The organism is Glutamicibacter endophyticus, from assembly GCF_048457885.1.
GTDB lineage: Bacteria > Actinomycetota > Actinomycetes > Actinomycetales > Micrococcaceae > Glutamicibacter > Glutamicibacter endophyticus.
In genome coordinates, this window is the sequence record NZ_CP174200.1 from 1 (window position 1) to 913,116 (window position 913,116).

At 61.6% G+C, this 913,116-nt stretch carries 825 protein-coding genes, 23 tRNA genes, 13 rRNA genes, 1 other RNA gene, 5 pseudogenes, 9 riboswitches and 2 other annotated features; of the genes and pseudogenes, 480 read left to right on the plus strand and 387 right to left on the minus strand.

The genetic code is table 11. From position 1 onward, the window contains the following. The 10 genes from dnaA to ACJD00_RS00050 all read left to right on the plus strand — a co-directional run bounded on the left by dnaA (position 1) and on the right by ACJD00_RS00050 (position 10,853). Positions 1-1,446, plus strand: a complete 1,446-nt coding sequence (gene dnaA, locus ACJD00_RS00005; protein WP_418907939.1) for a chromosomal replication initiator protein DnaA — start codon at positions 1-3, stop codon at positions 1,444-1,446. A 529-nt stretch (positions 1,447-1,975) separates the two neighbouring features. Next, positions 1,976-3,103, plus strand: a complete 1,128-nt coding sequence (gene dnaN / locus ACJD00_RS00010; RefSeq protein WP_418907940.1) for a DNA polymerase III subunit beta — start codon at positions 1,976-1,978, stop codon at positions 3,101-3,103. A gap of 52 nt (positions 3,104-3,155) precedes the next feature. Then, entirely contained in the window at positions 3,156-4,313 is a 1,158-nt protein-coding gene (gene recF / locus ACJD00_RS00015; protein WP_418907941.1) for a DNA replication/repair protein RecF, read from the plus strand. After that, positions 4,306-4,833 carry a DUF721 domain-containing protein gene (locus tag ACJD00_RS00020; protein ID WP_418907942.1) on the plus strand — a complete coding sequence of 176 codons (528 nt, stop codon included), beginning with the start codon at positions 4,306-4,308 and terminating at the stop codon, positions 4,831-4,833. Before recF ends, ACJD00_RS00020 begins: the two co-directional genes overlap by 8 nt. 345 nt (positions 4,834-5,178) lie before the next feature. Continuing rightward, on the plus strand, positions 5,179-7,173 hold the full coding sequence (gyrB, locus tag ACJD00_RS00025) for a DNA topoisomerase (ATP-hydrolyzing) subunit B (protein ID WP_418909350.1): 1,995 nt from the start codon (positions 5,179-5,181) through the stop codon (positions 7,171-7,173). Positions 7,174-7,191: 18 nt separating this feature from the next. Next, positions 7,192-9,819, plus strand: coding sequence for a DNA gyrase subunit A (gyrA, locus tag ACJD00_RS00030; RefSeq protein ID WP_418907943.1), 2,628 nt, complete (start codon positions 7,192-7,194; stop codon positions 9,817-9,819). Beyond that, on the plus strand, positions 9,816-10,430 hold the full coding sequence (locus tag ACJD00_RS00035) for a DUF3566 domain-containing protein (RefSeq protein ID WP_418907944.1): 615 nt from the start codon (positions 9,816-9,818) through the stop codon (positions 10,428-10,430). The genes gyrA and ACJD00_RS00035 overlap by 4 nt, the downstream gene beginning before the upstream one ends. A 117-nt stretch (positions 10,431-10,547) precedes the next feature. Continuing rightward, a tRNA-Ile gene (locus ACJD00_RS00040) sits at positions 10,548-10,621 on the plus strand. Between the two features lie 32 nt (positions 10,622-10,653). Further along, positions 10,654-10,773, plus strand: a complete 120-nt coding sequence (locus ACJD00_RS00045) for a DLW-39 family protein (protein WP_309410328.1) — start codon at positions 10,654-10,656, stop codon at positions 10,771-10,773. Positions 10,774-10,780: 7 nt separating this feature from the next. Then, positions 10,781-10,853: transfer RNA gene (locus ACJD00_RS00050), tRNA-Ala, on the plus strand. A 66-nt stretch (positions 10,854-10,919) separates the two neighbouring features. Here ACJD00_RS00050 and ACJD00_RS00055 read toward each other — a convergent pair. Next, positions 10,920-11,516: a dihydrofolate reductase family protein gene (locus tag ACJD00_RS00055; RefSeq protein ID WP_418907945.1), complete on the minus strand. Its 597-nt coding sequence runs from the start codon at positions 11,514-11,516 to the stop codon at positions 10,920-10,922. A gap of 231 nt (positions 11,517-11,747) precedes the next feature. Here ACJD00_RS00055 and ACJD00_RS00060 point away from each other — a divergent pair, with 231 nt between their 5' ends. Beyond that, complete coding sequence (locus ACJD00_RS00060) at positions 11,748-12,353, plus strand: GNAT family N-acetyltransferase (protein ID WP_418907946.1); 606 nt, start codon at positions 11,748-11,750, stop codon at positions 12,351-12,353. A 27-nt stretch (positions 12,354-12,380) separates the two neighbouring features. After that, a complete protein-coding gene (locus ACJD00_RS00065; RefSeq protein ID WP_418907947.1) occupies positions 12,381-13,001 on the plus strand; it encodes a dihydrofolate reductase family protein in 621 nt (206 codons plus the stop codon). Positions 13,002-13,010: 9 nt separating this feature from the next. Here the strand turns inward: ACJD00_RS00065 and ACJD00_RS00070 are convergent, their stop codons facing one another. Beyond that, positions 13,011-14,153 carry a glycosyltransferase family 4 protein gene (locus ACJD00_RS00070; protein ID WP_418907948.1) on the minus strand — a complete coding sequence of 381 codons (1,143 nt, stop codon included), beginning with the start codon at positions 14,151-14,153 and terminating at the stop codon, positions 13,011-13,013. Between the two features lie 132 nt (positions 14,154-14,285). On the opposite strand from ACJD00_RS00070, the gene ACJD00_RS00075 reads away from it, so the two are divergent. Both ACJD00_RS00075 and ACJD00_RS00080 read left to right on the plus strand, forming a co-directional pair. Then, positions 14,286-15,227, plus strand: coding sequence for a bile acid:sodium symporter family protein (locus tag ACJD00_RS00075; protein WP_418907949.1), 942 nt, complete (start codon positions 14,286-14,288; stop codon positions 15,225-15,227). Between the two features lie 110 nt (positions 15,228-15,337). Beyond that, positions 15,338-16,204 carry a DMT family transporter gene (locus ACJD00_RS00080; RefSeq protein WP_418907950.1) on the plus strand — a complete coding sequence of 289 codons (867 nt, stop codon included), beginning with the start codon at positions 15,338-15,340 and terminating at the stop codon, positions 16,202-16,204. Here the strand turns inward: ACJD00_RS00080 and ACJD00_RS00085 are convergent. Next, positions 16,201-16,416 carry a hypothetical protein gene (locus ACJD00_RS00085; protein ID WP_418907951.1) on the minus strand — a complete coding sequence of 72 codons (216 nt, stop codon included), beginning with the start codon at positions 16,414-16,416 and terminating at the stop codon, positions 16,201-16,203. The two genes, ACJD00_RS00080 and ACJD00_RS00085, sit on opposite strands and share 4 nt — an antisense overlap. 152 nt (positions 16,417-16,568) lie before the next feature. Here ACJD00_RS00085 and ACJD00_RS00090 point away from each other — a divergent pair, with 152 nt between their 5' ends. Both ACJD00_RS00090 and ACJD00_RS00095 read left to right on the plus strand, forming a co-directional pair. Further along, positions 16,569-17,114 (plus strand): peptidylprolyl isomerase, encoded by a 546-nt coding sequence (locus ACJD00_RS00090; protein ID WP_418907952.1) that lies wholly within the window; start codon positions 16,569-16,571, stop codon positions 17,112-17,114. A gap of 287 nt (positions 17,115-17,401) precedes the next feature. Next, the gene (locus ACJD00_RS00095) at positions 17,402-18,076 is read left to right on the plus strand and encodes a rhomboid family intramembrane serine protease (protein WP_418907953.1); all 675 of its coding nucleotides are present in this window, start codon (positions 17,402-17,404) and stop codon (positions 18,074-18,076) included. Positions 18,077-18,547: 471 nt separating this feature from the next. Here the strand turns inward: ACJD00_RS00095 and ACJD00_RS00100 are convergent, their stop codons facing one another. Beyond that, positions 18,548-19,183 (minus strand): LysE/ArgO family amino acid transporter, encoded by a 636-nt coding sequence (locus ACJD00_RS00100; RefSeq protein WP_418907954.1) that lies wholly within the window; start codon positions 19,181-19,183, stop codon positions 18,548-18,550. A gap of 71 nt (positions 19,184-19,254) precedes the next feature. Here ACJD00_RS00100 and ACJD00_RS00105 point away from each other — a divergent pair, with 71 nt between their 5' ends. Continuing rightward, positions 19,255-20,151: an ArgP/LysG family DNA-binding transcriptional regulator gene (locus ACJD00_RS00105; RefSeq protein ID WP_418907955.1), complete on the plus strand. Its 897-nt coding sequence runs from the start codon at positions 19,255-19,257 to the stop codon at positions 20,149-20,151. Continuing rightward, positions 20,152-20,222: riboswitch (guanidine-III (ykkC-III) riboswitch) on the plus strand. It begins immediately after the preceding gene. A gap of 11 nt (positions 20,223-20,233) precedes the next feature. Then, a complete protein-coding gene (locus ACJD00_RS00110) occupies positions 20,234-20,551 on the plus strand; it encodes a DMT family transporter (RefSeq protein ID WP_418907956.1) in 318 nt (105 codons plus the stop codon). Between the two features lie 12 nt (positions 20,552-20,563). Here ACJD00_RS00110 and ACJD00_RS00115 read toward each other — a convergent pair whose 3' ends face one another. Continuing rightward, complete coding sequence (locus tag ACJD00_RS00115; RefSeq protein WP_309410315.1) at positions 20,564-20,818, minus strand: cell division protein CrgA; 255 nt, start codon at positions 20,816-20,818, stop codon at positions 20,564-20,566. A 216-nt stretch (positions 20,819-21,034) separates the two neighbouring features. Between ACJD00_RS00115 and ACJD00_RS00120 the strand changes: the two genes are divergently transcribed. Continuing rightward, positions 21,035-21,769: a class E sortase gene (locus ACJD00_RS00120; RefSeq protein ID WP_418907957.1), complete on the plus strand. Its 735-nt coding sequence runs from the start codon at positions 21,035-21,037 to the stop codon at positions 21,767-21,769. Between the two features lie 173 nt (positions 21,770-21,942). Next, entirely contained in the window at positions 21,943-22,587 is a 645-nt protein-coding gene (locus ACJD00_RS00125; RefSeq protein WP_418907958.1) for an anthranilate synthase component II, read from the plus strand. Positions 22,588-22,608: 21 nt separating this feature from the next. Here ACJD00_RS00125 and pknB read toward each other — a convergent pair whose 3' ends face one another. From pknB to ACJD00_RS00160, 7 genes are read right to left on the minus strand one after another with little or no spacing between them, the layout of a single operon-like run. Beyond that, on the minus strand, positions 22,609-24,462 hold the full coding sequence (pknB, locus tag ACJD00_RS00130; protein ID WP_418907959.1) for a Stk1 family PASTA domain-containing Ser/Thr kinase: 1,854 nt from the start codon (positions 24,460-24,462) through the stop codon (positions 22,609-22,611). After that, entirely contained in the window at positions 24,455-26,275 is a 1,821-nt protein-coding gene (locus ACJD00_RS00135) for a protein kinase domain-containing protein (RefSeq protein WP_418907960.1), read from the minus strand. Before ACJD00_RS00135 ends, pknB begins: the two co-directional genes overlap by 8 nt. Next, on the minus strand, positions 26,272-27,723 hold the full coding sequence (locus tag ACJD00_RS00140; RefSeq protein ID WP_418907961.1) for a penicillin-binding transpeptidase domain-containing protein: 1,452 nt from the start codon (positions 27,721-27,723) through the stop codon (positions 26,272-26,274). The genes ACJD00_RS00135 and ACJD00_RS00140 overlap by 4 nt, the downstream gene beginning before the upstream one ends. Then, positions 27,720-29,105, minus strand: a complete 1,386-nt coding sequence (locus ACJD00_RS00145) for an FtsW/RodA/SpoVE family cell cycle protein (RefSeq protein ID WP_418907962.1) — start codon at positions 29,103-29,105, stop codon at positions 27,720-27,722. Before ACJD00_RS00145 ends, ACJD00_RS00140 begins: the two co-directional genes overlap by 4 nt. Continuing rightward, complete coding sequence (locus ACJD00_RS00150) at positions 29,102-30,502, minus strand: PP2C family protein-serine/threonine phosphatase (RefSeq protein WP_418907963.1); 1,401 nt, start codon at positions 30,500-30,502, stop codon at positions 29,102-29,104. Before ACJD00_RS00150 ends, ACJD00_RS00145 begins: the two co-directional genes overlap by 4 nt. A gap of 3 nt (positions 30,503-30,505) precedes the next feature. Next, positions 30,506-30,985, minus strand: a complete 480-nt coding sequence (locus ACJD00_RS00155) for an FHA domain-containing protein FhaB/FipA (RefSeq protein ID WP_309410307.1) — start codon at positions 30,983-30,985, stop codon at positions 30,506-30,508. Then, positions 30,982-31,794 (minus strand): FhaA domain-containing protein, encoded by an 813-nt coding sequence (locus ACJD00_RS00160; RefSeq protein ID WP_418907964.1) that lies wholly within the window; start codon positions 31,792-31,794, stop codon positions 30,982-30,984. Before ACJD00_RS00160 ends, ACJD00_RS00155 begins: the two co-directional genes overlap by 4 nt. A gap of 282 nt (positions 31,795-32,076) precedes the next feature. Between ACJD00_RS00160 and ACJD00_RS00165 the strand changes: the two genes are divergently transcribed. The 5 genes from ACJD00_RS00165 (at position 32,077) to ACJD00_RS00185 (ending at position 34,998) form a co-directional block, all read left to right on the plus strand. Continuing rightward, positions 32,077-32,160, plus strand: a tRNA-Leu gene (locus ACJD00_RS00165). A 197-nt stretch (positions 32,161-32,357) separates the two neighbouring features. Next, entirely contained in the window at positions 32,358-32,747 is a 390-nt protein-coding gene (locus ACJD00_RS00170) for a hypothetical protein (protein WP_418907965.1), read from the plus strand. Positions 32,748-32,775: 28 nt separating this feature from the next. Further along, positions 32,776-33,306, plus strand: coding sequence for a YdeI/OmpD-associated family protein (locus tag ACJD00_RS00175; protein ID WP_418907966.1), 531 nt, complete (start codon positions 32,776-32,778; stop codon positions 33,304-33,306). 61 nt (positions 33,307-33,367) lie between these two features. Continuing rightward, positions 33,368-33,724, plus strand: a complete 357-nt coding sequence (locus tag ACJD00_RS00180; RefSeq protein WP_418907967.1) for an ArsR/SmtB family transcription factor — start codon at positions 33,368-33,370, stop codon at positions 33,722-33,724. A gap of 11 nt (positions 33,725-33,735) precedes the next feature. After that, positions 33,736-34,998, plus strand: coding sequence for an MFS transporter (locus ACJD00_RS00185; protein WP_418907968.1), 1,263 nt, complete (start codon positions 33,736-33,738; stop codon positions 34,996-34,998). On the opposite strand, the gene ACJD00_RS00190 is transcribed toward ACJD00_RS00185, so the two are convergent. After that, positions 34,931-35,395 (minus strand): GyrI-like domain-containing protein, encoded by a 465-nt coding sequence (locus ACJD00_RS00190; RefSeq protein WP_418907969.1) that lies wholly within the window; start codon positions 35,393-35,395, stop codon positions 34,931-34,933. The two genes, ACJD00_RS00185 and ACJD00_RS00190, sit on opposite strands and share 68 nt — an antisense overlap. An 87-nt stretch (positions 35,396-35,482) precedes the next feature. After that, positions 35,483-36,523, minus strand: coding sequence for a LacI family DNA-binding transcriptional regulator (locus tag ACJD00_RS00195; protein ID WP_418907970.1), 1,041 nt, complete (start codon positions 36,521-36,523; stop codon positions 35,483-35,485). 125 nt (positions 36,524-36,648) lie between these two features. Here ACJD00_RS00195 and ACJD00_RS00200 point away from each other — a divergent pair, with 125 nt between their 5' ends. The 8 genes from ACJD00_RS00200 to ACJD00_RS00235 all read left to right on the plus strand — a co-directional run bounded on the left by ACJD00_RS00200 (position 36,649) and on the right by ACJD00_RS00235 (position 42,549). Continuing rightward, a complete protein-coding gene (locus ACJD00_RS00200) occupies positions 36,649-37,347 on the plus strand; it encodes a dienelactone hydrolase family protein (protein WP_418907971.1) in 699 nt (232 codons plus the stop codon). A gap of 73 nt (positions 37,348-37,420) precedes the next feature. Beyond that, the gene (locus tag ACJD00_RS00205) at positions 37,421-37,852 is read left to right on the plus strand and encodes a universal stress protein (RefSeq protein WP_418907972.1); all 432 of its coding nucleotides are present in this window, start codon (positions 37,421-37,423) and stop codon (positions 37,850-37,852) included. A 79-nt stretch (positions 37,853-37,931) separates the two neighbouring features. Beyond that, complete coding sequence (locus ACJD00_RS00210) at positions 37,932-38,627, plus strand: LysR family transcriptional regulator substrate-binding protein (protein WP_418907973.1); 696 nt, start codon at positions 37,932-37,934, stop codon at positions 38,625-38,627. Positions 38,628-38,670: 43 nt separating this feature from the next. Beyond that, positions 38,671-39,459, plus strand: a complete 789-nt coding sequence (locus tag ACJD00_RS00215) for an enoyl-CoA hydratase/isomerase family protein (protein WP_418907974.1) — start codon at positions 38,671-38,673, stop codon at positions 39,457-39,459. After that, positions 39,456-40,130 (plus strand): alpha/beta fold hydrolase, encoded by a 675-nt coding sequence (locus ACJD00_RS00220; protein WP_418907975.1) that lies wholly within the window; start codon positions 39,456-39,458, stop codon positions 40,128-40,130. The genes ACJD00_RS00215 and ACJD00_RS00220 overlap by 4 nt, the downstream gene beginning before the upstream one ends. Positions 40,131-40,136: 6 nt before the next feature. Continuing rightward, positions 40,137-41,042 carry a carbohydrate kinase family protein gene (locus ACJD00_RS00225; RefSeq protein ID WP_418907976.1) on the plus strand — a complete coding sequence of 302 codons (906 nt, stop codon included), beginning with the start codon at positions 40,137-40,139 and terminating at the stop codon, positions 41,040-41,042. Next, positions 41,039-41,833 (plus strand): HAD family hydrolase, encoded by a 795-nt coding sequence (locus ACJD00_RS00230; RefSeq protein ID WP_418907977.1) that lies wholly within the window; start codon positions 41,039-41,041, stop codon positions 41,831-41,833. Before ACJD00_RS00225 ends, ACJD00_RS00230 begins: the two co-directional genes overlap by 4 nt. Further along, positions 41,830-42,549: a glycerophosphodiester phosphodiesterase family protein gene (locus tag ACJD00_RS00235; protein WP_418907978.1), complete on the plus strand. Its 720-nt coding sequence runs from the start codon at positions 41,830-41,832 to the stop codon at positions 42,547-42,549. The genes ACJD00_RS00230 and ACJD00_RS00235 overlap by 4 nt, the downstream gene beginning before the upstream one ends. Here the strand turns inward: ACJD00_RS00235 and ACJD00_RS00240 are convergent. After that, positions 42,527-43,492, minus strand: coding sequence for a GlxA family transcriptional regulator (locus ACJD00_RS00240; RefSeq protein ID WP_418907979.1), 966 nt, complete (start codon positions 43,490-43,492; stop codon positions 42,527-42,529). The two genes, ACJD00_RS00235 and ACJD00_RS00240, sit on opposite strands and share 23 nt — an antisense overlap. Here ACJD00_RS00240 and ACJD00_RS00245 point away from each other — a divergent pair. After that, positions 43,491-44,186, plus strand: a complete 696-nt coding sequence (locus tag ACJD00_RS00245; RefSeq protein ID WP_418907980.1) for an isochorismatase family protein — start codon at positions 43,491-43,493, stop codon at positions 44,184-44,186. The genes ACJD00_RS00240 and ACJD00_RS00245 overlap by 2 nt on opposite strands. Here the strand turns inward: ACJD00_RS00245 and ACJD00_RS00250 are convergent. Further along, complete coding sequence (locus ACJD00_RS00250; protein ID WP_418907981.1) at positions 44,183-45,160, minus strand: hypothetical protein; 978 nt, start codon at positions 45,158-45,160, stop codon at positions 44,183-44,185. The genes ACJD00_RS00245 and ACJD00_RS00250 overlap by 4 nt on opposite strands. Before the next feature lie 81 nt (positions 45,161-45,241). Between ACJD00_RS00250 and ACJD00_RS00255 the strand changes: the two genes are divergently transcribed. The 4 genes from ACJD00_RS00255 (at position 45,242) to ACJD00_RS00270 (ending at position 51,754) form a co-directional block, all read left to right on the plus strand. Continuing rightward, complete coding sequence (locus tag ACJD00_RS00255) at positions 45,242-48,439, plus strand: beta-phosphoglucomutase family hydrolase (RefSeq protein ID WP_418907982.1); 3,198 nt, start codon at positions 45,242-45,244, stop codon at positions 48,437-48,439. A gap of 137 nt (positions 48,440-48,576) precedes the next feature. Then, positions 48,577-49,974: an extracellular solute-binding protein gene (locus tag ACJD00_RS00260; RefSeq protein WP_418907983.1), complete on the plus strand. Its 1,398-nt coding sequence runs from the start codon at positions 48,577-48,579 to the stop codon at positions 49,972-49,974. Between the two features lie 26 nt (positions 49,975-50,000). Further along, positions 50,001-50,891: a carbohydrate ABC transporter permease gene (locus ACJD00_RS00265; RefSeq protein ID WP_418909351.1), complete on the plus strand. Its 891-nt coding sequence runs from the start codon at positions 50,001-50,003 to the stop codon at positions 50,889-50,891. A gap of 8 nt (positions 50,892-50,899) precedes the next feature. Continuing rightward, a complete protein-coding gene (locus tag ACJD00_RS00270; RefSeq protein ID WP_418907984.1) occupies positions 50,900-51,754 on the plus strand; it encodes a carbohydrate ABC transporter permease in 855 nt (284 codons plus the stop codon). Positions 51,755-51,879: 125 nt separating this feature from the next. Here the strand turns inward: ACJD00_RS00270 and ACJD00_RS00275 are convergent, their stop codons facing one another. The 7 genes from ACJD00_RS00275 to ACJD00_RS00305 all read right to left on the minus strand — a co-directional run bounded on the left by ACJD00_RS00275 (position 51,880) and on the right by ACJD00_RS00305 (position 59,186). Next, positions 51,880-52,929 (minus strand): LacI family DNA-binding transcriptional regulator, encoded by a 1,050-nt coding sequence (locus ACJD00_RS00275; RefSeq protein ID WP_418907985.1) that lies wholly within the window; start codon positions 52,927-52,929, stop codon positions 51,880-51,882. A 9-nt stretch (positions 52,930-52,938) separates the two neighbouring features. Then, the gene (locus ACJD00_RS00280; RefSeq protein ID WP_418907986.1) at positions 52,939-54,198 is read right to left on the minus strand and encodes a uracil-xanthine permease family protein; all 1,260 of its coding nucleotides are present in this window, start codon (positions 54,196-54,198) and stop codon (positions 52,939-52,941) included. A gap of 36 nt (positions 54,199-54,234) precedes the next feature. Next, complete coding sequence (gene thiD, locus ACJD00_RS00285; protein WP_418907987.1) at positions 54,235-55,671, minus strand: bifunctional hydroxymethylpyrimidine kinase/phosphomethylpyrimidine kinase; 1,437 nt, start codon at positions 55,669-55,671, stop codon at positions 54,235-54,237. Beyond that, positions 55,668-56,309, minus strand: coding sequence for a thiamine phosphate synthase (gene thiE / locus ACJD00_RS00290; RefSeq protein ID WP_418907988.1), 642 nt, complete (start codon positions 56,307-56,309; stop codon positions 55,668-55,670). Before thiE ends, thiD (ACJD00_RS00285) begins: the two co-directional genes overlap by 4 nt. Positions 56,310-56,320: 11 nt before the next feature. After that, positions 56,321-57,106: a hydroxyethylthiazole kinase gene (thiM, locus tag ACJD00_RS00295; RefSeq protein ID WP_418907989.1), complete on the minus strand. Its 786-nt coding sequence runs from the start codon at positions 57,104-57,106 to the stop codon at positions 56,321-56,323. Next, positions 57,096-57,190: riboswitch (TPP riboswitch) on the minus strand. It overlaps the preceding gene by 11 nt. Positions 57,191-57,225: 35 nt before the next feature. Further along, positions 57,226-57,588 (minus strand): GntR family transcriptional regulator, encoded by a 363-nt coding sequence (locus ACJD00_RS00300; RefSeq protein WP_418907990.1) that lies wholly within the window; start codon positions 57,586-57,588, stop codon positions 57,226-57,228. Next, positions 57,585-59,186: a hypothetical protein gene (locus tag ACJD00_RS00305; RefSeq protein ID WP_418907991.1), complete on the minus strand. Its 1,602-nt coding sequence runs from the start codon at positions 59,184-59,186 to the stop codon at positions 57,585-57,587. The genes ACJD00_RS00300 and ACJD00_RS00305 overlap by 4 nt, the downstream gene beginning before the upstream one ends. Before the next feature lie 95 nt (positions 59,187-59,281). Here ACJD00_RS00305 and ACJD00_RS00310 point away from each other — a divergent pair, with 95 nt between their 5' ends. After that, positions 59,282-60,715 (plus strand): aldehyde dehydrogenase family protein, encoded by a 1,434-nt coding sequence (locus tag ACJD00_RS00310; RefSeq protein ID WP_418907992.1) that lies wholly within the window; start codon positions 59,282-59,284, stop codon positions 60,713-60,715. 69 nt (positions 60,716-60,784) lie between these two features. Then, entirely contained in the window at positions 60,785-62,233 is a 1,449-nt protein-coding gene (locus ACJD00_RS00315) for an amino acid permease (protein ID WP_418907993.1), read from the plus strand. Positions 62,234-62,236: 3 nt separating this feature from the next. On the opposite strand, the gene pgm is transcribed toward ACJD00_RS00315, so the two are convergent. After that, positions 62,237-63,838 carry a phosphoglucomutase (alpha-D-glucose-1,6-bisphosphate-dependent) gene (gene pgm / locus ACJD00_RS00320; RefSeq protein ID WP_418907994.1) on the minus strand — a complete coding sequence of 534 codons (1,602 nt, stop codon included), beginning with the start codon at positions 63,836-63,838 and terminating at the stop codon, positions 62,237-62,239. Positions 63,839-63,892: 54 nt separating this feature from the next. On the opposite strand from pgm, the gene ACJD00_RS00325 reads away from it, so the two are divergent. The 3 genes from ACJD00_RS00325 to ACJD00_RS00335 all read left to right on the plus strand — a co-directional run bounded on the left by ACJD00_RS00325 (position 63,893) and on the right by ACJD00_RS00335 (position 65,289). Then, positions 63,893-64,258 carry a DUF4190 domain-containing protein gene (locus ACJD00_RS00325; RefSeq protein WP_418907995.1) on the plus strand — a complete coding sequence of 122 codons (366 nt, stop codon included), beginning with the start codon at positions 63,893-63,895 and terminating at the stop codon, positions 64,256-64,258. A gap of 76 nt (positions 64,259-64,334) precedes the next feature. Beyond that, positions 64,335-65,078 (plus strand): hypothetical protein, encoded by a 744-nt coding sequence (locus ACJD00_RS00330; protein ID WP_418907996.1) that lies wholly within the window; start codon positions 64,335-64,337, stop codon positions 65,076-65,078. Position 65,079: 1 nt separating this feature from the next. Beyond that, on the plus strand, positions 65,080-65,289 hold the full coding sequence (locus tag ACJD00_RS00335) for a helix-turn-helix domain-containing protein (protein ID WP_418907997.1): 210 nt from the start codon (positions 65,080-65,082) through the stop codon (positions 65,287-65,289). Between the two features lie 62 nt (positions 65,290-65,351). Here the strand turns inward: ACJD00_RS00335 and ACJD00_RS00340 are convergent, their stop codons facing one another. Both ACJD00_RS00340 and ACJD00_RS00345 read right to left on the minus strand, forming a co-directional pair. Beyond that, positions 65,352-66,809 carry a peptide MFS transporter gene (locus tag ACJD00_RS00340; protein ID WP_418907998.1) on the minus strand — a complete coding sequence of 486 codons (1,458 nt, stop codon included), beginning with the start codon at positions 66,807-66,809 and terminating at the stop codon, positions 65,352-65,354. Between the two features lie 52 nt (positions 66,810-66,861). Further along, positions 66,862-68,211 carry an amidase gene (locus ACJD00_RS00345; RefSeq protein WP_418907999.1) on the minus strand — a complete coding sequence of 450 codons (1,350 nt, stop codon included), beginning with the start codon at positions 68,209-68,211 and terminating at the stop codon, positions 66,862-66,864. Between the two features lie 66 nt (positions 68,212-68,277). Here ACJD00_RS00345 and ACJD00_RS00350 point away from each other — a divergent pair, with 66 nt between their 5' ends. After that, positions 68,278-68,604: a rhodanese-like domain-containing protein gene (locus ACJD00_RS00350; RefSeq protein WP_309410270.1), complete on the plus strand. Its 327-nt coding sequence runs from the start codon at positions 68,278-68,280 to the stop codon at positions 68,602-68,604. Then, positions 68,601-69,524 (plus strand): prephenate dehydratase, encoded by a 924-nt coding sequence (pheA, locus tag ACJD00_RS00355; protein ID WP_418908000.1) that lies wholly within the window; start codon positions 68,601-68,603, stop codon positions 69,522-69,524. The genes ACJD00_RS00350 and pheA overlap by 4 nt, the downstream gene beginning before the upstream one ends. Here the strand turns inward: pheA and ACJD00_RS00360 are convergent, their stop codons facing one another. Next, positions 69,525-70,568, minus strand: a complete 1,044-nt coding sequence (locus ACJD00_RS00360) for a diacylglycerol/lipid kinase family protein (protein WP_418908001.1) — start codon at positions 70,566-70,568, stop codon at positions 69,525-69,527. Between the two features lie 38 nt (positions 70,569-70,606). Here ACJD00_RS00360 and serS point away from each other — a divergent pair, with 38 nt between their 5' ends. Continuing rightward, positions 70,607-71,884 carry a serine--tRNA ligase gene (gene serS, locus ACJD00_RS00365; protein WP_309410267.1) on the plus strand — a complete coding sequence of 426 codons (1,278 nt, stop codon included), beginning with the start codon at positions 70,607-70,609 and terminating at the stop codon, positions 71,882-71,884. Positions 71,885-72,033: 149 nt separating this feature from the next. Continuing rightward, positions 72,034-72,858, plus strand: a complete 825-nt coding sequence (locus ACJD00_RS00370; protein WP_418908002.1) for an HAD family hydrolase — start codon at positions 72,034-72,036, stop codon at positions 72,856-72,858. Here ACJD00_RS00370 and ACJD00_RS00375 read toward each other — a convergent pair. Genes ACJD00_RS00375 through ACJD00_RS00385 form a run of 3 tightly spaced genes read right to left on the minus strand, consistent with a single transcriptional unit; the run spans position 72,835 to position 75,604 of the window. Further along, positions 72,835-74,280 (minus strand): DUF222 domain-containing protein, encoded by a 1,446-nt coding sequence (locus ACJD00_RS00375; RefSeq protein WP_418908003.1) that lies wholly within the window; start codon positions 74,278-74,280, stop codon positions 72,835-72,837. The two genes, ACJD00_RS00370 and ACJD00_RS00375, sit on opposite strands and share 24 nt — an antisense overlap. Before the next feature lie 47 nt (positions 74,281-74,327). Then, positions 74,328-74,930, minus strand: coding sequence for a hypothetical protein (locus ACJD00_RS00380; protein ID WP_309410264.1), 603 nt, complete (start codon positions 74,928-74,930; stop codon positions 74,328-74,330). A 44-nt stretch (positions 74,931-74,974) separates the two neighbouring features. Beyond that, complete coding sequence (locus ACJD00_RS00385) at positions 74,975-75,604, minus strand: YczE/YyaS/YitT family protein (protein WP_418908004.1); 630 nt, start codon at positions 75,602-75,604, stop codon at positions 74,975-74,977. A 61-nt stretch (positions 75,605-75,665) separates the two neighbouring features. On the opposite strand from ACJD00_RS00385, the gene ACJD00_RS00390 reads away from it, so the two are divergent. Further along, the gene (locus ACJD00_RS00390; RefSeq protein ID WP_418908005.1) at positions 75,666-77,051 is read left to right on the plus strand and encodes a PLP-dependent aminotransferase family protein; all 1,386 of its coding nucleotides are present in this window, start codon (positions 75,666-75,668) and stop codon (positions 77,049-77,051) included. A gap of 9 nt (positions 77,052-77,060) precedes the next feature. Here the strand turns inward: ACJD00_RS00390 and ACJD00_RS00395 are convergent, their stop codons facing one another. Further along, positions 77,061-77,663, minus strand: coding sequence for a pyroglutamyl-peptidase I (locus ACJD00_RS00395; RefSeq protein ID WP_418908006.1), 603 nt, complete (start codon positions 77,661-77,663; stop codon positions 77,061-77,063). Positions 77,664-77,731: 68 nt separating this feature from the next. On the opposite strand from ACJD00_RS00395, the gene rmuC reads away from it, so the two are divergent. Then, complete coding sequence (gene rmuC, locus ACJD00_RS00400; RefSeq protein ID WP_418908007.1) at positions 77,732-78,955, plus strand: DNA recombination protein RmuC; 1,224 nt, start codon at positions 77,732-77,734, stop codon at positions 78,953-78,955. On the opposite strand, the gene ACJD00_RS00405 is transcribed toward rmuC, so the two are convergent. From ACJD00_RS00405 to ACJD00_RS00415, 3 genes are all read right to left on the minus strand, one after another. After that, a complete protein-coding gene (locus ACJD00_RS00405) occupies positions 78,952-79,506 on the minus strand; it encodes a GNAT family N-acetyltransferase (protein ID WP_418908008.1) in 555 nt (184 codons plus the stop codon). The genes rmuC and ACJD00_RS00405 overlap by 4 nt on opposite strands. Before the next feature lie 42 nt (positions 79,507-79,548). Continuing rightward, positions 79,549-81,729, minus strand: coding sequence for an Orn/Lys/Arg decarboxylase N-terminal domain-containing protein (locus tag ACJD00_RS00410; protein WP_418908009.1), 2,181 nt, complete (start codon positions 81,727-81,729; stop codon positions 79,549-79,551). Positions 81,730-81,853: 124 nt separating this feature from the next. After that, a complete protein-coding gene (locus tag ACJD00_RS00415; protein ID WP_418908010.1) occupies positions 81,854-83,482 on the minus strand; it encodes a PucR family transcriptional regulator in 1,629 nt (542 codons plus the stop codon). A gap of 112 nt (positions 83,483-83,594) precedes the next feature. On the opposite strand from ACJD00_RS00415, the gene ACJD00_RS00420 reads away from it, so the two are divergent. Continuing rightward, positions 83,595-85,091, plus strand: a complete 1,497-nt coding sequence (locus ACJD00_RS00420) for an amino acid permease (protein WP_418908011.1) — start codon at positions 83,595-83,597, stop codon at positions 85,089-85,091. Between the two features lie 63 nt (positions 85,092-85,154). Here ACJD00_RS00420 and ACJD00_RS00425 read toward each other — a convergent pair whose 3' ends face one another. Continuing rightward, positions 85,155-85,634 carry an inorganic diphosphatase gene (locus ACJD00_RS00425; RefSeq protein WP_309410252.1) on the minus strand — a complete coding sequence of 160 codons (480 nt, stop codon included), beginning with the start codon at positions 85,632-85,634 and terminating at the stop codon, positions 85,155-85,157. 95 nt (positions 85,635-85,729) lie between these two features. Between ACJD00_RS00425 and ACJD00_RS00430 the strand changes: the two genes are divergently transcribed. From ACJD00_RS00430 to panC, 13 genes are all read left to right on the plus strand, one after another. Then, positions 85,730-87,088, plus strand: a complete 1,359-nt coding sequence (locus ACJD00_RS00430) for a D-alanyl-D-alanine carboxypeptidase/D-alanyl-D-alanine-endopeptidase (protein ID WP_418908012.1) — start codon at positions 85,730-85,732, stop codon at positions 87,086-87,088. A gap of 9 nt (positions 87,089-87,097) precedes the next feature. Continuing rightward, entirely contained in the window at positions 87,098-88,021 is a 924-nt protein-coding gene (locus ACJD00_RS00435; RefSeq protein ID WP_418908013.1) for a zinc-dependent metalloprotease, read from the plus strand. Then, positions 88,018-88,968, plus strand: coding sequence for a tRNA lysidine(34) synthetase TilS (gene tilS / locus ACJD00_RS00440; RefSeq protein ID WP_418908014.1), 951 nt, complete (start codon positions 88,018-88,020; stop codon positions 88,966-88,968). Before ACJD00_RS00435 ends, tilS begins: the two co-directional genes overlap by 4 nt. A 66-nt stretch (positions 88,969-89,034) precedes the next feature. Further along, complete coding sequence (gene hpt / locus ACJD00_RS00445; RefSeq protein ID WP_309410248.1) at positions 89,035-89,586, plus strand: hypoxanthine phosphoribosyltransferase; 552 nt, start codon at positions 89,035-89,037, stop codon at positions 89,584-89,586. A gap of 106 nt (positions 89,587-89,692) precedes the next feature. Beyond that, complete coding sequence (ftsH, locus tag ACJD00_RS00450) at positions 89,693-91,621, plus strand: ATP-dependent zinc metalloprotease FtsH (RefSeq protein ID WP_309410247.1); 1,929 nt, start codon at positions 89,693-89,695, stop codon at positions 91,619-91,621. A 28-nt stretch (positions 91,622-91,649) separates the two neighbouring features. After that, positions 91,650-92,216 (plus strand): GTP cyclohydrolase I FolE, encoded by a 567-nt coding sequence (gene folE / locus ACJD00_RS00455; RefSeq protein WP_309410493.1) that lies wholly within the window; start codon positions 91,650-91,652, stop codon positions 92,214-92,216. Positions 92,217-92,220: 4 nt separating this feature from the next. Beyond that, complete coding sequence (folP, locus tag ACJD00_RS00460; RefSeq protein ID WP_418908015.1) at positions 92,221-93,123, plus strand: dihydropteroate synthase; 903 nt, start codon at positions 92,221-92,223, stop codon at positions 93,121-93,123. Next, positions 93,110-93,943 carry a 2-amino-4-hydroxy-6-hydroxymethyldihydropteridine diphosphokinase gene (gene folK / locus ACJD00_RS00465; protein ID WP_418908016.1) on the plus strand — a complete coding sequence of 278 codons (834 nt, stop codon included), beginning with the start codon at positions 93,110-93,112 and terminating at the stop codon, positions 93,941-93,943. The genes folP and folK overlap by 14 nt, the downstream gene beginning before the upstream one ends. After that, positions 93,940-94,401 (plus strand): DUF3180 domain-containing protein, encoded by a 462-nt coding sequence (locus ACJD00_RS00470; RefSeq protein ID WP_418908017.1) that lies wholly within the window; start codon positions 93,940-93,942, stop codon positions 94,399-94,401. The genes folK and ACJD00_RS00470 overlap by 4 nt, the downstream gene beginning before the upstream one ends. Further along, complete coding sequence (locus ACJD00_RS00475) at positions 94,382-94,867, plus strand: PH domain-containing protein (RefSeq protein WP_418908018.1); 486 nt, start codon at positions 94,382-94,384, stop codon at positions 94,865-94,867. Before ACJD00_RS00470 ends, ACJD00_RS00475 begins: the two co-directional genes overlap by 20 nt. Continuing rightward, complete coding sequence (locus ACJD00_RS00480; RefSeq protein WP_418908019.1) at positions 94,864-96,234, plus strand: PH domain-containing protein; 1,371 nt, start codon at positions 94,864-94,866, stop codon at positions 96,232-96,234. Before ACJD00_RS00475 ends, ACJD00_RS00480 begins: the two co-directional genes overlap by 4 nt. 2 nt (positions 96,235-96,236) lie before the next feature. Continuing rightward, a complete protein-coding gene (locus ACJD00_RS00485) occupies positions 96,237-97,103 on the plus strand; it encodes a Rossmann-like and DUF2520 domain-containing protein (RefSeq protein ID WP_418908020.1) in 867 nt (288 codons plus the stop codon). A 5-nt stretch (positions 97,104-97,108) separates the two neighbouring features. Beyond that, the gene (panC, locus tag ACJD00_RS00490; RefSeq protein WP_418908021.1) at positions 97,109-97,975 is read left to right on the plus strand and encodes a pantoate--beta-alanine ligase; all 867 of its coding nucleotides are present in this window, start codon (positions 97,109-97,111) and stop codon (positions 97,973-97,975) included. Here the strand turns inward: panC and ACJD00_RS00495 are convergent. Together ACJD00_RS00495 and ACJD00_RS00500 are read right to left on the minus strand one after the other, a co-directional pair. After that, complete coding sequence (locus ACJD00_RS00495) at positions 97,972-98,727, minus strand: NAD(P)H-dependent flavin oxidoreductase (protein ID WP_418908022.1); 756 nt, start codon at positions 98,725-98,727, stop codon at positions 97,972-97,974. The two genes, panC and ACJD00_RS00495, sit on opposite strands and share 4 nt — an antisense overlap. A gap of 12 nt (positions 98,728-98,739) precedes the next feature. Next, the gene (locus ACJD00_RS00500; protein ID WP_418908023.1) at positions 98,740-98,934 is read right to left on the minus strand and encodes a hypothetical protein; all 195 of its coding nucleotides are present in this window, start codon (positions 98,932-98,934) and stop codon (positions 98,740-98,742) included. Positions 98,935-99,384: 450 nt separating this feature from the next. On the opposite strand from ACJD00_RS00500, the gene ACJD00_RS00505 reads away from it, so the two are divergent. The 6 genes from ACJD00_RS00505 (at position 99,385) to ACJD00_RS00530 (ending at position 108,110) form a co-directional block, all read left to right on the plus strand. Then, positions 99,385-100,912, plus strand: a 16S ribosomal RNA gene (locus ACJD00_RS00505). 540 nt (positions 100,913-101,452) lie between these two features. Further along, positions 101,453-104,582: ribosomal RNA gene (locus tag ACJD00_RS00510) — 23S ribosomal RNA — on the plus strand. A gap of 136 nt (positions 104,583-104,718) precedes the next feature. Next, positions 104,719-104,835: ribosomal RNA gene (gene rrf, locus ACJD00_RS00515) — 5S ribosomal RNA — on the plus strand. Together the 16S, 23S and 5S rRNA genes form the textbook arrangement of a ribosomal RNA operon. Before the next feature lie 356 nt (positions 104,836-105,191). Further along, the gene (locus ACJD00_RS00520) at positions 105,192-106,388 is read left to right on the plus strand and encodes an IS110 family transposase (protein ID WP_418908024.1); all 1,197 of its coding nucleotides are present in this window, start codon (positions 105,192-105,194) and stop codon (positions 106,386-106,388) included. 322 nt (positions 106,389-106,710) lie between these two features. Beyond that, positions 106,711-106,911, plus strand: a complete 201-nt coding sequence (locus tag ACJD00_RS00525) for a helix-turn-helix transcriptional regulator (RefSeq protein ID WP_418908025.1) — start codon at positions 106,711-106,713, stop codon at positions 106,909-106,911. Continuing rightward, the gene (locus ACJD00_RS00530) at positions 106,908-108,110 is read left to right on the plus strand and encodes a type II toxin-antitoxin system HipA family toxin (RefSeq protein ID WP_418908026.1); all 1,203 of its coding nucleotides are present in this window, start codon (positions 106,908-106,910) and stop codon (positions 108,108-108,110) included. Before ACJD00_RS00525 ends, ACJD00_RS00530 begins: the two co-directional genes overlap by 4 nt. A 136-nt stretch (positions 108,111-108,246) precedes the next feature. Here the strand turns inward: ACJD00_RS00530 and ACJD00_RS00535 are convergent, their stop codons facing one another. Then, a complete protein-coding gene (locus tag ACJD00_RS00535; protein WP_418908027.1) occupies positions 108,247-109,212 on the minus strand; it encodes a proline dehydrogenase family protein in 966 nt (321 codons plus the stop codon). A 49-nt stretch (positions 109,213-109,261) separates the two neighbouring features. After that, entirely contained in the window at positions 109,262-110,014 is a 753-nt protein-coding gene (locus ACJD00_RS00540) for an AraC family transcriptional regulator (protein WP_418909282.1), read from the minus strand. A gap of 910 nt (positions 110,015-110,924) precedes the next feature. On the opposite strand from ACJD00_RS00540, the gene ACJD00_RS00545 reads away from it, so the two are divergent. The 8 genes from ACJD00_RS00545 to ACJD00_RS00580 all read left to right on the plus strand — a co-directional run bounded on the left by ACJD00_RS00545 (position 110,925) and on the right by ACJD00_RS00580 (position 123,472). Continuing rightward, positions 110,925-112,452, plus strand: a 16S ribosomal RNA gene (locus ACJD00_RS00545). Positions 112,453-112,992: 540 nt separating this feature from the next. Beyond that, positions 112,993-116,122, plus strand: a 23S ribosomal RNA gene (locus tag ACJD00_RS00550). A gap of 131 nt (positions 116,123-116,253) precedes the next feature. Then, a 5S ribosomal RNA gene (rrf, locus tag ACJD00_RS00555) occupies positions 116,254-116,370 on the plus strand. 147 nt (positions 116,371-116,517) lie between these two features. Continuing rightward, a complete protein-coding gene (locus ACJD00_RS00560) occupies positions 116,518-118,479 on the plus strand; it encodes a M13 family metallopeptidase (RefSeq protein WP_418908028.1) in 1,962 nt (653 codons plus the stop codon). A gap of 52 nt (positions 118,480-118,531) precedes the next feature. Further along, entirely contained in the window at positions 118,532-120,091 is a 1,560-nt protein-coding gene (gene lysS, locus ACJD00_RS00565; RefSeq protein WP_418908029.1) for a lysine--tRNA ligase, read from the plus strand. 3 nt (positions 120,092-120,094) lie between these two features. Then, a complete protein-coding gene (locus ACJD00_RS00570) occupies positions 120,095-120,280 on the plus strand; it encodes a hypothetical protein (protein WP_418908030.1) in 186 nt (61 codons plus the stop codon). A 102-nt stretch (positions 120,281-120,382) separates the two neighbouring features. Then, entirely contained in the window at positions 120,383-120,700 is a 318-nt protein-coding gene (locus tag ACJD00_RS00575) for an Lsr2 family protein (protein WP_309410235.1), read from the plus strand. Positions 120,701-120,955: 255 nt separating this feature from the next. Then, positions 120,956-123,472, plus strand: a complete 2,517-nt coding sequence (locus ACJD00_RS00580; RefSeq protein ID WP_309410234.1) for an ATP-dependent Clp protease ATP-binding subunit — start codon at positions 120,956-120,958, stop codon at positions 123,470-123,472. 88 nt (positions 123,473-123,560) lie between these two features. Here ACJD00_RS00580 and ACJD00_RS00585 read toward each other — a convergent pair whose 3' ends face one another. Genes ACJD00_RS00585 through ACJD00_RS00595 form a run of 3 tightly spaced genes read right to left on the minus strand, consistent with a single transcriptional unit; the run spans position 123,561 to position 124,841 of the window. After that, the gene (locus tag ACJD00_RS00585; protein WP_418908031.1) at positions 123,561-124,016 is read right to left on the minus strand and encodes an iron chaperone; all 456 of its coding nucleotides are present in this window, start codon (positions 124,014-124,016) and stop codon (positions 123,561-123,563) included. Positions 124,017-124,026: 10 nt separating this feature from the next. Further along, a complete protein-coding gene (locus ACJD00_RS00590; protein WP_418908032.1) occupies positions 124,027-124,434 on the minus strand; it encodes a VOC family protein in 408 nt (135 codons plus the stop codon). A 38-nt stretch (positions 124,435-124,472) separates the two neighbouring features. Next, positions 124,473-124,841: a helix-turn-helix transcriptional regulator gene (locus ACJD00_RS00595; RefSeq protein WP_309410491.1), complete on the minus strand. Its 369-nt coding sequence runs from the start codon at positions 124,839-124,841 to the stop codon at positions 124,473-124,475. Positions 124,842-124,964: 123 nt separating this feature from the next. Between ACJD00_RS00595 and ACJD00_RS00600 the strand changes: the two genes are divergently transcribed. Next, positions 124,965-125,471 carry an amino-acid N-acetyltransferase gene (locus ACJD00_RS00600; RefSeq protein WP_309410231.1) on the plus strand — a complete coding sequence of 169 codons (507 nt, stop codon included), beginning with the start codon at positions 124,965-124,967 and terminating at the stop codon, positions 125,469-125,471. Here ACJD00_RS00600 and ACJD00_RS00605 read toward each other — a convergent pair. After that, positions 125,468-126,376 (minus strand): A/G-specific adenine glycosylase, encoded by a 909-nt coding sequence (locus tag ACJD00_RS00605; RefSeq protein ID WP_418908033.1) that lies wholly within the window; start codon positions 126,374-126,376, stop codon positions 125,468-125,470. The genes ACJD00_RS00600 and ACJD00_RS00605 overlap by 4 nt on opposite strands. 42 nt (positions 126,377-126,418) lie before the next feature. On the opposite strand from ACJD00_RS00605, the gene ACJD00_RS00610 reads away from it, so the two are divergent. Continuing rightward, entirely contained in the window at positions 126,419-127,033 is a 615-nt protein-coding gene (locus ACJD00_RS00610) for a hypothetical protein (protein WP_418908034.1), read from the plus strand. Here ACJD00_RS00610 and disA read toward each other — a convergent pair. The 3 genes from disA to ACJD00_RS00625 form a co-directional block, all read right to left on the minus strand. Next, positions 127,030-128,103 carry a DNA integrity scanning diadenylate cyclase DisA gene (gene disA, locus ACJD00_RS00615; protein ID WP_418908035.1) on the minus strand — a complete coding sequence of 358 codons (1,074 nt, stop codon included), beginning with the start codon at positions 128,101-128,103 and terminating at the stop codon, positions 127,030-127,032. The genes ACJD00_RS00610 and disA overlap by 4 nt on opposite strands. A gap of 62 nt (positions 128,104-128,165) precedes the next feature. Then, positions 128,166-129,554, minus strand: a complete 1,389-nt coding sequence (gene radA / locus ACJD00_RS00620) for a DNA repair protein RadA (RefSeq protein ID WP_418908036.1) — start codon at positions 129,552-129,554, stop codon at positions 128,166-128,168. A gap of 41 nt (positions 129,555-129,595) precedes the next feature. Beyond that, a complete protein-coding gene (locus ACJD00_RS00625; RefSeq protein ID WP_418908037.1) occupies positions 129,596-130,720 on the minus strand; it encodes an FUSC family protein in 1,125 nt (374 codons plus the stop codon). A gap of 197 nt (positions 130,721-130,917) precedes the next feature. Between ACJD00_RS00625 and pstS the strand changes: the two genes are divergently transcribed. The 4 genes from pstS (at position 130,918) to pstB (ending at position 135,048) form a co-directional block, all read left to right on the plus strand. After that, complete coding sequence (pstS, locus tag ACJD00_RS00630) at positions 130,918-132,036, plus strand: phosphate ABC transporter substrate-binding protein PstS (protein WP_418908038.1); 1,119 nt, start codon at positions 130,918-130,920, stop codon at positions 132,034-132,036. Between the two features lie 115 nt (positions 132,037-132,151). After that, positions 132,152-133,087, plus strand: coding sequence for a phosphate ABC transporter permease subunit PstC (gene pstC / locus ACJD00_RS00635; RefSeq protein ID WP_309410224.1), 936 nt, complete (start codon positions 132,152-132,154; stop codon positions 133,085-133,087). A 14-nt stretch (positions 133,088-133,101) separates the two neighbouring features. Further along, entirely contained in the window at positions 133,102-134,232 is a 1,131-nt protein-coding gene (pstA, locus tag ACJD00_RS00640; protein WP_418908039.1) for a phosphate ABC transporter permease PstA, read from the plus strand. Between the two features lie 36 nt (positions 134,233-134,268). After that, a complete protein-coding gene (gene pstB / locus ACJD00_RS00645; protein ID WP_418908040.1) occupies positions 134,269-135,048 on the plus strand; it encodes a phosphate ABC transporter ATP-binding protein PstB in 780 nt (259 codons plus the stop codon). 172 nt (positions 135,049-135,220) lie between these two features. Here pstB and ACJD00_RS00650 read toward each other — a convergent pair whose 3' ends face one another. Genes ACJD00_RS00650 through arsB form a run of 3 tightly spaced genes read right to left on the minus strand, consistent with a single transcriptional unit; the run spans position 135,221 to position 138,157 of the window. After that, positions 135,221-136,624 (minus strand): NAD(P)-binding domain-containing protein, encoded by a 1,404-nt coding sequence (locus ACJD00_RS00650; protein ID WP_418908041.1) that lies wholly within the window; start codon positions 136,622-136,624, stop codon positions 135,221-135,223. A 31-nt stretch (positions 136,625-136,655) separates the two neighbouring features. Further along, positions 136,656-137,069, minus strand: a complete 414-nt coding sequence (locus ACJD00_RS00655; RefSeq protein WP_418908042.1) for an arsenate reductase ArsC — start codon at positions 137,067-137,069, stop codon at positions 136,656-136,658. After that, entirely contained in the window at positions 137,066-138,157 is a 1,092-nt protein-coding gene (gene arsB, locus ACJD00_RS00660) for an ACR3 family arsenite efflux transporter (protein ID WP_418908043.1), read from the minus strand. The genes ACJD00_RS00655 and arsB overlap by 4 nt, the downstream gene beginning before the upstream one ends. 115 nt (positions 138,158-138,272) lie before the next feature. On the opposite strand from arsB, the gene ACJD00_RS00665 reads away from it, so the two are divergent. The 4 genes from ACJD00_RS00665 (at position 138,273) to ACJD00_RS00680 (ending at position 139,930) form a co-directional block, all read left to right on the plus strand. Continuing rightward, positions 138,273-138,665: an ArsR/SmtB family transcription factor gene (locus ACJD00_RS00665; RefSeq protein WP_418908044.1), complete on the plus strand. Its 393-nt coding sequence runs from the start codon at positions 138,273-138,275 to the stop codon at positions 138,663-138,665. Continuing rightward, complete coding sequence (locus ACJD00_RS00670) at positions 138,662-139,093, plus strand: low molecular weight phosphatase family protein (protein ID WP_418908045.1); 432 nt, start codon at positions 138,662-138,664, stop codon at positions 139,091-139,093. Before ACJD00_RS00665 ends, ACJD00_RS00670 begins: the two co-directional genes overlap by 4 nt. A gap of 283 nt (positions 139,094-139,376) precedes the next feature. Further along, positions 139,377-139,736 carry a hypothetical protein gene (locus ACJD00_RS00675; protein WP_418908046.1) on the plus strand — a complete coding sequence of 120 codons (360 nt, stop codon included), beginning with the start codon at positions 139,377-139,379 and terminating at the stop codon, positions 139,734-139,736. Next, positions 139,712-139,930: a helix-turn-helix transcriptional regulator gene (locus ACJD00_RS00680; RefSeq protein WP_418908047.1), complete on the plus strand. Its 219-nt coding sequence runs from the start codon at positions 139,712-139,714 to the stop codon at positions 139,928-139,930. Before ACJD00_RS00675 ends, ACJD00_RS00680 begins: the two co-directional genes overlap by 25 nt. Positions 139,931-139,936: 6 nt before the next feature. Here ACJD00_RS00680 and ACJD00_RS00685 read toward each other — a convergent pair whose 3' ends face one another. From ACJD00_RS00685 to ACJD00_RS00700, 4 genes are all read right to left on the minus strand, one after another. After that, positions 139,937-140,962 carry an inorganic phosphate transporter gene (locus tag ACJD00_RS00685; RefSeq protein WP_418908048.1) on the minus strand — a complete coding sequence of 342 codons (1,026 nt, stop codon included), beginning with the start codon at positions 140,960-140,962 and terminating at the stop codon, positions 139,937-139,939. Further along, the gene (locus ACJD00_RS00690) at positions 140,963-141,577 is read right to left on the minus strand and encodes a hypothetical protein (protein ID WP_418908049.1); all 615 of its coding nucleotides are present in this window, start codon (positions 141,575-141,577) and stop codon (positions 140,963-140,965) included. Positions 141,578-141,805: 228 nt separating this feature from the next. Beyond that, positions 141,806-143,017 carry an MFS transporter gene (locus ACJD00_RS00695; RefSeq protein ID WP_418908050.1) on the minus strand — a complete coding sequence of 404 codons (1,212 nt, stop codon included), beginning with the start codon at positions 143,015-143,017 and terminating at the stop codon, positions 141,806-141,808. A gap of 54 nt (positions 143,018-143,071) precedes the next feature. After that, positions 143,072-143,737, minus strand: coding sequence for a hypothetical protein (locus ACJD00_RS00700; RefSeq protein ID WP_418908051.1), 666 nt, complete (start codon positions 143,735-143,737; stop codon positions 143,072-143,074). 87 nt (positions 143,738-143,824) lie between these two features. On the opposite strand from ACJD00_RS00700, the gene ACJD00_RS00705 reads away from it, so the two are divergent. Then, a tRNA-Lys gene (locus tag ACJD00_RS00705) sits at positions 143,825-143,897 on the plus strand. Positions 143,898-144,243: 346 nt separating this feature from the next. Here the strand turns inward: ACJD00_RS00705 and ACJD00_RS00710 are convergent. The 5 genes from ACJD00_RS00710 to ACJD00_RS00730 form a co-directional block, all read right to left on the minus strand. Continuing rightward, a complete protein-coding gene (locus ACJD00_RS00710) occupies positions 144,244-144,513 on the minus strand; it encodes a hypothetical protein (protein ID WP_418908052.1) in 270 nt (89 codons plus the stop codon). 180 nt (positions 144,514-144,693) lie between these two features. Next, positions 144,694-145,737 (minus strand): glycerophosphodiester phosphodiesterase family protein, encoded by a 1,044-nt coding sequence (locus ACJD00_RS00715; RefSeq protein WP_418908053.1) that lies wholly within the window; start codon positions 145,735-145,737, stop codon positions 144,694-144,696. Between the two features lie 114 nt (positions 145,738-145,851). Further along, complete coding sequence (locus tag ACJD00_RS00720) at positions 145,852-146,085, minus strand: hypothetical protein (RefSeq protein ID WP_418908054.1); 234 nt, start codon at positions 146,083-146,085, stop codon at positions 145,852-145,854. A 13-nt stretch (positions 146,086-146,098) separates the two neighbouring features. Next, a complete protein-coding gene (locus tag ACJD00_RS00725; RefSeq protein ID WP_418908055.1) occupies positions 146,099-147,835 on the minus strand; it encodes an MOSC domain-containing protein in 1,737 nt (578 codons plus the stop codon). A gap of 9 nt (positions 147,836-147,844) precedes the next feature. Then, positions 147,845-148,222, minus strand: a complete 378-nt coding sequence (locus ACJD00_RS00730; RefSeq protein ID WP_418908056.1) for a DUF6176 family protein — start codon at positions 148,220-148,222, stop codon at positions 147,845-147,847. Positions 148,223-148,281: 59 nt separating this feature from the next. On the opposite strand from ACJD00_RS00730, the gene ACJD00_RS00735 reads away from it, so the two are divergent. Next, positions 148,282-148,728: a MepB family protein gene (locus ACJD00_RS00735; protein ID WP_418908057.1), complete on the plus strand. Its 447-nt coding sequence runs from the start codon at positions 148,282-148,284 to the stop codon at positions 148,726-148,728. A 4-nt stretch (positions 148,729-148,732) separates the two neighbouring features. Here ACJD00_RS00735 and ACJD00_RS00740 read toward each other — a convergent pair whose 3' ends face one another. The 4 genes from ACJD00_RS00740 to lysA all read right to left on the minus strand — a co-directional run bounded on the left by ACJD00_RS00740 (position 148,733) and on the right by lysA (position 151,567). After that, positions 148,733-149,230 (minus strand): DUF2087 domain-containing protein, encoded by a 498-nt coding sequence (locus tag ACJD00_RS00740; protein ID WP_418908058.1) that lies wholly within the window; start codon positions 149,228-149,230, stop codon positions 148,733-148,735. Positions 149,231-149,280: 50 nt separating this feature from the next. Next, entirely contained in the window at positions 149,281-149,865 is a 585-nt protein-coding gene (locus ACJD00_RS00745; RefSeq protein WP_418908059.1) for a dienelactone hydrolase family protein, read from the minus strand. Positions 149,866-149,916: 51 nt separating this feature from the next. Next, positions 149,917-150,168, minus strand: coding sequence for a hypothetical protein (locus ACJD00_RS00750; RefSeq protein WP_418908060.1), 252 nt, complete (start codon positions 150,166-150,168; stop codon positions 149,917-149,919). Between the two features lie 85 nt (positions 150,169-150,253). Continuing rightward, complete coding sequence (gene lysA, locus ACJD00_RS00755) at positions 150,254-151,567, minus strand: diaminopimelate decarboxylase (RefSeq protein ID WP_418908061.1); 1,314 nt, start codon at positions 151,565-151,567, stop codon at positions 150,254-150,256. A 147-nt stretch (positions 151,568-151,714) separates the two neighbouring features. On the opposite strand from lysA, the gene ACJD00_RS00760 reads away from it, so the two are divergent. Then, positions 151,715-152,620 carry a LysR family transcriptional regulator gene (locus tag ACJD00_RS00760; protein ID WP_418908062.1) on the plus strand — a complete coding sequence of 302 codons (906 nt, stop codon included), beginning with the start codon at positions 151,715-151,717 and terminating at the stop codon, positions 152,618-152,620. An 11-nt stretch (positions 152,621-152,631) separates the two neighbouring features. Here the strand turns inward: ACJD00_RS00760 and ACJD00_RS00765 are convergent, their stop codons facing one another. From ACJD00_RS00765 to ACJD00_RS00775, 3 genes are read right to left on the minus strand one after another with little or no spacing between them, the layout of a single operon-like run. Then, positions 152,632-153,336, minus strand: coding sequence for a demethylmenaquinone methyltransferase (locus tag ACJD00_RS00765; protein ID WP_309410199.1), 705 nt, complete (start codon positions 153,334-153,336; stop codon positions 152,632-152,634). Positions 153,337-153,386: 50 nt separating this feature from the next. Then, the gene (locus ACJD00_RS00770; protein ID WP_418908063.1) at positions 153,387-154,361 is read right to left on the minus strand and encodes an SRPBCC family protein; all 975 of its coding nucleotides are present in this window, start codon (positions 154,359-154,361) and stop codon (positions 153,387-153,389) included. A gap of 11 nt (positions 154,362-154,372) precedes the next feature. Next, positions 154,373-154,714: an ArsR/SmtB family transcription factor gene (locus tag ACJD00_RS00775; protein WP_418908064.1), complete on the minus strand. Its 342-nt coding sequence runs from the start codon at positions 154,712-154,714 to the stop codon at positions 154,373-154,375. 187 nt (positions 154,715-154,901) lie between these two features. Between ACJD00_RS00775 and ACJD00_RS00780 the strand changes: the two genes are divergently transcribed. From ACJD00_RS00780 to ACJD00_RS00795, 4 genes are all read left to right on the plus strand, one after another. Continuing rightward, on the plus strand, positions 154,902-156,131 hold the full coding sequence (locus ACJD00_RS00780) for a hypothetical protein (RefSeq protein ID WP_418908065.1): 1,230 nt from the start codon (positions 154,902-154,904) through the stop codon (positions 156,129-156,131). 110 nt (positions 156,132-156,241) lie between these two features. Beyond that, the gene (adh, locus tag ACJD00_RS00785; RefSeq protein WP_418908066.1) at positions 156,242-157,765 is read left to right on the plus strand and encodes an aldehyde dehydrogenase; all 1,524 of its coding nucleotides are present in this window, start codon (positions 156,242-156,244) and stop codon (positions 157,763-157,765) included. 81 nt (positions 157,766-157,846) lie between these two features. Next, positions 157,847-158,263, plus strand: a complete 417-nt coding sequence (locus ACJD00_RS00790; protein ID WP_418908067.1) for a DUF779 domain-containing protein — start codon at positions 157,847-157,849, stop codon at positions 158,261-158,263. Between the two features lie 20 nt (positions 158,264-158,283). After that, positions 158,284-158,730, plus strand: coding sequence for a pyrimidine dimer DNA glycosylase/endonuclease V (locus ACJD00_RS00795; RefSeq protein ID WP_418908068.1), 447 nt, complete (start codon positions 158,284-158,286; stop codon positions 158,728-158,730). Here ACJD00_RS00795 and ACJD00_RS00800 read toward each other — a convergent pair. Continuing rightward, complete coding sequence (locus ACJD00_RS00800) at positions 158,727-159,380, minus strand: AmiS/UreI family transporter (protein WP_418908069.1); 654 nt, start codon at positions 159,378-159,380, stop codon at positions 158,727-158,729. The genes ACJD00_RS00795 and ACJD00_RS00800 overlap by 4 nt on opposite strands. 253 nt (positions 159,381-159,633) lie before the next feature. Between ACJD00_RS00800 and ACJD00_RS00805 the strand changes: the two genes are divergently transcribed. Together ACJD00_RS00805 and ACJD00_RS00810 are read left to right on the plus strand one after the other, a co-directional pair. Then, positions 159,634-160,971, plus strand: a complete 1,338-nt coding sequence (locus tag ACJD00_RS00805; RefSeq protein WP_418908070.1) for a TIGR01777 family oxidoreductase — start codon at positions 159,634-159,636, stop codon at positions 160,969-160,971. 38 nt (positions 160,972-161,009) lie between these two features. Then, complete coding sequence (locus ACJD00_RS00810) at positions 161,010-161,408, plus strand: DUF4259 domain-containing protein (protein WP_418908071.1); 399 nt, start codon at positions 161,010-161,012, stop codon at positions 161,406-161,408. On the opposite strand, the gene ACJD00_RS00815 is transcribed toward ACJD00_RS00810, so the two are convergent. Then, positions 161,388-161,684 carry a GNAT family N-acetyltransferase gene (locus ACJD00_RS00815; protein ID WP_418908072.1) on the minus strand — a complete coding sequence of 99 codons (297 nt, stop codon included), beginning with the start codon at positions 161,682-161,684 and terminating at the stop codon, positions 161,388-161,390. The genes ACJD00_RS00810 and ACJD00_RS00815 overlap by 21 nt on opposite strands. Positions 161,685-161,906: 222 nt before the next feature. Between ACJD00_RS00815 and ACJD00_RS00820 the strand changes: the two genes are divergently transcribed. The 4 genes from ACJD00_RS00820 to ACJD00_RS00835 all read left to right on the plus strand — a co-directional run bounded on the left by ACJD00_RS00820 (position 161,907) and on the right by ACJD00_RS00835 (position 166,252). Beyond that, positions 161,907-163,556 carry a thiamine pyrophosphate-binding protein gene (locus tag ACJD00_RS00820; RefSeq protein WP_418908073.1) on the plus strand — a complete coding sequence of 550 codons (1,650 nt, stop codon included), beginning with the start codon at positions 161,907-161,909 and terminating at the stop codon, positions 163,554-163,556. Between the two features lie 120 nt (positions 163,557-163,676). Next, a complete protein-coding gene (locus ACJD00_RS00825) occupies positions 163,677-164,768 on the plus strand; it encodes an endonuclease/exonuclease/phosphatase family protein (RefSeq protein WP_418908074.1) in 1,092 nt (363 codons plus the stop codon). A 20-nt stretch (positions 164,769-164,788) separates the two neighbouring features. Next, entirely contained in the window at positions 164,789-165,427 is a 639-nt protein-coding gene (locus ACJD00_RS00830) for an alpha/beta hydrolase (RefSeq protein ID WP_418908075.1), read from the plus strand. Positions 165,428-165,487: 60 nt separating this feature from the next. Further along, positions 165,488-166,252, plus strand: a complete 765-nt coding sequence (locus ACJD00_RS00835) for a hypothetical protein (RefSeq protein WP_418908076.1) — start codon at positions 165,488-165,490, stop codon at positions 166,250-166,252. On the opposite strand, the gene ACJD00_RS00840 is transcribed toward ACJD00_RS00835, so the two are convergent. Further along, the gene (locus ACJD00_RS00840; protein ID WP_418908077.1) at positions 166,249-167,502 is read right to left on the minus strand and encodes a DUF445 domain-containing protein; all 1,254 of its coding nucleotides are present in this window, start codon (positions 167,500-167,502) and stop codon (positions 166,249-166,251) included. The two genes, ACJD00_RS00835 and ACJD00_RS00840, sit on opposite strands and share 4 nt — an antisense overlap. 77 nt (positions 167,503-167,579) lie before the next feature. On the opposite strand from ACJD00_RS00840, the gene ACJD00_RS00845 reads away from it, so the two are divergent. From ACJD00_RS00845 to ACJD00_RS00865, 5 genes are read left to right on the plus strand one after another with little or no spacing between them, the layout of a single operon-like run. Continuing rightward, positions 167,580-168,458, plus strand: a complete 879-nt coding sequence (locus tag ACJD00_RS00845) for a glycerophosphodiester phosphodiesterase (RefSeq protein ID WP_418908078.1) — start codon at positions 167,580-167,582, stop codon at positions 168,456-168,458. 10 nt (positions 168,459-168,468) lie between these two features. Next, positions 168,469-169,149: a hypothetical protein gene (locus ACJD00_RS00850; RefSeq protein WP_418908079.1), complete on the plus strand. Its 681-nt coding sequence runs from the start codon at positions 168,469-168,471 to the stop codon at positions 169,147-169,149. Beyond that, positions 169,139-169,852: an AzlC family ABC transporter permease gene (locus ACJD00_RS00855; RefSeq protein ID WP_418908080.1), complete on the plus strand. Its 714-nt coding sequence runs from the start codon at positions 169,139-169,141 to the stop codon at positions 169,850-169,852. The genes ACJD00_RS00850 and ACJD00_RS00855 overlap by 11 nt, the downstream gene beginning before the upstream one ends. Then, the gene (locus ACJD00_RS00860) at positions 169,849-170,166 is read left to right on the plus strand and encodes an AzlD domain-containing protein (RefSeq protein ID WP_418908081.1); all 318 of its coding nucleotides are present in this window, start codon (positions 169,849-169,851) and stop codon (positions 170,164-170,166) included. Before ACJD00_RS00855 ends, ACJD00_RS00860 begins: the two co-directional genes overlap by 4 nt. A 42-nt stretch (positions 170,167-170,208) precedes the next feature. Then, positions 170,209-170,517 (plus strand): thiamine-binding protein, encoded by a 309-nt coding sequence (locus tag ACJD00_RS00865; RefSeq protein WP_418908082.1) that lies wholly within the window; start codon positions 170,209-170,211, stop codon positions 170,515-170,517. 13 nt (positions 170,518-170,530) lie between these two features. Here ACJD00_RS00865 and ACJD00_RS00870 read toward each other — a convergent pair whose 3' ends face one another. Continuing rightward, positions 170,531-171,088, minus strand: coding sequence for a hypothetical protein (locus tag ACJD00_RS00870; protein WP_418908083.1), 558 nt, complete (start codon positions 171,086-171,088; stop codon positions 170,531-170,533). Positions 171,089-171,348: 260 nt separating this feature from the next. Then, positions 171,349-171,744 (minus strand): nitrite reductase (NAD(P)H) small subunit, encoded by a 396-nt coding sequence (locus ACJD00_RS00875; protein WP_418908084.1) that lies wholly within the window; start codon positions 171,742-171,744, stop codon positions 171,349-171,351. Positions 171,745-172,200: 456 nt separating this feature from the next. Here ACJD00_RS00875 and ACJD00_RS00880 point away from each other — a divergent pair, with 456 nt between their 5' ends. Continuing rightward, positions 172,201-172,368 (plus strand): zinc-binding dehydrogenase, encoded by a 168-nt coding sequence (locus tag ACJD00_RS00880; RefSeq protein ID WP_418908085.1) that lies wholly within the window; start codon positions 172,201-172,203, stop codon positions 172,366-172,368. 102 nt (positions 172,369-172,470) lie between these two features. Here ACJD00_RS00880 and ACJD00_RS00885 read toward each other — a convergent pair whose 3' ends face one another. Continuing rightward, the gene (locus ACJD00_RS00885) at positions 172,471-173,319 is read right to left on the minus strand and encodes a 5'-nucleotidase, lipoprotein e(P4) family (RefSeq protein ID WP_418908086.1); all 849 of its coding nucleotides are present in this window, start codon (positions 173,317-173,319) and stop codon (positions 172,471-172,473) included. 149 nt (positions 173,320-173,468) lie between these two features. Further along, positions 173,469-173,762, minus strand: coding sequence for a helix-turn-helix domain-containing protein (locus ACJD00_RS00890; RefSeq protein WP_418908087.1), 294 nt, complete (start codon positions 173,760-173,762; stop codon positions 173,469-173,471). A 66-nt stretch (positions 173,763-173,828) separates the two neighbouring features. Here ACJD00_RS00890 and map point away from each other — a divergent pair, with 66 nt between their 5' ends. The 3 genes from map (at position 173,829) to ACJD00_RS00905 (ending at position 176,020) form a co-directional block, all read left to right on the plus strand. After that, positions 173,829-174,608, plus strand: coding sequence for a type I methionyl aminopeptidase (gene map, locus ACJD00_RS00895; protein ID WP_418908088.1), 780 nt, complete (start codon positions 173,829-173,831; stop codon positions 174,606-174,608). Positions 174,609-174,640: 32 nt separating this feature from the next. Next, positions 174,641-175,249 (plus strand): GNAT family N-acetyltransferase, encoded by a 609-nt coding sequence (locus ACJD00_RS00900; protein ID WP_418908089.1) that lies wholly within the window; start codon positions 174,641-174,643, stop codon positions 175,247-175,249. 216 nt (positions 175,250-175,465) lie between these two features. After that, complete coding sequence (locus ACJD00_RS00905; RefSeq protein WP_418908090.1) at positions 175,466-176,020, plus strand: LURP-one-related/scramblase family protein; 555 nt, start codon at positions 175,466-175,468, stop codon at positions 176,018-176,020. Positions 176,021-176,216: 196 nt separating this feature from the next. On the opposite strand, the gene ACJD00_RS00910 is transcribed toward ACJD00_RS00905, so the two are convergent. From ACJD00_RS00910 to ACJD00_RS00930, 5 genes and pseudogenes are all read right to left on the minus strand, one after another. Further along, positions 176,217-177,065 (minus strand): 3-hydroxyacyl-CoA dehydrogenase, encoded by an 849-nt coding sequence (locus ACJD00_RS00910; protein ID WP_418908091.1) that lies wholly within the window; start codon positions 177,063-177,065, stop codon positions 176,217-176,219. Positions 177,066-177,918: 853 nt separating this feature from the next. Then, a pseudogene (locus ACJD00_RS00915) lies at positions 177,919-178,203 on the minus strand (transposase); the annotation flags it as partial. Between the two features lie 708 nt (positions 178,204-178,911). Then, positions 178,912-179,139 (minus strand): hypothetical protein, encoded by a 228-nt coding sequence (locus ACJD00_RS00920; protein ID WP_418908092.1) that lies wholly within the window; start codon positions 179,137-179,139, stop codon positions 178,912-178,914. 345 nt (positions 179,140-179,484) lie between these two features. Further along, a pseudogene (locus ACJD00_RS00925) lies at positions 179,485-180,400 on the minus strand (integrase core domain-containing protein); the annotation flags it as partial. Positions 180,401-180,667: 267 nt separating this feature from the next. Next, positions 180,668-181,522 (minus strand): carbohydrate kinase family protein, encoded by an 855-nt coding sequence (locus ACJD00_RS00930; protein WP_418908093.1) that lies wholly within the window; start codon positions 181,520-181,522, stop codon positions 180,668-180,670. A 139-nt stretch (positions 181,523-181,661) separates the two neighbouring features. On the opposite strand from ACJD00_RS00930, the gene ACJD00_RS00935 reads away from it, so the two are divergent. The 3 genes from ACJD00_RS00935 to ACJD00_RS00945 are packed head-to-tail and all read left to right on the plus strand — an operon-like array spanning position 181,662 to position 183,719. Continuing rightward, positions 181,662-182,354 carry an O-methyltransferase gene (locus ACJD00_RS00935; RefSeq protein WP_418908094.1) on the plus strand — a complete coding sequence of 231 codons (693 nt, stop codon included), beginning with the start codon at positions 181,662-181,664 and terminating at the stop codon, positions 182,352-182,354. Between the two features lie 29 nt (positions 182,355-182,383). Further along, the gene (locus ACJD00_RS00940; RefSeq protein ID WP_418908095.1) at positions 182,384-182,899 is read left to right on the plus strand and encodes an N-acetyltransferase family protein; all 516 of its coding nucleotides are present in this window, start codon (positions 182,384-182,386) and stop codon (positions 182,897-182,899) included. After that, on the plus strand, positions 182,826-183,719 hold the full coding sequence (locus ACJD00_RS00945) for a spermidine synthase (protein ID WP_418908096.1): 894 nt from the start codon (positions 182,826-182,828) through the stop codon (positions 183,717-183,719). Before ACJD00_RS00940 ends, ACJD00_RS00945 begins: the two co-directional genes overlap by 74 nt. Here ACJD00_RS00945 and ACJD00_RS00950 read toward each other — a convergent pair. Both ACJD00_RS00950 and ACJD00_RS00955 read right to left on the minus strand, forming a co-directional pair. Continuing rightward, on the minus strand, positions 183,716-183,955 hold the full coding sequence (locus ACJD00_RS00950) for a lipopolysaccharide assembly protein LapA domain-containing protein (protein WP_418908097.1): 240 nt from the start codon (positions 183,953-183,955) through the stop codon (positions 183,716-183,718). The two genes, ACJD00_RS00945 and ACJD00_RS00950, sit on opposite strands and share 4 nt — an antisense overlap. Before the next feature lie 135 nt (positions 183,956-184,090). Beyond that, the gene (locus ACJD00_RS00955) at positions 184,091-185,548 is read right to left on the minus strand and encodes an NCS2 family permease (protein ID WP_418908098.1); all 1,458 of its coding nucleotides are present in this window, start codon (positions 185,546-185,548) and stop codon (positions 184,091-184,093) included. 168 nt (positions 185,549-185,716) lie between these two features. Here ACJD00_RS00955 and ACJD00_RS00960 point away from each other — a divergent pair, with 168 nt between their 5' ends. Next, positions 185,717-186,691 (plus strand): universal stress protein, encoded by a 975-nt coding sequence (locus tag ACJD00_RS00960; protein WP_418908099.1) that lies wholly within the window; start codon positions 185,717-185,719, stop codon positions 186,689-186,691. An 85-nt stretch (positions 186,692-186,776) separates the two neighbouring features. Here ACJD00_RS00960 and ACJD00_RS00965 read toward each other — a convergent pair whose 3' ends face one another. Together ACJD00_RS00965 and ACJD00_RS00970 are read right to left on the minus strand one after the other, a co-directional pair. Beyond that, positions 186,777-188,513: an NlpC/P60 family protein gene (locus ACJD00_RS00965; RefSeq protein ID WP_418908100.1), complete on the minus strand. Its 1,737-nt coding sequence runs from the start codon at positions 188,511-188,513 to the stop codon at positions 186,777-186,779. 419 nt (positions 188,514-188,932) lie between these two features. Continuing rightward, positions 188,933-189,304: a metallopeptidase family protein gene (locus ACJD00_RS00970; RefSeq protein WP_309410156.1), complete on the minus strand. Its 372-nt coding sequence runs from the start codon at positions 189,302-189,304 to the stop codon at positions 188,933-188,935. A 134-nt stretch (positions 189,305-189,438) separates the two neighbouring features. Here ACJD00_RS00970 and ACJD00_RS00975 point away from each other — a divergent pair. From ACJD00_RS00975 to ACJD00_RS01015, 9 genes are all read left to right on the plus strand, one after another. Next, a tRNA-Glu gene (locus ACJD00_RS00975) sits at positions 189,439-189,511 on the plus strand. A 54-nt stretch (positions 189,512-189,565) separates the two neighbouring features. Continuing rightward, a tRNA-Asp gene (locus ACJD00_RS00980) sits at positions 189,566-189,639 on the plus strand. Between the two features lie 53 nt (positions 189,640-189,692). Further along, positions 189,693-189,765 (plus strand) — tRNA-Phe (locus ACJD00_RS00985). A 61-nt stretch (positions 189,766-189,826) separates the two neighbouring features. After that, positions 189,827-189,903, plus strand: a tRNA-Asp gene (locus tag ACJD00_RS00990). Between the two features lie 131 nt (positions 189,904-190,034). Then, on the plus strand, positions 190,035-190,430 hold the full coding sequence (locus ACJD00_RS00995) for an Asp23/Gls24 family envelope stress response protein (protein ID WP_418908101.1): 396 nt from the start codon (positions 190,035-190,037) through the stop codon (positions 190,428-190,430). Beyond that, entirely contained in the window at positions 190,427-190,618 is a 192-nt protein-coding gene (locus ACJD00_RS01000) for a DUF2273 domain-containing protein (RefSeq protein ID WP_309410154.1), read from the plus strand. The genes ACJD00_RS00995 and ACJD00_RS01000 overlap by 4 nt, the downstream gene beginning before the upstream one ends. After that, entirely contained in the window at positions 190,615-190,917 is a 303-nt protein-coding gene (locus ACJD00_RS01005) for a hypothetical protein (RefSeq protein ID WP_418908102.1), read from the plus strand. Before ACJD00_RS01000 ends, ACJD00_RS01005 begins: the two co-directional genes overlap by 4 nt. Positions 190,918-190,932: 15 nt before the next feature. Further along, entirely contained in the window at positions 190,933-191,505 is a 573-nt protein-coding gene (locus ACJD00_RS01010) for a hypothetical protein (RefSeq protein ID WP_418908103.1), read from the plus strand. Beyond that, a complete protein-coding gene (locus ACJD00_RS01015) occupies positions 191,502-192,080 on the plus strand; it encodes a hypothetical protein (RefSeq protein ID WP_418908104.1) in 579 nt (192 codons plus the stop codon). Before ACJD00_RS01010 ends, ACJD00_RS01015 begins: the two co-directional genes overlap by 4 nt. Before the next feature lie 15 nt (positions 192,081-192,095). Here ACJD00_RS01015 and ACJD00_RS01020 read toward each other — a convergent pair whose 3' ends face one another. After that, the gene (locus ACJD00_RS01020; protein WP_309410150.1) at positions 192,096-192,950 is read right to left on the minus strand and encodes a hypothetical protein; all 855 of its coding nucleotides are present in this window, start codon (positions 192,948-192,950) and stop codon (positions 192,096-192,098) included. Positions 192,951-192,957: 7 nt separating this feature from the next. Next, positions 192,958-193,758 carry an exodeoxyribonuclease III gene (locus tag ACJD00_RS01025; RefSeq protein WP_418908105.1) on the minus strand — a complete coding sequence of 267 codons (801 nt, stop codon included), beginning with the start codon at positions 193,756-193,758 and terminating at the stop codon, positions 192,958-192,960. Between the two features lie 105 nt (positions 193,759-193,863). Here ACJD00_RS01025 and ACJD00_RS01030 point away from each other — a divergent pair, with 105 nt between their 5' ends. Together ACJD00_RS01030 and mmsB (ACJD00_RS01035) are read left to right on the plus strand one after the other, a co-directional pair. Further along, entirely contained in the window at positions 193,864-194,916 is a 1,053-nt protein-coding gene (locus ACJD00_RS01030) for a 3-hydroxyisobutyryl-CoA hydrolase (protein WP_418908106.1), read from the plus strand. Beyond that, entirely contained in the window at positions 194,913-195,806 is an 894-nt protein-coding gene (mmsB, locus tag ACJD00_RS01035; RefSeq protein ID WP_418908107.1) for a 3-hydroxyisobutyrate dehydrogenase, read from the plus strand. The genes ACJD00_RS01030 and mmsB (ACJD00_RS01035) overlap by 4 nt, the downstream gene beginning before the upstream one ends. On the opposite strand, the gene ACJD00_RS01040 is transcribed toward mmsB (ACJD00_RS01035), so the two are convergent. Then, the gene (locus ACJD00_RS01040) at positions 195,801-196,304 is read right to left on the minus strand and encodes a MarR family winged helix-turn-helix transcriptional regulator (protein ID WP_418908108.1); all 504 of its coding nucleotides are present in this window, start codon (positions 196,302-196,304) and stop codon (positions 195,801-195,803) included. The two genes, mmsB (ACJD00_RS01035) and ACJD00_RS01040, sit on opposite strands and share 6 nt — an antisense overlap. Before the next feature lie 70 nt (positions 196,305-196,374). On the opposite strand from ACJD00_RS01040, the gene ACJD00_RS01045 reads away from it, so the two are divergent. The 6 genes from ACJD00_RS01045 (at position 196,375) to ACJD00_RS01070 (ending at position 200,616) form a co-directional block, all read left to right on the plus strand. Then, positions 196,375-197,517, plus strand: a complete 1,143-nt coding sequence (locus tag ACJD00_RS01045) for an acyl-CoA dehydrogenase family protein (RefSeq protein WP_418908109.1) — start codon at positions 196,375-196,377, stop codon at positions 197,515-197,517. Between the two features lie 169 nt (positions 197,518-197,686). Then, positions 197,687-197,890: a hypothetical protein gene (locus tag ACJD00_RS01050; protein WP_418908110.1), complete on the plus strand. Its 204-nt coding sequence runs from the start codon at positions 197,687-197,689 to the stop codon at positions 197,888-197,890. Further along, positions 197,887-198,327, plus strand: coding sequence for a hypothetical protein (locus ACJD00_RS01055; RefSeq protein WP_418908111.1), 441 nt, complete (start codon positions 197,887-197,889; stop codon positions 198,325-198,327). The genes ACJD00_RS01050 and ACJD00_RS01055 overlap by 4 nt, the downstream gene beginning before the upstream one ends. Beyond that, positions 198,324-198,623: a winged helix-turn-helix domain-containing protein gene (locus ACJD00_RS01060; protein WP_418908112.1), complete on the plus strand. Its 300-nt coding sequence runs from the start codon at positions 198,324-198,326 to the stop codon at positions 198,621-198,623. Before ACJD00_RS01055 ends, ACJD00_RS01060 begins: the two co-directional genes overlap by 4 nt. 336 nt (positions 198,624-198,959) lie before the next feature. Continuing rightward, positions 198,960-199,307, plus strand: coding sequence for a YciI family protein (locus ACJD00_RS01065; RefSeq protein WP_418908113.1), 348 nt, complete (start codon positions 198,960-198,962; stop codon positions 199,305-199,307). Between the two features lie 4 nt (positions 199,308-199,311). Further along, on the plus strand, positions 199,312-200,616 hold the full coding sequence (locus tag ACJD00_RS01070) for an RNA polymerase sigma factor (protein WP_418908114.1): 1,305 nt from the start codon (positions 199,312-199,314) through the stop codon (positions 200,614-200,616). Between the two features lie 73 nt (positions 200,617-200,689). Here ACJD00_RS01070 and nadE read toward each other — a convergent pair whose 3' ends face one another. Further along, positions 200,690-201,514 carry an ammonia-dependent NAD(+) synthetase gene (gene nadE / locus ACJD00_RS01075; protein ID WP_309410139.1) on the minus strand — a complete coding sequence of 275 codons (825 nt, stop codon included), beginning with the start codon at positions 201,512-201,514 and terminating at the stop codon, positions 200,690-200,692. Between the two features lie 41 nt (positions 201,515-201,555). After that, positions 201,556-201,996 carry a MarR family winged helix-turn-helix transcriptional regulator gene (locus ACJD00_RS01080; protein WP_418908115.1) on the minus strand — a complete coding sequence of 147 codons (441 nt, stop codon included), beginning with the start codon at positions 201,994-201,996 and terminating at the stop codon, positions 201,556-201,558. Positions 201,997-202,035: 39 nt separating this feature from the next. Between ACJD00_RS01080 and pyrE the strand changes: the two genes are divergently transcribed. Together pyrE and ACJD00_RS01090 are read left to right on the plus strand one after the other, a co-directional pair. Then, positions 202,036-202,593, plus strand: coding sequence for an orotate phosphoribosyltransferase (gene pyrE / locus ACJD00_RS01085; RefSeq protein ID WP_418908116.1), 558 nt, complete (start codon positions 202,036-202,038; stop codon positions 202,591-202,593). Positions 202,594-202,771: 178 nt separating this feature from the next. Then, positions 202,772-203,047 (plus strand): hypothetical protein, encoded by a 276-nt coding sequence (locus tag ACJD00_RS01090; protein WP_309410136.1) that lies wholly within the window; start codon positions 202,772-202,774, stop codon positions 203,045-203,047. On the opposite strand, the gene ACJD00_RS01095 is transcribed toward ACJD00_RS01090, so the two are convergent. Continuing rightward, the gene (locus ACJD00_RS01095; RefSeq protein WP_418908117.1) at positions 203,044-203,856 is read right to left on the minus strand and encodes a DUF1266 domain-containing protein; all 813 of its coding nucleotides are present in this window, start codon (positions 203,854-203,856) and stop codon (positions 203,044-203,046) included. The genes ACJD00_RS01090 and ACJD00_RS01095 overlap by 4 nt on opposite strands. 376 nt (positions 203,857-204,232) lie before the next feature. On the opposite strand from ACJD00_RS01095, the gene ACJD00_RS01100 reads away from it, so the two are divergent. From ACJD00_RS01100 to ACJD00_RS01125, 6 genes are all read left to right on the plus strand, one after another. Further along, complete coding sequence (locus ACJD00_RS01100) at positions 204,233-204,394, plus strand: hypothetical protein (RefSeq protein WP_418908118.1); 162 nt, start codon at positions 204,233-204,235, stop codon at positions 204,392-204,394. A gap of 153 nt (positions 204,395-204,547) precedes the next feature. Next, complete coding sequence (locus ACJD00_RS01105) at positions 204,548-204,859, plus strand: IS3 family transposase (protein ID WP_418908119.1); 312 nt, start codon at positions 204,548-204,550, stop codon at positions 204,857-204,859. Beyond that, entirely contained in the window at positions 204,860-205,114 is a 255-nt protein-coding gene (locus ACJD00_RS01110) for a DDE-type integrase/transposase/recombinase (protein WP_418908120.1), read from the plus strand. It begins immediately after the preceding gene. A 15-nt stretch (positions 205,115-205,129) separates the two neighbouring features. Then, entirely contained in the window at positions 205,130-205,339 is a 210-nt protein-coding gene (locus ACJD00_RS01115; RefSeq protein ID WP_418908121.1) for a hypothetical protein, read from the plus strand. Positions 205,340-206,230: 891 nt separating this feature from the next. Continuing rightward, complete coding sequence (locus ACJD00_RS01120; protein WP_418908122.1) at positions 206,231-206,632, plus strand: hypothetical protein; 402 nt, start codon at positions 206,231-206,233, stop codon at positions 206,630-206,632. An 88-nt stretch (positions 206,633-206,720) separates the two neighbouring features. Then, positions 206,721-207,143 (plus strand): LapA family protein, encoded by a 423-nt coding sequence (locus ACJD00_RS01125; RefSeq protein ID WP_418908123.1) that lies wholly within the window; start codon positions 206,721-206,723, stop codon positions 207,141-207,143. Positions 207,144-207,186: 43 nt separating this feature from the next. Here the strand turns inward: ACJD00_RS01125 and ACJD00_RS01130 are convergent, their stop codons facing one another. Beyond that, positions 207,187-207,633: a PGPGW domain-containing protein gene (locus ACJD00_RS01130; RefSeq protein WP_418908124.1), complete on the minus strand. Its 447-nt coding sequence runs from the start codon at positions 207,631-207,633 to the stop codon at positions 207,187-207,189. 279 nt (positions 207,634-207,912) lie between these two features. Between ACJD00_RS01130 and ACJD00_RS01135 the strand changes: the two genes are divergently transcribed. Continuing rightward, positions 207,913-208,878 carry a diacylglycerol/lipid kinase family protein gene (locus tag ACJD00_RS01135; RefSeq protein WP_418908125.1) on the plus strand — a complete coding sequence of 322 codons (966 nt, stop codon included), beginning with the start codon at positions 207,913-207,915 and terminating at the stop codon, positions 208,876-208,878. Between the two features lie 569 nt (positions 208,879-209,447). On the opposite strand, the gene ACJD00_RS01140 is transcribed toward ACJD00_RS01135, so the two are convergent. From ACJD00_RS01140 to ACJD00_RS01150, 3 genes are all read right to left on the minus strand, one after another. Next, complete coding sequence (locus ACJD00_RS01140) at positions 209,448-210,491, minus strand: fatty acid desaturase family protein (RefSeq protein ID WP_418908126.1); 1,044 nt, start codon at positions 210,489-210,491, stop codon at positions 209,448-209,450. Positions 210,492-211,104: 613 nt separating this feature from the next. Next, positions 211,105-211,767 carry a potassium channel family protein gene (locus ACJD00_RS01145; RefSeq protein WP_418908127.1) on the minus strand — a complete coding sequence of 221 codons (663 nt, stop codon included), beginning with the start codon at positions 211,765-211,767 and terminating at the stop codon, positions 211,105-211,107. Positions 211,768-211,804: 37 nt separating this feature from the next. Continuing rightward, positions 211,805-212,632, minus strand: a complete 828-nt coding sequence (locus tag ACJD00_RS01150; protein ID WP_309410490.1) for an HAD-IIA family hydrolase — start codon at positions 212,630-212,632, stop codon at positions 211,805-211,807. Positions 212,633-212,766: 134 nt separating this feature from the next. Between ACJD00_RS01150 and ACJD00_RS01155 the strand changes: the two genes are divergently transcribed. From ACJD00_RS01155 to ACJD00_RS01175, 5 genes are all read left to right on the plus strand, one after another. Then, entirely contained in the window at positions 212,767-213,423 is a 657-nt protein-coding gene (locus ACJD00_RS01155; protein ID WP_309410133.1) for an RNA methyltransferase, read from the plus strand. 177 nt (positions 213,424-213,600) lie between these two features. Beyond that, the gene (locus tag ACJD00_RS01160) at positions 213,601-215,049 is read left to right on the plus strand and encodes a peptidoglycan DD-metalloendopeptidase family protein (protein ID WP_418908128.1); all 1,449 of its coding nucleotides are present in this window, start codon (positions 213,601-213,603) and stop codon (positions 215,047-215,049) included. 116 nt (positions 215,050-215,165) lie between these two features. Continuing rightward, positions 215,166-216,188 carry a class II fructose-bisphosphate aldolase gene (fbaA, locus tag ACJD00_RS01165; RefSeq protein ID WP_309410131.1) on the plus strand — a complete coding sequence of 341 codons (1,023 nt, stop codon included), beginning with the start codon at positions 215,166-215,168 and terminating at the stop codon, positions 216,186-216,188. 2 nt (positions 216,189-216,190) lie between these two features. Then, positions 216,191-216,604, plus strand: coding sequence for a DUF3151 domain-containing protein (locus tag ACJD00_RS01170; RefSeq protein WP_418908129.1), 414 nt, complete (start codon positions 216,191-216,193; stop codon positions 216,602-216,604). A gap of 118 nt (positions 216,605-216,722) precedes the next feature. Further along, entirely contained in the window at positions 216,723-218,138 is a 1,416-nt protein-coding gene (locus tag ACJD00_RS01175) for a serine hydrolase (protein ID WP_418908130.1), read from the plus strand. A gap of 39 nt (positions 218,139-218,177) precedes the next feature. Here ACJD00_RS01175 and ACJD00_RS01180 read toward each other — a convergent pair whose 3' ends face one another. Further along, positions 218,178-218,663, minus strand: coding sequence for an Lrp/AsnC family transcriptional regulator (locus tag ACJD00_RS01180; protein ID WP_309410128.1), 486 nt, complete (start codon positions 218,661-218,663; stop codon positions 218,178-218,180). 105 nt (positions 218,664-218,768) lie between these two features. Here ACJD00_RS01180 and kynU point away from each other — a divergent pair, with 105 nt between their 5' ends. The 3 genes from kynU (at position 218,769) to ACJD00_RS01195 (ending at position 222,203) form a co-directional block, all read left to right on the plus strand. Continuing rightward, entirely contained in the window at positions 218,769-220,043 is a 1,275-nt protein-coding gene (kynU, locus tag ACJD00_RS01185; protein ID WP_418908131.1) for a kynureninase, read from the plus strand. An 85-nt stretch (positions 220,044-220,128) separates the two neighbouring features. Next, positions 220,129-221,532 (plus strand): amino acid permease, encoded by a 1,404-nt coding sequence (locus ACJD00_RS01190; protein WP_418908132.1) that lies wholly within the window; start codon positions 220,129-220,131, stop codon positions 221,530-221,532. 47 nt (positions 221,533-221,579) lie between these two features. Continuing rightward, positions 221,580-222,203 (plus strand): thymidine kinase, encoded by a 624-nt coding sequence (locus tag ACJD00_RS01195; RefSeq protein ID WP_309410125.1) that lies wholly within the window; start codon positions 221,580-221,582, stop codon positions 222,201-222,203. Here the strand turns inward: ACJD00_RS01195 and ACJD00_RS01200 are convergent. Then, positions 222,200-222,733, minus strand: coding sequence for a TetR family transcriptional regulator (locus ACJD00_RS01200; RefSeq protein ID WP_418908133.1), 534 nt, complete (start codon positions 222,731-222,733; stop codon positions 222,200-222,202). The genes ACJD00_RS01195 and ACJD00_RS01200 overlap by 4 nt on opposite strands. Before the next feature lie 98 nt (positions 222,734-222,831). Here ACJD00_RS01200 and ACJD00_RS01205 point away from each other — a divergent pair, with 98 nt between their 5' ends. Further along, positions 222,832-223,395 carry a TetR/AcrR family transcriptional regulator gene (locus ACJD00_RS01205; protein WP_418908134.1) on the plus strand — a complete coding sequence of 188 codons (564 nt, stop codon included), beginning with the start codon at positions 222,832-222,834 and terminating at the stop codon, positions 223,393-223,395. Beyond that, positions 223,392-224,348 (plus strand): DMT family transporter, encoded by a 957-nt coding sequence (locus ACJD00_RS01210; protein ID WP_418908135.1) that lies wholly within the window; start codon positions 223,392-223,394, stop codon positions 224,346-224,348. The genes ACJD00_RS01205 and ACJD00_RS01210 overlap by 4 nt, the downstream gene beginning before the upstream one ends. Here ACJD00_RS01210 and ACJD00_RS01215 read toward each other — a convergent pair. Genes ACJD00_RS01215 through ACJD00_RS01225 form a run of 3 tightly spaced genes read right to left on the minus strand, consistent with a single transcriptional unit; the run spans position 224,284 to position 227,975 of the window. Further along, positions 224,284-225,567, minus strand: coding sequence for an MFS transporter (locus ACJD00_RS01215; RefSeq protein WP_418908136.1), 1,284 nt, complete (start codon positions 225,565-225,567; stop codon positions 224,284-224,286). The genes ACJD00_RS01210 and ACJD00_RS01215 overlap by 65 nt on opposite strands. Before the next feature lie 33 nt (positions 225,568-225,600). Next, on the minus strand, positions 225,601-226,503 hold the full coding sequence (locus ACJD00_RS01220) for a carbohydrate kinase family protein (protein WP_418908137.1): 903 nt from the start codon (positions 226,501-226,503) through the stop codon (positions 225,601-225,603). Beyond that, on the minus strand, positions 226,500-227,975 hold the full coding sequence (locus ACJD00_RS01225; protein ID WP_418908138.1) for a glycoside hydrolase family 32 protein: 1,476 nt from the start codon (positions 227,973-227,975) through the stop codon (positions 226,500-226,502). Before ACJD00_RS01225 ends, ACJD00_RS01220 begins: the two co-directional genes overlap by 4 nt. 118 nt (positions 227,976-228,093) lie before the next feature. On the opposite strand from ACJD00_RS01225, the gene ACJD00_RS01230 reads away from it, so the two are divergent. Beyond that, on the plus strand, positions 228,094-229,119 hold the full coding sequence (locus ACJD00_RS01230) for a LacI family DNA-binding transcriptional regulator (protein ID WP_418908139.1): 1,026 nt from the start codon (positions 228,094-228,096) through the stop codon (positions 229,117-229,119). On the opposite strand, the gene ACJD00_RS01235 is transcribed toward ACJD00_RS01230, so the two are convergent. The 3 genes from ACJD00_RS01235 to ACJD00_RS01245 are packed head-to-tail and all read right to left on the minus strand — an operon-like array spanning position 229,116 to position 231,030. Continuing rightward, positions 229,116-229,676 (minus strand): histidine phosphatase family protein, encoded by a 561-nt coding sequence (locus tag ACJD00_RS01235; RefSeq protein ID WP_418908140.1) that lies wholly within the window; start codon positions 229,674-229,676, stop codon positions 229,116-229,118. The genes ACJD00_RS01230 and ACJD00_RS01235 overlap by 4 nt on opposite strands. Beyond that, entirely contained in the window at positions 229,673-230,485 is an 813-nt protein-coding gene (locus ACJD00_RS01240) for a MerR family transcriptional regulator (RefSeq protein ID WP_418908141.1), read from the minus strand. The genes ACJD00_RS01235 and ACJD00_RS01240 overlap by 4 nt, the downstream gene beginning before the upstream one ends. Before the next feature lie 53 nt (positions 230,486-230,538). Then, positions 230,539-231,030: a hypothetical protein gene (locus ACJD00_RS01245; RefSeq protein ID WP_418908142.1), complete on the minus strand. Its 492-nt coding sequence runs from the start codon at positions 231,028-231,030 to the stop codon at positions 230,539-230,541. A gap of 583 nt (positions 231,031-231,613) precedes the next feature. Here ACJD00_RS01245 and ACJD00_RS01250 point away from each other — a divergent pair. The 3 genes from ACJD00_RS01250 to ACJD00_RS01260 all read left to right on the plus strand — a co-directional run bounded on the left by ACJD00_RS01250 (position 231,614) and on the right by ACJD00_RS01260 (position 234,203). Next, the gene (locus tag ACJD00_RS01250) at positions 231,614-232,903 is read left to right on the plus strand and encodes an adenylosuccinate synthase (protein ID WP_309410114.1); all 1,290 of its coding nucleotides are present in this window, start codon (positions 231,614-231,616) and stop codon (positions 232,901-232,903) included. A 92-nt stretch (positions 232,904-232,995) separates the two neighbouring features. Beyond that, positions 232,996-233,538: a GNAT family N-acetyltransferase gene (locus tag ACJD00_RS01255; RefSeq protein WP_418908143.1), complete on the plus strand. Its 543-nt coding sequence runs from the start codon at positions 232,996-232,998 to the stop codon at positions 233,536-233,538. Between the two features lie 257 nt (positions 233,539-233,795). Next, positions 233,796-234,203 (plus strand): hypothetical protein, encoded by a 408-nt coding sequence (locus tag ACJD00_RS01260; RefSeq protein WP_418908144.1) that lies wholly within the window; start codon positions 233,796-233,798, stop codon positions 234,201-234,203. A 71-nt stretch (positions 234,204-234,274) separates the two neighbouring features. Here the strand turns inward: ACJD00_RS01260 and ACJD00_RS01265 are convergent, their stop codons facing one another. From ACJD00_RS01265 to ACJD00_RS01290, 6 genes are all read right to left on the minus strand, one after another. Continuing rightward, positions 234,275-234,664 (minus strand): hypothetical protein, encoded by a 390-nt coding sequence (locus tag ACJD00_RS01265; protein WP_418908145.1) that lies wholly within the window; start codon positions 234,662-234,664, stop codon positions 234,275-234,277. Between the two features lie 9 nt (positions 234,665-234,673). Then, a complete protein-coding gene (locus ACJD00_RS01270; RefSeq protein ID WP_418908146.1) occupies positions 234,674-234,976 on the minus strand; it encodes a PadR family transcriptional regulator in 303 nt (100 codons plus the stop codon). Positions 234,977-235,067: 91 nt separating this feature from the next. After that, complete coding sequence (locus ACJD00_RS01275) at positions 235,068-235,907, minus strand: PhzF family phenazine biosynthesis protein (protein ID WP_418908147.1); 840 nt, start codon at positions 235,905-235,907, stop codon at positions 235,068-235,070. 130 nt (positions 235,908-236,037) lie between these two features. Then, complete coding sequence (locus ACJD00_RS01280; RefSeq protein ID WP_418908148.1) at positions 236,038-237,399, minus strand: DUF3100 domain-containing protein; 1,362 nt, start codon at positions 237,397-237,399, stop codon at positions 236,038-236,040. Positions 237,400-237,428: 29 nt separating this feature from the next. Next, positions 237,429-238,625 carry a M20 family metallopeptidase gene (locus ACJD00_RS01285; protein ID WP_418908149.1) on the minus strand — a complete coding sequence of 399 codons (1,197 nt, stop codon included), beginning with the start codon at positions 238,623-238,625 and terminating at the stop codon, positions 237,429-237,431. Positions 238,626-238,639: 14 nt separating this feature from the next. Beyond that, complete coding sequence (locus ACJD00_RS01290; protein WP_418908150.1) at positions 238,640-239,503, minus strand: MurR/RpiR family transcriptional regulator; 864 nt, start codon at positions 239,501-239,503, stop codon at positions 238,640-238,642. 206 nt (positions 239,504-239,709) lie between these two features. On the opposite strand from ACJD00_RS01290, the gene ACJD00_RS01295 reads away from it, so the two are divergent. Together ACJD00_RS01295 and ACJD00_RS01300 are read left to right on the plus strand one after the other, a co-directional pair. Beyond that, on the plus strand, positions 239,710-240,972 hold the full coding sequence (locus ACJD00_RS01295) for an AAA family ATPase (protein WP_418908151.1): 1,263 nt from the start codon (positions 239,710-239,712) through the stop codon (positions 240,970-240,972). A 3-nt stretch (positions 240,973-240,975) separates the two neighbouring features. After that, a complete protein-coding gene (locus tag ACJD00_RS01300; RefSeq protein ID WP_418908152.1) occupies positions 240,976-242,436 on the plus strand; it encodes a tetratricopeptide repeat protein in 1,461 nt (486 codons plus the stop codon). A 19-nt stretch (positions 242,437-242,455) separates the two neighbouring features. Here the strand turns inward: ACJD00_RS01300 and ACJD00_RS01305 are convergent, their stop codons facing one another. Next, positions 242,456-243,223, minus strand: a complete 768-nt coding sequence (locus ACJD00_RS01305) for a polysaccharide deacetylase family protein (protein ID WP_418908153.1) — start codon at positions 243,221-243,223, stop codon at positions 242,456-242,458. A 197-nt stretch (positions 243,224-243,420) separates the two neighbouring features. On the opposite strand from ACJD00_RS01305, the gene ACJD00_RS01310 reads away from it, so the two are divergent. Further along, the gene (locus tag ACJD00_RS01310) at positions 243,421-243,780 is read left to right on the plus strand and encodes a hypothetical protein (protein WP_309410102.1); all 360 of its coding nucleotides are present in this window, start codon (positions 243,421-243,423) and stop codon (positions 243,778-243,780) included. Positions 243,781-243,783: 3 nt separating this feature from the next. On the opposite strand, the gene ACJD00_RS01315 is transcribed toward ACJD00_RS01310, so the two are convergent. Further along, the gene (locus tag ACJD00_RS01315) at positions 243,784-244,545 is read right to left on the minus strand and encodes a polysaccharide deacetylase family protein (RefSeq protein WP_418908154.1); all 762 of its coding nucleotides are present in this window, start codon (positions 244,543-244,545) and stop codon (positions 243,784-243,786) included. An 85-nt stretch (positions 244,546-244,630) separates the two neighbouring features. Between ACJD00_RS01315 and ACJD00_RS01320 the strand changes: the two genes are divergently transcribed. Next, positions 244,631-245,005: a hypothetical protein gene (locus ACJD00_RS01320; protein WP_418908155.1), complete on the plus strand. Its 375-nt coding sequence runs from the start codon at positions 244,631-244,633 to the stop codon at positions 245,003-245,005. 73 nt (positions 245,006-245,078) lie between these two features. Next, positions 245,079-245,474 (plus strand): hypothetical protein, encoded by a 396-nt coding sequence (locus ACJD00_RS01325; protein ID WP_418908156.1) that lies wholly within the window; start codon positions 245,079-245,081, stop codon positions 245,472-245,474. On the opposite strand, the gene ACJD00_RS01330 is transcribed toward ACJD00_RS01325, so the two are convergent. The 4 genes from ACJD00_RS01330 to ACJD00_RS01345 form a co-directional block, all read right to left on the minus strand. Further along, entirely contained in the window at positions 245,471-246,769 is a 1,299-nt protein-coding gene (locus tag ACJD00_RS01330) for an MFS transporter (RefSeq protein WP_418908157.1), read from the minus strand. The two genes, ACJD00_RS01325 and ACJD00_RS01330, sit on opposite strands and share 4 nt — an antisense overlap. 113 nt (positions 246,770-246,882) lie before the next feature. Further along, positions 246,883-247,557, minus strand: coding sequence for a cation diffusion facilitator family transporter (locus ACJD00_RS01335; RefSeq protein ID WP_418908158.1), 675 nt, complete (start codon positions 247,555-247,557; stop codon positions 246,883-246,885). Further along, on the minus strand, positions 247,551-247,883 hold the full coding sequence (locus ACJD00_RS01340; protein ID WP_418908159.1) for an ArsR/SmtB family transcription factor: 333 nt from the start codon (positions 247,881-247,883) through the stop codon (positions 247,551-247,553). Before ACJD00_RS01340 ends, ACJD00_RS01335 begins: the two co-directional genes overlap by 7 nt. 65 nt (positions 247,884-247,948) lie before the next feature. Next, positions 247,949-249,517 carry a SulP family inorganic anion transporter gene (locus ACJD00_RS01345; RefSeq protein WP_418908160.1) on the minus strand — a complete coding sequence of 523 codons (1,569 nt, stop codon included), beginning with the start codon at positions 249,515-249,517 and terminating at the stop codon, positions 247,949-247,951. Between the two features lie 193 nt (positions 249,518-249,710). Here ACJD00_RS01345 and ACJD00_RS01350 point away from each other — a divergent pair, with 193 nt between their 5' ends. Further along, entirely contained in the window at positions 249,711-250,064 is a 354-nt protein-coding gene (locus tag ACJD00_RS01350) for a MerR family transcriptional regulator (protein ID WP_418908161.1), read from the plus strand. Here ACJD00_RS01350 and ACJD00_RS01355 read toward each other — a convergent pair whose 3' ends face one another. Then, complete coding sequence (locus ACJD00_RS01355) at positions 250,065-250,643, minus strand: N-acetyltransferase family protein (RefSeq protein ID WP_418908162.1); 579 nt, start codon at positions 250,641-250,643, stop codon at positions 250,065-250,067. It lies immediately after the preceding gene. A 116-nt stretch (positions 250,644-250,759) separates the two neighbouring features. On the opposite strand from ACJD00_RS01355, the gene ACJD00_RS01360 reads away from it, so the two are divergent. Further along, entirely contained in the window at positions 250,760-251,191 is a 432-nt protein-coding gene (locus tag ACJD00_RS01360) for an SRPBCC family protein (protein WP_418908163.1), read from the plus strand. 93 nt (positions 251,192-251,284) lie between these two features. Here ACJD00_RS01360 and ACJD00_RS01365 read toward each other — a convergent pair whose 3' ends face one another. Genes ACJD00_RS01365 through ACJD00_RS01385 form a run of 5 tightly spaced genes read right to left on the minus strand, consistent with a single transcriptional unit; the run spans position 251,285 to position 257,046 of the window. Further along, complete coding sequence (locus ACJD00_RS01365; protein ID WP_309410091.1) at positions 251,285-251,563, minus strand: HPr family phosphocarrier protein; 279 nt, start codon at positions 251,561-251,563, stop codon at positions 251,285-251,287. A 32-nt stretch (positions 251,564-251,595) separates the two neighbouring features. Then, positions 251,596-253,290 carry a phosphoenolpyruvate--protein phosphotransferase gene (gene ptsP, locus ACJD00_RS01370; protein ID WP_418908164.1) on the minus strand — a complete coding sequence of 565 codons (1,695 nt, stop codon included), beginning with the start codon at positions 253,288-253,290 and terminating at the stop codon, positions 251,596-251,598. Continuing rightward, a complete protein-coding gene (locus ACJD00_RS01375; protein ID WP_418908165.1) occupies positions 253,287-255,305 on the minus strand; it encodes a PTS fructose transporter subunit IIABC in 2,019 nt (672 codons plus the stop codon). Before ACJD00_RS01375 ends, ptsP begins: the two co-directional genes overlap by 4 nt. Positions 255,306-255,307: 2 nt before the next feature. Beyond that, positions 255,308-256,273 (minus strand): 1-phosphofructokinase family hexose kinase, encoded by a 966-nt coding sequence (locus ACJD00_RS01380; RefSeq protein ID WP_418908166.1) that lies wholly within the window; start codon positions 256,271-256,273, stop codon positions 255,308-255,310. Beyond that, on the minus strand, positions 256,270-257,046 hold the full coding sequence (locus ACJD00_RS01385) for a DeoR/GlpR family DNA-binding transcription regulator (RefSeq protein ID WP_418908167.1): 777 nt from the start codon (positions 257,044-257,046) through the stop codon (positions 256,270-256,272). The genes ACJD00_RS01380 and ACJD00_RS01385 overlap by 4 nt, the downstream gene beginning before the upstream one ends. 202 nt (positions 257,047-257,248) lie before the next feature. Between ACJD00_RS01385 and ACJD00_RS01390 the strand changes: the two genes are divergently transcribed. From ACJD00_RS01390 to ACJD00_RS01415, 6 genes are all read left to right on the plus strand, one after another. Continuing rightward, entirely contained in the window at positions 257,249-257,857 is a 609-nt protein-coding gene (locus tag ACJD00_RS01390; protein ID WP_418908168.1) for a class I SAM-dependent methyltransferase, read from the plus strand. 65 nt (positions 257,858-257,922) lie between these two features. Continuing rightward, entirely contained in the window at positions 257,923-258,339 is a 417-nt protein-coding gene (locus ACJD00_RS01395) for a YkvA family protein (protein ID WP_418908169.1), read from the plus strand. A gap of 106 nt (positions 258,340-258,445) precedes the next feature. Then, the gene (locus ACJD00_RS01400) at positions 258,446-258,694 is read left to right on the plus strand and encodes a hypothetical protein (RefSeq protein WP_418908170.1); all 249 of its coding nucleotides are present in this window, start codon (positions 258,446-258,448) and stop codon (positions 258,692-258,694) included. A 75-nt stretch (positions 258,695-258,769) separates the two neighbouring features. Next, a complete protein-coding gene (locus tag ACJD00_RS01405) occupies positions 258,770-259,309 on the plus strand; it encodes a DUF421 domain-containing protein (protein ID WP_418908171.1) in 540 nt (179 codons plus the stop codon). 127 nt (positions 259,310-259,436) lie between these two features. After that, on the plus strand, positions 259,437-259,574 hold the full coding sequence (locus ACJD00_RS01410) for a hypothetical protein (RefSeq protein ID WP_309410083.1): 138 nt from the start codon (positions 259,437-259,439) through the stop codon (positions 259,572-259,574). 123 nt (positions 259,575-259,697) lie between these two features. After that, positions 259,698-260,465 carry an isocitrate lyase/phosphoenolpyruvate mutase family protein gene (locus ACJD00_RS01415; protein ID WP_309410082.1) on the plus strand — a complete coding sequence of 256 codons (768 nt, stop codon included), beginning with the start codon at positions 259,698-259,700 and terminating at the stop codon, positions 260,463-260,465. Positions 260,466-260,495: 30 nt separating this feature from the next. Here the strand turns inward: ACJD00_RS01415 and arfB are convergent, their stop codons facing one another. The 5 genes from arfB to ACJD00_RS01440 all read right to left on the minus strand — a co-directional run bounded on the left by arfB (position 260,496) and on the right by ACJD00_RS01440 (position 264,490). Next, a complete protein-coding gene (gene arfB / locus ACJD00_RS01420) occupies positions 260,496-260,936 on the minus strand; it encodes an alternative ribosome rescue aminoacyl-tRNA hydrolase ArfB (RefSeq protein WP_309410081.1) in 441 nt (146 codons plus the stop codon). Positions 260,937-261,015: 79 nt separating this feature from the next. Then, entirely contained in the window at positions 261,016-261,933 is a 918-nt protein-coding gene (locus tag ACJD00_RS01425) for an SDR family oxidoreductase (protein WP_418908172.1), read from the minus strand. A gap of 104 nt (positions 261,934-262,037) precedes the next feature. Beyond that, positions 262,038-262,463: an NAD(+)--rifampin ADP-ribosyltransferase gene (gene arr, locus ACJD00_RS01430; protein ID WP_418908173.1), complete on the minus strand. Its 426-nt coding sequence runs from the start codon at positions 262,461-262,463 to the stop codon at positions 262,038-262,040. A gap of 171 nt (positions 262,464-262,634) precedes the next feature. Beyond that, the gene (locus tag ACJD00_RS01435) at positions 262,635-263,126 is read right to left on the minus strand and encodes a CoA-binding protein (protein WP_418908174.1); all 492 of its coding nucleotides are present in this window, start codon (positions 263,124-263,126) and stop codon (positions 262,635-262,637) included. A 2-nt stretch (positions 263,127-263,128) separates the two neighbouring features. Beyond that, a complete protein-coding gene (locus ACJD00_RS01440) occupies positions 263,129-264,490 on the minus strand; it encodes an O-acetylhomoserine aminocarboxypropyltransferase/cysteine synthase family protein (protein WP_418908175.1) in 1,362 nt (453 codons plus the stop codon). Positions 264,491-264,585: 95 nt separating this feature from the next. After that, positions 264,586-264,680, minus strand: a riboswitch (SAM riboswitch). A gap of 80 nt (positions 264,681-264,760) precedes the next feature. On the opposite strand from ACJD00_RS01440, the gene ACJD00_RS01445 reads away from it, so the two are divergent. Further along, entirely contained in the window at positions 264,761-265,333 is a 573-nt protein-coding gene (locus ACJD00_RS01445) for a histidine phosphatase family protein (RefSeq protein WP_418908176.1), read from the plus strand. 176 nt (positions 265,334-265,509) lie between these two features. On the opposite strand, the gene pntB is transcribed toward ACJD00_RS01445, so the two are convergent. The 6 genes from pntB to ACJD00_RS01475 all read right to left on the minus strand — a co-directional run bounded on the left by pntB (position 265,510) and on the right by ACJD00_RS01475 (position 276,528). Then, positions 265,510-266,934 carry a Re/Si-specific NAD(P)(+) transhydrogenase subunit beta gene (pntB, locus tag ACJD00_RS01450; protein WP_418908177.1) on the minus strand — a complete coding sequence of 475 codons (1,425 nt, stop codon included), beginning with the start codon at positions 266,932-266,934 and terminating at the stop codon, positions 265,510-265,512. Between the two features lie 42 nt (positions 266,935-266,976). Beyond that, a complete protein-coding gene (locus ACJD00_RS01455; protein WP_418909283.1) occupies positions 266,977-268,530 on the minus strand; it encodes a Re/Si-specific NAD(P)(+) transhydrogenase subunit alpha in 1,554 nt (517 codons plus the stop codon). A 265-nt stretch (positions 268,531-268,795) separates the two neighbouring features. Beyond that, positions 268,796-271,117 carry an FdhF/YdeP family oxidoreductase gene (locus ACJD00_RS01460; protein ID WP_418908178.1) on the minus strand — a complete coding sequence of 774 codons (2,322 nt, stop codon included), beginning with the start codon at positions 271,115-271,117 and terminating at the stop codon, positions 268,796-268,798. Positions 271,118-271,238: 121 nt separating this feature from the next. Then, a complete protein-coding gene (locus ACJD00_RS01465) occupies positions 271,239-273,758 on the minus strand; it encodes a GcvT family protein (protein ID WP_418908179.1) in 2,520 nt (839 codons plus the stop codon). 50 nt (positions 273,759-273,808) lie between these two features. After that, a complete protein-coding gene (locus tag ACJD00_RS01470) occupies positions 273,809-275,227 on the minus strand; it encodes a ferredoxin reductase (protein ID WP_309410072.1) in 1,419 nt (472 codons plus the stop codon). After that, positions 275,224-276,528 carry an aromatic ring-hydroxylating oxygenase subunit alpha gene (locus ACJD00_RS01475; RefSeq protein WP_418908180.1) on the minus strand — a complete coding sequence of 435 codons (1,305 nt, stop codon included), beginning with the start codon at positions 276,526-276,528 and terminating at the stop codon, positions 275,224-275,226. The genes ACJD00_RS01470 and ACJD00_RS01475 overlap by 4 nt, the downstream gene beginning before the upstream one ends. Before the next feature lie 153 nt (positions 276,529-276,681). Here ACJD00_RS01475 and ACJD00_RS01480 point away from each other — a divergent pair, with 153 nt between their 5' ends. Together ACJD00_RS01480 and fdhA are read left to right on the plus strand one after the other, a co-directional pair. Next, positions 276,682-277,668 carry a LysR substrate-binding domain-containing protein gene (locus ACJD00_RS01480; RefSeq protein WP_418908181.1) on the plus strand — a complete coding sequence of 329 codons (987 nt, stop codon included), beginning with the start codon at positions 276,682-276,684 and terminating at the stop codon, positions 277,666-277,668. A 106-nt stretch (positions 277,669-277,774) separates the two neighbouring features. Continuing rightward, positions 277,775-278,989, plus strand: coding sequence for a formaldehyde dehydrogenase, glutathione-independent (gene fdhA, locus ACJD00_RS01485; RefSeq protein WP_309410069.1), 1,215 nt, complete (start codon positions 277,775-277,777; stop codon positions 278,987-278,989). 171 nt (positions 278,990-279,160) lie between these two features. Here the strand turns inward: fdhA and ACJD00_RS01490 are convergent, their stop codons facing one another. Then, positions 279,161-279,781 (minus strand): GntR family transcriptional regulator, encoded by a 621-nt coding sequence (locus tag ACJD00_RS01490; RefSeq protein ID WP_309410487.1) that lies wholly within the window; start codon positions 279,779-279,781, stop codon positions 279,161-279,163. Positions 279,782-279,946: 165 nt separating this feature from the next. After that, positions 279,947-280,609: a GntR family transcriptional regulator gene (locus tag ACJD00_RS01495; protein ID WP_418909284.1), complete on the minus strand. Its 663-nt coding sequence runs from the start codon at positions 280,607-280,609 to the stop codon at positions 279,947-279,949. 143 nt (positions 280,610-280,752) lie between these two features. Here ACJD00_RS01495 and purU (ACJD00_RS01500) point away from each other — a divergent pair, with 143 nt between their 5' ends. The 14 genes from purU (ACJD00_RS01500) to purU (ACJD00_RS01565) all read left to right on the plus strand — a co-directional run bounded on the left by purU (ACJD00_RS01500) (position 280,753) and on the right by purU (ACJD00_RS01565) (position 298,819). Next, positions 280,753-281,655 carry a formyltetrahydrofolate deformylase gene (gene purU, locus ACJD00_RS01500; RefSeq protein ID WP_309410068.1) on the plus strand — a complete coding sequence of 301 codons (903 nt, stop codon included), beginning with the start codon at positions 280,753-280,755 and terminating at the stop codon, positions 281,653-281,655. A gap of 31 nt (positions 281,656-281,686) precedes the next feature. Beyond that, positions 281,687-282,310 carry a cyclodeaminase/cyclohydrolase family protein gene (locus tag ACJD00_RS01505; RefSeq protein ID WP_418908182.1) on the plus strand — a complete coding sequence of 208 codons (624 nt, stop codon included), beginning with the start codon at positions 281,687-281,689 and terminating at the stop codon, positions 282,308-282,310. Further along, the gene (locus ACJD00_RS01510) at positions 282,307-283,221 is read left to right on the plus strand and encodes a bifunctional 5,10-methylenetetrahydrofolate dehydrogenase/5,10-methenyltetrahydrofolate cyclohydrolase (protein WP_418908183.1); all 915 of its coding nucleotides are present in this window, start codon (positions 282,307-282,309) and stop codon (positions 283,219-283,221) included. Before ACJD00_RS01505 ends, ACJD00_RS01510 begins: the two co-directional genes overlap by 4 nt. A gap of 252 nt (positions 283,222-283,473) precedes the next feature. Further along, positions 283,474-284,799, plus strand: coding sequence for a serine hydroxymethyltransferase (gene glyA / locus ACJD00_RS01515; RefSeq protein ID WP_418908184.1), 1,326 nt, complete (start codon positions 283,474-283,476; stop codon positions 284,797-284,799). Between the two features lie 2 nt (positions 284,800-284,801). Next, positions 284,802-286,019: a sarcosine oxidase subunit beta family protein gene (locus tag ACJD00_RS01520; protein WP_309409210.1), complete on the plus strand. Its 1,218-nt coding sequence runs from the start codon at positions 284,802-284,804 to the stop codon at positions 286,017-286,019. Positions 286,020-286,033: 14 nt separating this feature from the next. Further along, positions 286,034-286,327 (plus strand): sarcosine oxidase subunit delta, encoded by a 294-nt coding sequence (locus tag ACJD00_RS01525; RefSeq protein WP_309409208.1) that lies wholly within the window; start codon positions 286,034-286,036, stop codon positions 286,325-286,327. Further along, positions 286,324-289,233: a sarcosine oxidase subunit alpha family protein gene (locus ACJD00_RS01530; RefSeq protein ID WP_418908185.1), complete on the plus strand. Its 2,910-nt coding sequence runs from the start codon at positions 286,324-286,326 to the stop codon at positions 289,231-289,233. The genes ACJD00_RS01525 and ACJD00_RS01530 overlap by 4 nt, the downstream gene beginning before the upstream one ends. After that, positions 289,226-289,879, plus strand: a complete 654-nt coding sequence (locus tag ACJD00_RS01535) for a sarcosine oxidase subunit gamma (RefSeq protein ID WP_418908186.1) — start codon at positions 289,226-289,228, stop codon at positions 289,877-289,879. Before ACJD00_RS01530 ends, ACJD00_RS01535 begins: the two co-directional genes overlap by 8 nt. 129 nt (positions 289,880-290,008) lie before the next feature. Further along, a complete protein-coding gene (gene purU / locus ACJD00_RS01540; protein WP_418908187.1) occupies positions 290,009-290,881 on the plus strand; it encodes a formyltetrahydrofolate deformylase in 873 nt (290 codons plus the stop codon). A 435-nt stretch (positions 290,882-291,316) separates the two neighbouring features. Then, positions 291,317-292,774, plus strand: a complete 1,458-nt coding sequence (locus ACJD00_RS01545; RefSeq protein ID WP_418908188.1) for an MFS transporter — start codon at positions 291,317-291,319, stop codon at positions 292,772-292,774. Between the two features lie 453 nt (positions 292,775-293,227). Further along, complete coding sequence (locus ACJD00_RS01550) at positions 293,228-294,427, plus strand: pyridoxal phosphate-dependent aminotransferase (protein ID WP_418908189.1); 1,200 nt, start codon at positions 293,228-293,230, stop codon at positions 294,425-294,427. Beyond that, positions 294,424-295,383, plus strand: a complete 960-nt coding sequence (locus ACJD00_RS01555; RefSeq protein ID WP_418908190.1) for a 2-hydroxyacid dehydrogenase — start codon at positions 294,424-294,426, stop codon at positions 295,381-295,383. The genes ACJD00_RS01550 and ACJD00_RS01555 overlap by 4 nt, the downstream gene beginning before the upstream one ends. A gap of 521 nt (positions 295,384-295,904) precedes the next feature. Beyond that, a complete protein-coding gene (locus ACJD00_RS01560) occupies positions 295,905-297,878 on the plus strand; it encodes a BCCT family transporter (protein WP_418908191.1) in 1,974 nt (657 codons plus the stop codon). Positions 297,879-297,946: 68 nt separating this feature from the next. Continuing rightward, positions 297,947-298,819 carry a formyltetrahydrofolate deformylase gene (purU, locus tag ACJD00_RS01565; RefSeq protein WP_418908192.1) on the plus strand — a complete coding sequence of 291 codons (873 nt, stop codon included), beginning with the start codon at positions 297,947-297,949 and terminating at the stop codon, positions 298,817-298,819. A gap of 123 nt (positions 298,820-298,942) precedes the next feature. Here the strand turns inward: purU (ACJD00_RS01565) and ACJD00_RS01570 are convergent, their stop codons facing one another. The 10 genes from ACJD00_RS01570 to ACJD00_RS01615 form a co-directional block, all read right to left on the minus strand. Further along, a complete protein-coding gene (locus ACJD00_RS01570; RefSeq protein ID WP_418908193.1) occupies positions 298,943-299,236 on the minus strand; it encodes a hypothetical protein in 294 nt (97 codons plus the stop codon). Positions 299,237-299,370: 134 nt separating this feature from the next. Next, entirely contained in the window at positions 299,371-300,501 is a 1,131-nt protein-coding gene (locus ACJD00_RS01575; RefSeq protein ID WP_418908194.1) for an FAD-dependent oxidoreductase, read from the minus strand. 162 nt (positions 300,502-300,663) lie between these two features. Beyond that, the gene (locus ACJD00_RS01580) at positions 300,664-301,140 is read right to left on the minus strand and encodes a hypothetical protein (RefSeq protein ID WP_418908195.1); all 477 of its coding nucleotides are present in this window, start codon (positions 301,138-301,140) and stop codon (positions 300,664-300,666) included. A gap of 15 nt (positions 301,141-301,155) precedes the next feature. Next, positions 301,156-301,629: a hypothetical protein gene (locus tag ACJD00_RS01585; RefSeq protein WP_418908196.1), complete on the minus strand. Its 474-nt coding sequence runs from the start codon at positions 301,627-301,629 to the stop codon at positions 301,156-301,158. Positions 301,630-301,644: 15 nt separating this feature from the next. After that, positions 301,645-302,118 (minus strand): hypothetical protein, encoded by a 474-nt coding sequence (locus ACJD00_RS01590; RefSeq protein WP_418908197.1) that lies wholly within the window; start codon positions 302,116-302,118, stop codon positions 301,645-301,647. Positions 302,119-302,312: 194 nt separating this feature from the next. Then, positions 302,313-303,590, minus strand: coding sequence for an MFS transporter (locus tag ACJD00_RS01595; RefSeq protein ID WP_418908198.1), 1,278 nt, complete (start codon positions 303,588-303,590; stop codon positions 302,313-302,315). Between the two features lie 19 nt (positions 303,591-303,609). Next, entirely contained in the window at positions 303,610-304,782 is a 1,173-nt protein-coding gene (gene argE, locus ACJD00_RS01600; protein ID WP_418908199.1) for an acetylornithine deacetylase, read from the minus strand. A 394-nt stretch (positions 304,783-305,176) separates the two neighbouring features. Next, positions 305,177-307,378, minus strand: a complete 2,202-nt coding sequence (gene katG, locus ACJD00_RS01605) for a catalase/peroxidase HPI (RefSeq protein WP_309409179.1) — start codon at positions 307,376-307,378, stop codon at positions 305,177-305,179. A gap of 78 nt (positions 307,379-307,456) precedes the next feature. After that, positions 307,457-307,882: a Fur family transcriptional regulator gene (locus tag ACJD00_RS01610; RefSeq protein WP_309410473.1), complete on the minus strand. Its 426-nt coding sequence runs from the start codon at positions 307,880-307,882 to the stop codon at positions 307,457-307,459. A 431-nt stretch (positions 307,883-308,313) separates the two neighbouring features. Next, entirely contained in the window at positions 308,314-309,123 is an 810-nt protein-coding gene (locus ACJD00_RS01615) for an ABC transporter ATP-binding protein (RefSeq protein WP_418908200.1), read from the minus strand. Between the two features lie 5 nt (positions 309,124-309,128). Further along, positions 309,129-309,230: riboswitch (SAM riboswitch) on the minus strand. Between the two features lie 265 nt (positions 309,231-309,495). Further along, positions 309,496-309,587, plus strand: a riboswitch (SAM riboswitch). Between the two features lie 18 nt (positions 309,588-309,605). Between ACJD00_RS01615 and ACJD00_RS01620 the strand changes: the two genes are divergently transcribed. Next, entirely contained in the window at positions 309,606-310,946 is a 1,341-nt protein-coding gene (locus ACJD00_RS01620; protein WP_418908201.1) for an acyl-CoA dehydrogenase family protein, read from the plus strand. A gap of 186 nt (positions 310,947-311,132) precedes the next feature. Here the strand turns inward: ACJD00_RS01620 and ACJD00_RS01625 are convergent, their stop codons facing one another. The 4 genes from ACJD00_RS01625 to ACJD00_RS01640 are packed head-to-tail and all read right to left on the minus strand — an operon-like array spanning position 311,133 to position 316,294. Continuing rightward, positions 311,133-312,203, minus strand: coding sequence for a substrate-binding domain-containing protein (locus ACJD00_RS01625; protein ID WP_418908202.1), 1,071 nt, complete (start codon positions 312,201-312,203; stop codon positions 311,133-311,135). 48 nt (positions 312,204-312,251) lie between these two features. After that, entirely contained in the window at positions 312,252-313,502 is a 1,251-nt protein-coding gene (gene mmsB / locus ACJD00_RS01630) for a multiple monosaccharide ABC transporter permease (RefSeq protein WP_418908203.1), read from the minus strand. A gap of 39 nt (positions 313,503-313,541) precedes the next feature. Next, entirely contained in the window at positions 313,542-315,107 is a 1,566-nt protein-coding gene (gene mmsA / locus ACJD00_RS01635) for a multiple monosaccharide ABC transporter ATP-binding protein (RefSeq protein ID WP_418908204.1), read from the minus strand. Continuing rightward, entirely contained in the window at positions 315,104-316,294 is a 1,191-nt protein-coding gene (locus ACJD00_RS01640; protein WP_418908205.1) for an ROK family transcriptional regulator, read from the minus strand. The genes mmsA and ACJD00_RS01640 overlap by 4 nt, the downstream gene beginning before the upstream one ends. A 429-nt stretch (positions 316,295-316,723) precedes the next feature. Between ACJD00_RS01640 and ACJD00_RS01645 the strand changes: the two genes are divergently transcribed. The 3 genes from ACJD00_RS01645 (at position 316,724) to ACJD00_RS01655 (ending at position 318,494) form a co-directional block, all read left to right on the plus strand. Beyond that, positions 316,724-317,230, plus strand: a complete 507-nt coding sequence (locus ACJD00_RS01645) for a sigma-70 family RNA polymerase sigma factor (protein ID WP_418908206.1) — start codon at positions 316,724-316,726, stop codon at positions 317,228-317,230. After that, on the plus strand, positions 317,227-317,919 hold the full coding sequence (locus ACJD00_RS01650; protein ID WP_418908207.1) for an anti-sigma factor family protein: 693 nt from the start codon (positions 317,227-317,229) through the stop codon (positions 317,917-317,919). Before ACJD00_RS01645 ends, ACJD00_RS01650 begins: the two co-directional genes overlap by 4 nt. A 65-nt stretch (positions 317,920-317,984) precedes the next feature. Next, complete coding sequence (locus tag ACJD00_RS01655) at positions 317,985-318,494, plus strand: hypothetical protein (protein WP_418908208.1); 510 nt, start codon at positions 317,985-317,987, stop codon at positions 318,492-318,494. On the opposite strand, the gene ACJD00_RS01660 is transcribed toward ACJD00_RS01655, so the two are convergent. The 10 genes from ACJD00_RS01660 to ACJD00_RS01705 all read right to left on the minus strand — a co-directional run bounded on the left by ACJD00_RS01660 (position 318,442) and on the right by ACJD00_RS01705 (position 330,301). Next, positions 318,442-319,173, minus strand: coding sequence for a heme oxygenase (biliverdin-producing) (locus ACJD00_RS01660; RefSeq protein WP_418908209.1), 732 nt, complete (start codon positions 319,171-319,173; stop codon positions 318,442-318,444). The genes ACJD00_RS01655 and ACJD00_RS01660 overlap by 53 nt on opposite strands. Positions 319,174-319,338: 165 nt before the next feature. After that, entirely contained in the window at positions 319,339-321,162 is a 1,824-nt protein-coding gene (gene ggt / locus ACJD00_RS01665) for a gamma-glutamyltransferase (protein ID WP_418908210.1), read from the minus strand. A gap of 122 nt (positions 321,163-321,284) precedes the next feature. Beyond that, positions 321,285-322,922: an ABC transporter permease gene (locus ACJD00_RS01670; RefSeq protein ID WP_418908211.1), complete on the minus strand. Its 1,638-nt coding sequence runs from the start codon at positions 322,920-322,922 to the stop codon at positions 321,285-321,287. Further along, on the minus strand, positions 322,919-323,842 hold the full coding sequence (locus tag ACJD00_RS01675) for an ABC transporter ATP-binding protein (RefSeq protein WP_418908212.1): 924 nt from the start codon (positions 323,840-323,842) through the stop codon (positions 322,919-322,921). Before ACJD00_RS01675 ends, ACJD00_RS01670 begins: the two co-directional genes overlap by 4 nt. A gap of 150 nt (positions 323,843-323,992) precedes the next feature. Then, complete coding sequence (locus ACJD00_RS01680) at positions 323,993-324,214, minus strand: integrase core domain-containing protein (protein ID WP_418909285.1); 222 nt, start codon at positions 324,212-324,214, stop codon at positions 323,993-323,995. Positions 324,215-325,201: 987 nt separating this feature from the next. Continuing rightward, positions 325,202-326,149, minus strand: a complete 948-nt coding sequence (locus ACJD00_RS01685) for a carbohydrate ABC transporter permease (protein ID WP_309409159.1) — start codon at positions 326,147-326,149, stop codon at positions 325,202-325,204. Next, a complete protein-coding gene (locus ACJD00_RS01690; RefSeq protein WP_418908213.1) occupies positions 326,146-327,285 on the minus strand; it encodes a carbohydrate ABC transporter permease in 1,140 nt (379 codons plus the stop codon). Before ACJD00_RS01690 ends, ACJD00_RS01685 begins: the two co-directional genes overlap by 4 nt. A gap of 69 nt (positions 327,286-327,354) precedes the next feature. Beyond that, positions 327,355-328,707: an ABC transporter substrate-binding protein gene (locus tag ACJD00_RS01695; RefSeq protein ID WP_418908214.1), complete on the minus strand. Its 1,353-nt coding sequence runs from the start codon at positions 328,705-328,707 to the stop codon at positions 327,355-327,357. 132 nt (positions 328,708-328,839) lie between these two features. Continuing rightward, entirely contained in the window at positions 328,840-329,865 is a 1,026-nt protein-coding gene (locus ACJD00_RS01700; protein ID WP_418908215.1) for a LacI family DNA-binding transcriptional regulator, read from the minus strand. Between the two features lie 76 nt (positions 329,866-329,941). Further along, a complete protein-coding gene (locus ACJD00_RS01705) occupies positions 329,942-330,301 on the minus strand; it encodes a VOC family protein (protein ID WP_418908216.1) in 360 nt (119 codons plus the stop codon). Positions 330,302-330,403: 102 nt separating this feature from the next. Between ACJD00_RS01705 and ACJD00_RS01710 the strand changes: the two genes are divergently transcribed. The 3 genes from ACJD00_RS01710 to ACJD00_RS01720 all read left to right on the plus strand — a co-directional run bounded on the left by ACJD00_RS01710 (position 330,404) and on the right by ACJD00_RS01720 (position 331,566). Then, a complete protein-coding gene (locus ACJD00_RS01710) occupies positions 330,404-330,817 on the plus strand; it encodes an MmcQ/YjbR family DNA-binding protein (protein WP_418908217.1) in 414 nt (137 codons plus the stop codon). Between the two features lie 5 nt (positions 330,818-330,822). Next, positions 330,823-331,146 (plus strand): putative quinol monooxygenase, encoded by a 324-nt coding sequence (locus tag ACJD00_RS01715; protein WP_309409149.1) that lies wholly within the window; start codon positions 330,823-330,825, stop codon positions 331,144-331,146. Between the two features lie 69 nt (positions 331,147-331,215). Then, a complete protein-coding gene (locus ACJD00_RS01720) occupies positions 331,216-331,566 on the plus strand; it encodes a zinc ribbon domain-containing protein YjdM (RefSeq protein WP_418908218.1) in 351 nt (116 codons plus the stop codon). An 80-nt stretch (positions 331,567-331,646) separates the two neighbouring features. Here the strand turns inward: ACJD00_RS01720 and ACJD00_RS01725 are convergent, their stop codons facing one another. The 3 genes from ACJD00_RS01725 to ACJD00_RS01735 all read right to left on the minus strand — a co-directional run bounded on the left by ACJD00_RS01725 (position 331,647) and on the right by ACJD00_RS01735 (position 335,006). Beyond that, positions 331,647-333,893, minus strand: coding sequence for a 5'-nucleotidase C-terminal domain-containing protein (locus ACJD00_RS01725; RefSeq protein ID WP_418908219.1), 2,247 nt, complete (start codon positions 333,891-333,893; stop codon positions 331,647-331,649). A gap of 93 nt (positions 333,894-333,986) precedes the next feature. Beyond that, the gene (locus ACJD00_RS01730) at positions 333,987-334,187 is read right to left on the minus strand and encodes a hypothetical protein (protein WP_418908220.1); all 201 of its coding nucleotides are present in this window, start codon (positions 334,185-334,187) and stop codon (positions 333,987-333,989) included. Positions 334,188-334,313: 126 nt separating this feature from the next. Further along, positions 334,314-335,006 carry an HNH endonuclease family protein gene (locus ACJD00_RS01735; RefSeq protein ID WP_418908221.1) on the minus strand — a complete coding sequence of 231 codons (693 nt, stop codon included), beginning with the start codon at positions 335,004-335,006 and terminating at the stop codon, positions 334,314-334,316. Between the two features lie 778 nt (positions 335,007-335,784). On the opposite strand from ACJD00_RS01735, the gene ACJD00_RS01740 reads away from it, so the two are divergent. The 5 genes from ACJD00_RS01740 (at position 335,785) to bioD (ending at position 346,651) form a co-directional block, all read left to right on the plus strand. Further along, the gene (locus ACJD00_RS01740; RefSeq protein WP_418908222.1) at positions 335,785-342,147 is read left to right on the plus strand and encodes a hypothetical protein; all 6,363 of its coding nucleotides are present in this window, start codon (positions 335,785-335,787) and stop codon (positions 342,145-342,147) included. 244 nt (positions 342,148-342,391) lie between these two features. Then, a complete protein-coding gene (gene bioA, locus ACJD00_RS01745; RefSeq protein ID WP_418908223.1) occupies positions 342,392-343,714 on the plus strand; it encodes an adenosylmethionine--8-amino-7-oxononanoate transaminase in 1,323 nt (440 codons plus the stop codon). Then, positions 343,711-344,865 (plus strand): aminotransferase class I/II-fold pyridoxal phosphate-dependent enzyme, encoded by a 1,155-nt coding sequence (locus ACJD00_RS01750; RefSeq protein WP_418908224.1) that lies wholly within the window; start codon positions 343,711-343,713, stop codon positions 344,863-344,865. The genes bioA and ACJD00_RS01750 overlap by 4 nt, the downstream gene beginning before the upstream one ends. After that, positions 344,862-345,944 (plus strand): cytochrome P450, encoded by a 1,083-nt coding sequence (locus tag ACJD00_RS01755; RefSeq protein WP_418908225.1) that lies wholly within the window; start codon positions 344,862-344,864, stop codon positions 345,942-345,944. The genes ACJD00_RS01750 and ACJD00_RS01755 overlap by 4 nt, the downstream gene beginning before the upstream one ends. Positions 345,945-345,952: 8 nt before the next feature. Then, positions 345,953-346,651 carry a dethiobiotin synthase gene (bioD, locus tag ACJD00_RS01760; RefSeq protein ID WP_418908226.1) on the plus strand — a complete coding sequence of 233 codons (699 nt, stop codon included), beginning with the start codon at positions 345,953-345,955 and terminating at the stop codon, positions 346,649-346,651. 124 nt (positions 346,652-346,775) lie between these two features. Here bioD and purL read toward each other — a convergent pair whose 3' ends face one another. The 3 genes from purL to purS are packed head-to-tail and all read right to left on the minus strand — an operon-like array spanning position 346,776 to position 350,079. Beyond that, entirely contained in the window at positions 346,776-349,079 is a 2,304-nt protein-coding gene (gene purL / locus ACJD00_RS01765) for a phosphoribosylformylglycinamidine synthase subunit PurL (protein WP_418908227.1), read from the minus strand. Beyond that, positions 349,076-349,828: a phosphoribosylformylglycinamidine synthase subunit PurQ gene (gene purQ, locus ACJD00_RS01770; protein ID WP_418908228.1), complete on the minus strand. Its 753-nt coding sequence runs from the start codon at positions 349,826-349,828 to the stop codon at positions 349,076-349,078. Before purQ ends, purL begins: the two co-directional genes overlap by 4 nt. Further along, complete coding sequence (purS, locus tag ACJD00_RS01775) at positions 349,828-350,079, minus strand: phosphoribosylformylglycinamidine synthase subunit PurS (protein ID WP_309409109.1); 252 nt, start codon at positions 350,077-350,079, stop codon at positions 349,828-349,830. Before purS ends, purQ begins: the two co-directional genes overlap by 1 nt. A 167-nt stretch (positions 350,080-350,246) precedes the next feature. Here purS and ACJD00_RS01780 point away from each other — a divergent pair, with 167 nt between their 5' ends. After that, a complete protein-coding gene (locus ACJD00_RS01780) occupies positions 350,247-350,651 on the plus strand; it encodes a YchJ family protein (RefSeq protein WP_418908229.1) in 405 nt (134 codons plus the stop codon). Here the strand turns inward: ACJD00_RS01780 and ACJD00_RS01785 are convergent. Then, positions 350,648-351,556 carry an ankyrin repeat domain-containing protein gene (locus ACJD00_RS01785; protein WP_418908230.1) on the minus strand — a complete coding sequence of 303 codons (909 nt, stop codon included), beginning with the start codon at positions 351,554-351,556 and terminating at the stop codon, positions 350,648-350,650. The genes ACJD00_RS01780 and ACJD00_RS01785 overlap by 4 nt on opposite strands. Before the next feature lie 208 nt (positions 351,557-351,764). On the opposite strand from ACJD00_RS01785, the gene rlmC reads away from it, so the two are divergent. Beyond that, on the plus strand, positions 351,765-352,889 hold the full coding sequence (gene rlmC / locus ACJD00_RS01790) for a 23S rRNA (uracil(747)-C(5))-methyltransferase RlmC (RefSeq protein ID WP_418908231.1): 1,125 nt from the start codon (positions 351,765-351,767) through the stop codon (positions 352,887-352,889). Between the two features lie 158 nt (positions 352,890-353,047). Beyond that, the gene (locus ACJD00_RS01795) at positions 353,048-354,436 is read left to right on the plus strand and encodes a sugar porter family MFS transporter (RefSeq protein WP_418908232.1); all 1,389 of its coding nucleotides are present in this window, start codon (positions 353,048-353,050) and stop codon (positions 354,434-354,436) included. 117 nt (positions 354,437-354,553) lie between these two features. On the opposite strand, the gene ACJD00_RS01800 is transcribed toward ACJD00_RS01795, so the two are convergent. The 5 genes from ACJD00_RS01800 to ACJD00_RS01820 form a co-directional block, all read right to left on the minus strand. Further along, a complete protein-coding gene (locus ACJD00_RS01800) occupies positions 354,554-356,134 on the minus strand; it encodes a cation:proton antiporter (RefSeq protein WP_418908233.1) in 1,581 nt (526 codons plus the stop codon). A 35-nt stretch (positions 356,135-356,169) separates the two neighbouring features. After that, a complete protein-coding gene (locus ACJD00_RS01805) occupies positions 356,170-356,625 on the minus strand; it encodes a hypothetical protein (RefSeq protein ID WP_418908234.1) in 456 nt (151 codons plus the stop codon). 33 nt (positions 356,626-356,658) lie between these two features. Next, positions 356,659-357,555, minus strand: a complete 897-nt coding sequence (locus ACJD00_RS01810) for a 3-methyladenine DNA glycosylase (RefSeq protein WP_418908235.1) — start codon at positions 357,553-357,555, stop codon at positions 356,659-356,661. 143 nt (positions 357,556-357,698) lie between these two features. After that, positions 357,699-359,072 (minus strand): LCP family protein, encoded by a 1,374-nt coding sequence (locus ACJD00_RS01815; protein ID WP_418908236.1) that lies wholly within the window; start codon positions 359,070-359,072, stop codon positions 357,699-357,701. Between the two features lie 173 nt (positions 359,073-359,245). Continuing rightward, complete coding sequence (locus tag ACJD00_RS01820) at positions 359,246-359,950, minus strand: substrate-binding domain-containing protein (RefSeq protein ID WP_418908237.1); 705 nt, start codon at positions 359,948-359,950, stop codon at positions 359,246-359,248. A 166-nt stretch (positions 359,951-360,116) separates the two neighbouring features. On the opposite strand from ACJD00_RS01820, the gene ACJD00_RS01825 reads away from it, so the two are divergent. Continuing rightward, positions 360,117-361,553: an IS1380 family transposase gene (locus tag ACJD00_RS01825; protein WP_418908238.1), complete on the plus strand. Its 1,437-nt coding sequence runs from the start codon at positions 360,117-360,119 to the stop codon at positions 361,551-361,553. Between the two features lie 84 nt (positions 361,554-361,637). Here the strand turns inward: ACJD00_RS01825 and ACJD00_RS01830 are convergent, their stop codons facing one another. The 4 genes from ACJD00_RS01830 to ACJD00_RS01845 form a co-directional block, all read right to left on the minus strand. Then, positions 361,638-361,880 (minus strand): helix-turn-helix domain-containing protein, encoded by a 243-nt coding sequence (locus tag ACJD00_RS01830; protein WP_418908239.1) that lies wholly within the window; start codon positions 361,878-361,880, stop codon positions 361,638-361,640. Between the two features lie 376 nt (positions 361,881-362,256). Next, positions 362,257-362,784 carry a GNAT family N-acetyltransferase gene (locus ACJD00_RS01835; protein ID WP_418908240.1) on the minus strand — a complete coding sequence of 176 codons (528 nt, stop codon included), beginning with the start codon at positions 362,782-362,784 and terminating at the stop codon, positions 362,257-362,259. Then, positions 362,784-363,245 (minus strand): DUF4870 domain-containing protein, encoded by a 462-nt coding sequence (locus ACJD00_RS01840; RefSeq protein WP_418908241.1) that lies wholly within the window; start codon positions 363,243-363,245, stop codon positions 362,784-362,786. Before ACJD00_RS01840 ends, ACJD00_RS01835 begins: the two co-directional genes overlap by 1 nt. Before the next feature lie 104 nt (positions 363,246-363,349). Beyond that, a complete protein-coding gene (locus tag ACJD00_RS01845; protein WP_418908242.1) occupies positions 363,350-364,762 on the minus strand; it encodes a CitMHS family transporter in 1,413 nt (470 codons plus the stop codon). 146 nt (positions 364,763-364,908) lie between these two features. Between ACJD00_RS01845 and ACJD00_RS01850 the strand changes: the two genes are divergently transcribed. From ACJD00_RS01850 to ACJD00_RS01860, 3 genes are all read left to right on the plus strand, one after another. Continuing rightward, positions 364,909-366,576 carry an ATP-binding protein gene (locus tag ACJD00_RS01850; RefSeq protein ID WP_418908243.1) on the plus strand — a complete coding sequence of 556 codons (1,668 nt, stop codon included), beginning with the start codon at positions 364,909-364,911 and terminating at the stop codon, positions 366,574-366,576. Between the two features lie 41 nt (positions 366,577-366,617). Further along, complete coding sequence (locus ACJD00_RS01855) at positions 366,618-367,295, plus strand: response regulator (protein ID WP_418908244.1); 678 nt, start codon at positions 366,618-366,620, stop codon at positions 367,293-367,295. 70 nt (positions 367,296-367,365) lie between these two features. Beyond that, entirely contained in the window at positions 367,366-368,967 is a 1,602-nt protein-coding gene (locus ACJD00_RS01860; RefSeq protein ID WP_418908245.1) for an alkaline phosphatase D family protein, read from the plus strand. A gap of 12 nt (positions 368,968-368,979) precedes the next feature. Here the strand turns inward: ACJD00_RS01860 and ACJD00_RS01865 are convergent, their stop codons facing one another. From ACJD00_RS01865 to ACJD00_RS01895, 7 genes are all read right to left on the minus strand, one after another. Then, on the minus strand, positions 368,980-369,732 hold the full coding sequence (locus ACJD00_RS01865) for a phosphotransferase (RefSeq protein ID WP_418908246.1): 753 nt from the start codon (positions 369,730-369,732) through the stop codon (positions 368,980-368,982). 72 nt (positions 369,733-369,804) lie between these two features. Beyond that, positions 369,805-371,091 (minus strand): aspartate kinase, encoded by a 1,287-nt coding sequence (locus ACJD00_RS01870; RefSeq protein ID WP_309409081.1) that lies wholly within the window; start codon positions 371,089-371,091, stop codon positions 369,805-369,807. Between the two features lie 202 nt (positions 371,092-371,293). Beyond that, the gene (locus ACJD00_RS01875; protein WP_418908247.1) at positions 371,294-371,845 is read right to left on the minus strand and encodes a hypothetical protein; all 552 of its coding nucleotides are present in this window, start codon (positions 371,843-371,845) and stop codon (positions 371,294-371,296) included. A 68-nt stretch (positions 371,846-371,913) separates the two neighbouring features. Then, positions 371,914-372,375, minus strand: a complete 462-nt coding sequence (locus tag ACJD00_RS01880) for a MarR family winged helix-turn-helix transcriptional regulator (RefSeq protein WP_418908248.1) — start codon at positions 372,373-372,375, stop codon at positions 371,914-371,916. A gap of 9 nt (positions 372,376-372,384) precedes the next feature. Next, positions 372,385-373,992, minus strand: a complete 1,608-nt coding sequence (locus tag ACJD00_RS01885; RefSeq protein WP_418908249.1) for a DHA2 family efflux MFS transporter permease subunit — start codon at positions 373,990-373,992, stop codon at positions 372,385-372,387. 223 nt (positions 373,993-374,215) lie between these two features. Next, positions 374,216-375,535 carry an MFS transporter gene (locus ACJD00_RS01890; protein ID WP_418908250.1) on the minus strand — a complete coding sequence of 440 codons (1,320 nt, stop codon included), beginning with the start codon at positions 375,533-375,535 and terminating at the stop codon, positions 374,216-374,218. A gap of 14 nt (positions 375,536-375,549) precedes the next feature. Continuing rightward, positions 375,550-376,620 (minus strand): C45 family autoproteolytic acyltransferase/hydolase, encoded by a 1,071-nt coding sequence (locus ACJD00_RS01895; RefSeq protein ID WP_418908251.1) that lies wholly within the window; start codon positions 376,618-376,620, stop codon positions 375,550-375,552. A gap of 151 nt (positions 376,621-376,771) precedes the next feature. Here ACJD00_RS01895 and ACJD00_RS01900 point away from each other — a divergent pair, with 151 nt between their 5' ends. Further along, the gene (locus tag ACJD00_RS01900) at positions 376,772-377,788 is read left to right on the plus strand and encodes a LacI family DNA-binding transcriptional regulator (protein WP_418908252.1); all 1,017 of its coding nucleotides are present in this window, start codon (positions 376,772-376,774) and stop codon (positions 377,786-377,788) included. 8 nt (positions 377,789-377,796) lie between these two features. Here the strand turns inward: ACJD00_RS01900 and recR are convergent, their stop codons facing one another. The 5 genes from recR to ACJD00_RS01925 all read right to left on the minus strand — a co-directional run bounded on the left by recR (position 377,797) and on the right by ACJD00_RS01925 (position 384,907). After that, complete coding sequence (gene recR / locus ACJD00_RS01905) at positions 377,797-378,459, minus strand: recombination mediator RecR (protein ID WP_418909286.1); 663 nt, start codon at positions 378,457-378,459, stop codon at positions 377,797-377,799. 96 nt (positions 378,460-378,555) lie between these two features. Beyond that, on the minus strand, positions 378,556-382,248 hold the full coding sequence (locus ACJD00_RS01910; protein WP_418908253.1) for a DNA polymerase III subunit gamma and tau: 3,693 nt from the start codon (positions 382,246-382,248) through the stop codon (positions 378,556-378,558). A gap of 9 nt (positions 382,249-382,257) precedes the next feature. After that, positions 382,258-383,178 carry a tRNA glutamyl-Q(34) synthetase GluQRS gene (gluQRS, locus tag ACJD00_RS01915; RefSeq protein ID WP_418908254.1) on the minus strand — a complete coding sequence of 307 codons (921 nt, stop codon included), beginning with the start codon at positions 383,176-383,178 and terminating at the stop codon, positions 382,258-382,260. Positions 383,179-383,205: 27 nt separating this feature from the next. Then, positions 383,206-383,302: signal recognition particle sRNA small type (ffs, locus tag ACJD00_RS01920), an RNA gene on the minus strand. Positions 383,303-383,383: 81 nt separating this feature from the next. Further along, positions 383,384-384,907 (minus strand): DUF222 domain-containing protein, encoded by a 1,524-nt coding sequence (locus ACJD00_RS01925; RefSeq protein ID WP_418908255.1) that lies wholly within the window; start codon positions 384,905-384,907, stop codon positions 383,384-383,386. Positions 384,908-385,092: 185 nt separating this feature from the next. Between ACJD00_RS01925 and ACJD00_RS01930 the strand changes: the two genes are divergently transcribed. Next, positions 385,093-385,177, plus strand: a tRNA-Ser gene (locus ACJD00_RS01930). Positions 385,178-385,338: 161 nt separating this feature from the next. Here ACJD00_RS01930 and ACJD00_RS01935 read toward each other — a convergent pair. Then, positions 385,339-386,538: an IS1249 family transposase gene (locus tag ACJD00_RS01935; RefSeq protein ID WP_418908256.1), complete on the minus strand. Its 1,200-nt coding sequence runs from the start codon at positions 386,536-386,538 to the stop codon at positions 385,339-385,341. A gap of 128 nt (positions 386,539-386,666) precedes the next feature. Between ACJD00_RS01935 and ACJD00_RS01940 the strand changes: the two genes are divergently transcribed. Then, complete coding sequence (locus ACJD00_RS01940) at positions 386,667-387,053, plus strand: VOC family protein (protein WP_418908257.1); 387 nt, start codon at positions 386,667-386,669, stop codon at positions 387,051-387,053. Here ACJD00_RS01940 and ACJD00_RS01945 read toward each other — a convergent pair. The 3 genes from ACJD00_RS01945 to ACJD00_RS01955 form a co-directional block, all read right to left on the minus strand. Beyond that, positions 387,050-387,277 carry a helix-turn-helix domain-containing protein gene (locus ACJD00_RS01945; RefSeq protein ID WP_418908258.1) on the minus strand — a complete coding sequence of 76 codons (228 nt, stop codon included), beginning with the start codon at positions 387,275-387,277 and terminating at the stop codon, positions 387,050-387,052. The two genes, ACJD00_RS01940 and ACJD00_RS01945, sit on opposite strands and share 4 nt — an antisense overlap. Further along, positions 387,278-387,775 carry a DUF2975 domain-containing protein gene (locus tag ACJD00_RS01950; RefSeq protein WP_418908259.1) on the minus strand — a complete coding sequence of 166 codons (498 nt, stop codon included), beginning with the start codon at positions 387,773-387,775 and terminating at the stop codon, positions 387,278-387,280. It lies immediately after the preceding gene. Between the two features lie 155 nt (positions 387,776-387,930). After that, on the minus strand, positions 387,931-388,971 hold the full coding sequence (locus ACJD00_RS01955; protein WP_418908260.1) for an isopenicillin N synthase family dioxygenase: 1,041 nt from the start codon (positions 388,969-388,971) through the stop codon (positions 387,931-387,933). A 197-nt stretch (positions 388,972-389,168) separates the two neighbouring features. Between ACJD00_RS01955 and ACJD00_RS01960 the strand changes: the two genes are divergently transcribed. Further along, positions 389,169-389,480, plus strand: a complete 312-nt coding sequence (locus ACJD00_RS01960) for a type II toxin-antitoxin system VapB family antitoxin (protein WP_418908261.1) — start codon at positions 389,169-389,171, stop codon at positions 389,478-389,480. A gap of 54 nt (positions 389,481-389,534) precedes the next feature. Beyond that, positions 389,535-390,155: a LytR C-terminal domain-containing protein gene (locus ACJD00_RS01965; RefSeq protein ID WP_418908262.1), complete on the plus strand. Its 621-nt coding sequence runs from the start codon at positions 389,535-389,537 to the stop codon at positions 390,153-390,155. Here the strand turns inward: ACJD00_RS01965 and ACJD00_RS01970 are convergent, their stop codons facing one another. From ACJD00_RS01970 to ACJD00_RS02000, 7 genes are all read right to left on the minus strand, one after another. Further along, positions 390,156-390,821: a DsbA family oxidoreductase gene (locus ACJD00_RS01970; protein WP_418908263.1), complete on the minus strand. Its 666-nt coding sequence runs from the start codon at positions 390,819-390,821 to the stop codon at positions 390,156-390,158. 88 nt (positions 390,822-390,909) lie between these two features. Continuing rightward, positions 390,910-392,316, minus strand: a complete 1,407-nt coding sequence (locus tag ACJD00_RS01975; protein ID WP_418908264.1) for an amino acid permease — start codon at positions 392,314-392,316, stop codon at positions 390,910-390,912. A gap of 110 nt (positions 392,317-392,426) precedes the next feature. Beyond that, positions 392,427-393,497, minus strand: a complete 1,071-nt coding sequence (locus ACJD00_RS01980; protein ID WP_418908265.1) for an alpha/beta hydrolase — start codon at positions 393,495-393,497, stop codon at positions 392,427-392,429. 108 nt (positions 393,498-393,605) lie between these two features. Beyond that, positions 393,606-395,243: a malate synthase A gene (aceB, locus tag ACJD00_RS01985; protein WP_418908266.1), complete on the minus strand. Its 1,638-nt coding sequence runs from the start codon at positions 395,241-395,243 to the stop codon at positions 393,606-393,608. A gap of 119 nt (positions 395,244-395,362) precedes the next feature. Then, a complete protein-coding gene (aceA, locus tag ACJD00_RS01990; protein WP_418908267.1) occupies positions 395,363-396,664 on the minus strand; it encodes an isocitrate lyase in 1,302 nt (433 codons plus the stop codon). 225 nt (positions 396,665-396,889) lie between these two features. After that, positions 396,890-397,504 carry a HutD family protein gene (locus ACJD00_RS01995; RefSeq protein ID WP_418908268.1) on the minus strand — a complete coding sequence of 205 codons (615 nt, stop codon included), beginning with the start codon at positions 397,502-397,504 and terminating at the stop codon, positions 396,890-396,892. Between the two features lie 10 nt (positions 397,505-397,514). Next, the gene (locus ACJD00_RS02000; protein ID WP_418908269.1) at positions 397,515-398,135 is read right to left on the minus strand and encodes an AAA family ATPase; all 621 of its coding nucleotides are present in this window, start codon (positions 398,133-398,135) and stop codon (positions 397,515-397,517) included. 235 nt (positions 398,136-398,370) lie between these two features. Here ACJD00_RS02000 and ACJD00_RS02005 point away from each other — a divergent pair, with 235 nt between their 5' ends. Both ACJD00_RS02005 and ACJD00_RS02010 read left to right on the plus strand, forming a co-directional pair. After that, positions 398,371-399,858: a helix-turn-helix domain-containing protein gene (locus ACJD00_RS02005; protein WP_418908270.1), complete on the plus strand. Its 1,488-nt coding sequence runs from the start codon at positions 398,371-398,373 to the stop codon at positions 399,856-399,858. Between the two features lie 4 nt (positions 399,859-399,862). Beyond that, entirely contained in the window at positions 399,863-400,585 is a 723-nt protein-coding gene (locus ACJD00_RS02010) for an AAA family ATPase (protein ID WP_418908271.1), read from the plus strand. On the opposite strand, the gene ACJD00_RS02015 is transcribed toward ACJD00_RS02010, so the two are convergent. Together ACJD00_RS02015 and ACJD00_RS02020 are read right to left on the minus strand one after the other, a co-directional pair. Beyond that, complete coding sequence (locus ACJD00_RS02015) at positions 400,572-401,594, minus strand: YeiH family protein (protein WP_418908272.1); 1,023 nt, start codon at positions 401,592-401,594, stop codon at positions 400,572-400,574. The genes ACJD00_RS02010 and ACJD00_RS02015 overlap by 14 nt on opposite strands. Before the next feature lie 86 nt (positions 401,595-401,680). After that, a complete protein-coding gene (locus ACJD00_RS02020) occupies positions 401,681-402,331 on the minus strand; it encodes an alpha/beta family hydrolase (protein ID WP_418908273.1) in 651 nt (216 codons plus the stop codon). Positions 402,332-402,362: 31 nt separating this feature from the next. On the opposite strand from ACJD00_RS02020, the gene ACJD00_RS02025 reads away from it, so the two are divergent. Then, complete coding sequence (locus ACJD00_RS02025; RefSeq protein ID WP_418908274.1) at positions 402,363-403,271, plus strand: LysR family transcriptional regulator; 909 nt, start codon at positions 402,363-402,365, stop codon at positions 403,269-403,271. 69 nt (positions 403,272-403,340) lie between these two features. Here the strand turns inward: ACJD00_RS02025 and ACJD00_RS02030 are convergent, their stop codons facing one another. Beyond that, the gene (locus ACJD00_RS02030; protein ID WP_418908275.1) at positions 403,341-404,012 is read right to left on the minus strand and encodes a GntR family transcriptional regulator; all 672 of its coding nucleotides are present in this window, start codon (positions 404,010-404,012) and stop codon (positions 403,341-403,343) included. Between the two features lie 250 nt (positions 404,013-404,262). Here ACJD00_RS02030 and ACJD00_RS02035 point away from each other — a divergent pair, with 250 nt between their 5' ends. The 5 genes from ACJD00_RS02035 to ACJD00_RS02055 all read left to right on the plus strand — a co-directional run bounded on the left by ACJD00_RS02035 (position 404,263) and on the right by ACJD00_RS02055 (position 410,686). Beyond that, entirely contained in the window at positions 404,263-406,449 is a 2,187-nt protein-coding gene (locus ACJD00_RS02035; RefSeq protein WP_418908276.1) for an alpha-ketoacid dehydrogenase subunit alpha/beta, read from the plus strand. Positions 406,450-406,466: 17 nt separating this feature from the next. Beyond that, entirely contained in the window at positions 406,467-407,645 is a 1,179-nt protein-coding gene (locus ACJD00_RS02040) for a dihydrolipoamide acetyltransferase family protein (protein WP_418908277.1), read from the plus strand. A 37-nt stretch (positions 407,646-407,682) separates the two neighbouring features. Then, the gene (locus ACJD00_RS02045; RefSeq protein WP_418908278.1) at positions 407,683-408,438 is read left to right on the plus strand and encodes an SDR family oxidoreductase; all 756 of its coding nucleotides are present in this window, start codon (positions 407,683-407,685) and stop codon (positions 408,436-408,438) included. Positions 408,439-408,519: 81 nt separating this feature from the next. Next, positions 408,520-409,860 (plus strand): MFS transporter, encoded by a 1,341-nt coding sequence (locus ACJD00_RS02050; protein ID WP_309409025.1) that lies wholly within the window; start codon positions 408,520-408,522, stop codon positions 409,858-409,860. A gap of 73 nt (positions 409,861-409,933) precedes the next feature. Then, positions 409,934-410,686 carry an SDR family NAD(P)-dependent oxidoreductase gene (locus ACJD00_RS02055; RefSeq protein ID WP_418908279.1) on the plus strand — a complete coding sequence of 251 codons (753 nt, stop codon included), beginning with the start codon at positions 409,934-409,936 and terminating at the stop codon, positions 410,684-410,686. Between the two features lie 25 nt (positions 410,687-410,711). Here the strand turns inward: ACJD00_RS02055 and ACJD00_RS02060 are convergent, their stop codons facing one another. From ACJD00_RS02060 to ACJD00_RS02080, 5 genes are all read right to left on the minus strand, one after another. After that, positions 410,712-411,230, minus strand: a complete 519-nt coding sequence (locus ACJD00_RS02060; RefSeq protein ID WP_418908280.1) for a VOC family protein — start codon at positions 411,228-411,230, stop codon at positions 410,712-410,714. Between the two features lie 172 nt (positions 411,231-411,402). Beyond that, positions 411,403-412,251, minus strand: a complete 849-nt coding sequence (locus ACJD00_RS02065; RefSeq protein ID WP_418908281.1) for a hypothetical protein — start codon at positions 412,249-412,251, stop codon at positions 411,403-411,405. A 6-nt stretch (positions 412,252-412,257) separates the two neighbouring features. Then, positions 412,258-412,611: a VOC family protein gene (locus tag ACJD00_RS02070; RefSeq protein WP_418908282.1), complete on the minus strand. Its 354-nt coding sequence runs from the start codon at positions 412,609-412,611 to the stop codon at positions 412,258-412,260. A gap of 65 nt (positions 412,612-412,676) precedes the next feature. After that, positions 412,677-415,217: an ATP-dependent Clp protease ATP-binding subunit gene (locus tag ACJD00_RS02075; protein ID WP_418908283.1), complete on the minus strand. Its 2,541-nt coding sequence runs from the start codon at positions 415,215-415,217 to the stop codon at positions 412,677-412,679. Between the two features lie 81 nt (positions 415,218-415,298). Beyond that, positions 415,299-415,943, minus strand: coding sequence for a response regulator (locus tag ACJD00_RS02080; RefSeq protein WP_418908284.1), 645 nt, complete (start codon positions 415,941-415,943; stop codon positions 415,299-415,301). Between the two features lie 102 nt (positions 415,944-416,045). Between ACJD00_RS02080 and ACJD00_RS02085 the strand changes: the two genes are divergently transcribed. Both ACJD00_RS02085 and ACJD00_RS02090 read left to right on the plus strand, forming a co-directional pair. After that, complete coding sequence (locus ACJD00_RS02085; protein ID WP_418908285.1) at positions 416,046-416,225, plus strand: hypothetical protein; 180 nt, start codon at positions 416,046-416,048, stop codon at positions 416,223-416,225. A gap of 164 nt (positions 416,226-416,389) precedes the next feature. After that, on the plus strand, positions 416,390-417,469 hold the full coding sequence (locus ACJD00_RS02090) for a sensor histidine kinase (protein ID WP_418908286.1): 1,080 nt from the start codon (positions 416,390-416,392) through the stop codon (positions 417,467-417,469). Positions 417,470-417,801: 332 nt separating this feature from the next. Here ACJD00_RS02090 and ACJD00_RS02095 read toward each other — a convergent pair whose 3' ends face one another. Further along, entirely contained in the window at positions 417,802-419,013 is a 1,212-nt protein-coding gene (locus tag ACJD00_RS02095) for a hypothetical protein (protein WP_418908287.1), read from the minus strand. Positions 419,014-419,186: 173 nt separating this feature from the next. On the opposite strand from ACJD00_RS02095, the gene ACJD00_RS02100 reads away from it, so the two are divergent. Further along, positions 419,187-420,467, plus strand: a complete 1,281-nt coding sequence (locus ACJD00_RS02100) for an NAD(P)/FAD-dependent oxidoreductase (RefSeq protein WP_418908288.1) — start codon at positions 419,187-419,189, stop codon at positions 420,465-420,467. Positions 420,468-420,487: 20 nt separating this feature from the next. Here the strand turns inward: ACJD00_RS02100 and ACJD00_RS02105 are convergent, their stop codons facing one another. Beyond that, positions 420,488-421,342: an SDR family oxidoreductase gene (locus ACJD00_RS02105; RefSeq protein ID WP_418908289.1), complete on the minus strand. Its 855-nt coding sequence runs from the start codon at positions 421,340-421,342 to the stop codon at positions 420,488-420,490. Positions 421,343-421,450: 108 nt separating this feature from the next. On the opposite strand from ACJD00_RS02105, the gene ACJD00_RS02110 reads away from it, so the two are divergent. The 6 genes from ACJD00_RS02110 (at position 421,451) to ACJD00_RS02135 (ending at position 429,006) form a co-directional block, all read left to right on the plus strand. Further along, positions 421,451-421,867 carry a LexA family protein gene (locus tag ACJD00_RS02110; protein ID WP_418909287.1) on the plus strand — a complete coding sequence of 139 codons (417 nt, stop codon included), beginning with the start codon at positions 421,451-421,453 and terminating at the stop codon, positions 421,865-421,867. Between the two features lie 233 nt (positions 421,868-422,100). Continuing rightward, complete coding sequence (locus tag ACJD00_RS02115; RefSeq protein WP_418908290.1) at positions 422,101-423,495, plus strand: TrkH family potassium uptake protein; 1,395 nt, start codon at positions 422,101-422,103, stop codon at positions 423,493-423,495. A gap of 31 nt (positions 423,496-423,526) precedes the next feature. Then, positions 423,527-425,407, plus strand: coding sequence for an ATP-binding protein (locus ACJD00_RS02120; protein WP_418908291.1), 1,881 nt, complete (start codon positions 423,527-423,529; stop codon positions 425,405-425,407). Between the two features lie 8 nt (positions 425,408-425,415). Next, complete coding sequence (locus tag ACJD00_RS02125; protein ID WP_418908292.1) at positions 425,416-426,087, plus strand: response regulator; 672 nt, start codon at positions 425,416-425,418, stop codon at positions 426,085-426,087. 256 nt (positions 426,088-426,343) lie between these two features. Continuing rightward, positions 426,344-427,657 carry a Y-family DNA polymerase gene (locus ACJD00_RS02130; protein ID WP_418908293.1) on the plus strand — a complete coding sequence of 438 codons (1,314 nt, stop codon included), beginning with the start codon at positions 426,344-426,346 and terminating at the stop codon, positions 427,655-427,657. Positions 427,658-427,725: 68 nt separating this feature from the next. Beyond that, positions 427,726-429,006 carry a glycoside hydrolase family 3 N-terminal domain-containing protein gene (locus ACJD00_RS02135; RefSeq protein WP_418908294.1) on the plus strand — a complete coding sequence of 427 codons (1,281 nt, stop codon included), beginning with the start codon at positions 427,726-427,728 and terminating at the stop codon, positions 429,004-429,006. Between the two features lie 80 nt (positions 429,007-429,086). Here ACJD00_RS02135 and ACJD00_RS02140 read toward each other — a convergent pair whose 3' ends face one another. From ACJD00_RS02140 to ACJD00_RS02160, 5 genes are all read right to left on the minus strand, one after another. Continuing rightward, entirely contained in the window at positions 429,087-432,353 is a 3,267-nt protein-coding gene (locus tag ACJD00_RS02140; protein ID WP_418908295.1) for a S8 family serine peptidase, read from the minus strand. 297 nt (positions 432,354-432,650) lie between these two features. Continuing rightward, positions 432,651-433,160, minus strand: coding sequence for an FBP domain-containing protein (locus tag ACJD00_RS02145; protein WP_418908296.1), 510 nt, complete (start codon positions 433,158-433,160; stop codon positions 432,651-432,653). Positions 433,161-434,080: 920 nt separating this feature from the next. Then, positions 434,081-434,908, minus strand: coding sequence for a bifunctional hydroxymethylpyrimidine kinase/phosphomethylpyrimidine kinase (thiD, locus tag ACJD00_RS02150; RefSeq protein WP_418908297.1), 828 nt, complete (start codon positions 434,906-434,908; stop codon positions 434,081-434,083). A 33-nt stretch (positions 434,909-434,941) separates the two neighbouring features. After that, a complete protein-coding gene (locus ACJD00_RS02155; protein ID WP_418908298.1) occupies positions 434,942-435,556 on the minus strand; it encodes a hypothetical protein in 615 nt (204 codons plus the stop codon). 96 nt (positions 435,557-435,652) lie between these two features. Next, positions 435,653-436,348, minus strand: coding sequence for a TetR/AcrR family transcriptional regulator (locus tag ACJD00_RS02160; protein ID WP_418908299.1), 696 nt, complete (start codon positions 436,346-436,348; stop codon positions 435,653-435,655). A 331-nt stretch (positions 436,349-436,679) separates the two neighbouring features. Between ACJD00_RS02160 and ACJD00_RS02165 the strand changes: the two genes are divergently transcribed. From ACJD00_RS02165 to ACJD00_RS02175, 3 genes are all read left to right on the plus strand, one after another. Beyond that, positions 436,680-437,387 carry a queuosine precursor transporter gene (locus ACJD00_RS02165; protein ID WP_418908300.1) on the plus strand — a complete coding sequence of 236 codons (708 nt, stop codon included), beginning with the start codon at positions 436,680-436,682 and terminating at the stop codon, positions 437,385-437,387. 66 nt (positions 437,388-437,453) lie between these two features. Further along, the gene (locus tag ACJD00_RS02170) at positions 437,454-438,152 is read left to right on the plus strand and encodes an ABC transporter ATP-binding protein (RefSeq protein WP_418908301.1); all 699 of its coding nucleotides are present in this window, start codon (positions 437,454-437,456) and stop codon (positions 438,150-438,152) included. Beyond that, complete coding sequence (locus ACJD00_RS02175) at positions 438,149-439,717, plus strand: DUF6297 family protein (protein ID WP_418908302.1); 1,569 nt, start codon at positions 438,149-438,151, stop codon at positions 439,715-439,717. The genes ACJD00_RS02170 and ACJD00_RS02175 overlap by 4 nt, the downstream gene beginning before the upstream one ends. Here ACJD00_RS02175 and tgt read toward each other — a convergent pair. Further along, the gene (tgt, locus tag ACJD00_RS02180; protein ID WP_418908303.1) at positions 439,714-441,009 is read right to left on the minus strand and encodes a tRNA guanosine(34) transglycosylase Tgt; all 1,296 of its coding nucleotides are present in this window, start codon (positions 441,007-441,009) and stop codon (positions 439,714-439,716) included. The genes ACJD00_RS02175 and tgt overlap by 4 nt on opposite strands. Before the next feature lie 129 nt (positions 441,010-441,138). Between tgt and ACJD00_RS02185 the strand changes: the two genes are divergently transcribed. Next, on the plus strand, positions 441,139-442,215 hold the full coding sequence (locus tag ACJD00_RS02185; RefSeq protein ID WP_418909288.1) for an FUSC family protein: 1,077 nt from the start codon (positions 441,139-441,141) through the stop codon (positions 442,213-442,215). 18 nt (positions 442,216-442,233) lie between these two features. Here ACJD00_RS02185 and ACJD00_RS02190 read toward each other — a convergent pair whose 3' ends face one another. Continuing rightward, positions 442,234-442,773 carry an NUDIX hydrolase family protein gene (locus ACJD00_RS02190; protein WP_309408979.1) on the minus strand — a complete coding sequence of 180 codons (540 nt, stop codon included), beginning with the start codon at positions 442,771-442,773 and terminating at the stop codon, positions 442,234-442,236. Positions 442,774-442,967: 194 nt separating this feature from the next. On the opposite strand from ACJD00_RS02190, the gene ACJD00_RS02195 reads away from it, so the two are divergent. Then, positions 442,968-444,422: a DHA2 family efflux MFS transporter permease subunit gene (locus ACJD00_RS02195; protein ID WP_418908304.1), complete on the plus strand. Its 1,455-nt coding sequence runs from the start codon at positions 442,968-442,970 to the stop codon at positions 444,420-444,422. Positions 444,423-444,501: 79 nt separating this feature from the next. Here ACJD00_RS02195 and ACJD00_RS02200 read toward each other — a convergent pair whose 3' ends face one another. Further along, a complete protein-coding gene (locus tag ACJD00_RS02200) occupies positions 444,502-445,218 on the minus strand; it encodes an SDR family NAD(P)-dependent oxidoreductase (RefSeq protein ID WP_418908305.1) in 717 nt (238 codons plus the stop codon). Between the two features lie 134 nt (positions 445,219-445,352). On the opposite strand from ACJD00_RS02200, the gene ACJD00_RS02205 reads away from it, so the two are divergent. After that, positions 445,353-446,129: a 3-hydroxyacyl-CoA dehydrogenase gene (locus tag ACJD00_RS02205; protein ID WP_418908306.1), complete on the plus strand. Its 777-nt coding sequence runs from the start codon at positions 445,353-445,355 to the stop codon at positions 446,127-446,129. Here the strand turns inward: ACJD00_RS02205 and ACJD00_RS02210 are convergent, their stop codons facing one another. Together ACJD00_RS02210 and ACJD00_RS02215 are read right to left on the minus strand one after the other, a co-directional pair. Further along, complete coding sequence (locus ACJD00_RS02210; protein WP_418908307.1) at positions 446,130-447,038, minus strand: hypothetical protein; 909 nt, start codon at positions 447,036-447,038, stop codon at positions 446,130-446,132. 77 nt (positions 447,039-447,115) lie between these two features. After that, entirely contained in the window at positions 447,116-448,126 is a 1,011-nt protein-coding gene (locus ACJD00_RS02215; RefSeq protein WP_418908308.1) for a pseudouridine synthase, read from the minus strand. A gap of 104 nt (positions 448,127-448,230) precedes the next feature. On the opposite strand from ACJD00_RS02215, the gene ACJD00_RS02220 reads away from it, so the two are divergent. After that, complete coding sequence (locus ACJD00_RS02220; RefSeq protein WP_418908309.1) at positions 448,231-448,749, plus strand: GNAT family N-acetyltransferase; 519 nt, start codon at positions 448,231-448,233, stop codon at positions 448,747-448,749. A gap of 3 nt (positions 448,750-448,752) precedes the next feature. Here ACJD00_RS02220 and ACJD00_RS02225 read toward each other — a convergent pair whose 3' ends face one another. The 5 genes from ACJD00_RS02225 to ACJD00_RS02245 form a co-directional block, all read right to left on the minus strand. Next, positions 448,753-449,559 carry a DNA-formamidopyrimidine glycosylase family protein gene (locus ACJD00_RS02225; protein ID WP_418908310.1) on the minus strand — a complete coding sequence of 269 codons (807 nt, stop codon included), beginning with the start codon at positions 449,557-449,559 and terminating at the stop codon, positions 448,753-448,755. A 27-nt stretch (positions 449,560-449,586) separates the two neighbouring features. Next, a complete protein-coding gene (locus ACJD00_RS02230; RefSeq protein WP_418908311.1) occupies positions 449,587-454,236 on the minus strand; it encodes an ATP-dependent helicase in 4,650 nt (1,549 codons plus the stop codon). 47 nt (positions 454,237-454,283) lie between these two features. Further along, positions 454,284-454,586, minus strand: a complete 303-nt coding sequence (locus tag ACJD00_RS02235; protein WP_418908312.1) for a transcriptional regulator — start codon at positions 454,584-454,586, stop codon at positions 454,284-454,286. Next, positions 454,570-455,031 (minus strand): hypothetical protein, encoded by a 462-nt coding sequence (locus tag ACJD00_RS02240; protein ID WP_418908313.1) that lies wholly within the window; start codon positions 455,029-455,031, stop codon positions 454,570-454,572. The genes ACJD00_RS02235 and ACJD00_RS02240 overlap by 17 nt, the downstream gene beginning before the upstream one ends. A 67-nt stretch (positions 455,032-455,098) precedes the next feature. Beyond that, positions 455,099-455,557 (minus strand): 23S rRNA (pseudouridine(1915)-N(3))-methyltransferase RlmH, encoded by a 459-nt coding sequence (locus tag ACJD00_RS02245; RefSeq protein ID WP_418908314.1) that lies wholly within the window; start codon positions 455,555-455,557, stop codon positions 455,099-455,101. 102 nt (positions 455,558-455,659) lie between these two features. Between ACJD00_RS02245 and ACJD00_RS02250 the strand changes: the two genes are divergently transcribed. Genes ACJD00_RS02250 through ACJD00_RS02260 form a run of 3 tightly spaced genes read left to right on the plus strand, consistent with a single transcriptional unit; the run spans position 455,660 to position 457,013 of the window. Further along, entirely contained in the window at positions 455,660-456,091 is a 432-nt protein-coding gene (locus ACJD00_RS02250) for a hypothetical protein (protein WP_418908315.1), read from the plus strand. Next, positions 456,072-456,284 carry a hypothetical protein gene (locus tag ACJD00_RS02255; protein WP_309408958.1) on the plus strand — a complete coding sequence of 71 codons (213 nt, stop codon included), beginning with the start codon at positions 456,072-456,074 and terminating at the stop codon, positions 456,282-456,284. Before ACJD00_RS02250 ends, ACJD00_RS02255 begins: the two co-directional genes overlap by 20 nt. A 15-nt stretch (positions 456,285-456,299) precedes the next feature. Beyond that, positions 456,300-457,013 carry a phosphatase PAP2 family protein gene (locus ACJD00_RS02260; RefSeq protein ID WP_418908316.1) on the plus strand — a complete coding sequence of 238 codons (714 nt, stop codon included), beginning with the start codon at positions 456,300-456,302 and terminating at the stop codon, positions 457,011-457,013. A gap of 22 nt (positions 457,014-457,035) precedes the next feature. Here the strand turns inward: ACJD00_RS02260 and ACJD00_RS02265 are convergent, their stop codons facing one another. Further along, positions 457,036-457,410, minus strand: coding sequence for a winged helix-turn-helix transcriptional regulator (locus ACJD00_RS02265; RefSeq protein ID WP_418908317.1), 375 nt, complete (start codon positions 457,408-457,410; stop codon positions 457,036-457,038). A 90-nt stretch (positions 457,411-457,500) separates the two neighbouring features. Here ACJD00_RS02265 and ACJD00_RS02270 point away from each other — a divergent pair, with 90 nt between their 5' ends. Continuing rightward, entirely contained in the window at positions 457,501-458,433 is a 933-nt protein-coding gene (locus ACJD00_RS02270; RefSeq protein WP_418908318.1) for an NAD(P)-dependent oxidoreductase, read from the plus strand. A gap of 33 nt (positions 458,434-458,466) precedes the next feature. Here the strand turns inward: ACJD00_RS02270 and ACJD00_RS02275 are convergent, their stop codons facing one another. The 3 genes from ACJD00_RS02275 to ACJD00_RS02285 all read right to left on the minus strand — a co-directional run bounded on the left by ACJD00_RS02275 (position 458,467) and on the right by ACJD00_RS02285 (position 460,890). Beyond that, complete coding sequence (locus tag ACJD00_RS02275) at positions 458,467-459,438, minus strand: D-2-hydroxyacid dehydrogenase family protein (RefSeq protein WP_418908319.1); 972 nt, start codon at positions 459,436-459,438, stop codon at positions 458,467-458,469. 20 nt (positions 459,439-459,458) lie between these two features. Further along, on the minus strand, positions 459,459-459,671 hold the full coding sequence (locus tag ACJD00_RS02280; RefSeq protein WP_418908320.1) for a hypothetical protein: 213 nt from the start codon (positions 459,669-459,671) through the stop codon (positions 459,459-459,461). Positions 459,672-459,981: 310 nt separating this feature from the next. Beyond that, positions 459,982-460,890 (minus strand): hypothetical protein, encoded by a 909-nt coding sequence (locus ACJD00_RS02285; RefSeq protein ID WP_418908321.1) that lies wholly within the window; start codon positions 460,888-460,890, stop codon positions 459,982-459,984. Positions 460,891-461,112: 222 nt separating this feature from the next. Between ACJD00_RS02285 and ACJD00_RS02290 the strand changes: the two genes are divergently transcribed. Beyond that, positions 461,113-461,655 (plus strand): YaeQ family protein, encoded by a 543-nt coding sequence (locus ACJD00_RS02290; RefSeq protein WP_418908322.1) that lies wholly within the window; start codon positions 461,113-461,115, stop codon positions 461,653-461,655. Positions 461,656-461,673: 18 nt separating this feature from the next. Here the strand turns inward: ACJD00_RS02290 and ACJD00_RS02295 are convergent, their stop codons facing one another. Then, the gene (locus ACJD00_RS02295) at positions 461,674-461,883 is read right to left on the minus strand and encodes a DUF1653 domain-containing protein (protein ID WP_309408947.1); all 210 of its coding nucleotides are present in this window, start codon (positions 461,881-461,883) and stop codon (positions 461,674-461,676) included. Positions 461,884-462,339: 456 nt separating this feature from the next. Here ACJD00_RS02295 and ACJD00_RS02300 point away from each other — a divergent pair, with 456 nt between their 5' ends. Both ACJD00_RS02300 and ACJD00_RS02305 read left to right on the plus strand, forming a co-directional pair. After that, positions 462,340-464,019 (plus strand): formate--tetrahydrofolate ligase, encoded by a 1,680-nt coding sequence (locus tag ACJD00_RS02300; RefSeq protein ID WP_418909289.1) that lies wholly within the window; start codon positions 462,340-462,342, stop codon positions 464,017-464,019. A 279-nt stretch (positions 464,020-464,298) separates the two neighbouring features. After that, a complete protein-coding gene (locus ACJD00_RS02305; protein WP_418908323.1) occupies positions 464,299-464,682 on the plus strand; it encodes a VOC family protein in 384 nt (127 codons plus the stop codon). A 213-nt stretch (positions 464,683-464,895) separates the two neighbouring features. Here the strand turns inward: ACJD00_RS02305 and ACJD00_RS02310 are convergent. Then, positions 464,896-464,986: transfer RNA gene (locus tag ACJD00_RS02310), tRNA-Ser, on the minus strand. 66 nt (positions 464,987-465,052) lie between these two features. Next, positions 465,053-465,529 carry a nucleoside deaminase gene (locus tag ACJD00_RS02315; RefSeq protein WP_309408943.1) on the minus strand — a complete coding sequence of 159 codons (477 nt, stop codon included), beginning with the start codon at positions 465,527-465,529 and terminating at the stop codon, positions 465,053-465,055. A 135-nt stretch (positions 465,530-465,664) separates the two neighbouring features. Between ACJD00_RS02315 and upp the strand changes: the two genes are divergently transcribed. Beyond that, positions 465,665-466,312, plus strand: a complete 648-nt coding sequence (upp, locus tag ACJD00_RS02320; protein WP_309408941.1) for a uracil phosphoribosyltransferase — start codon at positions 465,665-465,667, stop codon at positions 466,310-466,312. Positions 466,313-466,320: 8 nt separating this feature from the next. On the opposite strand, the gene ACJD00_RS02325 is transcribed toward upp, so the two are convergent. Beyond that, on the minus strand, positions 466,321-467,823 hold the full coding sequence (locus ACJD00_RS02325; protein WP_418908324.1) for a sensor histidine kinase: 1,503 nt from the start codon (positions 467,821-467,823) through the stop codon (positions 466,321-466,323). Then, positions 467,820-468,560: a response regulator transcription factor gene (locus ACJD00_RS02330; RefSeq protein ID WP_309408938.1), complete on the minus strand. Its 741-nt coding sequence runs from the start codon at positions 468,558-468,560 to the stop codon at positions 467,820-467,822. The genes ACJD00_RS02325 and ACJD00_RS02330 overlap by 4 nt, the downstream gene beginning before the upstream one ends. Positions 468,561-469,153: 593 nt before the next feature. Between ACJD00_RS02330 and ACJD00_RS02335 the strand changes: the two genes are divergently transcribed. Both ACJD00_RS02335 and ACJD00_RS02340 read left to right on the plus strand, forming a co-directional pair. Further along, complete coding sequence (locus ACJD00_RS02335) at positions 469,154-469,939, plus strand: winged helix-turn-helix domain-containing protein (RefSeq protein ID WP_418908325.1); 786 nt, start codon at positions 469,154-469,156, stop codon at positions 469,937-469,939. A 99-nt stretch (positions 469,940-470,038) separates the two neighbouring features. Then, the gene (locus ACJD00_RS02340) at positions 470,039-470,560 is read left to right on the plus strand and encodes a SixA phosphatase family protein (RefSeq protein WP_418908326.1); all 522 of its coding nucleotides are present in this window, start codon (positions 470,039-470,041) and stop codon (positions 470,558-470,560) included. Positions 470,561-470,635: 75 nt separating this feature from the next. On the opposite strand, the gene ACJD00_RS02345 is transcribed toward ACJD00_RS02340, so the two are convergent. From ACJD00_RS02345 to ACJD00_RS02355, 3 genes are read right to left on the minus strand one after another with little or no spacing between them, the layout of a single operon-like run. Beyond that, the gene (locus ACJD00_RS02345; RefSeq protein ID WP_418908327.1) at positions 470,636-471,238 is read right to left on the minus strand and encodes a TetR/AcrR family transcriptional regulator; all 603 of its coding nucleotides are present in this window, start codon (positions 471,236-471,238) and stop codon (positions 470,636-470,638) included. A 2-nt stretch (positions 471,239-471,240) separates the two neighbouring features. Then, the gene (locus ACJD00_RS02350) at positions 471,241-473,613 is read right to left on the minus strand and encodes a YhgE/Pip family protein (protein WP_418908328.1); all 2,373 of its coding nucleotides are present in this window, start codon (positions 473,611-473,613) and stop codon (positions 471,241-471,243) included. After that, entirely contained in the window at positions 473,610-474,494 is an 885-nt protein-coding gene (locus ACJD00_RS02355) for an ABC transporter ATP-binding protein (protein ID WP_418908329.1), read from the minus strand. The genes ACJD00_RS02350 and ACJD00_RS02355 overlap by 4 nt, the downstream gene beginning before the upstream one ends. Before the next feature lie 146 nt (positions 474,495-474,640). On the opposite strand from ACJD00_RS02355, the gene ACJD00_RS02360 reads away from it, so the two are divergent. Next, a complete protein-coding gene (locus ACJD00_RS02360) occupies positions 474,641-476,596 on the plus strand; it encodes an ExeM/NucH family extracellular endonuclease (protein WP_418908330.1) in 1,956 nt (651 codons plus the stop codon). A gap of 68 nt (positions 476,597-476,664) precedes the next feature. On the opposite strand, the gene ACJD00_RS02365 is transcribed toward ACJD00_RS02360, so the two are convergent. Next, positions 476,665-476,738 (minus strand) — tRNA-Arg (locus tag ACJD00_RS02365). A 138-nt stretch (positions 476,739-476,876) separates the two neighbouring features. Between ACJD00_RS02365 and ACJD00_RS02370 the strand changes: the two genes are divergently transcribed. Continuing rightward, positions 476,877-478,142 carry an MFS transporter gene (locus tag ACJD00_RS02370; RefSeq protein ID WP_418908331.1) on the plus strand — a complete coding sequence of 422 codons (1,266 nt, stop codon included), beginning with the start codon at positions 476,877-476,879 and terminating at the stop codon, positions 478,140-478,142. 79 nt (positions 478,143-478,221) lie between these two features. Here ACJD00_RS02370 and ACJD00_RS02375 read toward each other — a convergent pair. Beyond that, positions 478,222-478,298 (minus strand) — tRNA-Arg (locus ACJD00_RS02375). Between the two features lie 303 nt (positions 478,299-478,601). On the opposite strand from ACJD00_RS02375, the gene ACJD00_RS02380 reads away from it, so the two are divergent. Beyond that, positions 478,602-480,434, plus strand: coding sequence for a phosphoenolpyruvate carboxykinase (GTP) (locus tag ACJD00_RS02380; protein WP_418908332.1), 1,833 nt, complete (start codon positions 478,602-478,604; stop codon positions 480,432-480,434). A 73-nt stretch (positions 480,435-480,507) separates the two neighbouring features. On the opposite strand, the gene ACJD00_RS02385 is transcribed toward ACJD00_RS02380, so the two are convergent. Further along, on the minus strand, positions 480,508-481,731 hold the full coding sequence (locus tag ACJD00_RS02385) for a multidrug effflux MFS transporter (protein WP_418908333.1): 1,224 nt from the start codon (positions 481,729-481,731) through the stop codon (positions 480,508-480,510). A 120-nt stretch (positions 481,732-481,851) separates the two neighbouring features. On the opposite strand from ACJD00_RS02385, the gene ACJD00_RS02390 reads away from it, so the two are divergent. Then, complete coding sequence (locus tag ACJD00_RS02390) at positions 481,852-482,379, plus strand: PadR family transcriptional regulator (protein WP_309408920.1); 528 nt, start codon at positions 481,852-481,854, stop codon at positions 482,377-482,379. Beyond that, a complete protein-coding gene (locus ACJD00_RS02395; RefSeq protein WP_418908334.1) occupies positions 482,376-483,296 on the plus strand; it encodes an alpha/beta fold hydrolase in 921 nt (306 codons plus the stop codon). Before ACJD00_RS02390 ends, ACJD00_RS02395 begins: the two co-directional genes overlap by 4 nt. Here ACJD00_RS02395 and ACJD00_RS02400 read toward each other — a convergent pair. The 4 genes from ACJD00_RS02400 to ACJD00_RS02415 form a co-directional block, all read right to left on the minus strand. Continuing rightward, positions 483,293-484,465 (minus strand): FAD-binding oxidoreductase, encoded by a 1,173-nt coding sequence (locus ACJD00_RS02400; protein ID WP_418908335.1) that lies wholly within the window; start codon positions 484,463-484,465, stop codon positions 483,293-483,295. The two genes, ACJD00_RS02395 and ACJD00_RS02400, sit on opposite strands and share 4 nt — an antisense overlap. A gap of 128 nt (positions 484,466-484,593) precedes the next feature. After that, the gene (locus tag ACJD00_RS02405) at positions 484,594-485,043 is read right to left on the minus strand and encodes an RrF2 family transcriptional regulator (protein WP_418908336.1); all 450 of its coding nucleotides are present in this window, start codon (positions 485,041-485,043) and stop codon (positions 484,594-484,596) included. A 3-nt stretch (positions 485,044-485,046) separates the two neighbouring features. Next, entirely contained in the window at positions 485,047-485,526 is a 480-nt protein-coding gene (locus tag ACJD00_RS02410; RefSeq protein ID WP_418908337.1) for a hypothetical protein, read from the minus strand. Positions 485,527-485,532: 6 nt separating this feature from the next. After that, complete coding sequence (locus ACJD00_RS02415; protein WP_418908338.1) at positions 485,533-486,963, minus strand: phosphomannomutase/phosphoglucomutase; 1,431 nt, start codon at positions 486,961-486,963, stop codon at positions 485,533-485,535. A 145-nt stretch (positions 486,964-487,108) separates the two neighbouring features. Here ACJD00_RS02415 and ACJD00_RS02420 point away from each other — a divergent pair, with 145 nt between their 5' ends. Both ACJD00_RS02420 and ACJD00_RS02425 read left to right on the plus strand, forming a co-directional pair. Then, positions 487,109-489,229 (plus strand): RecQ family ATP-dependent DNA helicase, encoded by a 2,121-nt coding sequence (locus tag ACJD00_RS02420; protein ID WP_418908339.1) that lies wholly within the window; start codon positions 487,109-487,111, stop codon positions 489,227-489,229. Positions 489,230-489,259: 30 nt separating this feature from the next. Further along, entirely contained in the window at positions 489,260-490,231 is a 972-nt protein-coding gene (locus tag ACJD00_RS02425) for a hypothetical protein (protein ID WP_418908340.1), read from the plus strand. Positions 490,232-490,656: 425 nt separating this feature from the next. Here the strand turns inward: ACJD00_RS02425 and ACJD00_RS02430 are convergent. After that, a tRNA-Ser gene (locus tag ACJD00_RS02430) sits at positions 490,657-490,748 on the minus strand. Between the two features lie 64 nt (positions 490,749-490,812). Then, positions 490,813-492,903, minus strand: a complete 2,091-nt coding sequence (locus tag ACJD00_RS02435; RefSeq protein ID WP_418908341.1) for a prolyl oligopeptidase family serine peptidase — start codon at positions 492,901-492,903, stop codon at positions 490,813-490,815. A gap of 38 nt (positions 492,904-492,941) precedes the next feature. On the opposite strand from ACJD00_RS02435, the gene ACJD00_RS02440 reads away from it, so the two are divergent. Continuing rightward, positions 492,942-494,987 carry an FAD/NAD(P)-binding protein gene (locus ACJD00_RS02440; RefSeq protein ID WP_418908342.1) on the plus strand — a complete coding sequence of 682 codons (2,046 nt, stop codon included), beginning with the start codon at positions 492,942-492,944 and terminating at the stop codon, positions 494,985-494,987. 57 nt (positions 494,988-495,044) lie between these two features. On the opposite strand, the gene ACJD00_RS02445 is transcribed toward ACJD00_RS02440, so the two are convergent. Further along, a tRNA-Ser gene (locus ACJD00_RS02445) sits at positions 495,045-495,132 on the minus strand. A gap of 62 nt (positions 495,133-495,194) precedes the next feature. Between ACJD00_RS02445 and ACJD00_RS02450 the strand changes: the two genes are divergently transcribed. The 3 genes from ACJD00_RS02450 (at position 495,195) to ACJD00_RS02460 (ending at position 497,644) form a co-directional block, all read left to right on the plus strand. Further along, positions 495,195-496,178, plus strand: a complete 984-nt coding sequence (locus ACJD00_RS02450) for an NAD(P)H-quinone oxidoreductase (protein ID WP_418909290.1) — start codon at positions 495,195-495,197, stop codon at positions 496,176-496,178. Positions 496,179-496,275: 97 nt separating this feature from the next. Next, complete coding sequence (locus ACJD00_RS02455) at positions 496,276-496,728, plus strand: hypothetical protein (RefSeq protein ID WP_309408902.1); 453 nt, start codon at positions 496,276-496,278, stop codon at positions 496,726-496,728. Between the two features lie 73 nt (positions 496,729-496,801). Next, positions 496,802-497,644, plus strand: a complete 843-nt coding sequence (locus tag ACJD00_RS02460; protein WP_418908343.1) for an aldo/keto reductase — start codon at positions 496,802-496,804, stop codon at positions 497,642-497,644. 77 nt (positions 497,645-497,721) lie between these two features. On the opposite strand, the gene ACJD00_RS02465 is transcribed toward ACJD00_RS02460, so the two are convergent. The 4 genes from ACJD00_RS02465 to tmk all read right to left on the minus strand — a co-directional run bounded on the left by ACJD00_RS02465 (position 497,722) and on the right by tmk (position 501,256). Continuing rightward, positions 497,722-497,793 (minus strand) — tRNA-Thr (locus ACJD00_RS02465). An 84-nt stretch (positions 497,794-497,877) separates the two neighbouring features. Next, positions 497,878-499,416 carry an alpha/beta hydrolase gene (locus tag ACJD00_RS02470; protein ID WP_418908344.1) on the minus strand — a complete coding sequence of 513 codons (1,539 nt, stop codon included), beginning with the start codon at positions 499,414-499,416 and terminating at the stop codon, positions 497,878-497,880. A 35-nt stretch (positions 499,417-499,451) separates the two neighbouring features. Further along, positions 499,452-500,603 carry a DNA polymerase III subunit delta' gene (locus ACJD00_RS02475; RefSeq protein ID WP_418908345.1) on the minus strand — a complete coding sequence of 384 codons (1,152 nt, stop codon included), beginning with the start codon at positions 500,601-500,603 and terminating at the stop codon, positions 499,452-499,454. Next, positions 500,603-501,256 (minus strand): dTMP kinase, encoded by a 654-nt coding sequence (gene tmk, locus ACJD00_RS02480; protein WP_418908346.1) that lies wholly within the window; start codon positions 501,254-501,256, stop codon positions 500,603-500,605. The genes ACJD00_RS02475 and tmk overlap by 1 nt, the downstream gene beginning before the upstream one ends. Positions 501,257-501,373: 117 nt before the next feature. On the opposite strand from tmk, the gene ACJD00_RS02485 reads away from it, so the two are divergent. From ACJD00_RS02485 to ACJD00_RS02500, 4 genes are all read left to right on the plus strand, one after another. Continuing rightward, positions 501,374-502,537 (plus strand): trans-sulfuration enzyme family protein, encoded by a 1,164-nt coding sequence (locus ACJD00_RS02485; protein WP_418908347.1) that lies wholly within the window; start codon positions 501,374-501,376, stop codon positions 502,535-502,537. Positions 502,538-502,554: 17 nt separating this feature from the next. Beyond that, the gene (locus tag ACJD00_RS02490) at positions 502,555-502,866 is read left to right on the plus strand and encodes a DUF2516 family protein (RefSeq protein WP_309408892.1); all 312 of its coding nucleotides are present in this window, start codon (positions 502,555-502,557) and stop codon (positions 502,864-502,866) included. A 66-nt stretch (positions 502,867-502,932) separates the two neighbouring features. Beyond that, on the plus strand, positions 502,933-503,679 hold the full coding sequence (locus tag ACJD00_RS02495) for a phosphoglyceromutase (protein ID WP_309408889.1): 747 nt from the start codon (positions 502,933-502,935) through the stop codon (positions 503,677-503,679). Between the two features lie 190 nt (positions 503,680-503,869). Beyond that, positions 503,870-504,172: a DUF4193 domain-containing protein gene (locus ACJD00_RS02500; RefSeq protein ID WP_309408888.1), complete on the plus strand. Its 303-nt coding sequence runs from the start codon at positions 503,870-503,872 to the stop codon at positions 504,170-504,172. Between the two features lie 115 nt (positions 504,173-504,287). On the opposite strand, the gene ACJD00_RS02505 is transcribed toward ACJD00_RS02500, so the two are convergent. Both ACJD00_RS02505 and phoU read right to left on the minus strand, forming a co-directional pair. Beyond that, the gene (locus ACJD00_RS02505) at positions 504,288-506,855 is read right to left on the minus strand and encodes a hypothetical protein (protein WP_418908348.1); all 2,568 of its coding nucleotides are present in this window, start codon (positions 506,853-506,855) and stop codon (positions 504,288-504,290) included. 183 nt (positions 506,856-507,038) lie between these two features. Beyond that, the gene (gene phoU, locus ACJD00_RS02510; RefSeq protein WP_418908349.1) at positions 507,039-507,692 is read right to left on the minus strand and encodes a phosphate signaling complex protein PhoU; all 654 of its coding nucleotides are present in this window, start codon (positions 507,690-507,692) and stop codon (positions 507,039-507,041) included. A gap of 195 nt (positions 507,693-507,887) precedes the next feature. Between phoU and ACJD00_RS02515 the strand changes: the two genes are divergently transcribed. Together ACJD00_RS02515 and ACJD00_RS02520 are read left to right on the plus strand one after the other, a co-directional pair. After that, positions 507,888-509,102 (plus strand): sensor histidine kinase, encoded by a 1,215-nt coding sequence (locus ACJD00_RS02515; RefSeq protein ID WP_309408882.1) that lies wholly within the window; start codon positions 507,888-507,890, stop codon positions 509,100-509,102. Next, complete coding sequence (locus ACJD00_RS02520; protein WP_418908350.1) at positions 509,099-509,779, plus strand: winged helix-turn-helix domain-containing protein; 681 nt, start codon at positions 509,099-509,101, stop codon at positions 509,777-509,779. Before ACJD00_RS02515 ends, ACJD00_RS02520 begins: the two co-directional genes overlap by 4 nt. A gap of 148 nt (positions 509,780-509,927) precedes the next feature. Here ACJD00_RS02520 and ACJD00_RS02525 read toward each other — a convergent pair whose 3' ends face one another. Further along, entirely contained in the window at positions 509,928-510,467 is a 540-nt protein-coding gene (locus tag ACJD00_RS02525; protein WP_418908351.1) for a hypothetical protein, read from the minus strand. A 352-nt stretch (positions 510,468-510,819) separates the two neighbouring features. Here ACJD00_RS02525 and ACJD00_RS02530 point away from each other — a divergent pair, with 352 nt between their 5' ends. The 16 genes from ACJD00_RS02530 to rrf (ACJD00_RS02605) all read left to right on the plus strand — a co-directional run bounded on the left by ACJD00_RS02530 (position 510,820) and on the right by rrf (ACJD00_RS02605) (position 533,562). Beyond that, positions 510,820-511,305: a CarD family transcriptional regulator gene (locus tag ACJD00_RS02530; RefSeq protein WP_309408876.1), complete on the plus strand. Its 486-nt coding sequence runs from the start codon at positions 510,820-510,822 to the stop codon at positions 511,303-511,305. 83 nt (positions 511,306-511,388) lie between these two features. Next, positions 511,389-512,615: a 2-C-methyl-D-erythritol 4-phosphate cytidylyltransferase gene (gene ispD, locus ACJD00_RS02535; RefSeq protein ID WP_418908352.1), complete on the plus strand. Its 1,227-nt coding sequence runs from the start codon at positions 511,389-511,391 to the stop codon at positions 512,613-512,615. A 39-nt stretch (positions 512,616-512,654) separates the two neighbouring features. Then, on the plus strand, positions 512,655-514,109 hold the full coding sequence (cysS, locus tag ACJD00_RS02540) for a cysteine--tRNA ligase (RefSeq protein ID WP_418908353.1): 1,455 nt from the start codon (positions 512,655-512,657) through the stop codon (positions 514,107-514,109). 42 nt (positions 514,110-514,151) lie between these two features. Next, a complete protein-coding gene (rlmB, locus tag ACJD00_RS02545) occupies positions 514,152-515,141 on the plus strand; it encodes a 23S rRNA (guanosine(2251)-2'-O)-methyltransferase RlmB (protein ID WP_418908354.1) in 990 nt (329 codons plus the stop codon). Positions 515,142-515,705: 564 nt separating this feature from the next. Beyond that, positions 515,706-517,233, plus strand: a 16S ribosomal RNA gene (locus ACJD00_RS02550). A gap of 540 nt (positions 517,234-517,773) precedes the next feature. Next, a 23S ribosomal RNA gene (locus ACJD00_RS02555) occupies positions 517,774-520,903 on the plus strand. A gap of 135 nt (positions 520,904-521,038) precedes the next feature. Then, positions 521,039-521,155: ribosomal RNA gene (rrf, locus tag ACJD00_RS02560) — 5S ribosomal RNA — on the plus strand. A gap of 1,420 nt (positions 521,156-522,575) precedes the next feature. Then, positions 522,576-523,973 (plus strand): FAD-binding oxidoreductase, encoded by a 1,398-nt coding sequence (locus ACJD00_RS02565; RefSeq protein ID WP_418908355.1) that lies wholly within the window; start codon positions 522,576-522,578, stop codon positions 523,971-523,973. Between the two features lie 115 nt (positions 523,974-524,088). Next, a tRNA-Pro gene (locus ACJD00_RS02570) sits at positions 524,089-524,162 on the plus strand. A gap of 198 nt (positions 524,163-524,360) precedes the next feature. Beyond that, a tRNA-Gln gene (locus tag ACJD00_RS02575) sits at positions 524,361-524,432 on the plus strand. A 43-nt stretch (positions 524,433-524,475) separates the two neighbouring features. Then, positions 524,476-524,548, plus strand: a tRNA-Glu gene (locus tag ACJD00_RS02580). Between the two features lie 911 nt (positions 524,549-525,459). Then, a 16S ribosomal RNA gene (locus ACJD00_RS02585) occupies positions 525,460-526,987 on the plus strand. A gap of 540 nt (positions 526,988-527,527) precedes the next feature. Further along, a 23S ribosomal RNA gene (locus tag ACJD00_RS02590) occupies positions 527,528-530,657 on the plus strand. A gap of 135 nt (positions 530,658-530,792) precedes the next feature. Next, positions 530,793-530,909: ribosomal RNA gene (gene rrf / locus ACJD00_RS02595) — 5S ribosomal RNA — on the plus strand. A gap of 664 nt (positions 530,910-531,573) precedes the next feature. After that, a complete protein-coding gene (locus ACJD00_RS02600) occupies positions 531,574-533,304 on the plus strand; it encodes an ABC1 kinase family protein (RefSeq protein WP_418908356.1) in 1,731 nt (576 codons plus the stop codon). Between the two features lie 141 nt (positions 533,305-533,445). After that, a 5S ribosomal RNA gene (rrf, locus tag ACJD00_RS02605) occupies positions 533,446-533,562 on the plus strand. 138 nt (positions 533,563-533,700) lie between these two features. On the opposite strand, the gene ACJD00_RS02610 is transcribed toward rrf (ACJD00_RS02605), so the two are convergent. From ACJD00_RS02610 to ACJD00_RS02620, 3 genes are all read right to left on the minus strand, one after another. Further along, entirely contained in the window at positions 533,701-534,768 is a 1,068-nt protein-coding gene (locus ACJD00_RS02610) for an ABC transporter ATP-binding protein (protein WP_418908357.1), read from the minus strand. A gap of 66 nt (positions 534,769-534,834) precedes the next feature. Then, a complete protein-coding gene (gene otsB / locus ACJD00_RS02615) occupies positions 534,835-535,614 on the minus strand; it encodes a trehalose-phosphatase (RefSeq protein ID WP_418908358.1) in 780 nt (259 codons plus the stop codon). Beyond that, positions 535,611-537,092: an alpha,alpha-trehalose-phosphate synthase (UDP-forming) gene (locus ACJD00_RS02620; protein WP_418908359.1), complete on the minus strand. Its 1,482-nt coding sequence runs from the start codon at positions 537,090-537,092 to the stop codon at positions 535,611-535,613. The genes otsB and ACJD00_RS02620 overlap by 4 nt, the downstream gene beginning before the upstream one ends. A gap of 332 nt (positions 537,093-537,424) precedes the next feature. On the opposite strand from ACJD00_RS02620, the gene ACJD00_RS02625 reads away from it, so the two are divergent. From ACJD00_RS02625 to ACJD00_RS02635, 3 genes are all read left to right on the plus strand, one after another. Beyond that, positions 537,425-538,288, plus strand: a complete 864-nt coding sequence (locus ACJD00_RS02625) for a DsbA family protein (RefSeq protein ID WP_418908360.1) — start codon at positions 537,425-537,427, stop codon at positions 538,286-538,288. A gap of 168 nt (positions 538,289-538,456) precedes the next feature. Continuing rightward, positions 538,457-538,530, plus strand: a tRNA-Thr gene (locus ACJD00_RS02630). 206 nt (positions 538,531-538,736) lie between these two features. Then, a complete protein-coding gene (locus tag ACJD00_RS02635; protein ID WP_418908361.1) occupies positions 538,737-539,681 on the plus strand; it encodes a DUF808 domain-containing protein in 945 nt (314 codons plus the stop codon). Position 539,682: 1 nt separating this feature from the next. Here the strand turns inward: ACJD00_RS02635 and ACJD00_RS02640 are convergent, their stop codons facing one another. Further along, positions 539,683-540,219: a GNAT family N-acetyltransferase gene (locus ACJD00_RS02640; protein WP_418908362.1), complete on the minus strand. Its 537-nt coding sequence runs from the start codon at positions 540,217-540,219 to the stop codon at positions 539,683-539,685. Between the two features lie 342 nt (positions 540,220-540,561). Here ACJD00_RS02640 and ACJD00_RS02645 point away from each other — a divergent pair. After that, positions 540,562-540,635, plus strand: a tRNA-Val gene (locus tag ACJD00_RS02645). Between the two features lie 217 nt (positions 540,636-540,852). Here the strand turns inward: ACJD00_RS02645 and ACJD00_RS02650 are convergent. Continuing rightward, the gene (locus ACJD00_RS02650; protein ID WP_418908363.1) at positions 540,853-541,233 is read right to left on the minus strand and encodes a hypothetical protein; all 381 of its coding nucleotides are present in this window, start codon (positions 541,231-541,233) and stop codon (positions 540,853-540,855) included. Between the two features lie 328 nt (positions 541,234-541,561). Between ACJD00_RS02650 and ACJD00_RS02655 the strand changes: the two genes are divergently transcribed. Beyond that, positions 541,562-543,247 (plus strand): threonine/serine exporter family protein, encoded by a 1,686-nt coding sequence (locus tag ACJD00_RS02655; protein WP_309408859.1) that lies wholly within the window; start codon positions 541,562-541,564, stop codon positions 543,245-543,247. On the opposite strand, the gene ACJD00_RS02660 is transcribed toward ACJD00_RS02655, so the two are convergent. After that, entirely contained in the window at positions 543,244-544,014 is a 771-nt protein-coding gene (locus ACJD00_RS02660; protein WP_418908364.1) for a uracil-DNA glycosylase, read from the minus strand. The two genes, ACJD00_RS02655 and ACJD00_RS02660, sit on opposite strands and share 4 nt — an antisense overlap. 189 nt (positions 544,015-544,203) lie before the next feature. Here ACJD00_RS02660 and ACJD00_RS02665 point away from each other — a divergent pair, with 189 nt between their 5' ends. From ACJD00_RS02665 to groL, 3 genes are all read left to right on the plus strand, one after another. Further along, positions 544,204-544,461 carry a DUF3263 domain-containing protein gene (locus ACJD00_RS02665; protein ID WP_309410470.1) on the plus strand — a complete coding sequence of 86 codons (258 nt, stop codon included), beginning with the start codon at positions 544,204-544,206 and terminating at the stop codon, positions 544,459-544,461. A 51-nt stretch (positions 544,462-544,512) separates the two neighbouring features. Then, positions 544,513-545,109: a LytR C-terminal domain-containing protein gene (locus ACJD00_RS02670; RefSeq protein WP_418908365.1), complete on the plus strand. Its 597-nt coding sequence runs from the start codon at positions 544,513-544,515 to the stop codon at positions 545,107-545,109. A 283-nt stretch (positions 545,110-545,392) separates the two neighbouring features. Further along, positions 545,393-547,030, plus strand: a complete 1,638-nt coding sequence (gene groL, locus ACJD00_RS02675; RefSeq protein ID WP_418908366.1) for a chaperonin GroEL — start codon at positions 545,393-545,395, stop codon at positions 547,028-547,030. Between the two features lie 77 nt (positions 547,031-547,107). Here the strand turns inward: groL and ACJD00_RS02680 are convergent, their stop codons facing one another. The 5 genes from ACJD00_RS02680 to ACJD00_RS02700 form a co-directional block, all read right to left on the minus strand. Continuing rightward, on the minus strand, positions 547,108-548,013 hold the full coding sequence (locus tag ACJD00_RS02680) for a DUF4031 domain-containing protein (RefSeq protein WP_418908367.1): 906 nt from the start codon (positions 548,011-548,013) through the stop codon (positions 547,108-547,110). A gap of 37 nt (positions 548,014-548,050) precedes the next feature. Further along, positions 548,051-548,341: a WXG100 family type VII secretion target gene (locus ACJD00_RS02685; RefSeq protein WP_309408850.1), complete on the minus strand. Its 291-nt coding sequence runs from the start codon at positions 548,339-548,341 to the stop codon at positions 548,051-548,053. A 105-nt stretch (positions 548,342-548,446) separates the two neighbouring features. Beyond that, complete coding sequence (locus tag ACJD00_RS02690; RefSeq protein WP_418908368.1) at positions 548,447-549,943, minus strand: ATP-binding protein; 1,497 nt, start codon at positions 549,941-549,943, stop codon at positions 548,447-548,449. A 42-nt stretch (positions 549,944-549,985) separates the two neighbouring features. Continuing rightward, the gene (locus ACJD00_RS02695; RefSeq protein WP_309408848.1) at positions 549,986-550,693 is read right to left on the minus strand and encodes a response regulator transcription factor; all 708 of its coding nucleotides are present in this window, start codon (positions 550,691-550,693) and stop codon (positions 549,986-549,988) included. A gap of 89 nt (positions 550,694-550,782) precedes the next feature. Next, entirely contained in the window at positions 550,783-551,001 is a 219-nt protein-coding gene (locus tag ACJD00_RS02700; RefSeq protein WP_418908369.1) for a hypothetical protein, read from the minus strand. A 248-nt stretch (positions 551,002-551,249) separates the two neighbouring features. On the opposite strand from ACJD00_RS02700, the gene ACJD00_RS02705 reads away from it, so the two are divergent. Then, on the plus strand, positions 551,250-551,633 hold the full coding sequence (locus ACJD00_RS02705; protein ID WP_309408846.1) for a cold-shock protein: 384 nt from the start codon (positions 551,250-551,252) through the stop codon (positions 551,631-551,633). Between the two features lie 3 nt (positions 551,634-551,636). Then, positions 551,637-552,281: a DUF3027 domain-containing protein gene (locus ACJD00_RS02710; protein WP_418908370.1), complete on the plus strand. Its 645-nt coding sequence runs from the start codon at positions 551,637-551,639 to the stop codon at positions 552,279-552,281. 76 nt (positions 552,282-552,357) lie between these two features. On the opposite strand, the gene serC is transcribed toward ACJD00_RS02710, so the two are convergent. Next, positions 552,358-553,479, minus strand: coding sequence for a phosphoserine transaminase (gene serC / locus ACJD00_RS02715; RefSeq protein ID WP_418908371.1), 1,122 nt, complete (start codon positions 553,477-553,479; stop codon positions 552,358-552,360). Between the two features lie 274 nt (positions 553,480-553,753). On the opposite strand from serC, the gene ACJD00_RS02720 reads away from it, so the two are divergent. The 5 genes from ACJD00_RS02720 (at position 553,754) to ACJD00_RS02740 (ending at position 559,544) form a co-directional block, all read left to right on the plus strand. Next, positions 553,754-554,452: a metal-dependent transcriptional regulator gene (locus ACJD00_RS02720; protein ID WP_309408842.1), complete on the plus strand. Its 699-nt coding sequence runs from the start codon at positions 553,754-553,756 to the stop codon at positions 554,450-554,452. 104 nt (positions 554,453-554,556) lie between these two features. Beyond that, a riboswitch (cyclic di-AMP (ydaO/yuaA leader) is annotated at positions 554,557-554,713 on the plus strand. A gap of 5 nt (positions 554,714-554,718) precedes the next feature. Then, positions 554,719-555,726, plus strand: a complete 1,008-nt coding sequence (locus ACJD00_RS02725; RefSeq protein ID WP_418908372.1) for a M23 family metallopeptidase — start codon at positions 554,719-554,721, stop codon at positions 555,724-555,726. A gap of 122 nt (positions 555,727-555,848) precedes the next feature. Next, positions 555,849-556,017, plus strand: a riboswitch (cyclic di-AMP (ydaO/yuaA leader). Between the two features lie 3 nt (positions 556,018-556,020). Next, entirely contained in the window at positions 556,021-556,887 is an 867-nt protein-coding gene (locus ACJD00_RS02730) for a C40 family peptidase (protein WP_418908373.1), read from the plus strand. 421 nt (positions 556,888-557,308) lie between these two features. Further along, positions 557,309-557,605 carry an HNH endonuclease gene (locus ACJD00_RS02735; RefSeq protein WP_418908374.1) on the plus strand — a complete coding sequence of 99 codons (297 nt, stop codon included), beginning with the start codon at positions 557,309-557,311 and terminating at the stop codon, positions 557,603-557,605. Positions 557,606-557,675: 70 nt separating this feature from the next. Continuing rightward, positions 557,676-559,544, plus strand: a complete 1,869-nt coding sequence (locus ACJD00_RS02740; RefSeq protein WP_418908375.1) for an ABC transporter ATP-binding protein — start codon at positions 557,676-557,678, stop codon at positions 559,542-559,544. A 68-nt stretch (positions 559,545-559,612) separates the two neighbouring features. Here ACJD00_RS02740 and ACJD00_RS02745 read toward each other — a convergent pair whose 3' ends face one another. After that, entirely contained in the window at positions 559,613-560,038 is a 426-nt protein-coding gene (locus ACJD00_RS02745; RefSeq protein ID WP_418908376.1) for an NUDIX hydrolase, read from the minus strand. Between the two features lie 189 nt (positions 560,039-560,227). On the opposite strand from ACJD00_RS02745, the gene ACJD00_RS02750 reads away from it, so the two are divergent. Beyond that, positions 560,228-561,457 (plus strand): ROK family protein, encoded by a 1,230-nt coding sequence (locus ACJD00_RS02750; RefSeq protein WP_418908377.1) that lies wholly within the window; start codon positions 560,228-560,230, stop codon positions 561,455-561,457. Positions 561,458-561,598: 141 nt separating this feature from the next. On the opposite strand, the gene ACJD00_RS02755 is transcribed toward ACJD00_RS02750, so the two are convergent. Together ACJD00_RS02755 and ACJD00_RS02760 are read right to left on the minus strand one after the other, a co-directional pair. Further along, a tRNA-Arg gene (locus tag ACJD00_RS02755) sits at positions 561,599-561,672 on the minus strand. A 66-nt stretch (positions 561,673-561,738) separates the two neighbouring features. Continuing rightward, positions 561,739-562,371, minus strand: a complete 633-nt coding sequence (locus ACJD00_RS02760) for a hypothetical protein (RefSeq protein WP_418908378.1) — start codon at positions 562,369-562,371, stop codon at positions 561,739-561,741. 61 nt (positions 562,372-562,432) lie between these two features. Between ACJD00_RS02760 and pcrA the strand changes: the two genes are divergently transcribed. The 3 genes from pcrA to sucD all read left to right on the plus strand — a co-directional run bounded on the left by pcrA (position 562,433) and on the right by sucD (position 567,133). Continuing rightward, on the plus strand, positions 562,433-564,802 hold the full coding sequence (pcrA, locus tag ACJD00_RS02765) for a DNA helicase PcrA (RefSeq protein WP_418908379.1): 2,370 nt from the start codon (positions 562,433-562,435) through the stop codon (positions 564,800-564,802). Between the two features lie 235 nt (positions 564,803-565,037). Further along, positions 565,038-566,210, plus strand: coding sequence for an ADP-forming succinate--CoA ligase subunit beta (gene sucC, locus ACJD00_RS02770; protein ID WP_309408831.1), 1,173 nt, complete (start codon positions 565,038-565,040; stop codon positions 566,208-566,210). Positions 566,211-566,224: 14 nt separating this feature from the next. After that, positions 566,225-567,133 (plus strand): succinate--CoA ligase subunit alpha, encoded by a 909-nt coding sequence (gene sucD, locus ACJD00_RS02775; RefSeq protein ID WP_309408829.1) that lies wholly within the window; start codon positions 566,225-566,227, stop codon positions 567,131-567,133. 232 nt (positions 567,134-567,365) lie between these two features. Here the strand turns inward: sucD and ACJD00_RS02780 are convergent, their stop codons facing one another. Both ACJD00_RS02780 and ACJD00_RS02785 read right to left on the minus strand, forming a co-directional pair. Further along, positions 567,366-567,650, minus strand: a complete 285-nt coding sequence (locus ACJD00_RS02780) for a hypothetical protein (RefSeq protein ID WP_309408828.1) — start codon at positions 567,648-567,650, stop codon at positions 567,366-567,368. Between the two features lie 161 nt (positions 567,651-567,811). Continuing rightward, on the minus strand, positions 567,812-571,183 hold the full coding sequence (locus tag ACJD00_RS02785) for an SNF2-related protein (RefSeq protein ID WP_418908380.1): 3,372 nt from the start codon (positions 571,181-571,183) through the stop codon (positions 567,812-567,814). 87 nt (positions 571,184-571,270) lie between these two features. On the opposite strand from ACJD00_RS02785, the gene ACJD00_RS02790 reads away from it, so the two are divergent. Beyond that, on the plus strand, positions 571,271-572,464 hold the full coding sequence (locus tag ACJD00_RS02790) for an LOG family protein (RefSeq protein WP_418908381.1): 1,194 nt from the start codon (positions 571,271-571,273) through the stop codon (positions 572,462-572,464). A 108-nt stretch (positions 572,465-572,572) separates the two neighbouring features. Further along, complete coding sequence (locus ACJD00_RS02795; protein ID WP_418908382.1) at positions 572,573-573,370, plus strand: 5'-nucleotidase, lipoprotein e(P4) family; 798 nt, start codon at positions 572,573-572,575, stop codon at positions 573,368-573,370. A gap of 2 nt (positions 573,371-573,372) precedes the next feature. On the opposite strand, the gene ACJD00_RS02800 is transcribed toward ACJD00_RS02795, so the two are convergent. From ACJD00_RS02800 to ACJD00_RS02815, 4 genes are all read right to left on the minus strand, one after another. Beyond that, complete coding sequence (locus tag ACJD00_RS02800; protein ID WP_418908383.1) at positions 573,373-574,479, minus strand: VIT1/CCC1 transporter family protein; 1,107 nt, start codon at positions 574,477-574,479, stop codon at positions 573,373-573,375. 55 nt (positions 574,480-574,534) lie between these two features. Then, complete coding sequence (locus ACJD00_RS02805; protein ID WP_418908384.1) at positions 574,535-574,801, minus strand: hypothetical protein; 267 nt, start codon at positions 574,799-574,801, stop codon at positions 574,535-574,537. Positions 574,802-574,816: 15 nt separating this feature from the next. Beyond that, positions 574,817-574,927, minus strand: a riboswitch (SAM riboswitch). A gap of 44 nt (positions 574,928-574,971) precedes the next feature. Next, positions 574,972-575,496: a DinB family protein gene (locus ACJD00_RS02810; protein ID WP_418908385.1), complete on the minus strand. Its 525-nt coding sequence runs from the start codon at positions 575,494-575,496 to the stop codon at positions 574,972-574,974. A gap of 89 nt (positions 575,497-575,585) precedes the next feature. After that, the gene (locus ACJD00_RS02815; protein ID WP_418909291.1) at positions 575,586-577,100 is read right to left on the minus strand and encodes a sodium:solute symporter; all 1,515 of its coding nucleotides are present in this window, start codon (positions 577,098-577,100) and stop codon (positions 575,586-575,588) included. Between the two features lie 175 nt (positions 577,101-577,275). Here ACJD00_RS02815 and ACJD00_RS02820 point away from each other — a divergent pair, with 175 nt between their 5' ends. The 4 genes from ACJD00_RS02820 to ACJD00_RS02835 all read left to right on the plus strand — a co-directional run bounded on the left by ACJD00_RS02820 (position 577,276) and on the right by ACJD00_RS02835 (position 581,158). After that, positions 577,276-577,839 (plus strand): helix-turn-helix domain-containing protein, encoded by a 564-nt coding sequence (locus tag ACJD00_RS02820; protein WP_309408817.1) that lies wholly within the window; start codon positions 577,276-577,278, stop codon positions 577,837-577,839. A gap of 86 nt (positions 577,840-577,925) precedes the next feature. Then, positions 577,926-578,351, plus strand: coding sequence for a hypothetical protein (locus ACJD00_RS02825; RefSeq protein WP_418908386.1), 426 nt, complete (start codon positions 577,926-577,928; stop codon positions 578,349-578,351). Between the two features lie 150 nt (positions 578,352-578,501). After that, on the plus strand, positions 578,502-579,491 hold the full coding sequence (speB, locus tag ACJD00_RS02830; RefSeq protein ID WP_309408814.1) for an agmatinase: 990 nt from the start codon (positions 578,502-578,504) through the stop codon (positions 579,489-579,491). A 5-nt stretch (positions 579,492-579,496) separates the two neighbouring features. Then, positions 579,497-581,158, plus strand: coding sequence for a thiamine pyrophosphate-binding protein (locus ACJD00_RS02835; protein ID WP_418908387.1), 1,662 nt, complete (start codon positions 579,497-579,499; stop codon positions 581,156-581,158). A 100-nt stretch (positions 581,159-581,258) separates the two neighbouring features. Here ACJD00_RS02835 and ACJD00_RS02840 read toward each other — a convergent pair whose 3' ends face one another. Both ACJD00_RS02840 and ACJD00_RS02845 read right to left on the minus strand, forming a co-directional pair. Next, a complete protein-coding gene (locus tag ACJD00_RS02840) occupies positions 581,259-581,471 on the minus strand; it encodes a hypothetical protein (RefSeq protein WP_309408810.1) in 213 nt (70 codons plus the stop codon). A 388-nt stretch (positions 581,472-581,859) separates the two neighbouring features. Then, positions 581,860-582,717: an inositol monophosphatase family protein gene (locus tag ACJD00_RS02845; protein WP_418908388.1), complete on the minus strand. Its 858-nt coding sequence runs from the start codon at positions 582,715-582,717 to the stop codon at positions 581,860-581,862. 96 nt (positions 582,718-582,813) lie between these two features. Between ACJD00_RS02845 and ACJD00_RS02850 the strand changes: the two genes are divergently transcribed. From ACJD00_RS02850 to ACJD00_RS02860, 3 genes are all read left to right on the plus strand, one after another. Further along, on the plus strand, positions 582,814-583,293 hold the full coding sequence (locus ACJD00_RS02850) for a MarR family winged helix-turn-helix transcriptional regulator (RefSeq protein ID WP_418908389.1): 480 nt from the start codon (positions 582,814-582,816) through the stop codon (positions 583,291-583,293). Then, positions 583,294-584,841 (plus strand): MFS transporter, encoded by a 1,548-nt coding sequence (locus tag ACJD00_RS02855; RefSeq protein ID WP_418908390.1) that lies wholly within the window; start codon positions 583,294-583,296, stop codon positions 584,839-584,841. It abuts the gene before it with no gap. A gap of 110 nt (positions 584,842-584,951) precedes the next feature. Continuing rightward, the gene (locus tag ACJD00_RS02860; RefSeq protein ID WP_418908391.1) at positions 584,952-586,127 is read left to right on the plus strand and encodes a CaiB/BaiF CoA transferase family protein; all 1,176 of its coding nucleotides are present in this window, start codon (positions 584,952-584,954) and stop codon (positions 586,125-586,127) included. Here the strand turns inward: ACJD00_RS02860 and ACJD00_RS02865 are convergent. Then, positions 586,124-587,662 (minus strand): PucR family transcriptional regulator ligand-binding domain-containing protein, encoded by a 1,539-nt coding sequence (locus tag ACJD00_RS02865; RefSeq protein WP_418908392.1) that lies wholly within the window; start codon positions 587,660-587,662, stop codon positions 586,124-586,126. The genes ACJD00_RS02860 and ACJD00_RS02865 overlap by 4 nt on opposite strands. Before the next feature lie 115 nt (positions 587,663-587,777). On the opposite strand from ACJD00_RS02865, the gene ACJD00_RS02870 reads away from it, so the two are divergent. Continuing rightward, a complete protein-coding gene (locus ACJD00_RS02870; RefSeq protein WP_418908393.1) occupies positions 587,778-588,950 on the plus strand; it encodes an acyl-CoA dehydrogenase family protein in 1,173 nt (390 codons plus the stop codon). Between the two features lie 24 nt (positions 588,951-588,974). After that, complete coding sequence (locus tag ACJD00_RS02875; RefSeq protein WP_418908394.1) at positions 588,975-590,432, plus strand: aldehyde dehydrogenase family protein; 1,458 nt, start codon at positions 588,975-588,977, stop codon at positions 590,430-590,432. 13 nt (positions 590,433-590,445) lie between these two features. Here ACJD00_RS02875 and ACJD00_RS02880 read toward each other — a convergent pair whose 3' ends face one another. After that, positions 590,446-590,880, minus strand: a complete 435-nt coding sequence (locus ACJD00_RS02880) for a pyridoxamine 5'-phosphate oxidase family protein (RefSeq protein ID WP_418908395.1) — start codon at positions 590,878-590,880, stop codon at positions 590,446-590,448. 95 nt (positions 590,881-590,975) lie between these two features. Between ACJD00_RS02880 and ACJD00_RS02885 the strand changes: the two genes are divergently transcribed. From ACJD00_RS02885 to ACJD00_RS02895, 3 genes are all read left to right on the plus strand, one after another. Next, entirely contained in the window at positions 590,976-592,061 is a 1,086-nt protein-coding gene (locus tag ACJD00_RS02885; protein WP_418908396.1) for an App1 family protein, read from the plus strand. A 29-nt stretch (positions 592,062-592,090) separates the two neighbouring features. Further along, positions 592,091-592,525 carry an acyl-CoA thioesterase gene (locus tag ACJD00_RS02890; protein ID WP_418909292.1) on the plus strand — a complete coding sequence of 145 codons (435 nt, stop codon included), beginning with the start codon at positions 592,091-592,093 and terminating at the stop codon, positions 592,523-592,525. A 61-nt stretch (positions 592,526-592,586) separates the two neighbouring features. Next, a complete protein-coding gene (locus ACJD00_RS02895; RefSeq protein ID WP_418908397.1) occupies positions 592,587-593,435 on the plus strand; it encodes a siderophore-interacting protein in 849 nt (282 codons plus the stop codon). Between the two features lie 324 nt (positions 593,436-593,759). Here the strand turns inward: ACJD00_RS02895 and ACJD00_RS02900 are convergent, their stop codons facing one another. Then, positions 593,760-594,368: a DNA-3-methyladenine glycosylase I gene (locus tag ACJD00_RS02900; protein ID WP_418908398.1), complete on the minus strand. Its 609-nt coding sequence runs from the start codon at positions 594,366-594,368 to the stop codon at positions 593,760-593,762. A 57-nt stretch (positions 594,369-594,425) separates the two neighbouring features. Between ACJD00_RS02900 and ACJD00_RS02905 the strand changes: the two genes are divergently transcribed. The 4 genes from ACJD00_RS02905 to ACJD00_RS02920 all read left to right on the plus strand — a co-directional run bounded on the left by ACJD00_RS02905 (position 594,426) and on the right by ACJD00_RS02920 (position 599,074). After that, entirely contained in the window at positions 594,426-594,779 is a 354-nt protein-coding gene (locus ACJD00_RS02905; protein WP_418908399.1) for an ArsR/SmtB family transcription factor, read from the plus strand. Between the two features lie 2 nt (positions 594,780-594,781). Next, positions 594,782-595,705 (plus strand): cation diffusion facilitator family transporter, encoded by a 924-nt coding sequence (locus tag ACJD00_RS02910; protein ID WP_309408784.1) that lies wholly within the window; start codon positions 594,782-594,784, stop codon positions 595,703-595,705. 127 nt (positions 595,706-595,832) lie between these two features. After that, a complete protein-coding gene (locus ACJD00_RS02915) occupies positions 595,833-596,582 on the plus strand; it encodes an ABC transporter ATP-binding protein (protein WP_309408783.1) in 750 nt (249 codons plus the stop codon). A 5-nt stretch (positions 596,583-596,587) separates the two neighbouring features. Continuing rightward, complete coding sequence (locus tag ACJD00_RS02920; RefSeq protein ID WP_418908400.1) at positions 596,588-599,074, plus strand: ABC transporter permease; 2,487 nt, start codon at positions 596,588-596,590, stop codon at positions 599,072-599,074. Between the two features lie 281 nt (positions 599,075-599,355). Here the strand turns inward: ACJD00_RS02920 and ACJD00_RS02925 are convergent, their stop codons facing one another. From ACJD00_RS02925 to ACJD00_RS02935, 3 genes are read right to left on the minus strand one after another with little or no spacing between them, the layout of a single operon-like run. Further along, a complete protein-coding gene (locus ACJD00_RS02925) occupies positions 599,356-602,685 on the minus strand; it encodes an ATP-binding protein (protein ID WP_418908401.1) in 3,330 nt (1,109 codons plus the stop codon). Between the two features lie 3 nt (positions 602,686-602,688). Beyond that, entirely contained in the window at positions 602,689-603,354 is a 666-nt protein-coding gene (locus tag ACJD00_RS02930) for a DUF4194 domain-containing protein (RefSeq protein WP_418908402.1), read from the minus strand. Further along, complete coding sequence (locus tag ACJD00_RS02935; RefSeq protein WP_418908403.1) at positions 603,351-604,808, minus strand: DUF3375 domain-containing protein; 1,458 nt, start codon at positions 604,806-604,808, stop codon at positions 603,351-603,353. Before ACJD00_RS02935 ends, ACJD00_RS02930 begins: the two co-directional genes overlap by 4 nt. A 293-nt stretch (positions 604,809-605,101) precedes the next feature. Between ACJD00_RS02935 and ACJD00_RS02940 the strand changes: the two genes are divergently transcribed. Then, positions 605,102-606,370, plus strand: a complete 1,269-nt coding sequence (locus tag ACJD00_RS02940; protein ID WP_418908404.1) for a polysaccharide deacetylase — start codon at positions 605,102-605,104, stop codon at positions 606,368-606,370. A gap of 10 nt (positions 606,371-606,380) precedes the next feature. Here ACJD00_RS02940 and ACJD00_RS02945 read toward each other — a convergent pair whose 3' ends face one another. Further along, positions 606,381-609,842, minus strand: coding sequence for a TM0106 family RecB-like putative nuclease (locus tag ACJD00_RS02945; protein ID WP_418908405.1), 3,462 nt, complete (start codon positions 609,840-609,842; stop codon positions 606,381-606,383). Between the two features lie 84 nt (positions 609,843-609,926). Beyond that, positions 609,927-610,238 (minus strand): hypothetical protein, encoded by a 312-nt coding sequence (locus tag ACJD00_RS02950; RefSeq protein ID WP_309408773.1) that lies wholly within the window; start codon positions 610,236-610,238, stop codon positions 609,927-609,929. A 116-nt stretch (positions 610,239-610,354) separates the two neighbouring features. Here ACJD00_RS02950 and ACJD00_RS02955 point away from each other — a divergent pair, with 116 nt between their 5' ends. Then, complete coding sequence (locus ACJD00_RS02955; RefSeq protein WP_418908406.1) at positions 610,355-611,086, plus strand: M50 family metallopeptidase; 732 nt, start codon at positions 610,355-610,357, stop codon at positions 611,084-611,086. Here ACJD00_RS02955 and ACJD00_RS02960 read toward each other — a convergent pair. Next, positions 611,066-612,250 carry a YihY/virulence factor BrkB family protein gene (locus tag ACJD00_RS02960; RefSeq protein ID WP_418908407.1) on the minus strand — a complete coding sequence of 395 codons (1,185 nt, stop codon included), beginning with the start codon at positions 612,248-612,250 and terminating at the stop codon, positions 611,066-611,068. The two genes, ACJD00_RS02955 and ACJD00_RS02960, sit on opposite strands and share 21 nt — an antisense overlap. Positions 612,251-613,161: 911 nt before the next feature. Here ACJD00_RS02960 and ACJD00_RS02965 point away from each other — a divergent pair. Further along, complete coding sequence (locus ACJD00_RS02965; protein WP_418908408.1) at positions 613,162-613,893, plus strand: transglycosylase family protein; 732 nt, start codon at positions 613,162-613,164, stop codon at positions 613,891-613,893. Positions 613,894-613,946: 53 nt separating this feature from the next. On the opposite strand, the gene ACJD00_RS02970 is transcribed toward ACJD00_RS02965, so the two are convergent. Continuing rightward, entirely contained in the window at positions 613,947-614,792 is an 846-nt protein-coding gene (locus ACJD00_RS02970) for a PaaX family transcriptional regulator C-terminal domain-containing protein (RefSeq protein ID WP_418908409.1), read from the minus strand. Further along, positions 614,779-615,648 carry a tryptophan 2,3-dioxygenase gene (kynA, locus tag ACJD00_RS02975; protein ID WP_418908410.1) on the minus strand — a complete coding sequence of 290 codons (870 nt, stop codon included), beginning with the start codon at positions 615,646-615,648 and terminating at the stop codon, positions 614,779-614,781. The genes ACJD00_RS02970 and kynA overlap by 14 nt, the downstream gene beginning before the upstream one ends. A 120-nt stretch (positions 615,649-615,768) precedes the next feature. Here kynA and ACJD00_RS02980 point away from each other — a divergent pair, with 120 nt between their 5' ends. From ACJD00_RS02980 to ACJD00_RS03000, 5 genes are all read left to right on the plus strand, one after another. Next, positions 615,769-616,452 (plus strand): CE1759 family FMN reductase, encoded by a 684-nt coding sequence (locus tag ACJD00_RS02980; protein WP_418908411.1) that lies wholly within the window; start codon positions 615,769-615,771, stop codon positions 616,450-616,452. A 90-nt stretch (positions 616,453-616,542) separates the two neighbouring features. Continuing rightward, positions 616,543-616,755 carry a hypothetical protein gene (locus tag ACJD00_RS02985; RefSeq protein ID WP_418908412.1) on the plus strand — a complete coding sequence of 71 codons (213 nt, stop codon included), beginning with the start codon at positions 616,543-616,545 and terminating at the stop codon, positions 616,753-616,755. Positions 616,756-617,379: 624 nt separating this feature from the next. Beyond that, positions 617,380-618,165 (plus strand): 2-oxo-hept-4-ene-1,7-dioate hydratase, encoded by a 786-nt coding sequence (hpaH, locus tag ACJD00_RS02990; RefSeq protein ID WP_418908413.1) that lies wholly within the window; start codon positions 617,380-617,382, stop codon positions 618,163-618,165. Then, positions 618,150-618,959 (plus strand): HpcH/HpaI aldolase family protein, encoded by an 810-nt coding sequence (locus ACJD00_RS02995; RefSeq protein ID WP_418908414.1) that lies wholly within the window; start codon positions 618,150-618,152, stop codon positions 618,957-618,959. The genes hpaH and ACJD00_RS02995 overlap by 16 nt, the downstream gene beginning before the upstream one ends. A gap of 77 nt (positions 618,960-619,036) precedes the next feature. Next, entirely contained in the window at positions 619,037-620,335 is a 1,299-nt protein-coding gene (locus tag ACJD00_RS03000) for a DUF6350 family protein (protein WP_418908415.1), read from the plus strand. 99 nt (positions 620,336-620,434) lie between these two features. Here the strand turns inward: ACJD00_RS03000 and ACJD00_RS03005 are convergent, their stop codons facing one another. Further along, positions 620,435-620,959, minus strand: coding sequence for a DinB family protein (locus tag ACJD00_RS03005; RefSeq protein WP_418908416.1), 525 nt, complete (start codon positions 620,957-620,959; stop codon positions 620,435-620,437). 71 nt (positions 620,960-621,030) lie between these two features. On the opposite strand from ACJD00_RS03005, the gene purN reads away from it, so the two are divergent. After that, a complete protein-coding gene (gene purN, locus ACJD00_RS03010) occupies positions 621,031-621,612 on the plus strand; it encodes a phosphoribosylglycinamide formyltransferase (RefSeq protein ID WP_418908417.1) in 582 nt (193 codons plus the stop codon). Positions 621,613-621,686: 74 nt separating this feature from the next. Here the strand turns inward: purN and ACJD00_RS03015 are convergent, their stop codons facing one another. After that, positions 621,687-623,195, minus strand: a complete 1,509-nt coding sequence (locus ACJD00_RS03015; RefSeq protein ID WP_418908418.1) for a nucleobase:cation symporter-2 family protein — start codon at positions 623,193-623,195, stop codon at positions 621,687-621,689. Between the two features lie 270 nt (positions 623,196-623,465). Here ACJD00_RS03015 and ACJD00_RS03020 point away from each other — a divergent pair, with 270 nt between their 5' ends. Continuing rightward, the gene (locus tag ACJD00_RS03020) at positions 623,466-624,824 is read left to right on the plus strand and encodes an 8-oxoguanine deaminase (RefSeq protein ID WP_418908419.1); all 1,359 of its coding nucleotides are present in this window, start codon (positions 623,466-623,468) and stop codon (positions 624,822-624,824) included. Here ACJD00_RS03020 and ACJD00_RS03025 read toward each other — a convergent pair. The 4 genes from ACJD00_RS03025 to ACJD00_RS03040 all read right to left on the minus strand — a co-directional run bounded on the left by ACJD00_RS03025 (position 624,821) and on the right by ACJD00_RS03040 (position 631,288). After that, positions 624,821-625,903, minus strand: a complete 1,083-nt coding sequence (locus ACJD00_RS03025) for a lysylphosphatidylglycerol synthase transmembrane domain-containing protein (RefSeq protein WP_418908420.1) — start codon at positions 625,901-625,903, stop codon at positions 624,821-624,823. The two genes, ACJD00_RS03020 and ACJD00_RS03025, sit on opposite strands and share 4 nt — an antisense overlap. Continuing rightward, positions 625,900-626,736 (minus strand): glycosyltransferase, encoded by an 837-nt coding sequence (locus tag ACJD00_RS03030; protein ID WP_418908421.1) that lies wholly within the window; start codon positions 626,734-626,736, stop codon positions 625,900-625,902. The genes ACJD00_RS03025 and ACJD00_RS03030 overlap by 4 nt, the downstream gene beginning before the upstream one ends. A gap of 83 nt (positions 626,737-626,819) precedes the next feature. After that, positions 626,820-629,819, minus strand: a complete 3,000-nt coding sequence (locus ACJD00_RS03035) for an alpha-mannosidase (protein WP_418908422.1) — start codon at positions 629,817-629,819, stop codon at positions 626,820-626,822. A gap of 131 nt (positions 629,820-629,950) precedes the next feature. After that, positions 629,951-631,288 (minus strand): MFS transporter, encoded by a 1,338-nt coding sequence (locus tag ACJD00_RS03040; RefSeq protein WP_418908423.1) that lies wholly within the window; start codon positions 631,286-631,288, stop codon positions 629,951-629,953. A 129-nt stretch (positions 631,289-631,417) separates the two neighbouring features. Between ACJD00_RS03040 and ACJD00_RS03045 the strand changes: the two genes are divergently transcribed. Together ACJD00_RS03045 and purH are read left to right on the plus strand one after the other, a co-directional pair. Next, positions 631,418-632,161, plus strand: coding sequence for a hypothetical protein (locus ACJD00_RS03045; protein WP_418908424.1), 744 nt, complete (start codon positions 631,418-631,420; stop codon positions 632,159-632,161). A 161-nt stretch (positions 632,162-632,322) separates the two neighbouring features. Further along, positions 632,323-633,993: a bifunctional phosphoribosylaminoimidazolecarboxamide formyltransferase/IMP cyclohydrolase gene (gene purH / locus ACJD00_RS03050; protein WP_418908425.1), complete on the plus strand. Its 1,671-nt coding sequence runs from the start codon at positions 632,323-632,325 to the stop codon at positions 633,991-633,993. Positions 633,994-634,066: 73 nt separating this feature from the next. On the opposite strand, the gene ACJD00_RS03055 is transcribed toward purH, so the two are convergent. After that, entirely contained in the window at positions 634,067-634,678 is a 612-nt protein-coding gene (locus tag ACJD00_RS03055; RefSeq protein WP_418908426.1) for a TetR family transcriptional regulator, read from the minus strand. 101 nt (positions 634,679-634,779) lie between these two features. On the opposite strand from ACJD00_RS03055, the gene ACJD00_RS03060 reads away from it, so the two are divergent. From ACJD00_RS03060 to ACJD00_RS03085, 6 genes are all read left to right on the plus strand, one after another. After that, positions 634,780-635,565, plus strand: coding sequence for an SDR family NAD(P)-dependent oxidoreductase (locus ACJD00_RS03060; RefSeq protein WP_418908427.1), 786 nt, complete (start codon positions 634,780-634,782; stop codon positions 635,563-635,565). A 146-nt stretch (positions 635,566-635,711) separates the two neighbouring features. Then, positions 635,712-636,194: a universal stress protein gene (locus ACJD00_RS03065; protein ID WP_418908428.1), complete on the plus strand. Its 483-nt coding sequence runs from the start codon at positions 635,712-635,714 to the stop codon at positions 636,192-636,194. Next, complete coding sequence (locus ACJD00_RS03070) at positions 636,191-636,625, plus strand: fluoride efflux transporter FluC (protein ID WP_418908429.1); 435 nt, start codon at positions 636,191-636,193, stop codon at positions 636,623-636,625. The genes ACJD00_RS03065 and ACJD00_RS03070 overlap by 4 nt, the downstream gene beginning before the upstream one ends. After that, positions 636,622-636,999, plus strand: coding sequence for a fluoride efflux transporter FluC (locus tag ACJD00_RS03075; protein WP_418908430.1), 378 nt, complete (start codon positions 636,622-636,624; stop codon positions 636,997-636,999). Before ACJD00_RS03070 ends, ACJD00_RS03075 begins: the two co-directional genes overlap by 4 nt. Before the next feature lie 131 nt (positions 637,000-637,130). Next, positions 637,131-638,351, plus strand: coding sequence for an NRAMP family divalent metal transporter (locus ACJD00_RS03080; protein WP_418908431.1), 1,221 nt, complete (start codon positions 637,131-637,133; stop codon positions 638,349-638,351). Positions 638,352-638,378: 27 nt separating this feature from the next. After that, positions 638,379-639,188, plus strand: a complete 810-nt coding sequence (locus tag ACJD00_RS03085) for a putative hydro-lyase (RefSeq protein WP_418908432.1) — start codon at positions 638,379-638,381, stop codon at positions 639,186-639,188. 47 nt (positions 639,189-639,235) lie between these two features. Here ACJD00_RS03085 and ACJD00_RS03090 read toward each other — a convergent pair whose 3' ends face one another. The 5 genes from ACJD00_RS03090 to ACJD00_RS03110 form a co-directional block, all read right to left on the minus strand. Beyond that, complete coding sequence (locus ACJD00_RS03090) at positions 639,236-639,910, minus strand: GntR family transcriptional regulator (protein WP_418908433.1); 675 nt, start codon at positions 639,908-639,910, stop codon at positions 639,236-639,238. Between the two features lie 55 nt (positions 639,911-639,965). Then, entirely contained in the window at positions 639,966-641,705 is a 1,740-nt protein-coding gene (locus ACJD00_RS03095) for an acetyl/propionyl/methylcrotonyl-CoA carboxylase subunit alpha (RefSeq protein WP_418908434.1), read from the minus strand. A gap of 11 nt (positions 641,706-641,716) precedes the next feature. After that, complete coding sequence (locus ACJD00_RS03100; RefSeq protein WP_418908435.1) at positions 641,717-643,342, minus strand: carboxyltransferase domain-containing protein; 1,626 nt, start codon at positions 643,340-643,342, stop codon at positions 641,717-641,719. Then, entirely contained in the window at positions 643,339-644,097 is a 759-nt protein-coding gene (locus ACJD00_RS03105) for a LamB/YcsF family protein (protein ID WP_418908436.1), read from the minus strand. Before ACJD00_RS03105 ends, ACJD00_RS03100 begins: the two co-directional genes overlap by 4 nt. Before the next feature lie 129 nt (positions 644,098-644,226). Then, positions 644,227-645,021 (minus strand): class I SAM-dependent methyltransferase, encoded by a 795-nt coding sequence (locus ACJD00_RS03110; RefSeq protein ID WP_418908437.1) that lies wholly within the window; start codon positions 645,019-645,021, stop codon positions 644,227-644,229. A gap of 185 nt (positions 645,022-645,206) precedes the next feature. Here ACJD00_RS03110 and ACJD00_RS03115 point away from each other — a divergent pair, with 185 nt between their 5' ends. Then, positions 645,207-645,986 carry a helix-turn-helix domain-containing protein gene (locus ACJD00_RS03115; protein WP_418908438.1) on the plus strand — a complete coding sequence of 260 codons (780 nt, stop codon included), beginning with the start codon at positions 645,207-645,209 and terminating at the stop codon, positions 645,984-645,986. A 96-nt stretch (positions 645,987-646,082) separates the two neighbouring features. Here the strand turns inward: ACJD00_RS03115 and ACJD00_RS03120 are convergent, their stop codons facing one another. After that, positions 646,083-647,513 carry an MDR family MFS transporter gene (locus tag ACJD00_RS03120; RefSeq protein ID WP_418908439.1) on the minus strand — a complete coding sequence of 477 codons (1,431 nt, stop codon included), beginning with the start codon at positions 647,511-647,513 and terminating at the stop codon, positions 646,083-646,085. A 107-nt stretch (positions 647,514-647,620) separates the two neighbouring features. Here ACJD00_RS03120 and ACJD00_RS03125 point away from each other — a divergent pair, with 107 nt between their 5' ends. Together ACJD00_RS03125 and ACJD00_RS03130 are read left to right on the plus strand one after the other, a co-directional pair. After that, entirely contained in the window at positions 647,621-648,238 is a 618-nt protein-coding gene (locus ACJD00_RS03125) for a TetR/AcrR family transcriptional regulator (RefSeq protein WP_418908440.1), read from the plus strand. Between the two features lie 197 nt (positions 648,239-648,435). Next, the gene (locus ACJD00_RS03130) at positions 648,436-650,658 is read left to right on the plus strand and encodes an NADP-dependent isocitrate dehydrogenase (RefSeq protein WP_418908441.1); all 2,223 of its coding nucleotides are present in this window, start codon (positions 648,436-648,438) and stop codon (positions 650,656-650,658) included. Between the two features lie 75 nt (positions 650,659-650,733). Here the strand turns inward: ACJD00_RS03130 and ACJD00_RS03135 are convergent, their stop codons facing one another. Continuing rightward, positions 650,734-651,312: a hypothetical protein gene (locus tag ACJD00_RS03135; RefSeq protein ID WP_418908442.1), complete on the minus strand. Its 579-nt coding sequence runs from the start codon at positions 651,310-651,312 to the stop codon at positions 650,734-650,736. A 122-nt stretch (positions 651,313-651,434) separates the two neighbouring features. Between ACJD00_RS03135 and ACJD00_RS03140 the strand changes: the two genes are divergently transcribed. The 5 genes from ACJD00_RS03140 to ACJD00_RS03160 all read left to right on the plus strand — a co-directional run bounded on the left by ACJD00_RS03140 (position 651,435) and on the right by ACJD00_RS03160 (position 655,278). Further along, on the plus strand, positions 651,435-652,037 hold the full coding sequence (locus ACJD00_RS03140) for a hypothetical protein (RefSeq protein WP_418908443.1): 603 nt from the start codon (positions 651,435-651,437) through the stop codon (positions 652,035-652,037). A gap of 34 nt (positions 652,038-652,071) precedes the next feature. Beyond that, positions 652,072-652,551: an N-acetyltransferase family protein gene (locus ACJD00_RS03145; RefSeq protein ID WP_418908444.1), complete on the plus strand. Its 480-nt coding sequence runs from the start codon at positions 652,072-652,074 to the stop codon at positions 652,549-652,551. Positions 652,552-652,641: 90 nt separating this feature from the next. After that, positions 652,642-652,968, plus strand: coding sequence for a hypothetical protein (locus ACJD00_RS03150; protein WP_418908445.1), 327 nt, complete (start codon positions 652,642-652,644; stop codon positions 652,966-652,968). A 140-nt stretch (positions 652,969-653,108) separates the two neighbouring features. After that, complete coding sequence (locus tag ACJD00_RS03155) at positions 653,109-654,539, plus strand: APC family permease (RefSeq protein ID WP_418908446.1); 1,431 nt, start codon at positions 653,109-653,111, stop codon at positions 654,537-654,539. A 160-nt stretch (positions 654,540-654,699) separates the two neighbouring features. Further along, the gene (locus tag ACJD00_RS03160) at positions 654,700-655,278 is read left to right on the plus strand and encodes a TIGR00730 family Rossman fold protein (RefSeq protein ID WP_418908447.1); all 579 of its coding nucleotides are present in this window, start codon (positions 654,700-654,702) and stop codon (positions 655,276-655,278) included. A gap of 24 nt (positions 655,279-655,302) precedes the next feature. On the opposite strand, the gene ACJD00_RS03165 is transcribed toward ACJD00_RS03160, so the two are convergent. Continuing rightward, positions 655,303-656,016, minus strand: a complete 714-nt coding sequence (locus tag ACJD00_RS03165) for an ArsR/SmtB family transcription factor (protein WP_418908448.1) — start codon at positions 656,014-656,016, stop codon at positions 655,303-655,305. 67 nt (positions 656,017-656,083) lie between these two features. Here ACJD00_RS03165 and ACJD00_RS03170 point away from each other — a divergent pair, with 67 nt between their 5' ends. Continuing rightward, complete coding sequence (locus tag ACJD00_RS03170; protein WP_418908449.1) at positions 656,084-656,755, plus strand: flavin reductase family protein; 672 nt, start codon at positions 656,084-656,086, stop codon at positions 656,753-656,755. Here the strand turns inward: ACJD00_RS03170 and ACJD00_RS03175 are convergent. Then, complete coding sequence (locus ACJD00_RS03175) at positions 656,752-658,284, minus strand: deoxyguanosinetriphosphate triphosphohydrolase family protein (protein WP_418908450.1); 1,533 nt, start codon at positions 658,282-658,284, stop codon at positions 656,752-656,754. The genes ACJD00_RS03170 and ACJD00_RS03175 overlap by 4 nt on opposite strands. Positions 658,285-658,351: 67 nt before the next feature. Next, positions 658,352-658,927 carry a YdeI/OmpD-associated family protein gene (locus ACJD00_RS03180; RefSeq protein WP_418908451.1) on the minus strand — a complete coding sequence of 192 codons (576 nt, stop codon included), beginning with the start codon at positions 658,925-658,927 and terminating at the stop codon, positions 658,352-658,354. A 124-nt stretch (positions 658,928-659,051) separates the two neighbouring features. On the opposite strand from ACJD00_RS03180, the gene ACJD00_RS03185 reads away from it, so the two are divergent. Together ACJD00_RS03185 and ACJD00_RS03190 are read left to right on the plus strand one after the other, a co-directional pair. Next, positions 659,052-659,201, plus strand: a complete 150-nt coding sequence (locus tag ACJD00_RS03185) for a hypothetical protein (protein WP_418908452.1) — start codon at positions 659,052-659,054, stop codon at positions 659,199-659,201. 408 nt (positions 659,202-659,609) lie between these two features. Beyond that, complete coding sequence (locus ACJD00_RS03190) at positions 659,610-660,104, plus strand: hypothetical protein (RefSeq protein ID WP_418908453.1); 495 nt, start codon at positions 659,610-659,612, stop codon at positions 660,102-660,104. Between the two features lie 512 nt (positions 660,105-660,616). Here ACJD00_RS03190 and ACJD00_RS03195 read toward each other — a convergent pair. Then, the gene (locus tag ACJD00_RS03195; protein WP_418908454.1) at positions 660,617-661,594 is read right to left on the minus strand and encodes an SMP-30/gluconolactonase/LRE family protein; all 978 of its coding nucleotides are present in this window, start codon (positions 661,592-661,594) and stop codon (positions 660,617-660,619) included. Positions 661,595-661,732: 138 nt separating this feature from the next. On the opposite strand from ACJD00_RS03195, the gene ACJD00_RS03200 reads away from it, so the two are divergent. The 4 genes from ACJD00_RS03200 (at position 661,733) to ACJD00_RS03215 (ending at position 664,304) form a co-directional block, all read left to right on the plus strand. Beyond that, entirely contained in the window at positions 661,733-662,923 is a 1,191-nt protein-coding gene (locus ACJD00_RS03200; protein ID WP_418908455.1) for a sensor histidine kinase, read from the plus strand. Beyond that, positions 662,920-663,543, plus strand: coding sequence for a response regulator (locus ACJD00_RS03205; RefSeq protein WP_418908456.1), 624 nt, complete (start codon positions 662,920-662,922; stop codon positions 663,541-663,543). The genes ACJD00_RS03200 and ACJD00_RS03205 overlap by 4 nt, the downstream gene beginning before the upstream one ends. A 46-nt stretch (positions 663,544-663,589) precedes the next feature. After that, a complete protein-coding gene (locus ACJD00_RS03210; protein ID WP_418908457.1) occupies positions 663,590-663,886 on the plus strand; it encodes a hypothetical protein in 297 nt (98 codons plus the stop codon). Positions 663,887-664,046: 160 nt separating this feature from the next. After that, the gene (locus tag ACJD00_RS03215) at positions 664,047-664,304 is read left to right on the plus strand and encodes a hypothetical protein (protein ID WP_418908458.1); all 258 of its coding nucleotides are present in this window, start codon (positions 664,047-664,049) and stop codon (positions 664,302-664,304) included. 302 nt (positions 664,305-664,606) lie between these two features. Here ACJD00_RS03215 and ACJD00_RS03220 read toward each other — a convergent pair whose 3' ends face one another. Next, entirely contained in the window at positions 664,607-664,984 is a 378-nt protein-coding gene (locus ACJD00_RS03220; RefSeq protein WP_418908459.1) for an ArsR/SmtB family transcription factor, read from the minus strand. 86 nt (positions 664,985-665,070) lie between these two features. On the opposite strand from ACJD00_RS03220, the gene ACJD00_RS03225 reads away from it, so the two are divergent. Both ACJD00_RS03225 and ACJD00_RS03230 read left to right on the plus strand, forming a co-directional pair. Further along, on the plus strand, positions 665,071-666,309 hold the full coding sequence (locus ACJD00_RS03225) for an MFS transporter (protein ID WP_418908460.1): 1,239 nt from the start codon (positions 665,071-665,073) through the stop codon (positions 666,307-666,309). A 204-nt stretch (positions 666,310-666,513) separates the two neighbouring features. Next, positions 666,514-667,035 carry a hypothetical protein gene (locus ACJD00_RS03230; protein ID WP_418908461.1) on the plus strand — a complete coding sequence of 174 codons (522 nt, stop codon included), beginning with the start codon at positions 666,514-666,516 and terminating at the stop codon, positions 667,033-667,035. A gap of 263 nt (positions 667,036-667,298) precedes the next feature. On the opposite strand, the gene ACJD00_RS03235 is transcribed toward ACJD00_RS03230, so the two are convergent. From ACJD00_RS03235 to ACJD00_RS03265, 7 genes are all read right to left on the minus strand, one after another. Beyond that, positions 667,299-668,168: an ABC transporter permease gene (locus tag ACJD00_RS03235; protein WP_418908462.1), complete on the minus strand. Its 870-nt coding sequence runs from the start codon at positions 668,166-668,168 to the stop codon at positions 667,299-667,301. A 230-nt stretch (positions 668,169-668,398) separates the two neighbouring features. Next, positions 668,399-669,043: an ABC transporter ATP-binding protein gene (locus tag ACJD00_RS03240; RefSeq protein WP_418908463.1), complete on the minus strand. Its 645-nt coding sequence runs from the start codon at positions 669,041-669,043 to the stop codon at positions 668,399-668,401. Beyond that, on the minus strand, positions 669,040-669,819 hold the full coding sequence (locus ACJD00_RS03245; RefSeq protein WP_418908464.1) for a peptidoglycan-binding protein: 780 nt from the start codon (positions 669,817-669,819) through the stop codon (positions 669,040-669,042). Before ACJD00_RS03245 ends, ACJD00_RS03240 begins: the two co-directional genes overlap by 4 nt. Before the next feature lie 289 nt (positions 669,820-670,108). Then, the gene (locus ACJD00_RS03250; protein ID WP_418908465.1) at positions 670,109-670,813 is read right to left on the minus strand and encodes a hypothetical protein; all 705 of its coding nucleotides are present in this window, start codon (positions 670,811-670,813) and stop codon (positions 670,109-670,111) included. A 1,086-nt stretch (positions 670,814-671,899) separates the two neighbouring features. Next, positions 671,900-672,430 carry a flavin reductase family protein gene (locus ACJD00_RS03255; RefSeq protein ID WP_418909293.1) on the minus strand — a complete coding sequence of 177 codons (531 nt, stop codon included), beginning with the start codon at positions 672,428-672,430 and terminating at the stop codon, positions 671,900-671,902. Positions 672,431-672,464: 34 nt separating this feature from the next. Next, the gene (locus ACJD00_RS03260; protein ID WP_418908466.1) at positions 672,465-673,505 is read right to left on the minus strand and encodes a methionine synthase; all 1,041 of its coding nucleotides are present in this window, start codon (positions 673,503-673,505) and stop codon (positions 672,465-672,467) included. A gap of 17 nt (positions 673,506-673,522) precedes the next feature. Then, positions 673,523-674,515 carry a DUF1852 domain-containing protein gene (locus ACJD00_RS03265; RefSeq protein WP_418908467.1) on the minus strand — a complete coding sequence of 331 codons (993 nt, stop codon included), beginning with the start codon at positions 674,513-674,515 and terminating at the stop codon, positions 673,523-673,525. Positions 674,516-674,638: 123 nt separating this feature from the next. On the opposite strand from ACJD00_RS03265, the gene ACJD00_RS03270 reads away from it, so the two are divergent. From ACJD00_RS03270 to ACJD00_RS03285, 4 genes are all read left to right on the plus strand, one after another. Then, positions 674,639-675,580, plus strand: a complete 942-nt coding sequence (locus ACJD00_RS03270; RefSeq protein WP_418908468.1) for a LysR family transcriptional regulator — start codon at positions 674,639-674,641, stop codon at positions 675,578-675,580. A 239-nt stretch (positions 675,581-675,819) separates the two neighbouring features. Further along, positions 675,820-675,910: riboswitch (SAM riboswitch) on the plus strand. Between the two features lie 283 nt (positions 675,911-676,193). Continuing rightward, a complete protein-coding gene (locus ACJD00_RS03275) occupies positions 676,194-677,519 on the plus strand; it encodes an O-acetylhomoserine aminocarboxypropyltransferase/cysteine synthase family protein (protein WP_418908469.1) in 1,326 nt (441 codons plus the stop codon). Further along, positions 677,516-678,718, plus strand: a complete 1,203-nt coding sequence (locus ACJD00_RS03280) for a cystathionine gamma-synthase (protein WP_418908470.1) — start codon at positions 677,516-677,518, stop codon at positions 678,716-678,718. Before ACJD00_RS03275 ends, ACJD00_RS03280 begins: the two co-directional genes overlap by 4 nt. 89 nt (positions 678,719-678,807) lie before the next feature. Continuing rightward, on the plus strand, positions 678,808-680,475 hold the full coding sequence (locus tag ACJD00_RS03285; RefSeq protein ID WP_418908471.1) for a hypothetical protein: 1,668 nt from the start codon (positions 678,808-678,810) through the stop codon (positions 680,473-680,475). 21 nt (positions 680,476-680,496) lie between these two features. On the opposite strand, the gene ACJD00_RS03290 is transcribed toward ACJD00_RS03285, so the two are convergent. Next, entirely contained in the window at positions 680,497-681,015 is a 519-nt protein-coding gene (locus ACJD00_RS03290) for a gamma carbonic anhydrase family protein (protein WP_418908472.1), read from the minus strand. Between the two features lie 129 nt (positions 681,016-681,144). On the opposite strand from ACJD00_RS03290, the gene ACJD00_RS03295 reads away from it, so the two are divergent. Then, positions 681,145-681,627: a GtrA family protein gene (locus ACJD00_RS03295; protein WP_418908473.1), complete on the plus strand. Its 483-nt coding sequence runs from the start codon at positions 681,145-681,147 to the stop codon at positions 681,625-681,627. A 6-nt stretch (positions 681,628-681,633) separates the two neighbouring features. On the opposite strand, the gene ACJD00_RS03300 is transcribed toward ACJD00_RS03295, so the two are convergent. Continuing rightward, positions 681,634-681,921: a hypothetical protein gene (locus ACJD00_RS03300; RefSeq protein WP_418908474.1), complete on the minus strand. Its 288-nt coding sequence runs from the start codon at positions 681,919-681,921 to the stop codon at positions 681,634-681,636. Between the two features lie 30 nt (positions 681,922-681,951). Here ACJD00_RS03300 and ACJD00_RS03305 point away from each other — a divergent pair, with 30 nt between their 5' ends. After that, positions 681,952-682,731 (plus strand): hypothetical protein, encoded by a 780-nt coding sequence (locus ACJD00_RS03305; protein ID WP_418908475.1) that lies wholly within the window; start codon positions 681,952-681,954, stop codon positions 682,729-682,731. On the opposite strand, the gene purU (ACJD00_RS03310) is transcribed toward ACJD00_RS03305, so the two are convergent. Next, positions 682,728-683,573 carry a formyltetrahydrofolate deformylase gene (purU, locus tag ACJD00_RS03310; RefSeq protein ID WP_418908476.1) on the minus strand — a complete coding sequence of 282 codons (846 nt, stop codon included), beginning with the start codon at positions 683,571-683,573 and terminating at the stop codon, positions 682,728-682,730. The genes ACJD00_RS03305 and purU (ACJD00_RS03310) overlap by 4 nt on opposite strands. Before the next feature lie 96 nt (positions 683,574-683,669). After that, positions 683,670-684,782 carry an NAD(P)-binding domain-containing protein gene (locus tag ACJD00_RS03315; RefSeq protein ID WP_418908477.1) on the minus strand — a complete coding sequence of 371 codons (1,113 nt, stop codon included), beginning with the start codon at positions 684,780-684,782 and terminating at the stop codon, positions 683,670-683,672. Between the two features lie 150 nt (positions 684,783-684,932). Between ACJD00_RS03315 and ACJD00_RS03320 the strand changes: the two genes are divergently transcribed. The 5 genes from ACJD00_RS03320 (at position 684,933) to ACJD00_RS03340 (ending at position 688,706) form a co-directional block, all read left to right on the plus strand. Next, positions 684,933-685,811 (plus strand): bifunctional methylenetetrahydrofolate dehydrogenase/methenyltetrahydrofolate cyclohydrolase, encoded by an 879-nt coding sequence (locus ACJD00_RS03320; RefSeq protein ID WP_418908478.1) that lies wholly within the window; start codon positions 684,933-684,935, stop codon positions 685,809-685,811. 133 nt (positions 685,812-685,944) lie between these two features. Then, the gene (locus tag ACJD00_RS03325) at positions 685,945-687,075 is read left to right on the plus strand and encodes a sensor histidine kinase (protein WP_418908479.1); all 1,131 of its coding nucleotides are present in this window, start codon (positions 685,945-685,947) and stop codon (positions 687,073-687,075) included. Continuing rightward, positions 687,068-687,772 (plus strand): response regulator, encoded by a 705-nt coding sequence (locus ACJD00_RS03330; RefSeq protein ID WP_418908480.1) that lies wholly within the window; start codon positions 687,068-687,070, stop codon positions 687,770-687,772. Before ACJD00_RS03325 ends, ACJD00_RS03330 begins: the two co-directional genes overlap by 8 nt. A 158-nt stretch (positions 687,773-687,930) precedes the next feature. Then, positions 687,931-688,215, plus strand: a complete 285-nt coding sequence (locus ACJD00_RS03335; RefSeq protein ID WP_418908481.1) for an SHOCT domain-containing protein — start codon at positions 687,931-687,933, stop codon at positions 688,213-688,215. Between the two features lie 89 nt (positions 688,216-688,304). Further along, positions 688,305-688,706, plus strand: a complete 402-nt coding sequence (locus tag ACJD00_RS03340; RefSeq protein WP_309408638.1) for a VOC family protein — start codon at positions 688,305-688,307, stop codon at positions 688,704-688,706. A 59-nt stretch (positions 688,707-688,765) separates the two neighbouring features. Here ACJD00_RS03340 and ACJD00_RS03345 read toward each other — a convergent pair whose 3' ends face one another. Next, entirely contained in the window at positions 688,766-689,419 is a 654-nt protein-coding gene (locus tag ACJD00_RS03345) for a response regulator (RefSeq protein WP_418908482.1), read from the minus strand. Further along, positions 689,416-690,696 carry a sensor histidine kinase gene (locus tag ACJD00_RS03350; RefSeq protein ID WP_418908483.1) on the minus strand — a complete coding sequence of 427 codons (1,281 nt, stop codon included), beginning with the start codon at positions 690,694-690,696 and terminating at the stop codon, positions 689,416-689,418. The genes ACJD00_RS03345 and ACJD00_RS03350 overlap by 4 nt, the downstream gene beginning before the upstream one ends. Positions 690,697-690,804: 108 nt before the next feature. Between ACJD00_RS03350 and ACJD00_RS03355 the strand changes: the two genes are divergently transcribed. The 6 genes from ACJD00_RS03355 (at position 690,805) to ACJD00_RS03380 (ending at position 695,995) form a co-directional block, all read left to right on the plus strand. Further along, a complete protein-coding gene (locus ACJD00_RS03355; RefSeq protein ID WP_418908484.1) occupies positions 690,805-691,656 on the plus strand; it encodes a GAP family protein in 852 nt (283 codons plus the stop codon). Between the two features lie 109 nt (positions 691,657-691,765). Continuing rightward, a complete protein-coding gene (locus ACJD00_RS03360) occupies positions 691,766-692,269 on the plus strand; it encodes a hypothetical protein (RefSeq protein ID WP_309408630.1) in 504 nt (167 codons plus the stop codon). A 69-nt stretch (positions 692,270-692,338) separates the two neighbouring features. Continuing rightward, on the plus strand, positions 692,339-693,181 hold the full coding sequence (locus ACJD00_RS03365) for an exodeoxyribonuclease III (RefSeq protein ID WP_418908485.1): 843 nt from the start codon (positions 692,339-692,341) through the stop codon (positions 693,179-693,181). A 9-nt stretch (positions 693,182-693,190) separates the two neighbouring features. Further along, positions 693,191-694,207, plus strand: coding sequence for a tryptophan--tRNA ligase (gene trpS / locus ACJD00_RS03370; protein ID WP_418908486.1), 1,017 nt, complete (start codon positions 693,191-693,193; stop codon positions 694,205-694,207). Between the two features lie 23 nt (positions 694,208-694,230). After that, on the plus strand, positions 694,231-694,752 hold the full coding sequence (locus ACJD00_RS03375) for a 2'-5' RNA ligase family protein (RefSeq protein ID WP_418908487.1): 522 nt from the start codon (positions 694,231-694,233) through the stop codon (positions 694,750-694,752). A gap of 112 nt (positions 694,753-694,864) precedes the next feature. Further along, complete coding sequence (locus tag ACJD00_RS03380; RefSeq protein ID WP_418908488.1) at positions 694,865-695,995, plus strand: alanine--glyoxylate aminotransferase family protein; 1,131 nt, start codon at positions 694,865-694,867, stop codon at positions 695,993-695,995. A 2-nt stretch (positions 695,996-695,997) separates the two neighbouring features. On the opposite strand, the gene ACJD00_RS03385 is transcribed toward ACJD00_RS03380, so the two are convergent. The 5 genes from ACJD00_RS03385 to sdhC form a co-directional block, all read right to left on the minus strand. Further along, positions 695,998-696,543 carry a DUF664 domain-containing protein gene (locus tag ACJD00_RS03385; protein WP_418909294.1) on the minus strand — a complete coding sequence of 182 codons (546 nt, stop codon included), beginning with the start codon at positions 696,541-696,543 and terminating at the stop codon, positions 695,998-696,000. 175 nt (positions 696,544-696,718) lie between these two features. Further along, on the minus strand, positions 696,719-697,501 hold the full coding sequence (locus ACJD00_RS03390; RefSeq protein ID WP_309408623.1) for a succinate dehydrogenase iron-sulfur subunit: 783 nt from the start codon (positions 697,499-697,501) through the stop codon (positions 696,719-696,721). Then, a complete protein-coding gene (sdhA, locus tag ACJD00_RS03395; RefSeq protein ID WP_418908489.1) occupies positions 697,501-699,288 on the minus strand; it encodes a succinate dehydrogenase flavoprotein subunit in 1,788 nt (595 codons plus the stop codon). Before sdhA ends, ACJD00_RS03390 begins: the two co-directional genes overlap by 1 nt. A 35-nt stretch (positions 699,289-699,323) precedes the next feature. Continuing rightward, positions 699,324-699,770 (minus strand): succinate dehydrogenase hydrophobic membrane anchor subunit, encoded by a 447-nt coding sequence (locus tag ACJD00_RS03400; RefSeq protein ID WP_309408620.1) that lies wholly within the window; start codon positions 699,768-699,770, stop codon positions 699,324-699,326. A 3-nt stretch (positions 699,771-699,773) separates the two neighbouring features. Next, positions 699,774-700,187, minus strand: a complete 414-nt coding sequence (sdhC, locus tag ACJD00_RS03405) for a succinate dehydrogenase, cytochrome b556 subunit (RefSeq protein ID WP_396275320.1) — start codon at positions 700,185-700,187, stop codon at positions 699,774-699,776. A 257-nt stretch (positions 700,188-700,444) separates the two neighbouring features. Here sdhC and ACJD00_RS03410 point away from each other — a divergent pair, with 257 nt between their 5' ends. From ACJD00_RS03410 to ACJD00_RS03425, 4 genes are all read left to right on the plus strand, one after another. Then, the gene (locus ACJD00_RS03410) at positions 700,445-701,557 is read left to right on the plus strand and encodes a mannose-1-phosphate guanylyltransferase (protein ID WP_309408618.1); all 1,113 of its coding nucleotides are present in this window, start codon (positions 700,445-700,447) and stop codon (positions 701,555-701,557) included. 161 nt (positions 701,558-701,718) lie between these two features. After that, positions 701,719-703,938 (plus strand): choline BCCT transporter BetT, encoded by a 2,220-nt coding sequence (gene betT, locus ACJD00_RS03415; protein ID WP_418908490.1) that lies wholly within the window; start codon positions 701,719-701,721, stop codon positions 703,936-703,938. Next, positions 703,935-705,458: an aldehyde dehydrogenase family protein gene (locus tag ACJD00_RS03420; protein ID WP_418908491.1), complete on the plus strand. Its 1,524-nt coding sequence runs from the start codon at positions 703,935-703,937 to the stop codon at positions 705,456-705,458. The genes betT and ACJD00_RS03420 overlap by 4 nt, the downstream gene beginning before the upstream one ends. 18 nt (positions 705,459-705,476) lie before the next feature. After that, positions 705,477-707,051 (plus strand): GMC family oxidoreductase, encoded by a 1,575-nt coding sequence (locus ACJD00_RS03425; protein ID WP_418908492.1) that lies wholly within the window; start codon positions 705,477-705,479, stop codon positions 707,049-707,051. A 120-nt stretch (positions 707,052-707,171) separates the two neighbouring features. Here the strand turns inward: ACJD00_RS03425 and ACJD00_RS03430 are convergent, their stop codons facing one another. Beyond that, positions 707,172-708,122: an intradiol ring-cleavage dioxygenase gene (locus ACJD00_RS03430; RefSeq protein WP_418908493.1), complete on the minus strand. Its 951-nt coding sequence runs from the start codon at positions 708,120-708,122 to the stop codon at positions 707,172-707,174. A 206-nt stretch (positions 708,123-708,328) separates the two neighbouring features. On the opposite strand from ACJD00_RS03430, the gene ACJD00_RS03435 reads away from it, so the two are divergent. The 18 genes from ACJD00_RS03435 (at position 708,329) to ACJD00_RS03520 (ending at position 727,567) form a co-directional block, all read left to right on the plus strand. Further along, entirely contained in the window at positions 708,329-709,528 is a 1,200-nt protein-coding gene (locus ACJD00_RS03435; RefSeq protein ID WP_418908494.1) for an amidohydrolase, read from the plus strand. 260 nt (positions 709,529-709,788) lie between these two features. After that, positions 709,789-710,880, plus strand: coding sequence for a BMP family lipoprotein (locus ACJD00_RS03440; protein WP_418908495.1), 1,092 nt, complete (start codon positions 709,789-709,791; stop codon positions 710,878-710,880). A gap of 109 nt (positions 710,881-710,989) precedes the next feature. Beyond that, complete coding sequence (locus ACJD00_RS03445) at positions 710,990-712,531, plus strand: ABC transporter ATP-binding protein (RefSeq protein ID WP_418908496.1); 1,542 nt, start codon at positions 710,990-710,992, stop codon at positions 712,529-712,531. Beyond that, positions 712,528-713,727 carry an ABC transporter permease gene (locus ACJD00_RS03450; protein WP_418908497.1) on the plus strand — a complete coding sequence of 400 codons (1,200 nt, stop codon included), beginning with the start codon at positions 712,528-712,530 and terminating at the stop codon, positions 713,725-713,727. Before ACJD00_RS03445 ends, ACJD00_RS03450 begins: the two co-directional genes overlap by 4 nt. After that, on the plus strand, positions 713,727-715,004 hold the full coding sequence (locus tag ACJD00_RS03455; protein WP_418908498.1) for an ABC transporter permease: 1,278 nt from the start codon (positions 713,727-713,729) through the stop codon (positions 715,002-715,004). Before ACJD00_RS03450 ends, ACJD00_RS03455 begins: the two co-directional genes overlap by 1 nt. A gap of 7 nt (positions 715,005-715,011) precedes the next feature. Beyond that, positions 715,012-715,422, plus strand: coding sequence for a cytidine deaminase (locus tag ACJD00_RS03460; RefSeq protein WP_418908499.1), 411 nt, complete (start codon positions 715,012-715,014; stop codon positions 715,420-715,422). A 5-nt stretch (positions 715,423-715,427) separates the two neighbouring features. Continuing rightward, entirely contained in the window at positions 715,428-716,741 is a 1,314-nt protein-coding gene (locus tag ACJD00_RS03465) for a thymidine phosphorylase (RefSeq protein WP_418908500.1), read from the plus strand. A gap of 262 nt (positions 716,742-717,003) precedes the next feature. After that, positions 717,004-717,684, plus strand: coding sequence for a DedA family protein (locus tag ACJD00_RS03470; RefSeq protein ID WP_418908501.1), 681 nt, complete (start codon positions 717,004-717,006; stop codon positions 717,682-717,684). 68 nt (positions 717,685-717,752) lie between these two features. Further along, positions 717,753-718,946, plus strand: coding sequence for an adenosine deaminase (locus tag ACJD00_RS03475; RefSeq protein WP_418908502.1), 1,194 nt, complete (start codon positions 717,753-717,755; stop codon positions 718,944-718,946). A gap of 96 nt (positions 718,947-719,042) precedes the next feature. Further along, entirely contained in the window at positions 719,043-719,594 is a 552-nt protein-coding gene (locus ACJD00_RS03480; protein ID WP_418908503.1) for a pyridoxamine 5'-phosphate oxidase family protein, read from the plus strand. After that, positions 719,591-720,271 (plus strand): MazG nucleotide pyrophosphohydrolase domain-containing protein, encoded by a 681-nt coding sequence (locus ACJD00_RS03485; RefSeq protein WP_418908504.1) that lies wholly within the window; start codon positions 719,591-719,593, stop codon positions 720,269-720,271. Before ACJD00_RS03480 ends, ACJD00_RS03485 begins: the two co-directional genes overlap by 4 nt. 128 nt (positions 720,272-720,399) lie before the next feature. Next, a complete protein-coding gene (eno, locus tag ACJD00_RS03490; protein WP_418908505.1) occupies positions 720,400-721,680 on the plus strand; it encodes a phosphopyruvate hydratase in 1,281 nt (426 codons plus the stop codon). 100 nt (positions 721,681-721,780) lie between these two features. Beyond that, positions 721,781-722,644 (plus strand): septum formation initiator family protein, encoded by an 864-nt coding sequence (locus ACJD00_RS03495; RefSeq protein WP_418908506.1) that lies wholly within the window; start codon positions 721,781-721,783, stop codon positions 722,642-722,644. Between the two features lie 32 nt (positions 722,645-722,676). After that, a complete protein-coding gene (locus ACJD00_RS03500; RefSeq protein ID WP_418908507.1) occupies positions 722,677-723,381 on the plus strand; it encodes a DUF501 domain-containing protein in 705 nt (234 codons plus the stop codon). Continuing rightward, positions 723,381-724,325, plus strand: a complete 945-nt coding sequence (locus tag ACJD00_RS03505; protein ID WP_418908508.1) for an exopolyphosphatase — start codon at positions 723,381-723,383, stop codon at positions 724,323-724,325. Before ACJD00_RS03500 ends, ACJD00_RS03505 begins: the two co-directional genes overlap by 1 nt. A 66-nt stretch (positions 724,326-724,391) precedes the next feature. Then, positions 724,392-725,912: a S8 family serine peptidase gene (locus tag ACJD00_RS03510; RefSeq protein ID WP_418908509.1), complete on the plus strand. Its 1,521-nt coding sequence runs from the start codon at positions 724,392-724,394 to the stop codon at positions 725,910-725,912. 80 nt (positions 725,913-725,992) lie between these two features. Further along, positions 725,993-727,360 carry an NAD(P)/FAD-dependent oxidoreductase gene (locus ACJD00_RS03515; RefSeq protein ID WP_309408588.1) on the plus strand — a complete coding sequence of 456 codons (1,368 nt, stop codon included), beginning with the start codon at positions 725,993-725,995 and terminating at the stop codon, positions 727,358-727,360. 125 nt (positions 727,361-727,485) lie between these two features. Next, positions 727,486-727,567, plus strand: a tRNA-Leu gene (locus ACJD00_RS03520). Positions 727,568-727,633: 66 nt separating this feature from the next. Here the strand turns inward: ACJD00_RS03520 and ACJD00_RS03525 are convergent. Further along, the gene (locus ACJD00_RS03525) at positions 727,634-728,131 is read right to left on the minus strand and encodes a hypothetical protein (RefSeq protein ID WP_418908510.1); all 498 of its coding nucleotides are present in this window, start codon (positions 728,129-728,131) and stop codon (positions 727,634-727,636) included. A gap of 175 nt (positions 728,132-728,306) precedes the next feature. On the opposite strand from ACJD00_RS03525, the gene ACJD00_RS03530 reads away from it, so the two are divergent. Then, on the plus strand, positions 728,307-729,248 hold the full coding sequence (locus ACJD00_RS03530; protein ID WP_418908511.1) for a ketopantoate reductase family protein: 942 nt from the start codon (positions 728,307-728,309) through the stop codon (positions 729,246-729,248). On the opposite strand, the gene ACJD00_RS03535 is transcribed toward ACJD00_RS03530, so the two are convergent. Next, positions 729,235-730,584: a CoA transferase gene (locus ACJD00_RS03535; RefSeq protein ID WP_418908512.1), complete on the minus strand. Its 1,350-nt coding sequence runs from the start codon at positions 730,582-730,584 to the stop codon at positions 729,235-729,237. The two genes, ACJD00_RS03530 and ACJD00_RS03535, sit on opposite strands and share 14 nt — an antisense overlap. Positions 730,585-730,771: 187 nt before the next feature. Here ACJD00_RS03535 and ACJD00_RS03540 point away from each other — a divergent pair, with 187 nt between their 5' ends. The 3 genes from ACJD00_RS03540 to ilvA all read left to right on the plus strand — a co-directional run bounded on the left by ACJD00_RS03540 (position 730,772) and on the right by ilvA (position 734,284). Next, complete coding sequence (locus ACJD00_RS03540; protein WP_418908513.1) at positions 730,772-731,590, plus strand: Bax inhibitor-1/YccA family membrane protein; 819 nt, start codon at positions 730,772-730,774, stop codon at positions 731,588-731,590. Positions 731,591-731,709: 119 nt separating this feature from the next. Next, positions 731,710-733,011: an AI-2E family transporter gene (locus ACJD00_RS03545; RefSeq protein ID WP_418908514.1), complete on the plus strand. Its 1,302-nt coding sequence runs from the start codon at positions 731,710-731,712 to the stop codon at positions 733,009-733,011. Continuing rightward, positions 733,001-734,284 (plus strand): threonine ammonia-lyase, encoded by a 1,284-nt coding sequence (ilvA, locus tag ACJD00_RS03550; RefSeq protein ID WP_396275259.1) that lies wholly within the window; start codon positions 733,001-733,003, stop codon positions 734,282-734,284. Before ACJD00_RS03545 ends, ilvA begins: the two co-directional genes overlap by 11 nt. Positions 734,285-734,359: 75 nt before the next feature. On the opposite strand, the gene greA is transcribed toward ilvA, so the two are convergent. Beyond that, on the minus strand, positions 734,360-734,854 hold the full coding sequence (gene greA / locus ACJD00_RS03555) for a transcription elongation factor GreA (RefSeq protein WP_418908515.1): 495 nt from the start codon (positions 734,852-734,854) through the stop codon (positions 734,360-734,362). Between the two features lie 292 nt (positions 734,855-735,146). Next, positions 735,147-735,569 carry a DUF4307 domain-containing protein gene (locus ACJD00_RS03560; protein WP_418908516.1) on the minus strand — a complete coding sequence of 141 codons (423 nt, stop codon included), beginning with the start codon at positions 735,567-735,569 and terminating at the stop codon, positions 735,147-735,149. Between the two features lie 215 nt (positions 735,570-735,784). On the opposite strand from ACJD00_RS03560, the gene mca reads away from it, so the two are divergent. The 5 genes from mca to ACJD00_RS03585 all read left to right on the plus strand — a co-directional run bounded on the left by mca (position 735,785) and on the right by ACJD00_RS03585 (position 741,434). Next, positions 735,785-736,651 carry a mycothiol conjugate amidase Mca gene (mca, locus tag ACJD00_RS03565; RefSeq protein ID WP_418909295.1) on the plus strand — a complete coding sequence of 289 codons (867 nt, stop codon included), beginning with the start codon at positions 735,785-735,787 and terminating at the stop codon, positions 736,649-736,651. A gap of 43 nt (positions 736,652-736,694) precedes the next feature. Continuing rightward, a complete protein-coding gene (locus tag ACJD00_RS03570) occupies positions 736,695-736,976 on the plus strand; it encodes a hypothetical protein (RefSeq protein WP_309408576.1) in 282 nt (93 codons plus the stop codon). Between the two features lie 25 nt (positions 736,977-737,001). After that, positions 737,002-739,110 carry a thioredoxin domain-containing protein gene (locus tag ACJD00_RS03575; protein WP_418908517.1) on the plus strand — a complete coding sequence of 703 codons (2,109 nt, stop codon included), beginning with the start codon at positions 737,002-737,004 and terminating at the stop codon, positions 739,108-739,110. Positions 739,111-739,148: 38 nt separating this feature from the next. Further along, positions 739,149-739,910, plus strand: coding sequence for an isoprenyl transferase (locus ACJD00_RS03580; RefSeq protein ID WP_418908518.1), 762 nt, complete (start codon positions 739,149-739,151; stop codon positions 739,908-739,910). Positions 739,911-740,117: 207 nt separating this feature from the next. Then, complete coding sequence (locus ACJD00_RS03585) at positions 740,118-741,434, plus strand: PhoH family protein (RefSeq protein ID WP_418908519.1); 1,317 nt, start codon at positions 740,118-740,120, stop codon at positions 741,432-741,434. On the opposite strand, the gene ACJD00_RS03590 is transcribed toward ACJD00_RS03585, so the two are convergent. Then, entirely contained in the window at positions 741,385-742,230 is an 846-nt protein-coding gene (locus tag ACJD00_RS03590; RefSeq protein WP_418908520.1) for a hypothetical protein, read from the minus strand. The genes ACJD00_RS03585 and ACJD00_RS03590 overlap by 50 nt on opposite strands. 72 nt (positions 742,231-742,302) lie before the next feature. Next, entirely contained in the window at positions 742,303-742,821 is a 519-nt protein-coding gene (locus ACJD00_RS03595) for an N-acetyltransferase family protein (RefSeq protein WP_418908521.1), read from the minus strand. A gap of 140 nt (positions 742,822-742,961) precedes the next feature. Here ACJD00_RS03595 and ACJD00_RS03600 point away from each other — a divergent pair, with 140 nt between their 5' ends. Genes ACJD00_RS03600 through ACJD00_RS03610 form a run of 3 tightly spaced genes read left to right on the plus strand, consistent with a single transcriptional unit; the run spans position 742,962 to position 744,816 of the window. Continuing rightward, positions 742,962-743,456, plus strand: a complete 495-nt coding sequence (locus ACJD00_RS03600) for a prepilin peptidase (RefSeq protein WP_418908522.1) — start codon at positions 742,962-742,964, stop codon at positions 743,454-743,456. Between the two features lie 10 nt (positions 743,457-743,466). Beyond that, a complete protein-coding gene (locus ACJD00_RS03605) occupies positions 743,467-743,922 on the plus strand; it encodes an NUDIX hydrolase (RefSeq protein WP_418908523.1) in 456 nt (151 codons plus the stop codon). Between the two features lie 57 nt (positions 743,923-743,979). After that, positions 743,980-744,816 (plus strand): SGNH/GDSL hydrolase family protein, encoded by an 837-nt coding sequence (locus ACJD00_RS03610; protein WP_418908524.1) that lies wholly within the window; start codon positions 743,980-743,982, stop codon positions 744,814-744,816. On the opposite strand, the gene ACJD00_RS03615 is transcribed toward ACJD00_RS03610, so the two are convergent. The 4 genes from ACJD00_RS03615 to ACJD00_RS03630 all read right to left on the minus strand — a co-directional run bounded on the left by ACJD00_RS03615 (position 744,813) and on the right by ACJD00_RS03630 (position 748,302). After that, the gene (locus tag ACJD00_RS03615) at positions 744,813-745,394 is read right to left on the minus strand and encodes a GNAT family N-acetyltransferase (protein ID WP_418908525.1); all 582 of its coding nucleotides are present in this window, start codon (positions 745,392-745,394) and stop codon (positions 744,813-744,815) included. The two genes, ACJD00_RS03610 and ACJD00_RS03615, sit on opposite strands and share 4 nt — an antisense overlap. A 65-nt stretch (positions 745,395-745,459) precedes the next feature. Then, positions 745,460-746,872 (minus strand): class II fumarate hydratase, encoded by a 1,413-nt coding sequence (locus tag ACJD00_RS03620; RefSeq protein WP_418908526.1) that lies wholly within the window; start codon positions 746,870-746,872, stop codon positions 745,460-745,462. A 76-nt stretch (positions 746,873-746,948) separates the two neighbouring features. Next, complete coding sequence (locus ACJD00_RS03625; protein ID WP_418908527.1) at positions 746,949-747,593, minus strand: carbonic anhydrase; 645 nt, start codon at positions 747,591-747,593, stop codon at positions 746,949-746,951. 64 nt (positions 747,594-747,657) lie between these two features. After that, a complete protein-coding gene (locus tag ACJD00_RS03630; RefSeq protein ID WP_418908528.1) occupies positions 747,658-748,302 on the minus strand; it encodes a DUF4245 domain-containing protein in 645 nt (214 codons plus the stop codon). A gap of 148 nt (positions 748,303-748,450) precedes the next feature. Here ACJD00_RS03630 and glpX point away from each other — a divergent pair, with 148 nt between their 5' ends. Next, positions 748,451-749,485 carry a class II fructose-bisphosphatase gene (gene glpX / locus ACJD00_RS03635; RefSeq protein WP_418909296.1) on the plus strand — a complete coding sequence of 345 codons (1,035 nt, stop codon included), beginning with the start codon at positions 748,451-748,453 and terminating at the stop codon, positions 749,483-749,485. Positions 749,486-749,556: 71 nt separating this feature from the next. Here glpX and ACJD00_RS03640 read toward each other — a convergent pair whose 3' ends face one another. The 6 genes from ACJD00_RS03640 to ACJD00_RS03665 all read right to left on the minus strand — a co-directional run bounded on the left by ACJD00_RS03640 (position 749,557) and on the right by ACJD00_RS03665 (position 756,745). Beyond that, positions 749,557-750,537 (minus strand): aldose 1-epimerase family protein, encoded by a 981-nt coding sequence (locus ACJD00_RS03640; RefSeq protein ID WP_418908529.1) that lies wholly within the window; start codon positions 750,535-750,537, stop codon positions 749,557-749,559. A 95-nt stretch (positions 750,538-750,632) separates the two neighbouring features. Then, on the minus strand, positions 750,633-751,904 hold the full coding sequence (locus tag ACJD00_RS03645) for a glycosyltransferase 87 family protein (protein ID WP_418908530.1): 1,272 nt from the start codon (positions 751,902-751,904) through the stop codon (positions 750,633-750,635). Between the two features lie 205 nt (positions 751,905-752,109). After that, positions 752,110-753,315 carry a mannose-6-phosphate isomerase, class I gene (manA, locus tag ACJD00_RS03650; protein ID WP_418908531.1) on the minus strand — a complete coding sequence of 402 codons (1,206 nt, stop codon included), beginning with the start codon at positions 753,313-753,315 and terminating at the stop codon, positions 752,110-752,112. 39 nt (positions 753,316-753,354) lie between these two features. Continuing rightward, positions 753,355-754,875, minus strand: a complete 1,521-nt coding sequence (locus ACJD00_RS03655) for an LCP family protein (RefSeq protein WP_418908532.1) — start codon at positions 754,873-754,875, stop codon at positions 753,355-753,357. A gap of 115 nt (positions 754,876-754,990) precedes the next feature. After that, positions 754,991-755,524: a 5-(carboxyamino)imidazole ribonucleotide mutase gene (gene purE, locus ACJD00_RS03660; protein ID WP_418908533.1), complete on the minus strand. Its 534-nt coding sequence runs from the start codon at positions 755,522-755,524 to the stop codon at positions 754,991-754,993. 60 nt (positions 755,525-755,584) lie between these two features. Further along, on the minus strand, positions 755,585-756,745 hold the full coding sequence (locus tag ACJD00_RS03665) for a 5-(carboxyamino)imidazole ribonucleotide synthase (RefSeq protein WP_418908534.1): 1,161 nt from the start codon (positions 756,743-756,745) through the stop codon (positions 755,585-755,587). 237 nt (positions 756,746-756,982) lie between these two features. Here ACJD00_RS03665 and ACJD00_RS03670 point away from each other — a divergent pair, with 237 nt between their 5' ends. Continuing rightward, on the plus strand, positions 756,983-757,540 hold the full coding sequence (locus ACJD00_RS03670; RefSeq protein ID WP_418908535.1) for a GtrA family protein: 558 nt from the start codon (positions 756,983-756,985) through the stop codon (positions 757,538-757,540). 3 nt (positions 757,541-757,543) lie between these two features. Here the strand turns inward: ACJD00_RS03670 and ACJD00_RS03675 are convergent, their stop codons facing one another. Beyond that, positions 757,544-758,275, minus strand: a complete 732-nt coding sequence (locus ACJD00_RS03675) for a TIGR03089 family protein (RefSeq protein ID WP_418908536.1) — start codon at positions 758,273-758,275, stop codon at positions 757,544-757,546. A 274-nt stretch (positions 758,276-758,549) separates the two neighbouring features. Between ACJD00_RS03675 and ACJD00_RS03680 the strand changes: the two genes are divergently transcribed. From ACJD00_RS03680 to ACJD00_RS03690, 3 genes are read left to right on the plus strand one after another with little or no spacing between them, the layout of a single operon-like run. Beyond that, positions 758,550-759,080 (plus strand): WhiB family transcriptional regulator, encoded by a 531-nt coding sequence (locus ACJD00_RS03680; RefSeq protein WP_418908537.1) that lies wholly within the window; start codon positions 758,550-758,552, stop codon positions 759,078-759,080. A gap of 11 nt (positions 759,081-759,091) precedes the next feature. Next, positions 759,092-762,559, plus strand: coding sequence for a glycosyltransferase (locus ACJD00_RS03685; protein ID WP_418909297.1), 3,468 nt, complete (start codon positions 759,092-759,094; stop codon positions 762,557-762,559). After that, entirely contained in the window at positions 762,559-764,397 is a 1,839-nt protein-coding gene (locus ACJD00_RS03690) for a DUF5719 family protein (protein WP_418908538.1), read from the plus strand. Before ACJD00_RS03685 ends, ACJD00_RS03690 begins: the two co-directional genes overlap by 1 nt. Positions 764,398-764,400: 3 nt before the next feature. Here the strand turns inward: ACJD00_RS03690 and ACJD00_RS03695 are convergent, their stop codons facing one another. Then, positions 764,401-764,850 (minus strand): metallopeptidase family protein, encoded by a 450-nt coding sequence (locus ACJD00_RS03695; RefSeq protein ID WP_309408540.1) that lies wholly within the window; start codon positions 764,848-764,850, stop codon positions 764,401-764,403. 102 nt (positions 764,851-764,952) lie between these two features. Between ACJD00_RS03695 and ACJD00_RS03700 the strand changes: the two genes are divergently transcribed. Together ACJD00_RS03700 and ACJD00_RS03705 are read left to right on the plus strand one after the other, a co-directional pair. Continuing rightward, positions 764,953-765,345, plus strand: coding sequence for a DUF3499 domain-containing protein (locus tag ACJD00_RS03700; protein ID WP_418908539.1), 393 nt, complete (start codon positions 764,953-764,955; stop codon positions 765,343-765,345). Between the two features lie 179 nt (positions 765,346-765,524). After that, positions 765,525-767,000, plus strand: coding sequence for a TIGR01906 family membrane protein (locus ACJD00_RS03705; RefSeq protein WP_418908540.1), 1,476 nt, complete (start codon positions 765,525-765,527; stop codon positions 766,998-767,000). Between the two features lie 81 nt (positions 767,001-767,081). Here the strand turns inward: ACJD00_RS03705 and ACJD00_RS03710 are convergent, their stop codons facing one another. Continuing rightward, complete coding sequence (locus ACJD00_RS03710; RefSeq protein ID WP_418908541.1) at positions 767,082-768,923, minus strand: AMP-dependent synthetase/ligase; 1,842 nt, start codon at positions 768,921-768,923, stop codon at positions 767,082-767,084. A gap of 61 nt (positions 768,924-768,984) precedes the next feature. Then, positions 768,985-770,595, minus strand: coding sequence for a dolichyl-phosphate-mannose--protein mannosyltransferase (locus ACJD00_RS03715; RefSeq protein ID WP_418908542.1), 1,611 nt, complete (start codon positions 770,593-770,595; stop codon positions 768,985-768,987). A gap of 66 nt (positions 770,596-770,661) precedes the next feature. On the opposite strand from ACJD00_RS03715, the gene rsmI reads away from it, so the two are divergent. Both rsmI and ACJD00_RS03725 read left to right on the plus strand, forming a co-directional pair. Continuing rightward, positions 770,662-771,513, plus strand: a complete 852-nt coding sequence (gene rsmI, locus ACJD00_RS03720) for a 16S rRNA (cytidine(1402)-2'-O)-methyltransferase (protein WP_418908543.1) — start codon at positions 770,662-770,664, stop codon at positions 771,511-771,513. Positions 771,514-771,655: 142 nt separating this feature from the next. Then, entirely contained in the window at positions 771,656-773,140 is a 1,485-nt protein-coding gene (locus ACJD00_RS03725) for an NAD-dependent succinate-semialdehyde dehydrogenase (protein ID WP_418908544.1), read from the plus strand. Positions 773,141-773,224: 84 nt separating this feature from the next. Here the strand turns inward: ACJD00_RS03725 and ACJD00_RS03730 are convergent, their stop codons facing one another. Genes ACJD00_RS03730 through ACJD00_RS03740 form a run of 3 tightly spaced genes read right to left on the minus strand, consistent with a single transcriptional unit; the run spans position 773,225 to position 777,901 of the window. After that, a complete protein-coding gene (locus ACJD00_RS03730; protein WP_418908545.1) occupies positions 773,225-775,624 on the minus strand; it encodes a transglutaminaseTgpA domain-containing protein in 2,400 nt (799 codons plus the stop codon). Then, positions 775,621-776,925 carry a DUF58 domain-containing protein gene (locus tag ACJD00_RS03735; RefSeq protein WP_418908546.1) on the minus strand — a complete coding sequence of 435 codons (1,305 nt, stop codon included), beginning with the start codon at positions 776,923-776,925 and terminating at the stop codon, positions 775,621-775,623. Before ACJD00_RS03735 ends, ACJD00_RS03730 begins: the two co-directional genes overlap by 4 nt. 7 nt (positions 776,926-776,932) lie before the next feature. Further along, positions 776,933-777,901: an AAA family ATPase gene (locus ACJD00_RS03740; RefSeq protein ID WP_418908547.1), complete on the minus strand. Its 969-nt coding sequence runs from the start codon at positions 777,899-777,901 to the stop codon at positions 776,933-776,935. Between the two features lie 197 nt (positions 777,902-778,098). Between ACJD00_RS03740 and ACJD00_RS03745 the strand changes: the two genes are divergently transcribed. From ACJD00_RS03745 to ACJD00_RS03775, 7 genes are all read left to right on the plus strand, one after another. Beyond that, positions 778,099-779,016, plus strand: coding sequence for a TatD family hydrolase (locus ACJD00_RS03745; protein WP_418908548.1), 918 nt, complete (start codon positions 778,099-778,101; stop codon positions 779,014-779,016). A 209-nt stretch (positions 779,017-779,225) separates the two neighbouring features. Then, entirely contained in the window at positions 779,226-780,407 is a 1,182-nt protein-coding gene (locus tag ACJD00_RS03750; protein WP_418908549.1) for a transglycosylase family protein, read from the plus strand. Between the two features lie 105 nt (positions 780,408-780,512). Beyond that, positions 780,513-781,376, plus strand: coding sequence for a 16S rRNA (adenine(1518)-N(6)/adenine(1519)-N(6))-dimethyltransferase RsmA (rsmA, locus tag ACJD00_RS03755; RefSeq protein ID WP_418908550.1), 864 nt, complete (start codon positions 780,513-780,515; stop codon positions 781,374-781,376). Then, positions 781,373-782,305, plus strand: coding sequence for a 4-(cytidine 5'-diphospho)-2-C-methyl-D-erythritol kinase (locus ACJD00_RS03760; RefSeq protein WP_418908551.1), 933 nt, complete (start codon positions 781,373-781,375; stop codon positions 782,303-782,305). The genes rsmA and ACJD00_RS03760 overlap by 4 nt, the downstream gene beginning before the upstream one ends. Before the next feature lie 114 nt (positions 782,306-782,419). Continuing rightward, on the plus strand, positions 782,420-783,796 hold the full coding sequence (locus tag ACJD00_RS03765; protein ID WP_418908552.1) for an NAD(P)/FAD-dependent oxidoreductase: 1,377 nt from the start codon (positions 782,420-782,422) through the stop codon (positions 783,794-783,796). Between the two features lie 223 nt (positions 783,797-784,019). Beyond that, positions 784,020-785,441: a sugar porter family MFS transporter gene (locus ACJD00_RS03770; RefSeq protein WP_418908553.1), complete on the plus strand. Its 1,422-nt coding sequence runs from the start codon at positions 784,020-784,022 to the stop codon at positions 785,439-785,441. A gap of 83 nt (positions 785,442-785,524) precedes the next feature. Continuing rightward, positions 785,525-786,373, plus strand: a complete 849-nt coding sequence (locus ACJD00_RS03775) for a Cof-type HAD-IIB family hydrolase (RefSeq protein ID WP_418908554.1) — start codon at positions 785,525-785,527, stop codon at positions 786,371-786,373. 40 nt (positions 786,374-786,413) lie between these two features. On the opposite strand, the gene ACJD00_RS03780 is transcribed toward ACJD00_RS03775, so the two are convergent. Together ACJD00_RS03780 and ACJD00_RS03785 are read right to left on the minus strand one after the other, a co-directional pair. After that, a complete protein-coding gene (locus ACJD00_RS03780) occupies positions 786,414-787,316 on the minus strand; it encodes an EamA family transporter (protein ID WP_418909298.1) in 903 nt (300 codons plus the stop codon). Positions 787,317-787,403: 87 nt separating this feature from the next. Continuing rightward, positions 787,404-788,009, minus strand: coding sequence for a helix-turn-helix domain-containing protein (locus tag ACJD00_RS03785; RefSeq protein WP_418908555.1), 606 nt, complete (start codon positions 788,007-788,009; stop codon positions 787,404-787,406). 191 nt (positions 788,010-788,200) lie between these two features. Here ACJD00_RS03785 and ACJD00_RS03790 point away from each other — a divergent pair, with 191 nt between their 5' ends. The 12 genes from ACJD00_RS03790 to ACJD00_RS03845 all read left to right on the plus strand — a co-directional run bounded on the left by ACJD00_RS03790 (position 788,201) and on the right by ACJD00_RS03845 (position 797,104). Then, on the plus strand, positions 788,201-789,172 hold the full coding sequence (locus ACJD00_RS03790; protein ID WP_418908556.1) for an ABC transporter ATP-binding protein: 972 nt from the start codon (positions 788,201-788,203) through the stop codon (positions 789,170-789,172). A 2-nt stretch (positions 789,173-789,174) separates the two neighbouring features. Further along, on the plus strand, positions 789,175-790,083 hold the full coding sequence (locus ACJD00_RS03795) for an ABC transporter permease (protein ID WP_418908557.1): 909 nt from the start codon (positions 789,175-789,177) through the stop codon (positions 790,081-790,083). A gap of 170 nt (positions 790,084-790,253) precedes the next feature. Then, complete coding sequence (gene lxmK, locus ACJD00_RS03800) at positions 790,254-791,351, plus strand: class V lanthionine synthetase subunit LxmK (protein WP_418908558.1); 1,098 nt, start codon at positions 790,254-790,256, stop codon at positions 791,349-791,351. A gap of 13 nt (positions 791,352-791,364) precedes the next feature. Next, entirely contained in the window at positions 791,365-792,303 is a 939-nt protein-coding gene (locus ACJD00_RS03805; protein WP_418908559.1) for a T3SS effector HopA1 family protein, read from the plus strand. Positions 792,304-792,381: 78 nt separating this feature from the next. Further along, positions 792,382-792,558, plus strand: coding sequence for an LxmA leader domain family RiPP (locus tag ACJD00_RS03810; RefSeq protein WP_309408503.1), 177 nt, complete (start codon positions 792,382-792,384; stop codon positions 792,556-792,558). 75 nt (positions 792,559-792,633) lie between these two features. Then, a complete protein-coding gene (locus ACJD00_RS03815; RefSeq protein ID WP_309408501.1) occupies positions 792,634-792,801 on the plus strand; it encodes an LxmA leader domain family RiPP in 168 nt (55 codons plus the stop codon). 92 nt (positions 792,802-792,893) lie between these two features. Continuing rightward, positions 792,894-793,061 (plus strand): LxmA leader domain family RiPP, encoded by a 168-nt coding sequence (locus tag ACJD00_RS03820; protein ID WP_418908560.1) that lies wholly within the window; start codon positions 792,894-792,896, stop codon positions 793,059-793,061. A gap of 95 nt (positions 793,062-793,156) precedes the next feature. Next, positions 793,157-793,327: an LxmA leader domain family RiPP gene (locus tag ACJD00_RS03825; protein ID WP_418908561.1), complete on the plus strand. Its 171-nt coding sequence runs from the start codon at positions 793,157-793,159 to the stop codon at positions 793,325-793,327. A 93-nt stretch (positions 793,328-793,420) separates the two neighbouring features. Beyond that, complete coding sequence (locus ACJD00_RS03830; protein WP_418908562.1) at positions 793,421-794,056, plus strand: flavoprotein; 636 nt, start codon at positions 793,421-793,423, stop codon at positions 794,054-794,056. After that, entirely contained in the window at positions 794,053-794,907 is an 855-nt protein-coding gene (locus ACJD00_RS03835) for a hypothetical protein (protein WP_418908563.1), read from the plus strand. The genes ACJD00_RS03830 and ACJD00_RS03835 overlap by 4 nt, the downstream gene beginning before the upstream one ends. Then, positions 794,904-796,154, plus strand: a complete 1,251-nt coding sequence (locus tag ACJD00_RS03840) for a M16 family metallopeptidase (protein ID WP_418908564.1) — start codon at positions 794,904-794,906, stop codon at positions 796,152-796,154. The genes ACJD00_RS03835 and ACJD00_RS03840 overlap by 4 nt, the downstream gene beginning before the upstream one ends. An 11-nt stretch (positions 796,155-796,165) precedes the next feature. Then, the gene (locus ACJD00_RS03845) at positions 796,166-797,104 is read left to right on the plus strand and encodes a hypothetical protein (protein ID WP_418908565.1); all 939 of its coding nucleotides are present in this window, start codon (positions 796,166-796,168) and stop codon (positions 797,102-797,104) included. Between the two features lie 18 nt (positions 797,105-797,122). Here ACJD00_RS03845 and ACJD00_RS03850 read toward each other — a convergent pair whose 3' ends face one another. Both ACJD00_RS03850 and ACJD00_RS03855 read right to left on the minus strand, forming a co-directional pair. After that, entirely contained in the window at positions 797,123-797,800 is a 678-nt protein-coding gene (locus ACJD00_RS03850) for a response regulator (RefSeq protein WP_418908566.1), read from the minus strand. Next, positions 797,797-799,035 (minus strand): sensor histidine kinase, encoded by a 1,239-nt coding sequence (locus ACJD00_RS03855; RefSeq protein WP_418908567.1) that lies wholly within the window; start codon positions 799,033-799,035, stop codon positions 797,797-797,799. The genes ACJD00_RS03850 and ACJD00_RS03855 overlap by 4 nt, the downstream gene beginning before the upstream one ends. Positions 799,036-799,208: 173 nt before the next feature. Between ACJD00_RS03855 and ACJD00_RS03860 the strand changes: the two genes are divergently transcribed. The 8 genes from ACJD00_RS03860 to ACJD00_RS03895 all read left to right on the plus strand — a co-directional run bounded on the left by ACJD00_RS03860 (position 799,209) and on the right by ACJD00_RS03895 (position 806,265). After that, positions 799,209-799,397: a hypothetical protein gene (locus tag ACJD00_RS03860; RefSeq protein ID WP_418908568.1), complete on the plus strand. Its 189-nt coding sequence runs from the start codon at positions 799,209-799,211 to the stop codon at positions 799,395-799,397. Positions 799,398-799,752: 355 nt separating this feature from the next. Then, the gene (locus ACJD00_RS03865; RefSeq protein WP_418908569.1) at positions 799,753-800,808 is read left to right on the plus strand and encodes a LacI family DNA-binding transcriptional regulator; all 1,056 of its coding nucleotides are present in this window, start codon (positions 799,753-799,755) and stop codon (positions 800,806-800,808) included. After that, a complete protein-coding gene (locus ACJD00_RS03870) occupies positions 800,805-802,319 on the plus strand; it encodes a sugar ABC transporter ATP-binding protein (RefSeq protein WP_418908570.1) in 1,515 nt (504 codons plus the stop codon). The genes ACJD00_RS03865 and ACJD00_RS03870 overlap by 4 nt, the downstream gene beginning before the upstream one ends. Further along, entirely contained in the window at positions 802,319-803,287 is a 969-nt protein-coding gene (locus ACJD00_RS03875; RefSeq protein WP_418908571.1) for an ABC transporter permease, read from the plus strand. The genes ACJD00_RS03870 and ACJD00_RS03875 overlap by 1 nt, the downstream gene beginning before the upstream one ends. A gap of 49 nt (positions 803,288-803,336) precedes the next feature. Beyond that, on the plus strand, positions 803,337-804,275 hold the full coding sequence (locus ACJD00_RS03880; protein WP_418908572.1) for a substrate-binding domain-containing protein: 939 nt from the start codon (positions 803,337-803,339) through the stop codon (positions 804,273-804,275). Between the two features lie 54 nt (positions 804,276-804,329). Next, positions 804,330-805,226, plus strand: coding sequence for a ribokinase (locus ACJD00_RS03885; RefSeq protein WP_418908573.1), 897 nt, complete (start codon positions 804,330-804,332; stop codon positions 805,224-805,226). A gap of 18 nt (positions 805,227-805,244) precedes the next feature. After that, positions 805,245-805,628 carry a D-ribose pyranase gene (gene rbsD, locus ACJD00_RS03890; protein WP_418908574.1) on the plus strand — a complete coding sequence of 128 codons (384 nt, stop codon included), beginning with the start codon at positions 805,245-805,247 and terminating at the stop codon, positions 805,626-805,628. 142 nt (positions 805,629-805,770) lie between these two features. Then, positions 805,771-806,265 (plus strand): hypothetical protein, encoded by a 495-nt coding sequence (locus tag ACJD00_RS03895; RefSeq protein WP_418908575.1) that lies wholly within the window; start codon positions 805,771-805,773, stop codon positions 806,263-806,265. Between the two features lie 72 nt (positions 806,266-806,337). On the opposite strand, the gene ACJD00_RS03900 is transcribed toward ACJD00_RS03895, so the two are convergent. Continuing rightward, positions 806,338-808,122: an ABC-F family ATP-binding cassette domain-containing protein gene (locus ACJD00_RS03900; protein ID WP_418908576.1), complete on the minus strand. Its 1,785-nt coding sequence runs from the start codon at positions 808,120-808,122 to the stop codon at positions 806,338-806,340. Between the two features lie 122 nt (positions 808,123-808,244). Between ACJD00_RS03900 and ACJD00_RS03905 the strand changes: the two genes are divergently transcribed. The 7 genes and pseudogenes from ACJD00_RS03905 (at position 808,245) to sufU (ending at position 813,959) form a co-directional block, all read left to right on the plus strand. Then, positions 808,245-808,316, plus strand: a tRNA-Gln gene (locus tag ACJD00_RS03905). Positions 808,317-808,452: 136 nt separating this feature from the next. Continuing rightward, positions 808,453-809,904, plus strand: a complete 1,452-nt coding sequence (glmU, locus tag ACJD00_RS03910; protein WP_418908577.1) for a bifunctional UDP-N-acetylglucosamine diphosphorylase/glucosamine-1-phosphate N-acetyltransferase GlmU — start codon at positions 808,453-808,455, stop codon at positions 809,902-809,904. Positions 809,905-809,974: 70 nt separating this feature from the next. Continuing rightward, the gene (locus ACJD00_RS03915) at positions 809,975-810,955 is read left to right on the plus strand and encodes a ribose-phosphate diphosphokinase (protein ID WP_309408472.1); all 981 of its coding nucleotides are present in this window, start codon (positions 809,975-809,977) and stop codon (positions 810,953-810,955) included. A gap of 235 nt (positions 810,956-811,190) precedes the next feature. Then, positions 811,191-811,463 (plus strand): annotated as a pseudogene (locus ACJD00_RS03920) (50S ribosomal protein L25); the annotation flags it as partial. 40 nt (positions 811,464-811,503) lie between these two features. Next, entirely contained in the window at positions 811,504-812,088 is a 585-nt protein-coding gene (pth, locus tag ACJD00_RS03925) for an aminoacyl-tRNA hydrolase (RefSeq protein WP_418908578.1), read from the plus strand. A gap of 104 nt (positions 812,089-812,192) precedes the next feature. Further along, positions 812,193-813,509, plus strand: a complete 1,317-nt coding sequence (locus ACJD00_RS03930; RefSeq protein WP_396275257.1) for an aminotransferase class V-fold PLP-dependent enzyme — start codon at positions 812,193-812,195, stop codon at positions 813,507-813,509. Continuing rightward, positions 813,510-813,959: a Fe-S cluster assembly sulfur transfer protein SufU gene (gene sufU / locus ACJD00_RS03935; protein WP_418908579.1), complete on the plus strand. Its 450-nt coding sequence runs from the start codon at positions 813,510-813,512 to the stop codon at positions 813,957-813,959. It begins immediately after the preceding gene. 88 nt (positions 813,960-814,047) lie between these two features. Here the strand turns inward: sufU and ACJD00_RS03940 are convergent, their stop codons facing one another. Together ACJD00_RS03940 and ACJD00_RS03945 are read right to left on the minus strand one after the other, a co-directional pair. Continuing rightward, positions 814,048-815,529: an APC family permease gene (locus tag ACJD00_RS03940; protein ID WP_418908580.1), complete on the minus strand. Its 1,482-nt coding sequence runs from the start codon at positions 815,527-815,529 to the stop codon at positions 814,048-814,050. 281 nt (positions 815,530-815,810) lie between these two features. Beyond that, a complete protein-coding gene (locus tag ACJD00_RS03945) occupies positions 815,811-816,152 on the minus strand; it encodes a hypothetical protein (RefSeq protein ID WP_418908581.1) in 342 nt (113 codons plus the stop codon). Between the two features lie 241 nt (positions 816,153-816,393). On the opposite strand from ACJD00_RS03945, the gene ACJD00_RS03950 reads away from it, so the two are divergent. Further along, entirely contained in the window at positions 816,394-818,346 is a 1,953-nt protein-coding gene (locus ACJD00_RS03950) for a primary-amine oxidase (protein ID WP_418908582.1), read from the plus strand. A gap of 144 nt (positions 818,347-818,490) precedes the next feature. Further along, positions 818,491-819,087 (plus strand): TetR/AcrR family transcriptional regulator, encoded by a 597-nt coding sequence (locus ACJD00_RS03955; RefSeq protein WP_418908583.1) that lies wholly within the window; start codon positions 818,491-818,493, stop codon positions 819,085-819,087. Here ACJD00_RS03955 and ACJD00_RS03960 read toward each other — a convergent pair. The 5 genes from ACJD00_RS03960 to ACJD00_RS03980 all read right to left on the minus strand — a co-directional run bounded on the left by ACJD00_RS03960 (position 819,084) and on the right by ACJD00_RS03980 (position 823,882). Next, a complete protein-coding gene (locus ACJD00_RS03960; protein ID WP_418908584.1) occupies positions 819,084-820,013 on the minus strand; it encodes a LysR family transcriptional regulator in 930 nt (309 codons plus the stop codon). The genes ACJD00_RS03955 and ACJD00_RS03960 overlap by 4 nt on opposite strands. A gap of 129 nt (positions 820,014-820,142) precedes the next feature. Continuing rightward, positions 820,143-821,603: an aldehyde dehydrogenase family protein gene (locus ACJD00_RS03965; protein ID WP_418908585.1), complete on the minus strand. Its 1,461-nt coding sequence runs from the start codon at positions 821,601-821,603 to the stop codon at positions 820,143-820,145. Beyond that, on the minus strand, positions 821,600-822,778 hold the full coding sequence (locus tag ACJD00_RS03970) for a M20 family metallopeptidase (RefSeq protein ID WP_309408452.1): 1,179 nt from the start codon (positions 822,776-822,778) through the stop codon (positions 821,600-821,602). The genes ACJD00_RS03965 and ACJD00_RS03970 overlap by 4 nt, the downstream gene beginning before the upstream one ends. After that, positions 822,771-823,451 (minus strand): DUF1028 domain-containing protein, encoded by a 681-nt coding sequence (locus tag ACJD00_RS03975; RefSeq protein ID WP_309408451.1) that lies wholly within the window; start codon positions 823,449-823,451, stop codon positions 822,771-822,773. Before ACJD00_RS03975 ends, ACJD00_RS03970 begins: the two co-directional genes overlap by 8 nt. 2 nt (positions 823,452-823,453) lie before the next feature. Continuing rightward, entirely contained in the window at positions 823,454-823,882 is a 429-nt protein-coding gene (locus tag ACJD00_RS03980) for a RidA family protein (protein ID WP_309408449.1), read from the minus strand. A gap of 384 nt (positions 823,883-824,266) precedes the next feature. Here ACJD00_RS03980 and ACJD00_RS03985 point away from each other — a divergent pair, with 384 nt between their 5' ends. Both ACJD00_RS03985 and ACJD00_RS03990 read left to right on the plus strand, forming a co-directional pair. Next, a complete protein-coding gene (locus ACJD00_RS03985) occupies positions 824,267-825,541 on the plus strand; it encodes a flavin-containing monooxygenase (protein ID WP_418908586.1) in 1,275 nt (424 codons plus the stop codon). A gap of 75 nt (positions 825,542-825,616) precedes the next feature. Then, on the plus strand, positions 825,617-827,038 hold the full coding sequence (locus tag ACJD00_RS03990) for an aspartate ammonia-lyase (RefSeq protein WP_309408446.1): 1,422 nt from the start codon (positions 825,617-825,619) through the stop codon (positions 827,036-827,038). Between the two features lie 49 nt (positions 827,039-827,087). On the opposite strand, the gene ACJD00_RS03995 is transcribed toward ACJD00_RS03990, so the two are convergent. Further along, on the minus strand, positions 827,088-828,098 hold the full coding sequence (locus tag ACJD00_RS03995) for an NADP-dependent oxidoreductase (RefSeq protein WP_418908587.1): 1,011 nt from the start codon (positions 828,096-828,098) through the stop codon (positions 827,088-827,090). Between the two features lie 69 nt (positions 828,099-828,167). Here ACJD00_RS03995 and ACJD00_RS04000 point away from each other — a divergent pair, with 69 nt between their 5' ends. Then, positions 828,168-828,758 (plus strand): TetR/AcrR family transcriptional regulator, encoded by a 591-nt coding sequence (locus tag ACJD00_RS04000; protein WP_418908588.1) that lies wholly within the window; start codon positions 828,168-828,170, stop codon positions 828,756-828,758. Here the strand turns inward: ACJD00_RS04000 and nhaA are convergent. Both nhaA and ACJD00_RS04010 read right to left on the minus strand, forming a co-directional pair. Beyond that, a complete protein-coding gene (nhaA, locus tag ACJD00_RS04005) occupies positions 828,755-830,107 on the minus strand; it encodes a Na+/H+ antiporter NhaA (RefSeq protein WP_418908589.1) in 1,353 nt (450 codons plus the stop codon). The genes ACJD00_RS04000 and nhaA overlap by 4 nt on opposite strands. A gap of 164 nt (positions 830,108-830,271) precedes the next feature. Further along, on the minus strand, positions 830,272-830,766 hold the full coding sequence (locus ACJD00_RS04010; RefSeq protein WP_309408438.1) for a DUF2505 domain-containing protein: 495 nt from the start codon (positions 830,764-830,766) through the stop codon (positions 830,272-830,274). A 224-nt stretch (positions 830,767-830,990) separates the two neighbouring features. On the opposite strand from ACJD00_RS04010, the gene mfd reads away from it, so the two are divergent. Further along, the gene (gene mfd / locus ACJD00_RS04015) at positions 830,991-834,614 is read left to right on the plus strand and encodes a transcription-repair coupling factor (protein WP_418908590.1); all 3,624 of its coding nucleotides are present in this window, start codon (positions 830,991-830,993) and stop codon (positions 834,612-834,614) included. On the opposite strand, the gene ACJD00_RS04020 is transcribed toward mfd, so the two are convergent. The 6 genes from ACJD00_RS04020 to ACJD00_RS04045 all read right to left on the minus strand — a co-directional run bounded on the left by ACJD00_RS04020 (position 834,611) and on the right by ACJD00_RS04045 (position 839,847). Further along, positions 834,611-835,090, minus strand: coding sequence for a tetratricopeptide repeat protein (locus tag ACJD00_RS04020; protein WP_418908591.1), 480 nt, complete (start codon positions 835,088-835,090; stop codon positions 834,611-834,613). The genes mfd and ACJD00_RS04020 overlap by 4 nt on opposite strands. A gap of 9 nt (positions 835,091-835,099) precedes the next feature. Then, positions 835,100-836,173: a PQQ-dependent sugar dehydrogenase gene (locus tag ACJD00_RS04025; protein WP_418908592.1), complete on the minus strand. Its 1,074-nt coding sequence runs from the start codon at positions 836,171-836,173 to the stop codon at positions 835,100-835,102. A gap of 97 nt (positions 836,174-836,270) precedes the next feature. Next, on the minus strand, positions 836,271-836,510 hold the full coding sequence (locus ACJD00_RS04030) for a hypothetical protein (RefSeq protein WP_418908593.1): 240 nt from the start codon (positions 836,508-836,510) through the stop codon (positions 836,271-836,273). 35 nt (positions 836,511-836,545) lie between these two features. Then, positions 836,546-837,232: a deoxyribose-phosphate aldolase gene (deoC, locus tag ACJD00_RS04035; protein WP_309408428.1), complete on the minus strand. Its 687-nt coding sequence runs from the start codon at positions 837,230-837,232 to the stop codon at positions 836,546-836,548. A 46-nt stretch (positions 837,233-837,278) separates the two neighbouring features. Then, positions 837,279-838,991, minus strand: a complete 1,713-nt coding sequence (locus tag ACJD00_RS04040; RefSeq protein ID WP_418908594.1) for a phospho-sugar mutase — start codon at positions 838,989-838,991, stop codon at positions 837,279-837,281. 46 nt (positions 838,992-839,037) lie between these two features. After that, positions 839,038-839,847: a purine-nucleoside phosphorylase gene (locus ACJD00_RS04045; RefSeq protein WP_309408424.1), complete on the minus strand. Its 810-nt coding sequence runs from the start codon at positions 839,845-839,847 to the stop codon at positions 839,038-839,040. Between the two features lie 94 nt (positions 839,848-839,941). On the opposite strand from ACJD00_RS04045, the gene ACJD00_RS04050 reads away from it, so the two are divergent. Together ACJD00_RS04050 and ACJD00_RS04055 are read left to right on the plus strand one after the other, a co-directional pair. Then, complete coding sequence (locus tag ACJD00_RS04050) at positions 839,942-841,363, plus strand: NAD(P)H-quinone dehydrogenase (protein ID WP_396275254.1); 1,422 nt, start codon at positions 839,942-839,944, stop codon at positions 841,361-841,363. Positions 841,364-841,614: 251 nt separating this feature from the next. Then, positions 841,615-843,003, plus strand: coding sequence for an MFS transporter (locus ACJD00_RS04055; protein WP_418908595.1), 1,389 nt, complete (start codon positions 841,615-841,617; stop codon positions 843,001-843,003). A 257-nt stretch (positions 843,004-843,260) separates the two neighbouring features. Here the strand turns inward: ACJD00_RS04055 and ACJD00_RS04060 are convergent, their stop codons facing one another. From ACJD00_RS04060 to ACJD00_RS04070, 3 genes are all read right to left on the minus strand, one after another. Then, positions 843,261-844,268 (minus strand): NAD-dependent epimerase/dehydratase family protein, encoded by a 1,008-nt coding sequence (locus ACJD00_RS04060; protein WP_418908596.1) that lies wholly within the window; start codon positions 844,266-844,268, stop codon positions 843,261-843,263. Between the two features lie 129 nt (positions 844,269-844,397). Beyond that, positions 844,398-846,173: an acetyl/propionyl/methylcrotonyl-CoA carboxylase subunit alpha gene (locus ACJD00_RS04065; protein WP_418908597.1), complete on the minus strand. Its 1,776-nt coding sequence runs from the start codon at positions 846,171-846,173 to the stop codon at positions 844,398-844,400. 170 nt (positions 846,174-846,343) lie between these two features. Further along, entirely contained in the window at positions 846,344-846,859 is a 516-nt protein-coding gene (locus tag ACJD00_RS04070) for a CGNR zinc finger domain-containing protein (RefSeq protein WP_418908598.1), read from the minus strand. 565 nt (positions 846,860-847,424) lie between these two features. Here ACJD00_RS04070 and ACJD00_RS04075 point away from each other — a divergent pair. The 6 genes and pseudogenes from ACJD00_RS04075 (at position 847,425) to ACJD00_RS04100 (ending at position 857,437) form a co-directional block, all read left to right on the plus strand. Continuing rightward, positions 847,425-854,387: a DNRLRE domain-containing protein gene (locus ACJD00_RS04075; RefSeq protein ID WP_418908599.1), complete on the plus strand. Its 6,963-nt coding sequence runs from the start codon at positions 847,425-847,427 to the stop codon at positions 854,385-854,387. Positions 854,388-855,033: 646 nt separating this feature from the next. Beyond that, a pseudogene (locus ACJD00_RS04080) lies at positions 855,034-855,664 on the plus strand (IS3 family transposase); the annotation flags it as partial. 56 nt (positions 855,665-855,720) lie between these two features. Next, positions 855,721-856,032 carry a transposase gene (locus ACJD00_RS04085; RefSeq protein ID WP_418908600.1) on the plus strand — a complete coding sequence of 104 codons (312 nt, stop codon included), beginning with the start codon at positions 855,721-855,723 and terminating at the stop codon, positions 856,030-856,032. Then, positions 855,990-856,121, plus strand: a sequence feature (AL1L pseudoknot). Its footprint overlaps the gene before it by 43 nt. After that, a complete protein-coding gene (locus ACJD00_RS04090) occupies positions 856,119-856,454 on the plus strand; it encodes an IS3 family transposase (protein ID WP_418909299.1) in 336 nt (111 codons plus the stop codon). It overlaps the preceding feature by 3 nt. Further along, the gene (locus ACJD00_RS04095; protein WP_418909300.1) at positions 856,441-856,953 is read left to right on the plus strand and encodes an IS3 family transposase; all 513 of its coding nucleotides are present in this window, start codon (positions 856,441-856,443) and stop codon (positions 856,951-856,953) included. Before ACJD00_RS04090 ends, ACJD00_RS04095 begins: the two co-directional genes overlap by 14 nt. 58 nt (positions 856,954-857,011) lie before the next feature. Then, positions 857,012-857,437 (plus strand): DDE-type integrase/transposase/recombinase, encoded by a 426-nt coding sequence (locus tag ACJD00_RS04100; RefSeq protein ID WP_418908601.1) that lies wholly within the window; start codon positions 857,012-857,014, stop codon positions 857,435-857,437. Between the two features lie 187 nt (positions 857,438-857,624). Here ACJD00_RS04100 and ACJD00_RS04105 read toward each other — a convergent pair whose 3' ends face one another. The 5 genes and pseudogenes from ACJD00_RS04105 to ACJD00_RS04125 form a co-directional block, all read right to left on the minus strand. Continuing rightward, positions 857,625-857,837: a hypothetical protein gene (locus ACJD00_RS04105; RefSeq protein ID WP_418908602.1), complete on the minus strand. Its 213-nt coding sequence runs from the start codon at positions 857,835-857,837 to the stop codon at positions 857,625-857,627. Positions 857,838-857,910: 73 nt separating this feature from the next. Then, a pseudogene (locus ACJD00_RS04110) lies at positions 857,911-858,552 on the minus strand (RHS repeat-associated core domain-containing protein); the annotation flags it as partial. 55 nt (positions 858,553-858,607) lie between these two features. After that, complete coding sequence (locus tag ACJD00_RS04115; RefSeq protein WP_418909301.1) at positions 858,608-859,183, minus strand: IS3 family transposase; 576 nt, start codon at positions 859,181-859,183, stop codon at positions 858,608-858,610. Beyond that, the gene (locus ACJD00_RS04120; RefSeq protein ID WP_418909299.1) at positions 859,107-859,442 is read right to left on the minus strand and encodes an IS3 family transposase; all 336 of its coding nucleotides are present in this window, start codon (positions 859,440-859,442) and stop codon (positions 859,107-859,109) included. Before ACJD00_RS04120 ends, ACJD00_RS04115 begins: the two co-directional genes overlap by 77 nt. After that, positions 859,440-859,571: a sequence feature (AL1L pseudoknot), on the minus strand. Its footprint overlaps the gene before it by 3 nt. Further along, positions 859,529-859,840 carry a transposase gene (locus ACJD00_RS04125; RefSeq protein ID WP_418908600.1) on the minus strand — a complete coding sequence of 104 codons (312 nt, stop codon included), beginning with the start codon at positions 859,838-859,840 and terminating at the stop codon, positions 859,529-859,531. (Overlaps the previous feature by 43 nt.) Positions 859,841-859,947: 107 nt before the next feature. Here ACJD00_RS04125 and ACJD00_RS04130 point away from each other — a divergent pair, with 107 nt between their 5' ends. Together ACJD00_RS04130 and ACJD00_RS04135 are read left to right on the plus strand one after the other, a co-directional pair. Then, positions 859,948-861,699, plus strand: a complete 1,752-nt coding sequence (locus ACJD00_RS04130; protein ID WP_418908603.1) for an RHS repeat-associated core domain-containing protein — start codon at positions 859,948-859,950, stop codon at positions 861,697-861,699. A 17-nt stretch (positions 861,700-861,716) separates the two neighbouring features. After that, complete coding sequence (locus ACJD00_RS04135; protein WP_418908604.1) at positions 861,717-862,247, plus strand: hypothetical protein; 531 nt, start codon at positions 861,717-861,719, stop codon at positions 862,245-862,247. Positions 862,248-862,873: 626 nt separating this feature from the next. Here the strand turns inward: ACJD00_RS04135 and ACJD00_RS04140 are convergent. From ACJD00_RS04140 to ACJD00_RS04160, 5 genes are all read right to left on the minus strand, one after another. Beyond that, entirely contained in the window at positions 862,874-863,503 is a 630-nt protein-coding gene (locus tag ACJD00_RS04140) for a Maf family protein (protein ID WP_418908605.1), read from the minus strand. A gap of 4 nt (positions 863,504-863,507) precedes the next feature. After that, positions 863,508-866,960, minus strand: coding sequence for an MMPL family transporter (locus tag ACJD00_RS04145; protein WP_418908606.1), 3,453 nt, complete (start codon positions 866,958-866,960; stop codon positions 863,508-863,510). 3 nt (positions 866,961-866,963) lie between these two features. Beyond that, positions 866,964-867,641, minus strand: coding sequence for a TetR family transcriptional regulator (locus ACJD00_RS04150; protein ID WP_418908607.1), 678 nt, complete (start codon positions 867,639-867,641; stop codon positions 866,964-866,966). Positions 867,642-867,804: 163 nt separating this feature from the next. Continuing rightward, a complete protein-coding gene (locus ACJD00_RS04155; protein WP_418908608.1) occupies positions 867,805-869,184 on the minus strand; it encodes a dicarboxylate/amino acid:cation symporter in 1,380 nt (459 codons plus the stop codon). Between the two features lie 216 nt (positions 869,185-869,400). Further along, positions 869,401-871,068, minus strand: a complete 1,668-nt coding sequence (locus ACJD00_RS04160; RefSeq protein ID WP_418908609.1) for a DUF885 domain-containing protein — start codon at positions 871,066-871,068, stop codon at positions 869,401-869,403. Positions 871,069-871,336: 268 nt separating this feature from the next. On the opposite strand from ACJD00_RS04160, the gene ACJD00_RS04165 reads away from it, so the two are divergent. The 9 genes from ACJD00_RS04165 to ACJD00_RS04205 are packed head-to-tail and all read left to right on the plus strand — an operon-like array spanning position 871,337 to position 887,930. Next, positions 871,337-877,540 carry an Ig-like domain-containing protein gene (locus ACJD00_RS04165; protein WP_418908610.1) on the plus strand — a complete coding sequence of 2,068 codons (6,204 nt, stop codon included), beginning with the start codon at positions 871,337-871,339 and terminating at the stop codon, positions 877,538-877,540. Positions 877,541-877,581: 41 nt separating this feature from the next. Continuing rightward, the gene (locus tag ACJD00_RS04170) at positions 877,582-878,562 is read left to right on the plus strand and encodes an AAA family ATPase (RefSeq protein ID WP_418908611.1); all 981 of its coding nucleotides are present in this window, start codon (positions 877,582-877,584) and stop codon (positions 878,560-878,562) included. 8 nt (positions 878,563-878,570) lie between these two features. Then, a complete protein-coding gene (locus ACJD00_RS04175) occupies positions 878,571-879,875 on the plus strand; it encodes a DUF58 domain-containing protein (protein WP_418908612.1) in 1,305 nt (434 codons plus the stop codon). Continuing rightward, on the plus strand, positions 879,872-882,235 hold the full coding sequence (locus tag ACJD00_RS04180; RefSeq protein ID WP_418908613.1) for a transglutaminaseTgpA domain-containing protein: 2,364 nt from the start codon (positions 879,872-879,874) through the stop codon (positions 882,233-882,235). The genes ACJD00_RS04175 and ACJD00_RS04180 overlap by 4 nt, the downstream gene beginning before the upstream one ends. 3 nt (positions 882,236-882,238) lie before the next feature. Next, positions 882,239-883,363, plus strand: coding sequence for an RDD family protein (locus ACJD00_RS04185; RefSeq protein ID WP_418908614.1), 1,125 nt, complete (start codon positions 882,239-882,241; stop codon positions 883,361-883,363). After that, positions 883,360-884,166 carry a PP2C family protein-serine/threonine phosphatase gene (locus ACJD00_RS04190; RefSeq protein ID WP_418908615.1) on the plus strand — a complete coding sequence of 269 codons (807 nt, stop codon included), beginning with the start codon at positions 883,360-883,362 and terminating at the stop codon, positions 884,164-884,166. The genes ACJD00_RS04185 and ACJD00_RS04190 overlap by 4 nt, the downstream gene beginning before the upstream one ends. After that, the gene (locus ACJD00_RS04195; protein WP_418908616.1) at positions 884,163-885,638 is read left to right on the plus strand and encodes an FHA domain-containing protein; all 1,476 of its coding nucleotides are present in this window, start codon (positions 884,163-884,165) and stop codon (positions 885,636-885,638) included. The genes ACJD00_RS04190 and ACJD00_RS04195 overlap by 4 nt, the downstream gene beginning before the upstream one ends. After that, a complete protein-coding gene (locus ACJD00_RS04200) occupies positions 885,635-887,209 on the plus strand; it encodes a serine/threonine-protein kinase (RefSeq protein ID WP_418908617.1) in 1,575 nt (524 codons plus the stop codon). Before ACJD00_RS04195 ends, ACJD00_RS04200 begins: the two co-directional genes overlap by 4 nt. Then, a complete protein-coding gene (locus ACJD00_RS04205) occupies positions 887,202-887,930 on the plus strand; it encodes a hypothetical protein (RefSeq protein WP_418908618.1) in 729 nt (242 codons plus the stop codon). The genes ACJD00_RS04200 and ACJD00_RS04205 overlap by 8 nt, the downstream gene beginning before the upstream one ends. Before the next feature lie 160 nt (positions 887,931-888,090). Here ACJD00_RS04205 and ACJD00_RS04210 read toward each other — a convergent pair whose 3' ends face one another. From ACJD00_RS04210 to ACJD00_RS04235, 6 genes are all read right to left on the minus strand, one after another. Next, positions 888,091-888,669: a hypothetical protein gene (locus ACJD00_RS04210; RefSeq protein WP_418908619.1), complete on the minus strand. Its 579-nt coding sequence runs from the start codon at positions 888,667-888,669 to the stop codon at positions 888,091-888,093. Next, positions 888,666-889,196: a hypothetical protein gene (locus ACJD00_RS04215; RefSeq protein ID WP_418908620.1), complete on the minus strand. Its 531-nt coding sequence runs from the start codon at positions 889,194-889,196 to the stop codon at positions 888,666-888,668. Before ACJD00_RS04215 ends, ACJD00_RS04210 begins: the two co-directional genes overlap by 4 nt. A gap of 70 nt (positions 889,197-889,266) precedes the next feature. Further along, positions 889,267-889,773 (minus strand): hypothetical protein, encoded by a 507-nt coding sequence (locus ACJD00_RS04220; protein WP_418908621.1) that lies wholly within the window; start codon positions 889,771-889,773, stop codon positions 889,267-889,269. Between the two features lie 125 nt (positions 889,774-889,898). Beyond that, positions 889,899-890,420 carry a GNAT family N-acetyltransferase gene (locus ACJD00_RS04225; protein ID WP_418908622.1) on the minus strand — a complete coding sequence of 174 codons (522 nt, stop codon included), beginning with the start codon at positions 890,418-890,420 and terminating at the stop codon, positions 889,899-889,901. 28 nt (positions 890,421-890,448) lie between these two features. Next, positions 890,449-890,670: an acyl-CoA carboxylase subunit epsilon gene (locus ACJD00_RS04230; RefSeq protein WP_309408386.1), complete on the minus strand. Its 222-nt coding sequence runs from the start codon at positions 890,668-890,670 to the stop codon at positions 890,449-890,451. A gap of 28 nt (positions 890,671-890,698) precedes the next feature. Further along, positions 890,699-892,309, minus strand: coding sequence for an acyl-CoA carboxylase subunit beta (locus ACJD00_RS04235; RefSeq protein WP_418908623.1), 1,611 nt, complete (start codon positions 892,307-892,309; stop codon positions 890,699-890,701). 198 nt (positions 892,310-892,507) lie between these two features. Between ACJD00_RS04235 and ACJD00_RS04240 the strand changes: the two genes are divergently transcribed. The 8 genes from ACJD00_RS04240 (at position 892,508) to ACJD00_RS04275 (ending at position 900,765) form a co-directional block, all read left to right on the plus strand. Further along, a complete protein-coding gene (locus ACJD00_RS04240; RefSeq protein ID WP_418908624.1) occupies positions 892,508-893,368 on the plus strand; it encodes an SDR family oxidoreductase in 861 nt (286 codons plus the stop codon). Between the two features lie 42 nt (positions 893,369-893,410). Further along, complete coding sequence (locus ACJD00_RS04245; RefSeq protein ID WP_418908625.1) at positions 893,411-894,277, plus strand: biotin--[acetyl-CoA-carboxylase] ligase; 867 nt, start codon at positions 893,411-893,413, stop codon at positions 894,275-894,277. Positions 894,278-894,361: 84 nt separating this feature from the next. Beyond that, complete coding sequence (locus ACJD00_RS04250; RefSeq protein WP_418908626.1) at positions 894,362-894,910, plus strand: hypothetical protein; 549 nt, start codon at positions 894,362-894,364, stop codon at positions 894,908-894,910. Continuing rightward, on the plus strand, positions 894,907-896,121 hold the full coding sequence (locus ACJD00_RS04255; protein WP_418908627.1) for an adenylate/guanylate cyclase domain-containing protein: 1,215 nt from the start codon (positions 894,907-894,909) through the stop codon (positions 896,119-896,121). The genes ACJD00_RS04250 and ACJD00_RS04255 overlap by 4 nt, the downstream gene beginning before the upstream one ends. Beyond that, on the plus strand, positions 896,121-897,038 hold the full coding sequence (locus ACJD00_RS04260) for a PP2C family protein-serine/threonine phosphatase (protein WP_418908628.1): 918 nt from the start codon (positions 896,121-896,123) through the stop codon (positions 897,036-897,038). The genes ACJD00_RS04255 and ACJD00_RS04260 overlap by 1 nt, the downstream gene beginning before the upstream one ends. Next, positions 897,001-899,361 (plus strand): NAD-dependent DNA ligase LigA, encoded by a 2,361-nt coding sequence (ligA, locus tag ACJD00_RS04265; protein WP_418908629.1) that lies wholly within the window; start codon positions 897,001-897,003, stop codon positions 899,359-899,361. Before ACJD00_RS04260 ends, ligA begins: the two co-directional genes overlap by 38 nt. Before the next feature lie 2 nt (positions 899,362-899,363). Then, positions 899,364-900,158, plus strand: a complete 795-nt coding sequence (locus ACJD00_RS04270; RefSeq protein WP_418908630.1) for an inositol monophosphatase family protein — start codon at positions 899,364-899,366, stop codon at positions 900,156-900,158. Further along, entirely contained in the window at positions 900,148-900,765 is a 618-nt protein-coding gene (locus tag ACJD00_RS04275; RefSeq protein ID WP_418908631.1) for a nucleotidyltransferase family protein, read from the plus strand. The genes ACJD00_RS04270 and ACJD00_RS04275 overlap by 11 nt, the downstream gene beginning before the upstream one ends. On the opposite strand, the gene ACJD00_RS04280 is transcribed toward ACJD00_RS04275, so the two are convergent. The 3 genes from ACJD00_RS04280 to ACJD00_RS04290 form a co-directional block, all read right to left on the minus strand. After that, positions 900,762-901,568 carry a glucosamine-6-phosphate deaminase gene (locus ACJD00_RS04280; RefSeq protein ID WP_418908632.1) on the minus strand — a complete coding sequence of 269 codons (807 nt, stop codon included), beginning with the start codon at positions 901,566-901,568 and terminating at the stop codon, positions 900,762-900,764. The two genes, ACJD00_RS04275 and ACJD00_RS04280, sit on opposite strands and share 4 nt — an antisense overlap. A 156-nt stretch (positions 901,569-901,724) precedes the next feature. Continuing rightward, positions 901,725-903,131: a glycoside hydrolase family 3 protein gene (locus tag ACJD00_RS04285; protein WP_418908633.1), complete on the minus strand. Its 1,407-nt coding sequence runs from the start codon at positions 903,129-903,131 to the stop codon at positions 901,725-901,727. A 68-nt stretch (positions 903,132-903,199) separates the two neighbouring features. Then, complete coding sequence (locus ACJD00_RS04290) at positions 903,200-904,351, minus strand: ROK family transcriptional regulator (protein WP_418908634.1); 1,152 nt, start codon at positions 904,349-904,351, stop codon at positions 903,200-903,202. A 206-nt stretch (positions 904,352-904,557) separates the two neighbouring features. Between ACJD00_RS04290 and ACJD00_RS04295 the strand changes: the two genes are divergently transcribed. The 3 genes from ACJD00_RS04295 to ACJD00_RS04305 all read left to right on the plus strand — a co-directional run bounded on the left by ACJD00_RS04295 (position 904,558) and on the right by ACJD00_RS04305 (position 907,661). After that, positions 904,558-905,088 (plus strand): GNAT family N-acetyltransferase, encoded by a 531-nt coding sequence (locus ACJD00_RS04295; RefSeq protein WP_418908635.1) that lies wholly within the window; start codon positions 904,558-904,560, stop codon positions 905,086-905,088. 90 nt (positions 905,089-905,178) lie between these two features. Beyond that, positions 905,179-907,092, plus strand: a complete 1,914-nt coding sequence (locus ACJD00_RS04300) for a penicillin-binding transpeptidase domain-containing protein (RefSeq protein WP_418908636.1) — start codon at positions 905,179-905,181, stop codon at positions 907,090-907,092. Between the two features lie 14 nt (positions 907,093-907,106). Then, positions 907,107-907,661 carry a maltokinase N-terminal cap-like domain-containing protein gene (locus tag ACJD00_RS04305; RefSeq protein ID WP_418908637.1) on the plus strand — a complete coding sequence of 185 codons (555 nt, stop codon included), beginning with the start codon at positions 907,107-907,109 and terminating at the stop codon, positions 907,659-907,661. Here the strand turns inward: ACJD00_RS04305 and ACJD00_RS04310 are convergent. Beyond that, entirely contained in the window at positions 907,644-908,249 is a 606-nt protein-coding gene (locus ACJD00_RS04310; protein ID WP_309408362.1) for a GNAT family protein, read from the minus strand. The genes ACJD00_RS04305 and ACJD00_RS04310 overlap by 18 nt on opposite strands. A 205-nt stretch (positions 908,250-908,454) precedes the next feature. Here ACJD00_RS04310 and gatC point away from each other — a divergent pair, with 205 nt between their 5' ends. From gatC to ACJD00_RS04330, 4 genes are all read left to right on the plus strand, one after another. Continuing rightward, the gene (gene gatC / locus ACJD00_RS04315) at positions 908,455-908,751 is read left to right on the plus strand and encodes an Asp-tRNA(Asn)/Glu-tRNA(Gln) amidotransferase subunit GatC (RefSeq protein ID WP_309408360.1); all 297 of its coding nucleotides are present in this window, start codon (positions 908,455-908,457) and stop codon (positions 908,749-908,751) included. Between the two features lie 3 nt (positions 908,752-908,754). Continuing rightward, complete coding sequence (gene gatA / locus ACJD00_RS04320; RefSeq protein ID WP_418908638.1) at positions 908,755-910,293, plus strand: Asp-tRNA(Asn)/Glu-tRNA(Gln) amidotransferase subunit GatA; 1,539 nt, start codon at positions 908,755-908,757, stop codon at positions 910,291-910,293. An 11-nt stretch (positions 910,294-910,304) separates the two neighbouring features. Next, positions 910,305-911,813, plus strand: a complete 1,509-nt coding sequence (gene gatB / locus ACJD00_RS04325) for an Asp-tRNA(Asn)/Glu-tRNA(Gln) amidotransferase subunit GatB (RefSeq protein ID WP_418908639.1) — start codon at positions 910,305-910,307, stop codon at positions 911,811-911,813. Between the two features lie 388 nt (positions 911,814-912,201). Next, positions 912,202-912,432 (plus strand): hypothetical protein, encoded by a 231-nt coding sequence (locus tag ACJD00_RS04330; protein ID WP_418908640.1) that lies wholly within the window; start codon positions 912,202-912,204, stop codon positions 912,430-912,432. Positions 912,433-912,445: 13 nt separating this feature from the next. Here ACJD00_RS04330 and ACJD00_RS04335 read toward each other — a convergent pair whose 3' ends face one another. Next, positions 912,446-912,988, minus strand: a complete 543-nt coding sequence (locus ACJD00_RS04335; protein ID WP_418908641.1) for a HutD family protein — start codon at positions 912,986-912,988, stop codon at positions 912,446-912,448. Positions 912,989-913,116: the final 128 nt, after the last annotated feature.

The window sequence follows — 913,116 nt, forward strand, 5'->3', positions numbered from 1 at the left end:
GTGAGCAGCGATGAGACCAACAGCATCGGTAGCTCATGGCGCCAGGTGATTCGGCGCATCGAAGACAACGACCGGGTTTCGGCACGAAACCGGCCCTTTGTGTCCCTGGCTAAGCCCCAGGGGCTCATCGGAAAGACGCTCCTAGTTGCCGTTCCGAACGAGTTCACCCGAGACATTCTGCAAGGTCAGCTGCGCGAGCCTCTTGATGAAGCACTCCGTGAAGTGTTCCAGGATGAGATCTCCTGCGCAGTCAGCGTGGACTTGTCGTTAGCTTCCTCTGAGGACGAGCGAACTATCGAAGCGGCTCAGCCAAAGCAAAGTGCAGCTGAGGAAGAAATTGCCGAACCTGCACCCGGGCCGCGACTTCAGCCGGCACCTCAGCCGACTCCCCCGTCGAATTCACAAGAGTTCGGGCGTCTAAATCCGAAATACATCTTCGATACGTTCGTTATCGGCTCGTCGAACCGTTTTGCACATGCAGCAGCCGTAGCCGTTGCCGAAGCGCCGGCAAAGGCCTATAACCCTCTCTTCATTTATGGCGACTCCGGTCTCGGAAAAACTCACTTGTTGCATGCCATCGGCCACTACGCCCGCCACCTCTACAAGGGCATCCGTGTCCGATACGTCAACTCGGAAGAGTTCACCAACGACTTCATCAACTCAATTCGAGATGACGAAGGTGCGAGCTTCAAGCAGACCTATCGAAACGTTGACATCCTGCTCATTGACGATATTCAGTTCTTGGCTAACAAGGATGCGACGCAGGAAGAGTTCTTCCACACTTTCAATGCGTTGCACAACCACAACAAGCAAGTAGTCATCACCTCGGATCTGCCCCCGAAGCAATTGCAAGGATTTGAGGATCGTATGCGATCCCGCTTCGAATGGGGCCTGCTAACGGATATTCAGCCTCCCGAGCTCGAGACCCGCATTGCGATTTTGCGTAAGAAAGCTGATGCGGAGAATTTGTCCGCACCTAGCGACGTGATGGAGTACATCGCTTCCCGCATCTCAACGAATATTCGCGAGTTGGAGGGGGCGCTCATTCGTGTCACCGCTTTTGCGTCCCTCAATAATCAAAGCGTCGATCTCGCCCTAGCTGAGACTGTCCTCAAGGACCTGATCAGTGAGGATGGCGCCCAGGAAATCACCCCGTCGACCATCATCAAGCAAACCGCGGAATACTTTGGGCTGTCTATCGACGAACTGAATAGCAAGTCACGCACGCGCACGCTTGTTACTGCTCGGCAAATTGCGATGTATCTCCTGCGCGAGCTGACCGATATGTCACTGCCGAAAATTGGTGCCGAGCTCGGCGGACGTGATCACACCACGGTCATCCATGCAGATCGAAAGATTCGCGAGCTCATGGCAGAACGACGTGCGATCTTCAATCAGGTCACCGAGCTTACCAATCGCATCAAACAGAGCCAGCGCGAACTTTAATGCGATAACCACACCTGTGGATAATTTTGTGGATGATCTGGTGAGTACCTGCGGATAAACCTCAAACTCCGTGTGGATGGTCGTTAGGGTGAAACTGAGTATCAACACGCTCGTGAGACTCAGTCCCACTTTCGATCACAGATTGTTCACATGCACAATCGAGCTCGGATATGGGCTTTAACCGCTTCTCCACAGATTCCACAGGGGTTATTAACACTCCCACCTTTTAACCTTTTGCCTGCCAAATAACGAGACCACCACCTCGCGTGCCCGTTTCGAACGCCTCATGAGCTAACAACTCGTTAGCAAAACCACGTCTCGGCCACTTGCTGGAGCCATCAGGACAAAACACGAATCATCCAATGAGCCAATTGGCACACAGTTTGGGAACCAGAAGGATCAGCTACTCAACGCCCATGGCAAGATTGGATGAGTGGAGTCATTCGTATCTGCTCTATGCTTAAGAACTTGCCGGTGTGCTACTTATCGGCATTGACAACGACCAAAGGTTCCGAAAGGCGGATTGTTCGTGAAGTTCAGCGTTGAAAAGGATGTACTGGCCGATGCCGTATCCTGGACCGCTAAATCATTGGCACAGCGTCCGCCATCGCCCGTACTTGCTGGAATTCTGATTACGACCCATAACGGAGTCGTTCAGCTCGAAGGCTTTGATTACGAGATCTCATCTCATATTGAATTTGCAGCTGACATTGCCGAACAAGGTTCCATCTTGGTTTCGGGCAAGCTACTTGCAGAGATCACCCGCAGCTTGCCAAACTCCACAGTTACGTTGGAAACCGAAGGTGCCAAAGTCTTTCTGAGCTGTGGACGTTCACGCTTCAACTTGGCCACCATGCCCGTTGATGAATATCCTTCGCTACCTTCATTGCCCGAAGTATCTGGACGTGTCGATGGGCAAGTCTTTGCCGAGGCTGTAAGCCAAGTTATCGTTGCTGCGTCCAAGGATGACACGCTGCCCGTTCTCACCGGTATCAAGGTAGAGATCGAGAATGACCTCATTACCTTCCTGGCAACTGACCGCTATCGGCTAGCTATGCGCGAACTTCACTGGACTCCGAATAATCCAGAAATTTCTACCAGCTTCCTGATTAAAGCCAAGACGCTAAATGATGTTGCCAAGTCCTTGTCCAGCGCCGGTGATCTGGAGATCGCCATCAGCCAGAACGGTGAACTTGTCGGCTTCCAAAGCGCCAACCGCCGCACTACTTCCCTGTTGGTCAACGGAGATTACCCCAAGATCCGATCGTTGTTCCCCGATTCAACCCCAATCCACGCAACCGTTCGTACAAGCGAACTAATTGAAGCGGTCCGACGCGTTTCTGTTGTCGCTGAACGAAACACTCCAGTTCGATTGGCATTTGTCGACGGTCAAGTAACCCTCGATGCTGGCACCGGTGATGATGCCCAAGCTGAAGAGTCGATTGTTGCTGCCCTCCGCGGTGAAGACATCACTGTTGCTTTCAATCCGACCTACCTCAGCGAGGGTTTGGGAACCTTCAACACCGATTACGTTCGGTTCTCGTTCACTAGTGCACCGAAGCCTGCGATGTTGACCGGCCAGAAACAGATCGATGAAGACGATCAAAGCGAGTACCGCTATCTGGTCATGCCAGTTCGACTTCCAAACTCCAACTAACTAGTGGCCGCGGCAGTAATTGCGTACTGCCGCGGCACTTCAGGAATCTAAGGTGTTCATTTCTCAGCTGTCCTTGACGAGCTTCCGCTCTTATCAGCACGCCGAAGTGCAGCTAGTCGATGGCACAAACATTCTGATCGGGCCTAATGGAGTCGGTAAAACTAATATCGTCGAAGCCATTGGATATCTGGCGAATCTCTCTTCTCATCGCGTCAGCAATGATGCCCCACTGCTAAATTTCGGGGCACAGCGAGCACTTGTCCGCGGTACGGTTCACCGTGGTTCTCAACAAACGACGCTCGAGGTTGAGATCACCACAGGCAAGATCAATCGCGCACGGATCAACCGTGGTAACCCGGTCCGAGCCCGTGAAATTCTAGGGATTGTTCGCACAGTTCTGTTCGCACCCGAAGACCTAGCATTGGTTAAAGGAGACCCAGGTAATCGTCGACGCTTCCTTGACGAACTCTTAGTTTCTCTTCGCCCTGTCGAAGCAACAACCCGAAATGACTACGAGCGAATCGTGAAGCAGCGAAACGCCTTGCTCAAATCAGTTCGTGGGAAGTCGAAGCTCACTGCCTCGCAAGAAAATACCCTCACGGCTTGGGATCTGCAGCTAGCCTCCTGTGGCGCTCGGCTGATCCGAGGGAGGCTTGATGTTTTAGACAAGCTACAACCGTATCTCCAGGCGGCATATGCCGATCTTGCTGATGGCTCGAAACTAGCCAGCGCAAGCTATCGCAGTTCCTTGGTCGAGGAGAATTCAGAGAACTTGGCGCAAGATCTCAACACTCTCGATCAAAATCAGATCGAAGAGTTACTTCTTGAGGCACTCGAATCGAATCGATCCCGCGAACTGGACCGAGGCATCACCCTGTTCGGCCCACACCGTGATGATTTAGGTTTGCAGCTAGGGCTCACACCAGCCAAAGGTTATGCCTCACACGGCGAAACCTGGTCATTCGCTCTCGCCTTGCGTCTAGCTGCTTATCGGGTTTTCTGTGACGATGATCCGCGTCCCGGCTCGGGTCCAATTCTGATTCTCGACGACGTTTTTGCCGAACTCGATGCCACACGTCGAGCTCGACTGGCCCGAATCGTAGCCGGTGCTGAGCAGGTGATCGTCACCGCCGCGGTTCCCGAAGATGTTCCCGAAACACTTCAGGGACACTATTTCCAGGTCAGTCCGGGACAGGTCGCCGATGTTTGAGCAGGAACTTGATCCCGCGCAGGCATTGCTGAACCGGATGCGGAAACTAGCCGAAGAACGTGGTGAAACCCGTATGGACGCGGCGCGTTTAGCCCGGGTTCAAGCGCGGAAAAAACAGCGCGGCGGCCAACAATCAGGTTCGAGCAAAGATTCAAATGCTCCGGACCGGGATCCGCGAGCCATCGGTGATGTGGTGTCCCGCCTGTCCAAGTCTCGCGGGTGGAATACTCAGGTCGCGGTCGGATCCGTATTGGGTCGCTGGGCGGAACTTGTCGGAACCAACGTGGCCGAGCACTGCAAACCCGAATCCTTTGAGGATACGGTGGTTGTTGTCCGTTGTGATTCAACTTCGTGGGCTACGCAAATGCGCCTACTCAGCCACGAAATTCTCAAGAAATTTGATGCCGAGTTGGGACCGGGGATCGTGACGGTAATCCGGGTGCTTGGACCTAACGCTCCATCGTGGCGCCACGGTGGTCGTTCGGTTGCTGGCCGCGGCCCCCGCGATACCTACGGGTAGAAATCGCTGACGCTGCCTACGCCGCGTGAACGCCCCTGTCGGGTGCATCCCCCCTCAGCGACCAAGCGAGAAGCTCTCAGATCATGGTTTCTGTGCGTTCTATCCGGTGTTTTAGCTCGCCAGATCCGTGAAAAATACACATGACACGGTAGACTTAAGGTTACGTGTATTGTCGCAGCCTGAGCTCCGCTCGGGCGCATAGCACCCGATATTGGCAATCCTTAGGGGCCGCACTCTGGCACCGCGGGGATGTCGCGCGCAAATTTTGAGGAGTTCGTAGCACCAGTGTCTACTGAAAACACTTCGCCGCAGGAACCCGGGCAGCCCACAGAAACGGCCGACTCGATGACTTCAAAGGTCGAACATACCTATGGAGCCGAAGACATCACGGTGCTGGAAGGGCTCGAAGCCGTTCGCAAGCGTCCTGGCATGTACATCGGCTCTACCGGGCCGCGTGGTTTGCACCATCTGGTCTACGAGGTCGTAGATAACTCGGTTGACGAGGCGCTGGCAGGATACTGCGACACCATCGATGTGACCCTACAGGCCGACGGCGGCGTTCGCGTCGAAGATAACGGCCGAGGAATCCCCACCGATATGCACGCAACCGAAGGCAAGCCCGCGGTAGAGGTCGTGATGACGATCCTGCACGCCGGTGGTAAATTCGGCGGCGGCGGTTACGCCGTCTCCGGTGGCCTGCACGGCGTGGGTATTTCCGTGGTGAACGCGTTGTCGCGCCGTGTCGATACCGTGGTCCGACAAAAGGGGCATGCCTGGCGCATCTCGTTCGCCGACGGTGGCCGCACCACGATGCCGCTGACCAAGGGCGAGGAAACTCAGGCCACCGGCACCACGCAGACCTTCTATCCGGATCCGGAAATTTTCGAGACCGTCGAGTTCGATTTTGAGACGCTACGCGCGCGCTTCCAGCAGATGGCCTTCCTGAACAAGGGCCTACGCATTCGCCTGACCGATGAGCGTACTCATGAGCAGCCCGAGGTCGAGGTAGAGGACCAGGACGAGAAGGCAATTAAGCCTCGCGTTGTGGACTACCTCTACAAGGACGGTCTGCTCGACTACGTCAAGCACCTGAATGCTGCCAAGAAGGTCGAACTCGTCCACCCCGAGGTCATCGCGTTCGAATCCGAAGATAACGACCGCGGGATCAGCGTGGAAATCGCCATGCAGTGGACCACCGCTTACGCAGAGTCCGTGCATACCTACGCGAACACCATTAACACCCATGAGGGCGGTACCCACGAAGAAGGGTTCCGTGCCGCACTGACCGGCCTGCTCAACCGCTATGCCCGTGAGAACAAAATCCTGCGCGACAAGGACGATAACCTCACCGGCGACGACGTGCGCGAGGGTCTCACCGCCGTCATCTCGGTTAAGCTTTCCGAGCCGCAGTTCGAGGGCCAGACCAAGACCAAGCTTGGTAACTCCGTGGCGCGTGGCTTCGTGCAGGGCGTGGTCAACGACGAACTCGGTGACTGGCTCGGGCGTAATCCGATTCACGCCAAGGACATCATCCGCAAGGCACAGTTGGCCTCACAGGCACGCATGGCCGCGCGCAAGGCGCGAGACAACGCCCGCCGCAAGTCGCCGATGGAGTCCTTCGGCATGCCGGGCAAGCTCTCGGACTGCTCCTCGAAGAACCCCATCGAGTGCGAAATCTTCATGGTGGAGGGTGACTCCGCAGGTGGTTCGGCAAAGCGCGGACGCGATCCGCGCACCCAAGCGATCCTGCCGCTACGCGGCAAGATCCTGAACGTGGAACGTGCACGTTTGGACCGCGCGCTGGGTAACGCCGAAGTGCAGTCGATGATCACCGCCTTTGGCACGGGTATCGGCGAAGAGTTCGATATGTCCAAGCTGCGCTACCACAAGATCGTGTTGATGGCCGATGCCGACGTCGATGGACAGCACATCACCACGCTGCTGTTGACCCTGATCTTCCGCTTCATGCGGCCGTTGATCGAACATGGATACGTCTACTTGGCCTCGCCGCCGCTGTACCGCATCAAGTGGTCCAACGCAGCCCACGAATACGTCTTCACCGACCGCGAGCGCGATGAGGCTCTGGTTCGTGGGCAGGCAGCCAACAAGCGTCTTCCCAAGGAAAACGGCATCCAGCGTTACAAGGGTCTGGGCGAGATGGACTACTCGGAACTGTGGGACACCACCATGGATCCCTCGCACCGCACGCTGCGCCAGGTGGCGATGGACGATGCGGCCGCGGCCGACGAGGTCTTCTCGGTGCTCATGGGCGAGGATGTCGAATCCCGCCGCACCTTCATCCAGCAAAACGCCAAGGACGTCCGGTTCCTGGACATCTAGCCTCGACTTAGGGAAATAATGAGCGACGAGCAGAATCCGCAAGACAACCTAGAACCACAGGACGTAACCGCAGACGGGCCGGTGCTGGACCGCATCGATCAGGTGGACCTGCAGACCGAAATGCAGCGTTCCTACCTGGACTATGCAATGGCCGTGATCGTCGGCCGTGCACTGCCCGACGTGCGTGACGGCCTGAAGCCGGTGCACCGCCGCGTGATCTACGCAATGTACGACGGTGGCTACCGCCCGGACCGGTCCTACAACAAGTGCGCCCGCGTGGTCGGCGAAGTGATGGGTCAGTACCACCCGCACGGTGACTCGGCCATTTACGATGCGCTGGTCCGCCTCATCCAGGACTGGGTGATGCGCTACCCGCTGGCCCTGGGCCAGGGTAACTTCGGTTCGCCGGGTAACGACGGCGCGGCCGCACAGCGTTACACCGAGACCAAAATGGCCCCGCTGGCCATGGAAATGGTCCGCGACATCAACGAAGACACCGTTGATTTCCAGGACAACTACGACGGCAAGAACCAGGAACCGACGGTGCTGCCGGCGCGTTTCCCGAACCTCTTGGTCAACGGTTCCTCCGGTATCGCCGTGGGTATGGCCACCAACATTCCGCCGCATAACCTGCGCGAAGTGGCCGAGGGCGTGCAGTGGGCCCTCGAACACCCAGAGGCTAGCCGCGAAGAGCTGCTGGCCGCACTGATGCAGCGCATCAAGGGCCCCGATTTCCCGTCGGGCGCCATGATTCTGGGCACCAAGGGCATCGCCGACGCCTACCGGACCGGTCGCGGCTCGATCACCATGCGTGCGGTGGTCAACGTCGAGGAAATTCAAGGCCGCACCTGCCTCGTGGTGACCGAGCTACCGTACATGGCCAACCCGGATAACCTTGCGGTGAAGATTGCCGAACTTGTCCGCGACGGCAAGATCTCGGGCATCGCCGATATGCGCGATGAAACCTCGGGCCGTACCGGCCAGCGCCTGGTCATCGTGCTTAAGCGCGATGCCGTGGCCAAGGTCGTGCTGAACAACCTGTACAAGCACACGCAGCTGCAGGAGAACTTCTCGGCCAACATGTTGGCCATTGTGGACGGCGTGCCGCGCACCCTGCCGCTGGATGGGTTCATCCGTCACTGGATTACCCACCAGATCGAGGTCATTGTTCGGCGCACCAAGTTCCGCCTGAAGAAGGCCGAGGACGAGGCCCACATCCTCGAGGGCCTGCTCAAGGCACTCGATGCGTTGGATGAGGTCATCGCCTTGATTCGCGCCTCGGCCACGGTCGAAGATGCTCGCGAGGGACTGAAGAGCCTGCTGGAGATCGACGACGATCAGGCGCGCGCCATCCTCGATATGCAGCTGCGTAAGCTCGCCGCGCTGGAACGCCAGAAGATTCTCGACGATTACGACCGCCTGATGGCGATGATCACCGAGTTCAAGGCGATCCTGGCCTCCGAATCGCGACAGCGTGAGATCGTTTCCGAGGAACTGGCCGAGATCGTCGAGAAGCACGGGGACGAGCGCCGCACCAAGATTCTCATGGGCTTCGACGGTGACATGAGCGTCGAGGACCTCATTCCAGAAGAGGAAATGGTCGTCACCATTACCCGCGGCGGCTACGTGAAGCGCACCCGGATCGATAACTACCGCTCGCAAGCGCGCGGCGGTAAGGGCATCAAGGGCGCTTCCCTGCGCGGGGACGACGTGGTGGAGCACTTCTTCGTCACCTCAACGCACAACTGGCTGCTGTTCTTCACCAACCACGGCCGCGTCTACCGCGCCAAGTGCTACGAACTGGCCGAGGCCGGTCGCGACGCCAAGGGGCAACACGTGGCCAACGTGATGGCCTTCCAGCCGGATGAGCACATCGCCCAAGTGCTGGACCTGCGTACCTACCAGGACGCCGAGTACCTGATGCTGGCCACCCGCAATGGTCTGGTGAAGAAAACCCGCCTGGCGGATTACGATACGAACCGCACCGCCGGTTTGATCGCGATCAACCTGCGCGAGGACGATGAACTGGTCTCTGCGCAGCTGTTGCACCCTACCGATGATGTGATGCTTGTCTCGCGCAAGGGTCAGTCGGTGCGCTTTACGGCTACCGATACCGCGATGCGCCCGATGGGTCGTGCGACCTCCGGTGTGACGGGCATGAAATTCCGTGACGACGACACCCTGCTGGCCGCCGACGTGGTACGCGAAGACTCCTACGTTTTCACCGTCACCCACGAAGGCTACGCCAAGCGCACCGAGGTGGCCGAATACCGCGTTCAGTCCCGTGGTGGTCTGGGCATTAAGGTCGCCAAGCTGGCCGAAGAGCGCGGCGAATTGGTCGGTGCACTGATCGTCGAGGAGACCGACGAAGTGCTCGTGGTCATGGAGTCGGGCAAGGTTGTTCGCTCCTCGGTGAGCCAGGTTCCTTCCAAGGGCCGCGACACCATGGGCGTGATCTTCGCGAAGCCGGATAAGAAGGATCGCATCATCGCCGTCGCTAAGAATTCGGAGACGGGGCTCGAAGAGAACTCCGAGGAAGATGGCGTAACGTTAAACGAAGAAAATACGACCACTGAATCATCTGACGTACCGGCAACACCAGTTCAGACTGCGACGGATGAAACCAACGACGGAGGTAACGCATGAGTACGCCCTCGACGCCTCGCCCAAACGGTAATCCGCCCCAGGCAGGTGCCCCGCGCGCAACTCAGGTGAAGCGCCCAACCACCCCGGCAGGTAACAACCCGCGTCCGGCAGGCGCCTCGGGTGCACGTCCGGCCGGGGCACGTCCCGCCGGCGCGCAGCGCCCGGCCGGATCCTCCGCACGTCCGACCGGAAGCCAGCAGCGCCCGTCCGGCAACCAGGAGCGCCTGGTGCGCCCTGCCCCGAAGGCTAAGGTGCGTAAGGCACGCCTGCTGGTATCCAAGGTCGAGCCCTTCTCAGTGCTCAAGCTTGCCTTCCTGCTTTCGGTCGGCTTTGGTGTGCTGACCGTGGTGGCCGGCGTGGCGATCTGGGGCGTGCTGGATCTGACCGGCACCTTCGATGTGTTCAACCAGCTGATGCGTGACGCGATTGGTGCGGACAGTAGTTTCGATCTGCGCACCGCCATGTCGCTGGGTCAGGTTGCTTCGTACTCGACCATCATTGCCGTGGTGAACGTCGTGGTCATTTCCGTGCTTTCGATGCTCGGTGCGGTGCTATACAACATCGCAGCCTCGCTGGTCGGCGGTATCGGCGTGACCCTGACCGACGACTAATAGTCACTGGTCGAGCCCGGGAAAAGTGCTGTGACGCATGACACCCGGGCTCGATTTGTGTCTGTAGCCAATCACCGGTAAAGTTTTATTTCGTTCCAAAGAGAACGGAACAGGTAAGGGCGTATAGCTCAGGCGGTTAGAGCGCTTCGCTGATAACGAAGAGGTCCCAAGTTCAAGTCTTGGTACGCCCACGGAAACCTTGCCTAATGGAAGGGATGGAAGAATGAAAAAGCTTCTACTCCTGGGAACCCTAGCTGCGGTAGCGGCTGTGGTTTACAAGAAGGTCAAGGCTTCTTCGGAAACCAAGGTTACCTGGCAAAAGGTAACTGACACGGTATCCTAACCCTTACGGGGCCTTAGCTCAGTTGGTAGAGCGCCTGCTTTGCAAGCAGGATGTCAGGAGTTCGAATCTCCTAGGCTCCACAAGAAAGAAGAACCCCGGACATTGTCCGGGGTTCTTCTTTTTCTCCCTCCCTTTAGCGCGGTGCGCTAGCCGCCGCCTGGGAGATGTGCCGTGGGCCGATAGGTCAACTCCACGATTCGCCCGTCGAAAACCCGCTCGGAAACGAGCTCGAGGTCGAAATCTTGGACCGCAGTGAAGATCGGTCGGGTCCCGGTGCGACCGGTGAGCACCGGAAACATGGTGACCTGAACATAATCGACCAATCCGGCGTTTAACAGGGCGCTATTTAGCATCAAACTGCCATGGGAACGCAGCGGCCGCTCAGCGTGATGCTTGAGCTCGGTGACTATCTCGACGGCGTCACCGCGCGCCACCTGTACATCCGGCCAATCCAGCGGTTCGTCCAAGGTTGAAGATATGACGGTCGTGGGCTGAAATTTCATCCGAGTGTTCACCGGGTCGCTGGCCTCGGAGTCCCGGCTCAGTGCCCCAAGGAATTTTTGAAACATCCGAAAAGTCGCCGCTCCAAGTACCAGTTGCATTTCGGCCGCGTACTGCTCGGCTCGATGCGCGAGGAATTCCGGACCTTGCTTACCCCAATAGCCACCCCAGTCCCCTTCGGGACCGAAAGATCCGTAGCCATCGAGGCTACAGAGAACGTCGAATGTATAGCTGGCGGGCATGAGAACCTTCTCTCTGGCGTGGCGATGACATGGAGCCTACAGCCGCAGACCCCGAGATTGAAGAGCCCGAAGTATTGCCACCACTTCGCACGAGGTGCCACGATGGAGACAAACAGCGCCATCACATGGCGGTTCGTCGACTCGCGAGGGGATCCCAGTGCACCTCGAACGTCGTGCCCGCAATGTGCAGTGGCAATCCGTCGCCCGCCGTCACCTCACGGAGCCTGGAACATGATTGAGCAGTGCAGGGCCGACGAAGTAGGCGAAGGCTACCGAGAAGATATCGCCGGCGTTCTCGCACACGGCTTCGCCGAGGATTTTGCCTTCTTCTCCCCCGATCCTGCGCGGGTGGCCGCTGCCTTCGCCCACATGCTGATCCTTGAACGCTTCTACGTGGCCCTCGTCGATGGGCACCCCGCGGCCGTGGCCTCGCTGACCACCGGTGAGCAAGAGTGCTTTGCACTGGTCGCCGCCGAGCTCCGGGCGCATCTGGGAGCGATTCGCGGATCGATCAGCTACCAGATCGTGCGCAGCCAATTTCTCGGGGCGTACCCCGAGCCCAGCCCGGATCTTGCGGAAATCGGCTTCGTTACCACGGCACCGGGCTTTCGACGTCGTGGCCTGGCTAGGGCGCTGATGCAGCATCTGGTGAGCGACACTGGCTTTCAACGCTTTGTGTTGCGAGACATCAAGGACACTAATCAGGCGGCACTGCAGCTGTACCGGGGTTTGGGATTTCGTGAGTACGAACGACGTCCGGTGCGTTTCGCCCGACGAGCGGGATTTCACGAGTACCTATCGCTGCGCCTCGAGACCGACAGCGCGGGCGATTCATGAACGTACTATTGACTGCCGGGAGATGAAATGAAGCTAACCCTGACACAGTTTGTGACCCTCGATGGCGTGAGCCAGGGCCCTGGCTCCCCTACGGAGGATCAGAGCGACGGATTCACCCGAGGCGGGTGGTTTGTGCCCTTCATTGATGACGACTTCCTGCAACAGGCCTCCCAGTGGCTCGACGCCGCGGATGGGTTACTCTTTGGGCGGCGTACCTACCTTGCCTTTGCCCGCGACTGGCCGCAGATTGAAGAACCAGATCCGTTCACGGTGCGCATGAATACGTTGCCAAAATACGTGGTCAGTAGCACCCTGAAGACGGGCGAGTGGAAACCGACGACGGTGCTTTATTCGAATGTCGTGGCGCAGATCAGTGCGTTGAAGGGAAAAGCCGGAGACGAACTACAAATCCACGGTAGCTCCGTTCTTGCAGCCTCGCTGCTGGATGCCGGGCTGATCGATTCCATCCGACTGGCTGTCGCCCCGGTAGTACTGGGCCAGGGCCGACGCCTATTTACCGGGCACCGTGATTCCTCCTTTGAGCTAACCAGCCAACGCGTCACCTCGACAGGCCTGACCCTCCTCGAATTTTCCTATGCCGGCGCGGTTCAGACTGAAGAATACTCGGGGGTTGTGCCCCGCGACTGAACGCTACGCTTAGCTGGCGGCGTATGAGCGGCACACGCTCCGGTAATGGGTCAAGAGCTGGTCCCCGATGGATTCCCACGAACGGCCTTGTACGGCCCTCTGAGCGGCCTGCCCGAAGGCCAAGCGTTTTGCATCGTCATAGGCCAGATCGACGACACGGGCGCGTAGATCATCGAGCGCACCGGGTTGGTACAGCCAGCCGGTCCGTGAAGAATCAACGAGGTCCAGTGGTCCCCCGCGTCCCACCGCCACGACGGGAACGGCACAGGCCATGGACTCCTGAATGGTTTGGCAGAATGTTTCGGACTCCCCGGTGTGGACGAAGACATCCAGCGAAGCCATCACGGACGCGAGCCGGGTCCCGGAGAGGAATCCGGTGAAGTGTGCTCCGGGAAGTGCCTGACGCAGGCTCGGTTCCATGGGGCCGGAGCCAACGATGACCAGCCGCGTATTCTCGAGATCGTTGAGCACACGCAGATCCTCGACCTGTTTTTCGGCGGCCAGACGGCCAACGAAACCGATCAGCCGCTCACCGTTCGGCGCGATGGCCTTGCGGAATGCGGCGTCTCTGCGTGTGGGTGTGAACTGCTCGGTGTCGACGCCGCGGCCCAGCAACGATAGGCGTTGTACACCGAGGGCGGACAACTGATCTCGGGAGAAGCTGCTGGGTACGAGGGTTAGATCCGCGCTGCTGTGCACCGTGCGCACGTGATCCCACAAGCGCTGGGTGAGCCACGGCATCTTGTACCGGTTGGCGTAGTTCGGTACTTCGGTTTGATACATCGCCACGGTGGGTATCCCCAACTGCTCTGCAGCGCACTGTGCTTTCCAGCCCAGAACGAACGGACTAGCTAAGTGGACGACATCTGGCCGGATATCGGCCAGCAACCTGCGCAAACGAAGCGTACTGACGGTGGCTAGACGCACGGCCGGATAGGTCGCCAGTGGCACAGAAGGAACCGTATGCACGGGGAAACCATGAGCAGACACTGGCACACCCTTGCCGCGTAGTTCGTCTAGCCGAGCGGCCGCCGGGCAAATGACAACCGCCTCGTGCCCTCGCGCCGCAAAATGCTCCAGTGCGCGTAGCACCGAGTTCGTGACGCCGTTGAAGTGTGGAAGAAATGACTCTGCGATGATTGCGATCTTCACAGAACCAGCATGCTGGTCGAGGGTAACTTCCCCATGAACACGATTCTGGCAGTGGCTTAACAACATATGCCGAAAGTTTTCGTCGGCAGGTCCGCGTGGCAGGATAATCAGGTGCCGGATAAAAACTCGAGCGTGGCGTCAGCTGACACCGAAACACGCAATTCCTATATCGCCGTACTGCTGTTCCCCGTACTGATTCTTGCCGGTGGCGCGCTCGGTGCTCTCATGCCAGGGCCTTTCCTTCCGCTTTCGGGACTGATCAACCCCATGCTCATGGTGATCATGTTCGGCATGGGGCTAACTTTGACCTTCCCGGACTTTGCACTGGTCGCGAAGAATCCCTGGCCCGTCGCTGGCGGAGTTCTGGCGCAATTTTTGGTCATGCCACTGCTGGGATGGGCGGTAGCCGTAGTGCTTCAGCTCGATCCGATGCTCGCCGCGGGCATCATCCTCGTTGGGTGCGCACCGGGCGGAACGGCTTCCAACGTGGTGTCTTATCTGGCCCGTGGAGATATCGCGCTGTCGGTGGCGATGACTAGCGTCTCCACCCTGCTGGCTCCGATCTTTACCCCGCTGCTCACGCTCTGGCTTGCGGGCCAGTACCTACCGGTGGATGCCGGATCCATGGCCCTTAGCGTGGTGCAGATCGTGCTCATCCCAATCATCGGCGGTCTAGTGGTCCGGGCGCTGTTCCAGAAGCTCGTGCAACGACTGGTACCTGCGCTGCCATGGGTATCGGTTCTGGCCATCGCCTTTGTGGTCACGATCGTCGTGGCCGCCAGTGCGCAGACGCTCTTTGCCGCCGGGTGGCTTGTCCTACTGGCCGTGGTGATTCACAACGGGTTGGGCCTATTGCTGGGTTACGGCATAGGTCGTGTGTTGCGGCTGCCTGAAGCCTCGCGACGAACGGTCTCCGTAGAGGTAGGTATGCAGAACTCTGGTCTGGCCGCGGGCTTGGCGAAACAGTATTTCGCCCCCGAAGCTGCACTGCCCGGAGCAGTATTCTCGGTTTGGCATAACTTGTCTGGCGCATTGGTTGCCGCCTACTGGCGCCGCAAAGGAATAACTGAGTAAAAGGTGCTTGACTTGGTTATATGCTCTAAGCAGAATCTATTGCTGGCGCTGAGTTTGGCGTAGCGGAAGTTCTGTCCATCGGTCCGTGAAAATGCGGATAACCTTAGAGCGTGACCATTCTGTTGGCCATTGTCGGAGTACTGGGAATCTCCGCCTCGGGCCCCATTATTGCCGCTTTTCCCACCGTACCCGTGCTGTCCATGGCTCTCTGGCGCAATGGCTCAGCCGCCGTTCTGCTTGCAGCTCCCGCACTGCGGAGAAACCGCCGCATATTCCGTGAGATGACCCGCCGCGAATGGAGCATCGTGGTGGCCTCGGGCGTGGCCCTGGCTCTGCATTTCGTGTGCTTCATGTATGCGGTTCGCATGACCAGTGTCGCGGCGGCCACGGCTTTAGTCTGTATCCAGGGCGTTTGGATCGCGCTGTTTCAGATGTTTCGAGGCGTGCGCTACCAACCGATCGTACTGATTGGGATGGGTCTTGCGATCTGTGGGGTTGTAGCGATCACCGGACTCGATCTAGGCCTAGGCCGCGAGGCACTTATTGGGGATCTGCTGGCCATTATGGGCGGTATGTTGGCCGCGGCCTACACCTTGGCCGGTGCTGCGGCCAGGCGCACTCTGGGCACCGGTACCTATGCATCTACCTGCTATGCGGTAACCGCCGTCATATTGCTGGTGCTGTGCCTCGTTACGGGGCAACCGCTGTGGGGATTCGACGCCCTCGGATGGATTGGCATCATCCTACTCACGGTTTGCGCCCAGCTACTTGGGCACACGGTTATGAACCATCTACTCAAGGTGCTGGGCGCTTTGACCGTATCGACACTGATCCTGCTGGAAATTCCAGGGGCCGCCCTGCTCGCTGCACTTTTCCTTGAGCAGGTTGTCCCATGGGGCACATTCGTCGGGCTGGGCGCTATTTTGATTGGGCTATGGTGTGTTGTCCGCGGTCAATCACGCCTGGTTAGCGGCTAGTTTGCTTCTTCATCCCGAGCGAGATCACGGATCTCGTCCACGCTGGCCTCGCGTGAAGAGACCGGTTCAATGGTGTCGGGCTGAGGACTCTCCGAGGACCAAGGATCGGGCACCGGCTTTGATGCCTTCCACAACGCCACCAACACGGCGACAACTCCCGCAATTGCCGCGATGAGCAAAAACTTCCCGCCAGTACTCTTGGTGCAGGCCATCTGGAACCTCCTGAAATTAGTCGTTAGCTGTCTCTTCCAGCCTAGGACGGATCGCGTGCGCACAGGTGCCGTTGAGCAGTATTCATGAATGTTTCACTGACCGCGTACCCGTAGCTTGGCGGTCAGTCATTGCAACATGGGAGAATAGCGCTATGACTGCAAACGCAACACACAAAGCAACGATTCACACCAGCTTGGGCGACATCGTTGTTGAACTGTTCGGTAACCACGCTCCGAAGACCGTGAAGAACTTCGTTGGTCTTTCGACCGGTGAGCAGGAGTGGGTACACCCAGAGACCGGCGATCAGAAGACCGGCACTCCCCTGTACAACGGGACGATTTTCCACCGCATCATTGCTGACTTCATGATTCAGGGCGGTGACCCGCTGGGCCAGGGCTTCGGTGGCCCGGGTTACCAGTTCGACGACGAAATCCACCCAGAACTGGACTTCACCGCTCCTTACAAGTTGGCCATGGCCAACGCCGGTATCCGCATGGGTCGCGGAACCAACGGTTCCCAGTTCTTCATCACCACCACCCCGACCACTTGGTTGCAGGGCAAGCACACCATCTTCGGTGAGGTCACCGACGCGGAATCCCGCAAGGTTGTCGACGCGCTCAACGCTGTGGCCACCGATGGCCGTGACAAGCCGCTGGAGCCGGTGGTTATCAACTCCATCGATATCGAAACCCTGTAAGTTTCGACCTACTCAGTTGAAGGCTCCGGGAAGCGCATTGAGCGTTCTTTCCGGAGCCTTCGTGCATCCCCATCCACTTTGAACAACCACATTTAAGGCGCAGGAAAAGAATGTCATACGGGCAAGTATCCCCCTCAGGCCACGGCGAGCCGAGGTGTTACCGGCATCCAGATCGAGTGTCGTACGTTAGCTGCGCGAGGTGCAACCGGCCGGTTTGCCCGGAATGTCAGGTCTCCGCCCCAGTGGGTGTGCAATGCCGCGAGTGCGTCCAGGAAGCTAATCGTCAGATGCCAACCCAGCGCACGCAGTATGGCGGTGCCGTGGCGACCAAACCCGTGGCGACCTACACCATCATTGCGCTGAATATTCTGGCCTATCTTGCGCAGTGGGCGCTGCGCGGAACCACTCAGGCCATGATGCTGGTACCGGGGATAGCCATTTATGAACCGTGGCGATTGTTCACCAACGCCTTCGCCCACTCCACCGGGTCGATCTTCCACATCCTGATGAACATGTACGGTATCTACATCTTTGGGACGCTGCTCGAGCCACGCATGGGAAGACTTCGGTTTATCTGGCTCTACGTGCTCTCACTCTTTGGTGGCACAGCCGGCATCATGTTGTTGAGTCCCCCATTAAGTGGAACGCTCGGAGCTTCCGGTGCCCTAGCCGGTCTCTTCATCGCTACACTCGTTGCGCTCCGGGGAAACCGTGCAGTCCTCAGTCAGCTGGGTATTGTGCTGGTACTCAACATCGTGCTGAGCTTCACGGTGCCAAACATCTCGTGGCAAGGCCACCTTGGTGGTGCCATTGTCGGCGGCCTTGCAGCCCTGTGTATAACTTTGGTGCCGCGTGGCCCGAAGCGCAACATAACCCAACTCGGATTACTGGGTGCATTGAGTGCCGTGCTAGCCATTGTGCTTTTCGTCAGCACCACAAGCGCTGCCTTGCCCCTGGCGTAAATCGAAGATGGGCGCGGTGGATATCCACACATGTTATCCACACTGTTAATAACTTATGCACCGACTGCATAAAGGGCGTGGATTGACTCAAGGTCGATCCACGCCCTTGTTTATGGGCATCGGTAGGCACGATATTGCATTTTGCACAGAGTTCCCCACAGTTGTGGATAACTTTTTAACAGGCCTTGTAGATAGTTGGATCTGCGAGTGAGTGGGATGGGCTAACTCGGTCTTCGAATAAACTTGCGAAAAGCGGTCGCCATCTGGCGGTTTGTGAACAAGTCGCGTTATCCACATCTACTATCCACAGTGTTAATAACTTACAAGTGTGTGATTCCAAGCGTGTAATTCCAGAATTGACCTGGGCATTCCGCTGAATCATCCTCATCGAGTGTCATTTACCCACAGCTGTGGATAGAGTTGTGAACAAGAATGCGGGCATTTGATGCACACCCCTGTGGAAACGCCTGTTTAAATGTGGATAGCTCGACCTTCTGTTATCAACGGGAGAAGCAGCAACACGGCAAAATAGCTCATCAACAACGCAATGAGCCCATCCAGAATGCGCCATGCCAGGGGCCTAGCAAAGACAGCGGATAGGTAGCGTGCCGCAAAACCCAAGGCACTAAACCAAAGGATGGAACCCAGAACGGCGCCAAGGCCAAAGGCCCATCGTCCGCTTTCTCCCTGCGCAGCTCCCAAAGAACCTAGAAGTAGAACGGTATCCAAGTAGACATGTGGATTTAGCCAGGTGAGTGCCAGCGTCGTCAGAACTACAGCCTTGCGCGAGGTTCCGCCCGATCCGGTCGACGCGTCGAGTGACCCCGGCGCTATGGCGCGACGCAGTGCGAGTACCGCGTAGCCGATAAGGAACGCTGCTCCCCCAAGGCGCGCAACGATAAGTGCCACGGGCGCGCGTTCGATGAGATATCCGATGCCGCTAATGCCGGCCGTGATCAAGACTGCATCTGACAGCGAGCAAATCAGCACGGTGGTCAACACATGCTCTTTGCGTATTCCTTGGCGTAGCACGAATGCGTTTTGTGCGCCGATGGCGATGATGAGACTTAGGCCGGTAGTGAGTCCAAGAAGGGCGGTATGAAGCATGGAATAAAGCTAGGTGGGCGCGCTCTATGGAGTCCAACTTAATATTCTTAGTCTCCATTAGAGTTCCTAATGTGAACGTAGATCTGGCCCAACTGCAGACCCTCTTGGCGATTGTCGATGCTGGCAGCTTCGATGATGCCGCGATTGATCTTGGCGTTACCGCTTCGGCAATATCGCAACGCATGAAATCTCTCGAATCGGCGGTCGGAGCAGTCCTATTGGTTCGTTCGCGACCGGTTACGCCCACGGAACATGGGCGACGTCTTCTGCGCTACGCGCGGCAAATTGCACTGTTGGGCGCCGAAGCCGAACGGGAACTTCGGGCCGATACGAAAGCCGCCGAGCGGATGAACCTGACCATTGGAGTCAACGCGGACTCGTTGGCGTATTGGTTTGCACCGGTATTCCGGGAGCTAGCCCGCTGGCCCGAGCTCTCCTGCGAATTCGTGCGAAGCGACGAGAATCTATCGTTGAGCCTGCTGCGATCTGGGCGGGCGAGCGGTGTGATCACCACCAGCGCAGAAGTAGCTCAAGGTTGCACGAGCACGCCCTTAGGAAACCTGCGCTACCACGCCGTTTGTTCAGAATCGATGTATCGGTCGGTATTCGAAACGGCAGACAAGAGCACGGCTTTAATCACCGCACCCATGGTGGCCTACGACCGGGATGACTCATTGCAGCATGTCTTCCGCGAAACGCTCACAGGGGAAACCTCGTCCCCGCCGAGCATCTCCTACATTCCGGAATCTGAACAATTTGCTGTAGCCATCGATGCCGGATTGGGCTGGGGGCTGGTTCCCGTCGCGCAGATGCGCTCGCTACCTCAACTACGCACTATCGATGCGAACTGGCACGTCGATGTTCCGCTGTACTGGCAACGCTGGTCAATACAGTCACCGGCCCTAGATCGACTGGGTGCAATTCTTGCCACAGCGGCCAGCGAATCGGGACTAACATTGCTATCCTGAAAATAGGTAGCGTACAAGACCTACCTCCGGACGAGGGAGCCGTACCCGGATCGCACGACAAGACGGCCAGAAGGAATCTGGCATGCATTGGATCGTGTTGATCATTTCAGGGCTATTCGAAGCCGTATGGGCCGTCGCACTTGGTCGTAGCGAAGGTTTCTCCCGCCTCGTACCAACGCTAGTTTTCGTCGGCGGAATGCTCGTCTCCATGGCGGGGCTCGCCTATGCAATGCGCGAAATCCCCACCGGTACCGCCTATGCGATATGGGTGGGGATCGGAGCGTCACTGACGGTTGTCTATTCGATTATCACCGGAGACGAGCCATTCTCCGTGCTCAAGATGGTGTTCATTCTCGGCCTGATTGGCTGTGTCATCGGTTTGAAGACGGTCAGCCACTAAACTTGACTGGCGCTATTTCCAGCCTGTTGTCATGAAGAACCCAACCATGGCAATACCGAAGCCGACGACAATGTTCCAACCTCCGATATTCGGGATCGGGAACAGCGTCTGTGAAACGTAGTAGACGATAATCCACAGCAGGCCCAGTAGCATCAAGCCAAACATGACCGGCTTGTACCAAACTGGCATGGGCTTATCGATGGCGTGGCTTCCCTGCTGCTGGGACTCGGACACCTTGTTCTTGCGACGTGACTTCGATTCAGGCACTGTTTTCTCCCTCGGCTTCGTCCAATAGCTGGAATCAACGGGAGACTGAAGGATCTTCCCGGTAACCTTATGTCAGGGATTAGACGTATTTCACGTTCTTATCCCGTGTTGTTTCCATTTTAGCCATAACGCCGCAGTGAGATGGGTACCCATGGAACCGCGCGCCGAAGGAGTAAATCCACCGTGAACCGAGTCGCAACTGCGCCTGGGCGCAGAATGACCAGGCAGAAACCGAGCGTCGGTAACCGGATTTTGGGCGTCTTGGGTGAAATCCTGATTACTCTCGGCATCCTGCTCATGCTCTATGTGGCGTGGGAACTGTGGTGGACGAACATCGACTCCGCTAATGCGCAAAAGCAGGTCACCCAAAACCTGGTGCAGAACATCGGTGACGTCAAAATCGGTGATGATACCGAGGAAGACATCGACTATGGCCCAGCGCCCGTCGCGGAAGTCAATCCGGGAGAAACCTTTGGCATCATGTACTTCCCGCGGTTTGGATCTAATGGCTCGCACCACCCGGTGACCTATGGTGTTGGGCGCGACGTCATCGACAACCTCGGTATTGGCTACTACCCGAGCACCCAGTTACCGGGTGAAAAGGGAAACTTTGCTGTGGCCGCTCATCGCCAGACGCACGGCCAGGTTTTCTGGGATATCGACAAGCTCCAGAAGGGCGACAAGATCTACCTGCAAACCAAGGAAGGCTATTACACCTACACCTGGTACGAGACAGAGATTGTTCAACCCTCCAACGGTGACGTGCTCCTACCGGTCCCTCACGAACCCGACGCGGAGCCGAAGCGTTCGATTCTGACGATGACCAGCTGTCACCCGCCTTTCACCACGCGGTTACGTATCATCGCCTACTCGGAATTGACGGACTGGCGGCCTCTTGAAGCCGGGCCACCCAAGGAAATTCGCGAGATGGTCAAGGACGCTACGAGCTAGGAGGCTTGAATGTACGCATGGATATTCCGGAATCTGCCCGGACCCATTTGGTTACGAATCATTGAAGCATTGATCTTGATCGCAGCGATCGTGCTATTACTGATGATGTATGTTTTCCCGTGGCTGAGTCAGTTCAGCCCGTTCACCGAATCAACGATTGGTCTCAACACACCGTGAGCACGTGCAAGATCCTCGTCATCGACAACTATGACAGTTTTGTCTATACCCTCGTTGGTTATCTGCAGGAGCTTGGCGCCGAAACCACGGTGATTCGCAACGATGCACTTAGCCTTGAAGCGGCTACTGAGCTCGCTCAGGGATTCGACGGGGTACTGGTCTCCCCCGGGCCTGGAGACCCGCAGGGGGCCGGCGTCAGCATTGGTTTGATTCATTGGTGTGGAGAGCACGCCAAGCCCATGCTCGGCGTCTGCCTAGGACACCAGGCGCTCGCCGAGGCTTACGGCGGAACGGTCACCCACGCCGAAGAGCTCATGCACGGCAAGACCTCATTGGTCAGTCATGAAGAGCATCCACTCTTTGCGAACGTCGCCAATCCTTTTACGGCGACGCGCTACCACTCGCTGGCTGCCGTGCGGGAGACCATCCCGGACGAGCTGGAGATCACCGCACAGACCGCTGGCGGCGTGATCATGGGGCTCGCACACCGAGAGAAGCCTCTATGGGGCGTGCAGTACCACCCAGAATCCGTACTTACCCAGGACGGTTACCTCATGCTGGGCAACTGGCTTGAATCGCTAGGGATGGGCGGCGCGGCCGCGCGTTCGGCCCGGCTCAGCCCGCTTTTCAGCGGCGAATAGCCACGCTCCCCGGCCGCGCTACTAGTTGGCGCGGCCAGGGGTCGTTGGGTTCAAAACCGGCGGCTTCGAGGAACCCTGGGGGCTTTCGGAAGGCTCATTAGGTTCTTTAGACTCTTCGGGCTCTTCGCTAGGCGTCGGTTCCTCGGGCGCTTTTGCCACGGTCAACGTAATTAGTTGACCCGGAGTGACTTCCTGCTTGGGCTCGGGATCCTGCTTGAAGACCTTTCCTTCGGTGTAATCCGATGTCTCTTCATCAATGAACTGGACCTTGAGGCCTAGCTCTTCGTCCGTGAGGGTCTTCTCGGCTTCTTCCTTCGACATCCCGGTTACGGAGGGGACGACTACCTTTCCGGTGGAAAGAACCAAGTCAACAGTGCTTCCAGCTTTCACGTTATCGCCGAGGTCCGGGGAGGTTGAAATGACCCATCCCTCCGGAATTGTGGCGCTGTGTTCGTGGGTTACCTCGCCCACTTCAAGCCCGACGTCCTGCAATGTCGCGCGAGCCGTTGCTTCGGAGGTATTGGCTAGAGATTGCGGAATGGTGCGCTGCTCAGAACCCTGAGAGATGAAGAGCTTAACGGTCGATTCCTTGGCGATACTTTCTCCGGCGCCGGGGTCGGTGCCGATGGCTTTGCCTTCTTCGACGTTATCGTCGAATTTAGGCTCGACATTCACGTTGAACGTGGCATCACGCAACAGGGTGGTCGCCGTGCCCTCGTCCATGTTCGTCACCTCGGGAACCGAAACAGGAGCTCGTCGCTCCTGATCGGCTTGGTACCACGTGTAGACGAAGTAGCTGGCGATGGCGACTGCCGCTACGGCAATGATGGAGAGCAGCCATAGCATCCCCGCATTTGTCCCCGTTTTCTGGGCTGCGGCGCGAGAATATTCCTGCGGGGCAAAGAGCGGGTGCTGGTCGGTCGCGGGGTGCTCTTCGCGTCGCGTGGGCGTTGAATCCTGGGCATAGATCGCCAGAGCAGGGATCGTTGCGTCAGACTCATCCTCGACGAAGGGAATGCCATTTTCGGCATCCCGTAGTGCCGTTGCGAACTGTCCGGCTGTGGCGAAACGTTGTTCACGATCCTTATTCAGCGCCTTGAGCAGTACAGCGTCAAAGAGGTCGGGCAGGGCGGAATCTACCTGGCTGGGAACCTCGGGTTCCTCACCGACGTGCTGGTAGGCCACGGATACCGGAGAGTCACCCATAAACGGTGGACGTCCGGTCAACAACTCATAGGCCAAGCATCCGGTTGAGTAGATGTCTGAGCGAGAGTCCACGGCTTCTCCGCGCGCCTGCTCGGGGGAGAAATACTGTGCGGTGCCCACTACCGCGGCTGTCTGTGTCATGGTGGCCGAGGCATCGACGGCTCGAGCGATGCCGAAGTCCATGAGCTTGACGTGGCCATCATTGGTGACCATCACGTTGGCCGGTTTAATGTCGCGGTGCACCACATTCTTCGCATGCGAATGATCCAGTGCGGCGCACACACCTGAGATAATCTCGATGCTGGTGCCTACATCCAGTCGTTCTTCGCGCACAATCTGGCGCAGCGAATGGCCCTCAACGTACTCCATGACGATATAGGGCAGCGGCTCCTGTCCCTGTTGCACGGGCAGATCGCCGGTGTCATAGACGGCCACGATATTCGGGTGGCTCAGTCCCGCGACGCTACGCGCTTCCCGACGGAAGCGATTGAGCACCATTGGGTCATTGGCTGTGTCCGCGCGCAGAAGCTTTACCGCTACCGGACGGTCCAGTACATGGTCGGTTGCAAGATAGACATCGGCCATGCCTCCCCTGCCGATTAGCGACAACATTTCATAACGGTCGCTAATCAGCGTGGGCACGCCCGGCGGAAGTTGCGTCTCATTCATCGCCCTGCGCCGTTTCCTTAGGGATGCTGGAGGTCGTCGGAGTACTCGATTCGGTAGGAGTTTGCGACGGCGTTGTTGGCTCCGGACCGTTGGATACGACGATATCTACCTCATCACCGGGTTCGAGCATGGCACCGGCATTTGGGCTTTGGCTGATGACCGAACCCTTAGCCACCGAATTCGAGTACTCGGTGTCGACATCGCCCAACTTAAATCCAGCCGATTTCAGCGTGGACTCGGCCTGGCTGCGGCTAGTTCCAGTCACCGACGGCACCGGCTGTTGTTCCGGAAGCTTGGTGTAGGTAACGGTCACCGTTGAACCTCGGGCGACATCGCCGTAAGGCTGGATGTCGGTTACCGTATCCGGAGCAACGTCGGGGTCTTCAACGACCTTCTCGGAAACGGTGAGTCCAAGGCCTTCCAACTGCCCGCGCACGTAGTCAAAGGATTGCCCCAAAAGTGCTTCGGGATTGACGTTTACCGTCGATTCGCTCTCGCTTGGCGACTCGCTGGTCGGGGTTTCCGACTCCGACTCGGACTCACTTGGGCTTGGCGATTCGCTCTCGCTTTCCGAGGGTGACTCGGACTCCGTGACCTGCGTAGTCTCCGAGTTGGACGGCGTTTCGTCAGGATCAGTTGCGCCGGTAAATTTCGGAATCAACCATGCGCCGAGGGCGACCAATAGCGCAATTGCAATGATCGCGATCAAGGGAATCAGCCACGGGTTGCGCTTTTCCTCTTCGTCCTCTGGATGATCGCTCCCATCGGCATCGAAGCCTCCGGGGGCTTCTGCGCCGCTCGAGCTAGCCGAGAAACTCTCGTCCGCCGGGGCCACCACGGTGGGCATGGCATTGGTCATCGGAGCCGAGGGGTTCGCCGTGGTGCGGGGTACGACCTGTGTGGCATCTGAATCATCAACATTCAGTGCCTGCGTGGCGGCATCCTGAACACCGGTGGCCAGCATGCCAGGAACGGCGATCACCGCAGTGTTCGTATCGCCGGCCCGCAGGGCGTCGGCGGCCTCGGCTAGTGCCGTGGCATCCTTGGGCCGGTCTGCGGCCTCCTTGGCCAGCATTGACATGATCAGCTGACGGACCGGGGCCGGCAGGCTTTCAGGTAGCGGCGGCGGTGCGTCGTTGACCTGAGCCAACGCAATAGCAATTTGAGACTCGCCGGTGAATGGGCGTCGTCCCGCAAGGCATTCGTAGCCGATAACGCCGAGGGCATAGATATCCGAGCTACCGGTTGCCTGCTGTCCGGTGGCCTGTTCCGGGGCTAGGTACTGGGCGGTGCCCATAACCTGTCCGGTAGCGGTCAGCGGGACCTGATCGGCGGCGCGGGCGATACCAAAATCGGTAATCTTCACGGTGCCCGAGGGCATCACCAAGATATTTCCCGGCTTCACGTCGCGGTGTACCAAGCCGTGGGCGTGGGCTGCGGCCAAGGCGCGAGCGGTTTGCGCAATGAGCGAGAGGGTGCGGTCGACGTCGAGCTTGCGTTCCCGCTCGATGATGCTGGACAGCGGCTGGCCGGGGACCAGCTCCATGACGAGGTAGGCAGAGCCGCCCTCTTCGCCGTAGTCGAAGACGCCGGCAATGCCGGGGTGGTTCAGCAGCGCGGTATGGCGCGCTTCGACGCGGAAGCGTTTGAGGAAGGCTTCGTTGTTGGTGTATTCCTCTTTGAGGATTTTGATGGCCACGAGACGACCAAGTACTTGGTCGCGGGCCTTCCAAACTTCGCCCATGCCGCCGATCGCGATGCGTTCGGTCAGCTTGTAGCGACCTCCCATGGTGGTACCGATTACTGGCCTCACTGGGTGAACACCGCCTTCGTCATTTCTTTCATAAGTGCTCCGGCCAGATTATGGCCCTTGTCGTAGGGAACGCGTTCTACATTTACGGTGATGGCGTACTGTGGGTCGTCCCCTGGTGCGAAACCGGTGATCCACGAATTAACGAGGCCGGTATTGCCGATCTGTGCCGTTCCGGTCTTAACCCGCAGATCTACCCCAGGAACTCGAGTATTCATTGCGGTTCCAGATTCCACTGGCCCCTTCATCAGTTCGGCAACCTGTGCGGCCACCTCAGGCGTAGTCGCGGTCGAGAATGCCTTCGGTTTCGGCTCATCGACGATCCGTAGGTCCGGGGCGATCACCTTTTTGATCAGGTTCGGTTGCATGATCACACCCTTGTTCGCAATACCCATGGCGACCATGTTCATCTGTAGTGGTGTGGCCTTAGTATCAAACTGACCGATGACCGCCATTGCCAATTGCGAAGGTTCCATATCACGTGGGAATTCCGATGGAGTCACGCGCAATGGGATATTAAGCTGTTGTCCGAAACCGAAACGCTCGGTCACGTCTACGAAGGCACCCTCGCCAAGATCCTGGCTCATATTCACGAACGGTGTATTGCAACTTTGAGTGAAGATGAACTCCAAGGTGGCGTTCGGGCGGTTGGAACAAATGCCCGCGTCGAAGTTACCCAATTGCGTGTTGGTGCCGGGCAATTTGATCTTCGATGGGTTCTCAAGTTTGGTGTCTTTGTTGTACTTTCCAGACTCGATGCCCGCCACGGTGTCTAGGATCTTGAATGAAGAACCGGGGGACACAAGATCGTTGATCGCCGGGTTTCGATAAACGCTGAGACCCTTGGTCGCGTTGATCTTCTTCAGGTTATCGGCAGCCTTCTTCGTGGAGTGGACGGCCAATTGATTCGGATCGTAGCTGGGCTTGCTCACCATGGTCTTGATGGCGCCAGTCTTTACGTCGGTGACGACGATCGTTGCCTTGGTTCCATCATTAGGGATTAAGTCGTAGGCAGTCTGTTGCAGCTTTCCATCGATGGTCAGTTCAACCGAGGCACCTTCGGATTCTTGGCCGGTGAACATGGCCGCCAGACGGTCGAAGAGCAAGTCGGAACTTGAACCGGTGAGCCATCCGTTGAGTTGCGACTCGAGGTGCGTGCTCCCGTTGGCCAGCGAATAGAACCCGGTCAGGTGCGCATACACCTCTGGGTTGTTGTACTTGCGCTGGTAGGTGAACTGGCCCTCGTCGGTGGCGACCGATTCGGCAATCGACTTACCGTCGACCAGAATCGCCCCACGCGGCAAATCGAACTCACGGTACAACTGCCGTTTGTTCATCGGGTTGTCGGCAAGGGTCTGCGAGGCAAAGAACTGAATATAGGTGAGTCCGCCGATGCAGATGAGGAACAGGGCGGTTAGCGCGATCCATACGCGTCGAATTGCGTGATTCATGAGGATTTCACCGCCTTATGAGTAGCTGAGGGAGTGGCAACGACATCGGTTGGGGTTGCTGTCTCGTCCATTGGGCGTCGAGCGTTGTGGGAGATCAGCAGGAGTATGACCACGATGATCCAGTTCGCCAGCAGGGACGAACCACCGGCTGCCATAAAGGGCGTGGCGAGACCCGTGAGAGGGATCAGTCGGGTGACTCCTCCGATAATGACCACGCATTGCAGTGCCAAGGTCACCGACAGGCCGGTTGCCAGTAGCTTTCCAAAGGCGTCGCGTGAACCTAGCGCGGTACGCAGCCCACGGCTGATCAACAGCATGAACAGCAACACGATGGCGACAACACCGATCAGCCCAATTTCTTCACCAAACGAAGCAATGATCATGTCGGAGTTGGCCAGTGGTACCCGGTAGGGGGAACCAGCGCCCAAGCCGGTGCCAAAGAGTCCACCATCGGCCATGCCGAACAGTCCCTCGACGATCTGCATACTGCCGCCCGAGGCCTGATACACCTCGGGGTCAAACGCGTTGAGCCAGGTGTTCAGGCGGCGGGTTACGTGACCCATGGTCGACCCGGCGAAAACGCCGCCAACGACCACCAAGAGGAAGCCGATCAGCACCCATGAAATTCGGGCAGTTGCCACGTAAACCATGACGATGAACATGCCGAAGAACAGGATCGAGGATCCGAGGTCACGTTGGACCACGAGCACGCCTATAGACATGAGCCAGGCCAACACCATGGGGGCCATATCGCGCATACGTGGCAGCTGGAGCGGTCCGACCTTGCGCCCGGCCATGAGGATCAAGTCGCGATTCGACGAGAGGTAGGCGGCAAAGAAGATCGCCAAGGTAATCTTGGCCAGCTCGCCTGGCTGCATCGAGTAGCTACCTACGTGGATCCAAATGCGCGCACCGTTGATCGTGACGCCCAGCCCGGGAATCATCGGCAGAACGAGCAGAATCAAAGATGCCGCAAGCGATATGTAGGTGAATCGTCGCAGGGTTCTGTGATCCCGAATTATCCACAGAGCCACCGCCGCGACGAGCACGGCAATGACCGTCCAAAGCAGCTGACGGCTCGCTTGGTCGGTAGATTTTGCCATGTCAATTCGGTAAATCATGGCCAAGCCCAGGGCATTGAGGGCCACCGTGATCGGAAGTATTACCGGATCGGCATATTTGGCGAAGATGCGCAGGAGCACGTGAATAATCAGCCCCAGAACGCCTAGGACGCCGATCTGCTTCACGATCACCATCACGTCGGTGGCCTCTGTGGTGACGCCGACCAGATAGAAGGCCGAGGCACCTACGGCGAGGGCCAAGAGCAACAGGAGCAGTTCGAGATTACGGCGTGAAACCGGTGCCGTTTGCACTTCGGTCATCGCAGAATCTCCTTGCAGTAGTCTGGCAGGTCTCGTTGCTCATTTTCCTTGTCGTCGTCGCCGGGAGCCTGCACGGGGCAGTTCTGCTTGGCGGTGACCAGAAGTTCTTGAACCATCGCCCGGGCGTGGTCCAGATCGTTGGCATGAATGCTCGATTGCACACGCTGGCGTGAATATTCCGGTAACGCATCCAGCGGCACATTACTGACCGAGTCGACCTCGGAGAGTGAAATCGGCCCCAGCTCTTGCGGAACGCCCTTGAATATCGCGACCCTGTTATCCACCGACCCTACGTAGTACTGGGTTTGTGTCCACAGGTAGCCCCACGCACCCACGACCACGATCAAAATCGTCATCATGGTCAACAGGGCGGAGAGGAACCAGCGGCGACGTGGCCGCTCCGGTTCCACGGCCGGATCGAGGATCTCGCTGGCCTCGGGGGAGCGGTGGGTCAGAAGGGCCGCCGCGCGGCGTTCGCCCGTGCTCTGCGTGACCACCGGTATTTGCCCGGTTTGTGTGGCCAGCTGGGCGGCACCAACCAGTAGATGCGGGCGCTGTGAAATCTCATGGCGCAGCAAGACCGCGCTGGCTTCAACATCGCCTTCGGCGGCAATGGTCAGCTGTTCGGTATTCGGCGCCGGCTCATAGGGGTCGGTGACATCTGCGTTTACGTCATCGGATTCGACAACCTCGAAAATCACCACGGTGACGTTATCGGGCGCACCGTTTTGCAAGGTGGTCGCGACCAGGTCATTGACCGCTTGATCCAGGTCCTTGGTCCCGCGCAGGGCCTGTTCGATAACCGGATCCGGGACAACGTCGGTCAAACCATCGGAGCAGAGCAACCAGCGTTCTCCGGGTGCTGCCTCATGTTGCTGGATATCAAGTTCGGGAGAGGCATCGGAATCGCCGAGAACGCGTAGGAGCACGTTCTTATGCGGGTGGCTTTCGGCGTCGGTAGGGGAGATGCGCCCCTCTTCGACGAGTCGCTGCACGAAGGTGTGATCCTTCGAGACTTGCTCAAAGACCCCGTCCTTGAGCCGGTAGGCCCGAGAGTCGCCAATATGGGCCATGTACAGCGTGCTGCCGGAGAGCAAAAGCGAGGTGACGGTGGTGCCCATGCCCGAAAGCTTCGGATTGGAGGCGACAAGCTCATTGAGCACAAGATTGGCCGCCTGAATTTCATCGGGCAACGCATTTTCCGGCTCGGGGGTATGCGGGTTATCCAGATGGATTAGATCGAGGACGGTCGAGGCACTGGCGACGTCGCCGCCAACATGACCACCCATGCCATCTGCCAGCACGGCGAGATTCTGCCCAACATAGGCAGAATCGTCATTCTTTTTTCGGACCCGTCCAACATCAGACTTGGCCGCGAATTCAAGCTTTAGAGCCATAGGCTAGGCCTTCAATTCCAGAACGGTCTTCCCGATGCGAATTCGCTGACCGGGTTCGACAGCCTGCGCCCGAGTCAATTGCGTATCGCCCACAAAGGTGCCATTGGTGGACCCGAGATCCTCGATAAACCAGCGTGAACCCTGCGGGAAGAGTCGGGCGTGTCGGCCCGAGGCATAGTCGTCTTCCAAGACGACGGTGGCGTCCTGGGCCCGTCCGAAAAGGATCGGCTGGCCCTGGAGCTCAATAACGCGTCCGGCCAGTGGGCCGTCGGTGATTTCCAACGTGCTGGCGGCCTTGCGCGAGGTTGGCTCCGGCTCGGCCAGCTCGGGATGCTTGCGAAGCGTGCGGGCACTGGGGGTGCCAGTGCGGGCTTTGCGACCGATCGAGAGGTCAAGGCGCATTGAACCTACGATGCCAAGCACCAGTAGCCAAATCAAGGCCAAGAACGCGAGCCGGAAGATGTTTAGTACTAGGTCGTTCATGCAGCACCTCCCTGCTTGGGGGTGATTAATCTGAAGATGATTTTGGTTTGCCCGATGGTGATCACCGTGCCGTCAAAGATTTGCGTGGCTGAGGAGATCTTCTTGCCGTCGATGTAGGTGCCATTGGTTGAACCCAGATCGGTGGCGGTGAATTCCTCGTTGGCGTGCGTTTCGATGCGCACATGCTGGCGTGAGACGCCCGCATCGTCCACGGGGATGTCGCTGCTATTCGAACGTCCCAGCACGATCGAGTGGTGGTGTACCGCGTAGCGTTCACCGGCGACTTCTACGATGGCTTGTTTAGCGACCGGGGCTGCCGGGGGATGCGGCACCGGCCGCGGCTGAGCGACGGTCTGTGTCGCCGGATGAGCCGATGGTTGCGGTGCTGGCTTGGCGGCCGGGCGCGGTGCCGGAGCTGGGTTGGCCGCAGGTTTCGCGGCGTCCTGGAAGTCTGCGGAGATTTCTCGTTCACCCGGGCGCAACTCGTCGTCGAGCGTGAAACGAATACGCACCTCGCCCTGAAGGTTGTAGCCCTGGCTCGAGGCGTGGTCGGCGGTCACCGTCGCGATTTCCTGAACGATAACCGAGCTCCAGCTCTTGGCCGTGTCAAAGTCGCGTTGGTTCAACGCCACGGTGAACGAGTTCGGTGCCAGGCTTCGGCCCTCGCTAATTGCGAGGATCGAACGATCCATCTGGTTGCGTAGCGCGGTGGTGAGCTCGACCGGCTTGATTTCGGCGGTGCTGTTGCCACGGAAGAAGCCGGTGACGACCTTTTCGAGACCACGTTCGACGTTGTCGAAAAAACCCATAGCGCGTGCTCCTTCCCTTGGTGGTTATGCCCGATACATTGCAATGAAATCCGCACCCAAACGGTGTCGGGTACGGAAGCTCAAAGTCGATCTTACTGTCACCAGCTGTGGAATCACCGGAAATAGGTGGCCGCAGAGGGTGCCAGAAAGGCAACGATTTGGACTCAAAACTGGTTCCGTTGGTGTTTGTCGTCACAACCATCCCATTCGATTAGGCGATCGCAAAAAGTGTGTGTAAGCTATTTCTTGTTGCCGCGAGAGTGGTGACCAAAAAATGAATATGCGCGAGTGGCGGAATTGGTAGACGCGCTGGCTTCAGGTGCCAGTGATCGCAAGGTCGTGGGGGTTCAAGTCCCCCCTCGCGCACAAAACAAAAATGGCCCTTGACCGGGAGAAGATCTCTGGTCAAGGGTCATTTTCGTATTTCTGGGCGTCGTATGAACCCCGGACGACGCATACTCCTTATATATAGGAACAGTTGCCACTCGCGGCACACCGGCCGAAGGCCCTGTGCTTGGCCAACGCCCCAGCGTAGGATCGCCGTGTTAAGGAGTGTGGACGATATGCAGGTCATAACCCCCGGCGGTTGCGGGAATTCTCCGCGATCGCAGTTAACGGTTGAACTTTTTGAGCAGTGGGTGCTGGGAAACGTGGCTCCATGGTTGCCGTGGCTCGCCAAGGACTTCGAGTGGTGGCGCGCGGGAGAGGGGATCGCGCAGGGTCCCGAGAGCGTCACGCGAATGTTTCCGGGATTCGAAGCGGAACATGCCGAAATTAGTTCGGTGATCACCCACGGTCGTTTCGCCTCCTGTGACGGATTCCTCCTCGGTGCGGGGGTGCGTCTGGATTTTAGTCATGTTCTTCGCTTCACCGGGGCCGGTAAGACTGCAAACATCGCCCAGGTGCGAAGCTATCTCATTGAATCGAGTGCCGAACGACCGGCGCCTCGCTAGCCGTGGGTGCTGCCGCTAGGATGCCCCTATGGCAGTCGAATCACATAGCTTTGAGCTCCACGGAACCGTTGACGAGGTCGCGGGCCGTGCGATTATCCGTTTTGACGAAGTGTCCAGCGCGAAATTGCCAAGTCGAGGGCAGGTGGCGGTGGATACCGAGATCAAGGGCGAACCGACGACCCTGGTGATCGAACCGGATGGGCGTCGCGGGCACTGGTTGCCGGTCCCTGCGGCGTTGCGCGGGTCGGTGAAATCCGGCGATTCCGTGTCTTTGCCGGCGTCGGTAAGCAAGGTCTGGCCCGAGGTGGAGGTGCCGGAGGATCTCTCCGATGCGTTGAAGCAGGCCGACGATCTAGCGGAGACCTGGACTTCGCTGACACCCATGGCGCGTTGGGAATGGGTGCGCTGGGTTGGCGCGACGAAGAACGAGCAAACGCGCGAGCGCCGCGTCGAAGTCAGCATTTCGAAACTACGCGATGGCAAGCGACGCCCCTGCTGCTTTGATCTGTCGTCGTGCACCGATCCCGAAGTGGCCAAGAGCGGAAAACTCATCGAGTAGCCACCGCTGGGTGCGCGAAAGTCTCCTGACCTTCGAGAATCTTTAATGTTAGTCTGTGCGCATGGATGCACATAACAAGCGATGCGGACTGGATCCCGAGTCCGAATACATCGAACTCGCGGCCGAGGTCATGGGCATACTCTCCGATGCCACGCGCATCAGAATCATCCTTGCGTTGCGCAAGGCCGGGGAACTCTCGGTCAACGCCCTGGCCGAAATCGTCGAGAAAAAGCGCGCCGGGGTGTCCCAACACCTAGCGCGCCTGCGCATGGCGCGCATGGTCACCACACGACAGGAGGGCACCAGTGTGCTCTACCGGCTCACCGATGAGCATGCCGCCAAGCTGGTCATTGAGGCGGTAAAACAGGCCGAGCACGCGGTGGCCAATGGCCAGGCGCCGCCACACCACCACGCCTGAGGGTGATCACGATGTTGCGCGTTCTCAGTAACCGGCAGTACGCAAAGCTTTTCACGGCCCAAATCGTCGCCCTGCTAGGTACCGGCCTACTGACCGTGGCCCTAGGGCTTCTGGCCTACGACCTGGCCGGCGCCCAGGCCGGGTCGGTGCTCGGCGTGGCCCTGAGCATTAAGATGCTCGCCTACGTGTTCTGTGCTCCGCTCATCGCAGCCTGGATCGCCCGCTTACCGCGCAAGGCGGTCATGATTACCGCGGATCTGCTGCGGGCCGCTGTGGCGCTCTGCCTGCCCTTCGTGGGTGAGGTGTGGCAGATCTACGTGCTGATCTTTGTCCTGCAAAGCGCATCGGCCACCTTTACCCCGACCTTTCAGGCCCTGATACCGTCTATCCTGCCCGAAGAGCAGGACTACACACGGGCGCTGTCGCTTTCGCGCTTGGCCTACGATCTCGAGGCGCTACTAAGCCCGTTGCTCGCCGCCGCGCTGCTGTCGGTGCTCAGTTACAGCAACCTATTTCTGGGGACCGTTGCCGGGTTCCTGCTTTCGGCGATCCTCGTGACCGCCACCAACTTCCCGCTCCAGCCTGCTACGCCGCCCGGCGGATTTGTGCACCGGCTGACCCGCGGAATTCACCGCTTCGGGCGCAGCAAGGAACTGCGCGGACTTCTCGGCCTTAATCTAACCGTCGCCGCGGCCTCCTCCATGGTGCTGATCAACACCGTGGTACTGGTGCGCGGCAACCTAGCGCTGGGGCAGGTGGAAGTCGCACTGCTACTGGGTGCCTATGGTGCGGGTTCCATGTGCGTCGCCTTGAGCATGCCCGGATTGTTGGGGAGGTTCACGGACCGGCGGGTCATGCTGCTCTGTGCCGGCGCGCTTCCGGTGCTGCTGCTCGCCGCGGCCACCGTGATCGGTTGGGGCCGAGGCAGCGAGCAGTGGCTCATTCTCGTCGTGCTCTGGGTTTTGTTCGGGGCGGCAACCTCTGGTGTGTTGACCCCGTCGGCTCGGCTCTTGCGCCGCAATGCCTCAAGCGATGAACACCCAGCGGTGTTCGCGGCGCAGTTTTCGCTGTCCCATGCGTGTTTCTTGCTGTGCTATCCACTGGCCGGGGTGCTGGGAGCACGCATCGGGTTGCCGCGGATCGCGCTGGTACTGGCGGTGTGTGCGCTAGTCGGGGTCGGATTTACGATTTTCGCCTGGGCGCCGCTTAGTCGATCGCGACCGCCAGTAGCGTCTGATTCAACGCAGGGTCTGCGTCCGGGTGAGGCTCGGTAAGATACTGCTCCCAAGCGAGCCCCGAGGGCGTGAGCGAGCGCTCGCCGATCCACCGATAGAGGTATCCGTAGGCATCGGCCAGCTGCGAATAGTCCCCGGTGACCAGCAGCGTCGCGGTGCGGCCGGCCGGGAGGGTTTCACCGATGACCTCGCCGGTGGCGGCAAACGGGTCGGCCACCGGAATGGCGGCCGAAAGGTCGAGTAGTTCCCCGGGTTCCCCGTGCGTAATTCCCATGGGTGCCGCCGAAGGGCTTACTCCCGCTGCGGCAAGGGTGCGCGAAATCAACGGGTAGGCCCGATCGTAAAAGGCGGGAATGTTGGCTAGGGCCACCGTATCGCGCACCGCAGCGGTGTGGATCGCGGGTCGTTGGATAATCTCTGGATCGGCGTAGGACATTATCATTCGCCTTCCGGGCGCGGGGCTTGTGCACGTCAGTATAGTTTCGTGCGGCCTTCGGCGCACCCCTAAGGCAGGCGAGGCCTACTAGTCCACGGCGCTTGAGCCACGTACGACCAGGCGGCTTGGCCAGATTAGCTGGCGTTGCTCGATGTTCGTATCGCTTAGCAGGTTGCGCAGCATCGTTGCCGCCTGCACGCCCACTGCATCCGCGGCAAGGTTGATACTGGTCAACCCGGGGTTCATTGACGCGGAGAACGGTAGATCGTCGAAGCCCGTCACCGCTAGGTCGCGCGGAACCTCTAATCCGGCGGCGCGCGCCTCCTGCAAGACACCATAGGCCTGGGTATCCGTAGCGCAGACCACCGCGCTGGCCTGTGCCGCGTGCATTTGTGGCCAGGCGGCAGTAAAACTAGCGCCCGCGGCAGCAATGTCGATGGTGGTGGCCACGGGCAGATGCTGCAGCACCGTCATCCCTAGGCTTGTCGCGGCGGCCATGAAGGCCTCGCGGCGCACGCGCAGCGTTGCGGTGCCCGTGGCGGCATCGAGGTAGGCAATGGTGCGGTGGCCGCGGGAGTGCAGATGCTCGGCAATGAGCCGGGCGCCCTGGCTCACGTCGAAATTCACCGCCGGCACCGTCTCGGGCGCATCGGGGGCATCGACGGCCACCACGGGTACATGCGCGGGTACGCCAGCTAAGAATTCGGGGTCCGGGGCATGGAGGATCAGTCCGGCCGGACGCTGGCCAAAGAGGCGTGAAACCTCGGTGAGGCTCGGGCGTTGCCCGGGATCGCTGACCGAGAGCAACAGGTGGTAATCCGTGGCCAACACCTGACGCACCCCGGAGATGAGCTGGGCGAAGAACGGGTTTGAGATATCCGGGGCCACCAGAATGATGGTGGAGCTCACGCCGCGGGCCAACGAGCTACCCACCGAATCCAAAACGTAGCCGAGCCGATCGATGGCCTCGCGGACGCGCTGTTCATTGGCGGCCGAGACTCGTCCGGCCGTTTTGCCGTTGACCACCAGTGACACCGTCGCGGTGGAAACCCCGGCCTCGGCCGCAACCATGGCGGCGGTCACCCGCCGGGTCGGCGAGTCGCTGCGCGGGTGTGGTGCGTTGCTCATGCCATTCATCCTAGCGAAGGGTGGCCGCGATAAATTCGCCCGGATGTGACTGCAATCAATGACGAAATCACCGCCATGTGCCTACACTGAGAGCGCAGTTAATCGTTACCTGAATAGGGAAGTCAATGGCTGAAAAAACCCCGCACCAGAATGTCTCTTTCGCCTCCGGTGAGCAGAGCGCTCACGGCTATTTAGCGATCCCGGAATCGGGTCGTGGACCGGGGGTCATTGTCGTCCAGGAATGGTGGGGCCTGACCGACCACATCCGCGACGTGGCCGATCGCCTGGCCGCCGAAGGCTTTGTGGCGCTGGCCCCGGACCTGTTCGGCGGATGGATCACCCACGACGGCGATGAAGCGGCCGAAATGATGTCCAAGCTTCCCGAAGCAACCGGCGCCCGGCTCTTAGCCGGTGCCGTGGACTACCTCTTGGGGCGCGAGGAAGTGACAAGTCAGCGCGTGGGCGCCATCGGCTTCTGCATGGGCGGCGGCTTTGTGCTGAACCTCGCCGCGCAGCAAGGGGAGCGCATCAGCGCTGCGGTGCCCTTCTACGGTGTGGGTCAGGGTGTGCCGGAGGATTACAGCGGGGTGCGCGCCGCGGTGCAGGGCCACTACGCCAACTTCGATGACTTCTACCCGGTGGAGCAGGCCAAGGCGCAGGAGCAGCAGATCCGGGAGCAGTCCGGCGCCGAGGTGCAGTTCTACTACTACGACGCCGCGCACGCCTTCCACAATGACGAAAACCCGGCCGGCAATTACAACGCCGAACTCGCCGCGCAGGCTTGGGGGAGAGCGGTCGCTTTCCTGCGCGAGCACGCAAACTAACACAAACTGTGACCTCGGTCACCAATGGATGTAAGCTACCAAACGAACTCACTACTGACATAGAGGAGAAAACATGTCTGAAACCATCATCGTTGGAGTCGACGGTTCGGAAACCGCACAGCGCGCCGCCCTTCGTGCCGCTAGCCTGGCCGTGAAGTTGGAGGCCGAGCTGGTCGTCGTGACCGCTCATGCTTCGGATAACACCGAGGTTGTCTCCATCGGTTCCGACACCTGGATCTTGGACGACGCCGAGCAGGCTCGCAAGCTGGCTCAGCGCGTGGCCAACGACGTCAAGGAGAAGGTGGCTGGCGTGAACATCACCGCAGCTGCCGGTCACGGCAAGCCGGGCGATGTGCTGATCTCCGAGGCCGAGAGCCGCAACGCCTCGATGCTCGTCGTCGGCAACGTTGGCATGAAGGGTCTGGGCCGCGTGCTCGGCTCGGTTGCCTCCTCGGTGGCACACTCCGCCCCGTGCGATGTGCTGGTTGTGAAGACCGACAAGTAGGCCCCGGCGGCCTATCAGGGCACCGCTTCCCCTCGGGAGGCGGTGCCCTGTTGTATCCGTGGGCGCGTAGGCTTAACGCGTGCTGCGAATTTTCTACACCGCCGGGGTCACCCCGGGTAAATGGTTGACCCGGTTTGCCGAACGCTATCCGCAGATCGAACTGCATGCCGAACGCTACGACGCGGACAATATCCTCGGCCTGCTCGGCGATGACCTGGCCGACGCGGTGTTCCTGCGCTTTGCCCCTGGCCAGTCGCCCAAGGACGACACCCGGCATGTCATTCCGCTCTATGAAGAGCTCGAGGTGGTCTGCGCCGCACGCGATCACGACGTGGAGTATTACGACGAAAGCATCCCCGTCGCGGAACTCGAACAATACCCTCAACTGGATTTGGCGGACTTCCCGCCGGAGGCCGGGGGAGTGGACGCGGCCATGGAGCTGGTAGCCACCGGCGCCTTCATTGCGCGCATGCCGATGAGCCTGGCTCGCCTCTTTGGCCGCAAGGATGTGATTTCCCGCGAAATTGCGGGCGGGGAGCCGAGCATGATCGGCATCTGCTGGCCGGTGGACTCCCCGGTGGCCGAAGCCCTCGAAGAGTTCATTGGCGTGGTGCGTGGGCGCGGGGCGAGTTCCTCGCGGCAGGCCTCGGTGCGCCAGGCGCAGCAACAGCAGTCCAAGCCCGCCGCGCGCCCGGCCAAACGCGGCGGTGGACCCGCCCGCGGCGGCACCCAACGGCCGCGGCGCCAAGGCAAGGGGCCGAAGAAACGCCGCTAAGCCACGACAGTGGCCCGGGCCACAGTCGTGAGAAAGTGGGAGCATGGAGCACTTTGAGACCCTGACCCTAGAGACCCGCGAGAACGCCCTGATCGTCACCATCGATCGGCCCGAATCGCTCAACGCGCTAGCCCTCGAGGTCGTTGCGGACCTTGAACGACTGGTGAACTGGCTGAGCGATAGTGGCTTTAGCTACCGCGGCGTCGTCCTGACCGGCGCCGGCAGCAAGGCCTTTGTGGCCGGTGCCAACATCGTGCAGATGAATGAGATGAGCCCCGAGGAGGCCCAGGCCTACGGGCAGCGCATGCACGCGGTCACCCTGGCCCTCGAAGAACTGCAGATCCCGGTGATCGCCGCGGTCAATGGTTTCGCCCTCGGCGGTGGCTGCGAATTGGCGCTGGCCTGCGACTTCATCTACGCCGCCCAGAACTCCAGCTTTGGGCAGCCGGAGGTCAACCTGGGCCTGGTGCCCGGCTTTGGCGGATCGGTGCGTCTGCCGCGCCGAATTGGCGCCGGGATGGCCCGCGAATTGATCTTCACCGGCCGCCGCATCGACGCCGCCGAGGCACTTCGCATCGGACTGGTCAACCGCGTCGTCCCGGCCGAAGAACTGCTCGATAACGCGGTGCAGACCATCAACGACATCGCCAAGGTGGCGCCTACCGCGGTGGCCAACGCGAAACGGGCCATGGTGCGCATGGAGGGCCAGGACACCGCCGCGGCGCTCCAGATCGAGGCCGAATCCTTCCGTGAGGCTTTCACCACCGCCGATTCGGTGGAGGGACGTGCCGCCTTCGTGCAGAAGCGCACCGCACAATTCGAAGGCAAATGATCGTGCACTACGGGGAACACCCCGACCAGCAGCTGCAGTACTTCGCCCCGGCACTCCCTTCCCTGCCCGGGGCCGCCCTGATCATTCACGGCGGCTACTGGCGGCAGAAGTACACCGCCGAGCTTGGCGTCCCGCTGGCCAAGGACCTGGCTGCCCGCGGCGTGCCGGCCTACAACCTCGAGTATCGGCGGGGACCCGGTAGCGCACAGCTGATGCTGGACGACGCCCGGGCGGCGCTGGCGTTGATCGAGCAGCCGGGACCGATCAGCGTCATCGGCCACTCCGCCGGTGGCCAGCTGGCCTGCCTGCTGGCCGCCCATGAGCCGCGCGTCAGCCAGGTTATCTCGCAGGCCGGGGTGCTGGATCTGAGGCTGGCCCGCGAGCTGGGGCTAAGCCACGATGCGGTCAACGAGCTGCTCGGCCCGTTGGATCTGGCGCCCTACGACCCGGTGCAATTATGGCCCGTCGCGGCCCGTGTCATACTCTTTCATGGACGCACCGATCAGGATGTTCCGGCGCAGCTACTGAGCAGCGCCGTAACCCGTGCCCAGGCCGTCGGCCAGGAGCACCGGTGGGAAATGTTTGAGGGGGACCACTACACGTGGATCGACCCGACGAGTGCGCAATGGGCCGCCTGCGTACGCGAGGTGGTCAGTTTGCATGGGGGATAGAGGAGCATGATGAACCCGACCGTGATCGGCGAGGCGCTAGTGGACGTACTGGCCTCCGGCATTGCACCGGCCCAGGAATTCGTCGGCGGCAGCCCGCTGAATGTGGCAGTATCGCTCTCCCGGCTCGGTTACCCCGGCACCCTGATTTCCCGGTGGGGCGACGACGAACACGGTGCGAAGATCGAGTCCTATCTGGCCGCGAATCAGGTCAAGGTGCTCGGGGGACGCGACGAGGAACCCACCGTGATTGCCCATGGCATTCTGGACCCGGCCGGTGGTGCGGCCTTCGCCTTCAATGCCTACTGGAAGTTGCCGCATATCGGCGCGGCCCTGCCGGAAGACAGCGAGCTGGTGCACACCGGCTCCATTGCCACGCTCTTCGGACCCGACGAGTTGCTCCCGCTGCTCCAAAAGGCCCGCGCACACGCCACCATCAGCTACGACCCGAATCTGCGCCCCTCGCTGGTAACCAGCCACGCGCAAACCGTCGCCCATGTGGAGCAGTTCGTCTCCCATTCCGACGTGGTGCGCGTATCCGGTATCGACCTGCGCTGGCTCTACCCGATGCGTTCGGTGCAGGACTCGGCGCGGGCCTGGCTCGATATGGGCCCGGGCATCGTGGTGACCTCCTCCGGCTCGCGCGGCTGCTGGGGCGTGGTGCGTGCCGGGGACGCCGAACACGCCTCGCCGGTGGTCGAGGTCGTCGACACCGTCGGCGCCGGCGACACCTTCACCGCCGCGCTATTGTGCTGGTTGGCCGAGCACCAGATGCTCGGGGCCGAGAACCGGCAGGCCCTGCATGAACTAAGCGTTCCCGAGTTGCGCCAGGCGCTGGACTTCGCCTCGCAGGCGGCAGCGGTCACCGTATCTCGCGCCGGGGCCAATCCGCCGCATCGGACGGAGCTTGCATGATTCGGCTGATCGCTTCCGATCTCGACGGCACGATCATCACCCCCGGCGGTACGATTTCCCAGCGCACCCGCGAGGCCTTCCTCGCCGCGCGGGACGCGGGCATCGAAATCGTCTTCGTCACCGGACGGCCCTACCGCTGGCTGGACCCGGTGATCGAGGCCTTCGGCGGCCTGGGCTCGGTGATTTGCTCCAACGGCGCCGTGCTCTATGACCTGGCCAGCGGCGAGATTCTCTTCTCGCGCACGTTGAGCGCCGCCACCGCGCGCACCGCAGCACAGATCATCCTCGAGCACGAACCGCAGGCCAGCTTCGCGGCGGAAACCACTAAGGGCCTGCATCTGGGCCCGGGCTTCACCGATCCGCACCGCCCCATGGAATGCCTCGGTGAGCTGGATTTGAACGGGCCGGTGCTAGACAGCGAGGGGATCGTGAAATTTCTGGCCCGCTCCCCGCACCTGCCGATCGACGATTTTTATGGGCTGGTCGCCGAGCAGCTGGGACAGATGCTCTCGGTCACCCATTCGGCCTTCGACATGTCGCTTTTGGAGATGGCCCATGTGGAGATCGATAAGGCGCAGACCCTACGGGTCTATGCCGAACGCCTGGGTATCGCCCCGGAAGAAGTTATGGCCTTCGGGGACATGCCCAATGACCTGCAGATGCTTAGCTACGCCGGACACGGCTACGCCATGGCCTCCGGGCACGCGCTGGTCCGCCAAACCGCCGAGTATCTTGCCCCGCCGTTGCTCGAGGACGGGGTGGCCCAGGTGATCGAGGGGATCCTGAAATGACCTACGCCTTCTCCCACCGCGGGGTGCGCACCGGCAGCGAGGAAAACACCCTGCTGGCCTTCGAACGCGCCTGGCAGGCCGGCATCCGGCATTTCGAAACCGATGTTCGCGCCAGCAAGGACGGTACGGTCTACGCCTTTCACGACGACACCCTCGACCGGGTAACCGACGCGCGCGGCCCCATCGCCGAATACACCGACGCTCAGCTCGCCGAGGTGCGGGCCAACGGCCAGCCGTTGTGCCGGCTCGAGGAGCTGCTGGATGCCTTTCCCGAGGCCATGCTGAATATCGACGTCAAGGACGAGGCGGTCATCGCCCCGTTGGCCTGCCTCATCGACCGTCGCTCGGTGCACGAACGCATCGCGCTGGCCTCCTTCGACGACAGGCGATCGGCCGCCGTGGCGCATCTGCTCGGGCGCCCTGTGCGGCGCTCGCCGGGTCAGCGCCAGATGGCCCAGATCTACGCCTGCGCCCAGCTCTTGGGCCGGGTGCCGCGCGGGCTGCTCAGACCCTACTGGGCGGTGCAGATCCCCGCCACCTATAAGGGCCTGCCCGTGGCAACCAGGCGGTTGGTGCGCGCGGTGCAAGGTGCGGGCACCGAGGTGCACGTTTGGGTGGTCAACGACGAGGCGCAGATGCGCCAGTTGGTCGAGCGTGGGGTCGACGCGCTGATGACCGACCGGGCCCCGACCCTTATGCGGGTGCTACGCGGCTAACTTGCCCGCCAAAGCGCCGGCGGTAGTCGGTGGGCGAGATCCCGAAGCGGGACGCAAAGAGCTTACGCAGGTTTTCTGCGCTGCCCACACCGGACTGCTCGGCCACCCGCCCCACGGTTAGATCGGTATTTTCAAGCAGTTGCCGGGCGACCTCGAGCCGTTCGCGCTGGATCCACGCCGCGGGCGTGCACCCGAGCCGGGCGTGGAAGAGACGGTGGCACGAGCGTTCCGAGACGGCCAAGGCTCGGGCCAGTGCGCGAACCGACCAATCTCGACGTGGATCATGACGTACGCGCTCGGCGAGTTCGGACAGGGGCGAGGCCGTTTGGCCGGCGAGCGTGTGATCAACGAACTGTGACTGGTTTCCCGCTCGATGCAGCGGCAACACCATGGACTTGGCGATTTGAGCGGCCACGGACCGCCCGTGGAATTCGTCGACTAGATGCAACAGCAGATCCGCCCCGGCGCTGACCCCCGCCGAGGTCCAGAACTCGCCGCTCGCTACGTAAATCTGGGAACTTTGCACCGAGATCTGTCGGTACCGCTGCGCCAGGAGGTCGGTGTAGCGCCAATGTGTGGTGGCTTGCCCGCCATTTAGCACCCCGGCTTCGGCCAGCGCGAAGGCACCGGTGCATAGGCCAGCCACCGCTTTAGTCGGGTGCGTGGCGCGTGCAATGAGCTCGAGGTCGGGCTCCACTAGCCGACCCAGGAGCTGCTCCGAACCGGGCACGACCAGGAGATCATAGGCGCGCGAGTGGTGGACCGGGGCGATCTGCAGTCCGGTGTCCAACCGAACCGATTCCCTCGGTGCGCCGGAGCAAAACTCGACGTGCATCGCCGGTAGGCCATGGGCGGAACGGTCTGCGAAGATTTCGGTCGCCGTAACCACGTCATAACTGCGCGCCTGATCAAACACCAAAATACCGACACGGAAATTAGGCATGGCAGAATCCTACCGGTTACTGGCGTATCTGCCACTGGTGGGCGGCTGCGAACGACGATGCAATAGAACCATGAACGAAATGATGCCCCTGAACCCGAGCAATACCGCCCTCATCCTCATCGACATGCAACGCGGCTTCGAAGACCCCTTCTGGGGTGAACCGGTGGACCTGCCGGGCTGCCGCGCCGCGGTAGGCACGTTGCTGCGGGACTGCGAACGAAACGGGGTTCCTGTGGTCATCGTGCAACATGACAGTGTCCACGTCGATTCGCCGCTGCACCCGGCCAACCCCGGAAATCGGCTCTTCGCGGAGGTAGCAGCGGTGACGCCGGAGCTCATGATCCGGAAACACGTGAACTCGGCCTTTTTGGGCGAACCCGACCTAGCGGCTTGGCTCCGGGCCCGTGGCATAACCACGCTCATTGTGGCCGGCATCCAGACGAATATGTGCGTAGAAACCACCTCGCGCATGGGGAGCAACCTAGGGTTCCAGATCGTTCTGCCGCTAGATGCCACCACGACCTTCCCCGTGGCCTTGCCCAGCGACGCCGAGGTGCACGCGATCCTTGGAGGAGGTGCGCAGGTGCTGAGCGGGGAAGAACTCATGCGCGCTACCGCCGCCAACCTATCCGGCGGAGGCTTTGCCGAGGTGACGACCGTGCGCTCGGTCAGTACCCGGCTCAGCGCGCATTAGCCGATGTACAGGGTTTCGAGCACGTGTTCGGCGTGCTCGGCCACATCCTTGTCGTCGGCCTCCAGCAACAGCCGCAGCCAGGTCTCATGCTGCGCCAACGGGGCGATCATGCAGGCCGGACCGATCAAATCGAAGAGCTCGTCGGGCGTCCCGTAGTCGGAGAATTGGCCCAGGTAGGCGAAGAGCACCCGCATAACGCGTTCGTCGTCGACGGTGCAATCCCACTGCTCCTGCATAAGCGCCAAGGGGCGGGCCAGCGAGGAGAAGGGGTGCGCCCAGTGCGCCGAACCGAAGTGCACAATGCGGCCCTGCTGGCCGACCTCGGCCGGGGTGATGACCTTGTGCAGATCGAAGGCCCCGTGCTCCAGCGAGAGCGGCACCGGCCCGGCGTGCAGCGCAGTGCAAGCCGCACGCAGTTCGCCCAAGCGGGAATGGAGCTTGTCGGCACGCGCCGGGGGAAGATGCAGCGGGTGGTTGGCGTCCATGGAGACATGGAGGGTCAGCGCCTGCTCATACTGCTCCGGCAAGAACTGCGGATCGACCACGGTCAGGCCGGCGTCGAAGAAGGCATCTTGCTGGCCCATCAGGGAGACCTGGAGCGCCGCCAGCGAGGCCATGGCCAGTTCCCAGCTCTCCACGCTGTCGCTCACCTCGCCCAGCGCGTGCCCGAAGTCGGGGCTGAGCATATAGCCGGCGACGCGGTCGATGGCTAGCGGCATCACCACGCGGTCCGGTACGAGCTGGCCTGCGGTCACCGTCACCGCCGGCTCGGCCGCCAGACCCGGCGCATTGGCGGTAAACACCAGATGGGCGGCGTCGGTTTCCACCGCGGCGCCCACGCTACCGAGGTGGGTGGGCCAAAACTCCGGCTCGGCGGTGCGTTCGATGCCATACGCATCGCAGGCGGCATCGATCCATCCAGCCGTTTCGGCGCGCCAGTCGTCGCTGTTCCATAAATCTATCCACTGAGCCACAAGTCCATCGTAGTATGTCGTCGCAAGGGCGCTAGCTTGCTACCGTTGGTGGAAATTGCACCTCGAGATAGGACACCGCTCGTGACATCCTCCCGACCTGCATATCGCCACCGCGACTTTAAGGCCGTGCTGTTCGACCTTGACGGTGTGCTGACGCCGACGGCGCTGGTGCACCGCACCGCATGGCGCGAACTATTTACGGACTTCCTCGCCGGGTATCCCGGCGTTGCCCCATACACCGAAGAGGACTATTTCGCCCTCATCGATGGACGGCCACGCTACGAGGGGGTGGCCGCCCTGCTGGCCTCCCGCGGCATCGAGCTACCCGAGGGGACACCCGGTGATTTACCGGGCGACTCGACTATATGCGCCCTCGGGAATAAAAAGAACGCCTTGTTCACCGCGATTTTGGAGCGCGACGGGATCGAGCCGTACGCCGGGTCGCTGAACTATGTGCGACAAGTGATCGACGCCGGACTCGACGTGGCAGTGGTCTCCTCCTCGCGCAACGCCCACCAGGTGCTCGAACGCGCCGGGCTTGCCACCTACTTCGCGACCGTTATTTCCGGAACCGAGGCTGCGGCACGCTCGCTAGCGGGCAAGCCAGCACCCGATACCTTCCTCGCCGCGGCCGCGGATCTCGGCTGGCGCCCCGAAGAATGCGTGGTCGTCGAGGACGCCACGAGTGGGGTAGCGGCCGCCGTCAGCGGCGGCTTCAAGGTCGTTGCCATCGACCGGGAAGATAACGCGGACCAACTTTCCGCGGCAGGAGCCCACGTGCTGGTCACGGATCTGCAGGAGCTGATCACCGAGCAGGCCAGTGACGCGCTGAATTATGACCCGTGGTCGATCGCCCGCGAGGCGCAACGCGACGAGAGTGGCGCCCAAGACACCGTCTTCTCGCTCGGCAATGGTTTCCTCGGATGCCGCGCCGCACAGGTGGGCGTCGCCGAACACACCGCCGGCACCTTCCTCAACGGTTTGCATGAGACCTGGCAGATCCGCCATGCGGAAAGCGCCTTTGGTCTAGCCGAGACTGGGCAGACAATGATCAGCGCTCCGGACTTCCGCACCCTGCGCGTATTCATCAACGACGAGGCACTGGAAATCGGTCGTACCGAATTATTGCGCGACGACCTGCGCCTCGACTTCCGCGACGGAACGCTGAATGCCACCACGCTGTGGCGCACCGCGGAGGGCAACCGGGTGGCCGTCACCGCCCGCACCATGGTTTCCTTCAGCGACCGTCACCTGGCCGTGCAGGATCTGCATGTGCGTCTGCTCGATGCCCCAGCCCATGTGTTGGTGCAATCCTCGCTGATTGGCGAACCCACCGAGCGGGCCGTGCCAAGCCCGATGGAAATGGACTCCGGGGTGAAGGCCGACGACCCGCGAAAGTCGGAATCCGCGTCGCAGAACCCACTGATTGCCGCCGGGAATACCCAAGACGGCTCCCGCCTCGGGCTGAGCTACTACGTGAAGGGCTCGGGCATGTCGGTGGCGGCCTCCGTCGAACATCAGGTGACGCTGACCGGCGGTAGCAAGCAACCGGTGCGCACCACGCGCCAGGTCAACGCCTCGCGCGCCGACGAGGTCAGCTCGGTGAACCTGGGCAAAGGCCAGGGGCTGCGTCTCTCGAAGTTCGCGGTCTACCATGCCTCGCGGCGGCACAGCGCCGAGGAGATGCTCACCCGTTCGAGCCGCGCCCTGGATCATCTGGTGCCGTTCGGGATCGATGAGCATTTCCGTGCCCAGCGCGCCTTCATGATCGACTACTGGCGCCGCAGTGACGTCGTGGTCGACAGCGACGACAAGCAACTGCAGCGCGCCATCCGCTGGAACCTGTTCCAGTTGGCTCAGGCCTCGGCACGTTCCGATGGTTTGGGGATTAGCGCGAAGGGTGTGTCGGGTAACGGGTACTCGGGGCATTACTTCTGGGACACCGAAATCTATGTGCTTCCGTTCTTGACCTACACGAACCCGCAGTGGGCCCGAAACGCGCTACGCGCGCGTGTCTCCATGTTGCCCGCGGCCACGCGCCGGGCGCAGGTGATGAACGAGGACGGCATTCTCTTCCCGTGGCGCACCATCAACGGCGAGGAAGCCAGCGCCTACTATCCAGCGGGTACCGCGCAGTACCACATCAACGCGGACGTGGCCTATGGTCTGAACCGCTACCTCAATGCCTCCGGGGACGAGGAGTTCCTCACCGCCGGCGGTGCGGAGATCATGGTCGGCACCGCCCGCATGTGGACGTCGCTGGGCTTCTGGCGGCATAGCGGAGAGCAGGAAACCTTCCACATCCACGGGGTCACCGGACCGGATGAGTACACGGCCGTGGTGAATGACAACCTCTACACCAATGTGATGGCGCGCTTTAATCTGCGCCGTGCGGCCGAAATTATCACCCGCCTGGCCGATGAGTACCCAGATTACTACCAGCAGCTGGTCCAGCGCCTCGACCTGCAGCCCGAGGAACCCGCGATGTGGGTGCGTGCCGCGCACTGCATGCACATTCCCTACTCGGAATCCGTGGAGATTAACCCGCAGGATGACCACTTCTTGAACCGCGAGATTTGGGATGTGGCCAACACCGATCCGGCGAAGTTCCCGCTGCTATTGCACTACCACCCGCTGGTGATCTACCGCTTCCAGGTGATCAAGCAGGCCGACACGGTGCTGGCCATGTGGTTGCGTTCCTCGGACTTCTCGGCCGAACGCAAGCTCGCGAACTTCAACTACTACGACCCGCTGACCACCGGCGACTCGACGTTGTCGGCCACCGTGCAGTCGATTCTGGCTGCCGAGGTGGGGTACCGGGATTTGGCCTATGACTACTTTGAGCATGCGCTGAACGTGGATCTGCACAACTCCCACGGCAATACCGCCGACGGGGTGCACGTGGCCTCAACCGGAGGGGTCTGGGCCGGATTGGTCTACGGCTTCGGCGGGCTGAGGGATGATGAGCAGGTCCTGCGTTTCGATCCGCGGCTGCCGCGCGGGTGGCGTTCGATGAAGTTCCGGTTGACCTGGCAAGGCGCCCAAATCACCGTCTGCCTACGCCCGGAGTCGATTTCTTTTGATCTCTGCGGCGCCCCGGCGCTGTCGGTGCAGGTGCGCGGGGAGACCATTCAGTTGATCGAAAACGAGACCTATACGGTGCCGTTGGCCGACCAGGGCCCGGTGCGCGAGGGGCGGCCAAGTATCGAGCACGTCCTGGACCGGCAACGCGAGAATAACCGCGATCAACTTCGTCAGGCGTGGCGTCGCAACGTGTAAGACGCCGAATTGCTAAAACGAAATATCAGCGTATGACATGGCCTTATGCGCTGATATTTCTTTTAACTATTGACGGGTAATTCACATCACATCTAGGATCTGTCAAGTGAACCTGACACGTGTTAGGAGATGTGGATATGAGTTCAGGAATAACCCGGCGTGCGCTGGTGACAGCGGCGGCTCTCGGGATCGCAGGGGTGAGTGTTGGGGCGTGGCCTCGCCTGTCCGGCGCCGATATACCCGGGCGTCACGCAAAAGGACTGCGTGTAGCCATTTTGGGTAACTCTGCGGACGCAGAGGCCAGACGCGGAATCGCCGAGGCTTTCATGCGAGAGCATCCGAATATTCCGGTGCACCTGCAGGCCATTCAGGGTGCAGATTGGAAGGATTTCTTCGCCAAGATTCTGACCATGGTGGCCGCAGGTAATGCTCCAGATGTGGTCTATGTGGCTACCGAAGGGACGCAGCTATTCGCGGAGAAGCTCGCCGAGCCCCTCGATAGCTATGTGCAACGCGACGCGCAACAGGTAGCGGAGTATTTTGCCGACGTGCACCCGTCACTGATCGAGGCGTTTATGTACCGCGGCAGTCTCTATCAGATGCCGCTGGACTTTAACGCCGCGAATATGTACTTGAACTCGTCGACCTTGAGAAGGGCGGGGCTTGAGTATCCTCCCGCAGAGTGGACGTGGGACGACTTCGAGTCCATGATGCGCGGAATGAAAAAGCGCGAGGGCAGGGGCTTCACTCCGTACTACTGGACCAACCGCTTATTCGGCGGTGTTGTGCCATGGCTTTACACCAATGACACATCTTTCCTTACGGAAACTAGGGCTCAGGGCGGTTCGTGGCTATGGGATGGCTTTTACCCGGGTGAAGCGACGAAAACTCCTAGGAGTGGCGGCTACCTGTGGGAAAACCCGAATGCCGAAGATCCGAAGGTACTGGAGACCTTCGAATTTCTCCGCGACCTCGTTGGCCAAGGTCTGGCTGTACGTCCCGAGGGTGGAGGAGGGAATTCGCTGGTGGGACTCTTCGCGAATGGAAAGATCGGTGCGGCACCTGCCGGAGGCTACTGGGTCGACGGATTGGTTCAAGGTGGGATGGGCCCCAAGGATTTCGATGTGCAGTTCTTTCCCGGACAGCGCAGTCAACGCCACCAATTCGGGGCGGCAGGTTACGCCATCATGCGTGATTCCAAGCTGAAGGACGAGGCCTGGGAGTGGGTCAAGTTCACCGCGCGGCGCGATCAAATGCTCACCATGTTTGATAGGCCCAACACCACCCCGACGCGCCGTTCGATGGTCAATGAAGCCTTCTACGCAAAGACCGGGCCGCAGCACTGGAAAGTCTTCTATGACACCTTGGATCGTTTTCCAACCTCCGGGCCCATTCCGGCACCGCCGCAACAAGCCGCCATCGAAACTGCACTGATGAAGAACGTCACCAACGCCGTAGGCGGAAGTAGAGCTCAAACACGACAAACATTGGGAGCTCTCCAACGTGACCTGGAACTTGCGATGAGGAGCGTGTAATGGCGCGTGTTACCAACCTTGCGACCATGACGCCAGCCGGGCGAACCCGATCATGGCGCACCTTTGCCTGGATTTTGATTGCGCCCACGGTGCTTGGCATGTTGCTGTTCACGGTGGTGCCTATTATCGGGTCATTGCTCCTAGCGTTTTTTCGCTGGGACATCATTTCCGCGCCAGAGTTCGTTGGTTTGCAAAACTTTGCCGAGGCGGTCAGTAGCCCTACGGTGCGAGTCAGCTTTCTGAACACCATCGCGTTTGTCGTGGTTGCTGCGACCCTTCAACTGGGCATCGCCTTGATGCTTGCTGTCCTTGTGCAAGAGAAAATGCCGAACTGGTTACGAGTGTTCTTCCGCTCAGTCTTCTTCTTTCCGTTAATCCTTTCGGCTGCCAGCGTCTCCATCTTCATGAGTTACCTGTTCAACGAGCAGTTCGGAGTCGTGAATTGGTTACTGTCACTGGTCAGCATTCCTGCGGTGCCGTGGCTTACCACCTCTTCGGGTTCCGCGGCCGTGATCATCTTGGTCTACGTGTGGCAGAATTTCGGCTTCTCGTTCCTATTGTTCCTCGGCGGGCTTTCGTCCATCCCCAAGGACATGTACGAAGCTGCTGAACTTGATGGTGCCGGAGGATGGGGCAAATTTGTTCACGTAACCATGCCGCTTCTGAGCCCCACCACACTGGTGGCCTCCGTGATGGCCGTGATCAATGCCCTGCAGGTGTTCGACCAACCCTATGTGCTTACCCGCGGAGGTCCGGGAGACAGCACACGCACCGCCGTGATGGTCATTTTCGAGTCAGCTTTCCAAAAACTGGAGTTCGGACTTGCATCCGCCATCGGGCTGATCCTGATGATTCTGATCATGTTCGTTACTTATATTCAATTCCGGCTCAGCCGCCGCTTCGTCTTCTATCAGTGAGGTTGGAAATGACAACCCTAGTTACTTCCAGAAAGCAACGCCGTGAACGTCATTCGGGATCGATCGGCCGTGTCATCTTCCTGTTAGCGTGCGCGCTGTTAACGCTTGGACCGGTGCTGTGGACTCTGTCCACATCGCTGCGGCCACCAGGAGAGGCCTTTGATCTACCTCCGCAGTTCCTTCCGTTGAACCCGGACTTCAGTTCTTATACGGGTGTGTTTGAACAGATCGACATGCTTCGGTTGGTGATCAACTCGGCTCTAGTTACAGGCCTTATCGCAGTGGGTCAGATGGTGTCCGCGGCAATGGCCGGGTATGCCTTCGCTCGGCTAGAGTTCCGCGGGAAGAAGTGGATATTCGCGTTGATCCTAGCAACAATGATGATTCCGGTTCAGGTAACGATTGTTCCGGTGTTCATGCTTGTTCGCGGAATGGGTCTGGCCGACACACTGCTGGCCCTAATCATTCCCGCGATCCCCACCGCGTTCGGCACCTTTCTAATGCGCCAGTACTTTATGGGTATCCCGGCCGAGCTCGCTGAAGCCGCCCAGATCGACGGGGCCAGTCCGTGGCAGACGTTCCGCAGTATCTACCTCCCCTTGGCCATGCCGGGCATGGCCATCGTCGGAGTGCTTGCCTTCAACTACCACTGGAATGAATTCTTCCGGCCGCTGATCATGACCATCTCGGAAGAAAACTTCACGCTGCCTCTTGGCTTGGTGACACTGCAGGGCAACATGGGAACAGGTTCGATATCGGTGGTGCTCGCCGGCGTGATCCTCTCGATGATCCCGGCCTTTATCGTCTTCCTTTTCGGGCAGCGTTCGCTGCGCGAGGGCTTGACCGCGGGCGTCAGCAAGTAGACAGCATTCAAGGTGCCTGCCCCGCTGGGTTCCGCGATTCCCTCGTTCAGTTTTGACGGGCCGTGCCTGGCCCCACCTCGTTGGACTCATATGCGCACAGACTGTAAGAGGGCACCGTGAAGTGATCAGTAGCTGAACCCGGCGGGGGCGGGGCCTGTCGAATCTCGGAGGGTCAAATGGCAATGGATCATGGCACCGTTGGTTTTCGATTCTTGGCCATCGAGCAGGTTGAGAACATGTTCTGCGGCCTGACGGCCCATTTCGAAATGGGGTAGTCCCATCGTGCTCAGCCCGGGAACGGTAGCTTCGGCTAGGTGCGGTTGATCATCGAAACCGAGGATGGAGAGATCTTGCGGTACGAGTAATCCAAGCCCTCCCGCGGCTAGCAGTACGCCGGTAGCGACGCGGTCATTTGCCGCGAAGACGGCGGTCGGTCGTTCGGTGCCTGTCAGGACAACTTGCGCGGCGGTAAACCCGTCGTTGATTTCCCATCCTGCCGCAACGCGGGGCAACGGTTCGAGCCCAGCGGTGGTCATCGCGGCGTGGTAGCCGGCGAGTCGGGCTGGGATCGCATCTTCGTCGTCGCCTCCGCCGATAAAGAGAATACGGCGATGTCCCAGTGCTGTCAGATGTTCAGTGGCTCGCTGGGCTCCTTCACGCTCGTCGGCGATAAAAGCCGCGAGTAGCCCTTCGGCATCACGGCAATTGGCCATTGCTGCTGGCAGTGTGAGTAACGGTTTGGGAACACGAAGAGTCCGTAGGCCATTGGTAGCCAGAATAAGCGCGTCCACTCGTCGGCGAATCAACTGACGGATGGCGTGTTCTTCACGGACGGTTCCCGGACCGGCGAATGCGGTCTGGCCGATATCGGAGATGATGCTCAGATAGCCGCGATCGGCCGCGGCACTATTTACCCCACTTATGAGTTTGCCGGCGAAGGGAGACGACGCGATTTCATCGGTGACGATGCCGATGATGCCGGTTCTCTGCTGCCGCAGCGATACGCCCAAAGGGTCGGGACGGTAGTCAAGTGCCCGGGCCGCTTCGCGGATGCGCTTCTGAGCGGCCGCCGAAACGTTACCGGCCGCGGTCCCGTTCATCACCATTGAAACGGCGCTTCGGGAAACGCCTGCACGTTGTGCCACATCACGGGCCGTGGGACGAGAAGTGGACATAAATCGATACTAGACGCTGTGGTGGCGCAACCGGGTGATCGTCGTCATCACATGGAAGACCACGAGCGTAGCGATCGTGCCCATGGCAATACCGCCAAGCTGGATTGGGCCGTAGCTGATCTCTTCGGTTACCGCGATGGCGATGATCAGACCGGAGCCCGCGGTCATCAGGTTGATCGGGTTCTGGAAGTCGACTTTGTTCTCGATCCACAGGCGTGCGCCGATGATGCCGATCATTCCGTAGAGCACGATGCCGGCACCGCCGATCACACCTGCCGGGATGGTGGAGATCAGGGCGCCGAACTTGGGGAGGAAGGCCAGGGCCATGGCCGCGATCGCTGCCACGAAATAGGCGGCGGTGGAATACACCCGGGAGGCGGCCATGACGCCAATGTTTTCCGCGTAGGTGGTGGTCGCCGAGCCGCCACCGAAGCCGGCGATCACGGTGGCCGCGCCATCGGCCATCAGCGCCCGACCGTTGTAGCCGCTGAGATCGGTTTTGGTCATCAGGCCCACGGTGCTCACATGACCGATATTCTCGGCCACGAGCACGAAGACCGCCGGTAGGAACATCAAGGCCACGGAGAAGTCGACGACCGGGGTGGCGAATTGCGGCAGGCCGATCCACGGGGCCTCGCCCACGGCGGAGAAATCCACCTGGCCTTGGACCATGGCCAGCAGGTAGCCGGCGACCAGCCCGACCAGAATCGAGAGGCGCCCGAGCAGGCCCTTGAAGGCGACGGTGGCGATCACAATGGCCAGCACCGTGCCGAAGGTGGTCAGCGGCACTGTTTTCATCGGAGTCAGGGTGGCCGAGGCCAAGTTCAGCCCGATCAGCGCGACGATGGTGCCCATCACCACCGGTGGCATGAGCGCGTGGATCCAGCCGGTGCCAGATTTCTGCACGATGGCACCGACGAGCAACAGCAGGGCACCAGTCATCACGATGCCACCCAGTGCCGGGCCCATGCCCCCGCCGGAGGTCATGGTGGCACCCACCGGTGCCAGTAAGGCGAAGGAACTACCGAGGTAGCTGGGTACCTTGCCGGCCGTGATCAGCAGGAACAGGATCGTGGCGAGCCCGGTGAAAAACAGGGTTGTGGTCACCGGGAAGCCGGTCAGGGTGGGGACCAAGATGGTTGACCCGAACATCGCCAAGATGTGCTGGGTGCCAATCGAGATGGTCTGCGGCCAGTGCAACCGCTCATTCGGGGCGACAACCTCGCCCGGGGTGATCGACTTGCCGTCGCCGTGTACTGTCCAGCCCACCTATGTTCCTTCCGCCATGGCCGGAATTGGCCTCGCCTATTCTACGCGGGCGGCCGCCTGGGCGAAGAAGTACAGCTCATGGCGGCTTGAACGTTCGAAGGCGAGCCACATGCGCTGACGGGTGGCCGCATCGGCGCGTCGCCATGCCGCGCGGACAAGATCGATCGCCTTGGTGGTGGCCGCGTCGAATTCCGGGGAGGAGTACTCGGCCAGCCACGCCGCATAGGGGTGCTCTGGATGACTGGCGGCCGCTAGACATTGGCCCACGTCCTGGTAGATCCAGTAGCAGGGAAGGATTGCGGCGATCAGCTCGGAATAGTTGGCGGTGCAGCTGCTGAGGTGGTTGACGTAGTTCAGCGTGGTTTCCGACGGGGTATCGCTGAAGTGCGGCAGGAAGCCGCGGTGCAGTTCCATTTCCCCGTCGAGGATGCCCGTGCAACCGATGGCCCAGAAGCGTTGGGCCTCGATGTCGCTGGAGATCTCACTGGCGCGGGCCAGTACCTTGGCGTAGGTGCGCAGGTAGAGGGCATCTTGGTTGATGTAGTAGTCGAAGTCCGCGCGCGGTAACGTGCCATTGGCGAGCTGGCGGATGAACTCAAGGTCGTCAATCTGCGCCCGAATATCCGCGATACGCTCCCACCATTCGAGCATCGGATCGCCCGGCTGCGAACCGGCGGCGCGGTGCAGCGCGCCGAGGTGATCCACCGGGCCGTGCCCGGAGCCGACCTGCAGGCTCGCCGCCCCTGAGATGGCTTCGGCGAGGTAGCTTTTGGCCATCTCCAACGCCTGCGACCAGTCGGATGTCGCGGCGTAGTAGGTGGCCAGCGCGGAGGAAAGTGTACACCCGGTTCCATGCGTGTGAGTTGTATCTATGCGCGGAGAAGAATATTCGGCGAGAACGCCATAGGCCCCTACAAGGGCATCCGGGCAGCTACTGGAGTTCAGATGGCCACCCTTGGCCACGACGAGCACATCGTGGCGATCGGCCAGCTGCCGCGCAAGCTCAATAACTTCTTCCCACCGCTCTGGGACGGGTTGGCCGCTGAGAGCGGCCAGCTCGTCGATATTCGGGGTCAGCACCGTGGCGCGGGGAAGCAATTGTTGCAATGCCGCCGTGGCGTCCGCGTCGAGTAGCGAGTCTCCGCTGGTGGCGATCATAACCGGGTCGAGCACCACCGGCACCTCGATGTGAGCCAGCCAGTCGGCAACCTGCGCGATGACTGCGGCATTGGAGAGCATCCCGATTTTCACCGCATCGATCCGCACGTCCTCGCTGACCGCACGGAGCTGCTCACCGACGAACTCTGGCTCGATGGCATGGACAGACCGTACACCTTGGGTGTTCTGGGCGGTCAGTGCGGTAATGACGCTCATGCCGTAGCCGCCGCAGGCGGCGATGGTTTTCAGGTCGGCTTGGATCCCGGCGCCGCCCGAGGGGTCGGATCCGGCAATAGAGAGAATATTCAGGCTCATCGGGCGGACTCCCAAGCGTCGATCAGTTCACGGGTTGCGGTTTCGGGGCTTTGTGCGGCGCAGATTGCGCGAACCACGGCCATGCCGGCGGCTCCGCCTTGACGCAGGGCGCTGGCGTCCTGCGCGGTCAGGGCGCCGATGGCGACGCAGGGAAGATCTACCCGACCGGCAGCACGCAGGAAGCCATCGATCCCAATAGGTGTTGGGTGGTCTTTTTTGGTTGGTGTGGCTCGGATGGCTCCGACGCCCAGATAGTCGATGGCCTGCGCATCACGCGCGGCTTGGGCCAGCTGATCGTCGGAGGAGGCGCTGAGCCCGATAATGCCTTCGCCAATCAGCGTGCGGGCCACCCGAACCGGAAGATCCTTCTGCCCGATGTGGATACCGGTGACCGCGGCACCCGCCGCACGGGCGGCCAAATAGACGTCGATCCGGTCGTTGATCAGCAGTTCGGCTTTGCCCTCGGTCAGTTCGGCGGCCGCGATGGCCAGCTCATAGAATTCCCGCGCGGTTTCCTCTTTCGCGCGCAATTGCACCCACTGAATGCCACCGGCGACCGCCTGCGCGATCACTTCAAGGGTGCTATGCGGGGTGCAGCTTGCCGTATTTGCCACTAAGTAGGGGCCAAGTTCACGCATTCAACAGTCCTCTAATGCTTCTCATGTCGTACGAAGTCGATGTCACTGGGCGTTACCTCGCCCAGCTCATCTAGAAAATTCACTGCAAAGCTTCCAGGTCCGCGGGAACGCGACCACGCACGTTCGGCGGCTAGTCCATACCAAGCGTGGGCGGACACGGCCGCTTCAAAGACCTCGTCGCTGGCGGCGACCATGGCGGCCGTGAAGGCTCCGAGGGCACACCCGCCGCCGGTAACCTTGGTCAGCGCCAAACCATCGGTATGAACGAGGGTGATGCGGTGGGCCTCGATGATGGCATCGGCCGGACCGGATATGGCAACGACGCTGCCGTAGCGGCGCGCTAGGTCGGTCCCGGCATCCATTGCGGCCGTGACGCTGTCGGTGGAATCAACGCCGCGGCCGGCGGATTCAAAGCCGGCCAGTGCGAGGATCTCCGAGGCATTGCCGCGGATCAGGGTGGGCCGAGCTGGCAGCAGGCTGCGGGCAAAATCGGTGCGCTCGCCAAGGGCACCGACGGCCACCGGATCAAGAATCCATGGGGTGTTTGCCTCGTTGGCCCCGGCAACCGCCTGCTCCATGGCGCGCATTTGTTCGGTGGTCGGGGTGCCGAGGTTGACCAACACCGCGGAGGCCACCTTGGCAAATTCGCGGGCTTCCCCGGGCAGATTGGTCATCGCGGGGGCCGCGCCAGCGGCCAGCAATACATTTGCCGTGAAGTTGCTGACCACCACGTTGGTTAGACAGAACACCAAGGGTTGTTGCGCGCGCATGCGTTCGGCAACGACAGATAGTCTCATGCGACATCCCTCCGCTAGTTTGACCTAGTTCAGGTTCAACGGGTCTCATCTCAGTCGGCGGCGCCGACACCCCGTGTCACTCGATGCGAGCGTACGTAACCTCGCGGCAGATCACAAATTCATGACCGGCGCCGAATAAGCGCGATCAGTGTGGTCTCATCGACGCCTTGGGCTCGTGCCAAGGCAAGTAGGTCATCCACGGCCTGCAGGATATCCCGCTCCATATGCGGTTTAGCGTGACCGGCGGCCACCACCGTGCCGGCCCGTCGCCGTGACTGCACCAGGCCTTGAGCCTCGAGTTCCTTATAGGCGCGCGCGACGGTGCCGGTTGCCACGCCTAGATCGGTGGCCAGCGCGCGAACCGTGGGGAGTCTGCTCCCCTCGGGTAGCTCGCCTAAGGCGATGAAGGTGGCGACCTGGCTACGGATCTGCTCGTAGGGAGGTAACGCAGCATCCAGGTCCACGGTAATCTTGGCGCTCATCGAATCCCTACAGAGCTGGATCTCTGCATCTTGGGGGTTGCCGGGCGCTGCAAGGCCAGCACGGCGGGTGCAAAGCAGATCACCACGCCGACTAATCCGAAATCGTTCAACAGTTGATACCCCAGTAGCAACATGGACACGATGGCCCCGGTCACCACGCGGAGCGAGCGGAATTCCAGAACCTGCCGGTACCAGATTTCTTGCTGCGCGGTGACGTTCCAGGGGATCTTTGTTGCACGGATGAGCGCACAGAAACCCGCATATGCCGCGACAAGCGCGCTAACTAAGACGAGCGGGATCCACCAGGTAGGGGTGACAAAGCCCCACAACATATCTAGCGGGGGATTTAGCAGGAAGTAGAGGGTTACTGCCACAGCAATTCCGGCGCTGATATAGGTCCATCGGGGCAAGGGGGCCGATGGCCTGGCCAGATGCCCCAGAGTTCGCGTCCGAATGATCATGTAGAGCAGGTACGCGGCGTTGATCAGTAGATACAAGAAGGCTACTGCCGTGATGAGGAGCAAAATAGCCGTGGTGCGTTCAGCCGTGGGCATGCTTGCAGGTCCGGTGCTCGGCAACATCTGCCAGAAGGCGGCGGCTACCAGTAGAGCCAGCGTAGCGCTCATGTACTGCACCGCGAATAGTTGTTCACGCAGCCGTCCGAAGGGGGAGATTGCCTGGCGGCGGCGCGCCTCGAAGTTCGTTGGTGGGCGCCAGAGCAACATGCCGAAGGAGATGGCCAGGACGGCGTAGTTCGCCGTTTCGTCCCAGCGGCCGGCAACGCTCTCGAGCCGATCCATATAGTCGATTCCGCCGCCGAGCCCGTCGAGGAACTCTGTAGACCGGTCGTAGAGCCACCGCGCCTTGTAGTGCAAGGCCTGAGCGGCGGTCGTGGCCAGAAGCACGGTCACGGTGCGATACAGCCGGTTGAGCCAGGTGATGCGCAGCAGCCGATTATCGTGTTCGGTGATTCCCTCCAGTGGCTTGCGGCGCAAGATGACCAGTGTGGCGATCAGTGCAACCACCAGAAGCGCCACGAGACTCAATAGCAGGTAGGGCAGCAGCTCCGCGGAATCGCGTAGGCCGGGCTGGGCCGAGTGGGTGATGGAGTAGTTTTCTCCATCGCCCTCGGTGATTTCGGGTCGGGGCGCTAGGCCCGGGACATCACGCACGCTGTGCAGGGCGACGAGGCCGGCGGCAAAGACGCTGAGCATCACCGCAACCAGGGTTTTGGGGATCAAACCCGAGAGCGTGCGTGGTTCGAGGGAAGCGGTGCGTTGCGGAGCAAGCTTGCGGGGCCAGGTGAATTGCCCGGCGAAGTAAAGAAAAGCCACCCACAGTGCGGGGGTGGTGGCAACTCCCACGGCCTCGGGTATACCCAGTGGCTGAGATTCATGCAGTTGGATGCTTTGCAGCGCGTCAAGCGAATTCGCTGAAGTGCTGGCAAAGAAGCCGATCGTTGCGCACCAGAAGGCGTGCCGTCTGGCTAGCTCCAGACGATCTGTGTTCCTTCCCGTCGCTAAGCCGCGCAGAATCACATAGAAAATCAATGCGGCAACGGCAAAGCTACCCAACTGAGCGCTCAAGGGATTAGTCATGGATCCACCTTTCCCCAATTAATGTATCAACAGTTTGATACAAAAGACAGGTTGCCGTCCGCGCGAAGCCCGTCCGGTGCCGTACTCTCATGTTTATGGGCTTGTTTACCTCTACTCCGCTTCCCGAACCGGTGGGCGATCACGCCCCGCCGGTCGATGAACATCCGGCGCGCATCCAGCAGGTCATCGCGAGTTTGCGCCAAGCCTCGGACGCTCGGATCACCCACCCGCGACGCTTCCGTGCACAACAACTGCGCGGCTTGGAAAAGATGCTTCAGGAGCGCGAGGTTGATTTCCTCAGCGCCCTCGAGCAAGACCTTGGCAAAAGCGTCACCGAAGCGAAGTTCACCGAGATTGATGTGGTCAAATCCGAGATTGACTACGCGCAGCGGCATCTTTCCGAGTGGATGGACTCAAGCACCGTCAAGGTTCCGTTGCCGCTGCAGCCAGCCATGGCCAAGGTGGAACCGCGGCCCCTTGGGGTCGTGCTCATCATCGGGCCGTGGAACTACCCCTTGCAGTTGGTGTTGGCGCCGTTGGTAGCTGCTATCGCCGCCGGCAATGCGGCGCTGATCAAACCTTCGGAGGTCGCCCCCGCCACGAGCGGGGCACTGGCCAAATTCTTGCCGCTCTACCTCGATCCGCGGGTCTACGCCGTGTGCGAGGGTGGCAGTGATACGGCCAGCGAACTACTGAGCGCGCGCTGGGATCATATTTTCTTTACCGGCGGCGAGAAGGTTGCACGTATCGTGGCCGCCGCCGCGGCACAACATCTCACGCCCACCACCCTTGAGCTCGGTGGTAAGTGCCCGACCGTAGTGGATAACCACCTGCTGCCCACGGCCAAGCGCATCGCCTACGCGAAGTTCATGAATGCCGGACAGACCTGCGTGGCCCCGGATTATGTCCTGTCCATCGGGGATACCGACGCGTTGGTGGATCGCTTGGGCAAGGCGATCACCTCCTTCTACGGCAAGGAGCCGCTCGCACACCCGGATCTCGGGCGTATTGTGAGCGATCGTCATTTCCAGCGCCTGCGAGGACTATTGTCGATGGGCACCGTGGCCCACGGTGGCACCTTCGATGAGGCAACGCTACGCATTGCCCCGACGATCTTGCGGAACGTCGAGCTAGACAGCGAGCTGATGCGCGAGGAGATATTCGGGCCGATCTTGCCCGTGATCGAACTATCCTCCTTCGAAGAAGCCTTGGATTTCATTGCCGCTCGGCCCACCCCGCTGGCGGCCTACCTAATGAGTGAGAATCCACGGCTGCAGTCAATCTTCTCGGATCGGGTGCGCGCAGGTGCGATTGTTCATAACGCGCCCATGGCGCAAACGATCATTCCGGCACTGCCCTTCGGTGGGGTCGGTGCCAGCGGGATGGGCTCGTATCACGGTCGGCATGGATTCGAGAGGCTTTCGCAGATGCGGCCAGAACTGAGCAAGACCACGGTCATCGACACCTTCAGCACAATATATCCTCCATATTCATGGGCTAAGCGAAAGATTATTGATCGCTTGTTGTAGTGCGCCTCATATCCTTCGGGCCGACTCGAGTGGTTAGCTTGCAGAGGTCAAAAACCTAGGAGGAACTTAATGAGCCAGTCGGCGCCGCAACAGGACGGCCTGCATCGCGGACTCAAAGCACGTCATATGCAGATGATCGCCATCGGCGGTGCGATCGGTACCGGGCTATTTGTGGCATCGGGCGGAACCATTGCGCAGGCTGGGCCGGCCGGAGCGTTGACCGCCTATGCGCTGATTGGCCTGATGGTGCTGCTTTTGATGCAGTCGCTGGGAGAGATGAGCGCCCGCCTGCCCGTGGCTGGCTCCTTCCAAACCTACGCGTCGGTGTTCGTCAACCCGTCCTTTGGCTTTGCCATCGGGTGGAACTACTGGTTCAACTGGGCGATTACGGTGGCCGCGGAACTCGTAGCCGCCGGAATCGTGATGTCGTACTGGTTGCCCGACGTACCCGGCTGGATCTGGGCGGGAGTCTTCCTTGTGCTCCTGACGGGTTTGAATGCGCTCTCGTCCAAGGCCTTCGGTGAGGGTGAGTTCTGGCTTGCGGCGATCAAGGTCACCACCGTGGTGGTCTTCCTGATCTGCGGTGTGTTGATGATCGTCGGAATCCTCGGTGGCCAATCGCCGGGCTTCAGTCACTGGAGCGAGGGCGATGGGCCCTTCGTCGGCGGCTGGCTGTCGATCGTTTCGGTGTTCATGATTGCCGGCTTCTCCTTCCAGGGCACCGAGCTGATCGGTATTGCCGCGGGTGAGGCAGAGAACCCGCGGCGCGATGTGCCGCGCGCCATTAAGGCCGTGTTCTGGCGCATTATGCTCTTCTACATCGGCGCCATCTTCATCATCGGCACGCTCATCAGCTACACGGATCCCTCGCTACTCTCCTCGGGTGAGGCCGATATTGCCTCGTCGCCCTTCACCCTGGTCTTTGAGCGCGCGGGCATCGCCTTCGCCGCCGCACTGATGAATGCGGTGATCCTCTCGGCCATTCTGTCGGCCGGAAACTCCGGGCTTTATGCCTCGACGCGTATGTTGTACTCGATGGCCCGCGACGGCAAGGCGCCGAAAATCTTCGGTCGCGTCAACCGTCGTGGTGTGCCGATTCCGGCCATGCTGCTCACCGCATCGGTAGGGCTCTTCGGCTTCCTCACCGCCGTGGTGGGGCAGGGCGCGGCCTACACCTGGCTGCTGAACGTGTCCGGGCTTTCCGGATTCATTGCATGGGTGGGCATCGCGGTGTGCCACTACCGTTTCCGGAAGTCCTACATCGCCAGTGGCCAGCCCCTGAAAGACCTGCCGTACAAGGCCCCGTTCTTCCCCTTTGGCCCGATCCTTGCATTTGCCATCTTGATCGTGGTGATCGCCGGGCAGAACTACGAGGCGGTGGTCTCCGGACACGTTCTGGAGGTGGTCTCCAGCTACATCGGCTTGCCGATCTTCCTGCTGCTCTGGTTGATCCACTGGCTTGCCACACGCCATAGCGTCCGCGCAGCCTTCGACCCCTGGAAGCTCGAGGTTAACTAACCTCTAGCTCTCCAGTGCCGCATCGACAATACGTTTCGCCTCGCTGAGCACCTCTTGCAGGTGCTCAGCCGAAACCCAGGATTCGGCGTAAATCTTGTAGAGGTCCTCGGTTCCCGATGGGCGGGCGGCGAACCATGCGTGCTCCGTGGACACCTTCAAGCCACCGATCGCAAAACCGGCTGCCTCGGTAGCCTTGGAGGTAATCGGATGTCCCGCCAGCTCGGTGGCCGGGACATCCTCGGGCGAGAGCTTCGAGAGCTTTTCGCGTTGAACGCGCCCGGCCGGGGCATCAAAGCGGGCATAGTGGCTTGCCCCGTACTCCGACACCAGCTCGGCATGACGCTGACTCGGCGTTTTGCCAGTAACCGCGAGAATCTCGCTGGCGAGCAGGGCCAGCATGATGCCATCTTTATCGGTGCTAAAAGCCTTACCCTCCCGATCCAGGAAGCTAGCTCCGGCCGACTCCTCACCACAGAAGGCCACTTGACCCTGAGCCAGTGGTTCGACGAAGTACTTAAAGCCCACCGGCACCTCATGCAAGGTTCTCCCGAGTCCGGCGACCACGCGGTCGATGAGCGCGGAGGACACGAGGGTTTTGCCGATGCGCAGACTCTGATCCCACCCCGGTCGGTGGGTCACGAGGTAGTCGATGGCCACGGCCAAGAAGTGGTTCGGGTTCATCAGTCCGGCATCCGGGGTGACAATTCCGTGACGGTCGGCATCGGCGTCGTTGCCCGTGGCGATATCGTAGCGATCACGGTTGCCGACTAACGAGGCCATCGCATAGGGACTGGAGCAGTCCATGCGGATTTTGCCGTCCTTATCCAGGGTCATGAAGCCAAAGCGGGGGTCTACTGACTCGTTGACCACGGTCATGTTCAATCCGTAGCGTGCGGCGATTTCACCCCAGTAGTGCACCGAGGCACCGCCCAAGGGGTCGGCCCCAATCCGAATTCCCGCTGCGGCGATGGCCGGAAAGTCGATGACCTTGGCCAGGTCGGTGATGTAGAGCTCGCGGAAATCGAAGGGCTCGAACGTCGCCTGAGCGCGCTTGATCCCTGCCGGGTCGGCGAGAAGCTCATTGGCGCGCGCCGCAATCCAATTGGTGATATTTGATTCCGCGGGACCACCATGCGGCGGGTTGTACTTGATGCCGCCGTCGGCCGGCGGGTTATGTGACGGGGTGATGATCAGGCCATCGGCCTGCGCGTCGCCGCGCTCGTTGTGGACCAAGATGGCGTGGCTGACCGCGGGGGTGGGCGCCAGGCCGTCCTCGGCGAGCACCTGCACGGAATTGCCGGCGAGCACCTCCAGAGCGGTGATGAAGGCCGGGGCGGAGAGCGCGTGGCTGTCCTTACCCACATACATCGGCCCGGTGATCCCCGCCCCGACGCGGTAATCCACGCAGGCCTGGGTAATAGCCGCAATATGTGCCTGGTTGAAGGTGCCGTTCAGGGAGCTTCCGCGATGCCCCGAAGTTCCGAAAACCACCTGTTGATCAGGGTTATTAGCGTCCGGAGTGAGCTCGTCATAGGCGGCGAGCACCGCCTCTAGATCGATCAGGTCTACCTCGAGTGCTAACTGTCCTGCGCGTTCGTGTGCCATGCGGCTCCTTCGGGCTCGTGCATTTTGCAACAGTTCATAGAAGAATAGCCGGTGATGAGTTACTACCCATACCCCATGAACCAGCCGCAGCGTCCGGAGCCCACCGGTCTGTCGGTGGCTTCCTTGGTGCTCGGACTTGTGTCCATGGTGGGGCTCTTTATTATCATCCTAGTGCCCTTGGCCGGAGTGATTACCGGACATTTGGCCTACCGTCGGGAGCCAGCGGGTCGCTCGCTGTCGCTACCCGGGCTGATTACCTCGTGGGTTGGGGTGGGCCTAGCGCTGTTATGTTACGCCTTCTTCTTCTGGATGTTCTGGGCGATGTCCACGACCTTCTTCGATTTCATCGAGTACTACGACGATTACGAGGGTTACTACCAGTATGAGGATTATGGTGCGGAGTATTCGTTCCTCACCTAAAGTGCTTGTGGTCTTCTGCTCGTGGGCGTATCCTTCACATCGAGTAGCATAACGATTATCGATATGGGGGCGCGCCATGGTCATCGGTGGACTCTTTCTGGGCGTCATCACTCTTGTTCTCACGCTTCTGGTCCTTGGCCTGTCGTCGCCGTGGCCGGCGGAACGTACGGTGCGCTGGATAGCTCGGCTGTCGCTCGTCGCCGCCATCGGTACCGTCGTGCTGGTCGGCTACGAGATAATCGACCTGCTACTTGGTGTGCAGTCGCGAGTGCACATTCCCGTCATGGACTTCTGGCCTGCGAACCTGCCCGAATATGGGCTTGAATTCACCGGTGCACCGGCGACGCTGGATTCAGCGACGATCAGCTCGGCCGACATTCAAGTCACCGGGCTTAGCTGGTCGACCACCCTCTTGTTGGTGGCCGGGCTGTTGGGCAATGGACTCGGGGCTTTCACCGTCGCCCTAGGCATGCGTCGTTTGGCTCTGAAGATCAACGCCGGAGAGCCCTTTGCCGCCTCTTTGCGCCGGACCGGTCGTTGGGTGGCAACTTTGCTCCTGGCGAGCTCGATCCTTGGACCGCTGCTCTATGGAATCGGTGCGGCGCGAGCCAGCGAGGAAGCCTTGAAGTTCACAGGCTGTTCCGCGACGAACATCAGCTGCATGGATTATCTGCCGCAGCCGGGAATGGGCATTGAATTTTCCTTCGCAGGCCTGATGTCAGCCATGGGAATTTTGCTGGTTGTGGAACTTGTCGCCATTGGAATGCAGAAAAACGCGGAGAATCTGGCACTGAAGAACGACCTCGACGGACTTGTCTAGCGTGAGCTCCATACGCTGCCATCTTGATGAACTACTCGCCGAGCGCGCGATGTCCCTAGTGGAGTTGAGCCAACGCATCGGCATCAGCGTGGTGAACCTGTCGGTGCTCAAGAACAATCGCGCGAAGGCGATCCGGTTCAGCACACTGCTGGCGATCTGCGAGGAACTGCAGTGCACAATCGGTGAGCTACTCGACATCGACGAGGACTAAAAGCGCCGCTGGCCGCGATCCCCGAATGGGAATCGCGGCCAGCGGCGCACTCATGCAGGATCTTAGCGAACCGATCCCATGAGCTTCTTCAGTGCGGGAGTTGCCGCCATCATGCACACGCCCAGCACGATCGCCGTGCCGCCCATGGCAATGAAGTACGGGATTTCATTGCCGGGGGTGTAGTAGCCGGCCAGCACACCCGAAAGCGTGGTGCCCAGGGAGACCGACAAGAAGAACAGTGCCACCATCTGCGTGCCAAAGGCCGCCGGGGCCAACTTGGTAGCCACTGCCTGCCCAATGGGGGAGAGCAACAGTTCGGCCACCGTGCACAGGAACAGGATGCCCACGAGCGCCAGCAACGGAGTCATCGTCAGCGACTCAAGCGGGATGAAGCACAGGAAGGCGGATCCGACGATTACGAGGGAGAGGCCAAACTTCACGGCGGTGTGCGGCTGACGCTTGCCCAGCTTCGTCCACAGGGCCGCGAAGGCGCTGGCCATCAGGATGATGAACACCGGGTTGATCGACTGCACCCAGCTCGGTGGCATCTCCCAGCCGCCAAGGTGACGGTCGAGACGCGTATCCGAGTATGCGGCGATAAAGGTGAACTGCTGCTGGAACAGTGCCCAGAATCCCGCCGAAGCGATGTAGAACGGGATGAAGGCCCAAACGCCCTTACGCTCGGTCTCGGTGATCTGCTTACTGCGCAGGATCAGGAAGAAGTACAGCGCGCTGGCCGCGATGACCACGTAGGCAATGACCTGAGCCAGGTTCTCGGGGGTCACCAGGCCGGAGAAGAGCGATGCCAGAATCACCACGAGGATGCCAGCCAACAGCAGGGCGTAACGCTTGCGCTGTGCCGCAGGTAGCGGGTTAGCCACGTGGCGCACCGTATCGGGCAGGTTCTTGCGCCCCAGAGCATAGATGGTCAAGCCCAGCGCCATGCCCACGGCCGCAGCGCCGAAGCCGACGTGGAAACCAAATTCCTTATGCAGCAGCCCGGTCAGTAGCGGGCCGATGAGGCCACCGATGTTCACGCCCATGTAGAACAGGGAGAAGCCCGCATCGATGCGCGGATCCTCTTTGTCATAGAGCGAGCCAACCAGCGAAACGGCATTGGCCTTCAGGCCGCCAGAACCGATGGCCACGAAGATCAGACCAACGCTCAAACCCACGAACCCGGGCAGCAAGGCCAGTGCGATGTGGCCGATCATGATGCCTACTGCGGAGATGAACAGTACGCGTTCCGGGCCGAGCAAACGGTCCGAGGTCCACGCGCCGAGGATCGTCGAGAGGTATACCGCACCACCGTAGGCGCCGACCAGGGAGAGGGCCAGTGACTTGTCCATGCCGAGGCCGCCGTCGGCGACGGAGTAGTACATGTAGTACGCCAGTAGCGCCTGCATGCCGTAGAAGGAGAAGCGCTCCCACATCTCGACGCTGAACAGGTTCGCCAAAGCTCCGGGATGACCGAAGAATGTTTTACCCGTTCGTTGGGTGTTGGAAGTAACAGTAGACATGCGTTACATTTTTCGCCTTATTGGTTGCAAATGCCCACTTTTGCGATGAAGTTCACAGGAGCAGCTGGTGGGCCAATCCCAGGAGCAAACCCTCGTCCCCGCGCGGAGAAATCAGCTGGATAGACATTGGCATGCCGTCGATAGAAGTACTAACCGGAACGGAAATTGCCGCCGCCGAGGAGACGTTGACCATGGAGGTGTATGGGGTGTATTGGCACTGCAGGCGATAGTCGGTGTCCGCATCATGCGCCGTGTAGTAGCCGATGGGTGGCGGAGCGCTGGCCATGCCCGGAGTGACCACCACATCAAAGGCTGACCACTGCGTAATGAAATCGGCCCCGATCTGGCGGATGCGCGTGGCCGCCTGCAGGCCTTGGGCCAAGGGGCGAGCCATGGAACGTCGACGGAACTCGCGGGCGAGGGTCCCGAGCAGGGACTCATCGCAGACCGGCAGGCTCTTGAGCGAATTGGTCCACACCATGGCAAAGGTCTGCGGGTAGTCCTCGGCATAGTTGAAATTGGCAGGTTCCACCCGGTGCCGTTCATTCAGGAGCTTCAAGCCCCGTTCGAAAGCCTGGCGTGCGGCCGGCTCGAGGCTGATCGGGTAAACCGGGTCGAAGGGGGACAGCGCCGAGTACCCGATGTTCAGATTGCGCAGCTTGTGCGCATAACCACCCTGCAACTTTGGCAGGTAGTGGTCCACCCCGAGCATCGCGTCGAAAAACATGGCGGCATCGAGGGCATCGTGGGCCATCGGCCCGGAGACCGTAAATTTGGGGGCCCCGAAGGAATCGTTATAACCATCAACCACGTCGCTGGGCACCCTGCCCAGAGAGGGTTTAAGCCCAACCAGCCCACAGGCTGCCGAGGGAATCCGTACCGATCCGCCGCCGTCGCTTCCGGCCCCCACCGGAATCATTCCGGCCGCAATGGCAGCGGCCTGTCCTCCCGAAGAGCCTCCGGAAGACAGCCTCGAGTCCAAGGGATTGCGCGACGGGGCGGCGACCAGATTCTCCGAATAGGTACTCAAACCGAATTCGGGCACCTGCGTCTTGCCGACAATGACCGCGCCCTCGGCACGCACCTGGGCCACCAAGGGATGATCGGCCATGGCGATCTGTGCTTCCATCGCCTTCGACCCGTAGGTGGTGGGCATGCCCATTACCTCGTTGAGGTCCTTGAAGGCGGTCGGCAGCCCGTGCAATCGCCCGAGATCACCCTCCGCAAACCGTGCGTCGGCCTTATCCGCCGCCTGCAGGGCGCCCTCCGGGTCGACATAAACGAAGGCTCCGAGCGAATCCAGCTGTTCGATCTTGTGCAGGAATTCCTCGGTGACCTCGCGGCTGGAGCGCTCGCCGGAGGCCAGCTGGTTGCGCAAGGCTAGGGCGGATCTCGTCGTCATGTCGGCTTTCGGCGTATGGGTAGTTAGTCTTAACAGCAAACACCCAATGCGAGAGGAACGCCAGCCATGAGCGATTTTGAGACTGTTACGGTGACCCAGGTACCGAATGGCGCGCTGATCCTGGATGTACGCGAGGACTTCGAATGGGAGGCCGGGCACGCCACCGGTGCCAAGCACATCCCGTTGACCCAGCTACCCGAGCGCGTCACCGAGCTTGACCCAGATACCGACACCTACGTCATCTGCCGTACCGGTGGCCGCTCCGCGCAGGCCGCGGCATGGCTGACCGGGCTGGGCTACACCGCCTTTAACGTGGCCGGTGGCTCGGATTCTTGGATTGAGGCCGGGTTGCCGATGGAAAGTGAGAACGGACAGGAACCCACCGTTCGATGAAATATGCCTATCTAGGGCCCGCCGGCACCTTCACCGAGGCCGCCCTGCTTCAGGTGCCGGGCGCCGATCAGTCCGAGCGACTGCCCGCAGCGAACGTCAATGCGGCGCTGGATGCGGTGCGCTCGGGCGAGGCGGATGCCGCCATGGTTCCCATCGAAAACTCGGTGGAGGGCGGAGTTTCGGCCACGCTCGATGCGATTTCACGCGGTCAGCGTCTGCAGATCGTGCGCGAGGTGCTCGTGCCGATTACCTTCGTGCTGGCCGTGCGCCCCGGGATTACCGCGCTGGAGCAGATCCACAAAGTCTCTACGCACGGGCACGCCTGGGCACAGTGCCGCATCTGGGCACAGGAAAACATCCCGCAGGCGGTTTTCGAGCCGGCCTCCTCCACGGCGGCCGGAGCCATGGGGCTTTTGGACGACGAACAGCATCATCAGGCGGCCTTCTGCTCGCCGCTGGTGGCCGCCGAACGCAACCTGAGCGTGCTCGCCGAGGGCATTGAGGACAACGCCGGGGCCGTCACCCGCTTTATCCTGGTGACCCGGCCCGGAGAGATCCCGGAACCCACCGGAGTGGATAAGACCACGCTGGTGTTGCCGCTGACCGAGGACCGCCCCGGTGCGCTGATGGGCATTCTGGAGCAGTTCACCGCGCGCGGGGTCAACCTCTCGCGCATCGAGTCCCGCCCCACCGGAGCAGGGCTGGGACGCTACTACTTCTCCGTGGACGTCGAAGGCCACCTGGCCGAGGAACGCGTGGCCGCGGCGCTCACCGGCCTACACCGGTTGTGCCCGAGCCTGCGCTTCCTAGGCTCCTACCCGGCCGCCGAAGGCCAAGCGCCGTCGGTGGACTCGCATAACTCGGACACCGCCTTTGTGCAGGCGCGTGACTGGGTCGCCAGCCTGCGCGAACGGCTGTAGCTACCGGGCGCGCAGGCGCAGCGCCGAATGATTCACCCAGACCTCGAGCTCGTTGACCTCACCGGTGGGATCCCCATCGATCTGGGTGTTCATCGGCTCGGCACAGCGTAGCGAAACCGCGGTGGTGGGGTAGATGCTCATCACCGGGATCTTGTTGCGCGCCCGGAACACCGTTTTCAGCATGATCCAGGTCCACCCGGCCATGGAGCGCGGGGAGAGCACCACGGCATCGAGCACGCCGTCGTCAATCCGGGCGTCGGGCACCAGCTCGATGCCCTGCAGCTTGCCGCAGTTGGCGAAGAGCACCGAGCGCACCTTACGCGTCTGCCACCCCTCGTCGGACATTTTGAAGGAAACGCGCTTGCGGCGGCCCGGTAGCTGGCGCAGCCCGGCCTCCGAATAGGCCAGCCAGCCAACTTTGGCTTTGAGCTTTTCGTCGGTTTCATCAAAGAGGTCCGCGTCGGTGCCCACGCCGGCGATGACCAGGAACGCATGGTCGGTCACCTCGCCGTTCAGTAGGTTCAGCTTCATGTGCCCGACGTCGATGCCGCGCACCTTGCCGCGCACCGCGATTAACGCGCAGGTGTGCAGGTCGTCGAGGGGGATATCCACATTGCGAGCCAGCAGATTGCCGGTGCCCAGTGGCAAGATCCCCAGCGTCGCCTCGCTGTGCTCGATGACCTCGGCGGCCGCACGGATGGTGCCGTCGCCGCCCGCGGCCACGATGGTGTCGCAACCGGCATCCAACGCCTTCTGCGCCGCATCCTGCCCCGGGTCATCGGGCGTGGTTTCGAGAATAAGCGGGGGTTCCAAACCAGCTTCGGAACATACGCGGCGGACCGCCTGAATGGCTTCGTCCGCCATTGACTTGGCTGGATTAATGATCAACGCAACCTTGGTTGCATCGCTTTGATCCGCGTGGAGCGGTTCAACGGTGGCGGGTCGGTTGGCCAGCGAAAGCTTGCGCACGGAAAACCAACTGACGCCTGCGGCAATGGCCGCAGCGGCGGCCGAACTGATAATCACTACGCGCTTTGTGTGCATGATGCTCTCATCCTACTCATCGTTGTTACGCTTAAGGGGTGATCGACCTGAAAATGCTCACCGAGAATCCCGAGAAGTACCGCGCCTCGCAGCGAGCCCGCGGTGCCGATGAAACGCTGATCGACCAGCTGCTCGAAGCGGACGTAGCCCGCCGCGAAACCATTGCCTCCTTCGAGTCTCTGCGTGCCGAACAGAACGCATTCTCCAAGAAGGTCGGCAAGGCCAAGGGCGAGGAGAAAGCCGCGCTGCTGGCCGAAGTCAAGGAACTGTCCGCGCAGGTGAAGGCCGCACAGGCCGCCGCCGACGAGGCTGCCGAACGTTGCCTGCAACTGCAGCGTTCCATTCCGAACTTGATTATCGACGGCATTCCTGCCGGCGGCGAAGATGACTTTGCCGTGCTCAAAACCGTGGGAACCATCCGCGATTTCGAGGCCGAGGGCTTCGAACCGGTGGACCACCTGACCTTGGGTCTCAAGCTGGGTGCCATCGACATGGAGCGTGGCGCCAAAGTTTCCGGATCGCGCTTCTACTTCCTCAAGGGGATTGGCGCGCGCCTAGAAATCGCCATGATGAATATGGCGCTGGACCTGGCCTTGCAGCATGGCTTTACGCCGATGATCACCCCTACGCTGGTCCGTCCCGAGACCATGCAGGGCACCGGTTTTGACGTCGCGCACGACGACGAGATCTACAAGCTCGAGCGCGATGACCTGTATCTGGTCGGCACCTCCGAGGTGGCGCTGGCCGGTTACCATGCCGACGAGATTCTGGACCTCTCCGACGGCGCGTTGCGTTACGCCGGTTGGTCCTCCTGCTACCGCCGTGAGGCTGGTGCCGCCGGTAAGGACACCCGCGGCATCATTCGCGTGCACCAGTTCAACAAGCTCGAAATGTTCATCTACACCACCGTAGAAGAGGCCGAGGCCGAGCATGAGCGCTTGCTGGGGTGGGAAGAGGAAATGCTCGGGAAGATGGAGCTGCCGTACCGAGTCATCGACACCGCCGCCGGTGACCTCGGCATGAGTGCCGCCCGTAAGTTCGACTGCGAGGCCTGGGTGCCTACGCAGCAGACCTTCCGCGAACTGACGTCGACCTCGAACTGCACCACCTTCCAGGCGCGCCGCTTGAACATCCGCGAACGCGAAATCGTGGACGGCAAGCCGGGCAAGACCCGTGCAGTGGCTACCTTGAATGGCACGCTCGCCACCACCCGGTGGATCGTGGCCATTCTGGAAAACCACCAGAACGCCGACGGAAGTGTGAACGTGCCAAAGGCGCTGCAGCCTTACTTGGGTGGTCTGGAAGTCATCTCCTAACCACGTACCGTCAATGCATTACGGGGCGCCGATTTCGGTGCCCCGTTTGCTTTAATTCGCCGCTCACGATGCGGTAATTCATCAGGCGTTCATGTCACGGTGTGCCGTGGGTCATCGATTAACCTCGTCGTGGGTGGTTCACTTAGTTCATGACTGTATTGACAAAAACCGGCATCGAAGACCGGCTAGATAACGTTCGTCGACTCATTTGCCTCGACGTGGATGGCACCATCGTCGACCACCAGGGGCGGATGACCGACAGGGTGCGCGAGGCCGCCCGAGCGGTCGTCGCCGCGGGGCACGAAGTAGTTGTTTCGACCGGCCGCTCACTGGGTGCCGCCCTGCCGGTGATGCGTGAGATCGGCATCGATCATGGCCATCTGGTGGCCAGCAACGGCGGCGTGCTCGCCCGCGTCAGCGGAGACAAAGTAGAGGTCACGCACCGTGAGGTCTTTGACCCGTCTCTGGTGCTGGCGGCGCTGCACCGTAATCTACCCACCGCCAAATATGCCGTGGAAACCGAAACGGGAGCCTTCCTGTCCAGCGATATCTTCCAGGATGCGAGTTTTGGCGCCGAAACCAAGGTGGTCGAATTTGAGCGGCTACTGGAGAGCCGTGCGGTTCGCGTGGTGGTTTTCTCCACCGATGCCACGGCCGAGGATTTCGGCACGGCGGTACACGGCCTGGGGCTCTCCGGCGTGACGTACTCTGTGGGTTGGACCGCCTGGCTGGATATTGCCGCCGAGGGAACCACCAAAGCCAGCGGTTTGGAGCGTTTGCGTGGCACGCTCGGTTTTGATTCCCGCCATACCCTTGCGGTCGGCGATGGGCGCAATGATATTGAGATGTTGCAGTGGGCCGGGCACGGCGTAGCCATGGGTCAGGCCCCTGACGAGGTCAAGGAAGCGGCCGATGCGGTTACCGCCGGGGTGGACGATGACGGTCTGGCGCTAGTCCTTGAAGGGCTCCTGTAGCGTCTGCTGAAATTCCTTGGCGCTCAACCGTAGTTCCGGGCCGGTGGCCGGTGGGGCTAGGGAGCGGAAGGAAATGCCGGCCGGGGTTGTGATTTCGATGGTGTGCGGGCCGTCGCGCACCGTTCGTTCGCGCCACCCGGGGCTTTCCTTCGCGTAATTGCAGTGGGCGCACCGCCAATCACCATTGTTGAAGGTTGTTTCCCCGCCCAGCCACCATTCGAAGACGTGGTCCAGATGCTGTGGCCGATTGTTGCAGTATGGGGTGCGGCAGCGTAGATCTCGAACGCAGATGAGTTCCTTGAGCCCATCGGGGAAGGTCCGAGCCTTGGAATCCATCGCCACCAGCTCCTTATTACCCGGGGCGGTGTAGATCCGTTGAAGTTCGGGGAATGAACTGAGTCGACGTGCCAGCTCGCTGCGGTCGGGGATGATCGCACCATCCTGGGCATATTGCCGCCGCCGCGTGGCCACCAGATTTCTGGCATATTCGGCCGGGATGACGCCGTAGCCCTCCAGATTTGCCGGTTCGCTATCCCCCTGAAAGAGCGCCCGATCGGTCATGATGACCTTGAGGTCCATGAATATCGGCAACGGGAGCCCGGCCGCTTCATCCCCGCAAATGGGGCGGCGTACCAGTAGATCGGCCATAAGCTGTTCGAGGGTGCGTGGGTCGCCCTTGCGCCGTAGGGCATGCGCCTGGCGACGCAGGCACTTTTCGAGCATGACGCCATCTTCGAGTGGCAACCGTCCGGAAATGCTGATGCCGTCCTGATCGGCATGAAAACGAACATAACGCCGTTTAGCGCGTTCGTGGAGCCGATCGGTTTGGGCTCCGGCGTCGATGGAACAGGTGAACTGGCGGACCAGGTCCTGAAGCCGCTTGGTGCCGGCGCCCTCGTAGATTTCCGGGCTACAGGCTAAATAGGCGTCGAAGTCCCTGCGATGCTCGGCATCTACGTCGGCTAGCGTGGCGAGGATGATCATGACCTGCTCCTCGGAGAGGTCGCCGCGTTCAAAGCGTTGCGCCAGTCGCGGTAGGTCTTCGGCCAGCATGCGGCAGTTTTCGAGGTAACGCCGCGCCCCGTGTTGTCCGCGCCTGCGCGCTATGGCCACCGAGGCGGCACAGCCGCGGCCCTGGTCGTTTAGGTGCACACCGCGAAATTCGTGATCCTCGACGGTGCGCTTTTCGAGTTTGTAGGCGAGTTTGGTTTGCAGGGCCGAATAGGCGGCCTTGGCCCGTTCGAGCTGACGGATGGCGCGCAGGCATTCCTTGGCGTCGCCCATTTCCAGCAGATAGTCCATGCGCGTACTCAGCTCCGCGACCAGGTCGCTGAACTCCGCGTGGCCGCAGCGCTGAGGGCGCCGGTACGGCTTGATCTTTCGTTCGAGTTGTTCTCGAGCGAGATACTCTTTATCGAACATGTATTCAGGATAGGGCCCGAGTCCGACGGTTTGGCGAGGTCCGATGCCTACTGTGAATCGGCGAGCTCGAGAAGGCGTTCCACGCCGCCGCGCGCCCGCATTTCGTCGTCATATCCGGCGCGGACGATGGCGGCCGAGACCGCTTGCGGGGTGATATCCAGCGCCTCGGCGATGGCGCGCTGTTGGCCGCGCACCCCCGGGGTCAGCAGGTCGACAACTGCCCATTCGGCGCTCGTGCGGCTGCGCACCGACTCGCCAAGTAGGCGCAACAGGCCCTCGAGCTCGCTATCGCGTTCGGTATCGCCGGTGGAAACGCAGATGGGCACGCGGCCGCCGCGATGCCCCGCACCCTCCAGGGCGCCCAACGCGCGGCGTTGCGCCCTGCCCTCGACCAGTTCGGCATCCTGTGGCACCGGTTCATAGAGACTGCCGACGCCCAAGCCGATATTGCAAAAGTCCAACCGTGCACAGCGCAGCACCGCATCCACGGCCGCCGACGCATCGCGCGGCACCCCGAGCACCAGCTGCCCGCTCAGGGCCGTGAAGGGTGCGAGGGTCGGGACCCGGTCGAGCTGGGCCCAGAGGGCCTCGGTGGCCGCGGCGACGTCGGTGACCGACCGTGGTTTGGGGCTCAGCGCAAGGATGAACATGCCCTTAGTATGTCGCGGATTGCCGCGCTTGTCTGCGCAATCGGTTAGCTCGCGAGCCGAATTGTGGTGAAACGGAAGAAGAATTGCGTGGCGGGACCGATGAGCACGGCGTAGGCCACGGTACCTAGGCCCACCGGTCCTCCCAAGAGCCAGCCGATGGCGAGGACCGACACTTCCAACGCGGTGCGTACCAGGCGTAGCGAGAGTCCGGTGCGCAGGGCGATGCCGGTCATCAGTCCGTCGCGCGGACCTGGTCCGAAGTGGCTGCCGATGTACATCGCCCCACCGAGGCCATTGATGGCGATGGCGCCGAGGAGGACCAGAAGTTGCAGGGCCAGGCCGTGGAATTCGGGCAGGATGCGCAACCACAGGTCCAGCGCGATGCCGAGCCATAGGGTGTTTGCGATTGTGCCGATCCCGGGCCATTGGCGCAGCGGGATCCAGCAGAGCAGAACGACGACGCCGACGAGGATGACCAGGGTGCCCAGGCTCAGGGGCAGGCGGGTGGCGAGGCCCAGGTGAAAGACATCCCAGGGGTCGACGCCGAGCCCGGCGCGTACCAGCAGGGCCATGGCCAGGGCGTAGAGCGTGAGGCCGAGGAAAAGGGCGGTGAAGCGCAGTGGCAGGCGACCGGCGGCGAATTGTTCGCGCGGGGTCAGGTTCGTGATGGTCATGGCGTTAACTCTGGAGTAGATTGGCCTTGTAAAAAATAGCCAATTTAAAGGTTGTGGCTTTATGAGGCGGATCACTGCAGGTCAGCTGGCTGGGATGCTCGGCGCCCGAGAAGATGGCGTGCCCGCCTACCGCTGGTTATCCGCGGGGCTGCGCTCGCTGATCGCCAATGGGCGGGTGCTGCACGGCACCACGCTGCCCAGCGAACGAGACCTCGTCTCCGCGCTGGGCCTTAGCCGCACCACGATCACCCGTGCCTACCAGGTGCTACGCGAGGCAGGCTACGCCGACTCGGCGATCGGTTCGGGAACTGTGGCGCAGGTCCCCGGCGGGCTCGTCGACGGCGGCGGTGAACCGCTGCCGCTGGGCGGGTTTGGGAGCAATAACGCGCGCACCGATTTGAGCTGTGCCGCACCGGCGGCCCCGCCGGGCATCATGGAGCACTACGCGGCCGCGCTGGAACAATTACCGGCCTACACCGCCGGGATGGGGTACTTTCCGCTGGGTATTCCGGTGCTGCGCCAGGCATTGGCCGACTACTACACGCATCGCGGGCTACCCACCGACCCCGACCAGATCATCGTCACCGCCGGGTCGCTGGCGGGGGTGGCCGCGGTGGCCCGAACCGTCCTCTCCCGCGGGGCCTTGGCCGCCACCGAGACACCCAGCTACCCGAACTCCGTGCTCTCGCTCAAGGCCCAAAAGGTGCGTCTGGCAGCCCTGCCCATCGGCCCGGAAGGAACGGACCTACCGGGAATCGAAGCCCTGCTCCGCGAGGCCCGGCCGGCGGCCATGCTCTGCCTGCCGGACTTCCACAACCCGGTGGGCACGCTGCTGGATAATGCCGGACGAGAACGTTGGGCCCGGGCACTGGAGGCGCATGGCACCGTCGGAATCGTCGACGAAACCTGCGTCGACCTCTGGCTGGATGAGGAACCCGACGTGCTGCCCATGGCCGCCTTTTCCTCCTCGCTGGTCAGCGTGGGTTCGGCCAGCAAATCCCACTGGGGTGGGCTCAGAATGGGCTGGATTCGCGCCCCTCGCCCGTTGATCGGCGCCCTGGCCACCGGCCGCATGGTGCTCGATTTGGGCGCCCCGGTACTCGACCAACTCGTGCTGGCCTCGATGCTCGAGCGGCGGCAGCCGCTACACGGACGCGCCGACCTGCGCGCCAACCGGGACTGGCTGCATGCCGAACTGGCGCGGGTGCTGCCCGAATGGACGGTGCGCAAACCCTCCGGCGGGCTGAGCCTCTGGTGCCAATTGCCGGCACCGCGCTCCAGCGCGCTGTGCCGCACCGTGCGCGGGGTGCAGCTCGCCCCCGGATCGACCTTTGCCGTCGACGGGCACGGGCTGGAAACCTGGCTGCGGCTGCCCTATGCCCTGCCGCGGGAGGATTTGGCGGCGGTGCTGCCGCGGATCGTCGAGGCCTGGCATGCGGTGGCCTAAGACGTCCGGCTAAAGGGCGCCGAGGACTGTCCGTAAGCCGTCGCTGAGCCGTTCGAAGGTGTATCCGCCGTGCCCGGTGTTCCGCGGCGCGGAATCGGTTTCGGCGCCCACGGTGGCCATGCCGCTGGTGCGCACCGCGGGCACGTGGATAAAGGCTCCGGGTGCCTCGGCCACCAGGTAGGCCACCTGGTTGCAGAGGAAGCGCCCGGCATCTTCGGAGAGCTCGGCGGCGAAGCCCGCCTGCTGCAAGGCGTTGACCATGGCGCGGACATCGAGGCCCGCGCCCCTGCGGGCTGGTCCGTCGTCGATGGCCGTCGCACGCGGTTGGGCCCCGTCGTTATCCGCAATCCGCGCATCCTGCTCGTTGACGCCCCAGAGTTCCGGGGTGATGGCGGTGCGTCCACCCGCCTCGCCCACCGCCACCACGGCCTCCGCCGCGCTGGAGACGATGAGCTCGTCGAGTGCCGCTTCGACCCGGCCGAAGGACACCGGTAGCAACCCGGTGACGATCTCATGGGCGCCGATGCGCGCCGGGAGTCGACGCACCGCCTCCCAGCTGGCGTTCTCGGTGTCTTGGCCAAAGGGCTCGAAGCCGGTGACAAGTATGCGCATGCACCCATTATGTCGGTTCGTCGGGATATAACTGCCGCAGGCAGAAACGAACCGTTAGGAAGTGAACGATGGACGCGCTACTTGTGGTCCTGATACTAGTCAATCTCGCAATCTCCGCCTTTGCGCTGTGGATGCTACGCGCGGCGGGTGGTCCCGGCTTGGCTCAGCGCATTCAAGATTCCGTGCGGTTGGGCAATGCCGAGCTGCGCCAGGACCTCGGCGGGCAACGCAGCGAACTCCATCAGTCGATGCAGCGCGTGAGTGAAAGCAATGACCTGCGGCTCGAGCGGATCCGCGAATCGGTGGATCGTTCGCTGCGCGAAAGCGCCGCGGCGCAGCGCGAGCTACAAAAGGTGCTCGCCGCCGAGCTGGAAAAGCTGCGTCAATCCAACGAGAGCAAGCTGGAGAAGATGCGGGAAACCGTCGACGAAAAGCTGCAGGGCACCTTGGAGAAGCGGCTGGGAGAGTCCTTCGGGTTGGTCAGCCAGCGTTTGGAGCAGGTGCAGCAGGGGCTGGGGGAGATGCGCTCCCTGGCCGAGGACGTCGGCGGGCTCAAGCGCGTGCTGACCAACGTAAAGTCGCGCGGCACCTGGGGTGAAGTGCAATTGGAGCGCCAGCTGGCCGACGTGCTGACCAGCGAGCAATACCGGCAGAATGTGCAGATCGTGCCCGGAAGCAGCGAACGCGTGGAATTTGCGGTGGTGCTGCCGGGGCATGAGCAGGAAGTGCTGCTGCCCATTGATTCAAAGTTCCCGCAGGAAGACTATGAGCGGTTGCTCGATGCTCGCGACGCGGGAGATAAGGCCAGCGTTCAAGCGGCCGGCAATGCGCTGGAGCGGGCCATTCTGGAACAGGCCAAGTTGATCTCCGGTAAGTACGTCGCCCCTCCGTACAGCACGGATTTTGCCATCATGTACCTGCCGACCGAGGGACTCTTTGCCGAGGTGGTTGGGCGCTCCGGGCTGGCCAGTCGCCTGCAAAACGGCCATCGGGTGCTGATCACCGGGCCGACGACGCTCATGTCGCTGCTCAACAGCCTGCAGATGGGATTCCGCACGCTGGCCATCGAAAAGCGCACCAGCGAGGTGTGGCAGGTATTGGCCGCCGCCAAGGCGGAATTCCGCAAGTACGGCGATGTGTGGGACAAGTTGAGCAAGCAATTGGCCACCGCCCAGAACACGGTCTCCGAGGCCGGGACGCGTACCCGCGTGCTGGAGCGGAAGCTCAAGGACGTCGAAACGCTGGAACCCGAACAGCCCGCGTCGCTGGAAGACGTGGTGGGGCTGCCCTAGACGCGGTATTTGAACCCGGTATGCGAGGCGGTGAAGCCTAACCGCGTGTAGAACCGGTGCGCATCGGTGCGAGCGGCATCGGAGGTCAACTGGACCAACGAAGCGCCGCAAGCCACGGCGGCCACATCGATGGCCCAGCGCATCAGTTGCGTGCCGATGCCCAGTGAGCGGTGGTGAGAGGCGACCCGGACCGCCTCGAGGGTTAGCCGGCAGGAACCACCCCGGGCCAGCCCCGGGGTGCGTGTCACCTGCATCATGGCCACCAATTCGCCGTGGTGCTCCACCACCAGCTGGTCGTTGGCCGGGTCGTCGATGATTTCCTCCAGCGCCGCCGCGTAGGCGGCACGCTCCATACGATCCTTCGCGTCACCGCGCGCCGCGCTGATCGGATCGTCGGAGAGCAACCGCAGAAGTGCGTCGAGATCTTCGCTTACCGCGCGGCGTAGCCGCAGCTCATTCTTCGGCAGGTCTACCGGCAGGTCGAGGTGTGCGATCATCGCGCGTACTCCAGGGGGTCGATCCGCGGCGGCAGCTAAGGCAATGCCACCCATCACCTCAACTATAGGCGGCTGTTGGCTACCGCCGCGGGCCACCTAGCGGATGCAGACCACGGTGCGCGGCTGTGAACCGGAGGCCTCGGTCATCCCGTGGGTGAGCGTTTCGAATCCCGGGAATTTCGCATTGAACTGCTCTTCGAAGCGCAGGTAGCCCATGATGGTGGAGTTGATCCGTTCGCCCGGGACCAGCAGCGGGATGCCCGGCGGGTAGGGGGTCAGCAGCACCGCGGTGATCCTGCCTTCGAGACGATCCAAGGGCACGTGCTCGACCTCGCCCGCGGTCATGGCCGTCCAGGCATCGGTCGGAGTCATCTCGGCCTGTACCGGCGAGGTGTAAATTTCCGTGGTCAACCGGGCTACGTCGTGGGCGCGGTATTCCTCGTGGATGCGCTGGCACAGATCGCGCAGGCCGGTGACCGCGTAGTGAGGGTTCTCGGCGGCGAACTTCGGCATGGCCCGCCCCAGCGGCAGGTTCGCGTCATAGGCTTCCTTGAAGCGATGCAGCTCGGAAATCATGGTGTTCCAGCGGCCCTTGGTGATGCCGATGGTGAACAGGATGAAGAACGAGTACAGCCCGGTCTTTTCCACCACGATGCCGTTTTCGGCCAAGTAGTGCGAGAGGATGTTCGCCGGAATACCGGTTTCCGAGTACACGCCGTTGACGTCCAGGCCCGGGGTCATCACCGTGACCTTGATGGGATCGAGCATGGTGAAGCCGTCGTCGACGGTCTCGAAACCATGCCAGGACTGTTCCCCGTTTAGCTCCCATTCTTCGCGGGCGGCCAGCCCTTCGCGGGCCGGGGTGTCCGGCCCCCACACGTCGAACCACCAATCCTGTTCCTCGCGGATGCGAATGATCGCGCGACGGAACTCCATGGCCTCGGTGATGGCCTCCTCGACCAGGGCGTGCCCGCCGCGGCCTTCCATCATGGCCGCCGAGACGTCGCAACTGGCGATGATCGCGTACTGCGGGCTGGTCGAGGTGTGCATCAGGAAGGACTCGTTGAACACCGTCTGGTCCAGCTCACGGGCCTCGGGTTCCTGCACCAGAACCTGCGAGGCCTGCGAGAGGCCGGCCAGCAATTTGTGGGTGGACTGGGTCGCGTAGACCATGGTGTCCTTGGCGCGCGGACGATCCTTCCCAATGGCATGCATACCGGAGTACAGCTCGTGGAAACCGGCATGGGGCAGCCAGGCCTCATCGAAGTGCAGGGCCTCGACACGGCCATCCATGGCGTGCTTGATCTCTTCGGCGTTGTAGATGATGCCGTCGTAGGTGCTCTGTGTGATCGTCAGGATCTTGGGCTTGCGCGTCTTATCCGTGATGAACGGGTTGGCATCGATCTTCGCCTGAATGGTCTCGGCGGTGAATTCACTGCGCGGAATGGGGCCGATAATGCCGGCGAGGTTGCGGGTCGGGGTCAGGAAGATCGGGATGGCCCCGGTGAGGATGATCGCATGCAATACCGATTTGTGGCAGTTGCGATCCACGATCACAATATCGCCGGCGCCGACCATCGAGTTCCACACGATCTTGTTGGAGGTGGAGGTGCCGTTGGTGACGAAATACAGGTGATCGGCGTTAAAGGTGCGGGCCGCCCGCTTTTCCGACTCGGCGACCGGGCCGGTGTGATCCAGCAGCTGTCCGAGTTCTTCCACGGCGTTGCAGACATCCGAGCGCAACAGATTCTCGCCGAAGAACTGGTGGAAAAGCGTGCCGGTGGGGCTCTTGAGGAAGGCCGTGCCGCCGGAGTGCCCCGGGCAGTGCCAGGAGTAGGCGCCGTCGTTGGCGTAACGCATCAGTGCGGAGAAGAACGGTGGAGCCAGCTGTGCCACGTAGTTCGCGGCTTCGCGGGCGATGGAACGCGCGACGAACTCCGAGGTGTCCTCGTAGGCGTTGATGAACCCGTGCACATTGCGCAACACCTCGGAAGGGATCACGCGTGCGGTCAGGCGCTCGCCGAAGAGAAAGATCGGCAGGTGCTCATTGCGTTCGCGCACGGCGTCCACCAGTGGCTGTGGCTCGTCGTCCGACACGATCACGGCCGAGACGCGGCTGGTCATCGAGCTGATGGTGCCCTCATGAGCACTGGGAACATGCACTACCTCGAGATCGAGGGCGGTTAGCGACTCCGAGAGCTCGGCCAATGCGGCAGACCCGGCATTCGACTGCCCAGCCTGATTGGACACGATCATGATGGGGAATTCGAGCTTCACTCAACCACTCCTGAACTGTGGCCCGAGAGCCTCGGGCGGCCTGATGACCAGATCATTGTGCCAGCGCGGTCACGGTCTAAAGTTGTTGGATCGCGCGGTGAGTGGCGGATGCTTTCGTGGATTCCTACAAGTCCTTGTGGAGGGCCACCACCTGAAGCTGGGTCCACGCCATTAGCCGCTGCTCCGGGTTCTCGAGCTGCAGGTTGAATTGCTCCGCGGCGCGGCGAAGCCGGTAGCGCACGGTGTTCTCGTGCACGTTCAGATCCCGCGCGGCCTGGGCATAGTTGCCATTGGCGCGCAGCCAGGCCAAGACATTGCGCGCGAAGTCCGTGCCCTGCCGGTTGTCGTGCTCCAGGAGCGACTCGATTGGTTCACTGCGGAGCCACGACGTGTCGGCCAGGGTGCGTTCGATGGCTCGCAGCATTAAGGTGGGGCGGGCTGACTCGGCACTGACCACCGGTTCCTGTTCGGTGGCCAGGTGGGCGTCGAGAATCTCATCGATCTCCGCGCGGGCCGTGGCGAAATCCGCGATATCGGCCACCGGTGAGCCCAGGGCCGCGCTGAGGTTCTGCCCAACGGCCGCGTGCACCTGATCGACGGCCATCCTGGCCAGACGGGCCGGTAACTGATGATCGCACGGTTGGCAAAGGGCATAGAACCTGTGTCCGGCGGTGATGATGGTGGTGGCGCCCAGCATGGCGGTAAAGGTGCGGCTGAGCAGGGCCCGAATCTGGTCGATGATCAGTGGTGGCACGGCGGCCGAGAGCACCTCGAAGGCCAGTAGGCGTAGGGGTGTGCCGGGCTGGATACGTAATTCGTCGAGTTCCGCCGAACTCAATGCCTCGGTGCTCAGCAACTTGCGGATGGCTTCGCTGCGGGTGCGGTTACTTTCGGTGCTGCGCCGTGTGGACTCCATGATCAATCCCGCGGCGGAGACCGCGGCGGCGCTCAGTGCCCGATGGTCCTCGTCATCTAGCGGTGAGTCATTGGTGCGGATCACCCAGATGCTGCCCAGATTAATGGTGCCGGAGCGCACGGCAATGGCCGTGCGGGGTAGCTGGTTTCCATCGCCCGGGAAGCACAGTGGTCCGTCGGCGCGCAGAACTTCCCGGTAGCGCGCATTGTTATGGGGTGAATCCGTGGCCTGGCGGCTCAGGATGCCTTCGGTGCGCAACGGGTCGATCAATTGGCCCGGGTGCGTGGAGTAGGCCACTATGGCCCGCCCGAGATCCTCGATGGAGACCGCCCCGCCGAAGTGACTGGCTAATGAGTTGACCAGATCGTGCAGTGAGCCGCTGCCGTGTCCCATGGGCCGGCCCTGCCAATCGCGTTCCCCTAGCGCGCCAGAGATCATCGCATCTAGGTACCGCCACGGAATGGAGTCTGCCAACAGGAGGATCGGCACTCCGGCGCGTTCGCCGAGCATGGCTAGCGTGGGGATGTCTTGGGGCGGCGCCTTGAGTCCCACGGCGCTGGCGTTGGCTGCTGCGGCGCGCTGCAACATGTTATCGAGCCCGCCACCGACGCTAAATCCTAGGGAGTGGGCCGAGGCGATATAGAAGAGCATGCCCGGATCGGTGCCCAGCGGTGCCGAGGTGTCGGCGAACTCGGTGCCGGTAACCACCGGGTGACCAGTGGTTTGCGGGTTCAGCAGTTGCACATTGTCATGACCCAGGGCGGCGATGAGGTCGGTGACGGTAACCGGCGCACCGGCGTCATCGTGGGAAGCGCTTGGTGAATTCCATGAACTCATGAGTTGAGTTTAGGGGAAAGCTACAAAATGAACCACATACATTTCACCTAGGCTGACTGCTGACCATTCAGTGACTCGCATCACCACGATCCGAAGGAAAGGCCCGCACCCCATGAATGACTTCAGCCCACGAGAACGGACGCAGCCCGCACGTCCGTCTGCCTGGCAGACCGGTGAAGACCGCGGCTACCAGCACGGGCTCAGCGCCCGGCAGATCCAGATGATCGCGATTGGCGGTGCCATCGGTACCGGACTGTTCATGGGCGCCGGCGGGGCGCTGCGCACCGCCGGACCGTCGATCATCATCACCTACATCGTGTGCGGTATCGCCGCCTATGCCATCCTTCGCGCCCTGGGCGAGCTCGTGGTGTATCGGCCGGCCAGTGGGTCGTTCGTCTCCTACGCCCGCGAATTCTTCGGTGAAAAGGCTGCCTATGCATCCGGCTGGCTGTACTGGATGAACTGGGTGATGACCGCCGTTGTCGATGTCACGGCGGTGGCCCTCTATATGGACTTTTTCGGAACGTACTCCGCGGTTTTCGCCGCGATCCCGCAGTGGGCCTATACGCTCATCGCGTTACTTCTGGTGACCGTGTTGAACCTCGTCTCGGTCAAGCTTTTCGGCGAGATGGAATTCTGGTTCTCGGTCATTAAGGTGGGCACCCTGGTCGCCTTCCTCGTGGTGGGCATCTGGATGGTCATCTTCGGCACCCCGGTCGAGGGCCAACAGGTTGGTTTCTCGCTGATCACCGACAACGGCGGGATTTTCCCCACCGGCCTGCTACCCGGGCTGATCGCCGTGCAGGGCGTGATCTTTGCCTACGCCGCCATCGAGCTGATCGGCACCACGGCCGGTGAGACCAAGGACGCGCGCAAGTTGATCCCGCGCGCGGTCAACACCGTGCTGCTGCGTATCGGCGTCTTCTATGTCGGATCGCTGGTCCTGCTGTGCCTGCTGTTGCCTTTCACCGCATACAAGGCCGATGAATCGCCCTTCGTTACCTTCTTCGCCAGCACGGGCATTGAGGGCACCGACATCATCATGAACCTGGTCGTGTTGACCGCTGCGATGAGCTCGCTGAACGCCGGCATGTATTCCACGGGACGTATTCTGCGCTCAATGGCCATGGCCGGCTCCGCACCGGCCTTTGCCTCGAAGATGACCAATCAGGGCGTGCCCTACGGTGGCATCCTGATTACCTCGGCGGTCTCCCTGCTGGGCGTCGTGCTCAACGCGCTGGTCCCCGAACAGGCCTTCCTCATCGTCTTGAATCTGGCCTCGGTGGGCATTATCGGCTCCTGGGCCATGATCGTGATGTGCCAAATGAAACTCGTGTGGCTGGCACGCCGCGGTCTGGCGCAGCGTCCGGATTACCGGTTGCCCGGAGGGATGGTCACCGGGTGGGTCGTGCTCGGATTCCTCGCGCTGGTCCTGGTGCTGATGGCTTTCGATAACCCGATCGGCACCTGGACTATCGTCGCCACGGTGGTCTTGCTCGTTCCCCTCATGATCTGGGGTTGGTACGGTTGCCGCGGCCGCGTGGCGCAGCTGGCGGCCCTGCGCGAGCAACAAGGCACCTCGGATCTGCCGCTGGTGGATTCTCACTGAGGCTATTGGCCGCTTAAATAATTCAGGGCGACACCCGTTTGGGTGTCGCCCTGAATTTTGTCCTTAGCCCTTGAAACGCTCGATGGAGCGGGCCAGCTCTGCCTCGGCAGCCTCGCGGCCTTCCCAGCCCTCGGCCTTGACCCACTTGCCCGGCTCAAGATCCTTGTAACGGGTGAAGAAGTGCTCGATCTCCTTGATCAGCCACTCGTCGATATCCTCGAGTTCCTTGATGTGGTCGAAGCGCTTATCGGCCGGAACGCAGAGTAGCTTGGCATCTCCACCGCCATCGTCGGTCATGTTGAATACGCCGATCGGGCGGGCCTCCACGACAACACCCGGAATCAGGTCCACACCCGGGATGTACACCATGGCGTCCAGCGGATCGCCGTCCTCGCCCAGGGTGTTATCGAAGTAGCCGTAGTGAGTCGGGTACTGCATCGGAGTGAACAGCACACGGTCCAGGCGCAGGCGGTGGGTTTCGTGATCGATCTCGTACTTGACGCGCGATCCGGTGGGGATCTCGATGGTGACGTCGTGGCTCATCTAAGCGCACTCCTCTACTAGTCTTAGGGGTATCCGTCGTTAAGATTATCGCTGATTCGTACTCCGCGTTGCCCGCCGGGCGCTGAAAGGGACCCATGAACACTGCCGTTGAACGGGCGTTAACACTGTTGGCGGCCGTCGTGGCGCTAATTGCCATGATCACGGCCATGGTCCTGACGCCCCGCATGTTCACCGGAGAGCCGGCCGGCGCGTTTACCGCGGCCAGCGCAGCCCTTCCCGACACGCCGAGCACGCAGGTCAAAGACCTGGACCCGCAGGCTCCGAAACCGGATCAAGCGCTGCTCACCGCGCAACTCGACGCCATCTTGGCAACCAAGCCCGACAAAACCTCATTCACCGCGCAGGTGGTGGATGTTCCCAGCGGTGAGGTGCTGTACAACCGGAACGGCGAACAGCCCGGAACTCCAGCCTCCAGCCTGAAGGTGGCTACCGCGATCGCCGCCTTGGACACCCTGGGCGGACAGCGCCAACTTGCGACCACCGTGACGCTCGAGGGCAAAACCCTGGTCTTGCACGGCGGCGGCGATGTCCTATTAGGTGCCGGCGTCTCCGATCCGGCGCATCCTAAGGGTTACGCCGGATTGCAGACCCTAGCCGAACAGGTAGATCAGGTGCTTGCCGACCGTGGAATCGGCGAGGTGGAGCTGGTCTTAGACGACTCGCTCTTCGGCACCGCGCACACCAATAAGGATTGGGATAAATCCCTGTTCACCTCGAACAACATTGCCCCGGTGTATCCCATTGCGCTCTACGCGGGCCGCGCCACCGAGAACACACGATCGGCCTATTCGCAGGATGCCGCCGCTCGGGTGCTGGACAGTTTCGCCGCACAGCTCAAAGTGAAGGTCCACCGCGGGGAACGTGGGGCCCGCCAGGGCGGTGAGGAAATCGCTCGAGTGCTCTCCGCGCCCTTGCGCGAACAAATCAACTACATGCTGTTGGTTTCGGATAACTATCTGACCGAAACCATGGGCCGGCTTGTGGCCGTCGAACGCGGAATGGACCCAGCCCAGGCCGGAGCCGCCGTGCAGGCGGTCGCTGCCGCCCATGGGGCCAGCGAGCTTAGCCTCGTCGACGCCAGTGGACTAGCGGCCAAGAACAAGATTTCCCCGGCCGCGCTCACCGCGTTGTTGCGTGCGGCGGCCGTTAGCCCAAAGCCGGAGCTGCGTGAATTGGTGTATTCGCTGCCGGTTGGCGGCTATAACGGCACCTTGCGCCAGCGCTTTACCGACGACGCCTCGCAGGGGCAGGTGCGTGCGAAGACCGGCTCACTGGCTGGGGTTGCTACGCTGACCGGAATGACCCTGACCGCCGACGGGCGCTTGCTGGCCTTTAGTATTTTCGCCGCACATCCCGACGGAGCCCTGGCACCGCATAAGCAGACCATCGACCAAGCCGTAAGGGCGATACATGCCTGCGGCTGCCGACCCTAAGGAGTAGCTATGACGCAGTGGATCGACTGGGAGCTGGCACTGAGAACCGCCAAGGGGCTGATTCCCGCGGGCCCCAAGGTGAGCGCCACCGAGGCCGCGCAGATCGTCGCCGACTTGCGTGAGGCCGCGCAGACCGGGTTGCAGCACGCCGAAGAGATCTCCCGGCTGCAATCCACTGGTCAGGCGCAGACCCTGGTGGTCGACCGGGCCGGCTGGGCCACGGCGATGAGCCAGAATATTCAGGCCATGCTGCCGCAATTGCCCAAGGTCCCACCGGCGTTGCCGGTGATCGCCGGGGCCGAGGTCGGGGCGGTGATCTCCGTGCTCAGCACGCGCGTGCTAGGGCAATTCGACCCCTTCAGCGGCCCACGCCTGCTGCTCAACGCCCCGACCATCACGCAGATCCGCGGCGAGCTGAACCTCAACGCGCGGGACTTCTACCTGTGGGTGGCGACCCATGAGCAGACCCACCGGCTGCAGTTCGAACACGCCCCATGGATCCAGTCGGTATTCACCGAGGCGCTGGAGCAGGTGTTCGAGGGCATCGGCTCCGGAACGCATTCGATGGCGCAGCTGGCCGAGAAGGCCAAGCAGATCTCCTCGGAGGTCGGGGAACTCACCTGCATTATGTCGGTGCTCGAGGGGCACGCCATGGTGGTCATGAACGACGTAACCACCATTGGCAGCATCAAGACAATCCGCCGTCGCTTTGCCGCGCGTGGGCAGAACCGTTCGCCGCTGGCGACGTGGATCGGTAAGCTCCTGGGCCTAGATGCGAAGGCCCGACAATATGAGCGTGGTGCAAAATTCGTGCGTCATGCGGTGGACGAGATGGGCTACGAGGGGTTCAACCGGATCTTCGCGGCCCGCGAAAACTTCCCGAATGCCGCGGAGCTCGACGATCCACAGCGCTGGGTCGAGCGCATGTCATGAGCCGCCCGCTGGATCGGGCGCGCTCGGCCATCGCCCGGCTTTGCGCCGGTGAACCGGCGCTACTCGGGGTCTCCGGCGGAGCGGACTCACTGGCGTTAGCGGTAGCGGCGAGCGAACTGGTAGCCGCCGGCAAACTCCAGGCCGGCGCGGTCATCGTCGACCATGGGCTCCAGGCGGGCAGCGCCGAGGTCAGTGCCCGGGCCGCCGAGCAGTGCCGGAGTCTGGGGCTGGACCCGGTCTCTACGGTGGCGGTGCACAGCGCGCCCAGTGAGGCGGCGGCCCGCACGGCCCGCTACGCGGCCTTCGATAACGCGCTCAGCGAAAGCGGGGCGGCGCATCTATTGCTCGGACACACCCGTGATGATCAGGCCGAGCAGGTGCTGCTGGGCCTGTTACGCGGCTCCGGGACACGCTCCCTGGCCGGCATGCCCGAACGCCGCGGCCCCTACGCGCGCCCACTGCTCGGGCTGAGTCGCGCCGAGACCGAACAGATCTGTCGGCGCGCGGGCCTGGACTTCTGGGTGGACCCGAGCAACGCGGACACCGGATATCGGCGCAATGCGGTACGGCACGAGGTGCTACCAGCCCTGGAACGTTCGCTGGGCCCCGGGATCCGCTCCGCGCTGGTCCGCACCGCCGAGTTGGCCGCCGCCGACGCCGAGGCCCTCGAAGAGTGGGCCCAGACCGAATTCGCGCGACTGACCCGCAGCGAGGGGATCGACCTCAAGCAGCTACGCCAGTTACCGCTGGCGGTGGGGACCCGGGTGCTACGGCTGGCCGCGGTGCACGCCGGTGCACGCAACCTCGGGCACGAGCGCACCGCGGCGCTCGCCGGCCTGGCCGGTGTGGGGGTCCGAGCCTCCCGTTCGGCCGGTCCGGTGCAACTCGAAGGCGGGATCAGCGCCTGGCGTCGAGGTCCGGTGATTGTTTTCACCGAGGGCGGCTAAACATGCGTGGAGATAATGTGGCACTCTAGTGGAGTACCGCACCACTATTTCAACGGGAGAACGCTCGTGGATTCGAACGCAGTCAACGCCGATCTGGCCTCCGTGCTTTACACCAAGGAAGAAATCCAGTCCCGCATCGAGGAACTGGCCGCGCAGATCGACAAGGACTACGAGGGCCGCGACATCCTCGTGGTGGGCGTCCTCAAAGGCGCCGTCATGGTCATGGCTGACCTGGCCCGCGCACTGAACTCGCACGTAACCATGGACTGGATGGCGGTGTCCTCCTATGGTTCGGGTACTCAGTCCTCCGGCGTGGTGCGCATTCTCAAGGACCTGGACTCGGACCTGATGGGCAAGCATGTGCTGATCGTCGAGGACATTATAGACTCCGGGCTGACCCTGTCCTGGTTGAAGTCCAACCTCGAGTCGCGTGGCCCGGCCAGCGTCGAAATTTGCGCGCTGCTACGCAAGCCCGAGGCGGCCAAGGTAGAAATCGACGTGAAGTACGTCGGCATGGACATCCCGAACAAGTTCGTGGTTGGTTACGGCCTGGACTGGGCCGAGAAGTACCGCAACCTCGATTGCGTTGGCGTGCTCGCCCCACATATTTACCAGTAGGGAACTTTTCGCGCCCCACGGGCGTTGAAGCTGTCAAAAGGTGGCGTTGCCCGGACGTCTGATGATTGCGTGAGGGGGATGCGGAGGTACGGGGCCCTCCGGATCAATGAAGACCAAGAAATTTTTTAATAGCTGGATCGTGTGGGTCATGTTGGGTGTGGCCGCACTGTTGATCTTCCTGCCGATGCTCTTCAACCCGGGCGCCGCCCGAGTCGACACCTCCGTGGGTATGAACCAGCTGACCAGCGGCAACGTTACCGAGGCGCGCGTGTTCGATGCGGACCAGCGCGTCGATCTGTTGCTGCGCGATTCGCTCAATGTCGACGGCGTCGACAAGGGTAAGCGCGTCTCCTTCTACTACTCCGTGGCTCGCGCCGATCAAGTGATCGACGCCATCAACGGCGCCAAGTTGAACAAGTACACGGATCAGCCGGTACAGAACAATTGGTTCCTGTCGATGCTCGGGGTCATCATCCCCTTCCTGCTGATCGCCGGTATTTTCTGGTTCATTCTCGCCCGTTCGCAGGGCGGCGGCTCGAAGGTGATGCAGTTTGGCAAGTCCAAGGCCAAGCTGATCACCAAGGATATGCCGCAGGTGACCTTCACCGACGTGGCCGGCGCCGACGAGGCCGTCGAAGAGCTGCACGAAATCAAGGAATTCCTCCGCGAGCCGGCCAAGTTCCAGGCCGTGGGCGCCAAGATCCCCAAGGGTGTGCTGCTCTACGGCCCTCCCGGTACCGGTAAAACCCTGCTGGCCAAGGCCGTGGCCGGCGAGGCGCAGGTGCCGTTCTACTCGATTTCCGGTTCGGACTTCGTCGAAATGTTCGTCGGCGTCGGTGCCTCGCGCGTGCGTGACCTCTTCGAACAGGCCAAGAACAACTCCCCGGCGATTATCTTCGTCGACGAGATCGACGCGGTGGGACGTCACCGTGGCGCCGGCATTGGCGGCGGTAACGATGAGCGCGAGCAGACACTGAACCAGCTGCTCGTGGAGATGGATGGCTTCGACGCCACCACCAACGTCATCCTCATCGCGGCGACCAACCGCCCCGACGTACTGGATCCGGCCCTGCTGCGACCGGGTCGTTTCGACCGTCAGATTCCGGTGGAAGCACCGGACCTCAAGGGTCGCGAAGACATTCTGAAGGTACACGTCAAGGGCAAGCCGGTGGATGCCTCCGTGGACCTGAACGCGGTGGCCAAGAAGACCCCGGGCTACACGGGTGCCGACCTGGCCAACGTGCTGAACGAGGCCGCGCTGCTGACCGCACGCTCCAACGCCAACCTGATCGATGACCGTGCCCTGGATGAGGCGATCGACCGCGTGATGGCTGGCCCGCAGAAGCGCACCCGACTGATGGATGAGCACGAGCGGAAGGTCACCGCGTACCACGAAGGCGGTCACGCGCTGGTGGCCGCGGCCATGAACCAGACCGCGCCGGTCACCAAGATCACCATCCTGCCGCGCGGCCGCGCGCTGGGTTACACCATGGTGGTGCCCGAATCCGACAAGTATTCGGTGACGCGCAACGAACTCCAGGACCAGATGGCCTACGCCATGGGTGGCCGTGTGGCCGAGGAGATCGTCTTCCACGACCCCTCCACCGGTGCCTCGAACGATATCGAGAAGGCCACCGCCACCGCCCGCAAGATGGTCACCGAATACGGCATGAGCGAGAAGGTCGGCGCAGTGCGCCTCTCCTCGGCCAGTGGCGACCCGATGTATGGGCAGGCTGGCTCGCGCGAATACTCGGACGAGATGGCACATCTGGTCGATACCGAGGTGCGGCAACTGATCGAGCAGGCGCATGACGACGCCTACTGGGCGTTGACCACCAACCGTCACGTGCTCGATCGCCTCGCACTGGCACTTCTTGAACGTGAAACGTTGAACCAGAAGGAGATCGAAGAAATCTTCTCCGACCTAGTCAAGCGCGATAAGCGTGAGGTGTGGTTGTCCAATGATCAGCGTCCGGTGCACCCAGAAGGCCCGGTGTTAAGCCCGAAGGAGCGCGCGGCGCAGTCGACCGACTAGGATCGAAGCCGTGAGTACAGAGCAAGAGATGACTATCGACCAGCCGCGCATCGCAGCAGCCGTGCGCGAAATCCTGCTGGCCATTGGTGAAGACCCGGATCGTGAAGGGCTGACCGAGACCCCGAGCCGGGTCGCCAAGGCCTATGCGGAGTTCTTCGCCGGGCTCCACCAGGAACCGGCCGAACACCTGTCGACGACCTTCGATATCGGCCATGACGAAATGGTGCTGGTCAAGGACATTCCGTTCTACTCCACCTGCGAGCACCATTTGGTGCCCTTCTACGGAACCGCCCACATTGGCTACATTCCGGGCAAGGGTGGCAAGGTCACCGGGTTGAGCAAGCTGGCTCGCCTCGTCGAGGTGTACGCCCGTCGCCCGCAGGTGCAAGAACGCTTGACCACGCAGATTGTCGATGCGCTGATGGAACACCTCAGCGCCTCCGGCGCCATCGTGGTCGTCGAATGCGAACATATGTGCATGTCCATGCGCGGGGTGCGCAAGCCCGGCGCGAAGACCGTCACCAGTGCGGTGCGCGGTCAATTGCGAGAATCGGCCACCCGTGCCGAAGCCATGAGTCTGATCCTGGGAAGGTAATTACATGTCACTCGGCGCGATCCCCGGCACCGGTCCGGCCACCAGTCCATTGAGCGTAGTGCGCAAGTCCAAGCGCAAGAACTTCGAGGATCTGCCCACCGGACGCACCCTGGTGATGGGCGTGCTGAACGTGACGGAGGATTCCTTCTCCGACGGCGGCAAGTACCTGGACGTGGAGGATGCCATCCGCCACGGCTTGGCGCTGCTCGAAGCCGGCGCCGAGCTGATCGACGTGGGTGGCGAATCCACCCGTCCGGGCGCCGACGAGGTTGACCCGGAGCTCGAGATTAAGCGTGTTGTGCCCGTCGTGGAGGCGCTGGTTCGCGCCGGCGCCGTGGTCTCGGTGGACACCATGCACGTGGCTACCGCCCGCCGCGCCTTGGCCGCCGGAGCGCACCTGATCAATGACGTCTCCGGGCTGACCTATGAATCGGGGATGCCGGAGCTCATTGCCGAGACCGGGGTGCCCTATGTGCTGATGCACCGCCGCGGTACGGCCAGCGACATGCAGTCCCACGCCGAATACCAAGACGTTGCCGCGGAGGTCGCCGCCGAATTGAGCGAGTTGCGCGATACCTTCCTGGCCGCCGGTGTGAAGCCAGAGCAGATCATCCTCGATCCCGGGGTGGGCTTTGCAAAAACCGCCGAGCAGAACTGGGAACTACTGGGCAACCTCGAGCCCATCGAGGCGCTGGGGCATCGCGTGCTGATCGGCACCAGCCGCAAGCGCTTCCTGGGCAAGCTGCTGTCCGTCGACGGCGTCGAGCGCGCCCCACTGGAGCGCGACGCGGCCACCGTGGCCACCAGCGTACTGGCTGCCCAGCGCGGGGTATGGGCCGTTCGGGTGCACGATGTGCGCGCCAACCTCGACGCGCTGGAGGTGTTGCGCGCCCATGGATCGCATTAGCATCCAGGGTATTAGTGCGACCGGTTACCACGGGGTATTCGACCACGAGAAACGCGATGGCCAGATCTTCGTCGTCGACGTGGTGCTACACACCGAAATCACCCGCGCCGCGCTGAGCGATAACGTCGCCGACACCGTGCACTACGGTGAGGTCAGTGAGCTGGTGGTCGCCCAGATTCAGGCCGGCCCCTGGGATCTCATTGAGAAGCTCGCCGTCCAAATTGCCGAGGCGATCCTCGTCGGATACCGCAGCGTGCGCACGGTCGACGTCACGGTGCATAAGCCTCAGGCACCGATTCCGGTGCCCTTTAGCGATGTAGCCATCGAGATCACCCGGCACCAGCCGGTGCACACCGCGATTATCGCGCTGGGCTCGAACCTGGGCGACTCGCAGGCTACCTTGGCCTCGGCGGTGCAGCGTCTGGGGGACTTTGTGACCGTCGAAGCGGTCTCCCCGTTGGCGCAAACCAAGCCCGTCGGTGGCCCCGAGGGGCAGGGCGACTTCCTCAATCAGGTGGTACGGATCAGCACCGAACTCGGGCCGCATGAGTTGCTGGACATCTGCCAGCAAATCGAAGCCGAGCATGAGCGTACCCGCGAGGTGCGCTGGGAAGCCCGCACCCTGGACCTGGACCTGATCACCTATGACGCGCTGCGCATGGAGGATGAGCGGCTGACGCTACCGCACCCACGTGCGCATTTGCGTGGTTTCGTGCTGGCCCCGTGGAGTTGGATGGACCCCGATGCGGTACTGGGTGGACAGTTGGTGACCCGCTTGGCCGACGTGGCCGAAGATACCAAGGATATTCGCCGACTATGACGAAATTGCGCGTGGGACTGTTGCTGCTCTGCCTCGGCGCCGGGGCGCTGGTGGGGTGGGCGGCCCTGCAGTGGCTGACCTCCGCGGGCCGGTTGGCCCCCGTGCTGGATTACACGGCGCTGTTTTCCATGGGTGCGGTGAGCGTCATCGTGCTGGTGCTGGGCATTCGCATTAAGCGCTCGACCTCGGGATCCGGGCATATCGATCCGATAGCGGCCGCCCGCACCCTCGTACTCGCCCAGGCGGCGGCCTATGCCGGGGCGGTTATCGCCGGCTGGCATTTGCCTGCGGTGCTGATGCTCTCCCTGGCAAGTGGCTCGAGCCCCACGCTGACCCGCGCGCTAGTGCTCGGTGCCGGAGGGGTCGCGATGGTGATCATTGGCTATATTGTGCAACACTTGTGCAAAATACCCCCGGAAGATCCCGAGGAGAATGCCGATGGAACCGTTACCGAATAACTTTGTCGCGGTTGACCCGCGTTATCTCACCGTGCGCACGATCAGTTGGGCCTTGGCCAGTGGTCTTGTTCTGCTGGTGGCACTGATTCCGGCCCTGCTGGGATTGTTGGGAGCCCCCATTCCGGGTTGGTTGCGACTTACGCTGCCGCTGGTGGTGGTTCTTTTCGCCCTGCTGGAACTGATTTTGCTACGTCGCCGGGTCGCCGCCATCGGCTACCTCGAACGCGACGAGGATTTGCTGGTGCGCTATGGCCTGTTGGTGCGTAACCAGCGTGCCGTGCCCTACGGGCGGATGCAATACGTCGAGCTGAAAAGCGGTCCGTTGGAGCGCCGTTTCGGACTCTGCCAGCTCGTGCTGAACACCGCCGCTTCGGCGGCGACGGCAACTATTCTCGGGGTTCCGGCTGCCGAAGGTGAGGCCCTGCGTGAACGGCTCGTCGCGGCCGGGGAAGCGCGGATGATGTGAGTACCGAGGATCCGCAGGCACCGTGGCTGCGGGTGCATCCGGCCAGCCCCTTCGTTCAGGGTTGGATCGCCATCCTCGGTCTGATCTTCATTTATCTGCAAAACACCCGCGAGCTGTCCTTTGCCGAGCGTTTTGCGCAGGAGCGGTTACCGATGACCGCGCTGATCGGCGGCGGTCTCTTACTGGCGATTCTGCTGGTCTACTTCCTGTCGTGGTACTTCACCCGCTACCGGATCACCGCGACTCACGTCTACGTAAACACCGGAATGATTTTCCGTAGCCAGAAGCAGGCACGCATCGACAAGGTGCAATCCATCGAAATCGCCCAGCCGCTGGTGGCCCGGCTGCTGGGCTTGGCCGAACTACGCTTCGATGTGGCCGACGGGTCCTCCTCGGTGTTGCGCCTGTCCTACCTGAAGAAGGACGAGGCCGCACAGCTGCGGCGGCAGATCCTCACGCTGGCCCACGGCCAACAACCGACCACGGCCGCGTCGGTCGAATCCGTCGATACTCCGGTGCCCGATATCGAGGATGAACGGCAACTGGTTCGAGTGCCCCCGGGCCGCCTCATTGGTTCCTTCCTGCTCCGACCGGGAGCGATCATCGGCACGCTGCTGACGATCACGCTCCTCGTGCTCACCATCGTGGGCGTGGGCGGGTTCGCTGCCGGCCTGCTTCCGGCCCTGCTAGGTTTCGGCGGCTGGTTTTACAAGGAACTCAATGGCGGCTGGAACTTCACCGCCAGCGTCACCGACACCGGACTGCGCGTGGCCTATGGACTGACCGACACCAAACAGCAATCGGTGCCGGTGCGTCGTGTGCAGGCCATCGAGATTTCGCGCCCGTGGCTCTGGGGATCGCTGGGCTGGTACCGCATGCAGATCAACGTGCTGGGCACCGGGTCCGGCGACGACGGTTCCGAGTCCACCACCGTGGTGCTCCCCGTGGGGGACGTGCATGCGGTAGCCCAGATCATGGGAATCCTCCTGCCGAATCTCGGCGTCGCGGAACAACGTGAGGTGCTGCTCACCGCCTTGGAAGGCAGCGGAGAGCAGCGCGGGTTCACCGTTTCGCCGCGCGCGGCACGGATCTTCTCGCCGTGGGCTTGGCGTGTGCAAGGCTTCGCCGTCACCCCCACCACGCTCATTACCCGGCACGGCCGGTTGGGTCGGCGGGCCACCTTCACGCCGCATACCAAGGTGCAGGGCACCAGCTGGCGGCAGGGTCCGCTCGACCGGCGTCGCGCCTTGGCCACGGTGCGGGTGCACAGCGCAGGTGGTACGGTGCTCGGTGAACTTGAACAGATCGACAGCGCGGTGGCCGCGGAGTTCTTCGAGGCCCAGGCGCAGCGCGCCAGCGAAAGGTAAGTATGCAGGCTCCACGACTAGGCATCGGCGTGATCTCCGCGGGAAAGGTCGGTGCCGTGCTCGGTGCCGCGCTCGCGGCGGCCGGGCACCGCATCACCGGGGTCCACGCGGTCTCCGAAGCCTCCTTGGAGCGGGCCGAGCTACTGCTACCCGGGGTCCCGGTTCTCGGTGCCGACGAGATTCTGCGGCGGAGCGAACTGGTGCTCTTTGCGGTGCCCGACGACGTGCTGGCCGAGCTTGTGGCCGGCCTAGCTACCGGGGGCCACTTCCAGCCCGGTCATTTGGTGGTGCACACCGCCGGCCGATACGGAACGTCGATCCTCGCCCCTGCGCTTGAGCATGGCGCGCTGGGCTTAGCCATTCACCCGGCGATGACCTTTACCGGGATGAGCATGGACTTGGCCCGGTTGACCGACTGTGTCTTCGCGGTGACCGCCGATGAGGCAATACTGCCGGTGGCCCAAGCGCTGGTCGTGGAGATGCGCGGAGAGCCGGTGACCGTGGCCGAGGCTGACCGCCCCACCTACCACGCGGCCTTGGCCCACGCCGCGAACCACCTCAACACGCTAACCGCGCAGGCCTCGGACATGTTGCGCCGAATCGGGATAAACGAACCCTCCGCGACCCTCTCGGCGCTCATGGGAGCCAGTTTGGATAACGCCCTGCGTTCGGGTCCCGGCTCACTCACCGGCCCGGTGGCGCGAGGGGATCTGGGCACGGTACGCGCCCACCGCGCGGCCTTGGCCGAGGAACCGGAGGAAACCAGGGCCAGCTACCTGGCGTTGGCGCGTGCCACCGCACAACGTGCGGCCACGCACGGACTGATCAACGACGAAAAATATGAGCAGCTTCGCGAAGTCCTAGAATAGTGGGCGTGAAAACCCCGCAGATCGTCCGTACCCGCGCGCAGCTACGCGCCGCCCTCGACGCAGCCCGCCCGGAAAGCACCGGATTCGTACCCACCATGGGCGCGCTCCACTCCGGACATGGTGAGCTCTTCGCCCGGGCGCGAGCCGAGAACGACTTCGTCGTCATTTCCATCTTCGTGAACGAACTGCAATTCAACGACCCAGGAGACTACACGAAGTATCCACGCACCCTTGAGGCCGATGTGGATCTGGCCGCCGCCGCGGGGGTGGACCTGGTGTTTGCGCCCGATGCCGAAGAGATCTACCCGGACGGCGCCCCGCTGATTGCGGTGAGCTCCGGAAAGCTCGGCGAGCTCTATGAGGGAGCCTCTCGGCCAGGGCACTTCGATGGGATGCTGGCGGTGGTCGCCAAGCTGCTCAATCTCGCGGATCCGCGTCATGGCACCTACCGGGCGTACTTCGGGCAGAAAGATGCGCAACAGCTCCTACTGATCCGGCGCATGGTGGCCGACCTCTGCTACCCGGTGCAGATCTGTAGCGTACCGATCGTTCGCACCGAGCAGGGCCTGGCGCTTTCTAGCCGAAATGCCTTGCTCGATGACGATCAGCGCCATGCAGCACTGGTGATCTCGCGGGCCATCCGCATGATCGCCGAACGGGCTGCCCACCACGAGCCGCTGAATATCGATGATGCGATCGGGCTCTTTCAGATGGAGCCGCTGGTGGAGCTCGACTACTTTGTCGTCGTCGATCCGCGCACGCTCCAAGAACTCGCCTTCAACTGCCAGGACACACCATTCACGGGTGAAGGGCTCATACTCGTTGCGGCCGTGGTCGGTGGGGTGCGGCTGATCGACAATCAGCCGATCTAGCTGAAGCGCTGCGCCGTGTGCGCCAGCACCTCGCGGAACTCCGCCAGTTCGGCAATGACCTCTGCGGCTGTTTCGGTATGCCGCACGAATTCCACGGATTGCCCGGCGTAGACCGGTGCCATGGTTACGTCGGCCTCGGTCCGCGCGCGAACCATCTCGCGTCGCAGGGAGTCGTCGGCTTTCTCTTCGAGGGCGGGGATACGATCGGCCCATCGGTCGGAGAAGGTATTGCGCAAGGCTCGTCCGCCATAGGCAGGATCCCAGGGCAGCTGCTGGGCGATATCGAAGGCGCGGGTATAGACGGTGTCATCCATCCCTGCTTGAAGGGCCCGTTCCTTCAGTCGCTGGTGGGCGCTGGATTCACTGCAGGCAAGAAAGCGGGTCCCGACCCATACTGCCTCGGCCCCGCCAGCCAGCGCAGCGGCGACTCCATGCGCGGTGGCGATCCCGCCCGCGGCGATAACGGGCTTTCGGGTTCGTTCAATGGCGAGCTGTAGTAGCGGCAAGGTGCCGATCTCGTTGCGTCCGTGCCCACCACCTTCGGCGCCACGAACGATCACCACATCGATGTCATCCTCGAGGGCACGGTTAAGCTCGGCGGCGTTACCCACCTGCATGGCCGTGCTGACGCCAGCCTCATGAGCCAAGGCGGCCCCGCGTGTGGGATCGCCGAAGCTGATGCAGATCAAGGCGGGGTCGTAGCCAAGGAACCACTCCAAGGCCGAGAGGTCCCGCTCGAGGGCCCAGCCCATAAACCCGGCGCCCTAGGGAAGTTCTAGGTCGCACACCATGCGGGCCTGCTCATCGACCCACGTCTGTGTAGTAGCGGCCGGGACACCGATCATGCCCACACCGCCCGCCGTGGCCACCGCTGCGGCCAGGGCCCCTGAAGCGGCACCGGCCATGGGGGCATTAAAGACCGGTTCGCGGTAACTCAATAGCTTCTGGAGGTCGCTCATAATTGAAGCCTAGGACAGTAAAAAGGCTATGACGCAGAACACGGCCCAGCGATTTGCATGGCCCCTAGAAAGTCCGTATAGTTTTTATCTGTCGCCGGAACGGCCACCACGGATTTCACGAGGTGTTCACCGGTTGATGAGCTTCCAGTCAGGAACTGCTCACCGGTTCGGATTTGCGTCCGACTCGGGGTGGTGGTAGGCTAAGAAAGTTGCTCCGAAGCGAAGCAGTCACCCGTGATAGTGGGTGGGTGTGGTGTCGAGAGTGTTTGTTGTTTGAGAACTCAATAGTGTGCCAAGTTTGTTGATACCGAATGTTTATTTATTTGGTGAATACATAACATTTTGCTTGGAATGATGCACCCCCGTGTGTTGTTCCGAGTGTTTTTTATTCGCCAGGATGTACGCTGGTTCGCCTTTATTTTCCGAAGGGTTCTAGCGGCTTTTTATTTTTTTATGGAGAGTTTGATCCTGGCTCAGGATGAACGCTGGCGGCGTGCTTAACACATGCAAGTCGAACGATGAACCAGGTGCTTGCACTTGGGGATTAGTGGCGAACGGGTGAGTAACACGTGAGTAACCTGCCCCTGACTCTGGGATAAGCCCGGGAAACTGGGTCTAATACCGGATATGACTGTTCACCGCATGGTGGGTGGTTGAAAGATTTATCGGTGAGGGATGGACTCGCGGCCTATCAGCTTGTTGGTGAGGTAATGGCTCACCAAGGCGACGACGGGTAGCCGGCCTGAGAGGGTGACCGGCCACACTGGGACTGAGACACGGCCCAGACTCCTACGGGAGGCAGCAGTGGGGAATATTGCACAATGGGCGAAAGCCTGATGCAGCGACGCCGCGTGAGGGATGACGGCCTTCGGGTTGTAAACCTCTTTCAGTAGGGAAGAAGCGAAAGTGACGGTACCTGCAGAAGAAGCGCCGGCTAACTACGTGCCAGCAGCCGCGGTAATACGTAGGGCGCAAGCGTTATCCGGATTTATTGGGCGTAAAGAGCTCGTAGGCGGTTTGTCGCGTCTGCCGTGAAAGTCCAAGGCTCAACCTTGGATCTGCGGTGGGTACGGGCAGACTAGAGTGATGTAGGGGAGACTGGAATTCCTGGTGTAGCGGTGAAATGCGCAGATATCAGGAGGAACACCGATGGCGAAGGCAGGTCTCTGGGCATTTACTGACGCTGAGGAGCGAAAGCATGGGGAGCGAACAGGATTAGATACCCTGGTAGTCCATGCCGTAAACGTTGGGCACTAGGTGTGGGGGACATTCCACGTTTTCCGCGCCGTAGCTAACGCATTAAGTGCCCCGCCTGGGGAGTACGGCCGCAAGGCTAAAACTCAAAGGAATTGACGGGGGCCCGCACAAGCGGCGGAGCATGCGGATTAATTCGATGCAACGCGAAGAACCTTACCAAGGCTTGACATGTGCCAGACCGCCTCAGAGATGGGGTTTCCCTTCGGGGCTGGTTCACAGGTGGTGCATGGTTGTCGTCAGCTCGTGTCGTGAGATGTTGGGTTAAGTCCCGCAACGAGCGCAACCCTCGTTCCATGTTGCCAGCACGTAATGGTGGGGACTCATGGGAGACTGCCGGGGTCAACTCGGAGGAAGGTGGGGATGACGTCAAATCATCATGCCCCTTATGTCTTGGGCTTCACGCATGCTACAATGGCCGGTACAATGGGTTGCGATACTGTGAGGTGGAGCTAATCCCTAAAAGCCGGTCTCAGTTCGGATTGGGGTCTGCAACTCGACCCCATGAAGTCGGAGTCGCTAGTAATCGCAGATCAGCAACGCTGCGGTGAATACGTTCCCGGGCCTTGTACACACCGCCCGTCAAGTCACGAAAGTTGGTAACACCCGAAGCCGATGGCCTAACCACCTTGTGTGGGGGGAGTCGTCGAAGGTGGGACTGGCGATTGGGACTAAGTCGTAACAAGGTAGCCGTACCGGAAGGTGCGGCTGGATCACCTCCTTTCTAAGGAGCTAAACCATTATGGTTGCCTGTTTCTGTCACGAGTGTTGGCAGGCGGGTTGCTCATGGGTGGAATATCAATGAATCGCGGCATCCTGTGGCGCCCCGTTGGTGGGGTGGTGTGGGGTGTTGGCTGTGCTTGGTGCTGTTGGTTGATGCGTGCGTAGTACGCCGTGCCGTTGCTTCGCTCCACTGTGGTGGGGTGTGGTGTTGGTGTGGTTGGAATCGTGGTGTTGGCCGGTGGTGCTGGTGTGGTTTGGCATGCTGTTGGGTTTTGAAGCAACAAGCCTTTGGGTTTGGTGTTTCGGTGTTTCCTGTGTCTGTTGGACGCGTACCCCTTGGTGGGTGTGTGGTCGGTGGGTGTGGGGTTGTTGTTTGGGAACTGTATAGTGAACGCGAGCATCTTATAAGATGACCCTTTTTCCTGCCCCCTTTGTGTGGGTGGGTTGCTGATGGCACTGTTGTCCTGATGGTGTTGTTGGTGGGTTGTTTTGTGATTTTGTTGATTGTTTTTGTTGCTCATTTTTGAGGACTTTGATTTGTGTTGAAGTTTTTAAGGGCGCACGGTGGATGCCTTGGCATCAGGAGCCGATGAAGGACGTGGGAATCTGCGATAAGCCTGGTGGAGTCGATAACCGGACGTTGAGACCAGGATTTCCGAATGGGGAAACCCCGCACCATGTTATGTGGTGTGACCTGCAGCTGAATGTATAGGCTGTGTGGAGGGAACGCGGGGAAGTGAAACATCTCAGTACCCGCAGGAAGAGAAAACAATAGTGATTCCGTTAGTAGTGGCGAGCGAACGCGGATGGGGCTAAACCGGTTGGTGTGTGATAGCGGATAGGCGTTGCATCATCGGTGTTGTGGGGTCCGCACGTTACCAGTTCTATCTACGCTGGTGGGATGAGGTGCAGGCGTATAGGTGAATCGGTTGGAATGCCGGACCATAGAGGGTGATAGTCCCGTAGGTGTAATGCGTGCTGCCGTTCTTGTGTGGATGCCCGAGTAGCACGGGGCCCGTGAAACCTTGTGTGAATCTGCCAGGACCACCTGGTAAGCCTGAATACTACCTGATGACCGATAGTGAATCAGTACCGTGAGGGAATGGTGAAAAGTACCCCGGGAGGGGAGTGAAATAGTACCTGAAACCGTGTGCTTACAATCCGTTAGAGCAAACTTGTTTTGTGATGGCGTGCCTTTTGAAGAATGAGCCTGCGAGTTAGTGCTGTGTCGCGAGGTTAACCCGTGTGGGGTAGCCGTAGCGAAAGCGAGTCTGAATAGGGCGTTTGAGTGGCACGGTCTAGACCCGAAGCGAAGTGATCTACCCATGGCCAGGTTGAAGCGCGTGTAAGAGCGTGTGGAGGACCGAACCCACTTCAGTTGAAAATGGAGGGGATGAGCTGTGGGTAGGGGTGAAAGGCCAATCAAACTTCGTGATAGCTGGTTCTCCCCGAAATGCATTTAGGTGCAGCGTTACGTGTTTCTTGCCGGAGGTAGAGCTACTGGATAGGCGATGGGCCCTACAAGGTTACTGACCTTAGCCAAACTCCGAATGCCGGTAAGTGAGAGCGTAGCAGTGAGACTGTGGGGGATAAGCTTCATAGTCGAGAGGGAAACAGCCCAGAACGCCAACTAAGGCCCCTAAGCGTGTGCTAAGTGGGAAAGGATGTGGAGTTGCTGTGACAACCAGGAGGTTGGCTTAGAAGCAGCCACCCTTGAAAGAGTGCGTAATAGCTCACTGGTCAAGTGATTCCGCGCCGATAATGTAGCGGGGCTCAAGCACACCGCCGAAGTTGCGTCATTCAAATATTTGCTTGGTTTCGATCGAGCGTTTGGATGGGTAGGGGAGCGTCGTATAGCGGGTGAAGTCGCGGTGTAAACCAGCGGTGGACGCTATACGAGTGAGAATGCAGGCATGAGTAGCGAATGACGGGTGAGAAACCCGTCCGCCGAATGATCAAGGGTTCCAGGGTCAAGCTAATCTGCCCTGGGTTAGTCGGGACCTAAGGCGAGGCCGACAGGCGTAGTCGATGGACAACGGGTTGATATTCCCGTACCGGCGAAGAACCGCCCATACCGTAGCGACGGATGCTAACCACCTCTGAGACCGTGCTCAGTGCCTTTCGAGGTGCTGGTGTGGTGGATGGGCTGGGAACCGATGTTGTGAGGTCAGCGTATTAACAGGTGTGACGCAGGAAGGTAGCCGAGCCAGGCAATGGAATTGACCTGGTCCAAGGGTGTAGGAAGAGTGGTAGGCAAATCCGCCGCTCATGTTTCTGAGACCTGATAGGCGCCCCTTTGGTGGGGTGATTCGGTGATCCTATGCTGCCTAGAAAAGCATCGGCGCGAGGTTCAAGTCCGCCCGTACCCTAAACCGACACAGGTGATCAGGTAGAGAATACTAAGGCGATCGAGAGAATCATGGTTAAGGAACTCGGCAAAATGCCCCCGTAACTTCGGAAGAAGGGGGGCCTGCCTCGTGACGGAGATTTACTCTCTTGAGCGGGTGTGGGCCGCAGAGACCAGGGGGAAGCGACTGTTTACTAAAAACACAGGTCCGTGCGAAGTCGCAAGACGATGTATACGGACTGACTCCTGCCCGGTGCTGGAAGGTTAAGAGGACTCGTTAGTGCTTTGGCGCGAAGCGGAGAATTTAAGCCCCAGTAAACGGCGGTGGTAACTATAACCATCCTAAGGTAGCGAAATTCCTTGTCGGGTAAGTTCCGACCTGCACGAATGGAGTAACGACTTCCCCGCTGTCTCAACCATGAACTCGGCGAAATTGCAGTACGAGTAAAGATGCTCGTTACGCGCAGCAGGACGGAAAGACCCCGAGACCTTTACTATAGTTTGGTATTGGTGTTCGGTGCAGCTTGTGTAGGATAGGTGGGAGACTGTGAAGCTCAGACGCTAGTTTGGGTGGAGTCATCGTTGAAATACCACTCTGGCTGTATCGGTCACCTAACTTCGGACCATGATCTGGTTCAGGGACAGTGCCTGATGGGTAGTTTAACTGGGGCGGTTGCCTCCCAAAATGTAACGGAGGCGCCCAAAGGTTCCCTCAGCCTGGTTGGCAATCAGGTGTTGAGTGTAAGTGCACAAGGGAGCTTGACTGTGAGAGTGACAGCTCGAGCAGGGACGAAAGTCGGGACTAGTGATCCGGCGGCACCTCGTGGAAGGGCCGTCGCTCAACGGATAAAAGGTACCTCGGGGATAACAGGCTGATCTTGCCCAAGAGTCCATATCGACGGCATGGTTTGGCACCTCGATGTCGGCTCGTCGCATCCTGGGGCTGGAGTAGGTCCCAAGGGTTGGGCTGTTCGCCCATTAAAGCGGTACGCGAGCTGGGTTTAGAACGTCGTGAGACAGTTCGGTCCCTATCCGCTGCGCGCGTTGGAAATTTGAGAAGGGCTGTCCTTAGTACGAGAGGACCGGGACGGACAAACCTCTGGTGTGTCAGTTGTACTGCCAAGTGCACCGCTGATTAGCTACGTTTGGAAGGGATAACCGCTGAAAGCATCTAAGCGGGAAGCCTGCTTCGAGATGAGATTTCCATGCACCTTGAGTGTGTGAGGCCCCCAGCTAGACCACTGGGTTGATAGGCAGGATGTGGAAGCAAGGACTAAAGACTTGTGTAGCTGACCTGTACTAATAGGCCGATGACTTACAACACACAACATAACGATCCTTTGAAAAACAAGGTTTTGTTCGCGTTCACTATACGGTTACGAGACAACAACCCCCCAAACACACGCGTGTGCGTGTGTGGGGCAGGTTGTATCGGTAACACATTTTTGCTTCGAGACTGTTACGGCGGTCATAGCGTGGGGGAAACGCCCGGTCCCATACCGAACCCGGAAGCTAAGGCCCACTGCGCCGATGGTACTGCACTCGTGAGGGTGTGGGAGAGTAGGACGCCGCCGGACTGAACTTATGATGTGGTTTGAGGCCCTAACACAGTGTGTGTTAGGGCCTCACCCGTTTAACCACACAACCCACACAGATGCCCACGGCCACCACCCGTTATCTTTTTGATAGCCCCCAACAAGAGGATCATGGGGGCTGTCGGCCGACCAGCCTCGGCATGGTGTCTTGCCCCTGTCTAATCAATGATCCGGGGGGTGTTGCCACCGAGGCTGGGAGGGCAGTGAGGTGATTGCTAATTAGGGGCACGACGCCACGCACCACCGGTGCACGGACGTCAGTCATAACGTGGATGTAAGACTTTGCTCCCGCAGGTTGGCCGACCGAATGAGGGACCAAGCGCAAAGGAGCCAGCCTCATGAAAACCGACGACATCCAGATCTTCCTCGGCCTCGATGTCGGCAAGACCGACCACTGGGCCTGTGCTGTCTGCACTGACGGCACCAAGATCTGGAACAGAACGTTGCCCAACGACGAAGCCAAGCTCACCAAGGTTTACCAAGAACTCAGCGCCAAGGGCACCATCCTGGTCGTCGTAGATCAACCGGCAACCATTGGCGCCCTGGCCGTCGCTGTCGCCCAGAATCTCGGTATTCCGGTGGCCTATCTGCCCGGACTTTCGATGAGGCGTATCGCAGATATGTATCCTGGCGCGGCGAAAACAGACGAAAAAGATGCCTTTATCATCGCTGACGCTGCCCGCACCATGCCGCACACGCTACGTAGCATCCAAGTCTCCGACGAGGACGAAGCCACCCTGGGCATGCTCACCGGCTTTGACCTGGACCTAGCCCGTCAGATCACTCAAACCAGCAACAGGATCCGCGGGCTATTCACCCAGATCCACCCGCCACTAGAACGGATCCTCGGTCCCTGGCTGGAACACGACGCGATCTTGGAAGTCCTCGCAGCCTGGCCCACCCCAGCTCAACTGAAGCACGCAGGCAAAGCCAGGATCGATGCGAAGTTCAAGAAGCACGGAGCCCGCCGCCACACCGCCTGGGCTTCAACCATCATCGCGGCCCTAGATGAGCAGACCGTCGTCGTGGTCGGCACCGACGCCGCAGGTCTGGTCATCCCGCATCTGGCCCGGCAACTGATCTCGTTGCATGCCCAGCGCGTGGACGTGGCCACACATTTGGAGGCCATGGTGGAGGCCCACCCTCTTTACCCGGTCCTGACATCCATGCCCGGGGTTGCCGTCAGGACCGCTGCGATCATCATTGCCGAGACCTCCGGCAAGACCTTCACCAGTGCTGCATCCCTGTCTTCTTACGCCGGCCTGGCACCAACCACGCGCCAGTCGGGCACGTCGATCAAGTCCGAGCGCGTTAGTCATTCAGGTAACAAGAGATTGAAACGAGCGCTCTTCCTCTCGGCGTTCGCCTCGATCAGGTTCGATCCGACTTGCCGGGCCTATTATGACCGGAAACGGGCTCAGGGCAAACGCCATAACCAAGCTCTGATCGCGTTGGCTCACCGGCGTCTCACCGTCCTGTTCGCGATGATCCGTGACGGATCGCTCTATGACGTTCCGGAGCTGAAAATTGCTTGACACAGAACATAGGGGCACCCCCCGCGGGGGCGGCACCTTCGCGCCCAGGGTGGGTCAATCGCGGATCAGACGCCAGCGAACCACGAAACTTTCCAGTGGCCGACTGCGCTGCCGCGATACTTCTTCTTTGACACACCTCCTTCGGTGACTTCCCATTTCATGCCAGATGCTGACGGCAAGATATTGCTGGTTATACCGGTCTGCAACTATGAATGATGAGTTCCAACAGCTTTCGGCAGTATCTTGCCGAAAAGCGCGGTTTCGTGGACTATGGAACTAGTAGCTACAAGAATCGGTAGCATTTTGCCGAAAAGGATGAGCCTTGAGTGCATTGGAAGAGATCGGCTTGCGTATCCAGCAAGCACGCAAAGAAAATTCGCTAACCCAAGAGCAGCTAGCTGAACTCGCCGGCATTTCGGAGCGGACGGTACGAGCCATCGAAACCGCCACGGGCAATCCCTCAGTAAATGGACTGCTAGCGGCTGCGTCCGTTCTTGGGTTACGGCTAGTGGTGACTGAATGAGCCGAGGACTCCAAGATCTCAAAAAGGTGCAACGGGCCGATGTCTATAAACAGGCGCAATTGGCCGGACACCTGACGCGCCTTGCCGACGGCAGCGTGGTGTTCACTTATACAGAACAATACCTCCAGGAATCCCCAGTGCCAGTGGCGACCTCTTTGCCGCTGAGCGACCAGGCCTACGCGGGCCCAGGAGGTGGATTGCCGGCGTTCTTCTCTGGACTATTGCCGGAGGGCCATCGACTAACAATGGTCCGTAATGTCGCCAAAACCAGTATGGCGGATGAGCTGACCCTATTGCTGGTCGTGGGTGCCGATACACCAGGGGACGTTCGAATCCTGCCAGCCGGTGATGACCTAACGGCCCCGCCGGCCGTCGTCGACTTCAGCGACGGGGACGAACTCGATTTCACGCAGTTGGCTACCAGTCTGGACCGTCACGCAATTCCGGGTGTGCAGGAGAAGATTAGCGCCACGATGCTTACCACGCCGTTGGCACTTGATGGGGACGCATATCTCCTGAAACTAGATCCACGGGACCATCCACATCTGGTTTCGAACGAGGAACTTCATCTCCGTGCAGCACGACAGCTAAAGCTCCCCCTCATGGACTTTCGTAAAGTCCATGATTCGCACCAAGTAGATGGTTTGCTCATCAAGAGGTTCGACCGCGCCTTGCCGATGGCCGGTGCTTCTCCCGTGCGGTACGCGCTAGAGGACGGGATGCAGGTCCTAGACCTGCCTCCCTCCATGAAATACTCCGTTGCCACCGAGGAAGTGGTGCGCGCTCTGGCCGATAGGTGCAAGGCACCGCTGCTAGCTAAGCGCAATCTCTACCTGCAGTTCCTCTTTGCATGGCTTACAGGCAACGGTGATTTGCACGGTAAGAATGTTTCCATTCTGGCGGACAAGGATCATCGTTTCTCGATAGCACCGATCTACGATGTCCCGTGCACTCTGATCTATGGCGATGACACGATGGCACTCTCTATTGGCGGGAAGCATAAGAACCTCAAGCAAAAACACTGGACCGAGTTCGCGCATGAGCTCGGGCTGACACCAAAGGCTACTGAGTCCGCGAACCGGCTCGCGCTCAGAGCCGCAGAGCACGTTGATCTCGCGATGCTGCCTTTCTCTGGTTCCCCATTGCGTGGTACCCAGCGGGAGCTACGGTTCAGACGTCTCGAAATTTCAGCAACGTAGAGTCCATTCGTGATTGCGCGGATGGAGGTATGTGCATGCGAGCGGTAGGTGGCGTGCGGGTTTCGCGGCTACCTTGGCTCGTTGGTACGTTTTGAGTCGACTGTCACTACCAACGGATCGGCGCCTTGGTGAATGACTACCCTAGGCCGCCCTGGGCCTCGAGATCTGAGATTGCGGTGAATACGCGTTGTTCGGGTCGTTCCGCGATCCGATTGAGAACGTATAACCACCAGTCGGGCCCGTACACGATGTATTCGCGAGTTTTGAACCCGTCCGCTCGCAGTTGGTCCAAGAGCTCGGTGCCAAGCCCTTGGAGCATTTCGAACTCAACGTGATCTTGGTACAGGGCAACCCCGAGGTCTGCTTTCAATTGCTCTAGAAGTTGCGGATCGTGTGTTGCAATGTTGACCCGGTGTCCCGCGTGCACTAGCGCAGAAACGGATTGCCGGTAGGTATTGCCCAAAACCGTCAGTTCTCGAGAGGCGGCAATCTTGTCTGTTTCTAGGAATGCACCTTTGACGATTCTGACCGGTCCGGGACGACCGAGCACCCTCTGAAGATCGTTCGGAGTACGGTATAGGCGAGCTTGTAAGGTGATCCCAGTTTCGGGGAACGCATCCGAGAGCCGTTCCCAAGTATCTAGCACGGAATCTGTGCGGTTTGAACCTTCTGCGGAAACCATCATGTATGAACCGGCGTTCCGCGCAGCCTGCGCGATCTTTAGTCCATGATTGAGCGCAAGTTCCGGGGAAACGAGCAGGCCAATATGCGAGAGATCGAGAGAAATCGTAGTATCCGTTGCGTGAGCAGGAATACCCTTGATGAGGCGAAGGATTTCATTCGTCACTTCCACTGCAATGGCTGGCTTTCGAACGGATTCGCCGACAAACTCAATGCTGCTTAGGTGATTTCGTAGGATGTTGTCTTCTAGAAGCAGCAATGCATCGCGCATTGTATGGCCAGCCACGTAGCGCCGAGCGATTTTGCTGGCAATCTGCAGCATAGCCGGGTCGTTCATGACCTCAGCTTTCAAGGATTCATTGAGAGCCCAGCTACGAAGTGTGTCCGCGGTCTTAGCAATGGTGGTTTTAGAGATTTGCATACCGCTAGGATCGTCTACGCGACGGAAAGCGTCTTGTACGTTCTTGCACCTAACGCCGATAGTCACCTGGTGTCGCGGATACATGAGCACGAAAAACCCGGTGAAAATGACTTTGGTCTGTAAACCCTAACGCTTGAGCGGTCTCAGAGATGGATAGCCCGCTGCGAAGCATGCGACGTGCTTTAGCGATACGGGTATTCTGCCGCCAAGCAAGTGGAGAAAGCCCTGTGGCACGGCGCATCGCGCGAATGAGTTGATATCTCGACATACCCACGGAGCTAGCTAGTTCATCTATCGCGGGGTTAGTCGCATCGGAACGTAGCCGGTCAAGCACTGGCTCTAGACGGTTGAGCATGCTGGAGTCCGTCTTGCTGGGCACCAAGTGAAGAGTACTGGTCATGCTGAGGCCTGAAAGTAGTGCTTGTAGTCGATGACTGAGTTGGTCTGCTGCTTCATCGGCGAAGACGGCATCGATGAGTTCGTTTACTTTGCGATAGAGAGCGGGGCGACGTAGAACGCGAATCCCGTCAAATAGTTCGTCCACAGTGTTTGACTGCATGATAGAAGCGGCCCAAGGTTGATCGATGTGTAGCATTTGATACTGCCAGGCACCTCCATATGGGTTACAAGCATGTACATGACCTTCGGGGATCACCACAACGTCTCCCTGCGCCAACCGCAGTCGGCCCTCGAATGGGCCGCTGAGTCTGGCAGCGCCGGTATCTACTGCCCCGATCGATAGTGCATCGTGAGAATGTTCCTTGTAGCAAGGATTCTCCTGACAGGAACGTCTTGCTTCCATGTGTGGGATGGCGGCACTGCGCCGGAACTCTGACAAGGTGCCGCCTCTTTCAACGTTTAATCCTGTTCCCCAGAGTAGCGTGCCCGAACTGGGTCAGATAGCGCACAGTGATTGGCTACTTGAGGCGATGCTTGATTCAGTGGCGGCTTTGGGGGAATTCCACGGGTCGGGCAATGCAGTGGGCGGAATTCGTCGGCTTGGGAGACAACCATAGGTTAATCACTGATCAGGAGTGGCTCTATCGGCTAGCAGGGCCGCTAATCATCAAAGACCTTCCTTCAGGATTACTGGCCGGGCTGTGTGCCGGTGGTCCATACATACACTCCGATGGCACGTGCTGGTACGGAGGGAAGAAATATGGTCGGCAACCCGTTGGAGTTCGCGGGTTTCTGCATGGCGGAGAGTCATCAAATGACATGTAACGACGATCACGGTCATAAAGTACCCTGCCGATTTGCACGACCCCCCAAACCCCTGTATAGTTTTTCTTCGTTGCCGCAAACAGGCCGGACAAAAAACCGGTACAAAAAGAGGCAACAAACCCCCAGAAAAACAACGCTTTTACACAGGTCACTGTGGAAAAGAATTGAAAGAATGGGACCCGAAAATACGGTTCAGATCACAAAGAAACGATTTGACACCGACGAAATAATCGGGATAAGATAAATGAAGAACGCTGGACGAAACGCCACCGAAGATAACGGTGGTCGCGGAACCGGTAAGTGTTTGTTGTTTGAGAACTCAATAGTGTGCCAAGTTTGTTGATACCGAATGTTTATTTATTTGGTGAATACATAACATTTTGCTTGGAATGATGCACCCCCGTGTGTTGTTCCGAGTGTTTTTTATTCGCCAGGATGTACGCTGGTTCGCCTTTATTTTCCGAAGGGTTCTAGCGGCTTTTTATTTTTTTATGGAGAGTTTGATCCTGGCTCAGGATGAACGCTGGCGGCGTGCTTAACACATGCAAGTCGAACGATGAACCAGGTGCTTGCACTTGGGGATTAGTGGCGAACGGGTGAGTAACACGTGAGTAACCTGCCCCTGACTCTGGGATAAGCCCGGGAAACTGGGTCTAATACCGGATATGACTGTTCACCGCATGGTGGGTGGTTGAAAGATTTATCGGTGAGGGATGGACTCGCGGCCTATCAGCTTGTTGGTGAGGTAATGGCTCACCAAGGCGACGACGGGTAGCCGGCCTGAGAGGGTGACCGGCCACACTGGGACTGAGACACGGCCCAGACTCCTACGGGAGGCAGCAGTGGGGAATATTGCACAATGGGCGAAAGCCTGATGCAGCGACGCCGCGTGAGGGATGACGGCCTTCGGGTTGTAAACCTCTTTCAGTAGGGAAGAAGCGAAAGTGACGGTACCTGCAGAAGAAGCGCCGGCTAACTACGTGCCAGCAGCCGCGGTAATACGTAGGGCGCAAGCGTTATCCGGATTTATTGGGCGTAAAGAGCTCGTAGGCGGTTTGTCGCGTCTGCCGTGAAAGTCCAAGGCTCAACCTTGGATCTGCGGTGGGTACGGGCAGACTAGAGTGATGTAGGGGAGACTGGAATTCCTGGTGTAGCGGTGAAATGCGCAGATATCAGGAGGAACACCGATGGCGAAGGCAGGTCTCTGGGCATTTACTGACGCTGAGGAGCGAAAGCATGGGGAGCGAACAGGATTAGATACCCTGGTAGTCCATGCCGTAAACGTTGGGCACTAGGTGTGGGGGACATTCCACGTTTTCCGCGCCGTAGCTAACGCATTAAGTGCCCCGCCTGGGGAGTACGGCCGCAAGGCTAAAACTCAAAGGAATTGACGGGGGCCCGCACAAGCGGCGGAGCATGCGGATTAATTCGATGCAACGCGAAGAACCTTACCAAGGCTTGACATGTGCCAGACCGCCTCAGAGATGGGGTTTCCCTTCGGGGCTGGTTCACAGGTGGTGCATGGTTGTCGTCAGCTCGTGTCGTGAGATGTTGGGTTAAGTCCCGCAACGAGCGCAACCCTCGTTCCATGTTGCCAGCACGTAATGGTGGGGACTCATGGGAGACTGCCGGGGTCAACTCGGAGGAAGGTGGGGATGACGTCAAATCATCATGCCCCTTATGTCTTGGGCTTCACGCATGCTACAATGGCCGGTACAATGGGTTGCGATACTGTGAGGTGGAGCTAATCCCTAAAAGCCGGTCTCAGTTCGGATTGGGGTCTGCAACTCGACCCCATGAAGTCGGAGTCGCTAGTAATCGCAGATCAGCAACGCTGCGGTGAATACGTTCCCGGGCCTTGTACACACCGCCCGTCAAGTCACGAAAGTTGGTAACACCCGAAGCCGATGGCCTAACCACCTTGTGTGGGGGGAGTCGTCGAAGGTGGGACTGGCGATTGGGACTAAGTCGTAACAAGGTAGCCGTACCGGAAGGTGCGGCTGGATCACCTCCTTTCTAAGGAGCTAAACCATTATGGTTGCCTGTTTCTGTCACGAGTGTTGGCAGGCGGGTTGCTCATGGGTGGAATATCAATGAATCGCGGCATCCTGTGGCGCCCCGTTGGTGGGGTGGTGTGGGGTGTTGGCTGTGCTTGGTGCTGTTGGTTGATGCGTGCGTAGTACGCCGTGCCGTTGCTTCGCTCCACTGTGGTGGGGTGTGGTGTTGGTGTGGTTGGAATCGTGGTGTTGGCCGGTGGTGCTGGTGTGGTTTGGCATGCTGTTGGGTTTTGAAGCAACAAGCCTTTGGGTTTGGTGTTTCGGTGTTTCCTGTGTCTGTTGGACGCGTACCCCTTGGTGGGTGTGTGGTCGGTGGGTGTGGGGTTGTTGTTTGGGAACTGTATAGTGAACGCGAGCATCTTATAAGATGACCCTTTTTCCTGCCCCCTTTGTGTGGGTGGGTTGCTGATGGCACTGTTGTCCTGATGGTGTTGTTGGTGGGTTGTTTTGTGATTTTGTTGATTGTTTTTGTTGCTCATTTTTGAGGACTTTGATTTGTGTTGAAGTTTTTAAGGGCGCACGGTGGATGCCTTGGCATCAGGAGCCGATGAAGGACGTGGGAATCTGCGATAAGCCTGGTGGAGTCGATAACCGGACGTTGAGACCAGGATTTCCGAATGGGGAAACCCCGCACCATGTTATGTGGTGTGACCTGCAGCTGAATGTATAGGCTGTGTGGAGGGAACGCGGGGAAGTGAAACATCTCAGTACCCGCAGGAAGAGAAAACAATAGTGATTCCGTTAGTAGTGGCGAGCGAACGCGGATGGGGCTAAACCGGTTGGTGTGTGATAGCGGATAGGCGTTGCATCATCGGTGTTGTGGGGTCCGCACGTTACCAGTTCTATCTACGCTGGTGGGATGAGGTGCAGGCGTATAGGTGAATCGGTTGGAATGCCGGACCATAGAGGGTGATAGTCCCGTAGGTGTAATGCGTGCTGCCGTTCTTGTGTGGATGCCCGAGTAGCACGGGGCCCGTGAAACCTTGTGTGAATCTGCCAGGACCACCTGGTAAGCCTGAATACTACCTGATGACCGATAGTGAATCAGTACCGTGAGGGAATGGTGAAAAGTACCCCGGGAGGGGAGTGAAATAGTACCTGAAACCGTGTGCTTACAATCCGTTAGAGCAAACTTGTTTTGTGATGGCGTGCCTTTTGAAGAATGAGCCTGCGAGTTAGTGCTGTGTCGCGAGGTTAACCCGTGTGGGGTAGCCGTAGCGAAAGCGAGTCTGAATAGGGCGTTTGAGTGGCACGGTCTAGACCCGAAGCGAAGTGATCTACCCATGGCCAGGTTGAAGCGCGTGTAAGAGCGTGTGGAGGACCGAACCCACTTCAGTTGAAAATGGAGGGGATGAGCTGTGGGTAGGGGTGAAAGGCCAATCAAACTTCGTGATAGCTGGTTCTCCCCGAAATGCATTTAGGTGCAGCGTTACGTGTTTCTTGCCGGAGGTAGAGCTACTGGATAGGCGATGGGCCCTACAAGGTTACTGACCTTAGCCAAACTCCGAATGCCGGTAAGTGAGAGCGTAGCAGTGAGACTGTGGGGGATAAGCTTCATAGTCGAGAGGGAAACAGCCCAGAACGCCAACTAAGGCCCCTAAGCGTGTGCTAAGTGGGAAAGGATGTGGAGTTGCTGTGACAACCAGGAGGTTGGCTTAGAAGCAGCCACCCTTGAAAGAGTGCGTAATAGCTCACTGGTCAAGTGATTCCGCGCCGATAATGTAGCGGGGCTCAAGCACACCGCCGAAGTTGCGTCATTCAAATATTTGCTTGGTTTCGATCGAGCGTTTGGATGGGTAGGGGAGCGTCGTATAGCGGGTGAAGTCGCGGTGTAAACCAGCGGTGGACGCTATACGAGTGAGAATGCAGGCATGAGTAGCGAATGACGGGTGAGAAACCCGTCCGCCGAATGATCAAGGGTTCCAGGGTCAAGCTAATCTGCCCTGGGTTAGTCGGGACCTAAGGCGAGGCCGACAGGCGTAGTCGATGGACAACGGGTTGATATTCCCGTACCGGCGAAGAACCGCCCATACCGTAGCGACGGATGCTAACCACCTCTGAGACCGTGCTCAGTGCCTTTCGAGGTGCTGGTGTGGTGGATGGGCTGGGAACCGATGTTGTGAGGTCAGCGTATTAACAGGTGTGACGCAGGAAGGTAGCCGAGCCAGGCAATGGAATTGACCTGGTCCAAGGGTGTAGGAAGAGTGGTAGGCAAATCCGCCGCTCATGTTTCTGAGACCTGATAGGCGCCCCTTTGGTGGGGTGATTCGGTGATCCTATGCTGCCTAGAAAAGCATCGGCGCGAGGTTCAAGTCCGCCCGTACCCTAAACCGACACAGGTGATCAGGTAGAGAATACTAAGGCGATCGAGAGAATCATGGTTAAGGAACTCGGCAAAATGCCCCCGTAACTTCGGAAGAAGGGGGGCCTGCCTCGTGACGGAGATTTACTCTCTTGAGCGGGTGTGGGCCGCAGAGACCAGGGGGAAGCGACTGTTTACTAAAAACACAGGTCCGTGCGAAGTCGCAAGACGATGTATACGGACTGACTCCTGCCCGGTGCTGGAAGGTTAAGAGGACTCGTTAGTGCTTTGGCGCGAAGCGGAGAATTTAAGCCCCAGTAAACGGCGGTGGTAACTATAACCATCCTAAGGTAGCGAAATTCCTTGTCGGGTAAGTTCCGACCTGCACGAATGGAGTAACGACTTCCCCGCTGTCTCAACCATGAACTCGGCGAAATTGCAGTACGAGTAAAGATGCTCGTTACGCGCAGCAGGACGGAAAGACCCCGAGACCTTTACTATAGTTTGGTATTGGTGTTCGGTGCAGCTTGTGTAGGATAGGTGGGAGACTGTGAAGCTCAGACGCTAGTTTGGGTGGAGTCATCGTTGAAATACCACTCTGGCTGTATCGGTCACCTAACTTCGGACCATGATCTGGTTCAGGGACAGTGCCTGATGGGTAGTTTAACTGGGGCGGTTGCCTCCCAAAATGTAACGGAGGCGCCCAAAGGTTCCCTCAGCCTGGTTGGCAATCAGGTGTTGAGTGTAAGTGCACAAGGGAGCTTGACTGTGAGAGTGACAGCTCGAGCAGGGACGAAAGTCGGGACTAGTGATCCGGCGGCACCTCGTGGAAGGGCCGTCGCTCAACGGATAAAAGGTACCTCGGGGATAACAGGCTGATCTTGCCCAAGAGTCCATATCGACGGCATGGTTTGGCACCTCGATGTCGGCTCGTCGCATCCTGGGGCTGGAGTAGGTCCCAAGGGTTGGGCTGTTCGCCCATTAAAGCGGTACGCGAGCTGGGTTTAGAACGTCGTGAGACAGTTCGGTCCCTATCCGCTGCGCGCGTTGGAAATTTGAGAAGGGCTGTCCTTAGTACGAGAGGACCGGGACGGACAAACCTCTGGTGTGTCAGTTGTACTGCCAAGTGCACCGCTGATTAGCTACGTTTGGAAGGGATAACCGCTGAAAGCATCTAAGCGGGAAGCCTGCTTCGAGATGAGATTTCCATGCACCTTGAGTGTGTGAGGCCCCCAGCTAGACCACTGGGTTGATAGGCAGGATGTGGAAGCAAGGACTAAAGACTTGTGTAGCTGACCTGTACTAATAGGCCGATGACTTACAACACACAACATAACGATCGTTAGACATTGATGGTTCGCGTTCACTATACGGTTACGAGACAACAACCCCCCAAACACACGCGTGTGCGTGTGTGGGGCAGGTTGTATCGGTAACACATTTTTGCTTCGAGACTGTTACGGCGGTCATAGCGTGGGGGAAACGCCCGGTCCCATACCGAACCCGGAAGCTAAGGCCCACTGCGCCGATGGTACTGCACTCGTGAGGGTGTGGGAGAGTAGGACGCCGCCGGACTAAACTTATGATGTGGTTTGAGGCCCTAACACACAGTGTGTGTTAGGGCCTCACCCGTTTAACCACACAACCCACACAGCTAAACCCTATACTTCTCGATAGAGTGATTACTGATACTCAGATCACGCTAACTTTAGGAGTTGTTCGTTGAGCACCCAGGCTTTGCAGCACCGCGACGATACGATCAGGCCGCAGGATGACCTGTACCGCCATGCCAATGGCAAATGGTTCGAAACCGCGACTATCCCCGGTGACCAAGGGATTTACGGGTCGTTCATGGAACTTCGTGACGAAGCAGAAAAAGCCGTCCACGATATTATCGAAGACTGCGTGAAGCAGGCCGAGGCTGGTAGCGCTGACGCGAAGATCCAACGCATCGCCAACCTCTACGGTAGCTTCATGAACGAAGACGTCATTGAAGCCCGTGGGGCTGACCCAGTAATCGAGTATCTGCAAGCCATCGAAGCCGTCGAGGACGTGGAATCATTCCTAAACCTCTCCGGCACTTTCTACCGTAAGGGAATCAGTGGGTTCCTGCAGGCCGGTGCAATGAACGATGCCGGCGATCCCGACCGCAACCTGCTGACGTTCTTGCAGGGCGGGCTCGGACTGCCCGACGAGTCGTATTACCGCGAGGAACAGTTCGCGCAGACGGTCAAGGACTACGAAGAACATCTTGCACGGTTGCTTGGCTTGGGGCAGCTACCCGACGCTGCTGACGCCGCGTCCGCCGTGGTGGCATTAGAAACCAAAATCGCAGCGCACCATTGGGATCGCGTAAAGGTTCGTGATGCACAGGCGCGTTACAACCTGATGACTGCCGATGAAGTTCTCACTCTGTTCCCCGGTCTCCTTGTGTGGCTTCAGGGCGCAGGAATCGAGGAGAAGTACTACTCAGAGGTTGTCTTGTGGCAACCGAGCTACTTCGCTGCGTTAGGCGAACTAGTGCATAGCGAGCCCCTCGAAGCGTGGAAGAGTTGGCTTGCAGTTCAAGTGCTTCGCTCCTTCGCCCCTTATCTTTCCAGCGATTTCGTCAATGAGAACTTTTCCTTCTACTCGGCGAAGCTTGGTGGCGTTGAAAAACTCAAAGACCGTTGGAAGCGTGGGGTCGCCTTTACCGAAGGGGCCGTGGGCGAAGACCTCGGACAGCTCTACGTGGCTAAGCACTTCCCACCGGCGGCCAAGCAGGCCATGGATCACCTTGTCGAACGACTTATCGAGGCATACCGTGAATCCATTGCCACCCTGCCCTGGATGGGTGCGGCAACAATCGAAAAGGCCTTGGAAAAGCTCTCCATGTTCCGGCCTAAGATTGGGTACCCGAATGAATGGATCGACTATTCGAGCATCGAGACTAGCGAGCTCGACGTCATTTCCAATCTTGCCGCGGCTAATGAGTTCGAGTTCAAACGAGAACTGAAGAAGATCGATGATGGGGTCGATCGTGAGCTTTGGTTTATGTTCCCGCAGACGGTCAACGCCTACTATCATCCACTGCTGAACGAAATCGCATTCCCGGCGGCCATTCTTCGCCCGCCATTCTTCGATGTGGACCGAGATATCGCCTCCAATTTTGGGGCCATCGGCGCGGTTATCGGACACGAAATTGGTCACGGGTTCGACGATCAAGGTTCGCAGTACGACGGTACTGGCGAGTTGAAGAACTGGTGGACCGAGGAAGATCGTGAAGCGTTCGAGCGCCTTACCGGGAAGTTAGTCGAGCAATACAACGCGCTGACACCGGCTGAGGCTCCGGAACACAAGGTCAACGGCGAGCTCACGCTCGGTGAGAATATTGGTGACCTTGGCGGATTGGGTATTGCCTACAAGGCCTACAAACTGGAATTGGCGGCGCGCGGTCTGGAAACGGACGAAGTAATTGATGGAGTGAACGGAGACCAGCGCTTCTTCTATTCGTGGGCCGAATGCTGGCGTACGCTGATTCGACCCGAAACTGCGGTTGTGCGAGTCACCACGGACCCGCATGCTCCGGGAGAGTTCCGCTGCAATCAGGTACCGAAGAACCTCGATGCTTTCCATGCCGCGTTCGGAACCCAGCCGGGCGACGGAATGTGGCTCGATCCAGCAGACCGAGTAGTTATCTGGTAGAGCAATAAAGGGGGTGCCGCGGCGCCCCCTTTATTGCTGTGTTAGCCAAGTCATGAGACCGCCCGAAGCGCCCACAGGCAACGTAGAATGGAGTACTGTGACTTCCGAAAATTCTTCCGCTCAGGCCCCTGATCCCAACGACCAGCGTCAGGTGCGTACCGATAAGCGCAACACACTGCTGGCTAACGGCGAGGAGGCTTACCCGGTTGGGGTAGCCCGGACCCACACCCTCCAGCAGGTTCGTGAACAGTTCCCGGATCTAGAACCGGACCAGGCTACCGGCGTTAAGGTTGGTATCGCTGGCCGTATCGTCTTTATGCGAAACACCGGCAAGTTGTGCTTCGCCACTTTGCAGGAGGGCGGCCCGCAGGGCTCAGGGACGCGACTTCAGGTCATGCTGTCGCTGGCCAACGTCGGCGAAGAGCGCCTAGCCCAGTGGAAGTCCTTGGTGGACCTCGGGGATCACGTTTTCGTACATGGCGAAGTGATCTCCTCCCGCCGCGGCGAACTGTCCGTCATGGCCGACGCCTTCCAAATGGCCTCGAAGGCTTTGCGCCCGCTGCCGGTGTTGCACGCAGACCTGAATGAGGAAACTCGCGTGCGTCAACGCTACGCCGACCTCATCGTGCGCAATGAGGCTCGCGAAATGGTTTACAAGCGCGCCGCGATCGTCAAGGCGGTGCGTGACACCTTGGGTTCGCACGGCTACGTTGAGGTAGAAACCCCAATGCTGCAGCTTGTACACGGTGGAGCCTCGGCACGCCCGTTCAAGACGCATCTGAATGCATTCGATCAGGATATGACCCTGCGTATTGCTACCGAGCTGTATCTCAAGCGTTGCGTTGTCGGTGGCGTCGACCGCGTCTTCGAGGTGGGCCGCATCTTCCGTAACGAGGGTGTGGACTCGACCCACTCGCCTGAATTCACCACGCTGGAAAGCTACGAAGCTTACGCGGACCAGTTCGTTATGGCCGACCGCATCAAGGAGATCATTCTCAACGCGGCCGACGCGATCGGAGCCGGCCGCCAGATCGAAACCCCGCGCGGCACCGTCAATCTGGACGGGGAATGGCGCTGGATGGGAGTTTACCCAGGCCTGTCCGAGGCAGTGGGCGTAGAGATCACTCCGGACACCGAGGCCGAGGTGTTACGCGAAGTCGCCGCCAAGCACGAGGTAAAGATCGATCCGGCCTGGGGCGCACAAAAGCTTGTCATCGAATTGTTTGGCGAGATTGTCGAGCCCACCCTGATTGACCCGACCTTCGTGTGCGACTTCCCGCCGTTGGCTCAGCCTCTGGCACGTCCGCACCGTGACAAGCCGGGCGTCATCGAGGCCTGGGACCTGATCATCGGCGGCATGGAGCGCGGTACCGCATTCTCGGAGCTTATTGACCCGGTGATTCAGCGTGAGCGCCTCACCGAACAATCGCTGATGGCTGCGGGTGGAGACCCTGAGGCCATGCAATTAGACGAGGACTTCCTGCGTGCCCTTGAATATGGTGCGCCGCCAATGGGCGGAATTGGTTTGGGTATCGACCGACTGGTCATGCTCTTTACCGGTGCCGGAATCCGCGAAACCATTCTGTTCCCATTGCTAAAGCCGGAGGCATAAGCGATGCCATATGTTGAGGCACTCCTGCCAACAATCGTTGTAGGACTCATTTTCTGGTATGTGATCAAGGCAATTACTAACGCTGATCGCAAAGAGCGCACGGCCGAAGCTGCGGCAGATGCAAAAAATAATGGATCAGTTCCTTTGCAATCCGCAGCCGATGATAAAAGTGAAAATCCTGATAATTGAGTGTTAATCGATCTTTCGGTTCGTAATTGACGACGAAATGCGCCTATAGTTATCTGTTGAAGAGGGCAATTGCCCAGTCAACCGAGCAAAAGGGGTATCGCAGTGGCTCGTCAGGTACAAATTGCATTGATCGACGACATCGATGGCAGTGAGGCCAGCGAATCAATCGCGTTCAGCGTTGGTGGGCAGCACTTCGAGATCGATTTAAATACCGAGCACGCGGAGGAATTCCGCGCTGCTATTGAGCCATACATTGAGGCGGCTCGTTCTTCGAAGAGCTCTACCGCCGAAGCGCCCGCGATCCGAGCTTGGGCCAAGGAAAACAACATTCAGGTCAACGCTCGTGGACGCCTGAATTCCGAGGTTATCGACGCGTATCACGCGGCAATGCGCAAGGGACGCGGTCGTTCCAAGAGCTAGGGTAATTCGAGACCTTCCAATAAAGGCCGAACCGCATTTGCGGTTCGGCCTTTGGTTTTTCTCACTGGGTAGATAATTGTTGGCGCCCTTTATAATCTCGTGATTATAGAAAAGATTCAGATAAATTGTGCACCAACAATCTTGTCGTGAATTCGAGCTCATGAGTCTTCCGGTTATCCCTGTGGCGAACAAGGGAGCGCTCAACGAGTTCGGTGCGTAGCATCGAAACATAGGTAAGCAAGGAGTGTGCCGGAGATGTTTGAGAAATTTACCGACCGTGCCCGTCGAGTTGTCGTGCTCGCCCAAGAAGAGGCGCGCATGCTCAACCACAACTACATCGGCACCGAGCACCTGTTGCTCGGGCTTATCCACGAAGGCGATGGTGTTGCCGCCCAGGCAATGGAGTCGCTGAACATTTCGTTGGGTGCCGTGCGTGAGCAAGTGCAGGAGATTATCGGCAAGGGGCAACAGGCTCCGTCCGGCCACATCCCCTTTACCCCGCGCGCCAAGAAGGTCCTCGAGCTGTCATTGCGCGAAGCCCTGCAGCTGGGCCACAACTACATTGGTACCGAACACATCCTGCTTGGCTTGATCCGCGAGGGTGAAGGCGTCGCAGCGCAGGTTCTGGTCAAGCTCGGAGCCGACCTTGGTCGCGTTCGCCAGCAAGTTATTCAGCTGCTGTCCGGCTACCAGGGCGGCGGAAAAGAAACCGCGTCGGCCGGCGTTAGCTCCGGTGGGCAGTCCGAGGGCACTCCGGCAGGTTCGGCTGTGCTGGACCAGTTTGGTCGGAACCTGACCGCCGCTGCCCGTGAAGGCAAGCTCGACCCAGTCATTGGTCGCGAGCATGAGATGGAACGCGTCATGCAGGTCCTCTCGCGCCGCACTAAGAACAACCCGGTGCTTATTGGTGAGCCGGGCGTCGGTAAGACCGCTGTGGTCGAGGGCTTGGCCCAAGCCATTGTGCGCGGGGATGTCCCGGAAACCATCAAGGACAAGCACCTGTACACGCTGGATCTCGGCTCGTTGGTGGCCGGTTCCCGCTACCGCGGTGACTTCGAAGAGCGTTTGAAGAAGGTGCTCAAGGAGATTCGCACCCGTGGCGACATCATCCTGTTCATCGACGAGATCCACACTCTGGTGGGTGCCGGTGCGGCCGAGGGCGCCATCGATGCAGCAAGCATTCTGAAGCCGATGCTCGCCCGCGGCGAACTGCAGACCATTGGTGCCACCACCTTGGATGAGTACCGCAAGAACATCGAGAAGGACGCGGCGCTAGAGCGTCGCTTCCAGCCGATTCAGGTGGCCGAGCCTTCGGTCGAACTGACCACGCAGATCCTGCGCGGCCTACGCGACCGCTACGAAGCGCACCACCGCGTCTCGATCACCGACGGAGCGCTACAGGCAGCTGCCCAACTGGCGCACCGCTACATCTCCGATCGTTTCCTGCCGGACAAGGCTGTGGACTTGATCGATGAGGCCGGAGCCCGTCTGCGTATTCAGCGAATGACCGCACCGCCGGCGCTGAAGGAGATGGACGAGGAAATCGCCACGGTTCGCCTCGAGAAGGAAGCGGCCATCGATGCTCAGGACTTCGAGGGCGCGGCATCGCTGCGCGACAAGGAGTCGAAGCTGATCGAGGCCCGCAACGACAAGGAAAAGGCTTGGCGCAACGGGGAGCTCGACGAGATCTCCGAGGTCACCGAGGAACTGATTGCCGAGGTGCTGGCGAACTCCACCGGCATCCCGGTTGTGAAGCTGACCGAGGAAGAGTCCTCGCGACTGCTGCACATGGAAGACGAGCTGCATAAGCGCGTCATCGGCCAAGACTCCGCCATCAAGGCGATCAGCCAAGCGATCCGTCGTACCCGTGCAGGCCTGAAGGATCCGAACCGCCCCGGTGGCTCGTTCATCTTCGCCGGTCCGACCGGCGTGGGTAAGACCGAGCTGGCCAAGGCACTGGCCGAGTTCCTCTTCGGCGAAGAAGACGCTCTGATCACCCTCGACATGTCCGAGTACTCGGAGAAGCACACGGTCTCGCGACTGTTTGGTGCCCCTCCAGGCTATGTCGGCTACGAAGAGGGCGGTCAGCTCACCGAGAAGGTGCGCCGTCGTCCGTTCTCGGTGGTGCTTTTCGACGAGGTCGAGAAGGCTCACGCGGATCTGTTCAACTCCTTGCTGCAGATCCTCGAGGACGGTCGCCTGACCGACTCGCAGGGCCGCGTGGTGGACTTCAAGAACACCATCATCATCATGACCACGAACCTCGGTACCCGAGACATCTCCAAGGGTGTGATGACCGGCTTCCAGTCGGCCGCCGACACCAAGACCGGGTACGAGCGTATGCAGGCAAAGGTGCAGGAAGAGCTGCGTCAGCATTTCCGCCCCGAGTTCCTGAACCGTGTTGATGACACCGTGGTGTTCCCGCAGCTGAGCCAGGACGAGATCGAGCAGATCGTGGATCTGTTCGTGCAGCGTCTGGCCAAGCGCCTAGACGATCGCGGTATCGAGATCGAGCTGGCTCCCGAGGCACGCACGCTGTTGGCCGAGCGCGGCTACGACCCATCGATGGGTGCTCGCCCGCTGCGTCGTACCATTCAGCGCGACATTGAGGATCAGCTCTCGGAGCGTATCCTCTTCGGCCAGATCGTTTCGGGCCAGAAGGTATTCGTCGAGGTCGAAGGTGAAGGCGCAGATCGCAAGTTCACCTTCCGCGCCGAGGGCGGTACCGGACAGCTTGAAGGCGAGCCAGCGCCGGCGGCATTGGAGAGCTAAGACCGGCCGTTCGCGGCCGTAGCGATGAGAACATAACCAAGGGGAACCGATTCGAGTACGAATCGGTTCCCCTTGGCTTTAACTTCTCTTAGCGTGTTGCGGCCCGTGCCACTAGCTCTGCGAGAAACTGTTCCTGAGCTTCGTCGAGGCCGGTGACGGCGAAAGAGGTCGGCCACAAGGTGCCATCATCTAACGCCGCAACGTCATTGAACCCGAAGGTTGCGTAGCGGGCATCGAACTTTGCCGCGTCCTGAAAGAAGCACAGCACCTTCCCATCGAGGGCGTAGGCCACCATTCCGTACCAGAGCTTCGGTGCTAGCTGGGGTGCCGCGGTGGTGACAGTGCGATGAATGCGTTCGGCTAGCGTCTTATCCGTTCCGCTAAACGAAGCGATCTTATCGAGGACGGCCTGTACATCGGCGGCCGCCTTTTCGGCCTTCGTCATGCGCTTCTTCGGAGCCCGGACCTCGGCCGCGCGCTCCTTCATCGCCGCCTTTTCGGCGTCCGTGAAGCCCTGCTGGGCGGTGTCTTGATTAGTTGCCACGGTGCTACCCCTAAGCCTCGGCGTTAATGCGGACCATATTGCCCGACGGGTCGCGGAAGGCACAGTCGCGTGGTCCCCATGGTTGCTGCATGGGTTCTTGGAGCACCTCGGCGCCCGAGGCGCTCACGGATTCGAAGACTGCATCGAGGTCGGGCACCGTAAAGACCAGACCACCCATCGCTCCCTTGGCAACCAGCTGCTCCAAGGCGGCAGCGTCGTCGTCGGAGCGCCCGGCGCCGGGCGTGGAAAGCACCAGGTTCAACCCTTGCTGGCCCGAGACGGCGAGTGAAACCCAGCGGAACCCACCATTGGCCACATCCGAAACGACTTCCAAACCCAACGCGTCGCGGTAGAAGCCCAGAGCTTCGTCGACGTCGAGGACGGTAACTGGCACATACTGCAAAGAAATGTTTGTCATGTCCTCAGAGTATTCGTCGCCTTGCAACTACCGCTTCTTCAAAACTGCTCGGTTTGCGGCAGCGGGGAACGAGGGGGTCGAAGCAGGATCTTGGCGATACATGCGGGAATTTCCTCGGTGGGACTGTGCTCCCGGTCCCGATACGCGGTGGGGCTTTCTCCGACGACCTCCGTGAAGCGGGCGCTAAAGGACCCCAGGGAGCTCCAACCCACCATCATGCACGTGTCGGTCACACCGTGCCCGGCTCGTAGTAACACCATGGCCCGTTCGATTCGTCGGGTCAGCAAGTAGCTGTAGGGCGTCTCGCCATAGGCGCGCTTGAACTCCCGGGAGAAATGGGCCGGAGACATGAGCGCACGCTGCGCCATGGCCGGCACGTCCAAGGGTTTCGCATATTCGCGATCCATCAGATCACGAGCCCGACGCAGGTGCGCTAGCGTCGCGGTGGATTGTCGTTCGGTGGGCACGTAATGAACGCTACCAGCGGATCGAAAGCGAAGAGTGGCCCCGACGGTTTTAGACTTGTTTCTGTGAATACTTTTCAGGTTCGTTCCGCCCGCACCAGCGATGTCGCCGCCATTCAGGCGTTGGTCCGCCCCCTGGCAGAACAACGCATCCTCTTGGATAAGGAAGCGGTGACCTACTACGAATCCATTCAGGAGTTTGTGGTGGTCGAGGACGCCGACGGCACTGTCGTTGGCTGTGGTGGGCTACACGTAATTTGGGAAGATATCGCCGAAATCCGCACACTTGCCTCCAACGCCGCCTATCGCGGTCAAGGTGTCGGGCACTTGCTGATGAATGAGCTGGTGCGCCGGGCCCGCGCCGTCGGGGTGCGGCGCGTCTTCTGCCTAACCTTCGAGGTGGACTTCTTTAAACGCCATGGATTCCAGGTGATGGCGGATCAAAGCGCCGTAGACCCCGGGGTCTATCAGGAACTATTGCTCTCCCGCGATGAAGGTGTGGCCGAATTCCTGGACCTAGCGCGCGTGAAGCCCAACACCTTGGGCAACACACGGATGATCTTGGAGCTCTAACGCGGCAGGTGCACCAGAGTCTCGCTCTGCATGGCGAGCCCATCTTGAATCAGCCCGGCTAGGGCGCGCTGACGTTGCTCCAAGGGGGCATTGAGCTTTTGCAGCCCGGTGTATTCGGCGGCCGGTGCGCCGGTGAGGTCCTCCAGGAAACTGGCCGCCGGAACCGGCTGTGGGCTGTGTCGGAGTACGGCCATGATCGCCCCGCGTACCTGACGGTCGGTGCCCGCCCACGACTGCCCCTTGGGCGTGTAATGCGGTTCCGGGCGTCCGGCGGCGATCCAGGCGCACTGGGCGAAAACCGGGCACTGATCGCATTTGGGGCTACGCGCCGTGCAGACCAACGCGCCGAGCTCCATCACCGAAATATTCCACAGATTCGCGGTGTGCCGATCGCTTGGCTGTACCTCGCGGGCGCGGCGAAACTCGCTGGCTCGCGGATGCGGTTCGGGCAGGGCCGCACCGCCGAAGAGTCTGGCGTGCACGCGGCGAATATTGGTATCCACGACCACGGTGGGTTCCCCGAACGCGAAGCAGGCGATGGCGGCCGCGGTGTAGTCGCCCACTCCGGGAAGCGCCCGCAACTCGGCTTCGGTGCCCGGCACCTTGCCGCCGTGGCTTTTAGTGATTTCCACCGCAGCGGCATGTAGCCGTTGGGCACGTCGCGGGTAGCCTAGGCGGCCCCATGCGATCAACGCCTCGGACAGTGGCTCGGCCGCGAGATCCGCCGGCTCCGGCCAGCGGGCCATCCACTGTGTATAGACGGGCAGCACGCGGTTAACCGGGGTCTGTTGCAGCATGAATTCGCTGACCATAATCGCCCAGGGGCTTGCCTCCGCCGAACGCCAAGGTAGCTGCCTGGCGTTGTTGCGGTACCAGTGATTAATCAACTCGTGGATTCGGTGCACCCATCCACTGTAGGCGCCCACAGATGAACTAACCTAAAGAGCATGAACACACCATCATCGGGCAGGCTTCCGGCCAGCGTATACCGGAGGCGACGGATCACAGTAGGCGTTATTGCGCTTCTTGTCATCGCCCTGGTGGTGTGGGGGATAACCGCCGGACTGAAGGCCTTGGGCGGCGAAGGAGAGCAGGAACCGAAATCCCAGCCTCCGGTCGCTAAAGAGAGCCCGAGCGCTGAACCCAGCGAGGAACCCGAGGAAGACCGGCGTCAGGGGCAGTGTGCCGCCAACCAGATCAAGGTGACCGCCAGCACCGACTCGGATAATTACGGGCCCGAACAGAATCCGGTGCTGATCCTGACCGTTGAGAATATTTCCGACGAGGAGTGCGAACTCAACGTGGGTACCGGCGAGCAGGAATTCCTGATCACCAGCGGTTCGGACCGAATCTTCTCAACGGTCGACTGCGCGGCGAACGCCGAGGATATCTGGCTCAAGTTTGCCCCCGGGCATAAGGAAACGGCGCGCTTTAACTGGTCGCGCGTGCGCTCCTCTCCGGGGTGCAAGGCTGTGGATGTGCAGCCGCGGCCCGGAACGTACGTGTTTACCGCGAAGCTCGGCGAAGTCGAAAGCGACCCGACCCGATTCAACCTGACCTAAATGTAGCGTTCAAGCAACGAGGATTCGGCCATCCGGGCCAGTCCCTCGCGGATTGAACGGGCCCGCTGTTCCCCGACACCCTCGATCTCCATGAGTTGGGCGGTGGTTGCCGCCATGAGGAGCTGCAGATCACCGAAGGCCGCGACCAGACGCTCACCAATCAACTTGGGTACCGAGCGGATCTGCGCGAGCAGCCGGTACCCCTTCGGAGTCAGCGGTTCATCTAGGCTGGCGGTGCGTGAAGGGAAGAGCACCTTCAGTAGCGACTCGGGTTCGATCAGTTCGGAGTCGCGCACCTCGTGCAGTTTGGCAAGGGCCGCGTCGATATCCAGCTCGGCACCATCGGCGTGGCTGTAGTCGCGCAGTAGTAACTGGCTGTCGGTATGAATACCGGACAGCAGCTCGGCATGCTGGGCGGCCAAGAGCCTACCGTCCACGCCAAGCTCGAGAACGTAGCGGGAAATTTCTTCGCTCGTGCGGCGCAGCATTTCGGTGCGTTGCAGAACCGCAAGTACCTCGCGCACCGTGGCCACATCCTCGATCTCCGCGGCCGAGAGCGCGCTGGTGACTTGATCGAGCCGGTGACGGTAGCGCTCGAGCGTGGCCACGGCCTGATTTCCGCGGGCCAAGAGCCGCTCGGCGGTCTCCAGGACGTGGCGCTCGCCGGCCGCATACAGGGTAATGGTATGCATTGACTGGGATACGGAGATCACCGGAAAGCCCGTCTGCAGGGCGACACGTTCGGCGGTGCGGTGCCGGGTGCCCGATTCTTGGGTTTCAATCGAGGCGTCGGGCATCAACTGCACTCCGGCCTGCAGAATCTGCCGACCGGTGGAGTCGGTGATGATCGCACCGTCCATCTTTGCAAGCTCACGCAGCCGCGTTGGGGTGAACTCGGCATTGATGCGGAACCCGCCCGAGCAGATGGATTCGACCTGCCTGTCGTGACCGAGCACGATGAGCCCGCCGGTGCGCCCGCGCTGAATGCGTTCGAGTCCCTCGGCCAGTTCAGTGCCGGGGGCGATCCGTGCCAGGGTGCTCAGCAGCTGTGGGGCAGGTTGCGGTTTCACGGGTGGCTCAAATCCTTTCGCGGGCTCACTTCAAGTCTATGGCCCGAACCGGCTCCGCGGGCTCACCGGGAACCCTTCTGCCGCTGCGTGAAGGCAATATCCAGCGCCTCGGCCACCGATTCGACCTGGAAAATGCGGATATTCTCCGGAACGTTCTTCAGCGGCTGTGGGGTGGCTGGCACCATCGCGAAGGAGAAACCCAAGCGGGCCGCCTCGGTAACGCGGCGGGCAATCTCGGGAACTTGGCGGACCTCACCGGCCAAACCCACCTCCCCGAATGCCACGAAGTCCTGCGGAAGTGGGAACTCGTGCAGCGAGGAAGCCAACGCCAGGGCGCAGGCAAGATCGGCGGCAGGTTCGCCGATCTTCACGCCGCCGACCGTAGCGATATAAGAATCCATGGAGGCCAGATCCATCTTGGCCCGTGACTGCAACACGGCTAGCACCATTTGGGCGCGGGCCGCGTCCATCCCGCTGGTGGCACGGCGCGGGGCCGGAGCCGCGGAACGCGAAAGTAGGGTTTGCACCTCCGCCACGAGTGGGCGGCGTCCCTCGAGGGTCACCGTAATGCAGGTGCCCGGCACTGGGGTGCGCGTGCGCGTGACGAAGAGCCGGGACGGGTCGGTGAGCGAATGGATCCCGTCCTCGGTCAGGTCAAAGCAGCCCACCTCGTCGGTGGGGCCATAGCGATTCTTTAGTGCACGCAGTAGCCGGAGCCGCGAATGCTTTTCGCCGTCGAACTGGCAGACCACATCCACCAAGTGCTCCAGCAGGCGGGGGCCAGCCACCGAGCCGTCCTTGGTCACGTGCCCGACCATAATGGTGGTCATGCCGCGGGTTTTGGCGCTGTTAATAATGCTGGCGGCCACCTCACGCACCTGTGAGACGCCGCCGGCGGCGCCCTCGATTTCGGCCGAGGAAAAGGTTTGGACCGAGTCGAGAATCAACAGCTGCGGGTCGATCCGTTGAATTTGGCCCAATGCCAGGGCCAGATCCGTTTCCGCGGCGAGATACAGCCGCGGCGAGATCGCGCCAATGCGTTCGGCCCGGGATTTCACCTGAGCGGCCGATTCCTCACCGGTGAGGTAGAGAACGGTTAACCCGGTGTTGGCAGCCTTGGCGGCGACGTCCAGCAGCAGGGTGGATTTGCCGACGCCCGGTTCCCCGGCCAGCAGGATCGCCGCGGCCGGAACCAGCCCGCCGCCGAGGACTCGGTCCAGCTCGGAGACGCCGCTGTCACGGAAGGCCGCGAGGGATCCGTCGACCTGGTCGATGGGTACCGCCGGGTTGGCCACCGTGCTAGCCGCGGTGGTGCGTGCCGGTACTTGGCCGACCTCTTCAACGGTGCCCCACGCCTGACATTCGCCGCAACGTCCGACCCATTTGGCCGTGCTCCACCCGCATTCGGTGCATTTGAAGCTGGCGGTTGGGCGGGTGCGGGTTTTGCTCATGCTCCCATGCTATGCGTTGTGGTGGACGCTTTGCCCCGACGCTAGGACAGTGGCGGCAACGGGTCCAGGGCCGCTTCGTGGTCACGGCCGGCAGCCTGCAACAGATCGACCAAAAGCGGGCGCAAAAGCAAAACCAGCCCCTCGGCCTGCAGCCCCTCGATCCCGAGTTCGTGCGGGTCCAGCAGCTCGGCGCAAGCCTCGAGCTGATGCCTGGCGAGCTTCTCGTACTTTCGCTGTCCCGCCACGGTTGGTTCACGGACCGAATGAGCCAGCGAATTCACCGCCTCGGCCAGTTCGCGCAGCAAGGTGGCCAGCCGCTCGGCCCCTTCTTCGCTGAGCACGCCGTTGCTCAGCACCGAGGCCAGGCGTCGGGCGAATACGCGGGTATTGCGGGTGGCTCGGTCGAAATGCTCGATGCGCCGCGCGAGACGCTTAATCTCGTGGCGGTGGCGGCGTGCGGTAGGGGAGAGCGTGGCGATCTCCTGGGCGGCACTGAAGGCAGCCGGGAGCCGGTCGAGATGGCGTTGCGTGGCGCGCGCCTTGATCAGGGCGTGGAAGGCCTCACGGTGATCATTGTCGCGGCTGGCCCAAGAACATTCGATGTAAACCTCGGAGAGCTCCTTGAGCAGGTCATTCAGTGCATTTATGGGGGTGCGCCGCGGGTCGGTGGGCCACACCATGATGATCAGCAGGGCCAGGGCCGAGCCCAGCACCGCATCTAGCGAGCGTCCGAATGGTCCGTCGGGGCTTACCGGAAGCAACACCACCAGCGCCGACTGCATGCCGAGCTGGGTGGAGAAGATCGGCCCCGAATCTAGGTACCGGGCCACGATCAGCGACAGTGCCATGACGGCCGCCGCCTGCCACAGCCCGGCGCCCCACCAGTGCACCAGTGCTTCGCCGAGCACCACCCCGAGGGTGCACCCGATGGCCACCTCGGCGGTGCGGCGCAGGGTGGTTGCCCCGCCAAAGCCCAGCGCAATCAGCGCGCTGGTGGCCGCAAAAATCGGTGAGGTGTGTCCGAGCACGGTTTCGGCCAGCCAGTAGGCGCCGATGCCGCCCAGGGTCATACGCGCGATGCGCGGCAGGGATTTGCGCGCGCGAGTAAGACCGATTCGGTTGCGCGCGACGAGGAAACTGCGGATGCGTCGCGGGAGGCTGGCCATGAATCTAGTTTGTCACGGCTGCCCCCACGGCGCAGGGCGTGAGGGAGCTCACGCGCCTGTGGAAAAGTTGTTAACCTTCCGTTCACCTTCGCCCGGCCATCTGGTTACCTGCGCCCCTTACCGTCGAAGACGTAGCGGTCATCACTTGGGGCCGCGCGCCAGAATTACACCACATATGATCCCTGGGGAGAGCACTCGTGAAGTTCCAACGTCTGGGCAGCGCCGCTGCCGTTTTGTCCGTCGCTGCCATCGCGTTGACCGCGTGCGGCTCCGACAACCCGACCGGTGCCGCCAGCTCGGCACCCGCCGGTTCCTCGGATGCAGCGGGAGCCGTTTCCGGAACTCTCACCGGCATCGGTGCTTCCAGCCAGAAGTCGGCCATGGAAGCTTGGGCCAACGGATTCGCCGCGGCTCACTCCGGAGCCACCGTGCAGTACTCGCCGGACGGCTCCGGCGCCGGACGCAAGGCCTTTCTGGCCGGCGGCGCGCAGTTCGCCGGGTCGGATGCCTACCTGAAGCCAGAGGAAGCCGATCAGGCCAAGAAGGTCTGCGGGCCCGAGGGCGCCTTCAACATCCCGGCCTATGTATCGCCGATTGCCGTGGCCTTCAACTTGGAAGGCGTCAAGGAACTGAACCTGGACGCTGCCACCATCGCGAAGATCTTCAAGAAGGAGATCACCACCTGGAACGATGAGGCGATCGCCAAGCAGAACCCGGACGCCGAGCTTCCGGACACCGCCATCACCGTGGTGCACCGCAACGACGAGTCCGGCACCACCGAGAACTTCGTCGAGTACCTCAAGGCCGCCGCCGGCGATGTGTGGACCTACGATGTTTCCGGTGACTGGCCGAAGGACATCGCCTCCGAGAACGCCAAGGGCACCTCCGGCGTGGTCTCGACCACCAGCTCCACCAACGGCGCCATCACCTACGCCGACTTCTCCGCCGTGGGCGATCTGGCCACCGTCAACGTCAAGGTTGGCGACGAGTACACCAAGATCTCCACCGATGCAGCGGCCAAGGCACTCGAAGCCGCAGAGCCGCATGACTCCGGCTCCAAGCTGGATATGGCCCTGGACCTGAAGCGCGACACCACCGAGTCCGGCACCTACCCGATCGTCCTGGTTTCGTACCACATCTTCTGCTCGAGCTACAAGGATCAGGCCACCGTGGACCTGGTCAAGGCCTTCGGTAACTACGTCGTCTCCGACGAGGGCCAGAAGATCGCCAATGAGTCGGCGGGCAACGCCCCGCTTTCCGAGGCCGTGGCCACCCAGGCCGCGAAGTCGATCGACTCCATCACCGTCGCCGAGTAATAACCGGCACACCACCGCGCGGGCCTGGCCATCACCACCCTTCGGCTGGGCCCGCGCATCCCCTCCACCCACGTGGCGTAGCTGCCACACCCTCCATTTCGAAAAGGCTTGTGCCATGACCTCCACTGCCGTCAAGAGCAGAGCGGCCGCCAGCGGCCGCGCCGGGGACAAGATTTTCTCCGGTGCCGCGCTAGGCGCCGGCGTCTTGATCCTGATTACGCTCTTTGCCGTTGCACTGTTTCTGCTGATCCAGGCGCTACCGACGTTCTCCGCGGACCCCGCAGAGATTACCGGTGGCGAAGGATTCTTCGCCTACATCTTCCCGATCATCATCGGTACCGTGATCGCCGCGGCGATCGCACTGGTTATCGCCACCCCGATTGGCATCGGTGTGGCCCTGTTCATCTCGCACTTCGCGCCACGCCAGATCGCCGGTCCCCTGGGCTACGTGATCGACCTGCTGGCCGCCATCCCCTCGGTGATTTATGGTGCCTGGGGTTATATGGTGTTGGCCCCGGCGCTGGTGCCCGGCTATGAATGGTTGAGCCAGAACCTCGGCTTTATCCCGATCTTCGAAGGACCGGCCAGCCAGACCGGTAAGACCATCTTGACCGCCAGCATCGTGCTGGCCGTCATGGTGCTTCCGATCATCACCTCGCTAAGCCGCGAAATCTTCCTGCAGACTCCGAAGCTGCACGAGGAAGCGGCGCTGGCCCTTGGTGCCACCCGCTGGGAAATGATCACCACCGCGGTCCTGCCCTTTGCCCGCCCCGGCATTATCTCCGCGGTGATGCTCGGCTTGGGCCGTGCCCTGGGTGAAACCATGGCGGTTGCCCTGGTACTGTCCACCGGCGGACTGATCCCGTCGCTGATCAAGACCGGCAATCAGACCATTGCGGCCGAAATCGCCTTGAACTTCCCCGAGGCCTTCGGTCTGCGTCTGGCAGAACTGATCGCGGCCGGCCTGGTCTTGTTCCTGATCACCCTCGTGGTGAACATGATCGCTCGTGCCATCATCGCCCGCCACAAGGAATTCTCGGGGGCTAACTAGTGAACAGCGCAACCATGAAAACTGACCAGGACCTCGCACCCAAGCAGCCCACCCCGCCAAGCCGCAAACGCAATTCGCTGGCGAAGGGCAAGTTACCCAAATGGGCCATTCCGGCAACCGCCGCCGGCTCGATCATCCTCGGCGCGGCTGCCTCCACCCTCGGCGGCTTTGCGATCGCCACCTTCGCGATCTACTCGGCGCTGCTTTTCGTCATCGCCGCCACCATCATCACCTCGCTCGTCGAAGGTAACCGCCGGGGCAAGAATGCGCTGGCCACCTACCTGGTCTACGGTGCCTTCCTGCTGGCCTTGATCCCACTGGCCTCCGTGCTGTACACGGTGCTGCAAAAGGGCATCCCGGGGATCAACATGCACTTCTTGACCTCCTCGATGAACGGTGTAACCGGTGCCGTAGATAACGCCACCGTGGAAAATGGCACTCCGGTGATCGGTGGTGCCTACCACGCGGTGATGGGCACCTTGCTGATCACGCTCTGGGCCACCTTGATCTCGGTGCCGGTGGGCATGCTCACCGCCATCTACCTCGTCGAATACGGCAAGGGCGGGCCGCTGTCCAAGGCGATCACTTTCTTCGTCGACGTGATGACCGGCATTCCCTCGATTGTCGCCGGTCTGTTCGCCGCGGCCTTCTTCGGCCTGCTGCTGGGCCCCAACTCTCGCATGGGTATCGTTGCCGCCGTCGCGCTGAGCGTACTGATGATCCCGACCGTGGTGCGTTCCACCGAAGAAATGCTCAAGATCGTCCCGAACGAACTGCGCGAAGCCTCCTACGCCCTGGGCGTGCGGCGCTGGCGCACCATTCTCAAGGTGGTCATCCCCACCGCGATCTCCGGCATCGCTTCCGGCGTCACCCTCGCAATTGCCCGCGTGATCGGCGAAACCGCGCCGATCCTGGTGACCGCCGGCATCGCCAGCAACATCAACCTGAACGTCTTTGCGGACTGGATGTCGACGCTGCCGACCTATATCTACTATCAGATCCTCACGCCGACCAGCCCGACGAATATCGACCCGTCGCTGCAGCGTGCTTGGGCCGCGGCCCTCTTGCTGATCGTTATGGTGATGGCGCTGAATCTCATCGCCCGCCTCGTCGCGAAGATCTTCGCCCCTAAAAACGGCCGCTAAGCTAGCGCCCACCCACAGATTTCACAAGGAAACATCATGTCAAAGCGTATCGACGTCAACGACCTCAACGTCTACTACTCCAAGTTCCGCGCCGTGGAAGGGGTCTCGATCAACATCGAGGCCAAGTCCGTCACCGCCTTCATTGGCCCCTCGGGTTGCGGCAAGTCCACCTTCCTGCGCACCCTGAACCGCATGCACGAGGTGATCCCCGGCGGCCGCGTCGAGGGTGAAGTGCTGCTCGACGGTGACAACCTCTACGCCCCGGGCGTGGACCCGGTGACCGTGCGCAGCCAGGTAGGCATGGTCTTCCAGCGCCCGAACCCGTTCCCGACCATGTCCATCCGCGACAACGTGCTCGCCGGTGTGAAGCTCAACGGGAAGAAGATCGCTAAGTCCGACGCCGACGCGCTGGTCGAGAAGTCGCTGCGCGGGGCAAACCTCTGGAACGAGGTCAAGGATCGTCTGGATAAGCCGGGCGCCGGCCTCTCCGGTGGTCAGCAGCAGCGTCTGTGCATCGCCCGCACCATCGCGGTGAAGCCCGACGTGATCCTGATGGACGAGCCCTGCTCGGCTCTGGATCCGATCTCCACGCTGGCCATCGAGGACCTGATCAACGAGCTGAAGAACGACTACACCGTGGTGATCGTGACCCACAATATGCAGCAGGCCGCACGCGTCTCGGATAAGACCGCATTCTTCAACATTGCGGGCACCGGCAAGCCGGGCAAGCTCATCGAATACAACGACACCGCCACCATCTTCTCGAACCCGGCCGAGCAGGCCACCGAGGATTACGTCTCCGGACGCTTCGGATAAAGATTTCGTTTCCCGCGCAGGGTAGCTTCCGCGCGGGTAAGCGGACCGGAAGGGGGGTCTTCCGGGGATCCTGGAGGGGATCACCATCGGCGATCGGCCGCCACCGCGGCCGATCGCCGATTTTCTTATGTGCGCACCCCGCCCGTGCGCTGCGGGTGCGCCTATGTGGTGCTTAGGCCCGATCGTCTCCGCGCAACTCGGTTTGACCGTGAAGTGTGCCGGTGGATAGTCCGAGGGTGACCGGTTGCGGGGCACAGCAGGAATCCTCGGCCGCTTCGGGCGCCGGAGCGTCGCAGGATCCGGCCAGGTCGGTGGAGCAGACACCGGTTTCCGGCAGTTGCAGGTCCACCCGATCCGCCGCCGTCCGATCCCCGGCCAGGGCCGCGGCAATGGAGCGGACCTGCTCGTAACCGGTGGCCATGAGGAAGGTCGGGGCCCGCCCATAACTTTTCATGCCCACTATGTAGAAGTCCGGTTCCGGATGGGCCAGCACGCGCTCGCCGTGCGCGGAGACCGTGCCGCAACTATGGAACTCCGGGTCGATCAACGGCCCCAGCTCGCGGGGCGCCTCCACGCTCGGATCCAAATCGAGGCGCAGCTCGGCCAACATTGACAGGTCGGGCCGGAACCCGGTGGCCGGGACCACCAGATCCACAACTAGTTCGCGCCCGTCGGCCAGGGACACCGTGAGGTTGCTGGTGCCCCGGATCTCGGTGACGGCCACTCGCTCCAGCAACTTAATGCTGCCGTTCTCCACGAAGCGCCGCAGGCTGCTACCTAGCTGCCCGCGGGCCGGAAGTTGATCGGCATCTCCGCCGCCGTAGAGGCGGATGGGATTCGCGTCTCCACGTAGTCCCCAGAGGATTTCGGTATCCGGGTGGCGTTGTTTCAGCCGCCCCAAGCTCAACAGCGTATTGGCGGCCGAATGCCCGGCGCCGAGCACAAGCACGCGGCGCGAGGCAAAGCGGTCGAGGTCGGCGCCCAGCGGGTCGGGTAGCGGCGAGGTGATCAGACCGGCGGCGCGCGCCTCGGCTTCCCCGATGGCTTCGAGACCCGAGCGACCCACCGGGTTGGGTTGTTCCCAGGTGCCCGACGCGTCGATCACTGCCCGCGCCACCAGATCCCGTGGCCCCTCTGGGGTTTCGCATCGCACCACGAAGAGGCTGTCTTCGCGGCGGGCGCTGCGCCCCTTATCGACGCCGGCGCCTTGGGACGTGATGCGACTGACGGCCTTCACCCGGTGGTTATAGGCGATTCTCGGTGCCAGGCTCGGATGTTGGGCCAGCGGCTCGAGGTACTCGCGCACCATTTCTTCGCCGTAGGGAAGCCGGGTTTCACGAGGAGCGGCCCAGTCGCCCACGTAGCCGGCGGAAGAGGTCTCCAGCAACCGTCGGCAGGCGGCGTCGATGTTGTATTTCCAGGTGGAGAAGAGCCGGATATGCCCCCAGCTACGCATTGCCGCGCCGACATCGGATCCGGCCTCCAGAACCTGTACCTGCTGGTGCTGTTCCATCAGGTGCGCCGCGGCCGCCAGACCGATCGGACCGGCGCCGATGATAATTACCGGGTGTTCCATGCTCTTCTCCTAGGGTGGGTGGTGGCCCGTGTTAAGCCGGAAGCAGTTCCGAGATCAGGGTTTCGATGCGGGTACGAATTTCGTCGCGGATCGGCCGGACCGCCTCTAGGCCTTGGCCGGCCGGGTCCTCCAACTTCCAGTCTTCGTAGCGTTTGCCCGGGAAGATGGGGCAGGTATCGCCGCAACCCATGGTGATCACCACGTCGGATTCCTTGACCGCCTCGGTGGTCAGGATCTTGGGCACCTCGGCGGACATGTCGATGCCAACCTCCTGCATGGCGGCTACCGCCGCAGGGTTTACGCTGTCGGCCGGGGCCGAACCGGCCGATCGCACCTCGATACGCCCTTCGGCGAGCGTGCTGAGGAATGCGGCGGCCATCTGGGAACGTCCGGCGTTGTGGACGCAGACGAAGAGGACCGAAGGCTTGGTGTTGGTGGTGGTCATTTCATTTCCTTCTGTGCGAGGGTGCTGGGGAAAAATTTGCGCGACCACAGGGCCGCATAGACGAGTGCGACCAAGGCCGGGACCTCGATAAGTGGGCCGACGACACCGGCCAGGGCCTGACCGCTGGTGACCCCGAAGGTGGCGATGGCAACCGCGATGGCCAGTTCGAAGTTGTTGCCCGCCGCGGTGAAGGCCAGGGTGGTGGTGCGTTCGTAGCTCATGCCCAGGCCGCGACCGATAAGCATGCTGGCGCCGAAGACCACGGCGAAGTAGACCAGCAGCGGTAGCGCGATCCGCGCGACATCCAGCGGCTTGGCGATGATGGTGTCACCCTGTAGTGCAAAGAGGATCACGATGGTGAACAGCAAGCCGTAGAGGGCGAAGGGGCCAAGTTTCGGCAGGAAGCGGTTCTCGTACCAGTCTCGACCGCGTGCCTTCTCGCCCAGGGTACGGGTGAGGAATCCGGCGACCAGCGGGATGCCCAAGAAAATGACCACCGACAGGGTGATCGCCCAGACGGAGAATTCGGCGCTCGTGGTGGGCAGGCCCAGCCATGAGGGGAACAGTTGGAGGTAGAACCAGCCCAAGGCGCCGAAGGCGATGACCTGGAACACCGAGTTGATCGCGACCAGCACCGCGGCCGCCTCGCGGTCGCCACAGGCCAAGTCGTTCCAGATCAGCACCATGGCGATGCACCGGGCCAGACCCACGATGATCAGACCGGTGCGGTATTCGGGCAGGTCGGCTAGGAAGATCCAAGCCAGTGCGAACATGAAGGCCGGAGCGAGCACCCAGTTAATTAGAAGCGAGGTGATCATTAGCTTCTTGTCGCCAATGACCCGATGGGTTTCGTCATAGCGGACCTTGGCCAACACCGGATACATCATCACGAGCAGGCCCAGTGCAATCGGCAGCGAGACTCCGGCGACCTGTACGGAGTCCAGAGCGTGTCCGAGGCCGGGGATCAGCCGGCCCAGCCCCAGGCCCAGCGCCATGGCGGCGAGAATCCACACCGCCAGGTAGCGGTCAAGGGTGGATAACTTCTTGGTGATGTGGCCCGTATCGGCGGGCGCGCCGGTGGTTGTCACGAAAGATGCACTCCAAAAAACTAGGGATCGACGTTCATCGATATGTTGAGTATGCTTGCTTATATCGAAGATTGTCAATGCCTAACCGTGGGTGTGAAGGAAGCGAGGATGGGCGATGAGTATCGAGGCAGCGCAGCTGAGCGAGGAGCGTATCTGCGCGGGAAAGATTGACGCCGAGCAGGCGCCATGCTGCGTACCGGCCCAAGGCGAGGACGCGTTGCCGGCCGAAGAGGCCGAGGTTCTCGCCGCGCGCTTTAAGGCGCTCGCGGACCCGCATCGACTGCGTATCCTCTCGATTGTCTCTTCCAGCGACACCGCCGAAACCTGCGTCTGTGATCTCTCCGAGCCGCTGGGATTGCGGCAACCGACCGTCTCGCACCACCTGAAAATTCTGGTCGAGGCCGGGCTTCTGCACCGCGAGAAGCGCGGGGTCTGGGCCTACTTCTCGCTGGTACCCGGAGCTTTGGATTCGCTCGCCGCCTCACTCACCGCAAAGGAACGCCCATGACCGTGCCAAGCCCGCGCCGCAAACCAGCCGTGCTCTTCGTCTGCGTAAAGAATGGCGGCAAGTCCCAGCTGGCCGCCGCCTTGATGCGCCACGAGGCCGGTGCGGATATCACCGTGACCTCGGCCGGCACCCACCCGGGGAGCAAGCTCAACGCTTTAGCCGTCGAGGTTCTGAAGGATCTGGGGGTCGACGTCGGGGCCGAACATCCCAAGGCGCTGACCGAGGGGGCGATGCAAGCCGCGGGTCTGGTAATTGTGCTGGGAACCGAGGCCGAGGTGCCCGAAATCCCTGGGGTGCGTGTTGAAACCTGGGTCACCGACGAGCCCAGCCTGCGTGGCATCGAGGGGCGCGCCCGCATGGAGTTGGTGCGCGACGATATCCACACCCGCGTCAAGGTGCTCAAAGAGCATCTGCTCGCCGAAGCCTAGATATACCCACATTTTCAGTGGCCGCGGCAGCTATTGACGTGGAGCACTGTTTGGCGCATCTTTCGGCGCCAGCCGCCCCTGTGGCGAACGAGCTAAAGACGAATCCACCCGGCGAGCATCATTGATGTAAAGCAAGCTTGTCTGTAAAGTGAGTTTTACAAACACGATGGGAGGGGTTGTCATGACGCAACTGACGCAGAGATCAACATGGGGCCGGTCGCGGTTCGGGGGCGGATCCGCAGCGTTGATTATTGGAAGCGCGGTGGTAGGTCTTGGGTTGGCCGTGGGCGCTGGTGCTCTCTTCGCGTTTGTGGCGTACCCGCAGGCTCGGATTCTGGCGTGGAGTGTATTCTCGGCCGGGCTATTCCCGGTCTTAACTGCCGCGTGCTGGGCGTTAGCGGTGGACCGAAGCACGCTGCGCTCGGCACCTAGAGATCCCGAGCAGTCCATCGAGTCGCGCTGGTATGACAGCGCCGCCCAGGGTGCCTTTCACGACCTACTGGTGGCCGCCGGATTGGCTACGGCAATCTTCGCGGTTCTGAATGTAGAGGCGCCGGTTTCCTTGGTGCTGGGGGCAGTTCTACTCTTAACCATGCTGAGCTTTGCCGTGCGGTACCTATGGTTGAAGCGGGCCGAGGGCTAGTGGAGAATTCTGTGCCCGAGTATCGGTGTGGCCGCGGACTATCCCAACAGGCCCTAGCCGACTTGCTCGGAGTCTCGCGGCAGACGGTGATCTCCATTGAAAAAGGGCGATACGACCCCTCGCTGCCCCTCGCGTTTCGGCTGGCGGCGGTCTTCGAATGCCGCATCGAGGACCTGTTCGTTGCCGACGAATAGCTCGAATTACAGCTGAGTCAGTGGGTAGACCGCCAGCCCCATAATGGCCGCGACCACGGCACAGACCACGGGGGTGGCGAGCCAGATGCGCAATACCCGCAGCACCGAACGCCAGCGAACCGACTCGAAACGCTGATTGGCGCCGGCTCCCACGATCGCGCTGGTGACCGACTGTGTGGTGGACAGCGGAAGGTGCAGTGCCAGCGCCCCGACATACAGCATCAACGAGGCCACGGACTGGGCCACCATGCCGCGCAGCGGGTCGATCTTCACCAGCCGGTGCCCCAAGGTGTGGGTGATCCGCCAGCCGCCAAAAAGCACACCGAGGGCCAGGCAGGATGCAGCCGTCAGTTGGATCGTCCAGCTTATGGGGCCCGGCTCGATCACATGCCCGGTGATCAGCACGACGGCGATCATCGCCCCGGTGCGTTGGCCATCTTGCAGGCCCAACCCCAGAGCCACAGCGCAGGAGGAGATTGCCTGGCCAATTTGTGAGCGTACGGATACGTCTTTAGCCGTATCGTGGCGCACCAGCCAGGTGGCGGGAATGACCAGCAGATAAGACAGGCCAAAGGCTAGCAACGGCGTGAGCAACAGCGGCAAAAGCACGCCCAGCGCCAGAAAAAGCAGCGAGGCGCTGGCCGGCTCACCGCTGGTCAGCGTGGTGGCCACGCTCGCGCCCACCAGTCCGGAGATCAGCGCGTGCGTCGAGGAGGCGGGGATGCCACGCCACCAGCAATACAAACCCCAACCGCCGGCGGTGAGTAGTGCGGAGATCAGCAGTGCCAGCCCGGGCACCCCGTCGTGCAAGGGGATTTCGAGGCGTTGTACGAGGAACGATCCCAGCGAAGTGGAGGCCAGGGTGCCAACGAACGCGAAGATGGCGGCTACCGAGACCGCCATTCCCGGGGTCATGGCACGGGTGCGCACGGCCGCGGCGACCGCGGTGGAAGCGTCACGAAAACCGTTGAGTACGCCGTACCCCATGGCGAGGATGATGCCGATGGCCGTGAAGACGGTCATTGCCTCCATTTAGGATTCCTTCACCAGCACGCGTCCGAGGTGGTCGGCAAATTCGCGGAGCGAGCCGATGGCGCGGAGCAGCTGATCGGCCACGTTTTGATGCCGGTGCATGGTTGAGGCCTTGGAGAACTTCCCCACTTCCTGGCTCCAGACCAGATGAGTGCGGGTGGCACGCTTGGAAAGCTGCACCATCTGCAGCCAATTATCTTCCAGATCGTCGAGCTTATTCAGGCGCTGCAGCGAGTCGGCGGCTAGATCCGCCAGCTGGCTGAGCAGGCCTAACTGTTCGGCGGCGCGCTCGGACAGCGGCGTGGAGCCAACCTCACGGATCAGTTCACCGGTACCGCGCAGATGTTCCATGGTGGCGTGCAACAGGCGCGAGAACGTGTACATATCCTCGCGCGGCAAGGGCGAAACATAGCTGGTGCGCAGGTGCGTGAGTAGCGCGTAGTGCGTATCGGTGGCGCTGGTTTCGGCTTCGGCCAGCAAATGCAGTTGCTGCTCGCCGTCTTGTGGGTTGCCAATCATCTCCGCCACGGGGTTCACCGAGTGGCGGATAAGCGTAGCTAACTCACGCAGCAGGTCGATGCCGCGTGTAACGGACGGGAAGAGCTGAAATTTCACGACGAGTGATGCACCATTCGGAACGAGTGAATAAAGAGCTGATCAATATCTTACGTCGTGAAGGTTAACGAAGTTCGAGGGTGCCGGACCGGGAACGCCTCTCGGCGGAAGGCCGCTCGAAGCGGCAAAATGTTGGAGCCCGGGGTTACCAGCGGCCCGACACCGCCTCCTAGTTTTCTGCCAACGGCACCACGCTGTCAACCGCCCGGTGCACTTCGGTGGTTCATCTCACGTGCGCCGTATAGCCTTCTCGACACCCGAGAGGGCGAGTAGCCCACAACAGAACCAGATGGCGCCGGCAGGGCCGGCCCCGACGGTTGTTGCGCCGGCCGCCAGCGGCAATACCACCTGACCCAGCCGATTGCCCATGAGTCGCACGGCCAGCGCGGCCCCGCGATCCTGGGACGGGACCGAGGTGGAGACCATGGTCATGGTTACCGGTTGCCCCAGACCCAGGCAGAACCCGCCGACGAACAGCGCCAGTGACGCGGCAAGTGCATGTTCGATCAATACCGGCGCAAGCCCGAGCGTGGCGGCGGCACCAAATAGGCTGATGAGCAACATGGTTTGTCGTTTGAGGCGCCCGGAAATCCACGGCAGGATCAACCGCGAGAGCACCGAGGCCACACCGCGTACCGCCAGCAACAGGCCTACCGTGGCCGGCGCAACCAGATGTCGTTCCGCCACCAGCGGCAGAAACGCGGTGAGAATGTCGATGGCCGCGAGCAGGGTCATCGAGGCCAGCATGTGCGAGGGCATTGACCGGATCCGCAGTATCCCCAACAGCCCGGCCTGCTTGCGGTCGGAGGGGGTCAAGGCATTACCCAGCGGGGGTGGCTGAAAGTTCGGGGCCAACAGCGGAACCGCCAGTAGGGCGCAGGCGGCCGCCAGCCACAGCGCCAGTCCGATGTCGGCCACACGCTGGGCTTGCGGCACTTCCGTGGCCGTCCCCAAAATTCCGCCGGCGATCAACGGTCCGAGGAACTGGCCGGCCGAGTAAGAAGCGGTGAACCAGCCAAAACACTTATCGAGCTGGTCATCGGGGAAGAACCGGGCGATGGAGGACTGCCCGCCAATGGTGAAAATCAGGTGGCCCATGCCCAACAGAGCGCTACAGGCGGCCACCGCCCATAGCGAAGGGGAGAGGGCGATGCCTGCGGCTGCGACGGACAACAATACGGTGCCCAACAACATCAAGAGGCGAATGTTTTTCACCCGAGCGCTGGCGCGGCCCAACCACATGGCGCAGAACAGCGGAAGTAGCGCGTAGGCCGCGGTCACCAACCCAACCACTAATGAATCGGCGCCCAGGGATAGCAACTTATAGGTGGTTACCGGGCGGATGAGGTTCAAGGCGGTTTGTGCCAGTAATCCGGTGCCGATAATGATCAGTAACCACCGGCCACTGCCGTCGGATTTCTTTGCCTCGCCTGTTCCCACGTCACTCCCATCCTCAACCGTGCCGTAGCTCAGCCTACTGCCCGGCGGTGTTACTCAGTCCAAGGCGTTGCGGCGCCATAGCCGCGCGCTAGCCTCCAGATCTTCGGCTGTGTTCATGAGTGATTTGGCGCGGTGGGTCAGCTGGGTTCCGTGTTCATTGCTGGAAAGATCTGCGGCGTCGGCATGCTCGGTCATTCCCAGTGCCACCACGCGACAATAGGCGGCGGTGCGCTCCAGGGCGTGAGCGAAGTCACCCGTGAATGCCCCGGAAAGAATCGAATCGGTCATCTTGCGCAACTCGCCGGCGGTAGGCGGTTCGGCCACACCCGCCACCAGCCGCTCGACTTGCGCACGCTGGGCTCCGGCCACAAAACGCGCAGCCATTGCCTCGGGATTGTTCAAGGTCGCGGTGCGCACAGCGTAGAGGCGCCAAAGCGCTCCAGGCAACGACCGCGCCGGAGCCTCGGACCACAGCTCGGCCAGCATCTCCAGGCCCTCGGTTTCAGCCACCGCAATAAGCCGTGCGGTGACGTCGGGATCTTCGTTTTCTAGGCCGCGGTGCACAAAAGCCTGCGCGGAGAGATGGGCGGCCTCGGAGATGCGCGCCGGGTCGGCTCCGCCCTCGTAGGGGTCGAAATCGATCGGCATGAAGGGTTTGGGTTTATGGTGGCGGAAGCCCGAATCGTGGGCTACTTTCGATCCTGCGCGTGCACCTTTCATATCTTCGAGGATACGTCACGGGCTCCGGCTCTGGGATTCGCTCGAGCCGCCGCCTATCCGGTATGCTGGGATCTGGCTTTATGCCGTGCGCCTTTAGCTCAGATGGTAGAGCATCGGACTTTTAATCCGCTGGTCGCGGGTTCGATCCCCGCAGGGCGCACAGAAAAACCCGGCGCTCACTTGGTAAAACAGGTGAGCGTCGGGTTTCTTTTTGTGCCCTACTCTGGTCCTCGACCATAGTTTGACCATAGTTCTTCTCTGCAACTGATTTGTGGGCCAGTCGGTCGGGCAGTGAACTCACCTTGCTGGAGGGCTTGGCGGTGTCACTAGGCGGGTGGCCAATTCGCCAGGTTTATGCGTCTGGTGACCCGAAACTCGCAGACCGTACGCATGAATAGCGCCAGGCGCTTTGCTTTTCGAAATGTTTAGCAGGAGCCTTGTCTGCTCGATTGGATGAGCAATGCGGGCCGTGATCGCAACGGGGGTCCTCCCGGAGAAACTGAGATCTAACTGTCGTGCTGGAGGCTATCTTGCCGCTGTCGAGTTCCTAGGTAATGATGGCCGACGCTGTATGCGGCAAGCATGGATCCGAAGGGTACGGCAAGGCCGTGGACGATGGTCGTAATGAAGGAAATCGGAGTTCCCAGATACGGAGTGATTGGCTGGGTGTTTTCGAAGAACGCGTAAGTAACCAGCGGAAGCGCATAGCCGACGAGCAGACCGCCTAGCGCGATAACGAGGCCGATCGTCAGTAGTTTCTTGTTCGCCGAATCCATCGATGTCTCCTCTGGCATAGCTCGTATTGCTCGTTGATACGGTCTGCATGCGAGTGTCTTCTGAGTTTTCAGCGTAGTTCGTAGATGATGATTTGAGAACACTTTGGAATAAAAAGTAGGTAACGAATTGGCCTCTCACTCGTAATTACGAGTGAGAGGCCCGGTAGGAGTGCGGTCTTTTTACGCCTCGGCGTGATACTGCTTCGGCAGCTTCAGTCCGCGTTCCTCCATCAGCTCGCGCAAGCGGGTGGGATAGTTGGTGATGATTCCGTCGACACCCATATCCATCAGGCGCTCCATATCGGCGCGTTCATTAACGGTCCAGGGGATGACCTTCAGCCCGAGTTCGTGCGACTCGGAAATCAGCGACTCGGTCACCATCGCATGAGCCGTGGAGACCACGGCGTAGCCCTGGGCCTTGGCGGCCTTGGCGATCGACCCGTCGTAGTCGTCAATGTCGATTCCACCGAGCTCCGGCGCCGCACCAGGCTGGCCAACTTGTAGATGCTTTGCCCCCGAGCTGAGTGCCACGAGGTCCAGCTGTGGGGCCTTGCCATCGGCGGCCAACTCGCGAGCGAGGTTCAGGGTAGACCAGTCAAAAGACTGCAACACGGTGCGCCCGGCCATGCCCGAACGCTGAATTTCATCGAGCACCGCGACGGTCAGGCCCCGACTGGCTGGGCCGCCGGCCATGCCCTTTTCCACCTTGGTTTCGATATTAAAGCCGACCTTCTTGGCGTTGGCCCCGCGGACCAGGGCAAAGACGTCGCGCAACTCTGCAATGCGGTTACCTTCCGCAACGTTCTGCTCGGGGTAGCCCGGCAGCGGCTGGAAACCGCAGTCGAGAGTCTTGATCTGAGCAAGGGTCAGGTCCGCGACGCGGTCGCCGACGTAGGGGAACTCGGGATCTCCTGGCTCGGCGGGTTCGGTGTCGGTGCACTTCTCAGGCTGGATGCGGTCGTCATGCCAAACGATGATCTTGCCGTCCTGAGTGAGCAGGGTGTCCAGCTCCAGGGTGGTCACCCCGACGCGCAGTGCGTTGGCAAAGGCCGGTAGCGATTCCTCGGTCCATTCGGCCAGACCGCCGCGGTGGGCCTGCAGGTCGAAGGAGCCGTTGCGTTCGTTGCTGTGATTACGTTGTTCCGCCGGGGCGGCAACGGCGGGTGTGGCCAGGGTGGCGGCCAACAATGCGGCGGTGAATGCCGCGGTCAGTCGGGTGCGCATGATGGAACTCCTCGGATCCGGGTGAATGGGCACCCTAACCCTAGGAAGCGCATATGTCTGCACGGTCACCAGCCGGTGGCCACGGATTGAACGACGCGTAACCTTCCGCGCTGCCTAGAGCTCGGCGATCGAACGTCCGCGAAGCGAGATTCGGCATACGAGGATGCTCGCGATCGAGCCAAGTAACGGAACGCCAAGAACCAAAAGAACCAACGCCAATTTGATGCCCAATGGTTGGCGGCGCAGGTTGAACACCATGACCAAGGCGATGACCAGCAGGACGAACTGAAGCCAAACGCCAAAGGTTCCTAGAAAACCCAGTAACGATTCGAGACCCGGAATGAGCATGATATCCCTCCCGTTAGAGCTGAAGCTCGAGGTCTTCGGCGGGAACCGCCATACATGCCAGGATCTCGTCGTCGGCCACCTGTGCACTGGGCTCGATCGGGTAGGCGACGCTGCCCTTGAGCAGTCGCAACGCGCACTCGCCACAGGAGCCTCCGCGGCAGGAGCTGTCGGGGGTCAGCCCCTGCTCCTCGAGGGCGTCGAGCAGAACCCCGGCCTCCGGGCGCCAGGTGAAGTTCGTTCCCTCCGGGTGGCAGGTGACCGTGGCCGGCTCGAAGCGCTGGATCACCGCACTCATATCCTGCACCGGTGAGGCGAAGATTTCGCGGTGGATACGCTGGGCTGCTACGCCGGCCGCCTCGCATGCCTGCAGCACCATATCGGTGAAGTCCGCAGGTCCACAGACCATCACGCTGTCGCATCCGGCGACGATTCGTTCGATCTCGGGGCCGCTGGGCCGGGCGACGGTTGAGTCGAAGTAGTTGAAGTCGGTGGGCACCTTCGCCTTGCGCGCCAGTTCGTCCAGTCGGGTGGAGAGCACCCCGGAGGTGCCGCGCTGCACGTGGAGGATGCGCAGGGCGTTCAGCGTTGTTGCCTGCGCCGCGCCGCGCAGTAGGGCCAGACTCGGCGTGATGCCGACGCCGGCGCTGATCAGGGCGGTGGTGCCTTGCAGTACCTTGTGCGCGCTCAGTTGACCGTGTGGCCCGGAGGCCAGTACCGTATGGCCCGCGCGTAGCTTGGCCAGCTGGCCCGAGACCTCGCCTTGGACGCGGATGGCCAGCGTGATGAGGTCGTCGTTCACGGAGGTGATGGTGTAGTTGCGCCACTGCGGATCGGCAAGGTGCAGCCGCAGGTGCGTGCCGGGCTCGTCGAATGCGCGGATCCAGCCGAGTTCGTCGCGCAGGGTCAGTTCGATGCAGCCCTGATCGATGGGGCGGATCTGGTGGATGCGCAGCGGGCGCGGGGTGCGTTTGGCCTTGACCAGTGCGATGGCGCGATCGTCCTGCGCGGCGATGGTGATTTGGTCGTCGGCCTGGATGCGGCCGCCTTCCAGCACGGTGCCGTAGACGCCGCAGTGCAGATGCCCGCAGTGCGCGGTCAGCAGTCGAGGGCCGTTAACGTCGACCTCGGTGGACACCGGATTGACCGAGGTGGCCCGGCAGCGTTCGATGGATTGGGTGATGGCCACCGTCGTCTCACCGATGCGTAGCACCTTGCCGATCAGGTCGAATTCCGCGAAGGCCGGCAGGTCGGCGAGCAGAACATTGCCGCGGTAACGCAGCGGATCCAGCTCAACCCCGGCGGCCCGTGACAGGGCGGCCACGGACTTCGGGTTGATGAAGGAGATGCCGGATTTCTGCGAATCGAAAATGCCGGTGCTTCCGGAGATCAGCGCACGCGGATGGGTACCTTGGGCCGGAAGGCGTTCGGCCAGGAAGCCGGTGGCCGCGGCGCGTTCGTCGGCGTTGGTTGCATCGAAGGTTAGCTGACCACCACCGACCGCGGCGGGGGCGGTGAGGGTAATCAGCGGCGGCTGGGAGGAAACCTGCCACCGTTGCAGGCTGGTGTCGTTTTTCAGAATGGTGAACGTGGTGCATCGTTGCCAGGTTTCGTCCTGCACTGGCTGCGTGCCGTTGCTGAACGCTACCGTCCGGTCGCCGGTCAATCCACCGTTGACGGTGGCCACGGCCGAGCTGATTTCCTCAGCCGGCAGACCCTTGATTGGAAAGCGAAACAAACGTTCAATTTTCATAAAATCAGTTTATGACTTCGGGCTATGCGGTACCGAATCGAGGGGAACCATGGCGTCTGCAACGCGCTCGGGCATCATCGTGACGCGTTCGGTGAGGTCCTCTGGCGGGTAGTTGTCATCGATGCAGTCGCGCCAAAATTCTAGATGCCGGGCGTCGAGCCAGTGGCTGGATTGCTCGACGGGCGAGCCACCGGTGCCTTGCACGCTGTACCAATAGAGGTAGTCCACGCCGTTACTGGTTTCGGAGAAGATCGTTTCCACATACATCTGCTCGGGCTCGAGGGTTTCGCGCACGGCCGCGAGGTGATCATTGAGGAAGGTCATCCATTCATCGACCCGGGCTTGGGCCCCGGCTTTAACCCGGAATCGGGTGAGTTCAATGCGCATGGCTTTAGTCTGCCAGAGCATGCCTCATCCGGTCTTCGTCCGCCGACTAGTGTGGAGTTATGCAGTATGCGGGATTACGTCGTTACCTAGCACAGCGTGGACTACCGGCCGAGAGCATCGAGACCCTCGAGCTCGAGGAGCAGGGCAGCGATTATGGAGCGGCGCTGCTGCGCGTCGGGCAACAGCGCTGGCGGGTCCGGATCGGTCGGGTGACCGCCACCAAGCCGGGGGCGTTCGTCGCGGTCTGGCAGCGCGGCGCCGACGGGCAAACGCGTCCATTTCACGATGGCCCGGAACTCGAGGACCTGCTGGTGTTCGTGAATGAGGGGCCACACTCCGGGGTCTTTCACTTCACCGCGCAACAGCAAGTTGAGCTCGGCATTGTGCGCTCCCATGCGCAGGCGGGCAAGCGCGGGTTCCGGCTGTACCCGCCGTGGTGCCACGAATTGAACGCGCAAGCCAAGCGCACGCAGCGTCGTCAGGCCCCGTGCTTTACCGAACTCTAACGCGCTACTGCTCGGCTCCGGGCGGCAGCGAGTATTCGGCGCCGTCGATGGACCGCACGAGTAGCCCGTGGTCGATGAGGTAGCGGCGGATCAGCGCGACATCGTCGTGGATGACGCGCAGTCGGTCGCCGAGCTGTGCCTCGCTGACGCGCTCGCCGGGGCTGAGCACCGCATGCCGCACGGCTTCCATAACGGCTCGGCGATCCTCGGGCTTGGCCGGCAAGGTATGTAGCCGCGGTCCGTCGAAGAAGCGCTGAATGCCGGCGCGATCCTCGGCCGGTTTGCGGTGTGCCGCCAGTGCCTGGCTCAGTGCGTCGTCGTCCACCACGAGCGTTCCCTCACGTTCGGTGAGTAGGCCGATCGACTGCCAGCGGGACAGATTCTTGGCGGTGGCAGAATTCTGTTCAAGTTGTTCGCGCTGGTCGCTGAGCACCAAGCCAAGGGTTGCGCGCATGCCGGGATTCTTCAGGCCCGCGAAGACCTCCAACCAGTTCAGTGCCATTGGCGTTGTCCAGACTCCTTTCCGGGGTGCGGCCTAGCGGCCGCCACGTATTAGCTCTCGAGGAATGTGCGGATGCGTTCGAGTACCCGCTCGTAGCTCGCCGGATCGTGCCCCGGCAGCGATGGGTCGGTGAATAGATGGCTCGAACCGGGGTAGGTGAATAGTTCGCTTCCGGCCCCGGCGGGGCTGGCGATAAAGTTCTGCGCCGCTTCGAGATCCCCTTCCTCGGCGAAGAAGGGGTCCTGTTCCATTCCGTGGATCTGCGCGCGCAACGATTCTGGCCAGGGGCCGAAACTCCACGGCCCCTCCGGGTCGATAAACGCTTCCAAACAGATCAGGCGGGAAACGCCGGAGTCCTGCTGCGCCAACTGCTGGGCAATCGCGGCACCGAACGAGGTGCCGATCAAGGTATCGGCGCCACCGAGCGCCGCAATTTCTTCCGCCGCGCGGGCGCTCAAGGGGCCCTGGCCGAGGCCCTCGGCCAGCTCAATGCCCTCCTCGAGGCTCGCGGGCAACGCTCCATCGAAAAGATCTAAACAGTGCACTTCATGACTCCACGCGGCGATTTGCTCTGCCATTTGGCGGATGCCGGGGGTAAGGCCTTGAACATGGTGGATGACTATGACTCGGCTCATAGGCTTGAGCCTAGGCCTCCGCGGTGGGCCGGTCAATGGCTTGCGCCGTGCTTAGCGCTCGTCGACGAGCCCGGGGAGTCGGCGCGGAAGCTCGGGCAGGACCTGCTCCCACCCGTCCATGGCGCTGTTGATTTCGACGCTGTGTCCGTTGTCCAAAATGAACTCGGCGTAGGTCAGCTCGGTGTCGCCGGCGGCTAGCTGGTAGATGAAGGACCGTCGGATGTCGGCGAAATGCAAGGTGGCACGATCGTCGATGACCAAGCCGTCGGTTGCTAGTTTCACCGAACGCTGGGTGTAGGACATGGGCGGATGCTCCTTGTCGCGTGAGTACTACTGGGCTCCCACCATATCCCGGGTTGCCTCGTGCGCGGTGCCGTGCACCGGTGGGCTACAGCGCCGGGGCGTGCAACGCGAGCAGATCCTCGTAGGTTTCACGGCGGGCCACCACGCGGGCCTGCCCGTCGGCGACGAAGACGATGGCCGGCTTCAGGGCGCCGTTGTAGTTATTCGCCAGCGTGTAGCCGTAGGCGCCGGTGGTGGCCAGTACGGCGAGGTCACCGACCCGTGCCTCGGGCAGCGGGGCCTGATCGACAAGCAGGTCGCCGGATTCGCACTGGCGCCCGACCAGTTGCGCGGTGCCGGTCCACGATTCGGTGGGGCGGTTGCCCAGGAGCACCTCGAAACGCTGGTTGGTCAGCGCCGCGTCCATCTGATCGGCCAGCCCGCCGTTGACCGCGACGAAGTTGCGCCCGGTATGCTTCACGCTGGTCACCTCGTAGAGGGTTACGCCGGCGCGAGCTACCAGCGAGCGGCCGGGTTCGATCAGTAGCCGTGCGTCGGCCGGTAGATGTTCGCGGGCGGCCTGGACCACGGCGTCTAGGTACTCCTCGATGCTCGGGGCCTGATCGTCATAGGTGTACTTGACCCCTAGCCCGCCGCCGATGTCATAGGTATCGAAGGTTCCCACGGTGGAGATCTTGGCTACCGCATCGGCAAACTGGCTGGCATCAAGAATCTGCGAACCGATATGCAGGTGCACTCCGCGGAAGTCCATCAGTGGGTGCTTTTGCATGCGTTCAATGGCGTGCGCCGCCTGATCCATCGGCAGGCCGAATTTGGAGTTGTTCCCGCCGGTGGCCTGTGAGGCGTGAGTTTTGGCTTCTACTCCCGGGATGACGCGCAGCAAGAGCTTCTGCGGCCGGTCCAGGAGCCGTTCGAGGCGATCGAGCTCGTCCTCGTTATCCACGATGATGGTATCGATGCCGGCCTCGAGCGCCATACGCAGCTCGGCCTCCGATTTGGCGTTGCCGTGAAAGTGGAGCTTGGCCGGGTCGACGCCCGCGGCAAGCGCCATGCGCAGTTCACCGCCGCCGGCCACGTCGACCGAAACCCCTTCCTCTTGGGCTAGGCGATACATGCCCACGGCGGGGAAGGACTTCGAGGCGAAGAGAACCTCCGAGTTGGGCCAGCGTTCGCGCAGCCCGTCGACGTAGCGGCGGATCTGGCTACGCAACCCGGCCTCGTCATACACGTAGAGCGGGGTACCGTAGCGTTCGGCTAAGTCGGTCACCGCAACCCCGCCGATACTCAGTACGCCGTGGTCGTTGACCGCCGAATTTTCCGGAAGGATCTCCCACAGTTCCTCGAGACGAGTGCCCTCGGCGTGCGGTCGGTCGGTGGTGCGGTCGGCGGTATGGTTCATCGGCTTTGGCTTTCTCTTGAGGAGACATCGGGTGCTGAGATCAGTGTGCCGCGCTGGCGCCGCGAAGGGTACCCGGCAAAGTTCTGCCGGGTACCATACGCTGTATAGAACCTGAGGCAAGGGCTTACAAGTTTTTGAGGTGGGAGCATGCTGGATCTACGGCAACTACAAGCCCTATTGGCGGTGGCAGAAACCGGATCGATTACCGGGGCGGCGCGGCGACTGGGCTGGAGCCAACCGGCGGTGAACCACCATCTGCAGAATCTGGATCGACTGATGGGTGCCCCGCTGACCGGTCGGACGAGTCAGGGAACCACGCTGACCGACACCGGGCGGTTGGTAGCGCGCCAGGGCGCGGAGATTCTCAACCTCTCCGAGCAGTTGGTTGAGGAAGTGCGCGCGCAGGTTCGTGGGCAACGTCCCCGGGTGCGACTGGGGATTGTGGCCTCGGTGGTCTCGGCCTTCCTGCCGACGATCAGTGCGCGCCTGGCCGAGCGCGGCCTAGGGCTAGATACCCGGTTGGGGGAGAACCCCGACTTAATTGAGGCGGTGCAGCAACGTAGCCTCGATGCCGCGGTGATCTACACCTTGCAGGATTACCCGCCGGTGCTTGGGGAATCGGTACGTTCGCGCACCTTGCTGCGCGATCCGTTACTGCTCGCCCTGCCGGAGGATCATCCCGCCGCGCACGAGGTGCAGATTCAAACCCATACGCTCCGCCAGCTTCACCGTGAGCGGTGGGTGTTCGGGGTGACAGATAACGACCCGATCGATCGGCTCATCCGTGAGCACTTGGCCGATACCGACGCCATCGAATCGGTGATCCATACCGACGATTTCTCGGTGCTCTTGAGTGTGGTGGCCGCGGGCCTGTCCATTGGGGTGGTCTCGCGGCTGGGTGCTGCGCATCCGCCGCAGGGCGTGGTGCTACGGCCTTTCGCCGACCCGCGTTTTCACCGGATGATCACCCTGATTTCACATGAACGTTCGGCGGCCAGCGCGGCCGAGGTGCGCCACGCCATCGTTGATGCGGCGGCGCACCTCGAACCCTAGGCCGGTTGGCGTTACTTCTTGATCGCCCGGTGCACGGCCACGATGCCGCCGGTGAGGTTGCGGAACTCCACATCCTTCCAACCCGCGGCCAAGAACTTCGCCCCGAGAGTCTGCTGATCCGGCCACGCCGAAATGGACTCGGCCAGATAGACATAGGCTGCCGGGTTCGGCGAGACGAGGTAGCCCAGCGCCGGGATGACTCGCGGCAGGAACTGCTGGTACGCCACCTTGATCGGGGTGACGGTGGGGGTGGAAAACTCGCACACCACAATGCGTCCGCCGGGTTTGGTCACGCGCAGCATTTCCGCCAACGCGCCGGTGGTGTCGGAAATATTGCGCAGCCCGTAGGAGATGGTGACCGCATCGAAGGTCTCATCCTCAAAGGGCAGATTCATGGCGTCGCCGTAGACGAAGTCGAGCTGCGGGTAGCGCTTGCGCCCCTCGGCCAGCATGCCCTCGGACATATCGCACGCGGTTACCTCTGCGCCGGCGGCGGCCAGCGGCACCGACGAGGTGCCGGTGCCCGCCGCCAGGTCGAGGATGCGCTCGCCGGATTGCGGAGCGATGGCCTCGGTGGTGATTTTGCGCCAGTAGTTCACGATGCCGCCGGTCATCAACGTGTTCAACAGGTCGTAGCGAGGAGCTAGGTTGTCGAACATCTGCTGAACCTGAGTGGCCTGCTTATCCAGGCCCGCGCGCACGTTGTGGGAAGTCATGATTCCAAGTGTTCCATAATTCCGCACCCGTGCACTGCGTGCTTTTGCTCTCAGGACTGCTGCAACAGCTTCTCGAGCCGCTGATAGCCGATTTCCATGCCGTCGGCCATGCCGGTGGCGAGGATCTCATCGCGCACTTCGGTACTCGGGTAGTTGCCGAGGTAGCTGATCAAGGTGCCTTCTTGCAGTGGGGTCAGGGTCAGCTCGTTGCGTACCTCGGGTCCCTCGGTGCCGATCATCTTCTCGGTGGTTACCTCGTACACCGGAGCGTTGCGCTCGAGCAACGTGCCGGTGAAGCCGAAGCGTTCGCTACCGTCTTCCTGCTCCCATTCGTAGCGGTAGTCTTGCCCGACCTCGGTGGCGACCTCACAGACCGGCATGCGCCAGCCGTCGGGTCCGAGATTCCATTGCTTCATCAACTCGGGATCCTGGAAAGCTGCCCAAACGGCTTCGCGGGAGCCACGGACCACCCGCGAGACGCGGGCCTGTGTCTGGCCGATGAGCTGGACGGTGGTACCTTCGCCGCGGGAGAACGAACGCAGGTCGGCCAGCACGGATTCGATCTGCCCCATGGCCTGGTTGATGCCCTCTTCCATGCCCATGGCGACGAGCTGCTCGAGGTCTTGGACGGAGTCGAAGTGGTTGGTGACCGTAACGCGCGAACCAGCGTCCGTGGGGTCGAAGCCGAAGACCACTCGGGTGCTCGGTAGCTCGTCATTGGTGGTGCCCGTGCTGTCGGCGAAGGAATCGCGCACTTCGAAGAACTTGTGTTCGGCGACCTCGGTCCAATCCCAACGTCCGTGGAATTCTTCGCCGTCCGGTCCGGTCATGTAGTAACGGCTCACACCGCCCACGACGCCGTCGTGCCGCAGGAAGGTCGCCGGGTAGCCCGGAGGGCCCCAGAACTTTTCGATCTGTCGCGCATCGAGGTATGCGTCCCAGAGCCGGGCGACCGGCACTGAGAAATCGGCGGTAATGCTTAGGGTCAGGGTTTCTGGGTCTTTGGTGACCGCGGTGACAGGCATGGGGTTTCTCCTCAGGGAGTGTCGGGCTCTTGCAGTAGTGCATCGAGCCGCTCGAGGCGTGCGCGCCAGAGGGTTTCGTAGGCGCCAAGCAGGCCGGTGATGTACCGGAGCATTTCCGGCTGGGCACGCACTAGGCGTTCGCGCCCACGGGCGAATTTGGTGACGAGGCCCGCCGACTCCAACGCGGCGACGTGCTTCTGCACCGCCGCGAAAGACATATCGTAGGCCCGCGCCAGTTCGGAGACCGAGGCCTCGGCGTTCAAGGTCCGCCGCACGATATCTCGTCGTGTGGCGTCGGCCAAGGCGCGGAAGACCTTGTCTAACTGTGCTTCGCTCAACTGATCTACAACCATTTGGTTGTAGATTACCCCTCGCCACAATGCGACACAAGAGGTAGGGGATAAATAATCGCGATTTCCGCGTGCCCGTGGGCCGCAAGCATCAGCGCGCGGCCAGGGGAGGTCTTCTCAACCGCCGACTTCTGCCCTAGTCTGTAGGCACCGTGTCGCCAGCCGGCAAGCCTCAGGAGAAGTGCTCACCATGGGCGTGAAAACCTTGGATCTACCGACCGCGGCTCGCCAGGCAATTCGCGCCCACGAGCTGTTGGCCACCAGCGGTGCGCCCTTGGAAGATTTGCCGCTGCGGCAGGTGGTGCGCGAATCGTGGACGCGCGCTCTGGGCTCCCAACCTTCGTTGCGCCGCGAACCGAGCATGCTTTCCGACGCCGACTTGGCGGTAGCCCGTGAGCGAAGTGCCCTGCAACGCTTGTGGCCGGTCTTTGAGCGGCTGCTGGTCCCGGCCGCGGCCGAAGCGAATCTCGTGGTGGCGCTGGCCGATGCGCGCGGCACCTTGCTCTGGGTCGACGGGGCGCGGGGTGTGGCGCGCCGGGCCGAATCCGTGGGCTTCGCGCCCGGTGCCGACTGGGCCGAGCCGTCGATTGGCACCTCTGCCCCCGGGATTGCGCTGGCGACCGGAACCGGCGTTCAGGTTGCGGGGGCCGAGCATATGTATGAGCATGTGCATTCCTTCAGCTGCTCGGCCGTGCCCATTCGCAACCCGCGCAGCGGGCAAATCATTGGGGCGGTCGATCTGACCGGCGGTGAGGATGCCGTAGCCGTGCACTCGCTGCCGCTGCTCACCGCGGCCGTGGCCGCCGCCGAGGGGCAACTATTGCTCCCCGAGGATCATTGCCGAGAGTCCGAAGGCGATTACCTAGACCTCTGCGCGCCAACCGGTGCCTTACTCAATGGCGAACAGATCTCCTTGCGACATGCCGAAATCTTGACGCTGCTGGCCACCAGCGAGCGTGGAATGAGCAACCAGGAGCTCGTTGAGGCGCTTTTTGAGGTGCCTGATGCGGCGGCGGCCGGAACCGTCCGTTCCGAAATGGTCCGGCTTCGTAAAGTGCTGGCCGGCCGCGACGAACGGACGCTGGGTTCGCGGCCCTATCGGGTGCAGTGGCCGCTGCGCACGAGTGTGCATCGGCTGATGGAAGCGCTCGAGGCGGGCGACGTACAGCAAATGCTCGAGGTATACCCCGCCGATCTGTTGGCGCGCTCGCAGGCACCGGGGATTCACTCACTGCGCCACCGACTTCAGGCGGCCGCTCGCGAGCTGGTGCTCGATCGCGGCGGAGCTCACCAACTGCTGGACTTTGGGCGCAGGAGTGCCGATGCCCATGTGCTCCTCGCCGCGTTGCGAGAATTACCCGCCGACTCTCCGGCGCGCTCCTTGATAGTCGCCGAGGTGCAAAACCTGCAGGATTCCTAGCGACCACACTGCAACCTAGTTGCAACGTGGCTGTGATTAGCATCACTTGTAGGCGGGAGGGGCAAGGAAGCCGCCCGCGGCCCGAGTGAAGCGAAGGAGTTTTTCGAGCCATGAGTGTGTATGCGAATCCGAATACCGATGGTGCGCTGATCCATTTTAAGTCACGCTACGAAAACTACATCGGCGGCCAATGGGTGGCTCCGGTGAAGGGGATGTACTTTGAGAATGTCACCCCGGTAACGGGCAAGGCCTTCTGCGAAGTCGCCCGCGGTACCGCCGGAGATATTGAGCTGGCCCTCGACGCCGCTCATGCCGCCGCTCCGGACTGGGGTAAGACCAGTCCGGCGGAGCGTGCGGTCATTCTGAACAAGATTGCCGACCGCATCGAAGAAAATCTGGAAATGCTCGCCGTGGCCGAATCATGGGATAACGGCAAGGCGGTCCGCGAAACCCTGAATGCGGACCTGCCATTGGCCGTCGACCACTTCCGGTACTTCGCTGCGGCGATCCGCGCGCAGGAAGGTGGGATTTCTCAACTAGACGACAATACGACCAGCTACCATTTTCATGAACCGCTGGGCGTCGTGGGGCAGATCATCCCCTGGAACTTCCCGCTCCTTATGGCGACGTGGAAGCTGGCCCCTGCGCTGGCCGCCGGCAATGCGGTGGTGATCAAGCCCGCCGAGCAAACCCCGGCGAGCATCATGGTGCTCATGGAGTTGGTCGGTGACCTGCTGCCGGCCGGTGTGGTGAACGTGGTCAACGGCTTCGGCGCCGAGGCCGGCAAGCCACTGGCGACGAGCAAGCGTATCCGCAAGGTCGCTTTTACGGGTGAAACCACGACCGGACGTCTGATTATGCAGTACGCTTCGGAGAATCTGATCCCGGTCACCTTGGAGCTGGGCGGCAAGAGCCCGAACATCTTCTTCGAGGACATTGCGGCCGCCGATGATGCCTTCTATGACAAGGCTCAGGAAGGATTCGCCCTCTTTGCGCTGAACCAGGGCGAAGTCTGCACCTGCCCTTCGAGGGCGCTTATCCAAGAGTCCATCTATGACCAGTTCCTCGAAAAGGTGGTCGCCCGGACCCAAAGCATCAAGCAGGGTAATCCGCTGGATACCGAGACCATGATGGGGGCACAAGCCTCCAACGACCAGCTGGAGAAGATCCTGTCCTATCTCGACATCGGCAAACAGGAAGGAGCCCAGCTGCTCACCGGTGGTGGCCGCGCGGAACTCGGCGGCGACTTGGAGGGCGGGTACTACGTACAGCCGACCATCTTTGCCGGGCACAACAAGATGCGCATCTTCCAAGAGGAGATTTTCGGCCCCGTGGTGTCCGTGGCGAAGTTCAGCGACTATGCCGATGCGCTGTCGATCGCCAACGACACGCTCTATGGCCTGGGTGCCGGCGTGTGGTCACGTAACGGCAATACGGCCTACCGTGCAGGCCGGGACATTCAGGCAGGTCGCGTCTGGGTCAACCAGTATCACGCCTACCCGGCACACTCCGCCTTTGGTGGCTACAAGTCATCGGGCTTCGGGCGTGAAAACCACCTGATGATGCTCTCGCACTATCAGCAGACCAAGAACCTGCTGGTGTCATATTCCGAAGATAAGCTCGGCTTCTTCTAAGCCGCGTGACCCGCTGCGGGTGTGCCGGATCTGTCGGCACACCCGCAGCACAATGACCGACGAGCAGTGAGGAGCACCGTCATGGAAGGCATAACCGAATCGCGCCCGAGCATCGCGGGGGAGAACTTTTCTCGCATAGCCTTCACCGATGCCTGCCTAGAGCTACTACGCACCATCTGGTCCATTCACGGTCCGTTGATGTTTCACCAATCCGGTGGCTGCTGTGATGGTTCCTCGCCCATGTGCTATCCCGCTGGCGAGTTTCGCACCGGGCAGTCGGATATTCTGCTTGGCGTTTTGACGCTGGATGACGACCAGGGGGAGCCCTTGGGCGATATCGATTTCTGGATGTCGCTCGAGCAGTTCGAGTACTGGAAGCACACCAAACTCACCGTGGACGTGGTCAATGGTCGCGGGTCGGGATTCTCCCTTGAAGCCCCGGAGGGCAAGCGGTTCATGATTCGCAGTGAACTCATCGAGTTTCCGGAATCCCAGTGACCGCGACGTAAACTGCGCCTATGCGCTTATGGTCACTTCATCCGTCCCTGCTCGACGCCAAAGGTCTGGTCGCCTGCTGGCGCGAGACGCTACTGGCCCAACAGGTGCTCGAAGGTAAGAGCAGCGGATACACGGCGCACCCGCAATTAGTGCGATTCCGAGCCGATGCCGATCCGCTGGGCACGCTCGGTGGGTATCTGGGTGGCCTCTGGGAGGAGGCCACGGCCCGCGGCTATCGCTTCGATCGCAGCAAGATCCACGTCGAACCCCAGACGCCGCGTCGCTTGCAGGTAAGTACCGGGCAACTGGAATTCGAGGCCGCGCATTTGCTCCGAAAGCTTCAGGTGCGCGACCCGCAACGCGCCGCCCATCTGGCGGCGTTGACCAGTTTTCCGCTACATCCGATTTTCGATGAGGTGGCCGGCCCGGTGGCCGACTGGGAACGCGACCCCGCAGCCCGGAATTAGACGCCGGGCTCGAGCGGGCGCTTGAGCAACGGGGGCTGCGTGCCCAAGCGTGGGTGATGTTCCCGGGACAGCAGGACGCTTGCGACCACGACGGCCACAAGCGTGGCGATGCTGGCCAGGGCGGTGCGCGCGGAAGGTGTCCAGAGCCCGTTCATCAGCAGCAGCGCCGGAATGGTGCTGCTCGGAAAGGCGATCAGCGCCAGGTACCAGCCGGTAAAGCGTCGCAAGTCCACCGCGCCGAAAGTGGTGCGGTACAACGAAAGTTGCAAGAAAAACAGAAACCAGGCCAACGCCCACGACAGCCAGATCACCGACAGCACCGGATCGCTCGGGAACACCGCAGCTACCTCGTAGAGGGCGATGGCTGCCACGAAGAGGCTGTACCAGCCGAAGCCGGCCTCGTCGCCGCCGCTCGCCGCGTTATAGCCAACCCAGAGGTATGTCATGCCGAAGAGGTAACTTGGCCATGCTCCGGCGACCGCCTGCGGGTCACCCGAGGATTGCAGCATCACGATCGTGGGCAGCACCATCTGCAGGATGCCGACAAAGAAGTTCAAGGGCACTGTTGACTTCGCGCTGATCACGCCGAGCGAAGACAGTCCATTGACGAAGAGGATTACGCCAACAAATACGAGCCCAACATGCTCCACTGACACTCCATTTCCTACGCCTCGAGAAGTTTTTGCGCGCGCCAAATATGGCGGTTTTACGCCTGAGATTTAAGCGTCGCCAGAGTGGCGACAAGGCAATTGTAACCGCGATTACACCATGCATTGTCCCTAGTGGCGGATTGTGAATTCTCGGCCGAGCGTCCTCCGCGAAGGGGATACTCCCACCGTGTGCACAGGAACCGCGGCCGTTTCATGCGCCACACGTTCTTCGATCCGGGCGTAGTCTGGCCCCATGCAGATCAGTTACGCCTCTTCACTCCCGGTTTCGGTCGATGAAGCCTTCGCTTGGCATGCCCGCCCCGGTGCCATGACACGCCTGCTTCCGCCCTGGCAGCCGGTGAGCGCGGTGCATGAAAGCCAGTCACTGGCCTCCGGCCGAGCCGAATTGCGCCTCGGGCCGGGCCTGAGCTGGCAGGCGAAGCACCGCCCCGAAGATTTTCGTCCGGGGCGCGGTTTCGTCGACGAACTGACCCCCGAGGGGCTGCGGGCCGCTCCGCTCAAGGCGGTGAACTGGCGTCACGAGCACCTTTTTAGCCCGATCGACCAGAACAGTTGCCAGCTCGAGGACCGCATCACCACCAATCTGCCACGTCGGTTCGTCGAACCCATGCTGCACTACCGGCACCGGGTACTGACCGACGATCTGTTGGCCCACCGTCGGGCCGCCGAGCAGGGATTCACGCCCCGCGTGGTGGCGATCTCCGGGGCTAGCGGGATGATCGGTAGCGCACTGACCGCCTTTCTGCGCACCGGAGGACACCGAGTCATCGAACTGGTGCGACGGGCGCCGCGGCACGATGACGAACGCCAATGGAACCCGGATAATCCCGCCGCGGAGCTGCTCGAGGGATGCGACGCGGTCATTCATTTAGCCGGAGCCAATATCTTCGGACGATTCACCGACGCGCATCGAAAGGCCATTGCGCAAAGCCGGATCGAACCCACGCGGCGCTTGGCCAGCTGCGCGGAGGCCAACGGGGTCGGGGTGTTCATCAGCGCCTCGGGCATTGCCGCCTACCCGCAGGGCGATGAGCCTTGCGATGAGCAGGCTCCGCAAAACGCCGAGGGATTCCTCGCTCAGGTGGTGCGCGACTGGGAAGCCGCAGCACGTACCGGTGAGAGTTCGGCGATGCGCCGGGTGCAGATTCGTACCGGGCTCGTGCAAACGCCACAGGGTGGAGTGCTGAAGGTGCTGCGCCCGATCTTCAGCCTCGGGGCCGGTGGCCCGATCGCAGACGGCAGGGCCTGGCAGCCGTGGATCGCCCTAGACGACCTGCTCGATATCTACCACCGTGCGCTATGGGACGAGTCGCTTGCAGGGCCGGTGAACGCCTCCGCCCCGCACCCGGTGCGTCAACGTGAATATGCCCAGGTGCTCGCCCATGTGCTGCATCGTCCGGCCATTGTGCCGGTGCCGGCCTTCGCCCCGAAACTCGTGCTCGGCGACGAGGGCGCGGACCAGCTGGCGCTGGCCAGCATCCATGCGGTACCCGGCAAATTACTCGAGGCCGGTCACCGCTTCCGCTTCACGACGCTACGCCCGGCCTTGGAGCATCTGCTCGGGGCGTAGATCTTCTCATGGTGCCCGGACACGGGTAAGTTGATGCCATGGGAGCATGGGGCATCGGAGCCTTCGAAAATGACGACGCACTGGATGTACTCGACAGCCTGCGCGAGGGTGAGTTCAGCTTTGCGGAGGTTGAATGGGCCTTCGAGGATGATGACTATCTCGAGGCCAATGGCGGACAGATCGCCGTCGCACAGGCCGAGTTGGCCATCGCGGCCAACCGGGGCCAGCCCGAGCGAATCGAGGACCTCGAATTGTCGACGATCGCCGGGCACTTCACCGACGAGAACCTTCGTTTTCTTCGCAAACAGGTGGCGCGTACCCTCAGCGGAGCCGAAACCTCGGAGCTCTATGAACTCTGGGCCGACACCGAGGATTTTCCGCAATGGTTGGCCGCCACCGAATCCCTGCAACGACGCCTAGCGTCCGTCGGCAACTAACGACCGAAACTCGGGATGGCGTGCGAACCAGTCGGCCACATACCAGCAACGCGGCACCACTTGCTGAGTACCGCGCTCGGCGATGGCCCGAACAGCGCGTTCGGTGATAATTCCGGCGTAGCCATGGCCGCGCTGCGCCGGATCCGTATAGGCACGGGTGAGCTCGATCTTCTGGCCCTGCACGCGGTAATCAAGCACGCTGACAAGTTCGGTTCCGCTACGTAGTTCGAAACGCGACGCGTCTGCGGCATCACGAAAATCCAGTTGATCTCCCATACTCAGCACTAACGACCGCCGCGCGAACAGTATTCCGCGGCTGGCCCTCGTATCCGGCGCAAAGCCTAGCGCCCGGTGCGCCGGGTACCGTATGATCTATTCGTCAGGAACGCGCAGGCGCGTTTCCGGCGCTCTCAAAAGGGGCGATACCCGTTGCCGTGCGCAACCGGTAGCGGCAGACATATATGGAATTTCTTAAGCTCAATTTTGAAAGAGTCCATGATGTCTACAGTTTCGGCCGCAATCGCCCACGCCCTGAAGCCCGTCGCACCACAGATCTTTGGTCTGATGGGTAACGGCAATGCCCACTTCCTCGACGCCGCCGTGCGCTCCGGTTTCACCTACACCGCCGTTCGCCACGAGTCGGCCGCCGTATCGGCCGCCGATGCGTACTACCGGATCTCCAATTCCCTAGCCATCGCCTCGACCACCTACGGTGCCGGATTCACGAATACCGTGACCGCACTGGCCGAAGCCGTCGCGGCCCACGTGCCCCTGCTATTCGTCACCGGGGACGCACCGAGCACCGGGCGCCGCCCGTGGGATGTGGATCAAAGCGCCATCGACGCGGCGGTGGGAGCCACCACCTATGTAGTCGACGCGCAGAACCCGGGTGCCACCGCCCTGCGCGCCGCCGCCCATGCATTGCGCGAACGCACCGCCGTGGTGCTGGCCATTCCCTATGATCTGGCCGCCGCGGAAACCACCGAACAAGCCGACTTGGACTTTGCCGACTTCAACAGCACCCCACCGGCGCCGGAACTCAACGCCACGCAACGGGCGCATATCGCCTCGGTGTTGGCCTCGGCCCAGCGCCCGCACATCCTGTATGGGCGTGGCGCCCTAGAGGCCGCCCGCGGCGTGGCCGCGCTCGCCGACCGGCTCGGGGCCACCAGCTCCGGAACCCTACTGGCTCGCGACATGCTCACCCGCACCGGCGAGCTGGGAATTACCGGCGGCTTCTCCACCGCGAAGAACGCAGAAATTATCGCGCAGGCCGACGTGGTGCTGGTGCTTGGCGCCTCGCTGAACCAATTCACCACCCGCTTCGGGGACCTCTTTGGCGCGCAAAGCACGGTCATCCAGGTGGACCTGGCCGCGCAGGCCACGCACCCGCGTGTGGACTACTTCGCCACCGCCGACATTTCGCTCACTTCCACCGCCCTGCTCGCCGAGCTCGGAGAGGGCACCGGGGACTGGAACCAGCGTGTCGACCTCAGCGGACTGCGCGACCGCCCGGCCGGTGACGAGGTGGCCGGTGATGGCCTGCTCGATCCGCGTCGCGTGGCCAGCGAGCTGGAGCAGATTTTGCCGCAGAACCGTGTGCTGGTGCAGGATGGCGGGCACTTCATCGGCTGGGGTCCGATGTACTGGAGCACTTCCGACGCTCGCGCGCTGACCTGCGTGGGTACCGCCGTGCAGTCCATCGGGCTCGGTACCGCCTCCATGATCGGCGCCGGGGCCGCGGCCGCCGGGCGCACGGTGGTGCTTGCCGCCGGCGACGGGGGCTTCCTCATGGGTCTTGCGGACCTCGAGTCGATTGTGCGCACCGTGGCCAGCGGCGTCATCGTGATCTACAACGACTCGGCCTATGGAGCCGAAATTCACCAGTACGGCTCCATCGGCCTACACGAGGACCCGATGCTCATCCCGACCGTCGACTTCGCCGCGCTGGGCCGCGCCCTTGGCGCGCAGGCGGTGACCGCGCGCGAGCTGGGCGATCTGGACCCGGTGCGCCAGTGGGTGCAGCAGGGCGCGCGGGGAGTCATGCTTGTCGACGCCCGGGTCTCCGCCACGGTGCGCGCCCCCTATATGGAGGAAATCCTGGCGGCCAACGCACGTGCAGCGCAGCGCTCCGGCGCCGGAAAATAGTCCAGCTCGATTGCGGAAACTTCTCAGGAAAGCCACCGCCACCTGTGAAGTTTCCGCACAGGCGATCACAATCGGGTAACGGTGCTTCACTGCGCCAAGGGCACGGCGTAGGCTGGGCTCGTGCGCAAACTCCTGACCTCCACCGCGAGCCTCGCCCTCGGCGTTAGTCTCGTGTGCGTCGGCGTCCCCGCGCAGGCTAGCTGGTTCGACTCCGACGGACGGGCCGAGGCGGCGCAGAGCACGCCGGAACAGAGCGCGCCATCGGGTTTGCGGGTCGCCACGGTTGACGCCGAGCTCAGTGGGGCCGACCAAGGACAGCTGGCCATTGAATTGGCCAGCGGCACGGACCGTCGTGCCACGCGGTTGGCCGATCATCTGACCGAGGCGAATCCGGATATCGTCGTGCTCACCGGCATGGACACGGAACAGGCGGCCGTGGACGCCCTGCGCGCGAACTACCTGAACAACCCCTTCGACGACCGTGTGGACCTGAACCTGCCCTATAGCTACCTGGCCCCGGGAACTACCGGCGTGCAAAGCGGGGCAGATCTGGATGCCGACGGTGTAGTCGGTGGCCCCAACGATGCTTGGGGCGCCGGCGACTTTGAAGGTCAAGGCGGATTGGTGGTGCTTTCGCGCTACCCCATTGACCCGGAGAAGATCACCTCGATCACCGCGTTGCCCTGGCACGCGCTGCCGGGTGACCGCCCCAAGGCCGCAGGGCTGGATGGTGTGCTGGCCGGAGCCATACCGGTGATGAGCGGCGGGCTCTGGGACATTCCCATCGACTATCGTGGCGAAACCGTGCACCTGTTGGCCGCGCAAATGTCCGACCAACCCGCGGGCGTAGGCTTCGCAGGACAGCGCCAGCAGGATCAGCTACGGGTTTTGGCCGACTACTTCACCGGCGCCGCGTATGTGCGCGACGATGCGCAGCGCCCGGTGCACGCACAGCGCGGTGAACCTGTCATCGTGGCCGGAGACCTCGGCAGCATGCCGCAGGCCAACGCCGCACGTGCCCACCTGATGCAGGTGTTGCATCACGGACAAGACGCCGCAGAGACCGGCGCGCAGGTGCTGGCCGATCATTCCTGGTCAACCCAGGAAGCTGGGAGCGTCGGAGCGCCGGCCCAACCGGACCGCTCGGTCACCGGTATCGAAGAACTGCTGCCCGACTCCGGTCAGGTGCGGTACCTAGACCTCGGCCGCTAGCGGCCGGCGGGTCCGCCACAGTGATCGATCAATCGCTCGTCTGCTATTCGCAGGCCAACCCGTCCGTGGCCGGACGCGACGTCGTGCTCTGCCTGCACGGTTACGGTTCCGCACCGCAGGCCGTTGCCCCGTTTTTTCGGTCCCTACCCGAGGACGCCCTGGGTGTGGCGCTACCAGGGGTGTTTCCCATGGACGATGGTCAACGCGGCTGGTTCCTCCTCGACTACGTGCTCAACCACGACTTTGCGCGGATTACCGACGCCGCCGGGCAGATCTTTGACTGGCAAGCCACGCATCTAGCCGGCGCACGGAGCATCCACTTAGCCGGACACTCCCAAGGCATGGCCATGGCCACCACCCTCTATCGGCTACGACCTCAGGGCTATGCGACGATCGCCGGACTGAGCGGTTTCGTGCTCGATAACGAGTTGCTGAACCTGACCGATCCGACCGAGCAGATTCCCTGCTTCTGGGGTCGTGACAAGCTAGATTTGGTGATCAACCCGGAGGCGGTGAGCTTCACCGCCGACTGGGTGCAGCGGCATACCTACTGCACCGTGCGCACCTACGACGAAGCCACCCACGCGATCACCGAGGCGCAATTGCGCGATCTGCGCGCCTTCTGGGGCTACTACCTTTCGGATCCGTCACGACACTAGCTGTGCGTATGCGCTGAAGTGAGTCGGTGTGCAGGCTCGTTCGCTACAGTGGAAGACATCATGAGCAAGGATCCGATTTCCATGACCGTGCTGGGTAGGGATGGCGCCCCGCGCGCGGGTATCCAAGAGGCCATCATGCGTGCAGTGGGCGTGCAACGCCCGCTGGTGCTCGCCTATCTCAAGCGTCTGCGGGCCAAACACCCCGAGGCCAGCGCCTCCCGCTTGGCTGAGATCGCCGAGCGTGACTACTTGCTGGTGGTGACCGGTTCCGGGGCCGCGGTCGGAGGCACCGCCGCCGTACCTGCCGTGGGCACCGGGGTGGCGCTTAGCCTTTCGGCCGCGGCCACGATAGGTTTCCTGGAAGCCAGCGCACTCTACGCGCAGACCCTTGCCGAACTGCACGGGATCGCCCTGAAAGACCCGGAAGCCTCCCGGGTGCTGGTCATGGGTGTGCTGTTGGGCGAAGAGGGAAGCCTGATGATCGCCGGGCTGGCCAAGCAGGCCGCCGGTAAGGGCGGCGGCCCGGTGAAAGGCTGGGCCAAGCTCTTCGGCGCGAACAAGTCCAGTAGCTTCTACTCGCTGATGCAACGCAACCTGCAAAAGCGATTCATGCGCCGCGTGATTGGCACCCAGGCCGCCAGCGTGCTGGGTCGTGTGGTGCCCTTCGGCATTGGCGCGGTCATTGGCGGCGCCGGCAACCGTTACCTGGCCCGCCGGGTCATCGAGTCTGCGCGCAACGCCTTCGCCGGCATCCAAGACGAGCTCCCCAATGAGCTCGAAGACCTCGGCGAGTTGCCGCGGTCGGAACAAACCCCGCAGTCTTAGAGCACGCCGAGGATCAGTTGCCCCGCGGTATGTATGCCGAGGCCGGCCAGCGCGCCAATCACCGTGCCATTGATCCGAATGAACTGCAGGTCGCGGCCGACCTGCAGTTCCAGTTTGTGACTGGTTTCGGCCGGATTCCACGCCGCCACGGTGTCACTGACCAGCCCGACCAACGCCTCACCGTGGTTATTGGCCAGCGCGGTAGCCGCACCGGCGAGTCGCTCTTGGAGGTTGTGGGCCAGCGCCCGGTCGGTGAGCAGCCGACGCCCGGTAGCCCGTACGGCCTGGGTAAGGGCCACTCGCAGGGGCGAGTCCGGGTCGGCCAGCGAGGCGAGCAGACCCGCCTTCAGGCTTTGCCAGCCTCGGCCCAGCAGTTCTAGCAGGGCCTGATCGCCGAGCAGTGAATGCTTGAAGGCCTCCACCCGCGCGATGGTGGCCGGATCGTGCTGCATGCTGCGCGTAAAATCGGCCAGCCAGCCCGCGATGGACAGGCGCAGCACATGTCCCCGGTTGGCGCGCACCGCGCCGAGCAGGTTAGCCAGCTCGTTTTGTAGTTTGCTGGCCAACAGGTCATCGACCATACGCGGCACCCAGTGCGGAGAGCGGCCGGCGACCACCTCGGTAAACACCTGCGGATTCGCGCGCACCCACTCTTCGGCGCGTTCGGCCAGCAGGTCGATGAGCGCCTCGTGGTGCCCGTCGGTGACGAGCCGTTCGCCCAACGTGCCCAAGGTGGTGGACCATTCCGGGGCCACCACATAGTCTTCGGCCAGGGTACGTAGCAGGTCGAGCACCGGGGCGTCGTCGAGGGTTTCCAGCAGCCCGCTGGCCGTGACGCTCAGTTGTGAACCGGTGGCCCGCGCGCCCGCTTCGCTGGCCAGGTAAATGCCGGCGCGCTGCGGTAGCCGTAGTTCGCGCACTTTGGGGCCTAGCACCTGTGCGGTGAGGAAGTTTTCCTGCACGAAGGAGCCGAGGGAGGCGCCCAGTTCGTCCTTTTTGCGCTGGATCAGGTTGGTGTGCGGGATCTTCAGTCCCAGTGGATGCCGGAAGAGCGCGGTGACGGCGAACCAATCGGCTAGCGCGCCGACCATCCCGCCCTCGGCGGCCGCCCGCAGATAGCTGAACGGCTCCCAGCGTTGTTGCAACAGCAGGCCCGTCACGAAGAGCACCGCCATCGCGATGAACAGGGCGGTGGCCACGCGTTTCATGCGCGCCAGAGCCGCGGCCTTGAGCTGTTGAGAACTGAGCATAAACCCAACTGTATCGGCGGCTCGCGCACGTCACGCGTTCCCACACCTACCAGCGCCTCACCGGTAGCGTGGACCCCATGGAACCGCAGATTTTCGCCCACCGGGGCAGTTCGCACCGTTTCGCCGAAAACACCCGTGCCGCCTACCTGGCGGCCATCGATGAGGGCGCCGACGGCGTGGAATGCGATGTCCACCTCAGCGCGGACGGGGCGGTCGTCTGCCACCACGACCCCACGGTCGACCGCACCTCCGATGCCACCGGCCTCGTCTCCTCCTACACCGTGGCGCAGCTGAAAGCCATGGACTTCACCCAGCTAGGCAAAGAGGCGCTCCCGGACGGCTACGGCACGGTGCACGAGCAACTAGTGACCCTGCACGAACTACTAGGGCTCATCGACGCCCGCGGGGTGCGAATTGCCCTGGCCGTGGAACTCAAACACCCCAGCCCCTTCGGACACATTCTCGAGGACCGGGTGCTGCAGGTATTGCAGGAGTTCGGCTTCGACCCGGCTACCGGCAAGGCCGGACGCACGGGGCAAATCCAGCTCAGCTTCATGAGCTTTGAACCCGAAAGCATGCGCTACTTGGCCCGCACGGTGGACCGGGCCCTGCTCTGTCAGCTGATCACCGAAATCGACGCCGAATGGGTGCAGGAACTGCTCGATGGCGGACAGGTTTCCCGGGCCGCCGTCTACGAGGTCCTGCACCGCTCGGTGGCCGAAGGCGTGGAACTTGTTAACTCGGCCGGCACCGGGATCATCGGCCCCGGCGTGGCCTGGGTGCGAGCCAACGAGTCGCTCGTGCGTACCTGGCTGGCCCGTGGGGCCACCGCCCGAATCTGGACCGTGGACCGCCCGGCCGACGCCCTCTACCTGATGAGCCTGGGAGTCCAGCAACTAACCAGTAACCGCCCGGCCGCGCTGCGCCGCGAACTAGCGGCCGCCGCAAACGGCTAATCTTGGAAGGGTGAGCACTACAATCCAAGAGCAGGCATATCTGCACGACAGCTACTTATTTGCCACCGACGCCACCGTCATCGCCGCCGGTAGCGACGAAGCCGGAAATTGGGTGGCGGTAAGCCCGAATATTTTCCACCCACGCGGTGGTGGGCAAATGGAAGATAGCGGAACCCTCGACGGAGCGCCGGTCCAGGTGGCCCGCGGCGAAGACTCGCTGGTGGTGCTCTACGGAGAACAGCTACCGGAACTCGGGGCCACGGTCGCCACCGCCATCGACCCGCAAGTTCGGCTGAAGCACGCGGCGCTCCACACTGCCGGGCACATTGTGGGTTTTGCCGGTGAAGACCGCGGGTGGGAGCACCGTGGCCACTCACACTTCCCGGGGCAGGCGCGCCTGGACTTCGACCCGCAGAGCGTCGACATGCCGCTCGAGGATGACGCGCAGCGGGCCGCCGCCGTCGCCTGGCTGCAGTCCCGCGTCGACGAACTGATCGCTACCGGCGGCGAGGTGACCACCGCGATCGACGAGGCGGGGCACCGTACCGTGTCCATCGCCGGGGTCAACGTCGAACCCTGCGGTGGTACCCACGTAAATCACGTGAACCAGCTGCGCCAGGTGCGCATCGGACAAGCGAAGGTGAAGCGCGGCGTCTACAAGGTGCGCTACGAGGCGGAGCATGTCGACTAGCTGGTTCACCCCGGCCACCCGCATGGGACTGTCTATTGCGGTGGCCACCGGGCTCTATGGGATTTCCTTTGGGGCGTTGGCCGTGGTCGCCGGGTTGAACCTATGGCAGTGCATTGTGCTCAGTGCCCTGATGTTCACCGGAGGTTCGCAGTTCGCTTTTATCGGCGTACTGGCCGGTGGTGGCACCCCCGTGGCCGGGTATTCGGCCGCCTCCCTGTTGGGAATCCGCAACTCTGTCTACGGGATGCAGATCAAGCAGGCGCTACGTCCCAGTGCATCGCTGGTGCCCCTGATGGCGCAGGTGACCATCGACGAGTCCACCGCCACCAGTCTCGGGCAGTCCTCGCTCGCCGAGAAGAAGCGAGGCTTCTGGGTGGCCGGTGTCGGCGTCTGGTTGCTGTGGAACCTCTTTACGATCGTCGGGGCGCTATTGGGTGAACGCATGGGGGATCCGGCGGCCTGGGGTCTGGACGGCGCGGCAGTAGCCGCGTTCCTCGGTCTGCTCTGGCCGCGCCTGAAATCGGCCGAGCCGGTCTTCGTGGCCCTCGGCGCCGTGCTGGTCACCGCGATGGCGGTGCCGGTCAGCGCCCCGGGTGTGCCAATTCTGCTGGCCGCCGCCGCGGCCGTGATCTACGCGCTGATCACCTATCGGCGCGGAAAGCCTGCGACGGAGCACGGACAACGGCAGCGGGTGGAACCATGAGCGAACTGAGTTGGTGGATTCTGGCGGCCAGCGTGACCGCCTTCGCGATCAAGCTCTCCGGTTACTTCGTGCCACGCAAGGTGCTCGATTCTCCGGTGATGTCCCATGTGGCGGCCACCTTGACGGTGGCGTTGCTGGCCTCGCTGGTGACCATGAACGCCTTCACCTCCGGCACCCAGCTGGTGATCGACGCGCGCATCGGTGCCTTGGCGGCGGCCGCGATCGCCTTGATGTTCCGAGCTCCCTATCTGGTGGTGGTGATCGTCGGGGCCCTGGCAGCCGTGGGCCTACGCATGAGCGGGTTGGCCGCGTAACCGAAGGTGACAAGCAGGCCGGTGAAGGCGCACAGTTGAGCCATGATTGTTGCTTTTTCTGTGGCTCCCAGCACCGACAATGCCGACGGCTCCGTACACGATGCGGTGGCTGAGGCCGTGAAGATCGTACGCGACTCCGGGCTCCCCAACCGCACCAGTTCGATGTTCACCGAGCTCGAGGGTGAGTGGGATGAGGTGATGGATGTGGTCAAGCGCGCGACGCTGGCCGTGGGCAAGTACGGTTCGCGTGTCTCGCTCGTGCTCAAGGCCGATATTCGCCCCGGTTATGAGGGTGAACTCGACGGCAAGATCGAGCGTCTGGAGAAGGCGATCGAAGCGACCGCGGAGTAATCGGCAGTCTTCACTAGTCCACGCCCGAAGGTGCAGACCGCGCATCACGGGTGCAGGCACGTTGCCTCCTCGACGCGCCAATAATGGTGTATGGCTCGTTGCGTGGAACCAAGACGCAGACCCCGCGCAGAACGCGCACGTCCACGTCGCCGCGTCCAGAAGTGTGCATGGAAGTCGGAGCGCTGGCCGCAGCGATGAGTTCATCTTCTGAGATGTTGAATCGCTGGGCGTTGTCGCGGGCGCGCTGCGTGATATGCCAGTCTGCTGGCCGCTCGAGGACGGGCGGTGCTATTGGCGCTGCGATGCTCGGTGCGCCGTCGGCGAGAATCTCCACCGTAAAGCCGGTCGGGCCGGCCAGCGGGATGTGTGCAGCGGAGGCCAACTGCCCGGCCAGAGCTCCGGCAACCGCAGGAGTGAGCCGAACCGACGTTGGTGGTTGCTCGCCGACTGCGAGGCGGAGGATGACATTGGGCCCGTGTGACTCGAGGGATAGGTCACCGAGGAGCGGAGCGGGAGCCGCGAATTCTTCGTGGACTGTGACGTGTGATCGTGCTTCTGCATCGTAAGGCATGGATAAAGGCCGTTTCAGTCTGCCGCCACGGCTAGTAGCGGGCCAATGAGTGGTGGTGATGCGGTGTCGTTGCTTCTTTGGGAAATTCTCTTGGCGGACGACGCGTTAGCACGTACGAGACGATTCGTGCGTATCATCGTGCGCAACCTGGGGTTGGTGCTGGAGGATCCCCGCATCCGGCGTGGACGTCGACAGTGGTGTTAAAGGCGTGGAATTGCTTGGCGCCGCCTTGCGAGCCGCTACCAGCCCGCCCATCACTCTCATCGCTGGCTCCCGAGATAGAGCCAGTCGCCGACGGCGTGAACGTCGTATACCGCCAGCCGGGGCGCCGTACCGTCGAGACTCTCACCTGTATCCAACCGATAGACCTCCTTGTGCAGTGGGCACGCGATCGTATCGATGTGCTTCCCGTTGATGGTTGTGCCGCCCAGGATGCCCCGCGCCATTACGGTCGCGCCAGTAATTGGGCAGCGGTGTGAGGTGAGGTAGACGTGGTTCCAGGCGGTTCGGAAAATCGCTAACTGCCCGTTCGGATGCCAGATGGCTTCGCCCCAGTCGGGGGACAGCTCGCTGTAGCGGCACAGGAGGTCGAGGCTGGGGGTGGAGGTCGTGGCGACCGGTTCTGCCGCCTTGCTGTCATGAATGAAAGGGCTCATGGCTCGGTACCTTTCTTTGCCGGGGAAGGTCGTCGCCGTTGACACCATCAACAATATAAAGCGAGCGTTTCAGTAAATGGCGAGGTTTGGTTACTGGTTCGTAAAACGCGTCTCACATGATCGGATAGTTCTAGTTTTCCTGCGATCAGCCAGTCGCCGCGTCGTAGCGAACTTCTCGTGGACCTGTCAGGCATCGCGTTTGCCTAGGCCGGTTTGGAGGCTGCGCTGGCCGGGACAGATAGTCTTGCGGATACGACTCTGCTGGCTCCCGAGGCACCGACCGGTCACGACATTATCGTGGATGTATGCGCCATCTCCGTGAACCCAGTGGATGTGAAGGTCCGGCCTGGAGCGCAGGGCGCGACCGATAGCCGCGTCTTGAGTTGGGCCGCTTCGGGCGTCGTACTGGCGGTGGGGGGATCGAGTGACCGATTATCGTGCCGGCGATGAGGACTATTGCGCAGGTGCCCTGGGGAGGTTGCCGAACTGGATGATGGTGGTGTGCTGCGCACCCTGCTGACCAAAACCTACTCGCCGATCAATTCCGAGCAGCTGCGCAATGCGCACGCGGATATCGAGACCGGCCACGTGGTCGGCAAGGTCGTGGTGGCCGACGAAGACTAATCGGTAGATCACGGGGGCGGCCCCGACCGACTTTGGTCGGGGCGCCCCAACGATCGCACGGAGACTACAGCATGTGCGATGTCGATGGTCTGGCTGCGGGAGCTAGTTTCCGGTCTTCGCGGCTTGCGAGAAGCGTTCGCGGTATTCGGGGGAGTCGGCCGGTTCGCTGTCACCAAAGATGGCCTTCATCCAGTGACCGTCGGTCGGGTTGGGGAACAAGATGAACTTGCGCCCGAATTCCTCGGCGTCCTCCAGTGCCAATGACTTCCTTTCGCTGACGGACTCGACGTAGTACTTGCGTTTGAAGTCGTTGAGGTTATCGCCCAAGTAGGCAATGACCTCGTAGTCGTCGGCGATCTTTTGCTGCGCTTCCTCCTTATCTGAGCTCTCGCGCAACATGGTCACATGCTCATCGTCGGCGAAGGGCAGCCCCGCGGCTTTGAGGTTCGCAACGCCGAAGCGCTGGGTTTCTTCGCCCTGATCGCGGGAGGAAACGTAGAAGACCTCGACACCCTTCTCGGCCGCGTACTCAAGTGCTTTAATCGACCCGGCGGTTGGAGTTGGCCCGTTGTCGGCCACCCACTGGTCCCAGAGTTCGTCATCGAAGGACTGCTTGCCCGAGGCGATGAGCTGTTTCCAGTAGTCATCCGAGCTCAGCACGGTGTCGTCGATGTCGCTGATGATAGCCAGGGGTTTGTCGTTGTCCTTGTTGGCAAGGGCGGCATCGACACGGTCGGTCAGAATATTGAATCCCTGCAGGTACAGGTTGTCCCGTTCGGCTGCGGTCACTCGCCACGCTACGGCCGCCGTGAGGAGATTTTGTTCCGTCTGTGCCGCGCTGTCATTGGCGCTCGGTTCGGTCCCGCCCGTCGAGCAGGCACTGAGACTCAGGGCCAGCGTGGCGCCGAGTCCGAGTGCTAGTAGCGATGATGGCCGGAAGGGGTTGCCCATAAGTATGCTCCTTGGTGAATTTAAGTATTTCCAAGGTAAACATGGCGAGGATGATTCACGAGTTTCTTGCGTCGCTCCCGATATTTGTTACGCCCGTCACTGCTCCGGTGGCCCCTTGAGCCGAAGCTACTGGTCCTTTGGGTGGGGCGTTAGGCGATAATCCGCTCCGTACGGTCCTTGAGGTTTTCGTCGGGAGCGGCCGCCCGATTGACCTGAGTCCAAATTTCGTCGAGGGAGAGATCGACGACCGTGGCCACGGAGGCGATGGTGGCGAAGGAGGGCGTGGCCACGCGGCCGGTTTCGATTTTGCGAAGAGTCTCCGGAGAAATGCCTGCTTCCAGGGCGACCTGCAAAATGGTGCGCTTGCCGCGCGCCGCGCGCAGCAGTGCGCCGAGTATTTCGCCGCGGCGTATTTCAGCAGCGCTCAGTGGAAGTCTCACCATGCGGTCAATTATAGTACCGGTATAGAATTACCGGAATTGATTGACGACGGTGCAGGGAGAGGCCACATGATCGAGATACTGACGGATAGCGAGTTGCAGAAGGCCCGGGCGGCCGGGCGCATCGTGGGCGCGATCCTTGATACGGTGCGCCGCCGCTGCCAGGTCGGCACAAATCTGCTCGAAATCAACCAGTGGGTCCGCGAACTCATCGAACAGGCCGGTGCGGTGTCCTGCTATGTCGACTATGCGCCCGCTTTCGGGCGCGGCCCCTTTGGCCACTACATATGCACCGCCGTCAACGACGCAGTATTGCACGGAAAGCCCCACGATTATGACCTGGTCGACGGAGATCTGCTGACCCTCGACCTTGCGCTTCTCAAGGACGGTATCGCCGCCGATGCTGCCATCAGTTTTGTCGTGGGCACGGCGTCGAAGGCCGATCTGGCCATGATTGAAACTACCGAGCGTGCCTTGGCCGCTGCCATTGCCGTGGCTAAGCCCGGGGCACGCATCGGTGATCTGTCGCATGCCATCGAGCAGGTGCTCTCCGCCGAGGGGTACAAAATCAATCTTGAGTTTGGCGGGCATGGCATTGGCTCCACCATGCATCAAGAGCCTCACGTTCCGAACGCCGGACGTGCCGGGCGCGGCTATGAACTACGCCCGGGATTGCTCTTGGCCGTGGAGCCGTGGGTTATGGCCGATACGGACCGACTGATCGTCGACGAGGACGGATGGACGCTGCGAAGTGCCACGGGTTCGCGCACCGCACATAGCGAGCACACGATCGCCATTACCGCCGAGGGAGCGGAGATCTTGACCCTGCCGCCACAGACCCAGGGCTGACGCGGTCCGGGATCTCATGTAAGGATGAGGTCATGAGCCTGCCAACGCCCACGCTGACAACGTCACGTTTGCACCTGCGCCCCTTCGTCGAAACGGATGCGGAGGATATCTACGCGCTGCAAAGCAACGCCAAAGTCCTGCGCTACTGGGATTCCGAACCGTGGACCGATAGGGCGGCGGCTACCCGGTTTCTGGAACGGTGCCAACGCATGGAAGCGGAAGGTCTTGGCGCACGGGTGGCCATCGATCGGCTCTCGGACGGGACGTTCCTCGGCTGGTGTGCCATCAACGACTGGGACCCAGACTTCCGCAGCGCGTCGCTGGGCTATTGCTTTCGTGAGGAAGCCTGGGGGCAGGGTTACGCAACCGAAGCCGCTCGGGCCATGCTCGATTGGGCCTATGGCGCATTAGACCTGAATCGAATGCAGGCCGAGGCAGACACCCGAAATATTGCCTCGGGGCGAGTGCTAGAAAAACTCGGATTCACGCTCGAGGGCACCCTACGCGAAGACTGCATCGTCGGTGGCGTCGTGTCGGATTCCTGGGTCTACGGCCTGCTACGGCGCGAGTGGGAAAGCGCAGCCGCAAGTTCCGGCGCTGTTAGCGGTCGGAAGGCGCCGGGGGCAGTGGCTTCACCATAATCAGGCACGGTGTGTGCTCGCCCCAAAGATCGGTTTCCTCAAGCGGCAAAAAGCCGCACTTTTCATAGAAATGGCGCGTTTGCGCATAACCGGGATCCGGATGCGATGCACCGAGTGTTTTCACTCTTACCAAGCTGACGCCTTCGACGGCCATGCCATCGGCGCGGGCCAGCGTTACTAACGTGGGTTGCTAGATTGAGTGGCATAATCTCAGTCATGACCCTTTTCGCTCACGACGTGCTTATTTTCCAGCAGACAAAGAACTTCTCGAAGAACGACTTCGCCATTTATGATGAAGCCGGTCAGCAGGTAGCGCACGTCGAAACTGGCGGTAGCGCGCTGGGTCGAATGTTCGCCGGATCCCGCAAACTTACTGTGTTCGACGGGCCGGAGAATCCGGTGCTGAAGGTTGAAGACACCATGACCTTCGGCCGCGACCGGCTCGAATTGTTCGATGGTCAGGGCAACCCGCTGGCCAGCCTGGTCAAGCGCATCACGTTTTTTAAAACGCGCCTCACGATCGACCTGCAGGGTGAAGAACTGGACCTTACAGGAGATATTTGGGGGTTCGACTTCCAGGTCACCGGGGCCGCCGGTGTGCTTGCCAGCGTGTCACGTGAATGGTCGGGCGTGGGAAATGCCTTCCTTGGTAAGTCCACGTACGCACTACGTTTGGCCGCCGAACTGACGGTGCCGCAGCGTCAGGCGATTATCGGCGCAATTATCGCGCTGGACCTTATCCGCGAAAAGCAACAACGGAACAGGAACTAGGCAAGTTCCTCCTCGACGACATCGTAGCGTTGGCCTCGTCTGGTTATCACTGTGGCGCCGAGGGCAGTAAGGCTACCGGCGCGTAAGCGTCCCATGCTTATCTCCGCGCCGGTAGTCTAGCCCGGTGAAGCCTGCCGTAGGCGGGGTGGGCGGTGCCGTTCGTGGGAACGACCCCGAACCAGTATGTGCGAAGGGCTTATTCGTAGTCGTAGAAGCCGCGGCCCGAGCCCTTACCGAGGCGTCCCTGGTCGATGTAATCCCGCTTGAGGATTTCGGCGAACTCCTGCTGAATCGGATCTGGGTTGTTCTTGCTCAGGTTGTACGGGGTCATCATGCCGACAATGTCGAAGATCTCGAAGGGGCCCTTTGGTGCGCCGGTGCCGATGCGCCACGTCTTGTCGATGTCCTCGACGCTGGCGACGCCCTTTACGAAGAGGGCCGCGGCCGCATTAAGGAATGGCACGAGAAGCGAGTTCAGGACGTAGCCAGGCTGTTCTTTCAGTACACGGATGGGGACCATCTCGATCTCTTCGGCGAAGGCCGCGACCTGTTCGAAGGCTTCCGCAGAGGTTCCGGCATGACCCATTACTTCACCGGTGTTGTTCTTCCAGACCTCGTTGGCAAAGTGCAGGGCCAGAAAGTTCTCGGGCCGATCGGTAAAGGGCGCGATGTCGCTGGGCAATAGGGTGGACGAGTTGGTTGCGAAGATCGTCTTGCTCGGGGCGAGGGCACTGACCTTTTGCCAAGTGTCCTGTTTGATGTCGAGCCGTTCTGGGACCGCTTCGATCACCAAATCTGAATCGCTCAGCGCATCGGCTAAATCGGAAGTGGTACGAATGCGCGAGATGGCGTCCTCGAGCTTCTGCTCGGTGGCCTCTGGTAGATCGCGAAGGTATTCGCCTTTGAGGTATTCCCAGCGCGCGTCGAGCTTGGCTAAGATCTCGTCATTCAGGTCGTAAGCGACCACGTTCTTGCCGAAGTAGGCGGCCTGGAAAATGATCTGGGATCCGAGGACTCCGGTTCCTAGGACGGTGAGGTTCTGCATTATGTGCCTTTCTCGAAATTCACCGCAGGGTGCGCGGTACTTCGGTCCGGCGGCCGTGGAGTGTGGGCCGGCCGTCAGGCCATAACCTCAGGCTACTCTTTGGTAATCAAGATTCAAGACTGGCCGCAACAATGCGATCAAGCAGACAGGTCGGCGTGCTCTGAGCCACCGTCTAGGTGTCTCGTGAAGGGATCGGCTCACGGGACTGCCAGAGATTCGACACAAAAGCTACACATTCTCAGCTGCCAAATGAAGCGATATCTCGGTTTAGCGAGCCGCTGGTTTGCGTAATTTAAACCGTAGCAATGTGAACCGTTTTCTTGCCGACCCTTACGGTACATGGAGCTTGTCTTCCCGCATAGGCCAACATGAAACCCTCCACCGGCATTAGAGCTCTCCGAAGCTGAAACATTCGCGGAGATTCCTAGGAGGTAGGCCGAACTTTCCTTGGACGCTTGGGCTACCTTCGCAAGTGCTCTGGTGGTGTCCATGTGGAATGGTGCCTTGCTGCTGGTTGAACGGGCCAGTCGGCGTGCAGCTAGGGGGCCGACTCGCGAAAGCCCTAGTGCCTAACTGTGGATTCTCCGGAGCGGCTTATGTCCGAAGAGATTAACGAAGCAGGTGGTAGTAGTTAACCTGTGAAAGCACAAGACAAGAAGTTCTTACTCATCTCTACAATAATTATTGCGCTACTAGTAGCCTGTCTGTTCCTGCTTGTTACTTCCGGAGTTCTGGCTGACTTCTTTGATCCTGAGTCGGAGGTCAAGTACCGGGGAGTGGTGTAACGCGAAGTCCTTCGGAGGTTTGAATCAGGCGCTCAGCGCGTGGAACGGATCCGTCACCACCTCCTTCTCTATGGTGGGGTCCTGCCCGGGGGCCACGACGCGACGCTCAGCCGACACCGAGCCAACACGTCCAGCCCGAGATACCGGCGCCCTTCGGCCCATTCATCGGTCTGCTCGGCCAACACCGCGCCGACCAGACGGATGATTGCCTCTCGGGTCGGGAAGATCCCCACGCTATCGGTGCGCCGACGAATCTCTCGGTTCAATCGCTCATTCGGGTTGTTCGACCAGATCTGCTGCCATGCATCCTTCGGGAACCCGGTAAACGCGAGGATATCCTCTTTAGCCACATCACTGCCTCGTCTTGGTGAACCGCTTTTTGCGCTGGCTGTAGTCTCGTGTGTGACGCAACTGGTAGCCGTTGTATTTTTGGTTCTTGGGTTCGTTAAAGATCACAAGCTACCTGCCCCAGCGTCTCAGGAATAACCTAGAGACGACATGCCCCTCAGGAAACTGAGGGGCTTTATTTCCCTGAAACAGGCTGCGATAAATCCTTGCCAAGTTCGTTCGCATCCATTACCTATAATGGTCGCTTGGGCCGCGTCTAACGCAACTTTATTCTAAAGATCCTGGAGCATATTGCTGAGGTATCGGGAGTAGACCCGGGAGAGATGCTGGTGAGTGCCATCGATTGCACCAAAGTGACGAGAAACTCGGTTCAGAGTGCGCAACGTTTTCAAGATCTCGGTATGCAAAGCTGCCCCAGCCTAGTGAGTCCAGGCTAGGGCAGCTGGGTGAAACGCTGATAATTCTAGAGTTGCTATCGTGAAACGAAATCAATCGTTTGGAACACGCTAGCAATAAGGAATCCTGATCCGAGGACGAACAGCACCCAATTGGTTGTGTCGAATGCCGCAAACGTTCGCGAGACGATATTTTGGGTGGAATAGTTGGATTCAGGGACAACCTTCCAAGCTGTGTATAGCGCAATCCACAAGATCACGACGGAAACAACCCACGAAATGATTAGTGCAAACAAGCTGATAAACCTCTTCTATTAGCTATTTAGCTTTGACCATGTCAATGCATGCACCAATGCCAAAGATTGATCCAACGATTTTCCCACCTTCTTTTAGGAATGCGATGCTTGCAGCAGTCTTTTTGCTCTTATCCTTGTGCTTGGCGAAAGCTGATTTTCCACCCTTCTGCATGACAAGGCTTGCCGGACTTTTGAATTGTTTAACTAGCTCACTAAAACGTGATGAATTAGAAGTACCAAGTTTTTCCAAGCCGCATACGCCTTGCCTAGTTTACTAGCCGCACCTGCATTACGTATCTTGACCACAAGTTTTCCGAGCGCAACAGCAATCTTCCCGTATCCGAAGAAAGCCAGTGTTCCAATGCCCAGCGCACATTTAGTGCCCTTTTCCACCCACCAAGAGAAGCTAGGATCTGCGACAACTGGAAATGCTGAGTCTGCCTGAATATCCACAGTTTGAACAAGTGTATTGCCATCGATGCTGTAGGCCGTTCCTACTGGCTGGCCTTTTGCATCGACAGCCCATGGAGCTTCGATTGTACCTATGCGCTGGTTCTCAGTGACCGTCTTGGTTTCTGCCTCTGGTGCGGCTGCTATCTGTCGCGGGCGTGTGTTCCAGCGTTGTCCACGCTATTTCCGGTGTGGCTTGGTTCAGCGACTGGTGTGGCCTGCGGGTGTTGTCATGCTTCCGGTAACGCTGAATGCGCCGTCGCAGTTCGGTGAGGCCTTGGGGCTTATTGGGCTTGAGGAAGCGTTGTCGGGTTTGGAATGAGCGTTCGTTCTTACCCTGTGTGGTGGGCTTGCCCGGCATCCCCGTAACCGGCATGGTTCCCTTGGAAGCGAGAATCACCTCGACGGCTCCGACGACACCGCTACGCAATTGATTCAACGCCTTGGAATTGCCACTGAGGATCTCCTGCGGCGCCCCGTACGCGGCGATGGCATGCGCGAGCTATTCGTGGGTGTCGTGGCTGTTCTCGTGCCGGGCATGGGCACACGAGCCGACATCGTAGCGGGTTGCGTCATCGACGAGCTGATACACGGTACGGGTTTTCCCATCCGCGGTGGTGAATTCGAAGGCGTCCAGTTGCCATAGGGCCATGGCCGATGACCTAGCAAACGAGATGTATGAGGACCTGGGGGCGTTTACGTGGGTTGCGGTCGACCTGGCCAACCGCCGCTATCAGCCGGGCGATCGTGGCCACGGACGGCACCGTACCTCCGGGGAAGTCTTCGACCAACGCGGCTTCGTAGTGGATGGTTTTCGATCCGTAGTACCACCCGTCCTGCTTCAGATGCTTACGGAGCCGGACCAGTTCGTTGACGACCTCCGGCCCGTAGCGCCTAGCCAGTTGATGAGGTGCCCGAGATCTGGGATGCAGTGCTGCTGCAGCTTCGTTCGCGGCTCGTTCGCGCAGCCGGTAGAAGATGCTACGGGAAGTCTTCTGGGTCTTGCAGAACTCACTAATCGTGAGGGCTTCTGTCGCGGTCGAGTCGTAGTTGATGATCATGGCTCTCACGCGCGGTGGCAATGGTTGACTCGTGCTTCGACTGTGCCAAGAAACGGGCGGGCTTTGTCCGCGAAGCGTTGAGAGATGCTGTCTACGAAGTGCCGAAATTACACACCCGATACGCGCACACGCGCTACCAAATGCGTCTGCTAAAAAAGTTCTAGGCCACGAAGTGGCGTGCTTCGATTGATAGAGATTGATCTAGGCGAAATCATAGGCGTCAGGTGTCCCGTAGATGGTTCCCCCGCGGGACACCAATACACCGTTTCAGGAACCTAAGGCCGCCTCAACAACTGGATGCAGATGCGGAGACTCCACTGCGATGCGCGCCTGTTCAGCCGCGGCCTCTAATGCTTGTTGCACCCTATCTCCCGCCAAGCTGGCCGCTAGAAAGCCTGCCATGAACGCATCGCCGGCACCATTGGTGTCGCGGACCGTTGCTTGCGGGGCGGCTACGCCGAAGCGCTCTCCGGAGCTGTTCATCGCCACGGCGCCCTGCTTGCCCTGGGTGCAAACGGCCAATCGAGCCCCCGCCGCCAGCACCGAAGACATCAGCTGGAAAGCGTCGTCAGTGCGATCGTCGTTCATGAATACCACTTCGGCGGCACGCAGAAAAGGTTCGTGGAATGTCGAGGCGCCGTCGTAGTCGTGCAGATCGGTCCAGATGCCACGCAGGGGAGTCTGCGCAAGTACGCGTGCCCCTAGTTCACACAGATCGATCACCGCTACATCGGCCTTGCGCAACGCTTCGGCGGTCTGCGCCACTGCCGCCTTACTTGGTGTGCTGGGCGTCGCTACATAGAGCGAGACTCTTTCACCGGCGCGAGTCATTAGATTGACGTGCTGCTCGGTTCGTTCCGAGGCCACGGATGCCAGCGACACCCCGGCCCTAGATAGCACTCGTTGGATGGAATTCGAAGGTTCATCGTCGGCGAGTGCGGTATGCAGCGTCACCGACAGACCGCGCGAGGCCAGGTGCAGCGCCTTACCTGCCGAGGTGCCACCGATGGTTTTCCACGCCTCTTCGGCGAATTGCGTGTGCGGCGTAGGTTCCGGGAGCCGGTCCAGCACGATGAGCTGATTCCATGAGGCTGGGCCACAGAGGACGATTTGTGCAGTCACATCATTGATCCAAGCAGAAGCGCTGGTCTCGGGCAATGGCTAGCTTCGCTTCCTGAGCGGTAGCGGCGAGCTCTAGTCAGCGCGCCAACGCGGTGGGAAACTGACGGTGGGTAATCGAACTCTACGCAAGGAGTGGGTCATGAGCGGCGAGAAATCGGTCGCCCGCCATGCGGTGGCCGTCGAGGAATATTTGAATACCGAACTCAAGCTGGCCGATGCCGAGCTTGACGCAGGGCGCGAACACGCACGGGCCCTTGGTTTGCCATCGATCGAGGTGAGTCCCGCTCAGGGCAAAATGTTGCAACTGCTGGCACAGATCTCCGGGGCCCGTCGCGTGCTCGAAATCGGGACGTTGGCCGGCTACTCCACCGGGTGGCTGGCTCGCGGCGTCGGTCCCAGCGGCAAGGTGATTACCTGCGAATTCGCGCCGCTTCATGCCAGTGTGGCGCGTGAGAACCTGGAACGCGCGGGACTGGCCGATCGTGTGCAGATTTTGCTGGGCGTTGCTGCCGAGTCGTTGCGGGATCTCATTTCCCGTCATGAGCCAAGCTTTGATTTGATCTTCATCGACGCCGATAAGCGCAATAACCCGGTGTATCTCGAGCTGGCGCTGGAACTATCGCACAGTGGCACGGTGCTGGTGCTCGACAATGTGGTGCGCAGCGGTAGTGTCATCTCGAAGTTGCCCGAGGGGAGCGATGAGGCCCGCGACGTCGAGGGCGTTCAACTAGCGTTGCGCATGCTCGGAGAAGATTCGCGGCTGGAAGCCACCGCCCTGCAAACGGTTGGGGCTAAGGGGTGGGATGGGTTCGCGCTGGCCCGGGTACGGTGAACCGAGCCGAGGTGCCGTAGGGTATTGCTGTGCTTGAAACCAACGCCTACCGAATCCGGCCGGCAACCTCTGACGATGTGCGCCCGGCCCTTGAAATGAAACTGCAGGCTTGGCGGGAGGCCTATGCGCAGCTTCGCGATGCCGCGTTCTTCGACTTTCACGCCGCTGAGCTTGAGGGGCAGGTGACCTGGTGGGAGCGTGGGCTGGCCGCCGGGGCCGGTTTCTTTGTGGCCGAGCGCGCCGACGGTCGGATCATAGGCCTGGCCGGAGGAACTCCGGTGATCGACGAAGACCGTGATGCCGGGGTTGAGGTCGAGCTGGGCATGATCTACGTGCTTCAGGAGTACTACGGTACTGGGCTCGGGGAACACCTGTTGCAGACCGTGCTGGGCCAGGGCGATGCCCTGGTGTGGGTTGTTGAAGGCAACGACCGGGCGGCAGCCTTCTTTGCTAAGCACGGATTCGCACCCGATGGAACCAGTGAAGAACTGGTCGGTAGCTGGGCTGGACTCCGCGAGCAACGCTTGGTGCGCCGTCGTGGCTAGGGGTGCCGCAGATGACGGGCTGGTCGGCAGCTACCCGATCGATACCGGAACCGCGGAAATTGAGAAGGATTCCTACGGAGCCAACCGCTACGTGCTGAAGGTCAACGGGGTGCCCTCCTCGCACATCGACCTCGACGATCCCGAGTTCTTAGACTTCGAATACATGAAGTGGATGGAACCGCTCATATTGGCTGCCTTCGAGCCAGCATGCTTTGATGGGCGGGCCCGCAAGCTTCGTGCCCTGCATTTGGGTGGTGGCGGATGCTCCATGCCACGCTGGGCCGCGGCACGCTACGAAAATGCTCGCCAAGTGGTGGTGGAGCTCGATGGGCGGCTCGCCGAACTGGTGCGCACCCACTTTGAGGTACCGCGCGCCCCGCTGGTGCGGATCCGTGTGGCGGATGCCGGACAGGTGTTGCCCACGCTGGCCGACAATAGCCGGGATGTGGTGATTCGCGATGTTTTTGCCGGGAGCAGCACCCCGCGCGAACTGACCACGGTGTTCTATGCGGCCGAGGCCGCACGGGTTCTCGACCAGGGTGGGCTGTACCTCGTGAACTGCGGGGATACGCGGGATCTGAAAACCGCGCGGGCCGAGGCGGCTACCTTACGCGAGGTCTTCTCGGAGGTGGTGCTCGTCGCCGATGCGCCCATGCTCAAGGGGCGACGCTACGGCAATATCGTCATGGCCGCCGGAAACGGCGGTGTTCCTAGCGGGGCCGACGTGCAACGTGCGCTACGCAGCGCACCGCTTCCGGCTCAACTGCTGGCCGGTGGCGAGGTGGACCGCTTCATCGCCGGAGCGACGCCCATCTCCTAGTCTTTGCGTTTGCGTCCGATGGTGAAGGCGCCGACTAGAAAGCCCAGTAAGAGCGTCACCAACAACACGATCCACAGCGGCGCAATGGTGTCGACAAAGATCAGGCGCACCCGTACATGCTGGAAGTTCTGCAGAATGAACACCAGCACTACGACCGCAACGGCGATACCGGTCCATCCCTTGGCCGTGATCCTGCTCAGCGGGTTGGGCCGCTGACCCGTGGGTTGTTCACTCATCGAGGCCTCCTGCGGCGTTGACGCACTGGTTACTGCCGATTATTCATTGTCGCCGGCCGCAAACCAACCTCCACCGACGCTTAACGAGCCGTGGCTCGCCCGAAGGCGAGCCACGATGCATAATCGACCGGGAAATTAGACCCCGGTGAGTTGCTCAATGAGGCCGATGCCGAAGAACAGCACAAAGGCGGCGGCGACGAACCACATCAGTGGGTGGACTTCCTTGCCGCGTCCCTGAACGGCACGGATGAACACGAAGGCGATAAACCCGGCACCGATGCCATTGGCGATCGAGTAGGTGAACGGCATCAGCGTGAACGTCAGGAAGGCTGGGATAGCCAATCCCCAGTCAGCCCAGTCGATCTTGGCGACTTGCGAGATCATCATGAAGCCAACGACCACCAGCGCAGGAGCCACGGCCTCAAAAGGCACCAGGTAGATCAGCGGGGTCAGGAACATGGCCACGAGAAGCAGCAGGCCGGTCACCACCGAGGACAAGCCGGTGCGTGCACCCTCGCCGATTCCCGCCCCGGACTCAACGAAGATCTGCGCCGAGGAGCTCGAGGTGCCGCCACCGACGATAGCGCCCGCAGCGTCAACCAACAGCACCTTGTCGACATCCGGAATGTTGCCGTTCTCGTCGGTGAGTCCGGCCTCGGAGGCTAGCCCGACCATGGTGCCCATGGCATCGAAGAAGATGGACAGCAAGATGACGAAGGCCAACAGCGCTGCGGCGGTGAAGCCGAGGTGGGTGAAGGCGCCGAAGGGGTTGACCTGACCGATGAGGCTCAGATCGGGTAGCGTCCAGCTTGGCATGGAGGGGACCACGAGGGACCAGCCCTGCGGGTTTTCGGCCGAGGAGCCGCCGATTTTGAAGACCGCCTGAAGAATGTTGGCCAGAATCGCCGAAGCGACGATACCGATCAAGATGGCGCCCTTGGCCTTGCGCACCAGCAGCGCGATGGTCAGCAACAGGCCGAAGAGGAAGACCACGATCGGCCAGCCCAGCAGCTTACCGTCGAAGCCGAGACCCACCGGTACGGTGGTGCCAGCCGCGTCCGGGATGCGACGCACGAAGCCGGCATTGACCAAGCCGATCAACGCAATGAACATGCCGATACCGACCACGATCGCGGTTTTCAGGCTTTGTGGCACGGCGTTGAAAACGGCGGTACGGAAACCGGTCAGCACCAGAATAAACATCACCACACCAGCGATGAGCACCAGACCCATCACATCTGGCCAGGTGATTTCCGGGTTCGTGGCCACGGTAATGGCAACGAAGGCGTTCACACCCAAGCCGGTGGCCATGGCGTAGGGACTACGGGCCCAGATGCCCATGATGATGGTCAGGATGGCCGCCACGAACGCGGTCACCGCGGCCACGCGTTGAATACCCAGTTCGCCGCCCGAAGCGTCGGCGCCGGAGAGCACCAACGGGTTTAGGACGACGATATAGCTCATCGCGAAGAAGGTGGCGATACCGCCGCGAAGCTCGGTGGAGAACGTGGAACGGCGCTCGGAGATCCGGAAGTACCGGTCAACCCGCGCGCGGACAGAGGTGCCCGTAGGCGTTTGGGTGCTGGAAGACATAGGAAAATTCTATGTGTTTTTGTGCTTTTGCCGGTGAGTCAAAGACTTGTGAGTAGGCTCTGTGCGAAATCCTGTAGACCCACGTCACACGGACTTGAAAAATGGAAGTACATTGGTTGTTATGGGGATCACACCCATGGCAACGCAGGTCAATGAGGAGTGAGTTTGATGAGCGACGCAACTGGTGCAACGAGCGAGAAAATTGAGGGGATCGTCGTTGGCGTTGACGGTTCGGAACAAAGCCGTTGTGCTTTGCGCTGGGCCGAGCGCGAGGCGCAGCGCCGCGGCAGCGTACTGAACGTCGTCTCCGCCTACACCATCCCGGTATTCGCCGCGTCCTCGATGGACGCCGGTTACTCGACGCTGGATGATGATCTGATTCGTGGCGGCGCGGAGGATATCGTGCGACAAGCGCGAGCCGAACTCGAAGGCAGCCCCGTCACCATCCGCACCTACATCGAATCCGGGGACCCTGCCGGGGTGTTGTTGGACCTGAGCGAAGACGCGGACCTTGTTGTGGTCGGCACCCGTGGGCGTGGAGGCTTTGTCGGACGCCTGCTCGGTTCGGTTTCCTCGGCCTTGCCAGCCCACGCGAAATGCCCCACGGTGGTCGTGCCGCTGTGCATGGCCAAGGAACAGCAGGCTCAGGAGCCCACCCCGCCGGAGCGCGAGCATATCGTGGTGGGTGTCGACGGTTCCGACCGGGCCCGTATGGCCGTGCTCGCCGCCGCGGAAGCCGCGGTGGCCCGCCAGTTGCCGTTACGTGTCGTTTGCGCCGTGGCGCCGGTCTCGGCGGCTCTGGCCTGGATGCCAGCCACGGTGGATCAAGAAGCCGTTTTGGAAGACGTCCACTATCAGATGGATGTGGGCTACCGCTGGCTGAAGTCGCACTTCCCGGACCTTGAGCTGGAAACCGATGTGGTGCTTGGTCCTCCGGTGGAGGTACTGATCCGCGAATCCGAGCGTGCGGTACTGACCGTGACCGGTTCGCGCGGTCGAGGTGGATTCGCCGGCATGCTGCTGGGTTCAACCAGCCAGGGCGTGCTGCACCACTCAAAGGGCCCGGTGATGGTTGTCCCCGATATGGAGGACCCACGCTTGGCTAACCGTAACGATTTCGATACCCGCGCGAACGAAGAGTGAACCGGGGCTGAAAGTCCATAAATCATCGGGCCCTCCCGACGAGTTACTCGTCGGGAGGGCCCGATGATTTGGGGTGCGTGATCGCTTAGTAGCGAGCTGCCTTGTAGTGCATGTTGTTGACCCAGCTCAGCGGGGTCACCGTAATGCCGGCGTTGGGGTTACGCGCGTGGACTACCTGACCGCCACCGATGTAGATCGCAACGTGGTAGAAGGACGCGCCACCGTTGGAGGTGGAGAACACCAGGTCGCCAGGGCGCAGGTTGTCCAGCGAGACGTACTGCGGGGCAGAGGCAAACTGCTGGCTGGAGGTACGCGGCAAGCTGATGCCCGACTGGGCGAAGGCGCGCTGCGAGAAGCTGGAGCAGTCGAAGTAGTTCGGTCCGTTGGCGCCGAACACATAACCCTTGCTCGGATCATCAGCGGTCTTCAGGGCCCAGGCAATTGCGGCCGAGTAATTGCCGCTACCGGTCGGAACGGTGGTTTCCGGCTCCGGCTTAGGCTCCGGCTTCGGAGTTGGCTTCGGCGTCGGTGCAGGCTTTGGCTTCGGCTTAGGCTTCTCCTCAACCTTCGGCTTCGGCTTTGGCTTTGGCTTAGGCTTCTCCTCGACCTTCGGCTTTGGCTTTTCCTCAACCTTGGGTTTCGGCTTCGGCTCGGCCTTCGGCTTCTCTTCGGCCTTGGGTTCTTCCTTCTTTTCAGCCTTTGGCTTTTCCTCGGCCTTAGGCTCCTGCTTCTTCTCGGCCTTTGGCTTTTCTTCTACCTTCGGCTTCTCTTCGGCCTTAGGCTCTTCCTTCTTTTCAGCCTTTGGCTTCTCTTCGGCTTCGTTCTTCTTCTCGGCCTTTGGCTTTTCTTCTACCTTCGGCTTCTCTTCAGCCTTAGGCTCTTCCTTCTTCTCCGCCTCTGGCTTTTCCTCCACCACAAGTTCCAGTGGCTTCTCCACCATCAACGGGCGAGCCTCGCCCGGGGTGGCCGGATTCATGACCTTGGGCTCGACAACCTTGGCGCTATTTTCAATCGTCTGCTGCAAGCGCTCTTCGTCGGCCTTCGCCTCGGCCTTGGCCAGCTGTTCTTGGACCTTCTTCTTGTCCTGCTTCTTCAGCTCAGCCAGGTGCCCAACCAGTTCGTCGCGCAACTTCTTCTGCGGTTCGATGGCGGCCTGATAGTCGTTCAGGGTGCGCGTGGCCTCGGCCGACGCGGTGTCGAAGGCTGCAGCTGCTTCTTCGGCAGCCTTATTAGCTGCCTCGGCATATTTTTGCCATGCCTTGACGAGTGCTTCTGCTTCGGTGGCGGCGCTGACGGCACGAGCTCGCGAATCGCTCAGCGTGCTCATTGTCGCTGCCTTGTAGAGGACATTGCCCTCGGAGTCGTCTTGGACCAGTGCGGCCAACGCGGATCCACTGGCGCCATTGCGGTACATATCAGCGGCGATCGCAGCTACGTCGGCACGGCTATTTTCCAGATACTGCTGGGCGAGCTTGATCTGCTCGTTGGCCTTGTCGGCTTCCGCGGCGCGGTAATCACGCTCTTCGGTGGCACTGAGCAGTGACTCCTGCGCTTCAAGGGAGGTCGTCTCCAAGGCCTGAAGTTCGTTTCGGCTTTCGGCCAGTGACTGTTCGATGCGCGCAATCATGGCGTTGGCGGCATCCTTGTCTTGCTTGGCCTGCTCGATCTCGGCGTCGCTCGGCAGCGGCGAACGCTGCGGCTGTACCACTGCGGGTAGCGCGCCGGCCTGAGGGCTTGCGGACGCAGGAAGTGAGCCGGCGAGGCAGGATGCAGTCAGGGCCAGAGTGCATGCGGCGACGCTAAGTGCGTGGCGTTTTGCCATTTCATTCCTCACGAGATCGATAGATGTCAGCCGGAGTCAGTAGTTCTTCGTGACCGAAAGGGCACTCAGATAACAGTTTGGATAAGACTCCAAATATCACACTATGGCAACGATCTACGAATATGCAACACCAATCACATGAGTCACAGCATTAACAATCGTGCGCGGAGCGTCCATGTAGCGCTCTGATTTGCAGGTACGTGTTGCGGTGGGCGTGGCCAGGCGCACTAAGAATTTTTCGCATGCCTAACGGATGCATGGCGCCGACCGTTAATAATCGTGACCTTCGGCAGGGCATGGTTACAGTCCGATACCGCGACCCCCAAGTCCCCGAGACCGCTTAATACTGTGGCGCTACTCGTGCTGGGACGACCAAAGCTGTGACGTACTTCTCAAAGGAAGTTTTTTGGAAAATTGACCTAACCCCAGCCAAGTTCGTGCAGTTTTTCGTCGTCGATTCCGAAGTGATGAGCCACCTCGTGCATCACCGTGATGGTGATTTCGCGAACCACTTCCTCGCTCGATGCGCAGCTACGCAACGTCGGGTTTTTGAAGATTGTGATGTGGTCGGGCATCGCACCCGCGGCCCAGTCCTGATCGCGTTCGGTTAGCGATATTCCCTCATAAATCCCCAGAATCTCGCCGTTTTCCTGCTCCCCGGGCAGCGGTTCGTATTCGTCCTGCACGAAGAAAACGACGTTGTCCATGATCTCCATGAAGGGCTGCGGGATAGCCTCGATGGCACGTTCAACTAGGGCGTCGAATTCTTCATCGGGCATGCTCAGATCCATGTCCCCAGCCTACGGTTTGCGTGCTGGTGGACGGGTGGTGAAATCGCGGTTTGGCTCGATTTTGCAAACACCAAAATGCCACGTATAGTTATTGAAGTCCGCAGCGGAGTCGAGAGATTCCAAAGCGATCATAGGCCCCCATCGTCTAGCGGCCTAGGACACTGCCCTTTCACGGCAGCGGCACGGGTTCGAATCCCGTTGGGGGTACAAACAATCACTTGTGATTGTCAGGTGGAGAAATCCACTGGCTTGCGAAAGCAAGGCCCTGTAGCGCAGTTGGTTAGCGCGCCGCCCTGTCACGGCGGAGGTCGCGGGTTCAAGTCCCGTCAGGGTCGCTGAATTCACTGGAAACGGTGAGTTAGGTATCCACTGTTTACAGCGGACACCAGGCTCTGTAGCTCAGTTGGTAGAGCGTTCGACTGAAAATCGAAAGGTCACCGGATCGACGCCGGTCGGAGCCACGCAAGCCCTCGGTTCGCCGGGGGTTTTAGTCTGTGGAAGAAGCAATAGTTTCGGAAACATGGCCCTGTAGCGCAGTTGGTTAGCGCGCCGCCCTGTCACGGCGGAGGTCGCGGGTTCAAGTCCCGTCAGGGTCGCCATCGAAAAACCTCCTTTGGGAGGTTTTTCTCATTTAACTCCAGTTTGAACCCTCGCATCGCTTCGGCCCGGCGGTAGTGTGGAACTGACGTCGCATTAAGCGACTCAGGTCAGCGACGCGGTGGAGGTGCACGTGGAACCTGCAACATCACATCCTCAGGGCCGTGAGGCCATTGGCCAGACACGGCTTACCGAACTCGCGGTGGCCAAGGTGGCTGCCGCCGCGGCGGCCAAAGTGCCCGAGGTATTTGCTTTAGGTCGAGGTGCGACTCGTGCCTTTGACGCGTTGCGCGGGGCCGTGGGCACCGGCGCGGAAAGCCACCACGGGGTGAACGTGGAAATCGGCGCGACCCATGTGGTCATCGACCTGGTGATTGTCGCGCGCTACGGGCGCAATCTGCATGAGATCGCCGACGATGTGCGCGCCGCGGTTTACGAGACGGTTCACGAATTGACCGGGCTGACGGTCGTTGAGGTCAATATTGAGATCGGTGATGTCCACCTAGATGCCGCGGAGGCCACATCATGAAACCAACTCTGATTGGTGCCCTCGTGGGCATCGTGCTTGCCTGGGCTACCTTGCAGTACGGGCTGCTCGGCTTCCTGCTGATGGCCATCTTTATGAGTCTTGGCGCGCTGGTTGGGCGGGCCATGGAGAACCGGGTCGATATGCGGGCGCTGCGCGACGCCCTGCGTGGGCGGCGATCCTCGTCATGACGGCTACCGCACGTGCGGGCCACACACGCATCAGCGCCATGGCGTTGACCTCGCTCATTCGGATTGAGACGGCTCGTATCTTCGAAACCACCTTGCGGCAGATCAAGGTCGATCTCGCCGATGACCGCGGACTGCTGAGTATTTCGCTGACCATGCCGATGACCCTGCGCACCGCAGAACAAAGTTTTGCCGAACGCATTGAGGCGCAGCGTGCCGATCTCTCGGAGGCGGTACACCAAGGCACCGGACTCGTCGTAGGACGCGTGGATGTACGGATAACCAAGCTGGAGGTGGGCTAGTCGATGGCGGCAGGGGTGAAAGATCGAATCCTGCGTCGGGAGCTGACCGGCTCACGTAGCGTGTGGGTTGCCTGCTGTACGTTGCTGATCGGACTCGCGGCGGGGTACGTGGCACTTGAGCTGGCGCTCAGCGCACTCAATGCGCCCCCACTGTGGCGCAGTCTCGACAAATGGTGGTTGCTGCTGAGCGACCCGTTGCTCAGCCTAGAGCGTCCCGCGGTACTCGTTACGGGACTGGTCTGTGCCGTACTGGGTGTGGTGTTTATTATCGCGGCCCTGAGCGTGACGCGTCGTCCCAGACTGAACATCGAACTTGACGATGAACAGGGCATGCTGATCGTGGACTATCAGGTGGTTGCCGCAGCCCTCGCAAGGGTGGCCCGTACGGCTGCCGGCGTGGGGCAGGGGCAAGTATGGGTTTCGGTCGGTGCCGATCAGGCGCTGGTGCAGGTTCGCCCGACCTCGGGAATCCCGGTGAATGCCGAACGGGTTGGCCAGGCGTTACGCGATGAACTGCAACGCAATGGTCTAGCCGAGCAGCTTGAGGTGAAGGTCGAGATCAGCACGAATGGGGTGGTGGGCCAGTGACGTTAACTCCTCGTCTTACCAACCGCATCGTACTTTTCCTCGTCGGCCTGCTGTTGCTGCTGACCGGGAGCCACTGGATTGGTGTGTCGCTCTTCCCCGCCTATGCCGAGGCGGCCTCCCACGTATTGCATCTGCGATTCTTCGAAAACCTAGATACCCTGGGCGCCACGGCGCTGGGTGTTGGGATGCTCGCGGTGCTGGTGCTGTTTGTCCTGCTCTTGAGTTTGCAGGGTCGCGGAAAGCTGTCCTATTACAGCCGCATTGTGCAGGCCGAGGCCCAGCCACCCGGTGTGGTGGAGGTCAGCGACCAGGCTATTGAGCATGCCATCCGACAGGGGTTGGCCGACCGCAGTGACGTGGTCAGTGTGGCGGTGACGTCGTGGAAAGGCCCCGGGGAACCGGGGCTGCGGATTCGCGTGCAGCCGCGTAAGGCGGTGGCTCCGGGGCCGCTCGGTCATGAAGTGCTACGCATTGCGCAGCAGGTTCAGCAGCGCTTGGGGGTTTCCGGCCCGGTGCTGGTCCATGTGCTGTCCGGCGCTCGCTCGCGTTTTGGCCGCGAAGATCGGCTCCTGTAGCGCGGTAGCCCGCGGCTAGTTGGCCCGCCCCAGGTGGCGCGGGCCGAGCCAGCGGTTGCTCAAGCGCCGGTAGGCCGCGGCGGCCATCGTGGGGTCCGCGTCCTCGAGGGCCTGCAGCCCATGGAGCAGGTCGGAAGCCGAATCATCGGGCCAGATAATTTCAGCCAGTGAGCCGTAGTCCAGCTCGATCACCGATTCATCATCGAAGCTTTCAAGCCAGCTGCCTAAGGCGCCGAGTTCTTCGAAGAGCGGTGCCTGCGGGGCATGCTCCACCATGGTTTCGATCGCCCAGCTCAGTCGTTCCACCGCCTGCGCGAAGGGAACATGGACTCGCACCGTATAGAGGCGATCCTGTTCGTGCACCACTTCGGTGTGGTCGTCCTCGCGGAAGAGGGCAAACCAGCTTAACGGGATGCCCCAGGTGGCGGTGCGCGTGTGCAGGTGGGTGAGGTCTGCCGCTAGTCGTTCGGTATCGATCCGTGAGGCGTTGGCTTGGCGCGCGGCCGGTGGCACGAGTAAATCGAAGACCTCGGTGCGTAGCGACTCCTCGACCTGTTCGGCGGCTAAGAGCGTGCGCGCCTGCAACTGCCCCGGGCAGTAGAGGGTGTGTGGCTGCTCGGCGTTGCTCAGCACGTTGAGGGTGCGGAAATACTCGGAGTTGCCGTGGGGGAACGGATCGGTCACCGCGCGAAGGGTTCGTTGCCACAGGGCGCTGGCTTCGAGCCGGTCCCATTCCTCGGCGGTGTGTTGCGGTAGCGCGGCGATTTGTTCGCGTTCTGCGACCGGGAATGCCCGCAGCGGCTCGAAGACGCGCAGATGCGCGGTGGCTGGGAGCAGCTCGAGATGTGCTGCGGGCGAGGTCGGGGGCATCAGCGTCCTAGTTAGCTAGCTCGACAATGACCGGGGCATGGTCCGAGGCGCCCTTGCCCTTGCGCTCTTCGCGGTCGATGCTGGCGCCGATCACACGCTCGCTCAGCGCCGGGGAGCATAGGGCGAAGTCGATGCGCATGCCTTCGCCGCGAGGGAAGCGCAGCTGGGTGTAATCCCAGTAGGTGAACTGGCCCTCGGTGTGGGGGCGCACCACATCGGTAAAGCCCGCATCGACGAAGTTCTCGAAGGAGGCACGCTCGGGCGGCGAGACGTGGGTGAACTCGTTGGCGAGGAAGAGGTCGATATCCCAGACGTCTTCGTCGCGAGGGGCGATATTCCAGTCGCCCATCAGCGCGATCTGTGCGGTGGGATCCTGCGTAAGCCACTCGGTGGCGTTGCTGTGCAATTGCTTGAGCCACTCCAATTTGTAACCCATGTGCTCGTCGTCCAGTGCCCGGCCATTGGGCACGTAGAGGCTCCAAATACGCATCCCACCGCAGGTGGCGCCGATCGCGCGAGGTTCCTGAATGGGGTTCTTGCCGCCCTTGCCAAAGGTGGGCTGGTTGGGGAAGGTTCGTTCAACGTCCTGCATGCCAACACGCGAGGCGATGGCCACGCCATTCCACTGGTTTACCCCGAAATGGGCCACCTCGTAGTCGTTGTCTTCGAAAACTTCCCACGGAAAATTCTCGTCCTTGCATTTCGTTTCCTGGATAGCCAGGACATCTACATCGGTGCGGCGTAGCCAGTCTTCCACGCGGTCGGCGCGGGCACGCAGCGAGTTCACATTCCAGGTCGCAATCTTCACGTTTTCAACTTATCAAGTTTGGCGTGCTGTGCCACTTCAATTTACTTGGAAGTCCGAGTATATTCGTCACTGAAATGTGGCGACGATCACTCAAGGGGTGGGCTGATGGATGAGGTCCTGATCGAACAACGAGGTCAGTTGGGATTGATAACGCTCAACCGGCCGCAGGCTCTGAATGCCCTGACCGAGGGAATGTGTCGCACGATGCTTGAGGCTCTCCTGCGCTGGCGGCACGATGAGAAGGTGCGGCAAGTGGCCGTCGTCGGGGCAGGGGAGCGCGGACTCTGCGCGGGGGGAGATATTGTCGCGATCTATCGCGATATCAAGCAGGGCGACGGTTCAAGTGAGGCCTTTTGGCGGATCGAGTATCAGCTCAATGCGCTGATCTCGGAATACCCGAAACCCTATGTCGCCCTCATGGATGGGATTGTGCTTGGCGGAGGTATCGGCATTTCGGCCCACGGGAGCCATCGCCTGATTACCGAGCGCAGCCGCTGCGGAATGCCCGAGGCGGGCATTGGTTTCTTCCCCGACGTAGGCGGTACCCACCTGTTGGCCGCGGCCCCACGCGCGGCCGGACGCCTCGCGGCCATGACTGGTTTGAAGTTCTCGGGCCAGGACGTGATCGAACTCGGTTTGGCCGACGCGCAGATCGACAGCGCCCGTATCGGAGAGCTGCTTGTTGCGTTAGAAAGCCAACCTATTGAGCGGGTTTTGGCGGAGTATGAAGTTACCCCCAGCGGCGGAATGTTACGCGAGCGGTGGGTGCGTGCCTTCGCCGAACCCAGCACGGCAGCCATCCTCGGGTCGCTGAGCACCGAAACCAACGAAAATGCGCGGGTGGCCGAAAAGGCCCTGCGCGCGGCCAGCCCTAGTTCCTTGCAGCTCATCGCACGGCTGCTCGACGAAGCCGGGGACGACCTCCGGCTCGACCTGCGCCGCGAATTCAGAGTTGCCGTGCGACGTCTCGACGATCCGGACTTCGCCGAAGGCATCCGCGCCGCGGTTATCGACAAGGACCGGACCCCGCACTGGGTGCGCACCGTCGATGGCATCGGTGCCATCGAGCGCATTGACCGCCATTTTGCGCCCCTACCCGGGGCGGAACTTAATTTCGCGCTAATCGAGCGCGGAGCACTGGAAGGAAGCACGCGATGAACGACAAGCCCGTCATTGGATTTCTCGGCCTGGGTCATATGGGGCTGCCCATGGCCATCAACCTGCATAAGGCCGGATACGTGCTCAAAGCCTACGATGTGGTCCCCGAAGCGGTGCAGCGCGCAGCGTCCGAAGGGATCGAAACGGTGACAACGGGCGCCGCGGCGGCTACCGATGTGGACATTGTGCTCACCATGTTCCCCACCGGGCAACATGTGCTCGACGCCTACCGGGAAAGTCTTTTGCCAGCCGCACGCCCCGATACGCTCTTCCTTGAGTGCTCCACCATCGACGTGGCCCAGGCACGTGAAGCCGCCGCGCTGGCGGTGGAAGCGGGGCACCGTAGCGCCGACGCTCCGGTCTCCGGCGGTGTGGTGGGCGCCGAAGCAGGCACCCTGACCTTCATGCTTGGCGCCGACGAGGCCGATCTGGCGCAGATCACCGAGGTCCTTGAGGTGATGGGCAAGCGGATCGTGCACTGTGGCGGCCACGGTGCCGGTCAGGCCGCCAAGGTCTGCAACAACATGCTGCTGGGTATTTCGATGCTCGGGGCAGCGGAGGCCTTCGTGCTCGGTGAGCGGCTTGGCCTAAGCCACCAGGCACTCTTTGACGTGATTTCCTCCGCCTCCGGCCAGTGCTGGTCGGTAACCACCAACTGCCCGGTGCCGGGCCCGGTGCCCACCTCGCCGGCAAACCGGGATTATCAGCCGGGTTTCGCGGCGGCCTTGATGGCTAAAGACCTTGGTCTGGCCACCAGCGCACTGGGGCATACCGACACCGATGCGCATCTGGGCACCTTGGCCGCGCAGCTGTTCAGCAAGTTCGCGCAAGATCATGCGGGGACCGACTTTTCGGGCATCATCAACGCGGTGCGTGATGGCAGCCTATAGAAAGTCCCCCGAGGAGCGACGCAGCCGGGCGAGGATCTCGAACAGTTGGCGCGAGTCCTCGGCGCTGAGCTTGCTGTCGGAAAAGAGCTGTTCGTTCAAATCGGCGCGAGCCTGTTCGAGTAGCGTTCGACCGGCCGGGGTGATCTCCAACAGGCGAGTGCGCCCGTCGCTCGGATGGGCCACGCGGCGCACCAGATCTTTCGCCTCGAGGCGGTCCACCGAGTTGGTCAGGCTGGTGGCGTGGACCTGCAGCAGGCGGCTGGCGTGGCTCATGGGAAGCGAGCCGCGTGAAGAGAACCCCAGCAGCGCCAGAACCTCAAAGCGGGCAAAGGAGAGGCCGTGGGGTTTGAGGATTCCCTCGGCGCGTTGCAAGAAGATGGCGGCGCTACGCAACACCGCAGTGATGGCTGCCATGGCATCGGCTTGAGCTTCCCAGCCGTGAGACACCCACTCCTCACGGGCCTGGGCGATCGGATCGCGAGACAGCGGACCATTCATGATGTACCCCTAAATGACGGAACTAGTCCAACAATATACTTGGACATCCAAGGTTTGAAGGAGACCCCAGATGGACCTTTTGGGAATTGCACAACAACTCACCGAGCCCGAACGGGAGCGGCTGGAGAAAGTGCGCGCGCTGGTGCAGGATAAAATCCGGGTGCCGGCGATCGAGTATTGGAATCGCGAAGAGTTTCCCGATGAATTGATCGCGGTATTGGGTGCTGCCGGGCTGGGCGGATTGCAGCTCGATGGGTCATCGGCCCTGCTGCGCGGGCTCATTCACGCGGAAATCGCCCGTGCCGACGTATCCCTCTCTTCCGTCGTGGGGATCCACAACGAACTGATTGTCGGCATGATTGACGCCCTGGGCTCCGCCGAGCAGAAGCAACGATGGCTGCCGGACCTCTGCGCGTTGAAGGCCTTCGGATCCTTCGCCTTGACCGAGCCGGAACACGGATCGGATATTGCCGGGGGACTATCCACCCAGGTGCGCCGCGACGGTGATGAGTATGTCATTACCGGCACCAAGCGGTGGATTGGCATGGGAACCCTGGCCGATTTCGTGTTGGTCTGGGCAAAGGATGTGGAATCGGGCGAGGTGGGGGCCTTCTTGGTCGAAACCGACCGGCCCGGATTCTCGGCGCGCAAGATTGTAAACAAGATCGGGCTGCGGATCATGCAGAATGCGGACATCGAATTGGACCGCGTGCGCATCCCGGTGCAAAACCGACTGCCCGGGGCCACCGGTTTTGCCGCCGCGAATGAATTGCTTATGCAGTCACGCGCATGGGTCGGCTGGCAGGCGGTCGGCGCCATGATGGCCACCTTGGACATTGCGCGATGCTACGCGACGAAACGGCAACAGTTCGGCAAGCCGTTGGCCTCCTTCCAGCTCGTACAGCAGTCGCTTGCCGAAATCGCCGGCCACCTCACGGCGTGCTTGGCGATGATGGCCCAGGTGGCGGCCAAGCAGGAGCGCGGAAAGCTGGAAATGGTGGATGCGGCCCTTGCGAAGTCCACGGCCACGAGGTTGGCGCGTTCCTCGGTAGCGCAGGGGCGCGCGCTGCTCGGTGGTAATGGCGTGGTCACCGACGCGGAAATTGCCAAGGTCTTCTGTGACGTGGAGATCTTGCATACCTATGAGGGCACGTACGAGATTAACTCGCTGATCGTCGGGCGTTCGCTCACCGGAGTCAGCGCGTTCGTATAAATCATCAGCTGTGAATCCCGGTGCGGCACCGTCGGTGTGCACCGGGATTTTCCATGTCCAACATGCCCGACGATGACCCAGAAATGAAGCTAAAAAAGTACTTTCCAATCTGGAAAGTACTTGCTAAGCTCGAAGAGTCAGAGCGGAAGACGTGGGAAGGTGGATTGTCATGCGAAACTCATTCAATGCTCGGTACGTTCTCGCCGTTGTCTCGGCGGGAATAGCGTATTTTGCGCTGGCCCTCGCGGCCTACCTCAGTGGGGTGACCAGCCTGTTGTTCATCGGTCTGGGGTTGTTCCTCGCGGTGGTGCTCACCATGAGCACGCTCGCGGGGCTACGCCAGCAACGAGCACGCGCGGAGGTGGCGTCATGAGCGAGGAAAAGCCTCTGGACCCGGAGCAGCAGTTGCGCGCTTTGGGCAAGGCGGAAGCCGAAATGGGTCGCGCCCTCGCCTACGGCTCGCGACTCTTGGGGTGGTACTGCATCGTACTGGGTCTTACCATCGGTGCCTTGGCCGCTATCTTGCAGCTGAACCGACCCGATGAGCACGCTTTCGGGTTCTGGCTGGTGATCACCCTGTACGTCATCGTCATCGTCGTACAGTCCGTCGTATACGGAAAGCTCTACCGATCCCTGCCGCAGGGATATTCAACGCGCTACCGGCGGGCCTTCGTGATGAGCATCGTGTTCTACGCGATCTCCATTGCGCTACTTGGCTTGGAACTTTCGCACTGGGCGCTGTTGATACTGCTGGGCTTGATCGTGGCCGCGCCACTATTGATCACCGGTACTAAGATGGTGCGATCATGAGCTCGCATGCCAGAGAACGACTGAACGATGACTTTTCCAATCCGGTTCGGCTATCGATCATGGGTTCCTTGCAGACCGCCGATGAAGTGGACTTCAAGACCCTCAAGCTCGCCCTTGGCGTTTCGGATTCGGTGCTCTCACGTCAGCTCAGCGCACTCGAAGAGCGCGACTACGTCGTGATCCGCAAGGGTTTCGTGGGAAAGCGCCCGCGTACCTGGGCCAAGCTCAGCGCCACGGGCCGTGCGGCCTTCAACGAACATGTGCAGGCACTTCGCGAGATCACCGGACTTAGCTAAGTGGCCTAGGGCTGCCTGCCGGTCGTGTGCCAAATAGTTGGGAAGGGGAGAATCCCGCGGGAACTTTCCCCTTCCCAACATCCTGTGATCGGGCAAGACTGGGGTATGGGCGTTGACCGGCGGTTGTGGGCAGGCCAGGCATTTCCTTCCGTCGCGGGCCACAGAGTGAGCGGTAGCCGGCCACGCGGGATCGGTTGCACAAATTTTTTCGCGGCAGGATGTCGATCTTGGTGCGGGCCGTTCGTCACTCTAATGTCGAGCCACTCGGCCCGACACCGAACCCGTCCACCGAGCGGCCCTTATGCGGCGCTCGGTGGCACGATCGAGGAGGAAAGCATGAAGTACGCACTGCTACTAATGGGGCACATGAACGATCCGGCCTGCGGCGAGGAAGGCGGCGCGAGCCCCGAGGAATTCTTTGCCTTCGACCAGGAAATCACCGCGGCCGGGGTTGTGGTGAGCTCATTCGCACTTGAAGACCCTGACCAAGCGGTCACCGTGGGCAGCAACGCACAGGGGGAGCGGATCGTCTCCTCCGGGCCTTTCGCCGAGGTGCAGGAGTTCGTGGGAGGCGGATACATCATCGACGTGGCCAACATCGACGAAGCGATCCAGTGGGCGCGTAAGAGCCCAGCCTCGGCGGCCGGCGGCCATGTGGAGATCCGGCCCGTGGCACCCTACTAAGCCGATGACGAGTCCCGAAACGGTGCGCCGGGCGCTCGCCGCGATCGACCGCGACGCCCGCGCCCGTATCCTTGCGACGTTGGCACGACGTTTTGGCGACCTCGACCTCGCCGAGGATGCAACACAGGACGCCTTCGCCCAGGCGATCACCAGCTGGCCGCACACCGGGGTGCCCGAGTCTCCGGAGGCCTGGTTGAAGACCGCGGCCAAGCGTAAGGCGCTCGATGTGGTGCGCCGCGAAAGCGTTCTGGCTCAGAAGCTTGCCAGACTACGTATTGAGCAGGAACGTGCGCCCGCCGCCGATCGCCTCGGCGATCCCGCTGACGCCACCGCAGCGCAGGCCGTGCCCGATGAGCGGCTGGCGCTATTTTTCGCCTGCGCGCACCCGGTAATGAGCATCGAGGACCGGGTGGCGCTCACGCTGCGCTTCGTCGCCGGACTGACCACCGCCGAGGTGGCGCACGCGCTACTGGTTCCCGTGACAACCATGCAACAGCGGATCGTACGGGCGAAGAAAAGGATTCGCACGCTCGGCGTTCCGCTCGAGGTGCCGCCACGGGAGCAACTTCCGGCACGGCTGTGCGAGGTGCAACGCGTGGTGTATTTGCTGTACGCCGAAGGTTTTGCGCGTTCGGCGGGCGAAGCACATGTGCGCGATGACCTGACCAGCGAGGCGATTCGGCTGGCTCGCATCCTGAGGGCGCTCGTGGGCGGGGAAGCCTGCGCCCAGGCCGCATCATCCGAGCTAACCGGCCTGCTGGCATTGTTGCTGCTCACCGAAGCGCGGCGCCCAGCGCGCGTGAACGGATCGCAGGGTCAACCGGTGCCCCTAGCGGCGCAGGACCGCCAGTTATGGAACCGTGAGTTCATCGTGGAGGGGCTGACGCTAGCCGAGGCGGCCGCCGGGGCTCCGGGCGCCGGACCCTACGCGATTCAGGCGGCGATCGCGGCGGTGCACGCGGAAGCCGAATCATTCGCGCAGACCGACTGGAAGCAGATCGCAGTGCTCTATGGGTTGCTCGAAGCCCTTGAGCCGGGACCGGTTGTTCGGCTCGGCCGTGCTGTGGCGTTAGGGCGGGCCCACGGCCCGGCGGTGGGTCTGCGGCTACTCGACACGTTGGCCGATGACCCGGCGTTGGCGGGCTTCCGTCCCTTCCACATCGCCCGCGCCGTGACGCTCGAAGAACTGGCTGACTATCCAGGGGCGGTCGCCGCTTATCGTCGAGCGCTCGCGATCCCCGGCAACGAGGCCGAGGATGGCTACCTCGCTGCGGCGCTGGATGGCATTTTGGGGGGACTGCGCGGATAGTCGGCGGTGCTGCTGCCTAGCCCGTTAACGCACGTGGGCCCCGGATTGCTCCGGGGCCCGCGTGGTAGAACTTCTAGTCGCGCCACCACGTGTCGGCCGGCATGGGTGGGACCGCACGCTTGTGGCGGGTGGTGAGGAAGCGGCGCTCGATGGACTCGGCCACAGCCTCAGGCACCTCGCGACCCTCGAGGTAGTCGTCGATCTGCGCATAGCTGAGCCCGAGCTCGTCCTCATCGGCACGCTGCGGGGTGCCGTCGAGCAGATCCGCGGTGGGCTGCTTTTCCCAGAGCGGTTGCGGGGCGCCCAACTCGCGTAGCAGCTGTTGATTCTGGCGCTTATTCAGGCCACCGAGGGGCAGCAGGTCGGCGCCGCCGTCACCAAATTTGGTAAAGAATCCGGTCACGGATTCGGCTGCATGGTCGGTGCCGATCACCAGCATGCCGCGGTCCCCGGCGATAGCATATTGCGTCACCATGCGCATCCGGGCCTTGGCGTTCCCGCGCGTGAAATCGCTCAGCCGGGGGTGGCCAGCCTCCTCCAAAGCCTGATCGAGGGCTTGCACGGGGCCGGCGATGTTGACCTCGAACAGCTCATCGGCGTCGATGAACCGCAAGGCGGCGGCGGCATCGTCGGCGTCGTGCTGCACGCCGTGCGGCAAGCGCACCGCGATGAAGCGTGCCTCGGTGCCCTCGGCACGCAATTCTTCGGCCGCGAGCTGGGCCAGCCGCCCGGCCAACGTCGAATCGATACCGCCGGAGATCCCCAACACAAAGCCCTTGGCGTGGCTGGCCTTGAGGTAATCCTTGAGGAATCCCACGCGGCGGGCCACCTCGGCGGCCGGGTCGATGCCGGGCTGCACGCCCAGTTCGCTGATGATCTGTGCCTGTAGTTCGCGCATAGCACCATCCTAGGGGTAGCGACCGGGCCGCGCCGACGAGGTTACTGCTGTTCGGACTGCGGGTCTTCCCAGCCGAGGTTCTTGGCCATCTGTTCCAGCGAAGCCAACGTGGTGGTGTACTGCTCGGCGCTTAGGCCCTCGCTGCACCGGTTGCGGATGGATTCCACCAGTTCACTCAGCTTGGTAAAGGAGGTGTGTCCTCGCTCGGTGATCGAGTACATCTCCCCGTCAAAGGTGATCCATCCGGATTCGGCCAGTTCTGCGACATGTTCCTTAACGCTCGGTGGTTCGTCGGCAGACACGAAGAAGGGTGCCAGCGCCTCGATCAGCTCCTTTTCTGCGGCCGGTCGCTGCTCGAGCAAATTCAGCAACTGCCACTGCCGACGCGTCACGCCGTGCTCTTCAAGCGTTGCTGCAAAGTGCTCGTCAATCAGCGAATCTACTAGTTTCAACCAGAATCCCAAAGGGCGAGTCACGTTCATGGCATCAGCGTAACTGGGATGGCGATTAGAATCGAGGGTATGAGCAAATCGATCGCCCGCGAGCGTCTGAAAGAACTTATCCAGGAACTTGCCATCGTCCGTGGCAAGGTCACTCTGTCCTCCGGCAAGGAGGCCGACTACTACATCGACCTGCGTCGCGTCACCCTGCACCACGAGGCTGCACCCCTCGTCGGCGAGGTCATGTTGGAGATGCTCGACGCTGCCGAGCTCGACTTCACTAACGTGGGCGGTCTGACCATGGGCGCCGACCCGGTGGGCACCGCCATCATGCACACCGCCCGCAATGCCGGTCGTGCGATCGATGCCTTCGTGGTCCGTAAGGCGCAGAAGTCCTATGGCATGGGCCGTCAGGTCGAGGGGCCGAGCGTCGAGGGTAAGAACGTGATCGTTCTTGAGGACACCTCCACCACGGGTGGGTCGGCGCTCACCGCCGTCGAGGGCGTGCGCAAGGCCGGCGGCAACGTCGTGGCCGTCGCCGTGATTGTTGACCGCGACACCGGCGCCAAGGAACGCATCGAGGATGAGGCCGGGGTCCCGTACCTCTTCGCCTACGGCAAGGATGAGCTGGGCCTGTAAACCCACCAACCGAATATGCCTTCAAGGCGCGGCTGCCAGCGCGGTTTCACCGCATCGGCGGCCGCGCCTTGCCATATGTGCTGCGCGTTGAGCTGCGGTGGGCCAACCAGCCTGGGCTAGGCTCACACTGGTAGGTCCAGTACTGGGCGCCGGTTGCACGGCTAGGAATAGGAGCACCATGTCTGTACGCAGGAAACCCGGATATGACACGCTCGTTTATTTCTGGTGCGCGGTCGGCCTAGCCTTTGTCGGCGCGATTTTGCAGGGCATCGATGCTGCTTCCCGGGTGCATGCTTCGGGGTCGATGAATTACCTGCTGATTACCCCGATGAATATCGGCGCGTGGGGTTGCTACCTCTTGTCCTCGGTATTCTTCCTCGTCGTTGCGCATAAGGTGATCGCCATGTTGGTCTACCTCGTGCACCACAGGCCCTCGTCGTCGCAGGAGCATTAACGCACGCTATGCGTTGGCCACGACTCGGTAACCCAGGGACTGGCCGGGTCCTCCAGTAACCACTGGGTGCCGGAGACGTAGCCTTTGGTGCCGCGTACGCCACTGGCTCGCAGTCCTGCGAGGTAGGAGGTGGCGTAGTCCTGCCAAGATCCATACACCGCCACTGCCACGGCTCCCACCCGATCGGAGGCCGCTTGGGCTTCGGCCAGCGGTAGGAGACCGGTACTGGCTGACCAACGGATCAAATTCGCCAAGCGCGCTATATCGAAGACCGTCGCATCCCGGTCGCCGGTCAGCCCGGGAGGGGTCTGGGCGATCGCAGCGAGCAGATCCGCTACAGCGTCCTCGGGCGCGCCGGCGTGCAGAAGCCGAGTTTTGAGTGCCGTTGCATCCTCCTCTCGCAGGTCGGACACATCCACTGCGCCGCGGGCGAGCAGGATCTGCACGTATTCTGCGACCTTCGCCACCGCATGTTTCGGGGTGCGCACACCCCAGTCGCGTGCCAACGACTGCCGGGTGACATTCGGCGCCACCGCCGCGGCATAGCCAAACCAGGTTTGCTCCGCTGAGGCCGAACGGCGAGCCCCACGCGTAGCGGTCCACTCCACCCGGGTGTAAGGGGCCGCTAGGGCGCAACTAAAGCGCCGCCACGGATTCTGTGGTGCCTCGACGGAAGCATGTCCTGGGCCCTGGGTGAAGAGTCGGGTTCGTTGCTTGCGAATCGTCAGGGACCGGCCGATGGCAACAATGCCAAAGATGATCACGGCGGCGAAGATCAGGATGACGAAGGTCGTTGAGGAACTATCCATAACTGCCTTGTATTAGGTGGGGGAGATCGGACCAAGCATAGCTGCGCGGGGTTGAAATCACGTCAGTGAGTGGTCAGTGACAAATGACGCATGCAGTCACTTCGAGCTTCGGTACCGTTTTCATTGACGGTAGCCTCGTGAAACGTGGCCGGTGCTACTTGTTGCCGTGAAGCGTTCCGGGTTCGATTGAGGGTGAGCCAGATATCCCGGATACCCTAAAGCCATTATGGCGAACTCGAAGTACCCCCTCCAGGCACTACGCGAGCGAGCGACCAGACTGTGCATCGAGGCCCGGAAAGATCCCGAGGCCCGTACCGGAGCAATCGCCAGGATCGCGGAGCAGACCAACGTGCATAAAGAGGCGTTGTGATCCTGGGTGAAGAAGGCCGAAGAACATGACCTACCGGTCGACCCGGAAGACAGCGCGGCGCGGATCCGGCAGCTGGAAAAAGAAAACCGTGAAATGCGCCGGTCCAACGAGACCTTGAATTCCGCGGCGGCTTTTTTCGCAGCGGAGTTCGACCGCCCACAAAAGTGATCGTACTGTTTCTTCGACGAGCACAAGCATCGGTGGGGTATCGAACCGATTTGCCGGATTCTCAGCGACGAGTTCGGCCTGAAGATCGCCTCGCAAACTAACTACGCCTTCATCAAGTGCGCCCCGTCCGCTCGAGCGCTGCGTGATGCGGCGTTGAAAGAAGAAATCTTGACCATTCACTCTCACCCGCGCCGGAGGGTCTACGGGATCCGGAAGATCCACGCACACCTGAACCGCGCCGATCACCGCAGAACCGAGGGCACTCCGGTGGCCCGGTGCACCGTTGAACGGCTCTGCAAAGAGCTCGGAAACCGCGGCACCGTGCGCGGCAAATACCACCGGACCACGCGGCCGGCCCCGGAGACCGGCAGGCCGATGGACTTGGTGGACCGCGACTTCACCGCCCCGGCCCCCGACCGGCTCTGGGTCGCGGATCTGACCTATGTGAAAACCGCCTCCGGCTGAGTGTATGTCGCGTTCGTCCTGGACGCGTTCTCCCTGATGATTGTGGGTTGGCAGGCTTCGACGCGCATGTATACCGATCTCGCGTTGGACGCGCTGCGCATGGGTCTGCATCGGCGCGGTCAACAAGGCGCTGATCTGGGATCTGTAACCCACCGTAGCGATCGCGGAGTGCAATATCGGGCCATCCGGTATGCCGAGGCGCTGGAACAGACCGGCGCTGTCATGTCCAAAGACGATTCCCTGTTAACCGGCTAATGCCATGACAACGCCATGGCCGAAGCGTTGAACAGTCTCTATAAGGCCGAGCTGATCCGCCTCGACGGGCCTTGGGAAGGACACCACGACGGCGAGCGGGCCACGGCCGCGTGGGCGCACTGGTTGAACACTGACAGGCTCGACAGCATGCTCGGCTACCGCACGCCGGCCGAGGTCAAGACGGCGTTCAACGCCAGCATACGCAACCAAGCGTTAGCGGCATAGAAAATTCGCCCGCTGACCCTCAGCAAAGCCCGGGACTTGAAATAGCTTAAATATGCCATGACTTTGTCAGCTAATCAGGCGTACACTGATATTGGAGGGCTCCCCTACCGATATATACCGTTTCCGGGGTTCTTCACCGGCGTATGACTTTTGTGCCGTCTCCTTCTGAGAGACGACGTTCAGATTAAAGCAACAGTGTTGAACCGGTTGCAATCAAACCAGAGAACAATTTTTCTACTGGGCTCTCAAGAACAGTGCGATGCACGCTTCATTCTATGTATAGAGATAGTTATCCCATGAGAATTCCATCAAACTTGTTCAACCACCTGCCACGAATTCGTGGCTTGGTATGTTCAGACTGCTCCGTCTTATCCGCAACGATCCACGTCAGGACCTAGCGAAAAGGATGATGATTCGTCGAAGCTGCATGGTATGAGACCCCCCGAAATTTATACATCCGATCGCTTCGTGAAGACGCGGCAGTTAGCTCGGAAGGAGCAGTGTCAACGTCATGCAAAAGCCCGAACGTTGCCCGCTATGCCTCAGGAAATCTGTGGTGGAAACGGAAACCCGTCGCTACCAAGACGATGAAAATCAACTACGTCGCTGGGACAACGACGGAGGCCACGACGAAGGAATGCATCAAGACGTAGAAGTGACGATGCGAGAAGTGTTGTGGACCTGCACTTTCTGTGGCTGGCACCGCGTAGCTTACAGCGCTCAAGAACCTCATCTTGGCCCCGAGTCAAATCCTAACTAATCCTCCCACAACCTTCAGCTCCGTACCCAGTCAATGCAACTGATCTTGGAGCATCCTATTCTCAAGACGAGAGATGATGACCAATGGAACATCAATCACAACGTGTCCCAACAAATCACGACCCTCTAACCGTGGGCGACGTACTGGCGGATTCGCTGCCTGGAACCCTCTTCACGGAGCATGCACCCGAAAAATATATGGTTGCAGCAGTGTTTAATCGCCGCCCTGAACCAGATGAAATTCGAAATATCCTCAGTTCCGAGGTTCAGGAACAACTTGCGTCATCTGGCTACGCTGACATCAAACTCAGTATCTCTAACCGACGGTTAGAGATATCAAATACCTCTCTCGAAGAGCTACGTGACGGGTTAGCCTTTGCAATTGCCTGCGCGCTCGCCCAACAAAGCGAGAAGTTCCAGCATCACCAAGACATGACCGAAACTCAATTTCGTAAAGACATCGACGCAGAAACACAGCGATCGCAGTCAGTACAAAAACTAGCGAAGTCGATTTCCTTCGGGTCTTCGATCTAATCAGAATTCATCCAGTCAAACCACCTGAACAAGAGCACATACCCTAAACACCAAGTACCTCGTGATCTCTAAGGAGCCGGCATCCATCATGAAGAAGCCTTCCGTTCCATCATCTGAAGCACGAAAACCATCCACGCCGAATTTGAACCAACCATCCACAATGCACTCGCACGCAAAGCCCTTTGACGCCCACGAAATCTATGAGTCGACGACGTCCCCCAATACAACTGGAACGCCACAATATAAGGACAAAGCGTCTCGCACTGCGGTTGTATGGGCGGCCCTGATCGTCGGATTACTTCTTCTAGTTCTGCTCATCATTTTCATTGCTCAGAACCAGGCTGCTGTCACGCTTGAATATTTCGGTTGGAACGGTTCTGCTGGCCTAGGCCTGACCATGTTTATTTCCGCTGTTGCCGGTGGATTGTTGGTCGCTGCTGTGGCCGTTGCCCGGATCCTGCAGCTCCGATCCATTATCTCGGCACAGCGCAAGGAACTTAATCACCAGTGAGCGTCAAGTGGTTGTTGTTGTTAGGGCCATGCACTTTTGAGTTCTATGGTTCGTTGCGGAAATGGTGAAAACTGTAAATCAGCGTGCCCAAAGCGATTATCCCAGAACCCATGAGGGTTAAGCCTGTGCCCCACCCTCCGAACAGCCACCATTGAGAATCAATTGTCCACCATGTGGGTACGGGCGTTCCGATGCCCCACCACGTGCCTATTCCAAGAAGGAGACAAGCAAAGAGCGTACTAAGTAAGATTCTGGGCCAAGTCTTGACACTCAGACGAGCTAGACCCATAGCTTTTCGCTTAATCGGTCGCAAGAGCCTTTTGGCCCATTTATAGCGCACGGACAATAGTGCCACTCCTCCGGCAGTAAGCAACAGCCCAGGGCCCGGAAGAATCAATGCAGCAAGACCAGTGAGAACGAGAAGCCAGCCAGCGGCTTCAACACCGCGGAATTTCAGCCATTGGGTCGCTCTCCGATTCCACTCTTTCATTAGTTACGTTTGCTCCCGTCTGGCATATTGAGTCCGAGTTCGTTGGGTTAGATCTAACTTAGGCCTACATCGACGAACACCAAACTGGTAGGAACAATTCACGGCGAACGCGCATTTTACACTGTCTATCGCCTCAGCACCGCTAATCCATGTGAAAACACCCCAACGACACAAACATAGAACCAGTTTCTTCAGAACCCACTCCAAAATTAGACAGGTAAGCCAGCTAGATTCAGGCTGAGTCCCGAAGTTGTCCTATTTCATCGCACAGGAAGTCTCGTGACCAATCCGCATGCCGCAGTCGTTTACAATCCAGTTGCAGCGCCTCTAGAAGAACTCAGACAGGACGTTCAGCGCCAAGAAGCACGACACAAATGGGCCCCGACAACTTGGCATCCTTCCGATCCTAAAGACTTTGGCGCAGGTGCCGCTGTACAAGCACTCAAGAATCACCCCGAGGTCATAATCGTCGCAGGAGGTGATGGAACAGTCCGCTCAGTAGCCAGTGTGCTCATTGATTCCAACGTTCCGATAGCTATGGTGCCCTGCGGCACTGGTAATGTGCTCGCACGAAACCTCAAAATTCCGCTCAATAATGTTGCCGACTGTGTTGCCAGGGCATTCCAAAAGGACTCGATTCTCATAGATGTTGCTGCTATCGAGCTTTGTCGCCCCGGTGGAAACCATGACAGGGAAATTTTTCTGGTCATGTCCGGGGTAGGTCTAGACGCCGACATGGCTGCTGCCACAAGCACACGATTAAAGAAGTACCTTGGCTGGATCGCATATAGCGTGCCAATCGCTCAATCGGTCTTCGCGCATAAACTCTTCAGCCTTACCTATTCCATCGATAAACAAAAGCAGAAGAGTACCCGTGCACACACTGTCATCATCGGTAATTGCGGAACTCTGAGTGGAAACATGCTTCTCATCCCCGCTGCTCGATTCGATGACGGTCTCTTGGACGTGGCCTTGATGCAGCCTACGCGACGATGGGGATGGACTAGAATTACGACAAAGTTAGTATTGCAAGGATTGATGCGGAAATCGGTACTCGGCCAAGAAATTATTGCCGGTGCGATGAACCATGATTCGCTCTCTTATCTGCAGGGAGATCGGTTTGACGCAACGTTTTCTATCCCACGACCTATAGAGCTCGATGGGGACAGTTTTGGTGTCGCTACGCAGATATCTGTAAGAATTATGCCTGATGCTCTCAGAATTAAGTCCATCTCGTCTGACTAAGATGATGCTAGAAAACTGAGATACTTGGGCTGTTTTCAAGCTGAACTTTTCCGAAAAGAGCTGGTAAAGGGACAGATATGAATCACCATGACCGTCGGAACATTGAGGAGAGCCCGAGGAATGACCTGCGTGCTGAGGAATGCTGAACAGGTAACAATGTGAACCAGGTATTGCTCTGATCCCCAGCGATCCAAGCTTCCTTGTCTAACATCCGACTTACAGGGACTTCAGTTGGGCGAAAGTCGAAAAGTGAAAGTTACTTTCTACGTTCACCGCTGGTATTATGCTTCTCTACGGGGATCTTGTGGTTATCGATCTGGATGGTCCCGGAGGGACAAAGATACTCAGCTTCTAGGGCGGAATGGACGTCATCTTGAGAGGGGTACATTTGCAGGAGCTCAACGAATCCGTGGTTTTCCTCCCTGTTCTGAAAAAGGCTAGGGGCTACCAAACCACAATTACCCGAAGCCACGCACATTGCGCCGTGGACAATAATCTTCATTTCGTTCTCCTTCTTTCCGTGCCTGCGTGAGAAGTTGCTTTTGGTCGCAAAACCTACGTTATGTTGATCAGCCTCGGTACCTGCGTACCAGGGGGCAGGCATAAAGGTCTTCAGCTTGTGACCCTACTTGATTGAGATAGGACACCACATGGGTGAAGGCCTGCCCTAAGCTCTGCTCGGTGTATTCAATGCCTAACTCAGAACAACGCTGGCGGACTATTTTCTGTACTTCAGGCAAGTTCGGACGCGGAATGACAGGAAACAAGTGGTGCTCAATCTGGAACTGCAGACCGCCCATCAAGAACCGTACTAACGGCCCATCAGTGATATTTCGGGACATGACCACTTGTCTACGGAGAAAATCTAGTTGTACATCAGCTGGAACAGTTGGCCTTCCGATATGGTTTAGTGCGAAAGCTCCGCCGAGCATAATCCCAAAGACTCCCACTTGAACCCCCAAGAATGCGATTGTTTTTCCCAGGGGTAAAAACGTCAGTAAAAAGACGACGTAAGAAGCATGTCGGATCATAATCATCAGCAATTCGACGTATCGGTGCCTCAAACTGGGGGTAGAGAGCAGCATCTTCACGGACGCAACATGCAAATTCAAACCTTCAAGGCACAGTAAAGGAATGAAAAACCAACCTTGTAAGCGTGAAATCCTGGCAGCTAATCCTTTGCGTCTCTCGCCGCCATCGGGAGTGAGAACCAGCACCGTAGACTCAACATCAGGGTCAGCACCTTCTTTATTCGGATTAGCATGGTGGGTATTGTGCTTGGCCATCCACCAGTTGTAGCTCAATCCCATTAAGAGCCCGGAGATGCAACGAGAGGTTCCTTCATTCCACTTCCTCGATGCGAAGATCGTTCGGTGAGCTGCTTCGTGAGACAGGAAACCAAGCTGGGCCATCACGAGCCCAATGAGCATGGCTGGGACCAGTTGTAGCCATGAATTGCCAAGTATGGCGACTACCGCCAGCAGACCAGCTAACGCCAGAATCCACCCGAGGATGCTCGTGGCGAAGTACGTGTACCTGCGACGAGCCAGTCCAGCATCATGGATATTGGCACTGAGTTCTCGGTACGATTCGACAAATTGATGAGATTGCATCCTGAACCTCAATCTGAGTTGAACGGCCAGCTTAATTCTGGCCGACTACAGAACTACAAGGCCACCATAGATCAGTCTGAGGCTGAAGCATACAGGAGAGTAGGTTTATGAGGCATTGCCTCGAAATACGCGAACTTTCGCTCAGCTTCAAGAATGAGGGGATCTTTCACTTTTGCAAAGTTAGGACCGACAGCCCCGCTTACGAGATCGTCACTGCGCGCCTGGCAGCCAAGTATACCGTCATCGTTGTTTGCAATTAACTACCATTTGAAGATGAGAGTTACAGAACTAGGGGTGTCTCTAGGCTGGAAGTAGCAGGCCCGTACCCGTCTAAGATCGTCTAAGTGCTTTTTCCTTGCCCTGATGACCGGAATGTAAAGACTTCCAATACGTCAAAATCTAGGTGGTCTTGATTGATTTGGCTCAAACCCCAGGATGGCGACCGCAATCAGGAAAACTTTGATTCCCTAGATACGAGCGAGCATTCTGAACGGGGCAGCGAAAGTGTTATCTAGGTCAGATCGTGGGAATGCGAAGTGCTGTCCCAGTAGAGATGCATCGACACGGGTATTGCTGAGGAGTCACGAGCGGTAAACGCAAGCGGATGTGAAGACTACTCGCGCCGACGATCGGCCTCAACGGATTGCGTCACCCAGGCGGCCACCCCAGCGGTGATCGAACCCAGTAGGGCAATGCCCACGAGCATCAACCCCACGGCGATGAGCCGCCCGGTGCCCGTGACGGGATAGAAGTCGCCGTACCCGACGGTCGCGCTGGTCACCACGGCCCACCACAGCGCATCCGAGAAGGTGGTGATATTCGCATCGGGGGCTCCCTGCTCGGCGTCCAGCACGGCCAGCGCCCCCAGCCCGATGCAGGTCAGTGCGGTAAAGCCGACATATACGCTGACCCGGCCCACCAAATGCCGGGTCAGGATCCGGTTCACCAGACGGGCCGCGGAGAGCACCCGCAAGATGCGAAGCGGGCGCAGAAAAGGTACTGCTATGAGCAGCACGTCGTACCAGTGCCGCAGGATGTAACGCGAACGTTGCTCGGCCAAGGCAATACGAATCGCGAAGTCAGTGGCGAAGGCGCCCCAGACCGTCCACGACACGGCGCGCAGGATCTCGGTCAGCGATGGGTCGAGCCGAGGGTTGAGTACCGGCCACGCGTAGGCGACGAGAAAGGCAAGGGCGAGGAGCACCAGTGGTACCTCGGCGCGCCTTTCCCAGCGCTCTACACGGGTCAGTTCGGTTGGCTGGGGGCTTGCTGGCATAGGCTCCAGACTAGAAAACTCCCCACGCGCCGTCGAATTACTCGCTCTCTTCGCTCTGCTCGAGCGGTGCGTTTAGTTCCGCGTGGAGTTCGGCCACCGAGGGGTAGCTGGTGTCTGGGCGGAATGGGAAGGAGGCGACTTCGTCGCGGGAGGTGATGCCCGAGTGGACCAGAACGGTCAACAGCCCGGCCTCCATGCCGGCGATGATGTCGGTGTCCATGCGGTCACCGATCATCGCGGTGGTCTCCGAATGGGCGTCGATCCGGTTCAGTGCCGAACGGAACATCATCGGATTGGGCTTGCCCACCACATAGGGAGTGCGCTTAGTCGCCTCGGAAATCAGTGCGGCCACCGCCCCGGTGGCCGGTAGCAAGCCTTCGGCCGAGGGACCGGTTGCATCGGGGTTCGTGCAGATGAAACGCGCCCCGCCTTCGATGAGACGGATCGCCTTGGTGATGGCTTCGAAGGAGTAGGTCCTGGTTTCGCCGAGGACCACATAGTCGGGGTTCTGGTCGGTCATGATGAACCCGGCATCGTGTAATGCGGTGGTGAGCCCGGCCTCGCCAATGACGAAGGCGCGACCGCCGGGCCGCTGGCGTGCCAAGAATTCCGCGGTGGCCAGTGCGCTGGTCCAGATGTTCTCCTCCGGCACATCCAGGCCGCTCGCCAAGAGGCGCGCACGTAGGTCGCGCGGGGTGTAGATCGAGTTATTCGTCAGGACCAGAAAGCGCAACTCGTTCGTGCGCCAGTAATCGATGAGTTCGGCGGCGCCGGGGATTGCCTGATTCTCGTGGACCAGCACCCCATCCATATCGGTGAGCCAGCATTGAATGTCATGAATGGAACGAGCGGCGGTTTTGACCATAGTCACGAGAAGTGGTCCTCTCTGGGATGTTTCAGGTGGGAGGCTATCGCCATTGATTGGTATCCCTCGGTACTCAAATCATGGCACATTCGGCGCGGACACGGCGGCTCGCAGAACGAACTACGCTTAAAGGTGTGAGTGAAGATCCGCAACAGCCCAGTGAGCAGCTACCCGTCGAGCCCGAGGTTGGCGTTGGCCCTTGGGAAGGTACCTGGCCCGAAGGAGGGCATTACGACCGTCAGCTTTTGGCCGAGGGCGACCGGCGCAATGTGGCCGACAAGTACCGGTACTGGTCCATGGATGCGATTATCGCCGACCTCGATGAGCGGCGTCACGATTTCCATATCGCCATCGAGAACTGGCAGCACGATATGAACATCGGCACGGTGGTGCGTACCGCCAACGCCTTCCTTGCCAAAGAGGTGCACATTATCGGCCGACGTCGCTGGAACCGGCGCGGGGCAATGGTCACCGATCGTTACCAGCATGTGCGCCACCACGCCACGGTGGAGGAATTCGTGACCTGGGCCAAGGGTGAGGGACTGAGCATCATTGGCGTAGATATCTTCCCCGATTCGGTGCCGCTCGAAACCTATGAATTGCCGCGCAACTGCGTTTTGGTGTTCGGGCAGGAAGGCCCGGGGTTGAGTCAGGAAGTGCATGAGGCCGCCGAGGCGACCTTATCCATCGAGCAGTTCGGCTCCACCCGCTCGATTAACGCGGCTTCCGCGGCCGGGATCGCTATGCACGCCTGGATTCGGCGGCATGTCTTCGGACAACGCGTCGGGTAACAAATAATGTATTTTGGAGTTCTTTTTGTCGAGCACCTAGATTAGTTGCCTGCTTCGTCTTAGGCTGGAGATCGGTTATCAAATCGTGATCCGGGGGCAATGATTGTGAAGAGGCGTCATCAGGTAAACCACGATCTTTTGTTGCCCGGACTGCCGCGGCGAAAGCGCTCTCTTGTCGTGTGGTCGAGCTCGGCAGTCGTTGCCTTAGGCCTATCCTCGGCGCTGGCATGGCCCATCGTGGCCCAACCGGGTGATAATCGGCAAGGAAATGCACCCATCGCGGTCGACGCCATCAACGTTCCCGAATCTTTCAAGGGGCCGGTGACCGTTAGCGAAGACGCGCCGGTCGCAGCCTTCCATGGCACTGGTTGGGACCTGGCCATCGACGGCCGCGTGACCGAATATGCCGGAGAAATGGCAACCGACGAATCCGATGAGGCCTCCGCCGCTTCTTCTGCCGGTGACGAAGAGGGCAACGCTCTGCTTGCCGGAGCCGTGGGTCAAATCGGGGATCTGCCCGGTGGCCTGCAACTGATGCATCCGGTAACGACCCGTCGCATTTCCAGCCCCTATGGGTGGCGCCAAAACCCCACCGGACCCGGCAACCAGATTCACATTGGCCAGGACTATCCGATCGCCTGCGGTTCCCCGGTGTACGCCAGCGAGGCCGGTACGGTCATCGTCTCCAACTGGGCTGGGCACTCGGGTATGCGTGTCACCATCGATCACGGACATAACGTCCAGACCGGGTACAGCCACAATTCCAAGTTGCTCGTGAAGATCGGCGAAAAGGTCAAGCAGGGGCAGCTCATCGCCTTGGCCGGCACCACCGGAAACTCCACCGGTTGCCACGTGCACTTCGAGGTGCTCATTAATGGTCGCTGGCACGATCCACGCAACTACTTGCCACGCATCCCGGGACAACCGGACGCTATGATCGACTCTTCGCACCTGACCGTGCGTTCGAAGAACGCGCCGCGCGGCAACAACAATCAGCAGACGGCGCCGAAGGACCAGAACATCAGCAAGGATCCGGATGTCGTGGTGCCGAAGGACGACACCCCGGTCGTTCCGAAACCCAAGCCGAAGCCGAAGCCGAAACCTTCGCCTAGCGATAAGCCGTCGACCAGTCCGAGCGAGTCGGAAAGCAAGACGCCGAGCACCTCGCCCACGGATAAGCCCTCGCCCAAGCCGACGAAGCCGACTGATCCGAGCGATAGCCCGAGCCCGACCGGTAGCGACAGTAAGACGCCGTCGCCCAGCGATGATACGAGCACGCCTACCGAGCCATCGGGCTCGCCGACGGAAAAGAATTCCGGGTCGCCGACGAAGCCGGTTGAAACTGAGGATTCTCCGTCGAATAGTTCGATTCAGACGCCGACTGCGCCGGCGGCTACTCCGAGCCTGAAGCCAAGCAAGTTGCTCACTCCCGAAACCCCGGCACCGACCACGAGCGCCGCTCCGAAAACCACCACCGAGGTCTCCCAGACGCCGGTGCCGCAGCGCACGGTTTCGGTGAAGCCATCGTTGAGCGAAACCTTCGTTCCGGAAACCGTCGTGGAACCGGAAGCGAGCACTACCTCCACGGTCACCAAGTCGGTATCGGACTCGACGGCGACGGAGTAATCTGCCGCGTCACTTAATGCGATCCGCGGCACATTTGCGCCCGGAGCCGATAGGATGGAGTGGAACTGCCGTCGACGGAGACGCGTCACCCCCGCTAATCACTACAGGAGTGAAGCATGCCTATCGCAACCCCCGATAAGTACAATGCCATGATCGATGCCGCGAAGGCCGGCGGTTACGCCTTCCCCGCGGTGAACGTCACCAGCTCGCAGACTTTGAATGCCGCCATCCGCGGTTTTGCAGAGGCTGAGTCCGACGGCATCATCCAGGTTTCGACCGGTGGCGCAGCCTACTGGTCTGGCGCCTCGATCAAGGACATGGTTGCCGGCTCGCTGGGCTTCGCCGCCTTCGCCCGCCAGGTCGCTAAGAACTACGGCGTGAACATCGCGCTGCACACCGACCACTGCCCGAAGGACAAGCTCGACTCCTTCGTATTGCCATTGCTTGCCGCCTCCGAGGCCGAGGTCGCCGCTGGCCGCGATCCGTTCTTCAACTCCCACATGTGGGACGGCTCGGCCGAAACCCTCGAGGAAAACCTGCGCATTGCTGCCGAGCTGCTGCCACGCACCGCGGCCGCCAAGCAGATCCTCGAGGTTGAGATCGGCACCGTCGGTGGCGAGGAAGATGGCGTGGAGAACGCCATCAATGACAAGCTCTACACCACCGTCGAGGACGCCCTGGCCACCATTGAGGCACTCGGCGCCGGCGAAAAGGGTCGCTACATCACCGCGCTGACCTTCGGTAACGTACACGGCGTCTACAAGCCGGGTAACGTGAAGCTGCGCCCGGAGATCCTCAAGGATATCCAGACTCAGGTTGGTGCCAAGATCGGTCAGGACAACCCCTTCGACCTCGTCTTCCACGGTGGTTCGGGTTCGTCCGAGCAGGAGATCGCCGACGCTGTTTCCTACGGTGTTATCAAGATGAACATCGATACCGACACCCAGTACGCCTTTACCCGTCCCGTTGCCGGACACATGTTCAGCAACTACGACGGTGTGCTCAAGGTTGACGGCGAAGTGGGCAACAAGAAGACCTACGACCCACGCGTGTGGGGTGCCAAGGCTGAAGAGTCCATGGCCGCCCGCATCGTTGAGGCTGCACAGCAGCTTGGCTCGGCCGGGAAGAGCATCAAGTAACGATGGTCGGAGAAAACCTGCTGGGAATCCCCGAAACGCTCCTGCCGGAAGAGACCGAGGTGATCGACCGCCTCGGCGCCGGCGACGAGCCGGCCGACTTGGCGGCAAAGTTCCCGTCGTCCTCACTGGTGTGGGCGCTGCTGTCGGACGAGGCACACGCCGAGGGTCGCATCGTGGAGTCCTACGCCTACGCGCGTGTTGGATACCATCGCGGGCTTGACGCATTGCGTAAGGCCGGCTGGCGCGGGCAGGGCCCGGTGCCGTGGCGGCATGAGCCTAACCGAGGATTCCTGCGCTCGCTCTACGCCCTCGGGCGCGGAGCGGCAGCCATCGGGGAGGTGGAGGAAGTCGAGCGGATCGGCAAATTCCTCAACGATTCGGACCCCACGGCTAAGGCTGCTATCGAGTCGAACTAGAAGCGCTACTAACGGTGGCCGACAGTACTGTCGGCCACCGTTCGTGTTTTGTGCGCTATCGCCTTGTATCGATTCTTACAAGTGTTTAGTTAGAGCGAAGACTAGAGGAAGGTGTAGCATGCGGACTGTGGGTCAGTGGGTTCAAGGCAAAGCCCAACTCGGGGTGAACGCCTTGACAATCGCGGTGCTCGCGCCGTTGTCGCTCGCCGGCTGCACGAGTCAGGGCACCGATCCAGCAACCGAATCGCCGGCCGCTTCAAGCCCTGCCGCGTCGCACCCGACGCCGGTGGCGATTCCGCAGACCCCGGCTGGTACCAAGGCAGAGAAAATTCTCGACATCCTCAATGCCCCAGAGGAAAGTACCGAGAATGATTGGAACGAGGAGCTGGCAAAGAGCTTCACCGACGCGGTTTCGGTGCAACAGGTCGTGGAGCTGACCAACCGGCAACTGCGCGGCGCCGGGCCCTACACCGTCGTTGGCTACGAGGGCGCGGAGCGCACCGCCTCGCTTCGGCTGGCTGGTCAAACCCCGCCCGATCTCACGATGCACCTGAACCTCGATAAGGCAGGGAAAGTTGGCGGGTTACGTTTCGTCCCCGCGCAAGATGAGCAGCGCACCCCGCTGGCCTCTTTCGACGAGGTCTCCGACGCTCTCGAAAAGCTCCCGGGCTCGGTGTCTGCGTACGTGGCTCGCACCGACGGCTCTGAGGTTTTCCTCGAGCAGAATGCCGATGAGAGTGCCCCACTGGGCTCAATGTTCAAACTGTACGTGCTGCTTGCCCTCGCTCAGGAGGTCGAAACGGCACGTGATCTGTCGTGGGATGACCAGTTGATCCTGCGCGATAAGGATAAATCGCTGCCCAGCGGTGAGCTCCAAAACGAGGCTGACGGTACGCGTTTGACGGTCTACGAGGCCGCTCAAAAGATGATTTCGATCAGCGACAATACCGCCACCGACATGCTCATCGACGCGGTTGGTCGCCCTGCGGTGGAGCGCTCCGTGCGGGACTCGGGGCACCACGACCCCCAAGAGCTTCATCCCTTTTTGAGCACCAAGGACATGCTGAAGCTGGCTTGGGGCAACACCGACCTGCTGGAATCCTGGGCGCAGGCGGACTCCGATCGTCGCTGGATACTGCATGAAAAACTTCAGGCTGAACCCTTCAAGGTCACGGTCGAGGACGTCGGAACCGAGCCGGCCTGGGATGAAGGCGCCGAATGGTTCGCCTCACCGAAGGATATAGCTCGCGTACATAACGCGCTACACGAACTCGCTGAACCTAAGGTCGCTCGAATTTTGACGGAGAATCCCGGAATAACGATGGACGGTTGGCGCCATGCGGCCTTTAAGGGTGGTTCGGATGTCGGAGTGTTGGCCGGAAGCTGGTTGGTCTCCGACGAAGCGGGTAACTCCTATGTCGCGGTGCTTCAGCAGAACTCCAAGGAACGGCAAGAGGCTCAAGATATAGCCGAGCAAGAGCAAGAATTCTTTCACATTGCCGGTGACATCATGAAGCTTTTGCCCAAGGGCTAACTCGCACCAACGAGCAGGACGTCCAAGTGCCTGCTTGGCTTAGCGAAGATGTTCGAAAATAATGGCGGTTTGCGTCGAGGAGAAGGCACGATTCGCTCCTAAATGGGTAGCGACGAACTGGCGAAGCTCGTCGATGCCACGGGTGGCTACATGAACAAGCAGGTCCGGGGTGCCGCCGAGGACGTAGACGTCCTTGACCTCGGGTAGTTCTCCGAGCGTTTTTGCCGATGCCAGCAGGCGATCTCGGGCATTGGCGGCGACGACGATGGAGATCATGGCCTTGACGGTGACGCCCAAGAGTTTTTCATCGATGTCCGTGGTGTAACCGCGGATCACGCCCGAGCGGCTCAGCGCTTTGACCCGGCCGAGGCAGGTAGAGGGCGCCAGTCCCACGCGTGCGGCCAGGACATTATTGGCCAAGCGGGCATCGTCCTTGAGTTCGCTGAGAATGGCCAGATCGATCTCATCGACACGCACCGGATTCGGCACGCTGGCTCCTTGGACGCTCCATTGTGAATCTGCCACGGTATTCCTCGTATTTTCTGACGGATAATTCGAGAGCGATCGAAGCACGCTGACTTTGATTCTACGATAGGGGCAGAAATAGGTCGTTCGGAAAGGTAGTAAACGGTGGCACTTGATCGCGAAACTCTGCAGGAACTAGACCGGGCCGATGCGCTCTCAGCTTTTCATGGACGCTTTGCGCTGCCGCAAGGCGTGATCTACCTCGACGGCAATTCCTTGGGTGCGCTTCCGGTGGGCTCTGCCGAGCGTGCTGCTCAGGTCATCACCGAGGAGTGGGGCCAGGGGCTTATCCGATCCTGGAATTCCGCGGGGTGGTTCGAGCTGCCGCAGCGGCTGGGCAACAAGCTTGGCCAGCTTCTTGGTGCTCACGAGGGCGAAACCGTGGTCACCGACACCACCAGTCTGAACCTGTTCAAGGCCCTCGCCTCGGCGCTCCGCACCCAGCGCGCCGACGCACCGGGCCGCCGAGTGATCATCACCGAACGCGATAATTTCCCCACGGACATTTACATCGCACAGGGCCTGAGCGACCTGATTAATGCCATGAGCGAAGAAACCGGGATCGACTATGAGGTCTTGTTGATCGACAGCGAAGCGGAACTGCTCCAGGCGCTCAATGAGCACACGGCAGTGCTTTCACTGTCGCATGTCAATTACCGCACCGGTGCCATGTGGGATATGCAGTCGATTACTGCCGCCGCCCACGACGCCGGAGCCCTGATGATCTGGGACTTGGCCCATGCGGCCGGCGCGGTGCCCGTCGACCTGAATCGCGCCGATGCCGACTACGCAGTGGGTTGCACCTACAAGTACCTCAACGGTGGTCCCGGCGCCCCGGCCTTCATTTGGGTCCATGCGCGCCACCACGCGCGGTTCTGGCAGCCGCTGGCCGGATGGTGGTCGCATGCCGAACCGTTCGCGATGGCCGAGAACTATGCGCCGGCTGACGACATTCGCCGCTTTATGTGCGGTACCCAGCCCATCACCTCGATGGCCATGGTCGAAAACGGCCTAGACATTAGCCTTGAGGCCGGGCTCGATGCGCTACGCCGTGCCTCCTTGGAGTTCACCGACCTGTTCATCGAGCTGGTCGAAACTCAGTGCGCCGACTTTGGCCTCGAGTTGATCACCCCGCGGGACCACGCGCAGCGCGGTAGCCATGTGAGTTTCCGCCACGCACATGGCTACGAGATCATGGCCGCGCTGATCGATCGCGGCGTCATCGGCGACTACCGCGAGCCAGAAGTGCTGCGCTTTGGCATCACGCCGCTCTACCTCTCGCGTACCGATGTCTACGATGCGGTGCAGATCCTGCGCGACGTCTTGCACACCGGTGCCTGGCAACGCGAGGAGTACCGGGTGCGTAACGCGGTGACCTAAGCCAGCGCCCGGCGATGGCACGCTAAGCTTGAAGGTCGTGGGCCGAGCGTGCCCACGACATTCGGGAAAGAGGGCACAGGTTTTTATGATCGGCACACCGACACAGTCCAGTCAGGAATCGAACGGGCTACGCCGGGTGCTGACCTCTCGCCAGCTGACCATGATCGCCCTTGGTGGTGCCATCGGCACCGGGCTGTTTATGGGCAGCCAGTTGGGGATCGCGATGGCAGGATCCAGCGTGATCTTGAGCTACCTGATCGGTGGCCTCATCGCGTTACTGGTTATGGGTGCCTTGGCCGAAATGACCGTCTATCGAGCCGCGGCCGGATCCTTCGGCCAATACGCACAGGACTATCTCGGTGACTTCGGCGGCTACCTGATCAGGTACATCTACTGGTCCGCACTGGTTCTTGCGGTGGGTACCGAGGTCAGTGCGGTCGGCGACTACATGCAATTGTGGTTCCCCGAGGTCCCGGCGATCTTTTGGGTGGTGCTCTTTTCCGCGGCCCTGCTGGCGGTCAACCTGGCTAATGTCCGAGCCTTTGGCGCCACCGAGTACTGGTTCTCGGCGATCAAGATCTTTGCCGTGGTGGCCTTCATTATCTTGGCCGCTTGGCTGGTCTTCGGGTCCGGTAATCCGTCTTATGGGTTTGCCAACTACACGGCGGAATCTGGATTCTTTGCACATGGCTTCGGAGGTATGTTTGCCGCCGTCATCGTCGCTATTTTCTCGTATATGGGTGTCGAAGTTATTGCCATCGCCGCCGCCGAGTCCAAGAATCCGTCGCTCGCGGTCCGCAAGGCCTTTAAGGTGACCTTTCTGCGCCTGCTGGTGTTCTACGTGCTGACCATGGGGCTGATTTTGGCGCTGGCGCCGGCCAGCGCGCTCTTGGGTGCGGGTTCTCCGTTCGTCACCGTGATGAGCACGGTGGGTATTCCCTTCGCCGATTCGGTACTGAATGTTGTGCTGATCGTGGCCGCGCTTTCGGCGATGAACGCGCAGCTTTACGCCGCCACCCGTACCCTACGATCGCTGGCTACGGCGGGCCTTGCGCCCTCCTTCGCCGCGCGGCTTGCCTCGAACGGTGCCCCGGTATCCGCCGTGGTGCTCTCCGCGGCCGGTATCGCGGTGGCGGCACTGGTCTACATGGCCACGCCCTCGGGAGGCCTTGGGGTGATGATCTCGCTGGCCACCTTCGGGGCCATGGCTACCTGGCTGCTCATCTTGCTGACCCACGTGGCCTTCCGACGCAAGCTGAGCGCGGCGGGACGCACCCTCGAGTTCCGTCTGCCCGGATATCCGCTAGCTTCCCTGATCGGCGCGCTGCTATTGGGCGCACTGCTGGTGACCTCGATTTTTACCGAACAATTTCGGCTGACGCTGATCTTCGGGTTGCCCTTTACGGCGCTGATTTCAATGCTCTACCTCGCCACCGGCCAGCGTCGTCGGCGTGCCGGGCGCCCCGGCGGTCCGGAGCGACTGGACTAAGCTGGTACGCGGCCCGGTAGGGGCTCAGTGGCGATAAAGGATGATACGTGGCGAAACTGTATTTTCGGTATGGGGCGATGAACTCCGGCAAGTCGACGGGTTTGCTGCAGGCCGCCTTCAACTATGAGGAGCGCGGTCAACGAATTCTCTTGGCAAAGCCCGGTATCGATACCAAGGGCGAGGCATCGATTGTTTCGCGGCTTGGATTGCAGCGCGATGTTGATTTTCTCATTGGTCCCAAAGATTCGGTGCGGGAACAGTTTCGCGCTCAGGCTTCGGGCGATGATCCCAACGCCCTGCTCACGCACGTGGACGCACCGCCGGTGGCATGCCTACTCGTGGACGAAGCCCAGTTTCTGACTCGTGAACAGGTCGATGACCTCTTGCGCATTGCCGTACTCGATGACGTTCCGGTGTTGGCTTATGGCATCCGGACGGATTTTCGCACCAACGCATTTCCGGGGGCCGCCCGTTTGATGGAACTGGCGCACACCCTTGAGGAGCTGAAAACCATCTGCCGTTGTGGGCGCAAGGCGATGTTCAATACACGGCGCGTGGGGGATGCGGTGGTTTTCGACGGGGACCAGGTGGCCATCGATGGACAGGACGTCTGGTACGAGTCGCTGTGCGCGAAGTGCTACCTCGAACTCTCGGGTGGCGCTCTGGGCTAGGGCAGGAGCCCAGCGACCGCGCGTTCTAGGCCAAAGTTGAATCCATCGGCCACCGGAGCGTCGATATCCAGTTGTACGAGGTTTTGCCGGTGGGCCACCGAGCCGAGGATGTGATTCAACAGTAGTTGCTGTCCGAATCCGGCCTGCATTTCGGTCAGTCCGGCGGACTGAAGGAGCTCGATGAGTTGCACCAGTGGGCGTAGTGGTTCGCTCTGTAATGCGATCGCCACTTGTACAACTTCGGGGCTGTCCTGAATTGGTAGCAGGGCGACATAGAGCTTACGGGTCAGGTGGAGTACGGCTTCGGCGGGCCGTGGATAGGCGCTCGGGTCGATGCTCAGTCCCGGCGCGTTAAGGAGTTGCGCCGCGACCTGGGCCAGCAGTTCTTGCTTATTCTTCACATGCCAGTAGAGGGCGCCGACCTGAACATCTAGTTCCTTGGCCAGGCGACGCATCGACAGATCGGCTAGGCCGAAACGCTGCAGAATATCCAGCGCGGTGTTGATGACCGTCGTCTTCGTCAATGCCATACCTTCAATTCTAGTGGTGTGGTTGGGGGTATAGCCTATTTAGGTTTCATAGACAGGTCTGTCTATTTAGACTAACTTGTCTACTGGAGGTGGTGCAGATGACGAAACCCAGCGCACGCACAAGAATTCTGCAGGCCGCGGCGGACCGCTTTTACGCCGACGGGATTTCGGCCACCGGCATCGACGCGATCATCGCCGACGCCGGTGTGGCCAAAATGAGCCTGTACAACAACTTTGAGTCGAAGTCCGGACTCGTCATGGCCTACTTGGAGCAGCGGCATACCGAATGGCTTGAGCTCTACGCCGCGCGGCTGGCGAGCAGCACCTCGGCACTTGAGCGGGTGCTCGCGGTGGTCGACGCCTATATCGATCATGCCGAAGCCGGCTATGCCCACGGGTTTCGGGGATGTGGACTGCTCAACGCCGCGGCTGAACTTCCGGTCGGGGAACCCGGACGGGCGGTGGTAGCCGGCCACAAGTCCCAGGTGCGAGGCTTTTTCGCCGAGCACCTCGAAGCGAATGGCTGCGCGGACCCCCAAGAAGTGGCCAGCCACTGCTCCTTTGTACTGGAGGGGGCCATGGCCCTGGCCGGCCTTGAAGGAAATAGTTCCGCCCTGCGCAAGGCGCGAACACTCATTCGCGAGTTAGCTGGTGGGCGGTGACGACGCGCGCCACCGCCGGGATGTTGCCACTGTTGGTGGCATCGGTGCTCTGGGGCACCACGGGTACCGCGGCGCACTTCGCGCAGGGGCTCTCACCGCTGGCCATTGGCGCCGCATCCCTAGGGTTCGGTGGGTTACTGCAGGCTTGCATTGCGCTGCCGGCCCTACGAAGTGCTCGCGCTCAGCTGGCTATACAACTCCGCACGATCGTGGTCGGCGCCCTGGGTATTGTGGTGTATCCACTGGCCTTCTATAGTTCTATGGCTATCGGTGGCATTGCGCTGGGTACCATCATTTCACTCGGGAGTGCCCCGTTATTCTGTGGCGTGCTGGAGCGGCTGCTCGGTACGGGAAAACTCACCCGTCGGTGGTGGGCTTCGGCCGGCCTGGGCATCGCCGGAACGGCGCTGCTGGGAGTATCGCGCACCGCCGGACAGGACGCGATGCCCGTGGTCGTGGTGGCTATCAGCGTGGGGTTGGGGCTACTGGCCGGGGCCAGCTACGCTGTGTACTCTTGGGCAACGGCGTGTCTGCTTTCCGCGGGGGTGCCGCGTGGCGCGGCCGTGGGGTCTATTTTTGGGCTCGGCGGGCTGCTGCTGATGCCGGTGTTTGTCATCACCGCCCACGGACTGTTCGCTGCCGCGCATAACGTTCTGGTGCTCGCCTATTTGGCGGTCATCCCCATGTTCCTTGGATACCTGCTTTTCGGGATGGCCCTGACCCATGTTTCCGCGAGCACCGCCACGACCGTCACGCTCAGTGAGCCCGCGGTGGCCGCAGTGCTAGCCGTGCTCATTGTCGGGGAGCGGCTTGGAGTCTATGGATGGTGCGGCATTGCGTTAATCGGCCTTTCGCTGATTCTGCTGCTGAGTCCGGCGCGACCGAGAGTTAAGCCACCGGCTCGCGGTGACGCAAAAAGGGATCGCCCGGTACCTGTTCCCGATCCTTCTTGAGCGTGAAATACCCGTAGATCCCGGCTAGCAAGACCACCGCGGCGATGAGCAGAAAGGTCGTGCGGTAGCCGGTCGTTTCATGCAACCACCCCAGCGGCGCCGAAAGCAGTACGTTGCCGACCTGAGCCGAAACTTGGAAGCCAACCATATACAGGGTCGCCGAGAGGGCTGGATTGAAGTGCAGTGTGAAGTAGCGAAAGACCGGAAGAATGAACAGCGGTGTCTCGATGGCATGCAACATCTTAATGGCCGAGACCAAGACCGGGTCGTCGACGAGGGCGCATCCTAGGATGCGGAAAAACATGATTCCCACGCCTAAAAGAAGTGCCGTGCGAACGCCCACGCGGCGCATCAGTAGGGGAACAACACCCATCATGGCCGCCTCGACGAAGACCTGCACGGAATTAAGTACCCCGTAAACCTGCTGGCCGGTTTCCTGGCTAGCGAAGAGCCCGGTGTAGAAATCGGGGAACATCTGCTGATCGAAGACCGTGTAGAAGGTCCAAGAGAACATGACGAACACAATGATCAGCCAGAGACTAGGCAGGCGTAGCAGACCCATCATGTCCCGTAGCCCGGGGGTGGAGGCCGTAGAGAGCTGCTGGTGAGAGCCCTCGGTTAATTGGGTGTCGCCCGCCGGCCAGAACACGAGTAGTAGCAGGTGAAGCAGGCCGAACGCCGAACCCACAAAGAAATTGATCATTGGATTGATGGTGAACAGGAAACCCGCGACGAGCGCGACCATTGCATAGCCGAAGGAACCCCACATTCGAGCCTGGCCATACTCGAAGCCGTAGCGGCGGCTGAACCGTTCGGTGAGAGCCTCCAGTAGGCCCACGCCGGCTAAAAAGGCCACCGAGAGCACCACCGCCCCCACGACAACGCCGAGCATGAAATGGGTTTGCAACAGGGGTTGATACACCCACAGGGCAAAGGGCCCGACTAGGGTGGAAACCGCTGCCACGAGAATGGCCAGGTGTTTCTTGGAGCCCAGCCGGTCCTGCGCGGCGCCGTAGCCAAACATCAACAGGAGCGTGACCAACGAATTTACCGAGTAAACCGTGCCGACCATCGAACCGCTCAGTCCGAGCCCCGAGTCCTTACTAGTGAGCCAGATCTGGAAAAACGACCACCAGATACCCCAAGAGGCGAAGAACAGCAGCATGGACAGCGAGCTGTGTAGGTAGGCGGGGTTCTTGAAAGGGTGTGTGGCGGTCATCGTTGACGGTACTTTTCTTCTAGGGTGGATCGGCTAGTCGGATAGGGCGGCGGCAAATGTCTTGGCCCATGGAGGGTTGGCCCCGCGCTGGGCCACGGTCAGCGCCGCGGAAGCTAGGGCATGATGTAGTGCACGGCGTACCTCGGGCGCGGTCGGTGAGCTGCCGGCGCGCAGGGCCTGGGCCAGTTCTCCGCTGAGTACGCCGTGGAGCAGGCCCGACATAAACGCGTCACCGGCACCGATGGTGTCTTGCAGCGTGGTCGGTAGCGCCGTGGCCTCGTAACGCTGGCCATCGGCTAACGCGCGGCAGCCGTCGGCTCCGCGGGTCATGACGCACAGCTTTGCGCCCAGCTCGGCTAGGTGCTCGAGCACCTGCCATTGATCGAGTTCTGGATAGAGCCACTGCGCGTCGACGTCGCTGAGCTTAACAACGTGACTGAGCGCCACCAACACTTCGATGCGCCGCACGGTCGCGGCGCGGTCGGTCACGAGATCGGGGCGCAGGTTCGGATCGTAGCTTCGTAACGTGCTCGGCTGCGCCGCACCGAAGGCTTCGACAATGCTATGTCCAGAAGGTTCGACCCAGACGGCGATCGAGCCGGTGTGCATGAGCTCGGGTGCTTCGGCCTCGCGCACTGGCGGTAATTGCTGGTGAATGTCGAAGGTGTAGTGCGCGTTGGAATGTTCATCCATTTTCACCAGTGCTACCGAGGTGCTCCGGTCGCTCACCGAGCCGTCGGCGAGCTCAACGCCCGACTCGGCGAGGTGTTCGGCAATTGCGCGTCCGTAGTCGTCGCGGCCAAATTCGGTATAGAAGCGCACCTGCTGACCGAGACGGGAGAGTCCCACCGCGACGTTCAGCGGTGAGCCGCCCGGATGGGCAATCGAGTCGACGACATCGACGAGGGACTCGCCTAATACAACAATCTTGGTCATTTGAGCTCCTGAGTGGCTGTAGACCCGTGTTGGGGTAGTGGCGTACAGGCTACGTCACTCTGCGCACCGCCGGGAATGGTCAGTAGCACGCGGGCCGGTGTCTCTTCTCCGGTGAGTTGGTCGGTCAGCGAGCGCAGGCCACCGGCGGCGAGCACTTCAAGTGACCCGGCGTCGAGCAGGAGTTGCGCGCAGAGCCGTCCATCCGATGGTGGAAGCGGCATGTGCTGGGTTGAGGGGTAGAGCTCGTGGTCGACACGGCCCGACGGTCGCTGGTGGGAGATCTGTTGCGCGCCGAGGAGCAGTTCGCTGAGCGGGCTACCGTCGGCGCGGAAAAAGCGTGCACGCACCGGTTCCTCGCCCAGGTCGCGGGCCTGCACGTCGATGAGCGTCGGTCCTTGAAGTGCCAGCTCGTGGGTGCCAGCTCCATAGCTTTCCGCGGCCGCCGCGGCGGGAAGTCCCACGAAGCGTTGGCGTACCGCGTAGCCGGTATCGGTGCGCAGTAAGTCCACCTTGCGGGCGGTGGTCATGGATCCGCGCCACCGCTCATGGGGCAGCTGACGGGCGTAGTCCCAATTGCTCATCCAGGCGATCAGCGTGCATCGGTTACGGGGCAGGCCATGGAAACTGACGCCGGCGTAGTTATCGCGTCCCCAATCTAGCCAGGCTCCTTCGGCAAGGGTAGCGAAATCCGTGTGATCTCGGGCCGGTTGCTCGTGGTCGGGGGTAAAGCTGGTGCCGTCGAAATCGCCGATGAAGTACTGCGTGCCCGAACCGCCGGCTACACCCCCGGGATTCAGCGAGAGCACGAGCACCCACTTCGTTTCGGCGCTGTCTTCGACTGGAAGCTCGAGAAGATCCGGGCATTCCCAGACACCCGCGCAGGCTGCCTGCGGCCCAAAGCCCGATAGCTCGTCCCACTCCAGTAGGTTTTCGGAGCGATAGAACAGCACCCGCCGTTCGACGGCCTCCACGGCCACCATTACCCAGTAGTCCCCGGCCGGACCGGAGTACCGAAAGACCTTGGGGTCGCGAAAGTCGGCGGAGTTGCGATCGAGTACTGGATTGCCGGCGTACTTGGTGAAGCTGTAGCCCCCATCTAGCGAGTAGGCCAGCGCCTGCGCCTGGTTCGAGCCGTCGCGGGCCGCAGCCGTGTAGAGCGCGATGACCGGTGCCGTGCTCCCGTCGCCCAACCCGCTGCTGTTATGCCGGTCGATGACGATCGAACCCGAGAAGATGTCATGCCTCTCGTCGTGCAGGATGGCCACCGGGTGTTCGCTCCAGTTCACGAGATCGCTGCTGGTGGCGTGGCCCCAGGACATGTTCCCGTGCTCTACACCGTGCGGGTTGTACTGAAAGTACAGGTGGTACAGCTCGCCGTCGAAGAAGAGCCCGTTGGGATCGTTCATCCAGTGTTGAGCCGGGGTGAAGTGGCGCGTGGGGCGCGGGACGTGAGCGATGGATAGCTGCGACAAGAACGCTCCTCGCGATCGTTGCTAAATTGATTTAGCACAAAACCATAGCAGTGGAGTCGGCGCCGAGCAATAGGCTAGGCTCAAACAATTGCAAAGACAGCGGTAGCAAGAGGGATACGTGAGCGCAGAAAAATCCAAGCGAGTCACCCTGGCGGACGTGGCCGAGGCCTCGGGCATGTCCAAGGCGTCGGTCAGCCTGATCCTGAATAATCGTCCCGGAAGCAGGTTGTCCGCCGCGGCGGTGAAACGCGTCCGCGAAGCGGCGGAACGGCTAGGCTATCGGCCCAACGTCGCGGCGCAATCGTTGCGGCTGGGTAAAACCCGCACGCTGGGATTCATTTCGGATCAAGTGACGGTGACCCGATTTGCTTCGGCGATGATCACCGGAATTCTGCGGGCCGCGGCCGATAACGACCATACGGTGCTGATTACCGAAACCCGCGGCGAGCCAGCCGAATTGACCAAGGCCCTGGATCAGTTGCGACAGCGCGATGTGGACGGCCTCATCCTCGGCTTCATGGACTCGCGGCTGCGCGATCTTCCCGAGCTACCCGAGGATCGGCCCGTGGTCCTGGTGAACTCCCACGACGTGCAACAGCACCCCAGCGTGATGCCGGATGAAAACGCGGCCGGTCGGCAGGCCGTACAACGCCTTGCGCAGACCGGAGCGCGTACCGTGGCGCTGGTCGGTGCGCTGCGCGCGGCCCAATCGAGCCCGGAAAGCTACCCCGGGATCACCCGACGCTTCGCGGCCTTGAACCAGGCGTTGGATAACTCGCCCCTGCACTTACTGGGGCAGTGGGAACTGGAGGACTGGAACCCGGCCGATGGCTATGTAGCCACCACGCAGCTCCTCGCGCAGGGGCACCGACCTGACGCGTTGATCTGTGCCAACGACCGCGTCGCCATGGGGGCCTATCAGGCGCTCGCCGAACACCGCTTGACACCGGGCGCGGATCTTTCGGTGATTTCCTTCGACGACGAGGTCATCGCCGGTTATCTCCGTCCCCAACTGACCACCATCGCCCTGCCCTACGAGCAGATGGGCGTCCGGGCGGTGCACAGCGTGCTCGGACAGCAGGAGCACTCCGGCGAGCAACTGATCGACATGCCACTCATCGAGCGGCAGTCTGTGCGCGACTAGCTCTGGCTGAGCACCTCGTCGTTGACCATGCGAAGAACCCATCCGGTGCTTTCGCGCTCCAGCAGGGCCACCGATCCATTGCGAATGGTGTCTAGGGTGTGCCCGGCAAAATGCGAGAGCGTATAGCGGATGATCGTGCCGTGGCAGACCACTGCCACATTCTTATCGGGGTAATCGGCGGCGATGCGCTCGATGGCTCGCAACCCGCGATCCACGACGGAGTCCAGAGGTTCGATGCCGCCGCCGATCTTCCCGGGCCAGCGCTCGGCGGCCACCGTTTCTTCCACGCCTTCGCCTTGGCCGTAATCGCGTTCGATCAACAGGTCATAGGCGGGCCCGAGCTCTAGGCCCAGCCCCTCGGCGATAATCTGCGCCGTTTCCCGCGCGCGGGAGAGCGGGGAGGAGACGATCACATCCCAGTCTCCCGCGCCGAGCACCTGCACTGCCTGGCGAGCCTGCTCGCGACCGGTGTCGTTGAGCGGAATATCGCTACTGCCCTGCAGTCGACCTTCGAGGTTCCATTGCGTTTGTCCGTGGCGGACGAATCCTAGTTTCACCCCTCCATTGAATCAGCCCGACGTACCGGTTGCTGCAATTCGGTGACCCAATCCTGCTGATCGGCGGAGTCGCTACGCACATAAAGCTCGCGGCAGGGGCCCGAGGGTACCAGTCCGCGGGCGATCAATTGTGCGTGGATGCTCTGCCAACTTTCGGCGATGCGGTCCATGGATCCAAGGTGCACCCCGCAGATTGCTGTGGCCTCGGCCGGCAACTGAATCTCTTCGAGCCCCTCGGGTACGGGGATCTCGAGCTCGTAGCCCACGCAGATGTGCAATCCGTTCTCCGTGGCCTCGTATTGAGCGATCGGCATGCCGAGATCTGTTCCCTCCAGCGTCGCCTCGACGCGGTGGAAGAGCGGACCCACAACGGCCCCGACCTCGGGCTGCTCGTTGACCGTGTGACGCGCCCCGAGCAGTCGTAGGGCTGGGAGTGACTTCTCGACGATTTCGATGGTGGACATGGCGTTTTCCCTTTCGATCAGGTGAAGCCGTCGCTGTACATCGCGCAGTCGGGCCGCCGCGGTCTGATATTCCCGTTCAACCTCGTCGTGACGGAGCTGCAGAAGCTCGGTCAAACGTTCAGCGTCAACTCCCTGCTGCAGGATCAGCGCAATATCCTCAAGGCCGAACCCCAGTTGTCGCAGCGCCACAATGCGGTGCAGGCGAGCCAGTTGCGAGGGATCGTAGGAACGGTAACCGGTGAAGCGATCGACATGGGCGGGTACGAGCAGACCGGCCGTGTCCCAATGCCGCAACATGCGGTGGGTTACCTGACCGATCTGCGCGAAGGCTCCAATGGATAGCATGTCTTTGTTATCCAATCTGCCACTGTGTCAGGGTCAAGGGGTCTGGCGTTAGCTTAGCGGCTAGTGACGCTGAGCATGATCTCGCGCAGTTGCCAGTACGCCTCGGACTGCATGATTTCCCGGGCTGCCGCAAGGTCCACACTGTCATCGTCGAAGCCCGCGGCCTGCGCAAAATCCTCGGTGGATTCGAAGATCGAATAGAAGTCCGCTCGCGGCATGAAATAGGACAATTCCGGCCCGGAGCCGCGTTGCTGCGCCCGGTCTGCGGTGCTGAGGAATAGGACGATCTTCTTTTTCGCATCTGCCGCATTGCCGGGCTCGGTCTTGACATATTGTTCGGCCACGAACACCGCCGGCGTATGCAGGTCGGCCGCCACCTCACGTGTTTCCAGCTTGGTGCGCTCGTAACGATCCGTGTCGCCGTCGGTGTCCTTGGCCGAGTTGGCCTCGAAAGTCGCGATCGCGAATCCTCGGTCGGTCACGATTTCCCACTGAAGGTAAGGGTTCTTGGGGTCTGCCGAGAGGTCGTCGTCCGCGCGGATCACCCAGTTCGGCGGGTATCTAAAGGAGATATTAAAGCTCTCAAAGCTCTTCCAGTTTGCGGTATCGGCTCCGTCCGGTGGCGTAGAGGGGCTCGTACTTGTGGGTCTATGGTCGGTGCCGAGCGGGTGGGGGAGGGTTCATTGGGAGAGGGCTCGGCCTGCGGCGAACTGCAGGAGATGAGCAGCGTGAGGGTCGGTATGACGGCGAGCCAGCGACGTACGGGTTTCACCGTGGATCCTTCGCGTAGGTCAAGCGTGCGGTGCGCAGTGGAGTGAAGTTAAGCTGTGTGTCCATGATGTCGCGCGCCGGCCTTTAATCAAGGTTTTGGAGCGAAATGATGCGGTCCTGAGCCCGGAATACCGCCGCCCGTTGCCAAATTGAGATCAGGCCGCGACCCGATGGCTCGCCTGTCGGCTCGCACATCCGCGCACGGTTCGGTAAACTTTGGTCGTAAGAGCCCCCTAACTCTTACATGGAGCCCCATGGGCCATGCGAGAAGTGTTAGGGGTTTATTTCTGCCCGGCACCGTGTCGGGACGGCGCGAAGCACGCCGGTCCACTGCTTTTTCGCAAGGGGGAGGATCCCATGCCAGCAATCGTGATCGTCGGAGCCCAGTGGGGCGACGAAGGTAAGGGAAAGGCCACCGACCTGCTCGGCGGCGAGGTCGACTACGTGGTCAAGCCCAACGGCGGTAACAACGCCGGGCACACCGTGGTGGTTAACGGGGAAAAATACGAGCTGAAGCTACTTCCGGCCGGCATTCTCTCCCCGAACGCAACCCCGATCATCGGCAATGGCTGCGTGGTGAACCTGGAGGCCCTCTTCAGCGAAATCGACGGTCTCGAAGCGCGTGGCGCCGACACCTCTCGCCTGCGCGTCTCGGCCAACGCCCACCTGGTGGCCCCGTACCACCAGACCATGGACAAGGTCACCGAGCGCTTCCTGGGCAAGCGCGCCATTGGCACCACCGGCCGCGGCATTGGCCCGGCCTACATGGACAAGGTGGGACGTCTGGGCATTCGCGTGCAGGACGTCTTCGACGAGTCCATCCTGCGCCAAAAGGTCGAAGGTGCACTGCGCCAGAAGAACCAGTTGCTGCTCAAGGTCTACAACCGCCGCAGCGTTGAGGTTGAGGAGATCGTCGAGTACTTCCTCTCCTACGCGGAGCGTCTGCGCCCGCTGGTCATCGACTCTACCTACGTGCTCAACAAGGCGCTGGACGAGGACAAGGTCGTGCTCATGGAAGGTGGCCAGGCCACGTTCCTCGACGTCGATCATGGCACCTACCCGTTCGTGACCTCCTCCAACCCCACCGCCGGCGGCGCTTCGGTGGGTTCGGGCATCGGTCCGACGCGTATCAACCGCTCCATCGGCATCATCAAGGCCTACACCACCCGCGTGGGTGCCGGGCCGTTCCCCACCGAGCTGTTCGATGAAATGGGCGAATACCTGCAGAAGACCGGTGGCGAGTTCGGGGTGAATACCGGTCGTCCGCGTCGCTGCGGTTGGTATGACGCCGTGTTGGCCCGTCATGCCTCGCGCGTTAACGGCTTCACCGACTACTTTGTGACCAAGCTGGACGTACTGACCAACATCGAGAAGATCCCGGTGTGCGTGGCCTATGACGTCGATGGCGTGCGCCACGATGAGATGCCGATGACGCAGACCGACTTCCACCATGCCAAGCCGATCTTCGAATACTTCGATGGCTGGACCGAGGATATCTCCGGGGCTAAGACACTCGAAGACCTGCCGGAGAATGCGCGTAACTACGTGTTGGCCCTTGAGAAGCTCAGCGGTACCCGGTTCTCCGCCATTGGTGTGGGACCGGATCGTGACCAGACGATCGTGCGTTACGACCTGATCAACGACTAAGCGTTTCGCGACGTTCGCGAACCAACTCAACCGGCCTCGGGTGACGACATGTTGCCCGAGGCCGTTGCTTATTCACGGTGCATACTTGAAGTGTGCGTACGGTTACCGGTCCCCGAGTCGAGCTTCGTCCCTGGCGAGCCACGGACGAAGATTTTCTTTTTGACCTCGAGTCGCGCTGGGAAACCGTGCGTTATCTGGGGCCTGCCGCGCGACCAATGATCTCGCGCACAGAAGCGCGTGCCTCCATCGCGCGTCGGCGTGCGTTGCGCCATCCGATTCACGGGATCTGGCTTATCGTCGACCGAGCCACGCAGCATCCACTGGGTAACCTTTTGCTCAAACCGGTACGCCTCTCGAGTGGAGTCGTTGGCCCGGCGCCCGTGGAAGTAGGGTGGCATCTGCATCCCGACGCGCAGGGTGCGGGTTATGCCACGGAGGCCGCTGTCACGATCTTGGATGATGCCGCTACGCGCGGGCTGAAGCACGTGATTGCCGTGGTTGATCCGCGCAACGAGGCGTCGCGCCGGGTGTGCTGGCGGATTGGCATGGTTCAAGGCCCGATGAGTGAGGCTTACTACGATGAATGCAGCCAAGTGTTTAGCTTGGATCTGCCCCGCGAGCCTGCTGCACTCTAAGGCAACAACCTGTGGGGATGAGCCTAGGTCTGCGAGCAGTGAATCAGGACTACGGAATCCCTCGTGGCCGGGCGCTGGCTTGGGTGCGCTTGCCGTTGCATAGGGTCAAGCATGCCAATTAACTCGAAGAACTAGTGCGAGCCCATGGGTACTTCTCCCCAATTGCTTGAGACGAGATAAAGCAGAGCTGTAGATTTATGGCGGTAAATCCCCTCAATCTATGAAAGGTAGCCATGAAAAAGAGGATGAGTCGATCCGTGGCCGTAGTTGTCGCGCTGAGCCTAGGAACCGGCATTGCTGCACCGGCCGTGGCGCAGACCGCGCCGGCCCCAAAGGTTTCGGTTGAGCGTGTAATGACGCAACCCACCGGCGGCGGAAGCGTTGGCATGCTGCAGTATGAGCAGACTTCCCGGGTGCTGCAGCAGGGCATTCCGCAGGGTGGCGAAGCCGCCTTCTGGCAGAAGTACGCAGTCAAGGCCGCCTTGATGGCGTTGAAGAAGACCAACAAGAAGCTTTACAACAAGATCATCTCAAAGGTCGGGCTGGGCAAGAAGAAGTTCGTGGCCTGGTACAACAAGTACATCCGACCGCATATGCCGGGCATCCTGGGCAGCATCTCTGCCGCGGTGATCTACGACGTCATTAAGTGGATCATCGGAATCTAGCGATTCCGAGAAATCTTGGTACAGCGTAGCGGTCCGGGAGGGGTATCTCCGGGCCGTTACGCCATAACTCGCTAGATTTTCGAGGCTCGGCGTAGCGCGCGCAGGAAGTCTATGAGGATGCAGAGGGCAATGACCCCAAGCGCAGGGAGGAAAGTTACCAGCATGTGCCCAAGCGTGACGGCGTCGTCGGCGGACGTCTCGCGTCGGACGATGTTGGAAATTATCCACAGTATGGCGAGCGTACTCCCGATGAACATGAACAGGGGCATACGACGTTTGGTCTTAACCTCCGGGAAAGCTGACGCGTACTCCTCCGGCTCGCCAAATTTTTCGACAGCCTCAGCATAGGTCGAGCACTCACTCGAAACCTCATCAAGTATGTCCCGGATGGTTGTCTTGTCGAGCTCTTGAAGGAAGAGTGAGAAACGAAGTTCGCGTCGGTAGTCATCCACGGTTTTCATATTGTTCTCCTAGGTCAAGGTGTCAATCCAGTTGCGCATTTCCTCGAAGTTGCGCTTTCCGTCAGCGGTGAGTTCGAAGATTTTCCGCGCGGGCCCTCTGTCTGATGTTTCCCATGTCGCCGCGACGAGGCCATCTTCTTCAAGGGTTCGTAACAGCGGATAAAGGGTGCCGCTCTTAATGCCGGAAATCTCCATGGCCTCGAGCTCCTGAAGGATGGCGTATCCGTGCGTGTGGCCCTGTTGGATGGACTTGAGTACCGCGAAGGGTAGGAATGCCCGCTTCAGCTGGTTGTAGGTCTTGGTTCCGCGCACACTCTAAGTATGGTTTCGATCTATGTAAAAAGTCAACATACCGAGGGAGTGCATTTTGACTCGCTACAACCGCGCAGCGTGCGCCGCCTGCCTACAGCCGGGCAACGCCCTCAAAGCCGATCGCGGTGCGACCACCCACCCAGATGATGCCGTCCTCGGCGCGAATCTCGATTTTCCCAGTGCGGCCAAGTCGTCGACCCTGCCCCACGCAATAGCTGACCGGAGCCTTCCCTGTACGAATCATCCACAGCGCGACACCGGCATTTAGACTTCCCGTGACCGGGTCCTCGAGCGCGGGACCACGCGGGGTGAAGGCGCGGATTTCGAAGGAAGCAGCCGAGCCGGTGGGGTAGGCGCCGATGGCACCAACCTTGGTTCCACCGAGGGCCTCCATGTGCGGTTCGAGTGCCAGGACGTCTGAAGCGCTGGCCAGCTGTACCACTGCCCAGCCCGGACCGTTATCGACCCACTGGTGATCAAGGATTTGCGCGCGCTCAATGGAAAACGCGGCGGCGATGCGAACGAGTAGTTCCTCCTCGAGTGGCCCCGAACGTAGGGTCGGTGGGGCCGCGAAGGAAAGCGTGGATTCTTCGGCGCGTACTCGAATCAAGCCAGCGGTGCACTCCTGCGTCACTTCCCCCGGGACTTTCGGTTGCCCACCGTAGTGCAACCAAGCCCGTGCCGAGCCAAGGGTGGGGTGCCCGGCGAAGGGTAGTTCGGTATGCGGAGTGAAAATCCGTGCCCGATAATCTGCCGCCGGGTCGCTGCTTGGTAGCAGGAAGGTGGTTTCCGAGAGGTTTGTCCATCGGGCGATGCGTTGCATGTGCTCGGTGCTTAAATCCCCGGCATCGAGGATTACCGCGACCGGGTTTCCGCCGAAGGCTTCCTCGGAGAACACATCGACTTGGGCATAGGGGTAGGTGCGCGGCATGGTGAACTCTCTCGTCGGTACTGGCCAGTAGGCACAGATGCCGAGCGTATCAATTCTTCGCCGACCGCAGATAAACAGAACACGCCGCCCACGAACCTCGGTTCGTGAGCGGCGTGCGCAGTAATTGGCTCTAGTGCCAGAGGCCCAAGGCGAATTCCGCAATGATGGTGGCGAAGATGAACGAGGCGGTGATTGCCACCAGTCCCACCGGCACGATCTTCCAACCAATTTTCTTCAGCAAGCCCACATCCTTGCCCAGAGACAGTCCTGCGCAGGTGAGCACCACCGTGGTGATAGAGAGGAAGGGGACCGCGGTAAGCGTCGCGACCAGGAAGTCAGCAATCGGTGAAATGGGGCTACAGGCTGCCGCGATCAGCGTGGTCAGCCAGATCAACGAAGGGATCTTGTTCTTGGTGAGCTTGGCTAGATACGCGCCGAGCACCACTAAGAGGCTGATGACAACGTAGGAGAAGATCAGCTGCCAGGTGAAGCCTTCGGCGATTACCGCGGTAGCGATGCCCATAATCGAGAGCACCGGCAGGGTGACCCACAGCGGCACATTCTCTACGGCGCCGACCTCTGAAGCCGACTCGGCGAATTGTGCGTTGGACTCCTCAACCTTGCTGCGGGCGATGTCCTGATCGGCGAGTTCGCCGTTGGCCGCGGCGGAAGTGGCGGCCTGGGCCTTGCGCTTCGCGCCGGTGAGCAGGTTGTAGCACCTGTTCGCCAGCGGCAGGGCAACGAACATGCCTACGTAGGTGCCCATGATGGTGGTGATCAGGTTCGACACCGCCGCCATAGACAAAATGGCTTGTTCCATCTCGGGGTGGGCGGCGGCGATACTGGCCGCGGAGGCGGCCATCATCGACCCGGAGCCCACGCCGGCACCCATGGCCATGGCCAGCGGATCGAAGAAGCCCCAGCTGGCCACTACGGAGGTCAAGAGCGAAATGTAGATCGCGCCGAAGATGGTGCCAAAAACATACATGGCCAGCACACCGCGGTATTCGTCGGAGTTCGAGCCGAAGCGAGCGGAGACCATCGCGAAGGAGGACTCACGGTCGATGGAGAAGGTGGCACCCACGGTCGAGCGCCCCATGCGCAATAACACCGCGAGCGGCAGGGCCAGCACAATTGTGCCCAGCAGGTGGCCAATCTCCTGCAGGAAAAGGGCCGGACCGGCCGAGACGAGTACCGGGATCTGCGGGCCAATATCCGCGGCCAACCGTACCACCAGAAGGAGCACCGCAACGGCGGAGAAGCTGGCGGCAATTTTCTGGGCACGAATGGATACGGGCTTGAACTTTTGCAAGGTCAGCACGGTGCCGATGATCAAGCCCCACACCATCGGGAAAACCAGCAGGGTACCGATCCCGATGTCGAAGGATTTCTTGCCGATGAGTTCGGCGATGATGGCGACCAGCAGGGCGAGGGCCGAGATGGGCAACGCATGTTTGGCGCCGATGGCGGCGGGTTCGGAAATGGTTTTCATGAAAGGTCCTATTGCGAGTGGGTGGGCGGCTAGGCCCGCTGGTAGGCAGCGGTGATGTAACGCTCTCGGTCGGCGCTCACGGCGCCGGCGACCGTGGCCGCGAGACCGAGTGCGGCGTCGTTCATGGCCGTGTAGGCCATCTCGGTGTTGGCCGAAGCGGTGAACCCGGCGGAGTGCACGGGGGCGGTGGCGCCGGGAACGGCGAACATCGGGTGGATCGAGGGGATGACCTGCGAAATGTTGCCCATGTCGGTCGAGCCGCCACCGCCGGTTCCGGCAGGAAGCTCGGTCACGTCATTGCCGCGTACGGCCATCGCCTCATTCCAGAAGGCCGCCATGGCCGGGTCTTGAAGTACGGGTTCGTAGAGTGGTTCGGTGGCCTCGAACTCGAGGCTGGTGCCGGTGGCGATGCTGGCTCCTTCAAAGCAGCGGCGCACCTTGCCCAGTGTCTGTTCGTACTCCTCGAGCGAGAAGGCGCGGACCTCGAAGTGCACTTCGGAGTAGTCGGGGATGATGTTGGTAACCTGCCCGGCTTCGGCGATGTACGAGGCGACCCGGTGCTGGTCCGGTAGTTGCTGGCGCAGCAGACCGATGGCCACCTGGGACAGGGTGGCGGCATCGGCGGCGTTGATCCCGCGGTGCGGCATGGCGGCGGCGTGCGCGGCCTGCCCACGGAACATCGCCTTGAAGCGGCCTACGGCCTGCGTGGTGGTGCCCAGCGGGTTGCAGCTGACCCCTTCGGACATCGGATGAGCCATGAGCGAGAGCCCGACGCCGTCGAAGGCGCCACGCTCAAGGAGTAGGGCCTTGCCGCCTCCGTGCTCTTCGGCTGGGGTGCCGATGACCTTGAGCGTAATGCCGAGTTCGTCGACCAGCGGGGCGAGCGCCAGGGCCGCACCCACGGTGGAACCGGCAATGAGGTTGTGTCCGCATGCGTGCCCGACGACCGGCAGGCAGTCATATTCCACGCAGATGCCCACCACGAGGTCGCCCTGACCAATGGTGCCCTCGAAGGCAGTGGGCAGGTCGCAGATGCCCTCGGTGACCGTGAAACCGGCATCGCGTAGCACCTTGGCAATGGTGCCCGCGGCGCGGTGCTCTTCGAAAGATAGTTCCGGGTGAGCGTGGATATCCCGTGCCATGGCTTCAACCGTGTCCTGAACGGCGGCATAGTTCTGCTCTAGGCGGCGCGAAAGTTCGGCGTCGTGCGCGATGAGTTTACTCATGTGATTTTGGGTCCTTATCTGTCGTAAAGGTCCAGTGCGTCCCACAGCTCGTTGACCTGTTCGAGGTGGGGGCGAATACTGCGTGATTGATGAGCTTCCATGCCGGCGAGGAGTCCATAGACCACCGATAGGGCGGCGGTGGCCGACTGGAATGAGAAAACTCCTTCGCTGGGCACCGGCAAGATATGCGTACTGTGTTTGGCCACCGGGGAGGTCGAGAGGTCGGTGATGGCAATGACGGTGGCCTTGCGTTCTGCGGCGATCCGAGCGGCGGTGCCGAGCTCGCGAATCGGACGCCACAGATGGGTTATGAACACCACGTCTTCTGGCCCCAGGGAATTGAGCGCCGCCGCCAGATGCACGCCCGAGCGCTGCTCGTGCATGGCCGGGTAACCCATGACCGATGCCAGGTGGGCAAGGACCAGCGAGGGCGCACCGTGCGAACCCTGGCCCAGGCAGAGGATGCGCCGCGCCCCACAGAGGGCTTCGATGCTCGCGTCCACGGCCTCCGCGCTGATCAGCGAGCGTGCCATCTCTAGATTCTTGCCGTCCTGAGTCAGCGAGTCATGCACCGGCGAGGTGACCGGTATCAGGTTGCTGAAGGGCGCACTATGCGAGACGTAGACCAGGAACTGCGCGCGTAGCTCGCGTTGCAGGTCGCTCCAACCGCTGTACCCCAGAGCTTGTGCGGTGCGCACCACCGTGGAGCTATTGACTCCAGCACGCGCGGCCACCTCGGAAAGCTCCGCGTAGGCGGCGAACTTCGGGGTCATGCTCAGCGCGTCCACCACGCGTTGCTGGGATTTGGTGAGTTTCGCGCCGGCGAACAGTTCACCGTGCCACGCGGTGGCGGGTACGGCAGCGTCGGTGTCGGGCATGGGTGGCTCCTTTGGCGAATATGTGATGCGCGGCATAGCGCGCACCCTTGCTTGCAAGAGTAAATGCAGAAAGAGCATTTTGCATAGACCGTTGCAGAAAATTGCGCTTCGTTTTTTCTCCGGCCTCCAGCCCACTCGATAGGATGCCAAGTGAAGATCGCGCCGCGAAGCGTGCGAAGGCACTGGGGGAGAAGAGGCAAGCGCCGATGAACGATGCACTGATCCAAAGCCTTGAGCGGGCCGTGAACGCGGCGCCGCAAGACCCGGCGTTGCGCCTGCACCTCGCCCAGCTGCTCACCGACGCGGCCCGGCACGCCGAGGCCTTAGAGCACGTCAACGTGGTGATTCAGCTAGAGGCAGGAAACCGCCAAGCACTTGGCTTGCTGGCCACCATCAGTACTGCGCTGGCCGGAGCGCAGGGCGCGGAAACTGCGAGCGACACCGCCGAGCAGAGCACCGCCGAAGATGGCTTCGACTGGGACTCGGCCGCCGCGCAACTCGGTGATCTGGGTTCCGATCCCTTCGTGTCCGAGGAGCCAAAACTCTCCACCAGCTCGGTCACCGACGAAAATGCCGCGGCGCCATTGGAACCGACTCCGCCGCAGCGGATCACCCTTGCAGATGTCGGTGGCTTGGATGCGGTGAAGCAGCGCCTCACCGAGTCATTCCTCGCGCCACTGCGCAACGCCGAAATCGCAAAGGCCTTCGGAAAGTCCATGCGCGGCGGCCTGCTGCTTTACGGGCCCCCGGGCTGCGGCAAAACCTTTCTGGCCCGCGCCGTGGCCGGGGAATTAGGGGCTTCCTTCCTGCAGGTCTCGATGGCCGATGTGCTCTCCCCATACATCGGCGAGAGTGAAAAGAACCTCCGGAAGCTTTTCGATGAAGCGCGGGCCGCGGCCCCGGCGGTGCTCTTCCTCGATGAAATCGACGCCCTGGGTCTACGTCGTGGATCGCTCACCGGATCGGCTTCTTGGCTTCGGCAAATGGTGAACCAGCTGTTGCTGGAAATGGATTCGATGGCGTCGAATAACGACGGTCTATATGTCCTTGCCGCTACGAACCATCCGTGGGATTTGGATGAGGCGCTGCTGCGTCCTGGACGGTTGGATCGCTCAGTACTGGTGAGCCCGCCCGACGCTCCTGCCCGCGAAAGCATCTTGAAAACCCATCTGGAACAGCGGCCGATCGCCCGGATCAATCTCGCGCAACTCGCCGCGCAGACCGACGGTTTTTCCGGGGCTGACCTTGAACATCTGTGCGTGACCGCCGCGGAGAAGGCCATGATGCAATCCATCGCCGCCGATAACCTCACACCGGTGAGCATGGATCACATGGCGCTGGCGCTCAAGGAAGTGAAACCATCGGTGCTCCCGTGGCTGGAGGCGGCCCGCAATGTGGTGCGCTTTAGCAACGAGAACGGACGGTACGACGATCTCGCGCACTACTTGAAATCACGCGGAATGCTCTAGGCGATGCTCGATTTTGACACCTTGGCGGTGCGTGTACGGCATGCGCTGGCGATCTCGCAACCAGAAACTGCTCGCCGGTTGCTGGCCGAGCACCTCACCGAGCACCGCGGCGAGCCGCACTTCTGGCTTTATTATGCCGCGGCGCTCCTGGCGCTGGAGCGCAACGTGGAAGCCGAGCAGGCCGCACGGCAGGGCCTCGAACTTAATCACCAGATTCCCAATCTGGCCGAATTGCTGGCCAACGCGGTGTACGCACAGGGGCGGGTCGACGAAGCCATCGCCCTGATCCGCGTGCTTATCGAACAGTTTCCCGAGTATCCCGGTGGCCATTACCGATTCGGTCTGTTCCTGCTCTCGCGTTCGGCCAGCCGCGACGATCTGGTGCTAGCGCGCGCGGCGTTCGATCACGCGTTGCACCTGGACCCCGAAGACCCATATGTCTATCAGGCGGCCGCCGTGGCCGCCGACCTCATGGACGATCGCACGGCAGCCCAGCAGTACTTGCGTACTGGGTTATCCCTCGCCCCACAGGATGAGGGTCTGAAATTGGCGGCCATGACCATCGACGGTGGTGAGAAGGTCGTCGGCGACGGTGGCGCACTACTGCGGGGCATGATCGCGCAAAATCCCACCGATGACCGTTTGCATCGGGATTTTGCCGGACAGTTCGTGTCCCGGGCTGCCACCTTGAGCAATCCGATGTGGCTACACATTCCGGTGGTTGCCGCGCTTGCAGCGTTCGGTGCCCGGGCCAGCGAAGGGGTGAGGTGGCTGGTGGTGTCGCTGATCGTGCTAGCTACCGGCGCACTAGTGGGCTACGGATACTTGCGGCTACGGCAAGTCGCCCAGCATATGCCAGCGGGTTATCTAAAAGACGTGATGGCCGCACACCGGCCGCTGGGACGGGCCGGAATGGTGGCCGGTGCGGGGCTACTGGCCGGCGCCGCCGGTGCGGTGGGCGCGGTCTTCGAGCCCTCCCTTTCGGTGTCCATGGCGTTACTGCTACTCGGGGCGCTCGCCGCACAATTCGCGATACAGGGCACGCTGCGTCAGGCGGCCGCGCCGGTGCCACGTACTGCCGACGTCGAACAGTTCGAGCGTTTTGGTTTGCGTCGCAGCGGCATGCTCGCCGCCGGAGGACTGCGCCGACTACTCACCGGCGGGGTGATCTTTCTGCTAACCATGCTGTGCACCGGGATCAATTCGTCCCTAGGCGGGGTGATCGCCGTGGCCCTCGGGCTCGGCCTGCTGAGTACCGGCTGCGTGGTGGGCTACTGGCAGTTGCGGCTCGGACCACGGAGGAACGCCTGGGCGGTCGGTTCAACGATCAGCACCTCCGCCCGATTCCGCCGCTGGGCATTGGTGCGTGGCAACCTCGGAGCGCTGTATTACGTGGCAGCCCACCTGATTGGAGCGGCGCTCTTCCTGCTCATGGGGGTCTCGCTTCTCGCCGAGGGAGCCTAGCGGTGGGAGCGCACAGCGCTCAGTGCTCGGCGAGTTTCGTGCCGGGATTTTCCAGTCGGCTGTACGCCTTAGAGGGTTTGAGCTCGCGCGACTCGAACAGCTTCGAGACGGTCACCAGATGATAGCCCCGCTCCTTGAGCTTGCTCGCCAGCTTCGGCACCGCCTGAACCGAACTTTCGTGGATATCGTGCATCAGCAGTATGGACCCCGGCTTGACCTCATCCAGCGCCGTGGCCACCGTCTTCTTGGCATCAAGGGTTTTCCAGTCCAGGGTATCTACGTCCCAGAGCACCAGCGGCATCGGAATCAGCCGGTCATAGACCACCCCATGGGCGCCATAGGGAGGACGAAGCAGCCGCGGGGTCACCCCGGCCGCCTCGTCGATCGCCTTATTCGTGGTCGACACTTCCCGCTCGATCTGTTCGCGGGTGGACTTGGTGAGATCTCGGTGGTCATAGGTATGGCTGGCGATCTCATGCCCCTCGGCCACCATGCGACGAAGCGCCTCGGGGAACTTGGGTACATTCTTGCCCAGCACGAAGAAGGTGCCCGGGGCCTGCGCCTCGGCTAGTTCGTCCAGCAACCGGTCGGTGTATTTGCCCGGTCCGTCATCGAAGGTCAGCGCAACGCACGCATCGACGCTGCAGTCCACCGGAGCTGGGGCGGCAGGGGATTCGGGTGCCGTATCGGCGGCAGGTTGTGCCGGAGCAGAGCAGCTGGACAATAACAGTGCGGCGGCCATGGCCAAGCCGCACAGGGCACGCGAAGACTTGAGGCGAACGGGCATGAGACTACCTTCGCCGAGCGCCGCATGCCACCCGATCGCGGCGCGCGGAACGTATCCGAAACTTTATGCAAAGCGTGAGCTTCGCCCCAGTCCGGCGAGCATCTTGGCACCGGCGCGCGCCCGGTTTAGGATGAAATGCCACCGTGAGCCGGTGGTGCAGTGCCAACAGTGAAAAAGGTGGACACAGAATGTCGCATATGGGCGAGGAGCTCATCGAAGCGTGGGCCGATGCAACCGCAGAGATCTACAACGAATCGGTGACCGGGCTGAACCTCACCCGGTTGCCCGTGGCCGTGGACCAGTACATTGACCTCTTCGCACGCAGTGAAGAGTTGACCTTCAACCCAGAATCTTCGCCGCTGCACTACTTCGAGCGGCACCCGCACCATGCCGTCTCCGCCATCCTGCGCACCCAAGAGGCCACCGACGAACTGGATGACGAGCAGCTCGAGGCTCTCGAAGCGCTCGCCGACTTCGCGCAGGCTTGGTACGACTTCGACCAGCAGCAAGAGCCCGAGCTGGGGGTTTCAGAGGCCGACGACGAAGAGGGCTGGTAGGAGCTAACCCCGCCTCGCCGAGCCGTCCTCACGGCGGGTATAGGCCTGCCCGTCTCGCATCTCGGTGTCGGCAAAGAGGTCTTCAACGCGCACGAGGGTGAAGCCGGCTTTGCGCAGGGACCGAATCAGTGGCGCCGCGGCGCGCACGGTACTGTCATTGTGCTCATGCATGAGCACGATCGAGCCAGGCCGCGCCTTCGCGAGGACGGTCTTCACCAATTTCTGCGGATCCTGATCCCGGGTGTCATTGCTACCCACATCCCAGAGCACCAGCGGCATTGGGGTGCGCGCGGCGACGCGCTCATCATAGGCGCCATAGGGCGGGCGGAAGATCTGCGGCTTAACCCCGGTGGCCTGCTCGATCACTTCATTGGTCCGCGCCAGCTCCTCGGCCAGTTGCGCATCACTGAGCTCGGTGAATCGTGTGTGGCTGAAGCCATGGGCGCCGATTTGATGCCCCTGTTCTCTTATGGTGCGCAGCGTGTCGTGGCCGGCAGCCACCTTGTGGCCGAGGACGAAAAAGGTGGCTGGTGCTTGGTGCTCGTCCAGGATCCGCAAGAGCCGATCGGTATTCGCGCCCGGGCCATCGTCATAGGTCAGTGCGATACAGCGTGCCACCGAGCAATCGACGGGCGCCGGTGATTGTTCTTCGCCCCGAGCGGTGGGCTCCGGGTCTTCGGTGGGTGCCGCGGCACAGCCCGCGGCAAGGGACAGCGCGGCGAGTAGTACCGCAGGGCGCGTACGACGCGCGATTCTGTCGGTCATGGTTCCAGACTGCCCGGTGACCGGCAAGAACATCAAGTCCCGCAGTCGCTAGCCGGTCGGGCTGGTGGCGGGGCAGAATGCAGCTATGGACTTCGATGATGCTCCGGTCGCTCGAAAGGGGCGGACGGCTCGGGCGGTATGGACCATGCTGTGTGTGGCGGGGATAGCTGTCGCCGGTTATTTTCTGGCTCTTTGGCTTGCGCCGGATGTCAACGCCAGCGGTCAGTGCAGCGGCATTGGTTTTGGGTGCACCCTGACCCCGCGGGACGCGTTGCTGTTCTTTGGATTTCTGCTTGCTCTGCCGGTGCTGATCGGACTGATCATATTTGGCGGTGCCACGGCAGCATTGCTCCTAAGGCATACCCACATGCATCCGGTGCTGATAGGTCTGATCAGTTCCATCGGAGCGCTACTACTTTCGCTGGTGCTTGGCTTCGTTCTGCTCTTCGCGGCGTACTAGCCACAAGCAGTTTGTTATCCACAGTTTGGCTCTTGGCAGGCCGATACATCGCAGGAGCGCGGAGTCTGGGGCCATGACTCAGCAACTACAAACGGCCCGCCAAACCGCCAGGGAACTTAAAGATCGCCGTCGACGCAGGCTTCAGGCATGGATAACGCTCGTCTTCGTGACCTGCGCGAGCTACAAGACTTACGCGGCGCTCACCGCTGCCGCACTCAGCCGGGTCCCCGAAGGGACCCGGCATGGGATCTGCGATAGCTGCGCGTGGACCAGCTACGACACCCTGTATCTGATCGGCACCGTCGCTGGGATCCCCGCGCTGCTGGGGGCAGTCTTTGGCGGTTGGGCGTTGATAGTGGTGCTGGTGCGCACCACCTCGCTGCCCGGGCCGCTCATCGGACTGATCGCCTTGCTTGGCGGAGTTTTCACCCTGCCGATCCTGATCCTCGGCTTGATCATCGCGGTCTAGTCGGTTCGCTGAACAGTATCCGCAGCGCGCAGTGGATGCTCCAGTTCGTCGCGTGCAAAGGCTCCAGCCTTCCATGCGATCACCCCGAAGATCGGAGAGGCCAGCCCGGCCACGACGAAAATCGCGGTCAGCCCCACCAGTTCGGCCAACGGACCGGCCACCGCCATCGACAGGGGCATCAGCGCCAAGGACACAAAGAAGTCCAGGCTGGAGATCCGTCCGAGCAAACGCTTCGGCACCCGGCGTTGCAGCAACGTGCCCCAGATAACCATGCCGATGGCGTCGGTGACCCCGAAGAGAAACAGGATGGAGCAGAGCACGACCAATGAGTCGAGCACGCCCACCAGCGCCAACGGGATCGTCCCGAGTGACCAGCAGGCGGTCATCACGCTCAGGTAGCGACGGGGGAAGCGCGCGGATGCGGTCAGCATGGATCCCAGCGCGGAGCCCACCCCAAAGCACGCCAACACCACACCAAAGGTGCGCGCATCGCCGCCCAGATTATCGCTGACCACGAACGGGATCAGCACTTCAAAGGGCCCGATGAAGGTAAACACCGACACGATCGAAAACAGCAGGGTCCACAGCAGCCACGGGGTTTTGAGGGTGTAGCTGGCTCCTTCGCGCAACTGCTGAAGCATTTTGGGGCCATGCTCATCCTCGGAATCCTGTTCAACCCGGTCGTAATCCGGATTCTTACGGATGAGGCAAAGAACGGCCCAGGCCACTGCGTAGCAGGCCGCAACACCGAAGATAGCTGCGGCTGGAGACAGCGCGGCGACGAGAAAGCCCGCGGACATCGGACCTAGCGCCGTGTGCACCACCGGTCGAACGGTACCTTCGAGTCCATTGGCGGCCAACAGGTCATCCGCGGGGAGGATCCGAGGCAGTAGTGCCGAGTACGCCGGGAAGAAAAATGCCATGGCGGAGCCGGTGACGAAACCGGTGATCATCAGATGCCACAGGGCAAGCTGTCCGGTGAGTGCGAGTAACGCCGTGACACTAAGAACCACGGCGTTGATCGCTTCGACGCCGATGACGATGCGGCGACAAGAGTGGCGATCGGCCATCACCCCGCCGAGGAGCACGAAGAGCAAGAGCCCCATGGCGTTGGACGTCGCGACCATGGACAGTTCGAGGGGTCCGCCGCCTAGCTGGCGAACCTGATAGACCATGGCGACCGCCCACATGCCCGAGGCAAAGGTCGCGATGATAAAAGCGCTGGCCAGTACGACGTAGTCCCTTTGGTGAAAGGGCTTGGTCAGGCGCAGCACGGATGATCGGATAGCTTGCATGTGCTGCTCCTGAGGTACGTGCGGTAACACCATTCTCAGGCTAGTGATTGAGTTCTGTCAATCAGTATTTTTGCGGGCTCGTCAGGGTGTTTCGGTGGTGCGTTGCGTGATGCTCAGCAGCACCCGGAGCAGTTATCCCCGGCTTGCTCGCCCGTCAGGGCGGCTACTGGTTGGGTGCAGGCCTCACCGCGCCAAGCCTCCAGCCCCTCGCGTACCGCGAATGCGGCGATGAATAGGGCCGCCACGGGATCGGCCCAGCCCCAGCCGAAGAGGCTATTTGCCAGCAGGCCAACGAGGACGGCGGCGGAGAGATAGGAGCAGATCAAGGTTTGCTTGGAGTCGGCCACGGCGGAGGCCGATCCCAGTTCTCGCCCGGTGTGCCGCTCGAACCAACTCAGCAACGGCATGATCACAAGACTCGTGACCGTCAGGATGATGCCCACCTTGCTGTGCTCGGGCTGCATTGCTCCGGCGAGGGTCAGTACCGCGCTGATCGAGACGTAGGCGGCTAGTGCGAAGAAGGAAATGGCGATCAGCCGCAGGGCCTTCTTTTCGCGAGACTCTGGGTCGGGGCCGGCAAACTGCCAGGCGACGGCTGCGGCCGAGAGCACCTCGACAATCGAGTCGAGGCCAAATCCAATCAGTGCCACCGACGAGGCGCCGGCTCCTGCGACCAGGGCAATAATGGCCTCGATGACGTTGTAGCCGATCGTCAGACCGACAATGAGGCGGATACGTCGCTTGAGGAGCTCGCGGCGTCCGGGGCTTAGCGCGGGGGAATCTAGCATGTGCAGGCCGGCCCTTCGCAGCAGTCTCTTGAGGGGTGCAGGGCCACCTTGGCTAGCTCGTCGAGGGCGGCGGCCAGGTGCTCATTGCCGATACGGTAGCGGCTGCGTCGCCCTTCGGGTTCGGCCTCGACCAGTCCACAACCGCGCAAACAGGCGAGCTGGTTGGACATCACTTGGCGTGAGACATTCAGTTCGTCGGCCAGATCGGAGGGGAATGCGGGTTTCTCGCGCAGGGCGAGGAGGATTCCCACGCGGGTGGCATCCGATAGCGCGTGGCCGATGCGGGCCAGGGTGGCCGCATGCGAAACCGGGGCAAGTGTGCTCATAAATTCATAGTACATGAAACCATGAATTCAGAAACAGCTGAACTTGCCCCGGCGACTACAGCCGGCTAGTGACCGCCTCCGAGCTTCCCGGCCAGGCGTTCCTGCATTTGCTGGCTGGCCTGATTGAGCCCCTCGATCTCAACGGTCTTGCCATACTTCGCGTACTTCTCCTGGATGGAATCCAGTGCGGCGATGGTCGAGGCATCCCAAAGATGCGACTTATACATGTCGATGACCACGTGGTTGGGGTCTTCGGCGTACTGGAACTGGTAATAGAGGTCATTGGAGGAGGCGAAGAATAGCTCGCCGTCGACCTCGTATTTCACAATCTGCTCGCCGAAGTGCTCCTCGATGCGACGATCGACGGTCACGAAATGCGCCACACGACGCGCAAAGAGAACCATCGCCAAGATCACGCCTCCGATGACGCCGATGGCCAGATTGTGCGTCGCGACGGTCAGGATGACGGTGACTACCATGACCGTGGTTTCCGACTTAGGCATGGTCTTCAGCGAGTTAAGGCTGATGGAGTGCCAATCGAAGGTGGCGTAGGCGACGAAGACCATGATGCCGACCAGGGCTGCCATTGGAATGATGCCCACGATATCGCCAAAGGCTACGACCAGAATGAGCAAGAAGAGTCCGGCCAGGAAGGTGGAAATGCGGGTGCGAGCACCGGAGACCTTGGTGTTGATCATCGTCTGACCGATCATTGCGCAACCGCCCATGCCACCGAAGAAGCCGGTGACGATGTTAGCTACGCCTTGGCCCCACGACTCGCGGGTCTTATTTGAATGGGTATCTGTGATGTCGTCGACGAGCTTGGCGGTCATCAGGGATTCAAGCAATCCTACGAGCGCCATGGATAGCGAGAATGGGAAGATGATCTGGAGGGTTTCCAGATTGAGTGGAACGTCGGGGAAGAATAATGATGGGAGGCTGTCGGGCAGTTCGCCTTTGCTATTCACGTTTGGAACGTCGATGCCGACGAAGACCACAATAAGGGTCAATGTAACGATGGCTACCAACGGTGCGGGGACCACCGTGGTGAGCTTGGGTAAGAATAGTACGATCGCCAGCGCCAGGAGCGCCAGCGGATATACCATCCACGGAACGCCGAAAAGCGTCCAGTCGTGGGTGTCGATACCCAATTCACCGAGCTGCGACATGAAGATGAGGATGGCCAGACCGTTGACGAATCCCACCATCACCGAGCGTGGAATGAAACGCATCAACCTAGCAACGCCCAGCAGTGCGAGGATGATCTGCAGCGCGCCGGCCAGAATCACCGCGGCGATGAAGTAGTCCAGCCCGTGGCTCTTGACCAGAGGGGCGATCACCAATGCCACCGCGCCCGTGGCCGCCGAGATCATAGCCGGCCGTCCGCCGACGAAGGCGATGGTCACGGCCATCGTAAAGGAGGCGAATAGGCCTAAACGTGGGTCCACGCCGGCGATTACCGAGAAGGCGATGGCCTCTGGGATCAGCGCCAACGCCACCACGAGGCCGGCCAGGACCTCGGTCTTCATCAGCCGAGGGGATTTCAAGGTATGTAGAACGGATTGCCGTTCCAGCGGTGTGAGTTCGTGCGTAGCCGTCGCGGCGTGAGTGCTCACGAAATGGGCTCCATTCATGAAAGGGACAGGGATGATTCCTGCGATCTGTGGGTAATCCGGGCTGCGCGCGGCGATGCGCGGTCGAAGACGGATGGTGCCTTGTTGGCAAGTCTCCGGGACAGAGCTTAACCCTAACCTAACGTAAGGGTAGAGTTGAAATTTCTGTGCGTATAATCGCGGTGAACATTGAGCTACGAAGAGAGGCCGGCTGATGCTGATAGGTGATCTGGTCGAGGCCACCGGCCTGTCCCATCGAACCATTCGCCACTATGACGAGGTCGGTCTTCTGCCCGCCAGCACCCGGAGCGAAGGGGGCTACCGAGTGTATTCCGAATCGGACTTGCGGCGCATGCTTCGGATCCGCTCGATGAAACCATTGGGCTTTACCCTCGATGAAATGCGTGAGCTCTTGGACACCATTGACACCTTGGACGCCGATCCCACCGACCCCGCGGTGCGCGAGAAATTCGCCGCTTATGTGGCTTCGGCACAGGCCAAGCGCGATAAATTGGCGCTGAATTTGGAGCGCGCGGATGCTCTGCTGGACGAATTGACCGGGCGTTAATTACTGCCCGAGCGCGTGAGGGGAAGCCAGTCGGCGTTCGAGTAGTACGGTGTCGCGCCAGTGCCCGGCCAGCGGACCGTGGCTCATCAGACCGATCCCTTCGCGCACCCCCACGACGCGAAATCCGTGGCGCTGATGCAGAGCGAGACTGGCCGCGTTTTCGGGAAAGATCGATGCCTGCAACATCCAGATGCCGTTGACCTCGGCCTGTGCAATGAGGTGCCCCAGTAGCGCCTTGCCGATGCCTTGCGCGCGACGCGTTGGATCCACGTAGAGTGAATGCTCAACCACCCCGGCGTAGACCTCACGAGTCGATACCCGGCTGGCGGCGCACCAGCCGAGTACTTCCTGTTCCGCGGACCGCGCCACGGCGCTGAGGCCCGGAATTTTGCCTGTACAGAACTCTGCCCAGTCCTCGGGTGGTGCTTCGGCGAAGGTGGCGTGACCGGAAGCGATCCCGACGGCGAAAATTTCGTGGACGCGCGGCCAGTGTGCCGCCGTCATGGGAATTAGTTGGACTGCTGGCGTTGGCTCGATGGCGTCACCGCTGGTGGCGAACGGTGGTCTGTGCGAGGTCATGCCCACATTATTGCCGAAGCGCAGCGGGAGAGCGTAGCGCGTTTCAGCACACAGGGCACTGTGAATTTTCCGGCAGACCATAGCCGCGGACCGCGGCGCAATGGCATGATGCGGGTATGAGTGAAGTGACGGTATTTGAGTCCTCCGGGGTGATCCGGCTGTCCGTGGCCCGCGTCTGGGAACTGCTCACCGACTGGGTTTCCATGCCGCTGTGGGCGCCCGGGGTGCAGCGCATGCAACCGGCCGAGGACCGCTTGGCTCCCGGTTTGCGTCTGGACTACCTCAGTGCGGGGCATGAGCGTCAACTCACCGTCCACGAAGTGGATCCAGAAAAGCGCTTGGTTTTGCGCACCGGAGATGGCCCGGACTCCTTGGCCTATAGCTTTAGCCTCGACGAGAGCGCGGGACAGGCCAAAATGCTGCTGCGCATCACGGTGCTGAACCCGGATCTGTCCAGCGCGGAACTCGCGGATCTGGCCGAAGAGGTCGCCAAACGCGACGGGGCCACGCTGTATCAGCTCAAGCGCTACGCCGAGAGCGCACCCTAAACGACCCACAGCAGACTTAACCTGCGAAGGCAGGCGACCGATGATCCGGGCGCCTGCCTTCGTTCTGTGCGCGCCGGCGGCGCGCAGCGAGTATTACTCGGTGTCGTGGTCGGTTTCCAGCACGGCGGCAAGGGTATCTAGGACCGCTTCGGCCCCTTCGCCCTCGGCGCGTAGCACGACCTTGGTGCCGTATTCGGCGCCGAGGCCCATGAGCGAGAGGATGCTCGAAGCATCCAGCGCGTCCTCGGCCGGCTCACCTTCGAGGGCGATGGTGACCTCTAGCGGCTGCTCGGAGGCGGCCTCGGCGAAGATCGCGGCCGGACGGGCGTGCAGGCCTACACGGCTGCCAATGGTTGCAATGCGTTCTGCCATGATGACTCCTATTGGTGTGGGTTGTTTGAAGATTACAGGCCGTAGCGTTCGAGTTCGGGTAGTTCGGCGCGCACCAGGGCACGTGCCTCTGCCGCGCTAGGCGCGGCCAGCGCCCGCTCGGCAAGGCTGCGGGCCGTCGACAGGTTGATGGTGCGCAGTACCGCAGCCACCGGGGCCAGTGCTCGCTTGTTCATCGAGAGCGTGGCGACGCCCAAACCGACCAGCACCACCGCAAGGGCCGGATCCGCTGCGGCTTCACCGCACACACCGACGGGCTTACCCCCGGCATTCTGGGCGCCCCGGCAGGAGGCGGCGACCAACTGCAGAACGGCCGGCTGCCACGGGTCGTTCAGTTCCGCCAACGCACCGAGCTGCCGGTCGGCGGCCATGGTGTACTGGGTCAGGTCGTTGGTGCCGATAGACACGAAGTCGCAGGCGCCAAGAATTGGTTCGGCCAACAAGGCAGCGGAGGGCACCTCGATCATCACGCCAGTGGTGCGCAGCTCTGCCTCGGTGGCCAGCTGCGCAAAGTTTGCGGCTTCGGCCGGGGTGGAGATCATCGGGGCCATCACCCAAACTTCGGCCTCGTGGTCCGCCGCGGCCTGGGCAATGGCGGCGAGCTGACGGGCCAACACACCCGGGGTGGCCCCGTCCGTGCGGTAACCGCGCACACCCAATGCCGGGTTCGGTTCGCTGGCGTCGGTGAGGAACGGCAGTGGCTTATCCGCACCCGCATCGAGGGTACGCACCACAACCTTCGCCCCAGCGAAGGCCTCGAACACCGCGCCATAGGCCTCGACCTGTTCTTCGTGGCTCGGTTCCTTATCCCGGTTCAAGAAGCAGAATTCGGTGCGCAACAGGCCCACGCCCTGCGCCCCTGCCGCCGCGGCGGCCTGCGCGTCGCTGCCGCTACCCACATTGGCCAGCAACGGGACGAGGTGGCCGTCGGCCAATTCCCCGGTACCCGAGAATTCCGGCACCTGCTCGCGTGAGGCATAGGCGGTGGCCAAGGCGATTTCCGCGCTACCGGGGTTGCGCACCACGCGGCCATCGATGCCGTCGACGAAGACGAGGTCACCGTCGGCCAGCTCGGTGCTCTGCCCGGCGGCGACTATGGCCGGCAAGCCGAGCGAACGCGCGATGATTGCGGTATGCGACTGGGGCCCGCCATCGGAGGTCACTAGGGCCAGTACCTTGGCCGGGTCGAGGGTTGCCGTATCGGCCGGCGCTAGGTCCACGGCGGCCAGCACGAACGGTTCGTTAGCGTCGGGAATTCCGGGGGCGGGCACCCCGCGCAGGGCCGCGACGATGCGGGCCCGGACGTCCAGCACGTCGGTGGCGCGTTCGGCCATGTAGCCGCCCAGGGCGGTGAGCTGGGTGGCCACGGCGTCGGCGGCTTCCCAGATGGCCGACTCGGCGCAGGTGCCCGAGGCGACGAGCTTGGTCGCGGACTTCAACAGCGAGCGGTCCGCGGCCATCAGCGCGGTAGCCTTCAGCACGGCCTGGGCGTTGCCGGTGGCGTGCGCGGCGCGTTCCTTGAGCTGCGCCGCGACCTGGGCGGCGGCATCGGCTAGGCGCTGGGTTTCGGTTTCTACGCTGGCCCCTGGCGGGAGCGGAGCCCCGTCGGCCGGGGCCGCGATCGGGTCGGGCATCCTGAGCACCGGGCCGATCACCCGTCCGGCGCTGACGCCGACCCCGGCGAACACTTGTTGGGTTGCGTGACTCATGCTGCGACCTTTCCTGCCGTGGCAGCGCCGGCTTCAACGGGTGCCGAACGGCGGGCGAACTTCTTGAGCAATACGACCAGTCCGGCGGAGACGACGGTGCCGATGGCGGTGGCCACCAGGAACATCGGCCAGGTGTTGTTCATGGCGAAGAAGACGAAGATACCACCGTGCGGGGCCTGGGAGAGCACCCCGAAGCTCATGATCAGCGACCCAGTCACACCGGCTCCGACCATGGCGGCCGGGATAACGCGCAGCGGGTCGGCCGCTGCGAAGGGGATCGCGCCTTCGGAGATGAATGCGGCGCCGAGCAACCAGGCGGCCTTGCCGTTTTCGCGTTCGGCCTGGCTGAAGAGCTTGGGGGAGAGCACCGTAGCGAGGGCCAGCGCCAGCGGCGGAACCATACCGGCGGCCATCACCGCGGCCATGATCATCAACGGGGCCGGGTTCTCGGTGATCGACCCGGTTCCTAGACCGGCCACGGCGAAGGAGTAGGCAACCTTGTTCACCGGACCGCCGAGGTCGATGGCCATCATCAGACCGAGGATCAGACCAAGCACCGCGGCGGCGGCACCGGACATGCCCGAGAGCCAGTCGTTCAATGCGACGGTGAGCTTGGCGATCGGGCCGCCGAGGAACAGGAACATCAAGCCGGAGGCAATGATAGATCCCAGCAGTGGAACGATCACCACGGGCATCAGCCCGCGCATAAACCGCGGCACATTCCACGAGTTGATCCAACGCGCCGCGAGACCGGCGAGCAGACCACCGACGATACCGCCGAGGAATCCGGCGCCCATGAATCCGGCGACGGCACCGGCGGTGAAGCCCGGGGCAATACCCGGACGGTCCGCGTAGGCGTAGGCGATGTAACCGGCGAGCGCAGGCACCAAGAAGCCCATGGACAGTGCACCGATCTTGAAGGCCACCGCCCCCAGGTAGGCGGCGAGGCCACCTTCGGGCAGGTTGAACAGCGTATTAGCGCCCAAGATCTCGTCGGCGACATCCGTGATGTCATAACCACCGAACAGGAAGCCCAGCGCGATCAGCAGACCACCACCGGCGACGAAGGGGATCATGTAGCTGACACCGGTCAGCAGCGCTCGCTTCAGTCCGGCACCGACGGATTCCTTGCCGCCGGTCTCTTCGCTGGACTCGCTGGGGCCGCCGGCTGGTACCTTGCGCGCATTCGGGTCATTGGAGGCGGCGGTGGCGTCCTTGATGAGCTTTTCTGGCTCGTCGATGCCGCGCTTCACCGGCACCTGGATCACCGGCTTACCGGCGAAGCGGGCGCGATCGCGCACGTCGACATCCACGGCAAAGATGACCGCGTCCGCGGCGGCGATGGTTTCGGCCGGCAGCGGGGTGGAGCCCGAGGAGCCCTGAGTTTCAACGGCGAAGTCGACGCCCAGATCGGCTGCGGTTTGTGCGAGCGAGTCGGCGGCCATGTAGGTGTGTGCGATGCCGGTCGGGCAGGCGGTAACGGCCACGATGCGCTTTTTCGCCGCCGGCGACTCGGTGGCGGCAGCGGTTTCGGCCGGTGCCTGGGCGGCGGGGGCCTGCGGGGCCTCGGAGGTGACCGCACGGACTAGTTCGACGATCTCTTCGGGGGTCTGAGCCTCGCGCAGCGCAGAGGTGAAGGTCTTCTTCACCAGTGCACGGGCCAGCTTGGAGAGCAGTTTGAGATGGTCCTTATCGGCACCGGCGGGGGCGGCGATGAAGAAGATGAGATCCGCTCCGCCGTCCTTGGCGCCGAAATCCACGGTCTGCGGCAACCGGGCCATGGCCAGGCTGGGCACGGCGACGGCGGCCGAACGGCAGTGCGGAATCGCGATGCCGCCGGGGACACCGGTAGGGGTCTTTTCCTCGCGTGCCAGCCCGTCGGCGGCCAGGGCATCCGCGTCGGTTGCGCGGCCGGTGCCGGCCAGCAGGGCCGACAGCTCCTTGATAACCTCGGCACTGCTGGAACCCAGCGGTGCGTCGAGGCTCACCAACTCGGGGGTAATCAATTCGGTCATTGTTATGCCTTTGCCTTGTGCAGGTCCCTCAGGGATACCGCATTCACTGTTAGGTCGTTGGGGGTGGGGATGGTGGAGCCGGGAAGCGCCACCGCCGCCGAGCCGTATGCCACGGCGCGGATGAGGCAATCAGAAAGTGGATCGCCTGCACTTGAAGCCAAGAGGAAACCGGCCAGGGCCGAATCGCCGGCACCGACGGTGCTGCGCGCGGTCACTGGTTCATGTACCGCGTGCAGCGCCTGGATACTCGAAACCAGCACCGCTCCGGCGGAACCGAGGGTGGCCAGCACGAGTCCGACTCCGCGGTCGACCAGCGTTGCGGCCGCCGCGGCGGCGGCTTGCAGATCGGCTTCCAAGTCTTGGGTTGTGCCGGTGAGCTCTGCCAGTTCCTGAGCGTTGGGTTTGATCAGGTCGGGCAGGCTGGCCGGGTTGGCCTCCCGCAGTGCCAGCAGCGGCGCGTCGGAGGTGTCCATCGCAATGGGTGGGCAGCTCTCGCCGAGCGCCTCGCGCAGTGCCTGGGTCAGCGTGAGGTAGTAGTCCTCGGACACTCCAGGGGGCAGCGAACCGGCGAGTACCACCCAGCTGGCCTGTTCCGCGTGCTCGATCAAGGTGGCGAGCACCTGATCCAGCGTCTGCGGTTCCAGAGTTGGGCCCGGTTCGTTGATCTTCGTGGTGACGCCCGCCGGGTCGGCCAGGGTGATATTGGTGCGGAGTCGGGCGTCGATTGGGATGTTGCGGTAGGCCAGCGCGTCGGCGGCCAGCGCCAACACCAGCGGGTCATCGTCGGCCCCGGGTAGCACGGCCAGCGTGGGTTCGCCAGCTTGGGCGACGGCCCGCGCGACGTTCACCCCTTTGCCGGCGGCCTGCACCGAGCTCTGCACGGCGCGTTGCACCTCGCCGGGGGCCAGGCTGTCGGCCAGTTGCACGGTTTGGTCCAGTGCGGGGTTCAGGGTCAGGGTCAGGATCATGCGTAGAGCACCTCCACATCGGCATCGGCCAGAGCCGACGCCAGGGGGGCGTCGGGAGTGCCGGTGGTTATCAGGGTGTCGATTTCGGCGAGCTCGGCAAAGCGCACCAGTGAGCGTTCGTTGAACTTCGAGGCATCGGCCAAAACCACCACGCGCTTCGCGGCGGCCACAATGGCGCGTTTGACGTCTGCTTCCATGGGGTCCGGGGTGCTCAGCCCGAAGCTCGGGTCGATGGCGTTGGTGCCGACGAAGGCGATGTCGGCGCTGAGCCCGTCGAGTTCGGCCACCGTGCGCGACCCGCTGGCCGCGCCGGTCAGTCCGCGGATGCGTCCGCCGATGAACTCGATCGGCAGTTCTGGGTTGGCACTGATACTCGTGGCGATGGGCAGCGCGTGGGTGATCAGCAGGTGCTGATGTTCGCTGGGGCTTTGGGCGATGAGTTCGGCCAGGAGCCCGGTGCTGCTACCGGCATCGAGCAGGATCGAGGTATCCGCGGCGGGAATGAGGTTAAAGGCGGCCCGCGCGATCCGCGCCTTGTCATCGGCGTGGAGCGTGCTGCGCACCAGATGGCTTTCCTCGCGGGTGCTGGAGCTCAGGGTGCTGACGGCCCCGCCGTGCACACGGCGTAGCGAGCCGAGCTGTTCGAGCTGATCCAGATCGCGACGCACGGTTTCTCGGGTGATTTCAAAACGCTGGGCCAAGTCCGCGACGGTGACCTTTCCGGCGCTGGCTAGCAGCTCCGTAATGGCCTGCTGGCGTTCCTCGGCAAACATCGTCTCCACCCTTCGTGACCTGCCACACGTTCTGTGTTTGTATGACTTTATGCCCGTTTATGTGGCATCGTCAAGCTTAATTTCGGGAGAATTTTACGAGTATCTGTGTTTTTGTTGCAGTGCTTCTGTTTGACTGGCCACTGGCGGGCCGCTGACGTGGGGAGTTAAGCCGAATTAAGCGCCCGGGTGCCAAGCTGGAGCCATGGCAACGCGAGCAGACACCGATCATTGGCCGCGCTATAACAAGGCGCAGCGCACTCGTGGGGTGCGCGACCTCTGCGCGGAGATTATCGACGGGGCCGGTCCCGGTGCGGGGCGCCGTGCGCTGGACCTTGGGGCCGGTGCGGGAGTGGAAACCCGAGCCCTGCTTGCCGCCGGATGGTCGGTCCACGCGATCGACTCCGCCCCAGGTAGCGCCACGCAGATTCGAGAGGGCCTCACGGGCGAGCGCGCCGCCCGATTAACCATTGGCGAGCACACCTTTGCGGATCTCGATGCGCTACCGGCCAGTGATCTGGTTTACGCGGGGTACTCGCTAACCTTTATGGATCACAACGCATTTGACGATTCTTGGCCCTTGCTCACCGAATCTGTTCGTCCCGGCGGCTGGGTGGCAGTCAATCTTTTCGGGGTGTCCGATACGTGGGCTGCCGATACGTCGATGAACTTCTGGGAGCACTCGGTGATCGAAGCACTCTTCGCGGGGCTGGAGCGGGTCGAGCTACGGGAGGCCGAGTACGACGGAATGTCCTTCAGTGGTCCGAAGCATTGGCATGTCTTCGACGTGATCGCCCGGCGTAGCGGTCGATAAACTATCCGGAGTTTCGTTGACGTGCCACGGGTCTGATGCCTTGGGGCTCTATGGCGGGGATGCCGATGGCCGGATCGTTGTGGTGGGACGTGCTACTGGGAGTCTTGGTTGGACTTCTGGTGTTTTGGTTTACGCTTATCGTGGCGTTGGTGCTCGTGCGGCCCCGCGGTGATCTACTGCGCGAGGCGTTGCGGCTCTTGCCGGATCTGTTGCGGCTATTGCGCCGAGTGGCAGCAGACCGCGCGCTGCCGCGTGGGGTACGCGTGCGCATCGTGTTGCTCATGCTCTATCTGGCACTACCCATTGACCTAGTGCCCGATTTTCTCCCGGTGATAGGTTATGCCGACGATGCCATCATCGTGGTCTTGGTGCTACGTCAGGTCGTGCGCCGGGACGGTATCGACGCGGTGCGCGCCCACTGGCCCGGTTCCGCGGACGGATTCGCCGCCCTCGTGCGCCTATGCAACCTCCACGACCAGTGAATCGAAGGAACTCTAATGACCTATCCACTTGAGACGATATTGTCAGGTATGTAGGCTAATGAGCGCCCTAGCTGGTCAAGTGAGTCGACATGTCAAAGGAGTACGTATGCGAAATTACCTCGGACTAAACACTGCCTCCGATGGTTCACATCCGCCGCTCTGGCACGGGGTCAGCAGGGCCAAGCGTGCGCTCGCCGCCGGTGTGAGCCTCGTAATGGCCATCGGGGTTTTCGTGATCTCCTCGTGGCTTCTTGCCCCGGCGACGGGTTTCGCCAGCTACGTACCCTGGCTCTTCGCCGCCGGTGCCTTGCTCCTGTCGACGCTCATTGCCGAGCGTCGATGGTGCGTCTCATGACCCCTTGAACGCCGACGCTTAGCGCTCGTCAGAGTTCTGCACATAGAGTAGATGGGTAGATGCAGGAGGCGGGCAGTGGATCGGTTGCTAGGTATTACATGGCTCGAAGCCAGTGCGGTCGCTCTGGCCACGGTGGGAATGTATGTGGCTCTGATCCTTCTGGTGCGATTGCTGGGCCAACGCATGCTCTCGAGCATGTCCAGCTACGACCTTGCTGCAGTGATTGCGTTCGGCGGAATTATCGCCCGGGCAGCGCTGGGGGATTCTCCACGTCTGGGCGGAGGCATCGTGGCATTGGTGACGCTGGTGGGATTGCAGGCAGTCTCGGGGCTGCTGCGCCGCACGCGATTCGGTTCTTCATTGATCGCCAACCGTCCGGTCCTCCTGATGGCCGGACCGAAGATCATTGAGAAACATATGAGCCGTTGCCACGTGTCGCATGCGGAGCTCGACTCGCGGCTACGGCTCGCTGGCATTTCGCATCCTTCGCAAGTAGGTGCAGTGGTATTCGAACCTTCCGGAGCATTGAGCGTGATCCGCGCGGGGCAACCTATCTCCTTGGAAATCTTCGACTCGGTTATAGGCGTCGACTACCTGAAATCGGTGCAGCAATGACCACTCCACAAGCTTGGACCACCGTACGCAATATGGGGTCGGCCTCGGCGCAACGGCTGGAAGCGATCGGTCTCGCCGATCCAGCGGTCCTAAGTACCCTTGGCCCGGTGGAAATCCATCTGAGGTTGTGCGACGCCTATCCGGGGCAAATCTCACGCACCATGTTGTGGTGCTGGCCGGCGCCGAGCTCGACCTTGATTGGCGCGAATCACCCAGCGAGCTACGAGAACAGCTGCAAGGTCAGGTCGCCGAGAGCGCCGATTAAGCACCGGATGAGAGTTTGCTCAGAGCGCAGACTGGGCTGGTGAAGTGTCGATGGTGCTCTGTTAGCCTGAGGCGAGAGCACCGGCGAGATCTCGCCGGTGCCCATCGAGCCAAGGAGACTCACATGCCCAATGTTCACGAACTGGCCAGCACACTATCCACCGCTCACAGCTCGGGTCGTTTGCTCGTGCTTCCCACCGTCTGGGACACGTTCAGCGCCGCCGTGGCCGTCGATGCAGGTTTCGAAGGGCTCACCGTTGGTAGCCATCCGGTAGCCGACGCAATCGGTAGCGCGGACGGCGAAAAGATGGATTTCACGCAGTATCTGGCGGTGGTCCAGCGCATCACTTCCTCCGTCGAGGTGCCTGTTAGCGCCGATGTCGAATCAGGATATGGCCTTGCCCCGGAGGAACTGATCAATCGGCTCCTTGAAGTTGGAGCCGTGGGAGCCAATATCGAAGATGTGGTTCACCGCGAAGGTGATCGAGTGCGCGATCGCAACGAGCACGCCGACTACATCGCCGCCGCCCGCCAGGCAGCCGATAACGCCGGTGTGGACTTCGTCATTAACGGTCGGACCGATGCGGTCAAGCTCGGCACGGACGTCTTCACCGACCCGCTGGCCGAGGCCGAGGCTCGCATTCAACTGATGGAACAGGCCGGGGCCCGTGCGGTCTATCCCGTTGGCTTGAGCACGGCAGAGCAAGTGACCAAGCTGGTGGCCTCCGTGAACGTCCCGTTGAATGTCACCGCGCATCCGGTCAAGGGCCACGGTGCCGGGGATCTGAGCGCGCTTACCGCACTGGGTGTGCGCCGGGTAAGCTTTGGCCCATTGTGGCAGATGTGGTTAGCCGAGACCTCCAAGGAGCAATTGGCTGCCTGGCGTAGCTAGCATTCCGGCGGCGGCACAACTCGCCGTACCCTAGTCGGTGCCCGGGCGGCGCCGGAAGCTCTTAGTCTCGGAGCGGCGCCGTTTCGCCTCGATACGTCGGCGTTGCGAGCCCTTCGTGGGGCGCGTGGGACGCCGAGGTATCGGTGGAGCCAGCGCCTCACGCAGGAGTCCGGCTAAACGTTCGCGCGCCGCGGCACGATTCTGTCGTTGTGAACGGAACTCTGAGGCATCGATACTCAGCACCGTTCCGCTCAGTTTGCTCGCTAGTTCCTTCAGCGCCCTCAGACGTTGCTCTTCATCCAAAGCCGTGGTGTTGGCCAGATCTAAACTGAGTTGCACCCGTGAGTCGGTGGTATTGACGCCCTGACCGCCCGGCCCCGAGGCGCGCGAAAACTGCTCACTGAGTTCGGCGGCTGGAATTCGCAGCCCCTTGGGTGCCCCGGGTCCCGGCGGTACGAGCAGATCATCCATCTCACCAGTGTGCCCTACAACCGGTTGCCTCAAGGAACGCAGTACCCGGGCACGTGCCGGTTCGTGGTCCAGCCCCGGCTTATGGTGCCCGGGGCGTACCCGTCGTTGAATCTGCCTCGGAGTTTTGCACATTGGCCAGCGATACGTAGTAAGAGCGCAGGGTGCGCGAACCGTGTAGCTCACCCACAGAGTCTCGTTGCATGCCCTCGATGAAGAAGCGGGTCAACGAACCGCTACGTGGCCCCATCCGATCCGCAACCCAGGTTGCGCAGGAGGCCAGAGCATGCGGGACGGCGACATAGCGAGGGGTCTTTCCCGCAGCCTCGGCCGCCAGCTCCACGATCTCGCGGTAGCTCAGTGCCTCGGGGCCTCCAACATCCCACGAACCCGCCCCATACGACAGGCGCTGGACACAGAACTCGGCCAAGTCCGCGCCGTGGATGGGGCTCAGCCGGACACTCGCGTCACCGAGACCCACGGCTAGTCCGCGCCGGGTGAGCTCGAAAATCTCGGTCAGATCGGAGAAGTAGCCGGAAGGATTCACGATCTGACCGGCGACCTTCGAACGTTTGAGCGCCTGCATGAAGGCGTACTTCGCGCGCATCAGCGCCGAGGTGCCCTCGGCGGCATTCATCACCCCGACGTATAGGAATGAATCCACCCTCGCTTCCTCGGCCAGCTCGAGATAGCGCAGATTCAGGCGGAAATCGATGTCCCAAGGATCGGCCTTCTGCCGTGTCACGCCCAACGCCGAGAATACGTGGTGCACCCCATCGACGACCGGGGTCCCGAGCTCGGAAGCGTCGCGGGCGACGACCCACTCATCGACCAAACCTTCCAAGGGCGGTGCGCCGAAGGATCCGGTGGCCATCGCCCGGTCTTGGTCGCGCACCACGACACGGATGATGAAACCCTGTGCCCTAAGCCGGGCGACGAGAAAGCGTCCGACATAGCCGGTGGCCCCAACTACCAGTGCCCGTTTGTCCCTGGGTTCCATGAAGTTCATGACCTTTCGACGAGGTGCATTGCGGGAGGTGCCCGCCCGGTCAGTTATATGCAGGGTCAGGGCCGCATTGAGTCCGAGCCGTACACGGAATCGACCTAGTTAATGATCTCTGCCTTAGATTCGCGAATCCCGGCGATCCTCTCACGCCAGAGCGCCAGTTGCTCTTGGGTGAGGCGAGTCCAGTCGGTCACTTCCTCGAGCACTCTTAGTGGCGCTGCGCTCCGGTAGGAGCGCGTCGGATTGCCGGGAAACTTCTTGTCCGTGACATTTGGGTCATCTTCAAAGTCACCGGTAGGTTCCACCCGGTAAACATGGGCGCTCGCGCCCTCGGGCCCCAGCATTGCCGCAATCTCAGCGGCCAGCCCGGCTCCATCACGCTGCGCGGTGAAATACACGTGGTTCATGGTGATCTCCGGACGATAATTCGAGGGGTATCCGGCGATAATGAGGTCGCCCGGTCGCAGTTCGGCGCGGGTTCCATGGAAGAAGGTGTCTTGGTCGTTGGCGTTCTGTGAGCTCACGCCGCGATCATAACAGGGCGGGGCGTTTCGCGGACGGAACATCAAAGCGGCGGTCGTTTCCCGCAAATCCTGCGTTAGCTTGGCCAGGCTGGCCGCCGGGTATGGGACGGCGGCCAGAGGGTAACGAGCAGCGGAGGGACCCAGCCCGGTGCCCTCCGCTACTGCGAAGTCTCAGGCCAATTGTTGACGCTTGGAGGAAATAACCCCGGTATTGAAACCGGCCAAACGCAAGCCGCCGTAGAAGCGCGCATGCTCAATCTTCACGCACCGGTCCATCACCACATTCATACCGGCAGCTTCGGCGCGACGAGCAACCTCTTCATGCCAGGACCCCAACTGTAGCCATAGGGTCTTGGCGCCAACGGCTAGCGCCTCGTCCAATACCCCGGGAAGGTCATCATGTTTGCGGAAAACTTCGACCATATCCGGCACCTCGGGCAGGTCGGCCAGCGACTTGTAGACCGGTTGTCCCAGAATTTCATCCAGCACCGGGTTCACGAAGTACACGGTGTACTTACTTGAAGAGAGCAGGTAGGTAGCCACAAAATAGCTAGCCCGCGACGGCTTATTGGAGGCGCCGACAATGGCGATGCTCTTCGTTTCGCGCAGAATCTTCAGTCGCTCGGCGGCCGAAGGCCCCTGCCAGCTGCGATCGTGCGTCATGCTTAAGCCCCCTTCGGAGTAGCGATGGTGCAGGCTGCGCCATCGAAGTTTGCCGCTACGGCTGGCGATGGCTCGGCAACCTGCTGCGCGGCTGTCAGGGCCTGATCGAGATCCCAAATAATGTCCTCAACATCTTCAAGGCCGACGGAGAGGCGGATCAGGTCTTCGGGAACGCCGGCTGACACGAGCTGTTCGGCGGTGAGCTGCTGGTGGGTGGTGGAGGCCGGGTGCAGTACCAAGGTGCGGGCATCACCAATATTGGCCAGATGGCTGGCCAGTTGCAGGGAGTCGATGAATTTCGCTCCTGCGGCCCTCCCTCCGGCCACACCGAAACTAAAGACCGAACCGACGCCCAGCGGCAAGAGCTCACTGGCTCGCTGGTGTTGCGGATGTCCCGGCAATCCGGCGTAATTGACGTAGCTGACTCGCTCATCTGCCTCCAGCCAAGCTGCCACAGCCTTGGCGTTGGCCAAGTGAGCGTCCATCCGCTGGGGCAGCGTCTCTAGGCCTTGCAGCAATTGGAATGCCGACTGCGCCGGTAGTGCCGGGCCAAAGTCGCGTAGCTGTTCGCTGCGGAGCTTGGTCAAGAAGCCGTATTCACCAAAGTTGCCCCACCACGAAACATTCCCGTAGCTGGGGACCGGTTCGGTCATGGTCGGGAAATTTCCATTGCCCCAGTTGAAGGTGCCGGCCTCGACGACCACGCCGCCCAAGGTGGTGCCGTGCCCGCCGATGAATTTCGTGGCCGAGTGGATCACAATATCTGCGCCGTGCTCGATGGGTCGTAGCAGGTAGGGAGGAGTCAGCGTCGAGTCCACCACAAGGGGGATGTCGTGACGGTGCGCCGCCTCGGCGAGCCCCTTCACGTCGGCAATATCGCCGGAGGGGTTAGCGACTACCTCCGTGTAGAGCGCCTTGGTATTGGGGCGAATCACCGCCTCAAAATCTGCTGCTTCATTGGAATCGATGAAGGTGGTTTCGATACCAAAGCGCCGTAGCGACACATCAAGCTGGGTGATGGTGCCGCCATAGAGCTTCGCCGAGGCGACGATGTGGTCCCCGGCTTGTGCCAGCGCTGCGAAAGTGATGAACTCCGCTGCCATGCCGGACCCTGTGGCGACGGCGCCGATGCCGCCTTCGAGGGAGGCCATGCGTTCTTCGAACGCGGCGACCGTCGGGTTGCCGATGCGTGAGTAAATATTTCCGTACTTTTGCAACGCGAACAGGTTCGCGGCATCGTCGGAGTCCTTGAAGACGAAGGACGTGCTTTGGTAGATCGGGACCGCGCGGGCACCGTGTTCGGCGTCGGGGGTGCCCCCAGCGTGTAGTGCGCGGGTGCGGAACCCGAAAGTATGGTCGGCCATGGGAAGGTATCGGCTCCTTAGTCGAGGCTGAATTCGAGGCAAGGAATCCCGAGGCTCAATGTCACTTTGCGGCCATCGAGTCGAGGCGGAAAGTTGCTCCATCGTTTCTGGCGGTAGCACCGTAACCACCGGCTGTGGCAGGTTGCTGCGGCGTCATCGAACCAGATCTCTCGGCCGCTCGGGATGGTACGTAACAGTTTGCCAATGTGACCGTTTGTGAACCAAGTATGCGTCGTAACGTTGCGGCCTACGGTGGTTAGACTCGGTGCTATGACTGCTTCGATTGCCCTAATTCGCCACGGACAAACCGACTGGAATCTGGCCGGGCGCCTGCAAGGTCAAACGGACATCCCACTAAACGCTACGGGGCGACAACAGGCGCGCGAGGTCGGCCGCTCGCTACAGGCGGGCGCCTGGGACTTGGTACTCGCCTCTCCACTGGGTCGGGCACAGCAGACGGCCGAGCTCATCGCCGAAGAAACGGGGTTGGCCACCGGCCGACCGGTTGCCGGGGTGATGGAGCGATTCTTCGGCGAGCTGGAGGGGAGGATCCCGGCGGAACTTCCCGAGGGAGCCTATGAACGGTTATTGGAATCGGCAGAATCGAGCCACGCGGTGACCGCCCGATTGACCCAGGCCCTGTGTGCGCTCGCCGAAGAGTACCCGGGACAACGCATCCTTTGCGTGAGCCACGGCGGTGCCATGCGCCGGTTGCGTGATGCTCTGCTCGGGCGTCGTTTGCCCGAGCCGGTCGCCAATGGCGAGATACTGCCCGTACCCTTGCCGCGGCTATACGAGCTGGCGGGGGAACTAAGGATCGAAGTTCCTGCCGCTACCCGTTAGCGTTTGGGCTCGCCAGCGGGCCGAGCCTAGCGCGGTAGCTGCTCACCACTGCTCGCCTTGCTGGCCGGCGAACGCGGGTGGACCTAGGGGCAACGTAGGACTCGTGGCGAAACGACAATCGCCGCAACCCCTTGAGGGAGTTGCGGCGATTGGTGGGAGAGGACGGGCTGCGTTAGCTACAGGGTGCGCAGAATGTCTTCGACACGCTCCTTGGCGTCACCGAAGAGCATTTGCGAGTTCTCCCTGAAGAACAACGGGTTTTGCACGCCGGCGTAGCCGCTGGCCATGGAGCGCTTGAAGACGATCACTCGCTCCGACTCCCAGACACGGAGCACCGGCATTCCGGCGATGGGGCTTCCGGGATCTTCAGCGGCTGCCGGGTTCACCGTGTCGTTGGCACCGATCACGAGCACCACGGTGGTTTCGCTCAGCTCGTCGTTGATCTCGTCCATTTCCAGCACGATGTCGTAGGGCACCTTAGCCTCGGCCAACAGCACGTTCATGTGCCCGGGCAGTCGGCCCGCCACCGGGTGGATACCGAAGCGAACCTTGACGCCCTGTTCGGTGAGGCGGTGAGCGAGTTCGGCGACCGGGTACTGTGCCTGAGCGACGGCCATGCCGTAGCCCGGAGTGATCACTACGCTATCGGCCGAAGCAAGAAGCTCTGCGGTTTCCTCGGCGGTGATTTCGCGGTGTTCGCCCTGCTCCTCGTCTTTCGACGCGGAGGCTTCGATACCAAAGCCGCCGGCGATCACCGAAAGGAAGGAACGGTTCATCGCCTTGCACATGATGTAGGACAGGTAAGCACCGGAGGAACCCACCAGCGCACCGGTGATAATGAGCAGATCGTTGCTCAGCAGGAAGCCAGCGGCCGCAGCGGCCCAGCCCGAGTAGCTGTTGAGCATGGAGACCACAACCGGCATATCGCCGCCGCCAATGGATGCGACCAGATGCCAGCCCAGCACGAATGCCAGAACGGTGACGGTCACGAGCTGCCAGAGGGCAGTGTTCTGCACATACAGCACCGTGAGCACCACAAAGGCCACCAACAGCACCAGGTTGATGAGGTTCTTGCCCGGGAGTGTGAGCGGTCGCGACTTCATCCGTGCCGAGAGCTTCAGGAATGCCACGATCGACCCGGTGAAGGTCACGCCACCGATGAAGATGCCGATGAACACCTCACCCCGGTGAATATTCTCCAGCGCACCATCGAGCGGTGGGTGCTCGAGATGACCGTTCCAACCGACCAGCACGGCGGCCAAACCGACGAAGCTGTGCAGTAGGGCGATGAGTTCGGGCATCCCGGTCATTTCCACAACCCGGGCACGCCAGAGTCCAATGGCGCCACCCACGACGACCGTGACCACGAGCAGTGTGAGGCCAAGTCCCTGGTTACCTTCGCCAGGGGCACCAAACAGGCTCAACGCGACGGTTGAAAGTAGGGCCAAGGTCATGCCGATGATGCCAAAGACGACGCCTCGCCGTGAGGTTTCGTGCTTGCTCAGCCCGGCAAGGCTGAGAATAAAGAGGAGACCGGCGGTGATGTAAGCCGCGCTCGCCAAGGAGCCAACGGTCAAGAGACCGGGAAGCTGATCGGTCACGAGAGAACTCCTAAGGTCAGAAGGTCAAGGGCGATTGCGGGGTTAGTCACGAGCCGAACCTCCGCGTGAGAACATCGCGAGCATTCGTCGGGTCACCGCGAAGCCACCGAAAATATTGATTGTGGCCAGTAGGACCGCGCAGGCCGAAAGGATCTGCACCAGCAGATTTCCCGAGGTGATCTGCACCATCGCGCCGACCACGATAATGCCGGAGATCGCATTGGTGACCGACATCAGTGGCGTGTGTAGCGCGTGCTTAACCTTGCCGATGACGTAGAAGCCAATGACGACAGACAAGATTAGTACCGTGAAATGCTGCGCGAGCGGAGCCGGGGCCACCGCGTTGACGAGGAACAGCAAGGCAATGCCGACACCAATGAGAACGCCTTGCCCCTTGGCACCAAGACCGCCGGAGTGTTCGCTGGCCGGCGTAACCGGCTCGGCTGGTTGCTGCTGCGGCGGGGCTGCGGCAACCTGTACCGGGGGAGGTGGCCAGGTCTTTTCACCGGAGCGCACCACGGTGACCGAGCGCTGCACCACGTCCTCGAAGTCCAGCACCAGTTGTCCGTCCTTGCCGGGGGTCAAAAGCTTCAGCAGGTTGAGGATATTCGTGCCGTAGAGCTGTGAGGCCTGGGCGGGGAGACGTCCGGGCAGGTCGGTGTAGCCGAGGATGATGACGCCATTCGGGGTCACCACGCGCTCTCCAGCGACAGAACCTTCGACGTTTCCACCTTGGCCGGCGGCCATGTCAACGATGACGCTACCGGGCTTCATGCTGGCGACGTCTGCCGCCGTGATGAGCCGGGGCGCGGCACGGCCTGGAATCAGCGCCGTGGTGATGATGATGTCGACCTCGGCGGCCTGTTCGCTATAGATCTGGGCGGCGCGCTCGTTGTACGCGTCGCTGGTCGCCTTCGCGTAACCGTCGGTCGACTGCATCTGCTCTTCGACCTCGACCTTGAGGTATTCGCCGCCGATCGACTTGACCTGATCGGCTACTTCGGGCCGCGGGTCGGTCGCGCGGACAATGGCACCGAGGCTACTGGCAGCACCGATCGCCGCGAGTCCCGCGACACCGGCTCCAGCGACCAAGACCTTGGCCGGTGGAACCTTGCCCGCCGCGGTGACCTGGCCGGTGAAGAAGCGCCCAAACTCATGGGCAGCTTCGACCACCGCTCGGTATCCGGCGATATTGGCCATGGAACTGAGCACATCCATGGATTGCGCACGGGAAATGCGCGGCACTGCATCCAATGCCAGTGCGGTAATCGGGCGCCGGGCCAGATCTTCGACCAGCTCCGGGCGCAGGCCCGGACTGAGTTGTGCGATCAGCGTGGCCCCCGTCTGCAGCTGGTCTAGCTCATCATTGGTCGGCGGATTGATCTTAAGGACTACATCGCTGGCCCAAGCCTCGGTCGTACTCACAATGCGAGCCCCAGACTGGACATAGGCGTCATCCGGGAAGGAAGAGGCCGCTCCTGCCTGAGTCTCGACGAGAACCTCGAAGCCTAGGGCCAGAAGTTGTTTAACCGTGGCCGGTGTGGCCGCAACACGTGTTTCGTGACCCGCTTCGGCCACGATGCCTAATTGCGTCAAATTGAAACTCACTTTCGTTACTCGAGCGGGCATCATTGCCCGGAACGTTCACGACATCAAGCTTGGTATATCTTTGATATATTACGAACGAATATACTACTAGCCGGTCGATGTTGGCTAGGAAATGTATATATTGTCCGAAAACTGGGCGGTGTTCGGCGCCGCACAACGGCGCCGTTTCCCGCCCAAACGAGCCAAGACCCCGAACCGGAGAAGTGCGGCCCGGGGTCAACCTTGCTCGGCGATATGCCGTAGCTCGCGGAGGTTAGCTGTCCAGGGTAGGTCCTGGCTGCAGCTCATGAGGTACGAAGCGCACCATCATCGCCTTGAACCCTGGCGTGTTCGACTCACGCGCCACCAGATCGCGATGCACCAAGGCATTCGCTTCCGGGTAGTACGCCGCCACGCAACCCCGAGCAGTGGGGTAGGAGACCAGCCGGAACCGGTTCGCCCGCCGCTCGCTACCGGCAAAGGTCGAAATCACATCCACCAAATCACGATCGGCGAAGCCGGTCTCCGCCAAATCATCGGGATGGATCAGAATTACGCGACGTCCATCCTTAATACCGCGGTACCGGTCGTCCAAGCCATAGAAGGTGGTGTTGTACTGATCGTGAGACCGCATGGTCTGCAAGATCAAGTGTCCTTCCGGAGCGCTCAGCGACTCAAACTCGCTGACCGTGAACTGACCTCGACCGCTGGAGGTGGCAAAGGAACGGGTATCGCGAGGAGGATTCGGCAACACAAAGCCATTCTTCTGGCGAACGCGCCGGTTGAAATCCTCAAAGCCCGGCAACACCCGAGCAATGTGGTCGCGGATCACATCGTAATCCTCGGCCATGCTGCGCCAATCTACCGGGTGATCATCGCCCAAAATCGCCTGCGCCATCCGTGCCACAATCACCGGCTCGGCCAGCAAGTGCTCCGAAACCGGGGTCAGTCGGCCCTGGGTGGAGTGGATGACCGACATCGAGTCCTCCACAGAGAGGAACTGCGCGCCCTTCGGGTGCTTATCGTCCTTATCGGTACGTCCCAGCGTCGGCAGGATCAGCGAGGTCTGTCCGTGGACCACATGTGAACGGTTCGGCTTCGTGGAAATATGTACCGTGAGCTTCGCCCGGCGCATTCCGGCTTCCAGTGCCTCGGTGTCCGAGTTCGCCAACGCGAAGTTTCCACCCATGGACACAAAGACATCCACCTCATCATGCTCAAAGGCATGCAGAGTCTCGGTCGAGTCGTACCCGTGGGCGCGCGGAGAGGTAATCCCGAACTCGGCGTCCATGGAAGCCAGCAGTGCCTCGGTGGGCTTCTCCCAAATACCCATGGTGCGATCGCCCTGCACGTTTGAGTGTCCGCGTACCGGGCAGGCGCCAGCCCCTGGCTTACCGAAGTTCCCCTGCAGCAACAGCAGGTTAATGATTTCCTTCAACGTAGGCACCGAGTGCGGCTGCTGGGTCAGACCAAGCGCCCAGCAAATGATGGTGGCCTTGGACTTGGCCAACAGTTGTGCGATCTCGGTGATTTGCTCCCGCGATAGGCCCGTGGCTTCCTCCGTGGCCGCCCAATCGATTTCGGAACGTGCCTGACGGTAGGCCTCGAAGCCTTCGGTGGCAGAGTCGATGAATGCCTGGTCGATTACGGTACCCGGGTTCTGCTCCTCGGCCTGCAGGAGCAGGTGCCCGAAAGCCTGGAACAAGGCCAGATCTCCGCCGACCTTGATTTGCAGGAAGTCGCTACTAATCGGTGCCGACTTACCCATCATGCCCGAGGCCCGCTGCGGGTCCTTGAACCCCATGAGCCCGGCTTCTGGCAGCGGGTTAATGGACACCACGCGGGCACCACGCTCGCGCGCCTCGGACAGCGCCGAAAGCATGCGCGGGTGGTTCGTCCCGGGATTCTGTCCCACCACGAAAATCAGTTCCGCATGATCGAAATCTTCGAGGCTGACCGTGCCTTTACCAATGCCAATCGTGGGATTCATGGCGGTACCCGAGGACTCGTGGCACATATTCGAGCAGTCCGGCAGGTTGTTGGTGCCGATGCTGCGGGCCAAGAGTTGATACAAGAATGCGGTCTCGTTCGCCGTACGCCCCGAGGTGTAGAACACGCACCGGTCCGGGGTGGTGGCATTCACGTGCTCGGCGATCGTCGCAAAGGCATCGCCCCAGCTGATCGGGGTGTAGTGAGTTTCGCCCGCGCGAATAATCATGGGGTGGGTGATGCGGCCCTGTGAGCCGAGCCAGTACTCGGTTCTCTGTTCGAGCACCGAAATCGGGTGCTCTTCGAACCACTCTGGGGTTACGGTTCGGGCGGTGGATTCCTCGGCGATGGCCTTGGCGCCGTTCTCGCAGAACTCGGCAGGCTTCCGCTTGCCGGTAATCGACTCGGGCCAAGCGCAGCCGGGGCAGTCGAATCCGCCGCGCTGATTCACGCGCAGCATCGAACGGACCGTGCGCGAGGGGCCGGCCTGCGCGAACCCGCGCTGCAAGGAGACCATTACCGCTTCGAGACCCGCGGCACTTGATTTGGGTTTACTGACCTTAAGGTCGTCTTCGTTAATATCTTCGATCGGGGCCTTGCGATGCATGGTCGTTGTCCTTCGTACGAACGGGGAGGTAAGGGGATCTAAGGGAATTCTCTCGCAGATGCCTACGGCCGGCCACACCCACCAGATGGAAGGGGTGACCGGCCGTGGGGAACTGGCGGGTTTAGCTGGCCGAGCTGGTTAGCTGCACGCCACGCAGACGCTCCATCTGCGGGTCGTAGAGCGGATCGTCCACAACGGTCGCCGGGATCTTGCGGCCGAGGTATTCGATTTCGACCTGATCGCCGGTTTCAACGCTCCGTGGCAGCCACGCGTAGGCGATGGGCTTGCGCACGGTGAAACCGTAGGCGGCGCTGGTGACGTATCCGCTGACCTCGCCACCGACGTACACCGGCTCCTTGCCGAGAACGACCGAAACACCATCGTTGACGGTCAGGCAGCGCAGGCGCTTGGTAGCGGCCGCGGCGCGCTCGGCCAGAGCCGACTTGCCGACGAAGTCATCGGTCTTGGCGGCCTTGACGGCGAAGCCCAGGCCAGCCTGTTCCGGCTCGTGCTCGGTGGTCATGTCGGTACCGAAAGAGCGGAAGCCCTTCTCCAGACGCAAGGAGTTGAATGCCTCGCGGCCACCGGCGATGATTCCGTATTCCTGACCGGCTTCCCAGATGACATCCCAGAGACGGTGTGCAACATCTGCCGAAGCGTACAGCTCCCAACCGAACTCGCCGACGTAGGACAGGCGCCAGGCGGTCACCGGGATGCCGCCGATGGAGACCTGCTTGGCGTTGAAGTACTTCAAGCCTTCGTTGCTCAGGTCATCGCGGGTGATCTTGTTGATCGTGTCCAGTGCTCGCGGACCCCACAGACCGATGCAGCAGGTGCCAGCGGTGACGTCGCGTACGGTGACCCATTCGCCCGGGTTCTCTTCCGTGTGCTTGCGTGCCTCGCGGGAGATGTAGGCCAAGTCCACGTTGGAGTTCACACCGGCCTGGTAGAGCTCCTCCGAAAGACGGGCGACGGTGATGTCACTGGTGATGCCGCCATCCTCGTTGAGCAGCAAGGTGTAGCTCACCGCACCCGGCTTGCGCAGCATGCTGGAAGTGGTTAGCTTGTGCAGCATCTTCCCGGCACCCGGGCCCACGATTTCTAGGCGCTTAAGCGGGGTCATGTCGTACATGGCCACCGCGGTACGGGTCTTGTAGGCCTCCACCGCAGCAATCGGGGAGTGGAACTTGTCCGACCATGCGTCGCGCTCCGGAGCTACCCACTCTTCGGGCAGTTCGTCGAGCAATGCGGCGTTGGCTTCGAACCAGTGCGGACGCTCCCAGCCGGTGCCCTCGAGGTAGAACGCACCGAGTGCCTTCTGCTGCTCGTGGAAGGGGCTGACGCGAACGTTGCGCGGGCTGGTGCGTGGCTCCAGCGGGTGGCGCACATCGTAGATTTCCACGAAGTTCTGCTTCGAGGTTTCCTCGACGTACTCGGCGGTGGTCTGCATGTCTTCGAAGCGGTTCAGATCGCAGTCGGTCAGATCGGTCTTCGAGGTACCGGTAGCGATCAGTTCGGCTACTGCCTTGGCAATGCCCGGTGCGTGGGTGACCCACACGGCCTCGGCCACGTAGAAGCCATCGACCTGACGGGACTGGCCGACCAGCGAGCCGCCGTCCGGGGTGAAGGAGAAGATACCGTTGAAGCCGCGCTGGATCTCGGTGTTGCGCAGATCCGGCAGGATCTCCTGGGTGTCTTCCCACTGCTGTGCAAAGTCTTCCAGGGTGAAAGGTAGCGAGGAAGGCATCTTTTCGCTGGTGATGTCCTCGGGCTTGTAGCTTGGCAGGGTGTCCAGGTCCACGGCCATCGGGCGGTGAGCGTAGGAACCGATGCCGATGCGGTCGCCCCATTCGCGGTAGTACAGGTCCTTGTCCTGGTAACGCAGGATGGGGCGGGAAGCGCCGTTGGGCAATTCGTTGACGCCGGCTAGGCTCGGGGCCGAGGTCGACCAAGCGAACTGGTGGGCCAGTGGCAGCAACGGAATCGGGGTGCCGACCATCTTGCCGATGTTCGGGCCCCAGAATCCGGCACAGGAGACCACAATGTCGGCTTCGAATCGCTCTTCGCCGGCGATCACGGCGGTGACCTTGCCACCGGACTGTTCAATATCGGTCACGATGGTGCGGTCGCGGAATTCAACGCCCGCGGCCTTGGCGCGCTCCATGACCAGCTGGGTTCCCTTTGCGGCGAGGGCCAGACCGTCACCCGGGGTGAACAATCCGCCGAGCACCAGCTCTGGGTTCAGCATTGGGAACTTCTTCAGGCACTCCGCGGCGTCGATGACCTCAGCCTCGACACCGTAGGCACGGTTCCAGCCGGCGCGGCGGTGCAGATCCTGCAGGCGCTCCTCGTTGGTGGCGATTTCCAAGCCACCAACCGGAAGGAACGAGCCTCGGCCATCGGAACCGACCAGAGAAGTCAGCTTCTCGATGGTGTACTGGGCAAACTCGGTCATCGACTTTGATGGGTTCGAGGAAAAGACCAGACCCGGGGCGTGCGAAGTGGAACCGCCGGGAATGCCTAGCGGACCCTGCTCCAGCACAAGGATGTTGGTGTGACCCAGTTGGACGAGTTCATCAGCCAGGTTTGCGCCGACGATGCCAGCGCCGATGATGACGACCCGTGGGGAAGTGTTCGTCACGGTGGACTCCTAAGTATTAAAGCGTGTGGTGTGGTTGGTGTGACGTGACGCTAGGCGTCGATGACAAGGTCACTGTTCGCGGTGGAGCAGCAGGGCAAGAACTTTCCGGCCTCGATTTCGCGGGCGCGAATGCCACCTTGGTGGTTCATATCGATCTCACCGGAAAGCTTCACGACCTTGCAGGAGCCGCACATGCCTTCTTGACAGTTTGCGCCGATACGCACGCCCGCGCGCTGCGCGGCGTTGAGAATGAACTCGTCCGGGCTAATGCGCACATTCACCTTGGTGCGGGTAAACGACATGGTCAGTTCGCCCTCACCGACGGTCTTGAACGAGCCCGTGTCGGGTGTCGACGGGGCAGCGTCCTCGGCCGGAGTCTCGGCCTCGGAAACCGGCACCGGAACCTCGGCGTCAACGGCCACCAGCTCCATGCCGCTAGCCTCCAGCGTGCCTTCGGAGTCATAAGCCGGTTCGTACATGCTCAGTGCCTCGGGCTGTGCCTCGAAGTACTCCTCGGCCGACTCGGCAATTTCCTCGGCGTACTCGCCAGCGATCTCTCCCGCGATCTCGACTTCCTGCGCGTACTCGAGGATGGTCTGGCGATCTCCGGAGAAGAACTCCATGAAGATGGAGGTGTCGTCCACACCCACCTTGTTCAGCAACTCCGCGGCGATATTCAGGTAGCCTTCCGGGCCACAGGCGAAGACCTTGCGCCCGTTGGCATCCGGAGCCACCTGATCGATCATTTCGGCGGTGAGCCGTCCGATCATCCCTTCCCACACGCCCGGCTTGCTTCGGTCGCCCAATGAGTAGAAGACCTTAACGCGCGAATCGACCTGCGAGAGGTACTCGAGCTCCTGGGAGAAGGCGAAACCGCCAGGCTCGGCGCCGTGGTACAGAATGACCACGTCGGCCTGACCCGGAAGCGAGCAGATGGTGCGCACCATCGACATGATCGGGGTGATACCGGCACCCGCGGCCAGGAAGAGGTAGCGGGCGCGGCGATCGGCGTCGGGCAGGTGGAAGGCACCCACCGGGCCGAGCATGTCCAGCACCATGCCGGGGCGCACATTGTCGTGCGCCCAGCCGGAGACCAGGCCCTTGGGGTCGCGTTTGATGGTGACGCTGAAGGTCCATGGTTCTGTGGGGGCGCTGGAGATCGAGTAGCTACGATCGACCGGGTCCTCGTCCGGGCCGTTGACCGGAAAGGCAATATTTAGGTATTGTCCGGCGCGAAAGGCCAGCGGGGCACCATCGGCGCGGCGGAAGACGAAAGTCATCAGTCCGCCGGCCTCGGGGATGGTCTCCACGCACTCGGCGAGGAATTCCTGGGGCCGCCACGGACCCAGAGCGCGGGCCGCACCAGCGGGACCCTCGGAGCTGCTCAGTACTCGGTTCCACGGCATTTCCAGTCCGCGGATGCGCTGAGCCTCCACCGTCGTACTCAGAGTGGCGACTTCTTCGCTCATGCCAGGTGCTCCAGAGCGCGCTGGGTGTACCAGTTGATGAAGGCCTCAACCTGGTATTCGCTCTTCATGTACGGGCCCTGCTCGTAGGCCGGGTTTGCGGCACCTACCTGGCAGAGTTCCACGAAGTTCTTATCCTGCAGGTTGGTCTGCTTCCAGGTGTAGGTCAGCTTCTCCAGATCGTAGTCATCGCCTTCGACTGCGTCATCGGCGACGAGCCAGGTGGTGCGCACCAGGGTCTGGTGTTCGTTGATCGGGAATGCACCGAAGGTGATCACGTGGTCGGACTGGAAGTGGAACCAGCTGTTTGGCTGCAGGTGCATGGAGCAGCGGCCAAGGCGGAAGTCGCGCAGGTCGCCGAGCAGCTTCTTGGAGAGACGGTGGCCATCGGCGGAGAAGGATTCGCCGTCCCCGTCGAGGGATTCACGGGAAATGCGGAAACCGGCGATGCGGGTGTCCAGTTCCTCGAGCACCTCGTACGGCAGGCCGTAGCGGCGGCAACGTGCTTCCAGATCCGCCTGCGCGGTCTTGTTGCGCTCCCAGACCTCTTCCAGGTGCGGCGGGATGATGCCGTCGGTCAGGCCCCAGGTCGGGAATAGCGAGCAGGCAAGCTCTGGGTGACCATCGCAGTGGTAGCACTCGCGATTGTTCTCCATGACGAGCTTCCAGTTGCCCTCTTCGATGATGTTCTGCTGGTAGGCAACCTTGGTCTTGCCCAGGTCATGCGGTGCCAGGTATGGCTCGAAGATCTTGGCGACTTCGTCAAAGTCGGTTGGCGGTTCTTCGGCGATGCACACGAAGATCAGGCCGGCGTAGACGCGGCTATGTGCCTTCTTGAGCGCGAAGCAGTTCTTATCAAACTTTCCTTCGCCCGGCGAGGAGGCGTGGATGAGGCTGCCTTCTGGCGAGTAGGTCCAGGAGTGGTAACCACAGACGAGGTTGCCGGTGGTGCCCTGAGCCTCGGTGAGTACGCGAGCGCCACGGTGACGGCAAACGTTGTGCAGGACATTGACCCCGCCGTCGTCGTTACGCAACACGATGAGCGAGTAGGGCCCGTAGTCCAAGGTGACGTAGTCGCCCGGCTCGGGGATCTCGGCGACGCTGGCCGCGAAGAGCCAGTGCTTGCCGAAGATAGCTTCCATATCGACCTTGAAGAGATCTGGATCGGTATAGAACGGACCTTCCAGCGAGTACCCTTCGCGACGGTTTTCGAACAGCGTCTTGATTTCAGCGAGACGAGTATCGGTAAGTGTCGCTGTGAGCTTGCCGGGTGTGGTGCGCGGTGCGCTGACCGAAGCAGTCATTGTCGTACTCCTAGATGCACAGAGAACGGGTTCATAAGAACGGAGTTATAAGGGGGGAAGTAGGTGACAGCAATCACCTCTAAATTGACGGTAAGCACTTTGGCGCTGAAACAAAAGCGCAAGAAAGTGTCTGCAACTGTACAGTTTCGTTGCATGATTGATGCACGGCTCAAAACCCTCAGGGTGCTTGCCACAACTGGTACCATCGCCGCTACCGCAGACCTTACCGGATACTCGGCCTCTGCGGTCTCGGCGCAGATACGTGAATTGCAACGAGCGCTCAATATGAAGCTTGTTGTACGCGACGGTCGCGGGGTGCGATTGACCGCGACGGGACGTCACTTGGTGACGGGAATTGACGCAATTATGTCGCAGTGGGAGCAACTGCGCGCGGAGTCCATGCAAGCTGGCGGTCAGTTGCCGGCGAATTTAGGCCTTGGTGGATTTTCAACCGCGGCAGCCCATCTGCTGGCTCCGCTGGTTAGTTCCCTGCGGGTGACGCATCCGCAGCTATCGGTCCACGTGATGGAGGCCCAGCCGCAACGTTGCCTGGAATTGCTCCTGGCCGAACGGATCGATGTGGCGGTTATTGTTGCTTCGCATATTGAGGCGCAGCCCGCCGATGCGGAGCGTTTCGAGCAGACGCCGTTGCTCGATGACCCGCTAGACGTCATCCTGCCTTCGAGTCACCCGCTGGCAGCCCGGGACTCGGTCACGCTCGAAGAGTTGGCTGGCGATGACTGGATTACCGATGTACACGGTTCGGTCTATCGCTCCCTGTTCACTGCTGCCTTCACCATGATTGGCGCAACTCCTCGGGTGGTTCACGAAGCCGTGGAATGGGAGACCATGGTGGCTTTCATCGGTGCCGGCATGGGAGTTGGGCTGGTGCCGCGCTTGGCGTCGCTCTGGCAGGCCGAGAATGTTACTCGTTTGCGTATTACGGGCAGGGCCAAGCCTGCGCGTCGCATTGTTGCCGTGGCCCGCAAGGGGAGCATGTCGTCACCGGTGATCCGTCAATCGCTTGAAGTGCTTCAGAATAACGCTCGAATAATTCTGGCCGAACGTCTGGCCGAAGAGCACAAGTCGGAAGACGAGCTCGCGCTAATTGAGAATGATTATCAACATACCTCTGAGTAGGAAAAATTTCCTGCGCTGAGTATTGACACCAACTGAGCGAGTGGCATGATTGGGGGTATTCGCCAATAGGTATCCAACTGATATTTCAATGAAGAAAAGGTGGACAATGAGCAACTTGGCAGTCAGCTATGCCGGTCCAGGCAAAGTCGAGCTGATCGACACCCCCTACCCAGAGTTCGAACTGAAGGACGGCCCGGGCGTCAACCCGGCAAACGTTGGTCGAAAGGTCCCGCACGGCGTCATCCTGCGCACCGTGGCCACCAACATCTGTGGTTCCGACCAGCACATGGTGCGCGGTCGCACCACCGCGCCAGAAGGCCTGGTCCTCGGGCACGAGATCACCGGTGAAGTGGTCGAGGTCGGTCCCGACGTCGAGTTCCTCAAGGTCGGCGACATGGTTTCGGTTCCCTTCAACATCTCCTGCGGACGTTGCCGCAACTGTAAAGAGGGACAGACCGGCATTTGCCTGAACGTTAACCCGGATCGTCCCGGATCGGCCTACGGCTACGTCGATATGGGTGGCTGGGTCGGTGGCCAGGCCGAGTACGTGCTGGTGCCCTACGCAGACTGGAACGCCCTGAAGTTCCCGGATCGCGACCAGGCCCTGGAGAAGATCCTCGACCTGACCATGCTTTCGGACATCTTCCCAACTGGTTTCCATGGCGCGGTCGGCGCTGGCGTGACCGTAGGTTCGACCGTGTACGTGGCCGGCGCCGGTCCGGTGGGCCTTGCCGCTGCCACCTCGGCGCAGCTGCTCGGTGCAGCCGTTGTCATCGTTGGTGACCTGAACGCTGATCGTTTGGCCCAGGCGCGCAGCTTCGGGTGCGAAACTATCGACGTCTCGCTGGGCGACCCGAAGGATCAGATCGAGCAGCTGCTCGGCGTTCCCGAGGTTGACTGCGCGATTGACGCAGTGGGCTTCGAGGCTCGTGGACACGGCCACGGTGCAGCCAGCGAGCAGCCCGCCACGGTGCTGAACTCGATGATGGACATCACCCGTGCCGGTGGCTCCATCGGTATTCCGGGCCTCTACGTCACCGGTGACCCAGGTGCCGTGGACGAAGCTGCCAAGGTGGGCTCGTTGTCGATGAGCTTCGGCCTGGGCTGGGCTAAGTCCCACACCTTCGTGACCGGTCAGTGCCCAGTCATGAAGTACCACCGTGGCTTGATGCAGGCGATCCTGAACGACAAGGTGTCGATTGCCAAGAACGTGAACGCGACCGCGATTCCGCTCTCCGAGGCTCCGCAGGGCTACGCCGCCTTCGACGAAGGTGCTGCTCAGAAGTTCGTGCTGGATCCGCACGGTATGATCCGTCGCTAATATCCCCACTGCTTAAGAGGTGGATCGGAGCAACCCGATCCACCTCTTTTGTCATGCCCTAGACGCCGCACACAGAAGCTTGTGGGTGCACTCTGTCGTGACGGTCGCAGCGCCGCCAAGGCACGGCTAATCTAGCCGTGCCCTGGCGGCGCTGCGAGTTAAGGGGTGAGGCTAAAGGGTCTGGCGGATGGCGGCTTCAAAGTTGCGCACATGGCTCGATACTAATTCCGCGGCCCGGTCTGCATCGCCGTCGAGAATTGCGCGCAGTAGCCCGGAGTGCTCCCGGATGTGCCCGGCAATGTCGGGCAGTTGATCGATCACCAGGCACCAAATGCGGGTAACCAAACTGTCGAGTCTCACCAGCGTCTCTTCAAGGTGCGTGTTATCGCATGCCTTATAAATGAGGCGGTGAATATGCATGTCCGTGAGCAATAGGCTGCGCTGATCGTTGATCTCACCTAGTGCATCGATTCGCTCTAACTGTTCCGCGATTTCGGTGCGGATGGCCGCGTCGGGGTTCAGTGCGGCATTGCGAACGGCCAGCGGCTCGAGTCGCTGGCGGATTTCTGAAATTTGCGAAAGTTCACGGAATTCAACGGCGGTGGCGAAGGTGCCGCGTCGTGGGTAGGAAACCACCAGGTGATCGGTCTCCAAACGCTTGAGTGCTTCGCGAATCGGGGTGCGCCCAACGTTTAGGTCGGCTGCAAGCTGAGCTTCGTGAATCGGCTGTCCCGGGGCGATGTCCAAGAGGATGAGTTGATCGCGCAACGATTCATAGGCGTGTTCGGCCATTGATTTATCGCTGGCGCTGGGCTTCTGGACTGTGATGGACACCTGATATGCCTCTCATCTCACTATTGATGTATTAGAGAATTCTGTTGAGTCACACACTAGCGCTTAATTGCCTTTTCGGGGAGTGCTCGCCCAGGATTTGCCAAGCTAGCGGCCGTGAAAGGGCTAGCCGCTAAACAGTGCGCTGTGGACCGAAGACTCAAAGTCGGAAACGTGGTGGTGGGCGAGTTCGCTGGCCTTATCTTCATCGCCATCGATGATGGCTTGGAGTAGCGCGACGCTTTCGGTGACGTGATCTGCCACGCGGGGTAAGCGTTCGATAACGAGGCACCAGATGCGAGTGGCCAAATTGTTGTAGCGAATCAGTGAATCCTCGAGGTGGGGATTCCCGGCGGCACTATAGATTGCGCGGTGAATCGAAGCGTCGCATTCGAGAACCTCGGTGGTTGTCGCCTCTTCGATATCGAAGGACTTGAGCTGCTCGATGAGGTTCTTGAGCCCGGCACGCTGTTCTGGAGAAGCGACCCTAGCGGCGCGCGCGGCGGCCATTGGCTCCAGTTGCGTGCGTACTTCAGATATATAGGACAGGTCGGTAATCTCCACGCGCGTGGCGAATGTGCCGCGTTTGGGGTAGCTGATGACCAGTCGGTCCACCTCGAGTCGCTTGAGCGCCTCTCGCACGGGGGTGCGCCCCATACCGAATTCCTCGGCCAACTTGGCGTCGTGGATTGCCTCGCCCGGGGCGATATCGAGAAAGAGGAGCTTGCGCTGGATCGCTGCGTAGGCCTTGTCCGCCAAAGATGTCTCGGTGCCGGCAGTCCGGTCCATGGCAAAGTACGACACGTTCTCGCCGCCCCTTTCGCAGATTTTCCTCAGGCTATTGACCCCTGTTCTTTCTGCGCTCTAGACTATCTTAACCTCTAATATATCAGTCATGCACACTCTGGTGTATCTATAAGTCTGGAGTCCCAATGGAGCTTCTTCAGCCCGCCGATAAGGATCTGGAAATCTGGGAAGGTAGCGTCGAATCGCCTACTTTCATCTTAACTTTTTCCGGCCTTGATCGCCCTGGAATTATCCATGCTGTCACCACTTTCCTCCTTGAAAAGGGATGCAATATTCGGCAGCATCAGCAGTTTGACGACACGGAGAATGGCACCCTACATGGGCGCACGTCATTCACCGGGCCGGTGGGTCTGGCGACCGAAACGCTCGCCGATGACTTCCTGGACACGGCGTCATGGTTTGGCCTGACCTACAACTTCTATGACCAAAAAGCTCCGCAGCTATTGGTGATGGTCTCAAAGGCCGGCCACTGCCTCAACGATCTGATCTTCAAGGATCGCAATGGGCAGCTCGGCGGCGAGGTGGCCCTCGTGGTGTCGAACCACGAAGATCTGCGCCCGATGGCGGAGTCGGCGGGTCTACCCTTCGTGCACATTCCCGTGCAGCCCGATACCAAGGAAGCCGCCGAGGCGCGCCTGTTGGAGTTGGTGGAGCAATACAATATCGATCTCGTAGTGCTCGCCCGCTACATGCAGGTACTTTCGGATGACCTGTGCCGGAAGCTCGAGGGGCGGGCCATCAACATTCACCACTCCTTCCTGCCTGGTTTCAAGGGTGCCCGCCCCTACCACCAGGCCCATTCCCGCGGCGTGAAGCTAATTGGTGCCACCGCGCACTATGTCACCGCCGACCTGGATGAAGGCCCAATTATTGAGCAAGAGGTCATCCGCGTCGACCACACGTACTCTCCGAAAAACCTGGCCTCCGTGGGCCAGGATGCGGAAGTGCTGGCTCTCTCGCGTGCCGTGAAATGGCACTGCGAACATCGCGTACTACGCGACGGTGCAAGCACCGTGGTTTTCCGTTAGGCCATAAAGAAAGAATGAGCAGGAGTACTCGATGATTAAAGACGAGCCTATTGGCGCGTATCTGGAACGATTGGCCTCACGCGCGCCAACTCCCGGCGGAGGCGCGGTGGGTGCCCTGCATGCAGCTCAGGGCGCCGCGTTGGTCAGCATGGTGGCGCTGTATAGCACCGGTGAAAAGTTCAAAGCCCACGAGGCGCGCGCTCAAGCCATGGCGGTCCGCGCGCAGGAGCTGATCACTCAGTCCCTGAGTGCTGCGGATGAGGACGAGAGTGCTTTCGCCTCGGTCATTGCTGCCTACCGGCTTCCGGCAACCACGGAAGCGGAGAAGGCTGCGAAGACCGCGCAGATACAGCAGGCGCTGGGCCTGGCCAGTCGCCCGCCCCAGCGTTTGGTGGCGTTGTCCATTGAGCTGATCGACCTATGCTCTGAACTCAAGGACTTCGGTAATCCCAATGTGCTCAGTGACGTGGCGGTAGCCGCGGAATCTGCGCGTGCCGCCATTGGCACCTCGTTGGCTACATTGGAGATCAACATCGCCGAAATCCGAGACCCTGAGGTCGGGGCAAAACTGCGCGCCTGTGTGGCGCTCGGGGAGCGGGCCGTGATTGACGCGGAAGATGTGGCTCGTGGTGTGCGTCAGGTGGTCGCGGCATGACGGCTCATGTACTAGGCGGAAAGCCTGTGGCCGCGCGCATCCGCGAAGAAGTGGCTCAGAAGGTCGAACAGCTCCAACAGTCGAATGTAAAGCCGAAGCTTGCCATCGTGGTGGCCACCGACAACGGTGCTACTCAATGGTATGTCCGCTCTATCGAGCAGTCGGCTCATCGCGCGGGCATAGCCTGCGATGTGCATGATTTGGGTAGTCAGGCCACGGTGCAGATCATTGCCGAGACGTTGAATCGACTTAGTGCCGATCGCGAAGTCCACGGCATTATTCTGCAGACCCCTTTGCCTGAGGGCGCATCCCTGGAGATTCTGGCTTCGCATATTGCGGTGGAAAAAGACATTGATGGGGTCAACCCCATGAGTTTTGGGTGTCTCTCCGCTGGGCTTCCGGCCTACGCGCCGGCCACGGCGCGTGCGGTTATCGAGATCCTGGATCACTATGAGGTCCCCATGGCGGGGCAAGATGTAGCCGTCGTGGGCCGTTCAATGGTGATCGGCCGACCGGTGATGCAGTTGCTACTGAACCGTCACGCTACCGTGACGGCCTGCCACTCGCGCACAGTCGACTTGGCCGCGCATACGCGCCGGGCCGACATCGTGGTGGCCGCTGCGGGTAGCAGGGACCTCATTACCGCGGAGCACCTGAATCCGCAGGCTGTGGTGATCGATGTGGGAACCAATGTCGATGAGCAGGGCAACCTTGTTGGCGACGTTGACTACGCCGCGGCGACCGAGGTCGCTCAGGCCGTTACGCCCGTACCAGGCGGTGTGGGAACGGTGACAACGTCGCTGTTGCTCCTGCATGTCGTCGAGTCGGCGCTTCGCCTCGGCCGGCCCTGCGCCGAGCGTTGGGTATCCGACGCGCCCTTGGTCGCCGAGCCGTGGAGCGGCAGCTGGTAAAGACCCCGATGCTTCAAGACCCCCGGAAGAACAACATGTTCTTCCGGGGGTCTTGTCATATGCCGATTGATTTTTTGTTGCATTAGGTGCCGGAACCCCCGGAATTCCGGGGAACAGCCGCCGCCTGGTAGCGCCGAGATGAAGTCATTTAAAAATGGTTGGCTACTCCTCTTGACCCTATGATGCATGACACATACGATTGTGATCAGTTCTTGATATATCAGTAGTTGATCATAGATTGGAAGACACGCGATGACACAGCAAGCTCAGTTTGAATCTCTTGCCCCGGCGTCGTTGACGCAGTCCTTGGCGGAGTTGGATCCGGAGGTGGCGGCTCGTATTGATGCGGAGTTGGCACGTCAGCAGCGTGGTCTGGAGATGATCGCCTCGGAGAACCATACGGCGCAGGCTGTGATGCAGGCGCAGGGTTCGGTGTTGACGAATAAGTATGCCGAGGGGTATCCGGGTCGCCGGTATTACGGTGGTTGTGAAGAGGTCGATGTGATCGAGACTCTGGCGATTGATCGTTTGAAGGAGTTGTTTGGTGCGGCGTTTGCTAATGTGCAGCCGCATTCGGGGGCTCAGGCGAATGCGTCGGTGTATCACGCGTTGGTGCGTCCGGGGGATACGGTGTTGGGGTTGAACCTGGCGCATGGTGGTCACTTGACGCATGGGATGAAGTTGAACTTCTCGGGTCGTTTGTTCGACATGGTGGCCTACGGTGTGGATGAGCATACCGGTGTGGTGGACATGGACGAGGTTGAGCGTTTGGCGGTGGAGCATCAGCCGAAGATGATTGTGGCTGGTTGGTCGGCGTATCCGCGGCAGTTGGATTTTGAGCGGTTCCGTGCGATTGCGGATAAGGTCGGCGCGTATTTGTGGGTTGATATGGCGCACTTTGCTGGTTTGGTGGCGGCGGGGTTGCATCCTTCGCCGGTGCCGCATGCGCATGTGGTGACGTCGACGACGCATAAGACGTTGGCTGGTCCGCGTGGTGGGATTATTCTCTCGAATGATGCGGAGATTGCGAAGAAGTTGAATTCGGCGGTGTTCCCTGGTCAGCAGGGTGGTCCGTTGGAGCATGTGATTGCTGGTAAGGCGGTTGCGTTTAAGATTGCTGGTTCGCCGGAGTTTAGGGAGCGTCAGGAGCGGACGTTGGCTGGGGCTCGGATTTTGGCGGATCGTTTGATGCAGGCTGATGTGGCGGCGAAGGGTATTAGTGTGCTCTCCGGTGGTACTGATGTGCATTTGGTGTTGGTGGATTTGCGTGAGTCTGAGTTGGATGGTCAGCAGGCTGAGGATTTGTTGGCGCGGGTGGAGATTACGGTGAATCGTAATGCGGTGCCGAATGATCCGCGTCCGCCGATGGTGACTTCGGGGTTGCGGATTGGTACGCCGGCGTTGGCGACGCGTGGGTTCTCCCAGGAGGCGTTTGCGGAGGTTGCTGAGGTGATTGCGCAGGCGTTGATTGCTGGTGCTGAGGGTGATGAGTCGGTGTTGGTGGGGTTGCGTGAGCGTGTGGAGGCTTTGGCTGCTGCGCATCCGCTGTACCCAGAACTGAAGAAGGTAGGAGAGTAATCATGGCGGATCTGCTTCCAGAGCACCCGGACTTCCTCTGGCGGAACCCGGAGCCGAAGTCGTCCTATGACGCAGTGATCGTCGGTGGCGGTGGCCACGGCCTAGCCACGGCCTACTACCTCGCCAAGAACCACGGCATGACCAACATCGCCGTGCTGGAGCGCGGCTGGTTGGCCGGCGGCAACATGGCCCGTAACACCACCATTATTCGTTCTAACTACCTGTGGGACGAGTCGGCCGGTATCTACGAGCACTCCCTGAAGCTATGGGAGCAGCTGCCCGAGGAACTGGACTACGACTTCCTGTTCTCGCAGCGTGGTGTGCTGAACCTGGCCCATACCCTTGGCGACGTCCGTGAATCGGTACGCCGCGTTGAGGCCAACAAGCTCAACGGCGTCGACGCCGAATGGCTCGACCCGCAGCAGGTCAAGGAAGTTTGCCCGATCATCAACATCGGCGACAACATCCGCTACCCAGTCATGGGTGCGACCTACCAGCCGCGCGCAGGTATCGCCAAGCACGACCACGTGGCCTGGGCCTTTGCCCGCAAGGCCGACGAAATGGGTGTGGATATCATCCAAAACTGCGAGGTCACCGGCATCCTCAAGGAAGGTAACCGCATCGTTGGCGTACAGACCAGCCGCGGCACCATCCACACGCCAAAGGTCGCGTTGGCCGCCGCCGGGCACTCCTCGGTGGTCGCCGGGATGGCCGGGGTACGCCTGCCCATCCAGTCGCACCCGCTGCAGGCGCTGGTCTCCGAGCTCTTCGAGCCGGTACACCCCACCGTTGTCATGTCGAACCACGTACACGTGTACGTCTCCCAGGCACACAAGGGCGAACTGGTCATGGGCGCCGGCATTGACGCCTACAACGGTTACGGACAGCGTGGTGCCTTCCACGTGATCGAGGAGCAGATGGCAGCTGCCGTGGAGCTCTTCCCGATCTTCGCTCGTGCCCACCTGCTACGCACCTGGGGCGGCATCGTGGATACCACCTTCGACGCCTCACCGATCGTCTCGAAGACCGAGGTCGATGGACTGTACGTCAACTGCGGTTGGGGTACCGGTGGCTTCAAGGGAACCCCGGGCGCAGGATTCACCTACGCCCACACCATCGCAAACGACGAGCCGCACGCGCTGAATAAGCCTTTCGCGCTTGATCGTTTCGAAACCGGACGTTTGATCGATGAGCACGGCGCCGCGGCCGTGGCCCACTAAGCGAGGGAGAGGCAATGCTGCTAATTGAGTGCCCGAATTGCGGGCCGCGCGACGAAACCGAGTTCCACTACGGTGGACAGGCCCACGTGGCCTACCCGGAGAACCCTAGCGAGCTCAGCGACAAGGAATGGGCCGAGTTCCTGTTCTACCGCGATAACACCAAGGGTCTATTCGCAGAACGTTGGAGCCATTCGGCCGGGTGCCGCAAATGGTTCAACGCCATCCGCGACACCGTGACCTACGAATTCAAAGCCATTTACCCCATGGGCCAGCCCCGCCCAACGCTGAAGGAGGACAACGCATCATGAGCTCACAGCGACTCGATGCCAGCCGTGCCCCCGGCCATTCGATCGACCACGGCACCGAGCTGACCTTCACCGTTGATGGTCAGGAATACCGCGGAATAGCCGGCGATACCATCGCCAGTGCGCTACTCGCCTCCGGACGTGTTGACTGCGGCAACTCCCTGTACTTGGGGCGTCCCCGCGGCATCATGTCCGCCGGTGTCGAAGAGGCCAACGCCTTGGTTTCCGTTTTCGACAACGGCCAGGGCGGCGTCAACGAATCGATGCTGCCTGCCACCACGGTGACGCTGCGCGATGGCTTGCAGGCCGAGCTTCTGAGCGGTCTGGGGGTCCTCGACCCGCGTGAAGACACCGCGGTCTACGACCGCAAGTACGTGCACACCGATGTCCTGGTCATCGGCGCCGGCCCGGCAGGAATCGCCGCGGCCCGGGAAGCCGCCAAGGGCGGAGCACGCACCATTCTGATGGATGACCAGCCGCAGGCCGGTGGCTCGCTACTGTCCACTCGCGAGGAGAGCATCGACGGGCGTCCGGCACTGGACTGGGTCGCCTCGAGCCTCGAAGAGCTGGAGCAGGCCGAAGACTTCACCTACCTGGCCCGCACCACCGCGTTCGGCAGCTACGACGAGAACTACGTCATCGCCGTGCAGCACCGCACCGATCACCTGCCGCAGGCGGAGCGCCCGGGCGTGTCCCGTCAGCGCATCTGGCACGTACGCGCCAGCCAGGTCATCTTGGCCACCGGTGCGCACGAGCGTCCGCTGGTCTTCGAAAACAACGACCGGCCCGGCGTCATGCTTGCCGGGGCCGTGCGCAGCTACCTGAACCGTTACGCCGTCGCCGCCGGATCGCAGGTCATCGTGGCCACCACCAACGACTCCGCCTACGCTCTTGTCGAGGATCTCTTCCTCGCCGGAGTCAAGGTCGAAGCCGTATTGGACTCGCGGTCCGAAGCAACCGAGGTCTCCCGCGCGGTAACCGAAGCTACTGGTGTGCAGGTGCGCTACTCCAGCGCCGTTGTGGACACCGAGGGCGAAGGCCCCGCCGGGCGCGTGAGCGCGGTATTCGCCGCCAGCCTTGATAGCAACGGAGCCATTGCCTCGGAGATCGAGCGCATCCCCGGTGACTTGCTGGCCGTCTCCGGCGGCTTCTCGCCGGTGGTTCACCTGCACAGCCAGCGCCAGGGCAAACTGGCCTGGGACGATCAGGTGGCAGCATTCGTGCCTTCGGCACCGGTGCGCAACCAGCAGACCGCGGGCGCCGTCACCGGCAGCTACTCGCTGGTGGCAGCACTCGAGCAGGGTGCGGAGGCCGGCCACAAGGCCGCCGATCAGGTTGGCTTCGCCAGCGAACTGAGCGTACCGCAGGCCCAGCCGCGCCCCGAGGGTCCGATTGCTCCGCTGTGGCTGATCCCCGGCCGCACGGGCGTGGCCAGCGAGTGGAAGAACCACTTCGTTGACCTGCAGCGCGACCAGTCCGTGGCCGACGTACTACGCGCCACCGGCGCCGGTATGCGTTCGGTGGAGCACGTCAAGCGGTACACCTCCATTTCCACCGCCAACGACCAGGGTAAGACCAGCGGCGTAAACGCCATCGGCGTGATCGCACATGAGCTGAATGCCGCGTCCCTGGGCGAGGTGGGCACCACCACCTTCCGCGCTCCCTACACCCCGGTGGCCTTCGTGGCACTGGCCGGTCGCCAGCGCGGTGAGCTCTTCGACCCGGCCCGCGTCACCTCGATTCACCCGTGGCATGTTGCCGCAGGTGCCCTCTTCGAGGACGTGGGACAGTGGAAGCGCCCGTGGTACTACCCGCAGCCGGGTGAGGACATGGACACCGCGGTGTTGCGTGAATGCGCCGCCGTCCGTGAATCCGTGGGCTTCATGGATGCCAGCACGCTGGGCAAGATCGCCATCCGCGGTAAGGATTCCGCCGAATTCCTCAACCGCATCTACACCAACCCGTTCCTGAAGCTGAAGGAGGGCATGGGACGCTACGGCGTGATGTGCACCCCCGACGGCATGGTGCTCGACGACGGTGTGACGCTGCGCGTGGCCGAGGACGAGTTCTACATGACCACCACCACCGGTGGAGCGGCCAAGGTGCTCGAATGGCTCGAAGAGTGGCACCAGACCGAGTGGCCCGAACTCGACGTGGTCTTCACCTCGCTCACCGAGCAGGTTTCAACCATCGCCGTGGTTGGCCCGAAGTCCCGTGCGGTGCTTGAGAAGGTTGCCCCGGATCTGGATGTCTCGCAGGAGTCCTTCCCGTTCATGGCATTCCGTGAGACCACCCTGCCAGGAGGTATCCCGGCACGCGTCGCGCGTATCTCCTTCTCCGGTGAGCTCGCTTTCGAAATCAACGTCGATACCTTCTACGGGCTGCATGTCTGGGAGGCCGTTGCCGAGGCTGGGGCGGAGTTCAACATCACCCCTTACGGCACCGAAACCATGCACGTGCTGCGTGCGGAGAAGGGCTTCATCATCGTCGGTCAAGACACCGACGGTACGGTCACTCCGCAGGATGCCGGCATGGACTGGGTGGTTTCCAAGAACAAGGAGTTCGTCGGCAAGCGTTCCTACGCACGCGCCGACACCGCTCGAGAAGATCGCCGCCACCTGGTGGGCGTGCTACCCGTGGACAAGACGACGCGTCTGCCCGAAGGCGCACAGCTGGTCAACGCCGGAACGCCGATCACTCCGGAGCTGGCACCGGTACCGATGGAGGGCTACGTCACTTCCTCCTACTTGTCCGCTGCCCTAGAGCGTCCGTTCGGCCTGGCGCTGATTTCCAACGGGCGCAACCGCATCGGCGAGATCATCCAGTCTCCGGTCAACGGAGTATTGGTCGACGTCGAAATCACTTCACCCGTTCTTTACGATCCGGAAGGGGCACGCCGCGATGGCTGAGCACACCTTGATCACCACCGAACCGAACGCAGAGGCTCAGGCCTTGAACAAGCTTCGGGTCGCGCCGGCGGCCCACCTAGCTCAGGCAATGGCCGATGCTCAGGTCGACGGTGAGCGTTCCGTGGCACTGCGCGAGACTCCCTTCGCCGTGCAGCTCGGCGTCCGTGCGGTGCTCGGCACCGCATCGGCCGAAGCCATCGAGGGCATCCTAGGGTTCGAACTGCCCACCGAACACGGGCAGACCACCGGTAACCCCGACGGAGTCCACGCCCTATGGATCGGTCCGGATGAATTCCTCATCGTCGATCCCTCGCGCCAGCAGGTGCAGGGCGAGGCCACCACGTTGCAGGTGGCCTTGGATGGACTGCCCGGTCAGGTGTTGGATCTTTCCGCCAACCGGACGCTCTTGACGCTCACGGGCAATAGCGCCCGGGCGGTCCTTGAAAAGGGATGCCCAGCCGACCTGCATCCGCGCGTCTTCGCGGTGGGAACCGCCATCGCCACGGAACTTGGTCCGGTTCCCGTGCTACTACACCGGAGCGGGGAGCAGGAATACCGCATCTACCCACGCGCCTCGTTCGCCGATTTCGTGGTGCGTTGGATCCTAGACGCGAGCGTCGAGTTCGCCTCCCCGGAAGTTCCCTAACCGAGGTGGCATACTTCGTGGGCCCGGCGTTGTGATACGCCGGGCCTACGAACCCCTTAGAGCAGTCAAACCACACATATTTCAGCCCGTCCGGTAGCGTCCGGCGGCTAACCATCAGGAGCAATAAATATGGACTCTCGTGCCGATAGCTACGTGCTGACCTTGTCCTGCACGGACAAGGTGGGCATCGTGCATGCCGTCACCGGTGTGCTCGCCCAGCACCACAGCAATATCACCGAGCTCAAGCAGTTTAACGACGTCCGCGCCGGTCAGTACTTCCTGCGGATTGAATTCAACCTCGGCAGTGCCTCGGACGCCTCCAACAACATCGATTCCCTGGAAGCTGCGCTGAAGCCGGTCGTCGAGAACTTCGACGCCACCTGGGGTTTGCGTCCCGCGGGGGCGAAGAAGCGGGTGTTGGTGATGGTTTCGAAGTTTGGGCATTGCTTGAATGATTTGTTGTTTCGGGCGCGGATGGGTGAGTTGCCGGTTGAGATTGCGGCGGTGGTGTCGAATCATCCGGATCATCGGCAGCAGGTTGAGTGGCATGGGATTCCGTTTTTCCATGTTCCAGTGACGGCTGAGACGAAGCCTGAGGCTGAGGCGCGGTTAGTGGATCTGATTGATCGTTTTGAGATTGATTTGGTGGTGTTGGCTCGTTATATGCAGGTGTTGTCTGATGAGTTGACTCGTCAGTTGACTGGTCGGGCGATTAATATTCACCATTCGTTCTTGCCTTCGTTCAAGGGTGCTAAGCCGTATCACCAGGCGTTTGAGCGTGGTGTGAAGACGGTGGGTGCGACGGCTCATTATGTGAATAGTGAGTTGGATGAGGGTCCGATTATTGCGCAGCAGGTCAAGGATGTGGATCATTCGTATGGTCCGGAGGATTTGGTGGCTGCTGGGCGTGATACGGAGTGTAAGGCGTTGTCGGATGCGGTGCGGTGGCATTGTGAGGATCGTGTGTTCTTGAATGGTTCGCGTACGGTTGTGTTGCGTTAGTCCCTGCCCTGACGCCCCGCGCCACTAGCTAGAGAGCCTCCCGAGTCGTTGCTGTCGACTCGGGAGGCTCTCTCGCGTTTCGCGTGTTTTTCATGAAAGTTCGTTGCCTTAAACCGACCAGCCATCTCACATCTCGGACGATCCGCTAAGCGGGCAAGATTTACCGAGTGGCGGAAACATGCAGGTGGGAACCTGTTTAGGGGAAGAGTTTTGGGGGCTGCGAGCCCTAGGAAAAGCTGAGAATATACATATATATGTTGTATATCACTCTCGTGTCAGGTTAAATCTTTAACAAGCTTGCACATCGCGGAATGAATCGAATGCCCCCATGTGCATAGGCCGGAAGGGCCGCGTTCTTGCTCCCTAGGAAAGTAGACAACATTGTCGGAAGCCTCCAGATCTCAGCGCCCATCTCTGCCGCGGACGAGCCGTCGCTTGCGAGCCGAGGACTGCATCGTCGTCGACCGGAAGGAGCTGCGTAAGGCGCAGCTCGGTGCCGGTGTCGGCAACTTCATCGAATGGTACGACATTGGCATCTACGGCTACCTGGCCGTGACCATGACGAGCGTTTTCACCGAGGGGATGGACGAGAGTCTAGGGCTGCTCGTGACCCTTTTGGGCTTTGCGGTCTCCTTCATCGTTCGGCCGCTCGGCGGGATGATCCTCGGGCCCCTTGGCGATAAGATCGGCCGCCAAAAGGTTCTATTCTTCACCATGGCCCTGATGGCCGGAGCTACCACGCTCATCGGTCTGCTGCCGTCGGCTGGCCAGGTCGGATTGTGGATCATTATCCCGCTGTACCTGCTGAAGATGCTTCAAGGGTTTTCGACCGGTGGCGAATTCTCCGGCGCCTCTACCTATGTTGCCGAGTTCTCTCCGGACAGTCGACGTGGCTTCTGGACCGCACTGCTGAATGCTGGCTCGATGCTTGGATTCGCCTTCGGCGCCGCGGTCGTGGCCTTGACCTCCGCGGCCGTGACCTCGGCCTGGGGCGAGGGAGCCATGCTCGCCGGCGGTTGGCGGATCCCCTTCCTGCTCGCACTTCCGCTGGGCATCGTGGCGATTGTCATGCGAAGCCGAATCCCGGAGTCGCCAAGCTTTGAGGCCGCTCAGGAGCATGGGGAGTCCGAAAGCGAACTCGATCCCATTTTCGTGCGGCATGACCTGAAGAACATCTTTCGCCACTACTGGCCACAGATTCTCATTGGTTGCGCGCTAATTGCTGCCGATGGAACCTCGCAGTACATGCTCACCAGCTACATGCCCACCTACCTCGAAACCCAACTCGGCGCTCCCGCGGCACATACTGCGGTCGCTGCGGTGACGGTGCTGTTGCTGCAGGTGGTCTTGATTCCACTGGTGGCTACCTGGTCCGACAAGATCGGACGGCGCCCAATGTATCGCATCGCTACCATCGGCAACCTGGTGCTCCTGCTCCCGGCCTTCTGGCTCATGCAACAGGGAACGCTTGCTTCCCTCTATTTGGCCCTGTTCCTCGTCGCCCTGCCGAGCGCATTCTTCCTGGCCATGACCGGCGCGGTGATGTCCGAGCTATTCCCCACGGCCTCGCGCTACGGCGGAGTTGGGGTGACGCACAACCTGGCCATCTCGATTTTCGGTGGGACGACGCCGCTGGTTGGACAATTACTGGTTCAACTAACCGGCAACCCTTATGCGCCGGCGTACTACATCATGTTTTTCTCCGTCCTGGCGCTCATTGCGGTGGCGATGATGCGCGAGACGGCCCAACGTCCGCTACTCGGCTCGGTTCCCGTGGTCAGTAGCCGCGCCGAAGCCGAGCGGTTGGCCGGCGGGCAAGATGAGGATGACCGCATCGATACCAGCACCATGCTCTTGGGCGAGGAACCGAAGGTCGGCGCCTCAAGTATCTAAAGATTTACGCGGCAGAGTTCGTGCCGCGACCCAGGCTCGTGCCCCTGCGTTGGAATTTGGTCATGGATCCAGCGCGGGTCACACGGTTCGACTCATTCAACCCGGAATGGGAAGAGCCATAGGTGGGCGGAGTGCTCTCTACCTGCCGGCCGGGCATCCGCGGTGCGGATGCCCGGCACTCTTTTTAACGCGCCCGCAGGGGAATGGCGCGTACCCTCCGATGTCACGTGCGGTGTTTGAGCTCGTGCGTGGTTTATGCCGTTCTGCCGGTGGTAAACCCCGACTTTTGGGGAGTTTTGCGCGCCGGGACGGGGGCCTCAGGAGCGAAAATCGCGATTAATCTGTCTTAGATTCCTTCGTAACCATTGTCACGCGATTGATATATCAGTATCGTACTAGTCAGCAGATTTCACCCGAATCCCTCAATCACATTCGACGACGAAAGATTGTGTCATGCAACAACTAGCAACTCGCCTCGAGCGGCTCGGTACCGAAACCGCCTTTAGTGTGGCTCAAGCTGCCGCAGCGTGGAAGGCCAAGGGTAACGCCGTCTACCCATTCCACCTCGGGGACATCAACATCCCTACCGCGCCTCATATCGTTGAGGCGATGAATAAGGCGATCGCTGACGGTTACACCGGTTACTGCCCCGGTCCGGGTATCCCGCAGCTGCGTCAGGCTTTGGCCGAAGACATTGGCTCGCGCCGCGGTATGGAATTCAGCGCTGACAATGTCGTGGTGATGACTGGCGGCAAGCCGGTGATTACCAAGTTCCTGCAGGCCGTGATGGATCCGGGTCAGGAGGTTCTCTACCCGAACCCTGGCTTCCCGATCTACGAATCCCAGATTGAATACCTCGGCGGTACGGCCGTGCCTTATGGCTACCTCCCGACGGAGTCCGGTTTCGCGATCGATATCGAGAAGATCCGCGCCTCGATCACCGAGAACACCACGGCGATCATCTACAACGACCTGCAGAACCCAATTTCTGCCGAGTCCACCGCCGAAGAGCGCCAGGCCGTCGCGCAGCTGGCCATTGAGCATGACCTCTGGGTGCTTTCCGATGAGGCCTACTTTGAGACTCGCTACGAGGGCACCTCGAGCTCGATCGCTGCACTGCCTGGCATGGCCGAGCGCACCGTCATCCTTTACACCTTCAGCAAGAAGTTTGCGATGACCGGCTCGCGTCTGGGATGTGCCGTCGCGCCGCTGGAGATCGCAGAGGTCATGAGCAAGCTGAACACCAACGATGAATCCTGCACCACCCACTACGTGCAGTGGGCCGGCGTTGCCGCGTTGCAGGGGACCCAAGAGCCAGTTCGCGAGATGCTGGAGATCCTCAAGGAACGTCGCGACGTCGCCTGCGAGATCGTCAACTCCATCCCTGGTGTATCTGTCGCCGTGCCGCAGTCGACCTTCTACCTATTCCCGGACGTCACCGAGGCCATGGAGCGCAAGGGCTTCACCAACGTCGGCGACTTCGCGACCGCGGCGCTGGAGAACACCGGCGTGTCCTTCTGCACCCGCGAGCACTTTGGCCGCCGCCTGCCCGGCGAAGACCGTCAGTACATCCGCCTGGCCTACTCGGGGATTGAAACCGACGCCATTCGCGAGGGGCTGGGCCGACTACGAGAATGGATCGAGGCATCATGAGCAAGGTCGTAGTAACTGGGCGCGTGCCCGAAGCCGCCCTGGAACTGTTGCGCGCCGAGCACGAGGTGGACGCCTGGGATGGCACCGAGTCCATCGACCGTGCCGAGCTCTTGCGCCGAGTGGCGGGTGCGGACGCGATTGTCAGCCTGTTGACCGAACGAGTCGATGGCGAACTGCTGGACGCCGCTGGTGAGCAGCTCCAGGTTGTATCCAACGTCGCGGTCGGATACGACAATATCGACGTACCGGCCTGCACGACCCGCGGGGTGCGTGCGACCAACACCCCCGGCGTGCTGACCGAGGCAACCGCGGACATTGCCCTGGGCCTTATTCTCATGGCCACTCGCCGACTGGGCGAGGGGGAGCGGTTGATTCGCGCCGAGGAGCCCTGGAAGTGGGGAATGTTCTTCCTGCTTGGTAGCGGGCTTCAGGGTAAGACCCTAGGCGTCGTGGGTATGGGCGGCATTGGGCAGGCGACCGCCCGCCGAGCCAAGGCCTTCGGCATGGAGATTGTCTACCAGTCGCGTAGCGAACTGGATCCGGCAGTGGCCGCTGAACTGGGCGCTCGGCGCGTCGAGCTCGACGAGCTGCTCGAGATTTCCGATGTGGTTTCCCTGCACTGCCCCTACGGGCCGAACACTCATCATCTGATCGGCGCCGCGGAGCTGGATCGCATGAAGTCCAGCGCGTACCTGGTCAACACCGCGCGCGGTCCCATCGTCGACGAGGCCGCTTTGGCGCGCGCGTTGCGTGATGGGGTAATCGCAGGTGCCGGGCTCGACGTGTTCGAAAAGGAACCGCAGGTGCACCCGGAGCTGCTGGAACAGCAAAATGCGGTCTTGGTGCCGCACCTTGGTTCGGCGACCGTGGAAACCCGTACCGCCATGGCGGTATTGGCGGCGAAGAACACCCTTGCGGTGTTGGCCGGGGAGGCTCCTCCGACCCCGGTGAACTAGCTCGAACGACGGTCGGTGGCACCTGCGCCGCGCACATGTGCGCCCAGGTGCCCCGGCCGTCGGTCCATGGCGCTCGTCTTCTTCTGCTCCCGTGAGTGCACCTATAGCGCCACGGCCCCCTAGAATCGGTGCCCCCACGGCGGGCGACCGACACGCTCCGACTTCTTGCGATAAGCCCACGCTTACGGCGATCTACGTACGCGATGGGCGTATTCGTGCTGCCCTTGAAAGCCACGTCGGTAACTGATCGTCAAAAGATATATTTCCCTCTTCCCAGAGTTTCCGTGCGCGACTAAGATCGAATCACAAGCGTTGAGACCCGCGTCACATGAGCAGGCGCTGAGCCGCAAAGGCGGCTCAGGTCGACATGCTTCACGAGTATTGCGTGTGTCCCGCACAACGTCAGCTATGGGGCAGACGTAGCGTCCCACGGGTACGACCGTGGACAAGGTCCCGCAAGGAAGTCCACAGCATCGGACCAGCGGGCATTCCCCTATCATCCCGAAAGGATCCGAGGATAGATGTCGTCCAAAGAACAAACCGGGGGCCCCGCCAATACGGTGAGACCTCGCTCGACGCGTAGTTCGTCGATTCTCAAACCCGTATTCATTCCCGCATCAATTGCGATCATTGCTCTGATCGTGGCCACCGTCATCGTCGCGCACGTGGCGGGAGATGAACTAGCCGAGGTTACCGCGGCTATCAACGGCGCCGTGACCGACACCGTTGGCTGGTGGTACGTCCTAGCGGTCAACATTTTCATCATCTTCGCCCTGTACTTCGCCTTCTCGCGCGCCGGAAAAATCCGGCTTGGACGCGACGATGAGAAGCCAGAGTTTGGGATGGTCTCCTGGTTCATGATGCTCTTCAGCGCCGGCATGGGCATCGGACTGGTGTTCTTCGGCGTCGCTGAGCCGCTGAGCCACTACATGAACCCACCCGCCGCCCTTGGTGACGCCCCGGCCTCGGCCGACGCGGCGCGCGACTCCTTGGGCATCGTCATGCTGCACTGGGGACTTCACCCCTGGGGTATTTACGCGATCGTCGGACTGGGCATGGCCTACATGACCTTCCGTCGTGGTCGTCCGCTCGCGGTGCGTTGGCTACTCGAGCCACTGCTGGGCCGCGAACGCGTCGAAGGCTGGGCCGGCCACGTCATCGACACCATCGCCATCGTGGGAACCCTCTTCGGTGTGGCAACCTCCTTCGGCTTCGGTGTCACCCAAATTACCTCGGGCCTCGAGTATCTCGGATGGATCAAAACCTCTAACGGTCTGATCATCGGGTTGATCGCGGTCATCACGCTGATTGCTACCTGGTCGGTGGTCACCGGTGTGCACAAGGGTCTGAAATGGCTATCGAACATCAACATGTCGTTGGCAGCGCTCCTTGCACTAACCATCTTCATCTTTGGGCCAACGATCTTCCTCTTGAAGGCCATCCCAGAAAACTTGGGTACCTACCTGAGCCTGTTGCCGGACACCATGCTGCACACCGGCCCGTTCTCTTCCGACGGCTGGGAGAAGGCGTGGACCATTTTCTACTGGGGCTGGTGGGTCAGCTGGGCACCGTTCGTGGGCATGTTCATTGCTCGTATTTCGCGTGGCCGCACCGTCCGCGAATTCATTGTGGGCGTTCTTCTGGCACCTACGCTGGCCAGCCTGCTGTGGTTCACGATCTTCGGTAACTCCGGCATCCTCTACCAGATGCAGACCGGAAATATGCTCAGCGAAGACCCGACGAGCGGCGAGCTGGTCGTCAACAGCACCACCGCGCTCTTCCAGTACTTCGGATCATTCCCCGAGGCTGTGGCAGCAATTCTCAGCGTTGTGGCCATGTTTGTGGTCGTATTCTTCTTCGTGACCTCGTCCGACTCGGGCTCGTTGGTTATCGACATGCTGGCCTCGGGCGGTAGCACCAATACCCCGGTGGCGACCCGCGTGTACTGGGCCGTGCTCGAAGGTGTTGCAGCCGCGGTACTGCTGATTGTCGGTGGTTCAGTGGCCCTGACGGCGCTCCAAACCCTGTCTATTCTCACGGCGGCACCGTTCTCAATCATCTTGGTCTTGGCCTGTGTCTCGCTGTTCCGGGCCTTCCGACATGAAGTGGCGCAGATGCCGAGCTACATGCAGGTGATTCCTGCGTCGGATGCCACCGGCAGCCTCCCGGCCTTGAGCCTCCAGACCGGTCCGTTGAAGGGTCTGCGTCACGCATCGACCAAGCTTGAGAGCTTCCCGGCCCCACCGGTGCACAGCGAGGACTCCAACGGCGAGGCACATATCATCACCTTCCGCCCGGTGGAGCCCAGCGAGGTGACCATCGACCCGGATACCGGTGATGCGCACCTGAACGAGGAAGTGACCGATCCGTTGGCCGGACAGGTGTTCGATACGCCGGAATTCGAGATCTCGCAGGAGTACCTCAACCAGGGTGGTCATCTCGAGCAGGCCAGTGATGACGATCCCGACGCCCAGCGTGAGAACGCACCGGTCTAAGCACATAGGCTGTATCTCTGGACCCGTATCCCAACCGGGCAAGCATTAAAGATTCAAGGAGGAATCTCATGGACACTCGCACCGATCGCTATGTGTTGACCTTTTCCTGCGCTGACGGTCCCGGTATCGTGCATGCGGTCACCGGGGTGCTCTCCGAGCACCTGTGCGACATCCGAGAACTCAAACAGTTCGATGACGAGCGTGCCGGCCACTTCTTCATGCGCATTGAATTCGCACTGGGCACTTCCAAGGAAGCTACCGGCGAGGCGGCCGAATTGGAGAAGAGCTTCGCATCGCTAGCCAAGACCTACCAAGCCACCTGGGGTTTGCGTCCTGCGGGGGCGAAGAAGCGGGTGTTGGTGATGGTTTCGAAGTTTGGGCATTGCTTGAATGATTTGTTGTTTCGGGCGCGGATGGGTGAGTTGCCGGTTGAGATTGCGGCGGTGGTGTCGAATCATCCGGATCATCGGCAGCAGGTTGAGTGGCATGGGATTCCGTTTTTCCATGTTCCTGTGACGGCTGAGACGAAGCCTGAGGCTGAGGCGCGGTTGGTGGATCTGATTGATCGTTTTGAGATTGATTTGGTGGTGTTGGCTCGTTATATGCAGGTGTTGTCTGATGAGTTGACTCGTCAGTTGACTGGTCGGGCGATTAATATTCATCATTCGTTCTTGCCTTCGTTCAAGGGTGCTAAGCCGTATCATCAGGCGTTTGAGCGTGGTGTGAAGACGGTGGGTGCGACGGCTCATTATGTGAATAGTGAGTTGGATGAGGGTCCGATTATTGCGCAGCAGGTCAAGGATGTGGATCATTCGTTTGGTCCGGAGGATTTGGTGGCTGCTGGTCGTGATACGGAGTGTAAGGCGTTGTCGGATGCGGTGCGGTGGCATTGTGAGGATCGTGTGTTCTTGAATGGTTCGCGTACGGTTGTGTTGCGTTAGTTCCTGCGCCGGCGCCCCGCACACTCAAGCTAGTACCTAGGTAGCAAGGCTCCCTCCCATCCGAATTCCTTGGATGGGAGGGAGCCTTGCGTTAAGGTGTCGGTCCACAGAACGCGGCGTAAGTTAGCGAGTGGTTGTATCTGCCGAACGCTTCGGGCGCTCGCCTCGACCGCCGCGGTCGACGTGCCCGGTGTCAGCTGTGGCCACCGCGTGATCACCGGGGCCGGGCTCGGAATATTGCAGGTGATCTGGTGTTGACGTGTCGCTAGCCTGTTCGGCTGGTTCGGGGGCAGCGGTGGCTGGCATGGAACCAAACCCCAACAGGCTGGCGATGGCCAATGTAACGGCGGAGAATCCTAAACGGGCGCGTCGGCCCAGAGCGTGCCCGGGGCGTGTGTTGGTCGCTGAAGTATCCAAGGCGCTATCCCTTCGTCAATGCGGAAGACCCACTGCGGTGCCTTCCTTCTCAACGCTAGGAACCTAAGATAGCGACGCGCTGTGGCTTCACTCGCCGGTCGCTTGGTTTCCGACGGTAATTTCCCGACCGTGGTCTATGACCCCGCTGTGCGTGAGGGGCGGAACCGCTCATGAGTGCTGCCGGTACCCGAGGCAACCGCGGCGGCCAATTCTCCAAGTACCGGAGCGAATTTGGCCCCGTGCCCGGAACAAGCCGACAGAATGGTGAGACCATCGACCTCGTCGATAACGAAGTCTTCCGTGGGGGTGTTGGTAAACAGGCAGGTCGTTTCCGCGTAGGGGACCGGCTCAACTCCGGGGATGTTTTGCGCGACGTAGTCGACGACGGCCGCGCGGTTGCCCGGGTCGACGATTCCATCCTGCGCAGCGGCCGACTGGATAATCTTTCCGCCGTTGAACTCGGCGACCTTGAGGCCAGCAAAGCCGGAATCGCGACCGCCGGGCAAACCGTAACACTCCCACCCGGAGCGCAGATGGATGAAGGTGGGCCACTGCCGCTGGGGATCGCGAAAACGGAAATGGTAGGCCTGCTCCTGACGCACCTGGAATTCCGGTAGCGCTGCTCGGAAGTGCTCAGGCAAGGGCAATCCGGGCAACAGGTATGGCAACCAACCACCGGCCGCGACGATCACTCGCCGCGCAGTAATGTGCTGTCCGGCTACCGACGTCGCGACGAATCCATCCGTGCTGCGCTCCAAGCGCTCCAGGGTCCAGCCGGTGTGAAGCCGGGCTCCGTGCAGTTGCGCCTGATCGAGCATGGCTAGAACCGCAGACTCGGCGTCGATCACCCCGGCGCCCGGCTGCCACAATACCGGGGTGTCGAAGGCGAACTGGGGCCAACGCTGGCACGCTTCTTCCGCGGAGAACAACTCATGCTCCACCCCGCACCGCCGCAACACATCGGCCAGTTGGGCCGGGTCGCGTACTTCACCGTAGTCCACGGCCCCGCAGCTACTGACTAGCTCCTGACCGGCTAGCTCGCTGAGTTCATCCCAACCCGTTTTCGCGCGTTGTGCCAGCCGCACATAGAGTTCGTCGGTGTAGGCAAAGCGGAATATGCGTGCCGAACCATGGGAGCTACCTTCGGCGCTGGCGGGACGATCCCGTTCTACCACCTGGACCTCGTAGCCTTGCCGGGCCAATTGCCAGGCCGTGGCCGCGCCGGCCAGACCGGCACCGACAACGAGGTATTCCGTGGATTCCATGGCTGAGCTCTTCCTTCGGGGACAGGGTGTTAACGCGGGGCGTAGGCCTGAATCCAGTAGCGCACCGCGCACGGCCGTGCAGCAACTTTGGGTAGCGAGATGACGCGACCTTTAACGCACAGCGTCCTCCCCACCAAGGTGGGGAGGACGCGGGCCGGGGGATCACCCGGTATATGGGTTGTCTATGCGACGTGAGGTTCCGGTGTCCTTGTTGTAGTTGGTGTCGGCATCAATCTCGTGGACCTTGAGCTGTACCCAGCGAATCCGCTTGCCGTGGTTGTGGTAGCTCTTTCTCCATTCGAATCGAGTGCCGCAACCGTTGGTATCCTTCCCAACCCGGTAGCCTTCCTGGCTTCCGTTCATATAGCGGATGATCACATCCGCATAGGCGCCGAAGCCATCACCACGGCCATTACGGGCGCAGAGGTCGCGTACCCCGGCGTTCACCGTGAAGGCGTACCTGCCGTGATAGGTGATCGATCCCTTGGCTTGAGCCTTGCCATCGTTGGCAAGGTAATCGGAATAACCAGTGGATACGTTGTAGTAATAGGTTGCGCTGGCTTGGGCTGGTGCCCCGACGCCCAATAGGAGCCCGGCGCTCATGGTGCCGACTAGCGCGGCCTTGAGTAGCTTTTTCATCAGGTTCCTCCAGATCTAGCCGGTGTACGGGTTGTCGATGCGGCGGGTTGTGGAGCTGTCCTTGATGTGGCCAGTATCGGCATCGTATTCGTAGACTCGTACCTGGACCCAACGGATCTTCTTGCCGAACTTGTTGTACTCCTTGAACCAACGGAACGTTGTGCCGCAACCATTATTGTCATGGGCGACATTACCGGCCTTCGACGTACCGTCCATGTGCCGGATCATGATCTGTACGTAGGCACCGTAGCCATCGCCCCGGCCATCTGGCCCACACAGGTCGCGAACCCCAACGTTGTAGGTGAAGGCGTACTTACCGTGGTAGGTGATGGTGCCCTTGGTATGTGCCTGACCGTCGTTGTTGTACTGGCCGTAGGTGGTGGCGGTGTTAAAACCGTAGGACTGTGAGGCCTGAGCCGGGACCCCGACGCCCAACAAGAGTCCGGTGCTCATGGTGCCGACTAGCGCGGCCTTGAGTAGCTTTTTCATCGGGTTGCTCCAAACCTAGCCGGTGTACGGGTTGTCGATGCGGCGGGTCGTGGAGCTGTCCTTGATGTGGTTGGTGTCGGCATCGTATTCGTAGACGCGCAACTGGACCCAGCGGATCTTCTTGCCGAACTTGTTATAGTCCTTGGACCAACGGAAAGCGGTGCCGCAGCCGTTGGTATCCTTGGCGATGGTGCCGACCTTCGTCGAACCGTCCATGTGGCGGATCATGAGCTGTACGTAGGCCCCGTACCCGTCACCCTTGCCACTGGGGGCGCACAGGTCGCGGACGCCGACGTTGTAGGTGAAGGCGTACTTCCCGTGGTAGGTGATGGTGCCCTTGGTGTGAGCCTTGCCGTCGTTGTTCGAGTAGGTGTAGTCGGTGGCGGTGTTGAAGCCATAGGACTGGGAAGCCTGCGCTGGAACCGTTGCACCGAGCAGCAGTCCGGCGCTCATGGCGCCGACCAAACCGGCCTTCAGAAACTTATGCATGATGAATCCCTCCGTGCGGTGATGATGTCTGCTGACTCTTCGAAGGTAGGCGCCGCCGGACATTCCAGTCGATGGGCAGAACTACCCGACCGGATATCGGCACTTATCAACGCGGGATTTACGGTCTGGTGTGTACCGAGGGTTAAACGCCGCTCGGGCGGGAAATGCATCCCGCCCGAGAGATTTCTAGCTAGTTAGCGTTGCAGGTAGCGCGTACGCACGACGAACAGACCGATCAGCGAAATCACTGCGATCGCCATGTAGTAAATACTCGGCGCGTTCAGCGAACCGGTGATATCCAATAGCCAGGTCAAGACCAGCGGGGCAATACCACCGAGCAGGGTCACCCCGACGTTGTAGGTGACCGACAGGCCCGTGCCGCGGATCGCGGCCGGGAAGAGAGCCGAGAGCAACGCTGGCAGCGGTGCGAAATAGAAGGACATGATGATCCCGAGCAACGCGATCACCACAACGAGTACCGGCACGGTTGGGTTGCTGATCATCACCTGGAATAGCGGCCAAGCCAGAAGCAGGGCGCCCACAGCGGCCCAGGTCATCACGCGGGCCGGTCCCTTACGGTCGGCAAGACTTCCAACGATGGGAATCAGGACGATCGAGACCAAGCCGGCGACCACACCGCCCAGGTAAGCGGCACTTGCCGGGATCTTCAGATTGGTCACCGCAAAGGTCGGCATGTAGAGGATCATGTAGACCGAAATGGTGGCCACACCGATAATCGCCGAACCGGTGAGTACGCGTCCGTAGTTGTGCACCAGCAGGCTCTTGAGCGGGGCACGTTCCTTCGGTGCCGTCACGAACTCCTCGGTTTCCTCAAGCCGCGCACGGATATAGAGACCGACCGGTCCCACGAGCAAACCGACGAAGAACGGTACGCGCCAGCCCCAGGAATACAACTGTTCCTCGCTGAGCCAGGAGTTGAGCGCGAAGCCAAAGGCCGAGGCCAAAAACATGGCTGCGCCTTGAGCGGCAATTTGCCATGAAGCGTAGAACGCCTTGCGGTGCGGTGCCGTTTCGATGAGGAATGTGGTTGCCGTACCAAACTCACCGCCGGCCGAGAAGCCTTGAATGAGCCGCGAAATCAGGATGATGATGCCAGCCCAGGCACCCACCATTGCCGCGGTGGGGGCCAACGCCATGATCAGCGTTCCAAGCATCATGAGCATCAGCGTCAGGGTGAGCGCCTTTTTGCGTCCGCTTCGGTCGGCCATGCTGCCAAGCACCATGCCGCCCAGGGGGCGCACCACGTAGGAAAGGGCGAAGGTAGCGAAGGTGAGGATGAGACCCAGTGCGCCCTTGGTGTCGGGGAAGAAGTTTGCCGAAATCACCACCGCAAAGGAGGCGTACACGATGATGTCGAACCACTCCAAGGCGGCACCGATGGAGCTCGAGATCACCGCCTTCTTGGCGGCTGCCAACTGCGCCGGGGTGGCCGCGGGGGTAGAGATTGTCATGAAGGTGCTCCTGACGGGATTACTGCGAGAGGGAGGCGAGCATGGCGTCGAGCATCTGCTCGCAGTGAGCGATCTGTTCCAGCTCGATGAATTCATCCGGGGCGTGGGCCTGGGCGATATCGCCCGGACCGCAAACCACGGTTGCTATGCCGGCGTTGGCGAAGAGACCGGCTTCGGTACCGTAGGTCACCTTGTCCTCGCAGGGCAGCGCACCCCACGCCGCGGTGTCGCTGACGATGCGTGAGCCGGCGTCGGTCTCCAGCCCGGGGGAGGAGGCGATAACGGTGAACTCGACCCCGGCTTGTTCATTGGCCTGGCGCATCTGCTGATTCAGCTCTTCGGCCTTAGCACGGAAGCGCTCGATCAGCGCCTGCTGGTCGGTCGCGGCGATGGAACGGAACTCGAAGTGCAGTTGGCAGTCGGCCGGAATGGTGTTCACCGCGATGCCACCGGCGATCTGATTCACCGTCGTGCTGGTGTAGGGCACCAGATAAGCCGGATCAAAGGGACCCTGCTTGGCGAATTCGGCGGCAAGCTCATGGACGAAGCTCGTGAAGCGCGCCGCGTAGGCGATGGCGTTGACCCCTTCTGTCGTCAGGGACGAATGCGCGGCCACCCCACGGAAATCCACACGGAAAACGTTGACCGATTTATGCCCGCGGATCGCGCGCATGCTACTGGGTTCGCCCACGATGCAACCGCGTGGCTCCAACCCGAGTTCGGTGATTTTTTCGACGAGAGAGACCGCCCCTACGCAACCAACTTCTTCGTCGTAGGAGAACGCGATGTGGATGGGCTCGCGCAGTTGCGCCGCGGCAAAGGCTGGGAAGTATGCGACCACGGCACCGAGGAAGGACTTCATATCGCAGGTGCCCCGGCCGTAGAGCCGATCATCACGCACGGTGGCGGTAAACGGGTCGCTCTGCCATTGCTGGCCATCGACCGGGACCACATCCGTGTGCGCCGAGAGCACGATCCCGCCGGTAGTGCTACCATCGGCGGCGGGGAAAGTCGCTAAGAGGTTGGCTTTGCGCCCGTCTTCGTTGTGGATCAGGACCGGTTCGATGCCGTGGGCGGCCAATGCTTCGCTGACTTGGCCTATGAGCTCAAGGTTGCTATCGCGGCTGGTGGTGTCGAGGGCAATGAGCCGCTTGATGACGTCAAGGGTCTCTGGGGAGGGCGAAATGCTCACGTGTTTCTCCTGTCGCTTAGAACTCCGTTCTACGCCCTCGACTCCACGGTCTTCAAGTGGCTGACAGTTAAGTCTCACTATTCAGCAATGTGTGCTGAGGAGGGAGACTATCGTCCCGAGCCCAGTGATATGTCGAACGGACCTGCCCCGGCCGCTCGTTGAGCGAGGAAGGAACCTCGAGGGACTCACGCCGGAGGATGAAAAGGTCCAAGTTGGGGCCGAAGGGGTTGTCCGCGTCCTCTAGGTGAGGCGCAGCGAGCTAGGCAGGGTGCCCGATAATTCTTGCTCGGCCTGCTCGGCCCGAAACTCGGCGGGCTGGCGCCCGCGTATTAACGACGGAATCCGCCCCGCCATAGTTGGCGGGACGGATTCGCGACGCGGTTTGTTCCGAGTCTTACTGTGCGGCCACAGCGTCCAGCTTGTTCACGCGCAGTTCGAAGCGGTCGTTGTCCATGACCTTGGCCCATGCCTGAGCGAAGTCCTTGACGAACTTCTCCTTGACATCGTCCGAAGCGTAGAACTCGGCCAGAGCGCGCAGCTCCGAGTTGGCACCGAAGACCAGGTCCACGCGGCTACCGGTCCAGCGACCGTCGGCGGTGGTGTAGGTCTGCTCGTCGGCCGACGGGATCCAGGTCTGTCCCAGATCCAGCAGGTTCACGAAGAAGTCGTTGGTCAGCACGCCCGGGGTGTCGGTGAAGACGCCCAGGTTCGAGCCATCCCAGTTGTTGCCCAGCACGCGCAGGCCACCGGTCAGGACGGTCAGCTCCGGAGCGGACAGACCCAGCAGGTTGGCGCGGTCGATCAGCAGATACTCGGCCGGCAGGTTGATGAAGCCGGAGTTGTAGTTGCGCAGGCCATCGGAAACCGGCTCCAACCAAGCGAACTGGTCGACATCGGTCTGCTCCTGAGTGGCGTCCACGCGACCCGGGGTGAAAGGCACAACGATGTTGTGGCCGGCGGCGAGAGCAGCCTGCTCCACGCCGACGTTACCGGCAAGCACCACGACGTCAGCGAAGGAAACCTTCACGTCCGACTCGGCGTTGAACTCGTCAACGATCTGCTCGAGCACGGCGATAACCGGCTTGAGCTGCTCCGGCTGGTTGACCTTCCAGGAAACCTGTGGCTCCAGGCGGATGCGACCACCGTTGGCGCCACCACGCTTGTCCGAGCTGCGGTACGAGGCCGCAGCCTTCCAAGCGGTGGAGACCAGCTGCTGGATGGTCAGACCGGAAGCGGCGATCTTTTCCTTCAGCACAGCGATCTCGGCGTCGCCGATCACGCGCTCCGGAGCGGCCGGCAGCGGATCCTGCCATGGCAGATCCTCGGCCGGAACCTCTGGGCCGAGGTAGCGCGACTTCGGGCCCATGTCACGGTGGGTCAGCTTGAACCAAGCGCGAGCGAAGGCGTCGGCGAAGTCCTCCGGGTGATCCTTGAAGTGCTTCGAGATCTCGGAGTAGATCGGGTCGAAGCGCAGGGCCAGGTCACTGGTGAGCATGCGAGGCTCGCGACGCTGGGATGGGTTGTGAGCCATCGGCACCATGTCGGCGCCGGCGCCGGCCTTCGGACGCCACTGCTTGGCGCCGGCCGGGGACTCGAACAGCTCCCACTCGTAGGCGAAGAGGATGTGGAAGAACTCGTTGTCCCAACGGGTCGGGTGGTAGGTCCAGGTGACCTCCAGGCCCGAGGTGACGGTGTCGTCACCGTGGCCGGTGCCGTAACCGTTGGCCCAACCCAGGCCCTGGGCCTCAAGCGGAGCGGCTTCGGTGTCCGGGCCGAGCTTATCGTCCTTGTGGGCGCCGTGAGTCTTACCGAAGGTGTGGCCACCGGCGATCAGTGCCACGGTCTCGCGGTCGTCCATGCCCATGCGGCGGAAGGTTTCGCGGATGTCGCGGGCCGAGGCCAGCGGATCCGGGTTACCGTTCGGGCCTTCCGGGTTCACGTAGATCAGACCCATCTGGACGGCGGCCAGCGGAGCTTCCAGCTCGCGGTCGCCGCTGTAACGCTCGTCGTCCAGCCATACCTTTTCCGGACCCCAGTACACGTCATCGTCGGCTTCCCAGACGTCCGGGCGGCCACCGGCGAAGCCGAAGGTCTTGAAGCCCATGTCTTCCAGGGCCACGTTACCGGCGAGGATGAACAGGTCGGCCCAGGACAGTGCCTGGCCGTACTTCTTCTTGATTGGCCAGAGCAGGCGGCGAGCCTTGTCCAGACTGACGTTATCCGGCCAAGCGTTCAGCGGGGCGAAGCGCTGCTGACCGGTTCCGCCACCACCGCGGCCATCGTGCGAACGGTAGGTACCGGCCGAGTGCCAGGCCATACGGATCATGAACGGGCCGTAGTGACCGAAGTCTGCTGGCCACCAGTCCTTGGAATCCTTCTGCAGGTTGGCGATATCGGCCTTGACGGCAGCCAGATCCAGGCTCTGGAAGGCGGTGGCGTAGTCGAAGTCCTCATCGGCCGGGTTGGTCACCGAGGTGTTCTTGGCCAGAATCTTCAGGTTTAGCTTGTTGGGCCACCACTCACTGTTGGCGTTGCCCTGAGTTGGGTGGACTCGGCCTGCGCCGACCACGGGGCACTTGCCTGCGTTCTCAGACATTTGGTTCCTTCCAGGGAATTGGGTTGGGGGATAATCGCGCATCCCGACGGCTATGGACCGTTGGATGCGGTGAATTCGTTACGGTGTCTGCGAGGAAAACTGGCACTCGGGGCACAGCCCCCAGTAGATAACCTCGGCCTCGTCGATCAGGAAGCCATGGTCATCCGAGGCGCAAAGGCAGGGTGAATCTCCCACGGAGCAATCCACATCGGCAACCATGCCGCAATTGCGGCACACCACATGGTGATGGTTGTCGCCTACCCGCGCCTCATAACGTGCGCTGTGCCCATGAGGCTGAATTTTGCGTACCACGCCCAGCTCGGTGAGGAGCTTAAGGGAGTCATAGACAGCCTGATGAGACACCGTCGGGTACTGTTCACGCACCGCTGCGATCACCGTTTCGGTGTCCGCGTGCGGATGCGAGGTGACGGCAGAGAGCACCGCGACGCGTGGACGCGTCACGCGCAGGGATGCCGCCCGCAGTACCTCTTCGATTCCGACCATCTCAGTCACAGTCTCCAGCATGACGGCTTTTTTTGAATGAGTCAAGATAACGAAAGGTGTGTTGCAGGTTACGTAAACTTAACGCGCTCGGTACGGTTTCGTGGTCTCCAACGGGGGCTCGTGTTGCCGCATTAATCGGCGCCCCGTGCCGCGCACATTTTCGCGGAGTTGGCTTTGGTGCACCTAGCGCGAACGTAACCTGCCGTGCCTTGGTTTCACCGGGAGATCCTTCAGGTTGGGCCCGGTAGTGGTGAACGTAGTATTCCCCTGTGTTCCGGAGGGCACCAGTTCACCGTGGGCGGCAACCAGAAGACGCCAGTCTCGCGACAGCGCAGGTCCACGGGGGAGTGCGAGAACTAGGTGGCTCGCTGGTTGATCGGAGCAAGGCGCATGCACCGGTGTGGCCTGCCGCAGGGGCGATGTGCGCTGTATTAGTCGGTGTGGTTATCGACGCTGAGCAAATCCTGCAACATGTTGCGGTGCGCGCCGAAGTCGCCGTCGCGGCGCTGGTGCCCGGCCGCGGTGTCTAGGCGCAGATCCCGGATGACGCCGGCCGGAATGCCCGGTGCCTCGCGGCCCAGTACGATCACTCGGTCCGCTAACTGCAGGGCCTCGTCGACATCGTGGGTCACGAGCAACACTGTGGTGGGAATGGCCGCGTGAACCGCGCGCAACAGCTCCTGCAATTCGAGTCGAGTCAGCGCATCCAGAGCCCCGAAGGGTTCATCAAGGAGCAGCACGCCGGGGCGGCGGGCTAGGGCGCGAGCCAGCGAGACGCGTTGCGCAAGGCCGTCTGAGATTTCCTGCGGGTGCACGTCGGCTACCTGTGCCAGGCCGGTAATCTCGAGCAGTTCATCGATCAGGGTGGTGCCCTCGTTCTGGTCCAAACCCAGTGGCAGGCCGAGCTCGATATTTTCGCGAATCGAACGCCACGGCAGCAGTCTTGGTTCTTGGAAGGCGACCGAGCAGCGCTCGTCAATCCCGGCCACCGGCAAGTCGCCGATGAGCACCTGCCCGGAGCTTGGCGTATCTAGCCCGCTAGCTGCGCGCAACAAGGTGGATTTTCCGCATCCGCTTGGGCCCAGAATGGCCACCAGTTCACCGGCGGCGATCTCGAGGTTAAAGTCCTGCAGTACTCGGCGGGTTTCGCTGCGTGTGCTAAAGGTGCGTGCAAGCCGGCGGAAGCTCAGCGGCAGGGCAGTATTGGTTGAGGTGTGCGCGGGTGCGTAGGCAAGTGCCATGATCATCTCCATCGGTTCTGGCGGTAGCACCGTCCGCGACCAGTTCATGGGCGTGGTGGTTGCTGCGGCGTCGTCGAGCCAGATCTCTCGGCCGCTCGGGATGGTTCCGCAACAATCGAACCGCGTCGAATGAACCGAGGGCAAACCTTTCGTAACATGACGAATCTTCGAAAGATGGTGGCCGGACGCGAGAAATTCTGATTCTTCTTTTGATAAGTGTGGATTCGTTGATGAACTTGAAGGATCGACGAAGCGCCTTTCGTGGCCACCGGCCTACATCTCCTGAAGTATGACTGGCGTCACTACTACGGCTCGTTACTTTGTGACGCCCGGCTTGGGACGTGAAAGGACGTAACGCTACAAATGATTACGAACCCATCCAGAGCGGCCGAGAGATCTGGCTCGACGACGCCGCAGCAACCACCCGCGTGACGGGCCGGTGCTACCGCCAGATCCGATGGAAAGAAATGAGGATTTTTCCAGTGTCTTTCGACAACGCCAACATGGACTTCAACGCATTGAGTGACCCCGCCGGGGCTTCGGCCCGTAATCTAGATGACCACGTAGAGCCGGTGGCCGTGCGCCAACTGTTAAAGGTCACTCCCGGGCCGTGCGCGGATGAGCAGTACGAACGCCTGGCTGCGATTTTTCGTCCGGTGTTCGCGCAAATCGCTGACGGAACCAATGAACGCGAGCAGCTTCGTCAGCTTCCCTTTGAACAGGTCGGCTGGCTCAATCGCGAGCGTTTTGGGGCGTTGCGGTTACCGGTCGAAGCCGGTGGCCACGGGGCACGGCTTTCGGATGTATTTCGCTTGTTGATCGAGTTGGCTGAGGCGGATTCCCACATTGCTCAACTGTGGCGGGCGCATATTGCCTTCACCGAGCATGTGCTCCGGCTTGAGGACGAGGCACTGCGTAAAAAGTGGATCGCGCGCATTGCGTCCGGACATATCGTCGGTAACGCCTACACCGAAAAGGGCGGCAATCCGCTCGGGACACTGAATACGGCCGTCAGTGAGGTCAATGGCCGCTGGGTCGTTAACGGCGAAAAGTACTATTGCACCGGCACCATTTTCGCGGATTGGACCACCGTCGCGGTCAGCCACCCGCAGCGCCCGGGGCGTCACATTGCCGTGGTTTCCACCCAGCACAGCGGCGTTAAAATCATCGATGACTGGGACGGGTTCGGCCAGCAACTGACCGGCACCGGCACCACCGAATTCAGCAATGTCCCGGTAGATAGCTTCATGCCCGAAGACCCCATCGATCCGGAAGCCGCGATCTTCCAGCTCGTGCTGCTTGCGGTCCAGGCAGGTATCGGCCGGTCGGCGCTGAACGACATGCGCCTGGCGGTTCAGTCGCGTACCCGCAGCTTCTCCACCGGCACCGGCGTGCCGGTGCATCAGGAACCACAGGTATTGCAATTGGTCGGGGAGGTCTCCGGTGCGGTGTTCGCCAGCGATGCGGTGGTGATGGGGGCCGTTTTGGAGGTTGAAGCCGCGCTGGCCGACAGCAACCTCAATGACCACGAGCGTTTCGCCGTGTGTGAGCTGGCCGCCAACCGCGCGCAGAGCGTAGTGCAGCCCATGGTTATCGCTGCCACCAATAAGCTTTTCGACGGGCTGGGGGCTTCGGCCACCCGAGCGTCCTTTAACTTCGACCGGCACTGGCGCAATGCGCGCACCATCGCCACCCACAATCCTGCGGTCTACAAGTCACGTATCGTTGGCGACTACGAAATCAACGGTGTGCAACCCAAGCGCCTGTCGGTAACCGGCGAGGTGACCTCAACGTCTCATACCAACACCACTGGCGGATTCTAGAGGCGGCTGGCTTCCCATGCGCCGGAACTGACGCGGAACTCTGACCAAACTCGTCGCGATGAACTGTCCCGTGCCTCGGCCCGGGACAGCGATCGATGACACGCTCGATCATCCCCGTGGACACAAAGAGCGCTGGCCCCAGACAGAAGTCTGGGGCCAGCGACTTTTTGAAGCTACGTGCTGCCGTTACTTGCCTTCGGTAATCGGGCCAAGCACCGGATCGTCGGCGTATGCCTCGGTGACGTTCTCCTTGGTTACGATCTGCGGATCCAGCAGATTCGCCGGAACGGTCTTCGAGCCGTTATCGAAGGACTCTGCATCGGTGACCTTTGGCTCTTCACCAGCCTGTAGTGCCTTGACCATATCGATCGCCTCGGCCACCAGGTTGCGGGTGTCCTTGTTGATCGTGGAGTACTGCTCCCCGGCCATGATCGACTTCACCGATTCGACCTCGGAGTCCTGACCGGTGACCACCGGAAGATCCTTACCGGCAGCCTTGACCGAGGTCAGCACGGCGCGGGCCAGGGTGTCATTCGGGGAGAGCACACCATCGAGGTCTTCCTTGCCGTAGTTACCGGTCAAGATGGTGTCCATGCGCTTCTGCGCATTTTCGGACTTCCAGCCCTGGGTTACGGCCTGCTCGAAGGACTTCTGCCCGGAGAGTACCTTCAGGGTTCCGTCGTCGATCTTCGGCTTCAGCACGCTCATGGCTCCGTTGAAGAAGTCATCGGCGTTGGCATCATCCGGGGAACCGGCGAAGAGCTCGATGTTGTAGGGAGCCTTGCCCTTCTTCTCGAGCCCCTCGAGCAGTGCCTTGCCCTGCAGCTCGCCGACCTGGAAGTTATCGTAGGCCACGTAGTAGTCCACGTTCTCCGTGTTGGTCACCAGACGGTCGTAGGCGATCACGGTCGCCCCGGCTTCCTTGGCGGCGGCCAACTGGGTGCCCAGCTGCGAGCCGTCGATGGCGCCGACGATGATGACCTTGGCGCCGTTGGTGACCATGGCGCTGATCTGATTCTGCTGTTCGGCGACGCCGCCGTTGGCGAACTGCACGATCGGCTCGAAGCCGGCATCCTTGAGTCCGTCGTTGAACAGTTTCTCGGCCAGCACCCAGTTTTCACTGGTCTTCTGCGGCAGGGCCACGCCGATGGCCGAACCCTCTTCGAAGCCGCTGGCTTCGGATCCGGTGTCGGTCTGACGGCCACAGCCGGTCAGGGCCAGAGCCGCGATGGCCGCGGTGGCAGCAAGCTTTCGCATGGTGAACTTCATTGTTTTCACTTTCTCTCAGGTGGGTGACGAACTGAACTAGACGGAAATTTTTTCCGGGGTTGGGGGTGCTGGGGTGGAGGGCTTATTGAAGGAACGCATGAGCAGGCCGGTGATCGAAGGCTTGCCCTGGGTCTTGTTGTAGACATCGAAGGCCACGGCGGCCAGCAGCACCAGACCCTTGATGATCTGGGTGGCATCCGCACCCACACCGAGCAGCTGCAGACCGTTATTCAAGACGGCCATCACCAGACCACCGATGATCGACCCCATGACCGTACCGACACCGCCGGAGACGGCCGCACCGCCGATGAACACTGCGGCGATTGCGTCGAGTTCCCACATCACGCCGTCGAAGGGGCCGGATGCGGTGGAACGGGCGACGAACATCATGCCGGCCAGCGCGGCCAGAATCGACATGTTCATCATGACCAGGAAGTTGACCTTCTTCGAGCGCACACCGGAGAGCTCGGCGGCGTGCTTATTGCCACCCACCGCGTAGACGTGACGGCCCAGAATGGTGCGCGTGGAGATGAAACCGTAGATCAGCACGAGAACCAGCAAGATCAGACCGGAAATCGGGATCGAGGTGCCCGGTCGTCCGGTGGCAAACAGGTAGGTCGCGTAGAGCACGGCCGCCGAAATCAGCGTCACCTTGGTGACGTCGACCCACAGTGGGGCAACCACGGCACCGAGGGTGCGGTTCTTAATGCGGGCCCGGCGGCTGCTGAGGATGAAGAAGAGCACCGCACCCAAGCCCAGGAGCAGGGTCAGGTTGTTGTAACCGGTCACCGGCCCGACTTCCCACAAATAACCGGCGCCAATGAACTGGAAGTCCTCGGGAACCGGGACCGTGTTGGACTTGCCAACGAACTGGTTCAACCCACGGAAGAGCATCATGCCCGCCAACGTGACGATGAAGGCCGGGATCCCCACGTATGCGACCCAGAACCCCTGCCAGGCACCGATAACGGCACCGAGCACCAGGCCGAAGACGATCGCCAGCCACCAGGGCAGATGCCAGTCGCGCATGGCGATGGCCACCGCGATACCGACGAAGGCCGCAATGGAGCCGACCGACAGGTCGATATGCCCGGCGATGATGACCAGCACCATGCCGATAGCCAGCACCAGAATGTAGGCGTTGCCGTTGATCAGGTTAATGACGTTGCCGGAGGTCAGGGTGCGGCCGCCGGTGCGGAACTGGAAGAAAAGGATCAGCGCCACCAAGGCGAAGATCATGCCGAATTGGCGGGTGTCCCCGCCGAAGAGCTGCTTGAGCGCATTCATGCTGAATTCCTGCTGTGATCGATGGGTTGATGGGTGTCGCTAGCCGGCCTGTAGGCCGGAGTCCGCACGGTCGGCGGTCATGAGGCGCATCAGGTTTTCCTGGGTCGCCTCATCTTTGTTCAGCACACCGGTGATGGTGCCTTCGAAAATTGTGTAGATACGGTCCGAGAGGCCGAGCAGTTCGGGCAGTTCCGAGGAGATCACGATGACCGCCTTGCCCTGCCGGGCTAGTTCCTGAATGATTCCGTAGATTTCATACTTCGCACCCACGTCGATGCCTCGCGTAGGCTCGTCCAGAATGAGTACCTCGGGGTCCGTGAACATCCACTTGGCAAGCACGACTTTCTGCTGGTTACCGCCCGAAAGCTTCGCCACGGATTCATCCACCGAGGGAGTCTTCGTGCGCAGCGAGGTGCGATAGTTCTCGGCGACCGCATATTCGGCCCGGCGATCAACCACGTCATAGCGGCTGATCTTGCGCAGATTGGCCGCGACGGTGGTGGTCTTGATGTCGTCGAGCAGGTTCAGCCCTAGACTCTTGCGGTCTTCGGTGACGTATCCGAGACCGGCGTCGATGGCCTGGCGTACATTGCGAAGCTGGACCTCCTTGCCGTGGATGCGCACCTGCCCGGAGAGGAATCGTCCATAGGAACGTCCGAAGACCGAGCGGGCCAGCTCGGTGCGACCGGCGCCCATGAGGCCGGCGAAGCCGACGATCTCACCGGCCCGTACGAAGAAGTTCGAGCCCTTGCACACGAGTCGGTCTTCAACGTTCGGGTGGGCGACGGTCCAGTTCTCCACCTCGAGCAAAACGTCGCCGAAATGCGGGGTGTGATCCGGGAAGCGGGACTCGAGGGAGCGGCCCACCATGCCCTTGATAATGCGGTCTTCGTCGACCCCGCCCGCCGAGACATCGAGGGTTTCGATTGACTTGCCGTCACGAATGATGGTGATCGAGTCGGCCACCTGCTCAATTTCGTTGAGCTTGTGCGAGATGATGATCGAGGTGATCCCCTTCTCACGTAGCTGCCCCATGATGCGCAGGAGGTGCTGCGAATCTTCCTCGTTCAGCGCCGCGGTGGGCTCATCCAGGATCAAGAGCTTTACGTCCTTGTTCAAGGCCTTGGCAATTTCAACCAGCTGCTGTTTACCCACGCCAATGTCCTTGATCGGGGTGTCCGGGTCATCATGCAGACCCACCGAATCGAGGAGGTCCACGCTGCGTCGCCGGGCTTCGGCCCAGTCGATGACGCCCATGCGGGCCGGTTCATTACCCAGGAAGATGTTTTCGGTGATCGACAGTTCGGGAATCAGGGCCAGTTCTTGGTGGATGATCACGATGCCAGCCTTCTCGCTGGAACGGATATCACGGAACTGGCGGACCTGGCCGTCGTAGAAGATGTCTCCCTCGTAGCTGCCGTGCGGGTACACCCCGGAGAGCACTTTCATCAGGGTGGACTTACCGGCACCGTTTTCCCCGCAGATCGCATGAATTTCGCCGCGGGCCACCGCCAGGTTCACCGCATCCAGGGCCAAGACCCCGGGGAATTTCTTGGTAATGGAACGCATCTGCAAGATGGCGTCCGCGGTCATCGTTTCGGTCATGGGATCTCTACCTCGTTGAAATTGGTGTGCAGGTCTACCGCACGACGCACCGCGAGGGTGGCCGCGCCGAGGGCTTCGGCTCGTTCGCCGAGCGAAGCGGTGACGATACGGGTGGTTTCAAAGAGCGTTTCGCTCGTATAACGCTGGTGTCCGCGGCGAACCGGGTCCAGCAACAGCTCGCCTAAGGGGCCTCCAACGACGATGACTTCCGGGTTGAGCAGGCTCGAGATGAACCCGAGGGTGCGCCCAGCGGCCAATCCGGCGTCCTCGAGCACGCGTAGCGTCGGCGGGTGCCCGTCGAGGGCGTACTCCACCAGCTCCGCAACCGACCGGGGCGGGTCGATGGTGTGCTGTAGTCGATCGAGCATCCGGTCGGTCGAGGCCTGCGTTTCGAGGCATCCACGGTTGCCGCAGCGGCAGGGTAGGCCGTCATCCTGCATCGCCGCGTGGCCGATTTCGCCGGTGATACCAATATGTCCGTAGTGGATCTGGCCGTTGAGCAGAAGTCCGGCACCGATACCGCGATCGATTTTGAGGTAGAACAGCTGCTCGCTGGTGGCGTGCTCGGACCACGTGGCCTCGGCCAAAGCCGCCAGATTGGCGTCATTGTCGATCACCGTGGGCACCTGAAGTGCCTGGCCCACGGCGGCTGCAATATCCACCCCGGCCCACTGCGGCAAGATGGAGGAGCTGGCCAAGGTGCCGGTGCGGTGGTCGATCGGCGATGGCAGCGACACCGCTGCCTCCAGAACAGATCCACGGCTGATCTCTCCGCTGTCGACCATCTGCGTGAGTAGTTCGGCAGCACGGGCGATACAGGCCTCGGCGCCACTACTGGCCGGCAGATCGCTGGTGCGTTCGGCGACGATGGTGTTGCCAGAGGCGACGACGATCATCCGCAAACCACGACGACCAAAGTCGATGCCCAGCCCCAGGGCGCCGGGCCCATTGAGCACGATGTTCAGTGCCTTGCGTCCGGAACTGATGGTCGGTTCGGTGTGGGCCCGTCCCTGAGTGATGAGATTCTTGACGATGTTGCTGACCGTGCCGGCCGAAAGGCCGGTATCACGTGTCAACATGGCCTGAGTCCGCGGACCAGAGGCCAACGCAAGGAGCACTCGACGTGCGTTGCGGTGGCGCAGGGCGCTCTGTGAACCCGGTTTTCCGAGCTGCGTGGATTCTGGCATGAAAATAAGTGTGAACCAGATCACCAATGTCGTCAATGGGTGAATGGAAAATAGTTAGAAACTAGTTTTTGCATTCAGTTATTGAATGCAATGACCTCGGCACGCTTGGGCATTTGAGGGTGACTCTAACCGCTGTGCTAACGCCGCAAAACCCATAAATTCCGCACTGTTTGGCGCTTGAGGCGATCATCCATGCGCCAGCGCGCGACCCGAGCGATTCTTGGCTTGTGCTCAAACGATGAAAGCTATCCGGGTGCTTCCCGGTCCGTTGGAGCAGATTCCTCGGAGAAAGGTGCCGAGCCCGTCGACCGCGCGCCCTATAAGTGCCAGAGCTAATCGTGTAGGTTGATCGCCAGAGTCCGCGGGCACGGTGAACCGTCGGGGCCGGTACATCGTGTCCTACCCGTGGAAGTGTGTGAAGGAGTGCCCATGGCACGCGCGCGACAGGAGACCATGGCCCGCATGTACGAGTTACATGCCGCGGCACTCTGGCGCTATGCGTGGCGGCTGACCGGCGATCGACAACTGGCTGAAGACATCGTGCAAGAAACACTCTGCCGCGCCTGGAAGTCGCGCAAACTCATGGAGCAGGATCCGCAGACGACCCGTGCGTGGCTCTTTACCGTTGCCAGGCACTTGGTGATCGATGAATCCCGCTCGGCGCGGTACCGGCGCGAAGTGCCGGGGCTGGAGCAACTCGAGCCGGTGCGTGAAGATCAAACCGAGCAACTCTTTGATTCAATGGTCGTGATCGATGCTCTGGCCGCGCTGAGCGAAGAACACCGTCAGGTGATTGTTCGGGCCTACGTGGGTGGTCGCAGTACCTCGGAGATGGCCCAAGAATTAGGTATCGCCGCGGGCACCGTGAAGTCGCGCCTACATTATGGGATGCGGGCGCTACGCCTTGCTCTGGAAGAAAGGGGAGCGGGCTCATGACCGGCGCCGAATGCCGCTATGCACAATGGGATGCCGCCTACGTTTTATACGCGCTGGAGGACGCCGAGCACGACGAATACGAGCGCCATCTGGACCAGTGCGCTCAGTGCCGGGCAAATGTGGAACAACTGCGTGAGACCGCCGCATATCTTGAGGCTCTTGATTCGCAGTCCGGCCTCGCCCTCGAACCCGAGCTACCCACCGAGCTATTGGCAACGAGTCTGCGGCGGCACCGGGCACGCTGGGTGGCTCCGGCCTTAGCCGTTGCGGCGGCCGCGGCACTCGTGATTGTCGCCGTAATAGGCACCCTGGCTTGGGTGAATCGCGCGCCCGAACCCACTACTGCGGTGTCGCTGATACCGGCGGCCGCGGTGAAGCTCAGTTCAAATGTTGAATTGACCGAGGTTGGCTGGGGCACCAAAATTCGGGTCAACTGCAGCTACCCGGCAGGAGAGCAGAACCTGCAGGGCCCCACGGGCGATCGGTACGCCGAATCCGCGGCCGGATATGCGCTCGTGCTCACGGATCTTCAGGGACGTGAGAGTCAGGTTGCGACATGGGGTGCGGTGCCGGGTAAGGAGATCGAACTGCAGGCGGCGACCGTACTTCGCCCGAGGCAGATTTCTCGGATCCAGATCACGGCGCAAGACGGTGGAGTTCTGCTCTCCGCCCCAATTAGTGTGCGGTGAACCAAATGGGCGACGGTCTCGTTTCACTTCCTACAGCAAGTTGTTCGTTGATGGAGGGGAATCCAATGAGAACACGAATTATGCTTACGACGGCCGTGCTCAGCGCCGGATTGCTGGCGCTAACGGCCTGTGGTGACTCGTCCGAGTCGCCCGGTGGGGGCGGCGGTTATGGCGCCCCCAAGAGCGAAAGCCCATCGTCGAGTCCCGCCGCGATGCTCGGGGTGCACGCCCTGCATGTCGTGGAATCGGATCTTGGGCAGATCGTCACCGACGACAAGGGCATGGTGCTCTACCAATTCGACAAGGATACCCAGGGGGCCGATAGTTCCGCCTGTGCCGACGAGTGCCTCAAAGCATGGCCACCGGTGCCCGCTGGCGAAGAACTGCCCGAGCTGCAGGGGGTGACCGGTGAGGTGGGAACCATTACGGGAACCGACGGAAGCCGGCAGTTGACCCTCAACGGCTGGCCGCTGTACTACTTCGCGGCCGATGTCGAAGCCGGAGAGGCCAAGGGACAAGGAGTCAAGGACGTCTGGTGGGTGCTCGACCCGGCCGGTGAACCGATTCGGGAATGAACCCGCGGGGATAGGCGGCGCCGGCGTCGCGAGCCTTCGAATCGAAAAGTAAATCTTCAAAGATTGCTTTGTTCCACGTAAAACCACGGCGCGCCTCGTCCAAGAGGGCCGCGGCGCACTGTGGTTGCGCCCCGAAGGCATCGAGTTTTCTGCGATAGGCGTCCTTATAGACCTTGGGCTTCGCAATGGAATCGAAACGCCACATGTTCAGGGCCTCGGGCGGAATCTCGTAATGCCGAGCCACAAGCCGGCCAATGGCTAGGCCACCGGATAGGTCTCCGAGGTACCTGAGGTAGTGATGGGCCACCAGCCGCGCCGGCTCCGCCGCGGCGGCACGGATCGCCGCGACATACCTTGCGGTGGCCGGTAGCGGTTCTGGGCAGCGGCTCATTCCGTGCATGGGTAATAGGACGCTGAGGTCACGGCTCAACTGTTCCGAACGTTCAAGGGCCGGATCGAAAAAATCCGCGACTTCGGGCAGGCCACGGAGATTGGCGACCTCATCTTCAAGGGCCCGGTACAGGTGGGCGTACTGGGCGATAAGCAGGGTGTAGTCCCGGGCGCTTCGGTCCCCGGCCATGAGCGTCGTGATGAACTCGCTGGATTCTGCCGCGCCGTGCTCGGCCTCGGTGGCCTTGCGCAGTGTCGTCGAAAATGGTGTGTCGCTGGCAAAAGGCATGGTCGCTCCGGGAGGTAACGGTTGTGATGCTGCGTGGTTATTCAGGCTAGTGCACACGCCTGTCGCTGTCAGCACCGGCAAGTCTGGGCCCGCCAGGCAAAAGGGCGCCGGGCTCGTTGCCATCGCAACGGGCCCGACGCCCAAAACACGCGTATTTTGTGTCCGTTAGCGTGTTGGCGAGAGCACCATGGCCGATCCACCGCCGCGTCGCCGCGGTTCGGCGGCCGCCGTCAATGTTCCATCTTCTGCGATCTCCACCGCGGCCACCGCGCCGATTTCGGCCTGTGGCGTGAAGGAGTCACCGGCCGGCACAAACTGATGTCCGTAGGACTCGAGCTGCTGGGCGTGCGCGTCAATGAACTCTGGTTCGGCGGTCACCTTGCTGGTGTTGCGCTGCGAGGCGCGCGGGGCAGCAATGGCTTCGGAAATATCCATGCCCAGATCCACCCGGTTGATGAGCGTCTGGAGCACCGTGGTGATGATCGTTGAACCACCCGGGGATCCGACCGCCAGCATCGGTGCGCCGTCGCGCAGCACGATCGTTGGGGACATCGAGGAACGCGGACGCTTCCCGGGTTCAATCCGGTTCGGATCCGCGGGGTCATAAATCGTCGAGAAATCCGTCAGCTCATTGTTCAGCAAGAAGCCACGGCCCGGAACGACAATTCCCGAGCCACCGGTCTGCTCGATGGTCAACGTGTAGGACACGACGTTGCCCCACCGGTCGGCTACCGATAGGTGCGTGGTGGAAATGTTCTCGGTATCCTCCTCGGCGGCCGGTGCGACCGGCGAGGTCGGGCATTCTCCGTCGTAGTCGGAGACATCGCCCGGAGCCACCGGCTTGACCGCGGCCTGCTCCGGATCCAGTTCGCAGGCGCGTTCGGCGCCAAATAGCGCATCGGTTAGCTCTGCGGTGGGCACATCCACGAAGGCCGCATCTCCGAGGTACTTACCGCGATCGGCGTAGGCCAGCGCGCTAGCTTCGAGGTAATGGTGCAAGGCATCGGATTCGTCCATCGAGGACAACTCGAAGGTGTTGAGAATATTCAGCGATTCACCCACGGTGGTGCCACCGCTGGAGGAGGGTGCCATCCCGAAAACATCCAAGCCACGGTAGCTGACTTCGGTGGGATCCTGCTCGAGGACCTCGTAGTTCGCCAGATCCTCGACGGTCATGCTCCCGACGGGTACCGGCAGTTCGGTATCTGCTGAAACCGGGGGTGCCTGAACCGTGGAGGCGATTTCTTCCGCCAGTTCGCCCTCGTAGAGAGCGGAGACGCCCTCCTTGGCCAACAGCCGATAGGTATCGGCCAGCTCATGGTTGGTGAAAATCGAACCGACCTGCGGCGCATCTCCGTCGGGAAGGAAGAGGTCGCGGGTCGAGTCAAAGGCCTCGAAGCGTTCCTTATTGTCCAGGGTTTGCTCGCGGAAGGTTTCATCCACCACGAAGCCGCGGGTAGCGGTCTTGATCGCCGGCTGTAGCACCTGACGCAGCGGCATCGTGCCCCAGTTCTCGAGGGCCTGCTGCCAGGTGGCGGCCGTGCCTGGAACGCCGACAGACACCCCGCTGGTGACGAGCTCGGGGGTGAAGCGGTAGGGCTCGTGCGTTTCCGGGTCGATGAAGGCATCGTGAGTTATGCCAGCCGGCGCGGTTTCGCGCCCATCGAGGGTACTGACCTTCCCGGACTTGGCGTCGTAGTAGAGAAAGTAGCCTCCACCGCCGATGCCGGCGCTATAGGGTTCGCTCACCCCGAGCGCCGCGGCCGCGGCCACCGCGGCATCCACGGCATTACCACCCTTGCGCAATACGCTCAGGGCGGCCGCCGAGGCCTCGGGATCAACCGTGGCCACGGCCCCTCCGGAGCCGGTGGCGGTAGCCTGCTTGTCGGTTTGTCGCGGTTCGGCGCTCGCCGGTGCAGAGGCCAGCGCGCCACAGCCAAGTGCCAGGGCGGCGGCCCACGCGGCAGCACGGACACTTCGTCGTGTCATTAGATGTCACTCCTTGAAGGTTGGGTGCGATCAGCACTGGCCAACCTATGCCACGAAGGCGGCGAAGCATTTGGGTGACACGCGTCACAGGCTTATGTTGCGTGGCTTCCGGCGCGGGCAGGTCATGCCGCTTTGAGGTCCCGGCGGCGGAAACCGAGGTATCCAGCTGCCCACAGCAACAGGCCGAGCACGCTGAACATTAAGATGGCTCCCGACGCTGGGTTGTGCCGCGGGTACTGCCCGATGGCTTGGAAAAGCGAGTTGTCGACGAGCTGTTGCTCGAGGCCAAGCAGGCTACCGAACAGCGCCAGGAAAACACTTACGGCGTAGAGGATCCAGTTCACGCCGGTTGCTCGTGGAACCCAGCCGTAGAGTGCCACTCCGACGGTGAGCAGCAGCCATAACGCCGGCAGCTGTACCAGGTGACCGAGCACCGCGCCGCAGAGCAGGGTGGGGTCCCCGGTGCTGAAAGATGCACCGAGCCCGGTGCCCAACCCCGCAGTGCCTAACAGCGCTCCCGAGGACACGAGGGCGTAGAGCGTCCACGCCGACACCCAGGTACCGCGGCCCATTCGGTCGGCTAATAATATTTCGAGACGGCCTTCGGATTCCTCGCCGCGTAAGGCGCTCACGCAGCGTAGCGAATACACGGCGACCAGAATGGCGAAAAACATCGCCAAATAGCCCACGTACCCTTTGATAATGGTTCCGGGCCCACCCATGAGAAGGGCGATCTGCGTAGGCATCGCCGTAATGCTCTGAGCCATCAAACCGGTTAGCGACCCCAAGATGATGCCGCCGAGCAGCACCGCGCACAACCACCATGCCAGTCCGGGGCCCTGCAGACGGACCACCAAGGCCCAGGGCGTCGCCAGCCACCTTGCAGCCCGGGCACGACCGGGCCGGTCGGCCAATAACCCGGCACCCAAGTCACGCCGCGACTGGATCCGCAAGGCGAGGGTGGCCACGACGAGTGCGCCGCTAAGGCTCAGCAGGAGCGGCCACCAATGATCATCGGTAAATGGAGCCGTCCGCTGTGCCCAGCCCAGAGGGGAGAGCCACGCAAGCCACCCCAAGGGGCCCCCGGCCGCGGCCGACATGTCACCCAAACCGCGCAGGATGAATGCGAGTGCCAGCACGGCCCCTGCCATCCCCGAGGCGGTTCGCGCCGAGGTCGTCAGCTGAGCGGTGAGGGCTCCGACGGCCGCGAAGAAGAATCCCACGCTGCCGATGCTCAGACCAAAAAGCAGCGAGGGGACGGCGGCTGGATGAGCGACCGAGCCAATGAACGCCAGCGCGATGCACAGGCTCACCGCCAGGTTCAGGGCGGCCGCGGCGCCCAGGGCGGCAAGCAAGGGGATCTGGCGACCTAAGACGTGGGAACGCAATAACTCTGCGTGCCCGCTTTCCTCTTCGGCGCGGGTGTGGCGTATGACGGTTGTGTGGCTCATCAGCGCGGCGCCGATCATCAAGAAAGTTGCGTAAACTCCCACCACGTAGCGTTCGACCGTGATCGCCTCGAAACCGAATCCGGGGCCGGAGATCAAGGCAAGCATGGGGTTGCGTACGAAGCCGGTCATCGATTGCAGCGTGGCTGGATCCATCAACAAGGTGATGGCAGTGATGAAGTACAGGGCCAGCAGGCCCAGCGTGAAGACCCACACCGGCGCACGCCACCGGTCGCGTCGGGCGATGAACCGAAGGTAGGGGATCATCCCCAGAGGTGTTGCCTCGGCCTTGTGCCGGGCTGGGCTACTCATTTCCGTTCCGCCGAGGTCGTGCCGGGCTCGCCATAGTGCCGTAGTAGCAGCTGTTCGAGCGTCGGCGGCGTGGCCGTCAGCGATGCGACGCCCCAGTCGGAGATCAGCTGCATAATTTGCGGTAGGTGTTCCTGATCCGCGCTAAAGCGCACCGTGCCCTCATGCGAGTGCACGTCATGCACGCCCGGCGTGCCGCTCAGCGTTTCGATCACTTCGCGTGGCTCGCTCAGTCGGAGCGAGATGCTGGTGCTGGCCAAATGGCGCAACTGCTCCAAGCTACCGCTTTCCACGACGACGCCGCGCCGGATAATCGAAACCGTATCGGCCAGTGCCTCCACTTGGGCCAGAATATGGCTCGACAGCAAGATCGAACGTCCCTGTTGGCGGACCTCGCGGATGCATTCTTGAAACTGGGCCTCCATCAGGGGATCGAGACCAGAGGTGGGCTCGTCTAGGAGCAACAGTTCGACCTCGGAAGCTAGCGCGGCAATGAGTGCGACCTTCTGCCGGTTGCCTTTCGAGTAAGTACGGGCCTTTGCCCGCGGGTCTAGGTCGAAGCGTTCAATGAGTTCGTCACGCCGGGCGGGGTTCGCCGAACCGCGTAGGCGCATGAAGAGGTCGATGGCCTCACCACCGGTGAGATTGGGCCACAGCGCCACATCGCCGGGCACATAGGCTAACCGGCTGTGAAGTTCGACCGCATCGGCCCACGGGTCTTTACCCAAGACCTGTGCGGTGCCCGCATCGTGACGTAGCAACCCCAGAAGAATGCGTAGGGTCGTCGATTTGCCGGCGCCGTTTGGACCGAGGAACCCGTGCACCTCTCCGGTCTGCACCCGCAACGACAGCCCCGCAAGGGCTTGTTTGCGACCAAATGATTTCGTCACCTGCTCCAGGTTCACTGCTGGGATATCACTCATCATCCGGTCCTTTTCGAGTCTGTGCCGTTCATGCTCGAGCCCTGCTGACTTTTCCCGCCCGCATGTCGACACTCAACACCCGTTACTTACCCCTGTCAACGGTTGGCGTTCCCCGCAATGAGTGGACACATGATCTAGAGTTCATGCGGTTCACACCGGCAGGGTTTCACGTCGATTGCCCAAGGAACTCCGACCTTTCAATTGCTGAGCAAACTCCACCGGAGGGCCCATCTTCAAACTTGAATACAACCGGTGATGGTTATAGAAATCTTCAATCCACCGAGCCGCTTTCTGCTTCATTTCGGCCCGGTTAGCCCACAGGTACCGGCCATGGAACTCGGTCCTCGGCGCCGACCAGAATGACTCGCTTATGGCGTTGAGGCCAGCGGGCGCCCATGTACGCTACGGACCGTAGCGGATCCGGCCGACCGCAAGGCCATGCAACTGCGTCGGGGCGACGTTGCCGCTTCGGTCTGCGTGGATGAAGACCTGATCTGGTCCCTGCCCTCGCAGGGTTCATGCCGTACGCAGTGCCCCTTCCACCCGATCAGCGTTCTGTGCAGTATTTTCACGTTCCGTTCAAGAGGCGCGATAGCCCTGGGCCGATGGGGTCTAGAGCAAAGACGCCATCGTGGATAGCGAGAACTCGCCCTTCAACGCGAAAAGGGAGGATGCTTTTCCCCGCAACCGGCAGTCCTTCCGCAAATCGACGACCTCCATACGCAGGCGTTTGAGTTCTTCTCGTTCGTGCTCGTTCAACGCTCCGGTTACCTCGCCATTAAGACTGCGGCGAGAGCGTTCTATATTCACCGGATTCTTAATAGCTTTTGCTACGGTGCCACCACGGAGTATCGCCGATACTGCAGGGAGTCTGTACTGGAGTTTCGGTGTTGTTCTCATAGACTTTGCATCCAACGATCGAACGGACAGTGGGCATCGAGTTTTTACTAGCAATGCTTTTCGGGATGGCGTTCATCGCCGCGTGCGCTTCCTACGGGCGCTACCGCAATAACCGGAAAAATCGCGATCAGTAGGCCTTGGATTGGTGCCGCTGGTGGCTCTGGCCCGGCGGTGGAAGTCCGCGAGCAGGCGGTCACCTCAGAGAGCTTGATTGAGGCGATGTGCTGCACTGGCGAGTCCCAGCCGGATGAAGCAGCTCGCAAAATCGAAGTGCCGCTGTTGTCTTTCGTGACCTGCCGTAGCCATTCTGAAGTGTCGCGGCGGAGCTTCTCCGCGTAGCGTTACCAACGATCTCTCGTCGCACTTCTAGGATCCTGCGGAACTGATCCTGTCCAACGCGTCAAGGGCCGCGCGTAGTTAAAGCACAGCCGGCCGGTCAATGACCGGCCGGCTGGATGCTTAACCCTTGGTCGCTCCCGCGAGTAGCCCGCGAACGAAGAAACGTTGCAGTGCGAAGAACACCAGCAGCGGGATAATCATCGAGATAAAGGCGCCAGCGGTAAGAAGCTCCCAGGACTGGCCGTAGGTTCCGGACAGGTCCTGCAGTGCCTTGGTAATTGGCAGCTCCGTGCCGGAGGTAAAGACCGTGGCGACAAGCAGGTCATTCCACACCCATAGGAACTGGAAAATACCGAAGGAGGCGATGGCCGGCATGGCCAACGGCAAAATAATGCGGTAGAAGATCTGCCCGTGTCCGGCCCCGTCCACCCGTGCCGCCTCAATTACTTCACCCGGGATCTCGGAGATGAAATTGTGCAACATGAATATCGCCAGCGGTAGCGCGAAGATGGTGTGCGCAATCCACACCTTTGCGTAGGCGCCTTCCAATCCGTTGACCCCCAATCCCGGAAGGATATACAGCCCACCGATCTGCACGCCATCGGAGAACAGTTGTAGCAGCGGCACCAGTGCCATCTGAATCGGCACGATCTGCAGGGCGAAAACCGCCACGAAGAGCGTGTTACGACCCTTGAAGTTGATCCACGCGAAGGCGTACGCCGCCAGGCTGGCCAAAATAATCGGCACAACGGCCGCCGGAATCGTAATGGCCAGCGAATTCACGAACGCCTTGGACAGCGTGAGGCTATCACCGGAGTTCAGTGCCTTCGCGTAGTTCTCCAAGGTGAACGATGGATTGGCAAAGGCCGTCCACCAACCGGAGGTTTTGATGTCATTGGCCTCGCGGAAGGAGGAAATGAACAACCCTAGGGTCGGTAGCGTCCAAATGGCCGCAATAATGAAGGCCGCGAGCGTGGCGCCCCGTGAGGTGGCCGCACGCTTGAGCTTCCCACTGGTCGCCTCGGCTTTGCGCAGGGCACGCCGTGTGGTTTCTGGCACCAAACTCATCGGATTTCCCTTTGCTTCTTGAGCGAACGAACGTTGTAGATGATGATCGGAAGCACCAGCAAGAACAGCACGACGGCTAGCGCGGAACTGAAGCCGCTACGCCCGCCGAGCTGGAACTGGCGCACCATTTCGAACGCCAGCACCGTGGTATCCGAACGCCCACCGGTCATCGCCGAAACGATATCGAAGACCTTCAAAGACGCAATGGAGATCGTGGTGAGTACCACGATGATCGAGGAACGAATTCCGGGAACGGTGACATGCCAGAAGCGTTGCCAGGGGGTGGCCCCGTCGAGCTCGGCCGCCTCAAGTTGCTCCGCCGGCAGCCCCTTGATGGCTGCAGAAAGAATCACCATGGCAAAACCGGCCTGCGTCCAGATCAGGATCACCACCAAGAAGAGCGTGTTCCACGGTTCGAGGCCCAGCCAGTCGACCGGTTGCCCACCGAAGGCGGTGACCACCGCGTTCAGGACACCGATCTGTTCGCCGACGCGTGCGTCGTAGAAGAACTTAAAGATGATAGATGCGCCGACAAAGGAAATCGCCATCGGCATGAAAACGAGCAGCTTGAAGAATTTCTCACCGCGGCTACGGTCAATGAATACCGCGTAGGCCAAACCAATGGCCGTGGACACGACAGGAGCGACCAGCACCCACACAAGCGTGTTGATCAAAGCGGTCAGTCCGTCCGGGCTGGTGAGCACCCAGGCGAAGTTATCGAGGCCGGCAAACTTTGTGCCGTCGTTCGTGATGAACGCGTTCATCAGCGTGCGTAGCGCCGGGTAGATAAGGCCCAGCGCCAAGAGCAGCATCGCCGGGGCCATGAAGGCGATCAGCTGGAGGAAATAGCCGGAGCCTTGCCGCGATCGGTAGTCGATGATGAACAGCACGCCGCCGAGCGCCGCGGCCAACACGGCGACCCAGAGCACGGAGTTATACAGCCCGAAGAGCAACAAGATTGCCGCCGGTACCAGGACGGTCACCAGCAGGCGCAGGAGGGTGTAGCCGCGCCCGGGGCGCGTGGCGTACTCAATAAAGAACAGCACCGCGCCGATCAGCGCGATGAAAACGACAAGCACGATGGGTACTTGGGCTAGGGGCGGTAGCCCCGCAAGCCATTGAAAGAAGTCAGACATGATTCGGGCCTTTCACCGGCAACGCCGGATGCCGAAATATTCGGCATCCGGCGTCGCAACTGCCTTGGATTAGGAGTCGTATCCGGCCTGAATGGTCTTCAGGACACTCTCGGTAGAATCTCCATCAACCCAGTCCACGATGCCCTTCCAGAACGAATCGGAGCCGACGCTCTTCGGCATCAGATCCGAGCCGTCAAAGCGGAAGGTTGTCTCCGGATTCTGCAGCAGCTCAACGGCCGAACGTAGCAGGTCGCTACTGGCGTTGGCCGGGTCAAGACCGGAGTTCGCGGAGATGACACCGCCGAGCTTTACTCGGTTGTTGGCCCACTCGGCGCTGGCTAGGAACTGCTGAACCTTCGCGGTATCTTCATCGGTGCTGAAGGCCGCCACGAATTCGCCGCCACCGGTCACCGCGGCGGCATCATCGGCCGAAGCCGGCGGGGTGACGAATGCCCAGACATCACCGTCGGGGGCGACCGTAGGCTTCTTACCGTCTGCGTTGGTCGAGTCGAGGATGAATCCCTCGAGGAAGGAAGCCTGGTGGGTTAGTGGGCAACTGCCATCGGCGACCTTGGCGCCGATGTCGCCGAAGGCGGTGGCGTTAATCGACTTCACGCCACCGTAGCCGGCGTTGACCAACGTGTCATCGAGCAGAATGTTGCCCACCGAGTCGAATGCCGCGGCAATCTCTGCGTCGGTGAACTTCACCTCGCCGTTGACCCACTTGTCGTAGACTTCCGGTCCAGCCTGACGGAGCACGGCGTCTTCGATCCAGTCGGTGCCTGGCCAGCCGGAAGCCTCACCCGAGGCGAAACCAGCGCACCAGGAAGGCTTGCCGGTCTTTTCGGCGATGGTCTTGCCCAGCTGCTCCATTTCGTCCCAAGTCTTGGGAACTTCAACGCCCCACTTTTCGAAATTGGACGGCGAGTACCAGATGTACCCCTTGACGCTGGCCATCAGTGGAGCGCCGTACTGCACGCCATCAACCTGACCGTAGGCCTGCCAGTCCTCGGACCAGTTGGCCGAAACTTCTTGCTGAGCTCCCTCGGGTAGTTTCTGCACCTTGCCGCTGGAGACCGTGGCCTGAAGTAGGCCAGGCTGCGGGTAGATCGCGAGGTCCGGGGTGTCGCCGCCCTGGACTCGAATACCGAGCTGCGATTCGAAGTTCTTGTCGCCGGTGTACCGGATCTTGATGTCATTCTTCTCGGACCACTCCGCCCAGGATTCTTCGAGCAGGGTTGCCTCGGTTCCCGTGATGGGTCCGTAGATATCGACAACCCCGTCCGACGGCTGGCTCTGGTTGGCACCGCCCGAGGCGTTGGGATCGTTCGGGTCGGGCCCGCCACAACCAGCGAGGAGCAAGCTGCCCGCGGCCACCATCGCTGCTGGCGCCAGGCGCCAACGTTGCATTCGAGAATTCATGGGTTCCTCCAAGGTGAGTGTCATGCGGGCCGGCACGGCCCGGTTCCCTGCGATCCGATCAAATGTGACGCACGTCATCGACGCGCGTCAATGGTCGTTATCATGTCAGAGTAGGGCGCCCCCTGGCAAGGCTTATGAGCTTAGTGTGGGCGCGGGTCCGGAGCTTTGACGGCAGGTCAGTACCGGAGTGACCAATTCCTGCACGATAGGGCCCGGGTAATCGTCGATGAGATCCACCAAGGCGTTGATTGCGGCATGGGAAATCAGCGCAATCGGAGGCGATACGCTGGTCAATTCTGGGGAGATCATCTGCGCGGCCCGCTGCGAGACGCCCAGCCCCACCACCGATAGGTCTTCTGGGATGCGCAGTCCACGCACCGCCGCTTCATTGATGAACCCGGCGGTCGCAAACTCGCTAAAACCCAGTACGGCGGTGGCCGGCGGGTCAAGCTTCAGTACGGCCTCTAAAGCCTCTCGACCACCGGCGGCGCTGTGTTCGGTAGACACCATATGAAGCCGCACACCGTGGGCCTGCGCGGCCCGCTGCAATGCCTGTCGCGTGCGCACCGCTGGACCGTAACCGTGGTGCTGGTCCTCGATCTGCAACCCCAAGTAGCAAACGCAACGATGCCCCAGTTCCGCTAAATAGCCAATGGCTTTCTCGCCGAGCGCCTCAAAGTCATTATCCGCGTAGGACAAATCCGCGGTGTGACTCGGACGCCCGATGGAGACGAAGGGCGTGGATGACTCGCGCAACAATTCGAAGCGGGGGTCGATGATCGAAGCCTCCATGAGCACCACGCCGTCGACGAGCTTCTGACTCACGAGGCTCCGAAGCCCCGCCACATCGTCGGTCGGGTTGGTCCACAACAGCAGGTGCAGCCCGCGCCGGCGTGCCTGTTCAACCGCTGCGGTGACGTACTCGAATTCGGTCGAAGAGTACCCGCCACCGGAGGTGGGGAAGTGCAGAGCAATGATTCCACGGCGTGCCCCGGCCAGTCCTTGGGCGAAGGCATTGGGCGTGTAGTTCAGCTCCTGCATGGCCTGCAGCACGCGTGCCTTAGTCTCTTCGGAGATGCGGCGCCGTCCACTAATGACGTAAGAAACCGTGCTGGCCGAAACCCCGGCACGACGCGCAACGTCGTCTCTGGTTGCCAAATCGGTCCTCTTCGTTGAGTGACGTGATGCTGTGGCTCTAATTGAAACATAGCCGCCGCACTATTGCGGGACTAAGTTAGTCGACCGGCCACACCAGGCAGAAGATATTGCCAGCCGGGGACGCATAGACGTTGAAGTTGTCTTCGGCTTCCGCCTCGCGCACCAGTCGGGCGCCGTGGGCGAGAACTTCCTGATGGGCAAGAGCCCGATCGGCCACCCACAGATCCAGATGACTACGGGCCGGTTCCTCCGGCCAGCGCGAAGGGCGGTGCTGTGGAGCGAGCTGCACTCCTACCGAGACCACCCCTTCGGCGGTGCGCACCGACTTCCATTCCGCATCGCCCACTACCTGCCCTTCAAAGACCTCGGCCCAGAATCGACTTTCGGTCTCGATATCGGCGGCGTCGAAGACGATGGTTTGTCGAGTAGTTTTCATCTAGCCAGTCTAGGGCGCTACGCCAAGATCACGGGAGCCACCCCCGCAAGCCACGTTGCAAACAGACCGATAGCATGGGAGCAAGCTCAGGAAAGGCATGTGATGTCCACGAACGACGATGAAGCTCAACACGAGATTTGGCGGCGCATCTGTCTGGATCAGCCGTGCGCCTTCGAAGATTTTCCCTTCGGCCCGGAAGCCGCGGTGTTTAAAGTCGGTGCGACCCCCGAGCGCTCGAAAATGTTCGCCTTCCTCTCATGGCATCGCGGTGACCTGATCCTGAACCTGAAATGTGAGCCGCCCATTGCCGACCGGCTACGGGCACAGTACCCGCAGATTACCCCGGGCTATCACATGAACAAGAAGCACTGGAACACCGTTCGCGTTGGGCTACCCGAGCAGTTCGTGCGGGAGCTCATCGAGGACTCCTACGACCTGGTGGTGGCGGGCCTGAGCCGACGTGATCAAGAGTTCATCAAAATTCAAGGCATTGTGCAGGACTCATCACTAGACTAAAAATCATGTATTTCATTGTGGTCAAATTTCAGGTCAAGCCGGAGTACGTCGACGGATTCATGGACCGGGTCTCGGAGTTTACGCAGTCTACCCGCGCCGAGGAAGGTAACCTCTGGTTCGACTGGTCGGTGAGCGTCGAAGACCCCTCGCAGTTCGTTCTGGTTGAGGCATTCCGTGACGATGAGGCCGCCGCTGCCCACGTCAATGGCCCGCACTTTGCTGCAGGTCTCGAGGCTATGCGTCCGGCGCTGGTCAGCACTCCGAAAATCGTGTCCCGTAAGGTCGAAGGTTCCGACTGGGATGAAATGGGCGAGCTGAAGATCGACTAACGTTCGCGATCTATCTGGTGCCGTCTTGTCAGCGATTACCGTTGGCCGGGCGGCACTAGACTTTAACCTATGAGCGATACCTTGCCCCCATGCCCGCGCTGCGCCAGCGGCTATACCTACGAACTCGACGCGCTACTGGTATGCCCCGAATGCGCGCATGAATGGAATGCGGAGCAGGACGAGAACCAAGAATCGAAGTCCACGGTGGTGAAAGACGCGGTAGGCAACGTATTGCAGGATGGCGACACCGTCAGCATCACCAAGACAATGAAGGTCAAAGGGGCGCAGGGTGCCCTGAAGGCGGGGATGAAGGCGCGGAACATCCGTTTGATGCCAGAGAACGGCGATCACGACATTGCGGCAAAGGTCGACGGTTTCGGACAACTCGAGCTGAAGTCCTCCATCGTCAAGAAGGTCTAGTCACGCCCCAGATCCCAGATAGACAGAAGTGCCTGCCTCCGCCCAAATTGGCGAAGGCAGGCACTTTTTAGTGTGGGTAATTAGTGTTGACGGCGGCGAATCAAGACGATCGCAATACCGATAAGCAGCAATACACCGGCAATGATTCCGACGGTAGCAGCCGTGAAACCGGTGTCGGCTAGATCATGATCCGAGTCCTGCGGCTGGTAGGTAGCCTTCGGGCTCGAACTGTCCTTGGTCGGCTCCTGAGTTTCGCTCGGAGTCTGGCTCGGCTCGGGCGACTGGCTTGGCTCCGGGGACTCGCTGGGTTCCGGAGATTCGCTTGGCTCTTCGGTTGGGGTTGCGCTCGGGCTGGTGACCTCGAAAGCCACGCGAATATCCTCGTGCTGCACCTGCGAGATCACCAGCTCGTGGCTACCCGCGGTGGTCTGCGAGTCGACCGGCAGGTCGAAGGTTACGATGCCCTGCTCGTCTGCCGCAGGTAGTTCGTCCAGAACCAAGGCGCCTTCGAAGGCCGAAGCCGTAATCTGGGAACCGGGCTCGAGACCGCTGACCTCAACGCTGAGGGACTGACCTGCCTCGATAGTCTCCTCTGAAAGCTTGACGTTAGCCCAGTCGGTACCGGCTAGCACGGCTCGGCCCAGCTCCGCCGGATCGACGACATCGTGAGCCTTGAAATAGTTCACGGTGGCATCCAGGTCGACTTGACCGCTGTCCTGATGGTTGGCTGCCTCGGCGAAAGCGGTAAAGAAGTCGCCGCCACTTGCCAAGAAGGCATTGACCGCAACCTTGTAGCTGGCTGACTCATCCAGTGGCTCACCGTTGAAGGTGATTTCCTGAATGTGTTCGCCCGTGGCCGCGTCTTCCAGGTAGGTGTAGGACAGCCCCTTGGAAATACCAAGGTGCAGCTTCGCCCGCGAAGCCTCGGCTGGCTGCCATTGCTGTTCGAGGACCTCGCGAATCTGCGCGCCGGTCATATCCATCGTCACCAAGGTATTGGCAAAGGGCTGAACGTCGGCCGCAGCCTTATAGGTGACGGTCCCGTCCTGCCCATAGAGCAGATCCGCACGCAAACCGCCGGGGTTCATGAAGGCAATTTGTGCCGGTTTGCCGGCAAAGTCCTCGTTGGAGGTTGCCCACAGGTGAATGTCCGCCACGGTGTTACCTAGCGAAGACTCCACGCCGCGATCTTCCCCTGGAACCTCGCCACCACGCAGAATGTCGGCGGAAATGGCACCGATTTCCTGGCTGCCGACGACCTCGGCCTCGGCCAGTGCCTCATCGACGATGCTCTGCACCTCGGGGACGGCCGGGTATGCGCCGACGTCGTTGCCGTTGGCATCCTTCTCGGTCAATGGCAGGAGCTCGGTATCTGCGGACAGAACCTCCCCGGAGGCTGCGTCAACATCCAAGGAAATCTTGCCCAATGTCGTTCCATACTGGTGGGCGGAAACTACTGGACGCTCGGTGCCATCCGGCGCCGGGATTGCGCACTCATAAGGCATGTGGGTGTGGCCGGAGAAGATCGCGTCGATATTCGCATCGGCTTCACGGATTAGTTGCCCGTAGCTACTTTGCTCGGAAGCAACGGAAGCGCAATCGGTGGCCTCTGAACCGTTGTGGGTAAGCAGTACCAATACATCTGCTTCGCCGTTCTCGTCATTACCATCCGAGAGCTGAGCGGCCACGCGATTGGCTGCTTCGAGTTCGTCACCGAAGTCGATGTCTGCGATACCCGAAGGCGTGACCAGGGTCGAGGTGTCTTCGGTTACCGTGCCGATAAACCCGACGCGCACGTTATCGACGGTGCGGATGGCGTATTCGCGCAACGCCGGATTTTGCGTGCCCTTTTCATAGACATTGGCTCCCAAGGCGAGGTCAGCACCGTCGGCACCCGAGGCCGAGGAATAGCGGTCGATAACTCGCGTCTTCAAGTCCTCGAACCCACGATCAAACTCGTGGTTGCCCACGGTGGAAACCTCGAGACCTGCTGCTGCCAGCGCGTCAATGGTCGGGGCATCCTGCTGGGACGCCGAGGCGAAGGTCGATGCTCCAATATTGTCGCCAGCCGACACGAAGACTGTGTTTGGGTTGGCACTCTTGAGCTCTGCGACCGCTCCTGCGAGCACTGCCGCACCGGCGGAATCACGGCTCGCGTCTATCCGTCCGTGGAAATCGTTGATGCCGAGCAGATCGATACTTACGGTTGCCGCCGGCTCGGCTTTGTCGGTGACGGTCGAGTGAGCGGGTAAAGCCGCAAACCCAACCATGGAAACAGTGGCCGCAGTGGCCAGAGTTAGTTTGCCGATGCGTCTGAACGCAGACATAGGTCCTCCCTAGGAAACAAGTGATCTATGTCATTCCTATCCTATGGAGATGAACCTGTCGATGCTGCGGCGTGAATTTTTAGTCGTCAGCGTTCACTTCTGCTCAGAATTCGCACCTGAGCTGCGGTTGGTTCCGAGCAGGGAATTCATCAGAAGCATCGCCGCGCCAGCGAAGCAGGCGCAGAACGCGACCCAGAGTCCGGCAGCAGCTTCGCGCGCCTGTAGTTGCACTGCTATACCCAGCAGAGTAACGCTGAGTACCAGCAGACATACCCCCAAGATTCTGGACTTCATTATCCGTGGCCCCTAATTAGCAAATGAGTTGATTTATACATCATCTCATGGTGCGCGAAGCCGCGCCATCATACTTCTGGAGTCATTGATAACTCCCAGCTTCGTACTTTTGGAGGAGGGGAGGGGCTACGTGAGGCAGCGCGTGAGCAGATCCTTGATGGCAGCGTGCTCCGCTTTGGTCATCCAGGCGCCATACTTTGCCTTCACCTCAGTTTGTCGAGCGACATAGTCGCAACGGAACGACTTATTGCTGGGCAGCCACGTTGCCGCGTCCTTGTCGGATTTTGCTGCATTGGCCGGGCCGTCGACCGCCAAGAGGTTAAGTGGGTCGTTGGCGAAGAGTAGCCGTTGCTCGGCACTCCATCGTTGAGCTCCCTTCTGCCAGGCGTCCGACAACGCGACCACGTGGTCGATTTGCACTGCGGTGCTTGTGCGTTGGCCGCGCAGAAAGTCGATCTGTTTGCCCGTATAGGGATCGTCGAGCTTGCCGCTGGCCACTACGCAATCGCTCGTGCCTTTATAGGTCAGATCTCTTAGGTCTCGGGCAAGGATGTCGTTGCGGGAGTCGCATCCATTGCGATCCGGATCCTTCCATCCCTTGCCAAATTGATCTCGTGAATACCCGGTCTTTGGCGCCCGGCCTTTTTGGTCAATCGTCTCAAGGGTCTTGAGCGCTTGGCGGTAATCGTCCTGATGCTCGGCAGAGTTCGGAGCTGGTGGCGCTGCTTCGATTTGAATGGCTGCCCCGCAGCCCGTGGTTAGCAGGGCACTACCAATTAGGAGCAGGGCGGCAACTTTAGACTTCATGGAATTGAGCACCCGATCGACTCTAGTGTCCTTCGGCGACAATTTAGCGGAACGTGCCCGGCCTCGACCCTGTGAGGTTCATCGACTGGGGGACGGCTTGTCTCCATGTCGAGTCTTTCTACCTCGAAACGCTTTAGGCAATACGCATAAGGCTCTCGTGGCGTGACGCTGAGGCGCATCCACGTACCCAACGCGTAATAACGGGATTTGCTCGCCATGCGGTGTGGCGCATTGCGCTCTCTTCTCCTTGGCCTTCGCGAAAGTTATTAAAGGGCTCGCAAACCGATCTGAGTAGTGGGTTAATTTCTTTGCCCGAAAACCTTAGAAATGCGAGGGGTCGTGTTTACATTCATTACCACCTAGTAGCTAAATCGCTACCGCCCAGTAGTAACGATTAAAACCTTAATTCCCGCCGAAATACCTTGGGATTCAGTAAAAATTGGGTGTAGTTTAACTGGCATCGGGGAGCTGTAATGTCTTGGGGGCGAAAGTAATAATGACCAAAAAGTAACTTCTGGGCGCTCTGCCTAATATCTGACTTATTCCGCGGCCGGATGACCTTCGGCCGATAAGCGGGACAACACTGCCGACGTTGCTATGCGCATTAAGTTCATAGCGCTAATTGTCGTGCCATTTTGCGTAGCGAGAACAAAGAATTCATGCGCTACGCCCACACTCGTACAATCAAGGGGTCTAAATGTCTAGGCATTTAAGGCGGAGTGGCTTCAGTGTCATCCGCCATGAGATAGCGCGCAGAGGCGGAAAGCCTGCGCTGGCAATTTTTGCCACGATGTCGATATTTCTTTCGGTGCTTGTTCCAGGTGCCGCGGTAGCCGCGGAAGAAACCGAAGAGCCAGCGCAAAGTATCAGTTCACAAGAGACAACGGACGAGCAGCGAAGCTCAAGTCCGGCGGCCGAATCAACCGAACCCAGCGTGGAAACCGAGCAGGCAGAGGACACAAAGGTTGTAGCGGATCCATCGGTAACACCCGTGGACAATGAGCCAGAGCTCGCAGAGGAGACTGCGGCAGACGGGCCGAGCAAAGCACCCGCTAAAGAACCGGTAGCCGCACCAGAAGCGATAGAAAGCGCGGACGTTTCCGCCGAGGACGAGGGCTCGGCGCAGAAGCCGGCCGCCAAACTGGCGGCTCCACTACAAGCTCCCGCGAAGCCGGCAGTTGCCGGGGTTTGCGACACCAATAGCGGCGACGGGAGCGTCACCCAGTTTGCGCAGCGTTCTGATGAGACCGATTGGACTCCCGGCAATGTGCACGATGGCCTGTATGAGGGCGGTGTGGTGCATGAGCGAGTCATTATGAACCTGCCGGCCGGTGAAAATGAACTGGTCATTCAATACAAGGTCAAGGAAGCCAGCAAATGGGCCTATGACTTCTTGCTGAACTACGAGATTACGGGGCCGGACGGTACCTCGATCAGCAATATCAACGTCATCCCGGGCGGCAGCGACGACGCAGCCGAACGCACCGACACCGTAGAAGTCACCATCTTCGTGGGTGGGGAGGAACCCGAGAACAACGTGGTCCTGTTCTTCGACGCGCATATTGCCTCGGAACTCGATCATGGTCCGGGCACCGGTGCCTCGTCGATTAACGGTTCGCCCTATCACGTGAACCTGTTGAGCCTGAACTGTGCCCCCAGTGGGCAACAGGACAACCAGATCCAGGCAGCAGCTGTGCAGGTTGGTTTCGTCACCGTCGTTAAGGAGGCCGTGCCAGCCGACGGCACCGACTTCGACTTCACCCTGTTCGAAGACCGTTTCGGTGATTCCGTGGGCTTCCAGCTCGATGACAGTGCCGAATCCGATATGGGCAACGAACTGCCCGACAGCGTGACCTATACGGTCGCCCCCTCGAATGTGACGATTAGCGAACAGGACATCCCCGAGGGGTGGAGCCTGAACAATCTCGTATGTGAGGGCACCAACGCAACCTGGGGTGGTGGATCGTCCATCACCTTCGCGTTGGCCGACAACCAGCAGGTCACCTGCACCTTCACCAACGAGAAAGTGCAGTACGCCGACCTGTCGCTGACCAAGACCGTAGAGCCTTCCTTCGATCGTGATTATGACTGGACGATCGACAAGCACCTGGCCGAAGGCCAAGAGCAGACGGTGAGTTCGGAGAACAGTACCGAAGGGTTCGATTACCAGCTTGACGTGACGGCCTCCGAGGCGAAAGACGATAATTTCGAACTGTCCGGCACCATCACCGTCACGAATCCCAATGATGTTGCCGTCGACGGCGTATCACTCAGCGATGAGCTCGACGGTGCTCAGTGCACCATCAGCCGGGCCGGCGAGCCCATCGGGGATACGGTGAGTGTGGCTCCAGGAGAAAACCAATTCAGCTACGAGTGCGACCTACCGGATTCAACCACTGCCGAGAGTGCCGGAACCAATACGGTCAGCGCCACCTGGGATGCCGACGCCTATTACGGCACCACGGGTACCGCAGAGGGCAGTGCCGACTATGACTTTTCGGCGGTGAACCCGAACATTACGGATGGCGAAGTGACGGTCACCGACGACCACTATGATCTGTCCACCTTGCCCGGCGGCAACGTGGTGCATGTCAGTGAGGCCCCGAAGAGCTTCAGCTACACCCTTGACTGGGACGGAACGCCCGGTCATTGTGTCGAGGGAACGAATACCGCGACGCTGAGCAGCGATGATGCTCAGGACCTCACCGATTCGCAGACCGTTGAGCTTTGTGTGGGCGCGAATCTTTCGGTGAGCAAGAACGTCGTCACCAGCTTCGACCGCTCCTACCTGTGGGGCCTCGATAAGGAGCTAGTCTCTGACGAGCCGATCACCGCCGACGAGAACGGTGAGTTCACGGCCGAGTACCGGGTGACGGTGACCCGTGAGGGCACCTCCGACTCGAACTGGGCGATGAGCGGTGAAATTACCGTTCAGAACCCGAATGAGTGGCAGGACATCGAGGCAACCGTAACCGACAACGTGGATATCGGCGGCGGCGCGCAGTGCACCGTGACCGGTGTTGTGGGTGAGCCGGAGCGGACGGATGCAGACCCCGCAACGCCGGGATTCCAGGTCACGATCTCACAAGAGACCCGCGAACTGGTCTTCAGCTACAACTGCATCTTCGACAGCCAGCCAGAATACGAAGGGACCAACACCGCAACGGTGAGCTGGGACCGCGAACAGGCCCACACCACCGAGTCGCAGGCCAGTGGCGCCGCGGAGGTGACCACCGAAGGATGGAGCCAGACCCCGGTCAACAAGCAGGTGGAAATCACCGACGACCACTTCGACTTCGAACCTGACTGGGTGCTGGACTATGACTCGGCCACCGACGAAGAGCTCACACGTAACTACACGCTGAGCTGGACGGTAACGGAGCAAGGAACCTGCCAGATCTTTACCAACGTCGCCACGCTCACCGGTTCGGAAGGGTTGGTGCTCGGCGATGAACAGGCCGTCACCGGATGTCGGGAGGCGAGCCTGACGGTCGATAAGAGCGTGGATGCCGGCTACGACCGCACCTACCTTTGGGATATTGACAAGGAGTTCGCCGAAGGTCAGGAGCCCGAGGTCATTGTCGATAACGACGGTAATGCCACCGTTAACTACCGTGTGACGGCCAGCAACACCGGGTACACCGACAGCAACCAACACATGTCGGGTGTCATCACGGTAAGCAACCCGAACGACTACAAAGACGTCGAAGTCACGGTCGCGGACCAGACCACGCTCGAGGGAGTTGCCTGCGTGATCGACCCGGAGCAGGACGTGAATCCCGGTGTTGATGGAGTGCAGATCCTCGTCCCGGCGGCCACTGCCGAAGGCAACGGGCAAGCTCAGGCGAACTATGCCTGCGATGTCTCCGCCGTAACCGAGCAGGACTACTCGGGGCACAGCAACACCGCCACGGTCAGCTGGGGCGAGGGCAACGAGGCCAACAGCGCTCCGATCCCGGTGGAATTCCTGCTCGGGAACACCACGGATGAGGCGGTGGATGTTTACGACGATATGGCCGGCACGAGCGAGAATCCGCAGTGGTTGGGCAGCGTCAACGTCAAGGATGGAAGTGGAAGTTTCGATTATCAGATCGAGTTCACCGACATTCCACGCGATGAGCAGTGCCATGAATTCACCAACGTGGCCTGGGTCGATCTCAGTGGAGGAGAGAATCCACGGGATTCCCTCACGGTGAGTGTCTGCGACCAGAAGCAACTGACCGTCACCAAGGAAGTCACGGCCGGTTACGACCGTGATTACAACTGGTCGATCGAGAAGCAGGTGGAACAAAGCCGTTACTTCACCGATGGAGATGGGCAAGTCACCGCGCGCTATACCGTCACCGCCACCCCATCCGAACCCATGGATTCGGATAAGAGCGTTGCCGGTACCATCACCGTCAACAATCCGAATACCGGCGCCGGTGACCAACTGGTGACCGTCAGCGACACGCTCGGTATCCCAGAGTCCAGTTGCCTAATCCTCGGAACGGATGCCGACGCGGAGGCCGACGGCTTCCAGGTGATGCTTGGCGATGGTGAGCAGATCACCCTCGATTACGAATGCCAGATTCCCGCCGATACCGATGTATCGCAAAGCTACGAGAACACGGCATCGATCAATTGGGGCGTGGACCGCTCGGCAACGGCCACGGTCGAGTTCTACTTTGAACTCAACGAGCTTACGGACGACAGCGTTCAGGTGACCGACGACCAAACTAACCCGGAGAACCCGGTGCAGTTGGGTACCGCCACGGTCAATGACCCACAGTCGCAGGTCTTCAGCTACGACCTTCAGCTAGATGGGGTGGCCGGTGAATGTACCAGCTACACCAATACGGCCGTAATTGACGAGGTCCGCGGGGCGGACGAGGACAACACCGGTTCGGCTCTCACAGAAGTCTGCGCCGGGGCGGAGCTGGTGCTCGATAAGAACGTCGTCACCAGTTTCGACCGCAGTTACGACTGGGACATCCAGAAGGAGGTACTCGGCCAGTCGCCTTTCGCGGCCGACCCCGACACCGGTGAAGTAACCGTGGATTACCGAGTCACGGTGACCCCGACGGGGCACGAGGATTCGAACTGGGCGATGTCTGGAACCATCGAACTGCAGAACCCGAATTCCTGGCAGGACATCGCGGTGACCTTGATGGATGAGACGGATATCGGTGGCGGTGCGAGCTGCCAGATCACCGGTACGCAGGATGGCACCGTGGCCGACATGTCACCGGACCCGGGCTTCCAAACCGTGATCCCGGCAGACACCACCTGGGTGCTGAACTACCTGTGTGAGATTCCGGAGCAACCCAATTACGAGGGCCGGAATGTCGCGACGGCAACATGGGACGCCGCGCAGGCGCACACCGCACAGTCGACGGCGAGCGCCGAGGCGCCCGTTGTCGCCGACGAGTGGTCGCAGACGCCGCTGAATGAAACGGTGACTATCACCGATTCGCGGTACGACTTCGACCCGGAGTGGACCGTTGAGCTATCCGAGGAGCCGCAGAGCCGCGACTACTCGGTGACCTGGACGGTTGATCAGGCCGGTGAATGCCAAGAGTTCGAAAACATCGCGACCCTCACCGGAGCCGATGGGCTAGTCAAAACCGACAACGAGATCGTGCAGGCCTGCCGCGAGGCGGCCCTCGAGATCTCCAAGACGGTTCAGGCCAGCTATGACCGCAGTTACCTGTGGGATGTGCAAAAGGACCTGTCCGAGGGGCAGGAGCCGCGAGTGGTGATCGATGAGGACGGTACGGCCCGTGTCGAGTACACCGCGGTGGCCAGCAACACCGGCTACCAGGACTCCGACTGGACATTGGATGGCACCATCACCGTGCGGAACCCCAATGAATACACCTCGCTCGAGGCGACACTCGAAGACCACGTCCAACTCGAAGGAGTAACCTGTACCCCCAGCCAGAGCGAAATCTCGCTTCCGGCCGGCGGCGAAGTGACGGTGGACTACGACTGTGACCTCAGCGCCGGTGTCTCCGAAGAGGACTACGCGCAGAGTCTGAACACCGCCACGGTTAGCTGGGGTGAGGACCGTTCGGCGAGCGTCGAACAGACCTTCTCCTTCGATCTCGATGTGCAGAGCGACCACGAAGTTTCGGTATTCGACGATTTCGCGGGAACTACCGAGCAGCCACAGCTGCTGGGTACCGCAACCGTCGATGAGTCGCCCAAGAGCTTCGACTACAGTGTCGAGCTGCAGGGCGAAGGTGGAGTGTGCACCACGCACACCAATACCGCCTGGATCGATCTGAGTGGCGAAAACGATCCTCGTTCCGAGGCGCAGGTGCAGGTGTGCGAGCAGCTGCCGCTGAGCGTCACCAAGGATGCGGCGGCCAGTTTCGACCGACTTTACCTGTGGGATCTGCAGAAGCTCGTGGATCGCACCAAGCTCACAGTGGACCAAAACCACACGGCGAACTTCCGGTACACCGTGGCGGCCACACCGGATGGTGTGCAGGATTCGGGGCATCGGGTCACCGGCACCATCGCGGTGAGCAACCCGAACGCCTTCGCAGAGGCCGAAACCATTGCGACGGTCAGTGACAGTCTAGATATTCAGGGCGTCAGCTGCAGCGTGATGACCAAGGATGAGGACCCGGAGGCCGATGGTCTGCAGGTGCTGATTCCCGCTGGCTCCGCGCAGGGTCCGGCCATGGTGGAGCTCGACTACGAATGCCTGGGTACACCCGAGCAGCTCGATGGGACGAATACCGTATCCGTCAACTGGGGTGAGGGCCGTAAGGCCACGGCGAGCGCCGCGGTTCACTACGACATTGCGAAGGAGACCAATAAGTCGGTCACCGTTCTCGATGACAAGGCGAACCCCGACAGCGAGCCGATCCAGCTGGGTGTTGCCACGTGGAACGCGGAGGGTAACGCCACCGAGTTCAGCTACCTATTGCAGCATCGGGCGGTCACCGGTGAATGTACGAAGTTCACCAATACCGCGCAGATCGCCGAGACCGGGCAGGACGCGCAGAGCACCGTGCAGCTGTGCGGCCGGGCCGCACCGAAGCCGCCGGTGCTGGTGGAAACCGGCGTGTCCTCCGCTATCTGGACCCTGATGGGTCTCGGGGCGGCAACCCTGGTGGGCGGGGCATTGCTGCTCCTGCGCACCCGGCGGCGTATGGGCTAGGCGGTAGCGCCGATATTTCATCGAGACACACCGTGGCGGGTCTTCCCTCTCAAGGGGCGGGCCCGCCACGGGCGTGTCTCGAGCTTTGTGAGCGGTGATTGCGTACAAGATTTGCCGTGGGTACCCGTGGTCGCCTAGGCTTTCAGCCATCCATTGAACACTGTTCAGGAACCGAGGTAAGACCGTGCCACTTTCCAGTGCAGCGCCCATAATATCTTCGCGGCAGAGGCCCGCGAGCCGGGGATTGATCGAACGGGACGCCGGGTTGCTGGCCCACCCCTACGCACCGGTCGACGAACCACCACTTTTCGCCGTCGAAGCGGCTTCCGGCGCCCGGCTGACCCTGCGTGACGCCGATGGCACCAGCCACGAGGTTATCGACGGCATGGCCTCATGGTGGTCCGCGATCCACGGGTACCGCCACCCCCGGCTCGACGCGGCCGCGCGCGGGCAGCTCGAGCACTTCAGCCACGTCATGTTCGGTGGGCTGACCCACGCCCCGGCGGTAGAGCTCGCCGAACGATTGACCGCTCTGGCGCCGGGCGGATTGCCGCATGTGTTCCTCGCCGATTCCGGCTCGGTGTCGGTGGAGGTGGCGTTGAAACTCGCGGTTCAGGTGCAAAGCGCACGGAACCGTCCACAACGGCAGCGTTTCCTCAGCCTGCGCGGCGGATACCACGGAGACACCACCGGGGCCATGGGGCTTTGCGACCCGATTGATGGGATGCACGCCTCGTTCGACGGGCTACTGGCACGCCACGAATTTCTCCCCGTACCGCCCGCCGGGTCGCGCGACGCCAGGGGCGAGTGGAGTTACGACGCGCAGCAACTGGAACAGTGGCGGGCCCAGACCACCGAGATCCTGCAACGTCACGAGGGAGAACTGGCCGGAATTATCGTCGAACCGGTGGTCCAGGGCGCCGGAGGCATGCGCTGGTACCCGCCGGCGGTGCTACGGATCCTGCGCGACCTGGCCGACCGCTGGGACCTGCTACTCATCGCGGACGAAATCGCCACCGGATTCGGCCGCACCGGGAGCCTTTTCGCCTGCGATCAGGCCGACGTCGTGCCCGACATACTGTGCGTGGGGAAAGCCTTGACCGGCGGCTATCTCACCCTCGCGGCCGTGCTCTTCAGCGAGCGGGTTGGTGCCACCCTGAAGGCCTCGGAGCACGGCGCGATATTGCACGGCCCGACCTTTATGGGAAACCCCCTGGCCTGCGCCATCGCCTGCGCCTCGCTCGATGAACTCGGTGTCGGCGCGGCACCCGAGGCGAGCTGGGCGCGGCACATCCAGCGCCTCGAAGGCGCGCTGCGCACCGGATTGGCCCCGGCCCGAAGCCTGAATTCGGTGAGCGACGTGCGGGTACTTGGCGGAATCGGCGTGTTGGAACTGAGCACGGGCGTCGATGCTCGCCGCGTGTCACAGCGCGCGGTGAAATACGGGGCCTGGGTGCGGCCCTTCCGCAATCTGGTCTACGTCATGCCGCCCTACGTCACCAGCGACGCGGAGCTGGGCACGCTCACCAACGCCATGGTGCACGCGGTCGCGGAGGTCCACGGATGAGCGGCAGCTGGGATTCCTGGCTGGCCGACCGGGCTCGGGTCCGGCAGGCCAGGGGAGTGCAGCGCCACGATCCGGTACGCCGGATGCGATTCGATCTAGCCTCGAACGACTACCTTGGCATGGCCCACAACCCGCAGGTGACCGCGGCGGCGGTCGAGGCCGTGCGGCGTTACGGGTGCGGGGCCGGGGCAAGCCGCGTGGTCACCGGGACATCCGAGCTACATCATGGGCTAGAGCAGGCCCTAAGCGAGCTGACCGGACGCAGTGAGGCGCTGAGCTTCGCCACCGGCTACGCCGCCAACCTCGGTGTGCTCAACGCCCTCGCCGGGCCCGGCACGCTACTCGTACTCGATGCGCACGCCCATGCCAGCCTGCACGACGGGGCACGACTCGCGGCGCACCGCACGCCGACGCTCTTCGCCCACAACGATCCCGCCGAGCTCGAACGCATCCTCGCCACCCGCACGCAACCGCGCGCACTCGTGGCGGTCGAGTCAATCTACTCGGTCCTTGGCGACCGGGCTCCATTGACCGAGCTCGCCGCGATCTGCGCCCGCCACGACGCCCTGCTCATTGTCGACGAAGCCCACGCGTTGGGAGTCAGCCACCCCGGAGGGGAAGTGCGAGCCGTCGGGTTCCACCAGGCGGCCCATGTGCTGGTGACCACCTCGCTGTCCAAGGCCCTTGGGGCGCAGGGTGGTGCCGTACTTTTCGGCGGCCCCAATGCCCGTAGCTTTCGAGAGCAGCTGGTCAACGCGGCGCGCAGTTTCATTTTCGACACCGCGCTGGCCCCGGCGGCCGCCGCGGCCGCGCGCACCGTCGCCACCATGCTGTGCAGCGACCCAAGTCCGCTGGCGCATTTGGCCCAGCGCAATCGGCAGATTCTCGAGGCCTTCGGGGACCTTGGCTGCTTCGAGCCCGGGGCCGGCGCCATTCATTCGCTACGCATGCCCGACGCCGAAACCGCCGCGCACGCCATGCATGTCCTGGGTGAAGCCGGTATCGCGGTGGGGTGCTTCCGGCCGCCGAGCGTGCCCGATGGGTTCTCCCGGCTCCGGCTCACCGCCCGTGCAGACCTGGACCCCACCGAACTAGCACAGGCGCTGACATTGATTCGCGCCACCCTCGCCCGACAGGGAGCCTTTGCGTGAACGACACAGCACTTCTGAGCGTCGCCGATCCTGCCTTGGTGCGAGAGGTCTTCGAACGCACCGAGCACTTCGTGCCTAGTAACGCCCTGACGGCCGTCACCGAGCTGAGCCCGCAGGCCCTGCGTATTCTGGCGCGCGAAGGATTCGCGCTACCGCCGATACTCGCCTCGGCCAGCGGCCCGGAACATTTGCGGGTGCGCCGCATCGTGGCTAAATTCTTCAGCCCCGCCAAGGTCGGTGCGGTGGCGCAAAACATCCGAGATATCGCGCGAAGCTCGGCCCGGTTATCGGCCGACCAACTGGCCGCGCAGGGCCGGAGCGATCTTGCGGGCACGGTAGCCGCGGACGTCCCGCCACGAATTATGGGCACGCTACTTGGCGTCGAGCTACCGGATCAGCGGCTACTGAAAATCTGGAGCCGGGATTCGCTCGAGTTGTTCTGGGGTTGGCCGGATCAGGAGCGGCAACTGCAACTGGCGCAAAGCGCGGCGCAGTTCTACGCCTGGCTGCGGGACAGCGTACGCCACGCGCAGGGCCAGCAGAATCTGTGGGGCGTCCTCGGGGCCACCGGTGTACCCGAGCGTGAAATCTGCTCGCTCGGGTACTTCCTGCTCATTGCCGGTCAGGAAACCACCTGCCTGCTGATTCAAACCGTGCTCTACCGTGCGTTGCGCGACCCGGCGATCTGGGAAGCTTGTGCGGGCGGTAGCCAGGACGCTGCCCAAAAATTCGTCAAGCGGGTGCTTGCCACGGAGTCGTCGGTGCATACCTGGCGTCGCGCGGTCACCGAAGACACCGAGCTCGGCCCCCACACGCTCCCCGCCGGCGCCGAAATCCTGCTGGAACTCTCCGGAGAACATCTGGCCGCAGACCCGTACGGCCATAAGCTCGCCTTTGGGTACGGCCTGCACCGTTGCCTCGGCGCGCGGCTGGCCGAAATGGAGGCCGTCATCGCACTTGAAGAAACGGCGCGCGCGCTACCGGATCCCGCCGCGCTCGCCGTCACCGAATGCCCAGAATCCCACTGGTTAAGGTTGCTGTCCTTCCAAGCCCCACTGAAAGTTGAGGTGCAGTCGTGAAATTGTGCGTGACAGGTACGGATACCGGCGTCGGAAAAACCGTCAGCACCGCCGCATTGGCCACCGGCTACGCGCTGGCCGGCTTATCGGTCGCGGTGTATAAACCCGTGCAAACCGGTGTGCTCGGCGATCAGGCAGGAGACATCGAAGAGGTGCGGCGGCTCAGCGCACAGGTGTTGGGCACCAACGCGAGTACCCTCTCGGTGAGCGAAGGTTGTCGCCTGCGTGAACCCATGGCACCTCGGGCGGCCGCGGCCGCAGAAAACGCCGTGCTACCTAGGTTGGCAGACCATCTCGAGCGGCTGGCCGAACTCGAGGAGGCTTTCGACGTGGTCATCGTGGAGGGGGCCGGCGGGCTGCTGGTCGAGTTGACCGAGGCGGGAGAGACTCTGGCCGATCTGTGCCGCGCCTTCGAAGCCGAACTCGTGGTGGTGACCCGTCCGGATCTTGGGACGCTGAACCATACCGGGCTGACGCTGATGGCCGCGCGCTCCCTCGCACTGCGCTTGGCCGGGGTGCTCATTGGCAGTTGGCCGCAGCATCCCCAAACCCTGCACCTATCCAATCGCAGCGCGCTGAAGCAGAGTTGCGCCGCCGACAACATCCCTTGGCTGGGTGAACTGGCCGAACATAGCGGTTTAGCCGCTGGGTTCACCTCGGAGGTTGTCAGCAGCGTGGTGCTTCCGCGCGCCTCTGCGGCGGTGTAGTCCGGCAGATGCGATGACCCCGCGGCGCCCACGGAAATCTGGCCCCGTGGCTTGGTCGTGAAACACTTCGGGCCCCGATCCACAATGGATCGGGGCCCGAAGTTCGGAAACTTACCGAGGGCGACTACCCGAAGTACTTCTCCATGGTTCCTTCGTTGGCCTCACGCAGCTCGTCCACCGTGGCGGTGAACAGACCCTGCACCTCGAGGGCGCCGGACTGCGCATCAACGACGCCGAGGCGGGCCACGGTGATGCCGCGGGCGCTGGTCATATCGTTGAAGCGAACCTCTTCGCTACGAGGCACGGCCACTAGGGCACGGGCCTGCGACTCGGAGAACAACGCGGTGAATGCGTCAATGCCGTCGCGCTGGCAGATTTCATCCAGGGCCACCCGGGCACCCACGCCGTAGCGCAACACCATCTCGGACAGGGCGGCGGCGAGGCCACCTTCGGAGAGATCGTGCGCGGCGTCGACCATGCCGTCGCGGCTGGCGTTGATCAGGATAGCGCCCAGCGCCTTTTCGGCTGCCAGATCGACCTGCGGCGGCAGACCGCCGAGGTGCCCGCGCAGGTTCGCGAATTCCGAACCGTCCAGCTCATCCTTGGTGGTACCGATGAGGTAGATGGCCTGGCCGTCGGCCTCCGGACGCCAGCCCGAAGGGGTGCGGCGCGCCACGTCATCCAGCTTGCCCAGGGTGGCAACCACCGGGGTCGGGTGAATGGCCTTGTCGCCGGTCTGGTTGTACAGCGAGACGTTACCGCCGGTCACCGGCACACCCAGTTCCATACAGGCGTCGGACAGGCCGCGGATACCCTCGGCCAGCTGCCACATCACGTCCGAGTCTTCCGGGGAGCCGTAGTTGAGGCAGTCGGAGACGGCGGCCGGGATAGCGCCGGAGGTGGCGACGTTGCGGTAGGATTCGGCCAGTGCCAGCTGGGCGCCGACGTACGGGTCGAGGTAGGTGTAACGACCGTTGGCGTCGGTGGCGATGGCCACGCCCAGCCCGGTTTCTTCATCCACGCGCACCACGCCGGCATCATCCGGGGCGGCCAGTGCGGTGTTACCGCCGACGTAGCGGTCGTACTGGCGGGTGATCCAGGACTTGTCGCACATATTCGGGCTAGCGATCAGCTCGAGCACGGCGGACTTCAGCTCCTCGCCGGTGGACGGCAGGTTGGCGCCGGCCGCCGAGGAACGGAAGGTGTCGGCCTGCAGGGCGTCCTGCCACTCGGGGCGGGCGTAGGGGCGGTCGTAAACCGGGCCGTCGTGCGCCACGGTCTTCGGGTCCACGTCCACGATGACCTCACCCTTCCAGGTGATGATCAGTCGGTTGGTGTCGGTGACCTCGCCCAGCCAGGAGTATTCCACACCGTACTTGTCCATCACGGCCTCGAAGGCGGCGACATTGGCCGGGGTAACCACGGCCATCATGCGCTCCTGCGATTCCGACATCAGGATTTCGCCCGGGGTCAGAGTGGGGTCGCGCAACAGCACGTCGGTCAGCTCGACCTGCATGCCGCCCTCACCGTTGGAGGCCAGCTCGCTGGTGGCGCAGGAGATACCGGCCGCACCCAGATCCTGGATGCCTTCGACGAGCGAAGACTTGAACAGTTCCAGGCAGCACTCGATGAGGACCTTTTCGCTGAAGGGGTCACCGACCTGCACGGCCGGACGCTTCGAGGGCTTGGTGTCGTCGAAAGATTCCGAGGCGAGCACCGAGGCGCCACCGATGCCGTCGCCGCCGGTGCGAGCACCGAAGAGCACAACCTTGTTGCCCACGCCCGAGGCATTGGCCAGGCGCAGATCCTCGTGGCGCAGCGCGCCCACGGCCAGGGCGTTCACCAGTGGGTTGCCCTGGTAGATCGGGTCGAAGACGGTTTCGCCGCCGATATTCGGCAGACCCAGCGAGTTGCCGTAGCCGCCGATACCGGAGACCACACCGTGCACCACACGCTGGGAATCCTCGTGGTCGATGGCACCGAAACGCAGCGGGTCCATGACGGCGATGGGGCGGGCACCCATGGAGATGATGTCACGCACGATGCCGCCGATACCGGTGGCCGCACCCTGGTAGGGCTCGACAAAGGAAGGCGAGTTGTGCGATTCGATCTTGAAGGTCACGGCCCAGCCGTCGCCCAGGTCGGTCACGCCGGCGTTCTCGCCGATGCCGACCATCAGGTCCTTCTTCATCTCCTCGGTGACCTTCTGGCCGAACTGGCGCAGGTGGTTCTTCGTGGACTTGTAGGAGCAGTGTTCGCTCCACATCACCGAGTACATCGCCAACTCTGCGGCGGTGGGACGGCGACCGAGTATCTTGACGATCTCATCGAATTCGTTCTGCTTCAGGCCCAGCTCGGCCCAGGGCAGCTCCACATCCGGGGTGCCTTCGGCGTTTTCGACCGTGTCGATGTTGAATTCCTGGGTCACTTCTTGCCTCCAACAAGGTGGGTCAAAACGCTGGTGAAGAAGGTCAGCCCGTCGGTGCCGGTGGCATCCGGGCCGAAGCCGACCTCGATGGCATGCTCCGGGTGCGGCATGAGGCCCACCACGTTGCCCGCGGCGTTGCTGATACCGGCAATCGAGCGACGCGAACCGTTCGGGTTCCATCCCACGTAGGAGAAGGCCACACGGTTCTCGGCCTCAAGCTCGTCCAGGGTCTTCTCGTCGGCGACGTACTGGCCGTCCTGGTTCTTCAGCGGGATGGTGATCTCTTGGCCCGCCTCGTAACCGTTGGTCCACGCCGTGGTGTTGTTCTCCACGCGCAGCACCTGGTCGCGGCAGATGAAGCGCAGGTGATCATTCTTGATCATCGACCCGGGCAGCAGATGCGACTCGGTGAGGATCTGGAAGCCATTGCAGATCCCGAGTACCGGAAGCTTGGCCTCCGAGTTCGCCGCGTCGACGATCTTGGACATCATCGGGGCAAAACGCGAAATCGCGCCGGCACGCAGGTAATCACCGTAGGAGAAGCCACCGGGGATGATGACGGCATCTACGTCGCCCAGATCGGAGTCCGCGTGCCACAGGGATACGGCCTGAGCGCCGGCGGCGCGTACGGCGCGTGCGGCGTCGCGGTCATCCAGCGTGCCGGGGAAGGTCACAACGCCAATGCGGGCGCCGGAAAGTTCAGCGGTTGGCGTCGAATAATCGCCAATCAGGGGTAGGTCGTTGCTCATTAGTCGTCGATAACCTCGACGTTAACGACATCTTCGATGACCGGGTTCGAGAGCATGGTCTCGGCCGCTTCGCGAGCCTGAGCGAGGATTTCTTCGGTCACCTCACCATCGACGGAAAGTTCGAAGCGCTTGCCCTGACGGACGGCTTCAAAGGCGTTAAAGCCGAGCCGGGGCAGCGCCCCAGCAATTGCCTTGCCCTGAGGGTCAAGGATTTCGGGCTTGAGCATGACATCAACAACGATCCGGGGCATCCGGCATATCTCCTGTGCGCGAGGGGGTTTAATGCCACACGGATTGCCGTCTCACACCAAAGGGTAATGGCGCTCCGCGAGCTTGCGTACCTAAGTCTACCGGGAACGCAGGGTGCTCGCGGTGTCGCGTAGCGCACGTTTGAAGCGTTGGCACGTAAGCTGGCCGCATGAAGAGCACTGCCCCTTGCCCCTGCCGCCAACTTGAAGACCAGCCACGCAGCTATGGCGAATGTTGCCAACCGTGGCATCTCGGGCGTGCCGATCGCTCCGCGCTTCCGCCCACCGCCGAGCAATTGATGCGCTCACGGTACAGTGCGTTCGTGCTCGAGCTGGGGGAGTATCTGCTGGGCACTTGGCACCCGGATACTCGCCCCGCTGACCTGGACTTCGATAAGACGGTGGACTGGACCGGATTGGAAATTCTCGCCACCCGGGCCGGCGGAGCGCAGGCCACACGCGGGGTGGTGCATTTTGTGGCCCACTATCGCAGCGCGGGAAGAGCGGACAGCCAAGAAGAGCGCAGCACCTTCATCCGCGAGGACGGGCTGTGGTTCTATCTCGACGCGCTCTAGCGCGCGGTGTAGTCACGCAAAATGGCGAGCATGCGCGAATGACCGCGTTCGGCGGCAATATCAACCGCGCTCTTGCCGGTGGGATCCAGGAGTTGCGGGTCGGCTCCGCCTTCGAGCAACAGCTTCACCACCGAGAGGTAACGGCTGGAATTGCCGCCCAATACCGCGGCCTCATGAAGCGCCGTCCAGCCCAGGTCGTTGACCCGGGAGACCGACAGTCCGTGTTGCAACAGCAGTTTGACCGCGGCCGGATGTCCGTTCTCGCTGGCGACCATGAGTGCGTCGGAACCGAGCCGATTAGTGGCCTTGATATCTGCTCCGTGCTTGAGACAAGCGGAAAGCACCGCGGTCATGCCGTTCGCACTGGAGCGCAGGTACGGGGTGTCGCCCATCGGGTCGCTGGTGTTCGGATCGGCTCCAGCGCCGAGCAGCTTCAAGGCAATGTCCTCGCGCTTGTGGATCACTGCGCGCATGAGGGCGCTGCGGCCGGAAGCATCGAGCGCTCCGATATCGGCCTTGTTTTTCAACGCTTGGCTGGCCTTGGCGGTGTCGCCGGTCTTGATGGCGGTGAAAAGCTGTTCGGTGGCGGGGCTCAGTTTGACCGACGGGCTGGTGGGCTCGACCACGAGCGAGTCCGATTTGGCCACGCTGCCTCCGCTGGCCAGTGGACCGATGCTCTGGGCTGCATCGCTCGTGCCCGAGGGGCTTGCGGTGGGCATCCGGGACGCGGTGGCGGCGGCACCCTGACCGCTGGCCGAACCGTTGGCGCGACCGGCCGAGGGCGTTGAGCTGGGCGTCGCACTGGTCGACGGGGCCTGGGAGAAGCTGGCCTCGGCGGTGGGGGATGAACTTGGCGAACTACACCCGGTGCTTACAACGCCAATCAGCGTTGCAACAGCAACCATGGAGATGCCAGACGTGCGGCGGCGTGCCGAACGGTTCGTGCGTACTATCATCGGCCCCATTCCAGATCGAGTGCACAAGGTCTTATCGTCGACCCTTGCCGGGTCGATCATATGTGAGCCTACCGGTGGAGTCTGGAAATTCACGGTCAATAACCGTTGAGTATGCTTCATCCGCCGGTAGCAGGCGGTCGCTAAGATTGTAGACACCATGGAATGTCTGTATTTCGCCGCCGAGCGGTGCCGCTCCTGTACCCAACTGGCCACGGCCTACGAGCAACAGTTGCGGACCAAGGCCGAGCATTGCGCGGGCTTGCTGGCCGAGTTCGATAGTTTGCGCATGCTTCCACCGCAGGCCAGCGCCGAATCCGGGTTTCGGAATAAGGCCAAGATGGTGGTGGCAGGAACCAGCCAGAATCCGACCATTGGCATTCTCGACGCCGACGGCCACGGAGTTGATCTGCGCAATTGCTGCATTTGCGACCCGGCGCTCCGGGCGGCTTTTGGCGTCATTGAGCGATTCATTATTCGGTTGGGGCTCATCCCTTATGATGTGCCGCGCCGCAAGGGCGAGCTGAAGCATGTGATCATCACCGTCAATGAGGCTGGCGCGCTGATGGTGCGTTGGGTTCTGCGTACCAAGAAGCATTTTGTGGCGCTGCGCGATTCGTTGCCCGAGTTTCTGCGGGCGCTCCCGCAGGCCACGGTGGTGTCGGTGAATTTCTTACCCGAGCACAAGGCGGTGCTGGAGGGTCCCGAAGAGATCGTGCTGACCGCCGCGCAGACTCTGCCCTTTACCCTCAACGGGGTGCAGATGCATTTGCGCCCGCAGGGTTTCTTCCAAACCAATACGCAGATCGCGGCCGCACTTTATCGGCAGGCGCGGCTATGGATCGACGATATTGCCCCGGCTAGCCTGTGGGATCTCTATAGCGGCGTGGGAGGCTTTGCGCTGCACTGTGCGCGGCCCGGGCGGCAGGTGGTTGGGATCGAAACCAGTGACCAGGCGGTGCAGGCCGCACGGGTTTCGGCGGCCGAGTTGGGATTGGATGATATTGAGTTTTTCTCCGGCGATGCCACGGAGTTTGCGTTGCAGAGCCAGACTGCTCCGGAGGCCGTGATCGTCAATCCGCCGCGCCGCGGCATCTCCGCGGAGCTCGCCGACTGGCTCAATGACTCGGCGGTGTCCCATGTGGTCTATTCGAGCTGTAATGCCAAGACCTTGGCCCGTGATTTGCAGCGTATGGATAACTTCCGGCCCGTTCTGGGCCGTGTCATGGATATGTTTCCGCAGACCGATCACTATGAGGTCATCACCCTGCTTGAACGTCGCTGACATGACCTTATCGAATGCCCTCGCCACTGGCGGGGGCATTCGTCGTTAACGCCGAGGCAAGGGGGCTTCCCTAATATGGTAGGAAACCTTACAATAAACTAAATGCGGCGCTGAACCACGGCCGCTTCAGCAATTCCTGGTATCGAAGGAGCTACAGGATGTCCTTGCTACAGGACCTTAAGACGACACCACGTCTCGGCATACTGACCGGCATTACCGCCGCGGCCGTCGGCATCATCTACGGCTATGACATGTCCAATATCGCCGGCGCCCTCGGGTTCCTGGAGATCGAATTCGACCTCAGCACCCAGGCGCTTGAGCAAATCACTACGGCGGTGGTCATCGGCGAGGTGCTTGGCGCTCTGATTGGCGGCTGGCTGGCCAACAAGGTCGGGCGGCGTACCGCGATGATCGGCGTGGCCACCGGTTACGCGCTCTTCGCGATCCTCTCGGCGTTGGCACCCACAGTGCCGGTGCTGTACGTTGCTCGCCTCCTGTTGGGTCTGACCATTGGTGTATCGGTCGTTGTGGTGCCGGTCTTCGTCGCAGAATCCTCGCCGGCGAAGATTCGTGGAGCCCTGCTCGTGGCCTATCAGGTCACCACGGTGATCGGCGTGATCCTGGGATACGTGATCGCCTACTTCCTCTCGGGGGCCGGTAACTGGCGCATGATGCTTGGGCTGGCCGCGGTACCTGCCATTGTGGTCCTGGTCATCGTGGTACGCCTGCCCGATACGCCGCGCTGGTACATGATGCAGGGCCGCGAGGAAGAAGCCCGCACCGTGCTGAACCGCATCGAAGGCGAAGGCAGCCTGAACGTGGCGCTCGAGCTGGCACAGATGAGCCGATCCTTGCGCGAAGAAAGCGGTGGGGCGATCCGTGAAATGCTGCGCAAGCCGTTCTTGCGCGCCAGCATCTTCGTCGTGGGTCTGGGCTTCTTCATCCAGATCACCGGCATCAACGCCATCGTGTATTACAGCCCGAAGCTCTTTGCGCTCATGGGCTTCGAGGGGCACGCCTCCCAGCTGTTGCTGCCGGCGCTCGTGCAAGGTGTGTCGCTGATTGCCGTTTTCTTTTCGCTCTCGCTCGTCGACCGCATTGGACGTCGGCCCATCCTGCTCGGTGGCATTGGCACCATGATCGCGGCGAACATCCTACTCATTGCGATCTTCCTGATCTCAGATGACTTCGGCGGCATTTTGACCGCGCTGGGCTTCACCGGCGTGCTGCTGTTCACCGTTGGATTCACCTTTGGTTTCGGCGCGCTCGTCTGGGTATATGCGGGCGAAAGCTTCCCCGCGCACCTGCGCGCCCTCGGATCCTCGGCGATGCTCACCAGCGACCTGCTGGCCAACGTCGTGGTGTCGATGTTCTTCCTGAGCATGCTCCAGCAGCTCGGGGGAGCCGGAACCTTCATGGTCTTCGGCGCCCTAGCGGTACTGGCCTTTATCTTCGTGTTGCGCATGGCCCCGGAAACCAAGGGGCGCAACCTGGAAGACATCCGCGAGTTCTGGGAGAACGGCGGACGCTGGGAAGTGAAGAACTAAGCCCCGCATACGCCAAGATGACGCGAACGGCCAGCCCCGGAAAGATCCTGGGACTGGCCGTTTTTCGTGCTGACGTGCTGACGACAAGGGCCGTTGCCGCCGCTTGCGCGAGGCAATTTAGCGGTCCAGCACCACCGTGCGCTGATCGAGGCGCTCGACGATCTCGTCCACCATATGCGGGTCGACCCCGCGCTCATTGCGGGCCTGCATCAGCTCGTTGCGTGCAGCGTTCAGGGCCCGCGACTGCACGGTATCGGCCGCTGCCACGAAGGCGCGCAACCTGCCGAGTTCTTCGCGGCGCGGCTCATCGATATCTGCCTCACCCTGCTCGAGCAGCGTGTGTAGCGTCTTCAGGCGGCGGGTCATCGAGTCCCGGAAATCCTGTGGGAGCCGTTCGAGTTCCGGTGATTCACGCATGACCTGTAGGGCTCGCTGCTCGGCCCGCTTGGCCAGTTTGCGTTGGGCCGCGGCGAAAAGCTTTCCATCGCCGGGCAGCTTGAGCACGCGCATCAACGCTGGCAGGGTCAAGCCCGGGAGCACCAGGGTTGCCACGAGCACGCCACAGGCGCAGGCCACCACGAAGTTTCGTCCCTCAATCGGGGAACCATCGATGGTGGTGGTGGGCAGCGCGAGGGCCAACGCCAAGGTGGCAAGTCCGCGCATGCCACACCAGGTGAGCACCAGTGAATCCTTGGCCGTCATTCGGCGGCCGGCGATCACCGACTGGGGCAGGTAGTAGGTGGCGAACATCCAGATCGCGCGCACCGCGATAACCACCACGCTGACCGCCAATACGCCGGGGATAAAGGCGATGAGATCCGCTCCCTCCTCGGTGATCACGCTGTTCATTTCAAAGCCCATCAGCCCGAAAGCCAGACCCGTAGCCAGCATCTCGAGGACTTCCCAGAAGGAGTTACGGGTCAACCGTTCGCTCGCATCCTGGGGACGGGCACGGCGCCCCAATTCCAGGGCGGTGACGACCACGGCGACCACTCCCGAGGCATGCAACTCCTCGGCGAGCAGATACACCGCATAGGGAGCGACGAGGGTGGCCGCGCAGCGGGCCACCATATTCGGTACGAAGCGGTTTAACGCGCCAATTAGCCAGGCCATGGCGAAGCCCAACACGACGGCGATGGCCGCGCCGATCAGGAACTGCGGGATGATTTCCCAACCGACCTCGGTGCCGTTAACCGTGGCGGTGACCGCGAGCTGGAAGATCACGATGGCCATGGCGTCGTTGAAGAGCCCCTCGGTCTCCAGGATGGAGGTAAGCCGGCGTGGAATCTTCACCTTGGTGGCGATGGCGTCCACGGCCACCGGATCCGGCGGGGCCACAATCGCGCCTAGCGCGATGGCCAGCGGAATGGAGGCCAACGGGCTGAAGACCCACGCGGTAGCCGCGACGGCACCGGCGGTGATCACGATGAGTACCACCGCCAGACGAATCAACGACTTCCAACGGAAACGGAAGACGGACCACGAACTGCGTTGGGCGGTGGCGAACAGCAATGGCGGCAGGAAGATCGGAAGGATTAGCTCCGGCGGAATATGCACGACCGGCACGAAGGGCAGGAAGCCGGCTAGGACCGCGAACACCAGCATCAGGATCGGGTACGGCAACCCGATGCGCTCGCTGACCCCGACGATCAAGACGGTGGCGAAGAGCAACATGATCAGCACGAGGAAAAAGTCCATGCACTCAGTTTATGGCGCGCGAATACCGTCCGAGGCTACAGGCCGCCCGATCCCAGAAGCGGTTGCAACGTGTCCCAGCGGTGAATGGCACAACCATTTGAACGATCGAAGGTCGCGTCCACCGAGATCCCGTTGAGCGTGCCGCGAATCGTTGCACGATCAGGGCCACCATAGATCATGGTGCAGGTCTGCTCCGTGGGCGTGGGTTCGGTGAGCAACGCGGGCGAGTCGTGCAACAGCTGGCAAGCACTCGTCGCCTCGGGAAGTGTGCTCTGGGCTAACGCATCTCTTCCCGAACAGGATAGGCGGTGTTCGGCGCTGAGCTCTTTGCCATCGGCAAACACCTCAATGCGCAGATCTGTTTGCGGCGGACTACTCTCTGACGGGCTGCTTTCCGAGGGGCCGGGGGCCGCGGCGGGTGGCTGGCACGCAGAAAGCATCGCGGCCGCACTCAGCGCGGTCACGATGGCAATAACCCGGGCCCGTTTCATAGCCCCATTGTGCGCCCGGCAGCTGAAGATCGGCTAGGACTGCTCTAAGGGAAGCGACTCGGCCACCGCCAGCAGGCGGGCTCGTAGTACCTCTGCACGGTCGGCGAAATCACGCTGTAAGGCCACATATTCGGCCTTGCCTTCCGGCGTTTCGATGGCGATCGCGCGGTAGCCCCAGTCGGAGAGGTCATAGGGAGAGGCCTGCATATCCATGGTGCGGATCTCCCAGGCCAGCTCAAAGCAATCCATCATGAGTTCGCTGGGGACCGCCGGCGAAAGCTTATACGCCCACTTATAGAGATCCATATTGGCGTGCAGACAGGCCGGCTGTTCGAGCTCTCGTTGCGTTTCACGGCTGGGCTGCAGTTCGTTCAGCGGTACGGCCTGCGGGGTGTAGAAGCGAAACGCGTCGAAGTGGGTGCAACGGATTCGGTGCTCCTCGACCACCGCATCGGTGCCCTGCGCGCCAAGGCGCAGGGGAAGGTACTCGTGACGAATGCCGTTGACCTCGGACTTGTAGGCCATGGCCCACTCGTGGAGACCGAAACAGGCGAAGTTGCCCGGGCGGGAGCTGGTGCCGGACAGGATGATTCGTGCAAAACCAATGGCGGCGGAGCGGGCCTGCGCAAAGGCGTGCAGGTCGAGCTCCACGCCGGGGCCGGCCTCGGTATGCACCGCGCGATAGAACTTCCAGTCGAGCCGTTCGAGCGCCGGTTCGCCGAGTAAGACAACTCCCGCGCCCGGGTGCCAACGGTAAAGTTGGCCGGGCTTCTGGGTGTAGTAGGTGAAGAGGAAGTCCTCGATCGGATGCTTCCGACCCTTCATACGTCGTCCCACAAAGGGCTCGCCAAAGGCCCGCGCCCGACGTTCATGCGTCTGGGCCTGCGGTATCCACTGCGAGGCTTCCAGTATCGCGTCGGTCAAAGGCATAGATTCAATTATTCAATTCATGGCGCGATGAAACCAGTTTGGTAGGTCAACTCACACTTCTGCCTGACCCGCACGGTCAATGTACGGTCGGGCCAATGCTTTGTTCACCGTCTGGCCCGAGCCAAACCGCATGCTGCGCTCGCTTAGCCGCACAGCTTTTCGCTTGCGGTCCGGCTGGTAACCTTCACGGGCTTGTTATCGGGTATCCGCAATGCCTGATGGTCCTGCCCGAGCACCAACTGGATTTCCTTGACATCGGCGACCGAGGGGGAAACATCGAGTTTGATGGCCTTGGCGAAGCCGGTGGCCGCCTTCTTGGCGCCCGCCGTATCTGGAATGAGTAACCGAGTCTGCTCATGGAGCGAGGTAGCGGTGCCGATCGATGAAACGGTAAAGCCTTCCTCCGCGGCGGCGTCGGCAAACTTGCCCGCCAGACCGTAGACCTTCGTGCCGTTGAGGATGCTCACCGGGAGTTTCTGGGCGGCCTCGCGCGCTGGTTCCTCGTCTGCCGAGCTCTGCGCTTCAGAATTGATCGGGATGTCTTTTTTGATGCGCTCGAAAATCAGTGCTGCGTCGGGTGCGGGGACAACCCGGTTGCGGTTTGTCGGTGCAGGCTGCGTTGGCATCGCCATAAAGGTGATCTTGTCCGTGGGCACCGCCTGAATCCGGGCGGCCAGCGAGGCCAGCGAAGGCAATGAGCTCAGTTCCTGATCGACGGTCATGGAAGAAGTGATCGCGTCAAGGAACGCATAGAGTCGTTCCGGACGTGCGAGCACCTCTCGACTTGTCGCCCGCTGGACAATGGCGGACATGACCTTCTGTTGGTTGCCCAATCTGGCGATATCGCTTCCGTCCCCGACCGCGTGGCGGGTGCGGGCTAGGGCGAGTGCATCGGTTCCGTCCACGGTTTGTCGTCCTGCGGGAAGGTCTAGATTTGCCTTCGGGTCGGTCATCGGCTTTTCCAGGCACACGTTGATGCCATCGAGAGCATCGACAATGGAGATGAAACCTTCGAAGTTCACTTCAATGAAGTGGTTCAGCTGGACGTCGGTGAGGGCTTCGACAGCGGCGACGGAACAGGCTGGCCCGTAGTTCAGCGCCGAATTGATCATTCCATAGCCGCCCGGGTAGGCGCCGAAGCCGGTATCGGCGCATGCCGGGCGCTGCAGGACGGTGTCCCTCGGGATCTGGACCGCTTCGATACGTTCATTGTTCGGCGATAGATGGACCAAAAGCATAGAGTCGCTACGCCGGGTTCCGTTGTCCGCACCGAAACCTTTCGTGTTGAAGTCTCGACTATCCGAACCCAGAACCAGCACGTTCACACCTTCGCTGGAATCCGGAACGTCAATATCCGAGGACCTGAGGGCCGAAACCGAGATATTGCTCTGCAACCGCAGCACGGCGATACCGGTAGTCACAAGCACGGCCAGTACCAGCACTGCCGCAACGATCGCGATGATGCGACGGCGTGTTCGCCGGGCACGACGACGGGCGATCGGAGCTTGGTGCTGCATGTTCATAACGATGTGTTCCCCTGCATAAATCGTGAGAGCAATAGAAAATTAGCTGATCACGAGTCGCGTCGCAGATACCAATAGTCCGAGCGCCACGAACCATACGTCCGCTGTATGGCTAGGTAGGATTCGGCATAAAACCGGGGGTGCAGCGACGTTACGAGACATCGGTCTCAGAGGTGCTCGAGGAACTCCGTAAGCGCGGGATTGCGTTGTTCATCGCGCCGGTAGATGGCACCCAGGGGTCTGCCGGCCGAGAAATGCAAGGGAAGTTGCCGGCCGCCGAAGATTTCGGCCGTCGCGGCAAGAACATCCGGAACCATGGTGATGCCACCGGTGGCGATGCTCAACGGCACCAGTGCATCACGTTGTGTTGTGGTGATAACTCGCGGTGCCACTGCCTTGAAGTGCCGGTAAACGTCGTCGGTGACTTGGCGAATGGAGGTCCCCTGTGGGAGCGTCACCAAGCTCAGCGACTCAAGCGCCGAGGCATCGATCACCGTATCGTTGTCCACCGGGCACTCTTGCGAAACGACCGCCGCGAATTGCTGATCACGCAGGGGCACCCCGATGAGATCAGCGGGGATATGCCGATTCACGCCAAAGGCCACGTCGGCCCGATTTAGGCGCAACGCTTCAACGAGTTGTTCGTTGTCCTCCACGCTGAGAATTTCAATTTGGATGCCAGGATGGCTGCGGTGGAAGGGCCCGAGATAGTCGGGCATGATCCCACCAATCAGCGAAGGCAGCCCCGCGATGCGCAGGCAGCCGGTGGTCAAAGCGAGCGTAGACGAGGCGATGCTCCCGATCGAAGCCACCTCCCGTAGCGCTCGACGACCGGCCGGAAGAATACTTCGCCCAATCTCGGTGAGCACCATTTCTCGGCCGACAGGGCGGAAGACGTGCAGGCCTAAAGTTCGTTCTAACCCGGTGGTTTCATGGCAGGCGCGTCATTAACAGTCATTAAAACGAAAAAGTGATCCGGACTTGGGATAATAGGAGTGTCGAGCTTCTATTCCACCGAAATCAAGGATCACCTTTTCAGTGAACCATTCTACCCGAGTTTTCCCTGCCCTCCCGACCCAACTCACCAGCCAAGCCCTGGTCTCCCACGCTGGCCTGTCGGTGCTCAGCAACTTCCTGAACGCACTGGACTTCCAACGGGTCTGCGAAGACCGTTTCTCCCAGTTCGCGCCAGCCACCGCAACCCACCGGCCAGGAAGAATCCTCGGAGCACTGGCGCTCTCGTTGGCCGCCGGCGGCGAACAAGCCACTGACATCGACCAGCTTCGAGCTGCGCCGGACCTCTTCGGCCCAGTGGCGTCCGATGCCACGGTCAGCAGGTTCATGCACCGGATCAAGGAGCAACCAGAAGCCTTCTCCTACGGGTTCGCCACCATGACCCGGACCCTGCGTTCCAAAGCCTGGACGGCAGCCGGACCACGCAACCCTGCCCGGCAGGCCACAGCGAACAACCCTCTGATCATCGATGTCGATGCCTCCTTGGTGCACGTGCATTCCGAGAAGGAACACAGTGCTGGCACGTATAAAGGCGGGTACGGTTTCTCACCGATGATCGCCATGGCTGACTACGGCAAACCCAACGGCACCGGAGAAGTCCTCGCGGTGCACCTGCGTCCGGGCAACCGGGGCGCGAATTCAGCGGCCTCGCATATCGAAGTGCTCACCCAGGCCTTGGCCCAGCTGCCGGATGATTTCTATGACGAACACGGGAACCTCATAGGCGAGAAGATCCTGGTCCGCACCGATAGCGCCGGCTCCTCCCGCGAGTTCCTGCACCACCTGGACTCGCTGAGGATCCAGTTCTCCACCTCGTATTCGCTGCCGGTCATCAAGGAACGGTTCATCCGGTGGATCGATGAGAAGAAGTTCTGGGAACCAGCCCTGGACGCTGACGGTGTCCAACGTGATAACGCGTGGGTGATCGACGCGTCCAAGGTGATAGAGCTGAAGGACTACCCGCCCGGGACAAGAATCTATTTGCGGGCCGAGCCCTTGCATCCCGGGGCGAAAGCGAACTTGTTCGATACTGACGGGAACCGTGTCACGGCGTTCTTGACCAATAGCCCGCGGTTCAACGTGGCATTCCTCGATGCCCGGCATCGGGCGCGGGGCCGGTGCGAGAACAGGATCAAGACGTTGAAGAATGCGGGGCTGGGCAAGCTTCCGTATTGGTCTTTTGCCGCGAATCAGGCGTGGGCGGACCTGGCGATGCTTGCACTGAATCTGGTGGCCTGGTTGCAGCTGGTCGTGCTGCCCAGCGGGCATGAGGCAAGTTGCTGGGATGTGAAGCGGTGGCGGTACCGACTGTTTTCCACGGCGGGGAAGATCGTTTCTGGCGGTAGGCAGCGCCGGCTACTGATCCATGAAAGTGCACCAGAAGCGCAACTGCTATTCCTGCTTCAACAGAGTATTGGCTTGCTGTTCCATCGGTGGCGGCACGGCGAGTTGGCTGCCTGAACTGGTGGTTGCCCTGTTGCTTCTTTAGTTTTGAAAGGTCATTTCAACCCAGGTCGGTGGAGCCTGGCACCCTGCGCTGGTGGTTCAGGCGCTTTTTGTCGTGGGTGGAATCGACGACGGCCACCGGGAATCATTTGGTACTGGATTCCGGTGGCCGTCAGCGGCCACATGAAAAATTTGGGCTAAGGCGCTGATCCTGCGGGATAGCGATGGTTGGGAAATGCCCAGAACGTCTGCGGCCGCGGTAAACGAGCCAAAGTCCACGATGGCGATGACAGCTTCGAGCTGGGCGAGCGAGATATTACCGTCGAGTGGCTCTCTGTGCATGGGCGAAGCGCTTCCTTTATCTCTGTAGAGAATTACCAGCTATCCCGATATGAGAGTTCGTCGACATCGGGGCAGGGCCGCCGACTGGACCGCGGGTTATCGTGTTGCGATGACCCTTCCCCGTAGGGTGCCCGTTGAGCCTTTTCTCCGGATTTTTTCACAGGACGCTGCCTTTGGCCCGAATCGCCACTTGTCCGGATGGCCAATTTCGCATGGCAGGTGGCTAGCGTCTACGCAAGCTCATGTCTTCGTTGGGCGGTGGCTCCATGCCGGATGTTGGTCTTTCTACAGGACGCCTTAATGCCACCGAAGCTCTCCCCGAGAAGCCGGACGCTCAGGTCTCTGGAACGAGCAAGTCAGGACCCAGCGCGGGAGCCTAGTTCAAGGCCAGGAGCCAGCGTTGACGGTGGGATTCGCGATACGGCACGGTGCCATGCAACTGCAGTCCGCTGCGCTGTGCCACACGGGCCGAGGCCCTGTTGTCCTCGTGGATCAGTGCAACCACAAGCACCGGGTTACCTCGTAGCCGTAGTTCTTCAATACATTCGCGCGCTACGGTTGTCGCCCGTGAACGCCCCCAAGCCTCGGGAGCGAAGCGATAGTACAGGTTGGCGATGCGGCGCTCGCCGTCATACTCACCGTTGAATCGAAGACCTGCCACGCCGAGCAACGCTTGTGACCGGCTGTCGCGCACCAGATGGTAGCCCAGCTGGTGCACGGACCAATCGGAGACCCAGGTGCGTAGCATCTCTTCGCTGGCCTTCGGTGTCGGAGGTCCGGCCGGATTGAACTGCTGGGTGCGCGGGTCCTCGTGGATTCGTCGGACCTCGGCCACATCGGCCATGCTCGGCACCGCAAGCTCGGCGTCGAGTTCTGCCAGGTTGCGCGTTGCACGCAGCGGCATTACTGGACCAGCGGGAGATTGAACGGGTAGTTATAGGCGCGCCCGGCTCGGTATTCTTCGGGGGCCTTCACGGCCGCAATGATGGCGAAGACAAAGAGCACGAGTGAGCCAATGGCAAGGAACCAGCCGAGGACCGGTATGAAGGTTAAGAGACCAACGCCCAGGCGCAACAGACTGAAATTCAGGGTTTGCCGGTGAAATTCGGTGACCAGCGGACCCTGCTGCTTATCCACCACGTAGAAGATCAGGGCCGGGATCCAACCAAAGAACACCGAGAGCCATGCGTTGAGTTGAATGCGTCCCAGTTCATCCACACTGTTCCCCGCGGCCTGCGGGTAACCGGGGTAACCCTGCGGCTGTTGTCCGTTGGGGTCGGCGGCGTTCTCATAGGGGTTCTGCGACATGGCGTTCCTTTCCTCGGCCCGGCCGAGTGCCGGTACGCGCTTAACTGAGCGACTCATCCAAGAGTCCTGGTGCAGGACTCTTGGATGAGTCGGATCATATCCCGTTGAGGCGACAGAAAGTACACCTGTTGGTGAATATGTTGTGCCTTGCCTTGCGGGGGTTACCCCATGCGGATGGCGCCGAACAAGACGCCAGAAGCCAGCATCACGAGGCTGACCACGACCGCGCGCCACAGCACCTTCTTGTGGTGATCGCCCAGGTCCACGCGGGCCAGCGAAACGAGCAACAGGATTGCGGGAACCAGTGGGGACTGCATATGCACCGGCTGGCCGGTAATCGAGGCTCGTGCCATGTCGACCGCGTCGATTCCGTAGTGTGCCCCGGCCTCGGAGAGCACCGGCAAGATCCCGAAGTAGAACGCGTCGTTGCTCATCAGGAAGGTGGCCGGAATTGAAATCAGGCCGGTGAGCACCGCCATGAATGGCCCCATGGAGTCCGGGATGACCTCCACAAGCCACTGGCTCATGGCGTCGACCATGCCCGTGCCGGACAGGACACCGGTGAGCACTGCGGCACCGAGCACCATGGAGACCACCGCAATGATTTCCTGCGAATGGGCCGCGATCATCTTTACCTGATCCGAGACGCGGGGGAAGTTCACGACGAGGGCTAGCGCGGCGCCGATCATGAACAGGTACGACAGTGGCATCACGTCAACGATGAGCAACACCATAATGGCCACGGTAAGCGCCAGGTTAAAGGGGAACAGCTTGGGGCGCAGGGTTTCACGGGTCGGATCCAGAACGGTGCCGTGCATGGTGGCCGTCTCGCTACCATCGCCCTTGGTGGCCACGGATTCAAGGAGTGCAAGCGAAGTGCCGCCGTCGAAGGCGGGAGACTTGGAGCCGTTGCTCAAGGTGCCGCCGCCCAGCTCGGTACCCCACAGCTCAGGGTTCTCGCGGTGCAAGCGACGTCGTTCGGACAGGCCCAGCTGCCATGCGAAGATCGCGATCACCACAAGCCCGATGCCCAGCGAGGGGAGCATGGGTACGAAGATGGCCGAGGCATCGACGCCCAGCGCGGCGGCGGCACGCGCCGTTGGACCGCCCCAGGGGACAATATTCAGCGTGCCATTGGTCAGACCGGCGACGCAGGTCAGCACCACCGGAGACATCCCCAAACGCTGGTAGATCGGCAGAAGCGCCGCGGTTACCACGATAAAGGTGGTCGACCCGTCGCCGTCCAGCGAGATGAGCGCTGTCAGTAGCGCGGTACCTATGACGACCTTTGCCGGGTCGTGGCCGACAATCTTCAAGATGCCAGCGACCAGCTTGTCGAACAGCCCGACGTCAATCATGATGCCGAAGTACATGATCGCGAACATCAACAGGGCGGCGGTACCGGACATGTCTTTAACGGCGTCCATCACCATATCGCCCACGCCGAACCCGGCGCCGGCGAACAGTCCGAATGCGGTGGGGACGATGATCAGCGCCAACAACGGTGTCATGCGCTTGGTCATAATCAAGGCCATGAAGGTGGCGACCATGAGGAAGCCCAGAGCTACCAGCATGTCTGCTCCTTGGGTAGTGCGGAAAATTTCTCTTCCTCCACGCTACGTGCGCCATATCACGTGCCGGATTTAAGCTGGCTTCTGCTAGCTTTTGGTTTTTGCGTGCTTTTTGCTCATTAAAATCATGCCCGGCGTATGCTGGAACCATGATGGTCCACCGCCGCGCCACTGGGCACTTCGCCGCGCGAATTATGCGCCTGCAGTTTGCCGTGTTGGCCGTGCTCGGAGTGCTGATCACCGCGACCATCCTCTACACGAGCTATGAGAATGTCTTCACGAAGGCTCAGGAGTCATCGCTGACCATCGCGCGCACTATCGCCTCTGATCCCGAGGTGCGTAGTGCGGTAGCCGCCGAGGCGCAGAAGGAAACTCTCGATCTTCCGGCTCTACGCGACGGCTACTTACAACACCTTGCCACCGAAACCGCCGCGGTCAACGGGGCGGCCTTCGTGGTGATCACCGAGGACCGCGGGCTACGGCTGACCCACCCGCACCCGGCGCAGATCGGTCAACGGGTATCCACCGAGCCGGTGGCCCTGCGTGGAGTCGAAGAAGTGACCCGGGCCCATGGCACCCTGGGCGAGTCGGTTCGCGCGAAGGTGCCCGTCTATGCGCCGGAGGGTCCAAAGCGAGTCGTCGGCGAAGTCTCGGTAGGCGTGGGAGTCCAATCGCTCTCCGATGAGCTCTGGCGTTCGGTACTTTGGGTGGCAGCCTTCGCACTGGCCGCGGTGTTGCTCAGTGCCTGGGCCGGACTGGCCACGGTGCGCCGCCTGAAACAGCAAACACTGGGACTGGAACCCGGGGAAATCGTGCAGCTGGTGCGCGATCAACAGGCGGTGCTCTACGGCGTCACCGAGGGCATGATCGGTTTGGGGGCCGACGGGGTGATTACGGTGCGCAACCGCGCGGCCCGGCAAATGCTCGGGCTACCGCACCGGACGGACAAGGCCGATGTGGTGGGGCGTCATTACGCCTCGGCCTCGCTTCCCGAGCGACTGGTGCAGGCGCTCCGCGAGGGAACTCGAACACCCATACGACTCGAGGTCGGCGCCAACTCGCTGGTCGCCACCATCAACCCGGTGGTGCGCGACGGGGTCGATCTAGGGCGCGTCGTGCTGCTCACCGACGTCACCACGGTCGAAGCATTAGGCACCAAATTGGATGCCGTGCAGGATATGGCCGATGCGTTACGCGCACAACGCCACGAATTCGCCAACCGCATGCATGCGATTTTGGGGCTGCTCAACCTCGGCCAACAGGAGCAGGCAAGGGACTACCTGCGCGAGGTACTTGCCTCCGGGCCATTGGTCTCGCCCGTACCCGGTTTGCAACGGGTGGCCGACCCATTCCTCAGTGCGTTTATCTCCGCGAAGGCCATTACGGCCCAGGAATTGGGAATCGACCTGAGGATTTCCGAGGATAGCCAGCTCTTCGCGCAGATCGCCTCGGCGCGCGACGCCCAAGACGTCACCGCGGTACTCGGGAATATGCTGGATAACGCATATACCGCGGCGCTGGCCAATGACGCGGAATCCTGGGTGGAGATCGACCTGCTCTCGGAAGGCGACACTCTACATCTGGCGGTCGCAGATTCTGGTCCGGGGATTGCTCCCGGGCTGGAAGTTTTCGACCCCCAAGTCAGCACCGGTAGCCACGTCGGACCGGGTCATGGGCAGGGTGTGGGTCTGCCGCTGATCCGTCGCCTGGCACGGGCCCGCGGCGGCGACGTGTGGATCGCCGACCCGGGCGGCGGCGGTGAGGGTGCCGTGGTTTCGGCCCGGCTACCTGCCGTGCTCACCGACGACAATCACTAGCGACGACCATCAGCAACGAGAACTAGGAAGGGTGCCAAGGCATGCCGAGCAATGGAAACTACCGGGTGCTCATCGTCGACGACGACTTTCGGGTGGCCCAATTGCACGCGAGCATGGTGGACGCGGTGCCGGGATTCGAAGCGCTCGAACCACTACTGGATCCGCGCCTCGTGCCCGCCGAGGTCGCCAGGCTAGAGCCCGACCTAGTGTTATTGGACCTTTACCTCCCGCACGTCAGCGGGCTCGAACTTCTGCGGGCCATCGATGCGGACACCATGATGATTTCCGCGACCACCGAACCGGCGCGCATTGCCGCGGCCATCCGCGGTGGCGCGCTGGCCTTCATTATCAAGCCCTTCGAACCGAAGACCCTTGCCGAGAAACTCAAGGGATGGGCTCGCTACCGACGACAGCTAGAACAAGCCAGTGATTTGAACCAAGCGGCAGTGGACCGGCTCTATCGCTCCCTGATGGGGGCGGAGGAGACCGGCGCAACCAACGCCGGCACACCGGCACCTACCGAGCAGGCGGTATTTGCCTCCGTCAGTGCTGCCACCCAACCGCTGAGCGTGGCCGAGGTCGCCGAAGCCGTGGGTGTCGCCCGCGCCACCGCTCAACGTTATCTGGCCGCACTGGTCTCCGCCGAAGCGCTGGAGCTGCAATTGAGCTACGGCAACCGCGGGCGTCCCGAACATCGTTACCGGGTACCGCGCGACTGATACTCAAGCGTCTTGCAGCGTTTACCACCACGCCATCTCGGGGTAATTTCGCTGCACCAAGCTTTATCGGGTGAGCACTCTTTCGCGACGCACGCTAATGACCGGCGCCCTCTCGGCCGGCGCCTTAACGCTACTGGGCCCCTCCGCGGGCGCCAGCGCCCCACGCCTGATGCGTGAACGCCTGGCGCTGACGCACGGTTTTAGCATGGGAGATCCCGGCACCGATTCTGCCGTGTTGTGGGCCCGATCCTCCGGGCGTGGGCGGCTGATCGCCAAGCTTCGCGCCATCGACGAATCGGGCGCGGTGATTCGCGGGCGCGGACAGTTCAGCCGTACCCTGCGCGGGTCGCTAGCCGGCCCGGAGAGCGACTACACCGCGAAAATCGCCGCCACCCAGTTGCCCGCCGGCACCCGCTTTGCGCTGGACATCGGGTTCGAAGATGAACACGGGACCATCGGCCAACTCGAATCGGGCAGCTTCCGCACCGCGCTGTCGCTGACCGGGAAACGCAATCACGGAGCCAAGCGCCGGCAGAGCTTCGTCTGGACCGGGGATACGGCCGGGCAGGGCTGGGGCATCAACCCCGACATCGGCGGCATGCGCACCTACGCTGCCATGCATGCGCTGAAACCGGACTTCTTCATCCACTCGGGTGACACCATCTACGCCGACGGGCCGCTGGCCGAGGCGGTGCGCGAGCCCGACGGGCAAATCTGGCGCAATGTGCTCACCGAGGAAGTCACCAAGGTGGCCGAAACACTGGCCGAATTCCGCGGTCGGCACCGCTACAACCTGCTCGATCACAATGTGCGGGCCCTCTACAGCGAGGTGCCAATCATCGCGCAATGGGATGATCACGAGACGCACAATAACTGGTACCCCGGAGAACGTATCGACGATGAGCGCTACACGGTGCGCGAGGTCGACGTGCTCGCCGCCCGTGGCCGGCGGGCCTGGCAGGAATACCAGCCGATCGCCGACACCCGGTCGCTGCGCCCCGGCAGCGGGTTCGAACCGACGCGCATCTATCGCAAAATTTCCCGCGGACCGCAGCTAGATCTGTTCGCCCTAGACATGCGCAGTTTCAAGAACCCGAACAGCGACGGCAAGGAGGTGGATGGCACCTCGATCCTCGGCGAAGAACAATTGCAGTGGCTCATTCGGGAGCTAGCGGCCTCCACTGCCACCTGGAAGGTGATCCTCAATGATCTGCCGCTGGGGATTGTGGTGCCCGACGGTGCGGCGCAGGAATCCATCGCCAATGCCGAGCACGGGGCACCCTTGGGTCGCGAACTCGAACTGGCCCGGCTGCTGGCCGAGCTGAAACGCCGCAAGGTACGCAACGTCGTTTTCCTCACCGCCGACGTGCACTACTGCGCCGCTCACCACTATGCGCCGCAGCGTGCGGCCTTCACTGATTTCGAGCCATTTTGGGAATTCGTGGCCGGGCCGGTCAACGCCGGGTCCTTCGGCCCGAATCCGATGGATGGCACCTTTGGACCCGAGGTGGTCTTTGCCCAGGCCGGCCGCGCCCCGAACCAGTCACCACGCGACGGAAAGAGCCAGTACTTCGGTCACGTCGAATTGGATGAGGACGACCAGTTCAACGTCTCGCTTCGCAACGCACTGGGCGAGGTTGTCTACAGCACAAGCCTGCAACCGCAACGCTAGCGACAGCTCGCGCTAGGTGGCATCCCAAAGTCGTCGGTAGAAGTCGGCTCGACGCGCATCCGCGCTCACCCCGTAGCCGGCATAGACCAAGTCGGTCAGACCCGGGCCATAGTTCCATTCGGTGCTCCACGCCAACACGGCCAGGTCGGCCCAGCGGTCGCCGACCCCCAAGGTGCCAAGGTCCACGTGCCCGGATAGTTCCCCGCGGTCATCGAGGAGCGTGTTCGGGGCGCAGGCATCGCCGTGGCATACCACCAGATCTTCGGTCGGTGCCTCGGCGCGGAAGACCGCGCGCTCGGAGGCGGGCAGTTCGGCTAGCCGCGTTTCCACATCCCAGCGGTACGGGCAGGCATCCAGCGGCAGGCTCTCGTGCAGGTGCCGCAGTCCGGCACCGAGGGCACGTGCGGCGCGTCGTGGACGCTGGATCCACTTCGGGTCCACGGCGCTGGTGCCCGGCAACCCCCTGGTGATCAGTAGTTGTCCCTCCTGCGTCTCAAGCAACTCCACCACCTCTGGCACGCTGGCATAGGAGCGGGCCCAGTCCAGTCGCTCGGCCTCGTCGCGGAGATCGATCCCGGCCGCGGTCGCTGACCACTTGGCGAAGTGCACCTCCTGCCGCTCGCCACGAGGTTCGAAGCGGAAGGTGAGACCGCCAACCTGATTGCGCCAAACCGGGGCGATGACGCGTCCACCGGCAGCGGCCTGCACCACGGAGGGGACGGACACCGCACCGGTGGGCACCGTGGCTAGGGGAGCTCTGCTCATGTGTCCTCCAAAAAAGAGCGCGAGGCGATCACCGCATCGGTGATCGCCTCGCGCTGCACGAGTGCTGGTCGCCTAGCGACCGGTTCCGCCGTAGACGGTGGCTTCGATATCGGTATCGAGGTCGAAAGCCGAGTGGATTGCGCGGACCGCGTCGTTGAGCTTATCGGCGTCGGTGACCACGGAGATGCGGATCTCGGAGGTCGAGATCATGTCCACGTTCACCCCGGCCTGGTGCAGGGCCTCGAAGAAAGTGAAGGATACCCCCGGGTTTGAGCGCATGCCGGCACCGACGAGGGAAAGCTTGCCCACCTCTTCGTTGTACTCGATGTCCTCGAACCCGATTTCGGCCTTGGCGGTATTCAGCGCGTCGATAACGCGCTTGCCCTCGGTCATCGGCAGGGTGAAGGAGATGTCGGTGTGACCCGAGCCGTGCGTCGAAATGTTCTGCACGATCATGTCGATGTTGGCCTGCGCGGCGGCAATGACGCCGAAGATCTGCGCTGCCTTGCCGGGGATATCGGGCACGCCAATGACGGTGACCTTAGCCTCGGAGTGGTCGTGGGCAACGCCGGAGATTATGGGCTGTTCCAAGGGTTCTCCCTCTTGAATGGTGATCTTGTCGTCGGGGTCTGGCAGCACCCAGGTGCCTTCGTGGGTGCTGAAGGAGGAGCGTACGTGCAACGGCACGCCAAAACGGCGGGCGTATTCCACGCAACGTAGGTGCAGGATCTTCGAGCCGCTGGCGGCCATCTCAAGCATTTCCTCGCTGGAGATCGTTTCGATCTTCTTGGCCGAGGACACCACGCGCGGATCGGCGGTGTAGACGCCGTCCACGTCGGTGTAGATTTCGCAGACGTCCGCATCCAGTGCGGCGGCTAGCGCGACGGCGGTGGTGTCGGAACCGCCACGGCCCATGGTGGTGATGTTGTTGGTTTCCTTGCTCATGCCCTGGAAGCCGGCGACGATCGCCACGTAGCCGCGGTCGATAGCCCGGCGCACGCGCTGCGGGGAGACCTCCATAATGCGGGCCTTGCCGTGGGTGGCGTCGGTGATCAAACCGGCTTGAGAACCGGTGAAGGACGCCGCCTGCTCGCCGAGTTCGTTGATGGCCATGGCCAGCAGCGACATGGAGATGCGTTCACCGGCGGAGAGCAACATATCCATCTCGCGGGCCGGGGCATCGTTGGTGAGCTGACCGGCCAAGTCGAGCAGATCATCGGTGGTGTCACCCATCGCGGAGACAACGACGACGACCTCGTTGCCCTTGGCCTTGGTGTCAATAATTCGGCGCGCGACACGTTTGATGCCCTCGGCATCCGAGACGGAAGAACCACCGAACTTTTGAACAATGAGGCTCATGGGCAAGCACGCTCCAGCTTGTGAGTTGTGTATTGCCGCCGGTGCGAAGACGATGACCGCGAGGTACGCGGATCGCGGCGCACTTGCAGCATATCTACCAATCACTCATTGTGACAGCAGAGTCAACCATTCGCCTAGTTGGCCGGGTAAACATTGGTCATATTGTCCAACGCCCTCGCCGGTAAGCCTAAGGATCGCCTACTCAGCTATCCAGTGAGCCCAAGACTTGCTTCCAGAAGTCCTTCCATGACGCCAGATTCTCCGGTTCACGAATCTTGCGCTGATTGACGCTGAGCGAGGTCTTAATTCCCTTCTGGCCGATGTCGACCGAAACCCGCGACCCGTCGGAAAAGGCTGCTCGCCAGTAGCGCCAGTTCTCGCTGCCCGACTCGGTGGGCTTACCCAGCAACGAAGCGCCGTTGAAGGTACTGAGCGTGGCAACCTGCGCCCGCCACAGATCCAGTGCATGATCGAGATCGGCCTCGAGAGTTTTACTCACCGATCCTTGGAAGCTTCCGTCGGCTGCTTGCCCGGGCAGACGCCGACCAATGTGTTGTTCATAGGCCACCGCCACCGATTGGGCCCACCAGCCGGGGTTCGCCAGATCATCGGGCATATGTTCCACGGCGTGATCGGCGATCTGCGCGTGGGGTAGATCCGCCGCGCCGTGTTGCTCCAACAGCTCACACCAGCTTTCCCAATTCCTTCTGGTGGCTTGCTCGATGGCCGGGAGATTGCTACTTCGGATACCCATGGACAGAAGTGTAGCCACGTCGCCTTGGAGAATCTTCTCCGAAGCGACGTGGCTAGTGACGATCCGAGTTAGAGCAAGCGCAGATCCGTGTTCAGCCGAACCATCAGGTGAACCAGCCGATCGAGGTCCTCATCGCTCCAGTGGGAAATGCGTTCGCGCAGTTTTGCGCGCCACTGGTTGCTCAGGTCCTGCCAGCGTTCGCGAGCGAAGTCCGTCGGGATCAGGTGCACCACTCGACGATCGTTTTCGTCGATCTCGCGAGCGATCATTTCGGTCTCTTCCAGCCGAGCGACGAGCCGCGACAGGCTGGCCTTGTCCGTCATTAGATGCTCGCAGATTTCCGACTGGCTGATCTTCGACGCGTGCATCACCATCCCGAGCACCGGCAGGGCAGAGGGCGGGAGCCGTTCGTCCAATGCCGCCGCCAGGTGCTTGCGCGACTTCGCGGTGATGGAGATCAGTGCGAAAAGCTCCTGTTCGGTGGCATCGAGCAGATCGCTACGGGCAGGGAGTGAAGCGGTTGCGTCCATGACTTTCCCCTAGGCTTCGGTAGAACCGAGCTTGGATCCGTCGTTCTCCTCGGCCAGACGCTGGGTGTTGGTCTTGGTGCTCAGCGACTGGTTCGGGATCAGCAACACGGCCACGATGGTGATCAGCGAGATCGGGGCGGCGACCGCAAAGAGGTGGGCCACGCCGTCGCCGTAGACCGACTCGAGGATTACACGTACCGGTTCGGGCAGGCTGGAGATGCTTGGCATGGTTCCCGAACCGAGGGCTGCGGTGACTTCCTTGGCCTTATCGCCGAGGGTTGCCAGCGCGGCAACCAAATCGGACTGACGGTCGGCGATCATGTTCGGGATGTTCGCGGCGAGGATGGCACCGAGCCCGGCGGTTCCGGCGGTACCGCCGAGGGTGCGGAAGAAGTTCACGGCCGAGGAGGCCACGCCCAACTCTTGCGGGTTCACCGCATTCTGCACGACCAGCACCATATTCTGCATGACCAGACCGACGCCGGCACCCAGAATGAACATGTACAGACCCACAACCCAGAACTCGGTGTCGTAGTGGATCGTGCCCAGTAGGAACAGGCCAGCGAGCTGCAGGAACGAGCCGGTGACCACGAAGGCCTTCCACTTACCGAAGCGCGAGATCATTGCGCCAGCCACGGTGGAGATAACCAGCAGGCCCGCCATCATTGGGAAGGTCATCAGACCTGCCTGCGTGGCGCTCGCACCGCGAGCCATGATCATGTACTGGCTCAGGAAGACCGAGGTGCCAAACATCGAGACACCCACGGCCAGCGAGGCGATGACTGCGAAGGTAAAGGTGCGGTTCTTGAACAGCGACAGGTTGATCAGTGGTTCTTCGGCCCTGAGCTCCACAACCACGAACAGCAGCAGGGCGAGAACCGAACCGCCGACCATGGTCCAACTGGTGATCGAGTTCCACTCGAATTCGCTACCGCCCAGCGACATCCAGATCAGCAGGGCGGCGACACCGGCCGACAAGAGAACGATGCCAAGGTAATCGATCTTCACGGCACGCTTGGTATGCGCTGGCAGGTGCAGGGTGCGCTGGATCAGAATGATCGCCACTACGGCAACCGGCAGGGCAACGAAGAAGTTCCACCGCCAATTGATGGTGTCGGTGATGAAGCCACCGATCAGCGGGCCACCCACGGTGCCAAGGGCCATCACGGCACCAAAGAGCCCCATGTACTTGCCGCGTTCACGCGGAGACAGGATGTCGGCCATGACGATCTGGCTCAGCGCGCCCATACCGCCACCGGCCAGACCCTGAACTACACGCATGGTGATCAGGAAGTTCGTGTCCTGCGCGAAACCGGCGGCCGCCGAGGCGGCTACGAACAAGCCCAGTGCAATCTGCAACAGCAGTTTGCGGTTGCCGAGGTCGGCGAACTTGCCCCAAATCGGGGTGGAAATGGTGGTGGCCAACAGGGTAGCGGTCACTACCCAGGTGTAGGCGGTTTGGCTGCCGTTGAGATCGGAAACGATCACCGGTAGCGAGCTGGATACGACGGTGCCGGCCAGGATGGAAACGAACATGCCCATGAGCAGACCGGTCAGTGACTGTAGTACTTCCCGGTGGTTCATTTTCGGAGGCTGGACCTGCGATGCAGTGGTCATCTGAGGCTCCTTAACGATTGGTTGATTGTTGTCAACTATAGAACTTTGGTTGACGAACCGCAACTAAAATTCGCCTTACGAGACCGTGAGCTCCGGCACGTCGGCAGCAGTCGTGAATGACACCCTTCGGGCATGCCCGGCACCCGCGTGGGTAGCCACTTGTTAAAGCACACTGGCGGGCCGGGATCGAACCCCGGCCCGCCAGCGCAACGGTTGTCGGAGGTTAGTTGGCGAAAGCTTCTTGGGGTGTTGCGGTGATACCCAGATTGCGGGTGGCAACCTTATGGGTCTCGCGCAATCCGGCGGCGCAGCCGATGAGCACCAACGAGGCAAACGCGGTGTACAGCGCTACACCGATGGGGTTGCCTCCAAAGGCCGTGAAGAGTGCTGCCGCCACGGTGGCCGCGGTACCGCCGCCGAGGGCTGCGCCGGTTTGATAGGTCGCACTGATCGCTGACATGCGGGTCTCGCGGGGAAACTGCTCCGAAAGGAAAGCCGGGATGCAGCCCTGCGGGGCAGCCATGAAGATGTTGATCAGCGCATAGGCCAGCACCACCATCCAGACAACATGCCCATCAACCATGGGGAAGAAGAGGAAGAAGAACCCGGCATACAGGGCGGTGCCCCAACCCACGACTCGTTTACGCCCGTATTTATCCGACAGCGAGGCCATGAGCGGGGCGGAGATGACAAACACGGCGGCACCAAGAACCTGCAGGACCATGGAAACCGTGGGGGAGTAGTCGCGCTGTTCGGCATAGGTGACGGTGAAAATGGAGCCGATGTACGCCAGGGTGTTGTAGCCAAAGGCCACGCCAATGGCGAGCAGAATCTGTTTCGGGTGCTTGCGTAGGGCCTGAATAAGTGGGGCGCCGGTGGCCTTGTGCTCGGAGGGTTCCTCCTGCGGCATACGGGTTCGTGCGATGACCCCGACGAGTACCAGTGCGCCACCGATCCAGAATGCAATCCGCCAACCGAAGGCGAGTAGTTGCTCCTCGGGCATCAGCGTCAGCAGAGCGAACACTCCAGAACCTACGAGGCTACCGAGCCCGATGCCCATGGAGGTGAAGCTACCGAAGAGGCCGCGCTTATGCTCCGGTGCGTTCTCTACGCCGGTCAGCGATGCTCCGCCCCATTCGCCACCGGCCGAGAAACCCTGAAGCAGTCGGAGCAGGACGAGCAAGATTGGGGCAACGACTCCCAGGGTGGCATAGCCAGGCAGGCAGCCAATGAGGAAGGTGCTGGTGCCCATGATGATCAGCGTGGTGATCAGTACGGTTCGGCGTGAATACTTGTCGCCGAAATGGCCAAAGACAATGCCACCGAGGGGGCGGGCCAGGAACCCCGAGCCAAAGGCGGCGAAGGCAATAATCGTCCCGACCAGTGGGTCGAAATCTGGGAAGAATAACTTGGGAAAGATTAGTGCGGCGGCAAGGCCGTAAATGGTGAAGTCATAGAACTCCATCGCCGTGCCGAAGCCGGCGACCATGAAGATCTTGCCGGTAGAAATTTTGGGTCGAGTGGATGTATCGGTGCGGTTCATCTCGGTCCTGGGATCTAGAAGGTGAGCAGGCCGTCTCGGCTGGCGAGGTCGGGATTTGTGTTCGAGTACTGCAGTGTGAAGTTATCGGTGTCTAGGCCGATGCTCAGCAGGGTTTCCCACTGTTCGGTGGCGGGTTTCCCCGGCTCCGGAGCCATGCAGAGTAGCGGTTGTTCATCGGGTCCGCTGGCCAGCAAGTCGAGCAGCTCCGCGGTGGAAGCGGCCGCCGCGCCAGACGTGCGCTGGCTCAGGTAGTCATAGCGTTCCGCAGTGGTGGAATCGGCTGGCATGACATCTTGGCTGAAGAGTCCGGCATCGAGGAAGTGGTTGGTATGCAGCGCCCAGCCGTTATCGGTGCGGTTGACTATGCGCTGGCCAAGCGGGCTGAATTCGAGGCTCGCAACTTCCGGGCGTTCGCCCCCGGTGACCACGGTGAGTACCGTGGAGGCGCAGACCGACGCATCGGCGGTAAGGTCGATTGCCTCATCGAGAGTGGTTGCGCGCTCGAGAACCGAGCGTGCAATGGAGTGAACGGGCACGCCGCCGCCCGGATGGTCCGTGGCGTGGGCAAGGATATTGAAGTGTAGGCCCAGTCCGTCGGAATTCACTCCGATCTTCCCGTTGATGCCGAATTCCGTGAATTGCTTGATGCGACGCGAGCCAGCGCATTCGAGTTCGTGGAGCAACCCGTCGGCCGCGAGGTGCGGATGCCAGTCCCACGTCTGTAGGGTCACCGGTGCACCGCGCCCTGACAGGAATGCGCTCGTGGAGCACTCTCCTTCGCGGCTGGGCTCGGCCGCCGCGAGCACCTCGGTGCGTGCATTCAAGGCCGACAGTTGCCAGAGCTCGATCTCCAGCGCCTCGGCCTGCGCGCGCAGTTCAAGGGCCAGTCCGGCGTCCCATTCATGTAGTGCCTCGAAGCAGTTTTCCGCGGTGCTTCGTACCTGAGTCTCTGGGATTGACTTCGCGGAGAAGTGCAACAGGTAGTCTCGGACGTTTCGCGTGATCAGGGTGCCAAAGCGAGCTGCGAGTTCCTGACCACGCGCGGCGGGGTCATGGGTGGTGGTGCGGAAGCTGTGAAGGCGCATTCAGTGCTCTTTTCTCGGGTGTGCATCTTGCATGTGATGCCCGGTGCCAGTGAACTGAATTACACGTTAAGGATATAAAACGTTTTATACAACGAGTTCGAAAGGGTAAATTTAACTAGCCGTTGATCAGGGCGAAAAGAGAGGTTCCTAGATGGCACGGGCTAGAAAGACGACGATTCATGATGTGGCGCGCGCCGCAAACGTCTCGATAACGGCCGTTTCGCACGCCCTGAACGGCAAGGGGACGCTCAGTGAACAGACCCGAGAGCGAATCATCCACACCGCAGCTCGCATTGGGTACCAAGCCGACGCGCTAGCTCGCGGGCTACGCAATGCGCCCCTCGGAGCCATCGGGGTGGTCTATCGATCGCTGGATGTCTTGGGGGAATACTTCCATCCGGGAGTCGACGCTTTCAGCCACACACTAAGCGCGATGAGCGCTCTCGCACTACAGCGAGGCTACGCCCCGATGATCCTCCCGGATTTGACCGGAACGAATATTCCGACCATTTCCTTCGCACTAGACGGCTACGTGGTGATATCCCCACATCGTGCCGACCCGGTGATCGACCTACTTCGAAACCGTGGCATTCCTTATGTCACCGTCGGGGCCGACCCCGACCGACCGGAATTTGCCGCCTGGGCTTCCGAGGACGATGCAGAAAGCTGTACCCACGTGCTCGAACATCTTCGCCGACAGGGTGCACGCCACCCGGTCCTGCTCCGCGGAGCCGATGAAAACGCGTGGAATATCGATAGCGAGCTTGCCTATCTGAGCTGGTGCCAGGATTACGACCTATCGCCGCGGGTGTATCGTCTAGCCGAAGCCAGTGGAGTAGGCGGCGCGGCAGAGCTCCTGCCCCGAATTTTAGGCGAGGGAAGCGTCGATGCCATCTACGCCATGACCGCCCGCCATGCCTGCGGGGTGCTGCATGCGGCCACCGATCTCGGGCTTCGGGTGCCCCACGACCTTCTGGTGGCGACCGGGTCGGATGCCGAATCGGCACGCTTCAGCCGCCCGGCTATCAGCGCCGTACAACTAAAACCCGAAGTGGTCTGCGCCGATGCGTTGGACTTGTTGCTCGAACAGATCTCGGGGCAGGTAAGCAGCGGGCCGCGTCGTTGCCGCGCAAAATTTCGCGCGAGGGGCTCAACGCTGCGCAAATAGCGGGCAGACTATCCGTCGGAGGATGCGGTAGACACCTCAACATCGGTGTCCTTTGAGGCGGCGGGAGCTGCGCCGCTACCAGCTAACCGGCGCCCCTCAAAGGCGCGTGCCAATGTGACCTCGTCGGCATACTCCAGATCTCCGCCGACCGGAAGGCCCGAGGCCAGCCGGGAAATTTCGATACCCAGTGGACGCAGGGTACGCACCAAATAGGTGGCGGTTGCCTCGCCCTCGAGGTTGGGGTCGGTGGCCAGGATCAATTCGGTGATCGACTCATCGCCCAAGCGGGAGAGGAGTTCGCGGATGCGCAATTGTTCCGGGCCGATGCCCTGCATCGGATTAATCGAGCCGCCGAGGACGTGGTAGAGACCGTTAAAGGCCCGTGTTCGCTCAATGGCCAACACGTCCTTTGACTCCTCGACGATGCAGATCTTGCTACCGTCGCGGCGTTCGTCGCGGCAGATGGCACAGGTCTCCTGCTCGGAGATGTTGAAGCAGACGGTGCAGAACTTCACCTTCTCTTTAACCGTCTGGATCGCCGCAGCCAGCTTCGTCATTTCCTGCGCGTCGGAATCCAGAATATGGAAGGCGATGCGTTGGGCCGACTTTGGGCCGATGCCAGGCAAGCGACCGAGCTCGTCGATCAGTTCCTGCACTGCGCCTTCGTACACCTGTGCCACATTCCTTTCGGTTACCGCGCGGTGGGGGTTCCCACCGCTGTAAAGTTTCGCGGTCTTGACTGTATTGTCTCACCACGACGGTTTGGGTTAAAGGCCGCGGTTGATCTCCACCACGTTGCCGTTAACGTCGCGTTGTTCGATGACCACACCCTCGAGCAACCGCTCGATGGCGGGAACGCCGATAAGGGCCGAGTCCTCGACGGCGATGTCGTCATCGCTGGGCACGAAGTCCTCCGGCTCGGGAGCCGGTTCGGGGACAGGGGTCGTGTGGGCCGGAGCTCCCCAGTTGCCAGCGGTCGGCGCGGGTACGTTGCCGCCGTTGCTCGGACTCTGCGCCTGGCTCATGAGCTGTTGATAGCGGCTGAGTTTCTTGCCCGCCTCCGGTGCTTGTGGGGCAGGTTCGGATGGTGGCTGGACGTCGAGACCGGACCGCGCGGGGTCGCCCCAACCGCTAGCCGCGGGCTTAGGCGGCGCCGCAGGGCGCGCGGAATCGCGTTGCGGTTCAGGCGAGGTGCTCTCCGGTGCCGGTGGTGCTGCCGGTTGCTCTACCGGGCGGGGAGCCGCGTCGTGCGAATCCTGCGGGTCTGGCTCCGGGGTCCGGGCCGGAGTGCCGGATTCCGGCGCTCTGGTTGGAGCCGGCTCCTCGGGCGCAGGAACCGCCATGGCCGCGAACGTATCGGTGGTGCTGCCTGGATGCAGTGGTGTCGCGGAGACAGGGCGCTCGATGGTGGGGCGTCCTGCCTGTTCGGCAGTGCGCGCGGCCATGCCAGCGGTCATCACCGGCTTCGGCGCCACCGGGGGTCCATCGAAACTACGCGGAGCACGGCTCGGCGCCGGGGCAGCGGCCGGTTCGGGCTTCGATACCAGACGCGGCGTGGACACCGAATCGGTGGGACGCTGTCTCTGTTCGGCAGGTGCCACCGGATCCGGGTACCCGTAAGGGTCGCCTCCCGCAGGTGGCGCGTCGTAGTACTCGTCGAACGGAGGCTCGTCCGGGTAGGGGGCCTCGCCGTAGGGACCGCTCGTTGCCGGTGCCGTTGGCCGGGAAGGCGCTGGGCGCGACGCTTCTGGCGCTCTACTAGGTGCCGGAGCTGAGTCGCTGGCACCCCGAGGCGCCGGAGCAGCCGGTGCGGTAGCTACTGAACGCGCCGGCTCGGGCCGGCGATCACCTTTTGGGTTGCCACCACCGCCTGGAGCAGAGCCGCCTTCCGTGAGCACAATATTCACTTGCCGCTGGGCCGTTTGCGACACAACGTTGGTCAACAACTGCATCATGTCGGGGCGGTTGTTGAGGTTGTTGAGTGGACCCTTGTTATTGAACGCGAGGGTCAACGTGCGTCCGTCGAATCCGGCGATCGTGGCGTAGTTAGCCACCATCGAGTGCAGAACCCGCGAGCTGGATTGCAGTTGTTGCAGAATGCTAGGCCACGCCTGCTGGAACGCCTGCACGCCAGAGCCCGATGGAGCCTGGCCTTGCTGCTGCGGCTGGCCTTGCTGCGGCTGGCCCTGTTGTTGCGGCTGCGCCGTATTAGGAGCCTGCGGGGCCGCGACCTGCCGCTGTGGTTCAACATGCTGCTGACGCTGGGCCTCCGCGCGCGCTTCAGCTTCACGTCGTGCCGCTTCTTGACGTGCGGTTTCTTCTGCTTGCCGCTGCGCCTCGGCGCGTTGTGCTGCTTCACGCTCGGCGGCTTCGCGTCGGGCGGCTTCCTCGGCCTGTCGCTGGGCTTCGGCCTGCTGTTGGCGTTCGGCCTCGGCGCGCTGTTCGGCATCTCGTCGTGCCGCTTCTTCCGCTTGTCTCTGGGCCTCGGCGCGTTGTGCTGCTTCGCGTTCGGCGGCCTCGCGTCGAGCCGCTTCCTCGGCCTGACGCTGTTGGTCAACCTGCTGTTGACGCTGCGCTTCGGCGGCGTGATCGTGCTGTGGTTGGTTCATGCCAGCGGCAGACTGAGCTTGCTGTGGTGCTTGCGAGGTTTGGTTCTGCTGCGGTGCGGACTGGGGGCGATTCGCCGCGGCACGTCGCGCAAACTCTGCCATGGCAGGGTTCTGCTTAACATCGTCGATTGAGACGCCGGTGCCGAAGGACAGATCTTCATCGGGGTCGGGAACTAGGCTGAAGGGCGAAACACCGTCTGGGCGCTCGGCCGGGACGCTGGGCCCAGGCTGCACAGGTGTTGTCACCGGCGTACCTTCGTCCTTTGGCCCCCAGGTGGCACCCCAATCCGCGTCCGCTCCTTGATTCAACGAACGATTAGCTTCCGGGTCTAGTGGTCCGTCGGCGTCGGGCTGCGCTGAATTTTCGCTGGGCTGCTGCGGCTGGGGCTCTTGGCGAGCCGGATCTGGGTTCGCGTCGGCGGATGCAGTGGGTTCCTGAGCAGGTGCCGCAGGCTGCGACGCAACAGGTTGCGGCGCCGCAGGTTGTGGAGCTGCAGGAGCCGAAGGCGCTTCGCTCTGTTGTGGCGTGGCAGCTGCCGGTTGTGCATCGGGGGCACCAGCCTTGGCGGCCGCTAGTGCTTCACGCACTGCGGCGGCTCCCTTGCGCACAACTCCAGGAGCCGGGGCGGTCGGTGAAGAAGCCGCGGCGTCCGCAGCCAGATCTTCTCCCAGCTCCGGCAACCCGCCACCAGTCATGGCATGGCGTTCTAGGCGGTCAAGGCGTGCTGCAAGCGAGCGTTCGGACTGATCGGCGGCGGGTAGGAGCAACCGCGCTGCCAACAGTTCGAGGTGCAGGCGCGGACTGGTTGCTCCGGTCATATCGCTCAGCGCCTGGTTGGTGACGTCGGCCCAGCGGCTGATTTCGGCCGAGCCAACCTGCGCGGACTGTTCACGCAGGATATCGAGCTGATCAACCGGAGTAGCACGCAGAATCTTTTCGAGTCCCTCGGGCACGGCCTTGGCAATAATCATGTCGCGCAGGCGTTCCAGAAGATCTTCGACAAATCGTTGCGGGTCTTGACCGCTTTGCACAATCCGATCAATGGCACCAAAGAGTGCGGCCCCGTCTGCCGTGCGTAGTGCCTCGGTGACATCATCGAGCAAGGTCGCATGCGTAAAGCCCAGCAACGAGGTGGCCATCTCGTAATCGACGCCGTTTGCTCCCGCGCCGGCCATGAGCTGGTCGAGCACCGAAAGCGTATCGCGTACCGAACCACCACCTGCGCGGATAACCAAGGGGAGTACCCCGTCAGAGACGGGCACGTTCTCGCGCTCGCAGAGCAACTGCAGGTAGGCCAGGAGAGCCTCGGGTGGCACCAAACGGAAAGGGTAATGGTGGGTGCGTGACCGGATGGTGCCGATGACCTTGTCCGGCTCGGTGGTCGCGAAGATGAACTTAATGTGCGCCGGTGGCTCTTCAACGATCTTCAACAATGCGTTGAAGCCGGCAGGGGTGACCATGTGGGCTTCGTCAATGATGAATATTTTGAAGCGGTCGCGCGAGGGCGCAAAGGTTGCGCGTTCGCGTAGATCGCGTGCGTCTTCGACACCGCCATGGCTTGCAGCGTCGATTTCGATGACATCGAGCGAACCGGGGCCGCCGCTGGCCAGATCACGGCAGCTGGGGCAGGTTCCGCAAGGGGTTGCGGTGGGGCCCTCGGTGCAATTCAGGCATCGCGCCAAGATGCGCGCACTGGTGGTTTTACCGCAACCACGGGGGCCGGAAAATAGGTAGGCGTGATTGACGCGGTTCTTTTCCAGCGCGGTCATCAGGGGAGCGGTCACATGCTCTTGCCCGATAACGTCGGCAAAGGTGTCGGGACGATATCTGCGGTAAAGCGCTGTACTCACACCGGTACCCTATCCGTTGTGCGATGCCCGCGGCATCAACTGGTGAACAAATTCATCTGGCTCGACTATCCACGGTTCACGTGGTAGCCGAGCTGGGTCGAAAGCGGCCAAGGCCGCCTCTAACGAGGCGCCCGGTAGGCTCAATGACTCTAGCAAGCCGAACCGCACGAACCGGGGATCTATACCTTTCTCGGAAAGGTCTTCGAGCGTTACCGCGCCGTCTCTTTTGGCCAGCCGCTGCCCTTGAGCGTTGAGGGCCATCGGGACATGAGCGTAATGCGGAATTTCATACCCCAGAAGCTGGGCCAAGTATGCCTGTCGCGGTGCCGATGAGAGCAAGTCGTCACCACGGACGACTTGATCGATCCCGTACTCTCCGTCGTCTACTACTACTGCAAGATTGTAGGCAGGGGTACCGTCATTTCGAAGAAGCACGAAATCATCGACGGGAGCCGTCACTTCGCCCGATAACTCGTCCTGAATCGTGAATTCGGCAACCTCGGAGCGAAGGCGAATAGCGGCGGGACGGGATCGTGATTTTTCGGCGCGTTGGGCGTCGGATAAGTTGCGGCAAGTCCCGGGGTAGGCGCCGGGGGCAGCGTGAGGCGCGCTGGCTGCCTGCGCGATGTCTTTGCGCGTGCAGTAGCACTCGTAAACAAGATTACGGGCGCGCAGGTTGTCTACCGCCGCGTGATAGACCGCGCGGCGGTCATTCTGCACGACGAGCGGGCCGTCGAAATCCAGGCCTACGGCTTCAAGCTCGTGAAGTTGTTGCTCCTGCGCTCCGGCACGAGCACGATCTAGGTCTTCGATGCGGAGCAGAAATTCGCGGCCCGTGGAGCGGGCGAAAAGCCACGCAAGAATTGCGGTGCGCAAATTTCCAATGTGGAGCGGCCCAGACGGGCTGGGGGCGAAACGTCCAGCGCCCACAACGACTCCATTCGGATTGCTAGAAAAGTCAAAGACCCCTCATGCACCTGCCAGAGCCCATCTACCCTTGCTACCTTCCGGTCCTGGGGGAGTTCAACAGGATGACACCACACGAGGGGTCGATTAAGAAGTTTACCCGACCACTCGCGATGAATGGAAATCGAGTGAGGTGCGGTTGCTCTCAGCGACGTTTCCGAGGAAATGACTATCCTGCCTCCCGAGCCTCGCCATCATGCCACCCCAGTGCCTGACGGGTCCGACCGTCGAGTTTTACTACCGGCAACATTGCTGGCGGCTCATCTCGTTGACCGAAAACCTGAGGTGTCGTGATGCTTCCGGGAACTTCGAACATGACCACCTCATGGGGTGAACGCCATTCGGCAGAGCCGTCGGGCAGGTAGACCACCTGCCAGCCCAATGCGTGCTTGAACATCTGGTGCTGCTTGCAGAGCAGTCGGCAGTTCTTCCGCGTAGTACCGCCACCTTTGGCCCAGTCGTCGATATGGTCGATCTCGCTTCGTTCCGGAAGGCGATTGCATCCGGGGAACTGGCAGGTTTGATCACGGTAGCGCACCAGATCGCGCAAAGCCTGCGGTGGACGGTAGCGAGTGCGTCCGACATCTATAACCGCCCCGGTCCATGGATCTGTGAGAACCTTCAGAAAGGACGGCGCCTGCTCGGTGAGCTTGAGCGCGGCACCCAATGGAATGGGCCCGTAACCCTCGAGATCCGCAAGGGTCCGCTTGGGGTCAGCCAGCATCTCCACCGCTGGAATGGTGATGGCCACCCTTGGCTTAAGTGGCGTGCCAGCACGTTCCGGCCAGCCGTCGAGGAGCGCATCACGGAGGATGTCCACTCGAAGCTGCTGGTCACTTCGTTGATCGTCGGGATCACGATGTGCTCCAGCGTGCCAATTAATGGTGTTGACGATGGCTAGGACGTCCTCGGCCGGCATATAGGCCCGAAGTACCGCCATCCCGTCATCCTCGGGCCACCAGACGACCGAGCGTGCCTCGCGTACCTGTTCATGACGTTCCTCGACCGGCTGCGGATGGAGCCGATCTCGCATCTTGCGGGCCCGGTTGGAAACCGTTTGGTCCGAAGCTGTGTGCGCAATTGGCAACAGAACTTTTTCCATCTGCTCCACATCTTCAGGGAGCAAATCTTGGGCATGCCGCACAATTTCTTGGGCGCTCTTGCCGGTTATGGCTGCTCTGGCCAGCGCGTTGAAAGTATCCGGGCAAAGCGAGCGTAGACCTTCGGCGGTCATGAGCTTTGTTTGCATGGATCGTTCGCTGACACGCAAGGCGCCGGCGGCTTCGGCGACGAACGACGAGCGTATTGTTGGTTCCTCGCTGGGATTAACGCCGTAGCATTCGGCCGATTTTTCGCGAAGCAACTCATCGGGGATCAATGGGTCCGTCCGTTGAACTTCGGCTTCGCGGATTGAGAGTTCGAAGCTATCGGAAAGGAGCATCGCCTCGGCGGCGTCGATCATGCTCCTGAGTCGTCCGATGGTTTCGAGGCGAGACAAGCCTTCGGCCGCCGTAGTTGGCGCACCCATGTCACGCAGTTTGGTTGCCGTGTCCAGCAAAGTGCCAAACACGCGATCGCTTTCAATCTCTGCAGACCAAGTACCGTCGCGCGCGGTGTATTCGCGGCTACCCGGTGGAGTGATATGCAGGCGATGCGGATCGTCATCGCTGTGAAATACCTCTCGTTTACTCATACTTCTATGATCCAGATCACTACCGACAGTTTGGTTTCGAGTCCTGAAGCGGTGGATGCAGGGGGAGTGGCCGCGGAATACCGCGGATTTTGGTGAGGGATTCGCGCGGAGAGGTAAGTGCGACCGTCCGATTCGTGATTGGGGAAAATCTTCGGTATGCTGGAACCTGCTCTACGGAGCGCTGAGGAGGATTCGCCTAGCGGCCTATGGCGCACGCCTGGAACGCGTGTTGGGTTAACGCCCTCAGGGGTTCAAATCCCCTATCCTCCGCCGAGGTCAACACCCCGGAAGATTGCGAAAGCGATCTTCCGGGGTGTTGTCGTTTAATCCACCGTCGGCGTGGCGGGTCGGACCTATAGGCCAAAAAGTGTGTCTGGCCCGGGCATGTCGCTAGGGCCAGACACACTAATATTCATTGATTAACAGTGTGTTCAGGCGCTTCTCCCGCCCCAGCCGACCCGCGCGTAGAGCCCTTCCTCAGCGTTCGCCGCCGTGCCGTAAAGCTCTGGCCCGATCCGCTCCTCGACGAGTTCTTCAGCTGCTAGTTTCCTGGCCCGCTGTGTGTAGTGTTCGGGCCGGATCAACGCCCCTAGGCTGGTACGTGAATCCTTGGCGGTATGCTCCCAGCAAAACCATTCCACCGCTCTGCGGCGGTGCTCGACGGGCATGCCCCGGTGGTAGAAGATCATGGCCCGGATCCCGGAATTGATCGCGCCTTCGATCATGTTCGTTGTGGCATTGATTCTTAGTGCTTCGAGCTCTTCTTTGAGATAGGTGAACAGGTGCCCACGTTTCAAGACAATGTTCATGCTGGAGTAGGCCTTGCGTAAGCGTTCGTACGTGTACCACCAGACCCGGGTGCTTCTGATGCCTTGGGGGCGGACATCGGTGAAGTCTTTGGCGTAGGTTTTCTCATTGAGGTAGTGCTGGAATTCGGTGTGCCAGGCCGCGAATAACGCAATCCAGGCGGTGGCTTCTTCCCGGGTCTTGATTCTGGTTAGTTGCAGGCTCAAAGCACGTAGGGCCTTGCCAGCAGGGGTTTTAGGTTTCATGGTGAGTTGGGTGCGTACGTTTCGTTGGATATGCACCAGGCAGCGTTGGATCTGCACCTCGGGCCAGAGTTCTTTCAAGGCTTTGAGCAGCCCGCTGCCTCCGTCGGTGACCACGACCCTGGGCTCTGCCAAGGGCCGTAGCAGTTCGAGCCACGCTATGGACTTCTCTCGAGCGCACCATTGCCAGCCGATGACTTTCCCATTGGCGATGGCGATTAACGCGCACCAGCCTTTGCGCAGGTAGATCCCGTCAATTTGGATTTCGTCGAAGACCTCTCCGGTTTGGGGAAGAGTGGGGTGCACGTTCCAGCACCAGGCGGTATGCCGTCGGAAGGTGCGGGCGCTGGTGGCAGCGTACTGCGCTTGGGTTTGTTTGCTGAGGATCCAGCCGACGAAGGCGGTGAGTTGGTTGCGGGCGGTGGTGTCTGCCCGCGTCATTGTGCTTGAGGTGCCGCAGTTGGTGCAGCGCCATCGTTGGGTGCCTTTGGACGTGGTGCCATTTCTCTTGAGTGGAAAATGACAGATACTACAGAGGTGGGTTTGTCTACTATCTTTCACACTTATGGATTCAATACCCATGTGATTGCTGATCCTGCCCCGGGATGAAGGGGCAGGATCAGGATTGCAGACACACTTTATGACCTATAGGCCCGGGGTCGCTGGTGTCGTGGCATGCTGGGCTTGCGAGGGATCGAAAGGATGCGCCGATGGCTAGCAAGCTCACCGAGGTAGCGATCGATTGTATGGAGCCGCAAAAGCTGGCGGATTTCTGGTGCCAAGTTTTGGGCTATGTGGTGGTGGACGCGAGCGATGACGTGATTTCGATTGGCCCGTCCGAAGGTCGGGAGCCACGCGAGCTGGAGGGGCCCGCGGCTTGCCTGTTGACCTTTGCGCGAGTTGCAGAATTCAAGGTAGTGAAGAACCGCCTACATCTTGATGTCAACCCGGTGGGTTGCACTCAGGATGAGGAGGTGCGGCGGTTGCTGGCCCTTGGCGCGCGTCGCGTGGACGTCGGGCAAGGGCAGGTTCCCTGGGTCGTCTTGGGCGACCCGGAGGGAAATGAATTCTGCGTGTTGGCGTCGCCGGGACGTTAGTCCAATGCCTCGGCATCCGCGTCGGGCACCCATCGCATGAGGTCCCCTGGTTGGCAGTCGAGAGCCTGGCAAAGTGCTTCGAGGGTTGTAAAACGCACCGCCTTGGCGCGGCCATTTTTTAGGACCGCGAGGTTGGCTGGCGTAATGCCGATGCGTTGGGCGAGTTCACCTACTCCCATTTTGCGCCGGGCGAGCATCACGTCGATATCGATGATGATCGCCACCTAGATCACCTCACCGAGTTCGTCGCGCAGGTGAGTGGCCTCGAGTTCGGTGTCTGTGGCCTGCTTGAGTAGTAATCGCAGGATGACCACGATCAATGCCACGCCTCCCATGGCTAGCGCTAACCCGCCAACGAGGAGCACGATTCCCGGCGGGACGGCTTCGCCCGGGGCCAGGGTGACGCCGAGGGCCAGGGTCAGCAGTGCAGCGAAGCCGACGCATCCGATGATGGTGTTGACGAACTTGAAGGCGGCGGGGGAGAAGACGGTGCGCTTATGCACCATGCTCGCCAGTCGCCAGACGCAGAGGGCGCAGATCTGTAGTGCCAAGAGGAGCAGGCCAAGGTAGAGCAGCACCGAGATGCGCTGGTATTCGTTCGGTGGTGCGGGCGTGGGGCCGTCGGCGATGGCTAGCGGGATCATGAAGCACTGCACGAATAGCCCGCCGAGTATGGCGGCGGCCAGCACGATTTTTAGCAGGTGTATGGTGGCGCGTCCCATGACAGAGTCCCATCGTTAAGCGATTGCTATCTATCGAAAAACGATACTCTGGTCGATCTGGAAGGGCAAGTGGTGAGGTGCGACGCCGAACATGTCGCGACCCGCGTCCCCGATGAACGGCGCGGACGCGGGTCGCGATGCGGACATGCCCGTAGCTAGGCGCTCCTGCGAGTCTTCACCAGCTGTGGGTAATGCCGCGCGGCGGTTTCCGGGTGCGCGCGGAGCCAGCCCTTGAGCACGTTGGCGCCGTAGGAGGCGAGCATCGGATTGTGCGGATCATCCGAGACACCGCGGGCCGCGGCGGCCAGCTCGGCGGGTAGCTGCACCTTCTCGATCACCGCGTCGAGCCGCGGGGAGTAGAAGAAGGGCACCGAGTAGCGGTCAACATCCTTCGGCGGGGCAATCACGCGGTGGATGGTTGCCATGAGGTAGCCGTCGGTCGCCACCTCGAGCATTTCGCCCAGGTTCACCACCAGGGCCCCCGGCGTGGGTGGCACGTCGATCCAGTTGTCCTGCCCGTGCGGCTGCACCTGCAGACCGCCGACCTCGTCTTGCAGCAACAGGGTGATGAAACCGTAGTCGGCATGCAATCCCACGCCCTGGTTTCCGGCGCCAGGTACCGCCCCGCCGCCAACATAGTGCACGAGCTTGCCCATCCACGCCGGGCTGTCGGCGAAAGGCTCGTCGAAGTAGTCTTCGGGGAGGCCCAGCCCGACGGACAGCGCGGAGAGTAGTTCGTGCCCGGTGTGGTGCATGAGCTCGGCCCACGCCATGGCGCGCTGCTCGAGCTGCGGGAAATCCGCGGGCCACTGGTTCGGGCCCTGCAGGTTCAGGTAGGGGGCATCGGCCGGCACGGTATCGAGGGCCGGGCGCTGCGGTCCGTAGTCGATCTGTTCGCGGGAATCGGCGCGCCCGCGGGTGATCTCGGCGCCGAGGCGGGTGTAACCGCGGAACTGGGCGCTGCTGCGGTTATCGAGCTTCAGCTTCTCTTCGGTGGGCTTGGCGAAGAACTGCGCAACGGTGTCCAGCAGTTCGCGATCCTGGCCGGGGTAGGCGGCATATCCCACGACCTGGAAGAAGCCCACGCGGTGCGCGGCTTCGCGCAGGGCGTCGACGAATTCGACGTTGAAGGAGCCATCCGCGGTGCGTGCGGTGGAGATGTCGAGCACGGGGATCTGCGTGATTGCGTTGTTCATAGCTCAAGGGTGCACCTGTGCGCACCTTTGTGACTAGCCTTCGTTACGTAGGATTTGCCCGAGTTAACCCACGCGTCAAAAACTTTGCATCGTGCCGATATTCGGCGCATAATATGCGCCCGCTATGTGCCGGGTCGCTAGGTGGGCCCGTGGATGACGAGATATGTCAGAGCGCGGGGCAAACGTATGCTGGAAAGGTGATTTTTCGTTCCGTGGGCGACGAGCGCCCCTACCCCGAGCATGAGCTTCGCACACCGGCCGATTGGGCGAGCCTGCCGCCACAACAGGTGCGGCTGGCCGATTTGATCACCACGAAACGCACCCTAGACCTCGAGGCCCTGCTCGCCGAAGATTCGACCTTCTATGGCGATCTGTTCCCGCACGTGGTGCGCTACGACGGGGCGCTCTATCTGGAGGACGGATTGCACCGGGCGGTGCGTTCGGCGCTGCACCACCGCACCGTCATGCATGCACGAGTTCTGGACCTAGACTCGTCAGGGCCGACCTGAGCTGTATAGGCTGGGCGCACAGCGTGGCACGCCGGGTGAAAGGGGCAAGGATTCGTGGGACAACGGCGCAAGGATGACCCCAATGAATGGCATGGCCAGCATATTGTCTCCGAGGCAGAGCTGAGCTTCAGCTCCGATGCGGCGGCCAAGCGCCGTCGACGGCTGCGGCAGAACTGGGTCTTTGGGGTGCTGGCGGTGCTGGTGCTCGCGGTCTTTGCCCTAGCCTATGCGGTGTTCACCGGGGTGGTGACACTGCCCGGGCAGGCGGCCCCCGCCCCGCGCAGCGAACAACCACAGATTGAGAACCCGAGCTGCCCGGACCTTGAATTCACGCCGCCGCCGGCTGCGGAGGTGTCGGTGCGCGTGATCAATGCGACCACGCGCGGCGGATTGGCCTCGCGCACCTCGCAGGATCTGGTGGAGCGCGGCTTCGACATTCACGCCACCACCTCTGGGTCCAGCGACTACGCGGAGCAGACCGGCGCGGTGATCGCCGGCCCGAAGGGATATGCCGCGGCGCTTGCCATTCAGCGTCAGGTGCCCGACGCGGTGTTCGTGTTCGACGAAAACCGCACGGACGCGATCGTCGACCTGGAACTGGGGGCGGAATTCGAATCCCTGGCCCGCGAGCGCAAGGTGGCCACCGGGCCAGGCACGCTGCGCTGTGCTCAGTAGTTAAGCCGCAGGCCCGGAAAGTTCCGCGTGCACCTGGCGCAGGGCGGAGGCGAAGTTCTCGCTCGGTTGCGCCCCGGAGATTCCGTACTTGCCCTCAAGCACGAAGAAGGGCACCGAATTGATGCCCAACTGCCGGGCCTGGTCGATATCGGCGTTGACCTCATCGCTGTAGGCGGTGGACCCCAACAGCTCGGTGACCGTGGCGGCGTCCAAACCGTTCTCGGCGGCCAGCGAGGCGAGCGTGGGCACATCGGCGGTATCCAGTCCGCGTTCGAAGTGTGCGGACAGCAACGCCTCCTTGAGCTGATCCCCCTTGCCCAGAGTTTTGGCGTAGGCCAGGAGCCGCAAGGCGGTGAAGGAGTTGCCCGGGCGTAGCGCGGCGAAATCGTAGTTCAGCCCCTCACCGGCGGCCTGCTCGGTGACATGTTCCATCATGCGGGTGACGTCGGCCGGGTCCATGCCCTTGGCCTGGCACAGGTACTCATGTTCGCTGCCCGGGTAGTGCTCCGGCAGGCTCGGGTCCAGTTGATAGGCGTGCCAGTGCACCTGAATCTGGTCGGCGAACTCCAACGAGGCCACCGCCCTTTCAAAACGGCGTTTGCCGATGTAACACCAGGGGCAGGCGATGTCGGAAAAGATGTCTACGCGCAGGGTCGTTTCGCTCATGCCCGGTGTAACCACGCCGCCACCGCGCACATTCCCGGCGCACCGCTACGCCGCTGCGTGAGCTTGGCAACCAGCGCCGGTCGCGGCGCTAGGCCCGCGGCACCGAGCTGGCTCGCCGACGACCTAGCCACAGGTAGCCCAGGCCGAGCAACGCCAACCAGCAACCACCGGTGTACAGCGCCACCCGGGTGTCCGCGCTGAGCGCCAGCAAGGCCACCACCAGGCCCATGAAGCCCAGCGCCACCCACGCGGAGAGCGCGCCGCCGGGCAGTTCGTAGGCGCCGCGCTCGCCGGTGGCGGGGTGTCGGCGGCGCATGGCCAGATAGGAGGCGAGGATCATGATCCACACCCAAACGGTGGCGAAGGTGGCCACGGAGGCGATCAGCAGGAACAACGATTGGGGCAGTACCGCGTTCAGGATCACTCCGAGCACAAGGACGAGGGCCATCACCAGCACGCTCAGGTAGGGCACTCCATTGGCGGAGACCCGGGCGAAGGAGCGCGGGGCGTGGCTCTGGCCGGCCATGGCGTAGAGCATCCGGCCAGCGCCGAAGGTATCGGCGTTGATCGCCGAGACCGCCGCGGTAATCACTACGGCGTTGAGCACATGCGCCGCCGCCGGGAGCCCCAGCGCCTCAAAGATCTGCACGAACGGACTCGAGGAACCGTCGATGGCCCGCCAGTCGAAGAGCATCATGACCACCGCGAGCGAGGCCACGTAGAACAGCAGAATGCGCCAGGGCACGGTGTTGATGGCCGCCGGCACCGCGCGTGCCGGGTCCTTGGCCTCACCGGCGGTGATGCCGATGGTTTCGATGCCACCGAAGGCGAACATCACCACGGCGAAGGACAGCAGCAACCCGGTGAAACCATGGGGGAAGAGCGTGCCGGCGGCCAGTAGCGTGTCGAGGCCGGTGGCATGGTCGCTGCCGGGCGCCTGAAAACCGAAGACGATCAGCGCCGCGCCGCCACCGATCATCGCCAGAATCGCCGCAACCTTCACCACGGCCAGCCAGAATTCGGTTTCGCCAAATACCCGCACCTTCATGAGGTTCACCGCCGCGATGAACAGCACCACGGCGGCCACCCAGATCCAGCGGGGCACCTCGGGGAACCAGAAGCCCATGTAAATGCCGAAGGCGGTGACGTCGGCGATGGCCACAATGGCCATTTCGAAGGTGAAGGTCCAGCCGGTCAAGAAGCCGGCGAAGGGCCCCAAATATTCGCTCGCGTACTGCGCAAAGGAGCCGGAGACCGGGTGTCGCACCGCCATTTCGCCCATGGCCCGCATGACGACGAAAACCGCGGCGCCGCCAATCATGTAGGCCAGCAGCACGGCCGGGCCGGCGGCCTGAATAGCCGCGGAGGAACCATAGAAAAGCCCGGTGCCGATGGCCGATCCCAGGGCCATGAAGCGGATATGTCGTGCCGAAAGTCCGCGGGAGAGAGTGTTTGTCTCGGTGCTCCCTGCGGGGGCCTGCTGTAACTGCTTCATACTCGCTTCACGGTGTGCTGGCGGGGGAGCCGCCGGGCGCGGCCCAGCGTACAGTTTAACGGCGCCGCGGCAGACCTGGCGCCCGGATGTGGCGGGGGCAACGCGCCGCGCTAGTTGTTATTCGTCACGTCCCGCGCCAGGCCGGCGAATCTTTCCGTGCGGCCGGAGGCCAGCACGTCGGCCAACCAGCCGGCGGTGACCGTATAGGCCTGAGTGCGCACCGGACGGCGCGAAAGGAAAATATCGTGCAGGGCTCCGTCGAAGCGTGAAATGGTTAGCCGAGGGCCCAGATCCAGCGCGCGTTGCGCCACGGCCCGCACATTCAACGCGGTGTCCGCGCTCAACGCCCGCACATCCCAGCGCGGGGCCAAATAGTCGCGCGCGGAGAGCAACACGTGGACCGGGATGGGCAGGTCCAAGCCGTGGGCGAGCTTCTCCTGACCAGCCAGTACCGCCGAAATAAACCCGGTGGTCAGCGGGAAGCCCTGCGCCGGACGCCAGGCGAGGTTATAGTCCCATTCGCCATCTTGGGCGGCGTTGACGGTGCGCGTGTAGATGCCCGGGTCCATACCCGGCAGGATCCGGTGCGGGTTCACGAAGCTGCCCGCGTCGATAAGCGGCTTCAAGGCCTCGCGGCCGTACCTGGTGGCCTGAAATTCGAGCCATGGAGAATTGAGCACCAGTGCATCCACCGCCCGGGGATGCTCCGCTGCATACAGGGCCGCGGAAAGCCCACCGGTGGAGTGCCCGAGCAGCACCCGCTGCGCGTCGGGCTGCTCGGCCTTGATAATGGCCAAGGCCGCATCGAACTCCTCGGCGTAGTGCGAAAGATTATCGATGTACCCCGGTTCCAGCGCCGGTTCGCCGGGAGTCGGTACCAGGTTGCGCCCATAGTTGCGCAGGTCCACCGCGTAGAACGCTGCCCCGGTGGCCCCAAAGAACTCGGCCAGCTCACGTTGGAAAAAATAGTCGGACCAGCCGTGCACCGCCAGTACCGCAACCGACTCCAGCGGTGCGCGGGGGACCGGATGAAAGAGCGAGAACCGCCGTGGACCACCCGGCGGCTGAGGCGGCCGGTAACGTACCAGCGTTGCCCGCTGCCCGTCCGAGAGCGGCAACACCCGAGACACGAAGGGCTCGCCGAGCACATCGGGCTGCCAGTTCTGCGCTGCCTGGTTCATGGCTCCAGCGTAGTCCAGCACCGGCCGACGCGTGCCTTAAGCACCGGCTACGGCCGGCCACCCCCCCGAGTGGGGTTGGCCGGCCGTAGCCGGTGCCGGGGTGCGAGCCTAGCCCACCAGTTCCAGTGCTGGGCTCGGGACGTCCAGATAGCGCAGGTAGGCTCCGGCGGTCATGAACGTCGGGAAATCATCGCGCAGGGCGCAGGCTTCGAAGAGTTCCATCGCGTCCTCGAAACGGTCGCCCTCGAAACGTTCGATGCGCTCCATGATCTCGTCGGCCAGTTCGCTCACCCAGGCCCGAGAGATGATCTCTCCGGTGTCGGTGATGGCCGACTGGTGGATCCACTGCCACAGCTGCGAGCGGGAAATCTCTGCGGTGGAGGCGTCCTCCAATTGCTGGCGCAACACCACCGCACCGTTACCGCGCAGCCAGGACTCCAGGTAGCGCAGCCCGATCTCGATATTGTCGCGGATCCCCTGCTCGGTGATCGTGCCGGGCAGGCTGGCGATATCCAACAGGGCCGCGCTCGAGACCTGCACATCTTCGCGCTGCCGGGCGATCTGGTTCGGCTCCCCGCCCAGTGCTTCCTCGAACTCGCGGGCGGTCACCGGCACCAGTTCCGGGTGGGCCACCCAGGAACCGTCGAAGCCCTCGGCGGCCTCGCGGCGCTTTTCCACTCGTACCTGCTCGAGCCCCGAGGCGGTGCGTTGCGGCGACTTCTTGCTGGGAACGAAGGCGCTCATCGAGCCGATGGCACTGGCCCCACGGCGGTGGCAGGCCCGCACCAGTTGTTCGCTGAAGGCCTGCATGAAGGGGGCCTGGTTGGTCAACGTGGAGCGGTCCGGCAAGACGAAGCGGGCGCCGCGGGAACGGAAGTTCTTAATGATGGAGAAGACGTAGTCCCAGCGGCCGGAATTCAGCCCAGCGGCATGATCGCGCAGCTCGTAGAGGATCTCCTCCATTTCGAAGGCGGCGGTGATGGTCTCGATGAAGATCGTCGCGCGCACGGTGCCCTGCTCAATTCCCAGCAGGTCCTGGGCCGCGGTGAAGACCTCGTTCCACAGCCGCGCCTCGAGGTGGTTCTCCAGCTTCGGCAGGTAGTAGTACGGTCCGAAGCCGGCGTCGATCAGCTTCTGCGCATTGTGGTAAAAATGCAGCCCGAAGTCGACGAAGGCACCGGAGAGCGGTGCCCCATCGATCAGCAGGTTCTTCTCCGGCAGGTGCAAACCACGCGGGCGCACCACCACGGTGGGCAGCGCCGAGAGCTCGTTGTGCACCAAGCGGTGCTCCACACCCTCGGGGTCGCTGAAGGAGAGTTCCCCGGCCAGCAAGCGGCGGATATTGACCTGATTCTTAATGACGTTCTGCCAGGTCGGCGAGCAGGTGTCTTCCATGTCGCCGAGCCACACATTAGCCCCGGAGTTCAGTGCGGCGATCATCGCCTTGCGTTCGATGGGGCTGGTGATTTCCACGCGACGATCACGCAGGCCCGGTGCCAACGGGGCCACCGACCACGAGGAGTCCTCACGGATCCGACGGGTTTCCTCGAGGAACTGCGGGTTGCGCCCATTGGCGATTCGCGCGCGGTTGACCTGGCGACGCTGCATGAGCTCCTGGCGGCGGTGCTCGAAGCCACGGTGCAGCGCGGCCAAGAATTCCAAGGCACCCTCGGTGAGGATTTCGTCCTGGTAGCGCACGGGGGTGGCGGTGATGGTGATCGGGCAGTGGGAGGTTGCGGTGTTCATGGCAGCGTGTCCTTAAAAACTAGTGATTTGGCGTCAGCCGGTCGGTGCGTCGAATCGACGACTGACAAGGGGTACGACGCAGGGTCGACCGGCTGACGCCAAGGCTCTAGGAGAGCGGATTAGTGGAATTGGCCTTCCTCGGTGGATCCCACCAAGGCCAGAGTCGATGCGTTCGGGTTCAACGCGGTGGAGATGGTGTCGAAGTAGCCGGTGCCGACCTCGCGCTGATGCTTGGTGGCGGTGTAGCCGCGGGCCTCGGAAGCGAACTCCCGTTCCTGCAGATCCACGTAGGCGCTCATGCCGTTGCGAGCGTAGCCGTGGGCCAGATCGAACATTTCGTGGTTCAGTGCGTGGAAGCCGGCCAGCGTGATGAATTGGAAGGTGAAGCCCATGGCGCCCAGTTCGCGCTGGAACTTAGCGATCGTAGCGTCGTCCAGGTGCTTCTTCCAGTTGAACGATGGCGAGCAGTTGTAGGAGAGCATCTGGTCCGGGAACTCGGCCTTGACCGACTCGGCGAATTTGCGAGCCAGCTCGAGGTCCGGGGTTCCGGTTTCCATCCAGATCAGATCCGAATACGGGGCGTAGGCCTTGGCGCGGGCAATACATGGTTCGATGCCGTTGTGGACCTTGTAGAAGCCTTCCGCGGTGCGTTCGCCGGTGATGAATTCGCGGTCACGTTCGTCGACGTCCGAGGTGATGAGGGTCGCGGCCTCGGCGTCGGTGCGGGCGATAATCACGCTCGGGGTGCCGGCGACGTCGGCGGCCAGGCGGGCGGCGTTCAGGGTGCGAATGTGCTGCTGGGTGGGGATCAGCACCTTACCGCCGAGGTGGCCGCACTTCTTCTCGCTGGCCAGCTGGTCTTCCCAGTGCACGCCCGAGGCGCCGGCGGCGATCATCGACTTCATCAGTTCGTAGGCGTTCAGTGGGCCACCGAAGCCGGCTTCGGCGTCGGCGACGATCGGTACCAGCCAATCCTCGACGGTCTTGATGCCCTCGGAGAATTCGATCTGATCGGCGCGCAGTAGCGCGTTGTTGATGCGGCGCACCACCTGCGGCACCGAGTTGGCCGGATAGAGCGACTGGTCCGGGTAGGTGTGGCCGGAGAGGTTGGCGTCGGCGGCGACCTGCCAGCCGGAGAGGTAGATGGCCCGCAGGCCGGCCTTGACCTGCTGGACGGCCTGGTTGCCGGTCAACGCGCCGAGTGCGTTGGTGTAGCCGCCGGTCGGGGCCTCGTCGGTGAGCTGCTTCCACAGCTTTTCGGAGCCGCGACGGGCTAGGGTGTGTTCCTCGCTGACCGTACCCTGCAGCTTGACCACGTCGGCGGCCGAGTAATCGCGGGTGATGCCCTTCCAGCGCGGGTTGCTCTCCCAGTCGTTTTCGATGGCTGCGATGCGGTTATCGATCGAGTTCTGCTCGGTCATGGCTGTGCTCCTTTGCAACACCTGCATTGGTCACCGTTTCTGGTGAAGTTCTTCGTGAGAACAACTTTTCCGCAGGGGCAAGGCACTGCACAGAGGTTTTCGGGATTAAGATTCGCCAGACTTCACTTTAGGAGAAGAAATTCAATTTACTGCGCAGATATGCGTCGTATCACGCGAGACTGCGCAGTATTCGGGAAATCGCGTGTGAAGAACCGAGAATTTTAACTAACACTCGCGTGAGTCCGGGTCGAGGGAGACCAACAACAACACCCCGCGGCCCTTGATGCGCACCTCGGCGGCGTCACCTCCGAGCAGCACGTCGCGCACCGCCAGTTCCTGCACCGCACCGTCGCCGGCGCTAAAGCTGGCCTTGCCTTCGGCCAGCAGGGCCAGCTGTCCATCGAACAGGTACTGTTCGCGCTGCTTGGATAATTCCAGGACCCGCACGTTGCCGCGAACCTTGCCGCGCCGAGTCAGCAACTGGAGGGTTAAAACATCGCCGGTGGGCAACTCGGCGCTGGCCGGCACCCCCGCGTCCAGACGCAGCGGGCGGTAGCGCTCCACCGCTTGAGGCGAATCTGCGACGACTTGCAAGACCTCGCCGAGAATCACCGTCGTGGTGCGTTCGAAACCCTCGTTCAGGGGCAGCGGCCCGGTATGTTCGACGGAAGCCACCGCAAGAATCCAGTCCGGCTCGTTGGTCGCATCCTGAAGTTCTCCCTGGGCCGTCAACGACCCTTGGGCGATCAGCCGTTGGTCACCGAGCGGCCAGGGGTTCTTAGGGCAGTGATGCAACTCGATGAGGTTGGCGGGTGCTGGTAGGCGCGGTGTCTGGCTCATATCTGCAAGCTTACGTGCCCATCAGCTTGCGCAGTCGTTCGAGCACCACGGCGGGCTCCGCCTCCGCGTCGATGACCGGCCAGCCATAGGCTTTGGCTAGGCGCAGGTACTCGAGTCGACTTGCCATCAGATAGCTCAGGGTTTCCTCGTCTTCGCCGCGGGCGCGGACTCGGGCCAGGGCCACCAAGGGGTCGACGTCCAGCACCACCACCCGCGCACTACCCAGCACCCCGCGCGCCGCAGCTTCAAGCCAAGGACCGTCGGCTAGCCCGCGCACGCGGCGCAATACCAGCTGGCAGAACAAGTGCCGGTCGGAAACTACCCAGCCGGAAAAGAAACCGGCCAAGAGCCAGGTGAACACGGCATTTAGCGCGCGGATCGGGGTCTCGATGGCATCCTGCCAGCGCACCGGCAATAAAGACCGGCGCCCCTCCAAATGACGCTCGAGCCAGCGTCGGCCGGCCGGATTCGCGCGCTGCACCGCCGCGTACCCGGCGGCGCGAAGTTGCTCGGTCAGTGCGGTGGCCGCGGTGGACTTGCCCGCGCCGTCCATGCCCAAGAGCACGAGACAGCCGTGGGTAGGGGTCGAGGCGGCGGGCGCGGAGAGTGCCCATTGGTTGCACTGAGTCATAGCTCGCTCCTTCCCGTGCTGCTGATGGCGAATCCGGTTCTTAGTGTCAAACGAGGCGGATGACCTCAAGGTGCCCCATGCCGACTGTGCGTTTGCTGTAAGTTCATCTGGTTGCCACAGTGCAGACGGCAAGAATGTTGCTTTTTCGCGTAATTGCGGGTGTAAAGGGCCGGATCTCGGCACAGTTAGCGGATGACTCTGGAAAATTTGCCAGTTCTTCGCCTAGCCTTGAGCTATGACCTCTGCCACATGGGACCGCGGGCTCGCCTTGGCTCCGGCCGGATCCGACGGGACCGACGAACTGGATGCCATCGCGTTGGGCCGGCGCATCCGCCATCTACGCAAGAGCCGCTCGCTGACCCTCGACGACGTGTCGGCGGCGGTGTCCTTGGCACCCAGCGCCCTATCGATGCTCGAAAACGGGAAGCGGGAACCGAAGCTCGCCCAGCTCAAGGCGCTCGCTGCCTGTTTCGAGGTTCCCGTCGACGAACTGTTGGGCACCGAGCCACCCTCGCGGCGCGCGGCTCTGGAAATTCAACTGGAGCGGGCCCAGCGTGGGCCGTTGTATCAGGCGCTGGGTCTGCCCACGGTTCGCGTGGGTTCCCGGCTGCCGATGGACGTGCTCGAGTCCCTCGTCGGGCTCCAAAACGAGTTGGAGCGCCGGCTCAATGAACAGGCGGCGACCCCGGAAGAAGCGCGCCGGGCGAATACCAGCCTGCGCCATGAGATGCGTCAGCGTAATAACTACTACCGCGAAATCGAGCAGGAAGCCGCGCGGGTGTTGGCCGCCGTCGGACATTCCGGCGGCCCGCTTTCGCAACACAAGGCCGCGGATATCGCCGAACATTTGGGCTTTAGCCTGCACTATGTGGGGAATTTGCCGCATTCCACCCGTTCGGTGACCGACCTGAAGAACCACCGGATCTATCTCACCCAGGTCTCGCGGGCCGACCACGATCCGCGCTCGGTGTTACTTCAAGCCTTGGGGCACTACGTGCTGGGACATCAGACCCCGCAAAGCTACGCCGAGTTCCTCTCGCAGCGCGTGGCCACCAACTATTTCGCCGCCGCCTTGATGATGCCGGAGAAGGAAACCGCCGCCTTCTTGCATCGCGCCAAGGATGAGCGTGAACTGGCCGTTGAGGACCTGCGCGATGCCTTTGCCGTGTCCTACGAGTCCGCCGCACACCGCTTCACCAACCTCGCCACCGAGCATCTGGGCATCACCTGCCACTTCCAGAAGGTCCACGAGTCGGGTATTTTGCATAAGGCCTACGAAAACGACGGGGTGAATTTTCCGGCCGATCACACCGGGGCCATCGAGGGGCAGTCCATTTGCCGCTACTGGACCAGTCGTGTGGTGTTCGACGTGCAGGATAAATTCCGCTCCTTCGAGCAGTACACCGACACCATCAAGGGCACCTACTGGTGCACCGCGCGCACCGAACGGCATTCCTCGGGCCTGTACTCGCTGTCGATCGGGGTGCCTTTCGAGCATGTGAAGTACTTCCGCGGACGCGATACCAAGGAACGCTGCCAGTCGAAATGTCCCGATGAGAGCTGCTGCCGGCGGCCTCCGGCCCAGCTGTCCGAGCTCTGGTCCGGTAACGCGTGGCCTGCGACCCGAGCCAACACGCACCTGCTCGCGGCCATGCCCACCGGTGCCTTCCCCGGGGTGGATGAAACCGAGGTGTACCGCTTCTTGCAGGACCAGTCCGGCTGAACCTATGGATCTCTCTACCCTGTTTTTGCCGGTGCGCCGGATCGAAGCCGATGTGGTGGCAGCTGCTGAGCATGAGGCAGATCAGTGGCCGGGCACGCTGCCTCCGGTGCGCCAGCTGTTGCGCGAAGGGCTGGACTTGGGGCCGGTAACCATCCTGACCGGGCAGAACGGAACCGGGAAATCCACGGTGCTCGAAGCGTTTGCGATGGCCTACGGGATGAATCCCGAGGGCGGTTCCACCGGGGCGATGCACGTGACCAGACCTTCCGAATCGCCGCTCCATGAGCAACTCAAACTTATCCGTGGGGCCGCAGCCTCCCGCAAGGGCTTCTTCCTGCGCGCCGAGACCATGCACTCTTTCTATAGCTACCTCGAGGAAAGCCGATTCAAAACCAGCCTGCATGAGCGCAGCCATGGCGAGTCCATTCTCGAACTGATTCAGGAGCGCCTGCCCACGGTTCGGGGCTTGTGGCTATTTGACGAGCCAGAATCGGCGTTGTCTATGCACAGCTGTATCGAACTCGTGCACCTCATGCAGCGGGCGATCCAAGACGGATCGCAGGTGGTGATATCCACTCACTCGCCGGTGCTGGCCGCCTTTCCCGGGGCCCAGATTTACCAATTGAGCGATGCCGGTTTTGAACTGGTGGATTACGACCGATTGGAACTGGTCACCGGGTGGCGTAGCTTTCTGGCCGATCCGGCCGGGCATTTCAGTGGCCGATGAGCATTACACCGACGACGGAGATGAGCGTAACCAGTGCGGTGGCCAGGGTGCCGGCAATAAAGGGCTTGGCCCCCAATGCGCGCCACGTGGCCAGCCGTACCTTGCAGCCGAGGCCGAACATGGCCGCCGCCAGCAGCAGGGTCTGCGCCGTTCCCAGCGCGCCGCCCACTGCGGCGGGAATGGGCAGGAGCGATGCGAGCAGCATGGCCGCCAGGAACCCGAGTACGAATAGTGGTACCAGTGGCGGACGCTTACCGCCGACGGGTTGCGGCTGGTGGCGCCGCTGCAACAGGTTGAGGGTGAGCATTAGCGGGGCCATGAGGAGCACGCGGGCCAATTTCATGACTACCGCGGTTGCCAGTGCCGTGCCGCCGAAGAATCCGCCGATCACCACGACCTGAGCGACCTCGTGGGTGGAGGCTCCGGCCAGCAATGCCACCGCGTGCGCGTCGAATCCGAGCAGTGCACCCACGGCGGGAACCACGGCGATCATCAGCGTGCCAAAGAGCACGACCAATCCCACCGCCAGGGAGACTTCTTCGTCTTTGGCGTGGACAACACTACCGGCCCCGGCCACCGCTGCGGCTCCGCAGATGGAAAAACCCGAAGCGATGAGCAGGCTTTGAGCATGTCCCATGCCTAGCCAGCGGCATATCCCGTAGCTGCCAACTAGGCCCAACACCACGATTGCGACCGCCAAGAGGATGGCTCCACCGCCCAAGGTGAGAATATCGGCGAGCACCACTTTGAACCCCAACAGCACGATGCCTGCGCGTAAGGCGGTGCGCGAGAGCCATTCCAATCCCGGCTCCCAGTAGCCGGGCAAGGTGCAGAGGTTGCGGGCCAGTACGCCGCCGAGCATGGCTAATAGTGCGGGGGAGATCAGCGGTTGCCAGCGTGCGGCCAACCAACCCAGCACGGCCAGGGTGAAACCGGTACCGATCGGTGCCAGTAGTTTGCCCCGGGTCTGCCGTGGGCGCGAGGTTTGAAGAACGGGGGTGGTGCTCATGTTCTCCATGATGTCGCGCCTGCATCGCTCGCACCATTGCCAAAGGCGCAGCAACTCATATCAAAGCGATATGAGCAGGTGCTTGATCACCGGCGTAGGAAGTCTACCGAGGGGGTGGCTAATTGCGCGCCGTCCTCGGCGACACTGCGACCGGAACGAGCCACCTTGAAGGAGTGGTCCCCGCCCTCAATCCAGTGGACCACGGAGTTTTCGGGGAGTTGCGCCAAAGTCTGTGGCAGCAATGACGACTGCGCGAAGGGGTCCCCGGTGCCCTGCAGGAACAGCATCGGGACCGATAGCTCGGGCAGATGCTCTGCACGGATTTTCTCGGGAGTTTTCGGCGCATGCCAGGGGTAGCCCAGAAATACTAGGGCGTCGGCGGACAAGCCTTCGGCCACCGCCAAGGACGCCATGCGCCCACCGTAGGACTTACCGGCCGCGATGAGTGGTCCGGCGAACTGCTCGCGGGCCCAACTCATCACCGAATGCCAGGTGGCAATGGCCTTTGGCGCGCGATCGGGGAATTTCTTGCCCGTATCCATGTACGGGAAGTTGAAGCTCAGAACCCTTACTCCCTGGTCGGCCATCGCCTGAGCGTAGCCGCGCATGAAAGGGTGATCCTTACCCGCGCCCGAACCATGGGCGAGCACCATCGTGGCCCACGCGCTTTGCTGCGGATGATCGATCAGCGCACTGAGCGCCCCTTCGTCGAACTCGATGGTGGTTTCGGTCGCCATGCCCGTCCTCTCGTCACTTATCCTCAATGATATGAGTTCTCGCGTAGATGTTATGGCCTTGCGTGTCTTCGTGGCCATTGCCGACCTCGGGTCGATTGGTGCCGCCGCGGATCACGTAGGCATGGCCCAGCCCAACGCCAGTCGTGTGCTGGGCCGTTGGGAGAAGGAGCATCGAGTCCGGCTCTTGGAACGATCTACGCACGGCACTCGACTGAGCGCCGAGGGGCAGATGCTTCTGCCCCGCGCCCGGGCCGCGGTGCTCGCCCTCGATAACGTGGCCGCCGAACTCGACGATATTTCTGGTTCCGGGCGTCAGCTGCTGGGCATTGGGGCAAGCCAGACTATCGCCGAGTACCTGATGCCGCGCTGGCTTGCGGCCTACCGGTCGGTGAAACCCGAGGTGCGGTTCGATGTGCGAATCGCTAACTCCAGCGAGCTTTTCGACACGGTGCTGGCCGGTTCCATGCGTCTTGCCTTCGTTGAGTACCGGCAGATTCCCGAGGGTTTAGAACACCGGCACGTTGGTTCCGATCGCTTTGTGTTGGTAGTTTCCGCAGATCACCCCTGGGCTCTGCGCGAAACGCTGGTCACCCAGCAAGAGCTGGCCAGTACGCCGCTGGTGGTGCGCGAGCCCGGTAGCGGTACCCGACATGAGTTGGAGCTGTTGCTGGCTGGCTGGCAGGTTGAGGGTGAGTGGATCGAAGCGTCGAGTAATGCCGCGGTAAAGGTGCACACGCTCTCCGGGGTAGCACCGACCTTCATCTCCGAGCAGGCGGTGCGTAGCGAACTGGAGGCCGGCATGCTGGTGTCGGTGCCGTTGCGCCTGGGGTTGCGCCCGCGAGCCTTCCACGCCGTGTGGCGGCGCGGGTTGAAGTTGCGCTCGGCGGAGATCGATTTCATCAACACCGCGGCGCGCAGTTCGCGCAGTTCGGGGAGCTAAGCCAGTGGACGGTTGAGTCCGCGCCGCTTTCTACAAACGGCCGCGACTTGGCTTTGCACTCATTCGAAACTAGGCATCCTGAAAAATTTCGGGGTGACGTGTAAAGGCTCGTCTCGTGCGACGAATGTGGCTATACAACAGTCGACGCGCTTCGCTCGCGTCACGGTCTCGGAAGGCCGCGAGCATGAGCTGGTGCTCGAGGTGATTGAGACCAAGCCCGTCATCGCCGACAAGATGTGAATACGCGCGGCGATAGTGTTGAGTCGTGTTCCACATACGTTCAACGGTCTCGAATAAGATCGGCGAGCGGGCGGCTCGGTAGCTTTCCACGTGGAATGTCCGATCCGCAGAGAGAAACTCTTCGACATTGCTTGCCATGGCAACGGCTCGCTCCAGCTCCGTCAGGCGCGCAATGTCTTCGTCCGTATAGTTCGGCACTGCAAGGCTGACAAGTAGCGGGTCCAGCTGTTCTCGAATGCGGTAGATTTCTACACATTCGTCGAGCTCAAGTTTTGAGACGCGCGCGCCCGCATTAGAGACCACGGTAACCAGCCCCTCGGATTCCAGCATGCGCAAGGCTTCACGGACGGGTAATCGGCTGGTGCCATATTGTTCCGCCAAGGCTTGTTGTCCGATGCGCTCGCCGGGGCGCCGGGTGCCCGAGAGGATCTCGTCGCGCACACCGGCGGCAATGATGCTGGATTGCGCCAGCCCAGTTCCATTACGCAAAATCTCCGTCACCGTGCCAGCTTACCGCTCGGCCTAGTGGGTTAGCGGGAGTGCCTAGTTGCTGATGGAAGCCCTCGGCAGGGGGAGCGGGCGGAGGCGTACTATCCGCGCCGCAAATCGAACGGTGGAGGTGATGGGAAAATCCAGTATTGGATCCTAAATTTGGGATACATGTTGAAAAAGCGCTCTATTCTCGTTACATTGGATCCAATTCACAAACTAGGTTGTGTAGCTCACATACCTGCGATCCAAGATTGGGACTATGCCACAGCACACGGGCCTCGCGCCGAAAACACCTTGGGTGGAGCTTTGCACCACCGACGATGATTGGAAATCTGCGGATCCAGCGCTACTGCGCACCTTCCTCGGCCAATTGCAGCTCATCCGCACCTTTGAACAGGTGGTTCTGGATCTTGCCGGTGCCGGCTTGGTACATGGACCCGCTCACTCGAGCATCGGCCAGGAGGGTGGCGCCGTCGGGTCGATCGTCGGACTGCGTGCGAGCGATGCAATTAATGGATCCCATCGCGGACACCATCAGTTCCTGGCGAAAGCGATCGGATTCGTGCGTCCGGACCTTGGAGACCTAAGCGAGCTCGTGGACACGGCCACCGAGGATGTGCTGTACCGGACGTTGGCGGAAATTCTTGGCCTCGCTCCAGGTTTCTGCCACGGGCGCGGCGGCTCGATGCATCTGCAGTGGTTTGAGGCCGGCGCGTTGGGCACTAACGCCATCGTCGGCGGCGGGGTGCCCTTGGCCGCCGGTAATGCTTGGTCGCAACGACACGCGGGGACGTCCGATGTGACGGTTTCGTACTTCGGCGACGGCGCCACGAATATTGGGTCGGTTCTAGAGACGATGAACCTAGCCGCTGCATGGAACCTGCCGTTGGTGTTCTTCATCGAGAACAACCTTTACGCAGTCTCAACCAGAGTCGACGAAGTGACCGCTGAGGAACGGCTCTCGGGGCGCGGCGCGGGATTCGGCATCCCCGCCTGGCGGGTCGACGGCATGGATCCGCTCGCGGTACACCTAGCCATGGAGGAGGCGCTGGAACTGGCTAGGAATGGCGGGGGACCGGCGGTGATCGAGGCCGAGACATATCGCTACTTCCACCAGAACGGGCCGTTCTCGGGTAGCGCCTTCGGCTATCGCACCAAGGAAGAGGAAACCCAATGGCGTGCTCGTGACCCGTTGGATCGAGTCGCGACCGAGATGCTCGAGCGGGGGCTGATCGATGAAGCGGGCCTCGCTTCCGTCAAGGAGCAGGCGAAGGCGGCGATGGAACGCATAGTCAACCGGCTGGTGGAAGCGGATCCGGAGAACCCCGGCAAACGAAGAATTCGACCTGACCTGTGGCCGGACACCGCGTTTGTCAACGTCGGGGTGCGCGGTGACGGAAGCGAGCTCGAACAGTATCCAGCGCTGGAACCAGCCAATTACACAGGTGAGTTTGAGGAACGACGCTTCATCGACGTGGTGGCTGGCGTCATGGAGCGTCGCATGGAGAACGATCACCGCATCGTCGTGCTTGGCGAGGATATCCATCATCTCAAGGGTGGAACCAACGGTGCCACGCGTGGGCTCGTGGAGCGATTCCCCGATCGCGTTCTAGGTACTCCGATTAGCGAGAACGCATTTGCCGGTTTGGGTGGCGGGATTGCCTTGGATACGAGATTCATTCCGGTGATTGAGTTCATGTACCCAGATTTCCTTTGGGTGGCTGCTGACCAGTTGTTCAACCAGATCGGTAAGGCCCGACACATGTTTGGTGGGCAGAATCCCGTGCCTCTAGTGATGCGTACCAAGGTAGCTATCGGCTCCGGTTACGGGTCACAGCATCTGATGGACCCCGCGGGCATTATGGCGACTAATCCGGGCTGGCGTATTGTTGCTCCGTCCTGCGCCGCCGACTATATCGGCCTCATGAATGCGGCCCTAGCGTTGAAAGATCCGGTACTGGTCATCGAGCATGTGGATCTCTATCCGCGCCGCGACCAGGTGCCAGCCGGCGAGTTGGACTATATTCTTCCGCCAGGCCAAGCAGTACTGCGGTGTGAAGGAACCCAGGCCACTGTCATCAGTTACCTGTCGATGGTTCACCATTGTGACCGGGCGTTGGATGAAACCGGGCTGGAGGCCGATCTCATCGACCTGCGGTGGCTTGACCGGGCTTCCATCGACTGGGACACCATCGGGGAGAGCGTCCGAAAGACCAACGCGGTCGTCATCGTGGAACAGGGCGCCGAGGGTACCTCCTATGGTGCATGGCTGGCAGACGAGATCCAGCGTCGCTACTTCGACTGGTTGGATCAGCCAGTGACCCGCGTGACCGGGCAAGAGGCTTCCCCCAGCATCTCGAAGGTACTTGAGCGGGCCGCGGTGGCCGGATACGAAGAGGTCGTCGAAGCTTTCGAGGGTGTACGTCGCGGATTGGGTGAAATGTAATGCCACAGGTTATGAGGATGCCGGAGGTACTTACTGGCATGACCGAAGCCGCGCTGCAGACATGGTTGGTGGCCACCGGTGACACAGTAGCGGCAGGGACGGCTATCGCCGAGGTGGAGACCGAAAAGGCGATGGTGGAGATTTCTGCCGAGATCGATGGCGTCGTCGAGATGTTGTTGGTTGCCGAGGGGGACACCGCGAAGGTCGGCGAACCTATTCTGCAGTGGACTGCGAAGGCGGGTGCTGGGCAGAATCTGCCCGAGGCAATTCCGGCCGGTTCCGTAGCCCGAAACGAGGCAGGTGCCCAACCTGACAACCAGCGGATCTTCGCGTCGCCGATCGTGCGCCGACTTGCTCGGCGCAGCGGAACGGACCTACGCAATTTGCGCGGGACAGGGGATGGCGGACGCATCGTCCGTCGAGATTTGGAAGCCTACTTGGCCGCCCGGGCAGTGGACCTGCCCGTCGTGGAGGAGCCCACTGTCGCAAAAACCGAGACGCAGGTCGTGACGAGCGAAGGCAGCCGCATCGTGCCGTTGACCGGCATGCGGCGGGCCATCGCTCGTCGCCTGACCGAGAGCAAGACGACGGTGCCGCACTTCTATCTGTCTTCGAATTGCGATGTTGGCCGCCTGTTGGAGTTGCGTCATGAGGTGAACGAGACTCGCACGTCGCGCGTGTCCGTAAACGACTTCGTTGTGCTGGCCGCCGCACGGGCCCTGATCGCCGTACCGGAAGCGAATGTGATCTGGGGCGGCGAGCACCTAGTCGCCTTTGATTCCGCGGATGTGGCGGTGGCCGTAGCTACTGACGGTGGGCTGCTGACCCCGGTCGTTCGCGGCGCTGAAGGGCTCGGTGTCGGCGGACTCAGCGCTCGGATCGGTGACCTCGCCAGCCGTGCCCGCACGGGGCGCTTGCGCCAGGAGGAACTCGAGGGCGGCAGCTTCACGGTGTCGAATCTGGGGATGTATGGCGTTGATCAGTTCAGCGCGATCCTCAACCCTCCGCAGAGCGGCATCCTTGCCGTCGGCACGATTGAGGATCGCGTGGTCGCGGTTGACGGCCAAGCCCAGGTACGGCCGATGATGAGCGTGACGGTGTCCTGGGATCACCGAGCCGTAGATGGTGCCGTCGGCGCCCAGTGGCTGCGCGCCTTCGTCGAGAATATCGAGCACCCGCTTGGGATGCTGATCTGAGTATGAACTACCTATACGAGCGCCGGGGAGCGATCAAATGAGCAATTGCACGTGGAACTTTGAGGGGAAGATCGCGGTAATTACCGGTGCCGCCGGTGGAATTGGCGGTGTTCTGGCCGAACTTCTGGCACAAGCCGGGGCGAGCGTGGTGCTCGCCGACCTCGACCGAGACGCCCTTGACGACTCGGCCAAGAGGCTTGAAGCCCAAGGGCACGATGTCCTTGCGATGCAGGTCAACGCGGCGGATGCGCAGAGTATCGATGCGCTGATCGCGCAGGTGCGTGAACGCTACGGCCGGATCGACTTTCTCGTACCGTCGGCGGGCATCTACCCGGAGTCCTCGGTGGCCGAAATGCCCGATGACCAGTGGCGAAGGGTGCAGAGCATCAACCTTGAAGGCGTCTTCCTGCTGATCAAGCGCGCGATCCCGCTGCTGGTGGCGGGATCGGCGATCGTCAACCTCACCTCCGTCGCGGGGCATCGAGGTAGCCGGAACCATGCCCACTACGCGGCCAGCAAGGGCGGGTTGATTGCCTTGACACGGACACTTGCCCTCGAGCTCGGTCCCCAGCGGATCCGGGTCAATGCCGTCTCGCCCGGAATTATCGACACGGCGATGACCACCGAGGCGAGGGCCTCGCACGGCGAGCAATGGGTTGCTGCCACCCCGCTGGGACGGGATGGAAGTGCCCAGGAAGTGGCGGATGTCATCGCCTTCCTGCTCAGCGACGCGGCCAGCTTCGTCCACGGGGAGGTCATCCACGCAAATGGCGGCCTGTTCATGGCCGGATAGCCTGACCGCACGGACGCAACCGCATCCACATATCAACCAAGTGATCATCAACGACGCTCATCACGAGAGGCAATGACCTTCATGTCAGCACAGCACACGCCCACCGGAACCGAGACGAAGAACGGCAAGCCGCCGAACCTCAAGAATGCCAAGAACGCCGCGGTATCGGGATTCGTCGGCACAATGCTCGAATACTACGATTTCTATATCTTCGCCACCGCCGCGGCGCTGTACCTGCAGCCCTTGTTCTTCCCGGCAGCCGGTGGCGCCGGAGCGATCTTTGCGCTGGCCACGGTCGGCGTCTCCTATGTCAGCCGGCCTTTCGGCGCGATCCTCTGGGGGTGGCTTGGGGATGTCGTCGGACGCAAGACCGCCCTCATGGCATGCATCGTCCTGATGGGCGTGGCGACTTTCGTCATCGGAGTCATCCCGACCTATGACACGATCGGCATTGCCGCTCCGATCATCGTCGTCGTCCTGCGCTTGCTGCAGGGCTTGTCGGCTGGCGGGGAATCCCCGGGTTCGGCGTCCCTGTCCATGGAGTCCGCGCCGGAGCATCGGCGCGGGTTTTACGCCAGCTGGACGATCGCGGGCGCCACGGCGGGCCTGGTGTTGTCCTCTGCGATCTTCATTCCCTTGAACCTGATTCCCGGCACGTTCATGATCGACTTCGGGTGGCGCATTCCGTTCCTACTGAGCATTCTGGTCACCGTCGTCACGGTGTTCATGCGCGCACGCTTGCACGAACCGGAGGTATTCGAAGAAAAGAAGGAACAGCATGAGACGGTGAAGTTTCCGTTGTTCTACTTGCTCAGGAGTTACCCGCTACAGATGTTGCGGGTGGCCGGAATGGCACTGTTCCTATTGATGGTGGGGCTTTTCAGCACCTTTTCGTTGGCCTACGGAACGAAGGTCGCCGGCATTGAAAGCAGCGAAATGCTGGCCCTGATTACGGTGTCCAACCTGGGCACTCTTGTTATGGTCCCGGTACTCGGCCACCTATCCGACAAGATCGGACGACGCCCGGTTTTCATCGGCGGGTGCGTGGGCATGATGGTGCTGGTTGTCGCATATTTTGCGGCGCTATCGCACGCCGGGCCAGGAAATACCCTGCTCGTGTGGGTTCTGGGGATCTTGCTCGTCTCCTTCGCCTATTCGGCTTCGAACGGAATCTACCCGGCATTCTTCCCGGAGCAGTTCCCGGCCCAGGTCCGCTACAGCGGCATGGCCATCAGTTTGATGCTGGGTCTGGTCATCGCCGGATTCGCGCCGGCCATCGCCCAAATCATCAATGGGGAGAACGACAACTGGCTCGGTGTTTCTTTGTTCGCAGCCGGTGGTATCGCGATTTCCGCGCTGTGTGCACTGTTCACACCGGAGACGTCGAAGGTGCCCACCGCAGAACTCGGCCTGAAGAAATAATTTAACCGACGAGGTGGTGGTGCGGGGTATTGATCCCCGCACCACCACCGTCGCATTGCAATAGGGAGTGTTTATGAAACTCGCTCAACCAGTCGCGCTAATCACCGGTGGGGCTTCGGGGATAGGCTTGGCCTTCGCCCGGCATTGGATGGAGTCCGGAGGCAACGTCGTCTTGGCCGATCTTGGAGAGGATGCTCTGGCACGGACCACGCAGGACCTCGGTTCCGGATCCCGCGCCGTGATATGCGATGTGACGTGCAGGCCCGCCGTGGACGCTACCGTCGCTTCTGTCGAGCAGATCGAGGGGCGCCTGGATGCCGTCTTCAATTCCGCCGGTATTGCGCGGCCTCAGCCCAGCGCGGAGATCACGGACGACATGTTCTCACTGATGTTGGATATCCATGTCACCGGTTCGATGCGAGTGTGCCGGGCGGCGTACCCGCTTCTGTGCCGCAGCGGCGGTTCGATTGTGAACGTGGCCAGCGTCGCGGCTTCGGCGGGCATGCCGCACAGGGCCAGCTACACGGCGGCCAAGGCGGCGATCGGTGGATTGACCCGAACCTTGGCCGTGGAGTGGGGAGCGTCGGGTGTCCGTGTGAATGCCATTGCCCCGGGCTACGTTCGAACGGCCCTGACGGACGCGTTGATCGCCGAGGGGAAGCTTGCCGATGACAAGATCCGCGCACGAACTTCATTGGGGCGCTTCGCTGATCCCGCGGAGATCGCATCGGCCGCGTATTTTCTGGCCACGTCGGCGTCGTCCTTCGTCAACGGACAGGTTCTTGCGGTGGATGGTGGGTTGGGCATTGACGGGAACTGGTACTGAGCGTCATAGGCGGCCTCGACCGGTGCTACTGTCTGGTGTCCCAAAGCCGCACGGCGGCCTCGGTTTCGTAGGCCTTGCCCTGTGGGAAGCTGACAAGTTCGAACTGCATGCCCCACGGCGAGAGGAAATACACCCATCGCTGCCCTTGGCTAGGTCCGCGGCTTTCCGTGGGCTCACCAAGCACTCGAATTCCCTTCGCGTGCAGATAGGCCACGGCTTCGTCTAGGTCGTCGACGTACAGAGCGATGTGATGCCCGCCGACATCGCTGTTGCGGGGTGGAAGGAGACGGGCATCCTCGGCCTCATACTGGAAAACCTCGAAGTTTGATCCATTGCCGCAGCGGTAAAACCGGATCTCGCGCATGGTGGTCGAGTCGGCGACGTTCAGATGCTCGCTCATCCACGTTCCCTGCGACGGGAATGGTCCCAGCCGGTAAATTTGGACGCATCCGAGGACATCGACGAAAAAAGCGTGTGCTTCGTCGATATCCGGCACCGTGAAGCCAATATGATCATTGCCGCGTAATCCCGGTAGTCCGCTCATTGTTCCGTCCTTGCCGTTAAGGAATCGCCCCAGTAGTCGAGGGAGCACTAACTAACAATAATGGTAAAATTGGATCCAAACAACAGATATTTCCGCTGCTTTTCGCCGCGAATGAGCATTTTTGGATCCAATACGGTTGCGCCTTTGGTCGAGCGCTCGACGGGTCCGGTAATTAAGCCAGTGGACGGTTGGAGTCCGCGCCGGTTTGCTCATCATGCCAGCGCAGGATCTTAGCTTCGTCGAGGCTCGGAGCCGGACCAAAGCGGGCTTCGCGGGTGGTGACGGAGAAGCCGCTGGCGCCCCTACGGTAGCTCTCGACCCACAGCTCGAGTCGCCGCTGCGCCTCGCTGTCGGGCGCCGGCCAGATCACCGTGGGCGCGGATAGCCCGATGCGCCATGGTTTGGGGCTCAGTCGGGCTCGGTAGCTGTGCTGTGAGCGGCAGAGTTTGGTGTAGAGCTCATCGGACCCGAGCTCACGTAGGAGGTGTTCGGCTTCGGCGCTATCCGGCGCGGCCGAGGAGCCGGTGATGAAGACGCGGAACCCGGCGCTGGTGCGGTAACTGCGCACACCGAGCGTCGGGTGTGCGGCGGCGAAGGTTGCAATACGTTCGCGGATGTTATCGGCCGGGTCTTCGGCGGTGGCCGTGCCGCGGCCGAAAAGCCGGGAGAACCAGCCAGGCTTCGGTGCATTGGGCAGGTCGACATCGGCGATCAACACCGCGTCCGTATTGAGCACCGTGGCCCCGTAACGGTTGCGGGTGATCACCGCCAGTGGTTCCGGGCCATCGCCCAGGCTCTCGAGGCATGGTTCGCGAAGCGGTGCGGCCGGGTAGTACCAGTCGCGCTCGGCACCGGTGGGGCCGCCACGGGCGATCAATTCCTGAAGCCGGGTGCGGGCATGGCGTTGTGCCTGCTCGAGCGAGGTCTGCGACCAGCCCCACATCGTCAACCACCAGTGCTTGCCCCGGCGGTCGACAAACTCTTGGGTCTGACGGGACCAATAGGCCGGAGGTGGTTTCATGGTCGCCTAGTGAGCGTCGCTGAGGCAGAAGATCATGCCGAAGGGGTCGCGCAGTACATCCCAACCAAAGTCCTCGCTGGGTTGGTGCGAATCCACGTGGCTGGCCCCGGCGTCGACGAAGGCCTGCACGCTCGCCTCGCGGCCGAGATTCGGGTCGGCTTCCAGATCGAGGTGAACCCGGGTTTCGTCGGCCACCTCGGTGACCTGCTGGAAGCCAAGCAGTGCCGGTAGCCCGGGAACCTGCAGCATCATGAAACCCGGGTAGTCGCCGGCAACGGTGGCATTCAGGCGTTCCTTCCACCAGTGCGCAGTGCGGGAGTAGTCGGTCGAGTTCAAGGTGATCATGCCGATACGCGTCATGGCATTAGCCTACGACGGCCCGAGCCCACCGGGTAGTGGGCTCGGGCCGTCGATTATCGTGTCGGCTAGGCGTCGAAGTACGCCTCGGTGGGGCGTACCCCGCTGCTTGGCACGGCCTTGGTGACCTGCAGGCGGTCATTGGCCACGGCGACCTGCACGGTATCCCCGGGCTGCAATTCGTTGCCGATGAGCAGATCGGCGATGCCGTCCTGCACCTCGCGTTGCACCAGTCGACGTAGCGGCCGGGCACCGAACTCCGGATCGTAGCCCTTGGCACCGAGCCAGGCAATGGCCTGATCGGTGGCGCTGAGCTTCAGGTCCTGTTCGGCCAGTCGCTGCCGCGTCTCGTCGAGCACGAGCGAGACGATCTGGGCGATCTCGGTTTCGCTGAGCTTGGTGAACAGCAGAACCTCGTCGAGCCGGTTCAGGAACTCGGGGCGCATGAATTCACGCACCTTGCCCATAACCTTGGCGCGCACCTGATCGTCACCGGCCGCTCTCTGGCTCGAGGTGAAGCCCAGCGCGCCGGAACGGCTGGCCAGGTACTCGCTACCGAGGTTGCTGGTCATCAAGATCAACGTGTTGGAGAAGTCCACGGTCCGCCCGGCGGCGTCGGTGAGCCGGCCGTCATCCAGTACCTGCAACAGCACGTTGAAGATGTCCGGATGCGCCTTTTCGATCTCGTCGAGCAGGATCACCGAGTAGGGGTTGCGGCGTACCTTCTCGGTCAGCTGCCCCGGCTCGTCGTGACCCACATATCCCGGAGGGGCACCGATCAGGCGTGCCACGGTGTGCTTCTCTGAGTATTCGCTCATGTCCACGCGCAGCAGCGCATCCGATGAGCCGAAGAGATTGCTCGCCAAGGCCTTGGCCAGTTCCGTCTTACCCACGCCGGTGGGGCCGAGGAAGAGGAAGGACGCCAGCGGACGGTGCGCCGGGTTCAGCCCGGTGCGGGCACGGCGTACCGCGCGGGCCACCGCGGCGACCGCATCGGACTGGCCGATCACGCGTTCGTGTAGCTCCTGCTCCAAGTTGGCGAGTTTTCCCTTGTCATCAGCGGTGATCTTGGCGACCGGAATACCGGTGGAGCGTGCGATCACCTCGGCAATTTGGGCCTCGTCCACCACCCGGGTGACACTGGCGTCCCCGTTGGCTTCGGCCGCCGAGACGCGCTCGGAGAGCTCGTTGGCGTGGTCGCGCCAGGCGCCGGCATCCTCGAAACGCTCCTCGGAGATGGCCCGGGCCTTCTCGCGCTCGCATTCGATGAGTTCCTGACGCAGGGCTTGAACATCCTGAGCGTCCCCGGCCGCGATGGAGCGTCGGGCGCCGGCAATGTCGAGCAGGTCGATGGCCTTATCCGGCAGCATCGCCTCGGTGAGGTACCGAGCCGAGAGGGAGACGGCCGCCTCGAGCGCCGCGGGGGTGTACTGCACCTGGTGGTGGTCCTCGTAGGATTCGCGCAGGCCTTCGAGAATCTTCAGCGTGGTCGCTTGATCCGGTTCGGGGACGGTGACCTTACCGAAGCGCCGAGTCAGTGCGGAGTCCTTCTCGACCTTGCGGAACTCGTTGAGCGTGGTGGCGCCGATCAAGTGCAACTCACCACGGGCGAGCCGTGGCTTGAGGATATTAGCGGCATCCATGGTCCCGGATTCGCCGGCCCCGGCGCCGACCAGCAGGTGCATTTCGTCGATGAACAAGATGACCTGTCCCTCGAAGTGGGCGACCTCATCCAGTAGACCGGTCAGGCGCTGCTCGAAATCACCGCGGTAGCGGGTGCCGGCCAGCATCCCGGGCAGGTCCACCGAGACCAGAGATACGCCCTTGAGTTGTTCGGGTACCTCGTCGGCAACGATGGCGCGTGCCAGCCCGTCGACGATAGCGGTTTTGCCGACACCGGCCTCACCGAGAAGCACCGGGTTGTTCTTGGTGCGTCGCGCAAGAATCTCAATGACCTGTTCGATCTGCGTTTCGCGGCCGATCACCGGGTCAATTTGCCCGTCGGCGGCCAGCGCGGTCAGGTCGGTGCCGAAGCGCTCGAGCATGGACTGCTCGGGTTCTTCTTCCTGCTGGTTTTCGGCAGTTGCGCGCTCGTGCTGCGCCATGGCCGCTTGCTGTAGCGCCTGAGCGGTGATTCCGTGTTGCGCCAGCAAGTTGCCGACCGGCGACTCGGGGGAAAATACGAAAGCGAGGAACAGGTGCTCCGGGTCGATGTAGGTTGACCCGTAGTTGCGGGCCACCTGGTACGCATCGAAGAGGGTGCGCTGGGCCGCAGCCGACAGCCGGCTGGGCTTTTCGGCGCCTTCGACACGCTGCGGCATACGTTCGGCGGCGGCCTGTTCCAAGGCCTCGAAATCAATGCCCATGAGCTTCAGGTGCTGCCCCACCGGTTCGGTGTGTAGCAAGGCTAGGAGCAGGTGTAGTGCGTCAATTTCCTCGTGCCCGTTTTCGTGAGCGCCGGATGCCGCCTTGGAGACCACCTCGTGGGTACGCTGCGATAGCAGGCGAGTGATGTCGATGGGACGGGCGGCCTGAGCTCGCGAGGAGAGGAACCGCGACAGGAAATCCTCAAACGAGCCGTCGGATGAGGAACCGAAGAATGCTGGCAAGTGAGCCTCCTAAAACATGAGTGGTCTTTGCTCATGTTTAACGCATGAGGCGCAAATCTATTCCCGCCGGGTTCCGAAAGATTAACGATTGAGGTTAATCAGGCCGATCCGGGCTGCTTCTACCAGTACCTGAACCCGGTCACGCACATCGAGCTTCACGAAGATTTTGGCCATGTGTGTCTTGATTGTTGTTTCGGCGACCCCTAGTTTCCGGGAGATCTCCGGATTGTTCAGCCCCTCGGCCAGCAGGTCTAGAATTTCGAGCTCGCGGGCAGTGAGCGCTAGCTCCTTGGCCAAGGGCTCTCTTTGGCTTACCGGATTGTAGGCCTGTTTGACCGCGCCGATGAGGTCATTGGACACCGAGGGGGAGATTGCCGCCGTGCCCTGATGAACCGAGATAACCGCGTCGACAATCTCATCGGGTTCACTGTCTTTGACCAGGTAGCCGCTAGCGCCGGCCAGGAGCACCGGCACGAGGTAGTCGTCGGCCGAAAAGGCGGTTATTGCCAGTACCGCGGGGCTGTGCGGCAGCTTCTTGATCAGCTCGGTGGCCGTAACGCCATCCATGACAGGCATCTGTAAATCCATGATGACCACATCGATCTCATTCTTTTCGCAAAACTCCAGCGCGTCTTTCCCGTTATTTAGAGAATTTACGAGTAAAATTCGCTCATCCGTTGATAGAATCGTGCCCAAGGCATGGCGGATCAGCGGCTCATCGTCCACGATTAGTACTTTAATTTGGTTCATCGGTGTCCTCTGATGACTCGTATATTCCGGTCTAGACTGCGGTGTCTTGAAGTATATAAGTAATCAGGTTGGGGGATCATGATGAAAGTTCGGAGTATGCTCGCGGCGCTGGCGATGGCCGTGGCTCCGGTGGCGGTGCTGGCAGCACCTGCCTCCGCGGCTTATGGTGGTTCTGGCAGTCAGGCTTCACAGCCGGCCGGATGGGGCGATGATTTCAGGGATTGGATGTGCCGCACCTACGGCAAATACTGTGACTAAATCGCCCATGAAGTAGACAAGGCAGGTTAACCACACTGGACACGGAAAAAAGAACTCGTCTTTTCGCGGTAGCCCGTTGGATCAGGTCACTGACCATCACAGGCCGTCAGGCAGTGATCTGGTCCGGCCTTGTCCTTATCGCGACGACCACGGTCTCCGAACTAATGACTCTGTTGGAGTTCGGCATTGATGGGTCGTCGGAGGCCACGATCACCGGTGCGGTGGTCGGGCTGATTATTTGTGTTGAGCTACTTTTGGCCTTGCGCTGGCTGACGCTGACGCTGGGCCTTTATTTGGCCACGCTCTATATAGGCCTCAGCGAGTTCGATAATCCGCTGATGGTGATCATCACCCTGCTGGTATTTATGGCGTTGGCCGCTAGTTCGACCAAGTCTCGAGTGCGCACCCTGTATCTGATCTTCAGTGCTCTCTGGGTACCATATAGTGTTATCCGCGCCGGCGATGCTGCCTTCATTCTGGTGGTCTTGGTTCCCCTGGCCCTTGGCGCCTATGTCGCCGCGCGCAGTGTTTTCCGCTTGAGCCAGCGAAATTCGGAGCATCAGCGACGCCTCAACGAGGCCCAGGAGCAGGCCGAGCGGGCGCTACGTGAGGAGCGCAAAAACATTGCGCGGGATTTGCACGACATTGTCGCTCACGACATCACTATTGTGGCCATGCAGTCGAAGGCCGCTAAATTCGCGCGCGATGAGCAGACCGCCCGCGATGCCTTGGACACGATATCCAAGCTGAGTTCCGAGACCTTGCACGACTTGCGACTCATGCTCAATGTGTTGCGCACAGACGGGACGATGAGCAGCGGACAGGGCGAGAAGAACAGTGCGCCGGCGGCCACCACCGTGCAGGTAGTCCACGGGGCCGAAGTCTTTAGCACCCGCCTGCGCGAAGCAGGGTTTGCGGTAACCTCCAGCGTGGATGAGGAAATTGCGCATCTGCCGCGGTCGGCGCAAACCGCGCTGTATCGAGTGATGCAGGAAGCGACGACGAACATCATCAAACATGCGCTGCCGAACTCCCCGGTGACCTTGAATCTGTCCAAGAATGGGGCCGTTGCGGTCCTCGAGATGATCAACGTGCCCAATACCGATGGAAAGCGGTCGAATTCGCTTCCCTTCGGAGGCAGTGGGTTACTGGGAATGAAAGACAGGATGAACACCTTTGGTGGCAGTTTTACCACCTGTACCGCGGAAAACCGCTGGATTCTGCGGGCATCCATCCCTTTCTAACCGCTACCCTCCTACTAAAGTATGATTTCGCATTTTTGCCGGACGCGATAGGTTAGTTATGTATCGGTGGAAAGCCGATCACAACCGGGAAGCCGATGATGTTTTGCGAGTGGCGTCATAGGTGCTCCGGGAGTGATTAAAGGTGTATTGCGCCGCCCTACGAACCGATCTTTCACGGATCAGTGCCCCCATCACTGATCCACGTTCGTAGGGGGCGCGATGCACCTTTTACGCGGCAATACGATAATTCGCCACAGTAATCGTGACGAAAGATCAAGGCAGGGACACACACCTTCGGGTGAGTCCCTGCCTTTAGCCTTTTAGAGTGAGTTCTACGCCTCGCCGGATGGCTCGACGGTTTCGGCCGAAGCTAGGAGCTGATCGGAAACTTTCTCCAAGGCGCGTTCGAGCGCCGCACGCAGAACTTCAGGCACGACGATGTTCTCTTCGATGTGCACCATGCCCTCGCGCTCAAAAATACGCAGCAGAGCTTCGACCTGTGGAACCGACTCCTGTAGCAATGGAATCAGGTGGCGCTGTTCTTCGGGAAGGTCTTCTGCGACCGGAACCTGCAGGGCGAACTCCGTCCGCGGCGGTCGGGTGGAGGCGGCGTTGGTGAGCACCCCGGCGACCATTTCCGCGACCTGACGCTGTCCCTCGGTCTCCAGTGCGTTGAGCAGCACATGCGAGAAGATAACCTCGGCGATCAGTTCCTTAATCAGGCGGCTGCCCGGTCCCGCACTGCCGAGCAGAGCTTCGCGCAGGGATTCGGTGGGAACCGCGTTGGGTGCCTCGTAGCGCAGCATGGCCGTGCCGATCAACGCATCCCACAGAGCCGCAAGGCGGGGGATCTGACGTAGTTGAGCCACAACGGTGCCGTCGGCTGGCTCCCATGGCTGGGTGAGTTCCTGCTCGGCATTGGACTCAACGGTCACCGTCAAGCCCAAGGCTCCGGCGGCCCCGCTGAGCTCCTCGTCGTGCAGTACGCCCTGCGGATCGGTTCGCTGCCCTTCGCCCACCCAGCGGATCAGTTCGCGTGCGGCAAAGACAAAGGGCATCTGCTCGAGTGCCGCGTTGGCCTCCTCGTCCTCCATGAAAGGCACCACGATGGGGGAGTCGCCCGACATGCGCGAGAGAAACTCGAAGGTCTCCTTGAAATCGTCCACCGAGCCACCGAAGTTCGCGCTGTTACCGAGGAAGACTAAATAATGCTTGAGCAACGCGGCGCCGGCCTGCGAGGCTTCGGAGCCCAGAGTAGCCAGGTGTCCGAGCTGCTCCCCGAGCACCTTCTCATCAAAGGTGGTCACGTCGACGCTCTTGCGCAGCTGAGCATGGACGGTCAGCAAGGTCGTCAGCCCCTCGAAGGCCGCACGAGTTTCGCTAGTGGGCTGTCCTTCGCGCTGGAAATGTGCGAAAAGCTGCTGCTTAAAAGGCTGCAGGGCCTGACGTACTTCGGCTTCGAAGGGAGCCGTGCCAGTGGAGGCGCTACGTGCCGGGTGTCCGGTGGAGGTGTTCTTCTTTTTCGGGGTCTTACGTGTGGCCATAATCGGCGAAAAGTCCTTCGAACGAGTGCGGGGTTTACTTCAAGTCTACGCAGGGCCATGGTGTGGCTGGCCATTCGGTGGCATGCGCACCCCATTGCCAAAGTTCGTGTGGCGCGCGAGAGTGAACTCAGGCGCCCGTGTGGGGCGCGTCGGGCACACAAGGAGCGTGGAGCGTGGCGAGGGACGCTGGGCCGGAACATGTGGTGATCGTCGGTGCCGGGATCGTTGGGTTAAGTACTGCCTGGTATTTACAGCGTTATGGGGTCCGCGTAACCGTGGTGGACCGAGGTGTGGTGGCTGCCGGTTCCTCATGGGGTAATGCTGGTTGGCTGACCCCGGCGCTCACCCTGCCGTTAGCCGAGCCAGCAATTCTGCGCAGCGGTTTGAAGATGATCCTCGACCCGGCTTCTGCGTTGTATATTCCGCCGCGACTTGACCTTGGGGTCCTGCGCTTTTTGCTTGGTTTTGGCTGGCATTGCACGCCCCGGCAGTGGGCGCGAGCCATGGCGGTCTTCTCCCATCTTGGTGGCTCCGGGATGGAGGCCTACGCCGAGCTCAGCGAGGCAGACACGGCAGGACCCGGGGTGAGTGAACCTACTCGCGCCGCGACTCCGTTTCTTGCAGCCTTCCGCACCGAGACCGACCGGGCAGTCCTTGCACGGGAGTTTGAGATGATCTCGCGTAGTGGTGGATCGGTGGACTTCCGGTTGCTCGATGCGGCGCAATTGCGCGCCATGGAACCGAGCTTATCTCCGCAGGTGCGCTGCGGTGTGGCTATTGAACATCAGCGCTTCATCAACCCGCCAAGGTTTCTGGCGGCGCTCGCCGACAGCGTGCGCGCCCGTGGCGGGCAGATCATCGAGGCCCTTCAGGTCACCGACGTGCGTGCCGGTGCACGACAGGTGAAAATCATCGGTAGCTCCGGCCGGGCGCTGACCGCGGGCCGGGTGGTATTAGCTACCGGGGCCTGGCTGGGTGATCTGGCTCGCGACTTCGGCGTGCGGGTCAGGGTGCAGGCCGGGCGAGGTTACTCGTTCAGCGTGCAACCCGAACAGCTCCCGAGTCGTCCCATCTACTTCCCAGCGCAACGGGTGGCCTGCACGCCGTTGGGAGACCGTTTGCGCATCGCTGGGACGATGGAGTTCCGTGACGCGAACCATCGACTCGAACCGGCACGTATCGAGGCCATCGTCGCCGCGGTTGCACCGTTATATACCGGTATTGAATGGGAGGAACGGGCCGAGGAGTGGGTCGGCGCGCGTCCCTGCACCGCCGATGGGTTGCCGCTGGTGGGGCAGACGAACGCCGAGCGCGTGTTTGTGGCCGGCGGGCATGGCATGTGGGGAGTGGCCCTCGGCCCGCTCACCGGCAAGATGCTCGCGGCACAGATCGTCGGCGATGAACCGGTGCCGGAGTTAGCCGCGCAGTTCAATCCGTTGCGCCGCGGGTTCTAAGCGACTGGCTGCGGCCGTGGCTAGGGGTGGCGCACTCCCTGTCCGGCCAGCATGGCGCGGTAGCCCTCGCGGTAGCTGGGGAATGCCGGTTGCCAACCGCTCGCGCGTAGCCGGGCGTTGGAAATGCGGCGGTCACCGCCGCGCCGGGCGGTCGGCTCGGCGTTCTGCTCCGGCGGGAGAGGTACCCCCAGTTCTGCGGCGAGGAAGGTATAGACCTGCGCCAACTGAGCCGGCTCGTCGTCATTGACCATGTACAGGTCCTGCGGTGCATCCAGGGCGGCGACATGGGTTAGCGCGCTGGCCAGGTCATCGCGGTGGATGCGGTTGGTCCAGTGCGAGCCGGTGGGCAGCACGGCGGTGCCGCCTTGCACCAGATCCAGTAGCCGGGTACGCCCGGGACCGTAGATGCCCGAGGCGCGCAGGATCGATACGGGAAGCCCGCTAGTGCGCAGGAGCTCTTCGGTTTCCGCGAGCACCTGCGAGGTCTCACGGCTGGGGGCCAGCTCAGTGGATTCGTTGACCCACGCTCCGTCCGTGCCGCCGAGCACCGCCGAGGAGGAGACATACAGCAAGCGTCGCAGGCGCGGGGCCTGGGAGTTCAGTTGCGCGATCAGGCGCTGCGCCACCTGCAGGTAGCTACGCCGGTACCCTTCCGCGTTTCGGGCGGCCGGAACCGGCGTCAACACCACGATGTCGGTGGCCTCATCGATGCGCGGGTACTCGGCGGCCGCGGTGAGATCCACGCGTTCCCCGTGGAAACCGGTTGGGAGCTTCTCCGGGGTGCGCCGCCAGGCGGTGACCTGATGGCCGTCGGCGAGCCACCGCAGGCCGGCTTCGGTGGCGACATCTCCGCAGCCTACGAGCAGAATCTTCATGGCACCAACCTACCGCGAATAGGTGCCGACCCTTGCCTGCCCCGAGCGGTGGGAACTTGCTAGAATCACCCTGAGGTCGAATATGTGTTCTAGTTAGGGGGTGGGGTGATGCAACAGGGGATGATTCCGGAACCCGAGGAGGCCGGGCATCGCCCTGTGGCAGCGGTGGCAGCCATGGGCTTTCCCTCACCGGCACGCGACTACTTCGATGGCGGATTGGACCTGAACCGCTTACTGGTGCGCGACCGAGTTTCTACCTTCATACTGCGCGTCGAGGGCCAGGCCATGGTCTCGGCCGGGATCTTCGACGCGGACGAGATCATCGTGGATCGCTCGCTGCCGGTGAAAGATGGCAGCGTTGTGGTGCTCAGCCTCAACGGCCAGATGCTGGTTCGGCGCTGGGTCGCACGCGCCGGTCGCACTGGTCTACTGTGCGATGAATCGCCGCTGCCGGTGTGGCTGGCCGAGCAGGATGACCTAGAGGTCTTCGGGGTGGTGACGCGCTGCCTGCACCATGTGCGGTAGCTAACACGTTGATGCACCCGGCGCCGAAACGGAGGCTCACGCGCGCGAGGGTGGACGCTGGGATGGCCAGCTTGATGCCCGTGGCACGGTGCATCAATAGGGTGTCAAGATTCCGCTTCAAGGCATTAAGCGGGCATTAAAAACCGGGGCGCTCAACGCGAAGTGGCGCTGAACTGGAAGAGAACGGCCCACGCCGGTCGCCAACTCCAGCAGCATCCCGAAAGGTCGTCTTCGTGCCTTCCTACCAGCGGCCAAAGCCCCCGACGATACAGCGTCTGCCCTCGGCACCTCGCAAGCAAAATCGCTGGCAAATCGACAATCCGGTGCGGCTGGTTCCGGTGGGCTTTCTCGTGGCCGTGTTGCTGGGCGCCGGGCTGTTGATGCTACCGGTGGCACGGACCGGCCCCTCCGGTGCCGACCCGCTGACCGCGGTTTTCACCGCCGTGTCCGCCGTATGCGTCACCGGACTTATCACGGTGGATACCGCAACCTATTGGACGCCCTTCGGGCAGTTGGTCATCCTCGGGCTGATTCAGATCGGCGGGTTTGGAATCATGACCCTGGGTACGCTGCTGGCCCTGCTGGTGCGGCGGAAGTTGGGGTTGCGCGGGCAACTGATGGCAGCGACGGAAACCCGTTCGCTGAACCTCGGCGATGTGCGTCATGTGCTGTTACTGGTTGCCAAAATTACCATCGGCATTGAGCTGGCCGTCGCGGCGGTCCTGTCTGTGCGGTTCTGGGCGACAGGGCACGACATCCCGCATGCCATCTATACCGGTGTCTTCCACGCCATCTCGGCCTTTAACAACGCGGGCTTTTCTACATACAGCGACAGCCTGATGGGCTTTGTGGACGACCCATGGATCATCATTCCGATCTGTGTGGCCATCGTCTGCGGCGGACTCGGCTTTCCCGTGATGATCGAGCTGCTGCGCCGCAATGAGGATCATCGAGGCTGGGCGTTACACACGCGTCTGACCGTATGGGGTACTGCGATTATGCTGGCGCTGGGTTTCCTCGCGTTGGCCAGCTTTGAATGGAACCGTAGCGAAACGCTGGGGCATCTCTCGCCCGGCGGCAAAATACTTGGTGCGCTGGGACTGACGGTCTTTCCGCGTACTGCGGGCTTTAACAGCATTGACTACGCCGACGCCTCGTCCGAATCCCTTCTTGTCACCGACATGCTGATGTTCATCGGTGGCGGAAGCGCCGGTACCGCCGGTGGCATCAAGGTCACCACCTTCTTGGTGCTGGCTTTCGCCCTGTGGAGCCAGATTCGCGGGCACGAGCAGGTCACGCTGGGTAATCGGGCCATTGGCGAATCGGTCCAACGTCAGGCACTGAGCGTGGTCTTGCTCGGCATCGGCGCGGTGCTGGTCGGCATGATCGTGCTCCTGCGAGTAACCTCCCACACGGTCGAAGAGGTGCTCTTCGAATGTGTTTCGGCCTTCGCCACTGTCGGGTTATCCATGGGGATCACCGGAGATCTGCCGCCGGCCGGACAATGGGTGATCATTCTGTTGATGTTCGGTGGCCGCGTAGGAATGGTCACTGTGGCCACCGCCCTGGCGCTGCGCTCAAAGATGCTGATGTACCGGCTGCCCGAGGAGCGACCGATCATTGGTTAGCGTCGCAACAGCCCGGAACCTGCCGCACCATATGATGCACTGGGGAGACAACTGCCAGCAGGAGGAGATGGCCGCGGTGGAACTAGGGATGAGCGATACGAGCGAACCACCCCGGACGGTACTTGCCGTCTCGGGGCGGGCGGAATCCAGCGGCTTGATCGAGCGGGCCCTGCGCGGCCTACCAGAGTCCGGCGAGCTCATGGCCGTGCACGTGCCGGAACCCGGTGCCGCGGAGCAAGAACGGGAGAACCTCATGCGGCTGCGCGAGCGCATCGAAGCCGCCGGCGGTACCTGGCATACGGTGATCGGGCAGGACGTAGCCAGCGCATTGCTCGGCTTCGCGCGCAGCGCGCGAGCCGACCGCATCGTGGTGGGGCGCTCGCGTTCGACCCGCGGCATTCGTCGCCGGGATCTGGCCGCGAGCCTCGCAAAGGCCGGTGCAGAAATGGATGTGATCATTCTGCCGCACTCAACCAGTACGGCTACTCGGCGCAGGGTTCCGCGGCCGTACGGGCCGCACGGGGCACGTTTGGCCTATGGATGGGGTCTAGCGGCCCTCGGGCCGGCCTTGCTGACCGCCACCTTCTTGAACACCGAAGGCTCCGGGCAGGAGCTGACGCTGAACTTTCTCTGCCAGCTCACCGTGGTCGTCTTCGTCGCCCTGCTCGGTGGCTGGTGGCCCGCACTGGCCGCCGCGCTGACTAGCACCTTGCTGTTGAACTGGTTCTTCACCGCGCCCACCGGACAGTGGCACATCCACGAACCGCTCAATGTCGCTGCGCTGTGCCTGTTTTTGCTGGTCGCGGCCGGAGTCGCCCGCGTGGTTGCCATCGAGGGGCGGCGTACAGCCGAAGCCGGACGGGCCCGCCGGCAGGCCGACACACTCTTCGAACTCTCCGGCGGAGTTATCCGGGAGGGCATTAGCGTTCCTGCCCTGCTCGAATGGTTGCGCCGCTCGTTCGAGCTGAATGCCGTTAGCCTGGCAACCCGCGCGGACGACCCGGCCGCACGCCGGGTGTTGGCCAGCGCCGGGCAGCCGAAACCCAACCCTTTTGACTGTGACAGCACCGTGATTGTGGATGCCGAACATATGCTCCTGATCGACGGACTCACCCAAGATGCTTCCGATCAAGGAGTGATGGAGGCCTTTGCCGGTCGTGTCGCCACGGTGCTCCAGCATCAAGCGCTCGCCGATGCCCGGGTGCAGGCCCAAGAGCTCGAAGCTGGCAACGCCATGCGCACGGCCCTGCTCGCTGCCGTATCCCACGATTTGCGAACACCTTTGGCCGGTATCAAGGCTTCCGCCTCGAGCCTGAGACTGAGCGACGTGGTGCTCACCGAACAGGACAAGGCCGAACTGCTGGCCACCGTCGAGGAATCGGCCGATAAACTCAGCGAACGTATCGAGGACCTGCTGAGTATGAGCCGAATTCAGGCGGGACACCTCGTGGTGCATCGCGGCGCGCTTCAGATGGAAGATCTCGTGGCCTCGGCCCGTCGCGACCTCAGCGGACAATTGGGTGATTCGCACCTAGATATAGAGATTCCTGCAGATTGTCCCGCCGTAAGCGGGGACTACGGACTTGCCGTGCGCGTTATTGCCAACCTCGTGGAGAATGGTGCCCGCCATGGTGGTGGCCAGCGCGTGGACCTGCGTGCCACATGGGACGAGCAGCAGGTGCACCTGCATGTTATCGATCATGGACCTGGCGTGCCCGAGCACGAGAAGGAGAACATTTTTCAACCCTTCCAACGCCGCGGCGACCGCAACGCCACCGCGGGTCTGGGTTTAGGACTGGCCGTGGCCCGGGGTCTTGCCGAAGGGATGGGCGGACGTGTCGAGGTCCGGGACACCAGCGGTGGCGGTGCCACCATGATTTTTAGCCTTCCCCTGACTGAGGAGATCTCGTGAATCCCAGCGTGCTCGTAGTAGAAGACGACGCACAGATCGCCCGTGCCCTATTGGTGAACCTGAGGGCCCGCGGTTACCGGACCTATCACGCGGCCGACGGAAGGCACGCTCTGCAGCTGGCCGCGGATGAGCATCCAGATCTCGTCCTGCTGGATCTAGGCCTGCCCGATCTCGATGGCTCCGAGGTTATCGATGGGATCAGAGGCTGGTCCACCGTCCCGATCATCGTCGTCTCTGCTCGCCATGAATCGCATAGCAAGGTCGACGCCCTAGACCGCGGTGCCGATGATTTTGTTACCAAACCCTTCGCCATGGACGAACTGCTGGCACGACTGCGTGCCGCGTTGCGGCGCAACGCCCCAGAAACCGGCCATGCCGTGGTGGTCACCGGCGATCAACGCGTGCGGATCGACCTTTCGGCGCGTTCGGTGAGCGTGGATGGGGAATTGGTGCGCCTGACTAGGCTGGAATGGCGCCTGCTGGAGGCCTTAGCCCGCGCGCCGCACCGGCTGATCGGGCGCAGCGAACTACTGCGAACCGTGTGGGGTCCCGAATATGGAGAAGAATCGAACTATCTGCGGGTGTATATCTCGCAACTGCGCACCAAGCTCGAGGCAGATCCCGCGAATCCGGAATACATCCGAACCGAACTCGGCATGGGTTACCGCTTTACTCCCTAACCACTCGTTGTGATTCGCCCGCGGGGTAGGAACGCAGCGGCAAATACCTACGTTAATGCCAGTTGCCAGATGCTATGGCTTCACATTTGGATGGTCGGAGCCTGTGTGACCGGGCCGGACAATTTAGCTGCCGAATCGTGCTGCTAGGAAGAACGCAGGGCCCGGTGGCCGGCCCGGTGTGGTGCGATACCTAGGTCGGGAACCTGTCGGGTCTGGGGGCTACACTGGCCGAGGTAGTGCGGCAGGAGGAGTCATCGTGAGTACACAAAGCATGTCGGGCGCCGGTCATGTGGCGCTAGTGGACGTGAATAACTTCTATGTCTCCTGCGAACGTGCTTTCGACCCGACATTGCGGCGTCGCCCGGTAGTGGTGCTCTCGAACAACGACGGTTGCGTGGTTGCACGGTCGCAGGAGGCCAAGGCGTTGGGAATCACGACCGGTGAGCCCTTCTTCAAGGTCAGGCAGTTGATCGACAGCCATGGCTTAGCGGTTCGCTCGAGTAATTACGAACTGTACGGGGACATGTCCGCGCGGGTGATGGAACTGCTCGCCCGCTATGGAACCTGGCAAGAGGTGTACTCAATTGATGAGTCATTCGTCGGTCTAGGAGGAACGCTTGAGCAAGCGCACTCCACCGCGTCGGACATTCGCTCGGCCATTTGGAAAGGCATTGGGGTGCCGGTGTGCGTTGGCGTTGCCTCAACCAAGACGCTGGCCAAGTTCAGTAACCATATTGCCAAGCACAATGATGAGCTGGGCGGGGTCTGCGTACTCGACTTAATGGACCCAGCTGTGGTCGAACGAATTCAGCGGCATGTTCCAGCCACCGAAGTCTGGGGTGTCGGGCGCAAAACCGGCCAGAAACTCGCCGGTCTGGGCATCGAGAGCATCGCGCAGTTGCGGCAGGCAGATCCTCAACTGATCGGCAAGAAATTCTCCGTGGTGCTCAAGCGTACGGTGCTGGAATTGCGCGGGCAGCGTTGCATCGGTCCCATCGAAGAGCACGCCGACCGCGGGCAGGTGATGTTTACTCGATCATTCTCGTCACCCGTACGAAGCCGCGCCGAAATGGGCGAGGTCATGAGCATCTATGCGCAGAAGGCTGCCGCACGGCTGGCAGCCGAAGGACGTTACGCAACACTTTTGACGGTGACCGCGGGAACTAGTCGTTTCGCTGGTGGACAAGGCTCTTTCCCGAGTGCTCAAATCCGACTAGGGCGCCCCACCCGCGACCCGATTTTCCTCACCCGTACCGCCGTTGCTGCGATGAACGAACTGATGGAGTCCGGCCGTGACTATGTGCGCGGCGGGGTGATCCTCTCCGGCCTCACCGACCAGCCCGGACCTGAGGAGCTGGAACTGGGGCTCGAAGACACCGCGGGTGACCAAGAAGCTCAGGGAGAGTCCGTTGGCTCGGTGGTGCAACAAGTATCGGCGCGCTTTGGGGCTAAAGCCATCGGTCTTGGCGTGGCTGGCCTGGCGGCCGACCGGCAGTGGTCCATGAAGCGTGAACATATGTCTCCGCGCTACACCACAGAATGGGATGAACTGCTAACTGTCCGCGCCTGAATAAACCAGCGCTCTGCCTGCCCGACGGGCGAGCGACGACTCACAGGGCACGGTGCAACAATGAGAGCATGAAGTCGCCTCTGCTCAAGCTGGTATCCCCGCTACTTGTCGGGTCATTGTTGCTAGTGGCCACCGGGTGCGGGCCTAGTGAAGGGCCGCAAGCAACGACGCCGACCGGGAGCAGCGGAGCGCCACAGAGCCCGACAGCCCCGTCGTCGACGGATCCCACGTCCGCTGAACCGTCGAGGTCGGCGACGTCCCCAGAGCCGACGGCACCTGTTCCATCGACCGAGCCCAGCACCGAAGCGCAACGTGCAGCACGGCTGGCCGCGCAGATGTCTTCCCGGGAACAAGCCGGCCAGCTGGTCGTGGCTGGTGTCGAAGCCACCGGTGCCACGAAGGCGACGTTGAAGTCACTGTCCAAGGCAGGGGTCGCGAATGTGTTCCTGCGTGGCCGGAGCAAACTGTCGGTGAAACAGACCGCGGCGGTGACCGGGCAATTACGTAGTGCGTTATCTGCCAATTCCCCTGAGGGTTTGGACGCCTGGGTGGCCACGGATCAAGAGGGAGGCTACGTCCGGGTGCTTCAGGGTAGCGGGTTTAGCGACTTGCCGACCGCGGTGACCCAGGCGAAATGGTCTACACAGCGGCTAGATAGCACGTGGCGCAGCGTAGCCAAGGAACTGCAGAAAGCCGGTGTGAACGTCAATCTCGCCCCGGTTGCCGATGTTGTTGACCCCGCGTTGGGTCGTGCCAACGCACCCATTGGGTACTTTTCGCGGAACTATGGTTCCAGCCTTGAGAGCGTGACCGAGTCGATTCGGACGGTTAATCAGGCGCTATCCGGGCAGGGTGTACAGCCGGTCGTCAAACACTTCCCGGGTCTTGGAAATGTTCGGGGGAACACCGACACCACCGCGTCGGTGACCGACACGGCCACCAGCGGTGACAGTGAGTCGCTGCGGCCCTTCGTACATGCCATTGAGCAAGGGCAGGCATGGGTGATGGTCGCCAATGCTCGCTATACGCGGATCGACAAGAAAAATGATGCGCCGTTCTCCCGGGCGCTCATTCAGGGTCTACTGCGTGAGAAGCTCGGATATGACGGGGTGGTGATCTCCGATGATCTGTGTGAAGCGAAACAGGTTGCCTCGGTGCCGGTCGGGGAACGGGCTGTACGGTTCATTGATGCCGGTGGCACCCTGCCGTTGTGTGTCGATGCGGAAAAATCCCGGACCATGATCAACGCACTGGTCAAGCAGGCCGATACCGATGAACAGTTCGCGCAGCGGCTGGAAGATGCGGTTACGGTCGCGCTGACCGCAAAGCTGGAAAAGGGCAAAGAATAACCCGCCCGGGCCAGCACGTACTCGCAACGCGCTGACCCGAGCGGGTCGTTTCTTTCAGTTACCCCAAGGGGAGCCGTAGGTTACTTACCCTTGGTCACCCGGAGTACCTGAGCCTTTTCATCCGTGCCATTGTGCAGGTGCAGCAGCAGCGCGTCGGAGGCCACCGAGGTGTCCGCGACGGTCACCGGAATGTTGGTGCCCTTCAGGTCGGTAAACACGGCGCCGGAGCCTCCGAAGTCCACCTGCGGCTCTGTGGTGTTGAAATCGATCCAGTCGGTGGTGTCGACCGGGACGAGCCCGCCTTCGGGGTCGGTGTGGTACCAGGTGTAGGACATCACGCGGTAGGAGATGTCACCGGAGTGCCCGTCCAGACCCAGCGCTGCCAGCGATACCGGAAGGATCGCGGTGTTGGTGTCGAAGGTGTTGGTATCAACATCGCCCAGTACGCCGTTGACCGGCTGCAGGTCGACCTGTTCACCGGTGGCCAGATCGTAGGTGGCCACTAGGTCAAGGTCGATGTCCGAGAGGGTGGTGGTGAAGGAGACGAAGTCGGCCTTGCCATCCTTATCCACGTCGATTTCGACATCCAGTTCGGTGGCACCGGCGAGGTGGGCCCAGTTTTCCCAGGTGGCCACGCCGATGTTCAGGGTTCCTTCGTCCACGCCGGTGCGTGGCTGGGTCGAAGAAGCACCTACATACTTCAGATCCATGGCGCGCGCCACCGGGATGCTATCGAGCATGTCATCACCGCGTGGGCTGGAGGCGCCCAATTCGAATGCACCGAGCAGCGAGGTGACGCTGGTGGCCTCGGAGCCAACCTGAATGTCCTTGCCCTTTAGCGACAGGGTGGTGCTGTTCGACCCCTTCTTTAGCTTCTTGAGCTTGCCGGACATGTCGGCGGCCAGCTTCGGGGCAGCCTGCACCGGAACGCGAAGCGTCGGGGCCGAGTCGCTGGTCAGCTGTACACGGCCGGTTACATCGGCCAGCCACGCACGGGCGATACCCGACTGTGCAGCCTCCATGGTCGGATCCATGGTCTTCTCCCACTTGCTCGGGTCGACCGTCAAGGTAACCTGAAGCTTCGCCTCGCCACCGGCCGGAACCGTCACGCTCTGGCGATCCAGAGTGATCGAAGCGCCAGGAATCTGCGTTGCCGAAAGGTACTCGGCGTCGTAGCTCTGCTCTTCGTCGGAGGTGTTCACCACGGTGATCTCACGAGTAGCGGTGAACGCCTTCTTGCCACTGAGCTCGGTCACACCGAACACGACGGAGGTCAGATCCGGAGCTTCCGAATCGAACGCATACACCGGCGAGTTAATGGCGGCGGCGGCCATGACACGACCCGAGCCGACCCGGTTCGGGCCGAAGACCTCACCGTGATCGGCAATAACATCGGCAGCCGCGGTGTTCATGATCAGGCTCTTGGCCTGCTCGGGAGTGTAGTCGCTACCCTGCAGAACCAGGGCGGCTACACCGGCGACCATGGGGGTTGCCATCGAGGTACCGGACATGACGGCCGGCCCGTTACCGGTACCCACGCCGGCCGAGCCGATCTGGGTACCCGGTGCGGCCACGTCGGGCTTTACGACACCATTGCTGCCGTGGACACCACGGGAGGACGACGAGTTCAGCGCGTCCTTGGCGCCCGAATCGCCCGAGACGGCGCCGACAAGTTCCGGATCGAGAGTGACCTGCAAGGTGCCGGCCTCGGCGGCTGGGCGGAGCTTGTTGGAGTTATCCAAGGTCAGCTGCGCGCCAGGGATCGTGGCGTTACCAGCAATACCGGAGCTGAACAGGTTGGTCTCGGAATCCAGAATCACACCGGTTGCGCCGGCGGCCTCAGCGTTGTTGAAGCGACCCATCGAGCCACAGGGGAATTCGCCGTTTTCGCTCCAGGTCAGCCAGACCCACTTGCCGTCAAGGGAGCCGGGCTCGAATGGTTCGCAACCAAAAGCGTTGTCGCTTGGAGCCATGACCACGGCTCCCGAAAGCTGGGCGGGGTCGGCGTTGGTGACATTGAAGTTCGCGGTGTACTGACCGGCGACCTTACCTGCCAGGTCAGCCGGTGCGTTGACCTCGATACCATCCAAGGTGACCTGTGAACCCACCGAGTTTGCCACGGTCAGCGAACTACGGGAGTTACCGGGGGAGCCGCCCACATCCGTTACGTCGCTGGCGTTACCCGAGGCGACCACCGAGAGGATGCCGGCCTTGGTCAGCTCGTCGACGATGTCATTTTCGGGATCTTCGGTGGGGGAGTGATCCGAACCGAGGGACATGTTCACGACATCGGCACGGTCGGAGAAGTCGCCGTCACCGTTGGGGTCAAGTACGTAGTCCAGTGCCTGACCCACCACGGAGGAGGAGCCGCCGCAACCGAAGACACGGATGCCGATCAGCTGGGCCTGCGGAGCCGTACCCGGGCCGATCTTCATGTCAGCAACGGATTCTGCATCGAGCCCGGAGTAATCGCCGGTGAAGGTGCTACCGTCGGCATTCACGCCGTAACCGGCGGCGGTGCCTGCAACATGTGAACCGTGACCGGCCGCTTGGCAATCCAAGGGATTCGGGTCTGGGTGCGGCACTGGCTGGTAATCGTCGGAGTCCGGGTTGGCGTTGTAGTCGTCGCCGACGAGGTCCCAACCACCGATGAACTTATTCGCATCACGTAGTCCGGAATCTGCACTGGGCAGTTCCTCGGATGCTTGGGCTTCCTTGTAGGCCTCGAGGGTGCCGGGGCCACCGAAGTCTGCGTGTGTGTAGTCGATGCCCGTATCGAGCACGGCGATCTTTACGCCTTCACCGGTCTTGTCGAGTTCGGTCCAGCTCTTCAATGCTTCGGTGTCGATCACGCCGCCGCGGTTGGACGGCTTCTTCGGCACGATCGCGCTGATCTTCTTCACATCGGAGCGCTTGGCCAGGGCGCGCAGATCATCCGCGTCACCGGTCAGCGCAACACCCTGCACCGTGTTGTGCGTGGTGTAGAGGACCTTGGACTTTGCCTTCGCGGCGAGTTCCTTACTCTTGCCCTTGACCTTGGCACGAATGTTTTTGACCTTGGCGGTGTCCTTGGACTTCCCGCTCTTCTTCACGCTCTCGAATGCACCGTCTCCTTCGAGCTGTACGAAGACCGAGACTTCTCCGCTGGCCTTAGCCAACGGGGCAGAGACCTTGCGTTCGGATAGTGACTGGGGCGTGGAAATCGGCAGTGATGCTGCGTTCTGTCCCTCCGAGGGCCGCGGGACGTCCGCAGCAATGGCGGGTGCGGCCATGGTGACGGCCAACGCCAACGCGCTGGTGGCCCCCAGGATGCGGCGCGGCAATCTTTGATTGCGCTCAGTGACCATGATGCTCCTAGCTCAAGCTGGATGGCGGAGGACGACCGAGCCTGCAGGGGCACGGTGAATCACGGCGCGGCGCGAGCTGACGACGATGATCCGGGGTGGGCGTCCGCTGGCGCCCGCTCCCTAGTTATGAAATCTTAGGTGAGCCGGCCCACATATCAAGGGGTTGTTGAATAAAAAATCCGGAAGGCTAGAAGCCTGCCGGATTTTTTTCATATTTCTTCCCCGGAGCTGAGGGGGAACCCTGCCCGCCGGGGCAATGAAACGTGCAGTGAACTTTCAGATTCGAAAGCGTCTTTATTACTTCACAGTAGATTCACCGAGGACCCGTCGGATGAAGGCATCTACCCGTACTGGGAGCTCGGCTATCCGCTGGGCGACAACGAGCATCGGATCGGGGTTGATGGGGTCCTTGGGCGGTGCCACGCGCACATTGGCGGAGCACTGAAATTCACTGCAGATCATCGTGCCCAGCGTGTCACCCTCGCGCCCGGCCTGGCCAGCGCGGCGGGTGGAAAAGAGTACGACGGGGCAGGGCAGGGTGACGTCGCGGCACATCTCGCACATTGCCACACTGCCGGGACGGCGCGTGGCGTTGCTCGTGCGCATCAGCAATCCGCGAGTGGTGCCCTGGGCATCGGTGAATAGCAGATAGCCGCGTTGCGGCATCTTGGGATCACGCCAACCGAGGTACTCGATGTTCTCCCAGTCGATCTCATTGAAGTTTTCGGGGAGATTGAGCTTCTTTGCCTCTTGGCGGCTGGCGTTGATGAATGACGAACGGATGGTTTTTTCGGACAGTGGCTGCATGAGCTGGCTCCTAATTTAGGGCGCGAAAAGGGAAGGAAAATTCATCGAGAGATGTCCCCGGGCGCGAGCCAATCTATGCTTTGCGGAGCACGACGCCGCAGACGCCGCGATATGCGGAGTCTGATTTCTAGCGTGCAACCCCGTCCGCCACGGAGACGAACGGGCAGAGGTTCAAGCAGGCCATTGCGGCCACCTCACTTTCCCGCGCTCATCCATGCGCTCATAGCTTCTGTCGTACGTGGCGGCACCGGTGGTGCCTACGGAAATTATCGTAGCAAATGAGTCGCGGCTATCGGGCGTATGGTGAGGGAAAATACAGCAGCCATGTACTTAGCGTGAGTTGCGGCTGAGTGGGACTCAATAGGCCTTAGCGGGATGGAGGGGGATACTGAGGCACTGCGATGCGCCAGCTCTTCTTCAAAGCTTCATAGATAATGTACTTAAGTCATGCGTGGCACCGAGCAGGTTTCAGCGAGCAAGGCGACGGCTAACTGCTCACGGACTGGTGTTGAGATTCTCCGCCTCTGGGCATGTACGGCTATGAGCCAAGCTAATGCGCACTCCTGCGCGGTTTGGGTGAGCGTGTGGCGACAGATCAAAACGAACGAGGAATGATGCCGGTGAACGTCGTACGAGCATATGGGTGGTTATTGCCGACCGCTATTTTCGGAACGCTGGCGTGCGTGACCTCGATAAACCCTTGGGTGCTTGGGGCCTTTGCCGCGGTGAGTATCGCGATGATTCATTTCTGCGCAATGAAAATACAGCGCAGACGCCAAGCCCAGCAATAAAGTCGACTGAGTTGTCACTGGCCTATCTGGTAACTGAGACCGCACCGCGCCTCGCGCGTTGCCTGTGTCCGTTGCCAGCACTCGACGTCCACTGGGGTGGAGGCCGAGTGCCGGCGGCATGTGGTCGTGCTAGTTGCGGCGTCCACCCTGCCACAGCGCGTCGAACGGGGTCTGTCCGGCGACCCGGTTACGGATGCCCTCGGTCACGAAGGCCTTGGCGGTGCGGGCGGCCTCCAGGGGAGCTGCGCCCTTGGCCAGTTCTGCGGTGATTGCGGCTGCCAAGGAGCAACCGGCTCCCGAGACCGCCAGGTCGCCAATCTTCTTTTCGCGTAGAACCTCCAGGGTTTCGCCATCGTAGAAGACGTCGATGGCGTCTTCGCCCTCGATGCGGACTCCGCCCTTGGCGAGCACGGCCGCACCGGAGACCTCGTGGATCTTCTTGGCGGCGGCGATCAGTTCGGCTTCGTTCGTGATGCTCAGGCCGGAGAGCTGCTCGGCTTCGAAGTGATTGGGAGTGACAAAGGTGGCCTGGGGTAGTAACTGGGACTTCAAGGCCTGATCAGTGTCCAACGCGTGCCCCGGCTCCTGACCTTTGCAGATGAGTACCGGGTCCAGCACGATGTTCTTCCATGACTGAGACTTCAGCGCGGTTGCCACCGTATCGATCGTGGCCGGAGAGCCCATCATGCCCAGTTTCACGGTGTCGAGGCTGCCGGAGTAGCAGGTCTGAATGGCTTCCAGCTGGTCGGCGATGACCTGTGGTTCCACCGGGACGAAACGGTGATTCCAGTTATCCTTCGGATCAAAGGACACGATGCAGGTCAGCGCGACCATGCCGTAGGTGTTGAGCTCCTGAAAGGTTTTCAGGTCTGCCTGTGCTCCGGCTCCACCGGTAGCTTCCGAGCCGGCAATAGTCAGGGTGAACGCTGGGCGTGGGGCGGTGATATTTTCAGTCATTGTTCCAAAAATCGTTTTTGAGAAGGGCAGATGTCAGCTCTGCTGCCAGATGCTGATCGTCGTGGCCTTAGACCAACCCTCCGCAAGGTGTTCGGCGTGGTCTTCGGACGCAATTAAGAATATCCAAGGTAGGCCATGGGCAAAGGCCGACCCCGCAAAACTAGCGATAACTGCTCGCCGTGCGGTGTCGGGGTCACTGGGCGCGAAAAGATCGGGGTCCGAGATCAATCCGAACGTTGATCCATAATGCATCCGGCCGCGGGCCACGGGGCGATCGAAATCGGCAACCTCAACAACGTCGTAGTGATCCATGGGTGCTTCGAAGAGCACAGAGGTTTCAGCCAATTTCACGGACTGTTCCACGTCGGTTGGCTGTGCCGCCAGCAAGGTCATCGTGCTCAGCGGGGTGAAGCCCGCGCTACGCAAGGATTGCGTGTTGCCGTCGTTGCCGGGCCCTAGGAGAATGAGTCTGCGTACGTCGGCAGGCGGTGTCCAGTCCGCGGCCGGCCAGTAACGCAGAATTTCGGCGTCGTTACCGTCTTGATCTACGGAGCGGACCTGATCTTCGCCGGGAAAAGACGCGATGCGATCGCGCAGAAGCGCATAGGCGGCGGTCCATTCGGGAAGTTGCCGCACTGCTGTGCCCATGGTGTATCCAACTCCTTGCCGTGGTGGGAAAAGGGATCCTTCATTCAGACTCTACGCCCACCATGACCGAGCACAAGAAATGTGGTGAACCGTAGGTTACGAAGCCTTGGCCTGTAGTCGTTCGGAAGGATCGCGCTCTGCGGTCCCGGTGGTGGAATCCATGAGTTCCATGACATCCGTGAACAGCGAACGGACCACCGGCAGGCGGCAAAGCACGGCAAACTTTGCGATGACCGGCGCCAAGGCTATGGCCAACGCCCGGGAGCGGCGTTGCGTCTCGGAGGAGTCGTAGGCCCACACCGACATCAACTGGCGCGAAACGAGCCAGAGGAAACGCGGTAGATCCTTTCGGATGCCCAACGGCGGCAGGGGCCTGGCTTCGTCAACCACTTGACGCCATAACGCAAGTTCTATGCCCTCTCGCTGCGCGTCGGTCGCGTCCTGAGTCGCGGAACGCAGTACCTGCATAAAGGCCGGCCCGAAGTCGTGATAGGGGCGCATCACCTCGATCGCTTCCTTGAACACGATGCGAATATTGGCCTCAAGCGTATTGCCTTCGCCGAGCAACTCCTTGCATCGGCGATATTGCTCCGTGCGCAAATTCAGCAATAGGTGCCCCACGATCGCCTCTTTGGAGTCGAAGTAGTAGTACGCGTGAGACAACGAGACTCCGGCGCGCTGGGCAATAGTGCGCATGCTGGATTCGCGATAGCCGGACTCTGCGAAGCAGGTTAGGGCGGTATCCAACAGGTGCGCTCGAGTCGCTTTCCCTTTGGTGGTGCACGGCTGCATCCAAACTCCCTTTCCCGTGACTTTTCGTCTTCCCAGTCTAGCCATTTTTTGAACGCGTTCAAAAATTGCGCGTGGGCCACTGGAGTCCATGCGAACCGCATCACCGACCAAACCGATTGTTCAACTAGCTGGTGCGAAGAATACGTAGTGAGATGCTGAATTTGCGGTCTTTGACCTTTCAAATACCATTTGGGCGTGAAGCGCCTCACGGAAGCGTGTCTCGTACACCATGGGATACTTGGCAGGTAAGTGCTAATACAGCGGGAAGTGACTGACGCGAGCTTCGACTCGGCTCAATTCCTGGCGAACCACTTTGACAAGGACTTTTCTTATGGGCGTTGAAACCGCCATGCCGTCCGCGCGGCCTTCGCGGGCACGTTTTGCTACGCCGGGTTCGGCGTACTTCTCCACCTTGCTCACCCTCATGGGAGCGGTGGTGATTCTCTCCAACATCGGCGCCTCTAAGGGCGTGATCATCGGACCCCTGGTCACCGACGGCGGGTTCTTCCTGTTCCCGCTGGCCTACATCTTGGGCGATGTGATCTCCGAGGTGTACGGACTGAAGGCGGCGCGGCGCTCGATCATCACCACATTCGCTCTCGCGATTTTTGCCGTGGTGTGCTTCTGGATCATGATCCAGCTACCCGCGGCAGAGTTTTACGACGGCCAAGAAGCCCTTGAGCGCACGCTCGGACCGGTGTGGCAGATCGTTCTAGCCTCCGGACTGGGTTTCCTCGTCGGACAGCTCACCAATTCTTGGGTGCTGGTTCGGCTTAAGGAACGCTTTGGTGAGCGGGGTCTGATCGGTCGTCTGGTGGGATCCAGTGGCGTCGGGGAATTGCTGGATACGGTCATTTTCTGCTCGGTGGCCGCACCGGTTCTGGGGATTGCAGACGCAGGTACCTTCTTGAACTACGTTGTCGTCGGGTTCGTCTACAAGACGGCCGTTGAAGTCCTCTTCGTGCCAGTTACGGCGCTGGTTATCCGTTGGTTCAAGAAAGTCGAGCCCGGCTACAACGTTGAGCCCACTCAGCCTTAAGTCGTAGGACCGGTTCAGCACACCGAGCGACGTGTCACGCCCGCTCTCGTTGGTAGCGTGAGCGCTATGGATAGTACCGACGTAGCCCTGCGGCTCGATTCTTTGGAATTTGGCTACGCAGGACGCGCCTTGTGCGAACCGGTCACGGCGGTGCTGGAACCCGGAACCGGGTACGGCATCATCGGGAGCAACGGATCCGGTAAATCCACCCTGCTACGCACGATGGTTGGGGCTCAGCCAATGGTGGCAGGCGGCGTGTATTACCGCGGGGAGCCGTTACGGGAAGCCGACCGCATGGTGCGTGGGCAGGTCGCCGTTCAAATCGACGATGGCGCCTTCTTCGAAGAGCTGACCGTGGCCGAGCATCTGGAACTAGTGGCGCGCGGACATCGGGTAGCCCGCTGGGAACGGGCAGTCGAGCACGAACTGGAGTTTTTCGCCCTTGCCGATGTCGCCGAGCATTTGCCGGCCGAGTTATCTTCGGGGCAACGCCGCAGGCTTCTCTTGGCCTCGACCTTGGTACGTCCGGCAAGTTTGCTCATATTCGACGAGCCCGAGCAGCGTCTCGACTACCAAATTCGGCAACGGCTCTACCATCGACTGGCTGAGCTCCGCGATGCACGCGGGGTGGGGCTGCTAGTGGTGAGCCATGACCCGCAATTGATCCGCCAATCACTGCAGCAGGTGCTGCTGCTCGAGGGGCGAAGCATCCGGGCGCTCGACGCCGAATCCGGTGCCCGCTGGCTCGAAGGCCGAGTGTCATGACCGTCGCCAGCACAGACTTCGAGCCACAGGATATCTTCAGGCGTGCGCGCGCACGGCGCAGTACCCAGGAGCGTTTTGATCGCTTTTCCGACGGATATATCTGGGTCTTAGCCGTCCTGATTCTCTTCACCTATGCCGTATCGGCCAGCAACGCGGTGCTGTATGTTCTACAATCGGCCGCAGCAGATTCCGTCGTCCTGCCGACGGCGGTACTGGAGGTTTCACAGGCTCTTGCACTGCTTTTCCCATTACTGGTGTGCGGCGTGCTGGACCTCCTGCGGCGGCTTGGACCCTGTTCGATCAGCGCCGCCGAGTCCACCTGGGTGATGACCTTGCCGCAACGGTCGCGGGCCTTGCTGCGTGCGTGCCGCCGCCGGGCTCTCGGCCTTGGCGCCGGAGCCATGTTTCTGACTTGGGCCTTGTGGTACGTGGCGCTGATCGCGAGCGGGGCGAGTTTCGATCCGCTGACCCTGCTCGGTGGGTCGGTGGCCAGCGTGTTGCTGGGCACTTTGCTCGCAGGCCTTGCGATGCGGGCCCAGATCGTCGGGCGCCGAACCACACTGCGTCGGACCCTGCGCTGGGTGTCGCTCGGCTATCTCGCTACCTTAGGACTTCTGTGGTTAGGATCCATGGCGGGAGCCGGGCACTTGCTCGCACTAATCTCGAGCCGACTCGTTGACCTATGGGCGGCTCCGGGTAGCTGGCTGCTGATTGGAATCCTCGTCCTGCTTGGGGCATTGCTGGCCGTCGGCTCCACGCGCAGCGGGCTGGAACGGATCAGTCGTTTCGAGCTATCGCGGTCCGGAGCCCTTCAGGGCTCGCTAGTAGCCGCGCTCAGCCAGCTCGATATCCGAAATTTCGCGGCAGGGCTGGGAGAAGAGCGGCCGACGGGGCGCAGGAGGCGTCGCGGGCCCGTGGCACGGTTGGCACCGGTACCGCAGATCCTGACATTGAGCCTCTGGCGCTCGGCGCGCTGGCGACCGGCCGCGGTTCTTCTCGCCACGAGCGTGCTGTTGTTCCTGGTGGTTCGTGGGGCAGCGAATCCGCTGATGCTATTGCTCACGAGCCTAGTGCTGGTGGCATGCGCGAGTTTTCTGTTGGGATCGTGCGCGCGGCCACTCATTTCGGTGCCCGGGCTCAGCCGCCTACTGGGCCTGCCACAGCAACAAATCCGCCGAGAGGTGGTGAACGGTCTTCTGGCCGTTGGCGCGCCGGTAGTTGTGGTGTGGGCTCTTGTTGCCCCGATGCTGGGAATCCTGCCCGCCGGCACGCTGCCGTGGTGGTTGGTGGCCTGTGCCGCGTTGCTCCCCGGCATCGCCGCTGGCGCGCTGGGCTACGCCGGGCGACCGATGCGCGACTGGGAAGAAATGCTCACGGTGGCGGGCAACGATGAGGCGATGGGTCTGTGGGCGATGCGGCAACTGACACCACTGCTCAGCGCGCTGGTGGCGGTGCTTCCCGTCGCGGCGGTGCTTCTGGGCCTCGCGCCACCAGCGCTACTGGTCGCGCTGGTGGTGAGCCTGCTCAGATCGCTACCGCCGCTGCTGGGAGCGTTGCGTACTTAGCGTGCCGGAGGGTTCTGCGGATCCGGCCCACCGGCGTAGTACTCGGCAAGTACCTGCTCCTTGAGCTGATAGAAGGTGCCGTCCTCGATGGCAAGGCGGGCACGCTCAACCAGATTGACGGTGAAGTACTCGTTGTGGATTGAGATCAGCGTGTGGCTGAGCAGTTCCTTGGCCTTGTAGAGATGGTGAATATAGGCCCGAGTGTAGTGTGCGCAGGTGTAGCAACCGCAGCCTTCGGCCAGCGGCGTGAAGTCGCGCTTGTAGCGTTGCCCGGAGAGATTGAAACGGCCGTGCGGGGTGTAGAACGCCGAGTTACGGGCCACGCGGGTCGGGGAAACACAATCGAAGGTGTCGGCGCCGTTCTCAATTGCGGTGAAGATGTCATCCGGCTCCGAAATACCCAGCAGGTGCCGTGGCTTGTTTTCCGGAAGCTCCTCGGCGCACCAGCCGACAATGGTTCCCAGATTCTCCTTTTCCAGGGCGCCACCGATGCCGAACCCGTCGAAGGGCATTTGCGAGAGGTCGCGGCAGGCCTTGCGCCGCAGGTCTTCATACTGGGCTCCTTGAATCACGCCAAAGAGCGCCTGATAGTCCTTGCCGACGCGAGTATCGGTCAGCCGGAAGTGCTCGTCGATGCAACGTTGTGCCCAGCGCCGCGTACGTTCCAAGGACTCAACCTGGTAGCCACGAGAATTCTGCAAGGTGGTCAACTCGTCGAAGGCGAACATGATGTCGGCACCGATCTGGTGCTGCACCTGCATCGAAACCTCCGGAGTGAAACGGTGGCGCGTGCCGTCGAGATGGGACTTAAACCAGACACCATCCTCGTCGACGTTGGCCATGCGTTCCTTGCCCGGTGCCACGGCATCATCGGGCCCGGAGTTATCCACCGACTTCATATCGATGACCTTCTTGAACCCCGAGCCTAGCGACATGACCTGAAATCCGCCGGAGTCGGTGAAGGTGGGGTGCTCCCAGTTCATGAACTTGCCAAGGCCCCCGGCATCGTCCAGCAAGTCAGCGCCCGGCTGGAGGTAGAGGTGATAGGCGTTTGCGAGAACCGCTTGGGCCCCGAGTTGTGCGACCTGCTCGGGAGTCACGGCCTTAACCGTGGCCTTGGTACCTACGGCAATGAAGGCAGGAGTCTTGATGGTGCCGTGCGGCGTGGTGATCGTGCCGGTTCGGCCAAGAGTCGGGTTGCCTTCGGAATCGACCAGTCGTGTACCTACTTCGTAGGAGAATTCGGCCTGGCGCGGGTGGGTTTCGCTGGGGGTAAAAGTCTGTTCGGACACCTTACTAGTGTGCCGTATGCGCGGCTGGGTGAGGAAAACGATAGCTAGCGGTGAGCGGCGTCCTAGCGATTCGTGCAGGTCGGCGCGAAAATGGTTGAAGAGTCTGCGGTGTTGAGGTGGAGGTTGCCAGTGGTTGAATATGCGCTAAAGCCCTTCGCGCGTTCGCTGATCACCCTGGGGCCAGCAACGAAAGACCACTGGATCGCGCTACGTACCGCGGTGGGCATTTTTGCCCCACTGACTTTGCTGCTGTTACTCGGCCGCCTGGACCTCATGGTCTACGTGGTGTTTGGTGCCTTCACGGGCGTCTACGGCCGTGTGCCGGGGTATTGGAATCGGCTACGCATGCAAGCACGTTCTGGCCTGATGTTTTTCATTCTGATTCTCGGGGCCATGCTGGCCAGCAAGTACTGGATTGACGCGGCAGATCCGAGCGGAGCGGCCTGGCAAATCATCGGGTTGACCACGGTGGTGGCGGGCGCTGGATCGGTAGTTTCGGGACTGTGGCAACTGCGCCCGACCGGTTCGCTATTCCACATTTTCGCCTTCGCGGCCATTGCCTCACTCCCACGGCAGGCGCCCATGGTCGATGCACTCCTGGCCGCCGGAGGAACGATACTTTTGGCCCTGGGGCTCGGTGCGGTGGGTTCGCTGGGAGCCGGTCCGGGAGCGTGGGCACGCACCGAACTTCCCAAACTGTCATCACGCATTCGCCAAGCCATCTGGTGGGAGGGCCTCTTCCACGTGCTCACCGCAGGGGCCGCGGGGGTAGCGGCCACGCTCATCGCACCACACCTCTCGGCGGGTCATACCTACTGGGCAATGGTCGCCGCCGTGGTGCCCTTGGCCGGGCACACCACCCGCCACCGCGTGCGTCGCGGGTTGCATCGTGTCTTGGGAACGTTGGCTGGCATGATCTTCATGCTGGCCTTGATTCCGCTGAACCCGCCCTTGTGGGCCTTGGTGCTCACCTTAGGGTGCTTCCAATTCCTGACCGAGATGTTCGTGCTTCGCAACTATTTCTTGGCACAAATCTTCGTCACCCCGATGGCCCTCGTGGGTGTTTCCTTGGGCACCGGTCTAGGCGGGGCGGTCATTTATGACCGCATCATCGAAACCGTGATCGGTTCGTGCATCGGCGTGCTTGGTGTGGTGGCGGGAAGCCTGCTCGGGCGGGCGCTACGCAAGAAATACGGGATCGCTTAGCGGCGGCGCCCGCAAGGCCTAAATGTTGATGCCCACGTGCGCCATGGCTTGGCGCAGAATGTTCTCGCGGCCGCCGGCAAACTCCGATTGAATGTCTTCGCTCAGCGCCTCGGCCGGGGTAAGCCACGTGAGTTCTAAGGCATCTTGGCGTGGTGAGGACTCGCCACGTACCGGCACGATGTAGCACATCGAGACCGCATGTTGCCGATCGTCGGTCAGTCCGGTTTCGCTCGGGGCCGGGAAGTATTCCGCGATGGTGAAGGGCACCGGGCTCGCCGGTAGCTGGGGCAACACCATCGTGCCCAAGTCCTTTTCGATATGCCGGGTGAGGGCAGCGCGAATGGTTTCGCGGTACATCACACGACCCGAGACGAAGGTGCGGCGCATCTGCCCCGAGTGATCGGCGGTCAACAGGAGGCCGACCTCGTTGACATAGCCCAGCGGGTCCAAGCGCACCGGAATGGCCTCAACGTAAAGCATCGGCAGGCGCTGGCGGGCCTCGTAGAGGTCCTCCTCGCTGAGCCAGCCGGGATAGGGATCGGGTGTGCGCACGTTCATAACTCCATCTTGGTACATGGCCGCCGCAGATCCGCGAATCGGCTAATTGTGTCGCGTAATTCACTTTTTTGACGCCCGTCGTTTGCTGGTGCTCACTTCGGTGGATCGCTACTATTGATAGAGATTTATCAATCACTCGTGGAGCGTCTGCGGCCACACCATTTTGCTCATCCCTTCCTGAAGCGGAGCTGGACATGTCGACCTCGACCGAGCGGTTAAGTCCGCAAAGCCTGATGACGATCACCGTATTGATCGTTTCCACCTTCGTGGTCATCCTGAATGAAACGATCATGAACGTGGCGCTGCCGGTGCTCATGCATGAATTTTCGGTCAGCCCCGACACGATTCAGTGGTTGGCCACCATCTTCATGCTCACCATGGCGGTAGTGATCCCCACCACCGGCTTCCTGCTGCAGAAGCTCAGCACCCGCAAGGCATTCATGCTGGCCATGGGCTTGTTCACCGTCGGCACGATTCTGGCTGCCGCGGCCCCGGGCTTCTCGGTGCTGCTCATTGCTCGCGTTATCCAGGCCTCGGGCACGGCAATCATGATGCCGTTGCTGATGACCACCATCCTTGATCTGGTGCCGCCCGAACGTCGCGGCGTACTGATGGGAAATGTCTCCATCGTGATCTCGGTGGCTCCGGCGGTAGGGCCGACGATCTCGGGACTCATTCTGCAATTCCTGTCGTGGCGCTTCATGTTCATCGCGGTAGCACCGATTGCGATCCTGGCCCTGCTGATTGGTGCCCCGCGACTTGGGAACGAGCCCGGCGAATCGCGGGCACCGCTGTCCTTCGTCTCGCTTCTGTTGGCCGTGCCCGGCTTCGGCGGTCTGGTCTACGGCTTGAGCCGACTCTCGGCGGCCGGTTTCGACGCGTCGAACGCCATGATTCTGGCCGGTGCGCTGATCTGCCTGGTGGCCTTCGCGTTCCTGCAATCGCGCCTGCAACGAAACGAGCGAGCCCTACTCGATCTGCGGCCCTTTACCTACCGCCCCTTCACGCTGGGTCTGCTTTTGATGATCTTCGCGATGGTGGCGCTGTTCGGTGTAATCATCCTGCTCCCGATGTACTTCAGCAATATCCTGGGCTTTGAGACGCTGACCACCGGATTGATTCTGTTGCCCGGCGGTCTGCTCATGGGCCTGCTCGCCCCGACGGTCGGTCGCCTATTCGACAAGTTCGGACCCGCGCCTTTGGTGGTGCCTGGCGCCGCATTGCTGGTCCTGGTGTTGCTGGGATACGCGGTGGTCTTGGGGCCGGAGACCGCCGTCTGGCTTCTGATCGTGATGCACTTGGTGATGTCTCTGGGCATGGCACTGATTTTCACCCCCGCCTTCACCACCGCATTGAACCCGCTGCCGCATGAACTTCATTCTCACGGTTCTGCCGTCCTCTCGACGCTCCAGCAGCTCGGCGGAGCATTGGGCACCGCGCTGGTCGTTGGCGTGGTGGCGGCCAGCACGACGGCCAAGCAGGCTGCCGGGATACCGCAGCCACAGGCGAGTATCGAAGGGTTCTCGGCCGGATTCTTCGTCGCCGCGGCCTGCGGCCTCGCGGTCTTGATCCTTGGGGCCATGCTGGGCGGAAAGAAAGTCGTAGTTGAGCCGGCCTCCGAACCGGGGGCCGTACCGGCCGACCACTAACCCATTCGACAACGGTGAGGGCCGCCGGGAGGCGCACCGAACAGGTGCTACCTCTCGGCGGCCTTTCACATATGCATATTTAGAGCCCGCCCGCGACGCGCAGAATGCTACCGGTGGCGTAAGTGGCTCCGGGGCTGAAGAACCAGTCCACCGCAGCGGCGATTTCCTCGACTTCTCCGGGTCGCCCCAGCGGGATCCGTTCCGCCACACGATCCGGCCGCTGCGGATCCAAGTGGAAACCGGTGCGAATTGTTCCCGGGCTCACGGCGTTGACTCGAATACCCTCTGGGGCGAGTTCTTTGGCCAGACCGAGAGTGAAACTTTCAAGGCCTGCCTTGGCCGCGGCGTAATGCACATATTCCCCGGGAGCCCCGCTGGCGGCCGCAACCGAAGAGATGTTAACTATCACCGCGCCACGGTCCATGCGTTGTAGCGCATATTTCGTGATTTGGATGGGTGCGGTCAGATTGAGCGCAAGATCTCGGCTGATCGCTTCATCGGGGGCCTGCCTCAACGGCCCGCTGTAGGAAATCGCCCCGGCATTATTGACCAAGCCATGCAGGGGGCCAAGCTCATGGATATTGGTAAAGAGCTCTTGTAGCTGCAGAGCGTCGCTCAGGTCGGCATAGCGTAGATAGGCCGCGCGGCCCATCGCCGCTATGTCGGCGCAGACCTGTTCGGCCTCGCTACTGGGGTGTCGGGCGTGAACGATCAGATCAAAGCCCGACTGGGCCAACGTTCGGGCGATCGCCGCTCCAATCCCGCGGGCTGCCCCGGTGACCAATATAAGGCTCATGAGCAGAAGCCTACCGCGCGTCGCGGGGACCGTTGCTTCAAAATTTCAAGGAGCGCACCTAGGCTGGCTGTGAGCCATCCCACCGCGGCAGATCCTGTGGTGGGGCGGGTGCACACGAGCAAAGGAGCTTTTCCATGAACTTGTCCGGATTTACCGCCATCGTTACCGGAGGCCTTTCTGGCCTGGGGCGGGCGACTGCCACGGAGCTGGCTGGCGCCGGCAATACCGTCGCCGTCTTTGACCTGCCACGGGAGGACGGTGAGCAGTTGGCCGCACAGATTGGCGAGTCGGTGCATTATTTCCCGGTGGATGTGGCCGATGCCGAGCAGGTCGAGGCGGCCGTCGAACAGGTGGCCGCGCTAGGGCCGCTACGTGTGGTGGTCAACTGCGCCGGTGTGGCGACCCCCGGGAAGGTTCTGGGACGAGATGGAGTGTTGCCTTTGGAGAAATTCGAACGAGTGCTTCGCGTGAACGTCACCGGCACCTTCAACGTGATTCGATGTGCCGCCCAGAACATGAGCGAACTCGATGCGCTCTCCGATGGTTACGGCCGATCCGAGCGCGGGGTAATCGTCAATACCGCCAGCGTGGCGGCCTTCGATGGGCAAATCGGCCAACCCGCCTACGCGGCTTCCAAGGGCGCGGTGGCGTCGATGACCTTGCCGTTGGCTCGTGAACTAGCACGACATGAGATTCGCGTGATGACCATCGCCCCGGGAATCTTCTCCACGCCCATGATGGCCGGCCTGCCGCAGGAGGCGCAGGACTCCCTTGGCGCCCAGGTGCCACATCCCTCACGACTCGGGCAACCGGCGGAGTACGCCCAGCTGGTGCGGCACATTGTGGAGAACAGCATGCTCAACGGTGAGGTGATTCGACTCGACGGAGCCATTCGGATGGCTCCGCGGTAGTCAGAAATCTAGCTCTTCACCACGTAGGGCACGATGCTCGGCGTGGTTGATCTGGTAGCGCCGATTTTCTGCGCTGAGCGCCACCACGATGGCTAGTAGTCCGTAGCCGAGGCCTAGCCACCAGCCGGCACTATGATCCAGGAACACCATCACCGCTGCGAGCAGTAGCGGTAGCGTGAAGCCCAATGCCACCGAGTGACGGCCCCGTTCGGAATGTGCAATCGAGGTGGCTACCAGGCTGGCCAGGAAGACCACGCCCAGCGCCGCCCATGCGTTCTCGGACAGCGGTTCGGGCAAGATGGGTAGGATCCATTGCGCCGTGAGAAAGAGCAGGTAGCCGGCCGCCAGCCCGAGTGGAGCATCGCAGAGAACTCGCTCGTTCCAGCTCCGGGCGGTGTGGCGGTTGAGCTGTCGAATGGCCAGTAACGCGCTGATGGTCGCGCACACTGCAAACCCAGTTGCCGGTAGCGGCAAGAACGCGGCGGCAAAGGTCAGGGCCACGGCAAGGAGCGCCCAGGTGGCGATGGCATAAGGGGTGGCCGCGCGCTGTCGTCGAGCACTACGCTGGGCGCTGAGCCAGCCGAATCCGGCATGGGCAAGGGCCGCTACCGCCAGGAGCACCAGGAGCCACGGTTGGATCGTCGCGTCGTTGAGCAAGTCGCTTCCGGTGCGTTGCTGGGCTTGCGGGCCGAATGCCAGGACGGTGATCAGCAGTAGCAGCGCCGCGCCCACCGCCGTCGCCTGACGGTACGTGTCGACCGGCTCGGGGGCTGGATTGGCCCTCCGATCCGGGGCCGCATAGGGCAGGGGCACCGCGCGGGGACGCCCAGCGAGAATCGCGTCGCGTGCCTGCTCCACGAGTTCGGCCAGGTTGCTTTGCTCCGGGTTCTGCTCGCGTTCACCGCTCATCGGTACCACCTTGCGCCTCGGCCACGGGTTACTTGTTCCACAGCCTAGACGCGCCAGCGCGCCCTGAACAGTCCCGCTTAGCTCGAGGGAGCCTCGCAGAGCGTGCGGTGTGAGGTGAACTCGCGGCGTTCTCCGCTCAGCGGATCGGTGAAGGCAATGCTGCGGGCCAGAAGCTGCAGGGGGCGGCGGTAGTCATCCTCGGCCCAGTCCCACAGCCTCGGGTAGAAGGCATCATTGATAATGCCTAATCCTAAACTGGCAAGGTGCACACGTAGCTGGTGGGTTTTGCCGGTCAGCGGGTCCAGATCGAGTAGCGCCACGTCGGTTCCGGCGAAGTGCCCGGCGCTACGGCCGCGGGCGGCCACGGAGATCAGGGTGCTGGCATTGGGCGTGCCTTGTTCGACCACCGAGCGCAGTTGGCCTTTGACCTTGGACATGCGGTTTTCGTAGCGCAACGGCATTTGCTGGAGCACCTCGCCCAGCTCGTGCGGCTCGAGGGAGGGCAGTTCGTCCGGTAACCGCACCCCTGTTTCCAGCCCTGAGCGCGGTTCAAGCGCCACCACCGCCTGATAGCGCTTGGTGATTTCGCGGCGTTCGAACAGGGTTTGATAGGCTCCGCGCGTTTCAGGATTGACCGCGAAGAGGATGACGCCGGCAGTGGCACGGTCGAGCCGATGCATCGGAACCAGATCATCGATCCCTGTCTGATTGCGCAATCTGACGAGTGCCGATTCCTGAATGAAGCGGCCCCCGGGAGTCGTTGGCAAAAAATGAGGCTTATCCACGGCGAGCAGATGCTCGTCGTGGTGCAGGATTGCCGCCTCAAAGGGAATCGGGGTCTCGACCGGAAGCGAGCGGTAGTACCAAATAAACTCGTGAGCGCCCAGCGGCGTATCCACGGTCAGTGGGCTGCCGCCAAGGCCGACGATCTCCCCGTCGGTGAAACGGCGCAGAATCCCCTCGGGGTCCACGTGACCGAAACGCTCGAGTAGGTAATCGGCGACGGTGTGCCACGGGCCGCTGCTGGGAAGCCGCAGTCGGGTGGCATTAACGCCATTGCGCACCGGGAGAGGGGAAGCCATTGCCATGGTTTCATTCTCCCAGCATCCGCAACCGCGTTTAAATCCGGCGGCGCTGGCACGTAGGCTGGGGCCGAGAGAGAACGGTTGAGCTACCCGGAGAAAGGCGCTGGATGAGTCTGAGCCTTCGAATTATTGCCGAATCGGATGCCGAGGCGCTGTGTGAACTGCTGCAAGCGAATAAGGAGCATTTGCAACCGTGGGAGCCGCTACGCGAGCCGGCCTTCTTCAGCGAGCGGGGGCAGCGCGAACTGATCCGCCAGTCGTTACGGTCCCACGAGCTAGGTTCACAGTACCCCTTCGTGATTGTGGGTGAGAACGGTGAGCTGCTGGGCAGGCTGAACCTCAATTCGGTGATTCGAGGGGCGTTGCAGTCCTGTGCGATCAGTTATTGGGTGCGCGCCGACCGGTTGCGTCGGGGCTATGCCTCGCAGGCGGTTCATCAGGCCGTGAGATTCGCCTTCGACGTGCTCGGGCTGCATCGGGTGCAGGCCGAAACACTTCCGGAAAATCTGGCCTCACAGGCGGTGCTTAAACGCGCCGGGTTCACGCTTTATGGTGTCACCCCGCAATATTTGAAGATTAACGGGACGTGGCGCGACCACCTGATGTTCCACATCTTGTCTCAGTAGCCGCTACGGCAACGGTTGGCACCGCGGGCACAAGTAGCAGGTCCGTTCCTGCGCGCTCTGTTCATCGCCCACGGTCAGCGCCTCGATACGGGTGCCGCAGCGCAGGCACGGGCGCCCCGCGCGGCCATAAACCCAGTACGGTTCACGGGTACGCGCCAGACCGGTGGTCACCCGGCGTCCGCGGTCCTTGTTGACCTGAAGCAGTTTGCGAGCAATCTCCACCATGCCCGGCAGGTCGCCGACGCGATCCACCGGGCATAGCGGGTGGGTCCGAGCCAGAAAGAGGGTTTCGCAACGGTAGATATTGCCGATGCCGGCAAGTAGCCGTTGATCCAGCAGGGCTGTGCCGATCGGCCGCTGACCGGTACCGAGCAGATTCTCCAGCGCCCGCCGTGCGTCGAAGGCCGGGTCAAGCAGGTCGGGCCCCAGGTGACCGACGACCTCGGATTCGTCGGCGGTCGGTAGCAGTCGCACTTGAACGATATCGAAGCCTACGGCCTGGGTGCGCTGCGTCTCTAGCACCACACGGGCGGTATGGGCCGGTTTACGCCAGCGCTCCCCGGGCCGATACAGGTCCCAGCGCCCCTCCATGAGCAGATGCGAATGCAGGCTAAGCCCGGGCCCATCACCGTCCGGGAGCATCCTGATCAGCAGGTGTTTACCGCGCGGAACCACTTCGTGCACCGTGTATCCGGCCAGATCTGTGGTGGCCAGTTGCGGCACGCGGAAGCTCGTGGCGCGTAAGCGGTCCCCGGCCAGTGCCTCGTGTAGGCGCGCGGTCGCCCGATACACCGAATCGCCTTCTGGCATGTGTCCTCCCCACTCTCGACCCGCACACTAGCCGCGGAAGCGAATTCCCTGCACCGTGCTGTAGAAACCGGCCTCGAGTAAGGCGGCACCCAGCGGGTGCTCGGCTACCGGCAGCCCGTTGACCGTAGCCACGGCGATCTTATCCACCTTGGCCACACGCAACACACGGACCAGCTCCTTGGCTACCGCCGCAACCTCGGCCGCGCCCGGTTCAGCAAAGGTCAGCACGGTTCGACCGCCGCGTTCCAGATACAGATAGAGCCTGCCATCGAGCATGCCCACCAGGGCACCGGCTTTCCGCCCGGGGCGGTGGCCGGTATTCGACGCCGGCCACGGCAGCGCGGCACCGTAGGGGTTCGCCGGGTCGGTTGCGGCCAACACGAGCGCTTGGGTGGTGCGCTGCGGGTCTTCGGGTAGTTGATGATTGCGCAAGCGGTCGATGGTGGCGGAGCTGGAGAACTGGGCGGCACCGAGCTTCTCCACGAAGTATCCGCGCCGAGCATGACCGGCTTCCTCGAGTTTGGCCAGCACCCGGTACAGCGTCCCGAAGCCACCGGGCACGGCCTCGGCGGCCACCGACCCACGCGTGAGTACCCCGTAGCGTTCAAGGAGTACTTCGGCCGCAGCGTGTGCGGCTATGGTCGGGTCATCCACCGGTTGTGGGAGCAGGGCCCAGCGGGCTCCTCCGCGAACCGTGCGGCCGGTGCCCTGAGTTCGTGCTATGCGGGTGAGACCGGAGAGCCGGTTCAGTCGCGCGGCGCGGGCCCGAGGTGCGGGTTTGGCGATCTTATGCGCCGTGCTGCCGCCGGCCAGATAACCGCGCACCGGGGCCAGGGTATCCGGCGAAATGAATCCGGCCCAGAACAGTTCCCAGCAGGCCTCGGTGACCTCGCTCAGTTGCACGACCTCATCGCTTGGCTTCAGACCGGCGGCTAGCTCCTCGATGAAGTAGGCGCCGGTAGGTTCGAAAGAATCCAGCAGCCGCACCGCCAGTGCCGAAAGAGCGGAGCGGTCCCCTGCACGCAGCGTGAGTTCGGCGTGTTCGGTGGCATGGAGCGAAAGCCAGCCATCCTTCCCACCGGCGGCGCCGGCCCCACAGATCAGTACGTCGCCGGAACTGGTCAGCTCATCGAGCCAGCCCGGTGCGTAGTCCGTGAGGCGGGCCGGCAGCACCAAGGATTCCAACGCCGAGGCCGGCACCTGGGCGCCGGCTAGCTGAGTGATGACCTCATAGAGCCCGTCGGCGCTGGAGCGTGCCGTGCCGACCTGCTGCCACGCGGGCAGAAAGCGCGCGAAGGTTGGCTGGTCGACCGGCTCCACCTCGGCGCGCAGCGCCGCCAGCGAGCGAGTGCGGATGGTTCGAAGGACCGAGACGTCGCAGTATTCGTCGCCGGTGATTCCTACGGGGACGAGCTCGAGGGGCCGGAAGGCTCCGAGCGCCAGACGCCCGGCGGACACCATGGATTCCAGGGTCGGGCGTAGGGCCGCCACACCCAGCCCCAGCGCGGTCGCCAATTCGGTGACGGTGAAGGGCGGGTGCGTGCGCGCATAGCGCGACACGAGATCGGTGATGGGTGCGGCGACCGGTTCGAGGAAGGTGGCCGGGATACCCGTGGGCAGTGGGGTGCCTAGGGCGTCTCGGAGCTTGCCGGCGTCCTCGACCGCGGCGTAGGCGATGGTGCCCGCGACCCGTAGCGTGAACGCCCGGCGGGTGGCCACCAGCGTTTCCGCGTGGGATCGCGCCGTCGCTTCATCCAGCGCCGCCCCATCGAGATCGGGGTCGTTGAGTCGCCGGGCCAATTGCGCGGCGGACAGCGGGCCAAGGAGCCGCAAGAGGTCTGCCGCGCCTTCCACCCCGCTGAGGCGGCGGGCCGGGTCGGTGTGTTGAAGCTGTGCACCGAGCTGTTCGATCACCGCGGCATCGAGCACTTCGCGCACATCGTTGCGCCCCAGTAGCTCGCCGAGCAGCACCGGGTCCAGGCTCAGTGCCGCGGCGCGCCGTTCGGCCAGCGGGGCGTCGGACTCGTAGAGAAATTGGGCCACATAGCCAAAGAGCAGCGATTGGGCAAAGGGTGAGGGCAGTTCGGTCTGCACTTCGACGACCTGAATCGAGCGGGCGGCGATGGCTCCGAGCAAGTCGACCAGAGCCGGCAGGTCGTAAACGTCGTTGAGGCATTCGCGCACGGTTTCCAAAATGATCGGAAAATCCGGGTAGTTGCGTGCCACATCCAGTAGTTGGCTGGCGCGTTGGCGTTGTTGCCACAACGGGGTGCGCTTGGTCGGGTTGATGCGTGGCAACAAGAGGGCGCGTGCGGCGCATTCGCGGAAGCGTGCCGCGAAAAGCGCGGAATTTGCCACCTGCGTGGTCACCAGCTCCACGATCTCGTCGGGCTCGAAAATGAATAGCTCCGCGCCCGGTGGTTCGTCCTCCATCGCCGGAATGCGTAACACGATTCCGTCGTCGGCGGCCATGGCCGAAGCGTCGAGACCCCAACGTTCGCGAACCCTCGCCCCAATGGCCAAGGCCCAGGGGGCGTGCACGGCCAGGCCGAAGGGGGAGTGCAAAATGACCTGCCAGTCGCCCAATTCATCGGGGAAGCGCTCGACCACGAAGCGCGTGTGGTTCGGGACCTGGCCGGTGGCCTTGCGCTGGTCGTCGAGGTAGCCGAGCAGGTTCCTGGCCGCGAAATCGTCGAGCCCCTCGGAGCGCAGGCGAGCTAGCGCGGCGGCGGGTTCGGCCGCCAGCAGGCTGGTGGTGAACTGGCCAAGGTGCGCGCCGAGTTCCACGGGGCGCCCCAGCCCGTCCCCATGCCAGAAGGGTAGCTTGCCCGGTTGCCCGAAGGCCGGAGAGACCAGCACCCGGTCGTGGGTGATGTCTTCGATCCGCCAGCTGGTGGCACCGAGGGCAAAAACGTCACCCACTCGGGATTCGTAGACCATCTCCTCGTCCAGCTCGCCCACGCGCTTGGGCGCCTTGTCATCTTCGGCACCGGCGAGGAAGACGCCGAAGAGCCCGCGGTCCGGAATGGTGCCCCCGGAGATCACCGCCAGCCGTTGGGCCCCGGGCCGGGCAGAGAGCATGCCGCTATCGCGGTCCCAGAGCAACCGTGGTTTGAGGGTAGCGAATTCGTCGGAGGGGTACTTGCCCGAGAGCATGTCCAGCGTGGCCAGGTAGGCGCTACGCGGCAACTGTTGGTAGGGCGCGGCGCGGCGCACCAAATCGAACCAGGCCTCCACCTCGAGATCGTCCATGGCCACCGCGGCCAGAGTTTGCTGGGCGAGTACGTCCAGCGGGTTGGCCGGGATGCTCATCTTCTCGATGGCTCCGGCACGCATGCGAGTGACCACCAGCGCGGTGGAGAGCAAGTCCGCGCGATGTTTGGGGTAGAACACACCCTTGGAGACCGAGCCGACCTGGTGCCCGGCACGACCCACGCGCTGCAGGCCCGAGGAGACCGAGGTGGGCGATTCGACCTGAATGACGAGGTCGACCAGTCCCATGTCGATGCCGAGTTCCAAGGAGCTGGTCGCCACCACGGCGCGCAGTCGGCCGAGTTTAAGATCCTCTTCGATTTGCGCGCGGGTGTCCTTGGAGACCGAGCCATGATGGGCGCGTGCGAGCACGGGTGCTTCGCGGACCAACCCGGCCGTGGAACCGGCCTGCGCCATGATGGCCGCGGGTGTGTTCGCGCCGGACTCGGGGGCGGCGAAGCCCTCGCGTTCGGCATAGATTTCGTTCAGGCGCCCGGTCAGCCGTTCGGCTAGCCGGCGCGAATTCGCGAAGATAATCGTCGAGTGGTTGGCCAGCACCAAATCCACGAGCTGATTTTCCACATGCGGCCAAATGCTGGCACTGGCGGTGGGGGAGGAGCCGGGCCCCAAGTCATGTGCCGCCGCGGCGGAGGGCAGATCGGTCATGTCCTCAACGGGCACATGCACCGACAGTTCCCAGCTCTTGGTGGAGCGCGGGCGGACGATGTTGGCCGGTGCGCCGCCGGCGAGGAAACGCGCGACCTCTTCTGGCGGTTCAACCGTCGCGGAGAGACCGATGCGTTGGGCCGGAGTTGTCAGCAGGGCGTCAAGCCGTTCCAGAGAGAGCGCAAGATGCGTGCCGCGTTTGGTGTTGGCAACCGCATGCACCTCGTCGACGATCACCGTATGGACTTCGCGCAGCGCGCTACGGGCCTGACTGGTCAGCATCAGATACAGCGACTCGGGCGTGGTGATCAGAATGTCCGGCGGGGTCTTTGCTAACCGCCGACGTTCCGCGGCCGGGGTGTCCCCGGAGCGTACGCCCACCGAAACAGTCGGGGGCACGAGGCCAAGCTCGTGGGCGGTGGCCGCGATGCCAGCCAAGGGGGAGCGCAGGTTGCGTTCAACATCCACGCCCAGAGCTTTCAGCGGAGAAATGTAGAGCACCTTGGTGCCGTTGCCTTCCGGGGCGCTCTCGAACCCGGGTAGGGCCGGGGTGGGTGACTCATGGCGGTGCAAGGAATCCAGCGCCCACAGGAAGGCGGCGAGGGTTTTGCCGGACCCCGTCGGTGCGATGACGAGCGTGTGCTGCCCCTGGGAAATGGAATCCCAGGCGCCGATCTGAGCCTCGGTGGGCGCGGCGAAAACCTCGGTGAACCACTTCCGGGTGGCTTCGCTAAATCGCTCGAGAACCTCGCTGCTCATATCTCCGATCCTACGGTCCACACCCGACCGATAGACGGCAACCGGAGTTACGCGTCGCCGGTGATGCTACGCAACGCGGCAACATGGCCGGTGTAGGCCACTCGTCCCGCAGCGGTCAACGAGATACGCAGGCGGCTGCGACCCAACTTGGTAAACCTTTCGATCCGCACATACCCGGCGGTTTCCAAGGTCTTGAGGTGCTTACTGAGCACGGAGTCCGCCACCTGTAGAGTTTCGCGCAACCGGGCGAATTCAACCCATTCCATGGTGGCCAAGGCCGCACAAGCACGTAGCCGCAGTGGCGAATGGATTAGCTCGTCGAACTGCGCGGGGCTAGTGGGCTCGTTCATGGGCGTCCTTGACGCGTGCTCTGCGTTCGAGGAGTGTGACCCGCTCCAGACAGGCCCACCCGATGGAGAAGGTTGCAAACCAGCAAGCAAGGATCGGCCAGAAAGCCCTGAGTTCCACCCAATCAGTCACGATGGTCAGCAGGACGGGGACGACGACGTAAAGACCGGTGTCCTGATCAGCGAACTTGAGGGTGCGCAACTTGCCCCGGCGTTTTGCAGACAAGGCGTACCAGAGCACCGTGGGCACGAGCCCGACGAGCCAGAGCAGGAAAACTGGAAGGCCGAGCAACTGCCTGAACGACAGCATGCTCGCGATGATCGCAGCTACGAGTATCAGGAGCCATCGCGGCGATCTTTGGGTTTCCAGCATCTGGGCGGAGGAACTGTCGATTTCGGCGAGCAACCGGGCTGCTTGGTCGTGGTCGAGGGGTGACTGTTCGGTCATGGATCACTCACTTTCCGTTATGGAAAGTCTTGTCTTTCCACTCTGGAAAGTCAACCGGCGTCGGCGCTTAGACGTGATGGTACTTCCCGCCGGCGAGAATATCCTGCGCGCGGTACAGCTGCTCGGTGAGGATCAGACGCACAAGCTGATGCGGAAAGACCAGTTTTGACAGGGACCAAGTGAAATTGGCCCGCGCGTGGACCGAAGGATCCACACCGTAAGCCCCGCCAATGATCACCACAACGTTGCGCGAGGAGTCGATGGGGGTACGCAGCGTCTCGGCCAAGGCGGGGGAATCAATATTCTTGCCGCGCTCGTCGAGAAGAATTACGAAGTCGCGGTCGGCGACTTTCGACAGGATCCGGACGGACTCTTCGCCGCGCGCCGCGTCGTGTTCACGGGATGAGTGTGGAAGTAACTGCCACGACAGATCGAAGGGCTTCTTCAGCCTCTTCTCGTACCGTGAGATTCCCTCATCAACCCAGGATTCATGCTTCTTGCCAACGGCCAGCACCTTGATAGTCATGCTCCCATTTTCCATGAATCCGGAACCGAGCCCTTGCTAACTCGGTGCCGCGCTGGCACGGTGACAGTACTTAGTCGATGGGCGAGGGGAGGGGTTGGACCGATGGCTCAACGGATCCGTGGTTGGCTCATGCTATTGCTCCTTGCGGTTGCCTTGCTCGTGGGAGTGCTAGCTGGCGGGTACTTTCTTCCCGTCGCCAGCGACCGGGAATTCTGGCGGGAGTTCTGGGTCAGCCCCGCGGTGGGTGGACTGGCCGCCGTCCTCGCCGCCATCGTCGCGTTTTTCGCTTCGCGCCATGTAGCGCGGGAACAACGCAGAGCCGCCCAGCGTGCCGAGTGGTGGGAACGCGCCGAATGGGCGCTAAACCGCGCTATTTCAATCCACAGTCACGAACGCGACGCTGGCTTAAGAGCCCTCATGGCGTTGGTGGACACCGCCACCGATACCGAGGCGGACATCATTGCCGGGGTCACCAGCGCGCTGTATGCCGGAACAACGGCAGGAGGTGAGCGCAATGAGTTCCAAACCGAATGAGGATGCCGGCGAGCACGTCCAACCGCCGAACTACCAACCCAGCAGCGACCTGAAAAAACGTATCGATGCGGGCGAAGCCGACCCGATAACGACCGAACAGCAAGCGATGGCCGCCCGACTGAGGGTTAAGGCGGATCAGAGGATGGGGAGGCAAACCCCACAGTGGATCATCGATCTCTCGCATAAGGCCTGAATTAGGATTGAAGGCATGCGTTTGCCTCGACAGTACCCATCTGGCTCGCGATCTGTGGCTGCAAAGCTACTCTGGATAGTCTTCGGCATCGTGGTGGTGATGGTGTTCTTCACCCGGCGGGTGCTGGTATCCCTGCGGGCCGGTGGCTGGAGTCACGCCATCGACGAACCGGTCTATCAGTGGGTACTGGAACATCAGGTGCCGTGGGCTCATTGGCTCGCCACGTTGTTCCATTACTGGGGCTCAACACCCGGCATGACCCTGACCATGGTGCTTATCACCGTGGCGCTGTGCTGGTGGCAACGAAACCTGTGGCCCCTGGCCACCACCGTGGTGACCGCGCTGGGCTCGGTGCTCTGCACCATCGTGCTTAAGGCCCAATTGCTTGTGGTCCGCCCCGGCGGCGTACCCGGTGGAGTTGCTCCGCCAGAGACCTTTTCCTTCCCCAGCGGACACACCCTCAACGCTGCGGCACTGATTGGCATCTCTGCCTATTTGGCGATTGTCTTAGGCTGGCGTCACTACGCGAAATGGATCGGCATTGGAGCCGGGATTTTCGTCATCTGTATGGGACTTTCGCGGATCTACCTGGGCCACCACTGGGTTTCAGACGTGGTGGTGGGCCTGACGATCGGTGTGGGGTGGGCCGCAGTGGTGGCCATTCTGCACTTCAATTACGTGCCGCGTCCAGCTAGTCTGACCGGGCCAGGTCAGAGGCGCACCCGCTAGCAAGCCGTCGCCCCTAGTTGGGTTAAGACCGTGATGTTGCGGCGTCCGGAGCGGGGACCACTTGCAATTCTTCTCGCTGAATTCGGGCCCGACCCCATTCACCTAATGGGCCCAACGCGTCGTTGAGCGAAGAGCCGGTTTCGGTCAGCGAGTATTCAACACGCGGAGGAACCTCTGCGTAGACATTGCGGTTGATTAGCCCGTCTTCTTCCATCTGACGCAGGTGTTGGGTCAACATTTTCTCACTAACTCCAGGTAGCGCGCGCCGAAGTTCTGCAAAACGTCTGATTCCATGAGCCTGTAGCTCCCAGAGCACTAAGCCCTTCCATTTGCCGCTGACCACATCGAGGGCGGCGTCGATACCGCAGATGTAAGGACCGACCCGTTCCGAGCTCATGCTGATTTCCTCCATGGCTAACCAAAAGGTAAGTACCGCAGAAATTAGTGCGTACTTCCGGAATGCTACCGTCTTTCACACCATAGAGGTATGGAGCAATCAATCGAACTGCAAAAGCCTGTCAATGCCTACAGCGCGCACCCGATCGATGTGAGCGTCATCGGCCTAGGGCCCATGGGTCAGGCCATGGTCCGAACGCTTCTGGCCGCCGGTCATCGCGTGACGGTCTGGAACCGTAGTCCGCATCGAGCGCGAGGCGTAGTCGCCGAAGGGGCGACACTGGCCGATTCCACCGCAGCAGCGGTAGCAGCCAGCGACCTCGTGATCCTTAGCCTGACCGACTACCGAGCGATGTATGACGTATTGCAGGACGCCATAGCCGAATTAGCAGGCTCTACGATCGTGAACCTCAGTTCCGATACTCCCGAGCAGGCCCGTCGGGCCGAGACGTGGGCAGCGGCGCAGGGGGCCCATTTCGTTACCGGCGGCATCATGGTGCCCGCCCCGATGGTGGGCACCGAGGCCTCCTACGTGTACTACAGCGGCGCCTTGGAGCACTTTACAAGGCACCGTCCGGCACTTGCCACCCTGGGGCAGCCGCGGTATCTGGGGGCCGACGCGGGGCTCGCGCAATTGATGTACCAAGCTCATCTCGACCTGTTTTTGACGAGTTTGTCAGCGCTGATGCATGCCACGGCGCTCCTCGGCACCACTGGGATCAGTGCCAGCGCGGCGATTGACGAGTTGATGACTACCCTGCGCGATATCCCCGCGATGCTTGCCGGTGGGGGAGATATCGGCGCGCAGATCGACGCAGGCGAGCATCCCGGACAGCTGAGCACCGTGACCATGATGGGTGCGACCGCCGATCATCTGGTGGCCGCTAGCGAGGCCGCCGGCATCGAATCGGCGCTACCACGCGCCGTACAGGCACATTACCGACACGCGATCGCCCACGGGCACGGGGGCGATAACTGGACCCGGATCATTGACGGCATCCGCCCGGCGCGAGTCGGAGCCTAAATTGGAGTCCACCGCATCCACCGCGGTCGGTGTTTATTGCATGACGCGGATGGGGGCGCCCTGAGCCCAGGCACGAATATCCTCGGCGGCGTCGGAGTAGAAAATCTCGTACTGCTCCGCGGTGACATAACCGATGTGCGGGGTGGAGATGAGTCCGCGGGTGGAAGCGATCCGGTCCGCGGCGGGCAACGGTTCGCTATCGAATACGTCCACGGCGGCAGCCTGCAACAACCCGTTATCCAGCGCGTCAAGCAGCGCGGTGGTGTCAACGATGGCAGCTCGAGAGGTGTTGACTAGAATCGCGTCGGGCTTCATCCACGAAAGCTGTTTGGCTCCAACGACGCCGCGGCTCCTCTCGGAGAGCTTGAGATGAATAGTCAGTATGTCGCTGGTGGCGTAGAGCTCGGTTTCGGAGACCAGCTCCACGCCGACCTCGTTGGCCCTCTCCTTGGTCAGATTTTGACTGTAGGCGATCACCCGCATCCCGAAGGCTTTACCAACCGCTGCAACCCGTGCACCGAGCGTACCCAGTCCTAGTATGCCGAGGGTTTTCCCGGACAATCCGAGGCCCAGCGTGGACTGCCACGGTGCGCCTGCAGGGCGGGGACGAGCCGCAGAGAAGAGTTCAACGTCCAGTCGTCGCACCGAGGCGAGTATCAGTGCCCACGTGTGCTCGGCGGCATCGGAGGGTACGTAGCCGGTGTTACAGACCGTGATACGGCGTAGTGCTGCCGCCCCGAGGTCAATGGAGGAATTGCGTCTGCCGGTGCTGACCAGAAGTTTTAGCCGGTCGAGGCGCTCGATGCGGGCGCGGGTGAACGGTGTACGCTCGCGCATCGCGACGATCACCTCAAAAGGCTGCAGCGCGGCGCATACGGCGTCGTCGTCAGCCCCTAGGTAGTCGGTGAAAACGGTGACCTCGGCGTTGAGCTCATGGGCCAGTTCATGCCAGTCCACAATGCTGGAGGAAACATTCTGGTAGTCGTCGAGGATCGCAATTCGCATGGCTTCATCCTATCGATGGCTTAGGAACTGCGGCGAGGTAACCAGTAGTTCATGGCAACCAGCAGCACGTTAGCGAGCAACAGCACCGTCAGCGACGCCGATTGGGTCGCCTGCTGGGCAAGCCACGATGGTGCTGCGAAACTGTCTCCACTGTGCACGTATTCCATGTAGCGGCGCGGGATGCTGCCGGCCATGAGCACCGCATATCTGGCGATAAAGCACAGCAACGTCAAGGCGCTGACGCTAATAAATGCGGTTGCATACGGTATTGGTCCGGCCGGATGCGCTTTCTTGCTTGCACTTCGAAATAGGCAAACTACGGCGCAGCCGGCACCAAGCCCCAGGAAAACAGAGCTCCACCAAGGTGCCGTGGGATTCAGCACTGACAAACAAGCAGCTAGCAGGGCATAAAGCGGTAGAGGACCCAAAGCACTGCGATTAATCCGGCCCGTGGAACCCGGAGAAGTGATCATTGCGGTAGCTCCTCACCCTGAGCATCTAGGTTTCGCAGACGGTGGTCATATGGTCAGGCCGTGCCTCCTGCTAGTAGCTCCAATTCTCTTTGAGAGCGGTGTTGCTTTCCTTGCCGTCCTGCGTAGCGACCGTCAGCTTCTCTACTTCGCCCAGAGACTGCTGGTTGATTCTGATGATCATGTTGCTCGAGACGAAGAGGACACCTTCGTTCTGGCTTTGGTCATAGGTGTTTCCCCTCCATTTGCCGTCGGAGAGCGTCACTAATAATTCGCCTTCGGCCGGTGCCGTCACCGATTTGATATACGCATGTGGGTCGGCGGGAATGCATTTGCGGTAGTCAGACAGTTCGGTGATCTTGCCGCAGAGCGATTCGTAGGTGAAATTCATGCTAGTGAGCCACTGAGAATATTTCTCGTCGGCCCAGGCATCAAGGTCCGAAGGGTCGGCCCCGGTGCGAGCACGCTCGAAGGCGCCATGATGCTTTCCGTTTTCCGTCTGGAATTTGATCGTCTCAAGCTCGGGAGATTCAGCGCCAATGCTTTCGAACATCACCAGGGCCATGCCGTTTAGCTCATCCAACGACGTATCCCAGGCATTGCCGCCTTGATTCACGTACTTGTAGGAATTATCTAGGTAGAGAGTAATTTCACCGGGCCCGGTTGCTTTCCAGGAATTGATCAAGGCGAAGCTTCCCAAGAAACCCTTGACCGACTTGATGCCAGAATTGTCGGTCCACATCTTCACCTTGCTATCCGCCCACTCCTGGGTGGTGGCATTTTCGGGGTGGGAGATATCTGGCGCCGGAGTGGCCGCCGGGGACGATTCTTGGCTCGACTCCACCGCTGCCGGGCTTGCTGGCAAGTCCGCAGAGTCAGAGACCGATTGTGGCGATTCGAGGTTGGGGGCGGAGCATCCGGCGAGCGCAGCGCAGAGCGCCATTCCAGTGGCAATATTCCGAATTCGACCCGCAAGCTTCACGATTTTCCCTCACAAAGAATCTAAGCAACAATGCCTAGAACGCTATCATCACTTCGCTTGCAAAACTTCGAGCCAGTCAGAAAATAGATTACAGTTTGATTAACTTCGAGTGCGATGTCGTGTCACTCGTGAGGGTGCGTCGACCGTGCGTAGTGGTACGCAATTCCTTGACCGTCTCTGCCCATGCTTAGGAGATGACAGGTCGGCGCTAAAGTTTGCAGTATGGCTATCGGCGCAACTATGCACACCTTTGACATCCAACTCGCTGACGTGGATCGAGGCGTGTATGAGGAACTGTCGCTACGCGTCGCGCAGCATCCTTCGGAGACCGACGCTTATATGGTTACCCGCGTCTTGGCGTATTGCCTGGAATTTGCCGAGGGAATTGCCTTTGCCGCCGGAGGGGTCTCGTCGAGCGAAGAACCGGCCGTGGTGATTAAGGATCCGACCGGCAGGTTGACAGGCTGGATTGAAGTCGGTGCACCGGATGCCCAGCGCCTGCATTTCGGAAGTAAGCACGCCCAGTACACCGCCGTGTATACGCACCGGGATCCTCAAAAGCTTCTGGCTTCATGGTCCGGCAAGACGATTCACCGGGCAGCGGACATTGTCATGCGTTCCTTTGAACCGAAGTTTATTGATTCAGTGGTCTCCGAAGTGTCCCGCCGGAACTCCATGTCGGTTTCGGTTACCGAGGGGCAGCTATATCTAGAAATCAACGGGTCCTCGTTGGAAACCGAGATTCACCAGCACCAGATCGATTGATCGTTGGCGGTGGCCCGCCTAGGCGATGCGACGAAAGCGCGGTCCGCGGTATTCGTCTCGTTCGACGTATTCCTCGAACATTGACAGTGGACGAGCCCAAAAGCTGTAATCCCCATACAACGTACGGTAGAAGACCAACTGCTCCTCGGTCTCACTGTGTTTGCCAACGGCTATGACCTCGTAGCGCTGGCCCTTAAAGTGCTCGTAAATACCGGGTTCAACGCTCATGGCGGTAGGCTCCTTGCGCTTCTAAGATCGAATCGTTCGCAGTTGAGTCTACGTCTCGCGATTCCTATTTCGGGGCTGCGCTAGGTTAGATGTCGGTTGTTTGGCATAGGTGGTTCCGGCGAACTCAAGGGTGTCAGGGGCGTGCCTGCCTAGGTTTCGTGCAACCCAATGGGCAGGGCCGCCGCGTAGATGCAATAGGCGCCACGCGCTATCTCTCCGCGCCAGTCGGGTGCGCCTCCCGATCTAATTCTGTGTAGCAACTCCATAGCCATCCTCGAAACGGGTCTTGGTGCTTTCGGTGTCCAGACCGGAAGCTTGGTATTCGAGTCAGGGCGGGGCATTACTACAGCCGCTAAGACCCCAGTGGTAGCTTGAATGCTAATCAAGGAAAATCAGGAGCCTTGGTTTTCCTCGTCGCCGGACAATGGTCAACCAGATAGGGGAGACGGGATGGCAATGATGCCAGAATCCGACATGAGTGATCTCGCATTCGCCTCGCGGGCGGTGCTCAAACCAATAGCGGAGATTGCCGAGTCTGCAGGTATCCCGCAAGACGCGGTCGAGCCCTACGGCAAATACAAAGCTAAGATCGACCCCACATTGTTACCCGATCCCGGCACCCGCCTCGGCAAAGTGGTCCTAGTAAGTGGGATTTCCCCGACACCGGCAGGCGAAGGGAAAACCACCACGGTCGTGGGGCTCGGCGATGCGCTAGCGGCAACGGGGACGAGAACCATAATCGCTCTACGCGAGCCATCCGTGGGCCCCACGTTCGGCATGAAGGGTGGCGCCACCGGTGGAGGCCAATCTCAAGTCCTGCCCATGGACGAGATCAACCTGCATTTCACCGGGGATTTCCACGCCATCACCAGCGCCAACAACCTATTGATGGCACTGATCGACAACCACCTGCAGCAAGGAAATACGCTCGGCATCGACCCGCGATCCATCACCTTCAAGCGTGTTATCGACGTGAACGATCGAGCGCTGCGCAACGTGGTCATCGGATTGGGCGGTCCCTCCAATGGGGTCCCGCGAGAAACCGGTTTTGAAATTACCGCAGCATCCGAGGTTATGGCGGTTTTCTGTCTGGCGACCGGCCTTGAAGACCTGCGCGCTCGACTCGGCCGCATGACTGTTGGCTATACCTACGACAAGGCGCCGGTCACGGTCGATGATCTGGGTGGGGCAGGCGCCATGACGATGTTGCTTAAAGATGCCATCAAACCCAACCTCGTCCAAAGCATTGGCGGCACACCGGCGTTTATCCACGGTGGACCCTTTGCCAACATTGCCCATGGCTGTAACTCGGCCATCGCGACCAACACCGCCCGGGCGCTCGCCGACGTTGTCGTCACGGAGGCAGGTTTCGGCACAGACTTGGGCGCAGAGAAATTCATGGACATTAAGGCACGATATGCCGGGTGCGCCCCCGATACGGTGGTGATTGTCGCGACCATCCGTGCTCTGAAGATGAACGGAGGGGTCTCCAAGGAAGCCCTGAAGCATGAAGACGTCGCGGCGGTGCAGGACGGCATGCCAAACCTCATGCGCCACGCTTCGATCATCACGAAATTCGGCATCCAACCGGTGATCTGTCTCAACAGATTTGCAACTGATACGGAAGCTGAACTGGACGTGGTTACCGGGTGGGCGGAAGCCAACGGTATTGCATGCGCCATCACCGATGTGTGGGGGCAAGGAGGTGCAGGGGCCGGCGAGCTTGCCGCGGCGGTTTTACGGGCTATCGAGGCGCCAAGTAGCTTCGCTCCGATCTACGAACTTCAGCAACCCATTGAAGAAAAGATTTCGACCCTCGTGCGTGAGATTTACGGAGGAGCGAATGTCGAGTATTCGGCCAAGGCAAGACGGATGCTCGAGCAGATTCACGCCAACGGCTGGGATCATCTGCCAATCTGCATGGCCAAAACTCAATACTCCTTCTCCGATGACCCAAAGCTGTTAGGTGCGGCCGAAGGTTTCACGTTGCAGATTCGAGAACTGATCCCCAAAACTGGTGCCGGGTTTATCGTGGCCATCAGTGGTTCACTCACAACCATGCCGGGGCTTCCCAAAGTACCGGCTGCCATGCATATGGACGTCGACGAGGATGGAAACGTCGTCGGACTCTCGTAAGACGAGATGTACTGGCAACCGGCACGGTCCCTTACGCGCCAGAAGAAGACTGGCCGCCAACTGTGTTCGATGTACCCTGCGAGTCAAGAACGGAGCGGATAGAACTGTTGCAAATCATAGGAGGTTACCTAGCTTCCTAGTTGGGATTTGTTAGGGTCTAGGCGCCTTCCAAGGAGGAATCACCCGTCGAATCTGTGCTTGCGTCTTCCCTCATTACTTCCTGTGCTCGATTACCGAGCACCGCTTAACGCCTAGTGAACCATGCCATAACATGGGCCCATGGACAGAGTGGTTTGGTGGGAAGTTGAAACGAGGGATCCGGAGCTCTTTCAAAAGTTTCATGCCTCGCTGTCAGGCTGGTCATTTGAGCCAGCCTTCGCGGATACGGAGCTGGGCGCCGACTATTGGATAATTCAGGCAGGAGACCGCGGAATAGGCGGACTTCAGCGTGCGGATCCGTCGGCATCACCGCCGGCCGCTGGAGCGCGACTGTATTTAGCTGTTGACGATCTTGAGACAACGCTCGATCGCGTATTAGCGCTCGGTGGGGTGGTGGAGCGGTATCGGACCGCATTGGGCGGTGACGATCGATGGTTCGGCATTTACCGAGATCCGACAGGGGTATCTTTCGGTTTGTGGACTGCGCACGCCGAACGCCCCTGAGGCCGTTCGAGGTAGTCGTTGCTTATGGGCCGGTTGCCCGAACCAGTATTGGTATGGGTGGCTGCAACGGTTTGGTGGAGTCAGGGGCGTTGGGCAACGATGCGAAGCGGACTCTCGGAAGAATTCTGATTCGGAACCCTCATCGTTGGTTAGCGTTGGAAAAGAGGAAGACCCCTACGTCCTTGCTAGTTCAAGGAGGTAGGGGTCTTGCTTTGGCGGTGACGGTGGGATTTGAACCCACGGTACGGGGTTACCGTACACAACATTTCGAGTGTTGCACCTTCGGCCGCTCGGACACGTCACCAGACCTGATTACTCTATACCGGTCATGGTGCGAACACCAAAACGAGTGGCCGGTAACACATTCGGGTTAGTGGCGCTTGCTCTGGAAGAAGCTTTTTAGGAGTTCGGCACATTCGGCTTCGCGTACCCGCGGGTACACCTCGACGAGGTGATTTAGCCGTGGTTCACGCACGATGTCGAAAACCGAACCGCAGGCACCAGCTTTCTCATCCCAAGCCCCGAACACCAGCTTCGGAATGCGAGCCAGGACGATGGCTCCGGCGCACATGGCGCAGGGTTCGAGAGTCACCACGAGGGTGCAGTCCGCTAGCCGCCAACCATCTTCTTGCCCACGGCGCTGTAATTCCTGCACGGCGTTACGGATAGCCACCACTTCGGCATGCGCCGTGGGATCGAAGCCTGCTTCTCGTTCGTTCCGTCCGGTGGCCAAGACGGTGCCGTCGGGGGAGAGAATCACCGCGCCAATGGGGACATCGTCGGTCGCCAACGCGGCGCGTGCCTCGTCGAGCGCAAGTTGCATCCACTGATCCATCACATCGGCCATAGTTCACTACTTTAGGACGAACTGCGCTGCGGGCGGCTCGGCGGCTGTTTCGCTGGGCACAATTCTTGGCGGTGAGCCGCGAATTTTCGCGCTAGGAGCGCTGTGCAGCTGGTAACCGGCTGGTAGATTTTAGGCATGCGCGTACAGGTAGTTGACCACCCACTGGTGGCACACAAGGTTTCGGTTCTTCGAGATAAGAACACCCCGTCCCCGATTTTCCGCCAGTTGACCGATGAGCTGGTCACCCTGCTGGCCTACGAGGCAACTCGTGAAGTTAAAACCGAGCAGGTTGAGGTCATCACGCCGGTTGCGACGACAATCGGTACCGCTTTCGCCAAGCCGACCCCTCTTGTTGTGCCGATCCTGCGAGCCGGTCTGGGCATGCTCGAAGGGATGACGCGGCTGGTGCCGACCGCCGAGGTGGGTTTCCTCGGGATGGCGCGTAATGAAGAAACGCTCGACATCATCACCTATGTTGACCGCCTGCCCGATGACTTGACCGGCCGTCAGGTCTTCATTCTGGACCCGATGCTGGCTACCGGCGGAACCTTGGCCGAAGCCATCAAGTTCATTTTCGACCGTGGCGCCGACTCGGTGACCTGCATCTGCCTGATCGGTGCTCCCGAAGGCATCGAACGCCTTCGCAAGAGCCACGGCGACGATGACCGCGTGCACCTGGTGCTCGCTTCTCTCGATGAGCGGCTGAACGAGAAGTCCTACATCATCCCCGGCCTGGGAGATGCCGGTGACCGCCTGTATGGCGTGACCCCGCCACTGGTCTAAATCCCGAGCTAGTTCCGCGCCGGGCCGGTCGAGGCTGGCCCGGTGGAACGCTCGGTCGGCCCAGAGGCCACCGGCAGGCGCACCTCGAAGGTGGTATCCCCGGGGCGGGAAGACACCGTGATGGTGCCCGAGTGCGCCTCGACAATACTTTTCGCGATGGGCAGACCCAGCCCGGTGGTGCCATCAGACCCCGAGCGTGCGGTGTCGGCGCGGGTAAAGCGCTCGAAAACGCGGGGGAGGAAGTCCTCGTCGATGCCTTCCCCGGTGTCATGCACGCGCACGATGGCCTGATCGGTGGCCGCGTCCCGTGCCACGGTGACGGTCACCGTATTGCCCGCCGACGTATGTTTGCGCGCGTTGGCCAACAGATTGGTGATCACCCGGCGAAGCGACGCGGCATCCGCGTCCACGTACAGTTCCTCGGCCTGGCATTCGAAATCCCAGTTGTGCTCCGTCGCGGTGATCTTGAAATCCTCGGTGATATCCGCCGTCAGCAGGCCTAGATCCACCCGTTCGAGGGTGAAGCCTTCGCGTTCATCCAGGCGAGCCAACAGCAAGAGGTTTTCCACGAGGGTGCTCATCCGGTTGCTCTGCTGGAGCACGCGGTCCACCGACCGGCGGCCGTCTTCGGAGAAGTGCTCGGTGGCCGAGAGCAGTTCGGTGTAGCCGCGGATCGCCGCCAGTGGGGTCCGGAGTTCATGTGAGGCGTCGGCGACGAATTGGCGCATTTGCGCCTGAGACTTTTCACGTGCGGTCAACGCGGTGGAGACGTTATCGATCATGGCGTTCAACGCCCAGCCCACGTTGCCCACCTCGGTACCAGGAATGGCGTCCTCGCTGGATACCTTGTCCATCGGCGCCACGGTGCCGGTCTTCAAATCTTCGCTGGCCACCGAGGCGGCGACCGAGGCAACACGCTTGAGCGGCGCGAAGGAACGGGTGATCCACCAGGAGCCAGCCAACCCGGCCCCCAGCACACAGAACAAGGCGATAAACAAGGTCAGCCACGACATGCGGAGCAGCGCCGCATCGGTGGTGTGCAAGGGCAATCCGACGATCAGGGTTCCACCCGAGCCGGGGTCCTTGGTGGCCAGCAGCAGGTAATCGCCGATGGAAAGGTGTTTGCGCACCGGTTCGTCGCCCACCTTGAGGGTGACCAGCGGGGTGGTGTCGGCCTGCGTAATCTCCACGCGTTCCCCGGAGGAATCATCCAGAATCGCGCCGGAGAAGATGTACGGGTAGATGTAGCGGGCCGTGAGGGTGCCCGGGCCCTGACCCGGGGCAAAGAGCTTGTCTCCGGGCTTGTTCAAGTTATCCGAGTACGCCGCGGCTCGGGCAGCTGTTTGGTAAAGCTGCTCGTTGAGCTGGGCCATCAGGGTTTGCCGCACGCCGGCGTTGTAGAGCAACCCGAGGAGCACCGCCACGGTGGTCAGCGAGCCGAGCAGGATTACCAGCAGGCGCCGTTGCAGCGCATGCGGATTTCCTCGCAGGGTGCTGTTGAACAGACTCATGCCGCCGGCTTCAGCACGTATCCCACGCCACGGACGGTGTGAATCATCGGTTCGGCATCGACGTCGATCTTCTTGCGCAGGTAGGAAATGTACAGTTCCACGATGTTGGCCTGGCCATCGAAGTCGTAGTGCCAAACGTTATCGAGGATCTGCGACTTGGACACGACGCGGCGAGCGTTGCTCATCAGATAGCTCAGCAGGTCGAACTCTGTGGCGGTCAGGGAGATCTGGCGTCCGGCGCGTGAAACATCGTGCGAGTCCATATTCAGCACGAGATCGCCGACGACCAGTTCGGAGGTATCGGCGCTGGTAGCACCCGAGCGTTCCACAAGTCGATGGAGCCGAATGAGAACCTCTTCGAGGCTGAAGGGTTTGGGCACATAATCGTCGGCTCCGGCGCCGAGGCCTTCGATGCGGTCCTCCACGGCGTCCTTGGCGGTCAAGAAGAGCACCGGAACTTCCGGCAGGTAGGTGCGGACCTTGCGGAGGACCTCGGGACCGTCGAAGCCCGGAAGCATCCAGTCCAGTACCAGCACGTCGGGGGAGAGGCTGCGTGCGGTGGCAACCGCCTGCGGCCCGTCGTGGGCGATTGTGGCCTCCCAGCCGAGCATGCGGGTACCCATGGAGACCAGTTCGGCCAGCGACGGCTCGTCGTCGACCACCAGCACCTTGATGGGAGTGCCATCCGGGTGGGTAAGACGTGGCAGCTGCGAGGGGGAGAATCGGGAATCGCTCATGTTTACCAGCTTCCGCTATTGCTTTGAGGTGTCTTTGTGATTTACCTGTGCAGACCCTATGTGCGTTAGCGATGATTTTATGCGGCTTCCGCGTCTACAACCAGTGAATTATTTGGTCAAGGTAGGACTTATGCGAATGTTTGAGGGGTGGACTCGGGTTAACTGTGAATGAATATTCATAGGCGTGAATGGTGTGGTCAGATTGATCGATTGTTTTGGAATCACTGCTCACTGCGCATAGTTAAGCGCTTGATGTTTGTAGTTTTGACTAAAGTGTCACTCGTCACAAATGGACACATCTGTCTCACATTATGGACGCCTGTGGTTTATGTTACTTGCAAGTTGTGAATGTTACGGGGAAACTAGAAGAGTGAGTACAGCGCAAAACACCGAAATCGGCGGAAATGGCACCGACGTGCACACCGCAATGCGGTGTTGCCGAATGCTCGGCGCCAACGGATCTCATCATTCGTAGATGATTCGTTGGCGGGACACCCAACTGTTGTTCGTGGAAGAAGGCCGCGGGCAACGCAAGTAAAACCCGAAGCATCGGCGCCAAGTCACTTGGCCTTCGCAGCAAAAGAGGAAAAAATATGTCGGCAGGATCCGGATACGTCCACGTTTCAATTCGCAACGCACAGAATCGTGCCGCGGCGGCGCAGCGCGCAGCCGCCGGTAACTATGCACCGGCCGGTTATCGTCCGCTGCGTGCCGTATCGAATATTCATGAAACTCGTGAGGCCGCCGGCGCAAGTACCCCGGCACCGGTACAGAACGCCCCGGCACCTGCTGCCGATACTTCGGCTCGTGGCTTCGTGCTCTACGTCGGTCTGGATGAGACCGTAGCCCAAGAGCAGGGCACCTCGCTGGGTAAGCTGGCCACCCAGGTACGTTCCTTCCTCGCAACGCTTTCTCCGCAGGCGCAGACCCACGCTGCCGTGGCGCTGGCCCCGGCGAGTGCGCAGGGTGAGCCTATCGATGTAGTGCGTCAGGCTCTGGGTGATCCGACGCTGACCCGCCGTAACCGCGTCGAGAACCGCCCGAGTGCTCCGCGTCCCTCCGGTGTGCTGATCGACCTGTCTCGCCGCGAGGTATACCTCGATGGTGAAACGCTGAACTTGACCTTCAAGGAGTTCGAACTGCTGAACTTCCTCGTTGAGAACGGTACGCGCACCGTGGGCCGTGATGAGTTGCTGGAAAACCTGTGGCGCAATGCCGAAGAGGTTCCCAACGAGCGCACCATTGACGTGCACATCCGTCGCCTGCGTTCGAAGCTGGGCCGTCTGGCCAACACCGTGCGCACCGTGCGCGGTCAGGGCTACCGCTTCTACGAGCACCCCGAGGTCGTCGTCTGGGCCGCCCCGGAATACTCCATCTAAAGCATCTGCCGCGGAAGCGGCACCCGAAGGGGACGTTCGAATCGCAGTGCGCGAGGCGGGCGTCCCCTTTTTGTTGGCTGGCGATGGCATGCTTGAGATATGACAGTGCACACTCGCCGCCTCATCCTCATGCGTCACGCTAAAAGCGACTATCCCTTGGGAGTTGACGATCACGACCGGCCGCTGGCTGCCCGCGGGGACCGGGAGGCCCCGGCGGCCGGACGCTGGCTCGTCGAGCACAATCTAATACCCGACTACATCATTTGCTCGGATGCGCTACGGGCGCGTTCCACCTGCGCCTGGGTGCTTTCGGAACTCGGGGAGCAGGGGCCAACGCCCTATATCGACACGCGTATCTACCGCGCCGGGGTCAGCGAGCTCTGTTCGATCATCAACGAAACTCCCGCTTCTGTTTCCACCTTGTTGGTGATCGGCCACCAGCCGATCCTGCAAGATCTCGCGTTGCGCTTGGCCTCGGCCGACTCGGATCAGGAGGCAGTGTATGAGCTGGCTATGAACTACCCGACGCTGGGGACCACCGTGTTGGAAACCGAGCATCCTTACTCGCATCTGGACGCGCGGGACGCCCGGGTAACATTCTTCGCCGTGCCACGCGACTAGCCGGGCGCCCGGTTTACACCCGTGCAGATTCCGCCCCTCAGGTCTGCCGCTACACGGCGCCAGTGGCGGATCTGGTCAACGGGTCGTGCCGCCGGCCATCAGCCCGTCGATGATCAGCATTGTGGCCCGCACCGCAGAGTCCTTGTCGCCGGGGCGTTGCGGGCTGGCGCTTTGCCGCACGGCGAAGAGCGCCGCACCAAATAGGGCTGCGGACACCGTGCTGCGCAGTTCGCTGGGCAACTCGACCAAACGCACCAGCACCCGCTCGATCACCTCGACGACCTGGGTGTGCAAAACCTGTAATTGCATCGCCCACCGTTCGGTACGTCGCTCGTTGAGCAACAGCTGAGCGTAGGCCGGGTAGCGTTCGATGAAGTCGACCGCTACCTCGATCATCAGACGCAGGGCCTGATACGGGTCCTCATGCGAGGCAGCCTCGTGTAGCGCCGAAAGCAGCGTCTCGGTACCAAAGTCCAGCATTGCCTCCAACATCTGGTCCTTCGACCCGAAGTTGTAGTACACGGTGCCTTTGGAGACTCCGGCGCTGGCGGCGATCTCATCCACGGTAACCGACTGCGGGCCGTGCACGCCCATCAGCTGCATGCCGGCGGCGAAGAGCCGCTGCTTGGAAGCGGTGGCGCGAACCCGCTCACGTGGGGTAGGGGCTTCGGCGACCATGCTCATTCCCCTAGCTCCGGCTGCAGCGCCTTCAACGTCCACGTCTTGTGCTTACGTACCGCCAGAGTGGAGAGCACTAGACCAAGGATGGTGTATCCGATCAGACCCAGAATAACCTCGCTGAGCACGCTCAGGTCAGCGCCGTACATCAAGTGCCGCATACCCACGACCACATGCCCCATGGGCAGAATGCGGTGCAGCACATGCAACGGTTCGGGCAGGGTTTCCCACGGGAAGGTGCCGCCGGCGGTCACCAGCTGCAGCACCATCAGCACGAGCACCACGAACTTGCCTGCTGTGCCCAGCAGCGCGCAGATGCCTTGAATGAGCGCGGTAAAGGCCATCGAGGCGAGGAAGAACAGTCCCCAGGTCATCCATGGGTGGGCGGTATTCAGGCCGAGCCAGAAGATCACCACGCAGTACAGAATCGAGGACTGGATCACCGAAATCAGGAAGAAGGGTAGCCAGCCGCCAATGGCGATCTTCCAATTCGGGGCGTTCGAGGCCAGCGCACGCTTGGTGATTGGGCGCATCACCTGGGTGAGAATGAAGGCACCAATCCAGGTGGCCAGAGTCATGAAGAACGGGGCAAGACCCTCACCGTAGGCCATGGCCTTGGTCTGGTCCGTGCGGGTGACCTCGACTGGGTCACCGATGACCTCGGAGAGCTTTTGCTTGGTCTGGTCATCCGGGTTCGGTACCTTCTTGGTGCCGTCGCTGAGCCCATTGGCAAGCGTGTTGGAGCCGTCGGAGAGCTGGCCTGCGCCATTGGCCAGGTCGCCTACACCGTCGCGCAGGGTGTGTAGCCCGGTGGAGAGGGTGCCAGCACCCTTCTCGAGCTTCGCAGCACCGTCGTCGAGCTTGGCGGCCCCCTTGTCGAGCTTGGCGGCACCATCGTTGAGCTTAGCGGTTCCCTCCACGGCGCTCTTCTCACCCTTGTAGAGGGTGTTGGCGCCACTGTCGAGCTTGGCCGCGCCCGTTGCCAGTTGCTTACCACCATCGGCGGCCGAGGCGATGCCGTTGACCAAGGTCGGAACCGAGGCGTTGAGCTGGGCGGTGCCATTGGCCAGCGTGCCTAGGCCGCCGGAGAGCTGCTTGGCACCCTTGGCCACCGCCTCGGAGCCGTCGGCCAGCTGTTGGATTTGCCCCTGCGCCGTCTTCAGCTGGGTCTTGACCTTTTTAGCCTCGGCGACCACCTTGGAATCGGCCGCCGCGCTATCGATGGCGGCGGAGACCTCCGAGGTAATCGAATCGGCCTGGTCCTGGGTGATGACCCCGTCGGCTACAAGCTTGTCGAGGCGCACGGTGGCCTGGGATTCGGCCGTATCGAGTCGGTCGGCGGCGTCCTGCTCGAGAGCGGTGATCACCCCGGCAGCGTCCTGAACCTTTGCATTGAGGGCCGCGTTTCCGTCGGCCACCTGGCGGGCACCGGAGGCGAGCTGCTTGGAGGCGTCGGAAGCCTTGGCGGCCCCGTCGTTCAACGCCTTGGCGGCAGCTGGCAGCTTCGCGGTCTTCTGCTTCATTTCGGACAGCCCATTGGACAGCTTGTTGGCGCCCGTGGACAGCTCACCGGTGCCGGATGCCAACTGCTTGGAACCATCGCGCAGCTTCTTCTGCCCGGCGAGTAGTTCGCCCGTGCCGGAGTGCAATGTTGACGTACCCGAGTGCAATTCTCCGGTACCCGAATGCAGATCGCTGGTGCCCTGGGCGAGCTGGTCGCCTCCGTCCACGAGCCTGTTCACGCCGTCCGACAGCGAGCCGACACCGTCCACAAGTTTGACCGATCCGGTGTAGAGATCACCGGCTCCGTCGGCCGCTTTTTTCATGTTCTTGTGAATGTCGACAAACCCGGTCAGCAGTGCATCGGCGGTCTGGGTGCCGACTTCGGTGGCCACCGAGTCGTGCACTGTTTTCGCGAGCTTATCGGCGAAGGTACCGACCATGTAGTTGTTGGCATCGTTGGTGGTGATCTTCAGAATGCCTTGTTTGGCCTTCTCGAAGTCGGCCGGTGAAGCGAGATTCTTCGAGAAGTCCTTGGGGATGGTCATGGCAAAGGAATAGTCGCCGCTGGCAACCCCGGCTTCGGCCTCTTCCTCGGTGTCCACCACAACCCAGCCGAAGGTACCGTCCTCGAGTAGCGACTCGGTGACGTCGTCGCCGACCTGCAGCTTCTTACCGGACTTTTCGGCCCCTTCGTCGAGGTTGACCAGTGCTGCCTGCACTCCGGAAAGGTGCGATTGTGGATCCCAGTTGGCGTAGAGATAGAGGGCACCGTAAATCAGCGGAACACAGCTCAGGGCGATAATCGCCAACTTGGGCAGGGTGCCGCGGGTCATGCGCTGAAGTTCGGAGAGCGCTAACCGAAGCGTGGTCATGAATTGTCCTTTGCGCGGGTCGTCTCGCTGGGTTGGTCGGGCGCCGCCGGAAGCGGTGTGGTGCCTTGCTCCGCGGACTCGCCGTCCGCGACCTGCTCCTGCTCGGCCTCAAGGTTTTGGGGTGATTCAACGTTTTCGTCCGTGGTGTCAACCGGTGCTGGGGTGGCGGCCGGGGGCGCCTCGGGCGTTGGGGTGGGTGGCAATACGATGGCTTCGGTAGCGGCCGCCGGTTCTTCGGAAGGCAGAGACATTTCGAGTACTGGTTCACGCTGGCCCATGACGACCGCCGGTCCTTGCCAGCAGTCCGGGATGCGGGAGACCACCGCGACCACGGCGAAGGTTTCGTCGTCCTGAGCGATCCCCTCGAGGAGTTCGAGCCAGTCCGCGTCATCTAATCCGTGTCGTTCCGGGGAGTCGAAGACGGCTAGGCGAACTTCGTGATATTCCGCGGCTAGTCGGGCCATGATCTGGAGCCGGATAAGCGGGTCGAGGCTGTCGAGCCACTCGTTGGCGACCTTGCGAAAGCCATTGCGGTCGAGCCAGTCATCGATACTGCGTTTGCGCCAGAGCGGTACGGGGACGAGCGAGAGGTCTTCAGCCACCAGATCGCGAACCTTCAAGTGCTGTTCCGGGGCATTGATTTCGGGGGAATCGACCAGTGCGCTGTGTTTGCGCAGGGAGGCGAGCTTATTCGAGTGATTCCATGCCACGCTGCCGGTGGAAGGGGCCATTCGACCGGAGAGTACTAGGCTCAGCGCGGTCCGGGAAATTTGGGTTCCGGCCTGCACCACAAGTAATTCGCCGAGCTTCACCTGCAAAGAGGTGGGGTCGACAAGCTGTCCGTGGCGTCCGGCGACGGTGATCTGGTCTGCAACTAGCACACTTCCACACTAATTGAACTGACCGGTCAGTTCAATTAGTGTGTCTGTTCTTCTGATCACCTCTCGTTTTGGTAGACCGAGCCGAATTCACGTGTCGTTTACCAAAGTGTGGGGAAAGCCACCTAAGATCGGTAAATCATTCATCCATGACTACGATCACAAGGAACCTTATGGGTAAGCACCCCACACGCACCTTGGCTACGGCTGGCATCACCGCCGTGGCACTGGGACTCGGCTTCGCTCCGGTGGCTACCGCTACCGGAACCGAACCCACCTTGACCGAAATTTCCGCCGTGCAAGGCACCGGGGAGAGCACTCCCATGGACGGCGCCGAAGTTACCGTGCGCGGTATCGTAACTGCCGCTTATCCCACCGGTGGGATCAACGGTTTCTACTTGCAAACTCCTGGAACGGGCGGTGACGAGCTTCCGGAGGCCAGCGAAGGCATCTTCATCTATGCCCCGGGTCAAACAGAAAAGGTCAGCACCGGTGACTATGTTCAAGTCACCGGCGAAGCCACCGAATATCACGGGCTGACCCAAATTCGCGCAGCACGCTCTACCGTTGCGGTGCTCGACGAACCTACCGAAGCGGTCAAGCCGTTGGATATTGAACTTCCAGCGGGCGCTGCTGAGCGCGAGGCACTTGAATCAATGCTGCTGGCCCCCTCCGGCAATTGGACCTTGGCCGATAATTACTCGGTAAACCAATACGGTGAGCTCACACTGGCTTCCGGCACCAGCGAAATCTTGCCCGGTGAAAAAGCACTACGTCAGCCCAGCGATGTTTTTGCTCCGGGAAGCAGTGACGCCCTAGCCCTGGAAGCTGAAAATAGTCGCCGCTCCATCACTCTGGATGACGGTGCGACCCTTAATTTCATGGGGGCAACTTCGTCGAAGAACAATCCGCTACCGTACCTTGAGGCTGGGACCGCATTGCGGGTCGGGGCGCCGGTGAACTTTCAGACCGGTGTCATTCTGGACTACCGCTACGATCAGTGGCGCTTGCAGCCCCTCGGGCAGGTTAGCGGGACCCAGCGCAATAACCCGATCAGCGTCGGGGATACCCGTAGCGAACAGCCCGAGGATGTGGGCGGGAATGTCACTGTCGGCACCTTCAATGTGCTGAATTACTTCACCACCACCGGCGACAAGCTTCAGGGTTGCAACTACTACACCGATCGCGAGGGGAACCCGGTGACCGTGCGACGTGGTTGTGACGCGCGTGGTGCGGCCAATGCTGAAAACCTCGAGCGACAGGAAGCCAAGATTGTCTCGGCGCTGAACGCCATGGATGCTGACGTTGTCATGCTTCAGGAAGTCGAGAATTCTGCACACTTCGGTCAGCCACGGGATACCGCCTTAGCAACACTCGTCGATGCGCTGAATGAAAAGGCCGGGGCGGGCCGTTGGGCCTATGTGCCAAGCCCCGAGGAACTGCCTGCCTCTGAAGACGTGATCCGGAGCGCCGTGATCTATCGCCCTTCGAGCGTCAAGCCCATTGATGAGTCCATCATCGATGATCATGAGGCTTTTTCTAATGCACGCCAGCCGCTAGCGCAGGCATTCCAGCAAGTGGGTGGAAACTCCAAGACGCGATTTGCTGTCATCGCGAACCACTTCAAGTCCAAAGGCTCGGCACCCAGCGACCCCAATGATCCGAATGCAGATCGCGGCGATGGGGCAGGGGCCTGGAACCAAGCGCGAGTTGAGCAGGCCTCCGAACTTGTCTCCTTTGCCCAACGTGTGAGCAAGGAGCGCAACACCGATAAGGTATTGCTCGGTGGCGACTTCAACTCCTATGGTGCCGAGGATCCGCTACGCGTCTTGGCTCAAGCCGGCTACTCCGATATCACCGCCGCTAGTGGCAAGCACAGCTACCTCTATGGCGGCCGGGTGGGTTCGCTCGACCACGTCTTCGCCTCTCCGGGCGCGGCCGAAGTCGTCACTGGCAGCGACGTTTGGCAGATCAACGCCAATGAACCAGTAGCGCTGGAATACAGCCGCTTTAACTACAACGCCACCGACCTGTACGTGGCCGATATGTTCCGTGCCTCGGACCACAACCCGGCCGTGGTGGGTTTGCAGTTGAGTAAGCGCTAGGCGCGAACCGAGTGCAAAGCAAAGATCCCGGAACATTTGGGTAAGTGTTCCGGGATCTTCGTGATTTGTGCGCCCAAAGGGATTCGAACCCCTGACCTTCTGTTCCGTAGACAGACGCTCTATCCAGCTGAGCTATGGGCGCATATTTAGTTTTCATCGTCGTGACGACTCGTATAACTATACACAGCGCGCCGGGGGCCGTCGAACCGAAATTGCCAAAAGTGGCTCGATTCACATTATGGTGGGCTCAGTAGGAGGTTCGTCCGGTGAAGGAGGCGCAGTGCCAGTAATCGAAAGCCTGAAGGCTCAGCGCCGCCTACTGTTCTCAAATGCTTTCGATGCGGCGGGTCGCTCGGTGGCAGACTTCGCCGCCGACTTGATCTTCGTCCTGTTACTTGGAGCGAATGCCTTCCAAATGGGCTTGCTCAATGCCTTGGGCTCGGTGGCTTTCGTGGTCGTGGGAATTCCATTGGGCCACGCGGTGGACCGTTTTACGCCCTTGCGGACCTTGCGGGTCGGACTTGCCGCGAAGTTCTTTCTGTTGCTGGCGATGGTATTGCTGCTTATCTTTGGGGCCTTACAGATACCCATAGCGTTACTGCTGGCCACCTTGCTTGGAGTCTGTAACGCCCTTAGTGAGACTTCGCAGGTTAGTCTCGCCCCCGCATTGAGCGCAGCGGAAGGAACCGACCGCGAACGAGAACTGGCGCCACTACTGGCCAGATTGGCCGCGGCGGATCAGTCATTGGCCATCATTATTCCGGCAGCCGCCGGAATCGGATTCACCATACTTGGGGCACCGGCACTCTTGACCGTGGCGATCGCACTGCTGGCATTGGCGCTGTACTTCGCCTTATTGCTCAGTGTGCCGTCTCGAGGCGAAGGCCACGAGGTGCCGGAAGAGCATCATGAAGTTGGTTCCTTTATGCGCCGAGCTCTGGCCGGCTTCTCCTACTTGGGGGCACAGCGGCCGCTTCTGATGATCACGCTGATCGCAGCCTGCTCGAATCTGGGATTGGCCATCGGGTCCTCGGTGGAAGCGATTTTCGTGTTGAACTATCTGGACTTAGGTCCTGCCTGGTTTGGTGTACTCGGGGCCGTTGGCGGAGTCGGCGGAGTCGGCGGCGCCTGGCTGGCCCCACGGATCGCCCAGCGCTACCACGCCGTTGGCCTCGTTCGTGGAACGACGGTGCTTCAGGCAGCGCTTGCCGGACTAGTATTCCTCGCCGCATTTCTACCGCCGTGGGCGGCGTTGAGCCTCCTGGCCGTACATAGCTTGTTCTGGGGAGTGGCGGTTATTGCCATGAATGTTGCGGTGACGACATGGTCGAGCCTGTTGACGCCCGAACGACTGCTTGGCCGCGTGGTGAGTGCCCGCCGCACGCTGACTTTTGGGGTGGTTCCGCTGGGAAGCTTGCTCGGGGGCTGGGTAGGGTTGCACTTCGGGGTCCCCGTCGCTCTTGGCGGGTGGGTCGTGGCTACCCTCTGTGCCGCTGGGTTTGCTGTCGGAGGTTTGCGAAGCGGGGCGCAAGAGGTTGCCAGCTGATCCCGCCAGCGGAACCGGTGAGCTGAAAACTTTGCGGATAACAAAAATTCCCCCGGCCTGTGACCGGGGGAATTTTATTTGGTGCGCCCAAAGGGATTCGAACCCCTGACCTTCTGTTCCGTAGACAGACGCTCTATCCAGCTGAGCTATGGGCGCATCTTCAGTTTTCGGCTCGCCGTGACGAACCTCGAATAACTATACAGAGATTTTCGCGCCCGTCAAAATCCATCCTGCGGCCCATACGAGGGAGCCGGGTAGCACCAGAAAAAGTATACCGGTCTACGTGACCTTAATCACAGAAAGTCGATGTTGATTAGTTCGAAATCCCCGAGATTTAGCGGAACTCAGATTCTCGAGCGGTCCAAGGCCGGTCCGCTGAGGTTTGTGTCACAGAATCCGTCGGAGCCCACCACCTAGCCTTGATTTATTGCTAGTTCAGCCCAATGGAGGGAATGGATAATGAGCCCGAGCTCGGATCAGAACGTTATCGACGCAGCGCCAACCACGCACGCCAAGCTGGTGTCGTGGGTCGAGGAAGTCGCCGCACTGACGAAGCCGGACCGGGTTTATTGGGTTGATGGTTCCGCCGAAGAGAACGACCGCCTGTGCGCGGAACTCGTCGAGGCCGGAACGCTGATCAAGCTGACCGATCCGAACTTCCCGAACTCCTACGCGGGTTTTTCTGACCCCAAGGACGTGGCCCGCGTCGAAGAGCGCACCTTCATTTGCTCCAAGGAGAAGAAGGACGCCGGCTTCACCAACAACTGGGAAGACCCAGAGAAGATGAAGGCCAAGCTCGATGGTCTTTTCGACGGGGCCATGCGCGGTCGCACCATGTACGTTATTCCGTTCGTGATGGGCCCCCTAGACGCCGAGAACCCCGCCTACGGAGTCGAGATTACCGACTCTGCCTACGTGGTCGCCTCGATGCGCATCATGGCCAAGATCGGCACCGAGGTGCTGCGCAAGATGGAAGCCGAAGAAGCCTTCTTCGTCCCAGCGTTGCACTCTGTCGGTGCCCCGCTTCAGCCGGGCGAAGAGGATGTTCCGTGGCCGTGCAACGAGGATAAGTGGATTGTGCACTTCCCCGAAGAGCGCGCCATTGTTTCCTACGGTTCGGGATACGGCGGCAACGCGCTGCTGGGCAAGAAGTGCTACTCGCTGCGTATTGCTTCGGCGATGGCTCGCGACGAAGGCTGGTTGGCTGAGCACATGCTTATTCTGAAGCTCACCAGCCCACAGGGTAAGGCTTACAACATCGCTGCGGCCTTCCCGTCGGCCTGCGGCAAGACCAACTTGGCCCTGCTGGATCCGACCATTGAGGGTTGGAAAGCCGAAACCTTGGGCGACGACATCAACTGGATGCGCATCGGCGCCGATGGGGAACTGCGTGGCCTGAACCCGGAATACGGCCTGTTTGGTGTTGCTCCCGGCACCGGCTGGTCCACCAACCCCAACGCAATGCGTGCCATCGCCAAGGGTAACTCCATCTTCACCAACGTCGCGTTGACCGATGAGGGTGGCGTCTGGTGGGAAGGCATGACCGACGAAGCGCCGGCGCACCTGACCGACTGGCTTGGTCAGGACTGGACCCCGGAGTCCGGCACCCCGGCCGCTCACCCGAACTCGCGCTTCTGCACGCCGATCGACCAGATCGACATGCTGGCCGACGAGTACTACTCGCCTAACGGTGTGAAGATCGACGCGATCCTCTTCGGCGGACGACGCAAGACCACCATCCCGCTGGTCACCGAGGCGCGTAGTTGGACCAACGGTGTGTTCATGGGTTCGACGCTTTCCTCGGAGACCACCGCGGCCGCTGCCGGCGCCACCGGTGTGGTCCGTCGTGACCCGATGGCGATGCTGCCATTCATTGGTTACAACGCCGGTGACTACCTCAACCACTGGGACAAGATTTCGGCGAAGCTCAATCCCGAGCAGGCTCCGAAGGTCTTCCTGGTCAACTGGTTCCGTCGCACCCCGACCGGTGGATTTGCGTGGCCAGGCTTCGGTGACAACTCGCGCGTGCTCAAGTGGGTTATTGAGCGCATCGAGGGTACCGCCGAGGCTGCCGAGACCCCGATCGGCAATGTGCCCACCGGTGAGTCGTTGGACCTGACCGGCCTGGAGAACTTCACCCCCGCCGATGTCGAGGTTGCCGTGAACGTCGATAAGGATGAATGGTTGGCCGAAGTTGCCAGCATCGAGGAATGGTACGCGAACTTCGGTGAGGCCCTGCCCGCTGCCCTACGCGCTGAGCTCGATGGCCTGAAGCAGCGCTTGAGCGCCTAGTCGCACAGGATCGCGAAGGCACCCAAGCTCCCCGCACCACCTCGTGGTGCGGGGAGCTTGCTTTAACCGAACCTTAGGAACGCGCCGGGAGAGTGAGCCCGGCGGAGTCTGAGTGGAAGCGATCGGCCGTGTAGATCAAGGCTGCGAATGACACTGCGGCGCAGCAGAGTAGCACCACGGCCAAACCCAGCGCCGAGTTCTCCCCGCGCATGCCGACCAGCGGCGTCGCCATCGCACCCACCGCGAACTGCGCCGCGCCGAGTAAGGCCGAGCCGGATCCGGAGACTTCGCGGACCTCGGCCAGCGCGAGTCCGGTGGTGTTACCCGTGGTGAAACCGATGCTCGCCACCAAAATAAAAATCACCGCCGCCAAGGCCAGCGAGCGTACGCCCAGTAAGACGAGGATCAGTAACAGTAGGCTCGCGCCAAGCATGACGCTCAGCGCCACGCTGATGGTACGGCGCAATGGAACGCGCGTGGCCAAGCGAGCCGAGGTGAAACCAGCTGCAATCAAGCCCAGGGCATTGACGCCGAAGGCAAGGGCATAGAGCCGAGGGCTGAGCCCCATCACATTCTGGTAGACGAAGGGGGAGGCCGAAACATAGGCCATCATGCAGGCGAACCCGAAGGCGAACTGGAGCATGTAGCCCACAAAACGAGGACGTGAGATGGCCTGTCGCAAAGGAGCGAGATACCTTCCCGAGCTACGAGCCGTGAGCGGAAGTGTTTCCTTATAGAACGCCAGACAGCCGGTGCACATGATCGCGGCAACTGCGGCCAAGGTCCATAGCACGGCACGGAATCCGCCGATCTGGGCAATGAAAGAGCCGAGAATTGGCGCGACAGCCGGTGCAACACCACCGATAGTCATCAGGATGCTAAACATCCGTGCGGTGCGTACACCGCTGGTGGTGTCGGCGACGATGGCCTTGGAGATCACCAGACCGGCGGCGGCTCCTAGTCCCTGCAGGGCACGGGCGGCAATCAGTGATTCCAGGGTCGGGGCCAGCGCCGCGCCGACACTTGTCAAAACGAACAGGCCGGTGCCTAGGCGCAGCGGCAGGGCGCGCCCCAAGCGGTCGGACAGTGGCCCCCAGAGGAGCTGACCCGCTGCCATTCCCAGCAGAAAAGCTGTGAGCGTTAGCTGAATCCGCGTGGCCGAGGCGCCGAATTGGGTTGCCATCGCTGGAAACGAGGGCAGATACATGTCTACTGCCAGTGGGCCCGTGGTGCCCAACACCACCAGCAAGATGAACAATATGGGGGTCAGTTTCGAATGTTCAGCGCGGGCGGACATGCTCCCATTCTAGATTCCATAACAGGCGAGCTCCTGCGGCCGATCGCTCGAACCGGAATTGCTCCCCGTAAACGCAGGTCGGGTGGGTGTGTTATCCACTATCTGTGACAAGATGTGATTATGGTTTTGGCACGATTAATCTTGGGTCTGCTCTGTTTATCGCCGATGACAGGCTATGAATTGAAGAAGCATTTTGACTCGTCGATTAACCACTTTTGGAATGCGGACAAGGCGCAGATTTACCGAACCCTGGCCCAACTGGTTGACCAGGGCTACGCGACTGTGCGTACGGTAGAACAGAGCAACTACCCGGATCGTCAAGAGCATCACATCACCTCTGCGGGCCGTCAGGCACTGGTCGCTTGGCTTTCTCAAGGCCCGGCGAGCGGTACCGAGCGTGATCCCTTTATGGGACAGGTATTTTTTGCCGCAGAGCTTGGTAAGGAACAAATTCAACAGTTACTCACCGAGCGGAGGAACGCGACCCAACGTGTGCTCGACGACTACCTGTCGCAACGGGAAGGGATCGATATGCGTGCCGCAGCCGACCGGCGCAGCTTTCTGATGGCTGCCACCCTTGATCATGCCATTCGGCAGCAGGCCGCCGAGTTGGACTGGCTTGACGCGGTCATGGAGTATCTCCCATGAGCGGCGATCAGCGGAACGAAGCGCTAGACCCTAACGGCTATGCTCAAGTGCACCCGGCTTCCTCCGGCTCGGCCGCTAGCGGTTCCGAACAGACCCTGGTTCTGTTGCACGGTGGCTCGGTGGGCAACTGGGTATGGGAACCGCAGGTACGTGCCTTCGCACGAGCCACCGTGCTCACCCCGCATCTGCCTTCCTTTGGCGCGCGAAGCGACGAGGACTGGGCCGGGCTGCAATCTGCGGCCGACGACGTTGCCGCGCTGATCGCAGAAGAAGTTCCCAGTGGTGGCGTCCACCTCGTCGGGATGTCCGTGGGAGGGCTTATCGCCGCCCACGTGGCCGCGCGGCATCCCGAGCTCGTGCAGAGCCTTCTGCTCAGCGGCACCCCCGCCTCGGGTGTCCCGGCGTTGGCTCGCAACCTGAACCGCTGGCAGCTGAAGCTAGCCGGCAGCCCCTGGTATTGGCGGTTCCAGGCCGGGGCCTATGGGATGGTCGACGACGAAAAGGAGCTTTTCGCGCGGCATGGGGTAACGCTGAAAGAGCATAACCTGCGAGCAATTACCGAAGAACTGGCCGCGGGCGGACTGCCCGAAGATCTGAACAACTACACGGGTTCCGCCTTGGCGCTGGCCGGGGCGCTCGAACCAAAGCTCGTGGCCTCCTCTTTCCCCGCTCTACAGGCCAAGCTTCCGCAAGTAGCGACCCGACTCGTTCCCGGTGTGCACCATCAATGGAATATTGAAACTCCGTTGCTGTTCAATGCGGTTCTGCGCCAATGGGCATTTGAAGGCAGGATTCACTCGAAGCTTACCGAAGCGCCCGCACGGGCGGGTAAGAGTTCGTCCCTGGGGGCCAAGTTCGGCAAACGCCCTGCCACCGACCCGGCCCCTGGAACTGAAACGCAAAAGCCAGAGGACTAGGCGGCCAACCAGACATCTGGGCCGAAGACTTCATAGTGAATCTTCTGGGCCGGTACCCCAAGGCTCAGTGCCTGCGAGCGCAGCGCATGCATGAAGGGCAAGGGTCCGCAGAGGTACAGTTCGCTGTGTTCATCAACGTGTCCGGTCAGATCCATGAGTCCCTGACGCGACTGGTAGGCCTCGGGCAATGGTCCGTGCTCGAACCACGTGCGGAGCGTCGCCTGCGGAAGTTGCCGCAGCGAATCGAGCATCTGGTGTTGTAGCGCCCACGCCTCGACGCTAGCCTCCGCATGCAGGATGCTCAGGCGTCGTACTGAACCTGCGGCAGCGAGGCTGGAAAGCGCCGCGGCCGCCGGAGTGCACCCAATGCCAGCGGTGGCAATTACGAGTGGTGTGCCCTCGGCATCAATGACCAAATCTCCGTAAGGGTTCGACAGCTCCACCACGGCCCCCGGCTGCAAGCTATGCAGGGTCGTGCTCACCTCTCCGTCGACATCCAGCTTGACCGTGATATGGCGACGGCTCGTTGCTTCCGGTTGCTGACTGAGTGTGTATTGACGTACCTGACGGGTGCCATCGGCGACCGGCAGGCGTAGGGAGACGAACTGTCCTGGACGTGCCGCGGCCACGGGGGTTTCGTCGAGCGGTTCGAAGCTAAAGCTTACGCAGTCGGTGCTTTCGGTCTGTCGCCGCACGAGTCGCCAGGCACTGTAATCGACGCTATTGGGTTGCGCCGCGTAGAGCTCACGCTCCAACTTGATCAGGGCGTGTGCCATGAGCCAATAAACCTCGGTCCAGGCCGCCGTGATTTCTGAAGTCAGGGTATCGCCTAAGTCTTCGGCAATGGCGGCGAACAGGTGCTCGTAAACCACCGGATATTGCTCCTCGCGGACGCCGAGCGAGGCATGCTTATGGGCGATGCGCGAAAGCAGGGTTTCGGGAAGTGCCTGCGGGTTGGCCAGCAGGTAACTGGCGAAGGTGGCGATGGAACCGGCGAGGGCCTGCTGCTGTCGTCCATTGCGCTGATTCGAGCGGGAGAAGGTTCCGTCGAGCAATTCGGGGTGGGCGGCGAAAAGCCGGCGGTAGAACACCGGGGTGATCTGCCCAATGCGCTCGCCGATCAGCGGCAAAGTGGCTTCGATGAGCGGGCGGGATTGGGTGGACAGCATGGGAACCTCCGGAACACAGGGATTTACTTGCATTTGATATGCAAGATTTACACTATAGTTCTACGCCTTGTAGAAGAGATGTGCAAGTGCCTCGAATGCCGCTCGGGTGCCACGCCTCGGCGGCGGCGCTAGTTGGGAAGGCGCGGCGAGGGGAAGGGGAGCGTCTGCAAGGCTGGTGAGGTGCAGACTTCGCGGACGGTCAGTTCGTCCAGACTGGCGTAAAAGGCTTCACGGGCCGCGCGCAACGCCTGGCGCAGACGGCAACCGGCGGCTAAGGGACACGCGCCCGCGTTGGTGCTGGGGGAGCAGTCGACAACATCTTCACGCCGGTCGAGGTGGCGTAGCAGGGTGCCCACGGAGCTGTTCAGGCCGGCCTCGGTGATGCTGGCGCCCCCGGAGCGCCCGCGCGTCACCTCGATCAGGCCGAGCGTTCGAAGTTCGAGGACGGCCTTAGTGACGTGGTTGTACGGGGTATTTATCAGCTCGGCAATTTGCCGACTGGTCAGCTGACCCGCGGACGGTGCCCCGAGCACCATGATGGTGCGCAGGCACACGTCCGCGAAGGCTGACAGACGCATGAGCTAGTTAGCGTCCTGCGACCAGATCGAGGCGGTGGCAGACTCTGCGGACGGATCCTCGAACTGCCACGGGCCACCTGGCTCTTCAGGCATGGCGTAAGGCTGAACAATTGCCAGCGCTAGGCCCTGACGATGCTCGGCAACCACATGGATTGCGTCGCGCTCATCTTCCTGCAACAACACATCGGAGGCGATGGCTACGGCGCTGAAATCGGTACCTTGCTGGTTAAGTACTTGCACCAGATCGGCTGCCATGCTCTCGGTGTCGATGTCGGCCTCCGGGTCCTCCGGATCATCCGTCGGTGGCACCGCGATGAGACGCAATTCGCCGTCCTCGCCCTCGGTGCCGGGCTCCAAACCGATGGCGAAGGGCAGGAATACTCCCTGCTCCTCGAGCTGTTCGCGGGCCACACCCAGTGCGGTACCCAGGACCTTATTCAGATCATCCTTGACCTCGTCGGTCATGTCCTCAACGTTCATCATGGCTCCTTAGGAGTTGGGGTCGGTGTCGCGAACGATCCCCAGCACGCTATCACGGACCGGCTCAATGATCGCCGCAGTGAGACCCTCACCATTGAAACGCAAGAACGGCTCGGTATTCGACGGACGGAGGTTAAACCACCAGCTACCATCCTCTGCGCTAAACGTCGTGCCGTCCATGGTGCTCACGCTCACCGGCTGACCCGCGAAATGCGCCGCCACACGGGCGATCGCCGCATCCTTATCCTCGACCCGGGAGTTGATCTCCCCAGTGGCGGTGTACGGCTCAAAACGAGCCCCCAGTTCCGAAAGCGGCAACGTGCTCTCACCCAACGCGGCCAACACATGCATCGCCGCCAACATCCCGGTATCAGCGTTGTAAAAATCACGGAAATAGTAGTGCGCCGAGTGCTCACCACCGAAAATCGCCCCATGCTCGGCCATCTTGGCCTTAATGAAGGAATGACCCACACGTGTCTGCACCGGCACCCCGCCGACCTGCGTGACGAACTCCGGCACCGCCCGCGAGGTAATCAAATTATGAATCACCACCGGGCTCGACTCCCCAGCAGCCTGAGCCCGCGCAATTTCACGCACCGCAACCAGCGCGGTCACCGCCGAGGGAGACACCGGGTTACCCCGCTCATCGATCACAAAGCAACGATCAGCATCCCCATCGAACGCCAAACCAATATCCGCCCCGTGCTCACGCACCGCGGCCTGCAGATCCTTAAGATTCTCCGGCTCCAACGGATTCGCCGGATGATTCGGGAAAGTCCCATCGAGATCGAAATACAGATCCACAATCTCCAACGGCAACCCGGCCAACACACTGTCACCCAGCACGGCAGGAGTCGTCAGCCCGGCCATACCGTTACCGGCGTCCACGACCACCTTCAACGGCCGAATCCCCGACAGATCAACCAAGGAACGCAGGTAGGCCGCGTAATCAGCCAAAACATCCAACTCACGCACCGTACCGGAGGGGGCCTCGGTCGAAACCGGCAGCCCCTCGGCCAGATAGCTCTGCGCGAGATCACGAATATCGAACAGGCCAGTATCCGACGAAATCGGCACGGCCCCGGCCTTGGCCATCTTCAACCCGTTGTATTCCGCCGGATTGTGGCTAGCGGTAAAAACTACACCAGCGGCGTCGTAGCGGCCCGCCGCGAAGTACAGTTCGTCGGTGGAGATCTGGCCCAACAACACCGCGTTCGCCCCGCGATAAGTCACGCCACGGGCGAAAGCCTGAGCGAAGTCGGCGCTCGAAGGCCGCATATCTCCGCCAATGAGCACATCCTTGCCGGAAAGCGCCAGCACATCGACAAAGGCAGCTCCAATAGCCTCGACGGCTTCGGCGTTCAATTCCTGCCCAACGATGCCACGCACGTCGTAGGCCTTGAAGCTCTCGTGTAGATCAATATCAACAGTCACGTCCATCAGCCTACCGGGTTCATCTGCCGGAGCGCCGTTGCCGGGGGCGTAAAGACGGTAGGAGCTGGCTAACATTTTCTTCCCACGGACAGCGCCCACAGCCCGAGAGCGCGGTGTCGAACTGTCCGAAGCGACTGCAATACTTGGGTACATGAACGCCACTGGGAACCAGCCGTTGTATCAGGAGGCCCTAGCTAAGCTCCGGGCTCTCGTGCAACGCGAGGACGCGCATTTTCACGACGGTCAGTTCGAAGCCATTGAGGCGCTCGTAGCACATCGCCGGCGTGCGCTGGTGGTGCAGCGCACCGGCTGGGGAAAGTCCGCCGTGTACTTCATTTCCTCTCTGTTGCTTCGAGCCCAGGGACGTGGGCCGACACTAATCGTCTCCCCGCTGCTGGCGCTTATGCGCGATCAGGTGGCTGCAGCCGAGCGTGCAGGAGTGCGCGCCGCGGCCATTAACTCAGCGAACGTTCTGGAATGGCGTGAAGTACTTGCGAAGCTGCAACGCGATGAGATTGACGTGCTGCTGGTCTCACCCGAACGTCTGAACAATCCGTCCTTCCGCGAGGAGCAGCTGCCACTGCTGCTGGATCGTCTCGGGCTGCTGGTGATTGACGAGGCTCATTGCATATCTGACTGGGGCCACGACTTCCGTCCCGATTACCGCCGAATCCGCGAGCTGATCAACCGGTTGCCGGCCAGCCTACCGGTATTAGCCACCACGGCCACGGCCAATTCGCGGGTCGTTGAGGATGTGGCGGAACAGTTGGCCGCCGATGGCGCCGAGGTCTTCACCCTGCGCGGATCGTTGGCCCGGGACTCTTTGCGGTTGGGTGTGTTGAAGCTCGCTTCACCACGCATGCAGTTAGCTTGGCTACTTAGCCATATCGAGAGCTTTACCGGTTCCGGGATCATCTACACGCTCACCGTCTCGGCGGCTGAAGATGTGGCCCGGCTGCTTTCCGAGGCCGGTCACCGAGTAGCCGCGTATACCGGACGGACCGATATCTCTGAACGCGAGCAACTTGAATCCGCGTTGAAGAACAATGAAGTCAAAGCCCTCATCGCCACTAGTGCGTTGGGGATGGGATTCGATAAGCCGGATCTGGGGTTCGTTGTCCATCTCGGCGCGCCAAGTTCCCCGGTGGCCTACTACCAGCAGGTCGGTCGTGCCGGTCGTGGAAGTATCAATGCCGACGTGTTGCTACTGCCCGGGCCCGATGACTCGGAAATCTGGCAGTATTTCGCCACCAGCTCGATGCCCGACGAGCAGCGTGCGCAGCAGGTGCTCGACGCTCTTGCCGCGGTGGATGGCCCGGTCAGCGTGCCCGCACTAGAGAGCGCGGTCAACCTCCGACGTTCCCCCTTGGAACTGTTATTGAAGGTGCTTGCGGTGGATGGGGCGGTGCAGCGTGTCGCGGGAGGTTGGATCCGCACCGATATGCCGTGGGTTTATGACGCGGACCGTTATCGCCGGGTCGCGCAGAGCCGAATTCATGAGCAGAACCTCATGATCGATTACGAGAATACCGCCCGTTGCCGGATGGAATTCTTGACCCAGACACTCGACGACCCGCAGGCGGGCCCGTGCGGAAAGTGCGACAACTGTGCCGGGGCGTGGTACGACGATCACATTCCGCAGGAGTCTAAGGACAGCGCACAGGCCGCGCTGGTCAAGGCCGGTGTCCGGATTGAACCTCGTAAGCTCTATCCTTCGGGTCTCAACAAACTCGGTTATTCCCTCAAGGGCAAGATCCCCGAGGACGAGCAGATTCTTGAAGGACGTGCACTGGCGCGCTTAACGGATCTGGGCTGGGGAAATAGACTGCGCCAGCTCTTTGCGGACCCGACCGATGCTCCCGTGCAGCAAGCCATGCTCGACGCATGCGTCAAAGTGCTCGCCGAATGGCAGTGGCCGCAACGACCCGTGGCGGTGGTGGCTATGGCTTCAGCCCACCGTCCGCAACTCATAGAATCGCTAGCGCAGTCCCTGGCCAGCGTTGGCAGGCTGCGTTACCTCGGAGCGCTGCAGTATCGGATGGGCCCGCCGGAGGGCGGACCCGGTGGAAACTCGGCTTTTCGCCTCGCAGCGGTGGCTGATGCTTTTGAGATTCCGCCGCAGATGGAGGAACTCTTGGCTAATGCTCCTGGGCCCGTGCTTCTCGTGGATGACCTAGCTGATTCCCGGTGGTCTTTGGCCATGGCTGGACGAGCCTTGAGGATCGCGGGGGCACCGGGTGTGTTGCCTTTCACCTTGGGCTTAGCTGGGTGATCATTCAGTTAAAAGAAGTAGGCTGGAGGTATGGAGTTTCTCATCATTATCGGCGTTGTTGTGCTCGTCCTTGGCGCGGGCTACTGGTGGCTGCAGTCACTGCGTAAGCGGAACAGCGCCGAAATCTCTAAAGCAGTGAGTCGTGAGGCCGCGCAGGCGGCCAGCGCCAAGCTTGATGAGGCTTCCCGGAAGGCCATTTATCGTAATCTCGCCAAGGGAGACGTCTTGGCGGCCGTGCAGAATTATCGTGCGGTGACCGGAGATCCTGTCAAGGATTGCGTTATCGCAATTCGTTCCTTAGACGCGTACCCGCAGGTGGCTGAGCAGCAGAAGCCGCAACCGGTCAGTGAAGAGGATATTCAGGCGCTGCGCGCAAAACTGGAATCACACGGTAATGACGGTGAAGAAGAGCCTCCACAGTCTGAGAAGGATTCGGAGCCCGCCTCCAAAGACCCCGAGCCGTCGCCAGCGCCAGCCAGCGGTGAAATTCAAGCCATGCTACCGAAGGATGATGCGTGGGTCGTGCCCGAAGAATGGAGCGAACAGTTCGGGTCGCAGAACGAGCCAAGCTCGACACACTTCAAACTTGCTTACGAGGTTGAAGGTGTACAGCATGAGTTCTCGAGCGAACAATTGCCACCCAACGAGTACGATCAACTGTTCTCGATGCTTCGCGACGAAAACTATACGGAGGCAGCGCAGATCCTCAACACCCATACCGGGTTGCCGGTTGAGGATCTAGAGCGCATGATTTCCACCTCCCCGATGGCTGCCCACGGCGGTAATGCAAATGTGGCGGACTTTCGCTTCGAGGGGCAGGGGCCCGATGGCCCGGTGAGTTTTGACGCGGCGGAATTGCCGGAGGCCGAACGTGCCGAACTCTTTGCCGCCATTGCCGACACCGATTTAGACCGCGTGGCGGCCATCGTGGTCCGGCATACTAACCTTCCCGAAGATATGGTGCGCAACATGTTGCGCAACTTCGTCGAGCGCGACAAGTAGAGTCGCGGGGCACTACCGGCAGACCACGACGCCGGCGCGTATGGAAGTGCTAAATACCAAGGGTAGTTAGTCGTCAGGATCGGGTCATTGCGCTGGCGTGTGCTGTGCCAGCGCAATCCTCAATTGCTAAAGTGCGGCCGTCATGACTTGTCCTCGGAGTGCGGAAACCCCTATTTGAGTAGGGGTTTTTGGAGTATGCGGGGATACGAGCCGCCCGCTTTCCCCACGTGAATCCGTGACTTACCGTATCTAAGTGCTCGCAATAGAGGTTATTACGCGTAGCTCTCGGCAACTTCTGAGACAAGTTCGGTCACTATGACAACCGCTCGGAACCTTGGCGGAGCATCGAGTCGACCGTGCATGAGCACGATGGGGGGGATTTCATGACTATGCAAATAAAAAACCCCTACCTGAGTAGGGGTTTTTGGCGGACACGGGGGGATTTGAACCCCCGGTCGAGTTTAACCCCGACCCTTCATTAGCAGTGAAGTCCATTCGGCCGCTCTGGCACGTGTCCATCCGCTGTTTCCAGCGTTAATAAGCCTACCCGAACTTCCCTCCGTGTTCCAAAACGGGGCACGCTAGCGAATTTGGCGCCAAAGATATTCGTAGCTTGTGGCCAGCATGCGTGCGGTGGATTCGTTGTCAGTTGAACCAGCGTGGCCCCCGTCCTGCGGCTCGTGGTAACGAACATTGGTGATACCGCGATCCATCATGGCTGCGGCCAGCTTGCGAGCCTGTGAAGGTCCCACCCGGTCATCGGTGGTAGTGGTCCAGATGAGGCTCGCAGGGTAGCTATCAGGATGCTGTGGCTCGTCGAAAATGCGGTGAAGCGGTGAGAAGGTGCGTACGTACTTCCACTGTTCTGGGATTTCGGGATCGCCATACTCGGCGATCCAGGAGTGCCCGGCCGCCAGTCGGGTGTAGCGGCGCATGTCCAGTAGTGGGACCCCGCAGGAGATAGCACCAAAAAGCTGCGGGTAGCCGGTGATCATATTGCCCATCAGCAACCCACCATTGGATCGTCCGGTGGCCGCCAAGTGTTCGCGACTGGTGACCTGCCGTCTGACGAGGTCCTCCGCGATCGCTGCGAAATCCTCATAGGCACGGTGCCGGTTGGCCTGCAGCGCGGCCTGATGCCATCGTGGTCCGTATTCTCCGCCGCCACGAATATTAGCCAGTACATAGCTGGCACCACGCCCGTCGGCGGTACGACGTTCAAGCCAGCCCCGCCCAAGGGCCGGAGAATACCCCGGGGTCATACTGTGCTGGAAGCCGCCGTATCCGTCCATGAGCACTGGATTTCGTCCATCTAACACTAGGTCGCGGGGCGAGACTTGGAAATACGGTATTCGGGTCCCATCGGCCGAGATCGCGAAGTGCTGGCTCACTTCGAGATCGTCCGCCGAAAAACGAGCCGGGGATGACTTTACGGGAGTGAGCTGAGCTCCTACTGGCCCACGCGACAATATGGTCGGCGTGGTGAAGCCGGTGGAGGTCATCCAGATCTCGTCGGCGCAACTTTCATCTTCATCATCCACAGCGGATACCGAAACGCTACACAAGGGGTCATCCAACGTGAGGCGCTGCGGCTCGGAGTTAGAGTGCAGATCCAATACGTGAACTTCGCTACGCACATCGGTCAGTAGCGTGAGTAATAGGTAGTTGGCCGTGAAGTCCATCCCCTGCAACGAGGAGTTCGACTGCGGCGTGAACACCACGCGGTCTATAGTGCCCGATTCCAAAAACCTGTCCACCGTCGTCATAATCAGGCTTCCGGCCGGGTAGGTATTTCCCGCGTGTTGCCAATCGGTGCGTGGGGCAAACAGGAACCATTGACGATGCAGAAAGACATTGACGTCAGTAGGAACGTCCACCGCGATGTTCTTTCCGGCGATCTGTAGATAGGTGCGGCTGTTGTAAAAATCGAGCACGTCGGTGAAAATCGTGCGTTCAAAACCCGGAGTGGAATCGACTTGAACCCCGGCCAACACGTGCTCAGCGTCCACCTCGAAGACCACCGGAGCGTCGCGTAGCTCGGCTCCTCGGGTGAGCGAGCGGACGGTGCGGGCATACGTTGAACGCGTGGTGTCCAACGGATTTGTCGCGCTAGCTACCAATAGGGTGTCGGCATCTAACCAACTTGCGGAGGTCTTGGCCACCGGAAGTTGGAATCCTTCGGGCACAAAGACTTGGTTCTCTAGGTCGAACTCGCGGATTGCGACTTGGTCACCACCGTCGGGGCTGAGCCGCACTAGCGCTTGGCGATAAGGCTCTCCCGGTGCCGGTCGCAGGAGCTGGGCGCCGGCGAAGTGCCAGTCCTGGCCTTCTTTGACTGCGAGATCGTCGAGATCTAGCAAAATTTCCCAGTCGGGATTATCCGTGCGGTAGGACTCCCACGTGGTCCGTCGCCATTGGCCCAAACGGTGCGCGGCGTCTTTCCAGAAGTTGTAGTAGTGCTCGCCGCGCTTGGTCACCATCGGTATGCGATCAGGTGAATCCAGTACCTCGCGGATCCGGTCGACTGTGGTGTGGAACTGCGCGTCGTAGAGTTCGCGCTCCGTGCGCTCGGTGTGCTCGCGCACCCAAGCTAGGGCAGTGTCCGATTGAACCTCGTCGAGCCAGTCATATTCTTCGGTTGGGTCGCTGGTCTGTACCGATGTTTCGCTCATAAGCCACAGTCTAGGGCCCGAGGCATTAATCTTGGATGGTGAGCAGCGCAACAGATACCTCGGATCCCCAGTTCAGCGTCGCCGTCGTGGGTGCAGGCCCACGCGGGACAAGCATCGTGGAGCGGATGGCAGACCTGCTGCGACGTAGCACGCGAGTGCCGGTTCAATTGCAGGTGACCATCTTTGACCCTTACCCCGGTGGCTCGGGCATGGTGTGGGACCCTGGGCAATCGCCAAACTTCTGGATGAACACACCAATGTCCTACCCTACAGTGGCCCCCGAACGGACGGGTGATGGTCCTGGGCTGAGCTTCGAACAGTTCGTGACTTCCGGAGGCGACGGGGCACCTCTTACCGCACGGGAGGCCGAGGAAATTTCCTCGCTTGGACCCGGTAGTTACCCCACCCGAGCGTTGTATGGCAGATATTTGCAGCATGTCTTTCAGCGCAGCGTGGCGCAGCTAGCAGCGCATCCGCAAGTCAACGTCGCGCAGATTCAGTCCGAGGTGCTTGCGGTTCGTCCGGAGCTCACCGGCTATCAAGTGGAATATCGCCATCCAGACTCGGAGGCTTCTGCCACGGCACGGTTATCGGTGGATTGCGTGGTGCTGGCCCTAGGCCACCAAGATTCGGCCGTGAATCCGTGGCAACGACAGCTCGCGGAGGCGGCCGATCGCAACGGGCTGACCTACCTGCCCCCGAACATTCCAGCGAACGTCGATTACGCTCAATTTCCGCCTGGAGAGCCGGCTTTGATTCGCGGGCTAGGCCTGAACTTTTTCGACGCCATGGCAGAGCTCAGCCTGGGCCGCGGTGGTCGGTTCGTGACCGATCTCGATGTGCCCGGACACCGACTTCGCTATGAGCCCTCGGGCGAAGAGCCACGCCTGATGGTGGCCTCACGCCGCGGCACCCCGTACTGGGGGAAGCCGGTGGCCGACGCGTTTATCCCCGAGCAGATACAGCTCGAGTACATGGACGCCGAGGAACTGATGGATTTGGTCGTGGAGGCACGGACCTCGGGCAACCCAAACGCGTCCTTGAGCTTTTCACGGCATATATGGCCACGTTTGCACCGCGATATCCTGCTGGCCTACTACAGCCAAAGTGCGCGAGTATATGAGGATCAGCTACCGCAAGGAAGCGAAGCATTCATCGCGAAGGTTCGAGAGATCCTTGATGCCGAGCACCATGAAGGTGTCCAGGTTTGGTTGAGTCAATTGCATGAATACATTGACCGGTTCCCACGCATTGGGTGGCTGGACGTTCCCTTGTTGGCCCACCCTTTCGACCAAGTTGGCTTTGAGTCCCACGCGCACTACCAACAGGCGGTTCGTGACTACCTGGTGCACAATGCCCAACGCAGTGAGCCAGGGATCGAAGATCCGCTATCACGCGCCATCATGACGATGAATGCTGGGCGCATGATAATCAAGGAACTCATTGCCCGGAATCTGGTAGACGAGCAGTCCCGTATTACCGAAATACAAGGGAAATTTGAGCCCCTGGTCGAAGGTCTGTCTTCCGGGCCACCCCTTGAACGTATCGAGCAGCTCTTGGCGCTTTCACGGGCAGGATTGGTCGAATTTATTGGTCCGGACCCACAGTTTGGCTTCGACGAAATTACTGGACTGTTCACCGCCTCCTCCCCGTGGGTCGACGCCGACGAGTTCACCGCCAAGGTGCTTTGCGAAGCGATGATGCCAGCCAACCGGGTGCTACAGAACAAGACACCACTGATGCGGCAGCTGCTTGGGGAGTCTGTGGCTCGAGTGCACACATGGACCAATGATGATGGAGAAACGGTACCCGGTTCCGGCTTTGAGGTTCGTGGAACACCCTATCGACTCGTCGACGGCCAAGGCCTGGCGCACCGCGGTCTCTTTGTCCTCGGTCTGCAATTGTCCTCGGCACAGTGGGGTACGGCAATTGCCGGTCAGGCTGGCGATCTCGCACGGCCGGGCGCGCGGACCCTACGCGATGCACAGGACATTGTGAAGGGAATTGCCCGACTGGCGGGCATTGAAATTCCGGAAACACCGACCGAATTCGACCGGGTGGATCGCATCGGCGGGCGGGTCTAAGCTGAAAATAAAGCTAGGCGGCCTCCCCGAAAATTCGAGAAGGCCGCCTAGTCAACGCGGATGGTATGGGATTTGAACCCATGAGACGGGGTTACCGCCTACTGGTTTTCAAGACCAGCTCCTTCGGCCGCTCGGACAACCATCCAACCCGAACGAGTATACGGCATCGATACCTGCACAGGAGAATCAGCAATGACCGGAGAACAGATGGACGCCTATATTTATCGCGGTGCCGGTGGGACCGAGGTTATTGAGCAGACGCGTCGCGAAGTTCCCGAACCAGCCGCCGGAGAGGTCCTGGTTCGTACCGCCGCCTTTGGTCTTAATCGGGCGGATGTACAGCAGCGCCGTGGATACTATCCGCCGCCTCCGGGAGCCAGCGACATTCCGGGACTGGAAGCCTCAGGAACCATCGTAGGAGTAGGTCCGGGCGTCACTCGATGGCAGATCGGCGATCGTGTGGCGGCGCTGCTTAGCGGAGGCGGGTATGCACAATATATTGCAGTGCCCGAGGGCCAACTACTTCCGGTTCCCGAAGGAATAGATCTGGTTGCTGCCGCCGCGGTACCTGAAGTGACGTGCACTGTGGTGTCTAATCTGTTTCTCGAGGGCGACCTGAGAAACGGTCAGAGCGTTCTAATTCATGGCGGGGCCGGAGGGATTGGCTCGATGGCCATCCAGCTGGCCAAGGACGCCGGGGCGACGGTCTACACGACAGCATCCGATGCAGGGAAGCTGCAACATTGCCACGCGTTAGGTGCGGATCATGGCATCAACTACCGCGCCGAGGACTTCTCAACCGAGATTGAACGACTGACCGAGGGGAGGGGAGTTGACCTCATTCTCGATGTCGTGGGGGCCAAATATCTAACACAGAACGTTAGCGCGCTCGCCGAAGGTGGCCAGTTAGTCATCATTGGGCTACAAGGCGGGGCCAAGGCCGAGCTGAATATTGGCCAGCTGATGAGTAAGCGTGCCCGGATTATCGGAACTACCTTGCGTTCGAGGAGCGTGGCGGAAAAGTCTGAGATCGTCCGACACACCATTGACCGGATCCGCCCACTGCTTGAAACAGGCACTCTAGATATGAGCGTCGGTGCGACCTTTGAATTCGACGAGCTTCGAGAAGCTCAGGATTATTTCGATTCCGGTGAGCATCGCGGGAAAATCTTGGTACGAGCTCCTCGCTGAGTGCACGGTAATTCGGCTTTTACGGCGGTGGCGCGAAGTGCTACTCGCAGGCCGTAAGGTAATAAGTGGCAGGCACCATCGACCCGTAAAGAGTGCAATGGTCTTTTTCTCTAGGCTCCGTGCCGAACGCGCGGCCAACCGCGACCTCGGCAATGGCGTGTGGCGTCGCGCCCATGACCGGTTCAATCGCTCGCTTGATCGCGTCTTTCAGGTCATTGAGGGTATCGAGGATGATCGGCTACATAACGAGTTCGTGGCCCGAGCCAATGACCTTGCCGAACTACTGCCTGTCGTGCGTGAAATATGCCGCGAAGCTCAGGCGCTGACTCCTAGCGAAGACGAACAGATTCCGCAGCGAACAGCTCGGATACATCGGGCCCTGACTAAGTCGGCCAATGACCTGGCAACCACCGCTCAAGCTATGGCGATGCTTCGGATTCAGGCCGAAGCAGGAGGGGCGGACATGCTCTTTGCTGTAGATAATCGTGCGCGCATCGTCACCGAGGAAGTAGGCCAAGCTCAGCGGCTCCTGCGCGAATTATTCGACTAGGGTTCATTACGCGTTGGGCGCAAGGTGGCTGAAGTCACCCCATCTGTCACCTTCGGGCAATAGAGTATGTCTTATGACTTATTTCGTACCCGAAAAAGTGTTCCGTGATGGAAACTCCATCGACCAGCTCGGCTACGGCGTGTGGCAGGTCGCCGATGACGAAGCAGAAAAGGTGGTTGGGCTAGCCCTCGAAACGGGCTATCGCCACATCGATACCGCCATGATCTATGGCAATGAGGCCGGTGTGGGACGCGCTGTAGCTGCCAGCAGCGTGCCGCGTGAAGAAATCTTTGTGACCACCAAGGTGTGGAACGCGGATCAAGGCTACGAGCAAACACTTGCCGCGATGGACGCCTCCCTTGAGCGCCTCGGCCTCGATTACGTGGATCTCTACCTGATTCACTGGCTTCAGCCGAAACGGGGCAAGTACGTTGACACGTGGAAGGCACTCATCGAGCTGCAGAAAGCTGGAAAAGCCAAGTCCATTGGTGTCTGCAACTTCAACATCGAAGCTCTCGACGAACTGTACGCCGAAACCGGGGTGCGGCCAGTAATCAACCAAGTTGAAACGCACCCCTACTTCCCGCAGAACGAATTGCGTGAATACGAAGCCGCGCACGGGATTCTGCACGAGTCGTGGTCGCCGCTGGGACAGGGTGGTGAGGTGTTGGAGGATGAGGCCGTAGTCGCTGTGGCCCGTAAGCACAACGCGAGCCCGGCGCAGGTCATCATCGCTTGGCACTTAGCCAAGGGCAATGTCGTGATCCCGAAGTCGGTCACGCCGGAGCGTATCGAAGAGAACTTCAATGCTCTAGGCGTCACATTGGATGCCGAAGATCTGGAAAAGATTGACGCTCTGGACCGAGGTGCGGAAGGTCGTATTGCGGCCGATCCCGCCACCGCTGACTTCCAGTAACCATTTCGGTGGTTTACTAAATGCGAAAATCCCCCGGTATCGCGCAGTGCGATACCGGGGGATTTTCTTCACATCGGAGCCCCCGGCCGGATTTGAACCGGCGACCTGCTCTTTACGAGGGAGCTGCTCTACCCCTGAGCTACGGAGGCCTGCGCCCGTTACCGGGCACCACGTTAATCTATCCGAGGTGGCAGATGAACGTCAAAACGAGCACGAAACGGTGTGCGCGAAAGCTAGCAGCGAGTACCTTCTGCTGGCAGGGTACCCTCGAGCAGGTAGTTATCGACAGCCTCATTAATGCAGTCACTACCTCGTCCGTACGCGGTATGGCCCTCGCCCTCGAAGGTTAGCAACCGGGCGTTATCTAGTTGCTTGGCCAGCGACTGTGCCCACGCATAGGGCGTGGCTGGATCGCCGGTGGTCCCAACAACCAAAATCGGGCCCGCGCCCGTCGCCGATAGGTTCGCAGGTTTTCCGGTCGGTTCATATGACCACGTATCGCATCCGATGGCACCGTAGGCAAGGTACTTGCCGATGGTAGGAGACGCCTCGGACAATCGCTGTGCTTGTTTCTCCATGGCCGCCTCGGATGCATCCATCGGGCGGTCAAGGCAATTGATCGCGGTGAACGCATCCATCGAGTTTGAAAGGTACTTGCCCTCTTCGGTGCGTTCGTTCGATAGATCCGCGAAGAACAGGATGCCATCCACATCACCGTTCATGGCTCGTTGCATGGCGGTACGCAACAACGGCCACGAACTATTGTCGTAAAGCGGGACGATAAAGCCAGTAACGAAGTCAACCACCGGCACCTGACGTCCGTCAGAGGAAGTCATGGGTGTGCCTTCGAGGCGGGAGAAAAAGTCCCGCAATTCGGTCTTGGCTTCGTCAAGGGTTCCGGAGAACGGGCAGTCCTCGTATTCCAGGCAGTCGGTCAACCAAGCATCGATCGAATCTTCAAAACCCTTGGCCTGTCCCAGCGTGACTTCTTCTTCGGACAGTGCAGGATCCATAGCACCATCGAGAACCAATCGTCCGGCGCGCTGCGGGAAAAGATCGGCATAGGTTGCCCCAAGGAAAGTTCCATAGGAGAAACCGAGATAATCTAACTGCCGGTCACCGAGTAGCGCCCGAATAATATCCATGTCGCGGGCGGCCGAGATGGTGTCGACGTGACCAAGCAATTCGCCGGTGTGCTGCGCACAGTCTTGAGCATATTTTTTGCCTTCGGCGACGATTTGCTCACGGTCGGCTGGATCCCAAGCATGGAGGTTCGATTGGCGGGAGTCATCCTTTTCCGCATCGCTTTGACAAGTAATGGGGCTGCTTTCGCCCACACCCCGGGGGTCAAAACCAATCAGGTTGTAGGACCTTTGTAGTTCGGGGGTAAACATTGACGTGGCGGACTGGGAGACCAGCGTTAGCCCAGAACCACCGGGGCCGCCCGGATTAACTAATAGATTTCCCTTAGCGTTCTGCGCCTTGCGCCGGTTCAACGTTAGCTCGATGCGTTCGCCATCGGGTTTCGCGTAATTCAGTGGTACCTCAACCGTGGCGCACTCCAAGGTGCTACCGCAGGCCTCCCACTTCACGCTCTGCGTGTAATAGTCTGCTAGCTCGGCGGGAAGGTTCGCGTCGAGGACCGTGGATGGTTCCGTGGCCGACGGCGAGCTCTCATCGTTCGTGACAGCAGTGCAGGAAGTCAGTAGCAGCGTAGCCGCCATGGCAAGGGCCGTTGCTTTGCTCAGCGAACGACTCACGGTGTAAGGCACGAAAGGGTACTCCTAAGGTAGGTGCGTCGACTGCTTCAGCGACGTGCCGGGTTAGCCAGCAGACGCGTCATGAGAGCCTCTAAAGCGAGCAAGGGGGCGACGTTGGCGCTCAAGCGGCGCCGTGTCTCATTGATGGCATCGATCTGTGACAGGGTCTTTTCACTTCGCTGGGCTCGAGCATAGTGCTCGATGTCCTCGCGGCGATGCTCATTGACCAACTCCACCTGGCTGCCCAATTGGATGCTGAGCACATCACGAAAGAACGTGGTCAAATCGATCAAGGTGCGATCCAGCGCATCGAAGGTGGCGCGCCGTGCCTGGCGTTTGGCCGTTTCTTCGAGCGCTTTAAATTGACTACGCAGATTTGGCGGAATCGGCTCGTCTTCGCTCAGGCCCGTGGTGTGTCGCAGCGCGGCGGTCTGTTGCGCAAGTTGCTCACCGGTGATGGCCTCGGCGTTTTCATTGGCTAGTGCAACAATGTCGGCGGCGGCACTCATCGCTTGGGGGAGGGTGCTCATCCGTAATGGGAGGAAGACCGCCTTTTCGCGTCGGTCGCGGGCGGCAGGATCGCGCGCAAGCAACCGGGCTACGCCGATATGTGACTGTGCCGCGCGTGCAGCAAACTCCGCCAACTCCGGGGCGACACCGTCGCGTTCGATTAGCAGGCTCGCGACTTCGGCGGTCGAAGGAATGGCAAGGCCCACCGAACGGCAACGAGAACGGATAGTGACCAGCACATCTGCAGGGGAAGGCGCGCACAACAACCAAATCATGCGTTCGGGCGGTTCCTCAATCGCCTTCAGCAGCACGTTTGTGGTGCGCTCGGTCATTCGGTCGGCGTCTTCAATGATGATGATGCGCCACCGCCCTTGGCCGGCCCGTTCTTGGGCGCGACCAATGAGTTCGCGAACGTCATCAATCTGGTAAGCGACCTTCTGGGTGCTGACGAAAGTGACATCTGGGTGGCGCCCCTCGAGTACTGAGACGCATCCTTGGCAACTTCCACAACCGGCCGGCGAACTCGTGCATTCGAGTGCTGCCGCGAAGGCGCGGGCGGCCGTACTGCGTCCCGAACCAGGAGGGCCGGTAAACAGCCAGGCATGCGTCGGGTTTCCGGCGTCGACTTCACGGGTAAGTGCGTCGATGACGCGCTGTTGCCCGGCGAGCGAAGCAAATACAGGGCGCATTAGAGCAGCTCTTCCAGACGCTCGCGAATTAGATCCTGTAGCTGTTCGGCCGAAGCGGTGGCGTCCAGCACGAGATAGCGTTGCGGGGCTGCCTTGGCCAGCTCGAGGAAGGCGTGACGGATGCGTTCATGGAAATCGTCGGGTTCGGCTTCGAGACGATCCGAATCATCCACGCCACCGGTGTGCGTCAGTCGGCGCAGCCGGCCTTCTGCCGCCGAAATATCTAACAGGATCGTCAGATCTGGGCGCAGGCCGTCCGTGGCGAATTCGTTGATCGCGGCCACTTTCTCCACGCCCAAGTTGCGCCCGACTCCCTGATAAGCCAATGAGGAGTCAACGAAGCGGTCGCAGAGCACATGCCGGCCGGCCTGCAGGTTAGGTGCGATGAATTGCTGAACATGCGCTGCTCGAGCAGCGGCGTACATCAGCGCCTCGGTTCGCTCATCGATGGTGCCATGCCCGTGCTCCAGCACAAGCGAACGTAGCTTCTCACTGATCTCGGTCCCACCTGGTTCGCGAGTACTGAGCACTTCACCGCCGTTGCGCTCCAACAGTTGGCGCGTCAGACGTACCTGGGTAGATTTGCCGGCTCCATCGCCGCCTTCGAAGACAATAAACAGACCGCGCGCAGGCGTTGATGCATCGCTATTCACATGCTCTAGCCTAGCGAAGAGCTGGCCCGAAACCGGCACCGTGCCCGCGGTGTACCGCCATGAAATCTTTGGAAATCGACAGCGGCGCTTTGCCTACCGAGGCGTAAGGTTTTGGCTATGACTAGCACCGCATCACCCGTGGGTGGCCCTGACCGCCTAGACCCGAAGACTCTTGTCGTGGCGGGCGGCCGCCCAGCCCATGGGCACGATGGTGCCGTAAACCACCCGGTGACTTTTACTTCGACCTATGCCTATGCGCCGGAGCGTAACGACCCGGCGCGCACGTACGCGCGATTCTCCAATCCCACGTGGGATCCGTTCGAAGAGGTACTGGCCACGCTCGAAGAAGCCGAGCTTCCGGGTCTGTTGTTCGGTTCGGGGATGGCGGCGATTGCTGCGGCACTGAATCTCGTGCCTGCCGGTGGTCTTATGGTGATGCCACGTCACTCCTACAACGGCTCACTAGCGCTAGTGCAGGAGCTTGAAGCTGCTGGCCGGCTTCGGGTGCAGTTGGTTGATGTCGCCGATACCGACCAGGTAGTGCAGGCACTTGAGCAAGCAGATGTGTTGTGGATTGAGTCGCCGACGAACCCAATGCTTGAGGTAGCAGATGTGCCCCGCTTGCTCTCGGAAGCCCGTGGGAAGGGTGTGCTCAGCGTCGTTGACAACACCTTCGCCACCCCACTGCTTCAGCGCCCGTTGACGCTGGGAGCCGATGTAGTGCTGCATTCGGTGACCAAATATCTTTCCGGACATTCGGACGTCATTCTCGGTGCGGTGCTGACGAGCAATGAGGAGCTCCACGCGAAACTGCACGGTTACCGCACCCTGCACGGGGCAATCGCTTCGCCCATGGATGCGTTCTTGGCTCTGCGCGGGCTGCGAACGCTTTCGGTTCGGTTGGAGCGCTCGCAGGCCAACAGTCAGTTCTTGGCCGAGGAGTTAGCGAAGCACCCAGCCGTGGGTGAGGTCCGCTACCCGGGACTCGTAGAAGACCCGGGCCATCAGCGCGCTGCCGCCCAGATGCAGGGCTTTGGCTCGGTCATTTCCTTCACCGTAGGGGACAGCGCCGCCGACGCAGATCAAGTCGTTGCCGCATTCGGGCTGATCACTGCGGCCACCTCGCTTGGTGGTGTCGAATCGTTGGCCGAACGCCGGGCACGCCATGCCTCTGAACCACAGTCGGTGCCGGAGAATCTCATTCGTCTTTCCGTCGGCATCGAAGCCGCCACTGACTTGTGGGCCGATCTGGCCCGTGCCTTGGACACGCTCAAGCGGTAGGGACGTAGGATAGAACTATGCAGTGGGCGATAACGATTGAGCACTTTCTCTACTACGGGCTGTCGTTGGTGATCCTTGGACTGGCAGTGTGGGCGCTTCTGGACGCTTTGCGGCACGGTGCGCAACGCTACCTCGAGGAAGGCAAACGCACGAAGGGCTGGTGGCTAGGCTTAACTGGCGCGAGTACCTTTGTCGCGCTGCTTTCGGCACTACCGTCGATGATCGGTGGTCCGCTGTTCCTCCAGCTCATTGCCGCATGTATCGCCTGTGTCTACCTCGCCGATGTCCGCCCGGCGGTCAGCGGCAAGAGCGGAAACTGGTACTACTAGCTCTTACTGGCGACATACTTTGACGCGACCCGAAGGCTGAGGACCCAGTTCGCTAGGATGGACTGTATGAGCCATACTTTGATTTTGCTCCGCCACGGGCAGAGCGAATGGAACGAAAAGAACCTATTCACTGGTTGGTACGACGTTTCTCTCACCGAGAAGGGACGCGCGGAAGCTACGCGCGGCGGTGAGCTGATGGCAGAGGCCGGCTACAAGCCGCAGGTTTTGCACACCTCACTGCTAACCCGCGCGATCACCACCGCAAATCTTGCACTCGAGGCCGCAGGCCGTTCGTGGATCCCGGTGAAGCGCGACTGGCGTTTGAACGAGCGCCACTACGGAGCCCTGCAGGGCAAGGACAAGGCAGAAACCTTGGCCGAGTTTGGTGAAGATCAGTTCATGCTGTGGCGCCGCAGCTACGACACCCCGCCACCAGCGTTGGACGACAACTCGGAGTTTAGCCAGATCGGTGAGGAGCGCTACGCCGACTTGGGAGATTCCGCCCCGCGTACCGAATGCCTGAAGGACGTGCTTGAGCGCATGCTTCCTTACTGGGAATCGGACATCAAGGCAGACCTGTCGGAGGGCAAGACCGTCCTGGTCACCGCTCACGGTAACTCCTTGCGTGCGCTGGTTAAGCACCTTGACGGAATCAGCGATGACGATATCGCCGCGCTGAACATTCCTACCGGCATCCCGCTGGTCTACGAACTGGACGAGAACTTTGCCCCGATCACCCCGGGAGGCACTTACCTCGATCCGGAAGCCGCCGCCGACGCCATCAAGGCAGTGGCCAACCAGGGGCGCAAGTAGTCTGTAGCTCTTTGCGGCGTGGGCTGGGAACGGCATGTTCTCCGGCCCACGCCGCCGCTACTTTAACAGGAAGTTGCCGGGAAATAACCGCTGTGAGCGAAATTATGGAAACGGATTGTATTTTCTGCCCTCGTATGCTGTAATCTCCTATCTCGAATAGGCTCAATGGCTCACGTTAGGAATGCAATTCGTGGCAACTGATTACGATGAAGTCCGCCCGGATGTTGCCGAGGCGCGTAAGGCTTCACTAGACGCGGTAAAGTCCGCTAATGCACCGGACGCCAAGAGCGTTGTGCGAGAAATGGACGAGGCCGACCACACCGACGGCATGGATCTGCCGGGTGCGGACCTGTCCAACGAGGAACTGACCGTGACCGTCGTCCCGCAGAAGGACGATGAGTTTATCTGTGGTTCTTGCTTCTTGATCCGCCACCGTTCGCAGCTGGTGCACGAAGACGGCGGAATTGGTTACTGTGTGGAGTGCGAGGGCTAAGACCCACTGACACTTCGCCACCGAAGATCTGCGGCGCCCAAGTGGCGCCACAAAGCGGGGGTCTTGACCAAACACAGTGTGTTTGGTCAAGACCCCCGCTTTTTATGAGCCGGTTCTAGAACCAGCCGGTCCTAATATTCTGAACTCGGGGCTCGCCTTCTTCCCACTGAATTTCTCCACGGAAAGTCACGCTGATTTCATGTGGGTCAAACTCGAGAGTGCCCAGATCGCTCTTCTTATATCGAAAGGTCACCTGTCCGGCGGTGAAGGAGTCCTTATCGAGATCGATCACCTCGGTCGCACGCTCCACTACGGAGAAGGATTCAAGGTCGGACTGCCGCAACTGGTATGGGCAATAGGCTTCGGTGTTGCTAGGTACTTCTACACAGGCCTCGGCTGCTTGGTTGACGGCATCTAAGACCACCTTTTCTAGGGCATCCGTCGGTTGGGTTTTGACATCGGCCCTGAGCACTCCGGTGGTGGGATCCAGCACGCGCAACTGAGCATTTGAAGCTTGCTCATACTTTGTTGACTCGCCTGTGACCTCGTACAAACCCGGGTACGCGTAGAACGTACCGCCGTAGCCCTGCCCACGATGTAGGAGGCCACCGCTGTCTTCCCGCAACGGAATCTGGGTGCCCGAGACCTTAACCGTTTGTTGCCCGGAGCGTAGCTGAACTTCGGCGATCAGCGGATCCTGAATGTGCCACGTCGTCAGTAGGCCGTACTCTTTCGGCCCGCGCGCCACTTGAAAGCGGTGAGTTGCTTGCTGGCCGTTGACCGAATAGACCGCCTCGACGCTCGCCGCGCGAGCCGTTTCGGATACCAGACGTACCGATTGCGGCTCGAGGCGAGCTTCACTGGCCTGAAGTACCTCATCGCTGAGTAGCACACGCTGGCCGTAATCGACCCCGGGATCGACCATATCGCCGGCCTGCGTGGCGTGCCCCTCGGAGAGCAACTGTAGGTAGCGTTGCACCTCGGCCTCGGGCTTACGTTGCGAATTCAAGAAGGCGACCGCCCCGAAGCCCAGCGCTAGCAAGATAATCACGACCAACAGACCGATACCGGCGAACCGGAGTTTCTTTTTGGTCGTCGCCGAGAGGGGCTGGTCCGGCACTACATCGTGAGGCACCGGCGAGGGCGAGACCGCTGAGCTAGCGTCCTTCGTTTGGTCGCCGGCAGGGTGCTCGCCGGTCACCGGATCGGGGGTGGCGAAGCCAGCAGGCCGCGCGGCAGGTTGGATCATCCAGACGGTGGGTGTGCCGGCGGCCCAACTGGCGGTGGCTTTCCGCCCACCACACAGGGTCAGCACCCAGGGTGCAAAGCGGTAGCACCAGTACGGTGCGAATTCTGCGAGCACCGAGATAAGTGCGGCAGCTAAGGTCAGGAAGATCGGCGTGAACCACAGTAAGCTCATCCGGAAACCCAGCTCCGGCAAAATAGAGCCAGCGGGAGACGGATCGCCGCCCCAGACGCTGAGCGCCGAAACGTTGATTAGGACGAGCCACAGGATCAGCACCCCTGCTGGAAGCTGCCAGATGCGCCGCGGATTGAACCGCTGCTGCGTACGTCCTCGGCGCACCCCCAGGGCAATGGAAGCGATAACCACCGATAGCGCGGTCGCAACCAGGAGCCAAGCTCCCAGCCCGCTACCGAGATCGAACATGTCGATATTCTGTGCGGCATCTGCATCCGTTGCTTGAACATCAAGCGGCCGATAGAGCTGGGCTAGTTCGGGAGGTACGTAAATTGACAGCTGCCCGAAGAAACCTAGGCCACAAAGGATCACCGCAGCATTGATGAGCAGGGCGAGAAGCAGCAGTAGATACTCGAGACTTTCACTGACCGAAAGTGAGCCCTTGACCGAGAGCACCACGAAGAAGACGAACGCTGCAACCGAGAATAGGCACAACGCAATACTGGTGAACACGGTAGTTTCTCGAATGAGCGCGGTGAGGGCTGTCCATCGACTCGCTGAGCGGGCTGGAAGAGCTAGAAAGGTGCCGATGGCACTGCTGATAAAGACGGCGAGAAAGACCGTCCCGAAGTTTCCGGAGATCATCACCTGGTTTCGCTCATCACCCAGGCGTATCTGGCCAATCAACGAGAGCGCCGCAAAGACCAAGGCAAGTATCACGGAGTTTGCTAGGGCAAACCAGCGAGGAGCGATACCGGCCAGACGTCGGCGGGCATGCCAGCGGTAGAGCCCGAAGACTCCCACACCCACGAGGGCCAAGAAGGTGAATTGGCTCAGCCCCAGACCGAGGTCAAAGGAGAACGGTCCGGTAAAGAAGACTTCGGCTCTAAGTACAACGTCGAGTCGACCACCGAGCACAAAAGAGCACAGCAGCAGAAAACTTTCGAAGCTATTCGCGATGGAAGTCGTCTCGGAACCGAACAGCTGCTCGCTGACGAGGTTATCGATCGCGCGCCCGAAAAATTGCTGATAGCACAGCGCGAGCAGAGCGGTCGCCAGCGCAACGAATGCGGCATGCAACGCGAAAAGTCGTAGGCCGGGTCCGGAGAGCAGGAAGCGAAAATAGCCTTGCAGGATCGTACCGGCTCGAGCCCCGATGGCACCGTGCTCCGTGGAGACGGGCACCGGCGGCTCATGGGCTTTGCCCGCCGGAGCGCTGGTTGGCGGAGTCTTCTCGGATTCGGGTTGCTGGTCGGAGCCCATAGGTCCTCTCCTGAATGGTTGTGGCACACAAATCGCCACATCACACCCGCACGTGTCGGTGCCTTACCACTACAGGTTAGTCGAGCTATACGATCATTTCCTGACTGAAAGCTTCCGGGCACAAAGAAAACCCCGCCGATGCGTAGTGGCATCGACAGGGTTTCTGCTTTGTTCGGTGCAGCCCTACAGGCTGGTCGGCTCCCATTCGCCGGTGACCAAGTAGGTCACCTTGCGGGCCACGGATACCCCGTGGTCGCCGAAGCGCTCTAGGTACCGGCTGGTGAGCGAGACATCCACGGTCGTCGGTGCATCGGCACTCCACGACGGATCGGCCACGGCGGTGAAGACCGATGCATGCAACTTATCGACCTCATGGTTCAGGCCGATAATTCGCGAAGCAATGGACAGATCGCGGGTGTCCAGCAGTTCGCCGACCGCCTGGGCGATCTGGATATCAAGCTGGGCCATTTCGTTGAAGACGCCGCTGATTTCCGAGGGCAGTGCCCGCTTCGGGAAGCGCAGGCGCGTTAGCTGTGCCAGGTGGCGGGCCAGGTCGCCCATGCGCTCGAGTGAGGCGGACATCCGCAAGGAGCCGACGATCATGCGCAGATCGCTGGCCACGGGGCCCTGCAAGGCTAGGGTGTCAATAGCTCGTTCGTCGAGCTGGTTCTGCAGGAAATCGATTTTGGCGTCGGCGGCGATAACCTCTTGGGCAATCTCCACGTCGGCGTTGGCCAGCGACTCCCAGGCCCGGTCCATGGCGACTGCTACGAGATTGGACATCTCGATCAGTTCTTCGCCAATCTGCTGCAGATCGGCCTGAAATACCTTGCGCACTCGGCAGTCCTTTCGAATGTTTACGGATCGTCCCCACCTGATTTCGGGCAGGGCGGAGGGTCGATCTCAAGCTTGTCAGCCTAGCGTAAACGAGGGGGAGGGGAAAAGTGAACGTTCGGTGAACAGCGTGTTGAATTGGGCGCTTTGCGGTCATTTCGTCCATCGTCGGGGCGCAAACACCGATACGCTAAAAGGGTGAACGACGTCTTCTCGATCATCATCGCCGGGCTGATCGGCCTCCTGCTGGGTGTGGTGGGTGTAGCCGCCTACCGATACTCCCAGTCGCGCGCCGCGAAGCTCCCCGCGGTCGACGAGCCCGTGTTGCCCGAAGGAGCAGCCGCAGTGCTCTCCGTGATCGGTCGCGCTTTCGTGATCCTCGATGACGTCGACGGCGTGGTGCGGGCCAACCCGTCCTCTTACGCCTACGGGTTGGTGCGCGGGCATACCCTGGTGCACGACCAGCTCCTGGATCTGGTGCGCCGGGTCAGGGCCGACGGGGTGATCGCCGAAGCGCAGTTCGAGCTGCAGCGTGCCACCTTGGGCGCCGGGCAACTCATTGTGCACGTGCGCGTCGCACCGCTGGGTGACGAGTACATCCTGTTGTTGGCCGACGACCGGACGGAAATTACCCGCACCGAGGCCATGCGCAACGACTTCGTGGCCAACGTGTCCCATGAACTGAAAACCCCGGTCGGTGCCATCTCGCTGCTGGCCGAGGCCATTACCGATGCCGCCGATGATCCGGTGGCCGTACGCCGGTTTTCCACCCGCATGGACAAGGAATCGCGACGGCTGGCCGCGCTGGTGCAGGACATCATCGAACTTTCGCGCTTGCAGTCCAGCGACGCCATTGTGCACGGACACGAGGTGAATATGGACTCGGTGATTGCCGAGGCCGTGGACCGCAACCAGCTACTGGCCGAAGAGAAGGCAATCCGCATCTCGGTCGGCGGCTCGCTTGAGGCCCCGATCCACGGTGACGCCGACCTATTGATGACCGCGGTGCGCAACCTCATCGACAACGCCATCCGCTATTCGCCACCGAACACCGCGGTCGGCGTCGGATTACGTCAGCGCGATGGGTACGCACAAATCTCCGTGACCGACCAGGGTCCGGGTATTTCCCTTGAGGAGCAAGAACGCGTCTTCGAACGTTTCTACCGGGTGGATGCCGCCCGCTCCCGCTCTACCGGCGGCACCGGCCTGGGTTTGAGCATCGTGAAACACGTGGTGGCCAACCACGGCGGTGAGGTGACCCTGTGGTCGCAGCCCGGACAGGGCTCGACCTTCACCCTAAGACTTCCCCTAGTGGATGAGGAAGAGACCGCGCTGTCTCGCGCGGACTCGCAGACGACAAAGGACAAGACGGAATCCGCCTCCGCGGCGGACCGTGAAGGAGGACGCCGATGACCCGGATTCTGATCGTCGAGGACGAGGAATCGCTCTCTGACCCGCTCTCATACCTTCTGGAGCGCGAGGGTTTCGAGGTGAATATCGCCGACGATGGCATCGTAGCGGTCACCGAATTTGAACGCCATGGCGCCGATCTTGTGCTGTTGGACCTGATGTTGCCGGGGCAACCCGGTACCGAGGTCATTCGCCAGATTCGAGCTACCAGCCAGGTGCCGGTCATCATGCTGACCGCGAAAGACTCGGAGATCGATAAGGTCGTGGGTTTGGAGCTTGGCGCCGACGACTACGTCACCAAGCCCTACTCCTCGCGGGAACTGCTGGCGCGCATTCGTGCCGTACTCCGCCGTCAAGGCGAGAGCGACGAGTTGATCAGCAACGTCGTAACCGCCGGTCCGGTGCGGATGGACGTCGAGCGTCACGTGGTCTCGGTGCATAACACCGAAATCGCCATGCCGCTGAAGGAGTTTGAACTGCTTGAAATGCTCCTGCGCAATGCCGGACGTGTGTTGACCCGCGGACAGCTCATCGACCGGGTATGGGGCAGCGACTACGTCGGTGATACCAAGACGCTCGACGTCCACGTCAAGCGGCTACGTTCGAAGATCGAAGCCGATCCGGCGGTACCCGAGCACCTGGTCACCGTGCGCGGACTGGGCTACAAGTTCGTCGCCTAGGGCCGACTGAGCCGAGGCCGACCCCGCCACCGCTTCGCTTTGCCGGAGGGGTGGCGGGGTTTTCGATTCCTGAACATGCAAAACGACGCCCGTCGCACCCCAACTGGGGCGACGGGCGTCGTGATGTTGCGCGAAATGAGCGCTGAGTTTAGTGGTGTGCCTCTTCGCTCTTCGGCGACGGAGTCAGGTGGTCACGCACGTGCGGATCGGAACCGCCCGGCACGAAGTCGCGGTACTCGGGAAGGGTGCCGTCAACCACCGGAATGCTGGATTCAACGCTTTCGCCACCTACGCTCAAGGTCACGTCGATGTGCTCACCGGGAGACTTGGTCAGGTTGCTAACCAGCTGCTCGTTCGCATCGTCTTCGAGCTTCAGCGCGGTATCGGCCGGAACGTTCAGGCGAATGGGAGCCAAGCCCTCCGGAGCGATGCTCAAGGACAACGCGGAATCGCTTCGGTTGACGACCGAACCAATGAGGCGTGCTTCGTTGCTCTCGTCGTTGACGACGAGCAGGATGTTGCGGGCCTTCGCCTCGGCAACGGTGATGTTCGAGCCATCGCTGGCGGCGTAGTTGGTGGTGGTTGCCTGCTGGTTGATGGCACCACAGCCAGTGGCGCCGAAAGCCAAAGCAGTCAGAGCAATAGACGCGGCGATCCGGCGTCCAGCGGTCATGCGTGCGGTGATCACGACACTAACTCCTCGGTGAGACTAGGAAAGTTGCATGGTTTCGTGGCGGCCTGCGGGCTGCACTCAGCGCGGGGCACGGGGCACACGAGGACCACGACTAGTACCTAGCCTAACTGTTCTGGCCCGAAAAACATGATTTCGCGACCTGCGCCACAAACTTTTCGACAGGCCGTAGAGGATTTGGGAGTGGAAAGGGGTGCAGGCTCCGCCGCACTTGCCCTCCTTTCTTACCACGTTTCTCTCCCATTTGGAAGAGGTAGTTCCCCGTGATTTCGCGGTTATTTGGGGCACATGAAGGTCGTGGGCAAAAACGCCCGTGGTAGACTTAATACTGGGAAAGGGGTTAATTCACATGGTTTTTGAGGTTGGCGAGACTGTTGTCTACCCGCACCACGGCGCAGCAATGATTGAGGAAATCAAGATGCGCAAGATCAAGGGCGAAGAGAAAATGTATCTCAAGCTCAAGGTGGCGCAGGGTGACCTGACCATTGAGGTCCCGGCCGAGAATGTCGATCTAGTCGGCGTTCGTGACGTGGTGGGCCAGGAAGGCCTAGATCACGTCTTCGATGTACTGCGTGCGGAGTTCACCGAAGAGCCGACCAACTGGTCGCGCCGTTACAAGGCAAACTTGGAAAAGCTTGCTTCGGGCGATGTTATCAAGGTCGCTGAGGTCGTTCGCGACCTGTGGCGTCGCGAAAATGACCGAGGCCTGTCTGCCGGAGAAAAGCGGATGCTTTCCAAGGCGCGCCAGGTACTCATCAGCGAATTGGCCCTGGCCAAGGATCTCGATGAGGTCAAGGCCGAAGGCTTGCTTGACGAGGTTCTGGCTTCGGCATAACGACGCAGCGGCATTAACTGGGACCGTGGGACGCTTAGCGGCCCACGGTTTTTGCTGTTAAATCCCACGATAAGCTGTAGGGCGTGAGTACAGAGCAGAAAAGCGCCGCCGTCATATTGGTAGCTGCCGGCCAAGGAACTCGGCTGGGCGCGGGTATGCCCAAAGCCCTAGTGAAAATTCACGGCACCTCGCTGGCGGATCACGCACTGGCTCGCATCTCGCAGGTTTCGCGCGTGGAGCACGTGGTGGTGGTGTGCCCCGCAGGGGATAACCGCTTGGCTCGGGAATTAGACACCTGTGGCGTCTCGGTGAGCTTTGTTGACGGAGGTACGAGCCGCGCTGCCTCGGTACGGGCCGGTCTTGCGGCGGTACCGGAACGATTCCCGCACGTACTCGTGCACGACGCCGCACGCGCTTTCACCCCGCCTGAGGTCTTTAACCGCGTGCTTGACGAACTGGAACAGGGTGCCGCTGCGGTCATCCCCGCGCTCGACGTCACCGACACCATCAGCGAAACCGAACTCGGTGCCAACCAGGTACGGCGGATTGTCCGGACTCCGGCTCGCGCGAACCTCCGTGCCGTGCAAACACCGCAGGGGTTCAATTCGCAGCTACTTTCCGCGGCCCATGCGGCGTTGGGGGAGCTGTCCGAGCCGGAGCTCGAAGCCCTGACGGACGACGCTTCGGTGGTGGCAAATCAGGGTCACCCGGTGCACGTCGTGTCCGGCGCGCCACAAAGCCTGAAAATCACCCGCCCCGAGGATCTGCGGGGCATCGAACAGTTACTTGGTCTATCTCAGGAGCGCACCATGGATCAGCACCCCCTTATCCCGCGGGTGGGCAACGGTGTCGACATCCACCAGGTGTCCACCGACCCGAACCGCCCAATGTGGTTAGCTGGCTTGCACTTCCCCGACGATATTGGACTGGCGGGGCACTCCGACGGCGATGCCGTGGCCCACGCCGCCTGTGACGCCCTTTTCGCCGCCGCCGGAATCGGCGACCTCGGCACGCATTTTGGGGTCGATCGGCCCGAATTCGATGGCGCCAGCGGGGTGAGCCTGCTATCCGAGGCCGGACGCCTGGTCCGCCAAGCGGGATTCGAGATTGGCAACGTGAGCGTGCAGTTCGTGGGTCGCCGGCCACGCTTTGCCGAGCGTCGTCTCGAAGCGAACCAGGTACTGAGCGCCGCGCTCGGCGCCTCGGTGGACGTAAGTGCCACGACGAGCGATGGCCTGGGCTATGAAGGAGAGGGCACAGGAATCACGGCCTACGCCACAGCCCTGGTGTATCCAGTTCCACGCAACTAGGCGGGTGTAGGGCAGCGATCTTCAGCTAACCTTAAAGACGTGAGCCTGCGATTTTATGACACCAAGACAGCTACCATCCGAGACTTCAAGCCCCTGAGCGAGGGCGAAGCGTCGGTGTACTACTGTGGTGCCACAGTTCAGGGCATGCCGCACGTAGGGCACGTACGCAGTGCAATCGCCTTCGATATCCTGACGCGCTGGCTCGAGTACCGCGGCTTCAAGGTCACCACGGTTCGCAACGTAACCGACATCGACGACAAGATCCTGCAAAAGTCTGCGGCCTCCTTCGCAGAGGACTTTGTTCCGACCGAGGACTACCCGAGCGAGGAACCGTGGTTCGCACTGGCCTACCGCTTTGAACAAGAATTTGCGAAGGCCTACGAAGTTCTTGGCGTACGCCGCCCGACCTATGAGCCGCGAGCTACCGGCCACGTCCCGGAAATGCTGGAGCTTATCGAGCGGTTGATCGAGCGGGGCCATGCCTATCCGGCCACCGATGGCTCGGGAGACGTATATTTCGACGTGCGCTCCTTTGCCGGCTACGGGGAACTGACGCGCCAGAAAATCGATGACATGCAGGCGGCGACCGATGCCGACCCGCGGGCGAAGCGCGATCCGCGCGACTTTGCGCTGTGGAAGGGGCATAAGGAGCAAGATCCGCAGACCGCGTCCTGGCCTAGCCCTTGGGGACGCGGGCGCCCGGGGTGGCATTTGGAATGCTCGGCCATGGTCACCAAATACCTGGGCACGACTTTCGATATTCATGGTGGTGGCCTCGATCTTCGGTTCCCGCACCATGAGAACGAACTCGCGCAGTCCGCGGCTGCGGGACATGGCTTTGCCAACTACTGGATGCACAACGGCATGGTGACCTATGCTGGCGAAAAAATGAGCAAGTCGATCGGCAATACGATCTCGCCTGCCGAAATGCTGGAGCTAGCCGCACCTCGTGTAGTGCGCTACTTCCTCGGGCAAGCGCAGTATCGATCGCAACTGGACTACCGCCCAGATTCGTTGGCCGAGGCGGGCGCCGCTGTGGAACGGATCGACACCTTCCTGACGAACGCCCGTTTTGCCTTGGACGCTGCGGCGCGTGAGTTGCCCTCGGCCTCCGACGTACCTGCAGGTTTCGGTGAGGCCATGGACGATGACCTCAACGTGCCAATGGCCTTGGCGGTACTGCACGATACGGTGCGCCAAGGGAATACCGCCCTGGATGCAAGGGATCTTGACACGGTCGCATCTGCCTATGCTCAAGTTAGTGCGATGACCCGGGTCCTCGGGCTCGACGACGCTGGCGCGGACACCCACAGCCAAGACGATGAACTTACCAATGTGCTTGATGCCCTCGTACAGGCGCAGCTAGCCGAAAGGGCCGAGGCGCGCGCCGCAAAAGACTGGGCCCGTTCGGACGCAATCCGTGACGCGTTGGCCGCCGTCGGTATTACGGTCCTCGATTCGGCCGAGGGCGCGCGCTGGACTCTCAACAAGTAGCCTCACGGCGAACCTAAACTCAGACCAAAGGACAATGAACTCATGAGCACTTCCAAGGGACGGCCCGGAGCCGTACGGAAAACTAAGAAGGGCCCGACCAAGGGTAGTGGCGGCAAGGGCCGCGCCTCGCTGGAAGGCCGCGGACCTACGCCTAAGGCTGAAGACCGCCCGTACCACAAGGCCTACCGCGCCAAGCAGCTGGCCGAACGTTCGGCCGCGAAGCACTCCGGCAATCGTCGTAGCGATCGACCGAAGGTCAATGCCGAAATGGTTACCGGGCGCAACTCGGTTCTTGAGGCACTACGGGCTGGGGTGCCTGCAAAGGCCCTGCATGTGGCAATTCGAATCGACGTGGACGACCGCGTGCGCGAAGCCCTCAAGCTTGCCGCCGAGCAGGGCATTCCATTGATGGAAGCTAGCCGACCAGAGCTGGACCGCATGACCGATGACGCGATCCACCAAGGTTTGGCGCTACAGATCCCTCCCTATGAGTACCAAGACGCAGTGCGACTGGCGCTGAAAACGGTTAAGGACTACGACAAGGGCTACCGGCGCACGCAGCCACTGCTTCTAGCCCTAGATGGAATTACCGATCCGCGTAACCTCGGCGCGATCGTCCGCTCGGCTTCCGCCTTTGGCGCAGATGCCGTGATCATTCCGGAACGTCGAAGCGTCGGTATGACGGCTTCGGCGTGGAAGACTAGCGCCGGTGCCGCCGTTCGCGTTCCAGTTGCCAAGGCCGGCAACCTTACGAGCGCCTTGAAGGAAATTAAGGCTGCAGGCGTATTCGTCGTTGGATTGGATGCCGGCGGGGATATGCAATTGCCGAATTTCGAATTGGCTACCGGTCCGCTGTGCATTGTGGTTGGTTCGGAAGGCAAGGGACTTTCCCGTTTGGTTCGCGAGAACTGCGATGCGATCGTGTCGATCCCAATCGATTCCGCGATGGAATCACTGAATGCATCGATGGCCGTGGGCATCACTCTCTATGAGGTTTCGCGGCTGCGAGCCGAATCCGGCACGTCCAGCTGATAACCGCACAAGCTCCTCGTCCGATCCATCGGGCGGGGAGCTTGCTGTTTGTGTCCCGCTTCACATCAGTTGTTTTTGGGGGCCACGGTCCCGCTGATACGTGGCAGATTGGGAAAACCCTGATGTTTTCGGGGATTTCTGGGGGTCGCTCGGCGAGCCTGCCCGATTTTGCGTTGCTCTGGAATCCGTGTATAGTTTTTCTCTGTCGCCGGAACGGCCACCACGGATTTCACGAGGTGTTCACCGGTTGATGAGCTTCCAGTCAGGAACTGCTCACCGGTTCGGATTTGCGTCCGACTCGGGGTGGTGGTAGGCTAAGAAAGTTGCTCCGAAGCGAAGCAGTCACCCGTGATAGTGGGTGGGTGTGGTGTCGAGAGTGTTTGTTGTTTGAGAACTCAATAGTGTGCCAAGTTTGTTGATACCGAATGTTTATTTATTTGGTGAATACATAACATTTTGCTTGGAATGATGCACCCCCGTGTGTTGTTCCGAGTGTTTTTTATTCGCCAGGATGTACGCTGGTTCGCCTTTATTTTCCGAAGGGTTCTAGCGGCTTTTTATTTTTTTATGGAGAGTTTGATCCTGGCTCAGGATGAACGCTGGCGGCGTGCTTAACACATGCAAGTCGAACGATGAACCAGGTGCTTGCACTTGGGGATTAGTGGCGAACGGGTGAGTAACACGTGAGTAACCTGCCCCTGACTCTGGGATAAGCCCGGGAAACTGGGTCTAATACCGGATATGACTGTTCACCGCATGGTGGGTGGTTGAAAGATTTATCGGTGAGGGATGGACTCGCGGCCTATCAGCTTGTTGGTGAGGTAATGGCTCACCAAGGCGACGACGGGTAGCCGGCCTGAGAGGGTGACCGGCCACACTGGGACTGAGACACGGCCCAGACTCCTACGGGAGGCAGCAGTGGGGAATATTGCACAATGGGCGAAAGCCTGATGCAGCGACGCCGCGTGAGGGATGACGGCCTTCGGGTTGTAAACCTCTTTCAGTAGGGAAGAAGCGAAAGTGACGGTACCTGCAGAAGAAGCGCCGGCTAACTACGTGCCAGCAGCCGCGGTAATACGTAGGGCGCAAGCGTTATCCGGATTTATTGGGCGTAAAGAGCTCGTAGGCGGTTTGTCGCGTCTGCCGTGAAAGTCCAAGGCTCAACCTTGGATCTGCGGTGGGTACGGGCAGACTAGAGTGATGTAGGGGAGACTGGAATTCCTGGTGTAGCGGTGAAATGCGCAGATATCAGGAGGAACACCGATGGCGAAGGCAGGTCTCTGGGCATTTACTGACGCTGAGGAGCGAAAGCATGGGGAGCGAACAGGATTAGATACCCTGGTAGTCCATGCCGTAAACGTTGGGCACTAGGTGTGGGGGACATTCCACGTTTTCCGCGCCGTAGCTAACGCATTAAGTGCCCCGCCTGGGGAGTACGGCCGCAAGGCTAAAACTCAAAGGAATTGACGGGGGCCCGCACAAGCGGCGGAGCATGCGGATTAATTCGATGCAACGCGAAGAACCTTACCAAGGCTTGACATGTGCCAGACCGCCTCAGAGATGGGGTTTCCCTTCGGGGCTGGTTCACAGGTGGTGCATGGTTGTCGTCAGCTCGTGTCGTGAGATGTTGGGTTAAGTCCCGCAACGAGCGCAACCCTCGTTCCATGTTGCCAGCACGTAATGGTGGGGACTCATGGGAGACTGCCGGGGTCAACTCGGAGGAAGGTGGGGATGACGTCAAATCATCATGCCCCTTATGTCTTGGGCTTCACGCATGCTACAATGGCCGGTACAATGGGTTGCGATACTGTGAGGTGGAGCTAATCCCTAAAAGCCGGTCTCAGTTCGGATTGGGGTCTGCAACTCGACCCCATGAAGTCGGAGTCGCTAGTAATCGCAGATCAGCAACGCTGCGGTGAATACGTTCCCGGGCCTTGTACACACCGCCCGTCAAGTCACGAAAGTTGGTAACACCCGAAGCCGATGGCCTAACCACCTTGTGTGGGGGGAGTCGTCGAAGGTGGGACTGGCGATTGGGACTAAGTCGTAACAAGGTAGCCGTACCGGAAGGTGCGGCTGGATCACCTCCTTTCTAAGGAGCTAAACCATTATGGTTGCCTGTTTCTGTCACGAGTGTTGGCAGGCGGGTTGCTCATGGGTGGAATATCAATGAATCGCGGCATCCTGTGGCGCCCCGTTGGTGGGGTGGTGTGGGGTGTTGGCTGTGCTTGGTGCTGTTGGTTGATGCGTGCGTAGTACGCCGTGCCGTTGCTTCGCTCCACTGTGGTGGGGTGTGGTGTTGGTGTGGTTGGAATCGTGGTGTTGGCCGGTGGTGCTGGTGTGGTTTGGCATGCTGTTGGGTTTTGAAGCAACAAGCCTTTGGGTTTGGTGTTTCGGTGTTTCCTGTGTCTGTTGGACGCGTACCCCTTGGTGGGTGTGTGGTCGGTGGGTGTGGGGTTGTTGTTTGGGAACTGTATAGTGAACGCGAGCATCTTATAAGATGACCCTTTTTCCTGCCCCCTTTGTGTGGGTGGGTTGCTGATGGCACTGTTGTCCTGATGGTGTTGTTGGTGGGTTGTTTTGTGATTTTGTTGATTGTTTTTGTTGCTCATTTTTGAGGACTTTGATTTGTGTTGAAGTTTTTAAGGGCGCACGGTGGATGCCTTGGCATCAGGAGCCGATGAAGGACGTGGGAATCTGCGATAAGCCTGGTGGAGTCGATAACCGGACGTTGAGACCAGGATTTCCGAATGGGGAAACCCCGCACCATGTTATGTGGTGTGACCTGCAGCTGAATGTATAGGCTGTGTGGAGGGAACGCGGGGAAGTGAAACATCTCAGTACCCGCAGGAAGAGAAAACAATAGTGATTCCGTTAGTAGTGGCGAGCGAACGCGGATGGGGCTAAACCGGTTGGTGTGTGATAGCGGATAGGCGTTGCATCATCGGTGTTGTGGGGTCCGCACGTTACCAGTTCTATCTACGCTGGTGGGATGAGGTGCAGGCGTATAGGTGAATCGGTTGGAATGCCGGACCATAGAGGGTGATAGTCCCGTAGGTGTAATGCGTGCTGCCGTTCTTGTGTGGATGCCCGAGTAGCACGGGGCCCGTGAAACCTTGTGTGAATCTGCCAGGACCACCTGGTAAGCCTGAATACTACCTGATGACCGATAGTGAATCAGTACCGTGAGGGAATGGTGAAAAGTACCCCGGGAGGGGAGTGAAATAGTACCTGAAACCGTGTGCTTACAATCCGTTAGAGCAAACTTGTTTTGTGATGGCGTGCCTTTTGAAGAATGAGCCTGCGAGTTAGTGCTGTGTCGCGAGGTTAACCCGTGTGGGGTAGCCGTAGCGAAAGCGAGTCTGAATAGGGCGTTTGAGTGGCACGGTCTAGACCCGAAGCGAAGTGATCTACCCATGGCCAGGTTGAAGCGCGTGTAAGAGCGTGTGGAGGACCGAACCCACTTCAGTTGAAAATGGAGGGGATGAGCTGTGGGTAGGGGTGAAAGGCCAATCAAACTTCGTGATAGCTGGTTCTCCCCGAAATGCATTTAGGTGCAGCGTTACGTGTTTCTTGCCGGAGGTAGAGCTACTGGATAGGCGATGGGCCCTACAAGGTTACTGACCTTAGCCAAACTCCGAATGCCGGTAAGTGAGAGCGTAGCAGTGAGACTGTGGGGGATAAGCTTCATAGTCGAGAGGGAAACAGCCCAGAACGCCAACTAAGGCCCCTAAGCGTGTGCTAAGTGGGAAAGGATGTGGAGTTGCTGTGACAACCAGGAGGTTGGCTTAGAAGCAGCCACCCTTGAAAGAGTGCGTAATAGCTCACTGGTCAAGTGATTCCGCGCCGATAATGTAGCGGGGCTCAAGCACACCGCCGAAGTTGCGTCATTCAAATATTTGCTTGGTTTCGATCGAGCGTTTGGATGGGTAGGGGAGCGTCGTATAGCGGGTGAAGTCGCGGTGTAAACCAGCGGTGGACGCTATACGAGTGAGAATGCAGGCATGAGTAGCGAATGACGGGTGAGAAACCCGTCCGCCGAATGATCAAGGGTTCCAGGGTCAAGCTAATCTGCCCTGGGTTAGTCGGGACCTAAGGCGAGGCCGACAGGCGTAGTCGATGGACAACGGGTTGATATTCCCGTACCGGCGAAGAACCGCCCATACCGTAGCGACGGATGCTAACCACCTCTGAGACCGTGCTCAGTGCCTTTCGAGGTGCTGGTGTGGTGGATGGGCTGGGAACCGATGTTGTGAGGTCAGCGTATTAACAGGTGTGACGCAGGAAGGTAGCCGAGCCAGGCAATGGAATTGACCTGGTCCAAGGGTGTAGGAAGAGTGGTAGGCAAATCCGCCGCTCATGTTTCTGAGACCTGATAGGCGCCCCTTTGGTGGGGTGATTCGGTGATCCTATGCTGCCTAGAAAAGCATCGGCGCGAGGTTCAAGTCCGCCCGTACCCTAAACCGACACAGGTGATCAGGTAGAGAATACTAAGGCGATCGAGAGAATCATGGTTAAGGAACTCGGCAAAATGCCCCCGTAACTTCGGAAGAAGGGGGGCCTGCCTCGTGACGGAGATTTACTCTCTTGAGCGGGTGTGGGCCGCAGAGACCAGGGGGAAGCGACTGTTTACTAAAAACACAGGTCCGTGCGAAGTCGCAAGACGATGTATACGGACTGACTCCTGCCCGGTGCTGGAAGGTTAAGAGGACTCGTTAGTGCTTTGGCGCGAAGCGGAGAATTTAAGCCCCAGTAAACGGCGGTGGTAACTATAACCATCCTAAGGTAGCGAAATTCCTTGTCGGGTAAGTTCCGACCTGCACGAATGGAGTAACGACTTCCCCGCTGTCTCAACCATGAACTCGGCGAAATTGCAGTACGAGTAAAGATGCTCGTTACGCGCAGCAGGACGGAAAGACCCCGAGACCTTTACTATAGTTTGGTATTGGTGTTCGGTGCAGCTTGTGTAGGATAGGTGGGAGACTGTGAAGCTCAGACGCTAGTTTGGGTGGAGTCATCGTTGAAATACCACTCTGGCTGTATCGGTCACCTAACTTCGGACCATGATCTGGTTCAGGGACAGTGCCTGATGGGTAGTTTAACTGGGGCGGTTGCCTCCCAAAATGTAACGGAGGCGCCCAAAGGTTCCCTCAGCCTGGTTGGCAATCAGGTGTTGAGTGTAAGTGCACAAGGGAGCTTGACTGTGAGAGTGACAGCTCGAGCAGGGACGAAAGTCGGGACTAGTGATCCGGCGGCACCTCGTGGAAGGGCCGTCGCTCAACGGATAAAAGGTACCTCGGGGATAACAGGCTGATCTTGCCCAAGAGTCCATATCGACGGCATGGTTTGGCACCTCGATGTCGGCTCGTCGCATCCTGGGGCTGGAGTAGGTCCCAAGGGTTGGGCTGTTCGCCCATTAAAGCGGTACGCGAGCTGGGTTTAGAACGTCGTGAGACAGTTCGGTCCCTATCCGCTGCGCGCGTTGGAAATTTGAGAAGGGCTGTCCTTAGTACGAGAGGACCGGGACGGACAAACCTCTGGTGTGTCAGTTGTACTGCCAAGTGCACCGCTGATTAGCTACGTTTGGAAGGGATAACCGCTGAAAGCATCTAAGCGGGAAGCCTGCTTCGAGATGAGATTTCCATGCACCTTGAGTGTGTGAGGCCCCCAGCTAGACCACTGGGTTGATAGGCAGGATGTGGAAGCAAGGACTAAAGACTTGTGTAGCTGACCTGTACTAATAGGCCGATGACTTACAACACACAACACTAACGATCGTTAGACATTGATGGTTCGCGTTCACTATACGGTTACGAGACAACAACCCCCTCAAACACACACGCGTGTGCGTGTGTGGGGCAGGTTGTATCGGTAACACTTTTGTGCTTCGAGACTGTTACGGCGGTCATAGCGTGGGGGAAACGCCCGGTCCCATACCGAACCCGGAAGCTAAGGCCCACTGCGCCGATGGTACTGCACTCGTGAGGGTGTGGGAGAGTAGGACGCCGCCGGACTAAACTTATGATGTGGTTTGAGGCCCTAACACACAGTGTGTGTTAGGGCCTCACCCGTTTAACCACACAACCCACACAGGTGCCCGCGACTACCCACGGGGGCGGCACCATCGGAGGTTGGGGTGGACGCCCGTGGTGGGTCAACCGCGGACTAGACGCCAGCGAACCACGATTGCTTCGACCTGGATCACTTCTACGGGGAACTTACTTACTGCAAACGTGGCATCACGCTCATGCGCGGGGCCGAGGTCGCGGACGACTTCCATTCGATAACACGCCTTGAGAACAGCGCGGGCGCGTGAGCCGGACGTGTAGGGAATTAGTTTCTATCGAGTACCAGTTTCCGCACGTCATAGCAGGTAGCACCGCAGAGTACGGCTAATAGCAGTCGGCATCGTTTGCTCATCTGTATGGCCATGATGCCGGGTCAGGCGATAGCCGGCTACCGTCAGAAACTATCGGCCTGAGAAGCGGCCCATGTGCATCGTTATGATGGGCCGCGTTCAAGCCAGAAATTAAGCAGTCGTCGCTGTGTCTATACAGTCGCCGTTTGGGATAGGCACCCCACGATGTCAATTGCAGCGCTGGCGAGTAGGTTCGGTAGTTCCGGAAGTTGCTCGGGCGCATCGCACGATAGCTTGCCAAGATGGCTATACCGCTTGTTTGGCGCGCATCACTTTGAGTTTCGCCGGCAACTGGAACGCGAGGGCCGGTCTCGTGGAAGTCATAACAGAGTCATTGTGAGTTAAAAGCGCTTGGTAGCGTGGCTCAAATCGCGGTGGAAGCCGCAACAACGAGTCTAAGAGAGCTGGAAGTGGTCGATGACCACAAGCTCTCGGCGCCCGAAGGCCTATAACCCTTCTCCAACGGGATGCTGCAGACCTAAGAGCTGGCCACGCATGGTTGTGAACTGTCCCGCGCGTGGGATTGCAACGGCTGGACTAGCCAATGTAGCGACAACGACCTCTTAGTGCCTCATTCTCGTATTTGAAGCATCAGGAACCACCACAAGCTATTTGCAAAACCTGCCACCGTGGCGATCGTTGCCATCACGCTCTTCTTGGATGCTGTCAGTACGACGTCGATTCCGGCTTGTTGTTTTGGTACTCAGTCTCTTTCACCCATGGACTTCTTGCGGACTTAGTCAGGACGGACGACGAGACGGAACTTTCAGCTGAGAATGGTCCAGGGTCAATGGCTGCGCTTCGAAGCAGACGGCAGAGGAATCCGCGCACAGATCATGTCATGTTTTGACCGCTTCTGCCTACCGCTGTACTCGCCTAAACGGCATTTCCATCTGGCTACCGGGCGGTACCGATACGCATTCGAGCAGTTGAAGAGTAATCGTCGTGGAGAAGTGCACTGATGTAGATAACCTGTCAGTAGGCTTGGACAGGACGGAAGGCGAGTAATGAGGGCTATGGCCTCTGACAGTTTTGCTGAATTTCTAGAAACCCTGCGAGGTGCACTTCCAGCAAACCGCATCGAGAGCAATCTCCAGACGTTGCGTGAGAATGCGCGTGATCTTGGCCAGCTAATCGGAGAAGCCATACCGCCACGTGCCGTCTTGTATCCGGAGTCGGTTGAGGATGTACAAGAAATTATGCGGACCGCTACTCGGTATCGCGTCCCAATTATTACGCGTGGCGCGGGATCTGGCGTTTCGGGTGGGGTACATGTGCTCGGGCCGGCCGTGGTTCTCAACCTGAGCAGAATGAATCGAATCCTGAATGTCAGCCCGGAGAACGAAACGGCGACCGTCGAGCCAGGAGTTATCAACCATGACCTAAATGCAGCGGTTGAAGAATTCGGGCTTATGTATGCACCCGATCCTGCAAGCTACCGGATCTCGACGATAGGTGGGAATATCGCCACCAATGCTGGTGGACTGAGATGCGCTAAGTACGGCGTCACTCGCGAATCAGTGCTTGCCCTAGATGTAGTACTCAGCGATGGTCGGCTTATCCATGTGGGGCGCAAAAGCTTTAAGGGCGTTGCCGGATATGATCTCGTGGGTTTGTTTACGGGGTCAGAAGGCACATTAGGCGTCGTGGTCGGGGCTACCGTCAGACTCCGATACCTACCGGTCCAACAGCGAGACCTTTTCTGTGTGTTCGACTCAGTCGAGACTGCAGTACGTGGCCTCCAGCATATTGCCCAAGCACGCGTTCAACCAGCAATTCTTGAACTTGTAGACGGAGCGACGATGAGAGTTCTGGATCAGTCTTATGGAACAAGTGTCTCGCGTGAGGGCGGTGCGCTCCTCTTGATTCGTCTCGATGGCTACGGTGCAGAGGCCGAAGAACAAGCGATTCGTCAGGTGCTTGGGGCGGTTGCGTTGCGTCTGTCCGTGGCAGAGGATGAGTTCGCCACAACTTTGATTGAGATGCGGCGAACCAGTCGTGGTGACACCCAGGACGATGCTTATCGGATGGGCGAGGACGTGGCCGTTCCTAAGGGAGAGATGCTCAGGTTTGTGCGCCAGCTCAACAGCATTGCGCTCCGAAATGAAGTGAACCTACGGCTTATCGCCCATGCCGGCGATGGTAACTTCCATCCGACATTCTTCGTTGATCCCAGCACCGGGCAGGCAGGGTTATCCAGGCTGAATGCTGCACTAGAAGAATCGGTACGGGAAGCGCTGAGACTTGGTGGAACGATCACCGGCGAGCACGGTGTTGGATCGGTGAAATTACCATGGCTTGAGTGGGAGCAAGAGCCGGATGTTATCTCGCTACAGCATGCTCTTAAAGAAGTCTTAGACCCACTGGGGATTCTCAACCCGGGCAAGGCAATTCCAGATCTTTCAGCTCGATAATCGTGCCGGCAAGGGCTGATCCGTGAATGCACGATGTACGGAAATGTCGCGACGACGGCTTCTCGATTATGCGATCTGAAGGCACTCGGTGTAGAGTATTCACGTTGGCCGATCACGGGATATGGCGCAGTTTGGTAGCGCGCGTCGTTCGGGACGACGAGGTCGCAGGTTCAAATCCTGTTATCCCGACTCAACACAAAAGAGGGAACCGATAGGTTCCCTTTTTTGCTTTAACTAGTTACGGGCTGCTCCTCCAAGAGAGGCGTAGATCACGCATCCATGGGCGTCTTTCGATGTGGCAGTTCGGCGAAAATTCTGTATAGTTAATTCCTGTGCTGAGGTGTTCAGCCGATGAACCTTAGTTCAACGGAAGGCATCTAGACACTTTGGGATATGGTGTAATTGGCAACACAACGGTTTCTGGTTCCGTCATTCTAGGTTCGAGTCCTGGTATCCCAGCGCTTCGCTGACGAAAGTTAGCGAGCTGAGTAAGTCAGCATACGGCCCCATCGTATAGCGGCCTAGTACTCCGCCCTCTCACGGCGGCAACGCGGGTTCGAATCCCGCTGGGGTCACATTTACAAGATCCTCCCTGATTCAGGGAGGATCTTTTTGTATCTGCTGTTGGGCACTCCCATATTCTCTTTCGCCCCCGCCGCCTGGCTTGCGGCCTCTGCCCAACTCCCTCTCTGTTGCCAGGCATCAGGGGGCAGGTTCTATATATGGAGACGTGTCACCGCAGCACCGGGGACATGCCAAGTACTGAACGGGTAGTGGCAGCATTTGGTTCACCCTCTTTTCAATGGACAACTAGCTCTGCCTCTCGTTAGGCATCGGATCTTCAACTGCGACCAGGCAGCAACGTTGAAACTCGAATTCCAGTGGACATGGTGCGCGTCCGGTTGTTCTCGGGTAACGCTTGGATAGCTCGCCCCGCGCTGTATGGGGAGGCAGAAGACGGTCGATACCTACCTCGGCTATCACTGGATGACATGTAACGACGATCACGGTCATAAAATACCCCACCGATTTGCACGACCTCCCAAACCCCTGTATAGTTTTTCTTCGTTGCCACAAACAGGCCGGACAAAAAACCGGTACAAAAAGAGGCAACAAAACCCCAGAAAAACAACGCTTTTACACAGGTCACTGTGGAAAAGAATTGAAAGAATGGGACCCGAAAATACGGTTCAGATCACAAAGAAACGATTTGACACCGACGAAATAATCGGGATAAGATAAATGAAGAACGCTGGACGAAACGCCACCGAAGATAACGGTGGTCGCGGAACCGGTAAGTGTTTGTTGTTTGAGAACTCAATAGTGTGCCAAGTTTGTTGATACCGAATGTTTATTTATTTGGTGAATACATAACATTTTGCTTGGAATGATGCACCCCCGTGTGTTGTTCCGAGTGTTTTTTATTCGCCAGGATGTACGCTGGTTCGCCTTTATTTTCCGAAGGGTTCTAGCGGCTTTTTATTTTTTTATGGAGAGTTTGATCCTGGCTCAGGATGAACGCTGGCGGCGTGCTTAACACATGCAAGTCGAACGATGAACCAGGTGCTTGCACTTGGGGATTAGTGGCGAACGGGTGAGTAACACGTGAGTAACCTGCCCCTGACTCTGGGATAAGCCCGGGAAACTGGGTCTAATACCGGATATGACTGTTCACCGCATGGTGGGTGGTTGAAAGATTTATCGGTGAGGGATGGACTCGCGGCCTATCAGCTTGTTGGTGAGGTAATGGCTCACCAAGGCGACGACGGGTAGCCGGCCTGAGAGGGTGACCGGCCACACTGGGACTGAGACACGGCCCAGACTCCTACGGGAGGCAGCAGTGGGGAATATTGCACAATGGGCGAAAGCCTGATGCAGCGACGCCGCGTGAGGGATGACGGCCTTCGGGTTGTAAACCTCTTTCAGTAGGGAAGAAGCGAAAGTGACGGTACCTGCAGAAGAAGCGCCGGCTAACTACGTGCCAGCAGCCGCGGTAATACGTAGGGCGCAAGCGTTATCCGGATTTATTGGGCGTAAAGAGCTCGTAGGCGGTTTGTCGCGTCTGCCGTGAAAGTCCAAGGCTCAACCTTGGATCTGCGGTGGGTACGGGCAGACTAGAGTGATGTAGGGGAGACTGGAATTCCTGGTGTAGCGGTGAAATGCGCAGATATCAGGAGGAACACCGATGGCGAAGGCAGGTCTCTGGGCATTTACTGACGCTGAGGAGCGAAAGCATGGGGAGCGAACAGGATTAGATACCCTGGTAGTCCATGCCGTAAACGTTGGGCACTAGGTGTGGGGGACATTCCACGTTTTCCGCGCCGTAGCTAACGCATTAAGTGCCCCGCCTGGGGAGTACGGCCGCAAGGCTAAAACTCAAAGGAATTGACGGGGGCCCGCACAAGCGGCGGAGCATGCGGATTAATTCGATGCAACGCGAAGAACCTTACCAAGGCTTGACATGTGCCAGACCGCCTCAGAGATGGGGTTTCCCTTCGGGGCTGGTTCACAGGTGGTGCATGGTTGTCGTCAGCTCGTGTCGTGAGATGTTGGGTTAAGTCCCGCAACGAGCGCAACCCTCGTTCCATGTTGCCAGCACGTAATGGTGGGGACTCATGGGAGACTGCCGGGGTCAACTCGGAGGAAGGTGGGGATGACGTCAAATCATCATGCCCCTTATGTCTTGGGCTTCACGCATGCTACAATGGCCGGTACAATGGGTTGCGATACTGTGAGGTGGAGCTAATCCCTAAAAGCCGGTCTCAGTTCGGATTGGGGTCTGCAACTCGACCCCATGAAGTCGGAGTCGCTAGTAATCGCAGATCAGCAACGCTGCGGTGAATACGTTCCCGGGCCTTGTACACACCGCCCGTCAAGTCACGAAAGTTGGTAACACCCGAAGCCGATGGCCTAACCACCTTGTGTGGGGGGAGTCGTCGAAGGTGGGACTGGCGATTGGGACTAAGTCGTAACAAGGTAGCCGTACCGGAAGGTGCGGCTGGATCACCTCCTTTCTAAGGAGCTAAACCATTATGGTTGCCTGTTTCTGTCACGAGTGTTGGCAGGCGGGTTGCTCATGGGTGGAATATCAATGAATCGCGGCATCCTGTGGCGCCCCGTTGGTGGGGTGGTGTGGGGTGTTGGCTGTGCTTGGTGCTGTTGGTTGATGCGTGCGTAGTACGCCGTGCCGTTGCTTCGCTCCACTGTGGTGGGGTGTGGTGTTGGTGTGGTTGGAATCGTGGTGTTGGCCGGTGGTGCTGGTGTGGTTTGGCATGCTGTTGGGTTTTGAAGCAACAAGCCTTTGGGTTTGGTGTTTCGGTGTTTCCTGTGTCTGTTGGACGCGTACCCCTTGGTGGGTGTGTGGTCGGTGGGTGTGGGGTTGTTGTTTGGGAACTGTATAGTGAACGCGAGCATCTTATAAGATGACCCTTTTTCCTGCCCCCTTTGTGTGGGTGGGTTGCTGATGGCACTGTTGTCCTGATGGTGTTGTTGGTGGGTTGTTTTGTGATTTTGTTGATTGTTTTTGTTGCTCATTTTTGAGGACTTTGATTTGTGTTGAAGTTTTTAAGGGCGCACGGTGGATGCCTTGGCATCAGGAGCCGATGAAGGACGTGGGAATCTGCGATAAGCCTGGTGGAGTCGATAACCGGACGTTGAGACCAGGATTTCCGAATGGGGAAACCCCGCACCATGTTATGTGGTGTGACCTGCAGCTGAATGTATAGGCTGTGTGGAGGGAACGCGGGGAAGTGAAACATCTCAGTACCCGCAGGAAGAGAAAACAATAGTGATTCCGTTAGTAGTGGCGAGCGAACGCGGATGGGGCTAAACCGGTTGGTGTGTGATAGCGGATAGGCGTTGCATCATCGGTGTTGTGGGGTCCGCACGTTACCAGTTCTATCTACGCTGGTGGGATGAGGTGCAGGCGTATAGGTGAATCGGTTGGAATGCCGGACCATAGAGGGTGATAGTCCCGTAGGTGTAATGCGTGCTGCCGTTCTTGTGTGGATGCCCGAGTAGCACGGGGCCCGTGAAACCTTGTGTGAATCTGCCAGGACCACCTGGTAAGCCTGAATACTACCTGATGACCGATAGTGAATCAGTACCGTGAGGGAATGGTGAAAAGTACCCCGGGAGGGGAGTGAAATAGTACCTGAAACCGTGTGCTTACAATCCGTTAGAGCAAACTTGTTTTGTGATGGCGTGCCTTTTGAAGAATGAGCCTGCGAGTTAGTGCTGTGTCGCGAGGTTAACCCGTGTGGGGTAGCCGTAGCGAAAGCGAGTCTGAATAGGGCGTTTGAGTGGCACGGTCTAGACCCGAAGCGAAGTGATCTACCCATGGCCAGGTTGAAGCGCGTGTAAGAGCGTGTGGAGGACCGAACCCACTTCAGTTGAAAATGGAGGGGATGAGCTGTGGGTAGGGGTGAAAGGCCAATCAAACTTCGTGATAGCTGGTTCTCCCCGAAATGCATTTAGGTGCAGCGTTACGTGTTTCTTGCCGGAGGTAGAGCTACTGGATAGGCGATGGGCCCTACAAGGTTACTGACCTTAGCCAAACTCCGAATGCCGGTAAGTGAGAGCGTAGCAGTGAGACTGTGGGGGATAAGCTTCATAGTCGAGAGGGAAACAGCCCAGAACGCCAACTAAGGCCCCTAAGCGTGTGCTAAGTGGGAAAGGATGTGGAGTTGCTGTGACAACCAGGAGGTTGGCTTAGAAGCAGCCACCCTTGAAAGAGTGCGTAATAGCTCACTGGTCAAGTGATTCCGCGCCGATAATGTAGCGGGGCTCAAGCACACCGCCGAAGTTGCGTCATTCAAATATTTGCTTGGTTTCGATCGAGCGTTTGGATGGGTAGGGGAGCGTCGTATAGCGGGTGAAGTCGCGGTGTAAACCAGCGGTGGACGCTATACGAGTGAGAATGCAGGCATGAGTAGCGAATGACGGGTGAGAAACCCGTCCGCCGAATGATCAAGGGTTCCAGGGTCAAGCTAATCTGCCCTGGGTTAGTCGGGACCTAAGGCGAGGCCGACAGGCGTAGTCGATGGACAACGGGTTGATATTCCCGTACCGGCGAAGAACCGCCCATACCGTAGCGACGGATGCTAACCACCTCTGAGACCGTGCTCAGTGCCTTTCGAGGTGCTGGTGTGGTGGATGGGCTGGGAACCGATGTTGTGAGGTCAGCGTATTAACAGGTGTGACGCAGGAAGGTAGCCGAGCCAGGCAATGGAATTGACCTGGTCCAAGGGTGTAGGAAGAGTGGTAGGCAAATCCGCCGCTCATGTTTCTGAGACCTGATAGGCGCCCCTTTGGTGGGGTGATTCGGTGATCCTATGCTGCCTAGAAAAGCATCGGCGCGAGGTTCAAGTCCGCCCGTACCCTAAACCGACACAGGTGATCAGGTAGAGAATACTAAGGCGATCGAGAGAATCATGGTTAAGGAACTCGGCAAAATGCCCCCGTAACTTCGGAAGAAGGGGGGCCTGCCTCGTGACGGAGATTTACTCTCTTGAGCGGGTGTGGGCCGCAGAGACCAGGGGGAAGCGACTGTTTACTAAAAACACAGGTCCGTGCGAAGTCGCAAGACGATGTATACGGACTGACTCCTGCCCGGTGCTGGAAGGTTAAGAGGACTCGTTAGTGCTTTGGCGCGAAGCGGAGAATTTAAGCCCCAGTAAACGGCGGTGGTAACTATAACCATCCTAAGGTAGCGAAATTCCTTGTCGGGTAAGTTCCGACCTGCACGAATGGAGTAACGACTTCCCCGCTGTCTCAACCATGAACTCGGCGAAATTGCAGTACGAGTAAAGATGCTCGTTACGCGCAGCAGGACGGAAAGACCCCGAGACCTTTACTATAGTTTGGTATTGGTGTTCGGTGCAGCTTGTGTAGGATAGGTGGGAGACTGTGAAGCTCAGACGCTAGTTTGGGTGGAGTCATCGTTGAAATACCACTCTGGCTGTATCGGTCACCTAACTTCGGACCATGATCTGGTTCAGGGACAGTGCCTGATGGGTAGTTTAACTGGGGCGGTTGCCTCCCAAAATGTAACGGAGGCGCCCAAAGGTTCCCTCAGCCTGGTTGGCAATCAGGTGTTGAGTGTAAGTGCACAAGGGAGCTTGACTGTGAGAGTGACAGCTCGAGCAGGGACGAAAGTCGGGACTAGTGATCCGGCGGCACCTCGTGGAAGGGCCGTCGCTCAACGGATAAAAGGTACCTCGGGGATAACAGGCTGATCTTGCCCAAGAGTCCATATCGACGGCATGGTTTGGCACCTCGATGTCGGCTCGTCGCATCCTGGGGCTGGAGTAGGTCCCAAGGGTTGGGCTGTTCGCCCATTAAAGCGGTACGCGAGCTGGGTTTAGAACGTCGTGAGACAGTTCGGTCCCTATCCGCTGCGCGCGTTGGAAATTTGAGAAGGGCTGTCCTTAGTACGAGAGGACCGGGACGGACAAACCTCTGGTGTGTCAGTTGTACTGCCAAGTGCACCGCTGATTAGCTACGTTTGGAAGGGATAACCGCTGAAAGCATCTAAGCGGGAAGCCTGCTTCGAGATGAGATTTCCATGCACCTTGAGTGTGTGAGGCCCCCAGCTAGACCACTGGGTTGATAGGCAGGATGTGGAAGCAAGGACTAAAGACTTGTGTAGCTGACCTGTACTAATAGGCCGATGACTTACAACACACAACACTAACGATCGTTAGACATTGATGGTTCGCGTTCACTATACGGTTACGAGACAACAACCCCCTCAAACACACACGCGTGTGCGTGTGTGGGGCAGGTTGTATCGGTAACACTTTTGTGCTTCGAGACTGTTACGGCGGTCATAGCGTGGGGGAAACGCCCGGTCCCATACCGAACCCGGAAGCTAAGGCCCACTGCGCCGATGGTACTGCACTCGTGAGGGTGTGGGAGAGTAGGACGCCGCCGGACTAAACTTATGATGTGGTTTGAGGCCCTAACACACAGTGTGTGTTAGGGCCTCACCCGTTTAACCACACAACCCACACCACCGTCAGAATCCGCATGAGTGGCGGAGCTACGCATCTCGGCGGGATCACCGCAACCTATACGCGGAAGTAGGAGCTGGCGGACCTAGACTCTGCGCGTTCCTGCGGAACAAGGGTTGCGGATTCTGCAGACGTGCCCGTTACCGAAGGCTAGGGGGCAACCGCTCGCAGCTTTCCCTAGACACTACTGGGGTTGCGTTGTCGCTGGACTGGGATTGCGGCGTTGCCGCTGGCCAGCATTCGGCCGTTCCGGCACGGCTCATCCTGTCGATATCATCCTTTTGACGGTCACTATTGGCCTGGAGCGCCCCCAGAATAGAGTCATGGCGTCCTTGTCTACAGCAGTTTTCGTATTAGTGACCACCCTGCTTACGGCGTGGGCCGTAGGCATCGGTATGCGAAGGATCCTTGGGCAGCCAGTAGGACGGCCACGAACCTATCTCCTGTCACTTCTCTTGGTTTCGCTAGGCGGAAGCGCAGTCACGTCCATTGCCTCAAGCATGGGACTGAAGAATTCCGAGGATTTCGTAGACCTTGGCTGGGGTCAGATTCTCATGTTGAGTTCAGTGTGGCCGTGGATTTTCGTGGTGACGCTGGCGGTACTGCTCCTTCTTGAAGTTCTATTCCCCACAGGAAGTATTGCGCCTCCCTGGATGGCTGTACGTTCTCTTCGCGAGGGAATGCGGAACCTGCGACGCTATTTCCACATCATCTGGATTCTTGCGAAGCATGGGCTGCTGGGTTTTCTTGGACGAGGTTCGGGGCGGCGCCGGGCCCGGTCGTTCCGGAACGCGGAGTTGTTTCGCTCCTTAGCGGTGAGTTTGCGATCGGCACTGACCGAGGCCGGCGTCGTTTACGTCAAACTCGGACAGATGTTGGCCACGCGCATCGAGCTCTTTCCTCCCGCGTTCCGTGAAGAGCTCGGGAAACTGCACAGCGGCGTACAGCCCATGGGGGAGACGGACGTGCAGTCAGTACTGGAACACTCGTACAAACGCCCCGTTTCGGAAGTTTTCGCATCCTTTGAGAGCACACCACTGGCTGCCGCTTCCATCGGGCAGGTACATCGAGCACGATTACACGACGGCACCCAGGTCGTGGTCAAGGTGCAAAGGAGGCAGGCTCGTGCCCAGCTCGTACGCGACACGTCCATCATTCGCTCGCTCGCCCGCCGAATGGAACGAGACACCGTATGGGGACGCGAGATGGGAGTTGAGGAGCTTGGTCGTGGTTTCAGTGACGCGTTGATGGAAGAACTGGACTTCACGCACGAAGCGGCAAACACGATGCTGCTTCGCTCTGAGAAACAGGATGCGGATCTCCTGCGTATTCCTAAGGTCTATCCGGCGCTCAGCAACTCGAATGTACTGGTGATGGAATGCCTACAAGGAGTAGCGCTCGACGCGGCAGCCTCGAGGCTACGCAACCATACTCCCGAGCGCCGGCGGGATTTGGCGGCTGGTTTGGTGGCCGCAGTGATGGACCAGGTGGTGCTGCGCGGAGTATTCCACGCTGACCTGCATCCTGGAAATATCATGTTGCTCGATCAGGGAGGCCTAGCTCTCTTGGACTTCGGTTCCGTTGGGAGGCTGTCACGCGCCGAGCGGCATGGAATTCTTGCGCTGATGATGTCGACCAAAACCGGCAATGAAGTTGCTGCAGTTCAGGCCATGAATGAACTATTCGGAAGGAGCGAGCAACTTACGCAGATCGAGTTGGAACGACTGGTAGGTCGCATGTTGACCAAGTACCAACCGTCAGCATCGTTTTCAGCTGAGATATTCGCAGACATTTTTGAGATCGCCAGCGTTGCCGGCTACCGTGTGCCGGATCAACTGGGGGCGCTCTTCCGTACTTTTATTGCCCTGCAATCTTCGCTTGAGGTTCTGGATCCCGGCCATGACCTCGTTGCCAGCGTGACTTCACATGCGCCCAGTCTGATCGCCCATCTGACGAATGTCCGTCGTCTCACAGATGACGTTACGAGCCAAGCGCTGTCGCTACTACCCGAAGCCCAGCGGATGCCCGGGCGGCTCGCCTCGCTACTGGCCGACCTTGAAGCAGGCCAGCTCAAGGTAGCTGTGCAAATGGGACCAGATGAAGTTACGAGCCGAACGGTGGGGCCGGTGGCCCGTCTGGTGGTGACAGCGCTCTTCGGTAGTCTGTTTCTCATCGCAGCAGTGTTCTTGCTAGCAACCCCGGGGGTAGCCGTAGCTGGTGGCGTCCCCTTGAATTGGCTCATCGCGTCGCTGACAGGGTTACTCGGTTCGGTACTGGCCGTACGGGCCCTGTTTCACGTGGTGCATCGAAGCCGATAACGTATCCAAGTGTGGCGGACGGCACGTCTAGGGCAGGCTCATCGATTCGTCTTCTCGCGCGGGACGATGCTATATTTAAGTAGTTGCCGCGAAAGCGATCGACACCGTAGTTTTCCCACGGTTTACCGTGCGGGTTAGAGTTACGGCGATCATAGCGTGGGGGAAACGCCCGGTCCCATACCGAACCCGGAAGCTAAGACCCACAGCGCCGATGGTACTGCACTCGGGAGGGTGTGGGAGAGTAGGACGTCGCCGAGCATATTTGCCAGAGGCCCCGAGATTTTCTCGGGGCCTCTGATGTTTAAGATTTGGCCCTTGCGCACCAGCTAAGCACGCAAAAGGTAATGCCCGGTTAGTCTCGAACTGAGACCAACCGGGCAGGAGCCTTACAGCTTATTAGTCGGCCAAACGCAGTCCGGACTCGGTATCGAACAGGTGGATGTGGCGGAGTTCCGGCACAATCTTCAGCAAGTCGCCGCGCTGCGGGGGAGTGCGCCCGTCCACACGAACGACAATCGTCTGAGCCTTGCCGGCCAGCTCAGCGGTTGCGTAGATGTATGCGTCGGCGCCCAATTCCTCAACCACGTCGACGGTGAGAGTCACGCCTGGATCGCCAGGCTCTGCCATCTGGATGTCTTCCGGACGAATGCCCAGAGTGACCTTACCTGATGCGCCAGGGGCTGCGATGATCAGTTCGCCAAGCTGCACCTGGCCGTTTGCGGAATCCAGCTCAACCAAGTTCATGGCCGGCGATCCGATGAAGCCTGCGACGAAGACGTTGTTCGGGCGGTCGTACAGTTCACGCGGAGTGCCGACCTGCTGCAGAAGCCCATCCTTGAGTACCGCTACGCGGTCACCCATGGTTAGCGCTTCGACCTGATCGTGCGTCACGTACACGGTCGTCACGCCCAAGCGGCGGGTCAACGACGCGATCTGAGTACGGGTCTGCACACGCAACTTGGCGTCCAAGTTCGACAGGGGCTCATCCATCAGGAAGACCTGAGGGGAGCGGACGATGGCTCGTCCCATGGCTACACGCTGACGCTGACCGCCGGAGAGCGCCTTGGGCTTGCGGTCGAGGTACTTTTCCAGGTCCAGAAGCTTCGCGGCTTCACGCACGCGTTCGTTGCGCTCTTCCTTGCTGACACCGGCGATTTTCAGGGCGAAGCCCATGTTTTCGGCGACCGTCATGTGCGGGTACAACGCGTAGTTCTGGAAAACCATTGCGATGTCGCGGTCCTTGGGAGGAACGTTGGTGACGTCGCGGTCGCCAATGAGAATACGACCCGAGTTAATCTCTTCGAGACCTGCGAGCATGCGCAGGGTGGTCGACTTGCCGCAGCCCGATGGGCCAACAAGTACGAGAAACTCGCCATCCTTGATCTCAAGGTCGATTGCATCGACGGAAGGAACGAGTGCGCCAGGATAGACGCGGGTGGCCTTTTCGAAGGTCACTGATGCCATGATGACATTCCTTTCACGGGCAGGTACGTGCCCGACGATCCGTAGTGAAAGTGAAGTGGAACACAACTATCCTCGCATGAAAATCAGCGATTCCAAAAGTGCAGGTAGGTCGGCAGCCTCGTCGATGCGAAATTGCGCGGCTGTTTCTCCCGCTCCGACCTTCACGCCGAGATCATCCCCGGTAAGCACCTTAAAGCCGTCCTCATCTGTAACATCGTCACCCACGAACAACATTGCCGGAACGTCCAGAGCCTCCTTGAGCCAGCGCAGCGCAAGACCTTTATCCGCTTCGTGCACCGAAGCTTCAATCACGGACTTTCCTCGTAATAGTTTCACGCCATCGAAGGATGCGAGGGCGCTGAGGGCCTGCTCGGTCGCCCGTTGCGCGTCACCGGCATTGGCTTGGCGTGTATGCAACACCGTGGATGCCGGCTTGAACTCCAATGTGACGCCCTCAAACCGATCACTTACTTCACCGAGGGCTTCGGTGATGGAAGCTAGAAGGCTCGCCGCGTGCTCGTCGAGGGCTATGTGCAGTTCGGACTCCTCTGCCAGATGCGGTACCACACGCTCGGCTCCGTGAGAGCCAATGAGATTATCCGGACGACCTTGCGGGTAGACCTCGGCAAGGGAGTCAAGGTTTCGGCCCGACACGAGGGCCGTATGTACGCCAGGTAGCCGTCCGAGTCGAGCCAGCGCGCTGGCCGTTGCCGGCAACGGCCGCGCGTTCTCTGGCCGGTCGACCAAGGGTGAAACGGTGCCATCAAAGTCGAGAGCTACCAGAATTTGCGCATGCGCGGCAAAGGTAGCTAGTGCCTTATGCAACTCCGCGTTGAGTTCACTCATACTTCGGAAACCTTCGTGGGGGAGGTCGGGCGGTGGGTTTCGGCAAGCTCATTCAGATCATCGAGGAAATGCCGTGACCAGTGCTGAACGTCGTTGTGTTCCAGATGCTGAATCATTCGCTGCATTCGTTCTGACTGTTCCGCCTCGTCCATCGTCACGGCGGCAATGATCTTCCGCTTCATGCCGGCAATGTCATGGGGATTGACCAAGACGGCATCATTGAGCTGGTCTGCAGCGCCGGTGAATTCGGAGAGCACGAGTACGCCACGGCCGTCCTGATGACTGGCAACGTACTCCTTAGCCACTAGATTCATGCCATCGCGCAAAGCCGTGACGAGCAGAACATCCGCAGCCAGGTAGAGCGCGATCATTTCGCGCAACGGATATGAATGGTGCAGGTAGCGCAGCGTTGTGTGGCTAATCGTGTCGTGTTGCCCGGTGATTTGCCCGACCATGAGCTCGACCTGATTGCGCAGTTGCATATATCGACCGACGTTCTCGCGGCTCGGGCTGGCGACCTGGATCAGGCACACCTCGCCGGCTTGAAGCGCCTGATCGGAGAGCAGTTCCCCGTAGGCCTTGAGGCGGTGGCGAATACCCTTGGTGTAGTCCAGCCGATCCACGCCAAGCATCACAGTTTTGGGATTGCCCAGCTCATGACGAATCTGTGCCGCACGCGCGATGATTTGCGGGTCACGGGCCAGGCGGGCTACTTCACTGGTGTCAATGGAGATCGGGTGCGGGGCTGCGGTGCAGATGTTCTGGGTGTCATGTTCGAACGGCGGTGTCGCTTCGAACCCTTGGATTGAGTAATCCGTGAAGTTCTGCAGGCAGTTCATGAAGTTATCGGCATCGTCCTTACGCTGGAAGCCCACGAGATCGGCGCCGGCCAGGCCCTCGAGGATTTGCGTGCGCCAAGGAAGTTGGGCGAACAAGCTCATGGAGGGGAAGGGGATGTGATTGAAGAAGCCGATCTTCAGATCTGGGCGTGCCATCCGCAAGATGCGCGGTACTAGCTGGAGCTGATAATCGTGCACCCAGACCGTGGCCCCGGGGGCAGCAACGCGGAGGGTGGCATCGGCAAACCGTTGGTTGATGGCCTTATAGGCGTCCCACCACGTTCGATGGTACTCAGGTGGAACGATGACATCGTGGTAGAGCGGCCAGAGAGTGGAGTTCGAAAAGCCTTCGTAGTAGAGCTCGACGTCCGCTTCGCTTAGGGCGACGGGAACCAAGTGAATACCGTCATTGTCGAAATCTTCGAGAGTCTCGTCGACTGCTCCATGCCAGCCTACCCAAGCGCCGCTCGAGGCCGACATGATGGGGTGAAGGGCGGTAACGAGACCGCCGGGAGCCCGCCGGAATCCGCTGGTCCCATCCTCGTTAGTGACGCGGTCGACCGGTAGTCGGTTGGCTACTACAACAAAGTCGTACTGTCCGGTTTCGGTGGTCGCGGAACCGGGTCTGTCGGTATTCACGATGAACCTCCTTTAGTCTGCCGCTATTGGCCGTTTTATTAGGCCCTCCAGCGGCTGCTGGCGAATATTTCGGTGGTTGCTCGGTAACCTCTGTTACTCATGACACTAGTTGACACAGGCTCACAGGCAGAATAAACCGTAATTATTGTTTCGGCTTGTATTTACGCGGAGCCGCTACCGTACCGCGGACTTTGCTAGCAGTTGGCGAATCTTATGTAGCTGCTGTGAAGGTGCGCTTTTCACAAGATTCCGGGGCAATGACACCAGGTCTTTGGCTAAGCTTGAAGAAAGCTTTCTGATTATCGTTATATTCCAAAGGACCGTATACACCTATGGCATCGAACAACGAGCGCCCGTCCAAGGCCGAGCGCAATGCGAACGCACGGGCCCAGGCTGCGGCGCGGCAGGCGCAACTCGAGGCTTCACAGAAGCGCAAATCACTGATGGTAAAACTCGGCGTCCTGGCCGCAGTGGTCGTGGTTATCGCTCTGGTGGTGGCGCTGATCGTGCAAAACAACAATGGCAAGATTGCCGAAGAGGGTGCCATTCCCAGCGGTGGAACCAACGGAGGCGGTATTCTCGTTACCTCTGCCACCACCTTAGGCGGAACCGGTAGCGGCATGGTCAAGGCATCGGCCGAAGATCCTGAGTCGCCAAAGGATCCGGCAGATCCTCGTGACCTTGTCGTTGGCAAAAAGGGTGAACCGGTTAACATCACCATGTACGTGGACGTGAACTGCATTCACTGTGCAGAATTCGAAGCGAAATACGGTGAGCAGATCAACAACTGGCTGGCAGATGGCAAGGTAACTGTCGAGTACCGTAACGTCGGCTTCCTGGACCGCGGTTCACCGACCAACTACTCCTCGCGTGGAGCTAACGCACTGGCCTGCGTGGCCGATAAGTCTCCTGAGTCCTACACGAAGTTTGTATCGGCGATCTGGGGACATTACAGCCAGGGTGAAATGAAGAACTCCGAGCTGATCAAGATGGCTCACGACAGCGGAGCCAGTGACGCGGTGGACTCTTGCATCAATAAGGGCGACTTCCGTCCGTTCGTCGCATACGCAACCGCTGCCGCCCAAGCCGATGGTGTACGCGGTACGCCGAGCATCTACATTCAGGGCAAGGAATTCCAGCTGGGAACCGATGACTTCGTCACCGAGGTTGAGGCCGCGATCAAGGCGAATGCCTAAGTTTCAGTTGAAATATCTGTAGCAAGCGGGTGGGCGTCGGGTAAAATATCGCTCATGATCTCGCACCCTAGCGATGGGGGAGGCCACCGGTGAAGGTGTCCTTCCCCATCGCTATTTAAGCTCACCGATTCGCGGAGTCGCGGGGCGTCCGATATTCTTAGAGGGCTTGCCTCCTTAGCTCAGCTGGCCAGAGCAGCTGTCTTGTAAACAGCAGGTCACCGGTTCGAATCCGGTAGGGGGCTCGGAGTGAGAGGTCCTACATCCGAGATATGGATGTAGGACCTCTTTTTGTCTTTTTGTCTTCTTTGGCTGTAAACGCTGTGAATGTCATTGGATGAGCCCTGGGCAGAGAGCTTTGGCGCGTGTTGTTTCACGTTGGTGACACCTTGACCCGCAGACGGCCACGTACCATTGGACCAACGAGTCGACTTTATGAAAAGGAACGCACATGGCCGGTGGTCTAGTAGCACTGCTTGACGATATTGCGGCGCTAGTGAAAATCACTGCCGCTTCCATCGACGATATTGCCGCTGGCGCGGGACGGGCCAGCACGAAGGCGATGGGCGTGGTTATCGACGACGCAGCAGTGACGCCGCAATACGTCGAAGGAATATCGCCCAAACGAGAACTTCCGATTATCTGGAAGATTGCCGTTGGGTCGATCCGCAACAAGCTGGTTTTCATCCTTCCCTTAGCGTTGCTGCTGTCGCAGTTCGCACCGTGGGCGTTGACCCCGATTCTGATGCTCGGCGGTTGTTACCTCGTCTTCGAGGGCGCCGAGAAGTTATTGGAAGCCGCAGGAATCTTACGTCACCACGCCGAACACGGGGAGGCAGTGCGCGATGAGAAGTCCATAATTGGGGCCGCCGTGCGCACGGACCTCGTGCTCTCGGCTGAAATCATGGTGATTTCACTGAACGAAGTCGCTGACCAGCATTTCTGGATGCGCACCGCGATCCTTGTTGTCATCGCACTGCTAATGACCGTGGTTGTGTATGGAGCCGTGGGGCTGATCGTCAAAATGGATGATCTGGGTCTGCGGTTGGCTCAGCGCGACTCGAAGGCCTCACAAAGCTTTGGTCGAGGACTGGTCAAGGCGATGCCAATTATCATGTCGGTGCTGAGCAAGGTTGGGGTTATCGCAATGTTGTGGGTGGGCGGCCACATACTGCTCACCGGGCTCGATGAATTAGGTTGGCACGCTCCTTATGGGTTCGTGCATCACCTTGAGGACCTCGTCCATCATGCCACCGGTGCATTTGGTGCGTTTCTTGGCTGGTGCGTCAACACGGCGTTCTCATGTATCGCGGGAATCCTCGTAGGCACCGTGCTGGCGTTCGCCATTACGGCCGTGAAGAAGGCCCGGGCCAAGGGCGGCGCTACCAAGCACTAGCTCAGAGCGCTGGCACGGCAAGGACTTGTGAGTCCACTTTCGGAGCGACGCTCGAGGACGGTACGAGAATCGGCGCAGGAGCCCTCCGTGGCTCACGTAGGGCACGGTAGATGAACTTGGTGGTCTCATCTTGCTCAAAGACTCGCTCGCGTTCCCAGGCATCACTTCGTTCATAGAACGCCCACGAGGCAGGGTTAGCCGCGTCGATGACCGTGATCGGAGTACCACCCAGCGCCCGCGCACGTTCGAGGCGCAGTGCTGTTACGCGTTCACGGATTCCCAACTTACGAAAGGCCGGGTGCACCGCCATGCACCCCAACTCGAGGGCATCCATCGATTCTGTGGGAGCCAGAACTGAATCGTGAACGATGCCGGCCGCGATGAGTCTTCCCTCATGGCGGACGGTGACAAGGCAGAGGCAGCGGTCCATCTTCTGATGCCAGCGCTCGCCGGTGTGTGGGTAGAGTGAGGCCAGCTCTTCACGAGCGAGCCCCGCAGGGGAGGAAGAAGCCACGGCAAAGGTGAGGGAAGTGCGCACTGGGGACGGTCCTAAAAATCAGAACGAACGAAAGGGTCGTGATGCCCGGGACGCCGGGCGGTTTCGTTGGCCTTGAGGGGACCGTTGTCAGTGGATTCCGACAGCTTCCTTGTAGGGCCCAGTTTTTGGCTCTGTGAGCTAAGAAAATTATGAGGTTCCGAAGGGTGCGGCACAAGAGGGAATTTCGGCTTTTTTGTGAACATTCGGAGAATATTTTTGCCGCCCTTGAATGGACATATGGTGACGCGGCTAACAAGCGGTGCCGAGTCCTCGATTTGGCGCTGGACGAGGATTGCCGCTAAGATCATTTAGGTGCTGAACCGCGAGGCCGGCATCGAAAATGGATCTTTAGCTCAGTTGGTTAGAGCGTTCGCCTCACACGCGAAAGGTCGCTGGTTCGAGTCCAGTAAGATCCACCCATTGCGTCTTTCGGGAACACGCGACATAACAAAATGTTGCGGGTTCCCGTTTGTCGTCTCCGGGGTCCTCACCAGCGCTGGTCGAAGCCCAGCGGGCAGCAGAAGTAGATTCGGTAATCTGCCGGCGAACGCGTACGAGGGCTCTGCGCATCGTCTGGGCAGGGCACCACTCGAAGCGCTCCCCTCCGGTTGGCTAGAACTCGGAATCCGAGCCCTATTTCTCAAGAACGCGCCGTATGGCTTCGATGGTCGTTTCGGGCGAATCGTTGAAGCAGAACAGCGTGCCCGGCTGCAGGGCGTTCACCACGTTGATGACCCGTTCGAAGATGGCCGTGAACTCTGTGGAGGTCCGCACGCCGGCTCCGACCTCGACCACGTCGAATCGGGCTCCGGCCAAGAAGGTCTTCAAGGTTGGCTCCACATCGTCGGGGCCATCAGACAGCAGGCAGACCGTCACATCGAAACCGTTGGTTTGCAGCAGTGTGGCCGCGTCGTTGATCCGCGCGCGAAGGTGGTCGGCATCTTGCCCGGGCCACGGCGAGAAATCGATGACCGCTGGGTCCATCCCGACCTGGAGCACACGTAGCTTCCTCATGTACCAACAGTAGTCCCGCAAGCTTCTGGCTAGAGCATGCTCACGTCTTCGCCTGCCCCTGCCTCGGTGAACCGAGAGAACCGGCGCGATGGCCGCCCCTTGCACCCACTAAACGCAAATGCGCCGAGAGTCCTCGGACGTTTCGCGGCCTTCTGCAATTCACAAGCGGGGCACCTTTCGGTTCTCCCGGTACGTAGCGGGGGAGTAGTGCTAACAAGTGTGTGCGGCGTGACGTCTTCTCTGCCGATATTTTGCCTCCTTCGGCGAAGACTCCGTTGTATCGTGAAGCAAGAGGAGTAGTTATCGGGTGTGAGAGGGGGAAATCGCCGTGGCGCAACAGCAGTCGGACGAACCGGAGGGCCAGGTGGAGCAGTCCGCCGGTCAGGACCCGGCGCCCGCCGTTAGCGCCCTACCACTAGTGACGACGAACCAAATCAACGTGAATGTGGGTAGTCAAGAGCCCGACCCAGAACCGGCTCCTGAACCGGTGCGTGCTTCGGCCCTACCACCAACTACCGCACTTAGCGCCACACTGACCACAGCCGACGCCGATGATGCCGGTTCGTGGCTCGGACAAATGTCGATCACCGACGAGGGCGTGACGGTTTACCCGCAACGCGCCAACCCGGTGGCTCGTCGTTTGCTGGCCAAGATTTGGGTGTCCGATGCGCCCCCGACTCAAGCCCTCAATTTGGTTGATCGGCTCCAGGGCACTCCCTACGCCAATCCCAAGGTCAACGAGGAGCATGACGCGTCGACGCGCCGTACCATCGAGTTTGCGCTGGATCTGGGCGAGACGCTTATCCGCTACGGGGCAGGGGCCCTGGAGGTAGAAACCAGCGTCATTGCGGTGACTGCCGCCCTTGGGGTCAGCCACTTGGATATGGACACGACCAATCAGTCCTTGCACCTGAACTACAGCCCACCTGATGCAGAGAGTTTCTCCGTACTGCGCGTCGTTCGCTCGTCTACGGCCAACTACGCCGGTCTGGTGTTGCTCCACGAACTAGTTTCGGACATTATCGCCGGTGGCGTCTCGCGACAGACTGCGGTGTCCCGGCTGAAGAAAATCCAGCGTCAGCCTAAGCCGTTTCCGCGTTGGTTGGTCGCCACCGGACGCAGCGTCTTCGCGGCCGCCTTCGTGTTGTTCATCGGAGGTACTTGGCTTGGTGCCCTGATCGCGATGGCCTCGTCCGTCTTGGTCTCGGAAATCGGCAAATACGGTAGTCGGTGGCGTGTGCCCGAATTCTTCACCATATCCGCTTCGTCCTTTGCGGTGACGGCCATTGCACTACTAGGCTTTCAGGCCAACGCGCCGCTGGATCCGGCCCTGGTCGTCTCGGGCGGTATCTTGCTGCTCTTACCATCGGGCAAGTTCGTTTCGGCTCTACAAGATGCGATCAACGGATTCCCGGTGACAGCGATCGGGCGCTTGTTCTCGGCGGGTTTGACCTACATGGCCATAGTTGTGGGTATTTCCGCGGCTCTGGTGGTGTTTTCATTATTTGATGCTTCGGCCGTTGACGTTCATGAGATCAAGACCATCGACTACCCCATCTGGTTCATGGCTCTGCTGGTGGTCATTGCCATTATTGCCGGCGCCGTCACCGAACAAACGGCGCGGCGACTGTTGCTGCCCACAGCCGGGATCGCGTTGCTTGGCTATTTGGTGTTCGTCGTGATGGAGGCAGTGGGCATGGGTGAGCGTGGTACCCCCGCGGTTGTTTCAACCGTCATTGGCTTCGCGGCACGCTATTTGACCGACCGGCTCAACAGCCCCCAACTGGTTCTGGCAGCTCCGGCGGTCATGTTCATGTTGCCCGGTCTGATGATCTTCCGTGCCATGTATGTGATCGTTTTTGAGACAACGAACATGTCGGGTGGTCTGGTTGAGATGTTCAACGCTTTGGGCATCATGCTTGCGATCGCCGGCGGCGTGGTCTTGGGCGATACGCTGTGTCGCCCGTTGACCTCCAGCGCACGGCGCGAACGTCGCCGGATTCGCCGCCGCTAGGCCGGAATCTTCCAGTCAATCGGTTCGCGTCCGAGCCGGGCCAGTGCCTGATTCGTGGCGGAGAAAGGGCGCGAGCCGAAGAACCCGCGTGAGGCCGAGAGCGGTGAAGGATGCGCGCTACGAATCTGAATAGACCGCGAGAGCATCGGAGCAAGGGGTTGTGCCTTCGCGCCCCAGAGGATGGACACCACCGGCTCCGCGCGTTCGTTCAGCGCCCGCAGGATCGCCTCCACAATGGGTTGCCAACCGAGCTTTTGATGTGAGCCGGCCTCTCCGGCCGTGACGGTCAATACCTGGTTCAGGAGTAAGACGCCACGCTGGTGCCACACACTGAGATCGGGGTGTGCTGCCGGTGGAATGCCTAGATCTGACTCGAGTTCCTTATAAATGTTCGACAGGCTGCGTGGAAGTGGGCGGACATGGCGTTCGGCGGCGAAAGCCAAGCCGTTGCCGTGCCCCGGAGTGGGGTACGGGTCCTGGCCCAGGATAAGTACCTTTACCTCGTGGAGTGGCAGTTGCAGGGCCCGCAGGATGTTCTCAGGCCTCGGAAGGATGCGCTCGCCGGCGGCGGAGCGCTCCGCTAACGCCGTGGCTAGTTGCCGTAATTGCGCATCGACCGCACGCAGCGCAGGAACCCAATCGGCCGCGATGAGCTGCAGCTCAGCGAGGTGCGCAACACCGTAATAGAACGGGAAGTCGGTGGCCTGCAACGGGTTGTTCGGCGAGAAATCTGCCTGGTCGAAGAGCGTCTGCTGCGGGTTGTCCATACATTCAATTGTGCCTTTGCGCGCCGACAGGGTGTAGCTCACACGGCGTTTTGGGACGCCAATGGGTAGAATATCTGTGGCGTCCCGGCTGCACGCTGGGTCACCATGAACGAGTAGAAGCCCACAGGCGAGAGCAGAGGAATCGAGGTGAGCGTGGTGTCAGAGCAAGAGTTCTTAGCTGATTTCGTGATGAATCCGGACAGCGAATTAGACGAGCGCTCGCAACAGATTCTTTACATGGAGCGCCTGTGGTGGAAGTACGCCGGTGCCAAGGAACAGGCCATTACGCAGCAGTTTTCGATGTCCGCGACCCATTACTATCAGCTGCTCAACCAGCTGATCGACACGGACGCTGCGTTGGCCTATGACCCGATGCTGGTCAAGCGGTTGCGTAGACTACGAACTACGAGGCGACGCGTGGGCGGCGCCGTCGGACAGGGACGTTGAGTCACTCCCGCACACCGACCGCCGCCAGTTATCCATCGAACAAGGACGAGAATGACCAACTACCCGCGTGATGAGTTTGATCGCGTTCCGGAGTTCAACACCCGAGTGGGATCGCACCATGCCCATGGATGGGCGCAATCTGCTGCGGCAAAGTCCGCGGGCGGGTCGCTACGCTGGGTGATTATCGCCGCGGTGTCCGTGCTGATCATTGGAGCCATATCGTTCTTCGTCTTTAACCAGCAGCCTGCCTCGCCTACCGCTACGGAGCCGACCGCGACGACAACGGCAAGCGAGGAGACGAGTTCCTCGCCAACCCCGAGCGAAACCGAGGAGCCCTCGCCCAGCTTTAGCATCGACGACTCCGAAGTGCTCTACGGGCAGCGCGTGGGTATCTACAATGCGTCCGGGGTACGCGGATCGGCCGGAACTGCGCAAGAGCAGTTGCTCGAAGAGGGCTTCACGAATCTGCGCACCGGCGATTGGTCGCGACTGGAAACCGAATCCGCCGTTTACTACGCGTCTAACGCGTACGAGATGACTGCTCAGAAGACGGCGGCTGCGCTCGGTATTGAGGCGGTACTGCAAACCAGCAATATTCCCGACCGAATCTCGATCGTTATAGGTAGCGATGTGACCGAGGAACAGTAGCCTCGAATAAGTCTTCGCCTAGAGCCGACCGGCTTGCACTCGCACCGCGAGAGTGCCAATATTTGTATTAGCACTCGCGCGTCGAGACTGCTAATTCCGGTCGGTTTCCGGTTTAACCGTTTCCTTCCGGAAGCACGGTCACGTTGCGCCGAGGCGAATTACCTCAGATAGCGAGAGCTGGTTCGTCTCCGGTCCGATGCCGGAAACGGAACACTCGTCCGTCGCGGGCGCTGTCTGTCGGTTGAACTTTCGCATGATTGTCCCGAAAGGACCGTAAGCCACTATGGCCAAGATGATTGCATTTGACGAGGAAGCACGCCGCGGCCTCGAGCGCGGCCTGAACACCCTGGCCGACGCCGTGAAGGTTACCCTGGGCCCGCGTGGGCGCAACGTCGTACTTGAAAAGAAGTGGGGCGCACCGACCATCACCAACGACGGTGTCTCCATCGCCAAGGAGATCGAGCTCGAGGATGCCTACGAGAAGATCGGCGCCGAGCTGGTCAAGGAAGTAGCTAAGAAGACCGACGACGTCGCAGGTGACGGTACCACTACCGCAACCGTGCTGGCTCAGGCACTGGTCAAGGAAGGCCTGCGTAACGTTGCCGCAGGCGCCGACCCGATCGCACTGCGCCGCGGCATCGACAAGGCCGTTGAGGCCGTCACCGCCGAGCTGTTCACCGCTGCCAAGAAGATCGAGTCCAAGGAACAGATCGCTGCTACCGCGTCGATCTCCGCTGGCGACACCGAAATTGGTGGTCTGATCGCTGAGGCTTTGGATAAGGTCGGCGAGCAGGGCGTTATCACCGTCGAGGAATCCAACACCTTCGGCCTCGAGCTTGAGCTCGCTGAGGGTATGCGTTTCGACAAGGGCTACATCTCGGCCTACTTCGTCACCGACGCGGAGCGCCAGGAAACCGTCCTGGAAGACCCTTACATCCTGATCGTCAACTCGAAGATCTCCAGCGTCAAGGACATGGTTTCGCTGCTGGAGAAGGTCATGCAGTCGAACAAGTCGCTGCTGATCATTGCCGAGGACGTCGAGGGCGAGGCTCTGGCAACCCTGATCCTGAACAAGATCCGTGGTCTGTTCAAGTCCGTCGCCGTCAAGGCTCCGGGCTTCGGCGATCGTCGCAAGGCCATGCTGACCGACATCGCTATTCTGACCGGTGGCCAGGTTGTTTCCGAGGAAATCGGCCTGTCGCTGGACAACGTCGGCCTTGAGGTCTTGGGTACCGCCCGTAAGGTGGTTATCACCAAGGACGAGACCACCATCGTGGAGGGCGGCGGCGACGCCGACGCCATCGAGGGTCGCAAGAGCCAGATCGCTGCCGAAATCAAGAACACCGATTCGGACTACGACCGCGAGAAGCTGCAGGAGCGCCACGCAAAGCTCTCCGGTGGTGTGGCCGTGCTGAAGGCCGGCGCCGCTACCGAGGTGGAGCTCAAGGAGCGCAAGCACCGCATCGAGGATGCCGTGCGTAACGCTAAGGCAGCCGTGGAAGAGGGCATCGTCGCAGGTGGTGGCGTGGCTCTGATCCAGGCTGGCGAAGCCGCCTTCGGCAAGCTCTCCCTCGAGGGTGACGAAGCCACCGGTGCGAACATCGTACGCGTGGGTATCGAAGCTCCGCTGAAGCAGATCGCCCTGAACGCTGGTCTCGAGCCGGGCGTCGTTGCTGACAAGGTCAAGGGTCTGCCTGCTGGCCACGGTCTGAACGCCGCCACCGGCGAGTACGTTGACCTGCTGGACGCTGGCGTCAACGACCCGGTGAAGGTTACCCGTTCGGCACTGCAGAACGCTGCCTCGATCGCTGGTCTGTTCCTGACCACCGAGGCGGTTGTGGCAGACAAGCCGGCTCCGGCTGGCGCTGCCGCTCCGGGCGGCGATGAGATGGGTGGCATGGGCGGAATGGGCGGCTTCTAAGCCTGACCCGTTTGGCTCAATAGGCCTCAAGGCGCGGGGTCGTATCCTTTGATGGATACGGCCCCGTGCCGTTTCATTTAACGCTCTGCTGTGGAGCTCAGTCCGCTATTCAGTCGTCGAATCTCGCGCTCGATATTGGCTCGAGCCGCGGACTCCCAACGTTTTTGGGCCTCTGGCGTGGCGTAGATTGCCGGACGTTGCAGAAAATCGTCGAGTATACGTAACCGCCCCTGAGCGAAGAGCACGGGGTCCAAGTGGGCGTATTCTTCGGCTATGGCAGCTACGTAGCGATCGTAGGCAGGTTGGGGACGGGCAAGAACCTCAAGATCCGCGTCGCAGAGCGACATGGCCACATTGTCCGAAGGGCTGGCGCGATGTGTGGCGGTCACTAACACCAGGGCACTGACCCTTTGGCGCTCTTCCACAGGCAGGATCCCCGCCAACAATGATTCGGCCAGTTCTGCCGATTCCTGCTCGTCGCTCGGGCTTCCGTTATAGACGGCGTCATGAAACCAAGCGGCCAAGTATGCCGCCCGGCGTTCGCTGTGCGATATGCCCTCCGGAAGCAACAGATCGAGTCCCTCGAGTATTGCCAGTAGATGCACGCGATCATGGTAACGCCGATGAGGCTCACTCCACCGGGTCAATAGAGCTCGTCCCAGGGCCAGCTCTAAACCGACCTCACGTTGCCATCGGTCGAGCAACACCCGATCCAACTTCTCCGGTCGATACCGCGCCGGAACCCTTAGCCCGGATGTCATCAAGGCGCGGACCAGTTCCGTGCCGCTCACTTCGTGGGCACCGGCTTCAACTAGCTGCTGGTACCGTCGGGCAGGAACATCGTAATGATCTCTGTCGAAGGCACGGGCATCGATGCCATTGGCGGCGGCGAATGCGTGGAGCTCTGCGAGCGACTGATCGGAGATCAAGTGGGAGAACTCGGTGCCGTGGGCGGGCCAGCGTGGCGGGTCAATCAGGATCATCGCCTCAGCGTACCTAATTGACCCGCCCGGTGGGATATCAGTACCGGAAGAGCGAGGCGTTGACTTGCTCGACTTCCTCATACTGTTGCGAGGCGTGGGTCAAAGCACCTGCGATGTTGCTGAGCGCTTCTTCGATCTTGATATGGGTTCCCCGCCATTCGGCCACGATGGCATGGAAGGAAGCGGCCGCCGAGCCCTGCCATGTGCCCTGCAACTGGTCGAGGTTCATTTGCATGGCGGCGACCTCGCTGCGAAGCCGATCGATGGTGCTCAATACGGCTTGCGATTTAACCTGCATGTCGCCGGTGTCGGTGGAAAATGTACTCATAGTGCCCTCCTAGGCCGTGGTGATGTCGATGGTCAACTCACCCTAGGGGGCATGGAGGTACTCGTAGGTCGAGATCGGCGGATTGTGGATAGCTGCCGATTGGTGTCAGTTTTCTGGGGGAACGAAGGGCAGCGAGATGCTCATCGTGGTCCCGCCGCCAGGCGTTTCGCTGACCGCGACGGAACCGCCATGCTGTCCGGCGATCGCCGAGACAATCGCCAGCCCGAGCCCCGAGCCGCCCGTCTCGCGCTGACGTGAGGAGTCGGCGCGGTAGAAACGTTCGAAAACGCGTTGGGCGTCTTCTTCCGGTATGCCGGGCCCATGGTCGCGGACTTCGAGTACGGCGTCGCTGGCACCAGCCACGAGTGAGCGTACCCCTACCGCAATTTCGATTGGGCTTCCCTCCGGGGTATAGCGCAGCGCGTTTGTCAGCAGGTTGGCAATGATCTGGCGGATCCGCGCATCATCACCAGTCGTTGAAGCCGGCGCGGGCATGGGGCCATCGAGACCGACGAGCGTTACCGTGCGTTCCGGGGCACGTACTCGAGTATCTTCCACGGCGTCCTGGCCGATGACCAACAGGTCCACCGGGTTCATCTCTAGCGGGCGCTGTTCATCAAGTCGCGCCAACATGAGCAGGTCTTCGACCAGCTGCGCCATTCGCTTAGACTCGGCCTCGATACGGCCCATGGCGGAGCCCACGGCTTCCTCACTGGCAAGGCCACCATGACGATAGAACTCGGAGTACCCCTGGATGGTGACCAGCGGTGTGCGCAACTCGTGCGAAGCGTCTTGGATAAAGCGTCGCATTTTGCGTTCGGAGGCTTCGCGATCCTTGAACGCGCGTTCGATCTGCGCCAGCATGGCATTCAGTGAACGGGAAAGCCGTCCTACCTCGGTCTCTGGCGGGTAATCTTGCACGCGTTGCGTCAGATCGCCGTCGGCGATGAGCGAAGCCGTACGCTCTACCCGCAAGAGCGGAGCTAACGCGCGCGTGGTAACACCGTAAGCGATCATGGACATCAGCAGAGTCGCCAATAGGCCGGTGGAGAGCACGAGTGCGGCAGTCTTTTGCACGGTGTCACTGACCGTGTCCAAGGGCAGGGCAAGATAAAAATGTAGACCGCTGGTTTTGAGGTCCAAGGAGATCGCACGCCAGCCTGCTGACCCGGTGTAGCTACCGGGCACCGTGATCGGTGTGCGGGGATTCGCGTTGAGTTCGGCGATCTGTTTAGGGCCCAGCAACGGAAGCATCGAATGCTCGCTGGCCACACGGTTGGTGGGCATGATGTATTCGATGGTGCCCTCGGCATCACGAATATCGGCGTAGGCGCGGTTGAGCCCTAGCAGGCTCGGATCGACGCCACCGGTATTGCCGTTATCGGCGTCCAACGAATACAGGTAGGCCTTGTTCAGGCCATAGCCGAGGGGAGGAGCAGCACTAATTAATTGCTCATCGAGCTGCTTCGTCAGTGAAATGCGCAAGGTATGTGCCGAACCGACTGCGGTGGCCAGCACTCCAATTGTCATCAGCGCACACATGAGCATGACCAGCTTGGTGCGCAACGAGGTACGCCGCCACGATCTTCTCAGTGCCTGCATCTGAAGATTCTCTGTTCCTTCCCTCGGGTGGTGCGATCGTGATTAGCGACGGTCTGGGGTGCGCATCAGGTACCCGACGCCTCGTTTGGTTTGGATCAGCGGCGTCCACTCCGGTCGATCGACCTTGCGGCGCAGGTAGGAGATGTAGGACTCGACGATCGAAGCATCGCCGTTGAAGTCGTACTCCCAGACGTGGTCCAGAATCTGCGACTTGGACAGTACTCGATTTGGGTTCATCATCAGGTAGCGAAGTAGCTTGAACTCGGTCGGGGAGAGGTCGATGATCTCACCGGCACGACGGACCTCATGCGCGTCATCGTCGAGTTCCAGATCGGCCACGACGATCGAGGCGTTTTCTTCCTCGCCAGAGGCCGTGCGCCGAAGTACGGCACGAATGCGCGCGACGACCTCGTCGAGGCTGAAGGGCTTGGTGACGTAGTCGTCGCCACCAACGGTTAGTCCCGTGACCTTGTCGCTGGTGTCATCACGTGCGGTAAGGAAGAGCACCGGGAAGTGTCGGCCCGCGGCGCGCAGCTTACGGGTGATGGTAAAACCATCCATATCCGGCAACATGACATCCAGGACGGCGAGGTCTGGTTCTTCGTTTTCTACGGCGGCTAAGGCTTCACGACCATTGGCCGCGGCCGTTACCTCGAAGCCGGCGAAACGCAGAGAAGTTGAAAGCAACTCGCGGATATTCGGCTCGTCGTCGACAACCAGCAATTTTGCTTCAGGGCTTTTTGCATTCATGCGTCTCAGTCTGCACGCGTTATCTGGGAGTCTGCTGAGCGCGTCCTGTACAGGGTAGCGTCGGAAGAAGCAGTGTGGTTGCAGAAACCTCAGCTGTTGCGGCGTTGAAGAATATTGTTGACCACCACGACGCCTCCCAGAATGAAAGCGATGGGGAGCCCGAAGATGCCAATGGCCATCACGACAGCAGGGATCGACATTTCGGCGAAGTAGAGGACGAGAATCGCGATAAGTGAGACGGTCGAAAGAGCCGCGATGACAATGGCGGTGCGGGAAATCACTGAAATGACGGTCGAAGAAGTGCTCACGGAGTCCAACTTTACCCGGCTTTGGAGCGTTGTCTGTCGGAGCGGTGAACATCCAACTGTGAACAATCTAGCGCTGGATGACATAATCTAAGGTATTCGACTTGATTCGTGCCCAGTGGTAGAGCACCCGGATGAATGAAATGTAGATTCCCGGTTGGATGCTCCCTGCGGCTCGAACGCCTGAGCACGCGCCGGTCACCGCGAACGCGGAGCGCGATAGATACGAGAAATGAACGAGGAGACCGATCATGCCTACCGGCAAGGTTAAGTGGTATGAGAAAGCCAAAGGTTTTGGCTTCATCACCGCCGAGGACGGTAAAGAAGTGTACTTGAACGCCGCAGCATTGCCTGCCGGTGTGCAAGATTTGCGCGCGGGAACGCGCCTGGAGTTCGGCGTTGCAGATGGTCGCCGCGGTCCGCAGGCACTGGGTGTGCGCATTCTTGAGGCTGCCCCTTCCGTGGCCCGGGCCAAGCGCAAGAAGCCAGAACAGGAAGCGGCGCTGATCGAGGACCTGATCAAGTTACTGGACTCGGTGTCGAACACGTTGCGCAAGGGGCGTTATCCTGATCAGGCACACGGAAAAAAGGTTGCCACCGTGCTGCGCGCAGTGGCCGACGATCTGGACGTATAAAACATGCCCCGTAAACCCAAGCTGGATCAAATCCTGGCAGATGCCGTGGCCGAGGCTCGAGCTGCCCTTGTTGAGGTGACCGAAGAAGGCGAACTCGGCGAGCATGTGGCAGCCGAAGCGACTGGTGAGCGATTAGTCACCCATCGATTTGTCTCCCATAAGCGTGGGTACCGGGGCTGGACGTGGTTCGCAACTCTGGCACGTGTGCCACGGGCTAAGGCTAAGGATTTGACCGTCTGCGAGGTAGGGATCATCCCCGGGGAAGACGCACTGCTCGCGCCGGCCTGGGTTCCGTGGGCCGAACGTCTGGAAAAGGAAGAACTAGAAAAGGCCCAGCGGGAGCAAGAAGACGAAGCTAACGCCGAAGAAGCCGCCGAGCCAGGCGCTACGGCCGATGCCACGCCCGACGCAACCGAGGAAGCCGCACAGGATTCCGTTGAGTCCGAAGCAGCTGCACGTTCGGTAGCCGAAGACACGACCGAAACGTCAGATACCGATACGCCGAGCACTCAGGAGCCGGATATCGGTCAAGCGCAGACGGTAACGGCTCGTAAGAGCACGCGTCGTCCCGTGCGCCGCCGCCGCACGGCGCAACGCACGGCAGCGCGCCGCCGCGCGGCACAGCGTCAGCGGGGCAACGATTCCTAGCTGCTAGATGCCTTAACGCACTGATGGCATCGAACCAATTGGTTCGATGCCATCAGTGCGTTAAGCCCAGCTGTGATTAGAGCTGCTCGATCACGTAGTCAATGCAATTCAACAAGGCCGCAACATCGGAGGGTTCGATGGCTACAAAAGTCGCGATGCGCAACTGATTCCGGCCAAGCTTGCGGTAGGGCTCGACATCAACGACACCGTTGGCGCGAAGCGCCTGAGCGATGGCGTTGGCATCAATTGAGTCATCAAAGTCGATCGTGGCAATCACATTGGAACGGTGCTCCGGATTGCTCACGTAGGGCGCCGTTGCTTCGTTGGCCTCGGCCCAAGCATAAATCTGACCGGCGCTCTGAGCGGTACGTTCCGCGGCCCACTTCAGTCCGCCATTGGAATTCAGCCACTGAATCTGCGCATCGAGCGACACGAGCGTTGTGAGCGAGGGCGTGTTGTAGGTCTGATTCTTCAGCGAGTTATCTAGTGCGGTCTTCAGATTCAGGAAGTCAGGAATCCAACGGTCCGAGGCCGCAATTTCCTCGATGCGTGCAATCGCCGCGGGGGACACCATGGCGATCCACAAGCCCCCGTCGGAGGCGAAGTTCTTCTGAGGCGCAAAGTAGTAGACGTCGGTTTCGCTGAGGTCGACATCCAGGCCGCCGGCGCCGCTGGTAGCGTCAACGACAACGAGGGCGTCCTCGTTAGCGCCAGCAACGCGCTTTACCGGAGAGGACACACCGGTGGAAGTTTCGTTGTGCGGCCAAGCGTAGACATCAACGTCGGATTCGGCGACGGGCGCTGGTAGCGAGCCGTTCTCCGAGGTGATGATGCTGGAAGGAGCGAGGAAAGGCGCCTTGTCCGTAGCCTTGGCGAACTTCGAACCGAACTCGCCGAAGGAGAGGTGCTGAGCCTTGTTGCGCACTAAGCCGAAGGCAGCAGCGTCCCAAAACGCGGTGGAACCACCTACGCCAAGCAACACTTCGTAGCCTTCAGGAGCATTGAAAAACTCTTTCAGGCCGTTTTGTACCGATGCCACAAGGTTTTTCACCGGGGCCTGGCGGTGCGAAGTGCCGAGGAGGGTCGATCCAGCATCGACAATCGCCTGTACCTGCTCCGGGCGGACTTTAGAAGGACCTGCACCAAATCGACCGTCTGCGGGCAGTAGGTTTTCCGGAATGATGATTGCTGTGCTCATCGCGCTCCTAAGCGTTTTAGCGACTGGGTCAAAACCTTGCCCCTGGCGCTCGCCGAGTTACGGCGGGCGGAGGAATAAACCAAACAAGGTTTTGCGTTGCAACTACCATCTTCGCAAATAGCGGTGGCCGTTGGGGAAAACGGGAGCTTGGGTTACGCCGGTGCAACATCGAGCGTTGAAAGGCGAGCTGGCGGTCTAAGCAAGTAGAGTGGACTATGACGTCTCGTTTTCCTAAGCGACCTTGAACTGATGTTAATTCCCAGGAGCGACTACCGTGTCTGACCTCATCGATACCACAGAGATGTACCTGCGTACCATCCTCGAATTGCAGGAAGAGGAGATCGTCGCGCTGCGTGCACGTATCGCGGAGCGTCTTGGCCATTCGGGACCAACTGTTTCCCAGACCGTGGCGCGTATGGAACGTGACGGTTTATTAGTCGTGTCATCGGATCGTCACCTTGCCTTGACCGAAAAAGGTCACGAATTGGCAACGAGCGTGATGCGCAAGCACCGACTCGCGGAGCGACTCCTAGCGGACATGATCGGCTTGGATTGGGAATACATCCATGAGGAAGCGTGCCGTTGGGAACACGTGATGAGTGAGCGCGTCGAACGTCGCCTTTACGAGTTGTTGGGCAACCCGACGGTTTCGCCGTACGGTAACCCGATTCCGGGTCTCGAGGTTCTCGGTGGCCCCAATGTGAGCAAAATCTCAGTTGACGTGCAGAATCTAGATACCGCGCTACTCGAGGGCAATCACGGGCCGGTTACCATTGAGCGTCTGGCCGAGCCCATTCAGACCGACCCAATCCTGCTCGGACAACTGAATGAAGGTGGAATTACTCCGGGTGCGGTCGTCACCCTGGAGCGCGCGGATGACTATGTCGTGGTCCGTGTGGATGGCATCGAAGGGGCTCTGGAGCTACCGGTAGAGGTCAGTAGCCACGTCTTTGTGCGCTCTCTCAAAAGATAACGAAATTGTAACTTTACCGTTCGACCGGTAGGCTAGATATGGCTCCGCACGTCTGTGTGGACTGCTAATTCCGGACACTACCGCCGAGTATTGCCCTGTGTCCGGATGCGTTAGGGACAAAAGTAGGGCAATAGCGGGGGACCCACATCTTTTGGCGCGACTGCGTCTTGGGGTGAAGCCATGTTCTTGGGGGATCATGGCAGGCCTTTTCTCAGGGGCCGAACCCGACAGCTAACTTCGCAGGCGCGAACGTGAGAGGGAAAGTTTTGGCAGAAACCAACGTTTCGGGGCGCCGTGCTGCGGCGACCAAGGTAGACGAGGTGCAAGAAATTGCCGCGGCCGCAACCGAGCAGGTTGGCGGACGTCGTGCGCGACGCGTAGCCGAGGTCTCCATGGAGGCGCCTGCGCCCACCCATGCCAATTATGTCGGCCGCCGTTTCGAAACGGTGCGTCGATACGGTGTTGCTCCTCGTCAGGCGGATCTGCATGCCGCAGAATCGGTTGAAGGCAATGTCATTGCCTTCCCGGCGCCGACGCCGAGTGTCAATGAAGCTAATGGTGCTCTGGTTCAGGAGCTCAAGCGAGCTCCGAAGAAGAGCCTCAACCTAGGATTTACGCACAAGGTTGCCGCAGTGGCCGCCGTGTCCGGTCTTGCCCTAGCCGCGGTGAGTCCGCAATTGGCAAGTTCGGTAGACAAGCAAGAACATACTGTCCAGGCTGAGCGCGCTGCGAACTCGGCGGTTGTTGACGTCAAGGCTCCAAATGCTGGTGGGCTTGACGTTCAGCGAGCTTCCTTTAAGTCTGAGCGCAATCCGGAAGTTGCCGCTGAGGAGAAGTTCTCCGAGGTCATGTCCGCTTCAGGTGGCGATGTAACGGCTATTGAGTCGGCTGGTCTGCTAAATGCGCCGGTGAACTCAAACCGCATCACTTCTCCCTTTGGACACCGCAAGAACCCGACCGGACCCGGTTACATGATTCACAGCGGCATGGATTACGGCGTAGCGTGCGGCACCGAGGTGCGGGCTTCTGCGGCCGGAACTGTTACCGTTGCGGGCTGGGCTGGTCACTCCGGCAAGCGCGTGACAATCGAACATGGCAACGGTCTTGAGACTGGGTACAGCCACAACTCGCAGCTTTTGGTCAATGTGGGGGATAAAGTCGAGCGAGGCGATCTCATTGCATTGAGCGGTACTACCGGCAATTCGACGGGGTGCCATGTGCACTTCGAGGTCATCGTCGATGGTGACTTCAAGGACCCGCGCGGCTGGTTATAACGATCTTGGTCACCAATTCGTGACCAAAATGTGACAATTGGAGTTCGCTCCTATAGACTTGAACTCGTGCCCAGGGAATCGCTGGGCAACATCGCGTGAGAACCGAGCACTGTCAACACGCGGTGGTAGTTATACACAACTCGTACGGCAGTGGCGGGGGAACCAACATCGGGTGATTGGCTAGGCCAATAACCCTAGGGGTGAAGTGGAAGAGAAGGAAACTTCGAATCCACCGAGGTAACTCCACTTCGAACCCGACAGCTTACCTCGTAGGTATCAAGGAGAGGCTTTATCGTGACCAAGCGCCAGTCGCAGGGACGCCACCGCGCCCCATCGGCAAGCACCAACCCGCTTGAGGTTATCTCTCAGGCAGTGTCCTCGAATGCAGGATCGGTTGGACGCCAGGCAGCAGTAGTAGCTGCCGCATCCGGTTTGATCGTCGCATTGGGTGTGCCAGGCCAGGCCACCGCACCGCGCGATGTTTCCGCATCCCCGGTTGACACCATTAACCCGGAACGAGTTTCCGTCAAGGCAGTGAAGGTTGCCAGCGACAAGTCTGAGAAGGTTCAGATTGAACGCGCCGGCTTCACCGCTGAAGCGAAGCCGGAGCCTGTAGTCGTGGCCGTGGCCAACGACATCACTCCGACGACTCGTCAGAACCGTAGCGGTGGGTCCACCACCACTACCACCAGCAGCAACTCCAACGGTGGCGGAAGCTTGGCTCCGACCACCCGCCAGAACCGCAACGGTGGCCAGGACACTTCCGGAACCACGCAGAGCACTGTGACGAAGGAAGAATCCAGCGTCCAGACTTCCAGCCTGTCGGGTATTGCTGCGACCGCAGCCAAGTACGTCGGCGTTCCTTACGTGTGGGGCGGTTCCTCGCCTTCCGGTTGGGATTGCTCGGGCTTCGTGAAGTACGTTTACGCTCAGCACGGCATCAACATCGCCCGTGGTACCTCGGCAATTCTGGGCTCCGGCCAGTTCAAGCGCACCAGCAGCCCGAAGCCGGGTGACCTTGTCTTCCAGAACGGTGGCGGTCACGTTGGCATCTACCTAGGTGGCGGCAAGATGATTGGCGCGCAGAACCCGACTGTGGACACCATGATCCACTCGGTGACCCGTAACCCGCTCTACGGTTACTACACCCTGGCTCGCTAGAATCATAGCTTTGACGCGGCCCCCGAAACCTCACGGTTTCGGGGGCCGCGTCTTTTCTACGGTGAACTTTTGTCCTAACGTAGGTGAAATGTTCTTTGTCAGGGACCGTATCGCTGACATTAGTACTAGTCTTCGCCTAGGCTACAAGTGGAATGAGTAGACGAAGCGAAACAGGCACTGCACTGAAAGAGGTGCACAGCAGACGCCGGAAAGAAGCACGCGCATGAGAACACTGGTTTTGAACGCAGGGTACGAGCCACTCGCCGTGGTTACCTTTCGTCGAGCGCTCCTTCTTGTGCTAGCCGAGAAAGCTAGCATCGTGGTCGAGGATGTTGCAGCACCTGTGCGGAGCACGCACGGCCAGCTGCCGCGGCCCACAGTTATAGTTCTCAAGCGTTATGTTAGACGCCCCTACAGGAGCATGAACCATGTCTCCCGTAGGGGCGTTCTTCGTCGAGACCACTTTCGTTGCGCCTATTGTGGACGCGCGGCGAACACCATAGACCACGTGATACCGCGGTCGCGCGGCGGGCTCAATACGTGGGAGAACCTGGTAGCAGCCTGTCTGCCTTGCAACAGCCGTAAGGCGGACAAGACGCTGGCCCAGCTGGGGTGGAAACTCAAATTTACCCCGCGTGAGCCCAGCTACGGTGGGCATTTGATCAGCGGCCTGGACCGCATCGATGAGACGTGGAACGAGTACTTGCAGGCTAGTTGAGAAATAGAATCGCCGCCTAGAGAGTTATGCCTAGGGATCTTGGCCTAGGTAGGAAGCGGGTGCGGCGATTATGAGCATGGAACATGCGGCGTGGAGTTCTTTGTGGAAACTTCAGCACGAAGGTTCCGAACGGGCGTACGACGAGCGGACTCCGCGACGTGTGCTACGTTTTGCCGCCGCCTACAAGCCTCGCCTGGTCATCTTCGTCCTATTTTCGATTATTTCTGCTGGGCTCGCGGTGATCACCCCGGTGTTGGCCGGCCGAGTGGTTGATGCGATTGTTGGGCAAGACAGTTGGGAGACCATACGCAATCTGGCGATGATCATCGCGGGTGTTGCGGTGCTCGACGCCGTTGTGTCGATGTTGGTGCGCTGGCAGTCCTCCAACCTTGGCGAACGCATTATCTTTGACTTACGCACTCAGGTGTTCGATCACGTGCAACGCATGCCGGTCGCGTTCTTTGCTAGGACGCGGACCGGGGCCCTGATCTCTCGTCTTAATTCCGATGTGATTGGCGCGCAAGCGGCCTTCGCGGGAACGCTGTCGGGTATCGTCTCCAACGCGGTTTCACTGGTGTTAACGGCGGTTGTCATGTTCACCACCTCATGGCAGGTTACCCTGCTGGCCTTGCTGTTGTTTCCGATTTTTGTGCTTCCAGCTCGCCGCTTCGGTCGGTCACTCGCTGGGCTGCGGAAGCAATCTGCAGACCTGAATGCGTCTATGAGTACGCAGATGACCGAGCGTTTTTCTGCGCCAGGTGCCACCTTGATCAAGCTGTACGGTCGTCCCGCCGAGGAGTCCGCACAGTTTGCTTTGCGCGCAGATAAGGTGCGCGATATCGGCGTGAAGATGACCATCCGCCAGTTCGCCTTCGTTACCGCGTTGAGCCTCGTGGCCGCCCTGTCGCTGGCCATGGTGTACGGACTTGGCGGGTTCTATGCGCTGCGCGGGCAGATGGCCGCAGGCGACGTCGTGACACTAGGCATGCTCATCGTGCGCCTTTACACACCGCTGACGGGACTGGCCAATGCTCGAGTCGAGATCACGAGCGCGTTGGTGAGTTTCGATCGAGTCTTCGAGGTGCTTGATCTTGAGCCGCTAATCAAAGACCGCGATGATGCGCGCGAGCTTCCTGCCGGGGAACTCAACGTGCGGTTCAACCACGTGAATTTCGCGTACCCCAGTCCCGAGGAGGTGTCGCTTGCGTCGTTGGAAGATACTGCGGTGCTCGACACTCGCGGGGGCGAGCAGGTGCTCCATGACATCGACTTTGAGGTGCCCGCTGGACACACGGTGGCATTGGTCGGTTCCTCGGGAGCCGGAAAGTCCACGATTGCCCAGTTAGCGTCACGGCTCTACGACGTGAGCTCCGGAAGCGTGGAGATTGGTGGCCGCGACGTTCGAGAGGTGACCTTGCAGTCGCTGCACGCCGCCTTGGGCGTCGTCACGCAGGATGGCCACCTGCTTCATGAGACGATCCGAGCAAATCTCCTGCTAGCAAACCCCGAAGCAAGTGAGCAAGAGTTGTGGGAGGCGTTGAGCGATGCCCAGCTTCGGGCGCATGTGCAGAGCCTGCCCGACGGTCTCGATACTGTCGTGGGGGAGCGCGGTTACCGACTGTCGGGCGGGGAACGGCAACGACTGACTATCGCCCGTATGATTCTGTCGAACCCACGCTTCGTGATTCTGGACGAAGCGACCGCCGCGCTCGATTCGCGGAATGAGCGACTTGTGCAGCAGGCACTCACCCGTGCCCTGGAGCGGCGCACCGCGCTGGTGATTGCCCATCGGCTTTCAACCATCCGTGATGCGGACGAAATTCTCGTGGTGCACGATGGGCGTATCGTCGAACGCGGTACCCATGAGCAGTTGCTTGCCGTAGGAGAGCACTACGCTCAGTTCTATCGCACCCAGTTTCAGGAATCCGGCTCGTCCTAGGCAGTGCTCGAGTTCGCCGCGACGAGGCATCAGAAAGTATTTACACGGAGAAAAAACTTATTGAGGGGTTAGCGGCTCGTTGCCTGCTGTCGTTGCTCGGCAATGAGGTTGGGAAGAACTCGGTCGCGGAGCAACGGCGCAATATCATCGCGAGCGAGCGCCAACTCTGGGCTTATCCAGAGAACTTCTTCCAGCTCAGCTTGCGGTTTTACCTGACCGTGGAATGCTGACTTGAATAGGTGAGCCACGATTGAGGTGTCCAATTCATTGGCGGCAGGTCCTTCCCAAAGGCCCCAATTTTCGAGATCAGCCTCCTCGAAGCAAAGGCCCAACTCCTCCTGGATTTCGCGTCGCACGGCCGATCGAGCCGATTCGCCTCGTTCTAGCTTGCCGCCAGGCTGCATGAAATACGACGTGCCGCGTTTGCGGACGAGAAGGATTTGCCCATCATCATTCACTAAACATGCGGCCGCGATAGTCAAAATGTTTTCCACTTAATCAGCATATCGCGTGTGATTATGTGTCAGAGGTGGTAACGTGCTGAGGAGGATCTCCAACGTTTTTAGTTGAGACGAATTCTGGCCCACGACTCGCACTCAGGGGCCGCATAGAGCTCGCCAGCAACCAAGAGCATTGGAACGAAAGATCGATCCATCTAATTTAGAGACCAATGGAGCAGTCATATGCAACGGGGTACCAACCTAGGCCGTCTTGGGGACTTTAACCAGGCCGTAATTTTGGAATCCATCCGCCGAGCACCGGACGGGATCAGCCGAGTTGAACTCGCTGGATCCACCGGACTCTCACCACAGACCATTTCGAATGTTGTGCGTCGACTTCTGGACGATGGAATCGTCCGCGAGGATCGCACCATCGTTTCCGGTCCAGGCAAACCACGTACCGTACTGGAGCTTGAAGGCAATCGCCTGATCTCCATCGGCATCCACCTGGACCCAAGTGTTATCACCTTCGTGGTGATGAACCTGCGCGGCGAAGTGATTCGCCAGCGCAAGATTGAAACCCCGAACCTGGAGGTCATTTCCGAGACCATCCAGACCATGGCGACCAACGTCAAGGAGCTCATCGCAGAGATCCGAGTGCCGAAGAAGCACGTGGTCGGCGTCGGAATTGCCGTACCTGGCCCGGTGAACGTTGAAGACGGCATCGTACTGAACCCACCGCTGCTGGACGGCTGGGCCGACGTTGAACTTGTCGCACCGTTGCGTAAGCTGCTACGCCTGCAGGTAATCATCGAGAAAGACACCATCGCCTCGGCTGTTGGGGAACTCTGGCACGCACGTGAAGATCAGGAGCAGGATTTCGTCTTCGTGTACTGCGGCCATGGCTTCGGCGCTGGCCTCGTGCTCGGCTCGGACGTGCACCGCGGCTCGAGCAACAACGCCGGTGAGATCGGGCACCTGTCCACCGGGTACAAGTCCGTACGCTGCGAAGAGTGTGGCGCGGATGACTGCCTCGCGGCAGGAACCTCCTACGAATACCTCGCCAAGGTGGGTAACGAACGCGGACTGAACCTGCCTACCCCTGAGGTCATGGGCCCCGAGCAGCGCGCCGAAGGCATGAAGCAGCTCGTGGAACTGGCCAAGGACGGCAACGCTGTAGCCAAGGAAGTTCTTGTGGACTGCTTAGTCAAGGTCGGCGAAGTCGCCGGTCAGCTGGCAAACACTTTCGACGTGCGTGAAGTCGTCTTTGGTGGGCCCCAGTGGGATGTCGTACGAGAGCTTGTTGAGGACGAAGTGAACGAGGCAGTTCAGCGTCGTTTCGCGCTGCGCGGTGTGCATGATGTCACCACTCGCACCTCTACCCTCGGGTCGCAGGTCGGCGCCGTTGGCGGTGCCTGCGTCGTGATGGACGCGTCGTTGTCGCCAAAGGCAACCGCGTTGCTTCTGCGCTAATAGCCGGAAAGCAAAGCGTGAGGTCCCGCCCGGGAATTCCTGAGCGGGACCTTTGCGCCATATGCCCTAAGTGGTCGTTATCTACAACAAAAAGCGCCGCTTGACTGGAGAATCCAGCGCAAGCGACGCCCGTAGTGAGTGTGCCCCTGGCCGGAATCGAACCGACGGCCTACCCTTTAGGAGAGGGTCGCTCTATCCTACTGAGCTACAGAGGCAACGGCCCCGAAGAGCCGTTTTAACAGTATCCTATTGCGCTCCTAGGCCGTGAATTAGACCCGAACCTAGCCCTGGGCCTCGGCGATTTTGGATCTAACCGTCGCAAGAATACGGCGAATAGCGAATCCAACCACTAGGGCCGCGGTAATCAGCAGGGTTACCCAGCGAACCGTCGTGAGCAATGAAGCGACAAACACCGCACCGGCCGTGGGATCGCCGGTGAACAACGCATCGATCACAAAGTTTTCGATGATATCGCTGACGGCAAAAAGTAGCGGGGCGCTAAAAGCCAGCCAGCGTTGCTTCCGCACCGGTATCCAGCGAGCCAGCGCAAGCATCGAAAACAAGGCCGCGATCAACGGGAAGAGCAAGCCGGCCGTCTTGTGCAGGTAATTCAACTGCCCGATGGCATCGTCATCCATGACCGACTTCAACGCCTGGATATCGGAGAGGGTGTACCCGAAGATACGCTGATCGGGCATGGCTAACCCGTTGCTGAGGTCTGTCATTTGGTTCAACGTCAGCACGTGATAGTAGACGAAGAGAAACACAGCGGTAAAAAGACCGGCGGAGATCAGCAACATCGGGTTGGACTTAGCGTCGCTGCTCGGGGAGGGAGTCGGCGCCGCCGCTGGCTGCGTCGGCGCGGTGTTGTCCGGGCGACGGTACACTTTGCTCTTCTTGATCTTTTTAGCCATACCCCCATTATGGTGGCTCGGGAGGCCAACTGTCCGACGCCCCACGTAGACTGTCAGGACCATGGATTTCCTTTTCGATGACTTTTCCCAGGCTCCTAAGGCACCAGTGATGCCCACCGCCGACGAGTTGCTCGTAGGCATGAATCCGCAGCAGGAAGAAGCCGTGCGCTATCAGGGCGGCCCCCTTTTGATTGTTGCGGGAGCGGGATCGGGCAAGACTCGTGTGCTTACCCACCGCATCGCCTATCTCTTAGCGACGGGGCGAGCACGGCCACATGAAATTCTTGCTATTACCTTTACCAACAAGGCGGCAGCGGAAATGCGCGAACGCGCTTCCGAACTGATCGGTGAAACGAACGCGAATAAGATGTGGATCTCCACCTTCCACTCCTCCTGCGTGCGAATTCTGCGTCGTGAAGCCTCCGCCATCGGTCTGAAATCCAATTTCTCCATCTACGATTCGGCCGATTCATTGCGCCTGATCACGATGGTGGCCAAGGGCCTCGATATCGACCCGAAGCGGTTTACTGCCAAATCCATGGCACACAAGATTTCCTCGCTCAAGAACGAGCTCATTGACAAGGAAGACTATGCGGCGACGATCAATGAGAACGACCCATTTGCCCGGGCCGTCGCCCAGGTCTACCGGGGATACGCTCAACGAATGCGCTCGGCCAACGCGCTGGACTTCGATGACCTGATCGGCCAAGTCGTGTACATGTTCCGCGCCTTCCCGGCCGTGGCCGACAACTACCGGCGGCGTTTCCGGCACGTGCTGATTGACGAATATCAAGATACGAACCATGCGCAATACGCTCTGGTGCGTGAACTTACCGGCCCAGACGGCCTGACTCCGCCCGGTGAGCTCACCGTGGTGGGTGACTCGGATCAGTCGATCTATGCATTCCGCGGGGCCGATATTCGCAACATTGTGGAGTTCGAGAAAGACTACCCCGACGCGGCCACCATCAAACTCGAGCAAAACTACCGGTCTACGCAAACCATTCTGACCGCGGCGAATGAGGTCATCAAACGCAACCCGGATCGCAATGACAAGCGGCTTTGGACCGCAAGCGGTGAGGGCGAGAAAATCGTCGGTTACGTCGCCGAGAACGAAAGCGACGAGGCACGTTGGATCGCCGAAGAGATTCTGCGGCTCAACGACGAAGAGCAGATTCGCCCCGGCGATGTAGCGGTGTTCTACCGCACCAATGCGCAGTCGCGCGCCTTGGAAGAACAGCTGATGCGCGTGGACCTGAAGTATCGGGTTGTCGGTGGAACCAAGTTCTACGACCGTAAGGAAATCAAAGACGCGCTGGCCTACCTGCGCGTCCTGGTCAACCCCGATGATGACATCAACGTCCGCCGAATCCTCAACGAACCCAAACGCGGCATCGGTGATCGTGCGGAAGGTGCCGTGGCAGCGCTCGCCGAACGCGAACGCCTGACATTCATGCAGGCACTACGCCAAGCCGACCAAGCGCCGGGCTTAGGAACCCGTGGCATCAAAATGGTCGGGGCCTTCGTTGCACTCATCGACGACCTGCACACCGTGGCCGAAGGATCGGGTCCGGCCGAGGCACTCGAGGCTGTACTGGAGCAGACCGGGTATCTGGCGACCTTGCGCAGTTCCACCGACCCACAAGACGAGTCGCGCGTGGAGAACCTGGCCGAACTGGTGGCCGTTGTGCGTGACTATGTCAAGGACGAACCGGAAGGCGGGCTTGAAGGATTCCTCGAGCGTGTTGCGCTGGTCGCTGACGCAGACCAGATTCCGGAACAGCCTACCGACGCCGAAGGTGCCGATATGGCCGCACAGGAGGGCATGGTCACGCTGATGACCTTGCATACCGCCAAGGGCCTGGAATTCCCGGTGGTATTCCTGACGGGCATGGAGCACGGGGTGTTCCCGCACCAGCGTTCGATGACCGATGAGAAGGAGCTCGCCGAAGAGCGGCGACTGGCCTACGTGGGGCTGACCCGGGCGCGCCAGCGGCTCTACCTCTCCAGGGCTGAGCAACGCAGTCTGTGGGGGCAGTCGCAGTACAACCCGGCGAGCCAATTTCTCGGGGAAGTGCCCGAGACGTTGATCGATTGGAAGCGAGAAGGTTCGGCCACTAGCTGGTTGAGTACGGGTGCGTCGAATTTCACTTCCAGCCGTTTCGACGGCGGATCGCACTGGGGTGCAAGTGCCGGCGGGAACACCCGATCCGTCACTCGTCCGGGGCTGACCGTGTCCAAACAACGTGTCCAACAGCAAAAGGAAATCGTCATTCCCAAGGTTGGGCAGCAGGTCAAACACGCTAGTTTTGGCCAAGGCGTGGTCATTGCGCTGGAAGGGGCAGGCGACAAGACTGTGGCGAAAGTCCAATTTCCCGAGGCGGAGAAGCGACTGCTACTACGCTACGCCCCGTTGGAAATCATAGACTGATCCGCACCTTTAGCTTCGGTCTCGGTGTCCGCCGGGCGCATTTTTAGCGCGTTTGAGCTTTCTCTACACGCTGTAAAACTGGGAACTTGCGGGATGAAGGGCTAGTCTGAGAGGTGCGCACGGGCTACGGCGCTTGAACATGGCCGTTCAGTTGCGTGCGCTCTCTATGGCGTGGCATGTTTTGGCATGTTCGCGCCACGAGTCAGCATGAACTTCGAACGAAGGACACAAACCCGTGGACCTGTATGAGTACCAGGCGCGCGATCTATTCGAGGCACACGGCGTTCCCGTGCTCGCCGGAATCGTCGCCTACACCCCTGAAGAAGCCAAAGCAGCAGCCGAGAAGATCGGCGGCGTAGTTGTCGTCAAGGCTCAGGTCAAGGTGGGTGGACGTGGCAAGGCTGGCGGCGTGAAGGTCGCTAAGACTGCCGACGAAGCCTTCGAGCATGCCAGCAACATCCTCGGCATGGATATCAAGGGCCACACCGTCAACAAGGTGATGATTGCTCAGGGCGCCGACATTGCCGAGGAGTTCTACTTCTCGGTGCTGCTGGACCGCGCAAACCGTAACTACCTGGCCATGTGCTCCGTTGAGGGCGGCATGGAAATCGAGCAGCTGGCAGAGGAGCGCCCGGAGGCGCTGGCCCGCGTTGCCGTTGACCCGCTGGTGGGCATCGACGCAGCGAAGGCAGCCGAAATCGTTGAGGCCGCAGGCTTCGCCGAAGAGCTGCGTGGCAAGGTTGCCGAGACCCTGCAGACCCTGTGGACGGTATTCAAGGAAGAAGATGCCACCCTCGTCGAGGTCAACCCGCTGGTGAAGACCGGCGCCGGCGACATCGTGGCGCTGGACGGCAAGGTCTCCCTGGACGACAACGCCTCCGAGGTGCGCCACCCGGCTCACGAGGAACTCGAGGACAAGGGCGCAGCCGATCCGCTGGAAGCCAAGGCCAAGGAAACCGGCCTGAACTACGTCAAGCTCGACGGCGAAGTCGGCATCATCGGTAACGGCGCCGGTCTGGTTATGTCCACCTTGGACGTAGTGGCCTACGCGGGCGAGAACCACGGCGCAGTCAAGCCAGCGAACTTCCTGGACATCGGTGGCGGCGCCTCGGCCGAGGTCATGGCCAACGGTCTGGACGTCATCCTCAACGACCCACAGGTCAAGAGCGTATTCGTTAACGTCTTCGGCGGTATCACCGCATGTGACGCAGTAGCCAACGGCATCGTCGGTGCGCTGAACACCCTGGGTGACTCGGCCAACAAGCCACTCGTGGTCCGTCTAGACGGCAACAATGTCGAAGAGGGTCGCCGCATCCTCTCCGAGGCCAACCACCCGCTGGTGACCCTGGCCGCAACCATGGATGAGGGCGCCGACAAGGCCGCCGAGCTGGCCTACGCAGCGAAGTAAGAGGATACGCGAAAATGAGCATTTACCTGAACAAGGACTCCAAGGTCATCGTCCAGGGCATCACCGGCGGTGAAGGCACCAAGCACACCGCACTGATGCTCAAGGCTGGCACCAACATCGTCGGCGGTGTCAACGCCCGCAAGGCCGGCACCACCGTGACCCACGGTGACAAGGACATCAAGGTGTTCGGCACCGTAGCCGAGGCTAAGGCCGAGACCGGCGCCGACGTATCCATCGTCTTCGTTCCGCCGAAGTTCACCAAGGACGCCGTCATCGAGGCCATCGAGGCCGAGATCGGTCTGGTCGTTGTCATCACCGAAGGTGTGCCGGTCCAGGATTCGGCCGAGTTCTGGGCATTGGCCCAGTCCAAGGTTGACGCCAACGGCAAGCAGATCACCCGCATCATCGGGCCGAACTGCCCAGGCATCATCACCCCGGGTGAGGCACTGGTGGGTATCACCCCGGCCAACATCACCGGTAAGGGCCCCATCGGCTTGGTTTCCAAGTCCGGCACCCTGACCTACCAGATGATGTACGAGCTGCGTGACCTCGGCTTCTCCACCGCCATCGGTATCGGCGGTGACCCCGTCATCGGTACCACCCACATCGACGCCCTGGAAGCCTTCGAAGCTGACCCGGAGACCAAGGCCATCGTGATGATCGGTGAAATCGGTGGCGACGCCGAAGAGCGCGCGGCCGAGTACATCAAGGCCAATGTCACCAAGCCGGTCGTCGGCTATGTTGCCGGCTTCACCGCTCCCGAGGGTAAGACCATGGGCCACGCAGGCGCCATCGTTTCGGGTTCGGCCGGTACTGCGCAGGCCAAGAAGGAAGCTCTCGAAGCCGCTGGCGTGAAGGTGGGCAAGACCCCGTCGGAGACCGCGCGCTTGCTGCGCGAGGTTTTCGCTTCGGTTTCCGCTTAATCGCGAAACGCAAAGAAAGGCTCTCCTCGCCGTGGGCCGGTGCCATCATTGGCATCCGGGCTGTGGCGAGGGGAGCCTTTCTCGTTAGTTTCTAGGTGATGCCAAGGCCGAACCTCGGTGTGTGTCCGGCTCGGGGAGGCCCCACGGACCTTCGCAGGAGCGAAAGTCCGCTAGGGCTAAGGAAACATTCTCTGGGGCCGATAAAGGGCCGCAGGATGGCGGTAGGACCTTATTAGTCCCGTAACCCGCCCGCAGCGTCCGAGTCGACGCGCAGGAAGGACGAGCCGATTACCGCGAACGCTCCAGGGATGAGGAGCATGCGGTGCTTGGGATTGTAGAAGATCTCCTCCAGCGGCGAAGCGATGATACGCCTGATTTTCTGGAGCAGCGGCTCGTTCTGCAGGGTAATGCGTCCCTGCTCAGTTTCAATCACTACCCGATCCACGTCGGTGCTGATCTGAGCATCCAACCAGTCATCGCTGTCGGTACCCACGGCCTCCGATTTGATCAGTGACACGGTTATCCACCTTAGTTGTGCGTTGCGTCTGTCGCAGAAGTCCCGCGACAAACGGGCTGGAATACCAGCGATCCGTCGTGGAAAGCCAGTATGTCAGCCATATCGAATATAACCCCCGGGGAGGGAAATATGCTCCCTTTGGCCCCGGATTAATCAAGCTGTTACTCGAGCAGCTCTCGAATATCTTGCGCCGAAAGTGCCTTGGCAAAGCCATCTCCGTCGTCCATAACCGTGGAAATCAGCTCACGCTTGGCCTGTTGCAGGGCCACGACCTTCTCTTCAATAGTGCCCTTGGAAATCATCCGGTAGACCATTACATGACGTTTTTGACCAATGCGGTGCGTACGATCGACGGCCTGGGCCTCGACGGCAGGGTTCCACCACGGGTCCAGCAGGAAGCAGTAGTCCGCTTCGGTGAGGTTTAGACCGAACCCACCGGCCTTCAACGAAATCAGGAACAGCGGTGCCCGCCCCTCCTTGAACTGGTTGATGACCTCGGAACGATTGCGCGTATTGCCATCGAGGTAGACAAAGTCGATGCCGCGTTCTTCGAGCTGCCGGGCAAAGACCTTTAGGTACGAGGTGAATTGCGAGAACACCAACGCGCGATGCCCCTCGCTGAGTACGTCCTCTAACTGCTCGAACAGTGCGGCGAGCTTCGACCCGGGAACACTGGCCAACTCGGGGTCAACCAGCGACGGTTCCAAGGCCAACATGCGCAGATGGGTGAGCGACTGGAAAATGGTGAACCGGTTCTTATCCAGATCGTCAATGAGACGCAGGATCTTCTGCCGTTCACGGTTCAGATGGGTGTCGTAAACATGCTGATGCTCTTCGGTCAGCGTGACCAGCACTTGCTGCTCCTGCTTGGCTGGGAGGTCGAGCACCACCGATTCCTTGGTGCGGCGCAACATGAAGGGTTTGATTCGCCGCTGCAACAAGTTCAGGGTATCGGTGTCGCCGAGCACCTCGATTGGCCGGGCGAACTGCCGGTTAAACTTCGCGGTGCTAATAAACAGCGCCGGGGCGATCAGGTGCAGTAACGAGCCCAGCTCGGTGAGGTTGTTCTCCATCGGGGTACCGGTGACCGCGAGCTTGAACGGGGCGTCTAGATTGCCAGCGACCCGGTAGGCCTTGGTGGAGCGGTTCTTCACGAACTGTGCCTCATCCAGCACCAGACCAGCGAAGCGCTGACCTTCGTAGAGTTCGTCGTTGAGCCGAAGCAGCGTATAGGTGGTCAAGACGATGTCATTGCTCGCACAGAGTTGTGCAAGGTCTTGGGCCGAGGCAAGGGTGCCTTCCACGCTGGCCACATCGAGCCCCGGGGCAAAACGGCGAATTTCGGTTTCCCAGTTGGAGACCACCGAGCTGGGAGCCACCACCAAGAACGGGGCACGCTGCCGCTGGGCGGCAGGTAGCTGTTTCTTGGCCGTCGCGTCGGCCCAGACCTCGTGGACGTGCAGAATCAGGGCGATGGTCTGCAGCGTTTTACCCAACCCCATGTCGTCGGCCAGAATTCCGCCGAAACCACCGTGGTAGAGCCTGGTCAGCCAGGCGTATCCCTCGCGCTGGTAGGGGCGCAACGTGGCATCTAGCGCCGCCGGGACCTCCGGGTCGGGCGCTTCGGCGATGTTCAATAGCGCACGCATGCGCGCAATGAACAAGTCCGCCCCGTCCACCCCTTCGGCCAGCTCGTCGAGTTCGCCGAAGAGCGAGACCTGCATCAAGGTGACGCGGAGGTCTCCTTCCGGAGGCACATCGTTGAGCCGCTGTGCCTCGTCGACAAGGGCCTTAAGCTTGGCAAAGAGCGGCTGGTCCAAGGAGAACCAGGTGTCATCGGGCAGTTTGACCTTCATCGCTCCGGTGCTCAGCGCCTTCACAATGGTGGCGAAGGGCACCTCATAGGAGCCAATCGTGATCAACAGCCCCAGATCTAGCCAGTCGTTTTGTTCGGAGGGGACCGCGTTAATTTTCAACTGCGGCAGCTCGGAGAGCTGACGAAAAACCGGTCGGGTTCCGCGTTCGACAACCTCGATACGTTCGGTGCTCTGTAGCGCCGGCAGAAGCGAGGAGACGAAGTCAATGAGCTGTTCACCGGTAAAGAAGCGTGGCGAGAGATCCGCGTTGTGCAGACCGGTCTGCTCGGTGAACAGGTCGTCGACCAGCGCAATTAGTTCACGTTCGGCGGCGGCATCATGAACATCGTGGCGTTCATCGATCCCCGGGTACTTGATGGTGAAGGACAGCTCGGCCGTATCTTCGGTGCTACCGCTGGCGGTACTGCGCTTATAGTCCACCCGGGCACGCACCACCGGGGGTTGCAGCTCGGGCAGTTGCAGCTGCTCATCGATGCTGCGCACCGCGAAACGGCGAGCGAGTAAGGGGTAGCTGTCGGCGAGGAAATGCTCGCGGTCATCCTGCGGAATCTGAAGTGGCTCGCGGTGGGTGAACCAACGCCGCGTCTCGGTCGGCAGGGGTTCCCGGCTTGGGGCCAACAGGATCTGCGATGGCTGCTGACGTTGTAGGTAGTAACCGTGGTTGCCGATGGTCCCTGCGGGGGTGTCGGCGGAGAGCGGGATGATCTCCTCGCCCAGCCGCAAGGCACCGGTCAAATGTATATCACCGGTCTCATCGCAATGCGCCTGAAGTTCATGGGTGGCTGGCTCGAGCAATGCGATGCTGGTCTCTGCGCGCATCGGCAAGAGCTCGATGCCCAGCGCCGAGGTTTCCTCGAGCATCGACCACAGTAACGGCGAGGAATACTCGTCGAGGTACAGCCAGTCCTCATCCACCTTGAACTGCAGCTGCGTGTTGGCATGGGCCAGCGCCGCAAAACGGGCGAACCAGTGATGCTGGGTGCGCAACAGGTTCCAGCCGAAGGTTTTGTACACCAGCGTGGTCCAGCGCAGTTGGCCGCGCACCCAGCGACCTTCGGCGTTGCGCACCATGGGGCGTACGCCGAGGCGGAAGCGCTGATGGCGCACCGCGGCCGGCAGCTGATGCCCGGTCGGCGCCCACTGGGTGGCGGAGGCGTCATGCGCGTCGAAAAGCATGACCTGCAATGCCATCGGTGTGACCGGATCATTGGCCGAACCGGTCAACCCCGCTTCCGGATCGTTTTCCAGTGGCTCATACCAGGAGTTAATGGTTTCTTCCCAAGCCGCGTGGGAACGTTCGACGGTTGCCGGGGTGCCGGTCGCGGGGGTGGCGCTGGCCTGCTTGCCACTGGCGATGGCCAAGGCGGCGACATGCTTGCATTTCGGGGCCTGCTCGCAGTCACACCAGGCTTCGTCTATCTGCCAGCCGCTACCAGAACGCACCAATTTCAGGCCCGGCTCGGCCAGTAACTGAGGCTCTTCTTGCTCCTCGGCGGTCTCCAGAATCCGCCCCGTGATGGTGTGCTTCTCGTTGTCGAACTCGCAGGAGATCGTCACGGCCTCCTGCGCCGCTAACTGCTGGCCATAGAAATAGGGCGCATTGCCCAAATAAGCCAGAAGCACTCTGGAATCGAGGATCGGTGCGGCATCGTTCATCCGTATATCGTTTCACGATCCGCGCCGGGGCCGAAATTTCGGTGTCGTCTTGATGCGTTCGGCCTCCGGGGCGCGTAGCGTAGTGCCATGTCGCAGTCCTACTCACTGTTGCCCTCACGGGCCGTGAACATCACGAGCCTGGCCGAGTTCGATCGGTTGGCCACTACCGCGGTGGAAACCGATGCAGCATTGGCCCGCAATTGGCGGGTTCATCAGCTCGACTTGCGCGAGCGTACCGGGATGTTACGTCGCTTGGACTACACGGGGTGCCTTTTCATCGGGTGCACCTTCGCCGACGGGGTGCAAGAACAGGTGCAACTGCACGGGGCACTCTGTCTGGGGCAGTCGACCGAGGTCGCACCCTTCAACGCCCAACGCCGTGCGCTGTACACCGCCGAGGAGCTGTATGCCGGAATTGAACAACTCCGGTACCGGCAGGTGCCCGACGCGCTGATCTACGCCTTTGCCCAACAACAGGCGGTGCCCGGCCGGCCGACCGAGGAATTCGCGCTGGCCACAACCTTGCATGATCACCACGTCGCTCGAGCATTGGAGCACGAGGTGTATGAGGGCAGGTTTTCGCGCTCGCCGATCGTTGGGGTGATGGGCGGACATGATTGTGTTCGCGGAAGCGAGAGCTACGCCCAAGCAGTACGCCTCGGCGCGTTGCTAACACGTAGCGGGTATAGCGTGGCCACCGGGGGAGGCCCGGGTGCGATGGAGGCGGCGAATGCCGGAGCCTGGCTCGCGGGGTACGAAAACCCGCAAATTGATCAGGCCATCGACATGTTGGCCGAGGCACCCCTGGCACAGGATAGTCGCACCGCATGGGCGCGGAGCGCGCTGGCGGTGCAACAACGTTTTGCCCGGACGGGCTGTTCGCTGGGCATACCGACCTGGTTTTATGGGCACGAGCCACCGAACTTGTTTGCCAGCCACATTGCGAAGTTCTTCGCCAACTCGATGCGTGAATCGATCCTTCTCGAGCAGTCCAACGGCGGGATCATCGTGCTACCCGGATCCGCCGGTACGGTGCAGGAGATTTTCCAAGATGCGTGCGAAAACTACTATGCCCCCTCGGCCCGCGTGACCCCGATCGTCTTGGTCGGCGTCGAACATTGGACGAAAACCCTGCCGGTGTACCCCCTGCTCAAAGCGCTGTCCGCCGGTAAAGCAATGCGCTTCCGGATTGCCCTGGTGGACTCGGGGGCCGCGGCCGTGGAGTTCCTGCAGTCGGTCCAACCGCTACGCCGTCGTACCCGTGCGACGCTGCAAAGCTAGCGCGTGTACACATCACGGAACGACCTGTGACGTGGGCAACTATCTTTGCTAGCGTAGGCGCGGTCAGGCCGGTCGGAGTACCGGTTCGTACCGCATGGAGGAAACGATATGAAGAAGATGATTGCTGTGGCAGCCACCCTCGCCATTGGTGGTTTGGGCGGGTACGCGCTAGCCAGCGGTGAGCCGGCCGCCGCGGGAGCCGAGTCTCACTGTGAGGTCGCGGAATATGCCATGGGGTTGCGCTGGCAACAACAATCGGCCGAGGCCATGGCCTTGCAGGGACAAACCTACGCGTTGGCCACGCAGCAACTCGAAAAAGTGGTCCAACAGGCCTCCAAGGGACGAAGCGGCAAACTCCGCGAAGACCTGGCCATCATCACCGACCTCGATGAGACCGCCATCGATAACAGCGCCCTGCTAGCGCGCGATTTAGAAAACTGCCACGACTACAGCACCTGGGACACCTGGGACCATTGGGAACGCGAAGGCGATCCCACGCTCATCCACGGGGCCCTGGACTTCTTTAAACGAGCCGACGAGCTCGGGGTGCACATCTACTACATTTCCGATCGGACCGAAGCGAACCTCGACGATACGTTGGCGGACCTGCAGCGCCTGGGCCTACCGCAGGCCGTTGAAGACCAGGTGCTGTTGCTCGGGCCTCCCAAGGAGGAACGACGCGCTGCGGTAGAGAGCGAGCACCGTGTGGTCATGCAACTGGGCGACACGATGCATGACTTCGACGCTGCCTATGCCGGAAGCGATCTGGAAACCCAGCATGAACTGGTGCAGCAGCAAGCCGACAAGTTCGGCCGGGAATGGTTCGTCTTACCGAACCCAACCTACGGCAGCTGGTCCAAGGCCACGCTCGAGAGCTGGGATGTGGAGCCAAGCGAAGGCCGGTGAGGTTAGACGGCGGTGGTCCCGAAGAGCAGACCAAGGCAGTAGGTGACCGCCGCCGCCCCCAACCCGATGCCGAGCTGACGCAAGCCGCGCTTGAGCGGAGAGGCGCCGGAGAGCAGCCCCACCACGCCGCCGGTACCAAGCAGCGCCAACCCGACGAGGACCAGCGAGAGCACGACCGCGCCGGTGCCCGACAGACCGAAGATATACGGCAGGATCGGGATGACGGCGCCGGAGGCGAAAAAGGCGAAGGAGGAAGCTGCCGCGCCCGGGGCCGAGCCAAGCTCCTCGTGCTCCTTCTCAAGTTCTTCGGCGCGAGCCTCTGGATGCAAGGAGAAGGAAGGGTTGCAGTCACAGGTAAAAAGGCCCATGCGTTCGGCAACTCGGTGCTCGGCATCTTCGTCGCTCATGCCGCGCGCCTTGTAGATCAGCACAAGCTCATTTGCATCGAGGTCCAGGTTCGGGGCCGCCGCGAGAGTGACCTGTGTGGGCCGCGAGGCGGTCAGCAGCTCGCGTTGCGACCGTACCGACACATACTCACCGGCTGCCATGGACAGCGCGCCGGCCAAAAGGCCCGCGATACCCGAGAACAGCACGAAACCAGAGGCCACGCCGGTGGCCCCGACGCCCATGACGAGGGCCAAGTTGGAGACCAAACCGTCGTTGGCCCCGAAAACCGCGGCCCGGAAATTGCCCGAGAGGCGTGCCCGTCCCGCCGTGGCTAGCGCCCTGATGACTTCCTCGTGTACCTGTTCGTCCGCCGCCATCTGTGCGGTGGCGTCGGCATCCTTTTCGTAGGGGGAGCTACTTTCCGCGCGCTGAGCCAAGGCCAGCACGAAGACCGACCCGAAGTGACGTGCCAACCAGCGCAGGAACATGCGGCGGGTCGACGGACGCACATGGCGTGCATGCTCGCCGAGTTTGGTCCGCCAATAGGCCTCATGCCGTTCTTCGGCCTCCGCGAGCCCCAGCAGGATCTGCCGTTCTTGCCCTGTGCGGCGTTCGGCCAGCTCTCGATAGATGGCGCCTTCGGCGATTTCATCGGCCAAATAGCGCCGCCAACGGCGGATCTGTGCCGAGGTGGGCTGTGCTGACGAGCTGTCGCTACTCATGCGTTGTTGCTCCTGGGGCAAAGCCGGGCTGCTACGCCCGGCGAAGGCGAACTTCTCAGCTCCCCACACTAGCCAGCGAAGCGGGACTGGGGAATTTGGCAAGACTAAATACGCGCAGCCGGCCTCCGCGGGCTCCACGCGCGGCGGTGCGGATCAACAATTGCTGTGTTTCGGCGTCGAAGCGTGGCCGATCGACCGCGCGCGAGAGCGTACCTAGCAGTTCGTCGGGATTGGCTATGCCCCATTCTTCCCAGCGGCCCTGTCTCCGGAATCGGACAACATTGGCATGGGTATCGATCAAGGGAAACACGGCGTCGGCCATGGGCGATCCTTCGCGCTTAAGCTCTTGCCCGTGGCAATGGCACACGGACCGCTTCCTCATCCGAACCACCCATGAACTTGGGGTTGGTGTGTGGCCAGTCGGAGCTTGGCGCCACATCTCGTGAAGCTACACGGCCGATATTACCGTACGGCGTGGCCTACCGAATTCTGTTACGGCAGATTCGGGGCATGGGCGTACAGTCCGGCGAAGCCGTCGAGCTGTTCTCGCAAGATGTCGATATGACCGGCATGGCGGGCTGTTTCGCCGAACATGTGAGTGACGAGGCGGGCCAGATTGGTGTGCCGGTGTGTGACCCACCAGGTTACTTCGGCCGCGGTGGTGGGCTCGAGCTCGTCGCAGGCGGCTTCGGCGAAAGCGATGGCGCGGCGGTAGCTTTCGCAGACCTCGCGCAGGGTCAGCTCCTTTGGGACGGTGAATTCTGCCTGTGGGTCGTCGCTGGCCAGCACCTGACGCATGTGTTCGTCCTGCGGAGTTCTGCCCAGGCATTCGCCGAAGTAGGCGTACTCCGTTGCCGTCAAATGATGCACGATCCCGATGATGCTACTTCCGGTGGCGGTCATTTCCTGCCGGGCGTGGGCCTCCGACAGGTCGGCGCATTTCCATAACACTGCTTCTCGCGCCTCGTTGAGGTACTCTCGAACGCGCTGCGCGCCTGGATCCTGACTAAGACTCATGGTCCACAGCCTAGGAAGATCTCCAGCAAAAGAACAGGGGCCGCGAACCAAGTGGTTCGCGGCCCCCTGCCGGTCAGCGGGTGCCCCGGCTAGCTGCGGCGCACGCCTTCCTCGGTCGAGCGACCGGACAAGCGTTCGCTCCAGTGTGCGAGAACCGAGTCATCGGTCGGCTTGGTGGCCAAGGAAACGACCACGTAAACGATGGCGGAAATGGCCAGGCCGTAGTAGATCGGTTCGTTGGCGTACACGCCTGCGAAGGGCGCTTCGGCCTGAATCTCGAGGTAGATCATGGTGCCAAGGGTCACCAGTGCCCCGGCGGCCATGGAGGAGGCCGCACCGATTCCGGTGCCGCGGCGCCAGATCAGTCCGCCGAGGATCGAGACCAGTAGACCGCCGACGAGGATGTCGTAGGCAATGGTCAACGCGGCCACCACGTCGGTAAAGACGATGGCCAGCAACATGATCAGCACGCCGAGCCCCAGCACCCAGTAACGGTTGGACTTCACGTCTTCTTCCGGGTTGCTCTCGTGATCCACCTGCACCGTGCGACCGAATAGGTTGGCCACGACAGGCAACACGTCGTTGCGAGCAACGGTTGCCGAGGCAATCAGGGCGCCGGAGGCGGTGGACATCATGGCAGCCAAGGCGGCGGCCAGCACGATGCCGCCCAGACCGATGGGCAGCAGGTCGCTGGCCACGGTACCGAAGACAACGTCCGGGTTGTCCTTCGCGGTTTCGGCCAGTCCCGGTAGCGCCACACGAGCGCCCATACCCACCATCGCGCCGGCGACGCCGTAGATGATGCAGTAGATTCCGGAGGTCAGCCCACCCCATTGGGCGACCTTGTCGGTACGGGCGGTGAAGACGCGCTGCCAGATGTCCTGGCCGATCAACATGCCAAGGCCATAGACGACGAAGTAGGTGATGATGGTCTGGGTGCCAATGCCGTCCCAGGTGAAGAACTCGGCTTCGAGGCGGTCGCGAATAGCTGAAAGTCCGCCGGCCGACGACAGCGTGAAGGGCAACATCAGGGCAAAGACACCAACGGTGGTGATGAAGAACTGGACCTGATCAGCCAGGGTAATCGACCACATGCCGCCAATGGTGGAGTAAATCAGCACAATGGCGCCGCCGATGAGGATCGCCAGCCAGCGGTCCCAACCGAAAATGACGGTGAAGACCGTGGCGTAGGCGCCGGTGGAGGTAGCGGCCAGCATCAGCGTGTAGCCGAGCATCACCACGCCAGAGCCGTTCGTGGCCGTCTTCGAGCCATAACGCAGGCTCAGCATCTGCGAAACGGTAAAGATCTTCAAACGCTGGATTTTTGGCGCGAAGAAAAGCGATAGGGCGGCCACGCCGATACCGATGGCCGCAACGAGCCAGGCACCGGAGAGGCCAAATTTGTAACCGAGTCCGACGCCGCCGACGGTGGAGGCGCCCCCGAGCACGAGGGCTGACATGGTGCCGGTGTAGAGCACGGGGCCGAGTCGACGGCCCGCGACGAGGAAGTCCGAATTGGAGTGCGTGCGGGTCTTGCCCCACCAGCCGAAGGCGAGCATCCCTAGGAGATAAATGATGACGATGGCGCCATTGACGATTTCCATCATGGTCCCTAACTTACGAGTGCGAGTGTGTCTCCGCGTGGATGATTGCGGAAACAAAATATTTCTATTGGTAAACGAATGGTAGTTTACGATGCGTGGGCATGTAACCCCTTCCGGCGAAAATTACGTTGGATTGAACCTGGGGCACCCACCCGAGGAAAGGGGAACTGCCCGAATGAAGGCGTTGCCGGTTGAGCCGAGTGGCTCGGCCATCAATATTGGATCCCGACTGCGAGTCGCACGTCAGGCTCGTCGCCTGACCATTGAGCAGGTTGGCGAAATGACGGGCCTGACCAAGGGCTTTCTTTCGCGCGTCGAACGCGATCTCACCAGCCCGTCGGTCGCTACGTTGCTTTCGCTGTGCGAGGTGTTGGGTATCGAGGTCGGGGAGCTGTTCAGCGTGCCCGAGACGCAGATCATTCGGCTGGCCGATGCTCCGCGAATTTCCTTGGGCGGCGAGGGCATTACCGAGCAGTTGATTACGCCGGGAACCGAAAAACGAGTCCAGGTTATCCGTGCGGAGATCGCTCCACACGGAGCCGGCGAGGACGATCTGTACTCGATGGATTGTCAGGTCGAGATTCTGCATGTGCACTCGGGAAAGTTCATCCTCATTCTTCCGGAGCGACGCATTGAGCTCAGCGCCGGAGACACCGTCACCTTCCCGGGCCGCGAACCGCATAGCTGGATCAATCCCATCGATGAGCCCTGCGTGGTCACCTGGACAATGGTGCTCTAGCCTCCGCTGACCGCGTATTCTTAAAGTCGGTGTCCTCTGTGTTGACTACGGCGGAGGAAAAGTAGCGGCGCGGGAGGGAGGAATGCGTGAGCAAGGATAAATCCAACTCGACCCCGAAGAGTATTGGCTGGGGGTTGGCGTTATTCACCGGCCTGTTGGTTGGCGTGACCTTCACATTCCTGCGCACGCAACGAAACTTCTTCATTATCGGGGCGGCTATTTTGGCCGTCGTGATTATCGCCCTCGGAGTGGCTACGGTGCGCCGCAGGGCGCGGTACCCGCAGCTCTTTGGGGCACATACCTCCGCGATGTATCTGCTCTGGAGCATGTTCATTCTCGTGCTGGCCGGACCGGTGCAACTGGTCTGGGTGGCGTACTCGCTGGAGCAACTGATGATTAAATCTCTGGCGGTGTCCCTGGCCTTTGGCATAGGGATCCATGAGGTCGACAGGGCGTTGGTCCGCGGGGCTCGGCCCCCTGTGAGTGCCGCAGATGGCCGAGTCGACGGCTAAAAATTAACCCGGGTTCGCCCGGGTTTTTTCATGTCTTGGCGGCGTAGCCTTGACGTGACCCTGCCCTCTAAATAGCATGGTAGAAAACCTACGTTTCATATTTGACAACTCACCGTGGAGTGTCAGATCGACAGTGAAAGGATCTTCGCCATGGAAGAAATTCGCATCGAAGACAACGGCAACCTTGGCCCAATCAACGCCGCGCTCACCCCGCGCTACGCCGGCCTGGGAACCTACGCCCGCCTGCCACGTTTGGACCAGGTAAAGCAGGCCGACGTAAAGATCGTCGGCGTACCCTTCGACTCCGGCGTCTCCTACCGCCCCGGAGCCCGCTTCGGCGCCAACCACGTGCGCGAAGCCTCGCGTTTGATCCGCCCATACAACCCGGCCACCGACGTTTCCCCGTTCGCGTTGAGCCAGGTCGCGGATGCCGGCGACATGTCGGTCAACCCCTTCAACATCAATGAAGCCATCGAAACCATCCAGCAGAACGCCCTGGACCTGACCGCCGATGGCTCCTCGCTGGTCACCATCGGTGGCGACCACACCATCGCCTTGCCGCTGTTGCGTGCGGCCACCGAGCGTGCCGGCCAGCCGGTCGCCATGCTGCACTTCGATGCCCACCTCGACACCTGGGACACCTACTTCGGTGCCGAATACACCCACGGCACCCCGTTCCGCCGCGCCGTCGAAGAAGGCATCCTGGATACCGAGGCGATCAGCCACGTGGGTACCCGCGGTCCGCTCTACGGCAAGAAGGATCTCGAAGACGACAAGCGTTTCGGCTTCGGTATCGTGACCAGCTCGGATGTCTACTACCAGGGCGTGCGCGAAATCGTCGACAAGCTGCGCGATCGCATTGGCAACCGCCCGCTGTACATTTCCATCGACATCGACGTCTTGGATCCGGCCCACGCACCGGGCACCGGCACCCCGGAAGCTGGCGGCATCACCAGCCGTGAGCTGCTCGAAATCCTGCGCGGCCTGCGCGGCATGAATGTGGTCGGCGCCGACATCGTTGAAGTTGCCCCGGCCTATGACCACGCCGAACTGACCGGTGTGGCCGCCTCGCACGTCACCTACGACCTGATCTCCCTGATCAGCGAGTTCCGTCAGAACAACGGCAAGAACAAGCGGTAGCGGTTATGGCACAGCGCAACGGCGGCGACCTCGTCGTCGAAACACTGTCGGCACTCGGCGCCAAGACCGTCTTTGGCATTCCCGGGCAGCATGCCCTGGGGCTCTTTGACGCGCTCTCGCGTTCCGAGCTGCAGTTCATTTCCTCGCGCGTGGAAAACAACTCGGCCTTCGCCGCCGACGGCTATTCACGAGCGACCGGGGAAGTGGGCGTACTCTTCCTCTCCACCGGTCCCGGCGCCTTGACCTCATTGGCCGGTTTGCAGGAAGCCTACGCCACCGGTGTGCCCATGGTCGTGGTCGCCAGCCAGATCCCATTGGATGGACTCGGCGCCCGCCGCAAGGGGATGCTGCACCAGCTGGATGACCAGAAGGCTTCGGCCGCGAACGTCACCAAGTCGCAGCGCACCGTGCACCACGCCTCGGGTATTCCCTCGGCCATCCAGGATGCGTGGGCGGATGCCATTACGGTACCCATGGGCCCAGTGTGGGTCGAGGTTCCACAGGATGTGCTGTTGGCACCGGTTATGGTGCCACCGGTGCGCGATGCGCTAGCCGAGGCCTATGAGCATCCGCCGCGGGTGGAGCTCGTGGCCGAGGCCGTACGCTGGCTCGCCGAGGCCAAACGCCCGGCCGTCGTTGCCGGTGGCGGCGTGCGCCGTGCAGGGGCCAAGCAGGCGTTGCTCGAGGTCGCCGAACTGCTACAGGCCCCGGTGCTGTGCTCACCCGGCGGCAACGGCGCGTTCCCGTGGAACCATGAGCTATCCCTGCAGTCCTGGGTAGAGGACCGCTACGTGACCGAGGTGCTCGAGGACGCCGATGCGCTCATCGTCATCGGCTCCTCGTTGGGCGAAGTGACCAGTAACTACTTCACCCTCACCCCGCGCGGCAAGATGATCCAGATCGACGCCGAACCCCGGGTGCTTGAGTCGAATACCCCGGCCTTGGGTATCCGCGCCGATGCGCGCGCCGCACTGGAGTACCTGGCTCAGGCGCTTCGGGATGCCGAGCATCAGGCGGCCGTGGACTGGCATGGGGAATCGGCGGCCGAATTGGTCGCGAACACGCTGGATAAGGTCAAGGGCCGCCTCGATGCGCAGGATCTGGCCAAGGAACGTAAGTTCATGGCCGACATCCGCGAAGCCGTTCCATCGACCATGCAGACCTACTGGGATATGACCATTGCCGCCTACTGGGGTTGGAGCTGCTGGGACTCGCGCGAGGGTGAATTCCACTCCGCTCAGGGTGCCGGTGGACTTGGCTATGGATTCCCTTCGGCGATCGGCGGTGCCATTGGCCTCGAGGTCGCCGGCGCGTCGCACAGCGACGCGCGCGTCTTGGCGGTCTCGGGCGACGGGTCGTCGATGTACTCGATCGCGGAACTGGCCACTGCCAAACAGCACAACGCGCCGGTGACTTGGCTGATCGTCGATGACGGCGGTTACGGGATCTTGCGTGAGTACATGGAAGGCGCCTTCGGTAAGGCGACGGCAACCGAGCTGTCCCGCCCCGACTTCGTCGCCTTGGCCCAGTCGTTCGGGGTGCCTGCCCGTAAGGTGGCCCCGGAAGACATCGGTCCCGCGCTGCGCGAATCCTTCGCCGCAGACGGCCCGAACGTCATCGTCGTGGAAACGCTACTGAAGATGTTTGCTCCGACGCATTTGGACTAAGCGCCACCTGAGCTAAAGTCTCGGGACAAAGATGTGGCCCGCTGCCGTGAGAACCTGTTTCTCATTGGCGGCGGGCCGCGTTGCGCTCACCTTCTCGCCGTTAGTGCGTGAAGTGGTAGACCGTGCCGAAGAGCACGGCGGAAATACCCATCGATACTCCGATGAGCATTGGCTCCCAATCCAGGGCTCGGGTAGCCAACATCACCGCGAAGACACCGAAGAGCAAAATTGCTCCGATGCCGCCGAGGATCACCCCTCCGCCTCCATGGTGCCGCACGGCGGAGTGTGCGGTCCGATGAAATAGTGGTGCCATACCGCGGATGATACGCCGATCTGCGCGAAGTGCAAGGGGTGCTGACGCTACGGCCAATCACCGGTGCCCAGCGACCTTGTCGTCGTCAGGACGTAAAGAGTTCATTCGGTACCTCCAGAGATTGCCCTCAGGCCCAAGAAGGCTCGACCGTTGCGACGGATCCACCGAATATACCGAGGTCACAGGGGGATTATTGCGAGGTCGGCGCAGTAGGTGGGCTGTGGATCGTCTGCGGAGTGGGCGTAGATTTCTTTCCTTGCGCCGGTAGGAATATCGAGTCTGGGCCCTAGCGTTGGCCGAGCCTGCGCAGCACGTGGCCGCTGGCGACGAAGTGTGAACTATCGTAGGCGATGTGCCCGCAGACGGATGCTGGGGTGATGCGACCTGCTCATTGAGCGTCGCGTCGTGCGGCGATGATGCGATCGGCCGCGCGCGCCAGCGAGGGATAGTTAGCTCCCGGTCCTTGGGCGATGAAGCCGGGGGCGGCGTGGGCCGGTCCCTTCGTATCGTCATAGCGCAACCCACGGTAGCTACCGCCGGTGACCGTCACTAGGTGCGCTCCGGCGGCCACATCCCAAATTTTGGTGTCGAAGCCGATCACCGCATCGCACCAACCGGCGGCCACATGGGCCAAGGAGAGTGCGGCGCACACCTTGCGTCGAACGGTGGCGAAATCAACGATCCACTGTCCTAGTAGTTCCAAGGCGAGCGTCCCGTCGACTCCGATGGATTCGGCTCCCGGGTAGTCCGTCATGAGATTCGCCCTGGTCTGCTCCGGGCGAGGGCTCGGGTGAAGCGGCTGGTCGTTGAGGAATGCGGTGTCGAGGTTTGCGCTGAATTCGTCCTGCGAGATGGGATCCACAATAGCCGCAGCGATGAGCTGACCGTCGACTGCGGCAGCGATCGAGATTGCGAAGAACGCCACGCCATGGACGAAATTGCTGGTGCCGTCGATGGGATCGACAATCCACTGCACCGCACCGGCGGCATGGTTTTGCGTGCTGTCATCGCCTTCTTCGCCCAGAACCCACGAACCGGGCAGGCTCCGTAGCAAGTGGTCGGTGATTATCTCTTGGCTCTGGCGATCGACCGAGGTCACCAGGTCGTGCGGATTGCTTTTCTCATCGGCGTGCACGCCGAGCCGGAAGTTCTGATTGACCACGAGGGCCGCGGCCCGAGCCGCCTGTAGCGCATCGAGGCGACGATGTTCGGCGAATTCGGGCGTGACGTTCGGTGGAATGCTCACGACAATAAGCCTATCCGGTGCCCGGTGGCGATTTAGTTGACTAGGTCAACGAATCGCCATACTGTTGACCTAGTCAACAGTTGGGAGTTTCAACTAATGGAGTCACGCAGCTCGGCCGCACGACTGATCGAGGAATTATCCCGTGGATCTCGTTTGCTCCACGTGCTCGCGCAGCTAGACACCACCGCTCAGGCCGTGTCCAACGGGGCCTTTCACGTGTTGCACGTGATCTCGAAGAAGGAACCCACCCACGCAGCCGACGTAGCTTCCGTCATGGGCATTGGGACGGCAGCCGTGAGTCGCCACTTGACGGAGCTCGAAGGAGCCGGGCTGATCGCTCGACACACCTGCTTCGATGACGCGCGTCGGGCCATCCTGGCTTCGACTGAGGCCGGTCGCACCGCACTGGCCACGCGCGAAGCCCACCGCGCCCAGCGTTTGACGGCCGCGTTACCTCAGTGGTCTGCGGAGCAGATGAACGCTTTGGGGCAATCGTTGGGTGAGCTCAACGACGCGCTGCGTGAGGCGATTGATGACTATCGGCTACGAACGACGGACCAGGAGAAGCAGGCGTAGATGAACCCATCAGAGAAACCGGTCGATCGCACTGAACGCACCGCGGACAAGGCGCAAATGAATCAGCGCGAAGTTTTGCGTTCGATCGCCGGGGTGCTGGCCTCGTTTTTTGCGGCCATGCTGGCTACGACCATTGTTTCTATTGCCCTTCCCACGATCATGGACGAGCTGGGCGGATCACAGACCGACTTTAACTGGGTGCTGACGACCACACTGTTGGCTAACGCTGCGACCACTCCCATATGGGGGAAACTGGCCGACCTCTTCGATAAGAAAAAGCTCCTGCAAGGCGGCATTCTTCTTTTCGTGCTCGGATCGGTCCTGGCCGGGTTCGCGATGAACATTCCCATGCTGCTATCCGCCCGTGTCATCCAAGGCATTGGAATGGGTGGGCTGACCGCGATGGGAATGGCGGTTATCGGCACCGTGATCGCGCCGCGCGAACGAGGCCGTTATTCGGGGTACTTCGGCGCAGTGATGGCAGTGTCCACAGCGACCGGTCCGCTCCTCGGCGGGCTATTGGTCGATTCACCGCTGGGCTGGCGGTGGTGTTTCTTCTTTGGCGTACCTATTAGCTTGTTCTCGATATGGCTTATTCATCGCACGTTGCACCTCAAGCACCTCAAACGCAAAGTGCATATTGACTGGTTAGGTGCGATTTTGCTGACCGTCGCCGTCAGCGTGTTGCTGATCTGGGTTTCTTACGTTGGCAAACCCACAGCCTTCGGATGGAATTCGTGGCAGACCTACACCATGGTGTTTGGGGCGTTGTTCCTCGCGGTCTTTTTCGTGCTGGTCGAGAGACGAGCCATTGAGCCCATTATTCCGTTGAACATTATCGTTACTCGCACCACGGCGCTGGCCATTGTGGCCTCAATCGCCATCGGCGTGGGGATGTTCGGTTCCGGTGCCTTTATCGGTCAATACTTCCAGATTGCCCGCGAAGCCAGCCCTACGCTGGCCGGGCTCATGACCCTGCCGATGATCGTCGGAAACTTTACTGGTTCGGTGACCTCCGGACAGCTGATTTCCCGCTTCGGTCGCTGGAAAGTATTTCTGGTGATCGGTTCGGTCACCAACGTGCTGGGACTCGGACTGCTGGGCAGCATGAATGCGGACACCGCGTATCCGCTGTTGGCCGTTGGCATGTTCCTCAACGGAGTAGGGATGGGGTTCATGTTGCAGAACCTCGTGTTGGCGGTGCAGAACACCGTAAAGGTCACCGATATCGGTGCGGCCAGTTCTTCGGTGGCCTTCTTCCGTTCGGTGGGAGGATCCGCTGGTGTGGCGGTACTCGGCGCGATGCTCTCGGACCGGGTGACAGATTTGGTGGCCGCGGGCCTGAACCGCCAAGGAGTCGGCGGGATACCGGTCGGTGGCGGTGATTCGTTGAACCTTTCGGCCATGCCCGAGCCGGTGCGGCTGATTGTGGAGAACGCTTATGGTCAAGCAACCGGCACCGTTTTCATGGCTTCGGCCGCGGTGGCGGCCGTTGCGATCCTCTGCGTGCTGCTCATCAAGGAAGTGCCCCTGCGTCAGTCGGTGTAAGCCACCGGTTTTCGTACAGTTCGCACAATAAGTTGGTCGGGGCCGCGAACTCTCCGGAGCTGAGAGCACGTAGGGTGGCATTAACACATTGACGTGGGAAGGCTGTGTAGATGACCGGGATTCGGCCGCTTGAAGGGCTTGTCGTCGCGGATTTTTCGCGGGTGCTGGCTGGACCATTGTGCACGATGACGCTTGCGGATCTGGGCGCTACCGTTATCAAGGTGGAGCGTCCGGAAACCGGGGACGACACGCGCAGCTGGGGACCGCCCTTTTCCGCGACGGGCGCGACCTACTTCGAATCGGTCAATCGCAACAAGCAGTCCATCGCTCTTGACCTTCAGGATCCCGCCGATGCTGCAATCGCCCGTGATCTCGCGCTACGAGCCGACATTCTGGTCGAGAATTTTCTCACCGGCGGTATGGAGAAACTGGGGCTTGGTTATACCCAACTTAGTGAGCAGAATCCGGGGCTGATCTACGCGTCAGTGACCGGGTTTGGGTCGGCGGCCGGGGCGCAGCTCCCCGGCTATGACTTCATTGTCCAAGCGCTGGGTGGGCTGATGTCCATTACCGGTGCCCCGGAAGGGGAACCGATGAAAGCTGGAGTGGCGCTGGTCGATGTACTCACCGCGAAGGACGCCACGATCGCGATTCTCGCTGCGGTGCGTCACCGAGAACAAACGGGAAGCGGTACCCACATCGAGGTGAACCTGCTCTCGAGTCTGCAGGGGGCCTTAGTCAACCAGGGGCAGGCCTACCTCGGCGCCCAATCGGTGGCGCAACGGATGGGAAACGAACATCCCTCGATCGTCCCCTATCAACTTCTGGACGCCGCCGATGGACCGGTGGCCGTCGCATGTGGCAACGACCGGCAATTTGCCCGGCTCTGCGCCGAACTGGGTGCCCCCGAGCTAGCCTTAGACACGAAATTTGCCACCAACACGCAACGCGTTGCCCATCGCAGGGAACTGGTGGACCTCTTGGAAGGTCTGCTTCAATCCGACACCGCCGCAAACTGGCAGCACCGGTTGACCGCCGTCGGTGTTCCTGCCGGCAAGGTGGCGAATATCGCCGAAGGTCTGGCCTTCGCAGACTCGCTCGGGCTGGATCCTGTCATGGATGTCCTCGACGCTGATGGTGGGATCGTCGGTCGTCAGGTACGCCATCCGGCCACCTGGTCACCGCCACTGGATAGTCCGCGCTTGGCACCACCAAAGCTGGGAGAGCACAACCAGGCGGTGCGTAGCTGGCTCGCAGCGCAGACCGAAGACGTGGGGCGAGGCTAAACGGATTCGCGGTGACGGGCCAACGCCAGCCAAAGATGTGCGGCGACATCGGGGTCATCCAGGTCAACCTCCAGCAGGCTTTGGGCCAGTTGAATGCGGTAGCGCAGCGTATTGCGGTGTACACCCAAATGTCGAGCGGCTTGATCCCACACGCCTCGACAACGCAGATACCCGGTCACCGCTCCGAGCAGATCTGCACGCTGATAGCTGGATAAGGTGAGCACCCACGCATCCGCCTGGGCCTGCGAGGACGCGGCCAGCAGATGCACGCAGCCGGCCGGTACGTGAACTAGGTCGGCCGCGAGAGTCGCGAACTTCTCCGCCACGTTGCTTGCATCGCATCCAGTGGCGAGCATCGCCGTAATGCCGGCACCGCCCAGCGGAATGGAACCGGCGTCGGGTGGCGAAGTATTCGGGCTGGTGTCTGCTCCGTCGGTGGTGGCGGACACGGTGAGTAGGGATTCGTCCAGAACGTAATAGGCGGCATCGTCGGTGCCAAAGTATGGCGCACCCGCGGCCAAGGCCTGCGTGAAGTGCAGTTGGTCGCAGGCCGGCAGCGTCTCGAGTATGCCCCCAAGCTCGGCGGGGGATAGCTCTGTTGGTGCGCCGCGGACCCCGAGGATTGCCACGCGGGCGGGAATATCCCCCAGACCGGCGTCCGCCGCAAGCAAGCGAGCCGCCTCCAGGTGGCCGTTGACCACTAGTTTTGCTGCGGCGGCTGCCAACGTGGCGTGAGTTTGAACCTGCTGTTCATGGTTGCGCGCTCGCAGGGTGAGCAGCACCGTTACCGTCAGGAGCACCTGGCGATCCGCGGGAGTCAGGCGGCGACCGGGGCCGATGCCGAGTACGCCATGCACCTTAGCGCCTAGGTGAATTGGATAGAGCACCGCCGGATGGTTCTGCAACTGGAAGGTCGCCGCCGATGGCGCGGCGTTGCGGCTGAGCCGCTGTGCTTCGGCGCGCAAGGTTGGCAGGTAACCCTGTGCGGTCTCGGGCCAGACCAGGTCACGACCGTTCTCGTCGGAAAGGTAGGCGGCCCAGCCGCCCAATGCTTGGGCCAGCGCCTTCAGTACGGCTAATCCGGCATCGGGGCGTATGGCGGCGCGGGCCAAGGCGGTTTGGGTGCCCACCAGTCCGGAAATTCCCTCGCTTGAGCCGGCCATTGATAACGACCAGAATCGGCGGGTTACTTCTTGGAACGCGGCTTGTTCCGGAATGAGCACGAGATCGAGTTCGTACTTCTGGCATGCCTCGAGCAACGCCGTGGGTACTTCACGAAGGCTCGGGCCTAGTCCCAGCCCTAAGGCGGCCACACCGTGGTCCTTCAGGCGTTGAACGTAGGGCCCGGGGCTTAGCTGACCACTGGCCATGAGTAATCCAGTGGTGAGCAGCAGCTCTCCACCATCTAAGTAGTCGGTGGGATCGGCAAGTTCGGAAATATGCACGCCGCCGATTTCGCTAGCTGAATAGCTCTCCGGGCTCAACGGTTCAAGGGAATCGCCTAGGGCTTCGCCCAGTTGCCGCAAGGTGATCATGGTGAGAGTGTCCGATTCGTTCCAGGTTTTAGGTCAATGTGTCTAATGTTCTCATGTGCTTGAGGTCATAAGTTAGAGAGGTAGCCTCGCCGAACCTGACAAAGGAGCCAGAACCGTGACCGAACAACTGCTGGACCCCTCGGACCTGATTAATCTCGATTCGTTGCTCACCGAACAGGAGCTGAGCTGGCGGGCCACGGTGCGTGAATTCGTCACGGAGCACATCAAGCCGAATATTGCCGCCTGGTACGAGAAGGCCTACTTTCCCCGCGAAATCGTTCCTGAGCTGGGCTCTCTTGGAGTCCTAGGCATGCACCTGGACGGACATGGTTGCGCCGGGCGAACGGCGGTTGAGTACGGGCTGGCTGCAGCGGAGCTCGAAGCGGGGGATTCGGGTCTCAGGACCTTCGTCTCCGTGCAGGGCTCACTGGCCATGAGCGCGATCCATAAGCATGGATCAGAAGAGCAGAAGTCACGCTGGCTGCCAGCCATGGCCGCCGGTGAAGCGATCGGCTGTTTCGGGTTGACCGAGCCGACCGCTGGCTCAGATCCCTCGAGCATGAAGACCTTTGCGCGCCGCGACGGCTCGGATTGGGTGCTCAACGGAGCCAAACGATGGATCGGTTTGGCGACGCTTGCCGACGTTGCGGTCATCTGGGCGCAGACCGAGCAAGGGGTGCGGGGATTCTTGGTACCCACCGAAACTCAGGGATTTAGCGCCACACCCATTGAGCCGAAGCTCTCCATGCGTGCCTCGATCCAATGTGACATCGAACTGACCGAGGTGCGGCTACCCGCCGACGCGGTACTGCCGGATGTGACCGGACTCAAGGGTCCCTTCAGCTGCCTCAACGAGGCGCGCTACGGCATCATTTGGGGATCCATGGGGGCTGCCCGCGACGCATTTGAGGATGCTTTGGCCTACGCGCAGCAACGTTTGCAGTTCGATAAGCCGTTGGCCGGATACCAGCTGACCCAGCAGAAGCTCGTGGATATGGCCCTGGAGATCAATAAAGGATTCTTGCTGGCCGTGCACATCGGGCGACAAAAGGATGCTGGGACTCTGGACCTGCACCAAATATCTGTCGGCAAACTCAATAACTGCCGGGAAGCCATTGAGGTCTGCCGGGAGGCCCGCACCATTTTGGGTGGAAACGGCATCACCATGGACTACTCGCCGCTGCGTCATGCCAACAACTTGGAGTCGGTTCGCACCTACGAAGGCACCGATGAGGTGCACACCCTAATCCTGGGGCAACGACTCACCGGTGTCCCGGCCTTTCGCTAGGCCGTTAGAGGAAGGAACACGACCATGAGCACCTCGCCGTCCGCAACAGAGCTGCGTCATTACCTTGATGGGCGTTGGCTCCACGGATCGGGGCCTGTCATTGAGTGCCGCTCGGCCGTCGACCCGGACCGGGTCCTTGCCGTGGGCCGCTCGGCCGATACCCAGCAGATCGATGCGGCGTTTGCCGCGGCCGGAAAGGCCGCGGGAAGCTGGGCGGCGCTGCCCATGGCGGAGCGGGCCACCTATCTGTTGCGAGCGGCGGATCAACTCACCGGACAAGCTGACGCGCTGGGTGCGGAACTCGCCGTGGAAGAGGGGAAAACCATTGCCGAAGGCATTGCCGAGGTACATCGGGCGGCACAGGTCTTGAACTATGTGGCGGGCGAGGCGCAACGTGAGGCGGGAAGCATCTATCACTCCCCGCGAGCCAATGAGCAAATTATTGTCGGATATCGCCCACTGGGAGTAGTTGCAGTAATTACCCCGTTCAATTTTCCCATCGCCATCCCCGCCTGGAAGATCGCTCCGGCGCTCATCTACGGCAATACCGTCGTGTTCAAGCCGGCGAGTGCCGTGCCGCTGCTGGCTACCCGACTGGTACAGGCTCTCGAAGCCGCTGGTTTGCCGCACGGAGTGCTGAATATGGTGTTGGGTCCCGGCTCCCTGGGCGACGAGCTAATGGCGCATCCGCGACTACGGGGCGTCAGCTTTACCGGATCCACCGAGGTGGGGCGCCAGCTCTGTGCCGCGGGCGCGGCGCGTGGAATTCCGGTGCAAGCAGAAATGGGTGGGAAAAACGCGGCCGTCGTGCTCGCGGATGCCGACCTCGAGATGGCCTGCGAGCAGGTGCTCTTGGGCGCCTTTCGTTCCGCCGGCCAAAAATGTACGGCAACGTCGCGCCTCATCGTCGATCACCGAGTAGCCGACGAGTTGATTGAACGCCTCTGTGACCGCCTCGAGACATGGGTTACCGGGGATCCGCTGGCCGCGGACGTGCACATGGGCCCGTTGGTCGATGAGCGTGCGGCATGTTCGGCGCGGGACCGCCTCGCCCGTGCGTTGGCCTCCGGAGCCACCGAAGTGTTCCACGGGACGGCACCTGCGGGGAAGAACTTTTTGCCTCCGACGCTGTTGGAAGTGACGAATGATGCCGTGGGCCGTGCGAATCCGGCATGGAATGAGGAGTTCTTTGCCCCGGTGCTCACGATCGTGCGCGTGGATGGTGAGGCGCAGGCCTTCGCGGCGGCCAACGACGGTGAATATGGCTTGAGCCTTGCCCTCTTCACCAAAGACCTCGGGGCGGCATTGCGTGCGCAACGCTCGGTCGATGTCGGAATCTTGCATGTGAATTCCGAATCGGCAGGTGCCGAGGTGCACGTGCCCTTTGGTGGCGCAAAGTCCTCGGGTTACGGTCCGAAGGAGCAAGGGCGGGCGGCGCGTGAATTTTTCACGCACAGCACCACCGTTTATTTGCGGGCCTAGCGCGTAGCGGAGCTTAGACGTCCATCTCTGGCTGGGCACCAAGCTGGAAATGCCTGCCGTGAATTTCGGCCACGGTGATACGCACCCATACTTCCTTCAAGGTAGGAATCCAGGGGCTTACACCGCTGGAACGGGCTTCGTTGACGTCGGCCTCGTGCTCGAGAATTTCGGCGCGGCCACGGACCACTACGGACCAAGCCTCGTCGGAGAGGATGCCATCGGCCTCGAAAGCCACTGAGTCGTTGATATTCAGCGCCGCAAGCTTGTTTCCCGGGGCGGTGCGCAGGTAGAGAACGCGCTCCTTGACGACATAGTTGACCGGGACGATGTCGATAAATCCCGCGGCACTTGTCGCCAACCGTCCATGGGAGGTGTGGCTTAGAAGTTCCCAAGACTGTTCCTCGGAGAGAACGAGGACCGGTTCGTCGCTGGCATGTGTGTATCTCATGATCCTAGTTTTCTACGACTTGTAGAAAAAGGCAAGGGGTGGCGTTGCTTCTTGAAAGTTATCTCCGTGCGGCCACTCGTGAAAGACTGGTGTTCATGAGTCACGCACCCATGGATGGCGCCGCGCGGCATATCGCCTCCCGACTGGAGGACAATTTCCACCTTTGGCGCGCCCGGCGCGCTCGCGCCCGCGGCCTACAACCGGTCATCATGCCCTATCCCGGCTATGGATTGCACCGAGTGTCTGGTGGATGGGTGCGCGTCTTCGCTCGCCTCGTGCTGGCGCGCCCAGGCGCATTCGAAGGTGGCCGCCATCAGGCCCAGGTGATCGAGGACGGCATCCGCGGATTCCGAAATTTCGTCTCTCCGGTGCTCCCTTTCGGGCACGTGACGGTCACGATCGGCGGGGACCGCTTTGAAATACAGGCAGATCGTGGTGGCGTGATCGACGTCAAACTCGCCGCCAACCTGGCCTCGGGCTGGAATTCGGTGAAATTGCAGGCAGTCGGAGGGGAATCTGCCACCGCTGAGGTGTTGGTGATCGACGAGGAACAGCAGTTCGGAGTGATCAGCGACGTTGATGACACGGTGGTGGTCACTGCGCTTCCACGTCCGCTGCTAGCTGCCTGGAATTCGTTCGTGCTCTCCGAACACGCACGCGTGGCGACTCCGGGGATGGCCGTGATGATGCAGCGCGTACTGGATCATCATCCGCACAGCCCCACAATCTACCTCTCGACCGGCCCCTGGAATGTCGCTCAAACGCTTTCGCGTTTTATGTCGCGCAATCTCTTCCCGCGCGGACCAATACTTCTGACGGATTGGGGTCCCACCGATCGGGCATGGTTCCGTAGCGGCATGCAGCATAAGGTGGATCAGCTGCGCCGCTTAGCCGAAGAGTTCCCGCAGACCGAGTGGTTACTCATTGGTGATGACGGACAGCATGACCCGGCGATCTATGCGGAGTTTGCCCGCCGCTATCCCGAGCGCGTGAAGGCCATTGTCATTCGTCAGTTGACGCCTTCCGAAGCGGTGCTGGCTGGTGGACGTTCGAGCGAGTTGCGGCGTGCGACGCCCGGTATTGAATGGGTGTACGAGCTGGACGGATCGCGCATGCTGGCGCGGCTCAAGGAGCTTGGTTTGGTCGGGGAGGATGTTCAGTGGCAACAAGAGATCAAGTAACGCCGCAGAAACTGCGTGTACAGGTGCCCATGCGCTGGGGCGATATGGATGCCTATGGGCACGTCAACAACGTGAATCTGATTCGACTGATGGAAGAGGCACGAATCGCGGGCTTCGGGGTGCCCGGCGGTACCGGCGCGCCCGGTGTCGAACCGGCGGTGCAGATTTTTTCGGCCGTTCCGGCCGGCGTGCAGATTCTCGTGGTGGAACACCGGGTGCGCTACGCCCGCCCTCTGGAATACCGCAACGTTCCGGTCAACGTTGACCTGTGGATTGCTTCCGTCAAGCCGGCAAGCTTTGATATTTGCTACGAGTTCCGGGACCCGGTGGATGGTGCGCTGTGCGTGCGAGCCAGTACGACCCTGGCGTTTTTCGACACTTCCTCCTCGCGCGTGCAGCGGCTCACGCCAGCCGAGCGGGCCGGACTCGAGCCATTTATGGGGGCGCCGGTTTTTCCTAAATAGCCAGGGCCGTCGAATCGAAATAGGATAGAACTATCTAACGTATTCGACAGGAAGTGGTCTTGTGTCTAACTCTCGTGAATCCCGACCGGCCCGTCCGCAAGTAGTTCTGCAAGTCTTAGCGCGCCGCGAAGTCTCTGCGCATTTGGTCAGCCTTACCCTCGGAGGCCCTGGGTTCGCCGACTTCGTTGATAAGCCGGTAACAGACCGCTACGTCAAGCTACTCTTTGCCAAGCCAGAGCTGGGCCTCGAGCCTCCCTATGATATGGAGGCGCTGCGCGAGCGGCTAGCCCCGGAAGATATGCCGGTGCGCCGCACGTACACCGTTCGCCGGGTGAACCCGCAAGAGCAAAGCATTGATATCGAGTTCGTGGTTCATGGTGATGAGGGGATCGCCGGACCGTGGGCGCGCAATGCGCAACCCGGTGACACGCTGTGCTTCGTGGGACCTGCGGGAATCTACGCTCCCGATGCAAGCTTTGATCGTCACCTATTGGTCGGCGATGAGACGGCGATTCCGGCAATCAGTGCGGCGCTAGAGTCCATGGATGACTCATTTGTAGCCACTGTGCTGCTTGAGGTTGCTGGCCCCGAAGATGAAATCGAACTACCCCACGCAAAGAGTGTTGATGTGCGCTGGGTGCATCGTGGCGAGGCCTTCTCCCCGGAGTCGACGATCCTTGAACGCGAGGTTCGGGCCCTGCCGTGGCCGGAGGGGCGGATGCAAATCTTTGCCCACGGTGAGCGTGAAGTGATGAAGAACCTTCGCCGCTATTTCCACAATGAGCGAGGGGTGGATCGACGCGACATGTCCCTCTCGGCCTACTGGGCTTTCGGGCGGGCCGAAGATGCTTTCCAGGCCGAAAAGCGCACCCCAGTTGGGCAAATCTTCGAGGAAGCGCCCATCAGCTGACCCTAACTTAGTTCCGCCTAAGAATCTTTTCGAAAAAATACGAAAGTTTCTATTGACCTTATTGGGGGTCGCTGGGCTAAGCTTTAGTCAACGCCTTCTCCGTGTGTGGTCGGAGAAGGCTAAAACTTCGCCGATGACCTCGGCGGGTTTGCCGCCAGGGAATTGCTCAGCCCCGGCGGTCGTCGGGAAACCGGCATCTGTAAGGGGAAAGGGGCTTTGGTGACCTGCTCAGTCACCGGGTCGCATGCAGAATCCCGCCAGGTTTGCACACCCTGGCGGGATTCTGTGGTTAATTGCCCTAGCTTTCCGCGCGGTCCGCGCGCATTAGCCAGGCCAGATTCCGGAGCATCCGCGTCGGTGGGAGCCGAGCAGGTGTGTGTCGATAAGGCCCACCGCTTCCATGAGAGCGAACATCGTGGTGGGTCCGACGAAGCGGAAGCCACGCTTCTTCAATGCCGCGGCCAGCGCCTTCGACTCGACGCTTTGGGTGGGGATTTCATCCATGGCCCGCGGGCAGGGTGTGCGCTCGGGTTTGAAGGACCAGATGAACTCGGCCAAGCCGCCGTCGGCGCGGAGGTCGAGTGTTGCTCGCGCGTTGTTGATCGTCGCCTCGATCTTCAGTCGATTGCGCACGATGGAAGAGTCCTGCATTAGCCGTGTGACATCGTGTTCGGTGAACTGGGCTACCGCCTCAGGTTCAAAGTTCGCGAAGGCTAGGCGGAAATTATCGCGCTTCTTCAAGATGGTGGCCCATGAAAGTCCCGACTGAAAGCCTTCGAGGCTCATGCGTTCAAAGAGCCCCTGCTCATCGCGTATGGGCATGCCCCATTCGGTGTCGTAGTAGTTGCGAAGGATTTCACTGCTGGTGGCCCAGGCGGGGCGGGCTAGGCCGTCGGGTCCCATGATTAGGTCGTTGCTCACGCCGTTAATCATGGCACTTTCGCTGCGGGAGGGGTGGTTTATTGGGGACAAACGGGCTATCATCGCTATATGGCGATAATAGAGTCACTTGGCGATGCAAGGGAACGCGTCGAACTGGCTGCCGTTTTTCATGCACTAGCCGACCCCACGCGTCTTCTGATATTGGAGCACCTGCGCACCGGGGAACACCGCGTGAAGGATCTCACCGAGCATTTGGGTCTGGCGCAAAGCACCGTGAGTGCGCACCTAGCCTGTCTGCGTGACGGTGGATTGGTCTCGGCGCGTAGCCAAGGGCGGGCGAGCTATTTCTCGCTCGTGGACGAACAGCGCATCGCCCGGCTGCTGGCCGAGGCCGGTGCGGCCGCACAACCGCGCGGGCACGAATGGCACGAACACCACATCGAACATGCCGAAGGGAGCTAGCTGTGGGACATAACCACTCGCATCACCAGCACGACTCTGCAGGATCGAATCGCACTCGTCTTGCGTGGGCTTTTGGCATCACCGCCAGCATTCTCGTGGCCGAAATTATCGGCGCCCTGCTGACCAACTCACTCGCCTTGCTGGTGGACGCGGCGCATATGCTCACCGACGCCATGGGGCTCTTGTTGGCGTTGACCGCGGCCCACTTGATTCTGCGTAAACCCACCACCAAGCGAACCTGGGGTTTTCGCCGCGCTGAAGTGCTCTCGGCGACCTTGCAGTCTTCGCTCCTCTTGGCCGTAGGCATCTACGCTGGGATCGACGCCATTCGGCGCCTTTTCGAACCCCCGGAGGTGCAAGCTGCCGGCCTGCTGCTTTTCGGTGTCATCGGTCTCGTTGGCAACCTGATATCCATGTGGATTATCTCGGCTGGAAAGCACGAGAATCTCAATATGCGCGCGGCCTTCCTCGAAGTGCTCAATGATGCGCTCGGCTCGGTGGCTGTCATTATCGCCGCATTGGTTATCGAATTCACCGGTTGGACACGGGCCGACTCCGTGGCCGCCCTGTTGATTAGCGCCTTGATTATTCCTCGAGCAGTGCGACTGCTGGGGGAGACAACCCATATCCTGTTGGAATCCACCCCGCGCGGGCTCGACCTGATTCAGGTGCGCGCCCACCTCGAGGAACAGCCCGGCGTGCTGGCGGTTCATGATCTGCACGCGAGCCAGATCGCTTCGAACCTTCCCGTCCTTTCGGCACATGTGGTCGCCGAGGACGCCATGTTTGACGCGCAAAGCGCAGGAGCCCTGCTCCGAGACTTGCAACGCTGCGTGGCCGACCATTTCGAGGTCAGCATTGAGCACTCGACCTTCCAAATTGAACCTGAGTCACATCACAGCAGCGAACATCACGCACAGTGCTAAAGTGCGCCAGGGATCCTGCGGGGGAGTGGGCGGCAGGTAAATGTCCACCCTAGGTATGAGCCCGGGCGCGCTAAGACCGGTCGCTGGGTCGATCAGATTTGATACAGCTAATTTATAGGCTGTTCATATGACTACAGAAACCCTGAACTCGACCAGCTACGCCGTGCAGGCGCAAGGTCTGTGCAAAAGCTACGGCCATGACTCCACCCGGGTCGACGCCCTGCGCGGCGTAGACGTTGCCATCGAACGATCCCGCTTCACCGCGATCATGGGCCCGTCGGGTTCGGGCAAGTCCACTTTGATGCACTGCCTTGCCGGGCTCGACACGGTGGATGCCGGTGACATCATTATCGGTGGCGTCAATCTCAGCCAGCTGAATGATGACCAGCTGACCACGATGCGCCGCGAACAAATCGGCTTCGTCTTCCAGGCCTTTAACCTCGTGCCCACGCTCAACGCAAAGGACAACATCCTCTTGCCGCTATCGCTCGCGGGCAAGAAATACGATCGTGCGTGGTTCCGCACCGTGATCGACACGTTGGGACTCGGGGAACGCCTCACCCACAAACCACATGAACTCTCCGGCGGACAGCAGCAGCGCGTGGCCGTGGCCCGTGCCCTGCTCACCCGCCCCGAGGTGGTCTTTGGCGACGAGCCCACCGGTAACCTTGACTCGCGCACCGGCGCCGAGGTGCTTTCCCTGCTACGTGCCTCCACACGTGAAATGGGGCAGACCATCATCATGGTGACCCACGATCCGGTAGCCGCCTCCTACGCGGACACCGTGCTGCTGATGAAGGACGGCGAGCTCGTGGGCACCCTTGCGGACCCGACCGTTGCCTCGGTGAGCGAGGCGCTGGCCTCGCTGGCGGAGTAAACGTCATGTTGCAAGTAGCCTTAGCGAATATCAAAACCTATGCACGGCGCTATATTGCCGTGTTGTTGGCGGTGGCCATTGGCACCGCGTTTCTTGGCGCAACGCTCGCGGTGAACTCCTCGACCACCGCGACGCTGAAAAATAGCCTCGGTGATCAGTACAAGAACGCCGACCTCGTGCTGAGCCAAGATCGAAAAACCGCTCCCGATACAGCATCGGCCCTCACCCTGAAAGATGTTGAGGGGCTGCGTGCACTGAATTCGGTGGCCAGCGCCAACGGAACGGCCAACTCGATGGCCTCCATGCGTACCAGCCAAGACCGGTTCGACGTGTTCACCCAGCCGGTGGCCGCCAAGCCGGCCGCATCCCAGACGCTACTCGAAGGCCGCGCGCCCAAGGGCGAGCGAGAGGTGATCCTCGACGTCGAACACGCTAAGTCGATGGAGGTAAACATTGGCGACACCGTCGCCATGGAATTCCCGGGCGAGGAGACCGTAACGGCCGATGCGAAGGTCGTCGGTCTGCAGGCCAGCTCTACGAACCCGATGCGCTCGGGTTATGCTCAGGTTGGTCTGGCCGAGTCGTGGTGGCAGACCGTGACGCCTGAACCGTCGGCTGAGTTTGGGCAGATCGTGATCGACGCCAAGGGCGATGACCCTAGCGCCGCGCGCGAGGAGGTCTCGAAGTACTTCGCCGACCAGAACATCTCCTACATCAAGGTGCTGAGCGCCGACGAGCAAGTAGTTCAAGACGTCGCCCAACTGACCGGCGGCAACGACCAACTCACGATCATCCTGCTGGTATTCGCGATGGTGGCATTGGTTGTCACCGGCCTTGTCGTGATGAACACCTTCTCCGTGGTGATTGCGCAGCGCACCCGCGAACTTGCACTATTGCGAACACTGGGGGCCAAGCGCGGTCAAATCCGCTCCTCGGTGCTCCTGGAGGCTTTGCTGATCGGTATCCTCGCTTCCGCGGTCGGAGTGCTATTGGCGATCGGTCTGCTCGCCGGGCTGATTGCGGTCCTCAAGTCGCTGGTGCCGACCATGAGCTACGCGACGTTGGACTACTCAATGACCGCGATTTGGGTGCCGCTCCTGGTCGGTGTGCTGATGACCGTCCTAGCGGCCTGGGTTCCGGCCCGCCGCGCCATGAAGCTTGCCCCGCTGGCGGCGCTGCGTCCCTTCGACGCGGCTAGTGTCCGCAACCGTGCCGGTGTGCTGCGGATCGTCTTTGGCTCGTTGCTCACCCTTGCCGGAGCCATTGGGCTCGCCGCCGGCATGGTGCTACAGAACCTGCTGATTGCCTTCGCCGGAGGACTCCTGTCCTTCCCCGGCATTTTGATGCTGGCCTCTCTGTTTGTTCCGGGCGCCGTGTTCGGTGTTGGCAAACTGGTTACCTCGGGGTCGGTGGCCGGACGCCTCGCGGCACTGAACTCCGTGCGTAACCCCGGGCGCACCACCGCTACGGCCACGGCACTGCTCATCGGTGTGACCCTCGTGTCGATGATCATGGTTGGCGGGCAAAGCGCCAAGTCGACACTCAATGAAGGCGTTATGGCCGAGTACCCGGTCGACCTGAGCGTCTACTCGGAGAAGCCGTTCAGTGACGACACACGGCAGCAACTTGAGGCTCTGGAATCCGTGCAGGCCACGGCCACGCTACAAATGAAGCAGGCCGAGATCAGCTACTCGGACGGCACCACCATGGAAACGGAACTACAGGTCGTGGATCCGGAAGCCATGCGTAAGGTCGCGCTGAACCAGGACATCGTCCCGGCCGAGGGCCAGCTGGTCTATACGCCATGGAGCGATGAGGAGCTTACGGCGACCATCAGCGGCACCAAGCTTGAAGCCAAGGCTTCTGGAGCGTTGATTTATGCTCCATACATCAGCAAGCAGACCGCCACACAGCTGGGCCTGAAGGATTCGCCTTCGGCCATGGGCGCCTTGATGCTCAAGCTCGATGCCGACCTGAGCCCGTCAGAGGTGCAACAGGCTGCGCAGGATATCGCCGATATCGCCGGCGTCGAAAGCTATCAGGTCTCCGGTGGAGCCATTGAGAAGTCGATGTTCGGTCAGGTCATCGACGTGCTGCTGATGATCGTTTCGGGTCTGCTCGCGGTGGCCGTACTCATCGCGCTGATCGGTGTGGCCAATACCTTGAGCCTGTCGGTTCTCGAACGAACTCGAGAGAATGCGCTCCTGCGTGCGTTGGGCTTGAAGAAGGGCCAGTTGCGTTCCATGTTGGCGACCGAAGCCGTGCTGATCGGCGGGGTCGCGGCACTGCTCGGCATCGTACTGGGCGTCGCTTACGGCTTGATGGGCGCCTATAGTGCCTTGGCCGCCGTGGGTACCGTGCACTTCAGCATCCCTTGGCTGCAGCTGCTGGTGGTGCTGGCTGTGAGCGTTGTCGCCGCGCTGCTGGCTTCGGTCACTCCGGGCCGCAAGGCTGCCCGACTCTCACCGGTGGAGGGTCTAGCCACCGAGTAGGTCTCGTAACCCGGAGTTTGAAAGGGCCCGGTGCCCGTCAACGATCCCATGCGGGAGAGCTGACGGGCACCGGGCCTCGTTCTGTTACCGGCCGGTATCAAGGAATCTCACAGACTAGTTTCCTAAGCTGATGACGATCGTTCTTTTTACTACTGTGTAGAACGTTCCCGTGCTTTCTGGGGAGAAAGCACCCTTGGGGTTCCGGGCCAGTTCGTATATGGCCGGGCTATGCCCGGACCTCAGGGAGAAACTGGCCCGCAGTAGCAGGCGAACCCATTGTTTTAGTCACCCAGCCTGATTGTGGTGGCCACCGCCGGCGAACGCCCCGTAGTCACGAATCCCGAAATATTCGACCCGGGATGTTTGATGATGTCGGTAATCGATCCCAAGTGCCGGCTCAAGTCGATCTTGTCTTCGGGCGCGGCCAAGACCAGGTGGAAACCGAACTCCTGCAGGGCGCGAATGCCCGCCGCCGCATAATCGGCGTTGGCCTGAATGAAGGCTTCATCGATCATCACCGTGCCGTACGAGGTAAAGCCTGCGGCCGCAAAGCCCAGCTGGTAGGCCAGGGCTGCACCCATGATAAATGAGGTGAAGCGCTGCCCCTCGCCACCGGAGAGCGTTCCGGGCTCCAGCCCGGTTTCGATCTCGCCGTTGGTTTTGTGTTCATTGCAGCTGATCACCACATGTTGGCGCACGTCGAGCACGGTAGAACGCCACGCGCTGCGCTGCGGGTCGCTCAAGGCCTGCACGAGTGCTTCGAGCGCCTGATACGAACTAGCGAGGGTGCTTTCTTCCTTGGTCGTATAGGCCTGAGCCAATGCCTGCTTCAGTTCGTTTCGGAACGTCCCGGCTTCGGCAGGAATCGAGTTGCTGACCTCGAGGCGCAGCACCGATCCATGTTCGAAGGGCACATCGGCCAGAATCTGATTCAGCGGCTTAATGCGCTCGGAAATCATCCGGCGTTCCTCATCGAGCAATTGCAGCAGGTCGCTGAAACGCTCGTAGGAACGGTTGGCAAAGTATTCGCGGAACTGCTCCTCATGGTGCGGCAGTCCGTCGGCAACGATTTGCGCGTGAAGCTTGGCGTAATGCTCTGCGGCTTGGGGAGACGTACCGTGCGTTTGTGCCTGAGCCGGACCGAATTCCCGGGCGAAGCGTTTGAAGGTTTCGCTCAGTTCACCGGCGACTTCCTGACGTTCGCTACGCAGCTGATTCAGCTCGGTGCCGAGACTCAACTTGAGATCGGCGAAAATTTCGGTGATCGAATCATTGCTCGGGCACTGTCCTTCGGACAGCTGTGCCAGCAACTGATGGATCGTCGGCTGCTGTGCCAGCTCGGCCGGTACCTGTCCGATCCAGTCCTCGGCGTCCTCGCCGTTGGTGCTGGCAAGCACCTTTTCTGCTCGGGCGATCTGGACAGTGGTATCTTCAATGCGGGCCCGAGTCAGCGCCAGCTCTCCGACTACCGACTCGCTTTGCGCGGTGGCTTCTTCGATATCGGCGCGCACCCGGTGCGTATCACCGGTCAACGTCATTGCGTCGCCGAGCTGCTGCTCCTTGGCGCGGAGTTCGGTCAAAGCGGCCGTGGAGTCCAGTTGCGCGAAGCTACGGTCATCCTGCATAAGGGCGGTGAGCAGCCGCGTCTTGGCCGCCATCTTGTCCTTGGCCGCGGTCCGCTCGGTGGCGGTCTGTTCAGCCTGGGCAATTTCGTCCTGCAGCTTGCGCGCCTTGGCCTGAAGCTCAGAAATCTTTGACTCGTTGGTAAAACCGAGCAGGTACTCGCTGGCCGGCAAGGTTCGGGTATCGCGTTCGTAGCTGCCCTTCCCCGACTTGATCGTGCCGGCTGGGGTGATTGCCTTGGCGTGTAGGTGCATCTGCGCATCAGAATCCACGCACACCAGTGGGTAGTCGGCCGCGATCTTGGCGCGAAGCCACCGCCCCGCCGGCGTGGAGGCGAATTCCAGCTTGCTCACCAGATCGTTGGGTCCTTCGGTGGCTTCACGAGGTGTGGTGGACATATCCGCCCAGCGCACGCGTCCCAGGCCGGAGAGCTGGTCAATGGCGTGGGTGACCTTGGACAGATATTCGCCGGGTACCAGAATGGTGCGCGCCAGCGTTCCCAGTGCCTTCTCGGCGGCCAGGCGCCAGTCGTTCTGCGTGCCGGCCACATCCATGAGTTCACCGGCAAAGGGCAGATCCGATTCGGATAGGGAGCAGGCCGAGGCGATGGCGCGTCGAGCGGCCACCGACCGGTCGTCAATGTTGCTACCTCGGCGCTGGTAAGAGACGATCTGCTCGTTGAGCGTATCGGCACGCTTGCGCAGATTAACCAGTGCGGCCATGGCCTCGTATTGCACCGTTTGCACGTCGGCGGCGATCGATTCCAACTGCTGAAGTCCGCGCGCAGCATTCGCACGAAGCTCATCAAGGCCGGGTCCGCTGAACTCAAACTTCAGCCCTGCCTCGCTGGCCTGCTCCTGAAGTTCGTGGATGACCTGCTGCTTTTCCGCCAAGGTTTTGCGCGCCGCGTCGGCCTCGCGCTCGAGAAGCATCAGTGAGGTGGTACCAGAGTCATTACTGGCCGCGTGCAGGGTTTGCAGCCGGGAGTCGAGCTCCTCTTTACGGGCCACCAATTTTGCCTCGCTGGCCCGCAAGGATTCCAAGCTTTGCGTGTGCCGCTGTAGGTCATTGCGCAATACGTGACGGCGCACCTGGGCTTCGAGCTGGGCGATGTCTGACTCAAGGAGTGTGCTGGTGGCCTCGATCTTGGCACCGAGGGCTCGGTACGTCGCGTCCTGGGCCGGGACCTTGGCCAACACATCGCGTTGCGCCCGAGCGGTGTCCAGCTGCCGGTAAATTCCTCGCAAGTGGGCAAAATCTTCGACCGCGGCGGCGGCGGCCTTCAACGTGGCCGGTTCAGCGAGCACCTCATGACGGAAGAACAGGTTAACGCCCTTGGCTAAGCCCTTGCCGTTCTGCAGGGTACGCAGCAGCGCGAAGGCCTTATCGGATTCGACACCAAGCCGGCGGCGTACCTTCTCAATAAACGCCTTATGCGTATCAAAGGCCTCGGCCGGAGCCAGCGCCTTGGCCAACGAGGACATCGTGAAACGGCGCGGACCGTGATCTTCCAAGTCGGAGATCTGCAGCGGACCTTCACACAGCAAATAGTGCTTCGAGACCTGAGACTCGAGACCTGCATCGGGCAGGTCAAAGACGGCGCCGGCGCTCACCACGTTGCCGAGGCCGTCTTCATAACTCAAGATAATGGCGCTCCAGGTCGCCCCTGGCCGCTGATAGACGGTCCCGGCAGCGGTCTTGAACTTTCGTCCGCGCATGTAGGAGAACGTGGTGCGGCGGTCCTCGCGCGAGACTGCCTCGTTCGCCGATTCATTCAGTCGTGGGCTGGCGAAGAACACATGCCCCATGGCATCGAAGAGCGTGGACTTGCCTACCCCGGGGTGACCGGTGATCAGTGTTCCACGCCGGTCGATCTCCAGGGAATGCAAACCATGGAAGGTTCCCCAGTTGACGATTTGGATACGGCTGAGGCGATGCTGGCCCGGGTTCAGTCCGCCGCCGATGGGCAGGGTCATCTCAATGCTCATGGGTTACTCCTGCACCAATTCGATGGTTTCTTGCGCGGCAGACTCACCATCTGAGCTCACATCCAGCGTGGCTTCATTGGCGTCGATGGCCGCGATATAGGCGGGAATGTCGGAAATGCTGGCTAACGGCAATGCCATGGCGAGCGCCGGCGAAATCCGGTACTCGTCCGGGATTTCCGTGCCAGTCAGCAGACGCAAGGTCAGCAGACGGCCAATAGCCGCGTCGCAGGACTCGGCGAAGCGCTTGTCGTCCCGGTCCCCGGCCGGTCGATGCTCGGCGAGGATCTCGTGCATTGCACTTCGCGATATGGAGGCGTCGCTGCCGGTACCGGCATGCTGCTCGAGCAATAGTCGTAAACGTAAAGCCAGCAGAGTTTCGTCGCGGCGCAGGGCGCGCCGCGGGGCGATCGGTGCGGTATGCGCGTGATCGATCTCAGCTGGGGTGAGCATCGCGATCTTGCGTTCGGCATCGATCGTCAAGAGCAGAAAAATCTCGCTGACGTAGGCCTCGATGCTTTCGCGCTGATCAAGCAGAAGCTGCCAGCCCGTCGGATCGGTGGCACCATCGAGGTAAGGACCACGCAGAAGTCGCACCAGTAGCTGGCGTAGTGCCAGATCGAACCGGCCGCGGTCGCCTTCGAAGAGGGGGTCGGTGATCGGCTGGTTCATAGCGGCTCCTTCGTGAAACTCAGGGCGGGGACTGCGGCGGTGCGGATGCTGCCATCGATTTGGGTGAACTCGAGGGTCAACATGTGGTGTGTATCGAGCGGCTCGGAGTTGACTCGGCCGATCTCGATCAGCGCTCTGATGCTGTTCACATGGCGATCGCTCGGCGGCAAAGAGTGGAACACCTCATCGAGCCCGACCTGACTACCCCGGTCGGTCAGCCGGTCGGTGATGTGTTGGCGAAGCGCTGGCATGTTGGCCTGCGGGGTGCTTGGGGTGCGCACGATATCTTCGGCACTGAACTCGGGAGCCGCAGCCAACGGTGGTGGCGCCACATGCTCGGAGGGATCGTAGATTCCCAGCCCGGATAATGTCACGAACTGTGGGGCGAATAGGCGTAGGGGAGTGAGGGCACTACGTGGCTTGAGCGCGGTGGACCGAGCTACGGCTGTTTCGGCCTCGCGTACCGCGTGGCGTAGTAACTGCGACTCATGGTAGTCCTCGGATTGGATGAAGGCGTGCAGCGATTCGGAAAGCTTGCCGTAGGACTCATGCACCTCGGCAGCCTGACGGCGCAGTTCACGTAGCAGGTTGGTCAGAATATGGCGTTCGGGTGCCTGCAAGTCATCGACGAAATCGCGTTCGAGAACCTCGGTCACGGCCTCGCGGAAGCGCCGCTGCGCTTCGGGAGAGTTGAGGAATTCGGTGAACCCTTGGAAGGTTTCGCCCTCTGCGGTGGAGCGTAGCTGCTTATCGGCGGCCAATACCTGACCAATGGCGACACCCTTAGCCGTGGAGGCATCGACAATATCCTCACGCAGCGAATGCAGCATTTGCAGAACGCCGTCACGCATCCGCTTAAAGTCGGCCGGCAAGCTTGACGCGAGGTCCAGCACCGAACGCGTGGCCGAGAGCGCGCTGGAACGGGAGAGTACTTCGGTGCCATCGCCACGGCGGAGGGCATCGATCTGTGCTTGGCGGGTCGCGATTTGAGCTTCTAAGGCACGGATTCGCGCTTCGGGATCCGGGTCGGTGTCGTGCGCCAAAGACTCCAGCGACGAGAGCAAGGTGTTGAGCCGTGAGGAGTTCAGATGGGAATCCTCGGTGGAAAAGTCGGCCAAGAAACGCAGCACGCGCAAAGTGTGTGCACTGGGTTCATAGACGAAGTGCCCGTCTCGCAGCGGGCGCGCCAAGATGCTCTGGCGTACCCAGAGCTCGGCGTAATCCGCCGCCGTATAGCTAGTGGCCAGCTGTTCGCCGCTCTCGCGCACGACCTTCAGAAATGAATCCAGCGAGGCGTGGAATATTTCCAAAGCCACCTGCGGCTTGTTCGCGGAGAACTCGGCCTGCATAAAACCCAGGGCCCACGGTTGCGTGGTCAACAACCGGTAGGCCGCGGAATTCCTGAACGATTCGGCTTCTTGCCACAAGCGCTTCGCATGCTGCGAGGGCTGCATACTTTTCCTTTGACTTCCGAGGGCCTAACTTGTCAATTCTAGTTCATCGGCGCACCCGTCTCCGAGCGATCTGCGGGCATCGGGCTGGGAGCTAACGCACAGTACCGGTTTGCCCACGCCACGAAGCTCGCCACTGGCTCCGTGGTGTTTGCGGGCACCACACCTCACGCAAAGTGAATTCATGAAGTGGATTGTCAGTCTTTATTCCTTCACGTGACCACCGAAAATGTGTAGGGTCGACAGCAAGATAGCGATGTGGTGCAAGAAGGCACGAAACAGCGAAGGGGCCTGGGATGCGGAGCTCGCAACTAGTATCGGCATTACTCATTGGCGCTCTAGTGCTCAGTGGCTGTAGCGCTCAGCCGACGAGCGACCCGACCGAATCGTCCTCTGCTTCATCCTCCGGGCCAACCGCCCAAGAAAAAGAGGCTGCCCGGGTTAGCCAGGTGAAGGAAGAGATCAACCGTCTTGCCGATGGTTACGATCTAGACGCAGCCATCAAGCTGGCCGAGAGCGACTCCAACGAGCAGATCACCTCGATGGTTCGGGGCCTGAAAGAGGAAAAAGAAGATCTCGTGGCCTGGAAGTCGCCGCAGAAAATTTCGCATCTGTTCTTCCACTCGCTCGTGGTTGATCCCAAGCGTGCCTTCGATGGCGACGAAGACGCGCAGGGATATAAGGACTACATGGTGACGCAGAAAGAGTTCGAGGCGATATTGGCCGAGCTCTACAAGCGTGACTACGTACTCGTGAACCCGCATGATTTCGCTGGACTCAATAAGAAGGGAAAGATGGCCTACCGGAAGATCAAACTTCCCAAAGGCAAAACCCCACTGGTCATATCGGTCGATGATCTGAGCTATTACGAGTACATGGAGGACGATGGATTCGCCAGTAAGCTCATCATCGATAATGACGGCAAGGTCCGTAACCTCTACGTGGACGGAAAAGGCAAGGAACATGTAGGCGCTTACGACGTCACGACGTTGATTGACGACTTCGTCGCCGAGCATCCAGACTTTTCCTACCGCGGAGCCCGTGGCATCGTGGCGCTGACCGGCTACAACGGTATTTTCGGCTATCGCACCTCGGCCAGTCAGTACAAGGACAGTAAGACGCTGAAGAAAGATCAGCAGACAGCACAGAAGATCGCTGAAGCAATGAAGGACACCGGTTGGGTGTTCGCGTCGCATTCCTGGGGCCACATCGCCACCGGAACCGTAAGCATGGACCGTTTTGACCGTGACCGCAAGCTTTGGCGCAAGGAAGTTCGCCCTCTGATCGGAGACACCGATCAGTTCATTTTCCCCTTCGGCTCGGAACTGGCCGGCGTGGGCACCTATCATTCGGCACGCTATCGTGCACTGGCGAAAGATGGGTTCGACTTTTTCTATGGAGTCGACGGCACCACCACCTCGTGGATGCAGCAGGGTGAGAAGTATCAGCGGCAGATGCGGATCAACATCGACGGATTGCAGTTTGCCAAGCAACGCAAAGGCGACCGGCCCGTGCTGGACGATTTCTTTGATGTCGACAAGGTTATCGACCCAGCACGGAAATAGTCGTTGGACTCTATGAGAGATTGAGGAACGCGCCGAGCTGCTCCAACGCTGGAATGCTGGTGGGCAGGAAGTTTGTCAGATCGGGCGACCGTACGATCACCGCGCGCCATTGACCACGTGAGATGGCAACGTTGATGCGGTTGCGATTGAGCAGAAAGTCGATACCACGGGCCGCATCCTCGGCCGAAGAGCATGCCATGCTCACCAGCACGACCGGTGCTTCCTGCCCTTGGAACTTATCCACTGTGCCGACCTTTACACCGGCTAGGCCATGAGCCTGAAGAGTTTCGCGCAGCAGATTGACCTGCGCGTTGTAGGCTGCCACGACAAGAATGTCCTCTTCCGCTAAAGGTCGGGTCTCCTGCGACTCATCAGCGGCCCAGGCCAGCCCCAGGTGCTCCTGAACCATCTCCACGATGGCCGCGGCTTCTTCGGGGCTACTGGTGGTATTTCCTCGGTGCGGTACCAGGCGTGTCTGCACTCCGGCGCTTGGGCCGCGCAACGTACGGGCAGCAGCGGCCGGAGTGGACCCCAACTGCCGGTCATAGCTCAACGCCGAGACCTTGGAACAGAGCTCGGGATGCATCCGCCACGAATTCGCAAGGAAATAGCCCAGATGTGGTGGAAGCGTGGGATGGCCTGCGGACAGCCACCCCAATGCCGACTCGTCCACCGGTTGTGGGTGAGAGCCCTGAGTGACCTGCGGCAGCTGCTGTGGATCGCCCAAAAGCAGCAGGTTGCGCGCTGCTACGGCCACGGCGAGCGTATTGGCTAAGGAGAATTGCCCTGCCTCATCGATGACTAGCAAGTCCAAGCTGGCGCGGGGCACCGAGGAGCCGGTGAGCGTCCAGGCGGTACCGCCTATCAATCCGCCACCGTCGGCGGCGAGTAATGCCGCCACGTCCTTCTTTGTGCGCGCCTGCCAGGGAACGTTGCGTTCTGCCGGCACCTCCTTGGCGACCAGATCTTGGGGCAATCCGGCGGCGATCGTCTTGATCAGTACGTTTTCGACTACCGCATGAGATTGGGCCACCACCCCGACCTTCCAGCCCTCTAGTACCAATTCCTTGATCACATGCGAGGCGACGAAGGTTTTTCCGGTTCCGGGAGGGCCCTGTACCGCCAGATACGAGTGGTCAAGGTCGCGTACGGCCGTCAGGACCGCTGGATACACCTGCGGTAGTTCATCGACCACCGCAGGGGTCGGAGGCTCACTCAAGGATTTGAATCGCGGAGGAAGCCGGCGCAGGAGATCCAAGGCCGCATTGCGCGGCAGTTCCGGAACCGTCGCGCCGACCGTCTGGGCTATTTCGCTGAGTGCCGCTTCGATGCTTTTGGTGGCGATAGGACTCGGCGGAGTTAATGCCAGCGGAAACGCTCCGTACGTCGGAATCTTCGCGCTACTTTTTTCCTTAACCTCCAAATACCCCTTGCCGATGCTGAGCACGGTGGTGTTAAAGGCGCCGCCGCGTTCGGCGGTCTCGTTCTCCATACCTTCGGGCAGTGGGGAGGCGAACATGGCGAAAAATGCGCTCCCTGGCGCTACCAATGAGCCCTCAGCCAGTGTGCCCCGTAACCGGGTAATGCGTGTGAACGTGCGGGCTCGCTCGGTCTCCTTATGCCAGTCCTCCAGGACTTGAGCACTGCTCACGGTGAAGACTCCGCGCTGCTCGCTCCAGTCGTCCAGCGGGGCGGAGAGCCTATCGAAATGCTCCCACCAATACTGCTTGCGTTCGCGGCGGTGATAGCCGGTGGCGGCCGCCACCATGGCGATAGCGCGCTCATCGTCGCTGAACTGGTGGCTTGCCGGTAAGGCATTCAAATACTCATGTAGCCGCTGTTCTTCTGGGCTTGGTTCGGCTTCGGAATTAGGTAGCGGTTCTTCGATGGCTCGAGGCCCGCGGCAGTTCTCCGGGCCACCGATCAAGTCCAACAGCCAGTCGCGCAGTCGCAGGGTCGACAGGCAGTCGTACTCGTTGTAGTCGGCGATGGAATCCAGGATGTGCTGAGCGCGGATCGAATCGCCGTTGGCCAGCGCATCGCTGTAGTGAGCGTAGGCGACGACCGAGGCCCCGGCATCCGTGACCTCTCCTGACCGCAGGTGCTCACCCATGTAGAGCGGCTCGAGTTTTTTGATGGAGTAGGAACGAGCCGAGACCAGCAAAGATTGGCGTACCGTCTCATAGAGATCGACCAGTAACCCGTCGCGAAGCCACTGGTCGATATCGTCTTCGGCGCTAACATGGATCTGCGAAAGTTTACGCAGAGCCGTTTTTTCATAGGGTGCGTAATGGTAGACGTGCATCTGCGGGAAACGACGTCGTCGTTCGTTGACGTACTCGACGAAGTCTAGGAAAGCCACGCGTTCCTCGGCGCGGTTATGCGCCCAGAAAGGCCGGAACACCGGTTCCCCGGTGTCGTACTCGATCACGCCGAAGAGATATTCCAGACCCCACGAGAGGTCATGAGGGTCCTGATACATTGGGTCGCCCTCGAAGTCGAAGAAGATGTCCCCGGCATCGGGTTGCGGTAGCCGCTTAATGCTCTCCGTGGATTTGAGCTTGTACCGCACCTGGTCAACGGCCCCGTCGTATTCGATGGTGCCCAACTGCATTTGCGCCTGCTCGACATATCGGGCGCGTGAACTGCCAGCGGTGGCAGTGGCCTGGGCGAGCTCGTCAATCGTGAAAATGCCCTCTTTACGCAGGGTCGCACGTTGCGCCAGCGACATACCGGCGACGAGAAGCAGATCGCGGTGTTCCGCAACCTGTTCGGCACAAAAATCGCAGCGCCCGCACACGCGCAGCGAGTCGCCGTCCCAAGGCACCTGGCGATCTGCTTCCCGGTGAGCCCGAACGAGATCTAAGAAGTGGCGACGCTGTGCGTGGAACACCGGAAGAATTTCCGCGATTCGGTGTTCACTCGTGCTGTCATCGCCCAGGACGAGACTGGCCACCGGGTGCACGGCGATCCCCTCGGCCTGCAGCTGGTCTGCGTAGGCGGCGAGTTGTAGTAGCGCAGACACGCGAGCATGTCTGGCCAACTTGGTGTCCCACACCGCCCAGCTGCCGTCGGGTTGGCGCACGAGGAAGTCGGCAAAGCCCACCATGTGCCCATCGAAAAACGTCGCCTGAAAGACCACGTCGGCCCCGGAACGCAGCACCTCCATAGTCGCTTCATGGGCTGCCCGAAGCGCGGACTCGCTCATTTGAGGACGGTCGGCAAATTCCTTGACCCCGGTGGCGGTGGCCGGATCGTATGCGCCGAAGCGTTCGCGCAGCCGAGCAAGCACCCGTTGCTCATGTGCGTCGCCAAGGACCGCAGTGCGCTCGAGCATTTCGTCGGTTGCGAAGTCTGGTTTCGCGCGGCGTCCGAGCTTCACATCCAACAGATAGAGGCACTGGTATTCGCAACCTACGGCTACCGAGATATCACTGGGGGAGTAAATGAAGTTTTGTCCCTGAAAAAACACGGTGACCAGTGCCTCTCATCGAGCCGGAGTGTCAGGAATCAACTTAGCATTGGGAAACGACGGTTTGTCACTGACCAGTGAAGCTTAGTCTTTCTGGCGACGCTTGCCACCAAGCAACAGAGACAAGACAGCGACCGCGCCGGTCACGGCATTGACCGCCGGCCATGCACCCATTTTCTTGGCCAAGGGGTGCGAACCGCCGAAGGCCGCGAGGTAGCAGACGGTGAGCAAGCTAGCTCGCCCGGCGCCGGCGTCCTTCTTCCATATCGCGAACGCTCCGGTTCCGGCCGCGGCAAGCACGGCCCCGCCCAGCGGCCGATTCTTTGTGCTTCGCGCCGTGGCAAAGCCACCGATCAATCCGGTAACGGCTAGTGCGGTCGATGCAATACGGGCCATGGTGACTCCTAAACTCGGGGTGGGAATTATTCTTGCCCTTCATCTTAGGCGCTTGTCCGAAAGCTTCGGCGTGCTCACCTCTGGCGCTCAGCGAGAGCTGGAAAGATGAATGGATTATGGAGGAGTTCTTCACGCACCTGCTTGAACGGTTAGGGCAGATGCCCGCGCAGCCACCGACGGTGCTACAGCTCGTGATCGTCGCAGCCCTAGTGGCGCTGCTGGTGCTTCCGCGTCCGCTATGGCGGGTCACCGGCATGTACTGCACACTGATTCACGAGCTGGGTCACGTTATTTTCGCGCTCTTTACCGGTCGTTTCGTGACGAGCCTGCAATTGGGGTGGGACCACTCCGGTCAGGTGGTGAGCCGGGGCCGACGCGGATGGTCCTCGGCCATTTCTGGTGTTGCTGGGTATCCGGCGCCCTTGTGGTGCGCCGCGGGGCTACTTGCGGCGGCTGCGGCCGGTTATTCCGGGTGGGCACTGTTGGCCTTCGCCTTGCTCTTTTGCGGCGCCTTAGTATTCGTGCGTAATCTTCCGGCCATCCTCGTCTGCGGCAGTAGCGCCGGCGCCGCATTGGCGATTTTGGTTTTCGCGCCGATCCCGTATTTCACCTTTGCTGTGTTGTTCATGGGCGGATTTCTATTGCTCGCAGGGCTACGCGACATGCTGAAGCTTCTCTCGGTCCACCTCTGGCGAAGGCACCATCGTGAACAGTCCGACGCGGTGCTGATAGCACGTTCGACCGGTGGGTACGCGTGGATCTGGTTATGGCTGATCATGATCCTCTGCGCCTGTGGAGCGTGGGTCGCGGTGCTAGGTGTATTGCACCTAGTCGCGCTCGCCGGGTGAGTGCTTCCGAGAAGTGTGTTTGGCCCGCGACCACCGGGTGAACCCCCAACCGGCAGCCAGGGCCACGGCAACCGGTAACCAGCGTGTTTTACGTTTGCCTGAGTTGCGCGGCTCTTCCCAAGACAGTCGCATCAGCGGATCTCCGCCGTGCTCGACCATGATGTTCTGAGCGTTCGCGTTGTCCTTGTGCTCACCGAACTCCTGCTTGCGAATTTGCGTGTCGTCACGCACCGGTAGTTGGAGGTGTTCGGCGGCCGGAATACCGGCACGTAGCTGACGTAACCGGGCGAATTCGATGTCGACCATGGCCCCGTAAAGCAGTGCGATATTACTGATCCACCCGGCCAAGACGAGGACGATGACACCACCGATGGCCCCATAAGTGGCCGAGTAGCTGGCAAAGCGGGTGAGGTAAAAACCGAATCCGAGTACCGCTAAGACCAAGGTGGTCAGCGCGGTCAGCGTACCGGGGGAGAACCAGCGGAAGCGCTCGCGTTTCACATTCGGGGTCAGATAGTACAACAACGCCAAAATCAGCAGGAACATCACGAGCATGATTGGCGGCTTCGCCCAGTTCCACAGGGTCACGAAGTTATCGCCCAAGCCAATAAGGCTCCCCAACCCGCGTGCGATCGAACCCGAGGTTACCAGGAACACCAGCGAGATGACCGCGACGAGCATCATCATGAGCGTGATCATGAACATCTGAGGCCGGCGCTTCCACGAGGGGCGACCTTCTTGTACTCCGTACATGCGGTTCATGGCCCGGGAGAAAGCTTGGACGTACCCCGAGGTACTCCAGATGGCACCGAGCGAACCGATCAGGATAGCGATCGTGGTGCCGCTGGCCTCGGAGGCAAGCCCGTCCAGTAGCTGCCGGGCGGTGTCGAGCAATTGCTGCGCATCGCCCTGCAACGGTTCACCATTCGGTGACATGGATCGTTCAAGCAGGTCCATGATCCACTGCGAGCCGCCTTCGCTGGCCCCCGCGAGCGACAGCAAGGAAATCATCGCCAGTAAGCCGGGGAACATGGCAAGCACCAAGAAGTAGGAGAGCGCGGCGGCGGCATCTAGCCCACCAACGCGCAGGAATTCACGTAGCGCCCGCGGAAAACAATCCAGTGATTCGCGGAGTTTTTGGTGCTTCGCTTGCCTGCTGTCCATCGCTACCTCCTCGTTAGCCCGCCGGGCACCCATGATGGTGTCCTGTGCAACACCTTAGCGAAGGGCACCGCATCTATGGGGGACGACGTGGGAAAACTCTGGCTAGACGGCTATCTTTTTGCCGAAGAATGTCGAGACTTGGTCGGCAGGAATCAGTGGGTGACCATCTTGGCTTCAGGGGGTATCACTTTGAAGCGGTAGGTCCCTAGCTGGCTGGAGCGCACAGTCGCACCCCCGGGGTGGCTCGTCTAGAAGCTACAACGGATCATGAGTCCCACCGGGGCTTGTCGGGCGGGACCGAAGCATGACCGGTTTCGGGGAGTAGGTGGCTCCTAGGAATCCACCGGCCCGCTGATGGCGAGAAGGATGAGCCTGGGTACCAGATAGGCAGGTGCGCGAAGTTTTCAGCTCGTTTCTTGACAGGTGCAAGAGCGCACCTGTCGGTCGGGCCCCGAGACCCCGCCGCAAGGGGCCGGGGGCGGCGAAGCGCTCGCCTTAGCGGTTCAGTAACCGATGCAAAATCTCCCATGAATTACCCAGTGAGAGCCGAGGGGTTTGCGATATATACCACATAAATTACATGGGGTGCGAGTTTTGTTCAATAACGTTTCGATAGCGCTGAAGGCCCAGAAAATGCCCTTTCGAGGGGTCTGCAGAAAAATTTTTTAAGCCGTATTGACCTGTAATTTAGGGGTTTCTGGAGGTTTCCTGAGTTGCAAGGTGCCCGCAACGTCCCGTTATCGTGGTTTGTAACGTTTCGATAACACTCGCAGTGTTATTGGGGAAACAAGCGTCGGACGGTCTTCACATCGCCTGCCGAGACGGCGCTTCATCGAAGTCGAAATGCGACGCCGGGCGATGCACCACGAAGGTCTGGGAAGACCTGAGTGTCGAAGGGCCACTGGAGAGCTATGATCCAGCAGAAGACCAAGAAGATTGTTCGCCGCGGTTCGGCTACCCTGGCCGCCGTCGCCGTGGCAGGTGGCGCCCTCGTAGCCACCACCGCACCAGCCAACGCTGCCGGCACCTGGGACGCACTGGCAAAGTGCGAGTCCAGCGGCAACTGGAGCATCAACACCGGAAACGGCTACTACGGTGGCCTGCAGTTCTCGCTGTCGACCTGGCGCGCCTTCGGCGGCTCGGGTATGCCGCACCAGGCGTCCAAGGCCGAGCAGATCCGCATTGCCACCAAGGTTCAGGCATCTCAGGGCTGGGGCGCATGGCCTGCCTGCTCCGCCAAGCTGGGACTCAGCGGCAAGCCGACCGGTAGCGTGACCCCGCAGGAAACCTCGGTTAAGAAGGCCGCTCCGACCAAGCAGAGCACTTCTAAGTCCACTACCAAGAGCGTGGCACCGAACAGCACCGCCAAGAAGCAGACCGTGCAGCCGAAGTCCGTTCAGCGCACCACCGTGAAGAAGAGCACCGGCAAGCGCGTCGCCCAGGCACCGCAGCAGAAGGTGTACAACGTGAAGGTGAGCGATTCGGGTAAGGACTACACCGTCAAGAGCGGTGACACCCTGTTCACCATCTCGCAGAAGCTGGGCTTGGATTCCTGGCAGGCCCTGTTCGTCCTGAATCAGGACGTTGTGGCCAACGCCGACCTGATCTACGTCGGTCAGACCCTGGATATTCCTGCCAAGTAGGGATTCCGTCAACCGCCCCGCGCCGCCTAAAGCGGCGCGGGGCGGTTGCTCGTTTAATCCACCGCCGAGAGCACACTGTGCGCAAAGTCGTCGGCCCCGGGGCGCAATTTCTGCATGCGTTCCATAAACAGCAGGCGGCTCTCGGTTCCCGGCCATCCCGCGGGCAGCATCTGCGGAGGCAACCCTGGATCCAAGTAAGGAATGGCCCGCCATGAATCGATGAGCCGGACGAAGGAGGCGTAGTCCTCACGGGGGACACCACTGACCGGTAGATCTTCAGCGTTCGCGATGAACTGCTGATGCCGTGTGGCAAGATCCGTCAGATTCCACCAACTCTCCGCCGACTGCTGGGCCGAGATCGGATACTGGGGGTTCTGACCGGTAAATAGGGTCGCGTTATTGCGTAGCTGGAGTGCCTCGAGTACCTCACTGACTTCGCCGTGCAGATATTCGGGAAAAATCCACAGTCCGGCATTGACCAGTCCACCGCCGAGGTTCAATAGGTGGCGGCGTAACTGGTGTCGGGCGGCGCGCTGTGATTCAGGTACTGAAAAACTCAGCAGGAGCCACGAGTCCGCGTCGGCCATTTGACGGGGAGTGAAAATGCGTCGGTCCCCGCGTGCGAACATGGCTCGCGCCGCCTCCGTGACCTCGATCTTCGATGTGGTCCCAGTAGCGGCTAAGAGACCTCGTTCGCAGAGGCGAGTGATCGCAGTCTGCGCGGTGCCCACCGAAACATTGGCCGCGGAGAGTAACTTAAGAACGGTTGCTCGCGCGACGGGAGCTGGATGATGCCGAAGGTATAGCCCGCCGATCGTGCGCAATAACGAGGTGGCGCTGCCGATGCGCACCTCGAAGTCGTCGAGGGCGAATGCCGCGAGAGGTTTACGAGACTCCAATTTCCGTCCGCACCGCAAAAAGCTCGGGGAAGAACGTCAGATCCAGGGCGCGCTTGAGGAAGTTGACGCCGGAGGAGCCCCCGGTGCCGGTCCTGAAGCCAATGGTGCGCTGCACGACCCGTAGGTGGCGGAAGCGCCAAGCTTGGAAATTGTCCTCCACATCCACCAGATCCTCGCACGCCTGATACAGGCTCCAGGCGGTGTCTTCGGACTCGTAGATGTCCTTGAATACCGGGACGAGCTCCTCGGTGAAATTCCACGGCTGGGTTACATCGCGAGTCAGCACCGAGTCTGGGATGGCGTACCCGGCCCGATGTAACGCGGCAAGGAAAACGTCATAGAGCGACGGCTCATGCAGGAGCTTCTCGAGCATTTCGTGGGCCTTGGGATCGGACTCGTGAACCTTAAGCATGCCGGCATGCTTATTGCCCAGAATGAATTCCACTGCGCGGTACTGATACGACTGAAAGCCCGAAGAGGACCCTAGGAAGCCGCGGAACTGTGCGTACTCCCGCGGGGTCAGCGTGGCTAGAACAGACCATTGCTCCGTGAGGGTCTTCTGAATGTGTTTCACGCGGGCAAGGCACTTGAGTGCCTTGCCGAGTTCATCGACCGTTATGAGTCGTCGAGCTTCGACGAGTTCGTGCAACATCAGCTTCAGCCACAGCTCACTGGTTTGATGCTGAATGATGAATAGCATTTCATCGTGGTGCTCCGGCTGGCTGACCGGGTGCTGGGCCGAGAGCACGCGCTCAAGATCCAAGTAGCTGCCGTAGGACATCGTGTTGTGGAAGTCGGTGCGCACTCCTTCTTCGATGTCGCGCTGGTTGGAACTCATGGGGCATTGCGAGGTCATGCGCCGATGGTATCAAAATCAGAACGAGCGTCACAATAGTGAAACTGCTAGATGGGAATATCGCGTGGCGTCCCTGCGTTATTACATGCAAACGCATATAACTAAGGAAAGGTGGATACGATGAGCGCCTCGATTGTCGTTATTTCCGGTGGCCTAGGCACCCCTTCAAGCTCCTCGCTACTTGGCGGACAGCTTGGACGGTCGGTCAACGAGCAACTGGCCAGTTCCGGGCTAGAAGCTGATGTTCAGCTCGTCGAGCTGCGCGAGTATGCCGCGGACATCACTAACAACATGCTCACCGGTTTCGCGGCACCCGCATTGCAGCAGGTGATCGATGCGGTGGCGGCAGCGGATGTGTTGGTAGCGGTATCACCGGTGTTCACCGCATCCGTTTCGGGCCTGTTTAAGTCCTTCCTCGACATTCTCGATCCCAAGACCTTGGAGTCAAAAATCGTGATACTCGCAGCCACCGCGGGGACCCAGCGGCACCAATTGGTCATCGACTACGCCATGCGGCCCATCTTCGGCTACTTGCGTGCGCAAGTCATGCCCACCACGGTATTCGCCGCTTCCGAGGATTTCGCGGGACAAGGCCTGAGCGGCACCCTTGAGCAACGAGTGCAGCGTGCAGCGCGCGAGGCTGCGTTGGCTCTGGGGGCCACTGCGCCGCAGCTGGGCGCCAAACAGGATCTGGGGGACACACGCTCGATCACGCCAAGCGTCAGCGAATTCGCCGATCCCAACGACTCGATGTCATCGCTACCCTTCGAGGCTTTGCTCGCCAGCGTCCAAGCCGGACGCTAACCGGTACTCGGCCCCTCGCGTAGCATCGAGCACTGTCGTTAGGGTGGAAAGCAGGAGACGGAGCCAGAATGAATCGAAAGAGCTGCCAACATGGAAGCAGATCTTGAGCCAACGAAGCGATATGGAACATCCACTGCGGCGCTGGTCGTGCGTATCCTCGCCGGTGCACTCACCCTTGCCGCGGGCATTGTCTGGTTCACGGGAGCCAGCACCCCCTGGTGGTGGGGTGTGCTCTTGTTGGCTTCGGGCGCGGTGGTACTCGGGGACGCGGTGCTTGCGTGGCGCGCACGCAGTAGGCGGTAGGCCGCCGCGGTTCGTCTTCTGCCAGGAATTTCGCCGGGTGGAACCCGAGGAGCGAAGGGGCTGAGCCGCCGCGCTGGGCTAGCTCATGAAATTCACGCTCATCGTTACGACCCCGGAGACCCCGAAATATAGGCCAATGAGCATTAGGGTCCGAAACTTTCTGGTGGTCTCGCTATCGCTATTGGGTTGAGTCTTCGCGATACGAGAAGCGAAAAGGCAGAGGCCGCTGAAAATAAGCATGCATAAGATTCCGAGAGCTAGCGTGGGAGTCATGAGGTCGGGGCCTTTGGGGTGATGATGGCGTGTATTGCGGAGCGGGTCGTTTCCGTACCTCGGCCGTTGGGCCGGCACTGTATCGCCGGGTAGGCGACCAATAAGGTTGTCTTTTTGTCTTTAAATACGCTAGTCAGTAACCAAAGATCTGCACATCGTACTTTGGGATGATTTTTGCGATGCTCACCTATCGTCTAGGGATGATCTTCCCGGAGCAGCGGCACCGCTCGCGGCCGACGGGCGAAATCTAAGTACGATGTGCCAGCCCTGCCACCGCTCGATACCATGGGCGATGTGAGCCAAGGCATGAATCGGCTCGCGCCACAGTGCCATGCGTGCGAAAGGTGAACCATGCTGCCCGAGGAAACAATCACGGCGATCGCCGACGAATTGGTCGCGGCCGGGGAGACTCGAACCCCGGTACCGTTGCTGACCGCCCGATACCCAGAGATGACGGTGGAAGATTCCTACCGTGTCCAGAATCTGTGGCGCCAGCGCAGTGAAGCCAAAGGCCGTGTTCTGGCCGGGCGAAAAATCGGGCTCACCTCACGCGCCATGCAGATGGCCACGGGCATCACCGAACCCGACTACGGAATCATCTTCGATGACATGGTGCTCGAAACGGGGTGCACGGTGCCTTGGGACCAATACACGCACCCACGCATTGAGATGGAGCTGGCGTTCAAGCTCAAAAAGGATGTCAGCGGACCCAACGCGACAATTTTCGATGTGCTGGACGCGACAGACTACGTGATCCCGGCCCTTGAAATCCTCGATTCCCGCATTGAAATGCAGGGCCGCACGATCGTCGACACGATCAGCGACAACGCCGCCATGGGCGCGATGGTGATCGGCGGCAATCCGGTGCGCCCCGAAGCGGTCGACCTGCGCTGGGTCGCCGGCATCCTCTACAAGAACCAGACGGTGGAAGAGACCGGCGTAGCCGCCGGTGTGCTGAACCATCCGGCCTCGGGTGTGTACTGGCTGGCCAACAAGATCGCTCCGCATGGAGATAAACTCTCGGCCGGCGAGCTGATCCTCGCGGGCTCCTTCACCCGCCCAATGTGGGTGGATAAGGGCGATACCGTCATGGCCGACTATGGAGCATTGGGGACGGTGACATGCCAGTTCGTGTAGCCGCCGACCGCTCGTTCAAAGATGTGCTGGCCTCCAGCGACCGCCCGCTGGCCGGTGTATGGGTATGCTCCGCCTCGACGGTCAACGCCGAAATCTGTGCCGGGGCAGGGTTTGACTGGATTTTCCTCGACGGCGAGCACTCGCCCAATGATCTCGGAAGCCTGCTGACCCAATTGCAGGCCGTGGGTGGTTACCCCACGGTGCCCGTGGTACGTCCTCCGGTCAACGATCCGGTGATTATCAAGCAGTATCTGGATCTGGGCGCCCAGTCACTGATCATCCCGATGGTGCATACCGCTGAAGACGCCGAACAGGCGGTGGCTTCCTGCCACTACCCACCACGCGGGGTCCGCGGGGTTGGCTCGGCCCTTGCCCGCTCTGCTCGCTGGAACCGCATCGACGGCTACCTGCAACGGGCCGGCGATACCATCACCGTGATCGTGCAAATCGAATCCGAGCAGGCCGTGGATAACGTCGAGGCGATCCTCGCTACCGACGACCTCGATGGGGTGTTCATTGGGCCTTCGGATCTGGCCGCCACCATGGGCCTCATTGGACAGCAAGGGCACCCGCAGGTGGTGGAGGCTGTCCTGAAGGTGATCGCCGCAGCCCGCGCGGCTGGTAAGTACGTGGGCGTCAATGCTTTCGACCCTGCCAGCGCCCAGCGCTATATCGAGGCCGGAGCGCAGTTCGTGGGAGTTGGCGCCGACGTTGCGTTGCTCGCCCGGGCCAGTGAACAGCTCGCCGAACGGTATCGCGGTGAGTCCGACGCTCCCATTACCTCCAGCTACTAGCCGATGACAAGTACGGCCCAGCGACCCTTGCGCGTCGCTGGGCCGTACTTGTCATGCGCAGTGGGATTATTGAAGGGATGAGCCGCGAAAAGAAACCCATGAAAGCCGTCATGTTGCGCCTGCGCAATGGTTGGCCGATGCCCCTGGCGCTGCAGGGTGCCTTCGAGATCCTGCAGTCGGTCGTATTCTGCCTGGCCATCTTCGTCGTCCCGTTGATCGCCGTATATTTCTCCGGCGGCTTCCTCGAGGAGTCCTTCAACGTCATCCTGCAGTTCGGCGGCCAGTTATGGTTGCATGCGCACGGTGTTCCCGTTGAAGTGCTCAGCCTGGGCGAGGGGCAAGGCAGCGGATGGATCACGTTGGTTCCGCTCGGACTGAGCCTCTTGCCGCTGATGTTTTGTTGGCGTGCCGGGCGCCGCATCGCACGTGCCTCCTACACCGATCAACTGTGGCAAGGACTGGCCGGTGCGTTGCTGACCTATGCCCTGCTGGGGTTGGCCGCCGGGTACCTCTGCACGAATCAGTACGCACGGGTGAATGTGGTGGCAGCGGCGCTGATCCCCATGGCGATTGCCTGCGCGGGCCTGATTATTGGCGCCCGGCGCGAAGCCGGCTCTTGGGGGCGGCTGATCGGTGTGGATACGGCCAGCTACCTGCAGAGCATTTCGCCGCATCGGCGGTGGGCCGGATCCTATGTATGGCACGTGATTGTTGCTGGTTTCCTCGGTTATGTGGCGGCCGTGGGCATTGCCGGCGTGCTGGTATCGGTATCCGTGGGCACGCACTGGGCGGATGTAGCCAACGTCTATCAGGATCTGCGCCCCGGCCCGTTGGGGTCCTTTGCGCTGACCCTCTTGCAGTTGGGCTTTATCCCGAACGCGGTCTTTTGGGCGCTGTCGTGGATTTCCGGCGGAGGATTCAGCCTCGGCGTGGGTAGCACTCTTTCCACCCTTGAAACCACGGTGGGGCCGCTGCCTTCCCTACCGTTAATGGCTGCGCTTCCTTCTGGCTCCAGCAGCTACAACTGGCTGTTCCTGCTCCTGCCAGTGGTGGCCGGCATTGTCGCCGGGTGGTACTTCCTCCGCGTGGGCGAGAACCACCTCGAAGATTGGTTCGCGCGAAGGATTCCCTACGCGGCACTTTCGTTGGGTGTATCGACCGTTTGTCTCTCGGTGTTTACTGGCCTTGTTACCGGCCTATTTAGCCTTCTTGGTTCCCTGCTGGCCTCCGGGTCGCTGGCCATTGGCCGGCTGACCGAAATCGGGCCACATCTGTGGATCACGGCCGGGGCGTTGGCCTTGCAGATCGGTGTGGGCACCGCCATCGGCTATCTGATCGCCCCGCTCTTTGAAACCGACCCGGTGCTCGAAGGTTAGCCAGGGCCGGTTATATTCACGCGCCACTCGTGGTGAGTAACCGGCACCGGGTAGCGGTGACTGGCTGCCGCCAAGCGCTTCGCTCGTGCTGCAGTTGGCTCAGTCCGCCTGCACATCCCAGAGGTGATGGAGCACGTCATGCCAGGCATATTGAGTCAGGCTCAGCACCGTGAAGGCCGCGCCGTTTGAGCGAAGGCCACGGCGCGTCAGGTCGGCTTCGGGTATTTGGGCCAGTGCGGCGCAGTAGCGCTCGCTCGCGGCCCGCAGTGCCTCTCGCACGGCCTCGCGACCCAGCGCGTTATAGTCGCCGTCCTGCGCGGCTCGATCTTGGTCCCAGTCGGGAAAAGTCGGGGCGTCCATGGTGCGCATCATGGTCAGCCGCTCGATCATCACCGGTAGCATCTGTGCCACGTGCATGACATATTCTTGATCGCTCCATCGGGCGGGGTCGGTGCGTTCGGCGGCAGCCGGCCGCTCAAGTACCACTAAGAGCCGTTCAACCGCCTGCGGCAAGTGCTCGATGACGTCATCGAGGGTTGTCGCGCGCACATCCTGACCGCACTGGGTGCAGGGCTCGCGCAGGACAACCGTCCAGTCTTTGGTATCGGGAACGATCTGGCTCATATGTGCTTCCTTCACGGAGACCGAGGGTTCAGGGCCAGTCTATGCCCGTGGTCAACCGTAGAATGGTAGCTATGCGCATAGTAGTTCTGGTTTCCGGCACGGGTTCGAATCTTCAAGCGGTTATCGACGCCGTGCAAGCGGGAGAGCTACGCAATGTCGACATTGCGGCCGTTGGCGCCGATAAAGAAGGCACCTACGGGGTGCAACGCTCGGCCGAGGCCGGGATCGAAACCTTCGTCGTGAACTTCAAGGATTACGCCGATCGTGCCGAGTGGAACCATGCGCTGACGCAAAAGTGCCTGTCCTACGCGCCGGACTACGTGATCTCCTCCGGGTTCATGCGCATTGTCGGCGAAGAGTTCATCAACGCCTTCGACGGCACCTACATCAACACCCATCCGGCCCTGCTGCCTTCCTTCCCCGGGGCTCACGGGGTGCGAGACGCTCTAGCCTACGGGGTGAAGATGACCGGGTGCACCGTGCATATTGCCGACGCCGGGGTGGATACCGGACCGATCTTGCGCCAGGAGGCGGTGGAGATCCTGCCCGACGACACCGAACAGTCGCTGCACGAACGCATTAAGGTCGTGGAGCGCCGCCTGCTGATTGCGACCCTGCAGGACCTGGCCAACGAGACCGAAGCCGCCCATTAAGCTAAAAACCTGGGGTGCCCCCGAGCTTGGCTCGGGGGCACCCCAGGTTAAGCCAGCGGCGCTGGCGGCGGAGTTTACTTCTCGTTGGGGGAGTCGTTCTCGTCCGCGGTCAGCACCGGCACCTCGTGGCCGCTTGCGTCAATGATTTTGCCGTTCTTGATGGTGTCGCCCTCGGCGAGGATGCAGTCGGTTTCCAGCAGACGCGTAAGGTCTTCCTCGCGAATCGCGCGCCCGGTGCCGGCCACGAAGACCGAACGATCCGAGCGGTCCTTATCCTTCTGCCCAATGTGGTTAAAGAGGAGGTTCAGCAGCACGGCCATAATGGCGGCCGAGGAGATCCCCGAGTGCAAGATGATGCCGACCCAGTCGGGGAATGCATGGTAGAAATCCGGGTTGATGATCGGAATCAGACCAAAGGCGATGGATACCGCGACGATGATCATATTCAGATTGCCCTCATACTCCACCTTGGCCAGGGTGCGGATACCCGACGCGGCCACGGTGCCAAAGAGCACGATGCCCGCGCCGCCGAGTACCGGCGAGGGAACAGCGGCGACAAGTCCACCGACGATCGGCAACAATCCGAGAATCACCAGAATCACGCCGCCGGCGGTGACCACGAAACGTGACTTCACGCCGGTGATGGCCACCAGGCCAACGTTTTGCGCGAAGGCGGACTGGGTGAAGCTGTTGAACACCGGGGCCACGGCCGAGGAGATCATATCGGCGCGCAGGCCGGCGGCGATACGCTTGGAGTCGACCTTGGTGCCCACGATCTCACCCACGGCGATAATGTCGGCGGTCGTTTCGGTCATGGTCACGATGATGACGATGAACATGGAAATAACTGCCGCCACCGATACGGTGGGCCAGCCAAAGGCGAAGGGTTCCGGGAAGGCCAGGTAGCCGCGGGCGGCGACGTTGGAGAAATCTGCCCAGCCAAAGATGGCGGCGATGATGGTACCGATGACGATGGCGAGCAAAATGGACAGTCGCGAAATGGCCGCGAGGCCAACCCGGCTGAGGATTAGCACGATGCCCAAGGTCAGCGCCGCGAGCCCGATATTGCGCAGGCTTCCGTAGTCTTCGGCGTTGGCGTTACCGCCCATCACCCAGCCAACGGCTACGGGCATCAGCGAGAGCCCAATGGTGGTGATCACGGTGCCGGTGACCACCGGCGGGAAGAAGCGCACGATCATGGCGAAGAACGGGGCGATCAGCAGGCCCATCAGCGAGGCGACGATGACCGAGCCGAGGATGCCGGGAATGCCTTCACCGCCAGCGAGAATGGCGGTCATGGTGGCCACACCGGCGAAGGAAACGCCCTGCACCAGCGGCAGCTGGGAGCCGAAGAAGGGCAGGCCGACCGACTGCAAAATGGTCGCCAGACCACCGACGAACAGGCAGGAGGCGATCAGCACGCTGATCCCGTTGGGGTCGAGCCCCGCGGCGTTGCCGATGATCAAAGGTACCGCGATGATGCCGCCATACATCGTCAAAACATGCTGCAAACCGTACGTGGCTAGTTTGCCGAGGGGGAGTTTTTCATCCTCCGGTCGGCGTTGTTGCGCGAGTGTAGTCATTATGTCTCCATCAAATGCGAGCCGCGAGGACTGGGCTTGCGCCCACCGCGGGACGGCTCATGGAATTTCGTATATCGGAAAAGATTTTCCCTTTTTGAACCGCTTGAGTTCTACCATAGGGCAATTTGTGATTTGCGCAACACCTGAGAGGTTGTGTTACCGTCCTTAGGTATCGTCGATGAACCCATCGACCGGCGGAACAGCAGACGCCGATAAACCTGAGCTGGCGGTCTACGCCTCCGGCTCGTGTCGCCAGCAGAGAGGCGACACATGTCAAAACTATGGATTCGCAACCCTCGCGCGGTGCACCTCGGAGCGGAGCTCGATTCGAGCCAAGCCGCCGGTGGACTGGTCATCAACACCGGCAGCGGACTCATCGAGGCTTTGGTGCCTGCCGGCGTGACACCGGAGGTCGATGAGATCTTCGACGCCACCGATCTGGTGCTCACCCCGGGCTTGATCAACACGCATCACCACTTTTATCAAACGCTGACCCGAGCGTGGGCTCCGGTGGCCGACCTTCCGCTCTTCGGCTGGCTGACGAATCTGTACCCGGTGTGGGCTCGACTGACCCCGCGGGCGCTCGAGCTGGCGACCACCGTGGCCATGGCCGAGCTCCTCGAATCCGGATGCACCACCGCGGCGGATCACCACTACCTGTTCCCTTCCGGAATGGATCAGGCCATTGATATCCAGGTTGAGGTGGCGCAGCGACTGGGAATGCGCGCCATGCTCACCCGCGGGTCGATGTCTCTAGGGACCGATGACGGCGGGTTACCGCCACAACAAACCGTCCAAGATCCCGAGATCATCCTGGAAGACTCGCGGCGGTTGGTGGAGCAGTACCACCAGCGGGGTCCCGGATCCATGATCCAAATCGGGCTGGCCCCCTGCTCCCCGTTCTCGGTCACCACCGGGTTGATGCGCGAGAGTGCAGCCCTAGCGGAGGAACTCGACGTACGCCTGCACACGCATCTGGCCGAAACCCTCGATGAAGAGCAGTTCTGTCGGGAGCGCTTCGGCATGCGCACGGTAGAGTATCTCGACTCCGTAGGCTGGCTCTCCGAGCGGACATGGCTGGCCCATGGCATTCACTTCGACGATGCGGAAATTACCCGATTGGGTGCGGCGGGAGTCTCCGTGGCGCACTGTCCCACCTCTAATATGCGCTTGGCCTCCGGCATCGCGCGGGTGATTGAGCTTGAACGCGCCGGAGTCGCGGTGGGTCTCGGGGTGGACGGTTCGGCCTCGAATGACGCCTCGAATATGATTCGCGAGGTACGCCAGGCCCTCTACCTCCAACGACTACGCTACGGGACCGAGGCGGTGACCAGCGCCCGGGTGCTGGATTGGGCCACCGCGGGTTCGGCCGCCGCCCTGGGCCGCGCCGATATCGGCAGAATTGCGGTGGGGCGACAAGCCGACGTGGCCATGTTCCGACCAGAGGGCTATGCCTTCTCCGGGGCGCACGATCCGATCGCCGCCCTGGTACTCTGCGGGGCCGAACGCGCCGAACGGGTTATGGTGGCCGGTCGCTGGCGGGTGATCGACGGCCGAGCGTTGGGCATCGACCGCGACGCACTGATTGCCGAGCACCAGCATCATGCCCACCGTCTGGTGGCTGGTTAAGTGTCTTGCTGTTCCGGAAGCTCGGTCAGCTTAGGCGATCCGGACTTGATGACGCTGTGCTGGTAGAAGCCATACCCGAACAGGATGGTGCCCAGAAGCAGGATCACCCGCGAGAGGGCGATCGCAGCGATGGCGGTTGCCCCGGGCACTCCACCGGCGGCGAGCACCGAAACCATCACCACTTCGTAGGCGCCTAGTCCGTTAGGGGTAACGATCACCATCGAAGCTACCGTCGCGGCCCCGTAGGCCACGAACACCAGCGCAAAGTCGGCCTGATAACCAAAGGATGCCAGCGCCACCAGAAATAGGCCAGCATCTAGCGCGTTGACGGCAAAGGATAGGAGGAAGGGCACCAGCAGGGCGCGCGGTTTAGCGGTGACCTCGGCGAACTCGCGATACATGTGATCCACGAAGCGTACGAAATGCGCCACGTTGAGCTTGTCTTGGCGACCAAACCAGGACAGCACCCGGTAGGCCACCGAAAAAATAAACCCGGCGATGCGGTGCAGCAGGCGACGTCGACGGAAAATGATGGCTCCGCCCACGGTGACCACCAGTGCCAGGGTGCCGACGATGGCCATGGTCACCATCACCAGCATGGTGCCGCGGTGGGTCAGCAGTAACCAGAGGGCGGCCGCGGCCAACATCAAAACGAAGGAGACAAAGGTCAGTGCGAAGCGGGTCAGCTGCGCCAAGGTGGTGCGACTGGCCGACACCCCGAGCGTGCTCAGCTTCCAGTTGGTGTAGGCGATACCGGCTGCCCCGCCCGAGGGCAGCATGTGATTGGCGAAATTAAACTCCAAGGACATGCGCATCGCCGCGGCCGGATGCATGCCATGCAATTCACCGCGGCCACGTAGATAGGAGAAGAGCACTTCGCCGGTGAACCAGAAACTCGCTAACTGCACCGGAACCAGCAGGGCCAGAACGCCCAAGTTGACCGTGGCCAGCGATTCGAAGGCCGCCCGCACATGCTCCCACGCCCCGGCGATCACCAGGCCGACCAGCACGAAGGTCAGGACACTGACCCAGAATCGCAGCGAGCGGTACCACGGACGGTGCTCGGCAGCCGAACTCACTGTGCGGAAGCTTCCGCCTCGAGGGCGGCCCGGCGCTTGGGATTCCCATAGCAATGCCGTGCAAGTGTCAACGAGTCGGTCCGGTAGTATCGTTCGAGCTTTTCCCGGTCGATGGAGCGGAATAGGTGGGCCTTGACCAACAGCCGAGGCTCAAAGGCCAGCCGATGTCCGCTACGCAGCAGGGCGATGGTCAAATCCAGATCTTCGCTGACCTGCTGGTCATCCATGGCGACCAGCTCGCGGGCCTGCCACCAGGCGCTGGTGCGCATCGCCCCATTGAAGCCGTAAATCATCGGCCGCACGCCGATGCTGCGCTGGTGCCACCAGCGGAATCCGCGGTACCACACGGAGAACCAGAAAAAGGCGGCCGGTGACAACTCGGCAATGGCCGCGCCGCCACCGACGGCATCCAGTCCGCTGCCCGGGGCTAGTCGCTGGCGGATCAGGGTGGCCCAATTGCGTGTCACCCGGGAATCGGCGTCAATGCGGGCAATGAGTTCGCCGCGGGCCGCGTCGAATCCGGTGGTGCGGGCGTAGGTGATGCCCTGACGGGCTTCGCCGAGTACCCGCACGGTGGGAAAGGACGCGGCGATGGCCGCAGAGTCATCGGTGCTGGAGTTATCCACCACGATGATTTCTTCTGCCGGATCGTCCATGGCGAGCAGGGATTCGAGGCAGGCTTCGAGAATACCCGCCTCATTGAAGGCCGGAACTACGACGGATAGCGTGGGGAGCCCGTCGCTGCGTGCGGGCAGCTGCTCGGGCTGGTGGTCGTCAAAGGGCATATGCGTGTAGTGGTACTTTCGCTCTACGTCGTTCGGGCGTCCTACCATCCTATGTTGCTCCGGGGCCGAGTTACCTCATCCCGTGGGTGGAATAATTCGCTACGGGCCATCCCGCCCGAGCCGGAGACACTCTAGGTCATCTTCAAACGCAGCGTGCGTACTTCAAAGGGACGAAGGGTGAAGGCCAGCCCGTCGGCTTGCTCCAGTTCGGCTTCGATGAGGCTTGCCACCCGGATTTGGTGCACCGGCTGCGAGAGCTCCAGACGTGCTTCGGTCCGCCGACCCAGCGCCTCGTAGACGCGCACCACCAGGTCTCCGGAGCGGTCCGCCGCCAATTTCACCGAGCTCAGCTGCACCCCGGCGCCGATCACCTGTACCAGCGGTGCCACCTGCCTTGCACCGTGGACGGTACGCGGGGTGCTGTTGAGCCGTTGCCCGGAGGCTACGGTTTCGGCGAGGTCGGTGCCGATCAACAGTCCAAAGCTGTGTTCCTGTACACCCCGATCCGTGCGCGGATCGGGGTAGCGTGGAGCGCGCAAAAGCGAGAGGCGCAGCGTGGTGCTTACCTCGCCGTCCACGGCATCGCGGCTGACGTCGTAGCCATACATGGAGTCGTTGACCAGCGCGGTGGCGAAGCCCGGCTCCTCCACATAGACGAAGCGGTGCATTGAGGTCTCGAACTTTGCGGCTTCCCAGCTGGTGTTCACATGGGTCACCCGGCGTTGGTGTCCGAACTGCGTCTCGGCCACCGTGTGCTCGGCATGCAGATCGAAGGGGAATGCGACCTTGAGGAACTTCTCGGTCTCCTGCCAGTCGGTCTCCTGATCGATCCGGACCAGTCGTTCGCCAGGGGCTAGGGTAAGGCGTTGGGTCACCGTGGACTTCGAGAAGTGACGCTCGATGTGGATGCTCACCTTGCCGTGTGGGCCCTGCTCGGCCCGGATCGCGTGAAGCTCGGTGAGATCTGTGCAGTGATTCCGGTAGAACTTGTCGACATCCCAGGCATCCCACATGTTCGGAAAATCCTGGTGCAGTTGGAGCAGATTACCGGCCCGCCCGGCGGCGATCGCCTCACGACCGGTGCGAAGGTCAACGGCGGAGGTCAGCAAGCCGCGCTCGTCGATGCGCAGGCGCACGAGGGAGTTTTCCAGGATGTAGTCGGCACCATCCCGGTAGAGCTCTACCGCCTCGGCCTGCGCTTCGGGGCATGCGGCGATACTTGTCGCCGGCAGCTCGCCGCGCGCGGTAAAGGCCGAGTTGACCTCGAGACGGGTGTCTCCCTCACCCACCAGGGCGCGCACGGCGGTATCGATGAGCTGCTCGGCCTCGGCCGTGATGCGCTCATACTCGGCTACCGCCTCGCGGTGCACCCAGGCGATCGAGGTGCCGGGAAGAATGTCGTGGAACTGGTGCAGCAGCACCGCCTTCCAGAGCCGGTCCAATTCCTCGTAGGGGTAGGGCAGTCCGACGCGAAGGTTCGCGGTGCTGGCCCACAGCTCGGCCTCGACCAGCAGTTGTTCGGTGCGGCGGTTGCCCTGTTTCGTGCGGTGCTGGCTGGTGAGCGTGGCGCGGTGCAGTTCCAAATACAGTTCGCCCACCCATACGGCCGGGTCGGACATTTCGGCGCGGGCGCGGGAGAAGAAATCATCCGGGTCTTCCCAGCTCACCCGGGCGCTACCCTCCAGGTCCGCCAGCCTCCGGGCGATGCCGGTCATTTCGCGGGTGGTGCCACCACCACCGTCGCCCCAACCCACCGGAGCGATGGAGCCCGAGGACTGGCGTGCATCGCGAAATTGTCGGGTAGCCTTGGCCACCTCCTCGCCGGAGAGCTGCGCGTTATACGTGTCCATGGGCGGGAAATGCGTGAAGATCCGCGACCCGTCAATACCTTCCCAAAGGAAGGAATGATGGGGAAAGACATTACGTTGATTCCACGAAATTTTCTGGGTGAAGAACCACTCGAACCCCGCACGCTTCATCAACTGAGGCAGGGCCGGGGAGTACCCGAAGGAGTCCGGTAGCCAGACACCGGGGCTACTAATCCCGAATTCTTCGCGGAAGAATCGTTGGCCGTAGAGGAATTGGCGGGCCAGCGCCTCACCGGATGGCATGACGGTGTCCGACTCCACCCACATACCGCCCAAGGGGATGAAGCGGCCTTCGGCCACGGCACGTTTCACACGTTCGAAAACCTGCGGGCGGTGTTCCTTGAGCCATTCGAACTGCTGGGCGCTGGACATTCCGTAACGGAAATCCGGATCCGTTTCGAGCAGCTCAACCATCGAAGAGCAGGTGCGTGAGACCTTGCGAATGGTTTCTCGCACCGGCCAGAGCCAGGCGGAATCAATATGAGAATGGCCAATGGCCGACAGTCGATGGGCGCTCGGCTCGGCCGGTGTTTCGAGTACGGTGCGAAGTGGTTCACGCGCGGCGCGTGCGGTGCCGGGGATATCCTGAAGATCTAGCGCATCCATGGAGCGATCGAGTGCCGCGAGGATTTGGGCACGTCGGGACCCGGCCGGTAGCTGCTCTTGTAATTCGAGCAATACCTGTAGATCGAGCGACAGTTCGTACACCTCGGATTCGAAGACCACCAGATCCAGCCTGGCCAGCCGGTAGAGCGGTGCGCGGCTGGCGGTGCGCACATCACCCTGTTCGGTGGGCAGGAAGGGATGCTCCTCCAGCAGTACCGGGTTGGAGGCGGCCTCCAAATACAGCTCCACGTGCTCGCCGCCGGTGGCCGCATCGGTGATCGGCACCCACTGGTTGCGTGGGTTGATCGCCTTGATGGTTTCGCCGTTACCCCTCAGCACGAGGGCTTCGCATTGAAAGCCCGTGCGATTGACGTCAAAGCCGAGATCGATGACCGCCTCGACCTTACGCCCGGCCCATTCGGCGGGGACTTGTCCGGTGAGTTTGAACCACGTGGTGCCCCAGGCCGGACCCCATGCCTCGCCCACATGCACCGGGGCGAAATCAAGGCGCAACCCGTCGGCGATCGGCACCGGTTCGCCGGGTAGTTCATGCCAACTGGCGTCCAGTTCCACATATGTGCCGTGAATGGCTGGCCGTATGCGCTCAGTCAACACCCGATGAACTCTGCCGGTAGTCAGGGTGATGTCCTCGTGCATGACGGCCTTTCGACGAAGGGGACTAAACCGCGGGAAGCTACGTGAAGGTAGCTCCTCGTGGCTAGACTATCGCACGATAGGCACCTGTCGACAGTAATGAATTCTCAAGTCACAAGGTGGTCTCTGGTGATCTAGCCCAGGTCCCGACCCCGTGTCTCGGGGGCTTGGAATGCCATCAACAGCACCGCCAGAAGTACCAGGACGGTTGCTGCGCCGAAGAGCGTGGGAAGTCCCAGCACGGGCCAGAGCGCGGCGAAGAGCAATGGGCCGAAGCCGGCGCCGAGCCGGGACATCGTCGAGGCCCAACCGAAGCCCGAGGCCCGCAGATGCGTGGGATAAAGTTCCGAAACATAGGTGTAGAGCACCGGAATCGCAATCTGCACCACGACCCCAAATACCAGCATCCAAGCCACCGCGGCGGCCGGAACGTCGAGGCTCAGTCCCACGATTACCAGCACTAATCCGGAGAGTGGGGCGCTGACCCCGAGCACCCATTTACGTCCCACCCGTTCAACGAGCGTGGCAGCGATCAGCACGCCGATGAGCCCCGCCAGCGCCATGACGCTGGTGGCAAAGAAGGACACCGACTGCGCTAGACCGGCCTCGGTGAGAATCGAAGGCAACCAGGTCAAAGCCAGATAGTAAATGAGCAGCACGGTGACAAAGAGCAACCAGCTGGTGGCGGTCAGGCGCGGCGAATACGCCCACAGCCCCGCCAGTTGCTCCCACCAACGGTTCCGCTCCGGCAAGCGTGACCCGGAGAGCGTGTACTCTACCGGGGTGGCCCCGGTGCGCTTCACGAGCCGATCGATGATCGCGCGGGCCTCGCTATCGCGTCCCACCGAGACCAGATACAGGGGCGACTCGGGCACCTTGCGGCGTACCACGTAGACCAGCAAGGCGGGCAGGATCATCACGGCCAGAATCAGTCGCCAGTTCTCGGCGGTGGCCATCACCCAACCGGAGACCACAAAGGACAGTGCGGCACCAATTGGCCACCAGCCATCCATGGCCGTCAGCACCCGGCCGCGCAAGCGTGCGGGGGTGAATTCGCCGACCAGCGCATAGTCCACCGGGATGCAGCCGCCCAGCCCCATGCCGGCTAGGAATCGGAAGGCGATGAAGAAACCAAAGTTCGGGGACAGCGCCCCGAGCACCGTGAAAATGGAGAACATCAACAAGGTCAGCGAGAAGGCCTTGGTCCGCCCGTAGCGATCGGCGATCCCGCCCCAGAGGAACGCCCCAACGGCCATGCCCACCAGGTTTGCGGTGCCCAGGAGGGCGGCGGTGGGTCGATCCAAGCCCCATTCGGCGGCCACCAACGGGATGAGCGCCCCGTTGAGCGTGACATCCCAGGCGTCGAACATGAAGCCCAGCCCGCCAATGATAAAAATGCTGCCCTGCACCGACCATTTAAAGGGCAGGGACTGCACCACGTGGGTGCCAGAAGGTACGGCGGTTGTCGACACGGTTTATGGCGCCTTTCGTGGGAAACGGGGATGGCCCGCAGGTAGCATACCCGGAATCTCGCGCAATACGCCTAAAAGTCGGTCGCGTCAAGGCTGTCATGTGCCACGGCTTGGGAGTAATCTCGGGGCATGGGAGTAGATTGGACCGCTCTCGAAGAGGCGCTACGGGTGTCCGCCCTTCGACATGCGGCGGAAGTGATACGAGAACACCCGGACCAGGATTTCTACGCCATCGCGCTCTACGGGGTGAGCACCGATCCGGATACTCCGGTCGCCATGCCCCTGCTGGCGCTTAATTCACTGCAGGCTTTGGAACGGGACCGCCGAACGGAGCTTCGCGAACAGCTGGTTGAACGCGGCGAAGACCTGGATGATGAGCCGACTTACGAGGAACGGCCCGACGCCTTCGATGAGCCCATCGACGACGCGGACGCCGCCGATGCCGAAGACTCGGACTATGAGGCCGACGCCGAGGATCTCGACGAGGTGCTTAACGCGCTCGAGGCCGAACTCGAGGGCGATGATCAGGAGAGCTTCTACTCGGATAAGTGGGAGCCGAGCGATTGGCATTGGTCCTCGATCGACCTCTGCGAGGATGTGGCCGCACAGGTATGGAGCGAAGCCATCATGAAATTGGCCGAGCTCGAAGGCTGGGAAACCACCATCCGACGCTATTACAGTTCCTTGGTCAACGTGGCGATTTCGCTTCGTGAAGAGCTCACCGTCAAGGTCAAACCGGATCTGGTGACCTATGTGGCCGACGACGATCACGCGCAGCGGCTGTTGGAGTTGTGCCTGACCCCGGCGCAGTTGGCCGAACATTTCCCGCAGCTCGAACGCGGAGACAAGGAGCTCAGCGGGCAGCAGGGGTAGTGTTCACGCGTCGTGGCACCCCGGTGAACTTCGTGCCGGATCCCGGTGCGCGAGGGGCGGCTTAACGCCAGCGGGTAATGGCGCGGGCAACCGATAGAATGTCTTCGGTGGCCCGTCCACTGCATCGAACCCCCATCGCCAACGCCGGGAGAGCATTTTTCGTGAGCACGATCGATTTGGATCGCGTGGCGATCCGCCGCGCCTTGATTTCCGTTTACGACAAGACCGGGTTGGAGGAACTTGCCGCGGGCCTGCACGCCGCCGGAGTGCAGCTAGTCTCCACCGGTTCCACCGCCAAGAAGATCGCCGCCGCCGGTATTCCGGTGACCGAAGTTGAGCAGGTGACCGGTTCCCCCGAGATGCTCGATGGGCGCGTGAAGACCCTGCACCCACGGATCCACGGCGGCATTCTCGCCGACCGCCGCGTGCCGGAGCACATGGACACCCTCGCCGCGATGGAAATCGACGCCATCGACCTGGTTGTGGTGAACCTTTACCCCTTCGTACAGACCGTTGCTTCGGGTGCGGCCCGCGACGAGGTCGTCGAGCAGATCGACATTGGCGGCCCGGCCATGGTGCGCTCGGCGGCAAAGAACCACGCAGCGGTTTCGATCGTGGTGGATCCAAGCTTCTACCCACAGGTTATCGACGCTGCAGCCAATGGCGGCTTCGATTTGAAGACCCGTCAGCGTCTGGCCGCCAAGGCCTATGCCCACACCGCCGCCTACGACACCGCGGTCGCCACCTGGACCGCTAGCCAGTTCCTCGACGAGGACGGCGACGGAGTCATCGAGTGGCCAGCCTACGCCGGTGTCGCGCTCGAACGCGCCGAGGTGTTGCGTTACGGCGAAAACCCGCACCAGCAGGCCGCCCTGTATGTGGATCAGGCCGCCCCGGCCGGTATCGCTCAGGCCGACCAGCTGCACGGTAAGCCAATGAGCTACAACAACTATGTCGACGCCGACGCCGCGCTGCGCGCCGCCTTCGACTTTGAGCAGCCCGCCGTGGCCGTGATCAAGCACGCCAACCCCTGCGGTGTGGCCGTGGCTTCCCCGGATGCCGCCGACCCGATCGCCGACGCCCACGCCAAGGCCCACGCCACCGACCCGGTATCTGCCTTCGGCGGGGTGATCGCGGCAAACCGCACCGTCACCAAGGCCATGGCCGAGACCGTCAAGGGCATCTTCACCGAGGTTGTCATCGCCCCGGACTTCGAGGACGAAGCCGTAGAGATCCTCTCGGCGAAGAAGAACATCCGCCTGCTGGCGCTGCCCGATGGCTACGGTCGCAACCAAAATGAGTTCCGCCAGGTTTCCGGCGGCATGCTCGTGCAAGCCGGCGACAAAATTGATGCCGCGGGCGATGCGACCGAGGGCTGGACGCTGGCGGCCGGTGAGGCCGCCGATGAGCAGACCCTCGCCGATCTGGCCTTCGCGTGGCGTGCGGTGCGCGCCGCGAAGTCCAACGCGATCCTGCTCGCCAAGAATGGTGCGGCCGTGGGTATCGGCATGGGCCAGGTGAACCGCCTGGATTCCTGCAAGCTGGCCGTGGAGCGTGCGAACACCCTCGGCGTGACCGTTGATTCCGGGGCCGACGCCGCCGGCGGTGCCGAGAATGCCGACACGAGCGCCTCCGAACAGCGTGCGCTGGGTTCGGTGGCTGCCTCCGACGCGTTCTTCCCCTTCGCCGATGGTCTGCAGATTTTGATCGACGCCGGCGTCAAGGCCGTGGTGCAGCCCGGCGGTTCGGTGCGTGATGATGAAGTGATCGCCGCCGCGAACGCCGCGGGCATCACCATGTACTTCACCGGTGCCCGCCACTTCTTCCACTAGGAGTTTCGCCTCTAGGCACAGCTACGGCGGCCACAGCCCAGTATGGGCTGTGGCCGCCGTAGCCTTTTAACTACTATTCCTGAGACAGGCCGGCGCTGAGCAGCCGGAAATTCTCGCGCGCCCAGGTGGCGACCGGAGCCTGGGTCTGCGCAGAGTCATCGGCCCAGGATTCAATGGCCAGCCGAATGGAACAGGTTGCGGCGGCGGCCCACAGTAGCGCACGGTGCGGCGCGAGCTCCGGTTCCACCTCGCGCAGCAGCGGACCGAGGGCCTGTTCGGAGCGGGCGTTGACACGGTGCCAGATATCGATGACGCCTTGATGGCCATGTCGCTGACGCAACAGAACCCGGGTGGCGTCGGCATCGCCGGTCTGTTGCAGCGCTCCGGCGTCGAGAACCTCGGCGATGGAGCGGTCGATGCGCTCGTAGAGGCTCAGTGCCGTACCGCTGCGCAGGCTTTGCTGCCAGGCCTCGGCCCCCACCTGCAGTAATGGGGCCAGTGCCTCCTCCTTGGTGGGGAAGTAGCGGTAGAAGGTGCGCAGAGAGATACCGGCGCTCTGGGCAATGCGTTCGACGGTGGTTTGGTCGAGGCCATGTGCTGCGAAGAGTTTGGCGGCGGCCCGGGCAATCTCTAGCTCGGTGGCAGCGCGGCGGCGTTGGGTGAGGTTCAACCGTTCTGAGGACACAACTTAACCATAGGCGCTATCCCTAATGTCACAATCTGCATTTATGGCACGTTGTGCCACAAGGGCGTATCGTGAAGATAACTACCGAGGAAGGGAATCTCATGAATCGCTATGAAAACCGTCGCGTGATCGTCACCGGAGCAGGATCCGGAATTGGGCAGGCCACCGTGTTGCGGATGCTCCAGGAAGGCGGTCGGGTGGTCGCCGCCGATGTGTCCGCTCCGGGCCTTGAGGACACCGTGCGCGCCGCCGGGGCGGCGGCCGAGCGGCTGCATACCGTGCAGATCGACGTCTCTGACGAGGGGTCGGTACAGTCCGGAGTGGCTCAGGCCGTGCAGTGGCTTGGAGGTCTCGACGCGCTGGTCAACGCGGCAGGCATTCTGCGCTCGGCGCACACCGAGCAGATGAGCACCGAAGCCTTCGAGACCATCCTGCGGGTCAACTTGGTCGGTACCTTCCAAATGATCCGCGAGTCCCTAGCCCACCTGCGGGGCGGGGATCAGCCCTCCGTGGTGAACTTCAGCTCCACCTCGGCCGTCTTTGCCCACCCCTATATGGCGGCCTACGCCGCCAGCAAGGGCGGGATTCAATCGATGACCCATGCGCTCGCCGCGGAGTACGCCAAGGACAATATTCGCTTTACGGCGGTGCAGCCCGGTTCGATCGCTTCGGGCATGACCGATGGGTCCGGAGCCAGCGGACAGAGCAAGGGCCCGGGGTTGCCCGAGGATGCGGATATGTCGCTCTTTGCGAAACTTGCCCCGGCCTTGGGGCAGGGGTTTGCCGGACCCGACTCCGTCGCCAATGTGGTGGCGCTGCTCGCCAGCGCCGAGGGGTACTTCATCACCGGTACCGAGGTGCGCATTGACGGAGGCACGCACTACTAGGCCGAACGCAGCCTAACGGCGGGGTCGTCGGGCCGAGCCTGGTCCGCGGTGACCCCGCCGTGGTATTGCCGCTTTGCTAGACTCAAAACGCGCGATTCACGGCCTTTCGCGCGCCCAGCGCCCGCGGTCGGCAGGAGGAAATGCCCATGAACGAACGAGGTTCAACCATCGTTCTGGGAGTAGTACCTGGCCAACCCGCCGAGGTGCTCGAGCAGGCGGCGGAGCTAGCCCTTGCGCTCGACGCTCAGTTGATTTGCGCCACGGTGGACGACTCTCGCTACACCATCGCCCGGCAGGCCGACGGGACGATCCGCTCGCTACCCATCGATCCGGATCTCGTCGAGGACGAGGCCGGCGGATTCGACGCAGACCTCTACGCGCACCTGGCCTCAGTTTTGCAGGACCGAGGCGTGCGCTGGTCGGTGCGCGCGTTGGCCGGTGGTGCCGCAACGGAACTCGCTTGGTTGGCCGATGTGCTCGGGGCGCGAATGATCGTGGTGGGTACCCGCGCGGGAGGATGGCGTGGTTCGGCCCGCGAATTGTTCAATGGCTCGGTCGCCGCCCAGCTAGCCCACCAACAGCATCGACCGGTGATGGTCATTCCGCGACGCACGGGTGATGTGCAATGAACCAACGGCGTCCGGCCTACCTGCAACCTTCGTCCTTAGCCCTGACCTTTGTCGGTGGAACGCTTGGGGCCGCGGCCCGCGAGGGGATTTCGCTGGCCTTTCCCGCGCAGGACGGTATCGACTGGGCGGTTTTTGCCATTAACCTCAGTGGCGCCTTCCTTCTCGGGGTGCTCCTGGATGCACTGGCTCGGCGCGGACCGGACCAAGGACGCCGCAGGGCCCTGCGGTTATTGGTGGGCACCGGGTTCATGGGCGGATTTACCACTTTTAGCACCTTCGCCGTGGGGCTTGTCGCTCTTCTGGAAGCCGGCTCCATCTCGGCGGCACTGTTCTACGGGCTCGGTACCGTGCTCCTAGGTGCCCTGGCCACCCTGGCCGGAATTTCGATCGCCACGTGGATGCATTCGAAGTCCGGGGAGGGCACGGAATGACGTTCTGGCTTTTCGTGGGCATCGCCGTGGCCGGAGGGCTGGGGGCGTGCTGTCGACTCGTGCTCGACGGGGCGGTGCGCTCGCGGGTGGCAGGTGCCTTCCCTTGGGGGACCGTGCTGATTAATCTTTTGGGTTCTTTTCTGCTCGGATTGCTCACGGGTCTGGTCTCCGCGCAGATATTGCCCGAAGCCATTCGACTCGTCGCTGGCGTCGGTTTTCTCGGGGGATTTACGACCTTCTCCACCGCAAGCTTTGAGACCGTTCGGCTTCTGCAAGCGCGCAAGTGGGTGGCCGGGATACTCAACGGTCTCGGCGTCATGGCCGGCACCGGGGCACTGGCTGCTCTCGGCCTCTGGGTGGGCAACGCGCTATAGTTCTGCGCCGCCATCAATCTCGCCCCAAAATTGTTGAACAACCCCTTGCCTAGATTGTTCAACAACATGTAATGTTCTGTGCGTTACACGAATGTGTGGCACCCGTCACCGCATCTGCAACGGAGAACACCATGGCGCACTCGCAGTCACCCGCTAAGCCAAACGCCTCAGCACGCCGTACGGCGTTGCTTGGCGCGATGTTCCTGATGGCCACCAGTGCCATTGGCCCGGGATTCATCACACAGACCACGGAATTCACCGTTCAAATCGGTGCTTCCTTTGCCTTCGCCATCCTGGTCTCGATCCTCGTCGACATTGCCGTGCAGCTCAATGTCTGGCGCGTCATCGGTGTTTCCGGACTGCGCGCCCAAGAGCTGGGCAATAAGGTTCTACCCGGTGTGGGCTGGTTCCTCGCGGCCTTGGTTTTCCTCGGCGGCGCGGTGTTCAACATTGGCAATATCGCCGGTACCGGGTTGGGGCTCAACGCCATGCTCGGAGTGGACCCCAAAATCGGCGGGGCGATCTCCGCGGTCATCGCGATCCTCATCTTCCTTTCGAAGAAAGCCGGCATGGCTCTGGACCGCATCGTCGTGCTCCTCGGCGCCATCATGATTCTGCTGATGATCTACGTGGCCATTGTCGCGGCCCCGCCGGTGGGCGAGGCCCTGCGCAATACCGTGCTCCCCGAAAAGGTGGACTTCCTGATCATCACCACCCTGATCGGCGGCACTGTCGGTGGATATATCACCTATGCCGGTGCGCACCGCATGATCGACTCGGGCGTCAAGGGTGTGGGGGACGTGAAGGAGATTTCCCGCGGCTCGGTGCTCAGCATTATTGTCACCGGCGTGATGCGTGTGCTGTTGTTCCTCGCCATCCTCGGCGTTGTGGCCGGCGGGGTGGCGCTCACCGGTGACAATAAGGCGGCCGAGGCCTTCGGGCACGCAGCTGGTGAAATCGGCATGCGGTCCTTCGGGGTCATCCTCTGGGCTGCCGCGTTGACCTCGGTGATCGGCGCCGCCTATACCTCGGTGTCCTTCGTAACGCGCTCGAGCACCCCGGAACGTACGCGCAATCTGATTACCACCGGCTTCATTGCCGTGTGCGCGGTCATCTTCCTGCTGCTGGGCAAGGCCCCGCAGACGCTCTTGATCTTTGCCGGAGCCGTCAACGGCTTGATCCTGCCCGTGGGCTTCGCGGTGCTGCTCTACGTGGCCTGGCGTCGTCGCGACCTGCTCAACGGCTACAAGTACCCGCTCTGGCTTCTGGTCATCGGCGCCCTGACCTGGCTGCTGACCGTCTACCTAGGCATCAATTCGCTCTCCGGGCTCTCGGCCCTCTGGGCCGGCTAAGACGCACGCAGAGAACAGGAAATGAGTATGGACTCGATACATCCACCGGCCCGGGCCGAACGCGCAACCCTATCTCCGGCGCAAGCCCGCACGTTGTTCCGTGCGGGGCTTGAGCTACCCACGGCGGGGTTCAGCGACGGTTACGCGCAAGCGAATCTGCTCATCGTACCCCGGCAGCTGGCCTTCGATTTCTTGCTCTTTGCCCAGCGCAATCCCAAGGCTTGCCCGATCTTGGGGGTACTGGAGGCCGGAGAAACTACCGGTGAGCTGCTACGCGACGGAGATATCCGCACCGACGTGCCGCGCTACCGCGTATTCGACGGCGGGCAGCTGGTGGCCGAGCCCACCGACCTGCTCGACTACTGGCGCGATGATCTCGTGACCTTCATCATCGGCTGTTCCTTCACCTTTGAATCCGCGCTACTGGCCGAAGGGATCGAGGTGGCTCACATCGCCCAGGGCGTGAACGTCCCGATGTATCGGACGAACCGTTCCACCACCCCGGCCGGGTCCCTGCACGGTCCACTGGTGGTCTCCATGCGGCCGATCCCGGCGGAGCGGGTCGCCGACGCCGTGCGCATCACGTCGCGCTACCCGGCCGTCCACGGCGCGCCGGTGCACGTGGGCGAGCCGCAGCGGCTCGGCATTGCCGACCTGGCGCATCCTGACTTTGGGGATCCGGTGCACATTCCGGAGGGACACGTCCCGGTTTTCTGGGCTTGCGGGGTCACGGCGCAGGCCGCGGTGATGGCTTCGCGCCCGTCCTTTGCCATTGCTCACGCCCCGGGGTACATGCTTATCACTGATGCTCCCGACCGGCGCTATCAGGTGCCCTAACGCTCGCTCCACACAACCCGCAGCCCACCTAGGCTGCGGCTTGCGTGTTAGTTCTCCTGTGCCGCGCGCAAATGTTCGAGCAGCTCCGCCTCGGCGGTATCCAGATAGCGACGCAGCGCCTCGGCCGCCTCGAGGCGCTTTCCGGCCTCAAGCAGCTCGAGCACATGCGCATTGCCCTGCACGTAGTGGGTGTGAAAGTCCGGCGCGTCGCGCATGGCGTGGAAGACTAGGCGCATCCGCGCCAAAACACGTCCCATGAGTTCGCCGAGCAGTGAGCTGCCCGATGAGGCGACCAAAAGTTCGTGGAAGCGCTGATTGGCTCCGGCCATCCCGGGCACGTCGCCATTTCTCTGGGCGCTCCGGGCGGTCTCAACAATGTCTCGCAGGGTGCTCAGATCCAGTGTGCTACCCCAGGCGGCCGCGGCCGGTTCGACGGTGCGGCGCACCGCATAGATCTCTCGGACGTCGTCGGCGGTGGGCGAGGCGACGAACACGCCCCGGTTGGGAATGCGGGTGATGATCAGTTCGCTGTCGAGCAGCGTGAAGCCTTCGCGCAACGTATTGCGCGAGACTCCCAGCGCCTGAGCCAGTACCTGTTCCGAGAGCTTGGTGCCCGGTAGCAGTTGGCCTTCGGCAATTTGCCGACGCAAGGTGGAGGCCACCCAAGCACTGGTGTGTGCGTGGGTGGCCTCTTGGCCGAGGTCGAGGGTTGAAAAATCCATGGACGCATTCACCCCTCTAATCTAGCGGCTTCGGCTACGGTGAGCCGTGTGCGTGTCAGTCGATGCGTCCGAGAACATCGCCTTGAGCTACGGCCTGTCCCGGGTTGAGATCCGCCCGGCTGAAGGTGCCCGAGCGGTGTGCCTGCACCGCGGACTCCATTTTCATGGCCTCCAACACCGCCACCGTCTGCCCGGTTGTGACCTGCTGACCGTCCTCCACGCTGAAGGAGACGAGGTTACCGGCCATGGGAGCGGTGAGCTCTTCCTCCTCCGACGTGTCGGCGCTCTGTGCGGCGCTGCTCGGAACGGAATCCGACCCGCCGGTGCGTAGTGCGGCGAGCAGATCGGCCGGCACGGACAGCGTCATTGCTTTTCCGTCGATGCCCACGGTCAGCTGCTCGCGCGGCCGGTCCGCCGGCGTGCTGGCCAACTGGTCGCTGGCTTCCAGCTGTTCGGTGAACTCATCCTCGATCCAGGTGGTGTAGATCCCCAGATGATCGGGCGCCGCGAAGGCCGGGTGAGCGATGGCCGCTCGATGGAAGGGCAATACCGTGGGAACCCCTTCGATGACCATTTCCTCCAGGGCGACCGCGGCACGGCGCAGCGCCTGCGGGCGGTCGGCTCCATGCACGATGAGCTTGGCCATCAAGGAGTCGTAGTGTCCCGGGATGAGGCTGGCGGAACGCACCCCGGAATCCACGCGAATCCCGGAACCGGTAGGCGCTTCAAAGCGAGTGATGGTGCCCGGCGCCGGGAGGAAGCCGCGGGCTGGGTCCTCGGCATTAATCCGGAACTCGAAGGCATGACCCTGCGGCTCGGGGTCCTTAGTCAGGCTCAGTGGATGGCCGTCGGCGATGCGGAATTGTTCGGCCACCAAATCGAGGCCGGTGGTCTCCTCGCTGACCGGGTGTTCAACCTGAAGCCGCGTGTTGACCTCGAGGAAGGAGATCAGCCCGTCGGCACCCACCAGATACTCCACCGTACCTGCGCCGGTGTAACCGGCCTCGCGGCAGATGGCTTTGGCCGAGTCATGGATCAACTGCCGCTGTTCCTCGCTGAGGAAAGGGGCCGGGGCCTCTTCGATCAATTTCTGATGGCGGCGCTGCATGGAGCAATCTCGGGTGCCCACGACCACCACATTGCCGTGACTGTCGGCGAGCACCTGCGCCTCGACATGGCGCGGCTTATCCAGGAAACGTTCGACGAAGCACTCGCCGCGGCCAAAGGCGGCCGTGGCCTCGCGGACGGCAGAGTCGAAGGCCTCCTCGATTTGCTCCATGCTGCGGGCAACTTTCAATCCGCGCCCGCCACCACCGAAGGCTGCCTTGATGGCCACCGGAACCCCGTGTTCCTCGGCAAAGGCTCGTACTTCGGCCGCGTCGGCCGCTGGTTGCTCGGTACCTGGCACCAGTGGGGCGCCGGCGCGCACCGCGATCTGGCGCGCCGTGACCTTATTTCCGAGGGCCTCGATGGCCTCGGGGCTGGGTCCGATCCACGTCAGTCCGGCGTCTTGGACCGCACGGGCGAACTCGGCGTTCTCGGAGAGGAAACCGTAGCCGGGGTGCACCGCGTCGGCACCGCTGCGGGCGGCGATGGCGAGAAGCTTTTCGATGTTGAGGTAGGTATCCGCGCTGGCACTACCCTCGAGCGCGTAGGCCTCATCGGCGCGGCGCACATGGAGGGCATCGGCATCCGGGTCCGCGTAGACGGCCACGGAACGCAGCGAATTATCGGCCGCGGCACGGGCAATGCGCACGGCGATTTCGCCGCGGTTGGCAATGAGTACTTTTTTCATTCGGCAGGTCCTTAGCGTGTGGCCGGGTTGAGTGCCCCGGGAGAATCGAGGGTAAAACGCACGTGGGTGCCCGGGGGCAGTTGTGCGGCGAGTGCTACGTCGGCCTCGCGCACGGTGGCGATGACCGGGTATCCGCCGGTGACCGGGTGATCGGCGAGGAAGAGTACCGGCAGCCCATTTGGGGGTACCTGCAGGGCCCCGAGCGGTACCCCCTCGCTTTGTAGCTCGCCGGTGCGGGTGCGCTCCAGCGGCTGCCCCTGATCGGTGGTGGATAGTCGCATGCCCACGCGGTTGGAGTCGCTGCTGACCACCCAGTCTTGTTCGGTGAGGCGGGTCAGCCCCGAGGCACCAAACCAGTCGGCCCGTGGTCCGGGGGTGATGCGTAGCAGGTAATGCCCCTCCGCCTCGGGTAGCGGCAGGGTGCTGGGTTCGGGCGCGCCAACGATATGCCCGGAAAGTACCGGGGTCACCGGTAAGAAGTCGCCGCCGCACAGCGGCGCCGGCCCGAGCCCAGAGAGCGTATCGCTGGAGCAGGAGCCAAGTTCGGCTTCGACGGCGAAGCCGCCGCGGATACTCAGGTAGCTACGGAGCCCGGCCGCACCGGGGGACAGGCGCAGTCGCTCACCATCGAGCAAGGCGAAGGGTGCGTTCAGTGGTGCCGGCCGGGGGCGGCGTAGCTCGTCGTGCTCGGCCGGGGTGATGTCGGCGCAGACGTCGGCACCGGCGAGCGCCAACACCAGATCTCCCTGGGCTTGCACCTCCAGCCGGCCGGTGAGATTCTCGATGGCCGCGCGCGCCGGATGGTTGCCCACCAGTCGGTTGGCCTGATGCAATGCGGTCAGGTCCGCGGCCCCGGAGCGCGGGACGCCGAGGTGCCCTAAGTGTGCCCGGCCCTCGTCCTGCAGCAGTGACTGCAAACCGGCGTCGAGGATGCGCAAGCCCGGTCCCTTCGCGGCAGACTCGCCGTTACTCGGTGGGGTGCTCGGTTGCGCCGTGGTCGGCTCGGACAGGGTTGCGCGGGCCGGGACGGCACGAAAACGCACAATATCTCGCGGGGCGATGAGCGCCGGGTTCTCCCGGTGCGAATCCCACATTTGTAGCTCGGTGTGTCCCAGTAGCTGCCAGCCGCCGGGGGACTCGCGGGGGTAGACCGCCGAGTAGTTGCCGGCCAGCGCCACCGAACCGGCGGGGACCGCGGTGCGGGGGCTGTCGCGGCGGGGGACCTGCAGGGTGTCGTTCTCGGCGGCGAGATAGGCGAAACCGGGGGCAAAGCCACCGAATGCGGCCGTCCACTGCTGTGCACAGTGGGCGTCGATGACCGCCGCAACGCTCAGCCCGGTCAGCTCGGCCACCGCGGCGAGGTCGGCACCGTCGTAGTGCACCGGGATTTCGATCAGGCGACCGGTGCTCGCAGCGGACTCTCCGAGCGCGATGTCCGCGGCGAGGTGCATCGCGGCACGGGCCTGTTCCGGGGTGTTAAAGCTGAGTTGGACCGTGCGGGCCGCCGGGAGTACTTCGGCTTGTCCGGGCAGCGGGTGATCGAGCAGGGCGCCGTTCAGTGCCAGCACCGAGTCGAGGTCGGATAGCTCGATGAGAAGCGCGCGTTCGCCGGCCGGCCGCACCTCGAGGATGCTCATGCGAAGCTCCGGATCTGCACGCCGGCGGCCTCGAGCCCCTCGCGTACCGCTGCGGCCATGGCCACGGCTCCCGCGGTGTCCGAGTGGACGCAGATACTTTCGGTGGGCATCTGGATGAGGCTGCCGTCCACGGCCCGGATCGTGCCCTCGGTGGCCAAGCGCACCATATTGTCGGTGACCTGCTGTGCATCGTGAATGACGGCATCGGGTTCACGGCGCGAGAGCAGGGTGCCTTCGGGAGTGTAGTTGCGGTCGGCGAAGGCCTCGGCCACACCGCGCAACCCGGCGGATGCCGCCTCGTTGAGGGCGAGCGACCCGGGTAGCAACAGCACCGGGAGGTCCTCGCCGAAGGCCTTAATTCCGTCGATGACCGCGCGGGCATGAACCTGGTGGTGCACGATGGTGTTGTAGAGCGCGCCGTGGGGCTTTACATAGGAAATCTTGGAACCGGCGGCCCGGGCCATCGCCTGCAAGGCCCCGAGCTGGTAGAGCACGTCGTCGGCCAGCTCGGTGGCCGTGCAGTCCAAGAACCGGCGCCCGAAGCCGGCCAGATCGCGGTAGCCCACGTGGGCGCCGATGGTGACTCCCGCTGCGACGGCCTCACGGCAGGTTGCGGCGATCACGCTGGGGTCCCCGGCGTGAAAGCCGCAGGCGACATTGGCCGAGGAGACGGAACGGAATATCGCGGCGTCGTCTCCCATGCTCCAGTTGCCGAATGATTCTCCGACGTCTGAATTCAGGTCGATAAATGGCATTGTGATCCCCGTCTCCTTGGAAGTCTTTCTCCTAGCATGCCGCAAATCACAGGATTGTTCAACAATCTTTTCGTGCGCGAGGCGTTGTGACGAGATAATAGAGTCGGGAACCGCCGTAGTGGACCGGAGCTACGGGATGCGGCAGAGGATTTCACCGTGCACGAGGGTGAACCATCCGTCGTCGGCGCGCGCCCACTTTTCCCAGCCGTGGCTGATGCGACGCAACTGCTCCATCGTGGCCAGCTTTGAGTCAATAATTTGCCGCGCCATCGCAGACTCCAGGATGCGCTCCTGCCACATCCCGCCCCACCATGCACGGTCCGCATCGCTGCTATAGCACCAGGTGCTCGCCGTTGCCGTGATCTCGCTCAGGCCTGCCTGGTGCGCCCAGGACTTCAAGCGACGTCCCGCATCGGGCTCCCCGCCGTTCGCGCGTGCCGCCGCCTGATACAGCTCCATCCATTCCTCAAGCTCGGGCACCATGGGCCACCACGCAAATGCGGAGTAGTCGCTGTCACGGGCGGCCACTAAGCCACCGGATTTCGTCACCCGGGACATTTCCCGCAAGGCCCGCACCGGGTCGGCAACATGCTGGAGCACCTGATGGGCATGGACCACCTCAAAGCTCTGATCCGCCCAAGGTAAGGCGTGAATATCGGCGACCGCGAAGTCGATGTTGTTCAGTTTGCGTTCCTCGGCGGTCTGCCGAGCCAAGTCCAGCTCGTCGGGTCCCACCTCGGTGGCGGTGACACGCCGGACCCGGGTGGCGAAGTCCGCGGTGATCGTTCCCGGTCCCGCACCAATGTCGAGCAACCTGTCGCTGGCCCGCAGGTGCGGTAACAGGTATGCGGCCGAATTCTCGGCGGTGCGCCAACGGTGCGAGCGAAGCACCGATTCGTGGTGGCCATGCGTATAGGAAGCCATGGGAATTCTTTCTGTCGTGCCCAGCCCTACGGTCCAATCCGTGGGCATGAACTTGCCTGGGGTGTAGCGCATCGGGCATTCTGCCACTGCGGTAACTCCATCTTCGGCGCGGCAGCATGGACGCGGAAGGCCGCAGTTTTCCTAGGAGTCGCACACCTACCCGCGAGGTCGAAAGGATTGCCGCCATGGCCAGTGAACTGGGATCCTTTTTGCGCGCCAGACGCACCGACCCACGGCTTCGGCCGGAGCAGCAAAGCCTCGGAGTGCGGCGCGTCAGTGGGCTACGTCGCGAAGAGGTCGCCGCTGCCGCGGGTATCAGCATCGACTACTACACGCGGCTCGAGCAGGGCCGCGAAACCAATCCGAGCGATGCCGTGTTGCGTGCCGTGGCGCGCGTCTTGCGCCTGAAAGGGGACTCGCTGGAGTACCTCTTTTTGCTGCGCTCCACCCCTGAGGTCGCGGTGCTCTCGGTGGATGACGGCACGGACTTACGCCGACGTGCCGAAGCTCTGGTCGCGGCCGTGCGTCCCAACCCGGCCTATGTGCTGGATCGGTTGAGCAATGTCTTGGCGATCAACGCCGAAGGGTTGGCGCTGCTCGACGGGCTGGAGAGTGAACCGGCCGATGCGCGCAATATGTGTACCTACCTGCTGACTCATGCGCGAGCCCGCGAAATTTTCGTGGACTGGGAAGATATTGCCCGCGGGGCCGTGGCACAATTGCGGGCCGCCAATGCTGGAAATCTGCGCGAAGCGCGACTGCAAGAACTGGTGGATCAGTTGGCGGCCCGAAGCTCGCGTTTTGCCGGCTGGTGGTCCGGGCACCTCGTGGGGCGGCGCCGGTCATCAACCAAACGCCTGCGCACCAACGCCGGTGAGGTCGAACGCCAGTTAGAAATCCTTCAGATGCCCGACGAAGGGCTGCGGATGACGCTGTGGTTGCCCGCCTCGGCAGCCAGTGCCTGAAAGTTAAGTCGAGGCAGGTGGCGTCTGAGCGCCAGTCCCGCCGCTGGTATTCAAGAGTTAGGCGGCGCCGCGCGTAGCGCAGCGCCGCCGACAGGGTTATCGGCTCTGCCGCTTGAGGGTAATCAGCGGGGCGATCGCAATAGCCGCCGTGGTGATTATGGCACCGACGATGAAGGCACTATGTGCCCCGTCGAAGAGTGCCGCCGTCGCCTGCTCTCCGGCGGTGAGCTGGCGTGCGGAGAGCATGGAGAAGATCGTGACGAACATGGTGGTGCCGATGGCGCCGCCGAGCTGCTGGGCGGTGGTGAAAATCGCCGAACCGTGGCCATAGTGCTGTGGCGGAACGGTCGACAGTGCCGAGGACATCAGACCGGTCATCAACAATGCCATGCCGATGGAGAACACCACGTGAATCGCGCCGAAGGTCCAGAGGGGCGTTTCCGCGTTCACGGTGAGATACAGCCATTGGCCCGCGGCCAGCAGGATGGCTCCGGGGATCAACACCGGGCGCGGTCCGTGGCGGTCGAAGACCCGACCGAAGATGGGGGCACTAATGGCCTGGGCCAAGCCGCCGGGCAGCAACATGAGGCCGATGGCCAAGGTGCTATGTCCCGCCCCGGACTCCAGGATGATCGGTAGCATCATCAAGGTGCCCAGCAGTGTGCCCATGCCGATCATGATCAGCAGCACCGAGAGCGTAAAGCTGCGATTGGTAAAGGGCGACAGATTCAATAGTTCTCGGCCCTCTCGCGTCAGGCGTAACTGACGGCGGATGAATAACCCGAGCGCCACGAGTCCGATGAGGAAACTGGCGATGGTCATGGTGAGGTTATCGACCGCATGCTCAAGGCTTGAGATGCCATAAACCAACAGGCCAAAGGCCAGTGCGCTGAGAATGACCGAGGCGATATCCACCGGGGTGCGTCGTGTAGCGTCCGGCACCCGGATGAAGATGAGGCCCGCCACGAGGATCACGGCGGCTAACGGCAGCATGATCAGGAAGATCGCGTTCCAGCTAAAGGCGTTGACGATGGCCCCCGACACGGTCGGACCGACCGCCGGCCCCACGGAAATCACGATGGAGTTCAGCCCCATTACCGTGCCGCGGCGTTCGCGCGGAACCAGTTGCAAGGTTGTGGTCATTAGTAGCGGCATGATGATCGCGGTGCCAACGGCCTGAATGATTCGGGCGATCAGAAGCACCGCGAAACTTGGGGCCAGGAAGGCGATGAGCGTGCCGATGATGAAGCTAAGCAGTGCGAAAGCAAAGAGCGTGCGGGTGCGGAAGCGCTGAATCAGGTACCCGGTGAGGGGTATGAGTACCGACATGGTCAGCAGGAATCCGGTGGTCAGCCACTGTCCGGCCGCAGCGGAGACCTGAAGATCTTCCATGATGGCCGGCAGCGCGACCGACAGCACGGTTTCATTTAAGATCATCAGGAAGGCCGCTAGGGCGAGTGAACCGATAATGCCGGTCAGCTTCGTTGTCGCCGGTGGTGCCGGGGGTGCGGCGTGGGTTGTGCTCACTGAGCCTCTTTCTCGCGATGCAAAACAAGTTCTGTCACAGTCTGACAGAAAATCGTCTAAATTCTGTCAGAGTGTGACAGAAAACAATCGTGCGTCACAATGGAAGGGTGAATGCGAGTGATCAGCCTCGGCCCGGCGTTCGGGCGCAACGCAAAGCGGAAACGGCCCGACAGGTGCATTTGGCGACCCTGGACCTTGTGGAAGCGCAGGGGCTCGAGCGTGTCACGGTGGCGCAGATCGCCGCACGCGCCGGAATTTCCGAGCGGACCTTCTTTCGCTACTTTGACTCCAAGGAAAGTGCAACCTTGATCGGGCATGACACCTTGCTCGACATGCTTCAAGAATTTCCTATCCCTGCCGGAACTCCGGGGCAGATCTATGCCGCGCTCCTTCGGGTCAGCCGCGAGCAATTTGAGGTTGCCGTGCGTCCTCATGAGTTCACGCGGGTGTCGCGGATTATTCTCGAGGAACCGCGGCTGTTGCGTGCCATCGCACAGCGCGAAATGGAGCTGATGGCTCGGTTGGGAACGGTGTTGACCGAGCAGTACGGCGTCGATGCCGTGGATGGCATGCTCGTTGCTGAACTGTTGGCATCGGGGTGGCGTGTGGCGTGGATTAGCGTGGCCCGCGAGGTTGCCGCAGGCCGCGATTTTGAACCGCAGCAGGTCTTTGACCGCGTCTCGAGTCGGCTCGCCGCCCTTGCTAGCACGCAACTACCTGACTGAGTTATGGGCCATTAACTTAAATGTGACGAATACGGTGTGGGCTATTCAGCCCGGGATTTCGGGCGAGAACTCATCTCCCGCGGTTTCTCGGGCTCGGTGGAATCGTGTCAAAGGCCGCAAAATCGGGTAAATTGGGAACGTTGAGTTTAGGGCGATTAACCCCGCTTCCACACGACGTTCAGGGAGAAGCCACACCTATGGCCAAGATTATTTACACCCACACCGACGAAGCGCCCATGCTGGCGACTCACTCGTTCCTTCCGATCGTCGAGGCCTTCGCCTCCACGGCAGGCGTGGAACTCGAAACCCGCGACATCTCGCTGGCCGGACGCATCATCGCCACCTTCCCCGATTACTTGAGCGAAGAGCAGCGCATCGGTGACGCGCTCGCCGAACTGGGTGACCTGGCCAAGACCCCCGAAGCAAATATCATCAAGCTGCCGAATATCTCGGCTTCCATCCCGCAGCTGAAGGCCGCCATCGCCGAACTGCAGGCCGCCGGCTACGCACTGCCGGACTACCCGGACAACCCGGCTTCGGATGAAGACACCGACGTCCGCGCCCGCTACGACAAGATCAAGGGTTCGGCCGTGAACCCGGTGCTGCGCGAAGGTAACTCCGACCGCCGTGCCCCGCTGAGCGTGAAGAACTACGCACGCAAGTACCCGCACTCCATGGGGGACTGGGCCGCCGATTCCAAGACCAACGTGGCCACCATGGGTGTTGACGACTTCGCGTCCAACGAGAAGTCGGTAGTCATCGACAAGGACAAGAGCATCTCCATCCGCTTCGTCGGCGAAGACGGCGAAGTCAAGGTGCTCAAGAAGCCGTTCAAGGTGCTCGCCGGCGAGGTCGTCGACGGCACCGTCATGCACGTGGCCGCTCTGCAGGACTTCCTGAAGTCCTCCGTGGCCCGCGCCAAGGAAGAAGGCGTGCTCTTCTCCGCTCACCTGAAGGCCACCATGATGAAGGTGTCCGACCCGATCATCTTCGGTCACGTCGTCAAGGCATACTTCTCCGAACTGTTCGAGACCTACGGCGACGAACTGGCCGCCGCCGGGCTGAACCCGAACAACGGCCTAGCAGCCATCCTCGGCGGGCTCGACGAGCTCTCCGACGAGGTACGTGCCGGCGTGGAAAAGCTCATCGCCAAGGGCCTGGAAGAGGGACCGGCCGTGGCAATGGTCGACTCCGATAAGGGCATCACCAACCTGCACGTGCCATCCGACGTGATCGTCGACGCGTCGATGCCGGCCATGATTCGTCTCGGCGGCAAGATGTGGAACGCCGAGGGTGCCACCGCGGACACCCTGGCCGTGCTGCCGGATTCCTCCTACGCCGGGGTATACCAGGCGGTTATCGAGGACTGCCGCGCCAACGGCGCCTACGACCCGACCACCATGGGCACCGTGCCGAACGTTGGCCTGATGGCCCAGAAGGCCGAAGAGTACGGATCGCACGATAAGACCTTCGAACTGGCCGCCAACGGCCACGTACAGATCCTCGATGAGTTCGGTACCGTGCTCATCGAACACCAGGTCTTCGCCGGTGACATCTGGCGCGCCTGCCAGACCAAGGACGTGGCAATTCGCGACTGGGTCAAGCTGGCCGTGAACCGCGCCCGCGCCTCGGCCACCCCGGCCGTGTTCTGGCTCGACGAGAACCGCGCCCACGACGCCGTGCTGATCGCCAAGGTCAACGAGTACCTCAAGGAGCACGACACCGAGGGACTGACCATCGAGATCCTCTCGCCGGTCGAAGCCACCAAGTACTCCATCGAGCGCATTCGCCGCGGTGAGGACACCATCTCGGTGACCGGTAACGTGCTGCGCGACTACCTCACCGACCTGTTCCCGATTCTCGAATTGGGCACTAGCGCCAAGATGCTCTCCATCGTGCCGCTGTTGGCCGGTGGCGGACTGTTCGAGACCGGTGCCGGTGGTTCGGCTCCGAAGCACGTGCAGCAGCTGGTCTCAGAGAACCACCTGCGCTGGGATTCCTTGGGTGAATTCCTCGCGCTGGCTGCTTCCTTTGAGCACCTGGCGGTGAACAACGACAACGCCCGTGCGCAGGTACTGGCCGACACCCTGGATGCGGCCACCGGCACCTTCCTGCTGGAGGACAAGTCGCCTAAGCGTAAGGTGGGCGAGCTGGATAACCGCGGCAGCCACTTCTACCTGGCCAAGTTCTGGGCCGAGGAACTGGCCAAGCAGGATCAGGACGCCGAACTGGCTTCCGCTTTCGCTGCTGTAGCCAAGGCCTTGGGTGAGAACGAGCAGACCATCGTCGCCGAACTCGCCGAGGTACAGGGTCAGCCGGTGGATATCGCCGGCTACTACCGTCCGGATGAGGCCAAGACCGCTGCGGTGATGCGTCCGAGCGCCACGCTGAACCAGACGCTGGAACTGCTGACCAAGTAGTCACCGGTTATTACCGCCGTTGGGCGTCACCTCACCTCGAGGTGGCGCCCAGCGGCCTTTAACGCGTGGCGCGATTTACAGCCACGGAAAACCGTCGGGTTCGTCGGCCGCACGGCGACGGACCAGATCGGGGTCATGCCGCCGCGGGCGCAGCGGTAAGTTCTCCGGCGTCACGGGGATCTCGGTGACCACGGGCACCGGTTCGGTGGCGATCCACTGGCACTCGGTGATATGCCCCAGTTGGCGGTCCGTGTAGCTGGGCATGCGGCGGAACTGGGCGGCCGGAAGCACGTAGACCACCCCGGGACTCAACGGCCATCGGCTCGAGGCGGTGCGAGCGTAGGAGAGAAAGATCCGGCGTGCCGACCACTGCCCGGCACGAGCAGCGGGGTAGAAGCAGGCGTTAAGAAAGGGGCTGGATTCCGCCGTGCGCAGCGCATAGCCCATGGCCCATGTGGGATCCTCGGTCGCGTAGACCGCCGTTGTCTTCGAGAAGTCATCGACACTGAAGTCAATGGGAGCGCGCGGTTCAAGGACGCGCAACCCTGTGGTGCGCGAACCATGTAAGAGGTAGTCGCCGCCGTGCACATAGGAGACCAACTGGTCGAACACCGCGTCCCCACACATTGGGGATGGTACATGCCAGGTCCGCATGGGGCCAGCCTAGCCGCCGCGCAAGCCAGCCGCGAGCCGAGGATCAGTCCCGCGATGGACCCGGCGAGAGTTACCGTTCGGTAGTGTTGAGACAGGACCGATGCACTAGCTCTAGAGGACTCATGACTACCGTCGCCGCACCACCGAAGGCCGTTACCGCCGCTCAGCTTGTCTCGCATATCCTGACGCCCGTGGTTCTCGGCAGTGCTCTGCTCCTGAGCACCCCCGTGCGACACCCCGAGGTTTCATGGCTATCGGCGGCTCTTGGGACCGTATTTACCATGCTATTGCCCTGGTCGATTCTCGCGGTGGCTCGGCTGCGGGGCAAGGTCAGCAATATCCACGTTTCACAACGTCACCAGCGACACTGGATTTACGCGGTGACGGCGCTGTCCATGGTCGGCGGGCTGGCCCTGCTCACGGTGATCGGTACCGCTACGGCCCTATACGTCGAAGTCGGGGCCTTCGCGGTGGGCCTGCTGCTCGTTAGTCTCATCAACCTCTGGTGGAAGGTCTCGGTCCACCTGGCCGTGGGGACCTACGTGGTGCTTCACGCCTTTGCCGACGTGGCACCAACCGCGGTGATCGTGCTCTTCGTGGCCCTGCTCTCCTGGGCGCGGGTGCGCTGCTCCGAGCACACCGCCTCGCAGGTATTCGGCGGCGTGCTGGTTGGCGTGGTGGTCAGTTACCTAACTCAATGGGCGAGTCAGTTGCTCCTCTCATGAGGCCGCTTGGCTTCCCACCGAACGAAGGAGACCGATGAGCGCGCCACACTCGCCTCTGGTCCGGATTGCCGAACAGGCCGATGCCGCGGCCATCGACGCGTTCTGTCAGACTCTAGGCATCCACAACTGGTCGTCGCTGCTGCCCGAAGCGGAGGAACGTTGCTTCACGGTTGCCTACCTTCCGCCGACCGGGCAGGTGGTCGGGATTGCCAAGATCCATCATCATCCGCTACCCGCAGGCGATGCTCCGGCCGGCTACTACCTCGGCGGTATTTACGTTGCCGAGCAATACCGGCACCGGGGGATCGGGCGCCGTCTGACGGAGTTTCGTCTGCGAAAGATCGCGGAGCACGCAAGGCAGGCGTACTACTTCACCAACGAGCGCAACATCGCCTCGCAACGTCTGCACGCGGGCTTGGGCTTTGAACGCATCGCGGTACTCTCACAGATTTTCGCGCTACGCCCAGATGATCCGGACACGCGGTTATGGTTGTACCGACTTCATTTGCCGTGACCCGAAGCATGGTCTCCGTCAAGCTCCACCGCCCTCGGCCCCGTAGGGATGCCGGGTAATGTCATCACTCAGTAGCGACCCGAGGAGCCGATGGTGCGTACCTACTTTCCAGAGCTGACCGAGGCCCGGTTACCGACCGCAGGGCCAAGTTTGGCGAAAATCTGCGGACCGCATGACTTCGACACCAATCAGTCCACGAAATTCGGTGGGGCGCCCTACTGGACCGGCAACGGCGTACCGGCGGAGATCGCGTCGGACATGCGTGTACTGGGGCAACTCAATAGCTGGATCTGCACTCTGGAACATCCCGAAGACTACGTCGAAATCGGTAACCTGTGTTTTGACGGGACCGGCTATCTTTACGACCAAACGCCCGAAGCTTCCCGACCCGACCTGAGGTTTGTCATCAGCCGATAACCGCCCTGCGCACCGTTCGGCGCAATGTTTCTGGCGCAATATCCTTTCCTCGAATTTATGGCAGTAATGTCTATCCCACGAGTCGGTGACGTTGAGCCTTGCCGACCGGACTCGCATCAGGGGATGGAAAGGAAACTGCGGTGAATACGACACATGCAGAATCGTCGGGCCTAGCAAAGACGCTAGGTAATTTCGACGCATTGGCGCTGGGCTTTGGCGCCATGATCGGCTTCGGTTGGGTGGTGTTGACCGGTGGCTGGCTGGAAAACGCCGGCACCCTCGGCGCCGTACTAGCCATGGTGGTCGGCGGTGGCATTATGGCCGTCGTCGGCTTGACCTATGCCGAACTGACCGCCGCCATGCCCAAGGCAGGCGGCGAGCACAACTTCATTTTGCGTGCCTTGGGCCCGCGACCCTCATTCATTGGTTCATGGGCGATTACCGGTGGCTATGTCACCATTGTGGCCTTCGAAGCGGTCGCGCTCCCGCGCACCGTGGAATACATTTTCCCGGGCATGAGCCAGATCCCGCTGTGGACCGTGGCGGGTTTCGAAGTAAACCTCACCTGGGCCCTGGTCGGCGTGCTCGCCGCCATTCTGATCACCTGGATCAATATCCGTGGTGTTAAACAGGCCGGTGTGGTGCAGACCTTCGTGGTGATCTTCTTGCTGGTCATTGGCCTGTTGCTGATCTTCGGTTCCTTCATCGGCGGCGAGGTGCAGCATATGCAACCGCTGTTCAGCAACGGAATCAACGGCTTCTTTGCCGTGCTGGTGGCCGTGCCGTTCCTGTTCATCGGTTTCGACGTGATCCCGCAGTCGGCCGAGGAAGTCAACATCCCGGCCCGACAGATCGGTAAGCTCGTGGTGCTTTCGGTGGTGCTGGCCACCGCCTGGTACGTGATGGTCGTGCTGACCACCTCCTCGGCCATGCCGGCGGGCGAACTGGCCGGGGCTGACATTGCCACCGCCGACGCCTTCGGCGCACTGTTCGGCTCCGCCCTGATGTCTAAGGTGCTGATCGCCGGTGGTGTGGCCGGCATCTTGACCTCGTGGAACTCGTTGCTGCTGGGTGCCTCGCGCCTTGTCTACTCGCTGGCTCGCAGCGGCATGCTGCCGGCATGGTTCGCTACGCTGCACCCGAAGTACAAGACTCCACACAATGCCCTGATGTTTATCGGTGGTATCTCCATGCTGGCCCCGTTCTTCGGGGTGCAGATGCTGGGGTGGCTCGTGGACTCCGGCGCACCGAGCATCATCATCGCCTACCTGCTGGTATCGGTGACCTTCTTGGTATTGCGCAAGCGCGACCCGCAGATGGTCCGTCCCCTGCGTGTGGGCGGAGCCGGGATCGGCGGCGAACTGATCGGCTGGACCTCGGTGCTGCTGACCGCGGCCCTGTTCACGCTCTACATGCCCGGGATGCCGGCCGCCCTGACCTGGGAGCCATGGCTGATCTTCGGCGTCTGGTGGCTGCTGGGCGCGGTGTTCTTCTTCAAGGTCCCCGGCGGCATTAAGGCCGGACCGGACGCCGAGGAACAGGTGCTCGCCGTGGTTCGTGCCCGCAAATAGACTCCATCTCGACACCGCATAACGGACCGCTCTCACGTTCCCACGTGGGGGCGGTCCGTCGTGTAGTACCCGTGATGGTGTCTCGAACCTCACCCGGAGCTTCGGTTGGTTCGATGTGCCAGATGATCGGCCGGAAGGCCGTGCTCGATAAGATTCTTGGGTGCAAACTCCTGATTTTCCGCGTTCAGTGACCGTCTTTACCGGATCGGCGACCGGGGCATCTGCGATCTACGCCGAGGCCACGACCGAACTTGCCCGGGCTTTGGCCGAGCAGGGGGTCGAAATAGTCTATGGCGGAGGCCATGTGGGGCTGATGGGCACCTTAGCGGATGCCGCCCTCGAGGCCGGAGGCCGCGTGCGGGGCGTGATGCCGCAGTCGCTCGTGGACGGCGAGATTGCCCATCCCGGACTGAGCGAACTCGACATCGTGGCCGATATGCACGAGCGGAAACAGCGGATGGCCGAGCGTGCCGAGGCCTTCATCGCGTTGCCCGGCGGCGCCGGAACGCTCGAGGAGTTCTTCGAGGTCTGGACGTGGCAGCAACTAGGCCTGCACCGCAAACCCGTCGCACTGTACGACGTCAACGGCTTCTGGCAACCGCTACTGTCCATGATCGAGCACTTCGTCGCCGAGGGATTCCTCGCCGAACGCTACCGTCAGGCACTGATTGTCGTGCACACACCTGCCGAACTGCTAGCGGCGTTGCAGCAGTGGGCACCGGCCCCAGCGAAGTGGTAATTTCCCTGGACTAGCTCCGCACACTCACGACATCCGAATTAACGCCCAGTCGATACCTAAATGCTCGCGGAACCCGTGACGTCCAGCGTCGGTCAGTACTACTTCGCGGCGCTTTGCCCCGTGGGAAACCCAGCCCAAGTGATGGAATTGCTGGAGCAGCGCGGTGGCGAGCGAACCGGCTAGATGTTCGCGGCGTTCGGTCCAGTCAAGACATAGACGAGCGAATGGTCGCCTGCGCGAACGAACGGTGTCTAGATCAACGCCGAGTGCGGTGCACCACTTGTCCCCAGCGACGGTAAGTACCGGGTCCGGGTCCAACGCGAGGTAGTCGAGGCCCAACAAACGGTCCAGCAGGGCGACTCCCAACGAACCGGCGAGATGATCGTAGCAGGTGCGCGCGGAGCGTAAGGCCGCGTCGGACCGAGCGCCCTTTAGGGACTTAGTCGGCGGTGCCGGAAGGGTCGCTAGCGACAAGGTCTCGATCAGTGATGCGGAGCGGGCGTCGGCGAGACGCAGGTAGCGGTGTCGACCCGAGTAGCGCTCCTCGAGAAGCCCGCATTCCACCAACGTATGCAAATGCGCGGTGGCCGTTGAGCGGGCGATGCCTGCATGGTCGGCAAGTTCCGTTGCGGTCCAGGCTCGTCCATCGAGCAAGCCAAGCAGCATCGTAGCTCGGCTCGGATCCGCAATGGCACCTGCAATCCGTGCGAGCGACTCACCGTTTTGTCGATCGTTCACCCCACCCATTATTCCTTAGGGACCCTTCGGCGCCGACCGAACAATGGTCGTCGAACAATGGTGAACTATGACTGACACACCAACTCAATACGAGCGCCCGACCACGGACCTCGGTTCGGCACACCGAAGCATCACGCCCTCCATTTTGTATTTTGGAACGCCGGTCGGGGTCATCTCGACTCTCAATGAGTCTGGTTCTACGAACCTCGCGCCGATTTCCTCCTACTGGGGTCTGGATGATTTGCTGGTCATCGGTCTAGCGGCGACGGGGCATACCGTGGCCAACCTACGACGGCACCCCGAACTTGTCCTCAACCTCTGTTCTGTCTCGCAGTGGGAGAGCGTTGAATGCCTCGGGCGGCTGACTGGCGCACACCCCGTGCCGAGGCAGAAACCGAGCGGGACGCAATTTGCTGCGGATAAGTTCGGCGCTGCCGGATGGACACCGCTTGCCTCCACCTCTGTCATTCCGGAGCGAGTGACCGAGCTTCCGGTGCATCTCGAAGCAGCGGTAACGGGTATTCGGGACGAAGCCGACCAACTCGCCGTCGTGTTCGCACGGTGCCAGGCAGTGCACGTGCTCGACGAGCTTACGGTCGCCGGGACCTCACACATTGACCCGGGGAAATGGAATCCACTGATCTATAACTTCCGGCACTATTTTGGGCTTGGCACACGACTCGGAATCGCGGCGCGCGCCGAGGTGCGTGCCGCGGGACGTTGCGAAGTGGAAGCCTAGAGCCCGCGCCCGGCTTCCCATAGCGCCTCGGAAGTGCCCGACAGCATCGAATTAATCGAGATGGCCTGCGCATCGGTCAGCGACGCAATATAGTCCACGATGGCCCGCGCCTGACCGAGCCGGCGAATCTCTCCGGCATCGGTCTGCGGCAAGAGCTCGGGAGCATCCGCGAGCACCTGCTCGTATTCGACGGTGGCCGCTTCGATGGAGTCCAACAGACGCCGCGGGGCGCGCGCCGCATCGTGTGGATCGTTGAGCCAGGCGTTGAAGCCCTCGGCCAGCGAGCGCAAGATCCTCGTTTGGCCCCGCTGATACACCGCCAGATCCGGGCGGTCGAGCACGAAGCGTTCGTGGACGAATTTGAGCACCACCACGTCATGCCAGGCCGCATCGCCCAGCCGGGCATGTCCACTGCGCACACTCGGTTGGCGTTCCACGGTCACCGAGGCCTGGAGCCGGGCCATCCAACGCCGGGTGAACGCCTTGACCATGCGGTCGGCGTCCAGCCCGCCGTCGTATGGCACCGCCAGCAACCCGTCGACCAGGTCGTGTCCCACACGCTGCACCGACTCGCGGAAGGCCTGAGCATCGGCGATCCACGGATCTTTCGCCTGAAGGTGACGCCAGGTACGCTCCAAGGCATGGCCCGGGCGACGCAGATCCAACTGGGTGATGTCCAGTGCCGCCAGTTCACGACCGTGTTCGAGCCAGCCGCGGAACTCCTGCGAAATTTGGGTGTACTGCAGAATGCCGGCACGATAAAAATCATCGAGATCGTGCACCGCGTAGGCGATATCATCGGCCAAATCCATCACCGAGCACTCAAGGGTTTGCTGGTGCGGCGCGATGGCACCGAAGACCGAACGCGCATCGGCCATTTCGGCGGCCTCAATGGCGTAGGCCGAGAATTTCGCCGCCCCGATCTGCGGGGTGATCCCCACCCCACGCGGCAGGTCGTGCGGTTCGGCACGAGAACCGGCGAACTCGTGGCGGGTCCACGGGTACTTCAGTACCGCGGCACGCACCGCGCGGCTCAGATTCAATCCGCGCGCGGTGGCATCACAGCTATCCAACGCGGTGAGAATCCGGAAGCTCTGCGCATTGCCTTCGAACCCGTCCGGGAGCCCCAGCATGCCGCGGGCAACCCGGTCCAGCTCCTGCTCGCCCAGATGCCCGAATGGCGGGTGCCCCAGATCGTGGGCGGCCGCGGCGGCCTGCACCACCACCGGGTCGCAACCGCCGAGCTCGCGCACCAGGGCCACGGTGCGCTCATCGGCGTTGTTCAGCGCGATGGCAATGGTGCGCGCCACCGCGGAAACCTTCAGCGAATGAGTCAACCGGTTATGAATCAACGCCCCGGAGCCAGCTTGCGGGATCACCTGAGTGACCGCGGACAGCCGCGAAAAATAGGGGGAGAAACGGATGCGTTCAACATCGACACGGAATTCATCCGCTCCGGGCTGCGCCGCCTCGGGGATCGTCCGATCGCGGCCACCGGTGGTGTGGTTCATCTGCCTACTGCTGCTCATAGTGCCTTCAGCCTATGCGACGCCTGCCCGTGCAAGCAGGAACAACGCCATATTTGTGCTCGACGGTCTATCCCGTGGGCCCCTGCCCTTGCTCCAGGTCGGCGAGGAATTTCTGCAGCCTGGCCGTGCGGGTGCGTTCGGTGCGGGCAATCATCAACTGATGCAAGATGTGATATCGGGGCTGGGACTTCAGCGCGGCGAAGGCGGCCGCCGCCGTCGGTGAAGCATCCAAGGCGGCCTGCAGATCCTCCGGGACCGTGGCGGTGGCCTGCCCCTGGTAGGCCTGCTCCCAGCGGCCGTCGGCTTTCGCCTTGGCAACTTCGGCCATTCCGCGCGGACGCATCCGCCCCTGCGCGATGAGTTCTTCGACGAGCTGGGTGTTACGTTCGGACCATACCGATCGGGCCCGGCGCGGCGTGTAATGCTGCAGGAAGGTCGCATCGTCACGGCTGCGACGGCGCCCGTCGATCCAGCCGCTGCACAGAGCCTCGGGAAGCGCCTGATCCACCCGCAGAGTTGTCGGGGTGGTGGTGCCCTTTTTCGCCACCACGAGCCACACCCCGTCGCTGGACTCCTCGTGCTCGTCCAGCCACGCCCGCCACGCGGCGACGTCGGGCAGGATCATTTCCGCAATCTCGACCATGGGCACATTGTCACCCGGCGGCGCGGATAAAGCCACCGGCGGCCTGCGCGAATTGCCGGCACGCCGAGATTCGCAGTGAGGGGAGCTGGCGTCGCAGCCTATTCATCGCGGTATCCACTTAGGAGTGTTCGTCCTAGCCAACGCGCTGGCGCAGCATGGGAAGCTCAGTGCGGAGGAAGACCAACACTGGCGGGCCGTGAACGTTTGGTACACCCAGCGGTTGCACTCCACGCTGAGCTACTGCACGCCGGTGGAGTTCGAGGAACTCTATTAAGCCGAAATCAACGGCTCGTCGCTCGACGTTGCCGTTAGTAAATTAGCGGCATAGTTTTCGGGACGATTCAGGTTTCGTCTGACTTTGGAGCGAGGTGACTCGCCAAAATTTGGTTATTCTGGCGCTGCTTCGATAAAAATAGTCCCTGTTAGACGTCCTATGGAATGTCTATGCCAATGCTTTGGTGCGCGTGAGTGCACGGGATCCCATGGATAGTCGGGGAAATCTGACTCCGCGGCAGGTTGTTGGATTATGAAGCGTGTAACTTTGCGGTTCGGTGTTGCGGCGTTGACGATATGTTCGACGGCGCTGGTTGGAGGCGTTGCGAATGTTGCCACGCAGTCGTAGCCTGACGCGGTGGAACCCGCGTCAGCGCCCGGCATTAACGCGAAGGGCGTGAGTGTGGATATGTCTATTGTCGACTTAAAAACCCTTGACGCTCAGGAGCGTCATGCCCTGGGGGCTCTGGCTCAGCATGTTGAGCAGCAGGGTGGCCGTGTCATTCTTAGCGTGGACTCCGTAGAGTACATGCCCGAGCAAACTGGGATCGCGACAGCGGCAGCCAAGCTACCAGGCGGGTGCCATCTGGAAACGGGCTCCTACCACTCGCCGAATAGCCGTAACTACAGCAAACTGCTCGGGGGAGTCATGAACCATTGTGATGGCGCGTTTTCGCACAAGCTCGATATTGATACCCGAAAGACGAAGGCTGGTGCGCCAGACAGTGGAACGATCGTGGCCAACAAAATGACATTCGACGCTGACGTAGACGTGAGCCACACCTGCAAAACCGGAATCGTTGCAGAATTTAACGCAGTATCTGAGGGACGAGTCACGAATGCTGGTACGCGCTATTTGGCAGAGCGAGCAGCCGGGTGGAGGCTTTTTCCCTGTGGTGGCTAACAGACCAGGCGGAGGGAGCTTCGCAGAATACACTCAGGACGGGCACCTTGAACCGGCGTTCAGAGAACACCGGTTGTCAGTATTACGCGAGCAATGCCTCCCGCTGCCCGAACTAGGAACTGTCGTTTCGTCTATGTCGCAGGCTATCGGCCGTAATGTGCATGAAGACATAACAGCGCATCATCTGAGTGGACTTGCTATTTCCTACCTCGAATCACTGAGAGGTCAGCAACTTGAGAGGCCTCAGCAAAATGAGGCAATCATGAACGTGGCAGCTTCAGCGCTGTCTCTGCGCGAGCGGTTGGGGCTACCTAAAGATGTAGAGACGGTGGATTCTATGCTCTGGAGGGTCTACCTATACTTCCTCCTTGAGGAACCGTCAGCGAAGGAATTGTTGGACGATCTGCGTAATTAGAGGTACTCCAACCTTCTGACGATTCTGGCCGGGAATCGAAAACGTACTAAATCGTGTGGGCAGGGTGAAAGCCCTGCCCACACGATCTTTAGCGGCCTTAGTCGGCCAGCGGTTCGGTGATGATCTGGAAAGGCCCGGTGGCCACGGCTTCGTCGAACTTCGAATCCACGTACAAGCTTTGCCCGTGAAGCTTCGCCACGGTGGTCAGCACGCGCTGCGGGTCGGTGGCCCGCTGACTGATCTGCCGGACCTTGGTGCCATCGGCGCTGACCTGCAGTTCGGTGAGTAGCTGGCTGAAGTTTTGCACCACGCTCAACCGGTTCCCCTCGCGCAGTAGCCCATCGGCGTTGACCAGGTTCAGGCCAGTGGTGTCGATTTCGCTCACCTTTCCGGTGCGTGCCTCGAAACGGAAGAGCTTGCCGGTGTTGCCCTGAGCGACGATGAAAGCCGAATGATCGGCGCTAAGCACGATCCCGCCCAGGTTAAAACCCTCGCGGCGTTCGACCAGCTCGCCGGCGTCGGCCCAAAGCTCGACGGAGTACGCCTCGTCACTGGCCGCCACCCGGAAGATCTGCGGGTCGTTGGAATTGGTGAAGTAGGCCGCCCCATCGGCCCCGATGGTCACATCGTTGAGGAACACATCGTCCCCCGGGGCCTTCAGTGCGGCCAAGAGCTCACCGGCCGGGCTGTAGACCCACAAGTCCGGGCGCTCATTGCCCAAACCGTTGGGGCCACCGGCGATATAGACATTACCCTGAACGTCCACGGCGATGCCGCGGGCGGTGTAGCGACCGTCGGTGCCGTCGCCGGCCAACCATTCCTCGGTCTGCGCCACCCCGGAGAAACCGCGGTGAATTTCCCCGCCGGTGACCTCGGAGACGTAGAAGCTGCCACGGCGCTCATCGGCGCCGATGCCTTCAAACTTCGAATTGCCCTCGGTGCTGGTCAGCTCGTAGTTGGTCACCCGCTCCTTAGCTGCGGCCGGTGCGGCGAGGGCCGAGCTGGCGATGCCGCCGGCCAGTAGCGTGCTGGTGAGGATGCTGGAGGCCACAACGGCCTTCGGTGAAATACGCAAGGTGCGCTCCTGTCGCTTGGTGAACTACTTTCTATCCTCCCGGCGTGGCACCCGTGGGGGTATCGGGCAAGCGGCCACCGGTAACTAGCCGATCGGACGATAGTGTGCCGCCGCTCCCGGGACGTAATCTAGGAAGTTATGGACAACGAACACCGGTCCGCGCGGCGCGGCATCCTCGGGCAGTTCTCCCGGCTCGACGGCTGGCTACACCTGATCTTCCTGGTGTTGGTGACCACCAGTGCGCTGCGCTATCACTTCCGGCACGACCTGTTGGCCGACGGCTGGTTGATTCTTGTCGGTGCGCTGGCCCTGGTGGTCGGCTACCTGCTTCGCCCGGTGGCGGCCGCGCACCACCTGACGGTGGTTTGGAGTCTGTCGGTGGTGCTGCTCTGGGCCGCGCTGACGCTCAAGGCACCCAGTTTCGCCTGGTGTGCGGTGCCCATCGCCTTCGCCGTTCTTCAAGTGCTCAGCTTTAGGGTGGCCACCGGCATTGTGGTGGCCATGATGCTCACCGTGAGCGTGGGTTGGCTTCGCGTGAGCCACGATGTGGATCCGACCCTGGTGGCCGGGCCGGTGGGCATCGGCCTACTCACCCTGATCGCCTACCGGGCCCTGGAACGCGAGGCCGCCGCCCGGCAACGGCTGGTCGATGACCTGTTGCGGGCCCAGGAACGCCTAGCCGAGGCCGAACGGCAAGCCGGGGCACTGGCCGAACGTGCCCGCCTCTCCCGCGATATCCACGACTCCATCGGGCAGGACCTGTCCAGCATCAACCTGTTCCTGCAGGCCGCCGAGCAGTCCTGGGGCGAGCCGCAATCCCGCGAGCGGGTGCACACCGCCGCGCGTACCGCCCGGGGTGCCTTGGACGCGGTGCGCCGCGTCGTGCACGACCTTGCCGATGAACGACTGGCCGGGGCCGCCGCACCGGAAATCACCCGCCGGCTCCAGCAGATCGCTGAGCAACCCTGCGGCGATACCCGGGTGCAGCTGCGCGTCGACGGGGCCAGCCGCCCGCTCTCGGCCCCCTTAGCCGAGGCAGTGATCTTCACCGTGCGCGGAGCCTTGGCCAATGTGCGCGATCACGCGCGGGCTGAACGGGCCATGATCACCCTGACCTACGACGATGACCGGCTACGCCTTGATGTGCGCGACGACGGATGCGGCTTTCAGCCCGGCACGATCCGGGCCCCACGCAGCGGAAACATGCGCGGACACGGGCTCGCCGGACTGCGCCAACGCGTCAGCGCATTGGGCGGTACCCTCGAACTAGATAGTTCCCCTGGCGAGGGGACCACTCTCTCGGCCGTTTTCCCGCTGGAGGCTTCATGATTCGCGTAGTGCTGGTTGACGATCACCCGGTGGTCCGCGCCGGAATCAAGGCCCTCTTGGAAGGGGCCGAAGACCTCACGGTCGTCGGCGAGGCCCACGACGCCGACAGCGCCCTTCAGGTGGTCACCGAGCAGACCCCGGACGTTGTACTCATGGACCTGCATCTAGGAGCCGGCCCCGGTGGCATCGAGACCACCACGCGGGTACGTGCCCTGCCCGAAGCCCCGCAGGTGCTCGTGCTAACCACCTACGACACGGAGTCGGACATTCTCAAGGCGCTCGACGCCGGCGCGCTGGGCTACCTGCTTAAGGACGCTCCGCCGGCCGAGCTCTTCGCCGCCGTGCGGCAGGTCGCCAAGGGCGATACTGTGCTGGCTCCGACGGTGGCAGCCACTCTGGTACGTCGTAGCGCCAACCCGGCCCCAAGCATCACCGCCCGCGAGGTCGACGTGTTAGAACTGCTGGCCAAGGGCATGGGCAATAAGGAGATCGCCAAGGCGCTGTTCGTCTCCGAAGGCACCGTGAAATCACATCTGGCGCACATCTACACGAAGCTGGGCACCGACACCCGTGCCGGGGCGGTGGCCGCGGCCATCGAGCGACGCATCATTCGCGCCTAGTGCGTGCCACCGGGCGCGGAATCGACAGGAGTTGCGCGGCGGCAACGTGAGCGGCGTGGTGGTGCGCCGCGGTCAGACCGTGCGCGAGCCTTGGACCTCTGGCAGCGCCAGCGTGCAGCACTATCTGCACGCCCTGCACCGAGCGGGAGTGGACGTGCCCGAACCACTTGGGCAAGACGAAGCCGGCCGACAGGTTCTCGAATTCATTCACGGGGCACTAGCGATCGACTCGGCGCCACTGACCGGTAGCGAGTTGCGCCGCGTCGGGGCGCTGGTGCGCCAAATTCACGACGCGAGCACCCCAGCTATCTCCCGCCTAAGGTTGCGCTCTGGGAGGCGGTAATTCCTGCCCCGGATGAAAACTGATATGCCATAACGACCCGGCACCGTGGAACCTGGTGCTGGGAGCGCACTGGACGTTTATCGAATAGGATGGCGCCGGGGACAGCACCCGGCCATGGGATCTGGCCTATGCCGCGCTGGCATTCACCCTCAACGATCCGATGCAGGATCCGGAACTCGCCGCGGCGAATCTGGCAGCCTTTGTCGATGGCTACGCGGCCTCAGCAGATTTTCGCACCCAGCTACCGCCTGTCATGGCCGAACGTGCAGAGGCTGTGTACCGGTTACTCCACGATGAACGTCGTAAAGGGAAGGAACCCTTGGGGACCATGTTTACCCAAGGACATGTCGAGCACTGGCGCAAAGCCGCGGACTACGTGCGCACGTATCAGAGCGACTCGGTGTGTGCCATAGCATGACTCACCTCAAAGAGAAATGGACCACGTTGGACTGTCGATACATGCATGCGTGGGCTGCCCTCTATGGGTCATCTGACCATCCCACTGCGACGGTTCACGCGTGTTTTTGGGCGCGTTCGGAATCATTCTTCATTTGACATGCAGGGTCGGTAATACATCTGGCCTGCGTCTTCGATGAGCGGATTGCTTCCCAGTCAAATTCTGGCACGTCGACTGACCAAGCTTTCCTTGTGTTCTTGACGACGCTCAAGGTGTCCCGGGTAAATGCCTAGGATCTGGCATTGATGGCCCCAATTCGCCCCTTACTGGGACTCTTCTGGGTCTTGCCAATCCAATATTAATTCAATGAGTCCTGGGAACCGATCGTTTAAGTCCACTGTGCGCACTCTACTTCGGCGCTCAAGCCCATATTGGCGCTGATTGATAAGTCCTGCTTCTCTAAGTGCTTTGAAGTGGTGAGTTAATGAAGACTTTGGCCTGTCGAAACCAAACCAACTGCAGGAATGATCAAAATCGTCAGAAGAAGTCAGTAGCCTCTGCATGATGCGCAATCTGAGCGGATCCGAGAGAGCCGCAAGAACTTTCTCCAACCTCAGCTCGTTGCTCTCCGGCTGAGGGAGTGGTTCTGGAACTCCTTGCGGGATCTCCTGCTCGATGTAGGTCCTCGCTAGCTTCTTCATGGATTCAATATTACCTACAGTTCGAAAATAGTCGTACTTTGAGTCAATCTAAGCTACGCTCGCTCTTGTACGAGAAAAATCGAACTATGGAGTCAGGTGTGTTAACTCAGACGAGCCCCCGCAATCTAACGAGGTCCCTGGCAGCCGCGATCGTAGTCATTGCTGTCTTTGCCCTTTCCAACGCCGCAACACCGTTCTACGTCCAATGGCAAAAAGCTTGGGCGTTCAGTTCAGGAACCCTGACCATCGTGTTCGCCACTTACATCGCTGGTCTGATAGGCGCACTACTCTTCGCGGGAAGAATTGCTGATGAAAAAGGCCGAAAAGTTGTCCTCATCCCAGGGCTGGTGCTGGCCTTGGCATCGAGTGTGATCTTTCTAGTTGCCAACAACGTCCTAGCGCTGATCATTGCGCGACTTTTCGCCGGAATCTCCGTTGGCGCAATCGTGACGGCCGGAATGGCCGCCGTGGTCGACCTCGCCCCTGAACAACGCAAACGTACCGCGTCACTGATTGCCTCATCCGCTATGGTCCTCGGCGCGGGCCTTGGCCCACTGCTAGCCGGTGCCGTTTCTCGCTACAGCTCCACCCCACAACCGTTGGTCTTCGGCTTACTCGTGATTACGAGCGCCATCGCTTTAGTCGTTGCGTGGACTCTCCCGTTCCCGGCTCCTGCCTCTGTCAAGAAGTCTCGGTGGCATTTCCCCGCGCCACCAAAAGAAAACTGGAGGGAAGTCTCATGGGGAATCGCCACGTTCGCACCAGGAATCACTGCGACATCCTTTGTGCTCTCCTTAGGGCCGTCAGTCCTTAGCAAGGTCCTAGGACAAACAGACGCATTGCTGGCAGGACTAATTGCCTGCTGCATGTTCCTCGCTGCCACAGGCGTTCAGTTTGCTCTCGCGAAAATCTCCACTCGAAACCACCTACTTCTAAGCTCCAGTGCAGCACTGGTTTCGACGGGCCTGCTCATCATGACGGTCAGCAACGCGGGAAGCCCTGTTGTTTTCTTTGTATCGGCGCTTTTGGCGGGAGTCGCTCAGGGACTGGGGCAATTAGCGGGTCTCACACTCATTGCGACGAACGTCCCGATCAGCCATCGGGCCGAATCCAACGCGTCGCTGAATATTGCAGGATACATCCCAGCCGCACTGCTCCCGGTACTCACCGGGTATCTCTCCGACGGAGCTGGGCTACCAGTTGCTGTGGCCACCTTCGCAGTCATTCTGAGCGTGGCGGCAGTTATCGCGTTAGTAGCTGTTCGAATCAGTAGCCAGGTACTCACGGCTAAGGCTGAATCAGACAATGAACCTGCATCAGCGTGAAAGCCCCAATTTTCGCTGGACACTCAAACCCAGAGACCTTGAGGGCCAATGGATCCCTGGATCGAGGTGAACCGTGCTTGCATTATTCGGCGCGAGCGACTGTGGTGACGTCGCAGAAATGCGTAAATCGTCCACGCTGGGACAGTCGAACAGCCCCTTGCTACAGTGCAGGCATGTCTGTCGGTGAGTTCGGAATCTTTCTCAATGGGCCGTACGGTGTCGGTAAGACGTCTGCCCTTGCACATCTGGGGGGACCGCTTCGAGGGTGCCGGGTTGCCTTTTGCGCTATTTGACGTGGACTGGTTTCACTGTTCTTGGCCGGTTGCGCCAGACGACCCGGCAAATACCGGTGTCGAAGCCGAGAATATACGAGCGGTCTGGCAGAACTATCGACGTAGCGGCTCGAAGACACCAATCATTGCAGGTGTCATCGAAACAACGGGAGACCACGAGCGATATGAGACTTGCTTTGGCCTCGATCTGGCTGTTGTGCATTTAGACGCATCGTTTGAAGTGGCTGCTGCAAGGCTTCGAAAGCGGTATGCGGCGGGTAGAAGAAACGCACTGCGCTGGCATCTCGAAAACCACCAAAAACTTACAGAGCGCCTTAGATTCGCATGCTCCTGCGAACTAGTTATCGATACCGACGACAAAAGCTCTGAACGGGTCGCTGACATCGTCTTTGAACAGTTCTCCCCACGTTTACTACCGCCGTCCACGGATTGAGGCACTACTGAGAAAATGCGCCGGTAATTCAGACTGTAAGTAGGAGGTCGGGCCCTAACGATGGCTTCTTGCTCCATCACATGCCCGACTATCGTAGACTTTGGCAAATACCGTGGGTGCGGCTTAAAACGATCTCGGGCAATAAAGTGGCGATCGCAATGATGGCTGGCGAACTGATCTAGCGTGTTTTACCCCTGGAGATCGTTGCAGTTCATGGCTTCGTAGCGCTCGGCAACCATCATGTAGACCTGCGCATCTCGCGCTTACGGAGTACGCAGTACCTTGACCGGATCCGCGTGTGCGGCATACGCAGCAGGCACTAAGGTGCTGACTCCAGCGGCAAATAGCGCGAGAACTAGGACGCCGATACAGAATCCCATCGGGGGAGTTGTACCTGAGCCAATCGTGATTCCCAAACCTGCGATCACGCCCGACAGTGTGCCGAGAACAGCAGGTATCAATGTCCTTAACAACATGAGTTGAATGATGTCACTTCGGGCTGCGCCCAATGCTCGCCGGCGGCCAAGGTCTTTGCGCCTCACGAGGATGTCGGCGAAGACCACGACGGCCACCAAAAGTGCGCCGATGCCGATGGAACCATAGAGCATCGAGCGGCCGAAGGCTCCGAGATCGCCGACGATCTCGTCATGTAGTTGCGCCAGTTGAATCGGCGAATGAACCGAGATGGATTCCGGATCTTGCAACTGACCAAAGAGCCCGATGACCGATCGCTGAGCAACCGCGGCTTGGCTGGCATCACGCAGAATCAAATGCAGATTCGTTGCGGTGCTACCTATTGGAGCTTCGAAGACCACTCCCTGGGCCATATCATCGAACGGATCGAGTGGGGTATAAGACCCGACAATTGCATAGTCCACCGGTAGTTTGGTGTTGGAAATTTCAACAGCTCCTACAGGTTGTTGCATTCCGAGCTTTGCCAGTGCGGTGGTGGAGACCAGCGCTTCCCCAGGACCCGGGTAACGACCAGATTCCAAGTGGACGACCGCTGTGATGTCTCCGATGACAGCCCAGGCGGGTACCGGTTCTGCCCCGTCACCGATAGCCGCGTTCTTGACGTCAATCGGCGAACCCAGTCCCACAGCCCGGTCGGCCACGGAGAAGTCTGCTGCCATTGAAATGAGTGAAGAATTGATCAGACCATCTGACTTCTTATCTGTCACCACTAGTTCTCTGGCGCCCGCGGAATTGATCCGCTGCGCTACCTGTTGTTCCGCGGCGGCCGTTCTTCCTACGGTGGATATGGTCATAATGCACATTGCCGCCGTGATCAGGCAAACTAGAGCGGAGGGCACCTTGCTAGCCCATGCAGTGGCAAGTGCTTCGCGCAGAAGAGACCGTAGGCTCATAGTTCTAGCACCTCATCTGCCCGGCTGATGACATAAGGATCGTGGGTGGCGACAACAATAGTGCGCTGCTTCGCCTCGGCTGCCTCGCAGAAAATATCTAGGACTCCGGCCGCGTTGGCTGGATCGAGGTTTCCTGTCGGTTCATCCGCCAAAATCACCGAGGGGTTGTTGATCAGAGCGCGCGCAACCGCAACGCGTTGAGCCTGACCACCGGAGATCTGACCGGGCTTGTGGTCACTGCGTGCGGCTACGCCGAGTTGTTCGAGGAGTTGAGCCGCCCGATCTAAGGCGATCCGGCGCTCAACACCAGCATAAATCGTTGGCTCAATAACCGAGTCGATGATGGTTCGTGACGGGTCAAGCGAGGAATCTTGGAAGACAAAGCCCAGCTGCTGAGCACGCACCTTGGAACGAGTAGAGTCCGGTGCCTTCGACTGGGACTGTTCGTGGAGAATCACCTCGCCGCGACTGGGGGTCAGCATTAGGCCCAGCACGTAGAGGAGTGTGGATTTACCTCGTCCTGAGGGGCCAGTGAGAGCGGTGACTTTCCCTGGAGCGAATGCGTAGTTGAGTCCGTTAAAGAGTTCCTCAGAATCTGTGGTGTAGCGGAATCCTAGATCTCTGACGCTAAGGATGCTCACTGTTCCTCGCTGCGGGCGTTGAGCACCTGAACGTTGGTGCCTTCCTTTAGGCCGGTGACAATGACGATTCCTTGCCCGCTAGCAACGATTTCCACCGGGGCCGTGCCATCCTCGGTCACGACTTCGGCGCTTCCCTCCGGGGTAGTTGATACCGCTGCAGCCGGGATACCGATGCCTTCAGTTTCCGGGACCACGGTGACCTTGGAGCGTAAAGTGACATTGCTTCCGGCCGGTAGCTGGTCGCATTCAGTCCCGCAGACCGCCTCACCGTTCGGGGCGGTGAGCGTGTGGACGACATTGTTTGATTCGTCGGTGGAGGTCTGCCCAATCTGCGCTTTCCAGGTCAGCTTTTCGTGCTGAACCTCAATGGCAGAATCCAAGGGAATCAAAGCCGCCTGATCTGCAGTGAGTGACATGGTGAAGCTTCGGTCCCCGCTGGGCGCCAGTACCGCGTCTTCGCCACCGGCTAACGTCTTGCCGGGCTTGATTGCTTCGTCAAGGTCCACCTGCCCGGGCAGCGAGGGGATCGAAACTAGCCGTCCCAGTGGAATGATCCCATTGGGCTTCTGTTTGGTTGCCTTTTGCCACTTCTTGATAGCAAGTGTGGTCTGTGAAGTGAAGCGAGAGTCCGGGGTGCCGGTGAAATGTCCTTGATCCTTGAGGAAGTCTTCCAGTTGCTTCACATTCTCGCCGGAAGCCCCGGGGCCCATGTCCTGGTAGTAGGGCATCTTGCCGGGAATGACGTAGACGTTCGTTCCTGCCACTGAATAGAGCACATCGCCAGGGTTCTTGGACCCGGGAAATACTTCAGATACGACCCCTGGTATGTGGTTGCTGGCAACGAGTTGAACTGGCTGTTTGACGGTGGTGCTGAGGTTCAGCGAAGAACCGATCGATGAGGGTTTTGCTTTGATCCAGACAGATTGCGAAGCTTCGGGGGATGCGTTGGCACTTTGGCCTACAAGAGTCGCATTAATCGCCCAGCCGAGAGCTCCGAAAGTAATGGCAACGAGGAGCATGAGCGACAGGAATCGCGACGACAGTCCTTTCTGCCCGGAGGCTTTCCTAGTTCCCATAAAGTTCCTCCGCCGCTGGCATGGAAGGACAATTCTGGTTCATGGAGTTCACATCGGCAGAGGAAAGGTCGATTGCATCGTAAGGGGTCCACGGGTTTGCACCACTAGCGGTACCTTCAACATAGGTCTCTTCGCTGGGCAATTCGCCTGGTTCAAAGCCGAGGCCTTTTAGGCATGGGATAAGTGAATCTCGGTAGTGCGCATAGATAGTGTGCAGTTGTGTGCGCGTGAATGCCTGACTGTATTTCAGGTCCATGGGGTACTGAAGCTCGCAGGTGTATCTTGCTTCTGCGGCCGCTTGTTCCTGGACCTCTGTGATTTTGGTGGAGAACGACCCATCGTCTTCTAGCGTGCTGGGGAAGCCCAGATTCGTCATGCACTGAGCTTGTTCTGAGGCCCAGTCTTCTTGAGATACGAACCGGATTCGCTCGACGTCAGGCCAAGAGGAGAGCCCGCTTGCCTTTTTCTTGGCTTCAACGAAGTCCTCCCATGTGTATTCGGCGTGGCCGCCGTTGTCGAGGGGATCATTCTTGTCGCTTGCCGCCGGAGTCTGCGAGCTTGTCGGCGTTACAGACGGGGTGGCAACTGATGGATTACTTTGCTCAGTCGTAGGACTGCTGCTGCTACATGATGCTAGAGCGAGCGAAACTACCGCGGTAACGCCCAAAGCGCGGAGCGTGGTGCTTCTAAACATGGAGTTCACCTTCACGAACGGATGCATCGAGGATGGCGTTGTCGCAAAGGCGCAAACTGAGCCGCGTCTGTGACCTGCCTTACTCCGCAGTATATCCATTAGGGGCGTTTATTTTGTGAGGGGACTCAGTATCTAGAAGAGATACATCTGAGGTGAGGCGTTTCGCGGGACGTATTCATGGTCGTTGCAATATATATGACATTGGGAGTGCACGTTGCCAAAAATGCCTTGCTAATAACAGCCCCGACATCTCGCGCGAATGCAGAACTTGTTTCGCGAGGCACTTCAGTGACTGATTTGTGTTCCGCCCACCGTCCGCATCATCGTTACGAGACTAGTGCGCAATTCTTGGAGGGTCCAGGCGTGGAATTTGAATGAACCTATCAGTTCGTCATTTGCTGATTTGGGCGCGGAGGGATAGGTCCCTCATTAATGCGCGGGGAAGGCTACAATGCTGGCCGCCTTTTCTCAAAATGCCGTGGCGCGTTGACTTATCAAGTTTCGGCTGGGTGACTGTGCCCGGTGCCGACGTGGTGTAATCCAACTCGGGGCAGGATGAATACACGGCTTTGGGTGGAAACAAGGTATCTCGGAAGGAAGCGGCGAGGAAATCCGAGGCATGATGCTGAGAGCGTCAGGAGCCTCGCAAAAGAACCGTTATCACTAGGCGTAACGCGTTCGTTCAACCAAACCTAGCGGTTAGGCCCCTTTTTGTTCGCTCGTGCAATGGAATCACGACCTGTGCGGGAAACCTAGCGCGATTAACTCGCTTGAATCTGTACCACCATCGTGAAATGCCGGGTGAGAAACGGGTAAATCAGGTATAAGCGTGAATCGCATTTATAAGTAATCTAAGGCAGGTCGAATTAGTCGACCAAAGTGGTTGTAGGGTCGTGTGCGCGACGTGGATCTATGAATGAGCAGTGTTTCGAAAATGCTCAGACTTAGAAACGACGTCGCGCTACCGCAGCCGCATTCTGTCACCGTCTGCGCCGCGGTTCCAGCGTCCTACAGATCTCGCTGTGATTCGCCGATACTTTCTGGAAAAGCACGGTGCCGGAAACGGGGCAGGTCACTAGAACGTCCTCAGCCGTCGAGGCGGGAATGATCACCTAGGCGGTGCCAGGTGCGGTTGTGATAGACCAGTGCATCTCCAGCGCCGCCCGGCTGCGCGTCGCGCGCAATCTGCGATTCCACTGCGCGGGCGACCACAATCGTCGAGGTTCCGGCCTGCATCCGATCGACGATTACGCAGCGAACCCAAGCGCGCACCCCGTCAAACACGGGTTCGCCGGTCTCCAGGCGTGTCCAGGTCTGGGCCTGCGCGAAGCGATCGATGCCACTGGTGGCACCCAGCTTCGCCACCTCCACGTCGTTGCCGTCGAGGAAATGCACCACAACACTCTCGGCCCGCAGCAGAGCCTCGGCGGTCGAGGAGAGCGACGAGATCGAGAACACGAGCAGTGGAGGCTCTGCGCTCACCGAGGCGACCGATGAGGCGGTTAGGGCCACCGGCCCGTCGCCAGCATCGGCCGTGATGACCGTGACGCCGCTGGGGTGTCCGCGAAAGACGGCCTTGAAGTCCTCGGCGGCCAGAGAGGATGCCGAAGCGTGCATAGCGTCACCGGTCGGTGCCTCGGTGGTCGTAATTTCAGACGTGGGCACCGACAAGCTCCTCGCGGAGGATGGAGGCGCCCGCGCTCAGTGCGCTCAGCTTAGCCAGCGCAACATCCCGGGGGAACGGTGCCATACCGCAGTTGGTGCTTGGGATCAGCTTGTCCGCGTCGACGTACTCAAGCGCCGACCGCAGCGTCTGGGCGACCTCGTCCGGGGTTTCGATCTCCACGTTGGCCACGTCGATCGCTCCGAGCATGACCTTCTTGCCGCGCACGAGCTCGACAACCTCGAGCGGAACGTTCGAGTGATGCGACTCCAAGGAAACGGTGTCGAGGCAGGAGCGCTGTAGCAGCGGGAAGGACTTCTCGTAGTGGCGCCACTGGGTGCCGAGGGTCGCCTTCCAATCGTTGTTTGCCTTGATGCCGTAGCCGAAGCAGATGTGCACCACGGTCTCGGCCTTCAGTCCCTGGCAGGCACGTTCCAGCGCCGCGACGCCCCAGTCGGCGACCTCGTCGAAGAATACGTTGAACGCGGGCTCGTCGAACTGGATGACGTCGACGCCGGCGGCCTCGAGCTCCTTCGCCTCCTGATTCAGGATGGTTGCGAACTCCCAGGCCAGCTTCTCGCGGCTGCGGTAGTGCGCGTCGTAGAGCGTGTCGACCATCGTCATCGGGCCGGGAAGGGTCCACTTGATCTGGCGGTCGGTGCAGGAACGCAGGAAGGCCGCGTCCTGGACGAACACCGGCTTCTCGCGCTCTACGGCGCCGACGACGCTGGGCACGCTCGCGTCATAGCGGTCGCGGATGCGCACGGTTTCGCGCTTGTCGAAATCAACCCCGGTCAGGTGCTCGATGAAGGTCGTGACGAAGTGCTGGCGGCTTTGTTCGCCGTCGCTGATGATGTCGATGCCGCGGTGGGTCTGCTCCAGCACGGCCGCGCGCATGGCATCGTACTTGCCTTCGCGCAGTTCGCTACCCTCGAGTTTCCACGGGGACCAGAGCGTCTCGGGCTGAGCCAGCCAGGAGGGCTTGGGCAGGCTGCCGACGATGGAGGTCGGAAGTAACTTGTTAGTCATGGTGCGTCCTTGGGTCTTTAAGCGACGGGAGTCGGGTAGGCGGCGGCCCACTGCTCGAGTAGTTCGCGGTTCGGGGTGATGAAGTGCTCCTCGGTGTACCGGCCCTGCGTCGCCCCGAGACGGGTGCGCTCCTCGCGATCGTAGGAGATTAGGGTCCGCGAGAAATCATGTGCGTTCAGGCTGGGGCGGTAGACCGCCGGCGCGGCCGAGTTCGCATTGTAGATCTCGGGGCGGTAGATCTTCTGGAACGTCTCCATGGTGCTGATAGTGCTGATCAGCTGCAGGTTGGTGTAGTCGTTGAGCAGGTCGCCACGGAAGTAGAAGGCCAGTGGTGCCACGCTGCCGGCAGGCATAAAGTAGCGCACGCGCAGACCCATCTTCGCGAAGTACGCGTCGGTGAGCGAGTAGTCCTCCTGCTGGTACTCAAGACCCAAGACAGGGTGGCTATTGCCCGTGCGGCGGTAGGTCTTGGAGGTGGAGACGCTGATGCAAATCACCGGTAGCTGCGCGAAGTGCTCCTGGTAGGCCTCGGAGTCGAGGAAGTGCTGGAAGAGCTGACCGTGCAGGTCGCCGAAATCCTGCGGGAGCGCCGGGGTGCCCGACTCGTCGACCGCGGCGGGCAGGACCACGCTGAAGTCATAGTCCCGTACGTAGGAGGAGAAGTTATTACCGACGATGCCGTGGGTCCGGGTGCCGGTCTGCTTATCGAGAATCCAGGTATCGAGCACCTCGAGCAGCGGGAACTGCTGAGGCCCGTCGTTGGAGGTGAAGTGCACATTGGCCGAGATGATCTTCAGTTCGAGGGCGTAGCGGTCCCCGTCCGGGTTGTCCCAGTGTGCCAGCGCGTTGAAACGGCGGTTGATCATCGTCAACGCGTTGCGCAGGTTCTCCTGGCGGTTCTCACCGCGGGCCAGGTTGGCGAAGTTCGTCGTAATGCGCGAGCTCGCCGACGGGGTGTAGTGCTCGTCGAAGTCAGTGGTGCTGATGCTAAAGGTAAACGCGTGTGCCATGGCGGCCAATCTGGTGCTAGGGGGCCTGAAGTAAGGCCGGGGGAAGTCGTTTCGTCAATCATGCAGTGAATCGGCGGATATCAGGTAACTCGACGTGACTATGGATTCGTATAGACTAAATCTATGGCTCAAGGAGTGAACGGTCTCACGCTGCAGCAGTTGCGCTATTTCCTCACGGTTGCTTCCGAGGGGTCGATCTCCGCGGCCGCCGACCTGCTCTACGTCGCACAGCCAACGATGTCCGCGGCGATGAAGGAACTCGAAACCCGGGTTGGGCGCAGGCTTCTGGTCCGCTCCGCGCGGGGCGTGGCCCTGACCGTCGAGGGCGGGGAATTCCTCGGCTACGCCCGGCAGGTGCTCGAACAGGTCGAACTGCTCGAACAACGCTATCTCGACCGGCCGCCGGCACCCCGCCTCCTCGGGATCTCCACCCAGCACTATTCCTTCGCCGTCGACGCCTTCGTGAAGATGGTCCAGGCCAGCGGGGCCGAGCAGTACGAGTTCTCGCTGCGCGAGACACGCACCGAGGACATCATCGAAGATGTCCGCACACTACGCAGTGAAATCGGCATTCTCTACCGCAACGACTTCAACCGGAAGGTCATCGACAAACTGCTGCGCGAGTCCCGGCTGGTGTTCCACCCGCTATTCCTCGCCGACCCGCACATCTTCATCTCGCGTAGCAACCCGCTGGCCTCGCGGGAGCGGGCGACCCTTGAAGATCTCGAGGAGCTACCGCGGCTCACCTTCGACCAGGGGGCGAGCAACTCCTTCTACTTCGCCGAAGAAATCCTCTCCACGCTCTCGAGCAAACGCGAAATTCGGGTCTCCGATCGTGCAACCATCTTCAACCTGATGATCGGACTCGGCGGGTACACGATCTCGACCGGCATCATCAGCGACGAACTCGACCCCTCGATCGTGGCCATCCCGCTGGATGTGGACGAACGCATCGAGATCGGCTGGATCGACCACGCCGCGGTCCCGCTCACCGATCAGGCCCAGCGCTACCTCGACGAGGTGCGTTCGGTGGTCGCGAGCTTCGGAGTTCACCTGCTCGGCTGACGCCAACGCTCTTCCTGCGTGTCATGAACTGTCATCGGGCGACCCGGCGCGACATCTTTTGGCGCTCGAATCCCGGAATTTCGCGGATCTTGGCTCACCGCGCATGTCATAAAGAGGCGTTCACCGGGCCGTCAATATGACGACACTGCGACATATGACGCGGATTGGCGTTGTGTGAAGCACGCGGTTCGGTGCCGTTTGCCTCCTCGGGCGCCCATGCCGAACCATGGAATTACAACACCCCATCAAGAGCGACCGAGAGATCTGGCTCGTCGACGTCGCAGCAACCATCGGGAAACCGAAAGGTGCTACCGCCAGGAACGATGGAGCAGTTCCGACAACGCCCTTGGACGTTGCGCTGTGCCTCGTACCGTGAAGGGGAGGGCAGCAACCCTCCCTACCAGGTACCTCGCATAGACGCCGATCGGTGCACTCCCTCGTGTGACGAGAAACGAGGAGGAGACATGAGCGAAGCAATGGCATCGCCACCCCGCCAACACGCACCGGTGCGCCACGTCGCCACCAGTATGCAACGCACCGGCATGCGCATCAGCGCGCACGCCTGATCTCCGCCCACCCCACCCGACATCCAACCGGCAAGGAACACGCACATATGTCACAGCCGAACAGCACCTGGCACGGGGCCACCTCAGCAGTCCACGCCGGATACTCGCCCGAGGGCCCCTACCGTCCACTCACCGTCCCGGTCTACGCCGCCGCGGCCTACGAATTCGGCTCGCACGCCGAGGCCATCGAAAAATTTGCGTTGCGCGAACCCGGATTCACCTACTCCCGCACCGGCAATCCCACGGTCGCTGCCCTCGAAGCACGCGTCGCCACCCTCGAAGGCGGGGCCCAAGCGGTGGCCACCGCCACCGGGCAGGCCGCCGTCGCCCTCTCGCTGCTGGCGCTGACCCAGGGCGCGAAGCACATCGTCGCCTCGAATAAGCTCTACGGCGGCACCGTGGACCTGTTCACCGACTCCTTCAACGACTTCGGAATCCGCGTGAGCTTTGTCGACCCGGAAGACCTCAGCGCCTGGGCCGACGCCATCGAAGAGGACACCCGCGCCTTCTTCGTCGAATCGGTCTCCAACCCGCTGTGCACGCTGCTCGACCTGCAGGGACTCTCCGAGCTAGCACACCGCCACAACATTCCGGTGGTCGTCGACAACACGTTGGCCACCCCCGCGAACTACCGCCCGATCGAGCACGGGGCCGATATCGTCGTGCACTCGGCCACCAAGGCGCTTGCCGGACACGGCCAGGTGCTTGGCGGACTGGTCGTCGACGCGGGAACCTTCGATTTCTCCGACGCCGCACGCTGGCCGCAGATCGCCGCGCCGCGTCCGCGCTACGGGCAGTACTCCCTGCTCGAACGCTACGGCAGCGCCGCCTACGCCATGCTGGTGCGCTCCAAATTCCTGCATGACCTCGGGCCCTCGCTGTCGCCGGCCGCCGCCTCCGGCATTCTCACCGGCATCGAGACGCTCAATGTGCGCACCGAACGGGTGCAGCGTACCGTGCTGGAACTTGCCGAGGCCGCCGCCGGGCACGCGCTGGTGCGCCGGGTGCACCACCCGAGCCAGCCGGGGCACCAGGACCACGAGCTGGCCGCCCACGTCGCCCCGCGCGGCACCGGCTGCGTGCTGGCCATCGAACTGGCCGACGCCTCCCTGGTCTCCCCGGTGCTCGACGCCCTGCAGCTCTTCACCCTGGCCGCAAACATCGGCGACGTGCGCTCGATGGTGGTCCACCCGGCCACCATGACCCACTGTCGACTCAACGACGAACAACTGGCCGCCGCCGGACTCTCCAAGGCAACGCTGCGCCTATCCATCGGTCTCGAGGAGCCGGCCGACCTCATCGCCGACCTGTTCCAGGCCCTGGATCACGCCGCCGCACAGATCACCCTCGCCCCGGAAGGAGCCTTCGCATGAGCACCTCACCACGCCACGGATTCAACACCCTGGCCGTCCACGCCGGCCAAGGCAAAGACCCGCACACCGGGGCGGTCATCCCGCCCATCTACCAAACCAGCACCTTCATCCAAGACGGCATCAACGTGTTGCGTGCCGGGCATGAATACTCGCGCGGCTCCAACCCCACCCGGGGCGGCTTCGAAGAGCAGCTCAGCGCCCTCGAAGGCGGGGCCGCGGGTTTCTCCTTCGCCTCCGGCATCGCCGCCGAAGACGCCCTGCTGCGCGCCGTGCTCGCCCCGGGCGATCACATTGTGCTCGGCGCCGACGGCTACGGCGGCACCAACCGGCTGATCACCCGGTTACACCACAAGTGGGGGATCAGTGCCAGCACCGTGGATATCACCAACCTCGATCAGGTGCGCGGCGCGCTGCGCCCAAACACCGCCCTGCTCTGGCTGGAAACCCCCTCCAATCCGCTGCTGGGCATCGCCGACATCGCCGGGTGGGCGGCGCTGGCCCACGAAGCCGGGGCGCTGCTCGTCGTCGATAACACCTTCGCCACCCCCTACCTGCAACGCCCGCTGGACTTTGGGGCGCATGCGGTGGTGCACTCCACCACCAAATACATTGGCGGGCATTCCGACGTGCTCGGCGGTGCGGTCATCGTCGCCGACTATCTGCACCGCGGACAGTCGCTGGCCGAGGCCGTGGGCTACCAGCAGTTCGCCGGCGGCGCGGTATCCGGGCCGCAGGATAACTATCTGGCCGCCCGCGGGCTGAAAACCCTGGGGTTGCGCATGGAACGGCACTGCGCCACCGCCGGCCGCATTGCGCACTGGCTCACCGAGCAACCGCAGGTGGCCGAGGTCTACTACCCGGGACTGGCCGACCATCCGGGCCACGAACTGGCCGCCAGCCAGCAGCGCGGTTTCGGCGGAATCGTCTCGTTGCGGCTGCACAGTGAACCCGCCGCGCGGGCGCTGGCCGAGTCGATGGAACTGTTCCAGCTCTCCGTCTCGCTCGGCGGAGTGGAATCGCTCGTGTGCTACCCGCGGGAGATGACCCACGCCAGCCTGATTGGCACCCCGCTGGAAATCCCCGGCGAACTCGTGCGCCTGTCGGTCGGGATCGAGGATACCGAGGATCTGCTGGCCGACCTCGAACGCGGGCTGGCACTGGCCGAGCGCGCGGACCAAGGCGCCGTGCTCACCGTCTAACACGCCATCCAGGCGCGCCACCCCGGCGTTGTCCACAACTCGCTCGCGCCCCGATACCGGTCACGGTGTCGGGGCGCAACCTTGTGGTTATGAGTACCGACGACGCGACCGTTCTGGCCCAGCTGGCCACCGCGGTCAGCACCCTCGAGCGGGCGAGCCTTGAGCTGCTGGGGCGCGAGATGGCCCCCGGGCATGCGGCCTACCTCGCCGCGCTCACCGACCGTGCCGAGGCGGCGTTGTCCCGTACCTACCCGGTGGTGATCGACGCACTGGAGCGAAGCGCCGCGCATCAACTCACCACCGCCTCGCTGGATCGCCTGGCCGCGCTGCCGTCGGCCCCATCGCCCCAAGAACTTCGCGCGCTTACCGGCACCCGGGCCGACGGCCGCGGCGCTTATGCAAACAGTATCGACATGCTCACATCCTGGCTGGGTGTCTCGGTGGGTGTGGCCCGGGGCCGCCAGGCCTCGGCCCGCGCGCTGATTGGCTCCGTCGCCGCGGACGGCACCCGCCGCGCCCCGCACTTCCCACTGCTGGCCGAACAATTCGCAACTCCGACCACTTCCACCACCCGTAATACCGGCACGACCCCCGGCGCGGGCGAGGCACCCGCGGTGGATCCGCGCACCCTACGCACCGCGGCCAGCACGCTGGAACGGCTATCCAACGACCTTCCCGAGGCCGACACCGATGTGCAGCGTACCGAGCTTGAACACACCGCCCTGCGGCTGATTGCCGAGGACCCGAGCACCGCATCCAAACGGCTGCGCGACGAGGGTGCCGCCCGGGTAGCGCAGCAGCGCAGCATGCGCGCGCTACTGGCCGAAGCCGGTCTATATAAACGGGGTCTGCGCAATGGGCTGATGCACTACACGCTGAAGATGCTGCCGGACCAAGCCGAGGTATTCGAGCGAACCGTCGACGAGGGTGATAACCCGCGCACAGGGGTCGGAAACCGGCTCGAACTGGCCTCGCAGGCACTCGATAGCGTCGCCCAGGCTACCGGTGCGCTCGCCGCGCCCTCGTGGGACGACGAGGAATCGATGCCGGACTGGGCCCGCGACCCGAACCCCGCGGCTCCCGACGTCGGCGCTTCTGATTCCGGCCCCGAGTCGACGGGCACCGAGATAGATAAACCCGCGGCCAGTTCACCGGCGACCCAGGAAGAGCCTATAACCGAACTCCCCGAGCTGACCGTCGAACTACGCCGACTGACCGCACTGGTCACCGCGCTGCGGACCCGCGGCAGCCGCCGCGGAACCGGCAGCCTGCCCGGTGCCAGCGTGATCGTGCATCTGGACTACGAGAAGATGCGCGCCTGCCAACTTGGGGCTGCGGTGACCGAACACGGATTGCCGCTGACTGCGGAGGAGCTACGGCTTGAACTGTGCCGGTCCGGAATCTACCCGGTGGTCTTCGGCGGCCAAGGCCAGGCGCTCGACGTGGGCCGCGCACAACGACTCTTCCCACCGCATATGCGCCGGGCGTTAGCGGCCCGCGACCGCGGCTGCATCTACCCGGGCTGTCACATGCCCGCCGGGCGCACCGAGGCGCACCACATCAAACACTGGGAAGACGGCGGAGAAACCTCAACGGATAACGGTTGTCTGCTCTGCCCGATGCACCATATTGCGGTGCACGCCGGACTGTTTAAGATCGTCACCTATGAGGACGGCTCCCCACCGGCGGTGCTGCTCCCGGACTATTTGGGACGTGGCTCCCCACCGGTGCGCAACAGTTACTGGTTCGCCGCCTAATGCAGATGGAGTGGGTAGCGCCTAGCTCTGCGCGGCGCGGTGCTTCGCCTGCAATTGCAGATAGGTCGCCGAGTTCTGCGCCAAGCCGGCCACTTCCTCGTCGGTCAGCTCGCGGCGCACCTTCGCAGGCACACCAGCGACCAGTGAGCGTGGCGGAATCTGCGTGCCTTCCAGCACGAGCGCGCCGGCGGCGATGAGCGACTGCTCGCCCACAACGGCACCGTTCATCACGGTGGCGCTCATGCCGATCAGGCATCCGTCGCCGATGGTGGCCCCGTGCACCACTGCCGAGTGACCCACCGACACCCGGTCGCCCAGGGTGCATGGGAAACCGGCGTCGGCGTGGAGCACGACGTTGTCTTGAAGATTGGTGCCGGCTCCGACCCGGATAGGGGCGGAGTCCCCGCGAACGGACACGCCGTAGAAGGCGCTGGCCTCGTCGCCTAGCTGCACGTCGCCGCTGAGAACCGCGGTGACGGCGAGGAATACGTCCTGACCGACGGTGGGGGTGTGGTCGTTGATGGTAATGAGGTGAGCCATAGCACTACTGTAGGCGCCGCCGGGGTCCGCTGGTCAATCCGTGCCAAAGCATGTCGCCGACGCCCGACGAGCCGATGACTGCTAGGCTGACATGGGAATTTATCCGATGGACGAAAGGCGAGGGGTGTTGTGGCCGCAGAGAATGACGTACTGAAGCGGCTGATACGTTTCGCCGGCGTCGGAGGTTTCTGCTTCGTGCTCACCCTCGCGGTGAACTATGGGCTGAAGCTGACCGTGTTGGGAGCGCATCCCACCACCGCCTTTCTGATTGCGAACTGCGTAGCCACCGTGGTGTCCTTTCTTCTTTCGCGGCACTATACCTTCCAGGGGCGCAACAACGCCCTGGCCAAGCGCTATCAGGCTCCGGCTTTCGTGATCGTCTCGGCGTTGGCCGTGGTGATCAATTCGGCGCCGCTCTACCTCTCACGTTGGGTGTTCGGCTTCCATACCCCGCGGGTGAGCCTCTGGGTGCAGGAAACCGCGGACTTTCTCGCCGGGCCGATCATCGGCACCCTGCTGGCGATGGTCTTTCGCTGGTGGGCGCTGCATCGTTTCGTGTTCCCCGAGCAATTGGCCGGGACGCCGACGCCGCGGGCCGACGTACCGGCCTAGCTCCGGTTAGAAATCGGCGCCGGGCGCAACCGACAGGAGCTTACCCGTGTCGACGTCCATGTAGAGGGTGGCCGGCGCGCCGGAATTCAGTAGCTCTCGCTCTTCGGCGGTGAGATTCAGTGTCTGAGTGCTCTGCGCGTTCGATGCGGTCTCGGGGGTAAAGACCGACTCGATCGGCGCATGCATCAATGGTCCCGATTGCCATGGAACTGCCCCTGCCGGGGCGGCGACCAGTGCCAGACCCGCCATCGGTGCGGCGACTAGCGCGACCCTTATTTTCCAGCTGCTGCGCATTACAACTCCTTGTCACATCGTATTTATGCGGTGAGTCCATCAGATCACAAGGCACGTGGTGGCGCCGGGGTTCACACCGCGTGTCGAGCCGTAGGCTTGCTCGACTTCGCCTCTGCCGGGCTCCGACCGCGTGCGGGGCGCGGTGCGCAACGGATGGCCTGGCTGGCTATGGTGGAAGTCAACGCACCGCCGGAGGCTGGGAGGGCCATGGGCAACGACAAGATCTATGACGATACGCGAAACCGGATCCTGCCGGTGAGCCATGACGCGTGCCTTGTGCTGCGTGCCGAGGGGCGCGAGGAAAATGACCGGCTGGATCGTATTGCCAGCGGGATCGGGCGTGCAGGCGTCCCGATTCGGTTGATCCTCGGCGGGGTAGCGGCGCTGATTGTGGCGCTCTTGATTCCCGGTTGGCGGCAGGACCCACCGGTGCTCACTGCGGTGCTCGGCGGTTTCCTCGCCGTGCTCCTTGCCGCAGGGTACATAGCAATCTCGGGGCGGAACCGGCGTTCGGGCGTGGACGTGGCGCGCGGGGCCGATGACTTCGTGCCGGTTGCCGTGCCCGGTTTCAAGCTCGTCGCGGTGCGCGTCCCGGCCAGCTGGGTTGAGGACAATCCGAAGCTTCTGTTGCGCTGGTATGGCGCATTGGCGGCCCTGACGCGCGACGAAGCGGCGCTGGAGCGCAGTCCAGACACGGCAGAACACGAGAAACTACGGGCCCACTTGGGTGCAGAGATCCAGCGGCACCGTGCGGCCGAGCGGCGGCTGTGGAAAATGCTCCAGCGACGCCACGAGACCAGCCACGACTAGGAGAACACGATGGTGCGCTGACCGTCGAGCATCACCCGGTGTTCGGCATGCCACTGTACCGCGCGGGTCAGGGTGCGGCCTTCGACGCTGCGGCCCAACGCGACGAGCTGCGCCGGGGTGCGCTGATGGGTCACCGAGGTGACCTCCTGGTCGATAATTGGGCCCTCGTCGAGGTCGGCGGTGACATAGTGGGCGGTGGCTCCGATGAGCTTCACACCGCGCGCGTGGGCCTGGTGGTAGGGCTTTGCCCCCTTAAAGGAGGGCAGGAAGGAGTGGTGGATGTTGATTACGCGACCGGCCATGCGTTCGCAGAGCCCGTCGGAGAGAATCTGCATGTAGCGGGCGAGTACCACCAGTTCGATTTGGTAGTCGTCGGCCAGCTTTAGCAGTTCGGCCTCGGCCTGCTGCTTGTTCTGCGGCGTAACCGGCAGGTGCACGAAGTCCACGCCAAAGAACTCGGCCATCGGCTGCAAGTCCAGGTGGTTGGAAACGATGACCGGCACGTCGATGGCCAGTGTGCCGGCGCGCTGGGCGAAGAGTAGATCGTTGAGCGCATGCCCGGCCTTGGAGCACATGATCATCGTGCGGGTACGCGCGCTTGCGTCGTTGACCTGCAGGCTCATGGCGAATTCGTCGCGTGTGGGAGCCAGCGCGGCCCGCACCTGCTCGAGCGACTGTTCGGTGGCCACCTCGATACGCATGAAGAAGGTGTTTGAATCGGGCGATTCGTACTGTTGTGACTCGGTGATATTGCATCCTGCGCCGAGCAGCCCGCCGGAGATGGCATGCACAATGCCGGGTCGATCTTGGCAGGACAGGGTCACGATGTACTGATTGCTCATGGTTTCTAAAGGTACGCATCCCGGTGCGCGGGCGCCACTTGGTTGCCGAAGATCACAACGCCGACGCGCCCCTTGCGGGCACGGGGCGCCGTGGTTTTAGCCGCCGACGCCGGCGGGTACCGCCAGTCGCTCGCCGGACGGGTCGTGCGGATCGGCGGGTAGCAACCCGCCGTCGCGCAACTGCGCAAAGGCGGCAAGCGCGGCCTGCCGGCCGGCCCGCGTCGCACCCAGTGTCGACGCCGAGGCCCCGTAGCCGACGAAGTAGAGTCCCGGGGCTTCGAGTGCCTGAACGGTATCTACCGCGATGCCTCCGTGTTCGGTGCGCAGGTGCAACTCCTTGAGGTGTTCGAGCGCCGGACGGAAGCCGGTGGCCCAGAGTACCGCGTCGAGAGGCTCATAGCTACCATCGGCAAAATACACCCCGTCGGCATCGAAGTGGTCGATGCGGCCGCGGCTGTCCATCCACCCGGCGTCGATCGCTTGGCGCATGGGTTCGGTCAGCGCCAGTCCGGTGTGTGAGACGACCGAGCCGGCCGGTAGCCCACGCCGGGTCCGTGCCCGTACGTCGGCCTCCACCCGCAGTCCCCATTGCCCGGTGAATTCTCGCCACTCCAGTGGGCGTCGCGTGGAGAGGATCGTCTGTGCCCCGGCGGCGCGCAGGGACAGGATGAATTGGGTGGCGCTGGCTCCACCTCCGACGACGAGCACTCGTTGCCCGGTGAATTCGGTGGAGGAGACGAAATCGTGGGTGTGCAGTTGGCGGCCCGCGAAGTGCCCCGGGTAGCTTGGCCAGAAGGGGCGGTCCCAGGTTCCGGTGGCGTTAATCAGCGCCGCCGCGGTGTAGTTGCGCGTGTCGGTGTGTAGCTCGAAGCCGCCCTCGACGCTTCGGGTGACCGAGCGTACGGGAACCCCGTGCAATACCGGGAGCTCAAAGCGACGCTCGTAGTCGGCGTAATATTCGGAGACGACGTCGGCGGCCGGACGGCTGGGATCCGGGTCGCTCAGCGGCAGGCCGGGCAGCGGGTGGATGCCGTGGGCATCGCCGAGGCGTAGCTCCTCCCAGCGGTGCTGCCAGGCGCCGCCGGGGCGAGCGTTGGCATCGAGCACCAAAAAGTCGAGATATGGACGTAGCCCTTTGCGCCGCAAATGCCAGGCCGCGGAGAGTCCGGCCTGGCCGGCGCCGATCACAATCACTGGAAAAGTTGACACGTCTATTACAACGTCGGGACGGGGCCGGGCATTCCCGTTAGAATGATCTGGACAGCGTGACTGGCGTGAGGTGGAGCCACCACCGGGGAGCGAATCACATGGCCGCGCGGACCGCCCGCCTGGGTCCGGGCCACAAACCACGGGTGAGATATGACAGCACAGATTTTGGACGGCAAGGCCACCGCGGCCGCCATCAAGCAGGAACTGACCGAACGTGTCGCGGCCCTGACCGCGGCCGGCGCCACCCCAGGACTGGGCACCATCCTGGTCGGCAACGATCCCGGGTCGGCATGGTACGTCGGCGGGAAGCACAAGGACTGCGCCGAGGTGGGCATCAACTCCATCCGCGTCGACCTGCCCGAAGAAACCACGCAGGAAGAACTGCTGGCCAAGGTGCGCGAATTGAACGAGGACCCGGCCTGCACCGGGTACATCGTCCAGCTGCCGCTGCCGGCCCATATCGACACCGATGCCGTCCTCGAGGCCATGGATCCGGAGAAGGACGCCGACGGGCTGCACCCGATGAACCTCGGCCGCCTGGTGGCCAACGTGAACAAGCCGCTGACCAGCCCCGCGCCATGCACCCCGGCCGGCTGCGTCGAACTGCTGGCGCGCCACGATATCGACCTCAAGGGCAAGCATGTGCTGGTGATCGGTCGCGGTGTGACCATCGGCCGTCCGGTGGGTCTGCTGCTCACCCGACGTGCGGTCAACGCCACCGTCACCCTGGCCCACACCGGCACCACCAACCTGCCCGAGCTACTGGGCGAGGCCGACGTCGTCATCGCCGCCGCCGGCAGCGCTCACATGGTTAAGGCCGCGGATCTGAAGCCCGGAGCAATCGTGCTCGACGTGGGCGTTTCGCGCGTGGACGGGAAGGTGACCGGCGATGTGGAGCCGGCCGCACGCGAGGTGGCCTCCTGGCTGTCCCCGAACCCCGGCGGCGTGGGCCCGATGACCCGCGCGATGCTGCTGGCCAACGTCGTGCAGGCCGCCGAACGCACCGCCGGCCTGGTGGTCCACCAGTAAGGGACCTTCGCCGCGCTCTCGCGCGGACGTGATGACTTGATGGCGGCGTACTCCCCGGGGAGTACGCCGCCTTCGTATATCTGTACCCGCCGGGCACTGCCCGTTGCGCGGCGGGAGCGGTAGTCTTCAGGGCATGAGCACCCGTCAACGCGCCGTGTGGTGGCTACCGCTGCTGATTCTCACCATCGTGCTGACCGGAACTTTCTTCGCCGCCCGCCGGCAGGACGCGCAGCTTTCGCTCCCGGCCGTCCTTATCTTGCTGGCCAGTGCTGGGCTACTGGCCGCCCGGCGTCGCGCCCCCGGATATATGGTGGCCGCAATTGGGGTACTCACCGGCGCATACCTGGTGGCGGCCAGTAGCGCCGGACCCGATAGTGGATTTGTCTACGGTCCTTTCGCCGTGCCGCTGATCATCGCTCTGGTACTGGCCATCCACGCGGGGGCCCGCTGGTGGGCCTGGGGGACCGGCGCCGGATGCGCCTTGCTGGTGGGGATCATGGCCAGCCTGCATGGGGCACCGGTCGGCGCCTGGTTCGCGGTGATCTGGATTCTGCTGATCCTATTGGCGGCCGAGTTGGCGCGCAGCGCACGGATGCGGCGACGGCAGTCCGCGGCGGCTGCCATCGCCCGCGTGGAACACCAGCGTGACGAACAGCGACTGATGCTGGCCCGCGATATTCACGACGTCGTCGCCCACAGCCTGTCGATGATTCACGTCCAAGCCTCGGTAGCCCTGCACCTAGCCGGCAAGGACCCGGACCCGCAGCGCATGGCCCAGGCCTTGCGCGAGATCAAGGCCGGATCCAGCCAGGCGCTCGCCGAGGTGCGGCAGGTGCTGGCGGTGTTGCGGCAGGATGCCCCGCTGGCCCCGGGCGGACGACTACGGCAATTGCCGGAGCTGGTCGAGTCGGTACGTGGCGAATGGCTCGATGTGCAATTGCAGATGCCGGCCGACCCCGGTGCCGATTGGCTCAATGAACGCGCCGAGCACGCCCTGTATCGGGCGGTGCAGGAGGGGCTGACCAACGTGCTGCGTCATGCCAAGGCCAGCCATGCCCAAGTGCAGCTGAGCGTCGATGAGCATCAGGCGCTCCTTGAGGTGCGCGATGACGGCATCGGGCTCGGCGACAGTGTCCCGGGCAACGGCCTGCGCTGGCTGGGCGAACGTGTCCGCGCCCTCGGCGGGGAGGTCGAGCTGAGAACGACGGACCCCGGTACGCTACTACGTGTGCGCCTGACCCGGAAGGAACTGCCCGATGAGTGAACAGCCCACGGCACACGCGCCGCTCGGGGTGCTGGTCGTCGACGATCAGTCGCTCATCCGCGCCGGGTTCGCCGCGCTGCTCGACGCGGAAGACGACATGCGCGTCCTGGGGCAGGCCGCCGACGGGGCCCAAGCGGTGCGCATGGCCCGGGCATTGCACCCGCAGATCGTGCTCATGGACATACGGATGCCCGGCACCGACGGAATCACCGCGGCCGCGACGATCAGCGCCGACCCGACCCTGTCGCAGACCCGCATCATCATGCTCACCACCTTCGAACATGAAGAGTACATTCTCGCCGCGATCCGGGCCGGGGCCAGCGGATTCCTCGTCAAAGACACCGAACCGGAGGACTTGATCCAGGCCGTGCGGGTGGTCGCCAGCGGCGATTCCTTGCTCTCCCCGTCGGTGACCCGCACCCTGTTGGCCCAGGTGGCGGCCTCCCGCGAACGGCAGACGCCGCAGGCCGCGCAGCAGTTGGATGCCCTCACCGAGCGGGAACGGGAGGTGCTGGCGCTGGTGGGTACCGGGCGCACCAACGCGGAGATCGCCGCGGCACTGTTTATCACCCCGTTGACCGCGAAAACCCATGTCTCGCGGATCCTCGGGAAAACCGGGATCCGTGACCGCACCGGGTTGGTGGTGCTGGCCTATGAGAGCGGTCTGCTCACCCCGGGGCAGAGCGAGGAGAGCTGAGCCTGCTTCCGTGCGCACCCGCCCGGTCTGCCCGGGGAGTAGCAGAGCCGGTCAGATTGTCTCCTCACGGCCGACCCGGGCCGCCGGCTCTCCGGCGCACAGTGGAGTTAAGGCTCGACCGGACGGTGGCCGAGCGATAACTCAAGGAGTGAGAGACGATGTCCATCATGATCGGCACCTTTGCACAGGCCCTGCCGCTGGCCCACCCCTATATGGGCGGCCCAGCCGGTGGCCCGGGCTGGTTCTTCCTGTTCATGCCGTTGCTGTGGATTCTGATCATCGGCACGGTGGTGTTCCTGATTCGCCGTAGCGGCTTTCGCCGCGACCTACATCAGGCCGCCGCTTCGGCCGAAGGCGTATTGCGTGAACGCTATGCCCGCGGCGAGGTCGACGAAACCGAGTACCGGCAGCGCCTAGAAGTGCTCCGCGCCCCGCGCCGCTAGCTCACCGGAGCCGCACCGTCGGCGGGCGACGACCCGTCGGCGGTGCATTCCCTGTGAGGGCCTATCGCCCAACGGGGACGATGGGCATAATGGGTAGCACCGCAACACCGCGCTCGATGGCAAAGGTGGAGAACATGATCGGCACATGGCATGCACTGGTAATCGACTGTGAAGACCCGGATCGGCTGGCAAGGTTCTACGAGTCCCTGCTGGGCATGATCAGGGTGGACAATGAGCCCGAATGGGTGAGCATCGGCGATGCTCCGGACCGGCCCGCGCTGGCGTTTCAAGCGGTCAGCCCCTACGTGGCCCCCGAATGGCCCGGGCATCTACACCCGCAGCAGGCGCATATCGACGTGCGCGTCAAGGACCTGGATATCGCCGAAACCGAGGTGTTGGCGCTCGGTGCCCGCGCTACCGGCGAGGGGAATAAGACCTTCCGGGTGTACCTCGATCCGCAGAACCACCCATTCTGTCTCGTCAGTTGGTAACGGCAGGATCGTGGGCTGGGTAAGCCCAGCCCACGATCGGCGCAATCGCAACGGGGTACCTAACGAAGTTGCGTGAAGGCGATGCGTGCGGCTTGCAATCGTGAGTCGACATGCAGTTTGGCCATCACCCGCGACACATGGGTTTTGACGGTGCTTTCACCGATGCCCAGCCGCTGGGCCAACTGTGGGTTGCTCAAGCCCTCACCCAATCCACGCAGTACCTCGAGCTCCCGGTCGGTCAACGTTTCAAGCGATTCGGCCGGAGCAGAGTGCTCACCGGCGGCCGGGACATTGGCCATGGCCTGCGCCACCACCCGGGCGGTGACCTCGGGGGCCAGCACCGATTGGCCACGGGCCGCACGGCGTAGTGCGTCGAGGATGTGCTCCGGCGCGGCGCTTTTGAGCAAGAAGCCGTGCGCGCCGGCCTGTAACGCGCCGAAGAGATACTCGTCATCATCGAAGGTGGTTAGCACGAGCACCCGAGCGGTTTCGGCGGCGACGATGGCCCGGGTGGCTGCGATACCGTCGAGCACCGGCATGCGCAGGTCCATCAGCACCACCGCGGGTCGCAGGGCCGCGGCCATGGCAATGGCCTGACGTCCGTCGGCGGCTTCACCCAGCACACTCAGGTCCGCGGCGCCCTGCACGATCAGCCGTAGTCCCATGCGGACCGTGCTGTGGTCATCGACGATCAGTACCCCGTCGGCGCTCATCGTTCCTCCTCCGGGTTGGGGTTGCCAAGTTCCACCAGAACGCTAAAGCGCTCGCCGGTGAGCACCTGCACGGATCCGGATAGTGCCCGTGCCCGGGTGCGGATATTTGCCAGGCCGGTGCCGGCCCCGACGCTCGTGCTGGACGATGCCTGCAGGTCACCGGCCGCTGCGGGCGAGCCATCCGCAGAAGGTAGTTCGTTGCTCGCCTTTAGACAGACGCGCGGACCCTCGACGTGCAGGCGCAACTGCAGCAGCGTATCTGGGGCATGCTTGGCGTGGTTGACGAGCAGCTCGCGCAGGGTGCGGTGAGTTGCGCTTTGCACCGCCGGGTCAAGGCCGTCACCGGGGTCGCCGGACTGTTCAAAGTCGATGCGCTGCCCGGCCGCCCGATACGACTCGACGAGCTCGGCCGTGTCGGCCAGCGTACTGCGCAGGGCCGAGGAGGAGCCGGAATGCAGCATCCGCACCATCGCGGTCATCTCCTCCAACCCGGCCACCGCCTCCTGCCGGATGGTCTGCAGCGCGTGTTCCTGCTCGGTATCTCGTGCGGAGGAGGATGACCCGCCGTGTTCCGTATCGCGTGCAGCAGGTAGCAATGCCGCCGAGAGCAAAGCGATGGCCGAAAACCGGGCGGAGAGCACGTCGTGCATTTCGCGGGCCAGCGCGGTGCGTTCGGCGGTGACGGTGGCCCGATGCTCAACGGTCAGCATTTGCTCGCGGGCCTGCGCGGCCGTTTCAAGCGCCGCAGCCCGCTCACCTTCGGCGCGCGCCAGCTCGGTGGCCGTGCGCACGCTTTCAGCCCAGGTCATCGGGGTGAACACCAGGAACCCTGAGGTCAGCAGCGCCAGCACCGGTGCGTCGGCGCGCTGGGTTTCGGAGAAGGCCAATGCCGCCAGCGTCGTGGAGCCGATGATGCCCAGCACCAGTGTCCAGCGGCGCAGCCGAGGGCCACCGAGCAGAAAAATACTGAAGATGGATTCGAAGACGAGGAAATAGCCACCGATGCTACCGCCAAGAAGCAGCAGGGCGGCCGCGAGAAGTTGCAGCAGGGCGCTGAGTAGCACGTAACGGCGGCGCACCAGAATCGCCGCGGAGCCACCCAGAATCAGCACCGGCCACCACGGGCTCAGCCATTCGTAGCCCGTCTGGGGTGAATTCACCAGCCCGCTGAGTTGCAGCAGCGCGGTAAGAAGCACGTAGAGCAACGCAGCCTGGGGTTCCTGGTCGCTGCTGGCTAGCCGCGTGCGGAGTTTGGCGGCGGAGATGAAGCTGGACACGTGCCCAGCATGCCGTAGGTAGACAGGTGATTGCGTCCTCCTTAAGTAGGACGCGCTGGTGGACGAATGCCGGATGTGCCGCGTCTAGAGCTGTCAGAGGCTGAGGCTATGGACGTTTTGAATCAGGCAACCCCGCTCACCTTGGTGCTACTCGCGCTGGTTGACGCCACGAGCATCGGCACCTTGATCATTCCTATCTGGTTGCTGTTGCGTCGCGATTATCGGCGGGCCGTGCCGCGGGTGCTGCTCTACCTGGGGATGATTGCCGTATTTTATTGGTGCGTCGGATTGCTGCTTCGCTCCGGGGTGCGCTTGGGTCTAAACGCCCTTCCAGAGTCGGTGCTCGACTCGCCTGCGCTCCGAATTTTGGCCGTCATCCTCGGCGCCGGCATGTTGGCGTGGTCCCTGATGGTGCGGGATCCGGCGAAGGACGAGGCATCGGCACACGCCGAGCGGCGACCAGGCGGGAACCGCACATTGAAGCAGGACGCCGACCACGCGCGGCAGCGCGGCACCTTCGCCGGCGGGCAGCGTGAGGGGGTCCTGCAACAGAAGGTAGAGCTACCCCGGAGGTTGCGGCACCGGGTGGACCGGGCGCTGGATAGCAAACTCGGCCTGCTGATCCTCGCGGTGGTGGCCGGAGTGCTGGAACTGCCGACGATGTTGCCCTATCTGGGGGCCATGTCGGCGCTTGCACACAGTGGTTGGGCCGACGCCACACAGATTCTGGCCCTGGGCGGCTACTGCGTGGTGATGGTGTTGCCGGCCGTCGTACTCACCCTGGCCCGTCAGATGTTGGGGGCGAAACTGGAGGCGCCGCTGCGCCGCTGGGGTGCGAAGTTGAGCCGGATGGCGCGGGAGTCACTGCCCTGGATCGTGGGGATCGCCGGCTTCTTCCTGCTGCGGTGGGCGTTGAACGGGGTAGACATCGGTGAGCTGCTCGATCGGGTGGGCCTCTGAGCAAGCCAGAGGGCGCCTAGGCGCTGGTCGAGGACGGGCGCTGAGCTGTGGGCGAACCAGCACCGCGGCAATTAGCCAGTGGTGGCGCGGCGGTGAGATAATCGGGAGCATGGAACCACTTGGCAGCGGCGCGTCGAAGGACCGCAAAATCACCCTGAATGCATCGAGCTTGGCTATGGCCGTCATGGTCATCGTGCTATTGGTGGCCGTGGTGTTCGCGGCCAACTCCAATCAGGTGGTTGGTTGGTTTGTGGTGGCGATCTCCGCCGGCTGGCTCTTGCTCTCGCTCTTTTTGGTGTTCGGTCTCAAGCGCGGCGCCGATAAGATCAACTCCTCGCTGAGGGAAGCCACCGCGGCCGCAGCCGGACGGGCCCAGCCGGCCAGCACCGTCGTCATTGACGAGGCCACCAGCCAGCGCGATATGAAGCTGGATCACTCCTTCAAGATCGTCCAGGTGCAGGCGAAGGTCATTGCCGATGAACGCGCCAAGGGCGAGGACGGTTCGGCAGAGATGATCGACCGTGCGCTGGACACCATCGCGATGACCGCGTCGAACGCCCGAGATATGCTCAAGCCGCAGTCGAACCCGATCGACGGCGAAATTATTAACTAATCCTGTTTATTACCCCTCGACGCAACGTTCTGCACGGACGTTGCGTCGACTGTTTTGTAAGGTGGAGACGTGATACCTACCAGCGTGGAAATTTTGGGCAAGCTCGACGGCGCGGTGCGCGTGGCCTCGGTTAACGTCAACGGCATCCGTGCCGCCTATAAGCGCAATATGGCTGACTGGGTGGCCGCGCGTGACGTGGACGTGCTGTGCCTGCAGGAGGTGCGCGCCCCCGACGCCGTGGTGCGCGAGCTGATCGGCGAAGGCTGGCATATTCTGCACGCCGAAGCCGCCGCCAAGGGCCGCGCCGGGGTTGCGATTCTCTCCCGCAACGAGCCGGTGGCCACCCGCGGCGACATCGGTGATGAGTACTTCGCCGACGCCGGCCGATGGGTGGAAGCGGACTTCTCCATGCCGGATGGCTCGACCCTTTGCGTGGTCTCGGCCTATGTGCACTCCGGGGAGCTGGGCACCGACAAGCAGGTCGATAAGTACCGTTTTCTGGACCGGATGATCGTACGGTTGGCCGAGCTGAAGGCCGAGAAGGATCATGTGGTGGTCGTGGGCGACTTGAACGTCGTGCACACCGAGAAAGACATTAAGAACTGGAAGCCGAACCACAATAAGCGGGCCGGCGTGATGGATGAAGAGATCGCCTACTTCGACCGCTTCTTCGGCGACGAGATCGGCTACAAGGACGTGGCCCGGGAGCTGGCCGGCGATGAGCAGGGCCCGTACACCTGGTGGTCCTTCCGCGGGCAGGCCTTCGACAACAACGCTGGCTGGCGCATCGACTACCAGATGGCCACCCCCGAGCTTGCCGCCAAGGCCATTAAGTCGCACGTCGACCGGGCGTCGGCCTACGACCTGCGCTTCTCCGACCACGCACCGCTGGTCGTCGACTACCAGTTCTAAGGAAGATTCATGAGCAAACCCCGCGTCCTTTCGGGCATGCAGCCCTCCGGTGACTCGTTGCACCTGGGCAACTACCTCGGCGCCCTGGTGAACTGGGTGAAAACCCAGGATGCCTACGACGCCTTCTTCTTCATCCCCGATATGCACGCGATCACCGTGGAGCAAGATCCGGCGGCCTTGCGCGCCCGCACCCGGAAGACCGCCGCGCAGTTCATCGCCGGCGGGATCGACCTGGATAAGTCCACGCTGTTCGTGCAGTCCCAGGTGCCCGAGCACGCCCAGCTGGCGTGGGTGCTCAACTGCCTGACCGGTTACGGCGAGGCCAGCCGGATGACCCAGTTCAAGGACAAGTCCGCCAAGGGCGGGGCCGAGAACTCCTCCGTGGGTCTGTTCACCTATCCGGTGCTGATGGCCGCAGATATTCTGCTGTACCAGCCCGAGGGGGTGCCGGTGGGCGACGACCAGCGCCAGCATGTGGAACTGGCTCGCACCCTGGCGCAGCGCTTCAACCACCGCTTCGGGCAGACCTTCGTGGTGCCCAAGGCGCAGATCCCCACCGAGGGTGCGCGCATCTACGACCTGCAGAATCCGACGAGCAAAATGTCGAAGTCCGCGGCCTCGCCGAACGGCCTGATCAACGTGCTCGACGAGCCGAAGGTGATCGCTAAGCGGATCAAGTCGGCGGTGACCGATACCGACACGGTGATCGCCTACGACAAGGAAAATAAGCCCGGGGTGTCGAACCTGCTGGACATTCTGGCGGCGGTCACCGACCGCCAGGTGCCTCAGCTGGTGGCCGAGTTCGAGGGCAAAATGTATGGGCACCTGAAGGTGGCGGTGGCCGAGGCCGTCGTCGAACGCCTCACCCCGGTGCGTGAGCGCACCCTTGAGCTGCTCGATGACCCGGCCGAACTGGATCGCTTGCTGCTGCACGGCGCCGCGAAGGCCCGCGAAGTCGCCGGTGCCACGCTCAACGAGGTCTACCAGAAGGTTGGCTTCCTGCCGCCGTTGGGAAGCCTCAGCTAGGCGTGAGCGCACCGGAGCACACCGTGAGAGACGACCCCCGGTTTACGCTGGGGGTCGTTATCGGTGTGCCCGAACCACAGTTGGCCGAGCTGCGCGCGTGGCGCCGCGAGTTCGGGGGACCGGCCACCGAACCCATCGCCCCGCATATCACCCTGATCTCCGGGGTGCACACCGCCGGGTGGGGGCCAGCGGCCGCGCATGTGCAGCAGGTCGCGACGCAGACCACCGGCTTCGAGGTGCGGTTGGGGCCCGGGGCCGCCAGTTTCCGCCCGGCCAGCCAGGTGGTGTACTTGCCGCTTTCCGGTGGTGCGGAGCAGTGCCGCGCCTTGCATCGTCGGCTGGTGGGCGACTATCTGCAGCACACCTCGGCCTTCGCCTATCACCCGCATCTGACCATTGCCCAAAATGTGCCCGACGAGCGCCTCGATGCCGCGCTCCAGGCCTTGCGGGGGGTGCGCATGAGTTTTGCGGTGGAACATATCGACCTGTTCGACACCGGGGTGGGGCACTGGTCCCTGGTGCAGCGCCTGCCCCTGGGGAACTAATCCGGATTTCTCGCGCCCTGCCGCGCCCGGGCGAAAGATTTGGCAGAATCTAAGAGTACGGGCCCGACCCGTGACATTCTTCGAATTCGTACCGAGCGTTGGAGGCCCGTAGATGACCTTGCCCCATGAGAATATCGACCCCGATGGCCTGCTCGAGTATTCGGTGGTGTTTACCGACCGCTCGCTGAACCACATGTCGGTCCGTTTTATTGGCGTGATGCAGCAGCTGCTCGCCGACTTCCGTGAGACCTATCAGGCACACTCGGTGGCGATCGTCCCCGGTGGCGGGACCTATGCGATGGAGGCCGTCGCCCGTCAATTGGCCACCGACAAGCAGGTGCTGGTGGTACGCAATGGGCTCTTTTCCTTCCGCTGGTCGCAGATTCTGCAAAGTGGCGGCATCACCGACCGAGTGCAGGTCGCCGCGGCACGACCGGTGGAGGATTCGGCCCAGCCGGCCTACGCACCGGTGCCGATTGCCGAGGTAACCGAGCAGATTCGCACCCAGCGTCCCGCGGTGGTCTTCGCCCCGCATGTGGAGACCGCGGCCGGGCTGCAGCTGCCCGCGGACTACCTGCGTGAGTTGGCCGCAGCCGTACATGAGGTCGACGGGCTGCTGGTACTGGATTGCATTGCCTCCGGGGCCTCCTGGGTATCGATGGCAGACACCGGTGTGGACGTGCTTATTTCGGCCCCGCAGAAGGGCTGGAGCGGCACCCCGTGCGCCGGCTACGTGATGCTCTCCGAAGCCGCGGAGCGGGCCGTGAAAGCCTCGCAGTCCACGAGCTTCGCCCTCGATCTGGTGAAGTGGTTGTCCATCGCCGAGGAGTATCGGGACGGGCGCGCGGCCTATCACGCCACCATGCCCACCGACTCGCTGGCGCATAACGCCCAACTGATGCAGGAAGCCAAGACGATCGGGCTGGAGCGGCTGCGCGAGGCACAGCAGGAGCTGGGTACTGAAGTGCGCAAGCTCCTTGCGGCCCATGGATTCCGCTCGGTGGCGGCCGATGGTTTCGCCGCACCCAGCGTGGTGGTGAGCTACACCAACGACCCGGCGGTACGCACCGGGGCGGCCTTCAAACAGGCCGGCCTTCAGGTCGCGGCCGGGGTCCCGCTGCAGGTGGGGGAGGGCGAGGACTTCTCGAGCTTCCGTGTTGGCCTGTTCGGTTTGGATAAGCTCACCGACGTGGCCGGCACGGTGCAACGCTTGGCACAGGGGCTGGAGCGCGCCGGGCTGTAGGGCTAGCCCTCAGCGGCGGTCAGTTCCGCCGCGCTGGCCCCGTCGATGGACTCACGGAGGATATCGGCGTGGCCAGCGTGCCGGGCGACCTCCGTGGCCAGATGTTGCCAGACCCAACGCCCGGTGACGAACGGGCCGCTGCCTGGCCACTGATGATCGCCGAGAGGGATGTCGACGGCCAGATCGAAAAGCCCCGGCCCTTCGGTGCGCACAAAGTCGATCACCCGATCGAGCTGTGCGAGCACCTCGTCGGCCGGCATGTGCCCCAGATCCTCGCTGCCCGCATACATTTGGCTGAAGCCGATGCGGGCGCTGAGCTGCGGGATCTCCTGCGCGGCCACCGGCTCCGGGGCGCGTTCGGCGGCCAGGAGCCAACCGTGGACCACCTGGGCACTGTGTAGCGCGAGCCCGGAGAGGGATAGCGCGCTGACGGTGGGTCGGCTAGCGGCTTGGGCGGTGGAAAGCCCCTGTAGCGCCGCGCGCAGCTGCGTCAGTTCGTGAATGATCAGGTCTGGGAAGTCTTCGTCACTGGCGAAGGGCGGGGGCATCAGGCTCACGGGTAGGGTCCTTTCGGTAGGTGTCCGGTGATCCCGAGGCTAGCGTTATCCCTGGCTTCTGCCAAGGGTGCCGCGAGCCGAGCGCGGCAAGGTACCGATCCGTCGCCAAGAAACGACAATGGGGCCGCTTCCCGGTGGGAAGCGGCCCCATTGCTGCGCGTGGTAATTACACGGTGCGCGACAGGATTGCCTGCTTGACCTCGGCGATTGCCTTGGTCACCTGGATGCCACGAGGGCATGCTTCGGAGCAGTTGAAGGTGGTGCGGCAGCGCCAGACACCTTCCTTGTCATTCAGGATCTCCAGGCGCATGTCGCCGGCGTCGTCACGCGAATCGAAAATGAAGCGGTGCGCGTTGACGATGGCAGCCGGACCGAAGTACTGGCCGTCGGTCCAGAACACCGGGCAGGAGCTGGTGCACGCGGCGCAGAGGATGCACTTGGTGGTGTCGTCGAAACGCTCACGGTCCTCAGCGGACTGGTAGCGCTCCTTGGTCGGCTCGTGACCCTTGGAGATCAAGAACGGCATGATCTCGCGGTAGGACTGGAAGAACGGCTCCATGTCCACGATCAAGTCCTTCTCCAGCGGCAGGCCCTTGATGGCCTCCACGGTGATCGGCTTGGAGGTGTCCAAGTCCTTGAGCAGGGTCTTGCAGGCCAGGCGGTTGCGGCCGTTGATGCGCATGGCATCGGAACCGCAAATACCGTGGGCGCAGGAGCGGCGGAAGGACAGCGAACCGTCGTGCTCCCACTTGACCTTGTGCAGGGCGTCCAGCACACGGTCCGTGCCGTACATGGTCAGCTGGAAGTCTTCCCAGTAGGCATCGGAGCTGGCTTCCGGAAGGTAGCGGCGCACCCGCAGGGTGATGTTGAACGTTGGGATTTCTCCGCCGCCGCCGACGCCTGGCTTCAGCTCAATCTTCGATGCTGGTTCTGGCATTTCGGTGCTCATTAGTACTTACGCTCCATTGGCTGGTAACGGGTGAAGACCACCGGCTTGGTCTCCATGCGGATGCCGGCAATCCCCTCGGTGGTGGCGTTGTAGTCGCGGTAGGACATCGAGTGAACCATGAAGTTCTCGTCGTCACGATCCGGGTAGTCCTCGCGGTAGTGTCCACCACGCGATTCCTTGCGGTGCAGGGCGGCGGCGGTCATGACCTCGGCCAGATCCAGCAGGAAGCCGAGCTCAACGGCTTCGAGCAGGTCGAGGTTGAAGCGCTTGCCCTTGTCCTGAACGGACACGTTCTTGTAGCGCTTGCGCAGATCGGCGATGACGTTCAGCGCTTCCTTCAGCGACTTCTCATCGCGGAACACCTGAACGTTGGCGTCCATGATCTCCTGCAGGCTCTTGCGCAGCTCGGCGACCTTCTCGGTACCGGTGGAGGAGAGCAGGTTGTTCAGCTGCTCGGTCACCAGGGCCTCTGGTGCCTCGGGCAGTTCGACGTAGTCGGCGTCCGCGGCGTACTTCGCAGCGGCGATACCGGCGCGACGACCGAACACGTTGATGTCCAGCAGCGAGTTGGTGCCCAGACGGTTGGCGCCGTGCACCGACACGCAGGCGACCTCACCGGCGGCGAAGAGACCCGGGATGGTGGTGTCGTTATCCTGCAGCACCTCGGTCTCGATGTTGGTCGGCACACCGCCCATGGCGTAGTGCGCGGTCGGGTAGACCGGCACCGGATCGGTGAACGGCTCCACACCCAGGTAGGTGCGGGCGAACTCGGTGATGTCCGGCAGCTTCGATTCGATGTGCTCGGGCTCGAGGTGCGTCAAATCCAGCAGCACGTAGTCCTTGTTCGGGCCGCAACCGCGGCCTTCGCGGACCTCGTTGGCCATGGCGCGGGCGACGATATCGCGCGGCGCCAGGTCCTTAATGGTCGGTGCGTAGCGCTCCATGAAGCGCTCACCGTCGGAGTTACGCAGGATCGCGCCTTCACCGCGGGCACCTTCGGTCAGCAGAATGCCCAGACCGGCCAGACCCGTCGGGTGGAACTGGAAGAATTCCATGTCCTCCAGCGGCAGACCGGAGCGGAAGGCGATGCCCATGCCGTCACCGGTCAGGGTGTGTGCGTTCGAGGTGGTCTTGAAGACCTTGCCGGCGCCGCCGGAGGCGAAGACCACGGACTTGGCCTGGAAGACGTGCAGTTCGCCGGTGGCCAGGTCGTAGGAGACCACGCCGGCTACGCGCTTCTGCTTGTAGGCGGTGCCGTCCTCACGGTAGGCGTCTTCCTCGACCAGCAGCAGGTCCAGCACGTAGTACTCGTTGTAGAACTCAACGTTGTGCTTGACGCAGTTTTGGTAGAGGGTCTGCAGGATCATGTGACCGGTGCGGTCGGCGGCGTAGCAGGCGCGGCGCACGGCGGCCTTGCCGTGATCGCGGGTGTGCCCACCGAAGCGACGCTGGTCGATCTTGCCCTCGGGGGTGCGGTTGAAGGGCAGACCCATCTTTTCTAGGTCCAGCACCGCGTTGATGGCTTCCTTGGCCATGACTTCGGCGGCGTCCTGGTCGACGATGTAGTCGCCACCCTTAATGGTGTCGAAGGTGTGCCACTCCCAGTTGTCTTCCTCGACGTTGGCCAAGGCGGCGCACATGCCGCCCTGGGCCGCACCGGTGTGCGAGCGAGTGGGGTAAAGCTTGGTTAGCACTGCGGTGCGTGCACGCTGACCGGATTCGATCGCGGCACGCATACCTGCACCGCCGGCACCGACGATGACGACGTCGTACTGATGTACCTGCATTCTTGATGCTCTCTTTTCTTGAAGTCTGCTCGAATTTAGCGGCACTGTGCCAGGTCGCTACCGGCTACGCAGGGGTCGAAGGTGAAGATCACCAGCGAGCCCAACACCACGATGAAGATGGTGGCTACGTACAGAATGCCCTTGAGCCAAGCGCGGGTGGCGTGCTTTTCGGCGTAGTCGTTGATGATGGTGCGCACACCGTTGGTGCCGTGCAACATCGAGAGCCACAGCAGGGCCAGATCCCAGAACTGCCAGACCGGGTTGGCCCACTTGCCGGCGACGAAACCGAAGGACAGGGCGTTGATGCCGGTACCGGTCATCAGGTTGGCGAACAGGTGCCCGAAGATGAGCACGACGAGCACCACGCCGGACAGTCGCATGAACAGCCAGGCGAGCATCTCGAAGTTGCCGCGGGACTTCGGACCGCGTACGTACTTCGGGTCCAGACGCTGGCTACGAGGGGCAGCAATATTGACGCTCATGGTTTAGTGTCCTCCGAAGGCAAGCGAGAGGTGGCGGATGGCGAAGGCGGCGAAGACGACGATCCAGACGCCCAGCACACCCCACAGCAGCTGACGCTGGTACTTGGTGCCCTGCTTCCAGAAGTCCACCAGAATCAGACGCAGGCCGTTGAAGGCGTGGAAGAGGATCGCCGCGACCAGCGCGGTTTCACCCAGCGCCATCAGCGGGTTCTGGTAGGTCGCGATCACTGCGTTGTAAGCATCGGCGTTGACACGCACGAGTGCAGTATCAAGGACGTGCACTAAGAGAAAAAGGAAAATAACGACACCGGTGACTCGGTGTCCCACCCATGACCACATGCCTTCACGGCCGCGGTATAGGGTGCCTGACGAAGTCTTCGACACTGAACTAAACCTCCAAGACTCGCAACGGCGCATGTGTATCTTGCACACAATGAGATTTGACGCACTTGTGCGAGCGTTCCTTGTGCGAGTCTAAACCAATTGGCGAGCTCACTCCTATCCTGCATCCATTTCCTGTGAGCATGTTCACCGAACGGCACCATCATTACGATAAAAGGGCGAAAATCCGCGGAAATTAGCTCATGAACCGCTTGCGTATTTGAGGGTGCCGAACGGGGCGCGAAGCACCGGCTAACAGCAGAAAATAAGAATTCTCAATTAGGATTGCAAACGTGAATGCAGACATTTTTTCGCGTTTTTATGGTGTCATCCCTGCTGGCGGCGTCGGGTCGCGGCTGTGGCCGCTCTCGCGCGCCTCGGCCCCGAAGTTCCTGCACGACCTCACCGGGTCGGGATCGACACTGATTCGCGCCACCTATGACCGCTTGTGCCCACTGGCCGACGAGCGGGTCATGGTGGTGACCGGTCAGGCGCACCGTAAAGCGGTCCTGTCCCAGCTGCCGGAGTTGGCCGACGCCAACTTGGTGCTGGAGCCCGAGCCGAAGGATTCGGCCGCCGCCATTGGGCTGGCCGCGGCCATTTTGTACCTGCGCGACCCGCAGACCATCATGGGCTCCTTCGCCGCCGACCAGGTCATAGGCCCGGTGGATGTGTTCCTCGAGGCGGTACGCGAAGCGGTTCTGACCGCCGCTACCGGCAAGATCGTGACCATTGGTATTCACCCGACGCACCCGTCGACCGGTTTTGGCTACATTCAGACCGGCGAGCTGCTCGGTGTCGAGGGCGCACCGAGCGCCCGTGGCGTCGTGCAATTCGTGGAGAAGCCCGATGAGGATACGGCGCGTGGCTACTTGGCCCGCGGTGGCTTCCTCTGGAACGCCGGGATGTTCGTCGCCCCGGTCGCGCTGATGCTCGAGCACCTGCGCGCCAATCAGCCGCAGCTGCATGACGGGTTGATGGAGATCGCCGAAGCGTGGGATGGCCCGCGACGCGATGAGGTGATGGCACGGGTCTGGCCGCAGCTGCCGAAGATCGCCATTGACTACGCCGTGGCCGAACCGGCGGCCGCTGCCGGGGACGTGGCCGTGGTGCCCGGTGTCTTTAACTGGGACGACGTCGGAGACTTTGCCGCCATCGGTCGACTGAACAAGGCCAGCGAGGAAAGTGGCATCACGATCCTGGGGGATAAGGCTAGGGTTTACTCCGATCAGGCCTCCGGGGTGGTGTACGGAGACGTGCCACGCGTGGTGGCGTTGATCGGCATCGACGACGTCATTGTGGTGGACACCGCCGACGCGTTGCTCGTGACCACAAAGGAGCATGCTCAACGTGTGAAACAAGCGGTCGAAACCCTTAAAGAAGAGGGTAGAGTCGACGTATTGTGATACACGCGCCCGCGCTTTAACAGCGCGGGCGTTTTGCGTTAACAGCACTTGACTTGGGATTTAATGCAAGGTGACCATGTGATGTCCACCACATATACCGTATATCAATAATATATCAAGACCTTGATATCTGTTGAAGGACGTTGCTAGGCTCGAGCGCCATGAGTACCGAGACAAAATCCGGGGCAGGCCCCGGATCATCAGCGGATCATCCAACTAATCATCCCGAGCGCCGTACCCGAGTAAACAAGGTCGTTTTCTACGGCTCCGCCATCGGCGTGTTGGCCATCGCCCTCTGGGCGATCCTGGACCAGGAATCAGCCGACCTCGTCATCAACGCCACCGTGGGCTGGGTGGGCAAGAACTTAGGGTGGTATTACACCCTGATCGTGGTCAGCGTGCTGATCTTCGTGATCTACGTGGCCTCAACCAAGGTCGGTAAAACCCGCCTCGGCCCCGACCACGCACGCCCCACCTTCAGCCTCTTCACCTGGACGGCGATGCTCTTCGCCGCTGGCATCGGCATCGACTTGATGTTCTTCTCGGTGTCGGAGCCGGTCACCCAGTACTTGGCTCCGCCACGCGGAGACGGCTCAACCGTGGAGGCCGCCCGCCAAGCCGTGGTGTGGACGCTGTTTCACTATGGCCTGATCGGCTGGGGGCTTTACGCGCTGGTCGGAATGGCTCTGGGTTACTTCGCCTACCGCCACAACCTGCCATTGAGCATTCGATCGGCCCTGTACCCGATTTTCGGAAAGAAGATCAACGGTCCGATCGGACACGGCGTAGACATCGCCGCGGTGATGGGCACGATTTTCGGCATCGCCACCTCGCTAGGTATCGGCGTGGCGCAGCTGAACTACGGCTTGCACTTCATGTTCGGCATTCCGGTCAACACCACCTGGAAGGTCGCACTGATCTCGCTATCTGTTGTGATGGCAACCATCTCAGTGCTCACCGGTGTGGAGAAGGGCATCCGCCGCCTCTCCGAGCTGAACGTGATCCTGTGTGTCGTGCTGATGATCTATGTTCTGGTGACCGGCAAGACCGCCTTCCTGATGGATGCGATCATCGGCAACGTCGGCGATATGATCGCGCAGTTCCCCTTCATGGCCATGGACACCTTCGCCTATGACCGACCCGACGACTGGCTGAACGCATGGACGCTGTTCTTCTGGGCCTGGTGGATCGCTTGGGCACCGTTCGTCGGGCTCTTCTTGGCTCGCATTTCGCGCGGCCGCACCATCCGTCAGTTCGTTTTCGGTGTGCTGTTCGTGCCGATGGCGTTCATCCTGCTGTGGATCTCGATCTTCGGTAACAGTGCCCTGTCGCTGGTGATCGGCGGCAACTCGGCCTTCGGCGAGGTCGCAATGAACACGCCCGAACAAGCCTTCTACACCATGCTTGAACAGTATCCGGGGGTCCCACTGGTCGCCGGTATTGCCACCTTTACCGGTCTGCTGTTCTACGTCACCAGCGCCGACTCCGGCGCACTGGTGATGGCGAACTTCACCTCGCATTTGAAGGATGCCGAGTCTGATGGGTCGAAGCCCGTGCGTCTGTTCTGGTCGCTGGCCATCGGTATCTTGACCCTGGCCATGCTGCTCGTCGGCGGAGTGCCAACCCTGCAGGGTGCCACGGTCATCATGGGTCTGCCGTTCTCGGTGGTGCTGGTCTTCGTGATGCTGGGGCTATGGAAATCCCTGCGCGTGGAGAACGCATTGGCCAAGAGCTATGACGAATCGCTGCATTCGGTGATCTCCAGCCGCAGTAGTTCACTAAGCGACCGACGCAACTGGCGCCAGCGACTCTCGCGAGTCATGAGCTACCCGGGCCGCCGCCAAACGCGCCGCAGTATTGAAGAGATCATCAAACCGGCCCTGCAAGAAGTCCATGATGAATTCATGGCGCAGGGCGTTCAGGTTGAGCTGCAGGTGGAGCGGGTACCGGGGATGGACCTGGATTCGGTGGACCTGTTGGTGCTCACCCACCCCGCGGAACGTCCGTTCAAATACCAGGTGTACCCCGTGCGCGTGGACCTGCCGACCTACGCGCGAGTGCAGTCGAGCTCGGATGTGTACTACCGCCTGGAGGTCTTCAACCAAGAAGGTAGCCACGGCTTTGACCTGATGGGCTTGGGCAAGGAGCAGGTGATTGCCGACGTACTCGACCAGTACGAAACCTACATGGCCTTCATGCACCACCAGTCGCAGCACGACTCACGCAGCCTCATTAACGACGAGGTGGGTTCCAAGACCGACTGGGAACGCGACTTCGATACCGGAATGATGCCGATTGTCGGTGCCCAGACGGATGCCGGAAGCATTGACGATGACATCGATGCTAATGACGAGACTGAAACAACCAAGGAGAAATCATGACATTGCCCAGCAGCCCCAATCCGGACCTGCTATTGGCCGGGACCTCCATCTTCATCGATGGGCGTTTCGCTCCGGCCGCCTCGGGCGAAACCCGTGAAATCCACTGCCCGGCAACCGGCGAGAAGGTGGCCTTGGTCTCCGAAGCCGGCGAGGCCGACTCGCTGCGCGCCATCGCCGCGGCCCGCAAGGCCTTCGACTCCGGGGTGTGGTCCTCGGTGCAGGCCCCGCAGCGCGGTAGCTTCCTGCTGCAGGTGGCGGCCAAGCTCAGAGAGCGCAAGGAAGAATTCGCGCTGGCCGAAACCCTGGATACGGGTAAGCGGATCATCGAGTCGCGTATCGACATGGATGACATCATCGCCTGCTTCGAGTACTTCGGGAAGCTGGCCGGTCAGGACGCCGGACGCCTGGTCGATGCCGGGGATGCCAACGTGCTCAGCCGGATCGCCTACGAACCGGTGGGTGTGGCCGCGATGATCACCCCGTGGAACTACCCGCTGCTGCAGGCGGCATGGAAGATTGCCCCGGCGCTGGCCGCCGGCTGCTCCTTCGTGCTCAAGCCCGCCGAGCTGACCCCGTCCACCGCGATCCTGATGATGGACGTGCTGCGCGAACTGGGTCTGCCCGATGGGGTGGCCAACCTGGTCACCGGTGCCGGTGCCAAGGCCGGTGCGGTGCTTTCCGAGCACCCGGACGTGGATTTGGTGTCCTTCACCGGCGGCCTGATCACCGGCCGGAAGATTGCCGCGGCCGCGGCGGGCACCGTGAAGAAGGTGGCCTTGGAGCTGGGCGGGAAGAACCCGAACGTGATCTTTGCCGACGCCGACTTCGATGCCGCCGTGGACAACGCGCTGAACGCCGCGTTCGTGCACTCCGGTCAGGTGTGCTCCGCCGGTGCCCGTTTGGTGGTGGAGGAGTCCATCGCCGAGAAGTTCGTCGACGCCTTGGTTAACCGTGCCGAGAAGATCACCCTGGGTGGTCCTTTCGACGAGAACGCGGAGACCGGCGCGTTGATTTCCGCCGCGCACCTGGCCAAGGTCGATGCCTACGTGCAGGCCGGTATCGCCGAGGGTGCCCGCGTGCGTTGCGGCGGCCGGCCGGCCACCGAGGCGGACGGTGCCGGTTTGGGTGCCGGGCACTTCTACCTGCCCACGGTGATCGATCAGGTCACCTCGCAGATGTCGGTGGCGCAGGATGAGGCCTTCGGCCCGACGGTCACCGTGGAGACCTTCCGCACCGAGGACGAGGCCGTGGCCATTGCCAATGACACCGTCTACGGTTTGGCCGGTGCGGTGTGGAGCCAAGACGCCGGTCGTGCCCAGCGGGTGGCCGGGCGTCTGCGTCACGGCACCATCTGGATCAACGACTACCACCCGTACCTGCCGCAGGCCGAGTGGGGTGGATTCGGCCAGTCCGGCGTCGGACGTGAACTGGGCCCGACCGGTTTGGGTGAGTACCAGGAAGCCAAGCACATCTACCAGAACCTTGACCCGCAGGTCACCGGCTGGTTTGCCGAGAAGTAACGAGAAAGGGCGCATACGTTGAGCATTGAGAAGAAAGACTTCGACTACATCGTTATCGGTGGCGGCTCGGCCGGTGCCGCGGTGGCTTCGCGGTTGAGCGAGAACCCCGAGGTGACCGTCGCGCTGGTTGAGGCCGGCCCGGATGATCGCGGGATCGACGAAATCCTGCAGTTGAACCGCTGGATGGAGCTGCTGGAGTCCGGCTACGACTGGGATTACCCCATCGAACCGCAGGAGAACGGCAACTCCTTCATGCGTCACGCGCGTGCCAAGGTGATGGGCGGCTGCTCGAGCCACAACTCCTGCATCGCCTTCTGGGCCCCGCGTGAAGACATCGACGAGTGGGAGAGCAAGTTCGGTGCCACCGGTTGGAATGCCGAGATGGCTTACCGGCTCTACAAGAAGCTGGAAACCAACGAGGATGCTGGGCCTGAGGCCCCGCACCACGGGGATTCCGGTCCGGTGCATCTGATGAATGTGCCGGCCAACGACCCCTGCGGGGTGGCCCTGCTCGATGCCTGTGAGCAGGCCGGGATCCCACGGGCGAAGTTCAACAACAACGAGACCGTCATTAATGGTGCGAACTTCTTCCAGATCAACCGCCAGGCCGATGGCACCCGTGCCTCCTCGTCGGTCTCCTATATCCACCCGATTTTGGAGCGGGAGAACTTTTTCCTGCTCACCGGTCTGCAGGCGCGCAAGCTGAACTTCGATGATGCGAAGCGGTGCACCGGTGTGGATGTGGTCGATGGTGCCTTCGGGCGCACCACCACGCTGAACGCGGCGCGTGAGGTGATCGTCTCGGCCGGTGCCATCGACTCGCCGAAACTGCTGATGCTTTCCGGGATCGGCCCGGCCGAGCACCTGTCCGAGGTCGGCATCGACGTGCTGGTCGACTCCCCGGGCGTGGGCGAGCACCTGCAGGATCACCCGGAAGGCGTGATCCAGTGGGAGGCTAAGAAGCCGATGGTGCAGTCCTCGACCCAGTGGTGGGAGATCGGCATTTTCACCCCGACCCAGGAGGGGCTGGACCGTCCGGATCTGATGATGCACTACGGTTCGGTGCCCTTTGATATGCACACCTTGCGTCAGGGCTACCCGACCGGGGAGAACACCTTCTGCCTGACCCCGAATGTCACGCACGCCAAGTCGCGCGGTACCGTGCGCCTGCGTAGCTGCGACTTCCGGGATAAGCCGAAGGTCGACCCACGCTACTTCACCGACCCCGAGGGTCATGACGCCCGCGTGATGACCTACGGTATTCGCAAGGCTCGTGAGATTGTGGCGCAGTCGCCGATGGCCGAGTGGGCCGGCGAGGAACAGTTCCCGGGGGCCCAGGCGCAGAGCGATGAGGAGATCTTCGATTACCTCAAGCGCACCCACAACACCGTGTATCACCCGGCGGGCACGGTGCGCATGGGCTCGGAGCAGGATGAGATGAGCCCGTTGGATCCGAAGCTGCGCGTCAAGGGCGTCAGCGGTCTGCGTGTGGCCGATGCCTCGGTGATGCCGGAGCTGGTGACCGTGAACCCGAACATCACCACCATGATGATCGGCGAGCGTTGCGCGGAGCTGGTGGCCGAAGAGCAGTAGTTTCGGCGCGCACCGCCGCGCACCGGTGAAACTCTGCAAGGGGCGTCGCGTCCATCCACCTCATGGGGGTGGGTGGATGCGGCGCCCCTTGGGTATTTCCGTCTGGGGCCCGGTGGGTGGTTAGGGTGCTGCCGGAGCCGCCGAGGGCCGGGAGCCGGTAGGTGGTGCGTTGCCCGGGCCGCGGCCCGCGGGCCCGGCCCCGCCGCTGGGCGTGGTGCGGGTATCGACCGGGACGGTGAGTGCCACCGTGTAGCCGTTCCTGACATCGCCGGTGACGGTGGCCAGCTGCCTGGCACCGGAGTCGTCGCCAAAGACGTTATCGGTATCCAGCGAGAGGCTTGCCAGGTTGGCCACCGAGGACTCGTAGCCGTCGGTGGCATAGACGGCGTCGCACATATTCTTGGGCAACGCGACCTGGCTGGTGGCGATCGCGTTGCCGGCATCGTCGATGGAATCGCGGTCCGGGTAGACCTCAAAGTGGATATGCGGCCACCGACCGGTGTAGCAGGCCGGGACGATGGAGGTGAAGCTGACCTTCCCGTCGGCGTCGGCCAGCTGCACCCCGCGCAGGAAGTTCTCGTCTTCCACCCCTTGGGTGTACATCGAGTAGCGTCCCTGAGCATCGCAGTGCCACACATAGACGGCCACCGAGGCGAAACCCGCCCCGGAATTGGTCAGGTCGAGAACGTTCAGCTCGAGGGTCATCGGGACCCCGGCGGCGGTGCCATGGGCGTCGCCGAAGCTCGAGGTGATATCGCGTCGGATAATCCCGGACTCTTCTAGGACGTCGGGTCCATTGGAGCCGTCGCCGGGGTAGGGGCCGGCGGTTTCGTCGGGGATCTCGGCGAGGGTGTCGCTCGCGGCGTTGGAGCTCGTGCCGTTCGACGGTGATGATTGCGGTGTGCAGGCGGCCAGCCCGAGACCCAGCGCCCCGAGGCCCATCGCCGAGAGTACCTTGCGGCGTTCGAGCAATGTGCCGATATCGAAGCCCAGACCCTGATCTTCGAGGTCTTCGGCGGGTTGGGCCAGGGGCCGGTCTCCAACCCATTTGCGGGTGGGTTTTCCATCCATTGTGTGGTCCTTTCGTCACGGTGCGGCGCTGGACTTTAGCGTAAGGAGCGAGTCTGTGGCGGTTCTAGGCCCTGCTCCTGTGCCGGGTATGAGCTACCGGCCGCCGGTGGCGCTGGCGTGTCGTAGTGTTTCACCGTGGGGCCGAAGATGACGCTCATAACTGGGATGAGCCGCTACGTGCAAGTAAGCTCGAGACTGTGCATCATGTGAACGACCGCAGACCCGACCGGAGCCCCGTGGGGCAGCTCGTTGACGTGCTGCTGCCCGAACTGATCGACTTTCGGCGCGCGGTGCACCGCAACCCCGAACTCTCCTTTGCCGAACATCAGACCACCGAGCGGATTCTGGCCACCCTGCGGGCCGCGGGCCTGAATCCGGTGGCGCTGGAAGGCACCGGCGCCTATGTGGACGTGGGCAGCGGACCGATCGCCATCGGGTTGCGCGCCGACATCGACGCCCTGCCGATTATCGAAGAAACCGGGCTGGAGTACGCCTCACAGGTTGAGGGCGTCGCGCACTCCTGCGGCCACGACATTCACACCACCGTGATGCTCGGTGTGGCGCTTTTGCTGCGCCGACTCGAGGAGGCCGGCGAGCTGCACGGTCGCGTGCGCGTGATTTTCCAGCCCGCCGAGGAGAAGATGCCCGGCGGCGCCCAAGCGGTGATCGCCGCCGGTGTGCTCGACGAGGTACCGCGCATTTTGGCGTTGCACTGCGAACCACGGATCGACGCCGGGAGCGTGGGCACGCGTATCGGTGCCATCACCTCGGCCAGCGACACGATCAAGATCGAACTGACCGGTCGCGGCGGACACACCTCCCGCCCGCATCTGACCGAGGACGTGGTCTTCGCGATGAGCCAGATTGTCACCCAGGTTCCGGCGATTCTCACCCGCAAGGTGGACGTGCGTTCGGCCGTCTCGGTGGTGTGGGGGCAGATCCACGCAGGTAGCGCCCCGAACGCGATTCCGGGCACCGGATATTTGGCCGGGACCATGCGTTGCCTGGATGGCGACGCGTGGCATGCGGCGGGCGAGCTCTTAGACGCCACGGTACGCCAAGTCGCCGCCCCTTATGGGGTCGAGGTCAAGCTCGAGCACACGCGCGGGGTTCCACCGGTGGTCAATGCGGCCTCGGAGACCGAGCTGATTGAAAACGCGGCGCGGGCCGAAATCGGGTCGGCCTCGGTGGTGCTGACCCCGCAGTCCATGGGCGGGGAAGACTTTGCCTGGATGACCAATATGATCCCCGGTGCCATGTTCCGTTTGGGGACCCGGGCCCCGGGCGGGGAGACCTACGATCTGCATCGTGGGGATTATATTCCCGACGAACGTGCCATTCCCACCGGTGTGCGAGTGATGGCCGCCGCCTGCCTGCAGGCCATCGCGGAGATGAACGGCAACTAAAAAGCCGCAAAAATTTTTCTTGCCGTTGAGGTCAGCGGCTACTTGGCCGGTGACTTGGCGCAAAACGTTAAGCGCTTGCCGTTGGTGGCCGAAGCGTTACCGGATTGTCATGTTTTGGCACTTTACGCGCGGGTAATCTCCGATAGGCTATGGACACAGTGGGAATGATCGCACATTCGCCGTGCCCGACGAGGGGATCCGTCGACGGGAGGCGCCACTTTCGCTCCCCGATAATCTCGCAACGGACCTTGGAGGATTTCATGCGCATGCTATCGCGCAAGGCCGGCGTGGCAACTGCCATGCTGGGCATTTCGGCATTGGCACTGAGCGCCTGCGGCGCCGCTCCCGAGGAGGGTGGTGCAGCGAGCGCCAACTCCGACTTCACCGGCTGCATCGTTTCCGACTCCGGTGGATTCGACGACCAGTCCTTCAACGAGTCCTCCTACCGTGGCCTGCAGAACGCCAAGAAGGACCTGGGCATTCAGGTTAAAGAGGCGGAATCCAAGTCCAACTCGGATTACGCCACCAACCTGCAGGGCATGATGAACGCCGGCTGTGACCTGACCGTAACCGTTGGCTTCCTGTTGGCCGATGGCACCGAAGCCGCGGCCAAGGCCAACCCGGACGCACATTTCGCACTGGTGGATGCCACCACCAAGGAGCCGGCCGACAACGTCAAGCCCATCATCTACGACACGGCCCAGGCTGCCTACCTCGCCGGCTATGTCGCCGCCGCCACCAGCAAGACCGGCAAGGTCGCCACCTTCGGCGGCATCAAGCTGCCGACCGTGACCATCTTCATGGACGGCTTCGCCGACGGTGTGGCCAAGTACAACGAAGATAAGGGCAAGGACGTCAAGGTCCTGGGCTGGGACAAGAAGAGCCAGGACGGCACCTTCACCGGTGACTTTGAGAAGCAGGATAAGGGTAAGCAGACCACCAAGAACCTGATCGATCAGGGCGCCGACGTGGTCATGCCGGTGGCCGGCCCAGTGGGTAAGGGCGCGGCAGTGGCCGTCACCGACGCCGTCAAGGCCGGCAAGGACGTCAAGCTGATCTGGGTTGACTCCGACGGCTTCCTGACCGCCCCGGACTACAAGGAGGTCATGCTCACCTCGGTGATCAAGACCATGGACGCCGCGGTGGAAGAGGTCATCAAGAGCGATATCGATGGCAACTTCGATGCCACCCCGTACGTCGGAACCCTGGAGAACGGCGGCGTCGATATCGCCCCGTTCCACGACCTGGAGTCCGAGGTGAGCGAGGAGACCAAGGCTGAGGTCGCCAAGCTCAAGGAGCAGATCATTTCCGGCGAGCTGAAGGTTGAATCGGACGCAAGCCCGAAGCACTAGTCGCCGCTCAGATGCCGCGCCCCTGCACACCGCCTGTCGGTGGGTGGGGGCGCGCCTGTGAGCACGGAATCTTAACTACAGCCCACCGAACAAACGAAACGGTACCATCGTGAAACTCGAACTGCGGGGAATCTCGAAAGCTTTCGGTACTTTCTACGCCAATAAGGGCATCGACCTCGTGGTTGACGATGCCGAAATTCACTGTCTACTCGGTGAAAATGGCGCGGGAAAGTCCACCTTGATGAATGTGCTCTACGGGCTGTACCAGCCCACCGAGGGCCAAATTCTCGTCGACGATCAGGTCGTCGACTTTTCCGGTCCCGGCGACGCCATGGCGGCCGGCATCGGCATGGTGCACCAGCACTTCATGCTCATCCCGGTGTTCACGGTGGCCGAGAACGTGGCCCTGGGTGCCGAAAGCACCAAGGCCGGCGGCCGCCTCGATCTTGAAACCACCCGCCGCAAAATTCGTGAGATCTCCGCGAAGTACGGGTTCGACGTGGATCCCGACGCGCTGGTCGAAGACCTCCCGGTGGGCGTGCAGCAGCGCGTGGAAATCATCAAGGCTCTGGTGCGCCAGGCCCGTGTGCTGATTCTCGACGAGCCCACCGCGGTGCTGACACCGCAGGAGACCGACGAGCTGCTCGATATCATGCGTCAGCTCAAGGCCAACGGCACCTCCATCGTCTTCATTTCCCACAAGCTACGCGAAGTCAAGGCGGTCTCCGATCAGATCACCGTGATTCGCCGAGGCGAAGTCGTCGGCACCGTCTCCCCGCAGGCCGACACCACCGAGTTGGCCTCGATGATGGTCGGCCGTTCGGTGTCGCTGTCCTTGAACAAGGAGCCGGCCACCCCCGGCGAGGCCACCTTCCAGGTGCGTGACCTGTCGGTGATCGACGAGGCCGGCACCCGGGTGCTGAACGAGGTGAGCTTCGATATTCACCGCGGCGAGATTCTCGCCGTCGCCGGTGTGCAGGGCAACGGCCAGACCGAACTGACCGAGGCCATCTTGGGTACCCAGCCGGTCAGCGGCGGATCGGTCCAACTCGAAGGCAAAGAACTGCTGGGCCGCTCGGTCAAGCAGGTCCTTGCCGCCGGTGTCGGGTTCGTCCCCGAAGACCGCAGCGTGCACGGCCTGGTCAGCCAGTTCAGCATCGAGGAGAACCTCATCCTGGACCTCTACGATCGGGCGCCCTTTGCCAAGGGACTGTCGATGAACCTGGCTCAGGTGCGCAAGAACGCCGCCGAGCAGATCGAACGCTTCGACGTGCGTACGGATAACGCGTTGAACCCGGCCTCGAGCCTTTCCGGCGGTAACCAGCAAAAGGTTGTGATGGCCCGCGAACTGGGCCGCGAGCTGAAGCTGTTCATTGCCTCGCAGCCCACGCGCGGCGTGGATGTCGGCTCCATCGAATTCCTGCACCGGCGCATCGTGGCCGAGCGCGATACCGGAACCCCGGTGATGATCGTGTCCACCGAGCTCGATGAAGTGATCGAGTTAGCCGACCGGATCGCGGTGCTCTACAAGGGCTCGATCATCGGCATCGTCCCGGCCGATACCCCGCGCGACGTACTCGGCCTGATGATGGCGGGGGTCAGCGCCGATGAGGCGGCCGCACAGCACAAGAACCAAGGAGAAGGCCAGTGAGCGCTGAGAAAACCGCGCCGGCACCGGCGAAAAACGACCTATTCAAACAGATCACCCAGGGACCGGGGCTCGTCTCGGTGCTCGGCGTGATCGTCGCCCTGATCATCGGCGGACTGCTCATTGCGGCCACCGATGAGCGCGTGGCGACCACGGCCGGTTACCTACTTCGTCGTCCTTCGGACTTCTTCTCCGCGTTGTGGGAAGCCGGCACATCCTCCTATGTGGCCCTGTTCGAAGGCTCCATCTACAACTCGGCGCAGGGCTTTGCCCCGTTCCTCGAAACGTTGACCGTGTCCACCCCGCTGATCTGCGCCGGTTTGGGTGTGGGTCTGGCCTTCCGGGCTGGCCTGTTCAACATCGGTGCCCAGGGGCAGATCATCATCGGCGCCGCGATGGCCGGGTATGTCGGTTTCGCCTGGCATCTGCCGGTGGTGCTGCACCTGCTGCTGGTCATCGTCTTCGGCCTGCTCGGTGGTGCCCTCTGGGGCGGTCTGGTGGGTCTGCTCAAGGCCCGCACCGGTGCCCACGAAGTGATCTTGACGATCATGTTCAACTACGTGGCGCTGTACTTCCTTGACTTCCTGATGAACACCCAGGCCTTCCGCCGACCGGGGGAGACCAACCCGATTTCGCCGATCCTGGATACCACCGCGGTCTTCCCGGCGCTGCCCGGTTCGCGGCTGCACGCAGGCTTCCTGCTCGCGGTGCTGTTGACCTTCGGCATGGGCTGGCTGCTGAAGCGTTCCACGCTCGGTTTTGAGCTGCGCGCCGTGGGACATAACCCGCTGGCGGCGCAGACCGCCGGTGTGAATGTGCAGCGGGCCATGATTGTGGCCATGGCCCTGGCCGGTGCCTTGGCCGGTGCCGCCGGCGTCGCCCAGGTGGCGGGCACCGAAAAGGTGCTGACCGCCGGCATCGCCGGGTCGCTTGGCTTCGACGCCATCACGGTGGCGCTGCTCGGGCGCTCGACCCCATGGGGCACCTTCTTCGCCGGCCTGCTCTTCGGTGCCTTCCGTGCCGGTGCGGTGAATATGCAGATCTCGACCGGAACCCCGATCGACATCGTGCTGGTGGTGCAGTCGCTGATCGTGCTGTTCATTGCCGCCCCGCCGCTGATTAAGGCGATGTTCGGGCTGAACCCGAAGAAAAAGAAGATTCAGGCCGCCGCGGCCGCAACCCAGGGTGGTGCACAGTAATGACCCAGCCAGCAGTTCTCCCCACCACGGTTGTGGCGCATAGCGTGGGCAAAAAGGTGCCGCTCACGCTGAGCGTTTTCGCCGCCATCGTGCTGGTGTGCTTCGGGGCCCTGGGCTCCACCGCCAGCGCGCACTTCGGGCTCTCCTCGGCCGGTGACGCCTTCACGCTACCGGAACTGGTCTTGCCGGGCCGGATCAGCAACCTGATCATCGGCCTGTTCATGGCCGGCATCGCCGCGCTGGCCTGGGTGCGCCGCAATCAGGCACGTCCACTGGGCCGCGGGTGGATCATCGCCTTCGCCGCCCTCTTTGTCCTCTCCTTCCTGATCTGGGTCGTCTCCGGCGCACGGACCCCAAGCATTTCGTTGGCTGGCCTCTTGGCCGGTGCCGCGGTGCTGGCGGTTCCGCTGGTCTTCGGTTCGCTGTCCGGGATCATGTGTGAACGTGCCGGCGTCGTCAACATCGCCATCGAGGGCCAGCTGCTCGGCGGCGCCTTCACCGCCGCGTTGGTCGGCAGCATGACGCAGAATGCCTACCTCGGGCTGATCGCCGCCGGTGTGGCCGGTGCGCTGGTCTCGCTGGTGCTGGCACTGTTCTCCATCAAATATGTTGTCAACCAGATCATCGTCGGTGTGGTGCTCAACGTGCTGGTCTCCGGGCTGACCGGGTTCCTGTTCACCACCGTGATGCAGGCCGACGCGGAGCTGTATAACCATCCACCGCGGCTACCGATCATCGAGATTCCCGGGTTGAGCGCCATCCCGATTCTCGGACCGATCCTGTTCAAGCAGTCGGTGATCGGCTACCTGATGTATATCGCCGTCGCAGTGGTCTGGTACGCCCTGTTCAAGACGCGCTGGGGCCTGCGCGTGCGCGCCGTGGGTGAACACCCGAAGGCGGCCGACACCCTGGGCATCAAGGTCAACGCCACCCGGTTCTGGAACGTGACCCTTGGCGGCATCATCGCCGGTATTGGTGGTTCCTTCTTCACCCTGGTGGCCGTCGAAAGCTTCACCAAGGAAATCTCCGGTGGCCGCGGCTTCATCGCCTTGGCCGCGGTGATCTTCGGGCGCTGGAACCCCATTGGTGCCTTCCTGGCTGCCTTGCTCTTCGGCTTCGCCGATAATTTGCAGGTCATCCTGACCATTATCGGCACCCCGGTGCCGAGCCAGTTCATGGCCATGATGCCGTACTTGGTCACCATCTTCGCCGTGGCGGGTCTGGTCGGTCGCTCGCGCGGCCCGGCCGCCGTGGGTGAACCCTATCTCAAGGAGTGAGGCACCCATGAATGAACCCAAGGTGAATTGGGACGAGCTCCGCCAGGCGGCGCAGGCCGCACTTGAGAAGGCCTACGCGCCCTACTCGAATTTTCGGGTGGGCGCGGCAGCGCTCAGCAGCGACGGCCGGCTCGTTTCCGGGTGCAATGTGGAAAATGCCGCCTACGGGGTCACCCTCTGCGCCGAATGCGCGCTGATCGGAGAACTCTTCGCCACCGGCGGAGGGCAACTGGAATACTTCCTCTGCCTCGGGCAACAGGATCACGGTCAGGTGCAGCTCATTACCCCCTGCGGTCGCTGCAGGCAGCTGCTTTTCGAGCACCGCGCCGCGACGCTCACCATTCAGACGGCCCGCGGGCTCACCGACATCACCGACCTTCTGCCCGATGCCTTCGGGCCGGACAACCTGAGGAGTTAATTCCCATGGCAACCGAAGCCTATGACGTCATCGAGGTCATCCGGACCAAGCGAGCCGGCGAGGCACTGTCCCCGGAACTGATTGACTGGACCATCGACGCCTACACCCGTGGGGTGATCGCCGAGGAACAGATGGCCGCGCTGAACATGGCGATCTTCTTCCAAGGGATGAACCGTGCGGAGATCGCCCGTTGGACCGCGGCCATGATCGCCAGCGGTGAACGGATGGATTTCTCGACGCTTACCGACCGGCAGGGACGCCCGCTGGCTACCGCCGATAAGCACTCCACCGGCGGGGTGGGGGATAAGATCACCCTCCCGCTGGCGCCGCTTGTGGCGAGCTTCGGGGTGGCCGTTCCACAGCTTTCGGGCCGCGGACTCGGGCACACCGGCGGCACGCTGGACAAGCTCGAAGCAATTCCGGGATGGCGTGCGGCGTTGAGCAACGAGGAAATGTTCGCTCAGCTATCCGACCTGCAGGCGGTGATCTGTGCTGCCGGTGCCGGCCTGGCCCCGGCCGATAAGAAGCTCTACGCACTGCGTGATGTGACCGGAACCGTCGAGTCGATTCCGCTGATCGCTTCCTCCATTATGAGTAAGAAGATTGCCGAAGGAACCGGCACCTTGGTCTTGGATGTCAAGGTGGGTTCCGGAGCCTTCATGAAGGACGAAGCCAACGCACGCGAGCTGGCCGAAACCATGGTGAACCTGGGCACCGACGCCGGAGTGAACACGGTGGCCTTGCTGACCAATATGGACACCCCGCTGGGGCTGACCGCCGGCAACGCGATCGAGGTCGAAGAGTCCGTGGAGGTGCTCGCCGGTGGAGGCCCCGAGGATGTGGTGGAGCTGACCTGTGCCTTGGCCACCGAAATGCTTGCCGGTGCCGGGGTGCACGATGTCGATGTGCGCGAGGCCTTGCGCAACGGTCGAGCCATGGATTATTGGCGCCGCATGATCTCCGCCCAGGGCGGAGATCCGGATGCGAGCTTGCCGGTGGCTGCCGAATCGCAGACCATTTACGCACCGGCCGACGGTACCCTGCTCAAGCTCGATGCCATGGATATCGGCGTGGCCGCCTGGACCTTGGGGGCCGGACGAGCCCGTAAGGAGGACGCCGTGCAGGCCGGCGCCGGGGTGCGGTTGCACGCCAAGCCCGGCGCCCAGGTGCGACGCGGTCAGCCGATCGCGACGCTACTGACCGACACTCCTGAGAAGTTCGAGCGGGCCGCAGCCTTGGTGGAAGGTTCCATGCTGATCGGCACGGAGAACGACCGTGCCGATACCCGTTTGATTATCGACCGGGTGGCCGCCAGCTAGGTTCACACACCCCGAAATGGCTGAGCTCTCCACGCCGCCGCCCCTGCCACCAAGGTAAGTGCGGCGGCGTTGGCGTATCCGCACAGCAACTGGAACCACTCGGTGGCCGTCATCGTTGGAGGTAACTGGATCTACGACCTAGGTGTCGGTTTGCTCAACGCAAAGACCGCCAAACGGCTGATGCCTAGCGGCCGGTGCCAATGGGAAACTAGACTAACGCCACCGTTCGGTGGCGTGTGAACCTACGAAGAAGACGGTAACCGTGATCGACTTGGTCAACGAGGCCATTAATCAGGCCGCCAGCGCGTGGTGGATTCTGCCTTTGCTGTTTGCCTTTTGCGCCATCGACGCATTTTTCCCCGTGGTCCCTTCCGAAACCTTTTTGGTCTCCTTGGCGGCCGTCGGAGTGGCCCAGGGGGCACCGAACCTCTGGTGGTTGGTGGTTCTTGGCGTGACCGGCGCGATTCTCGGCGACCAGTTCACCTACTGGTTGGGCACGCGGCTCGGTCATGGGCAACTCGCGTGGATGCGTTCGGCGCGTGCACAGAAGGTGCTGAGTTTCGCGGCGCGTCGCCTCGAGAGCTCCGGTGCCCTGTTGATTTTCACCGCCCGCTACATTCCCATCGGACGCGTGGCGGTGAACCTCAGCGCCGGTGCTTCGGGATTCTCCTATCGTCGTTTCTTGTTCTTCGACACCCTTGGCTGCCTCACCTGGGGTCTGTACTCGGTAGGCATTGGCGCGTTGGCTGGCAACTGGCTGGCGCATAACAAGTTGCTCGGAATTGTGTTGTCGGTGGCCATCGCACTGGGGCTGGGCCTCATCCTCGACAAAATCGTCAATCGTGCCCTGGGGTGGTTTCACCGGCGTGAGGCGGAGCGTAAACGGGCCCGCGGCACGTCCGGCGGTGCACGCCCGGCCACCTCGCTGGGTGACGAAGATTAACCTCGCGGCGTCGCGATCTTAACCGCAGACGGCTATCAGTACCGGGCAATAGCGACTAGGCTTCAGATGTGACTGAAGAATTGATTCATCTTGCCTACGATCCCGAGTTCGATTTCCGGGATCTTCCCAAAGTTTCGTTGCACGATCACTTGGACGGTGGCCTGCGCCCGCAGACCATCATTGAGCTGGCCGCCGAAATCGGCCACGAGCTTCCCGCCACCGATGCCGAGGCCCTGGGCGAATGGTTCCGTGAATCCGCCGATTCCGGCTCGTTGCCGCGCTACTTAGAAACCTTCGGCCACACCATTGCCGTGATGCAGACCCGCGAGGCCCTGATTCGTGTGGCCCGCGAATTCGTCGAGGATCTGGCCGCCGACGGGGTGATCTACGGCGAGGTGCGTTACGCGCCGGAGCAGCACCAGCAACAGGGTCTGAGCCTGGATGACGTGGTCGACGCCGTCCAGGAGGGACTCGATCAGGGGTGCGCCGCTCTGAACGAAGAGGGGCACCCGATTCAGGTGGCACAGATTCTCAGCGCCATGCGCCACGCCGACCGCGGCCTGGAGATCGCCCAGTTGGCCCTGCGTCACCGCGGGCGCGGCGTCGTCGGCTTTGACATTGCCGGCGCCGAGGAAGGCAACCCGCCCTCGCGTCTGACCGAGGCCTTCGACCTGTTGGCCCAGCACCTGTTCCCGACCACCCTGCATGCCGGAGAGGCTGCCGGACTGGAATCCATTAAGGACGCGATCCTCACCGGTCGTGCCCAGCGTCTGGGCCACGGCGTGCGCATTGCCGAGGACATCCAGATCGAGTTCGGTGGCGTGGACGACGAAGGCGAAGCCGTCAGCGAGGACACCGGGCTGGTCGAGCTCGGGCCGGTGGCCAACTGGGTGCGCGAACGCGGCATCCCGCTGGAAATCTGCCCATCCTCAAACCTGCAGACCGGGGCGACCGCCGGCTTTGGCGAGGGCATTGAGGCACACCCGGTAGACCTGCTGGTGCAGACCGGGTTCAACGTCACCATTTCCCCGGACAACCGTTTGATGTCCGGCACGACGCTCTCCGACGAGTTCGAGCTGCTGGTCGAAACCTTCGACTACGATCTCGAGGATCTGCTGGACCTGACGCTGAACGCCGCCGAGGCCGCCTTCGTGCCCCTGGAGCTGCGCGAGTTGTTGGTGGAGTACATCAACGACTACTACGCGGAGCTCATGGAGGCCGAACTCGCGGTCGACGATGAGGAAGAATTCGAAGAGATCTAGTCACTCTCTGCGCGCTGGGGTCACCGAAACGGTGGCCCCAGCGCCGTTTATCCGCCGCTCCGGCCGGGACGAAACTCGGTGCACTATGCTCGAGGTGTGGGCAAAGTATTCGCGGAAATCGATCAGAAACTACAAGCCTGGATTGAGCAGCAGCCCGTGTGGTTCGTGGCGACGGCGCCGCTCAGCGCGCAGGGAAATATCAATCTCTCGCCACGCGGGCATGACACGCTCTCGGTGCTCGGACCGCACCGGGTGGCCTGGGTGGACTACTCGGGCAGTGGCGTCGAAACCATTGCCCACCTACGCGAAAATGGCCGGGTCTGCCTGATGTTCAATTCCTTTGGCGCCCGCCCACGGATCGTGCGCCTGCACGGACTGGGCACCGTGCACCTGCCCGGTGACCCCGTGTTCGACGAGGTCACGGCCCTGCACCCCGAACATCCCAGTACGCGCGCGGTGATCGATGTCGAGGTTCACCGAATCAGCGACTCCTGCGGCTGGGGTGTGCCGGTGATGGAATTCGTCGGCGAACGCGACCTGCTACGCCAGCATGCCGAGAAACGCGGCGCACAGGGCATGGAGGCCTACCGGGCCACGAAAAATGCGGTGAGCATCGATGGACTACCTGGATTGCCGGTGAGCCGATGAACCCGCACTCAACGCCCACGGATACCGAGCAGTTGCGACAGCTCATCGACACGGTGGCCACCCTGCGTGAACGGTGCGCGTGGACGCAGGCGCTGACCCATGAATCCCTGCGTGGCTACCTGCTCGAGGAAAGCTATGAGGTGCTCGAGGCGATCGATGCCGGCGTTCCCGAGGCCCTGCGCGAAGAGCTGGGTGACCTGCTCTATCAGGTGTTGCTCCATGCCCAGATCGGTGCCGAGCACGGCTACTTCACTCTGGGGGAGGTGGCGCAGACTTTGCGGGCCAAGCTGGTGCGTCGCAACCGTCACGTCTTCGAATCCGATGGCACCGAGCGGGCTACCGTCATCGAGGACGTCGAGGAAATTATTCGGCTCTGGGATGCGGCAAAAGCCGAGGAAAAGGCCGAGCGGGGCAATAACGAACCGGCCAGTGGGGCCCACGGTTTGCCGGCAGGATTACCGGCGCTCGCCCTGGCGCAGAAGCTGCGTGAACGGCGCGAGCGTTCCGAAACCCCGTTGCCAGCGGCACATCAAGGGGCGGCGCTCGAGGTGAGCGAGGTGGACGATGAGCGGGGTCTTGGCGATGCGCTTCTGGCGCTCACGGCCCGGGCGCAGCAGCTGGGCTTGGACGCCGAATCGGTGTTGCGGGCGCGCTTGGCAGAAGTCTATGGCCCATGACATGTCTTCATATGATCGCCCTCACGACGGGCAAAGCGATAGGCTAGGGGTAGGCAAAGGCGCCAGCGGATTACCTCCGCGGCATATATTGAACCTTGACCGCCCCTTTATACAAGGAGTACACACTTATGGCATTCATTGACGCCATTCACGCGCGCGAAATTCTGGATTCCCGTGGCAACCCGACCGTCGAGGTCGAGGTCCTGCTCTCCGACGGCTCGCACGGCCGTGCCGCCGTGCCGTCGGGTGCTTCCACCGGCCAGTTCGAAGCAGCGGAGCGTCGCGACGGCGACAAGAAGCGCTACCAGGGCAAGGGCGTGCTGGGTGCCGTTGAGGCGGTTATCGAGGATATCGCCGATGAGCTCGAGGGGCTGGATGCGACCGATCAGCGCGCTATCGACGCCGCCATGATCGAGCTGGATGGCACCTCCAACAAGTCCAAGCTGGGCGCCAACGCCATCCTGGGTGTCTCCCTGGCCGTGGCCAACGCCGCAGCCGCCAGCGCCAACCTGCCGCTGTTCAAGTACCTGGGTGGCCCGAACGCTCACGTTCTGCCGGTGCCGCTGATGAACATCCTCAACGGTGGTTCGCACGCCGACTCGGACGTCGACATTCAGGAATTCATGATCGCCCCGCTGGGTGCCGAGACCTTCTCCGAGGCTCTGCGCTGGGGCGTCGAGGTTTACCACAACCTCAAGGCCGTGCTGAACGAGAAGGGCCTGTCCACCGGCCTGGGTGACGAGGGTGGTTTCGCCCCGAACCTGCCGAGCAACCGCGCCGCACTGGAGCTGATCGTTGAGGCGATCAAGCGCGCCGGTTACGAGCCGGGCCGCGACATCGCCCTGGCCCTGGACGTTGCCTCCTCGGAATTCTTCGAGAACGGTGCCTACCAGTTCGAGGGCAAGGCCCTGTCCGCTCAGGAGATGAGCGACTACTACGCACAGCTCGTCGCCGACTTCCCGCTGGTGTCCATCGAGGACCCGCTGGACGAGAACGACTGGGATGGCTGGAAGACCCTCACCGACGCCATTGGCGACAAGGTGCAGCTGGTGGGCGACGACCTGTTCGTGACCAACCCGGAGCGTCTGGCCGACGGCATCGCAAAGGGAACCGCCAACTCGCTGCTGGTGAAGGTGAACCAGATCGGTTCGCTGACCGAAACCCTCGAAGCCATTGCACTGGCCCAGCGTTCGGGTTACACCACCATCACCTCGCACCGTTCGGGTGAGACCGAAGATGTCACCATCGCCGACATCTGCGTGGCCACCAACGCAGGTCAGATCAAGACCGGTGCCCCGGCCCGTTCGGAGCGCGTGGCGAAGTACAACCAGTTGCTGCGCATCGAGGAGGACCTGGGCGAGGCCGCGGTCTTCGCCGGAGCCAGCGCCTTCCCGCGTTTCAACAGCTAACCTTCAGTTAGAACGAATAAGCTCGTCGGTAGTGGATACCGGCGGGCTTTTCGTTATTTAATGGAATTACCGCACGCCGAACGACGTCGAATGGGGGATCATGGCTCAGCGTCCGCCGCGCATACCGCGCGCCAACGTACCTGAGGGGCAGCCTACCCAGCCGTCGGCTCCCGAACCCACCGAGCTACCCACCGACGCGATCAACGTGGTTCAGGCCCGGGAGAAGGCCCAGCAGCACGCACCGCGTTCCGAGGCCCAGCCGCGCCGCGTAGCTCCGCGCCTGCCACGTCCGGGAGGTGCCCGTCCGCGCCCGGCTAGTTCCGCGAATCCGGCCACCGAAGCGCCGAGCGCTGACACCGGCGAACCGGTCACCGAGCGGGGTCGCCGGGCCGCCGAGCAGCGCGCGGATTACAACGAGCCGACGCCGGCGAAGAGCAAGCTGCCGATGCATCAGCGGGCCAAGGAAAAGCAGTCCGCCCGGCGGCGCACCGACCGGATGAAGTTCTCCGGGGCCGTGCGTCGTAACCCGGAGGCCGCCACCAGCGACGAAACCCATGAGGTGGACGCGACCCCGGTGGCCGCCCACAAATTCTCCGGACGCTTTGCCGGCCTGTTGGTGGTGCTGGTGTTCTTCGCCGTGTTGCTGGTGCCGACGGTGAACTATTACCGTACGCAGAACCAGGAACTGACCGAGCTGCGTGAAACCATTGCCTCGCTGCAGACGCGGCAGGATGAGCTGAAGGATGAGATCGCCCGCTGGGACGATCCGCTGTATATCAAACAACAGGCCCGGGAACGGATAAACTTGGTGCAGCCCGGCGAAAAGGTTTACAAGGTGGTCGGGGCGGTCCCCGAGGAGAAGAAGACCGAACCGGAAGCCAACGGCAGTACCTTCGAGGTACGCCAGGAGCTGCCCTGGGTCGACGCCCTGCTCGACTCCGTGCGCCGCTCGGCCACCGACTAGATGACGCAGCACCCCCGACAGCGGAAGAACTGATGAACGAAACCCCTAACAGTGTCCACGAGGCGTTGGACGCCGACGCCCGCGTGCCCAGCGAAGCCGACCTTGAGACGCTCAGTCGGCAGCTGAACCGCCCGGTGCGCGATGTCGTGGAGATCGGTGCCCGCTGCGTATGCGGAAACCCGCTGGTGGCCACCACCGCACCGCGGCTGTCCTCGGGCATTCCGTTCCCGACGACCTACTACCTGACCCACCCGGTGATCACCTCGGCGGTCTCCCGGCTCGAAGCCGCCGGGCTGATGAACGAGATGAACGAACGTCTCGGGGCCGACCCACAGCTGGCCGCCGCCTACGCGGCCGCCCACGAGTCCTACTTGGCTAACCGCGACGCCATTGGCGCCCGCTCGGGCACCGGCGAGGTACCGGAGATCGCCGGAGTCTCGGCCGGCGGCATGCCCACCCGCGTCAAGTGCCTGCATGTACTCGTGGGGCACTCACTGGCCGCCGGGCCGGGTGTGAACCCGCTGGGCGATGAGGCGCTGGCCGGAATCGCCGAATGGTGGACAGCCGATCGGTGCTACTGCGCCGGTGCATGGGATACCGAGGCTCCGGTACCGCAACGCGATCGTTCGCGCCATGTGAAGACCCAGGAGAAGCAAGACCCCCAAGCCAAACGCGCCGAGCGCGCGCGGCGCCGCGCCGAAGCCGAGGCCGCGTCCAACCCCGAGGAGCGCAACTGATGCGAGTGGCGGGAATTGACTGCGGCACCAACTCGATCCGCCTGCTGATCGCCGACGCCGAGCTGAGCAACGGCAACGTGCGGCTCGAAGAGCGCCTGCGCACCATGCGCGTGGTGCGCCTCGGACAGGGTGTGGACGCCACCGGCGCCTTCTCCGACGAGGCCCTGGAGCGAACCTTTGCCGCGGTGCGTGATTACAAGCAGCTAATCGACGAGCACGAGGTTGAGCAGCTACGGTTCGTGGCCACCAGTGCCGCCCGCGATGTCAGCAACCGCGAGCAGTTCATCGGGGGCATCACCCAGATTCTGGGGATCGCCCCAGAGGTCATTAGCGGCGAGGTCGAGGCGAACCTGTCCTTCACCGGCGCCACCAGCGTGCTGCCCGAAAGCAGCGGAACCTCGCTGGTGATCGATCTTGGTGGCGGCTCCACCGAATTCGTGATTGGCACCTCCGCCGGCGTGCAGGCGGCGAAGAGCCTCGACGTGGGGTGTGTGCGGGTCACCGAACGCTTCGGCGAGGCGCAGCTACGCTCGGACGAGTGCGTGCAAATGGTCGATCAGAAGCTCGCGGAACTACAGGGGGTGCTGGATCTAGGCTCCGTGCAGCAGGTGCTCGTGGTCGCCGGAACCTTCACCACGCTCACGGCCTGCGCCCTGGGGCTCGACCGCTATGATTCCCAGCGCATCCATGGTGCCCGGATTTCTTTCGAGCAGATGCGTGGGGCTACCGGATGGATGCTTGATTCCACCCGCGAGCAGCGTGCCGATCTGGGGTACATGCACCCGGGCCGGGTGGATGTGATCAGCGCCGGTGCGCTGATCGTCGAGCGCATCCTGGCTTTGCTCGAGCACACCAACCCGCAGGGTCCGCGCGAGCTGATCGCCTCGGAACATGACATTCTCGACGGGATTGCCAGCTCGGCAGCGCTGCTGACCCGAGACTAGCTTTCAGTGGCGCGTAGCCAACCGCCGGTAACGGCGCAGGCTACGACAGTGACTAAGGAGTAACGCGTGAGTTCCAGAACCCCGGCACCGTTTCAGCGCCGCGGCCGCAGTCTGCTTGCCGCGCTGTGTAGCGCGCTACTGGCGACCGGCCTGAGTCTTGGCACCGCCGTTCCGGCGCAGGCCGACGATGTGCGCAGCGACGAGCACTGGCTGAAGGATCTGGGCATCACCGAGGCGCAGAAGATCAGTAAAGGTGCCGGGGTCAAAGTCGCGATTATCGACACCGGTGTCGACACCACGCACCCCGACCTGAAGGGTGCCGTGGTCGGTGGCGCCGACATGTCCGGCGCCGGGGCCGCTCAAGGGCAGAATCCGATCGGTGCGATGAGCGAGCACGGCACGCTGGTGGCGACCATGCTGGCCGGACGCGGCAACAATAAGTCGGAAATCGAGCGCATCACCTCGGAGAACGAGCGCTTGAAAAAGGCCTGGGAGCGGGCCAAGAAGAGCGCCGAAGAGGACGACGACGAGGACACCAAGCCACCGAAGGAACCCGAGTATGAGGAGGTTCCGGAGCTCGGGCCGGGCTCCGATGGCATGCTGGGCGTAGCTCCGGAGGCTGACTTGCTCTCGGTGTCGCTCTGGATGGGCGGGAACAACCCGGCCGGGGTGTCGGTGGAGGAGCAGATCCCGAAAGCCGTGCGTTGGGCGGTGGATAACGGGGCGAAGGTCATCAACATGTCTCTGGGCTCCACCTCACCGGCGTGGCCCGAGAGCTGGGACGACGCGTTTAAGTACGCCGAGGACAAGGATGTGGTGATTGTCGCCGCGGCGGGCAACCGCTCGGGCGGAATGAGCCAAGTCGGTGCGCCGGCCACGATTCCCGGTGTGCTGACGGTCGCCGGCGTGGATGCGCAGGATAAGGCCTCGCAGGACTCTTCGACCGAGGGTATTTCCATTGGCGTCGCCGCCGACGCCGAGCAGCTGGTCGGTGGCCTGCCCGGGGGCGGCTATGCCCGCTGGTCGGGTACCTCCGGTGCAGCCCCAATCGTTTCCGGGGTGGTGGCCATGATTCGCTCGAAGTACCCGGAGATGAAGGCCCCGCAGGTCATTAACCGGATTCTGCAGACCGCACGGGATGTGGGGGAGCCGGGGCAGGACAACCTCTACGGTTACGGCATTCTCAACGCTCAGGCCGCCTTGACCGCACAGGTTCCGGTGGCCGAGGCGAATCCGATGGACACCATCACCGAGTGGATTCGGGTGCACCGGCGCGGCAAGCAGACTCCGCCGGTGAACACCGACCCGGGCGTCTCGGTGGAGAAGTCCACGATCAAGCCCATCGCGGCCCCCACGCCCGTGGCCCCGGAACCCGCGATGACCGGGCTGCAGGCGACGATCGTCATTGGCGGCGGTGCGCTGGTGCTGCTGGTGCTCGTCATTGGTGGGCTGCAGATCGCTTCCGCCGCACGTCGGGAGCGCGCGGCGGCTATTGCCTCGGGAGCCAGCATCGGCACCTTGCCGGTGGATGAGCCCGGCCGCAACGGCCGCGATTTCTTCGATGACCTGCCCGAGGAGCGCGACTAGCCCCCCTGGTGTGGGCGATTGCACAGAATGAGTTAGTGAATGTTTTCACTAATGCCGATTTTCCGCGTAGAATCGGGAGTATGTCGATCATCGAAAGCTCCCAGAAGCGTCCGCGCATTCTTGTCGTCGGCGGTGGCTATGTTGGCCTGTACGTCGCGCTGAAACTGCAGAAGAAGGTCAAGGCGCACGGCGGTATCGTCACCGTCGTCGACCCGAACCCTTACATGACTTACCAGCCGTTCCTGCCCGAGGTGGCCGGTGGCAACATTGAACCGCGCCACGCCGTGGTTTCGCACCGCCAGCACCTGAAGCACTCGGAGCTGATCAACGGCACCGTCACCAGCGTGAACCACGCCAACAAGACCGCCGTGATCCGGCCGGTCGATGGCGAAGAGTTCGAGCTGGAGTACACCGACGTCGTCATGAGCGCCGGTGCTATCACCCGCACCTTCCCCATCCCGGGGCTTGCCGAAACCGGTATCGGCCTGAAGACCATCGAAGAGGCCGTGGCCTTGCGTAACCAGGTCGCCCAGCGCATCGAATCGGCCAGCAACATGACCGATCCCGAAGCTCGCAAGCGCGCGCTGACCTTCGTCGTGGTGGGTGGCGGCTTCGCCGGCATCGAAACCATCGCCGAACTCGAGGATATGGCCCGTCACCTGGTCCAGCTCAACGATCGCGTGAGCAAGGATGAGGTGCGCTTCGTCCTCGTCGAGGCCATGGGGCGCATCATGCCCGAGGTCACCGAAGAGCAGGCCCTGTGGGTCGTTGAGCACCTGCGTAGCCGCGGCATCGAGGTGCTGCTGAACACCTCGCTGGCCGACGCCACCGACGGCAACCTGCAGCTGATCAACATGGCCGACAAGTCCCCAGCCGGCGAATTCGGCACCGACACCCTGATCTGGTGTGCCGGCGTTATGGCCAACCCGATGGTGCGCTCCACCGACTTCATCATCGAGGGCCGCGGCCGCATCGACACCCGTACCGACCTGCGCATCAAGGACGAAAACGGCGAGGCGCTCGACGGCGCATGGGCCGCCGGCGATATCTCGGCCGTCAAGGACGTTACCGGTGGCCTGCCGGACGGTACCTGCGTACCCAACGCCCAGCACGCCGTGCGTCAGGCCAAGTTGCTGGCCAAGAACCTTTATGCAGCACGCTACGGCGTGGGCAGCGTCAAGGAATACAAGCACAAGAACCTCGGCGCCGTGGCCGGCTTCGGCCGCAACAAGGGCGTCGCTAAGGTGCTTGGCATCAAGCTCAAGGGCTGGCCAGCCTGGATGGCACACCGTGGCTACCACGGTATGGCCATGCCGACCTTCGAACGCAAGTTCCGCGTGCTTGGCGACTGGATGGTTGCCTGGTTCTACAGCCGCGATGCGTTGCAGCTGAACAACCTTGACGTGCCGCGCGCCGCTTTCGAAGCCTCGGCGGCTCCGAAGAAGTAACGCACGAGCCTCGCTCGTCGATGGTTGACTAGCCGATGGAACCGGGAATTTTGCTCCCGGTTCCATCGTCGTTTGCACCGGGATTTCGCCGAACCCGCCCAGTTCGCGTAAAATCGAGGTGTTAGGCCTCCATGGTGGAATTGGCATACACGGCTGACTTAAAATCAGCTGCCGAAAGGCTTGTGGGTTCGAGTCCCACTGGAGGTACAACCGGCAAAGGCCGCTGCATTATTGATGTAGCGGCCTTTGTTTTGCTCTTAAAGCCGTTGTCGTCTAGTGCTCTACGGCCGGAATCTGTCGCTGAGCACGCCGGGCGCGGACCTGCCAGATGGCCAGGCCCAGAAGAACGGCGGCGAGCGAAATGGTCGTGGTGGACAGCGCCCCGAATTTGAACCAGATCTGCAGCGGGTTGATGTCTTGAGAGGTTCCCCATAGTTCCCAGCGAAGCGCATTGAACGGGTACTCGATGCTAAGGCTCACCGTCGCCCAGCACAGCAGGAGTGTACCCGCGGCGGCAAGACCGGGTAGCGGATTTTGGCGCACCGAGCTCAGCTTATGACAGCCGAAGATGACAAACAGTCCGGCCACTGCTGTCAGCAACTGATAAACGAACGGCCATCGCGGGTCAACCGGAACGGACGACACCAAATCCCAGGAAGCATAGAGCCCATTGGTCAGTAGCCGTCCGCCGCCTTCAAAGAACCCGGCCGCAAAAATGTAGGCGACCGCAAGCAGTATGGCGGTAAGTGTGCGAAGAATGAGCCGGAGCATTGCGGCGTTCCCGTCAATTGTAGAAAAGGTTGTCTAAATCACCCTAGCGAAGCGCCATCGGATTGTTAACCTTTTCACGCATATTAGCGGCTTGTGACTAGAGCGTATTAACACAATTTGGCTCCGTTGTGGTCTGCTGGAACAAGACGCCGCTGACAGAAGACGAGGGAAATTCATGAAGATTGGTGTGTTGGGTGCCGGAGGAGTCGGGGCCTACTTTGCAGCCGCGCTGACCCGAGCCGGACATGAGATTCATCTGCTGAGTACTGAGCGGCATGTGGCGCCGGTGCGAAACAAGGGATTACGGGTCACCACCGGAGATGGGAACGGTAACTACACGGTCCGGCCGGCTGGCATCAGCACGGACCCGCGCGAGATCGGCAAATGCGATGCGCTTATCGTCGCCTGCAAGGCCGACCAAGTGCGCGACGTCGTCTCCAATGCGCTACCGATGGTTGGACCCGAGACGGCGATCTTGCCGCTACAGAACGGCGTAACCGCGGTCGAGCAGATCACCGCTGCGGCGGGCAACGGGCACGCCTTGGGTGGCGTGTGCCTGATCATTTCCTATTTGACCGAGCCTGGCGTGGTGCATCATGTGGGCGGACGCCCCGCGGTGATTGCCGGGGAACTGGATGGCGAAGCCAGCCCGCGAGTGCAGAAGCTCACGGAAGCCCTCGGGGACGCCGGAATCAAAGCCAAAATTTCAAACGATATCGTCACCGACATGTGGCGAAAATTCATGCTCATCACCTCCTATGGGGGAGTCGGTGCCTTGTCGGGTGAGCCCGTGGGCCGCACCCGTACCAACGAGCTGAGCCGGTCGCTGGTCAGTGATGCGATGCGCGAGGTGGCCCACCTCGCGGGTGCTTATGGGGCTCGCCTCGGGGAGGCCGACGTGGCTTCGGCCATGGCACAGATCGACCGGTTTGAGCCAGATAGCACCGCATCGATGCAACGAGATCTAGCGGCCGGGCGCCACTCGGAAATCGAGGAACAATCGGGCGCCGTAGTACGTCTCGCCGGGCCTCATGGGATCGCGGTACCAATTCACGACACCATTTATCGGGCCCTGAAACTGCGAGATGGCGCCGGAGAACCGGCTAGCGCCAGGTGAGTTCGGACGAGCCGACCGGCGGCGGTGGCGTGAGGTAGTTCAGTCTGCGTCCTCCCCAGCGTAGCGCCGGTGGCACGAACCTTAGCGCGCCGAAGGCGCTGTCCGCGTCCCGCAGCTCGACTGGGCTTTGCCGCTCGGTGGCGCTTGCCGGCGGAGTGGGTAAGGACAGGAGTTCGTGGGCCGTTCGCGCCAGGGAGAAGCGTGCCCGGGCGCTGCGACCTTCGGCGCGATGCCGCAGGACGCCGATGGCCGTGGCAGCAACCATGACCCCGGTGGCATGATCTAGCGCTTGGACTGGCAGCGCGCCGGGAGTGAAGTCGGGGGCCGTTGGGTCGTCGTTCGTGCCGTAGGCGACGGAGATTCCGGTGGCCGCCTGCACGATGCTGTCGAATCCGCGGATCGAGCGCCGCGGCCCGCTGTGTCCCCAAGCGTTGAGCTCGAGTACGGCCAAGTGCGGGTGCCGCTCGAGCAATTCATCGCTGGCCAATCCGAAGCGATCAAGGCTCCCGGTACGGTACCCCAGCAACACCGCATCGGCCTGACCCAGCACGGCATGCAATTGCTGGGCGACGTCGCCGGCCGACAGGTCGGCGACCACGCTGCGTTTGCCGAACGAGGTGTCGATATGCGCATCGAGTAACTCCGGAAAAGCGGGTGGATCGACGCGGAGTACCTCGGCGCCAAGGCTGGCGAGGACACGCCCGGCGCAGGGACCGGCGATAACCCGGGTAAGATCCACGACGCGCAGTCCGGCCAGGGGAAGGGCCGTGCGGTCACCGCCCACCGGAGAGGCCCGGCGCGGGCCGGGAGTATCGTGCCACTGCAGGTTCACCAATGGTTCTGCCGCGAGGGCTCCTCCGGCCGGAGTAGCTAAAAACTCCTCCCTACGGCGGACAGCGGCGGCGATCCCACCCGCCTGAGTGATGACGGCTTCGACTTCCGCTGAGCTCAAGGTGCGTAGCCTAGCATCCACGTCTTGAGCATCCCCGAGTTCCAGCCCGCGCAACAAGGCGCGTTCGTGATGTGGGTAGTTGGCATGTAACCGAACCCAGCCATCCTTCGTTCGGCGAAAGCCAGAGAGCGGAGCGAAACTTTGCGGCGTGCGACCATCGATGCGTAAATGCGCCAGGGAGTTGAATGTTGCCGCCGCGTCGGTACTAGTGAATGACGCGTTGGGGCCTAACATCGCGCACAGAAACTGGTGGCTGTCCAGCACGAGGGCCTCGACATCTAGGGCGCCAGCCCACCACCACCGTGGACCTTGCCACGCGCGCTGGCCGTCCGTTGGCCCCACGCTTAGCCCGGCGGTGGCCGCGACTAAACCAGGGCTAGCCACGAAAGCAGATGTTGTCGGCGTCATACTGTCCATGAGGCCACTATGGCACCGATAAAAATCCCTGACCACTCCATTTAAAGTCATCCCTGTGGTTGAGGATCTGCGCGGCCGATTCGCCTAAACTTAGAGTACCGACACGGTGCTAATATCCGTCGTCGCGACCAACTACCTACGGGGGAATACAACGTTGAGCGGAAACCCGATTTTCGGTTCTAAGAACCAGTCGGCCGCCTGGGGCACCGGCGCCCAGAATCAGGGCACGGTCGGATTTCACGAACCATCCAAGGATATGAGCGCGCAGGACCTGCAGGCGATGTACCAGCAGCCTTCGGCCACTGGCTACGACACCGGCCGCATGACCATCGGCGATGTCATCAACAAGACCATCTTGTGCGTGGGCTTGGTGGCCATTGGTGCCGCGGTGGGATGGTTCTACACGCCATTGATGTTTGTTGGAGCGATCGCCGGCCTTGTGCTGGGTCTGGTTAACTCCTTCAAGCGCACCCCCTCGCCGGCGTTGATTCTGCTGTACTCCGCGGCCGAAGGTTTGTTCCTCGGCGGCCTGTCCAGCTTCCTGAACAAGATGTACGACGGCGTAGCCATTCAGGCCGTTGTGGCCACCCTATGCGTCGCCGGAGCCACCCTGGCCCTGTACCGCTCGGGTAAGTACCGGGTGAGCCCGAAGCTGAACAAGATGTTCTTCGTGGCCATGATCGGCATGATCGCCTTCTCCTTGGTCAACGTGGTGCTGATGTGGACCAATACCGTCGATGGAATGTTTGGTCTGCGAAGTGCCGGCAACGGCGTGCTTGGCCTAATTATCGGTGTGATCGCCGTTCTGCTGGCCACCTACGCTTTGGTCTCGGACTTCACCATGATCCAGGACTTGGAGCGCCAGGGTGCCCCTGCCATCATGGCTTGGCGCGGAGCCTTTGGGCTGACCGTAACCCTCGTGTGGATGTACACGGAGATTCTGCGCATTCTGGCTATTCTTCGAGAAGAGTAACGCGCAGATTGAATCCAAAAACGTGAACCGGCAAGCTAAATGCTTGCCGGTTCACGTTTTTCTGTCACAAAGCCGACATAGAACCCTGCGAGCCCGACGCGGCGCGGTAACTTTGAGTCATGAAGAGCAACAGACTGGCACGGCTAAGTCGCGTACGTCTGGTCCGACCGCGCGTTGAACATCCCCCAACGTCGCAGCGCCCCCTGGATACCACCGAATTCCATGAGGCAGACGACCTCCCATATGCAGTCAAGATCGCCGCAAGTTGGGCGTGGCGGCTCCTAGTGATAGCCGCGGCCCTTGGTGTTCTGGTGTGGCTGATGTCGAAATTCTCGGTGCTGATCGTGCCGCTGATGATCGCCGCACTGCTCACCGGCTTGCTCGGGCCACTGGTGAACTTCATGCATGCAAAACTGTCGGTCCCACGTGGATTGGCTGTCGCACTGACGCTTATTGCGTTTTTGGCCTCGACCACGGCCGGGCTTTCACTGGCCGGACAGCGTCTCGGGGTTGGTTTCGCGCAGCTCTGGCAACAAGCACTGGTCGGTATCGAGCAGGTGCAGACCTGGTTATTCACCGGCCCACTGCAATTGAGCAACGATGACCTGCAGTCCTTCCTGGAGGACACGCTGGCCCAACTTCGCAGTAACTCGAACAACATCCTGTCCGAGGCACTGAGCTGGGGTTCGGTTCTGGGGCAGATCGTCACCGGATTTTTGCTGACGATCTTTGCGCTGATTTTCATGCTGCTCGACGGGCGGAAAATTGCCAGCTTCCTGATCAACTTGCTGCCACGACGGGCCCGTCCGGCCATGGACGGAGCGGTGACCCGCGGTTGGACCTCCATGGTGCGTTACGTGCGAGTGCAACTTCTCGTCGCGCTCATCGATGCGGTGGGCATTGGGCTCGGTGCGTTCATTCTCGGCGTGCCGCTGGCGCTGCCATTGAGCGTGCTGGTGTTCATGGGTTCCTTCATCCCGGTGATCGGTGCATTGCTCACCGGCGCGCTGGCGGTTCTGCTGGCCCTCGTTGCCAATGGCTGGGTCAATGCCTTGATCATGCTGGCCGTGGTCCTAGTGGTGCAGCAGGCGGAGTCGCATATATTGCAGCCGCTCATTATGGGCAAGGCGGTGAGCCTGCACCCCTTGGCCGTGGTGCTTGCCGTCGCCGGTGGCACCATGATCGCCGGCATTGCCGGTGCACTGTTCGCGGTGCCCGCGATGGCGGTGCTCAACACGGTCGTGAAGTACCTGGCCAACCGCACCTGGGAGAACGACCAACTGGTGATCGAACGCTATGGTCCGCCGGTCAACCCGCCACCGGCAACAAGCCCGTCGGCTACCGTACCGAGCCCGGAAAACGACGGCACAGCGGGCCTTGCGGCACCGCGACCAACGAATAACACGATGAATGGGGAATGAATTGAGCAAGGAAACGACACTACCGGTTAGCTTAGAAGCCATCGAGGAAGCCGCCGAGGTGCTCGCCCCCATTATTGCCCGGACCCCGATCGAGCATTCCCGGGTGTTGAGCCAACAGCTCGGTTCCGAGGTGTTCCTCAAATGCGAAAACCTGCAGAAGGCCGGCTCCTTCAAGGTACGCGGTGCCTTCGTGCGCATGAGCAAGCTCAGCGACGAAGAGAAAGCGCGTGGCGTGGTGGCCGCGTCGGCCGGTAACCACGCGCAGGGCGTCGCTCAGGCCGCATCTCATCTGGGCATCCAAGCACGCATCTATATGCCACTGGGCGTCGCGCTACCCAAACTGCAGGCTACCCGCGACCACGGCGCCGAAGTGGTGCTGCACGGGGCCACCGTGGACGAGGCCCTCGCCGAGGCCAAACGGTACGCGGATGAGACCGGTGCCGTATTCGTGCACCCCTTTGACCACCCGGATATCATCGCTGGCCAGGGGACCATCGGTCTCGAACTACTCGAACAGCTCCCCGAGGTCGACACCGTACTGATGGGCGTGGGAGGCGGCGGGCTACTAGCCGGCGTGGCCATCGCCTTGAAGGAACGCGGCCGACAGCTCGGTCGCGAGATCAAGGTCATCGGCGTGCAGGCGGCGAATGCGGCGGCCTACCCGCCGTCGCTGGCCGCCGATGCGCTCGTCCCGCTTGACACCGTGCACACCATCGCCGATGGCATCGCCGTGGGCCTGCCCGGCCAGCTGCCCTTCACCATCATCAAGGAACTGGTCGATGATGTGATTACGGTGTCCGAAGATGCACTGGCTCGCGCACTGGTGGTGTTGCTCGAGCGCAATAAGCTCGTCGTGGAACCGGCCGGTGCCGTCGGGGTGGCCGCGTTGCTCGAAGGCACGCTGGCGCAGCACAACATCAACCCGCAGACCACTGCGGTGATCCTATCGGGCGGCAACATCGACCCGTTGCTCATGCTCAAGGTCATCCAGCGCGGTTTGTCGGCGGCCGGGCGCTTCTTGACGATCCGCATGATGCTCCCGGATCGCCCCGGTGCGTTGGCCGCGATCTCCCGGATCATCGCCGAATCGGATGCCAACGTGACGCGTTTGGATCACACCCGAATCGGCGGCGCCCTCTCCATGGGCGACGTGGCCATCACCATCGATTTGGAAACCAAGGGGCATGAGCATTCGCGCCTCGTGCTCGATAACCTGCGGGCCGAAGGCTTCGACCCGCAGATCACCAACACCGTCGGAGGCTCGGTAGCCTAACGGCGGCCTAACGCTTAAAAGCACCGGCTCGATCATCCACGCGGGATGACCGAGCCGGTGCTTTAATTTTTGGTGTTAGGCGCTGTATGGCTTGGCGGAAACGATCTCCACCGAAATTTCGCGACCATTCGGTGCCTGGTAGGTCAGCTTGTCGCCCACCTTCTTACCGTGCACGGCCTTACCGATGGGGGACTGCTCGGAGTAGACCTCGAGGTCGCTGTCACCGGCGACCTCACGGCTGCCGAACAGGAAGGTCGTCTCGTCGCCGGCGACCTTGGCCACGACCATCATGCCCGGCTCGACGATTCCGTCGTCTGCCGGAGCGTCGCCGACCTCGGCGCGGCGCAGCAAGTCCGTGAGGTAAACAATGCGTGCCTCGGCCTTACCCTGCTCTTCACGGGCCGCGTGGTAGCCGCCGTTCTCCTTCAGGTCGCCCTCCGAGCGGGCCTGCTCGATGCGGGCAACAATTTCAGCGCGACCCTCACCGGAGAGGTAGGTCAGTTCATCCTGCAAACGGTCGTAGGCTTCCTGGGTCAGCCAGACAGCAGGTTCGTTGCTGTTGATGCTCACAATGCACTTCCTTTGGTGATTCGGGACTTCTCGTGGCCGGTGGTGCTGGGGTTTACCCCGGTACCCTTCGGCCACGTCCACCGGGTGCGGCGGCGCGGAAGTCGGTTTCCATATGATTCCTCCGTGGCATTCGGCGGATGAACCACAAGTAAAGACCCCGCAGAGGCAGGAACTGAGCCTGAATGGGCTACCGTTCATACCGGTGCGGGGCGAAACGTACTTTCAACGATACTAAACCCCTTTGAGGGTAAAGCCCAATAATTGACTAAGCGGTTTCTGACCGGTGAACGTTTTATTCCCCGTTGTGCTCCAACGGGACCTCGTAGCAAGATTCCACCCCGGCGGTGTTGGCGAGGTTCTCGGTGCGCAGCGGCACCTTCAGGTGCTGCACCGTGTGGCCGCCTTGAGCGTCATGGGGCAAGAGCACGGTTTTGAACCCGACCACGGCGTACGAATCATTCATCGCGCGCACATCGCACTGGATCCGCTTGCTGGCGTCGTACTGCACCTCAATTTCGGCCACCGCCTGGGCCTCAGACAGGACGGTAAAACCCACATCCTGTGCCTGTAAGGCATCGTATTTGTTGGTTGCGAAAATAGCGGCAGCGACGATGGCCGCGAGCAGTACCGCCGCGCCGGCGATAATCTTCACACGTTTAGGCACGTTGAGTTTCTTGGGTGCGTTGTAGCGAGCCGTTAAGCTGGGATCAGACATAGGGTGCCTTGTGCCATTCTGTACCGTTGCGTGTGCTGGAACCGACTTCCAGTTTACGCGCGTCGGCATGGGTGGGAATAATCGAACGCTGGTGAGAGTTCTCATCCACAGATGAGTCCACGACGGCCCCAAGGCCCACGGCGTAGCGCAGAAGGAATACATCGGTGCAAAACCACGCAGTTCAGAAGCTGGCCCCCTCGCAGGGCCTTCGTCTTATGGCGATCCACGCCCACCCGGACGACGAGTCCTCGAAGGGTGCAGCCACCATGGCGGCCTACGTGGCCGCCGGTGCCGAGGTGATGGTGGTTTCCTGCACCGGAGGTGAACGTGGAGATATTCTCAACGCGGCCGCCGGCGAGCTGGCGCACGCGCACCGTGACCTTCCCGGGGTGCGCCGCATGGAGATGGCCGAAGCCGCCGCGGTGCTAGGCATTCAGCACCGTTGGTTGGGTTACGTTGACTCCGGCCTGCCAGAGGGTGACCCGCTGCCGGATCTTCCCTTCGGTGCCTTTGCCCTGCAGCCGGTGGAGGTCGCCGCGGCCGGGGTTATCAAACTTATTCGTGAGTTCCGCCCGCATGTCATCACCTCCTATGACGAAAACGGCGGTTATCCCCACCCGGATCATATTCACGCGCACAAGGTCGCAGCCTTCGCCTATGAGCACGCCGGGAATCCCGAGATGTATCCGGAGCTCGGTGCCCCATGGGAGGTGCGCAAGCTCTACTATGACCGTGCCTTTGCCCCGGAGCGTTTCCGTGCTCTGCACTATGCAATGCTCGAGGCAGGCTTCGAGTCTCCCTATGCCGAACGTGTGGCCGCGTGGGAACAGGATGAAGAGCAGCAGATGTTCGGCTGGGTTTCGCCGCACACGACCACCACGCAGGTTCCCTGCGCAGAGTTCTTTTCGCAACGCGATCAGGCCTTGCTGTCCCACCGCACGCAGATCGACCCGGAGGGATTCTTCTTTGCGGTGCCCGAGCATATCTATGCCGAACACTGGCCGTGGGAAGATTTCACACTGATCAATTCCAAGGTTCCCACCGAGCTGCCCGAGCAGGACCTCTTCGCCGGTTTACGATAGAAGTTAAGCAAAACTACGTCATAGAGAAGAGTTGTTCCTACCCGTGAACGCGCTATACCTGACGATGTCGGCCACCGGCACGCCAGTGCAGAATGAAACCCTCCAGAACAACAGCTACGGCCCGGGGTTCATTGGATTCGTCGCCACCGCGCTGATGGTGATCGCCGCAATCTTCTTGATTCGCGACATGATCCGTCGCGTGCGCCGGGTACGTTACTCTTCGGCGGCCGAAACTCAGCAGGCCGATCTGGTGGCCCGTGGCGAGGCGCAACGTCTTCAGGAGCCAGAAGAGCCTGAAGATCCGATGACTCGTGAGGATAAATAACAGGTAACGGGGCTAGCATAAGGCTGTGGCCCATCGACTAGAACACGCAGCCAGCCAATACCTACGCCAGCACGCGCACCAAGACGTGGACTGGTGGCCTTACTCAGCGCAGGCCTTTGCCATAGCCGCCGAACGCGACGTTCCGGTGATGCTATCGATCGGCTATGCGGCCTGCCATTGGTGCCATGTGATGAGCCACGAATCCTTCGACGATCCGGTGATCGCGCGAAAGATCAACGAGCACTTCGTGCCGATCAAGGTCGACCGTGAAGAGCACCCGCTCGTGGACGAGACCTACATGATGGCCACCCAGGCGATGACCGGCGCCGGTGGTTGGCCGATGACCGTGTTCGCGTTGCCCGACGGGCGGACCTTCCAAGCCGGGACCTACTACCCGGCGCACCCGCGTCAAAACACGCCCTCCTTCACTCAGGTCCTCGATGCGGTGCACGAGGCATGGGTGCAGCGTCGTGCCCAGGTCGAAGAGCAGGCCGCCCTGCTGGCCAGTCATCTGTCGGAACTCACCGCACGGAACGGGCAGCTGTTGCGTCTGGGGCTTTCCGGTGAGCAGGGGGTGGACCTCAGCGCCGTACGCGACTACTTCACCGACCACACCGCCGAAACCGGCGGCTTTAGTACGGCCCCGAAATTCCCGCCCACCTGGGCGCTGGGCGCCTTCTGGCGCACGGTGATGCTGGATCCGAGCTCCACGACGCACAGTGCCGAGGCGCTGTTTACAACCCTCGAGTCGATCCTGCTCGGGGCACTACATGACCATGTCGGCGGCGGGTTCGCCCGATACTGCGTCGACGAGCACTGGAGCGTGCCGCATTTCGAGAAGATGCTCTACGACAATGCGGGATTGCTCAAGCTACTAGCCGATACGGCGGTGCTGGCCGGACAGTACGCCAGCAGTGCACCGCCGGCGCTGGCGGTCCGTGCCCAGCAATTGCGCGCCGCGTCGCTGCGGGCCGTCGAGAAGCTTGTGGCCTTCCTCGAGCGCGAGCTGTTGGTAGGGGATCCCGAACAATCGCTGCATGCCTTCGCGGCGTCGTTGGATGCCGATTCCCTGCGTGCCGGGAAACTCATCGAGGGAGCCGCCTACACGTTCAACCGTGAGGAACTGAATCCGATCCTGAGCCGCTACACCGAACAGTTCGGTAACGGATTCCTGCGCTTGGCGCAGGTGGCCGAAGACCCGGGTCACTATTGCCTGTCCCTCGGACGCTACCCGATGGCCGGGGAGTTGGCCGGGTGGGAGCAACTTTGCGAGGAACTGGCGCAGCTGCGCGCGCAACGGGCCCGCCCGAGCCGCGACGCGAAGGTGGTGGCCGGGTGGAATGGCCTGCTCATCGAGGCGCTCGCGCACGCCGGGGCCCTACTGGCCGAACCGCGGTGGATTGAACTGGCCGAACGTACCGCACGCAGTGTCTACGAGGTGCACGTCGACCCGCAGACCGGGCGGCTCTCTCGGGTGAGCTTTGCCGGCCGCGCCGCCGAAGATAATGAAGGCACGCTGGGGGATTACGCCGCGCTCGCGCTGGGTTTTGCCACCCTTGCGCAGCTGAGTGAGGACCCGCAGTGGGCCGAGGGTGCACGACAATTGCTGGACCGTGCCGCAGAATTCGTCGATGACACCGGCCTGCCGGTGGACGCAGCGGGACTCGACCAACAATTGCAGGCGCAGCGCGGGGTGGCCGGCGCCGTGTCGGTGCTCGATGAGGCCGAGCCCTCGGCCATTGGGCTTTACGCACGCGCCAGTTGGCGGGCGGCCCAGCAGGATTTGCTCCGCGGCGACCCAGAAGAGCAGGCCGCCGACCATATCGAGCGCATCACCCACCTGGTGGCGCACGCAGGGATCCTTGCCGCCCAAGTACCGGCCCAGGTCGCCAACTCGCTGATTGTCGCGCATGAAATAGCCGGCCCGGCGCATTACCTGAACATCAGCGGTGGCACTGCCGAGCAGCGCGAACAGGCGCGGGTACTGGCCCGGGCACTCGGGTTGGCCGTGGGCGGCGAAAAGGCAACGGAGGGCGAAGAATTGCGGATCGAGCCTTGTCGGCTGGGTTCCTGCCGGCCCGCCGTGGGCTCGGCCAGCGAGCTTCTGGCCATGTTGCGCCACGAAAAGCTGTAGATTTGAATCTAGCAGTTTTCGACCCCCAAGGAGCCAAGGTGCGACTTCCGTCCCTCGTGTACCGTTACTACGAACGGCGCGTCGCGAAGTCTTTGTCCACCGAACGGCTTCCGCACCACATCGGTGTGATGGTCGATGGCAACCGCCGCTGGGCAAAACTCGCCGGTAGCCCCACCAAGGCCGGTCATCAGGCCGGGGCCGATAAGATCCTCGAATTTCTCGGCTGGTGCGATGAGCTGGGCATCAAACTCGTGACCCTTTACATGCTCTCCACCGACAACCTGAACCGCGAGGCCGACGAGCTACGCGACCTGCTCGACATCATCGGCAACACCCTGGACCGCCTGGGTGAAACGAACCGCGTCAAGGTCCAGCAGGTCGGGGCACGAGACCTGCTCCCGGCGGAGCTGGCCACGAAGCTGGCTCATCTGGAAGCCGCCACCGCGCAACGCTCGGGAATCCACGTCAACGTCGCCATCGGCTACGGCGGACGGCGCGAAATCATCGACGCGGTCAAGGCGCTATTGCACGATGCTGCGCAGCAGGGACGCACCCTGGAGGAGATCTCCGCCGACCTGGTCGTCGACGATGTCGAGGCCTACCTATACACCAAGGGGCAGCCAGACCCCGATCTGGTGATTCGCACCAGTGGCGAACAGCGCCTCTCCGGCTTTCTCACCTGGCAAAGCGCCTACTCCGAATTTTATTTTTGCGAAGCGCTCTGGCCGGACTTCCGGCGCGTCGATTTCCTGCGGGCCTTGCGTGACTTCGCCGACCGGCAACGGCGTTTCGGCGCCTGAGCTCAGGACTTTTTTCCTCTCTTCCACCCGGAGTTAACCCGTAAGCCGCCATTTGGGGCTAGCCTGAGATAACAGGCAGGGCCAACCGGCCCTGGTGACCGAAGGGTTCTGACACTCGATGAGTCTAGGTGGCCTCATCCGGTGGCGGGACTCCCCACATCGCGTGGGGAGCTACCCCACGCCGGAGCAGAGAATGGGTGAGCTGATATGACCCGAACCACCGACACGGCTGTGCGAACCTACGTCATCGATACCTCGGTGTTGCTCTCCGACCCGCGGGCGATGTTTCGATTCGAAGAACATCATGTCGTGCTCCCGTTGACCGTCATTACGGAGCTCGAACATAAGCGCAAAGACCCGGAGCTGGGCTATTTCGCCCGGCAGGCGCTGCGCTTGCTCGACGACCTGATCGCGGCACACGGGGGACTAGCGACCGCGGTGCAGGTTTCCGAGGTCGGCGGGACGCTACGTATCGAGCTGAACCACATTGCCGCGGAAGTGCTGCCGGTGGGCATGCGCACCAGCGAAAACGACACCCGGATCTTGGCGGTGGCCAAGCACCTGCTCGACCAGGGCAACGATGTGGCCCTGGTGACCAAGGATCTGCCGATGCGCATCAAGGCCTCGGCGATCGGCATCCACGCCGAGGTGTATCGCAGCGAGCTGACCCCCAGCTCCGGTTACTCGGGCGTGGTGGAACTGGGCATCGGCGAAGAGCAGATGGCCGAACTCTACGAGTCCGAACAACTGGACAGTTTGGACGGGCTGGACGAGGTGCCGGTCAACACCGGCCTGGTGCTCACCTCCACGCGCGGCAGCGCACTGGCTAGGGTGCGACCCGACGGTGGGGTGCGGCTCGTGCGCGGCGATGCCCAGGCCTTTGGGTTGCACGGGCGCAGTGCCGAGCAACGGTTGGCCCTAGATTTGCTCATGGACCCTTCGGTGGGGATCGTCTCGCTCGGAGGACGCGCGGGTACCGGTAAGTCGGCGCTGGCCCTGTGCGCCGGGCTGGAAGCGGTGCTTGAGCGCCGCGAGCACCGGAAGATCACCGTATTCCGCCCGCTCTACGCGGTCGGCGGTCAAGAACTGGGCTACCTGCCGGGCACCGAGGGGGACAAGATGGGTCCCTGGGCGCAGGCGGTCTTCGACACCCTCGGCTCGGTGGTTTCCAAGAATGCCATCGATGAAGTCGTCGAGCGTGGCATGCTCGAAGTCCTGCCGCTGACCCATATTCGTGGTCGTTCGCTGCACGATACCTTCGTGATTGTTGACGAGGCGCAGTCGTTGGAACGCAATGTGCTTCTGACGGTGCTCTCCCGTATCGGCCAGCATTCGAAGGTGGTGCTCACCCACGATGTGGCGCAGCGCGACAACCTGCACGTGGGGCGGCATGATGGTGTGGCGGCGGTGGTCGAACAGCTCAAGGGTCATGAGCTGTTCGGGCATGTGACGCTGACCCGTTCGGAGCGTTCGGCTATTGCTGCCCTGGTGACCCAGATGCTCGACGGCCCTGCGGCGGGCTGACATCCATGCGTAGCTCATAGGGCTCGAAGGATCGCACATCCGTGAGCGTGGGTGCCTCGCCGGTGAACAGCGAGTCAATGTAGTACTCGTTGCTGGCGAGCACCCGCGCCCGTAGCTCGGGTGCCGCCGGCCCGGTGAGTATCTTGCGTTCGAGGCAGATTCCCGTGGCTTGATCGAGCACGATCAGCGTACGAGTGCCGGGCGGGACGAGCGGGAACTCGGCCAGCGCCGGGCGATAACTGTAGCCGGACGAAAGAACCGCGGCCACCGCCGGGCGGTCACTTTCGGTGCGTACCGGGGTGAGCTCATGGATGAACGTGGGATGGTTGAAGGGCAGGTCAAGCTCGGCTTCCTGCGACCCGGCGAGCTCCCACGGGTCAAGCACGCTCGCCCAGTAGGGCAGTGGTAGCAGGTCGCCGTAGTCGGCGATGGCCGGGCGGCGTGCCACCAGATGATCATCGGTATATACCGGCGAGGTCAGCGAGGCCGGCAGCGCCCACGAACTGGCCGTCGCGGCCACATAGTCGCGCCCCCGATCGACGGTGAACAGTTCATGTTGGAAGACAATCTCATTGCCGGCACGTACGGTAATGGCCTCCCGTTCACGCAACAGCACCTGCAGATGACCAACCAGCCCGCGTTCGGGCAGACCCAGCTCCTCGGGCACCTCGAGTTCCACGTGCAACGAATCGCTGAGCCAGGGCGCCGAGCGGGCTAAGGCGCGGAAACGGCGCCGCGCGGCCGAATTCGGTTCGGGGGCGTGGGCGAAGACCTGCGGGTGGGTATCTGCCTTCATGAATTCAGTCTAGAAGCTTGCCGCTGGCACGCAAGGACGGAGCCTACTCGGCTTCGGTTTGATCGCCTTGAACTAGCGGCGCGCGCCAAGCGATTTGATCATCGTGCCAGCATTGGTGGCTTCCGGAGCCGGGACGAACCCCTCGGAGAAGTACAGTTCGCGGGCGAAGTTTTCCGCTTCAACACTCAGACTTAGGGCCCGTTCGCCACGGTGCTCGGCGTACGCAACAGCGCGCCGGAGTAGTTCCCGGCCAAGGCCCTGCCCGCGAAAGGCGGCGTGCACGCACAGGCTCAGTTCACCAATGTCGGGCGCGATAAACCCATAGCCGGGATCGGTAGCCGGTAGATATACCACCCACGCCACACCCGCCCAGCGTTGGTGAGCGTCTATGGCCAGAATGCCGTAATCGCCCCGATCGGGTTGGAGCTGGCAATAGTGTGCCAGTTCCGGCGTGCTCCGTACCTGCTCGGCGGTGAACCGCTCACCGCACCAATTGAGGTTCGCCGTGGTGGCTTCGAGCAGAATCGGGGCATCCGACGCGGCGAGCGGGCGGAACTCGAACTGAGCGACGGCGGGGGAGGTCGGTGGCACGGTGCTCCTTCCGGGGCCAGAACGAATGTCGTGGCATCTTGGAGCATGCTATCGGATGGGCGCACTGTGCGATGCCCGGTGTCCACAGCTTGTTGCCGTGTGGCTAGGCGGTCGGCACCCCACCGCATATGCTCGACGGTATGTTGACCTTTGCGAGCGGATCCCCGGCGCTGTGGCTACTGATGGGCTTGTATTGGGCAACGAGCTTGGGCTTTGGCCTCTGGCTCTCGATCACCGACCTGCGGTGGCATCGATTGCCCAATACCGTCGTGGCCGCATGGCTGGGTGCTAGCGCCTTGCTCTTGTTGCTGATGGCGCTGGTTGCCGGGGAACCGAAACGGTTGCTGTATGCCGGGGCCGGGATGCTGATCTTGCTCGGTGCGTACCTGTTATTACATGTGCTTACCCGCGGGGCGATGGGTATGGGGGATGTTAAATTGGCCGGGGCGCTGGGCTTCAACCTCGGGTTCTTCGCATTAAGCGCGCTGTTCCTCGCGACGGTGCTGGCCTTCGTCACGGCAACTTTCATGGTGCTGATCGGGGTGGCGGTACGCAAACTGAGCATGTCTTCCCGGGTGGCCTTTGGACCCTTTATGATCCTCGGCGCGGTGATTGCCCTAGCCATGACAGGATAGGAGCATGCCTATGCCCGAGTTTGTCACCCGCCTGCGGGCTAAGATCGGCCACGACCCGTTGTGGATGTCTGGGGTGAAGGTCGTGGTGTTCAACGACGATAAACTACTGCTCGTGCGGCGGGCCGATAACGGCCGCTGGACCCTGCCAGCCGGCATTGTGGATCCGGGCGAAGAGCCTGCACACACCGCGGTGCGTGAAGTGCTTGAGGAATGCGGCGTGCACTGCACCCTCACCGCGCTTCTGGGCGTTGGGGTCACCGCGCCGGTCACCTACCCCAACGGCGATCAAGCCCAGTATGTTGACATCGTCTTTCGCGCCGAACATCGCGCCGGACAAGCCCAGGTCAACGACGACGAGAACCTCGAGGTCGGCTACTTCCCGCTCGACAACCGTCCGGAGTTGCCGCCGCTGCATGAACGGGCCGTGCACTGGGCGCTGAACCCCAAGCCCGGGGGCTACTTCTAACTGCGGCGTAACCCGTTGGTCACCGCCGGTCAACCTCCACACGGCAGGCTGGTGAGCGTGCCGGACCACGAACGAAAACTCTATGTGGCCATCGGGGATTCCTTTACCGAAGGCGTAGGCGACTGGAACAAGCAGTTGCCCAATGGTGTGCGCGGTTGGGCCGACCGGGTGGCCGAACAACTGGCGAAGGATTCTCCCGGCTGGCAATACGCCAATCTGGCGGTACGCAGCAAACGCATGCGGCATATCATTGCCGATCAACTAGAGCCAGCGGTAGCCATGAACCCTACGTTGATCACCTTGTATGCCGGTGGCAACGACATCATGGACCTGGGCACCAGCATGGAGAAGCTCATGGCGGACTACCGGTGGATGGCCAAACGCCTTGCTGCCACCGGAGCCCGGCTCGTGCTTTTTACCGGATACAACGTCAAGGTTTCGCTCCTGCTCGAGCCGCTGAAGAAACGCAACGCATATTTCAATGAGCAGGTACGTGCCATCGCCAAGGAAACCGGTGCCCTGCTGCTGGATTACGAGACCTTCACCGAATATGAGGATCGACGCATGTGGGGTGATGATCGGCTACATATGTCCAAGGCCGGACACAAGTATCTGGCGCACCGCGTGCTCAAGCTACTGGGAGTCAAGGACAGCATTAAGCTGACCCTGTTCGAGCCGCCCGAACGGCGCAGCCTTCGTCAGCGGGCCGCGGAACAACGCCAGTGGATTAACGATTGGGTCTTGCCGCTCATGGGGCGCAAAGTGCGCGGCGTGACCATGGGAGATCACCTCACCGCGCGTTGGCCGCGTCCGGTGACGGTGCCCAAGAAGGGTGGGCTGCGCAAGCTCGCCAAGAAACAGCGTAAGGCCGAGCGCGCTCGCCGGGCGGCCTAGCCGCTGCGCTCCTGCGGGAAGATAGCTTTCCAGCTCTCCGGGCTCGGGGCCTGATCGTGGAGCAGTTCGGCCCACCATTCATCGCGCCACTGCCCGTGCCAGTCGGCGCTCCGGCGGGTTTCGCCGATGAACCGAAATCCCAAGGCACGCGCCAGTGCCGCCGAGCCGAGATTGCCGGTAAAGGCGCGCCATAGAATGCGTTGCACGCCTAGGCCCTCGGCGTCGAAGGCGTGGGCGAGGACCGCGAGGCCGGCGGTGCGTAGGTAGCCGCGACGGCGGTACCGTGGATGGCTCCAGTAACCGAGTTCGGCCGCGTGCGATGACTGCGGATGCAGGCTCATCATCCCCACCACTTCCGCATCGCGAAGGATGGCCCAGCTGTATTCTTCGCCGGTCTGTCGAAGCTCGGCGGCGCGGGTGATGAACTGCTGCGCCTCCGGCACACCATAGGGACGCGGCAACACGATGCCCTGTTGCGTGAGCTCGTCTTGGCATGCCTCGGCGATGGACGGTGCATCGGAGGGCTGTGGAGGCCGCAAAGTCAGGTCGGCGGCGTGAAGAACGCGCTGAGCAGGCATAAGCCCAGTGTGCCATGGGCGGACTCGGAACCGGGAGAGCCGGACCCGAGTCCGCCGGCGACGGCCTAGAAGTTGCCGGTCATGGTGGAGACGTCGAGCAACTCATCGAGCTGCTCCTCGGTGACCTCGCCGTGTTCGACGAAGCCTAGGGCGATCGTGGCCTCGCGAACGGTGAGCGACTCGGCCACGGCCTTCTTCGCGATCTTCGCGGCGTTTTCGTACCCAATGAGCTTATTTAGCGGGGTAACGATCGACGGGGAGGCCTCGGCAAGGAAACGGGCCCGCTGCTCATTGGCGGTGATCCCGTCAATCATCTTGGTGGCCATCACGCCCGAGACATTCGAGAGCAAGCGGATGGACTCAAGCAGGTTCGAAGCCATCACCGGAATGCCGACGTTCAGCTCAAAAGCGCCGTTGGTTCCGGACCAGGCAATGGTGGTGTCGTTGCCGATCACCTGGGCGGCCACCTGAATAACGGCCTCGCAGATCACCGGGTTGACCTTGCCGGGCATAATCGAGGAGCCGGGCTGCAGATCCGGAATGGCGATCTCTCCGAGTCCGGTGTTGGGGCCAGAACCCATCCAGCGCAGGTCGTTGGCGATCTTCATCAGCGAGATGGCGATGGAACGCAACTGGGCCGAGCCTTCGATCAGCCCATCGCGGTTGGCCTGTGCCTCGAAGTGATTGCGTGCCTCGGTGATCGGCAGACCGGTATCCGCGCGCAGGAACTCGAGTACCTGTTGCGGGAAACCCTTCGGGGTGTTGATTCCGGTACCTACCGCGGTCCCACCCAGAGGTACTTCGGCCACGCGTGGTAGTGCGGCCTCGATGCGTTCGATCCCGTAGCGGACTTGGGCGGCGTAGCCGCCGAATTCCTGACCCAGGGTCACCGGGGTGGCATCCATGAGGTGGGTGCGCCCCGACTTGACGACGCCGGAGAATTCTTTGGCCTTGGCCTCCAGCGAGCTGGCGAGTTGTTCGAGCGCGGGGATCAGTTCCCCGCTCAGCGCCGCGGTGGCCGCTAGATGAACCGAGGTGGGGAAGACGTCGTTGGAGGACTGGGAGGCGTTGACGTGGTCATTGGGGTGCACGCTGGTTTCGGAACCCGCTGCCGCCAGGGCGCGGCTGGCCAGTTCTGCAATCACCTCGTTGGTGTTCATATTTGAACTCGTGCCCGACCCGGTTTGGAAGACGTCGATCGGGAACTGGTCGTCGTGGGCACCGCTGGCGACCTCGTCGGCGGCGGCGATGATGGCCTCGGCACGCTCGGAATCTAGTACCCCGAGTGCTTGGTTGGCCCTGGCCGCGGCCTTTTTGACCTGAGCCAGGGCCCTAATGTGGGTTGCTTCCAAGCGTTTGCCGGAGATCGGGAAGTTCTCCACGGCTCGCTGGGTCTGCGCCCGGTATAGCGCGTTTTTCGGCACCCGGACTTCGCCCATAGTGTCATGTTCGATGCGGAATTCGTTACTCGTGGTCATGAGCCACAGGTTACTCTTCCAAGGCAGCTAAATAACAGGGCGTTGACCTACATATCACGAGCCGTGGTGAGTTGTCTCACGCCAAGTCGTCGTCGCTCAACCCCAGGTGCGATACTAGGCGAGCCTTGCCTTCGGCGAGGTTATAGGCCACGCCGGCTACCGCGGTGCGTCCGTCCTTGACTGCTTCGGAAATGATGCGGGAACGATCCACAAGCAGATCGGTGGTTTCCTTGACGTGCTCGATCACGGTTTCGTTGACCGTGGTGATGCCCTTGCGTTCGGCGGCGAAGACCGAGGGGGAGATGTGCTCGATCAGGTCGCGCACGAAGCCCTTGGGCATTTGCCCGGTCTTCTTGGATTCCACTGCGGCGGTGACGGCGCCGCAACTGTCATGGCCGAGGATGACGATGAGCGGAATGTTCAAGATATCTACCGCGTATTCCAGCGAACCCAGGGCCGCGGCATCCACCACATGCCCGGCGGTGCGTACCACGAAGACGTCGCCGAGACCCACGTCGAAGATGATCTCCGCGGCAAGTCGTGAATCGGAGCAGCCGAAGATCGCGGCGAAAGGTTCCTGACCGCCGACCAGTGATTCGCGGCGTGTGGCGTCCTGGTTGGGGTGTTGGGTGGCGTCTCCGGTGAACCGGCGGTTACCGGATACCAGTTGTTCCCATGCGGCCTGTGGGGTCATGTCCTGATCAGTTGACGTTGTGCTCATGATTTCGAATTTTACTCGTCCGATACCCGCCAGTAGGGCAGGAGGGCGACTAAGTAGAAATAAGTCAGCGCTGTAGCTGGGTCTGGGCCAGGCGCGCAAGATTGATGAGCTCTTCCTCGCCGGTGTCGCTGGAGAGGACCAAGGTGCTCTGACCCAGCTCCGCGATGAGGTAGGTTTCGTCGTCCTTGGTGCGGACCTCCCACTCGGTGCCATCAAGCACGAGCTTGTCGGAGGGGGTGGCGTTTTCGGTGATATTCGCCAGCCAGGTCGGGTTCGCGTCGGCTGTCTGGCGTACCCAGGCAAATTTGCTGTCGCTGAGGACCAGACCGAATTCCCAGTAGGACACGTCCTGCACGGCGTTGGTGCGCCAGCGTGCGAAGTTCGCGTATTCGTCGCCGGAGAGCTGCGGAGCCCACACCTGGAATTTGGCGACCTGCGCGGCCTCGGTCGCAACCTGCTGGAGATCCACCGGATTCTTGAAGCTGTCATCCTTTGGCCCGGGATTGAGCAACAGGATCGGCACGGCCACGGCCACGGTGAAGAGAATGGAGAGCACCATGCCTTTAAACGTCTGGTTGGCCCGCTTGGCCTGCTTCTCCGTGAGGACCGGCTTGAACGGAAGGTCTTCGTAGGTGGCCTTCGGGTCGCTCAAGTCACGACGCTGCGGGTCGACGGATTCGGTGGGTGGCTGATTCTCCGGTTGTTGCACGGCTCTATTCTCCCCGATGAACCTGTGCAAATCGAACCACTATGGGCGTCGACACATTGGGACTTGGGCGACACACCCCATGAGGTTCTCCGGCGATTGGCGATATGATGGGGGTGTTTGCATAGGCGCAAAGACAATGACTGAAGTGATGGGACCCTTCGTGACCAAAGACAATAATTACGCCCAGCTGTCCGATCGACTGTCGGTTTCCGACGCAGAGCCGGACCGCAACCTCGCACTTGAGTTGGTCCGAGCCACCGAGGCCGCGGCCATCGCTTCGTCCCCGTGGGTCGGCTTTGGCGACAAGAACGCTGCCGATGGGGCTGCCGTGGACGCGATGCGTTCGCTGCTGTCCTCCGTGAACTTCAACGGAGTCGTCGTCATCGGCGAGGGCGAGAAGGACGAAGCCCCGATGCTCTTCAACGGCGAGCAGGTCGGCAACGGGTCGGGCGCGTTGTGCGATGTGGCCGTGGACCCCATCGACGGCACCCGACTGACCGCTCTGGGCCTGAATAACGCCCTGTCGGTTCTGGCAGTGGCTGACCGTGGCGCGATGTTTGATCCGTCGGCCGTGTTCTACATGGAGAAGCTGGTCACCGGCCCGGAGGCGGCCGATCTCGTTGACCTGCGTCTGCCGGTGAAGCAGAACCTGCACTTGATCGCCAAGGCCAAGGGCAAGAAGATCAGCCAGATCGCGGTGACCGTGCTGGACCGCCCGCGTCACGCCGGTCTGATTGAGGAAATCCGCGCCGCCGGGGCCCGCACCAAGCTCATCATGGACGGCGACGTTGCCGGTGCCATCGCCGCGACCCGTGAGGGAACCGGCGTGGATGCGCTGATGGGTATTGGTGGAACCCCCGAAGGTATTGTGACCGCCTGCGCGATCAAGTCCCTCGGTGGCGTGATTCAGGGCCGCCTGGCGCCGATTGATGACGCCGAGCGTGAGAAGGCGCTGGAAGCCGGGCATGAGCTCGACCGCGTACTGACCACCAACGACCTGGTGACCAGCGATAACTGCTACTTCGCGGCGACCGGCATCACCGATGGTGATCTGCTGCGCGGTGTGCGCTACAAGAACAACCGCATTCACACCCAGTCGATCGTGATGCGTTCGAAGTCCGGCACCATTCGCTTCGTCGAGGGTGAGCACGCGCAGGATAAGTGGGAAGCCTACACCCGCTAAACTCGCACGTAGCCCAGAAGAACAGGGGGGGCGTTGCCGACCGTTGCGGTCGGCAACGCCCCCCTGTTATTTCACGGCAGTTGTTGTGCGGCACTCGGGGTGCCGCTTGCTAGTGCCGGAGCCTTCACCGCGCTGACCGACCAGTGGTTTTCTACCGGCTCGCCCGGTGCGAGATGGATGAGATCGGTGCCCGAGTTGAACGCGTCGGGTGGGCAGGTCATCGGCTCGATGGCGACCGCGGCGCGATGTGCTGCCGCGGGCTCGTCGTCGCTGGTGTAGACCTGTACCCAGCGGAAATCTTCGGCCGAGAAGGCCAGCTGGACGCCTTGTCCCTGGTCATTGACCAGGCTGATGTTCACGGTTCCCTCGGAGTCCTGCCGGAGTCCGCCGAAGGCATGATCGATGGCTTGCGACTCGAGGCGACGAGCGGTACGGAAATCGAATTCTCGGTGCTCGTCGACCGGCGCCAGTTCTTGGGGGATCAGTCGCTTCTCGTCGGCGAGTAGGACGAGATCTGCCGGTAGCTGCAGCGTCCACTGATCGGCCGGAGTGTTACCGGCGACGAAGTAGGGGTGGATGCTGTTGCCGAAGGGTGCCGGCTCGCTGCCTAGATTGGTGACCTCGAGGCTACCGTGCAATCCTTGTTCGTCGAGCAGGTAGCGCTGAAGAAGCCGCAGTCGATGCGGGTAGCCGGGTTGCGGGGCGATTTCGGTGTGCAGGGTGACATGGTGCTCGCCTTCTTCCACCACCGTCCATTCCTGCCAGCACACCAAGCCGTGGAGGGCGTGGCCGCGTGCCACTTCGGTGAGTGGAAGCTGCTCGGTGGTCCCGGCGTGGTGGTAGCGGCCGTCGACGATGCGATTGGGCCAGGGGGCGAGGACCGCGCCGTGAAAGCCTGGCCGTAGCCGGTTGGCGTCGAAGGGGAGGATCAAGTCTCCCTGTTCATGACGCAGCACGCGAAGGGATGCGCCCACGCTGGAAATGCAGGCCCGATAGGCCCCGGCTTGTATCCAGTATTGCTGTCCCGTTGCGGGGGTGATTGGCTCGCTCATGGGGTCCTTCCGTGACGCTGGGCATGCTCGAATCACTTAATGATAGCGCTAACATCGCCGCCGTGCCGGGGAAGTCTGTCCTGATTCTTGCGCTGCTAGGCCGGCGTATTAGAACTTTCGCGCACCGCTAACGACTCCGGAGCACGGCGTAAGGCACTAGCGGCTAGCGCTACCAAGAAGGCGATTCCCCAAAGAATGTCGGCATTGCCCAGCAAGGACTGCCACCACGACCACTGCAGCTCAAGGTCATGGCCACGCGGCAGGAGCCGTGGCGTACCGATGGCAAAGATTGCTGCGCCGCCGACCAACAGCGCCACCCAGGTTGTCGGTGCCCCGTTGCTCAGCCGGTGGGCCACATACATCAGTGCCGGCACAATCCATACCCAGTGGTGGGTCCATGACACCGGGGAAGCGAAAAGGACGTAGATCGCCAACAGCAACACGGCCCCAAACTCGTCGCCGCGCACGATGAGGCGGCGACCGACATACAGCACGCTCAGCCCGACGATGGCGCAGAGCGCGAACCACAGCAAGGGAACCTCGGCGGCTGAGAACCGTGCCAATAGCCCCTTGAGCGACTGGTTGCCCGCATAGGCTAGATCGCCAATACGCGATGGATCGGTGATGGTGGCAAACCAGTAGGTCACCGAATCCTGGAAGGCCACGAGAAAACCAAAGCCGGTGGCGGCCAGTGCGCTAAGCACTCCCATGACCAACGCGCGCCAGCGACCATTGAGCAGAAAGAATGCCAGAAAAACGGCTGGGGTGAGCTTGATAGCGATGGTCAAGCCGATCAGCGAGCCCTGCCACCAACGACCGCGACCCAGACTGATATCCGCCAGTACCAGGGCCATCAACAACAGATTAATCTGCCCCAAGCCCAAGGTGTGCCGCACCGGTTCGAGGGCGATGGCCAGTACGAACAGCAGGAGCAGCACTGGTTTAACCACAGGGCTCGCGCCGAGTTCACGTGCCGCAATCCAAAGGGTCAACGCCAGGCAGCCGAGCGAGACGGACGTGAAGATCAGATTGGTCAACCACAGCGGCAGCAGCGCCATCGGGGTAAACATCAGCGCGGCAAAGGGTGGATAGGTGAACGGCAGCGCGATTCCCGATGACGTCGGCGGCAAGACGCCGTAGAGGTCCTGACCCGAGAGCAGCGCCACGGCACCGAGCCGGTACACATCCAGATCTAGGTGATAGGCCGGGAAACTTGGCGTAAAGGGCACACCGAAGAGCATCAGTGCGGCGGCCAGTACGGCAAGCACCAGCAACCAGTGACCGTAGGGTGCCAGCCATACCGAGGCGCGTAGCCCGAAGGGCAACTCGGAGCGTGGTGAGGTCGGGGCCGTGGTCTTCAACTGCACGTAGGTCGCCTATCGAGCCTGGCACCGCCAGGCGGCAAGGCTCAGGTTGAGTTCGAAAGTGGACTGCCCCAAGACCTCAGGCTCTGCGCCGGGCGCGCAACAGTCTGATGGGTTGAAGGGCAACCATCAGTCTATTTCATATCTCGACGATGGATGATCCGGTAGTGTTCCGGCTCACGCGGCGGATCTCTAGTGCGGTGGTGGGCTAGGCCGGTTGCGCACTGGCGGCAAAAAGACGCCCGGGCTCGGCGCCGAGCATACTGGCCTGCAACGGTAGTTCCGTCGCGGGCACGAACACCGACTGGCCGCGTTCCACCACGCGTTCTCCGGCGGCACCACGGATGCTGAAGCGCCCCTGAGTGCACAGCAAAATGGATCCACCGTGGAGTTGCAGATCTACCTGCTCACCGTCGGCGATGCCATCGAGCACCTGCAACTTGAACTCGGAGAACTGCGGAATGAACTGTCGGTTCCCGGTTCCCAGCGACTCGCCCTCCAGCAATGGCGCCGGGGCCGGGGTCGCGACGGTGACCTTGAGCAGTTCGGGCACGTCGATATGCTTGCTGGTCAGCCCGCCGCGCAACACATTATCCGAGTTGGCCATCACTTCGATGCCGAGCCCGCGCAGATAGGCGTGAACATTTCCGGCCCCAAGGCTAATGGCCTGTCCCGGTTGCAGGGTCACCAAATTCAACAGCAAGGACACCAAGATGCCTGGATCGGAAGGGTAGATCGTGCTGATCCGCAGCATCTCGGCGAAACGGGCAACCTCATTCAGCGTCGGGTCGGCTTCGATGGCGGTCAGCATCTCATCGAGCATGACGGTGACCGGCTCCCCAGCGGTGAGCACGAAATCCAGCGCGGCAGCCAGCGGCTTTTCACCCTCGAGCAATTCGATGAGGCGTTGACAGGTGGCGGCGCCTCCTTGGCCCAGGTCTCCTTGCAGTAAACGCAGGTCGCTGACGATGGCCGCCGGTTCCCGGAACCCGGAGAGCGCGGTGAACTCGGTCAACGCATAAAGCATCTCCGGCTTGTGGTTATCGTCCTTGTAGTTGCGGTGTGCGGCATCGTCAGGAACGCCGGCAGCCTGCTCGGCGGCATACCCGGCACGTGCCTGCTGCAGCGTCGGGTGTACCTGAATCGACAGCGGTTGCGCGGCGGACAGCACCTTGAACAAGAACGGCAACCGGCCATAGCGTTCGGCGACATCCGCGCCTAAAAGACCCTGCGGGTCGGCCGCAATGAGTTCGGCCAACGAGACACCTTCAAGCGAACAACTCGGCGAACCGGGGTGGGCCCCGATCCACAACTCCGCTTGCGGAGTGATGGACCGGGGCAGGCCCAACTCGTCGGTGATCTGTGATGCGGTACCCCAGTGGTAGTCCCGGATCTGGTTCTGCAACTCAATCATCGAGGGAGAGCCTTTCATAGCGGTTGAACCCGTTGCCGTTTAGGGCACCGAGCATTCGTCGTTGTTGGCGGCGATCTGCGCGATACGGGTGCGCGCACCGTTGTACTCGAGGTTTACGAGGTATTCCTCGGTGATCGGGCTGCCATCTGGCTGGGTGAAGGTCTGCTCGGAACCGTTCGAGAGCTTCGGGGCGTCGTTCGTCCCGGTACCGTCATTCGGTTCTTCGCTTTCCTCGGTCTTCTCCGAGGACTCGCTCGGCGAGGCCGAGTTGCTCTTTTCGTCCTTCTTCTTCGGCTCCTTCTTCTTTTCCTCATTCTGCGCGGCGATGAGTTTTTCGATGCGCGAATGAATCTCGTCGAAGTCCGGGTAGGTCGAGAAACTGCGTGGGAAGTCCGGCGCGCCCAAGGTCAACCGCTTGAACGGGGTGGCCCGAGTCTTATCCGCGAGCGACACGAAGGATCCCAGCTGTCCGGCGGGAATGTTGGTTTCCACCAGCTGTTCGCCGGCCTGCATGATCGCGGTGAAGCGGGTCAGGATGGTCTCCGGGTTGAACTGCTTGATGATTGCCTGCTGCAGGCACTGCTGCCGCTTGATGCGGTGGTAATCATCGGTAAAGTCGCGCGAGCGGCCAAACCACAGGGCCTGCTTGCCGTTCAACTCCAGCTCGCCCGGTGGGAACCAGTGGGTGCGGATGTTGGTGCCCTCCCACTTTTTCGCGTTGTAGGGGACCCAACCACCGGAGTTGATCTTCACCCCACCCAGCGCGTCGATAAACTGCTGGAAGCCGGCCATGTCCACCATGACGTAACCCTGAACTGCCAGACCGGTGCTGCCGGAGATCGCGTCCATCACGGCCTGGGCGCCAACGTTCTTCACCGAATCGGGGAACGCGTCGGCGTGGTTATCCTCGGCATCGCGGTAAATGGCATTGAACAGGCATTCGTCACCACAGTTGTAGCCGTTCGGGTAGAACTGCTTCATCGGTGAGTCATCGGCAAAGCGGGCATTCTGCATATTGCGCGGAATCGAAATCATCAACGACTTGCCGGTTTTGGCGTCTACCGAGAGTAGCGCCATCGAGTCGGTACGCACACCGGTACGGTTATCGCCCGAGTCGGCACCGAGTACGGCAATGTTGTAGCGCCCATCGACCGGGTCAAAGGCAGGTCCCTCGTCGAAGACCTTGGTGATGGTCTCGCGTCCGGTGTTCACCAGCGAGGCACCATAGATAAACACACCACTGGTGGCCACCACGGCCAAAATCGTGAAGGCCGCGACGATGACTCGCATGCCCGGCGCCAGCAGTTTCGGCCTGATAATCGCCAGCGTGTTCAAGAACATGATCAGCCAGCCCACGGCCAGCGCGCCGAGCACGACGATCAGCACAAGCTGGAAATTCGGGTGCGCGATCGTGGAAAGAATGACGCCGCGATCGATGAAGTACAGTCCGAGCACCGCCAACGCGATAGCCCAGCATGTGAGGGTTACGGTCAGCGCAATACGACCGAGCGCGCGGTTACCGGCGATGAGCTGAGCGCTACCGGGAATCAGGATGGTCATGATGACCAGTAGCAGGGCGCGCTTACTGCGCGCCGGTGAATTCAAATCTTCCGGATGGCGCAATGGACTTGGTGCGCGATGCGAGGCGGAACCCATATATTTGCAGCGGCTTTCTTTAGGACGTGAACTTCTCGTTGGCGACTTCTGCGCGCAGGGAGGCACCCTTGGCGTAAGCCGATTCGCGCAGAGAGTTGGCAAATTCCAACAACTTGTTCTGCAACGACTCGGCCAGCTCATCGGTTCCCGAAGCGAGCATGCGCACCGCCAGCAGACCCGCATTGCGGGCCCCGCCGATCGACACGGTGGCCACCGGAACGCCGGCCGGCATCTGCACGATCGACAGCAAGGAGTCCATGCCATCGAGCTTGGCCAGCGGCACCGGCACGCCGATCACCGGCAAGGGCGTAACCGAAGCGAGCATTCCGGGAAGGTGCGCGGCACCTCCGGCGCCAGCAATGATCACCCGTAGTCCGCGCTCGTGAGCACGCTGCCCATACTCGATCATCTCGGTGGGCATCCGGTGTGCGGAGACCACATCGGCCTCGAAGGGGATGCCAAATTCCGTCAGGGCCTCGGCCGCTAGCCGCATAACCGGCCAGTCGGAATCCGAACCCATGACGAGGCCGACCAGTGGTGCAGTTGAAGTCATTTGAAAAAGAGTCCTTGCGTTAGGGCGGGGCAACGACATAGCGGTGCCCCGGTTGGAAGATTACCCGTGGACCGGGACGCCGTCACGGATTAGCGCGGCGACTTCACCGGCGCGCTGGCGAAGTTCATCGACACTTTGCCCGTTGTTTGCCACCACGTTAACGTGGCCGATCTTGCGGCCCGTGCGGACGGACTTGCCATAGGCGTGCACCTTAACTTCCGGTGCGTGGGCCAGTGCGGCAGGGAAAGCGGAGAACAGATCCTCATTGGCGCCGCCGAGGTAATTCTTCATAACCGTGGTTCCCAGCGCGTCGGTCGCACCCAACGGCAGGTCGAGGACGGCACGCAAATGCTGTTCGAACTGGCTGGTGATCGAGCCGTTCTGCGTCCAGTGGCCGGTGTTGTGCGGGCGCATGGCCAGTTCATTAATGACGAAGCCTATGCCCTGCCCCGGGGTCTCGAAGAGCTCGGCGGCCATCACACCGGTGACACCGAACTCCGCGGCGATGCGTAGGGCCGCATCGGCGGCCGCCGACGCGGCGGCCGGATCCAAATCCTGTGCGGGGGCGATAACCTCGTCGCACACACCATCGACCTGAATGGTGTGCACGACCGGCCAAGCCTTGGACTCGCCCGAGGGGGTGCGCGCGACCAGCGCGGACAGCTCCCGGCTGAAGTTGACCTTATCTTCGGCTAATAGGGCACCGTTGGCGAACCAGTCGGCTGCCTCCGCGGCGGATGCAGCGTCATCGATGATGCGCACACCCTTGCCGTCGTAGCCGCCGCGCGGGGTCTTCAATACCACGGGCCAGCCGATGCGATCGCCAAACTCCACGAGTTCAGCCACGGTTTCGACTTTGGCCCACGCCGGGTTTGGCAGGCCGAGGCGCTCAATGGCGGCCCGCATAATGAGTTTGTCCTGCGCGTGAATCAGCGCCTGCGGGCGTGGCTGAATGTTCACGCCCTCGTCGATCAGCGTATTGAGGTGTTCATTCGGGACATGCTCGTGGTCAAAGGTCACCACATCCTTGCCCCGGGCGAAATCGCGAAGGGTCTGTAGATCTTTGTAGTCGCCGACCGGGGCATCGGGCACGCAGCGCGCGGCCGAGACCTCTGCTCCTTCCGCCAGAATATGCAGTTCAAATCCGAGGTTTAGTGCCTCGGGGGCCATCATGCGGGCCAACTGCCCGCCACCAATCACACCAATTTTTGGAAAGCTCACCCACCTAGGTTATCGAAATACTGCGCTCGAGGAGTGTGCTGGTGCTCTCCTTCCGCGTAATCTCCGGCCTATTAACAGGAATCGCCTATAAAATGGGTCGGACAACTCCGATTTACTTGGAATTGGGAAAGCGTACAGATCCCGGCTACCGCCGGGGACCTATAGAATTTCGTGCCCGACCGCCCGCGCAACCCGAACAGGAATGCGTTGGTGGTCTTGGGCCATGTGTGGAGGGCAATGTTCGAGCGCATCAGCCATAAGATCGCAGGACTCGTATCGCTGCTGTGGCGCGAGGTCGCCAAGTTCGGAGTCGTTGGCGGTGTCGCCTTCGTCATTGACTCGTCGATTTACCTGTGGATGTTGCATGGTCCGATGAGCGATTCACAGGTGAAGGCCAAAATCGTCGCTGGTGTCGTGGCCACCCTCTTTTCGTGGGTTGCTAACCGCTACTGGACGTTCCGCCACCGCCGCCAAGCGAATGTGGTGCGCGAGCTGGTTATGTTCATCGTGATGAACGCCATCGGTCTGGGCATTGCTGCGGCCTGTGTTTGGGTGACCAAGTATGTTCTGGGTCTGACCGACCCGACGAGCGTCTTCATTGCCGGTTCGGTGGTTGGTCTGGTGCTGGGTACGATCTTCCGCTTCTTCGCCTACCGTTTCTGGGTCTTTGGCGCCGAACTGGATCAAGAAGAACAGTTCGCTCACGACCGTGAGCTGATCGGCTCGCACCACCACGAAGAGCCGGTGATTGCCGAGCCGCTGGGCACCGATACCGGCGCCCAGCCCAAGGTCTAAGTTTTAGTTTTTCTGCGCGAACCCGTACTCGGAACCGATACCTTCACTACTGCGCAGCGAGTCGCTGAGTTCGACTTGCTCTCCGAGCAGCACAATGCTGTCACCGGCGGCGAAGCGTTCCACGATCCAGGGCAGGACCTCTGGCAGGGGGAGTGCGCCGTTGAGCGCAACGGTGCCTTGCTCTTTTCGGTCGCCGTTGCAAATCTCGGCCAAGCTTAGTTTTGTGCTGCCGGCGGCCAGTGCGGTGAGGTGCCCGGGTAGGGCCGAGGCGGAAAAGCTATCGGCAAACGACCGGACGAGGGCGGTATAGTCCTCGGCTACCGGTCCTAGATCGCCGTCGAAAGCCAAAGCCAGCGAGGCGAGATTCACTGCCAGGATCTCGGCAGCCGGAGGAATACGCGCATCATTGGGGTCGGTGCTTACCCAAAGCACCGCCTCGGTGGCCAGCTCATCATCCGGAGTGGTGAGCACCGCACCGTGGTGCCAAATGGCGAAGGCCAGCACCAGAGATTTCCAGTGTGTCGGCAGGTCCAGCACGACGGTGTCACCGGGATTCAGCGCCGGGAGGTCCATGAGCAGGTTGGCGCTCTTGGCCACCCAGTTGTCGAAGACCCTGCCGGAGAGCTCGATGCGTTCGCCCTCGTGAGAGTGCCATATCAGCCACGGCGTGGCTTGGGCTCGGCGAGTGGAGAGCAGATCGTCAATGTAAGGAGCGGGGCGCGCTGTATCGGTCATAGAAGAAACTTAACCAATTCCGCGGCAAGATACGACCCCCACGGGGCACGCCCGGTTAACCTTCCATTCTTCTCGGCGTGTTGTGCCGAGAGTTTGCTGAGAAGTCTCCATAGAATGACCTCCCCGCTTGACTATGGGCGAGTTACACGGATGTAATTAGATGGTGAGTTCGCTTCGATCGCCATTTACGCTAGATCGATGGAATAAATAGAAGCGAATGGGCATCGGTGTAACCTGCCTAACTAACTCAAACCAAGCGAAAGGTCAACATCACATGGCGAATTTGGAGCAGGCGTACTCCGATATTTCGACATCAGCTGTTGCGTCGTCCCAGTACGGGCTCGAAGGCGCTCCATCCGATTGGTTTGTCGATCCTCAGGCGGAGGATCAAGAGCGAGATTCCCTCGCTGAAGATCTAGAGAAGGCTGCAGACGCGCTCCTCGAGCGCGACGAGGCGCAGCCAGTAGAGACGACCGAGGCCGTGTCCACCGCAGGCTCGTGGGCACCGGAACTCGATGAAGATGAGCAGGTCCGCGACAGCATTAAGGCCGTATGGCTGGGTGTCGGCGGCGATCTGGACGAGGGTGAGCTGGGCTGGCAGGCCCGTGCCCTGTGCGCACAGACCGATCCGGAGGCGTTCTTCCCGGAAAAGGGCGGATCCACCCGCGATGCGAAGCGCGTTTGCGGTGCCTGTGCGGTACGTTCAGAGTGTCTTGAATATGCGTTGAGCAACGATGAGCGTTTCGGTATCTGGGGAGGGCTCTCGGAGCGCGAACGCCGCCGCCTACGGAAACGAGCCATCTAATTCGCCCGCCAATCCATGTCACCGCCATCGTTGCTGCGCACGATGGCGCTGACTATTTGCCACGCACTCTTGCCGCTCTGCGCAACCAGACTCGCCCCATTGAACGATTCGTTGGCGTGGACGCGGCCTCTCAAGACAGCTCGTTCGAGACGCTGAAGGTCAATCTTCCCTCCAACGCTGCGCTGCTCCATGCACCAAAGCATTCCCTGGGGCGCTCCGTGGCCGAGGCCGTTGAAGCCTTGCCTGCCGCCCGCGAAGATCGCGACGAGTGGCTCTGGATCATCCACGACGATTCAACCCCGGCCACCGACGCGTTGGAACACCTCACCCGGACCGTGGAGGCCTCCGAATCGGTCTCCATCGCGGGTTGTAAGCTGCTGGACATTGATAATCCGCGGCGGCTGGTCGAGGTAGGACTTGTGGTGGACCGCCGCGCGCAACGCCTTACCATGGTCGACACCGACGAGGTTGATCAGGGGCAGTATGACGCGCGCAGCGACTACTTTGCCGTCTCTTCCGCAGGCATGTTCATCCGGCGTGAAGTATTCGAGGAACTCGGCGGTTTTGACCCGGCGTTGCCCGGACGCGGAGACGACGTCGACCTGTCGTGGCGCAACCGCCTAGCCGGGCACCGCGTGGTTGTGGTCCCCGAGGCCAAGATGTATCACCACGCCGATGTGGTCGAGAGCATGGCAGGTCCGCGGGAAGCGCGACGTGCCGAAGTTTTCATGCGGCTCAAATATGCGGCTCCGGCCGCCCTGCCGCTACTCTGGATCGGCATTCTCGCCGGTTCGCTCGTGCACTTCATGGGTGCGTTACTGGCCAAGGACCCGGGGCACGCCTTTAGCCATCTCGGCGCCACGCTGCGCGGGCTCTTCTCTCCGCTGAAACTTGCCGCCTCCCGCCGCCAGGTGCGCTCGAGCAAGCAGATCCCGCGGCGACAGGTCCACAAGCTCATGGCTACCGGCGCGCAGGTGCGCGAATATCGCCGCAACCTCGCCACCGGACGCACGGAACAAGACGTCTACGGAGACGGTTCGGGTGCCGCCGGACCGATGGAACCCAGTGGCGATAACTTCGGCGACTACGCCAGTTTGGCCCGCCCGCCGCGGACCTCGGCGGTGCTTTCGCTGTTGCTGGCCCTTGCGCTGCTCGTAGGTGTTTCTCTGGTCGGCTGGCGCTCAATTCTCGGCGCGTCGGCGCTAGACGGTGGTGCCATGCGCCCGCTGTCGACCTCGCTTTCGCAGCTTGTGGCCAACGCTTTTTCCTGGTGGCAACCGCTGGGAACCGGTCTCGGCGCAGCTCCGGATAGCGCCGATTCGATGTATTTGCTACTCGGGCTGATCTCGGTAAACCACGCAAATCAAGCCATGGTGATCCTGTACCTGGCGATGATTCCGCTGGCCGGATTCACCGCATGGTGGGGGATCGGTGCGCTCAGCCGTTCGCGCGCGCTACGCTTCGTCGTGGCATTGCTCTGGGGCTTGCAGCCTTCGCTTTTCGCCGCGCTGAACTCCGGGCGCCTAGGGGCTGCAGCCATTCACGTACTGCTGCCGTTGTTCCTTATGGCCCTGCTTCGTGCCATGAACGCACAGGTGCCGGTTGAGGGCACGGTGGAACGCGAGGCCACCGAACAACATAAGTCGGCGTGGACCGCGTCGGCCTGCGCTGCCCTGCTTCTCTTCGCGATCTCGACCGGATCCCTACCTTTCTTCCTAACGCTCGTCGTGCTCGTGTACCTGCTGACACTGCTTGCACCGCGCCGAGCCAAAACCCTGTGGTGGGTGCCGCTGCCTGCGTTGCTCTGGAATCTGCCAGTGCTGTTGGATGCCATTGAAACCCCGCGCGTGCTGCTCGGCGAACCAGGCGCCCCATTGGCCTACGATCCTGCCCCGCTTTGGCAGATGCTCTTGGGCTTCCCACAGGCCTTCGACATCGCCGGTGCGCCGGTGGGTTTCGACTGGCTTCCGCAGGGTCCGTGGGCCCTCGTCGCGGCGCTACTCGTCGGCGCCCCGGTGCTGCTGCTGGCCTGCGCTGGCACCATCGGAGCCGGATTCAGCTCCAACTTTGCCTCGCGGCGTAACCCGCGATTGCTCATGTGGGCCGCGGCCTTATCGCTACTTGCCGGGTGGGGGCTGGGCCGTTTGCCGGCAGCGCTCGATTCCGATCAGGCGGTGACCGCCTATGCCGGGCCGTTCATCTCGCTCGCGGTATTGGCACTGATCGGTGCCGCCGCGACCTCGGTGGCGGCCGTGCGGCAGGAACAACTGGCCCGTCCGGCACGTCGGCCGGCACCGCGTAGCCTGCTTGGCGCGATCACGGCGCTGGCCGTGATCAGCGTGTTGGCGGCCGGAACCATCTCTATGGCCGGGCAACTGTTCACCGCCCAGGACGATCGTTCCGTGGCGCTGGCTGGGACCCGCCAGGTCGGACCGTCGGTGGCACGTACCGTGCCGGCCACCGCGGCCGATGCGGGGCGTAGCGCCGCGGCCGAACGCACACTCGTGCTCACCCGACGCTCAAACGGTGATATCGACAGCCAGCTAGTTAGTGGGGACGGCCAAAGCCTCGACTCGCTCAGTACCGTCAGCCAGGCTCGCCAGCTGACCGGCCCACTGTGGGCCCCGGAGCGGAACAATGATTCGGCCACCGAGCAGGCGCAGCGCGAAGCCGTGGCGATGCTTCTGTCCGAATCAGCATTGGACGCCCGTGAATTGCTCGGCGATCTGGGCGTTGGCTATGTGGTGCTCAACGAACGTGGCGAGGCCGCATCGGCGACGGTTCGCGTCTTGGACTCCGCCACCGGCTTGGCCGCCGTGGGTCAAACCGACAGCGGCTGGCTCTGGCGTGTGGGCTATGAGAACAGCGACGGTGAAGCCGGTAGCGGGTTTGCCCGCATTATCCAGGAGAACGGGACGATCGCAGTGCTGGAATCCAGCCGCGATAAGATTCGTGACCTTCAGTTGCCAGAGGCCTCCGCTGAACGGACTCTGGTGCTGGGCACTGCCGCCGACCCGCGGTGGCGGGCCAGCTTCAATGGTGAACCTCTGCAGTCGGTGAGCTATCCGGAGGATTCACAGAACCGGTGGGCGCAAGCCTGGAAGGTTCCGGCCGAAGCGGGCGAACTTTCCGTCCGATACGAGCAACCGTTGGCGATTCCTGCGATTGTGCTTGGTGCACTGGTCTTGTTGATCACCGTCCTCTTGGCCATCCCGGTACCGAGCAACCGGCGTCTGGTGAGTTACCGCACCGGAGAATACCGATTCCGCGGTAAATCCAGCGAAGCTTCGGAGGCCACGGAAGCTACGTCGGAAGAGCCAGAGGTGCTTCCCGAGACCGTGCCGGCCGCCACTGCGGCACCGCGACCGGCCCTGAGTCGACGAGAGGCGCGAGAACGTGCCCACCGTGTTCGTGAAGATCTCAACCCGAAGCTCAGCGACCGGATTTCCGACAGCGACGCAGAGCAGGAGAAGAAGTAGTGTCTGATTCCACCCGAGGGGAACCGGCCCGCGACTCCGACCTGCCCGAACCGGTCGGTGCCGCCAAGCCAGAGCGCCAGCCCGAACCGAAGCCAGCCTCCTCCGAGGAGCCAGCGCCGAAGCCTGCACCCGAGCCGGTCAAGGACCAAAGCACCGGGACAGAGGCAACCCAGAAGGCATCCGAACCGCTGGATCCGTCCGTAGCCAAGCGCCAGCGCAAGTTGGCAAAGGTTTCGCGTGCCGCGAAGAAGGACGCACAGCACCATCAGCGCCGCCGGAAAGTTGGCGCCGCACTGCTCTCTTGCCTAGCGGTTGGTGTCACCGGCGGACTCGTCGCCGCGGGCTCGTTCCTGCTACCAGAACCGGATCGGCAAACCCTTCCGGCCGCGGTGACCTCGTTGCCTGCCGGTGACGCGCAGAGCGTGTGCCTGCCAGCGCCGCAGCTTCTGAAGGGCGTGGACGGGGTGGACCCGCAGTTTGAGCCTGGCGCGAAGGACATTTCCACGAGCCTGCGCACCGCATTGGTCTCCGATCTTGCCAAGCGGATGCCGGGAGCGAGCCTGTCGGCACTTGACGGCAGCGACGCCAAAGACATCACCAAGCGCATCGACGAGCAGGAAGCCGCCGAAGCCAAGGGAGCCGACGCCGAGGGTTTGACCGGGCGTGTTGCTCGGGTAGATACCGACACCAAGCGTTCCTCGGCCGCCGTGTTCGGTGTTCAGCCGCTGGGGCAGCTTCCCTCCATCGGCAGCGGCTTGCGTAGTTTCTTCGCAAAGGACGGGGACCTAGCCGGCCTGGCTGTTGCCAGCTGTCAGGTACCCTCGGCCAGCTGGCGCTTTACCGGATTGCAGACGCAAACAGGTACCACCAGTGTTTTGCACCTGGCGAACCCCACGCGGACCAGCGCGCAGTTGAACCTGCAGTTACGTGGCCGTGAGGGGCTCATCGACGCCCCGACCTTGCAGAATATTGTGCTGGCGCCGGGGGCTACCCGGGCCATCGTGCTCGGAGCATATGCGCCGGATGAAGAGTCCGTGGCCGTCTCGGTGGATAGCACCGGCGGCAAGATCACCGCGATGGTGCAACAAACCTCCCTGCGTGGTCTGACGCCTTCCGGCGTGGACTGGGTGCAGGCCAATGCGGTGGCAGCCGCCAAGCAGGTCATCCCCGGTGTGTGGATTCCGCAGCCCGGTGATCTCCAGAAGCTAACCGGCTCTGGAGGTCAGAACAATCTTGTGCCGCAGTTGCACGTGGCGGCCACCGGTGCCGCCGGTGCTGGTTTCACAGTGAAACTGCTCGATGCCAAGGGCGAGGTCAAGGCCGAGCTCGGAGATAATCTGGCGGTCGCGTCCAACGCCACCAGCATTGTGGACCTATCTTCGGTGGCCCCGGGCACCTATTCGGTGGTGGTTGAATCCAACGATCCGGTGACCGCGTCGGTACGCATGGTGCGTGGGTCGGATCCCAAGAAGTCCTCCGACCAGGCATGGGCGGCCAGCTCACAGGCCCTCAACGGCACCCAAGTCATGCCGGTGGCGGCCGAAGGCAACGGCGAATTTACGCTGACGGCGCCCTTCGCCGCCTCCGAAGTACGCGCCACCGTGGTGGGCAAGGACGGAAAACTGCACAAGTCGCAGACCCTGAAAATCGCCCAGGGCACCAGCGTGAACTTTAAACCCCGGGATACCGATGAGCAGGCCAGTGCCGTGGTCTTCGAAGGTGATTCGAACGCCTACATTGCCCAGCTTGTCTGGGGCGCGGAACGCTCTTTGGGCTGGGCAGCAATGCCACAGGCCACCACCGGGCGCGATGGCATCGTGGTCAACGTCGCCGGGTAGCGACTAGTCGCGGTCGTCGGGGTAGAACTCCGGATCGATTTCGTGCGGGTCGCGGAGCCAGAGATTCGCGACCTCTTGCACGATGCACTGGTGCACAATGTCCACGATATCCACCGGCGACTCGGCCAGCCGTTCGATGGGCAGCCGGTAGATCGTAATGCGTGCCGGGCGCCGCTCCTTTGCCGGCCGAGAACTGCTCAATGGCACACGGGTGCCATGCGCTGCGGCTTTGTCGAGAAGCTTGTCGCCCGGGACCGGCAAGATACTGAAGTCAATCGCTTCGATCGCCGTGCCCCACCGTTCGGCGAGTCGTTGGGCGCTGGCCATGACCGCGTCATCGAAACGCTCTGGCCGCGAGCGGTAGCCAGGCAAATGCATGGGCATCAGCGGGCCACGACGGCCACGTCCATGCCGCCAGCGGCGCCGGCGTGGCGCCGCGAACTGATCGTCCATGGAGCTAACACTACAAGTCGCTAGGCGCTTGAAGCGAACGCCATGCGCTCCGGCCGCGTCGGCTACAGCGCACAGCCGGTACTCGCCGAGTAGACTAAAGATGTGCATGCTCTACGTCTGTGTTCCCGCCCCGCCTGCCAGGAGGCCGCTCGCGCCACGTTGACCTACGTGTACGCGGACTCCACGGCCGTGCTTGGTCCATTGGCCACATACCCCGAGCCGCACTGCTACGACCTCTGTGCCCGGCACGCCAATGGGTTGACGGTGCCCAGCGGGTGGAAACTTATTCGAGGGGCGTTCTCCGAACTGCCCGCCGACCCCGAGCCGGTCGATGAACTCTATGCGCTGGCCCAAGCCGTGCGCGAACCCGATGCTCGACCCGAACCCCAGGAGAACCCGGCCCCGGAAACGATGCGTACCGCCCGCGGGGCGCGCCTCGATAGTGGGCCTCGCGTCGCCATGCTCTTTCCACGCACCGATCCGGAAGAGTCCTAGCCAGCATGGTGACCCCGGTAGCCTAACGGCCGCCGAAATCTCTCAACCTCGGCTGGGTTTTCGGTGTGGATATGCGCCGTTGCGCTCCTCGCGCTGGATAAGCTGAACCTGCAGGAGCCTACGCTGGGCACACCGCGCCGTTAATCATCGATCAGTGCGCATATTCTGGAGGTTTCCTCATGGCAGAGGCGGCGAAAGATACCAACGGGTCATCTACCCCGGCATCTCAGTCCACGACCGCGGCCACGCCTGACGCGAAGCAGCAGGCCTCGCTGAGCCAAAAGGCCGAGAAACTCGCCGCGCGGCTCGAAGCGCACAAAAAGCAGTCACAGGAACAGGCTCGAACCGCAACGAACGAGCAGCCTACGGTCAAGTCCCAGGCCCCAGCGAAGCCAACCAGCGCCGCACCGGAGACGAGCAAGCCTGCCGCCAAGGAAGCTTCGGCCAAGCCGGCTGCCGCCTCGGCCACCGCGAAACCGGCGGCGAAGCCCGCCGCAGCCAAGGCCCCACAGAACAAGCCAGCTGCAGCCAAACCGGCCGCGAAGCCCACGGCCAAGCCGGCCGCTGCGAAGCCAGCCGCGGCCAAGCCTGTTGCCAAAGCAGCGACCAATGGGGACAAAGCCAGCAGTGACGTCGAGGACGTGATCCGGGCGATCAAGCTTCCCCATGAGGTTCAGGCCGAGAAGGACGCGGCACGCACCGCCGCACAAACCGCACCGAAGCCAGCACCGAGCAAGCCTGCCGCGGCAGGGCAGAAGCCGGTCGAGCGTCCCGCGGAGGTTCCTCCGGTCAGCGTGGCCGATTCGAGCGAGAAGACCTCCCCGGCATCGGCCGCGGCCGTCGCCCAGGCGCGGAGCCGAGTTTTCGGCAGCTACTCTCCGGAACCCAAACCGTCGCCCGAGGCGCTCAAGCGCCGCGCGGCGCGTGAACGAGCCCTCAACTCAAAGCCTCCGCTGGCGCGTACGGCGCAAGTGGTGCTCTCCATTCTCTTTCCGCTACTGGCCTTGATTGCGGCGGTACGGCTGGTGGCCACCCCACTGTTCTTGGCTCTGGCCTACGGCCGCCCTGGTTTCCCCTCGGATGCCTACGGATTCACCGATGAGCAGCGCTTGACCTATGGCAGCTACGGAGTGGATTTCCTCAATAACTTTGCCGGACCAGAATTCCTCTCTGGTCTCAAATTCCCGACCGGGTCCACCATGTTCACCGACGGTGAGGTGCAACATATGGTCGATGTGAAGAACCTTATGGGCATGGTGTACGTGGGCGGGGCGATCCTGGCGGTACTGGCCATTATCTGCATCGTGTATCTTGCGCGTCGCTATGCCGGCGGCGTACGCCGTTCCTGCTTTACCGGAGCCATTCTGCTCCTGGCAGTAATTGCCGCTTTGGCCGTGGCCGCCGTGCTGGGCTGGAACGGTTTCTTCTCAAGCTTCCACGCGTTGTTCTTCACCGAGGGGACCTGGACCTTCAACGTGACCGATACGCTCATCCGGCTCTACCCGGAGCAGTTCTGGATTGACTCGGCGATCGCCGTGGCCGCCCTCGTGGTGTTGTGTGTGGTGATCACGCTGAGCGCCTGCTGGCCCACGGCCCGACGCCGTGAAGCCTCGCGGCTGCGTCAGGACGCCCGCGTCTTTGGCCTTGGGGGCTAATACCCACCAGACGTAGAAGTCCGCCGCCGCACCCGAGCCTTATGGGCGCGGCGGCGGACTTTTTGTATTTGTGCCCCGTTATTAGCGCGCGTAGATGGCCTCGACTTGATCCGTATGGTTTTCCAGCACGGTGGCCCGCTTGAGCTTCAACGAACTGGTGAGGTAACCGTTGGTTTCGGTGAATTCGGTGGGCAGAATCTGGAACTTTCGAATGGACTCGGCCTTGGACACGGTACGGTTTGCCTCATCGACATAGCCCTGCACCTCGGCAAGGACCTGAGGGTGCTCGGCGGCCTGGCTGAGGGTGAGTTCGCCGAGCCCCTGAGACTTGGCCCAAAGGCCTAGCTCTTCGGTATCGAGCGTGATCAAGGCAGCCACAAAGGGGCGGTTTTCACCGACAACCACACATTGACCGGCGATCCGCCCGGCGCGGACCATTTCCTCCATGGGCCCGGGGGAGACGTTCTTGCCTCCGGCGGTGACGATGAGCTCCTTTTTCCGACCCGTGACACGCAGATAACCCTGATCGTCGAGTTCACCCATATCGCCGGAGCGGAAATAGCCCTCGTCGGTGAATGCCGCGGCAGTGGCCGTGGGGTTGTGGTGGTAGCCGGCGAACACACCGATGCCCTTGATGAGGATTTCGCCGTCGTCGGCGATCTTGATGCTGGTGCCCGGGATGGGACGTCCCACGGTGCCCACGCGGGTGGCATGGGCCTGATTAACCGTGGCCGGCGCGGTTGTTTCGGTCAGTCCATAGCCTTCGACGAGCTGAATGCCAGCGCCACGGAAGAAGTGTGCCACCTCGGGGTTCAGTGCGCTGGCCCCGGAGATTGCGTACCCGCATTCGCCGCCGAAAACCGCGCGCAACTTTGGATAGAGCACCCGGTCGAAGAACGCATGTTTCAGTCGAAGACTCAGTGGGAAGCGAGCCGGCAAGCCACGCCCACGGGCATCACGAATGCGCGAAACTGCGATGGCGGTTTGTTCAGCGCTGAGAAATAGCTGGGCCTTACCGGCTTGCTCGGCGCTGGCCAGCGCGGTGGTGCGGATCTTTTCGAAGACTCGGGGCACGGCCAGAAGGAAACCGGGGCGTACAGCGGCCATATCTTCGGCGATGGTCGCGGTGGAATTGGAGTGGGCGATCACCGCGCCGCCGTGGATGCAGGTCTGCTGCACGGCACGGGCCAGCACATGGGCCAGCGGCAGGAACATGAGGGTGCGGCGCTCTTCGCCGAGAAGTTCGAGCATGTAGGCGGCGAGGTTGTGCGCCACGAGGCAGAAGTTCGCGTGGGTCATGGTGCAGCCCTTGGGGCGACCGGTGGTGCCCGAGGTGTAGACCATGGTCGCCGGGTCGTGAAGTCCAGCACTCGCCCGGGCGGTCTCCAGCGCGGCGGAGTCGATCTGGTGCTCATCGGCCAACAGCGCATGTAGGCCGGGGCTGGGGATGAGCTCGTCATCGGAGCTAGCGGCTCCTTCGAACAGATGCACCGTCACGCTTTCGCCGAGGGTGGCGGCGGCTTTGCGCACATTGGCGCGGATCTCGTGATCTTCGGCGAATACCACGCGTGCTCCGGAGTCACGCAGAATCCACTCGATTTGGTATGGGCTGGAGGTTTCGTAGATCGGAACCGAAATCGCTCCGGCGAACCAGATCGCCTCTTCGGCCAGCGCCCATTCATAGCGGGTGCGCGAAATGATCGCGACGGTATCCCCGGGGCGCAGCCCGTCGGCTATTAGCGTTGCGGCTAAGCGGCGCGCATCGCGCAGAAAGTCGTTGGCGGTTACATCGTGCCACCGGTGGCCGCGCTGCACGCTGAAGAGGGCGCGGTCGCCCGCGGAAGCCACTCGATCTAACAGCAGATTGGTGGCGTTGTATCCCGGATCGAGTTCGGTGAGTAGATCAACATGGACTTCACGCATGGGATTCCTTCGGCGGCGGTGGCGGGGATGAGGGGATTACCGCCTAGTAATATAGTTGAATTTAGCCCCAGCTGGGAATCCAGAGGTGAGCCTTCCAGTAGGCATCGTCAATCATTTCACCGGACCAGATGGGCCAGAAGAAGGCAGAAGTGAGCAACACTAACGCCACGAAGATGCCCACCAGGAGCACCCGGGTATGGTCGGTACCCCGTGGTTCACTCGGGGCGGGCAGGAACCTGCCGATCATGTAGGTCAGGGCCAAGCACATGAATGGCACCAGCGGTAGCGTGTAGAAGAAGAACATCGTCCGCTCCGGGTACATCAACCACGGCAGGAATCCGGCGACCACCGAGGACAGAATGGCTCCCGCCCGCCAGTCGCGGGCCCCGGCCCACCATAGGATGAGCAGGAACATGCTCAGTGTTGCGGCAAGCCACATCACCGGGTTTGGCAGATCGGTGATTACCTCGGTGCACCGCGAGACGGTGCAACCGTTCACCCCCTGGTCGTAACCCTCGAAATACATCAGTACCGGGCGACCGGCGAAGGGCCAGGTCCACGGGGCAGAAGCCCACCCATGTTCCGACCCTAAACCGGTATGGAACTGATAGGCGCTCTGATGATAGTGCCACAGCGAGCGGAGGCTCTCGGGCAACCAAGATAGGCCCTCGCCGGGGTGTTCGGCAGCCCAGTTACGGTATTTGGCGCCGGTGCTGATAAACCAGCCGGTCCAGGAGCTCAAATAGGTAATCAGTACCAGCGGCATCATGGTGAAGAAGGCATATATGCCGTCTTTCACGAAGGATGCCTGGAACCAGTGGCGAATCCCGATCGTCCGCCGTGCCGAGAAATCCCAGAGCACGCTGAGCACGCAGAACACTGCGATGAAGGCCAGCGCCGACCATTTGACGGACACGGCGCAGCCCAACATTACGGCTGCAGCCAGTCGCCACGGACGCCACGGCAAGAACGGTCCATGAAGTAGCGAGAAATCATCGGGTTTGTGCCCCTCGGGCACCGACAACGCCCGGATTAGGCGCTTGCGTGCAAACTCCCGGTCCAACACGAGGAAATAGAACCCGGCGAGCAGGAAGAACATCAGGAAAATATCGAGCAAGCCGGTGCGCGAAAGCACAATGCTGTGCCCATCCACCGCCATGAACAGTCCGGCCAGCCCGGCCAGCAGATGAGAGGCGAAGAGTCTGCGTGCGCAGAGAACGACGAGGAGCACCGACAGCGTGCCAGCCACCGCCGTGGCAAAACGCCAGCCAAAACCGTTGAACTCACCGAACAGCGCCATGCCCAGAGCGATCAACCATTTACCCAGCGGTGGGTGCACGACATATGAGGGCTCGCCGGTCAGCTGTGGATTGCCGGCAATGAACTGCTCATTTGAGTCCTTGACCCATTCCATCTCATAGCCGTGGTGGAGCAGTGAGTACGCGTCCTTGACGTAGTAGGTTTCGTCGAAGATCAGCAGATGCGGATGCTCGAGGTTCACCATGCGCAGCACTCCGGCCAACACGGTGATCACCAATGGAATCAGCCAGGTGCGCACATCCCGTGGGGCCGTAGCTAACAGCAGGCGCGCACGAAGGCTCGCGGCGCTGAAGGCCTGACGCGAGGACTGGACCGTGGCGTGGACGGTGGGACGCGAAACCGTTGTGCTCATCGAAGTTCATGCTACCGCCGTGGTCGAGCAAAACCCGGGTTTGCGACGCACAGTAGGCTAATACCTGTGAATAAGGACGAATCAGCCGGCGCCATCGTGCTGGGCGCAACACCCATTGGCAATCTGGCCGACGCCTCGCCGCGCCTGCGCGAGATTATGGCTACCGCAGATGTGATTGCGGCCGAAGACACGCGAAACTTCCACCACCTGGCCTCGGCACTAGGGGTCACTGTGAGTGGGCGCGTCATGAGCCTGCATGAGCACAACGAGGTGGCCAAACGCGAAGAAGTAATTGACCTGGCCGAGTCCGGAGCCACCGTGCTCGTGGTATCCGACGCCGGGATGCCTGCCGTTTCGGATCCGGGTTATCCACTGGTTGCCGCCGCGATGGAGCGCGGGGTGCTGGTCACCGCGGTTCCCGGCCCCAGCGCAGTACTCACTGCGCTGGCGCTATCGGGGCTGCCCACCGGACGGTTTACCTTTGAAGGCTTCTTACCGCGCAAGGCCGGTGAGCGACGTAAGCGTCTGCAGGCATTGGCCACCGAACAACGCACCATGGTGTTCTTCGAAGCGCCGCACCGTGTCGCCGAATTCCTCAGTGCAGCCGCGGAAGAATTCGGGAGCGGACGGCTCGGGGCGGTGGCCCGCGAGTTGACCAAGAAGTTCGAAGAGGTACGCCGCGGTGAGCTAGGGGAACTGAGCCAGTGGGCCTCCGAAGGGGTGCGCGGCGAAATCGTGGTGGTGATCGCTGGCGCGCCGGAACCGGAACCGGAGAAGGCCGAAGATCTGATCGACCTGGTGCAGCAGCGGGTGGCCGAAGGAACGCGCATGAAAGATGCCGCAGCCGAAGTAGCCAGTGCGCATGGGGTGAAGAAGCGGGAACTCTATGAGGCGGTTCTTGCCGCTCGGGAGAGCTGAATCGGGCCGAGTTCCCTTGGTTTGAATGCACAATGAATCCGGGTATTTATAGTGCACAGGGAGGTTTACACTGCTTTCACCGAAGACTTAGGTTAGGCATGAAGAAACTACCGACAACCTTCGACTTCAGGAGATGCGCGTTATGACCATTACCGCACAGCACGAAGCTGAACTTCTCGCCAAGGTCCCTACCGGACTGCTTATTAATGGCGAATGGCGTGACGCCTCTGATGGCGGCACCTTCGATGTGATGGACCCCGCCACCGGCGAGAAGCTGACCACTCTGGCCAGCGCCACCTCTGAGGACGCCATGGCCGCACTGGATGCAGCCGACGCCGTACAGGCCGACTGGGCCCGCACCGCACCGCGTGAGCGCGCGGAAATCTTGCGCCGCGCCTTCGATCTGGTGACCGAGCGCGCCGATGACTTCGCCCTGCTGATGAGCCTCGAAATGGGCAAGCCGCTGGCCGAGGCCCGCGGTGAGGTCACCTACGGTGCCGAATTCCTGCGCTGGTTCTCCGAGGAGACCGTGCGCCACTACGGCCGCTACGTGACCACCCCGGAAGGCAAGAACAAGGTACTGGTGCAGCACAAGCCGGTTGGCCCGTGCCTGCTGATCACCCCGTGGAACTTCCCGCTGGCCATGGCTACCCGCAAGGTTGCCCCGGCCATCGCCGCCGGTTGCACCATGGTGCTCAAGCCCGCCAAGCTGACCCCGCTGACCTCCCAGCTCTTTGCCGCGACCATGATCGAGGCTGGCCTTCCCGCGGGCGTACTCAACGTGGTCTCCGGCGCTTCGGCGTCAAAAATCTCGGCACCCTTGATGAGCGACGATCGGTTGCGCAAGGTGTCCTTCACCGGTTCCACCGCAGTGGGCAAGCAGCTCATGAAGGATGCCGCCGATAAGGTCCTGCGTACCTCGATGGAGCTCGGTGGCAACGCCCCGTTCATCGTCTTTGAGGACGCCGACCTGGACGCCGCAGTTGAGGGTGCGATGGCAGCCAAGATGCGCAACATGGGCGAGGCCTGCACCGCCGCTAACCGCTTCCTGGTGCACCAGGATGTGGCCGAGGAATTCACCGCCAAGTTCGCTGCCGCCATGGGCGCCTTGAAGCCAGGCCGTGGCACCGACGCCAACTCCAATGTCGGTCCGCTGATCGAGGAAAAGGCTCGTACCGAAATTGACGGCCTCGTGCAGGCCGCGGTCGCCAACGGTGCAACCGCCGTCACCGGTGGCGCGCCGGTTGAGGGCCCGGGCTACTTCTACCAGCCCACCGTGCTGGCCAACGTGGCCAACGATGCCGAGATCCTCTCGCAGGAAATCTTCGGCCCGGTCGCCCCGGTGACCACCTTCGCCGACGAGGCACAGGCTATCGCCCTGGCCAACTCCACCGAGTACGGTCTGGCGTCCTACGTTTACACCAAGGACTACAACCGCATGTTCCGTGTTTCGGAGCAGATCGAGTTCGGTCTGGTGGGCTTCAACGCCGGTGTGATTTCGAACGCCGCCGCTCCGTTCGGCGGTGTGAAGCAGTCGGGCTTGGGTCGCGAAGGCGGCGCCGAGGGCCTGTCCGAATACACCACCGTGCAGTACATCGGCATCGCCGATCCCTACGCCGCCAAGTAACGCCCGGCACGCGCACCACGTGGTGCGCGCGGCCACGGCGTAGTTAGGCCCGGTTCCTGCTCATGCGGGAACCGGGCCTGATTTTTATTTTTGCCGGCTCATCGCACGCACCCTGAGCGAACGTAGCGAGGGCGGGAACAACCAGGCGCGCAATCGGGTAGTGCCGTTGCTGATGTGGGCGAGTGCCTGACGTAGTTGCGCCAGATCCGCCAGTAGTTGCTCGGCATCGGCCTTATCGGGGTGGCGATGGGCGTAGAAACTCGACTCAATCCTCCGGCGTAGCCGTTCAAAGAGCTCGTCATTGCCCGGCAGTGCTTCGTTGAGGGTCTTCAGGTAGTCACCAACCGAATCTGCCGGGCGCATGGCTCGGCCATAGTCGCATCCGATCGCACGCAACTCATCGAACAGGCCTTGTGCGGCGGCGGCAGACCCAGCACGGATGGCCTGCTCCCGGGAGCGGCGCTGGGAAAGGCGCAGCAGCGGCGCAACCGACAGCAGTGCTAGAAGCAGAAGCGCCCCACCGCCCACGATCCAGCCTGCGACCGAAGATTGCGTACTCCGTGGTCCCGCCGCCGTCGGCGGTTGGCTTGCGGTCTCCGACTCGGTGGCGGTCTGCGTGGCCCGCGGGGTCCGCGGAACCTCTTCGGGGGCGGTGGAACTACCCCCGGCCAATTGCGGGGCCGGGGCATAGCCCGGAGCCTGCCCGCGGCCCGGCGTCGGTTCAAACGGTACCCAGCCAATGCCCGGCAGGAACAGCTCCGGCCAAGCATGAGCCTGACGTCCGGTGATTTCATAGGCCCGGAGCTTGGAGCCGTCCGGCGACAGGTCCACCGCATCGGTGCCCCCGAAGTACCGCTCCAGCACGGGGTCAAGGGCTACCTGCTGGCCCGGGGCGTAGCCCAGTACCAGCCGTGCCGGGATGCCGGTGCTTCGGGCGGCGAGCACCATCGTGGAGGCGAAGTGCACGCAATACCCGGCGCGACGCTCGAGAAAAGCCTCAATGACGCGCTGGTTGGCCCCGTCATAGCCTTCGCGCAGCGGGGTCTGCTCCGAATAGCTAAAGCGTGTGGACCGCAGATAATCCTGGATGGCCTGGGCCTTTTGCAGGTCGGTGGGGGAGCGGCCCAGGTCGTTAAAGGCGGCCTCGAGGAAGTCACCGAGATCGCGAGCCAACGCCCCGTTGGCGTCGAGACCGGGGTCGGTGTAGTTGGGGTGAAGCACCGGCGGGCTGGGATTAAAACGATTCTGCACCCGGTTGATTTCGGCGGCCGACATGTCGAGCTCGTCGTATTCCACCGTGGCGGTGCGGCTCTCACGTGTCATTTCGTTGAGTTTGAGGATTTCCGTCTCCGGGCTCCACGTCCAGGCCCCATCGAGCCCCAAGACGCTGTCGGCACCCTGCGGCATGGGAAGCGTTGCCGCCGAGCCGGGCGTCGTCCAGAACATGGTCAGCAAGTGACGGTGCGTATTGACCCACGGCGAGCGCCCACGCTCGAGTCCGGAGGAATACACGTGGTCCACCTCCATCTCGTCGTCGCTCGGTTCCCAGCGTTCGGTGGAAAGATCATCGATCACGGCGGTGCGCAAATAGGGGGCGTTCTCGGCGGTGCTCAGGTAGGTGAATACCACCGAGCCGTTGTTTGAACGAAGGTCACGACCCAGATTGATCAGGGGATCGATGTTGCTGGCCAATCGTTCACCGGAGGGGCGGGTGCCTTCGGGGAACATGCCCTGGCGGAAGCCGGGCACCCAGAGGCTCGCGGCAAGCATGGCCAGGGCACTGGCGGTGGCGATCACCGCTACCGTGCCGCCCGATCGTCGGCCGGGGCGTGTCGGCCGCTCGAGATCCACGCCGCCATGAACCCACGGCAAGAGGTAGTAGTAAAGGATCAGCGCGAGGAAGACCACCAGCAGGTAGCTCAGCCCCGCACCGCTGAGCTTAAACAGGGAGGCGATGATCAGGGGCACCGCCACCGGCACCGGTACCCACCCGGCCGTGCGTGGGAAGGTCGCCAAGAGCTGAGCGATCAGGCTCACCGCGATGGCGGCCAGGTAGAGCACGAACCCGACGAAGGGGGAGTCGGCCACCGGGGGCAGCTGGGTATAGAACTCGATCATGGCCCCTTGCCATAACCGATTGATCCGGGCCAGCTCCAGCCCCGAACCGAGCCAAGGCACGATGGCCGGGCTGAACAGCACCGCCCCGATCGCCACGGCGATTAATACCGGAACGGCAAGCAGTCGGGTGCGTGGCCGGGAGGTCAGGGAAAAACCAACGACATGCAGAAGCACGACCGGCAGGATGACCGGGGTAAAGAACTGCCAGCCGGCGATGACACCGTTGAAAGAGGCGTAACTAGCCAGTACGGCGGTGGCCAGCGCCCCGGCCGCGAGCAGCCGCCACGGGAGAGTCGAGGGGGACTGCCCGGTGTGTACCGGCCGCGGGGCACGGTGTGCTTGGTGTTCTACAACGGGCAGGCTCATGAGAGGCGCTCCTGCACCCGGTGCCCGGAGGCGTCCATGACGTGCACCTTCCACGCGGTGTCGGCCAGCCGGTCGATGGCTCGACGGTGGCGTTCGGGATGCGAGAGCACCAGGTAGAGATGCAGTTGCCTTTGGCGAAGGGCCAGCGGGGCCAGCCGGTGAGCTTGCGCCTCGCTGAGGTCGCCCAGAACCACGAAGATCGGTTCGTCCCGGTGGTGGTGTAGGGCCCCACGGAGCGCAGGCGCCAGCAGGTCGGGGCTTTGGGCCTGCCCGTTGCCGGGTTCCAAGGCCAGGCTGGGGGTGGCGGCGTGGAATGCCTCGAAGGTGCCCGCCCCATGGGCGGCCGAGTCGTGGCGCAGATCGTGCCCGGCCAGATCTCGCACTTGCACCTGGTAACCCCCGGCGGCGTAGCGCTCGCCGATGGAACAGATGGTTTGCAGTGCGCTTTCGAAGCGTCGGGTGCTGTTCAGCTCAGGCTCCTGCCCTTGCGGAATGGAGAGACGAAAGTCGGCGGCCTGATTCCAGTGTTCAAGGTAGCGATCGAGGATGATCAGGGCCTGTGCGGTGGCGATCTGGTTTTCTTGACGCACCATGAGCTTGCCTTGGTGCGCGGTAGCCTTCCAGTGCACTTGTCGCACCGAATCACCCTGCTGGTAGTCGCGGGTGGCCACGTCGTAGTAGTCGGTGGTGGGGCTGTGGGCATGGCGGGCGTCGCCGGTGAGGTTGCGTTCGCCCACCGCCGGTGGTTGCTCACCGCCTAATGGTGCGCAGCGCACCGGCACGGGGAACAGCCGGCCGGTGGAGACCATGCCGCGGATCAGCCCCAACGGGTCGGCCAGCACGCGTTGCGCGGGGCCGATTAAGTGGATCCCGCGCTCGCGGAAAACCACCTCGTAGTCCACGCTTCCCGGGGCCTGCAACTGTGGGCCCCAGCCGATGGGTTCGGGCAGTGTTTCGTGAATCTGGGCTGGCTCGGGGCAGGACAGGGTCAAGTGGGTGCTGTGCCCGGCCGTGGGGGCCGCGGTGTGTATGAGTCGCTGAATCTCCGTGTGGTGCCGGGTGCGCAGCAGAACCAGCATGCTCAGCAGCACCACGCAGAGTAGTCCCACTCCCAGGGCCATCAGTTCGGGTCGCCCAAGCATGAAAGCCAGCAGCAGACAGAGTAATCCGCCGCCGGCGGTAATTCGGCCTCGCGTGGTCAACAGGTCTAGGCGTAGCCAGCGTACGCGTGGTCGGGGGCGGTCATTTGAACGCTCCCAGGACAGCGAATCGCGTGAGTCGAAGCGGTGCACGGTAGGCATCGGCGGCCTAGCCTTGATTCACATCGGTGTTCTGCAACAGTGCGGTGACGATCTGCTGTGGCTCCTGTCCATCGGCCACCGCATTGCGGGTGAGGATGAGCCGGTGCGGCAGAACCAGGGCGCTCACGGCCCGCACATCCTCGGGAATAGCGTAGTCTCGACCGCGCAGCGCCGCGTGGGCTTTGGCGGCGCGGACGAGCTGAAGCAAGGCGCGCGGTGAAGCGCCGAGCCGCACCGAGGGGTGTTCGCGGGTGCCACGGCCCAGATCGACAACGTAGGCACCGAGCTGTTCGGTCACCGTGACGTTGGCGACCTGATGAATCATGGTGCGTAGCTGCTCTCGGTCGATCACCGGGCTCACGTCGTCCACCGGCTCGTGCAGGTGCCGGTTGGCGATCATCGCGATTTCATCCCCGCGTTGTGGGTACCCCATAGAAATCCGCGCCATGAAACGGTCTCGTTGGGCTTCTGGGAGGGCGAAGGTTCCCTCGGAATCGATCGGGTTCTGCGTGGCGACCACCATGAACGGGCGTTGCAGATCATGAGTTACCGAATCGACCGTGACCTGATGCTCTTCCATGCTCTCGAGCAGCGCGGACTGGGTTTTCGCGTTGGCCCGGTTAATCTCATCGGCGATGATGATATTCGCGAAGATTGGGCCGGGGTGGAAGGAAAACTCTTGAGTTTTAGGGGAGAACACCGAGACGCCGGTGACGTCGCTGGGCAGCAGATCCGGGGTGAACTGAATACGGTGTACGCTGCAGTCCACGCTACGTGCCAGGGCTTTGGCCAGCATGGTCTTCCCAACTCCGGGTACGTCCTCGACCAACAGGTGACCTTCGGCGAGTAATACGATCAACGCCTGCTCGGTCACCTCGTCCTTGCCGGAGAGTACACGGCGCATCGAGTTGGTGATGGCCTCGGCCTGTTCCCGAAAGCTGGTGTCGCGCAACGGGATGGTCTGCTGCGAATTCATCGAATTCCTCCTGGGGCCGTGACCGGCACATGCGTGCTGATGTGTGTGTCAGGCCCCGGTTTCGCCCTTTTAGTGTGTGTTTCACATCATAGGCGGTTGGGCCCCGGCTCGATAGTCGAATGGACCGTGGTGCGCGGGATTGCTGAGCTTAATGGAAAAATGGCTAGCGGATGTTCGACGAGCGGGAGATTAAACGCATGGCTAAGAGCAAGGCAATCGATCTGGAACTGATTCCCGAGGCTTATCGTCCAACACAGCCACTGAATTCCGAGGCATCGAGCAAGGAGCGCAACCGGATCTATCCGCCCGCGCCACAAGCGCTACCGGTGCCGGTGATCGATAACCATACGCATATGGACTTCGAGAAAAGTTCCCCGATTGACGTGGAGCAGGCCCTGGGCGCCGCGGCCCGCGTCGGGGTCAGCGGCGTGGTGCAGGTGGGGTGCGATGTGCTCTCATCCCGCCAAGCGGTGCAATTGGCCGAAACCCACCCTCAGGTGTTGGCCGCGGTCGCCATCCATCCGAACGACGCCGCACGCCTAGCCGAACGTGGTGAGCTCGAGGCCGCGCTGGATGACATCGCCGCGTTGGCCGGGCATGAACGGGTGCGCGCCATCGGGGAGACGGGGCTGGACTACTTCCGCACCGAGGAGCCGGGGCGCCCGGCCCAGGAATACTCGTTCCGGGCGCACCTCGAGCTGGCCCGTGAGCACCACAAGGCCGTACAAATTCACGACCGGGATGCCCACCAGGATGTGGTGCGGGTTTTGCTCGATGCGCAGCGCCCGGAAAAGGTCGTGTTTCACTGCTTCTCAGGCGATGAAGAGCTGGCGCGGCTGTGCAATGAGCACGGGTGGTATATGTCCTTTGCCGGAACCGTATCGTTCAAGAATTCCACCGACCTGCAGGCGGCCTTGCGGGTGGCGGACCCCTCGCTGATTCTGGTGGAAACCGATGCGCCCTTCCTGACCCCGCATCCCTTCCGCGGACGCCCCAATGCCAGCTATATGATCCCCTACACGGTGGAATTCATGGCTCGTGAACGCGGGATGGACCTGGCGGAGCTTTGCCACTTGGTGGCCCAGAACACGCGCGCAGTGTACGGCGACTTCTAAGGGCTTCCGGTGTGCGACGCGCCATATTTCGGTTGCGTCTTTTATTAAGATTCGGTTACGGTTGAAAGGATGCATTGCCCGCGGGCGGTGCCGCCGGGTCTTTGGGTTTGCTTCCCTCAGCATCGCGGCCACGTAGACACTGATGTAAGCAGGCAGTTCACTGCCCGGGCCGACCGCCGGCCGACACTACCGATGGGGTAAGCACAACCGTGACTCACTTGTTCAAAAAGCGCTGGGCGAAATTCATCGCCCAAGCCGCCGTTCTGGCACTGGTTATCGCCGGCGCCGTGTTCTATATTGCCGGCCAAAAGTCGGTAACCATCGCCATTGACGGCAAGGAGCAGGTGGTCAGCACCCGTGCCGCCTCCGTGCAGGACTTGCTCACCCAAGAAGACATCACGCTGGATGAGCGTGACGAAATCTCGGCCGACCCGCAGTCGCCACTCAGCGACGAGCAGCGTATCGACATCTCGCTGAACAAGTCCATCGAGGTAGTGCTCGACGGCGAAGAGCGCGTAGTGCACACCACCGGCATGACGGTGGCCGATGTGATCAACGAACTCGACGTGGACCAGGACGCCAAGCTTTCGCAGGCCGAAGACCTCGCCATTTCCGCGCTGAGCGGTGGGCTGGAGATCATCACTCCGAAGGAAGTCACCCTCAAGCAGGGCAAGGATTCGAAGAAGCTGTCCACCACCGCCGAAACCATTGCCGACCTCTTCAAGGAAGAGGACGTCAAGCTCGATAAGGACGACGAAATTCAGGTCCGCATCGATGATGAAACCGAGAAGGACGTCGACGCAAAGACCGCCATTGTCGAAGGCTCCGAAATTCGCGCCATCAAGGTTGAAATCAAGACCTGGGATGAAACCCGCGACATCGACTTCAAGACCACCAAGGTCAAGGACAAGGACCTGGACAAGGGCAAGACCAAGGTGAAGACCGAGGGCGAGAAGGGCGAGCGCAAGCTGACCCTGCGCCAAGAGATTCGCGATGGCAAGAAGGGCGAGGAAGAAGTCCTGAAGTCCAAGGTCTCCAAGGAACCGGTGACCGAGGTTGTGCGCGTGGGCACCAAGAAGCCCGAAAGCAGCAGCTCCAGCGACTCCAGCGGTAGCTCGAAGACCAAGGCGCCGACCGGTTCGATCTCCTCAACCTGGGCCGCACTGGCCAAGTGTGAGTCCGGTGGCAACTGGTCGATCAACACCGGCAACGGCTACTACGGTGGCCTGCAGTTCTCCGCCTCCTCGTGGCGTGCGGTCGGTGGCACGAAGTACGCGCCATTGCCGCACCAGGCCACCGCACAGGAGCAGATTGCCGCGGCCGAACGCCTGCGTGCCAGCGGCGGTTGGGGTCACTGGCCGGCCTGCGCCCGCAAGCTGGGCCTCATCTAAGCCCTATACGGCTCAAACTCTCAGACAACGCGCTCACCGCTTGGCGGTGGGCGCGTTGCGCCTTTGCGGGGCACACTCTCGCCCTGACCTAGAATTGGAGACGTGATGTCTAAGGAATCCCTGCCGCTGCTGGGCGCAACCGAAATCCGCCGTTTGGCCGACGAGCTGGGAATCCGGCCGACCAAAACCCTGGGCCAAAATTTTGTGATCGACGGAAACACCATTCGTCGCATCGTTGCCGGTGCGAATCTTCGACCAGATGAGACGGTGCTCGAGGTTGGACCCGGGCTGGGCTCACTGACCCTAGGGATTATGGACGCCGCCGCACAGGTGGTGGCCATTGAAATCGACCCGCCGTTGGCGCGACGCCTGCCGCAGACCATGGCCGAATTCCGCCCGGGACGCGAAGAGGACCTGACCGTCATCGAGAGCGATGCGCTGAAGGTCACCGAGTTGCCGGTCGAACCGACCGCCTTGGTGGCAAATCTTCCCTACAACGTTGCCGTGCCCGTGGTGCTGCACCTGCTGGAGACCTTCCCTTCCATCGCCCACGGGCTGGTGATGGTCCAAGACGAGGTCGCCGACCGGATGAGCGCGGCGCCCGGAAGCAAGATCTACGGGGTGCCCTCGGTGAAGGGGGCCTGGTACGGGACGTTGCGTAAGGCCGGAGTGATCGGCATGAACGTCTTTTGGCCGGCGCCGAAAATCCACTCCGGACTCGTGTCATTCACGCGCGGAGCCGAACGCGTCGATGCCCCACCGCGCGCCGAGGTATTCGCGATTATCGACGCCGCCTTCGCCCAGCGCCGCAAAACGCTGCGTGCTGCCCTGTCGGGGTGGGCCGGTTCGGGGGCCCGCGCCGAGCAGATCCTCGTGGCCGCCGGGATTGACCCGAAGGAACGCGGGGAAAAGCTGGATATTGACGCCTACATTGCGATCGCCCGTGCCGCAGCAGAGGTGCAACCGTGAGCAAGCAACACGTCATAGCCAGCGCGCCCGGCAAGATCAACTGCTACTTCCGGGTCGGTCCACCGCGTGACGATGGATACCACGATGTGGCGAGCCTCTATGTTGCCGTATCACTGCGCGAGCAGATCGAGGCACGGCTGCGTACCGATGGCGAGCTGTTGCTGAGCCTTGAGCCCGATAGCGAGGTGGTGGCCGATCCGGAGAACTTCCCCTTGGGCAGCAGCAATCTGGTGTATCAAGCCGCCGAACTGCTGCGCGAGCATACCGGGTGCACCCTAGGCGCCGAGCTGAGCATCACCAAGCGGGTGCCGATTGCCGGCGGAATGGGCGGGGGATCCGCCGACGCGGCGGCGACCCTGGTGGCCTGCAATGAGCTGTGGCAGACCGGGCTGGATCGCGAGGAGCTGTCGCGTCTGGGGGCACGGCTGGGCGCCGACGTGCCCTTCGCCCTGATGGGTGGGGCCGCCATTGGACTGGGCGTAGGGGACCAGCTGGCTCCGTTGCTGACCCGTGCGGTCACCCACTGGGTATTGATCCCGGCCAGCTATGGCTTGTCCACTCCCCGGGTGTACGCGATGCTCGACCGCCTGCGCCAAGGCCAGCAGCTCGAGGTGCCCACCGAAGTTGATCCCGAGGTGATCGGGGCACTGATGAATTCCGATGCCGCGGCACTCGCTGACCTATTGGTCAATGACCTAACCCAGGCCTCGCTTGCGCTCGCCCCGGAGCTGGGAACGGTACGTGACTTGGCCGAGGGCGCTGGCGCCCTGCGGGCCATGGTCTCCGGTTCGGGGCCGACCCTCGCGCTTCTGGTGCGCGATGCGGAGCATGCCACCGAGGTCATGGCGCAACTTGGCGACGAGGTAGGGGTGGCAACGGTAGCCGTCACAGCCCCGGCACCAGGCGCAAAGGTGGAATTCAGCGACTAGGACCCTTGTCCCGCGAACCCCGACGGCTTAGGGTGACTCTAAACCACAAATGAGTGTGGTTCATTTCCTTGGTTGGGATGAGAGCGTTCCGGCGGGACGAGCGAAGGGGCACCGATGAGTCTGCACAATGGAGAAGTCTCCCACTGGTGGCAGCAGGTCGGTATTCCGCAGCTTCCGGATCCGCTCGGTGAAGACCGTTCGGTGGACGTGGCAATTGTCGGTGGCGGCTTTACCGGTTTGTGGACCGCCTACTACCTGGCAAAGGCCGATCCAAGTCTGCGCATCGCGGTGCTCGAACAACGCCACGTGGGCTATGGCGCCTCGGGACGTAACGGCGGCTGGCTGACCAACTCGATTACCGGCGGCCGCGCCCAGTACGCCGCGCGCTGCTCGCGCGAACTGGCCGAAGAGTTTCAGCTGGAAATGAACCGTACCGTGCAGGAGGTCATTGCCCGCTGCGCCGCCGAAGGAATCGACGCCGATATTTTGCCTGGCGGTGAATACGAGGTGGCTTACACCCCGGCGCAGGAACGTCGGCTCCGTGCACATGCTGCGGCCGAACGCACCTGGAAGCACACCGACCTGCAGCTCCTCGAGGCAACGGAAGCCAAAAACACCATTGACGTCGCCGGAACCCGGGCCGCCACCTGGCACCGGCATGCGGCGCGCATTCATCCGGCGAAACTGGTTGCCGGGCTGGCGCGTGTGGTGCGCTCGCTGGGCGTGGAAATCCACGAAAACACCCGAGCCACCGCTATTGCACCGGGCTTGGTGCAGACCAAGCACGCGAATGTGCGTGCGCAGTACGTGGTGCGCGCCACCGAGGGCTTTACGGCCGAACTTCCCGGGCTACGCCGGCTCTGGCTGCCGATGAACTCCTCCCTGATTGTCACCGAACCCTTGGGTGCGGACTTTTTTGATCGGGTGGGATGGCGCCGCGGGGAGGTGCTTGGGGACTACGCCCACGTGTATATGTACGCCCAACGCACCGCCGATGGGCGGGTTGCCATCGGCGGGCGCGGGGTGCCCTACCGCTACGGCTCACGTACGGATCTCGACGGTCAGACCCCGCAGCGCACCATCGAACACCTGCGCGCAGTGTTGTACCGAATGTTCCCTGGTACCGCCGGGGCGGGCATCGAGCATGCCTGGTCGGGCGTGCTCGGCGTGCCACGGGACTGGACCGCAACGGTCGGCCTCGACCGCCGAACCGGCATGGCCTGGGCCGGGGGATATGTGGGCACCGGAGTGAGCGCCACCAACCTTGCCGGCCGCACCCTACGCGACCTGATTTTGGGGCGGGAAAGCGAACTGACCCGTCTGCCCTGGGTGAACCATCGGGTACGGCGCTGGGAGCCGGAGCCGCTGCGTTGGTTGGCCACGCGGAGCCTCTATGCCGCCTATAGTTGGGCCGATCGTAGCGAGCTGGCCGGACGGGCCAGTACCTCGCCGGTGGCCCTCGCGGCCTCCCGGATTGCCGGACGCCCCTAGGGGCCAGGGACCGGTTCATGGGCCAATGGATAAATCTGCTTTCTTTTTTGGCCCGAGCATGCTTACCATAGGCGACGTTGCGCGACGACGCGTGAGTGGATTCCCTTTGGTTTAGGCTGGGGTCTACCGGACGTGTCGCGGCGCCCGGTGCTGAATCTGCAAGCGGCGCCAGCTAATCACGGTCGCCGCGAGATGACCGCGAAAAGCGAAGGACGAGGTAGGCATGAGACCAGAGCATGCACAGGATGTCGAAGACGGAAAAATCTCCGGCAAGCTCATCGGGTTGGCATCGGTTGCCGCCCTAGGCGGATTCCTTTTTGGTTACGACAGCGCCATCATCAACGGCACGGTGGATGCCGTGCAGGCAGAATTTGGGCTCTCGCCGGTAGGGATCGGATTCGTGGTCTCCTGCGCCCTGATCGGTGCCGCCATCGGTGCATGGACCGCCGGTTGGTGCGCGCAGCGCATCGGGCGCGTGAAGACCATGCTCATCGCCTCGGCACTACTGGCGATCAGCGCAGTGGGTTCGGCCCTGGCCTTTGGCTCGACCGACCTGATTGTCTGGCGTTTCGTCGGCGGTATCGGCGTGGGCTTCGCCTCCGTGATCGCCCCGGCCTACATTGCCGAAATCGCTCCCTCGAAGCACCGCGGGCGCATGGGCTCGCTCCAGCAGATGGCGGTCGTGACCGGTATCTTCCTGGCCTTCTTGGTCTCTACGCTGATCGTATCCACCACCGGCGGCGCCGCCGAAACCGGTTGGTTGGACATGCCCGGCTGGCGCTGGATGCTGCTGAGCGAGCTGTTGCCCGCACTACTCTACGGACTCCTCGCCCTGCGTTTGCCCGAGTCCCCGCGTTATCTGGTCGGTTGCCAGCGGCTGGCCGAAGCCTCGCATATTTTGGTGCACTACGTGGGCATTGATGCCGGGGCACGTACCGAGGCCAAGATCGAAGAGATTCGCCAGACCTTGAACGTGGAACGACGCCAAACCTTCGGCGACCTGCTCGGCGGATCGTTCATCTTCAAACCGATCGTGTGGATCGGCATTGTGCTCTCGGTGTTCCAGCAGTTCGTTGGCATCAACGTGATCTTCTACTACTCCACGACGCTGTGGAAGTCCGTGGGCTTCGATGAGTCCAACTCCTTCCTGATTTCCGTGATTACCTCGGTGACCAACATTGTCGCTACCGTGATTGCGATTGCCCTGATCGACAAGATTGGGCGTAAGACGCTGCTGGTGGCCGGTTCGACGGTGATGACCATCTCGCTGGGAATTATGGCTCTGGCGTTCTCCCAGTCCGAGATCGTCGGCGGGGAACTGGTGTTGCCGGGCAACTGGGGTGTGACCGCGTTGATTTTCGCGAACCTCTTCGTCATCGGTTTCGGTACCAGCTGGGGACCTGCCGTTTGGGTGCTGCTGGGCGAAATGTTCCCCAACCGGATCCGCGCCATGGCTTTGGGCGTGGCGGCGGCGGCCCAGTGGATGGCCAACTTCCTGGTCTCCACGACCTTCCCTTCGCTGGCCGAAGTTGGCCTGCAACTGGCCTACGGCCTGTATGCGACCTTCGCCCTGCTCTCGCTGCTCTTCGTGTTGAAGTTCGTGCGCGAAACCAAGGGCAAGCAGCTTGAAGAAATGACCGGCTAGTAGCCGCTTTCGTGACACCGCCGACCGACATCTTCACGGAGTCGGTCGGTGCCGTGTTTCCGCCCCCTACCTACAGGATGAGAATGGACATGATGACCCAGGGCACCGAATGGTCCCAGATTCCCGCCAGCGAGATCGATCTGCGACTGGTCGTCGCCGATATGGACGGCACCCTGCTCACCGATGAAGGTACGGTGCCCGAGGACTTTTGGCCGTTGCTGCGTGAACTGACCGAGCGGGGAATCGTGTTCGTACCGGCCAGCGGACGCCAGTACGCGACCTTGGCCGAACTCTTTGACCACGCCGGCTACCCGTTGTCCTACATTGCCGAAAACGGCAACTTGGTGATGCACCACAACGAGCCGATCTTCACCGCAAGCCTGAGCGAAGACACCGTGCGCAAGGGCATCGAGGCCACGCGCGGTGCTGCATCCCAGCGCAACCTGGGTTTGGTGCTTTGCGGGCAGGCCAGCGCCTATGTGGAGCGCGGCGACGAAGAATTCCTTGCCGAAGCCGGCAAGTACTACCGCAAGCTCGAGGTGGTTCAGGACCTCACCCAGGTGCAGGACACCTTCTTCAAGCTTGCGATCCATGACTTTGACGATTCGCAGCAGGCCTTCGATCAGATCTACGCGCCCTTTGCCGAGGAACACCAGGTGGTGATCTCCGGTCAGCGCTGGCTCGATATCATGCGGACCGATATCGACAAGGGCCGTGCGGTGCGCGCCTTACAGGAGCGCATGGCAGTGACCCCGGCACAGACCGCAGTTTTCGGTGACTACCTCAACGACCTGCAAATGCTGGCCGCCGGTGAGCTGTCCTTCGCCATGGCCAACGCACACCCGCAGATCAAACAGGCCGCAACGTACGCGGCGCCGGCGAACAGCGAAAATGGTGTCACTCGGGTACTCGCCCACCTACTGGGAGGCTAAACCGCCCGGCCCCCGGCTGCCGGGCGAGTGGCTCCATGCCCTAGTCGGTGGCGGGGTTTTCCGGTGTATGGGGAAGTAGTTCCTCGAGCCCCTGTGGGCTGCGCGCACTTCCGCGTTGTGCGGCCGCCCCGGCGAAGACCACCAATGCGATCCCCACGATCTGCAACAAGCTCGGTGCCTGGCTCAGAATAAGCAAGCCCATCAGCACGCCGAAGGCCGGCTCAATGGCCAGGAGCGTGCCGAAGGCAGTATGCGTCATCCGGCGCAGCGCCAACATCTCCAATCCAAAGGAGACCACCGGGGTAATCAGGGCTATGCCCGCCGCGAGAAGCAGCACCCACCCTGCCGGATTCCCCGCAAGTACCTGCGGAAGCCCCACCGAGGTGGTGAATAGGGCGGCGACGGGGATCGCCAAGGCGAGACCGCTGATGCCGCTAAAGCGGTCGCCGACCAATTGGGTAAAGACGTTATAGAGTCCCCAACAGGCGCCGGCGAGCAGGGCAAAGCCAACTCCCACCAGATCCACTTCACCATGCCAGGGTTCGGTCAGGAGCACCACACCGGCGAGCGCAAGTATCGGCCAGAGCAGTGCACGTAATTTGCGCCCCGCGATACCTGCCACGGTGAGCGGACCGAGGAACTCCACCGCCACGGCCGTGCCCAGCGGGATGCGTTCCACGGCCGCCAAGAAGAAGGTGGTCATGAAGCCGGTGACCAAGCCCAAGGTAAGCAAGGCCGGAATGTCGCGTGCCCGGATCGACCGGAAACTGGGGCGCACAATGAGCAACAGCAGCAGACCGCCGAAGCACATGCGCAGCCACGCCGTACCGGCGGGACCGACCTGGTCGATAACCGTGACGGACAGGGCATTGGAGATCTGGATGAGTAACATGGCCGCAATGGCCAGCGACCACGGCGGCACGGTCTGTGCCCGGGCGCGCATCATCGCACACCGCCTTCGAGGCCAGCACCCTGGGCCGGGGAAACTACCCGGTTTTGGCGGACGGTCGCAATAGCTGCCGGTCCCGAATTATTCATGAGAGCTCTCTTTTCCGCCAGACCTACCGAGACTAGGCTCGACGACGGTCAGGACGAAGTGGGTGGTTTCGCTGCTGTCGTTGACATACGCATGCGGTTGGTCGCCGTGGAAACTCAGTGCGTCGCCCGGGCCTAGTTCGTAGGATTCCTCTCCGGTGTGCACCCGGAGGATGCCGTGCTGCACCTGGAGCAGTTCGCGGGTGCCGGGGGTGTGTGCCGTGCTTTCGTGGCGGTCACCGGGGGCGAGCGACCAGTCCCATAGCTCGACATTGTCCGGTCTATCGGCGCCAGCGACGAGCCTGGCCTGTCCGCCGCGCTCGCCGGACCAGAGCAGTGCGCCCTCGCCGCGTCGGGTCAGCTTGGCCTGCCGCTCGCTGGGTGGCTCGACGAGCGCCGGAAGGCCGACCCCCAGCGCCTCGGAGAGGTGCAACAACGTGGCGACACTGGGGTTTGCGGCCCCTTGCTCCACGTTGATGAGCATGCGTCGACTGATCCCGGCGGTATCTGCCAGGCGGTCGAGTGTCCACCCTCGGGTTTTGCGTTCGTGTTTGACGCGGGCCCCGACGGCTCGGGCCAGTAGCTGCGCATCCATCTCCATATGGTGCATCATACTGCACTATTTGTGCACTTGTTCCATTCTCATCTGGTGGGTTGCGCCTCGCCACCCACGGTTGTGCCCGCAATTGAACTTAAGTACAAGTCAGCGCTGTACCGAAGTACAACAAGCCGCGCCCGGCTCCTGCGTAACGTCATACCTGTCAGGAAAACAACTCTTCTTCAGGAGGACGAATGCTAGGCCTTCAGCTCACGGGTGTAAGCCGTAGTTTCGGTGGTCACAAGGTACTGCAAGGCGTCGATCTGTCGGTAGCCCGCGGTGAAATTGTTGGATTTATCGGCGGTAACGGCGCCGGCAAAACCACGACCATGCGACTGATTCTTGGACTGCTCTCCGCCACCGAAGGACGTATCGAGTGGGATGGGGAAGCAATCACCGACCAGGTGCGAAGCTCCATCGGATACATGCCGGAGGAACGCGGGCTCTACCCGGAAATGACCGTAGAAGACCAGATCGTGCATTTCGCGCTTCTCGAGGGAAAAAGCCACCAGCAAGCCCGCGCGACCGCCGCCGAGCTCATCTCCTCCTTGGGTCTGAGCACACGTGAACGCACTAAGGTCCAGGACCTGTCGCTGGGCAACCAGCAGCGCGTGCAGCTGGCGGTCTCGCTGGTAGGAGATCCCACCCTGCTGGTGCTCGACGAACCCTTCTCGGGCCTTGACCCACTGGCCGTGGAGACCATGGCGGGACTGATCGCCGATCAAGCCCGGCGCGGTGTCGGAGTTCTCTTCTCCTCGCACCAGCTGGAACTGGTCGAGCGCATCTGCGACCGGGTCTGCGTGCTGGATAAGGGGCGCGTCGTCGCCAGCGGCCCGGTAGACGAGCTGCGCGGCGGGCAAGAATCGCTCTGGAAACTTCGATTTGCCGCCGCACCCAGCGACCGGCTCATCGCAGAACTGTCGATGCTGCCGCACGTCACCCTCGAAGCCCTCGACGATGAACCGGACGCGTTGCTGGTGCACAGCCAACGCGAGGAGGAGCAGATTCCATCCGAACTGCTGGCGGTGCTCATGCGAAACCCCGGATTGCGGGCCATCGAACCACTGCAGCGTTCACTGGCCGAGGTGCTCTCCGAGCGGCTCAGCGCCAGCCTACTGACCGACACCGCCAACGCCTCAGCGGATCTTGAAAGCATTGGAGCCTAACGATGACGGCAACGACAACCCAACTTCTGCCCACCGGTACCCGCAGCACCACGGATCTCGACTCGGTGCGCACCATTATCCGCCGTGAGCTGCTCACCCGCACCGGAAACCGCACCATTCTCACCGCCACCGGCGTGCTGGCCCTCTTAGCCGGACTCGGAGCCGGCATCGGCGGCTGGTTCCTGGTCAACGCCAACCGGGGAGGGGAACCGCTGGCCCTGGACACCCAGCTGTTATTCGCCACCGCCATGATCACGGCCCTGCTCGCCTCGCTGGTCTACTCCTCACAATCCTTAGCCTCCGGGGTGGTCGAGGAAAAATCATCGCGCATCGTGGAGATTCTGTTGACCAAGATCGGTGTCGGACCGCTGCTGGCCGGCAAAATGATCGGCGTCGGCCTGGTGACACTGGGCCAACTACTGACCATTGGCGGGGCCGCCGTGCTCGGATTCAGCGTCGTCGGTGGCTGGACGGTACTAGCCGTCGACGTGGGACCCAGCTTGCTCTGGTTCTTCGTCTGGTTCATCCAAGGCTTCATGATCTTTGCCGGACTGAGCACCTTGCTGGCCTCCACCGTCTCCCGGCAAGAGGACCTAGGCACGGCCTCGACTCCGCTATCGGTGCTGCAGATGGTGCTACTGATCTTGGCCCTCTACATGGTGCCGCAAAATCTCGACGCAACGTGGGTGAACATCCTCTCCTATGTGCCGCTGTTCTCCTCCTACCTCATGCCGATGCGCTTCGCCCTGAACAGCGTCGGCACAACAGAGATCATCATCGCCGCGGTCATCGCCGCCATTACCGTCCCACTGCTCTTCCGACTGACCACCCGGGTCTACCGCAATAACGCGCTGCGAACCGGATCCCGCGTCTCCATCCGCCAGTCCATGGCCTCGGACGACCAAGCCTAAGCATCACCCAACCCACCTCGAAAGGACACACACCATGAGCACCTCCAACACCCAGAACGCCAGCGGCGCAAAGAAACTCCTGAAGAACGCCCTGTGGCTGGTGGTCGGTATCGTCGCCGCCTACGCGGTAGTCACCTTCCTCTTCTAACGACTCACCGGGAGATCGCATCATGACACGCACCCTTGAGACACCACGCTGGCGGGTAGATCCCACGCTCAGCGCGGCGGCCGCCCGGGCTACCGACCTGTTGGCCGATGCAGGGATCCACGCGGACATCACCGACGTTCAACCCCCAGCCTTCAACGGCCGCAACGGCGCCTGGAGCATGAGCCTGACCTCGGGGCAGCGTATCTTCGTCAAACACATCTCGGCGGAGGTCTCCGGAGGCCGAGCCTTCGAACGCTCCGTGGCCTTCGCCGAGTTCTCCCAGCGCCATAGCGCACTGGCACCGCATAGCCCTCAACTGATCGCCCACCGCAAAACCGACGGGCTGTTGATCTTCGAACACTGCGGTGGCACCAACCTTGCCGAACTGCTGATCCGGGAAGCAATCCCGGAAGACTTTGCCGCACAAGCCGGACGCCACATGGCACGCCTTCATCGGGCACCCATCGACGGGCTCACCGCCAGCTATCACCCGAGCCCACCCACGCAGATGCTGCGCCACGGGGTCTCACAAGAGCGTTATGTACGATTCACGCTGGCCGAGCTGGCCCTATGGCCACAACTGCAAGAGGATCAGGCGCTGGTAACCGCCGCCGAGGAACTTCGGGCCTGGGAGGCGGCACACCAGGTAGCTCCCATCCACGGAGATTTGCGACTCGACCAGTTCCACCTCAGTGACGGCCGCCCGGTGCTGCTGGACTGGGAAGAATTCGGCCTCGGAGATCCGGCCCGCGATCTGGGAACCTTCGCCGGCGAATGGATCTATCGCGCGGTGCTCGACACCGTCACCAGTCGCGGCGGAGCCGGAGCCCCACCACTGAGTTTCGATGCGGCCAGCGCCACCCGGCGCATCACCGAACGCATGGAACACCTCGCCCCACGCATCAGCCAGATGTGGCAGGCCTATCGACGCGAAGCCAAGCGCGAGGATCCCGAGCTCGCCCTGCGTGCCACCGCGCACCTGGGATGGCACCTCGTGGATCGAACCATCGCCCGAGCCGCGACCGTCTCCCGGCTGCCGGGTATTGAACGAGCCGCCGCCGGCATCGGGCGGAAAATTCTACTCGCTCCGGCCGCCTATCGTGCGGCCCTGGGATTCTGAAGGAACGACACCAATGAGTAGCATCTGCCTCACCCAGAACTTCCTTGTTGTACTCGACGACATCGAGCTTTCGGTCGCGGAGAACGGTACCGCTGCCACGGTTGGTACCGAACGGATTCAGGCCGGCAGCGAGGCGGAACTACGAGCCGAGTTGTCGGCGGCCATCTACCGAAACCTGCACATCAGGCATTCGGAGACCGCTGCGCAAACACCACCTACCGGCGAACCCGAGTTCGTCGAACGCCTCATCGCAGAGATCCCGCACCGTCAGGTGTACCAGCCGGTGGCTGCACTAGGCCCGCAGCTAGCGGAGACTGGCTCACCGACCCCGGTAGACGTGGCCGGACTCAAGGTCCTGATCCACCCCGAACGTCTGGTCCGTGATGCACAAGGAACGATCACCGGGGCGTACTTTCCTAGTTACCGCACTAACACCACACCGGGCTACGTTCTGGCGCTTGGCGAGCACGGACCCGGCCCGGGGGAGATCAGCCGGATTTACATTTCCTCAAGCTCGGCGTCGGACACCGTGCGGTATTGGGGCCCGCTGCTCCGGGCGCTAAATGCCACCGGTTGCGGGTACCAGGCCAAGGCACTTTCCACCGCGGCCAGCCACCCGCGATCGGACGCCATCGTCCTCTACCTCCCGCGGACCGACGTGAACGCCGTGCACCTGATCTGCGAGGAAGCTCTCGCCGCGCCGCACCGCGCGACGACACCCACCTCGATATTTACCGAGGCGCTGGGCGGCCAACTTGCCACCGCGCAGGAACCGGCCGACCCGCGCCCTGCCTACCGGGGACTGAGCTTCGGACAACACCGATCACGAGTCCTGGCCGAAGCGCTCCTGAGCTCGGCCCGCAGCGGAACCACGCTACGCGACGCATGGCAACAAGCCGCCAATCAGGCTCGAATCGACCCCGATAATCCCGGACGCAACCTGAACCGATAGCGTCCGCCACAGATTTCCCAGCGACGCTGGGGAAACCCACCCACCGGCCGGAGCACCGGCCACAACGAAAGGAACACCATGACCGCCATTAACCTCAACGAATCCAACGTGCAGGGCCTGAACGACCTGGCTGCCGGCCACGACGCCTTCACCAGCGCCGCCGAGATCGGTGCAGACGCCGCCACCGAGGCACCAGCCACCAGCCCGCTGTGTGTCGGCATCATCGTCGGCGCCACCCTCGGCGCCGGCTGCTAGAACAACACCACAACACACACATCACCTCGCACCACACCGACGGTGCACCGCAACACACAACCAAAGGAATCACAGATGAACAACATCCAGAACCCAAGTGCCGGCCTCTCCGAGCTGGCCGCCGGCCACGACACCTACACCACCGCAGCCGAGATTGGCGGCGAGGCCGCCACCGAGGCACCAGCCACCAGCCCGTTCTGTGCCGGAGTGGTCATCGGCGCCACCCTCACCGTGGGCTGCTAGGCACTCCCTTCACCACATCCATCACCTCGCACCGGCACGACAACGTATTTAGGTGCATTCTCACGCAACACAACTAACCAAAGGAATCACAGATGAACAACACCCAGATCACCGCCGCTGGCCTTTCCGACCTGGCTGCCGGCCACGACACCTACACCACCGCGGACGAAATCGGCGGCGAGGCCGCCACCGAATCGCCAGCCACCAGCCCCTTCTGCGTCGGCGTCATCGTCGGGGCAACCCTCGGCGCCGGTTGCTAAGCACCTGCACGAACACCACATCATTCACCTCGCACCCATGCGATCACGCTTCTAGGTGCATTCAGTAACAGGAACAACCGAAGGGAAAACCCACCATGACCACCAACACTCCAGCCACCGCCGCCAGCCTCTCCGAACTCGCTGCCGGCCACGACACATTCACCACCGCAGCCGAGATCGGCGGCGAGGCCGCCACCGAGGCACCGGCGACCAGCCCGTTCTGCGCTGGCGTAGTCATCGGGGCCACCCTCACCGTGGGCTGCTAGCCACACCGAAAGTCTCAGCGGGCGCCGGTCAGCACCGGTGCCCGCTCAGGCACTCACACCACACACAACGAACCGCTGCAGAAGGGCAAGGCCATGAGCCACACCAAGAACTCCACCCGGGCTACGATCTCGGCTGTAAGTCTCGAAAGCTTCGGGTACTCACGCGTTGCGCTGGTGTTGACCGGTTCGGCCATGACGCAGGCGATGCCGTACTGGATCGAGTGGGCCCGAGCAGCGGCACCGGACACGGAATTCCGGGTTATCGTCCGCGAAACCGCCTATCGCTTCACCACACGGCACAACCTTGAATCGCGGCTACGCGCACACGTCCAAGACGACTGCTGGGAAGACGAGATCATTGCCAGTCACATCGAATTGGCCGAGTGGGCCGAACTGATCATCATCTACCCGGCCACGCTGGACTATTCCGCCAAACTTTCCCACTGTGTCACCGAATCCCCGTCGCTACTTGCCGCGCTCTCCACCGAAGCGGTGGTCTGCATCGCCCCGTCCTTGCCGCCGCGCTCCTGGGATAACCCACTGGTTCGCGAGGTCTTCGAACGGCTTCGGAAACCAAAGAACTTTATTGTCATCGATCCGGTGCCCGGCCCCAGCGAATCCAGTGACACCGCGCTAGCCTGGATCCCACCGCTACTTCCCGACGTGCTGCGGCGACTCGAAGAGCACCGAACCACTCACCAACAAGTGAGCGAGGAACGTAGCGCATGATGCCTTGTGCACCGGCGGAACAGGTGCTGCGCACAGCGCGCACCGGACTGCTCGAAACCGTGGTCACCCAAGAAGAGGCCGGCGCACGGTGGATCCACCGTCTGGGGACGGACGCTCCGCGAGATTTCGTCGAGCTACCCATGCAACGGATCGACCGCGACGGTGTGTGCTGGGGGCACGGAAGCACCACCGAGCGGTCCTATAGGACCTGTACCACCCAGGGCCTGACCGAGATCCTGCCGGCGGCGCGGCCCGCCACGCTGGAAAGAATCGGATGGCTCTGGGGTCAGGCCGTGCGCGCGGTGCATGAGCAGGAACTATCCGGCCTCGAAGGGCAGGCCCCACGGACCCTGCTACGGGCCGAGCGCTGGATCACCGGCCGGTGGCGGCCGATGATCGATGTAGTTGGCGCTCGCCGTGCAACCCAGCTTGAACGCTGGGCACAGCACATTGGTCCGCACGCCCCGGAGACGATCTTCGTCCACGGTAGCCCAGGGATGGCGCACTGGACGCTGAACGAGGAAGCAACCGCCGGTGCCCTGCTCACCGGGGAAGACACCGGTTTGGCACACCCGGCTTACGACCTCGCCTGGATCTACGGAGAACTAGCCGAACTAGCGGCCTTCTACCCTTCCCGGCGACCGGCGCTGTACCGGCTGCGCAGCGGCATCGCACAGGGTTACGGAGCGGATCTAGACCCCCAACTTCTGCGCACCGGCATCTCCTATCGCCTAATTCAGCACGCCTTCGATTGGCACCACTACGCCGGTGCTGCGCTACCGCACGCACAACTACTGATCACCGAAGCCCTGAACTATCTTGATCACCCACAGCAGGAGGAGCGGTTATGAGCTGCGCACCAACTATCGATAACCTGACGCTCCGCGGGCTCGAGGCCAAACAATGCACTCTGCCTTCGGGGGCCCGCGTGTTGGCGATTTCCGATCCGCGCGCCAAGAATCTCAGTCTGTCGTTGACCGTACCGGCCGGGATGCGGCATGAACAGGCGATGGAGCACGGCACCATGCACCTGATCGAACACCTGGTCTATCAAGACAGCGCACAGATCGGCGGCCTTGAACGCCAACGCACCGTCGCCGCGGCCGGTGGCACCTTGGGCGGTAACACGCATATGGACTACACCGAATTCTACGAAACCGGACCGGTCGGCTCCGCCACACCGGTGGCGCGACGTCTCATTGAGCAGGTCTTCTACCCGCGTTTAAGCGAAAACCAGATCGAGGAGCAGATTCAGGCAGTTGCGGCCGAACGCGCCCATCGCCTGCACGGCGTTCCTGGGCAGCGGCTACCCTGGCCACACCTGACCGGCCTGTACTGGAGCGACTACGGCTCCGGACATGACGGCAGCGGAGACACCGACCTGCGTGGGCGGGTCCATGCGGAGCAACTTCGACGTATCCATCGGCGGTACTACCGCCCCGAACACTGCGTTCTGGTTGCCCTGACGCCCCGTGATCCGCTGGAGACCGTTGTTGAGTTGGCCGACGTGATGGCCGAGGTGACGGTGACTGCCCAGGACACCGAGTCTGAGCCACTTCGTACGCCGCGTGCCGCGCCTAACCCTCCACACGATCAGCACGGGCACGGTGACCGGCACCGGCTGATTGCGGTGACACAGGCCGCGCCGGCGCGTACGGTAACCGATGCGTTCCTTGGCGATACGCTCACCGCCGAGCTCTTGGCCGGCCAGCCAGGAATCGATGCTGCGGCGGGTATTTTCGGACTCGGAGACAGCACGTTGCCGGATCTTTTTGTCCTGATCGATGACACGAATTTCACTCTTGATCCAGCCGAGCGGCTGCGGGCGGTGAGTACGGCCAAGGAAGAGAAAGTGCAGCAGGCGGTGCGCCGAGCTCACTATCGTGCCCAAAAGTTCGTCGTCGACGACGAACGCCTGGTTCGTACCGTCGCCCGCGATCTGGTGTTGCGCGATTGCCCGGAATTCACCCTGCACCTGAGTGCCCAGCTGGGCGGCTTGCGTCAGGACATCCAGCGTTCGAAGACTCTGATCGACGAATCGTGCCAGCGACTGGCGGGCCAGCCCATGGCCACGCTCACCATCCGTTTTGCGTCATGAAAGGTGGACCCGTGAACGCAATACCGAGCACCCGAGAACATTTATCTGTGCAAGATGACCGTGGCGATTACGCCGCCCTGTCACTGGCGATTTCGGCCGAATCAGCCAGCGACCAAGGATGGAGCCCGGCCCGATTGCAGGAACAGCTCACCTCAGTGGTGCAATCCGACGCGGTTGAACCATGGATCGTAGAGCACCAGTGGAGCCCGGGTGCTCAGATACATCGGTTCCAGTTGGTCGTGCCCAATGCTCAGGCGCAACGTTGGTCCATCGAGGCCCTATACCCGGTGTTGAATGCATTGCCTTCGACGGTGCCGGTGGTGCTGGCCCAAGCCGGTGCGGCCGCAAGCATCGAGGCGGTGTCCGAGCTGGCCGAGCAATTTCCCGGTGTAGCCCTTCCACTACCGGAGCCTACTCGTAGCATGCTGTCCCAGCGCAGAGAGGCCGGATATGAGCAAAGCACGATTACCGGAGCTGACCCGGCAGGCACTATCGGATCTGCGGCTACCTTTGCCGCGCTCTGTGCGGTCATGGCTGCGGGAGCACCGGATGTGCAGGCAGCTCTCAAAGCGGCCGGCGACCCGTCGCAGGTGGCGTTGTCACGGCGAACGCAGCAGGGCTCACCGAGTATCGAGTGGACGGTGATCACTCGAGCCGAATCGAGTTTGCAGGCCCTCGACCTCGTGCTCGAAGTTCTTACGGTGATGGCTCAGCGCGCACAGGCCGCGCCCGAGCATATCTTGCGTTTCGCCTACGCCAATCTCTGTCGTGCATGGCTCTCGCCCACGTCGCTGGTTGGCACTCTGGCGGAATACGCGGCGATGGGTTGGGGAGGTGAGCTAATACAGGATCCCGCATTGGTACGAAATGTCAGCGGAGCCGAGCTAGCTCAGGCGCTCGGGCAACTGGGCAGACCGATCCGCGAAGTGCTGGGGTACCCCGAACGGTAATGGTCGGCGCGAGCGTGCCTAGGCTAGCGAACTTGGGTTCTTGCCGAGATCTACCAATCCGTTTTGAGCGGCGAGCACCAAGATCTGTACCCGGTCACGGACGCCGAGCTTTTCCATGATTTTCACGAAACGGGCCTTGATCGTAGATTCCGTGACGAATAATTCCTGGCTCATCTCGCGGTTGTTTTTGCCGCGCGCCAATAGTTGGATGACCTCGAGCTCTTTATCGCTGAGCGCGGCCAGTAGCTGCTCATCGGGCTGGACATGCGAAGGCACAGACTCCTCCAGGCCCTTCACCACAAATCGCGTCACCTCGGGGGAGAGCACCGAATCGCCGTTGGCCACCGCGTGCACCGCCGCGATAATTTCCTGCGGTTTGGTGTCCTTCACAAGGTATCCGGAGGCACCGGCACGGAGCAGATCGACCACATAACGGTCCGTGGCAAAAGTGGTGAGTCCGAGAATGCGAATCTCGGGGTGACGGGTGTGGATGGCGGCCGTCGCCTGTACACCGTCGGCCCGCGGCATCTGCATATCCATCAAAATGACATCGGGGCTCAAGGCTGTTGCCTGTTTTGCTGCGGCAAGCCCATCGGCGGCCTCGCCCACCACTTCAATACTGGGGTCGGAACCGAGGTAGTCCTTGAGGATTTCTCGGGTCATCGGTTCATCATCTACGAGCAAAACACGGGTCATGAAATAGCTCCTTGATTGGCTGGGTCGAGTGATTGATCCTTGAACGGCAGGGTGATGGCTACCGACCAAAAACCGTCCTCAGTGTGCGTGTTGAGGGTGCCGCCGAAGACCTTGCATCGGGTGCGCATGGCCTCCAGCCCGGTGCCCGAGGAGGTCAGTCGACGTTCTTTCGACACGGCGTTGCGCGAACTCAAGGTGACTTGCCCGCCACGTACCGTCAGCCGGAGCGAGACCTGCTCTGCAGGGTCGGCGTATTTGAGCACATTGGTGCCGATCTCTCGCACCGTGCGGCGCAATACCTGACACAGGCTGGTGGCAAGCACGGAAACCGGCCCCTCGATTTCCAGTAATACCTGATAACCGGAACGTTCGATGGCGTCCGCGACGTGGCGGACATCGTGGACCAACGCGGTGGCATTAGTTGTTTCGCCGGAGGGAGTGAAGCGCTGTTCCTCGTCGGTGCTGTCGAGAATGTCGTGTTGCTTATCGGATTCGTGCTCCTTGAGCAGGAGCACGAGGCTACGGAGATCTTGCAGTGTTTGCGACGCGGCATCCCCGATCTCCGAGAGGATTCGCGAGGTTTTCTCCGGGTCGTTCGTGAATTCTGCACGACGGGCCTGCATGGCGATGATGGTCACTTCGTGGGCGACGATGTCATGCAATTCGTGGGCCAAGAGCGTGCGCTCTTGTTCACGCACCTTCAGTTGAGCCTCACGAAGCTCGCTCACGCGTTGTTCGCTACGTTCGGCCTTGGTCCAGAAAGCACCTAGCCCGAATCCTGCCGCAACGGCTAACACCGTCAGCAGTGCGAGCAGGGCGACCATCGGGGCAGTGTCTGGAGCAGTGAGTGTGCAGACCAAAAACAAGGCAAAGGTCAGCCCGGTGTAAAAAGCCCCCGCCGCCCTGGGCAACGTGGCTGTCGCGATGGCCGACACGATCAACGTAGCGACTGCGAAAGCCGCAAGCACCGACATCGTTGCGCCCATGCCAATGATCACCAGGAATACAAGCAGCCACGAAATAATTCCGGGCAGTGTGCCAGCGATGAGCAAGAGCAATGGGAGATAGGGCAGGAAGAGTTCCACCCACCCGCGGGCCGTACCCAGGTTGACGGTTCCGAGAAAGAGATCGCTGATGAAAAAGAACAGGAACAGCACGACGATGAATGCCTTAAAGAAGGCACCGCCGGGTACGGGGCGGATTTGGTTGATCCAGCGGGTTCCTCGATCGCTCACTTCCACATCATAGGGTCAGGTTCGGTAGCTCTAGCAACTTATCGAGAGAGTATTTCTGCACTTTTGATCAAAGACGAATTGAACTTAAGTACAGAAGTATTGATCCAACGATGCGACATTCTGAACTTGTTGGAAGTTGAAAAGACAAAAAGCGCAAAGGAATTGGATCGCCAATGTTGAAATCAGTCGCAGCAATTTCTCTTAGTTTCTCGGCTCTGGCCGGTGTTGCCATGCCGGCGGCTTCCCCAAGCGTGGAAGCCGAAGCCATGGAGCAGATCTCGGTATCGAGCACGCATGTTGCTGGCGATGTTGCCGATCCCGCGTTCCGAAATATCTGGTGTGGCCTCTTCAATAATTGCTGAGTCACGGTGCAGCGCGCCGCACGCCAAGCAGCGCAGGTTGACTCAGATCCGCCCCGGGAGGCCGCGCGGGGTGCGGGAGCAGCGGTTCAAAGAATATTTAGGTGGCACGAGTTCTGTTGGTGGGATTTAAGCGCAGAGCTCGTGCTTAACCGTCTGGCGCGGCGGTCGCTGCGCCAACCTGCCCCAAGCGATCATTCGCCGTGATGACTGTTCGGAATCAGGGCACCGAGCGGCTTGTCTCTGCGCGGCGTGTGACACGTGTAGTTGTGACTATTGACATCTATGCCATCCTCGGGAACACTATGTAATCGATTCCATGGAATCGATTACATGCGAGCAAAGGGGCTGAGCGACGATGCATACCGTCACGATTAAAGACGTGGCTAAGGCCGCGGGAGTGTCTTCCGCGACGGCCTCGCGCGTCTTGTCCGGCCACCCCGCGACCTCGCCCGACTCACGGGCCAAGGTTGAAGCCGCCGCGCGCAGTCTCGGATTCTTCCCCAACGCGCAGGCCCGCTCGCTCCGTTCGACGAAAACCGACACGATCGCCTTACTGATCTCGGATGTGCGCAACCCTTACTTTTCCGATCTGGCCCATGCCGTGGAACAACAGGCTCATGCCGCGGGCATGATGACGTTCATTGGCAACGCCAATGAGGATTCGGCACAACAGGATGACTTCCTAGCCGCCATGCTCTCGCGGCGGGTCGATGGAATGATCATCGTCCCGCAGGGCCTTGGAGAAGACGCCGACCGACCCAGCGCCATGATGCAACGGCTCATAGCCTCGGGTACCCCCTTAGTGTTCGTCGACCGCACGCTCAAAGGCGTCAACGTTCCGTCGGTCACGGCCTCCAGCGCCCGGGCCATGGAGGAAGCCGTCACCGAACTCAAACGCCTTGGGCACGAGCGGATCGCCTTCATTGGGGGACCGGCGCATGCTTCGACCGCGCGCGAACGTCGCGCCGCCTTCGACCAGGCGCTGATCGCTAACGGCCTCACTATCAACCCTGGGCTGCATTTCACCGGTGACTTCAAACCGGCCTCCGGCGCCGAAGGTGCCCGCTGGCTCATGGCCCACCCCGACCAGCCAACCGCTGTGGTGATCGCCGATGCACCCATGGCCATGGGTGCGCTCACCATCTGGCGCGAACGCGGGGTACGGGTTGGAGCCGAACTCTCGGTGGTGACCTTCGATGAGGTCGATGCCTTGCTGATGCATGATCCGCCCATCGCCACCATCAGCCACGACCTCTCCCAGATGGGCCGAGCGGCGGTAGACGCACTCGAAGCCGTTACGGCCGGGCAGAACCCTGAGGTCGAGGAGTTCACAAGCCGATTTACACCCCGTGAATCACTCGCCCCGGCCCGCCCCGAAAAGTCGATGACGACGGAAGGAACACATCCATGAGTAGTGAGGCACTACTAGTCCTGGAGAAGGTCAGTAAGTCCTTCGGCCCGGTGAAGGTCATCGATGATGTCACGGTCGAAGTGCATGCCGGCAAGGTGGCTGTGCTCCTGGGTGAAAACGGGGCGGGTAAGTCCACCCTGATTAAGATGGTCGCCGGGGTCCACCAGCCTGATTCCGGTCGCATCCTGTTGGACGGTGCCGAGGTGTCCATTGCGGATACGAAGGCCTCCGAAAAGCTGGGTATCGCCACGATCCACCAGGAATTGAACCTGGTGCCCTCAATGACCATCGCCGAAAACATCACCCTAGGGCGCGTTCCGCGCCGGTTCGGTGTTATCAACCGCCGCGCCATGCGGCAGATCGCCCGGGATGCACTGGACAAATTGGGGCTCAATCTCGATGTCAACACCCGGGTTGGCGACCTAGGCCTGGCGCAGCAACAGCTCGTTGAAATTGCGAAGGCCCTCTCGCTTGAGGCACGCGTGCTGATTCTGGATGAACCTACGGCGGCGCTGACCACAACCGAGATCGCCCACCTGTTTAACGTCGTCCGGCACCTGAAGAGCCAAGGGGTGGGGATGGTCTTCATCAGCCACCACCTGGACGAAATTGCTGAGATCGGCGACGAGGTCAACGTCTTGCGCGACGGCAAATTTATCGCCACGGTCCCGGCTAACACACCCGAGAACGAACTGGTGCGACTGATGGTGGGCCGGGACATTGATGCCCAGTTCCCACGCATCGTGCAACAACTAGGTAAGAGCCCGCTCTTGACGGTGCAAGGCCTGTCGCAGGGCATGCTCCAGGACATTTCGTTCTCCGTGCGCCCCGGTGAAGTCGTGGCACTGGCGGGCCTGATGGGCGCCGGGCGGACCGAATTGATTCGTGCCATTGCCGGGGCCGATAAATACGCCCGAGGCACGGTCACCGTCGCCGGGAAGAAACTGCCCAGTTTTGACGTGGCTGCCGCGACCCGCGCCGGGATCGGACATGTGCCCGAAGACCGCAAAACCCAAGGGCTGGTGCTTGACGCTTCGGTGGCTGAGAACATCGGATACGCAACGATGGCCAGCACAGCCAAGGGTGGACTGGTCGACCGCAAGGGTCAACGCGAACGAGCCGAACAAGTGGCCGCCCGGCTACGTATCCGAATGGGCAGCATCGATCAAAGTATTCGTTCGCTGTCGGGAGGTAACCAGCAGAAAGCCGTATTTGGCCGTTGGTTCACCGCTGGGGCCAAGGTTTTGCTGCTGGACGAACCCACCCGAGGGGTCGACGTCGGTGCAAAGGTCGAAATCTACGAACTGATCAATGAAATCACCGCATCGGGAGGCTGCGTTGTCATGGCCTCCAGCGAATTGCCCGAGGTACTAGGGATGTCGGATCGGGTCTTGGTCATGAGCCAAGGACGGATTGCCGGAGAACTAGCAACCCGTGAGGCCACACAGGATTCCATCATGGCTTTGGCCGTAAGCAATGTGCACCGTGAGAACGAAATGGAAGCGAACTAATGAACAGCGTAGCTACTGCCCCGAACAAGGGCTTCGATATCAAGGCATTTCTGGCGAACAACGGCGCACTAGTTGGCCTTGTCGTCCTGTGTCTGGCCCTGTTCATCGCGACCCCACGATTCCTCACGGGGCCGAACCTGATGAATATCGGTATTCAGGTCTCGACCATCGCCGTCATGGCATTCGGCATGACCTTCGTTATCGTCGCGGCCGGCATTGACCTGTCGGTGGGCTCGGTGGCCGCACTCTCGGCCATGACGTCGTCCTATTGGGTGACGACCTCCGGTTTACCCGACGGTTTATCGATTCCCGTGGGCCTCTTCGTGGGTGCGCTGTGTGGCGCGGTGACCGGTGCCATGAGCGCCTATGGCAAGCTACCGACCTTTATTGCTTCCTTAGCCATGCTCACCGTCGTGCGTGGTTTGACCCTCGTTATTTCGGATGGACGCCCAATTTCTACCGGCACCTCGGTGTCCTGGCTCGGCGGAGATCTCGGTGTCATTCCGGTGCCGATTCTCATCCTTGTCCTCTCCGGGCTCATCGCCGCCTTTGTCCTGAACCGCACCGTGATCGGCAAAAATGCTTTCGCCGTGGGTGGTAACACCGAAGCGGCCCGACTCTCCGGAATTCCCGTGAAACGCGTTCTGGTAACCGTCTTCGTGATCTCCGGTGTTTTTGCCGCCCTTTCCGGCATGATCCTGGCCGGACGGCTCGATTCTGCCCAGCCGACCCTCGCATCGGGATACGAGCTGGACGCGATCGCCGCCGTGGTGATCGGTGGCGCGTCGCTCTCCGGTGGCGTGGGACGTATTTCCGGCACACTCATCGGCGCCCTGGTACTCGCCGTGATCCGCAACGGACTGAACCTTCTTTCGGTTTCCGCGTTTTGGCAGCAGGTCGTCATCGGCGCGGTTATCGCGATCGCCGTCGGCTTTGATGTGTTGCGACGCAAGAACGTCACCCACTGATATCCCTCAATCACCCGCACCTGAAAAACCAGTTCAAAGGAGAACCCAGATGAAAAACATCATTCGCAAAACGGCCGCCGTGTCACTATCGGTGGCACTAGTTGCCGGACTTGCCGCCTGCAACCGCGGTGAAGCGGCCGCCGATGGATCCTCGGTCACCTTGGCGGTGTCCACACTGAACAACCCATTCTTCGTCGACCTGCGCGACGGGGCTCAGGCCGAGGCAGATGCGCTGGGTCTGCAGCTGTCCGTCGTGGATGCGCAGAACGACTCGGCAACGCAGGCCAATCAGTTGGCCACCGCCGCCACCAATGGTTCGCAGGGTGTGATTATCAACGCCGTTGATACCGAAACCGCCGAGGCGGGGCTGGCACCGGTCACCGCTGCCGACTTGCCGATTGTTGCGGTGGACCGTTCCGTGGGAGAAACCAAGGTCGCTTCCTTCGTTGCCAGCGATAACGTGGCCGGTGGCGAGCAGGCGGCCAAGGCGCTGGCCGAATCGCTAAACGGTAAGGGTAAGGTCATTGTCCTCGAGGGTACCCCGGGTGCCTCGGCCACGAATGAACGTGGCGAGGGATTTACCAAGGGGCTCTCCGAGTACCCGGACATCAAGGTGGTATCGTCGCAGACGGCCAACTTTGATCGCGCCCAGGCCTTGGACGTGGTCAGCAATCTGATGCAGTCCAACCCGGACGCGGTCGGCGTGCTTGCCATGAATGATGAGATGGCCCTCGGTGCAATTCAGGCGCTTGGCTCGAAGGCCGGCAAGGAAGTCAAGGTCGTTGGCTTCGATGGGACCGCCGACGGTTTCAAGGCCGTGAGCGACGGGACCCTAGTGGCAACCATCGCACAGAACCCAGCCGAACTAGGCAAGCAGTCCGTACAGCTGATGGCCAAGGCCATTAAGTCCGAAGAGGTCGAGCCGACCGTTCAGGTTGCGGTGGATACCGTCGACAGCGACAACATCGCCGACTACCTCGGCAACTAATTACATAATCGATGAGGCCCGGAACGCCGGGCGCAAAGCACGAAGGAATTGCATATGCAGCAGCACAAGGTCACCGTCGTCGGTTCGAGCAACGTGGACATCACGGCCTTAATGGCACGCCTACCTGGCCCCGGCGAAACCGTGTTGGCTGAGTCCTACCAGCTTTCGCCCGGCGGTAAGGGAGCAAACCAGGCCCTTGCCGCACGGCTAGCCGGCGCCGACACCGAATTTATTGGCGCGGTCGGTCACGACTCCCACGCCGAGGTGGCGCTGAGCCAGTTGGCCGAGGCCGGAGTGGTCCTGGACCGCGTGCAACGCGTGCAGGCACCGACCGGCGTGGCCATCATCCAGGTGGATCAGGCCGCAGAGAACTCCATCGCGGTGGTTCCCGGGGCCAACGCCATGGTGACCGGTGAGGTTGTGGCCGAGGCGGGCGAGCTGCAGGGCATCGTGGTGCTTCAGGGGGAGATCCCGTCGTCGGGCATTGCCGCGGCAATGTCCGCGGCGACCTCCCGCGTGGTGCTAAATCTAGCCCCGGTGATTGAGCTGGATCGTGAATACCTGCTGGCCGCTAACCCGCTGGTCGTCAACGAGCACGAGGCGGCCTTGATTCTGGCGCAACTCGATGGGTCCGCCGAGCTCTCCACCGAACCTGAGACCGTGGTGGCCGCCAAGCTGCTTGAGCATGGTGTTTCTTCCGTGGTGATCACCCTCGGTGGCAAGGGATGCTTGGTTGCCGAGAACGGCACCGTCGAGCAGCTTGAGGCGGTTAAAGTGCAGGCGGTGGACACCACCGGAGCCGGCGACGCGTTCACCGGCGCGTTGGCCGCGCGGCTTGCGGCGGGCCGCACCTTGAGCGAGGCGGCACAGTTCGCCGGTCGTTTCGCGGCTCTGACCGTGCAGCACCACGGGGCCCAGTCTTCGTACCCGCGTAGCCTCGACGAGCTCTAAGGAAAGTACCGCTTTTTCGTGCTCAAAACAGAAATACTCAATGCGCCGCTTCTGGCGGGATTAGCGACCTTGGGGCATACGGATACGGTGATCATCGCAGACTATGGACTGCCGTTGCCGACCGGAACGCCCGTCGTTGATTTGGCCTTCGTGCCCGGTCAGTTGAGTTTCCCCGCCGTACTTGAGGTGCTGGCACGCCATCTAGTGATCGAGCGTAGCCTCCTGGCCAGCGAAGCCCGTGGCACCACCGTGGAAGGCTGGTGCCACGCGGTCGGGCTGACCCCGGGCTTTATCAGCCACGAACAGCTCAAGGCCGAGATCCCCAGAGCCAAGTTGGTGATTCGCACCGGGGAAGCGACGGCATATGCCAACGTGATCCTCGGTAGCGGCGTGCCCTTCTAGCGGCGTGCCCGAGCTACCGGTGCCGGAGGAGAATTCTGCGCGCCCGCCGGGCATATACTGAGGCCATCGTCCGGTCCACAGCGTGCCGGTGATCAACTCGGTGGCTGCGCGTCGCGTGGCGCAGGGAAATTGGAGGGCAGGGATGCCAGTGGTTCGGCTGTGGCTCAAGGTGTCACTGGTCTTGTTGGGGCTGCTTGCCTTGCTACTAACCGTGCCGGCGCTTCCGGCGATACTTCTTGACTTCGGGGGCGCCTTTGACGCCGCGCAGGACGCGCCCAGTTTCCTTGCGCTCACCCTGGCCAGTGGGCCGCGTTGGGTCGGTTCACTGCTCGTGCTTGTTTTGGTCGGCTGTGCCCTGAAGTTCAAGCCTCAGTCGCCGCTGCGGTGGGCGCTATACCTGTGGCTGTGTGGGCTGCTCTATGTGCTGCCGGTGTGGCAGGCCGCGATCGGCGGAGTATCGACCGCCGATGAATTCATGCTGTTGACCATACTTGACCTTGGCGTACTGCATGGCCCGCTGGCGGTGCTCCTCGCCGGCGGCGGTCTCTACTGGGGGCGCAGGGTGTTACGTCGGGCGGCTTTGGCGGCTTCAAGGAGCGAAAGCGAGCAGCTACTCGCCGCACGGTACGGTCGCTGAGTGATAGCCCGGAGCCCTTGGCCGTGACCGGTTTACCGGCCACTGCTAACCATTGGGCCCCGAGCGATGGAGCTAGCCTAGGATTTCGGAGAGTTCCAGCCAGCGCTCTTCGAGCTCATCGACCTGCGCCTGCAACTCGTTCAACTCGGCGGTGAACGTGGCCAAGCCTTCATAGTCGGACTGATCGTGTGCGGCCATTTTCTCGTGTACCGCTTCAATCTTTTCGGTCAGTTGCTTCAGCTTGCGCTCGTTGGCGTTCATTTCCTTCTGCGCGGCACGCAGTTCGGCTCCGGAGGGGCCAGCGGGCTTCGGGGCCGTTTCCGCAGCCATCGCCGCGGGCTGACGTTGGGCCGGGGTGGCGCTACGCAGCTTGAGGTATTCGTCCACCCCACCGGGCACGTGACGGAACGAGCCGTCGAGGATCGCATACTGTTGATCGGTGACGCGTTCGAGCAGGTAGCGGTCGTGCGACACCACGATCAGCGTGCCCGGCCACGAATCCAGGAGATCTTCAAGCGCCGCGAGCATGTCGGTATCCACGTCGTTGGTCGGCTCGTCGAGGATCATCACATTTGGCTCGTCCATGAGGATCATCAGCAACTGGAGCCGGCGGCGCTGGCCGCCGGAGAGCTCGCCGACCTTGGTTGAAAGGTGCGCACGCGAGAACCCGAGACGCTCGAGCAGCTGCGAGGGGGTCAGATCCTTGCCATCGACGTTGAAGGTCGTCTTAAAACGCGCCAATACCTCGCGGACACGATCTTCGCCGATTTGTTCCAAGGCGCTGAACTGCTGATCCAGCACCGCGAGCTTTACGGTCTTTCCGCGCTTAACCTGGCCGCCGGTGGGTTGCACGGTGCCAGCGATCAAACCCAGTAGCGTGGACTTTCCCGCGCCGTTGGCTCCGAGGAGGCCAGTACGCTCACCCGGTCCGATGCGCCAGGTAAAGGGCTTGAGTACTCGCTTAGCGCCGAAGCTCACCTCGGCGTCGATCAGATCCACCACGTCCTTGCCCAGCCGCGCGGTGGCCATCTTCTTCAGTTCCAGGGGATTACGCACCGGAGGCACATCGGCAATCAACTGGTTAGCCGCCTCGATACGGAATTTCGGCTTGGAAGTTCGGGCCGGAGCACCGCGCCGCAACCAGGCCAGTTCCTTTTTCATCATGTTCTGCCGCTTGGATTCGGTGACCGCAGCGATGCGATCACGTTCCACACGCTGCAGCACGTAGGCGGCGTAACCACCCTCAAAGGGCTCCACCAGGCGGTCATGCACTTCCCAAGTGCTCGTGCAGACCGCGTCAAGGAACCAGCGATCGTGGGTGACGACCATGAGGCCGCCGGTGTTCCGGGGCCAGCGGTTGTTCAGGTGCTCGGCGAGCCAGGAGATGCCCTCAACGTCTAGGTGGTTGGTTGGCTCGTCAAGGATGATGACATCCCAGTCCTGCACGAGCAGTGCGGCCAAAGCCACGCGTCGGCGCTGACCACCGGAGAGGGTACTGACTTTAGCTTCCCAATCCAAGTCGGCCACAAGCCCGGCGATAATGTCACGGATGCGGGCTTCACCGGCCCACTCATGGTCATCCATGGTGCCAACCACGCTGTAATGCACCGTGTTTTCGGGGTCCAGGGTGTCGGACTGATCCAGCACGCCCACCCGCAGCCCGCTGCGTCGGGTGACTCGACCGGAATGCGGCTCGATCGTACCGGCGAGCATGCCCAGCAGCGTGGACTTGCCTTCGCCGTTGCGTCCCACGAGACCGATGCGGTCTCCGTCGGAAATGCCGATGGTTACCGAGTCAAAGACGACATGGGTGGGATATTCCAGATGTAGGGATTCGCCCCCGAGTAAATGAGCCACGGTTCCATTTTACGAACGAGGGCAAATCGAGCACGCCGAACGAAGGTCAATTCGCACTGTTGGGGGCGGACGTGGCAGAATACTTAGCGTGTCGGATGACCCCATGCGGGTTTCAGGCACGATCCGCCCTGGTGTAATGGCAACACGCCGGCCTTTGGAGCCGTGCATTCTAGGTTCGAATCCTAGGGGCGGAACATTTCACAGCCCGCGCTACGGCGCGGGCTTTCTTGTACCCGGCAGTTTATGGCTGGGGGACCCGCGCGCTAGACTGTCACGAGGGGTTTTCTTCATCCATGAATTCCTCCTAGTCGATGTTGCAGGAGAACGCACTTGAGCAGTCAGGCCCAAGCACCAGTCGCCGTGATCGTCCTCGCCGCAGGAGCCGGCACCAGGATGAAATCTACGAAACCGAAGATCATGCATGAAATTGCAGGTCGTTCCATGGTTTCCCACGCTTTACACGCGGCTTCGGCCCTGGAACCAGGCAACTTGGTTGCCGTCGTTCGCCACCAGCGTGATCTGGTGGCCGAGCACATCCTCAACGAATTCCCACAGATCACCATCGCCGACCAGGACGAGATTCCGGGAACCGGTCGCGCCGTCGAGCAGGGCCTCGAAGCACTGGACGAGGGCCTAGAAGGAACCGTCGTGGTGACCTATGGCGATGTGCCGTTGCTCACTAGCGAAGTGCTCGGCGAGCTCGTAGCCACCCACGACGCGCAGGGCAACGCCGTCACCGTGCTCACCACCGAATTGGATGACCCGAGCGGCTACGGTCGTATTCTGCGCGACGAAGCCGGCGATGTCGTGGGCATCCGCGAGCAGAAGGACGCCAGCGAGGCCGAACTGGCCATCCGCGAAATCAACTCGGGGATCTATGCCTTCGACGCTGCCATGCTTCGCGCCGCGTTGAAGGAAGTGACCATTGAAAACGCGCAGCGCGAGAAGTACCTTACCGACGTGTTGGCCATCGCGCGCCGCAACGGAGGCCGCGTAGCGACCGCCCAGATCTCGGATCGCTGGCAGATCGAAGGCGCAAACGACCGGGTGCAGGTGTCGCGTCTGGCACGCGTCTACAACGAGCGCCGCTGCGAGTACTGGATGCGCGAAGGCGTGACCATTATCGACCCGTCCAGCACCTGGATCGATGCTGAGGTCGTGCTGAGCCAAGACGTCACCCTGAAGCCCGGTACGCAGCTTCACGGCCGTACCGCCGTCGGCACCGGTGCCATTATCGGCCCAGACTCGACGCTGACTAACGTCATGGTGGGCCAGAATGCCGTCGTGAAGCGCACCGACGCAACCGATGCACGCATTGGCGCGGCCGCCACCGTTGGACCGTTCACTTACCTACGCCCGGGCACCGAGCTGGGTGCCGATGGCAAGATCGGCGCCTTCTACGAAACCAAGAACGCGACGATCGGACGCGGATCGAAGCTATCGCACCTGGGATATGTCGGCGACGCCGAGGTTGGCGAATTCACCAACATCGGTTGCGGCAACATCACCGCCAACTATGACGGCGAGAAGAAGCACCGGACCAAGATCGGCTCGCATGTGCGCACCAGCTCGAACACCGTGTTCGTGGCACCGGTTGAAATTGGTGACGGTGCCTACACCGGCGCGGGTGCGGTAGTACGAAAGAACGTCCCGGCTGGCGCGTTGGCGCTATCCGTGGCTCCGCAGCGAAATTCGGAGGGCTGGACGCTGGCAAAACGCCCGGGTTCCTCCTCGGCGGACGCTGCTTTCAAGGCCTCGCTGGACTCCTCGGCCACCGAGTAATCCATCGAAGATCATACATTTCCTCAGAATCACCTCAACGTGACAGCGAAGCGAGCGAGAAAGCATAACCATGAGTGAAATTAGCCATAACGTCGATAAGAAGCTGGTCTTGGCCAGCGGGCGTGCCCACCCGGAACTTGCCGCCAAGGTGGCCAAGGAGCTGGAAACCGAGCTACTGCCGCTGAACGCGTACGACTTCGCCAACGGCGAGATCTACGTCCGTTCGGACGAATCCGTGCGCGGTAAGGACGTCTTTTTGATTCAGTCCTACCCGGCACCGATGAACAACTGGCTGATGGAACAGTTGATCATGATCGATTCGATGAAGCGCGCCTCGGCTCGTCGGATCACCGTGGTGGCTCCGTTCTACCCCTACGCTCGCCAGGACAAGAAGGGACGCGGTCGCGAGCCGATCTCGGCCCGTCTGATCGCCGACCTGTACAAGACTGCCGGTGCCGACCGCATCATCTCGTGCGACCTGCACACCGCGCAGATCCAGGGCTTCTTCGACGGTCCGGTCGATCACCTCTTCGCTTTCCCGGTCTTGGCCGATTACATCCGTACCAAGGTTGATGTCGATGAGATCACCGTGGTGTCCCCGGACACCGGCCGCGTACGTGTAGCCGAGCAGTGGGCCGAGCGTCTGGGCGGTGCCCCGCTGGCTTTCGTGCACAAGTCACGCGATCTGACCGTGCCGAACCAGGCCGAGTCCAAGACCGTTGTGGGCCAGGTTGAGGGTCGTACCTGCGTGCTGATCGATGACATGATCGATACCGGTGGAACCATTGCCGGTGCGGTGCGCGTGCTGAAGGAAGCCGGCGCCAAGGACGTGATCATCGCCGCAACTCACGCAGTGTTCTCGGATCCGGCCGCGCAGCGTCTGGCCGAGTGCGGCGCCCGCGAAGTTGTCGTTACCGACACCCTGCCGATTCCGGAAGAGAAGCGCTTCGAGAACCTCACCGTGCTCTCCATCGCTCCGGTCTTGGCTCGTGCGATCTCCGAGGTCTTCCACGATGGCTCCGTGACCAACCTGTTTGACGGTCGCGCCTAAACGTCGCTGGAATCGATGGCTGGTTTCCCTCTGCGCGGGGGAGGCCGGCCATCGGTTTTTAAGCTTCCGGCGACGGTGGTAGAATTATTGACTGTGCCCAGGCGAGGGAAACGCTTTTATGAGCGGGACCGTTATCGACAAGGCCGGAAAAGCTCTTTCATCTCTTGGATGTTGGATGCTTCCCGAGTCCACGCAAGGGCGTAACCGAAGCATTCATTACCTAAGGAGAATAACTATGGCATCTGTCAACCTTGACGCCGTTGTCCGCACCGATTTCGGTAAGGGCGCAGCCCGCCAGGCCCGTCGCGATGGCCAGATCCCGGCCGTTGTATACGGTGCAGGCACCGAGCCGCAGCACGTGCTGCTGCCGGCTCAGGAGACCACCCTGGCCGTTCGTGATCGCAGCGTCACCCTGGTGCTGAACATCGAGGGCAAGGAAGTTTCCACCTCGGTTCAGGATCTGCAGATCCACGCCCTGCACCGCACCGTCGATCACATCGACCTGGTCATCGCCAAGTAGGCAACGCGCGCAGCTTTCGCCAAAATTCATGAACAATGAAACTTGGCTGGTAGCCGGGCTCGGGAATCCCGGGCCCGGCTACGCTGGCAATAGGCACAATGTCGGGCAGATGGTGCTCGATGAACTGGCGCAACGTGCCGGTTCCAAATTCAAAACCCACCCCTCGCGGGCCCAGATCATTCAAGGGAGGCTCGGCGTCGGCGGTCCCCGTGTGGTGTTGGCCAAGCCCATGACCTATATGAACGTCTCTGGGGCGCCGGTGGGCAAGCTGGCCAAATTTTTCAATATTGATGTGCAACACCTGATTGTGGTGCACGATGAGATCGATATCCCCTTCGACACCATCAAGCTCAAGCGCGGTGGGGGAGAAGGCGGGCACAACGGGTTGCGCGATATCTCCAAGGTTATGGGGTCCAAGGATTACCTGCGGGTGCGTACCGGGGTAGGACGTCCTCCTGGACGTATGGATACCGCGGACTGGGTGCTACAGGACTTTTCTAAGGCCGAACGGCAGACCCTGCCCATGCTGGTGGACTCTGCGGCCGACGCCGTGGAATTTCTTATCGCCCACGGCCTAGAAGCGGCGCAGGCCAAGTTCCACACCGGATCGTAGCCCGTCCTTACTAAGGACCTGCTTAGATGTCTCACGCGGTCAGCGGTGGAATAATTAGCATAAGAACGCATGGTCTAATCGTCGATTAGACGCTCGAAGCCGCTATGAGGGAGATACCAGTGACGTCGGTAACCGGTCACGCAGACACCCAGCACCCGCTGTCCAGCAGCGAGGTCGCCCGGATCAAAGCAGACTTTGAGATTCTCGAGCACCCGATTAACGGTACCGATCTCGTGTACCTGGATTCCGGCGCCACCAGTCAGAAACCGCGGTGCGTCTACGAGGCTGAACAACACTACTATGAGACGGCTAACGCGGCGGTACACCGCGGCGCTCACAGCTTAGCGGTGGAAGCTACCGAACTTTTCGAACAGGCCCGTGAAACGGTGGCCTCTTTCATCGGGGCCCGGTCGAACGAGGTCGTATGGACCTCGAACGCCACCGAGGCCCTGAACCTCATCAGCTATTCGCTGTCCAACGCCTCGGCCGGACTTGGCGGCAGCGCGGCAGAACGCTTTCGGCTAACCCGCGGTGACGAGATTCTCGTGACCGAACTGGAGCATCACGCGAACCTGATTCCTTGGCAGGAATTGGCCTTCCGCACCGGTGCCACACTACGGTACGTGCCGGTGACCGAAGACGGCGCACTACGCTATGACCTGCTCGACGAGCTGGTCACCGAGAGCACGAAACTCATTGCATTCACTCATGTGTCCAATGTGCTTGGCACAATCACCGACGTGGAGCGTTTCGTGCAGGCCGCTCGCCGCGTCGGTGCGCTGACCGTGCTCGATGGGTGCCAGTCGGTGCCGCACCTTCCGGTCGACGTCAAAGCGCTAGATATCGACTTCATGGCTTTCTCGGGACACAAGATGCTCGGCCCCACCGGCATCGGTGCTCTCTACGGCCGCGCCGAGCTCCTCGACGCGATGCCGCCATTCTTGACCGGCGGCTCCATGATCACCGTGGTGGATATGGAACACGCCGAATACTTGCCCTCGCCGCAGCGCTTCGAAGCCGGCACGCAACGCATTGCGCAGGCACACTCGCTGGCCACCGCGGCTAGCTACCTCGATGAGATCGGGATGGAGCGCATTGCCGCTTGGGAAGAGCACCTAGGAACCCTACTGCTCGAAGGGCTCTCGCAACTTGACGGTGTACGCGTCTTTGGCCCCACGGACGCCCCACGCATCGGTACTGTACCCTTCGAAGTCATGGGGGTGCACCCACACGATGTCGGGCAGTATCTAGACTCTCGCGGAATTGCGGTACGTGTAGGCCACCACTGCGCGCAGCCGCTGCACCGGGCGCTAGGCGTCACCGCCACGACACGTGCCAGTACCTACCTGTACAACACCGAAGAAGACGTCGCCGCGTTGATCGCCGCCGTCGGCTCGGTTCGTGAATATTTTGGAGTTTAAGTGAACGAGCTCGATCAGCTTTATCAGCAAGTGATCCTGGATCACGCAAAGCGCCGGGTGGGTTCGCCTCTGGTAGAACCCGCCGCGGTAGCTCAAGGTGAATCGCATCAGCACAACCCGATCTGCGGCGATCAGATCCGCGTGCGGGTTGGTCTGGATGAACAGAACGTGTTTACCTCCGTGAGCTGGGAGGGCGAGGGATGTTCGATCTCCATGGCCTCAGCCTCGGTACTGAGCGAAATGCTTCCGGGCATGGGACGCGATCAGTTCTTAACCACCCTTGACGCCTTCCGAGAGATGATGCGCTCGAAGGGAACCGCGACCCCGGATGAGGAAGTGCTCGAGGACGCAGCGGCCTTCGTGGGCGTCTCGAAGTTCCCGGCGCGAGTCAAATGCGCGATGTTGGCCTGGGTTGCGGCCGAAGCGGCCATGTTCGGCGCCAGCGCTTAGCTCGCCGCGCTGACCCTCCACGCGATAAAGGCACCTCGAACCGAAACGATGTTCGGATCGAGGTGCCTTCGCTGTCGCTAGCCTCTGGTTAGCCCCGCGGTGTGGCGAGAGAATCAGGCTCAGAATCGACCGTGGCTGCTTGTAGGAACGGGGGCTCGTTCGGGTCGGTTGAGACCGCCGCACGAACCTTCGCGCCGCGCAGGTAACCAATGATGCCCAGCAGGAGGATCGCCGCGAGGGTGCCGAGCGCGAAGACCTCGAAGGACAGCTGCGAAACGCCCCAGATCTCAACGAAGTCATACTCCACGTTGAACAGCGCCTCGAGGGTACCGGGGAAGATCGCTACCCATGAGCCCAACAAGATCCATGCGAAGCAGATGCCGCCGAGCAACTTGAAGACGCCATCGGAAACCGGGACTCGGAACGGGCGCACGGCATCCGGATACTTACTGCGCAATTTGGTCGCGGCCGGAATGGCAATGAGGTAGCTGAGCAAGAAAGTTGAGATCGAAATGGTCAGCACCACCGAGAAGACGGCGCCACTGGTACCCGAAAGCTGCATCGCGGCGAGCATGAATACGGTGGAGACGACTCCAGAGAGCGTATTGACTCTCACGGGTGTACCGAGCTTTTCGTGGAAGCGGCCGAAGAAGCCGCCGAAGAATGAACCATCGGCCGCGGCCATGGCCTGCATACGGTCTGAAATGATCATCCACGCCCCTCCCTGTGAGACAAGGACGAAGCAGAAGACCACCGCGCTGATCGCAAGTATCGCATCGGTTGCCGGACCGAAAATAGTGAACACGGTAGCCACGGCTCCAAAAAGCCCACCGATGCCGGTGATCTCATCCAGCGGCACCACCATCAAAATGGCCAGTACCGGCAGAAGATAGCTTCCGGCGGCCAAGAGCGAGGTGCGCATAATCGAGACCGGTACGTCCTTGGCAGGATTCTTCATTTCACCGGCCGCACTGTTCCCGGATTCGAAACCGAGGAAGGAGAACAGCAACAGCGGCGTCAGGCCCAAAAAGCCGCCCATGGTCGGGCTAAAGTCCCCAAGATTCAGCCCGTTGAAGCCGTGAATGAAACCGTAGATCACGGTGACAATTAGGAAGAATGCGAGGAAGGCCAGCTTGAGGATGGCACCGAGGGAGGGGAGCCACTTGCCGTGTTTCAAGCTGACAATGGCCGAGCTGACCGTGATCCAAATGAATCCGAGTTTGAACAGGTAGTCGGTGAGCGACCCGGCAGCAATGGGGGAGACGAATTCCGACCAGGTCTCTACGGCCACGAAGGCCATGGCCCCGCCCACCCACACGGGCTGAGTCACCCAAGTCAGCAGCGATGCGATGGCCGCCACCACCCGACCGAAGGCCATTTTGGTCCAGATATAGACGCCGCCTTCTTCGGTGAATGCTCCGCCGGTCTCGGCAAAGATTAGCCCATAGGGGATCATGAAAGTGAAAGCTAATACCAGCGTCCAGGTAAAGGTTTCGGGGCCGTAGCCGGAGACTTGGCCGAGTACTTCGATGGATACAACCGCTGCAACGACAAGCAGAAGGATGTCCATCCTCCCCAGACTCTTTTGCAGATGTTTGGTTTGTTCTTGGGCCAGCTGCGTGGCTGATGATCTCGTTGACATCCTCAGTCCTTAAATGCGAGATTCCTGAAGTCCCGTGCGGGTGCTCCCTCGGGGCTACTGTGGTCAGTTGCTCCGCCTTTGCGAGGGGCGAAGTATGTCCCGGGGTGCCCGCGGTGGATGCGTCGCGGGAACCGGGGCCGTGCTGATTGCTCAAGCCTATGACGCGCGTTACATCGGGTAAACAGGTTTATTGAGATGATTATCATGCATTAATTTGATGAAGAGACTGCCGAGCCCGCGATGAGCTGTCGCCGCCTGGAATGCCCGCGTAGTGACATGGCGCAGACGAGGGCCGCGCACAGGTCTAGTGCGATGAGCGCAAGCATCCAGTGGCCGTGCGTTGAGCTGTGGCTAAGGCTTCGGCTCGTCGCGGTGCCGTGGTGCCCTCCGTTGGAATACATGGCCGTGAGCAGTCCCATGTGAACGAGTGCCGAAGCGGCGCACATCAGCATGGTTTCCCGCGCCTTCTTCTCTTCCGCGCATCGCGTCAGTCGCATATGCACGGTGCAGACTAGGCAGATGATCCCGGTGATCAACATGCTAATTCGCATGGAACCCTGACTTGCTAAGGTCGCCACTAAGTGCAGTGTGAGGGTGCTGTATCCGGCCGCGCTAACCATGCGCAATGACGGGCCGGGTGGTCGCCATGAGGCAATTCGGGGGTGGTCGGCATATGCGGCCATGTTTTCTCCCTCGTGAAGTTTTTGAGTGATGCTCTTTACGGATCCGCGTGACTCCTGTAACAATCTTTATTGAACAGTTGTATCACCAAAACTTCTTCGGAGGAATACCATGACGGTCCAAGATCAGGATCTGCGCACCACGATCGACCATCCGCTGAACCAGATCACAGCGGAGGAAATTCGCCTCACCCGCACGATCCTCGATAGGGCAGGCTTGTTGCGTGAGACCTCGCGCTTCGCCTATGTGGGTTTGGTCGATCCAAGTAAGGAAGAGCTGTACGCCGCCGCACCGCAGCCCGTCGATCGCAAGGTCCGTGTGATGCTCTATGACCCCAGCATTCCCGAATCTCTAGATCTCACGCTGTCCCTGAGCGAAGAGCGCGTGGAGACGCAGCGTGAAATTGATCCGGCGAACGACGGCCAAGTGCCGGTGTTGCTCGAGGAATTCGAGACCGTCGAGGAGATCCTCGCAAACGATGAAGGATGGATCAAGGCGCTGGCCGATCGTGGCTTGAGCCCGCAGCAGGTACGCGTTGCTCCACTCTCTGCGGGTGTCTTCGACTATGAGAACGAAGAGGGCAAGCGTCTGCTGCGTGGGTTGGGCTTTGTCCAATACGATGCCCAAGATCATGCGTGGGCTCACCCGATCGACCGTTTAGTTGCCTTTGTTGACCTTGAAAACCGATGTGTCGATCGGCTGATCGATGACGGCCCGGTACCGGTACCTGAGGTCAACGGCAACTACACCGACCCACAGGTGAGCGGCCCCGTTCGCACCGACCTGAAGCCCATCGAGATCACCCAGCCCGAGGGGCCCAGCTTCACCTTGGACGGCAATCACCTGTCGTGGCTTGGCTGGGATCTTCGCGTGGGATTCGACGCGCGCGAAGGGCTGGTGCTGTACCAGATCCACCACACGCACGGCCAGCGTCGTCGTCCGGTGATCCACCGTGCCTCGATCTCCGAAATGGTCGTACCCTACGGCGACCCCGCCCCCTACCGCAGCTGGCAGAACTACTTCGACACCGGCGAGTATCTGGTCGGCCGGGATGCCAACTCCCTGCGTCTTGGCTGCGACTGCCTAGGCGACATCACCTACATGTCGCCGGTAGTCGCCGATGACTTCGGCAACCCACGCGTTATCGACAACGGCATCTGCATCCACGAAGAGGACACCGGTATCGCCTGGAAACACACCGACGAGTGGGCCGGATCCAACGAAGTGCGCCGCAATCGCCGCCTGGTGATCTCCTTCTTCACCACCGTGGGCAACTACGACTACGGCTTCTACTGGTACCTCTACCTCGATGGCACCATCGAATTCGAGGCCAAGGCCACCGGCATCGTCTTCACCGCCGCACTGCCGAATAACAGCTACCCCTACGCCTCGGAAATCGCCCCGGGACTGGGTGCTCCCTTCCACCAGCACCTGTTTGGCGCACGCCTGGACATGATGCTCGACGGCGCGACCAACTCGGTCGAAGAACTCGAAGTGGTCCGCCTGCCCAAGTCCGACGGTAACCCGCACGGCAACGCCTTCACCCAGCGCCGAACCCTGCTCGCTCGCGAGAGCGAAGCCGTGCGCGACGCTAACGCCGCCGCCGGACGCGTTTGGCATGTCAGCAACCCGAATTCGCTCAACAAGCTGGGACAACCGGTTGGCTACACGCTGTACCCGGAGAACAACCCAACCCTGGCAATGGCCGACGATTCGTCAATTGCCGCCCGCGCCGGATTCACCCGGCACGACCTCTGGGTGACTCGCTACGCAGCCGAAGAACTGTATGCAGCCGGAGACTTGGTCAACCGCCATCCCGGGGGAGCCGGCCTACCAAGCTATGTGGCCCAGGACCGTGAACTTGACGGAGAGGACATCGTGCTGTGGCACAGTTTCGGGCTGACGCACTTCCCACGCCCCGAAGACTGGCCGATCATGCCGGTGGACACCGTGGGTTTCACTCTCAAACCGCATGGCTTCTTTGATGAGAACCCAACACTTAACCTCCCGGCTAGCGTCAGCTCGCACTGCGCCAGCGAATCCCAGAGCGGCGGATGCCACTAGGTTTGGCCCTCGCTGAATACACCGGTTACCGGTGACGAGAACTATGGGTGGTGGCGCCGGTGCGGCGCCGCCACCCATAGTGCTGCGTGGGCTGCACGTATGATCGGACAGAGTTGTGTACACGCAGTGAAAGGACGGGTGCCGATGCCCAAATTGGTTGATCACGACGAGCGACGTACCACAATTATCCAGACCACCTGGGAAATTATCGCCTCGCACGGTATGGAGAACGCGACCATGCGGGACATCGCTGCCGCCTGCGGCTATGCCGGCCCCGGGGTTATCGGCCACTATTTTCCGAATAAGGACGCGCTGCTACTGGCCTCATATGAACTGATCTGCCAGCGCACCAACGAGCGGATCGATCGTGCGGTGATGCAGAAAACCGGGCTCCGGGCGCTTCTTGCCATGTGTCTTGAAATCATTCCCGCCGAGGAACTGACCCGCACCGAGGCCAGGGTGGCCGTGGCCTTTTGGCAGCGCGCGCAGACGGATTCCAAGCTACGCGCCGTCGGTGCCGCCACGCTGGGGCAGTGGAGGGCACGGATGCTCAGCTACCTCTCCCAAGCGCAGGTAGCGGGAGAGGCTGCCGATTCGATACGCGTTGACCAGGTGGTCGACGAGCTACTCAACGTGATGATGGGCCTGCACATCACCTCGATGCTAGACCCACAGCAGATGAGCGAAAGTGGCCAGCGACGCCTGCTGCGCGCCATGATCGACGCGCTGCAGGTGCCCTAAGGCGTAGTTTCAGCCGGGCCGGTGCCTTGGCCCTCGGCAATTTGGGCTCGAATGGCTTGCGCAACCACACGCATTCGCGCAGTCGGACGTTGGGTGCGTAATCGGGCGAGCACGGTGCGCAACGAAGGCACCTCATTGGAAATCTGCACGGTAGCAATTGAGCTGCCGTCATAGGTCATTTGATGCGCTGGCCGCTGGTGCAGAATCGAGTACCCATGGGCATGGGCGACAAAGGTGCGAACCGTCTCATAGCTGGCCGATTGAAAACGAATCTCTGGTTGCACCCCGGCCTCGTGCAAAATCGACAGCATGAGTTCTTTGGAGTGCGGCATATCGAGCAAGATAAAGGGTTCATCGGCGAGCTGGCGCAAATCAATCTCTTGCTTGCCAGCGAGCCGGTGCTCGGCCGGGAGCGCCACATAGGGGCGTACCGAATTCACCGGGGAGGCCAGCACCGTTGGTGGGATCCCCAAGTCATAACTTAGGGCCAAATCGGCTCGGCCCTCGATCAGTGCCTGGGAGCAGCCGGCGGCGTCGGCTTCGAGCACCTCCAGGCGCAACTTGGGGTGGGTGTCTTGGAGCCGGGAGACGAGATCCGGAATATGGAAGGGTGCCAGCGTCGTGAAGCAGACGAGGCGCACGGTGCCCGAAACGCTGCTTTGGTCACCCTTGGCGTTCTCAACCACTTCTTCCATATGTGCCAGTACCGAGTTTGCGTCCCGGAGAAACAGCTCACCGGCCTGCGTGAGCACCAGACCTTTGGAACGCTGGCGGATGAACAGCTGGGAACCGATGTGTTTCTCCAACTGGGCCACCGCGCTGGAGACCGCCGATTGTGCCACGTTCAGTCGCTCGGCCGCGGCCGTCATTGAAAGACGGGCGGCGGCCTCAGAGAAGTAGCGCAACTGGGTAAGCGTCACATCCATGGTCAAAGTCTCGCATTCTCCTCGCCTCGTGGCCCCATCGGACCGTCCGGTCAATTGGGCGATTACACACAGTTAAACGCACGATGGCCCACCGACCGGTGTGCCACCGCGCGTCTACTGCTAGAAACCTTAGCCGAATTGAATCCAGGTTGTTTTCAGCGCGGAATAGTTATCGAGGGCGTGCACCGAAAGGTCCTTGCCGAAACCCGATTGCTTGAAGCCGCCGAAGGGAGTGGTCAACCCCAATGCATCGACGGTATTGACGGATACCGTACCGGCGACCAGCCGCTGCGAGACCCGGTGGGCCCGAGCCAGATCGGCGGTGAACACCGAGGCGGCCAACCCGAACTCGGTCTCATTGGCCAAGGCAATGGCCTCATCTTCGCTGTCAAAGGCCTGCACGGTGGCCACCGGTCCGAAAACTTCAACGCGGTGCAGCTCGTGATCGTCCGGAAGTCCGGTAATCACCGTGGGCTGGATGTACGCGGTCGAACCGTGAAAGCTCAGGCGTTCTCCGCCGCAACGCACCACACCTTCTTCGGCCGCCCGGCCGATGAAACCCTGAACGGTGTCGGCGTGTGCCTCATCGACCAGCGCGCCGGCGCCCGCGTTGTCCGGGTCCAAGGGGTCGCCCACTGCGTAAGCACCGGCTTCCTCGATGAGCAACTGCACGAACGGTTCGAAGACCGAGCGTTCGACGAGTATTCGAGAATTGGCCGAACAGACTTCGCCCTGGTTGTAGAAGGCACCAAAGGCGGCCTTGGCGGCAGCGACACGTAACTCGGCGGTATCGGCGAATATGAGGTTCGCGCTCTTGCCTCCGGCCTCGAGGCATAGACGTTTCATATTGGTCTGCCCGGCAGCCACCTGCAGGGACTTAGCTACCTGCGTCGAGCCGGTGAAGGTCAACGCATCAACGTCCCGGTGGCGGGCTAGCCGGTCACCGGCCACCGACCCACGCCCGGTCACAACATTCAGTACGCCAGCTGGGATCCCGGCCTGCTGAGCGAAATCGGCAAGCCGAAGGGCGGTCAACGAGGACTGTGTTGCGGGTTTGAGCACCACACTATTGCCCAGCATGAGAGCCGGGGCCAATTTCCAGGCCGCGATTTCCAACGGATAGTTCCATGGAGTGATGGCGGCGATGACACCCAGCGGCTCGCGGGTGACCAGCGCGGTGGATCCCGGCGGGGTGACCGGAATTTCGTCATGCGTCTTATCGGCCAGCTCCGCGTACCACCTAAAGGTGGCCGCGGCCCCGGGAATATCGACCGCAAGGCTCTGCGCGATGGGCTTTCCCATGTCGCGCGTTTCGAGTTCGGCCAGCTCTGCGGCGTTCTCCTCGAGGAGTTCGGCCAGTCTCAGGAGCGCTTTCCGTCGGTCATCGGCCGAAATCCGGGACCAAACACCGGACTCAAAGGTGCTGCGGGCCAAGGCGACCGCTCGATCGACCTCGCGGTCGGTGCAGTCCGAGATCCGCGCGATCAGTGAGCCGTCGATCGGTGAAATATCGTCGATGTAGGCTCGTTGTTCTTGGCGCTCGCCGATGACGGCGCGTCCATCGAACACGGCTGTATTGACCTGACTCATGATGAGACTCCTAGGGATTGGGCAGGGCGTGTGCCGAGGCGGCTGAGGGCGACATCGATCACCGTGTGAGCTAAAGCGATGGCGCCGTCACGCAGGGCCCGTTCGGCACCTTCGCCCACGCAGGCTGCGGCGAACTCCGGTTGGTGGTTACTGGCCGTACCGCCGACCCCGATATAGGGGTGAATGGCGTTGACGAGCTGGGACACATTTCCCATGTCGGTCGAGGCACGATTCATGGTCGCCGCGGCGGGATCCACGGAAAAGTCCCGTCCCAGTGCCTGCGCGTTGGCTCGGTAGAAATCCAGTGCCTGCTCATCGGTGCGCATCTCGGCGTAGCGTTGGCTTTCTTCGGTGATTTCCAGTGTCGCGCCGGTGGCCAGCGCGCCGGCTTCGAAACAACGGCGCACCCGCTGCTCAAGTTCGAGTAGTTCCTCGGTGGTTTCGGCACGCACGTACCAGCGTCCCTCCGTGCGCTCGGGGATGGCATTCGGTGCCTGACCGCCGTTGGTCTGCACCCCGTGAACACGAACCGTGGAGGGCAGCTGTTGCCGCAACAGGCCCAGAGCTACCTGGGCGATGAGGAAGGCGTCGTTGGCGTTGATACCGCGTTGCGGGTACGCCGCTGCATGTGCCGCTCGTCCGGTGTAGGTCACATGCCAGTGCGTCACCGCGAAGGGTCGCGCCTCGGCCACGTCCACGGGCGCCGGATGGGCCATCAGCGCAAAATCAAGATCGCGGAAGGCGCCACGATCCATGAGTTCGATCTTTCCGCCGCCACCTTCTTCGGCCGGCGTGCCGATGACCTGTACTTCGAGTCCCAGCCGATTGGCGACCCGGGCCAGGCCCAGAGCGGCGCCGGTAGACATCGCGGAGATGAGATTATGGCCGCAGGCGTGGCCAAGACCCGGCAAGGCGTCGTACTCGGCCATGAGTCCAACGGTGAATCGGGTGTCGCCGGTGGGCGTGTAGCGGGCCCGGAAGGAGGTTTCGAGCCCGAGATAGGGTTGTTCGATCGTGAAGCCGTGGTCGGCGAGTACTCCGGCAACGTCGGCGCTCGATCGGTGTTCTTGCCAGCCCAGTTCGGGATGGGCATGTAACCGGTTGGATAGGCCGATGAGCTCACCCAGAAGTTCGCTGATGCGCTCGTGCGCTGCCGTCTTGACGTCGTTATTCATCGCCGGGCACCCCGTAGGAAGGGGCAAGGAGCGGATCAAGGCCACGGTTAATGTAGTCCTGGCGCTGCGGTAGCCAAATCTCCAGCAGCTCGGCCAGTTTGCCAACGGGGTCGGTTTCGTCCCAGTCCACGCGGAGATCGGTCACGCGCCAGCCGGCGTTCCCCACCACGCTGAGCCCGGCCGAATGCACCGGACCGGCTTCGCCGCCGGCATCCATGGCTGCCCGGAGCCCTGCCAGAAGCCTCTCTTCGATGGTTCCGGTGTCTTGCAGCGCCGCTTGCACCATGGCGTCGAGCACCTCGAGGCTGGAGAGCATGTTGCCGGCAGCGACCGCATTGGGGTGCTGCACCGAGCCGTAAATCCCTAGCGCCTGGGCGCCGGAGTGCACGGCGGTATTACCGTCGGCATCGAGGACCAGCAGCTGCCGGTAGTCAATGGCCTGGTCATCCGCGTCGGCGAGAACGGCGTCGAGGGCCTGTTGTGCCGTCGCTCCGGCCTGCAACTGGGCAAGCAACTGCTGGCCGAGTCGGGGATCGGTGACATTCTGCGAATGCGCCGCTCCGAACCCGTCGGCCAGGTTCAGGCAACGGGCGGCCACGGCCGGGGAGGAAGAGGAGATCGCCGAGCCGATTTCTCCGGTGCGTTCGTCGCGCAGAATCAGTGAGAAAGTCATCGTTAGGCTCCGTCCTGGCTCAGTACCGCGGTGGCATCGATTTCGACCAGCCATTCGGGTCGGGCCAATGCTTGCACGACGATGCCGGTCGAAACCGGGTAGACACCCTTGAGCCAGCGCCCCATGGTGCGGTATACGTCCTCGCGGTAGCGCGGGTCGATGATGTAGACGGTGACTTTGACGATGTCGGCGAGGCTGCTGCCCGCTTCCTTGAGCAGCATGTCGATATTGGCCATGGCTTGCTCGGTCTGCGCCACAACGTCGCCGATCCCGACCGATTCGCGGGTGTCGAGGTCCTGACCAATCTGGCCGCGCAGGTACACGACCCCATTGGCCACTACCGCTTGGCACAGGTCGTTATCGAGGTTCTGTTCGGGGTAGGTCTCTTTGGTATTGAATGGTCGCAACCGGGTATGTGTCGGCATGGTCATGGCTCCTTAGGATGAGAGGTGAGGCGGTGCCTGTGACCATTCTTGATGCACGCCATGTATCTGTAAAATAGTCAAAATCTACGAACTGCATCACTTTTTCTGATTTATGCGGCACGAGGGGTCTGCGACGGAACGCGTGGCCCGCGCGTAGGCGCCTCAGTGGTGCGAGCCGCGCTTCATTGGCTTTCTTGATGACAAGCAGAGCAAATGATCTAATTTTCTGATGAACTGGAACACATAAGACTGTTGGACAGTTGACTCGGCTCGACGGTTTGCTTGGTGTTATCACCAATCAAAAACCTTCCCTTCTAGATGTACGAGACCAGAGCTCCCCCGCGAGCCCCGGCCTCGTGTGCGAAGCCTTCACCGAGCGGAGTGAAACCTATGGCTGAAGAAGTCATCGAAACGACCGAAGTTCTCGTGGTGGGTGCCGGGCAAGCCGGTATCGCCATGAGCGAGCATCTAAGCTCGATGCAGATCCCGCATCTTGTACTAGAGCGCTATGCCATCGCCGAACGCTGGCGCAATGAACGTTGGGACTCCCTCGTGGCCAACGGCCCGGCCTGGCACGATCGGTTCCCCGGCCTCGAATTCGAGTCCGTGCAGCCCGACGAGTTCGCCACCAAGGATCAGGTGGCCGATTACTTAGCCGCCTACGCTCAAAAGTTCCAGGCGCCGATTCGGTGCGGGGTGGAGGTCGCCAAGGTGACCAAGAAGCCAGGGGCTCAAGGATTTATTGTCCAGACCTCGGCCGGTACCATCGAGGCCCGCTTCGTGGTCGCCGCCACCGGCGCCTTCCAGCAGCCGGTGATACCGGAGCTCATTCCGGAATCTGCCGGATTGGAGCAATTGCATTCGAGTTCCTACCGCAATCCGGAGCAGCTGCCCGCAGGCGCGGTACTCGTGGTCGGGGCCGGGTCCTCGGGGGTGCAGATTGCCGATGAAATCCAGCGCTCGGGGCGTCAGGTTTACCTAGCCGTAGGCCCGCACGATCGTCCGCCCCGTAGCTACCGCGCCCGCGACTTCGTCTGGTGGCTTGGCGTTCTGAATAAATGGGAAGCTTCGGCCCCGGCCGCGGGTGCCGAACATGTCACCATCGCCGTCAGCGGAGCACACGGCGGACGCACCGTCGATTTCCGTGAGCTCGCAAAGTCCGGAATCACCCTGGTGGGTCGGGCCAATGAGTATGTCGATGGCGTGATGAAGTTCGGTGACGATCTCGTAACCAACGTGAACCGTGGCGACGATAATTACCTCTCACTGCTCGCCGAGGCCGACGAATACATCGAGCGCAATGGGTTGGACCTACCCGAGGAGCCCGAGGCCAAGGTCATCGGACCCGATCCCGAATGCATGGTTAATCCATTGCGCGAGCTCGATCTTAAGCAGGCTGAGGTCAATTCGGTGCTGTGGGCTACCGGCTTTAGCTCCGATTACTCCTGGTTGGACGTCGACGCCTTCGATGAGCGTGGGCGACCGGTGCAGGCTCGCGGGGTCTCGCGTGAACCGGGTATCTACTTCCTTGGGCTACCGTGGCAGTCCCGCCGTGGTTCGAGCTTCATCTGGGGTGTCTGGCACGATGCGAAGTACCTCGCCGATCACATCGGTATCCAGCGAAGCTACCAGCAGTATGAACTGAGCGAGCTAGCACAGGCGTAGATCGCGAGTCGGTAGCGTCCGCCGGAATTGGTGGGCGCTACCGCGCTGAGATCCCCTGGAAAGGAATTTCGGGTGATGACTACCCGCGAAGAAAGCGATTCTCTTGGTAGCCGCCGGATTCCGGCCGATGCGTACTATGGGATCCATACCGTACGGGCCTGTGAGAACTTTCCCATTTCCGCCCGCCCCATCAACATCTATCCCACCCTCATCCGTGCACTGGCCAGCATCAAACAGGCCGCGGCCCGCGCCAATGCACGGATTGGGGTCCTAGAGGCCGGCCGCGCGAAGTTGATCGAGGCCGCGTGCCAAGAGGTGATCGACGGGCAGCTACATGATCAGTTCATCGTTGACATCATTCAGGGCGGCGCAGGCACCTCAACGAATATGAACACCAACGAAGTGATCACCAACCGCGCGCTGGAGCTTGCCGGTCGGCAGAAGGGCGACTACGCCTGGTTGCATCCCAACGACCACACCAACTGCAGCCAGTCAACCAACGATGTTTATCCCACCGCGGTAAAACTCGCGCTGGCCTTTGCCCTCGAAGGCCTGTTGGGTGAACTCGAGGCGTTAGCCGATGGCTTTGGTGCCAAGGCCGAGGAGTTTTCCGGCATTCTCAAAATTGGCCGCACGCAGCTACAGGACGCCGTGCCGATGACGCTGGGGCAGGAGTTTCAGGCCTTCTCGGTGACGCTGCACGAAGACGTGCAACGGTTACGTGAGGCCGTGGCACTATTGCACGAGGTCAACATGGGCGCCACGGCGATTGGAACCGGGATCAACGCCCCGGAAGGGTACCGGCAGGAGGTTATCCGGCAACTGCGCGCGGTGACCGGGCTTGCGGTGGTCAGCTCCGGAGATTTGATCGAATCCACGAGCGATACCGGGGTTTTCGTTACCTTCTCTGGGGCGCTGAAGCGCACCGCGTTGAAGCTCTCGAAAATTTGCAATGATCTGCGGCTGCTTTCTTCCGGGCCGCAAGCGGGCTTTGCCGAGATCAATTTGCCCCCACGTCAGGCTGGCTCCTCGATCATGCCGGGCAAGGTGAATCCGGTAATTCCGGAGGCGGTGAACCAGGTGGCCTTCGCCGTGGCCGGTGCGGATGTGACGGTGTCCATGGCGGTCGAGTCCGGTCAGTTGCAACTCAACGCCTTCGAGCCGGTAATCGCCCACTCGCTGCTGCAGTCCATGACGTGGCTTCAGCAGGCCTGTGGCACTCTGCACCGTCACTGTGTCCAAGAAATCACCGCCAATGAGCAGCGTCTGAGGGATTCCGTGGCACGCTCCGCCACGGTCATTACCGCGCTGGCGCCGGTCCTTGGTTATGCGCGGGCCGCGCAATTAGCCAAGCTGGCGTTGAGTTCCCATCGGCCGGTGACGCAACTGGTGGGCGAAACCGAGTTGCTCGAGCCGGCAGAGCTGGCCCGGTTGCTCGATCCCGGGACGCTCACGGGCGCCGTACAAGCAACCCCTGCTCAAGCCGTGCGGCGTTAACGCGGTGCTCGGGCCGCCGCAACTACGGCGGCCCGAAAGCACGGGTGGCCTAGAGGCGAACCAGCATCTTGCCGGTGTTAGCCCCGCGCATCATCTGAATGAAGGCATCCACGGTGTTCTCCAGTCCGTCGACGATGGTCTCGTCGTAGGCGATCTTCCCTTCGGAGAACCAACGGCCCATATCTGCATAGAAGGCGTCGGCGTGCTGCAGGTAGCTGCCGAGGGTAAAGCCCTGAAGCTTCAGTCCGCGCGTGATCAAGTGCGACATGTTGCCCGGGCCCTTGGCGGTGTCGGTGCTGTTGTAACTGGAGATCGCACCACACAGTGCGGCGCGGCCGCCATTGTTGAATGACTCCAGGGCCGCCTCAAGCTGCTCCCCACCCACGTTGTCGAAGAAGACATCAATGCCTTCCGGGGCTACCTCGGCGAGCAATTCGATGGCTGGCCCGTTCTTGTAATTGAAGGCGGCATCGTAGCCGTACTTGCTGGTGAGTAGTTCCACCTTCTCGTCGCTGCCGGCCGAGCCGACCACGCGCTTGGCGCCCATGAGCTTGGCAATTTGCCCTGCGGCGCTTCCTACAGCCCCGGCGGCACCGGAGATGAAGACGGTCTCGCCCTCCTGCAGGCCGGCCACTTCCTTTAGGCCGACATAGGCGGTCATTCCGGTCATCCCCAGCATGTGCAGGTTCAGCGAGGAAGGCAGGTCTTGGCGATCGGGAACCTGGCGAAAGGTTTCGGCTGGGGCCTGAACGGTGTCGCTCCAGCCGTGCTGATGCAGCACGAGCGCGCCGACCGGCAGGGTCTCGGCATTCGATTCGACGACGCGGCCCACGGCACCGCCGGTGATCTGCTCACCGATTTCGTAGGGAGCCACATAGCTGCGTGCATCGCTCATGCGGCCACGCATGTAGGGGTCCACGGAGAGGAACTCGTTGCGCACGCGTACCTGTCCTGCAGGGAGTTCTGTATAGGTGACGGTGCGGGTTTCGAAGTTCTCTTCGGTGGGCCAACCGGTGGGGCGTGCGGCCAAAAGAATCTGCGTGCTGGTGAACTCGGTCATGAGTACTCTCCCTTTCTGTAACGGTCATTCCAATATATACTGGAATGGTTGTTACAGAAAAGGAGAGTTATGCCACGCGTGCAGGAATTCGAGCGAGACGCCGTGGTGCGAGCGGCCCGAGGCGTCTTCTGGGAACAGGGCTTCGAGAACGCCTCGATCCCAGCCTTGGAGCGGGCCACGGGGCTGAGCCGGTCAAGTCTCTACAACGAATTCGGGTCCAAGCGCGGCCTGTTCGATGCCGCAGTGCAGAGTTACCTTGAAGAGGTTTTGCGTCCGCGCCTAGCGGCGCTGCAGACCGATCCGGTCAACGCCAGTGCGCTGGGGGACTACCTGGAATCGCTGGAAGAGCTTTTTGCAGACCCCGACTCGCTGCCTACGGCTAACGGCTGCCTGTTGATCAATACCGCCGGGGCCCCTATGGGGCACGATGAGCACATCGCGGAGGTCATCGGTGGCTACCGTGATGAACTCTACGCCGCCGTGCTGCGCGGGGTATGCGCCAGCCGTCCGGAGGTCGAAGAGCGTTGCAGCTTACGAATGGCCGAAGCGATCACCGGGTTGATCATCGCCGCTTATGCGCTGATACGAATAACTCCCGCGCAGGCGCAGGCATTGCTGCGCACCGCACGGGAGCTATTAGTCGAGCTTTCGGGGCGTTAGGAGTTCTTTTCTTCCTGCTCGTAGACGTCCGGAATGCCGTCGCGGTTTTCATCGGCGGTTTCCCGGGCGAGTAGAACCTTGTAGCGGCGGTTACGCGGCACCAGCCAGAGCGCACCGAGGATTGCTGCGAGGAAGGACCCGGTTAAGATCGCGACCTTCGCGTGCTCGTAGTGCTCGGACTCGAGGCCGAAGGACAGCTCGGAAACCAGCAGGGACACGGTGAATCCGATACCTGCCAAGAAGGTAACACCCAGCAGATCGCCCCACTTGACGTCCTTATCCAAGTTCGCCTTGGTGAACTTGGTCAGAATCCAGGTGAATGCCATGATGCCGATCGGCTTACCGAGCACCAAACCGAGAATAATGCCCCACAGCACCGGATCCGTGAACAGGCCATTGCTGCCCCCCTCTGGGTTGAAGACCGTCACGCCGGCCGAGAAGAAGGCGAAAACCGGAATACAGAAGCCCGAGGACAGCGGGCGGAAACGATGTTCGAACTCTTCGGCCAGCCCGTGTCCGGGCAGGCCATCCTTGCGTCGAACCGGGACGCAGAAGCCGAGCACCACACCGGCGATCGTAGCGTGGATGCCGGAACCGAAGAAGAAGACCCAGGTAATAATGCCCAGCGGTAAGAGGATAACCCAGGCCGCCCAAGGGTGGTATCCGAAGAGCTTGCGCGCCTTATGCGATAGCAGGGCGAAGAGCGCAACCGGGATGATCGCTAGCGCCAGGTAGCCCCACTGGACATCATCGGTGAACACAAAGGCGATAATGACGATCGCGATCAAGTCATCGACCACGGCCAAGGTCAGCAAGAAGATGCGCAGCGCGGCCGGCAGTGCCGAGCCAATGACGGCCAAGACGGCCACGGCAAAGGCGATATCGGTGGCGGTGGGGATGGCCCAGCCCTTGAGGGTTTCTGGACCATTAGCCAGGTTCATTGCCACGAAAATCAACGCGGGGACGATCACGCCGCCGAAGGCAGCCGCCACCGGAACGGCGGCGGTCTTCATATCCTTCAAGTCGCCGACGACGAATTCTTTCTTCAATTCCAAGCCGGTGAGGAAGAAGAATACCGCCAGCAGTGCGTCGGCGGCCCAGTGGCCCAGCGAGAGATCGAGGTGCAGTCCGATGCTCTCGAAGTCGACTCCCAGGTGGAAGTCGCGCAATGCGAAATAGGACTCACGTAGCGGGGTGTTGGCCCAGATCAGTGCGATGATGGCGCCAGTGATCAGCACCATACCGCCGACGGTTTCCTTGCGCAGGATATCGCCGATGCGGACGGATTCTCCGTAACTGGGCCGTGAGAAAAGCTTGCGTGGTGAACCCGGAGATGGGTTTGGAGTCATAAGTGAACTCACCTAATGTCGTTGAACTGTCTTACACGCCGACCAGACTTCCCGGCACACCTAAGTCTTAACCCTATCGCGTCGTGCGTCACAGGCGGGAAAACTCCCGGACTATGGCGCGCTAAGCAACCATCGTCCGGGAGCTGAGTAACCGGGAAAGGAGACTACTTGGACAGCCAGGCGCTGACCTGCGAGGCCTGCAGGTTCAGGGCCTTGCCCAGATAGGGTTCGGCCGCCGAGGCCAGCTTGCCGCCGATGAAGGGGATAGAGGAAGAAACCTGAGCGTCGATGGCGAACTCGGTGGAATCACCGGCTGCGATTAGGCGCTCGGTGCCATTGACGTTCACCGGCACACCAGCCACCGAGATTTTGACCTCGGCGCTACGGTTACCCTGCGCATCCGGGGCGCTCCAGCTCTCCACCTGCGTGACGTTAATGGATTCTCCAACGAACTTCCGGGCGATGTCCGGAACGCGGTCGGTTGGCATGGCGCGTACCGAGGTCAGCGTGAAGGCACCGTTCAGGTCGCCCTCCACAGTGAAGTTACTCAGCGTCCCCTGGGCCAGCGAAGTTAGGTGCTCGGCGAAATCGCGGTTGGCGAGCGTTGCGATAACCTGCTCGGCCGGATGCGCGATCTGGGTGCTTGCGTTAAGAGCCATGGATGTCGTGTCCCAATCTTCAAAATGGCGTCATTCGAAACATGTTAAAACTCGAAGTTCCGAACGAATGGTCACTTCTAGCCTAGCCGTTCAGGTGCTTTAGGTAGGCTAGGAAGACACCGACAAACACAATACTTCCACCAAGCCGACCCCGCCCGCTGGCAAGGTCGGCCGCAGTAGCGTGAGCGGTTGAGAATTGACCTAAGCGAGGGGACCTAAAGAGCATGAGTCTGGTTGGACTTCACGAATTCCTGCGCGAGGAGCCGTCCTTCCGGCGGGTGGCAGGTAGCGCCTCCCGGGGATACGCCGAACGTAGCGAGGAACTGGAAATCGCGGCTCCGGCCGGGCTACGTGGATTACTCAGTGCACATGTCAGTTCCGCGCTCGAGACAGTTAACGGGCACCCAGTGACGTTGGTGGTCACCGCGACCGGACGCGAAGCCGAAGAAGTATCCTCGGCGTTAGGTGCGTACCTGCCGGCCGAACAGATTGCCGAATTCCCCTCCTGGGAGACGTTGCCGCATGAGCGGTTGTCTCCACGTAGCGACACCGTGGGACGCCGACTGGAGGTTCTGCGCCGCCTGCATGAAGGCGATGAGCGGTTGAAGGTCATCATCGCGCCAATTCGTGCGGTCTTACAGCCCTTGGTCGAAGGCTTGGGGCAGCTGCGCCCGGTGGTGTTGGCCGTTGATGAAGAACCCGGTTTTGACGCAGTGATTAAGGCTCTGTCCGAGGCCGCCTACGCACGGGTGGAGATGGTGACCCACCGCGGCGAATACGCGGTCCGCGGAGGCATCATCGATGTTTTCCCTCCAACGCTGGATCACCCGGTGCGTGTGGACTTCTTTGGCGACCAGATCGATTCCATCCGCTACTTCGCGGTTGCCGACCAGCGCTCCATGGAGGGGCAAGGCCCGCAGCGGGTCGTGGCAATGCCCTGCCGCGAAATGTTGATCACCCCGAAGGTCATGTCCCGGGCGGCGAACCTGCAGGACAAATTCCCCGCAGCCCGCGAAATGTTGACCAAAGTCGCCGGTGGCATCGCCGTCGAAGGCATGGAATCCCTCGCCCCGCTGCTGGTCGACTCCATGGTTCCGTTCCTCTCCCTGCTGCCCGAATCGTCAATCGCTCTGGTCATGGAACCGGAGCGGGTGCGCGCTCGAGCTCATGATTTGAACGAAACGAACGCGGAGTTTTTGGCCGCCGCATGGGCCTCGGCCTCCGACGGTGCCGCCGCGCCCTTGGATTTGAGCACGGCAGAGAGCACCCGGAAACTCGAATCCGGGGACTTTGCCACGCTAGCCGATACGGTCGAGCAGGCGACCAAGGCCAAGGTGTCGTGGTGGTCGGTGACCTCGCTGGGCGCCGACGAGGAGCTCGAAGTCGGGGCCTCAACCATCCGCATCCAGGCCCGCGAACCACGCGGCTACCAGGGCGATGTGGACGCGATGATGGAGTTCATCTCTGGGCGAGTCAAGGACAAATGGCGAGTCGTGGTGGCCACCGAAGGCCCTGGTCCTGCCGCCCGTCTCTCCGAGCTGTTCGCCGAATACCAGATCCCGGCGCACCGGGTGCCCAGCATTGAGGCCGAACCAACCCCCGGTCTTATCGAAATTACCCAGGCCAGCGCCGGGCGAGGCTTCGTCTTCGAGGACCTGAAATTTGGTCTACTCACCGAGGCGGACCTGCTGGGGCGTTCGAGCGCCTATGCCGCACGTGGCACCCGCAAACTCAGCGCCAAACGGAAGCGCAATGCAGTAGACCCATTGACGCTCCAGGCCGGGGACTATGTCGTGCATGAGCAGCATGGCATCGGTAAATTCGTGGAGCTCATTGCGCGTAAGGTCAATGGTTCCTCGCAGGATGCCAAGCGTGAGTATTTGGTTGTGGAGTATGCCGCCAGCAAGCGTGGGGCACCCGGCGACCGGCTCTTTGTGCCGATGGATCAGCTCGATCAGATCACCCGCTATGTTGGCGGTGAAGCCCCGACGCTGTCGAAGATGGGCGGCGCGGACTGGTCGAATACTAAGAAGAAGGCCCGCAAAGCGGTCAAGGAGATCGCCGCAGATCTCATCAAGCTGTACTCCGCGCGCATGGCCAGCCGTGGGCATGCCTTTGCCGAGGACACCCCGTGGCAACATGAATTAGAAGAAGCCTTCGCCTATATCGAAACCCCCGATCAGCTCACCGCGATCAACGAGGTCAAGGCCGATATGGAACGCGAAGTGCCGATGGACCGGCTGATTTCCGGTGACGTGGGCTTCGGCAAAACCGAGATCGCGGTACGGGCTGCCTTCAAGGCGGTGCAGGATTCGCGTCAGGTGGCCGTGCTGGTACCCACCACCCTGCTGGCCTCGCAGCACTATCAGACGTTCACGGAACGATACTCGGGCTTCCCGGTGCGGGTGAAAACCCTCTCGCGTTTCCAGACCGCCAAAGAAGCCAAGGAAATCATCGCCGGGCTTAAGGACGGCAGCGTCGATATTGTGATCGGCACGCACCGGCTACTTTCGAAGAATGTTGAGTTCAAGAACCTCGGACTGATTATCGTCGACGAGGAGCAGCGCTTCGGCGTTGAACACAAGGAAGAGCTCAAGAAGCTACGCACCAACGTTGACGTACTGGCCATGAGTGCCACCCCGATCCCGCGTACCTTGGAGATGAGCCTGACCGGGATCCGCGAAACTTCGACCTTGGCCACCCCACCGGAAGAACGCCACCCGGTATTGACCTATGTTGGTCCGCGGAGCGAGAAGCAAATTTCGGCGGCGGTGCGCCGTGAACTGATGCGCGATGGGCAGGTGTTCTTCGTGCACAACCGCGTTTCCTCCATCGAGCGGGTGGCTGCCGAGTTGCGTGAGCTGATCCCCGAAGCTCGGGTGGAAGTCGCGCACGGCAAGATGAGCGAATCCCGGCTTGAACGCATCATCCAAGACTTCTGGGAAAAGAAATTCGATGTGCTGGTCTCCACCACCATCATCGAAACCGGTCTGGATATTTCGAATGCGAACACCTTGATTGTGGATCGGGCGAATAATTACGGCCTTTCGCAGCTGCATCAGCTGCGTGGGCGCGTGGGCCGCGGCCGCGAGCGGGCCTACGCCTACTTCCTCTGGGATTCGGATAAGCCACTCGGTGAGGTGGCGCTCGAACGTTTGAAGGCGGTCGCGGCGCACAACGAACTGGGTTCGGGCTACCAACTGGCGATGAAGGATCTGGAATTGCGCGGGGCCGGTAACCTGCTCGGCGGCGAACAATCCGGGCATATCGCCGGGGTCGGATTCGATCTGTACCTGCGACTCGTCGGCGAAGCCGTCGCAGACTACAAGGGCGAGGGCGAGACCGAATCCACCGAAATGAAGATCGAGTTGCCGGTGAACGCACACCTGCCTCATGAGTACATACCGGGCGAGCGCCTACGTCTAGAGGCTTACCGGAATATCGCTGCGGCAGAAACCGACGAGGCCTTGGCCGAGGTGCGTGCCGAGCTCGAGGACCGCTACGGTGCCCTGCCACAGCCGGTGGAATACTTGCTGCGGGTGGCGGCCCTACGCATTCGGGCCCGGGCCGTGGGGCTACGCGATATTCAACAGATCGGTAACCACATTAAAGTCTCGCCGGCCAAGATCGAAGATCTTCCGGCCTCACGGCAGGTGCGTTTGGAGCGACTCTACCCGGGGTCGGCTAATAAACCAGCTTTGGGAGCGATCTTCATCCCGAAGCCACGGACCAGCCCGGTCGGCGGGCGGGATCTGGCCGACGGCGACATCCTCGATTGGGCCGAACGCTTGCTCTACGGCATTTTTGAACCGACCCCAGTCAAGGCCGAGTCGTCGACACAAGCTTAGCTATCGAGCTCGTGCGCATAGTCGATAATCGAGCGCCGGTAGGTCGGCAGATGTGGGGCCAACGTGAGCAGGGCCGTACGTAACGCCTCCGCCGGTTGTCCATCATCGTAGAGTGCCAACGCGAGAAATGCTTGCGCGCCGGGCAACAGCTCCTGTGGGGTATCTTCCATGGAGCGCAGAAGGTCGATCGCTTGGTCGGCCTGCCCGAGGTTGCGTAGCGTACTGGCTAGTTGGATGCGTGCGTTGTGGTGGTGCGGCGCCTCGAGCCCGGCGGCTAGCGCTTGCCGGTAGCCTTCCACCGCGAGGGCCTCGTGGCCAAGGAAGTCGTGCACCGAGGCCTGCTCAAAGGCCAGCCGTGCCGCAGGTACGTCCCACTGGTGGCAGAGCGTGGTGACCTCATCGGCGAGCTGTTGTGGATCCCGCGTTTCGGCTTGTTCCCAGAATGCGTCGATGGCTTGTTCAAAGGTGGTGTGCATAATCTCAGCCTAGGGCAGGGGCGTGGGGCGAGGGGTGAAGCGCAGCAAACGGTCGTCGGTATCGCTTGGCGTGCCGCGACCGTCGGTGTTATTGGTCAGGATCAGCAGTGAGCCGTCCGCCGCGCACTGTACCTCGCGGAGCCGGCCGTATTGCTCGGTTAGTAGCGTCTGGGATTGCTCTGGGTCGGCGAGCGGGATCCGGTAGAGTCGTTCGCCGCGCAGGGCAGCTAGATAGATGGCGTCCTTGCCGACACACAGGCCGCTGGGGCTGGCCTCGGCCGGTGCGAATACCTGAAGTGGATCACGGAAGTCTGCATCCGCGCCGAACCCTTCGATTCGGGGCCAGCCGTAGTTCCCGGCCGGTCGGATCTCATTGAGTTCGTCCCAGGTGTTCTGCCCGAACTCGCTGGCGTACAGGGTGCCGTCGTCGGCCCAATCGAAACCCTGGACATTGCGGTGGCCCAGTGAATACACCGGCGAATCCGGCCAAGGGTTATCCTCGGGGACCTGCCCATCGGCGTCCACACGCAGAATCTTGCCGCCAAGGGACTTCAGGTCCTGAGCATTGGCCGGATCTCCGGCGTCCCCGGTGCTCACATACAACAGGTCATCGGGGCCTATGGCCATGCGGCCCCCGTTATGGATGCGTCCGGCAGGAATGCCGCTGAGGATCACGGTGGAACGGCCAAGCGCTAGTTCCCCGGGGTCTCCCTCCAGGCCAAAGCGCAGGACGCGGTTGTCTTTCGCCGTGGTGTAGTAGGCGAAAAGCGAATCCCGCTGCACCGCCAGGCCCAGTAGTCCGCCTTCTCCGGCCGGTTCGAGATCCGGTACAGTCCCGAGGACGCGGGTGCTCCCATCGGCTAGTAGCTCACTGATCTTTCCGGTGTCACGCTCGCTGACCAGCAAGGCGTCACGGTAGCTGGCCAGCGACCAAGGAGCCTGCAACCCTTCGGCGACTACTTCCACCGTTGGTTCTGGGGTGGGGGATTCGCGCTGAGCTTCTGGAGGTGTCTGGCATGCCCCAAGTAGCAGGAGCAGTCCGACCAGCGGGACAATCCGGGTAGCTCGTGGTCCGTGGCGCATGGTGACTCCTAAGCCCTTAGCGCACGCCGGTGGAGAGGTTAACGCAGACAGGGAGCCACCCCGGTGGGGTGGCTCCCTGTGGATGCGTCATTGGCACTTACTTCTGTGCGGAGACCTCGTGCGAATCGCCGCGGCCCATGAAGGTCATCGGGACTGCGAAGGCCAACAGGGTCAGCACGAAGCAGGCGATGGTAGGCAGCCACGCGTTCTCGAGAGTCCAGAAGGACAGCGAGTAGATGGCAGCGACGAACAACACAAAGAAGACCGCGAAGGTAATCAGGTTGCCAGCCAGGCGACCTGAACCGGAGTGGGTGACGTTCTTGCCGTTCGAGTACACGTGATCTCCTTGGAAGTTATGTAGGTGCGTGTGGCTTAGTAGCCGCTTCCGCCTTGCTCTCCCTCTAGAATAGCAACTCCGGAGCTGGACCCGAGACGCGTGGCGCCCGCGGCGATCATGGCCCGTGCGGTTTCTGCGCTACGTACGCCACCGGACGCCTTCACGCCGAGCTCTTCGCCCACGGTACGGCGCATCAGGGCTACGTCCTCGACGGTGGCACCGCCGGTGGAGAACCCGGTGGAGGTCTTCACGAAATCGGCGCCGGCTGCCTTGGCCGCCTCGCAGGCCAGCACCTTAGCTTCCTCGGTGAGCAGGCAGGTCTCGATGATGACCTTCAAAATAGCCCCGCCGTCATGTGCGGCCTGCGCGATTGCGAAGATCTCGTTGACCAGTGCATCGCGATCGCCGCGCAGCGCCGCGGCGATGTTGATGACCATATCGATTTCGTTGGCACCGTCTTCGATGGCGCCACGGGTTTCGGCCACCTTGATCGCGGTGGTCGAGGCGCCCAGCGGGAACCCAATCACCGAGCAGGTCAGCACGTCGGAGTCCTTCAGCTCGCGGGCCACGGTAGCGACCCATACCGGGTTCACGCACACCGACTTGAAGTGGTACTGCTTGGCCTCTTCGCAGACCTGAACGATCTGCTCGAGCGACGCGTTCGGGGCCAGCAAGGTGTGGTCAATGTAGCCGGCGATCTGCTGGACACTGAGTTCGGTCATAGGTGGTCCTCACACAATAAGTTGAATAGGGCTTCGGGGCGTCAGCCTAGTCTGTTGCCAGAAAATCGGCCAATTCGTCCTTGATCTTCAGGCATCGGGCCCGGGCGCGGTCGCGTGCTTCCGGAACGGCCTCGAGGGATGTGGCCGGCTCGATGCTTTCCAAGTAGCACTTCAACTTCGGCTCGGTACCGGAGGGCCGAACGATGACTCGGGTGCCGTCGGTGCAGAACAGCATGAGCGCATCGGTGGCCGGCAGCTCATCCGAACCGGTAGACAGGTCACGAATCTCGTTGACCTGTTGCCCGGCGAGAGTCTTCGGAGGCTGCGTACGCAGTCGATCCATCAGTGCCGGGATCAGTGAAAGCTCGGAGAATCGCAGCGAAAGCTGGTCGGTGACATGTACTCCATGAGCCGCGGCCAGCTCGTCGAGGCGGGCGACCGGCGAAGACCCGGCGGCCTTGAGCGTGGCGGCGATATCGGCCAACACCAAAGCTGCGCTGATGCCGTCCTTATCGCGAACCACATCGGGGGCCACGCAGTAGCCCAGCGCCTCCTCGTACCCGAATCCGAGCGAGGGAACCCGAGAAATCCACTTGAACCCGGTGAGCGTTTCCCGGTGCTCCAACGAATGCTCCTTGGCAATCGCGGCAAGCATCCGCGAGGAGACGATGGAATTAGCCAGACGCCGGTCCTTGGGCAGCGAGGCGGCCACATGATCGCCGAGCAACCACCCAACCTCATCGCCGCGCAGCATGCGCCAGCGCCCCTGATCCAGTACGGCCGCGGCACAGCGATCCGCATCCGGGTCGTTGGCGATGACCAGGTCCGCCTCGACCTTATCGGCCAAGGCCAACGCTAGATCCATGGCCCCGGGTTCTTCGGGATTCGGGAAGTCCACGGTGGGGAAAAGCGGATCCGGTTCGAACTGCTCCGCGACCAGGTGCAGGTCGGTGAACCCGGTGTTGCGTAGTGCGCGGGCCATCGTCTGTCCGCCAACCCCGTGCATCGCGGTCAACACGATGCGTAGTGCCGCTCGTGCGGTCGCGGTGCGGCCCTCGGCAGCGGGTATGACCGGCTGGGTATCGCGCAGGTAGTGCGCCGCGATGTCGTCGGGTAGGACCTGCCAGCCGGACTCCGCGCGGGCAATGTCGCTGACCGGCTGCGTGTGGTCAATGAGTTCGGCAATCTGTGCGTCCACGGGGGAGACAATCTGCGCTCCGCGTCCGGCTTCGTCGGTGACACGGCCGCCGGTGTATACCTTATAGCCGTTATCCCGCGGTGGGTTGTGGCTTGCGGTGACCATGATTCCGGCCTCCGCTTCGAAGTGCCGTACCGCCCACGCCAAGACCGGGGTTGGTAGCGCCGAGGGCATAAGTAGCACCTCGAACCCGGCGGCGGCGAATACCGCCGCCGAATCTTCGGCGAAGACATCGGAATTCGTGCGCGCATCGAAGCCGATCACCACCTTCGGGGTGTATGCCCCGGCGGCCTGCCCGATCAAATAGCGGGCGATGCCCGCCGCGGTGCGCAAGACAACGACCCGGTTCATGCGCATCGGCCCGGCCCCCAGTTCGGCCCGTAAGCCCGCGGTGCCAAAGGCCAAGACTCCGCCGAAACGGTCGGCCAGGTCGGCGAGGGCCGCTGGATCGTCGGCTCGGGCCGACTCGAGCAACTCGGTCAGTTCGTGACGGGTGTGCTCATCCGGGTCCTGGGCGGCCCAGTCGCTGGCGGCGGCCAGCAGGTCTACGGTCTGTTCCATACTCTTCTTCTCTGGAGGTTTGGTCTCGAAACTGCGCGAGCTATGTTTAGAAGCGGGCGACGATCTGCGCCAGAAGCTTCGAAATGCGCGGTCCGGCGGCCTGCCCGGCTTCGATCACTTCTTCGTGGCTCAGCGGGGTTTCGCTGATGCCCGCGGCCAGGTTGGTGACCAGCGAGATGCCGAAGATTTCCATCCCGGCATGACGCGCGGCAATGGCTTCGAGCGCGGTAGACATGCCCACGAGGTCACCGCCGATACGCTTAGCCATCTGCACCTCGGCCGGGGTCTCATAGTGCGGGCCGGTGAACTGGCAGTACACGCCCTCGTCGAGGCTCGGATCGATCTCCCGTGCGATATCGCGAAGGCGCTGCGAGTACAGGTCGGTGAGGTCGACGAAGGTTGCTCCCTCGAGCGGGGATGTGGCCGTCAGATTGATGTGATCGGAGATCATCACCGGGGTGCCCGGGCCCCATGCGGGATTCAGCCCGCCACAGCCGTTGGTCAGCACCAATTTGGTGCAGCCGGCCGCAGCGGCGGTACGGATCGGGTGTACCACGGCACGGACTCCGCGGCCCTCGTAGAAGTGGGTGCGGGCGCCGAGGACCAGCACGCGCTTGCCATCTGGGGTGAGGATCGAGGAAATATGCCCCTTATGCCCGGGTACGGCGGAGGCATGAAAACCGGGGATATCGGTTGCGTCGAGTACATGGGTGCGCTCACCGATGAGGTCGGCTGCCTGCCCCCAGCCGGAGCCCAGCACGACGGCGATGTCGTGGGAGGCGACGCCGGTCTGCTCGGCGATGTAGCGTGCGGCTTGGTCGGCAAGAATCTGCGGGTCAACTTGAGTATCAGTCACGAGCAATACGGTACTCGCGCCCGGGGGCTTTGTCAGGTGACCGAGCGTGTGATTGCTTGCTTTTCCCGCTCAGGATGTGCGCAATCACAACCCCATGGTAGAGAATGGTGGGGTGAGCGCAGATCGTACGAATGAAGCAACCCGTTTAGTGATTCTCGGTGGCGGCCCCGGTGGCTACGAAGCCGCCATGGGAGCAGCCCAGCTGGGAGCCCAGGTAACCATCGTGGAACGTGCCGGTATGGGTGGTTCGGCGGTATTGACCGACGTGGTGCCCTCGAAGACCCTGATCGCCACCGCCGATGCGGTGCGCCGGGTCAAGCACGCCGAATCCTTCGGGGTCAAGGTCGACGGACTGGACAACGCCGTCACCGATTTCTCGGTAGTTAATCGACGGCTGCTGGCCTTGGCCAAGGAGCAGTCCGCCGATATTCGTAATGGGCTAGAGCGCGCAGGCGTGCAGATCGTCATCGGCGAGGGCCGTCTGATCGATCGCCACCACGTTGAGGTCACCGCCGCCGATGGCTCCACCCGTGTGCTGGAAGCCGACGCGGTGCTCTTGTCTGTCGGTGCTCACCCTCGCGAGCTGTCCACCGCCAAGCCCGATGGCGAGCGCATTTTCAACTGGACCCAGATTTACAACATGAACGAGGTGCCCGAGCACCTGATCGTGATCGGTTCCGGTGTGACCGGTGCCGAGTTCGCTTCGGCCTATAACCTCCTCGGGGCCAAGGTCACCCTCGTCTCCTCACGTGATCGGGTGCTTCCCGGTGAGGACGCCGACGCGGCGGCCGTGCTCGAGGACGTGTTCAAGCGCAACGGCGTGAACGTCGTCGCCCAGGCTCGTGCCGAGGCCGTAGATCGCAAGGGCGATCGCGTTTTCGTGACCCTGGCCGATGGTCGCGTGCTCGAAGGAAGCCACTGCTTAGTGGCCGTGGGTTCGATCCCGAACACCGAGGGAATTGGTCTGGAAGAAGCCGGCGTGCATTTGACCGAATCCGGTCACATCAAGGTCGATGGCGTTTCGCGCACCACCGCCAACAACGTTTACGCGGCCGGCGACTGCACCGGTGTCTTCGCGCTGGCCTCGGTAGCCGCCATGCAGGGCCGCATTGCCGTGGCTCACCTGCTGGGTGACTCGGTGAAGCCAATCAACCTTGAGGAAGTTTCCTCGAACATCTTCACGAGCCCGGAAATCGCTACCGTCGGTGTGTCCCAGCGTGCAGTGGCCGAGGGTAAGTACCAGGCCAATATCGTCAAGGTGGATCTGGGCAGCAACGCCCGCGCCAAGATGATGAACATGGAAGAGGGGTTCGTCAAGATCCTCTCGCGCAAGGGTTCGGGTACCGTAATTGGCGGCGTGGTCGTTGCACCGCGCGCCAGTGAACTGATCTTCTCGCTGGCGTTGGCCGTGCAGAACGGTCTGCATGTCGACGATGTCGCCGAGACCTTTACGGTCTACCCCTCCTTGGCCGGTTCGCTGTCAGAGGCCGCGCGCCGTTTGCACCGGCACCGCTAGACACCGAGATTCCACGGGGCGGGTCCGACGCGTTAAGCGTTGGACCCGCCCCGTGGGCGTTAACCCGCCTCGGGTGCGTTAGGTCAGGTCAGGTGAAAGTATCGTCGATCGCGCGTTGCCTGCCGATCATGATGTGAGATAGATCCCGTCGAATTCATCTCATATGTTGGACGCTAGTGTCCACGATATGACCGGCCGGGTCTAGGATGAAATCGTTCATCACCCGACCGCAACCCAAGGGGCTTACGAATATGTCTCAGCCAAGCCAGGTGGCGGCGCCCAAGGAAAACACCCGTGGACGCGTGCTCTTTGCCAGCATGATCGGCACCACCGTCGAATTCTTCGACTTCTATGCCTATGCCACCGCATCGGTGCTGGTTTTTCCGGCGCTGTTTTTCCCCAACGCGTCCACCATTAACGCGATTCTCTCCTCCTTTGCCATCTTCGGTGTGGCCTTCCTGGCCCGGCCGCTGGGCTCCATCGTCTTCGGCCACTATGGCGACAAGCTGGGCCGCAAGGGGACCTTGGTTGCCTCGTTGCTGACCATGGGTATCGCGACCTTCCTCATTGGCTTCCTGCCTCCGGCACAGGGTTTCTGGGTTATCCTCGCACCGTTAGCGTTGGTGCTGTTGCGCTTTGCCCAGGGTCTGGCGCTGGGTGGCGAATGGTCGGGTGCCGCCTTGCTGGCCACCGAAAATGCGCCGAAGAACCGTCGTGCGGTCTACGGTACCTTCCCGCAGCTTGGGGCTCCCGCCGGTTTCATCATCGCTAACCTGATGTTTGTGGGTCTGCAGACCGGTCTGAGCCCGGAGCAGTTCCTCGCCTGGGGCTGGCGCGTTCCCTTCTGGTTCTCGGCCGTTATGGTTCTGATCGGCCTGTGGGTCCGTCTGAAACTCGTGGAGTCGAACTCTTTCCAGAAGGTCGTGGCACAAGACAAGGTCGTGAAGTCGCCGTTCAAGGTCACCATGCAGAAGCATTGGCGTCCGGTGCTGGCCGGTACCTTCATCATGTTGGCCACCTATGTGCTCTTCTATCTGATGACCTCCTTCACCCTGACCTACGGCACCGCCCCGGCAACGGCCGAGGCCGCACGAGCTGCCGCCGAAGCCAAGGGCAAGGTCTTCGACGCCGCAAGCTTCGTGCCAGGTCTTGGTATCGAGCGTCCGGTCTTCTTGACCATGCTGATCATTGGCGTGGTGTTCTTCGGGATCTTCACCGTCGTCTCCGGGCCATTGGCAGAGAAGTACGGCCGCCGCAAGTTCCTGATCTGGGTCAGCACCGGCATCTTGGTATTCGGCGCCGCGTGGAGCCTGTTCTTCGGTCCGGGCCAGGCTGCGGCCATGGTCGGTTTGATCGTTGGCTTCGCACTGATGGGCCTGACCTTTGGTCCGATGGCCGCCTACCTACCCGAGCTGTTCCCTTCGAATGTGCGCTACACGGGCTCGGCTGTTGCCTATAACCTGTCCTCGGTCATCGGCGCCGCTCCAGCCTCCTTCGTGGCCATCGCACTGTGGAACGCTGGCAGCGGTAGCACGGTCGGCGTTGGTATCTACCTCGCCATCGCCGCATTGCTGACCCTCGGCGCCTTGGTCTTGACCCGTGACACCAAGGATGTCGACATCGAGAACTTCGTCGACTAAGTCAGTCATTCTCAACGAACGCGGGCACCGGAGATCACTCCGGTGCCCGCGGCCGTTTTCTGATAGTCAGCGACCTAATGTCGGGTTTACCGGTACCAATTATCACCGGCACTATATCCAACCGCGCCCATTGCTGTGCTGCGTTCGGAGAATTGGTGCCGCAAAGCTCGCCGAAGCGGTTGATGTGTAGTCGGTATCCAATAATGTTGCGTGCGTATTTGCGGCAGGCGAGCGAGGCGGAAGATGCTCGGCGCCGCTTAGCCCACGGGTCGTGTGGTTGCCAGTGCGGCGATAAGTTCTTGCTCTTCATCCGGCTCGAGACCTGAACGCCACGGGTCGGAAGCCAGCCGGGCCAGGCGCTCGGTTGCCGCATCACGCAGAGTTTCCTGGAGCGGTCGAGTGCAGAGTCCTGCCGCCACCGCCAGTGAATTATCCATAGCGTTCATGCCTTGCATATGTTTTTCGGTGAGCCAGAGCGGCAAGGACCGCGCCCCGGCCCACTGTTGTACGCCGTGCTCGTGTAGCCAGGTCTCCGGAGCGCGGCACAGCGCCGGGGCATGCTCGGCCAAGGACCGCGCTACACGTAGATGTTCGGCGAAAGAATGACGCTCTCCCGCAGCGTTATAGATGCCGCTGGTCTGCGGTTCCAATAAATCGATGGCCCAAGCCGCTAGGTCTCGCGCATCAATCATTGAGACATCCTGCTCGAGTGCGTCGGGTACAAGTGCCGGGGTGCGGCGGTGTGGATCGAGCATGCGGGTGGGCCAATAGCTGGTACGGTCGGTCGGGTCCGCGGGGCCCGCGATTAGCCCGGCACGCAGTATGGTGGCTCGTTGTTCGGTGAACTGGTCGAGTATGGCCTCTTCGCAGGCGACCTTGGCCGAGCCGTAGTCATCCATGCTCTGCATGATGTCCGCTTCCAAAGGCGGCAATAGCGAAGCCTTCTCGGTGGTTCCAGACACCGAGAGGTCGCGATAGACGTTTCCCGAGGAGATAAACAAGTAGTGGCGGGCGTTGGGTTCGAGGTAGCGGGCCGCACGGCGCACGTGGCCGGGTTGCCGGGAAACATCGAGGGCCGCATCCCACCGCGCGGTGCCCAGCGCATGCAGCGCGTCTGCCTGGTCCCGATCGAGCCTAACGAGTTCTGCGCCCTCGGGAATGGTGCTACCTCGCGCCACACAGGTGACCTGATGACCCCGTGCGAGGGCCGTTTGAACCAATTGGGAGCCGAGCCAGGCGGTACCGCCAAGTACGAGGAGTCGCATGAGCCCATCCTTGTTGCTGGTAGCCCCGGGCGCTAGAGCGGTTCGCCACGGATGAACTCTGAACCCTCGTGCAGATACAGGTTGGGCCGGGCCGTATGGAGCGGCCCGGCCCAACCCGACTGGTACGTGCTAGGAAGCGTCGGCGATTGTCGCGATGACCGCGCCGGCGGACAGCGTCTCACCGGGGGAGACCTCAAGGCCTTCGACGACGCCCGCGCGATGCGCGGTGATCGGCTGTTCCATCTTCATGGCCTCCAGCACCACAATCAGATCACCTTCGGCAACCTCATCGCCATTGGCGACACCGACCTTCACGATGGTGCCCTGCATTGGCGAGAGCAGCTCATTACCGCCACCGGCTGCGGCCCCTGCCTTGCGGGTGTTCTTGCGCTTCTTCTTGGCCCCGTTCTTAGCAGCCGGAGCTTCGGAAACCTGGCCGAGGGATGCCGGCAAGGTCACCTCGAGGCGCTTGCCGCCAACTTCAACGGTGATCGCGGTGCGTTCGGCTTCCTCGGCATCCGCGGCACCGGTCGGGGTGAACGGTGCGATATCGGCGGCGAATTCGGTTTCGATCCAGCGGGTGTGTACCGAGAATGGACCCTCTTCAGGGATGAACGCCGGGTCGCTCATCACGGCGCGGTGGAAGGGCAGCACGGTGGGCATACCCTCGATAGTGAACTCCTCCAACGCGCGGCGGGCACGCTGGGCGGCGACCTCGCGGGTGGGGCCGGTGATGATGAGTTTTGAGATCATCGAGTCGAAGTTACCGGAGACGGTTTCACCGGCTTCAATCCCCGAATCGATGCGCACGCCTGGGCCCGAAGGGGTGTTCATGGCCGTGATGGTGCCCGGGGTGGGCATGAACCCACGGCCGGCATCTTCGCCGTTGATGCGGAATTCAAAGGAATGCCCACGGATCTCAGGGTCGTCGTACCCCAGCTGCTCACCACGGGCCAAGCGGAACTGTTCACGCACCAGATCCAGTCCGGTCACTTCTTCGGAAACCGGGTGCTCAACCTGCAAGCGCGTGTTGACCTCTAGGAACGAGATAACCCCATCCTGACCAACGAGGAATTCGCAGGTGCCAGCCCCGACGTACTTCGCTTCCTTCAAGATGGCCTTGGAAGCCTCGTAGAGACGTGAGACCTGCTCATCGCTCAAGTATGGGGCAGGTGCTTCTTCAACGAGTTTCTGATTGCGGCGCTGCAGAGAGCAGTCACGAGTGGAGACCACCACGACATTGCCGGCCGAATCGGCCAAGCATTGGGTTTCCACGTGGCGTGGTGCGTCCAAGAAACGCTCGATGAAGCACTCGCCGCGACCGAAAGCAGCCGTGGCTTCGCGTACTGCGGACTCGTAGAGTTCACCGATTTCGGCGCGGTCGCGGACAACCTTGATACCGCGGCCACCGCCACCGTAGGCGGCCTTGATCGCGATCGGGAGGCCATGCTCATCGGCGAAGGCGTAGACCTCGTCGGCGGAGGCCACCGGATCCTTGGTGCCGGGCACCAGCGGGGCTCCGACCTTCTCAGCGATGTGGCGAGCCTGCACCTTGTCGCCGAGCTTGTCGATGGCCTCTGGGGAGGGGCCGATCCAGGTGAGGCCGGCGTCGATCACACGCTGGGCGAACTCGGCATTTTCGGCGAGGAAGCCGTAGCCGGGGTGCACCGCATCGGCACCGGAGCGTTCGGCAATATCGAGGATCTTTTCGATACGGAGATAGGACTCACCGGCGGTGGTGCCGCCGAGGGCGTAGGCCTCGTCGGCTAGACGCACATGTAGGGCCTCGCGGTCGGAGTCTGCGTAGATTGCCACGGACTCGATGCCTTCGTCGCGTGCCGCACGGATGATTCGTACTGCGATCTCGCCGCGGTTGGCGACCAGCACCTTCGTCAATGGATTCATCGGAACCTTGCCTTCGAAAAATTACGGACTGCTATCCCCGAGCCTATCGTTTTTGTGGGATATCAATGTACAAACGGGCCCTTTTCGGGCTAACGGGTGTAAAACTTTGGAGGTTTCCTACAAAATGCGGACAACCGGACGGGGACGTTTTTGTGACTGGTTCGACAGAATCAGCCGCGCGCCCGATGGCGGCGCACCGCTGCACGGTTAGCACAACGAACCGAGCAGAAACGTTGGCGACCGTTGCGCGTCACATCGACGACCACATGTGTGCACGGTTCGGCTGCGCAACGTCGTAGTCGATGCATGCCGCGTGTGGTGAGGTGCAGTGCCGTGCCGACACTGATGACCGAGCGTAATACCTCGGGCAATGGCTGTCCGTTATCGCGATAATGCAGATGCCAACCTTCCTGGTCGTGGTCAACCAGTCGCGGATAGGCGGCGGCCCGAGCCATCTGGATATTGAGTAGCTCGGCGCGCGCAGTATCCGAGGTGGCATCCACTATGTGCAACCAGTCGTCAATGACCTTGCGTGTCTCAGCATGGTCCTCGGCGCATCGTGGGAAGGGCATGGTCATGCCGACCTCGCGGGTGCGAGCCTCGATGCCGTCCCGATCGGCGGGCCAGTCGTTGGCTAGTGATGCAGCGAGCAACACAGCGTACTCGCCGTAAGGGTTGAGATGCATAAGGCCATTACATCATGCTGAATTCATGACATGTGAAACCAGCCTCCAGCCCGCCGATCCACCAGCGCACCCCCGCGAAGTTGCTCACCAGTGGATGATCGAATCTCGACACGGTACCGCGGACGGAATTGTCGAGTACCTTCGCTGCGTCGACTGTCGGGTCCGTCGAGTACGCCTGCGCGCTTACTCCGAGAAGCTTCTTCTGCAGAGTCAAGATCTGAGATCGTGAGGGTTCATTGGTGAGAGCGTGACGGAATGGCCTAACTGCAGACGGAACCGTTCGGCTACATAAGTACCTCGTGCCGCCTTACGGTCCGCTGCCCACCGCGCTAGGGATGTCACGCCGCGGTCAGTAGGACTTGAGACCAGGGCCCCGCTGAAACCTAGTGGTGCATAGGACTTATCGGTGATGTGCAATCCTTCAAGGGAATTAACAGGAAGCCTATTGCTTTTTTCAAGTTTTTAGATTCAAATAATCTCACTGGCTAATCCCTAGCCACGTCACCTTCTGCTCTTAGGGTTTCTTGTGCAATCTTTCTCGGGGTATAGCTCTGCGCGTTTATGGATGGATTTTCCCGTGCGGACCAGAAAGTTTCTCGCGGGCGTGGCGATCGCCAGTTCGGCGGCGCTCGTATTTTCCGGATTGGTAGTTCCTGAGGCTTTTGCGGACGAAGAAACCTCGGCTGAAGTAGCTGAAGAAATCACTGAGCGTCCTGATGGGGTGGCGGCGCAGATCACTGCGAAAGCGACCGGTCATCGGGTAGAGGACTTGTCTTTGCGGACGGCTACAGAGCAGGTATTTGCTAATCCGGATGGCACGTGGACTTCGGTGACCACTTCCGCCGCTAGGTTCATAGAAGATGACGGTGTATTTGTCCCCATCGGAGATGCCGACGAGCTCACAACCACGGATGACCCGGTAATTGGTGATGGCACGGAGCTGACGGTCGCTAATGGCGCGGAGGCCCTAGGCGCTGGTCCCAACAAGGACTCCGTGGTTTTGGCCGAACTGGTGAATACCGGCAAAAACAAAGGTGCGAAATTCGAATTGGGCTGGGAAGGGGAGCTTCCGGTCCCTGACATTGCCGATAACCAGGCGACGTACTCTGATCAAGTCGAAGTTCCCGTGATTGATGATTCCACGGCAGATGTCGCTCCACAGACCGCAACGGTGACTCCGGACCTTTCAGAAAGTTCCGAACCTACTGACGCATTGACCGAACCGTCAGCTGAAGGCTCTGAGCAACAGCCCTCTACATCACCTTCTGCAAGCGAGCAGCCATTTTTTGCGCCTCGTGACGACGCAGCAAAGTCTGATTCACCTCGTAGCGAGAACGGGACGGCGGAAGACCCCTCCGATGCGCCGCTTACCGAGACCTCGGAAGATCCATCGATCAACGCCGATGTTGTGGTTCTACCACTGCGTTCAGGTTTTTCTCATCGCACGGTCCTGGATGAGGCACCCGCGGGCGGTGTGTCTCTGCGTTTCCCCATTGGGCTTTCCAAGGGCCTGAGTATGAAGAAGGACAAAGAAACTGGCGATTTAAGAGTTCTTGATTCTGAGGGCGAGACGGTGTTTTTCGCTCCTGCCCCAACGATGTGGGACGCGAAGATCGATGAAGCTTCCGGGCTGCCTGCGGCGGAGCGATTCGTCGAAACGGAGCTGACAGAAGAAGACGGTGTTCCTGTTCTCACGTTGCATGTCGACGCGGATTGGTTGCAGGATCCACAGCGTGAGTACCCGGTGACTATTGATCCGACGTGGTCTGCTGGGGTGTCCGACACGTGGGTGCAGGCGGACGTGCCTGGGTCCAAGGCTGGCGACCCCGAACTACGGGTGGGTACCTTCAACGGTGGTTCGCTGAGGTCCCGGTCCTTCTTGCAGTTTGTCTCTTCGGCGCTGGATGGGAAGAAGATCGTCAAGGCCGAGTTGCGGATGCATAACTATCATTCGTATTCCTGCACCTCTGCCCCGGTGAAGGTGCAGCGCGTGACCAGCCCGTGGGTGGCGTCCGATGTCAGGTGGACGGCGCAGCCTACGGCGACGAGCACAGGCGAAGGCTCGAACAATGTCTCCAAGGGGTATTCGTCGAGTTGCGCGGCGGGGTATGTCTATTACCCGATCACTCCGATTGCCCAGTATTGGGCGGATAACCCGACGAAGAATTACGGGGTGCGGTTGATCGCGGAGGATGAAACGAATAATTATTCATGGAAGCGGTACCGCTCCACGAATTACATCCTTGGCTCGAATGATCCAATCGAACCGCAGTTCATCGTCACTTACAACTCTTACCCGAGTACCCCTTCGGCGGTGTCGTTCAACTCCGGCGAATCAGTTAAAGACGCTGCAGGCAAGACGTGGGTGAGGTCCAAGACCCCAACCTTCCGAGCTACGGTGTCGGATCCTGACGGCGGGAATGTCAAGGCTGAATTCGATATGAGTGGTACGAGCACCCTAACGAAGCAGGCCGGTACTACGGTTGCCTCCAAACAGGTCTCGACCTACAAGGCGTCGCTGGCGGAGAACGGCACGTATACGGTCAAGGCGTGGGCGCATGATGGTTCGTTGCGTTCAAAGGCGTCGGGCCCGGCTTCCACTTTCACCGTTGACTCGGTGGCTCCGTCGACGCCAACGATCACTTCCTCTGGTGGCATTTCGAATAACGGATGGCAATCCACGAAACCAAGCTCGAATACTTTCACGTTCTCATCGAGTGCTGACACAGATAAGTTCTCATATCAACTGAACAATGATGCGTGGAAGACCGTCACGGCCACCTCGGGGAAAGCGACCTTGTCGTGGAACCCGACCGGAGCAAACATTCTTCGAGTTAAGGCTAACGATAAGGCAACCAACACCTCGGCGACGACGACGTGGACGTTCGGTAATGGTGCGGCATCGTTGACCTCTCCGATGGCTGGGTCCACGACTTCAGATTCGTTCAAGGTGACGGGGCAGGGGCCCACATCCGCCACGGGTGTTGTGACTCCGAAAGTGTATTGGCGCGAAGCCGATAGCGTGGCGGCCGATACGAGCACTTATGGGTCGAACGCTGGATGGTATGAGGCGGCCACCTTACCTGCGATTGCCGTGGGTCAGCCGGTGAAGGTCGATACATTGGTTAATGTCGCTGCGGCCCCGGCAGGCAAGCTCAAGGAGCTGGGCAAGGACCGTCTGGCGACCTTGGTGGAGATCCAGGTGTGCTTCGACTATGCCGGTGCGCCGGCGGCCTCGCGGCTACAGTGCACGACGAACAAGTCCAAGAAGCCGGTGCAGGTGACCAAGCTGCCGCATGCGTTTGGCGGGAACTACCCGGTGGCCGAGGCCGGGGACGGGCAGGTCGCGCTGGCTACGGGTGAACTCAATGTGTCGGAAACGGATGTGGAGGTCAACGCGGGAAATACCGGGTTGTCGGTGAGCCGCTCGTATTCGTCATATTCGGGGATCGGGGCGAATTCACGGATCTTCGGCAGGGGTTGGCGGGCGAATATCGACGGCCCTGATGAAGGGCTTTCGGGCCTTTTGGTCGTTGAGTCCACGGCGCTTGATGGCACCGTGACGTTGATTGACGATGATGAGTCCGCGGCAGTGTTCCGCCAGCCTGGTAACGGGCGAGTGGCGTTGAAGATCGGCACCTATGTGGCGGCGAACGAGGATGCGAGCGCCTCGGGGTGGAAACTTGCGCTCTCCGGGTCCGGGACCTCTGCACGAATCAAGGTCACAGAGGAAGACGGGACGGTGACCACCTTTAAGCGCGGCGCGATCTTGGAGGGCAATGCCAAGATCTATGAGTGGATTACCGAGACCGTCACGGGCGGCAATGGGACCGGCACGAGCAAGTTCGTGTCGAATGCGGCAGGGCAGACCACCATGGTGATTGCCGGTACGGAAACCGCTCTGGCATGCGATACGACGACTCCGGTGAAGGGGTGTCGCCGCATCAATTTGGCCTATGACGCTGCCGGGAAGATCACCAAGGTCACCTATACTGCATGGGATCCGGCGACCAGTGCCATGAAGACGGTGACTATCGCCGAGTACGGCTATGACGGGACCACGGCTGATTCACGCTTGACCAGCGTCAAAGATTCCCGCACCGGCGATGTGACTACCTACACCTACGGTGCTGACTCGGCCGCCGGTGTGCCACTGCTAGCTTCGACTGAGGAGAAAACCAGTAGTGGTTCGCGGGTCGATGCACCCACCTATTACAGCTACGGCCTGGGCAACACCTCGTCCGGACGAGCAGACTGGCTGGAAAAAGTCGAGCGGGGCAACCCGACAGATGGCAATACAAGAGTTCAGGCCGCACGTTTCGTCTACGGGATTAACCCTGTCGCTGACGGGAATAACCTACCTGATCTGCGTGAAGAGCGCGTGAGGCTGTGGGAACAGGAAGCCGCGAAGCGTCCGGTGACCGGCTACGCGGTCTTCGGGCCTGGGAAGAATATCATCACCTCGAGGGCCGGCTCCGTTGCGGTAGCCGACTACAAGTTCGCGGACCTGCAGTACGTGGATCCGCAGAACCGTGTGGTCAACACCGCGTCCTACGCTGGTGGGGAATGGCAAATCACAGCCAGCGTCCTGAACGAGGACGGCAACGTCGAGCGTTCCTACGATGCGCGGGCGATCCGGACGATTAAAGACGCTGCGGCCGATCCGGCCAATGTGGTCGGTGGCATCGTGAACGGGCACACGGATCAAGCATCGTTGAATTTTTACTGGTCAGATCTCTCCGCGTACGTCGACGAGAATGGAGAAGGGATTTCATCGGCCACCGATCCGGCCCTCAGAGCGGACGAGATCGCGCGGAATGAAGCCACGGCGGAGTTCTTGCGTGGGTACGTTACGGACACGTATTCGCCTGTGACCACCGACGAGAACGATGAGCCTGCACGGGTGCATACCAAAACGACGTACACAGCCTTGACGGATGTGGATGCCGGGGGCATGCCGCGCATGCTGCCCACCAAGGTGCTCACCACGAAAGCGAATTCCGGAGACGTGGATCTGGCGGTCACGGGCGAACCGGTGCTCAGTGAGGTCCTCAACGGGTACAACGCCTACACCGTTGATAAGGATGGGCGCGCGGCCACGGATAAGAACAACCTGCGCTCGGGATGGGTTATTGGGACTCCAACCAAGGTGACGCAAGTCTTATCACCGACAACCAACAATATCGTGACGGAGACCCGGTTTGATGACCAGGGACGCGTGATCGAGACCCGGCAACCGAAGTCTGCCGGTGCTGATGCTGGCACGACGCTGAGCGTGTACTACACGGCAGGGGCCAATGCGGTTGATGCCGTCTGCGGCAACGCTCCGGAGTTTGCAGGCTATCTGTGTAAGAATACGCCGAAGGGCGCTGGGTCAGTCGCCAAGCACCAGACCGGGTTCAATATCTATGGCCAGCCGGCGACCTTTACCGAGTCTTCCACGGGAACCGATGGGGCCAAGCGCACCACGACCCAGACCTACCGGGCCGATGGGCAGGAATTGAAGACCACGGTCACCACCAGCGGCATCACCACCACCGCAGTTGCGCCCGTGGAGAAGCTCTATGACGCTACGGGCGTGCAGAACGGTGTGCGTGCACTGGCGACCGGCACCACCCCGCAGTCGGAGGTGAAGTGGACCCAGGATTTGTGGGGGCGTACCACGTCGTATACGAATTCGTTGGGTGAGACTACGACGACGGAGTACGACGGCTTCGGCAATGTCGTCAAGGTGGTGTCGCCGGTTTCGACGACCACGTACAAGTATGGTGCCCTGTCAGGAGACGGGACCGCGGAGTACCAAGGTGTCGTCACCACGATGACAGTCTCAAACCACGGCGGCACCGGAACGGGAACTTACAAGGCGTCCTATGACGGTGACGGCAACGTCCTGACTCAGACGATCCCTGGTGGATTCACCCAGAAAATGGACTACGACGAATCCGGCAAGCAGGTTCGGTTGGCGTATGACGGACCGTTGAAGGCCGAGGACGGGACTACGTCGAACGGGACCTGGATCGCTTGGGAGCTGAACCGTGACACCACGGGACGGATCGTTGGCGAAACCACACCGGAAGGTGACGTCCTGGCCGGAACATCGACTGCAGGGGACCGCGGTGCAGCCTATGACCGCACGTTCACGTATGACCGTGCCGGTCGCCTCACCGAAGTGCAGGACATCACTGCGCAGCCCGGCGAAACCGTCAACACCGATCCTGCCGAAGGCGCCGTTACGCCGGCGACGGTCCGCAAGTATTCGTTCGACAAGAACGGCAACCGTACCTCACTGACGACTACCGTGAATGGAACCCAGACTGCTTCTCGGACCTGGGCCTATGATGCGGCTGACCGCGTTGGTGTAGGAGCAGGGTATGTGTATGACGGATTAGGTCGCCAGACGACCATTCCGGCAGTAGATGCGCCAGCAGCATCAGGTGGTGTTCAGGCCGGTTCTGGCGCAATCACGATTTCGTACTTTGCCGACGACGCGGCAGCAAAGATTACCCGGAACGGCACAACAACAGCTATCACTCGGGACCCAGAAGGACGTCGCCTCACAGTAGCCTCGACAGGAACCGCGGCTGCTGGTGCGGAAACGAAGCACTACTCAGATGATTCGGATAATCCTGCCTGGACGAGTCGTGTTCAAGGAACTCAGACCACGACGACTCGGTACGAGTCCACGATCGGCGGCGATCTCGCACTGACAATCACCGACAACAAAGTCGAATTGGCGTTGAGTAATCCACACGGTGATGTGGTGGCCACTGTTCCTTTGACTGGTACGGGTGCGGGTCAGGGTATTTCTGGGTGGGCGCAGTATGACGAGTACGGAAACCAACTGTCCGAACCAGTGAATACTGGTGCGACGACTTATGGGTGGCATGGCATAGATCAGAGGGCAGTAGATGCGAGCGGACTTGTACTTATGGGTGCTCGTCTCTATAACGCTGCCACGGGACTATTTACCAGTCGAGATCCAGTTGAGGGCGGCAATACCACTTCGTATGCTTACCCGCAGGACCCTGTGGGAAAGAATGATGTTTCTGGTCAAGGGTGGATTAGAAATCTGGCACGAGGGGCAGTAATTGCGGCTGGGGTTGTGGGTGCCATTGCATGCGGAGCCAGCATAGTTTGTGGCGTGGCTGTAGGAGCTGCAGCCGGGGCTGCATACTACACGGCTAAAAACGGATGGTCATCGCGGTTCAGATGGGGTGGACTAGCAAGCTCAACTGTCTTTGGCGCCATTGGAGGTGGCGGCTACGGATCGATCACTCGTAGCATTGGGTGGAAGCTATCTAGCAAGTATCGATTTGGGGCCCGCTTTAGTAAAGGAACTGGACGCGGAACGGACTTCATGCACAGGGGAAATCGAGTCTTTGGTCTCCATTCGCACCGAATTAGAAGTAAGAAACTCAGGTCATGGGCTCCGATTCACTATCACCGTCGAGGAGGAATCGGTGGTATTGGACGTCACCGGCCATGGGAGAAGAGAACGTCAATCAAACGCTGGCATCAGAGGTTTTAAATGATTTTGCGTAGGCGAGCAAAACGTACGATGAAGCACCGTGCGAGAGAAGCAACGTGCGAGCAGTGTGGTCACGTTTGGCAAGAACACATGTGGGAGGAAAACAACTTTTCGTGTGGTGAATGCGAGTACGAAATAGAACATGGGGATCCGAATGCTCCAAATGAGCCTTGTACTCTAGCGCCTCCAGAAGGAACTCTTAGGTACGCAGGTGAATAATCGGTGATTACATGAACCTAAGCGCTACTTGGGGTAGCTCTGTCTAAGGAAGTAGCTCTGGCCATAGGGGACATATCGGCCCTCGCTTTGTAGTCCCTTTGGATCGTATTTCATTTCGGCATGCTAGTCCTGCGCCGAGCAGGACCAGAAATTAAAGCACGGTTGCGGAGGTCATGCTTCGGTGGTGTCAATTTTGACAAATACATTAGCCAGGGGCATAAAGTGGCAATTTATCAAGCTTTGGTGAGTCCAAAGTAGAGTGGCTCGATTAGGCAATTTGCGGATAAAGTGGATTGTGATTATCGCAGTAAATGGGCTCTGCGCAATCCAAGGTGTAAAACGGGTCTAAATCCTCCGGAGGGGGTTAGCCTGAATTAGTGGACACCCGATTTAGGGGGATGTGAATCCTGCTTAAAGGATGTCACTGATGTCAGAGCAGAAGAAACAACGACGGAAGTTCACCGAGGAGTACAAGCGCGAGGCCGCGGGCCTGGTCATTGATACGGGCCGATCGATTGCCGTGGTGCCGGCGAGCCATACGGAGCGTTGGATGAGGACGAGTGTGCCGAGCTGAAGCGGTTGCGCCGGGAGGTCTTCGAGCTGCGCGAAGACAATCAATTTTTGGGAAAAGCGGCCTCCTTCTTCGCATCGAAGCACCACCGTCCGAACGGTTCGAATTGATGCGCGCGGAGAAGGGAAACTTCTCAATCAAGCGCATGGCCAGGCTGTTGAACGTCTCGACCTCCGGGTACTACACCTGGTGTGAGCGCCAAGCACAAGGGCCGAGCCCGCGGGCGGCGGCACAGCGCGAACGCGATGAGAAAATCGCCGAGGTCTTCACCGATTCCTACTGGACCTACGATGCACCGAGGGTGGCCGCGCAGCTGGGTCGCGAGGGTGTGAGCGTGGATCGCAAGACCGTGGCTGCCTCGATGCTGCGGCAAGGTATCGAAGGGATCAGCCCACGGAGGTTCACCCCCGTGACCACGATCCAAGGCGTTGACACGTACCACCTGCCGGATCGGGTGCACCGTCAATGGGACCAGGGCGCCTTGGACATGAATCGCACCGGGTTTAATAGAGGCAAGGAAATTGGAAAAGGAACACTTCTCTCTTGCCGATCAAATACACCGACGAACTCAAGACCCGCGCCGTTGACCTAGTGATCCACGCGCAGGCCGACCCCAGCACCGCGAACGGCGCGATCCGACGCGTCGCCAAAGAACTAGGGCTGAGCAGTGAAACTCTGCGCACCTGGGTACGGAATCACAAGAACAGCGGCGCAACAACACCGGCCCAGTCCATCGACTTGGAAGCCGAGAATAAACGCCTGCGGGCCGAACTGGCCGAGACCAAACGAGCCAACGAAATCCTGAAGAAAGCAGCGACTTTCTTCGCGGCGGAGCTCGACCGCCCTTCAAAATAATTGTTGATTTCATCGATCAGCACAAAGACGAGCTCGGGGTCGAGCCGATCATCCGCGCGTTGCAAGGAACCCGCGCGCAGATCGCCGTGAACTCGTACTATTCGGCCAAGAAACGACGCCCTTCGGCCCGCAGCGTTCGGGACGATCAATTACTTCCCAAACTTCGTGACGTATACGAGGAGAACTTTTCCTGCTACGGGGTGCGGAAAATGTGGCATGCAATGAACGTCAAGCATGCCGATCAGTTCGGGGCCATTGCTCGGTGCACCGTGGAACGATTAATGAAAATCGCTGGTATTGACGGGGTGCGGCGCAAACGGAAGAAGTCGAGAACGCGTTCCGCGGATCCAGAGTCATGCCCGGTGGATCTGGTGGACCGCCAGTTCACCGCGGCAGCCCCCCAATCGGCTGTGGGTTGCTGATATAACGTACGTTCCGACCCAGGTCGGGTGGGTTTATGCCATGTTTATCCTTGATGTGTTCAGCCGCGAAATCGTGGGCTGGCAAGTCACTAATCACATGCGTGAATCATTAGCCAGGGATGCTTTGATGATGGCCCTAGCCCGGAAATACAGGGATGGCGAGGACGTGACCGGTCTCGTTCACCACAGCGACCGCGGCGTGCAATTCCGGTCTATTAGGTACGGGCAGGCCTTGGCCGAGTCCAAGGTCGTTGCTTCGGTGGGTTCCAGGGGTGATTCGTTTGACAATGCCATGGCCGAGGCGCTGAATTCGGTCTATAAGGCGGAGCTGATCGATCGGAAGCAATGGTCTGGGCAGGTTGAGGTTATGGCTGAGACTTCCAGGTGGGTTGGCTGGTACAACTCCGAGCGGCTGCATTCGGCGCTAGGGTATAGGTCGCCGGCACAAGTCCATCAACAGTGGTCCGAACAGAATTACACGGCCGTGGAAGCCGCGTAGGAAAACAAGATAAGGAACCTCTACTAAACTCGGGGCTTGACACTACTAAACTCGGGGCTTGACAGTCATCGGTTGGTCGATGAACAACCATATGCGCACCAGCCTGTGTACCTCGGCGCTCGCGATGGCCCGTGACCACGGGTATCTCCATGCTGAGGGTGCCGTCTTCAATTCCGATCGAGGCAGTCAATACACCTCATCCGAGTTCCAGACGTGGTGCGCGGGCAATCAAATCACCCAGTCCATGGGAAAGGTCGGGGTGTGTTGGGACAACGCCGTGGCGGAGAACTTCTTCTCGCATTTGAAGACCGAGTTCTACTACCACCAGTGGTACGCGACCCGTCTAGCCGCTCGGACCGGTGTCATGGACTATATCGAGTCTTGGTGCAACCGGCAACGGCCCAATGCCACGGCTGGATACAAGACCCCGGTCGCGGCTCTGGCCGCGTATTGTACCCGCGACCAGCACCAGCTGGCCGCGTAACCCTCGACGAATCAATCAGGAAACTGTCTCAAAAACTTGACGGGCGCAGAATCCCGCTCGTCGTCGGTGAGGGTGAGAACGGCTTTAGGTCGTTCACGACGTGCCATACTCCATTCTACATTTAGAAATAAGATTTCACGTACAGAAAACTAGTTTATCCATCCATAAATTGCAGGTAACACCAATGTCAACTTTCATCCGGGCCTGGATGGACCTTATCCTGCACTACCTTTACTAATTTCGCCAACTCTAAGCTCTGGTTATAATCAACGGAATCACCGAACTCATCTTCCCAGAATCTCGATAGTTCGATAACAGCATCGCTTTCCCTAAACTTCGCACAAACGGACAGTACCTTAAGCGCTAATTGATCATACTCGTCTTCCGGAACATCCTCCATGGGCGCAGGAAGACGAATGGAGTCCAACTCACGCTTAATTAGGCGAAGAACCGACTTATAATTATCTCGCAATCTAACGCCTTCCTATTTTTTGCATCTTTTTCCAAATTTTAGATGATCTGTATGCCGTGACAACATTGCGCGATTTATTGAGAACTACGTTCCCTTTTCGCCCAAAGTATAGAGTCGCGTGATACTGAGGCTTCAATGCTACTGGGTGATTAATTGTATTTCTGATTATTCTCGGAGGAACTCCGCGAGACACAATTTGATTCAGCCCATGTCTGGTGAACCCGTTTACAGATCGAACCCGAGTTGCTGTTCGAGCTACATTCGCCGCGCGGTAGATTCCACTTATCCGAGAAACAATACCAACGCCTGCCCGAATTGCTAGTCCCCCAGGGACAAGCGCTAGCCCAATCCCAAGTCCCACTTGAAACCACGGATTTCGCCATACTCGTTTCGCCGTGCCCCATGCCTTCTTCCAACTCCACAACCCAGTAATGTCATTCATCCCCACCGGGTCCTGCGGATACGCATACGACGTCGTATTCCCACCCTCAACCGGATCCCGACTCAAAAACAACCCAGTAACAGGGTTATAGAGCCTGGCACCCATCAAAATCAGGCCACTACCATCCACCGCCCGCTCATCAACACCATGCCACCCATAAGACGTCGCACCAGTACCCACCGGCTCAGACAACGGATTCCCATACTCGTCATACTGTCAAGCCCCGAGTTTAGTAGAGGTTCCTTATCTTGTTTTCCTACGCGGCTTCCACGGCCGTGTAATTCTGTTCGGACCACTGTTGATGGACTTGTGCCGGCGACCTATACCCTAGCGCCGAATGCAGCCGCTCGGAGTTGTACCAGCCAACCCACCTGGAAGTCTCAGCCATAACCTCAACCTGCCCAGACCATTGCTTCCGATCGATCAGCTCCGCCTTATAGACCGAATTCAGCGCCTCGGCCATGGCATTGTCAAACGAATCACCCCTGGAACCCACCGAAGCAACGACCTTGGACTCGGCCAAGGCCTGCCCGTACCTAATAGACCGGAATTGCACGCCGCGGTCGCTGTGGTGAACGAGACCGGTCACGTCCTCGCCATCCCTGTATTTCCGGGCTAGGGCCATCATCAAAGCATCCCTGGCTAATGATTCACGCATGTGATTAGTGACTTGCCAGCCCACGATTTCGCGGCTGAACACATCAAGGATAAACATGGCATAAACCCACCCGACCTGGGTCGGAACGTACGTTATATCAGCAACCCACAGCCGATTGGGGGGCTGCCGCGGTGAACTGGCGGTCCACCAGATCCACCGGGCATGACTCTGGATCCGCGGAACGCGTTCTCGACTTCTTCCGTTTGCGCCGCACCCCGTCAATACCAGCGATTTTCATTAATCGTTCCACGGTGCACCGAGCAATGGCCCCGAACTGATCGGCATGCTTGACGTTCATTGCATGCCACATTTTCCGCACCCCGTAGCAGGAAAAGTTCTCCTCGTATACGTCACGAAGTTTGGGAAGTAATTGATCGTCCCGAACGCTGCGGGCCGAAGGGCGTCGTTTCTTGGCCGAATAGTACGAGTTCACGGCGATCTGCGCGCGGGTTCCTTGCAACGCGCGGATGATCGGCTCGACCCCGAGCTCGTCTTTGTGCTGATCGATGAAATCAACAATTATTTTGAAGGGCGGTCGAGCTCCGCCGCGAAGAAAGTCGCTGCTTTCTTCAGGATTTCGTTGGCTCGTTTGGTCTCGGCCAGTTCGGCCCGCAGGCGTTTATTCTCGGCTTCCAAGTCGATGGACTGGGCCGGTGTTGTTGCGCCGCTGTTCTTGTGATTCCGTACCCAGGTGCGCAGAGTTTCACTGCTCAGCCCTAGTTCTTTGGCGACGCGTCGGATCGCGCCGTTCGCGGTGCTGGGGTCGGCCTGCGCGTGGATCACTAGGTCAACGGCGCGGGTCTTGAGTTCGTCGGTGTATTTGATCGGCAAGAGAGAAGTGTTCCTTTTCCAATTTCCTTGCCTCTATTAAACCCGGTGCGATTCAGAGCACCACTGAATACGATGCCTTCGGTAACGTTTCCAAGACGGTTTCGCCAGTGTCGACCTCGACCTACAAGTATGGTGCCCTGTCAGGAGACGGGACCGCGGAGTACCAAGGTGTCGTCACCACGATGACAGTCTCAAACCACGGCGGCACCGGAACGGGAACTTACAAGGCGTCCTATGACGGTGACGGCAACGTCCTGACTCAGACGATCCCTGGTGGATTCACCCAGAAAATGGACTACGACGAATCCGGCAAGCAGGTTCGGTTGGCGTATGACGGACCGTTGAAGGCCGAGGACGGGACTACGTCGAACGGGACCTGGATCGCTTGGGAGCTGAACCGTGACACCACGGGACGGATCGTTGGCGAAACCACACCGGAAGGTGACGTCCCGGCCGGAACATCGACTGCAGGGGACCGCGGTGCAGCCTATGACCGCACGTTCACGTATGACCGTGCCGGTCGCCTCACCGAAGTGCAGGATATGACGGCGTTGCCGGGCGAAACTTTGAATACCGATCCTGGTGAGGGGGCGGTGACTCCGGTGACGGTGCGTAAGTATGCGTTTGATAAGAATGGGAACAGTGCCTCACTGACTACTACAGTGAATGGTACTCAGGCCGCGCAGCGGGCATGGATGTATGATGCGGCTGATCGTGTGGGTGTTGGTGCGGGGTATGTGTATGACGGGTTGGGGCGTCAGACGATGGTTCCTGCGGTGGATGCGCCGGCGGCTGCTGGTGGGGTGAAGGCCGGGGTTGGTGGGGTGTCGGTGAAGTATTTCGCTGATGATGCGGTGGCGTCGATTACTCGTAATGGGACGACCACGACGATTGGCCGAGATCCTGCAGGACGACGGTTAACCCTTGCTTCTGCGGGTACGAATCCGGTGGGGACCGAGACGAAGCATTATGTGGATGGTTCGGATAATCCGGGGTGGACGAGCCGGGTTCAAGGAACGCAGACCGTCACTACTAGGTATGAGTCGACGATCGGTGGCGATCTTGCGTTGGTGATTACCGGCAGTACGGTGGAGTTGGCGTTGGGTAATCCGCATGGTGATGTGGTGGCTACGGTTCCGTTGACGGGTACGGGTGCGGGTCAGGGTATTTCTGGGTGGGCGCAGTATGACGAGTATGGGAATCCGTTGTCTGAGCCGGTGGGTACTGGTGCGACGTCTTATGGGTGGCATGGTGTTGATGAGCGGGCGGTGGATGGTAGTGGCCTGATTTTGATGGGTGCTCGCTTGTATAACCCTGTTACTGGGTTGTTTACGAGTCGGGATCCGGTTGAGGGTGGGAATACGACGTCGTATGCGTATCCGCAGGACCCGGTGGGAATGAGTGACACGACAGGACTGTTCGCGTGGGTTCCGTGGGCTGCACGCGGCGCCTGGATGGCCTGTAAGCGATGGTGTGCACCAGCAGGTAAGGCTATTAGCAAGTCGGGCAAGTCTGCCTGGAAATCGACAAAGCAGTGGGGGAAGTCATCCTGGAAGTCGACCAAGAAATGGGCCAATTCCTCTTGGAAGCACACCAGGCAGTGGGGAAAGAAGAAATGGAACGCCAGTAAGAAGTGGGCCTTTGAAAATAAGTATCTGGGGAAGAAATCTTATCTGTTTGGAAATTCTGGCCATGGAAGACGTGGAGTGTTGAACAACGGAGATAATAGAAACAATCCTCGTCGAGCAATTGGTTGGAGTAACTATTATGATAGATCGACAGGTCGAGCTTATCACCAGTTTAGATACAAAAATTCCAAGGGTAAGCACTATGATATTTTTAGGATTAGGTACAAATAATGCAATTGAGTGATCTAATGAGTCACTATCGTGATGATGAAATGATAGACTTGAGTTATGGGGCTGGAGGTGTTTATCTAATCAATAATACGGTACTTCTCACTCTTGAGCTCTCGGGCGATGGTGAGTTGATGAGTTATGAAGTTGACACTGGAGCGGGGCACGTGATCTATGCTTCGGATTTGGCACCTGTTAATGACTTAGCCTTCCTGGATGGAATACTGGCCTATTCCTTTTCTCGGCGCGATGAGGTGGTGCAATGGTGGAAGTCAAATGAAGAACGTGACATAGCTGTACTTGACAAGGTTAGGGGATTTCTCGGTTGGCAGGTATCGAAAATCGATCGTTCTAGATTTCCGGAAATTTGGCTGGTCTTTGACCGTGCTACGAAGCGGAGGCCGGTCGGGGTTGATTGGACTGAAGTTGCTGGGGTGGGTAGAATGTCCAGGTATTATAGGTTGGCCTATTCGGATAGTTTAGTTCTTCAGGGAAAATTCTTTGCTGGGTTCATAAGTGCGTCGCAAGGGATATGGGATGAGCATCCTTAACTACGCGCTAGGGAATTTCGTGTACCAAACCGCTCGTGAGGCCGGTGAGCGTGGCAACTCTTGGCGACTGCCAGTAAGGATGAAATCAGAATAAAGGTGCCGCGGTGCTCGCCTTGTGGCAGGTTCTTATTTCAGCAATCAGTGAGGTATTCTCTACTTCTGTGTGGTGTCTCGCTGAAGCGTTGGCAAGTGGATCTATCTTGCGGCTGGAGCGGGCTATTGCGCTTGTCGAGATGGTGCGATGTTGAAAATCGTTGAATTTCATTTGGTTGATTAAATGGGTCAACTCTTGGTGTAGGGCGCATAGCGCTACGCAAGTTATAGACAGGTCGCCCGCTCTGGGCCAGCTCAAGATCGTTCGCGACATGTATGTCTGGCCAAAAGAATCTTCCGGCATCGCTGATGTCGTGCAGCTGGAATTTCCTCGGTTCAATTGAGTGAGTCCATAGTTTCTGACTGCTTGGTATTGTCTATATGGAACGTAGCGATCCGTCGTCTGGGTAGAGACTGAAAGTCCCCTTGCAGCATGTACTTCAGTAGTCGACACCGGCTTATTGAAAAAACGCAAGCCAACAATGGTTTACCCGGAGCTTGCTACGACGTTACAATGTCGGGTTCGGGCCACGTTACTTCCACAGTTCGGTAATGGCGGTGCCATTTTGATCCAGTAGCTTGCGCAGCACCGCGACATCTAGTCCCACAACATTTTGGTAGTTGCCTTCAATCGAGTGAATGAAGGCCGAAGCGAGGCCGTCAATGGTGAAAGCCCCCGCGCAGGGCAGCGGTTCACCGCTGGCCACGTAGGCCTCGATCTCGGCCGGGGAGACCGTGGCAAAGTGCACGATCGTTGAGGAGACCTCTCCACGGGCTTCCTGCGGGTTGCTAACGTCGATCAACCAGTGCCCCGAGTGCAGGATGCCGGTGGCGCCCGAGAGCTGATGCCAGCGTTCACGTGCGACCGCCGTGGTGTGCGGTTTGCCGTAAGCCATCCCATTGAGCTCAAATACCGAATCGCATCCGAGCACCAGGGTTCCGGCCGGATGCTCGTGGGACGCAACATTCTCGGCCTTTGCTCGAGCGAGTAGCAGCGCGGTTTGTGCGGGGCTTTGTGACCCGTGCGTTGCTTCTGCCTCGGCCAGTACTAGGTCTTCGTCCACACTCGATACCTGTGTGCCGAAGTCTAAGCCGGCCTCGGAGAGGATCTTCTTCCGGCCCCAGGAGGCCGAGGCCAAAAGCAATCGCGGTGCAGTAGTCATGGCCCTAGACTCCCACGTTGGTCCGATCCTGACCAAGTTCATCCGGCGCATCGTCGGCATCCGTTGGCTGCGGGAGATTGCGTTCGAGCTTGGCGCCTTCCACATCGACATCGGGCAGGATCTTGGCCAGCCAGCGCGGCAGGTACCAAGCCTTGTCACCGAGCAGATGCATGAGTGCTGGAATCAGCGTCATGCGCACCACGAACGCGTCGAAGAGCACGCCGAAGGCCAACGCGAAGCCCAGCGGGCGGATCATCGACAGGTGGGAGAAGATGAAGCCGGCGAAGACTGAGATCATAATCAGCGCCGCGGCGGTGACCACCGGGGCTGCCATGACGAAGCCGGATCGGACCGCATCGCGGGAGGGCTCCCCATGGGCGTAGCGTTCACGCATGGCCGAGACCAGGAAGACCTGATAGTCCATGGCCAGCCCGAAGAGGATGCCGGTGAGCAAGATCGGCAGGAAGCTAAGCAGCGGGCCAGGGACCGCCACATCGAATACCGGGGCAAACCAGCCCCACTGGTAGACCATGACGCTCGCGCCGAAGGCCGCGGCCAGCGACAGCAGGAAGCCGCCGGTAGCCATCAGCGGCACGACGATCGACCGGAAGACCAAGAGCAGGAGAACCAGGGACAGTCCCACCACGATCGCGAGGTACGGGGGTAGCGCCTCGGTGACCTTCTGCGACACGTCGATCTGGGCGGCGACCTGTCCGGTCACCGCGATCTGCGTGGCCTCGGTGGCCCCGACGATCTGATCGGCATCGGCGCGCAATTGATGAACGAGGGCCTCGGTTCCCGCCGAGGCCGGCCCGTCGGCGGGTAGGACCTGAATGGCCGCCAGCGCACGATCGTCGGTCAGCGTTACCGGGATGGCGGTAATCACTCCGTCGTAGTCGCGCAGACGTTCGGCGACGTCTAGCGCGGCGGAGTCGGCCTGCCGCTGGTCGAGACCGGCTGGCAGATCGGCCAGAACCAATAGTGGGCCGTTGTATCCGGCGCCGAACTTGTCGCTGGTCTGCTGGTAGGCCTGGAAAGCCTGTGAGTCGACCGGCTCGGCACTACCATCGGGCAGGGCGGTGCGCATCTGTGCGCCGGGAAGGGCGATGGCGCCCAATGCGGCGATGACCACTAGGATGGCGGGAATTGCCACCTTCGTTACGATCCGTCCCCAGCGTGAGGCAAAGGGGTCACGGATGATCGGGTTCGCCGCCCGGGCCCGGGCTCGTTTGGAGACCAAGCGTGGGCCAGCTATGGCCAGCAGGGCCGGAAGCAGGGTGACGGCCAGCAGGACGGCCACGAACACGGTGAAGGCCGCCGACAGTCCAAGTACGGTCAGGAACGGTAGCCCGGGTACGGCCAAGGCCGCGAGCGCGATGATGACCGTCAGGCCCGCAAAGACCACCGCGTTGCCGCTGGTGCCCACGGCACGGGCGATGGACTCGCCGACCTCCATGCCGGTCAGCAGCTGGCTACGATGCCGATGAATGATGAACAACGCATAGTCGATCCCCACGGCGAGCCCTAGCATCATGGCCAGTGCCGGGGTAATCGAGGCCATATCGACCAGCGATGAGAACGCCAGTGTGGTGCCCACACCCGCGCCGACGCCCAGGATTGCTAAGAGCAGGGGCAAGCCGGCCGCGACAAGTGTGCCCAGCATCGCGAGCAACACCACGGCCGCGACAATAACGCCAATGATCTCTGCCGCGCCGAAGACGGAGGAGAGGTCCTGCAAGATCTCCTTGGAGAAGAGCACCTCGACTCCGGTGGCCTGAGCCGTGGCGGCGGTGGCAGTGATCGCTTCGCGATCGGCGGCCGTCAGCGCGTCGGTCTGGCCCTTGAAGCTGACTTGGGCCACGGCGGTGGTGCCGTCCTCGGAGACAAAGCGCATACCCTCGCTGGCTCCGACCTGCCGCGAGGCGAATTCCAGCTCGGCGCGTCCGGACTCTAGGTCCTTGGCTCCCTGCTCCAGATCCTTTTCAGCCTGGGCGAGTTCGGACTTCTTCTCGCTGAGCTGTTGCTCTCCCTCACGTAGCTCGCGTTCGGCCGCGTCGAGTTTAGCCTTGCCGGCTTCGAACTCTGCCTTCTTGGCCGTCAGCTGCTGCTGACCGGCCTGCAACTTAGCTCGTGAATCCTCCAGCTGACTGGAGGCGGCGTCCAGGTTGGCCCTGTTCGTGTCGATTTCCTGCTTCGCGGCATCCAGTTTAGCCTTCGCGGATTTCAGCGTCGCTGCGGCCTTGTCCAGCTCGCCACGTTTGGATTCCAGCTGATCGCGCCCGTCGCTGAGCTTCTCCTCAGCCTTCTGCAGTTCGGTGCGTGAGGCGTCCAGGGCGGCCAACCCGTCTTCTCCAGCCTTGATTTGCGCCAGGGCCTCGGTGAGCTGGGTGCGACCGGCGAGCGCCTGAGACTGCTGCTCCTTGAGCTGGTTTAGCGCCTGATCCAATGTGGAAATGGTGGCTTCGAGTTTGGCAATCGCCTCGGCATCCTCGGAACCTTCCAGCGCGGCGAGCTGATCTGCGGCGGCTTGTCGTTGCGCCGTGAGCTTCTCTTGCTGATCCGCCAGTTCGGTCAGTCCCTGCTCAACCTGATCCAGTTGAGCCTGTGCATCTGACTTGCCTTGCACTAGCTCGGCACGGAACTCCTTGCGGCTCTTGTCCCCGAGTAGCTGTGCTTCACCCTGCTCGTACTGCTTGTGGCCTTCCTTGAGTTGCGCAGCAGCCTTCTCGAGGTCGGCTTCACCGGCGGCGAACTGCTTGCGCCCGGCATCGTATTTCGCTTTGCCCTCACGGTACTCGGCGAGGCCATCGGCGTACTGGCGCTCACCGTCGGTGAGCTTACTGCGGCCCTCGGCGAGACGGAATTCTCCGCGGCGTAGCTGGTCCCAGCCATCGGCTAGTTCGCGTTCGGCCGCGGCAAGTTGCGGTGCACCCGCTTCGAGTTGTTTGCGCCCGTCAAAGAGTTTGGTCCAACCCTCGGTGATTTTATTCTGCGCGTCCTCTAGCTGTTTTTTCCCGTCGGCAACCTGCAGCTTGCCGTCATCGAGTTTGCGCTGTCCGTCCTCGAGTTCACGTTGCGCCTTGCTGAGTTCGGGGGTGGCTCGGTCCAGCTCGCGTTGTAGTTCGAAGGGGCTTTTGACGTCCACGACTTCGGGATGCAACTTCAGCTGCTCGAGGCTGTCGTTGATCGCCTCGCGTTGGGTGGCCGAGAGGGCCTTATTGCTACTCTCGCGGAAAACGATCGAACCGGAGCCGCCTGCCAAATCGGGCAGTTCGGCCTTCAGCCGGTCCATGGTGCGCTGCGTTTCGGTGCCCGGCAACGAGAAGGTATTGGATAGCTGCCCCATAAAGAGGCTGGCGCAGACGCCGATGGCGATAAATGCGGCCAACCACATGGCCAGCATGCGGTAACGGTGACGGTGCGCCCAAGAGGCGAGACGATAGAGCAGCGTAGCCATAGCCTAGTTCTCCTCGGCGCTGGAATTGGTGGTTTGAAGGGTGGCGAAACCATCGCCGAGTTCAGTCATGGCTTCATTCAGCAGTTCATGAAGCAAAGCAACATGTCGCGCCGAGGGAGCGAAACTCGGAGTGGAAATCGCATCCCCCTCGGCCACCAGACGGTCGATCCATTCATCGAAGGCGGCCTGACCGGCGCCGAGCACGGCATGGGCGAAGACGCGGACCACGAAGTCGCTGGCCTGCGGGTGGCGTGCTGCAACCTCGGAGATGACCGCGGTGGCCGATTGCTGCCAGGCGGCTTCCGAGACGGTGAGTAGACCGTCGTCGGCGTGTTTGGCATAGACGGCAATTTGCGCCACCGGGGCCAGTAGCTCGGTAACGGCAGGAGCCTTCATCGCCCAGGCGACCGACTTGATCAGCGGTTGATCGGTTGGGGCGCCATTGAGCGAATCGACCAGGCCATTGAGCAGGCTCTGAAGTGGTTCGCAGAGGACCGCATCGACGCTGGGGAAATAGTTGAACAAGGTGCGCCGTGAGATGCCCGCCTTTTCGGCGATGCCGGTGGCGGTGAGGCCTCCATTGTCGGATTGCCGCAGGATCTCTAGGGCGGCGGTGACGATGGCCTGCCGGGTGGCCTGCTTGTTCAGGGTGCGCCGATTCTCGGCTACGGAAGAAGTCACAAAATTACACTACGTGCAACTTTGCACGATGTGCAAATATTTGAGGTGTGAGGTTGACCAGCCTCATACACACGGTGTCTTTAAACGCCGCTGGGCCCGTGCAACGCGGGGGCGTTGCGCGGGCCCAACGGACTTCGACCGGTATCGCCGCGGTCGAGCGTTCCTACTTGGCGTCGGCCAGTTCGCCGGCCTCTGCGGCCGCGGCGGGCTGGTCCTCGGAGAAAGGATCCCCGCTACGGCGGGCGTTGTACAGATTCTCGTCGAGAATGCCTTCCCGCTTGGCCACGATGGTCGGAACCAAAGCCTGGCCGGCCACGTTCACCGCGGTGCGGCCCATGTCCAAGATCGGATCCACGGCCATCAGCAACCCGACGCCGGCCAATGGCAGACCAAGGGTGCTCAAGGTCAGGGTCAGCATCACCACGGCGCCGGTCGTGCCGGCGGTCGCGGCCGAGCCGAGCACGGATACCAAAGCGATGAGCAGGTAATCGGTCAGGCTCAGGTCAATGTTGAAGAACTGAGCCACGAAGATCGCGGAGATCGCCGGGTAGATCGCGGCGCAACCATCCATTTTGGTGGTGGCGCCCAGCGGGACCGCGAAGGAAGCGTAGCCCGAAGGAACGCCCAGATTGCGTTCGGTCACGCGCTGGGTCAACGGCAGGGTTCCCACCGAGGAGCGGGAAACGAAAGCCAGCTGCACCGCCGGCCAAACGCCGGAGAAGTACTGCTTAATGCTCAGTCCATGGCTGCGAACGAGTACCGGGTAGAGCGCGAACAGCACAAGGGCAAGACCAACGTAGATAGCCAGCGAGAACTTGCCCAGGGCGCCGATGGTGTCCCAGCCGTAAGTGGCTACGGCATTACCGATCAGACCGATGGTGCCGATCGGGGCGATGCGAATGATCCACCATAGGACCTTCTGAATAATCGCCAGCAGCGAGGCGGAGAAGGCCAAGAATGGCTTAGCGGCCTCGCCGACCTTGAGTGCGGCGATCCCCACGACCACCGCGATAACCAAAATCTGCAACACGTTGAAGCTGATCGAGGTGCTCGCGGCACCGTCCACCATCTTGGTATTAGCGCCCAAACCGAGGTAGTTCGAGGGGATGAGGCCGGTGAGGAACGCCAGCCAGTCGCCGGTGCGGCCGGCGTATTCCGCCGGCTGCTCCTGCCCGGTATTCACCCCCGGCTGGAAGATCAAGCCCAAGCCCATGCCGATGATCACGGAGATGAAGGCGGTAATGGCGAACCAGAGCAGAGTCTGCCACGCCAGACGTGCGGCGTTGGTGACCTGAGAAAGGTTGGCAATGGAAGCGACCACTGCGAAAAACACCAGCGGGATGACGGCGGTGCGTAGTAGCGCCACGTAGCTGGAGCCAATGATGTCCAGCGACTGCCCCAGAGCGGTGGGGGCCTCCGCGGTGGATCCGGAGTACTTGGCGACGAGGCCGAGAATCAGGCCAAGAATAAGGGCGGCGATAACCTGCACGCCGAAGTTTGTGCTCCACTTAGGCAAGCGGCGAGTGGGTGATGTCGAAGTCATGCACTCAACGGTAGAGCCGGAACTATAGCGAATCACAGCGGATGTTGCGCACTATGACAAAAATCGTCCCGGTGATACTTACGTCACATGTATCGCGTGTCTAGGTTCACGAAATGCGTCGCAAAAGCGGGAATAACGTCGCTATGTGACGTCAAGGGTCGATGTCCCCGCACCCGAGTTGCGCAGGGCGGGGACACAACTTGGCTTGTGTCGAGTTTAGGAGAGCAGCGCTCGCTTGAGCGTGTCGAGACCAACGGACCCAATGCGCAGCGCGCGGGTGTGGAACTCCTTGGCATTGAACTGCTCGCCGGCTCGCTGAGCTAGTTCATCGCGGATCTGCTCCCAAAGTCGTTGCCCCACTTTGTAGGCCGGGGCTTGGCCGGGCCAGCCGAGGTAGCGGTTGAACTCGAAGTCCAGCTGCCCGGGGGAGATATCCAGGTTCGCTTCGAGGAAAGCGAATCCCTTCTCTGCGGTCCACTGTCCTTCGCCCCATTGCTCGGGCATCGGCAGTTCGCAGTGCACGCCAATATCGAAGACCACGCGCGCGGCGCGCAACCTTTGGGCATCGAGCATCCCCATATAGTCACCAGGATCAGAGAGGTAGCCCAGCTGGTGCATGAGGCGTTCCGAATACAGTGCCCATCCCTCGCCGTGACCACTGGTCCAGCACATGTAGCGGCGCCACTTATTCAGCGTCTCGTGCTGCAACTGACTTGTAGCGATCTGCAGGTGATGGCCCGGCACGCCCTCGTGATAGACCGTGGTCAGCTCCGCCCAGGTGGTGAAGCTATCCTCTCCTGGCGGCACCGACCACCACATGCGACCCGGGCGGGAGAAGTCCTCGGACGGGCCGGTGTAATAGATCCCGCCATCCTGGGTCGGGGCGATCATGCACTCGATCTGATCCATCGGCGCCGGGATGTCGAAGTGCACATCCTTTAGATCGCGAATGGCCGCGTCGGCCTTGCCCTGCATCCATTCGCGCAGGGCATCGGTACCCTGCAGACGGCGTTTCGGGTCGTCATTCAGAATGCGTTTGGCCTCGGCGATATCGGCACCCGGCTTGATCTGTTCGGCCACCATCTGTTGCTCGGCGATGATGCGATCGAGCTCCTCCACGCCCCACGCGTAGGTTTCCTCCAGATCCACCACGGCCCCGAGGAAGTCTTGGGACACCAATTGGTAGTACTCGCGTCCCACCGCATCCTTGGCCGGGGCGATGGGTAGCAGCTCGTCGGCGACGCACTGGGCCAGCATGCGATAAGCCTGCTTGGCCGCCGCGGCGCCGCGCTGGAGCCGTTCGGCTAGCTCCGGGGCGGCGGTAGTGCCGGCACTGGCGAGTTGGTCGAAAAAGCCTCCGTCCTTGGCGTAGTCGGTGGCCTGCTCGATAGCGATCTTCAGCTGGCGCACCGGGGCAATATGTCCGGCGCTCGCCGAGCCGCGCAGCGACTTCAAGTACCCTTCGATGGCCGCGGTGACATTATGTAGCCGGTCGCCGATATGCCCGAAATCCTCCGCGCTGTGCTGTGGCATCAGGTCAAAGGCTGCACGGATCCCCTGTACCGGGGACGCGATGTTGTTCAGTTCGGTGCGGCCAGTTTCATGCAGCGTGACCGCTAGGGTCAGTCGCTCGGTCATGGCATCGAGGGTCACCTCGTCGATCTCGTCGACCGGCTGGGTCTGAGCTAGCTTGCTCAGCGTTTCGCGGGCTAGATCCGCAACGGCTTCGCGGCCGGCGGGGGAGTAGTCCGAGTATTGGCTCTCGTAGCCGGGCAGGCCGAGTTCCGAGCCGAGCTCGGGCGTCAGCTCGAGGGACTGCTCGAAATAGGCGTCGGCGATCGCGTCAATGGCGCTGGGCTGCCGGGAGGTTTCTGTGGCTGTCATGTGGCCTACATTACTTGATCTGAAGCAGATGTTGAAGAGATTTCTGGCGGCTCTTCGTTACGCGGCTTGCCGTAAAAGTGACCTCCCGGCCCTGCCTGTGATGAAGTTTAACCCCACTGGTCAGCCACGATTCTGCGGCTATGGGGAGTTCTCTCCATGGTGATGATTTTTTCTTTTCCTTAGAATTGGATGAGGAACCGGTCTAGCTTGCGCGCCCGCGTGGACCGGAACCATCACTCATCACTCGCACTGCAAGGACAAAGTAGCCATGGCGAAAGCCCCTCGGACCGGATGGACCGGGTTGCTCAAGAGCACCGGTTTTAAGGCCACCGCCATTCCGGTGGCGGCCGCGCTGGCCGTTACCGGTGCCATCATCTACCCGGGCTTCGAAACCGCCGATGTGGAATTGAATGACGGCGGCGTCTGGGTTGTGAACCAATCCGAGGGCAAAATCGGGCACATTAACTACCAGTCGCGCACCATCGACGGGGGCGTGGTAACCCCCTTGGCGAACTACGATCTAGCCCAGAACGCCGAAACCGTGCTCGTGCGCAACCTCGAGCAGGCCTCGCTGACCACCATCGACCCGGCCATGGTGCAGTTCGCCGGAGATAATGCGCTCCCGGCGAACTCTTCCTTTTCCTTCGGTGCCGAAGTCGTTGCCGTGACCGATGACGAGCACGGCACCGTGCAGGCTACCCACCTCAAGCAGATCTCTAACTTCAAGGGTGAAAGCGCCGAACCCTTGGTGGAATCCAAGGGCGAAGTCGACGCCGTGGTGGGCGCAGACGACACCGTCTGGACCGTGGACTACGCCACGGGCACCATGGCAAGCTTCACCATCGACGAAGAAGGCCAAGCCCAGCCCGGCATCCAGCAAGACCTTCCGCAATTGAGCGAACTCGAAAAGCCCCAGCTGTCCGCCGTGGGCGACACCGGTGTGGTCTTCGACCCGGCCAGTGGGGTCATCATCACGTCAACCGGTAGCACCGCCCACCTTGAAAACACCGCCAACGCCCGCCTGCAGGCCCCGGGGCCGGAGGCCGACGCTGTGGCCATCGCGCTGGATCAGTCGCTGGCCACCGTCTCACTCGACGGTAAGGAGACCGGCTACGACCAGGTGGACACACCCGGAACCCCGATCCAGCCGGTGCGCGTCGGCAGCTGCACCTACTCCGCCTGGCAGACCAGCGGCGAATACCTGCGTCACTGCACCGATGAATCACAGAACCAGCGCATGCTGATTCCAGACATGCTCACCGGGGCCGAACTGGCTTTCCGCGTCAACCGCGATGTCGTGGTGCTCAATGACGTGCACTCCGGGCAGGTATGGCTGGCCAACGAGGGCATGGAGATCGTAAGCAACTGGAGCGATCTGGAACCGCCGGCCGGCGAGGGCGAGGCGAAGGAGGAAGAAACCAAGGAAATCACCGACGCCATCGAGCTGCCTAACCGCACCGAGGAAAACCAGGAACCAATCGCCGAAGACGACAGCTTCAGCGTGCGCCCCGGGCGCACCACCCTGCTGCCGGTGCTCTATAACGATGTGGACCCCGACGGTGATCTGCTCACCGCCCAGCTCGAGGGGCCGGGACCCAAGCTCGGTGAACTGCAACCGGTTTACGATGGCACCGGTTTCCAGATTGCAGTGCCGCAGGACGCCGCGGGCGCCGGAAACTTTAGTTACACCACCGAGGATGGACGCGGCGGACGCGATACCGCCACGGTGAAGCTCAACGTGGTCGACGAGGAGACAAACACCGCCCCCGAACAGCAGCGCACCACCGTGCTCCGCGTGCAACAGGGCGAATCGGTCAGCCGCAACCTGCTCAGCGACTGGACCGACGCTGAAGGCGATGACCTGCAACTGCTCGGCGGCACCTCCGAGGGCGATGATGTGATTCGTGTGCGCCCCGATGGCACGCTGACCTTCCAAGACGATGGCAAGAAGCTGGGGCAGAAGGAAGTGGCCATTCAGGTCTCCGACCGCCGCGAAAGCACCAAGGGGCGGGTGATCGTCGAGGTGCTGGCCGATGCCACCGTCAAGCCCGTCACCGCCACCGACCACGTGCTGGCCCAGGCCGGGGAACCGACCACCTTCGAGCCGTTGGCCAACGACACCGACCCCTCCGGCGATGGGCTACGCCTGGCCGGGGTGGACGACGTGCCGGGCCTCGAGCTCACAACCAATGTGCAGACCGGCGTCGTCAGTGTGAAGGGGGACCGTCCGGGGACCTACTACGCCGAATATATGGCTACCAACGGCCCGGCTAGCGCCCCCGGGTTGGTGCGCATCGATATTGCCGCCCCGCAGGAACAGCCGCGGGACCCGGTCGCCGTGCGCGATGTCGCGCTGCTCCCGGCCGGACAAGACGTGCTGGTCAATGTGCTCGATAATGACACCGACCCCTCCGGTGGCGTGCTGGTCACCACCGCGGTGGAGGGGGCCAACGATCTGCCCTTCACCGCCAGCGTGGAGCGCAACACCTTCGTGCGGATCACCGATGTGCGCGGGCTGACCGACCCCACCACGGTGAACTACACGATCTCCAACGGCGACGGCCAGGCCACCGGTGCTATTCGTGTCATCCCGATCCCGGCGCCACCGCGTATGGACCCGCCCCAAGCGAACCCGGACACCGTCAGCGTGCGCGAAAACGATGTCGCCACCGTGAAGGTGCTCGACAATGACATTCACCCCAATGGCGGCAAGTTGACCCTGCGCCCCGAATTGCAGGAGGCCGACCAGCTCGGCGAAGGTTCCCTGATCTCGGTGGCCGATGACACGGTGCGTTTCCGCGCCGGCGACTTCGGGGGCAAACCACGCCAAGTCAGTGCCGTGTATACGGTCGCTGGCCCCGATGGTCAGGAAAGCAGCGCCAGCGTCACCTTTAATGTGCAACCAGCCGCGGATGCCAACGACCTGGAAAAGAACAGCCCACCCAACCCGGTGCCGGTAACCGGCCGTGTCTTCGCCGACAGCAGCACCAATGTGGTGATCCCGTTGGAGGATATCGATCCGGAAGGCGACTCGGTATCCCTCGTGCAATTCGGTGACTCGCCACGGCTTGGTACCGCGAAGATCCGCGGCGCCTCCATCGACTACACCGCCCACCGCAATGCCAGCGGCACCGACGAATTCAGCTATGTTGTCGAGGACCGGCTCGGTGCTCGGGCTACCGGCACCATCAAAATCGGCATCGCCCCCTTAGCCGAGGCCAATAACCCGCCGGTAGCGGTCAATGACTTCATCACGGTACGCCCCGACCGCCCGGTCGCGGTCGACGTGATGGACAACGACACCGACCCGGACGGGGATCCCATCGCCCTGCTACCCGAGGTATCCACCGAATCCAGCCAGAAGGTTGAGGTTCAGGACGGACGAGTGGTACTGACCAGCCCGCCGGAGGACGGCAGCGTCTCGGTACGCTACCGGATTTCCGATGGCCGCGGTGGCACCGCCGCCGGCACGTTAACCGTTTCCTCGGACCCCGAGGCACAGCTGCTGGCCCCGATCGCCCGCGATGACCGCGTCTCGCTCGAAGAAGTGATCGGCACCGACACGCTGACCGTGGATATCCTGCGCAATGACGAGGACCCCGACGGTAGCGCCAGCGAACTTGAAGTCTCGCTTCCCGACGCCCCCGAGTCGGCCCGAGTCACCGACGAAGGCCTCCAGGTGCGCGTGGGTGAGTCCGCCCAGGTCATCGCCTACACGCTCACTGACCCCGACGGCTTGACCTCTACCGCCTTTGTCCATGTGCCGGGCATCGCCGACGCCCGTCCCATCCTGGCCAGCGGGCTGAACCTGCAGGTCCAGGCCGGGCAGAGCTTGCCGTTGAACTTAGGCGACATTGTGCTCGTGCGCGAGGGCCGCAGCCCCCGACTGACCACCGAGGAATCGGTGAGCTCCGTGCCGGAGAACGATGGGGAACTGGTGCGTTCGGCCACCGAACTGACCTTCAAGGCCCCGATAGATTTCTCCGGCCCGGCCGCCGTGAGCTTCGAGGTGACCGACGGCAGCGGACCGGACGATGAGCGCGGCCTGACCTCGAAGCTGACCGTGCCGATCAATGTCACCCCGGCACCGGCCAACGAGCGCGGCGAGGACCGCGTCGATGAAGAGCAGGACGGCCAGCCGGAGGAAGAGGAGAGCGAGGAGCCCTCGGAGGAACCCACCGAGCAGCCCGATGAGGAGAACTTCCCACCGACCTTGCAATCCAACGCGCTGACCGTGGGCCAAGGCGAAGAACCAGCGTTGATGGATCTGCGTTTGGCGGCCAACGACGCGAACCCCGAGGACGTACCGAACCTTTCCTTCGCCCTCGGCCAGGTGGACATTCAGGGAGTACAAGCCCAGCTGATCGATGGCCACACGCTGCGCGTCTCCGCCGAGGCAAGTACCCCGAAGGGCACCAGCGGCACTATCGGCGTGAGCGTGTCCGATGGGGTCAACCCACCGGTGACCGCAACCATGAGCGTGACCGTGACCGGTTCCACCCGTGAATTGCCCGTGGCGGTGGCCGACAATGTCGCCGACGCCCACCAGGGCAAGACCGAGCTGGTGGACGTGTTGGCCAATGACCACAACCCCTATGCCGATCAAGGGCCGCTGCGCCTGCTCAACGCCCGCGCCCTGCAGTCGGGCACCGGCGCCGTTGCGGTGCGCGGAGACAAGGTTTCGATCACCCCGGCCGATAAGTTCGTGGGCACCATGCGCGTGGAGTACACGATCGGCGATGTCACCGAGGACGTTTCACGCAATGTCATCGGCACCATCACGCTGAACGTCAAGGGTGCCCCGCAGGCGCCGGGACTGCCACGCGTGCAATCCACCGGCGACCGGAAGGTCGTTCTGGCCTGGGACCCACCGGCAAATAACGGCTCGCCCATCACCGGATACACGGTCACCGGCGGCGGGCACACCCAGCAGTGTGCCGCCACCACCTGCACCATTACGCCGTTGACCAACGACAAGGTCTATAACTTCACGGTGACCGCCACGAACGCGGTGGGCACCTCCCCGGCCTCCCCGGCCTCGGCCGACGCCCGCCCCGATGTGGAGCCCGAACAGCCCGCGGCCCCCACCGGCAAGGACGGAGACCAACAGGCAAGCTTTAACTGGACCGCACCGGTTAGCCGAGGTTCGGCCATTCAGAGCTACACCCTGGAGCTGTCTCCGGCCCCACCCAACGGGGTCACCCAGGTCACCGGCATCACCGGCACCTCGTACACCTGGAAGGGCCTGAAAAATGGCACCGCCTACCAGGCTCGCGTGCGCGCGGTGAACAAGGCCTCCAAACCTTCGGCCTTTAGCTCCTACTCGGCAGCGGTCACCCCCGCCGGCGTGCCCTTCAAACCGGGCGCGCCCACCGCTTCGCGCAAGGATTCGGCCGTGGACGGCGGCGTGGTGAACGTGGCCTGGAAGGCCCCCGGCGGCAACGGGGCACCCATCACCGGGTACACCCTGCGAGTGTTCAAATCCGGCACCCTGGTCAAGACGATCGGCTCGATCGCAGCCAACCGCACCACCCAGACCGTGACCGGACTGAGCACCTCCGGGTCCTACACCTTCTCCATTCAGGCGAAGAACCGCGTGGGTAACTCCGCACAGAGTGCCCGTTCGGCGGCGGTCACCCCCTACGGTCGTCCCAAGCCGGTAGGCTCCGTGAAAGCCAACGCGACCGGAACCAACCGCATGGTGCAACTGAACTTCACCGCGCCCGGGGCCAACGGCTCAAAGATCACCGGCTACCAGTACTCCACCGACGGTGGCGGCTGGAAGCCCTTCGGCGGTCCCGGAGCGGTGATCGATACCGGTTCGAACGGTACCGTGCACACCTGGCGGGTGCGGGCGCTGAACGCGGCCGGACCGGCCCAAGCCAGCAGCCCAAGTAATAAGGAAAGCGCCTACGGGCCGCTGCGCAAAAACGCCAATATTTCCGCCACCCACGGAGATCACTGGATCAAGTTCACCTGGAATAAGGACGCAGGTGCCCCGAATGGACGAAAAGTCACCCAGACGGTGACCGTCAACGGCAATAAGATCGCCAACGACGGAGCCAAACGCATCGAAGGTTTGGGCTACTCCACGGAGCGCAAACTAAAGATCGTGGCCACGGACACCGAGGGGCAGAAAGAAGTCTGGACGAAGACCGAGAAGACCAACCCGAAGCCGGCGCGTTCGGTCAAGCTCTCCAAGGGCCCGAACTACAACGGGTACTCGAACTCCACCTGCGACCCGAACTGTTACAAGTACCATGTCGAGCTCTACAACTTCGACCCCGGTACGCACACCTATATGGCCAAGTGCTACCACTCGGGCGGAATGTTCTCGGATAACTACGTGACCTTCTCGGTCAACAACAAGGGACGGGCCTCTAAGGATCTGCCTTGCGTGGTTGAGCCGGGATATAAGCAGCCCTATTACGCCACGGTGGACGGCGTAAAATCGAACACCACCAACTTCTGACCCGCCCATTGAGCCCTTCACGGATGTATGAAAGAGAGACCATGTCGAGAACGATGAGCACCGAGCAGGCCAGTTGGTTCTGCGATACCTTCGCCAAGCTGGTGTCCAATGTGGGCCAGTCGGTGCTGGGCAAGGAGCAGACGATCAGGCTGGTGCTCACCGCGCTACTGACCGAGGGGCATGTACTCCTCGAGGACGCTCCGGGCACCGGCAAGACCATGCTGGCGCGCTCGCTGGCCGCCACCGTGAAGGGCACGAACTCGCGCATTCAGTTCACCCCGGATCTGCTGCCCAGCGACGTCACCGGCATTACCATCTACGATCAGCGCACCCAGTCCTTCGAGTTCCATCACGGGCCGATTTTCGCGAACCTGGTGCTGGCCGACGAAATCAACCGCGCCAGCCCGAAAACCCAGTCGGCGCTGCTCGAAGTGATGGAGGAGGGCCGAGTCACGGTCGACGGCACCACCTACACGCAGGCCCGCCCCTTCATGGTGATCGCCACGCAGAACCCCATCGAACAGGCCGGCACCTACCGCCTGCCCGAGGCTCAGCTGGACCGCTTCTTGATCAAAACCTCGATCGGCTACCCGGACCGTGCGGCCACCGTGGCCCTGCTCACCGGCAGCGCCCAGAAGGATCGCTCCGCGGCGCTCAGCCCGGTGATCACCACCGAGGCGCTGGCCGAAATGGCAGACCTAGCCACCGGGGTGCACGTGGATGAGGCCGTGCTGGACTATGTCGCGGCACTGTGCGAAGCCACCCGTGAGGCCTCGGAAACCCGGCTGGGCGTATCGGTGCGTGGCGCACTGGCCATGGTGCGCGCGGCGAAGGTGTGGGCCGCCGGTCAGGGACGCAACTATGTGTTGCCCGACGATATTAAGGAACTGGCACCGCACGTGTTCACCCACCGTCTGGTGTTGGACCCGGAGGCCGAATTCACCGGGGCCACCGCCGTAAAAGTCATTGACGCGGTGCTGCGTGAAGTACCGGCCCCAACCCGCCGCGGTAGCGAGGCCTAAGGCATATCATGATGAGCAGACGGGCCGCGCTACGCCGCGCCGCCGGAAAAGTACCGAGCCTGCTGAGCGAAAGCTCGGCGGTGCTCGGCCAATACCTGCGCCCACTGGGCGATCGGGTGCGGGCCGTGAGCCAAAGCTACCTGTCCCCGGTGGCCCGCGTGGTCTCCCCGCTGGGTTTCGTGGTGGCCGGCACCGCAATACTGCTCTGGGTGCTTGGCGCCGGCTTCGGCTGGCAGGAAGCACTGCTCGGGGCCTTCATGGCCAGCGTGCTGTTGGTGGTCGGGGTCGGGTTCATTCTGGGTCGTAGCGACTTTGAGGTAAGCCTGGATCTAAACCGCACCCGGGTGGCCGTGGGAGACCGCGCCGTGGGCGCGATGCGGGTGCGCAACCGGGCCGCACGCAGTTCGGCCGGAGTCATGATGGAGCTGCCGGTCGGCGCCGGGGCCGCGGAATTCCGTATCCCACGGCTAGACCCCGGGGACAGCCACGAAGACCTGTTTACCATTCCCACCCGTCGCCGCCAGGTGCTCGAGGTTGGTCCGGTGCGCTCGGTACGCCAGGACCCCTTCGGCCTGCTACGCCGCCAGGTGCGTTGGACGGACACCTACGAGCTGTTCATCCACCCGAAAACCACCGGACTCGATGGTTCCTCGGCCGGCTTCATCCGCGACCTGGAGGGTATGCCCACCCGCGACCTGTCGAACTCGGATGTGTCCTTTCACGCCCTGCGCGGTTACCAGCCTGGTGATGACCGGCGGCATATTCATTGGAAGTCCACAGCCCGTACCGGCGAACTCATGGTGCGGCAGTTCGAGGAAACCCGCCGCTCGCATCTGGCCGTTGCCCTCTCGCTGAATTTAGGGGACTACGGAACCCATGCGGAAGCGCTCGAAGATGTGGAGCTGGCCATTTCGGTGGCCGCCTCGATCGGGCTGCAGGCCGCGGTGGAACAGCGCAAACTGGACGTCTACAGCCAGTTCGGACCGGTGCGCGCCGACACCGGGCGTCACCTGATGGACGGGCTAACCCGTCTGGAGGTGCGTGCGGGCCTGCGAGAAAACGTGGTGGATGTGGTGCGCCACACCGCAGATGCGGTTCCCGGCGCCTCGGTGATGTTCATGCTCACCGGCGCACAAACCACGGCGCGCGAACTGCGTGAAGCGTGGATGCATGTGCCGGTGGGGGTACGTGCCATCGCGATCCGCTGTGGGCTGGGGCTGGCACCGGCGCGGGCCAGCATCGGTGAGCTGACCGTACTGACCCTCGGAAACCTCGACGAGCTGGGGTTGATGTTGCGAAGGGCCGTCGCATGAGCCGCCCGCTCCCCCTCTGGCGCTATTGCGTCGACGCAGCCTGCCTAGGCGCGGCGCTACTACTCGGAGCCCTGGGGCTTTTCGACGCCTACGGCGGCAGCCTAGCCTTCCTGTTGGCCGCCATCGGCGGCATCGTTGCCGGGCTCGGGCTTGCCTGGGCCAATGTGTGGTTCCGGCTGGGCACCTGGCGTACCGCCGCCGGCTTCGCCGTGCTCTACCTGCTGCTCGGTACCCCCTTGGCGACCCCGCGCGAGGCCGCCTACTCGGTGCTGCCGACCCTCGAATCGCTACGCACCCTGCTGGCCGGGCTGGTGTTCTCCTGGAAAGACATGCTCACCGTTGCCCCACCGGTGGGTTCCTTCGGGGGCGTGCTCATCGTGGCCTTTTTCTCCACTTTGCTCACCGCTTTACTCACCGGGCTGGCCGCCTGGCATCTGCGTTCGCCCTATCTCACGCTGCTACCGGTGCTGGCGATGTTCGTGGTGGGTATCGTCTTTGGCACCCGCGATGTGCCGATGCCGGTGGTGCGCGGCGTCGCCTTGATCGCGGTACTCGTGGGCTGGCTGGCCTGGCGGCGCTATGTGGCGCAGATCGTCAGCGATGGTTTCCGCTCGCTCAATCATGCGCCGGAGGACCTTGCCGGCGGGCACCAGCTCCGGCTGCGCCGGGTAGCCATCGGCGCACTAGTGTTGGCCGGGGCCGGGGTGCTCACCGCCGCGGCGGCCCCACTCATCAGCCCGCAAACCCCGCGTCAGGTGCTGCGTGATGCGCTTGAGCCGCCGGTAGACCTCTACGACTACCCAAGCCCGCTGACACGTTTCCGTAAATACGTGAAAAACATGGCCGATGACACGCTGCTCACCGTCAAGGGGCTTCCGGAAGGCGAACGCATTCGGCTGGCGGCCCTGGACTCCTACAACGGCATGGTCTTTTCCGTGGACCCGAAGTCCGGCGGCAATTTCGCCCCGGTCGGTGATTCGAGCGATATTCGCTCGGCCGAGGGCGGCAGCAGCCGCAACCAGGGCGAGCTGCAGATTGAAATTCGTGACTATCAGGGCGTATGGCTGCCGGCCGGCGGTAAGCTCGCCGGGCTCGAGCTGACCGGGGAACGCCGCGACGAGCTGGCTCGCTCGCTGTTCTACAGCGACGAGGCCGAAACCGCGCTGAGTTCCATCGGCCTGCGCTCCGGCGATGCCTATACCGCCCAGGTGTACTTCCCGCCGCGACCCAGCGACGAACAGCTGGCGGAGTTGAACTTCGCCGAATTGCGCCTACCGGAACTGGCGAATGTGCCGCCGCTGGCGGGGGCCAAGGCCGTGGACTTCATCGGTTCGGCCCAAGGGGACCTGAACCGGGCACGCAGCCTCGAGAGCACCTTCGCGAATACGGGCTTCTTCTCCAACGGAGCCGAGGGGCAGGTTCCCTCGCTCTCCGGGCATGGTGCCGGGCGCATAACGAGCCTGCTCGATGCCGAGCAGATGATCGGCGATGATGAGCAGTATGCCGCGGCCATGGCCCTCTTGGCTCGCGAACAGGGCATCCCGGCCCGCGTGGTGATGGGTTTCTACCCCGAAGAGTACGCCCCGCAACGTGCGGTGGAGCTGACCGGTTCGGATGTGCACGCGTGGGTAGAGATCGCCTTCGAATCGGTGGGCTGGGTGGCCTTTGACCCGACCCCAGACGATGATGAACAGCCCACACCGCCGGAGCAGGAACCCAAAGCCGTGCCGCAGCCGCAGGTGCTGCAACCGCCACCTCCGGGGCAGGAAGAAGCCGACCTGCCGCCAGAGACCGCGCCGGAACCCCAAGAGGTCGAAGAGGAACCGCAGACCTGGTGGGAACGCTGGGGAGTGCTGGTGAGCATTATCGGTATTTCGGCCGGCTCACTGCTCGTCTTGGCCTCGCCCTTCCTGCTGATCTTGTTGCTGAAGGTACGCCGTCGCCGCCGCCGCGAACGCACCGGCGGTCCCGAACAGCGCATGGCCGGCGGCTGGCAGGAAATCCTCAGTACCGCCACCGACCATCAAGTCATCAGCCGTGTGGGAGCCACCCGCTCGGAGAATGCGCGCCTGGTGGCCGGGGGCTTCCCCGCCATGAGCGAACCGGTGCTGAACCTGGCCCGCCGAGCCGATGCGGCCAGCTTCTCACCGGTGCAGCCCACCGAGGAAGAGGTGCGTAGCTACTGGGAAGAAGTGCATCGCCAGGCCAAGGAGATGCAGGCCTCACGTGGCTTCTTCGGCCGGCTGCGCGCCAAATATTCCCCGCGCTCGCTCGTCCACGAGGTGGCCGGTGCACTGTCCACCTCCGGGCGGCTACCCCGTCGCCCGCGCCGTAACCGTTTCGAACAACCACAGGAGTAAGCCATGGCACAAACAATGAACCTGGTGGATGCCAGCGCAACCCAGCGATTGCTCTCCTGGTTGCTCGACAGCGTGCCGCTGATTATTCTCGCGGCGATCTTCATGCCGATCATCAGTTCCAAGTTGTTGCAGGCCGCCGTTGACCCGCAAATCCTCGGACAGATTGCCGGGACCTATCTGCTCTTTGGCGTGCTGTCGCTGGCTTATACGGTGGGGATCTGGTGGTGGGAGGCCACGAGCGGCAAGACCCCGGGCCAGTTCCTGCTCAAGCTGCGCACCACGAATCTCGAAGGCAACCTGCCCGGTTGGGGTAAGGTGATCGGTCGGCGTTTGTTGATCGCCGTTGCCGGAATTATCCCGGTGGTCGGCCCGGTGCTGATGGTGATCTCCAACCTCTTCGACGCCAACGGCAAACGCCAGGGCTGGCACGATAAGGCCGCCGGCACCCTGGTGCTGGACGTCGCCGCCGGCCGCGACCCGCTGACCTCCGGTGGAATTGCCGGACCGCAGTCCTTTGCCCCGCAGGATGACCCTTCGCCGGCACAGCCGGAGTCACACGATGAGGATGAGCGTGCGGTGGACGCGCCGGAAGACCCTGAGGACGTGCCAGAGTTTGCGGGACCGGCCGTAATCGATTCGGTGCCCGGCGCCATCCGACAGGCCAACGAAGAGCCCAGCCCCGCCAAGGCCGAGGTCATCTCCGAGGTTAACGCAGCGGCCCCGGCTTCGGCCCCGGTGCCAGAGCATGCCGATCCGGACGATGAACTTGGCTCCACCCGGCTACGCGTCGAGCGGGATCCGGTAATGGTGCTGCACTTCGACGACGGCCAAGCGCTCACCATCGAGCACAGTGCGCTGATCGGCCGCAACCCGGCCCCGGCCGAAGGCGAACAGGTGGACGAGCTGATTAGCCTCGATGACCCGGAGCGCACCGTGTCGAAAACCCACCTGCTGGTGCAGTCCGGTGCCAGTGGTCTGTGGGTTACCGACCGCCAGTCGGCCAATGGCTCCTACATTGTCGATGGCCAGGGCGGCACGCGTGATCTGGTGCCGGGGCAGCCCCAACAGGTCAGCCCCGGACAGACCGTGTACTTCGGAGAGCGTAACTTTAAGGTCGAACGCGCGTGAGTGCGGTTCCCGAAGAGCACTGGGTGGCGCTGCACCACGGGCAAAGCACCGACCGTGGCTTGCGCCGCGCCTTGAACGAGGACAGCATGCTCGCCACCGACACGCTGCTGCTGGTCGCCGACGGCATGGGCGGACATGCCGCCGGGGACGTGGCCAGTTCGGTGTGCGTGCAAACCTTCGCCGAAGGGGTGCGGCAGGCCCACGGACTCATCGATGCCCAGCTGATCGATGACCTGCTGCAGCGCGCCGACCGGGCCATCCTTGCGGCCGGGTCGGCCCGCGCCGGCACCACCGTGTCCGGAGCGGCAGTGATCTACCCGGAGGGGCAACCGCAGTGGCTGATCTTTAACGTGGGGGATTCGCGTACCTACCGGATGGCCGATGGCTTACTCGAACAGGTGACGGTCGATCATTCCGAGGTGCAGGAGCTACTGGACAGTGGTCGGCTCAGTGCCGGTGAGGCCGCCGATTACCCGCGCCGCCATGTCATCACCCGGGCGTTGGGGATGCGCGCCGATAACCGCGCGGACTTTTGGATGCTCCCGGTCAAGGCCGGGGACCGGCTCCTGGTATGTTCCGACGGGCTGAGCGGGGAACTGAGCGACGAGCAGATGCAACAGGTGCTCGCCCGCTTCCCGGACCCGCAACAGGCCGCCGACGAACTGATCCAGGCGGCCCTGCGCAATGGGGGACGCGATAATATCAGCGTGATCGTTGCCGATGTGGCAGCCGGGCACCCCGACGACATCGACATCACCGTACCGCGCCAGATCATCACGACCGACACAGAGGAGAAATCATGAACAGCCTGCGTTACCTCCCCGGCGACGGGTATGCCCTGGTGGGTACCGGTCACATCCTCATGCTGCCCGCGGGCACCGAGCCGGAACTGCTCGATCGGCTGTGGTCGAGTCTGAGCCCCGAAGCCAGCGTCGAATCGTTGCTGTCGGCCCTGCTGGGCAGCGTCGAGATGAAAATCAACGAGCTACCCGACTTCGCGATAATTTCGCGGCAGCAGGCCGCCCACGTCGTGGTGCGCGGTACCGCGACGTTCACCGGCCACACCGGTGCCGGCAGCGAAACCGCCAGCGGAGCCGACATCGCCACCTGGCAGGAACGGCGCTTCGCCGCGTTGGGCTCCTGGACGGCCAGCCTGCACGCCGAGACCCCCGAGGGGCAGCAGCTTCCCATCAACGAGGGCGTGGTGCGCGCCGCCGCGCTGAGCTTCGGATCCACATCCGAGACTAAGACCGAATCGGAGGGCACCGTGCAGAACGTCGCGGCACCGGCCACCGATGACGTCGCCGGTCCCGAGGCGGATGCGGAGGTGACGCAGCTGGCCAGTGCGCCAGCGAAGCCAGCCACCGAGCAGGCCAGCAGCACCCCGGATCGCACCGAGGCACCCACGCGGGCCCAAGCCGTCGTCGAGCCGGCCGCAGCCAAGGAGGCACCGGCGGCAACCGCCGGGGTGAAGGACCCGGCGGGCAAGCCCGAAGCGGACGAGGCACCGGAAGATACCCAGGACCCCGAGGTGTACGAACATTCCACCGGCACCGACGAACTGTCCTTGGCCAGCGAGTTGCTCGGACGTCGCGGCGATGCGGCCACCGAATATGAGCCGGTCGACGCCGATGATTCGGACACCATCCTCAAGCCGCGCCCGGCCGCCGTTGCCGCGCCCGATGAGCTCCCGGATCCGGACCGGGACGGGGACACCATCATTCGTAGCGCCCCACGCGATCATTCCGGTTCGCTGGGCGAGTCCATCTCCTTGGCCGGGGCGCCGGTGAGCGCGGAACCCAACGAATTCGTGCTGGCCCGGGTCTGCGCCGACGGCCACCCGAACCCGCCCACGGCTTCGAGCTGCCGCAGCTGCGGCGCTGCCCTGCGCGGGGAGGCCCGGCAGGTGCGTAAACCGGCCATGGGCCGCATGCTCGTCTCCGACGAATCGGGGCAGAGCGAGTCCTCCCATGAGTTGACCCGCTCGGTGATTGTCGGCCGCCAGCCCAGCGCCCAAGGGTTCACCGGAACCCCGGAGCCGAAACTGATGAAGGTGCACAGCCCCAGCGGCGACATTTCCCGTTCGCATCTGCAGGTGCGCATCGAAGGATGGCATGTGGAACTCGTCGATCTCGGGGCCACCAACGGCACCGTGCTCTTACGCGAAGGACAGGCACCTCGCCGGCTTGGCAAGGCGGAGTCGGTGCTGTTGCTCAGCGGAGACGTGGCCGATCTGGGCGATGGCGTGAGCCTGCGATTCGAGGAGCTTCCGTGAGTTCGCGGCGCCCTCCGGCGCCAGCCCCGCAGATTCCGGGCTTCAGCTATATCAAGCCCCTGGGCACCGGGGGCTTCTCCGACGTCTACCTCTACGAGCAGCACCGACCCCAGCGCAAGGTGGCCATCAAGGTTTTGCTGGCCGATGTGAGCGAAGCGGAGGCCCGTGCGCGCTTCGAGGCCGAGGCGAACCTGATGGCGCAGCTCTCCACCCACCCCTACATCGTCACCATCTACCAGGCGGAGATCACCGCGGACTCGCGCTCCTACCTCGCCATGGAGTACTGCTCGCGGCCCGGTCTCGACGCGCGCTACCGGCGTTCGGTGCTCAGCGTGGACGAAGCCCTGTCGCTGGGGATCCAGATCTGCTCTGCGGTACAAACCGCACACCTAGCCGGCATTATTCACCGCGACATTAAACCGGCGAACGTGCTGACCACCGACTACAACCGGCCGGCACTGACCGACTTCGGTATCTCCGGCACCATCGGTTCCGAGGTAGCGGGCCTGTCGATCCCTTGGTCGGCGCCCGAGGCCTTCGAAGGCGGCACGCCGCCCGGTGTCCGGATGGACGTGTACTCGCTCGGTGCCACGATTTATACCGTGCTTGCCGGGCACTCGCCGTTCGTGCGCCCGGGTCGCGATAATTCGCAGACCACACTGATCGAACGCATCACCAATACCGAACTGCAACCGCTGCAGCGCCCCGACGTGCCGCAGTCATTGAATCAGGCCCTGGCGGTGGCCATGGCCAAATCCCCGGCGGCCCGCTTCGGGTCGGCCGCCGAACTGGCCCGTTCGCTGCAACGAATTCAAGCCGAGCTGGGCCTGTCCGTCACCCCCTTCGAGGTGCTCGAAGAGCACGGCGCGCACAACCCCGCCGAGGAGGAAGGGGAGTCCACCCGGGTGCGCAGTGTCACCTCCATCGAGGATGCACAGCGACCCCGCGGCTCCGGACCGCTGATCTCCTCGGTGCCCGGACGGCGCGCCCCCGCCCCACGGGCAACGGATCAGGCAGGAACCCCGGCACCGGTGGATGAGCCGGATGTCTCGCAGCGTTTTGATGCGCCGCTACGTGGTGATCAGCAGGTGCCGGTGGAGGCACCGGATGCGGCCGTGGCGGAACCGCTGGAGGTACGGCGCAAAATGCCCAAGGCCCTGCTTGGTGTCGCGTTGGCGCTGGCGCTGATCATTTCGGTCGCGATCGGCGCCAACCTGCTCGGGGATACCGACGAAGATCCACGCAGCAGCACCCCGCCGATCAACGCCTCACTCGATCCGAAGGACCCGATTATCGGGGCCAACGCCCCGCAGGTCACCGACCTTAAACACTCCAGCGTGGGCAAGAACGTCACCTTCACCTGGAAGAACCCCGACCCGATGGACGGGGACTTCTATATGTGGGCGCCGGTGACGGCCACCGAGACCGGAGACGCGCAGAAAACCGACGCTCCCAGCGCCACCTTGCCGCGAGCCAAGGGACAAACCTGCATCGAGGTCAAACTCGTGCGCAAGAATGGTGGTAGCGTGTCCGAGCCCAGACGCGCCTGTGCGGAGGAGAACCATGGATAGTTGCCAAGAAACGCAACCTGCCGAAGACGTGTATGTCGAATACTGCGGCCAGTGGTTCCCGGTCGCCGAAGGGCAACTATTTACCATCGGCCGCGAGGGAGACCTGGCGGTGGACGACAACCCGTATCTGCACCGCCAGTTTCTGACCGTGGGACAGTATGAGGGCATGTGGTGGCTATCGAATATTGGTGCCCGGTTAACCGCAACGATCGCCGATAAAACCGGGGGACTGCAGGCGTGGCTCTCACCCGGGGCACGTCTGCCGCTGGTGTTCAACCGGACCTCGGTGGTTTTCACCGCTGGGCCCACCACCTACGAGTTCGCCATCCACGTGGCCCAACCGACCTTCCGGCAGGAACCCCTGGCCGGGGATCCCGACGGGGCCACCACCATAGGTCCGGTGACCCTGACCTCGGCGCAGCGGGCCCTGGTGGTGGCGCTCGCCGAACCCATGCTACGCCGCGATGGAACTGGGCTCAGCGCGATTCCCTCCAGCGCTGCGGCCGCCGAACGCTTGGGCTGGAGCATCACGAAATTCAACCGCAAACTCGACAATGTTTGCGACAAATTGGATAAGGCCGGGATCGTTGGGTTGCGTGGCGGGCCCGGGAAACTGGCGACCAATCGCAAGGCTCGCCTCGTGGAACACGCGGTCAGTTCGCACCTGGTGACTCGCGCGGATTTGAAATTACTGGAACTGGAGCTCGGCGCCGACGACTAGCACGTGGCCTTCCACGCTCCATAGGGTCACCGTTGGAGGGTGGAAGGCGGCTCGAGGCATCGTTTAAAAGCGATCACGATCAGGCTGAGGGCCACGAGCCAAGACAGCGACAGCTCGAGCACCGCAACACGCCAATCCAGCTCTCAGTGCCATCCTCGGCTTAGTCCTCATAGTCATCGATGGCCACAGTGTCATCATCGGATTCATCGATGGGCAGTTCTTCGGGAGGTTCGGTGTACTTGCGCTGCTCGGTCGTGAGCGCGGTGACGGTGGCGGACCAGCGCACCGGGCCCTGAATCTCAACGGACACTGCAGTGCGCTCCAGATTCTTGAGGGCGAATTCATTGAGCGAGGGGACGGCAGCGCCACCGCAATTCAGCGGAAAATTGCCGTGGTTTTTGACCTTGAGGGTTATCTGACTAGAGCCTTCGCAGCGGATGTAGACCGCGAGGACCGGCTTAACGACCACGAACTCTGCCACCAGGGCATCCTCGGTCCTATCATCGACGTAACCTAGGATCTGCTCGCCCTCTGGCACGTAGTGGGTCAGCGGACCAGAATGCGAAGGGTCGGACTCGGACGGTACCGCGACCGGTTCATTGGATTCCACCGACGGAAGGGGCCGTTCGGTGGCCTGTGCCTGCGGCGCTTCGGTTGCCGAGTTCGAGCATGATGCGCCGACAAGTATTGTGCCAAGCGCTAGCAAGAGGCCAGCGCGTCGAGAGCGAAATGCGTTCACCAGGTACTCCATCCCATGGTTTCCACCACGTCCTGATTGGTGCCACCGTCCGACGCGCCGACGCACGCCGCCGCTGATTCGGGGGCATCGCCCTCAAAGATATGCGTGCTAGAGATCAGCTGAGCAGAGACGATGGTGTTTACCGGAGCGATGAGATCGACACTGGTGGGATAGCGTTCCCAATAGGCTTCCCCGGTGCTCCCGAAGAGGAAGGGGCGCATTTGCTCCACCAATGTGTAGAGATCATCGGTGGGCTCGAAGGAAAGTAGTTCCTCCGTTGCAGGGTCGGGAGCCACCTCGAGCCTTGCCGACGTTTTTGTGGTCCCGCGTCGATTATCGAGAAAGACCGCGTTGCTGGAGCCTTGCCGGTCAACGGTTTCGGTGCGCGGGTGATATTCCGCGACGGGGGAACTGCAACTCGCCGCGTGTGTTTCATCGGCCATATCAGAGGCCAGCGCGCTGGCAGGAATCAGACAAACAGCGGCGAGGGAAAGCAGACTCGTAGCGGCGACGGGTCTTCTGTTCACAAGGGTCCTTCTATCGGGGCGACTAGCGGGTAGGAGATGGCGTAGGTGTAAGTAGCCAAAGTCGGCGAGCTTAGCCACCGGAAATCTCGAAGACGGGAATGCCCACGAGCCAGTAGGTCGTTTCCTCCGCGATATCGACGGTGACCGTGACCTGCCCGGCCTCTTGTTCATCGGTGCTGACCGGAATCTGCCCCGTCGCATTGAATTCATTGATGCAGCCGCTGGCAAAGAATCCGGAGGCCGTGACCTTGTACTGGCTCTGCGGGGTGCAGGCTAGGAAATATTCGACAGCGACTGGGTCGTGCTCTAGCTCGAAGGTGTACGTCGCGGGGCCGTGACCTTGTACGTGGAGCACGGGGTTGGCGGATTCCTCGCGGTATAGGGCAGAGGAGACATCCGAGATTTCGCCGAGCGGATCCACCAACTCGGGCCGACTCGGTGTTACCGGGGCCGGGGATCGGGGCGTGGGTTCGGATGGTGAGGGGGTAGAAGTGCACGCGGTCAGAGTCAGCGAACCGAAGACCAGAGCAGCAGCGATAAAGTGTTTGGTGCGCAATTCCCACCCCTCTAAAGGCACATTTCAAGCGTATTTTTTAGCAGACGCTATGAAATATGACAGTAGTGCATATCAAACGATTTTAGTGATTCGCGAATCGAGTGTGGCCGAATCGTTACTTAGCAGTAAATGTAGGACCCGTGGGTTCAGCTAACCGGCGCGGAACCGGAGCGGTAGAGGTAGGAGTCTTCGAGGTGGTCCCGGATCCATATATGCTGGGCCAGCAGGCTCTCACGACGCATCCCGATCTTCTCTAAGACGCGCCAAGAGCCGATGTTCTCGGGTCGGCAGGTGGCGATGACGCTGAGGCAGCCACCGGTGTTGAGTGCCCAGTCAAGCAGGGCTTGGGCCGCTTCTGTGGCGTAGCCCCGCGACCAGAAGTTCCGCTCCAGTGTGTAACCGATTTCGCCGTGTTCCGCATCGAGGCGGGTGAAGCTGGCCGCGCCGATCACTTGCGTGTTGCACTCGATGGCCAGAGTGAAGCGGGTTCGTGGATGTCTGTCCGCTTCGGCGATGGCGGAGTGAATAAAGTCGCGGGTCTGCTGCTCGCTATTCGGTCCCCATGGCGAATAGCGGCAGACTTCGGGGTCGGAAGCGAAAGCATGAACGGCTGCGAAATCTTCGGTACTCAGTTCCCGAAGCCGCAGCCGTTCGGTGTGCAGCAACATGCCGCTAGCCTATCCTTGCTTGGCGCGGTTAGCGCCGCCCCAGGTTCCATGACAGGCGCGGGGTGGTGAGCGCCCGACGCTTGCGGATGCGCGCCACACGACGCTTGGCCGGAGCTGGCTGGGCCTCCGGGGCCGGCCGGTTTGCCAACGACGCGACGATCGCGGTGAGCGCGGCGAGTTCCTCGGGGGTGGGGTTGCCCTTGGTGACGGACAGCAGTGGCTGTGCCTCGGCGGTGGTGTGAGTACTCATCGTGGTGGTTCCTCTGGGCGTCGGCGGCTTAGAGCGGGATGTTTCCGTGCTTCTTCGGCGGCAGCGTGGCGTGCTTTTCGCGTAGCGCACGCAAGCCGCGCACCAGCTGCAGGCGGGTGTCGCTAGGGGCGATCACCGCGTCGATGTAGCCCAGCTCGGCGGCCTGGTATGGGTTGAGCAGCTCCGCCTCGTAGTCGTCAATGATCTGCTTGCGACGGGCCTCGACATCTCCGCCCTCGGCCTCGACGGCGGCCAGATCGCGGCGGTAGAGGATGTTCACGGCACCGGCGGCGCCCATGACGCCAATCTGCGCGGTGGGCCATGCCAGGTTCAGATCCGCACCGAGCTTCTTCGAACCCATCACGATGTATGCGCCGCCGTAGGCCTTGCGGGTGATCACGGTCAGCTTCGGCACGGTGGCTTCGGCGTAGGCGTAGAGCAACTTTGCGCCGCGGCGGATAATGCCCTGGAACTCCTGGTCCTTACCGGGCAGGAAGCCCGGCACGTCGACAAGGGTCACGATCGGGATATTGAAGGCATCGCAGTTGCGCACAAAGCGGGCGGCCTTCTCCGAGGCGGCAATGTCCAGCGTGCCGGCGAACTGCATGGGCTGGTTGGCCACCACACCCACGGTATGCCCCTCGACGCGGCCATAGCCGATGATGACGTTCGGCGCGTAGAGGGCCTGCATTTCGAAGAAGTGCCCGTCATCGAGTACCGATTCGATGACCGCACGCATGTCATAAGGCTGATTCGCGGAGTCGGGAATCAGCGTGTCGAGGGCCAGATCTTCCTCGGTGAGTTCGAGTTCCTCCTCGAAATCGGCGACCGTCGCATCTGCCAGGTTGGAAGATGGCAGGAAGTCGAGCAGTTCCTTGCAGAACTCAATGGCATCGGACTCATCGGAGGCCAGGTAGGTGGCGGTGCCGGTGGTGGAGTTGTGCTGCCGGGCGCCACCGAGGGTTTCCATGTCCACGTCTTCGCCAGTGACGGTCTTGATGACGTCGGGGCCGGTGATGAACATGTGACTGGTCTTGTCGACCATGATCACGTAGTCGGTCAGTGCCGGGGAGTAGGCCGCGCCACCGGCGCAGGGACCCATGATCAGCGAGATCTGCGGGACCACGCCGGAGGCGTGGACGTTATTGCGGAAGATATCGGCGAACATGGCCAGCGAGGCCACGCCCTCCTGGATGCGGGCGCCACCGCCGTCGTTGATGCCCACGACCGGGCAGCCGTTGCGCAGCGCGAATTCTTGAACCTTGACGATTTTCTCGCCGTTGACCTGGGAGAGCGAGCCGCCGTAGACGGTGAAGTCCTGCGAGTAGACGGCGACGAGTCGGCCGTCGACGGTGCCGTAGCCCGAGACGACGCCATCGCCCATGGGCTTCTTCTTTTCCATGCCGAAGGCGGTGGAGCGGTGTACGGCCAGGGCGTCGAACTCGACGAATGAGCCCTCATCGAGGAGCATGTCGATGCGTTCGCGGGCGGTGTTCTTGCCGCGTGCGTGCTGCTTCTCGATTGCCGCCTCACCGGATGGGGCCTGAGACAATGCCTGCCGGCGCCGGAACTCGGCGAGTTTGCCAGCGGTGGTGGATAGATCGATGCTCGTCTCCAGCTCGGTGTGGCCCTGCGTCATGCCGTTGGCTCCCTTTCGGGTCGATCGTTATGTGTAGGAATGGCACAATCCAAAATGCCATCCTCGCCAGTCTAGCCGTCGATTGGGTGCAATCTGTTGTAGGAATCTTACAAAATGTCTCCGCGTGGCATAAAGCGCCGGCTCCCGTAAGTTACTCTCCAGTAGCTTCGTGGCGAATTCTCGAGTAACCTGAGTCACATGAGTGAAGCAACCCGTAGCGTGATCGCACCACGCCCCGAAAACCTCAGTGGCCGCACCGTCGTGATGTCCGGCGGCAGTCGCGGCATCGGCCTAGCCATTGCCCTCGAACTGGCCAAACGCGGGGCCAACATTGTCCTGTTATCCAAAACGGACACCCCGCACGCGACCCTCGAGGGAACGATCCATACCGCCGTCGAGCAGATCAACGCCGCCGGTGGACAGGGCCTGGCGGTAGTGGGCGATGTGCGTGTGGACGCCGACGTGCAACGTGTGGTCGACACCGCGGTGGAGACCTTCGGCGGGATCGACATCGTCATCAACAACGCCTCCGCCATCAATCTCGCTCCCACCGACAAGTTGGATATGAAGCGTTACGACCTGATGGCCGATATTAATGTGCGCGGTACCTTCTTGCTGTCCAAAACCGCCCTGCCGCACCTGCGTGCCTCGCAGCATGGCCATATTCTCACGCTGTCTCCGCCGCTGAATCTGGACCCGAAGTGGGCCGGAGCACACCTGGGATACACCATGGCCAAGTATGGGATGTCGCTGACCACGCTGGGTCTAGCCGAAGAATTACGCGGCGATGGCATCGGCGTGAATTCGCTGTGGCCGGCCACGCTCATCGACACCGCCGCCATTCGCAACCTGCCCGGCGGCATGGAAATGATCAAGGGGGCCCGCAGCGCGCAGATCGTCGCCGATGCCGCGCTGAGCATCCTGGCCTCGGACCCGGCATCGGTCAGCGGCAATTTCTTCACCGATGAACAGGTCCTTGCCGCCGGAGGACTGAACGACTTCTCGGCCTATGCCATCGATCCGGAGCATGAGCTCGAAGAAGATATCTTCCTTTCGTAACCACAGCATCCGCTGCCGATGATGCTGGGCTAGGGTTGAGTTATGACGCACAATGCCAATTCGGAGAGCCGTGGTGCGCTACGCCGCGACGATTTTCCCGCCCTGGCCCAGCACCTCGGTCTTGCCCGGGTCGACATCGTGGCCGAGTCCGGTTCGACCAATGAGGATCTCGCCGCCGCGGCGGCCTCCGGTGCGGCCGGGCATTTGAGCGTACTTTGCGCCGAGCACCAGGTGCAGGGCAAGGGGCGCCTAGGACGCACCTGGGTGACCCCCAAGGGCTCGGCCTTGACCGTATCGGTACTCGTGGCACCCAAGCCCACGCTCGGTATTGAGGCTCTGTCCTGGTACACCATGCTCGCAGCGCTGGCCTTCAGCGAGGCCGTGGAAAAGGTCTGCGACGTTCAGCTGGGCATTAAATGGCCCAATGACCTGCTCGTTGGGCAGAAGAAGGTCTGCGGTATTCTCGCCCAGCTGGTGACGACCCCCAGCGGGCTCGGGGTCGTGGTGGGCACCGGAATGAACGTGGACCAGCACCCCGAGGAACTTCCGGTGGACACCGCCACCTCGCTGCGCATCGCCTCCGGCGGCAGCGTGGACCGCACTGAGCTCCTGGCGGAATATTTGCGCCGCTTTGCCGCACTCGATGCCGCCTTCCGCGCCGCCGGGGGACAGGCCGACACTCCGCTGGCCGGCAAGAACGAGAGCCTGCGACTCCTGGTGCAACACCGGCTACGCACGCTGGGCCAAATCGTCAACGTCGAATTCCCGGATGGAACCAAGGTCACCGGTGAGGCGTTAGAACTTGAGCGAGACGGCGGACTGGCCGTACGCGCCTCCGACGGCACACGCCACCATGTCCTGGCCGGCGATGTGCATCACGTGCGCCGCGCCGATGGTAAGTATGCCTAACCGGCGCGCGGTCCCGCTCCGGGACTAGAATAGTAAGCGGTGGTCACAGCAGGCATGACAGGGCAGGGGGCGAGAGGCTCAGGGATGAAACTGCCGTTGCAGGAAAAAGAACGTGTCGTGGTCAAGACCCGGGAACATGCCCGCGTCTTGCGTCAGCCGTTCGTCGCACTGCTACTGCTCAGCGCCATCTGTGCCTTCTTGGTCGGCTACTTTACCCGTGATGACCTCTCCGAATGGTTGCGTGCGAACACCTCGGTAATCCTCGTGTTGATCGCCATTCTGTGGGTGGTGCTGGTGCTGATCTGGTGCGTGGCTCCGCTCCTGCGGTGGTCGCGTAGCCGCATCGTGCTGACCAATCAACGAATCTTTTACCGCAGTTCGACCAATGCCGGACGGATGCAGTCGCTCGGCCTCTATTCGGTGCGTGACGTGGTGGCTCATGCCAAACACGGGCAAGCCGAACGGCGCCCGGGGACGCTGGATATCGTCTTGCAACATGGCTATGTGCGGTTAACCAATGTTCCAGCGGTGGGCTACTTCAGGGAATTGACCATGGAACACATGATGCGGTTGCGTCAGGAGATTCGCGGGGGACGACGCGACGAGTTGAACAGTGAGGGGCTTGGGGCATGAGCGAAACGGCCGCGAACAAGGAAACTCGCATCGATAACTCCCCGCAGGCAGCCAGTGAGGCCGCCCGCGAGGCCCGTGAACACACCGCGCACGAAAACCATGTGGTCGCCGACCCCATTGCCGAGCTCACCCAGGCGCTCAAGTCTCCGTTGCAGGTGCCCGAGAGCACCCCAAAGGACGTGAAGAATCTCGTCAGCGAACTTGAAGAGCGCCTGATCGGGGGACCTCGTGAATTCAAGCGTCGCGACGTTGCCGCCGATGCGGGCATTTCCTTGCACTCCGCCCGAAAACTCTGGCGCGCTATCGGATTCCCCGAACTCAGCGATGATGAGGTCTTCTTCACCCGCGGTGACGAGCACGCCCTGAAAACCATGGTCTCCTTGGTGCGCGAAGGCAAACTGACCGAAGAGACCGCGATCTCGCTGATGCGCTCGGTGGGACAGATGACCGACCGCATGGTGGTCTGGCAGATCGAGGCGATCATCGAGGACATGATCGCCAACCAGAACATGTCCGACCGGCAGGCACGGCGGCAGCTGATCGAAATCTTGCCGGAGATCATTTCCCCGCTCGAGGAACTGCTGAACTATTCCTACCGCCGTCAGCTCAATGCCGGCATTCACCGGTTGGCCTTGCGAGCCGAAACCGGGGTGGCCGCGTATGCCCAGGACTCCGGGGATGATGACGACACCCCGTTGCCGCTGGCTCGTGCGGTCGGCTTCGCGGACCTCGTTTCCTATACCTCGCTCTCGCGCCGCATGACCGAACGCACGCTGGCCCAACTGGTCCAGCGCTTCGAATCGAAGTGTGCCGAAATCATCTCCATCGGTGGCGGACGCCTGGTTAAGACCATTGGCGACGAAGTGCTCTTCGTGGCCGAAACCCCACAGGCCGGAGCCCAGATTTCGCTGGCCCTGTCCAAGGAATTCGAAGCCGACGAACTCCTGCCGAAAACCAGAGTCGCCGTGGTGTGGGGGCGCATCCTCTCCCGACTAGGTGACATCTACGGACCGACGGTGAACCTCGCCGCACGGCTGACCTCGCTGGCCGAACCTGGTAGCGTGCTGACCGACGCGATTACCGCAAACACGCTCAAGGGCGATCCGCGCTTTGTGCTGACCGCCCGAGAAATAACCAGTGTGCGCGGATTCGGGGACATTCAACCCTTCGACCTGTCCGCGGGCGAAGGCGGACGGCTGGTGATTGACTGATGAGTGGGCCAAGTACACGCTTTCAACTGGCCGCCGCTGGGCGCACCCACGTCGGATTGCGACGCACCGAGAACCAGGACCGCTATCTGGTGACCGAGCATATTCAGGCGGTCGCCGACGGAATGGGCGGACACGAGGCCGGAGAGGTCGCGGCCCAACTCGCCGTGGAAACCCTCGAAGAGCTTCAGGTGCTGGTGTATAAAACCAGCGAACCGGCGGTACTGACCCAACAACAGGTAGTCCGTCAGGTGCAGCTGGCCGATGACCGGATCCGCGACGCACTCGAGGCGCGCGGCGGCACCACACTGTGCATGCTCTGCATGATCGGCGCCGAAGAGCCGAGCGAGGAAACCCAGCCGGTGCCCTCGGCGGTACCGCCGTGGACCGGAAGCTACCAGCGTGGCCCGAACACCGATGTGGTGCGTCGTATTACCCCGCAGGCCTTGGAGGAATATCGACGTCAGGCGGCCGATAATTTGCGCGGCCAAGACAACCCCAAGGCCAAGGGACGAGCCCTACTGCTCGTTAATGTCGGCGACTCACGTGGTTACCGACTACGCAACGGTCAGCTGGTGCAACTGACCCGCGACCATTCGGCGGTGCAGGAAATGGTGGATGCCGGGCAGATCACCGAGGCCGAAGCCCGCAACCACCCGCACCGCAACCTCATCACCCGGGCCCTAGGCGCCGGAGCCGACAGCCACCCCGACACCACCGTGCTGCGCCCACGGGTAGGGGACCGCTACCTATTGTGCAGCGACGGGCTCAGCGGCGAACTGTCCGTTGAATCCATCGCCGAATTGCTGATTTCCTACCGCAACCGGGACGCGGCAGCCGCCGCGCTGGTCAGCGCCGCGGTCGAGGCCGGCGGCCGAGACAATGTGGCCGTGGTGGTTGTGGACGTGCTCGCCGAGTAAGCGCGCCGCACCGGCCAAAGGGTCAGGTCCGTGGGGCAGAATAAGATACGTGAGTGAAAATTCTTCAGCCCCAGCCAGCGGCGGCGAGCTACCGCCGACCGAGGTCCGTGAGCGTCACAGCGAATTGGCACAGCAGGTCCGCGAGCACCGCGAGGCCTACTACCAACAAGATGCGCCCACAATCGCCGATGCCGATTATGATGCACTCTTCCACGAACTTCAGGCCCTCGAGGCCAGCTACCCGATCCTCGCCGGGGGAGATTCACCCACCCAGGAGGTGGGAGGCGAGGTCAGCGCCGCCTTCTCCCCGGTCACCCACGCCACCCGCATGTATTCACTCGAGGATGTCTTTTCCCTCGAGGAGCTCACCGCCTGGCTGGAACGCGCCGAAGCCAACGCCCGACGTTTGCACCCGGAATCTGCCCCGGCTTGGCTCTGCGAAGTCAAAATCGATGGGCTCGCGCTCAATCTGACGTACCGGGACGGCAAACTCGTGCGGGCAGCTACCCGCGGCGATGGCACGACCGGTGAAGACGTCACCCATAACGCACTGACCATTGCCGACATCCCACAGACACTCTCCGGAGAAGGTTGGCCCGCCGAGCTCGAAGTACGTGGAGAGGTGTTTATCGCCACCGATGACTTCAACGCCTACAACGAAGCGTTGATCGCCCAAGGCAAGGCGCCACTGGCTAATCCGCGCAATGCCGCGGCGGGCTCGCTGCGGCAAAAAGACCCCGAGCAGACCGCAAAACGCCCGCTACGCATGTTCGTCCACGGGCTGGGACGCAATCAGGAGCTCGGGTTGAGCAACCAGTCCGAAGCCTACGAACTCATGCGCGGTTGGGGCCTTCCCGTCTCACCGTATTCGGTCGTGGTCTCCACCCTCGACGAAGTGCTGGCGTTCATTGAACGCAATGGCGAACAACGCCACGAACTGATTCACGATATTGACGGCATCGTGGTGAAGGTCGATTCCCTAGCAACCCAGGAGCAGCTGGGGTACACCTCCCGCGTGCCGCGCTGGGCGGTGGCCTATAAGTACCCGCCAGAGGAGGTCCACACCAAGCTGCTCGACATCCAAGTGCAGGTGGGGCGCACCGGGCGCGTGACGCCCTTCGGCGTCATGGAACCGGTGCTGGTGGCAGGCTCTACCGTGTCGCGAGCGACCCTGCACAATCAGGAGGTAGTCAAAGCCAAGAACGTGCTCATCGGCGACACCGTGATCCTGCGTAAGGCCGGCGACGTTATCCCGGAAATTGTCGGACCGGTTCTGGCATTGCGCGAGGGAAATGAAGAGAATCTTCGTCCCTTTGTCATGCCGACGCACTGCCCCTCCTGCGGCTACCCGTTGGCTCCGGCCAAGGAATCCGATGTCGATATTCGGTGCATGAACTCCGAAACCTGCCCGGTGCAGCTCACCGAACGTGTAGCGCATCTCGGGGGCCGCAACGCGTTGGATATCGAAGCGCTGGGTTATGAGGCCGCCATGGCACTGACCAGTGGCCCGGGCCCGGACCCGGCCACCCAGGGTGGGCAAATTCTGCCGGCCGGTCCCGGTCCGCTCCGTAACGAGGCGGAGATCTTTGACCTGAAGGACAAGCTCGAGGAGCTGGCTCAGGTCAAGGTGTGGCGCGAAAAGCGTTCGAAGGGGGAGGGGACCGGGGTCTTTGAACTCGTTCCCTACTTCTACACGCGTGGCACCAAGACCAAGGAGCCGGCACCGACGAAGAATACGCTTAAGCTGCTCGAAGAGCTGGAAAAGGCCAAAGCCAATCCACTATGGCGTGTGCTGGTGGCGCTATCAATCCGACATGTTGGACCGAATGCTTCCCGCGCGCTGGCCACCCGCTACGGCTCGATGGACGCGCTGCTTGAGGTGCTTGAGACTCCGGATGCGGTGCAAGAACTGAGCAATATCGATTCCGTTGGTTCGATTATCGCCGAAGCCATCGTCGAGTGGTTCTCCGTGGACTGGCATCGAGAGATCGTCGCCGCCTGGAAGCGTGCCGGGGTACGCATGGAAGACGAGGTCGATCAGAGCATCACCAAGCACCTCGAGGGGCTGTCCATCGTGGTCACCGGAACGTTGGAACATTACTCCCGTGACACCGCCAAGGAAGCAATTATTGTTCGTGGTGGTAAGGCCACCGGTAGTGTGTCGAAGAAGACCGACTTCGTGGTTGCCGGTGAGTCCGCTGGCTCGAAGTTGGATAAGGCGCTGTCCTTGTCCGTGCCCGTCTTGGACGAGGCAGGGTTCACCGTATTGTTGGAGCAGGGACCGGAGGCCGCCCGCGAGGTGGCCAGAATTGGGGCGGAATAACTATGACCGAGCCGATCAATCACGACCCGCTGGTGCTGTTGGCCCGCCGGGCCGCTGCTGCCGGTGCCGAGGTGCTAGCTCGGCGCGAGGTAGCCGAGTTCAACCTGCAGGATAAGTCGGCCGCTGGCGACTGGGTCACTGATTTTGACCGTGCAGCAGAGGAAGCGATTCGGCGCGTGTTGCTGACCACGCGACCCAACGATGAACTCACCGGGGAAGAGTATCCCAGTGCCCGGCCCACCCATCCCAGTGGATACCGTTGGAGCATCGACCCGCTTGATGGCACCGTTAACTTCGTGCGCAATATTGCGTACTACTGCTCATCGGTGGCCGTGCGCCGCGAATCCGACGGCAAATGGCTGGCCGGTGCAATCCACGCCCCAGCCCTTGGCGTCGAATATTTCGCCGGACACGGTTTGGGCGCCTGGAAGTTGGATGTGAAGAGCTCAAAGCTGGAGCGGTTGCACGCAGCCGAAGCCAGCGACGCGATGGTGATTGCCACGGGCTTTGGGTATGACGCTACCCGCCGCCAATTTCAGGCCGAGGTGCTCAAGAACCTCATGGTTGATTACGTCAATGTGCGCCGCATCGGTTCGGCCGCGTTGGACCTTTGCCTAGTGGCCGAGGGCGCCATTGAGGCCTACGCCGAGTACGGCACCCAAGAATACGACTGGGCCGCCGGAGCCTTGATCGCGGAGGAAGCCGGAGCCAAAGTCGTGCGCCCGGAGCAGAGCCCCGGATGGCAGTACGCGGGGCACGTGGATCCCTCGAAGCTTCCGGCATCGGATGGACGCTAACCACCCACCTCTGGCGGCCGGCGATGAGCCGGCACAGCGGCGGTTCGTGCTCGAGGCGGTACTCGCCGATCCGGTGTGCTGGGCTTTACTTGAACGCCTGCCGAGCCTTGGACTCAAGGACTGGTGGCTGACTGCCGGGGCGGTGTTCCAAAACGTATGGAACGCCCGCACCGGCCAGCCACCGGGGTTTGGCATCAAGGATTACGACATCTTCTATTTTGACGATGCCGACCTTCGGTGGCGGGCCGAGGACCAGGTCATCCGCCGCGTGGCCGCGCACTTCGAGGATCTTGAAGCCAACCTCGAGGTGCGCAATCAGGCCCGAGTGCACCTGTGGTACCGGGAGCACTTCGGGCACGACATTGACCCCTTTGCCGATAGCCGTCAGGCCATCGACTGCTTTGCGGTCACCAGCTGTGCGCTGGCCGTGACGGTGGATGCCGAGGGCGGCTACCGGTTGTATAGCCCCTACGGAATCGACGATGCGCTCGAACTTCACCTGCGTCCGGGGACACGGATTGCTCCGCGGGAAGTCTACGAACGTAAGGTCACCGAATATAGTGCCCGCTGGCCGCAACTTCGTGCGGAACCTTGGCCGGTGGATTAGCCCAGATGCAGATCCGCATCGCTGATGCCTGCGGCCGAATCGTTGTAGTACTGAACCTGAGTCAGGCCGGCGGCGGCCGCTTCGTCGAGGACCACGACCGCATCCTCATGTAGCTGGAGCACGGAGCCGGGGCACGAAGCCGAGAGCGGACCTTCCACGGCGGCCGCGATGGCCTGTGCCTTGCCTGGCCCGGTAGCCACCAGGACCAGGCGTTTTGCCTCGAGCACCGTGCCTAACCCCTGCGTGACGCAGTGCGTGGGTACCGAATCGATTCCCTCGAAGAAGCGGGCGTTGTCTTCCCGTGTCTGGGCGGCCAACCGTTTGATTCGGGTGCGACTGCGCAGCGAGGAGCCTGGCTCGTTGAATCCCAAATGCCCGTTGGCGCCAATACCCAGAATTTGGACCTGCACGCCGCCAGCCTGCCGGATCGACTCGTCGTACGCGGCGGCCGCTTTTTCGAGATCGGCTACCGACTCGGCTACCCCCAATGGCACATGCAGGCCCTCGCGTGGCAGGCCAATGACCGAGCACACCTCATTGATCAAGGTCTGCCTGTAGGACTGTGCGTGCGTATCGGGGATCCCAATGTATTCATCGAGCGCGAATCCCTGCGCCCGCGAGAAATCCGCGCGACCTTCACTGACAGCGACGGCCAATTCACGGTAGAGCCCCAGTGGTGAGGAGCCGGTGGCTAGGCCCAAGACCGGCTCGGATCCGGCACCGTGGAATTTCAACCCCGCTAGCACCTGATCTGCGGCGAGGCGGGCGACTTCTTGCGGCGAGGAACCAATGAGTACGAGCATCTGTGTGGCTATCCAATCTCTGTCGGGGATGGGCGCCTTGCGGCGGATAGTGTGATCGCCATCGATCGAAAGGAACACGGAGCACGCGGCACAAACCACCCTCCGTCTCCTATTTTGAGTAACTTTGCGTGAAGATACGCGACGTCACTCAAGTTTTCAGGGTGTCAGGAGGTTGAGTACGCAACGGGCAACCGCGGGGGACGCACCGAACGTCGTGACATCCGCCCCGTCGGCGGGCCACCCAAAGTTGACCAAGAGAACTCGGTGGCCAGCCGCGCGCAATGTTTCCACCGTGGCGCGCGCCGGGTGTTTCGCGTGCAGTCCGCGGGCCGCCAAGAGGATTTTGGAACCGGTAACGATGTTTTCCAGTCCGACGGTCGGGGCAACGCTGGCCAATCCCCACGGCACGTGACCCACTGCGGGATTACTGGCCGAGTCAACCTGCACCAGTTGCACCGGTGCCGGGTCGCTGATCCACTCCTCGACCCGGCAACCCAGGTCGAAGGCTCGGCTCCACTGGCCGTTGGGTAGTATTTCGCCGCGCGCCGACACTTCCCGCGGATGGAAGCGGCTGGCTAATTGTGCAGTGCGTTGGGTAGCCTCGCGCAGCCGGGACTCACTCAGTGCACCGGAGCGCACCGCCTCGATGATTGCGTGCACAATGGCGTCGAAACTCTCCGCGGTGGTACCGGTGCCTAGGCATAACAAGTCAGCGCCGGCCTGCAGGGCCCGCACGGCGGCGGTGGGGATGCCGGTGTGCGCGCTGGCTCCGGCCATATCGAGCGCATCGCTGATGATGACGCCGCGGAATCCCAAACCGCCGCGCAGTAACTCGTGCAAGATCGTGCGCGAGAACGTCGCTGGGTTCTGCGCATCCACATCCGGGACCAGAATGTGACTGGTCATGATGGCCGCCACGTCGGTAGCGATGGCCTTGACGAAGGGAACCAGTTCGCGTTGTGCCAACAACGATTGCTCGGCCGAAACCACCGGAAGGGTTAGGTGTGAATCGGCGTTGGTGTCGCCGTGGCCCGGGAAATGCTTTGCGCAGGCCGCCACCCCCTCGCCTTGTAGGCCCACGGTATAGGCGGCGGTGTGGGCGGCGACCATGTCGGGATCGGTGCCGAAGGAGCGCACTCCGATGACCGGATTCTCGGCACAGGAATTGATGTCCGCATCTGGCGCCAGATTCAAATTGAATCCCAGCGAACGCAGTTCGCGGGCAATGGCGCGCGCACTGGCGCGGGTGAGTTCCAAATCGTTGAGGCGTCCGAGGATGGCATTGCCCGGCTGGTTCGACCCGTCGCGATAGTGAATCCGGGTGACGTCCCCGCCTTCTTCGTCGAGGGCCACAATGGCCTCTGGGGCGGCCGCGCGAATCTGGGCGGTCAAGTCACGTAGCTGCGCGTGGGTGGAAATGTTGTCGCCGTAGATGCACACTGCGGCCAGGCCGCGGTCGAATTCTTCGGCCACCCACTCCGGCAGCGTGGTACCGGTAAAACCGGGCATGAGGGTGCCTGCGGCTAGGCGCCGTAGGGTCTCGGCGGAACTATCTTGGATCATTTTCTGCCTTTCGCGGCCGGCGGGGCGAGGAGGAGCGCTAGGTAACAGTGCTGGGTTGATTGCAATGATCAGGCCACACCGAGTTGCTCAAAGAGCACGTTGACCGCCGCGCCACGCAGCACAATGTCATCGGGGTGTTCGCAGAGCTGGACCTCGAAGCGGGGACGCTGTTCAGTATTGGTGCGCGCCGCAATGGTTTCCCGCACCGCGCCAAGTACGTCGGCATCGATATACTCGGCCGGACCCGCGAGCACGAGGTTTTCGATATCCAGTACCGAGACCACCGGAGCCAAGGCAATCCCGAGTCGTTCTCCGGCGCCGTGTAGCACCGCACGCCGGTGGGCTTCCTTGTCGCCGGATGCTGGCTGCTGGCCCAACGCCGCGCGCAGGGCCGGGATCGCGGTATAGGACTCCACGCAGCCGCGGCGCCCGCAGTCGCACTCCGGGCCTTGGTCGGTGCCGACCACCACATGGCCGATTTCGCCGGAGGCCGAGTTTGCCCCGCGCACTGGGGTGCCGTTGACGATCGACCCACAGCCGACACCGCGCCCGATCTTGACCAGCATCATATGCGAGCCACCGCTTCCAAAGGTGTGTTCGCCCATGACGGCGCAGTCGGCGTCATTGCCGACGACCACCGGCAGATTGAACCTCGACTCCAGCAGTGTGTGGAGGTCGAAGTCTTTCCAACCGAAGTTCGGTGCGGTGAGGATGACGCCCGCGTCGGACACGATGCCCGGGCTTCCCACGCCGATACCGATGATCTTTTCGGTGGCCGCGGCGATAGCTTTGGTGGTCAGTTCGATGACCTGGGCTGCCGCCTGTTGACCCGTTTCGTCGTTGGTTAGTAGCTGAATGCGGGTGAGGATGTTGCCGTCGAGATCCATGACCGCCGCACGCATCACCGCGGAATCGGCAAGGTCGATGCCGATAATTTGTAGGCCGGTCCGGTTCAAATCGAGCATGATCGCGGGTTTGCCGGGCCGCCCCTGAGCGTTCTGGCCGAGTTCCACCACATGGCCACGGGTCAGCAGCTCACTGACCAGATCCGAGATGGTCACCCGGGTCAGACCAGAGGCGCGGGCCAGCTCGGCGCGGCTCATGGGGCCCTGGGTGTGCAGGTGCTGGAGTAACAGCGAAAGGTTTAGTTCGCGTCCATGCGCCGGAAGTGAGGCGGTGCGGCGCGCCAGGTCACGTCGTGGGCCGGGAGAGCTCTTCATGACAGTTAGTTAACTATACTAACAATTGCTCGGCAAGTGCCTTGGGGTAATTCGCGCTCCTGAAGTTACGCCGCAGCGCGGGAGCACCGTCGGATCGTGCCGCCAAAATCCATCCTCACCAGTGGATACGAAAACCGTCGCGATCGCTGCGGGTGCGGCTGGCGAGATATACATTTTTCACGCGACGCTGGCAGACTATGAGCATCATGACTGAGTTGCAGAATACCGGGGCGACGGCCCCGGACTTGTGTATCGAATTGGCCAAGCCGGATGACTACCCCGCCGTCGGCGACTTAGTGGCGCGCTCCTACCTCGCCGCCGGGTATTTTGATGACCCGCAGCATGCGTATCTCGATGTGGTGCGACAAGTAGCCGATCGTGCCGCCCACTGCGAGGTATTCGTGGCCCGGCAGCAGGGGCATGTGGTGGGCACGATGACCCTGATTCGTTACGGTAGCCGCTACGCGGATATTGCTCGACCCGGAGAGCTCGAGATCCGGATGCTGGCGGTGGACCCCCAGATTCAGCGAGCCGGTGTGGGGCGCTTACTGGTGCGAGCCACCATTGAGCGGGCCCGCAAACTGCACGATGTCGATACCGTCTCGCTGACCACCGGTGCCGATTGGCTGGGGGCACGGGCGCTCTACGAACGCCTAGGCTTCACGCACCGACAGGAACGAGACTGGACGGTACCGGGCACGCAGGTCCATCTGGTGGTCTACACGCTCAAAGTGTAACGACGTCAGCCATTTTCTGCTCAAGTCACAGCGGGGTAGTTTTCCTCGCCTCGGATTGTCTGTAGACATTCACTTCCTTAGACTAAGGCCATGCGCCGACTTTCACGCAGCGTCCTGACGCTTTCCGTATCCGCCTTGGTGGCCAGCTCTCTCGTCTCCTGTTCGGCCAAGACGCCAGATCCGGCACCGGCCGCCGAAGCGCTGGCCTCCGCCCTGTCCTCGGGAGACTTTAGCCAGGTGCCGCTACTGGCCACCGACGCAGCCGAAGCGAAGGAAGCGCTCGAGCACGCTTACGGGCCGATGAAGAAAATGCCGCACAGTCACAGCATCGGGCAGGTCGCCGCAGATGAAGACAAAGGCGATGGTCCACCAACTGCCACCGCCACGGTCCACACCGTGTGGGATGTCGACGCAACCGACCAGGATCTGGCCTATGACACCACGGCCACCTTCGAATACGATGACGCGGCCGAGCAGTGGAAGCTACGCTTCGATACCGAGTTGCTCGCCCCGGACCTGAACGACGGAGAGTATCTGGCCGCGGTCGGCACAGCGGCCGAGCGCGGGTCGATTATCGGCGCCGGAGGCGAGAAGCTCGTCAAGCCGCGCCCCGTGGTGCGCATCGGCATCGACAAGACTCGCGCCGAATCGGACCAGTGGGAAAACTCGGCGCGCAAGCTTGCCAAACTCGTAGAGATCGATGCCGACACCTACGCGCAAAAGGTCCTGGCCGCCGGCGACAAGGCGTGGGTCCAAGCCATCGTGCTACGCGATGACGACAAGCGCGAAGCCACCGATGCCAAGGTGCATGCGATCGCCGGAGCAGTGGCCACCAAGGACGAACTGCCCCTGGCGCCGACTCGCGATTTCGCCCGGGATATTTTGGGTACCGTCGGGCAGGCTACCGCCGAACTCATCGAGAAGTCGGACGGGCGACTCGCGGCCGGGGACCAGACCGGAATTTCTGGGCTGCAGTACTCCTATGACAAGACCTTGGCCGGTACCAAGGGGATCACCATCTCCCGCTACGACGCCAAACGTCAGAAGCAGGAAGAACTGTTCTCCAAGGAGCCGGTGGCCGGTGAGGATTTGGAGATTACCCTTGACGCCAAAATTCAGGGCGTTGCGGAGAAGCTGGTGGCAAAGACCGATTCCACCAGTGCCCTAGTCGTGCTGCGTCCCTCGGACGGTGCCATTCTCTCGGCGGCCTCGGGTCCTGCCGACAATCCGCAAAACACTGCCTTGACTTCACGCTACGCCCCGGGCTCCACCTTCAAGATTGTCAGTGCCCTGGCCATGTTGCGTGAGGGGAAGACCCCGAAGAGTACGGTGCAGTGCCCCGCGACGTTGAGCGTGGACGGACGAGAATTCAAGAACTTCGACGGGTATCCCTCCGCGCAACTGGGCAGTATTCCGCTCTCCGAGGCCATCGCCCAGTCGTGCAACACCGTCTTCCTTGCCGCCGGTGAGCAAGTCGGGGGCAAGCAACTTGCCGAAGCTGCCGCCGCCCTTGGACTCACCGGGGAAGATGGGACCGGAGCCGGCGCCTTCCTCGGCGAGGTACCCAGCGATTCGACGGGTACCGAACGGGCAGCAAATATGATCGGGCAGGGCGTCGTGCAGGCGTCGCCGCTGGGCATGGCTACGGTAGCCGCGTCGGTGGCCGCCGCGCACACTGTCCAACCGGTGCTGGTCACTTCTCCGGAACCCAAGAAGCCAGAGGCCGCAACCAGCGAACTGAGCGCCGAGGAAGCTAAAGACCTGTCCTCAATGATGGCTCAGGTCGTCGACCATGGCACGCTCACGCTCCTGAAAGATGTGCCCGGTCCAAAGGTGATCGGTAAGAGCGGAACCGCCGAATACGACAGCGACCGAAACGCCCATGCCTGGACCATCGCGGTTCAGGGCGACCTGGCCGTCGCGGCCTTCGTTGAGGATGGCGAAGGCGGGTCACACACCGCCGGTCCCTTGGTGCGCGACCTGCTGACGGCGATCAACAAGTAGACAAGGAGGCCTGCATGGGCACCATCTATCAGACGACCATGACGCCAAGTAAGAACGAATTGCTCACGCGGTGGCTCCCACAGCAGGACTTCTACTGCGGGCAGGGACAGCCTGAGCTGGTGGACGCCGGAGGGTTCCGTCTCGAGGATCCCGCCGGAAAGGTCGGACTGGAGTTCCGAATTATGGCGGATCGGCGACCAGAGGGTGAAACGATCTACGCGCTACCCATGAGCTACCGGGAAGCACCGTTGGAGGGGGCCGAAGCGTCGCTGATCGGTACCTCCGAACACGGCGTCCTCGGTACCCGCTACATCTACGATGCGGCCGGCGACCCGCTCTGGCATCGGGTTGTGGCCGACCTTGTCGCCGGGCGGTGTGTGCCGCAGCATCAGCAGGAGTCGGACACCGAGGAACCGCGAGTACGGTTGATCTCGGTGTCCGGAACCGAGCGTACGGGGCAGATTTGCCGTGTGCTGAGCTCGACACCGGTTACCGGAGCCTATGTGGAGGGGTTCTGGTACGACGCGTCGGGTCGCGAGCGGCGCGGGGCGCTACTCAGTCTGAGCTAAACCCGCGAAGTAGTCGCTGGAGAGCATGCTGAGGCTCAACATGTCGTAAAAACGCCCATTGCGGAATATCGACTCGCGCTCGGTTCCCTCATGAACGAAACCAGCCTTCAAATACGCGCGCACGGCGCGGCGGTTGTATGCGTGTACCTTCACGCCCACCCGGTGCAGGCCCAATTCTCGAAAGCCGTAGCCTAAGATCAGGGCCAGCGCTTTCGGGCCGTAGCCGCGGCCGGTGAATTCTGGTCCGATGAGGATTGAACACTCTGCCGCACGGTGCATGAAGCTCGCGCCGTACAAGGTGACATGACCGATCAACTGACTGTTCTGTGCCGTGACGATGCTAAACCCGCAATTGGCATCGCCGGGCCGATTCACGCTCCAGTCGGCGAACATCTCGGTTACCGGACGTTCGGGGCGCGGCTTGACCGTACGCTGCTGCACGACCGCCCATTCGGGATCATTCCACCAAGCGGCCAGCAGTGGCAGGTCCTGTTCCTGCAGTTCACGCAAGGTCACCACCGAATCACTGAGCAAGGTGCGCCCGAAGTCCTGTGCCATCTCCGTGTCCGTGAAACGATTGATCCTCATGATCCGATCCTGTCATATCGCGCCGGTGACCCAGCGGTGCACCGCCGGGTCCATGAGCCCCGGTGCCACCGTTATGCAGCTTCCAACCGCACCACAGAGAACTGTGTCCAACGGATCGGCCGCCCGCAGCCCGCCGATCGGGTCGAATCGGGCCGTACGGGCTAGACTTATAGCTGAAACCAACCGCCCACTTTCAGGGAGATATATGTCTGCCATCAGCCGTGAGGACCTCGTGCATCTGGCACGATTGGCCCACATCGAGATGGGCGACGCAGAGCTGGATAAGATGACCGGCGAACTCGGCGTGATCGTCGATGCCATCGCATCTGTCAGCGAAGTCGCCTCCTCCGATATCCCAGCCACCAGCCACCCGATTCCGCTGAATAATGTGTTCCGTGAGGACGTGGTGGGGCAGACGCTGAGCATCGACGAGGTCCTGCTCAACGCTCCGGATTCGGACTCGGACCGCTTCAAGGTCCCGGCAATTTTGGATGGGGAGTAATCCATGAGCGAGCTGATTCACCTTTCCGCCAGCGAACTGGCCACCAAGCTGCACTCCGGTGAGGTCACCAGCGTGCAGGCCGTGCAGGCGCACCTGGACCGCATCGCCGAAGTCGACGGTGCCATCAACGCCTTCTTGCATGTCAACGCCGAGGAAGCGCTCGCCGTAGCCGCCGAGGTCGATGCCATTCGCGCCGCCGGGGGAGAAGCCGCCCAGGCCCTGCACCCGTTGGCCGGTGTGCCGATCGCGATCAAGGACCTGATCGTGACCAAGGGGCAGCCGACCACCGCCGCCTCGAAAATGCTCGAGGGCTGGATGAGCCCCTACGACGCGACCGTGATCGAAAAGATCCGAGCCGCGAAGCTGCCCATGCTCGGCAAAACCAACCTTGACGAGTTCGCCATGGGTTCCTCCACCGAGCACTCCGCCTTTGGCGTGACCCGCAACCCATGGGACCTGAACCGTATCCCGGGTGGCTCCGGTGGTGGCTCGGCCGCTGCCGTGGCAGCCTTCGAAGCACCGCTGGCATTGGGCACCGACACCGGTGGGTCGATCCGTCAGCCCGGTGCGGTCACCGGCACCGTGGGCGTGAAGCCCACCTATGGCGCGGTGTCCCGTTACGGGGCGATCGCCATGGCCTCCTCGCTGGATCAGATCGGCCCGGTCTCCCGCACCGTGCTCGACTCGGCGCTGCTGCAGGAACTCATCGGCGGGCATGACCCGAAGGACTCCACCTCGCTGCCCAATACCCTCGACGGTCTCGTAGCCGCCGCGGTGGAAGGCACCGCGGGGGATCTGACCGGCGTGCGCGTGGGCATCATCGAAGAACTGCAGGGCGAAGGCTATGAGCCAGGCGTTCAGGCACGCTTCGAGGAATCCCTCGAACTGCTCAAGGCCGCCGGCGCAGAAATCGTTCAGGTCTCCTGCCCGAACTTCAAGTACGCACTGGGTGCCTACTACCTGATCATGCCCTCGGAGGTTTCCTCCAACCTGGCCAAGTTCGACGGCGTGCGCTACGGCAACCGTGTACTGCCCGAGGAAGGCCCAATGACCATCGAGCGCGTCATGGGTGCTACCCGTGCCGCCGGCTTCGGTGACGAAGTCAAGCGCCGTATCATCCTGGGTACCTACGCCCTGTCGGCCGGCTACTACGATGCCTACTACGGGTCGGCCCAGAAGGTGCGCACCTTGATTCAGCGTGACTTCGACGCCGCCTTCGAGGCCGCCGACGTGCTGATCTCCCCAACCGCGCCGACCGTGGCCTTCGAACTCGGTTCGAAGACCGACGATCCGCTGGCCATGTACCTGAACGATGTGGCCACCATCCCGGCCAACCTCGCCGGCGTTCCGGGCATCACGGTGCCAGGCGGTCTGTCCGAGGGGCTGCCGGTGGGCATCCAGTTCCTGGCCCCGGCCTATGAGGACAAGCGCCTTTACAAGGTCGGTGCCGCGCTGGAGACCCTGCTGGAACAGCGCAGCGGTCACAGCTTCATTTCGCAGGCGCCGTCCATCGACGCCGCCACGATCGGGCAGAAGGGCTAGGGCTTTCTTCAATGGCTAACTACACCGATGAATTGGTCGATTTCGACGTAGCACTAGAAAAGTACGATCCGGTGCTGGGCTTTGAGGTCCACGTCGAACTGAACACCAAAACCAAAATGTTCTCCGATGCGCCCAACGCCTTCGGCGACGCTCCGAACACCAACGTCACCCCGGTCGACCTGGGGCTGCCCGGTGTCTTGCCGACGGTCAACAAGACGGCCGTGGAGTACTCGATCCTGATCGGCCTGGCCCTGAACTGCCAGATCGCCGAGAAGTGCGGTTTTGCCCGGAAGAACTACTTCTACCCGGACACCCCGAAGAACTTCCAGACCTCGCAGTACGATGACCCGATCGCCCACGACGGCTACCTGGACATCGAGCTCGAGGACGGGGAAGTTTTCCGGGTCGAGATCGAACGTGCCCACATGGAAGAAGACGCCGGCAAGCTGACCCACATGGGCGGCGCCGCGGGTCGTATTCAGGGGGCCGACTACTCGCTGGTGGACTACAACCGTGCCGGTGTGCCGCTGGTTGAGATCGTCACCAAGCCGATCGTCGGGGCCGGTAAGCGTGCCCCGGAACTGGCGCGCGCTTATGTGGCGGCCATCCGCGAGATAGTGAAGAATCTGGGTGTTTCGGATGCCAAGATGGAACGCGGCAACGTGCGCTGCGATGCCAACGTTTCGCTGATGCCCAAGGGCGCGGAAAAGTTCGGTACCCGTACCGAAACCAAGAACGTGAACTCCCTGCGCGCCGTCGAGCATGCCGTGCGTTTCGAGATCGAACGTCACGCCGCCGTGTTGGAGTCCGGGCAGAGCATTCTGCAGGAAACCCGTCACTGGCACGAGGACACCCGTTCCACGACCTCGGGTCGCCCGAAGTCGGACGCCGATGACTACCGTTACTTCCCGGAGCCGGATCTGGTCCCGATCGTCACCACCGCCGAGTGGATCGAGGAACTGCGCGCCCGGTTGCCGGAACCACCGTCCGAGCGCCGCAAGCGTCTGAAGGCCGAGTGGGGTTACGCGGATAAGGAATTCCGTGACGTGGTCAACGCCGGTGTTCTCGACGAGATCGAGGCGACCATCGCCGCCGGTGCTTCGGCCGCGGTAGCCCGCAAATGGTGGATGGGCGAAATTGCCCGCCTGGCCAAGGCAGCGGATAAGGAGATCGCCGATCTCGGCGTCACCCCGCAGACCATCGTGGAGCTGGACTCGCTGATCAACGCGAAGAAGATCAACGACAAGATCGCCCGTCAGGTTCTCGAATACGTGCTCGCCGGAGAAGGTACTCCGAGCGAAATCGTCGAGAAGCGTTCGCTGGCCGTGGTGAACGACGAGGGCGCGCTTGGCAAGGCCGTGGACGATGCCATCGCCGCCATGCCCGACGTGGTCGAAAAGATCAAGGGCGGCAAGTTGCAGGCCATCGGCGCCCTGATGGGCCCGGTCATGAAGGCAACCCGTGGACAGGCCGACGCCGGTCGCGTACGCGAAATTGTCATGGAGAAGCTGGGGCTCTAGCACGCAGCCGAAGCTTCGTAGCGAGCCCGCGTTCCCAGCTAGGGAACGCGGGCTTTGCGCTATTTGAAATCAGTTACCGGTACACAGGGCGGGCGTCGCGCATTACGCTGTGAAAATGAGAGTCGCCCGTTCGGTGCCGCGAAGGTCGTGGCATACTCGAGTCGCGAGTACGTGTGGAACCCTCGCACTGTTGCTCGGTTCGGTCGTAGCCTGTGCCGCGCCGGATCCCGTCCCGCCTCCGTGCAATCCGCCGGAATTCGTGGTCGAACCCTCCAGCTCTCGCGTGGGTGAGGAGGTGACAGTCTCCGCACAAGCTGCGACCTGCAATCCGAGTTACGGAGAAGACGCGAAGGTTCGAGTGGTACTCACGGATGCGTCGGGTGCAGAGGTGCTGAACACGACCGCCGAGATGAGCGACGCCGGTGCCTTCGAATTCACTTTCGTCATCCCGGACAGAACCCAGACGGGTACGGCCACGGTCTTGGCGATGCCCGACGCATTGGATTGGTGCGATGACACCGGCGTGAATAACCGCCTGAAGTCCTCGGAGGCTTCGATTCATCGCACCGCCTGTGCCGAACCAGCTCGAGCACTTGAGATAGTGCCGGAGCTTCAGTAGCCCAACCGGCCGGTTAGCGTGCAGGGATAATGCGAGCCAGGACGAAACGTCCCACCCCACTATGCGCGCCAGAGGTGAGCAGGAGTGCATCGAGGCGATCGAAACGCTGATCACCGAACGTACAGGAATCTTCCAATGCCACCACTACCCAGATGCCGTCCTCGGGGACTTGCAGTTCCGGATCGTGAACGATGCTCACGTGCGGTGTCCACCGTGCCCGGGCGACCATGACGTTGAGATCGAGAAAGCCTTCGCCGTGTGGGGTGGCTGAGACCTCCTCTTCGCCGTCAAAGACGATGGTGCCCTCCACCGGAAGCTCGGTGATTTCGCCGTTGAGGGTCAGTTCGACGGCACCTGGGCCGAGGGCGACCTGACCGCGCCGCACACCGGGGTAGCGGCTATAGGGCTGCGTCCCGGTGATTTCGGCGATACTGATTCGCCAACTCCACTGACCCGCTCGGTCGCTGTCGTCGAAGAGATTTCGTGTGATGCCACGCCCGTTCTTCCAGGGCTGTGGCGTCACCGCGGTGTAGTCGATGAAGACTGGGCTATTCATGAGGCAGGCTCCTTTGCACTGTCACCATCGACAGTTGCCTAGTTTTCGGATGCGCCTCCTGCGGGGACACGTGCGGGCGCACAGTTATCGTTCCACTTGTGCGCATGGCCCGCCATTTCTGAATCTTC

Excerpts from the sequence above, each read along its gene's own strand:
- ACJD00_RS00020 (WP_418907942.1), top strand. The coding sequence starts at position 4,306 with ATGTTTGAGCAGGAACTTGATCCCGCGCAGGCATTGCTGAACCGGATG.
- gyrB (WP_418909350.1), top strand. The coding sequence starts at position 5,179 with ATGACTTCAAAGGTCGAACATACCTATGGAGCCGAAGACATCACGGTG.
- gyrA (WP_418907943.1), top strand. The coding sequence starts at position 7,192 with ATGAGCGACGAGCAGAATCCGCAAGACAACCTAGAACCACAGGACGTA.
- ACJD00_RS00035 (WP_418907944.1), top strand. The coding sequence starts at position 9,816 with ATGAGTACGCCCTCGACGCCTCGCCCAAACGGTAATCCGCCCCAGGCA.
- ACJD00_RS00045 (WP_309410328.1), top strand. The coding sequence starts at position 10,654 with ATGAAAAAGCTTCTACTCCTGGGAACCCTAGCTGCGGTAGCGGCTGTG.
- ACJD00_RS00055 (WP_418907945.1), bottom strand. The coding sequence starts at position 11,516 with ATGCCCGCCAGCTATACATTCGACGTTCTCTGTAGCCTCGATGGCTAC.
- ACJD00_RS00060 (WP_418907946.1), top strand. The coding sequence starts at position 11,748 with ATGATTGAGCAGTGCAGGGCCGACGAAGTAGGCGAAGGCTACCGAGAA.
- ACJD00_RS00065 (WP_418907947.1), top strand. The coding sequence starts at position 12,381 with ATGAAGCTAACCCTGACACAGTTTGTGACCCTCGATGGCGTGAGCCAG.
- ACJD00_RS00085 (WP_418907951.1), bottom strand. The coding sequence starts at position 16,416 with ATGGCCTGCACCAAGAGTACTGGCGGGAAGTTTTTGCTCATCGCGGCA.
- ACJD00_RS00090 (WP_418907952.1), top strand. The coding sequence starts at position 16,569 with ATGACTGCAAACGCAACACACAAAGCAACGATTCACACCAGCTTGGGC.
- ACJD00_RS00095 (WP_418907953.1), top strand. The coding sequence starts at position 17,402 with ATGCCAACCCAGCGCACGCAGTATGGCGGTGCCGTGGCGACCAAACCC.
- ACJD00_RS00100 (WP_418907954.1), bottom strand. The coding sequence starts at position 19,183 with ATGCTTCATACCGCCCTTCTTGGACTCACTACCGGCCTAAGTCTCATC.
- ACJD00_RS00110 (WP_418907956.1), top strand. The coding sequence starts at position 20,234 with ATGCATTGGATCGTGTTGATCATTTCAGGGCTATTCGAAGCCGTATGG.
- ACJD00_RS00120 (WP_418907957.1), top strand. The coding sequence starts at position 21,035 with ATGACCAGGCAGAAACCGAGCGTCGGTAACCGGATTTTGGGCGTCTTG.
- pknB (WP_418907959.1), bottom strand. The coding sequence starts at position 24,462 with ATGAATGAGACGCAACTTCCGCCGGGCGTGCCCACGCTGATTAGCGAC.
- ACJD00_RS00140 (WP_418907961.1), bottom strand. The coding sequence starts at position 27,723 with ATGAATCACGCAATTCGACGCGTATGGATCGCGCTAACCGCCCTGTTC.
- ACJD00_RS00145 (WP_418907962.1), bottom strand. The coding sequence starts at position 29,105 with ATGACCGAAGTGCAAACGGCACCGGTTTCACGCCGTAATCTCGAACTG.
- ACJD00_RS00150 (WP_418907963.1), bottom strand. The coding sequence starts at position 30,502 with ATGGCTCTAAAGCTTGAATTCGCGGCCAAGTCTGATGTTGGACGGGTC.
- ACJD00_RS00155 (WP_309410307.1), bottom strand. The coding sequence starts at position 30,985 with ATGAACGACCTAGTACTAAACATCTTCCGGCTCGCGTTCTTGGCCTTG.
- ACJD00_RS00160 (WP_418907964.1), bottom strand. The coding sequence starts at position 31,794 with ATGGGTTTTTTCGACAACGTCGAACGTGGTCTCGAAAAGGTCGTCACC.
- ACJD00_RS00170 (WP_418907965.1), top strand. The coding sequence starts at position 32,358 with ATGCAGGTCATAACCCCCGGCGGTTGCGGGAATTCTCCGCGATCGCAG.
- ACJD00_RS00175 (WP_418907966.1), top strand. The coding sequence starts at position 32,776 with ATGGCAGTCGAATCACATAGCTTTGAGCTCCACGGAACCGTTGACGAG.
- ACJD00_RS00180 (WP_418907967.1), top strand. The coding sequence starts at position 33,368 with ATGGATGCACATAACAAGCGATGCGGACTGGATCCCGAGTCCGAATAC.
- ACJD00_RS00185 (WP_418907968.1), top strand. The coding sequence starts at position 33,736 with ATGTTGCGCGTTCTCAGTAACCGGCAGTACGCAAAGCTTTTCACGGCC.
- ACJD00_RS00190 (WP_418907969.1), bottom strand. The coding sequence starts at position 35,395 with ATGTCCTACGCCGATCCAGAGATTATCCAACGACCCGCGATCCACACC.
- ACJD00_RS00195 (WP_418907970.1), bottom strand. The coding sequence starts at position 36,523 with ATGAGCAACGCACCACACCCGCGCAGCGACTCGCCGACCCGGCGGGTG.
- ACJD00_RS00200 (WP_418907971.1), top strand. The coding sequence starts at position 36,649 with ATGGCTGAAAAAACCCCGCACCAGAATGTCTCTTTCGCCTCCGGTGAG.
- ACJD00_RS00205 (WP_418907972.1), top strand. The coding sequence starts at position 37,421 with ATGTCTGAAACCATCATCGTTGGAGTCGACGGTTCGGAAACCGCACAG.
- ACJD00_RS00215 (WP_418907974.1), top strand. The coding sequence starts at position 38,671 with ATGGAGCACTTTGAGACCCTGACCCTAGAGACCCGCGAGAACGCCCTG.
- ACJD00_RS00220 (WP_418907975.1), top strand. The coding sequence starts at position 39,456 with ATGATCGTGCACTACGGGGAACACCCCGACCAGCAGCTGCAGTACTTC.
- ACJD00_RS00225 (WP_418907976.1), top strand. The coding sequence starts at position 40,137 with ATGATGAACCCGACCGTGATCGGCGAGGCGCTAGTGGACGTACTGGCC.
- ACJD00_RS00230 (WP_418907977.1), top strand. The coding sequence starts at position 41,039 with ATGATTCGGCTGATCGCTTCCGATCTCGACGGCACGATCATCACCCCC.
- ACJD00_RS00235 (WP_418907978.1), top strand. The coding sequence starts at position 41,830 with ATGACCTACGCCTTCTCCCACCGCGGGGTGCGCACCGGCAGCGAGGAA.
- ACJD00_RS00245 (WP_418907980.1), top strand. The coding sequence starts at position 43,491 with ATGGCAGAATCCTACCGGTTACTGGCGTATCTGCCACTGGTGGGCGGC.
- ACJD00_RS00240 (WP_418907979.1), bottom strand. The coding sequence starts at position 43,492 with ATGCCTAATTTCCGTGTCGGTATTTTGGTGTTTGATCAGGCGCGCAGT.
- ACJD00_RS00260 (WP_418907983.1), top strand. The coding sequence starts at position 48,577 with ATGAGTTCAGGAATAACCCGGCGTGCGCTGGTGACAGCGGCGGCTCTC.
- ACJD00_RS00265 (WP_418909351.1), top strand. The coding sequence starts at position 50,001 with ATGACGCCAGCCGGGCGAACCCGATCATGGCGCACCTTTGCCTGGATT.
- ACJD00_RS00270 (WP_418907984.1), top strand. The coding sequence starts at position 50,900 with ATGACAACCCTAGTTACTTCCAGAAAGCAACGCCGTGAACGTCATTCG.
- ACJD00_RS00275 (WP_418907985.1), bottom strand. The coding sequence starts at position 52,929 with ATGTCCACTTCTCGTCCCACGGCCCGTGATGTGGCACAACGTGCAGGC.
- thiD (WP_418907987.1), bottom strand. The coding sequence starts at position 55,671 with ATGAGCCTGAATATTCTCTCTATTGCCGGATCCGACCCCTCGGGCGGC.
- thiE (WP_418907988.1), bottom strand. The coding sequence starts at position 56,309 with ATGCGTGAACTTGGCCCCTACTTAGTGGCAAATACGGCAAGCTGCACC.
- thiM (WP_418907989.1), bottom strand. The coding sequence starts at position 57,106 with ATGAGACTATCTGTCGTTGCCGAACGCATGCGCGCGCAACAACCCTTG.
- ACJD00_RS00300 (WP_418907990.1), bottom strand. The coding sequence starts at position 57,588 with ATGAGCGCCAAGATTACCGTGGACCTGGATGCTGCGTTACCTCCCTAC.
- ACJD00_RS00305 (WP_418907991.1), bottom strand. The coding sequence starts at position 59,186 with ATGACTAATCCCTTGAGCGCTCAGTTGGGTAGCTTTGCCGTTGCCGCA.
- ACJD00_RS00310 (WP_418907992.1), top strand. The coding sequence starts at position 59,282 with ATGGGCTTGTTTACCTCTACTCCGCTTCCCGAACCGGTGGGCGATCAC.
- ACJD00_RS00315 (WP_418907993.1), top strand. The coding sequence starts at position 60,785 with ATGAGCCAGTCGGCGCCGCAACAGGACGGCCTGCATCGCGGACTCAAA.
- pgm (WP_418907994.1), bottom strand. The coding sequence starts at position 63,838 with ATGGCACACGAACGCGCAGGACAGTTAGCACTCGAGGTAGACCTGATC.
- ACJD00_RS00325 (WP_418907995.1), top strand. The coding sequence starts at position 63,893 with ATGAGTTACTACCCATACCCCATGAACCAGCCGCAGCGTCCGGAGCCC.
- ACJD00_RS00330 (WP_418907996.1), top strand. The coding sequence starts at position 64,335 with ATGGTCATCGGTGGACTCTTTCTGGGCGTCATCACTCTTGTTCTCACG.
- ACJD00_RS00340 (WP_418907998.1), bottom strand. The coding sequence starts at position 66,809 with ATGTCTACTGTTACTTCCAACACCCAACGAACGGGTAAAACATTCTTC.
- ACJD00_RS00345 (WP_418907999.1), bottom strand. The coding sequence starts at position 68,211 with ATGACGACGAGATCCGCCCTAGCCTTGCGCAACCAGCTGGCCTCCGGC.
- ACJD00_RS00350 (WP_309410270.1), top strand. The coding sequence starts at position 68,278 with ATGAGCGATTTTGAGACTGTTACGGTGACCCAGGTACCGAATGGCGCG.
- pheA (WP_418908000.1), top strand. The coding sequence starts at position 68,601 with ATGAAATATGCCTATCTAGGGCCCGCCGGCACCTTCACCGAGGCCGCC.
- ACJD00_RS00360 (WP_418908001.1), bottom strand. The coding sequence starts at position 70,568 with ATGCACACAAAGCGCGTAGTGATTATCAGTTCGGCCGCCGCTGCGGCC.
- ACJD00_RS00370 (WP_418908002.1), top strand. The coding sequence starts at position 72,034 with ATGACTGTATTGACAAAAACCGGCATCGAAGACCGGCTAGATAACGTT.
- ACJD00_RS00375 (WP_418908003.1), bottom strand. The coding sequence starts at position 74,280 with ATGTTCGATAAAGAGTATCTCGCTCGAGAACAACTCGAACGAAAGATC.
- ACJD00_RS00380 (WP_309410264.1), bottom strand. The coding sequence starts at position 74,930 with ATGTTCATCCTTGCGCTGAGCCCCAAACCACGGTCGGTCACCGACGTC.
- ACJD00_RS00385 (WP_418908004.1), bottom strand. The coding sequence starts at position 75,604 with ATGACCATCACGAACCTGACCCCGCGCGAACAATTCGCCGCCGGTCGC.
- ACJD00_RS00390 (WP_418908005.1), top strand. The coding sequence starts at position 75,666 with ATGAGGCGGATCACTGCAGGTCAGCTGGCTGGGATGCTCGGCGCCCGA.
- ACJD00_RS00395 (WP_418908006.1), bottom strand. The coding sequence starts at position 77,663 with ATGCGCATACTTGTCACCGGCTTCGAGCCCTTTGGCCAAGACACCGAG.
- rmuC (WP_418908007.1), top strand. The coding sequence starts at position 77,732 with ATGGACGCGCTACTTGTGGTCCTGATACTAGTCAATCTCGCAATCTCC.
- ACJD00_RS00405 (WP_418908008.1), bottom strand. The coding sequence starts at position 79,506 with ATGGGTGGCATTGCCTTAGCTGCCGCCGCGGATCGACCCCCTGGAGTA.
- ACJD00_RS00415 (WP_418908010.1), bottom strand. The coding sequence starts at position 83,482 with ATGAGTTCATGGAATTCACCAAGCGCTTCCCACGATGACGCCGGTGCG.
- ACJD00_RS00420 (WP_418908011.1), top strand. The coding sequence starts at position 83,595 with ATGAATGACTTCAGCCCACGAGAACGGACGCAGCCCGCACGTCCGTCT.
- ACJD00_RS00425 (WP_309410252.1), bottom strand. The coding sequence starts at position 85,634 with ATGAGCCACGACGTCACCATCGAGATCCCCACCGGATCGCGCGTCAAG.
- ACJD00_RS00430 (WP_418908012.1), top strand. The coding sequence starts at position 85,730 with ATGAACACTGCCGTTGAACGGGCGTTAACACTGTTGGCGGCCGTCGTG.
- ACJD00_RS00435 (WP_418908013.1), top strand. The coding sequence starts at position 87,098 with ATGACGCAGTGGATCGACTGGGAGCTGGCACTGAGAACCGCCAAGGGG.
- tilS (WP_418908014.1), top strand. The coding sequence starts at position 88,018 with ATGAGCCGCCCGCTGGATCGGGCGCGCTCGGCCATCGCCCGGCTTTGC.
- ftsH (WP_309410247.1), top strand. The coding sequence starts at position 89,693 with ATGAAGACCAAGAAATTTTTTAATAGCTGGATCGTGTGGGTCATGTTG.
- folE (WP_309410493.1), top strand. The coding sequence starts at position 91,650 with ATGACTATCGACCAGCCGCGCATCGCAGCAGCCGTGCGCGAAATCCTG.
- folP (WP_418908015.1), top strand. The coding sequence starts at position 92,221 with ATGTCACTCGGCGCGATCCCCGGCACCGGTCCGGCCACCAGTCCATTG.
- folK (WP_418908016.1), top strand. The coding sequence starts at position 93,110 with ATGGATCGCATTAGCATCCAGGGTATTAGTGCGACCGGTTACCACGGG.
- ACJD00_RS00470 (WP_418908017.1), top strand. The coding sequence starts at position 93,940 with ATGACGAAATTGCGCGTGGGACTGTTGCTGCTCTGCCTCGGCGCCGGG.
- ACJD00_RS00475 (WP_418908018.1), top strand. The coding sequence starts at position 94,382 with ATGGAACCGTTACCGAATAACTTTGTCGCGGTTGACCCGCGTTATCTC.
- ACJD00_RS00485 (WP_418908020.1), top strand. The coding sequence starts at position 96,237 with ATGCAGGCTCCACGACTAGGCATCGGCGTGATCTCCGCGGGAAAGGTC.
- ACJD00_RS00495 (WP_418908022.1), bottom strand. The coding sequence starts at position 98,727 with ATGGGCTGGGCCCTCGAGCGGGACCTCTCGGCCTTGGAGTGGTTCCTT.
- ACJD00_RS00500 (WP_418908023.1), bottom strand. The coding sequence starts at position 98,934 with ATGAGCGACCTCCAGAAGCTATTGAGTTACCGCGAACCGGTCTTTAAT.
- ACJD00_RS00520 (WP_418908024.1), top strand. The coding sequence starts at position 105,192 with ATGAAAACCGACGACATCCAGATCTTCCTCGGCCTCGATGTCGGCAAG.
- ACJD00_RS00530 (WP_418908026.1), top strand. The coding sequence starts at position 106,908 with ATGAGCCGAGGACTCCAAGATCTCAAAAAGGTGCAACGGGCCGATGTC.
- ACJD00_RS00535 (WP_418908027.1), bottom strand. The coding sequence starts at position 109,212 with ATGCAAATCTCTAAAACCACCATTGCTAAGACCGCGGACACACTTCGT.
- ACJD00_RS00540 (WP_418909282.1), bottom strand. The coding sequence starts at position 110,014 with ATGGAAGCAAGACGTTCCTGTCAGGAGAATCCTTGCTACAAGGAACAT.
- lysS (WP_418908029.1), top strand. The coding sequence starts at position 118,532 with ATGAGACCGCCCGAAGCGCCCACAGGCAACGTAGAATGGAGTACTGTG.
- ACJD00_RS00570 (WP_418908030.1), top strand. The coding sequence starts at position 120,095 with ATGCCATATGTTGAGGCACTCCTGCCAACAATCGTTGTAGGACTCATT.
- ACJD00_RS00580 (WP_309410234.1), top strand. The coding sequence starts at position 120,956 with ATGTTTGAGAAATTTACCGACCGTGCCCGTCGAGTTGTCGTGCTCGCC.
- ACJD00_RS00590 (WP_418908032.1), bottom strand. The coding sequence starts at position 124,434 with ATGACAAACATTTCTTTGCAGTATGTGCCAGTTACCGTCCTCGACGTC.
- ACJD00_RS00595 (WP_309410491.1), bottom strand. The coding sequence starts at position 124,841 with ATGGATCGCGAATATGCGAAACCCTTGGACGTGCCGGCCATGGCGCAG.
- ACJD00_RS00610 (WP_418908034.1), top strand. The coding sequence starts at position 126,419 with ATGAACACACCATCATCGGGCAGGCTTCCGGCCAGCGTATACCGGAGG.
- radA (WP_418908036.1), bottom strand. The coding sequence starts at position 129,554 with ATGAGCAAAACCCGCACCCGCCCAACCGCCAGCTTCAAATGCACCGAA.
- ACJD00_RS00625 (WP_418908037.1), bottom strand. The coding sequence starts at position 130,720 with ATGGCCAGCCTCCCGCGACGCATCCGCAGTTTCCTCGTCGCGCGCAAC.
- pstC (WP_309410224.1), top strand. The coding sequence starts at position 132,152 with ATGACCTCCACTGCCGTCAAGAGCAGAGCGGCCGCCAGCGGCCGCGCC.
- pstA (WP_418908039.1), top strand. The coding sequence starts at position 133,102 with ATGAAAACTGACCAGGACCTCGCACCCAAGCAGCCCACCCCGCCAAGC.
- pstB (WP_418908040.1), top strand. The coding sequence starts at position 134,269 with ATGTCAAAGCGTATCGACGTCAACGACCTCAACGTCTACTACTCCAAG.
- ACJD00_RS00650 (WP_418908041.1), bottom strand. The coding sequence starts at position 136,624 with ATGGAACACCCGGTAATTATCATCGGCGCCGGTCCGATCGGTCTGGCG.
- ACJD00_RS00655 (WP_418908042.1), bottom strand. The coding sequence starts at position 137,069 with ATGACCACCACCAACACCAAGCCTTCGGTCCTCTTCGTCTGCGTCCAC.
- ACJD00_RS00665 (WP_418908044.1), top strand. The coding sequence starts at position 138,273 with ATGAGTATCGAGGCAGCGCAGCTGAGCGAGGAGCGTATCTGCGCGGGA.
- ACJD00_RS00670 (WP_418908045.1), top strand. The coding sequence starts at position 138,662 with ATGACCGTGCCAAGCCCGCGCCGCAAACCAGCCGTGCTCTTCGTCTGC.
- ACJD00_RS00680 (WP_418908047.1), top strand. The coding sequence starts at position 139,712 with ATGGTTGAAGCGGGCCGAGGGCTAGTGGAGAATTCTGTGCCCGAGTAT.
- ACJD00_RS00685 (WP_418908048.1), bottom strand. The coding sequence starts at position 140,962 with ATGGAGGCAATGACCGTCTTCACGGCCATCGGCATCATCCTCGCCATG.
- ACJD00_RS00700 (WP_418908051.1), bottom strand. The coding sequence starts at position 143,737 with ATGAAAGGTGCACGCGCAGGATCGAAAGTAGCCCACGATTCGGGCTTC.
- ACJD00_RS00710 (WP_418908052.1), bottom strand. The coding sequence starts at position 144,513 with ATGGATTCGGCGAACAAGAAACTACTGACGATCGGCCTCGTTATCGCG.
- ACJD00_RS00715 (WP_418908053.1), bottom strand. The coding sequence starts at position 145,737 with ATGCGCACCCGACTGACCGCGGCATTCACCGCCGCATTGTTGGCCGCC.
- ACJD00_RS00720 (WP_418908054.1), bottom strand. The coding sequence starts at position 146,085 with ATGCTCATTCCGGGTCTCGAATCGTTACTGGGTTTTCTAGGAACCTTT.
- ACJD00_RS00725 (WP_418908055.1), bottom strand. The coding sequence starts at position 147,835 with ATGAAAATTGAACGTTTGTTTCGCTTTCCAATCAAGGGTCTGCCGGCT.
- ACJD00_RS00730 (WP_418908056.1), bottom strand. The coding sequence starts at position 148,222 with ATGCGCATTGAACTCACCCGATTCCGGGTTAAAGCCGGGGCCCAAGCC.
- ACJD00_RS00735 (WP_418908057.1), top strand. The coding sequence starts at position 148,282 with ATGCAGTATGCGGGATTACGTCGTTACCTAGCACAGCGTGGACTACCG.
- ACJD00_RS00740 (WP_418908058.1), bottom strand. The coding sequence starts at position 149,230 with ATGGCACTGAACTGGTTGGAGGTCTTCGCGGGCCTGAAGAATCCCGGC.
- ACJD00_RS00745 (WP_418908059.1), bottom strand. The coding sequence starts at position 149,865 with ATGAGCCGAGTCATAGTCATCCACCATGTTCAAGGCCTTACCCCCGGC.
- ACJD00_RS00750 (WP_418908060.1), bottom strand. The coding sequence starts at position 150,168 with ATGTCCTACACCCAGCGTTCGGTGAAACTAGCAACCGACGGCTTGGTC.
- lysA (WP_418908061.1), bottom strand. The coding sequence starts at position 151,567 with ATGAACCATACCGCCGACCGCACCACCGACCGACCGCACGCCGAGGGC.
- ACJD00_RS00760 (WP_418908062.1), top strand. The coding sequence starts at position 151,715 with ATGCTGGATCTACGGCAACTACAAGCCCTATTGGCGGTGGCAGAAACC.
- ACJD00_RS00765 (WP_309410199.1), bottom strand. The coding sequence starts at position 153,336 with ATGACTTCCCACAACGTGCGCGCGGGCCTGGATAAGCAGGCCACTCAG.
- ACJD00_RS00770 (WP_418908063.1), bottom strand. The coding sequence starts at position 154,361 with ATGCCTGTCACCGCGGTCACCAAAGACCCAGAAACCCTGACCCTAAGC.
- ACJD00_RS00775 (WP_418908064.1), bottom strand. The coding sequence starts at position 154,714 with ATGGTTGTAGATCAGTTGAGCGAAGCACAGTTAGACAAGGTCTTCCGC.
- ACJD00_RS00780 (WP_418908065.1), top strand. The coding sequence starts at position 154,902 with ATGGGCGTGAAAACCTTGGATCTACCGACCGCGGCTCGCCAGGCAATT.
- adh (WP_418908066.1), top strand. The coding sequence starts at position 156,242 with ATGAGTGTGTATGCGAATCCGAATACCGATGGTGCGCTGATCCATTTT.
- ACJD00_RS00790 (WP_418908067.1), top strand. The coding sequence starts at position 157,847 with ATGGAAGGCATAACCGAATCGCGCCCGAGCATCGCGGGGGAGAACTTT.
- ACJD00_RS00795 (WP_418908068.1), top strand. The coding sequence starts at position 158,284 with ATGCGCTTATGGTCACTTCATCCGTCCCTGCTCGACGCCAAAGGTCTG.
- ACJD00_RS00805 (WP_418908070.1), top strand. The coding sequence starts at position 159,634 with ATGCAGATCAGTTACGCCTCTTCACTCCCGGTTTCGGTCGATGAAGCC.
- ACJD00_RS00810 (WP_418908071.1), top strand. The coding sequence starts at position 161,010 with ATGGGAGCATGGGGCATCGGAGCCTTCGAAAATGACGACGCACTGGAT.
- ACJD00_RS00815 (WP_418908072.1), bottom strand. The coding sequence starts at position 161,684 with ATGGGAGATCAACTGGATTTTCGTGATGCCGCAGACGCGTCGCGTTTC.
- ACJD00_RS00820 (WP_418908073.1), top strand. The coding sequence starts at position 161,907 with ATGTCTACAGTTTCGGCCGCAATCGCCCACGCCCTGAAGCCCGTCGCA.
- ACJD00_RS00835 (WP_418908076.1), top strand. The coding sequence starts at position 165,488 with ATGAGCAAGGATCCGATTTCCATGACCGTGCTGGGTAGGGATGGCGCC.
- ACJD00_RS00840 (WP_418908077.1), bottom strand. The coding sequence starts at position 167,502 with ATGCTCAGTTCTCAACAGCTCAAGGCCGCGGCTCTGGCGCGCATGAAA.
- ACJD00_RS00845 (WP_418908078.1), top strand. The coding sequence starts at position 167,580 with ATGGAACCGCAGATTTTCGCCCACCGGGGCAGTTCGCACCGTTTCGCC.
- ACJD00_RS00855 (WP_418908080.1), top strand. The coding sequence starts at position 169,139 with ATGTCGACTAGCTGGTTCACCCCGGCCACCCGCATGGGACTGTCTATT.
- ACJD00_RS00860 (WP_418908081.1), top strand. The coding sequence starts at position 169,849 with ATGAGCGAACTGAGTTGGTGGATTCTGGCGGCCAGCGTGACCGCCTTC.
- ACJD00_RS00865 (WP_418908082.1), top strand. The coding sequence starts at position 170,209 with ATGATTGTTGCTTTTTCTGTGGCTCCCAGCACCGACAATGCCGACGGC.
- ACJD00_RS00870 (WP_418908083.1), bottom strand. The coding sequence starts at position 171,088 with ATGCCTTACGATGCAGAAGCACGATCACACGTCACAGTCCACGAAGAA.
- ACJD00_RS00875 (WP_418908084.1), bottom strand. The coding sequence starts at position 171,744 with ATGAGCCCTTTCATTCATGACAGCAAGGCGGCAGAACCGGTCGCCACG.
- ACJD00_RS00885 (WP_418908086.1), bottom strand. The coding sequence starts at position 173,319 with ATGGGCAACCCCTTCCGGCCATCATCGCTACTAGCACTCGGACTCGGC.
- ACJD00_RS00890 (WP_418908087.1), bottom strand. The coding sequence starts at position 173,762 with ATGGTGAGACTTCCACTGAGCGCTGCTGAAATACGCCGCGGCGAAATA.
- map (WP_418908088.1), top strand. The coding sequence starts at position 173,829 with ATGATCGAGATACTGACGGATAGCGAGTTGCAGAAGGCCCGGGCGGCC.
- ACJD00_RS00900 (WP_418908089.1), top strand. The coding sequence starts at position 174,641 with ATGAGCCTGCCAACGCCCACGCTGACAACGTCACGTTTGCACCTGCGC.
- ACJD00_RS00905 (WP_418908090.1), top strand. The coding sequence starts at position 175,466 with ATGACCCTTTTCGCTCACGACGTGCTTATTTTCCAGCAGACAAAGAAC.
- ACJD00_RS00910 (WP_418908091.1), bottom strand. The coding sequence starts at position 177,065 with ATGCAGAACCTCACCGTCCTAGGAACCGGAGTCCTCGGATCCCAGATC.
- ACJD00_RS00935 (WP_418908094.1), top strand. The coding sequence starts at position 181,662 with ATGAGCGGCGAGAAATCGGTCGCCCGCCATGCGGTGGCCGTCGAGGAA.
- ACJD00_RS00945 (WP_418908096.1), top strand. The coding sequence starts at position 182,826 with ATGGAACCAGTGAAGAACTGGTCGGTAGCTGGGCTGGACTCCGCGAGC.
- ACJD00_RS00950 (WP_418908097.1), bottom strand. The coding sequence starts at position 183,955 with ATGAGTGAACAACCCACGGGTCAGCGGCCCAACCCGCTGAGCAGGATC.
- ACJD00_RS00955 (WP_418908098.1), bottom strand. The coding sequence starts at position 185,548 with ATGTCTTCCAGCACCCAAACGCCTACGGGCACCTCTGTCCGCGCGCGG.
- ACJD00_RS00960 (WP_418908099.1), top strand. The coding sequence starts at position 185,717 with ATGAGCGACGCAACTGGTGCAACGAGCGAGAAAATTGAGGGGATCGTC.
- ACJD00_RS00965 (WP_418908100.1), bottom strand. The coding sequence starts at position 188,513 with ATGGCAAAACGCCACGCACTTAGCGTCGCCGCATGCACTCTGGCCCTG.
- ACJD00_RS00970 (WP_309410156.1), bottom strand. The coding sequence starts at position 189,304 with ATGGATCTGAGCATGCCCGATGAAGAATTCGACGCCCTAGTTGAACGT.
- ACJD00_RS01000 (WP_309410154.1), top strand. The coding sequence starts at position 190,427 with ATGAAACCAACTCTGATTGGTGCCCTCGTGGGCATCGTGCTTGCCTGG.
- ACJD00_RS01005 (WP_418908102.1), top strand. The coding sequence starts at position 190,615 with ATGACGGCTACCGCACGTGCGGGCCACACACGCATCAGCGCCATGGCG.
- ACJD00_RS01020 (WP_309410150.1), bottom strand. The coding sequence starts at position 192,950 with ATGCCCCCGACCTCGCCCGCAGCACATCTCGAGCTGCTCCCAGCCACC.
- ACJD00_RS01030 (WP_418908106.1), top strand. The coding sequence starts at position 193,864 with ATGGATGAGGTCCTGATCGAACAACGAGGTCAGTTGGGATTGATAACG.
- mmsB (WP_418908107.1), top strand. The coding sequence starts at position 194,913 with ATGAACGACAAGCCCGTCATTGGATTTCTCGGCCTGGGTCATATGGGG.
- ACJD00_RS01040 (WP_418908108.1), bottom strand. The coding sequence starts at position 196,304 with ATGAATGGTCCGCTGTCTCGCGATCCGATCGCCCAGGCCCGTGAGGAG.
- ACJD00_RS01045 (WP_418908109.1), top strand. The coding sequence starts at position 196,375 with ATGGACCTTTTGGGAATTGCACAACAACTCACCGAGCCCGAACGGGAG.
- ACJD00_RS01050 (WP_418908110.1), top strand. The coding sequence starts at position 197,687 with ATGCGAAACTCATTCAATGCTCGGTACGTTCTCGCCGTTGTCTCGGCG.
- ACJD00_RS01055 (WP_418908111.1), top strand. The coding sequence starts at position 197,887 with ATGAGCGAGGAAAAGCCTCTGGACCCGGAGCAGCAGTTGCGCGCTTTG.
- ACJD00_RS01060 (WP_418908112.1), top strand. The coding sequence starts at position 198,324 with ATGAGCTCGCATGCCAGAGAACGACTGAACGATGACTTTTCCAATCCG.
- ACJD00_RS01065 (WP_418908113.1), top strand. The coding sequence starts at position 198,960 with ATGAAGTACGCACTGCTACTAATGGGGCACATGAACGATCCGGCCTGC.
- ACJD00_RS01070 (WP_418908114.1), top strand. The coding sequence starts at position 199,312 with ATGACGAGTCCCGAAACGGTGCGCCGGGCGCTCGCCGCGATCGACCGC.
- nadE (WP_309410139.1), bottom strand. The coding sequence starts at position 201,514 with ATGCGCGAACTACAGGCACAGATCATCAGCGAACTGGGCGTGCAGCCC.
- ACJD00_RS01080 (WP_418908115.1), bottom strand. The coding sequence starts at position 201,996 with ATGAACGTGACTCGCCCTTTGGGATTCTGGTTGAAACTAGTAGATTCG.
- pyrE (WP_418908116.1), top strand. The coding sequence starts at position 202,036 with ATGAGCAAATCGATCGCCCGCGAGCGTCTGAAAGAACTTATCCAGGAA.
- ACJD00_RS01090 (WP_309410136.1), top strand. The coding sequence starts at position 202,772 with ATGTCTGTACGCAGGAAACCCGGATATGACACGCTCGTTTATTTCTGG.
- ACJD00_RS01095 (WP_418908117.1), bottom strand. The coding sequence starts at position 203,856 with ATGGATAGTTCCTCAACGACCTTCGTCATCCTGATCTTCGCCGCCGTG.
- ACJD00_RS01115 (WP_418908121.1), top strand. The coding sequence starts at position 205,130 with ATGGCCGAAGCGTTGAACAGTCTCTATAAGGCCGAGCTGATCCGCCTC.
- ACJD00_RS01125 (WP_418908123.1), top strand. The coding sequence starts at position 206,721 with ATGAAGAAGCCTTCCGTTCCATCATCTGAAGCACGAAAACCATCCACG.
- ACJD00_RS01130 (WP_418908124.1), bottom strand. The coding sequence starts at position 207,633 with ATGAAAGAGTGGAATCGGAGAGCGACCCAATGGCTGAAATTCCGCGGT.
- ACJD00_RS01140 (WP_418908126.1), bottom strand. The coding sequence starts at position 210,491 with ATGCAATCTCATCAATTTGTCGAATCGTACCGAGAACTCAGTGCCAAT.
- ACJD00_RS01145 (WP_418908127.1), bottom strand. The coding sequence starts at position 211,767 with ATGCCAGCAAGCCCCCAGCCAACCGAACTGACCCGTGTAGAGCGCTGG.
- ACJD00_RS01150 (WP_309410490.1), bottom strand. The coding sequence starts at position 212,632 with ATGGTCAAAACCGCCGCTCGTTCCATTCATGACATTCAATGCTGGCTC.
- fbaA (WP_309410131.1), top strand. The coding sequence starts at position 215,166 with ATGCCTATCGCAACCCCCGATAAGTACAATGCCATGATCGATGCCGCG.
- ACJD00_RS01170 (WP_418908129.1), top strand. The coding sequence starts at position 216,191 with ATGGTCGGAGAAAACCTGCTGGGAATCCCCGAAACGCTCCTGCCGGAA.
- ACJD00_RS01175 (WP_418908130.1), top strand. The coding sequence starts at position 216,723 with ATGCGGACTGTGGGTCAGTGGGTTCAAGGCAAAGCCCAACTCGGGGTG.
- ACJD00_RS01190 (WP_418908132.1), top strand. The coding sequence starts at position 220,129 with ATGATCGGCACACCGACACAGTCCAGTCAGGAATCGAACGGGCTACGC.
- ACJD00_RS01200 (WP_418908133.1), bottom strand. The coding sequence starts at position 222,733 with ATGGCATTGACGAAGACGACGGTCATCAACACCGCGCTGGATATTCTG.
- ACJD00_RS01205 (WP_418908134.1), top strand. The coding sequence starts at position 222,832 with ATGACGAAACCCAGCGCACGCACAAGAATTCTGCAGGCCGCGGCGGAC.
- ACJD00_RS01215 (WP_418908136.1), bottom strand. The coding sequence starts at position 225,567 with ATGACCGCCACACACCCTTTCAAGAACCCCGCCTACCTACACAGCTCG.
- ACJD00_RS01220 (WP_418908137.1), bottom strand. The coding sequence starts at position 226,503 with ATGACCAAGATTGTTGTATTAGGCGAGTCCCTCGTCGATGTCGTCGAC.
- ACJD00_RS01240 (WP_418908141.1), bottom strand. The coding sequence starts at position 230,485 with ATGCTATCCATTGGAGCCTTCGCGCAGATCGGTCAGGTAACCCACCGC.
- ACJD00_RS01250 (WP_309410114.1), top strand. The coding sequence starts at position 231,614 with ATGCCAGCAATCGTGATCGTCGGAGCCCAGTGGGGCGACGAAGGTAAG.
- ACJD00_RS01265 (WP_418908145.1), bottom strand. The coding sequence starts at position 234,664 with ATGAAAACCGTGGATGACTACCGACGCGAACTTCGTTTCTCACTCTTC.
- ACJD00_RS01275 (WP_418908147.1), bottom strand. The coding sequence starts at position 235,907 with ATGCCGCGCACCTACCCCTATGCCCAAGTCGATGTGTTCTCCGAGGAA.
- ACJD00_RS01280 (WP_418908148.1), bottom strand. The coding sequence starts at position 237,399 with ATGAAAACCATTTCCGAACCCGCCGCCATCGGCGCCAAACATGCGTTG.
- ACJD00_RS01285 (WP_418908149.1), bottom strand. The coding sequence starts at position 238,625 with ATGAGTAAACTCATCGCGCACGACGCCGAACTTTCGCGCCGCCTAGAG.
- ACJD00_RS01290 (WP_418908150.1), bottom strand. The coding sequence starts at position 239,503 with ATGCCCGACACCGACGCTGCCGTACCCGCCACCGCGTGGCACGGTGAA.
- ACJD00_RS01295 (WP_418908151.1), top strand. The coding sequence starts at position 239,710 with ATGAACGATGCACTGATCCAAAGCCTTGAGCGGGCCGTGAACGCGGCG.
- ACJD00_RS01300 (WP_418908152.1), top strand. The coding sequence starts at position 240,976 with ATGCTCGATTTTGACACCTTGGCGGTGCGTGTACGGCATGCGCTGGCG.
- ACJD00_RS01305 (WP_418908153.1), bottom strand. The coding sequence starts at position 243,223 with ATGCCCGTTCGCCTCAAGTCTTCGCGTGCCCTGTGCGGCTTGGCCATG.
- ACJD00_RS01310 (WP_309410102.1), top strand. The coding sequence starts at position 243,421 with ATGGGCGAGGAGCTCATCGAAGCGTGGGCCGATGCAACCGCAGAGATC.
- ACJD00_RS01315 (WP_418908154.1), bottom strand. The coding sequence starts at position 244,545 with ATGACCGACAGAATCGCGCGTCGTACGCGCCCTGCGGTACTACTCGCC.
- ACJD00_RS01320 (WP_418908155.1), top strand. The coding sequence starts at position 244,631 with ATGGACTTCGATGATGCTCCGGTCGCTCGAAAGGGGCGGACGGCTCGG.
- ACJD00_RS01325 (WP_418908156.1), top strand. The coding sequence starts at position 245,079 with ATGACTCAGCAACTACAAACGGCCCGCCAAACCGCCAGGGAACTTAAA.
- ACJD00_RS01330 (WP_418908157.1), bottom strand. The coding sequence starts at position 246,769 with ATGCAAGCTATCCGATCATCCGTGCTGCGCCTGACCAAGCCCTTTCAC.
- ACJD00_RS01335 (WP_418908158.1), bottom strand. The coding sequence starts at position 247,557 with ATGCTAGATTCCCCCGCGCTAAGCCCCGGACGCCGCGAGCTCCTCAAG.
- ACJD00_RS01340 (WP_418908159.1), bottom strand. The coding sequence starts at position 247,883 with ATGAGCACACTTGCCCCGGTTTCGCATGCGGCCACCCTGGCCCGCATC.
- ACJD00_RS01345 (WP_418908160.1), bottom strand. The coding sequence starts at position 249,517 with ATGAATGGAGCCCATTTCGTGAGCACTCACGCCGCGACGGCTACGCAC.
- ACJD00_RS01350 (WP_418908161.1), top strand. The coding sequence starts at position 249,711 with ATGCTGATAGGTGATCTGGTCGAGGCCACCGGCCTGTCCCATCGAACC.
- ACJD00_RS01355 (WP_418908162.1), bottom strand. The coding sequence starts at position 250,643 with ATGACCTCGCACAGACCACCGTTCGCCACCAGCGGTGACGCCATCGAG.
- ACJD00_RS01360 (WP_418908163.1), top strand. The coding sequence starts at position 250,760 with ATGAGTGAAGTGACGGTATTTGAGTCCTCCGGGGTGATCCGGCTGTCC.
- ACJD00_RS01365 (WP_309410091.1), bottom strand. The coding sequence starts at position 251,563 with ATGGCAGAACGCATTGCAACCATTGGCAGCCGTGTAGGCCTGCACGCC.
- ptsP (WP_418908164.1), bottom strand. The coding sequence starts at position 253,290 with ATGAGTCACGCAACCCAACAAGTGTTCGCCGGGGTCGGCGTCAGCGCC.
- ACJD00_RS01375 (WP_418908165.1), bottom strand. The coding sequence starts at position 255,305 with ATGACCGAATTGATTACCCCCGAGTTGGTGAGCCTCGACGCACCGCTG.
- ACJD00_RS01380 (WP_418908166.1), bottom strand. The coding sequence starts at position 256,273 with ATGATCCTGACCCTGACCCTGAACCCCGCACTGGACCAAACCGTGCAA.
- ACJD00_RS01385 (WP_418908167.1), bottom strand. The coding sequence starts at position 257,046 with ATGTTTGCCGAGGAACGCCAGCAGGCCATTACGGAGCTGCTAGCCAGC.
- ACJD00_RS01390 (WP_418908168.1), top strand. The coding sequence starts at position 257,249 with ATGGCAACGCGAGCAGACACCGATCATTGGCCGCGCTATAACAAGGCG.
- ACJD00_RS01395 (WP_418908169.1), top strand. The coding sequence starts at position 257,923 with ATGGCCGGATCGTTGTGGTGGGACGTGCTACTGGGAGTCTTGGTTGGA.
- ACJD00_RS01400 (WP_418908170.1), top strand. The coding sequence starts at position 258,446 with ATGCGAAATTACCTCGGACTAAACACTGCCTCCGATGGTTCACATCCG.
- ACJD00_RS01415 (WP_309410082.1), top strand. The coding sequence starts at position 259,698 with ATGCCCAATGTTCACGAACTGGCCAGCACACTATCCACCGCTCACAGC.
- arfB (WP_309410081.1), bottom strand. The coding sequence starts at position 260,936 with ATGGATGATCTGCTCGTACCGCCGGGACCCGGGGCACCCAAGGGGCTG.
- ACJD00_RS01425 (WP_418908172.1), bottom strand. The coding sequence starts at position 261,933 with ATGGAACCCAGGGACAAACGGGCACTGGTAGTTGGGGCCACCGGCTAT.
- ACJD00_RS01435 (WP_418908174.1), bottom strand. The coding sequence starts at position 263,126 with ATGACGCACGATCGCAGCTGGCAGGGGCCTTCGGCCGCCGAGCGACTG.
- ACJD00_RS01440 (WP_418908175.1), bottom strand. The coding sequence starts at position 264,490 with ATGGCCGACCATACTTTCGGGTTCCGCACCCGCGCACTACACGCTGGG.
- ACJD00_RS01445 (WP_418908176.1), top strand. The coding sequence starts at position 264,761 with ATGACTGCTTCGATTGCCCTAATTCGCCACGGACAAACCGACTGGAAT.
- ACJD00_RS01460 (WP_418908178.1), bottom strand. The coding sequence starts at position 271,117 with ATGCATCGCAAGGCCCCGATCGAAGATATTAACGAAGACGACCTTAAG.
- ACJD00_RS01470 (WP_309410072.1), bottom strand. The coding sequence starts at position 275,227 with ATGAGCGAAGAAGTCGCCACTCTGAGTACGACGGTGGAGGCTCAGCGC.
- ACJD00_RS01475 (WP_418908180.1), bottom strand. The coding sequence starts at position 276,528 with ATGACTGCTTCGGTCAGCGCACCGCGCACCACACCCGGCAAGCTCACA.
- ACJD00_RS01480 (WP_418908181.1), top strand. The coding sequence starts at position 276,682 with ATGATTGATGCACGGCTCAAAACCCTCAGGGTGCTTGCCACAACTGGT.
- fdhA (WP_309410069.1), top strand. The coding sequence starts at position 277,775 with ATGAGCAACTTGGCAGTCAGCTATGCCGGTCCAGGCAAAGTCGAGCTG.
- ACJD00_RS01490 (WP_309410487.1), bottom strand. The coding sequence starts at position 279,781 with ATGGCCGAACACGCCTATGAATCGTTGCGCGATCAACTCATCCTCTTG.
- ACJD00_RS01495 (WP_418909284.1), bottom strand. The coding sequence starts at position 280,609 with ATGGACCGGACTGCCGGCACCGAGACATCTTTGGCGGACAAGGCCTAC.
- purU (WP_309410068.1), top strand. The coding sequence starts at position 280,753 with ATGGAGCTTCTTCAGCCCGCCGATAAGGATCTGGAAATCTGGGAAGGT.
- ACJD00_RS01505 (WP_418908182.1), top strand. The coding sequence starts at position 281,687 with ATGATTAAAGACGAGCCTATTGGCGCGTATCTGGAACGATTGGCCTCA.
- ACJD00_RS01510 (WP_418908183.1), top strand. The coding sequence starts at position 282,307 with ATGACGGCTCATGTACTAGGCGGAAAGCCTGTGGCCGCGCGCATCCGC.
- glyA (WP_418908184.1), top strand. The coding sequence starts at position 283,474 with ATGACACAGCAAGCTCAGTTTGAATCTCTTGCCCCGGCGTCGTTGACG.
- ACJD00_RS01520 (WP_309409210.1), top strand. The coding sequence starts at position 284,802 with ATGGCGGATCTGCTTCCAGAGCACCCGGACTTCCTCTGGCGGAACCCG.
- ACJD00_RS01525 (WP_309409208.1), top strand. The coding sequence starts at position 286,034 with ATGCTGCTAATTGAGTGCCCGAATTGCGGGCCGCGCGACGAAACCGAG.
- ACJD00_RS01530 (WP_418908185.1), top strand. The coding sequence starts at position 286,324 with ATGAGCTCACAGCGACTCGATGCCAGCCGTGCCCCCGGCCATTCGATC.
- ACJD00_RS01535 (WP_418908186.1), top strand. The coding sequence starts at position 289,226 with ATGGCTGAGCACACCTTGATCACCACCGAACCGAACGCAGAGGCTCAG.
- purU (WP_418908187.1), top strand. The coding sequence starts at position 290,009 with ATGGACTCTCGTGCCGATAGCTACGTGCTGACCTTGTCCTGCACGGAC.
- ACJD00_RS01550 (WP_418908189.1), top strand. The coding sequence starts at position 293,228 with ATGCAACAACTAGCAACTCGCCTCGAGCGGCTCGGTACCGAAACCGCC.
- ACJD00_RS01555 (WP_418908190.1), top strand. The coding sequence starts at position 294,424 with ATGAGCAAGGTCGTAGTAACTGGGCGCGTGCCCGAAGCCGCCCTGGAA.
- ACJD00_RS01560 (WP_418908191.1), top strand. The coding sequence starts at position 295,905 with ATGTCGTCCAAAGAACAAACCGGGGGCCCCGCCAATACGGTGAGACCT.
- purU (WP_418908192.1), top strand. The coding sequence starts at position 297,947 with ATGGACACTCGCACCGATCGCTATGTGTTGACCTTTTCCTGCGCTGAC.
- ACJD00_RS01575 (WP_418908194.1), bottom strand. The coding sequence starts at position 300,501 with ATGGAATCCACGGAATACCTCGTTGTCGGTGCCGGTCTGGCCGGCGCG.
- ACJD00_RS01580 (WP_418908195.1), bottom strand. The coding sequence starts at position 301,140 with ATGAAAAAGCTACTCAAGGCCGCGCTAGTCGGCACCATGAGCGCCGGG.
- ACJD00_RS01585 (WP_418908196.1), bottom strand. The coding sequence starts at position 301,629 with ATGAAAAAGCTACTCAAGGCCGCGCTAGTCGGCACCATGAGCACCGGA.
- ACJD00_RS01590 (WP_418908197.1), bottom strand. The coding sequence starts at position 302,118 with ATGCATAAGTTTCTGAAGGCCGGTTTGGTCGGCGCCATGAGCGCCGGA.
- ACJD00_RS01595 (WP_418908198.1), bottom strand. The coding sequence starts at position 303,590 with ATGACAATCTCTACCCCCGCGGCCACCCCGGCGCAGTTGGCAGCCGCC.
- katG (WP_309409179.1), bottom strand. The coding sequence starts at position 307,378 with ATGTCTGAGAACGCAGGCAAGTGCCCCGTGGTCGGCGCAGGCCGAGTC.
- ACJD00_RS01610 (WP_309410473.1), bottom strand. The coding sequence starts at position 307,882 with ATGGTCGGAATCGAAGAGGTACTGCGGGCGGCATCCCTGCGCGTGACG.
- ACJD00_RS01615 (WP_418908200.1), bottom strand. The coding sequence starts at position 309,123 with ATGGCACTTGCCTACGCACCCGCGCACACCTCAACCAATACTGCCCTG.
- ACJD00_RS01625 (WP_418908202.1), bottom strand. The coding sequence starts at position 312,203 with ATGCGAAAGCTTGCTGCCACCGCGGCCATCGCGGCTCTGGCCCTGACC.
- mmsB (WP_418908203.1), bottom strand. The coding sequence starts at position 313,502 with ATGAATGCGCTCAAGCAGCTCTTCGGCGGGGACACCCGCCAATTCGGC.
- mmsA (WP_418908204.1), bottom strand. The coding sequence starts at position 315,107 with ATGACCGAAACGATGACCGCGGACGCCATCTTGCAGATGCGTTCCATT.
- ACJD00_RS01640 (WP_418908205.1), bottom strand. The coding sequence starts at position 316,294 with ATGCCAGAATCCACGCAGCTCGGAAAACCGGGTTCACAGAGCGCCCTG.
- ACJD00_RS01645 (WP_418908206.1), top strand. The coding sequence starts at position 316,724 with ATGGCACGCGCGCGACAGGAGACCATGGCCCGCATGTACGAGTTACAT.
- ACJD00_RS01650 (WP_418908207.1), top strand. The coding sequence starts at position 317,227 with ATGACCGGCGCCGAATGCCGCTATGCACAATGGGATGCCGCCTACGTT.
- ACJD00_RS01655 (WP_418908208.1), top strand. The coding sequence starts at position 317,985 with ATGAGAACACGAATTATGCTTACGACGGCCGTGCTCAGCGCCGGATTG.
- ACJD00_RS01660 (WP_418908209.1), bottom strand. The coding sequence starts at position 319,173 with ATGCCTTTTGCCAGCGACACACCATTTTCGACGACACTGCGCAAGGCC.
- ggt (WP_418908210.1), bottom strand. The coding sequence starts at position 321,162 with ATGACACGACGAAGTGTCCGTGCTGCCGCGTGGGCCGCCGCCCTGGCA.
- ACJD00_RS01670 (WP_418908211.1), bottom strand. The coding sequence starts at position 322,922 with ATGAGTAGCCCAGCCCGGCACAAGGCCGAGGCAACACCTCTGGGGATG.
- ACJD00_RS01675 (WP_418908212.1), bottom strand. The coding sequence starts at position 323,842 with ATGAGTGATATCCCAGCAGTGAACCTGGAGCAGGTGACGAAATCATTT.
- ACJD00_RS01685 (WP_309409159.1), bottom strand. The coding sequence starts at position 326,149 with ATGAGTTTGGTGCCAGAAACCACACGGCGTGCCCTGCGCAAAGCCGAG.
- ACJD00_RS01690 (WP_418908213.1), bottom strand. The coding sequence starts at position 327,285 with ATGTCTGACTTCTTTCAATGGCTTGCGGGGCTACCGCCCCTAGCCCAA.
- ACJD00_RS01695 (WP_418908214.1), bottom strand. The coding sequence starts at position 328,707 with ATGAATTCTCGAATGCAACGTTGGCGCCTGGCGCCAGCAGCGATGGTG.
- ACJD00_RS01705 (WP_418908216.1), bottom strand. The coding sequence starts at position 330,301 with ATGAAAACTACTCGACAAACCATCGTCTTCGACGCCGCCGATATCGAG.
- ACJD00_RS01710 (WP_418908217.1), top strand. The coding sequence starts at position 330,404 with ATGTCCACGAACGACGATGAAGCTCAACACGAGATTTGGCGGCGCATC.
- ACJD00_RS01715 (WP_309409149.1), top strand. The coding sequence starts at position 330,823 with ATGTATTTCATTGTGGTCAAATTTCAGGTCAAGCCGGAGTACGTCGAC.
- ACJD00_RS01720 (WP_418908218.1), top strand. The coding sequence starts at position 331,216 with ATGAGCGATACCTTGCCCCCATGCCCGCGCTGCGCCAGCGGCTATACC.
- ACJD00_RS01725 (WP_418908219.1), bottom strand. The coding sequence starts at position 333,893 with ATGTCTGCGTTCAGACGCATCGGCAAACTAACTCTGGCCACTGCGGCC.
- ACJD00_RS01730 (WP_418908220.1), bottom strand. The coding sequence starts at position 334,187 with ATGAAGTCCAGAATCTTGGGGGTATGTCTGCTGGTACTCAGCGTTACT.
- ACJD00_RS01740 (WP_418908222.1), top strand. The coding sequence starts at position 335,785 with ATGTCGATATTTCTTTCGGTGCTTGTTCCAGGTGCCGCGGTAGCCGCG.
- ACJD00_RS01750 (WP_418908224.1), top strand. The coding sequence starts at position 343,711 with ATGAGCGGCAGCTGGGATTCCTGGCTGGCCGACCGGGCTCGGGTCCGG.
- purQ (WP_418908228.1), bottom strand. The coding sequence starts at position 349,828 with ATGAGCAACGACCTACCCCTGATTGGCGATTATTCGACGCCAACCGCT.
- purS (WP_309409109.1), bottom strand. The coding sequence starts at position 350,079 with ATGCCCCGGATCGTTGTTGATGTCATGCTCAAGCCCGAAATCCTTGAC.
- ACJD00_RS01780 (WP_418908229.1), top strand. The coding sequence starts at position 350,247 with ATGAAGAGCACTGCCCCTTGCCCCTGCCGCCAACTTGAAGACCAGCCA.
- ACJD00_RS01785 (WP_418908230.1), bottom strand. The coding sequence starts at position 351,556 with ATGGTTGCTGTTGCAACGCTGATTGGCGTTGTAAGCACCGGGTGTAGT.
- rlmC (WP_418908231.1), top strand. The coding sequence starts at position 351,765 with ATGGAATGTCTGTATTTCGCCGCCGAGCGGTGCCGCTCCTGTACCCAA.
- ACJD00_RS01795 (WP_418908232.1), top strand. The coding sequence starts at position 353,048 with ATGTCCTTGCTACAGGACCTTAAGACGACACCACGTCTCGGCATACTG.
- ACJD00_RS01800 (WP_418908233.1), bottom strand. The coding sequence starts at position 356,134 with ATGGACTTTTTCCTCGTGCTGATCATGTTGCTCTTCGCCACCGTCTTG.
- ACJD00_RS01805 (WP_418908234.1), bottom strand. The coding sequence starts at position 356,625 with ATGAAACGGGCCCGGGTTATTGCCATCGTGACCGCGCTGAGTGCGGCC.
- ACJD00_RS01810 (WP_418908235.1), bottom strand. The coding sequence starts at position 357,555 with ATGCCTTTGACCGACGCGATACTGGAAGCCTCGCAGTGGATACCGCAG.
- ACJD00_RS01815 (WP_418908236.1), bottom strand. The coding sequence starts at position 359,072 with ATGCAGCACCAAGCTCCGATCGCCCGTCGTCGTGCCCGGCGAACACGC.
- ACJD00_RS01820 (WP_418908237.1), bottom strand. The coding sequence starts at position 359,950 with ATGGTGCTCACCGAGATTGGGCGAAGTATTCTTCCGGCCGGTCGTCGA.
- ACJD00_RS01830 (WP_418908239.1), bottom strand. The coding sequence starts at position 361,880 with ATGCACAGAGAGCCACTCGACGGTAATATCTCGCTCGCCCAGCTCGAA.
- ACJD00_RS01835 (WP_418908240.1), bottom strand. The coding sequence starts at position 362,784 with ATGCCGCTGCGTGCAACGCGCAACCTGGCAGAACTCGACGCCGAGCTT.
- ACJD00_RS01840 (WP_418908241.1), bottom strand. The coding sequence starts at position 363,245 with ATGAGTCGCTCAGTTAAGCGCGTACCGGCACTCGGCCGGGCCGAGGAA.
- ACJD00_RS01845 (WP_418908242.1), bottom strand. The coding sequence starts at position 364,762 with ATGCTGGTAGCTCTGGGCTTCCTCATGGTCGCCACCTTCATGGCCTTG.
- ACJD00_RS01850 (WP_418908243.1), top strand. The coding sequence starts at position 364,909 with ATGATGGTCCACCGCCGCGCCACTGGGCACTTCGCCGCGCGAATTATG.
- ACJD00_RS01855 (WP_418908244.1), top strand. The coding sequence starts at position 366,618 with ATGCCGAGCAATGGAAACTACCGGGTGCTCATCGTCGACGACGACTTT.
- ACJD00_RS01865 (WP_418908246.1), bottom strand. The coding sequence starts at position 369,732 with ATGAGCAGAGCTCCCCTAGCCACGGTGCCCACCGGTGCGGTGTCCGTC.
- ACJD00_RS01870 (WP_309409081.1), bottom strand. The coding sequence starts at position 371,091 with ATGAGCCTCATTGTTCAAAAGTTCGGTGGTTCTTCCGTCTCGGATGCC.
- ACJD00_RS01875 (WP_418908247.1), bottom strand. The coding sequence starts at position 371,845 with ATGGGTATCCGAAGTAGCAATCTCCCGGCCATCGAGCAAGCCACCAGA.
- ACJD00_RS01880 (WP_418908248.1), bottom strand. The coding sequence starts at position 372,375 with ATGGACGCAACCGCTTCACTCCCTGCCCGTAGCGATCTGCTCGATGCC.
- ACJD00_RS01885 (WP_418908249.1), bottom strand. The coding sequence starts at position 373,992 with ATGACCACTGCATCGCAGGTCCAGCCTCCGAAAATGAACCACCGGGAA.
- ACJD00_RS01890 (WP_418908250.1), bottom strand. The coding sequence starts at position 375,535 with ATGAACCGCACCGATACATCCACTCGACCCAAAATTTCTACCGGCAAG.
- ACJD00_RS01895 (WP_418908251.1), bottom strand. The coding sequence starts at position 376,620 with ATGCGCCTTCACAGCTTCCGCACCACCACCCATGACCCCGCCGCGCGT.
- ACJD00_RS01900 (WP_418908252.1), top strand. The coding sequence starts at position 376,772 with ATGGCACGGGCTAGAAAGACGACGATTCATGATGTGGCGCGCGCCGCA.
- ACJD00_RS01925 (WP_418908255.1), bottom strand. The coding sequence starts at position 384,907 with ATGAGTAAACGAGAGGTATTTCACAGCGATGACGATCCGCATCGCCTG.
- ACJD00_RS01935 (WP_418908256.1), bottom strand. The coding sequence starts at position 386,538 with ATGGGTATTGAATCCATAAGTGTGAAAGATAGTAGACAAACCCACCTC.
- ACJD00_RS01940 (WP_418908257.1), top strand. The coding sequence starts at position 386,667 with ATGGCTAGCAAGCTCACCGAGGTAGCGATCGATTGTATGGAGCCGCAA.
- ACJD00_RS01950 (WP_418908259.1), bottom strand. The coding sequence starts at position 387,775 with ATGGGACGCGCCACCATACACCTGCTAAAAATCGTGCTGGCCGCCGCC.
- ACJD00_RS01955 (WP_418908260.1), bottom strand. The coding sequence starts at position 388,971 with ATGAACAACGCAATCACGCAGATCCCCGTGCTCGACATCTCCACCGCA.
- ACJD00_RS01970 (WP_418908263.1), bottom strand. The coding sequence starts at position 390,821 with ATGAGCGAAACGACCCTGCGCGTAGACATCTTTTCCGACATCGCCTGC.
- ACJD00_RS01975 (WP_418908264.1), bottom strand. The coding sequence starts at position 392,316 with ATGAAGCAGTTACAGCAGGCCCCCGCAGGGAGCACCGAGACAAACACT.
- ACJD00_RS01980 (WP_418908265.1), bottom strand. The coding sequence starts at position 393,497 with ATGAACCAGGCAGCGCAGAACTGGCAGCCCGATGTGCTCGGCGAGCCC.
- aceB (WP_418908266.1), bottom strand. The coding sequence starts at position 395,243 with ATGAACACCGCAACCTCCCACTGCCCGATCACCATCACCGCCACCCCC.
- aceA (WP_418908267.1), bottom strand. The coding sequence starts at position 396,664 with ATGACCGAGCAGAACTCGATCGATAACCGCATCGCAGCCATCGAAAAC.
- ACJD00_RS01995 (WP_418908268.1), bottom strand. The coding sequence starts at position 397,504 with ATGAGCCAGACACCGCGCCTACCAGCACCCGCCAACCTCATCGAGTTG.
- ACJD00_RS02000 (WP_418908269.1), bottom strand. The coding sequence starts at position 398,135 with ATGACTCAGTGCAACCAATGGGCACTCTCCGCGCCCGCCGCCTCGACC.
- ACJD00_RS02005 (WP_418908270.1), top strand. The coding sequence starts at position 398,371 with ATGACCTCTGCCACATGGGACCGCGGGCTCGCCTTGGCTCCGGCCGGA.
- ACJD00_RS02010 (WP_418908271.1), top strand. The coding sequence starts at position 399,863 with ATGGATCTCTCTACCCTGTTTTTGCCGGTGCGCCGGATCGAAGCCGAT.
- ACJD00_RS02015 (WP_418908272.1), bottom strand. The coding sequence starts at position 401,594 with ATGAGCACCACCCCCGTTCTTCAAACCTCGCGCCCACGGCAGACCCGG.
- ACJD00_RS02020 (WP_418908273.1), bottom strand. The coding sequence starts at position 402,331 with ATGGCGACCGAAACCACCATCGAGTTCGACGAAGGGGCGCTCAGTGCG.
- ACJD00_RS02025 (WP_418908274.1), top strand. The coding sequence starts at position 402,363 with ATGAGTTCTCGCGTAGATGTTATGGCCTTGCGTGTCTTCGTGGCCATT.
- ACJD00_RS02035 (WP_418908276.1), top strand. The coding sequence starts at position 404,263 with ATGCCACAGCACACGGGCCTCGCGCCGAAAACACCTTGGGTGGAGCTT.
- ACJD00_RS02040 (WP_418908277.1), top strand. The coding sequence starts at position 406,467 with ATGCCGGAGGTACTTACTGGCATGACCGAAGCCGCGCTGCAGACATGG.
- ACJD00_RS02045 (WP_418908278.1), top strand. The coding sequence starts at position 407,683 with ATGAGCAATTGCACGTGGAACTTTGAGGGGAAGATCGCGGTAATTACC.
- ACJD00_RS02050 (WP_309409025.1), top strand. The coding sequence starts at position 408,520 with ATGTCAGCACAGCACACGCCCACCGGAACCGAGACGAAGAACGGCAAG.
- ACJD00_RS02055 (WP_418908279.1), top strand. The coding sequence starts at position 409,934 with ATGAAACTCGCTCAACCAGTCGCGCTAATCACCGGTGGGGCTTCGGGG.
- ACJD00_RS02060 (WP_418908280.1), bottom strand. The coding sequence starts at position 411,230 with ATGAGCGGACTACCGGGATTACGCGGCAATGATCATATTGGCTTCACG.
- ACJD00_RS02065 (WP_418908281.1), bottom strand. The coding sequence starts at position 412,251 with ATGAAACCACCTCCGGCCTATTGGTCCCGTCAGACCCAAGAGTTTGTC.
- ACJD00_RS02070 (WP_418908282.1), bottom strand. The coding sequence starts at position 412,611 with ATGACGCGTATCGGCATGATCACCTTGAACTCGACCGACTACTCCCGC.
- ACJD00_RS02085 (WP_418908285.1), top strand. The coding sequence starts at position 416,046 with ATGATGAAAGTTCGGAGTATGCTCGCGGCGCTGGCGATGGCCGTGGCT.
- ACJD00_RS02090 (WP_418908286.1), top strand. The coding sequence starts at position 416,390 with ATGACTCTGTTGGAGTTCGGCATTGATGGGTCGTCGGAGGCCACGATC.
- ACJD00_RS02095 (WP_418908287.1), bottom strand. The coding sequence starts at position 419,013 with ATGGCCACACGTAAGACCCCGAAAAAGAAGAACACCTCCACCGGACAC.
- ACJD00_RS02105 (WP_418908289.1), bottom strand. The coding sequence starts at position 421,342 with ATGAAGATTCTGCTCGTAGGCTGCGGAGATGTCGCCACCGAAGCCGGC.
- ACJD00_RS02110 (WP_418909287.1), top strand. The coding sequence starts at position 421,451 with ATGCAACAGGGGATGATTCCGGAACCCGAGGAGGCCGGGCATCGCCCT.
- ACJD00_RS02120 (WP_418908291.1), top strand. The coding sequence starts at position 423,527 with ATGATGCACTGGGGAGACAACTGCCAGCAGGAGGAGATGGCCGCGGTG.
- ACJD00_RS02135 (WP_418908294.1), top strand. The coding sequence starts at position 427,726 with ATGAAGTCGCCTCTGCTCAAGCTGGTATCCCCGCTACTTGTCGGGTCA.
- ACJD00_RS02140 (WP_418908295.1), bottom strand. The coding sequence starts at position 432,353 with ATGGTCACTGAGCGCAATCAAAGATTGCCGCGCCGCATCCTGGGGGCC.
- ACJD00_RS02145 (WP_418908296.1), bottom strand. The coding sequence starts at position 433,160 with ATGCAGCCACTGTCCGAAAAAACCATCCGTTCGTCATTCATCAACGCC.
- thiD (WP_418908297.1), bottom strand. The coding sequence starts at position 434,908 with ATGACTGAAAATATCACCGCCCCACGCCCAGCGTTCACCCTGACTATT.
- ACJD00_RS02155 (WP_418908298.1), bottom strand. The coding sequence starts at position 435,556 with ATGGGCACAGCAGTGCGGCAACTTCCCGAATGGACCGCCGCCTATGCG.
- ACJD00_RS02160 (WP_418908299.1), bottom strand. The coding sequence starts at position 436,348 with ATGCAGCCGTGCACCACCAAAGGGAAAGCGACTCGAGCGCACCTGTTG.
- ACJD00_RS02165 (WP_418908300.1), top strand. The coding sequence starts at position 436,680 with ATGGGCGTTGAAACCGCCATGCCGTCCGCGCGGCCTTCGCGGGCACGT.
- ACJD00_RS02170 (WP_418908301.1), top strand. The coding sequence starts at position 437,454 with ATGGATAGTACCGACGTAGCCCTGCGGCTCGATTCTTTGGAATTTGGC.
- ACJD00_RS02175 (WP_418908302.1), top strand. The coding sequence starts at position 438,149 with ATGACCGTCGCCAGCACAGACTTCGAGCCACAGGATATCTTCAGGCGT.
- ACJD00_RS02190 (WP_309408979.1), bottom strand. The coding sequence starts at position 442,773 with ATGAACGTGCGCACACCCGATCCCTATCCCGGCTGGCTCAGCGAGGAG.
- ACJD00_RS02195 (WP_418908304.1), top strand. The coding sequence starts at position 442,968 with ATGTCGACCTCGACCGAGCGGTTAAGTCCGCAAAGCCTGATGACGATC.
- ACJD00_RS02200 (WP_418908305.1), bottom strand. The coding sequence starts at position 445,218 with ATGAGCCTTATATTGGTCACCGGGGCAGCCCGCGGGATTGGAGCGGCG.
- ACJD00_RS02205 (WP_418908306.1), top strand. The coding sequence starts at position 445,353 with ATGAACTTGTCCGGATTTACCGCCATCGTTACCGGAGGCCTTTCTGGC.
- ACJD00_RS02210 (WP_418908307.1), bottom strand. The coding sequence starts at position 447,038 with ATGAGCGGTGAACGCGAGCAGAACCCGGAGCAAAGCAACCTGGCCGAA.
- ACJD00_RS02215 (WP_418908308.1), bottom strand. The coding sequence starts at position 448,126 with ATGGCAATGGCTTCCCCTCTCCCGGTGCGCAATGGCGTTAATGCCACC.
- ACJD00_RS02220 (WP_418908309.1), top strand. The coding sequence starts at position 448,231 with ATGAGTCTGAGCCTTCGAATTATTGCCGAATCGGATGCCGAGGCGCTG.
- ACJD00_RS02225 (WP_418908310.1), bottom strand. The coding sequence starts at position 449,559 with ATGCCAGAAGGCGATTCGGTGTATCGGGCGACCGCGCGCCTACACGAG.
- ACJD00_RS02230 (WP_418908311.1), bottom strand. The coding sequence starts at position 454,236 with ATGAGCAGCGAGGTTCTCGAGCGATTTAGCGAAGCCACCCGGAAGTGG.
- ACJD00_RS02235 (WP_418908312.1), bottom strand. The coding sequence starts at position 454,586 with ATGAACGAGCCCACTAGCCCCGCGCAGTTCGACGAGCTAATCCATTCG.
- ACJD00_RS02240 (WP_418908313.1), bottom strand. The coding sequence starts at position 455,031 with ATGACCGAACAGTCACCCCTCGACCACGACCAAGCAGCCCGGTTGCTC.
- ACJD00_RS02245 (WP_418908314.1), bottom strand. The coding sequence starts at position 455,557 with ATGACTATCAAGGTGCTGGCCGTTGGCAAGAAGCATGAATCCTGGGTT.
- ACJD00_RS02250 (WP_418908315.1), top strand. The coding sequence starts at position 455,660 with ATGGCTCAACGGATCCGTGGTTGGCTCATGCTATTGCTCCTTGCGGTT.
- ACJD00_RS02255 (WP_309408958.1), top strand. The coding sequence starts at position 456,072 with ATGAGTTCCAAACCGAATGAGGATGCCGGCGAGCACGTCCAACCGCCG.
- ACJD00_RS02260 (WP_418908316.1), top strand. The coding sequence starts at position 456,300 with ATGCGTTTGCCTCGACAGTACCCATCTGGCTCGCGATCTGTGGCTGCA.
- ACJD00_RS02265 (WP_418908317.1), bottom strand. The coding sequence starts at position 457,410 with ATGAGCTCGGAACGGGTCGGTCCTTACATCTGCGGTATCGACGCCGCC.
- ACJD00_RS02270 (WP_418908318.1), top strand. The coding sequence starts at position 457,501 with ATGGAGCAATCAATCGAACTGCAAAAGCCTGTCAATGCCTACAGCGCG.
- ACJD00_RS02275 (WP_418908319.1), bottom strand. The coding sequence starts at position 459,438 with ATGCGAATTGCGATCCTCGACGACTACCAGAATGTTTCCTCCAGCATT.
- ACJD00_RS02290 (WP_418908322.1), top strand. The coding sequence starts at position 461,113 with ATGGCTATCGGCGCAACTATGCACACCTTTGACATCCAACTCGCTGAC.
- ACJD00_RS02295 (WP_309408947.1), bottom strand. The coding sequence starts at position 461,883 with ATGAGCGTTGAACCCGGTATTTACGAGCACTTTAAGGGCCAGCGCTAC.
- ACJD00_RS02300 (WP_418909289.1), top strand. The coding sequence starts at position 462,340 with ATGATGCCAGAATCCGACATGAGTGATCTCGCATTCGCCTCGCGGGCG.
- ACJD00_RS02305 (WP_418908323.1), top strand. The coding sequence starts at position 464,299 with ATGGACAGAGTGGTTTGGTGGGAAGTTGAAACGAGGGATCCGGAGCTC.
- ACJD00_RS02315 (WP_309408943.1), bottom strand. The coding sequence starts at position 465,529 with ATGGCCGATGTGATGGATCAGTGGATGCAACTTGCGCTCGACGAGGCA.
- upp (WP_309408941.1), top strand. The coding sequence starts at position 465,665 with ATGCGCGTACAGGTAGTTGACCACCCACTGGTGGCACACAAGGTTTCG.
- ACJD00_RS02325 (WP_418908324.1), bottom strand. The coding sequence starts at position 467,823 with ATGAGTCTGTTCAACAGCACCCTGCGAGGAAATCCGCATGCGCTGCAA.
- ACJD00_RS02330 (WP_309408938.1), bottom strand. The coding sequence starts at position 468,560 with ATGAGCGATTCCCGATTCTCCCCCTCGCAGCTGCCACGTCTTACCCAC.
- ACJD00_RS02335 (WP_418908325.1), top strand. The coding sequence starts at position 469,154 with ATGTCGGCAGGATCCGGATACGTCCACGTTTCAATTCGCAACGCACAG.
- ACJD00_RS02340 (WP_418908326.1), top strand. The coding sequence starts at position 470,039 with ATGACAGTGCACACTCGCCGCCTCATCCTCATGCGTCACGCTAAAAGC.
- ACJD00_RS02345 (WP_418908327.1), bottom strand. The coding sequence starts at position 471,238 with ATGGTCGCCGAAGCCCCTACCCCACGTGAGCGGGTTCGCGCCACCGCT.
- ACJD00_RS02350 (WP_418908328.1), bottom strand. The coding sequence starts at position 473,613 with ATGACCACGCTTCGGTTAGCGCTCTCCGAACTTCAGCGCATGACCCGC.
- ACJD00_RS02360 (WP_418908330.1), top strand. The coding sequence starts at position 474,641 with ATGACTACGATCACAAGGAACCTTATGGGTAAGCACCCCACACGCACC.
- ACJD00_RS02380 (WP_418908332.1), top strand. The coding sequence starts at position 478,602 with ATGAGCCCGAGCTCGGATCAGAACGTTATCGACGCAGCGCCAACCACG.
- ACJD00_RS02385 (WP_418908333.1), bottom strand. The coding sequence starts at position 481,731 with ATGTCCGCCCGCGCTGAACATTCGAAACTGACCCCCATATTGTTCATC.
- ACJD00_RS02390 (WP_309408920.1), top strand. The coding sequence starts at position 481,852 with ATGGTTTTGGCACGATTAATCTTGGGTCTGCTCTGTTTATCGCCGATG.
- ACJD00_RS02395 (WP_418908334.1), top strand. The coding sequence starts at position 482,376 with ATGAGCGGCGATCAGCGGAACGAAGCGCTAGACCCTAACGGCTATGCT.
- ACJD00_RS02400 (WP_418908335.1), bottom strand. The coding sequence starts at position 484,465 with ATGCTGTCCACCCAATCCCGCCCGCTCATCGAAGCCACTTTGCCGCTG.
- ACJD00_RS02405 (WP_418908336.1), bottom strand. The coding sequence starts at position 485,043 with ATGCGTCTGTCAGCCTTCGCGGACGTGTGCCTGCGCACCATCATGGTG.
- ACJD00_RS02410 (WP_418908337.1), bottom strand. The coding sequence starts at position 485,526 with ATGATGAACGTTGAGGACATGACCGACGAGGTCAAGGATGATCTGAAT.
- ACJD00_RS02415 (WP_418908338.1), bottom strand. The coding sequence starts at position 486,963 with ATGGACGTGACTGTTGATATTGATCTACACGAGAGCTTCAAGGCCTAC.
- ACJD00_RS02420 (WP_418908339.1), top strand. The coding sequence starts at position 487,109 with ATGAACGCCACTGGGAACCAGCCGTTGTATCAGGAGGCCCTAGCTAAG.
- ACJD00_RS02425 (WP_418908340.1), top strand. The coding sequence starts at position 489,260 with ATGGAGTTTCTCATCATTATCGGCGTTGTTGTGCTCGTCCTTGGCGCG.
- ACJD00_RS02435 (WP_418908341.1), bottom strand. The coding sequence starts at position 492,903 with ATGAGCGAAACATCGGTACAGACCAGCGACCCAACCGAAGAATATGAC.
- ACJD00_RS02450 (WP_418909290.1), top strand. The coding sequence starts at position 495,195 with ATGGACGCCTATATTTATCGCGGTGCCGGTGGGACCGAGGTTATTGAG.
- ACJD00_RS02455 (WP_309408902.1), top strand. The coding sequence starts at position 496,276 with ATGGTCTTTTTCTCTAGGCTCCGTGCCGAACGCGCGGCCAACCGCGAC.
- ACJD00_RS02460 (WP_418908343.1), top strand. The coding sequence starts at position 496,802 with ATGACTTATTTCGTACCCGAAAAAGTGTTCCGTGATGGAAACTCCATC.
- ACJD00_RS02475 (WP_418908345.1), bottom strand. The coding sequence starts at position 500,603 with ATGCGCCCTGTATTTGCTTCGCTCGCCGGGCAACAGCGCGTCATCGAC.
- ACJD00_RS02485 (WP_418908347.1), top strand. The coding sequence starts at position 501,374 with ATGACTAGCACCGCATCACCCGTGGGTGGCCCTGACCGCCTAGACCCG.
- ACJD00_RS02490 (WP_309408892.1), top strand. The coding sequence starts at position 502,555 with ATGCAGTGGGCGATAACGATTGAGCACTTTCTCTACTACGGGCTGTCG.
- ACJD00_RS02495 (WP_309408889.1), top strand. The coding sequence starts at position 502,933 with ATGAGCCATACTTTGATTTTGCTCCGCCACGGGCAGAGCGAATGGAAC.
- ACJD00_RS02505 (WP_418908348.1), bottom strand. The coding sequence starts at position 506,855 with ATGGGCTCCGACCAGCAACCCGAATCCGAGAAGACTCCGCCAACCAGC.
- ACJD00_RS02520 (WP_418908350.1), top strand. The coding sequence starts at position 509,099 with ATGACCCGGATTCTGATCGTCGAGGACGAGGAATCGCTCTCTGACCCG.
- ACJD00_RS02530 (WP_309408876.1), top strand. The coding sequence starts at position 510,820 with ATGGTTTTTGAGGTTGGCGAGACTGTTGTCTACCCGCACCACGGCGCA.
- rlmB (WP_418908354.1), top strand. The coding sequence starts at position 514,152 with ATGAGCACTTCCAAGGGACGGCCCGGAGCCGTACGGAAAACTAAGAAG.
- ACJD00_RS02565 (WP_418908355.1), top strand. The coding sequence starts at position 522,576 with ATGGCCTCTGACAGTTTTGCTGAATTTCTAGAAACCCTGCGAGGTGCA.
- ACJD00_RS02610 (WP_418908357.1), bottom strand. The coding sequence starts at position 534,768 with ATGGCATCAGTGACCTTCGAAAAGGCCACCCGCGTCTATCCTGGCGCA.
- otsB (WP_418908358.1), bottom strand. The coding sequence starts at position 535,614 with ATGAGTGAACTCAACGCGGAGTTGCATAAGGCACTAGCTACCTTTGCC.
- ACJD00_RS02625 (WP_418908360.1), top strand. The coding sequence starts at position 537,425 with ATGGCATCGAACAACGAGCGCCCGTCCAAGGCCGAGCGCAATGCGAAC.
- ACJD00_RS02635 (WP_418908361.1), top strand. The coding sequence starts at position 538,737 with ATGGCCGGTGGTCTAGTAGCACTGCTTGACGATATTGCGGCGCTAGTG.
- ACJD00_RS02650 (WP_418908363.1), bottom strand. The coding sequence starts at position 541,233 with ATGAGGAAGCTACGTGTGCTCCAGGTCGGGATGGACCCAGCGGTCATC.
- ACJD00_RS02660 (WP_418908364.1), bottom strand. The coding sequence starts at position 544,014 with ATGGACAACCCGCAGCAGACGCTCTTCGACCAGGCAGATTTCTCGCCG.
- ACJD00_RS02665 (WP_309410470.1), top strand. The coding sequence starts at position 544,204 with ATGAATCCGGACAGCGAATTAGACGAGCGCTCGCAACAGATTCTTTAC.
- ACJD00_RS02670 (WP_418908365.1), top strand. The coding sequence starts at position 544,513 with ATGACCAACTACCCGCGTGATGAGTTTGATCGCGTTCCGGAGTTCAAC.
- groL (WP_418908366.1), top strand. The coding sequence starts at position 545,393 with ATGGCCAAGATGATTGCATTTGACGAGGAAGCACGCCGCGGCCTCGAG.
- ACJD00_RS02680 (WP_418908367.1), bottom strand. The coding sequence starts at position 548,013 with ATGATCCTGATTGACCCGCCACGCTGGCCCGCCCACGGCACCGAGTTC.
- ACJD00_RS02685 (WP_309408850.1), bottom strand. The coding sequence starts at position 548,341 with ATGAGTACATTTTCCACCGACACCGGCGACATGCAGGTTAAATCGCAA.
- ACJD00_RS02690 (WP_418908368.1), bottom strand. The coding sequence starts at position 549,943 with ATGCAGGCACTGAGAAGATCGTGGCGGCGTACCTCGTTGCGCACCAAG.
- ACJD00_RS02695 (WP_309408848.1), bottom strand. The coding sequence starts at position 550,693 with ATGAATGCAAAAAGCCCTGAAGCAAAATTGCTGGTTGTCGACGACGAG.
- ACJD00_RS02705 (WP_309408846.1), top strand. The coding sequence starts at position 551,250 with ATGCCTACCGGCAAGGTTAAGTGGTATGAGAAAGCCAAAGGTTTTGGC.
- ACJD00_RS02710 (WP_418908370.1), top strand. The coding sequence starts at position 551,637 with ATGCCCCGTAAACCCAAGCTGGATCAAATCCTGGCAGATGCCGTGGCC.
- serC (WP_418908371.1), bottom strand. The coding sequence starts at position 553,479 with ATGAGCACAGCAATCATCATTCCGGAAAACCTACTGCCCGCAGACGGT.
- ACJD00_RS02735 (WP_418908374.1), top strand. The coding sequence starts at position 557,309 with ATGAACCATGTCTCCCGTAGGGGCGTTCTTCGTCGAGACCACTTTCGT.
- ACJD00_RS02740 (WP_418908375.1), top strand. The coding sequence starts at position 557,676 with ATGAGCATGGAACATGCGGCGTGGAGTTCTTTGTGGAAACTTCAGCAC.
- ACJD00_RS02750 (WP_418908377.1), top strand. The coding sequence starts at position 560,228 with ATGCAACGGGGTACCAACCTAGGCCGTCTTGGGGACTTTAACCAGGCC.
- ACJD00_RS02760 (WP_418908378.1), bottom strand. The coding sequence starts at position 562,371 with ATGGCTAAAAAGATCAAGAAGAGCAAAGTGTACCGTCGCCCGGACAAC.
- pcrA (WP_418908379.1), top strand. The coding sequence starts at position 562,433 with ATGGATTTCCTTTTCGATGACTTTTCCCAGGCTCCTAAGGCACCAGTG.
- sucD (WP_309408829.1), top strand. The coding sequence starts at position 566,225 with ATGAGCATTTACCTGAACAAGGACTCCAAGGTCATCGTCCAGGGCATC.
- ACJD00_RS02785 (WP_418908380.1), bottom strand. The coding sequence starts at position 571,183 with ATGAACGATGCCGCACCGATCCTCGATTCCAGAGTGCTTCTGGCTTAT.
- ACJD00_RS02790 (WP_418908381.1), top strand. The coding sequence starts at position 571,271 with ATGTCGCAGTCCTACTCACTGTTGCCCTCACGGGCCGTGAACATCACG.
- ACJD00_RS02795 (WP_418908382.1), top strand. The coding sequence starts at position 572,573 with ATGAAGAAGATGATTGCTGTGGCAGCCACCCTCGCCATTGGTGGTTTG.
- ACJD00_RS02800 (WP_418908383.1), bottom strand. The coding sequence starts at position 574,479 with ATGAGTAGCGACAGCTCGTCAGCACAGCCCACCTCGGCACAGATCCGC.
- ACJD00_RS02805 (WP_418908384.1), bottom strand. The coding sequence starts at position 574,801 with ATGGCCGACGCCGTGTTTCCCTTGATCGATACCCATGCCAATGTTGTC.
- ACJD00_RS02810 (WP_418908385.1), bottom strand. The coding sequence starts at position 575,496 with ATGAGTCTTAGTCAGGATCCAGGCGCGCAGCGCGTTCGAGAGTACCTC.
- ACJD00_RS02815 (WP_418909291.1), bottom strand. The coding sequence starts at position 577,100 with ATGGAAATCGTCAATGGCGCCATCGTCATCATTTATCTCCTAGGGATG.
- ACJD00_RS02820 (WP_309408817.1), top strand. The coding sequence starts at position 577,276 with ATGAAGGCGTTGCCGGTTGAGCCGAGTGGCTCGGCCATCAATATTGGA.
- speB (WP_309408814.1), top strand. The coding sequence starts at position 578,502 with ATGGAAGAAATTCGCATCGAAGACAACGGCAACCTTGGCCCAATCAAC.
- ACJD00_RS02835 (WP_418908387.1), top strand. The coding sequence starts at position 579,497 with ATGGCACAGCGCAACGGCGGCGACCTCGTCGTCGAAACACTGTCGGCA.
- ACJD00_RS02840 (WP_309408810.1), bottom strand. The coding sequence starts at position 581,471 with ATGGCACCACTATTTCATCGGACCGCACACTCCGCCGTGCGGCACCAT.
- ACJD00_RS02850 (WP_418908389.1), top strand. The coding sequence starts at position 582,814 with ATGGAGTCACGCAGCTCGGCCGCACGACTGATCGAGGAATTATCCCGT.
- ACJD00_RS02855 (WP_418908390.1), top strand. The coding sequence starts at position 583,294 with ATGAACCCATCAGAGAAACCGGTCGATCGCACTGAACGCACCGCGGAC.
- ACJD00_RS02860 (WP_418908391.1), top strand. The coding sequence starts at position 584,952 with ATGACCGGGATTCGGCCGCTTGAAGGGCTTGTCGTCGCGGATTTTTCG.
- ACJD00_RS02865 (WP_418908392.1), bottom strand. The coding sequence starts at position 587,662 with ATGATCACCTTGCGGCAACTGGGCGAAGCCCTAGGCGATTCCCTTGAA.
- ACJD00_RS02875 (WP_418908394.1), top strand. The coding sequence starts at position 588,975 with ATGAGCACCTCGCCGTCCGCAACAGAGCTGCGTCATTACCTTGATGGG.
- ACJD00_RS02880 (WP_418908395.1), bottom strand. The coding sequence starts at position 590,880 with ATGAGATACACACATGCCAGCGACGAACCGGTCCTCGTTCTCTCCGAG.
- ACJD00_RS02885 (WP_418908396.1), top strand. The coding sequence starts at position 590,976 with ATGAGTCACGCACCCATGGATGGCGCCGCGCGGCATATCGCCTCCCGA.
- ACJD00_RS02890 (WP_418909292.1), top strand. The coding sequence starts at position 592,091 with ATGCGCTGGGGCGATATGGATGCCTATGGGCACGTCAACAACGTGAAT.
- ACJD00_RS02900 (WP_418908398.1), bottom strand. The coding sequence starts at position 594,368 with ATGATTAACGGCGTGAGCAACGACCTAATCATGGGACCCGACGGCCTA.
- ACJD00_RS02905 (WP_418908399.1), top strand. The coding sequence starts at position 594,426 with ATGGCGATAATAGAGTCACTTGGCGATGCAAGGGAACGCGTCGAACTG.
- ACJD00_RS02915 (WP_309408783.1), top strand. The coding sequence starts at position 595,833 with ATGACTACAGAAACCCTGAACTCGACCAGCTACGCCGTGCAGGCGCAA.
- ACJD00_RS02920 (WP_418908400.1), top strand. The coding sequence starts at position 596,588 with ATGTTGCAAGTAGCCTTAGCGAATATCAAAACCTATGCACGGCGCTAT.
- ACJD00_RS02925 (WP_418908401.1), bottom strand. The coding sequence starts at position 602,685 with ATGAGCATTGAGATGACCCTGCCCATCGGCGGCGGACTGAACCCGGGC.
- ACJD00_RS02930 (WP_418908402.1), bottom strand. The coding sequence starts at position 603,354 with ATGAACCAGCCGATCACCGACCCCCTCTTCGAAGGCGACCGCGGCCGG.
- ACJD00_RS02935 (WP_418908403.1), bottom strand. The coding sequence starts at position 604,808 with ATGCAGCCCTCGCAGCATGCGAAGCGCTTGTGGCAAGAAGCCGAATCG.
- ACJD00_RS02940 (WP_418908404.1), top strand. The coding sequence starts at position 605,102 with ATGCGGAGCTCGCAACTAGTATCGGCATTACTCATTGGCGCTCTAGTG.
- ACJD00_RS02950 (WP_309408773.1), bottom strand. The coding sequence starts at position 610,238 with ATGGCCCGTATTGCATCGACCGCACTAGCCGTTACCGGATTGATCGGT.
- ACJD00_RS02955 (WP_418908406.1), top strand. The coding sequence starts at position 610,355 with ATGGAGGAGTTCTTCACGCACCTGCTTGAACGGTTAGGGCAGATGCCC.
- ACJD00_RS02960 (WP_418908407.1), bottom strand. The coding sequence starts at position 612,250 with ATGGACAGCAGGCAAGCGAAGCACCAAAAACTCCGCGAATCACTGGAT.
- ACJD00_RS02965 (WP_418908408.1), top strand. The coding sequence starts at position 613,162 with ATGATCCAGCAGAAGACCAAGAAGATTGTTCGCCGCGGTTCGGCTACC.
- kynA (WP_418908410.1), bottom strand. The coding sequence starts at position 615,648 with ATGACCTCGCAATGCCCCATGAGTTCCAACCAGCGCGACATCGAAGAA.
- ACJD00_RS02980 (WP_418908411.1), top strand. The coding sequence starts at position 615,769 with ATGAGCGCCTCGATTGTCGTTATTTCCGGTGGCCTAGGCACCCCTTCA.
- ACJD00_RS02985 (WP_418908412.1), top strand. The coding sequence starts at position 616,543 with ATGGAAGCAGATCTTGAGCCAACGAAGCGATATGGAACATCCACTGCG.
- hpaH (WP_418908413.1), top strand. The coding sequence starts at position 617,380 with ATGCTGCCCGAGGAAACAATCACGGCGATCGCCGACGAATTGGTCGCG.
- ACJD00_RS02995 (WP_418908414.1), top strand. The coding sequence starts at position 618,150 with ATGCCAGTTCGTGTAGCCGCCGACCGCTCGTTCAAAGATGTGCTGGCC.
- ACJD00_RS03000 (WP_418908415.1), top strand. The coding sequence starts at position 619,037 with ATGAGCCGCGAAAAGAAACCCATGAAAGCCGTCATGTTGCGCCTGCGC.
- ACJD00_RS03005 (WP_418908416.1), bottom strand. The coding sequence starts at position 620,959 with ATGAGCCAGATCGTTCCCGATACCAAAGACTGGACGGTTGTCCTGCGC.
- purN (WP_418908417.1), top strand. The coding sequence starts at position 621,031 with ATGCGCATAGTAGTTCTGGTTTCCGGCACGGGTTCGAATCTTCAAGCG.
- ACJD00_RS03015 (WP_418908418.1), bottom strand. The coding sequence starts at position 623,195 with ATGACTACACTCGCGCAACAACGCCGACCGGAGGATGAAAAACTCCCC.
- ACJD00_RS03020 (WP_418908419.1), top strand. The coding sequence starts at position 623,466 with ATGTCAAAACTATGGATTCGCAACCCTCGCGCGGTGCACCTCGGAGCG.
- ACJD00_RS03030 (WP_418908421.1), bottom strand. The coding sequence starts at position 626,736 with ATGGTAGGACGCCCGAACGACGTAGAGCGAAAGTACCACTACACGCAT.
- ACJD00_RS03035 (WP_418908422.1), bottom strand. The coding sequence starts at position 629,819 with ATGCACGAGGACATCACCCTGACTACCGGCAGAGTTCATCGGGTGTTG.
- ACJD00_RS03045 (WP_418908424.1), top strand. The coding sequence starts at position 631,418 with ATGGGAGTAGATTGGACCGCTCTCGAAGAGGCGCTACGGGTGTCCGCC.
- ACJD00_RS03060 (WP_418908427.1), top strand. The coding sequence starts at position 634,780 with ATGAATCGCTATGAAAACCGTCGCGTGATCGTCACCGGAGCAGGATCC.
- ACJD00_RS03065 (WP_418908428.1), top strand. The coding sequence starts at position 635,712 with ATGAACGAACGAGGTTCAACCATCGTTCTGGGAGTAGTACCTGGCCAA.
- ACJD00_RS03070 (WP_418908429.1), top strand. The coding sequence starts at position 636,191 with ATGAACCAACGGCGTCCGGCCTACCTGCAACCTTCGTCCTTAGCCCTG.
- ACJD00_RS03075 (WP_418908430.1), top strand. The coding sequence starts at position 636,622 with ATGACGTTCTGGCTTTTCGTGGGCATCGCCGTGGCCGGAGGGCTGGGG.
- ACJD00_RS03080 (WP_418908431.1), top strand. The coding sequence starts at position 637,131 with ATGGCGCACTCGCAGTCACCCGCTAAGCCAAACGCCTCAGCACGCCGT.
- ACJD00_RS03085 (WP_418908432.1), top strand. The coding sequence starts at position 638,379 with ATGGACTCGATACATCCACCGGCCCGGGCCGAACGCGCAACCCTATCT.
- ACJD00_RS03090 (WP_418908433.1), bottom strand. The coding sequence starts at position 639,910 with ATGGATTTTTCAACCCTCGACCTCGGCCAAGAGGCCACCCACGCACAC.
- ACJD00_RS03095 (WP_418908434.1), bottom strand. The coding sequence starts at position 641,705 with ATGAAAAAAGTACTCATTGCCAACCGCGGCGAAATCGCCGTGCGCATT.
- ACJD00_RS03100 (WP_418908435.1), bottom strand. The coding sequence starts at position 643,342 with ATGAGCATCCTCGAGGTGCGGCCGGCCGGCGAACGCGCGCTTCTCATC.
- ACJD00_RS03105 (WP_418908436.1), bottom strand. The coding sequence starts at position 644,097 with ATGCCATTTATCGACCTGAATTCAGACGTCGGAGAATCATTCGGCAAC.
- ACJD00_RS03110 (WP_418908437.1), bottom strand. The coding sequence starts at position 645,021 with ATGGCTTCCTATACGCATGGCCACCACGAATCGGTGCTTCGCTCGCAC.
- ACJD00_RS03115 (WP_418908438.1), top strand. The coding sequence starts at position 645,207 with ATGGCCAGTGAACTGGGATCCTTTTTGCGCGCCAGACGCACCGACCCA.
- ACJD00_RS03130 (WP_418908441.1), top strand. The coding sequence starts at position 648,436 with ATGGCCAAGATTATTTACACCCACACCGACGAAGCGCCCATGCTGGCG.
- ACJD00_RS03135 (WP_418908442.1), bottom strand. The coding sequence starts at position 651,312 with ATGCGGACCTGGCATGTACCATCCCCAATGTGTGGGGACGCGGTGTTC.
- ACJD00_RS03140 (WP_418908443.1), top strand. The coding sequence starts at position 651,435 with ATGACTACCGTCGCCGCACCACCGAAGGCCGTTACCGCCGCTCAGCTT.
- ACJD00_RS03145 (WP_418908444.1), top strand. The coding sequence starts at position 652,072 with ATGAGCGCGCCACACTCGCCTCTGGTCCGGATTGCCGAACAGGCCGAT.
- ACJD00_RS03150 (WP_418908445.1), top strand. The coding sequence starts at position 652,642 with ATGGTGCGTACCTACTTTCCAGAGCTGACCGAGGCCCGGTTACCGACC.
- ACJD00_RS03170 (WP_418908449.1), top strand. The coding sequence starts at position 656,084 with ATGACTGACACACCAACTCAATACGAGCGCCCGACCACGGACCTCGGT.
- ACJD00_RS03175 (WP_418908450.1), bottom strand. The coding sequence starts at position 658,284 with ATGAGCAGCAGTAGGCAGATGAACCACACCACCGGTGGCCGCGATCGG.
- ACJD00_RS03180 (WP_418908451.1), bottom strand. The coding sequence starts at position 658,927 with ATGGTCGAGATTGCGGAAATGATCCTGCCCGACGTCGCCGCGTGGCGG.
- ACJD00_RS03190 (WP_418908453.1), top strand. The coding sequence starts at position 659,610 with ATGTCTATTGTCGACTTAAAAACCCTTGACGCTCAGGAGCGTCATGCC.
- ACJD00_RS03200 (WP_418908455.1), top strand. The coding sequence starts at position 661,733 with ATGGACAACGAACACCGGTCCGCGCGGCGCGGCATCCTCGGGCAGTTC.
- ACJD00_RS03205 (WP_418908456.1), top strand. The coding sequence starts at position 662,920 with ATGATTCGCGTAGTGCTGGTTGACGATCACCCGGTGGTCCGCGCCGGA.
- ACJD00_RS03215 (WP_418908458.1), top strand. The coding sequence starts at position 664,047 with ATGCAGGATCCGGAACTCGCCGCGGCGAATCTGGCAGCCTTTGTCGAT.
- ACJD00_RS03220 (WP_418908459.1), bottom strand. The coding sequence starts at position 664,984 with ATGAAGAAGCTAGCGAGGACCTACATCGAGCAGGAGATCCCGCAAGGA.
- ACJD00_RS03225 (WP_418908460.1), top strand. The coding sequence starts at position 665,071 with ATGGAGTCAGGTGTGTTAACTCAGACGAGCCCCCGCAATCTAACGAGG.
- ACJD00_RS03230 (WP_418908461.1), top strand. The coding sequence starts at position 666,514 with ATGGGCCGTACGGTGTCGGTAAGACGTCTGCCCTTGCACATCTGGGGG.
- ACJD00_RS03235 (WP_418908462.1), bottom strand. The coding sequence starts at position 668,168 with ATGGCAGCAGACTTCTCCGTGGCCGACCGGGCTGTGGGACTGGGTTCG.
- ACJD00_RS03250 (WP_418908465.1), bottom strand. The coding sequence starts at position 670,813 with ATGTTTAGAAGCACCACGCTCCGCGCTTTGGGCGTTACCGCGGTAGTT.
- ACJD00_RS03255 (WP_418909293.1), bottom strand. The coding sequence starts at position 672,430 with ATGCACGCTTCGGCATCCTCTCTGGCCGCCGAGGACTTCAAGGCCGTC.
- ACJD00_RS03260 (WP_418908466.1), bottom strand. The coding sequence starts at position 673,505 with ATGACTAACAAGTTACTTCCGACCTCCATCGTCGGCAGCCTGCCCAAG.
- ACJD00_RS03265 (WP_418908467.1), bottom strand. The coding sequence starts at position 674,515 with ATGGCACACGCGTTTACCTTTAGCATCAGCACCACTGACTTCGACGAG.
- ACJD00_RS03270 (WP_418908468.1), top strand. The coding sequence starts at position 674,639 with ATGGCTCAAGGAGTGAACGGTCTCACGCTGCAGCAGTTGCGCTATTTC.
- ACJD00_RS03275 (WP_418908469.1), top strand. The coding sequence starts at position 676,194 with ATGTCACAGCCGAACAGCACCTGGCACGGGGCCACCTCAGCAGTCCAC.
- ACJD00_RS03280 (WP_418908470.1), top strand. The coding sequence starts at position 677,516 with ATGAGCACCTCACCACGCCACGGATTCAACACCCTGGCCGTCCACGCC.
- ACJD00_RS03285 (WP_418908471.1), top strand. The coding sequence starts at position 678,808 with ATGAGTACCGACGACGCGACCGTTCTGGCCCAGCTGGCCACCGCGGTC.
- ACJD00_RS03290 (WP_418908472.1), bottom strand. The coding sequence starts at position 681,015 with ATGGCTCACCTCATTACCATCAACGACCACACCCCCACCGTCGGTCAG.
- ACJD00_RS03300 (WP_418908474.1), bottom strand. The coding sequence starts at position 681,921 with ATGCGCAGCAGCTGGAAAATAAGGGTCGCGCTAGTCGCCGCACCGATG.
- purU (WP_418908476.1), bottom strand. The coding sequence starts at position 683,573 with ATGAGCAATCAGTACATCGTGACCCTGTCCTGCCAAGATCGACCCGGC.
- ACJD00_RS03320 (WP_418908478.1), top strand. The coding sequence starts at position 684,933 with ATGACAGCACAGATTTTGGACGGCAAGGCCACCGCGGCCGCCATCAAG.
- ACJD00_RS03325 (WP_418908479.1), top strand. The coding sequence starts at position 685,945 with ATGAGCACCCGTCAACGCGCCGTGTGGTGGCTACCGCTGCTGATTCTC.
- ACJD00_RS03330 (WP_418908480.1), top strand. The coding sequence starts at position 687,068 with ATGAGTGAACAGCCCACGGCACACGCGCCGCTCGGGGTGCTGGTCGTC.
- ACJD00_RS03335 (WP_418908481.1), top strand. The coding sequence starts at position 687,931 with ATGTCCATCATGATCGGCACCTTTGCACAGGCCCTGCCGCTGGCCCAC.
- ACJD00_RS03340 (WP_309408638.1), top strand. The coding sequence starts at position 688,305 with ATGGGTAGCACCGCAACACCGCGCTCGATGGCAAAGGTGGAGAACATG.
- ACJD00_RS03345 (WP_418908482.1), bottom strand. The coding sequence starts at position 689,419 with ATGAGCGCCGACGGGGTACTGATCGTCGATGACCACAGCACGGTCCGC.
- ACJD00_RS03355 (WP_418908484.1), top strand. The coding sequence starts at position 690,805 with ATGGACGTTTTGAATCAGGCAACCCCGCTCACCTTGGTGCTACTCGCG.
- ACJD00_RS03360 (WP_309408630.1), top strand. The coding sequence starts at position 691,766 with ATGGAACCACTTGGCAGCGGCGCGTCGAAGGACCGCAAAATCACCCTG.
- trpS (WP_418908486.1), top strand. The coding sequence starts at position 693,191 with ATGAGCAAACCCCGCGTCCTTTCGGGCATGCAGCCCTCCGGTGACTCG.
- ACJD00_RS03380 (WP_418908488.1), top strand. The coding sequence starts at position 694,865 with ATGACCTTGCCCCATGAGAATATCGACCCCGATGGCCTGCTCGAGTAT.
- ACJD00_RS03385 (WP_418909294.1), bottom strand. The coding sequence starts at position 696,543 with ATGCCCCCGCCCTTCGCCAGTGACGAAGACTTCCCAGACCTGATCATT.
- ACJD00_RS03390 (WP_309408623.1), bottom strand. The coding sequence starts at position 697,501 with ATGAGCACCGAAATGCCAGAACCAGCATCGAAGATTGAGCTGAAGCCA.
- sdhA (WP_418908489.1), bottom strand. The coding sequence starts at position 699,288 with ATGCAGGTACATCAGTACGACGTCGTCATCGTCGGTGCCGGCGGTGCA.
- ACJD00_RS03400 (WP_309408620.1), bottom strand. The coding sequence starts at position 699,770 with ATGAGCGTCAATATTGCTGCCCCTCGTAGCCAGCGTCTGGACCCGAAG.
- sdhC (WP_396275320.1), bottom strand. The coding sequence starts at position 700,187 with ATGCGCCGTTGCGAGTCTTGGAGGTTTAGTTCAGTGTCGAAGACTTCG.
- betT (WP_418908490.1), top strand. The coding sequence starts at position 701,719 with ATGAGTACCGAGACAAAATCCGGGGCAGGCCCCGGATCATCAGCGGAT.
- ACJD00_RS03420 (WP_418908491.1), top strand. The coding sequence starts at position 703,935 with ATGACATTGCCCAGCAGCCCCAATCCGGACCTGCTATTGGCCGGGACC.
- ACJD00_RS03430 (WP_418908493.1), bottom strand. The coding sequence starts at position 708,122 with ATGGATGGAAAACCCACCCGCAAATGGGTTGGAGACCGGCCCCTGGCC.
- ACJD00_RS03440 (WP_418908495.1), top strand. The coding sequence starts at position 709,789 with ATGCGCATGCTATCGCGCAAGGCCGGCGTGGCAACTGCCATGCTGGGC.
- ACJD00_RS03455 (WP_418908498.1), top strand. The coding sequence starts at position 713,727 with ATGACCCAGCCAGCAGTTCTCCCCACCACGGTTGTGGCGCATAGCGTG.
- ACJD00_RS03460 (WP_418908499.1), top strand. The coding sequence starts at position 715,012 with ATGAATGAACCCAAGGTGAATTGGGACGAGCTCCGCCAGGCGGCGCAG.
- ACJD00_RS03465 (WP_418908500.1), top strand. The coding sequence starts at position 715,428 with ATGGCAACCGAAGCCTATGACGTCATCGAGGTCATCCGGACCAAGCGA.
- ACJD00_RS03485 (WP_418908504.1), top strand. The coding sequence starts at position 719,591 with ATGAACCCGCACTCAACGCCCACGGATACCGAGCAGTTGCGACAGCTC.
- eno (WP_418908505.1), top strand. The coding sequence starts at position 720,400 with ATGGCATTCATTGACGCCATTCACGCGCGCGAAATTCTGGATTCCCGT.
- ACJD00_RS03495 (WP_418908506.1), top strand. The coding sequence starts at position 721,781 with ATGGCTCAGCGTCCGCCGCGCATACCGCGCGCCAACGTACCTGAGGGG.
- ACJD00_RS03500 (WP_418908507.1), top strand. The coding sequence starts at position 722,677 with ATGAACGAAACCCCTAACAGTGTCCACGAGGCGTTGGACGCCGACGCC.
- ACJD00_RS03505 (WP_418908508.1), top strand. The coding sequence starts at position 723,381 with ATGCGAGTGGCGGGAATTGACTGCGGCACCAACTCGATCCGCCTGCTG.
- ACJD00_RS03515 (WP_309408588.1), top strand. The coding sequence starts at position 725,993 with ATGTCGATCATCGAAAGCTCCCAGAAGCGTCCGCGCATTCTTGTCGTC.
- ACJD00_RS03525 (WP_418908510.1), bottom strand. The coding sequence starts at position 728,131 with ATGCTCCGGCTCATTCTTCGCACACTTACCGCCATACTGCTTGCGGTC.
- ACJD00_RS03530 (WP_418908511.1), top strand. The coding sequence starts at position 728,307 with ATGAAGATTGGTGTGTTGGGTGCCGGAGGAGTCGGGGCCTACTTTGCA.
- ACJD00_RS03545 (WP_418908514.1), top strand. The coding sequence starts at position 731,710 with ATGAAGAGCAACAGACTGGCACGGCTAAGTCGCGTACGTCTGGTCCGA.
- ilvA (WP_396275259.1), top strand. The coding sequence starts at position 733,001 with ATGGGGAATGAATTGAGCAAGGAAACGACACTACCGGTTAGCTTAGAA.
- ACJD00_RS03560 (WP_418908516.1), bottom strand. The coding sequence starts at position 735,569 with ATGTCTGATCCCAGCTTAACGGCTCGCTACAACGCACCCAAGAAACTC.
- mca (WP_418909295.1), top strand. The coding sequence starts at position 735,785 with ATGGCGATCCACGCCCACCCGGACGACGAGTCCTCGAAGGGTGCAGCC.
- ACJD00_RS03585 (WP_418908519.1), top strand. The coding sequence starts at position 740,118 with ATGACCCGAACCACCGACACGGCTGTGCGAACCTACGTCATCGATACC.
- ACJD00_RS03590 (WP_418908520.1), bottom strand. The coding sequence starts at position 742,230 with ATGAAGGCAGATACCCACCCGCAGGTCTTCGCCCACGCCCCCGAACCG.
- ACJD00_RS03600 (WP_418908522.1), top strand. The coding sequence starts at position 742,962 with ATGTTGACCTTTGCGAGCGGATCCCCGGCGCTGTGGCTACTGATGGGC.
- ACJD00_RS03605 (WP_418908523.1), top strand. The coding sequence starts at position 743,467 with ATGCCCGAGTTTGTCACCCGCCTGCGGGCTAAGATCGGCCACGACCCG.
- ACJD00_RS03615 (WP_418908525.1), bottom strand. The coding sequence starts at position 745,394 with ATGCCTGCTCAGCGCGTTCTTCACGCCGCCGACCTGACTTTGCGGCCT.
- ACJD00_RS03620 (WP_418908526.1), bottom strand. The coding sequence starts at position 746,872 with ATGACCACGAGTAACGAATTCCGCATCGAACATGACACTATGGGCGAA.
- ACJD00_RS03625 (WP_418908527.1), bottom strand. The coding sequence starts at position 747,593 with ATGAGCACAACGTCAACTGATCAGGACATGACCCCACAGGCCGCATGG.
- glpX (WP_418909296.1), top strand. The coding sequence starts at position 748,451 with ATGGGACCCTTCGTGACCAAAGACAATAATTACGCCCAGCTGTCCGAT.
- ACJD00_RS03640 (WP_418908529.1), bottom strand. The coding sequence starts at position 750,537 with ATGAGCGAGCCAATCACCCCCGCAACGGGACAGCAATACTGGATACAA.
- manA (WP_418908531.1), bottom strand. The coding sequence starts at position 753,315 with ATGATTGAGTTGCAGAACCAGATCCGGGACTACCACTGGGGTACCGCA.
- ACJD00_RS03655 (WP_418908532.1), bottom strand. The coding sequence starts at position 754,875 with ATGACCATCCTGATTCCCGGTAGCGCTCAGCTCATCGCCGGTAACCGC.
- purE (WP_418908533.1), bottom strand. The coding sequence starts at position 755,524 with ATGACTTCAACTGCACCACTGGTCGGCCTCGTCATGGGTTCGGATTCC.
- ACJD00_RS03670 (WP_418908535.1), top strand. The coding sequence starts at position 756,983 with ATGTTCGAGCGCATCAGCCATAAGATCGCAGGACTCGTATCGCTGCTG.
- ACJD00_RS03675 (WP_418908536.1), bottom strand. The coding sequence starts at position 758,275 with ATGACCGATACAGCGCGCCCCGCTCCTTACATTGACGATCTGCTCTCC.
- ACJD00_RS03680 (WP_418908537.1), top strand. The coding sequence starts at position 758,550 with ATGGCGAATTTGGAGCAGGCGTACTCCGATATTTCGACATCAGCTGTT.
- ACJD00_RS03695 (WP_309408540.1), bottom strand. The coding sequence starts at position 764,850 with ATGGACGATCAGTTCGCGGCGCCACGCCGGCGCCGCTGGCGGCATGGA.
- ACJD00_RS03705 (WP_418908540.1), top strand. The coding sequence starts at position 765,525 with ATGGCAGAGGCGGCGAAAGATACCAACGGGTCATCTACCCCGGCATCT.
- ACJD00_RS03710 (WP_418908541.1), bottom strand. The coding sequence starts at position 768,923 with ATGCGTGAAGTCCATGTTGATCTACTCACCGAACTCGATCCGGGATAC.
- ACJD00_RS03715 (WP_418908542.1), bottom strand. The coding sequence starts at position 770,595 with ATGAGCACAACGGTTTCGCGTCCCACCGTCCACGCCACGGTCCAGTCC.
- ACJD00_RS03725 (WP_418908544.1), top strand. The coding sequence starts at position 771,656 with ATGACCATTACCGCACAGCACGAAGCTGAACTTCTCGCCAAGGTCCCT.
- ACJD00_RS03730 (WP_418908545.1), bottom strand. The coding sequence starts at position 775,624 with ATGAGCCTGCCCGTTGTAGAACACCAAGCACACCGTGCCCCGCGGCCG.
- ACJD00_RS03735 (WP_418908546.1), bottom strand. The coding sequence starts at position 776,925 with ATGCCTACCGTGCACCGCTTCGACTCACGCGATTCGCTGTCCTGGGAG.
- ACJD00_RS03740 (WP_418908547.1), bottom strand. The coding sequence starts at position 777,901 with ATGAATTCGCAGCAGACCATCCCGTTGCGCGACACCAGCTTTCGGGAA.
- ACJD00_RS03745 (WP_418908548.1), top strand. The coding sequence starts at position 778,099 with ATGGCTAAGAGCAAGGCAATCGATCTGGAACTGATTCCCGAGGCTTAT.
- rsmA (WP_418908550.1), top strand. The coding sequence starts at position 780,513 with ATGTCTAAGGAATCCCTGCCGCTGCTGGGCGCAACCGAAATCCGCCGT.
- ACJD00_RS03765 (WP_418908552.1), top strand. The coding sequence starts at position 782,420 with ATGAGTCTGCACAATGGAGAAGTCTCCCACTGGTGGCAGCAGGTCGGT.
- ACJD00_RS03770 (WP_418908553.1), top strand. The coding sequence starts at position 784,020 with ATGAGACCAGAGCATGCACAGGATGTCGAAGACGGAAAAATCTCCGGC.
- ACJD00_RS03775 (WP_418908554.1), top strand. The coding sequence starts at position 785,525 with ATGGACATGATGACCCAGGGCACCGAATGGTCCCAGATTCCCGCCAGC.
- ACJD00_RS03780 (WP_418909298.1), bottom strand. The coding sequence starts at position 787,316 with ATGCGCGCCCGGGCACAGACCGTGCCGCCGTGGTCGCTGGCCATTGCG.
- ACJD00_RS03785 (WP_418908555.1), bottom strand. The coding sequence starts at position 788,009 with ATGGAGATGGATGCGCAGCTACTGGCCCGAGCCGTCGGGGCCCGCGTC.
- ACJD00_RS03790 (WP_418908556.1), top strand. The coding sequence starts at position 788,201 with ATGCTAGGCCTTCAGCTCACGGGTGTAAGCCGTAGTTTCGGTGGTCAC.
- ACJD00_RS03795 (WP_418908557.1), top strand. The coding sequence starts at position 789,175 with ATGACGGCAACGACAACCCAACTTCTGCCCACCGGTACCCGCAGCACC.
- lxmK (WP_418908558.1), top strand. The coding sequence starts at position 790,254 with ATGACACGCACCCTTGAGACACCACGCTGGCGGGTAGATCCCACGCTC.
- ACJD00_RS03805 (WP_418908559.1), top strand. The coding sequence starts at position 791,365 with ATGAGTAGCATCTGCCTCACCCAGAACTTCCTTGTTGTACTCGACGAC.
- ACJD00_RS03810 (WP_309408503.1), top strand. The coding sequence starts at position 792,382 with ATGACCGCCATTAACCTCAACGAATCCAACGTGCAGGGCCTGAACGAC.
- ACJD00_RS03815 (WP_309408501.1), top strand. The coding sequence starts at position 792,634 with ATGAACAACATCCAGAACCCAAGTGCCGGCCTCTCCGAGCTGGCCGCC.
- ACJD00_RS03820 (WP_418908560.1), top strand. The coding sequence starts at position 792,894 with ATGAACAACACCCAGATCACCGCCGCTGGCCTTTCCGACCTGGCTGCC.
- ACJD00_RS03825 (WP_418908561.1), top strand. The coding sequence starts at position 793,157 with ATGACCACCAACACTCCAGCCACCGCCGCCAGCCTCTCCGAACTCGCT.
- ACJD00_RS03830 (WP_418908562.1), top strand. The coding sequence starts at position 793,421 with ATGAGCCACACCAAGAACTCCACCCGGGCTACGATCTCGGCTGTAAGT.
- ACJD00_RS03835 (WP_418908563.1), top strand. The coding sequence starts at position 794,053 with ATGATGCCTTGTGCACCGGCGGAACAGGTGCTGCGCACAGCGCGCACC.
- ACJD00_RS03840 (WP_418908564.1), top strand. The coding sequence starts at position 794,904 with ATGAGCTGCGCACCAACTATCGATAACCTGACGCTCCGCGGGCTCGAG.
- ACJD00_RS03850 (WP_418908566.1), bottom strand. The coding sequence starts at position 797,800 with ATGACCCGTGTTTTGCTCGTAGATGATGAACCGATGACCCGAGAAATC.
- ACJD00_RS03860 (WP_418908568.1), top strand. The coding sequence starts at position 799,209 with ATGTTGAAATCAGTCGCAGCAATTTCTCTTAGTTTCTCGGCTCTGGCC.
- ACJD00_RS03865 (WP_418908569.1), top strand. The coding sequence starts at position 799,753 with ATGCATACCGTCACGATTAAAGACGTGGCTAAGGCCGCGGGAGTGTCT.
- ACJD00_RS03870 (WP_418908570.1), top strand. The coding sequence starts at position 800,805 with ATGAGTAGTGAGGCACTACTAGTCCTGGAGAAGGTCAGTAAGTCCTTC.
- ACJD00_RS03875 (WP_418908571.1), top strand. The coding sequence starts at position 802,319 with ATGAACAGCGTAGCTACTGCCCCGAACAAGGGCTTCGATATCAAGGCA.
- ACJD00_RS03880 (WP_418908572.1), top strand. The coding sequence starts at position 803,337 with ATGAAAAACATCATTCGCAAAACGGCCGCCGTGTCACTATCGGTGGCA.
- ACJD00_RS03885 (WP_418908573.1), top strand. The coding sequence starts at position 804,330 with ATGCAGCAGCACAAGGTCACCGTCGTCGGTTCGAGCAACGTGGACATC.
- ACJD00_RS03895 (WP_418908575.1), top strand. The coding sequence starts at position 805,771 with ATGCCAGTGGTTCGGCTGTGGCTCAAGGTGTCACTGGTCTTGTTGGGG.
- ACJD00_RS03915 (WP_309408472.1), top strand. The coding sequence starts at position 809,975 with ATGAGTGAAATTAGCCATAACGTCGATAAGAAGCTGGTCTTGGCCAGC.
- pth (WP_418908578.1), top strand. The coding sequence starts at position 811,504 with ATGAACAATGAAACTTGGCTGGTAGCCGGGCTCGGGAATCCCGGGCCC.
- ACJD00_RS03930 (WP_396275257.1), top strand. The coding sequence starts at position 812,193 with ATGAGGGAGATACCAGTGACGTCGGTAACCGGTCACGCAGACACCCAG.
- ACJD00_RS03940 (WP_418908580.1), bottom strand. The coding sequence starts at position 815,529 with ATGGACATCCTTCTGCTTGTCGTTGCAGCGGTTGTATCCATCGAAGTA.
- ACJD00_RS03945 (WP_418908581.1), bottom strand. The coding sequence starts at position 816,152 with ATGCGAATTAGCATGTTGATCACCGGGATCATCTGCCTAGTCTGCACC.
- ACJD00_RS03950 (WP_418908582.1), top strand. The coding sequence starts at position 816,394 with ATGACGGTCCAAGATCAGGATCTGCGCACCACGATCGACCATCCGCTG.
- ACJD00_RS03955 (WP_418908583.1), top strand. The coding sequence starts at position 818,491 with ATGCCCAAATTGGTTGATCACGACGAGCGACGTACCACAATTATCCAG.
- ACJD00_RS03960 (WP_418908584.1), bottom strand. The coding sequence starts at position 820,013 with ATGGATGTGACGCTTACCCAGTTGCGCTACTTCTCTGAGGCCGCCGCC.
- ACJD00_RS03965 (WP_418908585.1), bottom strand. The coding sequence starts at position 821,603 with ATGAGTCAGGTCAATACAGCCGTGTTCGATGGACGCGCCGTCATCGGC.
- ACJD00_RS03970 (WP_309408452.1), bottom strand. The coding sequence starts at position 822,778 with ATGAATAACGACGTCAAGACGGCAGCGCACGAGCGCATCAGCGAACTT.
- ACJD00_RS03975 (WP_309408451.1), bottom strand. The coding sequence starts at position 823,451 with ATGACTTTCTCACTGATTCTGCGCGACGAACGCACCGGAGAAATCGGC.
- ACJD00_RS03980 (WP_309408449.1), bottom strand. The coding sequence starts at position 823,882 with ATGACCATGCCGACACATACCCGGTTGCGACCATTCAATACCAAAGAG.
- ACJD00_RS03985 (WP_418908586.1), top strand. The coding sequence starts at position 824,267 with ATGGCTGAAGAAGTCATCGAAACGACCGAAGTTCTCGTGGTGGGTGCC.
- ACJD00_RS03990 (WP_309408446.1), top strand. The coding sequence starts at position 825,617 with ATGACTACCCGCGAAGAAAGCGATTCTCTTGGTAGCCGCCGGATTCCG.
- ACJD00_RS03995 (WP_418908587.1), bottom strand. The coding sequence starts at position 828,098 with ATGACCGAGTTCACCAGCACGCAGATTCTTTTGGCCGCACGCCCCACC.
- ACJD00_RS04000 (WP_418908588.1), top strand. The coding sequence starts at position 828,168 with ATGCCACGCGTGCAGGAATTCGAGCGAGACGCCGTGGTGCGAGCGGCC.
- nhaA (WP_418908589.1), bottom strand. The coding sequence starts at position 830,107 with ATGACTCCAAACCCATCTCCGGGTTCACCACGCAAGCTTTTCTCACGG.
- ACJD00_RS04010 (WP_309408438.1), bottom strand. The coding sequence starts at position 830,766 with ATGGCTCTTAACGCAAGCACCCAGATCGCGCATCCGGCCGAGCAGGTT.
- mfd (WP_418908590.1), top strand. The coding sequence starts at position 830,991 with ATGAGTCTGGTTGGACTTCACGAATTCCTGCGCGAGGAGCCGTCCTTC.
- ACJD00_RS04020 (WP_418908591.1), bottom strand. The coding sequence starts at position 835,090 with ATGCACACCACCTTTGAACAAGCCATCGACGCATTCTGGGAACAAGCC.
- ACJD00_RS04025 (WP_418908592.1), bottom strand. The coding sequence starts at position 836,173 with ATGCGCCACGGACCACGAGCTACCCGGATTGTCCCGCTGGTCGGACTG.
- deoC (WP_309408428.1), bottom strand. The coding sequence starts at position 837,232 with ATGACCGAACTCAGTGTCCAGCAGATCGCCGGCTACATTGACCACACC.
- ACJD00_RS04040 (WP_418908594.1), bottom strand. The coding sequence starts at position 838,991 with ATGGAACAGACCGTAGACCTGCTGGCCGCCGCCAGCGACTGGGCCGCC.
- ACJD00_RS04050 (WP_396275254.1), top strand. The coding sequence starts at position 839,942 with ATGGTAGAGAATGGTGGGGTGAGCGCAGATCGTACGAATGAAGCAACC.
- ACJD00_RS04055 (WP_418908595.1), top strand. The coding sequence starts at position 841,615 with ATGTCTCAGCCAAGCCAGGTGGCGGCGCCCAAGGAAAACACCCGTGGA.
- ACJD00_RS04060 (WP_418908596.1), bottom strand. The coding sequence starts at position 844,268 with ATGCGACTCCTCGTACTTGGCGGTACCGCCTGGCTCGGCTCCCAATTG.
- ACJD00_RS04065 (WP_418908597.1), bottom strand. The coding sequence starts at position 846,173 with ATGAATCCATTGACGAAGGTGCTGGTCGCCAACCGCGGCGAGATCGCA.
- ACJD00_RS04070 (WP_418908598.1), bottom strand. The coding sequence starts at position 846,859 with ATGCATCTCAACCCTTACGGCGAGTACGCTGTGTTGCTCGCTGCATCA.
- ACJD00_RS04075 (WP_418908599.1), top strand. The coding sequence starts at position 847,425 with ATGGATTTTCCCGTGCGGACCAGAAAGTTTCTCGCGGGCGTGGCGATC.
- ACJD00_RS04105 (WP_418908602.1), bottom strand. The coding sequence starts at position 857,837 with ATGGAGGATGTTCCGGAAGACGAGTATGATCAATTAGCGCTTAAGGTA.
- ACJD00_RS04135 (WP_418908604.1), top strand. The coding sequence starts at position 861,717 with ATGAGTCACTATCGTGATGATGAAATGATAGACTTGAGTTATGGGGCT.
- ACJD00_RS04140 (WP_418908605.1), bottom strand. The coding sequence starts at position 863,503 with ATGACTACTGCACCGCGATTGCTTTTGGCCTCGGCCTCCTGGGGCCGG.
- ACJD00_RS04145 (WP_418908606.1), bottom strand. The coding sequence starts at position 866,960 with ATGGCTACGCTGCTCTATCGTCTCGCCTCTTGGGCGCACCGTCACCGT.
- ACJD00_RS04155 (WP_418908608.1), bottom strand. The coding sequence starts at position 869,184 with ATGACTTCGACATCACCCACTCGCCGCTTGCCTAAGTGGAGCACAAAC.
- ACJD00_RS04160 (WP_418908609.1), bottom strand. The coding sequence starts at position 871,068 with ATGACAGCCACAGAAACCTCCCGGCAGCCCAGCGCCATTGACGCGATC.
- ACJD00_RS04165 (WP_418908610.1), top strand. The coding sequence starts at position 871,337 with ATGGCGAAAGCCCCTCGGACCGGATGGACCGGGTTGCTCAAGAGCACC.
- ACJD00_RS04170 (WP_418908611.1), top strand. The coding sequence starts at position 877,582 with ATGTCGAGAACGATGAGCACCGAGCAGGCCAGTTGGTTCTGCGATACC.
- ACJD00_RS04175 (WP_418908612.1), top strand. The coding sequence starts at position 878,571 with ATGATGAGCAGACGGGCCGCGCTACGCCGCGCCGCCGGAAAAGTACCG.
- ACJD00_RS04180 (WP_418908613.1), top strand. The coding sequence starts at position 879,872 with ATGAGCCGCCCGCTCCCCCTCTGGCGCTATTGCGTCGACGCAGCCTGC.
- ACJD00_RS04185 (WP_418908614.1), top strand. The coding sequence starts at position 882,239 with ATGGCACAAACAATGAACCTGGTGGATGCCAGCGCAACCCAGCGATTG.
- ACJD00_RS04195 (WP_418908616.1), top strand. The coding sequence starts at position 884,163 with ATGAACAGCCTGCGTTACCTCCCCGGCGACGGGTATGCCCTGGTGGGT.
- ACJD00_RS04205 (WP_418908618.1), top strand. The coding sequence starts at position 887,202 with ATGGATAGTTGCCAAGAAACGCAACCTGCCGAAGACGTGTATGTCGAA.
- ACJD00_RS04225 (WP_418908622.1), bottom strand. The coding sequence starts at position 890,420 with ATGTTGCTGCACACCGAACGGCTGCGGCTTCGGGAACTGAGTACCGAA.
- ACJD00_RS04230 (WP_309408386.1), bottom strand. The coding sequence starts at position 890,670 with ATGAGTACTCACACCACCGCCGAGGCACAGCCACTGCTGTCCGTCACC.
- ACJD00_RS04235 (WP_418908623.1), bottom strand. The coding sequence starts at position 892,309 with ATGACGCAGGGCCACACCGAGCTGGAGACGAGCATCGATCTATCCACC.
- ACJD00_RS04240 (WP_418908624.1), top strand. The coding sequence starts at position 892,508 with ATGAGTGAAGCAACCCGTAGCGTGATCGCACCACGCCCCGAAAACCTC.
- ACJD00_RS04245 (WP_418908625.1), top strand. The coding sequence starts at position 893,411 with ATGACGCACAATGCCAATTCGGAGAGCCGTGGTGCGCTACGCCGCGAC.
- ACJD00_RS04250 (WP_418908626.1), top strand. The coding sequence starts at position 894,362 with ATGAAACTGCCGTTGCAGGAAAAAGAACGTGTCGTGGTCAAGACCCGG.
- ACJD00_RS04255 (WP_418908627.1), top strand. The coding sequence starts at position 894,907 with ATGAGCGAAACGGCCGCGAACAAGGAAACTCGCATCGATAACTCCCCG.
- ACJD00_RS04260 (WP_418908628.1), top strand. The coding sequence starts at position 896,121 with ATGAGTGGGCCAAGTACACGCTTTCAACTGGCCGCCGCTGGGCGCACC.
- ligA (WP_418908629.1), top strand. The coding sequence starts at position 897,001 with ATGTGGCCGTGGTGGTTGTGGACGTGCTCGCCGAGTAAGCGCGCCGCA.
- ACJD00_RS04270 (WP_418908630.1), top strand. The coding sequence starts at position 899,364 with ATGACCGAGCCGATCAATCACGACCCGCTGGTGCTGTTGGCCCGCCGG.
- ACJD00_RS04275 (WP_418908631.1), top strand. The coding sequence starts at position 900,148 with ATGGACGCTAACCACCCACCTCTGGCGGCCGGCGATGAGCCGGCACAG.
- ACJD00_RS04280 (WP_418908632.1), bottom strand. The coding sequence starts at position 901,568 with ATGCTCGTACTCATTGGTTCCTCGCCGCAAGAAGTCGCCCGCCTCGCC.
- ACJD00_RS04285 (WP_418908633.1), bottom strand. The coding sequence starts at position 903,131 with ATGATCCAAGATAGTTCCGCCGAGACCCTACGGCGCCTAGCCGCAGGC.
- ACJD00_RS04290 (WP_418908634.1), bottom strand. The coding sequence starts at position 904,351 with ATGAAGAGCTCTCCCGGCCCACGACGTGACCTGGCGCGCCGCACCGCC.
- ACJD00_RS04295 (WP_418908635.1), top strand. The coding sequence starts at position 904,558 with ATGACTGAGTTGCAGAATACCGGGGCGACGGCCCCGGACTTGTGTATC.
- ACJD00_RS04300 (WP_418908636.1), top strand. The coding sequence starts at position 905,179 with ATGCGCCGACTTTCACGCAGCGTCCTGACGCTTTCCGTATCCGCCTTG.
- ACJD00_RS04305 (WP_418908637.1), top strand. The coding sequence starts at position 907,107 with ATGGGCACCATCTATCAGACGACCATGACGCCAAGTAAGAACGAATTG.
- ACJD00_RS04310 (WP_309408362.1), bottom strand. The coding sequence starts at position 908,249 with ATGAGGATCAATCGTTTCACGGACACGGAGATGGCACAGGACTTCGGG.
- gatC (WP_309408360.1), top strand. The coding sequence starts at position 908,455 with ATGTCTGCCATCAGCCGTGAGGACCTCGTGCATCTGGCACGATTGGCC.
- gatA (WP_418908638.1), top strand. The coding sequence starts at position 908,755 with ATGAGCGAGCTGATTCACCTTTCCGCCAGCGAACTGGCCACCAAGCTG.
- gatB (WP_418908639.1), top strand. The coding sequence starts at position 910,305 with ATGGCTAACTACACCGATGAATTGGTCGATTTCGACGTAGCACTAGAA.
- ACJD00_RS04335 (WP_418908641.1), bottom strand. The coding sequence starts at position 912,988 with ATGAATAGCCCAGTCTTCATCGACTACACCGCGGTGACGCCACAGCCC.